This is a genomic window from Methylobacterium sp. Leaf469 (genome assembly GCF_001424745.1).
GTDB lineage: Bacteria > Pseudomonadota > Alphaproteobacteria > Rhizobiales > Beijerinckiaceae > Methylobacterium.
Window position 1 is genome coordinate 114403 of sequence record NZ_LMRE01000001.1, and the last position, 707121, is coordinate 821523.

Here is a 707121-nt window from a genome sequence, read left to right on the forward strand (position 1 = left end):
GCCGACGCGCCGCCGACAATCCTTGGGGTGAAGGTGCGACCACCCTCGAGTGGACGCTGTCGTCGCCGCCGCCCTTCCACCAGTTCGAGACGCTGCCCCGCATCGTCGACGAGCCGGGCCACTAAGAGAAGAGCAACAGCTTTTCGGATTGCGAGGACCGCGCCAGCGGTCCTCGCTCTTTCCCGGATGCCTTCCCACCGAACTCGCGGGCGGGCATCCCGAAAAGGGCGGCGCCAGGACGTCACACTCGATGACGGCGCGATCCGAAGCCCCATTCGCTACGACAAACTCAATCAGGTCCCCATGCAGGTCCCCATGACGAGCCTGTCGAACAGCCTATCCGCTGACGCCGAGCCGCAACCGGTCATCATGGCCGTCGGCGGCGAAGTCTCCGACTTCTTCGCCCTGTTGAAGCCCCGGGTGATGGTGCTGGTGATCTTCACCGCACTCGTCGGCATGGCGGTATCGAACGTCCACATCCAGCCGGTGGTGGGTACGATCTCGCTGCTGATGATCGCGGTTGGTGCCGGCGCCTCCGGCTGCCTCAACATGTGGTGGGACGCCGACATCGACGCGGTGATGACCCGGACGGCCAAGCGCCCGATTCCGGACGGGCGCATCCAGCCCAACGAAGCCCTGGCCTTCGGCATCGTCCTATCCGTCGGCTCGGTCCTTGTTCTCGGCCTCGCCTCGAACTGGCTCGCCGCCGGGCTCCTCGCCTTCACCATCGTGTTCTACGCGGTGTTCTATTCCATGTGGCTGAAGCGTGCGACGCCACAGAACATCGTCATCGGGGGTGCCGCAGGCGCCCTGCCCCCGGTCATCGGTCAGGCCGTCGTCACAGGCTCCATCGGCATCGAGTCGATCGTCCTGTTCCTCATCATCTTCATCTGGACGCCGCCGCACTTCTGGGCGCTGGCCTTGATCAAGTCCGGCGAATACGCCAAGGCCGGCATCCCGATGATGCCGAACGTGGCCGGGCCGCAATCGACCCGCCGCCAGATCATCTACTACTCCCTCGTCCTGTTCCCCATCGGCCTCGCCCCGGTCTTCCTCGGCTTCGGTGGACTGCTCTACGGCGTGACGGCGCTGCTGGGTGGCCTCGGCATGCTGGCTTTCAGCGTTCACGTTTTCCGCAATCGGGAGGGCGAGCCAGAGCGCAAGGCGGCGCTCGGCATGTTCGGCTTCTCGATCCTCTACCTCTTCCTACTGTTCTCCGCCCTTCTGGCCGAGCACAGCCTTGGCCTGTTTCGGACGGTGATCGCGTGAGCGGCCTTCAGAACCAGCCGCGGCCGTTGACGCCGGAGGAGGCGCAGCGCCGGCGCAAGCGTTCCCTCGCCATCGCGGCCGTCCTCTTCACCCTCGTGGCGATCTTCTACGTTCTGACCATCGCGAAGCTCGGACCTCAGGTCCTCAATCGCGCGCTCTGACGCGTGGCGAGGGAGACACCATGACCGATCGCACGAATCCCTCCCGCAAGGCCACCGTCACGGCGTTCGCCTGCGCGGGCCTCGCCTTCGGAATGATCGGCCTCGCCTTCGCGTCGGTGCCGCTCTACGACATGTTCTGCAAAGCAACGGGCTTCGACGGCACCCCGCGCAAGGGCATCGCTCAGGTGGCGGCCGCCACCGACGACGGCATGCTGGTCCGGTTCGATACCAACGTATCCTCCAGCCTGCCCTGGCGCTTCCAGGCCGAGGCCGCCGAAGTCACGGCCCGCCTGGGCGAAACCAAGACCGTTTTTTTCAAGGTGAAGAACACCGGCACCGTACCATCCACCGGCATCGCGACCTTCAACGTCCAGCCGGCGCTGATGGGCGCGTTCTTCGTCAAGATCGAGTGCTTCTGCTTCAATGAGCAGACCCTGCAGCCGGGCGAGACCATGGACTTCCCGGTGGTGTTCTACATCGATCCGGCCGTACGCCAGGATTCGAACACCGCGCACCTCTCGGAGATGACGCTGTCCTACACCTACTTCGCGTCGAAGAACGGTCAGCCCACGGCCGCGCTTGCGACAACGGGCGGCACGGGAAAGAAGTCGAATTTCTAACGCAGCAAGCGTGACAAGAGCGCGCCCGGCCGATTAAGGGTCTGAGCGTGGAAGCCGGGCATCCGGTCGAGCCGAAACAATGAGAGAGCCCGGGGCCGTCACGGTCGGGGCCCAGGGGTCAGGAGAGACGTTAGATGGCCGAGGCGCACGCCAAGAACCACGATTTCCACATTCTCGCCCCGAGTCCGTGGCCGCTCATCGGTGCTTTCTCCGGCTTCCTGATGGCGTTCGGGGCCGTCTTCTGGATGAAGAGCCTCACCATCGGCACCCTCAGCCCGGGTCCGTACATCTTCGGTGCCGGCACCATCGGCGTGCTCTACACCATGTACGCCTGGTGGAAGGACGTGGTCCACGAGGCCAACACCGGCGATCACACCCGCGTGGTGCAGCTCCACCACCGCTACGGCATGATCATGTTCATCGCCTCGGAGGTGATGTTCTTCGCCGCGTGGTTCTGGGCCTATTTCGAGGCAGCGCTTTACACCGCCGACCCCATCCAATCGACCCGCGTCGATTTCACCGGCGGGACGTGGCCGCCCAAGGGCATCGAAGCCTTCGACCCTTGGCACCTGCCGCTTCTCAACACCCTGATCCTGCTGACCTCGGGCACGACCATCACGTGGGCGCACCACGCCCTGCTGCATGGCGACCGCAAGGGCCTGAAGTATGGTCTGTGGCTGACGATCATCCTCGGCGTGCTGTTCTCGGCCTGTCAGGCTTACGAGTACGCCCACGCCCATTTCGGCTTCTCGGGCAGCATCTACTCGGCGACCTTCTTCATGGCGACGGGCTTCCACGGCTTCCACGTCATCATCGGCACCATCTTCCTGGCCATCTGCCTCTACCGTGCGTATCTCGGTCAGTTCACCGTGAAGCAGCACCTCGGTTTCGAGTTCGCCGCTTGGTACTGGCACTTCGTTGACGTGGTCTGGCTGTTCCTGTTCGCCTCGATCTACGTCTGGGGATCTGGCATCGGACACGCCGCCCACTGATCGTAAGCGGCCCTCGGCTGCATGGGAGATATGAAAGGGCGGCGCGAGCCGCCCTTTCGCGTGTCGAGACCAACTCCTATCCCCATATCCAGATCGAGCCGATGCTCACCCGGGCTCGAGGAGTACGAATCTTGGACGCTACGCGGCCGCTTCCCCCACCGATTCCCACAGGACTGCGCGGTCGCTGCCCGCGCTGTGGGGAAGGTCACATGTTCGACGGCTTCCTTACCTTCGCGCCGTCCTGCGAAGCCTGCGGTCTCGACTATTCCGGCTTCAATTCCGGCGATGGTCCGGCCTTCTTCGTCATGTCCATCGTCGGTACCATCGTGGTCGGCCTCGCCCTGTGGATGGAGATTTCCTACGAGCCGCCGATCTGGGTCCACGCCGTCGTCGCCGGGTCGCTCTCCATTGGTCTGAGCCTCGCCATCATTCGGCCTCTCAAGGGCGTGCTCGCGGCCCTTCAATTCGCCAACAAGGCCGAGCAGGGACGCTTTCGCTAGTGTCGGCCGTTCGACCTGGGGCCGTGCGAGCTCTGATCGCGCCCGGCCTCGTCTCGCTCGTTTGTCTCGCGATTCTCCTCGGCCTCGGCGTTTGGCAGCTCGATCGCAAGAGCCAGAAGGAAGCGCTCATCGGGCGCATCCTCGACCGGTCGCGCATCGAACCACCGGCGTCCTTGCCGGCGCCGGGCACGTGGAACCCAGAGGCCGACGAGTTTCGGCGAGTGCGGGTGACCGGCACGCTACTCAACGACCGCGAGACCCTCGTCCATGGCTTGGCCGCCGGCGCCGCACCCGGTCGCGCGCTCCAGGGCTATTATGTCCTGACGCCGCTACGGCGGTCCGAGGGCGATACGGTGCTGATCAACCGCGGCTTCGTACCCACGGAACTGAAAGCGCCGACGAGCCGGACGGTCGGGCAGATCGCGGGCGAGACCACGATCACCGGTATCCTGCGGGGTTCCGAGCCGCGGACCATGTTCGTCCCCGCCCCCGATGCGGCGCGCAACGAGTGGTTCAACCGCGACATCGCCGGCATCAGCGCGGCAGCCGGGCTGGCGGCCCCTCTGCCCTATCTCGTCGAAGCCGACGCCACTCCCAATCCGGGCGGCTGGCCGAAGGGCGGTCAGTTGCGGGTCGACCTGCCGAACAACCATCTGCAATACGCCTTCACGTGGTTCGGCATCGCCGGCTGCCTCATCGGTGTCTTCGGTGTGTTCGCCTGGAAGCGCCTCTTCGACGCACCCGACCCTGCCTGACCGTTCTCCGTCGGCTTGCCGGCAACGGGGTGTGCGCTACTCTCTGGGAGGGCGGATCACGCCCTGGAGTGTGCCCATGCGCGCCGCGATCCTGTTGCTGACCCTCGGTTTGACGTGGAGCGCGGCGCACGCCGCCGATGAAGCTGGGCGCGAGGCTGCCCGCGCCACCGTCACCCGACAGATCGAGGCTTTCCGGAAGGACGATGCGGCGACGGCCTACGCCCAGGCTGCACCTGCGATCCAGGGGATGTTCCCCTCGCCCGACACCTTCCTCGCTATGGTGCGACAGGGCTACGCCGCCGTCTATCGCGCTCGAAGCTACAGCGTGGACCGGGTGGAGGATGTCGATGCCAACGGTGTCGCCCTCGGTGTGAAGCTGCAGGACGAGGCCGGCATCGACTGGGTGGCCCTCTACACCCTGGAGAGACAAGCAGACGGTGCATGGCGCATCACGGGGTGCCAACTCAAGAAGGCGCCGGGCACCAGCACCTGAGGCGCATCAGGTTTCGACAGGCCGGACGGCTTGGTGTAGACGGGGCGCCTTCCTGGAGGCCCCTTTGCTTCACGTTTCGACCCGCGGCGCAGCGGCGCCCCTTTCCTTCTCCGACGCCTTGCTCGCCGGGCTTGCCCGCGACGGCGGTCTCTACGTGCCCGAGAGCTGGCCGCAACTGTCGCACGAGACCATCGCGGGGCTCGCGGGCCTGCGCTACGCCGATGCCGCCAAGATCGTCCTGCGCCCTCTGATCGACGGCGAGATCGCGGATGCCGATTTCGATCGGATGATCGAGGACTCGTACGCGACGTTCCGGCACCCGGCCGTGTGTCCGCTGACCCAGCTCGACGACAACCTATTCCTGCTCGAACTCTTCCATGGGCCGACGCTCGCGTTCAAGGACGTGGCGATGCAGCTCCTCGGGCGGCTCATGGACCATGTCCTGCGGGCGCGCGGGTCGCGGGCGACCATCGTCGGTGCCACCTCGGGCGACACCGGCTCGGCGGCCGTCGAAGCGTTCCGCGGCCTCGATCAGGTCGACATCTTCATCCTGTTTCCGGAGGGCCGCGTCTCGGAGGTCCAGCGTCGGCAGATGACGTCGGTCGGGGCGGACAACGTCCACGCCATCGCCATCGACGGCAATTTCGATGATTGCCAGAACATCGTCAAAGCCCTGTTCCAGCACGCCGAGTTCGCCGATGCGGTGAAACTCTCGGGCGTGAATTCCATCAACTGGGCGCGGGTCGCCGCCCAGGCGGTGTATTATTTCACCAGTGCGGTCGCTCTCGGCGCACCGCATCGGCGTGTCTCGTTCGCCGTGCCCACGGGCAATTTTGGTGATATCCTGGCCGGCTGGGTCGCCAAGCGCATGGGCCTCCCCATCGATCGCCTGATGATCGGCACCAATGCCAACGACATCCTGGCACGGACCTTGGAGCACGGGTCCTATGAGGTCCGCGGCGTCCAGCCTACCACCTCGCCCTCCATGGACATCCAGATCTCTTCGAATTTCGAGCGTCTGCTGTTCGAGGCCCTCGGCCGGGATTCGTCCAGCCTCGGCCGGCTCATGGCCGGGCTGAAACAGTCGGGCGGGTTCAGCCTCGACAAGGCGGTCCTCGACACCGTGCGCGCCGAGTTCGACGCTACCGCCGTGCCCGAGGATGCCGTGAAGGCCGAGATCGCCCGGACCTTCGCCGAAACCGGTCACGTCATCGATCCGCACAGCGCCATCGGCGTCCATGCCGCCCGACGGCTCCTCGATAAGGATCCGCGCACGCCCGTCGTCGCCTTGGCGACCGCACACGCGGCGAAGTTCCCCGATGCCGTGTCCGAGGCCGTCGGCGGAGCGCGCCCTGCCCTGCCGCCGCATCTCGCCGACCTCCTCGACCGCGAGGAAAAATTCTCCCGCGTCGCCAACGATCAGGCGGCCGTGGAGAGCTTCATCCGCACCCACGCCCGCATCACCAAGGCCGGCTGAATTCCATGAACCAGCACTTCGCCACCCATGGCGCCTCCCCTGACCTGCGGATCACCCGCCTGGACAATGGAGTCACCGTCGTCACGGAGGCGATGCCGGGTGTCGCGACGGCGACCCTGGGCGTCTGGGTCGGCGCAGGCTCCCGGCACGAGCGGCCGGACGAGAGCGGGCTCAGCCATCTCATCGAGCACATGGCGTTCAAGGGCACGACCACGCGCTCGGCCCGGCGCATCGCCGAGGACATCGAGAACGTCGGTGGCGACATCAACGCCGCCACCTCCGCCGAGGGCACGAGCTACACCGCCCGCGTACTGGGGGAGGACGCCGGCGTGGCCCTCGATGTCATCGGCGATATTCTCACGGATTCGGTGTTCGAGGCCGGCGAGCTGGCGCGTGAGAAGGGCGTGATCCTTCAGGAGCACGCCGCCATCGAGGATACCCCCGACGACGTGGTCTACGAGGCCTTCACCGAGGCGGCCTTCCCCGATCAGCCCATGGGTCGGCCAATCATCGGGACGCCCGAGACGATCAACAGCTTCGACCGCGCCGGCATTGAAGCCTACATCGCCCGCGAGTACACCCCAGACCGCATCGTGCTCGCGGCGGCCGGTGCGATCGCGCACGACGCCATCGTCGAATCGGCGCGGGCCCATTTCGGGGATCTCAAGGCTGCGACGCCCCCCGAGACGGTCCCGGGTGTCTACAAGGGCGGCGAGAAGCGGATCCAGAAGAAGCTCGAGCAGGCCAACGTGGTCCTCGGCCTGCCGGGCCTCTCGTTCCGCGATCCCAGCTACTACGCCCTGCATATGTTCGCTCAAGTGCTCGGCGGCGGCCTGACCTCGCGCCTGTGGCACGAGGTCCGCGAGACGCGGGGCCTCGCCTACGAGATTCAGGCGTTCCACTGGTCCTTCTACGATTGCGGGTTGTTCGGCATCGGCGCCGGCACCGCGGGCGGCGATCTCGGCCAACTGATCGACGTGACCCTGGAGGCCACAACCCGGGCGGCCCGCGACGCCGACACCGTCGAGGTCGCCCGCGCCAAGGCACAGCTCAAGGTCGCCCTGCTGTCGGCCCTCGAAACACCGGGGGGCCGCATCGAGCGCAATGCCCGCCAGATCCTGGCCTGGGGCCGGGTGATTCCGGCGCAGGAGGTCATCGCCAAGGTCGATGCCGTGACCGTCGATGATGTGCGGGCTGCCGGCAGAAGGCTTCTCACCGGCGCCCCGACCCTCGCCGCCATCGGCCCGATCAAGAAGCTGCCGTCCCTCGAGCGGATCACCGCGGCCTTGAGCGCGGCCTAAGGATTTCGCGGTCGGCTTGTTTTGGCCGCAAAGGAACGTGATCCAGCGGGTCCGGCGTCACGGTTGAGAAACAGTGGGTGCCTCCGCTTCGGCGAGCACTCCGCCTTGCCGGTGGAGGTCGCCGCCGATACGACTGGGCACCCTAGCTGAGCCGTATTCGTCACACTCGCCCGCCCGGCCGGAACACTCGCCCGTTGCGTCAAATCCTCCTCGTCTTCGCCGCCGTCTTCACGGCCCTGTTCGGCGCCCTGGTCTTCAGCGCGCCGGCGCGCGCCGTCGAGGCCGTGCGGGTCACCCTCGATGCGCCGGCCATCGACCTCACGACGATGATCGAGCGCTACCGCTCGGACGGCGACCTCATCCAGATCTCCACGGCGCCGGGTAAGGACGGCATCGTCCGCCGCATCGTCGTCAAGGCGCGCGACACGGGTGCACGCCCCGACTGGATGGTGTTCGCGCTCACCAACGACACCGACGAGCAGATCGACCGGGTCCTCGTCGCCCCGCATTTCCGCCTCGTCGGGTCCGGGGTGATCTGGCCAGATCTCGGTGGCTCGCGCATCGCCGCCATCACGGCGAGCCAGGGTATCCGCCCGGAGCGCGACGAGAACCCGGAAGCCGACCAGTTCGTCATCACCCTCGATCCCGGCGCCACCGTCACTTATGTGGCCGAATTGCGTGGACCGAACATCCCCCAGGTCTACCTCTGGGACCAGGAAGCCTACCGGAAGAAGTCCACCGGCCTGACCCTCTACAAAGGGATCATCATCGGCATCGCCGGCCTGCTGGCTCTGTTTCTAACGATCATCTTCGTGGTCAAGGGCGCGATCATCTTCCCGGCCGCCGCAGCGCTGGCGTGGTCTGTGCTCGCCTACGCGTGCATCGATTTCGGATTTCTGCAGCGCATTCTCCCCGTCACCGAGGTGGCGGAGCGAATCTATCGTGCGTCGGCCGAGGCGGTGCTGGGCGCCACCCTGCTGGTCTTCCTGTTCGCCTACCTCAACCTCAGCCGATGGCACGTGCGCTACAGCCACGTGGCGTTCTTCTGGCTCGCGTTCCTCGCGGGCCTCGTCGCGCTCGCGGTATTCGATCCGCCCGTGGCCGCGGGCGTCGCCCGCATCTCCATCGCGGCGGTGGCCGGCGTCGGCCTGCTCCTCATCGTCTATCTCGCCGCCCATAACGGCTATGACCGGGCGATCCTGCTGATCCCGACATGGTTCCTTCTTCTTGTGTGGGTGGTGGCGGTGGGGTTCGCCATCACCGGCCAGATCGGTTCCGATCTCGTGCAGCCTGCCCTCATCGGTGGTCTCGTCCTTATCGTCATGCTCATCGGGTTCACGGTGATGCAGCACGCCTTCGCCGGGGGTGGCCTCACCCACGCCCTCGTGTCCGACACCGAGCGTCGAGCGCTGGCGCTGACCGGCGCAGGGGACGTGGTGTTCGACTGGGATGTACCCGGCGACCGGGTCTTCGCCGGTCAGGAGATGGAGGGGCAACTCGGGCTGAAGCGGGGAACCCTCGAAGGTCCGGCGGTGAACTGGCTCGCCCTGGTGCATCCCTTCGACGTGGAGCGCTACTCGGCCGCCCTCGATACGGTCATCGAGGAACGGCGCGGCCGCATCGTCCACGATTTCCGCCTGCGCTCCACGGCCGGGCCGTACTACTGGTATCGCCTGAAGGCGCGCCCCGTGATCGGCACCGACGGCGAGGTGGTGCGCATCGTCGGCACCATCGCGGACGTCACCGAGGTGAAGACCGCCGAGGAACGCCTGCTGCACGATGCCGTGCACGACAGCCTCACGGGACTGCCCAATCGCGAACTGTTCCACGACCGACTCGACGCGGCACTCGCTTTTGCCAGCCAGGATGCGCGTCTGAAGCCGACGACCATCGTTCTCGACATCGACCGGTTCAAGGCCATCAACGACGCGATTGGTCTCTCGGCCGGCGACTCGATCCTGCTGACCCTGTCGCGTCGCCTCGGCCGGCTCCTCCGCCCGCAGGACACCCTGGCCCGGGTGGCGGGCGACGAATTCGCCCTCATCCTGCTGTCGGAACGCGATCCCGACCGTATCCTTTCGTTCGCCGAGATGATCCGCAAGGCCATCGCCACGCCCATCACCTACGCCGATCGCGAGATCTTCCTCACGGTGTCCGTGGGCATCGTCCTGCACGAGGTCGGAGCCACCCTGAAACGCGAGGAGGTGTTCAAGAACGCCGAGATCGCCATGATCCAGGCCAAGCGCGGTGGCGGCGACCGCATCGAGGTGTTCCGCGCCGATATGCGCAACGAGCGCGGCGACCGCCTGATGCTCGAAGGGGACCTGCGCCGGTCCCTCGAACGCAACGAGATGAAAGTGCTGTTCCAGCCCATCGTCCGGCTGGAGGACCGCACCGTCGCGGGTTTCGAGACGCTCCTGCGCTGGGACCATCCGAGACTCGGCCGTATCCCGGCGTCCACCTTCATGCCGGTGGCCGAGGAATGCGGCTTCGTGGTCAACCTCGGAATTTTCGCCCTGGAGCGCACGGCCCTCGAACTCGCCGCCTGGCAACGTTCCCTCGACGTCGAACCGCCGATCTTCGCCACCGTCAACATGTCGTCGCGTCAGTTGCTGCGCCACGATCTCCTGCACGACGTGAAGACGATCCTGGCGCGTTCCGGCGTGCTGCCGGGGTCTCTCAAGCTCGAGCTCGCCGAGAGCCTGGTGATGGAGAATCCGGAATACGCGGCGCAGATGCTCGCCCGCATCCATGATCTGGGCGCCGGCCTGTCGCTGGATGATTTCGGGACGGGCTACTCCGCCCTGTCGTACCTCCAGCGCTTTCCGTTCGACACGATCAAGATCGACCAATCCTTCGTTCGCCAGATCGCGACGGGACGCACGGGGATCCTTCGTTCCATCGTCAAGATGGCGCAGGAACTCGGCCTCGCCATCGTGGCCGAGGGTGCGGAATCGGAAGCCGACGCGCAGGCGCTGGCGGAACTCGGCTGCGAGTACGCTCAGGGCTTCGCCTTCGGCGAGCCCATGTCGATGCTCCAGGCTCGACAGCTCCTTGGAGCGGCCCCGGAAGCCGCCTGAGACCGCCCGGTCGATCGACACGCCGAATGGCTTCGTCGAGACGGCGCGTCACGCAGGGTCGGTCGAACGCCACACGTCTGCTCGGGTCGGGACGAGTTCGTCCGCCGCCTCGGTAGAACGCCCCATCGCGTGAATGTCTTGGATCGGCTTAAACCTCCCTTAACCATGATCCGGCATCGTTCTCGATGACGAAAGGCCAGATTCGAGTGGCCGTGCGAGAGGGAATTGCGTGATGGCCGAGGCCGCACTCCGGACCGACGAAGGTTTCGACTCCACCATCGTGCGGCGCCTGATGGCCCGGCCGCTTCGACTCGTCGAGACCCCCATGGCCGAGGTCGTCACCCTTCACCCGGGCGCCGCGGCCCCCGGGAATCGCGCGCAGGCCTCCGAGGAGGTTGCTCACCTGAAGGCCCAGCTCCTCGTCATGAAGGCGGTTCTACGCTCGGAACGCGACGAGGCCGCCCACCTGCGGGCCTGCATCGCGACCATCGCCGACCCGGAGCCGCTGACGCCCGAGGCCCAGGCCGTACGCGACCGCTGGGCCGCCCTCGTCGACCAGCTCCTGCGCACCGCACGATAGCCGCCCCTCCGCGACGCGCGACGCGCCGCCCTGCCCCGTTCGAGGGATACTGATGAGCGCCCGCTGCTCCCTCGTGGTCAACGGCAGGTCCGTGCGTGTTTCCACGGGTGATACGCCCCTGGAAGCCGCCCTGGCCGACGGGATGATCGCCGCGCAACCCGGTCTCCTGGGCCAGGGGTCCGGCCCCCTCCCCCGGCGTGCACAGGCACGCAGCCACCGCTCGGACGCCGTCAAGCTCACCCTGCCCCGCCCCAGCCTCATCGAGCGGTCCGAGACGGTCGCTGCCCCGGTGAAGCCCGTTCCTGCGCAAAAGCGCGCCGGAACGGTCACGCAGATCACCCCACTCGGGCCACACACCCTCGAAGTCGTGGTGACGATCATCAAGCGGCTCGCCTTCGAACCGGGCCATGGCGTGGTGGCCACCTTCGAGGGCTTCGATCCCGTCACCCTCAGTCCGACCCTGCGCGTCGACGGCGCGGCGGAACTCAACGAACTCGTCTTTCACCTTCGCCTCACCGGAGATCGCGCGGCCCTGCCCGACGCGTTCGGCGACGGCATCCGGCTCGACCATCCGGTGAAGATCAAAGGGCCCGTCGGCCGGGGCTACTACCGGCCCGGTGGCGGTCGCCTCGTCCTCGTCGCCGCCGAGACCGGATTCGCTCCGATCTGGTCCATTGCGCGGGCCGCGCGGTACATCGAGCCGGCACGCGAGGTGGCGATCCATGTCGGTGCCCGCGATCCGCTCGACCTCTACATGCGGCCATCCCTGGATTGGCTGCGTGCCACGGGCGTCGGCCGCGTCGTGCTCGTCGCCGACCGCAGCCGCCAGCGCCCGCCCGACGTGCGACCCGGCCCCCTGACGGCGCATCTGCCGTCGCTGCGCACCACCGATGTGGTCCATGTCGCGGGAGATGCATCGACCGTCGGCGCCGTGGAAGTCCTGGCGGCGGCGGCCGGCGCGCGTTGCTATCCGATCCTGCTCGACCCCATCCCCTGACACGAAAAATCGGCTTCTCGTGACGAGAGCCCGGTTGGAATCGTTCGGGCGCGGCTAGAGGCGCGCCCGACCACGTCGGGTCGGGACACAGCGCGAGGCCTTTGTTCGGCCGCGCTCTCCGACGAACCGGCATCCACTTCTGCGGAGAGCGCTCCAGTCGGGCCGAACCCCTATTCGGGTCCGACCTGACGCACGGCCCCGCGCGCGGCGCTGGTGGCGAACATCGCATAGGCCCGCAGGGCCGTGGTGATCCGGCGCTTGCGTGGCTCGGCCGGCTTCCACCCGGCGGCGTCCTGTGCGGCTCGGCGAGCGACGAGTTCAGCCTCGTCAACGGCGAGATGGATGCTGCGTCCCGGAATGTCGATCTCGATGCGGTCGCCGTCGCGCACGAGACCGATGAGGCCGCCCTCCGCCGCTTCCGGCGAGACGTGTCCGATGGACAGGCCGGAGGAGCCGCCGGAGAACCGCCCATCGGTGACCAGGGCGCAGGCTTTGCCGAGGCCCTTCGATTTCAGGTAGCTCGTCGGGTACAGCATCTCCTGCATGCCGGGACCGCCACGGGGACCTTCATAGCGGATCAAGACGACTTCGCCGGCCTTCACCCGCCCGTTGAGGATGGCGTCGACCGACGCGTCCTGGCTCTCGAACACCCGGGCGATGCCGGTGAAGGTGAGGATCGAGGCGTCGACACCCGCCGTCTTCACGATGCAGCCGTCGACGGCGAGGTTTCCGTAAAGCACGGCGAGGCCGCCATCCTGCGAATAGGCATGCGCCGCCGCGCGGATGACACCGCCCTCGCGGTCGAGGTCGAGGTCCTCCCAGCGCGCCGCCTGGCTGAAGGCGACCTGGGTCGGCACACCGCCCGGCGCGGCGCGGTAGAACTCGGACACCGTGGTACTGGCCGTGCGACGCACGTCCCAGCGGTCGAGGGCTTGAGCCAGTGTGCCGGCGTGCACGCTCCCGGCCTGCGCATTGATGAGGCCGGCGCGGTCGAGTTCACCGAGGATCGCCATGATGCCACCCGCCCGGTGCACGTCCTCCATGTGGACCTCGGCCACCGCCGGGGCGACCTTGCACAGCACGGGTACGCGCCGTGAGAGCCTGTCGATGTCCGCCATGGTGAACGGCACCTCCGCCTCGTGGGCGGCGGCCAGCAGATGCAGCACCGTGTTGGTGGAGCCGCCCATGGCGATGTCGAGGGTCATGGCGTTCTCGAAAGCCGAGAAGCCCGCGACCGCGCGGGGCAGCACGCTGGCGTCGTCGCCCTCGTAGTAGCGCTTGGCGAGATCGACGATGAGGTGGCCGGCCTCGACGAACAGACGGCGGCGGTCTGCATGGGTCGCCAGCACCGAGCCGTTGCCGGGCAGGGACAGACCGAGGGCCTCGGTCAGGCAGTTCATGGAATTGGCCGTGAACATGCCCGAGCACGAGCCGCAGGTCGGACAGGCCGCGCGCTCGATGGCGGCCACATCCTCGTCGGACACTCGGTCGTCGGCCGCCGCCACCATGGCGTCGACGAGGTCGAGCTTCTTGATCACGCCCTTGAGCTGAACCTTCCCGGCCTCCATGGGGCCGCCGGACACGAACACCGCCGGGATGTTGAGGCGCAAAGCCGCCATCAGCATGCCGGGTGTGATCTTGTCGCAATTGGAGATGCACACCATCGCGTCGGCGCAGTGGGCGTTGACCATGTACTCGACGGAATCGGCGATGAGCTCGCGCGAGGGGAGCGAGTACAGCATCCCGTCATGGCCCATGGCGATGCCGTCATCGACCGCGATGGTGTTGAATTCCTTGGCGACGCCGCCGGCCGCCTCGATCTCCCGGGCCACGAGCTGGCCGAGATCCTTCAGGTGGACATGGCCGGGCACGAACTGAGTGAAGGAGTTCACCACGGCGATGATCGGTTTGCCGAAATCGCCGTCCTTCATACCGGTCGCACGCCACAGGCCGCGGGCGCCGGCCATGTTGCGGCCATGGGTGGTGGTGCGGGAACGGTAGGCGGGCATCGCATCTCTCACGGTTCGCCGCGCTTTTGCGGGCGGGAGGCGATGCGTGGCAAGGGCCTTTTCGCAGGTCTTGGGGTTCGGCCCCCGTGGAGTGTTATCGCATCAGGCCGCGCGGGCCCGCAGGCCGGCGCCATTGCCGAACGCACGGGCGTAGAGCGAGGCGTAGGTGGTCGCGGCCTCGTCCCAGCCGAAGGTGCGCGACATGGCGGTGCGGCGCATGGCGTTGAGGCGCTTCTTCTGACCGAAGGTGTCGAGGGCCCGCCGAATGGCGCCGGAGAAACCGCGCGCCGACGCATCGCCGAAGGTGAAGCCGGTCACGCCGTCCTCGACGGTGTCGGCGAGACCGCCGGTACGATGGACGATGGGAAGCGAGCCGAAACGCTGGGCGTACATCTGAGCCAGACCGCAGGGCTCGAAGCGCGACGGCATCAGCAGGAAGTCGCTGCCGGCGAACATTCGGCGGGCATCCTGCTCGTTGAACCCGACATGGACACCGACGGCGTCGGGATGGCGGCGGGAGAGATCGCGCAGGGCCCCCTCGAACCGGCTCTCGCCCTGCCCGATGACCACGAGCTGGCCGCCCTCCGCCACGATGGTGTCGGCGGCCGCCAGGCTGAGGTCGATGCCCTTCTGGTGAACGAGGCGCGAAACGATGGCGAAGAGCGGCCCGCGTGAGACGGCCAGGCCGAACTGGCGGCGGACGGTCTCCGCATTGGCGCGCTTGCCCTTCCAGTCGTCGGCCTCGAAGCGGGTGGCGAGGTACGGATCCGTGCGCGGGTCCCAACTCTCGTCGATGCCGTTGAGAATACCGGCCAGCCGCCCCTGGGACGCGCGGGTGCGCAGCAACCCGTCGAGGCCGCAGCCGGCGTCCGGCGTCGTGATCTCGCGGGCGTAGGTGTCGCTCACCGTCGTGACGTGGGAGGCGTAGTAGATGCCGGCCTTGAGGAAGGAGAGCTGCCCGTAGAACTCGACGCCGTCCATCTGGAAGGCGTGGTCCGGGACGCCGAGACGGCCGAGGGATTCGTGCGGGAACAGGCCCTGGTAGGCGAGGTTGTGCACCGTGAGGATGCTCGGCACCCGCACTCCGGACCAGGCGAGGTAGGCCGGGGCGAGGGCCGCCTGCCAGTCGTTGAGGTGGAGAAGGTCGGCGGCCCAGGCCGGATCGACGCCACGGGCGATCTCGGCGGCGGCGAGACTCAGGCGGGCGAAGCGGATGTCGTTGTCGGCGAAATCGCCCTGCCCGTCGCCGTAGGGCGTGCCGTCGCGCTGGTAGAGTTCGGGGCTGAGGACGACGTAGATCTGGAGGCCGTCGGCGCTCTCGACCAGGCCGAGTTCGCAGGGCGGCACACCGGCATGGCCGGGCAACTGCGCGACGACGGGGATGTGGTCGAAGCGATCCACCACCTGACGGTAGCCGGGGATGAGGACGCGGATGTCGTAGTGCCGCCGCAGGGCCCGCGGCAGGGACGCCGCGACTTCGCCGAGACCGCCGGTCTTCACGAAATCCGCCATCTCGGGCGTGGCGAACAGGATGCGGGGCTGATGCAGCGGAGGGATCGTCTGGCCGAGAAGGCCACGGGCGGAGGCGGAGTGAGCAGTCGCCGCAGACGTCATTTTATCCTTGCCGCTCCGGGCACCTTGGACGTGCAGGGCGAAACAACCCGTGGCTGACGTCGGCATCGTGAACGCCCCGATTGGTAAATGGTTCCGTTGCGATGCACAATCCAAGCCACGATTTCGGTTACGAATTCCTTGCTTTTGGTGCGTCGCAAACGGTCGCAGCCCGTCGAATTCAGGGTCGGTTCAGGACCATGGCCGCGACCGAATGCCGAAGGCCCGGCGCGAAGGCGAGGCAAACGACGGATCAGGTTTCGGCAATCCAGGCGCGCAGACCGCTCAGCGTATGGAAGGCATCGGCCGAGCGAACGGCGAGCTGCGGCGCTTGTGTCCGCATCATGTCCGCCAGGGCGTGGCCCGGACCGAGTTCGAGGCTCCGTTCGGCGCCGCGCTCGACCACGGCATCGAGGCAGGCAGTCCAATCGACGAAGGTCGCGACCTGTCGGGCGAGCGCACCGCGGAATCGTCCGGCGTCGAAGATCGGCGTGCCATCCGTGCCGTTCAGGAGGATCCGGCCTGTGATGGGCCGGCGCACGGGTACGGGGGCGAGCTGCGCATGGAACGGGTCCACGGCCCGTTCGAGCAGGGCCGTGTGCGAGGCGACCCCGACGTGCAACCGGCTCGCCCGCGCCGCGCCCATCTGCGCGGCTTCGGCGCAGAGGGCATCGAGAGCGTCACTCATGCCGCCGACCACGAACAGGTCCGCGGGGTTGCGGATGGCGATTGCGCAGGCATGACGCGCCACGAGAGGATCGAGGGTCGCACGCGGCAGGCCACGGATGGCGGCGAGCCCCTGGCCGGGGCGGCTCGCCGCGTCCATGGCCTCGGCCCGCGCAGCGGTGAGGCCGAGGACCTGCTCCGGCGTCCAGATTCCGGCAACGCCCCAAGCCGCCATCTCGCCGACGCTGTAGCCGGCGACGACACAGCGCCGTGGGAGAATGTCGGCGACGCACTCTGCCAGGGCCAGGGCGGCAGTGACGCACAGGATCTGCCCGATGCGGTTGGCGTAGAGTTCCGCTGGATCGGCCTGCGCCACGAGGCTGCGCGGATCGCACCCGAGATACGCGGCGGCATGGGCGAAGATCGGCGCGGCGGCGGGGGCATCCGCCGTCAAGGCGAACAGATCGGGCGATTGCAGCCCCTGACCGGAGCAGAGCAGGGCCAACGTCATGGCCCCACCCCGTCGAGGAACAAGGTCATGGCGAGGAGATCGGCGCAGCCGCCCGGACTGAGGTTGCGGCGCGTGAAGGCGATGTGCAGCGCCTGTGCCCGCGCCCGCCAGTCGGCAGATGCGATGCCGCCGGCCGCGAGAAACGCGCGGGCGGCCCCCTGCACGTAGGCGAGGCCCGCGGCACCACCGCGATGCAGAAGGTTCGTGTCCTCCACGCCGGCCATGAGGGCGAGGCAGAGCTGCACCCGCACGGCTTCCGGGTCATCGGGTCGTATGGCCTCGGCTTCGCGCAGAGCCGGGAGTCCGAGGGCGTAGAGGGTTGGAAACCCGAGCGCTGCCTCGCGTCGCGCACCGCCGGCCCGGTATTGTCGCAAGGCGGCGGAACCGTGGCTGTGGAGGGGGATGGGACCGTTCGCGATGGCGTCGCCCCAACGGTCGGCGACGAGACGCCCGAGGCGTCGGCGATCGCCAGAGGCGTCGCGGAATCCGGCCGCGGCCACGAGGAGGCCCAGACCGAAGATCGCGCCGCGATGGGTGTTCACCCCGCCTGTGGCCGCGAGCATCGCCGCCTCGGCCGCGAGACCGATGGCCCTCAGGGTGTCCATGCCGGCGCCCCGCCCGCCGGCCTCGGCGAGATCGGCGAAGTACGGCTCCAGGGTGTCGGCGCTGCGGTTCAGCAGGGCCGCATCCATGTCCGCATGGGCGCCCGGATCGACGTGGCTGACGAGGCCCGGCTTCGGGTAGGTGGCGACCTCGAGGCGCAGGCAGGACACGGCCGTTGCGGCGAGCGCGTCAGCCGGTGTGGAGAGCGCCGACACCCGCGCGGCGCTCAGCATCCGGCACCCGCGAGGAAATCGGAGCGGGCGACGAGGCTCACGCCGCGGGCATCCTTCGCCAGAATCTCGGGCATCCCCTCGGCGAGTTCGCGCCACTGCACGGCCATCCCGCCGGCTCCGAGGCACTCGCCGTCGATCCGCATGGGGGCCTCGCTGGCGATGGTCGAGAGACCGGCGAGGAGCGCCTCGGGCGCCCCGTCGAGGCGCCACAGCAGATCGATGTCGGACGTCGGCGACAGGTAGGGAAGGCCCGTGAGGTGCTGCCAGGCGAGGCTGCCGAAAGTCCGTACCTCGGGGTCGAGATCGAGGAGGCGTCGCAGGGTCGGTTGCCACTCGGGCGACGCCGCGGGCGCGGCCTCGGCAAGACGGGGCGGAGGTGCGATGGCACGCAGCGCGGACGCCTCCAGCACGAAGGACAGACGTCGTTTGCCCTGAGCGGGTGGCAGGGGCAGCCCCAGGGGAATACCCGCCTCGCCCCCGGCGGGACGCCGGACGACCAGGGGCCAGTTCCGTTCGGCCCAGTCGGCGACGTAGGGCAGGCCGTCGTACTCGGGCCGCCGCATGAGGAGCGCGCGCCAGGCGGCGGGGGCGACCCGGGCCATCTGATGGCGCCCGAGCGCCTCAGGCATGGTCCGCGACGCGCGCCGCAACCCGCTCGGCGATGGCGGCAGCCCGAGTCCGACCGCCACGCTCCGCCCCGAGACGGTCGCGACAATCGCCAGAGGCCTGTGGCGCGGCAAGGTAAGCCTCCAACTGCTCGGCCAGGGATCTCCGTGGGTCCCAGGTCTCGTGGATCGCCCCCGTCTGGACGAGATTGTCGAGGCCCGGGGCGAACACCGCGGTCGCATTGGCCTTCTCGGTGAGAACGTCGAGGGAGAGTTTCGTGACCCGTGCCATGGAGGGCAGGTCCATCACCTCCGGGTGGGCGCCCGGCAGGGCGACGAGGTGGCCGGTGGCCAGCGCCGTGGCGATGAAGGCCCCGGCGGCGCTGCGTCCGTAGAGCAGGCCGAGGGTCCGGTGCCCCTCCGCCTCGGCGAGCATCAGTGCCTTGGCGAGGTGGGCGAGGTACTCGTTGAGACCGAGGAGCTCGTCACGCCGGCTCATGCGCTGACTGGACGAGTCGACGGGCATCAGGATCGGCGCACCGTCGCCGGAGCGGGCGATGGCGAGGACCCGCCCCGCCAGGGTCAAGGCTCCCTCGATGCCGAGGGGTGTGCCCTCGGCCAGGCCGAGCACATGGACGGGCTTGCCGCCGGCGCGCCGCCCGGTGCCGAGGATGAGCCCATCGGCGACAGCCACATCATGGCCGTCCGGAAACAGTCCGGCGAGGATCTCAGCGAGCGTCATCGGCACTCTCCCGGCAGGTGGCGATGGCGTGGAACGCCTGCGTGGACAGGCCCGGAACGCCGGGTGCGTCCTTGACCCCGAGGATCGACCAGACCGCGACCGCATCACTGGCGGTACCGAAGCGGACGAGCCGCCGCTCAAGCCGCGCCTGCTCGGCGTCGAGGGTCGCGAGATCGAGGCGGTCGGGCTTTGCCAGGATCGCCTGCACCGCCGCGCGAAACGCGCCCGGCCCGTCGTCGACGAAAGCGTCCGCGCCACCGAGGAGGTAGCGGTGCTTACCCCCCATAGTGCGCCAGACCAATGCGCGATCGCGGGAATCGAACTCCTCGACGCCCCGATTGGTCTCGATCACCTCCGGGCCCGTGACGCTGATGCGTCCTTGTTCGGTGACGATGAGGGCCGAGCAACAGCCGGCAATGAGCCCGCCGCCGCCGTAGCAACCCGAACGCCCACCGACGAGGCCGACCACGCGCGATCCGGAACCACGCGCTTCGATCAGGGCCCGCATGATCTCCGCGATGGCGGTCTCGCCTGCATTGGCTTCCTGCAGGCGCACGCCGCCGGTGTCGAACAGGATGAGCACATCGCGGCGGAGAGCCTTGGCGGCGCGGAGCAAGCCGACGAGCTTGGCCCCGTGAACCTCCCCCACGGCCCCGCCCATGAAACGTCCCTCCTGGGCGGCGACCAGAACCTCGGCGCCGTCGAGGGTCGCGCTTCCGACGATCATGCCGTCGTCGAACTGCTCGGGCAGGTCGAACAGGGCGAGATGCGGGCTCGTCGCCCGTTCCTCGGGACCGACGACCTCGTGAAAACTGCCGGGATCGACGAGGGCGGCGACGCGCTGGCGGGCGCTGCCCTCGTACCAGCTCAAGGCCTCCGGCTCGAAGGGGCGAGGCGCGGCGGCGGGGTTCACGGCATGTCTCCGGCGATGAGCCGTGCGCCCTGGGCGAGGCGCAGGGCGACGGTGTCGGGCCGCGCGCCCCCGTCGTTTATGGCGATGCGCAGGCCTCCCGCACCGCGACGGGCGACGAAATCCGCCACCACGGCGGTCCAGACTTCGCCGAAACCATGGGCGGCCGTGGCGATCTCGATGGTGCACCGGTCGGGCGCGAGCACCCGCTCCAGCAGCACTTCCAGATTACCGGAGGCGACGATCCCGACGAGGGCCTGGAGCTTGGTGCCCCCGGCGGGGATCGGCGCGTCGAGGGTGTAGCTGAGGCGTTCCATGCTTCACCGTCACCAGTTGCGGAATTGGCTCGGCGGCCGGTACAGGCCGCCTGACGAGAGGGCGAGATCCTTGATGGAGCGGGCGGCGAGCAGACTACGGTCCGCGTCGAGGGGGTCGATGCCGAGATCTTCCGGCCTGCGAATCACGCCGCGCTCGCGCAGGCGCGCCACCATGCCGGCATCGCGCCGGCGCCCGATCTCGGTGTAGCCGGCCACCCCCCGGATCGCCTGCTCTCGCTCGTCGACGTTGCGGCACAGCAGGAGATTGGCGATGCCCTCCTCGGTGACGATGTGGGTGACATCGTCGCCGTAGACCATCACGGGCGCGAGCGGCAGATCGAGCTTCTGGGCGAGCGCGAGGGCATCGAGCCGCTCGACGAACAGGGGTACGTTGGCATCCCCGAATGTCTCGCCGATCTGCACCACGAGCTTGCGGCCCCGGCGCAAGGGGGCGGGCGTATCGGGATCGGCCTCCGCACCGGCCTTGAGCCAGGGCTCGCTCGGATGGCGCCGGCCGCGTGGATCGGACCCCATGTTGGGCGCCCCACCGAAGCCCGCGATGCGGTTGGTGGTGACCGTCGAGCTGTGACCCGAGAGATCGATCTGCAGGGTCGAGCCGATGAAGAGGTCGCAGGCATAGAGGCCCGCGGTCTGGCAGAAGGCCCGGTTGGAGCGTAGCGACCCGTCCGAGCCCGTGAAGTAGATGTCCGGCCGGGCGGCGATGTAATCGTCCATCCCGACTTCCGAACCGAAGCAGTGGATCTGCTCGACCCAACCGGCCTCTATGGCGGGGATCAGGGTCGGGTGCGGGTTCAGCGCCCAGTGGGTGCAGATCTGTCCGCGCAGACCGAGCGCTTCGCCGTAGGTCGGCAGCAGCAGCTCTATGGCGGCGGTGTTGAAGCCGATGCCGTGGTTGAGTCGGCGAATGCCGTAGGGCGCGTAGAGGCCCTTGATCGCCAGCATCGCCGTGAGGATCTGGGTCTCGGTGATGGCAGCGGGATCGCGGGTGAACAGGGGCTCGACGTAGAACGGCTTGCCCGCGTCGACCACGAAATGGACCCGGTCGCCGGGGATGTCGACGCGGGGCACCCGGTCGACGATCTGGCCGACCTGCGCCACCACGAGGCCGTCCTTGAAGCTCGTGGCCTCGACGACGGTGGGCGTGTCCTCGGTGTTGGGGCCGGTGTAGAGATTTCCGTCGCGGTCGGCGCTGACGGCCGCGATCAGGGCGACCTGCGGCGTCAGGTCGATGAAGTAGCGCGCGAAGAGCTCGAGGTAGGTGTGAACCGCACCGAGGGCGATCTGTCCGCCGTAGAGCATCCGGGCGATGCGCGCCGCCTGCGGGCCGGAATACGAATAGTCGAGCCGACGCGCGATCCCCTTCTCGAACACGTCGAGATGGGACGGGAGAACGATGCCCGACTGCACCATGTGGAGGTCGTGGATCACCCCCGGGTCGACCTCGGCCAGGGCGTCGGCCAGGACGTCGGCCTGCTTCTGGTTGTCGCCTTCGAGGCACACCCTGTCCCCCGGTCGGAGGACCGCTTCGAGGAAGGGCGCGAGATCGGACAGGGCGACGACCTTGCCGCGGGCGAAGGAGGCGCCGGCCGCGATGCGCGCCGCGCGGGCACTCCCTTGCGTCGCCCAGTCCCTCATGGTCGGCCTCCGTGAAGCGGATAGCTAATATGCAATCATGCAGCTCTTTGTATGCAATTGGCAAGGCAGTGCATACGGAACTGGGCGGCTCCCGCACAATGTGGCCGCTGACTGCGCGTTTCCGCCGCATTCATCGAACCTTCAACCTATCCCTGTCTCATTCCCGTGCGGATTCGATGCGACGCACGGTGTTGTCGGACCTCAGGGTCCGAACGCATCACGGAGACGGGAGCGGCTCTCGCAGACCGGCGAGAGAAGCGACCCGCAGCGCGATTCAACAGGTGGCAACCGCGAAACCCCGAGGCGCACGCCCGCATGGAGGCGATGCCTCGGGGGCTCGCGCTCAAGCGACCGGCCGCGCGCCTGCAAGCATGAGGGGGATCGACACGTGTTGAATGAGAAGCTCATCGCACCCGAGACCGGTGAGGACGCATCCGGTCAGGCGAGCGTCCACCGGGCGGTCGCGCGCACATTGCCCGTCGTCTCCACATCGGGCGACGCCGTGGCCGACCTGCGCGAAGCGATCCTCGCCAAGCTCGCCTACGCCATCGGCAAGACCCCGCAGAACGCCCGCGAACGCGACTGGTTCGCCGCGACCGCCCTGGCACTGCGCGACCGGATCGTCGATGCCTGTATGGCGAACGGTGAATCCGTGCCGAACAAGCGGGTCTACTACCTCTCCCTCGAATTCCTCATCGGCCGTCTGCTGTCGGACGCGATGAACAATCTCGGCCTCGTCGAGACAACGCGCGCGGCCTTGCGCGACCTCGGCGTCGACCTCGACACCGTCGAGGGCGCCGAACCCGACGCGGCCCTGGGCAATGGCGGCCTCGGGCGCCTCGCCGCCTGCTTCATGGAAAGCATGGCGAGCCTCTCGATCCCGGCCATCGGCTACGGCATCCGGTACGACCACGGCCTGTTCCGGCAATCCCTGGAGGATGGCTGGCAGAAGGAAGCCCCGGAGACCTGGCTCGCCGAGGGCAACCCTTGGGAATTCGTCCGCCCGGAGGCGACCTACACCATCGGGTTCGGCGGCCATGTCACCATGTCGGCCGTGTCCGAGGGCGTGATTCGCCGTCACTGGCACCCGGCCGAGACGGTCCAGGCGGTGGCCCACGACGTGCCGGTGGTGGGCTGGCGCGGGCGCCACGTGAATACCCTGCGCCTTTGGAAGGCCGAAGCGGAAGCGCCCGTCGAGCTCGCACGCTTCAATGGCGGCGACCATATCGGCGCCGTGGCCGCGCGGTCCCGGGCCGAGGCGATCTCACGGGTGCTATATCCGAGCGATTCGTCGGATTCCGGCCAGGAACTGCGCCTGCGCCAGGAGTACTTCTTCACCTCCGCGTCGCTGCAGGATCTCGTGCGCCGGCACGCGGCCGAGCGCGGCGATCTCCGCACCCTGCCCGACCACGCCGCGATCCAGCTCAACGACACCCATCCGGCCATCGCCGTGCCGGAGCTGATGCGCCTTCTCCTGGAGGATCATGGCTTCAACTGGGAAGACGCCTGGCACGTCACCACCAACACGCTCGGCTACACCAACCACACCCTGCTGCCCGAGGCCCTGGAGACGTGGTCCGTCGAGCTGATGGAGCGGGTGCTGCCGCGTCACATGCAGATCATCTACCTCATCAACTGGATGCACCTCGAGGAGCAGGGCCGGCACGGCCGGGCGGATGCGGCGCAGCTCGCCTCCGTGTCCCTCATCGAGGAGGCCAACGGCAAGCGTGTGCGCATGGGGCACCTCGCCTTCCTCGGCGCGCGGCGGGTTAACGGGGTCTCGGCCCTGCACACGGACCTCATGCGCTCGACGGTCTTCAAGGATCTGCACGCCCTCGATACGGACAAGATCGTCAACAAGACCAACGGCATCACCTTCCGCCGCTGGCTGCACAACTGCAATCCGGAACTGACGCGCCTCGCCGTCGAAGCCGTGGGCGCCGGCGTCCTCGACAATCCCGAGCTGCTGACCGGGCTCGCCGACCACGCTTCGGACACCAGCTTCCAGGACCGCTACCGGTCCATGCGCCGCGCCCGCAAGGAGGCGCTGGCCCGGGTGGTGGTCGAGCGCACGGGCGTCACCATCGATCCGTCGAGCCTGTTCGACGTACAGATCAAGCGCATCCACGAGTACAAGCGCCAACTCCTCAACGTCATCGAGACGGTGGCACTCTATCAGGCGATCAAGGCCGAGCCGCACCGGGACTGGACGCCCCGGGTCAAGATCTTCGGCGGCAAGGCCGCGCCGAGCTACGTCCAGGCCAAGCTGATCATCAAGCTCGCCTGCGACGTCGCCCGGGTGGTCAACGACGATCCCGATGTCGCCGGGCGCCTCAAGGTGGTGTTCCTGCCGAACTATTCGGTGAGTCTGGCCGAGGCGATCATCCCGGCAGCCGACCTGTCTGAGCAGATCTCCACCGCCGGCATGGAAGCGTCCGGCACCGGCAACATGAAGCTCGCGTTGAACGGTGCCCTCACCATCGGCACCCTCGACGGCGCGAACATCGAGATCCGCGATCATGTCGGTGCGGACAACATCTTCATCTTCGGCCTCGACGCGGCTGGGGTGCAAGCCCGCATGAACGAGCCGGACTACGCCGGGGCCGCCATCGCCGCCTCGCCGCGCCTCGCGGCCGCCCTCGACCTCATTGGGACGGGTGGATTCTCGCCCGACGATCCCGCTCGGTTCCGGCCCATCGTGGACAGCCTCGTCCACGACGACCGCTACCTGCTGACCGTCGATTTCGAGGATTACTGGCGCGCCCAGCGGGCCGTCGACACGGCCTGGAACGATCCGGCCGCGTGGTGGCGCTCGGCCATCCTCAACACGGCCCGGATGGCCTGGTTCTCGTCCGACCGCTCCATGCGCGAATACGCCGCCGAGATCTGGCGCGTTCGGGTCGCCTGACGCTCAGGCATCCAACCGTCGCTCGAACACGACACCCCGGCCGATCCCCATCGGCCGGGGTGTCGTCACTTCGCAGATCTCAGTGCGCGGTCCCGAACGCCGCATGCAGCAGGGTATGCTGCGCGGCGACGGGGCTCGCGACCGCGACGGGAGCCGGACGCTCGTCGGTGATCAGCCCATCGAGGTGGAGGATGCGGGCATGCATCCGGCGCGAGCGCACGATGAGGTCCTGCAGACGGGCCGGCAGGATCCCGAAGACGTCCGCCTTGAACGGATCGGGGGTGGCGAGGCGCACCCGGGTCTTCTCTTCCAAGGCCTCGTTGGGCGTCAGCTCGCCCTCGGCGACGGCGCGCTGCACCAGGAGCCAGGACGCGATCTGCATGAGGCGGGTGGTCAGCCGCATGGTCTCGCTGGCGTAGCTGAGGGTGCCGTCCCGCGACATCAGGCGCGACTCGTCGCGGCCCTCGCCATCGAGATAGGCCGCCGCCTCCTCCACCATGGTCATGCCTTCGCGAAACAGCGTCTTGAAGGCATCGGAGCCCACATAGGTATCACCGAAACTGACCCAGTCCCGCTCGTCCCGAATCGTGACGTCGAATCCGTTCATCGTGCCTCCCGTGCGGCGCTTCGTCGGTCCATCGTCCCGATCCGGGACAATCCCGCCGCTTTCATCCGATGGTCCGCAATGCTAACGCCGCGAACGAGCGAGCGCCTCTTTCACCTAAAGTTAACCTTAACTTGAGCGCGCGCAGGCAGCCTGTTCCACGGCCTTCGATCCGCCGATGCGCGTTGACTCGGCGCCGGCCATCCGCCATAAGCCGCGCCATCGCGACGCGGCGCCCTTCTGGGCGCTCTTCGCGCTTGCAGACACATTCTGGACGAGTGACGGGGCCTGCACTGGCGGTGAAGCCTGCGGCACCCATCCTTGGCCATCGGAGATCGTGCCGTGAAGAGAACCTATCAGCCCAGCAAGCTCGTGCGTAAGCGTCGCCATGGGTTCCGTGCCCGCATGGCGACCGCCGGTGGCCGCAAGGTCATCGCCGCCCGCCGCGCCCACGGCCGCAAGAAGCTGTCGGCCTGAGAGCGACTGGGGTGCCGTGCCGCCTTCGGGCGGCCGGTCCTGTCTGAACCCGGTCTTATGACCTTGGCCTCCGGCCACGAGATCGGATTGGCCGTGGCGACGATCGGACGGCTCAGGCAACGCTCGGACTTCCTGACCGCGGCGAGCGGACGACGCTTCCACACGGAGCGCTTCTCCGCCCAGGGCCGACTGCGCAGCGAGTCTGTGCAGAAGTCCGGCGAGGAACCCGCCGCAGTGGCCGAAGGCCTGCGCATCGGCTTCACCATCACGAAGCGGGTCGGGCACGCCACGGAGCGCAACCGCATCCGGCGGCGTCTTCGCGCGGCCCTGCGCGCGGCGGAAGACGTCTTGCCGAGTCCGGCGGCCGACGTGGTGCTCATCGCTCGGCGCCCGGCTCTGTCCGCCGCGTTCGAGACTCTGATCGAAGACCTGCGCCGCGCCGTACCCATCGTGACCAAGCCGCAGACGCGCAAGGATTCGGCTGGCGAGGCGGCAGTCCGCTCCAGCCCCCGGCGTGGTCGGGGCAAGCCTGCATCCGACAAGCCGACATCCGACCGGCCGGCGTCTGGCGCTGACTCCACGATGCCGCTATTGGCCTCTGGTCCCGGGGCTGACGCCTCGCAGGGCCGCGCCACGGCGCCCTCCCCCATTCCCAACGCATGCGACGGACCGACCGATGGGTAATGACAAGACGAACATGATCGTCGCGATCGCCCTGTCGCTGGCGGTCCTGCTCGGCTGGAACTACTTCATCGCCGCCCCGCGCGTCGAGCAGCAGCGTCAGGCGACCCTCCAAGCCCAAGCGCTCCAGGGCAAGGCGGCGACCTCGGCCGACGGCGTACCGAGCCCGAGCCCGAAGGAAGGCGGCCCGGCCGCCCCCGTGCCCGGGACCCTTCCGGGTGCCACCGGCAACGGCCAAGGCGCTGTCGAGCCCCGCGAGGCGGTGATCGCCCGCTCGCCCCGCGTGACCATCGACACGCCGGCACTCGCCGGCTCCATCGCCCTCAAGGGTGGCCGCATCGACGACGTCCTCCTCAAGAACTACCACGAGACCGTGGACGACAAGAGCCCGCGCATCGTGCTGCTCTCCCCCACCGGCACGGCCAATCCCTATTACGGCGAATTCGGCTGGGTCGGCCAGAATGCCGGCCCGCTACCCGGCGGCGACACGGTCTGGACCGCCGACGCCACCACCCTGTCGGTCGGCAAGCCCGTCACCCTGAGCTTCGACAACGGCGCCGGCCTGGTCTTCCGCCGCATCATCGCCGTGGACGACAAGTTCATGTTCACGGTCCGCGACGAGGTCGAGAACAAGGGTGCGGCCGCCGTCAGCCTGTACCCGTACGGCCTCGTCTCGCGCTGGGGCAAGCCGACGACGCAGGGCTACTACGTGCTCCACGAGGGCATGATCGGCGTGCTCGGCGCCGAGGGCCTGCAGGAATACACCTACGACCACCTCGCCAAGGAGCCGGTGCTCGGCAACGTCGCCACCAAGGGCAAGGCCTGGACCGGCGTCACCGGTGGCTTCGTCGGCATCACCGACAAGTACTGGGCCGCGGCAGCGATCCCCGATCAGGCGGCGCCATACACCGGCAGCTTCACCGAGCGCACGGACGGCGCCACCAAGGTCTATCAGGCGAGCGTGCTCGGCGGCGTGCGCGTCGTCGATCCCGGCGCCACGGCGACGGCGACCCAGCAGCTCTTCGCCGGGGCCAAGGAAGTCAACACCATCAACGGCTACCAGAAGGACCTCGGCATCGAGAAGTTCGATCTGATGATCGACTGGGGCTGGTTCCACTTCATCACCAAGCCGATGTTCCGGGCGCTGGACTTCTTCTTCCACCTGTTCGGGAATTTCGGCGTCGCGATCCTGGTCGTGACCCTGTGCCTGAAGCTCCTGTTCCTGCCCATCGCCAACAAGTCCTACCAGTCCATGGCCAAGATGAAGGCCGTGCAGCCCGAGATGGCCTCCATCCGCGAACGCTACGGCGACGACAAGCTGAAGCAGCAGCAGGCGATGATGGAGCTGTACAAGAAGGAGAAGATCAATCCGGTCGCCGGCTGCTGGCCGGTGCTGATCCAGATTCCGGTGTTCTTCGCCCTCTACAAGGTGCTGTTCATCACCATCGAGATGCGGCACGCGCCGTTCTTCGGCTGGATCCAGGATCTGGCCGCGCCCGATCCGACGAGCTTCCTCAACCTGTTCGGTCTGCTCCCCTACGCGGCGCCGGACATCGTCCACCTCGGCATCTGGCCCATCATCATGGGCATCACGATGTTCATCCAGATGAAGATGAATCCCGCGCCGCCGGACCCGGTCCAGGCGCAGATCTTCACCTTCATGCCGATCGTGTTCACGTTCATGCTCGGCTCTTTCCCGGCCGGCTTGGTGATCTACTGGGCCTGGAACAACACCCTCTCGGTGATCCAGCAATACGTCATCATGCGCCGCAACGGCGTGAAGGTGGAGTTGTGGGACAACCTCTCGGGGATGTTCAAGAAGAAGCCCGCCGACAAGAACGCGCCGGCCAAAAGCTGATCTTTTCGAAAGACGCCGGTCCGACACGAACCGGACCGGCGCCTTCACGGCTCGCCCTCTCCCCATCGGTCCTCCCTGTCCTGCGACGGGGAGGACCGTCCTGTTTCTCGCGTGTCGGCTCTCGAATGGCGGATACGCCCGCCCCGATCGGTCCCGACCCATGTCTCAATCAGAATCCCAGACCGAAGCCGACGCCGCGCTCCTCGAATCCGGCCGCCTCCTGTTCGCCGGCGCCGCCGACTTCCTCTCCTCCGCCCCCACCGTGGTGGCCCTGCCGCCCATGAAGGGCGTCGAGATCGCCTTCGCGGGGCGCTCCAACGTCGGTAAGTCGAGCCTCGTCAACGCACTCACCGGCCGCAACACCCTGGCGCGGACCTCGCACACGCCCGGTCGCACCCAGCAGCTCAACTTCTTCGACATCGGCGGCCGCCTGACCCTCGTCGACATGCCGGGCTACGGCTACGCGGCGGTGGAGAAGACCAAGGTCGAGGCCTGGACCGACCTCATCCACGATTACCTGAAAGGTCGGGCCAACCTCGCCCGGGTGTTCATGCTCATCGACTCGCGCCACGGCCTGAAAAGCATCGACACCGACGTCCTCGACGGCCTGGACCAAGCCGCCGTGAGCTATCAGGTGGTGCTGACCAAGGGCGACGCCCTGAAGAAATCCGAGATCGAGGCGCGCATCGAGAAGACGCGCGAGGCCCTGTCGAAGCGCCCGGCCGCCTATCCGGAGATCCTGATCACCTCGAGCCGCGACGATCGCGGCGTGCCGGAACTGCGCGCCAGCGTCGCCCGCCTGCTCAAGGAGCGCGGCGCTTGACCCTGCCCGACCGCATCCTTCTGGCGCTGGGCGCCCTCGCCGGCCTCCTCGGGGTCGCGGCAAGCGCGAGGGCGGCCCACGGGGCCGGAGCCGACAGCCTGAAGACGGCCGCGCAGTTCCTGCTGTTCCACGCCCCCGCCCTCCTCGGACTGGTGGCTTTGGCCTCCACGGGCGCGACGCACCGTCTCCTCACCCGGCTCGCCGCCGCCACCCTCGTCGTGGGCCTGGCCCTGTTCTCCGGCGACCTCGCCCTGCGGGCGCTCCACGGCACGGCGCTGTTTGCCATGGCCGCGCCCACGGGCGGGGTCCTGCTCATGGGCGGATGGCTGCTGGCCGCCGTGGCGGCGTTCGTGCCGGTTCGGGGCCGGTCGTGAACCGGTAACGTCTCGCGCGACGGTCGACCCAATGAGCATCGTCTTCAACGAACAGACCAAACTCCTGGCGACTGCGCTCAACACGGCGGCGACATCCTGCTTCACCGTCGGGATCGCAACGCCCGTGGCCGGCTACATCTACAATGTCAGCAATCTGCAGGTGACGTTGAAACCGCTTGCTCTGATGCTGGGGATTGCCGGTTGGCTTACCGCTGCGACCATCCTACATCTGTTGGCGAGGCGTACGCTGAAGGAGCTTACCCCATGACCGAGCTTGCCATTCTCGCATTCGTCGTCACGCCCGCCATCGTCGTCGTGATGGGATATGTCGCCGTCCGCCTGCACGAGGCCGCAGGTCGTCGTCAGGCGCGTGATCCGGTTCCGACATCGAACCGCGCCGCCGGCCAGCAGGCACGATAGAAATTCGAGAACTACCCGACCAACGGCGGCAATTGCGGCGTCGCTCCGTCCGGCAGGGCCGTCCGGGCCATGTTCATGCTCATGGCGAGCAACGTATAGTAGCCGTTGATCCCCGCCATCTCGATGGCGCCCTGCTCGCCGAACGCCTCGACCACGCGGGCGTAGGTGGTGTCGCTCACCGCCTTGTCGTGGTGAAGCTCCATCGAGAAAGCGTAGACCAACGCCTCTTCCCGACCCATCGCATCGGGACGCCGCCCCTCTTGGATCGCCGCGACGAGGGCCGGATCGAGCCCGGCCTCCACGGCGATGGGCGCATGGATGTGCCACTCCAGCTGCTGGGTCCATTCCCGCGCCGTGATCAGGATGATCAGTTCCGACAGATGCAGGGGCAGCACGCTGCGGTAGCGCAGGTGCAGCCCCATGGTACTGGCGTTGGTCATCAGTTCGGGACTGCGCAGGAGCGGCACGAACGGCCCGAAGACCGGTCCCTTGCGTGCCACGCGAAACGCCTCCGACGCTGCCTTCTGGGCGTCGGTGAGTTGCTCGACCGGAAGTTCCGGCATGCGGTCGGGGTTGGACATCACGCAGCCTACGGCATCACGGGCGGGTGGTAGGTCAGGGTGAAGGCCAATGCCCAGAGCAGGAACAGCACCACCGGGAGGTGGATGATGAGTTGCAGGAAGCTGAAGCCGACGATGTCGCGGGCCTTCAGGCCGAGGATGCCGAGCAGCGGCAGCATCCAGAACGGATTGATGAGGTTCGGCAGGGCTTCCGCCGCGTTGTAGACCATCACCGCCCAGCCGAGATGGACCTGCAGTTCGTTGGCCGCCTGCATCACGTAGGGCGCTTCCAGAAGCCACTTTCCGCCGCCGGACGGCACGAAGAAGCCGAGCACCGCCGAGTAGACGCCCATGGAGATGGGGAAGCTGCCCGTGGTGTTGAGGCTCACGAACGCGTGGGTGATGACGTCGGATACGGACGTGCCGGCCCCGTTCTTCGGCCCCGTGAGCATGGCGCTGATGGCGGCATAGAACGGAAACTGGATCAGGACGGCGGCGGTGGCCGGCACGGCCTTGCCGACGGACTTCAGGAAGTTCTTCGGCCGCCAGTGCAGGAGCAGTCCGAGGGTGAGGAACAGGAAGTTGTAGGTGTTGAGGCTCGAGATCGCGGTGATCCAGGATTGCCGGGCGAATTCCTGCACGAGCCAGCCGACCGCCAGCACCGCGAGGAGCAGGGTCAGGATCGGCGAATGCTCCAGCCACTCGCTCGGCTGGCTCGGACGCGTGGTGTCGGGCTTTTCGCGCGAGACATCGACGCCCATGGATTCCGCGGTGACGGCATTGGCCGGCCCGGGTGCCGAGACGTAGGCGATGATGATGGAGATCACGAACAGGATCACGGCGATCAGCATCGACTGCCACAGGAAGATCGTCTCGCTGAATGGGATCACGCCCGTGATGGCGAGGAGGTTCTTCGGCAGGCTCGCTGGGTTCGCCTGAAGCTGCGCCGCGGACGAACTGAGGCCCATGGCCCAGGTGGCACCGAGCCCCAGATAGGCGGCGGCACCCGCCGCGCGGTAATCCATCTTCAGGTCCGTGCGCCGCGCCAGCGCTCGAGCGAGGAGGCCGCCGAAGATCAGGCTGAGGCCCCAGCTGAGGAACGACGACAGCATGGTGGCCGCCGCCACCAGACCGACGGCGCCGCGACCGGATTTCGGGATCGCCGCGAGGCGGTCGATCAGAGCCTGCACCGGAGGGGCGGTGGCCACGACGTAGCCGCCGATGGTGACGAAGGCCATCTGCATGGTGAAGGGGATCAGGCTCCAGAACCCGTCGCCGAAGCTTTTCGCGATGGCCGCCGGTGGGGCGCCGTTGGCCAGCGCGCCGAGCGCCACGATCACCACCGCGATGGCGACGAAGACGAACGCATCCGGAAACCACTTTTCCGCCCAAGCGGTGAAGCGGATCCCCAAGCGGGACAGCGCCCCCTCGGTGGCCGGGTCCCCCGTCGGGCCGGCGGGCGGGCGGGATGTGTTCGACATGGGCGGAATTCCGTGGCGTTCGGAGCGGTGGCCGCATCTTGCGCAAACCACCGCTACGCTCAAGCGGGCGTCACCGGTGATGAACACGTTCGGCCCGAGATGTCAGACGATCGCTCCGATCTTTGCGGTTCCTTCAAGATTGGAGGCCGAACATCGCTCGTGTGCAGCTTGGACCCGGGGCAATCGCCTCGGACGACGGGGGCGCCGGACCAGGGGGATGTGTTGGCCAAGGCTTCTCAGGGCGTCGATCTCGACCGCCTGATGGCGACCCGGCGTGGACCGCCTCCGTCCGTTCGTGACCTGACGACGGGAAACGATGCGGCACGGCCCGTTCCATCCGGCGGCCGCGCATTCGGCAGCGGAAGGGCGTGGCTTGCCGCGGCGTTAATCAACGTCGGCATCGTGCTCGTCATGGCGCTGGGAGTGGTTCTCGGGCCGCCCCTCCTCGAATGTCGTCGCCAGGCCGAAATCGGCTTCTTCGCCGGCGACAGCTTCCGGGGATGCCTCCACAAGGCGGCGACCCAGCGTCTCGCTCGCCTGGAAAGCCAACTCCGAATGGCCGTACGCGATTCGGGTCACTGACGCGGTTCGATTTCCAGCGCGCGAAACCGCTTGAAACGAACCCGCGACGGGACTAACTAAAGCACATCAGTTCTGGTTGCAGTCTTGAGGCTGTGGTTCGGGAGTGGGCCCCACCGGGTCCGCTCTTTTTTATTGCCGCAAGCCCAGCGCCACCGGATCCCTTCGACCAAGGCCGGACTTTAAGCGCAGCATGGCGGACTCTCCCGAAAAACGTCTGATCACCGAGACCGGCGTCGCCGCGCGCGTCGTCCAGGTCATCGAGGCTTCCATCGAAGGCTTGGGCTTTCGGGTGGTGCGGGTGCGGGTCTCGAGCGCCAACGGCTGCACGGTGCAGATCATGGCCGAGCGGCCGGACGGCACCATGTCGGTGGACGATTGCGAGGCGGTGAGCCGGGCGATCTCGCCGCTCCTCGACCTCGATGACCCCATCGGCAAGCCGTACTACCTCGAGATCTCCTCGCCGGGCATCGACCGTCCCCTGGTGCGGGCCGTCGATTTCGAGCGCTGGGCCGGCTACGAGGCAAAGATCGAGCTCGCCGTGCCCCTCGAGGGTCGCAAGCGGTTCCGTGGGATCATCCGCACGCCCAATCCGGACGGGCTCACGGTGCCCATCGACCTGCCCGACGTGAAGGAAGGCCTGCCGAGCCGGATCGATCTGCCCTTGCGCGATCTCGGCGATGCCTATCTCGTCCTGACGGACGATCTGGTGCGTGAGTCCCTGCGCCGGGGCGGTGGCCCGCCGCCGATGCTGGACGACGAGGACGAGGACGAGGACGGCCCCGAGGCCGAGCCGGCGCCCCCCCTTAAGAAGAAGATTTCACGGCCGCTTAAGCCGAAGGCTTCGGCCCGGCCCAAGCCCGAGAAGATCGAAACCGAAGCGAGCCTCGCCATCAAGGCCCAGAACAAGGCCAAGCCCATCCGTACCAAGGCGGTCCGGGTGAAGGATGACGGCAAGCTTCACTAGAAACGCCCGGATCGCGCTCGAACGCGCGACGCGATCACGAAAAAACCACGACGAAGAGAAGGACGAAAACCGATGGCCGTCGTCAGCGCCAACAGGCTCGAACTCCTGCAGATCGCCGAAGCAGTCGCGCGCGAAAAGGTGATCGACCGCTCCATCGTCATAGACGCCATGGAGGAGGCCATCGCCAAGGCGGCCCGCTCGCGCTACGGCGCCGAGACGGACGTGCATGCCGAGATCGATCCGAAGACCGGCGCGCTCCGCCTGTCACGCCACCTCGTGGTGGTGGATCAGGTCGAGAACGACGCCCGCGAGGTCACCCTCGATCAGGCCCGCCGCTACAACCCCGGCGCCCTCGTGGGCGACGTGATCTCCGACACCCTGCCGCCCTTCGATTTCGGCCGCGTCGCCGCCCAGTCGGCCAAGCAGGTCATCGTCCAGAAGGTACGCGACGCCGAGCGCGACCGTCAGTTCGACGAGTACAAGGACCGCATCGGCGAGGTCGTGAACGGCCTCGTGAAGCGCGTCGAGTACGGCAACGTCATCGTCGATCTCGGACGCGGCGAGGGCATCGTCCGCCGCGACGAGATGATTCCGCGCGAGACCTTCCGCCCCGGCGACCGAATCCGCTCCTACCTGTTCGACGTGCGCCGCGAGGTGCGTGGGCCGCAGATCTTCCTGTCGCGCTCGCATCCGCAGTTCATGGCCAAGCTCTTCGGCCAGGAGGTTCCGGAGATCTACGACGGTATCGTCGAGGTGAAGGCGGTGGCCCGCGATCCGGGCTCGCGCGCCAAGATCGCGGTGATCTCGCGCGATGGCTCCATCGATCCGGTCGGCGCCTGCGTCGGCATGCGCGGTTCGCGCGTCCAGGCCGTCGTCGGCGAGCTTCAAGGTGAGAAGATCGACATCATTCCGTGGTCCGAGGATCAGGCCACCTTCATCGTCAACGCGCTCCAGCCGGCCGAGGTCGTGAAGGTGGTGCTCGACGAGGAGGCCGACCGCATCGAGGTGGTGGTGCCGGACGACCAGCTTTCCCTGGCCATCGGACGCCGCGGCCAGAACGTGCGCCTCGCCTCGCAGCTCACCGGCTGGGATATCGACATCCTCACCGAGGCCGAGGAGTCGGAGCGCCGCCAGAAAGAGTTCGCCGAGCGCACCGCCATCTTCATGGAAGCCCTCGACGTCGACGAGACCGTCGGTCAGCTGCTGGCGGCCGAAGGGTTCCGCAACGTCGAGGAGATCGCCTACGTCGAACCCGGCGAACTCGCCAACATCCAGGGCCTCGACGAGGAAAGCGGCACCGAGATCCAGGCACGTGCGCAGGACCACCTCGCCCGGATCGAATCGGAATTCGACGCCAAGCGCCAGGAGCTCGGCGTGCAGGACGAGTTGCGCGAGATCGACGGCATCACCACCCCCATGCTGGTGGCGCTCGGTGAGAACGACGTGAAGACCATCGAGGATCTCGCCGGCTGCGCCACGGACGATCTCGTCGGCTACACCGAGGGGCGCGGCCCCGAGGCGACGCGCCACGCCGGCTATCTCGATGGGTTCGAGGTTTCCCGCACGGAAGCCGAGGCCATGGTGATGGCGGCCCGCGTGCATGCCGGCTGGATCGAGGCGCCGACGGAAGCCGCCGAAGCGGACGGTGCGGCCGAGGATGCCGAGGCGCCTGCCACCGCCTGATCGCCGACACCTGAACATCGAGCGGAGGGAACCGGCGAGCCCGGCCCCTCCGTTTTCGCATAAATCCCCCCGTCCCTCAGGATGCCATGGCGCCCATCCCCGACGATCCCATGGCTGTCGATCCCGCGGCCGAGGCAACGGAGACGGAATTGAGCGCGTTGCTCGATGCCGGGCTCGGCCGTGGCCGCCAGGGCGCGGAGCGGAGCTGTATCGTCACCCGCACGAAGCGGCCGCCCGACGGGCTCATCCGATTCGTACTCTCGCCCGACGGTGAGGTGGTAGCCGATCTGCGGGCCAGGCTTCCCGGGCGGGGCGCGTGGCTCACGCCGACGCGCGCGGTGGTGATCGAAGCCTTGAAGAAACGCGCGTTCCAACGGGCGTTCAAGACCAAGGACGCTGCGGCACCGGCCGACCTCGCGGACCGAATCGCGGAAGGCCTCCGGGCAGATTTGCGTCAATCCCTGTCGCTCGCCAACAAGGCCGGCTGCGTGGTGGCGGGCTTCGCCAAGGTCGAGGCGGCCATCGGCGACAAGGCCGGCGTCGCGGCGGTGATCCAGGCGCACGACGGCAGCGCCGACGGCCGCCGGAAGATCGCGGCGGCATTGCACCGCCGCCATGGCGATGCCATATCCCGCATTCCCGTCATCGATAGCCTGTCCAATGAAGAATTGGGCGTGGCCTTGGGCCGGGATCATGTGATACATGCGGCTCTCGTCGCAGGAGTCGGGAGTTCCGGCTGCCTTGCGCGTTGGCGTCGGCTCCGTTCCTTCGAAGGTTTGGCGACGACGGCCGAGGAGGCCGGTTCCGCCCGTTATGGGCGAACCACTTCCGATCTGCACGACGACGAAGTGACGGATTCGCCCGGCGCACAGCAGTTTGCCGGTTCTCGGGACGATGGAAACCCTCAGGGTTTGGACTGAATGAGCGATACGAACAATCCGGGCGACAAGACGCAGGCGAGACCCCCTTCGAAGCCGCTGTCCTTGAAGCGCCCGATCGAGCAGGGAACGGTGCGTCAGAGCTTCTCCCATGGCCGTACCAAGCAGGTCGTGGTCGAGACGGTGAAGCGTCGTGTGATCGGCGCGGCACCGGCCGCACCCGTACGGGAAACGACACCTGTCGCTCCGGCGACGCGCGTTGCGCCCCCTCCGCCCCCCGCAGCGCCTCGTCAGGCTCAGCGCTCGGCGTCGGGCGTCGTGCTGCGCACGCTGAGCGAGCAGGAGAGCAACGCCCGCGCGGCCGCCCTCGCCGATGCGAAGCGTCGCGAGGCCGAGGCCAAGCAACGTGCGGAGGCGGATGCCGCCGCCGAACGCGAACGCTTGGCCGTCGAGCAGCGCGAGCGTGAGGCCGCCGAAGCGCGTAAGCGCGACGAGGAAGCCCGTCGGCGTCAGGAAGAAGAGGCTCGCCTCGCCGCCGCCGAGGAAGCGCGCCGCGCGGCCGACGAGGCCGCCAGGGAGGCTTCGAAGGAAGCCGCGAAGGCTGTCGCTGCCGACGACGCGGCGCCTGCACCGGCGCCCACCGTCTCCAAGACGGCGCCGATGCCGGCGGCCCCGACCATCGTTCGCACGCCGCCCGCGGCTCCGCGCGCGCCGGCGGCCCCTGCAGCCACCGCTGCGGCTCCGGTGCGTCCCGCCGCTGCACCTGCAGCGCCTGCGGCACGTCCGCCCCTGACTGCGCGCCCGGCTTCCTCCGAGCCGCGCAAGACGATCACGGCCGACGTGCGCAAGCCGCGCGACCTCAACTTCATGGCCCGCCCCGCCCCGGCCCCCGAGCCGGAGCCCACCACGCCGACGACGGCCACCGCCGCGCGTCCGGCCGGTGCTGCCACCACGGCCCGCACGCCGGGTCGTCCGCAGGCCGCCGAGGAGGAGAACGAGCAGAAGCGCGTGATCCGCCGTCCCGGCATGCCGCTCAAGATCATCACGCCGCCCAAGACCCCGAAGCAGCCGGGCGGCGACCGGAATCGCGGACGTCTCACCATAGCGACCGCGACTTCGGGCGAGGACGAGCGCACGCGCTCCGTCGCCTCGTTCCGCCGTCGCCAGCAGCGTATGAGCGGCAACCGTCACGTCGAGCAGAAAGAGAAGCTCTCGCGTGAGGTGACGATCCCGGAGACGATCACGATTCAGGAACTCGCCAACCGCATGTCGGAGCGGGCCGTGGACGTGATCCGACTGCTGATGAAGCAGGGCGAGATCCACAAGATCACCGACGTGATCGACTCGGACTCAGCGCAGCTCATCGCCGAGGAGCTCGGCCACACCGTGCGCCGCGTCGCGGAGTCGGACGTCGAGGAAGGCCTGTTCAGCGACGAGCCGGAACTGGAGGAGGATCTCGATCCCCGTCCCCCCGTCGTCACGATCATGGGTCACGTCGACCACGGCAAGACCTCGCTGCTCGATGCCATCCGCAAGACCACCGTGGTCTCGGGCGAGGCCGGCGGCATCACGCAGCACATCGGCGCCTACCAGGTCGCGGCCCCCAGCGGCGACATGGTGACGTTCATCGATACCCCCGGCCACGCGGCCTTCACCTCCATGCGCGCCCGTGGCGCCAAGGTGACGGACATCGTCGTGCTGGTGGTGGCGGCCGATGACGGCGTCATGCCCCAGACGGTGGAGGCCATCGCCCACGCCAAGGCGGCGGGCGTGCCCCTCATCCTGGCGATCAACAAGATCGACAAGCCCGAGGCGAACCCGCAGCGGGTCCGTACCGAGCTGTTGCAGCACGACATCCAGGTCGAGTCCATGGGCGGCGAGACCCTCGAATTCGAGGTCTCGGCCAAGACCGGCGACGGTCTCGAGGAACTGCTCGATGGTCTGCAGTTGCAGGCCGAGATCATGAACCTGCGCGCCAACGAGACGCGCGACGGCGAGGGCACGGTCATCGAGGCCAAGCTCGATCGCGGTCGCGGCCCCGTGGCCACGGTCCTCGTGCAGCGCGGCACCCTGTTCACCGGCGACATCGTCGTGGCCGGCGCCGAGTGGGGTCGTGTTCGCGCCCTCATCGACGACAAGGGCGAGAACGTTCCCTACGCCGGTCCCTCGGTACCGGTGGAAGTGCTCGGCTTCAACGGAACGCCGGATGCGGGTGACCGTGTCGTGGTGGTGCCGAACGAGGCCCGTGCTCGCGAGGTCACCGAGTACCGTGCCCGTCAGAAGCGCGAGCGCATCGCAGCCCGCACGGGCGGCGCTAACCGTTCGCTCGTCGACATGATGCGCGACCTCAAGGAAGGCGCCGGCCGCAAGGAACTGGCGCTGGTCGTCAAGGGCGACGTGCAGGGTTCGGTGGAAGCCATCACGGGCGCCCTGGAGAAGCTCGGCAACGACGAGGTGTCGGCGCGCATCCTGCTCTCGGGTGTGGGCGGCATCACCGAGTCGGACATCACCCTGGCGGAGGCTTCCAAGGCCGTCGTCATCGGCTTCAACGTGCGGGCCCACAAGGAAGCGCGCGAGTCGGCCGAGAACAAGGGCGTCGAGATCCGCTACTACAACATCATCTACGACCTCGTGGACGACATCAAAGCGACCTTGTCGGGCATGCTGCCCCCGACGCTCCGCGAAGAGCGCTTGGGCGAAGCCCAGATCCTGCAGATCTTCGACGTGTCGAAGGTCGGCAAGATCGCCGGTTGCCGCGTCACGGACGGCGTGGTCCAGCGTGGCGCCCACGTTCGCCTCATCCGCGACAGCGTGGTCATCCACGAGGGCAAGCTCTCGCAGCTCAAGCGCCTCAAGGACGACGCCAAGGAAGTCATCTCCGGCTACGAGTGCGGTATGTCCTTCGAGAACTTCCAGGACATGCGGGCCGGCGACACCATCGAGTGCTACCGGGTCGAGGAAATCCGCCGCACGCTCTGAGCGTACGGGCAGGATCCAGACGAACAGGGCCGCGACATCCGTCGCGGCCCTGTTCTCGTTTCCGGCCACATCGCACGGCACGCGGGGTTCATCGGTCGGCAGCGGGTGTCCGTCGTTGCACCAGACGGGGAAGATCGACCAGGGCGGGGATCGCGTCCCGCGCAGGCATGCCCTAGTCGCTATGTCGGGCCTTAACCGCATCGTCGAGTTTGGCTGGGGGAAGGCACACGGCCCTCTCGTCGCTGCAGGTGCGAGGCGGCTATATGGGCCGCGGAACGACCGGCATACGGCCCGGTCGAGGCGGGCACGATGCTGAACTCATACGCCCTGCGACGGGCCCTGTCGGACAACAAGTACCGGAAGATCTTCGTCGAGCGGCTCACCGAGCCCCTGCATCTGAACATCATTTCGGCGGGCGTGGCCCTGTTCGGCAGCTACCCGGCCAAGGTCGCCTTCGACCTCGTGGTGCGCCAGCAATACGCTTACCCGATCCTGTTCGCCGCGGAATCGGCGAAGAAGCTCGGCCTCAAGCGGATCGCGATCCTGGAGTTCGGCGTGGCCACGGGAGCGGGCCTCCTCAACATGTGCGCGCTCGCGGCACGCACGGAAGCCGCGACGGGGGTGAGCATCGACGTCGTCGGCTTCGACACCGGCACCGGCATGCCCCCCGCCGTGGATCACCGCGACCTGCCGGAATATTTCCAGGAGGGCGATTATCCGATGGATTTCGAGGCCCTGCGCCGCGCCCTGCCTGAGCGTTGCCGCCTGCTCATCGGCGACGTGGCCGAGACGATCCCGGGCTACCTCGCCGGCGTCGGCCCCGACGCCCCCATCGGCTTCGTTTCGGTGGACGTGGACTATTACTCCTCGACGGTACGAACCCTGCCGGTGCTCGACGGTGCCCCCGACCGGTACCTGCCCATCGTGCCGGTCTACCTCGACGATGTCGCCATGGACGGCTGCAATCCGTGGAACGGCGAGCTGCTGGCGGTGGCCGAATTCAACGCGGCCCACCCCATGCGGAAGATCGCGCCGTTCAACCTCCTGCGGTCGAAGCGCATCTTCAAAAACGCGCAATGGATCGACCGGATGTTCGCCGCGCACATTCACGACCACCCGGCCCGTACCCCGGCGACGGCGAAACGCGCACAACAGGCCTATATCCGGAACGAGTATTTGGGCTAAGAGAGGCCCCTTCGACATCCGCTTCGGTCTGGCCGGCTTCCGTTTTCCAAGCGGCGGCGGATCGATGCTCCGTATCAGTGACGGACCGATGGCGGTCTTCCCCTCGAGCTCCGTCCGCCGGGCGGTGGGGGGCGGGTCGCCAACCCTCCGTTCCGACAAGACGATCAGAACCGTTCATGGCTCAGAGACAGACCCCGACCGGACCGAGGCAGCGCCAGCAGCGCGTGGCCGAGCTCGTCCGCCACGCCATCGCGGAGGTGCTCCAGCGCGGCGACATCCAGGATCCGGTGCTGAGCGCGCACGTCATCACCGTGCCGGAGGTCCGCATGTCGACGGACCTGAAGCTCGCCACGGCCTACATCATGCCGCTCGGCGGCCAGAACGAAGCACCGGTGATCGCCGCCCTGGAGCGCAACAGGAAGGCCCTGCGCCAGGAGGTGGCCCGCCGGGTGAACCTCAAGTTCGCGCCCGACCTGCGCTTCTTACGCGATGCGACCTTCGACGAGGCCGACCGGATCGACGCCCTCCTGCGCACGGACAAGGTCCGGCGCGACCTCGACGCGCAGAAGTCCAACGAGGACGGACCGGACCCGGAGGCGGCCTGATAGTTCCGTCGGTGTCCCGAAGCGGACCCCGAACGTACGACCAGGGGACGCCGTAGCATTCCCGCGCCGATCTTTTTTCCAGACACCAAGACCGGACGGCCCTGGCCCCGCGTGCGCCCCGTCCCTCGACCGAGGACAGCATGACCAACGACACGACCATCGAATCCCCCGATGAGGGTGTTCCGCCGCCCCTCGGCGCGGACGACACGGCCGCCGATGCTCGCCCCGCCGAAGGACGCCGGCCGCCGCGCGGCGGGCCACGGCCCGACCGCCCCAAGCGCCGCGACGTCAACGGCTGGGTGATCCTCGACAAGGGCGTCGGCATGACCTCGACCCATGCGGTCGCGGTGGTGAAGCGCGCCTTCAATGCCAAAAAGGCCGGCCATGCCGGCACCCTCGACCCCCTGGCATCCGGCATCCTTCCCATCGCGCTGGGTGAGGCGACCAAGACCGTTCCGTTCGTCATGGACGGCCGCAAGGCCTACGTGTTCACGGTCACCTGGGGCATCGAGACGGACACGGACGACGCCGAGGGGCGCCCCGTCGCCACCAGCGAGAGCCGGCCCGAGCGCGGGGCCGTGGAAGCCGCTTTGCCGAGCTTCGTCGGCGCCATCGAGCAGGTGCCGCCGCGCTACTCGGCCATCAAGATCGCCGGGGAACGCGCCTACGACCTCGCCCGCGACGGCGAGGAGGTGGTGCTTGTGGCTCGCCCCGTCCAGATCGACCACCTCGCCGTGGTGGAGCATGACGGACAGCGCACGGTGATCGAGGCGGAGTGCGGCAAGGGCACCTATGTGCGGGCGCTCGCCCGCGACCTCGGGCGGATGCTCGGCTGCTACGGCCATGTCTCGGCCCTGCGCCGTACCCGCGTCGGTCCCTTCGCCGAGGCCGAATCCTGCGTCGTCGCCACCCTCGAGGAAGCCGGCCCCGACGGGAACGGTCCGCACCTTCATCCCGTCGAAACGGCCCTCGACGCCGTTCCGTCGGTGCCCGTCTCCCGCGACATGGCACTACGCCTCATGCGCGGTCAGGCGGTGATCCTGCGTGGGCGCGACGCCCCGGTGGAGGGCAAAGCCTTCGCCACCTGCGGCGGCATCCTGGTGGCGGTCGGCGATGTCGAGCGCGGCGAACTGGTGCCGCACCGGGTGTTCCATCTCGGCGGTACCGCGCCCCAGCGGGGCTGAACCGGACCTCAGGCCGGGTCGCCCTATTCGGGCGTGCCCGACCGGAGGGGCAGCCCGGTCTCGATGACGCGCGCCCAGAGCGAGGCGCCGTACGGGGCGGCCGCATCGTTGAAATCGTATTCCGGGTGGTGCAGTCCGGCGCTGGCTCCGTTGCCGAGGAAGATGTAGGCACCGGGCCGGTGGGCGAGCATGTAGGAGAAATCCTCCGCCGCCATCATGGGCGCCACAGCGCGCTCGACCTGTGATTCGCCCACGATACCGGCCGCCACGTCGGCGATGAAATCCGTCTCCGCTGGGTGGTTCTCGGTCACCGGGTAGCCGCTGCCGAACACGATGCTTCCGTGTGCGCCGAAGGCCGCCGCGACGTTGGTGACCACCGCTTCGATGCGTCCCTGGACCAGAGTCCGCACGGGTTTCGACAGGGCCCGCATGGTCCCCCGTAGGGTCACGCATTGCGGCAGGACGTTGAAGGCCTCTCCGGCTTCCAGGGCGCAGACCGAGACCACGGCGCTGTCGAGGGGGTCGACGGAACGCGCCACGATGGATTGGAGGGCAACCACGACGTGGCTCGCCACCAAGACACTGTCGATGGCCGCGTGCGGCTGTGCGGCGTGGCCGCCCTTGCCCTCGACGGTGATGGTGAAGCGGTCGGTGGAGGCCATGATCGGGCCGGGCCGAATGGCGAAGTGACCGACCGCCAGACCCGGAATGTTGTGCATGCCGTAGACGGTCTCGATGCCGAAGCGCTCCATGAGCCCATCGCGGACCATGGCCTCGCCGCCGCCGCCGCCCTCTTCCGCCGGCTGGAAGATCATCACCGCCGTTCCGTCGAAGTCGCGGGTTTCGGTGAGATACCGCGCCGCGCCGAGCAGCATGGCCGTATGACCGTCATGCCCGCAGGCATGCATCTTCCCGGGGTTCGTCGAGCGATAGGGCAGATCGCGCACTTCCCGGATCGGCAGTGCGTCCATATCCGCGCGCAGGCCGATGACCCGGTTCGAGCCGTGCGCCCGCCCCCGGATCAACCCGACGACGCCGGTACGACCGATGCCGGTTACCACCTCGTCGCAGCCGAAGGCCCTGAGCTTGTCGGCGACGAAGCCAGCGGTCCGGTGGACGTCGTATTGCAGTTCCGGATGGGCGTGCAGATCGTGGCGCCAGGCGGTGATCTCCGGCGCCAGGGCTGCGATCCGGTCGAGGACGGGCATGGGACTGACTTTCGAAGGGGCGGCCCCTCTCAGGATGGACTTCGGGTGACAAACGCAAGACGGCCCAGCAAACAAGGGGCCAGACGCGTGATCGGGCCCACGACCGCATCGAACCTACCCGATTTCGGGATGTGGCGGCGAATCACCCGGTGATGGCCTCGCGCGCGCCGTTGGCCCGGCGCAGGCGAAGGGCGTTGGCCAGCACGAAGACGCTCGACAAGGCCATGGCGGCCGCAGCCAGCACCGGCGACAGCAGGGGGCCGCCGAAGGCGTGGAGCAGGCCCGCCGCCACGGGGATCAGGGCGACGTTGTAGGCGAACGCCCAGAACAGATTCTGCCGGATGTTGCGCATCACCGCCCGCGACAGACCGATCGCGGTGACGAGGCCGTCCAGGGCACCGGACATCAGCACCACGTCGGCACTCTCGACGGCGATGTCCGTACCCGTGCCGATGGCGATACCGATCTCCGCCTCCGCCAGGGCCGGTGCATCGTTGATCCCGTCGCCGACGAAGGCCACGGTGCCGAAGCGTGCCCGCAACGCGCGCACGGCCTCGACCTTGCCGTCGGGAAGAAGCGCGGCGAAAACCGTGTCGATCCCGAGGGTTCTGGCCACGCCTTCGGCGGCACCGCGTGCGTCGCCGGTCACCATGGCGACGGCGAGGCCGCGCCTCTTCAGGGCTGCGACGGCCTCTGCTGCACCCGGCTTGATCGGATCGGCGACGGCGACGAGGGCGGCCAAGCGCCCATCCACGGCGACGTAGAGAGGACTGCGGCCTCGCATCTCCAGGGCGGCGGCCTGGGCGGCGAGTGCGGCGGTGGCGATACCGAGCCGGGCCATGTGGCGGTCCGCCCCGACCGCCACCGATCGGCCGGCGACGCGCCCGGTGATGCCGTACCCCGGCGAAGCCTCGAACTCGGTCACCGGCGCGAGGGTAAGCCCCCGCGCTTCGGCCGCTTCGACGATGGCACGGGCGACGGGATGTTCCGAACGCGCTTCGAGGGCCGCGGCCAGCGCCAGAACCTCGTCGTCCGAGAAGTCCGGTGCCGGCACGAGATCGGTCAGGCTCGGCCGACCCTCCGTGAGGGTCCCGGTCTTATCGAGGGCGACGACCCGCGCATCGCGCAAAGCCTGGAGAGCGGTGCCACTGCGAAACAGAACGCCGCGTTCGGCCGCTCGCCCCGTGCCGACCATGATCGAGGTCGGCGTCGCCAGGCCCATGGCGCACGGACAGGCGATGATGAGCACCGCGATGGCGTTGACGAGGGCGAAGCCCAGGGCCGGGCTCGGGCCTAGGACGAACCAGGCGACGAAGGTCAGGGCCGAGACGATCATGACGGCGGGTACGAACCAGGCGGTGACCCGATCGACCACGGCCTGGATCGGGAGCTTACCGCCCTGCGCGGCATCGACCATGGCGACGATCCGGGCCAAGGCCGTTTCGGTCCCGATGGCTCCGACGGCGAGGTCGAACCCGCCTGTGGTGTTGAGCGTCCCGCCGATGACGGCATCGCCGACGCCCTTGGAGACGGGCACGGGCTCGCCCGTCACCATGCTTTCGTCGACGAAGCTCGTTCCCGCGACCACGGTGCCATCGGCCGAGACGCGCTCGCCGGGGCGGACCCGCACCACGTCCCCGAGGCGCAGATCCGCCTGCGCCACGGACCGCTCCCCGCCGTCGCGGATCACACGGGCAGTGGTGGGCGACAGACCCACGAGGCGGGCGATGGCGGCACCCGTACGGCCCTTGGCCCGTGCCTCAAGGGTGCGCCCGAGGAGGATGAGGGTGACGATCAGTACCGCCGCCTCGAAATAGAGATGCGCGGTGCCGGGCGGCAGCCAATGCGGGGCGAAGGCCGAGACCAGGGAGTACAGGTAGGCCGCGCCGGCCCCGAGGGCGACGAGGGCGTTCATGTCGGGGTGACCGCGCAGGAGACCCGGAACGCCCTGAACGAAGAAGCGGCGGCCCGGACCGGCCAGGACCAGGGTCGCCAGGATGGTTTGAATCCAGGCCGTGACCATCGTCCAGGTGGCATGGTGAAGGCCGGGGACGATGTGGCCGCCCATATCGAGGACGACGACGGGTGTTGCCAGGAGAGCGGCGACAAGAAGATCGCGCTGGAGGGTGGCTCGTTCCGCCTGCCGACGGCTTTCGGGTGTCTCCCGCGCGGCGACGGCGCCCGAAACGGCCTCGTAGCCCGCCCCCCTTACGGCTGCCGCGAGTCTATCGAAAGCGACCACCGCTTCCGTGTGACGCACGGTGGCGCGCCCCGTGGCAAGATTGACGGACGCTGCGATCACACCCGGGACGCCCACGAGGGCACGCTCGGCTCGAGCCACGCAGGAGGCGCAGGACAGGCCGGTGATATCGAACGCAGTCGTCGCTTCCGGGACGCCGTAGCCCGCCCGGGCGATGGCTTCCACGGCCGCCCCCGCACCGGTGCCGTCGAGGCGCAGGCTGGCACGCCCCGTTGCGAGGTTGACCACAACCTCCGATGCTCCCGGCAGCGCCGTCAGGGCACGCTCCACCCGCCCCACGCAGGAGGCACAGGACAAGCCGGTGACCGGAAAGTCGAAACGGTTGGGCAACGAAGGAGGAGAGGCGTGCGCAGGGCGTGTCATGCTCCTCATGTGGGGCTTGGGCCCGGGGAGGAAAATCGAACGTGGGCGCACGCCCGGTATGTCGCAAATGCGTCGCGCTCGGGGGATTCGTCCGAGCGCATGGGCTCACCGTCCGGCCGTCTCGGCCGCGTTGCCGGGCTCCATGACGAATTCGGGAAAGGACACCCGCACGGTGGTCCCGGCACCCGGAGCGCTCTCGATGACGAGGCGGCCACGGTGGCGGTTGACGATATGCTTGACGATGGCGAGGCCCAGGCCCGTGCCGCCTTGATCCCGACTCGAGGCGACGTCGACGCGGTAGAATCGCTCCGTCAGGCGCGGGATGTGCTCGGGCGCGATGCCGGGGCCTTCGTCACGCACGGCGAGCACGATGCGGGCGCGGCGTGGCGGCAACTCCACGAGGCGGGCGACCGAGACGGCGACGCGGCCGCCGCGGCCGCCATATTTCACGGCGTTCTCGACGAGGTTCTCGACCACCCGAAGGAGTTCGTCGCGTTCGCCCGGCATTGGGTGGACGCCGTCCGCCTCGAACGTCACTTCGACGCCGCGCTCCCGCGCAAGGGGACTTTGCGTCTCGACCATCTCGCGGGCGATCCGGGCGAGATCGACGGGCTTCGTCGGTGGCACGTGCTCGCGCAGTTCGATGCGGGACAGGGACAGCAGGTCGTCGATGAGGCGCGTCATCCGGTGCGCCTGGGTCTTCATGATGGCAAGGAAGCGCTCGCGGGCCGGGGCGTCGTTCCGGGCCGGCCCCTGAAGAGTCTCGATGAAGCCGAGGAGCGAGGCGAGCGGGGTGCGCAGTTCGTGGCTGGCGTTGGCGACGAAATCCACCCGCATCGCCTCCAAGCGACGAGCCGAGGTGAGGTCACGCAGGAACAGGACGACGTTGGGCTGGCCGCCCGCTGGCCCGTCGGGCATCGGCAGGGCGCCGATCTGCACCTCGAAGGCACGCTCCGTGGGAACCCGGGTGGCGTAGAGCGTCTTCAGGGGGGCGCCGGTGCGCAGCACCTCCTCGATGCCATCGAGAACATCGGGCGCGCGCAGGGCGAACGAGAGCGGATGGCGAAGCTTCAGGGCCGGAAGGAGTGCGCGGGCGGCGGGATTGACCTCGATGACCACGGCGCGCCGGTCCACCAGGATCACCGGATCGGGAATGTTGGCGAGGAGCGCCTCGGCGACGGAATGCCGTGCGTGGGCCGAGGCCTCGGGCGCTGCCCGGATACGGGTGCGGAACAGGCCACCGACGAAGCCTCCGAGGGCTAGGGCCGCGACGGAGGCGGCGATCCACGGCGCATCCAGAGTCCCGCGCGCCCAAGCGCACAGGCCGAGAACGACGCTCGCGCACGCGGCGGCGGTCCAGGCGGATCGACGCGCGCCCCGTGCCATGCTGCCCTCCCTGCCGCTTTTCAAACGGCGGCGATCACGTCCCTTCAGCGCGCCGGAGACGCCCGGCACGGACGCGCTTCAGCACTTCGTAGCCCCCCAACATCGACAGGGCGATGACGAACGGCACGAGGTAGTAGCAGACCCGGAACAGCAGCAGGGAGCCGAGCACCTGATCGCGCGGCAGGCTCGATAGGGCGAGCAGGATCGTCGCTTCGAACACACCGAGGCCGCCGGGCGCATTCGAGGCGATGCCCAGCATGGCGGCGAGCACGTAGATGGCGACGAAAGTCGTGAAGCCGATGGAGGTTTCAGCCGGCAACAGCACGTACAAGGTGGCGGCGGCCGCGCAGACGTCGCCGATGCCCACCACCATCTGGCTCAACGAAACCGAAGCTCCGGGTAGCTCCAGGCGCCAGCCCTTCACCCGGACGCTGCGGCGCTTGAGCGACACCCAGGCGAGGTAGGCGACGACGGACAGGAGTGCGGCGAGGCCGACCCCCTGGTTGAGGCGGATGCTTGTGAAGGTGAGCCCGGCGAGTTGCCCGGCCTCCGCGATGAGGCTCAATCCCAGCACCACGCCCATGCCGAGCCAGAAGGTGAAGCCTGCGATCACCGTGAGGGCGGCGATCTTGGCGGCGCTCAAGCCGCGGCCGGAATAGATCCAGTAGCGGATGGTGCCGGCCGTCAGCAGCGGGAAACCGAGGGTGAAGCTCACCGCATAGCTGGTGAACGAGGCGAGCGCCGTCGTACGGTAGGGTACAACGATCTGGAGTTGTCGCAGGGCCAGGGCGTCGTAGCAGGTCAGGAACAGGTAGCTCACGGCAACGAACAGGAAGGCGAGTCCGAGTTGTCCCGGTGTCGCCGCCGTGAAGGCCGCATGGAGTTCGGCCCACGTGACCGTCTCGACGAGCCGCCACAGGACGTAGACCGACACGGCGAAGATCACGATGCTGGCGATGGTGCCGATCCAGGCGTAGCGCCCCTTGAAGGAACGCTTGGCGGCGGGAGCCGCGGGGATATCGCTGGGGCGGGAATCGCTGGAATGAGCATCGTCGGGTTCGACGCCGGACGCGTCCTCGCCGATCGTCTCGGCCCGGCCGAGCTCCTTGTGCTGTCCCGCAAAGTTCATCGTATCGGCGTCCGCCTCCGCCGGGCACCCCGCTCGGCCTTGGCGGCGGCATGGATGGCCCGGGCTTGTGCCGGACCGCGGCCCGTGGCCCGCATTTAGGGGCATCGGCCGGCAATTGCCAGCGATGGACCGATCTTGCCCGTGGGTTGCACTGGATCGGAGCATCCCGTCAGGCCAGGATGGCGGCGGCTTCGCCGAAGCCCCGTCGGATGCGTTCGGCGACGCTGGGCGCCGTACAGACATAGGTCGGGCTCGGATGCGGCACCGCGATCACCGGCAGGTCGGGCCGCAGACTCGCGAGTGCGGGACGGTTCAGTCCTGCCACGCGCCCGGCCAGAACCACGACGCGCAGGCGTGGCAGACAGGTGAGCAACGGCTCCAGGTAGGGCGCGGCTGCGGCGATTTCGGATCGGCGCGGCGCGCGGTTGCGCGCGCCCGGCGCGTGGATCACCCACGGGACCGCATTCCAGATCACGGTGTCGGCCCGCGCAATGCCGGCCTCACGGAAGAACCGGAACAGGTTGGCGGCCGTGCCCGTGGGGTTGTCGCGCGAAACGAAGCCGGTACCGCGCGGGCCCGGCGTTTCCAGCAGCATCAGAAGCCGCGCATCGACACCGCCATCGAAGGGGTCCGGCTCCGGCACAGGGGCGTCCCGCTCGGCCGCGATGCGGTGGGCGAGCGTGCGCAAGGGTGCGAGATGCGGAGCCGCCAGAAGGTCGCGGCGCGCGGCGAGGTCGGCGGGGTCTCGCAGGCTTTTCGGGTGATTCGGGATCACCTGACGAGGCGTGCAACAGGGTCCGGCAGGGCGCCGCTCAGCCGGAAGCGTTCGACGCCGCCCTCCCGTGTCAGTTGCTCGGCGAGGTTGTCAGGTCCGCCGAACTGAAACCCAAGCTGGCTCGCATAGGCCGCGCAGGCCGCGTACTTGGCCGCTTGTGCCGCCGCATCGAACGCGATGACCTGCACCGGCAGTTCGGCGAAGCGATCGCGCAGGGGCTCGCGCGGTTCGGCGTCACGCACGGTGTAGGGAAAGTCGCGCCACCACAGGATCGGGACGCCGGTGGCGATGGTCGTGAGGGCGTCCACGACCTGAACGTGATCGACGTGACCGCCGACGGCTTGCGGCGCCAGGATCAGGTCGGGTTGCGTCTCGGCCATGAGTTCTCCGAAGGCGCGCACGAGATCCGGTACGATGCCGTCATCGCCCCGAAGCTCCGCGAACAGCTCGGGCGCGCTGGCATAGCCCCGGTGGGGCGCCTCGCGGAACGGCAGATGCCGTGGCGCAGCGATGCCGAGGGCTCGGGCGGCGTCCGCGTCCTCGTCCCGGCGCAGCGCCATGTAGTCGATCTCCGGCCTGAGACCCTTGTCGGTCTGGCAGGCCAGGGCGAACCCCTTCGGATCGGCCACCGAGCCGGTGAACACCGTCGCCATGGTGACGTGCCAGCCGGCCCGCGCCAGCACCGCGAGGGTGCCGCCGCACGAGAAGGCCGCATCGTCGAGGTGCGGCGACAGGGCGAGAACCGCCGGCATCAGAGCAGGTGGGGTTCGGCGCGAAAGCGACAGGTAGGGTCGTGCGGCAGATCGCCGGCGAAGTCCGTGGCCGGCTTCATGCCCGCGACGGCATCGTACACGTCCATGATCCGGCGTCCGACCGCACCCCAGGAATAGACGCGGCGGCATTCCTCCAGGCCGTCCCGGGCGAGGCGCGCGCGCAGGGCGTCGTCCTCGATCACCCGCGTCAGGGCCTCCGCCAAGGCCGGCACGTCACCGGGCTGGACCATGAGCCCGTTCTCGCCATCGCGCAGACAATCGGACACGCCGACCGAATGGGTCGAGACCACGGCGAGACCCGCCGCCATGGCCTCCAGGATGGTGTTGGAGAAGCCCTCCGCATAGGTCGGCGACACGAACACGTCGGCGGCCCGATAGAGGTCCGGCACCGTGTCGTAATCGGCGTAGCCGGTGAAGCGGATTTCAGACTCCGAAAAGTTCAGTTCCGCGGCGCGGGCCTTGGAAGACTCCACATCCGGCCCAATGCCCGAGATGATCGCTTCGAACGGCACCCCACTCGCGCGCACGAGACCGAGGGCGTCGATGAAGTCGAGGACGCCTTTCCGGCGGTCGACGCGGCCATGATAGAACAGGCGCACGGGACCGGCATGGTCCCCGGGTCCCGGCGTGAAGCGCGCGGTGTCGACGGCACCCGGCACGATGGTGAAACGGGCCGGGTCCGAGCCGAGGCGGTCGCAGACTTCGTCGACGAAGGACGGGCCGCCGATGAGCAGGGCGTTGGCGTGGGCCAGCACGTCGCACATGGCGACGCGGTGGGTCTCGCAGCACGAGCCGACCCAGTGACCGTCCCCGCCCTGGATCGAAACCACCGTCGGCACGCCGATCGCCTTGGCGGCCAGCAGGGTCGCCCAGCCGGTGGGATACCCATACTGGGCGTGCAGAATATCGAAGGGCTGCCTCTCGTGCTCGCTCCGGATGGTCGCCACCATCGTGTCGATGTCGCGCTCGAAATCGCCGTCGGTCTGCTCGCCGACCTGTTCGAGGCCGATGACGTTCACGCCCGGAACCGGCGGAGGCGGACCGCCGCCGTAGACGCGGGTGCCGAAATCGTCACCGCGATACTGGCTGATCATCGTCACGTCGTGGCCAGCTTGCACGAGTTCGCGCAGAAGGTTCTGGGCGTAGACGCTCATGCCGGAAATGGCCGGGAAGTAGCGCCGGCTGACGAAGCAGATTCTCACTGGACCGGCTCCGCCCTGAGCTTGCGGCAATCGCGAAGGAATTGGAGTGATGCCGGGACCATGACGTCGGCCCGGTGGCTCTCGCGGGAGAGTTCGACGCAGATGAGTTGTCGGAAGTCGATGGCATCCAGGGCATCGAGGACGGCGGGTACGTCCATGTCGCCCTCGCCGAAGGGCAGGTGGATGTGCTCGCCGCGCTTCATGTCCTCGATGGCCACGGTGCCGATCCGGTCCTGGAATTCGGCGACCGCCGCGGCGGGATCACGCTCGCCGGTGACGAGGCAGTGGCCGGTGTCGAGGGCGAGGTGCAGGCCCGGAATATCCAGGGCGGCGAAATCGTCGAGGGTCTCGATGAGCATGCCGGGCTCGGGCTCGAGGCATGCCACCACGCCGTGGGCGCGGGCGTAGTCCGTCACCTCCGCCAAGCCTTCGATCAGCCAGTGCCGCGCCTCGGCCCGGTCGATTCCGGGTTTCGGTACACCAGCCCAGAACGAGACCGCCTCGGCCTGAAGGATGGCGCCGATGTCGATGGCGCGCTTGAGGAAACCGATGCGCCGGGCACGACCCACGGCGTCGCCGGTGACCAGGGTCGGCTCGTGCTTGGCTTTCGGATCGAGGAGGAAGCGGGCGCCGGTCTCGATCACCGCACCGAGGCCGAGGCGCTGGAGGCGGCTCGACAGGCTTTGCGCGTCCTGCACCCAATGCTCGGCGAAGGGGTCGAGGTGGTGGATGTCGAGGGTCAGCGCCACGCCCTGGTAGCCGGCATCCGCGATGAGATCGACGGCATCGGTCAGGCGATGATTGGCGGTGCCATTGGTGTTGTAGGCAAAACGCAGGCTCATTCACCCCTCTCCTGCTGGGCGAGGCGGAACGGTGCGTGGTGCGATTCCGGCTCGCGATAGAGGGGATAATGCGACCCGACGATCCGGTCGGCCAGTGCCGTATCGAACAGGGGCTGACCGCCGAAGCGCTCCAGGGCCTCGGGTGTCAACCGCACGGGGCGAAGGGTCTCGCTGGCCTCTCCGAACCGGATCAGCGGGTGGTCGCGCGCGATGAGCTTTTGCGTGTTGCGCTCGCCGATGCGGTGGTAGCTCATGGTCTCGACCTCGAGCCCCGGCACGATCGCCTTGACCACGCCGACGGAACCGCCGGGCGGCGCGCAATCGACGTAGAGCACGTCGAAGCCGGCCTCTTCCAGGCGCTCGCGGGCTATACGACCGCGCGCGTGTCCATCGGGAGCGGCGGTCGTCGGCAAGTCCGTGAATTTCTTCGTGCCGCGCTCGGAATACACCGTGTCGCGCAAGGTCGCGGCCAGATCCCCGGGCGGCAGGACGATCCATTCCAGCATGGCCTTGAGGGCCCGGCTCTCTTCGAGATCGAGGCTCGGCAGGGCTTTGTCGATGAAGGCCTGAACGTAGCCCGGCGGGGTGACACGCTCGGCGAAGGACAGAGGCCCGTGGCCGAAGGCCTTGCGCACGCGGGCGGCCTGAAATTCGAGCAATGCCTTGCGCAGGGCCCGCTCGCGGTCCGGATCGCAGGCCTCGCCGCAGGCCGACAAGGCGATGGGCACAGGCGTGTCGGCCAAGTTCCGATCGTGGCCCACGACGTAGATGTTGGTCAGGCCGAACTGGTCGGTGGCGAATTTCGGCAGGGCCTTGATGCCGAGCGCATCGAGGCGGTCGAGCATGCCGCGCGTCTCAGGACCGAGCCCCTCCGACAGGTCGAGCATCACCCCCTGGTCGAGGGCGCGGAACAGCAGGCCGTTGCCGTCGCGCTGCAGGAGTTCGAGCAGACCATGACCGAGGGCGAAATCCGTATCCGGCCCTGCGCCGAGGCCGTTGGTGATGAGGTTGGTGAAAGGCTTGTAGCCCTCGGACAGTTCGAAATAATCCGTCGCGGCGATGTCGAGGGGCATCAACACGGTCTCGCCCGTGCGGGCACGGATGGCGGGCGTCCATTCGAGCACCGAGCCTCGGCCGACGGGGCTGCCGGCCGGCAGGCACAGGGTCAGCGGGTCGGCGACGGAGCCGGCGCCGAACACCTTCACGAGGTCCTCGTAGCTGCCGCGCTCCTTCTTGCGCGGCATCACCGCCAACGAGGGCATCAGGTTCTCGGCGATCTCGGCCACGGCCCCGATGAGGGCCTCGTCGTCCGTGGCGCCGTACCCGATGCCGCTCGGCATGGCACCGACGAAGAACGGGTCGTCGAGGAAGAGCGAGACGAACCAGACGGGGATGCCGGTACGATCCAAGGGCGCCAGGGGAAAGCCGACGATGCGCCCCTGCGGCAGGATATCGAGGTAGGCGCGGACGGGCTCGGGCAAGTCGGAGGGCAGGCCTTCGATCTGGCGCGCGGCGCCGTAGGGGTAGGCGCGCGGAGCCTTGACGCGCGGATTGCGGGCTCTGGCGTCCTGATCGTGTTCGCTCACGTGATGATCCGTTCTCAGGCCAGGGCGTCGTAGGCGCGAGCCAGCAGGCGCATGGTGTGGAGGTCGCGGGCCGCGCTGTAGGCGGCTCGCTCGCCGGGACGCCGCAGGGCGGAGCCGAAGGCGCGGACCTGCTCGAGGAAGGGCGAGGCCGCGCCGTCGAAGGCGATGTCTTCCGACACGCCGGTTGACCCGTCGATGAACGTGAGACTGCCGCCCGCCACCTGCCCCATGGTGTCGATGGCCGTGAGCTGCCCCGCCGTCCCGGTCACTTCGAGGCGCCGACGTGGCAGGGCGTCGGGGCAATTGTAGGCGACATGGAGATTGGCGAGCACGCCCGAGCCCGTGCGGCCGATGAGGAGGGCACCATCATCGACGGCGTAATCCTGGGCGCGGGCCTGGGTGAGGGCCGCGAGATCGACGATGGATTCGCCGACGAGGAAATCGACGAGGTCGAGGCCGTGGGGGGCGAGATCCATCAGGGCGCCGCCGCCGGCCTTTTTCGGATCGATGCGCCAGTTGTCCTGCCCCGGGACGGAGGTCCAGCTCCGCGGAAGCCAGCAGGCATAGAAGATTCTGACCGCCGTGATGGTGCCGAGACGGCCGTCCGCGATCCAGTCTCGCATCGCCCGGTGGGCGGGGTGATGGCGCTGGTCGAAGGCCGTGCCGTAGAAGGTACTCCCCGCGCCGACCGCCGCCGCCATGGCTTCGGCGTCTGCGAGGCTGGCCGCCATGGGCTTCTCGCACAGGATCGCCTTGCCGGAGCCGACCAACGCCTCGATGGCTTCGCGGTGGAGGTGATTCGGCGTCGCGACATAGACCGCCTCGACCTCGCGGTCGGCGGCGAGATCCGTGAGGTTCGCGTAAGCGCGGGCACCCAACGCTTCCGCGGCCGCCCGCGATTCCGAGCCTGGATCGACCACGGCCACGAGCCGATGCCCGGCCGCCCGGATGCCCGGCGCCATATAGTCCCGCGCGACCCAACCGAAGCCGACGATTCCCCAGGCGATCGAATCCATCACCACCGCTCCGGCAGATCGACGAACTCGCGCGCACGGATGCGGTCGAGTTCGGGTCTCTCAAGGCCGCCGCTCCAGGCGATGCTTTCCGGACCGTCCGAATGCGGAGGATAGGTCGCGAGACCGGCATACTCCGCCTCGTAGCGGTCCGACGGCCAGACGATGCGGTAGCCCCCAGTCGGGTCCGGAGCGTAGAGCGGATTGAGGCGCAGCCGCGTTCCGGCGCGTGGCAGGGTGATGCCGTCGACGATGGCACGCGGAGCCGGACGCATACCGGGACCGGCGACGACCGAGAACGCTTCGACTCCGGTGAGATCGCTCGGCGCACGCGGAGAGGGTGCGCGGGCCTCGACGAGGGCGCGGGTCAGCTCCGCGTCATCGTAGACGAGACCATCGGGAAACAACTCCTCGATCTCCGCCGCCGAGACGGCGCGCCCAGCCGAGAAGCCCGGGCAGCCGCTGTTGTGGATGTGGCTCAACACCAGCCAGCCGTCGTCGCCGGCGTTCTGGCGCAGATTGTCGAGGACCTCGGCCTTGCCGTCGAGAAAATAGAACGCATCGTTGCAGACCACGAGATCGACGGGCGCACCGGGGATCGGCCAATTCGGTGAGCCGGCATCGAAGCAGACGAGTTGCACGCCCTCGCCGACCACCCAGTGCCGGGCGACCCAGAGCTTGGCGAACACCACGTCGGCCCCGGCGACCTTGAGACCGCGCAGGGCGAAATCCCGCAGATAATGGCCGATGCCGCATGCGAACTCGAACACGCAGACGGGATCGTTCCAATGCGCTTCCAGCAGGGCGAGGCCGCCAAGATAGGTCGGGTCGGTCCAGCGGTTGACGAAGTAATCGCCGACCCGGCCCCACCCGAGAAGGCGCACGGCATCCCGCAGGCTGAGCTTCGCCCGGTCGCGCACGAGTTCGTGCAGATCGAGGGCATCGGCCGGTGGCCCGGTCCACCAATCGTCCTGATCCGCGAGAAGGCCTTCGAGGGCGAGCCCAGTCTCGCCGGCGTCCAGGAGCTTGAGGGTCCTGGCGACGAGCTCGGACCGGTTCGTACGCAGATAGGGAATGCCGTCGATGACAGGCCAGCGCGCGCCCGTTCCGCTCTCGCGCAGGGAATGCGGGGTGTCCGCCTTGAGGGATTCCCCAGTCTCGGGCGACAGGAGCGCGAACGGAATCATGACGCGGTGTCCACGTGATCGAACCAACGGATCACGGGATATGCATGTCCGTCAGGACGCGATCATGAAACTCCTTCACCGGACCCGCGTGAACGAGTTCCATCTCATCGAGGACCGTACCCATGGTCAGGCCGGCGGCACGCAGGTGCTGGGCGATCTGTAGGACACGGTCGATGCAGTCGGCTGCGTGGAAGGCGCGCCCCTCGGCCGTCGCGTCGTCGGGCAGCACCGCACGGGCACGCGCCACGGTCTCGCGCAAGGCGGGATCGAGTTCGTCCAACGCCCACTGGGTGGTGCGGGCCATGATCGGCAGGAGATGCTCACCGAGCAGCATCTCGCCGGTAAAGCCGGCATCGGGCATCGCTGCGTTGTGGAAGTGGTGGCTCATGGCAGCCAGGAACACCAAGGTCGGATCGGCCCGGTAGAACGGGCTCAGGACGACCCCGTAGACCGCGACCATCAGGCAATGTTCCGCGTGATTCTCGGGTGGTTCCAACAAGATGCGGGGCTTGCCCGGACAGGTCACGCCGGCTCTCGGCTGGTGGGCCAGGGCGGAAACGAACCCTGGAAGCGGGCCGGGTACGACGCCGCCCGGTTCACGCAGGCGCGCCCGAAGGCGATCGCGCAAAGCCGTGTCGACGCTGTCGGTGACAGCATCGAACCCGGCGACCAGAACTCCGGATGCGGCGGCAGGATCGAGGCCCACGGCAGCCAGGAAAGCCGCGTCGAGGTCGCAGAGGCGTGCGGCCGCCAACGCCTTGGCGGTGATGTCGAGGGCGACATCCTCCGCAGAAGCGCCGCCCGTGAGGGCACCCCATCCCTGCGCGAACAGACGCTCGGCAATGGAGCCGGTGCGGCCGGCGGCATGAACCCGCTTGAGGTCGTTGAGTTCGACCAGTAGCGGGCGCAGGGCGAGGGGGGCGGCCGGGCCGCCCTCCAGGGACATTGTCATCAGTTCACGCCGAGCCAGTCGAGGAGCATGGTCTGCTGCTTGCCGAAATCGTGCTCGGGACCGCGGCCGTTCTTGACCATGGGTGCCTTGAAGAACGACGACAGCTGCTCCTGGACGCCACCGTCGCCGCGCGACTTGGCGAGATCGAGGACGCGGGCGATCTCGATGACGAGGGGGGCCGCCAGGATCGAGTCCTTGCAGAGGAAGTTGACCTTGATCTGCATGCGCTGACCGAGAAAGCCGGTGACGTCGATGTTGTCCCAGGCTTCCTTGTCGTCGCCGCGCGGCCGGTAATAGTGGATGTGGACCAGATGGTCCTCGACGGGATAGCCGAGGATCGAATCCAGCACCGTGCCCTTGGTGTTGAGCTTCGACTGGAGGGAATCCTTGTCGTTGAGGGCGAGGCCGTCACGGTTGCCGAGGATGTTCGTCGAGAACCAACCATCGACATGGAGGGCGCGGGCCTTGAGAGCCGGGGCCAGGACCGTCTTCATCATGGTCTGGCCGGTCTTGCCGTCCTTGCCGGCGACCGGAACGTTCAGGGTCTTGGCCATCTCGAGCAGGGCCGGAACGTCCGCGGCGATGCTCGGGGTGAAGTTCGCATAGGGAACGCCGCTCTTGATCGCCGCGTAAGCGTAGAGCATCGCCGGGCTGATGGATTCGTCGCTGGAATCGAGGCCCTTCTCGAAGGCTTCCGGCGAGTTCAGGGTCGCGGCGGTGAGATCGGGCCAGCGCTCCGTGGAGGCGAGATTGATCACCACCACATCGTCGAGATTGCTCTCGGCCTTGAAGCGGCGAAGGTCGTTGGCGATGACGGACACCGCCTCGCGATGGTCGGCCGCCACGATGCGGTTGGCGCCCTCGATGTTCTTGCAGAACTTCGCGCTGCCCACGGCCGGCCAAGGCTTGATGCCCTTGAGCACCTGGGCGCCGTTCTCGATGTCCTGCTGGCTCAGCACGCCGTGACCCGTGGCCGCGGAGGCGAGATCGTCGTCGTTGAGGTCCCAGCCGGCGAAGACCAGATCCTTGTAGTCGGCCAATCCGGCGACGGAGAGACCGGCCAGAGGCAATCCGTCGAGGCGGTTCGATCCGGATTTGATCATCTCGATGCCCGCGATGGCAGTGGTGGCAACTGCGCCACCCATGCCAACGAACGCAACGCCGACACGGCGACCGGTCTGCATGCTCATTGGAAAAAGGCTTCCTTCATTGGGTCCACGGGGATTGCCGCTCCGCAGAGCGGAGCCTCCCGTTAGGCCCTAGCTAACTGGACCGCGTGTGCGTCATTCCAAGTCCAGCGGGAAACGCTTTTTTGCCGCGGTCTGCCTGAACGGCGACCGAACGCTTCGTTAAAACTTCGTGAAAACAGAGCCTTAACCGTCCGTTAAGCGTGCCACGGTTGAATCACGCCGCTGTCCCATTCTGGTCACAGCCGGCGGCGAGACATCGCCGCGCTGAACAAATCGAAGCCGCGCCCATGAAGGCAGCGGCACGAACAAGGACGAAAGATGGGGGTTTTCCCGGAGCCGGCGCCCTGCGCCGACGACGTGAGCCGTCTCGTGCCCAACGAGACCTTTTCCGCAGATCCTTCCGTGGCTTGGTTGCCCCGGACCGAGCGCCGCGCGCGCCGCACCCTTGCCAAAGCTGGACGCCGGACCCTCGCCACCCTCGTGGCCGGGCTGGTGATCGGTGCGGCCCTGCCGCAGAACGCCCTGGCACCCGCGGCGGCCGCTCACGCTCGTATCGACGAGCGGGACTTCGCGATCCGCACATCAGTGCGACCGCAGGTCGAACATCAGCCAAACGCACAGGACTGGGCCGGAGTTCCCGTCGTCGAGCAGGAACCGGCGACGTTGGCCCTCATCGCCGACGACCTCGCCACGCTCGTACCGATCCGTGACGGCGCCGGAACGGAACGCCTCCGCTTCGGTGACATGGCCGTGCCCCGCGAGATCGTCGAAACGATCCTGCGCGCGGCCAGCGAGACCGGCGTCGACCCCGTCTACATGATGGCGCTCGCCGACAAGGAATCGAGCTTCTCCACCACGGTGAAGGCGGCCACCTCTTCGGCCGAAGGACTGTTCCAGTTCCTCAGCAGCACCTGGCTCGAACTCATCCGCACCTACGGCGCCCGGCACGGTCTCGAGACCGAGGCCGCTGCGGTGTCGGGGCGCGGCAGCGCCATCACGATTTCCGACGATGCCACCCGCACCCGCGTCCTGCGCCTGCGCCAGGACCCCTATGTCGCGGCCCTGATGGCTGGGGAACTCATCAAGCGCGACCGCGGCCGGATCGAGCAGCGCATCGGCCGGGACCTCACCACGGCGGAGCTCTACTTCGCGCATTTCCTCGGGACGGCCAGCGCCGGACGCTTCCTCGCCCTGAACGCGGACAAGCCGGGCCAGGTGGCCAAGCAGGTGTTCAAGGCCGCGGCGAAGGCCAATCGCAGCCTGTTCACGGAGAAGGCCGGCAAGGGCCGACGCAGCCTCACGGTCGCGGAAGTGCGCGAGAAGATCGGCGGAATGATCGACCGGCGCCTCGATCAGTACGAGGGCGTCGCGGCCCTCGTGGCGCCCGAGGTCAAGGTCGAACTGCCGGTCCTCGAAGCCGATGCCGGGGAGGCGGCCCCCATCCACCGCGTCCGGGTGACCGAGGCGACGCCGGCTGAGTAGGGCGACGGAACATAGCCCGCCGCGAAGGAAACGGTTTAGAACCCGCACACGCGACGGCCCCGCCCCTGTGGGTGCCGACGACCGTCGAGTGCCCCCATGAAGTCCGTCGACCCCGAACACCCGCGTCCCGATGGGCCTTCGCCGCAGGATGCCCGAGGCAAGGATGCCCAAGGCAAGGGAGCCTCGTCCGAGAGCGAGGCGGCCCGTGCCGCAGCCCGCGAGGCCGCCGCCGCAGCCCGCACCCTCGGGCGCCAGCTCGGAGTCCTCCTGGGGAGTGCGGCCCGCACGGGCGGACGTGGCGCGGCCGGCGCCGCGCGCGCATCGGGGCAAGCCTTCACCCGATTGGCCGGTCGCCTCGGATCCGGCCGGCGGCAAGGGCCGGAGACGGCGGCAGGGCCCGCCGCTGCGTCCCCCGTGTCCCCCACGCCCGCGCCCATTGCCGCCCCAAATCCGCGTTGGGGCGGGCGCCTGCGCGGGCGACCGGTCCTGCTGGCGATCCTCGCCCTCGTCGCCCTTCCGATGGTGCTTCTGGCCGGCCTCGTCGTCTACAGCTTCGTCACCCTGCCGCCGCTCGGCGGCGTTGTGCCGGAGGCCGGCCAACGGGCGCTCACGGTCGAGGCCGACGACGGCCGGGTCTTCGCCACACGCGGTGCGTTCCAGGGTCAGAAGCTCGTTGCCGCCGATCTGCCGCCGCACATGGCCCAGGCGATCATCGCCATCGAGGACCGGCGCTTCCGCTCGCATTGGGGCGTCGATCCGCGCGGGCTCCTGCGGGCGATGTGGCGCAACACGTCGGGCGGCGGCGTCCGCGAGGGCGGTTCGACCATCACGCAGCAATATGTCCGCCTCACCTCCCTGACCCAGGAGAAGACCCTGCGGCGCAAGATCCAGGAAGCGTTCCTGGCCCTGCGCGTCGAGGCGACGATGTCGAAGGACGACATCCTCCTCGGCTACCTCAACACCGCCTATTTCGGAGCCGGCGCCTACGGCCTCGATGCCGCCAGCCGGCGCTACTTCGGCAAGGGCGCCAAAGCGCTGACCCTGCCGGAATCGGCGATGCTCGCCGGCCTCGTGCGCGCCCCTTCGCAGCTGGCGCCCACCCGCAATTTCGGCGGCGCCAAGGAGCGGGCCGACGTCGTGCTCCAGACCATGGTGGAGACCGGCGCGATCACGGCCGTCGAGGCGGACAAGGCCCGCACCGAGGCCATCACGCTCCGGACGCCACCCGAGACCCCGCCGGGCACCAACTATTTCCTCGATCTGGTGTCGGGCGAAGCCAAGCGACTCGCCGACACCACCGGGGACGTGACCGTCCGGACCACACTGAACCTCGATCTGCAGAGTCTGGCCGAGGGTGTGGTGGCCCGGCGGATGGATGCCGAAGGGGCGAAGAAGAAGGCGGGCCAGGCCGCCATGGTGGTGATGAACAAGGAGGGCGCGATCCTCGCCATGGTGGGTGGGCGCGACTACGAGGACAGCCAGTTCAACCGCGCCACACAGGCCAAGCGTCAGGCCGGCTCCCTATTCAAGCTGTTCGTGTACCTCACCGCCTACGAGACCGGGTTCACGCCGGAGACCGTTCTCGTCGATCAGCCGACGCAGATCGGCGACTGGGAGCCGCAGAATTCGACCGGCCGGTTCAAGGGCGCGATGCCCCTGCGCTCGGCCTTCGCGCAGTCGATCAACACCGTGGCGGCCCAGCTTGCCGACGAGATCGGCATCCCGGCCGTCATCGCGACGGCCCGCCGCCTCGGCGTCGTCTCCGAGTTGCCCAACGTGCCGAGCCTCGCCCTCGGCTCGGCGGAAGTGACACTGCTGGAGATGACCCGCGCCTACGCGGGCGTGCTGGCCGGCGCCGTGCCGGTGGATGCCCACAGCGTCCATGCCATCCGGGGCGGCGCGCCGCAGCCGCTCTACCTGCGCCCCGAAGCACGGCCCGGCACAGCCCTGCCGACCCAGGCGCGGGCGATGATGCTTGATTCGCTTCAGGCCGTCGTCGACGGCGGCACCGGTAAGGCCGCGCGGGTGCAGGGCATGCCGGTGGGTGGCAAGACCGGAACGACCCAGGATTATCGCGACGCCTGGTTCGTCGGAATGACCCCGGATCTCGTCGTGGGGGTCTGGGTCGGCAACGACGACAATACGTCGATGAACCGCGTCGGCGGCGGCGACATTCCAGCCGCCCTGTTCCGGGATTTCGTCCAGCGTGCCGCCGCCCAGATGGCGCGCGGGCGCAAACGCCCCTCCGCCGCCCGGGCCGAACCGGCGCCCGCCCGGGATGTGGCACCCCCCGTGTCGGGAGCGGCGATCCGCGGCGTCCCGGAGGTGGTGGATACCGGAACCCTGGCCTTCCGCGGCCGCACGGTTAGGCTTCTGGGCGTCGACGGCGAGGGTGGAGCACTCGCCCGCCAGCTCGCACGCTATCTGCGTCGACGCGAAGTGATCTGTACGGCCGCCGCGGGGGCCGATGCCGGCCCCCTGCGCTGTCAGATCGACGGCGACGACCTGGCATCCCTCATTCTCGCGGCCGGCGGCGCCCGGGCTTCGGCGGATGCCCCGTCCGATCTCCTCGCGGCCGAGGAACAAGCCCGCTCCGAGCGTGCGGGATTGTGGCGGCGGGAGCGCTGACGCCGGGGGGGGCACTTGGCCTCCCGCCCTGAAAAAAGTCCCGGCGAGCGAAGCTGACCGGGACTTCTCTAACGTCAGGCCAGGGGGGAGACGCCGGCTCAGGCCGCCCGCACGGTGGCGAGGAAACGTCCGACTTCCGAGCCGAGATGCTCGCTCTGGCGCGAGAGGTCCGAGGCGGCGGTGAGCACGTGGCCGGCGGCCTCGCCCGTGCCGGCAGCGGCCGTCGCGACGCCACCGATATTGGCGGTGACCTCGTTGGTGCCGACGGCGGCCTGGGCCACGTTGCGCACGATCTCCTGGGTCGCGGCGCCCTGCTCCTCGACGGCGGCGGCGATGGTAGTCGCCACGGAACTCATCTCGCGGACGCGACCGGCGATGCCGTCGATGGCCGAGACGGCCTGATGGGTGGCGGCCTGGATCTCGCCGATCTGGCGCGTGATCTCCTCCGTGGCCCGCGCCGTCTGACCGGCGAGTTCCTTCACTTCTGTGGCGACGACGGCGAAGCCCCGTCCGGCCTCGCCTGCGCGCGCCGCCTCGATGGTGGCGTTGAGCGCCAACAGGTTGGTCTGGCCCGCGATGGTGGTGATCAGACCGACGACATCGCCGATCTTGGCGGCGCCCCGGCTCAGGGCCGCGACCAGACCCGCAGTCTCGGCCGCCTGCTCCACCGCACCGCTCGCGAGGCTTGCGGCCGAATCGGCCTGGCGACCGATCTCCTGCACGGACGCTCCGAGTTCCTCGGCGGCGGCGGCCACCATCGTGACGTTGGTGGCGGCGAGATCGGCGGCGACGGCCACCTGATTCGATTGGCTGCTCGTCTGCGAGGCCGTCACGGTCATGGACTGTGCGGTGGCCTGCAGTTCCGTGGAGGCCGACGACACGGCGGTGATGATGCCGCCGACGGCACCCTCGAAGGACTCGGCGAGTTCGCGCATGGCGGCCTTGCGCTGGGCTTCGACCCCGGCGCGGGCCAGCTCGGCGTCCGCTTCGAGCTGACGCGTCCGGATCATGGTGTCCTTGAAGACGGACACGGCCTGCGCCATCGCGCCGATCTCGTCGCGCTGCCCGAGCCCCGGAACAGCGACGGTGAGATCGTTGCCGGCAAGGCGGCTCATGGTGCGCGTCATGCCGTCGATGGGGCGGCCGATGCCGATCTGGAGCAGCACCAGGGCCAACCCGGCGATGAGCACCATGCCGGCCAAACCGAGCACGCTGGTGAGCCAGGCGGCATCGCTCGCCCGAACGGCCTCCTCGGCGCGAATCTTGAGTAGCGCCGACTCCACCCCGGCGATTTCCGTGGCCTTGGCGCGAAACGCATCCATGCCTGCCTTGCCGATCCCGGAGGCTTCGAGCCCGCGCGCCTCCTCCCGCGTCGCAGGATCGCGCATCAGTCGGATCTCGCGCTGGGCGACCTCGTCGTGCCACCGACGCGCCAGGTCACCGAGCGTACCCAGGCGCTCCTGTTGCGCTGCGTTGTCGGCGGTGAGCGTGCGGGCCGAGGCCAGGGAAGCCTCGAACGTCCGGGTCCCGGCGGTGAAGGGGGCCAGGAACGCGTCATCGCCCGAGATGAGGAAGCCGCGGACGCCGGTTTCCCGATCGACCATCGCACCGGTGAGGCGGCTGATCTCGCCCAGGACCGCGTGGGTGTGCTCCGCCCAACGGCCCGTTTCCGAGACGACAGCCATGTTGCGCAGCGTCATGACGGATGAGGCGACGGCGACGAGGACGATCAGCGCGAGGGCCGCGCCGATCTTCATTGCGATTCTGAGGTTACGAATTCGCGCCAACATGACACTTGCCTTGGTGAGGTCCTCCCCGGCACCGAGTCTCGGGCACCGTGGGAGAATGGGGTTCCTCGGCAATCGCACCCCTGCCTCACCAAACGGTGAACCGTCCTAAAGTTTGTTAAAGAAGCGCAGGCGCGTCGCTGCGCGAACCACCCGCAGGCAAGCGCTTCGGGCCGGCGCCGATCCGGCACGATCGTGGGTGCACGAGGGCGCTCTCCGCCGAAGTGGATGCCGGTTCGGCGGAAAAAAGCGCGCCAAAACACAGGCCTCGCGATGTGTCCCGGCCCAACGTGGTCGAGCGCAGCTCTAGCGGAACGGCGGTTCGTCGAAGCTCCGCAGCTTGCGCGAATGCAGGCCGTGACGGTCGGCGCGCAGGATATCGAGGGCCGAGAGACCGATGAGGAGGTGCTCGGCGACGGCACGCTCGTAGAAGGCGTTGGCGGCGCCCGGCAGCTTGATCTCGCCGTGGAGCGGCTTGTCCGACACGCACAGCAGGGTGCCGTAGGGGACCCGCAGGCGGTAGCCCTGGGCCGCGACGGTGCCGCTCTCCATGTCGACGCCGATGGCGCGCGACAGGTTGATCCGCCGCCGCTCCTGGGAGAAGCGCAGTTCCCAGTTCCGGTCGTCGTAGGTCACCACGGTGCCGGTGCGAAGGCGGCGCTTGAGAGCGTCGCTGGCCTCCCCGGTGACGCTGGCGGCCGCGGCCTGGAGGGCGAGTTGCACTTCGGCGAGCGCCGGCACCGGCACATCGGGCGGGACCAGCTCGTCGAGGATCCGGTCACGGCGCAGATAGCCATGAGCGAGCACGTAGTCGCCGATGGTCTGCGACTGGCGCAGACCTCCGCAATGGCCGACCATGAGCCAGCAATGCGGGCGCAGCACCGCGAGGTGATCGGTGATGGTCTTCGCGTTGGACGGACCGACGCCGATATTGACCAGGGTCGTGCCCTGCTGGCTGCCGTCGGGTCCGCGCGCCACAAGGTGATAGGCGGGCATCTGGTACTTGTGCCAGGGCGATGCGGCGATGAGCGCCGTCGGATCGACGGACGCCGCCTCCCCCTGCGAAACAGAGATGCCGCCGGGCAGGATCATCCGCTCGAAGCCGTCGTCGCCGCGCGCGAGGCGTTCGAGGCCGTGGCGGATGAAACCGTCGACGTAGCGATGGTAGTTCGTCAACAGGATCCAGGGCTGCACGTCGCCCCAGTCGCTGCCGGTGTAGTGAACGAGGCGGCGCAGGGAATAGTCGGTCCGGATCGCATCGAACAGGGCCAGGGGGCGCGGCGCGTCGGGCGCGTCCTGCCACAGGCCGTCGGCGATCTCGTCGCCCACCACGGACAGAAGGGGGACGGGAAAGTAGGTGGCGAGATCGCGGGGCGTGACTCCGCTTCGCCCGAGATCGAGGCCGGGCTCGAGGACGTAGGGATACGGGATTTCCTGCGCGCTCAAGCCGACTTCGAGGCTCGCGCCGTAGTCGCGGACCAGCGGCGTCAGCTGTTCGAGGAGATACCCGCGAAAATGTCCCGGCTGGGTCACGGTCGTGGCGTAGGTGCCCGGTGCCTGGAACTTCGCCGTCGCGCGGGTGACCTGCGGCATCGGCCCCGACGGCTGATAGGTGACGCGCAACTCGGGGTAGCGGAATTGGAGCCGCTCCGTCGCGTCGGGGGCCGGACCGCCGTCGAGGTAACGGGCCAACGCCGATTGCAGCGCATCCGTGGCCCCGGCGTGTAGGGCGGCGAGCCGGTCCACGGCGGTCTCGGGATCGGATACGGATTCCATCGGTCGCAATTCGTCGCGGATCACGGTGTCTCCTCGCTGAATCCCCACACGGGGCTGTACACCGCCGCCGCGCGTGGCGCGACCGGCCGCAGGGTTGCGGTGGGGTGCCAAAGCATCCGACATGCCGGTTCAGCCGGAGCCCTTTCCCTATGACGCAGACCGCCGAACGCCGTCCCGGAGAGGACACCATCCCGCTGCCCGAGGCCTTCGACGCGGGCGTGTACTTCATCGGCCGCATCCGCACGCCGTGGCCCGGACGTTGGGACTGCCCGAAGAACGGCCTCCAGACCGATGCGGTCTGCACCCTGGTGCTCGATCCGGCCTATACCCCCGGCTTGCAGAACCTCTCCGGCGCGAGCCATCTCATCGTGCTTTACTGGATGGACGAGGCCGCCCGCGACATCATCCGCCAGCGCCCGCGCCATGCCGACGGGAGCCGGGGCACGTTCTCGCTTCGCTCGCCGGCCCGGCCCAACCCCATCGCCCTGTCGGTGGTGGAGAACCTCGGGATCGACGGCGTCCATGTCAGGGTCCGCGGCCTCGATTGTCGCGACGGCACGCCGCTCCTCGACATTAAGCCGTATTACGCCTCGACAGATTCGCGTCCCGACGCGACGGTGGCGCGCGCCGGGGCGGACTGATCTGACCGAAGAATTCAGGCGGCGTGGACCTGCCCGTCGGCGCCATGCGTCTTCCGAGGCGTGCCCTTCGGCGGCGCCTTGATCCGGTACCAGCCGACATAGAGGGCCGGCAGGAAGAACAGGGTCAGGAAGGTGGCGGCGAGGATGCCGCCGATCATGGCGTAGGCCATCGGCCCCCAGAAAACCTCGCGGGCGATGGGGACGAGACCGAAGCTCGCCGCCGCCGCCGTCAGCAGGATCGGACGCATGCGGTGGCAGGTGGCGTCGACCACGGCGTCCCAGGGAGCCAGCCCGTCGCGCTCGTACTCGTCGATCTGGGTCACCAGGATCACCGAGTTGCGCACGATGATGCCGATGAGGGCGAGGATTCCGAGGATCGCCACGAACCCCATGGGCTTGTCGAACAGGAGAAGGGCGGCCGCGACGCCGATGATCCCGAGGGGCGCCACGCTCGCGACGAGAAACAGCTTCTGGAAGCTCTGCAGCTGGATCATCAGGAACACCGCCATGGTCAGCAGCATCACGGGGGCCACCGCCGCGATGGGCCCCTGGCCCTTGGCGCTCTCCTCCACGGCGCCGCCCACCGCGAGGGTGTAGCCGTCGGGGAGCGACTTTCCGAAGGCGGTGATACTCTTGTCGAGCTCGGTCACCACGGTCTGGGGCTGGGTGCCGTCCGCGATGGAGGCGCGGACCGTGATGGTCGGCAAGCGGTCCCGGCGCCAGACGATGGGCTGCTCCAGCTCGTAGCCGATGGTGGCGAAGGCGAGCAGCGGCACCACGCTGCCGTTGGCCAGCGGAATCTGCAGGGTCTGGAGGGTGTCGAGGGAGTTGCGCTCCACTGCCTGGGCACGGCCGACCACGTCGACGAGGTAGATCGAATCGCGCACCTGGGTGATGGCCCGGCCACCGACGATGCCGTTGAGCAGCCCGGCGATATCCTCGGACGTCACCCCGAGCTGGCGCGCCTTGTCCTGGATGATGTCGACCTTCAGCACCTTGCCGGGCTCGTTCCAGTCGAAGGTCGGCACGTTGAGGTGGGCATTGCCGCCGACGATGTTGGCGAGCGCGAGGGCATGCCCGCGCAGGGCCTGGAGATCGGGACCGCTGAGGCGGTACTGCACCGGACGCCCCACGGGCGGGCCGAGGTCGAGGGAGTGGATGAGGAAGTCGGTGCCCACGAACTGGTCTCGGGCCAGCGCCTCGAGCTTCGTCTTCATGCGCTCGCGCGCTTCGATGGATTTCGTCTCGATGACGATCTGGCCGAAGAAGGCATTGCCGAGCTGCTGGTCGAGGGGCAGGTAGAAGCGTACGGCGCCCTGACCGACATAGGAACTCCAGCGCGCGATCTCGGGATCGCCCTTCAGGGTCGCCTCGAAGCGGTCCATCTGGGCCTTGGTCTCGGCGATGCTGGCATTCTGCGGAAGCGTCATGTCGACAAGGAGTTCGGGCCGGTCGGAAGCCGGGAAGAACTGCTGCTGGACGTGGCCCATGCCGACGATGGCGGCGGCCAGGAGGCCGATGCAGGCCGCCACCGTGGTCCAGCGCCAGCGCATGGCAGCGAGCAGCGCCGCCGTGAACATCCGCATCAGGCGACCGGGCCTGTCGTGGTCCTTGTGCTTCATGGTCGCCGGCAGGAGCTTCACGCCGATGAGGGGCGCGAACAGCACCGCCACCACCCAGGAGACGAGGAGCGACGCGGCTATGACGACGAACAGGCTGTAGGTGTACTCGCCCGCAGAGGACCCGTTGAAACCGATGGGCAGGAAGCCCGCCACGGTCACGAGGGTGCCGGTGAGCATCGGAAAAGCCGTGGAGGTGTAGGCGAAGGTCGCGGCTTTCTTGAGGTTGTCGCCGACTTCCAGGCGCGCCACCATCATCTCGACGGTGATCATCGCGTCGTCCACGAGCAATCCGAGGGCGATGATGAGGGCGCCGAGGGAGATGCGCTGGAGGGTCACCCCCATCACCTGCATCACCACGAACACGATGGCGAGCACCAAGGGGATCGACAGGGAGACCACGAGGCCGGCGCGCCAGCCGAGGCTGACGAAGCTGACGGCGAGCACGATGACCACCGCCTCCACCAGGGCCTTGGTGAAGCCGCCCACAGCCTCCTCCACGATCTTGGGCTGATCCGACACGAGATGGATGCCGACGCCTACGGGCAACTCTCCTTCGAGCTTGCGCATGCGAGCCTTGAGCTCGTGGCCGAAGGTGAGGAGATTACCCGATGGCTGCATGGCGATGGCGAGACCGATGGCCGGCTCGCCGTTGAAGCGGAACAGGGCGGTCGGTGGATCGGTGAAGCCGCGTGAGATCTCCGCGACGTCCGACAGGCGGAAGAAACGGTCGTTGACCCGCAGATTGATGGCCCTGAGACTGTCCTCGGAGATGAATTGCCCGCCGACCCTTACGGAGACCCGCTCGGGCCCGGCCTGGATCACACCGGACGGCGTGATGGCGTTCTGGGATTGCAGGGTTCTGATCACGGAATTCATGTCGAGGCCGAGGCCCGCGAGCTTCCGCACGGAGAAGTCGAGGTAGATCACCTCGTCCTGGGCACCGAGGAGGATCATCTTCCCGGCGTTGGGCACCGACTTCACCGCAGCGCGCACCCGTTCCACGTAGTCGCGGAGCTGGCGCATGCTGACGCCGTCCGCCGTGAAGGCGTAGACGTTGCCGAACACGTCACCGAACTCGTCGTTGAAGAACGGGCCCTGCATTCCCTGCGGGAACGTGCCTTGGATGTCGCCGATGCGCTTCCTGACCTGATAGAAGATCGCCGGAATCGTCTTCGGCGGCGTAGTCTCGCGCAATTGCACGAACACCGTGGCCTGGCCGGGCGTGGTGTAGGAGCGGCTGAAATCGACGGCGTCGATCTGCTGCAGTTCCTTCTCGATTCGCTCGGTCACCTGATCGAGGGTGTCGCCGATGGTGGCGCCGGGCCAACGCGCCTGCACGATCATGGTCTTGATGGCGAAGGGCGGGTCCTCCTCGCGGCCGAGCTTCTCGTAGGCCAGCACGCCGGCGATCACCGAGATCAGCATCAGGAACCAGACGAAGGAGCGGTGCTCCAGGGCCCATTCCGACAGGTTGAAGTTCTTCACGGGGTCAGTCTCGCTTCCGACCGGTTACGGCGTGGCGTCGGGCAGGCGCACGGCCTGGCCTTCGCTCAGCGAATGGATGCCGGCGACGACCACGCGGTCGCCGGCGGCCAGGCCTTGTGTGACGGTGGCGCGGCTGCCGTTCCGTCCCGTCACGGTGACGGGACGGCGGGTCACGGTCTTGCCGCTCGCGTCCACGAGCCAGACCGAATCCTGGCCATCCGTATTCAACAGTGCCGTCGCCGGCAGGACGAAGCGGGGCGTGACGTTCCGCGAGAGGGAGACCGTGAGGGTCGAGCCGAGGCGGAAGGCCGGCGAAGGAGCGAGCAGGGTCATGCGGATGCGCCGGGTCCGGGTGACACGGTCGGCGAACGGCGCGGTCTCGCGGACCTTGGCCGTGGCCGTCACGTCGGGTGCGCTCTGGAGGGCGACGGTGAACACCGCGTCCTTCGGCATGGCGCCGACGAGGTCCTCCGGGATGTCGACCACCGCCTCGCGCTCCTCGGGGCGAGCGAGGGTCAGCACCGCCTGGCCGGCGCTGAGCACCTGACCGACTTCGGCCGACCGCACGGTGACGACGCCGTCGAAATCGGCGTGGAGTTCGGTGTAGCCGATCTGGTCGCGGGCCTTCTGGAGGCTGGACTGGGCCTGGGCGAGACGGGCCTGGGCGGTGTCGCGGCTGGCGACCGCGCTGTCGAGTTGAGCCTGGGTGACGTTTCCGCCGGCGAGCAGCTTGCGGCGGCGGTTCTCCGTCGCGCCGGCATTCTCGGCCTGGGCCTCGGCATCGGCGAGGTCCGCCTCCGCACGTGTCAGGGCGAAGCGCGGCACGACGGGATCGAGGGCGGCGAGGCGCTGCCCTTTCTTCACGACATCGCCCACGGTCACGTCGCGGGCCACCATGCGTCCGGCGATCTGGAAGCCGATCTCCGACTGGTAGCGCGGTGCCACGACCCCCGCGAAGGGGCCGAAGACTTCCGTTGCGACCGATTTGGCCGTGGTGGTCAGCACTGGGCGAACAGGGGCCGGACCGGCCTCCTGCTCCGGCTTGCAGCCCCCCAAGACGAGGACCGCGAGGAAAGCCACGACGGCAGGAGCGGGGTGATGGTTCATGGGGCAACCCCCAGGGTCTGGGCGACGGCGACGACCTGGCCCGGTCGGAGCAGTTGGATGCCGGCGATGACCACTTCCTCGCCGGGCTCGATCCCGCCCGCCAACGCGATGGTATCGGGGGCGTAGCGCTCCAGGGTGACCTTGCGCGGCGCCACGGTGCCGTCCTTCGGATCACGTACCCACACCGCAGGACCATCCTGCCAGCGGTAGAGGGCCGACCACGGCAGGACGATGGCCTGGCGCGCGTGGAACTTGCCGGTGCCGATCACCACGGCGCCGAGGCTCATGCCCGGCGGGGTCGCTTGGAGCCCGACCTTGACCCTCACGGTGCCGGAAGCGGAATCCACGCTCGGCGAAATTTCGCGCACGCGGCCCACCGCCGTCACCTTGGGGTCGGCCTGGAGGGCGACGGCGACGGTCTCGCTTTCGGGTGGTGCCGCCAGCACCGCCTCGAAGATGTTGAACACCGCGTCGCGCGGGCCGTCCTGCGCCATGACCATCACGGTCTGGCCGGCCTGGACCACTTGGCCGACCTCGAAGGTTCGGCTGAGCACGATTCCATCGACCCCGGCCTTGAGATCCGTGTAGGAAAATTGCTCCTGGGCCGTGCCGAGGGCCGCCTTGGCGGATTCCACCGCCGCCTGCGTGGTGCGCAACTGCTGCTCGGCGTCGTCGTAGCTCGGCCGCGTGGTGTAGCCGCCGGCCATCAGGCTTTCCTGGCGCTTGAAGCTGACCTTGGCCTGCGTCAGCAGGGCTTCGGCCGACGTCAGCGCCGCCTTCGCGTTGTCGAGGTTGGCCCGCTGCTCCTGCGGATCGAGGCGCGCCAGAACCTGATCGGCCCGGATGTGATCGCCGACCTCGACGAGGCGGCTGGCGATCTTGCCGGCGGTGCGGAACGAGACGTTGACTTGAGACTGCGCCTCGATGTCCCCGGTGAAGATGAGGTCCGAACTGATGGTGGTGCGCTGGGCCACCACCGTGCGAACCAGGGCGAGCTCTTGGCTCCTGTCGGTGCCGGCCATCCTGTCCGCGCCAGAACGAGCGCTCTCGTCGGCCGCCGCGGGGACGGGAACTGCGGCAATGACGGCCACGGTCACGAAAAGGGTCGCGCCGAGAAGAGCCGGCCAGGATCGGATCGGTGAAAAATCCGTCATCGCTTCCCGCTCGTCCCTCTCGCGACCCTATCGGTGGCGATCCTTATCGGCTATCTTACCGACCGTCCAGACGGTTTTTAAAAATAGGAACGTGATGACCAAAGCGCGCACGCGGCGCGAAGACCGCCCGGCGATCATCCTCGATGCGGCCGAGCGCCTGATCCGCCGCGTGGGGACACGCACCCTGACCATCGATGCGGTGGCGGCGGAGGCCGGCCTGAGCAAGGGCGGCGTGCTGCATCATTACGGCTCGAAAGACGCGCTGATCCAGGCGCTGGCCGAGCGCAAGCTCGGGATGATCCGCGACAGCATCGCGGCCCACGAGGCGGCTCAGGGACCCGGTCCGGCCGCCCTCCCCCTGGCGCTCATCGCCCATGTCCGGCAGGTCTACGCCGACGAAGAGGGATTTCCCCGCGCCCTCCTGCTGGCATCGGCGGAGAATCCCGAGGCCTTCGCAGGCTTCAACACATTCCTGAAGGACCGCCTCGCCCAGATGGAAGACGTCGCCCGCTGCCCCGGCGCGGGTGCGGTGCTGACCTTCGCGACGCTCGGCCTGCTCCTGACGCGGACGCTCGGCTTCCACACCATCGAGGGTGCGGATCTGGCTCGATTGTTCGACGCCATGGAGCGATTCGCGCGGGATCTTCCCAAAGGCGACCCGGACCGGGCGTGACGCTCAGGCGGCCTGCGCCGCCATGGCCTCGAACACCCCGGCATGGCGGGCCGCGAGGGCATCGATATCGGTTGCGTAGCCGCCGCCGATCACCGCCACGAGGGGAATGTTGCGGGATCGCGCCGCCGCGACGACCAAGCGGTCCCGGGCGGACAGCCCCGCATCCGTGAGGGCGAGGCGACCGAGACGATCGTCGCGGTGGGGATCGACGCCGGCGTTGTAGAAGACGAGATCCGGAGCGAGCGCATCGAGGAGGGGGCCGACATGGGCTCCTAGAGCGGCGAGGTATGCCGCGTCCTCGAGCCCGTCGGGCAGGCCGACATCGCGGTCGCCTGCGATCTTGCGGGCCGGGTAGTTCCTCTCGGCGTGGAGCGAGAACGTGAACAAGTCCGGCGTGCCCGACAGGCAATCGGCGGTGCCATCGCCCTGGTGCACGTCGCAATCGATCACCACGGCGCGGGCGATGGTGCCCTCCCGGTGAAGGGTACGGGCCGCGATGGCGACATCGTTGAAGATGCAGAACCCGGCCCCGCCGCTGCGGCGGGCATGGTGACTCCCCCCGGCGGCGCTTCCCGCGAGGCCATGCGCCAGGGCGAGTCGCGCCGCCAGCAGGGTCCCGGCGACGGAGGCCCGCGAACGCGCGACCACGCTCGCTTCCACGGGCAGCCCGATCTCCCGCGCGACGGCGCGCGGGACGTCGTGGGCGAAGACGGATTCGACGTAGGCCCGGTCGTGCACCCCGGCGATAAGATCCACATCCGCCGGCTCGGGACGCACGAATCCCCCCGGCGCGAGGCCCCGCGCCTGGAGGATCTCGGACAGGCGGCGGTACTTGCCCATGGGGAAGCGGTGCCCGTCCGGCAGGCTCGCCTGATAGTCCGGGTGATAGACGATGGGCGGGACCGTCACGCCCCCGCGGCCTCCGCTCCGTGGACCATCCCCCGCATTCCCGCCCCCACGCCGCCCATCCCGCAGACCTTGTCATACGACTGAAGCCGAGGGGCTGTTAGGGCCGTTCGGACGACCGGGGCGCGGCACGATGTCGGCCTCGGCGCGGGAGACCCGGACATGATGGACGCCTGGACCGGAACGGACCTTGCCCTGATCTTGTGTCTCGCCCTGACGCTGATCAACCTCGCCAGCCTCGGGCTGGCGGGTCTGCGTCTCGGGGGACGGCGCGGCGCCTCGATCTTCCCCACGAAAGCGCCGATCTCCCTGGTGCGCCCGGTCTGCGGCCTCGAGGCCTTCAGCGAGGAAATGCTCACCCGGGGCTTTCGCCTCGAGCATCCTGACTACGAACTCATCTTCTGCGTGGCCGACCGGGCCGACCCCATCGTGCCCCTGCTCCACCGCCTGATGGCCGCTCACCCGGAGATTCCGTCCCGCCTCATCGTCGGCGACGAGCGGATCAGCGACAATCCGAAGCTCAACAATTGCGTCCGCGGCTGGGAGGCGGCGCGTCACGACTGGGTGGTGTTGGCCGATTCCAACGTCCTGATGCCACCGGATTATCTCCAGCGGCTCCAGTCGGCATGGCGTCACGACACCGGCCTCGTCTGCTCGACGCCCATCGGGGCCCGGCCGGACGGCTTCTGCGCCGAGATCGAATGCGCGTTCCTCAACACCCTCCAGGCCCGCTGGCAATATGCAGGCGAGGCCGTGGGCCTCGGCTTCGCCCAGGGCAAGAGCATGCTGTGGCACAAGCCGTTCCTGGAAGCCCGCGGCGGCATCCGCGCCCTCGCGGCCGAGATCGCCGAGGACGCGGCGGCGACGAAGCTCGTGCGGGCGGCCGGCGCCCGGGTCCATCTCGTGGCGAGCCCGTTCGAGCAGCCCCTGGGGCGGCGAAAGCCCGCCGAAGTCTGGGCGCGCCAGTTGCGCTGGGCGCGCCTGCGCCGCGTCACCTTTCCGGCGTTCTTCGCACCCGAGATCGGCACCGGTCCGGTCCTGCCCTTCGGCATCGCCCTCCTGTCGGTTCCATCGACGACCCTCGCGGGTTGGCTGTGCGCTCTGGCCACCCTCTGGTACAGCGCGGAGTACGGCCTCGCGGTTCGAGCTGGATGGTATCGTGGCCCGCGCCTTCTCCTCGCCTTCCTCGTCCGCGACGCCGTCTTCCCGGTGATCTGGATCGGCGCCTGGATGCGGGGCGCGGTTCTCTGGCGCGGCAACCCCATGGATATCCGACCGAAGGCACCGGCCCGCCTGAGCACCCGGGTGACGGCGGCCTGAGCTTCCGGTGCGGCCGGCGCCCTGGTAAGCCGCCCGTCATGAAGATCGGCATCCTCGAGACCGGCGATCCGCCCGAGCGCCTGAGTGACCGCTACCCGTCCTACGGGCGGATGGTGGCCGATCTCGTCGGGCCCGGCCATGCCTATACGCACTATGCCGTCGCGCGTGGGACCCTTCCGGCGGGCCCCTCGGAGCAGGACGCCTACCTCATCACCGGGTCCCCGGCGGGCGTCTACGAACCGCTGCCCTGGATCGCCGCCCTCATCGGGTTCCTGCGCACGGTGCCGCCCGAAACGCCGCTGGTGGGCATCTGCTTCGGTCATCAGGTCATGGCCGCCGCCTTCGGCGGGCGGGTGGCGAAATCGCCCAAGGGCTGGGGCATCGGCCTGCACACCTACCGGGTCCGGGCTCGTGCCGCTTGGATGGACGACGTCACCGAAATCGCCGTCCCGGCGATCCATCAGGATCAGGTTCTGGAGCCGCCGCCCGGCACCCTGACCCTCGCGGGCAGCAGCTTCACGCCGTACGGCATCCTCAATTACCGCGACCGGCGCGCAATCTCGTTCCAGGTCCACCCGGAATTCGCGTCCGACTACGCCCTAGCCCTCGTCGCCGGCCACAGCCCTGCGGTACCGCACGAGCCGGCGGTGCACGCAGCAGCCCTCGCCTCGCTGGCGCGAGCCAACGACGGACCACGCCTCGGCGGCTGGATCAGGCGATTTCTGGAGACCGGAGCGTGACGATGGTGCGGGCGGTCGGAATCGAACCGACACTCCTTGCGGAACCGGATTTTGAGTCCGGCGCGTCTACCAATTCCACCACGCCCGCGATGCACGCCTCATGGCACACCTTCGTGATTCAAGCCAGTGGCGATTTTCCACGGCCGCGTGCTCGCCACGCCCTTTGGCCTATGCTCAAAGGGCAGTGCTTTTCCACCCCATCCATCCGGATTCCGCCAAGCCCATGATCCGTCCATGATCCGCCGCCTGTACGAATGGATCCTCGCGCTCGCGGGCAAGCCGTCGGCGCCGTGGGCGCTGGGCGCGGTGTCGTTCGCCGAGAGCTCGTTCTTCCCGGTACCGCCCGACGTGATGATGGTGCCCATGGCGGTGAGCCGGCCCGACCGGGTGTGGTTCTACGCCCTCATCACCACCCTGACCTCGGTGGCCGGCGGCGTGCTCGGCTACGCCATCGGCGCCCTGCTGTTCGATTCCGTCGGCCAATGGGTGTTCCGGGTCTATGGCCTGTCCGAGAAGGCCGCGACGTTCCAGGCGTCCTACGCCGAGTACGGCCATTGGGTGATCCTGCTGAAGGGGCTGACCCCGATCCCATTCAAGCTCGTGACCATCACCTCGGGTTTCGCCCATTACGACCTGTTCTGGTTCGTGGTTCTGTCCCTCGTCACCCGGGGCGCGCGCTTCTTCCTCCTGGCGGGACTTCTCGGGCGCTACGGCGTTCAGATCCGCGGGGTGCTCGACCGGCACCTCAACGTCGTCGCAGCCATCGCGGTCGCGGTGATCATCCTCGGCTTCGTCCTGTTCAAGGTGCTTCTGTAAGATGAACTACGCGACCCTGCTGCGCCTGCGCCGGAGCGCCCTGATCCTCGCCGTCGGCGCGGTGGTGACCCTGGCGGCGGCGCTCTATTTCCAGTTCGTGCTTGGCTACGTGCCGTGCAAGCTCTGCCTCGAGGAGCGCATTCCGTACTACGCGGCGATCCCCCTCGGGATCCTCGCCCTCGTGCTTCCGGAACGCCTGAGCCGCGTTGCCCTGGGCCTGGCCGCCCTCGGGCTGCTCTACGGCGCCGGGTTGAGCGTCTATCACGCCGGCGCCGAGTGGGCGCTCTGGGCCGGTCCGACGGATTGCGGCGGGGGTACCGGGGCGGCACCCGCCACGGTCACGGATTTCCGCGCGACCCTCGAGACCACGCGGGTGGCCGATTGCTCCACCGCCGCTTGGCGGTTCCTGGGCGTCTCGCTCGCCGGCTGGAACGCCGTGGTGGCGTTCGTCCTCGCGTCCATTTCGGGCACGGCCGCCGCGAAGCGCTGATGGGGTCAGTGCCGGTCGTCGGGGGCCGGCGGCAGGGGCGCCACCTCGATACCCTCTTCGACGAGGGCTCGAGCTTCCTTGAGGCTGGCTTCGCCGTAGATCGGGCGGGTCGGGCTCTCGCCGTAGTGCATCCGGCGCGCCTCCTCGGGAAACGCCGTGCCGACATCGTCGGCCGTGCTGGTGACGTGCTCGCGCACGGCTCGCATGAGTGCGCGAACGCGCTGTTCGGGCTCCGAGAACACGGGTGTCGGCGCAGGAGCGGGGACTGGCGCCACCTCGGGCACATCGGCAGCGGGACTGCGAGCCACCGCACGATCGGTGCGGGCGATGGCCGGGGCCATCATTCCCTTGGCCACCCGCGCGGATCCGCAGACCGGACACGCCACCAGCCCACGCGCGGCCTGGTCGTCGTAGGATTCGCTCGACGGAAACCAACTCTCGAAGGCGTGGCTGCCATCGCAGACGAGGGTATACCGGATCATGGGCGGACTCGGGTCGGGATCAGGCGGAATGCCCGATCCGCTCCACGGTGAACGGCCGGGCGTGCAGGAGGGCCGGAATCCGCGCACGGGCGTCGGTGACGCGGGACAGGTCGATCTCCGCCAGGATCACCCCGGGCTCGTTCCCGCCGGCATCGGCCAGAACCTTGCCCCAGGGATCGACGATGAGCGAGTGGCCGTAGGTGTCCCGCCCGTCCTCGTGATGGCCGCCCTGCGCCGCCGAGATCATGAACGATCCCGTCTCGATGGCGCGGGCCCGGTGCAGCACGTGCCAATGGGCCTCGCCGGTCTGCTGGGTGAAACACGCCGGCGCCGTGAGGATCGTGGCGCCGGCCTCGGCCAGCGCCCGGAACAGGGCCGGGAAGCGGATGTCGTAGCAGATGGTGACGCCGATGGGTGCCCACGGCGTATCGGCCACCACCGCACAGGCTCCTCCCGTATACGTGGCGGATTCGCGCCAGCGCTCGCCGTTGGGCAAATCGACGTCGTAGAGATGGACCTTGTCGTAGGACGCGGTGATCGCCCCCTGCCCATCGATGAGGAAGGCACGGTTGGCGATCTTGTCACCGTTGCGCACGGCGAGCGACCCGATCTGGACGACGAGGCCGCGCTCCCGCGCCACCTCGCGCAGGGCCGCCAGCGTCGGGTCTTCGTCCTGGCCGGTGACCTTCTCGAACAGGCTTGCCTTACTGCGCTCGACCAGGGAGGTCATCTCGGGGGTCTGCACGTAATCGGCACCCGCATCCGCCGCCTCGCGCACCAGGGCGACCGCCGCGTCGCGGTTGGCGAGGGGGTCGCGTCCCGAGCGCATCTGCACGCAGGCGGCGACGAAGCGGGATGCGTCCGTCACGAGGCGGACACCATCGGCTCGAGCTTGCCGGCGCCGTTGAGGGCGTAAAGATCGTCACAGCCGCCCACATGGCTCTCACCGACGAAGATCTGCGGCACGCTGGTGCGTCCCCCGGCCCGCTGAACCATGGCGGCGCGCGAGCCGGCCGTCTTCTCGACGTCGATCTCCGTGAAGACGATGCCCTTCTCTCGAAGCAGGCTCTTGGCCGCCGAGCAGTAAGGGCACCAGGCGGTGGTGTAGATCGTAACCGGCTTCATGTCTCAGGGCCCCAAGGCGTTCCACATCGCTTATAGGCGAGCCCGGAGACTCTTCCTACTGCGGCGTTCCGCGGGGCCTGAGGCGATTTTCAGGCCGCGAGCAGCTTCTCGACTTCGTTGACGAGGTCGCGCAGATGGAACGGCTTCGACAGCACCTTGGCGTCCTTCGGAGCCTTCGAATCCGGGTTGAGGGCCACAGCTGCGAAACCCGTGATGAACATCACCTTGATGTCGGGATCGAGCTCGGTGGCGCGGCGCGCCAGCTCGATGCCGTCCATCTCGGGCATCACGATATCCGTGAGGAGCAGCTCGAACGGCTCCTCGCGCAGCCGGTTGTAGGCCGAGAGGCCGTTGTCGAACGAGAGCACGTCGTAACCGGCATTCTGCAACGCCTTGGCCAGGAACCGGCGCATGTCGTTGTCGTCTTCCGCGAGGAGGATCTTCATCGAACGTTGCCTTGTGCCCTTGAGTCGCTGTGTTCTTTCCACAAAGCACCAGCTTGGTAAACAGAACGTTGCCAACGGACGCCGGCCGCCCCCCCGGGCTTGGTGTGCGACGGCACCGTGGCCTGCGGGCGACGGGCGCCGTGACGGTAGACACGGCCCGCACGGCCCCGCACAGTGGGGCCATGCGTTTTCCCGCCCGGACCGAGGCGCCCGCGCCGCGATGACAGAACCGCTCTCCCCTCCGGATCCTCCGGAACATCCCTGGTTCGACCCGCCCTTCCGCGTGGACGAGCCTGAGGCCCACACCCTCCCCTTCGTGTTCAATGCGCCCCATTCCGGGGCCGTGTACCCGCGCGCCTTCGTCGAGGCCTCACGCCTCGACGCTCTGACCCTGCGTCGGTCGGAGGACGCGCATGTCGACCGGCTGTTTGCGCCGGTGGTGGATCTCGGCGCGCCGCTCATGAGCGCGCACTTCCCCCGGGCCTACCTCGACGTGAACCGCGAGCCCTACGAACTCGACCCACGCATGTTCGACGGGCGATTGCCGGCGTTCGCCAACACACGCTCCATGCGGGTGGCCGGCGGACTCGGCACCGTGCCGCGAGTGGTCGCCGACGGACAGGAAATCTATCGCGGACGCCTACCGGTGGAGGACGCGGTCACCCGGATCGAGACTCTCTACAAACCGTATCATCGCACCCTTCGCGGACTGATCCAGCGCACCGCCCGCGATTTCGGCCACGCCATCCTCATCGATTGCCATTCGATGCCGTCCTCGAGCCTCGGCCGGGACGAGTCCGCACGGGCCGACTTCATCCTCGGCGACCGGTTCGGCACCGCCTGCGCGCCCGAGCTCATCGGGGCGTTCGAGGACCACCTTCGTGCCCGTGGATTCCGCACCCTGCGCAACAAGCCCTATGCGGGCGGCTTCATCACCGAACATTACGGCGAACCGAATCTCGGACGCCATGCCCTTCAGGTGGAGATCAACCGTGCCCTCTACATGAACGAAACGAGCCTCGCCCTCGGGCCGGGCTTCTCGGAACTGGTGTGGCACCTGCGGACCGTCGTCGCGGCGGTGGCAGCCGAAGTCGAGGACTGGGCGCCGCGCCGAATGGCGGCGGAGTGAAGCGAGCCATCGCCCTGCCGCCGGCAAATCCGCCCGATCCCGAGGTAAAATTATTTTAAGGCCCGACACGGCGCGCGAAATTTTCGTGACCTCGAGCCAGCCGTTCGGTGGATAGGAGTAGCCCGGCTCGCGCGCTTACCTATAATGCCGGGCAACACGCCGCCGCACGAGCACGCATCCATGCCCTCCCGCATTCCCGATTTCACCGCCGTCGCCTACGCGGCCGATGCCATTGCCGCCCCGGTGCCGCCGATGGGCGAGCCCTGGATGACCCCCGAGGGCATTCCGGTGAAGGGCGTCTACGGACCCGAGGACCGCGAGGGCATCGAGTTCCTGAACACGTATCCGGGCGTGGCGCCGTTCCTGCGCGGGCCGTACCCGACCATGTACGTCACCCAACCCTGGACGATCCGGCAATACGCCGGATTCTCGACGGCGGAGGATTCGAACGCGTTCTACCGGCGCAACCTCGCCGCTGGGCAGAAGGGCCTGTCGGTGGCCTTCGATCTCGCGACCCACCGGGGCTACGATTCCGATCACCCGCGGGTGTCGGGCGATGTCGGCATGGCGGGCGTCGCCATCGACTCGATCTACGACATGCGGACACTGTTCTCCGGCATTCCCCTCGACGAGATGACCGTCTCGATGACCATGAACGGCGCCGTGCTGCCGATCCTGGCCCTCTACATCGTGGCGGCCGAGGAGCAGGGCGTGCCGCCGGAGAAGCTCGCGGGCACGATCCAGAACGACATCCTCAAGGAGTTCATGGTCCGCAACACCTACATCTACCCGCCGGCGGGTTCGATGCGGATCATCGGCGACATCTTCGCCTACACGTCGAAGAACATGCCGAAGTTCAATTCGATCTCGATTTCCGGCTACCACATGCAGGAAGCCGGGGCGACGAACGACCTCGAACTGGCCTACACGCTCGCCGACGGCGTCGAGTACATCAAGGCGGGCCTCGCCGCCGGCCTGACCATCGATCAATTCGCCCCGCGTCTGTCGTTCTTCTGGGCGATCTCGACGAACTTCTTCATGGAGATCGCCAAGATGCGGGCTGCGCGCCTGATCTGGGCCAAGCTCGTCAAGGAATTCGAGCCGAAGACCGACAAGTCCCTGCCGCTGCGCACCCATTCGCAGACGAGCGGCTGGTCGCTGACTGCGCAGGACGTGTTCAACAACGTCACCCGCACATGCATCGAGGCGATGGCGGCGACGCAGGGCGGCACCCAGTCCCTTCACACCAACGCGTTGGACGAGGCGCTGGCGCTGCCGACAGACTTCTCCGCCCGCATCGCCCGCAACACCCAGCTGTTCCTGCAGCAGGAGAGTGGCACGACGCGCGTGGTCGATCCGTGGGGCGGCTCCTACTACGTCGAGAAGCTGACTCAGGACATCGTCGCCCGCGCCTGGGAGCATCTTCGCGAGGTCGAGGAATTGGGTGGCATGGCGAAAGCCATCGAGGCCGGCATCCCGAAGCTGCGCATCGAGGAGGCGGCCGCCCGCGCCCAGGCCCGGATCGATTCCGGCCGGCAGACCATCGTGGGCGTCAACAAGTTCAAGCCGGACGACGACCGCGCCATCGAGCTCATGCGCGTCGACAACGGCAACGTCCGCATGCTGCAGATCGACAAGCTCAAGTGCCTGCGCGCCGAGCGCAGCCAAGCCGATGTCGATGCGGCCCTCGCAGCACTGACCGAGGCGGCGCAGGGCGAAGGCAACCTGTTGGCACTCGGCATCGAAGCGGCGCGGGCCAAGGCCACCGTGGGCGAGATTTCCGATGCCCTGGAGAAGGCCTGGGGTCGGCACCGGGCCGAGATCCGCTCGATTTCGGGCGTCTACAAGCGGGAGGTGGGTGGCATGTCGCCGGCAGTCGAGACGGTCCGTCATCTCGTGGAAGCGTTCGAGGAAAACGACGGGCGCCGTCCGCGCATCCTCGTCGCCAAGATGGGACAGGACGGCCACGACCGCGGCCAGAAGGTCATCGCCTCGGCCTTCGCCGATCTCGGCTTCGACGTCGATATCGGGCCGCTCTTCGCCACCCCGGACGAGGCCGCCCGGCAGGCGGTTGAGAACGACGTCCACATCGTCGGCGTCTCGTCGCTGGCCGCCGGCCACCTCACCCTGGTGCCGGAACTCAAGGCCGCGCTCACCGCGCAGGGGCGCGAGGACGTGATGATCGTCATCGGCGGCGTCATTCCCCCGGGCGATTACCCCGCCCTCCATGCAGCGGGCGCCTCGGCGATCTTCCCGCCCGGCACCGTCATCGCAGAGGCGGCGGTCAAGCTCATCCAGGAGTTGAACGGCCGCCTGGGCTACGCCGCGCGCCAAGCGGCGGAATGATCCACGCGGCCCGGTCCATGCTGGACCCTGGCCCTCCCCTCGCGTGAGTGATCGACCATGGTACAGGCACGTTCCGAACTGATCCACCCCGTGATCCTGTGCGGTGGGTCGGGTACGCGCCTGTGGCCGGCCTCGCGCGAGAGCATGCCGAAGCAGTTCACCCCCCTGGTGAACGCCGACAGCTCGACCTTCCAGGACACGGCGCGCCGTGTGCTGGATCCCGCCGTGTTCGGTCGCCCGACGATCATCAGCAACGCCGAGGCACGGTTCATCGTCGCCGAGCAGCTGCTCCAGGCCGGCGTGCGGGCCGACATCGTGCTGGAGCCCGAGCGCAGGGATTCGGCCGCAGCCGTGGCGGTCGCGGCCCTGCATGCGGCCCGCCGCGATCCGGAAGCCGTCGTTCTGATCCTGGCGGCCGATCACGTCATCGGCGATACGCCGGCCTTCGTCGCCGCCGCGCAGGCGGCCGCCATCGGTGCACGGGCCGGCCGGATCATGACCCTCGGCATAGAACCGACGGGGCCGGCCACCGCCTATGGCTACATCCGGCGCGGAGCGGGCCTCGATGGGGTGCCGGGCGCCTACGCCGTCGAGCGCTTCGTCGAGAAGCCGGATCGCGACGGGGCCGAGCGCCTCATCGGCGAGGGCGCCCTGTGGAACTCCGGCTACTTCCTGTTCCGCGCCGACGTGATGCTGGCCGAGCTCGAAGCGCGGGCGCCCGAGATCCTGTCGGCGACCCGGGCGGCCCTCGACGCCGCGCAAGTCGACCTCGACTTCCTGCGCCTCGACGGCTCCGCCTTCTCGCGGGCTCCGAAGACCTCCATCGACTACGCCGTGATGGAGCGGACCGAGCGGGCCGGCGTGCTCCCGGTCTCGTTCCCGTGGTCGGACGTCGGCACCTGGGACGCCGTGTGGGAAGTCCTGCCCCGCGACGCGTCGGGAAATGCCGTGCGCGGCCGGGTCGAGACCATCGACACCCACGGTAGCCTGATCCACAGCGAGGGCGAACTCCTCACCACCGTGGTCGGCCTCGACGATGTGGTGGTGGTGGCGACTCCGGACGCCGTGCTGGTGACCTCGAAGGCCCGCTCCGGCCAGGTCAAGGACCTCGTCGCCCAGCTTCGCGAGAAGGCCCATCCGGAAGCCGACGCCCATCGGCGGATGTACCGCCCCTGGGGCTGGTACCAGCGCATCGACATCGGCGAACGCTTCCAGGTGAAGCGCATCATGGTGACGCCGGGCGGCCGACTCTCCTTGCAGAAGCACTATCACCGGGCCGAGCACTGGGTGGTGGTGCGGGGCACCGCCGAAGTCACCGTCGACGACCGGGTGGTCCTCGTCCACGAGAACGAAGCGGTCTACCTGCCCATCGGCTCGATGCACCGCCTTACCAACCCGGGCAGGATCGCCCTCGAACTCATCGAGGTCCAGGTCGGCTCGTACACGGGCGAGGACGACATCATCCGGGTCGAGGACATCTACGGGCGCTGAGTCACGCCGCCACCGGCCGATCGGCGCGGCCGCGGTAGGACAGGGCTTCGGCGAGGTGGATGCGACGGACCTGGGCCTCGCCGTCGAGGTCGGCCAGCGTGCGTGCCACCCGCAGGGTGCGGTGGAAGCCGCGGGCCGAGAGGCGCATGGATTCGGCCGCGCTCCGGATCAGGGCGGCCCCTTCCGCATCGGGCGCCGCCACCGCTTCGATCACCGTGGCCGGGCAGGAGGCGTTGGTGACGCTGGGTCCGAGATCCCGGGCAGCGTAACGTGCCGTCTGCAGGGCGCGGGCGGCGGCGACCCGGGCCGCCATCTCGGCCGAGCCTTCCGCCGGCGGCGGCAGGATGAGGTCGGCGGCGGTGACGGCGGCGACTTCGATGCGCAGATCGATGCGATCGAGGAGAGGCCCGGAGATGCGGGCACCGTACTGCGCGACGCAGCGCTCGTTCGGACCCTTGCGGCAGGCGTAGCCCGGCTCGAGGGCTTGACCGCAGCGGCACGGGTTCATGGCCGCCACGAGCTGGAAGCGGGCCGGATAGGTCACCCTGTGGTTGGCGCGGGCGATCATGATCTCCCCCGTCTCCATGGGCTGGCGTAGGGAATCGAGCACCTGTGGGGTGAACTCTGGCAATTCGTCGAGGAACAGGACGCCGCCATGGGCGAGCGACGCCTCGCCCGGCCGGGCGTTGATCCCGCCGCCGACCAGAGCCGCCATCGAGGCGGAGTGATGCGGCTGCCGGAAGGGCCGACGGTTCGACAGCGCCCCATCCTTGAGGGCACCGGCGACGGACTGGATCATGGAGACTTCGAGGAGTTCGCGCGGGGAGAGCGGCGGCAGGATCGAGGGCAGGCGGGCGGCCAGCATCGACTTGCCGGCCCCGGGCGGGCCATTGAACACGAGATTGTGCGATCCGGCCGCCGCGATTTCCAGGGCACGCTTGGCACCCTCCTGGCCCTTAATGTCGCGCAGGTCCGGCAGTGGACCGCCCGACGCGGCGATGGCGGGTTCGGGGCGAGCCAACACCTGCGTGCCCTTGAAGTGGTTGGCGAGCTGGATGAGCGAGCGCGGTGCCAGTACGTCCATGTCGCCCGCCGCCCAAGCCGCCTCCGGCCCGGTGGCAGCCGGACAGATGAGGCCGAGGCCGCGGGCATTGGCCGCCATTGCGGCGGGCAGCACGCCGGAGACCGCCGTGATGGTGCCGTCGAGGGCCAGTTCGCCGAGCACGCAGTAGCCGGCCAAGGCATCGGCCGGCAGGGCGCCGATGGCCGCCATGACAGCGAGCGCGATGGGCAGATCGTAATGGGAGCCCTCTTTGGGCAAATCGGCCGGCGCGAGGTTGACGGTGATGCGCTTGGCCGGCAGCGCCAGCCCCGAGGCGATGAGGGCGGAGCGCACCCGCTCGCGGGATTCTCCCACGGCCTTGTCGGCGAGTCCCACCACCGTGAAGGCCACGAGGCCGGGCGCGATCTGGACCTGCACATCGACGGCCCGCGCCTCGATTCCCTCGAAGGCGACGGTGGCGACGCGGGTGACCATGGCTCTCAACCCTTTGGGACGGCTCGACGGATACAAGCGTAGGCGGCAGTTCGATCGGAAACAACCTTAGCGCACGCAGGACTTCGCAGGGACCGGGAACCGGATCATGCGGTGCATCGTTCGCACCCCACCTCGACCGTCTTTAAGGAGTTCACATGTCGTTCAAGACCACCGGCCTCGCCGCACTCGCCCTCGGCCTCGCCCTTACCGGTGCGGCCCGCGCGGACCGCGAGCCCACCGCCGCCGAGCTGACCCGGATCGACGCCGTGCTGAAGGAGGCGGGCTTCACCAAGTGGAAGAAGATCGAAGTCGAGAGCGACGAGATCGAGGTGGACGACGCCATCGACGCCAACGGCAAGCAGTTCGACCTCAAGCTCGACCCGAAGACCTTTGCGATCGTGAAGCGCAAGCCCGAGTAAGGCGAACGGCAGCGGTCGCTCCCGAGAGGATCACCGCTGCCGTTCGAACGCGGTGCCCGCCGTGCCCCGGCGGACGCCGTCCGGACCCAGAGCTTGCCACTCCGTGAGAACCACCGGTCCGGTCTGGCGTAGGGCGAACAGCGTCTTTCCGATCTCGTAGAGCTTCGTGCCGTAGGCGTTCACGAGCCGCCCATCGCCGTAGGTGTGGAATTTCACCGCGACCGAGGTCGCGTCGCCATCGAGTTTGCAGACGATGGTCTCGTCGGTCTGAAACCCTTCGATCCTGAGAAGACAGTCGCGGTTTCCCCGGCCCGACGCGATGTCGAGGCGATACGTGACGACGATGGGAGAACCACCGGCCGTGCGGCCGCCATCGTGTACGAAGGCGTAGTGTCCGGCCCAGGGTTGAGCGGGGGCCTGCCCCGACACCGTGGTCCCCAGCGCAATGAAACTGGCCGATAGGATCAAGGCGGTGTGGAGCGCCCGCGCCCGAAATGAAGCCATGCCTCGCTCTCCCGTGTCACTGCTGCGGTCCGGCCGCTTGCATCCGCCGCCGGCCCCGGCCATATAGCGCACGGGAGGTTGGCGAGGGACGTTTCACTCGCCAACCGGGTCAGGTCCGGAAGGAAGCAGCCCTAACGAGACCGAGCGGGTCTTCGTCCAGCCTCCCACCTTTCGATCTATAGCCCGCGTGGCGGCATCCCTCCGACCAGGGCGGCGCCAACCCACGCGAAGGCGGCATGGACGCGACCTCCGGCACTCCGAGCGACGCCCCCGGCCTTCCGGGTTTTCCCGAGCCGCAAGCGTCCGCGACGCCCTATCGGGTGCTCGCCCGCAAGTATCGCCCCCAGAACTTTGACGACCTCATCGGACAGGGCGCCATGGTGCGGACCCTGGCCAACGCCTTCGCGGCCAACCGCATCCCCCAGGCGTGGATGCTGACGGGCGTGCGCGGCGTCGGCAAGACCACCACGGCCCGCATCCTGGCGCGGGGCCTGAACTACGTCCGCGACGGCCATCCCGACACCGGTCCCACCATCGCGATGCCCGAACTCGGGCGCCACTGCCAGGCGATCATGGAATCCCGGCACATGGACGTGCTGGAGATGGACGCCGCCTCGCACACGGGCATCGACGACGTGCGCGGGATCATCGACGGCATCCGCTATTCACCCGTCTCGGCCCGCTACAAGGTCTACATCGTCGACGAGGTCCACATGCTCTCCGAGAAGGCGTTCAACGCCTTCCTGAAGACCTTGGAGGAGCCACCACCTCACGCAAAGTTCGTGTTCGCCACCACCGAGATCCGCAAGGTCCCGGTGACGATCCTGTCGCGCTGCCAGCGCTTCGATCTCCGCCGTGTCGAGGCCGACACCCTGGTGTCGCATCTGGCCGGGATCTGCGCCGCCGAGCGTGTCGAGGCCGATGCCGAGGCACTGTCCGCGATCACGCGGGCGGCGGAGGGCTCGGTGCGGGACGCCCTCTCGCTCCTCGATCAGGCCATCGCGCACGGCGCCGGACACGTGAGTGCCCAGGGCGTACGGGACATGCTGGGTCTGGCCGACCGGGGCCGTATCGTCGACCTGTTCGAGGCGGTGATGCGCGGCGACATTCCGGCGAGCTTTTCCGAGGTGCGCGGCCAGTACGAGGCGGGCGCCGACCCCGCCGTGATCCTGTCGGATCTCGCGAGCTTCACCCACCTCGTCACCCGCCTGAAGCTGGTACCGGAGGAGGCCGCGGCCGATCCGACCCTGAGCGAGGCGGAGCGGTCGCGCGGCGGCGAATTCGCGGGCAAGCTCTCCGTCCGGGTGCTATCGCGGGCGTGGCAGATCCTCCTCAAGGCGATTCCGGAAGTACAGACTGCGACGCGGCCGCTGGCCGCCGCCGAGATGGCCCTGGTGCGCCTCGCCTACGCGGCCGATCTGCCGACCCCCGACGAAGCCCTGCGTCAGTTCAAGGGCGAGGCCCTGGCGGCTCCGGCCCGGACACCGGCTGACACCCACGCCAGTTCCGCACCCGTCACGGCGCAGGGACGCCCGGCCCTGCCGCCGATCCCGACCTTCTCGTCCGAGCCGCCGCCGCGCCCGGCCCTGTCCATGGTGGCCGGCGGCGGTGGCCGTCCGGCCCTATCGATGGTCGCGCCCTCGCCCATTCCGAGCCAGGCGCCCGCACCGAGCCAAGCCCCCTCCCCCGAACCAGAAGGCCCACGGCTGACGCGCTTTGCAGACGTCGTCGCGCTGGCCGACACCAAGCGCGACATCGGCCTGAAGATGGCCCTGGAGCGCGAGGTCCATCTCGTGCGCTTCGAGGAGGGACGCATCGAGTTCCGTCTCGCGGAGGGCGGGCGCCAGACCATCGCCAACGACCTCGCCAAGGCCCTCGACCTGTGGACGGGCCGGCGCTGGATCGTCGCCTTGTCGAAAGAGGCCGGCGAGCCGACCCTCGACGCCACGGCACGGGCCGCGACGGAAACCCGTCATCAGAGCGCCGCCGCCCATCCCCTCGTGCGTGCGGTGATGGCGGGCTTCCCCGGTGCCCAGATCGTCGACGTGCGCGACAAGACCCCTGAGATTGCGGTCGAGGCTCCGCCGACGGGCGAGGCCGAGACCGAAGACACGGACGGCGAGGCATAGCGCCGGCGCCGCTCCGTCCCCAGATCAGGCCGAACGCCCCACCCGATACAGCCGAAGGACATTACGAGCATGCGCGACCTCATGGGCATGATGAAGCAGGCGCAGGCCATGCAGGAGAAGATGGCCGCCCTGCAGGGTGAACTCGACACCGTCGAGGTATCGGGCGCCTCCGGCGGCGGCGCCGTACGGGTGACCATGACGGCCAAGGGACAGGTGAAGGGCGTGCAGCTCGATCCGACCCTGATGAACCCGGATGAGCGCGAGATCCTGGAGGATCTCATCGTCGCCGCCATGAACGACGCCCGGGGCAAGGCCGAGCAGGTCGCCGCCGAGCGCATGGGCGAGCTGACCAAGGGCCTGCCCCTGCCGCCCGGCCTGAAACTCTTTTAGGGGCTCGAAGGGGGCGACCCGCAGGTCGCCCCCTTCGAGAAATCAGGCTGCGATCGCCTGAGCGGACGGCTCGGCCGCCCGCACGTCGGCGTCGACGTGTTCGGCGAAGCGCTTGAAGTTCTCCTGGAACATGGCGACGAGGCGCGTCGCCGTTTCGGCGAAAGCGACCTTGTTGGTCCAGGTTTCCACGGGTGACAGCACCTGCGCCTCGACGCCCGGCACCGAGACCGGCACCTGGAACCCGAAATACGGATCGCGCCGGAATTCGACCTGGGACAGGGATCCGTCCAAGGCTGCCGTGAGCAGGCGGCGCGTGACGCGGATCGGCATGCGTCGGCCCGTGCCGACACCACCCCCGGTCCACCCGGTGTTCACGAGCCAGCAGTCGACCGCGTGCTTCGCGATGAGGTCGCGCAGCAGATTGCCGTAGACGCTCGGGTGACGCGGCATGAACGGCGCCCCGAAGCAAGTCGAGAACGTCGCCTCCGGGGCCGTCAGGCCGCGTTCGGTGCCCGCGACCTTGGCGGTGTAGCCCGAGAGGAAGTGGTACATCGCCTCTGCCCCCGTGAGCCGTGCGATGGGCGGCATCACCCCGAACGCATCGCAGGTGAGCATGACGATGTTCTTCGGGTGCGCAGCGCGTCCCGTGGTGCTCGCATTGGCGATGAAGTCGAGGGGATAGGCGCAGCGGGTGTTCTCCGTGCGGGAGGCGTCGTCGAAATCGGGCACCCGGGTTTCGGGATCGATGACCACGTTCTCCATCACCGTGCCGAAGCGCTCGGTGGTGGCGTAGATCTCGGGTTCGGCGTTCCGGGAGAGGCGGATGGTCTTGGCGTAACAGCCGCCCTCGAAGTTGAAGATCCCATCCGGGCTCCAGCCGTGCTCGTCGTCGCCGAGCAGCATGCGCGAGGAGTCGTTGGAGAGGGTCGTCTTGCCCGTGCCCGACAGGCCGAAGAACAGGGCCGACTGGCCGGCCTCGTCGAGGGCCACGTTGGCCGAGCAGTGCATCGGCATCACCCCGACCTTGGGCAGCCGGTAATTGAGGTAGGTGAAGACCGACTTCTTCATCTCGCCGGCGTAGGCCGACCCGCCGATGAGCACGAGGCGTCGCGAGAAATCGATGGCGATGACCGTCTTCGAGCGGCAGCCGTGGCGATGCGGCTGAGCCTCGAAGCTCGGCAGATCGATGATCGTCAGTTCCGGCACGAAATCCGACAGGGTCTCGCGCTCGGGCCGGATCAGCAGGTTGCGGATGAACAGGGAGTGCCAGGCGAGCTCGGTGAACACCCGGGCCTTGACCCTGTGGCACGGGTCGGCGCCGCCATGGAGATCCTGGGCGAACAGTTCGCGACCCTCGGCATGGCCGAGGAAATCCTGATAGAGCGTCTCGAACTGCTCGGGCGTGATCGCGCCGTTGTTCTCCCACCAGACCTCGTTCTCGGTGGCCTCGTCCCGCACCACGAACTTGTCCTTCGGCGAGCGCCCCGTGTGGCTTCCCGTGGTCGCCACCAGGGCGCCGCCCTGCGCGAGTTCCGCCTCGTTGCGGCGCAGCGCCTCTTCGTAGAGCCGCGGAGCTTCGAGATTCCAATGCACGGCTTTCAGCTGGCGCAGGCCGATGGCCTCCGCGCCGTGGCCCGAATTGAAAAGTCCGATGTTGGTCATGCGCGTTCCTCCTCGGGCCCCTGATCGCTCCGCCGGGCCGGACTCGTGTGTGGGGCGTCCGCGCGGTCGTTCAGGTCCGCCGCGCGCAGGTTCGCCGCCCCACGAGTCACCGTTTGTGCTCGGTTCCTCAAATCTTGCCGACAAATCACGTTTGCGACAATGGAAAAAGAAATTTGAATTCTCCGTATCCCGCGCGGGCGTAGGCCTGCGGGGGCGAAACCGGAGCGGCGCGACCCTATGTGTGGAGAATTCCTGCTTTCGCCGGGTACGCCTCACCCGCTATCCCGCTTGAACCATGTGGTGGCCTCGGGCCATCCGCACGAGCCCAGACGGACCGTTCATGCCCCAAGCCGTCGCCGGTCCCGAGATCGAGCGCCTGATCCAGCTCCTCGCCCGCATGCCGGGCCTCGGCCCGCGCTCGGCCCGGCGCGCGGCCCTACAGCTCATCAAGAAGCGGGAAACCCTGCTCGCTCCCTTGGCCGACGCCATGCGGGTCGCCTCGGAGCGCATCGTCGTGTGCAGCGCCTGCGGCAACGTCGATACCGCCGAGCCCTGCACCATCTGCCGCGACGAGAGCCGCGACCCCTCGACCCTCGTGGTGGTGGAGGACGTCTCAGACCTCTGGGCTCTGGAGCGCTCGGGCGCGGTGACGGCCCGTTACCACGTGCTCGGCGGCGTACTGTCGGCGCTCGACGGCGTGCGGCCGGAGCACCTCAACCTCGACAGCCTCGTGGCGCGCGCCGGCGACCCGGCCATGCGCGAGATCATCCTAGCGCTGAACGCCACGGTCGACGGTCAGACCACGGCGCATTACGTCACCGAATCGCTGAAGGTCCATGGACTGAAGATCACCCGCCTCGCCCACGGTGTGCCGGTGGGCGGCGAACTCGACTACCTCGACGAGGGCACGCTGACGGCCGCCATCCGCAGCCGCACACCCTTCTGACGGGCGGACGCACGGGTCATTTGACCGCTCATCGGCACGACCTTATCTGCTGGGGATCGCGGCGCCGCGATCCCCACAGCCGAACCCCATCACGCCATGACCATCCGTCCGCTCGTCATCCTGCCCGACCCGATCCTGCGCAAGGTCTCCGAGCCCGTCGGCCCCGTGACGGACGAGATCCGTACCCTGGTCGCCGATATGCTGGAGACGATGTACGACGCTCCGGGCGTCGGCCTCGCGGCGATCCAGATCGGGGTGGCGAAGCGCGTCGTCACCATCGACACGTCGAAGGACGAGGACGACCGCCGGCCGCAGGTCTTTCTCGATCCCGAGATCGTCTGGGGCTCGGAGGAGAAGCGGGTCTACGACGAGGGCTGCCTCTCGATCCCGGATTATTATGGCGAGGTCGAACGGCCGGACCGGGTCCGCGTGCGGTTCCGCGGCCTCGATGGCGCGACGCAGGAGATCGAGACCGACGGCTTGCTCGCCACCTGCATCCAGCACGAGATCGACCACCTCGACGGCGTGCTGTTCATCGACCACCTGTCGAAGCTGAAGCGCGACCGGGTGGTGAAGAAGTTCGCCAAGGCGGCCAAGCGCGACGCCGCGTGATCCCACGTTAGGAAAAAGCCCGATGCGCGTCGTGTTCATGGGCACGCCGGATTTCGCCGTGCCGACGCTGGCACGCCTTCATGCTGACGGCCACACCCTCGTCGCCGTCTACACGCGCGCGCCGGCCAAAGCCGGGCGCGGCATGGCCCTGAAGGCATCCCCGGTCCACGTGATGGCCGAAGCCCTCGGCGTGCCCGTGCTGACGCCCACGACCCTGAAGAATGCGGAAGCCGTCGAGACCTTTCGGGCGCACGCGGCCGATGTCGCCGTGGTGGTGGCCTACGGGATGCTGCTGCCCCAGGCGATCCTCGACCTGCCGCGCCACGGCTGCCTCAATCTCCACGGCTCCCTGCTGCCGCGCTGGCGCGGCGCCGCTCCGATCCAGCGCGCCGTGATGGCGGGCGACGCGATGAGCGGCGTCGGCGTGATGCGGATGGAAGCCGGCCTCGACACCGGCCCGGTCGGCCTGGAGGCGCGCCTGCCGATCACGCACGGCATGAGCGCCGGTGCCCTGCACGACGCGCTCATGCCGCTCGGCGCCGACCTGATGGCCTGCGCCCTCGCCGAACTGGAGCACGGCGCCCTCACGTTCACACCGCAGGCGACTGAGGGCATCGTCTACGCCCACAAGATCACCAACGACGAGGCGCGCATCGACTGGACCCGCCCGGCCCCTGAGGTCGCCAACCACGTCAACGGACTGGCCCCCTTCCCAGGCGCCTTCTTCGAGGCCGATCTCGGCAAGGGTCCGGAGCGGGTGAAGGTGCTGGGCGCCCTCGCGATGGAGGCCAAGGGCGACCCCGGCACGATCCTCGACGAAGCCTGCACCCTTGCCTGCGGTACGGGCGCCGTCCGCCTCACGGCCCTGCGCCGCGCCGGCAAGGGCGGCGTCGCGACCGGGCCGGAGTTCATGCGGGGCGCCCGCTTGGTGCCCGGCTCGTCCCTCGGCGCCTGATGCCGCGCTACAAGCTCGTCATCGAGTACGACGGCACGCCGTTCTGCGGCTGGCAGCGCCAGACGGCGCAGCCCTCCGTGCAAGGCGCCATCGAGGCGGCGGTGAAACGCTTTTCCGGCGAGACCGCCGGCCTCACCTGCGCCGGCCGCACCGATACGGGGGTTCACGCCACGCATCAGGTAGCGCATCTCGACCTCACCAAGGCTTGGCGCACGGATGTGGTGCGCGACGCCCTGAACGCGCATCTGCGCCCGCATCCGGTCTCGATCCTGAGTGCCGAGCGCGTTGCCCCGGACTTCAACGCCCGCCATTCCGCGTTCCGCCGGCACTATCGCTACCGCATCCTCAACCGCCGCAGCCCGGCGGCCCTGACGCGCGGACAGGTCTGGCAGGTGCCGTGGCCCCTCGATGTCCCGCTGATGCAGGCCGCCGCGCGCCCGCTCCTGGGTTGCCACGACTTCACGGCCTTCCGGGCCGCCGAATGCCAGGCCAAGAGCCCGATCCGCACCCTGGAACAGCTCGACGTCGCGATGGTGAGCATGGGTCACTTCGACGAGATCGTGGTGGCGGCGTCGGCGCGCTCGTTCCTGCACCACCAGGTCCGGGGGCTCGTCGGCACCCTGGTGCTCGCAGGCTCCGGCAAGATCACGGCCGACGATGTCGCAGGGATCCTGGCGAGCCGGGACCGCAGTCGTTGCGGCCCTCTAGCCCCGTCGTGTGGCCTGACGCTGGTGGGGGTGGATTACCTAAATGAACCGCTGATTCACATTAAAGTTTAATCTGAGGTTGAATTTATGCCCGGCTCTGCGTCCAAATGCGCAACCTCTCCGATCATCGTGAGGAGCTCGGGATTATCGCCATGGAAACACCCCTGCGGGTCATCATCGTCGTTGCCTCCGCCTTCGCGGTCCTTTCACCCCTGATCTTCATTGCGATCCGAGAGGCCATCAAACGCCAGCGGCAGGAGACCATCAAGGATCTCGCCCTGGTTTTCGAGATCGCCGACCGGTCGAGCCCCTCCCTGATCCCATCCTTCGAATTTGTGAAGTACAAGTATTTCGTCGGCGCCAAGCGCCGCTCAGTGCCCGTCGTCACTCCGATGCAGCCTGGCACGGCAGCCCAAGACTTCCCGCGTCGGAAGGAAGACTACGCAACGCTCTCCTGGCTTATCGGCAGCATCCCGTTCAGCGTCCTGTCGGGGCTGGCGATGTTCTACGCTCTGTCGCTCCTCGTTTCGCTTTTGGCGCCTGCGGGAAGCGATGCGGCGGCGTTCCGCTGGCCGGGGGTGACTTACCCTACGCTCGACGGCATCGGGATGGTGTGGCTGCTTGGCCTGTGCGCAGCGTTCGCCGGCAGCTACATCACCGCCCTTCGCAATCTCTACCGAGCGATCAAGAACTTCGATCTCAGCCCCGGAACCCTCGTCGGTGAGACGATCCGGATGCTTTTGAGCGCGGTGCTCGCCCCGGTACTCGTCGTCGGCCTCTTCTGGATCGGCACTGAGGCGGTTCAAGCCCTGGTGACGAACGAGGCGACCCTGACCGCGCCATCCGTCATCGCGCTGGTGGTCGCCGCCAGCTTCATCGCGGGCGTGATGCCGGAGGTCGTCCTGCGGAGCATCATCCAGCGCGACAAACTACGGAACTTCAAGCGGGAGGAGGAGGTGTTCGAGGCGTTCAAGATCACGCCCGTGGAGATCATCGACGGCATCGACAGCGATATCCGCATCCGGCTCGAGGATTATCATATCCACTCCACGCAGAACCTCGCCGCGGCCAACCCGTTGATGCTGTTCGTGGAGACACCCTATGGGGTCTATCAGATCATGGACTGGGTCGCCCAGGCGCAACTCTGTTGCTCGGTCGGGCGTGATCGCGTGATCCGGTTATGGCCCCTGGGCGTTCGGACCCTGTTCGACCTCGAGCGCCTCGCCGCTTCGGGCGAGGGTGCGAGCGAAGCCCTTCTCCTCGAAGTCGGACGGGTCATCCTGGGCGAGGGACTGGTCCCGAGGGAGATTGCCGATCGGCCGGCTGCGGTGGCCATGGTCCGGGCCAGCATCGAATTGCGCCTCGACGATCCCCACGTCCAGCGCCTGCGGCAGATCTACATCGCCGTGGGTGATCGCCTGGGCGCGAGCAGCCGGCGATTTCGGTCGAGCCGCGTCAACTATCGGTGTCGCTACCGGTCCGGACACGGCTGGCTCTGCCGAAGTCTCAAGCGCCGAGCCGCCTGACGCGAACGGTCAAGCCGACGGCGCCGCGGCGGCGAAATACGCCGCGAGCACCCGCGTGTAGATCGCGGTGAGCCGGTTCAGGTCGGCCACCGCCACGCACTCGTCGGTCTGATGCATGGTCTCGCCGACGAGGCCGAACTCGATGACCGGGCAGGCATCCTTGATGAAACGGGCATCCGAGGTGCCGCCCGTGGTCGAGAGCTTCGGCACTCGACCGGTCTCCGTCTCGATGGCGGCGGAGACGAGGCTGGTGAAGGCGTCGGGCTCCGTGAGGAAGGCGGGGGAATTCGAGGGCTGCAGGTCGAGACTGTAGCGTACGCTGTTCCCGGCCGCCCGCTCCAGGCGTGCACGGACTTCGGCGCCGAGGGTCTCGGCGGTCCAGCCCTCGTTGAAGCGGATGTTGAAGGTCGCCCGCGCCTCCGCCGGGATCACGTTCGTTGCCGGATTGCCGACATCGAGGGTGGTGAATTCGAGGTTTGACGCATCGAAATGCCGGGTGCCGCCGTCGAGGGGCTCGGCCAGGAGCGCATCCGCGAGGCGCAGCATGCCGGGGATGGGATTCTCGGCCCGGTGCGGATAGGCGACGTGGCCTTGGCGGCCATGGACCGTGAGCTTGCCGGTGAGGGAGCCACGCCGTCCGATCTTGATCATGTCGCCGAGACGTTCGGGGTTCGTCGGCTCGCCGAGCAGGCAGTGATCGAAGCGCTCGCCGCGCGCGCGCGCCCATTCGAGCAGCTTCACCGTGCCGTTGACGGCCGGGCCCTCCTCGTCGCCGGTGATGAGGAAACCGAGGGAGCCCGAGAAGCCCGGCCCGACCGCGTCGAGATAATCGAGGGCGGCGGCGAGCATGCAGGCGATGCCGCCCTTCATGTCGACGGCGCCGCGCCCGTAGAGGAGGCCGTCGGCCACCGTTCCGGCGAACGGCCCGTGGCGCCAGGCGGCGACATCGCCCGTCGGCACCACGTCGGTGTGGCCGGCAAACAGCAGATAGGGTGCGCCGGTGCCGATGCGGGCGTAGAGATTGTCGATATCGGGCGTGCCGGGTTCGGAGAAGCGCGGCCGGTGGACCGTGAAGCCGGCCGATTCTAGAACTTCGCCGAGCCAAGCGAGGGCGCCGCCCTCCTCCGGCGTCACCGAGGGGCAGCGGATCAGGGCCTGGGCCAATGTGAGCGGCGAACGGTCGAGGGAATCGGACACGGCCAGAATCTCGCGGGGTCTCGGCGACTATCGCCACGGCCATAGGCGCCCGCCGGTGCCCGCGCAAATCGCGGGGCTTCCGATGCGCCCTCGCGGGCGTTATCTCCCGGTCATGGCCCTGTCATCCGATGAAGTCGAACGCTACGCCCGTCACCTCGTCCTGCGCGAGGTCGGCGGCCCGGGACAGGCCCGCCTCAAGGCGGCGCGCATCCTCGTGGTGGGGGCCGGCGGCCTCGGCGCGCCCCTGATCCAGTACCTCGCGGCCGCCGGCATCGGCACCATCGGGATCATCGACGACGACATCGTCTCCCTGTCGAACCTGCAGCGGCAGGTGATCCACGGCACGCCCGATATCGGCCGGCCGAAGGTCGAGAGCGCCACGGACGCCGTGGGTCGCCTCAACCCGCACGTCGCCATCGAGGCCCACCCCTTCCGGCTGACGGCAGAGAACGCGGTGGAACTTGTCGCGGACTACGATCTCGTCGCCGACGGCTCGGACAATTTCGCGACGCGCTACGCCGTCTCGGATGCGTGTTTCCACGGCAAGCGCCCCCTGGTGACGGCGGCGCTCGGGCAGTTCGACGGGTCGCTGACGACCATCCGGGCCCACGAGACCGGGGCGGACGGGCGGCCGAATCCGACCTATCGCTGCCTTTTCCCGAGCCCCCCGCCACCCGGCTCCGTGCCGGCCTGCGCCGAGGCAGGGGTGCTCGGGGCGCTCGCCGGAATCATGGGCTCGCTCATGGCCTTGGAGGTCATCCGCGCTGTGACGGATTTCGGCGAGCCCCTGGTCGGGCGCCTGCTCATGGTCGATGCCCGCTCGATGCGGTTCGAAACCCTGGATTATGCCTGGGACGACGCGAACCCGCTCAGCGGCGCGGCGCGGTGAGCCGTCAGGCTGCCTTGTCGAGGCAGCACTTCTTGAACTTCTTGCCGCTGCCGCACGGGCACGGATCGTTGCGCCCGACATCCTTGAACGGATTGCGCACGGGTTGGCCGGCATCCTCGGCCGTCCAGGCGAGGTCCGCGACGGGATCGTCGATGGTGCCGTAGCGGCGCGGATCGAAGCGGGCGAGGTCGTCCGGCTTGGCCTCGGCCTGACGCAGGGTGGTGCGGAACCACGGCGCGTCGCTGAATTCATCGGTGAGACGGCCATCCTTGCGCGCGGCCGCCGAGCGGGGCGCCAGGTCGCGAAACCCCAGCAGCGCGATGGTCTCCTCCCAACCGACCCAGCCGATATCACCCTCGACGGCGACGCGCTTGTCGTCGAAGCGCACGAGGAGGTCGTGGGTCGCCTGACGGTCGACGTGGCCGGTCTGGGTCAGGAAGGTCAGGGCCGCGAGGGCCTCGTTACGGACGAAATCGTCGAGGGTGCTGTCGAGGATGAGGCGGTGCAGCGGCGCCACCTCCCCGTCGAAGACGCTGACGAGGATACGGGCCAGCGTCGTCGTCACCGCGTCGCCCAGCAGGGCGTCGAGGGTATCCCCGTCCTGATGCAGCAGGCGCACCAGGGGGGCGAACACACGGGTGTCGCGGGCGGCCGCGAGGACGTGGAGACCGTAGAACAGCAGGTTGGCGTCGGCCTCCGACACCTCGGCACCGTCCGCAGGCCCGGCCAGCACGCGCAGCACCTCGTCGGCGATGGCCTCCGGTGTTTCGACCGCGCGCCGAAGTTCGGCGGCCGGCAGGTACTCGGCCGCCGAGAGGGCATCGACGAGGGCACGGTCGATCATGGCGAGGCTCCGTTCTTCCGGGGTTCAGGCGCGCAGGGTCGCGCCGGTCTTGCGGCCGACCTCGGCGATGATCTTGGCCGTCACCGCCTCGATCTCCGCGTCGGTCAGGGTGCGTTCGACGGGCTGGAGCCGAACGGCGATGGCCACCGACTTCGCCCCCTCGGGAACGCCGACGCCCTCGTAGATGTCGAACACGTCGATGCCGGCGATGAGCTTGCGCTCGGCCCCTTGCGCCGCCTTCACCACGTCGCCCGCCGCCACGTCGCGGGGCACCACGAAGGCGAAGTCGCGCGAGACCGGCTGGAAGTCGGAGAGGGCCAGGGCCGGCTTCACCTTGGTCGGGCGATACTTCGGCAACGGCACGCCATCGAGGGTGATTTCGAAGGCGACGATCTGGCCCTTGAGGTCCAGCGCCTTCATCACGCGCGGGTGGATCTCACCGAAATACCCCACGGGGTTCTTCGGCCCGAACTGGAGGGTACCCGAGCGGCCGGGATGCAGCCAGTTCGGCCCGCCGGCGACCACCTGCAGGCCACCCGTGGGAATGCCGAAGGCGGCGAGCAGCGCCAGGGCATCGGCCTTGGCGTCGAACGCATCCACGGGGGCAGCGGCGCCGTCCCAGTGGCGGCCACCGCCGAGATGGCCGGCGGTGGCACGGCGGATCGCTGTAGCGCGTGCGGTCTGACCTTCCGGCTGATCGTTCTCGAAGCACTGACCGACCTCGAACAGGGCGACGTCGGAGAGCCCCCGGTCGGCATTGCGCTGGGCGGCGCGCAGCAGGCCGGGCACGAGGCTCGGGCGCATATCGGATAGGTCAGCCGCAATGGGATTGGCCAGCACCAGATCCGCCCGGCCGCCGCCGAACAGCACGGCGTCGTCATGGGGAATGAACGACCACGTCACGGCCTCGACGAGGCCGCGCGCGGCGAGTGCGCGCTTGGCGAGCCGCGTGCGCTTCTGGATCACCGTGAGCACGGACTTACCGACCTGGGCCTCGATGCGCGCAAGAGGTTTCGGCTCGATGCGATCGAGACCGGCGATGCGGATGATCTCCTCGACGAGATCGGCCTTGCCCTCGACGTCGGCGCGCCAGGACGGGGTGAGCACCTTCACCCGGTCGCCGCTGCCGGCGACGTGGAAGCCCAAGGCTTCCAGGGTCACCTTCATCTCGGCGCGCGACAGTTCGAGGCCGGCCAGGCGCCGGGTCTCGGTCCAGGGGAAATCGATGACCCGCTCGGTCTCGGGCGGCTCGCCGACGATCACGGGCTGGCTCGGGGTGCCGCCGCAGATCTCGAGGACGAGGCGGGTGGCGAGATCGAGGCCCGGCAGGGTGAAGGCCGGGTCGACGCCGCGCTCGAAGCGGTAGCGCGCATCGGTGATGATTCCGAGGCGCCGGCCGCTCTGGGCGATGTTCACCGGGTCCCACAAGGCGGATTCGATGAGGACATCGGTGGTGCCGGCGTCGCATCCGGACGCCACCCCACCGATGATGCCGCCGATGGATTCGACACCGTTGTCGTCGGCGATGACCACCGTGTCGTCCGTCAGCGCGTAGGTCTTGCCGTCGAGCGCCTTCAGGGCCTCGCCATCGCGGGCGCGGCGCACGGTGAGGCCGCCCGCCACCTTGGCGGCGTCGAAGACGTGCAGCGGCCGGCCCCGGTCGAACGTGAGATAGTTGGTGATGTCGACGAGGGCGTTGATCGGGCGCAGGCCGATGGCGCGCAGGCGGGCCTGCATCCAATCCGGCGAGGGGCCATTCGTGATGCCGCTCACGCGGCGCAGGGTGAAGTAGGGGCACAGGCCGCGGTCGGCCGGCTCGAAGTCGAGGGTGACGGGAACCGGGCAGGCCCCCTCCCCCCGTACGGGCGGCTGGGGCGTGTGCTTGAGGCCACCGAGGCCGGTGGCGGCGAGATCGCGGGCGATGCCGTGGATCGAGGTGCAGTCGGCGCGGTTCGGCGTCAGGTTGATCTCGATGATCGGATCGTCGAGGCCGGCATAGACCGCGTAGGTCTGCCCCGTGGGCGCGTCCTCCGGCAGATCGAGGATGCCGTCGTGGTCGTCGCCGAGGCCGAGTTCGGCGCCCGAGCACAGCATGCCCCGGCTCTCGACGCCGCGGATGGTGCCCACCGACAGGGTGATGGCCTTGCCGGGCACGTAGGTGCCGGGGGGGGCGAACACGGTCTTCATGCCGGCGCGCGCATTCGGCGCACCGCAGACCACCTGTACCGGCTCCCCGTCGCCCGCATCCACGGAGCAGACGCGCAGGCGGTCGGCGTTGGGGTGCTGCTCGGCCGTGAGCACGTGGGCGATCACGTAGGGTTTCAGGCTCGCGGCCTTGTCCTCGATGCCTTCGACCTCGAGCCCGATGCGCGTGAGCGTCTCGGAGATCGTGTCGAGGGAGGCCTCAGCGTCGAGGTGATCCTTGAGCCAGGAGAGGGTGAATTTCATGACTTGCGTCCGTCGGCGCTCTCCGATCGGCCAGCGACTGGCGATCCGGCACCCATCAGGGTTGAGAAGGACGATCCGGGAAGCGCCCGGACCTTCGCGACATCACATCAGCCGGTCAGCCCGGCGACCAGGCTCGGGATATCCAGCGGCCGGAAACCGTAATGATCGAGCCAACGGACATCCGCCTCGAAGAATGGGCGCAGGTCCGGCATGCCGTACTTGAGCATGGCGATACGATCGATGCCCATGCCGAAGGCGAAGCCCTGGACGCTGTCGGGGTCGAGGCCGCAATTGCGCAGGACGTTGGGATGGACCATCCCGCAGCCGAGGATCTCGAGCCAATCCGTGCCCTCGCCGAAGCGGATCTCGCCACCCTTGCGCGAGCACTGGATGTCGACCTCGGCCGAGGGCTCGGTGAAGGGAAAGAACGACGGACGGAACCGCATCTTCACGGCGTCGACCTCGAAGAAGGTCCGGCAGAACTCCTCGAGAACCCATTTGAGGTTGGCGATGTTGGCCGCCTTGTCGATGACGAGACCCTCGACCTGATGGAACATCGGCGTGTGGGTCTGGTCGGAATCGTGACGGTAGGTCCGTCCCGGGCAGATCACTCGGATCGGCGGCGCTTTCGACCGCATGGTGCGGATCTGCACCGGCGAGGTGTGGGTGCGCAGCACCTTGCGCTGGCCGTTGCGGTCGGGGGCAAGGAAGAAGGTGTCGTGCATCTCGCGCGCCGGGTGGCCGGGCGGGAAGTTGAGAGCCGTGAAGTTGTAGTCGTCGGTCTCGATGTCGGGCCCTTCGGCGACGGAGAACCCCATATCGGCGAAGATCGCCGCGATCTCGTCCATGACTTGGCTGATGGGATGAATGCGGCCGCGCGCCTCCGGCGCCTCGCGCACGGGCAGGGTCACGTCGATGCGCTCGGCGGCGAGGCGTGCGGTGAGCGCCGCTTCGCCGAGGGCTTCGCGACGAGCGCCCAACGCGCCCTGCACGCGATCGCGCAACCCGTTGATGAGGGGCCCGCGCGCCTTGCGCTCGTCGGGCGTCATGGCGCCCAGGGTCTTGAGCAGTTCGGAGACCGAGCCCTTCTTCCCCAGCGCCGCCACGCGTACGGCGTCGAGGGCGGCCTCATCGGACGCGGCGGCGACTTCTGCGAGGAGGTCACCTTCGAGGGTGTCGAGATCGGTCATCGGTTCAACTCACCGGCTGCGGCTCGACCACAGGATGGTCGGGCGATCATGGCGCGAGGGTTTTGCGGGTCGAGGCCGCCTTGGCAAGCCATCGCGCCCTGGAAAACCCGGCGCGCCCAGTAAAAACGAAAAGGCGCGGCGCCCGTGCGGGGCCGCGCCTTTTCTACAGAGTCCGACGCGAAGGCCGAACGAAGAAGGTTCAAGCCGCCTTGGCGACGTCCTGCAGGGAGGCCTTGGCCTTCTCGACCACGGCGGCGAAAGTGGCCGGCTCATGGATGGCGAGCTCGGACAGGGCCTTGCGGTCCACCTCGATGCCGGACTTGGACAGCGCGTTGATGAAGCGCGAATAGGTCAGGCCATGCTCACGAACGGCGGCGTTGAGACGCTGGATCCAGAGGGCGCGGAACGTGCGCTTCTTGTTCTTACGATCGCGGTAGGCATACTGCATGCCCTTCTCGACCGCCTGCTTGGCGATCCGGATCGTATTCTTGCGGCGACCGTAATAACCACGGGCGGCCTTGAGGACTTTCTTGTGCTTCGCGTGACTGGTCACGCCGCGCTTGACGCGGGCCATATGGAGTCTCCTGGATCAGAAAAAGCAGTTCGGCGGGTGAAAGAAGGCTTACCGGCTGTTCGGCAAAAAATACTTCTTCACGTTGGCGGCATCGCCCTCGAACAGGGTGGTGGTGCCGCGCAGGTTGCGGATCTGCTTCGTCGTCCGCTTGATCATCCCGTGGCGCTTACCGGCCTGGGCGTACATGACCTTGCCGGTGCCGGTGATCTTGAAGCGCTTCTTCGCGCCCGACTTGGTTTTCAGCTTGGGCATTTGGCTCTCCTGAACGCGCATGCACCCCGATCCGGGTTGGGATCGAAGGGATGCGCTCGGTTGATGCTTCTGATGGAGCAGCACGAACCGCCACGGCAGCCCGATCGGCCGGGCGGTTCAACGCGAGGCGGCGTATGACAGAAAAGCGACGCGGTTTCAATCCTGCGCGGGATCGTCAATCCCGCGCGAGGGCCAGGACCACATCGGTTTCCGTTACCGCCGCCATGGGCTTGGTGATCTTCACCGCACGGGTCGGCAGCCCCGGCGGCATGAGCAGGAGGATCGTTTCCATGCCGGGGCAGGCCGGATCGGCGCAAACGATCTCGTTCACCTTGACGATTCCCGCCGCGTCGAAGCCCGCGGCCTGTCGTGCCCAGGCGAGGATCGCCGCGCGCACCGCCGCATCGGCCTGTGGCTGTTTCCGCCCGAACAGCGCCATGGACGTCAGCCCGGAAGGGTGAGGAGGCCGGCGGCCCCGTCGCTGCAGCCGAAGCCCAGGCGGGCGCCGCGCGCGTCCCAGGCGAGGGCCGTGACGCCACTGCCCTTCACGGCCGGGCGCACCAACAGTTCGGACCCGTCGGCGAAGCGCACGAGCAGGATGCAGCCGTCCTCGTACCCGATGGCGAGCACCAGGGCTTTGGGATGGAACGCCACCCGCGAGACCCGCGCCGGGCGCACGCCGCACTCGCGCGGGGCCTTGCCGGTGGGGCCTTCCTTCGAGTCGAACGGCCAGATGATGGCGGCTTCCGCGCCCCCGGTGGCGAGCCAGTCGCCATCGCCCGACCAGGCCACGGAGCGGACCTTGCCGGGATAGCCCGACATCCGCATGTGGCCGCGGTCGGGCTGGAGACGCCAGCCGTGCAGGGCGTTCTCCTGCATGGTGGTGACGACGAAGCGGCCGTCCGGCGACCAAGTCACGTCGATGTGCGAGCCCTTCCACTCGACGAAGTCGGGCGCGGTCTCGAGGTTCGGGTACCACAGGGTGGCGCCGTTGTAGTGCGAGACGGCCAAGCGGTAGCCCTTCGGCGCGAAGGCGAGGCCGCGCGCGGTGGATGGGGCGGCGAACACCTTCTCGCGGCCCTTGGCGTCGCGTGCCACGACGTTTCGTCCGGCGGCGTACGCGATGGCGCCGTCGGGATGGAGCGCCAGGGCGTCGATCCAGGCCCCGCCCTTGGCGACGGCCACCTCGACGACATCGCCCTCGGGCGATGTCGCCACCACGCGGCCGTCATCGCCCCCGGTCACGATCCGGCGTCCGTCACCGGCGGCGACCAGGATGGCGCCGTCCGGGTGCGATTCGATCCGTCGGAACTCGCCGCGGCCGGCCAGCAGCACGGCGCCGTCGCCCAGCGCCAGGGCCAGGGTGTCCTTCAACCACACGGCGGCGGTGACGTGGGCCCCGGCCGCGATGGGCGTGACGTGGTCGAGGAGGGAAGGTGCAGTCTCGGCCATCCGGCGGGGATCTCTCGTCACTCGGTTGCGATAGGCGCGCGGAGCCCGAGCCTCACAGGGCGGGTGCGCCGGAGACCGCACGCCGCGCCGTCAGGATCGTGGCGACGACGGCCAGGATGCCGGCGATGCCGGCAGGGATGGCGAGGGCATACAACGCCAAACGGCCGTAGGCGACCGTTCCGGCGAGGGATCCGACGAGAAGCGCGAGCCAGACCACCCCATCGCCGACCCAGGCGTAACGGGCGCCGCGCCGGGCGAGCGCCAAAGCGAGCTTCTGGCCGAAGCTGAACAGCGCGCCGGTGACGAAAGTGGTCCCGGCGCGAAAGCCCTGGACGTGGGACAGGACCGCGTTCTGCGCCCCCATGGCAAGCGCCAGCATCAGGGAGGCGAGGCCCGAATCCGGGGCGGCGACGGCAGCCTCGAAGGCAGCTGCGACGATTGCGGCCTCGAAGCCGAGGATCACCGGCGTGCTCCAGCGTGCGGGCGTCAGGGCCGAGAGGGCGCCGCCGCAGATTCCACCGAGGAGAAAAGCGAGGATGAGCAGGGCCGGCAGCCAGGCGAGGTGGGGCTGGCCGTGTCCGAGGGCGACGGCGAACTGGGTCGTGTTGCCGCTCATGAACGAGGTGTAGAGGCCACCGAGCCGAATGAAGCCGAGGGCGTCGACGTAGCCGGCCAGCGCCGTGAGGATCAGGCCGAAGCCGAGATGCCAGGGCCGGGTCACAGGCGCTGCCCCTTCGCGTTCACCACCGGGCCGGCAGGGTTAAAGCTTTGCTCACCAAGTCCGCGCAATTGGAGTGAACGCACTCGAACATCGCGCCGCTGCGGTCCGTTGGTTGGGTGATCCGGTACGGGACCATGCGTCCCCCGCCGGGTGAGTAGGAGTTGCGTCATGATCCCATTCGCCTGCGCCGCCCTCGCCCTGCCCAGCTTCACCCCATCCGTCTTCGGCTCCTGCGGGATCGCCGAGACCGTGCTCATCGTCGAGGACGAGATCATGGTCTGCGAGCTTGCCGCCGAGGCGCTTCTGGAGGAAGGCTATCGCGTTCTCACCGCGTCCGATGCGGATGAAGCGGAGGGCATCCTGGCCCGTGAGCGGGTCGATCTGCTCTTCACCGATATCGATCTGGCCCGCAACACGAACGGTCTCGCCCTGGCTCAGCGTGCGCGCCAGGTTCGCCCCGACCTGCCCGTCGTCTACACCTCGGGCGGACGCGGCCATCTTGCCCACGGCGACGCCGTGACGGACTCGGTGTTCGTACCGAAGCCCTATCGCCTCAGCGCCCTCGTGGCCCTGGCCAACGACATCCTGCGCTCACCCGCCCACCACGCCTGAGCGCCAGCCCCCGGACCCACCGATGCGCACCATCCTCACCACCCTCGCCTTCGTGCTCGCCTCCACGGGCGTCGCTTCCGCCTGCGACGTGAAGGCAGCCAAGCTCGAAGAGGCCATCGCGGCGAAGAGCCAGCTGCGCGAGGCGGCCAACAAGCAGACCGTGCGCGATCTTCGTACCCTGCGCGACGCCGCCATCGTGCTCGAGACCTACCAGTACGGTCCCGAGTGCGAACGCCTCGTCGCGATCGTTAAGGCGCTCGCGGCCAATCCCGCAAAGGCAATCGAGCGCGGCGGCGACACCGACGAGGAGAAGGCCGAGGAGGTTCTGGAAACCCGCGAGCCGAAGGCCCCCCCGGCCGAGGCCGCGCCGGCCGCGCCGAAGGCGAACTGACGACCCGATATCCAGGCCGGCCCACCCCTGGGGGTGCGGTCGGCTTCCCATGCCCCGGGCGCCGCGTTAGGACCGCGGCGCCCGCTCGCGCGTACCGCCATCCACTGAAGCGGATGCCGCGTTGAGGGGGCGACCGCGTATCCAGGGGCAGCGTATCGGCATGGCGACGGACATCCTCACCCGCGAGGCGGGCATCGCACATGCCGCCCATCGACTGCCTTCGGTGATCGTCGACGACTACAACAGCGAATTGAAGGCCGACGACGGGTTCGTCGGCGACAAGGTCTCGAAGAAGGCGTTTCGCGAGATCCTGGAAACGTGGCGGGAAACCCTGCGCAAGGTCGGCCCCGATCCTTTCGGCGACAAGCCCAGTGCCGACCTCAGCAAGAAGGCGCTCGATCGGGCGTTGGACGGCAGCGATCCCTTAAGCTCCGGCCTGATCTTCAGCGCCATCGAGGAGTTCGCCCAGGAACTCGCGCGTGTGGTGCGCCGCTTCCTGCGTCAGAAGGGCTGGCGTGACACGGAGAGCATCGTGGTCGGGGGCGGCTTCAGCGACAGCCGCGTCGGGCACCTCGCCATCGCCCGGGCCGGTGTGCTCCTGCGGGCCGCCGGCCTCGATCTAACCCTGGAGCCGATCCGCCACCACCCCGACGAAGCCGGCCTCATTGGGTCGGTCCACCTCGCACCGGCCTGGATCTTCGCCGGATACGACAGCCTGCTCGCCGTCGATATCGGCGGCACCAACATCCGCGCCGGGGTCGTCGCGACGAACCTCCGCAAGGCGCCCGACCTGTCCCGGAGCGCGGTCTGGCGCTCCGAGATCTGGCGTCACCGCGACGAGGATCCGGCACCGACCCGCGACGCCGCCGTGGATCGGCTCATCGGGATGCTCAACGACCTGATCCGGCGAGCGGGCCGGGCCAATCTCACGTTGGCGCCCTTCATCGGCATCGGCTGCCCCGGCGTTATCGAAGCGGATGGCACCATCGACCGCGGTGGACAGAACCTGCCCGGCAACTGGGAGAGCGACCGCTTCAACCTCGCCGAGCGCCTCGTCGCGGCGATCCCGCGGATCGGCGACCACGCCACCATGGTGGTGATGCACAACGATGCCGTCGTGCAGGGCCTGAGCGAGGTGCCTTACCGACAGGAGGTGACCCGCTGGGGCATCCTCACCATCGGCACCGGCCTGGGCAACGCTCGCTTCACCAACCGGAACGCCGACGATGCGGCTGCCTGAGAGATAGGCCTGAGAAGCTGGCTCTGGCAAAGCGAACACTCGGATCCGGCCCAGCCAAACCGGGGCCAGTAACCGGTCCTATATCCCTGGCACCCTCGCCTTAACGGCTCCGCCCCGTACGGGCGAGCTTCTGCGCGATCCGCTCGCGCAATTCCTCGGGTAGCTCGATGTCCACGAGGCGCCAGGTCCAGCCGCGCAGGCGCAGGCGCAGGCGAAATCGGCGATCCCGCGTCGCGTCGGGCGGGACCGGAATCACCACCGTGCGAAAGCCGCGCATCTCCGAGGACAGGTAGAACGGGACGAGCCGGCGGAAGCCCTCGGCATGCAGCCCGGGCTTGCGCAGGTCGGCGGGTGTGTCTCCTTGGCGGGGCTCCGGAGGGCCGAGGTCGATGGATTGGGGCCAGCCGTCGTCGAGGAGGTCGACCACGGTTTGAGGCGTCACAAGGGATTCGGCGATGGGGATTGCGAGGGCCACCAGGGCATCGGTCACGCGCTGGCGCTCGCGCGGTTCCGCACCGCCCGTTTCGCCACGGGCCTGCGCGGCGGCGGCGGCCTGTCGGATCACCGACAGCCGCAGGGTGCGGAAGTTCACGTGGCGCTCGATATAGGCCACGTCATGCGCCTGCACGGCACGGGCGAGGTCGTAGAGCGCCCAGAACGGCGTCAGGGTGAACACGAACCAGCACAGTGCCAGTACAACGGGGATCGACCACCAGCGCATCGGTGGGCAGCCTTACCGGCGAGCCGGGAGAGTGCTGGAGCTCACGCCGGAACGCACCAGTCGGTCAAACCACCGAACGCCGCGACCACACCCTCGTAGATGGGCCGTTTGAACGGTACGATGACGTCCGGCAATCCAGCCATGGGTTGCCACCGCCAAGCATCGAACTCGGACGCATGGGCACCCCCACCGGGTGACGCGACATCGATCTCGCTGTCGTCGCCGAGGAAACCGAAGGCGAACCACCTCTGCGTCTGCCCGCGATAACGCCCCTTCCAGGCCTGCTTCATCACCGCTGGTGGAAGATCGTAGGTCAGCCAGTCGGGCGCTTCGGCCAGCAGCCGGACGGAGCCGGGTGCGACGTTGGTTTCCTCGTAGAGTTCACGCAAGGCCGCATCCTTGGGGGCCTCGCCGGGGTCGATCCCGCCCTGCGGCATCTGCCAGGCACGGCCATCGGCAACGTGTTCCGGACCGGCATCGGCGCGGCGACGACCGATGAATACGAGACCGGTGCGTGCGATCAACGTGATCCCGACGCAGGGGCGGTACGGCAATCCGGTGCCGTCGTCGTTCGGGAGGGCTGTCATCGGCGCGACCATAGGGCACCCCATCCCCGCGCCGCAACGCACGATGGCGGCACGATGCGAAGAATCGTATCGGCCCGACACTCAGGGCGCGGCGCTGCTGAGGCGGGCGCTCCCCGAAGCCGCACGCAGGGCGACGCTCACGGGCACGAGCCGCACGCCGCGTGCTTCGAGGTCCTTCGACCAACGCGCGATCCGGTCGATGGTCATCGGCATCGCGGTGGCGGACACCAGGACGAAGCCCTTGGCACGGGCCTGCGCTTCGGCCCGCGCGAGTTCCCGATCGATGGCCTCAGGCCGGGGCAGGGCGTCGAGGACGAACTCGGCCCGTGCGACAGGAACCTTCGCCTTGGCACCGAGGGTGGTGGCTATGGAACGCGGCGAGGTGCCGTCGTCGACGTAGCCGAGACCGCGCGCGGCGATCTCGCGCAGCACCGGCTCGAAGGCGGCGGCATCGCTCGTCAGCTTGGCGCCCATGTAATTGACGATGCCGACGAAGCCTTGGAAGCGGCTCATGGCCCAGGCAAGCCGGTCGAGGTTCTCCGGCGGACGCGCTGTCGTAAGCAGGGTCTGTGGCCCCGGATCGCTGTCGGGATAGTCGAACGGCTCCATGGGTGCCTGAAGAAGCGCCTCGTGGCCGGCTTCCCGGGCGCGCGCCACGGTCCGTTCGAGATCACCGGCGTAGGGGGCGAAGGCGAAGCTGACCTCCGGCGGCAGCCGGGTGATGGCACTGGCGGTGGCGGCCTGCCCGATGCCGAGCCCCGACACCAGGATGGCGATGCGTGGGCCGGTGGTCCCGGTATCGGGCCGGGCATAAACGTCGAGGGGGCGGGTTCGCCCTTCGCCGAGGCGCGGCACGCTGCCGTGGCGTCCGCGCTCGACGAGGCGCGGGTCGGGGGCGGATGCGAGCTTGACCGGTGCCGCATCGGGAACACGGATCACCACGGCGTCGCTCGGCGCATTGCCGCCGCCCGCGCGCACCACGGTGACACCGGAGGCGGTCTCGACGGCATCGGCCGAGCGCTGGGCTGCGACCGGTTTCTCGGGCACCGGGACCGCAGCGGTCGACACGGGCGGCGGGTCGCGCAGGGCGATGGTGGCGACGGCCACCGGCTCGCCTCCCTGCGGATCGCCGACGGCGCCGAGGATGCTCAGGCCACCGACGAGGCCGAGGACGAGGCCCCCTGTCACCATCCGTGGGGTCAGGTACGTGGCGTTGAGGCTGCGAAGGCGCTCCCGTGGGGTTCGCTTGGCGCCGAGAGGCCGGGTCAGGATGTCGTCGGAGGCCACGCTCAGCCGCTTCCCTCAGGGTCGGGACGAGAACGGCAACCGCCTCCCGAAACGAAAGCGGCCCCCGATATCGGTTCTGAACCGACATTGGGGGCCGCCATGGTTAACGCTTCCCTAAAGAGCGACCGTGTGCCGGCTCAGTTCGGAACCGTCGTCTTGGTGTTGGACGCACCCTTCTGGATGCCGCGCAGGTAGTCGAAGGCGGCCGTGAGCTGCTTGTCCTTGGCCGGGTCGGGCGGAACGTAGGCGGAGGATCCACCGCGCTCCTCGACGTCCTTCTGCTTGAGGTGGCCCTTCAGGCCGGCCTCGCCCTTGGTCTCGTCCTTGCCCTTGAGCTCGTCCGGCACCTCCTGCAGCACCTCCTGATCCGGCTCGATGCCCTTGGCCTGGATCGAGCGACCCGACGGGGTGTAGTAGCGTGCCGTGGTCAGGCGCAGGGCGCCGCTGCCGCCGAGCGGAATGATCGACTGCACCGAGCCCTTGCCGAACGAGCGGGTGCCGAGCACCGTCGCGCGCTTGTGATCCTGCAGGGCGCCGGCCACGATCTCGGAGGCCGAGGCCGAGCCGCCGTTGACCAGTACGACGATGGGCTTGCCCTTGGTCAGATCACCGGATTTCGCCGAGAAGCGCTGCGTCTCGTCGGGATTGCGGCCGCGGGTCGAGACGATCTCGCCGCGATCGAGGAACGCGTCGGAGACCATCACGGCCTGATCGAGGAGGCCACCCGGGTTGTTGCGCAGATCGAGGACGTAGCCCTTGAGCTTGTCGGCGCCGATCTCGCCGTTGAGCTTGTCGATGGCCGACCGCAGCCCGTCGAAGGTCTGTTCGTTGAACTGGGTCAGGCGGATGTAGCCGACGTCGCCGCCCTCGGCGCGCGAGCGCACGGGCTTGATCTTGATCACGTCGCGGTTGAGCACGACCTCGATGGGGTCCTTCGACTCCTTGCGGCTGATCTTGAGCTTGACCGGCGAGTTCACCGGGCCACGCATCTTGTCCACGGCCTGATTCAGGGTGAGTCCCTGGACCTGATCCTCGTCGATCTGGGTGATCACGTCATTGGAAAGGATGCCGGCCTTCGACGCGGGCGTATCGTCGATGGGGGTGACGACCTTGATCAGACCGTCTTCCATGGTGACCTCGATACCGAGACCACCGAACTCGCCGCGGGTCTGCACCTGCATGTCGCGGAAGCTCTTCGAGTCCATGTAGCTCGAATGCGGATCGAGCGACGTGAGCATGCCGTTCACCGCCGCCTCGATGATCTTGGCCTCGTCGGGCTTCTCGACGTAGTCGGTGCGGACCTTCTCGAATACGTCGCCGAACAGACTCAGTTGGCGATAGGTCTCGGCCGAGGCCGCCACGGCGCTGGTCCCCGACAGCAGGCGGGTCTGGGTCGCGACCATGGAGGACCCGACGCCGATGAACGCGCCGAGGAGAACGAGGGAAACCTTGCGCATTATCCGCGAACCTTCTCGCTGGGGCTTTTGGCCCACCAAGGCTCCGGATCGATGGAGCCGCCGTCTTTTCTGAACTCGACGTATAACACCGGATCGCCGCCGGCCGGGGTCGTACCCGCACCGCCCTCGCCCATGGCCGCCACGGGCTCGCCCGCCAGGACGAACTGGCCGACCTCGACGTCGATCTGATCCATCCCCGCCAGCAGTAGATAGTAGCCATCGCCGGCATTGATGATCAAGAGTCGGCCATACGACCGAAACTGGCCGGCGAAGGAGACCCAGCCATCGGCCGGTGACGAAACCACGGCTTTGGGTCGGGTGGTGAGCGAAATGCCGCGGGTGGTGCCACCATTGGCGTCGGTTTGGTTGAAGCCGCGCGTCAGCGCTCCGCTCACAGGCCGAGGCAGATCGCCACGTGTGTCCGCGAACCGAACCTTGGGGGCGAGGCGCGCCGGGTCGCGGATACCGGCGGCGGCGAAGCGCTCCTGCGTGGCGCGCGCCTCCCGGGTCTCGGCCGCACGCGCCTCGTCCGCCGCACGGCGTGCGGAGGCCACCTCGCCTTCCATCCGCTCCAGGAGTTCCTTGAGGGTGCGGGCCTGGAGGCCAAGTTCGGCGGTGCGTGAGCGTTCGGTCGCCAAGCCGCTCTCCACCTCGGCCAGCCGCGCCTTTCGGGCAGCCATGAGGCCGTTGAGGCGCTGCTGCTCCCGCGCCCATCCGGCGAGATCGTTCTTCAAACCCTCGCGATCGGCGGCGATGAGACCTTTCAGGCGCACGAGTTCGGTGAGGTCGGCCGCCAAGGTCTCGGCTTCGCCGCGCAGTTCGGGCACCACGGCACCGAGCAGCATCGAAGTTCGGATAACGGCGAGCACGTCCTCGGGACGCACCAGCACCGCGGGAGGCGGCCGACGACCCATGCGCTGGAGGGCTGCGAGGATCTCGGCGATGACGCCGCGCCGCCCATCCAGCGACCGGCGGATGGCCGCCTCGGAGGCCCCAAGGGTCTTGAGACGCTCTTCCAACCGGGTCATCCGGTCTTCCGTCGCCTGAGCCTGACGGGTCGCATCCAGGAGGGCCGTATTGAATTTGGCCCGGTCGCCACCGATGGATGCGATCTCGGCCTCAAGTTGCGCACGCGTCCCCGTCGAGGCCGCGAGTGCCTCCTCGATGCGCTTCAAGTTCTCGGCACGTCGGTTCTTTTCCTCGACGGCTTTCTGAACCGCATCCGGTTCGGCAGCCGGTGACTTGGCGCTTGGGTCTTTCGGAGTCACTTCCCTGGCAGACTCTTGCCTGGCAGATTCCTGCGCCGCAGCCGGCGTGGTCACGGCGAGGCCGGTCAGGGCGAGCACGCATAAGCTGCGCCCTCCCCCCCGTGCCGCCATCCATGGCCTCACCGCCGTCATCGTTCGTCGAGGTTTCCGCGATGATAGGGATGGCCGGCGAGGATCGTCAGCGCTCGATACACCTGCTCCAAGGCCAGCACGCGCACAAGGCCATGCGGCAACGTCGCCGCGCCGAAGGACAGGGTGAGATCGGCTCGCGCTCGTACCGCCGGATCGAGTCCGTCGGCTCCGCCGATGGCGATGGCGAGGCTCGGACGCGCGGCGTCGCGCCAGGCCGCCACGCGATCGGCGAAGGTTTCACTGGTGAGATCGGCGCGTCCGCGTTCGTCGTAGACGACGAGGGCGGCTCCCTGCGCGTGCGCGAGGATGGCCGTGCCCTCCTCCGCACAACGATCCTGAGGCCGACGTGCACGGCTCTCGGGAATCTCGACCGTATCGCAGGCTGGAAAGCCGAGACTGCGGCCGAGTTGGGCCGCCCGTTCGCGGTAGCGTGCCGCGAGGTCGCGCTCCGGACCGGCCTTCAGGCGCCCGACCGCCGCGATGAGGAGCCGCATGGAGTCGACGACCCGCGGTCGCTTACTCGGCCAGGGCGTTGCTTGGCAGGTCGACGGCGGGACGGTCGGCGCCCCACATCTTCTCGAGATTGTAGAAGCCGCGCACTTCCGGGCGGAAGATGTGGACGATGATGTCGCCTGCATCGATCAGCACCCAGTCGCAGGCCGGCATGCCCTCGACCCGGGCGGAGCCGAGACCCTTGGCCTTCATGTCCTGGAGGATGCGGTCAGCGATGGCACCGACATGGCGCTGCGAGCGACCCGAAGTGATGATCATGGTGTCGGCGAGCGACGTCCGACCCATGAGATCAATCTCGATGGTCTCCTCCGCCTTCATGTCCTCCAGACAATCGAGGGCGAGCGCTCTGAGGTCGCCGATCTTGCGGTCGGCAACGTCGTCGGAACCTGGGGCTCCCTGGTGGACCGCGTCGTTCAGCGTCTCAGTTCCTGCAATGGCCATCGTCATGCGGGGATCGTACCCTGAATGGGCGCGACATGGAACGTTCCCGTTGCGTCTTCGCGCAATCCATCTTTCCGCCCCCCGGTTCGCAGGGCCGTGGAGGACAGATGAGAACGTGGACCGTGCAGGAAGACCCAGGCCGGTGGGTCGAGATCGGCGAGCACACGGGCATCCGCCTCGTCGATCCGCCAACGGCCGAGAGCTTGCGCACCCCGCGCAACCGGCCCTTTGAGAGTGAAGCCGGGCCGGTCGATGATGGCGATGGGCATGGTTTCGGCGATCGCACGGAACCCTTGCCAGCGATGAAATGTCGCGAGGCTGTCGGCTCCCATGATCCAGACGAATCGCACGGCCGGATGGCGGTCCGTGAGGTAGCGAAGGCTTTGCCGAGTGTAGCGAGCACCGATGAGGCTCTCGAAAGCCGTCACCACGATGCGGGGATGGGCAGCGATAGCCTGAGCGGCCGAGACGCGCGCGTCAATGGAACCGAGATCGGCCCGGTCCTTCAGGGGATTGCCCGGCGTGACCATCCACCAGACGCGGTCGAGGCCCAGGCGCCGCAGGGCGACGCGGCTGACATGCCGATGCCCGAGATGAGCCGGGTTGAACGAACCGCCGTAGAGGCCGATCCGGAGGCCGGGGCAGGCCGGCGGAAGCCGAACGGGTCCCGACACGTCAAGTCGCATCGGAAGCCGCGTGTGGTGGCGGAACGAAGCGAAGCGTCAAGGACGCGTCTGCCCACTCCCGTGGACGCGGTACTTGAAGGTGGTGAGTTGCTCCACGCCGACGGGTCCGCGCGCATGCATCCGGCCCGTTGCGATACCGATCTCGGCCCCGAAGCCGAACTCCCCGCCATCGGCGAACTGGGTCGAGGCGTTGTGGACGACGATGGCGGAATCGACCTCGGCGAGGAAGCGCGTCGCCTCGGCGCGGTCGGCGGTCACGATGGAATCGGTGTGGTGCGATCCGTAGGTCTCGATATGGGTGATCGCCGCATCGAGACCATCGACCACTCGGACGGCGATGATGGCATCGAGGTACTCCGTACGCCAGTCCGCCTCCGCGGCCGGCGTCACACGGGCATCGACCGCCTGCACATCCGTATCGCCACGCACGGCGCACCCTGCCTCGATGAGAGCCGTGACGAGGGGAGCCAGATGCGTGCTGGCGCAGGCGCGATCCACCAGGAGGGTCTCGGCGGCGCCGCAGATACCCGTACGGCGCATCTTGCTGTTGAGGGCGATGGTACGGGCCATGTCGAGATCGGCGCCGGCGGCGACGTAGACGTGACAGATACCATCGAGGTGCGCGAAGACCGGCACCCGCGCCTCGGCATGGACACGTTCCACCAGACCGCGCCCGCCCCGGGGCACGATCACGTCGATGCAGCCGTCGAGGCCGGACAGCATGGCGCCAACGGCAGCCCGATCACGGGTCGGTACGATCTGGATCGCGTCCGCCGGCAGTCCGGACGCTTCCAGACCGGCCCGCATGGCGCGCGCGATGGCCATGGCCGTGCGATGACTGTCGGACCCGGCGCGCAGGATGGCGGCATTGCCGGCCTTGAGGCACAGCGCGCCGGCATCGGCGGTGACGTTGGGGCGGCTCTCGAAGATCACGCCGATGACGCCCAGCGGCACGGCGATGCGCTCGATCAGCAGGCCATTGGGACGCTCGAACGCAGCGACCTGACGCCCGACGGGATCGGGCAAGGCACCGATCTTCTCGACGGCGTCGGCGATGGCGCTCAGGCGCGTGGGATCGAGGGTGAGCCGGTCGATGAGCGCCTGAGTCTGGCCGGCGGCGCGGGCCGCTTCCACGTCCCGGGCGTTTTCTGTCAGGATCTCGGACTGTGCCCCCCGCAAGCGCTCGGCGATGGTGCGAAGCGCGATATCCTTGATCTGAGCTGGTGCCAGCGCGATGCCACGCGCGGCGGCTCGCGCGCGCTGGCCGATGGCATGCATCTCGGCGGTCAGATCGGGAGCTTGAAAATCGGTACGCAGGTTCAGAACGGGCACGGCCTTCATCCTCGCGGGCCGTCGCGCGATCCGGCGCGCCCGCCTGTTGTCCCGCCCGTCATCGCATGCCGGATACTGGGGAAACAAGCGTAACGCATGACAACCCGGCTATTCGCCCACCATGGCGAGGTCGTCGCGATGCACCATTTCGGCGCGGCCGGGATGAGTCAGCAGATCGGCGATCTCGCGGCTCGGGCGGCCGATGATCCGCACGGCCTGATCGCTGTCGTAGGCCACCAAGCCACGCCCGAGGGTCCGCCCGGCGGCATCGCGGATCACCACGGCGTCGCCGCGTCCGAATCCGCCGTGAATCCCGGTGACGCCCACCGGCAGCAGGCTGGCTCCCCCCTGAAGCGCGCGGGCGGCACCGTCATCGACGATGAGGATGCCGCGCGGCTCGAGGGACCCGGCGATCCAGGCCTTGCGCGCGGCGATCGGGTTGGAGCCCGACAGGAACCAGCTGCAACGCCCCCCCTTCAGGATGGTGCGCAGGGGGTTCTTCTCGCGGCCGTCGGCGATGACCATGTGGGTGCCGCCGCTGGCGGCGATCTTCGCGGCTTCGACCTTGGTGCGCATCCCACCGCGCGACAGATCCGAGGCCGGACCGCCGGCCATGGCCTCGATCTCGGGGGTGATGCGCTCGATCACCGGAAGATGGCGAGCGAGCGGGTCGGTGTGAGGCGGCGCCGTATAGAGGCCGTCGATATCGGAGAAGAGCACCAGGACGTCGGCACCGATCATGGTGGCGACACGGGCGGCGAGCCGGTCGTTGTCGCCGTAGCGGATCTCGCTGGTGGCCACGGTGTCGTTCTCGTTCACCACCGGCACGGCGCGCACTTCGAGCAGCTTGAGCACGGTGGCGCGGGCGTTGAGGTAGCGTCGGCGCTCCTCGGTGTCCTGCGGCGTCACCAGGATCTGGCCGGCCGCGATCCCGTGGTGGCCGAGCGCCTCCGACCAGTGCCGGGCGAGCGCGATCTGTCCCACGGCCGCCGCCGCCTGGCTCTCCTCCAGCCGCAGGGTACCGGGCGGATATCCAAGCACCGTACGCCCGAGGGCGATGGCGCCCGAGGAGACGACGAGGACGTCGGCTCCCTGCGCGTGCAGGTCGGCGATGTCCTCGGCCAGAGCCGCGAGCCAGGCATGGCGCAGACGTCCGCGCGCGCGGTCCACGAGGAGTGCCGAACCGACCTTGATGACGATCCGGCGGAAGTCCTGGAGGTTGGGCGTCGATGCACGCGGCGAAGTCACCGCCGCGTCACTCACGGCTGCCACGCATCGGCCGGCTGCGCCTCCGCCTCGGCGCGCTTGGCCTCCGCGATGGAGCGGGTGATCGCCCGCAGCGCGTCCTGAACGCCGAGCCCCGTCGCCGACGACAGGATCAACGGCTTCTTCCCCGAGGCGCGCTTGAGCCGGGCGACCTGCTCCTTGAGCGTGTCGGGATCGACCACGTCGGCCTTCGATAGGGCGACGATCTCGGGCTTGTCGGTCAGGCCGCCGCCATAGGCCTCGAGTTCCTTGCGGACGAGCTTGTAGGTCTTGCCCGCATGCTCGTTGGTGGCCTCGACGAGGTGCAGGAGCACGCGGCAGCGCTCGACATGGGCGAGGAACCGGTCGCCGAGGCCGACGCCATCGTGTGCGCCCTCGATGAGACCGGGAATATCCGCGAGAACGAATTCCCGCTCGTCCGAGCGGACGACGCCGAGGCCGGGGTGCAGGGTGGTGAAGGGGTAATCGGCGATCTTCGGCTTGGCCGCCGTCACGGTGGCGAGGAACGTCGATTTACCGGCATTCGGCAGGCCGACCAAGCCCGCATCGGCGATGAGCTTCAGGCGCAGCCAGACCCATTGCTCGTGGCCCTCGAGGCCCGGGTTGGCATGCTTGGGGGCACGGTTCGTCGAGGTGGTGAAATAGGCGTTTCCGAAGCCGCCGTTGCCTCCCTTGGCCAAGCGTACCCGCTGGCCGATATGGGTCATGTCGGCGATCAGGGTCTCGCCGTCCTCGGCGATGATCTCAGTCCCGGCCGGCACCTTGAGCACCACGTCGGCGCCGTTGGCCCCGTGGCGGTTCGAGCCCATGCCGTGCTCGCCCTTCTTGGCCTTGAAATGCTGCTGGTATCGGTAGTCGATCAGGGTGTTGAGACCGTCGACGCACTCGACCCAGACGTCGCCACCGCGGCCGCCGTCGCCGCCGTTGGGACCGCCGAATTCGATGAACTTTTCACGCCGGAAGGCCACGCATCCGGCACCACCGTCGCCGGAGCGCACGTAGACCTTGGCTTCGTCGAGGAATTTCACGGTACTGCTCGTCTCACTTCATTCGTCTCGGACACGCGAAGCGGTCTCGCGGGTCGGCTCCGGCGGGATGCCGGTATCGGCGTCAGGCTCCGCCGCGACGGCATTTCCCGTCGAGGTTCAGGTACTGGATACTCCGAAGTCCGGCTTCGAACCACGTCCCGGCGGACGTGGTGCCCTCGTATCCGTAAAGGAGGATGCGGATGGCATCGTCGGGCGAAACCAGATTCGGCGGGTCTCCCGCCTCGAAAGTCCAATTCCGTGACGGCTCGCTGTCCGCGCCAAAAGCGGTCCGCGTCCCGTCCGCCTCGATCTGGTTCACTTGGGCGAAGGCCGGAGCTTCGTTGGCGCGCGAGGTCGAGAAGGTGAACCCGACCTTCGGAGCGCGGCCGACGAAATTGTAGAATTCACAGTACAGCGTCGGCATCGCAGACGTCGTCGCGACGACACCGGGTGCTGGCTGGGGGTGGTCCAAGCCACGCAACAGGAGGGCGGCAAACCCGAAGGCCGCCAGGGCAGCCGCGCCCGATACGGCAAGGGTACGCTTCATGGCCTCGACCCCATCGCTGTGGGCGGAACCTACTCCGCCTCAGACGACGAAAGGGAGGATGGATACCCATCCTCCCCCATCCATGCCCCGACCGACCGGAAGGCCGGGCGACCGAAAGAAAAGTTCGTTACTCGGCAGCTTCCTGCAGCGGCACGACGGTGACGAAGGCACGACCGCGCTTGGTCATGAAAAGCACCCGGCCATCGGTCTTGGCGAACAGGGTATGATCCGTACCCATGCCCACATTGGCGCCGGGATGCCACTTGGTGCCGCGCTGGCGCACGATGATGTTGCCGGCGATGACGGCTTCCGAGCCGAACTTCTTCACGCCGAGGCGCTGGCCGGCGGAATCGCGGCCGTTGCGGGACGAGCCGCCTGCTTTTTTATGGGCCATTGTGGCTTACTCCGAAATCTCGAAAAACGATCCGACCGTCAGGCGCTGATGCCGGTGATGCGAACCACCGTGTGGTGCTGGCGGTGGCCCCGCTTGCGGCGCGAGTTCTGGCGGCGGCGCTTCTTGAAGGCGATGACCTTCGCGTCGCGGCCATGGCTGACGATCTCGCCGGTGACGCTGATGCCCGAGAGCAGCGGCGCGCCGATCTGAGTGGCGCCAGCGCCGTCGGCGAAAAGGAGCACGTCCCCGAAGGTCACGGTGGAGCCGGCTTCACCCTCGAGGGTGGCGATCGTGATGGTGTCGTTGGCGGCAACGCGATACTGCTTGCCGCCCGTCTTGATGACTGCGAACATCGTTCTCTTTCGTGTTCTCTGCCGGCCTCCCGCTCACCGTCAGGTGAACCTGGACCGTCTTCTTGTTCAGGTCATCCGCGACACCGGGTCGAGCCGGGCGCGAACGCGAAACGCGCGGACTTCGTCGAGGAAGCCGCGCATTGCGCTGGTGCATAGGCGCGATGGGGGTGATTTGTCAATGCGATGCCGGTTCGGGCAAGAGCCGCGTGCCACGAATTCAACGCTTGGTGAGCCCGCCCAGCACATTGCGAAGGATCGCGTTCCCCACCTCCGTTCCAACCTTGCGCGCCATGGAACGGGCAGCGTTGCCGATGACTTGTTCGGCGAGGGTTTGTGGAGGGCGGCGCCCCTTTGCAGCGGGTTTCGAGCCGAAGACGCTGCCGAGCAATCCACCGAGCATGCCCGTCAGACCGCCCTCGGCTTGCTGAGCCGCCTCTGCCGGCGCGGAATCCAAACCCTTGCGCTTGGCCAGGATCTCGTAGGCGCTCTCGTTGTCGACCGCCGCATCGTACTTCCCCCGCACGGGACTGTTCGCCATGAGGCTCGCGCGCTCGGCCGGCGTGATGGGGCCGACGCGGCCCTGGGGCGGAGCGACGAGGGCCCGCTCGACGATGGAAGGCGTTCCCTTCGCTTCGAGGAAGCTCATCAAGGCCTCGCCGACGCCGAGTTCGGTGATGGCCTTGGCGACATCGAAACCCGGATTCTGGCGAAACGTCTCGGCCGCCGACTTCACCGCACGCTGGTCGCGCGGCGTGAAGGCACGCAAGGCGTGCTGCACCCGGTTGCCGAGCTGACCGAGAACCGACTCGGGGACATCGAGGGGGTTCTGGGTGACGAAGTAGACGCCGACACCCTTGGAGCGGATCAGCCGCACCACCTGCTCGACGGCATCGAGAAGCGCTTTGGGCGCATCGTCGAACAGCAGGTGGGCCTCGTCGAAGAAGAAGACGAGCTTGGGCTTGTCGAGGTCTCCCACCTCGGGCAATTGCTCGAACAGCTCCGACAGCATCCACAACAGGAAGGCGGCGTAGAGCCGGGGCCGCTGCATGAGCTTGTCGGCGGCCAGGATGTTGACGATGCCGCGCCCTTCGCGGTCGGTCTTCATGAAATCGTTAAGGTCCAGGGCCGGCTCGCCGAAGAACTGGTCTGCACCCTGATTCTCCAGCATCAGCAGCTGACGCTGGATGGCCCCCACGCTCGCCGCCGAGACGTTGCCGTACTGGCCCGAGATCGCCTTCAGGTTCTCCGAGACGTAGAGCAGGAGGGCACGCAGATCCTTGAGGTCGAGAACCGGCCATTCGTTGTCGTCGGCAATCCGGAAGGCGATGTTGAGGACGCCCTCCTGGGTGTCGTTGAGTTCCAACAGGCGGGCGAGAACCAGGGGCCCCATCTCGATCACGGTCGCGCGGATCGGATGCCCCTGGTCGCCGAACAGATCCCAGAACACCACCGGGAAGCGGTCGGGCTCGTACGGAATACCAAGCTGCTCGGCACGTTCGACGAAATGAGGCTTCGCTTCCCCGGCGGCGGCGAGCCCGGACAAATCCCCCTTGATGTCGGCGGCGAAGACCGGGACCCCGGCATTCGAAAAGCCCTCGGCCATCACTTGCAGGGTCACGGTCTTGCCGGTGCCGGTGGCGCCCGCCACGAGGCCATGGCGGTTGGCGAGCCGCAGGGTGAGTGCCTCCGGCTTGGTGCCGCCCCCCTTCAGGAGACTCTTGCCCACGAGGATTGTGCCGTCGCCCTGCATGATCGCCCACTCCCCGATGCTGAGAAGCGGCGTGCCGCCTCGCTCAAGTGGGTTATGCGGCCTGGGCGCGGCATTTTCCAGCAACAGAAGCCTGACGCGGCTGCCACCCTTGATTTACCCGCGGCAAGGCCGGACAGACAAAATCCCGAATGCTCTGGAGCGACCCGAGATGGAAGAGTTGATTGCCCGCGTCACCACCGTGACGGGGCTGGACGCCGCGACTGCCCAGACGGCCATCGGCCACATCCTGGCCTTCCTCCAGAAGGAAGGGCCCGCCACCGAAGTCAGCCAGCTCCTCGCCACCCTTCCCGGTTCTGAGACCACCATTGCGGAGTCCAATGCGGGCGAAGGCGGCGGCGGTCTGATGGGCATGCTCGGTGGCATGATGGGCGGCGGCGTGATGGCGCTGGGTCAGAAACTCATGGCGGCCGGTGTCCCCATGGGCCAGATGCAGCCGCTCGGCCGGGAGCTGTTCGCCTACGGCCGCGAGAAGGCCGGCGAGGACGTCATGGGGCCCATCGTCGGCTCGATCCCCGGCCTGAATCAGTTCGTCTGACCATCCATTCGATCCACTTCGGCGGCTACGCACGTGCGGGCTGCCGGAGAGGTGTCGGCTAAGCGCCTCAACTCCCTCTCGCACTTGGCGAATCCGTGTCATAAAAGCGTGTGCGCCGCATGGTGTTGTGGCGTCCCGAAGGCGTGAGGTTCAGGGCTCCGGGGTGAGCCCGTCTCGCGATCCCGACAGGCGGATTCGACCATGGTTCCGAACTTCGCGCGAGAGGCATCCGCGGCGTGGCTCACCGGTTGGGAGACGCACGTTCATGCGCCCTTCACCCGAATGAAGCGCAAGCGCAGCGAAGCAGGCCTTTTGGGAGTGCCCACCCCACTCGGGCGGGCGCTCATCCCGCCCGGTTCCGTACCGATCAAGTTCACGCCGCGCCTGAAGAAGCCGTTCCCGGCCCCAGGCCTCGATCCGAGCCTCGGACGCATCGGCAATCTCGAGGTTCGGCTGGCGACTTCCGTGTCCGAGATTCGCCGGGCGCAGCGCCTGCGCTACCGGGTGTTCTTCGAGGAGATGCAGGCGGTGGCCACCGGCCTGTCCCTGCTTTCGCGCCGGGATATCGATGCCTACGACACGGTCTGCGACCACCTCCTCGTCATCGATCACGCAGCCACGGACGAGACCCCGTTCCGGCGCCCCCGCCCGAAGGTGGTGGGCACCTACCGCCTCCTGCGCCAGGAGACGGCCGACCGGCATTTCGGCTTCTACACGGAGGCCGAGTACGACATCGCGCCCCTCCTCGCCGCGCATCCGGGCGAGCGCTTCCTCGAACTCGGCCGCTCCTGTGTCCTCAAGCCCTACCGGACCAAGCGCACGGTGGAACTGCTCTGGGCCGGAATCTGGGCCTACGTCCAACACCACCGCATCGATGCCATGCTCGGCTGCGCCAGCCTGGAGGGCACCGATCCGGACCGCCTCGCCCTCCCCTTGAGCTTCCTCCATCATCACGCCCGCGCGCCGGAAGGCTGGGGCGCCACGGCCCTGCCCGGACGCTACGTCGCCATGGACCGCCTCGCCCGCGAAGCCGTGGACCCGAAAGCCGCCCTTCAATCCCTGCCGCCCCTGATCAAGGGCTACCTCCGGGTCGGCGCGACCTTCGGCGACGGGGCCGTGGTCGATCATCAGTTCGGCACCACCGACGTATTCGTGGTCCTGCCGGTCTCGGCCATCGCCGCGCGCTACATCGATCATTTCGGCCCCACCGCGAACCGCAAGGCCGCGTAACGCCGCTTGCGGGAACCGCATCCCTCCGGCAACCCGGTCCCGCGGGCCGGAGGGGCGGGACGGATGCGGGGCTATCGATACGAGGCGCTCGACGGTGTGCGGGGTCTCGCCGCACAGGCGGTGGTGCTCACCCACGCGGTGGAGATGGCGTTCCTGCCCACCCATGGGACAGGAGCGGCCATCACCGGCTGGATCGGCCGAGTCTCGGTGATGACCTTCTTCGCCCTCAGCGGGTTCGTCATCGCGACGAGTCTCAGCCGGATGGCCGGGCGGGATGGCCGCTTCCTCGTGCCCTACGCGGTCCACCGGGTGGCCCGCATCGCGCCCCCCTTGATCTTCGCCATCGCCCTCACCTTCGCGGTGGGCATCCTCGGCCGGGCCGGCCTCCCCCTCCTGACCCGGACGGGGGAGCCTTACATCATGGGCGTCCTCGCCTTCCTGCGGGGCATCACCCTGACGTTCGCCCCCAGCGACGCGACCTTCGTCATCGACAATCCGCTCTGGTCCCTGCGCCAGGAGGTCTACCTCTACGCGGTCGCCGCCTTCGCCACCCTGGCCATCGTCGGGCGTGGAGCCTGGCGCGCCACGGGGATCGTCCTCGCTTCGGGGCTCGTTCTCGTGACGGCCAATCGGTTCTTCTACCTGCAATCCCTGGCCCTGTTCGGGGCGGGCGTGGGCGCGGCCCGGCTCGGGGGACATCCCGGTCTACGCCGGCTGGCGGCGACACCGGTCGTTCTCCCCATCGCGGGGCTCGCGCTCGGCGCACCCCTGGCCTTCGCGGCGAACCCCGGCTTCGTCGATGCCATGAGCGCGTGGGGGCCGTTCCTCGCCTACCAAGCTGCACTGGGACTGCCCCTGGCCGTCGCTCTGCTCGGTCTGGCGACGAACGAGGCGCCCGCCGCACGGACTTTCGCGCGCTGGGAAGGCGCAGCCTCGTTCTCCTACACCCTCTACGTGGTGCACATGCCGATCCTGGTCCTGGTGTTCTCCGTTCGCGCCCACTTCGGCTGGGCGTCGGGTCGGACCGGCGATGTTGCGACCTTGGCGGCGGCGTGGCTCGTGGCCCAGGCTGTTGCGATCGCCGCCGCCCGTGCCGTGGAGCGTCCGAAGCCGGCACGGGCGGCCCTCTTCGGTGCTCTGTCGCGGCTCGGATGGGCGCAGCCCACCCAGGGCCGGGCCTGAAGTCTAAGGCGCGCGCGCATCCGCCACGAGGGCGGCCAGTCCCTCGCGGTAGGTCGGATAGGCGAGATCGACGCCGAGTTCCTCGCGGATCAGCCGGTTCCGCACCCGCTTGTTCTCGCCGTAGAAGCTGCGCGCCATCGGACTGAGATCCGCGGTCTCGAAATCGATCTCCGGCGGCAGGGGCAGGCCCGCGAGGCTGGCTGCGTGCTCGGTCACCACCTGTGGCGGGGTCGGTGCGTCGTCCGTGACGTTGTAGACCGCCCCGGCCCGGGGCCGGTCGAGGGAGGCGAGCAGCGTGGTCGCGATATCGTCCACATGGATGCGGTTGAAGACCTGTCCGGCCTTGATGATCCGTTGCGACTTCCCCTCGCGCAACTTGACGATCGGGTTTCGGCCAGGCCCGTAGATGCCGGCCAGGCGGAACACCTGAACGGCCTTGTTGGACTCGCGCCCAAGGGTGAGCCAGGCCGCTTCCACGGCGAGGCGCCCGTGCGAGCGCTGGCTCGTCGGACGCGGCTCCGTCGTCTCGTCGATCCACGCACCCTGCTGGTCACCGTAGACGCCGATGGTCGAGAGGTAACCGATCCAGCCGATGCGACTTCTGCGAATGGCATCGCCGTAGCCAGCCAGAACCGTGTCGCCCTCCCGCCCGGGGGGAGCCGAGACGAGGAGCACATCGGTATCGGCGAGATCGGCGGCGATGCGGTCGTCGTCGCCGTCCGGCCCGAACGTCCGAAGTGCCACGCCGGCGAGGCCGGCCCCGGGCCGCGACGGATCGGTCACCGTGGCACGGACCTCGGCGAAGCGGCCCGAGGCCCGTTCGACGAACCGGCGAGCCGTGAAGCCGAGGCCGAAGACGAAGAGGTTCATGAGTCTCGTAGTTCCTGCATGATCGATCCCGACGGGCCGTCCTGAGCCAAGCCGTTCTGCCATTCAGCCCGGACCGCGTCATCCGTTTCCTGCCGACCGTGCTCCTCGAATGCGGCCCGCAGGGCGTCCGCGTCGAAGAGGCGGGTGGCAGCCCAGACCGCCATGCCGCGTACCAGGGGCGCGGGATCGCTGAGGCAGCGTACCACCTCGGGTGCGAGCGCGGCCGATCCGGAATTGCCGATGGCGATGAGGACGTTCCGCAGGAATCGGTCTCGGCCCGTGCGCTTGATCGGGGTCCCGGCGAACCGCGTCCGGAACCCTGCGTCGTCGAGCCGGGCCAGATCGGCGAGGGGGGGAGCCGCTAGGTCGGCCTGCGCGGCGAGCCGCCCTTCCCCCGCGATCGCCGCGAACTTGTTCCAGGGACAGACCGCGAGGCAGTCGTCGCAGCCGAAGATGCGATTGCCGATGGCGGCGCGAAACGCGCGGGGAATCGGACCCTCGTGCTCGATGGTGAGGTAGGAGATGCAGCGTCTGGCATCGAGCTGGTAGGGCGCCGGAAACGCGTCGGTCGGACAGATATCGAGGCAGCGCCGGCACGAGCCGCAATGGTCGGTCTCGGGCGCGTCCGCCGCGAGATCGGCCGAGGTGTAGATCGCTCCGAGCAGGAGCCAGTTGCCGTGGGCGCGCGAGACGAGGACCGTGTGCTTGCCCTGCCAGCCGAGGCCGGCGGCCTCGGCCAGGGGCTTCTCCATCACCGGCGCGGTGTCCACGAACACCTTCACGCGCACGTCGCCCTTGGCCGAGAGGTAGCCCCCGAGTTCCTTGAGCTTGCCCTTCAGCACTTCGTGATAGTCGCGCCGCTGCGCATAGGCCGCGATGGCACCCCGGTCGCGCCGGTCCAACGCCGCGAGGGGATTTTCCTCCGGCCCGTAGCTCATGCCGAGCATGATCACGCTGCGCACCCCCGGCCACAGGGTCGCCGGGTCGGCGCGCTGGTCGGCCCGGTCCACCATCCAGGCCATGTCGCCGTGATGGCCGGCGGCGAGCCATGTCGGCAGGCGCTCGACCAGGGCCGGCACCGCATCGGGCCGGGTCACGCGCACATCGTCGAAGCCGAGGTGCCGGGCGCGGGTCTCCACGGCCCGGCGCAGGTCGTCCCCCGCCAGAATCTTGCGCGGTGGACGGACTTTCGTCGGGCCGTCGGTCAGAAGTCCAGGTCCGCGTAGTGGTCGGCCGGCGCCATGCCCGGCACCCGATCGGCCAGGAGCGTGCGGAAGCACGGGCGCGACTTCACCCGTGCGTACCAGTCCCGCGCCGTCTCGTCCTCGTCCCATGGTACGTCGCCGAGGTAATCCACGCAGGAGAGGTGGGCGGCCGCCGCCAGATCCGCATAGGTCAGATGGTCGCCCGCAATCCATTTGCGGCGGGACATGAGGTAGCCGATGTACTTCAGGTGATAGCGCACATTGGTGCGCGCCGCCCGGATGGCGTTCATGTCCGGGGGCCCGCCACCCGCGGCACTGTTCATGAAGCGCTTGAAGATCTTTTCCGTGACGAGGTAGCCCGTCACCTCCGCATCGAACTTGACCAGGAACCAGTCGAGGAGCCGGCGGACCTCGACCCGGGCCGCCGTGGTCTCGGGCAAGAGGCGCCGGCCGCTGAGGCCGAGCCCCCGCGTCTCGTCGAGATACTCGGCGATGATGCCGGCTCCCGGAATCGCCAGCCCCGATTGCTCCACCAGCACCGGCGTCGTGCCGGCCGGGTTGATGATCAGGAAGGCGTCGCGCCGCTCCCACGGGCGTTCCTCCAGCAGGGAGGGCTCCATCCCCATCTCGGCAAGCACGAGGCGGATGAAGCGCGAATGGGGGCAGAAGGGGGAGTGGTGAAGCGTCGCCATCGAGGCCGTTCGGACGGGGGAAGCTGCCGGGGACGAGCCGTATCGGGCCCCTCGCAGAGGGTCGCCCCTCCAGACATATTGCTCGATCGTTGCCGCCTCATTAACACGCTCGGCCAAAGGCGGTAACCATCCGTCAACCGTCATGGTCGATGGCTCGGATTAAATCCGAGGCCGTGCCCGGCGCGTGACCTGCGTGGCCACGCCCCGACACAATGCTCTACAACTTAAAGCGAGGCGATACGATGATGGATGCGATGAGCATCGCGAAGGCGGTCGTCCTCGCCGTGGTGGAAGGCGCGACGGAGTTCATCCCCGTCTCGTCCACGGGGCACCAGCTCCTGGTCGGCCACTTCATCGGCTTCCAGTCGCCCAACAACACCTTCGAGGTGCTGATCCAGCTCGGTGCGATCCTGGCGATCCTGGCGGTCTATTTCGGGCGTCTGCTCGGCATCGCCAAAGCTCTCCCGAGCGATCCCAACGCCCGCCGCTTCGTGTTCGGCATCCTCCTCGCGTTCCTGCCGGCGGCCATCGTCGGCGGCCTTTTCTCCAAGTACATCAAGTACTACCTCTTCAATCCGTGGATCGTGTGCGCGACCCTCGTGGCGGGCGGCCTCGTCCTCCTCGTGCTCGACGAGACGGATCTCGAGGTGAAGAAGCGCGACGTGTTCGACTTCTCCCTGCCGATGGATTTCAAGATCGGCCTGTTCCAGTGCATCGCGATGATTCCAGGTGTGTCGCGCTCCGGCGCCACCATCGTGGGTGCGATGCTCATGGGTGCCGACAAGCGCTCCGCGACGGAATTCTCGTTCTACCTCGCGATCCCCACCATGGCCGGTGCCTTCGCAAAGGACCTGCTCGACAACTACAAGAACCTCTCCCGCGACGACACCGGCCTCATCGTCATCGGCTTCATCGTCGCGTTCTTCTCCGCCCTGTTCGTGGTCCGTACGGTGCTCGACTACGTCTCCGCCCACGGCTTTCGCCTGTTCGCATGGTGGCGCATCATCGTCGGGTCCCTCGGCTTCTTCGGGTTGATCGTCTTCGGTTGAGGCGCGCCACGCCGGCGAGGACCGGAGGGCAATTCCGAGACCGGGCCGGCGTATTCGATATCCGGGATCGGGGGCGATTGCTTCGGCGTGCGCCACCGTGCAAGGGCTTTTCCGGACATTGATGCTGTGACCGGCCCTCTGCGGCCGGTGCCCCGATCGAAGGCCCGAACGATGGAAGACCGTCCCCTCGCCGACCTGTTTCCGCCTGCGACCCGCGAGCGCTGGCTCGGCCTCGTCGACGGCGTGCTGAAAGGCGGGGATTTCGAGAAGCGCCTCGTCTCGAAGACCGCCGACGGCATCCGGGTCGAACCCCTCTACGAACCGGCAGCCCCCGTAGCCCAGCCCATGCGGGCGCCGGGGCCCTGGCGCATCGCGCAACGGGTCGATCACCCGCAGGCGGAGCCTGCCCAGGCGCTGGCGCTCGCCGATCTCGAAGGCGGCGCCGATGCCCTGACCCTCGTCTTTTCAGGCGCCCCCTCGGCCAGGGGCTACGGACTGAGCGCCGCCACCGTCGAGGATCTGGACGCGGCGCTCGCCAGCGTGATGCTGCCCCTCATCGCCATTCGCCTCGATGCGGGCGGCCGGGGTGTCGAGGCCGCGACCCTGCTGAAGGGGGTGGCCGAGCGGCGGGGCGAGGCCCTGGCCGGCCTCGACCTCGATCTCGGTCTCGATCCCATCGGCACTTTCGCGGCGACGGGCCGCCTCGGCGCGGACTTCGCCAAGGACCTGTCGGATACGCTCGCGCGCTTCGACGAAGCGGGTTTCGACGGCCGGGTGGGCCTCGCCGATGGGCGCCCCTACCACGAGGCCGGCGCCAGCGAGGCGGTGGAACTCGCAGCCAGCCTCGCCACGGCGGTCGCCTACCTGCGCGCGCTCGAAACCGGCAGCCACGATCTCGCCCGTGCCCGCGACGCCATCGCGATCCTGTTGGTGGCCGATGCCGACGAGTTCCTGACCATCGCCAAATTCCGGGCCATGCGCCGGCTCTGGGCCCGGGTCGAGGCGGCCTGCGGGCTCGACCCCAAGCCCTTACGGCTGCACGCGGAAACGGCGTGGCGGATGATGAACCGTAACGATCCGTTCGTGAACATCCTCCGCACCTCCATGGCGGCGGGGTCGGCCGGCCTCGGCGGCGCCGACAGCGTCACCGCCCTGCCCTACACGGCGGCCCTCGGGCTCGCCGACGCCTTCGCGCGCCGGGTGGTGCGCAACAGCCAGATCGTCCTGATCGAGGAATCCAACCTCGCCCGGGTCGCCGATCCGGCGGCGGGGGCCGGCAGCTTCGAGACCCTGACGGACGAGCTGACCCGGACTGCCTGGAGCGCGTTCCAGGCCATCGAGGCCGAGGGCGGCATCGTCGCGAGCCTTCGCGCCGGCACCCTCCAGGCCCGGATCGCCGAGACCGCCGAGACCCGTACGCGGAACGTCGCCACCCGGCGTGAAGCCCTGACCGGGGCAAGCGAATTCCCGTTCCTGGCCGAGAAGCCGGTGACCGTTCTGGACGTCGCACCAGTGCCCGGAGAGGCCGTTCCGTTCGGCGCGGGCGAGACACTCACCTGCGCGCCCCTGCCCTCGCGCCGTCTGGCCGAGCCCTACGAGGCGCTTCGCGATGCGTCCGATACGCACCTCGCCGCGACCGGCAAGCGACCGCGGGTGTTCCTCGCCAATCTCGGCGCGGTGGCGGTGTTCAATGCCCGTTCGACGTTTGCCACCAATGCATTCGCGGCCGGCGGCATCGAGGCTGTGAACGAGGACGGGTTCGAGGAGGCCGAGGCCGCGGCGCAGGCGTTCACGAAATCGGAGGCCCGCATCGCCTGCCTATGCTCGTCGGACGCGGTCTACGCCGCCAGGGCGGTGGCGGTGGCGCAGGCCCTGAAGGCGGCCGGCGCCGAGCGGATCTACCTCGCGGGCAAGCCCGGGGAGCTGAACGACGCGCTGAAGGCGGCCGGCGTCCACGACTTCCTGTTCGCCGGCTGCGACCTGCTGGCCCTGCTCACGGAGGCGCAAGCTGCGGCACGCTGAAGACCAAGCTGCGGGGCGCTGACGACCAGACCGCGGTACGCCGAAGCCGCAACCGAACCGGCGTCCGGGGCGTTCTACGAGCGTTGCCGTACTATCTCCGGAGCGGAAAACCATGCGCCTTCAACTTCTTACCGCTGCCCTCCTGGTTCTGACGGGACCTGCGACGGCCGCCACCAAGAAGGTCCAGGTGCCGCATCGGTACGATGGCGCGTGGAGCATCGAGGTGGTCACCCTCGACGGGCCGTGCGACCGCGCCTACCGCTACGGCGTCCAGATCCGCCGAGGCGAGGCGACCTATGCGGGCGGCGAGTTCAGCATCAACGGCCGGGTCTCGGGCAACGGCTCCGTGCGTGCCGTGATCAGCCGGGGTTCGGACAAGGCCGACGTGGTGGGGCGGCTCGGGCGCCAGGGCACCGGTGGCGGAACCTGGAACACCACGGGTCTCATCGGCTGCAGCGGACGCTGGAACGCCGAGCGGCGCAGCTGACGCAGCGTGGAACGGCGCATCCCGCCCTGCGCCGTCGCGCGGACCGGTCCACCCCTGTGATGCGCCGGTGACACGACCGGGCGAAACCGCGCTGATCGGCATTCCGGCCCTGTTCCCGCCGAAATTCCCACGGAATACTCGTTCGGATTCGAAGCAGGGTTCGATCGGGGCGTGGCGCGATGAAGACTGGCTTGCTCGGGACGATTCGGCTGTTGGGCGCCATCGCGGTCCTGACGGGCTTCGGGTCCGAGGCCGGGGCCGCCCCCCGGAATCCGGCCCGACCGCACGCGGTGATGTCCCCCCTCGAAACCGCCGCGACGGCGTGCTTCGCCGAGACCATCCTGGCGAATCCCACCGCGATGAAGCATGCGCGGGCGGGGCGCTGGTACGAGGCCGCCGGGGTCATCGGCTTCCTGTGCCGGCCGGAGGTCGACGCCATGGTGCGGGCGCATGACGGACTCTACGGCCGCGGCAGCGGCGAGCGGTTCTTCCGCACCGCCTACACCCGCCACCTCGGCGAGCAGCTCGCCGGCCAACTCCAGCCGGTGCTGACGCGCCAGGATGTCGCCAGCGCCGAACCCGCCTTCGAGCGGGCGGAGGCCGCCCTGGATACGGCCGACATCCTCGCCGTGAGCCGGACGGCCGAATAGGACGCGGACCGGGGTTTTTCCTTCAGGTTCGTGCGTTAGGGTACGGCATCGGTGCAGCGTTGCACGGATGGAGCGACCCTTCATGTTCGTGGCACGGTGGTCCGAACCGGATTTTCCCTCGGAGCCGATCCCGGCGGGGCAGTGGGGCGTATCCTCCACGGCGGCGGACCCCCTCGTCGGTCTGCTCGACACCCTGCGGGGTGCGGTGGGGGTCGCGTGCGCGGAGGTCCGCCTCGCCGACGGGGTTCTGGTGCGCAGCGAGACCGGTCGGGCCGAGCCGCGACGGCTCGTGGACATTCCCCTCGGACCCGACGGGGACCTCGGCACCCTGAGCCTGTTCGATCCCAGCCTTCCCGGTCTGTCCGAGGCCCAGGGCGCGTGCCTGTCGGGCTACGCCCTCGCGGTGGCGCTCACCCTCGCGCGGCGGCAGGACACGGCGGCCCTGGCGCGGGCGAAGTCCGAGTGCGCCCTTCTCACCGCCATCGTCCGCGACCAGGGCGCGGCCCTGGCCGAATCGCGAAACACCTTCGAGGGCGCGGCGCGGGGCGCCCGGATCGGCGTGTGGGAGTGCCGCCTGTCCGACGAGCGCCTGACCTGGACGGACGGCGTCTACGACCTTTTTGAGATACCGCGCGGCGACCGTCTCGACCGCGACGCCACCCTGCGCTGCTACCCGCCGGGGTCCCTCGCGACGATGCAGGCGCTGCGGAGCCGGGCCATCGCCGAGGGCGGCGGCTTCCACCTCGACACCGAGATCGTCACGGCGCGGGGCCGGCGGCGCTGGATGCGCCTCACCGCCACGGTGGAGTGCGTGGACGGCGTGCCCGTGCGAATCTTCGGCATGAAGCAGGACATCACCGAGGAGAAGCGCGAGGCGGACCGCACCCGGCACCGCGCCGAGTTCGACGACCTGACCGGGCTTCCCAACCGCAGCGTGTTCCAGGCCGGCCTCGCCGCCCTCGACGGGCCCAGTGCCGACGCGGTTGCCTTCGCGGCCCTGCTGCTCATCGACCTCGACGGGTTCAAGGCCGTCAACGACACCTTCGGGCACGCGCGGGGCGACACCTGCCTGACGGAGGCGGCCGCGCGCCTGCACGACGCCTGCCGGCCCGGCGACCTCGTGGCCCGGATCGGCGGCGACGAGTTCGCGGTCCTGCTCCACGGGCCCCTCGAAGCCGAGGGGTCCGAGGCCTGCGCCGACCGGATCATCGCCGCCCTCGGCACCCGGATCGAGGGCAACGGCCGCGTCGTCCACCTCGGGGCCTCCATCGGCATCGCCCGGACCGGCAGCTGCGGCGCGGCCGAACTGTTCGACCGCGCCGACGGGGCGCTCTACGCCGCCAAGGCCACGGGTGGGAACGCCCACCGGAGTTTTTTTCCACGGATGTCGGAGTCGGTCCCCGCCGGCTGACACCTCGGCGACGGGGCGGCCGTGGCGGTGCCATCGATCATGCGGATCGCCGGAAGGTGAGAGGCTGGGCCGGCTCCCCGGGGCACGCCGTCGAAGCCCGTCGGTCTCGCCCCGGAAGCCGTACATCAAGGAAGCTGCGGGGGGACGTTCATCTCGGATCCGCCGACGGCCGGGCGGATTCTTGTCCCACCAGTTCGAGGACGGCATCGACCAACGGGTTGTGATGCGCCGTCGACCAGACCAGGGCGCTCGCCAGGCGCCCGTGCTCGCTCCTGGCGCAACGCTGGCTCTTGGCGCAGTGGCGGCTCAGGGGCAGCGTGCTCTCCGCCTTCTCGGTCCGGCTGATGTCCGAGGCGTGACGGGACGTATCGGCCGAGCGACGACGCACGGAAACCCGCGCCACCCGGCCCCGCTGCCCGGGGCGGGTGGCGCGGCGAAATTCCCTCGGGCACCCCCGAGGGGGTGGCGCCGGGCGGTCAGGCGTCGTCAGCGTCGAGGATGGTTTCGAGGTCGCCCGTCAGGGCTTCGAGCTGCTCGGGCGTGGCCACGATCTTGAACTTGGTGCCGTCCTCGGCCTCGACGGCGATCTCGACATGGTCGTCGACCTTGGCGGCGATGGCCTGCTTGAGCGTGTAGACTGCGGCTTTCTCGGTGGCGGCCATGTGATCTCCAGCTGGCGGGTGCGCGTGCGTGATTGGGTTCGCAGCAGGCAACGCGGCGGACACGGCGAGGAGCCTGCGACAGAACCTCCCGCGTCGTCACGGGAGGGCCGGACCGGCCTCCGACCCGATGGCCTCGGGACCGAGGACCGCCACGATCATCCGGCAGGCCGGGTGGTCGGGTCCGGATGCGGCCAGGGGCGGCGCCGCCTGTTGCCAGACGAGGAAGTCGGTGCCGGTCCGGCTGCCACCCATGGCGTAGAGGGCGGAGCGCCCGGCCCGCGCCCGCCGGCCCGCCACCACCACCTGCATCCGGTAGTATTGGCGCGGCGAGGGCACCGGCCCGGAGGCCTGCGGGAGCGAGCGCAGCGCCGACGGCTTTACCGTCCCGATCAGGGCCGCGAGATCGAAGCGCCCGCCCTCGTTGTAGACCGTGAGGACGGGGGCCAGGGTCGCGGCGATCTCGGGCGTCATGGAGGGCAGGCGCTCGATCTCGTCGGGGCTGGCGAAGGGGGCGTTCTTCGGACCTCGCGCCAGGCCGCGGGCGCGGTACTGCGGCGCCTCCGCTCCGCCGTTCGGCTCGGGCACGTCGTCGGCATCGCGGTAGTCGACGATCTCGGCGGCGAGGGCGAGCACCGTGGCGTCGGGGATTCCGAGGAGGCGGAAGGCCTCCTCCATGGCCGGGCGCGGCGTGGTGTTCACGTCGATGAGCCGGCCCTGGTCCTGCAGCGACAGCCACGCCGTCCGCCCCGGCGCGAGCCGGCAGACCACGACGGTCCCGTCCTCGGGCAGCGCCAGCCCGGCGGCCCGGTAGGTCCGCTGCATGGCGAGATCGTAGGCGAGGAACCGGGCGATCCCGTCGGCCACGCCCTGCAGGCGAAGGCTCGCCGCCCGCGCCTGGGTCAACGCCGTGCCGGACCGGGCCTGCAGGATCGCGGTGGTGAGGATCGCGCTGACCACCGCGAGGAGAACCAGAACCGAGACGAGCACGAACCCCGCCCGTCCGCCTTCCGCCCCGGGGCCGGCCGGACGGACCTCCGCCGCTTCGCGCCGCGCCGTCACGGCCGGTCCCCGAACGCGACGAGGAGGGGCGACCACCGGCGCCGGTCCCCCGGCGGGAACGCCACCGAGATCTCCATGAGGGTGGGCTGGCGCTCGTTCGGCCGCCAGGTCGCGTGCCAGGACGTGCGGGTTCCCGCGGCCTGGGCGCCGAAGTAGCGGATCTCGAAGCCGGCGACGCGCTCCAGCAGAACCTCCGTGCGGGCGCCGGCGCCGGGCGCGGCCTCCGACGGCGCGCGGGCTTCCACGAGATCGACGGTGCCGTCCGCGCGCGGACGCCCGCTCAGGGACACGGCGATCTCCTCGGTCCGCTCCAGGGACGCGTCGGCGCCGATCACCGCGGTGAGCCCGTCGGGGCCGCCGCGCAGGGGGGGCCGACGGCCGTCGACGCGGCGCCGGGCGAGGCCCCCGAACGTCCGGCGCAGGTGATCGCGGACGGATTGCACGTCCTCGGCCCGGGCAGCCGTCAAGGCGGCGACGGAGGCCGAGCCGGCGATCCGCATGGTGTTGATCAGCAGAACGCCGATCAGCGACGCGAGGGCGAGGCAGACGATCATCTCGACCAGGGTGAAGCCGGCCCGGCGCGCATCGACACATGCATCGACCCATGCATCGGCGCTCTCGTCGGCGCGGGCGTCCGCGTCCATGTCAGCCATCGGGATCCCCCGTGACCACCGTCGCGAGGACCGGCTCGCCGTCGGGGCCGCCCCGGGTGACCCGGATGCGCCAGAGCGGCGGTGCGCGCACGAGGCCGAGGGCCGGGCGGGCATCGCTCACCGCGAGGGTCCAGGGTGCACCGTTGGAGAAGGCCCCCTGCGTCAGGCCGGGCGCGAGGCGCCCCTGCGACAGCCGCCGCAGGACGACGCCCTCGGCCTCGTCCACGGCGACCCGCACCGCATCGACGCGGCGGAGTCCCGCGACCAGCCCGGCCCCGGTCTCGAGGGCGACGAGGGTGGCGAGGGCCGTGACCGCGAAGGCGACGAGCACCTCCACGATGGTGAAGCCGGCCGCGTCCGCGTCGGCCTCGGGGCGATCGCCCGGCCGCGGCGTCCCCGTCGTCATCGGACCTCGTCGCGGCGCACGCGGCCGGTCAGGGCGCTGACCGTGACGACGAGGCGGGCGGCCCCGGTGTCGAGGACGATGCGGCCGCCCGTCGAGCTGCCGTCGGGCAGGAAGCGGATCTCGCCCGGCACCGCACGGTCCGGCCCGTCGGCCTCCACGCTCACCCGCAGGGCGGCGGCGCCGATGGGCGCCATGCCGGCCCGGGAGCTGAGGAAGCGGCCGGTCGGCGGTTCGAACACCAGGCGCCCGCTGCGGCCGGAGCGCAGGGCATCGGCCCGCAGCCGGCCGATCTCGGCCGCGATGGCGTCGGCGACGTGGATGGCGCGCCGGTCGGCGCCGCCGCCCATGGAGCGGGCGGCCATGGTCACGGCGATGCCCATGATCGCGAGGATCACCAGCATCTCCACGAGGGTGAAGCCGTCCGTACCGCCGGCGGTCTTACCACCCCTGGTTGAGACGGCAGCCGAGACCCTATCCATTCCCTGCCTTCTTTCGCGAAGCAAGGTGACGTTGGCGCCGTCGCTATGCATGCGGCGCTTTCTCATACAGGGTTGCACGCGGACGGCGAAGCCGTCCGCGTGCTTGGAGCGGGTCCCCGCCCGGCCAATCGGCCCTCGTCGCGGAAGCCCGGGGGCACGCGCGACGGAGGCTCGGTCACGAACACTCAGTACCGGTAGACCTTCGCGTCCGGACCGATGGCCAGGGCGCGCTGGCTGTTGGGAATCGCCACCGACACCGCCTTGGAGTTCGGGATCGGCGCCCAGGCCTCGACAGTATTGTCACCGATCTTGCGCCAGACGATGCCGTTGTTCCGGTTCACCACGCTGACGCTGCCATCGGCGGAGGCGGCGATGTCACTGACGGCGTTGCCGACATAGACCCAGCCGGCGACGCCGTCGCTGCGATAGACGTTGTTGTCGAGGCCGATGGACCAGAAGCTCCTGCCATTCATCGGAACCACCTTGCGGGCGGTGCCTGGCAGGCGCCGCCAGTTCACCTGGGTATCGTCCGTGGGCTTGACCCAGACTTCGTTGTTGCGGTTGACGACCACCACTGTCCCATCGGCCGCCGCCGCGATGGTGACGTTGTTGGCACCCTCAAGGAGCGTCCACTTCGTCCCGTCGTAGCGATAGACTTTCTCATCAATGCCGATCCCGTAGATGCTGTTGGCCTTGACCACAGCCACGTCCTTCATGGCCAGGGGCAGCTGCTTCCAGACATTGTCGGCGACGTACTGCCAAACGGTTCCGTTGTCCCGGTTGATCGTAACGGTTGTCCCATCGGCAGCCGTTGCGATCTTGCTCGCGCCGACCCCGATCTCGGTCCAGTTTCCGGTGCCCGGCTGGGTGAAGGCCGAAGCTGCGCCCGCCACCGGTCCCGTGGCGCCGCCCGTCGCGGTGACAGGGCTGGTGAAGGTCTGGTTGCCGCCGCCGTTACACGCCCACACCACCGTTCCGGCACCGGCCTGCGTGGTGGCGCCGAAGACGTCGAGGCAGAGATTGGCCGCCACCGAGACGTAGGCGTTGCCGCCGCCCTGCGCCCGCGGGGTCCACGCCTGGTTCGTGCCGCCGTGGCAACCCCACTGGTAGACCCGGCTTCCGTTGGCGAGCGGTGTCGCGAGGCTCGCATCGAGGCACTTGCCGGTGGCGGCGTTGACGAGGGCGGACCCGCCGTTGACGGCCTGGATCTTCCAGTTCTGCTCGGCCTTACCGGAGCAGGGCTGCTGGGTGACGAGCGCGCCGTCACTGACGTCACCGGCCGGGATGGCGAGACACAGGCCGGAATTCGCCGCCTTGAGCGGGCCGCCCCCACCGGTGCCGAGGCCCCCGGTTCCCCCGCCGGTGTCGGTGCCCGGATTGGCACCGGTGCCGCCGGTGCCGGTGCCAGTCCCCGTGCCGCCCCCGCCGGCCGTGGTGCCGCCGCCGGCCGTGCCGGTTCCCCCGGCGGTCGCCGGTGTGCCGACGATGGGTGCCGCGGATTGCGGCGGTGCGGCGACGGCGCCGAGGGCGACGATCACGCCCGGCGAGGGCACGCCCTTCTCGTCGATGGCGACGAGCTGATAGTAGCCCGGCGGCGCGATCGCCGTGTTGGGGGGCGTCTGCAGGGTGACGGTCCCGTTGGTCTGGGTGAAGCTCGCCGGGTAGCGGCGCTGCGTGGTGTTGAAGCTGTGCGTGACCTGACTCAGGCCGATCAGCACCACCTGCGCGACCCCGTTCGGCGAGGCGAGTTCGAACTGCATCGCCTGGCCGTGCTGCAGGCGGTTGGTGCTCAGGCTGATGATCTGCGGCCGCGGCGCGAGGGCCGCCCGGCCGCCGACCGTGGTGAACAGGTAGGGCGGATAAAAGAACTCCGCGTTCTGGTTGTCGACGGGGCCCGGAGCGCCGCCGCCGGCGATGAGCAGGGCACCGTTCTGCATCAGGATCGCGGTGGAGTGGTACCCGCGATAGACCGCCCCGGACGCGCCCACGGACCAGCGACCGGTCTTTGGGTCCCAGAACTCGGAGGCCAGCACCACGTCGCCGCCGCCGCGGTCGTTCCACTTGCTGCCGCCCGTCACGGCCACGATCCCGTTAGGAAGGATCGTCGCGTTGGCCCAGGCGCGCCCGGTGCTCATGGGCGCGGCGTCGGTGGCCACGGGAGCCGCCCCGTTGATATCGATGAGGGAGGCGCGGCTGCTCGCGAGGAAGCCGTTGCCGTTGTCGTAGCTGTTGCCGCCGACCTGGAGGATCTTGCCGGGCTCGTACATCACCGCCGTCGAGGAGGGGCCGACGTTCGGCGCATCCGCCGCCGTGCCGGCGTTCCGCTGCGCTTCGCGGAACGGCATGGTGGTGACGGCCCCGTTCCCCGCCGGATCGAGGGTCCACATCCGCTCGGAAGAGATACCGAAGATCCGCCCGTTGGGGGCGACCCAGGCACGCGGATACCAGAAGCGGCCGAAATCGGGGCCGAACGCCTCGCGGCTCGTGGCGCCGAACAGGCTGCGCCAGGCCCCGCCATCGTAGACCTCCGGGGTCATGCCGGTCATCCAGCCGCGGTCGATGCTCCCCTGCGGATCGGCGTAACCGCCGAGATACGGGTACGAACCGCCCATGATGATCTGCTGCCCGTTCGGCAGGGTCAGCATGGTGGAATAGTAGCGGTCGTTGGCGAGCCGCGCCCCGGCGGCCGTCACGGTGTTGGCCGTGATGTTGAGGATGGCGCTGCCCTTGTCGTTGCCGGCCTCGAAGATGCCGCCCGAGATCAGGAGCGAGCCGTCGGCCTGGAAGGCATCAGTGGCGCAGAAGCTATTGACGCCGCCCGGCCCCCGCAGGGTGAGGTGGCTCTCCCGCGCGAGGCCGCGGTAGGGGTCCCAGATGTCGAAGGTCCGGCCGTCCTGCACGCCGGGATTGCCGCCGGCGGTGCCGAAGGAGACGACCTTGCCGCTCGGCAGCAGGCCGAGGTGGATCGCGTTCATCGGCCAGTCGCGCACGCCCGACCACATCCCGGCGGTCGGTGCGTTGTCGGGGATCGCCAGGCCGGCGAGGAGCGGGTCCGCCACCGGGTTGACGACGACGCCGAAGCGGGCCGCCTGCGCCGGTTGCAGCACGAAGCTCGCCAGGATGGTGGCGGAAAGGAGCGAGGTCCTGCGGGCGCAGGCCCGGTCTCGAACCGCGTCCAGGGTCGGTGTCGTCACGAAGATCTCCTCGGCAGGTTGGATGACGATGGGCGCCGGTCCCCGTCGCGGGGACCGGTGTCGCATCGGGGGGAACCGAACGGGCAGGACCCCGGCGCGCCGGGGCGGGAGCCGATCAGAAGGGGGCGGCGTCGGGGGCGACGCGCGGCGGGCGGCCGATGCCGTCCGCGAAGGTGTCGAGCAGGGCCGCATCGCGCAGGAGGCGGTCTCCATCGACGCTGTCCCCCGCGTAGGTCATGGCGATCCGGCCGCGCCGGTCGAAGGCGAGGATCGTCGGGGGCGGTTCGGGCAGGGACGCGGCCGGGTAGTGCAGCCGGGCTGCCAGCGCCGCCGTTCCGGCCGCGTCGCCCGTGCGGAAGCGCAAGGGGGTTTCCCGGCCGACGAGGCCGTCCGCGAAGGCGCGCAGGCGTCCGGCGTCGTCGCCGGCCGGATCGGTGCCGATGGCCAGGAAGGCGACGCGGGTCCGCAGGGCCTCGGGGAGCGCGCGGGCGGCCTTGTCGAAGTCGCGGGTTCGGACGACGCACCCGATGGTGCAACCGGCGCTGACGAAGGACACGAACACCACTCGGTCGTGCAGCGGGTTCTCGCCGTCGCGCGCGGTCCCCCGGGGCGGCAGATCGGCGGACCAGGTCAGCAGGGTCTCGAGGTCGCTGGGCGCGGGCTCGGCGCGAACGGAGCCGAGCGGCGTCGCCAGCGCAAGGGCGGCCAGGGCCGCCAGGACTCGAGCCGCCAGGACTCGGGCGTTCCGGACGCCCGCTCCGCGCGTCCGTCTGCTTCGGTCGCGCGCAGCGACGAAGTCGACGCCCGGCCGTCGAGTCGATGTTCCCAACCCTGCGGTGCGCGAGACATGGCCCAAGTCAGCGCAGTCGACGGCGGTGTTCGTGTGAACTCTTGTTGTGCGGAAAATCGAAACCATCGTTGCCTGCACCGAATAACGTGTCGCTCGTTCTCCTCTTGATTGACGGAGAGAAATGAAAAAACCGTGCCCCGCCTTGCTTGATCAAATGTAAAGACGCTCTTCCGCGTGGCTAGCGCACCCCATAGCTAACGCAACAAGTACAGGCCGACGCGGATCAGGGGGCTGTACGGGGGCTGTACGGGATCGAACGACGGGTGGGACGAAGCCGGCCCCGGCCAAACGAAAAGGGCCGGGGAAACCCCCAGCCCTTCCAATCGATCGCTCTTGGAGAACGGCCCGGACCGAACGGCGCTTCGCCCTTCGGTCCGAACCTGCGCCGATGTTACTGGCGCGGGCCCTGGGTGTTTCCGGCCGCACCGAGGCCAACGCCGGTGTTGGAACTCGCACCGGTGCCGCCACCCATGTTGCCGGCGCCGCCCGCAGCCCCCGGGGCACCGCCGACGGTGCCGGTGGTATCGCCCGTGGCCGAGCCCGTCGCGCGCTCGTTCATCTTCTCGCCGTTGCTCTTCACGCTCCCGGGATTGTTCATGTTGCCGGTGGCGCTTCCACCACCGGCCGGGGTCTGGGCGAACGCCGCTCCGGTCAGCGACAAGGCGAGGGTGGCGGCGAGGGCGAGTGTCGTCGTGCGCATGGTGCGTTCCATCCAATGTGTTCGTCTTGGATTGGCAACGCAGTCGGCGCAATGTCGTTCAATACGCCAAAAAAATAGTCTGCCGCTGCCAGTGTTCTGTGCGACCGGCAAACGTCTTTCTCGGTGAAAGATCGCGTTTTGCGTGAGGAAACCTCGTTCCGCACGCACCGAACCGGCCACCCATCGCAGGGTCGCACCGGCGAAAGCTTGGCCGTACTGCTCCGCGCTCGGGGGAGCGGACGATGGTCAGACTTCGGCCGGTTCCGGGAGCCTGGCCTCGACCGGCACGACGAGCCCGCCGACCACCGGCCCGAGCAGGGTCTCGACGGCGCCGTCGATCCGCGCCGCGATGCCGTCCGCCTGGAGGGCCGCCCGCACCAGGGCGCGGGCCTTCTGGAACGGAAGGTCATGCGCGAGCGCGACCCCGTCGGCCACGGCCTCGGCGGTCTCAGCATACCGCGCCAGTTCGGCGTGGAGGGGCAGGCGCGCGTCGAAGAGCGGGATCGGCAGGGTGAACATGAGCTTGTCGAAATCGCGGGCGCCCTGCTCGCCCCGGCTCTGGAGATGCGCGATCCGCCGACGCACCGCCTCGCTGTTGAGCAGGGCGAGGAGGTAGAGGCCCTCGGCCCGGCTCTCCACGGAAGCCCAGTAGAGCTTGTGATCGATGATCTCGTCACCATCGAGGAGGCAGGCCGCCGGGCGGGTGCCGGCCTTCGCGAAGACCACCCGCAGGGGGGCGGTGGGAAACTGAACTGCGAGCCCGCGATTGTAGTCCCACCGTTGCTTCAGGGTCATGGTGCCGGCGCTCTTCCCGGTCCACGCCGCTTCGGCCTCGCGCAGCCAGGCGGCGGCGCGCGGCGCGCCCGCTCCGGCCGCCTGACGCGCATCGAGCAGGACGCCGTCCGCCACCGGGATCACGCCCTCGGCCGGGTCCAGGGCGCGGAACGGGGCGATGGTCGCCCCGAGGTGGACGCGGCGAAGGTAGCGCGCCTCGATGGCGCCCTGCTGTCCCGGATGGTCGCGCCAGGGCATCTTTTCCAGGGACGAGCGGCGGCTCCGCACCAGGGGCGCGCCCGGATTGGCGCCGAGCCGGCCCACGGGCACGCGCTCGACGAGGCAGAGCACACGGGGGACCAGGGAGGCCCCCTGGCGGAAGCGGTCGCGGTAGGGCGAGACGGCGGCGAAGTTCGCCGCTTCCGGCGCCGGTGCGTCGCGCAGGACGAGATGACGGTCGGCCAGGGCCTCGGGCGCATCCTTCGACGGCAGGCGGCCGGCGAAGGCCGTGACCCGCGCCGGCGTCGCCCGGGCCCGGCCGTTGGTGACCTCGGCGAACAGCACGCAGGTGGGGACCCGGAAGACCGGCGCGACCGCCTGGTTGTCGAGCACCCAGCCCTCCGTGAAGGCGACGGTGAGGCCGGTCCAGTCGCCGGTGCGGAAGGCGCGAAACTGGCCCCGGCTCAGGGCCGCCAGGGGCAGAACCATGGCGACGCGCCCGCCGGCGCGGTGTCCCGCCGGGCGGCGGGCATAGAGCTCGGCGGCGCAGGCGAAGAACAGGCCGGAGAGGTCGGTCTGGGTGACGAGGCGGGCCTCGTCGGGCCCGACCCAGAGACCGAGGCGCCGGGCGGTGTCGCGGAACAGGCGCTGCATCGGCCGGGCCATGTACCGATAGGACAGCCAGGGCGGGTTGCCGATGACCACGTCCACCCGCGCGCCGTCCGAGAGCGCCACGGGCCGGCTGAGGTTGCGCGCGACGAACCCCCAGACGTGGTCGCGCCCGGCCCGGCGCAGGCGGTCGTAGGTGACGTAGGTCGCCCGCAGGGTCTCGACCTGCCCGGGCGGCACGCCGAGGCCGGGCAGGCTCGCCACGAAGGCCTCGACCCGCCAGCCGGCCTCGCTCGCCGCGTGCAGGGCGGTGACCACCCGGTCGAACAGGGCCGGGTCGGCACACAGATCGAGGGGAAAGCGCAGGAGCGGCGCCCCCTTGCGGCCCTCGCGGGGATCGCGCGGCACCTCGACGACGAGGTCGCGCATCAGGCCGTCGCGGGTGACGTTCCATTGCAGGGCGTCGCCGAGGTAGACCGGGAGCGAGATATCTCCGGACCGGGCCGGCAGGGCCTCGCCGAGGGCCAGGAGATAGGTCACCCGGGCGAAGATCACCGCGACGGGATGGACGTCGAACCCCGTCACCGACGCGCAGCAGCGCGCCGCCACGGCGCCGGGCTCGACGCCCGCGGCCAGCAGGGCCTCGCGCTTGAGGCGCACGGCGTGGAACAGGAAGCTGCCCGAGCCGCAGGCCGGATCGAGGCAGCTCTGGTCCGCCGGCGCGTCGAGGGCGCGGCGCACGACCTTCCGGGCGAGCCAGTCGGGTGTGTAGTATTCGCCGAGATCGTGGCGCTGCTCGGGATCGATGAGGGATTCGTAGAGAACCTTGAGGAGATCGACGTCGACGCTGCCGAGATCGAACCGGGCGGCATGGGCCGCAAGGCCCGCCACGATGGCCTCGCCCCCCGGCGCGTCGAGGACCCAGCCGAAGAAGTCGGTCTCGACGGCGCCGTGGACGCCGGCTTCCCGGAACTGCCGCCCGGAGAGGAGGTCGGCCGGGGTGTAGCGGCCCGACCCCATGGTGCCGGCCGCGATGGCCTTGGCGAGGATCACCAGGTAGGTGTGCTGGAGCCAAAGGGTACTGTCGTCGATGGTTCGGCCGTAGACGATCCCGAGGTGGCGCGACCACAGCTGGCGCTTGAGCACGGCCTCCGGGTGGCGCTCCAGGGCGTCCCAGGCCGCGGCGAGGAGGCCGAGGGTCCGCGCGAAGGCGGCGCTCTCGCGCCCGAGCTCGCCGGTGATGCCGATGGCGTCGGCGGGCAGCCAGTCGCGCACGGCGATGACGCCTTCGAGCCAAGCGACGAGGCGGGCCGCCTCGGCCACGCGCACGTCGTGGCCGGTGAGCGCCACCAGGACGCCGTCGCGCATCTCGTAGGCGGTGAAGGTGGCGCCGTCCGTGGCGAGGCCGACGTAGCGCTGGCCCGTCGCCCGCTCGCGCTCGGGCAGGTAGCGGGCGAGCTGCGCCTCCGCGGCCGGCCGCTCCCGGCGCAGGTCCGCCTTGATCTCGATGATCGTACGCCCGAGGAGGGCGTCCACGCGCCCGTTGACCTCAGGTATCTTTCGCTCGAACGCGATCTGCTCGCTGCGAGCGCCGAGCGCATCGGTGAGGAGCCGGTGCAGGAGGGCCCGAACCTTCTCGTGACCCGGGCGGCTCGTCAGTTCCGCCACGATGGCGGCGAGGATGTCTGCGTCGATCGGCATCGGCTGTCCCGCTGGAGGCACGGGGCAGTATCGTTACCTCAGGTTGTTTTTCCAAGAGGCCGTTCGGGGAAGAGCGGCGCCGATCGCAGCGAATGCACCGTTGTTTTCGAAGCCACCGACGGGGCGGCCGGGGTGTTCGCGGACCTCGTGGGGCGCCACGTCGGGATCGGCCGGATCGGCGACCTCATCCGCACCCTCGCGGGCCGGACCGACTTGGTGAGGTTGACCATCGCCATCGCGGCGGCGCGGGCGGGGAAGCCGGGCGCGGCCTCTGCATGGTGGCGGGCGAAATGAAGGTCCTGTCGACCCGGGCGAGCCAGGCCGGCGCCGAGATCGCGGGGCGGATCGATCACCTGCGCCCGGGTGCTACCCGCGCGCCGGAATGCCTGTCGCGGGATGCGGGCTGAGATCGTGACGGTGCAGGACACGGCAAGCGACCTCCTGCTGGTGAGCGGCGCGCACCAGATGGCCACCGGCCGGATTGCCGCCGGGGTCGGCCAAGTCCCCGCCCCCCGGGGTGCGGCGACGCAGCACCGCGACTCGGTGCGGACCACCACGGACGCGGCCTTGGCCCAGCCGCATGCTCTCTGGGGAACTTGGGGGCAATTGTGGGATCAGGAGCGGGCGCTGGGCGAGGCGATGCGGGCGCTTGGCGGGATAAGGGACAGCGCAAGACCCTCGTGATGGCGCGCCTTCAACGCCGCATCCGAGACATATTCATTAAGTTCATCGAGATCGACGCCCTACCCCAGCCACGCCAGACGGCCATCGCGTTCTTGCACACGAAGCAGAGGGGGACGCGAATGCAAGGGACCAGGACTGCGCTACGCCTGTTCAGTGAACGAAGCATCGAGATCGGAGCAAAGCTCAGTCATGCCGCCACCGGCCAACATTTTGATCATGTTTATATCATCGAGCACGGCCATGATTGGTCTTGCGCCAGTGACCGTCCAGGCTCGAAACATCGATCTCGATTTCTACCGATTGACTCCCGGAATGGAGGCGAAGGACGTCAGCGCAATTCTTGGAGAACCGCTGCCGAAAAGCTGTCATGCCAAAGGCAACGCACTGGCATTCGAAAGCGAGAGCGGAGCCTATAAGATCTATTTGGATTCGCATGGTCATTTTTTTAGAATGACTTGGCAGCAGAAGCGCCCAGCCCCCCTCATGACTGAGGATGCGTTCCGCACCCTGGCCGAGCTGCATAAATGCGGTGCCGGAAAGTCATTCGAGATCGAAAAGAACACCGGGATGTTCAGGAGCGGAACAGACCCCATGACTCCGGAAAAGACGCACGAAGGGTTTACCGCGAAATTTCAGGGACATGACCACATACAGCTAATCTTATCACTCAGTCGTCATAGCAAAAATGAATATCACCTTTCGTGTTTTAGACTTAAGAAAGCCAGCAGAGCCAGATACGAAGATTCTTGCAACCGCGACATGATGCCCTGCCCATCGCCTTCACCTTTTCCATTTCTCAGGGGATTGCGATTCTGAGTAATTCTTTCGGAGTGTCGTGTCCGCGTTTCGCGACGAGGCAGAACACGGGAACCGGACATTCGGACCTTCCAAAGATTCGATACCGGCAGAGGGGCTGGATTGCACGCCTCCGGCACAGCCCTCCGGGTTGGGGTTCGCTCAGCGCACCCCCCGGAATGGCAACGCCACCGACCGACACCGATCCGCTTCCGGTAGGAGAGGAAACCTGCGCCAAAGCAAGAGCGGCCCCTGCCTACAGCGTGGACGAGCCCGGATGGATGCGGACCGGAGAGGAAAGCTTCAATCGTCCATCTTCAAAGCCGCGATGAAGGCCTCCTGCGGGATCTCGACCTTGCCGAACTGGCGCATCTTCTTCTTGCCCTCCTTCTGCTTGTCGAGGAGCTTCCGCTTGCGCGAGATGTCGCCGCCGTAGCACTTGGCCGTCACGTCCTTGGACAGGGCCTTGATGGTCTCGCGGGCGATGATCTTGCCCCCCAACGCCGCCTGGACCGGGATCTGGAACAGGTGGCGGGGGATGAGGTCCTTCAGCTTCTCGCACATGGCCCGGCCGCGATGCTCGGCGCGGGTGCGGTGGACCAGCATCGAGAGGGCGTCGACGGGCTCGGCGTTGACCAGGATCGACATCTTCACCAGATCCCCCTCGCGGTAGTCGGAGATGTGGTAGTCGAACGAGGCGTAGCCCTTCGAGATCGACTTCAGTCGATCGTAGAAGTCGAACACCACCTCGTTCAAGGGCAGGTCGTAGACCACCATGGCGCGCTTGCCGACGTAGTTGAGGTCGACCTGGGCGCCGCGCCGGTCCTGGCACAGCTTCAGCACGCCGCCGAGATGCTCGTCGGGGGTGAGGATGGTGGCACGGATCCACGGCTCCTCGATGGCGGTGATCTTCATCACGTCCGGCATGTCGGCCGGGTTGTGCAGCTCCTTGATGGTGCCATCCGTCATCTGCAGGCGGTAGACCACGGAGGGCGCCGTCGAGATGAGGTCGAGGTTGAACTCGCGTTCCAGGCGCTCCTGGATGATCTCGAGGTGGAGGAGGCCGAGGAAGCCGCAGCGGAAGCCGAAGCCCAGCGCCGCCGAGGTCTCCATCTCGTAGGAGAACGACGCGTCGTTGAGGCGCAGCTTGCTCATGGCACTGCGCAGGGTCTCGAACTCGGCCGCATCCACCGGGAAGAGGCCGCAGAACACCACCGACTGCACGTCCTTGAAGCCCGCCAGCATCTCCTTGCAGGGGCGCTTGTCCTCGGTGAGCGTGTCGCCCACGCGGGTGTCGGCGACCTCTTTGATCGACCCGGTGAAGAACCCGACCTCGCCGGGGCCGAGTTCGCCGATATCGGCCATCTTGGGCCGGAACACCCCGATCTTGTCGACGCCGTGCACGGCGTCGGCCCGCATCATGCGGATGTTCATGCCCTTCTTCAGCACGCCGTCGACGATGCGCACCAGCACGACGACGCCGAGATAGACGTCGTACCAGCTGTCCACCAGCAGGGCCTTCAGGGGCGCGTCGCGGTCGCCCTTGGGCGGCGGCAGGCGGGTGACGATGGCCTCCAGCACCGCCTCGATGTTGAGGCCGCTCTTGGCCGAGATCGCCACGGCGTCCGACGCGTCGATGCCGATCACCTCCTCGATCTGCGCGCGGATGCGCTCGGGCTCGGCGGCCGGCAGGTCGATCTTGTTGAGGACGGGCACGATCTCGTGGTTGGCGTCCAGCGCCTGGTAGACGTTGGCGAGGGTCTGCGCCTCCACGCCCTGGCTGGCATCGACCACCAGCAGGGAGCCCTCGCAGGCGGCGAGCGACCGCGAGACCTCGTAGGCGAAGTCGACGTGGCCGGGGGTGTCCATCAGGTTGAGGATGTAGGTCTTGCCGTCCTGGGCCTTGTATTCGAGGCGCACGGTCTGCGCCTTGATGGTGATGCCGCGCTCCTTCTCGATGTCCATGGAGTCGAGCATCTGCTCGCTCATGTCGCGCAGGGCCACGGTGCCGGTGGTCTGGATCAGCCGGTCGGCCAGCGTCGACTTGCCGTGGTCGATATGCGCCACGATGGAGAAGTTGCGGATGTTGTCGATGGGGGACGTGGTCATCGAGGGTGCGATCTCCGGCGCGGCGCGGCGCGTCGTCTGAGGACGAACCCGGCGCACGGTCATAAGGGCTGAGAAAACTGGAACGCCGCAGATAGCAGTGCGGGCCCCTTGCGCCAAGCGCGGGGGAGCGGCCGCGATGGATCGGGCGGCCGGGGGCCGCGGCCTTTCGCACCCCTGCCGCGAGGGCGAGCCACCGCAATCGGGACGCGCGCGACCCGACCTTGCGGCCGAGCTTGATTTCCCGATGCTCCCGGTGTCACGCCCATCCCCGGCGTCTCGTCGGGCGCTCCCGATCCGCGCAGCCGAGGCCGAAGGAGGATCCCGATGGACAGCGCCGGTTCCCTCCCCGACGCGGGTCACGTCCTCCTCGTCGAGGACGATGACGGCATGCGCCTGCTGGTGACCCGCTGCCTGCGCGAGAGCGGCTACCGCGTCACCGGCTGCCGGAGCGGCGCCGAGATGTGGCTGCTGCTGCCGGAGGGGGGCGTCGACCTGATTCTCCTGGACGTGATGCTGCCCGGCGCCTCGGGCCTCGATCTCCTACGCGCGCTGCGCTCCCGCTCCCGGGTGCCGGTGATCATGGTCAGCGCGCGGGGCGAGGAGGCCGACCGCGTCCTGGGCCTGGAACTCGGCGCCGACGACTACATCGCCAAGCCGTTCGGGCGCCCCGAGCTTGTCGCCCGGGTCCGGGCCGTGCTGCGGCGCTCCGTTCTGGCACCGGCTCCCTCTGCCACACGCGCCAGCGAGATCCTCACCTTCGCGGGTTGGCGGCTCGATCTGCGCAGCCGGGCGCTCGTCGATCCGGAGGGCGCCGGCGTCGACCTCTCGGGCGCGGAATACGACCTCCTCTTGGTGTTCCTCGACCATCCCGGGCGCGTCCTCGGCCGCGAGCAGATCCTCGAACTCTCGCGTGCCCGCCTCGGCTCGCCGTCCGACCGCAGCGTCGACACCCTGGTCAGCCGGCTACGGCGAAAGCTCGATCCACCCGAGGGCGGCGTGCCGGTGATCAAGACGGTGCGGGGCTCGGGTTACATGCTGGCGGCGCAGGTCGCGCGCGCATGAGGCGCTGGCGCGTCCTGGCGCGAAGCCTGGAGGTCCGGACGGTCGCCGTCCTGCTCGTGGCCATCCTGGCGGTCCATGGCGGTGCCGTGCTGCTCTACCGCCAGTCGGCCGCGGCGGCGGCGGACGAGGCCTTCGCGAGCCAGACCGCCACGCATCTCGCCCTGGCCCGCGAGGCCGTGATGCGACGGCCGCCCGCCGAGCGGGACGCCGAGGCGAAGGCCCTGTCCAATCTGCATTTCGAGATCGGGTGGTCACAAGCCACCGCGCCGGCCGGGGCGCGGAACGATCCGGCCCTCTTCGCCCTGAGCGAGCGCCTGCGGGCGTTCGACCCGAGCTTCGGCCCCGGCCTCTCCCTGGCGATGGAGGGCGGCGACCCGCTGCACGCGAACGATCTCGCCGGCAGCCTCGTGCTGCCGGACGGAACGACGCTGACCTTCCGGTCCGCCCATGCGCCGAGCCTGGCCCTGCGGAATCCCTGGGCGTTCCTCGCGACCGCCATGGCCATCCTCGTCGGGCTCGCGGCGGTGATCCTGATGCACGGGATCGCCGGTCCGCTTCGCACGCTGACGCGCCTGACCGGGCTGATCGGTCACGGGCAAGTGGTTGCCGTGCCCGAGGCGGGCCCCGACGAAACCCGCGCGATCGCGCGCGCCCTCAACGGCATGCAGGGGAGGATTCAAGGCCTCCTCACCGAGCGGACCCAGGCGCTCGCCGCCGTCTCCCACGACCTGCGCACGCCGATCGGGCGCTTGCGCCTGCGCCTCGACGGCCTCGCCGACGCCGCCGAACGCCGGGCGATGGCGTCCGACCTCGACGACATGCTGGCGATGATCGACTCGACCCTGGCCTATCTGCGCGGCGACGCCGACCCGGAGGCGCGCCGCGTCACCAACGTCGCCAGCCTCCTGATGAGCATCGCCGATGCGGGACAGGATGCCGGGCACGCCGTCCGCTACGACGGGCCGGGCCGCGCCCTCGCGGTCGTCCGCCCGGTCGCGCTGCGGCGGGCTCTGGACAACGTCGTCGACAACGCCGTGCGCTACGGAGGTCGGGCCGATCTTCGTCTCGCCCTGGAGGCCGCGACCCTCGTCCTGTGGGTCGAGGACGAGGGCCCCGGCATCGCGCCCGACGCGGTCGGCCTCGCCTTCGCACCCTTCACCCGCCTGGAGAACTCCCGGAATCGGAACACCGGGGGGACCGGGCTTGGGCTCACCATCGCCCGGCGCGTGATCGAGGGTGAGGCCGGGAGCATCGACCTCGAAAACCGGGCCGGCGGCGGCCTACGGGTTTGCATCCGCCTGCCCCGCCCGGCGGGTTGACCGGGCCGGACTCCTCGGGCGCGGGCATCGCGACGGGATCGCACGGACCGGGTCCGCCACACTTCGTCACGAAGCCGGCATCCGGCAGTCGAACAGCCTCGCTATCTCCATCCTCGACGCGGCCGATGGGGCTGCGAGACACGAGGACAACGGCATGACACGCACCACGCTCAGCTTGCTCTCCCTGGCCATCATGGCCGCGCTCGCCGGCCCGGCCTCCGCCATCGACGGCCACGGCAACGCCGCCAACCCGTCGCAGGCCGTCCCGAACACCGGCAGCGTCTCGGGCGGCCCGGCCCACCGCGACGACCCGCACGTCAGCGAGAACCGCGAGGTGACCCGCGACGGCAAGCCGGTGCATTCCGCCAATGACGGGCACGCCCACGGCCACACCCGCGACAAGAAGTAGGCCACCGGAGCGGCATCTGCGCGGCGAGCCCCGACGCGCCGATGCCTTCGGACTTACGCTCCTGCGAATCGGTGCGGAGCCGCGCTCACTCAGTCTTGGGGGCCGCCCCCGCGCGCGCCTCGGCCGCCATGGTGACCAGGATCTTGCGCAGGCCCCCCATCTCACGGATGGGCGCCGGGAACAGGACCCGTGCGGTCCGGTCTCCCGTCAGCAGGTCCATGCCCTCGGGATCGAGGCCCGTGAGGCGCCAGGGCCCGGGCTCGGCGCCGGTGCCGGCGGCGTAGAGTGCCAGGGCGTCGGCATGGTCGGCGTTCATGTGCTCGACGGCGCCGGCCTCGCCCGCCACCAGGCCCTCGGCGCCCGTGAGGTCGAGGCGCAGTTCGCCCGCCGTCAGCACCGCCGCCTTGGCGAACCCGCCGTTGAGGTGGCCGGCCCTCGGCTCCAGGGCGAAGAATCCGAAATCGGGGAAATCCGCGTAGAGCTTCGCCTTCGGGTGCCGGGCGATGAAACGGGCGCGGGCCCGCGGCTCGGCCGTCTGCGCCACCCGCCCGGTCACCGTGAGGCGCGGATGGGCCAGGGGGTCGCCCTTGCCGCCGGCGCTGAACAGCAGGGAGGCGCGCGGATCGGCCAGCAGGTTGCGGGTGTGGGCCGAGAGCCGCGACAGCAGCATCAGGGGCGTGCCGTCCACGTCGGTGGCGATGGTCACCAGGGAGACGAACGGCGTGCCGTCCTCCGGATCGAGGGTGGCGAGGGCCCCCGATCGGATCGTGCGCAGCAGGTGGCGGGCGAGGCCGATGGCGTCGAACGGCGCCTCCGCGGCCGGCAGCGGCACCGCCGGCCCACGCCGCGCGGGCGTGTTGTCCCCGGTCTTCTCGCCAGCGTCCGCCATGGTCTCGTCCCCGTCTCGGCTCTCGTTCAGACACGCGATGATAGCGGTGGCACGGTCCGGTTTGCGAGGTGGAGAGAGTGCGGCCCGTTGGCCTCAGTCAAGCGCCAATCCAACACGGCTCGCTTTTTCGGAAGGGAGCCTTTACACAGCCTGACTCTCCGCGCGAATGCGGCCTCGCCCCTCGGGGCCCGGCCGCCAGCGCGTTTTTCGCCGGCTCCGGTGTGTTCGGGGTGGGATGCGGGGATGCGGGCGAACCTTCGGCCGCGAGGACCGCATCCGAGCAGTAGGGAACGCGCATGCCCACCATCGCCCTCGTGGACGACGACAGAAACATCCTCACCTCCGTCTCCATCGCGCTGGAGACCGAGGGCTACCGCATCCAGACCTACACGGACGGCGCCTCGGCGCTGGACGGCCTGAAGCATTCCCCGCCCGATCTCGCGATCTTCGACATCAAGATGCCGCGTATGGACGGGATGGAGCTTCTCAGGCGTCTGCGGCAGAAATCCGACCTTCCGGTGATCTTCCTCACCTCGAAGGACGAGGAGATCGACGAATTGTTCGGCCTCAAGATGGGCGCCGACGACTTCATCCATAAGCCGTTCTCGCAGCGCCTCCTCGTCGAGCGCGTGAAAGCGGTGCTGCGCCGCTTCGCCCCGAAGGACGGCCCGGGGGCCGCCGCCCGCGAGGCCGACGCCGCCGCCCGCTCCCTCGAGCGCGGCCTCCTGATGATGGACCCCGAGCGCCACACCTGCACGTGGAAGGGCGAGCCCGTGACCCTGACGGTCACCGAATTCCTCATCCTGCAGGCGCTGGCCCACCGCCCCGGCGTCGTGAAGAGCCGCAACGCCCTCATGGACGCCGCCTACGACGACCAGGTCTACGTCGACGACCGCACCATCGACAGCCACATCAAGCGCCTGCGCAAGAAGTTCAAGGTCACCGACACGAGCTTCGACATGATCGAGACGCTCTACGGCGTCGGCTACCGCTTCAAGGAAGGCTGAGCCCGGGCCGGCACCGGGCGGCCCGCCGCCCCCCTTCCGCAATCCCACCGAACCGGACAGACGTGGCCACCACAGATCAAGCCGAAGACCGTCCCCTCCGTCTGGTGGAGTGGCCCCGCGCCCTGTGGAACGCCATCGGCCAGAGGGCCTCGTCGAGCCTGACGCGACGGATCGTCGTGCTCAACCTCGTCGGGCTCTTCGCCCTCCTGTTCGGCTTCCTCTACCTCAACCAGTTCCGCCAGGGGCTGATCCAGGCGCGGGTGCAGAGCCTGCTGATCCAGGGGGAGATCATCGCCGGCGCCATCGCGGCCTCGGCTTCGGCCTCCGGGGATACGGGCGCGATCCGCATCGACCCCGACAAGCTCTTGGAACTCCAGGCCGGCGAGGCGGAGGAGGCCCCCTCGCCCCTGGCCTTCTCCCTGAACCCGGAGCGCGTGGCCCCGCTCCTGCGCCGCCTCATCACCCCGACGGGCAACCGCGCCAGGGTCTACGACGGCGACGGCGGCCTGCTGTTCGATTCCCGCACCCTGTCGGCAAGAGGTGAGATCGGGCGGGGCGAGATCGGGCGCGGCGAGTCCGTCCTGCGCGAGAGCAAGCGCACCACCCTGGAACAGGCGTTCGACTTCGTTCAGACCCGCATCCTCGGCGGGCAACGCGCGGTGCCGGCCGAGGAGGTCGGCCCCACCAGCGGGCACGGCCTCAAAGAGGTGCAGGTGGCGCTGGGCGGCTCGCGCGGCACCATCGTGCGCCGCAACGAGGTCGGAGAGACCATCGTGTCCGTGGCGGTGCCGATCCAGCGCGGCACGTCTGTGCGCGGCGCCCTGCTGCTCTCGACGCAAGGGGGCGACATCGACCGCGTCATCGCCTCGGAGCGCTTCGGCCTGCTTCAGGTGTTCCTGGTGGCGGCGGCCGTGATGCTGGTCCTGTCGATCCTGCTCGCCGGCGCCATCGCGGGGCCGGTGCGCCGCCTCGCCGACGCCGCCGAGAAGGTGCGCCTCGGCATCAAGTCGCGCGAGGAAATCCCCGACTTCACCGGGCGCACGGACGAGATCGGCCACCTCTCGGGGGCCTTGCGCGACATGACCCAGGCCCTCTACCGGCGCATCGACGCCATCGAGAGCTTCGCGGCCGACGTCTCCCACGAGTTGAAGAACCCCCTGACCTCGCTGCGCAGCGCCGTCGAGACCCTGCCGCTGGCCAAATCCGACGAGTCCAAGGCGCGCCTGCTCCAGATCATCCAGCACGACGTGAAGCGCCTCGACCGGCTGATCTCCGACATCTCCGACGCCTCGCGCCTCGACGCCGAGCTCGCCCGCGCCGAGGCCCGCAAGGTCGACATGCACAAGCTCATGACCACCGTGGTCTCGGTGGCCAACGAGCGCCGACGCCCGAAGGACGCGGTGATCCTGTTCGACGTCGCCGTGCCGCCCGGCGAGGTCGAGGCGCCGTTCGCGATCTTCGGCCACGATTCGCGCCTGGGTCAGGTGGTGAACAACCTGCTCGACAACGCCCGCTCGTTCTCGCCCCCCGACGCCAAGGTGCGGGTGGCCCTGCGCCGGGTCCGGGCCGACGTGGAGCTGGTGGTGGAGGACGAGGGTCCGGGCATCCCCGAGCACGCCCTGGAGCGCATCTTCGAGCGCTTCTACACCGACCGGCCCGAGCAGGGCTTCGGCCAGAATTCGGGCCTCGGTCTCTCGATCTCGCGCCAGATCGTCCAGGCGCACCGGGGCACCATCCGGGCCGAGAACCGTCCCGGCCCGGCGGACGAGGACGGCGAGCCGACGGTGCGCGGCGCCCGCTTCATCGTGCGCCTGCCGGCGGTGCGCTGAGCCGCGCGTTGGACGGAGAGACGATCCACGCCACCGGCCTCGCCCTCCGGGGCGCGGGCGTGATCGTCCGGGGCGCGTCGGGATCGGGCAAATCGACCCTCGCCCTGCTGCTCCTCGACTGGGCGGCCGCCCTCACCCTGCCGGCGGCCCTCATCGGCGACGACCGCATCCGGCTCGCCCGCGACGGCGACACCCTCCTGGCCTGGCCGCATCCGGCGCTCGGCGACGGGATCGAGGTGCGGGGCCTCGGCCTGTGCCGGGCCGTGGCGGTGACGGAGGCCCCGGTCCGCCTCGTGGTCGACCTCGTGGCGCGCCAACCGCGCCTGCCGGAGCCCGCGGCCCCGGCCCGGCTCCTCGGCCTCGCGCTCCCGCGCCTGGTCCTCGACCGGCGGCACCTGCGCTCCGGCCTCGGCCCCCGCCTCGTCCTCGACGCCCTGGCGGAGCTCGGGATCGGAGCCCCCGGGGCGATCCTTCGGATGCCGAGGCCAAGCGAACCGTAGCGCGGGGGCCACCATCGTGGCATGATCATGACGTTCGGGCCTACAAAACGTCGCGATCACCTTGCGCTCGACCTTGCGCTGCACAAGATGGCGGCTCCGCTCACAGGGCGTTGGAATCCGCGTCGATGATTGGAATGGTGCTCGTCACCCACGGGCTGCTCGCGACGGAGTTCAAGGCTGCCCTTGAACACGTGGTCGGGCCGCAGAAGCAGATCGAGACCATCACGATCGGGCCCGAGGACGACATGGAATTGCGGCGGCTCGACATCATGACCGCCGTCGGCCGGGTGAACTCCGGCAAGGGCGTCGTCGTGCTCACGGACATGTTCGGCGGCACGCCCTCGAACCTCGCCCTGTCGTGTATGAACGGCGGTCAGGTCGAGGTGGTGGCGGGCATCAACCTGCCCATGCTGATCAAGCTCGCCAGCGTGCGCGACGCCGAACCCCTCGGCGACGCGGTGCTCCACGCCCAGGAGGCGGGCCGCAAGTACATCAATGTCGCCTCGCGGGTCCTGGCGGGCAAGTAGGCCGAGCACGGGTCGAGGCCGATTCGAACATCGGCTTGCCTTCCTAACGCCTTCACAAGGGCCTACAGGCCATCGTGACGGATCCGGTGCCGGCCAACGGGGCGCGGCGGATCGGGAATGGCGACCAAGCGCATGATCGACGACGAGGATTCCGACGCGGCCCTCCCCCCCGTCCCCGAGGGCGGCCTGCTGCGGGTGCTGCCCATCGTCAATCGGCGCGGCCTGCACGCCCGAGCCTCCGCGAAGTTCGTCCAGACCGTCGAGCGCTACGACGCCGTCGTCACCGTCACCCGCTCGGGCGAGACCGTGGGCGGGCGCTCCATCATGGGCCTGCTCACCCTCGGCGCCGCCCAGGGCACCACCATCGCGGTGGTGGTCTCCGGCCCGGACGCGGATGCCAGCCTCCAGGCCATCACCGACCTCCTGGCGAACAAGTTCGGCGAGGACGAGTAGGCGCCGCCGGCGCTTGGTCCTCACGAGTAGGCGCCTGCGGTGGCTTCCCCCTCACGCCGACCGGTCGAGGCGCCGGCGCCCCGCCATGCCCTCGGCCGCACGCCGCCAGACCACCGCCTGAAGGCCGGCTCCGAGGATCAGGCTGGCGGCGACGACTTGGCCGTCCCGGCGGGTGAGGTCGACGGCGCATTGACGGCGCTCGGCGAACAGGCGCGTCACCACCCGGACCAGGGTCGCCTCGCACGGGTCGCCGATGATCGGCGCCGCCGCATGGGCGGCATCGAGGCCCAAGAATTCCTCCACGGCGTCGCGGATGCGGTGCGGCTCGGCGATGCGCTCCCGCACCGACGCGCCGGCTCCGCCGACAGCGAGGATGTAGTGCGCCGGGATCCGCACGGCCTCCGCCACCGGCCGGAGGGCCGGACCGACGGTCGTCGGACCCGTGGAAGCGAGGTCGAGGCTGGCGCCGCGGCGCAGGGTCTCGAGGCGTTCCACCAACGCGGCGCGGATCGCCCCGGCGAACCGGGGGTCGAGGGCCGGGGCGCCCGCGTGCCCGTGCGGCTGCCAGACGGCGAACCGCCCCTTGCCCCAGACCGGATGCGGCACCGTGAGGGGGATCGCGGCATGGAGCGTACGCCGCGCGCCCTCCCCGGCCGAGACCAGGGCGACCGTCACCGTGCGTCCGTCGGAAAGGTGCCGGGCCGCGGTCAGGAGATAATCGGGATCGGAGAAGACCGGGTCCGCCGCGCCCGTCCGGGTCAGGAGGGCGCGCCAGCCCGCCACGGCCTCGGGCGCGACCTCTCCCGGCCGGCACAGATCGACCTGCCAGGGTCCGGCCTCGGGTGCCATGCCCGCCCCGCCCGTGATCACCGTGAAGCGCCGTTTCACCATCTCGCACCGATCCCACGCGGCGTCCCGTTTCGGGACGAACCGGCACCCCGCAGGGCGCCCTTTGGTCGATCGCTCCAAGATCGATGCCGTGCGGATGTGCCCCGGATCGGGCCGCGGGGCCTCAGCCGCCCGGGATCGCCAGGGGGTTGTCGGTTAGCGCGGTCATGTCGGGCGCGTCGATGCGCGGGCGGCCGAGGAAGGCGTCCCACAGGCCGGTGACGAAGGCCGGGTCGAGGTCGCGCACGATGAGGACGAGGCGCGAGCGCCGGTCGTCGTCGGGCCAGGCGTCGAGGTGCACGGGGGCGTGGACGATGTGCTGCACGCCGTGCACCACCACGGGGTTGTCCGGCGCGTCGGAGAGGGCCACCAGCCCCTTGAGGCGCAGGAGCTTGGGGCCGTGGGCCGAGCGCACGAGGTCGAGGAACATCTCGAACCGGGCGCGCGGCACCGGCACGTCGTGGGTCAGGGTGAAGGCCCGGATCGCCGCGTCGTGCCGGTTCACGTCGTGATGATGATGGCCGTGCCCGTGGTCGTGCGCGTGATCATGGTGGTGGTGCGCCGCCACGGCCTCTACCCCGAGCCACGCGGCCACATCGGCGCTCTTGCCGGCGAGGCCGAAGAAGCCGCCGAGAAGGTCGGCCGGGGCGACGTCGGCGCCGTCGATGGGGGCGGCCGGGTTGAGGGCACGCAGGCGGGCGACGAGGGCGTCGGTGCCTCCCTCCGCCAGGTCCGCCTTGGTCAGCACCAGCCGGTCGGCCACCGCCGCCTGCCGGACGGCCTCCGGGTGCGCGTCGAGGGTCGCGTCGCCGTTGACCGCGTCCACCACCGTGACGACGCCCTGCAGGCGGTACCGGATCACCAGGTAGGGATGGTAGATCAGGGCGTGGAGGATCGGGGCCGGGTCGGCGAGGCCCGTGGTCTCGATGACCACGCGGCGGAACGGCGGGATGCGGCCGTTGTCGCGCTTGCGCAGCAGGTCTTCGAGGGTGGCGATGAGGTCGCCCCGCACGGTGCAGCACAGGCAGCCGGCGCCGAGGAGGATCATGTCCTCGTCCACCGTCTCGATGAGGAGATGGTCGAGGCCGATCTCGCCGAACTCGTTGACGATCACCACGGTGTCGGCGAGCGCGGGATCCCGCAGCATCCGATTGAGCAGGGTGGTCTTGCCGGCCCCGAGGAAGCCCGTGAGAACTGTCAGGGGGATCGGCGCGGGCGCGCGCGGATCGGTGGGCGAGAGGACGGAAGCGGGGGATGCAGTCATGGGGATGGCCTAACCCGGCGCGCGCCGGGGCTCAATCGCCCCGATACCGAGGCTCGACCGCTCCGATGCCGGGGCTTGGCCCCAGCCGTGGGGGAAGCCCCCGGCGTTACTCGTCGTCGCCGGCCTTCGCCGGGCGGGCCGCCTGCTTCGGCTTGACGACCGGCTTGGTCGCTGGCTTGGCGACCGGCTTGATCTCGACCTTCGCCTCGGGCTTGCCCCCCTTCGGCGCCGTCTTTCCGGCGGGGGTGGTCACCTTGAGCTTCGGCGCGCCCTCCAAGACCGGCGTCGACTCGACGGGGGCATAGGCGCTCGCCGTCGACGGGACTGTGGACTTGCCGCGCGCCAGGGCCTTCTTCGACTCGGGCGTCTTGCCGTTGACCTTCTTGGCATCGGGGTGCTTCGGGTCCGATTTCGCTTGCGCCTGACGGGCCTCCTTCGCCGCCTCGCGGCGGGCCGCGAGGGTGTCGAGGCGGGCCTTGCGGGCGGCGGCCTGCGTCTGGGCGCGCTCGGCCTTGTCGGCTTCCGCCTGGGCGTTGAGGACGATGGCGCCCTCGGCCGGATTGCGGCCGATCCACACGGGAATAGGCTGGAGCGGGGCGCGGGCCGGCAGGGCACGGCCCCGCATGGCGCCGTTGTTGAGGGTGGCGAGCGCCAGGGCCGAACCGGGGAGCGCCGCCGCGGCGAGGATCTGGGCGTTGGAGCTGTCGGTGTTGCCCGCGATGGCGCCCGGGCCCTCGTCCACCGGCATGGGCTTCTTCCGGTCGCAGATGTAGGGGCGCAGGTCCGGCGGCTCGGCGATGGCGGAGGTCGGCAGGGCGTCGAGGGTCTGGGCCGTCCAGCCGGCGGACTGGCCGAAGCCGTAATCGAACAGGTCGGAGGCCTTGAGGTCGCGCTCGCGGGCGCTCGGCTGGCCCATGACCACGGTGATGAGGCGGCGCCCGTTGCGGGTGGCGCTCGACACCACGTTGAACCCACCCGCGCAGATGAAGCCGGTCTTCATGCCGTCGGCCCCGGCGTAGCGCCCGAGCAGGCCGTTGTGGTTGGCCATGATCGACTTGCCGAACTGGATCGCCGAGATGGAGAACAGACCGCGATTGTCGGGAAAGTCGCGGATGAGCGCGCGGCCGAGGATCGCCATGTCGCGGGCCGTGGTCCATTGCCGGGCGTCGGGCAGGCCGTTGGGGTTGGTCCACCGGCTCTCGCGCATGCCGATGCGCTGGGCGGTCTCGTTCATCATCGCGGAGAAGCCGTCGATGGAGCCGCCGAGATTCTCGCCGATGGCCCAGGCGACGTCGTTGGCCGACTTCACCATGATGATCTTCAGGGCGTTGTCGAGGGTGAGTTGCGTGCCCGGCCGGAAGCCCATCTTCGAGGGCGGCTCGGCGGCGGCGGCGGGCGAGATGGTGAGGAGCGAATCCAGCGAGACCTTGCCCTGGCGCACGAGGTCGAGGGCGACGTAGACGGTCATCAGCTTGGTGATGGAGGCGGGAAACCACGGGTCGGTGGCACCCTGCGCGTAGATCACCTTGCCGGAATCCACCTCGACGACGAGGATCGGCGCGGTCACCGCGCCGGCGGAACTCGCACCGAGCAGTCCCACGCACGCCGTGAAACCAAAGGCGAGACGCCTCAACAACGGGTTCGACATCGGGCCTGTCTCGGAAAGGTCCAGTCCGGCTCGATGGACATCGAACCCGGCGGACATGTTGGGGGCAACGGCAAAGCTCGGGCGAGGGTCCCCGCCATTCGGATGCCACCAACCCGGCCTCCGTGGCGAGAGCATGGCGAAGGGTTTCGCAGCGCACAGGCCAGCCGCGCTCGCGTGGATGGGCTGGGTGTTTTCCATGAAGCAGGCGCAGCGATCGTGAGGCCGACGGCCGGCCCGTCTTCCCGCGATACGGCATCCGCGCGGTTCGGTGTGGCCTCGCGGGCGCGGCGGGCCTATGTGCAGGGCCTCATTCGGGAACATCGGGCGCGGCGCTTGGCGAGGGGCGCCCCGGAACAGCATGGCTTACGCGGTCAAGGAACTCTTCCACACCCTCCAGGGCGAAGGCGCGCAGGCGGGCCGGGCGGCGGTGTTCTGCCGGTTCACCGGCTGCAACCTGTGGTCCGGCCGCGAGCAGGACCGCGCCGATGCGGCCTGCCGGTTCTGCGACACCGATTTCCTCGGCATGGACGGCGAGGGCGGCGGCCGGTTCGCCACGCCGGACGCCCTCGCGGACGCCATCGCCACGACCTGGACCGGCGGGCCGCACCATCGCTACGTGGTGTTCACGGGCGGCGAGCCCCTGCTCCAGCTCGATCACGCCCTCATCGCGGCGGTGCATGCCCGTGGGTTCGAGATCGCGGTCGAGACCAACGGCACCCTGGCCGCGCCCGAGGGGATCGACTGGATCTGCGTCAGTCCCAAGGCCGGCAATCCCCTGGTGCAGCGCACGGGCCACGAACTCAAGCTCGTCTATCCGCAGGCGGAGGCCGCGGCCGATCCGGCGCATTTCGCGGATCTGCCCTTCCGCCACCATTGGCTCCAGCCCATGGACGGGCCGGCGCGCCGCGCCAACACGCAGGCGGCCGTCGCGTACTGTCGGAGCGACGCGCGCTGGCGGCTCTCGCTCCAGACCCACAAGATCATCGGAATCCCCTAGCGAGCCGTGTAGATTGCGACCCATGAAGATCACCCAAGCCTTCACCTTCGAGGCGGCCCACCGCCTTCCGAACGTGCCCGAGACGCATCGCTGCCACCGCATGCACGGGCATTCCTACCGGGTGGAGCTGACGCTCACCGGCGCCGTCGATCCCGACACCGGCTGGGTGGTGGATTTCTTCGACGTGGAGCACGCCTTCGCCCCCGTGCTGCTGCAGCTCGACCATTACTGCCTCAACGACATCGAAGGCTTGGAGAATCCCACGGCCGAGCACATCGCCGCCTGGATCTGGGGCCGCACCAAGTCGGCCCTGCCGGCCCTGTCCTCGGTGAAGGTCTACGAGACGCCGATGTCCTGGGCGGAATACGAAGGCGAGACCCGGTGAGCCACGACGGCGCCCTGGTCCTGTTCTCGGGCGGCCAGGATTCGGCCACCTGCCTCGCCTGGGCGCTCGACCGGTTCCCCCGCGTCGAGACCCTGGGCTTCGACTACGGCCAGCGCCACCGGATCGAACTCGACGGCCGGGCCGCCCTGCGGGACGGCATGACGGCCCTGAACCGGGGCTGGGCGTCCCGCCTCGGCGACGACCACACCCTCGACCTCGCGGCGCTCGGCGCCGTCTCCGACACGGCGCTCACCCGCGACACCGCGATCGCCCTGGCGGCGGACGGCCTGCCCAACACCTTCGTGCCGGGCCGCAATCTGCTGTTCCTCACCTTCGCGGCGGCTTTGGCCTACCGGCGGGGCCTGCGCCACATCGTCGGCGGCATGTGCGAGACGGATTATTCCGGCTACCCCGATTGCCGCGACGACACGATCAAGGCCCTGCAGGTGGCCCTCAACCTCGGCATGGACCGCCGCTTCGTTCTCCACACACCCCTCATGTGGATCGACAAGGCCGCGACCTGGGCCCTGGCCGAAACCCTCGGCGGCCGGCCCCTGGTCGACCTCGTCGTGGAGGAGAGCCACACCTGCTACCTCGGCGAGCGGGGCGCGCGGCATGATTGGGGCTACGGGTGCGGGACCTGCCCGGCCTGCGACCTGCGGGCGAAGGGGTATCGAGCGTTCGTCGCGGAGCGTGCGTGAGGTTCGCCGGCAGACACGAGGCGACGACGCCTGCCTGCACCTTGTACGCAAGTTGCGTAGGGCATAGGATGTGTCGTGGCGTGTGACGTCGGGATCGTCGTCGATCACGCCAATAGCGACGACCCGATTTTCACGGTCGCGGTGCAGACCCCGCGTGGATCCCTCGACGTCATGGCCGAGGTGACGCTCCTGGGCCGAACTCTTGCTGGCCTGCACATCGGTGGCGATCCGGCGGAGCAATGGGGCGCGGCTGCGCTACGGGACATCGTGCAGGGGGTCATGGAGCAGCTGGATGTCGACGAGATCCACACTGTTGGCGGTGTTCGGAACACGGGTGCAAATCCGGGACGAGCCCCCCGTCCGCGAAGGCTCCGCAGAGCGCCTCAGCCTCAAGCGGCGGCCGGACGCTGACCTAAGCACGGTGGCGGCGGCCCGCGCCCTGATCCGTCGGCATCTCCCGGTGAAGGCCGCTCACGCGGTCATGACCGAACTCTTCGATACGGGCGAGGCCTATGTCGAGGTGCCGAAGGTCGAGAGCCTGAACCACCTGATCTCCGAACTGACGGCTTTGGGCATCGACGCGCGCAGGCATTGGCCGGACCAGATCTCGGTTCGGATCGTGCGGGAATCCTTGCATCTCTCGCAAGCTCAGTTCGCCCTGCGGTTCGGGCTGGAGGAAGCAACGGTCAAGAACTGGGAGCAGGGCAAGTCGAAGCCGAACGCGACGGCCATGACTCTCATCTGGACGATCTATCGCCACCCCGAGGCCGTCGTGGATGCCCTCGCCAGGGGCGGAACCGCGACCGTCGACGCCGCAGCGCCTGCGTTTCGATAGCGCGGAGGAACCGAGGCCGAAGAGGGGCCTAGGCCAAGCGTGGAGGGATGCGACGCATCGAGCCTGGCCGGGGCATCGGCAGCGGCCTCGGCCGTCGAGCCCGAGGGACTGCGTCAGGCCCCCACAACCGCGAGGACAATCTCCCGCCGGTGCGGCCGGTCGCGGTGCTCGATGAGGTAGATGCCCTGCCAGGTGCCCAGCGCGAGGCGGGCGTCCAGCACCGGCACGGCGAGGCTCGCATCCGTCACCAGGGTGCGGATATGGGCCGGCATGTCGTCCGGGCCTTCGCTGCCGTGCACGTAGGCGCCGTGGCGCGGGGCGAACCCGTCGAGGGCGGTCATCAGGTCGGTCTGCACGTCCGGGTCGGCGTTCTCCTGGATGGTCAGGGAGGCCGAGGTGTGCCGGCAGAACACCGTCAGCACGCCGTGCGCGACGCCGCTGCGGGCCACGAACGCGGCGACGCGTCCGGTGATGTCGGTGAAGCCGGGGCCCTCCGTCGCCACCACGAGGCGGGCGCTCGCCTGCCGGCTCACCGGGCCCACCCGGAAGCCGTCGAGTTCGCCGATGCGGGCGCCACGGGTCATGAGGGGATCTCCAGGGTGGCGCCCGGGGCGATCTCGCTCGTCCCCCGGGCCAGGATGGTTTCGAGGAGGGCGATGCGATCGGCCTCCGCCGCTGGCTTGTCCCAGCGGATGCGGTGCACGCGGGGGAAGCGGAGCGCGACGCCGGACTTGTGCCGGGTCGAGCGCTGCACGCCCTCGAAGGCGATCTCCAGCACCAGCCCCTCGTCGAGGCCGTACGCGACCTCGCGCACGGGGCCGAAGCGCTTGACCGTGTGGTTGCGGACGTAGCGGTCGAGCTTGGCCAGTTCCGCGTCGGTGAAGCCGTGATAGGCCTTGCCGACGGGCACCAGTTCGAGGCTGCCGTCCTGGCGGGGCCGCCACACGCCGAAGGTGTAGTCCGAGTAGAACGACGAGCGCTTCCCGTGGCCGCGCTGGGCGTACATCATCACGGCGTCGACGAGGTGGGGCTCGCGCTTCCATTTCCACCACGGCCCCTTGGGGCGGCCGGGCAGGTAGGGGCTGTCGCGCAGCTTCAGCATCACGCCCTCGATGGCGTCGGCATCCTCCCCCGCCCCCACGGCGGCCGGGTCGGCGCGCGCTTCGGCAAGATCCTCCCAGGTGGCGAAGGGCACGAGGGGCGAGAGATCGATGCGGGCGTGGTCGAGGGCACCGACGAACGTCTCCAGCCGCGCCCGGCGCTCGGCGAAGGGCAGCGGGCGCAGGTCCGCGCCCTCCGCCGTGAGGAGGTCGTAGGCCCGGACATGGGCGGGGAATTCCTCCAGGAGCTTCGGGGTCACCGCCTTGCGGTTGAGGCGCTGCTGCAGGACGTTGAAGCTCTGGACGCGGGATGCCTTCAGGATCAGCAATTCGCCGTCCAGCGTGCCCGTGAAGGTGATGGCCTGCGCCAGATCCGGGAACGCGCCGGTGATGTCCTCGCCCGTGCGCGAATAGACCCGCGCGACTTGGCTTCCCGCCTCGTCGCGGCCGCCCGAGAGCTGGACGCGGATGCCGTCCCACTTCCACTCGCCCGAGAACGCCGCCGGGTCGAGTTTCTCGAAGTCTGTTTCCGCGTCGATGGGGTGCGACAGCATCGGCGGCCGGAACGGCGCCGGGTTGAGGGTGGTGGGGCGCTCGGCCTTCCCCTCGACCCAGGCGAACAGGCTCAGGTACGGCGGCACCATCCCGTGCCAGACCTCCTCCACCGCGTCGGCCTCGTGGCCGCCGAGCGCCCCTACGGCGGTCTTGGCCAGACGCGCCGAGACGCCGACGCGCAGGGCCCCGGTGATGAGCTTGAGCAGCGCCCAGCGCCCGGTCTCGTCCAGCGCGTCGAGCCACTCGGCGATGCGGGCCGGCAGGTCGGCCTTCTTCACGGTGGCGAGGGTCTCGACCACCTCCGCCAGGGTCGGGATGTGGGGCGGCGGGTTGTTGTGGCCGAGAGGCGGGGGCGCATCCCCACGCCCGGGCGTAAGGGCATCGAGGGAAGCCGTGACGTCAGGCGCCGGCCAGATCAGCGCCGTGGTCTCGGCGAGATCGCCGACGTAGTTGTGCGACAGGGCGAACAGCACCGGATCGACCCGCGCCTCCACCAGCCCGCGGATCATCGCGGGCTTCGCCTCGCGAAAGGTCAGGTTGCCGGTCATGGCCGCGAGGGCGAAGCCGCGCTCGGGATCGGGGGTCCGCGAAAAGTAATCCTGCAGCAGGCGCAGCTTGGCGTTGCGGCGCGGCTCGTAGGCGAGACGGTCGAGGAGTTGGGCGAAGTGGTTCACGCGGCGACCTCCGCGACGCCCGGCTCGGCCTCGCCGTCGTCGCCGTAGCCCAGCAGGTGCAGGGGCTTGGCCTTGATCCCTTGGGTCCCGCACCAATGCACCAGGGCGTCCTCCTGCCCGTGGGTCACCCAGACCTCCCCGGCCCCGGTCTCCCGGATCGTGCGGCAGAGGTCGGGCCAGTCGGAATGGTCGGAGATGCACAGGGGGAGTTCGGCGCCCTTCTGGCGGGCGCGGGCGCGCACCCGCATCCAGCCCGACGCGAAGGAGGCGACGGGATCGGGGAATTTGCGCGACCACACGTCCTGGATCGCGGAGGGCGGGCACAGCACGATGGCGCCGTGGAGCTTGCCCCGCTCGGCCGCGACGACCTTGGGGGTCTCGCCGAGCGGAATCCCCTCCTGCTTGTACAGCTCCGTCAGTTTCTCCATGGCGCCGTGGAGGTAGATCGGCCGGTCGTAGCCGGCCTCCCGCAGCAGGGCCATCACCCGCTGGGCCTTGCCGAGCGCGTAGGCGCCGACGATGTGGGCGCGCTCGGGGAACAGCGCCACGGAATCGAGGAGTTTTTGAACCTCGTCCCGGGTGTCGGGCATGCGGAACACCGGCAGGCCGAAGGTCGCCTCGGTGATGAACACGTCGCACGGCATGACCTCGAAGGGCAGGCAGGTCGGATCGGGCGCGCGCTTGTAGTCGCCCGAGACCACGACGCGCACGCCCCGCGCCTGAATCGCGATCTGGGCCGAGCCGAGGACGTGCCCGGCGGGGGCGAAGCGGACGGTGACGTCGCCGACGCGGATGTCCTCGCCGAGCTTGGCCTCCTGGCGGGTCTCGCAAAAATCCTCGCCGTAGCGCACGGCCATGATCCGCAGGGTCTGGCCCGTGGCGAGCACCTGCCCGTGGCCGGCGCGGGCGTGGTCGGCGTGGCCGTGGGTGATCAGGGCCCGGGGCACGGGCCAGGTCGGATCGACGTGGAAATCGCCGAGGGGGCAGTAGAGCCCCTCGCGGGTCAGGGTGAGGAGATCGCTGGCGCTGAAGGTCATCGGCGCGGCATATAGGGCGCCCGATCCCCGAGCGAAGCGGCCGCCCCCACCCAGCATGTCACGCCCCTCCGGTTCCGGCGAGTTCCTCGCCGACAGACGCTACGCCTACGCCGAGGGGTGCCTGGCCGAGGGCGATGCCCTTGGGGCCGCCGAGATGGCGGAGCAGACCCTGGAGATCGCCCCCCGCTACGCCCCGGCCTGGTTTCTCCTCGGCCGGGCGCGGGAGGCCCGCTACGTCACCCACGGCGACCTCCGCGACCACCACGCGGCGCTGCGGGCCTACGCGGCGGCCCTCGACCTCGACCCCGAGGACGTGCAGGGCGCCCGGCTCGCCCTGGCGCAGATCGGCGCGGGCCGCCGGGAGGACGGCGACGGCGGCGTTCTGGGGGCGATCTCCCCGGCCTACATCCGTGCCCTGTTCGACGCCTACGCCGCGCGGTTCGAGCGCCACCTCGTGGACGACCTCGCCTACCGGGCGCCGGAACTCATCGTCGCCGCCCTCGATCGCCTGCCGGACGCGCCGGCGGTCTACGACACCGTGCTCGACCTCGGCTGCGGCACCGGCCTCGTGGGCGCGGCCCTGGGCGACCGGGCGCGCCACCTCACGGGCATCGACCTCTCGCCCCTCATGCTGGACGAGGCCGCGCGGGGGAAGCGCTACGCCCGCCTGGTGGAGGCCGACCTCGTGGCGGGCCTCGCGGCGGAACCGGACGCCGGGACCGACCTCGTCACCGCCGCCGACGTGATGATTTACGTGGGCGGACTCACGGACCTCCTAGCGGGGTCCGCGCGAGTGCTGCGGCCGGGCGGGTGCCTCGGCTTCAGCGTGCAATCCCATGCGGGCGACGGCCTCGTGCTCGGCCCGGACGCCCGCTACGCCCATGGCGATGTCCTGGTGGAACGGGCCGTGGCGCGGGCCGGCCTCGTCCTCGAATGCCTCGACCCCGCGACCCTCCGGCGCGAACGCGGCCTGCCCGTCCCGGGACGCATCGTCGTCGCCCGCCGGCCCGGCTGATCCGGTCCGGATCCCGGGCGAGTTCGGATCACGGGCGAGGGTGGGTCGCCGGCAAGCCGGATCACGCGAACGTCAGCCGATCATCCGGTCCCCGCGAGGCGGAACGGTGGACAGGTGCCGCACGGCACGCCATGGCCAGATTCGACAGCCTCCCGGAATCCCATTGCGCGCCCGGGCGCGTATGGGGACCGGCAATCCCGCGTCGTGGCGTCGTCCCCGCGTCGGGCCGTTTCCCTGCCCCTCCCCGGGGCCGATCCTCTGGAGATTCCATGGCAGACCCGCAGAGCAAGGCGTTTCCCGCCAGCGCGCGAACGCGCATCCCGTTCGCCCTCGCCCTCTCGGCCGTGGCGGGCTGCGCCGATTCCATCGGCTTCCTCGAATTCTCGCAGCTGTTCATGTCGTTCATGAGCGGGAACACCACGCGGTTCGGCGTGTCGGTCAGCCGGTTCGACTGGGAGAGCACCTCGCGCGTCGCCTCCGTCATCATCCTGTTCTGCTTCGGCGCCTTCGCGGGCACGCTCATCGCAGCCTGGGTCGGGCGCTGGCGCCTGTCCGTGCTGCTGCTGCTCCAGGCGGTGCTGCTCACCGTCGGGCTCATCGTGCCCCACGGCACCTTCGCGTTCCCGCTCCACGCCTATCCCATCGTCATCGCGCTCGGCCTCCAGAACGCGACCCTGCAGGACGAGGGCGGCCGCAGCCTGGCGCTCACCTACGTCACCGGCGCCGTGGTGCGGTTCGGAACCGGGCTCGCCAACCTGCTCCTCGGCGTGGTCGCGCCGTCGTTCTGGATCCAGGCCCCCCTGTGGGCGGCGCTCAGCACCGGCGCGGTCATCGGCGGCGTGCTGCAGATGCATTACGGCGAGGACGCGTTCCTGTTCCCGGCGGCCCTGGCGGCCCTGCTCGCGGTCATCGCCCTGGTGCTCACCATCGCCAAGCCCGGCAGCCCCTACGTCAGCGGCGAGGTCGAGCACCATCCGCCGGACGGCACCGCCGCCCCGACGCCCTGAGGCGGGCGGGTGTCGGGGATCACCCGTCGCCCCGGTCCCCGCGCAGGCGCTTGGTGTCGGAGCGCTTCGACTTTTCGTCGAGGCGCCGCTTCTTCGAGGCCAGGGTCGGGCGCGTGGCCCGGCGCGGGGTCGGCGGCACGGCGGCCTCCGCCACCAGGGCGGCGAGGCGCTCGCGGGCATCGGCCCGGTTGCGGTCCTGGGTCCGGTGCTGCTGGGCCGAGATGACGATGATGCCGTCCAGCGTCAGGCGCCGGCCGGCGAGCCGCATCAGCCGCACCGCGACGGCGTTGGGCAGGGACGGCGAGCGCCGCGCATCGAAGCGCAGCTGCACCGCGGTGGACAGCTTGTTGACGTTCTGCCCGCCGGGGCCCGAGGCGCGCACGAAGCTTTCCTCCAGCTCCGCCTCGTCGATGCTGATCTGGGGCGTGCACTGAAGCGCCACGGCGACGGTCTCCGGCCCGTTCGATCAGGCGGCCTCGGCCGGCGTCCGCGCCCGCACCGCCAGGGCGTGCAGGCCGCGCTTGAACGCCGGATCGAGGGCGCCGTTGACGAGGCGGTGGCGCTCGACCCGGCTCTTGCCGTCGAACGCCGCCGAGACGACATCAAGTCTGAAATGGGTCTCGCCCTCGGGCCGCGCCCCGGCATGGCCGGCGTGCAGGTGCGATTCGTCGATCACGTCGAGATGCGTCGGCGCGAGCGCGGATCGCAAGGTCTCGTCGATCCAGTCCCTCATGGTCGTCATGGTGCGGTCTCCTTCCGGGCGAATGATCTCGCGTTCGGGGCTCGCTCGTTCGGGGGCTTGGCCGCCGCTCCCGTCAACCCCCGATGGCCGCATGCGGCATCAGGCCCGGCGCTCTTGTGTCTGCGACCCGCCCTCTCATAATCGCCCCATCATGGATCTCAACTCGCCCCTGTTCGACAGCATCCGCATCAAGCGCACCTGCGACGAGCCCAAGAAGGCGTCGGCGCAGGGCTGCGACACGCCCGGCTGCCAGAACCCCGGGCTCTACCGCGCCCCCAAGGGCCGGAAGGCGGAGGGGCAGTACTGGCGCTTCTGCATGGACCACGTGAAGGCCTACAACGCCACGTACAACTACTTCGACGGCATGAACGACGCCGCCGTGCAGGCCTTCCAGAAGGACGCCATCATCGGCCATCGCCCGACCTGGGCCATGGGGGTGAACCCCGCCACCGCCGCGGCGAAGCCGAAGCCCGAGGCCACGCGCGACTGGGCCTATGTCGATCCCCTCGACATCCTGCGCGCCGAGGGCGTCGGCGAGACCGCCCGGCGCAAGCGCGCGCCCGAGCCGCGCCGGCCGCGCCATTCCTCGGCCACCCTCAAGGCCCTCGACGTCCTCGGGCTCGACGAGAACGCCGATTCGGCGGCCATCAAGGCGCAGTACAAGGTGCTGGTGAAGCGCTTCCACCCCGACGCCAACGGCGGCGACCGCTCGTTCGAGGAGCGCCTGCGCGACATCATCCGCGCCCACGACGCCCTGCGCGCCGCCGGGTTGTGCTGAGCGCGGCACGAACCCTGCGTGGATTTTCGGGATCCGGTCGGATTTGCAGGTCTGGTCGGATTTGCAGGTCTGGTCGGCCCGGGCCGGGGCGGCAATCGGCGCGCAACGCCCTATATCGTGCCCGACCACGTCTCTTTCGTGTGGCATCCACCCTTGGCGTCCCCCGGCGCCGTCCCCTAGATGACGGGGCGAAAGCGGCTCCGCGCGCGTCGCGCCCCTCTCGCCCGACACAGCCCCCGCGTGTTCCGGTCCCGCCGGCGCCCGCTCCACGAGGTCCCGTATGCTCTCTGACGTCTCGCCCGCCTCGCTGCCCGACCGGACCGTCTCCGTGCGCGAGGCCTTCGGCATCGACCTCGACCTCATGGTTCCGGCCTTCACGAAGACCGACGAGCATGTGCCCGACCTCGACCCGGACTACATCTTCGACCGGGAGACCACCCTGGCGATCCTGGCGGGCTTCGCCCGCAACCGCCGCGTCATGGTCACGGGCTATCACGGCACCGGCAAGTCGACCCATATCGAGCAGGTCGCCGCCCGCCTGAACTGGCCCTGCATCCGGATCAACCTCGACAGCCACGTCTCGCGCATCGATCTCGTCGGCAAGGACGCCATCGTGCTGCAGGAGGGCAAGCAGATCACTGCTTTCCAGGACGGCATCCTGCCCTGGGCCCTGCAGAACAACGTGGCCCTGGTGTTCGACGAGTACGATGCCGGCCGGCCCGACGTGATGTTCGTGATCCAGCGCGTCCTCGAACTCTCCGGCCGCCTGACCCTGCTGGACCAGAAGCGGGTCATCCGCCCGCACCCGGCCTTCCGGCTGTTCGCCACCGCCAACACCGTGGGCCTCGGCGACACCTCGGGCCTCTATCACGGCACCCAGCAGATCAATCAGGGCCAGATGGACCGTTGGTCCATCGTCACCACCCTCAACTACCTGCCCCACGACCGCGAGGTCGACATCGTCCTGTCCAAGGCCCTGCACTACCAGCGCGACGGCGGCCGCGAGATCGTCAGCAAGATGGTGCGCGTGGCCGATCTGACCCGCAATGCGTTCATGAACGGCGACCTGTCGACGGTCATGAGCCCCCGCACGGTCATCACCTGGGCCGAGAACGCCGACATCTTCCAGGATATCGGCTTCGCCTTCCGGGTGACGTTCCTCAACAAGTGCGACGAGCTGGAGCGCACCCTCGTGGCGGAGTTCTACCAGCGCGCCTTCGGCAAGGACCTGCCCGAGAGCGCCTCGAACGTGGCCCTGAGCTAGGGAATCTTTGGCGGAGGACGCGATGGGCGAGCCGGCTGTGAAGGGCGGACCGCGTACGGGGGAGGTGGTCCCCGGCCGGACGCGCTACGAGGACGACCTTTACACCTGGGTGCAGGAGCAGGTCGCGCTTCTCCGTGCCGGGCGGGTCGATGCGCTCGATCTCGATCATATCGCCGAGGAGTTGGAGAGCTTGTCCGAGAGCGAGTTCGGCAAGCTTCAGAGCGCCTTGCGCGTCCTCGTGATGCACATGCTCAAATGGGATCAGCAGCCCGAGCACCGTACGCCGAGCTGGATCTTCTCGATCCGCGAGCAGCGTCGCCGCTACGAGCGCATTCTGGCGAGCAACCCCGGTCTGAAGTCGCGCATCGACGAGGCTCTGGGCAACGCCTACCCGGACGCACGGGAGTGGGCGTCCGACGAGACGCACCTCCCGCCGGATGAGTTTCCCCCCGAATGCCCCTACGAATGGGACGACATCCTGAACCGGCCCTTCGATTTTGACTCGGTGAAGAAGCAGCGCCCGTGAGCATCTCCAACCGCAAAGCCGGCGAACGCCGCGAGCCCGTCGCCGAACCGCTGAAGCGCTCGGTGGCCGGTTGCCTGCGCGCCATCGCCAAGCGGGCCGAGGTCGAGGTGGTCTATGCCAGCGACCGGCCGGCGCTGACCGGCGACAAGGCGCGCCTGCCCGAACCGCCGCGCAAGCTGACGCCCGGCGACGTGGCGATCCTGCGCGGCAACGCCGATTCCATGGCGCTTCGGCTCGGCTGCCACGATGTGGCCGTCCATCGCCGTCTGGCGCCCGAGAATTCCGGCGCGCGGGCGGTGTTCGACGCCGTCGAGCAGGCCCGGGTCGAGGCCATCGGCGCGCGGCGGATGTCGGGCGTCGCCTCGAACCTCTCCGCCATGCTGGAGGACCGCTACCATCGCGGCGGCAAGTACGAGGCGATCACCGACCGGGCCGACGCCCCCATGGAGGACGCCGTCGCCCTCATGGTGCGCGAGCGCCTCACCGGCCAGGCGCCCCCGCCGGCGGCGCAGAAGATCGTCGACCTCTGGCGCGCCCATATCGAGGACAAGGCTGGGCCGAACCTCGACGGGCTCATCGGCGCACTCGAGAACCAGCGCGCCTTCGCCCGCTCCGTGCGCGACCTCCTCAGCTCCCTCGACATGGCCGACGAGACGCCGTTCGACCCCGAGGACGACGACAACGACGACGACGAGGGCGAGTCCCAGGACGACGAGCAGACCCCGAGCGAGGGCGAGGCCGAGGAGCAGTCGCAGGGCGACCGCGCCGAGATGGAGGTGTCGGAAGAGGCCTCCGACGACCTCCAGGAGGGCGCCACCGAATCGGCCGACGCCCCGTCCGGCGAACTGCCGGAGGAGGCCGAGAACGCCGAATCGGAGGAGGCCTCGGAGGCTTGGCGGCCGCCTTCGTCTCGGGGCAACGAGGCCCGCGGCCCCGACTACAAGGTGTTCAATCCCCGCTTCGACGAGGTGATCCACGCCGAGGACCTTTGCGACGCCGAGGAGTTGGCCCGCCTGCGGACCTACCTCGACAAGCAGCTCGCCCACCTGCAGGGCGTGGTCGGGCGCCTCGCCAACCGGCTCCAGCGCCGGCTCCTGGCCCAGCAGAACCGCGCCTGGGATTTCGACCTCGAGGAGGGCCAGCTCGACCCCGCCCGCCTCGTGCGGGTGGTGACGGACCCGTTCCAGCCCCTCTCCTTCAAGCAGGAGAAGGACACGAACTTCCGCGACACCGTCGTGACCCTGCTGCTCGACAATTCCGGCTCCATGCGCGGCCGGCCCATCACCGTGGCGGCCACCTGCGCCGACATCCTGGCGCGGACCCTGGAACGCTGCGGCGTCAAGGTGGAGATCCTGGGCTTCACCACCCGGGCGTGGAAGGGTGGGCAATCGCGCGAGGCGTGGCTCGCCGCGTCGAAGCCGAACGCGCCCGGTCGCCTCAACGACCTGCGCCACATCGTCTACAAGAGCGCCGACGCTCCCTGGCGCCGGGCGCGAAAGAACCTCGGGCTGATGATGCGCGAGGGGCTGCTGAAGGAGAACATCGACGGCGAAGCCCTCGATTGGGCGCACAAGCGCCTCATCGCCCGGCCGGAGCAGCGCAAGATCCTCATGGTGATCTCAGACGGCGCGCCGGTGGACGATTCGACCCTGTCGGTCAATCCGGGCAACTACCTCGAGCGCCACCTGCGCTGGATGATCGAGGACATCGAGACCCGCTCCCCCGTCGAGCTCCTCGCCATCGGCATCGGCCACGACGTGACCCGCTACTACCGCCGCGCCGTGACCATCATCGACGCCGAGGAACTCGGCGGCGCGATGACGGAGAAGCTGGCGGAGCTGTTCGAGGAGGATGCGGGCAACGGCGGGCGCAAAGCCTCACGCGCGGGCGGGCGGCGCTAGACCCCGCACAGGCGACGTTCCAGGCGGCCAAGAAGCCGCCCGAACACGTGCGGGTCATCGAGGGCGCGGGCCAGGACGAGGCCGCCCTGGATCGCCAGGACGGCGTCCTCGGCCAGGATCTCGGCCTCCGCCCGGCCGGCGCGGTGCAGCGCTCCCGTAAGGGCATCCCGCCACGCCGCGAAATACCCCGCGATCCGCATCCCGAATCGGTCCCGCCCCTCCGACAGGGCGAGCGCGCCGACGAGGCAGACCCGTCGCCCCGAGCGGAAATACGCATCCGTCTCCGACAGCATGCGCCGGATGGCGGCGCGGGGGTCGGGATCGTCCCGCAGGGCTGCGTAGATCTCCGCCTCGAACCAGGCGCCGATGCTGTCGAGGACGGCGTCCGCCATCTCGGCCTTGCCGCCGGGAAAGGCGTGGTAGAGGCTGCCCTTGCCGAGCCCCGCGCGGGCACCGAGCAGGGCGAGGCTGGCCCCGGCGTAACCATGCTCGCGAAACACCTCCGCGAGCGCCGGGATCGCCGCCTCCCGCGCGCCCGGGGCCGCGGCGCTCACAGCCCGAGTTCGGTGAGCCCCGGGTGATCCTCCGGCCGCGGGCCGGGCGCCGCCCAGCGGAACAGACGCTGGTTCTCGGTGATGGGCAGATCGTTGATGCTGGCGTGGCGCATCCGCATCAGGCCGTTGGCGTCGAACTCCCAGTTCTCGTTGCCGTAGGCGCGGAACCACGCGCCGGCGGCATCGTGGAACTCGTAGGCGAAGCGCACGGCGATGCGGTTCTCGGTGAACGCCCACAGCTCCTTGATCAGCCGGTACTCGTGCTCGCGCGCCCACTTCGCCTCGAGGAACGCCACGATGGCGGGGCGCCCGGTGAAGAACTCCGAGCGGTTCCGCCAGCGGCTGTCGGGCGTGTAGGCCAGGGCGACCTTGTGGGGGTCGCGTCCGTTCCAGCCGTTCTCGGCGGCGCGGACTTTCTGAATCGCGGCCTCGCGGGTGAAGGGCGGCAGGGGCGGACGGGCGTCGGACATGCGAACTCCTGGCGCGCCGATTCGCCAGCGCTGTACCGATCGGTACAATCCGGTCGGAGCCGCGTCAATCCGGGTCGCGGCGCCCCACCCGCGCGCGACCGGAGACACCCCGGACACGACGAAGCCGCCGCCCGCACTCAAGCGGGCGACGGCTTCGACTGAGATGTCTGGTCCGGCTCAGGGGCCGGCCCGTCGGCCTTCAGGCGGCGACGGGGGTCTCGACCTCGGCGAGCTTCTTGTGCAGCTCGCGCTTGATCAGGCGGGCCGTCTGCGACAGCTCGATCTCGCGCGCCTTGATGAGGAAGGCATCGAGGCCGCCACGGTGCTCGACGGAGCGCAGGGCATGGGCGGTGACGCGCAGGCGCACCCGACGCTTCAGGGCGTCCGACTGCAGGGTGACCTGGCACAGGTTCGGCAGGAACCGGCACTTGGTCTTGCGGTTCGAGTGGCTCACGAGGTGGCCGGTCTGCACGGCTTTGCCCGTGAGTTCGCAACGGCGCGACATAATCAAACTTCCCGGTTCGTTCCGCATGTCCGACAGGGCGATGGCGGGACACCCGCGAATGGGTCTCACGCACGCCAAGCCCGGTGGAGCGGCGTTCTCATTGAAGGCGCGAGCCTATAGGGGAAGGGTACCCCAGGCGTCAAGGCATCGCGGCCTTTTTCAGCCTCGGCACGGTCAAGCTGGCACGGGTCCAACGATGTGTTAACCATGGGAGCGGACGATGCGGGACTACGGACCCGGCCGCGTCTCGACCGGGCATCCTCGCAGCACCCCGAGTTCCCAGCCATGTGCGCCCAGCGTTTCCCCAGCGCCAGCCTTTCCTTCGCGGTTCTCGCCGCCCTCATGGTCGCGACGGCGCCGGTTCAGGCGCGCCCCAAGGCGTCCGCCGCCACCCCCGCCAACGTCACCGTCGATTACGGCATCGCGCTCGCCGGCATCCCCATCGGCACCGCCCAGGTGACGGGGGCCTTCGAGAGCACGCGCTACCGCATGGACGTGTCGGCCCGGCTCACGGGCCTCGTCGGCGCGGTGACGGGCGGCATGGGCTCGGCCCGCGCCAGCGGCCTCATCGCCACCGGCCCGCAGCCGAGCGCCTTCGCCATCTCCACCAAGACCTCGAATTCCGGCATCGCCGTGCGGATGGCACTGGCGCGCGGCACCGTCACCCAGGCCGAAATCACCCCGCCGCTGGTCGACATGGGCGACCGCGTGCCGATCACGCCCGAGAACAAGCGCGGCGTCATCGATCCGGCGAGCGCCCTGATGATGCCCGCCGTGGCCCGGGGCGAGCTCATCGACCCGGCCAATTGCAACCGCACCCTGCCGGTCTTCGACGGCGCCACCCGCTTCGACGTGGTGCTGAGCTACGGCGAGACCCGCACGGTGGAGAAGCCGGGTTATTCGGGGCCGATCCTCGTCTGCAACGCCCGCTACCAGGCCATCGCGGGTCACCGGCCCGACCGGCCGGGGGTGAAGTTCATGGAGGACAACCGCGACATGTCCGTGTGGCTCGCGCCCGTGGAGGGCACCCGCGTGCTCCTGCCGATCCGCATCTCCGTGCGCACCACCATCGGCACCAACATCATCGAGGCGACGCGCTGGAACCGCAGCGGCGGCACGACGACGGCCGGGGCGCCCACGACCGGCACCCTCGCGAGCCTCGGCGAGCAGCGCTGACCCTGCGGATGCGACGCTTCCGTCCCGTCCTCGCCCTCCTGCTCGCCGCCGGCCCCGCCGCGGCGGCCCCCTTGAACACCGACGATTCCGGGTGCGGCGGCGACGCCTATTCCTCGGCCGAGGTGGTGGAGGGGCGCCGCCCCCGGGGCAGGCCGCTCACGGCCATGCCCGACACCCTCTGCGCCGACCTCGCGGCGCCACCGTCCCGGACCCGGATCGAGATCTACGGCGTGCCGGGCCTCGGCGGTGCGGGTCCGGGGGGATACGACCCGGGCGGCGGTTACGACGCGGGCCGACCTGGCCCCGATGGCCTTGGCGGAACCGGGGCCGGCGCCCCATATGAGCGTGGACCGCCACATCGCCCACGCCGGGGCGACTGATCGGGCCTTTCCCGCGCGACACGTTCACCGTCGCCGGCCTGTCTCGCCGAAGGGACCGCCCCGCGCCCATGCTCCGCCCCTCCCTCCCCCCGCAGGCCCGCGCACGCGGCGTCACGGCGGTGCTCGGGCCGACCAACACCGGCAAGACCCACCTCGCCATCGAGCGGATGCTCGCCCACCCGACGGGCATGATCGGCCTGCCCCTGCGGCTGCTGGCGCGCGAGGTCTACCTGCGGGTGGTGGCCAAGGTCGGGGTCGACAAGGTCGCCCTCGTCACGGGTGAGGAAAAAATAAAACCCGACCGGCCGCGCTACTGGATCTCCACCATCGAGGCGATGCCGCGCGACCTCGACGTCGCCTACGTGGCCATCGACGAGATCCAGCTCGCCGCCGACATGGACCGGGGCCACGTCTTCACCGACCGCCTGCTGCACCAGCGCGGGCGCGAGGAGACCCTGCTGATCGGCTCCTCGACCATGCTGCCCCTGGTGCAGTCGCTGATCCCCGGCGTCCACACCACCACGCGGCCCCGGCTGTCGCAGCTGACCTTCGCGGGCGAGAAGAAGCTCGGGCGCCTGCCCCGGCGCACGGCCATCGTGGCGTTCTCGGCCGAGGAGGTCTACGCCATCGCCGAACTGATCCGGCGCCAGCGCGGCGGCGCGGCGGTGGTGCTCGGCGCCCTGTCGCCCCGCACCCGCAACGCCCAGGTCGAGCTCTACCAGTCCGGCGAGGTCGATTACCTCATCGCCACGGATGCGGTGGGGATGGGGCTCAACCTCGACGTCGACCACGTCGCCTTCGCGGCGAACTGGAAGTACGACGGCACGCGCTTTCGCAAGCTCACGCCCCCCGAGATGGGGCAGATCGCGGGGCGGGCCGGGCGCCACCTCTCGGACGGGACCTTCGGCTCCACGGGGCGCTGCGCCCCCTTCGAGCCCGAGATGATCGAGGCCCTGGAGACCCACGATTTCGAGCCCCTGCGGGTGCTGCAATGGCGCAACCCGGACCTCGACTTCTCGTCGCTGAAGGCCCTGCAGGCGAGCCTCGACGAGCACCCGCGCGAGCGCGGCCTCACCCGCGCCCCCATGGGCGAGGACCAGTCGGCCCTCGAGATCCTCATGCGCGAGGACGACATCCGCGACATGGCCTCCACACCCGCCACGGTGAAGCGGCTGTGGGACGTGTGCGGCGTGCCGGACTACCGCAAGGTCCATCCCCAGACCCATGCCGACCTCGTCGCCCAGCTGTTCCGCTTCCTCATGCGGGGCATGGCCGGGCGCATTCCCAACGACTGGTTCGCCAAGCACGTGGCGATGATCGACCGCACCGACGGCGACATCGACGCGCTCTCCCAGCGCATCGCGCAGGGGCGGACCTGGACCTTCGTGGCGAACCGGCCGGATTGGCTCATCGATCCGGTGCATTGGCAGGGCGAGACGCGTCGGGTAGAGGACAGGCTGTCCGACGCCCTGCACGAACGCCTTGCAAGTCGTTTCGTCGACCGGCGTACCAGCGTCCTGATGCGGCGCTTGAGAGAGAATACGATGTTGGAAGCTGAGATCACCGCCGGCGGGGACGTTACCGTCGAGGGACAGCATGTCGGCCATCTGCATGGCTTCCAGTTCGTCCCGGACCCCGGCGCGGAGGGGCATGAGGCCAAGACCCTGCGCAGCGCGGCCGAGAAGGCGCTCGCCGGCGAGATCGAGGCCCGCGCCGAGCGGTTCTCGGCCGCCGCCGACGCGTCCCTGGTGCTGAGCCACGACGGCGTCGTGCGCTGGACCGGCGACCCGGTGGCCAAGCTGACGCCCGGCGACAAGCTGTTTGAGCCGCACGTGCGCCTGCTGGCCGACGAGCAGCTCACGGGCCCCGCCCGCGACAAGGTCGAGGGCCGGCTGACCGCCTGGCTCAAGGCCCACGTGGTGCGGCTCCTCGGGCCGCTCATGGAGATCGAGACAGCGGCCGACCTCACGGGCCTCGCCAAGGGCATCGGCTATCAGGTGGTCGAATCGCTGGGCGTCCTGGAACGGTCCAAGGTGATGCACGAGATGCGCACCCTGGATCAGGAGGGCCGCGGGGCGCTCCGCCGCCACGGCGTGCGCTTCGGCGCCTATCACATCTTCCTGCCGGCCCTATTGAAGCCGGCGCCCCGGACCCTGGCGGCCCAGCTCTGGGCCCTCAAGAACGGCGGCCTCGACCAGCGCGGCCTCGACGAGATCGCGCATCTTGCGAGCTCCGGCCGCACCTCGATCAAGGTCGACCCCGAGATCGCCAAGGGCCTCTACCGCGCCGCCGGCTTCCGGGTGTGCGGCGAGCGCGCCGTGCGCGTCGACATCCTCGAGCGCCTCGCCGATCTCATCCGCCCGGCCATCGCCTACCGCCCCGGCACCACGCCGGGCGAGGCGCCCGCCGGCACCGCCGACGGCGACGCCTTCGTGGCCACCGTGGGCATGACCTCGCTGGTCGGCTGCTCGGGCGAGGATTTCGCCTCGATCCTGAAGTCGCTCGGCTACGCCCCGGAGACCCGTCCGGGCCCGGCCATCACCGTGCCGCTGCTGCCCGCGGCTTCGACCCAGCCCGTACAGGTGAGCGTGCCGGCCGATGACGCGGCCGACGCGACGACTGGGGACGGCGCCGCGAACGACGATGCCCCCACCGCAGAGGGTGAAGCCGCTCAGGCGGCCGAGGGCCACGACGGCGCCACGGCCGTGGATGCCGCCATCGAGCCCGGCGCGACGGCCGACGCCGTGGCGACGCCCCTGATCGAGAACCCCATCGAAGCCACCGCACCGGAGCCGGCGATGGTTTCGGAAGAAGCGACCTCGGAAGAAGCGACCACGCCCGAGACGACTTCGGTAGAAACGACTTCGGCAGAGACTGCCGAGACCATTGAGCCGGCCCCCGAGCCCGTGGCCGAGGCCGCCAGCCTCGCCGACGCGGCCGAGCACCCCACCGAGGCCGTGTCGGCCGACGGCGTCGAGGGCGAGGACGCAACGAGCGAAGGCGCCGAGGACGAGGCTGCTGCGGCGGAGATCGTCACCGTCGAGGTCTGGCGGCTTCAGCGCCAGCAGCGTAGCGCCCCGCGTCAGAACCGCCCGCGTGGCGGTGGTCGCGACCGCGACGGGGCGGCTCCCAACCGCGCCCCCGGCGAAGGTCGGCCGGATCAGCGCCGTCAGGCCGGTGCCGGTGCGTCCGACGGTCAGGGACGCCCGCGTGGTGGTGCCCCCGGCGGCGAGCGTCCGGAGGGCGGACGCCGCGAGGGTGGACGGCCCGAGAACGGTCGTCCCCAGCGCCGCGAGCGCTTCGAGCCGGGCCGGACCCGTCCCGACCGGCGCGACGAACCCCGTGCGGCGCCGCGCGACGAGCCGCGGCCGCAGCGCCGCGAGCGGGCCCCGGACCCGGATTCGCCCTTCGCCAAGCTGGCCGCCCTCAAGGCGCAGCTCGAGGCGGGCGAGGGCAACAAGCGTTGAGGCGCCCGTGACTCGATGAAGCCGGGGCGCCAGCGTCTCGACAAATGGCTGTGGTTCGCGCGCTTCGCGCGGACCCGCACCCTCGCGGCGGGCCTCGTCGAGGCGGGATACGTCCGGGTGAACGGACGTCGGGCCGACGCGGCGGCCACCGCCATCGCGGTGGGCGACGTCGTCACCGTGGCGGCGGCCCACACCACCGCCCTGGTGCGGGTGCTCGACCTCGGCGAACGCCGCGGCGGTGCGCCGGAAGCCCAGACACTCTATGCCGATCTCAACACGGCCTCCCTGGATACGACCGTCGTCGACACGCCGCCGGGCTGAACACCCCGTGTCCCCCGTACGACACCGGTGCCGTCGACTGCGCAGGGCCGGGTTGCCGCGCTTGTCAGCCCTTCGGCCAGGGTCTAGAGCCTGCCCCATCAGGCGGAGCGGGTACCCGCACCAGCCAAAGCGTCAACGGATTTGCAAGGCCATCGGGTCGGTGGGGTTTCCCCATCGCGGTCCGGGCCGGCGCGGATCGAGGACTGAAGGCCCCATGACCTACGTCGTCACCGACAATTGCATCAAGTGCAAGTACATGGACTGCGTCGAGGTGTGTCCGGTGGACTGCTTCTACGAAGGCGACAACATGCTCGTCATCCATCCAGACGAATGCATCGATTGCGGCGTGTGCGAGCCGGAATGCCCCGCCGAGGCGATCAAGCCCGACACGGAGCCGAGCCTCGAGACCTGGCTGAAGGTCAACGCCGACTACGCCAAGACCTGGCCGAACATCACCCAGAAGAAGGACGCCCCCGCCGACGCCAAGGAGTGGGACGGGGTCGCCGGCAAGTTCGAGGCGCACTTCTCGGCGAGCCCCGGCAAAGGCGACTGACGCGCGTCGAGGACGAACGAGAACCGGCTTCGACCGCCTGCCGCGCCCATGGCGCCGGGTGGATCGTCGCGCCCGGGAGACTGCGCCGGATGCCGGGTCGAACCGTTCGCTGCTTGCCGCTCCCGATGCCGCTCGCGCGTCCCGGCCTGCGTCAAAGCGATGCGATCGCCGGGGATTCGCGTTGGACGCCGGGTGAGCCTGCGCCGGCAATCCTTTGATTCGGCGGCACGATTGTGCTATGCCTGTGGCCTGCCGTCGTTCGTGCCCGACGTGCTGCCTCCGGCCCTCGACAGATGGCTCTCTCGCAAGCTTGAGAAAACGAGGTCGCATGCGATCGACCGCTGGAGGCGCGTGGCGCCTTCGGCGGACGGTCTTTCGTTGCGCTGTGTCGGCTAGCCCGGGAATCCGTGGGTCCGGCCTCTTTCGAGGATCGGCTTCCGGCCAAGGGGCTGAGGCCGGGTGACCCACCCCGGGAGTTACGGTTCGGCGCGGCGATCGATTCCGCGCGATGTTCTGGAGGCGCTTCTCGCATGACCACAGCCAAGAAGACGACGGCAACGGGCCGGCAAGGCTTCAAGACCGGCGAAGCGGTCGTGTATCCGGCGCATGGTGTCGGCCGCATCACCGCCATCGAGGAGCAGGAGATCGCCGGGTACAAGCTCGAGCTGTTCGTCGTCTCGTTCGAGAAGGACAAGATGGTCCTGCGCGTGCCCACCGCGAAGGCCAACAGCGTCGGCATGCGCAAGCTCGCCGAGCCTGAGCTCGTCAAGAAGGCCCTCGACGTGCTTACCGGCCGCGCCCGGATCAAGCGCACCATGTGGTCGCGCCGGGCCCAGGAATACGAGGCCAAGATCAATTCGGGCGACCTGCTCTCGGTGACCGAGGTGGTGCGCGATCTGTTCCGCTCAGAGGCCCAGCCCGAGCAATCCTACAGCGAGCGTCAGCTCTACGAGGCCGCCCTCGATCGCATCGTGCGCGAGATTTCCTCGGTGAACCGCATCACCGAGACCGAGGCCCTCAAGCTCATCGAGCAGAGCCTGGCGAAGTCGCCGCGCCGCGCCAAGGGCGAGGCGGAAGCCGAGGGTGAGGCCGAGGCCGACGAGATCCAGGAAGAGGCGGCCTGAGCCGCATCCGCGCCATCTGAATCGATACTAAGATCCGGGCCCGGCGCAGCAGCGCCGGGCTTTTTCGTATCGACCCCGGCTGCCCCTGCGCGGATCTGTATTCACCAAAGCGCGATGCGGGAACAATCGCCGCGACGCCTCCGTTGTCAGTCGCCACGCAAAGACTGTGTGTTCGCCCCCGACTGGGACGTTCCGATCTTGCGGCAGAAGCGAACGTTTCAACGAGGCGGAGGCGGGGATGGCGGACATCGCTGGGATACGGCGTCAGTTCATACGCACGGCGATGGAAGCGCCTTTCCTTGCCCGGGACGAAGAACGCGGCCTCGCCGTCCGCTGGAAGGACAAGCGCGACGAGCGCGCCCTGCACGGCCTGATCGAGGCCCATATGCGCCTCGTCATCGCCATCGCGGGCCGCTTTCGCCACTACGGCCTGCCGATGGCGGATCTGGTCCAGGAAGGTCATGTCGGTCTGATGGAGGCCGCTGCCCGGTTCGAGCCGGAGCGGGAGGTCAGGTTCTCGACCTACGCCACATGGTGGATCCGCGCTTCGATCCAGGATTACATCCTGCGTAACTGGTCCATCGTTCGCGGTGGCACGAGTTCGGCCCAGAAGGCCCTGTTCTTCAATTTGCGGCGCCTCCGTGCCCGCCTCATGCAATCCACCGAGGAGCATGTCGGCGACGAGATCCACCGCCGCATCGCCACTGCCATCGGCGTCTCCCGCGAGGATGTCGCCCTCATGGACGCGCGCCTGTCGGGGCCCGACATGTCCCTCAACGCCCCCGTCGGCGAGGAGAGCGAGGCCTCGTCCGAGCGGATGGACTTCCTCGTGGACGGCGCGGCCCTGCCCGACGAGACGGTTTCGGCCCAGGTCGACGGCGAGCGCCGCCTGACTTGGCTCAACGAAGCCCTGGCCGTGCTGTCGGAGCGCGAACTGCGCATCCTCAAGGAGCGCCGTCTCGCCGAGGATCAGGCGACGTTGGAAGCCCTCGGCCTGCGCCTCGGGATCTCGAAGGAGCGCGTGCGCCAGATCGAGAACCGGGCCCTGGAGAAGTTGCGCCGGGCCCTCGCCGAGCGATTCCCGCAGACGGCGGGCAACGTCTACGCCTGACGGCTCTCGAGCTCTCGTAGGCACGAGGCATATCGGTTGGATCTGGGCGTCGCGTCGGGTCGGATATCCGGGGCGGCGCCGTTTTCGTTTCTGAATGTGACACCCACGCAACAGCGTGAGGTTCGGTACAATTTTATCGATCCGGCATCTTTCGCTACCCGCGGCGGTCGCGTTACGCTCGGGCACGGAAGTGTGATCGAGCCGATGAACGACCGAGACCCCCTCCCCTGGAAATCGATCATGGTCCTGCCGACCCTGATCGCCCTCTCAGCCTCGGCGGTGCTGCTGGTCTCCCTTCACCACCGCCTGTCGGTGCAGGCCGCGATCGGCCTGTTCGTGGGCGCCCTCGCCGTGGTGGAGATCGGGTATCTGCTGATCCTCGTCGCCGTGAGCCGTCGCGACACGCCACGACGACTTCCCGTCTCGCGCGGGCGGTGACGGGTCCTCCCGGAAGCGCATTCCCGGTCTCGGATTGGCCGGTCTCGGATTGGCCAGTCCGTGAGCCCGGTTGGCCCGGGGGCGCCATCGTCTGGCATGCAGGCCTTCGCCTCGACGCCGCACGCCGCGCCGCCTGCCTCGCCCTCCTCGACCGCGACGAGACGCTCCGCGCCGACCGGTTCCTGCAGGCCCGCGACCGGGATCGCTTCATCGCGAGCCACGCGGCCCTGCGCCTCCTCCTGGCCGGCGCCCTGGAGGCGGAGGCGCGAACCCTGTCCTTCTCGGTCTCCGCGTTCGGACGGCCGAGCCTCGCCGGTGCGCAGGCCGGACGCCTCGACGTCAACCTGTCCCATTCGGGCGAGCACGCCCTCGTGGCCCTTTCGCCCACGGGGCGGATCGGGGTCGACATCGAGGTGCCGCGGCCGATGCCCGATGCCCTGCGGATCGCCCGCGCCCATTTCCATCCCCGCGAGGTCGCTGCCCTCGAAGCGCACGGATCCGACGGGGAGGCCGCGTTCTATGCCTGCTGGACGTCCAAGGAAGCCTTCGTGAAGGCGGTGGGGGCGGGCCTGTCGCGGCCACTGAACGGGTTCGCCGTCGCAGTCCCACCCGCCCCTGCGGCCCTGCTGGAGGTCGACGATGCGGATGGGCCGGCCTCCGCCTGGACCCTGGCCGCCCTCGCGCCCGCACCGGGCACGGTCGGCGCCGTGGCCCTCGCGATTCCCCGGGCGGCGATCGCCCTGGCGGCCCTGTCGCCCGACTGGGCCGACCGGATCGGCACCTGACCGTCGGCACATCGAAGAAAGCGCGCAGCCGGGCAACGATCCGCTTGCAGGCCGCCGTCGGCCTCGCTATAGGTCCGCTCGTCGGCGCAGCGCGCCGGCCTTCGGAGTGTAGCGCAGTCTGGTAGCGCACCACGTTCGGGACGTGGGGGTCGCAGGTTCAAATCCTGCCACTCCGACCAGCTCTCCCCGGGAGAGCGGTCTTCCCGGCTCAGAGAGCACAAGCAATTCTTCATGAATTCCTCCCACCCTCGGCTAAAGGCTGGGGCTGGTTCAGCGTGTCGAGGTCTCGGCGGCACCCCATCACGGACGTGACCGTCGTCATGCGCGAACACGATGGCCATGGCGTCGCCGGGTGGCCCTTCGGGCCACGAGCCAAGGACGGAGCCGTTCCGGCGACCCTTCCGGACGGACGGCCCTGGCCGAATCTACACATCCTCACGCCGTCGCCCCCCGGCGCGCCCGGCCTCGTCGGCACGGACGCCTCCGTGGCGGGCCAGGATTACCGGCCGCTCCAGCACCATCACGTCCCGCCCGGACCCGAGGCAACGGCCCGCGTCGCCGCCCTGCTGTCCGATCCGTCCGTGGATTTCGTCCTCGTCCTGCGGGCGGGGGACCTCCTGGCGCCGGGCGCCCTCACGTCCCTCGCCCTGGAGGCGTCCCTCGCGGCGGCGGACGTCGTCACCGGCCTGCGGGTGGTGTTCGGCGAAACGGTTCTGGGCCTCGATGCGGTCGCGCAGGCGCCCGGCCCCCTCGACGGCCGGGTTCCGGCCGGACGCCTCGGCCCCTTCACCGGCGGCGAATGCCTGCTGTCGCGGGCGGCGATCCACGCGGCCGGCGGCCTCGACCTCGCCGATCCGTCCCCGGTCGCCGCGTTGTGGCCGCGCCTCACGGGGCTGCGGCTGGCGCGGGTCGGGCGCCCGGTCCTGCTCCAGCGCGCGCCGGAGGGTCACGTCCCACCCCCGCACCCCGCCGGCCTCGCCATCGCGGCCCTCACCGACCAGGGCGCCGGCGGCGGGGCGGGCATCGCCCATCGCCGCCTCGCCGAAGCCCTCGCGCTGTCGGGGCATCGGGTGACGGGCCTGCGGCTGTTCGACGAAGCCGTGCCGCCGAGAGCCGAGTGGCAGGACCGTTTCCCCCGCACCGAGGCGGCGATCCGGGACGGGGGCTACGATCTCCTCCTCGTCGGCAACATCCACGGCGCGACGCGCCGGCTCGGCCTCCTCGCGCGCCTCGCCGCACACCTTCCCGTCGCCGTCGTGATGCACGACCTGTTCCCCATCACCGGGCGCTGCGCCTTCCCGTGCGACTGCACCCGCCTCGCCACGGGCTGCGACGCGGGCTGCCCAACCCCGACGCAGTACCCCTACCTCGCACCGTCCCGGATCGCGGGCGTCCATGCCGAGAAGCGGGCGTACCTCGCCGGTCCCGGCGGCCCCCTGCTCCTGACCAACTCGGCCTGGACCCACGAGTACACCCGTGCCAACGCGCCTGCCGGCACCGCCGTGGCCCGGATCGACCTCGCGTTTCCCACGGGGGCCTTCCGGCCCGGCGACCGGACGGCCCTGCGCCGACGCCTCGGCCTGCCCGTCGACGGCGTGCTGGTGATGTTCGCCGCCGTCATCGCCGACGCCCCCGGCAAGGGGTTCGCCGACCTCGTCGCCACCCTGCGCCGCGTCGCGCGGCCGGGTGTCGGCTTCGTCGCCGTGGGACGCCTCGACGATCCGGACGCCCTCGGCCTGCCCGACCTGTTCGCCGCCGGTCCCGTCGGCGACGAGGCCGGTCTGGCGGCGTGGTACGGCGCCTGCGACATCTACCTCACCGCCAGCCTCAACGAGACCCTGGGACAGACCCCTGTGGAGGCGGGGCTGTGCGGACTTCCCACCGTGGCCTACCGGGCCTCCGGACTCACCAGCGCGGTGATCGACGGCGTCTCGGGCGTCCTCGTCCCGCAGGAGCCCGGCGCCCTCGCGGCCGCCCTCGCCGGTCTCATCGCCGACGAAGCCCGGCGCCGGCGCCTCGGCGCGCAGGCGCGGATCGCCTTCGAGGGCCGGTTCAGCCATGCCGCCGCCGCCCTGCGGTTCAACGACGTCCTCGTCGCACAGGGCCTGATCCCGGCGCCCGCCGACGGGCGCCTGCGCTTCGCGCCGGCCATGCTCGGCCGGTTCGCCTTCGCGCGGGTGCGTCATCCGGGCGAGACCGGGACCGTGCCGGGCCCCTCCCCCGCCCCGATCCGCCTCCTGCGCCGGGCCAAGCGCGCCGTCTTCGGCCGGGACCTGCCGCTTTGGATTCGCCGGGTCCTGTACGTGGGCAGTCTTCTCGCCAGCCCCTCGCGGCGCGCGCGATGAGTGCGGCCCTCGCCCTGACGGCGACGCCGGCGCCGCGCCGGGTCTATCTCGACCTGAGCAACCTGCGCGGCCACGTCACCGGGATCGAGCGGGTCGCCCTCGACCTGTTCTCGGCCGCGAACCTCGCCCCGCACGAGGTCCATTCCGTGCGCAGCGGCGGTGTACCCGGGATGATGCTGGCCCAGCATCTCGGCCTGCCGGCACGGGCGCTCGCCGACCGCTCGGCGCTGTTCGTCTTCCCCGGCTTCCCGCCGAGCCCCCTGAGCATCGCCTTCGGCACCCGCTGCGTCACCTACGTCCACGACACCTTCCTGCTGACCCGGCCGGAGGACCTGAGCTGGAAGAGCCGGCTCTACATGGCACCGAGCTTCGCCTTCGCCATGCGGTTCGGACGCCGCTTCCTCGTCAATTCGCGCACCACCGGGCTGGCGGTGCGGGACGTGTGCCGGCGCGATGCCCTCGTGGCGCTGCTTCGGCCGGGGGTACGCGACGTCTTCGGCCTCGCGGATCTGGCGCGGACGGCGGCCTACGATCCGGCCCGCCCCCTGCGCATCCTCGCCATCGGCACCATCGAACCGCGCAAGGATTATCCGGCCGCCCTCGCCATCGTGGCGGCCCTGAACGCCGCCGGCATCCGCACGGAACTGCACGTGGTCGGCCGGGTCGGCTGGGGCCGCCACGCCTTCCTCGACGCACCGCCCGCCTTCCTCACCCTGCACGGCTACGTCGACGATGCCGGCCTGCGCCGCCTCGCCGAGAGCTGTCACCTTCTCCTGTCCACCTCGAAGGCCGAGGGCCTCGGGCTGCCCCTCCTCGAGGTCCAGCACGGCGGGTTGCCCGTGGTCGCCCCCGAGGGAGCGGTGTTCTCCGAGGTGCTGGGAGACTCCGCTCTGTTCGTCGCGCCGGACGACCCGGAGGGCACGGCCGCCCGCATCGCCGCCTGGGCGCGGACGCGGCTGCCCGAGGCGGCGCGGGCATCGCGGGCCAACGTGGCCCGCTGGAACGGTCTCGCGACCGCCGACGCGGCGCGTTTCCGCAGCTTCCTCGACCAGGGGACGGCGGCCTACGCGGACGCGCCGGACGGCGTCGTTCCGGCCTCCTGAGGGGTCGCCTGCCCCCCCCGGCCGGACCGAGCCACGGGGTCGCATGCGGGATTCGGGCAGAGTTCGGTAATCATACCCCCCTGTCATCGAGGTTCCCCACAGGAATCTCCGTGGAGGTCGGCGTCGCGATAGCGTCTTCTACACCGGGGGGTTCGTAGGGTTTACCGGTGCCGCGGACGGCTCCGTGAGGCCCGTCCGCGAGGCGACGCTCACCCGTTCCGGTTCGGCCGACGCGAAGCCGGGACGACGCGAAACCGGGACGGTGCGGGCTGGCACGCCCGCTGCTGAACCACCCCGCATCCACGTCGACGACGGGAGCGCCTGTGCCAAATCGGTACGGTCGTTCCCCGGATGAAGCGGAGCGAGGGCGGGGCGACACCCCGGAAGCGGGACGGTCGGGAGACGGGACGATGTTCGACTTCGGGACTACGATACGCGGGGAACCGATCGCGATGGAGCGCCCGTCCTCGGCGCCCGAGCCCGCCGCCATCCTGCGCCGGCTCCGGCGGGGCGTCGGCCTCATCGTGCTCGCCGGCGTGATCGCCGTCGCCCTCGCGGTCGCGGGCCTCGGTCTGCTGAAGCCGGCCTACACCTCGGTCCTGCAGATCCTCGTCGATCCGACCGATCTCTCCGTCATCGCCAACGACCTCACCACCCGGTCGCCGCAGGCCGACAGCGGCGTCTCCATCGCCGAGAGCCAGGCGCGGGTGATCCAGTCGGACAGCGTCCTGGGCCGGGTGGTGGAACGCCTCAAGCTCGCCACCGACGACGAATTCGTCCGGACCCCTTCGACGAACCCCGTCGTCATCGGCGTCAAGCAACTCCTCGGCCTCGATCCGCCGCCGGCGAGCCGCGACCCGGTCAACATCGCCCTCGACACCCTGCGGACGAAGCTCGGCGTGCGCCGGGCGGAGCGGACCTTCGTCATCGACGTCTACGTGCAGACCCTCGACCCGGAGAAATCGGCACGCATCGCCAACGCCATCGGCGACGCCTACTTCGCCGAGGAAGCCCGGGCGCGGATGGACGCGGCGCGGCGGGCCTCGGACGCCCTCTCGGGCCGCCTCACCAGCCTGCGGCGCGGGGTGGAGGAGGCCGAGGGCAAGGTGGTGAGGTACCGGGAGGCGAACAAGCTCGTCACCACCAGCGGCCGTCTTCTGAGCGACCAGCAGCTCAGCGACCTCAACCAGCAGCTCGTCACCGCCACGATCCGCACCGCCGAAGCCCAGTCGCGCCTCGACCAAGCCAGGCGGATGCGGGCGGGCGAGGCCGGCACCTCCCTGCCGGAGATGCTGCAATCCACCGAGATGCAGAACCTGCGGCAATCCTACGCCAGCCTGTCCCGCAACACCGCCGAACTCGCGACGCGGCTGGGCGAGCGCCACCCGGCCATGGCCGAGCAATTCGCCCAGCAACGCGATCTCCAACGCATGATCCAGCGCGAGAAGGAGCGGATCATCGACACCTCGCAGAAGGATTACGACCGGGCCGCCGCCACCGAAGCCGCCGTGCGCAAGAGCCTCGACCGGGCCAAGGTGGAGACCTCCGGGAACGACCGCGCCAACGTGGGCCTGCGCGAGTTGGAGCGCGAGCTCGACTCACGGCGCGCCGTCTACGAGACCTTCCTCAAGCGGGCACGGGAAACCTCGGAGCAGGAGCGCCTCAACAGCTCCAACGTCCGGGTGATCTCGGCCGCGACCCCGGCGCGCCTGCGGAGCTGGCCGCCCTCGCCCAAGGTGATCCTGCCCGTCTCCCTGGCGCTCGGCCTCGCCCTCGGGGCCGGCCTCGCCCTGCTGCGGGGCGCCAGCCGCGACCGCCGTGACGCGATGGATCGCAGCCCCGCCGCACCCGTCGGCGCCCGGAGTTTCCGCGCCGTCGACGCCTGAGCGGGTTTCACAAGAGTGGTCACCGGCTCTGCGTCGAAAACCAGCGACAGATCAGAGAGCTAAGCAGGTTCACGTTGGCTTGCCGACGCGGACCCGCTCAGGGACCGGCGCCGCGCCGGAAGGCCCCCTCAGGCTGCCGCGAACAGGTCGGGATGGCGCAGGCGCAGGGCGTAGACGAGGAGCAGGGTCTTGATGTCGGTGATCTCGCCCCGGTCGCTCATGGCGCTGAGGCTGGCGAGATCCATCTCGTGCACGGTGATGTTCTCGTGCTCGGCGTCGAGGCCGCCGCCCGGACCGGAGCGGTCGTCGGCGCCGTAGGGGGCGAGGAACAGGTCCATCTGCTCCGTGGAGATGCCCGGCATGCTCCAGCCGCAGGCGATGCGTTCCAGGGCCCCGAGGCGCACGCCGACCTCCTCGTAGGCCTCCCGCCGCGCGCCCTCCTCCGGATCGGCCTCGTCGAGGAGGCCGGCCGGAACCTCGAAGAGGGATTCGGTCCCGGCCGCGTAGAGGGCCGCGGGCCGGAACTGCTCGACGAGGAGCGCCACGCCGCGCACCGGATCGTAGGGCAGCACGGCGACGGCGCGGCCATGATCCTCGATCTCACGGGCGAGACGCGTTCCGTCCGGCATCGTCACCTCGGCGACGAGAAACCGGCTCCAGCCGTCATGCAGGATCCGAGTGCCACGGATGACAGGCGCCATGCTCTTTCCTCACGCGCCGTCCGATGCGGGACGGCCGACGCGCGGGCCTTAGCAGTGCGTTGGCGCACGAATGAGGCGGCCTCAGTCCGGGCCGCGCCGGATCGTGAATCGAATCGCGCCGTCGCGGCGCTCTTGGTCCAGCAGCGCGTCGCCCTCGCTCCGCACGAGATGCGGGATGTCGATGGCCGCCAGGGGGTCCGTGCTCAGGACCGCCAGGACGGCACCGGGGGGCAGGCGCCGCAGGGCCTTGCGGGTGCGCAGCACCGGCAGCGGGCATTTCAGGCCCGACAGGTCGAGTTCGACAGGATCGGGCGGTTCAGCGGGCATCAGCTCTGGCGCCCTGAAAAAAACCCGTCGCGGCCCGGGAGCCGTCGACGGGTGATGTCGGGATGGAAGCCCGGCGTTCACCGCCGGGACGGCCGCCGCCCTCAGTAGCCGTAGCCGTAGGCCGGGTAGCCGTAGCTGTAGGCCGGCGCGGCGTAGCCGTAGGCGGGGGCACCGTACCCGTAGCCATACGCGGGGGCGCCGTAGCCGTAACCGGCACCGACATAGCCCCGGTCGTAGTAGCCGTAGCGCGGGGCCTGGCTCGCCGCGATCGCGCCGCCGATGATGCCGAGGGCCGCACCGGCCGCGAGGGCGCCGCCGATGCCGGGGCCGCGACGGTAACCGCCGTAATAGCCACGGCCGTAACCCCGGCCGTAGCCGGCGCCGTAATAGCCACCGCCGTAGCCGCCGCGCCAACGCACGTTCTCGACGCCGGCGCGCTCACCGGCGATCTGGCCGGCGTTGAGGGCCGGGAACGGGGCCGCCTGGGCGGAGGTGAAGGAGCCCGCCGACAAACCGAGGGCGGTGGTGCCCGCGAGGGCGAGGGACAGGATGCGCGACATGCGGAACGTCTCCGGCTTGCGATCAGATATCCCTATGAACGGCATCGTGCCTGAACCGTTCCCGAACGAACACAGTCAAGCCTTTCACAATCAGCGCGATCGGATCCGCGTCAGATTCCCTAGAAAACGCACTCGGTGAAGGCCGGCTCGACGGAGCGCTGCCACCGGCCCTCGTAATCCGCGAGGTAGCCCTCGGCCCGCGAGCGCCCGGCGGCGACGATGGCCTCCAGGGGCTGGAGGTGGCGGGTCTCGTCCTGCCCCTGGGCGTCGCGGCGCCCCCGGGCGGCGAGCCCCGAGCGGGCCACCGCCAGGGCTTCCGCCGCGACCGCGCCGAGGGGCCGTCCGCCGATGCGGGCGGCGAGGCCGAGGCGCGGCACCGTGGCGCGCAGGCATTCGCGATCGCAGTCGCTCCAGCCCTTGGCGATGTCCCAGGCGGCGGCCAGCGCCGCGTCGTCGTAGAGCAGCCCGACCCAGAACGCCGCCTGGGCGGCGATCATCGCCGGGCCGCCGACATCGGCGCCGCGCATCTCGAGGAAGCGCTTCAGGCGCACCTCGGGAAAGGCTGTCGAGGCGTGGTTGGCCCAGTCCGACACCGTGGCGCGCTCGCCCGGCAGGTCCGCGAGCCGGCCCGCCATCAGGTCGCGGAACGAGGCGCCGGAGACGTCGTGATAGGTCTCGCCGCGCTTGACGAAATACATCGGCATGTCGAGGAGCCAGTCGACATAGGCCTCGTAGCCGAAGCCCGGGGCGAAGGCGCGGGGCAGCATGCCGGTTCGGTCGGGATCGGTGTCGCGCCAGATCTCCGAGCGGCGCGACAGGAAGCCGTTGGGCCGTCCGTCGGTGAAGGGCGAATTGGCGAAGAGCGCGGTGGCGACGGGCTGGAGCGCCAGGGCGACGCGCATCTTGGCGACCATGTCGGCCTCCGACGCGAAGTCGAGATTCACCTGCACGGTGGCCGTGCGCAGCATCATGTCGAGGCCGAGCGTCCCGACCTTCGGCATGTAGCCGGCCATGATCTTGTACCGGCTCTTCGGCATCACGGGCGTTTCCTCGCGAGTCCACTTTGGACTCATCCCGAGGTCGAGGAAGCCGATGCCGAGGGGGTCGGCCACGCGCTTGGCGGCCTCGAGGTGCGTGCGCAACTCGGATTCCGTGGCGTGCACGTCGGCCAGCGGCGCGCCGGAGAGCTCGAACTGCCCGCCCGGCTCCAGGGAGATGGCGCCGCCCTCCTGGCCCGCGAGACCGATGAGATGGCCCGCATCCTCGATGGCCTCCCAGCCGGTCTCGCGCGCGAGGCCTTCGAGAAGGGCGCGGATACCGGAATCCCCGGCGTAGGGGACCGGGCGGTTGCCGTCGCGGTAGAACGGGACCTTCTCGTGCTCGGTGCCGATGGCGAAGCGCGCGGGCGGCTTCTCGCCCTCGGCGAACCACGCGATCAGTTCATCCCGCGTCGTCAGCGGCGTCGTGTCGGACGTATCGCGCGCCATGCGCTGGCCTCGTGGTGAATAGGGTCGGATGAAAGGCCGGTCGACCTGGGGTCGGTTGCGCCCCGTCGGGATGCCGCCTCCTTAATCCACGCCCGCGGCGCGAACAACGCGCGCGACGGCGCGCGGCGTCAGCGTGTGTCCCCCAGCACCGACTGCACCAGGGCGAGCACCGCGACGGCGGCCGTATCGGCCCGCAGGATGCGGGGTCCGAGGGACAGGGCAACGGTGTTGGGCCGGCCCGCGATGAGCGCGCGCTCGTCCGGCGCGAACCCGCCCTCCGGCCCGACCAGCACGGCGAGTGGCGGGGGCGCGCCCGGGTCGGCTGCCCCGCGCAGGGCCGCGATGGGATCGGACAGGGGCGCGTCCTCGTCGCAGAACACGAGCAGGCGCTCGGGCGCGAGGTCGGCGAGGGCCTGGGGCAGGCGCACGGCCGGGGGAAGGTCCGGCAGGCTAAGGATGCCGCACTGCTCCGCCGCCTCGACGGCGTTGGCGCGCAGGCGCTCGGCGTTCAGCTTTTCCCCTTGCGTACGCTGCGTGAAGACGGGCCGGATGGTGCCGGCCCCCATCTCCACCGCCTTCTGGGCGAGGTAGTCGAGGCGCGCGCTCTTCAGGGGCGCGAACAGGTAGTGCAGGTCGGAGCGCGGCGTCTGGCCACGGGTCCGCTCCCGCACCACGAGGTCGGCGCTCTTGCGGCCGGATTGCGCCAGGGTGGCCCGCCACTCGCCGTCGCGTCCGTTGAACAAGAGCACTGGGTCCTCCGGCCCCCGGCGCAGGACGTTGAGCAGATAGTTCGCCTGCGCCCGGTCGAGGGGCAGGACCGCGTCCGGCGCGAGGCTGGCCTCGACGTGAAGGCGGGGGGCGGTGAAATCGTAGGCGGCCATGCGGGGGTGGTCGCGTGGCGCTCGAAGCCTGTCAACGCGCCGCCTGTGGCCAAAGAGCCACGCGGGCCGACTTTGTGCGCTTTGCCCACGGCCGAACGGCCGGCGCGGTTTGCGACTCGAAAGACGCCACATTCCTATGGCGAAACGCCTTTCGGGGTTTCGAATCGCGCGGGACGCATCGCGTCCCCGCAGCGGATCGGGCCATCGCGCCGGCGGTCAGGGGCAGAGCTCCCGCCGGGGCGTCGGGGAGACTTTAAGGGAAGTCAGAGCATGTCGTTCAAGCATATCGCGACGGTCGCCGTCGTCCTCGCCGGCTCCGTGCTGGCCGGCTCCGTGCTGGCTTCGCAGACCGCCTTCGCGCAGGCCGTCGAGTGCGGCGAGATCCAGAAGACCCTGCAGGCCCGCAAGGACCTCGTGGCCAAGGCGAACTCCGCCTCGAACTCGAAGAAGAAGATGACCCCGCAGGAAGCCTGCGCGTTGTTCGGCAAGCTCCAGAACAACGGCTCCGAGGGGATGAAGTGGATCACCGCCAACAAGGAGTGGTGCTCGATCCCCGATTCGTTCGCGGAAGGCTTCAAGGCCGACCACCTCAAGGTCGGCGGCATCCGCACCAAGATCTGCGGCATCGCCGCCCAGGCCGCCAAGATGGAAGCCCAGGGCCGCGCCCAGGCCCAGAACGGCGGCGGTGGCGGCGGCCTCCTCGGCGGCCCGGGCCTCACCGGTGCGATGAAGATGCCCCAGGGCGCACTCTGATCGCGCAGTCCCGGCACCTTTTCTGGCGACTTGCCCGGCGACTTGTCTCGTCGGGGCATTGCCCGCCATACGCCGCGGGATGATTGGCGTTCCCAGCACCCCCGGTCCCGCATGCGCGTGACCCGCTCCCCCCCATCCGAAGAACACCCCGTCGCCGATGCCGTCGCCGGGCATTGGGTCGACCGCTGGGCGCCGCGCCGGACGCGCCCCTACCTGCGCCTCGCCCGCATCGATCGCCCCATCGGCTGGTGGCTGCTGCTGCTGCCGTGCTGGTGGTCGGCGGCCCTGGCCGGCCTCGCCGCGGGCACGGCTCCCAACCCGCTCCACCTCGTCCTGTTCCTCATCGGCGCCGTGGCCATGCGCGGCGCGGGCTCGACCTACAACGACATCGCCGACCGCGACCTCGACGCGCAGGTGGAGCGCACCCGCTCGCGCCCCCTGCCCTCCGGCCAGGTTCGGGCCCGGCACGCGGCGGCGTTCCTCGGTCTCCAGACCCTCGTCGGCCTGGCGGTGCTGCTGCAGTTCAACGCCGACGCCGTCCTGGTCGGCATCGCGTCGCTCCTGCCGGTGGCGATCTATCCGTTCATGAAGAGGGTGATGCCGATGCCCCAGCTCGTCCTCGGCCTCGCCTTCGCGTGGGGCGCGCTGATGGGGTGGGTGGCGGTGTTCGGCCGTCTCGATGCCCCAGCCTGGCTGCTCTACGCCGGCACCATCGCGTGGGTGGTGGGGTACGACACGATCTACGCGGTACAGGACATCGAGGACGACGCCATCGCGGGCATCCGCTCCTCGGCCCGCACCTTCGGACCGCGTCTGAAGCCGGCCATCGGTGCCTGCTACGCCGCCGCCGCGGGTTTCGTCGGGGTCGCCGCCTGGCGGGCGGGGGCCGGCCCCGTGGGGTTCCTCGGCGTCGCCGGGTTCGCCGCCCATCTCGGATGGCAGGTCCGGCGCCTGGAAGCGGGAAACGGGCGCGGCGCCCTCATGCTGTTTCGATCGAACCGCGATGCGGGCCTGATCCTGTTCGCCGGTCTGGCGCTCGACGCGGGCCTGCGGGCCTGGACGGGATAAGGTTCAGCAGACGCCCCCGCAGGCGATCTCGCTCTCGCCGCGATGGATCAGCGGGCGCACCGGCAGCGAGCCGGTCTTGCGACGCACGAGGAAGCGCGGGCGGCGGCCGGAGAGCAGGCCGTGGCGGCGGCGGGTGCGGGTCAGGCCCAGCGCCACGGGGCCGATCTGACGCGACACGGCGGCGAGGCTGCCGTCCTCCTTCACGATCATCCGGGCCAGGCCGGACTTGCCGGCAACATCCCGCCACAGGGCCACCACCTCGTCCTCGCAGAACGGGCCGAGGCGACCGATGACGGCACTGTCCGCGCCGACGAGGAGGAGATCGAAGCGATCCTCGCCGCAGGTGTCGCTGGCGTCCTCCGAGAAGGCCAGGGCGACGCCGGTGGGCGCAAGCGCACCGGTGCGGCCGATCACCGGCAGCCGGGCGGCGACGAAGGCGGGCAGGGCCTGAACGGTGGCGGCGTCGGCGGCGTGGTTCAGGTTGGCGACGGTGTTCATGCTTGCGAAAGTGTTCGTGCTTGCGAAAGTGTTCATGGCCCGGTGACCCTGTTGCTGGCAACGGCCTCTGCTGGACCGCCCGTCTATGACAAGCAGAATTGCGTCTAACCTCCTCCAGCGACCTTAAGAGTGAGCGTTAAGCGAATATGGACGCGGGCTTGATGCCAAGAATGCTCAACGGTTCCTTGCCGCGATATCCGAGATCCAAGCGTATCGACCTCTGCGCAGCAATCCTTGTGGCGGCCGACCCGGCACCCTACAACGGACGGGACGGCGCATCGGCCTGCCGCGTGGCATCCTCCCTGCTCCGTCCCCAACGCCTTTTTCGTTAGAACCCCGATCCGACAGGAGTCGCATGCCCGATACGAGCGTACCACCCGCCACGGGTGGACCGGATGCGGCCCACGCCCGAGGACCCGTCGAAGTCCGGGACGAGGTGCACGCCCTCGTGCCGGCCCTGCGCGACGCGATCCGCGAGGCGGCCGGCCTCGCGCTTCCGTTCTTCCGGGCGGGCGAGCAGACGGGCGCGCGGATCTGGTCGAAGGCCGGGGGCTCGCCGGTGACCGAGGCGGATGTCGCCGTCGATACGTTCCTGAAGATCCGCCTGAGCGCTCTGCTGCCGGCGGCGGCGTGGCTCTCCGAGGAGACGGCCGACGACGCGCTGCGCCTCAAGGCCGACCTCGTCTGGATCGTCGATCCCATCGACGGCACCCGGGCCTTCCTCACCGGGCACCCGGACTGGTCGATTTCCGTGGCGCTTCTGGCCGGCGGCCAGCCGGTGCTCGGCTTCGTCCATGCGCCCGTGAGCGGACATTTCTACGAGGCGGCGGCGGGCTTCGGGGCGACCCGCGACGGCGCGCCCCTCCGCGCCTCCGCGCAGGCGGCCCTCGCGGGCGCGCGCGTGACCGGCCCGAAACCGATGATGGAGCGCCTCGCACGCGGCGCGACCCAGGGCGGAGTGAAGCCGGATTTCGTCGTGGTCGAGCGCGTGCCGTCCCTGGCCCTACGCGTCGCGCGGGTGGCCGACGGCTCCATCGATGTCGGACTGGTGTCGTCGGACGCCCGCGACTGGGATCTGGCGGGCGCCGACCTGCTCCTGCGCGAGGCCGGCGGTTCGGTGAGCGACCTGTCGGGCCGTCCCACGCCCTACAACCGCCCGGACCCGGTCCACGGGGCCCTCATCGCCCTGCCGGACGGCCTGCGGGCCGAGACGGTGGAAGCCCTGGCCCGCGGCTAGGGTCGTCGAGGGGCGCGACCCGCGAGGGTCGCCACGACGCGGAAGGTCCGCGTCCGCGCTCGACACGACGATGCCCCCTCTGGAAGGAGAGGGGGTGTCCGGTCGTCTGGAGGTGCGTGGAGCGCAAGTTGGGAGCCGAGATGGGGGCGACCCGATCGGCGCCCGTTCGAACGCGGAAAACCGTTTTGCTCAGCGAAACCGGTTCCGCGCGCCGGTGCTCAAGCGTGCTCGCGCAGGGCCACGGCCTCGGGGGCCATGCCGAACCGCTCGGCGAGGTGCCAGCGCAGTTCGCGGGCCGAATGATAGTTGTAGGAGGTGTCGATGAGATGGCTCAGGTCGGTCGTCTTGGCGCCGCGCGTCGCGGCCTGCTTGAGACGGTCCACCCGGAAGGTCGCCGCGTCGGTGACGGGCGAACGGACGCTTCTGCGTCGGGTGTATTCGAACAACATGCTTCTTCTTGTGTACTTTCAGGTGTCGTGATGTGCGGGACCCCTTAACGGGTCCGGTATCGTCGCTTTGTGCTGCGGGGTGCCGGATCGAGCCATCGTTCCCATCCGGAACGCGTGATCGATGACCGACGGTGAACGGCTCTTCACGAGGACCGTTGGTGACGCCAGCCCCGAGGGCTGGCGCCGAGGGCGTCAGGCCGCCTGGAGGTTACCAGCCGAGTCCTTGCCGCTGCGCTTGTCCGTCTGGATCTCGTAAGAGATCTTCTGGCCCTCAATGAGGTTGCGCATGCCTGCACGCTCGACGGCGGAAATGTGGACGAAAACGTCCTTGCCGCCATCGTCAGGCTGAATGAAGCCGTAGCCCTTGGTCTCGTTGAACCACTTAACAGTGCCGGTATTCACGAATAGATCCTCGTATCGTTCGTCGATCTGGCCACCGGATCCTGGGGATACGGCAACGTAGATCCTCTTCAAAACGTCCTGACGGGGATCAGCAGGACGTGAAACGCTTGGGTGTACAAGCGCCCGGCTCACCGAAACCCGCTGATGAGATATGTAGTCGGTTCATGCGGCCGCAACAAGGCGTGCCGGCTCACGGATGCCTTCGAATGGCCTGCGGCAATGGCGCCGACCGCTGGGATTCCCGGGCGTCCCGGTGCATATAAGGGTTCGGGTCCAGGCAGTTAGTGTCCCTTTCCGAAACGCCTTCCGCTCCGCCGCGCCCAACGCGCGCACCGGTGGCGGACGGGGATTTTGTAAGGCACTCTTGAGCGCCGTCGATGCCCATCTCCGCCGCGTCCCGCCTCGCCCGTGGGAGTTTCGCGGACCGGAATGGGCGGGGGCGGTTCGGTGACGAGGCAGTTAGGCGGTTCATGGCGGGCATCTCGGTTTCCCTCGAAGGCGCGAACATCCAGCTTTCCTTCCAGAAGGACGACCAGGCGACGGCGGTGGTGATGGATGCGCGTGCCGCCCGCGCCCTGGTGCGGGCCGTCGGCCATCTCCTCACGGCCATCGACGAGCCGGACGACACCGACGGGCCGGAGGAGCTGGACGAGGACTTGGCGATGCTCGACGTGACCTCCTCGGCCATCGAGGTGGGGACGGACGAGCAGGGGCAGGCCGTGGTCGCCCTCCAGGCCGGGGCATTGCCGCCGTTCCAGCTGCGCCTGACGGACGAAGAGGCCCGCCACGTGGTGACGAGCCTCTCGGAAATCCTCAGTGCCCCGCGCGACGTGCGTGCCTCGCACGGGGATCATTGAGCGGACGGTTACATCCGGACGCCGGGACCGGTCGGGCCACCGGGCAGGTAATCCGGCTCGGACCCCGGACCCGTCGGCTCGTCGATGCCCGGATCGTTGACCGGATAGGGCGTACGCGGACCGGTGGGGCCGATATCCGGCTGCTCGTCGGGCGGCGGGGGCGCCGGCAGGTCGCCCGGAATGCCGCCGGGCAAGGGTTCGGGGATCGGTAGGCCGGGGTTGGCCATGCGGACTCTCCTGCGATGGGAATGCGCTGACCAACACATGCCCCGGGCGGAGGGTTCCGGAAACGTGGTCGTCGCGGTCGCAGCGGCGCGCCCCTGCGGAAGTCCCGTCAGCGTTTGACGGCGGCCTTCTGCACCTTGGCCTTTTCGGGTGCGGTGCCGGCGAACAGTTCCGACAGGCGGCGCTGGTCGAGACCGCGGGTCACGTCCGCCGACGCGGCGGCCGGGCCCGCGACGGGCTTTCGCGCGTCGATGGAGCCGGTGGTCACCGGATCGGGAAGCGCCGCCACGGGCCGGGGCGCGGGCTCGCGCTGCAGGCGCATGGTCCAATGGGCGGCGGTGGAGAGCGCGGCGATGGCGAGGATCGCCTTGATGCCACCCGTGAGGAGGCGTCTCATTGTGGTCAGGCCCGAAGCTACGCGGTGGCACGCGACCGGTTCCCCGGCCTTGGAGCATCTTCACCGGCGAGCGTTAACGAACCGCCCCGTCCGCCCCGGTCCGCCGTCCCGGATCGGGCCGCACACGGTCTCGGCGGCCAAACACCGGACGGGCAGCAACGGACGGAGCGGGACGCGGTGAAAAGGGTGGGCCTTGCGCCACGGCCGCGGTTCCTGTTCCCCGCATCCGTGACACGCCTGCCGCAACCCGGCCCACTAGGCCTCACAGGAACGGTGCAGAGAACTGGTCCGCACCGCCCCGTCACGACAGGCCCCGCCACCATGCGAGGCCCGAGCGGGTCCGCGAAACCATCGAACGCATCGGCGGCAGGGAGTGTCGATGTAGGCGCCGGACCGGGAGCCGGCAATTGGTCCCCGCGCCGCAGGAGCCCCGGGCGCGAGGTGGCCGGCGATGGTTACCGCAACGAACCGCAGAACCGCTGGATGCGGGTGCACGCCTCTTCCAGGGCGGCGTTCGAGGTCGCGTAGGAGATGCGCAGGTTCGGTCCGAGGCCGAAGGCCGAGCCGTGGACGGCGGCGACGCCCTCGGCCTGGAGCAGCTCGACCACGAAGTCCTCGTCGGTCTCGATGACCTTGCCGGACGGCGCCCTGCGCCCGATCGCCTCGGCGCAGGAGGGATAGACGTAGAACGCACCCTCGGGCGTCGGGCACTTCAACCCCTGGGTCTGGTTCAGCATTGACACCACGAGGTCGCGGCGCGCCTGGAACGCCGTGCGAAACTCGGCGAGGTGCGCCTGCGGCCCGTCGAGGGCCGCCACCGCCGCCCATTGCGAGATCGAGCAGGCGCCCGAGGTCTGCTGACCCTGGACGAAATCCATGGCCTTGATGAGTTTTTCCGGGCCGGCGGCGTAGCCGATGCGCCAGCCGGTCATGGCGTAGGCCTTCGAGACGCCGTTCATGGTGAGCGTGCGCTCGTAGAGATTCGGCTCGACCTGGGCCGGGGTGACGAATTCGAAATCGCCGTAGCAGAGGTGCTCGTACATGTCGTCGGTGAGGACCCAGACCTGAGGATGGCGCAGGAGCACGTCGGTGATCCGCTTCATCTCGTCCCGCACATAGGCCGCCCCCGAGGGGTTCGACGGCGAGTTGAGGATGATCCACTTCGTTTTCGGGGTGATCACCCGCTCCAGCTCCTCCGGCTGGAGCTTGAAGTCGTGTTCCATGGTGGTCTCGGCGAAGACCGGCGTGCCGCCGCACAGGACCACCATCTCGGGGTACGAGACCCAGTAGGGACGCGGAATCACCACCTCGTCGCCGGGGTTCAGGGTGGCGAGCAGGGCGTTGTAGATCACGTGCTTGCCGCCGGTGCCGACGATGGTCTGCGACGCCTTGTAGTCGAGGCCGTTCTCGCGCTTGAACTTCGTCACGATGGCCTCGCGCAGGGGCACGATGCCGGAGACGGGCGTGTACTTGGTCTCGCCGCGCGCGATGGCCGCCACGGCCGCATCCTTGATGTGCTGGGGCGTGTCGAAATCCGGCTCGCCCACGGACAGGCTGATGACATCCATCCCGCCGGCTTTGAGTTCGCGCGCCTTCTGCGTCATCGCGATGGTCGCGGACGGTTTCACACGCGACAGGGCGTCGGCGAGAAAGCCCATGGGAGAACTCCGGTAGTTTTGCGCGGTTTTCGGACGGGCGGGACCGTAGTCGCCGTTCGAAAGCGGGGCAAGTTCACCGGGACCGCATTGCGCAATGCCATTTTTGATAGAAGTTCATGGGCATGAGCTGGACAGTCGATGTCCTCGACGAGGGCGTTCTCGCGGACTGGCAAGCGCGTCGTGATCGTGGCCGCTTTCATGAAGAAGACCCGGAAAACACCGAGCGGTGGCTGGATCTGGCCGAAGAGCGAGCGAAAGGCGTGGTGTGATGGCGATTCCGTTCAAGACCGTCCGCGAACGGTGGAATGCCGAGCCGGACTACCGGGCCGCGCGGGACGCAGTATCGCCGGTGATGGACTTGGCATTCGCCATGGCCGAGGCCCGTCATCGCGCGCGCCTCTCCCAGGCGGAAGTCGCCCAGAGTATCGGCACGTCCCAGGCCATGGTCGCGCGGTGGGAGAGTGGGAAATCCGCCCCCACAACAACCTCGCTCCGCCGCTTCGCCGACGCGACGGGTGCCACGTTGCATATCCGCCTCGACAGCGCGTCCGCAGAAGACGCTCAGCCGGCCTGACGACAACGTCGGGAACTGCAAGGGGCTCGAAGTTTCACCCCTTGGTGAGAATCGCGATGGACTGCCCGAGCGGCTCGCCCGAAGGCCAGGGCGCGGTGTTGCCGTCGATGAACGCCACGTGCGCATAGCTGAGGCGCTGGGACCAGACGGTGATCTGGTTGCGCTCGATGAACTGGTTGAGGTGGGGCACCGTGCTGGCGCGTTGGGCCTGCACGGTCTTGTCGAACACCGCCCAATGGTCGGGGATGGCGAATTCGAGGAACGAGAGCACCACGCGGCCGCCGGGACGCAGGGCCCGGTGGGCATCCTCAAGGTAGAGGTAGGTCTCGGCGTGCAGAAGGTGGGTGAACACGCTGAAGGCGCACAGCACATCCACCGACGCCGCCTCGACGGGCAGGGACAGGGCGCGGTTGAGGACGAACCTGTAGGCCCGCGGCGTTCGCGACCGCGCGTAGTCGAGGAGGGCCGGCACCACGTCGAGGCCGAGATAGCCGACCGCGATCCGGTCTGCGAGGGCCACGGCGAGGCGTCCGCTGCCACAGCCGAGATCGACCACCGCCATGCCGGGCGCCAGGCCGGCGTGCAGCAGGATCTCGCACTCGATGGCGCCGACGCTCGCGTACGAGCCGCCGACCGCCAGACTCATGGCCGTGTCGATGGGATGCTGCCGGATCAGGTCGGCGACGTAGCGCTCGTAATCCTCGACGAAGTGAAATTTCGCCATTTTTCCTACAAACCGATCCTTTGATGGACGACGGGGTCAGCCGTGTCGCACATCGCCGCCGCGCCCGTCACCCTCGGACACGACAACGCCGCCGCCCCCGCAGGGGGACGGCGGCGCGAGGGCGGGTCGGGCCGAAGGATCAGCCGCCGAACAGGCGCTTGATGCCGGAGAGCAGGCCGCCGGACTTGACGGGTTCGAAGGGCTCGGATTCGGCGACGTTGGTCTCCGCCGGCTTCGGGGCGGAGGACGCCGCCTGGACGAGGCCCAACGCCGCCGTATCCGTGGTCTCGCGGTCGATGAGGATGAAGCCGCCGGTGTCGCGGTTCTGCGCGTAGGCGTCCACCGGCACCTGGCGGTCGAGGGTCAGGGTGACGTCACCGATGTCGTTGGCGACGAGCCGGGTCACGGGCTCGGCCTGCCCCGTCTCGGGATCGAGGCGGCTGCGGATGGTGCTGACCACGGCGTTGACCGTGACGGTGCCGATCTTGGCGAGCAGGGTCGCGCCCTGGTTCAGCTCGGTCTCGGCGGCCCAGAACAGGCGGGCGTCGAGACTGTCGGTGACGCGGATCGGCGCGGAGGCCGCCGCGATGACGGCGCCGCGCGAGGCATCGACCTCGTCGGCCAGCACGAGGGTCACGGACTGGCCCTCCACCGCGTGCGGCAGGTCACCGTCGGCGGTGTAGATCCTGGCGATGGTGGAGGTGCGGTTCGAGGGTGCGATGACGACGCTGTCGCCGGGGGCGACGCGGCCGCTGGCGATGAGGCCGGCGAAGCCCCGGAACTCGGAGTTCGGCCGGTTGACCCACTGCACCGCCATGCGGAACGGCGCCGCCTGCTCCTCGACGCGCACGGGCACCTCTTCGAGGTACTGCAGCAGCGGCGTGCCCGTGTACCAGGGCACGGCGGCGCCCGGCAGCACGACGTTGTCGCCGTTCTTGGCCGAGAGCGGAATCGCCCGGACTTCGGTGAAGCCGAGGGGTGCCGCGAAGGCGTCGAACGCCTGAGTGATGGCCGCGAACTTGTCCTGCGACCAGCCGACGAGGTCCATCTTGTTGACGGCGAGGGCGACCCGCTTGATGCCCAGCAGCGAGACGAGGAGCGCGTGGCGGCGCGTCTGCCGGGTCAGGCCCTGACGCGCATCGACGAGGATCACGGCCACGTCCGCCGTGGAAGCGCCGGTGGCCATGTTGCGGGTGTACTGCTCGTGGCCGGGGGTGTCGGCGACGATGAACGAGCGCTTGTCGGTGGAGAAGAACCGGTAGGCGACGTCGATGGTGATGCCCTGCTCGCGCTCGGCCTGCAGACCGTCGACGAGGAGCGCGAGGTCGATCTCGGCCCCTTGCGTCCCGTGCTTGCGCGAATCGCGCTGCAGGGCGGTGACCTGATCGTCGAAGATCTGCTTGGTGTCGTGCAGGAGCCGGCCGATCAGGGTCGACTTGCCGTCGTCCACCGAGCCGCAGGTGATGAAGCGCAGCACCTCCTTGCTCTGATGGGCGGCGAGGAAGCTGTCATAGCCGAAGGCCTCGGGCGATTGATGGATGGTCATCTTAGAAATAGCCCTCCTGCTTCTTGCGCTCCATGGCGCCGGACCCGTCCTTGTCGATGACCCGGCCCTGGCGTTCCGAGGTGCGGGCGGCCAGGGTTTCGCCGATGATCTCGGGCAGGGTCGCGGCGTCGCTCTCGACGGCGCCCGTGAGAGGATAATCCCCGAGCGTCCGGAAGCGGACGGAGATGTCCTGCGGGGTCTCGCCGGGCTCGAGGGGCAGGCGGTCGTCGTCGACGAGGATGAGCTGGCCGTCGCGCTCCACGACCGGGCGGGGCTTGGCGAAGTAGAGCGGCACGATCGGGATGTTTTCCTGCTCGATGTAGAGCCAGACGTCGAGCTCGGTCCAATTCGAGATCGGGAACACCCGCAGGGACTCGCCGCGCTTCTTGCGCAGGTTGTAGACGTGCCACGGCTCGGCGCGCTGGCGCTTGGGGTCCCAGCGGTGCTGGGCCGTACGGAGCGAGAAGATGCGCTCCTTGGCCCGGCTCGCCTCCTCGTCGCGACGCGCGCCGCCGAAGGCCGCGTCGAACTTATGCTTGTCGAGCGCCTGCCGCAGCCCTTGCGTCTTCATCACGTCGGTGTGGACTTCCGACCCGTGGCTGATGGGACCGACGCCGCGCGCCAGACCCTCCTGATTCGTGTGGACGATGAGGTCGAGCCCCAGATCCTTGGCCCGCTGATCGCGAAACGCGATCATCTCCTTGAACTTCCACGTCGTGTCGATGTGCATCAGGGGAAACGGCAGGCGGCCGGGCGCGAACGCCTTCAGGGCCAGGTGCAGCAGCACCGAGGAATCCTTGCCGATGGAGTAGAGCATCACCGGGTTCTCCGTCTCGGCGACGGTCTCCCGCATGATGTGGATGCTCTCGGCCTCCAGGCGCTGCAGGTGGGTGAGGCGCTCGGCGCGGGTGGCTGCGAGGGCGGCGCTCATCGGGCCATCTCCGGGGCGTTCGTGTGGGTCGGGGTTTCGAATGCCGCCGGCTCCTGGCCAGGCTGAACGTCGGCCTCTGGGGCGTGGATGTGCAAACCGCATTCCTTCTTCGAGGCCTGCTCCCACCACCAGCGGCCGGCACGCTCGTCCTCGCCGACCTTGATGGCGCGGGTGCAGGGGGCGCAGCCGATGGAGGGAAAGCCGCGGTCGTGCAGGACGTTGTAGGGGATGTAGTTGTCGGCCACGAACCGGTCGACATCCGTCCGGCTCCAATCAGCCAGGGGATTGATCTTGATGAGGTCGCGGGCCTCGTCGGCCTCGGCCAGTGGCGTGTCGGCCCGATTGGCCGATTGCCCGGCGCGCAGGCCCGTCAGCCACCCGGCGGCGCCCGCGAGCGCCCGCCCCAGGGGCTCGACCTTGCGGAAGCCGCAGCAGGCCTGCCGCGCGGACACCGACTGGCGAAAGCCGTTGATCCCCTCCTCCCGCACGAAGCGCTCCTCGGCCTCGCGCTCCGGCGCGTAGGCCTGGATGCGGATGCCGTAGGCCGATTCGGTCTCGGTCCAGGTGTCGTAGGTCTCGGGGTAGAGCCGGCCGGTGTCGAGGGTGACGATCTCGGTACGACCCTTGTTCATCGCCAGCGCGTGCGTCAGGGCCTGATCCTCGATGCCGAGGCTCGTGGTGAAGACGAGGCGGCCCGGTACCGTCGCCTCGATGAGGGCGATGCGGCCCTTGAGGTCGAGGCCGGCCATGCCGTCGGCGAGGGCGCGCGCCGCGTGTTCCAGGGGAAAGCTCATGACGGTGTTCGGAATGTCCGCTTGTCTGACGATTGAAATGTTCGCTATAACGAACGCTGTCAAGGCATCACAGCCTGCGTGCCGGACATCCCGGCCCTGTGGGCGGTGCGATCGGCCAACGGCCCGATCCCGTCATGGTTGCCTGACAAGGAAAGATCCTTCTCATAAGGGTCGTGCGCCGTGCTCGTCCGCACGCCGCGCCGATCCCGGAACCGACACGAGGCCACCTTGGATGCGATCGATCTGAAGATCCTCGGGCTGTTGCAGCACGACGCCACGCTCTCCATCGCCACCATCGGCGAGCGGGTCGGCCTGTCGCAGACCCCGTGCTGGAAGCGCATCCAGCGCCTGGAGGCCGATGGGGTCATCGACCGGCGCGTCGCCGTGCTCGATCCCGTGAAACTCGGCCTCGGCCTGACGGTGTTCGTCTCCATCGAGACCGCAGACCATTCCCGCGAGTGGCTGGAGCGCTTCGCCGAGACCGTCTCGGCCATGCCGGAGGTGCTGGAATTCTACCGCATGGCCGGGGATGTGGACTATATGCTGCGCGTCGTCGTGGCCGATATGCGCGCCTACGACACCTTCTATAAGCATCTCATCGCGACGCTGCCGTTGAAGAACGTGACATCGCGCTTCGCCATGGAGAAGGTGAAGTCCACCACCGCCCTGCCCCTGCCGGCTCCACCGGCCAGCGGACGCTTCGTGCCGACGCTGTCGGTGGTTGCGGGGGAATAGGCACAAGAGAACGAACTTCTGTTTTGCGGCGCAACCGCAGGCAGCTCCTTCTACCGTGACGTCGTTCTGTAAAACGGACATTCCGTTGGCAGCGCGGCCGCTCAGGACGACATGGCTTTCCCAATGGCACGACACGCGATCCTCCCCCGCACGGCCCCGTTCGAAGACAAGGAACGGGCGAGCCTCGACGCCGTCCTGGGCGCCGCGACCCCGATCCAGCGGGCCTGGCTCGCCGGCTTCCTCGCGGGCCTCGACGCCGCGGGCGGCCAGCCCGCCGCCGCCGCGCCCGCCGCCCCCCCGAAGGCGGCCGAGCCCCTGACCATCCTGTTCGCCAGCGAATCCGGCAATTCGGAGAAGCTCGCGAGCGATGTCGCCAAACTCGCCCGCAAGAACGGGTTCAAGCCCAAGATCGTGGATTTCTTCGATCTCGACGTGGCGTCGCTCGCGGGCGAGAAGCACGTGGTGGCCATCGCGGCGACCTGGGGCGAGGGCGAGCCCCCGGCCCGGGCCATGCGGGCCTACGGCGAACTCATGGGGGACGGCGCGCCGCGCCTCGACGGCATCGATTTCGCCGTGCTGGCGCTCGGCGACACCTCCTACGCGGAGTTCTGCGCCATCGGGAAGGCGCTCGATGCCCGCTTCGAGGCGCTCGGGGCCAAGCGCGCGTACGAGCGCGCCGACCTCGACCTCGACTTCGACAAGCCGGCCGCCGAGTGGATCAAGAACACCCTCAAGGCCCTGGCCCCGGCGCCGAGCGCCGACAACGTTGTGGCCGTCGACTTCGCCGCCCGCGCCGCCGAGGACGAGGAGGAGGCCGAGCCGAGCCGCGAGCCCCGGGTGGTCGAGGTCGTCGACCACGTGAACCTGAACTCGTCGCGCTCCGACAAGGAGACGATCCACATCGCCCTCGAATTCGAGGACGGAGCGCCGGCCTACGAGCCGGGCGACAGCCTCGAGATCTACCCCGAGAACGACCCCGCCCTCGTGGACGAGATCCTGACCGCGACGGGGCTCTCCGGCGACGACGCCCTGCGCCGGGCGCTGCTCGCCGAGCGCGACATCACCACCCTGTCGGCCACCACAGTGGAGCGCTTCGCCAAGGCCACGGGCCATGCCGAGGCGCAGAAGCTCATCGACAGCGGCGAAGCCAAGGCCTGGATCGAGGGCCGCCACCTCATCGACCTCATCCAGAGCTTCCCGGCTAAGGTGACGGCCGAACACCTCAGCACCATCACCCGGCCCCTGCCGCCGCGCGCCTACTCCATCGCCTCATCGCGCAAGGAAGTCGGCGACGAGGTCCACCTCGTCATCGCCGCCGTGCGCTACGAGACCCATGGCCGGGCCCGCTCCGGCGTCGCCTCGACCCACGTGGCCGACCGGGTGAAGAACGGCGCCAAGCTGCGGGTGAAGCTGAAGCCGAACCGCCACTTCCGCCTGCCGCAGGACCCCGCCACCGACATCATCATGGTCGGCCCCGGCACCGGCGTGGCGCCGTTCCGCGCCTTCGTGCAGGAGCGCCGCGCCGTGGAAGCTCCCGGACGCTCGTGGCTGTTCTTCGGCGACCGCCACTTCACCCACGACTTCCTCTATCAGCTCGAATGGCAGGACGCCCTGGAAGACGGGTCGCTCACGCAGATCGACGTCGCCTTCTCCCGCGACCAGCCGGAGAAGATCTACGTCCAGGACCGCATCGACCATCACGCCAAGGAGTTGGTGGCGTGGCTCGACGGCGGCGCCAGCTTCTACGTCTGCGGCGATGCCAACCGCATGGCCAAGGACGTGCGCAGCGCCGTCGTGCGCGCCTATCAGCAAGTGAAGGCCCTCACCCCGGCCGATGCCGAGGCGGCGGTCGCGGCCCTGGAGCGCGCCCACCGCTACCAGCAGGACGTCTACTGAGGATCACACCGTCGTTCCGGGCGCGACAGCGAGCCCGGAACCCAGAACCGCCGACGGAGCCGACTGAACCGCGACTTGTGTTTTTGGATTCCGGGTTCGCCTACGGCGCCCCGGAATGACGCGGCGGACAGCATCCGAGAGCACGACTCCACTGAGCGATCCGCGAGCGATGCGAGCCTCGCGATCGACACTGATTGTATCGGAATTCCGCCATGGCCGAGCAGACCCCTCCCCGCCTTTACGAGACCCCGCCGACCGACCGTCCCATCACCGAGGCGGAAGCCGCCCGGTCGGCCGGCCTCGCGCACAACGAGCACCTCAAGATCGCCTCCGGCTACCTGCGCGGGACCCTGGCCGACGGGCTCCTGAAGCACGCCACCGGCGCCATCTCGGAGGATGACGGTCAGCTCGTGAAGTTCCACGGGATGTACATGCAGGACGACCGCGACATCCGCGCGGAACGGACCAAGAAGAAGCTCGAGAAGGCCTTCAGCTTCATGATCCGCCTGCGCATCGCCGGTGGCGTCGTCACACCGAAGCAGTGGCTGGCGCTGGACGAGATCGCCACGGTCTATGCGGGCGGGGCCTTGCGGGCGACGACGCGCCAGACCTTCCAGTATCACGGGGTCATCAAGTCGAACCTCAAGCGCACGATGGCGGCCATCGACGCGACGCTGCTCGACACCATCGCGGCCTGCGGCGACGTCAACCGCAACGTCATGTCGGCGACGAACCCGGCGCAGTCGGGCGCCCACAAGGTCGCGTACGATCTCGCCAAGAACATCTCGGATTCCCTGCTGCCGAAGACCAGCGCCTGGCGCGAAATCTGGCTCGACGGCGAGCGCGTGGTCGGCGGCGAGGACGCGGCCGAGATCGAACCCGTCTACGGCAAGACCTACCTGCCACGGAAGTTCAAGACCGTGATCGCGGTGCCGCCCTCGAACGAGGTCGACATCTTCGCCCACGACCTCGGCTTCATCGCGATCCTCGACAAGAAGGGGAAGGTCACGGGCTGGAACGTCACGGTCGGCGGCGGCATGGGCATGACCCACGGCGAGACCGACACGTTCCCGCGCACCGCCGACGTGATGTGCTTCGTCGCGCCCGAGGACGCCCTGAAGGCGGCCGAGGCCGTGATGACGGTGCAGCGCGACTGGGGCAACCGCAAGGTCCGCAAGAACGCCCGCCTGAAGTACACCATCGAGCGCTACGGGCTGGCCGCCTTCCGGGCCGAGGTGGAGAAGCGCGTCGGCAAGCCGCTGGCCGACCCGAAGCCCTTCACCTTCACGGGCAACGGCGACCGCTACGGCTGGACCGAGGGCGACGACGGCCGCCACCACCTGACGCTCTACGTCGCTTCCGGGCGGATCAAGGATTACGAGAACGGCCCGCAGCTGCTCACGGGCCTGCGCCGCATCGCCGAGATTCACGAGGGCGACTTCCGCCTCACCGGCAACCAGAACGTCATCATCGCCAACGTGCCGTCCGAGAAGCGTGCCGAGATCGAGGCCCTGGTCGACCAGCACGGCATGATGAAGGGTGCGAGCGCGCTCCGCCGCAACTCCATGGCCTGCGTGGCGCTGCCGACCTGCGGCCTCGCGCTGGCCGAGAGCGAGCGCTACCTGCCCGACCTGATGACCGAGCTCGAGACAAGCCTCGCGTCCCACGGATTGCAGGACGACGAGATCACCATCCGGATGACCGGCTGCCCCAACGGCTGCGCCCGGCCGTTCATCGCCGAGATCGGTCTCGTGGGTCGCGGTCCCGAGCGCTACCACCTCTATCTCGGGGCGGCCTTCGACGGCTCGCGCCTGGGCAAGCTCTACGGCGAGGACGTCACCGCCTCCGAGATCAAGACGATCCTCGATCCCCTGTTCGCGGCCTACGCGAAGAACAAGCAGCCCGGCGAGCGCTTCGGCGACTACCTCATCCGCGACGGCTACGTGACGAAGACGGTCAACGGCCCGGATTTCCACGAGAAGATCGGCCCGCTGAAGAGCGCGGCCTGAGTTGCGGCGAGGGAGCGGGGATGTCTCGCTCCCTCACACATGTTTGAGCGTCGCACGGGTATAGCTTTCCAGAACGGCGTTCATGCGCGTCTGGTAGCCTCGCCCCTGCTGCTTGTAGGCATCGAGGACCGATGTCTTGACCCGGAGCGTGACGGATTGCGTCCGATCCGGCTCGACGAGCTTGGCGTTTGTCCAGAACGCCTCATCGAGTTCCGGCACATCGCTGAAATCGATCTCGGCGTCCGGTACGGCCGCGATCTCATCGGGCATCATCGGACACGCGTAGCGCTTCATCATAGCGTTTCCTTTCCCGTTGCGAGGCAGGGCGAGCCGAGATGATTCGGGTGACGCCGCTCCGATCCGTGTGAACGACGGTCAGGAACGCGACCGCATCGGCCACCTTTTTTCGAAACATGTCGAAATTCGGGCCTCGAGTGAACCGTTGCGGTTGATGGCCGTTGATTCCCCAGACAGAGGGGAACCCGGCCATGGCCAAGCACGAGATCCTGAATTTCTTCCAACATCGCCACGACGGCGCCTGGATCTGCGTCAAGCCTTTTACCCTGACGACCAAGTCGAGCAGCGTCGACATTCAGCAGGGCATGCGGTTCGATTACGGCAAGCGCGTCGGCGGAGTCGATCTGGCCGAATATCTGGAGCAGCTCGGATCGCAGTTCGGCTCGTAAGGCACACTCCCCGCGTCACGTGCGTCGAGGGCTCTTTGAGCCTTTGACCTTGCCTGGGCCGCCCCCTAGCGTGATGCCATGACCACCGCAGCGGCACCCGTGACCGCCCTCCCAGACGACCTCGCTGTTCCGCACGAAGCGGCGCCGATGACCCGGTGCCGCATCCTGGAAACCGCCGAACGGGCGTTCCGGGAGATCGGCTACCAGAAGACCACCGTCGCCGATATCGCCCGCGCCCTGCGGATGAGTCCGGCCAACGTGTATCGTTTCTTCGATTCGAAGAAGGCGATCCACGAGGCCGTGATCAAGCGTCTCATGGACGAGACCGAGCAGCGCGTGGCCATCGCGGCGCGAGGGCCCGGGCAAAGTGCGAGCGCACGGCTCACGAGCGTGATCCTGGTCCTGCACCGGGCCTGTATCGAGCGCTGCGACGCCAACCCGCGCATGCACGAGATGGTCGAGGCCGCCGTCGCCGAGAGCTGGGATGTCTGCGCCCACCATATCGAGCGGATCGGCTCGATGATCGAGACCCTGGTGCGCGACGGGATCACGGCGGGTGAATTCGCGGTGGACGATCCAGCGACCGCCGCCGCCTGCCTGCACACGGCGGTGCTGCGCTACTGCCATCCCACCCTCGTCAGTCGCTACCCCGATGCCGGGGTTCCCCCCGTCGAGGCGATGATCGCCTTTCTGCTGAGAAGCCTGCGCGCGCCGGCCTGATCCCGCATCACGCCATGTCGGCGACGATGGCCTGCGCGACGGCGCGGGGATCGGCGGCGCCGGTGATCGGGCGCCCGACCACCACATGGTCGATACCGGCGCGTCGGGCTTCGCCGGGCGTCATCACCCGCTTCTGGTCGCCGAGGCCGCTGCCGGCAGGCCGGATGCCGGGGGTGACGATGAGGCGCGAAGGCCCGACCACGCCCCGGACAGAGACCGCCTCGACGGCGCTGCAGACGATGCCGTCGATCCCGGCCTCGTCTGCCTGGCGTGCGCGCTGCGCCACGAGGTCGGCGACGGGCAGCGCGTAGCCGGCCTCCTGCGCATCGGCCTCGTCGTAGGAGGTCAGCACGGTGACGGCCAGGATCCGCAGGCCGCCGGTGCCGCGTCCCCGCACCGCCGCCCGCATGGTCTGCGGATAGGCATGCACCGTGAGGAAGGTCGGCCCGAGGTCGGACAGCGCCCGCACGCCCTCCTCCACGGTGTTGCCGATGTCGTGGAGCTTCAGGTCGAGGAACACCTTGAGGCCGGCGGCAGCGAGACGGGGCACCAGGGCGAGCCCGCCCGCATAGGCGAGGCGGTAGCCGATCTTGTAGAAGGTCGCGGCGTCGCCGATGCGCTCCACAAGTGCTTCCGCCTCAGCCACCGTCGCGACGTCGAGGGCGACGATGAGGCGGTCGCGCGGATCGGGCATGGCGGGCATCGTCGGGTCCTTCGGCCTGGAAGCGTCGGGCGGCCATCCCGCGTCGGGAGCCAGGTGTCAACGCGGCGCCATCGCGGCGGCCACCTCCGCCCGCAGAACCGGCAGCAGCTCGGCCTCGAACCACGGATTGGCCTTCAGCCAGCCGCTGTTGCGCCAGGACGGGTGCGGCAGGGGCAGCACGCGCGGCCGGCGCGGGGCCGCCAGGACGGCGCGCCAGCCCCGGACGGTCTCAGTGAGCCCGCCCTTCGACCGCCCGAGGTGCCACACCTGCGCATACTGGCCGATGACGAGGATCAGGTCGAGGTTGGGCAGCCCCGCGAACAGCTCGGCCCGCCAGCGCTCGGCGCATTCGCGCCGGGGCGGGCGGTCCCCACCCTTGGCGTCGTAGCCCGGAAAGCACGCACCCATGGGCACGATGGCGAGGCGCGACGCATCGTAGAACGCGGCCTCGTCGAGGCCGAGCCAGTCGCGCAGGCGAATCCCGGAGGGGTCCATGAACGGGACGCCGCTCTTGTCGGCCCGGTTGCCCGGCGCCTGGCTGGCGATGCAGAGGCGCGCGCTGGAACGGCCCTGGACGATGGGGCGCGGCTCCTGGGGCAAGGGCGGCCCATAGACCGGCGCGTCGCGGCAGATCCGGCAGGCGCGCAGGGACGCGGCCGTCGCGTCGAAATCCGGAACAGGTTGCATGATGGTCCGGAGATAGGGGCGCGCCTCGGCCCTGGACAGGGCCGAGACGACTGCTTCCGGCCTGGGCCGATGGCGAACGACGCATCGAACCGATTTCCCTCACTCCCGCCGATGCCGAACTCTGCCGATGCCGAGGTGGCAGCTGCGGATGAGGGTCGGTGATCCGGCCGCGGCGGCGGCGATCCCGGAGCCGACCTTCAGGGTCCCGAGAGGGTGGACCGCGGGCGCTCGCGCGGATTCAAGGCGAGCACCGGCCGAACGATCTTGCGACGTTCCTGCGGACCTGAAAATCGGAACATATCCCCGGCCAAGCGTCTTGAATCCGGTATCGAAGCATCATCGGTAGTGGCCGACCGATCGGATCAAGATTTCGATCTGAATCTCTGGGATCAGATCGCTCGGACTGCCACGCGACATCGCAGAGGACGTTCCGGATGAAGGCACTGTGTTGGCATGGCAAGGGCGACATCAGGTGCGATACGGTGCCGGACCCGAGGATCGAGGACGCACGCGACGTCATCATCAAGGTGACCTCGTGCGCCATCTGCGGCTCGGACCTCCACCTCATGGACGGCCAGATGCCGACCATGGAGAGCGGCGACGTGCTGGGCCACGAGTTCATGGGTGAGGTCGTCGAGGTCGGCGCCGGCTTCACCAAGTTCAAAAAGGGCGACCGTATCGTCGTGCCGTTCAACATCAATTGCGGCGAGTGCCGCCAGTGCCGCCTCGGCAATTACTCGGTATGCCAGCGCTCGAACCGTAACGGCGCCATGGCGGCGGCCCAGTTCGGTTACCCCACCGCCGGCCTGTTCGGCTACTCGCACCTCACCGGCGGCTATTCCGGCGGCCAGGCCGAGTACGTCCGGGTGCCCATGGCGGACGTCGCCCCCATGCTGGCGCCGGAGGGCGTCGACGACGAATCGCTCCTGTTCCTCACCGACATCCTGCCCACAGGCTGGCAGGGCGCCGAGCATTGCGAGATCAAGGGTGGCGAGATCATCGCCGTCTGGGGCGCCGGTCCGGTGGGCCTGTTCGCGATCCAGTCGGCCAAGATCATGGGCGCCGAGCGCATCATCGCCATCGACACGGTGCCGGAGCGCCTCGCCCTCGCCCGGACCTACGGGGCCACCGACATCATCGACTACGCCAACGACGACGTGTTCGAGCGCATCAAGGAGATCAGCAAGGGCGAGGGGGCCGACGCCGTCATAGACTGCGTCGGCATGGAGGCCAGCGCCGGGCACGGCCTCGCCTCCATCGTCAACACCATCCAGGAGAAACTCACCTCGACGGAGCGGCCCTACGCCCTCATGGAGGCGATCAAGGCCGTGCGCCCGTGCGGCATCGTCTCGGTGCCGGGCGTCTATGGCGGGCCGATCCCGATCAACATGGGGATGATCGTGCAGAAGGGCCTGACCATGAAGAGCGGCCAGACCCACGTGAAGCGCTACCTCGAACCGCTGACCAAGCTGATCCAGGCGGGCAAGATCGACATGACGTCGATGATCACGCACCGCTCCACGAATCTCGCCGACGGGCCCGACCTGTACAAGACCTTCCGCGACAAGAAGGATGGCTGCGTGAAGGTGGTGTTCCACCCCAACTAGCGTGCATGACCGGCAGCGCCCTGGATTGGAATCCCTTCCCGGTCCAAGGTCGTTGTCGGATCTCTGGCGAGGATTCCTGGAGCGGACCACGTCCGCGCGGGGGGCCTCAGGCGCGCCGGGACGGGAGATGATATGGCGTTCAAGGCGAAATCGGCGTCGGAGACCAAGGCGGCGGATCTGGCCGCCGCCTTGGTGCGCATCGCGGACAGGGGTGGCGCGCCGCTGCACGTCGGCGTGGACGAACTGCGACGCGGCAACCCGCGCCTGACGCCGCTGGCCATCGGCCAGATGTTCCGCAAGCACCACGATATCCTGGAGGCGGCACTGGCCGAGCGCGGCTACGCCCTCGTCGATTATGCGGATCAGGGACCGGGCCTCGGCATGGCTTTCGCGATCGATCCGGCGTGACCTTCATCGGCTCGGGCGGCCTCGCCTAGCTCACGAAATCCAAGGGGTCCCGGCTCAGGAGGTCTGCGCCTTCGGTGCGGCCCAGGACGTAATGGGCTGGACGCTGATCTGGAGACCGTGTTTCCACCGCACGTTGAACCGGCGATAGGTGCGGTCGCGATCGAGCTTGATGTCGATGGCTTCGTTCGGACCGATGACCACATCCCGGCGCAGGTTCACCAGGGTCTTGTCGCTGACCTGACCGACGATGTCGCAGGCATAGGTGCGGTTTCCGATGCGCAGGATCGCCGGCAAGAGCGCAGTGTCCGTGCTGCGCGGCCGGGACGGCTGCTGAACGCCAGTAAACCGCTTGAAGATCGACGGAACCCAGGACAGCATCTGATCGCTCGAAACCGGTCGTTGTCCGTCCGGTCTACGAGCGAGAGATTGACAATCCATGATTGACATCACGGGGCTTGCGCCCGTGACTTCCGACGACGGTGGTCAGACGCCCTTGAGCCCGCCGAGATCCAGCGGCAGGGATCGCAGGCGCCGCCCCGTGGCGGCGAAGACGGCGTTGGAGATCGCCGGGGCGATGACCGGCACGCCGGGCTCGCCGATACCCGTGGGCGCCGTGGTGGACGGCATGATGTGAACCTCGACCACCGGCATCTCGCTCATGCGGGTCGGTTCATAAGTGTCGAAGTTGCGCTCCTGCACCACCCCGTCCTTGAGGGTGATCCGGTTGCGCAGGACCGACGAGAGCGCGAAGCCGACCGCACCCTCGACCTGGGCCCGGATGATGTCCGGGTTGACGGCGATACCGACATCGACAGCGGCGACGATGCGGTTGACCTTCAGCTTGGCTTCGTCGGCGGTGACGTCGGCCACCATGGCGACATAGGAGCCGAAGGATTCGTGGGCCGCGACGCCGAATCCGTGCCCCTTGCCCGAAGGCCGGTTCGACCAGCCGGCCTTCTCGGCGGCGAGCGCCAGGACGCCGGAGAGGCGCGGGGCGCCCTTCAGCATCGCGAGACGGTAGGCGACGGGATCGGCCCCGGCGGCGTGAGCCAACTCGTCGATGAACACCTCCATGGCGTGCGCCGTGTGGGTGTGGCCCACCGAGCGCCACCACAGCACCGGTACGCCCTCGCGGGCGTTGTTGACCTCGAACCGGTAGGCCGGCAACGCGTAGGGCGTGTCGGACGCGCCCTCGATGGAGGTCGAATCGACGCCGTTCTTCACCAGCATCGCCTCGAAGGGCGAGCCGATCATGATCGACTTGCCGATCATGCGGTGTTCCCAGCCGACCACCGCCCCGGCGGCGTCGAGGCCGGCCCTGAGCTTGTGCACCACCATCGGCCGGTAGTAGCCGCCGGCCATGTCGTCCTCGCGGGTCCAGACGAGATGGACCGGGGCCTTGCCCCCCGTCGCCTTCACGATGGCGGCGGTCTCGGCGAAGTAGTCGGCGCTCGGCGTCGCGCGCCGGCCGAACGAGCCGCCGGCCCATTGGGTGTGGAGGCGGACTTTGTCGGTGGTCACCCCGAGGGTGGCGGCCACCACGGCCTGCTCGATGGTCTGGATCTGGCAGCCGGCGAAGACGTCGTAGGTGCCGTCCGGGGCCCGCTCGATGGTGGCGTTGAGGGGTTCCATGGAGGCGTGGGCGAGGTAGGGGAAGGTGAACTCCGCCTCCAGCACCTTCGCGGCTTTGCCGATGGCGCCGCCGGCGTCGCCACGCTCCGAGGCGACGATGCCGGGACTCTTGAGACGCTCGCGGTACTCGGCCAGGATCGCGTCGGACGAGCGGGTCTCGGCGCCCGAATCGTCCCAGGTCACGTCCAGCACCTCGCGGCCCTTGATGGCCGACCACGTGTCCTTGGCGATCACCGCGACGCCGGTGGGGATCGTCACCACGTCGAGGACGCCCGGCATGGCCCGCGCCGCCTTGCTGTTCACCGTCGCCACCACGCCGCCGAAGCGCGGCGCGTGCAGCACCACGGCCGTGACCTGGCCGGGGCGCCGGATATCCATGGAATAGGTGGCGCTGCCGTCGGTCTTGGCGGCCGAATCGAGGCGCGGCACCTTGGTGCCGATGAGCGTCCACTGGTCCGGACGCTTGAGGGTCGGCTCCTGCGGCACGGGCTGCGCCGCGGCCGCCTCGGCGAGCTCGCCGAAGCGGGCCTGCCGGTTGGAGGCGGCGTGGCGCACCAGCCCCTTCGAGACCGTGATCTCGCCGGCCGGGACCTTCCAGCGTTCGGCGGCGGCGGCCACCAGCATGGCGCGGGCGGCCGCACCCGCCCGGCGCAGCTGGAGCCAGGAATTGGCGATGGCCGTGGAGCCGCCCGTGCCCTGCACGGGGCCCATGAGCAGGTTGCTGTAGAGGGCCGCATCCGCCGGGGCGAAGGCCGTATGGACGGTGGCCCAATCCGCGTCGAGTTCGTCGGCCAGGATGGTGGCGAGGCCCGTGGTGTTGCCCTGGCCCATGTCGAGGTGCTTGATCATCACCGTGACGGTGTCGTCGGCGGCGATCCGCACGAAGGCGTTCGGTTTCGCCGGACCGCCGGTGAGGTCGGGACCGCCCGCGGCGCGGGCCTGGCGCGGGCCGCCGAGGGTGAAGCCGAGCAGGATCGCCCCCGTCGCGACGGTGGCCCCGCCCAGGAAGGCGCGGCGGGAGGGGACGGTCTCCAGGGCCTGACGGACCTTCAGCATGGCGGACTCCAATTCGGACGGGTCTTCAGGATTCGGGCAGGGGGACGATCAGGCGAGGCTGCGCGCCGCCTCGTGGATCGCCGCGCGAATGCGCTGGTAGGTGCCACAACGGCAGACGTTTCCGTCCATGGCCCCGTCGATATCGGCATCCGTCGGCTTCGCGTTGCCCGAGAGAAGGCCGATGGCCGACATCATCTGGCCCGACTGGCAGTAGCCGCACTGGACCACGTCGAGGCCGCGCCAGGCGGTGCGGACGGCCTCGGCGACCTTGCCGGACACGCCCTCGATGGTGGTGACCTTGCCCTCGCCGATGTCGCCGATCCGGGTCTGGCAGGCGCGGACGGGCTGGCCGTCGAGGTGGACCGTGCAGGCGCCGCACTGCGCGATGCCGCAGCCATACTTGGTCCCGGTCTTGTCGAGGTGGTCGCGCAGCACCCAGAGGAGCGGGGTCTCGGGATCGGCCTCGACGCTATGGGCGACGCCGTTGACGGTCAGCTTCACCATGGGTCGTGCTCCGAATTCGTAATTTGAAACGATGCTAGACCGCTGACGGCGCGATTCGTGTGCGCCACCACACAGAACTTGTCCACGCCGACGACCGGTCACGCCGCCGAAGCGTCCGGAATCGAGACAATGCCGCGGATCGCGGCAGGCCGTTCTTAACATATCCGGGTCAGTCTCGCAGGGGTCGTGTTCCGACATGCTCGCGGTCCCCCATGGGGTGCGAGCGCCCCTTCGCGCGATCCTCAAGACGGTAATGCCCGACCTGACAGCGGAGATGATTCAGCGTGGGCGCGGCCCGGCCGCCCCGGAGGCGGTGCGCCGCCGCGAGGTCGCGCGCGAAATGCGCTCGGCCCGCGAGAAGCTGACCTCGACGAGCGGGCTGGAACGCGCCTTCGATTACGAGCTGGTGCGCGTCTATGCCCAGTACCGGGCCGGCGCGGTCATTCCCCTGGCATTGCTGGGCCTCGCCATCGCGGGGGGCTCCGCCCTCTGGGTGCCGCCCCCCGTGGCGGCCGTGTGGGCGGCCTGTCTCCTGGCGGCCGTCGCCCTGTCGATGTTCGCCACCCGGCGCTTCCTGGCGCAGGACCCGGAGGCGGTCTCCGTCGCGGTGTGGCGGCGCTACTTCATGGTGTGCGAGGTCGTACAGAGCACGTCCTGGGCCCTGATGATCCTCGTCGGCACCACGCCGGGGGCCCGCACCTTCGTTCTGTTCGGCCTCCTCATCGTCGCGGCGGTGTCGACGATGCTCGCCGCGACCCTGCCGGCGGCCGCGGTGGCCGCCCTCATTCCCCTCAATATCGCCGCCCTGTCGCTCCTCGTGTTCTCGCACGACATGGACACGGCGATGCTGGTCACCATGGTGGTGGGCGCGCAGGTGTTCTTCATGGGGCTGGCCCGGCGGGTCTACGCCTCGACGGTGGGGGCCCTGAAATCCCAGGCCGAGAAAGACGCGATCTTCGGCGAACTCGAACAGGCCAAGGCCAATTCCGACGAGGCGCGGCGCCGGGCCGAGGAAGCCAACCTCGCGAAAAGCCGGTTCCTCGCCACCATGAGCCACGAGCTGCGCACGCCGCTCAACGCCATCCTGGGCTTCTCGGAGGTGATGAAGAACGAGGTGTTCGGCGCCCACGTCGCGCCGTCCTACAAGGAATACGCCGCCGACATCCACGACAGCGGCCTGCACCTCCTCAACCTGATCAACGAGATCCTCGATCTCTCCCGCATCGAGGCCGGGCGCTACGAGCTCAACGAGGAGGCGATCCAGCTCGGCTTCGCCGTGGACGAGTGCCGCCACATGGTCGGCCTGCGCGCACGCAGCAAGGGCCAGACCTTCCACGAGTTCATCGACGACAGCCTGCCGCGCCTGTGGGCGGACGAGCGGGCCCTGCGCCAGATCATCCTCAACCTCCTGTCGAACGCGGTGAAGTTCACCCCGCCGGGCGGCGAGATCACCATCAAGGTCGGCTGGACCTCGTCCGGCGGGCAATACGTGAGCGTGAAGGACAGCGGACCGGGCATTCCGGAGGACGAGCTCGGCACGGTGATGTCGTCGTTCGGGCGCGGGTCCCTCGCCATCAAGACGGCGGAGCAGGGCTCGGGCCTCGGCCTGCCCATCGTGAAGGGTCTCGTCGATCTCCACGGCGGCAACTTCCTGCTGCAGTCGAAGCCGCGCGAGGGCACCGAGGTGGTGGTCACCTTCCCGGCGAGCCGGGTCATGGATACCCTGCCGGCGCTGGACCTGCCGGGCGGGGACCTGCGGGGCGGGGACCTGCCGATCCAGGATCTCGTGAGCCAGGATTCGGACAAGGCCACGGCGGACGCCAAGCGCGGACGCTCGGCGGCGCGGGCGGCCTGAGGCCCAGACGGGAGCCGGAGCGCGGATCTCCCCTTTCCAGGCGCCGTCCCTGGTCCGTATGTTGCTTCGTCCCGAAGGATGCCGCCGCGACGATCGGCTGGGCCGAATCGGGCCGCGGGGACGGGGACCATGAGCCAGACAGCCCGGACCGCCCTCCCCCCGTACGCCGGCCTCCCTACCGACCTCGACGCGGCCTACCGCCGGATCACCTGGCGGCTGCTGCCGTTCCTGATGGGCCTGTGGATCCTGTCGTGGATCGACCGGGTGAACATCGGTTTCGCCAAGCTGCAGATGCTCGCCGACCTGAAGTTCAGCGAGACGGTCTACGGCATCGGCGCGGGCATCTTTTTCCTCGGCTACTTCCTCTGCGAGGTGCCGAGCAACCTGCTCTTGGAACACATCGGCGCCCGCCGGACCATCGCCCGCATCACCTTCCTGTGGGGCGCGTGCTGCGTGGCGATGATGTTCGTGACGACGCCGGCCGGATTCTACGCCCTGCGCTTCCTGCTCGGCGTGTTCGAGGCCGGGTTCTATCCGGGCGTGATCCTGTTCCTGACCTACTGGTATCCGACGGAGCGACGCGCGCGGGTGTTCGGCCTGTTCATGTCGGCCTCGGCGCTGGCCGGCGTCATCGGCGGGCCGCTCGCCGGTGCGATCATGACCGGCATGGACGGCGTGAACGGGTGGGCCGGCTGGCAGTGGGTGTTCCTCATCGAGGGCATCCCATCGATCCTCGCCGGCCTCGTCACCCTGTTCTATCTGACCGACCGGCCCGCGAAGGCCCTGTGGCTCACGGACACGCAGCGGGCCCTGGTGGTGGCGGATCTGGCCCGCGACGCGGCGGCCCTCGGGCCCCGCGAGCACCGCATCCTGGCCTCCCTGAAGGATGCCCGCGTCTGGCAATGCATCGCGATCTTCTTTTGCATCGTCACCGCCAACTCGGCGCTGACCTTCTTCGGCCCGAGCGTGGTGCGGGAGGCCGGCTTCACCGATCCGCTCACCATCGGCTGGATCCTGTCGGGCGCCTACCTGTGCGGTGGCGCCGGCATGATCCTCAACGGCCTTCATTCCGACCGCTCCGGCGAGGCGCGGCTGCATTGCGGCGTCCCGGCCCTCGTCGGCGCCGCGGCCATCGCGCTCCTCGGATTCCTCGTACCCGTGAGCCCGGCCCTGTCCGTCGTCGCCCTCACCGTGGCCATCGCCGGCACCATGAGCGCGATCCCGGTGTTCTGGCAGATCCCCGGCCGGTTCCTGGCGGGCTCGGCCGCCGCCGCCGGCATCGCGCTGATCAATTCGGTGGCCAATCTCGCGGGCTTCGGCGCGCCCGCCGCCATGGGATTCCTGCGCGAACTCACCGGCTCGGTCTCCACCGGCCTGTGGATCGTCGCCGCCGTCGAGGGCTTCGCCCTCGTCCTCATCTGCAGTTTCGTCCCGCCCGAGACGCCTGCCCCGGAGACGCCTGCCCCGGAGACGCCCGCCCCGGAGACGCCCGCCCCGGAGCCGCGCATCGCGGTGGCGTGAGCCGGACCCGCCCAAGGAGCCTTCCATGGATCGACGCAGAACGGATCGACGTGACGTCGCCGGACATGAATTCGACGGATTTGCCCTGACGCGCCGAAGCCTCGTCGGCGCTGGGATCGGCGGGGCCGCCCTGGCCGCCGTTCCGGGTGCCCTGGCGCAGGCGAATCCGCCCCCGGCGAGCCCGTCCCAGCCCGGCGCCCTGACGACGGCGCCGGTGACCCAGGCCGGGCTCGGGCCACGCCTGACCCTGCACGCCATCGACAATTTCCACGGCACGCCCGGCGCCGGCATGGTCTGCGACCTCTCCATCCGCGAGGGCGACGCCTACCGGCCGATCAAGACCGTCACCACGGCCGCCAACGGCCGCACGCCGGAACCGCTCCTGTCGGAGGATGCCCTGAAGGTCGGCCATTACGAGCTGCTCATGCATTTCGAGGCGTATTTCGCCAAGACCGGCGCCACCCTCCCGAGCCCGAATTTCCTCGGCCTCGTGCCCGTGCGCTTCGTGATCCGCGACGCGAGCCAGCGCTACCACCTGCCGGTGCTGTTCACGCCGTGGGGCTATTCCTACTACCGCGGCAGCTGACCCCACACACGCGACGCCCTCCCGGAGACACGACACCCCATGGGCGGCATCACCACACACGTCCTCGACGCCGATCGCGGCCGCCCGGCACCGGGCGTGCGCATCGATTTCTCGGTGAGGGAGGGCGATGCGTGGCGCCTCGTCAAATCCGTCGTCACCAACGCGGACGGGCGCACGGACAAGCCGATCCTGCCCGGCGACGAAGCCAGGGCGGGCCAGTACCAGCTCGAATTCCACATCGACGCCTATCTGAAAGCCAAGCCCGGCGTGACCGAGGCCGACATCTTCGTGGACAACCCGGTGGTGCGCTTTTCGGTGTTCGACGTGAAGCAGCACTATCACGTGCCGATGCTGTGCACGCCCGGCAACTGCGCGACCTATCGGGGAAGCTGACGCCGCATGACCGACCTCGCCACCCTGAATCACCTCGACCGTGAGGCCTTCGTAGCCCTGTTGGGCGGCGTGTTCGAGCATGCCGCCTGGGTGGCCGAGGGAGCGTTCCCGGCCCGGCCCTTCGCGAGCGTCGCGGACCTGCACGGGGCGATGATGGCCGTGGTGCGGGCGGCCCCGGCGGCGGCGCGCAGTGCCTTCCTCGACGGTCACCCGGAACTCGCCGGCCCGGAGGCGCGGGCGCGCAGCATGACGGCCGATTCGGCGAGCGAGCAGGGCAGCGCCGCCCTCGACCACATGCCACCCGCCGACGCGGACGCCTTCGACCGCCTGAACGCCGCCTACCGCGAGCGATTCGGGTTCCCGTTCATCGTCGCCGTGCGGGGCCGCGACCGGGCCGAGATCCTTCGGATCTTCGAAACGCGCGTGCTTCGGGACCCAGTGGACGAGGCGGCGAGCGCCCTCGACGAGATCGCCCTGATCACCCGGATGCGCCTCGACCGCCTGCTCGCTTAACCGGCCGAGCGCTCCGACACGCCGGCCTGGGAGAACGTCGCCATGTCGCGGTGGCAGGCGAGCGCGCCCTTGAGGAGGCCGACGGCCAGGGCCGCGCCCGATCCCTCGCCGAGCCGCATCCCGAGGGCCAGGAGCGGCACGAGGCCGAGGCGTTCCAGCACGTCCGCATGGGCGCCCTCGGCCGAGACGTGGCCGGCGAGGCAATGGTCGAGGAGCGACGGGTCGAGAGCGTGCAGGATCGCCGCCGACGCCGTGGCGACGTAGCCGTCGAGGACCACGGGCACCCGCTGCAGGCGCGCGGCGAGGATCGCCCCCGCGATGGCGGCGATCTCCCGGCCGCCGAGGCGGGCCAGCACCTCCAGGGGATCGTCGAGGTGGCCCGCATGGTGGGCGAGGGCCGCCTCCACCGCCGCGACCTTGCGGGCGAGGCCCGCCTCGTCCACCCCCGTGCCGCGCCCGACCCAGTGGGCGGGCTCGCCGCCGTAGAGGGCGGCGTAGATCGCCGCCGCCACGGTGGTGTTGCCGATGCCCATCTCGCCGACCGCGAGGCAATCGGTCCCGGCGGCCACCGCCTCCATGCCGAACGCCATGGTGGCGACGCAGGCCTTCTCGTCGAAGGCGGCCTCCGTGGTGATGTCGCCGGTCGGCAGGTCGATGGCGAGGTCGAACACCTTGAAGCCGAGGCCGTAGGCGGCACAGATCTGGTTGATGGCGCCGCCGCCCGCGGCGAAGTTCTCGAGCATCTGGCGGTTCACCGCGGTGGGATAGGCCGAGACGCCCCGCGCCGCGACGCCGTGGCTTCCGGCGAAGACGCAGACCAGGGGCCGGTCGAGGCTCGGCTGGCCCTTGCCCTGCCAGGCGGCGAGCCAGCTCACGAGATGCTCCAGGCGCCCCAGGGACCCGGCGGGCTTCGTCAGGGTGGCGTCGCGCTCGGCCACCATGGCGACGGCGTCCCGGTCCGGGCCCGGCAGGGCGTCGAGGAGCCGGCGGATGTCGCCGAACGGGGTCTGCTCGGGGGATGGCCCTTGGGTCATGGCGCGGATCCGGTGGCGGACGCTGCGCCGGGATGGCGGGCCGCCTGTGCCCGGAGCTATAACGGCGGGGCGGGTGGCGGTGAAGGCGGAACGACGTGGCGATGGGCGAGGATGCGCGGGACGAGCCGGCCTTCCCGGGGGCCCTCCTCGCCTACGACGGGGCCGCGTGCCTGCGCTTCTACTCCCGCCTGCCGGTGCCGGCCCTGCCCGGCGAGGGCGACCCGCATGCCGCTCCGGATTTCACCCGCGTGCCCCGGATGCTGCCCCTGGCCGGTCTCGTCCTGGCCCTGCCCGGTGGTCTCGTGCTGCTGGCGGCCTGGGGGCTCGGCCTCGGGCCGTTCCTCGCCGCGACCCTGGCGGTGGCCACGGGTGTCCTGATCACCGGCGCCCTGCACGAGGATGGTCTGGCCGACGTCGCCGACGGGTTCGGCGGCGGCACCACCCGGGAGCGGCGTCTCGAGATCATGCGCGACAGCCGCATCGGTGCGTATGGGGGCGTCGCCCTCGTCCTCGCCCTCGCCCTGCGGATCGGGGCGCTCGCAACCCTCCTCGACCGGACGGGGAGCGGCGCGGCCCTCGCCCTCGTGCTCGCCGCCGCCCTGTCGCGCACCGCCGCCCTCGCCCCGATGGTGCTCCTCGTCCCCGCCCGCCGCGACGGTGCCGCCGCCAGCGTCGGTCGGCCGGGGCGCCCCGCCGTCGCGGTGGCGGGTGCCCTCGCCCTCACCCTGGCGCTCCTCGGCGGACTTCTCGGCCTGCCCGTCGGCGGCGTTCTGCTCATGCTGCTTCTGTCCGGCCTGGGCGCCCTGGCGGTGACGGCGCTGGCCCGGCGCCGGATCGGGGGCCAGACGGGCGACGTCATCGGCGCCTGCCAGCAGATGGCCGAGATCGCCGCCCTCCTGGGCCTCGTGGCCATGGTGCCGGCGTGAGGCTCCGCGCGGACCCAACCGGGCTTGATCCCGGGGCGCACCGGCTGGCATGAACGCCGGGATGATTCAGGCCGCCGCGAAACCCTCCAGTCCCTGCACCAAGCTCTGCCTGCTCGACGCGGTCTCGGGCCTGTGCGAGGGGTGTGGGCGCACGCGCAACGAGATCGCCCTGTGGGGGTCGCTGTCCGAGCCCCAGCGGCGGGCGGTGATGGCCGGGCTGCCCGAGCGCCTGCGCCAGGCCTACCCGAACCGGGCTGCACCGGATCGAGACGTACCGACCCGAGCGACCCCATGAGCGTCCTCGGTCTGGCGCTCGCCGCCCTCGGAATCGTGCTCGCCGTGCTGGTGTTCTCGCACGACAATCAGAGCGTCGTCGGCCTGGAGCCAGACCAGTTGGCGAGTCTCGCCGTCAGCGGCAGCCTGCTGGCCGTCATCGTCGCCGGGTTCTGGCACCAGTTCCGGGGCAATCTCGGGGCGAACCTCCGCGCGGCACTGATCTGGGGCGTCCTCGCCCTCGCCCTCGTCGCCGGTTACGCCTACCGCGACGACGCCCGAACCGTCGGCGCGCGGATCCTGGGCGCCGTCCGGCCGGGCAGCGCCGTGGTCGGGACCGACGGCAGCGTGACCATCACCCGCCGGGCGGACGGCGATTTCCACGTGCGCGCCGAGATCAACGGCCAGCCCCACGGCTTCCAGTTCGACACGGGCGCGAGCGCGGTGGTGCTCACGGCCGAGACGGCGGCAGCCCTGGGCATCCGCCCGACGGCGTCGGAGTTCGCCGTGCGGGTCTCCACCGCCAACGGCACCACGGTCGCGGCCCCGGTCTTCCTCGAATCGCTGCGGGTCGGCACCATCGTCGAGCGCCGGGTTCCGGCCCTGGTCAGCCGCCCGGGGGCCCTACGCGACAATCTCCTGGGCATGAGCTTCCTCGACCGCCTGTCCGGCTTCGAGGTGCGCGGTGACCGGCTGATCCTGCGCGGTTCCTAAGCCGCCTGATCCCGCTCGGCCTCCGCCCGCGCCACCAGGGCGACGGCCTCCCGAAGGATCTCGACGCCGGCCTCCGGGTCGAGGCCACGGGTCGAAAGATGCCGGCGGTAGGCCCGGGCACCGGGGCGGCCGTTGAACAGGCCGAGCATGTGCCGGGTCACCCCGTGCAGGCGCACGCCGTCCTGGAGGAAGTCGGCCAGCACCGGCACGAACGCCTCAACGGCGGCGAAGGCGTCGGCCACTGGGGCCGCCTCTCCGAACAGCCCCGGATCGATGTCGAGGAGGATCGCCGGATCGGTGTAGGCGGCACGCCCGATCATCACGCCGTCCACATGCGCGAGCTGCGCCTTGGCGTCAGCGATGGTGGCGATGCCGCCGTTGATGGCGACGGGCAGCCCCGGATGCGCCCGCTTCAGCCGCGCCACCCGATCGTAGTCGAGTGGCGGCACGTCGCGGTTCTCCTTCGGCGACAGGCCCTGGAGCCAGGCCTTGCGGGCATGCACCACGAGGCCGTCGATGCCGGCCGCGATCACCGCCTCCGCGAGGGCGTCGAGGGCGATCTCGGTGTCCTGGTCGTCGACGCCGATGCGGCACTTCACCGTGACGGGGACCGAGACCGCCGCCTTCATGGCGGCGACGCACTCCGCCACCAATGCGGGCTCGCGCATGAGGCAGGCGCCGAAGCGGCCGTCCTGCACCCGGTCGGACGGGCAGCCCACGTTGAGGTTGACCTCGTCGTAGCCGAAATCCTCGGCGATCCGCGCGGAGGCGGCGAGATCGGCCGGGTTCGAGCCGCCGAGTTGCACCGCCACGGGATGCTCCATGGCGGCAAAGCCGAGCAGGCGGTCGCGCGGGCCGTGCAGCACCGCCCCGGTGGTGACCATCTCGGTGTAGAGCCGTGCACGCCGCGACAGGGTGCGGTGGAACGCCCGGCAGTACCGGTCGGTCCAATCCATCATGGGCGCGATGGAGAAGCGCAGGTCGTCGGAAATCATCGCATCGCCATGGGAGTCGAGCGCGGCTTCACCGCGGCGGACGGTCAGTGATCGTGCTTGCAGTCGGGCCCGTGGACGTGGCCGTGATCCTTGTGGGCGTGATCATGACTGTGGCCGTGGTCATGCGCGTGGTCATGGCTGTGCCCGTGGTCATGCCCATGCGTTTGCCCATGCGCTTGGCCCGCCTCGCCGTGGGAATGCGCGTGCGTGTGATCATGGCCGTGATCGTGTCCGCACTGGCTGTGGTCGTGGGCCTCGCGCTCCGGCTTGAAGGCGCGGGTCACGGGGGTTCCGGTGCAGCCCTGGCCGCGCACGAGTTCGGCGGCCGAAGCCGGGACGTAGAGCACCTCCGCGGCGATCTCCGCCGGAACGTGACTGCCGCCGAGCTGCCAGGCGAGGCGCAGGAGACGGGCGGGGTTGGTGGCGCGAACCTCCAGCAGGGCTTCGGGGGCCGCCTCCACGAGGATCAGGCGTCCGTCCTCCAGCCGCAGGGCGTCGCCGTCCTCGAGGCCGGCCGCCTTGGTCAGCGCCGGCGTGAAGCCGAGGCCACCGACGCCCGTCAGGGTCGCGGGCAGGACCTGACGGGCGCCATGATCGAGGGTGACGCGATCGACGACGGCGTCGGCGCGGACGGCGGCTTTGCGGATCAGGGTGGTGGCGCGCAGCATGGGAACCTCTCGGACAGGCCACACCCCTACCGGATTTCGGGCTCGAACGGAAAGCGCCGCGAACCATCGGCCCGGATGCGGAAACTTCGACCGCAGCCCATGTCGGCGGGAACCGTAGCCGTAGGACGTGCATTCCTTGAGCGGAATAGCTAAGCTCAAGCCTCGATTCGGACCGGCCCAAGACCGGACACCACCACGCCTACGGGAGTCTCGCACCATGAAGAAGCTCATCGCCGCCACCCTCGCCGGGGCACTCGCCCTCTCGCTCGGTGCCTGCAACACCCCCGAGGATCGCGCCCTCGGCGGCGCCGGCCTCGGTGCGCTCGCGGGTGCGGCCATCGGCGGCGCGGCGACCGGCCGGGCCGGCGGCGCGCTCGCGGGTGCGGCCATCGGCGGCGCCGGCGGCGCCATCGTGGGCGCCTCCACCGCCCCGCGCTGCCCCTACGGCACCTACCGCGACGCCTACGGCGACGTGTACTGCCGCTGAGTTTCATCCATGGGATGCCGCGCCTCCGGGCGCGGCGGACCGCGGAGTTCGGGAAGGGCCGGGGCACACGCTCCGGCCCTTCCTTCGTTTGTCGTCACCCCTCGCATCGCCGGACCCCTCCGGTATAAGGGCGCCTCACGATCCCTCTCCCGCCCGGCCGCCGATGCCCCCGCTCCCCGCCCCTGCCCTGCCGCGCCCGGCCGCGAGGTCCGTTCCGAGATCCCGCCCGAGTCTCCAACGATGAGCATCGGCATCTGGGGCAAGCTCGGGGGTGCGGGTCTCGGCCTCGCCGTCGGCGGACCGATCGGCGGTCTCGTCGGCGGGGTCGCTGGCCATTTCCTCGTCGACCGCGAGGGCGCTCCGTTCGGTACCACGCCCCGCGACGTGGTGTTCACCACGGGCCTCGTGGCCCTCGCCGCCAAGATGGCGAAGTCCGACGGCGTGGTGACGCCCTCTGAAATCGAGGCGTTCGCCCAGGTGGTGCAGGTGGGCGAACGCGAGCGCGCCGGGGTTCAGCGCCTGTTCGATCTCGCCAAGGGCACGTCCAATGGCTTCGAGGCCTATGCGCGCCAGCTCGCCACCACCTTCCACGACGAACCGGGCCTGCTCGAGGACGTCCTCGACGGCCTGTTCCACATCGCCAAGGCCGATGGGGCGATCCACGAGGCCGAGGAGCGCTACCTGCGCGCCGTGGCCGAGACCTTCGGCTTCGACGAGCCGGCCTTCCGCCGCATCGCCGCACGCCACGTCAGCCTGTCGGACGATCCCTACGCGGTGCTCGGGCTCGACCACGGGGTGGACGACGCCGCCCTCAAGGCGGCCCACCGCGCCCTGGCCATCGAAAATCACCCCGACCGGGCCATAGCGCGCGGCCTGCCGCCAGAGGCCGTGACCATCGCCACCCGGCGCTTGGCCGCCATCAACGCGGCCTACGACCGGATCGCCGCCGAGCGAGGTTTGCGATGAAGCCGACGGCCGAGAGCCCCCTCGCCACCTCCGTCCACCCCTCGCCCAACCACGGCGAGCGGCGGAGCGGCCCCGTCGACCTGCTGATCCTGCACTACACCGGGATGGAGAGTGCGGCGGCCGCCCTGCAGCGCCTCGCCAATCCGGTGGCGGAGGTCTCGGCGCATTACGTGGTGCTGGAGGATGACCGCGTGGTGCAGATGGTGCCGGAGGGCCGCCGGGCCTGGCATGCCGGGCAGGCCGCCTGGGCCGGCATCACCGACGTCAATTCCCGGTCGCTCGGCATCGAGATCGTCAACGGCGGCCATGCGGGCGGATTGCCGGCTTATCCGGAGGCGCAGATCGCGGCGGTGATCGCGCTCTGTGGCGACCTGACCGGGCGCTGGAACGTGCCCGCAAACCGGGTGCTGGCCCATTCCGACATCGCGCCCGAACGCAAGGAGGACCCCGGCGAGCACTTTCCGTGGGACCGCCTCGCGCGGGCCGGCATCGGCCATTGGGTGACGCCGACGCCGATCCGCGACGGGCGCTTCTTCTCCCAGGGCGATTCCGGCCAGCCCATCGAGGCGCTTCAGGCGATGTTCGCCCTCTACGGCTACGACCTGCCGGTGACCGGCGTCTTCGACGCCCGCACCGGAGCGGTGGTCACCGCGTTCCAGCGCCACTTCCGCCCCGCCCGGGTCGACGGGGTCGCCGACGCCTCCACCATCACCACCCTGCGCGATCTCATCGCAGCCCTGCCGGGCCGGAGTTGAAGGAGGGGGGAGAGCCCCCTCCCCTCAGGCGTGGTGCGGGGCCTTGTCCGCTTCCGAAGCGTCGGGGCGGACCTCACCCCGCGTGCGCCACAGGCTGTAGCTGACTCCGGCCACCAGCAGCACCACGGTGACGGCGAGCGACACCCAGGCCGGCACGTGGACGAGGTCGAACGTGTCGGCGACCACGATCTTGGTGCCGATGAAGATCAGGATGAAGGCCAAAGCCGTCTTGAGGTAGGCGAAGCGGTCCACCATCGCGGCCAGGGCGAAGTAGAGCGCACGAAGGCCCAGGATGGCGAAGATGTTGGATGTGTAGACCACGAAGGTGTCGGTGGTGATGGCGAAGATCGCCGGCACGCTGTCGACGGCGAAGATCACGTCGGCGCCGTTGACGAGGATGAGGGCCAGGGCCATCGGCGTCAGCCACAGGGCGAGCTTGCCGGTCTTCGGATCGGGTTTGCGCACCACGAAGCGCTGGCCGTGCAGTTCGGGCGTGATGCGCAGGACCTTTTGCAGATAGCGCACGGCCCGGTTCTCGTTGATGTCGCCGGGCTCCTCCTCCTTCGAGAACAGCATCTTGAGCCCGGCGAAGATGAGGAAGGCGGCGAAGATCGACAGCACCCAGGCGGCCTGGTGCACCAGGGCGGCGCCGAGCCCGATCATCAGACCGCGCAGGAGCACGGCGGCGAGGATGCCCCAGACCAGCACCCGGTGCTGGGCCGCGCGCGGGATGTTGAGGGCCGTGAGGATGACGGCGATGACGAAGACGTTGTCCATGGACAGCGACTTCTCGACCACGAGGCCGGCGACGTATTCCTGCCCCGCCTGCGGCCCGAGGTACCACCACACCCAGCCGCCGAAGACGAGGCCGAGGCTGAAGTAGAACGCCGTGAGGAGCAGGCTCTCCTTCACGCCGATCTCGTGGTTCTTGTCCTTGTGCAGGAGCCCGAGATCGAAGGCGAGCAGACCCGCGACCAGGGCGTGGAAGCCGAGCCACATCCAGACCGGCTTGCCGAGCCATTCGTAGGTGAGAAGTTCCATGTGCGGACCGTCGATGCTTCTTGGGGAAGAGAAAGCATCGGCTCCGACATCACGGAACGCATCACAGAGCATCCCGCCAGAGGGGCCCGCAGCCGATGGGCCGGAGTTGGGGCCAGGGTGCATGCGAATCAAGGGCGACGCGAATCGAGGACGGCGCTTGACAGGGCCCCCGCGCCACGGGCTTGCCGGGGGCGAGCGGCGCGGGATCCACCGGAGTTCGGATGACGGAACACCACGAGAGCGGCCCGGCGGTGATCGGCGGCGGCCCGGCCGGGCTGATGGCGGCGGAGGTTCTGGCGCGGGCCGGCCATGCCGTGACTGTCTACGACCGGATGCCGTCGCCCGCGCGAAAGCTTCTCATCGCCGGGCGGGGCGGGCTCAACCTCACCCATTCCGAACCCCTGCCCGCCTTCCTCGCCCGCTATCAGCCGCAGGACGGGACCCTGGCCGGAGCCATCGGGAGCTTTCCGCCAGAGGCCCTGCGGGCATGGTGCGCCGATCTCGGCCAGCCGACCTTCGTCGGGTCGAGCGGCCGGGTGTTTCCCGAGAGCTTCAAGGCCTCGCCCCTGCTCCGGGCCTGGCTCGCGCGCCTCGACGGCCTCGGCGTCACGCTCCGCACCCGGCACCGCTTCGTCGGATGGTCGGAGACGGGGGCGGTGCTGTTCGAGACGCCGGAGGGGCGGGTCGCGGCTCGTCCCGCCGCCCTGCTGCTGGCGCTCGGCGGCGCGAGCTGGCCGCGCCTCGGCTCGGACGGGGCCTGGGTGCCCGTGCTGGAGGGCCAGGGCATTCCGGTGACGCCGCTCCGGGCCTCGAATGTCGGCTTCTGCGTCGCCTGGTCGCCTGTGTTCGCCGATCGCTTCGCCGGCCAGCCCCTCAAGCGCATCGCCCTGAGCGTGGGCGAACACCGGGTTCGCGGCGAGGCGATGATCACAGCGGAAGGCATCGAGGGCGGTGCCCTCTACGCGGCCTCCCAGGCGATCCGGGCGGCCCTCGCCGAGGGGATGGGCGGCGCCATCAGCCTCGACCTGCGCCCCGACCTCGCGGAAGCCGCCCTGGCGCGGGCCCTGGGCAACACCAGACCCGGCGAATCGCTCGCCAACCGCCTGCGCAAGGCCGCCGGGCTGTCCCCCGTGGCGGCCGGGTTCCTGCGCGAAGCGGCGGGCCCGGCGCTCCCCGCCGATGCGGCGGCCCTCGCGGCCCTGATCAAGGCCGCGCCCCTGCGTCTCCTGGCCCCGCGCCCCATCGAACGGGCGATCTCGTCCGTCGGCGGCGTGCCGTTCGGGCAGGTCGACGACCGTTTCATGCTGAACGCCCGGCCCGGCACGTTCGTGGCCGGCGAGATGCTCGACTGGGACGCCCCCACGGGGGGCTACCTGCTCCAGGGCGCCTTCGCCAGCGGCCGGGCGGCGGCGGAGGGGATGCGCGCCTGGATGGCGCGCCCGTGATGGGAATCCGGCCGCCTCTCCGCATTCGCGGGGACGCGGCGGCGGATCAGAGGCGGCCGCAGACGGCCACCAGCCCCTGGCTCTCGGAGGGGCAGGCCGCGCCGGTGCCCTTGCTCATGGTCGGGATGCCGGTCGGCAGGCAATAGGCTGAGACCAGGGTCTCGCCGGTCTCGCAGGTCACGGCGCAACCGCTCGCCGGACAGGATTCCTGACGCACCGCCCGCAGGGGCGACGACGCGGCCACCGGAGCCGCGACGCCGGCCGGGCCCTGAGGACCGGCAGCGCCCCTGGCGCCGGCTTCGCCCTTCGGACCCGTGTCGCCCTTGGGACCAATCTCTCCCTTGGGACCCGTGTCACCCTTGGGACCCGCTTCGCCTTTCGGACCCGTCTCGCCCTTGGCGCCCGGAACGCCTTGAGGACCGGGTGAGCCTTGAAGGCCGGCGACGCCCTGAGGTCCGGTGGCGCCGGGCTCCCCCTTTGCGCCGGGCTCCCCCTTTGCGCCGGGCTCCCCCTTTGCGCCGGGCTCCCCCTTGGCACCCGCCTCTCCCTTCGGCCCAGGCTGGCCCGCCGGACCGCAATTGCCCACCACCACCTCACGCTCGTCCTCGCCCGCCTTGAGGGTCGCGACGCAATTGTTCGGCATGTGGGGCAGGCGGAAGACGAAGCGGCCCCGGCTGTCGGCGATGACGGAGATGTCCTCGTCGAGGATCACGGTGGTGCCGGCCTTGCGCACGCTGCCGGAGATCCGCAGGTCGCCGTTCTCGAAGCGCGCGTCGTAGACCTGGATCGGCTGGGACGGGGCCTGCGCCCGGCGGGCTTGCGGCTTGACCTGCTGAGCCTGGGCCTGCCGAGCCTGGGCTTGGGCTTGGGCCGAGATCGGTCCGGCGCACACGAACAGGCCCGACAGGACCACGAGGACGCGATCGACGCGCATGCATTCTCTCCCGGCTGAGCCCGCGTCTCGCGCGCGGCGGCCTGGATTGCTGCCCTGCCCGTTCCCCAGGGTCAAGCTACGCAATCGACCGCAGGCGCGATCGCGGCTCCCACCACGTCGGGCGCTCCGTCCACACGCATCCACAGCCCTCCACAGGCCAAACCTCTGGCGAGAGGGACGGAACGCCGAGAAGTCGCAGGCCGAGGGCAAGGCCGCGGGAAATCGGTTGAATATGTTCCTGTTTTGTTCTTATCATCCGGCCATGGAGCCACCCGGATGTCGCAACGCCCCCACCCCCATTCCCAATCCCCGGATGCGTCCCACCGGGCGGATGGGGATGCGACCAACGTTCCCGCACGGCTCGCATCCCTGCGGGCGCGCGTGGCCCTTCACCATGGTCGGGACGCCCCGCGAAAGACCCTGTCCTTCGGGGTCCACGCCGTCGACGGGCACCTGCCCGGCGGTGGCCTCGGCCTCGGCCAGCTCCACGAGGTCGCCCCCGCGGCCGAGGGCGACGAGCCGGCGGCCCTGGGCTTCGCCCTCGCCCTCGTCGCCCGGCGCCTCGCCGCCGTCCGGGGCGAGGCGCTCCTCGTCATCGCGAAGGGGCATCCGATGCCCTACGGCCACGGCCTCGCTGGCCTCGGCCTCGACCCGGACCGGCTGCTCCTGTTCGAGGCGGGCAGCGACCGCGACGTCTACCGCGCCCTGGAGGAGGCCCTGCGGGCCGGCGGCAACGGTGGCCCAGCCGCAGGCAACGGGGGGCAAGCCGCCGCCGGGGGCGGTCTTGCGGCGGTGGCGGGCCTCGTCGATGCCGGCATCCCCCTGATCCAGAGCCGGCGGCTGCATCTGGCCGGGGCCCGCACGGACAGCCTCCTCGTGGTCCTACGCCCGGCGGGGGCGGAGAGCCCCAACGTGGCCGCGACCCGGTGGCGGATCTCCGCCGGCAAGGCCCTGCGCGACCGGTTCGGCTGCATCGAGCGGCCGTGCTGGCGGGTGCGGCTCGACCGCTGCCGCAACGGACGGACGGGGGATTGGCTTCTGGAGTGGGATCATGCCGCGCATCGTTTCGGTCTGGCTGGAGCATTGGCCGGTCACCCGCCTGAGGCGGGCGCATGCGGGCCTCGCGCAGGGCGGCCATGATGGGTCTCCCGACCGTGCATGCTCGCACGACGATGCGTCCCCCCTCGTCGTCGCCGCCGGGGAAGCGACGGGCCTGCGCCTCACCGCCGTCGATGCCCGGGCCCGGGCCCTGGGACTGCGCCCCGGCGAGCCCCTGGCCCGCGCCCGCGCCCGCCTGAACACACCGCTCGCGGTCCATCCGGCAGATCCGGAGGCCGACGCGGCGGCCCTCGACCGTCTCTGCCTATGGGCCAAGCGCTACACCCCGAGCGTCGCGGCCTTCGGCGAGGCCGAGGGCCGCGACGGGTTCTTCCTCGACGTCGCGGGGGCGAGCCACCTCTACGGTGGCGAAGCCGGGTTGATGGCCGACCTCGCCCGGCGCCTCGGCGCCAACGGTCTGCCGGCGCGCCTCGCCCTCGCGGGCAATCCCGGCTGCGCCTTCGCCCTTGCCCGCCACGGGGCCGGCGGCTTCGTACCCACCGGCGGAGAAGTCGACGCCCTGCGCGGCCTGCCCGTCCTCGCCCTGCGCATCGACCCCGAGGTGGCCGCGGCCCTCGGCCGCCTCGGCCTGCGCCGGATCGGCGACCTCGCCGACGCCCCCCGGGCGCCCCTGGTCCGGCGGTTCGGCGACACCCTCATCCGGCGCCTCGACCAGGCCCTCGGGCACCGGCCCGACCCCCTGGCCCCCCTCGACGAACCGCTGGCGTTCGGCGCCGCGCGCGGCTTCCTCGACCCCATCGGCCATCAGGACACCATCGTGGCGACGGCGACGCGCCTCATGGAGACCGTCGCCCCGCGCCTGGAGGCCGCCGGCCTCGGCGCACGGGCCCTGCGCCTCACCCTGCACCGGGTCGACGGCGTGATCCGGACCCTCGACCTCGCCTTGAGCGAGCCGACCCGCTGTCCGGTGCTGGTGGGACGGCTCCTCGACCTCCGCCTCGACCGCCTCGGGGCGGCCCTCGATGCCGGCTTCGGCTTCGAGACCGTGCGCCTCGATGTGGTCGGCACCGGCCCGGTCACCGCGCGTCAGGGCGATCTCTCGGGGGATGGCCGCGCGGCGACGGGCGCGGCGGGTCTCGCCGATGCCCTGCGCCAGCGCCTCGGGCGCGGCATCCTGCGCCTCGCGCATCACGAGAGCCACGTGCCCGAGCGGGCCGAGACGGCCGAGCCGTGGCGCGTGACCCGCATCGCCCTGCACCGTCCGGCCCGGGCCGGCGCGGGGTTGCCCCGGCCCCTCGTTCTCCTCACCCGCAGCGAAGCGGCCGAGGACGTTCTCGCCCCCGATGGGCCGCCCCAGCGCTTCCGCTGGCGCCGACGCCTGCACCGGGTCGCCCATGCGGAGGGCCCCGAGCGCATCGCCGGGGAATGGTGGTCGGGCGCCACCCCGACCCGCGACTATTACGTGGTCGAGGACGAGGCCGGTCGCCGCCTGTGGGTCTACCGGCAGGCGGCTTCCCCGGCGCAAACGCTTCCTCCAGCCCAGACGCTTGCCCGGGCCCAGACGGTCGGCTGGTTCGTCCACGGGATGTTCGCGTGAAGCCGCCTCCCCGCCGGGCGGGAGCATGACGCCGCCCTACGCCGAGCTCGCGGTCACCACGAACTTCTCCTTCCTGCGCGGGGCCTCGCACCCGGAGGAGATGGTGGCGCGGGCGGCCGAATTCGGCTTCGTCGCCATCGGGATCGCCGACCGCAACACCTTTTCGGGCGTGGTGCGCGCCTATGCGGAGGGCCTGCGCCGGGCCAAGGCCGGGGAACCCTCCGTCCGCACCCTGGTCGGCGTGCGCCTGGTGACGGAATGCGGGTTCGAGGCGGTCACCTACCCCATGGACCGGGACGCCTATGGCCGCCTGTGCCGCCTCCTCACCCTGGGCAACCGCCGGGCGGAGAAGGGCGCCTGCCACTTCTCCTTCGCCGAGATGCTGGGGGCGAGCGCGGGGCAGATGTTCATCGCCATGCCGTCGGACGATATGCCGCCGGAGGTCCCGGGCGGCGCCTTCGCGGACCGCCTCGCCGCCCTGGCGGAGGCGGCGCCGGGGCGGACGTTTCTCGCTGGCAGCCACCGCCATCGCGGCGACGAGCGCCGGCGCCTCGGCCGCCTCGCCGAGTGGGGAAACCGCCTCGGCGCGCCCCTGGTGGCGGTATCGGACGCCCTCTATCACGTGCCCGGCCGGCGCCCCCTGCAGGACATCCTCGCCTGCATCCGCGCCGGCTGCACCCTGCGCGAGGCCGGCTACCGGCTGGAGGCCAACGCCGAGCGGCACCTCAAGGCCCCCGCCGCCATGGCGCGGCTGTTCGCCGAGCATCCGGATGCCATCGCGCGGACGGTGGAGATCGCGCAGGCCTGCGGCTTCTCCCTCGATCAGCTCCGTTACGAGTATCCCGACGAACCGGTGCCGCCGGGCTGGACCCCGCAGGGCTACCTCACGGACAAGGTCCACGAGCGCGCCCGATGGCGCTACCCGGATGGAATTCCCGAGAACATCGCCGTGACGATCGCGGAGGAACTCCGCCTCATCGCGAAAATGGATTACGCGCGCTACTTCCTCACCCTGTTCGACATCGTCGAGTTCGCGCGCAGCCGAGGCATCCTGTGCCAGGGCCGGGGCTCGGCCGCCAATTCCGTGGTGTGCTACTGCCTCGGCATCACGGCGGTGGACCCCACCGAGATCCGCCTGCTGTTCGCGCGCTTCATCTCGGAGAACAGGGCGGAGCCGCCCGACATCGACGTCGATTTCGAGCACGAGCGGCGCGAGGAGGTGATCCAATACCTCTACACGCGCTACGGCCGCGACCGCGCCGCCATCTGCGCCACGGTGATCCACTACCGGCCGCGGAGCGCCATCCGCGAGGTCGGCAAGGTGCTGGGCCTCACCCCGGACATCACCGGGCTGATGGCCGACACCGTGTGGGGCTCGTGGGGCGCCGCCCTGCCCGACGCCCATGTCGAGCAGGCCGGCCTCGACCCGAAGAACCCGGCGATCCGGCAGGCGCTGGATCTCGCCCACGCCCTCATCGGCTTCCCGCGCCACCTGTCGCAGCATGTCGGCGGGTTCGTGCTCACGCGCGGGCGCCTCGACGAGACCGTGCCGGTGGGCAACGCCGCCATGGCGGACCGCACCTTCATCGAGTGGGACAAGGACGACATCGACGTGCTCGGCCTGATGAAGGTCGATATCCTAGCGCTGGGCATGCTGAGCTGCCTCAAGCGCGGCCTCGACTTCCTCGCCCGCGACTACGGCCACGATTATCCGACCCTGGCCGACCTGCCGCGCGAGGACCCGGCCGTCTACGCCATGCTGTCGAAGGCCGATTCCGTCGGCGTGTTCCAGGTCGAGAGCCGGGCACAGATGTCGATGCTGCCGCGCCTGAAACCGGCCGAATTCTACGACCTCGTGGTGCAGGTCGCCATCGTCCGCCCAGGCCCGATCCAGGGCGACATGGTGCATCCGTATCTGCGCCGGCGGCAGAACCTGGAGCCGGTCGTCTACCCCTCGCCCCATCCGAGCCAAGGTCCGGCAAACGAACTCGAGAGCGTGCTCAAGCGAACCTACGGCGTCCCCCTGTTCCAGGAGCACGCCATGCAGATCGCCATCACGGCGGCGGGGTTCCTGCCGTCCGAAGCCGACGGCCTGCGCCGGGCCATGGCGACCTTCCGGCACAACGGCGAGATCGTGAACTTCCGCACCAAGTTCGTGGAGGGCATGGTGGCGCGCGGCTACCCGCGCGACTTCACCGAACGCTGCTTCAAGCAGATCGAGGGGTTCTCCACCTACGGCTTTCCCGAGAGCCACGCGGCGAGCTTCGCGCTCCTCGTCTACGCCTCGGCCTGGATGAAGTGCCGGCACCCCGACGTCTTCCTCGCCGCGATCCTCAACGCCCAGCCCATGGGCTTCTACCAGCCGGCCCAACTCGTCCGCGACGCCCGCGCCCACGGGGTCGAGGTGCGCGGGGTCGACGTGAACGCGAGCGACTGGGACTGCACCCTGGAACCTGCTTCGGAGCCCCCACCCCCGGAGGTTCCCCGACGGCTCGCCGTGCGGCTCGGCCTGCGCCAGATCAGCGGCGTGCCGGAGGTCGCCATGCGCCGTCTCGTGGCCCTTCGCGGCAACGGCTACGCCAGCATCGAGGGATTGCAGGCGGCCCTCGTCCTGCCGCGCAACGCCCTGGAACGCCTGGCCGAGGCCGATGTTTTTCGCTCCCTCGACCTCGATCGGCGCGCGGCCCTGTGGGCGGTACGGACCCTGGAGGGCACCACCTCGAGAAAGGCAGCCGCCTGGACCGCGACGGACCGGCGCGCGCACCTGCTGGAAGCGCCGCTACCGCTGTTCGCCTTTCATGCCGATGACGGACTGTTTCGGGCCGAGCCCACCTTGGCCCTGCCGGCCATGGCCGAATCCGAGCACGTGGCCGCGGATTACGTCACCACCGGGCTCTCGCTGAAGGGTCATCCGGTAGCGTTTTTCCGGGCGCGGCTCGCCCGGATCGGTGCGATTCCCGCCCGCGACCACCACGACGCGACGCGGGTGCCCAACAACGCCCGCGTCACCGTGGCGGGGCTCGTGCTCACCCGCCAGCGGCCCGGCACGGCCCATGGGACGGTTTTCCTCACCCTTGAGGACGAAACCGGTATCGCCAACGTCATCGTGTGGGCGAAGGTGTTCGAGGCTCATCGCGCCGTCGCCATGGGTGCACGCTTCCTCGCCGTGCGCGGCCGCATCCAGCGCCAGGGCCTCGTGGTCCATCTCCTCGCCGAACGCTTCCGCGACCTCACCGCCGAACTCCGCAGCCTGCGCGAGGGCGGTTTCAAGCTTCCACCCGAAACCACGGACTTCTCCGCGCCACCCGATCGGAGGGTGTACCGGAGCCGTGATTTTCACTGAAGAACAGGATCGGCTCAAACAGGGCTGAAAACTTCGAAGCCACAGCGACGGGTGTCATGACCCCTGTAATCTGCTCGGCGCAGCCTGGCTTCTGGAACCTGCTCCTGAGAAATCGGTTCATTCGCCGCACGGGCCCGACAACCATCGTGCGTCAAGGTCCGTAGCATTTCGTTCGGCCATGGCCTGGGGTTCATCACCCTCGGCGAAGATGACCACGTCATTTGGCCCTACATCGCAGGTTGTATAGAATTCCATCTCTGATGAATGATGCGTCGACCTCCGCAGATCCGGTGGGCATTGTAGTAGCAGTCGTTGCAGACTCCGACGTAATGGATGGATCGCGGCGGATGCCTGTTTGAGTTCTGCATTCACACAAGGTAGCCTCCGGGAAGCGTCTATCGAGACTGCAACGGAGACTCCCCGCACACAGTACCGAGATTGTCGTGCCTCCCCCGGGCGTGATTCAAGCGAGCGTGTATGGTGGATGCAGAGGATTTGCTCGGTGGCTCTGACAAAATTCCCGCTGCGCCATGCTGCCCAAGACAAGAGCCGACCGTGGCGACGATTCTAACATGGCACCTGCTCAACCGAGATTTAGATTAAACTCATGCCCAAACTCGACCGCTTCGGAGCGCTGCCCCTAACGCCATATGCCGGGAACGTCGATATTTTAAAACTGGACAGTGAAAGCACAAAGTACGTTATCTATGAAAGTGCTGCATCATATCCTGCGGCTATAATTGCCCTGCAAAACGGATCAAACACCGAGGACCACTTCAATAGTATTGCGGCCATAGCACCAACGATAGGTACCGTTGGAGTTTATTACTTGAGCAAAACAGAATTACGAAGCTTGGCATTTCTCTTCGTTGAAGGAAAGCTCGTCGATGAGTCAGATCTCATACCTGAATATGTCCGCCACCAAATAGACAGCACGGGGCCATGGGACCTAATTTCTTCCTTGCCCCACAGGAAGATCGATGGCGTATCTCTTGTAGCGATATCTGTTGTTCACGACGTTTATGGGCATTGGCTTCTGGATATTCTTCCCAGAATTTGGATGGCCAAGCTCCTGACCGAAAATTTAGATGCCATAAATATCATCATACCCCATGGAACGCCGCAATTTGCGATCACAATTTTGCGTGATTTCTTCGGCATAAACAAAAGTGTATATCATAGTTTTGCGGAGGAAAATCTTCAGATTGAGCACGCCCTGATTCCATCACTCTTACACAACAATCATTATTTTCACCCCGCAATGAACGACTTCGTCGCGTACCTTCTCAACCACCCTCTAGTCACCGAGGCGCGCAAGCAATCCAAACATAATTCGAAACTAATCTATGTGACACGTCAAGGCTTTCGGCAGACCAGCCGGAGCTATGCTCGAACGATTGCCAACGAAGATGAAGTGTTTCAGCTCATGGACGAACTCGGCGTTCAGATCGTCAGTCCTGAAAGCATGAAATGGCAAGACCAGATTCTACTTTTCGCCGGTGCGCGCGTGATCATCGGCGAGTCGGGGTCCGGCCTTCACAACACCCTCTTCAGCACGGCAGGAACGGCGGTTGTGTGCCTCAACCCGGTCAATCAGGTGCAATCGTCCATCGCCGGACTTCGTCGACATACCTTGATCAATCAGTGCTCTCCGACTGAAAAAACCAACTCGACCCTGTTGTATCGTGTAGAGATCGAACGATTACGCATGGCGGCTTTAGCAGCAATACATGCGACAGGTGAAACATTTGACCGTCCAACTCGAATGAAGAAATCCGCCTCGAATCAACGGAGGGATTACAATCCTGAAGGGACTGCCTTGCGGCTTCCCAGTTCCGACACTGACTCTTCTTGGATCCACAAAATCCTTACATCGGCTCGCCAGACGGCCATGCTCGCCAAACGATCCATTAAAGCCTTATTCAAAGAGTAAATCGGCATACAGATCGCAGGTCGGACTCCCGCTATTTTTTGTTACTTCATAGGATCCGACACAAAACCTGAGGTTCAATCCTGTGACTCCAGGAAACATCCTGAAGCCAGTCCATGGTCTAATTCGATACAACTGAGCCGTACCTCCCGCGGACCATGCGATGTCTCACCCGGCATCTTCCAGGGACAAGACGCCCTGCCGGCTCGCGAAGAAAGGTGAGCGACGGGGTTGCTGTATACGAGAAAATAACGCGTCCGTTACTTCTTTACATCGCCCTCCGGGCGATCCGATACCTTCCACTCGGCCATCGCCTCACGAGCAGTCTTGTTCAGGATGACGGTGTTCCCGTTCAGCGTACCGACCCAGGACGATGGAATCAGATGATGCTGTCCACCGGCGGCGGAATCGCTCTTCGTGAGCTTGATGTCCTTGCCGTCATACTTGTCCACGGTGCCGACATGCCCCTTGTCGGAGCCGACGACCTCCATGTGTTCGCGAACGACGCTGTTGGTTGTCTTGGTCGTCGAATCCTGAGCCTGCGCGAGCGGCGCGAGCGCGCAGGATGAGGCAACGATCAGGCAGGCCGTGGTGAGGGCGCGAAGCATGGAAAGATCCCGTTGGGAATGAGAGGTCGGGCGGTCAACGCAACCCTCGAAGTCGCCGTTCCTGTCCGTATCGCCGCATTCCCGGCCGCCCCCGTGAGGCAGGTACCTCGTCGTCACGTCTTCGTTCGGCTCCTGAGGAAGCCCTGGCGGCATGCCTTTCGAAACCTATCTGTGCCGGATCGAAGCCAATTCTGGCTCGAAACCAGGAGTCTCCCGTGCCAGATACCCCGGATGTCGATCGCAACGCACGTGATATGGCGGAGCGTGTTTTTGCAGCTTACGCCAAGCAGGCGAATGTGCGGATCCATCCTGGCGTCGAGCAGACCCTTCTCACGCGCTTGGCCGAAGCGCTTCGGCCCCTGATCGGCAGAGCGGCTGACCGCCTCGTCGACGCAGCCAATCGGGTGCTGGACGATATCGAGTTGACCGTGCCGGACTTGCGTGGGCCCAGGATCGCATCGCTGAACCCGGTCGACAAAGCCGTCAGAACGCGGGATGGTTCGGTACCCGTAATCTCGGGCGGTTGAAGAACTACGATGTCTCGTAGGCCGATCCATCCTGCGAACGGACCGGGGTATCGACGTAACGCCCCTGTTTCGGCACGGCGACCTGCGAAAAGTTGCTGGCGAGGGCATGAAGGGCATCCCGTAAGACCTGCCCCTCCAGGGGACGCCCGTGACCCGTGATGGCCCTTTGCGGTTCGAGGGCCGCCAGGATCTCGACCGAGCGCCGGGCAGCATCCCAATCGACCGTGAAGTACATGGGCGGACCGTGAAGCTCGGGCTCTTGGAACGCGACCGCGTAAGCCGATTCCTGGGCGGTCGTCACGAAGGCATCGGCCGCAATCAAGGTTGCGTCGGATTCGCGCCAGAGGGCAATCTGACCGACGGAGTGTCCCGGAACGTGAATCCAGCGCCAGCCCGGCATGGACGGCACGGAGCCATCCTCCGGCAAGCTGCGAAGCTGGGCGGAAACATTGACCGGCGTCCTTGGATAGAGGGGTGACAGACGGGACATGAGACCTCCACCGACGGTCGGATCGGGCGGAGGGTACGATGCGGAACCATCGAGATAGGGATGCTCGTGCGGATGAGCGAAAACCGGCACGTCCCAATCGCGTGCGAGATCCTCGACGACCCCGACATGATCGAAATGGCCATGGGTCAGCACGATCGCCGCCGGACGGGCGTTTGGGCCGAACCGCTCGGCCGCAACCTTCATGATGGCCGATTTGGAGCCACCGATCCCGGCGTCGATGAGGGTCCAGGCCCGATCACCCGCCCCGACGGGACCGTAGAAGATCACGTTCACGATCGCATGGCGTTGATAGGCAAGGTCCGACGTGATTTCGTGCGTGCCGTCGACTCCCAGTGGGGCATCGATCAGAGCATTCGCATCGACCTCGACCTGTTGCGCCATGAATACCTCCGCAGGTTTGGCACCGTCATCGGTACAGAAGCCAATCCGGTCGCTTGGGGGGAGGTTCCAAACCTGCTCGCCGCACAGGGACTGCAGTTGGATTGAAATCTACCGTAGCCGTTCTGAGGATTTCACGAAGGATGGAGGAAACCCGTAGGTTCTCGCCTTCCGACGTCCGGAGCTTGGTCGTGGATTGTCGAACGACTGTGCCGAGCCGCACGACACCGACATCCACGGAGGTAGCGGAACGAACGCGTTCTCGGCGCGAGCTTCAGACCCCGCCGATCGCGGGTCTCACCACGTGAGACAGGATGGAAAGACGGCGGAACGCGATCGAATGCATGTTCCGATGACGGAACTGCGCCATCGCGACGACGATGGGCCGTGAACGGAGTCGCCTGGATTTACGCTCGGGCACGAGCACGGACAACAATCCGACCGGATTTTCCCACCCCGGAAAACAGCGGCCCACTCAAATTATCAGGCATAATAAGTCTGATACTTATCGATTGATCGACCACACAACAGCGGCCAGTATCATCACTTGTATTGGTGGGTGCACAAGGGTTCGAACCTTGGACCCGCTGATTAAGAGTCAGCTGCTCTACCAACTGAGCTATGCACCCGCGCCTTGCGGCGATCGCTGCGGCCCACCAAGTCCGCCGCGACGAGGTGGCTGATACCAAAGCCCCCCAGGGGTGTCCACCCCCTGGGGTCGATTTTCTAGATCCGGCCGAGGGGGCCTTACGAGGTCGTCATCGGAGACTGGGCGTGGAGGCGCACGGCCGAGGCCTCGAGCTTGTTCAGGGCCGAGAGATAGGCGCGGGCCGAGGCCACCAGGGTGTCGGGATCGGCGCCCCGGGCCGTGACGCTGCGGTCGCCGCTCTTGAGACGCACGGAGACCTCCGCCTGGGCGTCGGTGCCCTCGGTGACGGCATCGACCTTGTAGAGTTCGAGGTCGGCCACGTGCGGCACCAGGGCCTGGATGGCGTTGAACACCGCGTCCACGGGGCCGTTGCCCTCGGCCTCCTCGGTGATCACCCGGTCGTCGATGGCGAGCTTCAGGGTGGCGCGCTGCGGCCCATGCGTGCCCGCGATCACCGAGAGGGAGACGAGGCGGATGCGGTCGTGGGCCGTGGCGAGATTCTCGTCGACCAGGGCCTCGATGTCCTCGTCGTAGACGTGCTTCTTGCGGTCGGCCAAGGCCTTGAAGCGCTCGAAGGCGTCCTGCAGGCGGTTGTCGCTCAGGGTGATGCCGAGTTCCTCCAGCTTCGAGCGGAAGGCGGCGCGGCCGGAGTGCTTCCCCATCACCAGGGAGGTCTTGGCCACGCCGACCGAGGCCGGCGTCATGATCTCGTAGGTCTCGGTGTGCTTGAGCATCCCGTCCTGATGGATGCCGCTCTCGTGGGCGAAGGCGTTCCGGCCGACGATGGCCTTGTTGTACTGAACGGGAAAGTTCGTCGCGTGGGAGACGAGCTTGGACGCCCGGGTCAGCATCGTGGTCTCGATGCCGGTCTCATAGGGCATCACGTCGCCGCGGGTGCGGATGGCCATCACGATCTCTTCCAGGGCCGCGTTGCCGGCGCGCTCGCCGATGCCGTTGATGGTGCATTCCACCTGCCGGGCGCCGCCCTCGATGCCGGCGAGGGAATTGGCGATGGCGAGGCCGAGGTCGTCGTGGCAATGCACCGAGAAGATCGCCTTATCGGAGTTCGGCACCCGCTCGCGCACGCTCCGGAACATGGTCCGGTACTCGTCGGGTGTCGCGTAGCCCACGGTGTCGGGCAGGTTGATGGTGGTGGCGCCCGAGCGGATCGCCGACTCGACGCAGCGGCACAGGTAGTCGATGGGCGTGCGGGTCGCGTCCATGGCCGACCATTCCACGTCCTCGACGAGGTCGCGGGCCTGGGCCACGGTCTTCAGGATGATCTCGACCACCTCGTCCTGACTCTTGCGCATCTGGTGGGCGAGATGGATCGGGGACGTCGAGACGAAGGTGTGGATGCGTCCGCGCCTGGCATGGCGGACGGCCTCGCCGGCGCGGGCGATGTCGGCGGGGATCGCCCGGGCGAGGCCCGCGATGGTGGCACGCTTGGCCCGGCGGGCGATCTCGGCCACGGCCTCGAAATCACCATGCGAGGCGATGGGAAAGCCGGCCTCGATGATGTCGACGCCCATGGCATCGAGGAGGTCGGCCACGGCCAGCTTCTCGTCGAGGGTCATGGTCGCGCCGGGGCATTGCTCGCCGTCGCGCAGAGTCGTGTCGAAGATGAGAACGCGGTCTTTCTGCGTCGGTGTGCTGGAACTGGCCATGGGATTGATCCTGTCACGGCGCGCGAAGCCCTGAGGACACGGCGCCTGGAAACGGCTCGCGCGTCGTGGCGGAGCTCGAATACGGGTAAGTACGCGTCCCCTGAGAGCCCAGGCGCATGCCCGGACGGCCCTCAGGGGCGGATAAGCAGCAGACCGAGGGTAAGAAGCGCGGGAACACGCGCACGGGACCGCATGGCCGCGTGCGCGGCGCCGGTGCGGCTGACCATGGAGCCGGCGCTGGCCAAGGCTCGTCTCTCCCGAGGGGCAACCGTGCTCGCTGGACGCGCCGGACGATTGCGAATGCGGTTTCCCTAGCCCTCGCCAAACGGATTGACAAGCAGCGGGGCATCGGAAGCGTCAGGCAGGGCGGAGATCGGTCTACGGAACACCCCGAGCGAGTGGTCCGACAACAGTTCTCGGCCCCGAAGACGATCCCCGGTCATTGCCTTGTGGCGGCTCAAGCCTAGCTTTCAAACCGCGTGGAACCAATGAAACCGTTCCACGCGAGATGAACATCAAGAAAACCCGGATGGGAAACGCCGCCATGTCACGCCGCCTCACGATCACGCTCGCCCTGCCCGTCTGCGCGCTTCTCGCCGGAACTCTGCCGAGCTTCGCCCTCGACGTGACGAAGACCGTCGATGTCCAGACTGCTCCCGCCAAGGTGTGGTCGGTGATCGGCGACTTCTGCGGCATCGGCCAATGGCACCCCGCCATCGAGAAATGTGCCCTGTCCACGGACGGCGGCAAAACTCTGCGCACCCTCAGCCTAAAGGGCGGTGGCACCATCGTCGAGTCGCAGACCGCCCGCGACGACGCCAAGATGGCCTACACCTACGCCATCGTTTCGGGCCCCCTGCCCGTGAGCGATTACAGCTCGACCCTCTCCGTCGCCCCGAAGGCCAGCGGCGCCACGGTGACCTGGACGGGCAGCTTCAAGGCCAAGGGCGCTCCCGACGCCGTCGCCGTCGATGCCATCACGGGCATCTACGAGTCCGGACTGAAGGCCATCGCCGACAAGTCGAAGTAGCGGCTTCGCAGCGGCCCGAGGGCGTCGCCTTGCGGCATTCACAGGTGCGCCGTCGCGGAATCGTACCGCGACGGCGCGTGGGCCGCTCCTCCGATTGACCGGCCGTTTTCCCGGGGGCACAACCCAGGCGACTTCAAGCTGTGCCATTCAGGGCAAGCCGTGCCATTCGGGGGAAGCCGTCGTGATACTGCACCGCGCGAGTCGCGCATTCGCAACGCTCATCGCCGTCTCCCTCGTCGGTGCCTGCAAGCCCAGCGCTTCGGCGCCGCCCGTCGTGGCGGCGGCCCCCGCGGCCGTGCTCGCCCCTCCCCTGCCGCAGGGCAACGGGTGTGGGCCCGCCATCGCCCGCACCCAGGCCGTGGTCGACAGCGATGTCGCGACGGGCAACCTCAACGCGCCCGTGGGCGAGCGCTTCAGCGCCGACTTGCGCCGGGCGGCCGAGACGTGCCAGGGCGGCCAGGAGCGCGAAGCCCTCGGCCTGCTCGCGGCCGCCAAGGCACGCTACGGCTACCGGCAGGACGCGGCGAGGTAAGCTCGCACGAAGCCCGGCATCCGGTCCGCGTCGAGGTCGGCGCGGGAGCGCACCGCGACGAAGCCCGCGAGTTCCGGCTCGGCCTCCGCCGCCCGGTGCGCTTCCATGCGGGCGATGAGGGCCGAGGCCTCCTCGGGGAAGTCCACCGGATGCAGGAACGCGTGCTGTCGCTCGCCGCTGACCAGCACCCAGTTCGCCGGCGCATCGGATGGGACGCGCAGGCCCGTCTCCTCCAGGAATTCCCGGGTCGCGCTCCCCGCGAGATCGACGTGGCGGCCCGCGCGCACGTCCGAGGGGTCGGGCGTCCCGCACGGAAAGTAGATCTGTCCGGCATTGGCGGAGTCGCGCCCCATGACGCCGAGCACGGCGGCGCCGTCGCGCGACCACGGCACGATGGCGGCGAACGCGTTGGTGACGGAGGGATCGGGTGATCCGCCGTCGCGAAAGGCCAGGAACTCCGAGAACGCCGCCTCGAACAGATCGATGGTGCAGGCGCCGTCGGTGACGGTGCAGGCGCAGCCGAGGAGCACGGGCCCATCGAACAGGGCCGGCTTCGCCGCCTGTCGCTCGGCCCAGTGCGCCGCGATGGCGTCGGAATTGTCCCGGGCCCAGGCCCAGTCGTAGGGCACGAGGCGCGCCTCGAGGCTTTCGAGGCGCGCGAAGGTGAAGCCGTCGGATTGGGCGGGGCGTTCAGACATGGAGCGTTCCCTCCATGACGATCACCGCCGATCCACCGACTTCGATGGCCTGAAGCGCACCGGATTCGATGCCGAGCTGGACGTGGATCCGGCTCGGGCGGCCCATGGCGACGCCCTGATGCAGCACGAGATCGTGGGTTCCGTCCCCCATGGCTTCGAACTGCATCATCACGCCGGCGAAGGCGGCCGCCGCCGAGCCCGTGGCCGGGTCCTCCGGCACGCCGAGGTGGGGGGCGAACATCCGGGCCTGGAACTGCCGGCCAAGCGCATCGGGGTCGGGCGTGTAGAGGTAGAGGGCCGCAGGGTCCCCGAGGGTGGCCGAGGCCGCCGGATCGAGCCGGGCACTGGCCAGATCCTCGGGCGACCCGACGGGCACGAACAGGAAGTCGGGGCCGAGCGAATGCCGGCTCGGAGCATGACGCCCGAAGCCGATGGCGGCGGGTGCGAGGCCGAGGGCCGCGGCCAGGGCGTCCGGCTCGGGGCCGTCGCCGACGAAGTCCGGCAGGACCGGCATGCGGAAGCGCCCCTGCCCGCGGCCTGTACCGGTTTCGACGAGGCACGACAGGGTGCCGATCCCCTCCTCCAGGCCGAAGGCCAGCGCGTCGGTCAGCGTGGCGCGCTCGTCCCGCAGGGCGAGGAGCACGGCGGCGCCGAGGGTCGGGTGGCCGGCGAAGGGCAGCTCGGCCTTCGGGGTGAAGATGCGCAGGCGTGCCCGGTGGCGGGGATTGTCGGGGGGCAGCACGAACACCGTCTCGGACAGGTTGAACTCGCCCGCGATGGCCTGCATGGCGGGGCCGTCGAGCCCGTCCGCGTCGAGCACCACCGCGAGGGGATTGCCGGCGAGCGCAGTGTCTGTGAACACGTCGAGCGTCACGAAGCGTCGGGCCATTTTTTCCCTACCTCTCAAGGACTTGAAACCTAGACCGGCTCGACCGGAAACGTCTCGCTCGGCGCGACGAACTCGTCCTGCGCCGCCACGGTGAGGATCTCGCGCGAGCCCGCCTCCGCCGTGCGGCGCAGGAGGCCATAGATCGAGGCGCCGGCCATGCCGAGCGCCAGGGCGGCCGAGCCCGTGCGGGCGTAGTGCACGAGGAACAGAGCCGCGATGGCGTCGCCCGCGCCGTTGACGTCGAGGTGGAGGCGCGGCGTGCGCAGGAGCCAGAACTGCCCGCCCTCCCCGGCCAGGAGGTCGATGGAGTCCGGCGGCGTCGCCTCGGTGGCGAGGGAGGTGACGAGCACCACCCGGGGGCCGAGGCCGTGGAGGACCGCCACCGCCGCCTTGACCTCATCGAGGGTGCGGGACGGCAGGCCGGAGAGATGGTCGAGCTCGAACTGGTTCGGCGTGGCGATGTCGGCGAGTCTAAGTGCCTGGTCGCGCATGAATTCCGGGATTCCCGGGCGGACGTAGATGCCCCGGTTCGTGTCGCCCATCACGGGGTCGCAGGCGTAGAGGGCGCGCGGGTTGGCGGCGCGGACGGCGGTCACCGCGTGCACGATACTGGTGCCGATATCGGCCGAGCCCATGTAGCCCGACAGCACGCCGTCGCAGGTGTGGAGTACGCCGCGCTCCGCGATGCCGGCGACGAGGTCCTCGATGGCCGGGCCGTCGAACACCCGGCCGCGCCAGGCGCCGTAGCCGGTGTGGTTGGAGAACTGGACCGTGTGGATCGCCCAGACCTCGACGCCGAGGCGCTGCATCGGAAACACCGCGGATGCGTTACCGACGTGGCCGTAGGCGACGTGAGACTGGATCGAGAGGATGTTCAAGCGGGCCGGTCCTCCATAAAGCCTTCCCTTAGCTCGTTTTTCACGACCTCGCACCCTCGGACGATCCATGGACTTCGACGCCATCAAGACCTCGACCCTCGCCTTCGTCGAGGCCCATCAGGGCTGGACGCCGCTCATCGTCGGGGTGCTGGCGTTCTGCGAGTCCCTGGCGTTCCTGTCGCTGCTGGTGCCCGCCACCGTGCTGCTGCTCGGCATCGGCGCGCTCATGGGGACGGTGGGGATTCCGTTCGTGCCGGTGATGCTGGCGGCGGCGCTCGGGGCGGCGCTCGGCGATTGGATTTCCTACGAATTCGGCCATTATTACAAGGAGGGGGCCAAGCAGATGTGGCCGCTCACGCGCTACCCCGCCCTGGTGGCGAAGGGCGAGGAATTCTGCCGCAAATGGGGGGCCGGGGGCGTCGCCATCGGGCGGTTCTTCGGGCCGGCGCGGGCGGTGGTGCCGCTGATCGCCGGCATCTTCGGGGTGAAGCGCCTGCCGTTCCAGGTGGCGAACGTGCTGTCGGCCCTGGTCTGGGCCTTCGTGATGCTGGCGCCGGGCGCCGGATTGTTGAGCTATTTCAAGGCTTAAGCCGGTACGTGCTCAGGGGTCGCAGGTGACAAGCCGGGCGCGGACTGGTTCTTAGGGGCCAGTCCCGAATCGGAACATCCATGTCCGCTGCCCTGGCCCACGCGATCCTTCCCAACGGAGCCGTTCTCCCCGTCGATCGCCGCCAGTCGGCGACGGCGCTCCAGGTGCAACGGGGCGTGCGCCGGCTGTATTCGGAGCTGGGGCACGTGACGATTCCGGAGTTCTCGCTGGCCAACGGTCGGCGCGCCGATGTTATCGCCCTGTGTCCGGCGGGGCGCTTGACGATCATCGAGATCAAATCGAGCGTCGCCGACTTCAGGGCGGACCGGAAATGGCCGGAGTACCGGGAGTATTGCGACCGGTTCTACTTCGCGATTCCCGAAACGCTCTCGACGACACTGACGCCGGACGAGGCCGGGCTCATCGTCGCCGACGCGTTCGGGGCCGCGATCCTGCGCGACCCGGAGGAGCACCCGCTCAGCGGGGCGCGGCGGAAGGCCGTGACCCTGCGGTTCGCCCACAACGCGGCGCGGATGCTGCATGCCCTGGCCGATCCGGGGGCGATCCGCGAGGGTGTCCTCTAGGGGTTTGCCGAGAGCGAAAACCCCAACGCGATCAACCGGCTAGGGCGATTTCGCCTTCCCGGACTGCGCGCTCGCCGGTGCCGGACTTGATGCGGTAGAACGGCTCGCCGGTCTGGTCCTCGGGGACGAGGCGGACGATCTCGAAGATGTCCCCCGTGTCGGTCTTGGCGTCGGCGTAGCCGAGGCGGGCGCGGCGCACGCGCTGGCCGAGCTTGAACTTATGGGACATGGGTGACTCCGTGGTGAGCCGGCGCGAAAGCGCGCGCCGCGCGTCGTCTCGTGGGGCGGTCCGCGCCGAAAAACCCGGCGCATGGGGTGCAGCGTGCGCCGTTCCATCCCCGGTGTGGAACGGTCGGCACGCGGCGCACACCCGGGCTGCGCCGGTGTTACTTCCGCGCCTTGGCCTTACGGGCCGCGTAACGGGCATCGCGCAGGGCTTTCTGCTCGAGGCGGGCGGCGGCGGCCTGCTCGACCTTCTCTTCGGCGGCGCGGATGGCCTCGGCGGCGAGACGCTCGCGCTCGGCATCGGCTTCGGCGACGCGCTGGGCTTCCGCGGCGGCGCGGGCTTCGTCGCGGGCTCGGGTCCGGATCTCGCGGTCGCGGACGATCTGCTCGCGCTCGGCCTTGCGGGCCAAGACGGCGGGATCATCGGCGGGCGGGCGATCGCGGAAGCGCGCGAGGGCCGCCTGACGGGCCTCGTTGGCCGCCTTGAGGCGGTCGGTCATGGAATTTTCGTTGAATTGGCTCACACAGGATCCTGGATTTGCGCCGGCCGGGTGCCGGCAAAAGATTTGGTCTTCCACAACGTAAGAAGCCGCTCCCCGAATGGGGAGCGGCCCTTTGCGACGTCAGGCCGGGCTGGCTTGCACCGGGCTCACCCTGCGCCGTTCCACCGAGACGGAGAACTGGCGCGGAGCGGGCGTTCGGTGCGGCACCCCGGACCCGAAGTGGCTCACGCGGTCTGGAGGTTACCGGCGGACTGCTTGCCGCTGCGCTTGTCGGTCTCCATCTCGTAGGAAACCTTCTGGCCCTCGGCGAGGCCGCGCATGCCGGCACGCTCGACGGCCGAGATGTGCACGAACACGTCGTTGCCGCCGTCATCCGGCTGGATGAACCCGAAACCCTTTTGCTCGTTGAACCACTTAACAGTACCGACAGCCATCGTATTCCTTCGCCCTTGCGGGCTTATATGTCAGAGGTCCACGCGATCGTGCGCGGCCACCTCCCGACCAACCCCATCGACAGACTTTGATCTCCCCGACCCGTCTCCGGATCGAGGCGCGACAAACTCTGGTTTTGAGCTGGTTTTGAGTTTGTACGCGCTTGTTCGGGATTTAGCAAATCTGATCCTTTTTCAGGAGGATCATGCTTCTACAAAATCAGGAGGCTCGGGCCGGCGAAGCAGAATTGTAAAAATCGTACGGCGCCAATCGTTCAACGAGCACTGCAGCATTTGCTCGGAGATGACTTTTCCGCTTCGCGTTGGATGGCACCGCACGCGATTGGCGAGACTGAACCGGAGCACCCCTACCCGACAAACAGGCCGACCCGACTCATGAGCAGATGAAGAATACAGATTTGCCAGCTCTCGCAGATTTGCCAGCTCTCGTAAGCAGGCCAAGATCTCGGATTCGAACAGCCTGAGACGGCAATGGACAGCTTTCGACACTTTGCCGATCCTCGCTGGCACCACTTCTGAGCAGCTTGGTGGACGAAGACCTACAACCGGGTCGGGTGGATTTCAGCTGGTCCGCTTACCGGCAATTCAAGCGTTACAGCGGTCGTAGACGCCCAACAGATGGGTGATCCGTTGCAGAATCACCTTGTTGGCAACGATAGAGGTTAAAAGCGTGCCGCGACACCACCCATAATTGTGCGCGGCGTACCCGGTGTAGCGTAGCGGTTTTGGAAGGCGCGGTCGTAGTAGTTCGTATCGAGTAGGTTGTCGACGTTGACATAGACCCGCACCTGTGGAGTGATCCAATAGTAGGAGATCAGGCTTAAGACCGTGTAGTCCGGCAGACGAAAGGTCGATAGGGCGGTGCCGGCCACGCGCTGACCGACATAAGTCACGCCGCCACCAAGACCGAGTCCCCGCAACTCTGCCCCTTGGAACTCGTAGACGCTCTGCAGGGCGAGGGTGTCGGCAGGGATGTTGGCGATCCGCGTACCCACGGGCAGCGTGTTGTCGCGGCTCACGGCGGCATCCGCATGGGTGTAGGTGCCGATTACCCGCCAGCCGGGTGCCAGATACCCAGCGACGGTTAGGTCGAAGCCCCGGCTGCGCACCTCGCCCGCCGCCACGCTGAAGTTTGAATCGACTGCATCGGCCGTGAGGACGTTGGTGCGCCGGATGTCGAACAGAGCCGCCGTGGCGCTCAGTTGCCCGTCGAGCAGGCTGAACTTGGCTCCGACCTCGTAGCCCTCGCCTTGTTGGAAAGCGAAGGGGCGTCCCGAGCGATCCGTGCCGGTATTCGGCAGGAAGGAACGGCCGTAGCTGCCGTAGATCGAGACCTCATCGGTGAGATCGTAGGTGAGGCCGAAGCGCGGGGTCGCTACAGTGTCCTGCAGGCTCGTGGTGCGGCCGGTGCGGTAGTCGGTGGAAACGAGGCTTAGGTTCTCCACGCGCACGCCCAGAAGGGCATGGAGGCGTGGGGTGAGGTCGATCTGGTCCTGAACGTAGCCACCGAAGCTCTCGGTGTTCTGCAGAAAGTTCGTGATCGAGGCGAGAGGCGGCCGGGCGGATTGCCCGTAGCGGGGCGCGAAAAGGTCGAGGGTGAAGGGGAAGAGGTTCGCGTTCGAGCGGTTGAAGATCTCGCGATAGTTGTACGTGTCGTACTCGAAGCCCATCAGCAGAGTATGGCGAAAGGGGCCGGTCTCGAACTTGCCCGCGAGGTTGAGCTGCAGGTCGAGGTCCGACCAGCTCAAGTCGCGATGCTCGAAGGTTCGGCGCAAGGTACGCCCATCACTGAGGACATTCATGGCGCCCACGCCGTCACCGACGAGGCTCCCACCCAGCGCCTGGACGCCGGCAGTGACCACCCAGTCCTGATCGAGCTTGTGCTCAATGCGCAGCTGGCCGAGGGCGTTGTCGTTGCGCACCGGCGGGATGCCAGGCTCGCCGATGAAGCGGTTGCGTGGCAGGGCGCGGATGTTGCCATTGATTGGTACGACGCCCCGGTCGAAGGTCGCTGCCGTGCTGACGAACTCGCCCTCCAAAGTGATCGTGGTGTCAGCGGTGGGCTTCCAGGCGATGACGGGAGCGAGGTAGAAGCGGTCGCTGTGTACGAAGTCGCGGAAACTACCGTTGTCCTCAACGGCGCCTGTAACGCGAGCGAGCACCCGGCCTTCTTCGTCGAGGGCGCCAGTGGCATCGAAGGTGCTGCGCTTCTGGTTGAAGCTGCCGAACTGCGTGCCGATCGCGAGGGCGCGCTCGGCCAAAGGCTGCTTGGTCACGATGTTGAAGGTGCCGCCGGGATCGCCGCGTCCGTATAGGAAGGCGGACGGGCCCTTCAGCACCTCGATCCGCTCAATGGAGACCACGTCCGGCGAGGGCGGATAGCCCCGGTTGATCGGGAAGCCATTGCGGTAGTACTCACCCGTGCTGAAGCCACGGATGGTAAACTCCGTCAGGCCAAGGCCCGCGAAGTTGTTGGCCCGGCCGACGCCGGCAAGATCGAGGGCGGTGTCGACCCGCGTCGCGGCGGCGTCCTGCAAAACCCGATCCGGCACAACGACGACCGTCTGGGGCACCTCCCGTATCGGCGTGTCAGTGCGGGTCGCGCTGACGCTGTCCCGTGCAAGATAGCCATCGACCTTGCGTGCTATTCCGCCCGCGGGCCCTCCGGTGCCGGCCACCGAAAGCTCGTCGAGCTGCACCTCTTGTGAAGCATCTGCGGCAAGCTGGGCTACGGCTGAAGTGGGCCCAAAACTGACCAACGAACCCGATTGCGCGACAAGCACGAAGGCAGCGGACGCGGCCAGCGTCGTGCTTCTTTTAGTCATTTTTCTCGGCACTCTCACGGACGCCAACCAGCTTAGGTTAATTGTGCCCGTTACGATTTAGAAACATACGCGGTCAAGCTCACTAGGCGCCGATCACACAGGACTAGTTTAGAGGAATTCAAATATGCCTGAGCTTGGGCCTAGAAGCGTTATAATCTATTTCATCTTGCAGGGGTCGTGTTGCGTAAGTGTTACAGCGAAAAAATCGCTCTATGACTCGGAAGCTATAATCGTCATGCGTTTTTTTGAAAAAACATCCCGTCGGCGTAGCTAAAACCAACAGCGCAACCGCCGGAAGCTCTGACGGATGGATGGCTGCTGTCAAGAAGTACTCATAGATGGCCGTATGACCGACAAGGATTGGAGACGGAACGTCCGCTACACAGCAAGGGGTCAACTTCCGCTCGCCACCTGCAACAGCCCCTCCTGCGGATAGGCCGATCGTTGCTGCCCTACCGTTCCAGCGCCAAAGACACCTTCACCACTCCTGCATCCTCCCGATCCGGCCGGGTGGTGAAGCCCAACTGCTTGCACACCGCCAGCATCGGCCTGTTCTCCCGAAGGACCGTTCCTTCAACTCGAAAGATCCCCTCGGCCTTGGCCCAGTCGATCATCAGGCTCATCAGCGCGTAGCCCAAACCGGTGCCCTTGCGGTCGCCGCGGATGAGGATGGCGTATTCGCCGCTGTCGTGGTTGGCGTCGGCGTGGAGGCGGACGGCGCCCAGCATGGTGCCGGCGGCGTCGATGGCCACGAAGGCGATGGCGCGGGAATAGTCGAGCTGGGTCAGCTTCGCCAGGAAGGCGTGGTTGAAGTCGCGCACGGGGGCGAAGAAGCGCAGGCGCAGGTCCTCGGCGCTCACCGACTGGAAGAAGGTGAGGAACAGGGCCTCGTCCTCGGGCCGCACGGGGCGCACGGCGATGGCCTCGCCCTTGAGGGTGAGGTGGCGCTCCCACTCCACCGGATAGGGGCGGATGGCGAAGCGCGGATGCGCGGCGCCGCGGCCGGGGGGCGCCGGGGCCACCATCACGCGGGCGTCCAGCGCCAGGGCGCCGGTCGCGTCGGCCAACAGGGGGTTGATGTCGAGCTCGCGCACCTCCGGGCAATCGGCGGCGAGCTGGGCGAGCTTCACCAGCACCAGGGCGACGGCGTGGCGGTCCACCGCCGGCACGTCGCGGTAGGCCGCCAACCGTCGGGCGACGCGGGTGCGGTCGATGAGTTCGGAGGCGAGGCGCAGATCCAGGGGCGGCAGGGCGAGCGCCCGGTCGTCGATGACCTCGACGGCGGTACCGCCCCGGCCGAACACCACCACGGGGCCGAAGGTCGGGTCCTCGGCGAGGCCGGCGATGAGTTCGCGCTGCTGGCCGCGTCTTATCATGGGCTGCACGGCGAACCCGGTGATGCGGGCCTCGGGGCGCAAGCGCCGCGCGCGCCGGAGGATGTCGGCGGCCGCCGCCCGGACATCCGCCTCGCTCGTGAGATCGAGGCGGACCCCGCCGACATCGGATTTGTGGACGATGTCGGGGGAGACCACCTTGAGGGCCACGGTGCCGCCCGCCGCGATGATCTCCCAGGCGGCGGTGGCGGCGCCGTCCGCGTCGGGCGCCAGGGTCAGGGGCACGCTGGCGATGCGGTAGGCGGCGAGCAGGGCCGCGACGTCGACGGGGTCGAGCCAGGTCTGGCCGCCCGCCACCGCGCGGGCGACGATGGCGCGGGCGGCGTCCACATCGGGCGAGAAATCGCGCGGCAGGGAATCCGGCGTGCGCATGAGGTCGCCTTGCGCCTCGCGGTAGCGCACGAGGTTGAGGAACCCGTCGACGGCGTCGGCCTCCGTGGCGAAGCCCGGGATGTTCGCGGCCGCCAGCACCGCGGCGGCCTCGGGGTCGTCGCCGATGAGGGCCACGAAGACCGGCTTCTTGCGCTGGCCGCCCGCCCCCTGACTACTCCTGCGCACCCGCGCGACGGTCTCGGCGAGCGCCGTCGCGGTGGCGGCGCTGCCCGAGCGGGCGGTGGGCACGTGCACCGCCAGCACCGCATCGTGGCCGGGCGCCGTGAGCAGGGGCTCGAGGGCGGCGGCGTAGGCCTCGGGTCCGGCGGCGATGCCGAGTTCGACGGGGTTGCCAGCCGCGAGCGTCCCGCCCCGGTCGGCGAGGCGGTCGGCGGCGAGCGCGGCGATACCGCGGCCGTTGCCCAGGATGGCGAGGCGGTGGCCGGGGAACGGGCGCTGGCGCCCGAGGGTCTCCACGGCGGCGAACATCGCATCGAGACTGTCGACGCTGAGGAGGCCGGCGCGGCGGAACGCGGCCTCGTAGACTGCGTCGGGCCGGGCGAGCGCGCCCGTGTGGGTGACGACGTGGCGGGTCGGCGCCCGGTGGCGTCCGGCGCGCAGAACCACCACGGGCTTGGCGCGGGCGGCGGCGCGGGCGGCCGACATGAATTTCCGCGCGTCGGGAATCGTGTCGAGGGAGAGCAGGATCGCGCGGGTGTGGATGCAGGCGGCGAGGTGGTCGAGGCAATCGGCGACGTCGATGTCGCAGGCGGTGCCGAGCGACAGCACCGCCGAGAACCCGACGTCGCGGCGCGCCGCCCAGGCGACGATGCCGGCCGCCACCGTGCCGGATTGCGAGACGAGGGCGAGGTCGCCGGCCTTCGGCGCCTGCGCCAGCAGGCTGGCGTCGAGGTGTTCGCGGGGCACCGCGAGGCCGATGCTGCCGGGGCCGAGCAGGCGCAGGCCGTGGAGCCGCGCCTCGGCGCGCACGGCCGCGCACAGGTCGAGGGGCACGTCGGGCGTGAGGATGAGGGCGGCGGCGGCGCCCCGGCGTCCGGCGGCCCCGACCCAGGCGACGAGTTCGCCCGCCGGGGCGGTGACCACCACGAGGTCGGGAGCCTGGCCGGTTTCACATATGTTATGAATGCAGATCAGGCATTCCCCAGAGAGGGGGCTCTGCGGATTGACGGCCCAGATCGGCCTCTTGCTCCCGGCGCCGGCGAGGTTCTCCAGAACGGCGGCGCCGAGGGCCGCACCAAGCCCGGCGAGGCCCACCACCGCGATGCTGCGGGGCGCCAGCAGGGCGTCGAAGCGGTAGGTACTCATCGAGTGGTACTCATGGAGTGGTACTCATGAATCACCTCAGTTTCGTGGGCCGCCGAGCGACCCGACGGATTTCGGCTGGCCGATCGCCCCGCGCGCCTCCAGCATCCGATCCTGGCTCGGATCACCGCCCCCGGACCCAACCCCTGGAGACGTTTCGATGCAAGAGACACCTTCGCAAGCGACACCTTCCGGCGACGGCCGAATTCCTGCTTCCGACAGCGCTCACGCCGCCGAGCCGGACCGGATGGAAGCGGCCCGCGGCGTCGTCGCGGCCATGCGCGACCTGCTCACCCTCGGGCTGAGCCAGGGCACCTCCGGCAACGTCTCCGTGCGGCACGGCGACGGCTTCCTCGTCAGCCCCTCCGGCGTCCCGGCCGAGGCGCTGACCCCGGAGAGCATCGTGCCGATGACCTTCGCGGGCACCCACGACCACCGCCTCGCCCCGTCCTCGGAATGGCGCTTCCACCGCGATATCCTGGCCCGGCGGCCGGACGTCCACGCCGTGGTGCACGCCCACCCGGATTACTGCACCGCCTTCGCCCTGTGCGGACGCACGATTCCGGCGGTGCATTACATGATCGCGGCGGTGGGCGGGCCGACGATCCGGTGCGCCCCCTACGCCCCCTACGGCACCGACGCACTCTCCGCCCTCGCCCTCGAAGCCCTGGAGGGACGCGGCGGCTGCCTGCTCGCCAACCACGGCATGATCGCCACGGGGCCGGACCTCGCCAAGGCCCTGTGGCTCGCCGTGGAGATGGAGGCCCTGTGCCGGCAATACGCCATCGCCCTGCAGGTGGGGGCGCCCGTGATCCTGCCCGACGACGAGATCGCCCGGACGGTGGAGCGCTTCAAGACCTACGGCCTGCGGGCGCAGGACGGGCCGGCCCCGCGCTGACCCGGCCCGGGCGGCGGTCTCGCGCTCCGCCCGTCCGGACCCGGCCGAGATCGGGGGCGAACCCACGGTTTCGGTGGTTCGGGGGCCCGAGCGGTCTGTTTTGGTAAAAAACGTACAGACTTGTTCGATCTTCGAGTGCTGATCGGCCGAATCGACGACGAACCGGCACCAACTGAAATGAATACAATTTGGCACCCAAGCAGCTGTCTTGGATTTTTTCGAACCCAGTTACGGTTGTTGAACACCGTTCCATAGTCGCGGTTCGCTTAGGTAGTTAAAGTTCGCATTACCAGCGAACATTCCTATGCCTCTTGCGCTTCGACTTACGGCGTCATAGTAGCTTCCTAGTCACGGATTTTTGATTGCTCACGTGACCACGGCGCTAAAGATTGCCTGGTCGCCGAAAATTCCGGGCACTGTATCAATGGGGGTGGATGATGAAGGTGGATGACGAGACAATGCCGGATTACATCGAACTCGCAGCGGACATCGTTTCCGCGTTCGTGAGCAACAATTCGGTGCCGGCCGTCGAGCTCCCGAGCCTCATCGCGTCCGTTCACGCGACCCTCGGGCGCCTCACGGCCCCCGCTGCGGAAGAGAAGAGCGAGCCGCTCACCCCCGCCGTCTCGGTCAAGCGCTCGATCACGCCCGATTATCTCGTCTGCCTGGAAGACGGGAAGAAGTTCAAGTCGCTCAAGCGCCACCTGCGCACGCGCTACGACATGACGCCGGACCAGTACCGCGCCAAGTGGAACCTTCCGAGCGACTATCCGATGGTGGCGCCGAACTATGCGGCCGCCCGTTCGGAACTGGCGAAGAACATGGGCCTGGGCCAGCAGCGTCGCAAGCAGATCGCCGCCGCCGAAGCCAAGCCCGCCGACGTCAAGTCGACCGAAGCCAAGGCCACGGAGGCCAAGCCCGCCGTGGCCCGCGGCCGTCGTCCGAAGGTCGCCGCGGACGCGTGAGCCCCGACGGCGTCGGACCGGGCCATCCGCCCCGTTCGACGCCGCTCAAGTATCCCCGGCAGGGCAAAGCATCGCCGGCAGGGCATCCGGCGAAACCTTGCGCGACCGCGTGGCGTGACGCGCCGGCCCGGTGCGAATGCGATCCGGGCCGAGGGCTTGTCCCAGGCGAACCGGGGCCGGCCCCGTGTTATCCACTCCAAAACGTCGGCGCCCGGGGGGCGTTAGAGATCGCGCAAGGGGCGCGTGCCAGGGTTCTCCGGCGCGGCCGTGAGCCCGGCCCCGATGGCCCGGCGGCCCGTATCGGGAACCCTCCATGCCGGGCCGCTCGCGCCTCGTCGCACGCTTGTTCTGGACCGGCCTCGCCGGGGGCGCCGCCGCGTTCGTCTACGGCGCGCCGGCCCTGGTCGCCACGGGCCTCTGCCTCGCGGCCATCGGGCTGCACCGCCTCGACCGCCCCCGGCGCATCCGCCGCCTCATCCGAAACCTTGCCCGACAGCACGCCGCGACGCTGGCTCTACGCAGGCGCCAGGAGTGCTTCGTCGATGCCTACGGCAATCGGATCGATGACGGATGGGTACGCGAACGCGAATACTTCGCCGAACGGACGATTCTACCCGCCCTCGATGCGAGGGGCTACGGCGAGGAGGGCGACGCCCTCTGGGAGACGATCCTGGCCACCATCGAGCGCGCCGCCGCGGCGTATCCGCTGCCCGACGAGGCCGATGCGCCGGAGGAGGGCATCGCCTACGAGCGCTTCTGCGCCGAGCGCCTGCGGGAGGCCGGCTGGAACGCGCGGGCGACCCAGGCCAGCGGCGACCAGGGCGCCGACATCGTCGCGGAGCGCGCGGGCGTGCGCCTCGTCGTCCAGTGCAAGCGCTACGGCAAGCCGGTGGGCAACGGCGCCGTGCAGGAGATCGCCGCCGCCCTGCGCTACTGGTCGGGCGACATGGCGGCGGTGGTGTCGAATGCCGGCTTCACCCCGGCCGCGCGCAAGCTCGCGGCGGCGACGAACGTCGTGCTGCTCCACCACGACCAGCTGTCGGAGTTGACGCCGGTGCGCGAGGTGGGCCGACGCAAACCCGGACCGGGCAAGATCGGCCCGGGCGGGGTGCGCTCAAGCCTCGCCGAGCGGTAGCCAGGAATTGCCGTCGCGGGCGAGCAAAGCCGTGGCCTCATCCGGCCCGTCGCTGCCGGCGGCGTAGAACGCCACGGGCGAGTTCCGCCACGCCGCCAGCAGGGGTTCGACGGCCGTCCAGGCGGCCTCGATCCCGTCGGCGCGCTGGAACAGGGTCGCGTCCCCGGTCATGCAATCGTACAGCAAGGTCTCGTAGCCGACGCTCGGGGTCTCGTGGAAGAAATCGCCGTAATCGAAGGTGGCGACCACCCGGCCGAGGCGCATCTCGGGGCCCGGCCGCTTGGCGTTGAGGCCGAGGCTCATGCCCTGCTCGGGATCGATGCGCAGGCGCAGGATATCGGGCACCATCCCGGAGGTCGTAGAGAACGGCGAGTGCGCCGGACTCTTGAAGTGCACGGCGATCTCGGTGGCCCGGTCGGTCATGCGCTTGCCCGTACGCAGGTAGAACGGCACGCCGGTCCAGCGCGAGGTATCGATGGTGAGCTTCAGGGCGACGTAGGTTTCGGTGCCGGACTCCGCCGCCACGTTCGGCTCGTCGCGGTAGCCGATCACGGCTTTGCCGAGTTCGGTGCCGGCCGTGTATTGGCCCCGCACGGCGTCCTCGGGCGGGATCGGCCGGATGGCTTCGAGGAGCCGGCTCTTGGCGTCGCGGACGGCCTCGGCCGCGAGGCTGTCGGGCGCCTCCATGGCGACCATGCACAGCAGCTGGAACAGGTGGTTCGGCACCATGTCCCGCAGGGCGCCGGTGGGCTCGTAGAACGCACCGCGCTCCTCCACCCCGATGGTCTCCGCGGCCGTGATCTCGATGGCGGCGACGTGTTCGGCGCGCCAGACCGGCTCCAGCAGGCCGTTGGCGAAGCGCAGGGCCAGGATGCTCTGCACGGTCTCCTTACCGAGGAAATGGTCGATGCGGAAGAACTGGGTCTCGTCGCCCTGGGCCAGCAGCGTCGCGTTCAGGGCCTTGGCCGACGCCAGATCGCTGCCGAACGGCTTTTCCACCACCACCCGGCGGAAGGCGCCATCCGCCTGTTTCAGGAGCCCGGCCGCCCCGAGCTGCTCGACGATGGGACCGAAGAACCGGGCCGAGACCGCGAGGTAGAACACCACGTTGCCGGTGAGCACCCCGGCGAGATCCCGGAAGGTCCCGGCCTCGGCGAAATCGCCGTGCCGGAAATGCAGGCGGTCGCGCACGAAGCCCCACGCGGTCTCGTCGATGTGGTCAGGGTGGAACTCGGACGTCCTGTCGGTGGTGAAGGATTGCATGGTCTGCGAGAGGCTCTCGCGCCAGCCCTCGTCGGTGTTGCTGTTGTGGTCGACGCCGATGATCTTGAAGCCGTCGTCGAGCAGCTTGCCGGCCGAGAGATTGTACAGGGCCGGCATCAGCAGGCGCTTGGTGAGGTCGCCCGAGGCGCCGAAGATGACGAGGGTGCAGGGCGGCGCGGTCGGGCTGTCGCTCGGCGGCGGCGTGTCGTGTGCGGCGTCGGTGCTCATCGTCCCAATCTCCGGTGCCCCGCACGCGGCCCACCGCGCGGGATCGCACGTCAACCTGCCGCGGTGCAGCACGTTCCGGGGCCAGGGGTGCGCCGGGTCACGCGGCGGACGAAGCGGGCAAGACCGTATCGACCGAAATACGGATTTTCTTAGCCATCTTCTTTCACCGGAAGAAAGCGGATCCATGCCCCAGTGCGGCGAGGTATCGATGGACCCGGGCGCGGAGCCGGTTGGAAACATGGCCGTCAACGAACATGCACGGGGGACCGCCGGTCCCCTCGAACGGCGCGGCAACGCCCGGCGGCGCCTCCTGGCGCAGGTCGGCCTCGTCGTGGTCATGATCACGATCGTGCTCTCGGGCTTCTTCTACACCAACGCGCACCAGCAGGCGCTCATCGACCTGCGGGAAGGCGGACGGCAGATGCGCATCGCGCAGGAAGCCCTGATGGATGCGGAGGCCTACGTTCTCAATCGGGCGATCGGCGAACGGGATAGCGAGTACGGCGAGTACAGCCGTGCCTTCGAGGCACTCCACAGCCGGCGCGATTCCCACCTCGCGCGGCTCGACCGCTTCCTCAAGGCGCCGGACGGAACCGGATTGTCGGCGGACGCCACCCTGAAATCCCTCGAGGCGATCTGGACCGACGCCCTCGAACGCGTGCGCGCCGGGAAGCTGGACGAAGCCCAGGGCCTCCTCGGGGACCGCAGGAGCGCCGCCCTGATGGGGAAGATGCGCCATGCCTTCGAGAGCTTCCTGGCGGATTGGAACTCCCACTTCGCCGACCACGAGACGCGGATCGAGATCGGCAAGAGCGTGGTGCTCCTGTCCCAGCTCGTGATCGCCGGCATGATGATCTTCGCCTTCCGCTCCGGCGCGCGGGAGGCGCAGGCGCGGGCGGCGGCGATCCAGGCGATGGACGCCTCGCGCACGCAGGTCGGGCACCTGTTCGAGATGACGGACATGCTCCAGAGCGCGACCGACCACCACGACGCCAATGCGGTCCTGCGGGCCACGGCCGGCGAACTCATCGGAGGGTTCGGCGGCGCGCTCTACGTGTTCAACAATTCCCGCGACCGTCTCATCCTGTCGACCTCCTGGGCCTGCGACGCCGGAGAGCTCCTGCCCGAATCGATCACCATCAACCAGTGCTGGGCGATGAAGCGCGGGAAGCCGCACATCAACCGCAGTGGCGCCAGGGCGCTGTGTTGCGAGCATCACGCCTCCGGCTTCGCGGCCCTCGAAATCCCCATGGTCGCGCGGGGCGAGAATCTCGGCCTGCTCCAGGTCTTCGCCGAGGGCTCGGACGCGGAGCAGCGCCTCGCCGCCATCCTGCCGCTCAGTTCGGCCCTCGGGGACGCCATGTCGTTGGCGCTCTCGAACATCGCGCTGCGGGAAAAGCTGCGCAATCAGGCCCTGCGCGACCCGCTGACCGGCCTCTACAACCGGCGCTACATGGAGGACAGCCTCGACCGCTACGTCCGCCTGGCCGAACGCGAGGGCCGGAAGGTCTCGGTGATCATGATCGACCTCGACCACTTCAAGCGCCTCAACGACGAGCACGGCCACGCCACCGGCGACGCCGTGCTGCGCGAGGCCGCGGCCGCCATCGTCGGCGCCCTGCGGGAGACCGACGTGGCGTGCCGCTACGGCGGCGAGGAAATGATCGTGTTCCTGCCGGATTGCGACCTGCCGGATGCGGCCCTGAAGGCAGAGCAGATCCGCGCCCGGATCGAGGATCTGTCGGGCGCGCACGGGGCGAAGATCTCCGCCTCCCTCGGAGTCTCCTCCGTGCCGAGCACGTCCAGCAACAGTGCCGACCTCGTCAAGGCCGCCGACACGGCCCTGTACCGCGCCAAGCACAACGGCCGGAACCAGGTGGCGCTCGCCCCGGTCCGCGCGGGCTGGCGCGACGGGACCGAGAACGCGTCGGATCAGGCGGCCCACCTTCGCGTCGCCGCCGAGTAGGCCTGGGGCGGACGAATTCGCATCACCGGCTGACCGAAGGCGCGCGCGACGGACGATCGGCGCCGCCGCCTCATACCAGTCGATTGCTTCGCGATTACGGTATTGGGGCTTCGCTCAGGTGCCGCGCGGGCTGCCTGAGACTGTGCCGGTATCGATCATCCGGAAACCGTATCAGTCCAGCGGCTCGATCAAGCCGTCGCGGATCGTCACGCGCCGGTCCATGCGGGCGGCGAGCTCCATGTTGTGGGTGGCCACCAGGGCGGCGAGGCCGGACGCACGCACGAGCGAGACGAGGATGCCGAAGACGTGCGCGGCGGTGTGCGGGTCGAGGTTGCCGGTCGGCTCGTCGGCGAGGAGCAGGCGCGGCCCGTTGGCGACCGCGCGGGCGATGGCGACGCGCTGCTGCTCGCCGCCGGAGAGTTCGGCCGGGCGATGGATCAGGCGATCCTTGAGGCCGAGAAAGCTGAGGAGTTCGGTGGCCCGGGCCTTGGCCTCCTTGCCCGACAGGCCGCGGATGAGCTGGGGCATCACCACGTTCTCCAGGGCGGAGAACTCGGGCAGGAGATGGTGGAACTGATAGACGAAGCCCATCTCCTCCCGGCGGATGCGGGTGCGCTCGGAATCCGCCATGGCGGCGGTGGGCCGGCCGCCGAGGAAGACTTCGCCGGCATCGGGCCGCTCGAGCAGGCCGGCGATATGCAGCAGGGTCGATTTGCCGGCGCCCGAGGGGGCGACCAGCGCGACGAGTTCGCCGGGCCAAATCGCGAAATCGGCGCCGCGCAGGATATCGAGGGCCCCGGCCCCTTGGGTGTAGCGCCGCTCCACCTTGGCGAAGAACAGGGCCGGGACCGGCTGCACGCCGGACGCATCGGCTGTCGTGGTCATGGGAATCCTAAAGCTTTCGCTCAGCCGTAGCGCAGGGCCTGCACCGGATCGAGCCGGGCGGCGCGCCAAGAGGGATACAGGGTCGCGACGAGCGACAGGACGATGGAGGTGACGACCACCACGGTGATCTCGCTCGAATTCATCTCCGCCGGAATCTCGGCGAGGAACCGCACGGTGGGGTCCCAGGCGGAGGGAAACAGCACGCGCTGGATCGGCTTGATGTTGAGGGTGATGAGGATGCCGAGGCCGAGGCCGCTGAGGGTTCCGACCACGCCGATCAACGCCCCGTTGATGAGGAACACCCGCATCACCGTACCGGGCGTGGCCCCCATGGTGCGCAGGATGGCGATGTCGCTCGACTTGTCGCGCACGAGGAGGATCAGCCCCGAGACGATGTTCAGGGTCGCCACCACCACGATGAGGCTGAGGATGAGGAACATCACGTTCCGCTCCACCTCCAGCGCCCCGAAGAAGGTGCGGTTGCGCTGGCGCCAGTCGGTGAGGAGCACCGGACGCTCTGCCGCCATCTCGAGGTCGGGCCGCATGGCCGCCACCCCGTCGGCGTTGTCGAGGTACACCTCGATGAGACTGACGTCGTTGTCGCGGTTGAAGAAGGCCTGCGATTCGGCGAGCGGCATGAACACGAAGGTGGCGTCGAACTCGGTCATGCCGATCTCGAAGATCGCCTTGACCACGTAGGACTTGGTGCGCGGCGCCGTGCCGAACGGCGTCGTCGCGCCCTTGGGCGTCGACAGGGTGATGTTGTCGCCCGCCTGCAGCCCGAGAGCCTCGGCCAGACGCCGGCCGATGGCGACGCCGGTGCCGTCCTCGAATCCCGCCAGGGTGCCGCCCCGGATGTTCTTGGCGATGGAGCCGATCTTGTCGAGGTCGTCCGCCCGGATGCCGCGCACGAGGACGCCGCTGCCCCCATACGGCGAGGAGGCGAAGGCCTGCCCCTCGACGAGGGGGATCGCGGCGCGCACCCCCGCGACCTTCGCCAGACGGTCGGAGAGGTCCTCGAAATCGGTGAAGAGGCGATCGATCGGCGTGACGAAGACGTGCCCGTTGATGCCGACGATCTTCGACAGCAATTCCGTCCGGAAGCCGTTCATCACCGACAGAACGATGATGAGCGTCGCGACGCCGAGGGCGATGCCCAGCACCGAGAAGAACGCCACCACGGACACGCCGCCGCCGCGCCGCCGCGCGCGCAGGTAGCGCCCGGCGAGGATCCACTCGAACCCGGCGAACGGTGGCGTGCTGCCGCGCCGGAACAGGGCGCCGGCTCCCTTCAGCCGGTCCATCAACGCCGCTGCCATGGCGGGGTCAGACCCGCTTCAGGCGGGAGAGGAGATCGATGGGCGCGATGGTCTCGCGCTCGCCGCCGGCCCGACGCTTGATCTCGACCTTGCCCTCGGCGAGACCGCGCGGCCCGACGATGACCTGCCAGGGCAGGCCGATGAGGTCGGCCGTGGCGAACTTGGCGCCCGGACGCTCGTCGCGGTCGTCGTAGAGCACCGTGAGGCCGGCGGCCTCCAGGGTGCCCTGGATCTCCGTGCAGGCCGCGTCGGTGGCCGCGTCACCGGTCTTGAGGTTGATGAGCGCCACGTCGAACGGTGCCACGGAATCCGGCCAGACGATGCCGGCCTCGTCGTGGGAGGCCTCGATGATGGCGGCCACGAGCCGGCTCGGGCCGATGCCGTAGGAACCCATATGAACCGGGCGCTCGACCCCGTCGGGACCGGTGACCCTGGCGCCCATGGGCTCGGAATACTTGGTGCCGAAGTAGAAGATGTGCCCGACCTCGATGCCGCGCGCGGCCATCTGGTTGTCCTGCGACACCTCCGCGAAGGCAGCCGGCTCGTGCATCTCGCTGGTGGCGGCGTAGTGCGAGGTCCAGCGGTCGACGGTGCCCTGGAGGCCGGCGACATCCTCGAAGTCCGTGGTGACCGGCGGAGTCTCGAAGTCGAGGTACTGGCGGTCGCAGAACACCTCGCTCTCGCCCGTCTGCGCCAGGATGATGAACTCGTGGCTGAGGTCGCCGCCGATGGGGCCGGTATCGGCCCGCATGGGGATCGCCTTCAGCCCGAGGCCCGCGAAGGTGCGCAGGTACGCCACGAACATGCGGTTGTAGGCGTGGCGCGCCGCCGCCTGGTCGATATCGAACGAGTAGGCATCCTTCATCAGGAACTCGCGCGAACGCATGGTGCCGAAGCGGGGCCGCACCTCGTCGCGGAACTTCCACGAGATCTGGTAGAGATTCTTCGGCAGGTCCTTGTAGGATTTCACGCTCCCGCGAAAAATCTCGGTAACGACCTCCTCGGCGGTGGGGCCGAACAGCATCTCGCGGTCGTGACGGTCGGAGATGCGAAGCATCTCCTTGCCGTAGGCCTCGTAGCGCCCGGATTCCTTCCAGAGGTCCGCCGACTGGATGGACGGCATCAGGAGCTCGATGGCGCCCGCCCGGTCCTGCTCTTCGCGGATCACGGCGCAGACGCGGTTGAGTACTCGCAGGCCCAGCGGCAGCCAAGCGTAGATGCCCGCGGATTCCTGGCGCACGAGGCCGGCCCGCAGCATCAGCCGGTGCGAGACGATCTCGGCCTCCTTGGGCGTCTCGCGCAAGGTGGGGAGGAAATAGCGGGAGAGACGCATGGAAGGCCCTGGACCAGCGTGCCCCGATGTCAGGCACGCCGGGGCACACAACACATTGCACCGGGAAAATACAAGCGCAGCCGGGCGACACCGCAGGCCGCTGTGATCCCCGCCGGTGGCCGCCTCGGTGCGGCGGACAACAGTTTGGTGTGTTTCCGGTAGAAAAACGCCGAACTCCATCCCCGGAGACGTGACAATGGGAATTCTTATTCCTATAAGCGCCCGGTGCTGGTCGCAAAGCCCTCGAGTGGCCGCGACGTGCCCGAGTCTTGGGAGGAAAAATCAGCCGCCACGCCGTCAAGATGCGTGAGATAAATAGGCTGCGCCATCGACCGTCTTTTCAAAAGCAAGGCTCAGGCCTTGCTTTTTTTATGCCCGCCTTCCGGACGCGCCGCCGATGCGACTACAGCCCGGCCAGCTCGAAGACCGGGATCGCGATCAGGAACACCACGCTGGCGAGCAGTGTGGTCCAGAGCGCCTTCTCGCGCAGGCGCGGGGAGGCTGGAGCGCCGGGATCCTGGCCCGACACGACCCGGGCCGGATCGGTCTCCGCCTGGTTTCGGATCGGCAGGATCGCGAACAACAGCGTCCACCACACGACGAAGTAGAGTGCGAAGGCGCCGATCACCGTCAGCTTGAACTGGCTCACCGCCACGACGACCACGAGGCCGACGACCAGCAGCATAGCCGCCAGCGTCCGCAAGGTCGAGGCGGCGACGGCGTTGAGAACGGCGCCCATGCGGGTCAGACCTGCTCCAGCTCGACGAGGGTCCCGAGGAAGTCCTTGGGGTGGAGAAACAGCACCGGCTTGCCATGGGCGCCGATCTTGGGCTCGCCGGTGCCGAGCACGCGGGCGCCCTGTGCCTTGAGCTTGTCGCGGGCCGCCAGGATGTCGTCGACCTCGTAGCAGACGTGGTGGACGCCGCCGTTCGGATTGCGCTCGACGAAGCCCTCGATGGGCGAGCCCTCGCCCAGGGGGGCCATGAGCTCGACCTTGCTGTTGGGCAGGTTGACGAACACGACCGTGACGCCGTGCTCGGGCTGCGGCAGCGGCTCGGTGACCGTGGCGCCGAGGGTATCGCGATAGATGGCGCAAGCGGCATCGAGATCGCGCACGGCGATGGCGACGTGGTTGAGGCGTCCGATCATGTTTGCTCCCTCCGTGATGATTCCGCTGGCGCGCCCCTCTCTCCGCGCGGGGAGAGAGGGGCGTGAGGCTCAGACTTCGACCACCTGGACGTGGCAGGCGGGCTTCTTGCCCCAGACTTCGTTGACGCCCGAGCGGATCGCCCGGTCGACGGCCTTCTCGACGGCCTCGGCGTCCTTACGCTTGGCCTTCGACAGACCGCCGAGGGTTCGGGAGACGCACTCGATCACCACGTCCAGCATGGGCTGACCGGTCCGACCGCGATTGGGCAGGCCGATGATGTCGATGGCGGGTTCGCCCAGGACTTCGCCCTGTTCGTCGATGGCGATGGCGACGGAGACGAGGCCGGCCTGCGCCAGCTTGCGCCGCTCGGGAATCGCCCGGTCCTTGGCGTCGATGAGGATGTTGCCATCCTTGAACAGGCGGCCGGCCTTGACGTGATCGACGATCTCCGGCGTGCCGGGCGCGAGGCGCACGACGCTGCCGTTGCGGGCCTTGACGATGTTCGGCACGCCCTGGGCCCGTGCGAATCGCGCGTGCTCATCGAGGTGCAGGGCCTCGCCGTGGACGGGGATCGCCGTCTGCGGCCGGGTCCAGGCGTACATCTCGGCCATCTCGTCGCGCCGGGGATGGCCCGAGACGTGGACAAGCTTGGTTCGGTCGGTGACCACCTCGATACCGGCGTTGATGAGATCGTTGATGATCGCACCCACGGCCCGCTCGTTGCCCGGGATCGCACGGGAGGAGAAGATCACCCGATCGCCGGCGGCCAGGGTCACGTCGGGATGGTCGTCGCGCGAGACACGGGCCAGGGCCGCGCGCTCTTCGCCCTGCGAACCCGTGAGCAGGCACACCACCTTGTCGCGTGGGAGATACCCATAGGCGTCGGCCGAGCGGAACTCGGGCAGGCCGTCGAGGAATCCGCATTCGCGGGCGACGCCGATGACCCGATCCATGGCACGACCGACGGCCACGACCTCGCGGCCGCAAGCCTGAGCGGCCTCGGCGACGGCCCGCATCCGGGCGACGTTGGACGCGAAGGTTGTCACCGCGACGCGGTGGGGTGCCTCGGAGATCAGCTCGCGCAGGGTGGCGGCGACCTCGGCCTCGCTCGGGGAGCGCCCCTCGCGCACCACGTTGGTCGAATCGCTGATCATGGCGAGGATGCCCTCGTCGCCCAACGCCCGGAACGTCGCCTCGGAGGTGACGTCACCGAGGATCGGGGTCGGGTCGAGCTTCCAGTCGCCGGTGTGGAGCAGCAGGCCGTGGGGCGTGCGGATGGCCACCGCGTTCGACTCGGGGATCGAGTGCGAGACGGGGATGTACTCGATGTCGAAGGGGCCGAGCTGGACGCGTCGTCCGGCCTGGATCTCCTTGAGTACCACCTTCGGAGCACCCGGCTCGCTGAGGCGACGGGCTTCCAGCAGATTCTTGGCGAAGCGCGTGGCGTAGACCGGCGCCTTGAGCTTGGGCCACAGCTCACCGATGGCGCCGATATGGTCCTCGTGCGCATGGGTGATGAAGATCCCGAGGAGATCGTCCTTGCGCTCCTCGATGAAGCTCAGGTCCGGGAACATCAGGTCGATGCCGGGAAAGCCCTCTTCCCCGGCAAAGCCCATGCCGCAATCGACCATGATCCATTTGCGGCGCTTGGCCGGCCCGAAGCCGTACAACGCCGCGTTCATGCCGATCTCGCCCACGCCGCCGAGCGGCACGAAGACGAGTTCGTCTTGCCCTGTCGTCATTTTCACTTGAACCTCAAGCCGCCGTCGCGGCCGTACCCAGATGCACCTCGCCCGCCGTCACGGTCCGTCGCGTTCCATCCTCCGATCGGACAACGAGCCGCCCGGCCCCGTCGATCGTCTCGAAAATTCCGTCCACGCGGGTGTCGCCGGTCCGAACGGTCACCCTCGCGCCGAGTCCGGCAGCGTCGGCGATCCAGCGTTCGCGGATTTCTGAGAATCCCCGGCCACGATCCCATACTCGCGCGGCGTCGACGATCCCATCCGTCAGTTCGACGAACAGATCCTCGGCGCGCGTGGCGTGCCGCATCTGCCTGAGGCACGTAGCCAGATAAGGCAAGCCCTCCGGTGCCGCAGCGACGTTGACGCCGAAGCCCATGACCACGCAGCGGCGCCCACCAGGAAGCGTCTCGGCTTCGAGGAGGAGGCCGGCGAGCTTGGCCCCGGAGGCCAGGATGTCGTTGGGCCATTTCAAGGCGATGCTGCCAACGCCGGCTTGGCGAAAGGCTGCCATCAGCCCGACGCCGGCGACGAAACCCAGGGTCGGCACCACAGCTGGATCGACCTCCTGCACCGGCCAGAGCACACTGGCGGTGAGGTTGCCGGGCAAGGAGGCCCAGTTGTTTCCGCGCCGGCCGCGCCCTGCGGTCTGGCGATGGGCGACCACCCAGAGGGGGCCGGCCTCGCCGTCGCGCGCCCGCTCCAAGGCCTCGGTGTTGGTGGAGCCGAGGCAGTCGTGAACGTGCAGCCGGTGTCCGGCCGCCCGCGCCAGGGCTCCGAGGTGGTAGCCGCTCAAGGCTCGCGCCTCAGGACCCGGCGAACAGCGACTTCGCGGCCGCCCCCGCGGCCCCCACGAGGGGCGCCGGCAGCAGCACGAACAGGATCACCACGGCGCTGGAGAGGCCGAGCACGATGCGCAGGCCGGGCGCCATGGGATCGTAGGGTGCCAACGGCTCATCGAAGTACATCACCTTGACGAGGCGGAGATAATAGAAAGCGCCGACCACGCTGGTGACGACGCCGATGATGGCAAGCGCCACGAGGTTGGCCTCGATGGCCGCAGCGAAGACGTAGAACTTCGCAAAGAACCCGGCGAGCGGCGGAATTCCCGCGAGGGAGAACATCATCGCGGCCAGACAGAAGGCCAGAACCGGGTGGGTGCGCGACAGGCCGGACAGGTCGTCGACGGTCTCGAACATCTGTCCACCCCGGCGGAGCGACAGGATCACGGCGAAGGCGCCCAGCGTCATGGCGAGGTAGATGATCATGTAGATCACCACGCCGCTGATGCCCGCCTGCGAACTCGCCGCCAGGCCGACGAGGGCGTAGCCGACGTTACCGATGGAGGAATACGCCATCAGCCGCTTGATGGAGCGCTGTCCGATGGCGGCGAACGAACCGAGCGCCATGGAGGCGATGGCGACGAACACGATGATCTGCTGCCAGACCGCCGTGACGTCCGGGAAGGCGCCGATGAAGATCCGCACGGTCATGGCCATGGCGGCCATCTTCGGGGCCGAGGCGAAGAACGCGGTGACGGGCGTCGGCGAGCCCTCGTAGACGTCCGGCGTCCACATGTGGAACGGCACGGCCGCGAGCTTGAACGCGACGCCGGCGGCCACGAACACGATGCCGAGCACGAGGCCGAAGCCGACGGTGGTGTCGTTCAGAGCCGCGACGATGCCGGGGAACGAAACCGTGCCGGTGAAGCCGTAGACCAGGGACGCGCCGTAGAGCAGCATGCCCGACGAGAGCGCGCCGAGGACGAAGTACTTCAGGCCGGCTTCGGTGGATTTCAGGTTGTCGCGGTGGAAGGCCGCGATGACGTAGGCCGCGAGCGACTGCAGTTCGAGGCCGAGATAGAGCGAGATCAGGTCGTTGGCCGACGCCATGACCATCATGCCGAGGGTGCAGAGTACGATGAGGATCGGAAACTCGAACCGATCGATGCGCTCGCGCTGGAAGTAGTCGCGCGACAGCAGGATCGAGGCGGCGGAGCCCAGCAGGATCAGGGCCTTCATCACCTTCGAGAAGCCGTCGACGATGAACGAGCCGTTGAGGGTCGTCACCTTGGTGCCCGGCTGGGACATGACCACGAACAGGGCCAGGACCAGCAGCAGCAGGGCGCCGACATTGACACCCTCGGCCGAGCGCTCGCCCCGGAACGACCCGTAGAGGACGAGGACGAGGACGCCGACGCCGAGGATCAATTCCGGCAGGGCGGGCCAGAGCGCGGGCAGGACGGATTGGGCGACGGTCATCGGATCGAAGCTTTCAGCGCGCGACGGGCGGGAGGGCGGCCGCCGTCTGCGTGTTCGAGAGCGCGGTCTTCATGCTCTGCATCAAGGCCTCCGTCGAGGGGGCGAAGGTGTCGAGTATCGGGGCCGGATGGACCCCGTAATAGATCGTCAGGGCGACGAGCGGCGCGATGATGATCTTCTCACGCAGATCGAGATCGAAAATCCCCTGGAGGTTGGGCTTCTCGAGCTTGCCGTAGATCACCCGGGCGTAGAGCCACAGGGCGTAGCCCGCCGACAGGATGATGCCGAACACCGAGAAGAACGCCACGGTGGGGTTGGCCTTGAAGGCGCCCATCATGGCGAGGAACTCTCCGACGAAGCCCGAGGTGCCGGGCAGGCCGACGTTGGCCATGGTGAACACCATCATGGCCGCCGCGTAGAGGGGCATGCGCTTCACGAGGCCGCCATAGGCGGCGATCTCGCGGGTGTGCATCCGGTCGTATACGACGCCGACGCAGAGAAAGAGCGCGCCCGACACGATGCCGTGGGAGATCATCAGGAACAGGGCGCCCTGGATACCCTGCTCGTTGAGGGTGAACAGCCCGAGGGTGACGAAGCCCATATGCGCCACGGACGAGTAGGCGATGAGCTTCTTGATGTCCGTCTGCATCATCGCGATCAGCGACGTGAAGATGATCGCGATCACCGACAGGGCGAACACCATCGGGGCGAAGGCCTGGGAGGCGTCCGGGAACATCGGCAGGGAAATGCGGATGAAACCGTAGCCGCCCATCTTGAGCAGGATGCCCGCCAGGATCACCGATCCGGCGGTGGGCGCCTCCACGTGGGCGTCGGGCAGCCAGGTATGGACCGGCCACATGGGCATCTTCACCGCGAAGGAGGCGAAGAAGGCAAGCCAGAGCCAGGTCTGCATCCCCGTGGGGAAGCGGGTGTGGAGCAGGGTCGGAATGTCGGTGGTGCCGGCGTGCCAATACATCGCCATGATGGCGAGGAGCATCAGCACGGACCCGAGCAGGGTGTAGAGGAAGAACTTGAAGCTGGCGTAGATGCGCCGCTTACCGCCCCAGATGCCGATGATGAGGAACATCGGGATCAGGCCTGCCTCGAAGAACAGATAGAACAGCACCAGATCGAGGGCCTGGAACACGCCGATCATCGTTGTCTCAAGGACGAGGAAGGCGACGTAGTACTCCTTCACCCGCTTATCGATGGAGAGCCACGAGGCGCCGATGCAGAACGGCATCAGGAACGTGGTCAGCAGGATCAGCGGCATCGAGAAGCCGTCGACGCCGAGCTTGAACCGGATCGACTCGGTCAGCCACGCATGGGTCTCGATGAGCTGGAAGCTCGACGTGGTCGCGTCGAACCGGCTCCAGGCCACCAGGGACAGGAGGAAAGTGAGGAGCGTGGTGGCGAGGGCCGCCCAGCGGGCGTTGCGCTTCGAGGCCTCCGTGTCGTCCCCAAGGGTGAGGATGAAAGCCGCGCCGCACAGGGGCACGATCAGGAGGCCGGAGAGGATTCCGAGGCCGAACATCTAGCGGGCGCTCCCGTGCTTCTTCGCGACCATCAATGTGCGACCTTGGGCAGGCCGGTGAGCATGTACCAGCTGATGAAGCCGGCGACACCGACGAGCATGACGAAGGCGTAGTGGTAGACGTAGCCGGTCTGGAGCCGGACGACGCCGCGGGTGACGGCCATCACGCGGGTGGCGATCCCGTCGGGACCCATGCCGTCGATGACCCGGCCATCGCCCTCCTTCCAGAGGAACTTGCCGAAATCCTTGGCCGGTCGAACGAAGATCCGATCGTAGAGCTCGTCGAAGTACCACTTGTTGAGCAGGAACCGGTACAGGCTCGGCTGCTGGGCGGCGAGCTGGCCGGGCAGTTCGGGCCGGCGGATGTACATCCAGAACGCCAGGACGAAACCGATGAGCATCATGATGGCTGGCGAGTAGGCCACCAGGGCCGGCACCGAGTGGATGTCGTGCATGATGTGGTTGTCGGGACCGTGGCCGAGGGAATGCCCCCAGAACTTGTCCATGCCCTCGCCGATGAAGCGGTTCTTGAAGATCAGGCCGGCGAACAGGGCACCGAAGGCCAGGAGGGCGAGCGGGATCGTCATCACCAGCGGGCTCTCATGCGGCGTGTGCGCATGGTCGTGGTGCTCGATGGCGCTGTGCGAGGCGGGCTCCACGTCGTGGCCCTTGTCGTCGTGAGCGACACCCTCGTGGTGGCCCGGCGCCCCGTCGGCCTGAGCGGATGTCCCCGCATGCGCCACCGCGTGATGATCGCCGTGATGCGCGGCCCTGTGTCCGGCCCAATGCGCCGGTCCCTCGAAGGTCATGAAGAACAGGCGCCAGGAATAGAACGAGGTCATCAGGGCGGCGATGACGGTGGCGAAGAACGCCAGGGTGTGACCCGGCCGGGTCGAGGCGTAGGCCGCCTCGATGATGGCATCCTTGGAATAGTACCCGGCGGTGAACGGGAAGCCGATGAGCGCCAGCGTCCCGATGGTCATCATCGCGGTGGTGAACGGGATGTAGCGGCGGAGATTCCCCATGTTCCGCATGTCCTGCTCGTGGTGCATCGCGTGGATGACCGAGCCGGCGCCGAGGAACAGCAGCGCCTTGAAGAAGGCGTGGGTGAAGAGGTGGAACACGGCGGCCGAGTAGGCGCCGACGCCGAGCGCCACGAACATGTAGCCGAGCTGCGAGCAGGTCGAGTACGCGATCACCCGCTTGATGTCGTTCTGCACGAGGCCGACCGTGGCGGCGAAGAACGCCGTGATACCGCCGATCACCGTGACGACCACGAGGGCGTTCGGGGCCAGCTCGAAGATCGGCGACAGGCGCGCGACCATGAACACGCCGGCCGTCACCATGGTGGCGGCGTGGATGAGGGCGGAGACCGGCGTCGGCCCCTCCATGGCGTCGGGCAGCCAGGTGTGGAGCAGGAACTGCGCCGACTTGCCCATGGCCCCCATGAACAGGAGCAGGCAGGCGAGGGTCCAGGCACTCCAGTCGTAGCCGAGGAAGTGGAAGGTCGCGTCCTTGATCTCGGGCGCCCGGGCGAAGATGCCGTCGAAGGCGACGGAGCCCGTGAGGACGAACACGAGGAAGATGCCGAGCGAGAAGCCGAAATCGCCGACGCGGTTGACGATGAAGGCCTTCATGGCGGCGGCATTGGCCGAGGGCTTCTCGTACCAGAATCCGATGAGGAGGTAGGAGGCGAGGCCGACGCCCTCCCAGCCGAAGAACATCTGCACGAGGTTGTCGGCCGTCACCAGCATGAGCATGGCGAAGGTGAAGAGCGACAGGTAGGCGAAGAAGCGCGGCCGATGCGGGTCCTCGGCCATGTAGCCGATGGAGTAGAGGTGGACGAGGGTCGAGACCGAGGTGACCACCACCAGCATCACGGCCGTGAGGGTGTCGATCCGGAACGCCCAGTCGACCACGAGGTCACCCGCGGTGAACCACGTCGCGACCTGAACCCGCGTGGCGTGTTCCGTCCCCGGGATCTCGAGAAACACGCCCCAGGAGAGCAGCGCCGAGAAGGCGAGAAGCCCGGTGGTGATGGCTTCGCACACTTTGGGGCCGAGCTGACGGCCGAACAGACCGGCCAGCAGGGCGCCGATGAGCGGGAAGAAGACGATCGCGTGATACATCGCTGGCTTGTCCGGCCTCCTGGGTCGTGGCTAGTCCCGCGCTACGCGCGGAGCCTCGCGAACGAGCCCTGTCTTCGTGTCACCGCCCGCGGCCCGTTTGAGCCCCGTTCGATCGGGTCTGGATCTGATCGGCGTGCTCAACCCTTCATCATGTTCACGTCCTCGACCGCGATGGAGCCGCGGTTGCGGAAGAACACGACGAGGATGGCGAGTCCGATGGCTGCCTCGGCCGCCGCCACGGTGAGCACGAACAGGGCGAAGACCTGGCCGGTGATGTCGTTCAGATGGGTCGAGAACGCCACGAGGTTGATGTTTACCGCGAGGAGGATGAGCTCCACGGACATCAGGATGACGATGACGTTCTTGCGGTTGATGAAGATCCCGAGCACCCCGAGGGTGAACAGGATCGCCGCGACGGTGAGGTAGTGGCTCAGGCCGATCATCGGATGGGTCTCCCGGAATCCGCCATCAGACTTCCACGCCCTGGCGCGAGGGCACCTTGCGGGTCTCCACCGCATCGGCCTGCGTGCGGGCGTTCTGCACGGAGATGTTCTGGCGCTTGACGCCGGGCCGGTCGCGCAGGGTGAGCACGATGGCACCGATCATCGCCGTCAGGAGGATCATGCCGGCGAGCTGGAAGTAGAAGACGTAATCGGTGTAGAGCACCCGACCGAGGGCCTGGGTGTTGGTGACGCCCTCGGTGCTGGCGAGCGGCCCCAGGGGCGCCTGCAGCAGATCGGGATCGATGCTCCAGGAGCCGACGACGAGGATCAGCTCGATCAGGAAGATCGCCCCGATGAGCGCGCCGATGGGCAGGTAGCGCTGAAAGCCCTGTCGCAGCTGGGCGAAGTCCACGTCGAGCATCATCACGACGAACAGGAACAGCACCGCGACGGCACCGACATAAACCACGACGAGGATCATCGCGAGGAACTCGGCGCCCATCATGACGAAGAGGCCGGCGGCGTTCACGAAGGCGAGGATGAGGTACAGCACCGAGGCGACGGGATTGCGCGAGGCGATCACCATGAAGCCCGAAGCGACGGTCACGCCGGCGAACAGGTAGAAGAAGGCTGCGGCTGCACTCATGCGATTGTGGAGATCAGCCGTCCCGAGGACAGCCCCTTCTGCCGTTGATTCGTCCATGGCCCGTGCAAGCCGCTCGCAGGGCCAGGACAGGCCGCCCGTCTATAGAACCCGGCCCTGCGGTGCACAACCGCGGAGCCGCCGGCTTTACCGGTAAGGCGCGTCCACGGCGAGGTTGCGCGCGATCTCGCGCTCCCAGCGGTCGCCGTTCAGGAGGAGCTTGTCCTTGTCGTAGAGCAGCTCCTCGCGGGTCTCCACGGAGAATTCGAGGTTCGGCCCCTCGACAATGGCATCCACCGGGCACGCCTCCTGACACATGCCGCAATAGATGCACTTCACCATGTCGATGTCGTAGCGCGTGGTGCGGCGGGTGCCGTCGTTGCGGCGCGGGCCGGCCTCGATGGTGATGGCCTGGGCCGGACAGATCGCCTCGCACAGCTTGCAGGCGATGCAGCGCTCCTCGCCGTTGGGATACCGGCGCAGGGCGTGCTCGCCCCGGAAGCGCGGCCCCCGGTGCCCCATCTCGAAGGGGTAGTTGATGGTGGCCTTCGGCTTGAAGAAGTAGCGCATGGCGAGGGCGAACCCCGTCACGAACTCCCTGAGCAGAAGGCCCTTGGCGACCTGATCGAGCTTCATGGCTCGGATCTCCCATTGGATGATGTCAGGCGCCCGGCGCGAGGCCGGTCAGCTTGAGCACGAAGGCGACGACGACGACCGAGACGAGCGAGAGGGGAAGGAACACCTTCCACCCGAGCCGCATGAGCTGATCGTAGCGGTAGCGGGGCACCATGGCCTTCACCATGGCGATCATGAAGAACAGGAAGCTGGCCTTCAGGGCGAACCAGATCAGGCCCGGCACCCAGGTGAAGGGCGCGAACGGGATCGGCGAGAGCCAACCGCCGAGGAACAGCACCGTGCCGAGCGCGCACATGGTCATGATCGCCACGTACTCGCCGAGCATGAACAGCAGGTACGGCGTCGAGGAATACTCGACCATGTAGCCGGCCACGAGCTCGGATTCGGCCTCCGGCAGATCGAAGGGCGGGCGGTTGGTCTCGGCCAAAGCCGAGATGAAGAACACGATGAACATCGGGAACAGCCACAGCCAGTACCAGCCGAGGATGCCGAGCGACGTGTCCTGCGCCATGACGATGCGCGAGAGGTTGAGCGAGCCGGCGCAGAGCAGCACGCAGATGATGACGAAGCCGAGAGACACCTCGTAGGAGATCATCTGCGCCGCCGAGCGCAGCGCACCCAGGAATGCGTATTTCGAGTTCGAGGCCCAGCCGCCCATGAGTACGCCGTAGACGCCGAGCGACGAGATGGCGAAGATGTAGGTGATGCCGACATTGAGGTCGGCCAGCGCCCAGCCCTCGGCCAAGGGAATCACCGCCCAGGCGGCGAGCGCCAGGGTCGCGAACACCAGCGGCGCCAGCAGGAACAGGCCCTTGTTGGCGCCGGCCGGAATGACCGGCTCCTTCAGGACGAACTTGAGTAGATCGGCGAAGGACTGGAACAGGCCCCATGGGCCGACCACGTTGGGGCCGCGCCGCAACTGCACCGCCGCCCAGATTTTGCGGTCGGCGAGCAGCGCGTAGGCGATGAAGACGAGGAGCAGCGCCAGAAGCACGAAGCTCTTGAAGGCCATGAGCAGCACGGCGCCCAGGATTTCCCAGAAGGTCATCGGAGAAAATCCCTATTCGGCGGCTTCGAGGCCGCGCACGCGGGCGAGGCTCGAACATTCGGCGAGCACCCGCGAGGCGCGGGAGATCGCGTTGGTGAGGTAGAAGTCCGGTACCGCCGGCGCGAAAGCCGTGCGGTCGGGCGTACCGCCGAGGCCGGCCAGGGCATCGACCGCCGCCACGGCGTCGCTCGGCGCCACCGTATCGAGGGCGGCGAGGTGCGGATACGCCCCGTAGAGCGTCCGGCGCAGGGCACCCAGCGAATCGAACGGCAGGCGCTGGCCGAGCACGTCGGACAGTGCCCTCAGGATCGCCCAATCCTCGCGCGCGTCGCCGGGCGGGAAGCCGGCGCGGTTGGTCATCTGCACACGGCCTTCGAGGTTGACGTAGGTCGCGCTCTTCTCGGTGTAGGCCGCCCCCGGCAGAACCACATCGGCGCGGGTGGCGCCGCGGTCGCCGTGGGTGCCCTGGTAGACCACGAAGGCACCGGGGCCGACCTCGACCTCGTCGGCGCCGAGATTGAACAGTACGTCGAGGGCACCGCCCTGAATCATGGCCGCGAGGTCGAGCCCGCCCTCCCCCGGCACGAAGCCGAGATCAAGGGCGCCGACGCGGGCGGCGGCCGTATGAAGCACGCCGAAGCCGTTCCAGTCCGGCGTCACGGCGCCGATGTCCTTGGCGAGCGCCGCAGCGGCGGCAAGGATCGCCGCGCCGTCCGGCCGCGACAGGGCGCCCATGCCGACGACGACCAGGGGCCGGTTCGCGGCCTTCAGCACCTCGGCGAAACTGTGCCGTCCGGAGGCGACCTCCGCCAGGGTCTCCGGCCCGGCGCCCAGATAGGTGTGCGGATAGGTCAGGTCCACCGCTTCGCCGATGAGGCCAACGGCGAGCGGCGCCATGCGCCAGCGCTTACGGATGCGAACGTTGAGGAGGGATGCTTCGAGACGAGGGTTCGTCCCGACCAGGAGGATGGCATCGGCGTCTTCGATGCCCGGGATCGTCGTACCCAGGGTGTAGGCGGCCCGGCCCCAGGCCGGATCGAGCGTCTCGCCGGCCTGCCGGCTGTCGAGGTTGGTCACGCCGAGGGCGGTCATCAGGCTCTTGAGCGCGAAGATCTCCTCGACGCCCGCGAGATCGCCCACGATGGCGCCGATGCGCTTGGCGTCCGTACCCTTCACCCTAGCGGCAATGGCCGCGAAGGCCTCGCCCCAGGAAGCCGGACGCAGGCGGCCGTTCTCACGGACGTAGGGCCGGTCGAGGCGCTGCATGCGCAGGCCGTCGACGGCATGGCGGGTCTTGTCCGAGATCCACTCTTCGTTGACCGCCTCGTTGATGCGCGGCTCGATCTGCATGACCTCGCGGCCCTTGGCGTCGACGCGGATGGCGCAGCCCACCGCGTCCATCACGTCGATGGACTCGGTCTTCGACAGCTCCCAGGGGCGAACCTCGTAGCTCTGCGGCTTGTGGACCAGCGCGCCCACGGGGCACAGGTCGGCGACGTTGCCCTGCAGTTCCGAGCCCATGGCGGATTCGAGGTAGCTCGTGATCTCCATGTCCTCGCCGCGCCCGATGGCGCCGAGATCCGGCACACCGGCGACTTCGGCGAGGAAGCGGACGCAGCGGGTGCAGTGGATGCAGCGGTTCATGGCCGTGCGGACCAGCGGACCGATGTACTTCTCTTCCACCGCGCGTTTGTTCTCGCCGTAGCGGGTCGAATCGACGCCGTAGGCCATCGCCTGATCCTGCAGGTCGCAATGGCCGCCCTGGTCACAGATCGGGCAATCGAGGGGGTGGTTGATGAGGAGGAACTCCATCACCCCCTCGCGGGCCTTCTTGGTCGTGCCCGACCGCGTCAGGACCTCCGGCGGCTCGCCGTTGGGTCCGGGCCGGCAATCCTTCACCGCGTAGGCGCAGGAGGCCACGGGCTTCGGCGCACCCTTGAGCTCGACGAGACACATCCGGCAATTGCCAGCGATGGACAGCCGCTCGTGGAAGCAGAAACGCGGGATCTCCGCGCCCGCGATCTCGCACGCCTGGAGAAGCGTGTAGTCCGCCGGAACATCGACCTCGGTGCCGTCGACGACGATCTTGGTCATGCGTGGGTCTCGGGTTCGAATTCAGGTTGGCGTGGGCTACGGATCACTCCGCCGCCATCGGCACCGGGTCGGAATGCGGGTTGGCGCTGTAGCGATCGATGCGTTTCTCGATTTCGGGCCGGAAGTGCCGGATCAGGCCCTGGATCGGCCAGGCCGCCGCGTCGCCGAGCGCGCAGATGGTGTGGCCCTCGATCTGCTTCGTGACATCGAGCAACATGTCGATCTCGCGGCGCTGGGCTCGGCCCTCGGCCATGCGCAGCATCACCCGCCACATCCAGCCGGTACCCTCGCGACACGGCGTGCACTGGCCGCAGGACTCGTGCTTGTAGAAGTAGGCGATGCGGGCGATGGCCGAGACGATGTCGGTCGAGCGGTCCAGCACGATGACCGCCGCCGTGCCGAGACCGGAGCCGAGGTTCTTCAGGGTGTCGAAGTCCATCTTGGCGTCGATGATCTGCTCGGCGGGTACCAGGGGCACCGAGGAGCCGCCGGGAATCGAGCACAGCAGGTTGTCCCAGCCGCCGCGCATGCCGCCGCAATGCTTGTCGATGAGTTCGCGGAAGGTGATCCCGAGTTCTTCCTCGACGTTGCAGGGCTTGTTGACGTGGCCCGAGACGCAGAACAGCTTGGTGCCGGTGTTGTTCTTGCCACCGAGTCCAGCGAACCACGCCCCGCCCCGACGCAGAATGGTGCCGGCCACCGCGATGGACTCGACGTTGTTCACCGTCGTCGGGCAGCCGTAGAGGCCCATATTGGCCGGGAACGGCGGCTTCAGGCGCGGCATGCCCTTCTTGCCTTCTAGGCTCTCGAGCAGCGCCGTCTCTTCGCCGCAGATGTAGGCGCCCGCACCGTGGTGGACGTATATGTCGAACGGGTAGCCGTGGACGTTGTCCTTGCCGACGAGCCGTGCCGCGTAGGCCTCGTCGACGGCCTTCTGCAGGGCATGTTTCTCGGCGACGTATTCGCCACGGATGTAGATGTAGCAGGCATGCGCCGCCATCGCGAACGAGGCCAGCAGGCAACCCTCGATGAGAAGATGCGGATCGTGCCGCATGATCTCCCGGTCCTTGCAGGTGCCGGGCTCCGACTCGTCGGCGTTGACGACGAGGTAGTGCGGGCGCCCATCCGACTTCTTCGGCATGAACGACCACTTGAGGCCAGTGGGGAAGCCGGCGCCGCCGCGCCCGCGCAGGCCCGACTGCTTCATCTCCTCGATGATCCAGTCGCGGCCCATCTCGAGCAGGAACTTGGTGCCGTCCCAGGCGCCCCGCTTTTTGGCCTCGTCGAGACCCGGCGAATGCAGGCCGTAGAGATTGGTGAAGATGCGATCCTGATCGGAGAGCATGCTAGTTCCCCTCGCTCTTCGGAGCCGGGCGCTTGTCCCCGGACGTCTCGGCCGGAGCCGTCTTCGGCCCGTCCGTGCTCACGCCTTCGCTCGCCCCCGACGCCTCGGGCTGGGGTGGCGGCTCATCCCGCGGCAAGTCGGACTGCCTGCCGGCCTCGGCGCCGGCCGCCTCGGCTCGCGCCATGGACTCGGCCGGCGTCGGTGCCGGTTTGCCCGGCCGGGCCGTGGATTCGGCGGGGTCGGCCGCCTCGGCCTCGTCGCCGGACTTCCCCGGCTTCTCCCCGGACGCCGAGCGCTGGGCCGGCGCATCGGTGGACCGGCCCTCGACGGCGCGTCCGGCATCCGGACGGGCGGGCTTCGGATCGGCGGCGGCGCGCTGCTCGGAGGAAGCCGCCTCGGCCTTGCCCGAGGGCTCGCTGCTCTCCTCGGCCTTCTTGTCCTCGAAGCGTTGACGCCAGGCGCCGACCCGCGAGCCGTCGAACAGGGTCGCGTCCACGAGGGTATCGGCCCCACCCTTGGGCTCGGACGAAGTCCGTCCGACCTGCGAGCCGATCTTCACGGGGCGGCCAGCGGCAAGGTCGTCCATGAGCGCGCCTAGCAGGTCGGGCGTCAGGTCCTCGTAGTAATCCTGGTTGATCTGCGCCATCGGCGCGTTGCAGCAGGCCCCCAGGCACTCGACCTCGAGCCAGGAGAAGTTGCCGTCGGCGCTGACATGGCCCGGCGCGCCGAGGCGGGCCTGGAGGTAATCCTTCAACTCGCGCGCCCCACAGGAATCGCACGGCACGGTCCCGCAGAGCTGGATCCAGAACCGGCCCACCGGCTCCAGGGCGAACATCGTGTAGAAGGTCGCGACTTCGAGCACGCGGATATGCGGCATGCCGAGTTCATCGGCCACCGACTCGATGGCGGCGCGCGGCAACCAGCCGCCATTCTGCTCCTGCGCCTTCCACAGCAGCGGGATCACCGCCGAAGCCTGACGGCCCTCGGGGTACTTCTCGATTTGGCCCTTGGCCCATTCGGCGTTCTCCGACGAGAACGCGAAGCTTTGGGGCTGCTCGGCGGCGGGGGCGAGTCTGCGGTTAGCCATCAGTTCGAAACCTTGCGTCCCATCACCGGTCCACCTCGCCGAACACGATGTCGAGCGTGCCGAGCACGCAGGATACGTCGGCCAGCATGTGGCCGCGGCACATCCAGTCCATGGCCTGGAGATGGGCGAAGCCCGGAGCGCGGATCTTGCAGCGGTAGGGCTTGTTGGTGCCGTCGGCGACGAGATAGACGCCGAACTCGCCCTTGGGCGCCTCGACGGCCGCGTAGACTTCGCCGGCCGGGACGTGGAAGCCCTCGGTGTAGAGCTTGAAGTGGTGGATCAGCGCTTCCATCGAGCGCTTCATCTCGCGGCGGGGTGGCGGCGCGAACTTGCCGTCGGTCGCCGCGATGGGGCCCTGCCCGGCGGGCTCGCGCAGCTTCACGCAGCATTGCCGCATGATCTTCGCCGATTCGCGCATCTCCTCCATGCGGATGACCTGGCGATCGTAGGTGTCGCCGTTCTTCCCCACGGGGATGTCGAACTCCATCTCCTCGTAGCACTCGTAGGGCTGAGACTTGCGCAGGTCCCACGGGATGCCCGAGCCGCGCACCATCACGCCCGAGAAGCCCCAGGCCATGGCCTCGTCCACGGTGACGATGCCGATGTCGACGTTGCGCTGCTTGAAGATGCGGTTGCCCATGACGAGGTTGTCGAGGTCGTCGACCACCTGAAGGAACGGATCGATGAACGCTTCGATGTCGTCGATGAGGGCGGGCGGCAGGTCCTGGTGGACGCCGCCGGGCCGGAAGTAGTTGGCGTGGAGGCGAGCGCCCGACGCGCGCTCGTAGAAGATCATCAGCTTCTCGCGCTCCTCGAAGCCCCAGAGCGGCGGCGTGAGGGCGCCGACGTCCATCGCCTGCGTGGTGACGTTGAGGAGGTGAGAGAGGATGCGGCCGATCTCGCAGAACAGCACCCGGATGAGTTGCGCCCGGCGCGGCACCTGAAGCCCAAGCAGCTTCTCGATGCCGAGGCAGAAGGCGTGCTCCTGGTTCATGGGCGAGACGTAGTCGAGCCGGTCGAAATACGGCGTCGCCTGCAGGTAGGTCTTGTGCTCGATGAGCTTCTCGGTGCCGCGATGCAGCAGGCCGATATGCGGATCGACACGCTCCACGATCTCGCCGTCGAGTTCGAGCACGAGGCGCAGCACGCCGTGCGCCGCCGGGTGCTGCGGCCCGAAATTGATCGCGAAATTGCGGATGTTGTGCTCGGTCATGGCCTCGCTCCGCCGCTCAAGCCGATTTTTTCTCGTCGCCCGGGAGCACGTACTCGGTGCCCTCCCACGGCGAGAGGAAGTCGAAGTTCCGGAATTCCTGCGTCAGCTTCACAGGCTCGTAGACCACGCGGGCCTCGTCCTGGTCGTAGCGGACCTCGACGAAGCCCGTGAGCGGGAAGTCCTTGCGCAGGGGGTGCCCCTCGAACCCGTAATCGGTCAGCAGCCGGCGCAGATCCGGGTGGCCCGAGAACAGGATGCCGTAGAGGTCGTAGGTCTCCCGCTCGAACCAGTTGGCTGCCGGGAACACGTCGATGACGGATGGGACCGAGGTCTGCTCGTCGGTCTGCACCTTGACCCGGATGCGGGCGTTATGGCGCAGGGACAGCAGGTGGTAGACCACGTCGAACCGCTTGGCGCGGCTCGGATAATCCGCACCGCAGATGTCGATGAAGCAACGGAAGGCGCAGGCGGGATCGTCGCGCAGGTAGGTCAGCGCGTACACGATGTCGCTCGCCTGCACCTCGAGGGTCAGCTCGCCGAACGCGATGGTCCGGGCGACCACGGCCGGGCCGAGGGCGGCGCCGACATGGTCGCTGAGCGCCTGAAGCGCATCCGCGTCCGAAGCGGCGGCGGTGTGCGCGCGGATGGTGATGCCGTTGCTCATCAGCCCCTCAGCGCTCGATGGTGCCGGTGCGGCGGATCTTCTTCTGCAGAAGCAGCACACCGTAGAGAAGCGCCTCGGCGGTCGGCGGACAGCCGGGCACATAGATGTCGACGGGCACTACACGGTCGCAACCGCGCACCACCGAGTACGAATAGTGGTAATATCCACCACCGTTGGCGCACGACCCCATGGAGATGACGTAGCGCGGCTCGGGCATCTGGTCGTAGACCTTGCGCAGAGCGGGTGCCATCTTGTTGGTGAGCGTGCCGGCGACGATCATCACGTCGGACTGGCGCGGAGAGCCGCGCGGGGCGAAGCCGAAGCGCTCGCAATCGTAGCGCGGCATCGACATCTGCATCATCTCGACGGCGCAGCAGGCGAGTCCGAACGTCATCCACATCAGCGAGCCCGTCCGGGCCCAGTTGATGAGGTCGTCCGTCGAGGTGATGAGGAAGCCGCGGTCGGCGAGTTCGCTGCTGATCGACAGGAATGTCGGATCGTCCGCGCCGATGGGGCGCCCAGTGTTGGGATCGATGATCCCCTTGGGAGCCGGTGCGATCGCCGGGGCGCGGGAGAGGTCGGGGCTGAAGGCCATCGGTTTCTCGGGATCAGGCTTCGGACGGTTCGGCGACGCGACGACGATCGTGGGCGCTAGTCCCACTCAAGGGCGCCCTTGCGCCACTCGTAGACGAAGCCGACGGTCAGAACGCCGAGGAAGGCCATCATCGACCACATGCCGAACCATCCGAGTTCACCGAAGGTGATCGCCCACGGGAACAGGAATGCGACTTCGAGATCGAAGATGATGAACAGGATGGCCACAAGGTAGAAGCGCACATCGAACTTCATGCGCGCATCGTCGAAAGCGTTGAAGCCGCACTCGTAGGCCGAGAGCTTCTCCGGATCGGGACTGTTGTAGGCGACGAGGAAGGGCGCCACCAGCAGGGCTGCCGCGATGAACAGCGACACGCCGATGAAGACGATGAGGGGCAGGTAATCCGCCATCAGGCCGGTCATGCGGGACCTCTCGTGTGCGCCGAAGGCCGTACTGCCCCGGGAGCGTCCCGCCGGATGGAATTGCTCCAATGCCAGACTGCGCTGGCCGGAGGCTTAGACGACCCCCGGAGGTGAAACAAGGGCGGCTCGCATTGCACAAATTCGCACATGTCATTGAGTTAGGACTACGGGACGAACCGGCAACATGACCGATCCGCACAGCCCCCCGCGCCCGGGATTGCGGGGACATCCATGCGGCATCGCAAAACAGCGATGGCGCCGGGGCTCCCGGAGGAACCATAACCTTGGCCGTGGGTTTCATTCATGTCCCACTCAGGCCGGATCGGGTTAGGTCGGCGCATATTCGACCTCACAGGAGACGCTTCGTGCGCATTGCCCAGATTGCTCCGCTCTCGGAGGCGGTCCCCCCGAAGTTCTACGGCGGCACCGAGCGCGTCGTATCCTGGATCACGGAAGAGCTCGTCCGTCAGGGTCACGACGTGACGCTGTTCGCCAGTGGTGATTCGGAGACCTCGGCCAAGCTCGCGGCGTGCACGCCGGAAGGCCTGCGCCTCCTTGGCTACCGCGACCACACGGCGAGCCATCTCGCCATGCTGCATCACGTCCACAAGCGCGCCCACGAGTTCGATGTGCTGCACTTCCACATCGACCTCCTGCAATATCCGATGTTCGAGGATCTGAACCACAAGTGCATCACCACGATGCACGGCCGCCTCGACGTGCCGGACTTCATGCCGGTCTACCGTACCTTCACGGGCATGCCCCTGGTGTCGATCTCCGACAATCAGCGCGAGCCGATGCCGAAGAACGTGAACTGGGCGTCCACCATCCACCATGGCCTGCCGGCCCAGAACTGCCCGTTCTACCCCGAGGCCAAGGGCGGTTATCTCGCCTTTCTCGGTCGCATTTCCCCCGAGAAGCGCCCCGACCGCGCCATCGAGATGGCGATCCGCTCCGGCGTGAAACTGAAGATCGCCGCGAAGGTCGACAAGGCCGACCAGGATTATTGGGACGAGGTCATCGAGCCGATGATCCACCACCCGCTCGTCGAGTTCATCGGTGAGATCAACGAGGAACAGAAGAAGGATTTTCTCGGCAACGCCCTGGCCCTGGCCTTCCCCATCGACTGGCCGGAGCCTTTCGGCCTGGTGATGATCGAAGCGATGTCGGCCGGCACCCCGGTCATCGCGTTCCGCAACGGCTCCGTGCCGGAGGTGATCGCCGACGGTATCTCGGGCGTGCTGTGCGACTCGATGGACGATGCCGTTGCGGCCGTCGACACGGTCAAGACCATGAGCCGAGCCGGCGTGCGCCGCCACTTCGAGACCCAGTTCACCGCCGAGTGCATGGTCCGCAAGTACGTCGCCGCCTACGAGAGCCTGCTCGCCGATCAGGCCGACGTGATCAAGATGCCCCACGCGGCGGCCTTCTCGCCCCGCTACGGCGATCTCAACGGCTCGTCCCTGCCGTCGATCTCGGTGGCCGCCATGCCGGCCTGAGGCGGACCCGGCATCGGGCTTGCAGAGCCTTTTTCCGGGTTGGCGTCGTACGATTGCCGCACTAACTCTCCTCTCTGAGGGCCGCCCGCGTCGCATACCGCGACGGGCGGCCTTTCGATTCCAGACCCATCGCGATCAGACGATTCGCGAATCCTCACCCATCCGGAGACGCTCGGGCATGGCGGCTGACAGTTTCACGGCGACTCCCGAACAGGCACCCGGCACGACGGACGGGCCGCTGAACCATGGTTTTCAGGATGCCGACGCGGTCCTGCCCCAGTACCATATCGAGGCCCACACCTCCCTGGTCGAGCGCCCGCTGCGCTCCCTGAAATACGGCGAGGCCTTCGCGGTGCTGGACAGCTACGGCGACATCGGCGTGCTGCCCGGCCCCGAGGGCCTGTACTTCCAGGACACGCGCTACCTCTCGCGCTTGCACTTCACCATCGAGGATCAGCGCCCCCTGCTCCTGTCCTCGGTGATGCAGGACGACAACGGCGCGCTCAGCGTCGACATGACGACGCCCGACATCCGCCTCGACGCCCACGACGAGACCACGATCCCGCGCGAGCTCATCGCCATCGAGCGCACCAAGTTTCTGTTCAAGGGCGCGTGCTACGATCGGATCGGTTTGCGCAACTACGATTCGCGCCACTGGACCCTGAAGATCGGCGTGAGCTTCGACGCGGATTTCCGTGATCTCTTCGAAGTCCGCGGCATGGACCGCCCGGTGCGGGGCAAGCGCAGCGTTCAGGTGGCGAGCGAGTCGGAAGTGCAGTTCCGCTATGCCGGCCTCGACGAGGTGGTGCGGACCACGAGCCTGCATTTCGGCCCAAAACCGAAGCACATCGAGCCGGGAAAGGTCACCTTCGAGGTTTCCCTGCCCCCGGGTGGACGCGCCTCGCTCTTCATCCGCACGGTTTTCGAATCGCACCGGGCCTACACCAGTGCACCGGCCGCCGAGAAGGTGGGCGAGGATGCCGCGGCAGGCCTGTCGCACGCCGCCGGCTCGTCGGCCACGGCCCGCCACCCCAAGGGCCTGGCAGAGGGCGTGATCTTCGCCCGTGCGTATCGCGATTCGCGCCGCGACCTGCGGCAGCTCACGGCCGGCATCACCACGATCATCTCGTCGAACGACCAGTTCAACGAGGCCGCCTGCCGCGCCACCGCCGATCTCTACATGCTGGCCAGCCGCACGCCGGAGGGGATCTACCCCTTCGCCGGCATCCCCTGGTACTCCACGGTGTTCGGCCGCGACGGCATCATCACGGCGATGATGGCCCTGTGGATCGATCCGAACTTCGGCAAGGGCGTCCTGCGCTACCTCGCCTCGACCCAGGCCAAGGCCATCGATCCCGCCGCCGACGCCCAGCCCGGCAAGGTGCTGCACGAGACCCGGCGCGGCGAGATGGCGATGCTCGGGGAGGTGCCGTTCCGGCACTATTACGGCACCATCGACGGCACGCCGCTGTTCGTGATGCTGGCCTCGGAATACTACGCCGTCACCGGCGACCGGGAGACCATCGAGCGGATCTGGCCGGCCCTCGAACTCGCCCTCGACTGGATGAACCAGTACGGCGACCGGGACGGCGACGGCTTCGTCGAATACGCCCGCGACACCGACAAGGGCCTCGAGAACCAGGGCTGGAAGGACAGCCACGATTCGATCTTCCACACGGACGGGAACCTCGCCAAGGGTCCCATCGCCCTGTGCGAGGTCCAGGGCTACGTCTATGCCGCCAAGAACGGCATGGCGACGCTCGCCACCCTGCTCGGCCACGATGCCCTGGCCCAGCGCCTGACGGCCGAAGCCGCCAAGCTGCGGGCGGATTTCGACAAGGCGTTCTGGTGCGAGGCGATCGGCACCTACGCCCTCGCGCTCGATGGCGAGAAGCGCCAATGCGCCGTGCGGTCCTCGAATGCCGGGCACGCCCTCTTCACCGGCATCGCCATGCCGGAGCGCGCCGCGAGTGTCGCCGCCAACCTCCTGTCGAAGGATGGGTTCAACGGCTGGGGTGTGCGGACCATCGCGCGCGGCGAGGCGCGCTACAACCCGATGTCGTACCACAATGGCTCGATCTGGCCGCACGACAACGCCCTCGTGGCCATGGGGCTCGCCCGCTACGACCTGAAGCCGGAAGCCTCGCGGATCTTCGAGGGCATGTTCGACACCGCCCTCTACCAGGACCAGAAGCGCCTGCCGGAGCTGTTCTGCGGCTTCATGCGCCGGCACCAGCGCGGGCCGGTCTCCTACCCGGTGGCGTGCTCGCCCCAGGCCTGGGCGGCGGCGGCACCCTTCGCGTTCCTCGCCGCCTGCATCGGCCTCGAACTCCAGCACGACCGCAACCGCATCCGCCTGAAGAACCCGACCCTGCCGGCCTTCCTCGACGGGGTGTCGATCTTCAACCTAAAGCTCGGCACCTCGCGGGTGGACCTGCGCTTCCAGCGCTACGGCGGCGATGTGACGGTCAACGTCCTGCGGCGGACGGGCGACGCGCAGGTCTCGGTGGTCAAGTAGGGACACTCATCCCCCTTCCCCTCGCGGGGAGGGGGACCCTGCGTCCGAACGGGCAACACCACGAAAAACGCCGCCTTCCCCGGGGGAAAGCGGCGCGGATCGTCGGACCAGAACGGACGTCGCGCGTCAGCGCGGGGCCAAAATCATGATCATCTGGCGGCCTTCGAGCATCGGCTCGCTTTCCACCTTGGCGATCTCCTGGGTCTCGTTCTTCACCCGCTCGAGCAGGCGCAGGCCGATGTCCTGGTGGGCCATCTCGCGGCCGCGGAAGCGCAGGGTCACCTTGACCTTGTCGCCTTCCTCGAAGAACCGAACCACGGCCTTCATCTTGGTGTCGTAGTCGTGCTTGTCGATGCCGGGCCGCAGCTTGATCTCCTTGACCTCGACCGTCTTCTGCTTCTTGCGGGCCTCGTTCTGCTTCTTCTGCTCGTTGAATCGGAAGCGGCCGTAATCGAGGAGCTTACAGACGGGAGGAACGGAGTTGGGCGCGATCTCGACGAGGTCGAGGCCGGCTTCCTCGGCCAACGCGAGGGCGTCGAAGAAGGCGACCACACCCCGGTTCTGACCGGTGTCGTCGATGAGCTGCACTTCGCGAACGCCGCGGATGTCCCGGTTGGCGCGCGGCCCGTCCTTCTGCGGGGCCGGCATAGCTCTCATAGGTCTACGAATGGCTTCAATCTCCTGATGAAACGACGAAACGGCAGCCTGCGAACCCCAACCCCATGGGGTCGATCCTGGCCACCAATCGCTCCGGATTCCGGTCCGACACCTTGGCTGAACTTTTCTTCAAGTCAACTCGGGCGGCCGGGTTTGGTTCACGCCCCGGGTGATCCGGGACGATCACGGGCGCTTCACGGGCAATTGGCGAGGAGGTCGGCATAGACGTCGAGGGTGTCGCCGACCATGCCCTCGAGGGAGAAGTGTGCCTCCACGTGCGCCCGGCCGCGCCGGGTCATCGCGTCCCGCGCCGAGGCGCCCATGGACAACGCATCGGCCAGGGCATCGGCCAGGGCCGAGGCGTTGCCCGGTGCCACCCGCCAGCCCGTGCGCTGGCCGGCCGGGACTTCCGGTGGCGCCAGGACGGTCTCCGGTACGGCGCCGAGATCCGAGACCACGACGGGCGTGCCCAGCGCCTGAGCTTCCACGGCCGAGCGGCCGAACGCCTCGGGCTCGACGGAGGGAACCGCCACGACGGAAGCGGCGCGGAACGCCGCCGGCATGTCCGTGCAGTGCCCGACCCGGTGGACGATGCCCTGCAGGCCGCGCGCGGCGATGAGGGCATCGAGCTCACGCTCGTAGGCGACACGCCCCTGGGGGTCGCCCGCGAGCACGATGGCGACATCCGCGACGCCGCGGTCGCGCATGAGGGCGGCCGCCTCGATGAGCACGCGCTGGCCCTTCCAGGCCGTGAGGCGCGCGGCGAGCAGCACCACGCGCTCGTGCGGCGCCACGCCCCAGGCCCGGCGCAGGGCCTCGACCCGGGCCGGCGCCACGGCGCCCGGCGTGAACAGCGCGAGATCCGTCCCCCGGTGGATCACCCGGACGCGGTCGCCCGCCTGATCCGGATGAAGCGTGCGGATCAGGTCGGCGGTGTAGTGCGAGTTGGCGATGACGACGTCGCCGCGCGCCATCACCGAATTGTACAGCACCTTCACCCCGGTGCGGCCGGAATAGCTGCCGTGGTAGGTCGTGACGAAGGGCAGTTTCAGGCGACGTGCCGCGCCGAGTGCGACCCAGGCCGGCGCCCGCGATCGGGCATGGATGATCTGAACGCCCTCGCGCCGACACAGCCGAGCGAGGCGCCCGATGTTCAGCGCCATGGCGACGGGGTTCTTCGCGGCCGCCGGAAACGGCAGCCAGATGCCGCCCTTGGCCTGCAATTCCCCCACCAGCCGACCGCCCTCCGTGGCGACGAGGGCGCGCGCTCCCGCAGCCGCGAGGGCCGCGGCCACGTCCACGGTGGTGCGCTCGGCCCCGCCCGCATCGAGGGCCGGGATGATCTGCAGGATGGTTCTGCCCGAGAGCGGCGCACCCTCCCCCGGGAAGGTGCCGCCGCGCGGATCGCCATTCATGACGCGGCTCCGCAGGCCGGCCCGATGACGGGACCTGAGGGTTCGGGGCGGGGGCGGAAACGTCCGTCGCAGGCTTCGGTCATGGGCGTCAGCATGGGCGGCGTGCTTTACGGCCCGGTAAACGAAAGGCAAATGCAGAGCACGCAACACGATGGTTCTTGGATAACGGGGATAAGCCGATGCCGCAGCCGAACGACGAGGCGCCGACTTTCCTCGATGTCGGAAGCGGGGACGCGGCACGACGCATCGCCGTGCTCCATCGACCCGGAGAGGGACCGCCCATGGTGTGGCTCGGAGGCTTCCGCTCCGACATGCGGGCCACCAAGGCCGAAGCGCTCGATGGATGGGCGCGGCGAACGGGACGCGCCCTGGTGCGGTTCGATTATACGGGTCATGGCGAATCGGAGGGCGATTTCGCGTCCAGCACCATCTCGACCTGGGTCGAGGACGCGGTCGCGGTGATCTCCGCCTGCGCGCCGCAGCGGCCGCTTCTCGTCGGCTCGTCCATGGGTGGCTGGATCGCTTGTCTCGCCGCCCGGGACCGGGCCGCGCGAGGCGAAGACGCCCCCTCGGGACTGGTGCTCATCGCCCCGGCCCTGGATTTCACCGAAGACCTGATGTGGAAGCGGTTCACACCGGAAATCCGTGCCACCATCGAGCGGGACGGTTTCTGGGCGCGACCGAGCGCATACGACCCCGTCCCGGTGCCGATCACCCGTGCCCTCATCGAGGACGGGCGCCGGCACGCAATGCTCGGGGGAGAATTCGACCCGGGCTGCCCGGTTCGTATCCTGCAGGGCATGGACGACCCGGATGTCCCCTGGTCCCATGCCCTGCGCATCGTCGAGCGCCTGCCTCGGGCCGACACGGTGCTGACCCTCGTGGCGGATGGCGACCACCGCCTGTCGCGCCCCCAGGACCTCGCCCGGCTCCTGGCGGCAGTGACGGAGATCTACCCGAACAAAGAAATCAGTGCAGACTGACGGTGTGGAGATCGTTGGCCATGGCATTGGCCACCACGGCGTCACGGGAATCGGCGAGCAAGATCGGCGCCCCGCTGGCCGAGAGCAGGGCGAAGAGGTCGAGGCCGGGGGTCAACTCCGGCGCCTGCGGAAACAGGCGCGTGACCTCGTCGGAACTCATGGCGCGGACGTAGGCGATGTGACCCTCGCCCAGGGCAGCGAGGTCGGCGGCGTTGAACTCCGCCGGATCGAGATCTGCGCCGGTGATGGGATTCTGGCTGAATGCGGTCATGGTCGGCTCTCCTTCTGGCAGAGCGGGGTCGGGTCTGGCCCGACCCGGATGAAAAACGGGCGTCCCGTCAGACGTCGTCGCGGGATGCGATGGCGATCTTGCGCACGACCCGGTCCGGCTCGGGTCGGGTCAGGTCGATGGACAGCAGACCGTTGGACAGGTCGGCCCCCATCACCTCCATGCCGTCCGCCAGCAGGAAGGCCCGCTGGAACTGGCGCGCGGCGATGCCGCGATGGAGGAACTGACGCGATTTCTCGTCGATCTGCCGGCCGCGGACCACGAGCTGGTTCTCTTCCAGCATCACGTCGAGCTGATCGCGGGTGAAGCCCGCGACCGCGAGGGTGATGCGAAGCCGCTCAGGCTCCCGGTCGCTGCGGGCCACCCGCTCGATGTTGTAGGGCGGATATCCATCGTTGGCGGCCTTCGACACCCTGTCGAGGGCCTGTTCGATCTCATCGAAACCGAGGAGGAACGGATGTCCGAACGGGGAAGGCCGCGTGGTCACGGATGGATGTCCTTCAAGCGAAGCCCCGGGGACGATGGAGGAGGCACTTCGTGGAGAGGCACGTCTGCGGTGTTCGGGAAGCCCGCCTGCGGCAGCACCCCCCGCCGACGATCGTTCGCCGGTGAACCCGATATGGAGGCGGCACCAAGCCTCATCAAGGGCAGCCCCATCAAGGGCTTGGCTCCGAACATCCAGGACGGTCCCTTGCGCGGGCCTTCCCGTCGAGCTCGCCGATCGAACCCGACCACGATCGTCCTACGAGCTGACCGAGAGAAGACCCGGCGATGTTCGCCGGGCAAATCAGGAAACTACAACCAGGATCAATCGGCAATTTTCCAGCGTGGCCCTGTATTCGGTCAGGTAACAGTTTGGAATTACTCTGATATTCCGCACTGCGCTTGATCTGGCACCGCGAATTCGGATATTGCCACGGCCAATCGACCGACGGATTGCGGGGCTCTTGGCCGTGCCGCGCCGGTTCGCGTTCCCTTTGGGAAGCGACGACTTGAGCGGCGCCGACCGATCACCGGGTCATGATTGCCGACCATGACGTTCCCGGCGGAAACACGCTGCGAATCGCGGGTCATCCCAAGGTTTAAGTCCGGCGCGGCGGTGCCGCCCATCGTTCGAGGAAACGGAACCGTGATGGATCGAGTGCGCTGCATGGTCAGGGAACAGGTCCGGAATGCGGTTCGGGCGGCCTGTCTCGGCACCGCCATCCTGGCCGGCTGGACGGGTTACGCGGTGGCACAGGAAGCCAAGAGCACGGACACCAAGCCCGCTTCGCTCAAGCTCGAACTGAACCGCCTGGAGCCCGCAGGCGAATCCTGCCGGACCTACCTTCTCGTCGACAACAGCCGGGGCGCGGCCCTGAAATCCCTGAAGGTCGATCTGTTCGCCTTCGACACGGACGGTGTCGCGCAGAAGCGCCTCGCCGTCGAGCTCGGCCCCGTGCAGGAGCGCAAGACCATGGTCCGCCTGTTCGACTTCCCGGCCCTGGCCTGCCCGAAGATCGGCCGGGTGCTCCTCAACGATGTCCTGGCCTGCGAGGGCGGCGACGCCAGCCGCGAGACCTGCCTCGAACGCATCGAAACCGACAGCAAGACTGCCGCGCCCTTCGTCCGCTGATCCGAAACCGAACCGAGAGACATCCCCATGGATCCGACCGCCGCGCCCGCAGGCGTCTCCCACGACATGTCGTTCCTCGGCCTGTTTCTCCAGGCCGACCCGATCGTCAAATCGGTGATGATCCTGCTCGTGGTCGCCTCCATCGCCTGCTGGACGGTGGTGTTCGAGAAGATCGTCCGCATCGCCGCGGCCAAGCGCCAGGCGAAGGCCTTCGACACCCTGGTGCGCTCGGGCGGCGCTCTTGAAGCATCCGGCAAGGGGATGGACGCGCAGATCACGGCGGCCGCCATCGAGGCGTGGCGCGATCAGGATAGCAGCGAGACGCGCGCCGAGCGCCGCGACCGCATCGAGCGCGCCATGCGCGCGACCCTCACCACGCGGTTGAAGGCGATGCAGACGGGCCTGCCGCTCCTCGCGACCTCCGGTTCCACCGCGCCCTTCATCGGGCTGTTCGGCACGGTGTGGGGCATCATGAACTCGTTCTCGTCCATCGCGAAGAGCCAGGATACGTCGCTCGCCGTGGTGGCGCCCGGCATCGCCGAGGCGCTGTTCGCCACCGCCATCGGCCTCGTCGTCGCGATCCCGGCGGTGATGGCCTACAACAAGCTCATCAACGACATCGGACGGGTCCAGGCGAGCTTCGTCTCCTCCATCGGCACCCTCGGCAACCGTCTGGCCCGCGACCGGACGGTTCACAGCCGCGCCGCCGCCGCCGAATAGCCGAACCGTATCACCGACCCGTATCGCCGACCCGTATCACCGACCAATGTCCGCCTCGCGCGGGCGGGCCGGCCTTGAACCCCGGAAGACCGGCGGCCCCCGATCCATGGGGCCATCCCGGTTCCGGACGAATTTCGATTTCGCGGGAACGCGGCGCCGGGCTGCCGGCCGCCCGCCCGAAGCCCCGGAGGGCGACGCATGGCCATGGGATCGATCCGCTCCGGCGGCGGTGACGACGACGACGGCATCGACGGCGCGCCGATGTCCGAGATGAACGTCACGCCCCTCGTCGATGTGATGCTGGTGCTGCTGATCATCTTCATGGTCGCCGCCCCGCTCATGACCACGGGCGTGCCGGTACAGCTCCCCAAGACCACGGCGCAGAAGGTGGCTCAGGCCAAGAAGCCCCTGGAGATCTCCATCGACAAGGAGGGCAAGCCCTACCTCGCGAAGGAGGAGCTGACCCCCGAGGGCATCCTGCCCCGCCTGCGGGCCCTGGCCGCCGAGGACCCCTCCCAGGTGATGCTGGTGCGTGGCGATCGCGAGGTACCCTACGGCAAGATCATGGAAGTGATGGGCCTCGTCGGCCAGGCGGGCTTCACCAAGGTCTCGCTCATCGCCCAATCGCCCGGTGGCGCCCTGCCGTCTGCGCCGGCCGCCGCAGCCCCCGCGACCGGAACGGCCCGATAGCCCCATGAGCGTCCTCGCATCGACCGGAGATTCGGATCGGCGCGGCCCGTCAGGTCTCGCCGCAGCCTTCCTCGTCGCCCTCGGCCTACACGCGGCCGGGTTGGTCGCCCTCACTCTGTTCCAGCCGGAGCCCAAGGCGCCCCCGGGCGAGAATATCGTCACCATCGACCTCGCGCCGCAGATGACGGAGGCCGACACCCAAGCCCCGGCCGAGCAGGCCGCCTCCGTGTCGGCGCCGCCCGAAGCCAATCCGGTGCAGACGCCCGAGACGGTCCAGCAGGAGAAGCCGCTGGAGACCACGGAGGTGACACCGCCCGAGGCGACGGCACCGCCGCCGCCCGATACGGCGATGATTGCGCCCGAGGCGACGACCATGGCCGAGCCGCCGGAAGCGACTCCGACGCCGCCCGTCGAGGTGGCGAACGAGCCGCCGCCGGAGGATCAGGTGATCGCGTCCACGGCCGAGACCGCGCCGGCCCTGGCACCCCCTCCACCCACCGTGGCCCAGGAGCTGCCGAAGCCCGTCGAGGTGGTGAAACCGAAGCCGGATCAAGCCAAGATCCTCGAGGCGCGGCGTGAGGCCAAGCGCAAGGCCGACCGCGAGGCACGGCTCAAGGCCGAACAGGAAGAGCGCCGCGAAGCGCTGCAGGAGGCCCGGGCCGAGGCGAAGGCCAAGGCGGCCCGTGAGGCCGCACGCCGCGCCGCCGCCGCTGCGAGCGAGGGCAGCGCACGCCAGAACTCGGCCTCGGCCTCGCGTCAGAGCAGCGCGGGTGCGGCCGCCGGCGGCAACGATGCGAACGCGCTCCGCGCTTGGCAGGGCGCCCTCAGCTCGGCGATCCGCGGTCGCATGAACGCCAGTGCGGCGGCGGGCACCAGCGGCGGCGTTGCCGTGGTCCGGTTCACCGTGTCGCGTTCCGGGCAGGTGCTGAGTTCGGGACTGTCGAGCAGCAGTGGTGTCGGCGCCATCGACAGTGCGGCGCTCGCGACCGTACGCGGGTCCCTGCCGGCGGCCCCGGCAGGCGTCACGATCAGCAGCCTCGCGGTCACCGTGCCCCTGCGGTTCAGCCCCGGTCGCTGAGGCCGGGGTTGGACGGCGTGATCCCGCCTCGCTTCCGAAGACCGCCCTGCCTTTCTCGGAGCGACGTTCCGGCATGACCGTCTGGTTCACCAGCGACACGCACTTCTCCGATCCGCGCGTGCTGCGGATCGACCGGCGCCCCTACCCCGACCTTGCGGTCCACGACGCGGCGCTCATCGCCAATTGGAACGCCGTCGTCGCGCCCGGCGACACGGTCTGGCATCTCGGCGATGTCGCCCTGCGACCCGCGCCGGGCCGAATCTCCGAAATCCTCACCTCACTCAAGGGTACGAAGCACCTCATCGTCGGCAACAACGACGGGCCGGAAACGCTGCATGCGCCGGGCTGGGCCAGTGTCGGCCATTATGCCGAGATCGTCGTGGACGAACGGCCCCTGGTGCTGTGCCATTATGCGTTCCGAACCTGGAACGGCATGGGCCGGGGCGCCCTCGACCTCCACGGGCATTCGCACGCCAAGCTGACACCGATCCCGAAGCAGTACGACGTGGGCGTCGATGCGCAGGGCTTCACGCCGGTAGATCTTCCAACAATCCTCGCCTCGCGCCGCGCCCGGAAAGTGAGCAGCCGAAAAGCGGAACCTTCGCCGTAGATCGGGGGTTCTTGGGGCATGAACGCAGGATGACCGGCGGGCCGGATCCAAGACTTCGGATCAGCCTGAGCGTCACCTTGCACACGTCCTGTTCCTCGAGACGTCTGCCGCCGAGGTATCCCATGCGTCACGCTCTGTTTTCACCGCTTCTCGCCATCGGACTCACCATCGTGGCCGTCGTGCCGGCTCTGGCCGCGCCAGCCTGCTTCGAGGGCCAGCGAAAGGTCGAGGAAGCCAACGCCCTGCGGTTCCAGGCCCGGCAGGAAGCCCGCATCGGCAGCCACGACCGCGTCTGCGATACCCTCGACGAAATCGGCGATCGCTACGCCGATGCCCGGGATGCGTTCGAGGATTGCGGTGCGGCCGTCACCGCCATCGATCTGCGCACTGAGGCGCGGAACCTTCGCATCGCCAAGAAGGTCAATCGCTGCGACTGAGCGCGTGCGCCCACGCACACACGCCCGGAACCATTCGTTTCACAAGTCTGAACAAGCGGCGCGCGATTCGCTGCCCTGAAGGTCCACGCCCATGAACGTCTCGGCCACCCAGTCCAACGCCAATTCCGTCCTCGGCTCCAATGCCATGATCGATGCCACGGGCCCGTCCTTCGCGGCAGCCCTGTGCGGCTTCCTCAGCACCACCGTCGCGACCACCATGGTGATGTTTCTGCTAAGCAGCGTGTAAGAGAACGCTTCTCCAAGGCAGGCCTGTCCGGCGTCGGCCAGGATCAAGGCGCCACGAGCCAGAAGCGCTTGCGGTTGAACAGCATGTCGGCCTTGCCGATTTCGGCCGGCCCGTTGCGGCAGGCCGCTTCGTCCCTGGCGCGGGCATCCGGTGATGGTCCGGGTGGCCGGGCAGCCGGCAGCATCGGGGCCGTGGACACCGGAAACAGCCCGAGCCTGCTCTGAACGCCGGGCTGGCGCACGGCGACGACGGTGAGGATGCCGGCCAGCAGCGCCCCCGCCACCGTACCGAAAACAAAATTCATCATGGGTCGGAAATCCCGCGATCGCCGCGCGGACAGAGGCCGGCCCGCGATCACCGGCCCTTCCTGGTCAAGCTTCTCGGCATGATTGCGGCGAAGACCGGATTACAGTCTCTTAAGAATGAACCCCATACGGTCTCGTCGGTCGCGGACGGCTCGAATCGCGGCAGTCGGGGAGAACGCAGGATGTCGTACGGGGCCAGTGCCTACGCGAAGGTGTCACAGACGGCCCTATCGCCGCGCGAGGCGGAAGCCGCCGTCCTGATCAAGGCCGCATCGCGCCTTCAGGCCGTTCAAGCCGACTGGGAGAACCAGAAGGGCGGCCTCCCCGAAGCGCTCAACTTCAATCAAAAGGTCTGGACGATCATCGCGGGCGCGGCGACGGCACCCGAGAGCCCGCTGCCCGAGCCGATCAAGACCAGCATCGCGCAATTGTCGGTGTTCGTGTTCCGCCGCATGATCGACACGCTGATCGAGCCGAGCGCCGAGAAGCTTTCCGCGCTCATCAGCATCAATCACAACATCGCCGCCGGCCTGCGGACCTGAGCGGAGCCGTCCCCCGAAGAGGGGTATCGGCGAGGGGCGTGCCCGTTCGCGTCGGGCGAGCCTGACGGCCAGGACCCATGAGCCGTGCCCTGAATCGGGCACGGCCACGTTGGAGATGTTGCCGAAACCCTCAGGAGTCGAGACCCGCATCCTCGTCGATATCCACGAGGAAGACGATGTCGGCGTCGTCCTCACCGTCCTCGTCATCCTCTTCCGCGTCGTCGTTCGAAGCGGCCTCGGCGTGGCGGGCATCCGGCTCGAAGGGTTCGTCCTCTTCCGAATCATCCTCGGCCAGGGCGTCCTCGAAGATCTCCGTCTCCTCCTCGGTGGCGGCGCGGATCTTGAGCGGAGAGGTGCCGTTCCACAGCACCTTGCCGTCGCTCTTCATGGCCTGGATGTCGTCCTTGAAGCCGTCGCAGGTGAAGAGATCGCGGGCGACCTCCTCGGAACCGTTGATGACCGCGATGGCCACGCCATCGATCTCGAGTGTGAACATCGCGAATTCCTCTCGAACGTCGTTGCGCGGGGCGCGCCGGCCACACGGCGTCGGAGGACGCCGCCCTGGGATCGATTCAGCCTTACGGGGCCGCCGACCGTGTAGGGGGCAACGGCCTGCGCGCCAAGCCCCACGCCGACCGCCATCCCGCGCCGAACGGGCCCCTGGGCTCAGCTGCCTCCGCCAGCACCTCGACTGATGGCACGCTTGACCACGCCCTGAACCTCCGGGTTCGACAGGAACAGGTCGTGGTTGATCAGGCCGCCGCCGTAATCGGAGGCGTCGGCGACGCGCACGCCGAGCGCCTCCAGGCGCTCGCGGTCGGCCGCGCCGGCGCGGACGATACCACCCGCGATGGCGCCGGAGAGCTCCAGCGCCCTGTCGTTGGTGGAGGAGATCACCGTGACCTTCTTCACGTCCGGTCCCATGCGCTCGATGGCGGAGGTGAACAGGTCGATGTCGATGTCGGGGGCAGCCAGCACCACGGCGCCGATGCGGGCCATGGCCGCCTCGCCGGCCTCGGCCCGCAGCATCCGCAGGGTTTCGAGGGTCAGGAGCGTGCCCATGGAATGGGCGACGATGTTGATTCGGCCGCCCGACGGCGAGTTCGCCAGGGCCTTGAGCAGATCCTCGAAGGCGTCGCGCGACCACAGGGCGCTCTCGCGATCGTAGCCGTAATCGAAGGTCGCGGCGGCGGAGGGCCAGGTGAACAGCGCGGAGGCGCCGCGGAAGCGGATACCGTCGGAGAGCTTGGCTGCGCTGAGGGCCGCGGACTGGAAGCTCTCGCGGTAGCCGTGGACGTAAATGAGCACGTCGCGCCCGAACGCGGCCTGGGCGAAGGCACCGGCCGCGCCCGGCCCGGTCTCGATCTGCGGCACCGCCGCGACCCCCCAATCCCCGGTGACCACGGAGGAGACCTTGCCGATGAGCGAGCGGTCGGGTGCGGACAGACGCACTTCGGCGAAGCTCAGGCCCCGGCCGCGCTCGGAGCTGAAATACGGGCTCTTCGGGGGACTGCCCACCGGCTTGCGGGTGGTGGCGACGAGAAGCACGGGGCTGACATCGATGTTCGACTGCCGCTCGGGGGCGGACGAGCCGGCCGCGAGGTCCTCGGTGACGCAGCCGGACAGGCCCGGCGCCAGGCTGGCGAGCCCCAGGAGGGTAGCGAGGCGGACGAGGCTGCGTCGGGTCGGCCGAATGGTTCGGTTCATGCGGTCTGACAACCCTGGGCGGTGGAGGGCCGGGAAACCCGGCCGTCGTGCGGTGCTAACCTGTCGCGGACGATCGTGACCATGGCGCGGCGCGAACGTGGCCGTGGGCCGTGTGGATTGCGGGCATAGGCGCGCCTGTGGCCCCAGTCCCACACCGAACATCGGCGCGGACAAAGGCGGGCGCGTCGCGCAATAGGCGGCACGCCCCCTCGACGAATGCCGGTCGGCCCGGCAAGAAGTGGGCATGGCCCTCTCCTCATCCCCGCCGCCCGCCCTCGACATCGACGCCCTGCGCAACCGGTTGCTGGCCGGCGACCGGGCTGCCCTCGCCCGCGCCATCACCCTGGCGGAATCGAAGCGCGCCGACCATCGCGCCGTGGCGCGGGACCTCATCGCTGCGGTGCTGCCCCAGACCGGCCGCGCGATCCGGGTCGGGATCACGGGAGTGCCGGGGGTGGGCAAGTCGACGACCATCGACGCGCTGGGCGCCAATCTCACGGCCGCCGGCCACAAGGTGGCGGTGCTAGCCGTCGATCCGTCCTCGACGCGCACGGGCGGCTCGATCCTTGGCGACAAGACCCGCATGGCGCGCCTGGCACTGGATCCCAACGCCTTCATCCGCCCCTCCCCCTCGTCGGGAACCCTCGGGGGCGTCGCGGCCAAGACCCGCGAAACCATGCTGCTCTGCGAGGCGGCGGGGTTCGACGTGATCCTAGTCGAGACCGTGGGCGTCGGCCAGTCGGAGACGGCGGTGGCCGATCTCACCGACTTCTTCCTCGTCCTCATGCTGCCGGGCGCCGGCGACGAGTTGCAGGGAATCAAGAAGGGCATCATCGAACTCGCCGACATGATCGCCGTCAACAAGGCCGACGACGGCGAGGGCGAGCGCCGGGCCAGTGCGGCCGCCTCGGAATATCGCGCCGCCCTCCACATCCTCAGCGCCCCGAGTTCGACCTGGACGCCCCCCGTGGTCACCGTCTCGGGCCTCAACAACAAGGGGCTCGACGGGATGTGGGACCGCGTCGTCGACCACCGCAACAAGCTCACGGCCACGGGCGAGATCGCCAAGAAGCGCCGCGCCCAGGACGTGAAGTGGATGTGGGCGCTGGTCCACGAGCGCCTGCACCAGCGCCTCGTCGGGTCCGCCGAAGTCCGCCGTCAGACGGCCGAGGCCGAGGCCGGGGTGTCGCGCGGCGAATCCTCCCCCGCCGCCGGGGCCGAGGCCATCGCCACCCTCATCGGCCTTTGAGCCGGGGCCACCTCCTCGTCACCGGGTTCGGGCCGTTCCCCGGCGTGCCCGTGAACCCGAGCGCCGTGGTGGCGCGCCGCCTCGTCGCCCTCGCCCGCCGCCACGGCCTCGCGGGCGGCGATGTCCGCCTCCTCGTCCTACCCACCACCTATGGGGCCATTCCGACCCATCTGGTTCCCGCCCTCACGGAGCCACCGGCCGCCGTGCTGATGCTGGGCGTGGCGCGCCGCGCCACGCGGGTCCGGGTCGAGTTTCGGGCGCGAAACCGGGCGAGCCGGCTGTTCCCGGACGCATCGGGGGCCCTTGCGCGATGTCTCGCCCTGTCGGCGGACGGACCGTCAGAGCGCCGCGCGCACGTCGCCGCGCAGGCCCTCGTGGCCCTGCGCTGCAACGGCATCCGGGCGATCCCGTCCCATGATGCCGGCCGCTACCTCTGCAACGCCGCGTATTACCGGGCGCTGGCCGAGAACATCCCGGTGCTCTTCGTCCACGTTCCGCCCCTACCGCCGACCGGGCGTCTCGGGTTGCGGCGCGCACCGGCCGTCGAGACCCTGGCGGCCGCCCTGGTGACGGTGGCCCGCGGACTCCTCGCGGGACGGTCGGTTCACCCTGTCGGCGGGAAGCACCGAGAAAATCCGATCGATGCGGTGCCCAATCGGATCTCGGGCGTTCTGTGAACGTCGGATGCGGGCGTGCCACGCCCCGGCGGCATCGAACCCGCATCGAAGCTCAACGAGGAGACGCATCATGGTGGACACGGATCGCATCGTCGGAACCGCCAAGGATCTCGGCGGCCGCGTGCAGGGGGCCGTGGGCGACGCCCTCGGGTCCCAGCGCGACTCCGTCGAGGGGCGCTACCGCGAGGCGCAGGGGCGCGCCCAGGACGCCTACGGACAGGCCAAGGACACCGTGCGCGATGTCGCCGACAACGTCAGCGACTACGCCGGCGACGCCTACGAGCGCATTCAGGATCGTGGTGGCGCCTATTTCCGCGATAGCACCCGGGCCGTCGAGACGCGGGTGGAGGAGAATCCCTTCATCGCGCTCCTGCTCGCGGGCGCCGTCGGCTACGGCCTCGCCCTGCTGCTCCACCGCCGCTGAAGAGTTCAACGCGCCGCCCCACCGGGGCGGCGCGACCCGGAGCGTCCTACTGCGCCGTCCAGCCGCCATCCATGGCGAGGTTGGCGCCCGTCATCTGGCTCGCCGCGTCCGAGCACAGGAACACCGCGAGCGCCGCGACCTGATCGACGGTGACGAATTCCTTGGTCGGCTGGGCCTTGAGCAGCACGTCGTTGATGACCTGCTCCTCGGTCAGCCCGCGCGCCTTCATGGTGTCGGGGATCTGGCTCTCCACCAGGGGGGTCCAGACGTAGCCCGGCGAGATGCAGTTCACCGTGATGCCGTGGGTGGCGAGTTCCAGGCCCGCGCTCTTGGTGAGGCCGGCGATGCCGTGCTTGGCCGCCACGTAGGCCGACTTGAACGGCGAGGCCACGAGGGAATGGGCCGAGGCGGTGTTGATGATCCGCCCCCAGCCCCGCTTCTTCATGCCCGGAATGGCGGCCCGCATGGTGTAGAACGCCGAGGAGAGATTGAGCGCGATGATGAGCTCCCACTTCTCCGGCGGGAAGTCCTCGATGGGCGAGACGTACTGAACGCCGGCGTTGTTGACGAGGATGTCGACGGCCCCGAAGGTCTCCTCCGCGAGGGTGATCAGGCCGGCGATCTCGTCGGGCTTGGTCATGTCGGCGGCCGAGTGGATCGCCCGCACGCCGAACTCGGATTCGATCCCGGCCCGGGCCGTCTCGATGGCCTCCGGCGACCCGAACCCGTTCAGCACCACGTCGGCGCCTTCCCGGGCGAAGCCCCGCGCGATGGCGAGGCCGATGCCGCTCGTGGAGCCGGTCACGATTGCGGTCTTGCTCTTGAGGCTCATGGAGATCTCCCGGATCGCGCAGCGACGCGCGACATTCATCACTGGCAAAATCCTGCCCGATGGGGCGCGGCAAGTCGATGCGCTCGGCCCCGGGCGCGGCGTGCTATAGCGACGGGCGACGCCCCATCGTCACGGGCGACGCACAGGGACGTCATGATCCGGTTCCTCGCCTTGCTGGCGCTCAGCCTGTCCGGCCTCGCCGGCGCGTCCGCCCAGGGGCTCAAGCTCCCGTCCGACCTCGTCACCGCGAGCCTCGTGGCCGAACCCGCCGCGATCCGCCCCGGCGAGCCCTTCACCGTCGGTATCCGCATGGTGATGCGGCCGAACTGGCACGTCTACTGGCGCAACCCCGGGGATTCGGGCCTGCCGCCCGAGGTCGGCTGGTCATTGCCCGCGGGTTTCGCGGCCGGGGCCCTCGACTGGCCGGCACCCCACCGCATCCCCGTCGCCCACCTGATGAACTTCGGCTACGAGGGCGAGACCGTCCTGCTGGCGCAGGTGACGCCGCCCGAGGCCCTGGCGCCGGGCAAGCCCGTCACCCTCAAGGCCCACCTGAGCTACCTCGTCTGCGAACGGGAATGCGTGCCGGGCACGGCGGACCTGCGCCTCACCCTGCCGGTGGCGCAGGCCGGAACCAGCACCGGCACCAATCCGCAGACCCGCGCGCTGTTCGCGCAGGCCCGCGCCGCCCTGCCGGTGCCGTCGCCCTGGCCGGTGCGGACCGCCGCCACGAAGGATCGCCTGACCCTGACGGTGGAGGCGCCGGGCCTCGCGCCCGATGCCGTTTCGGGGGTGGCGTTCTTTCCCTATGCGGAAACCGCCATCGAGAACGCCGCCGCGCAGGACGTGCAGATCGATTCCGCCGGCCTTCGGCTCTCGCTGGTTCGGGGCAACCCCGACGACGCGGCGCCGGCGACGCTTCCCGGCGTCCTCACCTTCGACGAGACGACGCCCGAGGGACCCATCCGGCGCGCCTATGCCGTCGGCGAGGCGCCCGCCATCGCCGCCCCCGCCACGGACGCCCTGGCCGCCCCGCCGATTCCGCAGGAGGAGGACGGCCTGACCCTGTGGAGCGCCGTCGGCCTCGCATTCCTGGGCGGACTCGTGCTCAACCTGATGCCGTGCGTGTTCCCAGTCCTGTCCATCAAGATCCTGAGCCTCGTGCGGCATTCGGGGGAATCCCCCGCCCGGGTCCGCCTCCACGGCGTCGCCTACACGGCCGGCGTGCTCGCGGCGTTTCTTGGTCTAGCCGGTCTGCTCATCGGCTTGAAGGGCGCGGGCGCCGGCCTCGGCTGGGGCTTCCAGCTACAATCGCCCGTGGTGGTGGCGGCCCTCGCCTATCTCCTGTTCGGCATGGGTCTGAGCCTGTCCGGGGTCGTTCATCTCGGCGGCGGCATCGCCGGGCTCGGCGACGGCCTGACCCGCCGCGCCGGGCTGCAGGGCTCGTTCTTCACCGGCGTACTGGCCACAGTGGTGGCGACCCCCTGCACGGCGCCCTTCATGGGGTCGGCCGTGGGGTTCGCCCTGACGCAGGCCCCGGCCGTGGGTCTGGCGGTGTTCGCGAGCCTCGGCTTCGGCCTCGCCTTGCCCTTCCTCGTCCTGACCGCATGGCCCGCCGCCCTGCGCGCCCTGCCGCGCCCCGGTGCCTGGATGGATGTTCTGAAGGGTGTCCTGGCTTTCCCGATCTACGCCACGGCGGCGTGGCTGATCTGGGTGCTGGCGCAGCAGGTCGGACCGTCCGGGCTGCTCGCCGCCCTGTTCGGCCTCGTGCTCGTGGGCTTCGCCGCGTGGGTTTGGGAGCGCGGGCACGGCGCCCGCCCGGCCTGGAGCTGGATCGCGCGGGGCACGGCGTTGGCCGCCCTCGCGGGTCTCGCTCTCCTCACCCTGAACCTGTCCCATGACCGCGCCGGCGCGGTCGCGCGCGCGGACGGCACGGAGGCGTTCACCCAGGCGCGGCTCGACGCGCTGCTGGCGGAGGGCCGACCCGTCTTCGTCAACATGACGGCGGCGTGGTGCATCTCGTGTCAGGTCAACGAACGCACGGCCTTGGGGACGCAAGCCGTGCGCGACGCGCTGTCGGCGCGCGGCGTGGTCTACCTCAAGGGCGACTGGACCAATCAGAACCCCGAGATCACCGCGTTCCTCGCCCGTCACGGCCGAAGCGGCGTGCCGCTCTACCTCCTCTATGCGAGCAAGACCGCCCCCGTGGTCCTCCCACAAATCCTGACGGCCGGGACGGTGCTGGACGCCCTCGCGATCCTGCCCGCCCTGCCCCGCAGCGCCGCCCTGGCTCCACAGGAGCGCTGAGCGACCCGACGACGACCCGACGGACCCGATGACCGAACCCTCCGCGCCGCGCTGGAGCGTGTTCCGCAACGGCGACTTTCGCCTGTACGGCGCCGCCCGCTTCCTCACCGGCCTCGCCTTCCAGATGCAGGCCGTCGCGGTGGGCTGGTTCGTCTACGACCTGACCCATTCGGCCCTGGCGCTCGGACTCGTGGGGCTCGCGAGCTTCCTGCCCGCCATGCTGTCGGCCCTGGTCGCCGGACACGTGGCCGACACCTACGACCGCCGCCGCGTGGCGTCCCTGGCCTACGCCACCCTGGCGGCGGCAGAGCTCGGCCTGCTCGTCTTCGCCCATTACGGCACGGGCGCGATCTGGCCGATCTACGCCCTCGTGGTGGTCATCGGCACCGGCCGCGCCTTCGCCAACCCGGCCCTCCAGGCCCTGTTGCCGACCCTGGTGCCCCGCGCGCTGTTCGGTTCGGCCATCGCCTGGAACGCCTCGCTGTGGCAGAGCGCGTCGATCCTCGGGCCGGCACTGGGTGGCCTCCTCTACGTCCTCGGCCCGGCCGTGGTGTTCGGCACGGCCGCGTTCAGTTTCGCCCTCGCCAGCGCCCTCATCGCGGCCATCCGCTTCCGCCCCGCGCCCGTCACCGAACGCCCGCCGGTGACCTGGGCGACCCTGTCGGCCGGCCTCACCTACATCCGCGACCACCCGGTGGTGCTCGGCGCCATCAGCCTCGATCTCGTGGCGGTGCTGCTCGGCGGCGCCACCGCCCTCCTGCCGATCTTCGCCGCCGAGGTGCTGCATGTCGGCCCCCTCGGCCTCGGGGCGCTCCGCAGCATGCCGGCGGCCGGGGCCGTGCTGGTGGCCGTCTATCTCGCCTACCGGCCGCTCCAGCGCCATGCCGGGCTCCGCATGCTCCAGGCCGTCGGGGTGTTCGGCCTCGCCACGATCGGCTTCGGTCTCTCGACTTCCCTGCCCCTGTCCATGGCCTGCCTGTTCGTGACGGGGGCCGCCGACATGATCAGCGTCTATGTCCGCCAGACCTTCGTCCAGGGCGAGACGCCCGACGCCATGCGCGGCCGGGTCTCGGCGGTGAACACCGTCTTCATCGGCGCCTCCAACGAACTCGGCGAGTTCGAATCGGGAACCCTGGCCGCCCTCATCGGTGCCGTCCCGGCGGTGGTGCTCGGCGGCCTCGCGACGCTGCTGGTGGCCGCCGCCTGGGGGCGGATCTTCCCGGCGCTCAGGGCGCGGGACCGGCTGCTGCCGGTGGGGTGAGGCGCCGATTATCCCTCCCGCGTACCATTCTCGTCGGAATATGGATAATCGCTGCAAAATCAGTCGCTTCTCGGCTTGGGTTGCGTCATTATCCCTCTGGCGGCAATAAATGCCTGCTTTAGGGATAATCCGATGTCCCTCAGTGACTTGAATGGCGATCAGGCACGGCAGACCATCGATGTCGACCAAGTGTTCTCCGGCTTCGCGATGGCGCGGGGCGAATGGGCGCGACGGTACAGGGGCTCGATGTCGTGGAAGACCGTGGGTGGGCGCGACTACCTTTACCGGAAGCGGTACGAGGCCTGGAAATCCCTCGGGCCGCGCACACCCGAGACGGAGGCGATGGCCACCGGGTTCCATGAGGGACGGGCGCAGCTACAGGAGCGGATTGCGGGCCTCACCGCACGTCTCGACGCCATGGCGCCGGTCAATCGCGCCCTGAACCTCGGGCGCCTGCCCGTGATCGCGGCGCGTATCCTTCGCGCCCTGGACCAAGCCGGGCTCATCGGGGCCGGTATCGAGGTCGTGGGGACGAATGCCCTGTTCGCCTACGAACGGCTGGCAGGCGTGCAGATCGCCGGTGCGCATCTCGCGACGGCGGATGTCGATCTCCTGTTCGACGCGCGGCGTTCCCTCCGGCTCCTCGCGCCCGAGGTCTCGGCCACGGGTGTGGTGGGCCTCCTGCGAAAGGTCGATCGCTCGTTCGAGGTCCTGGGGCGGAGCGGGTTCCGGGCGGTCAACCGGGACGGCTACCTCGTCGATCTCATCATGCCGGCGATGAAGGATCGGATGGCCAAGCCACTGCGAAGCCGGATCGGGACCGAGGCGACGGACCTCGAAGCGGTGGAGATCGAGGGGTTGGGCTGGCTTGTGAGCAGTCCAAAGGCCACGGCAACGGTCATCGACGCACGCGGCTACCCCCTGACCATGGTGGTTCCCGACCCACGGGCGTTCGCCCTCCACAAGCTCTGGCTCGCGGGCCGCGAGGACCGCGAGCCACTCAAGCGGCAGCGCGATCAGGCACAGGCGAAACTCATCGCGGGTCTCGTGACCAGCCGCCTCCCGCACCTGCGCTTCGACGATCCGGCCCTGGCCGCCCTGCCGCGCGCCCTGCGCGAGCAGGCCACGCTGCTGACCGCCGCCACGAGACGGGATACGGCCTTGGCGCCGCCCCGCCTCGAGCCGGACTGGTAGCCCTGATTTGCCCGGTCCTACTTGCCCGCCAGCAGCGGCGACCACGTCGGATCGGACGCGTAGGACGGCGTCGGCACCGGTTGCTCCACCTTGCCGGTGATGTCGACCATGTAGAGCTTGCCGCCGCCCTGGCCGCCGGGATCGCGGAAGAACAGCACGTACTGGCCGTTCGGCGCGAAGGTCGGGCCCTCGTTGTGGAAGCCTTCCGTGAGCACGCGCTCGCCCGAGCCGTCCGGCTTCATCACGCAGATGGCGAAGCCGCCCTTGCGCTGGCGGGTGAAGGCGATGAGGTCGCCCCGTGGCGACCAGGCCGGCTGCGACGCCGAACCTTCGCCGAACGAGATCCGGGTCGGGTTTCCGCCCGTGGCGCTCATGACGTAGACCTGCTGCGAGCCGCCGCGATCGGATTCGAAGACGATCTGGCTGCCGTCCGGCGAGAAGGTCGGCGAGGTATCGATGGCGTTGCCGTTGGTGATCGGCGTCTGTGCCTTGGAGCCGAGATCCATCACCACGATGTCGGCGTTGCCACCCTCCTGAACGCTCATGACCAAGCGTCGGCCGTCGGGCGAGAAGCGCGGGCTCGTGCTCATGGAGCCGGCCTTGCCCACCGCCTGGCGGCTGCCGGTTTCGAGGTTGATCACCTGGATGCGCGGCGGCTGGCCCGTCGCCTGGGTCATGAAGGCGATGTCCTGGGTCGCGGGCGAGTAGCGCGGGGCCACCACGGCCGTGTCGCCGTTGGTCAGCGCACGCACGTTGGCGCCGTCCTGATCCATGACCATCAGGCGCTTGCGGCGGTTCTCCTTCGAGCCGGACTCGTCCACGAAGGCGATGCGGCTGTCGAACCAGGGGCCGAGGCCGGTGATCTTGGTGTAGACCGCGTCCGAGATCAGGTGCCCCGTGCGCCGGGCATTGGCGGTGTCGGCGCCGTATTGCTGGCCCGTCATCTGCTGGCCCGAAGTCACGTCCCACAGGCGGAACTCGACCTTGAGCTTGCCCGAGGGATCGCGCGAGACCCGGCCCGTCACCAGGGCCTGCACGCCGGCTGTGCGCCACTTGTCGAAGCCCGGCACCGCATCGAAGCCGGGGCTCTCGGGAAACTTCGCTTTTTCGACGGGCACGAAATACCCGGAGCGGCGCAGATTGTTCGTCACAACGCTGGAGACGAGGAGTCCGAGGCTCGGATCGCCGGAGAAGTCGGTCACCGCGATGGGCATCGGCTGGAACGCGCCGCCGCCGATGCGCAGGTTGAGCTGCGCGCGCGCCGGCCCGGTCAAGCCGAACAGCACGAACGCCAGGGCGACGAGGAGGGGCGCCAGGCGCGGAAGCGGGATTGAGAGCATGGGGATGTCCGAAGTTCTGGGAGTGTCTGTCCGGGGCGGCGCCGGGACCGCCATGCGCGAGGGCGATGTCGCGCGGGCGGGCTCACGGCACCGAGGAACGGCCCGGATCGGCGGATGGAGGCCGGCGCATCAGACCCGCGAAAACTCGAATTCCGCGTTGATCGCCTTCCAGTCGTTGTAATACGGCGCGTACTGGGCGGGGATCTTGTAGGGCGCACAGCGGCGCACGGCACGCTGGGCCGCCTCCGCGATGGAGCGATCGACGGCGTTGGCACCGCCGCGCATGATCTTGGGTTCCGTCGTCAGGCCGCCGTCCGGGTTCAGGCGGATGTCGAGCATCGGCAGGATCACCCCCTGCGCCGCACCGGGCGGCGCGACGTAGCAACGCTCGATCTGCTGCTGGAGCATGCCGACGAGGGCCTCGCGCAGGGACGGCGACAGGCGCTGCGAATTGCCCGAAGCCGCCCCGAGGGAGGCCGTGCGCTGCACGTCGCGGCCGGTGGCGCCGGTGGATTGCGACGGCGCCTTCGAGGCCAGCAGTTGGCGAATATCGCCGGCGCTGAACTTTTCGGCGAGCTCGGCCTGCTTCTTCGCCTTGGCCTCGGCATCGGCCTTGCCCTTTGCATCCGCCAAGGCTTTGGCTTTCGCCTTGGCGGCAGCCTCCGCTTTGGCCTTCGCGGCCGCGTCCGCCTTGGCCGCTGCCTCGGCTTCAGCCTTCGCCTCGGCGACTTCCTTCTGGTGCTCGGCTTCGGCCTTCTTCGCTTCGGCCTTCGCCTTGGCTTCGGCTTCCGCCTTCTCGGCCTTGGCCTCCGCTTCGGCGCGGGCCTTGGCCTCGGCCTTCCTGGCTTTGGCGGCTTCGGCCTTGGCTGCCTCCGCCTTGGCGGCGGCGGCGGCCTCGGCCTCTTCCTTCTCGATGAGCTGGGCGAGTTGCTCGCGCTTCACGGCGGCCGCCTTCGCCTCCGCCTTGGCGGTCGCGGCGGCTTTCGCTTCGGCGGCGGCTTTTGCCTCCGCCGCAGCCTCGGCCTTGGCGGCGCGGGCGGCTTCGGCCTTGGCCGCTTCCGCCTTCGCGGCCTTCGCCTCCGCAGCCTTGGCTTCGGCAGCCTTGGCTTCGGCAGCCTTGGCTTCTGCCGCCTTGGCTTCTGCCGCCTTGGCCTCTTTGTCGGGGTCGGGCTCGTTGACGCGCAGCGGCATCTCCTCGGCGCTCGCGACCTTCATGTCGGCGGGGCGCTTCGGGGGGGCCGGGGCATCGACCTTGGCGTTCTCGGGCTCGCGTTCCTCGGCCTTGTCCGCCTTGCGGTCGGCCCGCGGCTTGGCGTCCGGCTGGGGCTTGTCGGCGTTGGTCTCGCCCTTGGTGAGCTCGGAATATTGCTGCTCGGTCATTACCTCGACGGGCACGCCCTCCTGCGCATCGGGCAAGGCCGGGGCCGCGACGGTGAGCATCGCCGCCGTCAGCACGGCGACGTGAACCCCCGCCGAGATCCACATGCCCGGTTCGTTGCGCTTGAAGGGAAGCTTCACGACTGCGCGCCCGCTACTTCTGATCGGGCTCGGTGACGAGGGCGACCTTCTTGAAGCCGCCGCCGGTCACGATCGCCATCACCTGGGCGACCCGGCCGTAATCGACCCGCTTGTCGCCGCGCACGAAGACGCGCTCCTCGAAGCCGGACTTCGAGGCCTCGGTGAGCTTGGGGACGATGCTGTCGTCGCCGAGTTCGTCCTCGCCGAGGAACACCTGTCCGGTCTGGCGGATGGAGAGCGTCACCGGCTTGGTGTCGGAGTTGAGCGGGCTCGCCTTGGATTGCGGCAGGTCCAGGGGCACGCCGACCGTCATCATCGGCGCCGCCACCATGAACACGATGAGCAGCACGAGGACGACGTCGATGAACGGCGTCATGTTGATCTCGTTGATGGCGCCCTGGCGCCGGCCGCGCCGCCGCCGTCCGCCCCCGCCCTGTGCCGCGCCGTGGGCCATGCCCATGATCGTCCCTCGGTTCTGCTGGGGTCAGGCGACGAGCGACAGGCGCTCGTCGATCTGGCGGGAAAGGATGGCCGAGAACTCGTCGGCGAAGCCCTCGAGCCGCGACTGCTGCTTCGACACCGTCGATTGCAGCTTGTTGTAGGCGAGCACGGCGGGGATGGCCGCGAACAGCCCGATGGCGGTGGCGAACAGGGCCTCGGCGATGCCGGGCGCCACCACGGCGAGCGAGGTGTTCTTCGACGCAGCGATGGAGGTGAACGCCGTCATGATGCCCCAGACCGTGCCGAACAGGCCGATATACGGGCCGGCCGAGCCAATGGAGGCGAGGAACAGCAGGCGCGATTCGAGACGCTCGACCTCGCGCTGGATGGTGACGTCGAGGACCTTGTCGATGCGCTGGGACAGGCTCTGGATCTGGCGGCCGGAGCCCTCGAACGAGCGCTTCCACTCGCGCATGGCGGCCACGAACAGGGCGCCCTGCCCGACGGCCGGCTTGTCGTTGAACGAGCGGTAGAGCTCCTCGAGGGAACGCCCGGACCAGAACGCCTCCTCGAAGGCATCCATCTCGGCCTTGGTCCGGCGGAACAGCAGGGTCTTGTCGACGATGATCGACCAGCACCAGACTGAGGCGCCCAGCAGACCCACCATCACGACCTTGACCACGAAATGGGCCTGCAGGAACAGGCCCAGCAGGGTCATGTCGGGGGCCGGCATGGCCTGCATGGCATCGGCTGGGTTCATGACACGATCCTTGAAAAACCCCAGGGCGGGACCGCCGCCGGACCGGTGGCCGGTCGTCGCGCGTCAACCGGAACCTTGAGGTATTTCAACGCTCAATGGTCCGCGAATCTGTCGAAAGTAAGGGCCGTGCCGCGCCGTGGTTGCGGTGCGACCGTGCCCTTGCGTCAGACAGTTTAAGCGCCCGTCAGGGTTAAGGATTGGTTGAGGAAGCAGGTCCAGCTGCACGACCGAATGCCGCGCGCAGTCCGTCCGGCAGCCGGATCGCGCGGGCGTCCCGCACGCAGGCCACCACCACTTCGGCCGTGACCAGGAGATCGTCCCCGCGCCGGACCTCCTGGGCCAGATGCATGGAGGCGCCCTTCATGGCGGCGGTCCAGGTCCGCACGTCGAGGAGGTCGTCCATCCGCGCGGGCCGCGCGAAGTCGAGAACCATCCGGCGCACGACGAAGTGCAGGCCGGCGGCATCCCGGTGCAGGTCCGACTGATCGCCCGCCAGAATCCGCAACAGTTCCGTGCGCCCGCGCTCCATGAAGCGCAGATAACTCGCGTGATAGACGAAGCCGGAGAAATCGGTGTCCTCGTAATAGACCCGCACGGGCAGGCGATGGACGCCGGAGAGATCGATTTCGCTCAAGGGGCGGGTCTCCTGTGACGACGCGCGAAGCGGCTCTTTCACGCCTCCGGATCTGCGGGAAACAAGCCGAACTGCGAGCCCGGATCGCGGCGGGGCTCGGGGAAGCCCATGTGGCGGAACGCGTGCGGCGTCAGCATGCGCCCGCGCGGGGTTCGCTGCACGAAACCCTTCTGGATCAGGTAGGGCTCGATGATGTCCTCGATGGCGTCGCGCGGCTCGGACAGGGCCGCCGCGATGGTCTCGATGCCCACGGGGCCGCCGTTGAAGGATTTGGCGATCATCGTCAGGTATTTGCGGTCCATGACGTCGAGGCCGGCGGGGTCGACGTCGAGGAGCTGCAGCGCCCTGTCGGCGATGGCCCGCGTCACGGTGGGCGCGTCGGCCACGATGGCGAAGTCGCGCACGCGGCGCAGCAGGCGTCCGGCGATGCGGGGCGTGCCGCGTGCGCGCTTGGCGATCTCGTTGGCGCCCTCCTCCGACATGCCGAGGCCGAGCACGCGGGCCCCGCGCCGGACGATGAGTTCGAGTTCGTCGACGTCGTAGAATTCGAGGCGGATCGGGATGCCGAAGCGGTCGCGCAAGGGGGTGGTCAGCAGGCCGGCGCGGGTCGTCGCCCCCACGAGGGTGAACTTCGGCAGTTCGATCTTCACCGAGCGCGCCGCCGGCCCCTCGCCGATGATGAGATCGAGCTGGTAATCCTCCATGGCGGGATAGAGGATCTCCTCCACCGCCGGATTGAGGCGGTGGATCTCGTCGATGAAGAGCACGTCGCGCTCTTCCAGATTCGTCAGCTGGGCCGCGAGATCCCCCGCCTTGGCGATGACCGGCCCGGAGGTGGAGCGGAAATTCACCCCGAGCTCGCGCGCCACGATCTGCGCCAGGGTGGTCTTGCCCAGGCCCGGCGGGCCGACGAACAGCACGTGATCGAGGGCCGAACCGGTCTTCTTCGCCGATTCGATGAAGACGCTCATGTTGGCGCGCGCCGCGCGCTGGCCGATGAACTCGGCCAGACTCAAGGGGCGGATGGACGATTCGAGATCGTCCTCGCGGCGCTCGGGTGTGAGGAGCGAGTCCGGCAGCGGGTGGAGGGTCGGCGATTTCGGAGATTTGGGAAGCTTGCTCACACGGGCTCTCGGTGGGGCCCGGCGGGGCCTGGCGTCCGGCATCTGTTCTCCCGGCCGATGTCGCACACCGGCGCGGATCGCGCTACATTCGTGGCGTCGGCGGGTGGCCGCCAGGGAAGCGCACGATGGGCAACGCCTTCGCGAACTTCGAGATGATGGGTTTCGACGACTTCGAGGAGTTGCTGGCCGACAAGCCGCGCAACGAGCGCTGGGAGCTGATCGGCGGGCGCGTGGTCCGCATGATGGTCGGCGCACGCTGGGAGCACGGTCGGATCGTGCAGAACATCGCAAGCCACCTTCACCAGGGCTTTCGTGCGAAAGGCTCATCCTGCCAGACGTTTGCCGAGACGTTCTATCTAAAGAGCCGCCCCCTCGACGCCGCGTTGTTGCCTGACGTTCTCGTGGTCTGCGGCGGAATCCAAGCAGGCGCCACTTCGGTCGACAATCCCACGGTGCTGATTGAAGTGCTCTCCCCCGGCACCGAGGCACGCGACCGCCTTGAAAAGTGGCGAATCTACCAGCAGCTTCCGGCTCTGCAGCATTACGTCCTCGTGGCACGCGACCGACCGCACATCGAAGTTTACGACCGGGTCGGCGGGGCCTGGAACGGCTTTCGGGTCATCGATGGACTTGACGCGACGCTCGAACTCTTCGCGATCCAAGCGTCCCTGCCCTTGAGCGAAGCCTATTGGGGTGTTTTTGAGGCTTGAACAGGACCGCGGCGCCCTGGGCGCCGCGGCGTGTCGTCAGATCACTCGGCTTCCGGCGCGATGGCTTCCAGGCCGCCGATGTGCTTCTGCGCGTAGAGCGGCAGGCCGACCTGGGAGATCAGCTCGAGCTGGGTCTCCAAAAAGTCGATATGGCCTTCCTCGTCCTCGGCCAGATCCTCGAACAGGCGCTTCGACACCCGGTCGTTGATCGAATCGCAGTACTTGGCGGCCTCGAGATAGAGGGCGCGCGCCTCGGTCTCGGCGGCGAGATCACACTCGATGATCTCCTGCACGTTCTGGCCGATCCGCAGGGGATCGAGTTCCTGCAGGTTGGGAAAGCCGTCGAGGAACAGGATACGATCGACGAAGCGATCGGCATGCTGCATCTCTTCGATGGATTCCTTGCGCCAGAACTTGGCCAGGTCGATGTAGCCCCAGTCGTTGAGCATGCGGAAATGGAGCCAGTACTGGCTCACCGCCGTCAGTTCGCTGCGCAGCCCCCGATTGAGGTACTCGACGACCTTCGCATCACCCTTCATCCGCCCATTCTCCCTTGAGGCATATCAGTGCCGGAAGGGAACGTGGCGCCTCGCACAGGCGCTCAGGCGGCGATCCCTTCCTCCGCAGTTTGGAGCTTGACCAAACTACAGCCCGTTGCGCAAGTCGTCGAACACGCATGGCCGGCCTCCTCGAGGGCGGCTTGCAGGGCGTTCTGCATGATCGAGCGGATGGTGCGGGCGCAGCGCCCGCATTTCGGACTGCAGCCGAGGCAGGCCTGGACCTGGGCCGGCGTGCGGGGGCAATCCGGGCCGCGATGGAGGCAGGCACGGACCGCGTTGTCGGACAGGACGTTGCAGGAACAGACGATCATGCGGGACCGAAACTCGCGCTGGGCATCGTGCCGTTGGGGAGGGCGGCGGGAAAATCTCAACCCGGCCACCATGTTGGACGCTACATTAGAATTATTGGAAACTGCTTTGTTTTCAACACCTTAGTACTATAAGGAAGATCTGGCAATTCCGGCGGCCATCGTCAAGCGGACAATTACGTTGCGCGCCAGCCATCTTTTCACGAGGTTTCGATCCGGCCTCGGGCCTTCGCCACTCCGTCTCAGCGGGCAAGTTCGCGAAGGCCCAATCGAATCAAGGTCTTGGCCTCGGCGCCCTCGCCGGCGCCCGCCAGCACGGCCGCGATGGCAGCCGAGGCCTGAACGGGCGCGTAGCCGAGGTTGACCAGGGCCGAGACGGCATCGGCCACGGGCTGGGGCGCGGAGCGGTCCTGAACGGCACCGTTGAGGGCAATGACGGATGGATCGATGGGGGCGAAGGCCGGGGCCTTGTCCTTGAGTTCGGCCACCAGCCGGGCGGCGAGGCGCGGGCCGACGCCGGGCGCGCGGGCCACCGCCGTCTTGTCCCCGAGCGCAATGGCGGAGGCCAGGGCCTCCGGCTCCAGCACGGAGAGCAGGCCCAGCGCCACCTTCGAGCCGACGCCCTGCACGGTCTGGAGCAGGCGGAACCACTCGCGTTCCGGGTCCGAGCGGAATCCGTAGAGGCGGATCATGTCCTCGCGGACATGGGTGTCGATGGCGAGTTGCGCGGCCTCGCCGATGGCGGGCATCCGCTGCAGCGTGCGCGCCGAGCAATGCACCACGTAGCCGACGCCCTGGACATCGAGGATCACGAAATCCTCTCCGTAGGAATCCACGAGGCCCTTCAGCTTGCCGATCATGCGAAGTCTCTTATCAGAGGGGTCGGCGCGATGCCCGGGACGGGGCCGGGCGGCCGGGGAATTGGAGGGGCGACATGAAGCACGGATCCGTCATCATCGCTGTGCGAACGGGCCTGCGCGCCGTCGTGCTGCGCAGTACCACCGTTCTCGTCCTGGCGCTGCCGGGGCTCGCCCATGCGCAGGACCCGGCGCCCCCTTCGCCGACCACCGACCCGACGCAGGTGCGACCGGGGGGCTACAAGCTCGATCCGGCCCACGGCAAGATCACGTGGTCCCTGAGCCATCTCGGCTTCTCGACCTATTACGGCCAGATCACCGACGTGGCGGCCGACGCGAGCCTCGACGCGAAGGCGCCGGAGAAGAGCCGCCTCAGCGTCACGGTGGGAACGCCCAGCATCACCGGCCTCAACGACCGGCTCGACACGCATCTGAAGAGCGCGGACTTCTTCGACACGCAGAAATTTCCGACCGCGACCTTCGTGAGCACGTCCGTGGAGCCCACGAGCCCGACCACGGCGCGGGTCAACGGCACCCTGACCCTGAAGGGCGTCGCCAAGCCGGTCTCGTTCGACGCCACGTTCAACCAGGCCGGGCTTCACCCCGTCGACAAGCTCTACACCGTCGGCTTCGACGGAAGGGCGGTGATCAAGCGCTCGGAGTTCGGCATCACCGCCTACCTGCCGATGGTGGGCGACGAGGTGACCCTGCGCCTGGAAGGCGAGTTCAAGGCCGTGCCCTGAATTTCGGCCGAACCGGGTACCTGACGAGGCCGGCGGGGCTCACAGGGTGATGTGCCGGTCGACGGCCTGGGGCGCGAACGCCCGGTCGAACACCGCACCGATGCCGTGGTCGAAATGGCGGGCGACGCGGGCCGCCGTCCGGCCGATGGTGATGGATGCGCCGATGTCGATCTGCGCATCGAGGGTGAAGGCGACGCCGGATGCCGAGACGTTGAGGAGCTTGGCCGGCAGGACCCGGCCATCGGTGAGCTCGATGGTCACGTCCGTTTCCAGGGGCGTCACGCGGGGATGGACGCGCACGGGGACGGGCGCCTCCTGTTGCTCGGACAGCTGGCGTAATTCGCGCGCGACGCTCGCCATAGCCTGCATTCGCGCGAGAACGCGCACGATGAAGGCCCGATCGCCGATACCGACCACGCGGGTTTCGACGGTGCCGATATGGCGGATGTTGCAGGTCAGTTCTTCGTCGACGAGGGGCTTTGTGGCGGAACGAAAACGAATGCCGTCCGGGGAGACGATATCCGTCACCGCATAGAACTCGGAGCGTCCCCGCCCCCAGCACAGGGCCGGAACGACCACCTTGTGATGATGGGGTTTTGCGTGCTGTTGGCTCATCGATCTCACTTGTGCCGCCCTCGGGCATCGTGGAATCGCGAGTCTTTCGATCGCTCTCGTGGGATAGGAAGAATTGTAGCGACTCTTCCCCAAGCCGGTCTTTTCTCCCCGGAATCACGATTCCCGACACGATACGAACCGGACGGCGAACGGCGATCAACCCGCCTTCGCCAAGGCCGCGGCGATGCGGGAGGCCGCAAGCGCGCTCATGCCGGGCACGGGGGCATGCCGGCTCTTCAGGGCATGCGAGGCGCGATGGTTGGCGTGGGTGACGGCGATGGCGAGGGCGTCGGCGGCATCCGCGGTCTTGAACTCGGCCTTCGGCATCAGGAACTTCACCATCGCCTGGATCTGGACCTTGTCGGCATGGCCGGCGCCGCAGACCGTCTTCTTCACGAGGTTGGCGGCGTATTCGGACACGGGCAGGCCGGCGAGCGCCGGCACCAGCAGGGCGACGGCGCGGGCATGGCCGAGCTTCAGCGTCGCCTGGGCGTCCTTGTTGACGAAGGTCTCCTCCACGGCGACCTCGTCGGGCGCGAAGCCCCGCACCACACGGGTGATGCCTTCGTGCAGTTCGCGCAAGCGCAGGGCCAGTGGAAGCTCACCGTCCGAGGTCACCACGCCGCAATCGACATAGGCGAGCTTCGTGCCCGTGACGGTGATCACGCCCCAGCCGGTGCGGCGCAGTCCGGGATCGATACCGAGGATGCGGACGGGAGCGGTCATTGCGTCGGAGCCCTGGGGCGCGGAGGGCGCCAGCGTCGAGCGTTAGGCACATACCGTGAACGAGGGGTTTCTCCAAACCCGGTCCGGCCGATCCATCGGCGCACGGCCGGCGCCCCTTCGAACATGGAAACGGCGCGACCCCGGTGAGGGCCGCGCCGTTCTCGGCATGTGGGACGGGAAAGGCGTCCCGGATCGGGCAGGCGTCAGGCGGCGGCGGAAACCCCGGCGGCCGTGGGCACGGAGGCCACGGTCTTCAGGATCTGCGACGCGATCTGGTAGGGGTCCCCCTGGCTGTTGGGACGGCGGTCCTCCAGGTAGCCCTTGTACGCGTTGTTGACGAAGCTGTGCGGCACGCGGATCGAGGCGCCGCGGTCGGCGACGCCGTAGCTGAACTCGTTGATGGCCGCGGTTTCGTGCTTGCCCGTCAGGCGCATGTGGTTGTCGGGGCCGTAGACGGCGATGTGGTCGTCGAGGTTGTCCTTGAAGGCGGCCATGAGCGCCTCGAAGTAGGCCTTGCCGCCCACGGTCCGCAGGTGCTCCGTCGAGAAGTTGGCATGCATGCCCGAGCCGTTCCAGTCGGTCGCACCCAGCGGCTTACAATGGTACTCGACGTCGATCTCGTAGCTCTCGCACAGGCGCTGGAGGATGTAGCGGGCGACCCACATCTCGTCGGCGGCCTTCTTGGAGCCCTTGCCGAAGATCTGGAACTCCCACTGGCCCTTGGCCACCTCGGCGTTGATGCCCTCGTGGTTGATGCCGGCGTCGAGGCAGAGGTCGAGGTGTTCCTCGACGATCTTGCGGGCGATGGAGCCGACTTCCTTGTAGCCGACGCCGCAATAGTACGGGCCCTGGGGCGCGGGGTAGCCGGCGGTGGGGAAGCCGAGCGGACGGCCGTCCTTGTAGAAGAAGTACTCCTGCTCGAAGCCGAACCAGGCGCCGTCGTCGTCCAGGATGGTGGCGCGCTTGTTGGAGGCGTGCGGGGTGACGCCGTCGGGCATCATCACTTCGCACATCACTAGGACGCCATTCTTGCGGGTCGTGTCGGGGAAGTGGCGCACGGGCTTCAGCATGCAGTCGGAGGATCCGCCCTCGGCCTGCATGGTCGAGCTGCCGTCGAAGCCCCACATGGGAAGCTGCTCGAGGGTCGGGAAGCCGTCGAATTCCTTGATCTGCGTTTTGCCGCGCAGGTTGGGGACGGGCGTATAGCCGTCCAGCCAGATGTACTCGAGCTTGTACTTCGTCATCGTGAAGTCTCTCTTCCGTTCGCGGTGCGGACCACCGGCAAGCGCGGACCGTCGGCCGCCCCAGGGAACTGCCGCCCTCGCAAAAGCATTTGCTATGCCAATTCACGTTCGCAGCAACACGAGCGACGTGATGCCCGCCCCGCCTTTGCTTCTCTCAGGGACGGGCAGCTTCTGCATAAATTTTATTCATATTGCTAATTTATTCATCATACCGTGTCCATGCCATGTTCTTGGGCAATCATTCGCCAGTAACGCGAGCTGACAGGTCCGCGAAAATCTAGCCCGGACCCGCCGTGAGCTTTGGTCGAACAATATTGCTCGCTGTTTTTGCAATCCTGCCGTTGCGCATATTTCCGGCAAACAATGCTTTTATTCGCGACAGGCCGCGCAATTCCGCGGCGAAGGGGCTATATTGCGAACAGTGATCGAGCGGCGCCACCAGCCTCGCTCCGAAGGAGATCCCATTCCATGACGCCCTCCGCCACCCGTGAAACCGCGAAGATCTATGCCTTCCCCGTCGGGGGACGCCTCGGAACGGAGCGCCGGGATTCGGGCCGCTCGCCTGTCGATGCCAAGCCGATGCAGTCGCCTGCCACGTACGTCGATTGCGGTTATCACGAAGCCGCGCTGCTGGATTCGGACCGTTCTCGCAAGGCCTGACCGGACACGTACCAGACCCGGACACCGTAGTGCCCGATCAGACGCCGAAGATCGACCAGCCGAGGCGCTTGGTGAGCGCTTCGAGGGCGATCCGGCCGAGGTGGGAATTGCCCGAGGCGTCGAGGCCGGGCGACCACACGGCGATGGAGGCACGCCCCGGCGCCACGGCCAGGATGCCGCCGCCGACCCCGCTCTTGCCGGGCAGGCCGACGCGGTAGGCGAACTCGCCCGAACCGTCGTAATGCCCGCAGGTGAGCATCACCGCATTGATGCGGCGCGCCCGTTCGGCCGAAACGACGGAATGACCCGTCGAGGGTGTCCGCCCCGAATGCGCAAGGAAGCGCCCCGCCGTGGCGAGCTGTCGGCAGGTCATGCTGATGGCGCAGTGATGGAAGTAGACGCCGAGGGTGAAATCCACTGGGTTGTCGAGGACGCCGAAGGATTTCATGTAATTGGCGAGCGCTACGTTGCGGAAACCCGTGCGTAGCTCGGAAGCCGCCACGGCCTCGTCGATGGCGATGCTCGGATCTTCGGCCAGGAACTGCATGAAACGCAGGATCTCGCCCAAGGCCTCCCGCGGCTGATGTCCCGACAGGATCACGTCGGTGACCGCGATGGCGCCCGCATTGATGAAGGGATTGCGCGGAATTCCACGCTCGCGCTCCAACTGGACGATGGAGTTGAACGGGCTGCCCGAAGGCTCGCGCCCGACCCGGCGCCACAGGCGGTCCCCGACCATGCCGAGGGCCAGGGTCAGGGTGAACACCTTCGAGATGCTCTGGATCGAGAACGCCACGTCGGCGTCGCCGCCGGACGCGACGGTGCCGTCGGCATCGATGACGACGAGGCCGAAGGCGCCGGCGTCGACGCGGGCGAGTTCGGGAATGTAGGTCGCCACCTCGCCCCGGTCGGGCCGGACCCGCATCTCCTCGGCGATCTCCCGCACGACAGCGTGCAGGTCGGGGCTGGGCGTTTGCGGCACGGAGCGTCTCACGCGGGCTCAAGGGGCAGTCTCACCGCGACGCAATGAAACTGCCAACCCGGAAACTGCCAACCCGGAAACCGCCCCTGCGACGAGACGGGGCCGTTCAGCCCGCCAGCTTCTCCATCAGGGCTTCCGACAGGGCGAAGTTCACGAACACGTTCTGGACGTCGTCCTGATCCTCGATCACCTCCACGAGACGCAGGAGCTTCTCGCCGGTCTCGTCGTCGACCTCGATGGTGTTCTGGGCCTTCCAGACCAGCGCCGTGCGGCGGGGCTCGCCGAAGCGCGCCTCGAGGGCCTTGGAGACCTCGCCGTAGGCGTCCTGGGCGCAGGTGATCTCGTGACCGTCTGCATCCGATCGCACGTCGTCGGCGCCGGCTTCGATGGCGGCCTCCAGCATGGTGTCGGCATCCGCCACTCCGGCGTCGAATTCCACCACGCCGACATGATCGAACATGAACGAGACGGCGCCGGTCTCGGCGAGGCTGCCGCCGGACTTGGTGAAGGCCGAGCGCACGTCGGAGGCGGTGCGGTTGCGGTTGTCCGTCTGCGCCTCGACGATGAGGGCGGCGCCGCCGGGGCCGTAGCCCTCGTAGCGGATCTCGTCGTAATTCTCGGAATCGGCGCTCTGCGCCTTCTTGATGGCGCGCTCGATGTTGTCCTTCGGCACGTTCTCGGCGCGGGCCGCGATGATGGCGGCGCGCAGGCGCGCATTCATGGCGGGGTCCGGCAGGCCGAGCTTGGCCGCCACCGTGATCTCGCGGGCGAGCTTGCCGAAGATCTTGGACCGGACCGCATCGACGCGGCCCTTGCGGTGCATGATGTTCTTGAACTGGGAATGGCCGGCCATGGGGTGATCGACTCTCGCGAAAGGGAGCGGCGCCGGAGGAGGCCGGGCCTCCTCGACGGCACGCGGCATCGGGAATGGGCGGCGTTTATAGGCCGGCCCCATGCGGCGTGGCAACGCGGCCGCCGCCAAGGCGTTGATCCCCATGAGCAGCCTCGACGAAGCCCACGACCGGCAACGCCTTCACACCGCCTCGCCCGGCGCGCGAGCACGGGCGAAGCCGCACGGAGGGAAACCCGCGGGCTGGGGCCGGCTCGGGCTCGCCGCACTCCTCGGGCTCGTGGCCGGGACGGTCCTGTTCCCGACGGCGGCCAAGGGTCGGGAACGCGTGCCGCCCGCGCGTTGAGGGGTCCCAGCCCCGCACAAGCCTGCCGCCGTACCTCCGCCGCTCAGGACGTGACACGCGTTCACACCGGCGGAGGCCAAAGACCTTGGGCATTGTCATCGGCCTCGTCATCGGAATCGGCTGCATGCTCGGCGGGTTCGTCGCCATGGGCGGGCACCTCGAAGTGCTTTGGCAGCCTTGGGAGTTCGTGATCATCGGCGGCATGGGGGCCGGCGCCTTCGTCATGGCCAACCCGATGAAGACGGTGGTGGATTCCGGCAAGGCGAGCATGGACGCCCTCACCGGCAAGGTGCCCAAGCGCAAGGACTACCTCGAGCTTCTCGGCCTCCTCCACGCCCTCATGCGCGAGCTGAAGGCCAAGCCCCGCAACGAGGTCGAGCCCCACCTCGACGACCCGGCGAATTCCGAACTGTTCAAGGCCTATCCGGCCATCGCCAAGAACGCCGACCTCGTCCTGTTCATCTGCGACTACGCTCGCCTGATCCTCATCGGCAATGCCCGCGCCCACGAGATCGAGGCCCTGATGGACGAGGAGATCAACGGCTACCGCAAGGACCGGCTCAAGCCCTACGGCGCCGTCACCATGGTGGCGGAGGCGATGCCGGCGCTGGGCATCGTCGCGGCGGTGCTCGGCATCGTGAAGGCGATGGGGGCGCTGGACCAGTCGCCCCAGATCCTCGGCGGCCTCATCGGCGCCGCGCTCGTCGGCACCTTCTTCGGCGTGTTCATGTCCTACGGCGTGCTCGCGCCGTTCGCGACGAAGATCAAGGTGATCCGCGAGAAGCAGGCCCACGTCTACATCATCGTCAAACAGAGCCTGCTCGCGTACATGAGCGGGGCCGTGCCGCAGATCGCCGTCGAGCACGGCCGCAAGGGCATCTCGCTCAGCGACCGCCCCACCATCGACGAGGTCGAGAACGCCACCGTGAACGGCGGTGCCCAGCGCGAGGCTGCCTGACCATGGATACGCCCCAGGTCCCCCCAGCGGAGGACCCCTCCGGCCAGAAACCGCCGAACACCGACATCCGCGCACGCCTCATCGAGGCGGGCGGCCTGTCCCTCGACCGCCTGCCGATGCTCAGCGTGGTGTTCGACCGCCTGACCACGGGCTGCTCGGACAACCTCAAGCACCTCGTCGCCTCGCCGGTGCACTTTTCCCTCGGCGGCATCCAGAGCGGCCGCATCGGCGAATTGCTCGATGCCTACGACAACAACGCCATCGCGGGCCTCTTCCACGCGCCCGACTGGGACAGCCACATCCTCGTCGGCCTCGACCGCGACTTCGTCTTCACCATGGTGGAGGTGCTGCTGGGGTCCGATGGCGGCGAGCCGCCGGTGGAGGACGAGCGCCCGTTCTCCGGCATCGAGACCCGCATCGCCCAGATCGTGCTGGAGCAGGTCGGCAAGGCGCTCGAGTCCTCGTTCTCCCTCGTGGCCGCCACACCGTTCCGCCTGGAACGGACCGAGACCCGTATGGAGTTCGCCGTCATCGGCGGGCGCGGCAACAAGGCGGTGGAAGCGAAGTTCCTGCTCCAGGCGCTCAACCGCAGCGGCGAGATGTTCCTCATCATCCCGCAATCGGTGATCAACCCCATGCGCCCGAGCCTGTCCAAGGTGCTCACCGGGGAATCGGTGGCGCGCGATCCCATCTGGAGCCAGCAGATCGCGGCCGAGGTGCAGAAGGCGGAAGTGACGCTCCGCGCCGTGCTGGAGGAGCGCACCCTGACCCTCGGCGAGATCTCCGCACTCAAGGTCGGCCAGGTCATCGGGCTCGACGCCACCCCGACCACGCGGGTGAAGCTCGAGGGCAACGACAGGCCGCTGTTCTGGTGCCATATGGGGCAGGCGCAAGGCTCCTACGTCCTGCGCATCGACGAAGCCATCGCCCCCGAGAAGGAAGGCCTCGTGCCATGACGCCTCTGGTTGACACCATCCTGCTCCTCGCGCTCATCGCGACGAGCGCCTGCGTGGTGCCGATGTATCTCAAGCTCAAGCGCCTCGACCGGACCCAGGCCGAGTACGGCCGTATCCTCACCCAGTCGGGCCACGCCCTGAGCCAGGCGGGCGAAGCCGTGCGCGGCTTCAGCACGGAGGGGCGGGCGATCCTCGAGGCCCTCGACGGCAAGATCGAGGAGGCGCGCACGACCCTCGCCGCCCTCGAGAACGGCCGCCGGGCCCTTGCGAACGACCTCGCCCGGCAGGCGCGGGTCCCGGGCGGTTGACCATCTCGCGCCTTCGACCGACTCTGATCCCCGACGCCTCCGATCCTGACGCACGACGTCACCCCTCCACGAGCGGACGATGAGCAACAGCCCCTTCGACGACGCGGAGACCGCCCCGGCGGGCGCCGCCCCCGTATTTCCCACCGTGACGGCGGCGTCTCCGGCCCCGGCCGCCGAGGCGCGCATCGGCGACAACCGCAACATCGACTCGATCCTGCGCATCCCGGTGCTGATCCAGGTGGTCCTCGGCTCGGCGACCATGCCGGTGGCCGACCTGATGAAGCTCGGGCGCGGCGCCATCGTCTCCCTCGACCACCGGGTCGGCGAGCCCGTCGACGTCACCGTGAACGGCCGCGTGGTCGCGCGTGGCGAGATCGTCGTGGTCGAGGAGGACAATTCCCGTTTCGGCGTCTCCCTGACGGAGATCGTCGGCCCGGCGGATTCCGGACAGAATGGCTGAGCCGATGAGCGTGGGCAGCGTGCCGATTCCGCAAGCGCCGCCGGGCCTTCCGCGCCAGCTCGCCCCCGTGGACGAGGTCGCGGCCCTGCTGCTCGCCATGGGCAAGCCGGCGGCCGGCCGCCTGCTGAAATATTTCGAGGCCGACGAGATCAAGCGCATCACCCGCTCGGCGATGCAGCTCGGCTCCGTCAGCGCCGGTCAGCTCGACACCATCGTGGATGCGTTCTCGGGCGAGTTCTCCAACGGCGGCAGCCTCGTCGGCACCGTGCAGGAGGTGGAGAAGCTCCTCACCGGTCTGATTCCCGCGGCCCAGCTCGCCGAGATCCTCGCCGATGTGCGCGGTGATTCCACCCGGTCCGTCTGGGAGCGGATGTCGGAGGTCTCCGAGACCGTGCTCGCGAGCACCCTCGTCAAGGAGCATCCGCAGACGGCGGCCCTGATCCTGTCCCGGATCAGGCCCGCCACCGCCGCCAAGGTGATGGCCCACCTGCCCCAGCCCCTGCGCAACACGGTGATGCGCCGGATGCTGACGTTCAAGCCCGTGGTCGACGAGATCATGCAAGCGGTCCAGCGCGCGCTGCACGACGACTTCCTCATCAACGGCTCGCGTAATTCGGGGGCCGACACCCACGCCAAGATGGCCGACATCATCAACAAGATGGAGCGCACGCAGATCGACGAGGTGCTGACGAGTCTCGGAGAATCCAGGCCGAAATCCGTGGAGATCCTCAAGGGCCTGCTCTTCACCTTCGACGACATCGTCAAGCTGGCGCCGCGCGCGCGCACCACCCTGTTCGACGCCGTGCCGAACGACCGCCTCGTCATGGCCCTCAAGGGCACGGACGCCGAGTTCCGCACCGTGGTTCTGAGCGCCCTGTCGGCGCGCGTGAAGCGCATGGTCGAGCACGAACTCAACGGCGGCGAGCCGGCCGCGCAGAAGGACGTGCTGGAAGCCCGGCGCTCGATCACGGATCTCGCCATGGAGATGGCCGGGCGCGGCGACATCGAGATCAATGCCGGAGGCGAGGTTGAGCCCCTCGTCCGCTGAGGCGCCGCACCGCATGACGGGTCTGGGCATCGCCGACCGGACCGCGCCCGCGTTGCGCGGCCCCGTGCATGTCTGACGATCAGGAGAGCAAGACCGAGGACGCCACCGAGAAACGGGTGCGCGACGCCGTCGAGAAGGGCGACGTCCCGTTCTCCCGCGAAGCGCCCGTGTTCGCCTCGATCCTCGGGATGCTCATCGCCTTGAGCCTCGTGGTGCGCGACGGGACCGCCCCCCTGGTGCGCGATCTCATGACGTTCATCGACCACCCGCGCGATTTCGCCCTGGAGAACAGCCAGGACGCCGCGCGCATCCTCGAAGGCACCGCCCTGTCGGCGGCCAAATTCCTCCTCCCGATCCTGGCAATCATCGGCGGGTGCAGCCTCGTCGCCTCCCTGGTGCAGAACGTGCCGAGCGTGGTCGGCGAGCGCATCCGGCCGCAATGGTCCAGGATCTCGCTGGCCAAGGGCTGGGGACGGATCTTCGGAAAGGCCGGTCAGGTCGAGTTCCTGAAATCGCTCTTTAAATTCTTGAGCGTCACCATCGTCGCCCTGCTGCTCCTGCGCTCGGAGGGCAACAAAGCCGTGAATGCCATGTTCTCCGACCCGAGCCAGATCCCCGAACTGATCCTCACCGTGGCGATCCGCCTCGTGTCGGTGGTCAGCATCGCCACCATCGTCATCGTGGCGGCCGACCTCGTGTGGTCGCGCCTGCGCTGGCAGCGCTCGATCCGGATGTCGAAGCAGGATCTCAAGGACGAGCACAAGCAGGCCGAGGGCGACCCCCTGGTCAAGGGGCGCCTGCGCTCCATGGCCCAGGACCGTTCGCGCAAGCGCATGCTCGCCAACGTCAAGAACGCCACCCTGGTGATCGCGAATCCGACCCACTACGCCATTGCGCTCCGCTACAATCGCGACGAGCAGCCGGCCCCCCTGGTTCTCGCCAAAGGCAAGGACCTCCTCGCCCTGCGCATCCGCGAAATCGCCGAGGCGAACGGCGTTCCGGTGGTGGAAGACAAGCCTCTCGCAAGGTCCCTGTACGACAGTGTCGAAATCGATCGGATGATCCCGGCGGAGTTCTATAGCGCCGTGGCCCAGGTTCTGTTCTTCCTGTTCTCGAAAGCCCGCTGATGAGCGTTTTGCCCATGCTGGACCCCCTGCCGGACACCGTGCCCAGCCCCCACCAGGGCGACACCGCGGACGTGCTCGCGGCGGCCGAGCGCGTGTTCGCCACGGCGATCCGGGACTTCATCGCGGAACTGTGCCTCCTCGACGGCGGCATCCTGATCGGATGGGTGCAGGGCGAGCGCCACGGCAACATCGCCGACCTCGTCGCTTCCTCGGCCGAGCCGTTCTTCAAGGAAGCGACCATCGCCTATGCCGACGGAGCCGACGTGCGCTTCGACTGGGGACGCTCCCTCACCGTCGTCCTCGACATGGAGTTCGTCACCGCCCCCGTGACGGTGTTTTTCAAGCTCGTCCTCGACGGCGTCTACGTTGGTGTGGCGATCCAGCGCATTCTGGCCGACGAGGGACCGGGCTTCTGGCTCGACGGCTTCGCGAGCGCCCTGGCCGAGGCTCGGCTCGCCCCGGTGGCAGGCTGATCGCGCTCGGCGACGGGGCACACGGTCTCCGAGATCGTCGTTTTTTAGGATTCCACCAAGACTTGATCGGAGCCCACGCGCATGGATGCCGGGTGATGGAACTCTGACCTATGGGGATCGGGCATTGACCTGTCCTGGCGCGCCAGACATGGATGATCCAGCAGACGCGAATCGGTGGATGACGCAAAGCTTTGGACGACATCGTACCGAACAACCACAGATCGTACGCAGACCTGGATAAAGCGGCTCGTGCCGGGCAATATTGAAAATACTCTATCTCCATCGAGCCTTTAGAGCGAAGATCGCCGATAACTTCGCAACTACAGAAGCGGAGACTCGGCAAGGATTTATAGGCTCTGCGATCTTTCTTCGATCGCAAGCCAGCCAACGCAGAACGATCACAAGTCGCTCCGGTCAACGACGTCACCGGAGCACTGGGGGAGAATGGCAGCCCGGCGGGCTGACCATCACGACGTCGGAGGCGATGGATGTATATCTTGGTCGACACCCGGCAATCGGTGAACGCCGGGTACAAGGCCAGTTTCGACCGGGAGGGCATCTCGTCCCTCGGTCTGGCACCGGACGAGTTCGCCAATTGGTTCCAGGCGTCCTCGCGCCTGGACCGTGAAGCGATTCAGGGTTTCCTGCTGGGTGATTTCGAGGACAGGGCCAGGTGCGCCGGCACCATCCGCCGGCTCTCGCGCGCACCGATCATCGCGCTAAGCGACGTGCGGTCCCTCGACCAGACGCTGCTGCTGTTCGAGGCGGGCATCGACGACGTGCTGCCCAAACCCGTCCATGTCCGCGAGATCCTGGCCCGGTCGGAGGCGATCTGGCGCCGAGTCAACGGCGGCGCTCCCCTCCCGCCTCGCGACGTGCCCGCCCCCACGGAACGCCTCAAGGTGTTCTTCGACGGCCGCGATCCGGAGGTGGACGGCGAAGTCCTGGCCCTGCCGCGTCGCGAGCGGCACATCCTCGAATGCCTTGTGCGCAACCGGGGCAAGCGGATGACGAAGACGCAGATCTACAACGTGGTCTACGGCGTCTACAGCAACGGCGTCGAGGAGAGCGCCATCGAGGGGCACGTGAGCAAGCTGCGCAAGAAGCTCTCCGCCCGGCTCGGCTTCGACCCCATCGAGGCCAAGCGCTTCATGGGCTACACCTTCGTCGGGTAGCCCGCCGACCCCGCCACCTGCTGCTCACTGACAGAAGGTCTTGGCCCCCGGCGTCCAACCGCCGAAGCCCGACGCCACCATGTTGGCGATCACCCGGCAGACATAGGTCTTCTGGGCGGGATTGTTGTTGGGCCCGGCATGGTAGCGGGCCACCGCCAGGGTCCAGCTGCCTTCGCGCGCCTTCAGCTCCTTCAGGAAGCGCGTGGCGTATTCGACGTTCTGCGCCGGGTCGATCATACCCTCCAGGGACGTGAACTTCGCCCGGTGGTAATGGTGGTTGATCTGCATGCAGCCGAGATCGACGAGTTTCACGCCGTTGCGTTGAGCCTCGCCGAGGCGCGCCACCACATCGGCCGCGTTGGTGCCGAAGTACGCCTTGCCGGCGATGTTCATGGCATAGGGCTGGAGCGAGCCGCGGTTGCCGCTCTCCGTCAGGCCCACGGCATAGAGCACGCCGAGGGGCACGCCGTGCTTCGCCGCCGCGCCCGCCATCTCACGCTCGCAGATCGTGCTCGCCACCGGGGGAACACCCGCCTGGGCGGTCCCGACCGCAGCCGAGATCCCCCTAAAGGTACAGGCCGCTGCGGTCAGGGCCGGAAGAAATCGTCTCATGGGTCCGCTCATGGGTCAGGTCTGCTCGCTCATCCGCATGCGTGTCGCCCCCGCGCCGGGGGGCCTGGTCGGGGTTGGCGCCCCCCTGCGCCTGGCCGCCCTGGCCACCCGGCTGGAACGACGTCCCCGCACCGGGACGACCGCCCTCGCCCTGGGACGGAGCGCCGGCACCGTTCGACGCGATGGTGATGGTGTCCGGCTGGTAGCCGGAGTTGCGCAGCAGGTCGGTGAGGAGGGCGCCGTCCTGGCGCAGGAGGGCGGCCGTCTCCTCGCGGCTGGCATGGAGACTCATCTCGAGCTGGCCGTCGCGCAGGCGCATCCGCACGAGGACGGTGCCGAGATCCATCGGCCGGAGCTGAATGGTGAGGAGCCGCAGGGGTCCCTCGGTGCCGGACGTCGCGGCGGCGGTTGTGGCCGTGGCCGCCGGACGGGCCAGTTCGGCGGCCACGGCCTCGGCGACCTGACGGACCGGCTCGCCGAGGGCGGCGGACGGCAGGGCGCCCCCCTGCGCCGTGGCGACGGGCGCGATGGTCTCGCGCGGACCGGCCTCGGCTGTGAGAACGTCTCCCGCCGTCGATTGGGCGGCCTCGACGGGAAGCGCCTGGCCGGCGAGGCGCTGGGCCGTCGGCGAGGCCACCGTCGCGGTCTCCGTCGTGGCCGGTGCGGCCTCGGCCCGGCGCGGCTTGCCGGATGGCTCGGCCGACGGCGCGGGCAGCGATCCGGCCGGTGGCACCGGAGCGCCGGCTTGGGGCACCGGGGCAACGGCTTGGGGCACCGTAGGGTCGATGGCGGACGGTGCGGCAGCCGGGGCGCTTGTCGGTGCGGAAACGGCGGCCGCACCAGCGCCGACGGCGGCGCCGAGGGGCAATGCCGCCTCGCGCGCGGGCACGGCGTCCGCCACGGCGGCGGCGAGGGTCGGGAGGATCGGCGCGGGGGCGACGGGCGCCGGGATGGCGCCGGCTTGGCCCGCCGACGCAGGGAGCGCGGCGGCCTGCCCGGCGACGAGCCTCGGCCTCACCGGCGCGAAATGCGTCTCCTGCTGGAGGATCGTCACCTGGGGACGGGATTCGGCAACGGTCCGCGACACGGCATCGGCCTCGACCGAAACCGCCCGGGTGGGATCATCCTGCATCGGGGCGGTCTGGACCGGGCCGCTCCGGGCCTGCCCACTCCCCCCGGCCGCCAGAGCGATCCCGGCGGCGAGGTCCGCCACGCCCACCGGGACGGCCGCGCCTTGCGCGGACACGGCCTGGTCGGACCCAGCGGTCGCGGGGGGCGCCACGGCGGGGGCGAGGACGGGAGCAGGGACGGCGCCCGGTACCGCCCGCGCGAGGAGCGCCTGGAGGGCCGCCGGGTCCATGGTGGTCGCCGGCGGTTGCGGGACGGTGCCCGTATCGACGGCGGCGACGAGGCCGAGGAGGGGGTTGGCCGGTTCAGCCGGAGACGGGCCCGCGCCGGACGCCGCCTCGTCGCCGGCCCTATCCGCGCGACCGGCCGTCTCCTTGGCGGGACGGCCCTCCTGGAGCGCGCCGAGGACGGCACCGAACGCTTCGGCGACGCCGTCCGCTGACGCCTCGACGGCTTCCGCCCCGCTTCGGATTGCGGCGGCCTCGGCCGGACGAGGCGCCGGCTTCATCGCAGCGAACGTGTTCATCGGCCGCTCTTCCTCATCAGGTCGTCGATCTGGCCGATCGCCCCCTGGGCACGGGCGATGGCGGGCGTGGTCGGAAGTTCGCGGGCAGCGAGCCGGGACGGCTCCGGCGCAGGCGGCGGCGCGTCCGGGACGCCCGGCACGTCGCGAATCTCCCGCGCGGTGGCGAGCGCCGCGTCGAGGAGGTCGCGGTCGGCCGCCGCGAGGACGCTGCGGTCGGTCATCCGCAGGGTCTCGACGCTCTCCTCGAACCGGCCGTCCACCACCACGAGGGCGGCGGCCCGGTAGAGGCGTGCCCGGATCGCCGCGACGGTGCCCGGCTCGGTCAGGGTCACGGTGCGCTCGGCGGCGAAGATAGCGGTGGCGTTCTTGCCCTGGTCGAGGGCGGCGCGGGCCACGAGGAGGTAGAGGTCGCGTCGCCCCTCGGGCTCGATCTCGTCGAGCATCGCCTGCAGGCGGGCGAAACGGCCGGTTTCGGCCCCGAAATCGAGGCGGGTCAGGGCGGCGGCGAAGCGCTGGCGGAAGTTGCCGGCATAGACCGAGTGGCGGAACCGGCGGAGATACTGGATCGCCAGGGCCTCGAATTTCACGAGGTCGTTGCCCTGCGCCAGGACGAAGATCTCGCGGCGGAGCGCCCCCTCCTCCACCAGGGTGCCGGGTGCCAGCAGACGGGCGAGGTCGAGGAGGCGGATCGACTGGGCGGGGTCGTCGCGCACCACCAGGGCCGACTGGGTCAGGGCGAGCTGCGCCCCGAGGCCCACGGGCACGGAGGCGGCGTCGATCTTCGTCAGGAGCGTGCGGGCTTCCTTCTCGCGCCCTTCGAGGAAGGCGAGGGAGCCGAGCACCAGGGGCGTGCTGTCCGCCGGAACCTTGGACGAGGCGAGGATGTGGCGCAGGAGCGCCGGGCCGCCGCCGCCGAGGGCGAAGGTGACGGCCGCGCGGATGTTGACCGGATCGGCCCAGGCCTCCGGTTCGAGGGCGCGCATCCGCTCCTCGGCATGGGCCAGGAGGGCGCGCTGGCCCGTATGCGCCGGCCCCGACCCTTGGGCGATCCGATCCTGCAGCAATTGCAGGGTTCGCACCATCTCGACGGGCACGGTGTAGGGCTTGACCGGCAGGGGATCGATGGGGGCGGCCGGCGCCGCGCCGTGTCCGCCACCGCCGTGGGAATCGGCGGCGTACGCAAGGGGCTGCGCGCACAGGCCCATGGCCAAGGCAACGATGGCGAGGCGCGACCGCAGCTTCGCGTTCGCCCACCAGGTCGATCCGGGCGCGGGTCCCCACACCTTCCAGGAGAGGGACAGGGTGAGGTGTGCGACCTTTCCGGAGAAGCCACGCACCTCACCCCGACCCTCTCCTTCCAGGAGAGGGAGCCCGTCGCGACTATGAGAGCCCCGGCGATCCTTCGGCACCGATGTCACTCGGGTCGCCCGCGCAGAAGAATCTCGATGCGGCGGTTCTCGGCCGCCTTCGGGTCGGCGGGGTTGCGCGGCTGGCGGTCGGCGTAGCCCTCGATCCGCTCCAGGCGCGCATCGGCGAGGCCGCCGCGCACGAGCATGTAGGAGGCCATCTGGGCTCGAGCCGAGGACAGGCGCCAGTTGTCGTAGGTCTCGGAGCGGAACGGGCGCCCGTCGGTGTGGCCGCGCACGATCACCTGGCCGGGCCGGTCCTTGAGGATGCGGGCCACCTGTTCGAGGGCGCGCACCACCTTGGCCTGGGGCTCTGCCGAGCCGACGCCGAACATGCTGAAACTCACATCGTCCGTGAGGCTGATGAGGATGCCCTCGCCCGTACGCCGGACCTCGACACGGGGCGCCGGGGCGTTGCCCTGGGTCTGCACCGCCTTGGCGATCTCGGCCTTGAGGGCGGCGACGGCTGCCGTCTCGGCGGCGTCCGCCGCGGCCTTGACCGCGTTCGCCTCCCGGTTTTCCTTCTCCCGGTTCTCCTTGGTGGGCTTCGGCGCGGCGGCCTCGGCGGGCTTCGGGGTCATCGGCAGGGGGGCGGGCAAACGGATCTCGCCGTCCTCGGGCAGGGCCGAGGCGAGCTGGATCGGCGCGGGCTTCGGCGCGCCGGTCGATGCGGTGCCCTTGGCCGGCGCAGTCGCGGCACGCGCGTCGAGGCGGCCCTCCTGCGGCAGGGGGCTGACCGTGGCGGCGGAGCCCGGCTGCTCCGTCCGTGCCTTCGCCACGGGGGCGACCTGCCAGTAGAGCGGATCGAACGGATCGCGCGCGGCCTCGCCGCCCCGGATGCCGGGCTCGCCGGTCTCGGAGGCGACGGTGTCGGCGCTTGAGAATTCGGCTTCGGCGTCCGCCGCGAGCTTGGCCAGGACCGCGTAGGGGTCCTGGAACAGGGCGGCCTCGCGGGCACGGCTGCCCGGGGCCGCATCGGCGCCCTTGCCGTCGCCCTTCCCCTCTGCCTTGCCATCCCCCTTGCCACCGGCCTCCTCGGCCTTGCCGTCCTCGGGGGACGGCTCGCCGGGGGTGTTCGTGGGATCGCGCACGCCCTTGCGATCGAAGGTGACGTCGGCGAGCTTCACGGGATTGAAGTACTGGGCGATGGCGGTCTTCGTCTCCTTGGTGGTGGAGCCGATGAGCCACAGCACCAGGAACAGGGCCATCATGGCCGTCATGAAGTCGGCGAGCGCGATCTTCCAGGCGCCGCCGTGGTGACCCTCGTCGTGGTCGGCGTGGCGCTTGATGATGATGATCTCGTGGTGATCGTCCGCCATCGCGCTAGGCTCCTTCGACGGCGGCGGTGAGCAGTCCGGCCCAGGCGCCGAGCTGCGTTTCGATCAAAGTCTGGTCCGACTGGATCGTGACCTCGACGGTCTCGGAGGGGCTGAAGGCCACGGTCGATTCCACCGCGCCGAGCTTGCCCGCGAGGGCGTCGAGGAGGTCGGCCGGCCCACCGATCCGCACGGGGGCGTGGCGCGGATCGCCGAGCAGCTGGGCGAGGGTCAGGGCGAGTTCGTCCACGGCCTGGCGCCGGAGGCCGGCCGTCAGCACCGGCACCAGCAGATTTCCGACGCGGTCGGTGAGCTGGCCCCCGAGGGCATGGATCGCGGCGGAGAATCCGGCAGCGAGGCGATCGCTCTCGGCCGCGCACCAATCCACGCGGGCCGCCGCGAGGCGGGCGTCGAAATCGGCCTGCGCGAAGGCCAGGGCGGCGGCGGATTCGGCCTGCGCCTGGGTGCGCCCCTCGGCCCGGCCACGGGCTTCGGCGTCCTTGAGAAGCGCGGCCCGGTCCTCCGGCGGGGGAGCGGGGACGGCCGGCGAGGGCACGCGCAGAAGAACGGCAAGACCTTCGGACGCGTCGGAATTCGCCGACGCACGGGGTGCGGCCGGAGGGCGGGACGCGGTCGCGGGGACGGAGAAGTCGGGGAGCAGGCGGGCGATCGCGGGGGCCATCACGCGGCCTCACGCAGGAGCCAGCGCTTCAGGATCTCGGCGGCCTGGGCTTCGTCGGTCTCGATCATCTGCTCCAGTCGCTTCTGCGGCGAGCGGGCGAGCTTGTCGGCGAGATCCTCGATCATGCCGGCGACACCACCGGCGGGCGCGGCGAGGCTCGGCACATCGCCGGCGCCGACGGCGCTGTTCCCGAGGGCCAGCCCCGGCGCGGTTCCGTCGGCAAGGGCCGCGTTGCCGTTGGCGGCGGCCGTCGCGGCGGCCAACGCCAGAACCTCTTCCTGCTGGGCGGCGGGGATTTCGAGGATGGCGCGCATGGCCGGGCGCAGGCCGAACCAGATCAGCAGGCCGGCCACCAGCAGGATGGTGCCGGCGTTGATGAGGGTGGCCGACTGGCGCATCAGCACGTCCATGATCCCCAGCGGCGGCACGGCCTCCAGGGGCTGGCCGTCGTTGACGAAGCCGACGGCCGCGACCTTGACGTTGTCGCCGCGCTCCTTGTTGAAGCCGGCGGCCGAGCCGACGAGCTGCTCGATCTCGGCGACCTGGGCGTCGATCTGGGCCTTGGTGGCGTCTGGGCCGGCGAGGGAAGCGAGGCGCGCGCGGTTGACGAGGACCGCGACGGAGATCTGGCGGATGGCGTAGCCGTCGCTCACCGTCTGAATCGTCTGCGAGGAAATCTCGTAGTTGGTGAGATCCTCGCGCTTCTGGGTCTCGTTGCTGGAGGAGTCGTTGCCGTCCGAGCGGGTGCGGGCGTCGGGCAGGTTCTGGGCCGCCGAGGTGGTCTTGGCGGCGTTGCGGTTCTGGGCGTTCTCGGTCTCGCGCACGGCCCGGGTCGAGCGCTCGACGCGCTGGTCAGGGTTGAAGATCGTCTCGTTCTTGACGGTCTTGTCGGTGTTGAGGCGGGCGGCGACGCTCACCTCGAAATTGCCGACGCCGAGGTAGGGGGTCAGGGTCCGGCGGATGTTGTCCTGAACCTCGTGCCCGATGGTCTTCTCGAGGGTCGCCATCTTGCCGGTCGGCTGGGCGTTGGTGTCGTCGCCCGACAGGAGCAGCGAGCCGCCGGAGCCGATCACGGTGACGCGGTCGGGCTTCATGCCGGGCACCGCCGAGGCGACGAGGTGGCGGATGGACTGGGCGCCGCTGACGTCGTCGGCGGGCTCGGTCCGGACCACGACGGAGGCCGAGGGCGGCTGCTGGTCGCGGCGGAACGAACCGCGGTCGGGGAGCACAATGTGGACGCGGGCGGCCTTCACGCCCTTCATGCCCTGGATGGTGCGGGCGATCTCGCCCTCCAAGGCGCGGACGCGGGTGACCTCCTGCATGAACGAGGTCATGCCGAGGGAGCCGAGATCGTTGAACAGCTCGTAACCGGACTTCGCGCTCTGCGGCAGGCCCTTCTCGGCCAGCAGCATGCGGGCCGTGGCGGTGTTGCCGTAGGAGACGAGGACGGCGGCGCCGTCGGCGCTCACGTCGAACGGGATGTTGGCGTCCTTCAGGACGCTGCCGATGCGCCCGACATCCTCACGGCTGAGGCCGGTGTAGAGCGTCTCCTGGGCCGGGCGGCTGAGGTAGTACGCCCCGAGACCGACGGCGAGGAAGACCACCACGCCGATGAGCGAGAGGGCGGCGATCCGCCGTCCCCCGAGGGCGAGGATGTTGTTCCAGAGGCGTTCGGCGTGTTGGAGACCGGACATTCGGTGGGCTGCTCCGCTTCAGACCCGCGATCTGATGGAGCCCTTTTCACGATGCTGCCTTGCGCGGAGATTGCGCCGCATCATCGAAATGCGATGCCGGACGGGAACCTTTCGGAGGAACGCCTAAAAGAATGATCGCACCAGCCCGCTCACCAGCATGTTCCAGCCGTCGATGAGGATGAAGAACAGCACCTTGAACGGCAGGGAAATCACCGTCGGCGGCAGCATCATCATGCCCATGGACATCACCACCGTGGACACGATCATGTCGATGACGAGGAACGGCAGGGCAATGAGGAAGCCGATCTCGAAGCCGCGCCGCAACTCGGAGATCATGAAGGCCGGGATCAGGATGCGCAGGTCGACGGTCTCGCCGCCCTCGGCCTTCGGGATGGTGCGGCTGGCGAGATCCGTAAAGGTCTGGAGGTCCTTGGGGCGGACATGCGCCACCATGAACTCGCGGAACGGCTCGACGATCTTCGGAATCGCCTCGAGTTCGGTGATCTTGTTCTCGGTCAGCGGCCGCAGCCCCTCGTTCCAGGCCCGGTCGAAGGTCGGCGACATGACGTAGAACGTCATGAACAGGGACAGCGACACGAGGAAGATGTTGGCCGGGGTGCTTTGCAGGCCGAGCCCCGAGCGCAGGAACGAGAACGCGATGGCGAACCGGGTGAAGCTCGTCACCATCACGAGGAGGCCCGGCGCCAGAGACAGCACCGTGAGGAGCGCCACGAGCTGCAGGATGCGCCCGCTCGCGGCGCCGTTGCCGGCCGGCAGCAGGGCATCGAGGGCCGGCAGGCCGGTGGCCGACTGCGCGCCGGCCACGCCCGTGAAGGCGAGGGTCGCTGCGGCCGCGAAGGCCAGGGTGGTGATGCGTCTCATGGGGTTTTCCGTTGGTCGCGCCCGCGTCGATCCTGGCGGCTCTCCTCCTCGCAAGGGGGAGGGAAGGTGCCCGCTATTGCACCACCAGCATCTCGACGATCAGTTCACGCACTTGACCCTTGGTGCGCAGGGCGACGCGCTCGTTGAGGTCCTCGCGCAGGTGCTGGAGGCCGCTGGCTCCCTCGATCTGGCGCATGGAGACCGTGCGCAGATACGCGACGATGTCGGCGCGGATCTCGGCCAGCGCGATATCGGGATTGGGGACGGCGCCGGTCTTGAACACCACGGAGGATTCGAGGCGCACCCAGGCATCACCCGAATCGGCGAGGTTGGTCACCACGGAGCCGACGGGGCGCAGGGCCAGATCACCGGTGTATTTCAGCACCTTCACCGCCTTGCTCTCGGCCTCCTTCGTCTTGCTGTCGACGGCCTTCTCGACCTTGGAGAGGAGATACATCCCCAAGCCTCCGCCGGTGCCGATGGCGACGAGGCTCACCAGCGCCAGGGCGGCGATCCAGCCCTTGCCGCCGCCCTTCTTCGTGTCGTCCTTGGCCGCCATCGCGTGCGTCTCCGCTTCAGGGGGGCGTCAGAACGGGGCCAGGGTTTCGAAGACCTGCTGGCCGACGCTCGGGCCCTGCACGTCGGTGATGCGCCCCCGCCCACCGTAGGAGATGCGCGCCTCGGCGATCTTGTCGTAGTCGATGGTGTTCTTGCGTGAGATGTCGCGCGGGCGGACGATGCCGGCGACGTTGAGCACGCGCACCTCGTTGTTGACCCGGACCTCCTGCGAACCCGAGATCACCATGTTGCCGTTGGGCATCTGCTCGGTGACGATGGCGGCGACCGACAGGCGCAGCACCTCGGACCGGTCGATGTTGCCCGCCCCCTTGGTCTCGGTGCCGGAGCGGATGCCCGCATCGGCCGTCGCCTTGTCGCTGAGCGCCGAGACGCCGTAGCCGAAATCGAAACCGAGGCTCGACTTCTGGCTGCGCGAGCGGTCGCTCGAATTGCCGAACTGGGCCTTGTCGTCGATGAGGATCGACACCGTGATCACGTCGCCGATGTTGCGCGCACGCGGGTCCTGGAACAGGTCGACGCTCGAGGGCGACCAAGTCGAGTGGTAGGTCCGGCGCGAGAGCGAACCGAAGGTGGTGGGCAGGGCCTCGCGCGGCGGGGACAGGCCCGTGCCGATCGGAGTGAGGAGGGGCGGCTGGCCGAGTTGGGCCATGGGCGTGTTGCAGGCCCCGAGCCCAGGCGCGAGGAGCGCCAGGACGAAGCCGGCGCGCAGACGGGTGGCAGGCATCAGGATTTCTCGCTTTCACGGGCTTTCTTGCCCGCATCGGTCATCATCCGGGCGAGCTGGGCGGCGCGGGCCGCCTCCATCTCGCTCAGGATCGCGCTCGCGGTGCGGGCGTTGAGCTTCGTCAGGATCGCGGCCGCGCCCTCGTCGGGCATGTTCGCGAGCTGGAGGGCGGCGGCGTCGGGGCGCATCTTCTGGTAGATCGCCACCACGCCGGTATCGGCCTTGGCGAGGAACTCGTTACGGCGCGCGAGCCAGGATTCGTACTCGGCGCGTTTCTCCTCGAGGCGCCGGATGCGCTCGTCGACCTGCTTTTCCAGGATCGCGAGCTGCTCTTTCTGCCAGGCGAAGCGGGCATCGGCCGCCGCGTCCGCGATGCTGGCGCAGTAGGGCGACGGCTTGGCGGGGGTGGCATTGGCGGACGCGGATCTGGCCGGCTCCGGCGCGGCCGGGGCTTCGGGCAACCGGACCTCGGCCACCTGAGCGACCTCGGGAAGCCGCACGGCGTCGGGCGCCACCTCGGCCGGCTTCGACTCGACCAGCTTGGTGTCGATCGGTTTGGTGTCGGCGAGTTTGGACTTGCCCGGAGCCGACTTCGGAAACGGGCCGGGATTGAGGCCGGACACCGCAGGCTTGCCACCTTCAGGCTTGCTGCCCTGGGCGCGCACGGGACCGAGAGCGAGGGAGGCCACGGCAAGCAGCCCCAGGCAAACCAGCATCCGCACGGCCATCGGGGCAAGCCCCCGGGACGGAACCGTCCGCGCGTGGCCCGGGACGACCATCCGGGCCGCCTCGCCGGCGATTCGCAGAGCCTTCGTCGAACTCATTGAACCACGAGCTCCGCCTGCAGGGCCCCGGAGGTCTTCACCGCCTGGAGGATCGAGATGATGTCGCTGGGCTTCAGGCCGACGTTGTTGAGGCCCCGCACCAGGGTCTGGAGATCGGACCCGCCGATGATCGCCATGCGGCCGGACTGCTCGTTGACGGCGACCTCCGTGCGCGGAACCACGGCCGTGACGCCGTTGGAGAACGGGGCCGGCTGGGCCACCTCGGGGGTTTCCGTCACCCGTACGGTCAGGTTGCCGTGCGTCACGGCCACGGTGGAGATCTGCACGTTGCGTCCGATCACCACGGTGCCGGTGCGCTGATCCACCACGACGCGGGCCGGCGCATCGGGCTGGACGGTGACATCGCCGATCTCGGCGATGAACCGGGTCTGCGTCACCTGCGGCGGGCGGATGAGCGCGATGGCGCGCTGGTCGCGGGCGGTGGCCACCCGGCGGCGGAAACGCTGCAGGGCGTAGGCGTTGATGGCGTCGGCCACCATCGTGGCGGTCTTGAAGTCGGGGTTCTTCAGTTCGAACACGAGTTCGGGCAGGTCGCGGAAGGTGCCCGGCACCTCGCGCTCGATCATCGCACCGTTGGGGATGCGCCCGGCGGTGGGCACGCCCTGCGTGATGGTTTCTGCCGCGCCGCCCACGGCGAAGCCCGACACGGCGAGCGGTCCCTGCGCGGCGGCGTAGGTCAGGCTGTCGCCGCCCATGAGGGGCGTCATCAAGAGGGTGCCGCCCTTGAGGGAGGTGGCGTCGCCGAGGGAGGTCACGGTGACGTCGATGCGCGAGCCGGTGCCGGTGTAGGGCGGCAGGTCGGCCGTCACCATCACGGCGGCGACGTTGCGGGTGCGCAGGCGCGCATCGCGGACGTTGATGCCCATGCGGTCGAGCATGGATTGCAGGGATTGCTCGGTGAACTGGGCGTTGCGCAGGGTGTCGCCCGTGCCCTGCAGGCCGGTGACGAGGCCGTAGCCCACGAGCTGGTTGTCGCGCACGCCCTTGAGGTTGGCGATGTCCTTGATGCGCGTGCCCATGGCCTCGGCGGGCAGCGCGGCCAGGACAAGCGCCAGGGCGAGGAACCAGAGGCGCATCACTGGCCGGAGCCGGTGCGGATGCGTCCGTCGGCCATCACCGTGCCGAGGACGATGCGTCCCGTATCGGCGTTGCGCACCCGGATGGTCTCGCCGAGTCCCCCGTTCTGGAGGGGCGAACCGACGGCGGTGATGAGCAGGCCCTGCTCCTCGAACACGATCTGCGTCGCCACGTTGCGGCTCACGAGGCGGGGATCCTCGACGGCGTTGACGGGCACGGGCTCGCCCGGCAGCAGCATCCGCCGCGCCGTACGACCGGCGATGGCCATGGGCGCGTCGATGACGGCGGTACGCGCCTTGAAGCTCTCGGGGTAGGCCTGGAGGCGCAGCATGCCCGGCTTGATCACGTCGCCGGCGTAGATCGTCACGGTGGGCACCGGCAGGAGCAGTTCGGTGGCCCGGGACGAGACGGGGCCGAACGGGACGGCGCAGGCGAGCGCCAGGGCCAGGCCCATGAGGCCACCCGCGAATCCGCCGCCGAAAGTCGTATGGCCCATGGTGGTCGTGCCTCGCTGTGAAGGGCCGGGCGGCGGGCGCGCGGGGCGCGGGCGGTCCGCCGTCGCCGGCCGGGTTCGATGGCGTCGGAATCGGGGTGGGTTCGGGATGGGCGGCGCCCGCTGACTCAGCGGATGCCCTTCGAGACCGTGCCGGCCATTTCGTCGGCGGCTTGGATCACCTTGGAATTCATCTCGAACGCGCGCTGGGCGGTGATCATGTTGGTGATCTCCTTCACCGGATCGACGTTGGAGCTCTCGAGGTATCCCTGCTGGATCTTGCCGAAGCTCAGGTCGCCCGCGACCCCCACCACGGCGGCACCCGAAGCGGCGGTCTCGCGATAGAGGCCGTTTCCGAGGGGTTCGAGGCCGGATTCGTTGGCGAAGTTGGCGAGCGAGAGCTGGCCGATGTTCTGGGCTTGGACCTGGCCGTCGATCTTGGCGAAGACCTGACCGGACCCGTTGATCACCACGTCGACGGCGTTGGCCGGGATCGTGATGGCGGGCTCGACGGTGTAGCCCTCGAGGGTCACGAGCTGCCCGGTGTTGTTGCGGTTGAACGAGCCCGCCCGGGTGTAGTTGATCTCGCCGTTGGGGTTGGTGATCTGGAAGTAGCCGCGCCCGTTGATGGCCATGTCGAGCTGATTGGCGGTGTTGGCGAGCGGCCCCTGCCGGTGCAGGTTGCGGATGGCGGCCGTGCGCACGCCGAGGCCGAGCATCGCGCCCTCGGGCACCGGCTCCTGGCCGGCCTGGTTCGGGACGCCCTGCTGGCGCTCGGCCTGATAGAGCAGATCGGTGAACTCGGCCCGCGCGCCCTTGAACCCGGTGGTGTTCAGGTTGGCGATGTTGTTCGCGATGACCTCGAGGTTCATCTGCTGGGCGTTCATGCCCGTCGCGGCGATGGCAAGTGCTCTCATGGTTTTGGGAGTCCTTCGAGCATCAGCCCGAACAAGGGGAACCGGTTCTTGTCGTGAGGCGCTGCGCCGACCTCAGATCGCCATGCGGCTGAGTTCGAGATAGGCGGCGACGACCTTGTCGCGTACGGCGATGGCGGTCTGCAGGCTCTGCTCGGCGGACATCACCGCCTCCACGACCTGTTGCGTCGAGGCCTTGCCCTGGATCCCCGAGATGGCCGTGGCCTCGCCGGTGCGCAGCGAGGTGCGGACCCCGGCGGCGAGCTGGGCCATGACGTCGCCGAAATCGGCCCCCGGCAGGGCGCCGCCCGTGGACGCTGCCGGCATGGTGGCGAAACTCGCCGGCCGCAACGGGGCGGCGGCGCTGGGGCCGGAAAGGCCGGCGGCCCTGTCGAAGGCCGAAAGCGAGGCGAGGGCTTCGATCATCGGCGCAAACTCACGTTCTCAGGAGGTCGATGATGCTGGAGACCATGGCGCGAGCCTGCTTGATCACCTGCACGTTGGCTTCGTAGGAGCGGTTGGCCTCGCGGATGTCGGCCATCTCGATCAGGGCATTGACGTTGGGCAGCTTGACGTTGCCCTCGGCATCCGCCGCCGGGCTCCCCGGATCGCGCTCGATGCGGAACGGGCTGGTGTCGGTACCGATGCTGCGCAGCTTGACGCTGGCCCCGCCGGCGGCGCGGTCCATGGCGGCGCTGAAGCTCACGGTCTTGCGCGAATAGGGGTCGGCGCCGGGGGAATCGCCCACCGACTGGGCGTTGGCGACGTTCTCGGCGGCGATGCGCAGGCGCAGGGACTGCGCCTCCATGCCGGCACTGGCGAAACGGGTCGAGGCGGCGAGGGGATCGATCATCAGCTGCGCACCGCCGCCTTCAGCATCCGGTCGAATGCCTTGACGATCCCCATGTTGAGCCCGTGGTCGCGGCTGACCTCGCCGGCCTTGAGCATCTCCTGCTCGAGGCTCACGGAACTGCCGGTGCTCAGGGCATCCCAGGCGTCCGCCGCCGTGACGGGCTTCGTGGGGATGCGTCCCTCTTCCGAGGCGACGTGGGTGCTCGCCGTCATCGCGAGACCGGCGGCGCCGGTGCGGGCCATCACGTCGGCGAAGGGCACGACATCGCGGGCCTTGTATTCGGGTGTGTTGGCGTTCGCCACGTTGCTGGCGATGGTCGCCTGCCGCACGCCGAGATACCGGGCCTGCTGCGAGGCGAGGTCGAAAAGATAGACGCCTGTCACCGCGCGCTCCGAATGCATTCGATATCCGCTTCCTAGGGAACCAATCTTGTCCCAGGCTGACGCGCGACGTGGCCCGGCCGGCGGCTTGACAGGGTCATCGGCTGCGCCTCAGTGCCACCCTCCCCTCGATCGTGCTGCGCCCACGCGCCGAGCCCTCTCATCAGGCGTCCCATGCCGGTCCCGTTTCCGCCCCGCGTCCCCGGTCGATCCGCTTGAGCGGTCCCGACGCCCGACGCCCGCAGGCGTCCCGCCATGCCGGGGGCGCGACCGTCGGCCCCGGCGAGGACGAGCATTGGATTCCGGCCAAGAACCGGTTTTCGCGGGTGGTGTTCGGTTTCCCCGACCTCACCGGCGACGCGTGGTGCAGCCTGCGTTTCCGGCTCGGCTGGGACGCGGAGGAAGCCGCCGCGGGCGCCCTGGATTTCGCCCTCGTGGGGATCGATTGCCTGGCCCCCGACGGATCGAGCCTCGATTTCGACCACGTGCCGGGCCTCGACCGGACCCTCCTCGACCCGCACGGCACCTGGATTCCCGGACCGGCCTACCTGCCGGCGGAGGCCCGGGCCCTGCGCGCCGGCATCTGCCGGCTGGCCTTCCTGCTGCCGGCCCCCGCCGCCGCGATCACCGTCACGATCCGCTCTTGGCGCAACACAAGCCCGTTCACGGTGGCGGAGGCCACCCTGGCCCAGGGCGGCCCCTCCCCTTCCCCGCGCGTGCGTCGCCGCCTCGCGCCGGAGCCGGACTGGATCGTCCATGCCCTGGTGCCGGGCTGCGGTCTCGTCCTGCGGGGACAGATCTTCACGGCCGTCCCGCGGAGCCACGCGGCCCTGGCGCGCGTGGTCTACCGGGACGCCGCCGGCGCCGCGCTGGAACCGCCCTATCCGGGCACGATCTCGGTGCCGTCCCTCGGGGCCCTCGTCGATCTCTCCGCGCACCAGCAGGCCCGGCGCTTCACCCTGGAACTCGCCCCCGTGCCGGGTGCGGAGCGGGTCGAAGTGGGGTTTGCCACCTGGGACGCCGGGAGCCCGGACGCGGAACTGCTCGCCGCTCCCGAGATCGCCCTCGAGGATCGCCTGCGCCTGGAGAACCTGTGCGGCGACGATGCCCTCGACGCGCCGGACTTCCTCGCCCGCCTCGCCGAGCGCCTCGACCTGCCCGTCGCCTCCATCGCCGGCTGGTGCCCGGGCCCGGAGGCGGCCGCGATCCCGCAGGTGCTCGCCCTGGCGCGAGATCTCCAGCGCGGTGAAGGCGCCCCGCGCACGGGCCTCGACCGGGTCCTGCGCCTCGGTTCGCAGACGGCGTGGACGGTGCCCGAGCGACCCGACTGGAGCGAAGACCCCTTCCGGTCGGTGGCATGGCGGATCGAATACCAGGGTCTCGGCTGGCTCGTCGCCCTGGCGGGGACGCCCGGGGGAGCGGCCACGGCCCTCGGCCTCGCCGTGTCGTGGTCGCGGGCCAACCCGTGGGGGTCGCCCGCCGACGGCCTCGCCCTGCACCCCTCGGCCCTTGCGACCCGAACCGAAACCCTCGTCCATCTCCTCGGGCGTGCGGGCATGCCGGGCAGTGCCGCCGCCCTGGTGCTGACGGGCGAGGTGGTGCGCCATGGCTTCGCCCTTGCCGAGATCGTCGGCCAGAACACCTTCGGGCGCTCGCTGCACCAGATTCAGGCGGCGGCGGTGCTGCACGGCGTCGCCCGCGCCCTGCCGCGCCTGCCCCTGGCCGCCCATTGGCTCGGCCTCGCCGAGGCGGGCCTGCGCGCCGGCGTGGAGAGCCAGCTCGACGCCGAGGGGCGTTTCGCGGCGCCGTCCCTCCACCAGCGCCTCGAACTCGCGACCCTCCTGCGGGTCCTCGCCCGGAGCGTGGGCGACGACGGCCTCGCGGGGTTTCTCTCAGGCCGGGTCGCCAAGGTCCTGCCGGGCCTCGCGGGCCTCCTCGATCCGGGGGGACGCCTGCCGCCCTTCGGCGATACGCCCGCCAACGGCGATGCGGCGGGCTGGATCGGGCGCCTCGTGGCACGCTCCGGAAGCACCTTGGTGGCCGAGCGCCGCGACCCGCGCGGTCGCCCCGCCGCGAGTGTCCCACGCCTGCCGTCGGACGCCGGGACGGACATGATCGCGGCCCGCTCGGATGCCCCCGGACGGGGCTGGTCCCACTTCGCCTGCACGTTCACGGGCCAGACCTCCACCGGTCAGGGGCACCGCGACTGCACCTCCTTCGTCCATGCCAGCGAGGGCGTGCGCTGGGTCGTCGAGGCCGGGAGCTCGGCACAGATCGAGACCGGGCCGGCACGCCACCACATCCTGTCGGCCCATGGCCACAACGTCGCCTGGCCGAACGGGTGCGAACCCGGGGCCGGCGCGGCCCGGCTCGCCGGGGCCATCCGCCTCGACGGCGCCCAGGCCTGCGCCATCGCCACCACCGTGCACGGGCCGGCCTACGATCACCGCCGCGTCTTCGTCCTCCTCGACGACCTTTCGGGCCTCGCCGTGCTCGACCGGTTCACGGCCGGTGACGGGCCAGTGACGTTCGAGGGCCTCGTCCATTTCGGCCCCGACATCGTCGCGGCCCTGGCCGGCCCGCGCCGGGCCATGGCGCAGTCCGGCCGCGCCCGCCTCTCCGTCGTGCCCGTGGCGCTGACGGGCCGGACGGCGGGCTTGTCCCTCGCCATCGGCTGCAACGAACACCCGGGCGGTCTGCGCGGCTTCGTCTCGGACGGCGGCGGGCCGCTCCGACCGGCGAGCGTCCTGCGCTACGCCATCGCGGGCCGGACCGGGGCCTGCGGCGGCGTCATCCTCGGGTCCGATGCATCCGGGGAAGCGCGCCTCGCCCGCCTCGTGACCGAGGCGGCGGTGTCGGGCCTGCTCGCGGGACGCTGATCCCGAGCGAACGGCGCAAGGCAGGTCCGCGCGACACGGCGCGGTCAAGGCGTTGCATATCCGCGCCATAACCATCATCACACGACCCAGATTTTCGGGCCGTTCGGATCGCCATCGTCAAGATGCCGCGAGCCGAAGAGTCGGCAGTTCGGCGCCGCCCGTGATCGCCAAGCACAAGAGAAGCATCCGTATGAAGACGCGCGCAGCGGTGGCGTGGGAGGCCAAGAAGCCCCTCACCATCGAGACGATCGATATCGAAGGACCCAAGGCCGGCGAGGTTCTCGTCGAACTCATGGCCACGGGCATCTGCCACACCGACGCCTACACCCTGTCGGGCCTCGATTCCGAGGGCAAATTCCCGGCGATCCTCGGCCACGAGGGCGCGGGCATCGTCCGCGAAGTCGGCGCCGGCGTCACGGACCTCAAGGTCGGCGACCACGTCATCCCGCTCTACACGCCCGAATGCCGCAGCTGTAAGTCCTGCCTGTCGCAGCGCACCAACCTCTGCACCGCGATCCGCGCGACGCAGGGCCAGGGCGTGATGCCGGACGGCACCTCGCGCTTCTCCTGCGTCTCCACCGGCGGCAGCCCGGGCGGCTCGAACTCCGTGTTCCACTACATGGGCTGCTCGACCTTCTCGAACTTCACGGTCCTCCCCGCCATCGCCCTGGCGAAGATCCGCGAAGACGCCCCCTTCGACAAGATCTGCTACATCGGCTGCGGCGTCACCACCGGCATCGGCGCGGTGATCTACACCGCCAAGGTCTGGCCCGGCGCCAACGTGGTGGTGTTCGGCCTCGGCGGCATCGGCCTCAACGTACTCCAGGCCGCCCGGATGGTCGGTGCCGACAAGATCATCGGCGTCGACATCAATCCGGACAAGCAGGAGATGGCCCGCAAGTTCGGCATGACCCACTTCATCAATCCGAAGGAGGTCGGCAACGATCACGTCGTCGCGGCGATCCTCGACGCCACGGGCGGCGGCGCCGATTTCTCGTTCGACTGCACCGGCAACGTCAACGTCATGCGCCAGGCTCTCGAATGCTGCCACCGCGGCTGGGGCGAGTCGATCGTCATCGGCGTGGCGGAGGCCGGCAAGGAGATCTCGACCCGTCCGTTCCAGCTCGTCACCGGCCGCGTCTGGAAGGGCTCGGCCTTCGGCGGCGCGCGCGGCCGCACCGATGTGCCGAAGATCGTCGACTGGTACATGGAGGGCAAGATCAACATCGACGATCTGATCACCCACACCATGCCGCTCGAAGACATCAACCACGGCTTCGACCTCATGCACGAGGGCAAGTCGATCCGGTCGGTGGTGGTTTACTAAGACGGATCTTGGCTGACACTGCCTCCCTCCCCCTTTGTGGGGAGGGAAAATCCATGCCCCCAGCAGGAGAGCACACATGGAAACCATCTCGAAGGCCCGCGCCCACGGCGGCACGCAGGGCGTCTACAAGCACGATGCGACGACCACCGGCTGTCCGATGACCTTCGCGGTGTTCGTGCCGCCCCAGGCCGAGAACGGTCCGGTGCCGGTGCTGTGGTACCTGTCGGGCCTCACCTGCACCCACGCCAACGTCATGGACAAGGGCGAGTACCGCAAGGCGGCGGCCGAGCACGGCGTGATCATCGTGGCGCCCGACACCAGCCCGCGCGGGCCCGGCATCCCCGACGAGGACGGCAACTGGCAGTTCGGCTCCGGCGCCGGGTTCTACGTTGACGCCACCCAGGCGCCCTACGCCACGAACTACCGGATGTGGAGCTACGTCACCGAGGAGCTGCCCGCACTCATCGCCAAGGAATTCCCCGCCGACATGACCCGCCAGGGCATCTTCGGCCACTCCATGGGCGGCCACGGGGCGCTGACCATCGCGTTGACCTATCCCGACCGCTTCAAGTCCTGCTCGGCTTTCGCCCCGATCGCCCAGCCCTCCACGGCCGGATGGTCGAAGCCGGCCTTCGAGAAGTACCTCGGAACCGACACCGCCGCATGGCGCGCCCACGACGCCACGGCACTGATCGAGGACGGCCACCGCTTCCCGGAGTTCCTGGTCGATCAGGGTACGGCCGACAGCTTCCTCGACGACGGCCTTCGCCCCTGGCTGCTCGACGAGGCCTGCAAGTCGGCCGGGATCGCCCTGACCCTCAACATGCGCGAGGGCTACGATCACTCGTACTACTTCATCTCGACCTTCATGGCCGATCACATCGCCTGGGCCGCCGCCCGCCTGAAGTAGTTTTTGGTCTCTCCGGCCTCCAGGGCCGGGGAGACCTTCGCGTCACGAGCGGACTTCGCGCTTGGCGACGAAGTTGAACTCCTCGACGAGAACATCCTTCACCACGTCGGCGCCGAGTCGCGCGTTGACCGCCTTGCGGACCTCCGCGAGGCGCTGGGTGACGTTGTAACGCGACAGGCGTTTGAAATCGATCTGCGGGTCGGCGTAGATCTGCCGGAAGGTCTCGTCGACCACAAAGGCGTTGGGTGGCACCGGAAGAGTGTGCATCAACCGCGCATCGGCAGTGAAGACAAGAACCGCAACGATGTAACCCTGCACCTTGCCGTCCGCCACCATTGGAACATTGATCGGCGGCAGCTTCTGGTACTGTAGACCCTCAAGATACGGCTCCTCCTTCTTGGCGAACAGACCGCTGCCCCAGGTCACCGCCCCGTAGCAGGACAGGATGGTGACGGCGCAGATCCACAGGCCGGTCAGGACAGTCTTCATGCGCTCACGCCTGGTGCCGATAGGGGATCAACGGCGCAGGTGGCCGGAATAGGTGCCGTCGGATTCCGAATCCCGGATCGCCTGGGTGACGATCTCCGAGATCTCCTCGACGGCGCGCAGGTGCTGGCCGACGACGCCCTGGTTGCGGCTCAACGCCCGGCTCAGGCGCGCGAGCTGGTCGGCGACCTCGGGCGCGATTTGGTCCGGGTCGAGGCCCCGGGTCAGGCGGGTGAGTTCGAGGAGGCTCTGACTCTTGCGCAGGTTCACCGCTTCCTGATCGAACGGACGGTGGGTCAGGAGCGCCTCCGTCTCGGCCGCGACGACGGCTTCGAGCCGCTTCAGGGATGCGATCAGCATGGTCGGTCCTTTCACGCGCCCGTCGCTTGATCGACCGAGCCGGCCGGGCGGATCTTGTCTGGGGTGATCTTGTCCGGGGTGGTCTTGTCCAGCGACGTCTTCTCCAGGGGACGCGCGGCCTCCAGCATCTTGGCGATGCCGAGGCCGCCGGCCTTGGCGACCTGGGTGCCGATCTGATCGGCGAGCATCGACTTCCAGATGCCGCCGGCATTGCCCTTGCCGAACACCGACGCGGCCTTCGACGGCATCATGGTCTCGACGAATTGGCGCAGGACGAAGGCCTCGAACTGCTTGTAGGGATCGCCGATCTTGCCCGCGCCCGAGATCACGTTGTCGGTCTGGAGTGCCGTGAGGGTCGAACGCGCGTCGAGGGGCATGTGCACGGACGTGCCGGCCATGCGGTACGCGTCGTTGAAGGCGGCCGGATCGGTGGCGCCCGGCGCAGACAGCTTGGCCGTCGCCTCCTGGTAGCGCGCCGGATCGGCGGCCCGGGCCACGTCGAGAACGATATCGGTGGGAGTGGAGATGCTCATGGCTGCCGCGACGCTTCGAAGGGAATGGCCCGTCGGCGATAGGGGATAGGCCCCGTGGCTTTCGGGAGGCTTGCGTGGGAAAGGCTTGCGTCGGGAAGGCTTGCGTCGGGAAGACTCACGAGGCGCCGCCACGGGCGGCCAGCATGTCGAGCTGCTCCAGCATATCGGCCCGTTCGCGCTCGCGGGCGCGGGTTTCGGCCAGCGCCTCGACCTGGCGCCCCACGCGCTTCTCGGCGAGGCCCCGCTCGCGCACGAGCCCGGCCCGATGGGTGGCGGTGGCGTCGAGTTGCGTCGCCTCCCCGGCCAGGGCCCTGAGCCGGCGCGCGGCGGCATCGAGGAACAGGCCGTGCATGGTCTCGCCGGCAAGCGTCGTGAGCATCGCCGCGCGGTCGGCCTCGACGCGGGCGAGGTCGCGCCGGGTCGCGGCGAGGTCGCGCTCGGCGATCCCCCGCATCTGCTCCTGCACGGTGAGGAGCCGGCGCGCGCGCTCCAGGCGCTGGCGGGTGGTGACGGCCATGCCCTAACCCCGTCGCAGGTAGTCGACGTAACCCATGAGGAACTGCGTCATGAACTCGTTCGAGAGGTAGTAGAGCAGCAGCAATCCGCCGAACATGATGAACGGCGTCGCGATGAAGTAGACCGGGATCTGCGGCACAAGCTTGTTGATGAAGCCGGCGGTCAGGTTCACCGCCACGGCGTAGACGATGAACGGCGCGGTGATGCGCAACGCCAGCACGAAGGCGGTGCCGATCTGATCGACGATCCGCACCAGGGCGGCCTGGGTGCCGATGCCCTCGCCCGGCGGGATGCGAGCGTAAGAATCGACCAATCCGCGAAACAGCTCCCAATGCAGGTCTGCGGCGAACAGCAGGGCGGTGGCCGCCATCATGATCAGGGCCTCGACCGCCGGCACCGGATCGGTCCCCTCGGCCACGGAGCCCGGCATGCCGCCGAACCCCACCATGGTGGCGGCGGCATTCATCGCCGTTTCCAGCACCGTGAAGAAGATCCGTCCGAGGAAGCCGATCACGAGCCCCGTCATGGTCTCGCTGGCGATCCAGGCCAGGGTGGTGGCCGGGTCCTGTGCCGCCAGCCGGCCCTGGAACAGCGGCTGGATCAGCGGCGTCATGGCCAGCGACGCCGTGAGGGCGATGAGCAGGCGGACCTGCCCGGGCACGCGCGGGCTGGAGAAGCCCGGCACCACGAGGAGGCACCCGCCGACCCGGCAGAAGATCAGGAAGGCGGCCAGAATGCCCTCGGGTGCCCCGGCGACCACGCGCAGTGGCCTTACGAGATCGTCCCGAGGGACCGGATCTCCACCCCCCGGGCGATCTCGAGGTGCGAGAGCACGGCGAGCGTCGGGTAGAGCCGCTCGATGATCATCCGCACGTAGGGGCGGGCATCCGGCGCGGTGACGAGGGCGAAGCTGCGGGTCTCGCGCATGTGCTTGCGGATCGCCTCACCGGCTTCCGTGCCGAACTGCTCGACGAGGCGCGGATCGATGTCGAACTCGACGACCTCGCCCTTGGCGTCGCGCTTGAGGCTCTGATGGAACGAGAGGTCCCAGGCGCTGCCGAGCCGCAGCACCGCGAGCGTCCCGTTCTCAGCGAGATCACCGCAGATCTGCTGGGCGATGCGCATGCGCACGTGCTCGGCGATCTGTTCGGCGCGGCGGGCGTGCGGCGTGATCTCGGCGACCGCCTCGAGAATGAGGTGGAGGTTGCGGATCGAGACCCTCTCGGAGAGCAGGAGCTTCAGCACCGCCTGGAGGCCCGAATACGAGATCTGCGACGGGCAGATCTCGTCGAGGAGACGCTTGTACTCGGGGTCGAGGCGGTCGAGGAGGCCGCGCATGTCCTTGTAGGACAGGAGCTGGGGCAGATTGTTGCGGATGACCTCGGACAGGTGGGTGAGGAGCACGGACGCGCCGTCGATGGGCTCGAAGCCGCCGCGCCGTACTTCGGCCCCGTAGGAATCGAGCACCCAGCGGGCCTTCATGCCGAAGGCCGGCTCACGGACTTCGTCGCTCGGCACATCCGGGACGGGTCCGTCGCCGACGACGACGAGGAGTTGGCCTGGGCGGATCTCCTGGGTCGCCGCCACGGTGCCGTGGATGAGGATCTGGTAGGATTTCGGAGCCAGCGCAATGCTGTCCGTGAGCTTGATGTCGGGGACGACGAAGCCGTACTGGCGGGCGAACTTGCGGCGCATCTTCGCGACCCGATGCGACAGCTCGGATTGCGAGGTGGCGAACTGGGCCGAGATCTGGCGCCCGAGGCAGAGCTCGATCTCGGGGGTCTTGAGCGATTCCTTGACGGACAGGGATTCCCGGGCGGCGAGCTGCTTCTGGTCCTCGACGGCGAGTGTCCGGGCATCGACCACGGCCTTCTGCGCGGCGATCTTCTTCGGGATGGCGTAGGCGGTGAACGCCATCAGCCCCGACAGGACCATGAACGGCAGGAAGGGCAGGCCCGGCACCAGGGCGAACAGGAACATCAGGGCGGCGGCGACGGCGAGCGCGCGCGGATAGGCGCCGAGCTGGCCCATCACCGCCTGCTCAGCGGTGCCCCGGGTCCCGCCCTTCGAGACGAGGAGGCCCGCCGCCAGCGAGACGATCAGGGCCGGGATCTGCGAGACGAGCCCGTCGCCGACCGAGAGCTTGGTGAACACGTCGGCCGCCTGGCCCAGCGGCATGCCGTGGCGGGTGGTGCCGATGATGATGCCGCCGAAGACGTTGACCGCGATGGTGATGAGCGAGGCGATGGCCTCGCCGCGCACGAACTTCGACGCGCCGTCCATGGAGCCGAAGAACGCGCTCTCCTCCTCGAGTTCGCGGCGGCGCCCCTGCGCCTCCTTGTCGTCGATGAGGCCGGCGTTGAGATCGGCGTCGATGGCCATCTGCTTGCCGGGGATGGCGTCGAGGGTGAAGCGCGCCCCGACCTCGGCGATGCGGGTGGCACCCTTGGTGATGACGAGGAAGTTCACCGTGATCAGGATGAGGAACACCACGATGCCGATGACGAAGTCGCCGCTCATCACGAACTGCGAGAAGCCCTGGATGACGTGACCGGCAGCCGAGACCCCGTGCTGGCCGTTGGCCAGGATCAGTCGCGTGGTGGCGATGCCGAGCGCGAGGCGCAGCAGGGTCGCGATGAGCAGCACCGTGGGGAAGGCCGAGAATTCGAGCGGCTTCTTGATCCAGAGGGCCACCATCAGGATCAGCACCGACAGGGCGATGGAGAAGGCGAGCCCGATGTCGAGGAGGATCGCCGGCACCGGCAGGAACAGAATCGCCAGGATGGCGATGATCCCGGCGGCAAAGCCGATATCCCGCTGGGACTTGCGCTCGATGACGATCGCGTCGCTTGCCGCCATGGCGGATGCCTACCCCGTGAATGAACGGGGCCTTGTCGCGGTTCAAGCTTGCGTGGGGATGGGGGCGTGCCGCTTCATCGCCCCGGGCACGGCCGGCCGTGATAGAAGGGCGCCTCGCCCGAAGGTCGGGCGCACGGGAGACAAGCCCATGAAAGTCGTCACATGAAGGTCGTGGCGGATCTGTGCATCGTTCCCATGGGGGTCGGCCCGTCGGTCTCGCCCTACGTGCGGGAAATCAAGGCGATCATCGACGCCAGCCCGCTCACCGCCGAGATGCATGCCAACGGCACCAACATCGAGGGCGAACTGAGCGAGATCTGCGCACTCGCCGAAGCCTGCGAGGCCCGCCTCGCCGAACTCGGTGTCGACCGCGTGTTCTTCACGATGACGTTCTCGTCGCGCCGGGACAAGGTGCAGGCCATGGCCGACAAGCTGAAGGCCGTGTCGTAGGAACGCCGTGCCGCAGGAAAGCGAAGCACGCGTTCCGCCTCCTCCCGAGCGCTTTGTGCCGGGGCTTCCCCCACTCGGCGCGGCCGGATGGCTCTCCGATCAATTGAGGCCTCGCGCTTGCAGCGGGCGCTCCGTGGCACCACCTCGGCCGCAGGGTCACAATTGAGGATTGGAATGGCGCGCTTCATCGCGATCGAAAAGGCGACGGGACAGGTCTACGGCGACACGGCTCGGTTTGGTCAAGCCGGCGATGTCGATTCGCCCGTCGACGCGGTCTGTCTGTTCGACCGCCAATTCCGACGGGCTCCCCGCGGCTTCGGTCACGTCGGTCCCGCGAGCAAGTCCGCGAGCTACGACGTCTACAAGATCGAGAAGTCCGATCCGGATCGCGCCACGGCGAACGACACCGAGGCCCATACCCTCGTGCATGAACACGGGTCGTGGGTGGTCGCCCTGGTGACCTACAATTCCTGACGCCGGACCGGCATTCGCCCAGCGGCCCGCGAAGACCGCCGGGGGGGCACCGGCGACGCCCGTCAGAACCCCGTGACGATGCGCCCGTAGGTGGCCTCGGCGAAGGTCGAGATCTGGCCGCCGATGAACGACGAGGTGATGAGGAGCACGAGCAGGATCACCACGATCTTCGGCACGAAGGTCAGGGTGACCTCCTGGATCTGTGTGAGCGCCTGCAGTAGCGCGATGGCGATGCCGATGAGCATCGCCGCGCCGATCGCCGGGCCGGCGCCGACGATCACCGTCCAGATCGCGGCGCGCACGAGTTCGAGGGCATCGACCTCGTTCATCCGGTGACCTTTCTCGCGTGGTGATCCCTGATGGGTCGCTGCCGCGTCCCGCCCGTTGTCGGTCCTACACGGATTTCACCCGTGGGGTGAGTGGACCTCACTGCGAGAGCGAGATGCCCTCGGCGAGCAGGACGTCCTTGCCGTTGGTGAGGCGGGCGAGCGCGCCTTCGCTCGTGATCTTCACGGACTGGACCTCGCCGGTGGTGTTGCCGTCGGCGGACGTGATGGTGCGGCCGATGATCTGGTCCGCCTGCGAGAGGAAGCTCGAGGACAGCAGGGAATCGAGCTTGGAGTTGGTCTTCGTCGCCTGCTCGACCTGCGAGAACGTGGCGAGCTCACCGACATAGGCGGTGGAATCCATCGGCTTCGTCGGATCCTGGTTCTTGAGCTGCGCCATGAGCAGGGTCAGGAACGTGTCCGCGTTCATCGAGGCGGCGACGCCGCTCGCGGATTTGGCCGCGGTGGCGGCCGTGGCCGTCTGTGTGGGGGGGGTGCTGGTGCTGCTTCCGACGGCCATGACGAGCGGGTCTCCGGGGTGAGGGCCTTCAGGCCGTGCGGGGAAGAGATGGCGCGCGGCCGGGGCCGCGCGCGGGTGGGGCGGAGAGCTCAGGCCCGGCGATGCCGGTGGCTTCGGCGAGCAGGGCCGCCTCCGCCCTGTACAGGCCACGGATCAGCTTGAGCGCCTCGATGAGACGGTCGGCCTCGACGCAGGCGCCCGCCGCCGCGAGACCGTCGCGGATGTCCGGCTCGGTCACGGCCGCGAGGATGCCGGCCTGGAGCGTCCGGTAGAGGTCGCGTGCGCGCGCGGCGTTGGCGGGCTCCATCACCATGGTCTGGGCCGCGAAGTAGAGCTGGCGCAGGGGCGTCGTCGCCTCTTCGGGCTGGAGCACGTGGGTCTCCAGCAGGAACGTCGCATCGTTGAGAAGTTCGAGGGAGACCTTGCGGTCGACGCGCAGGACGGCGCCGTTGATGAAGACCCGCTCGCCGGCGCGCAGGGACAGGCGCATGCCGGACCTCACCGCAGGCCGTTGCGGATCGAGGCGTTGACCTCGATCAGCGCGGAGAAGCCATGGGTGGGCGTGCTGAGGACGGCATTGGACTCGCGCATGCTCCACAGGCCGAGGGACACGAGGTCGGCGCGCAGGGCCTCGGGCAGGGCGTTCTCGGGGCTGGTGAGGTCGTCGATGAGGACCGCCCAGAGTTTCTGGATGAACTCGGCCGCCGCCGTCCGGTCGGCCACGGCCGCCGCCGGATGATCGGCGATGCGCATGAGATCGAGCGCCCGGTCGAAGGCGGCGCGCTCGCGTTCGCGGCCGATCTCGGGGGCGTCTTCCAGAATCTCGGCGTAGGAAAACTGGTACATGGCAATCCGCCTCGTTGTGTCCGGGCCCGCCGCGCCGCTGCCGCGTTTCGGGGCTGTCGTGTCCCGCGCACCGGCCAGGCCGCCGCGCCGGGAAAGGGTCGCCTCAGAGGTAGGAGACCAGGCTCAGCTGACGCAGCTGGGCGGTCAGGGAGTAGGAAATCTGCATCTGGGTCGTCAGCTGGTCGATCCGCGTCTTGGTCTCGGCGGTATCGATCCCCTCCATCGCCTGCACCTGTTTGTCGAGGAGCGCCTTCTGCGCATCGAGACGGGTGTTCGCATCGGAGATCCGCGCCTGCGCGCGACCGAGATTGGCCTGGATCGACACCAGCCCCTTGCTCGCCTCGCCGAGCAGGCCCGCGACCCGATCGGTCGCGACGGCCTGCACGTCGGCCGGCAGACGCGACAGGTCGAGGCCCGACGCGACGACGTAGGCCATGGCGAGCCGGCGGATGGCGGGCGCATTGGCCGTCGCGGACGTCTCCACGGTCTCGCTGAGGGAGATGCGGCTGTCGAGGGTGGTATCCGACGCCTTCGACCAGTTGGCCTTCCAGGCGCCGTTGCCGAACAGGGTGTCGAGGGGGCCGCCCTCCGCGAGGAAGGCCTCCATCCCTGCGGCACTCATGGACGTGCCGCCCGCAAGGGTGAAGGCCGCATCGACGGCCGACTTCGCCGCCGATCCGGCTCCGTAGGCAGTCATGGGCGACGCCCCCGTGTTGGTCCCCCCGAAGACGGATTGGCCGTCGGCGGCGGTGTTCAGCACGGCGGTCAGCGCCGCGAGCTGGCTCGCGGCCATGTCCTTCACCACGGCCGCGCGGTCCGCCACCGGTACGCCGATGAGGGTCTTGAGGGTCGAATCCGCGGCCGCCTGAATCTGCTGGAGCGCCGCCTGGGTCGTGCTCAGACGCAGGGTCGCCCCGGCATTGCCGTCCTGCAGCGCCTGAAGCTCCGATTTCTGCTGGCGCAGTCCGAGGGCCAGGCCGGTCCGGCTGCCGAGTTCGAGGCCGACATCGGCGTGACGGCCCGTGGCGAGCTCCTTGGTGCCCTGTGCGATCTCCGTCTGCATCCGCTGGGCGCCGGTGCGCGGTGCGTTCCAGAGACTCAAGGTCGAGGTGGCATTCATCCGCATGGCGATTATCGCACCGCATCCATCAGGGTCTTGAGAAGGTCGTTCACCAGGGTCAGCAGTTTGGCCGAGGCGGTGTAGGACCGTTCGAGTTCGAGCGCCCTCGCCGTCTCGTCGTCGGTGTTCACCCCCACCGCGTTGGACAGGGCGTCGCTCGTGCGCGCCAGCAGGGTCGATTCGTAATCGGCCAGGGACGCGGCCGACTTGCGCTGGCCTTCGAGCCAACCGGCCGACCCCGTGGCGAAGGACAGCAGGCTGTCGCTGGTGCGCAGGCCGGTGGCGGCATCGAAGGTGCGGTCGGCGCCGAGCGCGGACACCAAGCCGCGCAGGCGGTCGGCATAAGCGGCGGCACCGGTGTTGCTGCGGTAGTCGGCCCCGTTCATCCCGCCGTCGCGGAGGGTGTCGAGGGCGCTGCCGGCCATGCGGGGATCGACGGCGGCATTGATGCGGATCTTGGCGGCGAGCCCCGTCTCGGCGACGGGCAACCGGGCCGGGACCCCCGCGGATCCGTCCGTGAACAGGCCCATCAGGGCGGCCGGTCCCGTGCCGTTCGTGCGGGGTTCGGCGAAGGCGGTGACGAGCCCGCCCGCGAGGGCGTCGAGCTGGGTCTCGTAACGCACGGCGACGTCGTCGCGCAGGGTGGCGAGGCCGACGATCCGGCCCGAGCGGGCGGGCATCGGCGAGGCGGCCCCGGTGACGGGCACGCCATCGATCATGACGGCCTTGCCCGTCGAACCGGCACTGAACGCAGCGGTCGGTTCGAAGGTCACCTTGCGTGCGCCGCGCTCGAACAGGGGCACGCCGCTGTCGGTGTAGATCGCCACGTCGTTGCCCGCGCGGACGGCGGTGGTGATGCCGATCTCCTCGGAGAGCTGGGTGAGGATGCGGTCGCGGTCGTCGAGGGCATCGGTGACGTCGGCGCCGATGGCGGTGCCGCGCGTGACGGTCTGGTTGGCCGCCTCGTAGGAGACGAGCAGATCGTTGATCCGCACCACGGAGGTCGCCATGGCCGTATCGGCCTGCTGGCGCACGGTCTGGACGGCCGCGGCGGCCGTGTTGAGGCTCCCGGCGAGATCGCGGGCGGCCTCGACGGCGTTGCGTGCCAACTCGACGGAATCGGGCTTGTTGGCCGCCGCCTGCAGGGCGGCGTTGAGAGCACCGAGGCGGGCGGCCGGCGACGTTGTCGAATCGGTGTCGCCGATGGTCTGGCTCAGGGTCTGGAGACCATCGAGCACGGCCTGGCTGCCGGCGGCCTCGGAGGTCGCGAGCATCTTGCGGCCGAACAGGGCCGCGTCGGCGGCCCGCAGGACGTTGACGGCGCTTCCGCCCCCCGCCGTGACAACCGTCGCGATCCGGCGCGCATAGTACGGATCGTTCGCCCCGGCGGTGTTGCGCGCGGTGACGGCGATCTGCGCGGCGGAGGCCGCCAGGGAAGTGCGGGCGCTGTTGAGCGCCAGGGAGAGGCCCATCGTGGGGTTCCTGAGGGAGCGGGCGTGTCGGAGGCGATGCGGACGGAGAGGCCGGGACGTCCAGGGATCGGCGCGGGGCCGGCCGCCGCGATGGTGCCGGCCGACGCGTCAGCGCTTGAGGTTCATCAGGGTCTCGAGGAGCTCGTTGCCGGTCATGAACACCTTCGAGTTCGCCGTGTAGACGCTCTGGGATTCGATCATGGCCGTGAGCTCGGACGAGACGTCGACGTTGGACTGCTCCAGGGCGCTCGACTTGATGGAACCGAGCCCGGAAAGGCCGGCGAAGCCGATCTGGAGGTCGCCGGAGGTGCTGGTGGGCAGGTAGATGTTGCCGGCGCGCGGCTCGAGGTTGTCGGGGCTCGCGACGTTGGCCAGCGGCACCTTGAAGGCGAGGGCGCGGCTGCCGTCCTCGTAGAGGGCATAGACGGAGCCGTCCGAAGCGAAGTCCGAGCCCGTCACCGCCGAGGGCGCCTTGCCGTCTGCGGTGCCCTTGAGATCGTAGCTGCCGGCGAGCTGGGTGATCTTCGACATATCGAGGTTGATCGACGTGCCGTTGGCGGCGGCCAACCGGGAGACCGCCGCCGTGACGGCCGCCGGATCGGAGATCTGGCCGTTGGCATCGAAGCCCAGGGTCACGGTCGCGAGGGCCGTGTCGTTGCCCGGAACGTAGACTTGCGCCTGCCATTGGTTGGCCGTTGCGGTCTTGCCGAGGACGATGTCGAGCGTGACCTTGTTGCCGAGCTGATCGTAGGTCACCATGGAGGTCTTCTTGGTGTAGACCTTATCCGACAAGGGGGCGGCCAGGGGGGCCGCGTCGGCCGGTAGGTTGCCGCTGATCGTCGCCGCCTTGGTCGCCGTGGCCCTCATCCCGAGGGTGGAGACGTTGACCGGCACCATGTTGGCGGTGCTGTTGAGGGCCGGCGTCGCCTCGCCGTTCTCGCCCACCGCGTAACCCATGAGGGTGAAGCCGCCGGAATTGACGAGGTTTCCCGTCGGTCCGTCCTCGACGAAGTTGCCCGAGCGGGTCAGCGACGTGGCATTGTTGCTGTCGCGAACCACGAAGAAGCCGTTGCCCTGGATGGCGAGATCGGTCTTCGAGGTGGTGAAGGAGACGGGGCCCTGCGCCGAGACCGAGCGGCGGATCACCGTCTCGACGGCGCCGGAATTGTAATCGCCGGTGCTGCTGGAATCGAGGATGAGGGACGAGAACTCGGTGCCGGTGCGCTTGTAGCCCGTGGTGCCGGCGTTCTGGATGTTCTCGGCCACCGTCGAGATGCGGCTCGACTGCGCGTTCATGCCGGAGACGCCGGTGCGCAGGACGCTGATGAGACTCATGGGATGACCTCGGTGAAACGGCGGGCCGTGCTGGACGGCACTAAAGGCAGGATGGCTTGTGCGGGGCTGGTCGCGTCCTTGGGCGTCAGCTCCGCAGGGATTGGGCGAGTTCGAGGAAGGCGTCCGCGCTCGGGGCCATGCCGGGCTCCTGGCGCAGGGCCTCGTAGATGCGCGGCACGAGGAGGATGGCCTGATCGAGTTCGGCGTCCTCGCCGGCGCGGTAGCCGCCCATGAGCCTGAGGTCGCGGGTCTCCTCGAACCGCGCCATCATCGCCTTGAGGCGACGCACGAGTTCGCGTTGCTCGGGCGTCCACACGGCGGTGGCGAGACGCGAGATCGAGCCGAGGAGATCGACGGCCGGGTAGCGGCCCTGCTCGGCGATGGCCCGGTCGAGGACCACGTGACCGTCGAGGGTGCCGCGGATCGAGTCGGCGACGGGGTCGTTGTGGTCGTCGCCGTCCACCAGCACGGAGAAGATGCCGGTGATGGAGCCGGAACCGTCGCGGCCGGGGCCGGCCCGTTCGAGGAGGCGCGGCAAATCCGAAAAGACGCTCGGCGGGTAGCCCCGGGCCACCGCCGGCTCGCCCGCCGCCAGGGCGACGTCGCGGGCCGCATGGGCGTAGCGGGTCACGGAATCGACGATGAGCAGCACGGAGTCGCCGGTATCGCGAAATGCCTCGGCGATGGCCATGGCGACCTTGGGCGCCTGGCGCCGCATCATCGGGCTCTCGTCGCCGGTGGAGACCACCACCACGGCCTTGTCGAGGTTGCCTGCCATCGGGCCTTCGAGGAACTCGCGCACCTCGCGGCCGCGCTCGCCCACCAGGGCGACGACGACGCTGTCGAAGCCGGTGGCGCCGGCGAGCATCGCGAGCAGCGTGGATTTGCCGACGCCCGAGCCCGCGAAGATGCCGATGCGCTGCCCGAGGCACAGGGGGGTGAACAGATCGAGGGCCCGCACGCCGGTGCGAAGCGGCGCCTCGACCCGACCGCGCGCCATGGCGGGCGGCGGAGCAGCGTCGATGGGCACCGCGCGCGGTCCCGGCACGAGCGTGCCACGCCCGTCGATGGGGCGCCCCAGCGCGTCGATGACCCGGCCCTTCCAGCCCGCATGGGGCCGCAGGGTCGGGTCGCCGAGGCGATAGGCCGGCGTGCCGATCCCCGCCTCGATGCGCGCCTCGAACGGCTTCAGGGTGACGCCGCCGGCATCGATGCGGACCACCTCGCCGACCTGCTCGCGGCCGCCGACCCGGAAACCCATCCGGTCGCCGAGCTTGAGGAAGGGGGCGACGCCGCCGACCCGGGCGGCGGTCGCGGTGACTTCCTGGATCGGACCCGCGACCCGGACCAGGGGCAGGGCCTCGCGCCCGGAGGCGAGGGCGGCGGCAAGCCGGTCGATGACGTCCGGGCCGGCAGCGGCTTCGGTGGGTTCGCCCTGCATCACCTCAGCCCTGCGGGCTCAGGGAACGGATGGAGCCCTGGAACGAGGATTCGGTCTCGGCGGTGAGGTTGGCCGCGCTCTCGAAGGCGCGCTGGATGGTGATGAGCTTCGTCATCTCGAGGATCGGGTTGACGTTCGAACCCTCGACGAAGCCCTGGACCATGCCGGTGCGGGTGAAATCCTGGACGGGCCGGGCCGGAAGGCTCGAAGCCACGCCGTTCGATTCCGCCCGCCGCAGGGTGCCCTTGGGGTCGAGGGTGAACAGGCCGATGGAGCCGACCTGGTTCACGCCCTGCGAGACGCTGCCGTCGCGGCCGATGGTCGGCGGTCCCTGCTGGGGATCGAGGAGGATCGGGCCGCCGCCCGCGTCGAGGACCGGCAGGCCGCTGACGTTGCGCAGGCGCCCCGTGGCGTCCATCGTCAGGCGGCCATCGCGGGTATAGACCGGCCCGCTTGCGCCGCCGACGCTGAGCCAGGCATCGCCCTGGATCGCCACGTCGAGGGGGGAATCGGTCTTGGTCACCGGGCCGGACTTGGTCTGGATGTAGGTGTCGCCCGAGGAGGCGAAGGCGATCGCGCCCTTGCTCGCCTGGGCGAGGAGGGCCGAGAATTTGGTGTCCTCGGCGCGGTAGCCGGAGGTCGCGAGGTTGGCCACGTTGTTGGCCACCGCATTCATGCGCTTCTCGACGGCGATCTGGCCCGAGAGCGCGACGTAGAGGGCGTTCTGCATGGCTCAGGCGTTCCCGAACAGCGCGAGGATCGGATCGGACGCGGTGTTGTTCTGCGCATCCCAGATCGCGGTGAAGCGCTTGATGAACTGATCGAGCTTCTGTGGGTCCCGGAAGCTCGCGAGATCGACCTTGCTCTCGATGAGTTCGGCCTGCCGGGCGAGGGCCTCGGACGAGGTTCCGCCGGCGGGCAGGCCGAGCACGGTCTTGACCACCTGAGACAGGGCCGAGTCGCCGAGGATCGCGTAGCCGCTGGTGGCGCCCCCCGCCATGCGGGCGAAGTAGAGGGCGAGGCGCACGCCGGTGTCCTCGGCGCCGGCATCGCTCTCAAGGGTCTGGCGCAGGTAGGCCTCGGTGACACTCTTGGCTTTCGCGTCCATGGGCAGATCGGTGCCGAAGCCGATGTCCAGGGGGGTCTGCCCGGCCCCCGACGGGGCGACGGTGCGGATCGCGAGCGTCCGGTTGGTGCCGCCGGCCTCGTAGAGGGTGTCGGCCGCGAGGCCGGTGCCGCCCGCGACGCCATCCGCGCCCAGGTTGGCGTAGGCCGTGGTCTCGAAGAACAGGTTCCTGCGGACACCGATGCCCACCTGGACCTTGCCCGCGAGGTTGCCGTCTCCCGAGGCGGCGATCTGCCCGTTGATGGCGGCGGCGATCTCCTCGGCCGTGACCTGGGACAGGTTCTGCACGACGGACGCCAGGGTCTTGTTCGAAAGAACGATGGTGGCCGACTTCGTCGTGGCGGCATCGACACGGGTGGAGAGCTGGAACGAGACCGCGTTGGTGCTGGAAAAGTCGAAGGTTCCGGACAGGTCGAGGGCACCGTTCAGCTGCGCGGTGCCGGCGGCGGTCGGGCCCGCTTCGGTGATCGTGCCCGCGCGGCCGGTGGCGGAAGCCCCTTGTGCGAAGTCGAAGGCGCGCGCGAAGGCGACGTAGCGGTCGTCGGCGAGGCGGTTGGCGAAGCTCGCCCGCGTGTCCGTTCCCTCGGTGAGGACCTTGCGCATGAACGCCTTGGCGTAGGTCATGTCCTCGAGGCCGAACGCCTTCATGGCGTAGGAGTAGAGGCGGCGGTCGCCGAGGAAGGCGTCGATGGAGGTCACGCCGCCGATGTTGGCCTGGAAATACGCCGTCTCGCGCGCGACTTCGGGCGCTGCCGCCTTGCGGGCCAGGGAGGCCGTCAGGTCCTTGGTGATCAGCGTGTAGTTGGTGAAGGTGCTCAGCACGCGAAGGTCTCCCGGTCGGCGGCCCGGGGCGCGCGCACGAGGATAGGGGCGGCGCGGGCGATCATCGGTTGATCCGGCCTGGATGAGGGGCGAGGGTCAGAGCCGTGTCGGCCCGATGATGGTCTCGGAGGTGACGACGACCCAGCCGGCCCCCGTCGGCTGGATCGAGATGACCCGGCCGGCGCCGGGCAGGACAGCGCCCGGCACGATCTGTCTCAGGCCGTTCGGACCTTCGACCCAGGCCCCGTCGCCGGAGACCCGGCGCAGGACGTAGCCGCGCGCCGCGACGCCGGGGCCGGCCCGGTCCGCGGGGTCGGAACGGCCGAGTTCGGGGCCGGCGGCCCGGTCGGGCAGGGCGCCGGTGGTGGTCGGGTCGAGATCGAGGACGGCGGTCCGCACGGGGGCGACGGGCTTCTTCCAGGCGAAGGTGCCGATGGAGGCCGGGAGGAAGCGTTGCACGGCGTAGTCGTGGGTGCCGCTGGTGATGGTGTAGACGGCGAACCCGCTCGAGGCCGCGGCGAGCACGAGGCAGACCCCGATGGCCGCCCGCTCGAACGCCGCGTCGCGGGCGCGCCGCAGGGCCTGGGCCCCGGCGAGCGGACGGCGATGGGCGGGCACGGGTGTGAGGCGAACGGGCATGGCGCCTGGAGCGAAGGAGTTCCTGAGCCCCGAACGTTGCGTGGATATGGTTTACGAAAGGTTAATCCGGCCGGCCTCCCCGGGCGCATGCGGCCGAGTCGTTAACGATGATGGGTGATAGCCGCAGCGAGCGGCGTGGGGGTCAGGGCGAATGACGGACGGACAGCGCGAGGCGGGGGGTCGGGCCGGGACCGTACGGCCGCGCTCGCCCCGACGCCACCGGGTGATGCAGCAGGGCCGGATCGTCCTCGGGCCGGACACGCTCCTGCCCTGCGTGGTGCGCGATCTTTCACCGGCGGGCGCCAAGATCGTGCTGTCGCGACCCATCCCCCTGCCGGCCAGCTTCGATCTCGTCATCGCCGCCCACGACCTCAGGACAGTGTCGGTTCGCCTGCGCTGGCAGCGGGGCGAGGTCGCGGGCGTGCGGTTCGCACCGGCAGGCGATCCCGCCCCCTGAGACTGTTTTCCGGATGATCCATTCGGGGACCGTCTCAGGCAGCCCGCGCGGCGCCTGAGCGAAGCCCAAATCCGCATCGCGAAGCGATCGACCGGATTTGGGTGAGACGGTGCATTCGGGCACAGGGCCGGGCCGGTGCGCTTAAGCGCTTGCTAACGCGCTCGCCTCACAATGCAGACATCGACAAACGGTTCTCCCCACGGAACCGGCACGAGTTCGATGCGAGTGCAGTGGATGAACCGATCCGGTTCATAGACATGATGTCGCCCCACTGGTCCGGCGAAAACCCGGAATGTAATGAATCGTGACTTGAGAACGAAGACATTTATCTTCGAGCGCTTTTCACGACAGGTCGGCCGACTGCCGAATTACAGAAACTCCCGTAGAATTTCAGTCCCGGATCACACCCGCCATGACCAGCCTGCTGACCAACAACGCCGCGATGACGGCGCTGACGACCCTGAAGAGCATCAATTCGCAGATCGACATGACGAGCAACCGGGTCTCCACCGGCCAGCGCGTGTCGAACGCTTCCGACAACGCAGCCTATTGGTCCATCGCCACCACGGTGCGCACCGACAACGCCTCCCTCAGCGCCGTGAAGGACTCCCTCGGTCTCGGTTCGTCGGCGGTGGACACCGCCTATAACGGCCTGAACAGTGTCCTTTCCAACCTGCAGAACCTGCGCGCCAAGTTGCAGACCGCCCTCCAGCCCGGCGTGGATCGGACCAAGGTCCAGACCGAAGTCGCCGCCATTCAGAATCAGATGAAGGGTACGGCCGACTCATCGGTGTCGAGCGGCCAGAACTGGCTCTCGGTGGATTCCAGCGCCGCATCCTATCAGGACGAGCGTTCCGTGATCGCGGGTTTCTCGCGTGACACGACCGGAACGATCAACTTCTCGAAGGTCAACATCGATGTCGAGGCGATCAAGCTCTACGATGTGACGAGTTCAACGGTCGTATCGACGGGCACCGCCGGTAGCGTCGTTGGATCGACGTCCCTCACCGGCACCGCCGCATTTCGTCCGGCAGATCCCGTTGCAACGCGTGGGACTGCCAACTTCAGCGGACAGAACCAGGAAATCTTCAGCCTGACCCTCGACGACGGCAACACGGCGACCATCCGCCTCGATCAATCCACCCTTGCCTCGGCCGTATCCAACCTCGCGAAGGTGACGACGGAAGAGTTGATTTCAGCCATCAACAACCAGATCGCGGCCGACACGGCGGTGACGCCGCTCGCCGGCAAGGTCAAGGCCTCCCTCGATTCCGGTGGCCGGCTGACCTTCCAGACCACTGCGACCGGCACGGGCACCAACGCCAAGCTCACCATCCTCAACCTGGCTGCCGTGAACGATGGCGGAATCACGGCGGGCGTGAAACTCGGGATCGGTTTCGGCACCGGCGTTGCTGCGACGGACGCCCGAAAGGGCGAAGGCACGGCCGCGTCCACGACCAGCGGACAGGGCATCCTCGATACCGTGAACGTGGGTACCGGGTTCTCCATCGCCTCCATCAACATTTCGGGCCTCGTCGGCACGGCGGGTGACACCAGCCTCAGTGCGATCATCACACAGGTCGACAAAGCCATCGCGTCCGTGACCGACTCGGGCACGAAGCTCGGTGCCAGCAAGACCCAGATCGACGGTCAGAAGAGCTTCGTCGATACGCTCATGAAGGCCAACGACCGCACCATCGGCATCCTGGTCGACGCCGACATCGAAGAGGAGTCCACCAAGCTCCGGGCCCTTCAGACCCAGCAGCAGCTGGCCGTTCAGTCGCTCAGCATCGCGAACTCCTCCAGCCAGGGCGTGCTCTCGCTGTTCCGGTAAGATCGAGCATCGTCCCCGGGCTCCGCTCCGGGGACGGTCGCGCTCGAACGAAAGAACCCGCGTTCTCCTTCGAGAGCGCGGGTTCTTTCGTTTGAGCGGATACAGAAAGCGCCGTCAGCCGACGAAGGTGTACCCCGCCAGGCGCTTGGCCTCGATGGGATCATAGCCCAGGCGCATGCGCAGCTTCTTACGCAGCTTGCTGATGTGGCCCTCGACGACGCTCTCCTCCACGTCGCTGCCGTGGTCGGCGTAGACGGCGTTGAAGATCTGGGCGCGGGTGAGCTGGCGGCCGCGGTTGCGCGCGAAATATTCGAGGATGTGGCGCTCGCGCCGGGGCAGCGTCAGGCTGGTGCCGTCGATCTCGGGATCGCGGCCGTCGGTGTGGATCTTGAGGCGGCCGGCCTTGTCCTGGGCCGCGCCCTGCCCCTCGCCCCGGCCCATCCGCCGGCGGATGGCTTCGGCACGGGCGAGGATCTCGCGGACATGGACCGGACGGCGCACCACGTCGTCGATGCCGGCGGTGAACAGGTCGAGGGTCTGCTCCAGGGAGCGGGTCTCGTTGAGGGCGATGATCGGGGCGTGCGACAGGCTGCGGATCGCCGCGGTGCTGCGGGTCCGGCTCGCGGATTCTCCGAGCACGAACCCCTGCACGGCGGCGAGGTCTCCGGCCGGGGCGGTGTCGAGCCAGGCCTGGAACGCGTCCGCCGCGAGGCTGTGGGCGGTGACGCCCTGGGCGCCGAAGCCCGCAACGGTCTCGCTCGCCACGCAGCTACGCTCATCGACCACGATGTACATGACGCCGTCTCGCTCCACGCATGCGGGTTCGCCCGGCCAAGCACAGCCGTGCACCCGATCTGCTTCGATTTCGGTTTGATCTTGAATCGTACTTCGTACGGCGTCGACGGACACTTGGATAACCCGGACGAAACCTGGACTATCCTCGACACATCCGCCGCGACGCGGCGCCGTTTGGTGGTATCGTTTTGTTAAGAAACTGGTTAATTTTTTGTTAAGTGGGGTGGCGCCCCGTCACCGTCCGGTCGTCTGTTGCGGTCGCGCCGCACCCGGTACCGCCAAGGCGTGACGCCAAGTCGAAACCAAGTCGAAACGCCAAACCGAAACAGGGAGCATCATGGGACTGATCCAGGACCTCGTCGGACGCTTCACGCAGAACGTCGCCGCCTATGTCGGCGACCGGGTGCTGATGGAGGCGGCGGTCTCGGCCGCCGCCAACGTCATCCTGGCCGACAGCGAGATCGACGAAGAGGAGGTCGAGACGGCACTCGCGGGCATGCGGGCCAACCCGATCCTCGAGAAGGGCTACGACACGCTGAAGCTCGAAGCCGAACTGTTCGAGGCCCTGGAGCGAGCGCGCACCCGGGCGGGCCGCGCGGAGAACCTCCAGCACGTCGCGGGGCTCGTCGGGCGCGAGGCGGGCCAGCGCGAGGCGGTGTTCCTCATTGCCGCCGATGTCGCCGATCAGGCCGGCATCAGCGCCGTCGAGCATCGCGCCCTGGCCGAGATCGCCGCGGCCCTGAGCGTGGACAAGGACCGGCTTCTCGGAGGCCAATCCGGCGCGTAATAATGTATAATCTTGGGACGACCAGCGACTTCGCCAGTCATGGCCAGCCGCGATACCCGTCCCGAGCCCCTCCAGGGCCTGGAAACAGGTCCCGGGGATAGTTCGGGCACAATGCATATGTGCAGCGCAACAGCGCTTAAACGCACCGCACCACGATCCGTGACACTCTTGCGAAGTCGAGGGGCGGCCTCTACGCTCGGCTCAGCCAACAAGACTTCCACGACACCGAAACCGGCACAATAGATCCTGCCGCCTGACATCGACAGTGGAGGCACGGGGAGGAGAACGGGGCAATGAAGAAAAATAAGGTCATCTCGGCGGAAGAGGCCATCGCGCTCATCCGGCAGAACGATGTCGTGACCACAACGGGCTTCGTTCAGAGCTGCATTCCGGAGGCGCTGCACGCCGCCCTGGAGAAGCGCTTCGTCGAGACCGGCGCCCCGCGCGACCTCACCCTGATCATGACCGCTGGTGCCGGCGACAGCAAAGGCCTCGGGACCGGGCGTCTCCACCACGAGGGCCTGCTCAAACGCGTCATCGCGGCGAATTTCGGCCGGATGCCGAAGGTCGCCAAGGCGGCCCAGGAGAACAAGATCACCGGCTACAACCTGCCCCAGGGCGTGATCTCGCAGCTCTACCGCGCCTGCGCCGCCGGCCAGCCGGGACTGTTCTCCAAGGTCGGCCTCCACACCTACGTCGATCCGCGGCACGGCGGCGGCCGCGTCAACACCCTAACGCAGGACGAGATCGTCAAGGTGGTGGACGTCGATGGCGAGGAGTGGCTGTTCTACACCGCCACCAAGATCGACGTCGCCTTCATCCGCGGCACCTCGGCCGATCCCGCCGGCAACATCTCCTTCGAGAAGGAGGCGCTCACCCTCGACTGCCTCGCCCAGGCCATGGCGGCGCGCAACAACGGCGGCATCGTCATCGCCCAGGTCGAGCGCATCGTCGACGACGGCTTCCTGCTGCCGAAGGACGTGCGGGTACCCGGCATCCTCGTCGACTGCGTGGTGTTGGCCGAGCCCGAGATGCACCGGATGAACTACGGCGTGCAGCACGATGCGGCGCTCGCCGGCCAGATCCGCGTGCCGGTGACCGGCATGAAGAAGATGGCGCTCGATGCCCGCAAGATCATCGCCCGGCGCGCCGCCTTCGAGCTGCCGCCCAACGGCGTGGTCAATCTCGGCGTCGGCGCGCCGGAGGGCATCTCGGCGGTGGCCAACGAGGAAAAGGTGACCCCCTACATCACCCTCACCACGGAGGCCGGGGCGGTGGGCGGCGTGCTGGCCAGCGGGTCGAGCTTCGGCGCGGCGACGAATGCCGACTGCGTCATCGACCAGAACCAGATGTTCGACTTCTACGACGGCGGCGGCCTCGACATGACCTGCCTCGGGCTGGCCGAGTGCGACCAGCACGGCAACGTCAACACGAGCATGTTCGGCGGCCGCCTCAACGGCTGCGGCGGCTTCATCAACATCTCGCAGAACGCCCGCTGCGTCGTCTTCGCCGGCACGTTCACGGTGGGCGGCCTGGAGACGGTGATCGAGGACGGCAAGCTCCGCATCGTCACCGAGGGGCGCGCGCAGAAGTTCCTGCCCCAGGTGGAGCAGATCACCTTCAGCGGCTCCTACGCGCAGATGCGTTCGCAGCCGGTGATCTACGTGACCGAGCGCTGCGTGTTCCAGCTCACCGACGAAGGCCTGGAACTCATCGAGGTGGCGCCGGGCATCGACATCGAGCGGGACATCCTGCCCCATATGGGCTTCACGCCCATCATCAAGCAGCCGGCGCTCATGGATGCGCGCCTGTTCCGCGACGAGCCGATGGAGCTCCTCGCCGATCTCCTGAACCTCAACTTGTCGGAGCGCGTCAGCTACGATTCCGAGCGCAACATCCTATTCGTCAACCTCGAGGGCTGGCATGCCCGCGTGAAGAGCGACATCGACGATCTGCGCAAGGTTCTGGTCGGCGCCTGCAAGAAGGCCGGCCAGCGGGTCAACTCCGTGGTCAACCACGACGGATTCCGCATCAACGAGAACCTCTACGACGACTACGCGAGCATGATCCAATACTTGGCAGCGAACTACTACGCGACCACCACCCGCTACGCCACGAGCGCCTTCCTGCGCCTCAAGATGGAAGAAGCCCTCAACCGGCGCGGGCTCGCCCCGCACGTGTTCGAGCGCAAGGAGGACGCCCACGCCTTCGTGGACGGCCTCGACAAGAAGGTCCGCCGCGCCTCCACCGCCATCGCGTCGGCGGCGTAAAAAACCTCCTCCCGCCTGCGGGAGAGGGTGCCTGCGGAGCGGGCGGGCCGGGACGAAGTCCCGCAAGAGGGGCGGCGCGACCTTTTCGCAGAGGGCAGCGCTCCCCTCTCCCGACCCGCTCACGCGGGCCACCCTCCCCCGCAGCGGGGGGGAGGGTTCTCGCGCTCGAACACCGAAGCATCCAAAAGAATGATCGTCCGCTCGCGTCCGGGTCTTCTGACGATCCTGTTCACCCTGCGCGGCTCGATCCTGCCGCAGGTGGCACCGAAAGTTCTGGGCATCACCGCCGTGGCGCTCGCCGTAGTGGCGGCGGAGATGCGCTGGCCCGCAGCCTTCCCCATCACCGCCGGGGTCGGGCCGTTCACCCTCATCGGGTTGGCCCTCTCGATCTTCCTGAGCTTTCGCAACGGCGCCTGCTACGATCGCTGGTGGGAGGCGCGCCGGGCCTGGGGCTCGCTCATCGTCGAGACGCGGGGGATCGCCCGCCTGCTGGCCGCACTCCTGCCCGAGCCGGAGCATCAGGATCTGCGGCGACGGGTCCTGCGGCGGATCTCGGGGTTCGCCCATGCCCTCCATGCCCAGGTGCGGGGCGGAAACGAGGTCGCGGCCGCGAGCCCCTGGCTTCCGCCCGGCGAGGCCGACGCCCTCGTCCGGGGGCCGAGCGCGGCCGATGCTGTGCTGGTGCGCCTCACCGCCGATCTGGCCGACGCCTATCGAACCGGCGCCCTCACGGACGTGCTGTTCGGCCTTCTCGAACAGCGGATCGCCGCCCTCTCCCAGGCGCAGGTCGTGTGCGAGCGCATCCATTCCACGCCCTTGCCGTTCGCCTACACCCTGCTCCTGTACCGCACGGCGTGGCTCTACTGCCTGCTGCTGCCGTTCGGCCTCGCAGCCTCCCTCGGCTGGGCGACGCCGCTCGCCGTGGCCCTCGTCGCCTACACGTTCTTCGGCCTCGATGCCCTCGGCGACGAACTCGAGGAGCCGTTCGGCACGGAGCCCAACGATCTGCCGTTGGACGCGCTCCTCCACACCCTCGACGGCGTCGTCCTCGACGCGCTCGGCGAGCCGGCCCCTCCGGCGCTCAAGCCGGAGCGGTATTGGCTGACGTGAGAGACCGACGTCGACGTCGACGTCGTCGGCAGAGGCAGGCTGCCCCTTCGATCGCCAGCCAGGAATAGCATTCCGCCCGTCCCCATTCGGCAGCCGCACCGCCGATGCAGGCCTGAGGCCGCAGATTTGCCGTCGTGGCGCATTGGTCGACGGGGCAACGACCACAACCAAGCGGTTCACAGTGCGGCGATCGAATGCGACGCCTCGCTCGTCCGTGCAGGTCGTCGAATGCGAGATAGTTCAGCGGGTCGTGCAGGTATCCAGGGACGAACTGTACGACGAGTCCCGCTTCTTCGTATCAGCCAGACGTTTCTATCACGCTGCGGAAACCGACGCGCGATGGCGGAAAGCACGATGAGAAACTCGCGAAATGGGAGACGGCACGCAGTGCGCATGATGCTAGGCGGCAAATACCGCGGCCTCGCGCCTGGTCCGGCCATAATTCGATATCGTCAGATTCCAAGTCTTGCAACAGGTACCGCAATACGATCAAGGCTCGATAAATTTCGGTTGTTATTTATTTCGAGGGCACCTGTAGCATAACCTCCGGTAGAATCGATCGCCACAAAAACAAGACATCAAATGCAATGACTTAGTCTTGCGTATATTCGTATTTACTAGAGATCCGAGCGAATACAATTCGACAATAAAAACAATCCGTAACGGTTTTTTAGAACGTAGTCCCTACTAACACAGATCATATTCAATCGATCCGGTTTCGCCAGTGACACAAGTCACATCATCCAATCGCGCAGGGTTGCTCCTCCTCTGGGGCACGGCGCTCGCGATCCTGGTTCTCCCGGTCAGCGTCATGGCTGTCCCGACCTCGGATACCGTGGCTGTGATTGGTCCGCCTGGGCGCGACACAGCAGCCATCGTGGCACGGGCTGGAGGCACCATTCTGCGTCTCGGCGGCTGGGACAATGTCCTCGTGGTGCGGGCCGGGTCGACCGATTTTGTCGCTCGCCTCTACGCCTCCGGAGCTTGGCTCGTCATAGACGCCCAGTTTGCCACAGCCTGCACGCCATCCTCCCGAATCTGACCAGCGCAATGGACCCCGGCCCGCGATGACGAACCTGGATTCTCTCCGGCAAATTTTCGGCCGATATCTCATCACCCTCCTCTGGATGCATCTCCCGGTCATCGCATTCAGCGCCTGGGTCGCTGGAAATGCGCCGACGGTACCCCTCGTGGTCGCCGGCCTCCTGGCTGGACTCAGCACCTTGGTGTGGTGGAACTCGCCGACAGGCTTGGCCACCCGCCTGGTCTGCAGCCTATCGCTCGTTCAAATGGCAGCGATCCTGATCTCTGCACTGACGGGGCATCTCTGGCAGATCGACCTGCACATGTACTTCTTCGTCTGCCTGGCAGTGCTGGTCGCGTGGTGCGACTGGACCGTTCTTGTCGTTTGCGCCGCCGCCATCGCCGGTCACCATCTCGCGGTGAACATCGCGATGCCGGCGCTGATCTTTCCCGGTGGAGCCAAGAACTCGGACACGGCACGCGTGGTACTCCATGCTGTCATGCTAATCTTCGAGACGTGCGTGCTGGCCTGGATCGCGCGCACCATCGCGACGGTGTTCGCCGCACAAGCTGCCGCCGAGGGCGCGATCCGGGAGCAAATGGAGCGGATGCGGGCACTGGAATCGGAGACCGTCCTGATGCGGGCCGGAGCGGATACGCAGCGCCGGGCCGCCATGCAGCAGACCGCCCACTACTTTGAATCCACGGTGAGCGGCATCCTGGGCCGGGTCACGCAAGCGGCGGCGGCGATGCAGGACACCGCCCGGGTCATGCGGGGGACGGCGGAGGGCACGACGGACCGGGCCATGTCCGTGGTCGGCGCCGCCGAGAGGGCCGCGCACAACGTCAGCCAAGTGGCCTGTGCCGCCGAGGAACTCGGCGCTTCCGTTCAGGAGATCGGTCGCCAGGTGGCGGAATCGGCGCGGGTGGCACAGGGCGCGGTGGGTCAAGCCAACGCCACCGGTCACCTGGTTCATGCTTTGAGCACGGGCGCAGCCCGGATCGGAGACGTCGTCGGAATGATTTCCGGCATTGCCGGCCAAACAAACCTCCTGGCCCTCAACGCAACCATCGAAGCGGCGCGCGCCGGGGAAGCCGGACGGGGCTTTGCGGTCGTGGCGGCAGAGGTCAAGGAGCTCGCCAACCAGACCGCCCGGGCGACCGAGGACATCACGCAGCAGATCAACGCGATTCAAGGCACGACCGGTGAGGCGGTAACGGCCATCGAGGCGATCGTTGCGCAGATCCGCACGATGAGCCGGACGGCGGACGCCATCGCTTCGGCGGTAGACCAGCAGGGATCGGCGACCCAGGAGATCATTCGCAATGTGGCTGAGGCAGCCACCGGTACCGGGGCAATCACGGCCGTCATCGGCGGCGTCGCCCACTCGGCCGGCGAGACCGGCGAGGCGGCGGCCCGGGCCCTCGCCTCGGCCTCGGAACTGGCGCAGGAAGCCAATCAACTCGGAGGCGAGGTCAACCGGTTCCTCCAAACCGTCAAGGCGGCCTGATTGTGAAGGCTGCCTGACGCGCCAGGGCGTGAGGGCGCGACGTGGCTTCTCCCGAGCCGTCGCCTAGCAAGGGCAATCCGGGTCGACGGCCTGCTGGACGCCGATCGGAATCCACGAAAGTCCGATGCGGCTTCGGGTCGACCACTCAATCCGGCCGGTTCGTACCTGTGGAGTCGGTTCGCAGCACTGCTCGTGATGAACGAAGCGCGTGCCCTGGAACTAGCTGGAACAGGACGGAGCGCTTCGGACTTGCGAACCGAGCATTGCCCGAACCCGAGCCGAAGCATGGCAGAAGACGTCGAGTTGGTGCATTCGGAGCGCGGACGGAGCGGCCCGTGGGGCGGGTTGCAAACCGCAAGGTCGATAGCGCCAAGCCTCATCCGGTTGGCATCTTAAAACAGGCGTCGTGAGACGGAAGACCCATATCCGCCTCCGAGATCTTCCGGAATCGAGGGGACGGGTGTCGAGCGGCACGTCCGCCGCCGTCCCTCGACCGCCGGTCATCCGCCACTCAATACTCCCAGAAGATCCGCTGCAGCTCCTTCGTGTCCTGCGTTTTCGTCAGCGCCACCGCGGCCAGGATCTTGGCCTTCTGCGGGTTGAGGTCATGGGCCACCACCCAGTCGTACTTGTCGTCGGGCTGCTCGGCGTTGCGCAGGACGAAGCCGTCGCCGACGCGCGACGAGCGGATGATCTGCACGCCCTTCGCGCGGAGGTCCTTCAGGGTGTCGACGAGGTACCCGGCGACCGAGCCGTTGCCGGTGCCGGCGTGGATGATCGCCTTGGCGCCGCCCGCGACCGCCGAGATGTAGGGCTCCGGGTGCATGTTGCCGGAGCCGTACACGATGGCGACCTCGGGCAGGCTGTCGATCCCGTCGATATTGAACTCGGAGGTGGTGCCGTGGCGCTTCACCGGGGCGCGGAACCAGTAGGTCTTGCCCTCGACCACCATGCCCAGCGGTCCCCATTGGCTGAAGAAGGCGGAGGGCTTGATGTTGACACGCTTGGTGCTGTCGCGGCCGGCCTGGATCTCGTCGTTCATGGTCAGCAGCACGCCCTTGGCGCGCGCCTCCTTGGCGCTCGCCACCACGACGGCGTCGAGGAGGTTGAGGGCCCCGTCCGCCGAGATCGCCGTGGAGGGGCGCATGGAAGCCACCATCACGATGGGCTTGTCGGTCTTCACCACGAGGTCGAGGAAGTAGGCCGTCTCCTCCACCGTGTCGGTGCCGTGGGTGACGACCACCCCGTCGACGTCGTCGCGCTTGACCAGGGCCGAGATCTGCTTGGCGAGCTGGATGAGTTGGGCGTTGGTGAAGCTCTCGGAGGCGATCTGGAACGCCTGCTCGCCGCGCACGTCGGCCACGCCCGCGATGGCCGGCACGGCGGCGATGAGCTTGTCCACCGGCACCTTGGCGGCCTGGTAGGTGGCGCTGTTGGCCGCATCCGCCCCCGCCCCCGCGATGGTCCCGCCGGTGGCGACGATGACGACGCGTGGTTTTGCCGTCACAGCCGCCGGGGCGGTGGTGCCGGGCGCGGCCGGAGCCGGGCCTTCCAGGGCGGCGACGGGCAGGCTTCCCGCCATGAGGAGCGCCAGAAGGGTGGCCGGTGCGGTGCGTCGCATGAATCGGTCCTGGGTCGGTGACGGTGTTCCCGCTATTGTGGCCCGTGCAACCACCCGCGCCCAGGTGAAAAAGACAGCGATGGGCACCATTCGGGGTGCAGCACGCCCGACTTGTCACCGGATCGACGAAAAACTCTCCCGGCCGGGACGGGCCGGGAGAGCGAAGGGCGGCAACGGCGAGACCCTTCAGTCGAGGGCCGCCGCTTCCCGGGTCGGAGCCGGGCGTGGCCGGGACACGGCGACGGTGTCGCCGGTGCGGCTGATCTCGACGGCCTCGGCGGCCGCGCCGCGTTCCTGCGGCGTCGAGAGGGTCACGCTCTGGCCGGAGGCCAGGACGGTCTCGAAGCGAACGGCGCGGGCGGCATCCGTGCGGGCCAGGGTCACGACGACCCGGTAGCCCTTGGGCTCGGCGGTGTAATAGGCCACGCCGGCGAGTTCGCCGAGGTTGATGCTGCCGCCATCGAGCGGCTTGATGGTCTCGGCCGAAGCGGTGCCCGTGAGGGCGGCGGCGAGGGCGGCGGCGGCGGTGAAGATCCGGTACGTCATGGTGTCGGGTCTCGCGGTGTGGGCAAGGAGCGGTGTGCCCTTGCGTCTGGACCCGATATGCAGTGCGGTGCACCATGGATCAAACAGAACGCATCGATAATGACTATTGACCATGTCGATCTGTCACGGATCGACCTCAACCTCCTGGTGGCCCTCGACGCCCTCCTGTCCGAGCGCGGCGTCACCCGTGCGGCCGCACGCATCGGCATCGGCCAATCCGCCATGAGCTCTTCGCTGGCGCGCCTAAGGGTGCTGTTCGGCGACGAACTCCTGACCCGGGCGCCCGAGGGGATGCGCCCGACGCCGCGCGCCCTGGCGCTCGCCGAGCCCGTCCGCACCCTGCTGCGGCAGGTGCAGTCCCTGGTCCGGCGCGACGCGGTGTTCGACCCGCGCACGGTCACGCGCACCTTCACCATCGGCCTGCCCGACAGCGCGGAGGTGCTGCTCGGGCCCCGGCTGCTCGCCTACCTGAGGGCGGAGGCGCCCGGGATCAGCCTGCTGCTGCGCTCCATCGACCGCATCCGCATCCTGCACGAGCTCGACGCCGACCGGGTCGACCTCGGCATCGGCTTCTTCACGGAGGGGCAGACGCATCACAAGCGCCGCCTGCTCTACCGCGACAACTACCTCTGCATGTTCAACGCCGACCTCGTCGGCATCACGCCCCCGATCTCGCTCGCCGATTACGTCCGCTTCCCCCACGTCCTCACCAGCCTGAAGGAGACCGCCCACGGGGTGGTGGACGACGCCCTGGCGAAACTCGGGATGAGCCGGACCCTGGCGGTGACGACGCCGCGCTTCCTCGCCGTGCCGTTCCTCGTGCGCAGCGCCCCGGTGATCACCACCATGCACGCGCGCCTCGCCACCTTCTTCGCCGGGGCACTCGGGCTCAGCGTCAGCCCGGCCCCCGTGGAGCTGGAGGATGTGGCGATCTCGATGCTGTGGCACGCCTCCTACGACGACGATCCGGCCCATCGCTGGCTGCGCGCCACCATCCTTCGCCTTGCCGAGGCCGAGGCGCCGGGCACCGCCTTCGGTGCGGCGCGTTAGGAGCGAACACCGAGGAGGACGCCCATGGCCGACGATCACGACAACACGTCTCAGGATGCTGCGAAAGACACCCGGAAGGGCCCTCAGGGTAAGCCCGCCAACGCGGCCCCGGACGCGGTGATGGACCCCAACGAGAAGACCGACGGCAAGCCCGGCGCGGGCCCCCAGGGCGGCGGCACGCCGGACGACGAGACCGATCCCGGCGGCGGCTGACGCGCCCTTTGCGGGGCGTCCCTTGCCGGCCGGGGCACCTTGTCGCCCGAAGGACCTTTGCCGGCCAGGGGCCACTTGTCGGCCGAAGGCCGACCGGTACGGTATCCCGAAAGGGAGACACGCCATGAACGCCTCCGATTCGGCCCCGGCTGCCGGACCCTCGATCTATGACCGGGATCTGGACAAGAACCCGGCCAACCATCAGCCGCTCACGCCCCTGAGCTACCTCGATCGCGCGGCGCGGGTGTTTCCCGACCACGTCGCGGTGATCCACGGACCGCTGCGCCGGACCTACGCCGACCTCTACGCGCGCAGCCGACGCCTCGCCGCGGCCCTGGCCGCACGCGGCATCGGCCGGGGCGACACCGTGGCGGTGCTGCTCGCCAACACGCCCGAGATGATCGAGTGCCATTACGGGGTGCCGATGACCGGCGCCGTGCTCAACACCCTGAACACCCGCCTCGACGCCGCCGGCCTCGCCTTCTGCCTCGATCACGGCGAAGCGAAGATCCTCGTCATCGACCGGGAGTTCTCCACGGTGGTCGCGTGCGCCCTGGCGCAGGCGACGGTGAAACCCCTCGTCATCGATGTCGACGATCCGGTGTTCACCGGCGACGGCTCGGCCGTCGGCAGCCTCGGTTACGAGGCGCTTCTGGCCGAGGGCGATCCGGCGGCGGATTGGGCGATGCCGGCGGACGAGTGGGACGCGATCGCGCTGAACTACACTTCCGGCACCACGGGCGACCCCAAGGGGGTGGTCTATCACCATCGCGGCGCGGCCCTGCTGTCGCTCGGCAACGTCATTACCGGCAACCTCGGGCAGCATCCGGTCTATCTCTGGACCCTGCCGATGTTTCACTGCAACGGCTGGTGCTTCCCCTGGACCCTCTCGGTGGTGGCCGGCACCCATGTCTGCCTCAGGCAGGTGCGGGCCGGGGCGCTCTACGCGGCGATCGCCGAGCACGGCGTCACCCATCTGTGCGGCGCGCCCATCGTCATGCAGCTCCTCCTCGGAGCCTCCGACGGCGAGCGCCGCCCCCTTCCCCACCGGGTCGCCTTCCTCACCGCCGCCGCGCCCCCGCCCCAGGCGGTGCTGGCCGCCATGGGGGCGGCCGGCTTCGACGTGACCCACCTCTACGGGCTGACGGAGACCTACGGACCGGCGGTCGTGAACGCCTGGCACCGGGACTGGGACGCCCTCGATGCCGATGCGCGGGCCGAGAAGATGGCGCGCCAGGGCGTGCGCTACCCCGTGCTCGAAGGGTTCGACATCCGCGATCCCGAAACCTGCGAGTCCGTACCGGCCGACGGGACGACCATGGGCGAGGCGATGTTCCGCGGCAACGTGGTGATGCGCGGCTACCTCAAGAACCCGTCCGCCACCGAGGCCGCTTTCAAGGGCGGCTGGTTCCGCTCGGGCGACCTCGGGGTGAAGCACCCCGACGGCTACATCCAGCTCAAGGACCGCGCGAAGGACATCATCATCTCGGGCGGCGAGAACATCTCCTCCATCGAGGTCGAGGACGCCCTGTTCCGCCACCCGGCGATCGCCTCCGCCGCCGTGGTCGCCCGGCCGGACCCGAAATGGGGCGAGACCCCCATGGCCTTCGTCGAACTCAAACCCGGCGCTACCCTTGAGGCCGACGCCCTCATCGCCTGGTGCCGCGAGCGGCTGGCCGGCTACACGCTCCCGCGCCACATCGTGTTCGGGGACTTGCCCAAGACCGCGACGGGCAAGGTGCAGAAGTATCTTTTGCGGGAGCTGGCGAGAGAGGAATAACCTCCAAGCATCCACACATACTCGCTACTTGAGAGTTGCGTCTTTTCTCGCCAGACAATCGCGGTTCGGTAATTATCGACGCGCCGAACTGAAATTGACGGCGTCGGAAACAAGCTCCACAAGGCGGGCCGCATCTGCTGTAGATCCGAAAGCACCATTCCTTCGCGCCATACTTGCTTGCTCAGGAGTATTTGAACCACTATATATGATAATCGGTGTAATATATCCAATAGATCTAAGCTGGGAAATCAAATCATAACCAGCCAACTGTCCCTCTGGACGGGACATGTCAGATACTATCACGTCGAAATTGTTGTCGTCTTTTATAAGATTTATCGCTTCCGCGTTGCTTCGCACGCTCCAAATGCGAACACCCAAGGCACGAAACGCTTTTCTTTCATAATTATTGTTCTCAGGCTTATCATCGACCCATAAGATGAACTTGTTATCTAGCCCCCGCAGAGTCCGCTCGGTGATGAATTTCTCGGAGTCGATGACCGACTCTGAAATATTTCGCGCACCTGAACTCGATGCCTCTGTCGAACTTGATCTGAATTCTGATTTCGCCTGCGCAGCAGCAATCGCAGCAACAGCCTCGAATTTTCTCTTTGCAAATGCTTCGAATCCGAAACCTTTGAAGCTACCTTCACCGATATTATTTATAAAATCACGAATCGACGCACGAAACTGGAAAATGAGAATCAGCATGATCGCTGGCCATGAGAGCACGCCGATCAGGCGTGCAAACGACTCAATCAGTTTCGCAAGCGATTCCAAGGCTGCACCCATACAATCCTAACGTCGCCGTTGTTTCACAGCACAACTTTTGATGACAGTGAAATTCGCATCCTCGCAAACAAAAAAGGCCGGGCTTGCCGCCCGGCCTTGAGATCGTTGATGCCGTGAGAAACGGTTTAAGCGACGCCGCCCGACCGCTCGAAGCGCTTGCGCTCGTTGGGGTCGAGGTAGGTCTTGCGCAGGCGGATCGACTTCGGCGTGACTTCCATCAACTCGTCGTCCTGGATCCAGGCCAGCGAACGCTCAAGGGTCATGCGGATCGGCGGGGTGAGGCGCACGGCCTCGTCCTTCGAGGTGGTGCGGATGTTGGTGAGCTTCTTGCCCTTGAGCACGTTCACCTCGAGGTCGTTCTCGCGGTTGTGCTCGCCGATGATCATGCCCTGATAGACCTTGGCGCCGGGCTCGATCATCATCGGGCCGCGATCCTCCAGGTTCCACATGGCGTAAGCCACGGCCTCGCCCTTGTCGTTGGAGATCAGCACGCCGTTGCGGCGGCCCATCATTTCGCCCTTGTAGGGCTCGTAGGCCTTGAACAGGCGGTTCATGATCGCGGTGCCGCGCGTGTCGGTCATGAGCTCGCCCTGGTAGCCGATGAGGCCACGGGTGGGTGCGTGGAACACGAGGCGAAGGCGGGAACCACCCGACGGCCGCATCTCGATCATCTCGGCCTTGCGCTCGGACATCTTCTGCACGACGACGCCGGAATACTCCTCGTCGACGTCGATCACGACCTCCTCGACGGGCTCCAGCACGCCGCCGTCCTCGTCCTTCGACAGCACCACGCGGGGACGCGACACGGCGATCTCGAAGCCCTCGCGGCGCATGGTCTCGATGAGGATGGCGAGCTGCAATTCGCCGCGACCCGAGACGTAGAACGAATCCTTGTCCTCGGCCTCCTCGATCTTGAGCGTGACGTTGCCCTCGGCCTCCTTGAACAGGCGGTCGCGGATCATGCGGCTCGTGACCTTGTCGCCCTCGGTGCCGGCGAGGGGCGAATCGTTGACGATGAAGGACATGGTGACGGTGGGCGGATCGATCGGCTGGGCCTGGATCGGGGTCTCGACCTGCGGATCGCAGAACGTGTCGGCGACGGTGCCCTTCACGAGGCCCGCGATGGAGACGATGTCGCCCGCCTCACCGATCTCGATGGGCGAACGCTCAAGGCCGCGAAACGCCAGGATCTTCGAGACGCGGCCGGTCTCCACGAGCTTGCCCGTGCGGTCCATGACCTTGATGGCCTGGTTCGGCTTGACCGTGCCGGACGCGATGCGGCCGGTGATGATGCGGCCGAGGAACGGGTTGGCCTCGAGCAGGGTGCCGAGCATCCGGAACGCGCCTTCCTCGACCTTGGCCTGGGGCACGTGGGCGAGCACGAGGTCGAACAGGGGCGCGAGGCCGTCCTCCTGCGAACCGTCGGGCGAGGTCGCCATCCAGCCGGCGCGGCCCGAGCCGTACAGGATCGGGAAGTCGAGCTGGTCGTCGGTGGCGTCGAGGGCCGCGAAGAGGTCGAACACCTCGTTCACCACCTCGGTGATGCGGGCGTCGGGGCGGTCGACCTTGTTGATCGCCACGATGGGCTTGAGGCCGATCTTGAGGGCCTTGCCGACCACGAACTTGGTCTGCGGCATCGGGCCTTCGGCGGCATCCACCAGCACGATCACACCATCGACCATGGAGAGGATGCGCTCGACCTCACCGCCGAAGTCGGCGTGGCCGGGGGTGTCGACGACGTTGACGCGGGTGTCCTTCCAGACGACCGAGGTCGCCTTGGCCAGGATCGTGATGCCGCGCTCCTTCTCGAGGTCGTTGGAATCCATGGCGCGCTCTTCGACGCGCTGGTTCTCGCGGAACGAGCCCGACTGCGACAGCAGCTTGTCGACGAGCGTCGTCTTGCCGTGGTCGACGTGGGCGATGATGGCGATGTTGCGAAGCTTCATAGGGTATCCGGAAGCGAGAAGAGCCCGTCACGCGACGGGCCGCAGGAATGCGGCCGGCTGCGCCGGGTCACGGGATCGAGCTATCGCGTCGCAATAGAAGGTGTCGGGCGTTCCGGCAAGGGGGCGGAGCTCCGAGCCTGGGCATGGCGGCTCCCCGCCGGACGCGGAGCCGGGCTCGGGGCAGGCTCACCGCGCCTCCACCGGCCGCACGGACCACGTGCCCCAGTAGACCGGCCGGCCGAAGACCGAGGACGGACCCGGTTCGTCGTAGCCCGGGGCGAGACGGTCGAGCCAGGTGATGAAGCCGGCCTTCGCCGGATAGCTCCCCGGGGTGTCGAGGTTGCCGTAGCGGTCGGTCATCCAGAAATGCTGCGCTCGTCCGTAGCGGCCGCTGCCGTCGCCGCCCGAACGCAGGCCGAGATAGGCCGGGGAGCGCATGATCGCCACGGGCTCGGAATACCACGTCAGGCCGGCGAGCGATCCGATGGCGAGGTCGGCCGTGTACTGGACGCAGAGATCCGCCACCGGGCCGTCCATGGTGTTGGCCGGCCGGTTGCAGCTGTAGGCCACGGCCCATCGGTCCATGCCCTTGGCCTTGGCCACGCGCACCAGGGCCTGGCCCGGCAGGGGCTCGGCGACGAGGCGGGCCGACGACCACGGCCGGTCGGCCGTCAGGTCGCGGCTCGTGCGCAGGTAGAGGCCGAGGCGGCGCCGGGCGATGGGAGCGTCGCAATCGGTGGGCAGCACGTCGGTGTAGAAGTAATGGTAGACCCGATCGACCACGCTGATGGAGCCGACGAGGTCGTTCCGGTCGAACCCTTCGCCCGGGCAATGGCCGACGACGGGCGCGCCGGTCTCGTCGAGGACGGCGCTGGGGGCGGGCGCGGCGCCGCCGCGCCGGGATCGGCGCCGCTTGCCGCCCTCCGGGGTGAACGGCACCCAGGCGACCCCGTCCTCGGCTCGCCCACGGATGTCGAAGCGCTCGAAATCCGCGGTGCGGGCCTGCATCAGGGCGTGGCGATTTCCGCTCGGACCCGGGACGGTGGTGAGGAGGAAGACGTAGGAGTAGTCGTCCCCGCTCCAATCGCGTCCGGCCACCACCATGGGATGGCGCGCGGCGATCCCCTCGGGCGCCGCCTCGACGATGACCGGAGCCTGCTCGCGTCCGCGCCGGCGGCTCCGCTGCTCGCGGCGAACCACGCGGGCCAGTTCCCACAGGCGCGCCTCCGTCGGCGGCATGACCGTAGCGAGTTGCTCGGGCATCGCGCCCGACCGGACGGCTCCGCCATCGAGGGGGCTGACGACGCGGCGCGCCGGGCAGGTTTCGCCCCCGCGCCGTCCACCCATGGGCGCCTCGGCCTGGTAGATGGCTTGAAGCCGCCCGGTGCGTCCGGCGGTGCGGACGATCTGCACGTTCGAGGCCGATTCGCAGGCCCGGGGCGCGAAGAACACGCCCTCGGCCTCGCCGCCCCGGCAGATCTCCAGGGCGCCCCCGGCGGTGGGGAAGCAGGCCGGGTCGGGGGCCTGGGCCGCACCCGGCGTCGCCAGGGGCAGGAGCCCGATGGCGAGAGGGAACAAGCGCGTCGCGCGGCGTACCAGACGGGGGATGAAGCGGAACTGTGTCACGGGCGAGAGTGGTAGCGTGCGCGCGGGACCGGCAAAAGGGGTCCGATCGGACGCAGACCCACCCGTCCACATGGCGTCGCGGACGGGGCCGTCACCCGGCGGCGGTCGGCCGGATCAGTCCGCCGCAATCGCCTCGACGCCGCACCATTCGGCGACGAACAGCGCGATCGCCGTGGTGACGCGCCGGACGGAGGCGAGGCTCACGCGCTCGTCGCAGCCGTGAATATCGTGGCTGATGGGGCCGTAGCACAGGGCCGGCACCCGGTCGTAGAGGGCGTGGACCCGGGTATCGAGGTAGCTCGGGGACATGAAGCTTTGGAGCGGCTCGCCCGTGGCACCCGCGTGCGCTGCGGCCAGCACCGCCTCGGCCTCCGAGCCCGGTTCGAGGACGTAGCCCTCGGCGAAGAAACCGTCGAAGGTGACGACGGGCGGGGCGGCGGCGAGGAACGAGTCGGTGCGGGCGAACGCCGCCACCGCGTCCGCGACGGCACGGGCGGCGTCCGCCGCCGCCACGCCCGGATACAGGCCGATGCGGCAGGCGATCCGGCACCAGGCCGGCACCGAGGAAGCCCAGTCGCCCCCCTCGATCCGCCCGACATTGAGGTTGATGGCGTCCGCCGCGCCGTCGAAATGGGGCCGGCCAGCCTTGTCGGCGTTCCAGCGTGCCTCCAGGGCGCGCAGGGCTCCGACGACCCGGTAGGCGGCATCGATGGCGTTGGCGCCGGCGCCCATCGCGCGCACGTGGGTCGGGCGGCCCTGCACCGCCACGGTGAACCACAGCACGCCGACATTGGCGCGCACGAGCTTCTCGTCCTCGGGTTCGGGAATCAGCACGGCGTCGGCGCGGTATCCCGCCAAGTGGGTCATCAGGGCGCCGTTGCCGGTGGATTCCTCCTCGACCACGGATTGCAGGATGACCGGTGCGGCGGGCTGGAGGCCGATGCGGCGCAGGGCATCGAGGGCGAACAGGTTGGCGGCGTGACCGGCCTTCATGTCGGCGGCGCCGCGCCCGTACAGCCAGTCGCCGTCGATGACCGGATCGAACGGCGCGTGAGTCCACAGATCGGCGGGGCCGGTCGGCACCACGTCGACATGGGCCTGGAGGATGAGGGAGCGGCCGACGGGGTCGCGGGGCCGATGCGTCGCGATCACCAGGGGCGCGCGCGACTGCGCCTCCGTCACCCGTCCGGCGCCCGGATGGGCCGCCAGCGCCGGTCCGTCGAGGGCGACGCGCTCCGGCGCGTAGCCGCGCGCCGCATAGGCATCGAACACGAAATCCTGGATCGCGCCCTCATGGCCCCGGACGGACCCGAACCTCACCAGGGCCTGGGTGTGGGCGACCTGCTCGGGGAATCCCGCCGCGACGGAGGCGGCGATGCGCGCGGTGAGGGCGGGGTCGAGGGGCATCGGCACTCCTGTCGGATCGGCCGACGATAGGACGCCCCGGCGCCTCGGGCGAGGCAGGACGCTTCAGGTGAGGCAGGACACTTCAGGTAAGGAAAGCCGCGGCGGCGGCGAGCGGCAGGGCGGCCAGGGCCGCCGGGCGGATCCAGCGCGGCCGGTACGAGACCAGGCCGACGAGGATCAGCGCCGCCCCCGTGAGCGACCCGATCCACTGCACCGGTCCGAAATTCCAGTCCGCCGTGATCACGGCGGCGGCGAAGGAGGCGGCGATCCCGCACCAGCCGGTCCAGCGCAGGGCCCGCGCCCGTGCCCGCGAAGGGGCGCCGTGGAAGATCGCCCGGTGGTGGCGGTCCATGGCGAGGCAGAGGGCGGCGAGCCCCGCGAAGCTGAGGGCGAGATTGAGGGCGACGGAGGACGGGGTCATGCGCGAGCCAGGGATTCGGGGGCGGTGGCCGGGCGGGTGCGGGCCGGACCGCGATACCGCGAGACCTTGCGGGCGCCCCAGGCCAGGGCGAGGCCGATGGCGATCATCGCGGCGTCGAACCCGATGAAGTCGAAGCCTCGGTCCGTGGTGAGGGCGCTCACGAGGGGGATCGCGAGGAACAGGAGGGCGGCGGCCGTGCCCATCTCACGCCAGGTCCGGTCGTGGGGGCGCAGGAGACCGACGACGGCAGCGAGCCCCCAGGCACCGAAAAACACCCCGCCCTCCCAGGTAGCGCGCGCCTCCAGGGCCACGGGCAGGAGCCGGTTGGCGAGGAAGAACGCCGCGATTCCGATGGGTAGGCCCAGGATGGTACCGAGGTTGAGGCCGCGCACGAAGCGCAGGCCGAAGTCCGGCGCGGTGCCGGGTTTCGGCGCTCGCGCCACCGCCCACAGGACGAGGCCCGTGGCGATGGTGGCCGAACCCATGAGGCCGCACAGGAAGAACAGCACCCGCAGGGCGGGCCCGGCGAAATGCGCCTCGTGCAGGCCGAGGAAACTCGTGAAGACGTGGGCGACGGGCTTCAAGGTCCCGAGGCGCGCGATCACCGCGCCCGAGACCGCCTCGAACACTACCTGCGGGTGGCGGTGGGCGAGGCCCTTGGGCTCTTCGAAGACAGCCGCCACCGTAGAGGCGGCGTCGCCCGGATTGTTGACGATGACCATTTCGAGGGGTTCGGACACCTCCGCCTGCGCCCGCGCCATGAGGGGTGCCAGGGGCAGGGCCTCGGCGGGGCGCCCGGCGGCGGCGCGCCAGGCCGGGGTCTGCCCGGTCTCCACGAAGAACCGCATGGCGTCGCCCTTGTAGGCGGAGGCGACGCCCCAGGGCATGAGGGTGAACGCCAGGGTGACGATGCCCGTGTAGGTGATCATGAGGTGGAACGGCAGGGCGAGCACACCCGTGACGTTGTGGGCGTCGAGCCAGCCGCGCTGGGCCGATCGGTCCCGCCGGAAGGTGAAGAAGTCCGCGAAGATCCGCCGGTGGGTGACGATGCCGGAGACCAGGGCGACGAGCAGCACCATGGCGCTGGCCCCGACGATCCAGCGCCCGATCTCGGGCATCATCTGCAGTTCGTAGTGGAAGCGGTAGAGAAAATCGCCGCCCTGCGTCGCCCGCGCCGTGGTCGGCGCGCCGGTCTCGGCGTCCAGGGTCGCCTGCTGGATCGGCGCCTCGAAGCTGTCGAGCCAGTACACCCCGATGAGGGGCCGATCCTCCTGCGGCACGGACACGAACCACGACACGGCCTTCGGCGCGTGGACCTTAAGGTAGGCTGCGCCGCGCTCGGCCGCGATTCCCGGCTCGACGGCGGCGGCCCGCAGCTCGGGGCGCATCCACAGGGAGATGTCGGTCCGGTAGTAGGTCGCCGTGCCGGTCACGAAGACGGCGAACATCACCCAGCCGGTCACGAGACCGGCCCAGGTGTGCAGCCACGCCATGGATTGGCGGAACCCCTGCTTCATGCCGGCGACGCCGTATCCACGAGGGCGAGGGCGAGCCACAGGCCGCCGCCCAGCAGGATGCCCGGAATGGCGAGGCCGAGGGCGGCCCGGACGAGGGTCCGGGCGGCGAACACCCAGACCACGGCGCCGACCATGACGGCGAAGCTGAGCAGGGTCGCCGTCGCCACGGCCTCGGAGCGGACCATGGGGAGCACGAGGGACAGGAACGCGGTGGACAGCGCCGCGATGGCGTAACCGCCGAAGGTGGCGAGCACGACGCGGCCGGCGACGGCGGTACGCACACGCCAGCCAAGGCCTCGACCGGGGTTTCGCAGGGCGGTTTCGTCCGGCATCGGCGGCACTTTCGATCGGCGGTCGCACGGACGGCAAGGCCGGGACCATCGCCCCGAGGCTACGCACCGCCGTCTCAGATTGGATGCGCTCCGCTATACCGATCTCCCACTTACGCGGGCAATCAGTATGTTATGGAACCATTCCAAAGTTGCTTTGCTGAATATCGGTGTCCTTGTCGAAACCTCCCGCAGCCCTCCTTCTGACCGAGAGCGCAGCCGTGGAATAAGCCGTTTCAAATCGTGTTGACGGTCCGAATGGAGGTCCACTCGGAGACTCGCTCCGGGTTAACATGTCGGCCGAGAACCACTCCGCCGGCCAAGAACCATTTCGGGGCTTCCGTTCACAACGGGCCGCGGCCCCTCCCCTCGGAAGAGAGATGTCGTGTCCGCAAGTTCCGCTGTCAGTCCGTCGAACCCCGCCCGCCCCCCGATCCGCTTTCGCGGCCGTTCGTTCATGGCCCTCGTCCTCGCGCCGGTGCCGCCGGTGGCCGAATGGCTGGAAGAACTCGACGCCCTCGCCCGGCGCTCGCCGGCCTTCTTCGTCGGGCGGCCGGTGATCCTCGAAATTTCGGGCGCCGGCCTCGACCGGGAGGGATTGCGGGCCCTCGTGGCGGACCTCTCCGGCCGCAACGTCACCGTGATGGGCATCGAGGGCGCGGCGCACGGTCTCCTCGGCGACGGCCTGCCGCCGCCCCTGGCCGGCGGACGCCCCGTGGAGGAAGTTGCGGCTCCGGAGGCCGAGGCGCCCGAGGCCCGGATGTCGGTGGCCTCGTCACCGGCGCCGGCCCGCTCCCTGATCCTCGACGCGCCCGTGCGCTCCGGCCAGACGGTGCTGCATCTCGACGGCGACATCACCGTGATGGGCTCCGTGGCGTCCGGCGCCGAGATCATCGCGGGCGGCTCGCTTCACGTCTACGGCGCCCTGCGGGGGCGGGCCATCGCGGGGGCGGCGGGGAACCCGGAGGCGCGCATCACCTGCCGCAAGTTCGAGCCCGAACTCATCGCCATCGACGGCCTCTACCGCACGGCCGACGACCTCGGGCCCGTCCAGCGCGGCCTGCCTGCGCAGGTGCGGCTCGAGGGCGACACCATCAAGGTGGCGGCGCTCGACTGAGCGAGCCTCGGCCCGGCGCCCCGCTTCGGCCCAGCCTGTTTCCTTCACCGGGCCCGTCCTGTGCTCCGGGGATCACGGTATCCCGGGACAGGGGCAATCTTTAATCCTTTGAACACGGCTCGTTAACGAAGCGGTAACCATACCGGGCATCAATGGTCTGGTAAGGAATCGCGAGACGCCGTGACCAGCGCCCCCACTCCCCGCCGATCCGTTGAGCTTCGTGGCCGTGCCTTCAAGGCGCTCGTCCTGGCCCCGGAGCTGCCGCTTCCCGATTGGTTCGCCGATCTGGACGAGGCCCTGAAGCGCTCGCCGACGCTGTTCGACGGGCGCGCCCTGATCCTCGACGTCGCGGCACTCGCGCCGGACGCCCCCGGCCTCGACCGGCTGCTCGCCGATCTCGGCAGCCGCCGCATCCGCATCCTCGGCATCGAGGGCTCGGAACTTCCCCTCGTCGGTCCGGGGCGCCCGCCCTGGCTCGGCGCGGGCCGCGGGGTCTCGACCGTCGAGATCCCGACCGTGCCGGAGGAGCCGCCGGCGCCTCCGGAGCCGGCCACGACTTCGCTGACCATCGAAGGGTCCGTGCGGTCGGGCCAGTCCATCGTCCACCCCACCGGTGACGTCACCGTGATGGGCTCGGTCTCCTCGGGGGCCGAGATCCTCGCCGGCGGGTCCATCCACGTCTACGGCGCCCTGCGGGGGCGCGCCATCGCCGGCGCCGCCCGCAACCCCCGCGCCCGCATCTGCTGCCGCAAGTTCGAGCCCGAACTCCTCGGCATCGACCGCCTCGTCCGCACGGCCGAGGACATGGGCACCCACCTGCGCGGCCAGGCCGTGCAGATCTGGCTCGATGGCGGCGCCATCAAATTCGCATCCTTGGATTGAGGGAGACAGCTCGTATGGCCAAGATTCTGGTCGTGACATCAGGCAAGGGCGGCGTCGGCAAGACGACGACGACGGCGGCCCTCGGTGCGGCGCTCGCGCAGGCGGGCCAGAGCGTGGCGGTGGTCGATTTCGACGTCGGCCTGCGCAACCTCGACCTCGTGATGGGCGCCGAGCGCCGCGTGGTCTACGACCTCATCAACGTGGTCAACGGCGACGCCAAGCTCAACCAGGCCCTCATCCGCGACAAGCGCCTGGAGAACCTCTCCCTGCTGCCCGCCTCGCAGACCCGCGACAAGGACGCGCTCACGGACGAGGGCGTCGCCCGCGTCATGAACGAGCTGCGCGAAAAGTTCGACTGGGTGATCTGCGATTCGCCTGCCGGCATCGAGCGCGGCGCGACGCTGGCCATGCGCCACGCCGATCTCGCCGTGGTGGTGACCAATCCGGAAGTCTCCTCGGTGCGCGATTCGGACCGGATCATCGGGCTCCTGGATTCGAAGACCCTCAAGGCCGAGCGCGGCGAGACCATGGAGAAGCACCTCATCCTCACCCGCTACGACGCCGCCCGGGCCGACCGGGGCGACATGCTCAAGATCGACGACGTGCTCGAGATCCTCTCGATCCCGCTGCTGGCCATCATCCCCGAGAGCATGGAAGTCCTGCGCGCCTCCAACGTCGGCTGCCCGGTGACCCTCAACAACCCGCTCTGCGCCCCGTCGCGGGCCTACATCGACGCGGTCCGCCGCCTCAAGGGCGATACGGTGCCGATGGCGATCCCGTCGGACAAGAAGTCCCTTCTCAACAAGCTGTTCACCCGGAGGGCGGCATGAGCCTTCGCAAGATGTTCAACCGGCGGGGGTCCGCGCCGGTGGCGCGGGACCGCCTGCAGCTCATCCTCGCGCATGAGCGCGGGAATGCCGGCGGCTCCGACCTCGTGATGATTCTTCGCGAGGAGATCCTCGCGGTGATCGCCAAGCACGTCATCGTCGAACAGGACAAGGTCCAGATCCGCCTGGACCGGGGCAAGGACGTCTCGACCCTCGGCGTCGACATCGAACTGCCCGTCCCCCTGGTGGCCCGCAAGGCGGCTTGAGCCAGGCTCGACAATTCGAAGCGCGCGCGGGGTGCAGCCCTCCGCGCGCGCTTCGCATTTCAGACGGAAATTTCGCGTTTCACCCTCCGATGAACAGGCCCGCCAGGGCCGCGCTCGTGAGGTTGGACAGGGTCCCGGCCAGGATCGCCCGCAGGCCGAACCGGGCGATCTCGGGACGACGCTCGGGCGCCAGGCTCGACAGGCTCGCGAGTTGGATCGCCACCGAGGTGAGGTTGGCGAACCCGCACAGGGCAAAGCACAGGATCACGCCCGTGCGGGGATCGAGGCTGCCGTCCTTGAGGACGGGCGAGATCCGGGCGTAGGCCAGGAACTCGTTGAAGGCGATCTTCTGGCCGAGCGCACCTCCGACGAAGCCGGCCTCGCTCCAGGGCACCCCCATAAGCCAGGCCAGGGGCGCGAAGGCGGCGCCGAGCACGCCTTCCAGGCTGAGGCCGGGCCATCCGAACACGCCGCCGGCCCAGCCGGCGAAGCCGTTCAGCAGGGCGATGAGGCCCGTGAACGCGATGAGCATCGCCCCCACGGACACGGCCACCCCCAGCCCCTTCTGGGTGCCGTCGGCCGCCGCCTCGATGACGTTGACGGCCCGGGTCTCGCCGAAGGTGACGTGGGTGGAGACGATGTGGGTCGGCTCCGTCGTCGGCACCAGGATCTTGGCGTAGAGCAGGCCGCCCGGAATCGCCATGACGCTCGCCGCCAAGAGGTACTCCATGGGTACGCCGAGCGCCGCGTAGCCGGCCAGGATGGTACCGGCGGTCGAGGCCGCCCCGCTCGACATCACGGCGAAGAGTTCGGCCGAGGTCAGCGCCATGAGGAAGGGTCGCAGCGCGATGGCGATCTCGCTCTGGCCGATGGCGATGGTGATGACGGCCGAGAACGTCTCGATGGGCGAGGTGCCGAGCACGCGCCGCAGCACCGACCCGACGGCACGGGCCGCCGCCTGCATCACGCCGAAATGGTACAGGACCGCGATGAGGGCGGAGACGTAGAGGATCTGCGGTAGGATGCGTAAGGCGAGGATGAAGCCGCTGCCGCCGAACAGTTCGAACATCCTGGGTTCGACGAGGCCGCCGAACAGGAACGCGGTGCCGCGGTCGCCATAGCCGAGCACGGTCTGGACGAAGCCGGCCGCCGCCGCGAGCCCGGCCCGTCCCCAGGGCACGAACAGCACGAGGGCCCCGAGCGTCACCTGAAGGGCGAGGGCCGAGAGCACCACCCGGGGGCGGATCGCCCGGCGGTCGGTCGAGAACAGGATCCCGACGGCGAGGAGAAAGGCCAGGCTCGCGCCGGCGTGGAGCAGCTTGTCGGTCATCCGGCCTCGCGTGTTTCGGCCTTCGCCAGCAAGGCCGATGCCGTCACGGCGCGCGCCCCATGGGAACAGGTATCGGGACCTGCGTGTTGATGGGTCAAGCTGCGCCGTTATTGCCGGCGCTCCCCTCGACACCCGGAGCCAGCCATGAGCCTCATCGGACGCCTCGTCACCAAGATCCTCGGCAACGAGGACCGCCCCGTGGTGCGCGACGAGCGCAACTACGAGTCGAGCAGCCCGATCGGACGCCTCGTCACCAAGCTGCTGCGCAAGTAGGAATTTCAAAGCGCCGCCGTCCCTCGGGATGGCGGCGTTTCAGTGTTCCCCTCCCGCCTCCTCATCCTGATGCATTGGAGCGAAGCGGAGGCCTCGAAGAAGGGTTTCAGAAGGCGCCGCGTTCCTTGGAGTCCTCCTTCGAGGCCGCTTCGCGGCACCTCAGGATGAAGTTCGAGGTCGAAGAAGCGTCAGTTTCACGCCGCCCGACGCTTGCCCTTCTTCTCCCGCCCCTGCCCCGGCGCGCGCTGGCCCGCGCGGGTGCGGTCGAGAACGAACTTCGCGTAGTCGTCCATATCCCCGGCGAACGGCGTCACGGTGTTGTCCGCCGCCAGCCACAGGCGGTCCGCCACGAGCTCCATCAGCGAGCGATCGTGGGTGATGAGGATCACCGCCCCGCCGTAATCGTTGAGCGCATCGAGGAGCGCCCGGCGGCTGTCGATGTCGAGGTGGTTGGTCGGCTCGTCGAGGATGAGCAGGTGCGGCGCCTGCATGGCCACGAGGTTCAGGAGCAGGCGCGCCCGCTCGCCGCCCGACAGGGCGTCCACGGTGGTCTCCTGCTTGTCGAAGGGAAGCCCGAAGCTCGCCAGCTTGGCGCGGCGGGCGGATTCGCTGTCGTCGGGTCGCTCGCGGCGGATGATGGCGAGCGGCGTGTCCTTCGGATCGAGGGCCTCGATCTGGTGCTGGTGGAACCAGCCGACCTGCACGCGCCCCTCGCGCACCATCCGGCCGTCGCGGACGGACAAGGCACCGGCCGCCATCTTGGCGAAGGTGGATTTGCCCGCCCCGTTGACGCCGAGCAACCCGATGCGGTCGTCGACGTCGAGGGTTAGGTTGAGGTCGCGCAGGATCGGCGCGTCGTCGCCGTAGCCGATGCTGGCGCCGGTGAGGTGCATGAGGGGCGGCGCCAGGGGCCGCTTCGGCGACGGCAGGTGGAACGGGGCCACGTGCTCCTCGATGGTGGTGGCGATGGGCTCCATCTTGGCCAGTCGCTTCATCCGCGACTGGGCCTGTGCGGCCTTGGAGGCGGAGGCCTTGAAGCGATCGACGAAGCTCTGCAGGTGGGCGCGCTCGGCCTCCTGCTTCACCTTGGTCGAGGCCTGGAGGCGGGCCTTCTCCGCCCGGCGCTTCTCGAAGTCGTCGTAGCCTCCGGTGTAGAGTTCGAGTTTCTCGCCCGCCACGTGCAGGATCGCGTCGACGGAATTGTTCAAGAGTTCGCGGTCGTGGCTGATGATGAGCGCCGAGTGCGGATAGCGCTTCAGCCGCGCCTCCAGCCACAGGGCACCTTCGAGATCGAGGTAGTTGGTCGGCTCGTCGAGGAGCAACATGTCCGGCTCGGCGAAGAGCGCGGCGGCGAGGGCCACCCGCATGCGCCAGCCGCCGGAGAACTCGGCCATGGGGCGTTCGAGGTCGGCCACGGAGAAGCCGAGGCCGGCCAGGATCTCGCCGGCGCGCGCGGGCGCCCGGTCGGCGTCGATCTCGATGAGGCGGCCGTAGATCTCGCCCATGCGCTCGGGCTCGGCGGTCTCGAGCTCGGCGTTCAGGGCCTCGCGCTCCGTGTCGGCGGCGAGGATCGTGTCGATGAGGCTGATGGGCGTCGCCGGGTGCTCCTGGTCGACGCTCGCCACACGGGCGGTCTTCGGCAGCAGGATCGCGCCGCCGTCGGGCTGGAACTCGCCGAGGATGATCTTGAACAGGGTCGATTTGCCGACCCCGTTGCGACCGACGAGCCCGACCTTGGACCCTGGCGGCACCGCGACACTCGCGCGGTCGAAAAAGCGCCGGCCCCAGGCGCTGAAGGTGAGGTCTTCGATCTGGATCATGCGGAGGTCACGGTTCGCCGAGGGGGCGCGGGCTCACGAGCGACCCACGGGGAACCGACTTCCTATCGCATTGCAGCATGAGACACGAGACCCACCCCCGCAGGGGTGGCCCTCGTTCTCGGCTCCGGAGACCCGGGCCGACCCCAACAGGGGTGGCCCTCGTGATGCGTGGTGCCGCCTCAGCGGGCTTCCGCGACGGTCTTCAGCAGGGGCGCGGTCGGCACGTTCTTGCGCCAGAACGTGCCGGTGCGCCCGGCCTGGAAGCCGCTCTCGTAGAGGCTGCGCATGTAGCCCGTGTCGAAGCCCCGGGCCGCGGTGGTGTTGGGCGCCGATTCGTCGATGTAGGTGAGGTTGAAGCCGATGCCGTTGGACCGGGTGAAGGCGTAGGTCGTGGCCATGGTGGCCCGGCTGCGGGCACGGCTCGCCGTGGTGAACGAGCGCTCGACGATGGACAGGGTGTTGTTCTGCGCGAGGTCGAATTCCGGCTCCAGACGACCGTTGATGATCACGTAGATGTCGGATTTCGCGCCGGCCTTGAAGCGCCCGTCGCGCAGCAGGAACGATTGCGGCAGGGTGAACACCGGCGTCACCACCGAGCCGTCCACATGCATTTCCTGGAACGCACGGCCCTCCGCCTGCACGTCGAGGAGCTGGGGCGGGAACACCGCCGGGATGCTGGCGGAGGCCGTGAGCACGTCCGAGAACAGGTCCAGGGCGGTGGGTCCGCCATTGGTCGCGATGGCGCCCATGTTCCAGATCACGGCGCGCTGGGAATCAAGGTTGGTGGTCACCACGAGGAGGCGGCGGCCCTTGGCGTGCTGGGTGGCGATGGCGGCGAGCAGGTCCGGCGTCACGTAACGGCGGACGAGGTCGCGCAGGCGCCCATCGCCGAACAGACCAGAGCCGAACAGAACATTGGCGACGCTCGGCGACTGAACCAGGGTGGAGGCGACGCCGCTCGTGTAGATATCCTTGAGGACCGCGTCGTATTCGGGGCCGACGAAGGCGAAGGGTGCAATGAGCGCTCCGGTGGAGACACCCGAGACGAGGGAGAATTCCGGGCGCTTGCCGGATTCCGTCCAGCCGTTGAGAATTCCGGCGCCGTAGGCCCCGTCGCCACCGCCGCCCGACAGGGCGAGATAGGCGAACGGCACCTTCTTGTTCTCGGGCCGGGCGGCCATCTCCGTGAAGGTCGTCTCGGACGCGTCCGCGTAGGCGCGCACGGACAGGTCCATGCCCGGCACCGTGGCGGCGGCGGCCTCGCTCGCCGTGTAGGAAACGCGGGGCGTGGAGCCGCAGGCGCCGAGCTGACCGGCAAGGAGAAGGGCGAAGACGCCGCGCGACCACCCGAGACGACGAGACATCGATATTTCCTAACCGCCCGATCCCACCGGATCTACGTAGCACGAGAACCAGCTTGGCCGTTGGGGTGTTCCGGCCCGTCTCGCTTCTCCGTCGAGGCGTGGTATCGGGGACACATCCGGTCGCCGGCGGCCTGAGGCGTGGTCGCCGCTTCAGGTTACTGGACGGATTGAACTTTCACCCGCGTCCCGAATTTAAAGCGGTGCACGGTCACGGTTACGAACCGGATCGGACTGGCGCCTCCACGAAAACCCGTCACGAAAACCCGTTCGGCGCCATCGCCCGAGGCGCAAACCCTGCGGCTCCGCGCGCCGGGACTTTCGGCAAGCGGGGACACCAAGCGGGTGCACAGCGAGAACGAGCGGCACGAACAGGATCGCCCGGGGGTCCCGGGCCTCCAGCAGAAGGCAGGACGATGGAACGGGACGACGCCTGGCACCTCACGGACGACCTGATGGTCGAGCACGGCAAGGGCGATCCCTTCGCCGCCGCCATTCGCGCGACGCGCATGGCGATGATCGTCACCGATCCGCGCCGGGGCGACAATCCCATCGTGTTCGTCAACGACGCCTTCCTCAGGCTCTCGGGTTATCGCCGAGACGAAATCATGGGCACCAACTGCCGATTCCTGCAGGGCGCCGACACCGATCCCAACGCCGTTCGCCAGATCCGCGAGGCCGTCGATGCGCGGCGCGACATCTCCATCGACATCCTGAACTACCGCAAGGACGGGACGACGTTCTGGAACGCCCTTTACATGAGCCCGGTCATCAACGAGGCGGGCGAACTGCTCTACTTCTTCGCCTCGCAGCTCGACATCACCGAACGCGTCGATGCCCAGAAGCGCATCCAGCACGAGAAGGAACATTTCGAGCGCGAGGTCGGCAAGCGGACACAGGATCTGACCGAGGCGCTGGCGGCGAAGACCATGCTGGTCCACGAGGTCGACCACCGCGTGAAGAACAATCTTCAGATGATCGCCTCGCTCCTGACCATGCAAACCCGTGCCATCGTCGATCCGGCGGCGCGCGAGGCGATGAAGACGATGCTGACCCGGATCGAAGCCCTCGGGACGGTCCACAAGCGGCTGTACCAATCACAGGACGTGCGTCGCTTCGATGTTGCCGAATTCGCCCGCGAGCTCGCCTCCGATCTCGTCCGCGGTTCGGGCCGGGCCGGCATCGGCCTGCATTTCGACCTCGAAGCGGTTGAGGTCCCGGTCGAGAAGGCGCCCCCCATCGCCCTGATCATGAACGAGCTCATCACCAACGCCCTGAAGCACGCTTTTCCGGGCGAAGCGCAGGGCTTGCTGTCCATCGTGGTGAAACCCGACGGCGATCATTTCATCGTCGGGATCTCCGACGACGGGGTCGGGATGCCGCGCGAAGTCCTGGGCAATCGTTCCTTCGGCAAACGCCTCATCGAAAGCTTGGCACGTCAGTTGAACGCGAGTATCGCTTGGCAGCCTGCCAATACCGGAGCGCGGCCCGGAACTTGGATCGACATCCGCCTGCCGCTCGAGACCGCCACCAGCAGGGAGACAGCGTGAGCGAACCCCTTCGGGTCCTGATCGCGGAAGACGAAGCCCTCGTCGCGATGCAGCTCGAATTTCTCCTCGAGGATTGCGGTCACGCGGTCGTCGGGACCGCCGACACGGCACAGGGCGCGATCCGCCTGGCGCGCGAAACCCAGCCCGACATCGTGTTCGTCGATCTGCAATTGCGCGGGGGCTCGTCCGGCCTCGATATCGTCCGGACCCTGCGGGACGAATCCGATGCCATGCTCGTGTTCGTCACCGCCAACGCCCGGCGCTTCTCCGAGGATTTCGAGGGAGCGGTCGGTGTGATCGCCAAACCCTTCAGCGAAGCGGTGATCCTCGATACCATCGCGTATCTGGAGGCCTGCGTGCGCAATCCGCCACCCACCATGGACGCGCCCCTGGGCCTGAACCTGGCCCCGGACTACCGGGCGCAGATGGACAGCCTGCGGGACTGACGCGGGCGCGGGACGGCGTCAGCGATAGCCGGCCGCCTGCAGCTCGAACAGTTCGGCGTATCGGCCGCCCGTGGCCTGCAGCTCGGCATGGGTGCCGGCTTCGAGGACCCGGCCACCATCCAGAACCAGGATGCGGTCGGCCATGCGGACCGTGGAGAAGCGGTGGGAAATGATCACCGCCGTGCGCCCGTGGCTGAGGTCGCGAAAACGCTGGAACACCTCGAACTCGGCCCGTGCGTCGAGGGCTGCCGTGGGCTCGTCGAGGATGAGGATCTCGGCCTCGCGCATGTAGGCGCGGCTGAGCGCGATCTTCTGCCACTGGCCGCCGGAGAGGTCGACGCCTTCGGCGAACAGCTTGCCGAGCGGCTGGTCGTAGGCCAGCGGCAGGCGTGCGATCACGGCGTCGGCCAGACTGCGCCGCGCCGCACGGGCGATGCGCGCCTCGTCGGCGCGTGCCTCGATCCGGCCCACCGCGACGTTCTGGCCGGCGGTGAGGTTGAAGCGCACGAAATCCTGGAAGATCACGCCGATGCGGGCGCGCAGCGCGTCGAGATCGTAGTCCGGGAGAGGGCGTCCATCGAGGAGAACCCGGCCCTCGGTCGGGTCGTAGAGCCGGGTCAGCAGCTTGACGATGGTCGTCTTGCCGGCGCCGTTCTCGCCGACGAGCGCCAGGACCTCGCCGGCGCGAAGATGGAACCCGAGGTGGCGCACCGCCCAGACATCCGTGCCCGGATAGCGGAAGCCCACATCCTCGAAGACGATTCCCTCGACCATACGGTTCGGGAGTGGAATCGGCGAGGCCGGCGAGCGGACGGACGGCACGAAGGCGAAGAACGCGAACAGGTCGTCGAGGTACTGTGCCCCGGAAGCGATCTGCGAGACCCCCTGCAGCAGGCCCTCGATGAGGGAGCGCAGGCGCTGGAACGATCCGGCCAGGAACGCGAGATCCCCGATGGAGAACTGTCCGGCCGCCGTACGCCAGACCAGGGTGGCATAGGCTGCGTAATAGGCGAGACTGCCGAGGGCCGCGAAGCCGCCGCCCCAGGCGGCGCGGCGCAGGGCCAGGTCCCGGTTGTCGGCGATGAGCTTTTCCGCGAGGGCACCGTAACGCTCGGCGATGTAGCCGTTGAGGCCGAACAGCTTCACTTCCTTGGCCGACTCGACGCTGGCACCCAGCGTCCTCAGGTAATCGATCTGTCGCCGCTCCGGCGTGCGTGTCCAGGCGAGGCGGTAGCCCTGGCGGTTGAAGTACGTCTCGTTGAGGAAGGCCGGCACCAGGGCCAGGGCCACGAGGAGGATGAGCCAGGGCGCATAGGCCGCCAACCCGATGGCGAAGGCCGCGAGGGTGATGAGGTCCTGGCCCTGGCCGAAGAGCTGGAACAGCAGGTTCGAGCGGCCGGTGACCTGCCGGCGCGCCCGCTCCAGGCGGTCCTGCTGGGCCGCATCCTCGAACTGGGCGAGATCGAGGTCGGCGGCGTGGCGCATGAGCCGGAGGCTGGCGGCGTTGCCGTAGCGATCGGCGACCAGGCCGTCGACGAGGGTGCTGGCACGGCCCAGAAGATCGGACAGGATCGCCAGTCCGAATTCGAGGACGACGAGTCCGGCGAGGTGCCTCAAGGCCGGATCGGCCATCCAGGCGTCGATGCCGAGGCCGATCGGGTGCGGTCGGGCATGTTCGGCCACGATGGCGTCGAGGATGAGTTTCGCCACGTAGAGCATCGACACGGGCAGGCTCGCCCGGGCGAGCCGCAGGGCGAGGCTCGCCGGCAGCAGGCGCGGGCTCGCGGCGTAGACGAGGCGGGCGAGGGCCGGCAGATGGCGCAGGGCGCCGAAGCGCTCGGCGAGGGCACCGTCCGGCGGCGCGGTGGAGGGAGCGGGGTCGGGACGGGGTGCTGGCATCGGCGCGGACCATGGCGGGGCCGGGCCCACGCGTCGATCCCGGCCGGCGGTGCCGGGCTGTCGCAGGCCGTGGCGCCGGTGCCTTGAGGGATCGGACGATCCCCGTGCGATCGGACGGGTGGCAAAAGGGGCTTTTATCGACAGGAGATTGCCGCCCGTCGCGTCCGCGCCGGGGCATCGACCTGTAACCCATGATAAACGAGGGATCGTTTCTCGTATCCGAGGCCGCCACCGAATGCTCAGCGGTTCAGCCTTCCTGCGGGTCGTGGTCCTCCTGATCGTGGCGGCCGGGCTGGCTGGAATCGTCCAGCGCTACTGGTCGCCCGCGACCGTCGACCCCGATCCGGGGCCCGCGGCCGTGCCGGTGGATCCACCGCGCACCGTGCGCCGTGCCGACCCTGCGCCCGTTCCGGCAGCCCCCCCGGCGCCGGTCCAGCCGATACCGCAGGCCCCTGTCGCATCCGCCGCTCCGATGCCCCCTTCCCTCGCACCGACGCCCACGCCCCCGACGCCGTCCGTGCCCGCCAGATCCGCCCCATCCGCCCCCCTGACGTTCGAGCCCTCGATCGCCGCGGGCGAAGGGGAGGTCGCCAGCGCGTCCGACAATGCCGGCCCGCGCGCCATGGCCATCGCCGATCTCAACACCGCGAGCGTCGCCGAGCTCAACGGGCTCAAGGGCGGAGGCATGATCGGCCGCTCCATCGTGCAGAAGCGGCCCTACGCGTCCGTCGATCAGCTCCTGTCGAAGCGCGTCCTGAGCCGGGCGACCTACGAGCGGATCAAGGATCAGGTCACGGTGCGTTGAGGATGCGGGACGGGTAGCGTCGGGCGCGGCGGGTGCCTACACTGACACCGCGGCGACGCCAGCCGTATCGAGCCCAGGACCGACCATGTTTGCGCAAGCCGGTGGCGTGACCTTCCGCGAGGATCTCGGCGTCGAGGAGACCACCGAGACGGACAACATCGTCCGCTGGGACGGCGAGAAGCTCTACGTGGAGCACGACATCTACCACAACGGCCAGCTGGTTCACCGCAAGTACCGCAAGACCGTCACCGAGCCCGTGGCCCGCGCGCTCCAGGCGATCATCAACCGCGCCCAGCAATAAACCGGCGTTGCGGCGCCTCGCCCACATCTCGGACCTGCATTTCGGCCGAACGAACCCGGCCGTGGTCGAGAGGCTCATCACAGAACTCAACCGCGATCGTCCCGACCTCGTCATCGCGTCGGGGGATTTCACCATGCGTGCGCGCAAGGTGGAGTACGCGGCGGCCCGGGCCTTCCTGGCACGCCTCGACGCGCCGTGGATCGCCGTGCCGGGCAACCACGACATCTCGCCGTTCCACCTCGTGCAGCGCTTCCTCCGGCCGTTCGCGCGCTACCGCCGCTACATCGCGCCCAGCACAGAGCCGACCCATCTCGACGACGAGATCGGCATCGTCTGCCTCAACACAGTGCGGACCTGGGCGCCCGAGGCCGACTGGTCGCAGGGCAAGATCCGGCGGCGCCAGATCGTGCAGGCCGAGGCGCGGCTCGCCGCCATGCCGGCGCACGTGTTCCGGATCGTGGTGGGACATCACCCGTTCATGCCGCCGCCCTGGGACGAGGAAGCCCGCCTCGTCGGCCGCGCCGACCTGGCGCTCGCCGCGTTCCGGCGCCAGGGCGTCGGACTGACCCTGGCCGGCCACCTCCACCGGCACTACGCCCGGTTCGCCGAAGCCGACGCCTCGGGTGCTGCGAACGACACGGTGGACCGGGGCGTCATGCGGGGCCGACGCGGGCATCTGCTCGCGGTCCAAGCGGGTTCGGCCACCTCGACCCGCCTGCGCGGCTCCGAACCCAACGCCTACAACCGCATCGTGATCGCGGACGGCGCCGCCACCGTGACCGTGCGGCTGTGGCATGGCAGCGGTTGGCGGGACGCCGAGTAGGTTCCTCGGTGACCGGCTATTTGCCGATCCAGTCGTGGCCGGCCACCACCGCCTCGACGGGACGCGTCCAGGTGCCGGGCTGGTCGGTCGCGCCGGAGCCCAGGGCGCACTGTACCATGACGCTGTCGCTCCAGCGGCCGTACTTGTAGCCCACCGCCGGCAGCAGCCCGACGCGCACGAACCCGCAGGCTTCGTGCAGGCGCAACGAGGCCTCGTTCTTCGCGTCGATGTAGCCGATCATCTGGCGGTAGCCGCCGGCCGCGCAGGCCTCGATGAGGGCCGGCAGCAGGCGCCGGCCGATGCCGGCGTGCAGGTGCTCGTGGTGGACGTAGATCGAGTGCTTGAGGGTGTAGCGGTAGGCCGGCCGCTTGCGGAACGGCACCGCGTAGGCGTAGCCGGCCACCACCCCGTCGCGGTCGGCGACGAGGTGCGGCAGGCGCTTCTTGCGCATGGCCTTGCGGCGCTTCTTGAGGTCGTCCGGATGGAGCGGATCCTCCTCGAAATCGCCGACATCGCCGACCCCGCGCCGGATGTGGTGGGCGTAGATGTCCACCATGTCCGCCACGTCGGCATCCGACGAGGGTCGGATGACGAGGTCGGGGTCGCCGGCCAGCGCCGGCATCAGCGGGTCTCGCGCATGACATACGTGTGGAACCGGATGGTGCCGTCCGGATCCACGTTGCGGAACACGCCCTGGATCTCGGCCTCGAACCCGGGGAACAGGTTCGCGGAGCGCTCGAACATCTTGAAATAGTCCAGCATGGGTTTCGCCCGCTCGTCCAATCGCTCGCCCGGCAGCACCGTGCCGATGCCCGGCGGGTAGACCAGAAGCAAGGTCGTCGCCACGCGCCCTTCCGCCTCCGCGATGGGCACGTAATCGACGTTGTTGCGGGTGAGCTGCTGCACCGCTTCCTTGGGCGTCATCACCATCTCGGGCAGGTGCCCCGGCTCGAACTGCTTGCGCTGGAGGGCGCTGGTGCCGGCCTCACGGTGGAAGGCGTGGAAATCGGCGCAGAGATCGCGCAGGCGCACGCCCTTGTAGCGGTTGGGCCGGCGCCGGACGAACTCGGGCATCGCCTCTTCGAGCGGCACGTTGTCGTCGTGCAGGCGCTTGAAGGCGACGAGGCCCGAGATCAGCGTGCCGGCCTTGGAGGATTCGACGCCCGGCGTCAGCAGGAAGAGCAGCGAGTTGAGGTCGTTCTTCTCCGGCACGATGCGGTTCTCACGCAGGTACTGAGCGACGATGGGCGCGGGCACGCCGTGCTCGGCGTATTCACCTGTACGCCGGTCGAAGCCCGGGGTGAGCACCGTGAGCTTGTTCGGGTCGGTCATGGCATAATCGGGCACCACGTGCGTGAAGCCGTGCCAGGCCGCGCCCGGAGTCAATTCCCAGTACTTGGCGTTGCTGGCGAGTTCGTCCGTGGAGATGCTCTCCCACGGCACCTTGCCATCCGGGCCCTTCACGGTGTCGGGCACGAAGGGGTCGAAGAACCAGCGGCGGAGGGGATCGCCCTCCTTCTCCTCGAACTCGCGGCGGATGGCCCGGACCTTCTTGCGCCACTCGATGCCGAGCCGAATGGTGTCGTCCCAGAGGACGACGCCGGAGCGGCCCTTCATCATCTGCGCGCCCACATCGAGGGAGGCGAACAGGGGATAGAACGGCGAGGTCGAGGCGTGGACGAGGAAGGTCTCGTTGAAGCGCCGGTGCTCGATGCGGCGGGTCTGGCCGCGGATGTGGCTGTCCTTGGTGTGGATCTGCGAGGCCTGGGAGAAGCTCGCCAGCTGCTTGTGGGTCGATTGCGTGGCGATGATGCCCGGCGAGGTCTCGTCCAGCCCCTTCAGGCCCATGGCGAAGCGCCCGGCGAAGAGCGGGTGGAACTTCATGAAGCCCGCCCAGGCCTCGTCGAACAGGATGTAGTCGCAGAGGTGCCCGATCTTATCGAGGATCATCTGCGCATTGTAGATCGTGCCGTCGTAGGTGCATTGCTCGACCACCGCCACGCGGAACGGGCGCTCGCGCTTCCACGCGTCGGGGTCCTTCACCAGGGGATTGGTGCGGATCTTTTCGCGGATCGCCGTCTCGTCCAGGGCCTCGGCGTACATGGGGCCGATCAACCCGAAGCAGTTGCGATCGGTCTCGAGGAACACCGGTACGGCGCCGCCGAGGAACAGGGCGCCGTGATGCGCGGCCTTGTGGTTGTTGCGGTCGAACAGCACGAGGTCGCCCTCCGCCACCAGGGCCGACAGCACGATCTTGTTCGAGGCCGAGGTGCCATTGAGGACGAAGTAGGTCTTCTCCGCCCCGAAGATGACGGCGGCTTCCTTCTGCGCCTTCAGGGCGGGCCCCTCGTGGACGAGGAGGTCGCCGAGATCGAGGACGGAATTGTCGAGGTCGTCGCGAAAGATCGCCTCGCCGAGGTGCTCGACGAAGATGCGGCCGATGGGCGAGCGGTTGTAGAAGATGCCGCCGTTGTGGCCGGGACAGGTCCAGAGCTGATTTCCCTGCTCGGCGTAGTCGACCAGGGCGCCGAAGAACGGCGTCTTCAGGGTCTCGGCGTATTGCTTCACCCGGCTGACGAGGCCGCGGGCGATGTATTCGGGGGTTTCTTCGGCAAGGAAGATGTAGCCGTCGATGAAGTCCAGCACCTCGACGGGGATGTCTTCCAGACGCTTGCGGCGGACCATGATCACGATGGGCATTTCCAGCCCGCGTTTCCGCATGAGGTTGATGAGCGCCGCCGCCTTGCCGTCCAGCCCGCGCTTGCCCCAATCCACCACCATGCAGCCGATGGCGGCGTCGGTCTGGACCGCGATGGCCGCATCTTCGACGCGCCGCGCCCGCACCACCTCGAAGCCGAGCTTCTCGATGGAGGTGAGGATTTGCTGGACGCGCACGCCCTCGAGATCGTCCGGATCGAAGTTCGGCGCGCACATCAGCACGGTGAAGCGGCGGAAGAAGTCCATGCGGGAAAAGGCTCCGTGGTGTTTGGCGCGCACCGTTCGCGACGGGACGTGACGCTTCGATGACAGTTGCGGAGGGGCGGCGGCTTTTCGAGGGCGACACGGCCGGGTTCGGCGCCGGCGGCCGGCGGCATCACCCATAGACCGATGGCGCACCGATCGCCCGTAGCAGCACTGTCACACGCGCCTGCTCTAACGCCAGCGATCGGGATTCGAGCGACGGGCGGGACGGCGGCAATGGATCAGGGGCAACGGGCAGGAACCTTCGACATCGAGGCGATCCGCCGTGAAGTCGCCGACGATTTCGACGAAGAACTCGAAATGGAGATGGAGGAGGAGCGTCTCGAACGCCTCGCCGATGCCGTCGGGGACGGTCCACGCGCGCCGCAGATGGACCGCCGACGCTATTTCCGCGAGCTGTTCCGGCTCCAGCACGAGCTGGTGCGCCTGCAGGATTGGGTGCAGGCTCAGAAGCTGCGCGTCGTCGTGATCTTCGAGGGCCGGGATTCCGCCGGCAAGGGCGGGGCGATCAAGCGCATCACCCAGCGTCTCAACCCCCGCGTCTGCCGCGTCGCCGCCCTGCCGGCCCCGAGCGAGCGCGAGCGCACGCAATGGTACTTCCAGCGCTACGTGACCCACTTGCCCGCCGGCGGCGAGATCGTGCTGTTCGACCGCTCCTGGTACAATCGCGCCGGCGTCGAGCGCGTGATGGGCTTCTGCACGCCCGACGAGGTGGAGGAGTTCTTCCGCTCCGTGCCGGAATTCGAGCGCATGCTGGTGCGCTCAGGGATCATCGTGCTGAAATACTGGTTCTCGATCACCGACGAGGAGCAGGAGCTGCGCTTCACCATGCGGATCCACGATCCGCTGAAGCAGTGGAAACTCTCGCCGATGGATGTGCAGTCGCGCCGCCTGTGGGAGGATTACACCAAGGCCAAGGAAGTGATGCTCGCCCGCACCCACATCCCCGAGGCGCCGTGGTGGGTGGTCGAGGCCGTGGACAAGAAGAAGGCCCGGCTCAACTGCATCGCCCACCTCCTGTCGCAGATCCCCTACGGCGCGGTGGCGCACCCGACCGTCCAGCTGCCCGAGCGCGAGCGCCACGACGACTACGCCCGCCAGCCGGTCCCGCCGGAGATGTTCGTGCCGAGCCTGTTCTGAGACGGCCGCCCCCCGGGTTGATCCGGGCCGCCGGGATGGGCAGACCCGGGGCTGGAATTCCACGCGACCCCGGACCCGCCATGACCAGCCCTGCGCGCGACACCGACGAGCTCCTGTTCACGCAGGACGGGGCCGGCATCGCCCGCCTCGTCCTCAACCGCCCCCAGGCCCGCAACGCCCTCACCTTCGCGATGTATCAGGGGATCATCGACCGCTGTGCGCGGATCGAGGCCGACCCGTCCGTGCGGGTGCTGGTGATCACGGGCGCGGGCGAGAAGGCGTTCGCGGCCGGTACCGACATCGCCCAGTTCCGCGGCTTCGCCTCGGCCCAGGACGCCCTGGACTACGAGCGGTTCATGGATCGGGTGATGGGTGCCCTCGAGCGCCTGCGGGTGCCCGTCATCGCGGCCATCGCGGGGGCCTGCACGGGCGGCGGGGCGGCCATCGCGGCGGCCTGCGACCTGCGGGTCGCCACCCGCGACGCGCGCTTCGGCTTTCCCATCGCGCGGACGCTGGGCAACTGCCTGTCGCTCGCCAACCTGAAGCGCCTCTCCGGGCTCGTCGGCCCGGCCCGGGTCAAGGACATGATCTTCACCGCCCGCCTCGTCGGGGCCGAGGAGGCGCTGGCCATCGGCCTCGTCGGCGAGGTGGTGGCGGATGCAGATGCCCTCGCGGTCCGCGCCACCGAACTCGCCACCCTCGTCGCCGGCCACGCGCCCCTCACCCTCCACGCCACCAAGGAGGGCCTGCGCCGGCTTCAGGACGCCGACGACACGGCCGGCGAGCGCCCCGGCGACGACCTCATCCGCCTCTGCTACACGAGCGCCGATTTTCGCGAGGGAATGGAAGCGTTCCTGGGCAAGCGGGCGCCGGATTGGCGGGGGCGGTGAGAACCGGTCACTTCGGCGGAGCGTCCTGGAGCATCGCACGCCGAAGAATCGCGTTCAGCTTCGTCTGGTAGCCGCGCCCGCCCGTCTTGAGCCAAGCGAGCACGTCCGCGTCGAGGCGAACGGTGACCTGAGCCTTGATCGGACGGTAGAACGGATTGCGCTGGGCGTTGGCGAAGAACGCCTCCGTCAGCGGCGGGATATCGCTGTAGTCGATCTCGGAATCCGGCGTCGCGGCGAGCGCCTCCAACTCCGCGCGTTGTTCCGGCGTGAGGGCGGCGGGCCGGTGCAGGTCGAGTTCAAAGATGACGGGATCGGTCTCGTTCATAGCGCTTGCGCTCCTGCCGGTCGGCATGTCTAGCCGAAATGATGCGAACGATCTCCGTTCCATCGTCAGCGTCGAAGATCGTGTGAGCGACCAGCACCATCATGACGCCATCCACGAGGCCGATCGTCTGCTAGCGATACTCACCGTCCTCGATCCGATCCTGCGAACTCGATGCGTAAGGATCGGCAAAGACGCGGGACGCAACCTCGAAGCTGATGCGATGCTTACGCAGATTGCTTTCGGCCTTGGCCGCGTCCCATGCGAAGCGAATCGACTTGCAAAAATGTAACGACAATTTTGTCGTGATACAATGGGGTCGATCTGTGAGCAGACGCAAGCGAACGGCCCGAACCGGAGGTCCGGGCCGCCCAGCCGTTTCGAGGCTGGTTCGCCCTATCGCGTGGAGGGCAGCAGCCAGTTCGGCAGCCACAAGGCGATGCCGGGGACGAGGCAGAGGATCAGGATCGCCACCGCCATCAGCATCACGAAGGGCAGCGTGCCCCAGATGATGTCCTTCAGCGGGATGTCGGGGGCGATGTTCTTGATGACGAAGATGTTGAGGCCGACCGGCGGGTGGATCAGGCCCATCTCCATGGTGATGGTCATGACGACGCCGAACCAGACGAGGTCGAACCCGGCGGCCTTCAGGGGCGGCAGGATGATCGGCGCCGTCATCAGGATGATCGAGACCGGCGGCAGGAAGAAGCCGAGCAGGATCACGAGGCCCAGGATCGTCACCAGGAGCACCCAGGGCGAGAGCTGCAGCGCCACGATGGCGTTGGCCGCCGATTGCGAGATGTGGAGGTAGCTCATCACGTAGGCGTAAAGGAGCGACATGCCGATGATGAGCATCAGCATGGTCGATTCCCGCAAGGTGGCGGCGAGGATCGGGTTCACGTCCTTCGGGCGCCAGACGCCGTAGATGACCGCGATGAGGCCGAGCGCCAGGAGACCGCCGAGGCCCGCCGTCTCGGAGGGCGTGGAGTAGCCGCCGTAGAGGGCGACCATGACGCCGGTGAGGAGCACCACGAAGGGCAGCACCCGCGGCAGCGTCGAGAAGCGCTCGCGCATGCTGTAGGTGTCCTCGGCGAGGATCGGCGAGGCGGTGCCGTTGCGCTCGAAGGCGTCCTTCGCGGCCGCGTATTCGGCCCGGAAGCGATAGACCGACCAGGCGGCGAACAGGCCCACCAGCAGCAGGCCCGGCCCGATGCCGGCGAGGAACAGGCGCCCGAGCGACTGTTCGGCCGCCACCGCATAGAGGATCATGGTGATGGAGGGCGGCAGCAGGATGCCGAGGGTGCCGCCGGCGGCGATGATGCCGGCGGCGAAGCCCGGCGAGTAGCCGCGCTTCCTCATCTCTGGGATGCCCGCCGAGCCGATGGCCGAGCAGGTGGCGGGCGAGGACCCCGCCATGGCGGCGAACAGCGCGCAGGCGAAGACGTTGGCGATGCCCAGTCCCCCGGGGATGCGGTGCATCCAGGCGTGCATGGCCGAGTAGAGGTCCTGGCCGGCTCGTGAACGGCCGATGGCCGCGCCCTTCAGGATGAAGAGCGGGATCGACAGGAGGGTGATGGAGGCCATCTCCTCGTAGACGTTCTGCGCCACCGTATCGAGGGAGGCGCCCGGCATGAAGAAGTACATGAACGCGAGCGCCACGAAGCCCAGCGCGAAGGCGATGGGGATGCCGGCCAGCATCGCGCTGAGGGTGGCACCCGCGTAGAGGAAGCCGATGGCCGCGACGCTCATGGGTGGGGGCTCGTCTTGAGGGGATCGGCGTTCAGGTCGGCCCCGAGGCCGACCTTCGGGTTCGCCCAGCCGGCGGAACGGGGGCCGTAGTTCAGGGCCTCGGCGATCTGCAGGAGGAACTGCAGGGATAGGAAGCTCATGCCCAAAGCCATGAGGGCGTAGGGAATCCAGAGCGGCGGCCCCCAGGTCGATTGGGAGACCTGCCCGTCGACCCAGGCTTCGTGGAACAGGCTCCAGCTCTTCCAGGCGAAGAACGTCACGAACACGATGCTGATGATATCGGCCATGAGCAGGCGGGCGCGGTTGACCCGCGGCGAGAGCAGGCCGCTCAGCGCCTCGATGGCGACGTGGCCGCGCTTGGCCTGGACGGCCGCCGCCGAGAAGAAGGTCGCGCCGACGATGAGGAACACCGCCATCTCGTCCTGCCAGTCGGTGGGCTCCTTCAGCCAGTAGCGCACGAACACGCTGTAGCTGAGGACGAGACAGGCCCCGACGAGGGCGAGCCCGCCGAAGATCATCACCACGCCGTTGATCGCTTTCATCCCGCGGTCGATGGCCCCGAGCAGCCCGGGGACGCGAGGTTCGGGCGCGGCCCGTACGGATTCGGAGGCGGCGGAGGCCGCGTCGAAGGCGTGGCTCACGACACCTGCTCCGCCAGCTTGAGGAGCTCGGCGCAGCTCGCGGATTTGCCCGCGAAGTCCTTCCACGCGGTGTCCTTGGCGATGTCGCGCCACTGGCCGAGGGTCTTCTCGTCGAGTTGCTGCACCTTGGCGCCGGCCTTGGCGAACACCTGCTCGACTCGGGTGTCGTCGTCCTTGGCGCCCTTCTGGCCGAAGGCCTCCAGCTCGGCGCCGATGGTCATGATGAGGTCCTGCTGGTCCTTCGGCAGGCGGTCGAACACGATCTTGGACATCATGATCGGCTCCCACATGAGCCAATAGGTATGCTGGGCCCCCGAGGTGAGGGATTTCGAGAGTTCCTCCAGGCGGAACGAGATCAAGCTGGTGGAGGAGGTGATGACGGCATCGCACGCGCCGGTCTGCATGGCGGCGTAGGATTCGTTCGACGGGATCGAGAGTGTGGCGGCGCCCGCCGCCTTCATCATCAGGTCCATCTCGCGCGAGCCGCCCCGGACCTTGAGGCCCTTGGCGTCGCTGGGCGTGAAGAGCGGCCGGTCGCGGCTGGCGACGCCGCCGGCCTGCCACACCCAGGAGACCACCACGACGCCCTTGGATTCGAGGATCTCGGTCAGCTTGCGGCCGACGGGGGCGGTCTTCCAGGCCGTGGCCTGCGCGTAGGAGGTGACGAGGCCCGGCATCAGGCCGATGTTCATCTCCGGCACCTCGCCGCCGGCGTAGGGGCTCGGGTAAAGGGTCATGTCGAGGGCGCCCTTTCGGATGGCGCCGAACTGGGCGTTCGTCTTCATCAGGGACGAGCCCGGATAGACCTGGAGCTCCAGGGCGCCCTTCGAGCGCTCGGCCAGGGCCGCGGCGAACTTGCGGCACGCGCGGTCGCGAAAGTCGCCCTCGTCGATGGTGCCGCCGGGGAACTGGTGCGAGATCTTCAGGGTGGTCGCCGCCCGGGCCCGCGAGCCGAGGGACAGGATGGCGGGCGCGGCGAGACCGGCGGCGACGAGGGTGCGGCGTGTCAACGTCATGGCGTCTTCCTCCTTCGGCAAGCTGGCCGCCCGCCCATTTTGCGGTGCAGCATTTATACTGCGCTGCCCGCTCTTTATACCAGAGAACGACGCCTTGTATATTTTGTCAACCGGGTTGCATAAGGTAGACAGCAGTAACCGTCCCGGCGAAGGGCAGGCCCACGGCGAAGGAACCGGACCGATGGAACCCGAGCGCATGAACCAGTCCCTTCGCCTGCGCCAGACCATCGAGACGGAGATCGTCGACGGCCGCCTCGCCATCGGCGCCCGCCTCGACGAGACGGAACTGGCGGAACGCTTCGGCGTGTCGCGCACGCCGATCCGCGAGGCCCTGCTGCAGCTGGCGATGACGGGACTCGTGGAGATCAAGCCGCGCCGCGGCGCGCTGGTCAGCGCCCCCGACCCGCAGCTTCTCATCGCCATGTTCGAGACCATGGCGGAGATCGAGGCGGCGTGCGGGCGTCTCGCCGCTCGTCGGCTGATCCCGGCCGACGAGGCGGCCCTCAAGGCGGCCCTCGCGGCCTGCGCGGCGGCGGCCGAGGCCCAGGATCCGGAGCGCTATTACGACGAGAACTACGTGTTCCACACGGTGGTCTATCAGGCCTGCCGCAACGGGTTCCTCGCCGAGCAGGCCCGGCTGCTGCATCGGCGCCTCGCGCCGTTCCGTCGGATGCAGCTTCGGGCGCGTCACCGCCTCGGGCAGTCGCTCGCCGAACACGAAGCCATCGTGGCCGCCATCGTGGCGGGCGACGAGACGGGCGCGGCGGAGCGGCTGCGCGCCCACGTGATCGTGCAGGGCGACCGATTCTCGGATCTGGTGGCGAGTCTGCGGGCGATCAACGACGCCGCGTGATCGGCGCAGCGGGGCTCAGGTCGCGCCGAAATTCTCGGCGATAACCGGGGTCTTGGCGCGGATATGGGCCCGCACGAGCCGGGCCAGGGCCTCGCCGTCGCGGGCATGCAGGAGTTCGATCATCCGCTCGTGCTCGGACACCGCCCGCGCCCATTGCTCCGCCGTCTGGTGCACGGCGTAGCGCGAGCGCTGGATACGTCCCGACAGGCTGGCGTAGAGGCCACCCAGAATCGCGTTGCGGCTCGCCGCCATGATCGCCTCGTGGATCGCGCGGTTGAGACCGAAATACGCCCCCTCCTCCCCGGCCTTCCAGGCGGCCACCATGGCGCGGTGATCGCCCTCGATGCCGGCGATCTCCTCGTCGGTGATGGTGCGGCAGGCGAGATCGGCGGCCGTGGCCTCCAGGCCGGCGATGACCTCGATCATCTCCTCGATCTCGGACTGCGACAGGCTCGCCACCCGCGCACCGCGATTGGGGAGGAGTTCGAGCAGACCTTCCGTCGCCAGGATCTTGATGGCCTCGCGCAAGGGGGTGCGCGAGATGCCGAAGCGCTCGGTCAATTCGCTCTCGTTGATACGAGCGCGCGGCTCGAGTTCACCGGAGCGGATGAGATCGCGCATCCGATCGACGACCTCGTCGTGCAGATAACGCCGGTTGATGCCGATGCCCGGCTCGATCTTGTTCATCAGTCAGCAATTCTAAAAGTCGAAAGGCCTATACTTCCCATTTTAGGAGCCGCCTGTCCAAGTGTCGAGGGACAGGCGGTTCAAATAGGGGTGCTCTCCTATCTCTTCATCGCACTTCTTCGTGCCACGTGCGCCCGTCTCGCTCGATCAGGGCGATGGCGGCCGTCGGCCCCCAGCTTCCGGCCGGATAGGGACGGGGCGGCTCGGGCCGGTCGGCCCAGGCCTTGAGCAGGGAATCGGCCCAGGCCCAGGCAACCTCGACCTCGTCGCGGCGCATGAACAGGGTGGCGTTGCCGCGCACCACGTCCATGAGCAGGCGCTCGTAGGCATCCGGGTAGCGCTGCTTGAAGGTTTCTTCGAAGGAGATGTCGAGGTTGGTGGGCCTGAGGCGCATGCCGCCGGGACCGGGATCCTTCGTCATCACCTCGAGCTTGATCCCCTCCTCCGGCTGGAGCCGGATGACGAGGCGGTTGGGCTCGCGCCCGAACGCCTCCGTGGGGAAGATCGAGAACGGCGAGGCGCGGAACTGCACCACGATCTCGGACAGCTTCTGGGGCAGCCGCTTGCCGGTGCGGAGGTAGAACGGCACCCCGGCCCAGCGCCAGGACTGAACCTCGAGCTTCAGCGCGACGAAGGTCTCCGTCCGGCTCTGGGCGTCGCCGCCAAGATCCGTGCGGTAGCTCTCCACCGGCTGGCCCGCGACGGCGCCGGCCCCGTACTGCCCGCGCACGGTCACGGTCTGCACGTCGTGGGGGGTGATGGGTTTGAGGGCGCGCAGCACCTTGAGCTTCTCGTCGCGCACGGAGTTGGCGTCGAGCGACAGCGGGCTCTCCATCGCCATGAGGCAGAGGAGCTGGAGCATGTGGTTCTGCACCATGTCGCGCAGGGCGCCCGAGGTGTCGTAGTACCCGGCCCGCCCCTCGACGCCGACGGTCTCGCCCACCGTGATCTGGACGTGATCGATGACGTCGGCCGTCCACAGGCGCTCGAAGATGGTGTTGGCGAAGCGCAGGGCCAGCAGGTTCTGGACCGTCTCCTTGCCGAGGTAGTGGTCGATGCGGAAGATCTGCTCCTCGGGAAACACCTCGCCGACGGCGTCGTTGATGGCGCGGGCCGATTTGAGGTCCTTGCCGATGGGCTTTTCCAGCACCACCCGCGACTTCTCGCCGATGAGCCCATGGGCGGCGAGGTTCCGGCAGATGGAGCCGTAGAGGTCGGGCGAGGTGGCGAGGTAGTAGGGCCGCACCTGATCGGGCCGCTCGGCGAGCTTGGCGGCGAGATCCTCCCAGCCGTCGTCGCCGGCCCCGTCCACGGCGACGTAGTCGAGGTGGTCGAGGAAGGCGGACAGCCTGTCCTCGGCCACATCGGCGGCCGGCACGAAGCGCTTGATGGCGTCGCGCGCCCGCTCGCGGAACGCCTCGGCGCTCATCTCCGAGCGCGAGGCGCCGATGATCCGGCTGGTGCCGGGGATCTGCCCGTCCTTGAACCGATAGTAGAGCGCCGGCAGGAGCTTGCGCGTGGTCAGGTCGCCGGTGGCGCCGAACACGACGCAATCGAAGGAGGCGACGGGGATGATGGTGGCCAAGGGCGGCTCCCGGGTTCGGTTCGCACGGGGTCCGCGGGGCCGGGCCTGCCCGGCCACCCACGGAGCGTGGCGCAAGGCTTAGACCGCAAGCAAGAGCTTCGCCAGCGGGCGCTCCCCGATGTCCGGGGGCTTACGTCTTCATGAATGCCGCGAACGCCTCCGAGAAATCCGGGTGCCAGCGCGACAGGGCCGGGCGGTTTTCGATGAGGTCGACGGCGGCCCAGGCGATGCGCTTCTCGTCCTGCGCGCGGGTGGTCTCGTTGTCCGGACACAGGATGTAGAAGTCGCCGCGCGCCATCCCGGCGAGGAGGAAATCCACGGTCTCCTCCGGCGTCCAGGCGCCCGCCGGCTTCTCGGCCACGCCGCGGGCCCGGGTCAGGCCCGTATAGACGAAGCCCGGGATGAGCAGATGGGCGCTGACCTGCGCGCCCGTGCGGTTCCGCAGGTCGTGCGCGAGGGCCTCCGTCACCGCCTTCACGCCCGCCTTCGACACGTTGTAGGGCGTGTTGCCGGGCGGCGTGGTGATGCCCTGCTTCGAGCCGGTGACCACGATGGCGCCGGGCTCGGGCCCGTCGATCATCGCCGGCGCGAAGGCGTGGAGGCCGTTGATCACGCCCCACAGGTTGGTGTCGAGGATGCGCCGCCAGGTGTCGGCGTCCGAGAACAGGGTGCCGCCCGCCTCGATGCCCGCGTTGAGCAGGACGAGGGCCGGCGGTCCCTCGGCCGAGGCCACGTCCCGCAGGGCCTCCACGGCGTGCCGGTCGCCCACATCCGTCGCGAGCGCCCGGATCGGGGCGCTCCCCGGGGCGGCCGCCGCCACCGTGGCGCGCGCGCCCTCGAGGGCGTCGCCGGGCAGATCCGCGAGCCACACGGCCATGCCGGCGGCGGCGAAGCGCGTGGCGGCGGCGAGGCCGATCCCGCTCGCCGCTCCGGTGACGACGGCGGTGCCGCCCGCGCGAAGGGCCGGATGCTCCCCTGAACCCCGGCCGACCCGAGCGTCGCTCGCCTGCATGCCCGTCTCCCCATGTGCGGTTTCGCCCATGAGGTAGGGCGTGTGGGCAGAGGCGTCACGGGCGCGGCCGGCATGGCAGGGGATTGGTAACCCTCGCGCCGCATGGTCGTGGACGATAGTCGCTTCGGGGATCCGCGATGCTTTCGCGCCACGTTCTCTTCGTTACCGCCCTGTGCGCGAGCCTGTCGGCCCTCGCCGCCGCCACGGGGGCGATGGCGCAGGACGCGCCCGTGCCGCCGAAACCCGTTCCGTCGAAGCCGCTCGCGAAGCCCAGGATCAAGGCCGAGCCGGCCAGAAGCGAGACTCCCAAGAGCGAAGCCTCGACGAACGAGGCCCCGCGCCTCGATCCCCTAGCGGCTTCGGCCCCGGCCACGCCGGCCGTGCAGGCCATCGTACCGGTCGGCACGCCGGATGCCGGGACCCTGGCCAAGGAGGCGGCTTCGAAGGAGGCGGCGCCCAAGAAGTCGCGCGAGTTGCCACCCCTCGTGGTCGCCCGCGTCTCGGCCGATCCGGTGCCCACGCTCAGCCCCGCCACCTTCCTCGACACCCTGAAGATGGCCGATCGCTATCAGGCCATGGCGGATGCCGGCGGGTGGGCGAGCCTGCCGCCGGGCCTCGTGGTCAAGGCCGGGGCCCGCGATCCGGCGATTCTCGCCCTCCGGAAGCACCTCGCGCTGGTCGGCGATCTGCCCGCCGACGCGCCGGCCTCGGACCTCCTCGATGCGCCCCTGGTGGCGGCGGTGAAGAGCTTCCAGGCCCGGCACGGCCTGCCCGAGACCGGCCTCATCGGCCGCCAGACCGTGGCGGCGCTCAACGTGCCGGCGGCCACCCGCCAGCGCCAGCTCGCCGCGTCGGCCGCCCGGCAGATCGGGTCGACCTTCGCCTTCGGCGACCGCTACGTGGTGGTGAACATCCCCTCCGCCACCGTCGAGGCGGTGGAGCGCGGCGTCGTGGTGCGCCGGTACGTCGCCGTGGTCGGCAAGCCCGACAAGGCGACGCCGCGCATCGAGGCCCGCATCACCGACGTGAACCTCAACCCGACCTGGACCCTCCCGGTCTCGATCATCAAGAAGGAGATCATCCCGAAGATGCGGAAAGACCCGGGCTACCTCGCCCGCGAGCGCATCCGCATCCTCGGCCCCGGCGGCGTGGAGGTCGATCCGACCACCCTCGACTGGGCCAGCGAGAAGGCGGCGAACTACACCCTGCGGCAGGATTCCGGCCTCGACAATTCCCTCGGCCAGGTCCGCATCGACATGCCGAACAAACAGGCGGTCTACATGCACGACACGCCCTCGAAATCCCTGTTCGCCCGCGAGGTGCGGTTCCACTCCCACGGCTGCGTGCGGGTGGCGCAGGTGAAGGAACTGGCCGGCTGGCTGCTCGAGGGCACCCCCGGCCCGAACGGCGGCGCCTCGACCTGGGGCCCCATGGAGATCGAGAGCCACATCGCCACCAACGAGCGCCTCGACATCAAGCTGCCGAAACAGATCCCCGTGACCTTCGTGTACCTCACGGGCTACGCGACGCCGGACGGCCGCGCGCATTTCCGCGACGACATCTACGGCATCGACAGCCCGGCGGTACCGATGCCTGAGGTGGCGACCACGGGCTCGATCACGCCGCGCCCGACGGGCCGAACCATCAAGCCGGCCGCCGCCGGAATCGTGTCGCCCCAGGCGGGACCGGTGAGGACGGCGACGCCCAAGGTTGCGCCGCCGAAGGTCGCGCCCGCTCTGCCCACCGGTCCCGTTCCACCGGGCCCGATCCCGCCCGGATCGATCCCGTTCGCCGCTTCACCCGCCCGATAGGATTCCCCGCGCACGGGCGAACGTCACCGGTGGGCGCAGGGGTGACCGCACTCACCGCGCGCCGGTCCGGATCTCCTCCGCGAACCGCACGCTGCCGAGACGCACCAGGGCGATGAAGTTCTCGATCAGGGGCGCCCGTGCCTTCGTCCACAGGGCGTGCACGTCGGCCCGGATCGGCCGTCCGGCGATCGGTCGATAGACGACGTCCCGGTGCGCCAGCCGCGCGACGAATTCCGGAATGATGGCGAGGCCCAGCCCCGCCGCCACGAGACTGGTCAGGGACGCGGCCTCGACCACCTGATGCGAGATCCGGGGCGTGAAGCCCGCCTCAACGCAGCAGGTCCAGAGGTACTTGGCGAACAGCGAATCGTGGAGCCGCAGGAAGACGAAGTTCTCCGCCGCGAGGTCCGTTAGGGCGATCGTCTCCGTCGCGAGCCGATGCCCCCTCGGCAGGACGAGGCGGACGGTCTCCTCCCAGGCCAGTTCGCTGACGAGATCCAGGTCCCGCGGCGGGCAGCGCAGGAAGCTGACATCGGTCCGCCCGGTCCTCAGGGCCGCGATCTGCCGGTCGGGCGACATCTCGTGGATCCGCAGATCGACGTCGGGATAGCGTTCCGCGAACACGCGGATCGAGGCGCCCAGGGGCCCGGCCAGCATCGAGCCCGTCAGCCCCACATTGATGATGCCGGCCGTGCCGGCGCCGATGGCCCGCGCCCGGCCCATGGCCTCGCCGGCCTTCGCCAGAATGGCGAGGGCTTCGATTCGGAAGTCCTGGCCGGCGGGCGTCAAGGAGACGCGGCGCGTCGTGCGCTCGAACAGCTCGGTCCCGATCTCGGCCTCGAGATCCTTGATCTGCTGGCTCAACGGCGGCTGCGCGACGCCAAGACTCTCGGCAGCCGCCGTGAAGCTGAGATGTTCGGCCACGGCCACGAAGTAGCGCAGATGACGCAGTTCCATAGGGAAAATTCACGATCCGTGCGTTTCGATGGGCTACGACCAAACGCCTCTTCCGCATCCCTGCACCGAAGTGAGCTTCCCGGAAACGGCAACGAGGCTTTCCCGCATCGTCCGGTCTCCGTCTCGGACCGACCGGCATTCCCTCCACCAAGACCTTCAACCCCTTGCTCCGGCGTCGCAAACCTGTGCCGTTCACAGAACCGTCATATCCGCCTCAGTGCCGCCAAGCTGGCCCTGCACACCGGCTGCCATGACGAACCTCGCCCGGCCCCTCGCATGGCTTCTCCTGGCCGCTCTGATCTTCGCGACCCTGGCCCCCATCGGGCTGCGGCCGGTGAGCGGCGCGCCCGTCGGCCTGGAGCGGTTCGGCGCGTTCGCCGCCCTCGGCTTCCTGTTCGCCTACGGATACCCGCAGCGACGCTGGGAGGTCCTGGCTCTGGTCACCCTGGCGGGAGCCGGGCTGGAGGCTCTCCAGATGATCGAGGCGACACGGCATGGCCGGATGGGCGACTTCCTCGTGAAGGGCGCCGGAGGGGGGTTCGGCGTGGCGATGGCGATGGCGCTGACCCGGGTCTCAGCGCGCGCCGGGAGTCTCGGCGGGCGGCCCTAACGATTCCGCCCCTCGGCTTCCCGCGGGCGTGTTTGTCGGCTTCCCGGGCAAAGCGCCCGGTGACGGCGGCGGCGAATCTCGGCACGTGGCGCCGGCCATGCGACGGCGCCTCGTCCCAGCGAGGAGGTATGCCGACGCGGCGAACGAGCCCTGTTCCTCGCGCGCATCCCTTACGGAGAATCGCCGGGGGCCTTCGGCGCGTGGTGCGAGTTCCCCTGGATCAGGTCGCGTCCGGCGTAGAGGCCGCCCGCCGTTTCCAGGTCGAGGCGCTCCACGTCCCGGCGGCGGACTTCGGCCATGACCGCGTGCGCGGCGTCCGGATCGTCGCCGATGGTGAGCAGGGCCTGCTCGCCGAAAGCCAGGGCCGATTCGAACGTCTCCCGGAGCTGATACGCGACGCCCGCCCGGATGAGCGCGATGGCGTGCTCGCGATCCCGGGCCCGGGCGAGGACCGGAACCAGGGGGAATTCGGCCCGCGCGATCGCGGCGATCCGCTTGGCGGCGTCGCGGTCGTCGATGCAGATCAGGATCGTCCGCGCGGTCGCGGCGCCCGCCGCATGCAGGATGTCGAGGCGTGTCCCATCGCCGTAATAGACCTTGAACCCGAACGCCTCGGCCACGCGGATCTGCGCGGGATCGGTGTCGATGATGGAGACGGAGCACCCCCGCGAGATCAACGGCTGGCTGACGACCTGCCCGAAGCGCCCGAACCCGATGATCAGGGCGCTGCCGACGAGGTTCTCCGGAACCTCGACGCCGTCCGTCGATACGGACGCTTTCGGTCCGAGGCGGTCGTAGGCGATCACCATCAGGGGGGTGAGCGCCATGGAGAGGATGACGGTCGCGGTCAGGATCGCGTTGGTGGTGCCGTCGATGATCCCGACGCCCGCGGCGGCGGCGTACAGCACGAAGGCGAACTCGCCGCCCTGCGCCATCAGGGCCGCCCGCTCGACGCCCTCGGCGTGGGACGCCCGCAGGAGACGCGCGATCCCGTAGATGACGACGCTCTTCACCACCATGTAGGCGGCGACGCCCGTCAGGATGAGCGCCCAGTTTGCCCCGATCACGGTGAGATCGAGGGACATGCCGACGCCGAGGAAGAACAGGCCGAGCAGGATGCCGCGGAACGGCTCGACATCGGCCTCCAGCTGATGCCGGAAACTCGATTCCGAGAGCAGCACCCCGGCCAGGAACGCGCCCATGGCCATGGACAGTCCGCCGAACTGCATGGCCAGCGCCGAGCCGAGCACGACGAGCAGCGCGGCCGCGGTCATCACCTCCCGCGCCTTCGACGCCGCCAGCAGGCGGAACATCGGATTGAGCAGCCAGCGTCCCGCCGCGACCAGGGCGGCCACGGACAGGAGCGCGAGGCCGATGGCGTAGGCCCGGTCGGCCGTACTCGCCGCTGCACCGCCCGGCGCGAGGAACGCGACGATGGCGAGGAGGGGCACGATGGCGAGATCCTCCAGCAGCAGGATCGCGACGATGCGCTGTCCCTTCGGGGTCGAGAGGGACCCGCGCTCTTCGAGGAGCTGCATGACGATGGCCGTCGAGGTCAGCACGAAGCCGGTCCCGGCCACGAACGCCACGGCCGGGGACAAGCCCATGGCGAGGCCGACGAGGGTCAGGGCTGCGATGCAGGCTCCGACCTGCGCCAACCCGAGGCCGAAGATCTCGCGCCGCATGCCCCAGAGCCGCGACGGCTCCATCTCCAGGCCGATGAGGAACAGGAACATCACCACGCCGAGTTCGGCCACGTGCAGGATCGCGTGCGCGTCCGTGAACAGGCCGAGGCCGAACGGGCCGATGCACAACCCCGCCACGAGGTAACCGAGGACGGAGCCGAGACCGATGCGCTTGAACAGCGGGACGGCGATCACGCCCGCCGCCAGGAGCGCGACGACCTGGACGAGTTCGCCGGCAGCGCCGGATGCTTCAGCAGCCATGAAGTCTCGATCTCGGTGACGGGGGATTCGGACCGGGCATGGCCGGCCGCGCAGGCACGCTCAAGGGTAGCGGACGGGCGCGGGGGTTTCAGGCAGGGGGATGAACTCGGATTCACCCGGAACCGTGTCGAAGCGGGCCTGGCGCCAATCCTCCTTGGCCTGCTCGATTCGCTCGGGACGCGACGAGACGAAGTTCCACCAGAGGTGGCGCGGCCCATCCATGGGTTCGCCGCCCAGCACCATGAAACGGGCGGCCTCGGTCGCCCGCACGCTGATGCGGTCGCCGGGTCGAAAGACGAGAAGCTGGCCCGGCCCGAAGCCGTCGCCGGCGATCTCGATGGCGCCCGAGACCGTGTAGATCGCCCGCTCGTCGTAGGTCGGGTCGAGGGGCAGGACCGCGCCGGCCTCCAGGGCCACGTCTGCGTAGACCATGGGGCTTGAGGTCCGTACCGGGGATCTCGCACCGAAGGCCTCGCCGGCGATGAGCCGGACGGTCTTGCCCTCTCCGGTCAGGACCGGCAGCGCCCCGGCCTCGTAATGCTCGAACGCGGGGGCGGTCTCCTCGTCCCGGCCGCTGAGGGCGACCCAGCTCTGGAGCCCGAACAGCGTCGAACCGGTCTTCCGGAGGTCACGTCCCGTCCGCTCCGAATGGGTGATGCCCCGGCCCGCCGTCATCCAGTTCAATTCGCCCGGGCGGATGGGCAGTTCGGTCCCGAGGCTGTCCCGGTGCATGATCTCGCCCTCGAACAGGTAGGTCACGGTGGACAGGCCGATATGGGGATGGGGCCGCACGTCCATGCCCTGGCCGAGCAGGAACTCGGACGGCCCCATCTGGTCGAAGAAGATGAACGGCCCGACCATCCGACACTCGGTGGACGGCAGGGCCCTGCGCACGGCGAACGAACCGAGGTCGCGCGAGCGCGGGACGATCAGGGTCTTGATCGCGTCGCAGGTGAAATGATCGCCCGGGATCGGATCGTCGGCACCGTGCCAGCTCATGGGGTGATCTCCTGTCTGTGATGTTCGGTCAAGACCGGCTCGCTTGCTCCGGCGTCCCGACGAGGATGCGGACCGGCGCGCCCGCGCCGAGGACGGTTCAGGGGCGCGTGAGACGACCCCCGCGACGATCGCGCTCAGCCCTTCACGAAGGCCAGGAGATCGGGATTGACGACGTCGTGGTTCACCGTGAGCATCCCGTGCGAGAACCCCGGGTAGGTCTTCAGGGTGCCGTGCTTCAGCAGCCCGATCGACTTCAGCGCCGCGTCGGCGATCGGGACGATCTGATCGTCCTCGCCGTGCAGCACCAGGGTCGGGACGGAGATCGCCTGAAGGTCCGCGGTCTGGTCGGTCTCGGAGAACGCCTTGATGCCCTCGTAATGGGCCTTGGCGCTGCCCATCATGCCCTGGCGCCACCAATTCTGGATCACGCCCGGCTGTGCGGTCGCGCCCGCGCGGTTGAAGCCGTAGAAAGGTCCGGTCGGAACGTCGAGGAAGAACTGCGCGCGGTTCGCGGCGGTGGCCTCGCGAAAACCGTCGAACACCGAGATCGGCAGGCCTTCGGGGTTGGCGTCCGTCTTCAGCATGAGCGGCGGTACGGCGGAGACCAGCACCGCCTTGGCGACGCGGCCGGCGGGCTCTCCGTGCCGTGGCACGTAGCGGGCCACCTCGCCGCCGCCGGTGGAATGGCCGATATGCACGGCGTTTCGCAGATCCAGTGCCTCGACCACCGCGAAGGCATCGGCGGCGTAGTGATCCATGTCGTGGCCGCCATCGACCTGCGCCGAGCGGCCATGGCCGCGCCGGTCATGGGCGACGACGCGGTAGCCCCGTTGGAGGAAGAACAGCATCTGCGTGTCCCAGTCGTCCGACGAGAGCGGCCAGCCGTGGTGGAACACGATCGGCTGGGCGCTCTTGGGGCCCCAATCCTTGTAGAAGATCTCGACACCGTCGGCGGTGGTGACATAGGCCATGGAGAGTGTCCTGTCCTAGAGGAAGCGAACGTCGTGGCCGTTACGGGCACGCGTGATGCAGTTGAGACCATCTCGGTGATCTTCGGAAGCCCCGAACATCGTTTCGGCGTCGTCGATTCCCAGGCTAGACGCGTCGCCGTAATCCTCGGCGATCTCGATGGTCGTCACGCGGGTCCCGGTGTGCATCCGTTCGAGCCGGAATGCAGGCGGGTGCCGAAGCGCGGCCGTCATCGCGACGACGTTGCAGACAAAGGCATGGCTCGACACCCGGTCGAGGCTCGCGGGGACCTGCGCGACGATAGGCCTGAAGGTCCGGAGCCGGGCGGCGGCGAGGCGTTTTCCGGGGATGGGTGTGCCTCCGATCGGCATGGCTCGGTGTCCCTCCGTTCGGCTCCGCCGGGCGACGGCGAAACCGACGCGATCCCTCGCGACCGCCGACCGGAGCTATGGGGGCTCGGGGGTGAAACGGCTTGCCGAATCGGCGCGCGACTTGAAGGAATGCGGCATCGCGCGTGCCCCTGCCAGGCTCATCATCTCGGCTGTCGGATGCAACCGGCCCGGAGGACATGGCCGAGCAGGATGCCGAGAGACAAGGTACGCTTTCCCCACGCAGAACGAGTTCGACCAGAGGCTCGTGAGGAGATTCCGGCAGCATGCGGAGTGCGACCATCGCCCCGACGGACCCAACCCCCGGCCGACGCTCGCGCGGCACTCCGATTGTCCTGGACGCACCGCCCCGGAGCGGGGACCGGTCCCGGATCCGGCAGGGCGGACGGCCGGACAGGGGGACCGACGGCATCGCCTTCGTCGATTGGCGAACGAAGGCGCCGACGGGAGCGCACCGTCGTCCAACCCTACCGCGCGACGGGCTGGTGCTCCAGGTGCCGCTGGCGGACCATCCGGGCAGCCCGTACGGGGGCGGCGGCGATCACGGGGCACCCGAGCGGATCTGTCCGAGCGCCGTGATCCTCCTCGACATCTGCGCCCGGTCCGTCTGCCGGGATCGCGCCGGAACCGTCCAGGTCTGGCTATCGAGCAGGGTTCTGGCGGACGTGGCCGACAGCATGGGCCTCCGCGATCTCGACCCCATGGAAGCCCTGAAACCGGTGCATGGCCGGACCCTGGTGGACCCCACCATTCACGACCTCGCGGCGAGCGCCGTGGCGACCCTCGATCGCCCGGACCGCGGCGCCGCCATCTTCCGCATCCAGCTCGCCCGCGCCCTGGCGGCTCACCTGCTCGGTGTCCATGCGGAGGCCGGACACGTCCCCACACGCACCCGAGGCGGCCTGGCGCCCTGGCAGGTTCGGCTCGCGCAGGAGCGCATTCGCGCCGAACTCGGCGCTGCTCCGTGCCTGCGAGCAGTGGCGGCGGCGTGCGGCTTGTCGGTGAGTCACTTCACGCGCGCCTTCCGGCAGTCCGTAGGGACATCTCCGCATGCATGGCTGGTGCGCCAGCGCGTCGCCCGTGCAAAGGTGATGATGCGCGCGCAGGACCGGTCCCTGGCGGAGATCGCCCTCGCCTGCGGCTTTGCCGATCAGAGCCATTTCACCCGGGTCTTCGCCCGTGAGGAGGCCATGAGCCCGGGCCGCTGGCGGCGGACGACCGAGCGGCAGCCCTGAGCGCCTGCGCGGATCGCGGTGAAGGGCCGATGCGGAAAGCCCCGATCCCGCCGGCGCTCGCCCGTGTCCGGGGGTCTGCTCGCGGCCCCGGGTCCCTCGCCCCGATCTCAGGCGGCGCGCACCCGTGCGACGAACCGGCCGACCTCCGCGGCCAGGTGTTCCGACTGCCGCGACAGCTCGGACGCCGATGCGAGCACCTGGCTCGCGGCGGTCCCGGTATCCTCCGATGCGCGCGCCACACTGGCGAAGTTGTCCGTCACCTCGCTCGTACCCCTGGCGACCTGCACGACGTTGTGGGCGATCTCCTGCGTCGCCGCCTCCTGCTCCTCGACCGCCGACGCGATGGATGTCGCCAGGCCGTCGATCTCGCGGATGCGCGTGCCGATGCCGTCGATCGCCGAGGCGGCCTGACCGGTCGAGCTCTGGATACGCCGAATGTGGCCCATGATCTCCCCGGTCGCCCGGGCGGTCTGGTCGGCCAGGGCCTTCACCTCGGCGGCGACCACGGAGAATCCTTTGCCCGCGGCGCCGGCCCGCGCCGCTTCGATGGTGGCGTTGAGGGCGAGAAGGTTGGTCTGGCCTGCGATCGTCGAGATCAACCCGACCACGGCATCGATCTGCGACACCGCCTCGTGCAGTTCCTGGACCAGATGCGCGCTCTGTTCGGCTTCGAGAACCGCCGTCTGGGCGAGATTCGCCGAACCCGCCACCTGCCGCGCGATCTCCTGCACCGATGCGCCGAGCTCCTCGGCCGCAACCGCGACCGTGTTGACGTTGGTGGCGGTCTCCTCGGCGGCGGCCGCGACGCCCGTCGATCTCACGGCCGTCTCGGACGCCGTCGCCGTCATGCTCTGTGCCGTCGCCTGGAGTTCGGTGGCCGAGGAGGACACCAGACCGACGATCCCGCCGACCGCCGCCTCGAAGCCATCCGCCAGGGCGATCATCGTGCGCTTGCGCTCGGCCGCGGCGACCTCCTCGGTGAGCTGCTTCCGCTCGGCCTCTTCGAGTGCCTTGCGCGCCACCATCCCGCGGATCCCCTCGACCGCGCGCCCGACGGCACCGATCTCGTCATGCCGGCCGGCTTCGGCGATCTTGGCGTCCACGGCTCCCTGGGCCATCTGCTCCAGGGCGGCCACCAGGCGCTTCAGCGGACGTGCGACGGTGACGGCCATCATCCGGCTGACGACGATGGCGAGGACGAGCAGCACGGCCAGGGTCGCGACGACCATGATCTCGAACAGGTGCATCACCGGCGCGAAGGCCTTGGCGCTGTCCACGGACAGGGCCACGTACCAATCGAGGGCGGCGGGCAGGTTCGGCACGCGCGCGAACACCGTGAGCGTCGCCCGCTCGCCCTCGCGCGTCTCGACGGGCGACCCGCCGATCTTCGGCGGGGAACCGCCGATCAGCTCGGACAGCGGCTTGCCGATCAGTTCGGCGCGCGGGTGGATCAGGATCTTGCCGGCGCCGGAGACGAGGTAGGCGTAGCCATGCCCGTCGGTCTCGACCTCGTTGATCATCTTGGAGAGGGCCCCGAGGTCGAAATCGCTGCCGGCCACGCCGATGAGGCCGCCCGTTCCACTGGCGGCCGGCGCCGAAGCCGTGATCGTGAGCTGCTTCGAGGTCGAAGAGACGTAAGGCTCCGTCAGCGCGGGACCGTTGGCCTCGACCACGCCCTTGTACCAGGGGCGCTGGCGGGGATCGTAGCCGGCTGCGATCTCACTCTTCGGCATCTTCGTGTAGTAGCCGTCGGCGCGCCCGAAGAAGTTCAGCACGAAAGCTTCGCGGGCGATCGGCGCATTCAGGATATCGTCCGTATTCGAACCAGTGCCCGCGATGGTCACCTGCTGGGCCATCAGCCGGGTCAGGTCGAGCTTGCCGCTAAGCCAGTTGCCGACAGCACGTGCAGCGGTCGTGCTCAAGGCGGACATGTTGGTCTGCACATCGGCGCGCAAAGCCGCGGATTGCGAGCGGTAGATGTACGCGGAACAGGCGGCGAAACCGGCAAAGACGAGCACAAGGATCAAAGCGGTCGCGCGTCCCGATACGCCAAGACGCATTCCTGAAAAACTCGAGCGCGACATTTGAATTGCCGTCCTTAAAATCACGGACCTTCGCTTATCGCTCAAGATCCAACCTATAAACCTCCCACTCGAAAGATCATCAAATCACTAAATTTATGTTATTATTACTATATTCCCCCCCGGGATCCGGTGCCACCGATTGCCGGTACGATGCATCATCCGAACGATGAGCGATCGCCGCCGAGCGCACCCCACCCAGACGCAAGCTCGGCCGCATGCGGTGGGGTTCGCCCTGAAACCAGGGGAGATTTCGGTGTCGGTGGCAGCGATCGGTGCACTGTACGCCGCGACCGACATGACCCGAGAAAACGGCGGCGCCCGATTACGGCACGGGCCGCCCGCAGGCGGATCGTCAGCTCGCGAGGCGCTGGTTCTGACGTTTTGCGGCGTCGAAGGCCTGGAGATCGAGGGCCAGCCCGATGATCGTCGCACTCTTCAGGCGGGTCGGATCGATGGCACTGCCGATGCCGTGCCCGAGATAGACTTCTTCCACTTCGGGCGTCCGCATGGCGCCGCCCATGGTCCAGTTCGGGAAGGACCGGCCCTGAACATTGCGGGCATCCATGATCGTGGCCGTCATATGCCGCGGGTCGCGGGCAATGCGGGTGTAGGTCGCACTCACCTGCGCCTGCTCCCCTTCTAGGACCTGGATGAACCATGTCTTGTCGAAAATCAGGAATCCGGTGATCCCATCGCGGCTGTTGTTTCGCTGGGAGGCCGACACGATCTCTCGCAGGTTCGTCAGCATGGCACGATCGTTACCAAGAACGGCGTTACGGCTGTAATAGACAAGCTGATGGATCATCGCGGAATTTCACTCATGAGCCGCTGCGCAACCGGCATCGATTTCGGGACAGCGCAGACGAACAACGCGGCGAAGAACCGTTCGTTTGAATCGAAACCCGACAGCTTGGCCGCGGGGTTAACCGAATCCCGCGTTCGGCGTCCCGGTCCGAAGTCTCGCACCTAGTCCGAAACCCATCGATCGCCGCGATCCCGCGGACCGGGTCGCGAGGATCCCGGCGAACGCAGCCGAGGGGGTCGCCTTCCCGTTCGATGCTGATCCATGTTAAGATTGTCGCCACCGGACGGGTTCGCATTGCCCGCAGTCGCCGATGCGAACACACGATCGGGTGTGCCGTCCCGGGGGCGAAGCGCCATTCCGATCGGGGAGGGCATGACAGTCCTCGGCGGGTTCCCCGCACGCGTGCAGCAGGATCATGAATTTGGAGAGGATATTCTCGACAAACGACGTGAAGTCTCAGGACCGCTTCGGCCTCTGGCGGGAGATCTGCGAAGATCGTCTCGTTCCCATGGACCAAAGTCGTCTGAACGACCAGGCGTTCGATGCGGTGATCGAAGGCACCAGCGTCGGCGGAATGTCCTTCACGCAGTTCGGCTTGAGCAACCTCAAGTGCGCGACGAACTCACGAACGATCCGGCACCAGAACAACAGGACCGACAAGCTATTCCTGAGCCTGGTGCTGTCCGGCACCGTCAGTTCGGAACAAAATGGGCATTCCACGACCGACAGACCCGGCGATCTCTCCATACGCGACACGAACTCGCCCTGGAGGATCGAGCACGGAAATCGTTCGGACGTGCTGGCCATCGAGATCCCCCGGGACCGCCTGGAGAACCAGCTGGGCGCGGCGCGCCATTTCGCGGGTCTGACGATGGATGGCAGCCGGCCGGTCACGATTCTCGCCCGGTCCTACTTTCGCAATCTCATGAGCGTGGGGCATCGGCTGACGCCGCATGCGGCCGAACGCATGACGTCCATCGGCATCGACCTCGTGGCCGCGAGCCTCGCCGAGCGCATGGCGCTGGAGACGCCCAAGGCCCTGCACGGGACGCTGACGGTCCAACGGGCCAAGGCCTATGTGGCGACCCATCTCGGCGACCCGGGCCTCGACGTGTCGCAGGTCGCCGTGGCGGTGAGTGTTTCGTTGCGTCAACTCCAGGCGCTGTTCCGCGAGCACGGGCGCAACGTCACGGCCTGGATCTGGCACCAGCGGCTGGAGCGGGCGGCGCAGCGCCTGTCCGATCCGGCCTGCCTACACGTGCAACTGGGCGAGTTGGCCCATGGATGCGGCTTCGCGAGCCAAGCCCATTTCTCGCGCCGCTTTCGCGATCGATACGGTTTGAGCCCGCGCGACTATCGCCACTCCGCGCTGAGCCAAACCGCCGCCCGGATGTCCTGAACCGCGGTACGATGCGTCGTTCCGGGCATTCGGCGAAGGTGCGGCTCCGAGGGCCATGCGGCCGCGCCCCCGACGGCCATGCGGCACCCGGCGTTCAGCGCAGCGACAGCAGGAGGCCGGCAGCCTTCTGGACCGCCGGTGATTTCGCGTAGATCCAGAGCGGATCGTGCTGCACGACCGTCGCCCCGAGACCGCGCTTGAAGTCGAAGACGGCCCGGTTCGAAGCCGGATCGATCCCGCCGAAATCGAACACGTGGCACGCCTCCGCCTTGGCTCGCTCGACGAGGCGCCAGACCGCGAGACTGGCAGCGCTCGTGGCGCGGGCACGATCGTTCGAGGCGGTGTAGAAGTCGGTGCAGCGCTCGGCCGAGAGGTGGGCGATCCGTACGAGGACGCGCTCCCCCTTCTCACGCACATCGAGGATGAGGACGCGCGGATCGCTGGCCGCGACTTCGCGATAGGCGTCGGTCTGGAGGGTGGTGGCGAACCCCTTGCGCTGCCGCAGCCGCGCGTACATCACCGTGAAGTCGTCGAACGCCGCCAGGCGTTCCGTGCGCTCCTCGAGGAAGTGCGTCGTCAGGTCGGCGTTCCGCTCGGCCTTGTTCAGAGGCTTACGCCAGCGCGGCTCCATCGCCGCCCGGATCGTTTCGAGGTCCTGACCCAAGTCGAGTTCGAACGTGTGGTCGCGCGCTTGGACGACGGGGGCGAAACCGAGCATCAGGAGCGCGAGCGTCGCATCCTGGCTCTCGAACCCCTCGTAGTCGATGGCGAGGAGATCGAGCCGCCCGAGATCGAGATGCGCGACGAAGCTCCGAAACACCGCTTCCGCACGGCGTTCGCCCGCACCGGTCAGCAACGGTCCACCCTGGACATGGACGAAACGGACCGGTCCCTTGCGACGCTCCTGCCATTGCACGAACGCGAGTTCCTCGCCATCGGTGGTCACGACCGCGCGCCGGACCGTCAGGCCGCGCCGCGCCTTGTAGGATCCCCAAGGTGTGGCGCAGTAGATGTTTGCCCTCGGCCGAGCCCAGACCCGCCGATCCCAATCCGCATCGTCCGCAATCTCCGCGATCGCGAGTTCGGCCGCCATGTCGTTCCTCGTCTGAGCCGAGCACGGCGCGTCGGCGCGCTCGCCCCTCTCCATAAACCGTGCATGACTGAAGGATTCGTAATGCGGCGCCCGCCGCCACGTGTGTGCAGTCGTACGTCGGGACCGGCCCGGTCCCGACGTCCCTCCCGCGGGGTTGCAGCTGCCCTGGGGTCTGTCGTCGCTGGAGCCGGTCGGGTCCGAGGACCCGCGGCATCCAGCCCCTCGCCGCGCCGGCCTCGACCGCCTTCCGCCCGCCTCTCCGGGAGACGGGCGGTTCCTCGCTTTCGGGATCGCCGTGGCTTACCGCAGGAGCTGAAGGATGCCCTGCTGCGCCTGATTGGCGAGCGACAGGGCCGAGACCGCCAGGGAGTTGCGGGTCGAGAGCGCCTGCGAGTTGGCCGCCTCCTCGTCGAGATCGGCGTTGGTGAGGTTGGCCGCCCCCGTGTCGAGGATGTTGGTCAGGTTCTTGGTGAAGTCCTACCGGTTCTGCACCACCGAGAGGTTGGCGCCGAACGTGGAGGACCGGGTCCGCAGGGTGGTGGTGGCGCTCGTGAGCTTTTCGATGACGGCGTTGATCTCCTCGTCCGTCTGGAAGTTGCCCGTCGTCGCCGTGAGGCCGAGGCCCTCCGCGTCGAACTTCACGCCCTGGATGTCGAGGGCCGAGGTGTTCTTCTCGTTGAAGCTGACGTGAAGGGTATTCTCGGAGGCGTTGCTACCGTTGCGGAACAGCAGGTTGACGCCGTTGTAGCTCGAATCCTTGGCCTGCTGGGTGATTTGGGTCAGCAGGTTGTTGAACTGCGTCGCAAGGGTCGAGCGCAGCGAGCTGGCGCCCAGGCTTCCGCCCTTGTCGGTGCCGCTGCCCTTGAGGGCGCCGGCCGTGTTGAGCCCCAGGCCGATATCGGCGGTCCCGGCGGCCTTGATCGTCAGCTTCTGGTCCGCACCGGAGGCCACCGTCGAGAAGGCGAGCTTGTTGTCGCTCCCCAGGCTGACCTTCACCTTTCCGTTGAGGCCGGTGTCGTTGACGATGACCTTCTGGATCTCGCCGACGAGGCCGGCGGCGGTGGCCGTCTTGGCGCTGCCGATGAGGTTGATTGTCGTGGTGCTGCCGCTGCCGAGGGTGAGCTCGAAGGAAGCGTTGGCGTTGGCGGCGAGGGCGACACTCGACGAGACGGCGGTGTTGGCCTTGATCGAGGCCACCGACGAACCGTCCGTGGCATCCGTACCGGACGAGACCACCGCATCGGCCGGCGCGCCGAGGCCGGCCGTGAAGGTGCCGTTCGCCGGCGTGGTACTGCCGAGGCCGAGCTTGGCCGTGTCGCTCACGCCCGTCAGGCTGACCGTCGCGCTGCCGCCGATGGCGTTCGACGACGCCTTGAGGGCGCCGGTGTTGTCGAATGCGCGATCCACATCCTGATGAAGTTCGTTGAGCTCGGCGCCACGGGGCCGGACAGGCCGGTGCGCGAACTCTCGTTCTCCGACCTCGAGGCGCGGTTCGGCATGTCCCGTTCCCATGTCCGCAACGTCCTGCGCGATGCCGAGGGCGCGGGCCTGGTGGAGCGCTCGGGGACAGCCGGCGTGTTCCATCACCTGACGCCGCGCTGCGTGGCCTCGTTCGACCGGTTCGTGGCCGAGGCCCTGTCGTCGAGCGACCTCTCCTGCTCCATGGCGGCCGACGCGGGCGTTCCAGGATCGGGATAGGACCGTCCCGCGGCGCCGGGTGATCGCACGGGCCCTGAACGATGTGGCTTGGATCGTCTGCCCAGGCTCGGCAGGTTGTCGGCCAGGATGGTGTACCGGCGGAAGGCAAAGGTGATCGCCTCCTCTCCGGTCGTGAGCACGGTCGAGCGCGGCGTCTTCGGTCCCATCGCAGCGTCATGCACGAAGGTACGTCTGCGCCACTTCGCGACCGACTTGGAGTTCAGTCCACGCTGTGCGGCAGGATCTTCAAGCGAAGCTTTCGATCGCCGTAGCGCTGTTCTGACCGCGTGCGTGGTCGTGGCGCAGCCGTGAAGAACCCGTCCCCTGACGCCTCCCCGTATGCAGCCAGATCAGCTAAACTGGGGCCGTCGCACCGCGGGACTGAACACCTAGAATCTTTAAGGCTGCCACTGTTCCCGGGCCGCACCGCCATTTTGTTGCTGCCTATTCTGCCGCGATCCGGTCGGAGCCGGGCCGGACCGCCCCGGCTGCGAGGGGCAGTTCGAGGCGGGCGGTGAGACCGCGCGGGCTGCGGTTGATCAGGGTCAGGCGCCCGTCATGGGCCTCCGCGATGGCGACCACGATGGACAGGCCGAGGCCGAACCCGCTCGCCGTGTCGAGGTTGCGTGCCCGGTCCCCGCGCACGAAGGGCTGCAGCATCGCCTCGCGCTCGGCGTCGGGGATGCCGGGACCGTCGTCGCTGACGTCCACCCGCACCCGATGCTCGGTCTGGACGATGCCCAGACGCGCGCCGCCGCCGTACTTCACCGCGTTGTCGACGAGGTTCGTCACCGCGCGCTGCAGTTCCTCCGGCCGGCCCCGCACGAGAACGTGGCGGCTGGCCGCGACGCGGACATCGGCGCCGATATCGGCGAATGCGTCGCTGACGGTCTGGACCAGGGAGGCGACGTCGATGAGCGTCACGGCGCGCCCCTCGCCGGTCTGGCCGTCACGCACGAAGGACAAGGCCGCCTCGACCAGGCCGTTCATCTGGTCGAGGTCGCGCAGGGTCATGGTCCGGGCGTGGTCGTCCTCGATGAATTCGGCGCGCAGGCGCAGGCGCGTGATCGGCGTGCGCAGATCGTGGCTGATGGCCGCCAGCATCTGGGTGCGGTCGTCGACGAGGCGGCGCACCCGGGCGCGCATACGGTCGAGGGCCTGGGCGACGGCGATGACCTCCTGGGGCCCGTTCTCCGGCAAGGCCACCACGTTCATGCGCGTGCCGAACGCCTCCGCGGCCTGGGCGAGGCGGGCGAGCGGCCGGGTCAGCGCGCGCGCCGCCCATATGGTGATCAGCGACAGCACCACGGCGAGGAACAGGAAAGTGACCACGATGGCCCCCTGCCGGATCGGCGGCCGGTCGTCGTCGGGCACGAGGGCCGAGAAGCGCGCCCCCTCCGGCGTCGTGATCCCGACCCGGATGCCGGGCGGGGTGTCGGCGGCGTCGAGATCGGCGATGGCCAGCGGCCGTCCGAACCCGTCGCGCACCCGCTGCACCACCGTGTGCGACGCCAGGGCCTCGCTCGCCGTCCCCTCGGGCGCCGAAGCCGGCCACGGGGCGATGCGCAGGGTCGGCAGAGTCCTGGCGGCGCCGCGCAGGAGGGCGTCGCGCGCGTTCGGCGCCGTGGCGTCGAGGAGGCGCGCCAGGGTCGCGATCCGGGTGGCGGCGACGCCGGGGTGATCGTCGGGCCGCCACGGCTCGCGCAGGGTGAAGAACGCGAGGGTCGCCACCGCGTGGGTCACCACCATGGCGGCGACGATGAGGAGCGCGATCTGACCGGCGACGCTGCCGGGCCACAGGGCGGCGAGGTGGCGTCTGGCGAAAGCCCTCATGTGCGCGTGACCTCCGGCGTGAACAGGTAGCCCCCCGAGCGGATGGTGCGGATGATCTCGGGGCTGCGCGGATCGCGCTCGATCTTCTGGCGGATGCGGCTGATGAGTACGTCGATGCTGCGCTCGAACGGGCCGGCGGCGCGTCCCTGCGTCAGGTCGAGGAGCTGGTCGCGCGAGAGCACGCGGCCCGGCCGCAGGCACAGGGCGTGGAGAAGATCGAATTCCGCGCCCGTGACGGCGATGCGGGCGCCCTCGGGACTGTGCAACTGGCGCAACGACACGTCGAGGGTCCAGTCGAGGAAGTGCAGGCGGCGCACACCGCCCTCGTCCTCGCCCTCCCCCGCCGAGCCCCGCCGCAGGATGGCACGGATGCGGGCCAGGAGTTCGCGGGGGTTGAACGGCTTGCCGAGGTAGTCGTCGGCACCGATCTCGAGGCCGACGATCCTGTCGATCTCCTCGGCCTTGGCGGTGAGCATCAGGATCGGGACGTTCGAGGTGGTGCGCAGGCGGCGGCACAGGCTCAGACCGTCCTCGCCCGGCAGCATCAGGTCGAGGACCACGAGATCGACGCGGGCCTCCGCCAGCGCCCGGTCCATGGCGGGACCGTCTCCCGCGATCGTGACACGGCACGCGTTGGCCCGGAGATAGCGCGCCACCAGGGCGCTGATCTCGCGGTCGTCCTCGACCACGAGGATGTGAGGGGTCGCCGGCTGGGTCATGACGCGGGTCGTTGAGCCTCGGAGTGTACTGCATCGATTATGGCGGCTCGCACCCGCATGGCGAAGGGCCGGGCGCCCACGGATTTGTAACCGGCTGTTTCGCGGCCAGCGCATCGCGGTGACGGATTGCCGGCGACGGATTGCCGGACACCGTGCCGATTCTTATGTCGTTGTGATAGGACGCCGGTTTCGTGACGCTCGTGGATGCGGAGCGCGGCCCCCTTTGGGAGACGACCGATGCAAAGCTCAGACCGGCCCGGCACCAACCGCCTGTTCGACGATTTCGCCCGCCTGATGACCGACGCCGCCGGTGCCGCCCAAGGGGTGCGCCGCGAAGCCGAGACGGTGGTCAAGGCGCAGTTCGAACGCCTGATCCGCGACATGGACATCGCCTCCCGGGAGGAACTCGACGTCCTGCGCGACATGGTCGCCGCCCTGCGCAGCCAGAACGATGCCCTCGCCCATCGCGTCGCCGCCCTGGAAGCCGAACGCGGCTCCGAGCCGGCGGCGGGCGCGACTGAGATCCTCTGAGGTCGACCCGGAAAACCCGGCGTCCCCTCCTGCGGAGGGCGCGGCGCTTGTGCACAGGAAGGAACGGTGGACAGTCGCTTTCCTGTTCACCGGCTTCCGGGCGCGCTTTGAAAGCCGAGTCCGGCACGGTCTATAGTGACCTATGACCTGATTCGCCCCTGCTTCGAACCACCCTGTTCCGTTCTCGACTGACGCCGAACGCATCCGCCGCGGGATGAGCTTGGCCGATCGCGGAAGACGGCGATGCGGGGGCGTCAGACCGCTTCACAACACGCCGACGATCCGTGCCGGATCGCCAAACTGGACCGCCATGACCCAACTCCACATCGAAGATCACGACCGGCACGAGCACCCCCTCGACATCGTCGAGCGCCTCGCGTCGCTGCGCGACTGGATCTTCGACCGGGCCGAGACCGACGAGATGTCGGTGTCGGTCGCCGGGCGCTGGGCCGACTATCACGTCGCCTTCACTTGGATCGAGGACGTGGAGGCCCTGCACGTGGCCTGCGCCTTCGACCTCAAGGTGCCCGAGCGCCGCCGCACGGAGGTGCTCCGGCTGGTGTCGCTCATCAACGAGCAGCTCTGGGTCGGGCATTTCGACCTGTGGTCCACGGACAGCGTGGTGATGTTCCGCCACTCGCTCCTGCTCACCGGCGGCTCCACCCCGACCCAGAACCAATGCACCATGATGCTGAAATCGGCCGTGGATGCGTGCGAGCGCTACTATCAGGCGTTCCAGTTCGTGATCTGGGCCGGCAAGTCCGCGCGGGAATCCCTCGACGCCGTGCTGTTCGAGACCGAAGGCGAGGCGTGAACCGGCTTCCCGCCTCCCTCACCCTGGTCGGCGCCGGCAAGATGGGTGGCGCGATGCTCGCCGGCTGGCTCGCCGGCGGACTCGATGCGGCGCGCACCACGGTTCTCGATCCCCATCCCTCCCCCGAGGTCGAGGCCCTGTGCGCGACGCGGGGGCTCGCCCTCAACCCCGCCACCGTGCCGGCCTCGGACGCCCTGGTTCTGGCGATGAAACCGCAGGGCCTGGATACCGCCGCACCGATGCTGGTGGGGCTCGCCGACGCACGCACCCTCGTGGTCTCGATCCTCGCGGGCAAGACCATCGCCGACCTGCAGGCACGCTTGCCGCAGGTGCGGGCCATCGTGCGGGCCATGCCGAACCTGCCGGCCAGCATCGGCCGGGGGGCCACCGGCGCCGTGGCGAGTGCCGGCACGGAGCCGTCCCGGCGCGTCGAGGCCGAGGCCCTGCTGGCCAGCGTCGGTTCGGTGGAATGGCTCGACGACGAGGGCCTCCTCGACGCGCTCACCGCCGTTTCGGGCTCGGGCCCGGCCTACGTGTTCCTGCTGGCCGAGGCGATGGCGCAGGCGGGCGTCGCCGCCGGTTTGCCAGCCGACATGGCGGCGCGCCTTGCCCGCGCCACGGTCGCGGGGGCCGGCGCGCTGCTCGACGCCACGGACCGCGACGCCGGGCTCCTGCGCCAGGACGTGACCTCGCCGGGCGGCACCACGGCCGCCGCCCTGGCGGTGCTCATGCGGGACGGCGGCGTGTCCGACCTCCTGCGCGAGGCGGTGGCGGCGGGGCGGCACCGCGCGGGCGAATTGTCCGGGTAGGGTCTTTGCCCTAACGAGGCCGCCGCCGTCACCCTACATGGACCGGGACACGAACGAGGATCGCACTCCCCGAGGACCATCCATGCCCAAATCTTCCCCGCGTCATGCCGCCGAGAGCGACGCTGCCGACACGGCCCCGGCCGCGCCGAAATCCTCGCCCCGCGAGGCGGCCGTCGAAGCCCTGATGCGGCTCGCCGCCGAGCAGCCCTGGAACGACATCGAGGTCGGCGACATCGCCCGCGAGGCGGGCTTGAGTCTCGCCGAGTTCCGCGACCTGTTTCCGTCGAAGGGGGCGGTCCTGGGCGGACTCGCCAGGATCATCGACCGCAAGGTTCTGGAGGGCGACAGCACCGATCTCGCCGAGGAGCCGACCCGCGAGCGGCTGTTCGACGTGCTCATGCGCCGCCTCGATGCGATGACGCCCTACAAGGACGCCCTTCGGCGCATCTCCCAGTCCCTGCGCGGCGATCCGCTCTCGATGCTGGCCCTCAACGGGGTCGCGCTGAACTCGCACCGCTTCATGCTGGCGGCGGCCGGCATCAACACCGAGGGGCCGCTCGGGCGCCTCAAGCTTCAGGGCGTGGTCATCGCCTTCGCCCGGACGGTGGACGTCTGGCTCGACGACGACGACCCGGCGCTGGCCCGCACCATGGCGAAGCTCGACAAGGAGATCCGCAACGGCGAGCGCTTCATGGAGCGCGCCGACGATGCGCGGCGGCTGACCGCGCCGTTCCGGGCGCTCGGCCGCTCGTTCCTCGATCGCGGGTCCCGCCGCAGGGCCGACCCTCGCAACGAGGACGAGGGCAATCCCCTCGGCGGAGACCCGGCCGCCGCCATCTGAAACGAGAAAGGGCCGCCCCATCGGGGCGGCCCTTTTTAGGAGACGCGGTGCGGATCAGCCGCCGATGCGATCGGCCAAGACCGCCGAGTGGCCGTGCTGGTTGGCGATGTAGGGAAGCGCCTGGTTGGCGAACTCGCGGCCCTGGGCGTTGTCGCCGTTGCGCGAATAGGCCTCGTACAGGCCCAGCGTCCGGGCGTCCGAACGGGCCTGCTGACGGGCGTAGGTGCGGTCGAACTCGCGGGCGCTGCGGGCGTTCTTCAGGCTGTCGATGCGGGCCTGACCCTCCGGGCCGATGGCGACGCGGCGGCCGGGCTCGCCGGGGCTGTTGTCGACGAGGCCGACGCCACCGAGCACACCGCCGACGATCTTCTGGGCGATGGAGGCCGAGATGGTCACCGGGGCGAGCACGACGCCGACGGGGTTGTCGAAGCGGGTCTCGAAGGGCTGGCTGTCGGAGACGACGGTGCCGCCGGCGGTCAGCGAGGTACCCTCGGGCAGCAGCGCCTTGGTGGTGGCCTCGCGCTCGACCAGCACGTTCTTGGCGTAGTTGCGTACGTTCGGGTTGCGCGAGCGCTCCAGGGCGATGCGGCTCGACTCGATGCTGACCGCATCCGACTTCAGAGCGGCGGAGCGGAAGGCCGAGGTGTCGCGGGCCTCGACGGAGTTGGCGTCGTATTGCGGCGCCACGCGGAACGACAGGGGCTCCTGGGCCAGCGCCGGGGTGGCGAGGGCGGCAAAGGAGACGCCGAGGGCGGCGAGAAGCTTGGTGTTGATCATGGCGGAGAATGTCCTCACGCGCCTTGATGGCGCTTGTGGTGATGGAACGTGTCGTCCGCCGGCAACGCTTTCTTAACGGGGGTGTTCCCGCTTGGAGTGCATGGCTGTGCTGCAGCGCACCAAGCTTCACGTTATGCGCGCATGCCCCAGAGCGAGAGGGCTGCGAGATCCGGGCGTCGAAGCGGACATGTCCGGGCCTTTCCTCGTATCCTCGGCCGATGGACAGGGCGGATGGCCGTTCTGAAACTCGGGAGTCGCCGATGATCGTTGCGTCGAGAACGCTGAGACTGATCAAGGATAACATTACGACCGATGTCGTGATTGAACTCGGCGGCCCCGAACCCGACGAATGCGCCTGGACCTGCCGTTACGACATCCACTGGCCCGACGGCCGAGTGAGCAGCTTCGCCACGGGGGTCGACGAAGTTCAGGCCCTGCACTTGGCCCTGCAACGGATCGGCTTCGATCCCTATCGGAGCCCTCATCATCGCGCCGGCCATCTCGTATGGGAGCAGGCCGGCGATGGCTACGGTTTCCCGGTTCCGAAGAATGCCCGCCACCTGCTGATCGGTTCGGACATAACCTTCGAAGGCTGAGGACCTTTTGCGGTAGCTCAGTGCGCCTCCTCCCAGTTCAACGCCGCCCGCGCCTCCACCACCAAAGGCACCTTCAACGTTAAAGCGGGCGCCGGTGCCTCGACCATGATCCGAGAGATGACCGGCAAGGCCCTCTCGACTTCGTCCTCCGGCGCCTCGAACACCAGTTCGTCGTGCACCTGCAGCAGCATGCGCACGTTGAGCTTCTCCGCCTTGAGCGCGTCCTCCATGCGGATCATCGCCCGGCGGATGATGTCGGCGGCCGAGCCCTGGATCGGGGCGTTGATGGCCTGGCGCTCGACGCTCGCCCGCTCGTTGGGGTTGTTGGAGCGGATCTGCGGATAGTGGCACACCCGCCCGAACAGGGTGGTGACGTAGCCCAGATCCCGGCACAGGCGCTTGGTGGTGTCGATGTAGTCGCGGATGCCGGGGAAGCGCTCGAAATACTGCTTGATGAAGGCGCCGGCCTCCTCGCGGCCGATGCCGAGGCGGTCGGCGAGCCCGAAGGCCGAGATGCCGTAGATGATGCCGAAGTTGATGGTCTTGGCGCGGCGTCGCAGGTCCGGCGTCATCTCGGACAGCGGCACGCCGAACATGGCGCTGGCGGTGGCCGCGTGAATGTCGATGCCATCCGCGAACGCCTGGCGCAGTTGCGGGATATCGGCGATGTGCGCGAGGAGGCGCAGTTCGATCTGGCTGTAATCGGCCGAGATCAGCCGATTGCCCTCCGCCGCCACGAAGGCGCGGCGGATGCGGCGCCCCTCCTCCGTGCGGATCGGGATGTTCTGCAGGTTCGGGTCCGACGACGACAGCCGGCCCGTGGTGGTGGCGGCGAGCGAGAACGAGGTGTGGACCCGGTCGGTCTCGCGGTCCGCATGCTGCTGAAGCGAATCCGTGTAGGTGGATTTCAGCTTGGCGAGCTGGCGCCATTCCAGGATCTTCTTGGGCAACTCGTGGCCGGCCTGGGCCAGTTCCTCGAGCAGGGTCGCGGGCGTCGCCCATTGGCCGTTCGGCGTCTTCTTGGCTCCGGGCAGGCCCATCTTGCCGAACAGGATGTCGCCGATCTGCTTCGGCGACGACACCTGGAATTTTTCGCCCGCATCCTCCTGAATCTCCTCCTCGAGGCGCACGAGGATCTGAGAGAAGTCGCCCGACAGGCGGCTCAGCATGTTGCGGTCGACCCGGATGCCCTGCGCTTCCATGCGGGCGACCACCGACACCAGGGGGCGCTCCAGGGTCTCGTAGACGGTGACGCGCTTCTCGGCGACGAGGCGCGGCTTCATCATCCGCCATAGGCGCAAGGTCACGTCGGCGTCCTCGGCCGCATAGGCGGTGGCCTTGTCGAGGGGCACCCGGTCGAAGGTGATCTTCGCCTTGCCGGTCCCGGCCACGTCCGTGAAGGTGATCGGCTGGTGGCCGAGATGCCGGCGGGCGAGCTCGTCCATGCCGTGGCCGCCCTTGCCGGCATCGAGCACGTAGGAGATCAGCATGGTGTCGTCGAACGGCGCCACGTCGATGCCGTAGCGGGTGAGCACGGACAGATCGTATTTGAGGTTCTGGCCGACCTTGAGCACGCCCGGATTCTCGAGGAGCGGCTTCAGGCGGGCGATCACCACCTTGAGATCAATCTGCCCGGCGGCGGGCTGGAACACGTCGGTGGCGGCCTTGGCGTCGCCGAACAGGTCGCCCTCGCTCGCCGTGACGGGATCGAGGTGGCGCAGGGGGATGTAGGCCGCGCGCCCCGGCGCGACGCAGAGCGAGATGCCGACGAGATTGGAATTGATGGCGTCGAGGGCGTCGGTCTCCGTGTCGACGGCGACGATTCCCGCCTCCTCGGCCTCGGCGATCCAGGCGTCGAGCTGCTCGACGAGGCCGATGGTCTCGTAGGCGGCGGTGTCGAACGGCTTGACGGACTCCGCCGCGCGCGCCGCCACGAGGTCGGCGGGCGTCGCCTCGGAGGATCGGCGGGCTTTCGGCGCGACATCGGGCAGACCGAGATCGGCGAAGGGATCGATCTCAGGCCCCTCCCCGGGGGCCAGGGGCACCGGGTCGCCGAGGGCCTGCGCCGCGAAGGGCGCGTCCTCGGCCTCGGCCCGCTGGGGCAGCAGGGCCGGATCGGGCTGCACCGCCTCCGGGTCGACATGGAGCATCTGGGCGATGCGCCGCGTCAGGGTGTTGAACTCCATGGCCTTCAGGAAGCCGACGAGCTTCTGCGGATCGGGCTTCGGCAGGCGCAGGTCGTCCAACGGGATCGGAACCGGCACGTTCTCTTCGAGGGCCACGAGCCTTCGCGAGAGCCGGGCCTGATCGATGCTGGCCAGCAGGGTCTCGCGGCGCTTGGGCTGCTTGATCTCGCCCGCCCGCTCCAGCAGCGCGTCGAGGCTCCCGTATTCCTTGATCAGCGCGGCGGCCGTCTTCAGGCCGATGCCAGGCACGCCCGGCACGTTGTCCGAGGTGTCGCCGATGAGCGCCAGGGCGTCGCCGATCTGCTCGGGGGTCAGCCCCTCCCACTTGGCGATGATGGCGTCGCGGTCGAGGTTGCGCTCGGGGCGGTGCCCGGCCTTGCCCTTGGTGCCCGACTCGAAATCGTAGAACCGCACCAGGGGGCCCACGAGCTGCATCAGGTCCTTGTCGGACGAGACGATGATGACGCCGGCCCCCCGCGCCTCGGCCTGACGCGAATAGGTGGCGATGAGGTCGTCGGCCTCGTAGCGGATGAGCTCGATGGGCTGGAGGCCGAAGGCCCGCACGGCATCGCGCATGAGCGGCATCTGGCGCTTGAGGTCGTCAGGCGCGTCCGGCCGGTGGCCCTTGTAGTCGGGATAGAGTTCCTTGCGGAACGAGCCTTCCGACTTGTCGAACACGATGGCGAGGTGGGTCGGCATCACGCCCGCCGCCCCTTCCTGCACGAACTGGGCGATCTTGGTGCAGAACAATCGCACCGCGCCCGTGGGCAGGCCGTCGGAGGGGCGGGTGTTGTACTTCTGGTCCTGGTTGATCGACTGGAAGTAGGCGCGGAAGATGAACGACGAGCCATCGACGAGGATGATCTGATCGCCGGGGCCGACGGGCTTTTCGGAGGAGACAGCGGTCATCGGCCACGCAGGTTCGAGAGAGGGATTCGTGAGTTTGCCGACCCTAAGGAGGTGTCGACGCGAGTTCGATACGGCAGACTGCGACGAGTTCGTCCAGGCGCTCCGTGAGCGTGAACCACATCATGTCGAGTTCGACGCGATGGTAGCCGTGTCGATAGGCGTTTCCCGCATTGGCGACCACACGCCAAGGAACATGCGGGTGCCGCTCTTTGGTTTCCGCCGTGAGGCGCCGGCTCGCTTCAGAGTTGATTTCGAGACAACGCACCCCTGCGTAGACCGTGCGCTCATCGGCAGCGAACGTCTCGTATGTCATCCCGCGAGTGAAGCGGCGACCTTTCTCGACATTCGCGATAATATCGCTGCACGCAGAATGCTCGCGCTCAGAAAGCATCGATTGCGTCGCGTTCAGCGTTTTGGCGCACACGCTCCTCGAAAGTCTCGCGATTGGCGACATCGACGGTGACGGGGAACATGTCTTCGATGAAATGGACGACGCCGACATAGTCGTACACATCACGCACGGTCTCACGGTCGAGCACGATCACGACATCGACGTCGCTCGTTGCCGTGGCATCGCCCCGTGCGACTGAGCCAAACAAAGCAGCGTGCCGAACACCGCGTTTCCGCAGCTTGCCCTCGTGGCTTCGTAGAATATCAATGGCGGCTGCACGGTCCATGAAAAGGACCTTAGCTGAAATCCAGGATCGGCTGAAGCACCTCGAAGCCCCTCAGCGCGCTGCGCCCACCGTATCGGCCATCCGCGCGTCGCGGGTGCCGAGCGGCTGCTCCGCCCCCACCGTGGTGTCCACTTCCGTCTGGTGCTCCATCTCGGCGTTGATCTCGGCGCCCACGAGCACGATGGTGGTGGAGATCCAGATCCAGGTCATGAAGCCGATGGCGGCCCCGAGCGAGCCGTAGGTCTCGTTGTACTTGCCGAAGTTGGCGACGTACCAGGAGAAACCGAGGGACGTGACGAGCCACGCGACCCCCGCGAGGGCGCTGCCCCAGGTCACCCAGCGCCAGCGCGGCGCATCCCGGCTCGGGCCGTAGCGATAGAGCAGCGCCAGGCCACCCAGCACGGCGAGCAGCAGCACCGGCCAGCGCAGGAGGGCGATGTACCAGGCCTCGGTGCTGAGGCCGACGATGCCGATCACCGCCGGCACCACGACGATGCCCACCAGCGCCAGGACCACGAACAGCAGGGCGCCGGCGGTGAAGGCGAGGGAGCGCAGGTTGAGCCAGACGAAGTTGCGGGTCTCACGCTCCTCGTAGACGACGTTGAGGGCGGCGAAGACCGCCTTCATCCCGCCATTGGCGCTCCACAGCGAGAGGGCGATGCCGGTGAAGAACGTGATTCCGAGGGTGGTGTCGCCCTTCTCGGCGATGCGCTTGACCTGGTCGCCGACGATGTCGAGGGCGCCGGACGGCACGATGCCCTGCAGGTTCTGGAGATGATCGTTGATGGTCGCGACATCGGCGACGAGGCCGTAGCAGGACACGAGGGCCGCCACCGCCGGGAAAATCGCCAGGAGCACGTAGAAGGTCACGCCCGCCGCCACCGACACGATGGCGTTTTCGGAGATGTCGTGGAAGACCCGCAGGGCGATGTCCTTCCAGCCCTTGGCGGGAATCTCGGACGGTTTCGAGGCTCCGCGTCCCCGCTCCGGCTCGGCCCGGGCGACGGATTTGGCGTCGGCCCCCGCATGGGACGGCGAAGGCTCGCGGGTGGGCTCCGGGCGCTCCGTTCGGGCCTCCCGTCCGGTCCGACGCGGAAGCGCCACCAAGCCGAGAAGCGCCGTCGCCAGGGCCAGGGTCCAGACCATCGTCGGACCGTTCGGGGCCGTGCCGTCGGAAATCCCGGCGTCGTTGCGCTCTGCCATACCTTCGTCCTTCCAGGCGCTGGCCCGCGACGCGGCACGCTACCCCCTCGACAACCGGCCAGGAGTCACCGAAGTTTCACGCGAACGTGAATTCAATATCCATCGGCGCATCCAGGATGCCCGATCCTCCTTCCAGGGTGACTCACGGCACGGATTTTAACGATCCGCGTCGTTAGGAGGCTGGAACGATGCTTGCCCCTGCCCGCGACACGGGCGAAGGGGCGACCGGTAGCCCGATCCCGCGCAACCTCGACTGGAGACCGACGCCCCGTGCCGCATGCGACCGAGCTGATCGCCATCATTGCCCTAGGCCTCGTGCTCGCCTTCGTGTGCGGGATGCTGGCGCAGCGCCTTCGGCTGCCGCCCCTCGTCGGCTACCTGCTGGCCGGTGTCCTCGTCGGCCCCTACACGCCGGGTTTCGTCGGCAACAGCGCGCTTGCCGGCCAACTCGCCGAGATCGGCGTGATCCTGCTGATGTTCGGCGTCGGCCTGCATTTCTCGATCAAGGACCTGATGGCGGTCCGCACCATCGCCCTGCCGGGCGCCATCGTGCAGATCGCGGCGGCGACCGCCATGGGCGGAGGCTTGGCTTGGGCCTGGGGATGGGGCGTCGGGGCCGGCCTCGTCTTCGGCCTCGCCCTGTCGGTCGCCAGCACCGTGGTGCTCCTGCGTGCCCTGGAGGAACGACGCCTCCTCGACAGCGACAAGGGCCGCATCGCCGTGGGCTGGCTCATCGTCGAAGATCTGGCGATGGTGCTGGCCCTCGTGCTGCTGCCGGCGCTGGCGCCGTCCCTTGGCGGCGAGGGCGCGGGCGGCGCGCACCACGTCGGCGACGGCAACATCTGGCTCACCCTGGGTCTGACCCTCGCCAAGGTCGCGGTGTTCGCGGTGGTGATGCTGGTGGGAGGCCGCCGGGTGGTGCCCTGGCTCCTCGATCAGGCGGCGCGCACGGGCTCGCGCGAACTGTTCACCCTCGCGGTCCTGGCGCTGGCGCTCGGCATCGCCTTCGGTTCGGCGGAGCTGTTCGGCGTCTCGTTCGCGCTGGGCGCCTTCTTCGCCGGCATGGTGCTCGCCGAATCCGATCTGAGCCATCAGGCGGCGGCCGATTCCCTGCCCCTGCAGGATGCCTTCGCGGTGCTGTTCTTCGTGTCCGTCGGCATGCTGTTCGATCCCGGCATCCTCATCCGCGAGCCCCTGTCGGTGCTGGCGGTGCTCGGCGTGATCCTGGTGGGCAAGTCCGCGGCGGCGGTGGCCATCGTACTGGCCTTCAAGCATCCCCTCGGTACGGCGCTCACCATCGCGGCGAGTCTCGCCCAGATCGGCGAGTTCTCGTTCATCCTCGTCAGCCTCGGCCTGTCGCTGAAACTCCTGCCGACGGAGGGACGCGATCTCATTCTCGGCGGCGCGATCCTGTCCATCACCCTGAACCCGCTGTTCTTCGCCCTGACGGACTGGGTCGGACGGTCCGTCGCCGCCCGGCCGAAGCTGGCCGCGCGCTTCGAGCGGCGCGGCGTGGACGCGTTGGCCGTCTCCCTCGAGACCGCTTCCCGGCGCGGTCACGCCATCGTCGTCGGCTACGGCCGCGTCGGCAGCACCATCGGCAAGGCGCTCAAGGCCTGGGATTTGCCCTACATCGTCGTCGACCGCGACCGCCGCCGGGTCCTCGACCTGCGCAAGGACGGCATCGAGGCGGTGTTCGGCGACGCCACGGCGCCCGGGATCCTGCACGCGGCCGATATCGAGGCGGCGCGGATCATCGTCATCGCGACGCCCGAGCCGCACACGGCGCGGCGCCTCGTGGAACTCGCCCGCGAGATGAGCCCGGGGATCGATACCTTGGTGCGCACCCACAGCGACACGGAGCGGCGCCATTTCGAGGAGCGGGGGGTGGGCCTCGTGCTCATGGCCGAACGCGAACTCGCCTTCGGCATGACCCTCTACGCCCTGCGCAGCCTCGGCCTGAAGGAGGGCGAAGCCCGCATCTTCGTGGACAGCACCCGCGTCGAGAGCCGTTCGGCCCCCGTCGAGGCCGGGATCGACCACGGCGTGCCGGAACTGCGGCCGCACAAGGAGGATGCGACGGAGGGATGACGCCTTCCATCGCAGGGAGCCCGCACGTCACACCACGGGATCGCGGATCATCGCCTGGATGCGGGTCATCAGGGTGTCCACCGAGAACGGCTTGGTGATCATCGCCATGCCGGGTTCGAGGAAGCCCGCCGAGACGGCCGCGCTCTCGGCGTAGCCGGTGATGAACAGGACCTTGAGATCGGGACGGGCCAGGCGGGCCTGATCGGCGAGCTGGCGCCCGTTGAGGCCCGGCAGACCGACATCGGTGACGAGGAGGTCGATGCGGCCCGCCACGGACAGGGCGCGCAGGCCCGAGGGTCCGTCCACGGCCTGGATCGCCCGGTAGCCGAGGTCGTGGAGCACCTCCATGATGACGTCGCGCACCACGGGCTCGTCCTCGACCACCATCACGGTCTGTCCGTCGCCCCGCGGGCGCGTCGTCACCGTCGCGTCCGGGACGGTCTCGTCGAGTTCGCCCCGGTGGCGCGGCAGATAGAGGGTGATGGCCGTCCCCTGCCCGACCACGCTCTCGATGCGGGTATGGCCATCGGACTGGCGGGCGAAGCCGTAGATCATCGACAGGCCGAGGCCCGTGCCCTGCCCGAGGGGCTTCGTCGTGAAGAATGGGTCGAAGGCCCGGGCGATCACCTCCGGCGTCATGCCGGTCCCGGTATCGGCGACGCGGATGCGGACATACTCGGAGCGATCGCCGGGCTTGCCGGATTCGGCCTCGTCCCAACGCGCATTGCTCGTGCGGATCGACAGGGTGCCGCCATTCGGCATGGCGTCGCGGGCATTGATGGCGAGGTTGAGGATCGCGTTCTCGAGCTGGTTCGGATCGCACAGGGTCGGCCAGAGACCGGGATCGGTCTCGATCCGCAGGTCGATGGACTCGCTGATGGTCCGGCGCAGCAGGTCGGACATGCCGACGATGAGGGCGTTCGCGTCGGTCGCGCGCGGGTCGAGGGGCTGGCGCCGGGCAAAGGCGAGGAGGCGGTGGGTGAGGGCCGCCGCCCGGTTGGCCGAGGACATGGCGGCTTCGATGTAGCGCTGCAGGTTCTCGTGGCGTCCCTGGGCCATCCGGCTCTGCATCAGGTCGAGGGAGCCGACGATGCCGGTGAGCAGGTTGTTGAAATCGTGTGCGATGCCGCCCGTGAGTTGGCCGACCGCCTCCATCTTCTGCGACTGGCGAAGATCCTCCTCCATCCGCTCGCGCTCGGCGGCTTCCGCGCGCAGGCGTGCATTGGCCTCGGCCAGTTCCGCCGTGCGGGTGGCGACCTGCGCCTCCAGGGTGGCGCCCGCCTCGCGCAGCTGACCGGCCTGGGTTTCGAGTTCGGCGTAGAGGGCGACAACGCCGCGGTTGGTCTCGGCGAGTTCGGCGTTGAGGCGCTGGGCCTCCTCCTCGCGCTCGGCGATCTCGGCGAGGCTGCGCAGGAGGGCCTGATTCTGCTCGCGGATGGCCGCATGGGGATCGTCGGGCTGGGCCCGGGCGACGGCGTCGACCATGGCCGCCGCCTGCGGTGCGGTCAGGGCGGGCAGGCCCGCCGGCAGGCGTTTGCCCAGGGTGACGCGGGTGCCCCGGCCCGGTTCGGTTTCGAGGTCGAACAGGTCCATGAGGCGGCGCGCGCCCATCAGGCCGAGGCCGAGCCCGGTACGCGACCGATAGCGCCCCTCCAGGATGGCGGCGGGATCGGCGATTCCCGGCCCCTGGTCGGCGATGCGGATGACGAAGGCCTGGCTTCCCCCGATGAGGTCCAGGCGGAACTCGACCCGGCCACCCTTCGCGTAGCCGTAGGCGTTGCGGGCGATCTCCGACACGGCCGTGGCGATGCGGGTCTGATCCTGCACGCCGAAGCCGAGATGCTCCGCGAGGTGGCGGGCCCGTTGACGTACGGCCGTCACATCGTCCTCGCCCTCGATCCGCATCGAGACGAGGGCGAGCGTCATGGCGTGATGCCCCGGACCACCACGACGGTGGCGTCGTCCCGCCCCCTCGCGAAATCGCGATAGAGGATGCCGGCGATGAGGCTCGGATGGGCGCCGTTGAGCCCCGGATAGCCGTCGAGGGACCAGCCCGTCACGAGGCCGTCCGAGCACAGCACGAAGAGGTCGTCGGCCTGGAACGGATACTCGAATTCCTGGATGCGGCGGGCGACGTGCCCGGCGGTGCCGGCGAGCGACACCGTGCGCCGGACGGTTGCGCCGCTCACCACCGCGCCGGTGACGTTGCCGATGCCGGCGACCGTCACCACACCCCGGTTGGGCTCGTAGCGGGCGATCGTCACCGCCCCGCCGCGCGTGTGGCGCAGGCCCGCATGGACGATGGTCAGGATTTCGCCCGGCGCGGCCTCGGGATTCTTGCGGAACAGGCGTACCGCCTCCGTGGAGGCCTGTGCCGCCTGCGGCCCGTGCCCGAGGCCATCGGCGACGAGGAGGGTCCAGCCCAGCTCCTCGCCCACCCCCGCGCCGAGGAAGCAAAGGGCGTCGCCGTTCACCTCCTCGCCGCGCAGGGGCACGGCCACGGCGCCGTGGGACGGCTGGGCAGGGGTCGCACGGGCATCCGCCTGGATTCGCGCGACGAGGCCGGTGCCCCGCCCCGGCCAAGCGGCGATGTCGAAGGATTGCGACTGGCGGCGTACGGCGCCGAGACCCGTGCCGGGGCTGCCACCGGTGGAATGCCCGTCGCGCAGGGCCTCGTCGAGGTTGGCGAAGCCCGGCCCCTTGTCGAGGGCGATGACTTCGACACCGGTCCCGCTCTCGTCCTGGAACGGGCCGAGCAGCATCTCGCCGGCGCTGCCGTACTTGACGAGATTGGTGGCGAGTTCGGTGACGACGATGGCCACGCGTCCGCTCGCCGTCTCGTCGAAGCCGAGGTCGTGCGCGCAGGCCACGGCACGGCGGCGCGCGTCGGCCACCTGGCTCGACTCGGTGACGGCAACGGAGATCATGCTCATTTCCAGCGCGCGATCACCACGCGGGTGCCGACGCCAGGCGTCGATTCGATATGGAACTCGTTGGACAGGCGTTTGGCTCCACCGAGGCCGAGGCCGAGGCCGCCGCCGGTGGTGTAGTGGTCGGTGAGCGCCCGGGCGATGTCGGGAATGCCCGGCCCCCTGTCCTCGAAGGTCAGGCGCACGCCCCGGCGCGCGCCCGCCTGCACCACTTCGACGGTAACCTCGCCGCCGCCGCCGTAATCGAGGGTGTTGCGGGCGAGCTCGCTCGCGGCGGTGATGATCTTGGTCTGATCGACGAGGCTGAGGCCGATCTCGATGGCGCGGGCGCGCGTCGCCTGACGGACCCGGACCACGTCGTCGCCGGAGCGGATGGGGAGGAGTTCAATCTTCGCGGGAGGCACGCGCGTTCCCCAGGTCGCCGTCCTCGTCGAGGCGGGCCTGGATCAGGGCCATGCCGCGCTCGACGTTCAGGGCCGTCTTGATCCCCGTCAGGGTCAATCCGAGCTCGACCAGGGTGATGGCGACGGCCGGACGCATGCCCACCACCACGGTCTCGGCATCGAGCACCCGGGAGATGGCGGCGATGTTGTCGAGCATGCGCCCGATGAACGAATCGACGATCTCGAGGGCCGAGATCTCGATGAGCACGCCGCGCGCGCCCGTGGCCGCGATCCGGCTCGTCAGGTCCTCCTCGAGGGCCATGGCGAGACGGTCGTGCATGTCGACCTGGATGGTGACGATGAGGGCGCCACCGAGCTTGAGGATCGGAATCCGGTCCATGGACCGTCAGCGCCGGTCGTCGGCCGCGACGGGCGCGGGCGCGGCGCGGCGCACCACGGTGCGGCCGGTGCGCCGGAGTGCGAGGGCGAAGGCGTCGGCGAGGGTCGCCTTCGAGACGACGTTCAGCTCGACGCCGAGATGCACCATGGTCTGGGCGATCTGCGGGCGGATGCCCGAGATGATGCAGTCGGCACCCATGAGGCGGGCGGCCGCGATGGCCTTGAGGAGGTGCTGGGCCACCAGGGTGTCGACGGTGGGCACGCCGGTGATGTCGATGATGGCGATCTCCGCCTCCTCGTCGACGATGGCCTGCAGCAGGTTCTCCATGACGACGCCCGTGCGGGCGCTGTCGAGGGTGCCGATGAGCGGCAGGGCGAGGATGCCGTCCCAGAGTTGGACCACGGGCGTCGAGAGCTCGGCGATCTCCTGGCTCTGACGGCCGATGACCTCCTCGCGACCGGTCTGGAACACTTCCATGGTGTAGAGGCCGAGGCCGTCGAGGAGCCGGTTGGCCGCCCGCGTGCCGGCGACGAGGGATGCCATGTCGCCGGCGTTGGCCGCATCCAGGGCGGTGAGGATCGGCTCCTTCAGGGAGAGCACGAAATTGGCCGTGTCGGTGGGCGTGAAGCCCTGGATCGCCCGGGAGCGCGAGATGTCCGCGAGGGTCTCACGAAGGGTCTCGTAGGGGGCCGCGTGCCCATCGCCCTCTCCGGACGCCAGGGCGTCGCGCAACTGCCCGAACACGGTACGGGCCTGGGCCTGGAGTTCGACCTCGCGGATGCGCCCGGTCTGGAGAGAGCCGCCCGATTTCAGGAGACCGAGCCAGGATTCGAGGATCGCGGCCTCATGGCCGGTCACGGTCCGGACCAGAACCTGGATCCCGTCGATCGCCATTCAAGCCGCCTCCCCTGTGCGGGGAGACCCGTCCCCCGACCCCGCGCACATGGTCATAGAATGACAGGGCTGCCAAGCGGCCTCCCATCCGGGCTGGGGTCCCCTCCCCGGTCCCCGGATAACGGCCGCGAGGCTGCCGCGATCGGCGCCTCCGCCATTCGCCTCCGGTTCGAAGGCATCGCGAGCGCCGACGAACCGTTGCGTTGCGCAGGGCCACCCTGGGCGGGGCCCCCGATCTTCCGGGGTTCGACGGTCAGCCGAAAGCCGTCACGCCTCCGCCGGCGCCCCGACGAGACCCTGCAGGCGTTCTGCCAGGACCGCCGGGTCGTAATCCGGCAGGGGGCAGGGCAGGGCAGCGATTTCGCAGAACGGCCGGACACGGCCGATCTCCGCCTCGGCTTCCCGCGTCAGGGCGGTGAGCGCTTGCGCCAGGGTGTCGGGCGTGAGCGAATCGAGGGACGTGAGATTGGGACTGCGCTCACTCAGATTCTTGCATTCATACGCGTTGGTGATCGTGCGCAGGCCCGCATGGGCCATCTCCAGGGGCGGATAGCTCGGATGCGGCGACACCATCAGGGATACGCCGACGGAGGCGCAGCTGAGGATGGCGGCGTAATCCTCCAGGGAGAGCTTGCCGCAGACCTCGAGGTTGTAGACGCCGCCGGCCCGTGCGGGATCGTAATCCTCGCCCGCCGAGACGATCCGCCATTTCGCCGCCAACGTCGGTTCGGCCTGCTGCCAGAGCGAGAGGCCGGCGCACAGGGTCTCGAAGCAGTTGCGCGGGGTCGAGGGACGCCCGTAGACGAGGATGATGCGCTCGCGCTTCTTCACGCTCAAGGCGCCGCGGATCTTCGCATTGGCGGCGTAGCGCACGATGCTGGCATCGGTCAGTGCGTAGTGCCGCAGCATGTAGTTCGCCAGCTCTTCCGAATTGATGAGCGCGATGGTCTTGTCGGGGTTGGCGTAGGTGGCCCGCGACATCGAGTAGTTCGACGACCAGCCGTAGAAGCCCGGCTCGTGGTCCTGGATCAGGTACAGCACCGGCAGTTCGCGGCCGTGGTAGCGGCCCTGTGCTTCCTGGAACAGATAACTGCTGGTGGCGGTCCACCAGGCGGTGGGCATGAAGATGTCGCCGGCCCGGATCGGCAATTCGCCGCTGTCGACATCGTTGACGTCGACGACGGTGCGCGGGAACGCGTCGTAGGGCGAGCCGAGGGAGACGAGGCGGTAATCGGGCATGCCCGCCATGGTTTCGAGGTCGATGGGGACGTAGCCGCAGATGATCCGGCGGTCGAAGCCGTCGCCGAGTGCGGCCGCCAGCCCCTCGAAGGTGCGCAGGGCCGTGGTGATGCCTCCGAAGATGTGCTTCGGGTGCAGGGTCGGCAGCACGAGGTTGAGGCGCGGGCGAGAGCTCGGATCGGACCGGGTCGCCACGGGCGTCACGTCGGGAAACAGGTGCCGCTGCTGGCTCGGCCGCAGGGGATTGCCGAGCAGGGGACGATAGACCCGGGTCAGGCCCGTCGCCACGTCGGCCTCCGTGGGCACGGGAACCAGGGTCTCGTCCGTGCCGGTGCCGGCGCGTGCCACCTTGGTCCAGCGGAAGCCGGCGGCCTCGGCGAAGTACAGGAGCGAGCGCTCGATGGCATGCGCCAGGGTTCCGTCGATCTGCCCGGCTTCCGCCGGGAAGTCCGACCAGTCGAGCCCGATATCGAGGAGGGGCTTCAGGGCGGCGGTGCGGCCCCAGAAGAACGAGCTCGACGGAAAATCGAGGACGTAGTCCTTGCGCAGGGTCACGCCGGCCCTGGCCAGGAGGTCCTTTGCCAAGTCGAAATCGTAACCCCAGTTCAGGAGGGGGCGCACCTCGCCGAAATGCTGCGAGAACACTACGCCGACATCACCCTCGGCCAGCAGGCGCAGGACCGAGGCGACGACTTCGGGCGAGCCGAGCAGGTTGTCGAGGAGGTAGTCCCGCCACTCGGCAAAGCGCGGATCGTGGGGCGACTTCTTCGAATGGATGTGGAGGAAGGTGTCGTAGCGCGTGAAGACGTCGCGAAATCCGATGAGCGTCGGGGCGATGTCGCGGCCGATGTTTGGGAACACCCGGACCTCGACGGACCCATTCGCGTAGGCGGCGGACGATGCCTCGATGGCGGCTTGCTTCTCGGGGGTGTCCGTCGAGACGTAGAGGTCGGCCCGCACCGGAATGTTGGCGATCCGTCCGAGCAGCTCGGGCATCATCTCCGGATAGAAGACGTGGAGGATCACCGCCACGGGGCCGCCCGCCGCCGCGGGGCCGTAGGCGAACGGGACTTCGAGGGCGAGATCCGTGGCCTCGCGCGGCCGCATGCTCTGCGTGGCGCCGTAGAAGGTCTGGCCCGCGACGTTGCGCTTGAAGCGCCGGCGCGGCGCCGGCACCGGGCGCAGGGTCGGCCCGGGCTTCGCCTCGGGCGCGGCCACCGCTTCGGGCTCGTCCTCGAGGATGCTGCCGGCGTCGACATCCGGTCCGGGGACAGCGACACCCTTCGGGGGGATCATGGCCGTCGGGGCGACGACGGCGAGGTGCCGCTCGATGGCTCCGCGCAGGGTCGGGTTGCCGTCGAGGGTGGTTTCCCAACCCGTGGGGTCGGCCTGTTCGAGGGTGTCCCGCAGGAGCTGGACCTTCAGGAACGGAAAGCCGCGCGCGAGGAGTTCGCGCCAGCGCACGAGGGTCGGGTTGACGGGAAGGTCCTCGTCGTCGTCCGTCGGGAACAGGATTTCGACGGCGACCTCTTCCTCGTCCCAATGGGCCAGCGGCGTCATCTCGTAGGCCTTGATGACCTCGAGCTTGTCGCGGATGCTCTTCACGTTCGCCCAGTGGCGCCGGATGCCGGGCGCGGCGAGGCCGGTGCGGGTGAGCCCGATGAAGTAGCTCATCAGGTGCGGGCGGGCCTGGTAGCTGTCGGTGAGGCCGACGAGATCGGCCTCGCTGGTGCGCACGCGGGCGATCACCCGGGCGAAATCGCCGCGATCGACCGGCCCGTAGATGCTGTCGTTGGTCAGGATGAGGGAGCGGGCCTTCCACACATCGGGGAAGGTCGCGATGGCTGCCGCCCAGGCGGCGAAATCCCAGCCGTGATTGATCCGGACGAGCAGACCGTCCATGGCGTCGAGGTCCGGCGGCAGGGCGCGCGACAGGCCGTCCGTCGCCACGATCACCACCACCGTCAGCCCCTCGGCCTTGAGGGCGGAGAGATACGTCAGGGTGTGGTCGTGGACCCGTCCGTCGGGGGTGTAGGTCACGAAGAAGCAGACATCGCGGTCGGCCAGGGGCGGCGGGTCGCGACGGATCTCGCTCGGAATGTCCGTGACCGAGCAGATCTCGCTCCAGCGGTCGGGCGGCCGGGTCTGACGGCCTTCGACATGACCACCGGTCATGTAGTGCAGCAGCGGATCGATGCCGGCGTGCAGGACGTCCTGGTTATGCGCGAGGTAGAATTCGCGGTCGAAGAGCGGGCCGGGATCGCGGTTCTCGCGGGCGCCGGCCGAGAGGTAGTGGATCAGAGGGTTGAGGCTGCCGTTCTCGAGCCGGCTCTCGTGCTGGCGCATGTACCAGAGGGAATCGAAAAACCCGTTCGGGTCGCGTCCCTCGGCGGCGCCGTAGGTGAGGTAATGGGTCAGGGGATCGCGTCCGGCCTCGATTACGTCGGGGCTGTGCCGCCCGTAGAAGCGGGTATCGAACAGCGGATGCGGGCTGCGGCCCTCGCGAAATCCATTGGCGACGTAGTGCGTCAGGGGCTCCAGGCCGGCATCGGCGACGTCCTGGTTCGTGCGCCGATAGTAATGGATGTCGAACAGCGGATGCGGATTGCGGCCCTCGACCCAGCCATAGGCGAGGTAGTGGCGCGCCGCCGGAACGTTCTGTTCCGCCACGTCGGAATTGACCGAATAATACCAGGCCGGATCGATGAGCCGGTGCGAACTCAAGCCGGCGGGACCACCCCGGTGGAGAAAATCGGCCAGGGGCGAGGCCAGGGGCTCGCCGGGCAGGGCGGCTCCGGCGCATTGCGCGCGGTACCACTCGGGATCGAACAGCGGATGCGGCTGGAGGCCGGCGGCTTCACCGGTCCGCACATAGTGGATCAGCGGATTGCTCGCACGCCCGGCCAGTTCGGGCACCTGATCGGAATACCAGTAGAGGTGGAAGAACGGGTTCGGATTGTGCTCGCGCCATCCCCCGGCGACGTACTGGACAAGGGGGTTCAGACCGCTGGCGAGGGACTTCGCATGCGTCTGTCGGTACCAGACGTCGTCGAACAGCGGATGCGGCCAGGTCCCCTGCCCGGAGAGGTAATGGACGAGGGGCGCGCGGCGGGCCTCGGGATGGCGTGCGACATACCAGGCGGTATCGAACAGCGGATGCGGATCGCGGCCCTCGCGGGCACCGTGCGCGATGTAGTGGAGGAAGGCATCGAGGTTCGAGCCGACCACGTCCGGATAGGTCTGGCGGTACCACCGGCCGTCGAAGAGCGGATGCGGATCGCCCCCCTGGCCGGACAGGAAGTGCCGCAGGGGAAGCGAACCGGCCGTCGGGTTGGTCTCCCGGTACCAGACCGGATCGAACAGCGGATGAAGGCTTCGCCCCTCGGCCTCGCCGTGCTCGATGAAGTGGCGCATGGGATCGGTGCCCTGCGCCGCGACGTCCGGATTGTCGGCGAGGTAGAACGTCCGATCCAAGAGCTTGTCGAAGAGACGGATCGTCTTGGGCGAAGGTCGCGCCGCACGGGACTTGGAGAAATCCGCGATCGTCCTGGAGAAGCGCCGCATGAAGTCCTGCTCGAGCCGTGCGAATGAGTTTCGCCCGGGCGCTCGTTTGGCATATCCGGCGAGTCGGGTCCACGCCGGCCCATCGAACGGGCCCACCACAGGCGGACACGCTCGATGCTCGGCGGGAACCCGTGTGGTTCAGGAGCGCCTGCGGTCGGATTGTCCGTCCGAGGATCCGCCGACAGGGGTCGGATTGCGGCCCGGGGCACCCCCCTGGTCCCAGTCATCCTTGCGTTGCCCGTCCGCGAGGCCGCCGGGGGTCTGGTCGGTGATGGCGGATTGATCGGCGGTGTGACCGCCACCGCCTACGGCCGGCTCGCCGGGGGTGCCGACGTCGTCGTCGGGCTTGCGGGTGGCGGCGTCGGTGGGATTGGACTTCTCCACCATGATTCTAGGCCTTCGCGTCGGTGCCGACCGGGGCGGTCGCCCGATCGATGGCCTCGGCGGCGGCACCCTCGGGGCCACCGGACTTCTGCGCGGCATCGCCGAGGCGGCGCAGATTCTCCGGGGGCGTCTCGGCCTCGGTCTCGTCGGTGGCATCGGAGCCGGGCGTGCCCGAGGCGATACGCGCGGTCTCCGCCTCGCCGGACGGATCGCCCCTCAAGTCCGCCTGCGTCCGGGAGGGAAGGCCGATGTCGCGGGCGTCGTCCTGGCCGAGATCCTGGCCGTTGCGATCGGCGTAAGCGTCGAAATCCTTCAGCGAGGGGCGCTCGCGTGGCTCGTCGGTCATGGGTGTCCTCCGTGGTTACGGGAACAACGGCGCCTGGGGGCGCCCGGTTGCTTCAATCCGGACGACCGAGATCGTCGCGGGCCGCCCGCAGGACCGCCAGATCGGCCGGGATGGACAGAACCGCTTCCGCCCGCACGAGGGCGAGGTCGGCGTGATGCCGCGCCGCGCGGGCGAACTCCGCGTCACCCACCGCGTACAGGGCGGACAGCGCCTTCTGCAGGCGCAGGCCGACCGTCACCGTACCGGCCCCATCGCGGGCGATGGGGGCGAACGCGTCCTCGAACAACTCGTCCGTGGTGATGCCGGGCACGCGCAGGCGTGGATGGAGGGGCGCGGCCGGGGCCATGGCCCTTCGCTCGCTCCAAAGGGCGAGCACGCGCACCAGGGCCCCGAGCACGTCCACGACGGTGCCGGGATCGTTGATGGCGCTCGACAGGCCCCGGGAGGCCACCTCCGTGAGGACGATGACGCCGAAGCGGGGATCGTCGTCGAAGGTGCGGCGTGCCCCTATGACGAAAGCAGCGACGAGACGCGCCTGCGTCGCGTCGTCGACGGGTTCATGGGTCGGGGCGGCGATCTCTGCCAGCAGGCGTCCGGCATGAACGAAACGGCCCGGCAAAGCCGCGACGTGAACAACGAGGCCCTTCGCCTCGGCGGCGGCCTGAAGGCCGGCGGCGTCGACATGCTGGACGTAGCCCGCGCGCGCCGCCACGATCCGGGTCGCGCCTGCGGGCGCCGGACACCAGGGCAGGCCGCCGAGATAGGGCGCGTCCGCCCGCCGCCGGATGGCGCCGCTCGCGGCAACCTCGATGGCGTCGATGGTCTCCCCGACGCGGCCGAGATGCGACAGGGTGTCGATCCAGCGCACCAGCGTCACCACCACCAGTACGAGGACGACGAGGGTGAGGCCGAACAGGATCACGCGGCCCTGCTCGCCGTAGATATGGGCCTTGAGGGCGATGAGACCGACGACGCCGTAGACGAACGCGCCGATGAAGCTGCCCACCGCCGTCTGGGCGCGGGTGTCCTCCATGAGCAACGTCACGGCCCGCGGGGTCGCGGTATTGGTGGCGCCGCCATAGGCCTGGACCATGGTGGCCAGGGAGAACGTCGCCACCGGCAGCATGCTGGTGGCGAGCAGCGACAGGATCTGGTCGACGGCGTTGGCGCCGATGGAGTTCCCGAGATCGGGCGGGATCAGGGGGGCGAGCAGGGCCGAGGCGAGGGCCGCGCCCACGCCCGCCACGCTGAACAGGGCGACCCGCACCCACGGTCGGCGGGCACCGCGCCGAAGATGATAGAGCACCGTGGAGGCCAAGGGATCACACCGTTCTGGTCGGGGGGTCGGTGGCCTGGACTCACGGCTTCGCCGAAACCGGCGGGTGGGACACGGGAAAGGCCGTGTCCCACGGGCGGTCTCAGATGCCCTCGAACAGGGCCGAGGAGATGTAGCGCTCGGCAAACGAGCAGGCGACGGTGACGATGCGCTTGCCCTTGAATTCCGGGCGGGCGGCGAGTTCGAGGGCCGCGGCGACGTTGCCGCCGGTGGAAATGCCGCCGGGGATCCCTTCGAGCTTGGCGAGCAGCCGCGCCGTATCGAAGGCGGTCTGGTTCGAGACGGTGATCACCTCGTCGACGACGGAGCGGTCGAGGTTGTCCGGGATGAAGCCGGCGCCGATGCCCTGGATCTTGTGGGGGCCGGGCTGGCCGCCGGAGATCACCGGCGAATCCGTCGGCTCCACCGCCACGACCTTGAGGCCTGGCAGACGGGGCTTGAGGACCGAGCCGACGCCCGTGATGGTGCCGCCGGTGCCGACACCCGCCACGAAGGCATCGAGCTGGCCCTGGGTGTCGTTCCAGATCTCCTCGGCCGTGGTCTTGCGGTGGATCTCCGGATTGGCCGGGTTCGAGAATTGCTGCGGCATGATCGCGCCCGGGATCTCGTTGATGAGCTCCTCGGCCTTCGCGATCGCGCCCTTCATGCCCTGCGGGCCGGGGGTGAGGGCGAGCTCCGCACCGAGGAACGCCAGCATCTTGCGGCGCTCCAGGGACATGGTCTCGGGCATGACGAGGATGAGGCGGTAGCCGCGCGCCGCCGCCACGAACGCCAGCGCGATGCCGGTGTTGCCGGAGGTCGGCTCGACCAGGGTGCCGCCGGGCTTGAGCTTGCCGGACGCCTCCAGGGCGTCGATCATGTTGACGCCGATGCGGTCCTTGACGCTGGCGATGGGGTTGAAGAACTCGAGCTTCAGCAGGATCTCGGCATCGATGCCGCGCTCCTTGGTGATGCGGTTGAGGCGCACCAGGGGCGTGTTGCCGATGGTTTCGGTGATGGATCCGAAGATATGGCCGTGGCCGGGCGTGCGGGTGGCGGCGTGGACGGACTCGGCCATGGTGATCTCCTGTCGCGGGCGTTTCGGTCTCGCGCCGGGGGATATCGCGTCGGCGGGGGCGAGGCAATCGCCAACAGCCTGCGGGCAAAGGGAAATCTTCTCCGTCAACGGGCTTCCGTGGGCGACTTAGAATCTTTGTGCTGCCCATTCCGACAAAGTTGGAATTTCATTCCCCGCCACCCGTTCGAGGACCACCTCCACCGATCACCGCGCCCGCTGCGATCCAGGCGGCGAGGAAGCGCTCCGCCATCGCGCCCACCCCGTAGGCCGTCTCGATCCGCGCCCGCGCGGCGAGGCCTGCGGCCCGGCGGGCGGGTGCAGGCAGGGTCGCCATCGCCCGGAGGGCTTCCGCCAGGGCGGCCGGATCACGCGGCGGCACGAGGCACCCGAGGCCACCCAGGATCGCGCCGGCATCCCCGACGGAAGTGGCGATCGGTACCAGCCCGGCGGCCATGCCCTCGGCCACGGCGTTGGAGAAGCCCTCACCGAAAGCCGAGGACGACACGGCGATGTCGCCCGCCGCCTGAATTCGCCAGAGGTCGTCGCGCCGGCCGAGGCCGCGGGCATTGGCCGGCAGGTCGAGGCCGAGCGTCCCCTCCCCGGCCAGGAGAAAGTGGACTTCCGGCCGGCACGCCGCGGCGGCCAGGAGGGTGGCGTGGTCCTTCATCGGATCGAGGCGGGCCGCGTGAATCGCCACCACCGCCTCGTCGGACAAGCCGAGTTCGCGGCGCAGGGCGGCCCGTGCGGCGGGATCGGGCCGGAAGCGCACGGTGTCGATGCCGTTGGGAATGACGGCGAGGCGGCGCGGGCGGTAGCCTTCGGCCAGATGGAAATCCACCCCCGCCTGGCTGTTCGACACGACGAGGCCGGGCCAGCCTGATAGGCGCCGGCCGATGGCAAGCAGGCGGCCGTAGCGGGCATGGTCGATGTCGGAATTGCGCAGGCCCCAGGCGAGGAGCGCGTCCCGCGGCGCCCCGGCGAGGCGGTGTGCGCCGGCGGCGAACAGGTCGCCGTGATAGAGCCAGCCCTGCACCACCGCGGGACGCAGGGACCGGATCAGCCGCGCGAGGCGCAGCAGCGCGACGGCGGAGCCGGCGGCCCCGCGCGGGGCGAGGCGATGGACGGTCACACCGAGGCGCTCCAGGGCGGCGGCGTTGGGGCCGTCGCCGGTCAGGCTCACCACGTGCTGCGGCATGCCCCGGGCCAAGAGGCCCTTGCACAGGGCGACCAGCATGGTCTCGGCCCCGCCCGTGCGCAGGCCGGAGATAACGTGACACGCGGGGCGCAAGGGATCAGGCGCCCGGCATCATGGTCGTCCCCGCATCAGGCCCGCAGGAGGGCGACGCACAGAACGGCAAGGGTGGCGAAGGCTCCGCTCGCGGAAGCGATGACGAGGGCACTGGGATGCGGCCCGGACAGGAAGGTGTAGCGCGTGTCCTCACGCGCACCGGCCCGCAATCCGCGGCTTCCCGTCGTCCATTCCAGCCGCGTTCCCATCGAATTCCCCGTGCCTGCCATGGGGATCAGCAGGCGCCGGGGGCGTTGAACGCGGGGTAAACTCGAGCCGCAGAGTCCGGATCGTCCTCAACGCAGGCTTAACGCCACGAGAACAGAGGAACCGGCGTCGATCAGAGCGCGCGGTCGAAGCGCAGCTCGCCTTTCTGACTCTTGATCACGAGTTGCGACCCGACGAGGTCCCACTGTGCCGCCGTCCGCAGGGCGATGAAGAAATCCTGCTCGCTGGCGCCCAGGCCCTTGTCGCAGGGCTTTTTCGTCAGCGCGAGGGGGCCGACGGCGAGGTGCTGCTCCTTCAGCGGGAAGGCGGTCGCCGCGAAGGTGTTGCAGCCGCCGTAGCCGCGGGCACGGTACTGCTTGTCGACGATGAAGCTCGGCCGGTCGTTGCCGCTGAACGCCTTGCCGTTGAGGCTCACGGCCGTCCAGGTCGCGTCGAGGGGGAAGATCTTCTCCTGCGCCTTGGCGGCGGGCACATACTGCTTCTTCTCAGGCTTCTCGCGCGCGTCCTTGCCGAAGCCGGTGACGTTGCCGCCCATCTGGGCCCGCACCTGCGTGGCGGTGGTCACCGCGCTGGCCGCAATGGCACCGGCCATCGCGGCGATCAGGATCGCTCTCATCCTCGGCCCTTTCTCAGTTCAAGCGCGCACGCGTCGCGTCGGTGGACGAAAATTCACTCGTTCACGCGGGACGATTCGCAGCGGCGGAGCGCGCGGGACCGTCGACGGAGCGAGCCTGCGCCAGGGCCAATCGGATAAGATTCCAGCACAAATATGGTCAAGACCCCGTGAAGGGTGATTTCCAGCCGTCCACGGACCATCGCAGCGGTTTGAGTTGAACGAAGGCGCTCATCCTCCGTTGTCGGGTCAGGCGAGACGGCCTGACGGCGAACGAGGGATGCACGGTGGCGGGATCGGACGAGGGCGGAGCGAGCGGCATGAACCCGAACACCATGAGCGCGGCGCAGTCGCGCGCGGCCCGTGCGCTGCTCGACTGGTCTCAGGGCGATCTCGCCGGGAAAGTCGGGTTCGGCGAGGAGACCATCGAATCCTTCGAATCGGGCGGGAGCGACCTCGCCTCGGGACAGATCGAGGCCCTGCGCAGCGCCCTGATGGCGGCGGGCGTCGTGTTCACGGAGGACGGCTCGGCCGGCGTCCGCCTGAGCGACCGAGGCGGCGACGAGGGCACCCGCCTCGGTGCGCTCACAACCGAGAACGACCGCTAAGCAGGTTTCGCAAAAGTGGTCACCGGTTTCGCGTCGAAAACCTGCAACAGATCAAGAAGCCAAGCAGGTTCGCGTTGGCTTGCCAACGAGACCCTGCTTAAGACGTCACCGCCCCGTCGCCAGCGCCTTGAGATCGTGGGCGGGATCGGCGGCCGCGGTGGGGCTCAAGGTCCGACCCTGCGCAAGGATGCGCCGCGCGGCCATGTGGTCGCCGGGGCGATCCACGGTCTCGACGGCGGACAACCGGCCTTCGCGAAAGCGGAACACGCAGAGCCCCGACGCCACGGGCCGCGCCACGGCCGCGTCGGACGGAGCGGACAGGCCCGCGATCTGCAGCTTGTGCGGACCCTGGTCGCTCCAGAACCACGGCACTGCGTCGTAGGCGGCGGGCCGGCCGACGAGGCGCGCGGCGAGGCACCGACCCTGATCGAGGGCGTTCTGCACCGATTCGATCCGGACGGACGCGCCATCGGCGAAGCGGCTCGGAGCGCGGGCGCAATCGCCGATGGCGGAGACGGCGGGATCGTCGGTGGCGAGGAACGCATCGACGTGGACGCCGTCCCCGACGGCGAGTCCGGCCGCCTCGGCCAACGCCTGGTTCGGGATCACGCCGATGCCGACGAGAACGAGATCGGCCGCGAGGGATGAGCCGTCGCGCAGGCGCACGGTCTCGGCACCCTTTTCCCCCTCGATGGCGGTGACGCCCGCCCCGAACAGGAAGCGGATGCCGGCATTCCCGTGGGCGCGGGTGAAGAACGACGCCGTCTCGGCCGAGACGGCCCGGGCCATCGGCCGCTCCGCCGATTCGAGAACGGTGACGGACAGGCCGCGCGCGGCGCAGATGCCCGCGAATTCGAGCCCGATGAATCCCGCTCCGACGACGGCTACCGAACGGGCATCGGCGAGGGCCGCTTTCAGACCGTCGGCGTCGGCACGTCCGCGCAGCTGGAACACGCCGGCCAGGTCGGCGCCCGGGACCGGCAGCGCCCGGTTGCGCGCGCCCGTGGCGAGGACGAGGTGATCGTAGGCCACGGCCGTCCCGTCGGCGCACAGCACGCGCCGCGCCGCCCGGTCGATGGCGTCGATCCGCACGGAGGGGCGATGGTGGATGCGATGATCCGAAAAATACGCCGCCGGGCGCAGTTCGAGGCCGGACGCGTCGGTCTTGCCCGCGAGATAGGCCTTCGACAGGGGTGGCCGCTGATACGGCAGATCCGGTTCGTCGCCCAGCAGCGTGATGGGATCGGCGTAGCCCGCCTCGCGCAGGGACGCGGCGAGCTGGAAGCCGGCCTGCCCGGCACCCACCACCACCACGCCCGCGCTCACGCCTCGAACTCCGCGGTGACCGCCGAGACCCGCGGCACCAGGGCGAGTTGCGGCAGCCAGCGGCCGCCATCCTTGACCACGTAATCCCAGCACGCGGCGGCGGCCGGGCCGAGCACCTTGTCGGCCCGGCGCACGGCGTACCAGTCGCGCCGGATCGGCAATCCCTGAACGTCCAGGAGGACGAGGCGGCCGCTTCCGAGTTCGGCCGCCACCGTGTGGGCCGAGATGAGGGCGATGCCCAAGCCCGCCATCACCGCCTGCTTGATGGTCTCGTTGGAGCCCGAATCGATGCCGAGGCGCGCCCGCTTGATCATGATGCCGTTCATGAACTCCTCGAACACCGTGCGGGTGCCCGACCCCTCCTCGCGCACGAGGAAGGATTCCTGGGCCAGATCCTCCCGGGTCAATCCGGTGCGGCCGGCGAAAGGGTGGCTCGGCGCCGCGACGACCACGATGGGGTGGACACCGAAGGTCTCCGCTTCGATGGCGAAATCCCGCGGTGGCCGGCCCATGATGGCGAAATCGATCTCGTAGTTGCGCAGGGCCTCGACCATGTTGCCGCGGTTGCCCACCGCGAGGTTGATCTCGACGGCCGGATGCGTGCCGACGAAGCCCGAGATGATGCCGGGGGCGAAGTACTTCGCCGTGGAGACCACGCCCATGGCGACCCGCCCGCCAGCGCCGCCCTTGAGGGTCTCCAGCCGGTCGGCGCAGGTCTCCAGCACGGTGTTGATGCTGTCGATGGCCCAAAGCATCTCCCGGCCGGCATCCGTGGGCCGGAGGCCCGTGGGGGTCCGGTCGAACAGCAGCAGGCCCGCCTCCTCCTCCAACTGGCGGATGCGCGCGTAGAGGGCGGCGGAGGTGACGTTGAGTTCCTGGGCCGCCCGGGTCATCGTGCCCAGTCGGGCGACGGCCGCGACGGCCTGGAGCTGCTTCAGGGAAAGGTTGCGCATGGGCCGGTTTTAGTTTTTTTGGAACCGCCCGCAAGTTTTTTCAAATTCCTTGTTTTGATGAGGACGCGCCCTCCGGCGCTCTGGTTGTCACGGGCCCACTCGTGGCAAGGAGATGAAAACGCGGCGTGGGCGGTGGCCTACGTGCGGACGATGAATCCTGAGAGAAGGTGAGCCGATGTCGATGGGATCTCTGGAGATCGGGTCTCGCCTCGATGCGTGCCTCGCCGCGGCCGTCGCCGCCGACCCGACGCTGTCCGATGTCGCCGAGGTGATCGCGGCCTGCGCCACGGCGGCCATCGAGGTCAGCACGGTGATCGGGCGCGGTGCCCTCGCCGGCGACCTCGCCGCCCAGGGCGCGCAGAACAGCGACGGCGACGTTCAGAAATTCCTCGACGTGCTGGCCCATGAGCGCTTCACCGAGGCCTTGCGCGGGGCGCCCGTTTCCGAAGTCGCCTCGGAGGAATCCGAAGGGGTGATGCTTCTCAACCCCGGCGCACCGCTGGCGGTGGCCATCGATCCCCTCGACGGCTCGTCGAACATCGGCGTCAACATGGCGGTCGGCTCGATCTTCGGCATCTGGCCGACGGCTTCGACGCCCGAGAACCCCCTCGGCTCGTTCACGGGGCCCGGCACCCTCCAGCGCGCCGCCGGCTTCGTCACCTACGGCCCGGCCACCTCCCTGGTGCTGACCCTCGGCAACGGCACGCAGACCTACACCCTCGACCGGGCGGAGGGCGCCTTCCGCCTGACCCACCCGCGCATGGAGGTGGTGGCTGCGGCCAAGGAATACGCCATCAACGCCTCCAACGCCCGCCACTGGGACACCCCCGTGAAGGCCTATATCGAGGATTGCCTGCGCGGCGCGGAAGGCCCCCTCGACAAGGACTTCAACATGCGCTGGCTCGGCTCCCTCGTGTCCGACGCCCAGCGCGTGCTCCTGCGCGGCGGCGTGTTCCTGTACCCGGGCGACAATCGCAAGGGCTACGCGCAGGGGCGCCTGCGCCTCCTCTACGAGGCCGCTCCCATCGCCTTCCTCATGGAACAGGCGGGCGCCGGCGCCATCGACGGCGAGCGCCGCATCCTCGACATCTGCGCGAGCGCCATCCACGAGCGCGTGCCGCTGATCTTCGGCTCGGCCGACGAGGTGGCGTGCGTGGCCAAGTACTATGGCGGCCGCAATCCGGCGGCCGGGCGCTCGCCCCTGTTCGGGCAGCGCGGCCTGATGCGCGGCTAGCGGTAGGGGTCGCCTGGGCCAGAACGCATGTCGTCGCGTCATCCCATCATCTCGGTCACGGGCTCGTCAGGGTCGGGCACCACCTCGGTGCGCAACACCTTCGAGCAGATCTTCCGCCGCGAGGACGTGAGCGCCGTCTATATCGAGGGCGACGCGTTCCACGCCCTGGACCGCATCGCCATGCGCAAGGCCATGGCGGCCGAACCGACCCTCAGCCACTTCGCGCCGCGCGCCAACCTCCTGCCCGAGTTGGAGGAGGTGTTCCGCACCTACGCCGAATCGGGCACGGGCCGCACCCGGCATTACGTCCACGACGCGGCCGCCGCCGAGCTCTACGGCACGCGGCCCGGCACCTTCACCCCGTGGGAGAGCTTCGCGCCGGGCTCGGACCTCCTGTTCTACGAAGGCCTGCACGGCTGCGTCGTCGACGACAACGTCGATCTCGCCCGCTACGCCGACCTCAAGATCGGCGTCGTGCCGGTGATCAACCTCGAATGGATCCAGAAGCTGCACCGGGACCGCTCGACCCGGGGCTACTCGACGGAGGCCGTCACCGACGTGATCCTGCGGCGGATGCCCGACTACGTGCAGACCATCTGCCCGCAATTCACCTGGACGGACATCAACTTCCAGCGGGTGCCAACGGTGGACACCTCGAACCCGTTCATCGCCCGGTGGATTCCCACCGCCGACGAATCCCTGGTGGTGATCCGGTTCAAGGACCCCAAGGGGATCGACTTCTCCTACCTCATCTCGATGATCCAGGGCTCGTTCATGAGCCGGGCGAATTCCATCGTGATCCCGGGGGGCAAGCTCGACCTCGCCATGCAGCTCATCCTGACCCCGATCATCATGCAACTCGTCGAGCGCAAGCGCCGTATGGCGTAGGAACCGCGCCGCCTGGCGTGAGGCGCACGCCGCACGCGTTGAAGGGCGCCGCGCGCCCGAGAGGACAGAACCGTGACCAGCCCGATCATCTCGCCCTCGATCCTCTCGGCGGATTTCGCCCAGCTCGGCGCCGAGGTGCGCGCCGTCTCGGAAGCCGGGGCCGACTGGATCCACCTCGACGTGATGGACGGGCATTTCGTGCCCAACCTCACCTTCGGGCCCGCCGTGGTGAAGGCGCTCAGGCCCCACAGCACGAAACCCTTCGATGTGCACCTCATGATCACCCCGGCCGATCCCTACCTCGCGGCGTTCGCCGAGGCCGGGGCCGACACCATCTCGGTCCATGTCGAGGCCGGTCCCCACATCCACCGTTCGCTCCAAACCATCCGCGACCTCGGCAAGCGCGCCGGCATCGCCCTCAACCCCGGCACGCCGGCTTCCGCCGTGGAACCCCTCCTCGACATGGTCGACCTCGTGCTGGTGATGACGGTCAATCCGGGCTTCGGCGGCCAGAGCTTCATCCCCTCGACCCTGGAGACCATTGCCCGCATCCGCGCCATGGCGGCCGGCCGTCCCCTCGACATCGAGGTCGATGGCGGCATCACCCCCGAGACCGTGGGGCTCGCGGCGCGGGCCGGCGCGAACGCGTTCGTGGCCGGCAACGCCGTGTTCAAGGGTGGCCCGGCCGGCTACGCCGACCGGATCGCGGCGATCCGCGCCAATGCCGGCGGCGATCCGGTGTCATGCTGAGGGCGCTGATCTTCGACGTCGATGGGACGCTGGCCGAAACGGAAGACCTCCACCGGCAGGCATTCAACCAGGCCTTCGCCGAGATGGCCCTGCCCTGGTCCTGGGACTCGGCCTTCTACGCCGACCTGCTCGCGGTGATGGGCGGCAAGGAGCGCCTCGCCCATTACGTCGAGACCCGGCATGCCGGGGATCTGCCCGCCCTTCGTCCACGCCTGGCCGAGATCCACGATCGGAAGACCCGGATCTACGGCGAACTGGTGGAGGACGGGCGCCTCGGCCTGCGCCCCGGCATCGCCCGACTCGTCGCGGAAGCCCGGGCCGCCGGCCTGCGTCTCGCCGTCGCCTCCACCACGAGCCGGCCCAACGTCGAGGCCCTGCTTCGGATGAACTTCCCCCGGGGCGACGTCCCGTTCGACGTGATCGCCTGCGGCGACGAGGCCGCCCGCAAGAAGCCCGCGCCCGACGTGTTCGAACTCGCCCTGGCGCGCCTCGGCGTCGATGCCTCCGAGGCCATCGCGTTCGAGGATTCCGTGGCCGGCATCCGCTCGGCCCTCGATGCCGGGCTGCCGGTCATCGCCACCCGCAGCCGCTACACCGGGACCCACCGCCTCGACGGCGCGTTCTCGGCCGTTTCGGACCTCGGCGAACCGGACGCGCCGCATACGCTGCTGTCCGGCACCGCCTGGCCCGGTCACGTCGTCACCCTCGCGGGCCTCCGGGCCTGGCAGGACACCCGCGAGGCCGAGGCGTAGACCTATTCCCGCTCGGGCCGGGCCTGCAGGATGGCGGCGCGCACGAACGGGCGCTTGAGCTGCGGGCCGGCGTCGGAGCGGTTGACAAAGTCGTTGGCACCCGGGTGTCGGCGTATCGCCTTGCCGAGATTGAGCCGGTAGCCCTCCTTGAACGTGTAGGGCAGCGCCATCGGATCGGCCATGAAGGCCGCGATGGCGGCCTCCACCTCGGCCTCCGCGATGAGTCCGAGATCGCACAGGGCGAGGATCGTCAGCTTTTCGGTCATGGGGTGGGATAGGCCGGAACGGCCGGCCACGGCAATGCATGCGGTGCGCCGGAATGACGACCCAGTGTTGGGCGGTCGAATCTGGATCGGAAAAAGTGGTGCCGGTTGCGGGACTTGAACTCGCGACCTACCGCTTACAAGGCGGTTGCTCTACCAGCTGAGCTAAACCGGCGCTGAAGGTTGCGCTACCAGCGCGCTCCGCCCTGCGCAAGCCCCGGCCTCTCCCTGCCCGTACACCGCGGGGTCGCGCCGGCAGGACACGCGTTCAGCGAACAGACAGATCGCTCCGCTTAAGCCTTCCCTATGGCCGAGCTTGATCGGCCTGTGTTTTCGATCAGCAACAGTTCGGAAACAAGCCTCCGGATTCAGGGGCTTAAGATCCGATGAATGCATTTTTCAGTACACGTTAAATCGCTCTTCGTTAGCACCGCCGTCGATAGGATTTCGGATACGGCCCCGATACGCAGGGCCGGCGGTGCATGCCTTACGAAAGCACGGCGCCGCGCATCCGCCCTCGGACAATGGGCAGCGATGACCAGACACGCGAGCGATTCAGGCCTCGACGCCGTTCCCGCAACGGCAGCTCCGCATGACGGGTCGGGGATCATTCCAGCTCTGCCGCCCACGGTCCGAGAACCGGCACCGCCGTTGGGACGCGAAGCGCGGCGCCGGATCGGGCGCAACCTGCGCCTGCTCTACGGGGACGTCCTCCATCAGCCGCTGCCGGATCGCTTCACGGCGCTCCTCGACAGCCTGTCGTCGCAATCCGATTCGCAGGGGTCCCAATGACGTGCCCATCGATCCGGCCGGCTGCCCCCCAGGGCGGAGCCGACGCCGAGATGCGCGATCTCCTCCTCGGCGCCATCCCGGCCCTGCGGGCGTTCGCGTACTCGCTGACCTACAACCTCGACCGCAGCGACGACCTCGTCCAGGACACCCTCGTGCGGGCCTGGACCAAGGCCGACAGCTTCCAGCGCGGCACCAACCTCACCGCGTGGCTGTTCACCATCCTGCGCAACCTGTTCTATTCGGAACAGCGCAAGCGCAAGCGCGAGGTGGAGGATGGCGACGGTGTCCATGCGGCTCGCCTCACCAGCCTGCCCGAGCAGGAGATCCGGGTGGAGATGCGCGAGTTCCAGGCCGCCCTCGACGGCCTTCCCCTGAGCCAGCGCGAGGCCCTGGTGCTGGTCGGCGCCCAGAGCTTCACCTACGAGGAGGCCGCCGCCATCTGCGGTGTCGCCGTGGGCACCATGAAGAGCCGGGTCAGCCGCGCCCGGGGCCGTCTCATCGAGACCTTGGGAATGACGGGCACCGACGACATCGGCGCCGACGCCTTCACCCGCGCGGCCGCCGGCTCGGGCCCTTGACCGGGCCGGCCGGCTGCGATTCGCGGTCGGCCGGCTTCAATGGGCGTCAAAATCCTCTAAGGGGCAGGGCCGAGTGGCTCCGCCCCCGATCGTGACGGTCTCGTCCGCAGGGCCGCCGGAGCCTTCACCCGAGGAGCCCCGCCATGCGCGCCCTGATCGACCTCGTGCGCGTCCTGCGGCCGCGCGACCGGCGCCGGCTCGCCCTCATCGCCCTCGGCCTCGCCTGCGCCGCCCTGTTCGAGGTGGTGGGCGTCGCCTCCGTGGTGCCGTTCCTGACCCTCGTGGGCGACCCGTCCGCCGCCAGCCGCATCCCCTATCTCGCGACCCTGCGCGACGGCCTCGGCCTGACCGACGACCGCACCTTCCTCATGGTGACGGGCGGGGCGGCGTTGGCCGCCATCCTCACCACCAGCGTGGTGAATGCCGGCCTCACCTTCGCGCAGCTCCTGTTCACCAACCTCACGGGCTACGGCCTCGCCCGGCGCCTGCTCGCCCGCTACGTCGACCGCGAGCGCCTGTTCTTCGCCCATGCCAACAGCGCCGAACTCGCCAAGAACGTGCTGAGCGAGACCGACCGCCTCGTGGTCGGCGTCCTCACCCCCACCACGGTCATCGCCTCGCGCAGCGTCTCGGCGCTCGCCGTCGTCACCTTCCTGATCTTCTACGCACCCCGCCTCGCCCTGATCCTCGGCGGCGGCTTCGGCGGCCTCTACGTGCTGCTCTACCTCGTCATGCGGGTGCGCCTCGCCCGCCTCGGGGCCAGGGCCGTGGCGGACAACGAGCGGCGCTACCGCGTGGTGCAGGAGACCTTCGGGGCGCTGACCGAACTCAAGCTCTACGGCCGGGCCGAAGCCTTCGCCGCCGGGTTCGACGGGCCCGCCCGGGCCTACGCGAAGGCCACCGCAGCGAGCCTGCTCACGGGCCAGTTGCCACGCTTCGTCATCGAATCCCTGGCCTTCGGCGGGGTCATCGTGGTCGTGCTGTTCGCCCTCTCCCAGGGACTCGACACCGCCGGGCTGCTCCCGCTGCTCGGCCTGTTCGCCTTCGCCGGTTACAGGATGCTGCCGGCCTTCCAGAACATCTTCACGTCGCTTGCCCTCCTGCGGTTCTACCTCCCGGCCGTCAGGATGGTGGTGGACGAACTCGCCGGCGAGCGGACGCCGCGCCCGCGCCCGGCGACGCGCCTGCCGTTTCGGAGGGACATCCGCCTGACCGGCATCGGCTTCGACTACACGCCCGAGCGTCCGACCCTGCGGGACATCGATCTCACGATCCCCGTCAACACCACGGTCGGTCTCGTCGGCCGCACGGGATCGGGCAAGTCGACCCTGGTCGGGGTCATCCTCGGCCTCCTCACGCCCACCACCGGGTCCGTCACCGTGGACGGCGTCCCCCTCGACGCCGAGACCCTGCCGGCCTGGCAGAACCGCATCGGATACGTGCCCCAGGACGTGTTCCTCATCGACGCCTCCGTGCGCGAGAACATCGCCCTCGGCGTTTCGCCCGAAGCCGTGGACGGGGCCGCCGTAGAGCGGGCCGCGCGGCTCGCCGGCTTCCACGAGGTCGCGCTGGGCCTCGACGGGGGCTACGATGCGGGTGTCGGCGAGCGCGGCATCCGCCTCAGCGGCGGTCAGCGCCAGCGCCTTGGCATCGCCCGGGCCCTGTACCACGACCCCGACGTGATCGTGTTCGACGAAGCCACCAGCGCCCTCGACGGCGAGACCGAGGCGGCGGTGATGGGTGCCCTCGCGTCCCTGAACGGCACCCGCACCATCATTCTCATCGCCCACCGCCTCACGAGCCTCGCGGGCACCGATACGGTCCACGTCCTCGATGGCGGGCGCCTCGTGGCCTCCGGTCCTCTCGCGACGGTGATGCCGGATGCGGCCGCTCGCATGTCCGCGCCCGCCGAAGCGTGACGGGAGCGGCCTCACAAGCAAAAAACGCCGGCCGGTCCGGGATATGCGTATATTCACCGCGGATGGGGGTGGATCGGCCATATACCGGAACGTCCCAGGTCGGCTATCCTGTTCTCCCGGACAGATTTTTCGTCACAGGTTTCCCGGCCCGGTTTTTCGGCAGGGTCCCAGCCGCTCCATTCACGGCCCGGGAACAGATGGCATGGTTTGGCATGGTCGACGCTCCTGCTCCAGAAACGCCTCCGCAGATCGATCCCCTGCTCCTCGACAATCAGCTCTGCTACGCCCTCTACGCCGCGGCCCATCGCATGACGAAATCCTATCGTCCGATGCTCGAGCGCCTGGGCCTGACCTACCCGCAATATCTCGTCCTCCTCGTTCTGTGGGAGACGGACGGCATCACGGTCTCGGAGATCGGCCGACGGTTGCGCCTCGATTCCGGGACCCTGACGCCAGTCCTGAAGCGCCTCGAAACGGCGGGGTTCCTCCTGCGCAGCCGGCGACGCACGGACGAGCGCGAGGTCGAGATCGCCCTCACCCCGCAAGGCCGGGCGTTGCGGGGCGAGGCCACGACCGTGCGGGAATCGGTGATGTGCCAGCTCAACATGTCCGAACCCGAAGTCCAGGCCATGCGGGCCGACCTCAATGCCCTCATCGAGAATCTGAGCGCCGCCGGGTAACCGCCCCTCGCAGGGGTTCCGCCGGGTCTTCGGGCTCAGGAGATGCGGCGGAAGCCGGGCATTCGGCTGCGGCACGCCAGGAATCCTTCGGCGTCGCGGTCTCTCCCCTCATCCGCGCGCCGTTCGCGACAGCGGCATCGGTGTGTCTCGGACCGCCCTATTTTAGCCGGGTAAGTATCTCCATGGAACCGGGAGCGGACGGCGGCTATGCCCTCGTTCGATCATCGATCTTCGAGGACCAGCGGTGCGGACACCGAACGCGAACGAAGTCGGCCGTCTCGTCGGTCTCATGGCCGGAGCACCGACGCCTCCTGCCCGGCGGACGAGCACGGGAAAGCGCCCGTCCGGCGAACCCGCAAGGCTCCCGGGCGTTTGTCCCCGATGAACGCGACCTTGGCCGACACGGACCGCGAGCCTCGGCGGCAGGTGGGCGCACTGCCATACCGGCGGATGCGTGACGGAACCTACACCATCCTGCTCATCACCTCGCGGGAGAGCCGACGCTGGGTGATTCCGAAGGGCTGGCCGATGAAAGGGCGCAAGCCTTTCGAGGCGGCCGCCCGCGAGGCCTACGAGGAGGCCGGGCTCATCGGTTCCATCGGCAAGCGTCCGCTCGGCTTCTATCTCTACGAGAAGCGCCTGAAGAGCCGTGATTCCGTCCTGTGTCAGGTCAAGGTCTTCCCGCTCGAAGTGCGCAAGCAGCTGAAATCGTGGCCCGAGAAGGACGAGCGGGAGGATCACTGGTTCTCGCCCGCCGAGGCCGCCGATGCCGTGGCCGAACCGGGCCTCGCCGCGATCATCCGTGCCGCGTGCAAGCGCGACGCCGATGTGTTGCGCTGAAATCGGAAGCCGACACGAAAGTTCACCGGCGGTGCGATTGAGTCCGCCCAGGCGATTGCCAAGCCGGAAACGATGGGCTAATCCCCCGCTCGTCCAGACGGAGACGCCGCGGCGAACCCCGGACACCCCGCTGCTGTAGCTCAGTGGTAGAGCACCTCATTGGTAATGAGGAGGTCGACAGTTCAATCCTGTCCAGCAGCACCATCACAATCAATCACTCAACCCCCACACCGCGGACTGGCCAAGCGTTCCGGCAGGCACGGTGACGTGTACCCGGCCCGCGACATCGGCGAAGGGTGAGCGCGGGGGAACTTGAGCCTTTCCCGACCCGGAGCTCAACCCTCCGGCATGGGACACATCTGGCCGTCTCCTGTCGCTCAGTGCGGTGCATCAGGCCTTCGCCGACGAGGGCGGAATCGCACGCTTTGTTCAGCCACGCCGGCTGGAGACCCTTCGCAAGGCCCTGCGTCGGCCCCATGAAGGGCGGTCGGTCGCAGCGCTCGCATTCGCCTGCGGCTTCGTCAGCGAGAGCCACTGCAGCCAAGCCTTCCGAGCCGCGTTCGGAAGCCTCCGGGCCGCTACCGCGCCGGCATCCGACCGGCGCGCCAGGGCGAGGCCGGCGGCGGATCGACCCTTGAGGTTTTCCAGCGCTGGGCGAACCAACTGTATTGACCCGTGTCCGGGCCTCGGACGGCACCGTTTCGGGAGGAGGCCCGACGAACCGTGAGGCCTCGGTCTCGATCGGACGTCGCGGGTCGCCCCTGATCCGTCCGCACGACGAAAGACCCGCCTCGGATCGCTCCGGGCGGGCAAGGTGGGAAGATCATCTCGGGTTCGAGGGATCTATGGGGTAGACGGATTCAGGGGACGCAATAATCCGTGGTCCGCCTCCGGCCCCCGGCATCGACCGCGCCCACATCGACCAGGTGGCTCAGCCGGGCCGGCGCGCGTCGAACCCGCTCCTGCGAGCCTCGATCCTTCATCCGAATCCGATCGGCGTTGGACAGTACACCTGAGCCAATCGAAGCGATCACCCAAAAAACCCGCCCTGACCGAAGCCGAGCGGGTTCTTGAATAACAATGAAGGAATGCTCCTTCACGTGTCCGGTGAAATCAGCAGTCGTTGCTGCCCGGCTTGACGACCTGGCCTTCGGCCGGCTTCTTCTCGCCCGCGCCGGGCTGGGTGTTGCCGCCGACGTTGGACATGGCGCCGACCGTGCCGGGCGACTCGGCCTTGGCGCCGGGAGTCACCTTCGCATCCGAAGGACCATCCGCCTTGGAGGTCTTGTCGGTGGACGCGTTCTGGCCCTGGGCGTTCGTCGTCGTTCCGACGGCGCAGGGCGCAGCCATGGATGCCGATCCCGTGGCGATCACAGCGGCCGCCGCGATGGCAATCATGCAAAAATTCTTCATTGGTTTCTCCGAAGGCGTTTCCCAAAGTTCCCAACGATGCGAAGCGCCATCACGTTCCGACGACCGAGCGGGTTCCGACACGAACCGGGGGCCGGAGACCGAACCGCCGCCTTCGCCGCACGGCCACGCCCCCGATCCGTCCGGCCCATCGGGCTCATGAACGAACCCGTCGCGGTCGCGCTCGAACCGGCGATCACGGTCTCGAAACGAGCAGCGGTGCCTTCGGCAATCCTGTAGAAGCGGACGTGAGCCTTCCGACCCTTCCCCCACGGACATCGTCATGCCCCGCTGGTTCCTCGCTTTCGTTGCCGCGATCGCCACCCTGGCCGTGGTGATCGCCCTCCTGTTTCTCGGCAGCGGTGCCACCAAGAACACCGTTCCGGCGCCGGAAACGGGGGTGAAGGAGACCACGAAGTAGCCGCGACGGTTCGCCCGGGCCGCGAACAAAGGCGTGCCCGACGGCGTTTCTCGCCTGAACCTCTCCACACGACGGAACGCTTCATGCACAGGACGACCCTTGCCCTCCAATGGACGGCCCTTGCCCTCGCGACTTCGTTGATTCTCTCGCTGACGGGGCCCGCCGACGCGCAGACCCCGGGTGGCGCCCCGGCGACCAGCGACGGGAACACCGCCGCCGATCTCAGGAGCAACGGCGACAAGGCGGACAACCGCACGATCGGGTCCTCCAGGGGCGGGAGCGACAACCCCGGCGGACGTCCCTCCGATCATAACGGCACGGCGAACACCCTCGGAAAGGAGAACGGTAGGGCCGACGGTTCCGCGTCGTCGCCCGCACCGCGCCCGTGACCGTACCCCGATCGTTTCCGGGCTCGGACTTTTTCTCCGATCAGTCCTTCACCCCAGGTCCGGTGAGTCCGACCTTCGAAGCGATGAGCCAAAAAAAACCCGCCGCGGCGTGAGCCGGGCGGGTGATGATGATCCGAACCGATGGAAGGGTTAGCGACCGCCGCCGTTGGCGCTGCCGTTGGGGATCGCCTGTTCGGGCCGCGAGGCGTTCCCACCGGCGGCGGAATCGGTCGTCGCCGTGTCGGCACCGGTCGCACCGCGCGAGATGGCGATGTTGGCGTCGTTGCCAGTGCTGTTCGGCTCGCTCTGCACGACGACACCGGGAGCGCCCGGCTGACCCGGAGGGCCGACCTGCGCGAGTGCGGGGGTGGCGGCGAACAGGGCGGTGGCGAGGATGAGTGTTCTCATGGCGAACTTTCGATTGGGCCGACGGCGGGACAATCTTCGCCGGCTCAGCTCGAAACAAACTCCGGAACGCCCCGAAGTTTCCTGACCGCTGTGTCACACCCGGAGGCGATCTGACCCGAAAAACCCGCCTGGGCGGGCTTGGCGGGCGTGGGGATCATTTCGGCTTATCGCCCGGACCCCAACCATGCGCCTTGATGACTTGCATGATCTTGGTCTGCATCTCCGGCATCAGCGCTTGCATCCACTGCGTCGTCCCGGTCATTTGCGCCTGAGCGAGCTGCGGCTGGGCAGCCGCCAAGCGCCGGCCCGCCGGAGAGGCGTAGAACGCTCCCACCGCTTGGAGATCATCCTTGGAGAGGACCGTCGCGAAGCTGCGGGCCTGGAGATCGAGGAGTTCGTCGTAGTGCGCGGTCAGCATCGGAAGCACGGCTTCGCGGACGATCACCTGCGCGCGCTCCGGCTCGCGCACGCCCATCTGCTGCATCATGCCGGCCATGGGAGCGGCCATCGCGTTCAGGGTGGTGACACGGTCGCCCTGCATCTGGGCAACGACCTCGCGCGCCACCTTCAGAGTCGCCGGATCCTGCGTCGCCGAGGCCGATGGCTTGTCCGGGGACGGGGCCGCCTGTGCGTACGCCCCGTTCGCGAGGGACGTGCACAGGGCGAGGCCCGCGACGATGCGGCCGAATTGGTTCAGCAAAAGCGTTCCTCCAACATTGGCACCCGCGAGACGGGGCACTCCAAAAGAAGAACCCGCCGGGCTGGGAACCGGGCGGGTGAAGGTGGTCACATATGAGGATGCCCTGGGAAGGGCAAGGGACTATCGCATCTGGTATGCCAGACGCCAAGCCCCCGGCGGCCGGATTGGTCCGCTATTCGACGCGCCGACGGTCCTCGCCGCATTCGTCTCTTCACGGAACCGGTGCCGGGCTTCGAATGGGTCGGCCGAAAGGCGCCCATGGTCGGACCGGCCTCCGGGTCGTGGAACGAATCCAATCCCATTCGAATACTTTCACGGGTACGGATGGGGTGCGCGCGAATGCTTGCGAGATTGTTGAGCGCCATCGCGGGTGCTGGCGCGGATCGGGCGGCCGAGAACACCCGGCCCGCGCAATCTCAACGGGAGGCGACGAAGGCACCCGCGAGACCGCCGTCGCCCCGGAACGACGAGGGGATGCGGAGAGTCTGCGAGGAAGTGGAAAAGGCGCTGCGGGAGGCCGGGCATCTGCGGTAAGGGAACGCCGCCGCAAGGTCGGTGATGGGCCGTCGGGTTGCCGCGGCGCGCTGCCGCAAACAGGAACTCGCCGATCCTCGGCCCTCTTTCCCCGTCACAGTCCAGGAACGGATAGAGAGTTGCTTCATGCGTCATGCAGTGATCGGATTTGGTGCGCTTGCCGCCATGGTCTCGGCGGGGCCGGTCCTCGCCCAGGGTAAGCCGCTCCCGGCCCCATCGAGCAGCACCACGGTCCAGGGGGAGCTGACCATCACGATGGATGGCGACAAGCCCGTCTGTGCCCCGGCCGAGCTCAAGCTTCCGGCCAACACGAACGTCGAGCTCCACATCGTCAGCACGGCGAACGTGCCCGTCACCATCACGGCACCCGGCCAGTTCGAGAAGGGTCACGTTCTCCACGCGGACGGCTCGCTCGTCCACGTGTCGAGCGAGAAGGGGTACCTCGTGAAGGCGAATGGCCAAGGCGTCCTGAAGATCCGGACCATGGAGGCTGGAACGGAAACCTACGCCTGCACCACCACGAGCAACCAGAAGGCTCCCTTCGAAGGCAAGCTGGTCCTGACCGCTCCGGCAGGGTAGCCGCGTCTCGAGCCTCGGGACAGCCGATCCACGGCTGCGCCGGGCAGGGGACGAGCGACGAACGGCCCTGCGACGGTCGGGCGGATGACCGGAGCGGATCGGGCCGTGGCCCGGTGATGATGACGGGGCTGTTCTTCGCTCTCTTTCTCTACGGCGAGACGCCGGCTTTGCCGGCCCTTTTCGCCCGACGTTCGCGATCTCTGCCGGAACGCAGGTGATGCGAGGCAGAGGGCGAAACCGAAAAAATGTCTGCGGCCCCGGGGGATCGAAGGTAGTCGATGCAGGTTTAACCTTAGAATATGCTTGGCGTCGGCGAAGCGAATACCGCCTCGCCGTCACCGAGGATAGCGAGATCGAGAACGATGACTTGCCGCACGGCAAGGGCTTCCGATTCAGGAGCAGACGATGGCAGACGATCAGCCGAAACCGTCTCAAGTGGACGCGACGCCGGATGCCGGCTCGCCGGCGCCGCAGCAGCCCGAGCCGGGCCATCATCCGAAGCCGGCCGAGACCGACGCGCAGCCGGACAGGCCGGTCCCCAACGACGCCGCAAATTCCTGAGCGCCTCTCTCGGGGACCCGAACCATGGCCTTTCCCCAACGCTCCCCCGCCGCCGTGAGCCAGGAAGGTCGGTACGCGCGCGACCGGGGCGATCCGCTCACCGCCAACCCGTATCCCGAGGGCTCCGAGGAGCATGAGACCTGGGCACGGGGCTGGACGGTTCCCGATGGTGAGATCGGGCACGAAACCGCCGGGAGCGATGTTGGCTGATGCGGTTCGATTTGGACGGTCGGGGTTGTCCAGGCTCCGGGCCGAACAGGACCGTTTCCGGCTTGTGGTTGTCCTTCTTCCCCGGCACACGCGGGTTTGCGACCAGATTGCACATGCCGCGAGGCTCACCCTCCGCACGACAGGTCTCGCGCCGAATTGGCCGGTGATCTATTCAGCCCGCCGCAACGGAGCGGCACGATGAGTCAGATCGCCAAGGAATTCTTCCGTGATTGGGTTGCGGACAACCTCGACCCCGACAAGCCCCCCCAGACCCACCTAGACGAGCTGCTGCAGGATGCCGACGACGAAGGCATCTCCGAGGAAGAGATGGTGAAGGCCGCCGGTGGCGATCTGCTCAAGGCCGTCTCGAAGGCGATCGCGAAGGCCAAGCAGGACTGAGACCGTCTCCGGATCATCCGTTCGGAGAACAGTCTCGGGCAGCCCGCGCGGCGCCTGAGCGAAGCCGAAATCCGCATCATGAAGCGATCAACCGGTATGAGCGCCCATTTCCAGAGCCGCATCGGGTGGAATTTGGCCGAACGGCTCCGACGCAGAACCGCCGCTCATGGCACCTGCAACCTGTGGGCGGTTCCCGAATCAGGACGGAACGGAGTATCGAAAGCTTCGCCGTAAGCGCGGCGCAGCACCCCAGGAGCCTGGATGACCAAAGACGTGCAGCCCGATCGCTCTGCCTCGACGCTCGCATCCGTCTCTGACGAGATCTATCCAACCCCCTTGAAAAGCAGGCCGGACCTTCCGGCCGAAGACCTGTCGCCGGCCCCCGCGGAGGATTCGGACCTGTCGGCCGCCCATACCGAAAGCTTCGAGGGATTCAGTTCCTTCGGCTGAGTACAGTCCCACATCGTGGACGGCCTACGGCCTGCGTTGGGGCCGAGTGCTGCAGGCCGTCCCGATACCCACCCCTTCGGCGATGTCACCGACCTGGCCCGACCTCGGAGCCGGGGCCCTGGTGTCCAGCCTACTCGCGCGGGCGGGACACGTCCTCGGCTTCCGTACCGGGTCGATCGCTCGGCCCCTCGGGGGTCGCCCGTACGGTGTCATGGTCTGCGTCGCGCGGGGAGACCGCCGCTCCGCCCACGTCGGGTTTGGAGTGCCGCTCGCGCGCGCCGCGTTCCTGATCGTAGGTCGATTCGGGCAGGTTCTGGTTCGAGGCGGTCAGATCGGACATGCGTCGCTCTCCCGTTCTGCCAGCAACGCACTGGGCGTCGAAACGGTTTCGGACGACCGCAACCGTCGATTCCACCGCCTTCGTAGCTCGGGCGATCGGCTCAGGGACGTTCCCCACCCGATGGATCTTCCCCCCTCCGCTGGCGCTCCTCCTGCCTGCGGCCGAGCCAGAGACTGTTGAGCAACCATGCGATCGAGAGCGGTACCGCGGTCACGGCCACCGCCGTGGAGCCGAGGCCGAGCGCCCCGATCCCGGCGAAGGACCACGCTCCGATCTGGTCGCCGGTGCGGTAGACCACGGTGTCGAGGAAGTTCTTCGCCTTGTAGCGATCTTCGCGCGGCACGACGGTGAACAGAACCTCGCGGATCGGCCGGGCGATGGCGAAATTGCCGGCCCGCCGCAGGACCTGGAACACCACGATGGCGGAGATGGTCGGCGATACGGCAAGGGCGGCAAAACCCAGGACGCTGGCCGCCGGCAGGAGGGCGAGGCTCGGCCCGACGCCGATGCGCCGGACGATCCGGCCGGTGAGGAAGAACTGCACCCCGAGCGTCAGCGCGTTCACCAGGAGGTCGACGCTGGCGAAGAACGCCGTCTGCGCCCCGCGGTTCGCGAAGCTCTCCTTCGCGATCTTGGCCTGCTCGAAATATAGGAACGTCGAGGTCACCGAGAACAGCAGCAGGAACAGGCCGATGTTGAGGAGGTAGGGCGAGCGGAACGTGCGGGTGATGCCCGCGAACGCGCTGCCGCCGATGGCGTCGGCCGGAGCCACGTCACCGGCCACGGGGCGCTGGTGCAGACGGTCCGACAGGCGTGCGAGGCCGCGCATGCTGAACACCGCCACCTCCAGCAGAACAGCCGCTCCGATGAGGAGCGCCCAGGTCGGCACGTCGCGGGCGAGGATCGCGGTGGTGGCCGAGCCCGCGATGGCCCCGAGGGTGGCACCGGCGGCGATGAAGCCGAACAGGCGCTTGCCCTGCTCCGTCGAGAAGACATCGACGACGGTGGCCCAGAACACCGACACCACGAACAGGTTGAAGATCGACAGCCAGATGAAGAACGCCCGGCCGATCCAGACGTCGCCTTCAGGACCGGCGAGGTAGAGCGACACGGCGAAGACGAGGATGTTGGCGGCGAAGAAGCGGTAGGTCAGGGGCACGAACCGGGCGCGCGGCAGGGTCTTCACCAGCCAGGCGAAGGGCACGTTCAGGGCCAGCATGCCGATGAGCGTGCCGGTGAACAGCCAGGGCAGGTTCTCGATCCCGCCGGCGATGCCCATCTGGTCGCGAATCGGGCGCAGGACGTAGTAGGCGGCGAGAATCGAGAAGATGTAGGCCCAGGACCACGCGAGCGCCGGAACTTCGCCCGGCCGGACATCGACGAGGCGCCCCAGCCACGAACGCGACCGGCCCTCGGCGGGGACGGGCTCCGCCGCCCCGCCGAGGCCGCTCAACGCGCCACCCCGAGGCGCGCGCCCGATTCAGCGGCGGTGAGGTCGTGCCCGAAGCCCGGCGACCCCATGGCGAAGCTGTCCGCCTTGGAAAGGGGCCCGACGATCACCGGATCGAAGCCGGCCTCGGTCACCAGCTTGGCGACGGTCGCCACGGCTCCGGCATCGTCGCCCGCGAGGGGGATCGCCATGCGGGCGCCGTCGCGATGCGCGTTCTTGGCAAAGACCTTGTAGTTCGCCGCGTTGAAGGCCCGCACGATCCGGGCGCCGCGCAGGTACTTGGCCGAGACGGCGGCGATGCCGCTCTCCTTCACCTCGGCGTAGACCTCGCCGTCGCGGGCCTGGGTCGCGTTGCCGGCATCGATCACGGTCTTGCCCTGCAGGGCGGCGCCGTGGTCGGCGCTCAGTTGCGGATAGGCCTTGTAGGGCACCGCGATCAGCACGACGTGGCCGAAGGCGATGGCCTCGGCCGGAGTCCCGGCACGGGCTTTCGGACCGAGGCTCTCGACGAGGCCCTTCAGCTCCTCGGGGTGGCGGGAGGAGACCATCACCTCGTGCCCGGCCTTCGCCCATAGGCCGCCGATGGTGCCGCCGATGTTGCCGGCACCGACGATGCCGATGCGTGCGGGCTGCGCGGCGGACTGGGCCCAGGCGCTCCCGCTGGCGACGAAGGCGGCGAGCGCGAGGGCCGCGCGGCGGGATACGAGTTTAGAGCGCATCGACAAAGGCCTCCATCCGGGCACGCTGGGCCGCATCGGGCATCCGGCCCCGGGCGGCCCCGAGGTTGTCCTCGACATAGGCCACCTTAGCCATGCCGGGGATCGGGCAGGTCACGGCCTCGTGTCCGAGGACGTATTTCAGGAAGAACTGCGGCCAGCTCGCGCAGTCGAACTCGGCGGTCCAGGGCGGCAGTTCGCGGCCCTGGACCGCCTTGAACAGGCGGTCGCGCCCGAACGGCACGTTGACCATCACGGCCATGCCACGCTCTGCGGCGAGCGGCAGGATGCGCTGTGCGGCCAGCCGATCGTCGAGGGCGTAGTTCACCTGGATGAAATCCAGGGTCTCGCGCTTCATGACGGCTTCGAGATCGGCGAACTGGCTGTCGCGCCACACGGTGACCCCCGCATAGCGGATGCGCTTGGCCGCCTTGAGGTCGCGCAGGGTGGCGAGGTTGGCGGCGGTGTCGATGAGGTTGTGGACGGCGACGAGGTCGATGGTCTGCGTGTTCAGGCGCTTGAACGAACGCTCGATCTCAGCGAGCCCGGCCTCACGCCCCGGCGTGCCGACTTTGCTGCACAGGAACACCTTATCGCGCAAACCATCCTGCGGGAGGATGAGGCCGAGCACGTCCTCGGCCGTGCCGTAGCTCGGGGCCGTGTCGATGACGGAGCCGCCGAGCGCCACGAACCGCCGGACCGCCTCGCGCAAGGGCGCGACCTTGTCGGGCGTCGGCTCGACCTCGTAGCGGCGCGAGGTGCCGATCCCGAGGACGGGAATCCGCTCGCCCGTGGACGGGATCGGCCGGCTCAGGAGCCCGGCCGCTTCCGCCTGCGCGGGCGATGCGGCGGATCCGAAAAGCGGCACCGCCAAGGGAAGCAGGCCGGTGCCGGCCAGGAAAGCGCGTCGGGATGGGTGCATGCGGGCTCCTCACGGGGACGGGCGTGCACTCCCATCTAGGTCACCGGTCCGCCTCCGACATGGGTGTCCGACATGGGTGAATGCCGACACACGCGTCACCCGACGGCCCGTTGCAGGGCGGCGGCGAAGCCGGTGAACTCCACTGTCCGGCGCCGGTAGCACTGGAAGACCCGCACGCCGCCGGCCTGGAGCGCGGCGCGCGGAACCGCGAGTTCGAAGCCGCTGCCGAGCGCCTGGGCCGTGCCGAGATGCGCGGCGACCTCAGGCCGGGCGAGGCGCGCCGAGACGCAGACCTGCGGGCGGCCTGCCGCGTCGTTCCAGACGGCGAGGGTGCACAGCACGTCGCCGAGGCCCCGTGCGAAGGCCCAACCCCGGCACGCGATGCTCCCGCCGAGGCCGGTGAGGTTTACCCGCTCCGTCCGCTCGATGGCCGGCGCACGCTTCAGCCGCTTGATGAAATGGCGGCGGAAGGCGGGCGGCATCGTCCGGTCGAGGCGGTAGCGGCCCGGCCCCGCGACGATCTCGAGACGGCGGGGCACGGCACCGGGATGCACGCCGTCGCCGCCGTGCAGGGCGATGTCGTAGCGGCCGGGCTCCAGGCCGGTCAGGGCCGCGACGAGGCGGAACGTGCCGTCGCCTGCCGCCCCGGGGGCGATCCGGGCGCGCCATGCGGTGCCGTCCTCTCCGTGCAGCCAGAGGCTCAACGGGAGATCGAACGCCGCACCCTCGATCCGGCCCGCGATGCCCCAGAGGTCGCCCGGCGCCGCCAAGAGGACGCCCCCCGCCTCGGGCAGGTTCTGACGCAGGTCGAGGAGGGCGGGGCCGGGGACGGCACCGGGCGGCGTGGCCTCGCGGGCGAACCGCACCAGCGCCCCCTCCGTCGCGCCCCCCGCGAAGACCTGGCCGAAGCCCTGCGCCACGAGCAGCCCGTCGCGCCCGGCCTGGACGAGGTCGAGGGTGTGCGGCCCGAACGCGAGGCCGGCGACGTCGATGGTCCCGGTGAAGCCGGAGCGCGCGGCGCCGGGATCGCCGAGGCTGTCGGCCACGTCGGGGCGGTCGTCGGGCTGAAGGACTGCGTAGGCGGTGCGCGATGGTCCGGTGAACCGCAGGTAGGTCCGCGCGGCGGGCGCGGCGTCGAGCCTGTGCAGCCAGCCCTTCACCGCGAGGTGGCGCAGCACGAGGTCGTGGCCGCCCGGGTTCGCGATCTCCCTGTCGTCGAGGCGCAGGCCGTCGCGGGCGAAGGCCAGGGTCGCGTGGGTCAGGGGGAGCACGACGGCCGGCAGGGCCCGGTCCGATGCGGGCAGATCGTCGAGGAGGGGCGTCGCGGGCCGCGCACGCCCGGTGGCACCGAGGGCGGCGGCATAGGTCCCGTCCCAGTGGATGTCGCGCGACACCCAGGACGGGGCGTTCACCCGCAGGCCCATCTCGGCGAGCGACAGGTCGAAGGTGACGCGCAGACGGTCCGGCACCCGATCGTGCGGGCATGGACGCGCGGCCACGAGCCCGTCGTAGACGCGTCGTACGGCTTCGAGATGCGCGGCCACGGTCGGAAAGCGCTTGGCCTGCACCGCGTTCCGCATCCGCGCGAGACGGGCAGGGTCGTAGTAGAGATCGAGGAGCCTTGCCCGCACCGCCCCCGAATCGTGGGGCGGGACGAGGAAGCCGTCGACCCCGTCCGTCACCCGCTCGGCGAGCGCGCCCAGGGCGGTCGCCACGGGGACGAGACCGGCCTGCCACGCCTCCGTCAGGGCGATGACGTAGGTCTCGGGCCACGTCGAAAGATGGAGCGAGACATCGCAACCGCTCAGCAGGCCGTGGATGGCGTGCGGCTCGTAGGGACCCGAGAGGGTGATCCGGTCCGGCGCGATTCCGCGCAGGCGCCCGGCGTGGTGCGCGTCGACCCGGCCGAACACCTTGAAATGGATACGGTACTCCTCGCAGATCCGCATGAGCTCGACGATCTCGTCGCCTCCCTTGTGCGAGGCGAAGTTGCCGACCACCGCGACGGTGAGCCGGCGACCGTCGTCGCGCTCGGGCCGGAGCATGGGCACGATGGGGGTGGGCTCGACGGGGGCCAGCATCGCGATCTCGACGACGCGGTCGGCCTCGATCTCCGGGTAGAACGCCCGCAGGTAGGCCCCCGTCGCCGGAGTGCTGGTGATGAACCGGTCGACGGCGCGTACGAGGAGCGAGACGAACCCGTCGCGGCGCGCCTTGGCGCCCGGCGGGTAGTTGCTGGATGCGATGAGGCAGGCATCGCACTGGTCGCGCCCGCGGTTCACCACGTCGCAGAAGCGGCCGGCATGATCGAGCAGGAGCCAGCGCTCGCAGATGAGGTGGTGGTCGTGGAGGTGGTAGATCACCGGCACGCCGCAGGCCCGCGCCACCAGGGGCAGGCTGAGCGGCAGGTGGAGCAGGTGGTGGATGTGGACGAGGTCCACGCGCTGCTCGAACAGGATGCGTTCGAACACGCCCTCGACATGGGGGTCGGTGAGCTTGGGCAGACCGATCTCGCCGCATTCGATGGTCTGGCCGAGACCACGCCCTTCGAGGCGCAGGGACCAGCGTCCATCGTGGAGCACGGGAAACAGGAACAGGATCGCGTAATCCGGCGCGAGACCCGCGAGGGCGTCCTGGTAGATCTCGACGCCGCCGCCGTCGCGATAGCCCGTGCGGTTGTGGCTGACCATCAGCACGGTGCGCACAGCCGGCCGCTTGGCAGGCCGGGCCCGCCGGTGCGGGCCGCCCGCCGTTTCGAGGATCTCGGCGACGCGGTGATCGTAGAGATGTCCGGCCCGGGTTCGGGCGCGGGCGGCGCGTGCCGCCGCGATCCGCGCCGCAGGCCGGTCCAGCATCTCGGCGATGATCCGCGCGCCCGCCGCGTCGTCGGCGCAGAGGGCGATCTCGGCATCGGGCTCGTAATAGTCGCGGATCTCGGGTTCCGGCGAGATCACCACCTGGAACCCGCCGGCGAGCGCCGTCTCGAACAGTCGGGGCGGAGGTGTCGAGCCCTGCGCCTGGTTCGGGTCGGAGGCGGAGAACACCCGTGGCAGGGTGAGGACGACGCGGCTGCGATTGGCCAACCGCGCGAAGTCGCGGTTGCCGCAGCGCCAGTCGGTGACGAGGCCCGGATCGTCGAGTGCGGGCGGACCGATATAGGTGTTCCACGGGAGGGCGAGCTTGACCTTGAGATCGCGCGACAGGGTCGCCAGGATCGCGTTGAGGCTCGCGACCCGGTTCGGCCAGGCGGTGCCGATGAACAGCAGATCGTAGAGGTAGTCCCGGTCGTCGCCGAGGACGGGCAGGTCCTGGAACAGGCTCGCTGCCGCCAGCGGCAGGTGCCGGGCGCGCCCGCCATAGGCCGCGACGCTGGCCTTGTCGTTGGTGAAGACGAGGTCGAACCCCGTGGAGCAGCGTACGTTGTCGGCGAGCTCGTAGGGATCTTCCGTGGTCCACAGGATGCTGAGCTGCGCCCGAGCGGCGAGGCGACCGAGAACGGGCGCGTGCTTACGCGCGCCGCCGAAGGCGAGCACCGTGTCGAGCCCCTCGTCCGTGAGGGTGGCCAGGGCGTCGGCGTGCCCCGCCAGATGCACCCGCGCCACCCGCGGATGGCGCCGCAGGGCGTCGGCGATGGCGAGCACGATGTAATGATTGTGCGTGCCTGGCTCCGTGTCGAGGAGCAGGATCGAGAAATCCGCCATGGGGTGTGCGTGTTTCGTCAGCGCCGGGCCAGGGCCAGGCGCGGCCGCTCCGATCCGCCGGACAGGCCGAGGCCCGCCGTGTTGTGGCAGAGGGCGAGCATCCGGGCGGCACGCTGCGTGTAGGTGTGGTCGCGCAAGGCGCGGATCTGCGCCCGCATCGCGATGGCCTGGATCGCATCGGGGTCGTCCAGGGCCTGCTCGATGGCGCGGGCGATGTCGGCGACCCCGTCCACGAGGAGGATTTCCCGGCCCGGCTCGAAGGCGTCGCAGATCTCCAGGCCGGTGGCGAAGAACAGCTGCGCCGAACCGGCGAGCGCGACCTCGAAGGTGCGCGGCCCCGGCGTCGCTGGCGGCAGGGCGAAGCGCCGGTTGGCGATATCGAGATCGCGGCCGATGTTGAGGGTCAGGCGGGCGTCGGCGGCGTGATCCGCCATCTCGGCCGCGGTGAGGCGCCGGTTGGTGGCGCAGCGGATGTCGGAGGGCCAGCCGGTCCCGAGGATCGCCACGGGATGACGCGACAGCACCGCATCCGCACGGCGGATCAAGGCGACGCGGTTCGGGTAGGCGACACCGCAGAAGAACACCATGGTCTCGCGCTCGGGCAGCGGCGTGAGATCACGGAGGTGCCGCGTCCGCGAGGCGGCCAGGGGCAGGTGGTGGACGTTGTCATGCCGGTAATGGTGCACCGCCCAGGAATCGTTCGAGAAGATGATGTCCGCGGTGAGTTCGGCCTTGAACGCGTAATCGAACTCGTACGGGTCGTCGTGAAGCCAGTAAGCCAGTTCGGCGCCTATACTGTCGGCGGCACGGCGAAGACCGCGCAAATCCGAAGCATCCGGCACGATACTGCCGACCGCAACCACGAGATCGGGGTAGAATACACGGATCGCTGCCGGCGCGAGGTCGAGGGGGACCGCCAGCACGCGATCGGATCCAAGAACCTCAGCAAACCCTTCTGCCAAGCAGGGGCGAATCGAAGTATTCGTGTTCATTGCATCGTTGAACGTACTCGTCACGAGCACTTTCGGCCGGCCAAAACTCCGGCCGTTGTAAAAATTCATCCTGCGACTCGGGCTGAACAACGGGGCCTGTCGGTTTGACTTTGTGAACGCTAGAACAATAAGTCTGGGTCCTTCGATTGTCCATGCAATCGCAAAAAAACCGCCTATTGGGTAAAAGTGGCAATAGACTATACTTCTGATCGGCAAATGAGTTGGGATGTTCCGGCAGATCTTCGCGAGGCGACGCAGTCGGCGCGCACGGACATGTCCGGCACGGATCCGCGCGTGCTCCATCCCTTTCGGTCACTCCTCACCGGTTCGGTCCTCGTCGCCGGGGGCGCGACCGCCGATCTCGTGGCGGCCCTCCGTGAGACCGCACGGTCGGTGACGATCCTGAAGGCGCGAGCGGACCAGTCTCGCTACGATGCCGTGGTGTTGCTCCATCCAACGACCTCGGCCTTGGACGGCCTCGGCGTCCCCCCCGGCGAAGGGGAAGCCGATTCAGCGCGTCGGTGTCCGCCGGATTCGGGGGCCGGGACCGACCGTCTCACCCAGGCCCTCGACCGAGCGGCCGGGCTCCTGCGGCCCGGTGGACGGCTCGTCGTGGTGGTGGCGAACGCGTCGAGCCTGCGCCACCTCACCGGCCATTCGGAGGCGGATGCCACCCTCGACCCGGTCGGCTTCGCGGATCGCGCGCATCCCGACGGCTCGGCGCTGCCGACGCGGCGCCGCCTGCGGGACCGGCTCGCCCGCCTCGGCCTCACGCAGCAGGCATGGTGGTTTCCCTTTCCCGATCACCGCCTCGCCCTCAGCCTCGTCGGCGAACGCGGTCTCGACGCGGGTGGACCGTTCGAGCCCGGTCTCCTCGCCGCTGCCGCTGCGCCGTTCGATCCGGACGGCCCCGGACCGGGCGGACTCTCGCTCCAGCGTGCCTGGGCGGCCGTGGCCCGCGCCGAACTCCTCGGCGATCTCGCCCCCGCCTTCGCGGTCGCGGCGTCGGTGTCGACCCTTCCGGAAGACCCGCGGCTCGCCCTGCATTTCGGCCATCGCCGCCGACCCGCCTTCGACAAGGTGGTCGGCTTCGTGCGCGTGGGCGATGCGATCCGCGTGACCCGTGCGCCGCTCCACGCGGATCTGCCGCGAACGGTGGATGGGGTGACCAACCGGTTCCCCGACGAGCCCTTCGTGCCCGGCGTGCCGTGGCAGGCGGGTCTGCAGGCCTTGCTCGCCCACGACGGCTGGACCGTGGCCGGGATCGTGGCCTGGGCCTCGGTCTGGCGGGATGCCGTGCGGGCGCACTATGCCGACGGCGCGGACCTCACCCTGGGAACGCCGCTTCCGGGCGAGGCCGTCGATGCAATTCCGCGCAATCTCCTGCACCGGGGCGGCGTCCCGGTCTTCATCGACGCCGAGTGGGAGGTCGAGGCCCTCTGCTTCGGTCATCTCCTCGTGCGGGGGCTGATCAACGCATTCACGGATGTCGAGGTCTGCGGGTCGCCCGCCCCCGGAATCAGCCCGACCTTGCTGCCGCTCGTGCTCGCTGTCGCCGAGGGCCTCGGCATCACCCTCGACGCGGCGGCCCTGGACGAGGCGCTCGCCCGGGAAAATCGGTTCCAGACGGCGGTGAGCGGGATCGAAACGCGCCGGAACCGGGCGTGGCTCGGAGCGACGTCGCTGCCGTTGCGCACGGGCCCGCCCGACCCCTTCGCCGAACGAGACCGTGCCCTCGCCCACCTGCATGGCGAGGTTGCGGCGCTCCGCGCGGACGGTGACCGCCGGGTCGCCGCGGTGACCGAGGACTTGGAGGAATCCCGCCGCCGGACCGACCGGGTGGTCCGCTACGCGGCGGAGCTCGACCGCGAGCGCGGGCGGCTGGCGCACGCCCTTGCCGCTGCGCAAAGCACAATGCAAGGGCAAAGCCCGTCACCGGAGGAAGCGGGAGCACGGCGCGGTGCCTTCCATCGACGCGGCAGGCCGGCCCTTGCCGCCGTGGTGCGGACGGTGCTGGCGACGGGCCTCGGCCGCCTCGCATTCCGCAGGAGCGACGCCCGGCGATGACGCATCCCTATCGCGGGCTGCCCGACCGGGCGTTCTGGGGCCGTGCCTTCGCGGAGCGCTCCCCCCACGCCCTCGTCAATCCGGCCACCGACCCGCTGATTCCGCACGACGCCGCCATCATGTCCGTGGGCAGCTGCTTTGCCGCCAACCTGGTTCCGTTCCTGGAACGGGCCGGCCTGCACTACCTCCGCACCGAGCCCTTGGCCGACTGGCTGCGGATTCCCCCCGAAGCCATGGGCTACGGCCGCTACAGCGCCGCCTACGGCAACGTCTACACCGCCCGGCAACTGCTGCAGCTCCTGCGGCGAGCCTGTGGCACGTTCGCGCCGCAAGAGGATCGCTGGTGCGAACCCGACCGGATCGTCGATCCCTACCGGCCCGGCCTGCGCTACGCCGCCCGAACCGAAGCCGAGTTCGAAGCCTTGACCGCCCAGCACCTGCGGCTGACGCGGGATGCCTTCGCGCGGGCCGGCGTGCTCATCGTCACCCTCGGACTCACGGAGGCCTGGACGGCCCGGGACGGGGCGGTGTTTCCCGCCTGCCCCGGCACCGTGGCGGGGCGGTTCGATCCGGCCCGGCACCGGTTCGTCGAGTTTTCCTGCGCGGAGGTGACGGAGGACCTCGCCGCCTTCGTCGCGGACCTGCGCGCCTTCAACCCGGCGGTCAGGATCATCCTCACGGTCTCGCCGGTGCCCCTCGTCGCCACGGCGGGCGGGCGCCACGTGCTGGAAGCCTCCACCCACGCCAAGGCGGTGCTGCGCGTGGCCCCCGAGAGCGTCGCCCGCGGCGCGACCGACGTGATCTACTTTCCGGCCTACGAGATCGTCACCGGCCCCCAGGCGCCGGACACCTTCTTCGCCCCCGACCGCCGCAACGTCAGCCGGGAGGGGATCGCGGCGGTGATGCGGGTGTTCCTCGCCGCGTGCGGCCGCGACCCGCCGGGCGAGACCGACCCAGCCCCATCGGCGACGCCCGTGAGCGCCGTCCTCTCCGGCGCCATCGCCGAGACCGAATGCGAGGAGGAGATGGCCGGGCATCCCGGCCCCACCGGACCACCCGCCCCCACTCACGGGTCACCGAGCCCCGAGACCGCCGCCATGCCCGACGATGCCCCCGATCCCGAGACAGCCGCAAGGATCGCCACGCTCGCGGCGGAGCACGGCCCCCTGCCGCCGGATTTCGAGGGCGCCGGCTATATCGGCCTTCACCCGGACCTCGCGGCCCTGTTCGCCCATCCGTGGCAGGGCGACCTGCACTACCTCGAACACGGACGCCGCGAGGGCCGGCTCTATCCCTCGAACGTGACGCGCGCCGAGACCAAGGTGGCACAGGCCCAGCGCATCGCCCTCGTGCTCGACGGGCTCGACGGGGCCGGCAAGTCGACGATCGCCCGCCTCGTCGCCGAGGCCATCGGCGGCTGCGTTCTCCATCCCTACGACGGCAACGGGCCGCTCCTGGTCTGGCTCGCGCGCACGGGGCAGCACGCGCTCGCCGATGCCGTCGCTCACGCCGCGGTCGCCATGGCCATGGACCGGGTGCCCGAGGGCGTGCCCATCGTGTTCGACCGGCACTGGTTCACCGCCTCGCAGCTGCTCTCCTCGCTCTACCGCCCCGGCTGGGAGCCCCGGCCCTTCACCCTCCTGTGCTGGGCCGACCGCGAGACCACCGTCGCCCGCATGATCGCGCGCGGCGAGGACCGCGACGCCCTGGAGATGACGCAGGACCGGGTCGAGACCTACCGGCGGCTGGCCGCCGAACTCGACGTGCCGCTCCTCGACACCTCGCGCACCACGCCCGAGGCGGCGGCGGAACGGGCCCTGGCCCTGATGACCGAGCGCGGCATCCTGCCGTGGCGGGGCACGTCGTGAGCGCCATCGTCATCGCCGGCCACTCGCACCGCAAGGCGCTCGGCGTGGCGCGGGGCGACCGCGCCGAGGCACCCGCCCTCCTGCCCCTCGACACCGAGGACCGGCGCTTCGTCGGCCTCTCGGGAAGCCCGAAGCAGGCCGTGTACTGGGACCGTCTCTGCGCGCACGCATCGGGGCGGCGCCTCGCGCTGGCCTGGGAAGGCAACCGCTACAACGATGCCTTCCTTCTCCAGGGCAGCCCCGCCTTCGACCTCGTCGTCGCCGAACTCGCCCACCTGCCGTTGCGCGACAACGCCGTCGTCGTCCCCGAGCGGGCCGTGCGTGCGCGCTTCGCCGAGACCGGGGCGGGACTCGCGGCGTTCCTGGAGCGGCTCGCGGCCCATGGCCCCGCCCGCGTCGTTCTCGTCAGCGCGCCACCGCCGAAAGCCGATGCCGCGCGCCTCGCCGAACTCATCGGCATCGGGGCCTACGGCGCCAAGCTCGCGGCGGCTCACGGCCTCGATCCGCACGACCTCGCTCTGACGCCCGCCACGGTGCGGCTCAAGCTCTGGCAGGTGGAGCAAAACGTGCAGCGGGCGGTGGCGGACCGGTTCTGCATCGCTTTCGTACCGGCACCCGCGGCCTGCGCCGACGCCGACGGCTGTCTCCACCCGGATTACTGGGCGCACGACGTCACCCACGCCAACGCCTCCTACGGCGCCCTCATGCGTGACGAAATCGCTAACCATTTCACGTGAAAAAGGAGGCGGGCGACGATGCGCCTGGTGATGACGCTGCTGATCCGCAACGAGATCGACATCATCGCGGACTTCCTCACCTACCACCTCGCCCAAGGGGTGGATTTCATCGTCATCACCGACAACGGATCCACCGACGGCACCCTCGACGTGGTCGCGCGGTTCGTGCCGACGGGGCGGGTCTGCCTCCTCGTCGAGGAGGATCAGGATTACCGACAATACGCCTGGGTCACCCGGATGGCGCGCCTCGCCCGCGATCTCCTGAAGGCCGACTGGATCATCAACAGCGACGCCGACGAGTTCTGGCACGCCGCCGGCGGCAACCTGAAACAGGTACTGGCGCAGGCCTCCGCCGATGTGCTCATGGTCCGCCGCCGCAACATGATCCCGCCAGAGGAAGGCAGCGGTCGCGACGTGCTCGTCGACGGGACCCTCGCCGTGCTGGCGCCGGTGGCGGATCGAAGCCGCTCCAAGCTCATCCGCACCGTCAGCGCCAAGGCGGTGTGCCGGGCGGATGGATTCGTCTCCATCGGCCAGGGCAACCACGAGGCGACCTACGACCGCCCGGTGACGCAGGCGGACGAACCGCGCCTCACCATCTACCACTATCCGATCCGGACCTACGCCCAGTTCGAGGCGAAGGTGATCCAGGGCGGGGCGGCCTATGCCCGCAACACCGAGTTCGACCGAAGCGTCGGCGGCCATTGGCGGCGGTGGTACGCGACCTGGGAAGCGGGCGGCCTGCGGGCCGCGTACGACGCCATCGTGCTCGATCCTGCGGCCCGCGCGGCGGCCGTGGCCGAGGGCATTCTCGGAGACGACGATACCCTGGCGCGTCATTTCCGGAGTCGGGTCCGGAGTCGGGCCGACGCCGCGCCCCCGGAGGAAGCCCGGCGCATGGCCGACCTCGTCTCCCTCGATGGTCCCCTGCCCGGGGATTTCGACGCGGGCGGCTACCTGCGCCTGCATCCCGACCTCGCCGATCTGTTCACCCTGCCCTGGCAGGGCGCGCTGCACTACCTCGAACACGGCCGGCGCGAGGGCCGGATCTACCCCTCGGCGCGTACGCGGGCGCAGGAGAAGGCGGACCAGGCCGGACGCATCGCCCTCGCCGTCGACGGGCTCGACGGCTCGGGCAAGTCGGCGGTGGCGCGCCACGTGGCGGCGGCTCTCGGCGCCACGGTGCTCGACCCGTTTGCCGGCCGGGTCGGCGCCCTGATGGTGCATCTCGCCCGCCTCGGCCAGCACGACCGCGCCGACGCCGTGGCGCACGACGCCGTCGCCCTGGCGCTGGCGGAGGCGCCCCCGGGGCCGGTGGTATTCGACCGGCACTGGTTCACGGCGTCGCAATTGCTGTCGAAGGCCTACCGCGCCGGGTGGGAGCCGCGCCCGTTCAGCGTGATGACCTGGGCCGACCGCCCCGCCACCCTGGCGCGGCTGGCCGCGCGCGGCATCGATGCCGCGGCGGAGATGCCGGAGGACCGGATCGACACCTACCGGCGCCTCGCGGCCGAGCTCGACGTGCCGCTCCTCGACACCACCTTCACAACTCCGGAAGAGGCGGCAACGCGGGTGCTGGCCCTGATGTCTCTGGGGACGCCGTCCTGAGGGAGGCCAGGGAAGACAGTCGGGCTCTGCCCGACACCCACCGAAGGGCTTGCCCTTCGGTATCCCGGGATCAGGCGGGCTGGGGGTCCACCGGTCCCTGTGGGATGCGCCGATCCCAGCCAATGTGGCGGACATAGCCGCCCCGATCGAGAATCACCGCCCGGAAGCCGAGCGCGTGGTAGTGCTGCGAGATCTGGCCCTCGTGCTTCAGCGGGCTCACGAGGATGCGGCTGAAGCTGCCGATCGCGGCATAGTCCGACAGGCGGCGCAGGCCGGGGTTGAACGTGAACCCGTGCCACTTGCCCCGGTAGCCGAAGGCGAGCACGCCGAAATCCCCCGCCGGGGAGACGAAGTGCAGGGGATGCCCGTTGGTGTCGTCCCAGGCCCGCAGCCACACGCAGATCGTCGAGGGATCGGCGGCGAGCAGGCGGCGGCTGCGCTCGATGAAACCGCCGCGATAGAATTCCCAATCGTCCTCGAGGTGGAAGATGTAGGGCGTGCGGACCTCGGCGTAGCCGGCCTCGATGGCGGCGATCTGCCCCCGCGACCGGCCGAGGCGGAGCAGGCGCGCACCGTGGCGCCGGCAGATTGCGGAGGGGTCGCCCCTCCCATCCTCGACCACGAGGATCTCGGCGATGCCTTGATCGGTGTTCCAGGCCCGGAAGCTCGCCAGCGTGCGTTCGAGAAGGTCGTGGCGCCCGCACGAGGTGAGCACGACGGTGACGTCGGGGGAGTTTGGCGCAGGCTTGCCACCCCGCAGCCACCGCCATCCGGCCTTCCACGGCATCGCGTCATCCTGTTCCAAAAAAGCAACAGGGGCCGGCTCGTGTCCGAGCCGGCCCCTATCGTTCCGATGCGCCCGATCAGAACGTGTAGCGAACCCCGCCGCGCACCGCCTGGATCGTATCGGAGGAGGCGAGCTCGGCGTCGTAGCCGAGGAAGCCGGCCAAGCCCGGAGCCAGTTCCGTGCTCACGCCGAGGCCGACCAGAGCCCGGTCCCGGGCGAGGCGACGGCCGGAGACCGCGAACGGCACCGTCGGCACCAGGGTGAAGGACGCCCCGACGGTGCGGCTGATATCGGCGAAGTCGTGGACGTAGGCCGCCTTGACCCAGAACGAAACCGGACGCCCGTTCAGCACCGTCGTCGCCGTCTCCAAGCGGCCGCCGACCAGGGTGCGGGCCGAGAGGAAGTCCTTGGCGGCGATGGTGAGGCTGAGGGGGCCCACGCTGCCCTCGCGGACCCGGTCCTGATCGAAGGTGTTCACCTGGAACCCGACGAAGGGCGACAGCACCGTGGTGGGCGCAACCGCGAAGCGGTAGCCGAGCTCGCCCGCGGAGATGAACTGATCACCGCTAACCTTGCCCTGCGCGCCACCGGCCTGGATCTGCGCCAAGCCGAGGGACCGGTTCACGCGGCCCTCCGCATGGGCGTAGCCGACGGTGGCGTTGGCGTAGAGGGCGCCGCTGGAGACGCCGCCATAGATGCCGACCTGGGCGTTGTCGGTGTGCGCCCGCGCGCCGGTGCGGTTCAGGCCGACGTCGACGGAGCCGTAACCCGCAGCGATGCCCAGCACCGTGCCGACCTGCGGGTGGAAGTCGATGCCGCCCGCCATGCCGGCAACGGTCTCGGAGCGGCCGGCCGCGTTGGCGGTGGAGTCGACGCTTCCGAACTGGCCGTAGCCCGTGGCCCAGACGCCGTAGCCGCGGCTCGTCTCGACGAAGCGGGGGGCGGGCACGGGGGCGCGGTTCGGCATGTCGGCGGCGTAGACCGTCGGCGGCAGGGTGAAGCCCGTCGGGCCGACTTCCGTGCTGGCCGCATAGGCCCGCGACAGGAGCTGGCTGCCGAACGCGCGGCCCGAGCGGAGCTGCGGATCGGCCAGCGACGCGTAGCCCTGGCCGGCGACCCGGTCGAGGGTCGCGGCGATCCCGGCGTTGCTCTGGTTGTCGATGACGAGGAGCGCCTGCGGGTTGTTGGCGAGCGCCGCATCGAGGCCCCGGGCGACGTTGGCCTGGTTCGCCGTCTGCGCCACGAGGCCGAAGCTCTGCTGGGCCAGGGTGACGTAGGCGTTGTCGGCGTCGGAGGAGGCGATCGCGCGGATCAGGAAGGGCAGCGAGCCATTGTCGGTGACGTTGGCGAAGTTGCCCCGCACGCCGCCGGCGGCGCTGACCAGGGTGTACCGGGCGTTGGGTAGGTAGGTGCCCGCCGCCGCCGTGACGCTGGCGGTGCCGGCGAGGGCCGCGGTGCCCGTGGCGACGAGGCGGGACGCTTGGCCGTCGACGCCGAGGGTGGTCTGGAGCGTGCCGCCGGCCTGCTGGACGAAGTTCGTCACCGTCAGGGTGCCGAAGGGGGCGGCGGTGCTGCCCGGGGCGACGATGCCGGCGTTGGTCAGAGTGCCGGCGACGCGGCCGGTGCCCACCAGGGTGCCGGCGGTGCCCACGCCGGTGTTGGCGTTGAGGGTGGAGTTCACCGTGAGGACGCCGCCCGCCACCGTCGCGCCGCCCGAGAAGGTCTGCGTCGAGCCGGAGGCCAGGGTCCAGGCGCCATCGGCCTGGCGCAGGGTGGTGAACCCGGCGACGTTGCCGGTGAGCGTGCCGGTGCCCGACAGGTTCAGGGCGTTGATGCCGAGCCCCTGCGCGGTGATGTTGCCGCCGATGGTCGAGCCGGTGCCGAGGTTCACGGTGTTCCGAGTCGCCGCGACATCCGCGAAGGTGATGTTGCCGGTGATCGTGCCGGTGTTGGTCAGGGTGTGGTTGCCCATGCCGTACTGGACGTTGCCACTGAGACGCCCGGCATTCGTCGTGGTGCTGTTGCGGCGGTTGGCCGTGGTGGCCACCTGTGGGTCGGCGTCGGTGAAGCGCACGTCGCCGGTGATGACACCCGTGGCGGCGTTGGTGAGCACGCCGTCGCCGGCGCCGTAGACCACGATGGCCTGACCACCCGCCGGGCCTGTGATCGTGCCGGCATTGGCGATGGTGAAGGCGTGCGCCCGGCCCTGAATGGCACGGACCCCGGTGCCGGTGCCGCTGATCGTGGCGCCGGCGCGGTTGGTGACGCTCAGCGCCGCGACGTCGTCGTCGGAATCGATGGCCGCCACGGCCGCCGTGCCGGTGCCGTTGCGGGTCGCCGCGATGATGCCCGCGTTGGTGATCGCCATGGAGGCGATGTTCTCACCCGCATAGATGCCGCGCGAGATGCCGATGCCGTTCTCCGTCACCGCGATGGTGCCGTTGTTGGTGACCGCCACGTTGGCGAAGTCGGCGCCCGTCGAGTTCGTCAGCACGCCGTAGACGCGGGTGGCGGCGGTGTTGGCGCGGCCCGCCGCACCAGTGCCCACGAGGGTGCCGTTGTTGACCAGACTCGTGTTCGAGCCCGACAGGTTCACGGTCTTGTTGGTGAGCGTGCTGTTCACGGTGAGCTGCGCGCCCGAGCCCGTCACCTGGATCAGGCCGGCGACGTTCTGCGTCGAGCCGGCGCCCAGGGTCAGGTTTCCACCCGCCACCGTGAGGTTGCCCGAGAGATTCTGGACCGAGCCGCTGGCGGTGGTCCAGGCGCTGCCGGTGCCGGTCTGGTTGAGGCTGGTGAAGCCCGAGACCGTGCCGGTGAGGGTGCCGGTGCCCGACAGGTTGAGATTGTTCGTGCCGAGGCCCTGCGCGGTGATGTTGCCGCCGATGCTGGACCCGGTGCCGAGGTTCACCGTGTTCACGGTGGCGGCAACGTCGAGGAACGACAGGCCGCCGGTGATGCGGCCGGTGTTGTTCACGGTCTGGTTGCCGCCGCCGAAGGCGACGTTGCCGTTGATGGTGCCAGCGTTGGTGAGGGTGCCGGTGCGGCGCAGGTTCACCACCGTCGTGGCGGTCTGGAGATCCTGGTCGAAGTTGCGGACATCGCCGTTGATGACGCCAGTGGCCGTGTTGGTGATGACGGTGTTGTAGGCGCGGACAGTGGTGGCGTCGCCGGCATTACCGGCATTCACCGCGAAGGTTGCGATGGCGGCCTCATTGGCGGTGGTGTTGGTGAGGGTGCCGCTGTTGTTGATCTCGTACTGGGCGGCGCGGCCCGAGATCGCGCGGGTGTTCGTGCCCGTAGCGGTGATCCGGCCGCCGGCGGCGTTGTTGACCACGAGACGGTCGGTATCGTCGTCGGAATCCACTCCCGCCACCACGGCCGTCGTCGCCGTGGCGGAGGTGCCGCGCGTCGCCGAAATCAGGCCGGTGTTGTTGAGCGTGAACAGCGTGGTGTTCTCGCCGGAATAGATGCCCCGGGCGATGCCGTTGCCGTTCTGCGTCACCGCGATGGTGCCGGAATTGGTCACCGTGGTGCTCTCGTACTGCGAGCCCGCCGGCGCGCTCGAATAGGCGCCGTAGACCCGGGTCGTGGTGTTGCCGGCCGGCGCCGTGAGGGTGATCGTGCCGGTGTTGTTCAGGGTCGAGCGGTCACCCGCCAGGTTCACGCCGAAATTGTCGCGGTTCAGCGGCGCGGTGTTGCCGACGGTGCCGGCATTGTTGACGATACTCGTGCCGTTCACCCGCACATTGGTGAAGCTCGGGTTCGTGCCGGCGCTCGTCTGCTGCGAACCGATGGTGCCGCCCGGCTGGATGCTGACCGTGAGGCCGGTGGCGGCGGCCGGCGCGACGTAGCCGGTCGGCTGCGCATCGGTGCAGGTCACGGTCTGCCCGCTGGCGGGCGAAGCCGGTTGGCACGCCGCCGAGGCCTCGGCGATCAACATGCTCCACACGGGAACGCTCACCATCAGTGAGCGGCGCAGCACTTGACCTTGCCTCGACATCGTATCCCCCAGGATTTTATGATTTTGATTGGTCGGCCGCTCGCATGCGCTGCCAATGGAGCGACGATTACGGACAGCACGAGCAGAGTCAAAAATTAGTTCTGTGTTCGAGGGCCGGTGTCCGGTATTTGATTTTACAAGATGCAAATCAATCACACATTCTTCTTAGAACGCGGACTTTAGACACGAACATCACGGTATTCAGGCAGGATTTCTATTTAAAACAGGCAGAACGGACAGGAAAAACTGGCAATTCGCGTCGAGAGCCCATGAATGCGAAAAGGGCCGGCCCCTGTTCGAGGCCGGCCCTTCGGACGGAGACCCGGTCGTCACCGATGCTTGGTGATGACCGGGCGTGGGTGACTGATGACGGCTCAGTACTTGCGCACGATGGGCTCCGGCATCGGCGCGGGCGCCTCGCCGAAGGTGTAGCGGATGCCGCCGTAGACCGAGAGCGGCTGAGCGAGCGTCGTCGTGCGCACGTCGTTGACGGGGTAGCGGTTGGCCACGAGGCCCGGCTCGAAGAAGGTGCCGAACGTCGTGTAGCGGTTGTTGGTCAGGTTGGTGACGTAGCCGAACAGCTCGAGGTTCCGGTTCACCCGGTAGCTCGTGTTGAGGTTGAGCACGTAGTACGCGGGCAGCTTGCGGTTCAGGTTCGACTCGTCGCCGCGATAGTAGGCGGACGAGAAGGCCTGCATGGCCATGCCGACGCGCCAGCGCGGCAGCACCTCGACGTCGAAGCCGACCTTGAACTGGTGGTCGGGGATCAGCGGGACCTTGTTGCCCGGGACCACATCGATCGCGCCGTCCACCGACAGGGGGTTGTTGGGCGAGGACAGCGTGCCGTTGAAGCGGAAGGTCGCGTCGATCAGGGCGTAGTTCGCGTAGACGGTGAGCCAGTCGGCGACGTATTCGAGGCCGACCTCGACGCCCTGGCGACGGGTCGCCGGCACGTTGACGAAGTAACCGCGTGCCGCGTTGCCCGGGGTGGCGAGCGACAGGATGTCGTTGGTCAGATCGGTGCGGAAGGCGCCGACCTTATAGTTGACCAGGCCGCCATCGTAGAAGTTCGGCAGCGCGCCGCGGAAGCCGACCTCGTAGGTCTGGCCCTCGACCTGCTTGAGCGGCGGATCGGCCACGAGGGAGTTCGGCAGCAGGCAGGGGCGGAGCGGGTTGGCGCAGGCGAGTTCGAGGGGCGTCGGCGCGCGGTTCGACTCGGAGTAGCCGCCGTAGAGGTTGAGGCCCGGGGCGAAGCGGTAGGTCAGACCCGCCACCGGGTTGATCTTGTTGAAATAGTGCGTGCCCGTCACGTCGGGGGAGAAGCCCGTCTGGTCCTGGCTCGAGATGCGGGCGAAGTTGAGCCGCGCGCCGGCCGTCAGCGACAGGGCGTCGGTGATGTCGATGGTGTCGGTGGCGTAGAGGCCCATGTAGAGGTTCGAGCCCGTCACCGAGCTCGGCGCGATGCCGAGTGCAGCCGACGTGCGCAGGAAGTCGGTGCCGAGGCCCGGCACGGTGCCGTAGGCGGGCGTCAGCGGGTTCGTCGTCACCGACAGGTCGGGGTTGATGACGCCCAGCGTGCTCGACGACTTGTAGCCGTAATCCGCGACGTCGATGGAGCCGCCGACCACGAAGCTGTTGTTGAAGCCGAACACCCGGTCGCGGTTGGCCGCCTGGAGCGTGCCGCCGTAGCCCGTGGCCTCGGTCTTGGTGACGTCGAGGGTGCCGTAGGGAACGCCCGCCGTGAACGGGATGCCGTTCGGGGCGCCCCGGCCCACCATCAGGAACTGGTTACGGAAAGCGAGCTGCGACTGGCCGGCCGAGGGGCTGAAGCCGTCATCCTCGTAGCAGAGCCGGCCGCGGAAGCTCGAGCGCGTGCTGCAATTCTCGAAATCGCTGTCGTTGCCGTCGATGTAGCGCTGGCTGAAGCGTCGGAAGTAGGCGGCACCGGAGATGTCCCAGGTCGGCGAGAGATCGACGCGGCCGGTGAGCTGGATGGTGCCGACTTCGGAGGTGGTGGTCTGCGGATAGGTGAAGATCGCCCGCGGCTCGATGTGGGTGAAGTCCGTGGGTGTCGCGGCGGCGGCGCCGAAATAGGTCCGCGCCATCTGGCCGATGAGGTGGAACTCCGAATCCAGCGTCCGGTAGCCGACGTCGCCGTAGACCCGGCCGATGGTGCTCGGGCTCTGGAAGCGCCAGCCGCGGTCGTTGAGGCCATCACCCGCGAAGTAGATGCTCCATGGGCCGATCATCTTGCCGTGCTGCAGGGAGCCGGCGATGCGCGCGTCCGAACCGCCGAGCGCGGTGATCTCGGTGCCCTGCCAGTTGAAGCCGTTCTTCATCTGGATGTTGATCGCGCCGCCCAGCGCGTTGAGGCCGAAGACCGGGTTGCCGGTGACGACGTCGATGCGGTTGATGGCGACCTGCGGGATGAGATCGAGGTTGACCGTATCGCCGAAGGCTTCGTTGATGCGCACGCCGTTCTGGTAGACGGCGAGGCCCTGCGGCACGCCCGTCACCGGCGAGGCCTGGAAGCCACGGTAGTTGATGTCGACGCGGTTGTTGTTGCCCTGGCTATCCGACAGGTTGAGACCGGGCACGCGGCGGGCCAGGGTCTCGACGGCGTTGAAGGTCGCGCGGTCGAAATTCAGATCAGCGGCCGTGACCGTCTCGACTGTGCTGGGAATCTTGTTGAGCGGCAGAGCACCGCCACGCAGACGCGTGGTATCCGGAACCTGGAGAGCCGTTCCGCCCGGGGCCTGCAGTACCGGAATACTGGGCGCACCATTTCCGGCGGCGACGCCGACCGGTGTGGTTGCAACAACGCTGATCTCGCTGAGCGAAACCGTGCTCTGTGCCTGAGCAACGCACGGCAGCAGCGCGACTGAAGCAAATAGGCTGTACCGCAGCGAGCGCATGATTCTTTCCCGACCCAGGATTGTATTGGTAACCGTCACCTTCTGGCGACGTGTTGTTCACTCATGGGCGAGGATGCGCGGACAGGGCAAGTCCATCCCGCATCATCATCGGGAATCCTGAGCTCCCTGGCAGCGGAATGGCGGACCAAGTGGTGTTCATGCCACATTTTTCCCTTATTCGACAGAGACTTAGAGGCAACAATGGCAATCTTGTTCGGGATCATTCGGCAATCGCGGCCGGCCTAGCCACCCGAAGGCAATCGTCGTTCCGATGGAGAACCATTCATCCAGGATCCCCTGTCCGGAGCGGTGGCGACCGCTCCGTCGAATCGAGGGCGATGGTGGACGAAACGGGCTCTGGACGTACGATCGTCCATTCGGCCGCTTCACCCGCGGCGTGCTATCCGTCCGTCGCCTCGGGTCACGAAACCGGAGGCATCGGATCAGCACTCGCGACGGTCTCCCATGACGCAAGACGCCGATGGACAACCGCTCAGCATCGCGCTCGGCATCGGCGGAACGATCCGCATCGGCGAGCAGCATCTCGGCGTCGCCGAAACCCTCGCCATCGTGGAGGCCATCGCGCGCACCGGCTCGGTCCAGGGCATCGCCACGGAACTCGGCTTGTCCTATCGCGCCGCCTGGGAGCGCCTGCGCACCCTCGAAAGCGCGCTCGGCCACCAGATCGTCCAGAAGACGCGCGGGCACGGCAGCACCCTGACGGAGACGGGGGTGGCGCTGCACGATGCCCTCGCGGAGGCCGCCGCGGCCCTGGCGGGGCCGTTGGCGCGCGAGGGCCGGTCGGTCCAGGCGCGCCTCGCCGGCCTCCTCGGCGACGCGGCCCCCACCCTCACCCTCGTCGCCAGCCACGACCTGCTGCTCATGACTGTGCTGGCCGATTGGCCGGGGATCGCCGTCGTCGTCGCGGGCAGCGCGGATGCCGTCGCCCGCCTCGCCGAGGGCCGCGCCGACGCTGCCGGATTCCATTGCGGTCCGGGCGGGCTCGCCCTCGCCGGCCCCGCCTTCGCCGACCTCGGCGACACGCCCGGGATCCGCGTCCGCCCCCTGTTCGAGCGGGAGCAGGGCGTGATGCTCGCCGCCGGCAATCCCCTCGGCATCCAGGGGTTCGCCGACCTCGCGCGCCTGCGGGCGCGGACCATCAACCGGCAGAGGGGGTCGGGGACGCGGGTGTGGTTCGATCGCCTCCTCGCCGAGCACGGGATCGAACCATCGGACATCCAGGGCTACGCCACGGAGGAGTTCACGCATCAGGCGGTGGCGGCGGTCATCGCCTCCGGGGCCGCCGATGCCGGCCTCGGGGCCCGAGCGGCGGCCGAGCGGTTCGGCCTCGCGTTCCTCTCCCTCGGCTGGGAATGCTACTACCTCGCCTGCAGCGCCTCGCTGCCCGACGCCCTCCTCGACCGGGTCGCCGAGGCCGTGGCGGAGGGTGCGGATCGGACGGTCGGCTACCGGCGTGCGAAGGGCGACTAAACCGATGAACGTTGTCAGACACTTGCGGACGCGGGTCCGTGTTCTCGCGGGTGCCCTCCTCATGGGCGGCCTCGCGGTTTTCCCCGCCTCGGCGCGCCCGTTCACCGACGCGGCGGGACGGGTCGTCGAGATTCCCGAACGGGTGGCCCGCATCCTCGCCGCCGGCCCGCCGGCCTCGGTGATGCTCTACAGCCTCGCGCCGAGCCGGATGGTCGGCTGGGTGCGCGCGCCGACCCCGGCGGAGCGTCCGTTCCTGGCACCCGAGACGCGGGATCTGCCCGCCACCGGGCGCCTCACCGGGCGCGGCGGCACCGCCAACGTCGAGGCCGTGCTGGCGTTGAAGCCCGATCTCATCGTCGATGTCGGCAGCACGGGGCCGACCTACGCTTCCCTCGCTGACCGTGTGCAGGCGCAGACCGGCATTCCCTACGTGATCCTCGACGGCACCTTCGCGAAGACCGCCGCGACCTATCGGCAACTCGGCGACCTCATCGGCGACCCGTCCGCGGCCGAAGGTCTGGCCGCCTCTGCCGACGCGACCCTGAAGGCGGTGGCCGACACGGTCGCCACGCTTCCCGAAGCCCGGCGCCCCCGCGTCTACTACGCGCGCGGTCCCAGGGGCCTCGAGACGGCGCCGGCCGGAGCCCTCAACGCCGAACTGCTCGACGTCGTCGGCGCCCGCAACGTCGCCGTGGCGACGGGACAGACCGGCCTCGCCACCGTCTCGCCGGAGCAGGTCCTGGCCTGGAACCCGGACGTGATCGTGACCCAGGACCCGGCCTTCCGAAAGGCCATCGCCACCGATCCGCTCTGGGCCGGGGTGAAGGCCGTGCGCGAGCGTCGCGTCCTTCAGGCGCCGACCCTGCCCTTCGGCTGGTTCGACGCGCCGCCCGGGGCCAATCGCCTCATCGGCGTGCGCTGGCTCGCGGGCGCGCTCTATCCCGACCTGTTCCCGAAGCCCCTGACCGAGGTCACGCGCGACTTCTATCGGCGGTTCTATCATGTCGACCTCACGCCCGCGCAGGTCGATGCCCTCCTCGACGGCGCCGCGGCGCCGTGACGGCGGAGGCCATGGCCCTGCGGGGGGCGCGACGACGGCGGGCCCTCGTCCTCGCCGGATGGGCACTGCCGGTCCTCGCCCTATCCGCCCTCGCCATCGTGGCGCTCGGGCTCGGCCGCTACGCCGTTCCGCCGGGCGACGTGTTCGCCGTGCTCGCCGCCAAGCTGTTCGGCTGGCCGTCCGGCGCCGACGCGACCATCGAGACGGTGGTGCTGCGGGTGCGCCTGCCGCGTGTCGCCGCCGCCCTGGTGGTCGGAGCGGCCCTCGCGGCGGCCGGGGCGACCTACCAGGGTCTGTTCCGCAATCCCCTGGTGTCGCCCGACATCCTCGGGGTCTCGGCCGGCGCCAGCCTCGGGGCGGTGCTCGGAATCTTCCTGTCGCTCCCCGTGGCGGCGATCCAGGGTCTCGCCTTCGCGGGCGGCCTCGGCGCCGTGGCCTGCGTCTATGCCGTCGGCGCCGCGGTGCGCCGGCACGATCCGGTGCTGACCCTGGTGCTCGCCGGCGTCGCTATCGGGGCGGTGCTGGGGGCGGCGATCTCCCTCATCAAGGTCCTGGCCGACCCCTACAACCAGCTGCCGGCCATCACCTACTGGCTGCTCGGCAGCCTCGCGTCGGTGACGCTCGGCGATGTCGGCGCCATCCTGCCGGCCATCGTCCTCGGCCTCGTGCCCCTGGTGCTCCTGCGCTGGCGCATGAACCTGATGAGTCTCGGCGAGGAGGAGGCCCGGGCGCTGGGCGTCGAGACCCGGGCCCTGCGCCCGCTCCTCATCATGGCCGCGACCCTGGTGACGGCGGCGGCGGTCTCGGTGACGGGGGTCATCGGCTGGATCGGGCTCCTCGTGCCCCACGTCGCCCGTCTCCTGGTGGGGCCGGATTTCCGGCGCCTGCTGCCGGCCTCCCTGATGCTCGGCGCCGGGTATCTGCTCGCCGTCGACATCGTCGCCCGCACCCTCGCCTCCGTGGAAGTGCCCCTCGGAATCCTCACGGCGCTCATCGGTGCGCCGTTCTTCCTCTGGCTCCTCGCCAGCGGCCGGCGGGGCTGGGCCTGACGATGTTCGGCGTCGAGAATCTCGCGTTCGGCTACGGAGCCCGGAGGATCGGGTCCGGCGTGACCTTCACCCTCGCGGCCGGCGAGGTGTTGTGCCTGCTCGGCCCCAACGGCGGCGGCAAGACCACCCTGTTCAAGACCCTCCTGGGGCTGCTGCCGAAGCAGGCCGGGCGAATCCTGCTCGACGGCGCCGACGTGGCGGGCTGGTCGCGGGCCCGGCTCGCCCGCAGCCTCGGCTACGTGCCCCAGGCGCACGGCGCGCTGTTCCCGTTCTCGGTCCGCGACGTCGTCCTCATGGGGCGCGCCAGCCGGCTCGGCCCCTTCGCCGGCCCGGGCCGGGTCGACCGCGAGCACGCCGAACGGGCGCTGGCGACGCTGGGCGTCACGCATCTTGCCGACCGCATCTACACGGAGATCAGCGGCGGCGAGCGCCAGATGGTACTCATCGCCCGGGCGCTCGCCGGGGAGCCCCGCCTCCTCGTCATGGACGAGCCCACCGCGAGCCTCGATTTCGGCAATCAGACCCGCGTCCTCGATCAGGTCCGGCGGCTCGCACGCGGCGGGATCTCCGTGATCCTGTCGACCCACGACCCCGACCACGCCTTCCTCTGCGCCGACCGCGTCGCGCTCCTGCACGAAGGGCGCCTCGCCGCCCTCGGGGGCCCGGCCGAGACGATCACGCCCGCGAGCCTGGAGCGCCTCTACGGCGTCGCCGTCGCGGTGGTGCCGCTGCCCGGATACGGCCGCTCCGTCTGCGCCCCGATCCTATCCTGATTGCGAGAGGCCTTGCCGATGGTGCGCCTGAACGAGATCCGCCCCAACGAAATCGCCGTGGCCCCGCCCGCCGCCACCGATGCGGGCCTCGTCTATGTCGGGCGGATCTCCACGCCCTGGACCGACCGCCTCGCCTGCCCGCGTCAGGGGCGGGCCGACGGCCCCCTGTGCCGGATCGAGGTGTTCGAGCCCTGGGTCGCCGCCCTCGACGGGCTGTCGGCCTACGCGCGGATCGAGGTGCTGTACTGGCTCGACGCGTCCCGGCGCGACCTCGTCCGCCAGTGCCCGGCGAGCGACGGGATCGCGCGCGGTACCTTCTCCCTGCGCTCGCCGGTGCGCCCCAACCCCATCGGGACGTCCATCGCGCGGCTCGTCTCCGTCGTGGGGCCGGTGCTGACCGTGCGCGGTCTCGACTGCCTCGATGGCACGCCGCTCCTCGACCTCAAGCCGGACCGCAGCCTGTTCACCCCCGTCGCCCCGCCGCAGCCGGGCGACTTCGAGTAGGGGCCGCGACCCGGACGCTCGCTCAGTCGACGGCGATCATCACGTCCGACGCCTTGACCACGGCGTAGGCCTGGCCTCCGACCACGAGGCCCAGGGAGTCCACGGCCTCGTTGGTGATCGAGGATGTGATCACGGTGCCGTCGGCGACCTCGATCTTAACGTGGGCGGTGGTGGCGCCCTTCTCGACGGAAACGACCTTGCCCTTGAGGGTGTTGCGCGCGCTGATCTTCATTGATGGTCTCATTGGCGGGGTGGAGGGGGGCCGAGGATCTGGAAGCCCTGGGCCTCGAAATAGGGCCGGGCCGCCGCACTTCGGAGGAAGGTGAGGAAGCGGGCCGCGCCGTCCCCCTTTGCCTCGGCGGTGACGGCGAACGGATACACGACCGGCGGGTGCGAGTCCGCCGGAAACACACCCACCACCTTCACGCCGGGATCGGACCTCGCATCGCTTTCGTAGACGACGCCCAACGGAGCCTCGCCGCGCGAGACGAGCAGGAGGGCGGCGCGCACGTTGTCGGCCTGGGCCAGACGCGGCTGCAGGGCGCTCCAGAGGCCGAGCGTCTCGAAGGCCGCCTTGGCGTACTTGCCGATGGGTACGGAGGTCACCTCGCCCGTGGCGAGCCGCCCGTCGGGGCCCAGCGCCGCGTCGAAGCCCGCCGGGGTGAACGGCACGTCGGTGATCGTCGCGTCCTTCGGCGCGATGACCACGATGCGGTTGCCGAGCAGATTCACCCGGGTTCCGGGGCGCACGAGCGACTTCTTCTCGAGGTAGTCCATCCATTCGAGGTCGGCCGAGGCGAAGAGGTCCGCGGGCGCACCCTGCTCGATCTGCCGGGCCAGGGCCGACGACGCGGCGTAGCTCGTCTTCAGGGCGACGCCGTTCTCCGCCGTGAACGCCTTGCCGGCCGCGTCGAGGGCGGTCTTCAGGCTCGCGGCCGCGAAGATTGTGGCGGTCTCGGCGGCCCGCGCGGCGGGGGCCGCCACGATCAGGCCGGCGAAGACGAGGGCACGGAGGGTGGCGCGCATGCGGGCTCGGTCCTCGGGAAGGCACAGACGTTCGGGCTACGGGCCACCCGGAATATCATGCGTGGCCACCCCCGATATATACAGACGGACATAACGAAGGCGAGGGGCTTTCTTCCGAAGGGCTTCGTGTCGGAGCCGATCGGACGACGATGCTCTTGGAAGACGACGCTCTTGGAAGACGACGCTTTTGGAAAAAGAAAGACCACGATGGCGCGCCTGAGCATCCGCATCGATCTCGGAGACGGTCACCGCATCGGGCCCGGCAAGGTCCGGCTCCTCGAGGCGATCGCGGAGCACGGGTCGATTTCGGCGGCGGGGGGGCGCTGGGCATGTCGTATCGACGGGCGTGGGTGTTGGTGGAGGCCATGAACCACGGCTTCGGGCGGCCCGTCGTCGCGACACAGGCGGGCGGCAGGGCGGGCGGCGGCGCGCATCTCTCCGACCTCGGGGCCCATGTGGTCGCGCGCTACCGGGCCGTCGAGGACGCGGCGGAGGCGGCAGCGCGGCCGTTCCTCGACGGCTTCGCGAGTCCGGAGGATGGCGCCTGACTCTCCGTCGCAGGAACCGACATTCGGAAGCGCCGATTGATCCCGCATCAGCGAAACACGGGATCATCATGAAGCTGCAAGGCAAGCGTGCCCTCATCACCGGGGCCGATTCGGGCATCGGCCAAGCGACGGCGGAGTTGTTCGCCCGCGAAGGCGCGGACGTCGCCATCACGTACAACACGGATGCGGAGGGCGCGCGGGAGACCGCCCGTTGCGTAGAGGCGCAGGGGCGGCGCTGCCTCGTCATTCAGGACGATGTCGGCAACGCGGCCTCCGTCGAGGCGACCTTCGCGCAGGTGGCACGCGAACTCGGTGTCCTCGACATCCTCGTCAACAATGCCGGTCAGGCCATGAGCGGCATGCCCGTGGCGGAGATGGAGGAAGCGAAGCTGGAGCAGATCCTGCGGGTCAACCTGATGGGGCCGGTCTTCTGCGCCAAGGCTTTTATCGCGGTGCGCCGCGCCCAGGGCGGACGGGGCAAGATCGTGACCGTCTCGTCCGTGGCCCAGCACCTGCCGACGCCGGGGAGCGCGCCCTACGGCATGTCGAAGGCCGGCATCGGCTCCTTCTGCCGCAGCCTGTCGCGGGAGCTCGCCGAGGACAAGATCAACGTCAACAACGTCGCGCCCGGCCTGATCGAGACCCCGATGACGAGCGACCGGTTCGAGGATCCGAAGAAGCTGGAGGCATCCCTGGAGCGGATTCCGTGGCACCGCGCCGGCCAACCCGACGAGATCGCAAAGGCTGTCCTCTATCTGGCGTCCCACGACTCCGACTACGTCACGGGTCACACCCTCGTGGTCGATGGCGGACTGACCATGCAGTGGGGCGGCGCCTGATCGCTCCATGACGGGAAGCCGGCCCGCCGGGACCGGCTTCCCCCGACACGGCGGTATGAAGGCCACCGTGTCGCGTGGGTCTACCGCGCGGCGAGCTGTCGGGCGACGTCCAGCAGCGTCTCGCCGGTCACGTCCGGTGCCTGCAGCACCGGCGAGAACGGACGCCCACGCGCGACGTATCCGCCGACGAGCCCGACGGCCTTCGCACCGTGGATGTCCCAGGGATGGGTCGCCACCAGGGCCATCTCACCCGGGGCGACACCGGCCTCCCGGACGGCATAGCGGTATACTTCCGGGCGGGGCTTCGCGAGACCGACCGCCTCGACGGACAGGACCCGTTCGACGAGCCCGGCCAGGCCCGCCGCATCGAGGAGCCCCTGGGTGGTCTCGGCGGCCCCGTTGCTGAGGGCGACGATACGCAGGCCGGCCCCGGCGAGCACTTCGAACGCCGCCCGTGCGTCGTCGTGCGGCGGCAGGGTCTTCATCAGGCCGAGCACCGCCTTCTTCTGCTCCGCCGACGCCGTCACGCCCTGCATGGCGAGCAGTTCGTCGAGGCAGCCGGCCATGACGGACCGGAAGGGTGCGAAGGCCCCCGTCACACCCAAGGCGAACGTATCCCGCAAGGCGGCGGTGTAGAGGAAGTCGGGGGCGAGGGCGGGAAGCCCGAGTCCCGTCAGCGCGGTCCGCATCGGCGCCATGCTGAACACCGTGCCGATGATGTCGAACGCGACGACCTTTACGCGGGGCGGCAAGCCGGCTCCGGCTGGCTGAGCGTCGGCCATGGGTCAGACCACCCCGTCCCGGACTTGTCCGATCGGCCCTTGTCCGGTCGGTTCGTGGATGGGGCATCCGTTGAAACGCTGGCGGAAATCGGCCGAGTGCCGGTAGGGCGCGTTGCGCGCGCGGTTGATGTTGCCCAGCGGCCGATGCGCGGCGAGTCCGGTCCAGACGCCGAAGCGCATGCCTTCGTCGACCGCCGCGACACGGCCCGCGTCCCAGCTGTCCTGCGGGCGGACCGTGATGGTTGCGACGGTGTGGAACGGCGCCTCTTCCTCGTTCCAAACCACGGTCGGGTCCTCGACGGGCTGGCGTTCCAAGTCGCGGCAGAGCTGAACGCGGAACGCCCACACGGCCTCGATATCCCGCATCTCGGATTGGACGGTCTCGCGGATCGCGTCGGGGCGGCCGGAGGCATCGATCTCCCGGCCGGTCAGGGCCCGGAGCGCCGGGGCTACGGGGGCCAGGGAGAACTTGGCGATGTGGTCGCCGTACCGGAACGGCGTGACGCTGTAATAGGTCTCGCCCAGGGGATCGACGTTCGGCGCACCGCCCAGCGACCCGAGGGTCGTGCTCTCCACGCCCACCGCCTGCAGCGCCTTGTTGACGCCGCGCAGCACCGTCGAGGCCGCGACTTTCAGGGATTCCGCCCGGTCCGTCGTCTTGGCAAGCAGCTTGAGGCTGCCATGGAACGCCTCGGCGGTCTTGGCCTGGAAGCTCGGGGCGTTGACCATGATGAAGTCCTGGCTCGTCCCCTCGGCCCCCTCCAGACGCGCGCCGGGGGCATCCAGCACCTTGAGGGCGAGGCCGCGCGGCAGCGATACGGCGTCGGGCAGGAGATCGCCGGCATTCGTGGACAGGCGCAGGTAGACCCGGTGCTCGCCCGGCACCGCGAACAGGCCCTGCGCCAGTTCCGGGGGCAACCCGGCCGCGATGGTCATCGTCCCCTCGAGGATGCCGTGCGCCTTGGCGTGCACGGACCGCACGGCGTGCCCGTAATCCTCGGCGGTCCGCTCCAGAATCGTATCGAAGGTCCGGCACAGCCCCTCGATCGTCTGCCCCTCATCGGGTTTCACGTCCTCGACATCGGCGCTGTAACGGACGGGGCTGTCGGGCATGCGAAGGTCTCCGGATGGTCTCTGCGCACAACCGGCTCAGTCGAGACCCGTTCCAGACTGGGTGGGAGGCGCGCGTTCACGATGGTGCCAGATGGAATCCCGCGCGATTTCTGAGACCGGACCGTGATCTTTCCCGTGAAAGTCCAAGTATTCGGAGCGCCTTCAGTATCTCTCACAAAACGCCCGTTGCGCCGTCGTGCTCGGAGTGCGAACCGACGATGAACGCGAGTTCTGTGAGGCACTCCAAGCCGGCGGCGCGCGGCGAGGGATGCCGGATCGCCGCCGCGATCAGGCGATTTCGGGGGCGGACAGGGCAGTGGCTGGCGGCTCCGATGCGTCCGGTCGCCCGGACCGGCCGTCGCCCCTGAGGGTCGTGCGCCGCACCGTCGAGCGGGCGGCGTCGATGGCGATGGCGGCGGCGCTCATGGTGCGGGCCTCCGACGGGCGCTCGAGGGCGTGCCGGGCGATTTCCCCGGCGAGATCGTCGATCTCGGCCGCGAGGGCATCGAGGCCGGCGCGGTCGGTGGTCTCCCGCGCTTCGGCCCGAATGGCGAGGAGCCGGTCGGTGGCCTCCTCGACGCGCTCGCGGCGCACCCGCGACAGGCGCTGGCGGATCCAGGCCAGGGCCGAGCCGAAGCCGCCGCCCAGGAAGGCGACGAGGTAGATCCAGGTCTCGTAGCGCTCGATGAAGCCCTGCTGCTCGCGCTCGAAGAAATCGATGGCGCCGGGATGGATCGGCAGGCGGGCGCTGGTGGCGGCGGCCGTGGTCTCGTAGCTCGGCGCCAGCATGTAATCGGCCGCCGCCGTGGCGTTGGACAGGCCGCTGCGCAACTCGAACAGGTGCTGGGTCACGTCCGCCGCCACAGTGCGCGACAGGCCGGCCCGGGCCATGAGCCGGTAGGACGCCCCGATGGTGCGGACATCGTCGGCGGGCACCTTCGGGGCGCCGCCGAACAGCCCCGCCGGGATCGTCACCGCCTGGAGCCGGGGCATGCGCTCGATGATGGCGGTGCCGTCGGCGACATCGACGAAGGCGACCTTGCGGGTGCGGCTCGCGGCCTGGACGATTCCGACGATGCGCAAGGCCGTCGGTGCCGCCGGGGCGATGACGGAGACGACGGCGTCGATCCGTTTCTTCGCGAAGGCCTGGGCCAGGTCCGCCTCGTCGAGCTGCACCAGGGCGACGTGGCGGGCGGGCACCGGGCCGTCGGGGGCGCCGTCGAGGAGGGTGAGGCCGTAATGCTCCACCAGGGCCTTGATCAGGGTGTGGTCGGCGTCGCGGTGGGCCAGGATGGCGAGGCGCTTGCGGTCGAGGTCGTCGAAGGCCGTGATGCCGGAGGGCTCGGGCGAGGCGATGATCATCGCCTGATCGCGCAGGATCGCCAGGGTGAGGCCGTTCTCCGGCAAGGCGACGTCGGGGCGCACCACGGCCAGATCCGCCTTCCCCGTCTGCAGGGCGGCGGCGGAGTCGCGCACGTCGTCGAAGGGGACGACCTTCAGGCGGATCTCCTTGCGGCTCACCTTCAGGGCGTCCGCATAGGCCCGGATCAGCGCGGGTTCGGTGCCGTCGCTCGGCGCCACGGCCACCGTCAGCGTGGTGGCGCGCGACAGGTAGAAGGCGCCCGCCGCCGCGAGCACGAGGAGCACCGTGAGGGCGAGGAAGACCAGCTCGCGCCGGATGGGCATCGCTGGCAGGTGCATCCTCGGGTCCGGCTCCCATGAAGCTTCGCGGCTCGGGTATCGCAGCACCGCAACGTATCACGCGGCGTGACGGTTGCGAGGCCGGGGCTTCCCTTGTCAAGGATCGGTCGGATCGGCGATATCGAGCCCATGCGAATCCCCGCGCGACTCGTCCTCGGTCTGGCCCTCGGCCCGCCCCTCGTCCTGCCCCTCGGCACGGTTCTGGCCGCGCCCGACGTGGCGGCCCTGGAGCGGGCATGGACGACCTGCGTGCGCGACTCCTTCGCCGAGCAGCCTGCGCTCCAGGGCAAGGCCGGCGCACAGCGCAACGCCCTCGATGCCTGCAAGGAGCGGGAGGACGCCTACGTCGCCGCCCTCATGGCCGAGCGCGCGGGCGGGGACGGCAATCGGACCATCGTGGCACGGGCACGGGAATGGGCGTCCTCCATGGCCGCCTATGTGGTCGATCCGGTTTCCTCCTGGATCGCCATGTTGCGGCGCTGAGCGCCTCTGTTCGGGCGAGGGCCGCCGCGCGGGTTCAATCGAAGCCCGGCCCGCGATAGGGTCCGCTCCCGCCGCCCCGCCTCCGGGGGGCTCGACCGGAGACCCGAATGCCCGGCATCGCCGCCCGTCGCACCCAGCGCCTCGTCCTCGCTGCCGCCCTCCTCGCCGCACCGGCGGCCTTCGGCCAGGGCGCCGACAATCCCGATTCCGTAAAGCCCCAGGTGAGCGTCGCCGCCGGCAAGCCGGTGCAGATCGCGGTGCTCAATCCGTTGAAGCGCGATTGCAGCCTGGGCGCCGCGCCGACCCTGCGGGTGCCGGGCCTGCCCAAGCACGGCCGGGTCATCGCCACCACGGCCAGCATCGCCACGGGCAAGAAAAACCGCTGCCCGGACCAGAAGGTGTCCGGGCAGGTCGTGGTCTACCAGGCCAACGCCCAGTTCACCGGGTTCGACGAGGTCCAGATCGAAGTCGAGACCGCGGAGGGGGAAGTCCGCCGGGCGACGATCCGCATCGAAGTTACGCAGGCGGGCCTGCCCGCGGGTCAACAGCGGCTGTGAGGGAGCCCGGGGGCTCGCCGCCGAGTCGCGCGCGTCAGGCCTCCGACTCGATCCGGTCGACGTTCTGCTCCGCTTCGTCGGCGGTATAGCCTTCGAGCCAGTCGGCGCTGTTCTGCGAACCGGCCGGGTACGGGTTGGCGTCGTCCGACAGGCCGGCACGCTTGGCGGCCAATCCCTCTTCCATCACCGTCTGCGATACGAATGCCATGAGGGTCCCTCGCTCGATGCTTGTTCGAGGGGTGAACACCGCTCAGGGCGTTTGGGTCCGTCCGACCCCCACGCCCGTCGAACCGAAGCCGCCCGCGCCGCGCCCGGACCCGGTCTCGACCGGGCCGGACACGAGGGTGAAGGCCGGGCGGACGATGCGGGTGAAGACGAGTTGGGCGATGCGGTCGCCGGGAGCGATGGTCAGGGCCGGGCCCGGTGCCGGGTTGCGGTTCCAGGCCGAGATCATCAGCGGGCCTGTGTAATCGGCGTCGATCACCCCGACGCCGTTGCCGAGCACGAGCCCGTCGCGGTGGCCGAGACCGGAGCGCGGATAGATCAGCGCGCACCAGGACGGGTCGCGGATCGCCACGGCGAACCCCGCCGGGATCAGCACGGCCGGCCCCTGCGGCGCCAGGGTCAAGGGCGCGTCGAGGCAGGCATGCAGGTCGAGGCCGGCGGCCCAGGCCGATCCCCAATGGGGAAACCCCCAGCCGGTCAGGCGCGGGTCGAGCAGACGCAGATCGACGGCGAGTTCGGGCGCGGGAATCACGCCGCCCGCGCCGCGATGGCCTCCGCCATGGCGACGACCCGCGCCGCCTCGACGGCGTGCAGGCGCTCGATCATCCGCCCCTCGAACGCCACCACGCCGCGCCGGGCATTCGCCGGATCGGCGAAGACCGCCATGATGGCGCGGGCCTCGGTCACGGCCGCATCCGTCGGCCCGAACACCGCGTTGGCGGGCGCGATCTGGTCGGGATGGATCAGCATCTTGCCGTCGAAGCCGCAATCGCGGCCCTGCTCGCACTCGGCCAGAAAGCCGTCGGCGTCGCGGAACGCGTTGTAGATCCCGTCGATGACGTCGATCTCGTAGGCGCGGGCGGCGGCGATCACGGTCATCAGCCACGGCAGCAGGGCCGGACGCCCCGGCACGCCGAGGCGGACACGGCTCGCCTTGGCGAGGTCGTTGGGGCCGACGATGAGGCAGGCGAGCCGGGTGTCGACGTCGCGGGCGGAACTGGCGATCTCGCCGATGTGCAGGAGTGCCATGGGGCTCTCGATCATCGCCCACACGCGGGTACGCTCGGGCGCCCCGAGGCGGCGCAGGCGGGAGCCGACGGCCACGAGGGCATCGGAGTGGGTGACCTTCGGCACCAGGATCGCGTCGGGGCCGGCGGGCGCGATGGCGGCGAGATCCGCCTCGCCCCAGGGGGTGTCGAGGGGATTGATCCGGACCACCACTTCGCGCCGGCCGAAACGCCCCGACCCGACCGCCTCGGCGACGGCCTGACGGGACGCCTCCTTCGCCTCGGGCGCCACCGCGTCCTCGAGGTCGATCATCACCACGTCCGTGGGAAGCCGGGCCGCCTTCTCGAGGGCTCGCGCATTCGAACCCGGCATGGACAGGACGCTGCGGCGGGGGCGAATCTCGGTCATGGCGGTCAACCCTGTCGCTCGAATCCGTGCATCGGCCGGGAGCGGTACCGCCCCCGGCGCCGTGATTCAAGGCGAGCGCTCACGTACCCAGCGCGCGTGTCAGCCGCGCGGGCGCGTCGCCATGCGGGCGTCGCGGGCGACCTGCCGTTCGAACCGGCGCGGCGCGAGGTTGTCGCGGGACATGCGCCTGATTCCCAGCACGGTCAGGACGACGGTGGCGAGGGCGAAGGGCCCCCCGACGACGAGGGCCCCGGCGACCTCCGAGCCGAGCAGGGCGCCGGCCGCCTTCACCAGGAAGACGACGAAGAGCATCAGGGCGGCGAGCACGAGCAGCGAGGCCGTGCCGAACGTGGCGATGAGGCCCAGGATCGCCCGGATGTTGCCGTCGGTCTCCCGGCGCAGGAGCTCGAACTCGCCGCCGACGAGGTCGGCCGCATGGCGCACACTGTCGCTCAACAGGGCGCCGACACCTTTCGCCGACGGATCTCGCATGGTGTTCCTCGCTGAGACTCCCCGGGGAGCCGAACGGTGCAACCGTGGCGGGGCCATGCGTGTTCCGCGAAATCGCCGACCCCGGGCAATCAGGCGCCGGCTCCGTCGAGGCGCCGCGTATCGACGAAGGTGCGCCCATCGGCGAAGCGGTAGCTCACGCTCTCGGACAGGCGGCCGTTGGTGCGAATGAGAATCGCGGCGGGGCGGGTGAGGTCGTCGGCCCGGTCGAGGGCTTCGGAGACGCTCATGGGGACATCGCGGCCGCCGCCGAACTGGCGCCACCACTGCACCGCCTTCTCGCGGGGATAGCCGGTCTGTTCGAGGCCGATCCGGACCCGGTGGGTCAGCCCGTCCTCCGTGCGGAACACCACGTCGAGGCTGCCCGACGCGATGTGGCGGGCAAGCTGCCAGCCCCGGATGCCGCGCCACACCGGCACGGCCCGCGATAGGATCGGGTGCTCGTCCTCGGCCGCCGCCTCGTGGCTCGGCCCGTCGTCGGCCTCGTCCTCCGGCTCGACCCAGCAGCCCTCGCAGGTGCTGGCGTTGAGGGGGATCAGCGCGCCGCAGCCCGGGCAGGCTTTCGCCCGCACCTCCCCTTCGCGGCCCTTGATCAGCGCGGCGCTGCGGGCGGTGACGATGTCGACGGGGCCGTGCATCCGCACCAGCCCGGCATAGTCGAGGATCAAGGCATCGGTCTTGCCCGGCGCGGTGCGCAGCGCCCGGCCGACCTGCTGGACGTAGAGCCCGGTGCTCTGGGTCGGGCGCAGGAGGGCGATGAGGTCGACGCGCGGCACGTTGAACCCCGTCGCGAGCACGCCGACGGAGGTCAGGCAGCGCACGCGGCCCGCGCGGAAGTCGCGCACGATCCGGTCGCGCTCGCGCTTGGCCGTCTCGCCCGTCACCATCTCGCAGGAGACCCCTTGCCCCCGCACGGCGTCGCGCACGGCCTCGGCATGGGCCACACCGGCGCAGAAGGCGAGCCAGGCCCGCCGGTCGCGGCCGTAGCCGGCCATCTCCTCCACGGCCGCGCGGGTGATCCAGTCCTGGTTCACCGCCGCCTCCAGGGCGCTCGGGATGTAGTCGCCGCCACGCTTGCCCACGCCGGAGACATCGAGCGCTGTGGCGGTGGCCTTGCAGATCAGGGGCGACAGGTAACCCTGGTGGATGAGGTCGCCGACATTGGCCTCGTAGACGATGCGCTCGAACAAGCGGCCCGCGCCCTCGTCGAGGCGGCCGCTGTCGAGGCGGTAGGGCGTGGCGGTGAGGCCGACGACGCGCAGATCGGGCCGGGCGGCCCGCAGGGCGGCGAGGAAGCGGCCGTAGCGGGTCTCGGCGGCGCGCGGAATCAGGTGGGCCTCGTCCACCACCACGAGGTCGAAGGCGCCGATGGAATCGGTCTGGTTCCAGACCGATTGGATGCCGCAGAACAGGATCTGCGTCGCCGTCTCGCGCCGGCCGAGCCCCGCTGAGTAGATCCCGGCCGGGGCCTCGGGCCAGTACGCGAGGAGTTCGCGGTGGTTCTGAGCGATGAGCTCGCGGGTGTGAGTGACGACGGCGATCCGCGCGCCGGCCTCGCGGGCAATCGTTTCCCGCACCAGGGCCGCGATAACGAAGGCCTTGCCGGCGCCCGTGGGCAGGACGATCAGGCCGTCGCCGGTCTCGGTGCGCCAGGACGCGTAGAGGGCGTCGAGGCTGGCGCGCTGGTAGGGTCTGAGCTCCATCGCCGGGTCTCTACGGCGGTTCGCACGGATGCGGAACACCGGGCGGGCGCGAGGGCCGGCTAATCGGTGCCGCGCACCACCCGGGTGATGCGCTCGACCATGCCCTGCGACAGGCGCACGAACTGCCCGGTGCCGTGGCCGCGCCCGTCCAGCAGCTCGGCGAAGACGGGTTTGGCCGGCTCGCAGGTGAGCGCTTCCACCGGCCGGGTGTTGCGGCGCTTGGCCCGCAGGCGCTCGGCCAGCGCGTCGGGAACGAAGGGATCGCGCAAGCGGGCATCTCCTGTCAGGGCCGTCCTGGGGGGGTCGACGCGGGCCTAAGCGGCCCGGGTTGCGGAGGCCTTAAGGCGGCGAAACGGAACTCCCCCTCGCGCCGCCGTGTTTGGCTCAAACCCAAGCGGAGATGGAGATTTCATGTCGGACAGCGTGCTCGCCTCGGTTGCCTTTCCTTCCCTGAACCAGGCTCGTTCGGCGCGCGACCGTCTCGCGCGGGCAGGGTTCGCCCGCAACAGCATCGACATCATCCGCCACGACGACGACTTCTCCGTCGCCATCAACACGCGGCCCGAGAACAAGGCTCGGGCGGAGCGCATCCTCACGGGTTCGCCGCTCGCCGACGACCTGCGCCGCGCCGGCGATTCCGTGGCGACGGCGGTCAACGGCAACCGGGGTCTCGCCCTCGGCCTCGCGGCGCTCGCGGGGTTCGCGTTGTTCGGATTGACGCGACGGCGTTGAAGACCCGTCAGGCCGCCAGCCGCGTCGCGAGTTCGCCGACGCGGCGCAGATCCTGGACGAAGGCCGCATAGGCCTCGTCCTTCGCCCCGTCAGGCAGGCGCAGCAGGTAGGACGGGTGGACGGTGATGAACCCGGCGTAGCCCTTGCCGAACTCCGCCGGGCCCCGCGCCCGGGTGACGGGGATCGCCCGACCGGCGAGCGCCAGGACGGCGGTGGCGCCGAGGGCGACGACGAGGCGGGGCGCGACGAAGTCGAGTTCGCGTTCCAGCCACCAGCGGTAGTGGCTGACCTCGCCGGCGGTGGGGTTCTGGTGGATGCGCCGCTTTCCACGCTCCTCGAACTTGAAGTGCTTGACCGCATTGGTGAGGTAGGCGTCCCCACGCACGAGGCCGGCTTCCGCCATGGCCTTCGACAGGAGCTGGCCCGCGGGTCCCACGAAGGGGCGCCCCTGTCGGTCCTCGTGATCGCCGGGCTGCTCGCCCACGAAGGCGATGGCCGCGCCCACCCGTCCTTCGCCCAGAACCGCTTGGGTCGCCCCCGGCACCAGGGGCTCGGAGCGCCGGATGATGGCGTTCAGGGCGTCGAGGGATTCCGGAGCCTGATCCGCCATGGCGGCCACCGCCCGGACGGGATCGCGCTTGATCGCCTTCTGGGGCGCGCGCTCGATCATCGAATCCGTGCGCGACGCCGCCGCTCGGACGAGGCCCGGAATCGCGGCGGTCTCCGGCATGTTGCGCCAGTACTTCTTCGGCATCTCCGCCCGCATGGCGGCGAGGTTGGTGCGGGCGGGATTGAAGGTGCTCTCATAGTAATCGCGCCAGCCCGCTTCGAACCCGTCGCTTGTCGGCGCGTCTTCCCGCCGTCCCGGTGGGCCGAAGGTGAGCGCGGCGGTGTCCCACAGGGCAGACCCCTCGGGGGTGAGAATCGTCCAGTGCAGACTGCGGAAGCGGCCGACGAAGAACGGGGCTGCGGCCTGCAGGATATGGTGATCGGGCTCGAACCAGGCGACGAAGCGCTCCGGCCCCTCACCCTCCACAAGGCGGAAGCGCAGGAAGGCGTGCATCTTGTGCAGGTCGCGGGCGATGGCTTTGGCCATGCGCTCCAGGCGATGAACCAGGGGGTCGCTCGACACTTCGAGCAGGCGGCGCTCGCCGTGGAGGACACGCCAGACGAGGGTGTAGAGCAGGGCGTACCGCTCGGGGTCGCGATGCGGCACCACCCGGGTCACGAGGTCGGCGACCCCGCGCGGCAGGGCCAGCGGCGGCGTCTCGCCCGATTCGTCCGTTGCCCCGAACAGGCCGGGCGCCTCCCCGACGGACCAGACCACGCGTTCGGGTGGGACATCGCCGGCGACGAGGCGCCGGACGGCATTGCGGAATCCCGTGACATCCGCGCCGGCCGCGAGGGACACCGCCCGTGGGCCGGCCCCGAACAGGTCGCCCGGATCCATCGTCAGAACAGGCTCAACTGCTTCGGCGGGTCCGCGAGCCGCGCGCGCAGGTCGAGGCGATCGGTGAGCCCACCGCTTGGGCGATAATCCTCCGTGATGAGGAACGGCCGGGCGCGCTTGAGGCCGGAGGTGAGGCGGGCGACGTCCTCCAGGCGCAGGCGCGTGTGGCGCCGCGCCCGAATGATCTTGTCCACGGCGCGCGCCCCGAGACCCGGCACCCGCAAGAGCCATTCCCGATCGGCCCGGTTCACGTCGAGGGGGAAGTGCGCGCGGTGCTTGAGGGCCCAGGCGAGTTTCGGGTCGACGTCGAGGGCGAACATGCCGTCCTCGGTGGCATCGGCGACGTCGTCGGGGGTGAAGCCGTAATACCGCAGCAGCCAATCGCCCTGGTAGAGCCTGTGCTCGCGCTGGAGCGGGGGCGACTTCAACGGCAGGATGGTCGAGCCATCCGGAATCGGGCTGAAGGCCGAGTAATAGACCCGCTTCAGGTTGAACGACCCGTACAGATGCGCGCTCTTGCGCATCAGCGCCTCGTCGGTGGTGGCGTCGGCGCCGACGATGACCTGTGTCGATTGTCCGGCCGGCGAGAACCGGCGCTTTTCGGCCTTCGCCTCGACGATCCGCTCGCCGATCTGCTGGATGGCGTTTTGGATGACCAGACCGTTCTTCTCCGGCGCCAGCCGCTCCAGGCTCACCTCGGTCGGGAGTTCGACGTTGATGGAAAGCCGGTCGGCGTAGAGGCCCGCTTCCTCGATCAGCCAGGGACTCGCTTCCGGGATCGATTTCAGATGGATGTAGCCGCGAAAGCCGTGGTCGCGCCGGAGCGACTTCGCCACCCTGGTCAGCAATTCCATGGTGTGGTCGGGCGACTTGATGATGCCGGACGAGAGGAACAGGCCCTCGATGTAGTTGCGCTTGTAGAACTCCACCGTGAGGGTCACGACCTCCTCGACGGTGAATTTCGCCCGGGCGACGTTGGACGAGCGCCGGTTGACGCAATAGGCGCAGTCGAACAGGCAGTAGTTCGTCAGCAGGATTTTCAGGAGCGAGATGCAGCGCCCGTCCGGCGTGTAGGCGTGGCAGATGCCCGCCCCCGTGGTCGAACCGAGCTCACCCTTGCCGGCCGTGCGCTTAGGCGCCCCGGAAGAGGAGCACGAGGCGTCGTACTTGGCGGCATCGGCGAGGATGCGCAGCTTCTTCGCGAGGGCTTCGTCCATGGAAGAGAGATGCGCTCCGTTCGCGGTTCGTTCAATTTTTTCTTCGACGAAACACGATCGTGTGCGCTGCCGGATCGTCGCAGCCTCAGGAATCCGCGTCCGGCTCCAGCTCCGCCTCGACGATGCGGCGAGCGAGTCCGTAGGGGAAGCCCGCCCGGGCCATGGCGGCGAGATCGCGGTCGCGGTGGGCCTCGCGGGTGCCGGGCCGGCGCCAGGGTCCGAGCCGCCGGCGCTTGGCATAGGCGTTGGCGGCGGCCTCCTCGGTGTCGGTCCCCTCGGCTTCGGCCTCGTCGCGCTCCGCCGCCATGGCCTCGTCGACGAGGCCGCGCGGCACCCCCTTGGCGGCGAGCTTGGCCGAGAGGGCTCGGGCCGAAGTGCCGCGTCGGCGCAGGGCCGCCATCCGGCCGGCGGTGAAGCGAGCATCGTCGACGAGGCCGGCGCTGACGGCCCGGGCGACCACGGCGTCGATGGTCTCGGCGTGGACGGAGGGGTCCTCGTCGCGCAGACGGCAGCGCTTGTCCACCCGCCGCTGGAGGGTCCGCCGCAGCATCGCCACCGAGGCGCTGTAGCGCTCGAGGTAATGTAGGGCGGCCCGTTCCAGATAGGCCGCGCTCACGGGCCGGGTCGGCTTGACGACCGCCGGCGTGTCCCGGCTCGACCTGTCGAAAGGCGACGTTCCTTTCATGGAAGGCTTGTCATGGAAGGCCTGCTCTCAAAAAGGGCCTGCTCTCAAAAAAGGCTCGCTTCCCAGGGAAGGGTTTGCCCCTCCCCGGCTTGGGATTTGCAACGTTTGAGGCATTCATCGGTTCTTTACGCTTCGGACAGGTTTCCGGTTCAGACTCCCAATAAGGATCCGACCCGGATCGCAAGGATGGACGAGGGCTCGAGCATGCTATGCCGGCATTCCTCCTGAGACGCGAATGGCTCCTCGTCGTGCTGGCCCTCGGCCTCGCGGCCCTGGCCGGAGCGGTGGTGTACCTGTCGCGTCCGACGACGCTCACTGTGGCCGTCGGTCCGCGTGACGGTGCCGAGGCGAACCTGCTCCAGACCTACGCCCGTGCGCTGGCCCGTGGCCACGAGGATGTCCGCCTCAAGGTCATCCCCTATGACGACGTGCGCGATTCCGCCGAAGCCCTCCAGCGCAGCGAGGCCGACCTCGCAGTGGTGCGCCCGGACGTACTGCTGCCCGAGAATGGCCTGACCCTGGCGATCCTGCACGACGAGGCGCTGCTCATCGTCGCCCCCGCGGCGGCGGCCATCGAGAGCTTTCCCGATTTGTCGCGCAAGCGCCTCGGCATCGTCGAACGGCATCAGGCCGACGTGCCGTTCGTGACCAATCTGCTCGGCTTCTACGACTTCACCGCGGAGCCGATCGGCGACGCCGGACCGGACAGGGTCATGGGCCCCGCCCGCGTCGCCCTGGTGCCGTTGAAGCCAGCGGACGTGACGAGCGCCCTGCAGGAGGGTCGCGTCGACGCCGTCGCGGTGATCGCCGCCCCGGCGTCGAAGGCCGCCATCTCCACCGTACGGGCGGTCGAGGCGGCCGCGGCGGACAAGCAGGTGACGTTCGTCTCGGTGCCCGACGGCGAGGCCATCATCCAACGGATGCCCGAACTACAATCCGTGACGATCCCGGCCGGCACCTTCGGCGGGCGTCCGAAGCGCCCGGAGGAGGACGTGAAGACCGTCGGGGCGTCCTACCGGCTGATGGCCCGGGGCAGCGTCAGCCGCATCACCGTCGCCTCCGTCACCCAGCACCTGTTCGAGTGGCGCTCGAAGCTCGCCCCGCAAGCTCCCATCGCCAAGCTGATGAAGGCCCCGGATTTCGATTCGAGCGTCGCCGCCACCAGCGCGCGCCTGCCCAACCATCCGGGCGCGGTGGACTATTTCGAGCGCGAGCAGCAGACCCTGTTCGAGCGCTACGAGGATTACATCTACCTCCTCGCCTTCTTCGGCGGCACCATCGGCTCGGGTATCGCCTGGCTCGGTCAGCGCCTCGCCCGTGAGCAGCGCGAGCGCATCGATGTGGTGCTGGATCGACTCCTCGATCTCCTGCGCGAGGTGCGGTCGGCGCGCACGCGGGAAGACCTCGACGGTCTCGTGCTCGAGACCGACAGCCTGGTGGCCGACGTGGTCCAGCACGCCCGGGCCCGCAACATCGACACCCGGACGATCAGCGCCCTGATCCTCGCCATCGACGCCGTCCATGCCGCGGTCAACGATGCGCGACGGACCCTGGAAGGGCGCGAGCCGGACGCCGCGCGGACGGCGGCCCGCACCCGCACGGCCCGCCTGCTGGCGCTCAACACCCCGGCGGCCGAGTAGACACAGCCTCAACGTCTGCGGCCGAGCGTTTTCGAAGGATGACGCGGCAGCGCCGCACGGACGGCCCTACGGCTCTTCGCTTTCCGCCAGATCTTCGCCTTCCGCTAGGGCGCGCAGGAGGGCGAGGGCCCGGCGGCGGCGCTCCGGCGTTTCGATCTGAAACCACAGCCGCAAGCATTCGTTCGCCTCCGCGGCACTGCTCTGTGCCGTGGTATCCGCGTAGAAATACTCCGTCGGGACGTTGAGTGCGTCGGCGATCTGCCCGACGCGCGCACGAATTCTCTCGTCCCGATCCGCCCGGCGCTGTTTCTCGACCATAAGTCGCACCATGGAACCATTGCGATGGACGACGCCATCTATCAAAAGACATAACCGCGCGGGCCGCAGGCCCGCGATCGCATACGCGATACATCCGCGATGATGCTGAATTGAGGCAGGAGCCGCTCAGTGATCTTCGCGATCGATCCGGTTGGCGCGTTGAGCCATGTCAGCCCGGAATGGACCAAACTCACGGGCCAGCCCATCGCCGCCGCCCTGAACGAGGGCTGGCTGTCGTGCCTCCACGACCATGACCGTCCGATCGTCAGGCGGGTCCTGGTGCAGGCGGTCGAGACGACGTCCGAGTTCTGCATCCAGTTCCGCCTGCGCTCCACGGATGGTGGCGCTCGCTGGATCGGCGCCGGCGGTGTTCCCTCGTTCGGCCCGCCGGGCCGCACGTTTCTGGGCTACCTCGGGTCGATGACCGAATTGTCGTTGGACGGGGCGGAGACACCGGCGGCGTTCGGCAACATCGGCCGTTTCGTGCCCCCGCCGCCGCACCCGATGACCACGGCGAGTGACCACCTCGAGACCATCGCCGACCATCTCCTCATCGCCAACGCACTCATCGAGAACGACGGCGCGAAGGCGGCCCTCCCGGGCCTGCGCGAGGCCCTGTACGAGGTGGGGCGGGCCCTGGCCAAGAAGGTCGAGGCGGAACGCAGGCCCAACTGATCCGTCGCGGGCGCGGACGAACGGGAAATCCGACCGGCCATCGGGTTCGCTCCGAAAACCGGCACCCCCTTCAGGACCGATACCCCTAATATCGGATCGTCGTCCGCAGGCCGAACACCGCAGCGTTGCGGATGCGCCCGGCATCGGGATCGCGCGGGTTGGCGATGCCGCCGCTCGGCCGGAAGATGTACTGCACATCCGGCTGCACGGTCACGCCGGGGCCGAGGACCGCCTGATAGGTCGCCTCCAGCACCGCCTCGCTGCTGCGGCGCGGACCCGGGGCACCGGTGGCCAGGATCGTATCGGTGTCGAAGGCCCGTGCCGTGCGCGACACCCGTGAGAGCGCGAAGGCGATGCCGACGGTGTCGTCGGAGCGTCCCGGCACCAATCCCTTGTAGGCGATGCCGGCATCGACATAGAGGTCGATGAGGTTTCGGTCCGAGGGCCCGCCGGCCACGCGAACGAACACGCTGGCGCCGTCGTTGGGGTCGTCGGGTTCCCGGTAGATCGTCTGGTCGATGATGCCGTAGAGGCCGCTGTCGCCCCGGAACCGGCGGGCGATGCCGGTGCTGTCGGGTGAGGCCAGGGGAACGCGGTTCCCGTCGAAGCGCAGGCTGTCGAAGCGCCCGAAATGGTGCCAGCCGCCGAGCGTCACGGTTCCGGCCTCGCCGGTGCTGCCGGGTTCGATGTTGTAGGCGTAGGCGGCCTCGGCGATGACGAGGGCGGGGTCGTTGGTACGAAAGTTGGTGCCGGTGCGGTTGCGCCGCTGCGGGTCGGGATCGGCGCCGGAGCGGGCGGGACCGGCCGGATCGCCGTCGAACACGCCGACCTGCAGCGAGAAATTCGCGTTGGGCACGACTTTCGCCCGGACGCCCGGGACCGCCAGGGGATAGATCGGGCCGCCGCTCGGGATCACCACGGCCATGTTGTTGGGCCAGCCGAAGGTGGAATTGACGAACACGGTGCCGGTCTGGGTCACGGCGAATTCCGTGTCGGCGGCGAGTTGCCCGAACCGCAGCGAGAACCGGTCGTCGAACAGCTTCTGCTCGAAGGAGAGTTCGTAGACGCGCGAGGACGGCAGGGCCTCGATGCCGCTGACCGTGATGATGTTGTCGAGGGTGCCGCGCGACAGGCCCGCACCGTGGATCTGGAACAGGTTGGTGTGCAGGAGCGCCCCCTGCCAGCCGACGAGGGGCCCGAGATCGACATCGATCTCGAGGTCGAGGAGGCCTTCGAGGATCGCGCGCCGCCGCAATCCCCCGGTCGCATTGCCCAGGCCTTCGCCGATGTAGGTCAGGCTGTAGGTGATGCCGCGGGTCTTGAGGAAGGCCCGCAGGCCGAACGGATCGCCGGAGGGACCGAGCTGATCCTCGATGGACGTGTCGAGGTTCGCCGAGGGCCGGGACGAGGTGACCGACTGCGCGACCGAGGTCTGCGGATCGCCGCCGGCCCCCCGGGACGACCCGATGGCGATGGGTTCGGCCGCGATTCGCGCCAGCTCCTCGGCCGGGCTCTGTGCCTGGGCGCCGCGAAGGCTCGCGAGACCGAGCAGGCAGAGGGCGAGGCGTAGGCGGGAGATGGGCGATCTTTCGGGTCGGTGTTCGAAACCGACCCTACCCTGCTTTCATGACGATCCGGAGGGCTCCTCAGCCGGCGTCGTCGAGTTCCGGGCCACGCGTGACATCGAGGCCGCCAGCGCTTCCCGGGGGAGGCCCGACGGTGACAGGACGACCCGATCGCGCGGCTTCGTAGATCGCCTCCATGAGGACGTGGTCCTGCAGGCCCTCCTCGCCGGGGGTACGCGGGCGCCGGTCATCGAGGATGCACCGGGCCATGTGGTCGATCTCGAGGGCGAACTGGTTCTTCGCCGTCAGCATCCGCGAATCCTGCGATTCCACGGCGCCGTCCGGGTGCGACACCACGAGGTGCTGGCCGCGATACGCGAAGGCGTTGCGCAGGTCGATGTCGGCCCGTTCCGTATGGAGCTGGAGCCGGCGCGACTCATGGATGCCGTAGCCGGTCATGCATTGGGCGATGAGGCCGGAGGGAAACCGCAAGGCGAACGAGACGGTCTCCTCCACCTCGGCGAACTTCGGATCGCCCGGTGGGGAATAGACGCTCGCCTCCACCGAGACCGGCTCCTCGCCGGTCAGCGCCCGCACGCCGTTGAGGCAGTAGAGACCGATATCCGGCAAGGCCCCCCCACCCGCCAGGGCTTTGCGCAGGCGCCACTGCTCGGGCAGTCCCGTGGTCTGCCCGTTGAAGGCCTGGATCAGGCGCGGCTTGCCGAACTCGCCGGAGCGGGCGAGGCGCGTCACCTCACGGTTGTAGGGCTCGTACTGGCAGCGATAGGCGATCATGAGCTTGAGGTTGGCCTTGGCGCAGGCCTCGATCATCTCGCGTGCCTCGGCCGAGGAATTCGCCATCGGCTTCTCGCACAGCACGTGCTTGCCCGCCTTCGCGGCGGCCACGACGTGATCGCGGTGCAGGCCGTTGGGCGTGACGATGTAGACGGCCCTCACGTTCGGGTTCTGCGCCAAGCGCTCCCACCCGTCGTAGCCGTAGACCGCATCGGCCGGTACGCCGTACTGTTCGGCGACGAGGCGGGCCTTGGCTGGCGTGCCCGACATCACGGCCGCGAGGCGCGCGCGTTTCGTCTCCCCGAAGGCCGGCAGGATTTCCTCCAGGCTGAGGCGCCCGAGGCCGACCACGGCGAAGCCCACCCGCTGAGCCGGGGGGAGGGGCGCGGGCGGCGGTGGCGGCACCCGATCGCCGGCGCCGCGCCAGTTCGGAAACATCACCTTGCCGCCCTGCACCGCGCCCGTATCGGCTGGCACGGATGGACCGGGCAGCCCTTGCGCGCCCGCAGCCCCGGTGCCGAGGCCGAGGGCCGCCCCCGTGACCGTCAGGCCGCCGGCGCGCAGAAGGTTTCGTCGGGAAACGGGAAAGTCGTCGCTCATGAATTCACGCCGCTGAAAGCCTCGGACAGGTCGATGACTGTCCGGGAACGCCATGCGGCAGCGCGTGTTCCTGCGTTTGGATGTTTCGGCGGTCAGTCGTCCAGGCCGGCGGCGGCGAGGCGTCCCCGCAGGCCGGAATTCTCCGCCCGGACCGCACGCAGCTCCCGCACCAGATCAAGGGGAACCGTGACGCCGGCGGACTTCTCGGGCGCGAAGCTGATCCCCATGGCGTCGCCCTCGCGCCAGACGAGATGCGCCGTCCGGGTCTCGCGCCGGACGTCGATGGTGACCGGGAAGGTGGCGGGCACCGGCACGGCCGCGCTCACGATGAGCTTGGCTCCCTCCGGACCGACGTTGCGCACGAGGCAGGTGGTGGTCGATTCACCGGGGCCGACCTGAAGGCTGGCACCGAGGAGGCTTCGCTGGCGCGGGTCCCGTCGGCGTTCTCGGGGTTCGGTCAAGCGGATCTCCATGGGTTGCGCGACCATACAACCACAACCGCGCCACAATTGATGCGTGCCCTCGTCGCCGTTCCGTCCGCAGCGTTAACGGGGTGCCGACGCCGTGCCCGGAGCCTCGACCTCGCCGCGGCGCTGGAGTTGCAGGGCGATGAACCAGCACAGGGCTGCCCAGGCCGCGCCGACGCACCAGCCGGCGAGCACGTCGCTCGGCCAGTGGACGCCGAGATAGACCCGGCTGAAGCCGACGAGCAGGGTCATGGACACGCCGACCAGCATCACCAGCACCTTGACGCCGCGCTGGCGATCGACCCGGGCGACGAGGGCCGCGAGGGTGAGGTAGGCGATGGCCGACATCATCGCGTGGCCGCTCGGAAAACTCGCGGTGAACACCTCCATGCCGTGGGGCACGAGGTCCGGCCGGGGCCGGTGGTAGAACAGCTTCAGCACCGTGGAGGCGAGCTCGCCCCCGCCGATGGCGGCGACCACGAAGACGGCGATCCGGCGCCGCCCGGTCATGGCGAGGTAGGCCACGGCCGCCACCGTGACGAACACGATGGTGAAGATGCTGCCCAGTCCCGTGATGTCCCGCATGGTCTCCTCGAGCCAGCGCGGCCCGATGGGGTCGGAGAGATCAGCCGGATTGCGCAGGGACAGCAGGATCTTGCGGTCGAGGGCCGCGGTGGAGCCCTCGCCGACCTCGCTCGCCAGGGCGAAGAAACCGTAGCCGAGCAGGCTCACGGCCAGGAGCGCCACGACGGCCCCGACCTCGTTGAGGCGCAGCGCCAGCCGCAAGGCGTTGGCCCGGCCGATCAGCGGGTCGATGCGCCCGAAGGCCGTGAGGGATTTCATCGCGCCGTCGTCCTGTGCTGGCTCACCGGTTCTCTCCAAACGCGAAGGCGGCGCGGCGTTCCCACGGACCGCCGAGATAGCGCCATAGCACGAGGCCCGGCGCCGTGAAGGTGAAGGGCGCGAAGGCGGCCTCGCGCTCGGCCAGCAGCGCGCGGGCGACACCGGCCGTCACCTTGTTCTGGATGGTCACGTGCGGGCGCCAGCCTTGGGCATCCTGGGCGGTGAGGACGGACGCGAACTCATGGGCGAGGCGTCCCCGGAACGCGGAGAGGCCGGGCGCATCGAGCCCATAGGCGACCCCGCGCCCGAGGAAGCGCAGTCCCGTCACGGCCACCTCCGGCGGCGCCTGCGTCCGGGCGAGGGCCACCACCGTCTCGGTGATGCCCGCCTCGTCGAGCCCGGGCAGGTGATGGAACAGGGTGACGTGAGCCGGGATGTGGTTGAGGGCGGCGGGGAAATGCCGTCGGCGCAGGCCGTCGAAATGCGCGAAGGTCTGCGCATCCATCTCCAGGGTCAGGATCAGGGGATCGGACGTGGCGGGGGTTCGCGTCATGGAAACGGCAGATGGCGCAGGCCTAGCCCCGGGTCCAGGGCCTCCCTGTTCAGCGGCCCCTTCGGCGTCTAAGGACCGCGCATGCGGCGAAAACACCGGGAGATCGTTCATGTGGGCCGGGACGGCTGGCTCTTCCTGATCGGGGGCAGCAACGGCGTGCTCGCGCAGTACCGCGCGACCCCGTCGCGCTGGTGGCGCCTGCGCGCCTGGGCGAAGCTCATCGAAGCGCGCGCCGCCCGGGCGCGCTCCCTCGGTATCCGCTACGTCCACACCCTCGTGCCGGAGAAGCTGTCCGTCTACGACGACCGCACGGACGGGCTCGGGTTCGATCCGAAGCGCTCGCCGGCCCGGCGCCTGGCCGAGCGGCTGCGAAACGACGCGGCGTTCGTCGATCTGCTCGGGCCGATGCGGGCGGCCCGCGATGGCCCCGTGCCGCTCTACTACCGCACGGACACCCACTGGAACTACGACGGCTGCCTCTTCGCCTATCGCACCCTGCTGCGCGCCTGCGGTGCGGTGCCGCCGCCCGATCTCTTCGACCGGCCGCGCTTCGAGACGACCCGAGTGCGCGATCTCGGCGACAAGCTGTCGAGCCTGCCCGAGGAGACGGCGAGCCACGGGGTCATCGACCGCGACGCGCGGCGCCACTACGCCAGTCCCCTGGTGGAGGCCTACGAGGCGGCGGGACGCGCCCCCGATCTGCATGTCGGCGCCCACGTGATCTATCGCAACGACACCCCCGGCGCGGACCCGCGCACGGTGGTGCTGTTCGGCGATTCCTACGCCCATTTCGCGCCGATCATGCTGACGGGCCTCCTCGCCGAGACGTTTCGCGAGGTGCATTTCGTGTGGTCGTCGAGCCTCGACTGGGGCTACGTCGAATCCGTGCGACCGGACCTGCTGCTGTTCGAGATGGCGGAGCGCTTCCTCACCCGCGTGCCGGACGATGCCTTCGACATCCGCGCCTTCCAGAAGGAGGCGCCGCCGGGGCAAGCGGCACCGCAGGCCGCCTGACGGACCGTTCGTGGTGGCGAGGTCCTCTCGACCCATCGCCCCTCGACAGATCGGGACGCCACCATACATCTGCCCCATGACGCACTTTCCGATCTTCCGACTCGCCCTCGTCCTCGCACCCGTCCTCCTCGCCGGCCCCGCCCTGGCGCAGACGGCGGTCAAGCTCGAGGGCCGCTGCGAGAAACTCGTGATCGCCGGGCAGGACCTGACATCGACGTGCAAGGGCACGCTGATGAACACGGTCTCGCGCAGCCGCACGAGCTTCGACTTCGCGGCCGAGGGACGCGCCCTCAGCTTCAGCGGCAACGGTGCCCAGCAGGAGCGTACGGAAGAGACCGATCCGCTCCAGCCCATCAACCTCGTGATCCCGAGCGAGACGACGAAGGACGGCGTGGTCCAGGGGCCCCTCGTGGCCGTGGGCGCCTGTTCGTTCAGTACGCCGACGCCGGGCAAGACCGCGATCACCTGCGAGGCCAACGCCGCCAAGGGCGCCTACGCGGGCACCTTCGTCACCGACACCAAGGCCCCCCCCGGCGCCCCGGCACAGTAGGACGCGCTCGGGACTGGTTCCGGCACCCGCGCGCGACCATCTCTTGACGGACGGGCGTCCGGATGGACAGACCCGGCTCACGACCGAACATCCCAGACGACGTTTCGAGGAACCGATGCTGAACGACGCGCCCCAGGCGGGCGAACCGACCAAGGACGTGACCACGGCGAGCTTCCGCCAGGACGTCGTCGCCGAATCCATGCAGCAGCCCGTGCTGGTGGATTTCTGGGCGCCCTGGTGCGGCCCCTGCAAGCAGCTCGCCCCCGTGCTGGAGAAGGTGGTCCAGGCCTCGGCCGGGGCCGTGAAGCTCGTCAAGATGAACATCGACGAGCACCCCTCCATCGCCGGCCAGCTCGGCATCCAGTCGATCCCCGCCGTCATCGCCTTCGACAAGGGCCAGCCGGTGGACGGCTTCATGGGCGCCGTGCCCGAGGCCCAAATCAAGGAGTTCATCGAGCGCCTGGCCGGCCCGGCAGGCCCCTCCCCCATCGAGGAGGCCCTGGCCGGGGCCGACGCGATGCTGGGTGTCGGGGACACCACCGGCGCCGCCCAGCTCTATGCCGCCATCCTCACCGAGGACCCCGGCAACGTCACCGCCATCGCGGCTCTGGCCAAGCTCCAGCTCGACCTCGGCGCCATCGACAAGGCGAAGGAAGTCCTCGCCCTGGCGCCGGCCGACAAGGCGACCGACCCGGCGCTGGTGGGGGTTCGGGCGGCCGTGGAACTCGCCGAGAAGGCCGCCGAACTCGGCGATCTCGGCGCCTTCCAGAGCCGCATCGACGCCGACCCCAACGATCATCAAGCCCGGTTCGACCTCGCGCTCGGCCTCAACGGCCTTAACAAGCGCGACGAGGCCGTGGATCAGCTCATCGAGATCGAGCGGCGGGACCGGACCTGGAACGAGGGCGCGGCGCGCAAGCAGCTGCTCACCTTCTTCGAGGCCTGGGGCCTGATGGATAAGGCCTCGATCCGGGGCCGGCGCCGGTTGTCGACCCTGGTCTTCGCGTGAGGCCGACACTCGGCATCGAGCCAAGGTTTCGCGTGAGGCCGGATTTTCGCGTAAGGCAACGAACCGACGGGGCGACGCGATGAGCACGCATGCGGGCTATAAGGGACCGGGCGACTGCCCCGGGGTGATCCCGGTGTTTCCCCTGCCGGGCGCCTTGTTGCTGCCCCGCGGGCAGATGCCGCTCAACATCTTCGAGCCGCGCTACCTCGCGATGGTGGACGACGCCCTGCGCACGGACCGGATCATCGGCATGATTCAGCCCGACATCGAGAGCGGGACATCGCCGATGACGCCGAAGCTGTTCCGGGTCGGCTGCGCCGGGCGCATCACCCAGTTCGCCGAAACGGGCGACGGGCGCTACCTCATCTCGCTCACGGGCATCGCCCGGTTCCGGGTGGAGAGCGAGATGGCCGTGGCTTCGCGCTACCGCCGCTGTCAGGTGTCCTACGACGACTTCGCCGCCGATTTCGAGCCGCGTGCCGGTGAGGACGCGGTGGACCGCGAGGGCGTCCTCAAGGCCCTCAAGGATTTCGTCGAGGTCAACGACCTCAAGGTCGATTGGGCTGGGATCGAGGAGGCGCCCAACGAGGCGCTGGTCAACGCGCTCTGCATGATGAGCCCGTTCGGCGCCCGCGAGAAGCAGGCGATGCTGGAAGCGCCCGACCTCAAGACACGCGCCGAGGTCTTGATCGCCGTGACCGAAATGGAGTTGGTGCGGGGCTCGGGCACCGAGCCCACCCTTCAGTGACCGTTTCCATAGAGGATGAACGCCCATGGCCGATGACACCCAGAGCCCGGTCGAGGCGACCCGTGTCGACCCGAAGCTCCTCGAACTCCTGGTCTGTCCCCTGACCAAGGACACCCTGGATTACGACTTCGCCCGGCAGGAGCTGATCAGCCGATCGGCCAAGCTCGCCTACCCGATCCGCGACGGCATCCCGATCATGCTGCCCGAAGAGGCGCGGCCCCTGACCGACTGACCCCTCCCCTTCCTCGAAGCCCGGGCGTGCCATGACGAAACCTGCTTTCCTCCGTCGCGCCGTCCTGGCTCTCCTCGCCTGGACCCTGACCGCCAGCATGACCGCCACAGCCGCCGAGCGCCCCCTGGTCGCCATCGTCGCCACCGGCGGCACCATCGCGATGAAGAACGATCCGGCGACCGGGGCGCCGGTGCCGGCCCTGTCGGGAGCCGACCTCGTCGGCGCCGTGCCGAAACTCGGCGAGATCGCCCGGATCGAGGTGACCGAGTTCAGCAACGTCCCGAGCGACTACATGGGCCCGGAGCTCTGGCCCGGCCTGTCCGCCAAGGTGGACGAACTGCTCGCCCGGCCCGACATCGTCGGCGCCGTGGTCCTGCACGGCACCGACACCCTCGACCAGACCGCCTACTTCCTCGACCTCACCCTGCGCAGCACCAAGCCGGTGGTGATGGTGGGGGCCCAGCGGAACGCCTCGGATGCCGACGCGGACGGCAGCCGCAACCTCCTCAACGCCGTCCGGCAGATCCTGTCGCCCGACGCCGTCGACATGGGCGTCACGGTGACCCTCAACCACCGCATCAATGCCGCCCGCGAGGTGCGCAAGACCCATACGAGCAACGTCGAGACCTTCAACTCGGGCGATGCCGGCACCCTCGGCTACGTCGACGAGGACCGGGTGATCTTTTCGCGCAAGTCCCTGCGCCGCCAGACCTTGGCGATCCCCGAGCGCATGCCGCGCATCGATCTCGTGTCGATGTATGCGGGGGCGGACGGCACGCAGGTGCGTCAATCGGCCGATGGCGGCGCCGAGGCCATCGTGGTGGAGGCCTACGGCTTCGGCAACGTGAATGCGGCGATGCACGACGCGATCCAATACGCCATCGCCAAGGGCGTGCCGGTGATCGTGGCCACCAAGGTCTACAACGGCCGGGCCCTGCCGGTGTACGGCTTCAAGGGTGGCGGCAACACCCTGCTCAAGGCCGGGGCGGTCTTCGCCGACGACCTGACCCCCGACAAGGCCCGGGTGCTCGCTCTTCTGGCGGTGCCCCTGACCAAAGACCGGGCCGCGCTGCAAGCGTATTACAACCGCTGACCGTACCCCCGACGGCATTGGCGTGAGGCAGGGCCGAACCAACAACCGGCTCGCCCCCTCACACCCCCCCAAATACCGCCAAGGTAATTCGCCGTCCCGCGCCAGTCATCGCGGGTTCAGGCCGCGTGTGACATGCCACTCACCTTGAAACGGTACAGCCCGTCATAATCCTGCCGCTTGCGTGCGTATCCTACGATCACTCTCGATTGATCGTCTGCTTGGAACCCTCGCACCAACCGCGGCCGGGGCTGGCCGAGCCTTTCGCCAAAGGATGACGCATGACCAGACTCGTCGCACTGTTGACCCTCGGGACCGGCCTCGTCGCCCTCGCGCCGCTGCCCGGTCAGGCCCGTGAGGCCGGCAACTTCAACGGTGCGTGGTCCGTGGATCTGGTGACCGAATCCGGCATGGTCTGCGACAGCCGCTACAGCTACTCCGTCTCGGTGCAGGAAGGCCAGGTCCGCCTCGTCTCGGGGCAGAACGCCAGCATGAGCGGCCGTGTCGGACCGGACGGGACCGTCGGCCTCAGCGTCACCAACGGCACCGCCACGGGTGCGGTCTCGGGCCGGCTTCAGGCGAGCTCCGGCGGCGGCACTTGGAAGGTTTCCTCCCTGTGCTCCGGCCGCTGGACGGCACGGCGTCACACGACGCGCACCGCCCAGGCGGATTGATCTTTAGTTGCTGGCGAGCCAGGTGCGCGCCTCGTCGATATGGGCGCGGTCGAAGGTCTTGATCGTGGCCGGAGAAACCTTGCCGAAGGTGTCGGCGATCATGCGCAGCCAAGACGCGTCGGTGACCAGCGCCACATGGCTGACGCCCTTCATCATGGCGAGGCCGAAACGCGGGTCTTTGAAGAACGCCGCCGGCTCCATGCCCTTGAACTCACGGATATCCTCGAGAAGCTTGAGCTTGCCGCCCTTGTCGAGGTCCGCCTGCATGGCGGTGATGACGGTGTTCATGTCCGCATCGGTGATCTGGCCGTCGACCACGATCTCGGCGACGTTCGAATCCGGCTTCTTCGTATAGGTCAGCACGTGCAGTACTCCTTGAGGGGTCGAGGGCGACCCCGAGAGAACGTCGAACCCGCGTTATAGGAAACTCTGCGGGTCCACGTCGATGGCGACCTTCACGTTGCCGCGGACCTTGGGCCCGCGCGCGATCCAGTCGCGCAGGTAACTCTGCAGGTCGACGGACCGTTCGGTCTTCACGAGTAGGCGGAAGCGATAGCGGCCGCGAATTAGGGCGAGCGGCGCCTCGGCCGGTCCCAGCACCATCACGCCATCGGGCGGTTCGGATGCCCGCGCCAGGGCCTGCCCGTGGGCTTCGGCCACCTCGCGCTCGTTGGCCGAGACGATGAGGGCGGCGAGACGCCCGAAGGGCGGCAGGCCGGCGGCCTCGCGGGCGGCGATCTCCTCCTCGTAGAACCGCGCCGCATCCCCCGACAGCAGGGCCGCGATCACCGGATGCTCCGGCTGGAAGGTCTGGACCAGGGCGCGCCCCGGCTTCTCCCCGCGCCCGGCCCGGCCGGTGACCTGCTGGAGCAGCTGGAAGGTGCGCTCGGCCGCGCGCGGGTCGCCCGAGGTCAGGCCGATATCGGCATCGAGTACGCCCACCAGGGTGAGGTGCGGGAAATTGTGGCCCTTGGCCACGAGCTGCGTGCCGATGACGATGTCGCAGCCACCCTCGGCCACGGTCTGGAGTTCGGCGCGCAACCGTTCGGCCCCACCGGGAAAATCGCTCGACAGGACGATCATGCGCTTGTCGGGAAACAGGGCCGTGACCTCCTCGGCGATGCGCTCGACGCCGGGGCCGCAGGGGGTGAGGTTATCGAAGGTGCCGCATTCCGAGCAAGAATCCGGGCGGCGCTCGGCGTAGCCGCATTGATGGCACACGAGCGCCTTGCGGAAGCGATGCTCCACCAGCCAGGTCGAGCAGTTGCGGCACTGGTAGCGGTGGCCGCAGGCCCGGCACAGGGTGAGGGGCGCGTAGCCCCGGCGGTTGAGGAACAGCAGAGCCTGGTCGCCCGCGGCCACGGTCTCGCGCACGGCGGCGATGAGGGCGGGCGCGATGAAGCTACCGCGCTCGGGCTTGTCGGAGCGCATGTCGATGGCGGCGATGTCGGGCAGGCGCCGGCCACCGAAGCGTTCGGGCAGGACGATGTGGCGGTAGCGCCCGCGCTCGGCGTTGACCCGCGTCTCGATGGAGGGCGTGGCCGAGGCCAGCACCACGGGACAGTTCTCGATGCGCCCGCGCACCACCGCCATGTCGCGGGCGTGGTAATGCACCCCGTCCTCCTGCTTGTAGGCGGCCTCGTGCTCCTCGTCGACGACGACGATCCCGAGTTTGGCGAACGGCAGGAACAGGGCCGAGCGGGCGCCGACCACCACGGCGATCTCGCCGGCCGCCACCCCGGCGCGGATGCGCTCACGGCGCTTTCCCCCGATGCCCGAATGCCAGGTGGCCGGACGCACGCCGAAGCGCTCGGCGAACCGGTCGAGGAACTGCGCCGTCAGCGCGATCTCGGGCATCAGGATGAGCGCCTGGCGCCCGCGCCGGACGCAATCGGCCACGGCCTCGAAGTACACCTCGGTCTTGCCCGAGCCGGTGACGCCTTCGAGGAGGATGGTCGGCGCGCGGAAGGTCTCGTCGCCCACACCCATCGTAAGTCCGCGGCGCGTTTCGACAGTCGGGACGGGCTCCCTCTCCTGGAAGGAGAGGTTTGGGGTGAGGTGTGGGGACCCGTGCTCGTCCCCGGGCGGAGGCGCCGGGTTCATCATCGCGATCAGCTCGCGCACGGCCTCACCTTGCGCCTCCGACAGGGGCACCCGGGCGTGGTCCGGGTCGGGCGGCAGAGCCACGGGCTCGGGCGCGAGGGCCGTCGCTTCCAGGGCGCCGTCGTCGATGAGGCCGTCGACGACGCTGAGGGAGACGCCGGCCTCCTTGGCGAGCGCGCTCTTGCCCCGCATGATTCCGTCGGCGGCCACTGCCAGCACCTTCAAGCGCGCCGCCGTCGGGCGGGCGGGCGGCTTGCCGGAGGCGCGCACGCCGATGCGGACGGTCTCGCTCTGCGCGGCCTCGTCCGGCAGACGCAGGGCCATGGCGAGGGCCGAGCCCTTGGGCGCCAGGGTGTAGCGGGCGAGCCAGTCGACGAGTTCGCGCAACGGACCGGACAGGGGCGGCACGTCGAGACGGCCCGTCACCGGGCGCAGGTTCGAGCCCGACGGACTCTGGCGCACGCCCCAGACCACGCCCACGGTCTCGCGGGGGCCGAGGGGAATCTGCACCACGTCGCCCACCGTCAGGGTGAGGCCGGCGGGCACCGCGTAGCTGTAGGCGCTGTCGAGCGCCAGCGGGATCAGGATCTCGGCGACGCTGGGCATCGGCGCGGGCTGTGCTGGACCATACCCGGAATATAAGCATGATCCGGCGATTGCGCGACTGGCATGCCTCGACCATTCCATCGTCCGACCACCCGACGAATCCGCCGCCCGACGCCGTGCCGTGAGACCCCGATGCGCCATCCAGAGCCAGGGACGATCCCGGAGACCGCCGCGCCGGAAGGCGTCCTGCTCCTGCACGGCATCGGACGCCGGGCCGCGTCCCTGGCCCGGATGGAGCGCGCCTTCCAGGCACAGGGCTATGCGACGCTCAACCTCGACTATCCGGCCCGCACGGCCGCCCTCGCGGACCTCGCGGCGCGCGTCGCCCCGACCGTTGCGGCCTTCGCCGCGCGGGTCGCCCGCCTGCACGTCGTCACCCATTCCATGGGCGGCCTCGTCGCCCGCGCGCTCCTGACCCGCCATCGTCCGGACAATCTCGGACGCGTGGTGATGCTGGCGCCGCCCAACGGCGGGAGCGAAGTCGCCGACCGCCTCCACGGCATGGCCGCCTACCGGCGTTTCTTCGGCCCGGCCGGCGCAGAATTGACGACGCGGCGGGACGCGTCCCTAACGGCGCTCCTCGGGACCGTCGACTATCCCCTGGGCGTCATCGCGGGGGACCGCACGCTCTACCCCGTCGAGTCCTGGCTGATGCTGCCCCGCCCCAATGACGGGCGGGTGAGCGTCCACCGCACCCGCGTGGCCGGAATGAGCGCCCACGTGACCCTCCACACGACCCACGGCCTGATGATGTGGAACGGCCGCGTCATCGGGCAGGCCTTGCACTTCGTCCGGAACGGGCGATTTCTCGTCCCCGACGCGAGGACGCCCAAAGGATGCCCATGACCCAGTCCGACCCAGGCCGCGGCATCCCACCCCGCCTCGAACTCCGGGATGTCGGCCTGCGCTTCGGGGCCGTGCGCGCCCTCGACGGCATCGATCTCGCCGTGCGGCCCGGCGAGATCGTCGCCCTGCTGGGTGATTCCGGTTGCGGCAAGAGCACGCTGCTTCGCGCCATCGCCGGGCTGGAGCAGCCAGAGCGGGGCACGATCCGCCTCGACGGCACCGATGTGGGAGACGTGCCGGCCGAGGCCCGCGGCGTCGGGTTGATGTTCCAGGACTACGCCCTGTTCCCGCACCTGACGGCCGCCGAGAACGTGCGGTTCGGCCTCCACGCCCAGCCCGGCAAGGCGGCCCGCGCCATCGCGACGGCGCGCCTGGAGCAGGTTGGCCTCGCCCACCGCGCGGCGAGCTATCCCGGCACCCTGTCGGGCGGCGAGAGCCAGCGGGTGGCGCTGGCCCGCGCCCTGGCCCCCGGGCCGCGCATCCTGCTCCTCGACGAACCGTTCTCGAACCTCGACCGGCGCACCCGGGACCGGGTCCGCGCCGATACCCTCGCCCTCCTGCGCGAGACCGGCACCACGGCGATCCTGGTGACCCACGATCCGGAAGAAGCCCTGGGGTTCGCCGATCGCATCGCCCTGATGCGGGGCGGGCGCATCGTCCAGGTGGGCACGGGGGACGACCTCTATCGCCGACCGGCATCGCGCTTCGCCGCGCGCTTCTTCGGGGACCTCGTCGAGGTTCCGGGCACCTGCCGCGACGGCTCCGTGGCCACGCCCTTCGGCCGCTGCCCGGCGCCGGACCTGTGCGAGGGCAGCCCCGTCGTCGCCTGCTGGCGCCCGGAGGCGATCCATCTCGGGCGGGCGGGAGCCGGCGTGCCCGGCCGGATCGCGGCCCGGCGCTTCCTCGGTGCCGCCGCCTGGCTCACGGTCGAGGCCGAGGGCTTTGCCGATCCGCTGGCCCTTCCGGTATCCGGCACCGACGGGCGCCGGCCGGGCGAGGCCGTGGGGCTGGCCTGCGACGAGGGACAGGCTTTTCTTTTTGCAGGGAGCCCGGATTAAAACCCTGAGCTTGGGTTTTTCCAGCACAGCGCCTGCAGAGACCGGAGAACTCTAGTTTTTAACTGTTTTAAATCAAAGACATCGTGCTTGCCTTTTGAGTCGCGATCCGTCTGAACCTCGTCCCGCAATAGTCTGGAGAGGGACGGGATCATGGTCGGTGCGGTCAAGCGGTTCGCTGTGGCGGGTCTCGTCGCGTGGGCGGCCCTCGGGTCGGCGCGGGCGGCGGAGGTCAACCTCTACACCACCCGCGAACCCGGCCTGATCAAGCCGTTGCTGGACGCCTACACGGCCCGCACGGGAACCACCGTCAACACGGTGTTCGTGGAGAAGGGCCTCGCCGAGCGCGTGGCGGCCGAAGGCGCGCGCGGTAAGGCCGACGTGCTGATGACCGTCGACATCGGCAACCTCATCGAACTCGTGGACCGCGACCTCGCGCAGCCCGTGCGCTCGCCCGCCCTGGAGGCGGCGATCCCGCCGGCCCTGCGGGATGCGGACGGGCGCTGGTTCGCCCTCTCCATGCGGGCGCGCGTGGCCTATGCGGCCAAGGATCTGAAGGACACCAAGGGCCTCACCTACGAGTCCCTCGCCGATCCGAGCTGGAAGGGCGGCCTGTGCCTGCGCTCCGGCCAGCACCCCTACAACACGGCCCTCGTCGCCCATTATCTCGTCCGGCACGGGGCCGAAGCGACCGAGACCTGGCTCAAGGGCGTGAAGGCCAACCTCGCCCGCAAGCCCGCCGGCGGCGACCGCGACGTGGCCCGCGACATCCTCGCCGACACCTGCAAGATCGGGCTCGCCAACTCCTATTACGTCGGCCTGATGCGCTCGGGCAAAGGCGGCCCGGAGCAGAAGGCCTGGGGCGACGGCATCGCCGTGCTGATGCCGACGTTCCTCGGCGGCGGCACCCACGTCAACGTATCGGGCGCCGTGGTGGCGAAGTCCGCGCCGAACCGCGACGAGGCGGTCAAGCTCCTCGAATACCTCGTCTCCGACGAGGCGCAGGGGCTCTACGCGCAGGGCAACTACGAGTACCCGGTCAAGGCCGGCGCCCCCGTCGACCCCCTGCTCGCGGCTTTGGGACCCCTGACCATCGACACGACGCCGCTCGCCGAGATCGCCCGCAACCGCAAGGCGGCGAGCCTGCTCCTCGACAAGGTTGGCTTCGACAACTGATCGGGCAATCCTTGGTCCAGCAGCCATGAAAGGGGCCGCGCCGGCGATCGACGTCGGGGCATTGGCGGTGCCAAGCCCCACCGGACGGGTGGCGCGGGCGTGGCCCCGGACCCTCGGCTGGGCCGCGGCCGCCCTGGCGCTGGCCGCCCTGGTCCTCAGCCCCATCGCGTCCCTCGTCCTCGCGGCGGCCCGGGGCGACGGCACCCTGTGGCCGCACCTCCTCGCCCACGTGCTGCCCCGGGCCCTGGTCGATACCGGCCTGCTGCTCGCCGGCGTCGGCGTCCTCGTGGTGGTGCTCGGCACCGGCGCGGCCTGGCTCGTCTCGGCCTACGCCTTCCCCGGCCGGCGCTGGCTCGAGGCCGGCCTGCTCCTGCCCATGGCGGTGCCGACCTACATCGTCGCCTACGCCTATCTCGACCTCATGCACCCGATCGGCCCGGTGCAGACCGTCCTGCGGGAATGGCTCGGCTACGCCCGGCCCCGCGACTTCGTCCTGCCGGAACTGCGCTCCCTGCCGGGCTGCATCCTGCTCCTCGGCTTCGTGCTCTACCCCTACGTCTATCTGCCGACCCGGGCCCTGTTCCTCATGCAGGCGGCCAACCTCATCGAGGCCGGGCGGATGCTCGGGCGCCCCCCCGCCGCGGTGTTCCTGCGCGTCGCCCTGCCGCTGGCGCGCCCGGCCATCGCGCTCGGCGCCAGCCTCGCCCTCATGGAGGCGCTGAACGACATCGGTGCGGCAGAGTTCCTCGGCGTCCGCACCCTGACGGTGCAGGTCTACGCCACCTGGGTGAACCGCTCCGATCTGCCCGGCGCCGCCCAGATCGCCCTGGTGATGCTGGTCGCCGTCCTGGGCCTCGTGGCGATCGAGCGCTGGGCCCGGCGGGGACGGGGGTTCGCCGGCACCGCCCAGCGCCCGCGCGACCTCGCTCGCCGGCCCCTCCGCGGCTGGCGCGGCTGGGCGGCCCTCGCGCTCGGCCTCGTGCCGGTCACCCTCGGCTTCCTGATTCCGGCGAGCTATCTCGTCCACGCGGCCGTGGCGCGGGTCGCCCGCACCGGCTGGCCCGCGACCATCCTGCCCGAAATCGGCAACACCGTGCTGTACGCGAGCCTCGCCACGGGGCTCGCCGCCGGCATCGGCTTCCTCGTCGCGGCCGCCCCCCGCCTGCTGCCCGGCCGCCTCGGGCGCGGCATGGTCCGGCTGACGGGCCTCGGCTACGCCCTGCCGGGCGCCATCCTGGCCATCGGGCTGCTCGGCCCCCTGGCCCTGGCCGACACGATCCTGTCGGAGGGGCTGACGCGCCTGTTCGGCGCCGCCCCCGCCCTCATCGGCCTCGGCACCGGCGGCGCCCTGGTGATCGCCTACCTCATCCGCTTCCTCGCCGTCAGCGTCGGCACCTGCGAGGCCGGGCTCGGCCGCATCCCGCGCAGCCTGCCCGACGCCGGGCGGATGCTCGGGCGCGGACCCGCCGCGACCCTCGCCCGGGTGCAGTGGCCCCTGGCCTGGCCGGCGGTGCTCAGTGGAGCACTCCTCGTCTTCGTCGATTGCGTGAAGGAACTGCCCGCGACCCTTCTCCTGCGCCCCCTCAACGTGGAGACCCTGGCGACCCACCTCTACGGCGAGGCCGCGCGCGGCACCTACGAGGACGGCACGGTCGCGGCCCTCCTCATCGTCCTCGTCGGCCTCGTGCCCGTCATCGTCCTGATGCGCCTCGGCACCCGGCGCGAGGCCGCCGTGGCGGCCCGTCCGTGAAAACCTCACCCGGCGAAATTCCCGCCTTGACGGGCCGGGGGGCCGCGCCCTAGAACGCCCTCGGTTCCGGCGGCATCGCCCACGGAACGCCGTTCGCTTCGACCCTTGGCCCGCTCGCGAGAGCCGACCACGCGAACTGGCAAGAATGGCAGCGGGCGGTTGGCTCAGCGGTAGAGCGTCCCCTTCACACGGGGAAGGTCACAGGTTCGATCCCTGTACCGCCCACCATTTCCTCCATCGAACACATACCATCCACCAGATTTCGCCGCCATGCCGTGCGTGATCGGCTGTCCGGGCCGGATCCATCTCGGGTCCTCATCCCGAGGCGGCCCCTCGGGATGAACAGGTTTGGCTGGGGCCATTCGGGCCGGGATCATCCCCGCGCCGCCGGCACAAGCGCCTCCACGGCCGCCACCAGCTCATCGAAATGCGCGATCACCCGGTCAGGGCCGAAGGCCTCGACGGGCAGGTCGGTGTAGCCGAACGGCACCGCGATCACCGGGATGCCGGCGGCCTTGGCCGCGTCGATGTCCGCGCGCGAATCCCCCACCATCACCGCACGGGCGGGGTCCCCGCCCGCGCGTTCGATGGTGAGGGTGATATGGCGCGGGTCCGGCTTGTAATGCGCGAACGTGTCCCGGCCGCAGATGGCGGAGAAGCGCCCCGACACCCCAAGGAGTTCGAGGAGCGTGAGGGCGTGGGCCTCGACCTTGTTGGTGCACACGGCGAGGGTGAAGCCCCGGGCCGCGAGGGTGTCGAGGGCCTCCGTCACGCCCGGGAACAGGTGGGAATGGTCGCACAGGTGGCGGCCGTAATGATCGAGGAACGCCACGAACAGGGCTTCCAGGCGGTCGTCGTCGAGGTCCGTGCCGGATGCCTCGAACCCGCGCCGGATCAACGCCTTGGCGCCGGCGCCGATCATGTCGCGGGCCTGCGCGAGGTCGAGGGTCTTCAGGCCTTCCTGCGCCAGGATGGCGTTGAGGGTTCCGACGAGGTCGCCCGCCGTCTCGGCCAGGGTGCCGTCGAGGTCGAACACCGCGATGGGCGGCAGGCTGGACGGGGATCGGCTCGGCGCGGACATGGGCTGGCTTTCTGCGAGGGCTCGGCGTTGGAGATCGGGGCCAAGCGCTATCGGGGCCGCGCGGCAGGGGCAAGACGCCCGCGCGGATGTGCGGTTTGGGCAAGACGCTGGCGCGGGGCCACGGTTGCGCCGCAAGGCGGCGCTATCGCTCGCGCGATCCTCAAAGCCGAGACATCGGGACACCCATGCGTCTGACCCACATGCGTCTGACCCAACAGGCCTCACATCTTTTCCGCGCGGTGGGGCTGCTGGCCCTCCTGACGACAACGGCCTGGGCGAGCTCCTACGAGTTCGTGCCCGCGCCGCAGATCGACCTCAACCGGGTCTACCGGGTCGACAAGGTCACGGGCGAAGTCACCTCGTGCCAGTACGGCCTGCGCGAGGGCGCGGTCGGCAGCGTCGGCCTCACCGTGTGCTACGGCGCCGGCGAGGGTGCGAGCGCCCAGGCGCCTTCCGAATACGGCCTCGTCGCCTCCCGCCACACCCGCGAGGCGGGGGTGTTCCGGGTCAATTATCGCACCGGCGAGATGAGCATCTGCTACGTCCAGCTCCAGAAGGAGGCCGTGGTCTGCACGGCCCAAGCCAATCCCACCGGACCGGAGGAAGCGGCGAGCCCCGTCCCCGGCCGGGCGAGCCCGAGCGTGACGCCCCCCCAAGGCGGTTCCGCGCGCCCTTGATCGCGCTCGTCCGCGTCGCGTTTGACGGCGCGGTCAGCCGTGCTAGGGCCTGCCGACGCCCGAAGCCCCGAGCCCGTTCCATGCGCCCTGCCGTCCCGAGCCGTCCCGTCGCCGCCGAACGACCGGCCCCCGGACGTTCGGCATGAGCGGGCCCGACCTGCGGCGCGCCGCCGCCGAGCGGGCCGTCGCCCTCGTGACGGACGGGATGCGCTTGGGGATCGGCACCGGCAGCACCGCCAACGCATTCATCGAGCTGCTCGGCGTCCGCGTCCGCGCCGGCCTCGACGTCGTCGGCGTGCCGACCTCCGAGGCGACGCGGGTCGCGGCGGAGGCCGCCGGCCTCCGGCTCGCCACCCTCGAGGAGTTGCCGGAGCTCGATCTCACCATCGACGGGGCCGACGAGATCGACGGGCACATGCGCCTGATCAAGGGCGGCGGCGCCGCCCTCCTGCGCGAGAAGATCGTCGCCTTCGCGAGCCGCCGCATGGTGGTGATCGCCGACGCGGCCAAGCGCGTCGCGACCCTCGGCGCCTTCCCGCTGCCCGTCGAGGTCAACCCGTTCGGCCTCGGCGCCACGCGGCGCGCGGTGGAGGCGGCCGTCGCGGCCGCCGGTTGCGCGGGCGCGATCGTCCTGCGCACGGGCGCGGACGGGGCACCGCTCCGCACCGATGGCGGCCATCACATCCTCGACGCGCATCTCGAGCACATCCCCGATCCCGAGGCCCTGTCGGCCGCCCTGTGGGCGGTGCCCGGCGTGGTCGAGCACGGCCTGTTCCTCGGCCTCGCCACGGGGGCGATCCTGGCCGAGGCGCGGGACGGCACGGCGCACGTGACCTGCCTCGGCACCGTCTGACCCATCCCCGATCCCTCGCCCGATCACTCGCCCGACCCGCATCGTCGAAGACTTCCCGGAGCCTCCTCCATGTTTCGCCCCCTGGCCTCCAGCTCCCACGCCCTGCGCGCCGCACTGGCGGGCGCCGCGCTCCTGATCGCCCCGGCGGTCCACGCCCAGGCGCCGCAGAAGCCGGCCGCCCCGCAAAAGGCCACGCCGGCCAAGCCCGCGCCCCCGGCGCCCGCGACACCAGCGGCGAACAACCAGGCCCCGGCCTTCGCCCCGTCGCACATGGCGCTGGCCCGCGAGGTGATGCTGAGTTCGGGCATCGCCCGTTCGTTCGATTCCATCATCCCGGCCTTCAGCGAGCAGATCCGGCAGAACGCCGTGACGCGGCCCGAACTCGGCAAGGACCTCGACGAGGTGCTGGTCGGTCTCCAGCCCGAGATGGAGTTGCAGAAGCAGGCGATGATCGACACGGCGGCGCGCATCTACGCCACCCGCCTCACCGAGGCCGAACTCTCCGACATCGCCACCTTCTTCCGGTCGCCCGCCGGCAAGCGCTACGTCGAGACCCAGCCCCAGGTTCTCGACGGCATCGTCCAGGCCATGCAGGGCTGGACCCAGGAGGTCTCCGAATACGTCATGGTGCGCGTGCGGGCCGAGATGGTGAAGCGCGGCCACCAGCTTCAGTAAGGCGCCTCGGCGCCGCGGTGCGATCAGGCTTCTTCCCGCGCATGTCCCCGCGCATGTCCCTCGGCGAACGCCTGCGCGGCACCGGAGCCCTCGCCCTGGCCGCCCTCCCCCTGGCGATGGTGGCGGCCAACCGCTCGAGCCCGGCGGTGATCGGGCTTGCCGCGCTCCTCTTTCTCGCCGCCACCCTGATCGAGGGTCGGCGCGTCGCCTGGACCACCCTCGCGGCCCCCTTGCGCACGGGAGCGGGGCTCACAGCCCTCGCCTTCCTCGGCTGGTGCCTCGTCTCCATCGCCTGGAGCCCGTTTCCCGCCCTGTCCTGGCGCACGACCGGCGAGTTCGGGCCCACCCTCCTGGCCGCCTACCTGCTGGCACGCCTCGCACCGGGCCGGATGCCGCCCGGGACGGCCATGGCCGCCGCCTGGATGCTGGGCCTCGCCGGGCTGGTTCTCGTGGCGGACCTCGCGACCGACCTCGCCCTGCGCAAGGCGCTGGGCACGCGGGTGGCTTACTTCATCTACAACCGCCCGGCCCTGACGATCCTGCTGGTCGCCGGCCCCTTCGTCGCCCTGCTCCTGCGCAGGGGACACCGGCTGACGGCCGGTCTCATCGGGGTCGTGTCCGCCGTCGCGATCCTGCGCTCCGTGAGCGGCGCCGCCGCCCTCGGGCTCCTCGCCGGCACCGGCATGGCCCTGGCGGCGTGGCGCCTGCCCCGGCGTGCCGGCCTCGGCCTCGCCGGGGTCGCCTTGGCGCTGGCGGTGGCGCTCAGCCCCGTGGAGGGCGATCTCCTCCATCGCCTGATGCCGGAGGCGGCCCATGAGCGCCTCGTCCAGAGCAGTTCGCGGGCGCGCGTCGCCATCGCGCGGAGCTTCGGCGCGGCGGTGGCAGCCGATCCGTGGCGCGGGGCCGGCTACGGCACGGCCGGGCGCTTCGCCTGGACGCCCGCGGCCGACGGCATCGCGCCGGAATGGCACCGGATGCTGGCGGTGGGCCATCCGCACAACAGTTTCCTGCAGGTCTGGGCCGAACTCGGGGTCATCGGAGCCGGACTGATGGCGGCCCTCCTGTTCCTGACGCTCCGCGCCATCGCGGCGATGCCCCGCTTCCAGGCGGTGACGGCGCTCGGCCTCCTCGGCGCGGCGGCGGCGGTCGCCTTCGTCGAGCACGGCGCGTGGCAGGCCTGGTGGGTGGCCGGTCTCGGGGGCGCCGTGACCTGGTTGCGCGAGGGGTGGCTGCAGGAAGGCGGGGCCGAGACGGGCTGAGGCTCAGGCCGCCGCCGCCTCGACGCGGTTGCGGCCGGCATTCTTGGCCCGGTAGAGGGCGAGGTCCGCGCGCTTGAGCATGTCGGCCGGTCCCACGTCCTCGGGCCGGCGCCAGGACACGCCGATGGACACGGTGACGCCGATGGCCCGGGTGTCGCGCTGGATCGAGAACGGCACGGCCTCGATCCGCTCGCGGATGCGCTCGGCGATGGCGTGGGCCTCGGGTGCCTCGGCGTCGGGCAGGATGATCACCACCTCCTCGCCGCCGTAGCGGGAGACGATGTCGATGCCCCGCGTGTGCGTGCGGATGCGATCGGCGAAGGCGCGCAGCACCTCGTCGCCGGCCTCGTGGCCCCAGGTGTCGTTGATGGTCTTGAACCGGTCGATGTCGAGCATAAGCGTCGCCACCGGGCGGCCGCGCAGCGCCGCCTCGGCGAACAGGGCGCCGAGATGGCTGTCGAGGTAGCGCCGGTTGTGCAGGCCCGTGAGCCCGTCCATGATCGCCAGTTCCATCGAGGCCTGGACGGCGCCCCGCAGGGTGTCGGAGAAGCGGCGGCGGCGCACCTGCGTGCGGACGCGGGCCACGAGCTCGTTCCGGTCGACGGGGCGCATGAGGTAGTCGTGAACGCCGAAATCGAGTCCCCGCACCACGCGCGCCTTGTCGTGCGGCTCGGCGATCATCACCACCGGCATGGCCCGGGTCCGGTCCAGGGACCGCAGCTGGCTGCACAGGCGCAGGCCGTCGAAATCGGCGAGATCGAGGCTGACGAGGGCGAGGTCGAAACCGCCCTCGGTGGCCAGCACCAGGGCCTTGTGCGGATCGGCCTCGACGGTGACGCTGTGGTGCTGGCCGAGCGCCGTCGCGAGGCGGTCGGCGGAACTCGCGCGGTCCTCCACCAGCAGGATCGTGGCGTTCTGCCCGGTCTCGGCGGTGGCGAGCGCCAGGGGGTCGCCCATGCCGAAATCCCGGGAGGCCAGGGCGCGGCTGCGCAGCTCGTCCGTCACCGCCTTCAGCCGCACGAGGCTGCGCACGCGGGCGAACAGGGCGATGTCGTCGATGGGCTTGGTCAGGAAGTCGTCGGCGCCGGCATCGAGGCCGCGCAGGCGGTCGGAGGGCTGGTCGAGGGCGGTGACCATCACCACGGGCAGATGGGCGGTGTTGGGGTCGTTCTTGAGCCGGCGACACACCTCGAACCCGTCCATGCCGGGCATCATCACGTCGAGGAGGACGAGGTCGCACAGACCCTTGGCGCAGATCGCCAGGGCATCCGGGCCGTTCATGGCCGCCAGCACGTCGAAATACTCCAGGGAGAGCTTGGTCTCCAGGAGCTTCACGTTGGGGAAGAGATCATCGACGATCAGGATCCGGGCCGACATCTGTCCTCACGCGTTCGGATCGAAGGGGACACGCCCGATCAGACGGATATGCCGGGTCAAGACGACTTGTCGGGTCAAGACGACTTGTTGGGTCAAGACGACTTGCCGTCACCGAGATATTGACGGACGGTGGCGAGGAACTTGGCGACCGAGATCGGCTTCGACAGGTAGGCCTCGCAGCCCCCCTCGCGGATGCGCTCCTCGTCGCCCTTCATGGCGAAGGCCGTGATGGCGATGACCGGGATCGACTTGAGGTCGTCGTCCTCCTTCAGCCACTTCGTGACTTCGAGGCCGGAGACCTCGGGAAGCTGGATGTCCATCAGGATGAGATCGGGCCGGTGGGCGCGGGCGAGTTCGATGGCCTCGATCCCGTTGGCGGTCTTGAGCGTTGCGTAGCCGTGCCCTTCCAACAGGTCGTTGAAGAGCTTCATGTTCAGCTCGTTGTCCTCGACGATGAGCACCGTCTTTGTCATGGCCCATTGTTCCCGGCGTTCGAGCGGCTCATTGTTCTTCGAGGCATGGCCCGCGCAATGAGATGTAACGGATACATGTTGACGAAACGCAAATCCGCCAATGACCGTGATTCGGCCGAGCGCCTCGCCCTGGCGATCCTCGCCTGGATGGCCACGGACGACGAGCGGCTCTACCCCTTCCTCAACGCCACCGGGGTGACCCCCGACACCCTGCGGGCGAGCGCGCAGGATGCCGGGTTCCTGGCCGGGCTCCTCGACCACGTCATGGGCGACGAAGCCACCCTGATGGCCGTGGCGGAGGCCCTGACGGTGCCGCCCGAGCGGATCGCGGCGGCCTGGCGCCGACTCTCGCCCATGGAGTTCGACGACGGATTTTCGGATCAGGGGACGCGGGGCGACGACGTCTGACGGCGCCGCGCGTCCGCCCATTCGAGGCAGGTCCGCCCGACCGATCGATCGGAGCGGTGGACGGGCCATTCCCGTCGCGGTGAGAGGGGCGCCGCCGCATCATCCGCCCTGCCGGCGGATCGACGCCGCTCCAGGAGCCGATGCCCTCGCGCTGCGCCCGACCGCGTTGGGTCGGGCCACATCGCGAGGCCTTCGCTTTGCCGCGCACTTTTGCGCCGAACCGGCATCCACTTCGGCGGAGAGCGCTCTAGGACTTGCAGTCGGTGGCGGCCGGGAGCTTGTCGAGGCGGCTGAGATTGCCCGCCACGGCGAATTCCCCGTAATCGAGGCGAAGGTTGCCGCTGACGCCGTTCTCGTAGAGGTCGAAGGTCAGCACGTAGATCGGCGTACGCTCGCCTTCGCCGGCGGTGAAGTAGCTCAGGGTCACCGGCCAGTGGGTCATGCCCGCCATCTCCCCCTCGCGCAGGGGCTTGTCGCGGTCGGCTTTCGGCATCGCGGCGCCCTCGCCCGCGGCTCCCTCCTGAGGCGCCCCTTCCTTGACGGAAGCGGTCGTGGCCGGGCGTCCGATCACCGCCAGGGTGTCGTAGACCTTCCGGCCGTCGTCGGTGCCGTCGTAGACCTTCACCGAGAGGGTCGTCCGGCCCTCGCGCGCCGCCGCGATGAGGCGGCGCATGTGGACCGTCGGGAACAGCACCTCTCCGCTCGCCTGGAACCCGTCGCGCTTGGGCTCCTTCAGGCGAACCTTGAGGGCATCGGCCACCGTCTCGGCGGTGCCGTCCACGGATTGGCCGGGCGTGCCGTTGAGCAAAGTGCTGACCTTGAAGCGGTAGCTGCGCCCGTCGGCGCTCTCGAAGGTGGTGTTGCGCAGGTCCGAGGTGCGGCTGCCGGTCTCGCCGCTTTCCAGCACCGTCACCTGCCGGGTCTGCATCGTGTAGCCCTTGCAGGCGTCGCCCGAGAAATCGATGACGATGCGCCCGCGCGCGCTCTCCACCGCCCGGGTGCCGCCGCTCTGGGCGAGCGACAGGTCGTAGACCGCGCGGTGGCTGGCGAGGGGCACGGGCTCGGCGGCCGACGCCCCGCTGGCGGACAGGATGAGGCAGGCCGTGGCGCGGGACAGACGCATGAAGTCTCCTGCCGGGGGGTTGGCGGGGTCGGACCGGCGCACCGTTCGGCACGCATGGACTGCCCGTCAGATAGGCCGCCCATCACCCACCGGCAATGCGAGTCCCTCGCGGCGGAGAGAGCCGGGCACGGCTTTGCGAACTCGTCCTTGCAAACCTGGGTTTGCAAGCTTGGCTTTGCAAACTTGGCTTTGACGGTGAAAACCCCGTCGCCCGCCCGGACGCGGTCAAGGCCGCTCTTGCCTCGGACTCGGGCGCTCCTGTACGGTTCGACCGTCGCCGAAGAGAGCCCGAGGCGAACGTCACCTGTCCGGTCCCGGGACCTTACGCTGCGGAGCTCCGCCGCCGGTCCTTCGCGCCCGTGATACATGCGGTGATCGGTGCACGATGTCGGAGGGGGCGATGACCGAAACGGTTCCGATCTGGTCGGACGAGCGCGTCGATCTCCTGCGTCGCCTGTGGCAGGACGGCCTGAGCGCGAGCCAGGTCGCCACGCAACTCGGTGGCGTGACCCGCAACGCCGTCATCGGCAAGGTCCATCGTCTCGGCCTGTCCGGCCGCGTGGCGAAAGGGCCCGACACCCTCCCCCGCAAGAAGCCGGCCCGCGAGGGCGCGGGCCAGGAGCCCGGACAACCGGAATCCGCGGACCACGAGACCGGGCATCGGGACACCGAAATCCAAGGGCTCGGGATCGATGCCCCCATGCTCGGGACCGTGGGCCGGGACAGCGAACCGTCCGGAACCGCGGCGGTCGAGGCCGGATCCGTCGTCGCGATGCAGCCCGCTCCCGCGGATACGCGCGCCGCGCCGGTGCCCGTGGCCCGGATCGAGGCCGTGGGCTTGGCGGCCTCGCGCAGGGTCACGATCATGGATCTGCGCGAATCCATGTGTCGCTGGCCCCTCGGGGACCCGACGTCGCCCGATTTCCACTATTGCGGCGACCGCGCCATCACCGGCCTGCCCTACTGCACCCACCACGCCCAGATCGCCTACCAGCCGGCGGCCGAGCGCAAGCGCGACCGCAGGGTCGGCGGATTTCGCTGAGGCGATCGCGATCGTCGTGCCGCCGGGAATCCGAGCGGGTCACGCTCCGCGCTTGCGGCCGGCGCGTCACTCGGTGCCGGCGAACATCTCGTCGAACGAGTAGCCCGAGCCCCGGACCGTGCGGATCGGGTCGCTCTGCCGGGGCCGGTTCAGGGCCTTGCGCAAACGCCCGACGTGCACGTCCACGGTACGCTCGTCAATGTAGACGTCGTGCCCCCAGACGCCGTCGAGCAGCTGCTCGCGCGAGAACACGCGCCCGGGACTGCGCATGAGGAATTCGAGGAGCTTGAACTCCGTCGGACCGAGATGGATCTCGCGGCCCTCGCGGCGGATGCGGTGGCTGAGACGGTCGAGCTCGATGTCGCCGGCCACCAGCAGGTTGGCCACGTGGGCCGGCTTGGCCCGGCGCAGGAGCGCGCGCACGCGGGCGAGCAGTTCCGGCACGGAGAACGGCTTGACGATATAGTCGTCGGCCCCGGTGCCGAGGCCACGGATGCGGTCGCCCTCCTCGCCCCGGGCCGTCAGCATGATCACCGGCAGGCGCTCGGTCTCCCGGCGCGCCCGGATCCGGCGGCACAGCTCGATCCCCGACAGGCCGGGCAGCATCCAGTCGAGCAGCACGAGGTCGGGCACCTGCTCCTGCATCCGCAGGTCGGCCTCGTCGCCGCGCGCGGCGGAATCGACCTCGAACCCTTCGGCCTCAAGATTATAGCGCAACAGGAGGGTCAGGGCCTCCTCGTCCTCGACGATGAGGATCCGCGTACTCATCACAACCGCCCGCTCATGCGGCCCGGAACCCTGCCCGACCCATGGCGGGGCGGGCAGGGCTCGAACCCTTGGTCTTTCGCGCCCTCGACGAGGGCTCCCCTCAGGCCCCCGTGGTCAGGCCGAGGGGCGGCATGTCCACCGTGGCGTAGTTCGAGGCGTCGTTCTTGGGACGATCGCTCTCCGCCAGGCTGTTGGCGCCGGTGACGAGGTAGTGAATCGTCTCGGCGATGTTGGTGGTGTGGTCGCCGATACGCTCGATGTTCTTGGCGACGAACAGCAGGTGCGTACAGAACGAGATGTTGCGCGGATCCTCCATCATGTAGGTCAGGAGCTCGCGAAACAGCGAGTTGTACAGGGCGTCGATGGCGTCGTCGCGCTCCCACACGTCGAGGGCCGCCTTGGTGTCGCGGCTGGCATAGGCGTCGAGGACGTCCTTGAGCTGCTCCTGCACCAAGTCGCTCATGTGCTGGACGCCGATGACGATCTTCTGCGGCTGGATCTGGTCCGCGATCGCCACCACGCGCTTGGCGACGTTCTTGGCGAGATCGCCGATGCGCTCGAGGTCGTTCGAGACCCGGATCGCCGACACGGTCTCGCGCAGGTCGATGGCCATGGGCTGGCGCCGGGCGATGAGCAGGATCGAGCGCTCCTCGATCTCGCGCTGCAGGGTGTCGAGGCGGTGATCGGCGGCGATGACCGCCTGGGCCAGGGGCACGTCGCGGCGCACGAGGGCGTCGCTCGCCTCCGTCATCATCTTCTCGGCGATGCCGCCCATCTCGGAGATGGACCGCCGCAGGTCTTCGAGGTCGGTGTCGTAGGAACTGACGATGTGGTCGGGCATGTCGCACTCCTCGGTCAGGTCTCGTTCGGGGAAACCTGCCACAGGGCGGGGTGGGGCGGGCTGCGGCGGAGGAGCCGCCCCCTCTCCCAAGAAATCAGCCGAAGCGGCCGGTGATGTAGTCCTGGGTCTGGCGCTTCTCGGGGTTCATGAAGATCCGCGTGGTCGGACCGAACTCGACGAGTTCGCCGAGATACATGAACGCCGTGAACTGCGAGATGCGCGCCGCCTGCTGCATGTTGTGCGTGACGATGACGATGGTGAATTCGGACCGCAGCTGCTCGATGAGCTCTTCGATGCGGCCCGTCGAGATCGGGTCGAGGGCCGAGGTCGGCTCGTCGAACAGGATCACCTCGGGGCGCTGCGCCACCGTGCGGGCGATGCACAGGCGCTGCTGCTGGCCGCCCGAGAGGCCCATGCCGGACTGCTTGAGCTTGTCCTTCACCTCGTCCCACAGGGCGGCCTTGCGCAGGGACTCCTCCACGCGCACGTCGAGATCGGCTTTCGGCAGCTTCTCGTAGAGGCGCAGGCCGAAGGCGACGTTGTCGTAGATCGACATCGGGAACGGCGTCGGCTTCTGGAACACCATGCCGATGCGCGAGCGCAGCTCGTTCAGGTCGACCCTGGCGTCGAGGACGTTCTGGCCGTCGAGCAGGATCTCCCCTTCGGCGCGCTGGTCGGGGTAGAGGCTGTAGATGCGGTTGAAGGTGCGCAGCAGGGTCGATTTCCCGCAGCCCGACGGACCGATGAGTGCGGTGACCTGCCGGTCGTGGAAGTTGAGGTTCACGGATTTCAGGCCGTGGAAGGTGCCGTAGTAGAAGTTCAGATCCTTCACGGCGATGCGGACGGGGGAACTCTCGTCCGCCTTGTGGCGGCCGGTGAGCTGCGCGGAGGTGATCCCGTTGGCGGCGTTCATCGGTTGCGGGTCCTTCAGGTCGAACGGGGGCGGGGCGAACGGGGCGCGGATCAGCGCGCGCGCTCGCTCTTGATGACGAAGCGGGCCACGATCGAGAGGGCGAGGATCGTGACGGTGATCAGGAGGGCGCCGGCCCAGGCGAGCTGCTGCCAGTTGCCGTAGGGCGAGAGGGCGAACTGGTAGATCATCACCGGCAGGTTCGGCACGCCGCCCATGAGGTTGGGTGAGAACCAGCTGTTGTTGTTGAGCGCCGTGAACAGGAGCGGCGCGGTCTCGCCGGCGATGCGGGCGAGCGCCAGGATGATGCCGGTGACGATGCCGGCGGAGGCCCCGCGCCACGTGATGGCGGTGATCACCTTGGAGGGCGGGGCCCCGAGCGCCGCGCCGGCCTCGCGCAGGGTCGAGGGCACGAGGCGCAGCATGTCCTCGGTGGTGCGGACGATGACCGGGGTGGCGATGATGGCGAGCGCCACGGCGCCGGCCCAGCCCGAGTAGCTCCCCATGGGCCGCACCATCAGGGTGTAGACGAACAGGCCGATGAGGATGGAGGGTGCCGAGAGCAGGATGTCGTTGAGGAAGCGGATGAGGTCGGCGAGCTTCGAGTTGCGGCCGTACTCCGCGAGGAAGGTGCCGGCCATGACGCCCACCGGCGTCGCGACCAGGATGCCCAGGAAGGTCATCACCAGACTGCCGAGGATCGCGTTGGCGATGCCGCCGCCCTCGGAGCCGGGCCCGGGCGTCGGCTCGGTGAAGAGGAGCGGCGAGAACCCCTTCACGCCCTCGATGATCAGCATGGCCAGGATCGAGCCGAGCACGAGGATGCCGATGAGGGTCGCGACCGTGCTGGCGCCGATGAGCAGCTTGTCGGCGACCCGGCGTCCCGAGCGGACCCGGCTCGCCTGGAGGGGCGGCGCGGCGGTGACGGTGTTGAGCGCGTCCATGGTGGTGTCTCCGGCCGGACTCAAGCGACCTTCACGCGCCGGACGAGCAGGCGGGCGACGATCAGGACGAGGAAGGTGATGACGAACAGGATGCAGCCGAGCGCCATCAGGGAGTTCAGCTGCAGGCCGTCAGCCTCGTTGAACTCGTTGGCGATGCGGGACGCGATGGTGGAGCCCGGATCGAACACCGAGGCCGAGAGGCGGTTGGCGTTGCCGATGACGAAGGTCACCGCCATGGTCTCGCCGAGGGCGCGGCCGAGGCCGAGCATGATCGCGCCGATGATCGAGACCGAGGCCTGGGGCACGAGGACGTGCCGCACCACCTCCCAGGTGGTGCAGCCGATGCCGTAGGCGCTCTCGCGCAGCACCGTCGGGATCTGGTCGAGCATGTCGCGGGTGATCGAGGCCACGAACGGCACGATCATGATGGCGAGGATGATGCCGGCGGTGAGGATGCCGACGCCCGAGGGCACGCGGGCGTAGAACAGGGTGCCGACGATGGGCATCCCCTCCACGAGGTTCGACACCGGCATCTGCACGAAGCGGGCGAACAGGGGCGCGAAGATGAACAGGCCCCACATGCCGTAGATGATGCTCGGCACCGAGGCGAGGAGCTCGATGGTCATCGCCACGGGCTTGCGCGCCCAGCCGGGGCAGAGCTGCGTCAGGTAGATGGCGATGCCGAGGGACAGCGGCACGCCGATGAGGAGAGCGAGGATCGCCGAGGCCAGGGTGCCCACGATGGCGACGAAGGCACCGTATTGCTCCTGGCCGATGTTCCAGGCGCTCGAGGTGATGAAGCCGGGGCCGAACTCGGCGAAGGCCGGCCAGCCGCCATACGCGATGGAGGCGAGGATGCCGAAGAGAACGAGGAGGACGAGGATCGCCGAGGCGTAGGAGGCGGTCCGAAACAGGGTGTCGCCGAGGCCGCCGGGCTTGCGCCGGGTCGGAGCGGCGGTCCGCGTCAGGGAGATCTGTTCAGTCAAGGCGCCCATCCGAAATCGTCTCTTCTCTCTGCGGCGTCTACAGCGCGGCGTGCCCCGACGCGAGCCCACCGTCGCCGGGCCCACTTTCGCCCATGAGACGGGCCCGGCGCATGCACCGGGCCCGTCGATGGATCACCTGTCCTCCGTGGAGGAGGGCTCAGTTGTTGTAGACGGGCTTGCCATCCTTGGTCTTGATGGTCTTCCAGGCCTCGTGGATCAGGCCGACGACGTTGTCGGGCAGCGGCACGTAGTCGAGGTCAACGGCGAGCTTGTCGCCGTTCTTATAGGCCCAGTCGAAGAACTTGAGCACGTCGGCGGTCTTGGCCGCGTCGGCCGGCTCGCGGTAGACGAGGATGAAGGTCGCGGCGGTGATCGGCCAGGCGTCCTCGCCGGCCTGGTCGGTCAGCGAGATGCCGAAACCGGGGGCGGACTTCCAGTCGGCGCTGGCGGCTGCGGCCTGGAACGCCTTGTCGTCGGGCTGCGGGAACTTGCCGGCCTTGTTCTGGAGCAGGGTGTGGCTGAGCTTGTTCTGCTTGGCGTAGGCGGACTCGACGTAGCCGATGGCGTTGGGGACCTGCTTGACGGTGGCGGTGACGCCCTCGTTGCCCTTGCCGCCCTGGCCCACGGGCCAGCTCACCGTGGTGGCGGCACCGAACTCCTTCTTCCAGGGCTCGGAGACCTGGGAGAGGTAGGTGGTGAAGATGTTGGTCGTGCCGGACGCATCCGAGCGGTAGACCGGGGTGATGTTGGCGTCAGGGAGCTTCACACCTTCGTTGAGCTTGGTGATGCGGGCATCCGACCATTTGGCGATCTTGCCGGCATAGATGTCGGCGACGATCTCGCCGGTGAGCTTGAGCTTGCCCGGCTCGACGCCCGGGATGTTCACCACGGGGACGACGCCGCCCATCACGGTGGGGAACTGGACGAGGCCGTCCTTCTCGAGGGCCGGTCCCTTCAGGGGCGCGTCGGTGGCGCCGAAATCGACGGTCTTGGCCTGGATCTGCTTGATGCCGCCGCCCGAGCCGATGGACTGGTAGTTCAGGCCCATGCCGCTTTCCTTGCGGTAGGCCTCGGCCCACTTGGAATAGACCGGGAACGGGAAGGTTGCGCCAGCACCCGTGATGTCGGCAGCCAGGGCGGAGGTGGCGAGCTGGGCGGTCGCGAGCCCGAGGGCAAGCGCGTAGGCGAAGGGTTTCACGAGGCTCTCCGTGTCTGTCGAGCGGGAGGGGGGACCGAAGGGCCCGCGCGATCCGCGCGCCCTCGATCCGCCACGACCCGTTAGCCGCCCGATGGTGCGGCTCTATGACCACGACGTGACATACGGATGACAGCGCCCGCCCATTCCCCGCGGCGGCGCGGCGGAATGGCACGGTCCTTGGACTTCGTGCGTTGGCAACACCTGCGCTCAGCACCGTGTCTTGGCGCCGTGTGGTGGCACGATGCGGCTCGGGGGAAACGATGGCGATGAACGAAGCGGACCGCGAAGAGGCGCCGTCGGGCGGCGATCCGGTGGGCGATCCGGGCGAGGGCGCGTTCCTCGACCTCCACGTGCAGCGCGAGGCCCTGGAGCGCAGGCTCGTCCTCGTTCAGCAGCAGCAGCAATTCGGTACGAATGCGGAGGCGATCGCGCAGGCCGGCACCGAGGAGCGCGAAGCCCTGCTCGACCTCGATCGGGTGCTCACCCTGATCCGGGCGGCGGAATATCGGCGACAGCCGGGCGCGCGGCGCTGGTAGGCCCGCGCAGTCCGGGGACGTTCAGTCCATCCGGCGGCGGTCGCGCTCCTTGTGGCGCAGGCGCAGGAGGAGGTCGATCTGGCTGTCGGGGATCGGCAGCGTGTCGCAGGTCTCCTCGTAGAGGGAGCGCAGGGCGTTGCCGAGGCGGTAGCGCGTCTCGTCGGTCAGCGTGGGATGCGCGTCCCCGTCGTGTTCGTGGTCCATGCCCATTCCGGTGATTCTCTGGTCCACGTCGCAGTCCCTCGTCTCGAGCGATGTTCAACGCCGACGCCGAATCAGGCGCGTGCCCGTCACCACGTGAGAGTCCGCGATCATGGTAAACAAAATCTTAACGCTGTCCGTGTCCCAGGTGCATCACGCATCCGCCGATTGAAGCAGGCGGGCGGCCGCGGCGCGGGCCTCGTCGGTCACGGTGGCGCCGGCGAGCATCCGGGCGATCTCCTCGCGCCGGGCCGGGGCGGCCAGGGACGCGACCCGGGTGGCAACCCGGTCGCTGCCCTTCACCGGGTCCTTGGCGATGAGGAAATGGGTCTCGGCCCGGGCGGCCACCTGAGGCGCGTGGGTGACGGCCACCACCTGAACCCGGGTGGCGAGGCGCCCCAGGCGGGCGCCGATGGCGTCGGCCACGGCCCCGCCGACGCCGGTGTCGATCTCGTCGAAGATCAGGGTCGGCGCCGAGCCCTTGTCGGCGAGTACGACCTTGAGGGCGAGCATGAAGCGCGACAGCTCGCCGCCGGACGCGACCTTCATCATCGGCCCGGGCCGGGTGCCCGGATTGGTCTGCGCCCAGAACTCGACGCGGTCGTAGCCCGCGGCATCCCGCGAGTCCGGGTCGGTGCTGATCTCGGTGATGAAGCGGGCGCGTTCGAGCTTGAGCGGCGGCAATTCGCCCTTCACCGCCGCGTCGAGGGCCTTGGCCGCCTTGCGGCGCCCCTCGGTGAGCTTCGTCGCCGCCTTGGCGTAGGCGGCCTCGGCCCCCGCCAGGGTCTTTTCCAGGCCGCCGAGGGCCTCCTCGCCGGCATCGATGGCGGCGACGTCCGACGCGTAGCGCTCGCGCAGCGCCGCGAGATCGTCCACGGGCACGTCGTACTTTCGCGATGCGGCGCGGAGCGCGAACAGCCGCTCCTCGACCCGCTCCAACTCGCGCGGGTCGAACTCGGCCTCGCGCAAGGCGGCGTCCAGAACCGTATGGGCCTCGTCGAGGGCCGTCAGGGCGGCATCGAGGGCGGCGACGCAGGGCTCGACCAGGGCGGGCAACTGTCCGGCCCGGCGCTCGAGCTTGCGCAGGGCGGAAGAGAGGTGGGCGACGCCCGGACCACCCGACGCCTCGATGGCCTCGTTGAGTTCACGGGCGACCTTCTCGCCCTGCTGCATCACCGTGCGGCGCTCGGCCAGGGCCGTCTCCTCCCCGGCCTTCGGATCGAGGGTCTCCAACTCGTCCACGGCGTGGCGCAGGAAGTCGACCTCCTTGCGCGCGGCCTCCACCCGGGCCCGGTGCTCGGCGAGGCTGGCGCGGGCGGCGCGTACGCGCTTGGCGGCCTCGCTCACCTGACCGAGGGGCGCCTGGAGGCCACCGAAGGCGTCGAGGATGGCGCGATGCGTCCCCGGATCGGCGAGCGCGCGATCGTCGTGCTGGCCGTGGATCTCCACGAGGGCGAGGCCGATGGCGCGCAGGACCTGCACGCCCACGGGCTGGTCGTTGACGAAGGCCCGGGTGCGGCCGTCGGCCATCTGGATGCGGCGCAGGATGAGATCGCCCTCGGTGTCGAGGTCGGCCTGCGCGGCCAGCGCCCGGGCGGGGTGGTCGAGGCCGATGTCGAACACGGCGGTCACGGCGCCCTGCGCCTCGCCGTGGCGCACGAGCCGGCCGTCGCCGCGTCCGCCGAGCGCCAGGGCGAAGGCGTCGAGCAGGATCGACTTGCCCGCCCCCGTCTCGCCGGTCAGGACGCTGAGGCCCTCGCGAAAGTTCAGGTCGAGCTTGTCGATGAGGACGATGTCGCGGATCGCGAGCTGGCTCAGCATGCTGCGGCGCGGGTCCTCTCCACTGGGACGGGTCCTCTCCACCGGATACCTGCGTCCCAACGCACCGTGATGTCCGGTCGAGGGACGGCGTCAGGTACGGATTCTGTCAGGGGCACTCTTAGCCATAACGCTTCCCGGGTTCACGCGCAAAATGCAGTTGGGCATCCTTGGCGCCCGTTCCGCTCAAGTGATCAGTGGGGAAGCAGCGCAGCGAAATCGAACGCTTCGATCTGTCGCTGGAAGTCCGGATTCCTCTCGCGAACCGAGCGGGCGATCAGATCCGTTTCGAAGGTGGGCCCCGGTGCGGCCGCGACCTCACCGGCTCGCAGGAATTGGTCCGCGTAATGCCGATCGCCTTGAGCGATCGACCCTCGCGCGATCGCTTCGGCAAGAAAATCCGCGACGGAGTCGGAGGGCATGTCCGACGGAACCAAACCCTTGGCCTTCAGGTGCCTGAGAACTCGCATTCTGGCCTGCGTGGAGCCAAGATTCGAGACATGGAGCACCCCGATCCGGCCGCACGCGTCCGGCCGGATGCGCGCGGCAACGTCCCCAACGTGGAGATTGTGACCGACATGGGTGAGATCGGGGCAGATGTTCGAACGCACGATCGCCTTTCCGTTGAAGGTCCCGGCCGCGATCGCATCCCGTGAGACATCGAAGCGCAGCGGTCCTTGCCACGCACGGTCATCGGATCGCTCCGCCGGCGCGGCGATGTTCTGATACCAGGTGCCCGGATAGATTGGCTCATCGCCCTCCGACAGAATCGAGAGTAGATTGTCCCCCCCGATGGTCCCGTCCCGGTAGCCGAACACGAACTCGTCCGCATCGACCACACAAAGATACTTGCAGCTTCGTGATACAAATCGATAGAAATTCAAATTGAACGCAACGTCGTGCAGATTGTCGTAGTAATGTGGATATGAGAACAGCAAAACTCGTTCTCTATATTCCGCAAGCAGGCTCAGATACGCCTCATCTCTCGACCCACAGTCCATGACGATGATATTATGCCACCCAACGAGACGACTATAGTAGTCCATCCATTTCGGCAGCAAATACGCGTCATCCTTTATCTTAAGAACGACTTTTAGATAGGTATTCAACCCTGCGCCGAATTCGAGCCCGCGGGTGCGACCGACGGCGAGCCAATCCCGATATGCGTCCCGGCGTGAAAAAAAGCGTTTCCGGCGGCTGTTCTCGTAGACGCGTTTCGAGAAGAACGGGGTCTCGTGCCGCAGGTCCGAGCCGCAGCGGTCGAAGTGCCGCTCCTCAGGACGCTCTAGGAGATACTGATAGGTATCGTGGAACCGCGGCCTAGCAGCAAAGCCTCGTATGCGCTGCCAAGCATGGAACGTCCAGCGCTGCAGGTCCATCGATGGCAGTCGCTAGACCAAATCAACCAGATGAATGGGATCCGGCTTGTAAGGCTCCGACTCCGCAACGCGGCGCTCAATTGCATCGATGGATTCGGCGGGGCGCGACACATCGATCCCCTTCAGCTGCCACGGCGCGAGCGTCCACCAATTCGAGGCGAGCAGACGCGCGATGAGCGCCTCATCGAAGCGGTAGCGGACGACCCGGCCCGGATTCCCCACGACGATGGCATACGGCGGAACATCACGGCTCACCACCGCGTAGGCACCAATGATCGCGCCCGTTCCGATGGTCACGCCGGGCCGGACATAGGCACGGTGGCCGATCCAGACGTCGTTCCCAATCACGATGGTACTGCCTTGAACGAACCCCGCGCTTCCGGCCGTGTCCGGATCGAACGCATGGTAGGCGTCGGCGTCTGCGAAGTCGCGACCGACTGGAATGATCGTCTCGTGCAGATAGAAGAAAGGCGAGGTGCTCAGCCAATCGATCGAGTGATCGCCCCGTCCCATCTGGACCTCGTCGCCGATGGAGACGTACCGCCCAATCGTGACGTTGTTGAAGTGACCGGAGACGCCGTAGCTGAAGCTGCCCACGGAAATCCGGCCTAGGATATCCATCCACTGCAGGGAGCAGGGCGGCTCGAAGACGCTGTTGGGCGGAAGCACCCGGCCGTCCGGCGGCGGCGCGGAATCGACGCCGCGTGCATTCAGCGTCGCCTTGAGTTCGGCAGTTATGACGTAGCGACCATCCGCCGTCATCCGCGGCTGAACGGGTGCAGGAGCGTCATCGATCGGGACCGAAACCGGCGTCGGCATCGGTCGATGAATCGGAGGGAGGATGCCGACCTTCCGCAACAGCCGGGTCGTTCTGCGTACGAGCATGAGGCGGTGACGTCGCTCCAAAAGCAGAGAACATGGACCCAAGCGGTGGATCTCCGCTTTCGGAAAAGGTGATACAAAGTCGATGATCGGCGGTGGTATGGTCCGCCTCGGAAACCGCGGTAACTTCGAACTGGAAGCCCCCCCCTCCTACCTGGGTCGGGCGGTCGAACGGCGGCCCCGAGCGGGGCCGCTGGCTCAGGTCACTGCGCTTCGGCGGTCCGGCCGACGACGCCGCGATAGACCTTGCTCAGCCACGAGGACTTTTCCTCGCGCGGCTCCAGGCCGCCGTTCTGCAGGAGCGCGAAGGCGTCCTTGTACCAGGGGCTGTCGGGGAAGTTGTGGCCCAGCACGGCGGCGGCTGTCTGCGCCTCGGCGGTGATGCCGAGCGCCATATAGGCCTCGACGAGGCGCTCCAGGGCTTCCTCCGCGTGGCGGGTCGTCTGGTACTTGCTCACCACATCGCGGAAGCGGTTGATGGCGGCGGGGAAGTTGCGACGCTCGAGGTAGAAGCGGCCGACCTCCATCTCCTTGCCGGCGAGCTGGTCGCGGGTGATCTGGATCTTGGCCTTGGCGTCGGTCGCGTATTCCGAGGTCGGATACTTCTGGACGAGCTCCTGCAGTCCGGCGAGCGCCTTCTCCGAGCGATCCTGATCGCGGGTCACGTCGGGGATCTGCTTGTAGTGCGACATCGCCATCAGGTACTGGGCGTAGGCCGCGTCCTTGCTCGCCGGGTGGCGCTGGAGGTAGCGCTTCGAGGCCGAGATGGCGTCGTCGTACTTCTGGCCCTCGTAGTTCGAGTAGGCCGTCATCAGCAGCGCGCGGCGCGACCAGTCGGAATAGCTGTAGGCCTTGTCGAGCTCGCCGAATTTCTTCGAGGCGCCCTCGTAGTCCTTGTCCTCCATCCGCGCCAGGCCGTCGCTGTAGAGCTTGTCGGCAGGAACATCCGGCACGACTTCCGGCTTGTACTTCTCAGCGAAGGGGTTGATCGAATCGAGGGCGTCGCAGCCGCCGAGGCCCACGCCGCAGAGCGTGAGAAGCACGGCCGCCATCGCACCGCGGTTCGGATGAGTGAGGCGCATTCCGGTACTTCCCCCAACAGGCGGCCCGCTTGGGACGCGCGTCGTCAAGCCATCACAGGTGTCGGTCGCGTGGCTGACGGCGTGATGCCACGGTCCGGCTGCGTTGCCCAGCGGACCTTGCCCCGTTTCACGGACGATTCACCGTGGCGCGCGATTTGGGCGTGAAAACGGCGGCCGACCCGGCCTTTGCCCTGAGCCCACCGATTTGCGGACCGGATGTTGCGGGCCCGCTACAGATCCCGATGTCAGAGTTCGCCCGCGAAGGCGGCGAGGCCGAGGCTGTTGCCGAATTCGGCGAGGCTGGTCTCGCGGCGCGGGCTGGCGGCTTCGACGATGGCGTAGTTGGCCCGGTCGGAGAACAGGGCGGTCAGCACGCCGACGTTCATGCGGTGGCCGCCGCAATAGGAGCGGTAGGCGCCCTGGAGCGGCAGGCCGGCAAGCGCGAGGTCGCCGACGGCGTCGAGGAACTTGTGGCGGACGAACTCGTCGGCGTAGCGCAGGCCCTCGGGGTTCACGACCGCCGTCTCGCCCACCGCGACGGTGTTCTCGAGGGAGGCGCCCAGGGCAAACCCGGCCTTCCAGTAGCGTTCGACGTCGCGCATCATCCCGAAGGTGCGCGCGCCCGCGATCTCGCGGCGATAGGCGGAGGGGGTGAGGTCCATGGCCTTGCGGCTGCGGCCGATCACCGGATTCTCGAAATCGATCTCCACGTCGAGGCGGAAGCCGCGGTCGATGGGGCGGAGTTCGGCGAAAGCGCGGTCCACCTCGATGCGGACGGGGCGCAGAACCTTGATCCAGCGCCGGGCGGCGCCGCAGGTGGTGAGGCCGACGGCGTCGATGGCCTGCACGAAGGGACGGGCGCTGCCGTCGAGGATCGGCATCTCGGGGCCGTCGATCTCGACGAGGACGTTGTCGAGCCCGACCCCGTAGAGGGCGGACATCAGGTGCTCGATGGTGGCCACGGCGCCCGTCTGGACATCGCCGATGACGGTGCAGAGTTCGGTGGCGGACACGCAGGCGTGGTGGGCTTTGATGAGGCGATCGTTGCCGGTGGGCATGCCGGTGCGGAGGAACGCGATTCCGTGGTTCGCCGGCGCGGGGTGGAGGGTGATCTCCGCCGGGTTCCCGGAATGCACGCCGATCCCCCTGAGGGTGGCCGGTGCCTTAAGTGTCGTTTGATGGTTCGTTCGCATTCCATAGCCCTCGGCCGTGATCGAACGCAGGCCTCCTTCGAGGGAGGCAAGTCGTTCCCGTGATCCGTCCGCTGCTTGAAGCCCCGCGAGCGCGGGCGGCGAAACCGCCGCGCTTTTCGTTCCAAAATTCGTATAGCCCCGCCCCAAACCGGGACCAAATCACGGATTCTTACGCTGTGTTACAATGCAGCGTTTGGAGAGCGATCGAAAAACCTCTGCGCAATCAATCGCTTGACCACGCACGTCACCCGAGGTCGCAAGACCCCGGGTGCGTTGCAAAAACACATCAGGCCGGACGGAGATGGGCCCCGTCCGGGACGTTCAGTTGGCCTGGCGGCGGAGGAAGGCCGGGATCTCGAGCTGATCGTCGTCCATCATCCGGGCCTGCGGGGCCTGTACCCGGCCCTGCGGGTCGAGGTTGCCCTGGGCCGGGCGGTAGCCCTGGGCGGCGGGCGCGGGCGCCCGCTTGGCGTAATCGGCGGGGGCCTGCGGCACCGGGCTGGCCGGAGCGCGCACCGGCACCGGCACGGGGGCGGCCTCGGCCTCCTCGCGGCGTCCGCCGAAGCCGACGGTGGCGAGGCGGCGCAGGAGCGTCATCCGCTTGGTATCGGCGGCGGGCTCCGCCGGCTCTTCGCCGCGGCTGGCGCGGAGCTGGGCCTGGGCCGGCATCGGCAGGTCCTGGATCTGCGGCATGCGCGGCGCGCGGGCGACGGCAACGGCCGGGCGCGGCGGCACGAACGGGCCGGCGGCCTGGAGGGGAGCCGGCTCCGGCAGCGGCAGAGGGGCCGGCTCGTACGCCATGGCGGCGCGGGGCTGGGTCTGGGTCAGCACGACCTCGTCGCGGATGACGGGGGCCATCTCCATCCGCACCGGCTCGACGGGGGCCATGGCCTCCGGCAGGGCGGGGCGCGGAGCCTGGACCGGCGCCGGAGCGACGGGGGCGGCGACCGGGGCGGCCGCGGGAGCGGTCAGGGGCTGGTCTTGTCCGGGGGCGCGAAAGGTGGTGGCGGGCTGCGCCGCCCGGGCCCTCGCTTCCGCCCGAAGCCGCTCGGCCACCTCGGCGATCCGCTGCTCGGTCTGCTGGATCTCGGGGTTGTTCTGCGAATGGGCCGTGATCAGGGCCGGCTCGATGCCGGTAGCGACCACGGAGACGCGGATGATGCCGTCGAGGCTCTCGTCGAAGGTGGCGCCGAGGATGATGTTGGCGTCCGAGTCGACCTCCTCGCGGATGCGGGTGGCGGCCTCGTCGAGCTCGTAGAGGGTGAGGTCGTTGCCGCCCGTGATGGAGATCAGCAGGCCGCGGGCGCCCTTCATCGACACGTCGTCGAGGAGCGGGTTGGCGATGGCCGCTTCCGCCGCCCGGTTGGCGCGGTTCTCGCCAGAGGCCTCGCCGGTGCCCATCATGGCCTTGCCCATGCCGCGCATGATCGCGCGGACGTCGGCGAAGTCGAGGTTGATGAGGCCTTCCTTGACCATGAGGTCGGTGATGCAGGCGACGCCCGAGTAGAGCACCTGGTCGGCCATGGCGAAGGCGTCGGCGAAGGTGGTCTTCTCGTTGGCGACCCGGAACAGGTTCTGGTTCGGGATCACGATGAGCGTGTCGACGGCGGCCTGGAGCTCCTGGATGCCGGCCTCCGCCGTGCGCATCCGGCGCACGCCCTCGAACTGGAAGGGCTTGGTGACGACGCCGACGGTGAGGATGCCCATGTCGCGGGCGGCGCGGGCGATGACGGGGGCTGCACCGGTGCCGGTGCCGCCGCCCATGCCGGCGGTGATGAAGCACATGTGGGCGCCGGACAGCTGGTCGCGGATCTCGTCGATGACCTCGTCGGCGGCGGCCGAGCCGACCTCCGGGTGCGAGCCGGCGCCGAGCCCCTGCGTCACGCCGAGACCCATCTGGATCACGCGCTCGGCCTTGGAGGAGGTGAGGGCCTGGGCATCCGTGTTGGCGACGACGAACTCGCAGCCGAGCAGGCCGGATTCGATCATGTTGTTGACGGCGTTGCCGCCGGCTCCACCGACGCCGAAGACGGTGATGCGGGGCTTCAGTTCCCGGATGTCAGGTGCCTGCAGACTGATGGCCATGGGTGTCGAGCCTCTCGTGCCTTTCACGTTTCATTTGACGCCTCGATGGAGGGAGGCGCCGATTCTCGTCTGGCCGTTCGCGCCCACCCCCGATGCCGGGGGTTTGGGGCGCGACGGCGGTCGTTCCTCTAGAAACTCTCGCGGAGCCAGCGTCCGACGCGCGAGAAGTAGCCGTCCGTTCCGGTGCCCGCGAAGGCGCCGTGCCCACGTGGTTCGAAGTGCTCCGCGTGGGCCACCTGCGGGTAGACCAGGAGCCCCACCGCCGCCGAGAAGGCGGGTCCCTTGGCGGCCTCGGGGAGGCCGCGGATGCCGAGCGGCCGGCCGATGCGGACCTGCCCCTCCATCACCCGGCGGGCGACTTCCGGCAGGCCGACGAGCTGGCTCGCCCCGCCCGTGAGCACCACCCGGCGCCCGGCCTGGGCCGAGAAGCCGGCGTTGCGCAGGCGGTCCCGCACGAGTTCGAGGACCTCCTCGACGCGCGGGCGGATGATCCGCACGAGCTGCGAGCGCGGCACGTGGGTGGGGGCGTCGCCCTCGTCCTCGCCGACCCCGTGGACCGCGATCATGTCGCGGTCGTCCGACGCCGTGGGAAGCGCCGAGCCGTAGAGGGTCTTCAGGCGCTCGGCGGCCGCGACCCGGGTGGAGAGGCCGCGGGCGATGTCCATGGTGACGTGGTGGCCGCCGACCGCGATGGCGTCGACATGGACGAGGTGGCCGCCGGAGAACACGCCGACGCTGGTGGTGCCGCCGCCCATGTCGACGACGCAGACGCCCATCTCGGCCTCGTCGTCGACGAGCGCCGACAGGCCCGCGGCGTAGGGGGTGGCGATGACCGCCTCGACGCCGAGGTGGCAATGCTCCACCGCCAGCATGAGGTTGCGGGCGGCGGCGGCCTCGCCGGTGACCACGTGGAGATCGACGCCCAGCGCGTCGCCCATCATGCCCGACGGGTCGATGACCGCGCCCTGGCCGTCGATGGCGTAGCCCGTGGGCAGGGCGTGGAGCACGGCCCGGCCGGGGCTGACGCCGTGGGCGGAGGCCGTCTCCAGCACGCGCTCCACGTCCGTCCCCGTGACGGTGCCCGTGCGGGTGTTGACCCGGGCCTCGAAATGCTGGGAGCCGATGCGGCCGCCCGACATGTTGACGATGACGGACTGCACCTCGACCTTGGCCATGCGCTCGGCGGCGTGGACCGCCTGGCGGATGGCGCCCTCGGCGGCTTCGAGATCGACGATGGCGCCGCCCTTCAGCCCCTGCGAGCGCTGGTGGCCGATGCCGATGATGCGGGCGAAGTGGGTGCGACCGCGCAGGGTCGAGAGCGCCTCGGCCGGCTGAAGCTCGGCGATGAGGCAGACGATCTTGCTCGTCCCGATGTCGAGCACCGAGAGGGTGGTGCTCCGCCGGGCGGAGAGCGGCTTGAGCCGCGGGGTGAGGCCGTGCTGGTGGTGCATGGTGCTACCGGGCCGGGAACGCGGGGACAGTCGGCGTGGACGCGGGATGCGCCGGACGGATCGTGCGGCTCATGTCGCGGGTCACGTGGCGGCTCCCTTGGCCTTGGGCTTCTTCTGGGATTCCGCGCGGGCGGCGGCGGCTTCCTCGGTGAGCCGCACCACCACCCGGTCGGGCATGCGCAGGTCCACCGCGATGATGTCCTTCTCGAGGATGCGGTTGTCGCGCTCGAGGCGCACGAGGCGGGCGAGCGCGTCCGCCGCCCCGGTCTCGGGCAGGCGGATGTCGACGCCGTCGAGCTTGAGCGTCCAGCGCCGGCCGGAGACGTAGGTTCCGGCCTTAACCCGCTCGGCGAGGGTGCCGGCGGCCTCGATGAGGGCGAGGTAATCCTTGAGGCGCTCGTTGGCGCCCTCCCCCACCACGAGGGGGAGCGCGGCGTAGCGGTCGTCCCGCATCTCGTCGATCACCTTGCCGTCGGCGGCGATGACCGAGATGATTCCGTTGCGCTGCCACAGGGCGGCGGGCTCGCGCTCGACCTGGGTGATGACGATCTCGTTCGGGTACACCTTGCGCACGGAGGCGCTGGCGATGAGGGGCACCTGCATCAGCCGGTCGCGGACCTCGTTGACGTCGAGGAACACCACCGACGAGTGGCCGTCGATGCCGGCGGCCTGGAGCACTTCGCGCTCATAGAGGCGAGCGATCCCCGCGATGGTGACGCGCTCGACGCCGAAGCCGGCCAGGCGCGCGAGAATGTCGAAGGGGCGGCCGTTCTCGAGGACGAAGCGCTCGTAGCGGCCGCTGGCGACGAAGCCCGTCAGCGCCAGGGCGGCGAAGGACACGGACATGGCCAGGGTGCCGAGGTGGCGCGGGATGCGCCGCTCGATGGGCAGGGCGAGGCGCGAGCGGCGGCCCGGACCCAGGCGCCGCAGGCGTGCGGTCACGGCGTCGCGCAGGGCGCGGGCCGGGGCGAAGCCTGCGCCGCCGGAATGACCCGACCCGCTCAGCGGCCCAACGTTGCGTCCTCCACCATCCATTGGACGAGCTCACCGAAACTATGACCAGCGTGGGCTGCGATCTCCGGCACAAGGCTCGTCTTCGTCATGCCGGGTTGCGTGTTGACCTCCAGGACGACGAGGGCACCGGTTCCACCCGGTGTGTCGTCGAAGCGGAGGTCCGCACGGCTGATGCCCCGGCACCCGAGTGCTTGATGCGCCGTTAACGACAACTCTTGGACACGCTGGTAAAGATTTGGTTTAATTTCTGCCGGGAGGACGTGGATCGACCCCCCTTCGGCGTACTTCGCATCGTAGTCGTACCAGTCCCCCGAGGCGGTCTTGATCTCGATCACTCCGAGGGCCTTGTCGCCCATCACCGCGCAGGTCAGCTCGCGTCCGGCGACGTAGGTTTCGATAAGGATATCATCGCCGTAGCCCCAATCCGCCCGGCCGACGTCCCGGGGCGGCGGGGCGCTCGCGTCGCGCACGATGACGACGCCCATGGACGAGCCCTCGGCCACCGGCTTGAGCACGTAGGGCGGCGTCAGCAGGTGTGACTTCGCGGCCGCATGACGGTTAACGACGCGGCCCTCGGGGACGCTCACACCGGCCGCCCGCATGATCGTTTTGGCACGTTCCTTGTGCATGGCGAGCGCCGAGGCGAGCACGCCCGAGTGGGTGTAGGGAATGCGCAGCAGCTCCAGCAGGCCCTGGATCGTGCCGTCCTCGCCCGCCGGCCCGTGCAGGGCGTTGAAGGCGACGTCGGGCTTGAGGTCGGTGAGCACCGTGGCGATGTCCGGTCCGACATCGACGCGGGTCACCCGGTAGCCGCGGCCCTCCAGGGCCTCGGCGCAGGCGTTGCCGGAATTGAGCGAGACCGGGCGCTCGGAGGACCACCCGCCCATGAGGACGGCGACGTGCTGGGACATGGGAGGCTCCGGAAGGCGGATGCGGACAGGACAAGGGATCAGACGGGACCAATCCGACTGCGGACGGCGTCAAAGACCGCCTCGGCGGCATGGACCGGCAAGGCGCCGATCCGGCGCAGGATGCGCGACGGCTCGATGCAGGCAATCTTGGACGGGCGCACCATCGAAGCGGTTTCGAGACCGGCAGCTTCGAGGTCCGAAATCGGAAGGTCTCCCGCCCTGTTCGCATGGCGTGCGCTGGTGATCATGGCGATCCAAACGAAGCCGGCCTCGGCCACGGCGGGACCGGAGACAACGACGGCCGGGCGGCGCTTTTCCGCGAGACGATCGGAGTATGGAAAAGGCACGACAATGACGGTGCCGGCGACGAGCGCCTGACGGTCAGAGGTTGGCATAGTCTTCGTCGTCGATGGGGCTCGCCCATTCCGTGAAGGTCACGAACGGGTTCTCAACCTCCGGCTGCGCCTTCTCGATCCGGATCCCATCGGCCGTCAGCACATAGCGAAGGCGGTCTCCGGGCGCGATCCCGAGCTTGGCGCGAACCTCGGCGGGCAGGACCGTCTGGCTTTTCACGGAAACCTTGGAATAGGCGGTTCGAACGGCGTGGGCCATGGCTGTACTCCAGAAGCGTCCTTACGACTTACCGACTTACAGCGGAGGCGTCGAGGCCGATGCGCTTGATCTCCCAATGTAGGTCGACGCCGCTGGTCTCGCGCACGCGCCGGCGCACCTCCTCGCCGAGGCCCTCGATGTCGGCCGCCGTGGCGCCATCGCGGTTGATCAGGAAGTTGCAGTGCATGGGCGAGACCTCGGCACCGCCGACCCGCAGGCCCCGGCAGCCGGCGGCGTCGACGAGCTGCCAGGCCTTGCCGCCGGGCGGGTTCTTGAAGGTCGAGCCGCCGGTGCGCTCGCGGATGGGCTGGGCGGCCTCGCGCGCCGCCGTGACCCGATCCATCTCGGCCTCGATGCTTTCGCGATCACCCGGACGGCCCCGGAACACGGCATGGGTGAAGATCACGTCGTCGGGGGCCCCGCTGTGGCGGTAGGCGAACCCCATCTCGGCGTGGCCGAACGTCCGCCGGTCGCCCTTCCGGTCGACGCCCTCGGCAACGATCAGCACGTCCGTGGTCTCGCCGCCATGGGCCCCGGCATTCATGCGGAGCGCCCCGCCGATGGAGCCGGGGATGCCGCGGAAGAACGCGAGCCCGTCGAGGCCGGCTTCCGCCGCCGCCTTGGCGAGGCGCATGTCGGGCACGGCGGTACCGACGCGCAGGTGATCGCCGTCGATCGCGACCGACCCGAAGGCCTTGCCGCCGAGGCGCACCACCACGCCCGGCACGCCGCCGTCGCGCACGATGAGGTTCGAGCCGAGGCCGATCACCGTGACGGGGATCTCCGGGTCGAGGCCGGCCAGCAGGGCGGCGAGATCCTCCGCATCGGCCGGGGTGAACAGCACCTGCGCCGGCCCGCCGACCCGGAACCAGGTCAGGTCGGACAGGGGCTGGTTGGCGATGAGGCGCCCGCGCAGGGCGGGCGCGGCCGCGCGGATGGCGGGGGTGAGATCGGGGAAGGCGGTCATGGGTGCTGGTGCCTTTCGGCATAATCAATTAGAAATTGCAGAGCCGATGGGCGGGTGGGGGCATGGACAGGGCGATCGTTTTCACCCGCCCGGCGGCCTGTGCCCTGAGCCGGATGCCGGCGACGACGGAGGCCCTGATCCGCGCCAAACTGCGCCAACTCGCCGAAGATCCGGACGCCCTGGTCAACAACATCAAGGCCCTGAAAGGTCAGGACGGCTGTCGCCGCCGCGTCGGCGATTGGCGGGTGATTTTCACGAACGAGCCCGATCGGGTCATTGTGCATGATGTCGGACCGCGTGGGTCGATCTACGATTAGGACCAGCGACATGACCACCGTCCGCACGAGAACGCCGGCCGGCGAAGCGATCGTCATTCTTCCCGAAGCCGAGTTCGAACGCCTCGTCGCCCTGGCCGAGGACGCGTCGGATACACGCGACCTCGCCGCTTCGCGGACGCGGCTCGATACAGGCGCCGACGAGCTGTTGAGCGAGGCCGACCTCGATGCCCTGCGCGCGGCGCCGACGCCCCTCGTTTTCTGGCGCGAGCGCCGCGGCATGGCTGCGGCGGCGCTGGCCGAACGGGCCGGCATCACGGAGCCTGATCTCGCGGCGATGGAGCAAGGCGCATACGCGGGCGACACCACGGACTACCGATCTCTCGCCGCAGTGCTCGGCGTCGATCCGGACGATCTTCTGCCGGACGCCAAGGCCGCGTGAGCGTCTGTCACCCCGCCACCCCCCCGAGCGCCGCCAGCTCGCCCGGCAGGGCGTAGGCCCACTGGGTGATGTTGCCCGCGCCCAGGCACACGACGTAGTCGCCCGCCTTCGCCCGCCCGGCGACGATGCCGGCGAGATCCTCGGAGCGGTCCAGGGCGATGGCATCGCGGTGGCCGCGCGATTTGAGGCCCGCGACGAGGCCGTCGCGGTCCATGCCTTCGATGGGGGGCTCCCCGGCGGCGTAGACGGGGGCGACGATCACCGTGTCGGCGTCGTTGAAGCAGGTGCAGAAATCGTCGAACAGGGAGGCCAGCCGGGTGTAGCGGTGGGGCTGGACGATGGCCACCACGTTGCCGTCCGTGGAGGCGCGGGCGGCCTTGAGCACCGCCTTGATCTCCACGGGATGGTGTCCGTAATCGTCGAAGATCAGGGCTCCGTTCCACTCGCCGGTCTTGGTGAAGCGGCGCTTGACCCCGCCGAAGCCGGCGAGCGCCTTGCGGATCGCCTCCGGCTCGACGCCGAGCTCGTGCGCGACGGCGAGCGCCGCCGTGGCGTTGAGGGCGTTGTGCTTGCCCGGCATCGGCAGGACGAGGTCCTCCATCTCGATGCGGAAGCCCGGCCGCCGGTCGCGGATCATCACCCGAAACTTGCTCTGGCCGCCACGCAGGTCGATGTCGATGAGGCGCACATCGGCCTGCGGGTTCTCCCCGTAGGTGATGATACGCCGGTCCTCGATGTGCCCGACGAGGTCCTGCACCACCGGGTGGTCGATGCACATCACGGCGAAGCCATAGAACGGGATGTTGTCGATGAAGCGCCGGAACGCGTCCTTGACCGCGTCGAACGAGCCGAAATGGTCGAGGTGCTCAGGGTCGATGTTGGTGACGATGGCGACATCGGCCGGCAGCTTGAGGAAGGTGCCGTCGGATTCGTCGGCCTCCACCACCATCCACTCGCCCTCGCCCATGCGGGCGTTGGTGCCGTAGGCGTTGATGATGCCGCCGTTGATGACCGTGGGGTCCATGTTGCCGGCGTCGAGCAGGGTCGCGACCAGGGACGTCGTGGTGGTCTTGCCGTGGGTGCCCGCGATGGCGACGCACGACTTGAAGCGCATGAGCTCGGCCAGCATCTCGGCCCGGCGCACCACCGGCAGGCGGCGCTCGCGGGCGGCGACGAGTTCGGGGTTGTCGCGCTGGATCGCCGTGGAGACGACCACGAGGGCGGCGTCCTCAACGTTCGAGGCGCTGTGGCCGACGAAGGTGCGGATGCCTTTCTCGGCCAAACGTCGGACGTTGGCGTTGTCCGAGGCGTCGGAGCCCTGGACGGTGTAGCCGAGGTTCATCATCACCTCGGCGATGCCGGACATGCCGATGCCGCCGATGCCGATGAAGTGGATGGGGCCGAGCTTGTCGGGCAGCTTCATGGGATGAACCAGTCCAGGCCGGGCGCACCCGAGGCGGCGCCCATGGAGGGGAAGATCAGGTGCGGGCGGCCGTGGCGACGACGATGTCGGCGAGGCGTTCGGCGGCGTCGTGGATGCCCGCGCTTTTGGCCGCTGCCGCCGCCGCGGTCAATTTCCCGCCCTCCGTGAAGCGGTCCACGAGTTCGGCCGCGAGGCGATCGGGCGTGAACTGGCTCTGGGGAATCGCCAGGGCCGCGCCGATGGAGGCCAGGGTCGCGGCGTTGGCGGCCTGATCCTGATCCAGCGCCCCGGGGAGCGGCACCAGGATCGACGGCCGGCCGATGGCGGCGAGTTCCGAGACCGTGGAGGCGCCGGACCGCCCGACGACGAGGTGGGCGGCGGCCATGCGGGACGGCAGGTCCTTGAAGAAGGGCGCCGCCTCGAAACCGCCGAGGCCGAGGCCGAGATAGAGGTTCTGCACCGCCGTGAGATCCTCGGCCCGCACCTGCTGGACGAGGTGGAGGCGGGCGCGCAGGTCCGCCGGCAGGCTCGCGATGGCTTTGGGCACCACCTCGCCCATCACCCGCGCGCCCTGGCTGCCGCCGAAGACGAGGAGGTGGAGGGGGTCGCCTGGCCCGACGGAGGGATAGGGCGTGGCCGCGGCCGCGATCACCGCCGGGCGCAGGGGATTGCCCGTGTGGGTGCGGGGCGCCAGCGCCTTGAGGGGCACGCCGCGGACCTCCCGGAAGCCCGTGGCGATGGCCTGCGCGCCGCGGGCCAAGAAGGCGTTGGCCCGGCCCATGACGGCGTTCTGCTCGTGCAGAACTGTCGGCACCCGCAGGATCTGCCCGGCGAGCATGGGCGGCACCGTGGGGTAGCCGCCGAAGCCCACAATGGCGGCGGGATCGAGGCGCTTGATCTGCCGCGCGGCGACGCCGAAGCCGCGCCCCAGGGTGAGGAGGGCGAGGCCGCGCTTCACCGGGGACCGGCCCGAAGGCGTGGCCGACGCGATGGTGACGATCTCGGAGGCTGGAAACCCCGTGGCGATGGAATCGACCCGCGCGTCGGTGGCGAGCACCACCCGCATCCCGCGCGCGCGCAGGACGTGGGCGAGGCTCTCGGCCGGAAACAGGTGGCCGCCCGTGCCGCCGGCACACAGGAGGATGGTAGCGGTGGCGACGGTCAACGCATCACTCCGGCGACGGTCGCCGGGGCGGTCCCCGGCGGCTTCTGGCTCAGGGTGGTGGTGCGCGGGCGCTTGCGGGTCAAGGCGACGAGGAAGCCCATGCCGAGGGCCAGGGACAGCATCGACGAGCCGCCGTAGGAGACGAACGGCAGGGTCATGCCCTTGGCGGGCATCAGCTGGACGTTCACCGCCATGTTGATGCAGGCCTGGAGCCCGAACAGGGTGACCAGACCCGTGATCGCCAGGCGCGAAAAGGTGTCGTCCGTGCGCCGGGCGAGTTTCAGGCCGCGCATGACCAGGTAGGCGAACAGCGACACGAGGCCGAGGCAGACGAGGACGCCGAACTCCTCGCCGATCACCGAGAACAGGAAGTCGGTGTGCGCGTCGGGCAGGTGGCGCTTGGCCAGGCCCTCGCCCGGTCCGACGCCGAGCCAGCCGCCGGCGTTGAACGATTCGTGCGCCCAGAAGCCCTGGAAGTTGTCGCCGGACTCGGTGTTCATGAACCGGTCGATGCGCTCGCGCACGTGGTACAGGAAGCGGTAGGCGACGCCGACGCCGAGCAGTCCGGCGATGCCGAGGCCCGCGACCCAGAACCAGTGCAGGCCGGCCACGAAGAACAGCGCGCACCACACGATGGTGATGAGCATGGTCTGGCCGAAATCCGGCTGGAGCACGAGGGGCACGATGGTGATGGGCAGGAGCAGGATCGCCAGCAGGCCGCCCGGCATGTCGCGGCGCTGGGCGCCCTCCGAGAAGGCCCAGGCGGCCACCACCACGAAGGCGGGCTTGACGAATTCCGACGGCTGCAGGCCGAAGGGGCCGAACTGGATCCAGCGATGCGCGCCCTTGATCTCCGGCCCGAACTTGCCGGCGAGCACGCACAGGACCACGCCCATGAGCCACGTCGCCAGGGCCACGCGCCGGATGTGGCGCAGGGACAGGAACGACACGGCCACGATGATCAGCAGGGTCGGCGCGAGGTAGAGCGCCTGCCGGTTGAGGAAGTGGAAGGTCGGCAGGCCGATCTTCTCGGCCACCGGCGGACCGCCGCCCATGAGGAAGACGAGGCCGGCCACCATGAGGGCGCCGAGGCCCGCCAGCAGGCCGCGATCGACGGTCCACCACCAATCGGTGAGAGGCGTGCGTTCCGCGCGGGACATCATGGTGAGCGCTCTCCGTGAGGCCTGGGCGCTCGAAGGAGCAGCCGCCGGCCGCCGGCAGCATCGGGAGCCGGCACGGCGCGATCCTGTGCCGGAATGGTAAACCAATCCTTTGCGGTCAGGCCCCATCCTCGGGATGGCGCATCATCCGTGTCGCCACCCAGCCCACCGCGATGGCGACGGTGACGCCCCAACCGACCTCGAGGAGGCGTGAGCCGAACATCTGCTGGGCGGTGCCGACATGGGGCACGAGCAGGATGATGGTGGCGGTGATGCCGGCGAGGCGTCCGGCACTCGCGACGTTGAGGAGCCAGCACGCGGTGAGCGAGAGGATGACGGCGACCGCGTAGGCGACGAGGTCCTGACCCACGGTACTGAGCACGCCAAGACCGATGAGGCCGCCCGTGGCTGCGCCCAGGAACTGGTCGCGGGCCATGGTGCGGGTGGCACGGAACTCCGTCTGCACGACCGCGATGGCCGTGATGGCGCTCCAGAATCCCTCGCGGAGGTTCAGCGCCTGGGTCGGCATGTAGGCGATGAGGGCGGCGGACGCCGACATCAGCCCGTGCGCGGCCCCGCCGACGAGGCGCCGGCGCAAGGGCATACGCTTGCGCAGGCGACCGATCTGCTGGCGCAGCCAGCCGATGCGGACCTCGTCCCGCGTCGCCTCGCCCGGCAGGACCGGGGGCTCGCGCAGCTCCTGCTCCACGGGACTCACTCCACGGAACTCACTCGATGGGACTCAGGCCGCCGCCTTCGTCGCGGAAGCGAGGCCGGGGGCGACCTGCGCGGCGATCTGACCGGAGGCGAGATTTTTCGATTTCGCCTCGATCTCGAAATCCGCCCAGGCGAGGTGCCGGCCGACGAGGGCGTTGACGGCGCGGTTCCACATCATGTCCGAATGGGCCGCGAGGTCGCGGCGGGAATGGCCGGCGGCCGAGAGCGCGACGAAATCGGGTGCGGCCTCGGGGTCGGTGCCCGCCAGGAGATTCTCCCGCGAGACGCTGATATGCGCGATGGGGCGCACGCCGCGCCACGAATCGCGCACCCGCGCGATGCGCGGATCTTCGGGCTCGATGTAGGCGCCGCCACTCTCGACCCAGTGGTGATGGAGGTCGAGCACCACCGGCACAGCTTCGGCGAGTTGCAGCACCGTGTCGAGGCCGAAGGCGTTCTCGTCGTTCTCGACGGTGATGAGGTCGCGCGCCGTTTGCGAGAGCAGGGGCAGGCTCGCGCGAAACCCCTCGACGCCGGGGTCGCGGGCGCCGACATGGATGTTGATGTGCGCCCCATGCGGGTGCCACCCGGAGCCGTATCCCATCAGCGCCATCACCTCGGCGTGATACTCGAACTCGGCGATGCCGTTCGCCTGCGCGGACGGGTTGCGCGAGGCGATGACGCAGAACTGACCGGGATGGAAGCTGAGGCGCACGCCGGCCGCCCGGGCGAGATCGCCGATGCGGGCGAGCCCCGGCTCGATCAGGGCGCGCAGGCCCGGCTCGGCGTAGATGTCGCTCGCCACCGGGTGCGTGTAGCCGGGGAGCACGTTGCTCGCCATGCGCAGCAGCCGCTCGAGGGGCGGACGCGCGGCGACCCAGGCGATCTGCCGCTCCAGGGCGCCGAGGTTGTGGCGGGCCAGATCCTCCAGCTTCGCTCGGCGGTCCGCAGGCGCGAGGCGCGTGAGGTTGGCCATGGTGACGTGGCTGAGGTTCATCTCCAGGGCCGCCTCGCGGGCGGCCTTCAGGGTCTTGAAGCTCTCCGGCGGGGCTTCGAGGATGAACTTGCAGCAGAAGCCGAGGCGCGGTTCGCCGTCGGTCAGGGGTGCGGGAAGGTTCGGGGTCTGGGTCATCGTCTGAGTCATCCTGGCCCCAACGCCGCTGGGCCGGTTTGGTCCCGCCCGACCCGACGCGTGCGGGCCACAGCCCCGATGAAAAACGTCGCGCCCGGCCTCCGCTCCCCGGACAGGCATTGACGGGGCGGCGGGCCTCGCCTTTACCCGCTTCCATGCAGGCAGATCGGCTAAGGGGAGCGAGCCGCCGCGCGATCATCGCCGTGATCGCGCTCTACGCCCTGTGCCTGCAGGCCATCCTGGGGACCGCCGTGCCCCTGTCGCCCCCCGGGGTGGACCCCGCCCTGTGCCTGCACGAGGCGGGCGAGGCCGGGCCGGACGCGCCCGCTCCCCTCCACGTGCACGTGTCCTGCTGTACGGCGGCCCAGGCCGTGGCGAGCCTCGACCTGCCGTCCCTCATGCCCACCGGCGTCGTCTGGCCAAGCCGGCGCCGCGTCGCCGTGGCGTGGCGCCCGCACGCGGCCGCGCAGCCCCGGGCGCCCCCCGAACGAGACGCACAACCGCGGGCACCGCCCGTCGCCTGAGGGCGCCCTTCGTCCGCCGCCGAGCTTCGGTGCGGCCAGCGCCCCGATCCCCGACCGACCGTCCGCCAGACCGGACGGGTTCGATGGATCGGCCGTGCCCGCGAGGCGCGGCCCCGAGCGCTCGCGACCGTCCAGGACGACCATGCCCTCCTCCCTCACCGGCGCCGCCGCGCCGTTCGCCGCGCCCATTCGCCTCTCCCGCGAGGCGGTCTACCGCGCCGTGTGGCGCTGGCACTTCTATGCCGGGCTGATCTGCCTGCCGTTCCTGATCCTGCTCTCGACCACGGGGGCGCTCTACCTGTTCAAGGACGAGATCAACGTCGCCCTGTTCACCCGGCGCTTCGTCGTCCCGGCCTCGGACGGAGCGTCGCTGGGCCCGGACCGCCTCGTCTATGTGGCGAGCCAGGCGGTGCCGGACGCCACCCCCCTCACCTACCTCGACCCGGCCGGCCCGACATCCCCGGCGGTGGTCACCCTGGTGAAGGACGGGGCCAGGACCCTGGTCTCCCTCGACCCGCGCAACGGCGACATCGTCGGCCACGTCGCGGCGGATGGCGACGTGATGGCGGTGATCCGGCGCCTGCACAGCCTGTCGTATTTCGGGCCGGTGGCCAACGGGATCGTCGAGGTGGTGGCGGGCTTCCTCGTCGTGCTCGTGATCACCGGCACCTACCTGTGGTGGCCGCGCGGCCAGTCCGGCGGGGTCGTCGGCGTCCGGGGTACGCCGCGCCGCCGGGTGTGGTGGCGCGATCTCCACGCGGTGACGGGCTTTGTGGCCGGAGGCGGCCTGCTGTTCCTGGCGCTCACCGGCCTGCCCTGGTCCATCGTCTGGGGCCAGCAGCTGCGGGCGCTGTCCAACGCCGCCGGCCTCGGCCAGCCGAGCGCCCTCTGGGCGCGGGTGCCGGTGTCGACGGTCCCCATGGGCGACGCCCTCACCACCGCCGGCTGGGCCCTTGAGGACGCGCCCGTGCCCCTGTCGCGGCCGGCCCCCGGCCAGTCCATCGGCCTCGACCGGGCGGCGGCGATCCTCGTGGAGCGCGGCATGCCGGCGGGCTACGAACTCGCCCTGCCGGTGGGCGAGACCGGCGTCTACGCCGCCGCCGCCTACCCGCGCGACGTCACCCGCCAGCGCATGATCTCCCTCGACCAGTACACCGGCCAGGCCCTCGTCGACGTGCGCTTTTCCGAGATCGGCATCGTCGGCCGGGCGATCCAGTGGGGCATCGGCCTGCACAAGGGCGAGACCTTCGGCCGGCTCAACCAGCTCCTCATGCTCGCTGTCTGCCTCGCCGGCCTCCTCCTGAGCGTCACCGCCGGGGTGATGTGGTGGAAGCGCCGACCCTCGGGGAGTCTCGGCATCCCGCCCTGGCCGCGTGCGCCCCGCGTCGTCGCCGGGGTCACGCTCCTGGTTCTCGGCCTCGGCGCCCTGTTCCCGCTCACGGGCGCGGCGATCCTGGCGATGATCCTCCTCGATTGCGGCGGCCGTGCCCTCGCCGGGCGGATCGCGGCCTGAAGCCGACCCTTACCGGGCGCGTCGCCCGTGTCTTCCCGCGCCCTCCGGAACCGCCTCGGAACCGCCCTTCTCGTCCTGGCCCTCTGGCTGCAGGCCCTGGCGCCGGGGGCGGCCCTGCGCCTGCCCCCGCCCGATCCCCTGGCCCACGCGATCATCTGCGGCCATGGCATCGAAGCCGCCGTCGCGGCGGAGGACGGGATGCCGGGCCCCTGTGCGGCCTGCCCGTTCTGCACCGGCATCGCCCTCGCGCCCCTCGTCCCGACCGGCCCACGGGTGGCCCGCACCGCCCGGTGGCACGCGGTCGCCTGGGCGACACCGCCCCCGATCCCCTCCCTCCGCCGGCCCCGGCCCGCCGGCCAGCCCCGGGCCCCGCCCCTCCCGTCCTGATCCCGTCGCCCCTCCCCCTTCGACCGATCGGACGCGTTTTCCCATGTTGCTGTTCTCTCCCGCACGACGGCGCCTCGCCGCCCTCCTCCTCCCCGCCGCGGGCCTGCCCGCCGCCTGCCTGCCCGCCGCATCCGTTCCCGCCGCCGCGCAGGCGCAGGTCGCGCCCAGCGTCACCCTCGACGAGGTCTCCGTCGTCGGCGACGGCACCGGGCGGCCGACCGGACGCACCGGATTCGGCGTCGCCGCCCTGCCGGGTTCGGCCGCGAGCGTCATCGAGAATCCCGTCGGCCAGATCGTCACCGCCGTCGGGCGGGACAGCACCATCGCCAACCGACCGGCGACGAACATCGGCTCGGTGCTGCTCGACAGCCCCGGCGTCACCGTGCGCCAGGGCAACGGCGCCCGCGACGTGATCATCTCCGTACGCGGCAACAACGCCCGCTCCACCGGGGTCACCCGCAACATGGTCGTCCTCGAGGACGGTTTCGTGCTGACCCAGCCGGACGGTTTCTCGCGGTTCGATCTCGTCGACCCGCGCGCCTATTCCCGCATCGACGTGTTCCGGGGTCCGCAATCGGCGCTGTTCGGCAATTACGCCACGGGCGGAGCGCTGGCGTTCCGCACCCGCACGGGACGGGAGATCTCGGACGGGAAGATCTTGGGCTACGAGGTCGGCGTCGATGCCGGCAGCTTCGGATATCTCAGCCACTACTTCACCGTCGGCGGCGTCAGCGGCCCGGTGGAGATCAGCCTGTTCGCCAGCGACGTCCGCGCCAACGGCTACCAAGACCATTCGTCCTACGACACGCAGACCGTCAACCTGCTGGCGAGCTACACCCCGACGCCCGACAACCGCTTCACCCTGAAGGTGATCAACAACGAGCTCCACGCCGACATCGCCGCGCGCGCCTCCCTGAACCAGTACCGGATCAACCCGTACCAGCGCGGCTGCGCCTCGGCCGCCACTGCGGCTTCGGGCTGCACCACATACAGCTTCTTCCGCAACGGCGCCTTCGGCGCCACCTCCCCCGTGACGGCGACGGAGGTCGGGCTGGAGCGCAAGGACCGGCGCACCATCGTGGCCGCGCGCTGGGAGCACGACATCGACGCCCAGACCACGTGGCGGACCCAGGTCGGCTTCGACGAACGCAACATCAACCAAGCGTTCTTCACGAGCTCCGGGCGCGGCAGCGTGCCGTCCTACAACGCGATGAGCGACATCACCCACCGCTCGGAGCTGTTCGGTCTGCCGGCGGTGAGCTACGCGGCGCTCTCCTTCAGCGCCCTCGATTCCCACGCCACCACCTTCAACCTGACACCGTTCGCGGGGCCGACGCTCGGCGCCCTCATCGGCGATCAGTTCGCCGTCCAGTCGAACCTCGGCGGCCGGGCGCGGACGGAGGTCGCCCTGTCGGACACCTGGACCGGCGTGGTCGGGATCAGCGCCGAGAACACCTGGATCACCGGGCGCAACCTCGCCTACGCCTACTCGGCGGCCGGGCGGACCACGAGTCCGGCCCTGGCCGACCGCAGCTTCCTCAACGTCGCGCCGGAGCTCGCCCTGGTCTACCGGCCGAGCGCCGAATGGGCGTTCCGCGGCCGGGCCGCCACGGGCTACACCGCCCCGGCCGCCGGCAGCCTGTTCGTGACGCCGGCCGGAGTGCCGGGCAACAACACCCAGCTGCAGACCCAGCAGAACCTCGGCTTCGATCTCGGCGCCGACTGGACCCCGTGGGAGGGCCTGCGCTTCAGCCTCACCGGCTTCTATGAGTTCTTCCGCAACGAACTGGTCTCGCAATCGCCCGGCGCCGGGCTTCTGGCCTACACCTTCAACGCCCCGGCCTCCGAGCACCGCGGCATCGAGGTCGCGGCGGACTGGGCCTTCAGCCCGGGCTGGCGCGCCACCCTCGCCTACACCTTCGACGATCAGTTCTACACCCGCTACGTCGAGCAGCTGAGCGGGGGAAGCTTCACCGCGCGGTTCGACCGGGCCGGCAAGCTCATCCCGGGCGTGCCCGCCCACCAGCTCCTCGCCCGCCTCGGCTACGAGCAGGTCGGCGGCCCCCTCTCGGGACTCGGCGGCTTCGTCGAGGTGGTGGCGCAGGACGATTTCTTCGTCGACAACGCCAACCTGCTCAAAGCCCCGGGCTACGCCCTCGTCAACGCCAACGTCCACTACGTTACCGACCTGACCGGCGGCTACGCCCGGCGTCTCAACCTCTACGTCGAGGCACGCAACCTTCTGGACCGCACCTACGCGTCGTCGGTCCAGAACCTCGCGAACAGCCTGAACGCCGGGACCGGCGGTCTCAACGGTGCCGGTGTCCTCGCGGGCATCACCGGTTCGGTCTATGCCGGCGCGCCGCGCACGGTGGTGGCGGGCATGAAGCTGTCGTTCTGAGACGCCGAGGGCGTACGCCGGCGTCGCCCGCCTGCGCGAACGGGCTTTTTCGCGCCCATTCGGCAGGGTGGCGTAGGGTCGGGTGTCCGGGGAGGCCGGTCGCCGGGCCGGGACGTCCGGAATCCTCGGTCCCCGTGTTCCGATCCGCGCGGGCGCCCCGGCCCTATTTCAACTGACGCCGGCAGAACGGGATCGGACGGCGCCCCCGGCGCGTTCGGTTCCAGACTTCGTATCGGTTCCAGATTGGTCGCCCCCTTGTCCGTGCGGGCTTCGGATTGGCCGGGCGATCGATCGCGAGAATGCAGGGGACCAGCGCATGAGCGACGAGACCGCCCGCGAGATCGGGTCACGTCGGCCCGTCTCGCATGGGACAGGACTTGAGACAGGGCTCGGGGAAGGGCTTGGCTCAGGGCTTGGCTCAGGGCTTGGACCGAGCCGCCGCAGGGTCATGGAGGGGGCCGCTGCCCTCGCGGCCTTCGGGGTCGCCGGGTTCGGCACCGTCCGGCCGGGTCTCGCCGCCCTCGCGCCGGCCCCCGGCGACCCGGCCCCGCAGACTCTGCCGGTGCGCCTGACCATCAACGGCGAGGCGCGCGACCTCGTCCTCGACACCCGCACCACCCTCCTCGACGCCCTGCGCGAGCACCTCGATCTCACCGGGACCAAGAAAGGCTGCGATCACGGCCAGTGCGGGGCCTGTACGGTGCTGGTCGACGGACGCCGCATCAATGCCTGCCTGACCCTGGCCGCCATGCACGAAGGCGACGCCATCGAGACCATCGAGGGGTTGGCCAAGGGCGACACCCTGCACCCGCTCCAGGCGGCCTTCCTCGATCATGACGGCTACCAGTGCGGCTACTGTACGCCGGGACAGATCTGCTCGGCCAAGGGCATGCTGACCGAAGTCAAGGCCGGATGGCCGAGCCACGCCAGCGCCGACCTCCTGGCCGCCCCGCAACTCACCGAGGCCGAGATTCGCGAGCGCATGAGCGGCAATCTGTGCCGGTGCAGCGCCTACCCGAACATCGTCGCGGCCATCGTCGACGCCGGGGGCCGCAGCGGCTGAGTTAACGGAGTGTTTCACGGGAAACACCGTCCCGTCCCATCCCCTTGCTGTCCCTTCGGGATTCGGACGGACGGGTATCTTGTCCACAGGACCCCACCAGAACGGGTACCGCGCCGATGAAAGCCTTCACGTACGCCCGACCGAAGACCGTGGCGGAAGCGGCCGAGATGGCGGCCGCGCAACCGAACACCCGCTTCATCGCCGGCGGCACCAACCTGCTCGATCTGATGAAGCTGCAGGTCGAGACACCGGCTCACCTCGTCGACGTGAACCGGCTCGGCATCGCGGAGGTCACGGAGACCGGTGACGGCGGCGTGCGCGTCGGCGCCCTGGTGCGCAATGCCGATCTCGCCGCCCATCCCCGCATCCGCAGGGATTACGCGGTGCTGTCGCGGGCGCTGCTGGCCGGTGCCTCCGGGCAGTTGCGCAACAAGGCGACCACCGCCGGCAATCTGCTCCAGCGGACCCGGTGCCCGTACTTCTACGACACCGCGCAGGCCTGCAACAAACGGGCTCCCGGTTCCGGCTGCGCCGCCATCGGCGGCTTCACCCGCATCCATGCCGTGCTCGGCGCGAGCGAGGCCTGCATCGCCACCAACCCGTCCGACATGGCGGTGGCGATGCGGGCCCTCGACGCAACTGTCGAGACCGTCGACGCAAAGGGCACGGAGCGGACGATCCCGCTCGCCGACTTCCATCGCCTGCCCGGCGACACGCCCGAGATCGAGACCGCGTTGCGGCCGGGCGAGCTCGTAACCGCCGTGACCCTCGGCAAGCCCGTCGCCGGCACGCATCTCTACCGCAAGGTCCGCGACCGGGCCTCCTACGCCTTCGCGGTGATCTCCGTGGCGGCGGTGATCGACAAGAGCGCCGATGGCCGGATCCGCGCCGCCCGCCTCGCCTTCGGCGGCCTCGCTCACAAGCCCTGGCGGGTCCCGGCGGCCGAGGCGGCCCTCGTCGCCTCCAACGGCGATCCGGACGCGGCCGCCGATGCGGTCCTGGCGGGGGCCAAGGGCCAGGGCGGCAACGACTTCAAGATCCCGCTCACCCGCCGGACCCTGCGCGCCGTCGTGGCCGAGGCGCTCAGGGCTTAAGACCCTTCGAGCCTCCCGCGACGCCCAATCCCAGAAGAGTCAGGAATCGTCCGATGGACATGAACCAGCCGATCGGCCACACGCCCCTCGACGACAGGCCCGACGGCCTGCTGGGCAAGCCCATCGACCGGATCGAGGGTCGTCTGAAGGTGACGGGCGCGGCGCCCTACGCCTACGAGACGCGCGAATTGAAGAACCCGGCCTACGGCGCCCTCGTGGAGGCCGGCATCGCCAAGGGTCGGATCCGCCGGCTCGACGTGCGGGCGGCCGAGGCCATGCCGGGCGTGCTCCACGTGATGACCCACGAGAACGTGCCGCCCCAGGGCGAGAAGAAGGAGCAGGTCGCTCCGGTCCTGGCCGGACCCGAGATCCGGCATCATGGCCAACCCATCGCTTTCGTGGTGGCCGAGACCTTCGAGCAGGCGCGCGCCGCCGCCGCTACGATCAGGGCCGAGTACGCGCGGGAGACCGGCGCCTACAGCCTGCGGGCCGGCATGGCGGGTGCCGTGGTCCCGAAGCAGCTGCAGAGTCCGCCGGATTCGACGCTGGGCGATTTCGAGGGCGCCTTTGCGGGAGCGCCCGTGCAAGTCGACGTCGAATACACCACACCGGTCCAGACCCACGCGATGATGGAGCCGCATGCCACCATCGCGTCGTGGGAGGGCGACCACGTCACCCTGTTCACGTCGAACCAGATGCTGAACCGCGGCCAGGCCTCCCTCGCATCGGTGTTCGGCCTGCCGCCGGAGAACGTGCGACTGGTGAGCCGCTACATCGGCGGCGGTTTCGGCGGCAAGCTCCAGCCCCAAGCCGACGCGATCTTCGCCGCCCTCGGCTCGAAGGCGGTGGGCCGGCCGGTGAAGGTGGCCCTCACGCGCCAGCAGGAATTCCACGTCACCACCCGGCGCTCGGACACGATCCAGCGCCTGCGCCTCGGCGCCGGACCGGACGGCCGGCTCGTTGCCATCGGGCACGAATCCTGGTCGGACACCACGCCGGGTGACGGGTTCTACGAGACCTCGGCCAATGCCACGCGCTCCCTCTACGCCGCGTCGAACCGGATGACGAAGCATCGGCTCGCCACCCTCAACCTGCCGCTCGCCTCGGCCATGCGGGCGCCGGGCGAGGCGGTGGGCATGCTGGCGCTGGAATGCGCCATGGACGAACTCGCCGAGCGCCTTCGCATCGATCCCATCGAGCTGCGCATCCGCAACGAGCCGACCCAGGACCCGGAGAAGGGGGTGCCGTTCTCCACCCGCCAACTCGTGCCGTGCCTGCGCGAAGGCGCCGCGCGCTTCGGATGGGACAAGCGTCGCGCGGCCGGCACGACGCGGGAGGGGCAGTGGCTCGTCGGCCTGGGCGTGTCGGCGGCCGCCCGCCTCAACCCGCTCAGGCCCTCGTCGGCCGCCATCCGCCTCGAAAGCGACGGCTCCGTCACGGTCCGCATGGCGATGACCGATATCGGCACCGGCACCTACACGATCCTGGCACAGATCGCCGGCGATATGCTCGGCCTGCCGGTGGAGCGGGTTCACGTCGAACTCGGCGACACGCGCCTTCCGAAAGCCGCCGGTTCCGGCGGCTCGTTCGGCGCCGGCAGCGCCGGGTCGGCCCTCTACGTCGCCTGCGAGGCTCTGCGGGCGAAGATCGTCGCGGCGGCCGAACTCGGCCCGGAGGAAGCGCGCTTCGCGGACGGGCGCGTCGTCTCCGGAAACCGTTCGGAGAGCCTGGCCGACATCGCCGGCCGCGCCGGGGACATCGAGGCCACGGGGGAGATCAAGCCCGGCGCCATGACCGAGGCGTTCTCGCAATATTCCTACGGCGCGCATTTCGCCGAAGTCGGCGTCGATGCCGATACGGGCGAGGTGCGCCTGCGCCGGATGCTCGGCGTGTTCACCGGGGGGCGCATCCTCAACCGGAAAACCGCGCGCTCGCAGGCCATCGGCGGGATGGTGTTCGGCGTCGGCGCCGCCCTGATGGAGGAGGTGGTGATCGACCCGCGCACGGGCCACTTCGTCAACCACGATCTCGCCGAGTATCACGTGCCGGCCCATGCGGACATTCCCGCCATCGACGCGGTGTTTCTCTCCGAACTCGACGACAAGGCCAACCCGCTGAAGAGCAAGGGGCTGGGCGAACTCGGCATCTGCGGCGCCGGGGCGGCCCTCGCCAACGCCGTCTACAATGCCACCGGCGTCCGTATTCGCGACTACCCTCTCACCCTCGACAAGGTGTTGCGCGGTCTCGAGGCCCGCGATCGGCCCCCGGTACGGCCGACCTGACACGTTCGGACCGACGATTTCATGATGATCGGCGTAAGATCCGGACCGAATGCGGAGCGCGACGACGTCGTGATCCAGGTCGTCTCCCTCCGTTTGAAGCGGGCGGGCCGCGCTTCGCGCAGACAACCTTGTGCGATGCTGCCCGGCAAGCGCGGAATGCAAGGGGTTCGAAAGGAGCAGGGGGGCAGGTAGAGCGTGCGCACCGGATCGCGGTGCGAGCCCGAAGCCCCGTCGCCCCATGGTCCCCTCGCCTTACCTTCCCAGCCGGGCCCTCACGCCGCAGACGCTGGTCAGCCGGTTCCGGCATGCCCGCGCGGGTGCCACGGCGGTGGAGTTCGCCATCCTGGCGTTTCCGTTCCTCGCCCTGATCACCGGCATCATCGACATGTCGATGATGTTCTGGGCGAGCCAGACCCTCGACGACGCCCTCGCGGACGCGACGCGCACGATCCAGACGGGACAGTTCCAGAGTGCTAATTCCGGCGTCACCGACCCGGCGACGATCTTGGAGAACCTGCGCCAGAAGCTGTGCCAGGTGAACGGGGCCGAGCGCCTGACCCTGTTCCGGTGCACGGACGTGAAGCTGGAGGTGCGGGTCTACGCATCCATGACCGCGGGTACGAGCACCAATCCCGTCGATCCGTCGACCCGGGACTGGTCGACGGGGTTCGGCACGGCCTACGCGAACGCCCAGGCGAGCACCATCGTGGTGGTGCAGGCGGCCGTGAAGTACCCGAGCTTCACACTGATGTTCCCCATCACCCAGAGTTTCGCGGACGGCTCGCGCCTGCTGCACTCCGTCCAGGTCTTTCGCACGGAACCGTTCTAGGCCCGAGGATGCTGCGCACCCCCCTGCCCCCGAGCCGCGTTTCCGGCGCGTCTCTTCCCGCCACCGACCGGCCGGCCCCGGGCGCCTTCGGCCGCTTCCGGCGGGCCCGGGACGGCGTGGCGGCCGTCGAGTTCGCCCTCATCGCCCCGGTGCTGCTGCTGGTTTATGTCGGCAGCGCCGAGCTGGCCCGCGGCACCATGGCCCAGCGGCGCACCACCCTGCTGACCCGGACCGTTGCCGACCTCACGTCCCTCGGCGACACGACCTCACCCATGACGCGCACGACCATGGACAGCATCCTGGCGGCCTCGAAGCTCGTCTACAGTCCCTTCGACGCGACGAAGGCCGTCATCCGGGTCGCGGCCATCGGCATCTACATGCAGGGCACGACGCGGACGGTGCGGATCTGCTCGAGCGACGCATCCCCGGCCACCGCCAAATGGCCCGTCGGCCTCGCCCCCGCGAGCCTGACCATCCCGGCGAGCTACAACCGCCACGGCATGCGCCTCGTGGTCGCCCAGGTCACGACGCCCTACACACCGGTTCTGGGCGCCGCGTACGTCAGCTTCACCCGGGCGAGCACCGCCGAGTTCCCCCTGGAGGACACGGTCGTCTGGCCGACCCGCCAGGGCAAGGCGGTCACCGGCGGCGCCGACGACGAGGTCGTCCTGCCCGCCGGCGTCGCCTGTCCGGTGACCGCGAACTGAGAGGCGCGGTCCGCCCGCCGGGTCAGCGCACGATGCGCAGTTTGCCGATGCTCTTGGCGATGTCGTCGAAGGCCGCGATCAGGGCGGTGGACGAGTTGGCGACGTAGGCCTGGGCCGGAACCGTCGCGCAGTCCCGCAGCAGATTGATGCCCGCCTGGTCGATGGGATCGTTCGGCACGCTGAAGCCGATGGTGAACACGGCGATGTTGCGCGCCTTGGCGTTGGTGCAGGCCTCGCGCGTGAGGGCATCGAGGGCGGCCCGGGCCTGAGCCAACGTCGTTGGCGTCCCCGTCCCGGACGTGAGACGGCTCGGCAGCCCTGGGCTTCCCGACACCTTGGTTCCGTTGGCGTTGATCATGTAGCTGAACGGACTGAAGATGGAGTTATGCATGTTTGTGAGATCGAACGCGGAATTCGGGTACCATGAGTTCTCGCCGTCGGTCATGAGAACGATGACCTTCCGAACGCTCGTGTCGCTGTAGGCCGTCGCCTGACCGAAGACGCTGGTTGGGGAGATCGTCCGCCAAGCCCACATGAACCCTTCGAAGATGTTCGTACTGCCGCTGGCGATCAGACTGTCGATGAGGGTCTTGAGCTTCCCCGTCTCGTTGGTCAGGGTTTGAAGCGGCTTGCTCGTGCAACCGTTGTTCGGGCCATTGGGCAGTTGCAGCACGTTCTTCGAGGTGGGGGCGGACCATACCGGCTTGTAGTATTTGCAGACACGCATCTCCGCCTCGGTCAGAGTCATCGCTTTGAAGGCGCAACTCGGCTCGTTCGTATTATCGTCGAGATAGCTATTGATGTAAGTTTGCGCTTGCAGCGGAAGCCCCGTGTAGCTGTTCTTCGTGTCGGGACTCTTGGAAAGGACACTGAGGGTCACCTTGCCCGTCGTGTCACCGCCGGGTTCGTCCGGGGCGAACATCGGCACGAAATAACTGTTGGGGTCGTCCAAGGTGGGGGCCGAATCCTGGACGTTGAGGGGGTAGGGCAACGTCTCGAGGCAGCCAGCCCAACCCCAGCTGGAATCGAGTTTCCTGAGCTGATCGAAGATATCGAACCGGCTCCTGATCGCCGTCTTGACGGTGCTGCTGGCCGCGGAAAAGTCGACGTTGGTCCAGTGATAGGCCGACTTCGCGGCTCCATCGATCCAGGGCGTCGTCGACCCGTAGGTCTTGGGGTCCACCGCCACCCCTCCGGCGAAGGGAACGATGGAGATCCGGGTCTGCGGGCTGAAGGCCGGCTTGGTGTAGACGTAGTCGATGAACTTCTTGGCGGCGTCCTGAGCCGCCGACATCTTGGTGCCCGAGCCGCCCGCCACGTCCATCGAGCCCGTCGTATCGAGGGCGATGGCGATCTCGAAGGTCTGCGCCATGGGAGTCGCGCATTGCGACGCCGCACCGACATCGATGGTGTTGATGCGCAGGAGGCTGGCGAAGGCGGTCCGGTAGGTGGCGCTGGCCTTGACCAGGATCGTGCGCGGATTGGCGCCGATGGCCAGCGGCGTCTCCAACGTCGCCCCCGGCATGTAGGACGCGATGAGCTTCGTCGCCTGATCCTCGAGGGCGGCGCTGGTCGTGGCCGTGCCGGTCTGGCACAGGCTCAGGGCGGTCCCGTCGACGGCGTTCTGCAACCGGGCGCGCATGGACGAGGCGCGCCCGTAGTCGATGCCGGTTCCGGCCAGGAACATCAGCGGGAGAAAGCTGAGTCCGAAGATGACCGCGATATTGCCGCGCCTGGCGCCGAGAAATCGACGTGTAAGAGACATCGCTCGAGTCCTGATCGATCTCCGGACACATCCATCAGGTTTCGATTAATACCTCGTGTACGATTTCGAACAGGCGCTACACTACCATTGATCGGATCGAAATCACGATACAACTCCGCGACCAGACCTAGAGCTGCGCCCGACCACGTTGGGTCGGGACACATCTCGAGCGCGGCCTTTGTCATGCCGCGCTCTTTTCGCCGAACCGGCATCCACTTCGGCGGAGAGCGCTTTGGCACCGCAGCGGTCGCGTGTGGTGGTCGGTCCGATCCGCAGGGGCCGCGCGCATCCGTGCATGATGCCGTATGACCGCGCGCGGGGCACGCATCGCCCCGGGCGGGAGGCCGGCACCATGCGCAAGAACGATCCCTGTATCGCCGTCTGCCGCTTCGACGGTCGGACCGGCTGGTGCGTGGGATGCGGTCGGACGATCCCGGAGATCCGCGCCTGGATGAAGCTGACGCCGTTCCGGCGCACGGCGCTTCTGCGCGAATTGCCCGCCCGGGTCCGGAAGGTTCAGGATGCCCCCCAGACGGATTGAACGGGTCGCCGCTCCCTCGAATGTAACCCCGATCAAGATTTCGGGGCCGCCGTGCTCCGTCGCAGACAGGCGCGGCGCGATCCCGTAAGCCTGTCTCAAGGGCCGCGCCGCAGGAACGTGGGACGACGGCTCAGCGGAGGACACCCCCATGATGATGCGCCGCGCACTCCTCGGCCTCGCCGCCTTCCTGCCCCTGGCCGTCCTGGCGATGCCCGCGCAGGCCGACCCCATGCCCTTCGAGGCCGGCGCCTTCGCGGCGGCTCAGAAGGCCGGTCGGCCGATCCTCGTCGAGGTCAGCGCCCCGTGGTGCCCGATCTGCAAGACGCAGAAGCCGATCCTCGCCAAGCTCGCACAGGACCCGCGCTTCAAGGACCTCGTGATCTTCGATGTCGATTTCGACAGCCGCAAGGATGTGCTGCGCCGCTTCGATGCCCGCATGCAGAGCACGCTGATCGTCTTCAAGGGCGAGACCGAGACCGGGCGCTCGGTGGGCGAGACCCAGCCCGAATGGATCGAGGGCCTGGTGGAAAAGGCACTCTAGGCGTGCCCGACAATCCGCGCGATCGCCCCGGGATCCCGCTTCGGTGCGGCGGGCGTTCCGTGAGAGACGCGTAAGGCGACCCGTGGGCACCTCCCTCGGCCTCGCCTTCCTCGCCGGACTCCTGTCGGTGCTCTCGCCCTGCGTGCTGCCGCTGCTGCCCCTCGTCCTCGGCGCGGCGAGTTCGGAGCACCGCTACGGGCCCGTGGCGCTCGCGGGCGGCCTCGCCCTCGCGTTCGTCGCCATCGGGCTGTTCGTCGCCACCATCGGCTTCGGACTCGGCCTCGATACGGATGTGTTCCGCAAGGGCGCCGCCCTGCTGCTGGTCGGTCTCGGCCTCGTCCTGATGCTGCCCGCCGCCCAGACGCGCCTCGCCGTCGCCGCCGGCCCGTTGAGCGACCGGGTCCAGGCGCGATTCGGCGGCGTGTCCTCCACGGGCCTCGGCGGACAGTTCGGCGTCGGCCTGTTGCTCGGCGCGGTCTGGAGCCCCTGCGTCGGCCCGACCCTCGGGGCCGCCTCCCTGCTGGCGGCTCAGGGCCGCGACCTCGCCGCCGTGGCCCTGACCATGGTGACGTTCGGCCTCGGGGCCGGGCTGCCCCTCGTCGTCCTCGGCACCCTGTCGCGGGCGACGCTGCTGCGCTGGCGCGGCCGGATGATGGGCCTGGGCCAGGGGCTGAAGGCGGTTCTCGGGCTGATCCTGGCGGCGACCGGCCTCGCCATCCTGACGGGCCTCGACAAGGCCCTGGAGACCGCCCTCGTCGACGCCTCGCCCGCCTGGCTCACCGCCCTGACGACGCGGTTCTGAACACCCGCTCCTCGCGGGCGCTCGCGACGGGACGGCGCACGACCGGGCGGCAGACATGATTCCCAAGAAAGGCGAAGCATCGGGGATCTCGCGCGGTCTCGACAAGACAGCCTGCGACCCAGACACCGGGAACACAGAGCTTCGGCGCATCGTCCCGGAGCAACGGACCCGGTTGCGGTCCAGACCCATCACGCCCCCGACAGGCGAGGACTGGCGGAGCGGCGATGCGCACCGAACCGCGCCCCCCTTCTTCATCGCAGATCTTCACGAAGTTCGGATGTTTCTGGAATAGCGCGTGGTTATTCAATCGTTACGAAATCCAGCTTCGGCCGCGAATGGTTCGATCGTGGTAAACGGTCTCTTAATGAAGCCCACCCCATAACCGCCGGAGGATCAACCCGGGAATGGGGAGCAGGCACGAACGGTCATGGGAATCCCGGCATCCCTCGGTCTCCTCCTGGCGTTCGGCGCCTCGGCCCTCGGCCTTGGCGTCGCGACGGCGGCCGAGCCCGATGCCGTCTATGGCCGCCCGGTTCCGCCGGCCGAGTCGGTGTCGCGGCGGGGGACCGACCAGTTCATCGGCGGCGTACCCGAACAGGCGGTGGAGTTCCGCCCCGGCGTCGTCAGCCTGAACCTCGTCGAGGTGCCCATCGCCGTCGCCGCCAAGGCGGTCCTCACGGATGCCCTCGGCTGGGGTTATACCCTCGACGAGCGCGCCTCCGGCACCATCACCCTGCAGACGGCCGGGCCCGTGCGCCGCGAGATCCTCCTGCGGATGTTCGAGAGCGCGCTGTCGAGCCGCAACCTCACCCTGCGCCGCCGGGGCACCACGGCGCAGATCGTACCGGCGGGGCCTGCCACCGGCGCCGTGCCGGTGCAGGGGCTCGGGGCCGCCGGCGGCGGCGCCCAGGCCGTGCCGCTCCGCTGGATCGCCGCCGCGGAGATGCAGGCGATCCTCTCCTCGGTGGCGCCCCGCGACGTGGTCCTGCGGGTCGACCGCGTCCGCAACCTCCTCATCCTGTCGGGGGACGCCGCCCAGATCGAGGCCCTGCGCCAGACCATCAGCGTGTTCGACGTCGACTGGATGCGCGGGATGTCGACGGCGATCCTGCCCGTCCGCAGCGCGAATCCGGCCGCGATGGCGCGCAACCTCACCCAGATCTTCGGCGGCGAGACCGCCGGCACCGGCGACATCATCCGGTTCGTTCCCAACGAGGCGCTCGGCGCGGTCCTGGTGATCAGCACCCGCGCGGCCTATCTCGACCGCGCGCGGGACTGGGCGACGCGCCTCGAATCCGTCGCCGCCGACCGGGAGCGCCAGCTCTTCGTCTATCGCATCCAGAATCGCTCGGCCAAGGAGTTGGCCGCCGTGCTGCAGGGCGTCATCGCCGCCGAGATGGGGGGCGGGGCGAACGCAGGCGGCTACGGCGGCGGGGGCTATGGCGGTGCGGCCTATGGCGGGCTCGGCGCGGGCGGACTCGGCTCTGGCGGGCTCGGCGCCTATGGGGGCGGGGGCGGCGGTTACGGCGGGGCGGGTCTCGGAGCACCGGGGCTCGGAGCACCGGGTCTTGGCGCCGCCGGTCTCGGCGCGGCGGGCTTCGGCGCGGCAGGTGCCGGCGCGTCCGGTTTCGCAGGGGCGGGCGCGGGCTTTCCCGGGGCCGGCGGTGCGTCGGGAGCCGGCGGCTTCGGCGGCGAGGCGGGCGGGGCCGGAGCGGGCGGCATCGGTGCCACCGCCACGGGTGCGGGAGGTTTCGGTGGCGGCGCGGGTGCGGCCGGTTTCGGCGGCGGTGGCGGCGAAGCCTGGGGCGGCTCGCCCGCGACCGGGGGCGGCGTCTTCGGTGCCGCCGGACACGAGGGGGGCTACGGCGGGGGGGCCGGCTACGCGGGTCAGGCGGCGCATGCGGGGGCCATCATCGGCGTCGTCGCCGACGATGCCAACAACAGCCTCGTGATCTCGGCCACCCGCACTCAGTACGACAAGCTCCTGCGCATCCTCGCCAGCCTCGACGCGATGCCGACCCAGGTTCTCCTCGAGACGGTGATCGCCGAGGTCACCCTCAACAACGAGCTCCAGTTCGGCGTGCAGTGGTTCCTGAAGAACCAGGGTTCGCGCTTCAACCTCACCCAGGCGGCGACCATCGGTGCGGCGAGCGCCGCGACGGGCGGCACCGCCGGGCTCATCGCGGCGGCGACGCGCGGCGTCACGGGCTTCAACTACCTGTTCAACAACCCCGACTTCAGCGTGGTGCTCAACGCCCTGCAGGGCATCACCCGCGTCAACGTCATCTCGTCGCCCAACATCACCGTCCTCGACAACCGCACGGCCAAGCTCCAGATCGGCGATCAGGTGCCCATCGTGAAGCAGACGGGCCAAAGCGCGCTCGCGGGCAACGCCCCGATCCTCAACCAGATCGAGATGAAGGACACCGGCGTGATCCTCTCGGTCACGCCGCGGGTGAACAAGAACGGCCTCGTCGTCCTCGACATCAACCAGGAGGTCAGCGACGTGGTGCCGACCACCACCTCGACCATCAACTCGCCGACCATCCGCCAGCGCCGGGTCGCCACCAGCATCGCGGTCCACGACGGGCACAGCCTCGCCATCGGCGGCCTGGTGCAGGAGCGGGCCCTGATCACCAACGAGAGCCTGCCGGTGCTGGGCGACCTGCCGCTGATCGGGCCGGCCTTCCGCAACCGCATCGACAGCCGCATCCGCACGGAACTCATCATCTTCATCCGCCCGCGGGTGATCCGCGGCACCGTCGATGCCGACCGGATCAGCCAGGATTTCCGGGCCCAGCTCCGGACCATGATGCCGGTGCGCCCCGTGCCGGCGCCGATGCCCATGGCCGCCGCACCGGCCGGCCCCCCCGGCTTCCTGCGCCGGATGGTCGACTGACCCGGGATCGGGCGGAGCGGCGCCCCCCCGGTGCGGATCAGGGCCGGGGCGGCGTGATCGGGATCGTGCGCACGCGCGCCGGCACCGTCTCGGGGGCGAGCCGGAGGGCGGGCGGCTCGACCCACGACGGTGCGGCCGGTGCCGGTTCGGCCAGCACGACGGCCTCGGGCGGCGCCCGGTCCACCGCCCGCCGGCGGCGCGGCGGCTGCAGCGTCGCGGGCTCCCCGAGGAACGCGAGATCGTAGGTGCGGCCGTCCTGGCGCACGGTGACGCGCTCGGCCTGCACGGCGGCGAGAACCCACCCGGCGCGGCCCTCGCCAGGGGCGAGCCAGACGGGAAGGCCCGCCCCCTCCTCCTCGATGAGGGCGCGTCCGCTGCCGTCGCTCATGAGGATGCCGCGCACCCGGAGCACGGAGCGGATCGGCGTCGCGGGGCTGAGGTCCGCCAGGGAACCCCGCGCGGTCCAGGCCCGGCGGTCGGGATCGAAGAGCGGGCGATGGAGCGCGCCGCCGCTGTCGGCGAGGCGGACCGGCGCGGCAGGCGCCGCCACGGGCCCGGCGTCGAGGGTGGCGGCGGGCCAGACCCATGCGGCCAGCACGGCGAGGCCCGCGAGGCCCGCGAGCGCCCGGGGGACGGGACGGCTCGCGGCCAGCGCCGACGCCAGGGGGCCGAGGCGCGCCCTCATCGGCCCGTCTCCGGCCGGGGCGGCGCGTCGGCGGGCGCGAGCAGCCCGCGCACGGTCAGCGACAGGCGCAGGAGGGTCGGCCGCTCCTCGTCCGCATCGGCCGGGCTCGCGACCGCGATCTCCGCCGTCTCGGTGCGCACGCGCGGAAGCCCCCCGTCCAGCTCCGCCAGGACGCCGTGCAGCCCCTCGGCCGTCCCGCGCAGGGCCGCGTTCAGGAGCGGCAACCGCACCTGATCCGGATCCGGGACCACGGTGACATCCTCCAGGATGACGGCGCGGCCGGCGATGGCGGTCTCGATCCGGGCACGGAACGCGGCGGACACGGCGTCCGCATCGACCCCGGAGAAGGGCGTCGACGGGACCGGCCGGGCGGCGGCCGCACGGGTGCGGGCCAGGCGGTCGCGGGCCTCGGCGATCCCGTTCCCGAGTTCGCGGATCTCGGAGACCGGCCCGGCGACGGCGAGCCCCAGGACCGCGAGGGCCCCGAGGGCGAGGAGGACGGGCGCGCGCGGCATCCAGCCGGAGACGCGATCGGACAGGGCGGCGATCATGGCATCGGCTCCGGAGCCCGGTGGGGAAGCCGCACGGTCAGCCGGCGCGGCGCACCCGGCGTCTCGGGCGCGTCCAGCACCGCGGCGGGCCCGAAGCCCGGAAGGGCCGCCAGGCGGGGCAGCGGATCGGTCGCGTCCCGGACCAGCAGCGTCAGGGTCAACCCCTGCGCGTCGAGGCGCAGGGCTTCGGCCGAGACCGCATCGGGCAGGGCGTCGGCAACGGCGCTCCAGACCGGGGCGAGGGACGGCCGAGCCGCCGCACCCGCCAGGATCGCGGCGGCGCCGGCGGGAAGCGGGGCCCGGCGCAGGGATGGGGCTCCCCGCGCGTCCAGGATCGCATCGTCGAGGGCGGCCAGCGTCGCGCCGCGATGGTCCCGCACGAGAACGAGGCTGCCGAGAAGCAACAGGCCCGCGAGGGCCAGGAGCGCGAGGTCGCCGAGGCCGAGCCCGCGCAGCAGCGGCGGGATCGCCCGACGCCCCCCCGACAGGAGGTCCACCGGCATGGCGGTCGTCTCCGCGCGCCCGACGGCGACCGGACCCGGCACGAGGCCGGCCCGGCCCATGGCGGCCAGCAGCGGATCGAGGCGCACGCGCTTGATGACGACGTGGCGGACGCGCAGGGTCCGCGTCGCGGCGTCCTCGCCCTCGACGTACCAGTCGCTGTAAACGCCCTCGGCCCGGAATGGGGTCGCCGCCTCGAGTTCCTGCACCAGCACCTCGCGCATGCGCGGCAGGGACGCCGTCGGCAGGGTCAGGGTGCGGACGAAGCACTGCGCCGGATCGAGGAGGATCTTGGCGCCGAGCCCCCGGCCGCCGCCCCGGATCGCGCTCAGGCGCTCGGCGAAGTCGTCCGCGTCCGTGTCGAGGCGATAGGTGCGGGGCTCCGGCCCGCGCCGGTCGGTGAGCAGGAGGTTGCGGCCGCCGGGTTCGGGACTGAGGAGGATCCCCGTCGTGGGCCGGTCCGACCGGACCTCGGCGAACCCCGCGCGGGCGGCCCAGCCGGCGAGCCGGCCCCGGATCCCCGGGAGGTGGCCGGACGACCCGGCGGCCCGCAGGGGTGCGGAGGGCGTCACCGTGTCCATGAGATCCGCCTCCATGAACCGCGCCTTCGATCGCATCCGCAAGCGAGGGGCCGCTCCGGGAGACACGTTGTTAACCCAACGTCGGTTTCTATCGGCTTAAGAGCGACTCACGACGGCTCCTCCTCCGGGGCACCCGAGAACGGACATTCGTCATGCTGAACATCTGGGCCGGAAAGCGCCGCCCGAGGCGCGCCCGGCCCGACCGGCGGGCGCCCGAACGCGACGCCCGGGATGCGGCCCGGGATGCGGCCCGGGCGTTCGTCGCGGACCTCGCCGAGATGCAGGTGCTCGATGCCGCCGGCCTGGAGCGGGCGCTCGCCGCCCTCGACCTGCCGGGGCGGCGCCCGGTTCCGATCCTGCTCACCGAACTCGGCCTCGTCCACGAGGCCACCCTGGTCTCGGCGCTCGCCGCCTCGACGGGCCTGCCGTTCCTGCGCGACGAGGAGGTGCCGGCCGCCCCCGTCCTGCCGGCGGAGATCGGCGCCGAGTATTGCGCCCGCGTCCGGGCGCTGCCCATCGCGGTCGACGCGGACGAGCTCGTCGTCGCGGCCGTCGACGTGTTCGACAGCGAGATCGCGCTGGCCCTGGAGCATCTCACCGAGCGGCGGGTGCGCCTGTGCATCGTCGGACCGGCCGCCTTCGAGCGCGTCCATCGCGCCGTCTACGGCGACGCCGCCCCGGATTCCGAGGCCGGCCTCGACGACGACCTCGCCCGGCTGCAGGATGTGGCGAGCCAAGCCCCCATCGTGCGCCTCGTCGCCCGCCTCGTGCGCGACGCGTTCGCGCGCGGCGCCTCCGACATCCACGTGGAGGCCGAGGAGACGGACGTGCGGGTGCGCTACCGGGTCGACGGGGTGCTCGTCGAATCCGAGCGCCTGCCGAAATCCGTCCAGCTCGCCCTCACCACGCGGGTGAAGATCCTGGCCGGCCTCAACATCGCCGAGCGGCGCCTGCCCCAGGACGGGCGCATGCAGGTGCCCGATCGCGGCCACGACATCGACATCCGCGTCTCGACCCTGCCCACCGCGCACGGGGAGAGCGTGGTGATGCGCGTCCTCGACGGCTCGCGCCGGGTCGACGATTTCTCCGGCCTCGGCTTCGACGCCGCCGCCATCGCCGAGATCGGCGCCATGACGGCGCGGCCGAACGGCCTCGTCCTCGTCACCGGCCCCACCGGCAGCGGCAAGACCACGACCCTCTACGCGTCCCTGCGCGCCATCAGCGGCGCGCACCTCAAGGTCGTCACCGTGGAGGACCCGGTGGAGTACCGGATGGCCGGGATCAACCAGGTCCAGGCCCATCCGGGCATCGGCCTCGACTTCGCGGCGGCCCTGCGCTCGATCCTGCGCCAGGACCCCGACGTGGTCATGGTCGGCGAGATCCGTGACGGCGAGACCGCCCGCATCGCCGTGCAGGCCGCGCTCACCGGCCACCTCGTGATCTCGACCCTCCACACCAACTCGGCCCCCGCCACGGTCACGCGCCTCGTGGACATGGGCGTCGAGCGCTTCCTCATCGCCGCGACCCTGAACGGCGTCATCGCCCAGCGCCTCGTGCGCCGGGTCTGCGCCGATTGCGCGGCGGACGAGCCGGCCTCGCCCGAGGCCTGCCTGCGGCTCGGCCTCGACACCGCCGCGCCCCCGACCCTGAAGCGGGCCCGGGGCTGCGCGGCCTGCAACGGCACCGGCTATCGCGGCCGCATGGTGGTCTCCGAGATCATGACCCTCGACACCCCCCTGCGCACCCTCATCGCGGAGGGCGCCGACGAGCAGCGCCTCGTGGCGCAGGCCCGCGCCTCCGGCATGGCCACCCTGGCGGAGACCGCCCGCGCCCGCGTGATGTCCGGCGAGACCACCCTCGACGAGATCGGCCGCGTGTTCGAGGGGCTGGTCTGATGCCGGCCTTCGCCTACAAGGCCTACGCCCCCGACGGGCGCCTGCGCACGGGCCGGATCGAGGCGGAGGGCCGCGAGCGCGCGGTGTCCGCCCTGCGCAACGACGGCCTGCAGGTGTTCGAGATCGCGCCGGCCGCCGCCGGAGGCGTTCCGTTCTGGCGCCGCGACCTGTTCGGGCGCGACCGCATCAACGATGCCGGCCGCATCGGCTTCCTCAAGGAATTCGGGACCCTGCTGGGTGCCGGCCTCACCGTCGACCGGGCCCTGCGCCTCGTGGAGCGGCAGGCGAGCGGGGCGCTCCGCCCCGTCCTGTCCGATCTCCTCGAGCGGGTGATGGCCGGCGCCGCGCTGTCGCGGGCGATGAGCGCGCACCCGCAGGCCTTCCCGCCCGACATGATCGACGCCGTGCGGGCCGGCGAGGCGACCGGCACCCTGGTGGGCGTCCTCTCCAGCCTCACGGCGTCCCTGGAGCGGCGCGACGCCGTGCGCCGCCACCTCACCTCGTCGATGGTCTACCCGGCGATCCTCATTCTCATGGCGATCGGCACGCTGGCCATGGTGATCGGCGTTCTGGTGCCGGCCCTGGCCCCCCTGTTCGACGGCACCGGCAAGCCCGCGCCCCTGGCGATCCGCGCCGCGTCCGCCCTCGGCGACGCCCTGGCCGCGTGGTGGCCCGTCCTCCTCGGCGGCGTGTTCGTGACGGGGGCGCTGCTGGCGAAGTTCTGGGCGAATCCCGCCTTCGCGGCCTTCCGCTCGCGGACGGCCCTGAGCCTGCCCATCGTGCGGGAGATCGTGGTCGGCGCCGAACTCGGCCGCATCTGTCGGGTGCTCGGGACGCTCCTCGAAGCGGAGGTGCAGATTCCCGACGCTGTGGCGGCCACCCGGCCGCTGGCGCGCAACGGCCTGTTTCGCGAGTCCCTGGCCCAGGCCTCGCGCCGCCTGAGCGAGGGCGGCAGCCTCGCCTCCGGCCTCGCGGGCTTGCGCCCCTACGCCGCCTCCACCCTCAACCTCATCGCCAGCGGCGAGCAGGTGAACCGCCTCGGCACCGTACTGCTCCACGCCGCCGAGATGCACGAGACCCGGACCCGCGAGCAGATCGACCGATTGCTGGCCCTGCTGACGCCCCTCGTCACCGTTACCATCGGCGGCCTCATCGGCGGCCTGATCATCTCGGTGATGAGCGCGATCCTCAGCGTCGGCGACCTCGCGCAATGACGGAAGGACCGGCCCCGGGAAGCGCCGGGATCAGGCGCGGGCGCTGACCGTCTCGATCATGCGGGCGATGGACCCGACGGAGTAGAAATTCTTCGGGTTCAGCTGCGCCGGCGGGATCATGATGTCGAACTCCGCCTCGACGGCGATCATCAGGTTGACGAGGTCGAGGGACGAGAGCCCCACGTCGACGAGGGGGTCTTCGGGCTGGAAATCCCGCGCCTGCGACTGCTGCGCCAGGATACCCTTGGCGAGGTACATGGTCCGATCTGTATAGTTAATGGTATCCAAAGCAGGGCTCATGACGATGCGTCCATGTTGAAGCCGGGTCCGCGCACAGAGGCCACGCAACCGCGACGGTCGTCCAGCATCTTTGGATCGCCGCCCAGCGCCGGTCAACGTTCGGTCGAATCCGAGCGTTATTGGCGTTAATTTTAATCATATCCTCAGGGTTCCGATTCCGCTTCCACAAATAAGCGCGCCTTAATGTCTTCCCTATATTGCTGCATCCCGTGCCGGACAGCACGTTGGGCCCTCGGGTTCCGTGGCACGTGCCGTGACTGAACCGGAATGCTTGCGGGCGGAAGGCTCGGAAGCGGAATGCTTTCGAGGATGACCATGACGATCCAGCAAGGAGCGATGTCCGCCGGGGCCGTGGGCGAGGCCGCCGATCTGCAGGCCCGGGCCGCCGCCGTGGCGGCCGTGGCCGCCGCCCACGCGGAGGCGGTGGACCGCGAGGGCCGCTTTCCGGACGAAGCCCGGGACGCCATGCGGACGCACCGCCTGCTCGGTGCGGCGATCCCCATCGATCTCGGTGGCGAGGGCGCCTCGATGCAGGCGCTCGCCGACATCTGCTACACCCTCGGACGCGCCTGCGCCTCCACGGCGATGATCTTCGCCATGCACCAGACCAAGGTGGCCTGCCTCGTCCGCCACGGCCGCGGCGCGGCCTGGGTCGAGGCGGTGATGCGCCGCATCGCCAGCGAGCAGCTGCTCATGGCGTCCTCCACCACCGAGGGAAACAACGGCGGCAACGTCCGTGTCTCGGCGGCCGCAGTGGCGCGGGACGGCGAGGACATCGTCCTCGACCGCGCCGCTACGGTGATCTCCTACGGAGCGCAGGCCGACGGCATCGTCACCGTCGCGCGCCGGACGGACGAGGCCGCCGCGTCGGACCAGGTGCTGTGCGTCTTCCTGAAGGCCGATTACACCCTGGAACGCCTCGGCGGCTGGCAGACGCTCGGCATGCGCGGCACCTGCAGCAGCGGGTTCCGCCTCCTCGCCCGCGGCCGGGCCGAGCAGGTGCTCGCCGCCCGCTACGCCGACGTCCACAGCCAGACCATGACGCCGGTCTCCCACATCCTGTGGTCGAGCGCCTGGACGGGCATCGCGGCCGGGGCCGTCGACAAGGCCCAGGCCTTCACCCGCACGGCCATGCGGGGGGCCGGCGGCGTCGCCCCGCCCGGCGCCCTGCACTACACCCGCGCCGTGTCCGGCCTGAAGCAGGCCCGCGCGCTCATCGGCCAGAGCCTCGACCGGTTCGAGGCCGCCACCGGCGATCCCGCCGCCCTCTCGGCCCTGGATTTCCAGACCGCCATCACGATGCTCAAGGTCGAGGTCTCGGAACTCGCCGTCTCGACGGTGATGAGCGCCATGCGGGCCAACGGCCTCGCCGGCTACCGGGAGGACGGCGACTTCGCCATCGGCCGGCACCTGCGCGACGTGCTGTCCGCGCCGATCATGATCCACAACGACCGCATCGTCGCCAACCTCGCCACCGCCACCCTGATGGCGCCCGTCGCCGCCTCCCTGCGCGACTGATCGTCGAGACCCGTCGCCCTCCCGCCGAATCCGCCTTTCGCGAAAGTCGAGTCCCATGAACATGAATGTCGGCCGCGCCCCGGCCTCGCCCCCGGCCACGGATCCCCTCGACGCCCTGTTCGACACGATGTTCCGGCCCATGGACGCGCAGGGCGTCTACGCCCGGACCGGCGCCTACGAATCGGTGGTGGAGGCCCTGACCGCGCTGATTTCGTCCAAGCGCGAGGCGGACACCGAGGTGTTCCGGTTCCCGCCGGTGATGAGCCGGGCGCATCTGGAGCGGCACGGCTACCTCAAGAGCTTCCCGAACCTGCTCGGCTGCGTCTCGTGCCTGGAGGGAACCGAACAGGAGATCCTCGCCAAGGCCGATCTCCAGGCGAAGGGCGGCGACTGGACCAGCGGCCTGGAGACCGCCGACCTCGTGCTCACCCCGGCGGCCTGCTACCCGGTCTATCCCATCGCGGCCGCGCGCGGCGCCGTGCCGGCGGCGGGCTATCGCTTCGACGTCGCCTGCGACTGCTTCCGCCGCGAGCCCTCCCCGCACCTCGACCGGCTCCAGTCGTTCCGGATGCGCGAATACGTCGTCATCGGCACGCCCGATCAGGTCGCTGAATTCCGCGAGCGCTGGATCGGCCGCGCCACGGCGATCGCCGACGAACTCGGCCTGCCCTACGTGATCGAGCAGGCGAGCGACCCGTTCTTCGGGCGGCTCGGCCAGATCAAGGCGTTCAGCCAGCTCGAGGCCGCCCTGAAGTTCGAGCTGCTGATCCCGCTGCGCGGCGAGGCCGCCGGCACCGCCTGCATGAGCTTCAACTATCACCGCGAGCATTTCGGCACGACCTGGGATCTGCGCCACGCCGACGGCGAGCCGGCCCATACGGGCTGCGTCGCCTTCGGCATGGACCGCCTCGCCGTGGCGATGTTCGCGACTCACGGCGCGGCCATCGCCGATTGGCCGGTCTCCGTGCGGGCGGCCCTGTCGCTCTGAACCGAACCCGATCGAAGGCGAGCGTGATGGGCCTCGACCCCGCCGTGCGGCGGTTCCTCGACATGATGGCGCTCGGCGGCACTGGCGCGCGCGGCGTCGCCGAACGACGCAAGGGCCAGCAGGTGCTGGCCCAGCTCGCGGGCGCGACGCCCGTCGCCGTCGCGGCGCGGGATCTCGTGCTCGATCTCCCGTCGGGGCCGTGCGCCGCGCGGGCCTACGCGCCCCGCGACGCCGGGGAGACGGGGCCGGGGCTCGTGTTCTTCCACGGCGGCGGCCTGGTGTCGGGGGACCTCGACACCCACGACGCCATCTGTCGGATCCTCGCGGACTCGGCCGATTGCCGCGTCGTCGCCATCGCCTATCGTCTCGCCCCGGAGCACCCCTACCCCGCCGCCATCGAGGATGCGGTGGCGGCGTTCGCCCACGTGGCGCAGGCGGCGGAAGCCTTCGGCCTCGACGCGAGCCGCCTCGGGATCGGCGGGGATTCGGCCGGCGCGGGTCTCGCCGCGCGGACGACCCAGATGTTGCGCGGCCGCGCGGCCATCGCCGGTCAGCTCCTGATCTGCCCGGTCCTCGATCTCACCTGCGCGACGGAGTCCCACCGCGCCTTCGCCACCGGCCACTTCCTCGACGCCGAGACCGTGCGCCACGACATCGCCGCCTGCGGCGTCGCGGACGTCGTGGCGGATCCCCGCGTCTCGCCCGGGCGCGAGCCGGACCTGACGGGCCTGCCCCCGGCCCACATCCACACGGCGTCCCACGACATCATGCGCGACGACGGCGCCGCCTACGCGGCCCGTCTCGCGGAGGCCCGCATCCCCGTGGTCCACACCTGCCACGCGGGCATGATCCACTACTTCTACGGTCTCGGCCGCCTCATCCCCACGGCGCGCCCGATCCTCGCGGAGATCGGTGCCGCATTCGGCGCTCATCTGCGCGGCGATCCGGCCCGAACCATTCCCCAATCCCCGCACCGGAGAGCATCATGAGCGTTCGTTCCACCCTCGTTTCCGAGATCGAAGCCATCACCCGCGATCACGACAAGGCGATGCCGCCGCTGACCGACGACCTCGTGCTCCTCGACACGCCGTTCGATTCCCTGTGCTTCGCCCTGCTGGTCGCCCGCATGGAGGATCTCGTCGGCGTCGACCCGTTCAGCACCCTGGAGGTCGCCGACCTACCGGTGACGCTGGGCGACCTCGTGGCACTCTACGAGCGCGCCGCCGTCGCGGCCGCGGCCTGAGCCGATGACCCTGCGTGACCGCCTGACGCGCGCGGGCAGCCTCGACGGCTTGTTCCTCTCGGACCGAACCGCGCGCCGGTCGCTTCCCGCCCTGATCGCGTCCCAGACCCGGACCGACCTCACGGAGCGCCTCGCCGGGCGCGCGGTCCTCGTCGCCACGGGCGGCCAGATGAACGCCGCCCTGGCGATGCTCGCCCTCGACGGGCTGGTGGGCCGGATGGTGCTGGCCCCTCCGGGCCTCACGGGAGAGGAAGCGGCGCAGATCCTCGCCACCGCCGAGATCGACCTCTGCGTCACGGACGCGGCCTGTCCGTTCCGGGCGGCGCTGAACGGGCTGCCCTGCGTGGAGGCCACGGAGGCGGCCCTGGCCGCTCCGCTCCCGGCCCCCCGCCCGACCGAATGGGTGCTCGCCACCTCGGGCACCACGGGTGCGCCGAAACTCGTGGTCCACACCCTCGAGGGCCTCGCGGGCGGGATCAACGTCGCGGCGACCCCCGAGCCCGGCACGGTCTGGAGCACGTTCTACGACATCCGCCGCTACGGCGGCCTCCAGGTGTTCCTGCGGGCGATCCTCGGGCCGACGCCCCTCGTCCTGTCGGAGGCGGACGAGCCGGTCCGCGACTACCTCGTGCGAGTGGCCGAGGCCGGGGTCACCCACATCCTCGGCACGCCCTCGCACTGGCGCCTCGCCCTCATGAGCACGGCCCTCGACCGCCTCGCGCCGCGCTACGCCCGCCTCTCCGGCGAGATCGCCGACCAGGCGATCCTCGACCAGATGCGCGCCGCCTTTCCCGAGGCGCGCATCGCCCACGCCTACGCCTCGACGGAGGGCGGCGTCGGCTTCACCGTCGAGGACGGCCGCGAGGGGTTTCCCGCCGGGTTCGTCGGCGCGCGCACGGGCATCGAGATCGTGGTGCGCGAGGGGACCCTCCAGATCCGCTCGCAGCGCACGGGCCGGCGCTATCTCGGCGCCGACGCCGCCGCGCTGACCGACGCGGACGGGTTCGTCGACAGCGGCGATCTCGTGGAATTGCGCGGCGCGCGCTACCACTTCCTCGGCCGGCGCAGCGGCATCATCAACGTCGGCGGCGCCAAGGTTCAGCCCGAGGAGGTCGAGACCATCCTCAACAGCCACCCCCGCGTGTCCATGTCCCGGGTCCGGCCGCGGCCGAACCCGATCCTCGGCGCCGTGGTCGAGGCCGAGATCGTCCTGCGGGAGGATGGCGGCGCACCGGACGATCCGGCCGGCCTCAAACAGGCGATCATCGCCCATTGCCGGCCGCATCTGGCCAAGCACAAGGTCCCGGTCAGCGTGAAGTTCGTGCCCGCCCTGCCGATCTCGGCCGGCGGCAAGCTCCTGCGGGGCGTCTCGTGACCGGGCCGAATCCGACCGAACCGACCCCGACCCAGCGGCGCACCGTCATCGTCACGGGCGGGAGCCGGGGCATCGGGCTTTCCATCGCCACCGGCCTGGCGGCGGAGGGCTTCCGGGTGGTGGCCGTCGCACGCCGCCCCTCGGAGGCGTTCGAGGCCGCGGCGCGGGCGGCCCCGGACGGGGCGATGCATTTCTCGGCCTGCGATCTCGGGCAGACCGAGGCGCTGCAGCCCCTGGTGCGGGGCATCCGCGCCGCGCACGGCCCGATCTACGGGCTCGTCAACAACGCGGCCATCGGCACGCCCGGACTGCTCGCCACCATGCCCGACCGCGAGATCCACGACCTCGTGCACATCAACACCGTGGCGCCGATGCTGCTCACCAAATACGTGGTGCGGGGGATGATGGCGGCGGGCGCCGGGCGCATCGTGAACGTGAGCTCGATCATCGCCTTCACGGGCTACAACGCGCTCTCGGTCTACGCCGCCACCAAGGCCGCCTCCATCGGCTTCACCCGCTCACTCGCACGGGAAGTCGGCCGGCTCGGGGTCACGGTGAACGCCGTGGCACCGGGCTTCGTCGAGACGGCGCTGACCGAGGGGATGGACGCGGCCGAGCGCGGGCGGGTGGCCAACCGCGCCGCCCTGCGCCGCCTCGCCGACCCGGAGGATGTGGCCAACGCCGTCGCCTACCTGATGTCGGACAAGGCCCGCAACGTCACCGGCACGGTTCTCACCGTGGATGCCGGCAGCACCGCCTGAGCCTCACGCGCTCCGGGGACGGACGCGCTTCACCATCCGGCGGGGCGAGACGCGCGGGGCCCGGGCGGAGCCGTCGATGAATTCGAAGCCGCCGGCGGCGTTGAGCGAGTGCAGCCGCGAGCCCGGCCAGAGGGGGCCCGCCTCGATCCGCGACAGGAAGCTCTGGGCGAAGCCGTCCTCGTCGAGGCGGTCGATCCGCATGAGTCCGAGGGCCCAGCCGTAACCGCGGCTGCAATCCTGGACCGGGCGCACCGCCTGCCCGTCATGCACCACGACGCGGCCGGCGGGCCGCGCGGCGGCGGTGTCGACGAGGACCGGGTTCGCCCGGTGCGGCGCCCATGGTCCGCGGAAATCCGGCGCGCTCCAGAGGTAGAGCGCGTCGGAGAACGAGCCGTGCCCGAGGGGGGCCGCCGCCGGTGCCTCGCGCACGGTGGCGAACAGCCACCAGCGGCCATCGTGCTCGAACAGGGTCGGGTCGCTCGCCGCGACGTCGGCGACGAGGGTCGCCTCCTTGACCCAGCCGCCGGGGAAGTCCGTCGCGCGGTAGAGGTCGATGGTGCCGGCGGCGCAGCACTCGGGCACCATCCAGACGGCGCCGTCGCGCGCGAAGACGAACGGATACGACAGGTGGTGGGCGGTCTCCAGCACCCGGACGGGCGTGCCGACGGGCCCGGTCTCGTCGAAGGCCACCGCGGAGATCACGCCCTTGGCCGAGGCGTGATCGTACTCCTCCACGAACAGCCAGCACCGGCCCGCGTGCACGATGGGGAAGGGATCGGCATAGAAGCGTCGTCCGTCGTCGGGGAGTTCGTGCCAGCCCGAATCCGGGTGGCGGCCCAGGGCGACGAGGTCCGGTCCGTCGAGGCGTCGCCAGCCGATGCGCCAATGCGGGGCGCGGTAGCCGAGGTGATAGAGGCGCCGCACCGCGCTGCCCACGGCGATGCGGGCCGCGCGCCGGGCGAGGTCGCGGGCGCCGAGACCCGCCCCGGACGCGGGCGGCGGCGAACCGGCGGGGATCGGCGCCGCGCCCCCCACGAAGGCGGCGGCGATCATCGTCACCGTCCGGGCGAGCCCGTCCTCGAAGGTGGTGCGGACGACGCCCCGCACTTCCGTGCCGAGGCGCGCCTCGCAGAGGACGCGGCCATCCGCGACGAGGCTTGCGACCGGCACGCGGCCGGCGAGCAGGCTCGCCAGAAGCGCCGCCTCGCCGGGTTGTCCGTCGTAGAGGAGGCGCCAGACCGGGACGCCGTCGGGCGCATCGCAATCGCCGCCTAGATCGATGACGCAGTCGGGCCGCACGGCCGCACGGTCGGCCGAGGCCAGCCACGGCAGAGCCGCCGCCTCGGCCTCGTCCAGGCGGGCGGCGGGACCGCCCGGCGGCAGGCCGTGAAACAGGGTCTCGATCCGGAACAGCCGGTCGGCGTTGGCGGGCCACGCGGCCACGCGCGAGCGGGCATCGACCACGACGCGGCAGCCCGGCCGGGCACCGAGGCGCGCGACCAAGGCGGCGTGCCACCCGCGGGGGCCGCGCCCGTCGAGGCAGAGCCTTACGAGCACGACGGATCCCGCAGGCGGATCGGGTTTCGAAGGCCCGACGAATTTCGAAGGCCCGATGGATCTCGAAGGCACGCCAGGTTTCGCATCGTCGTCACTTCCGCTGCCGGGGCATCCCGGTCCACCGCGCGACCGGGCGCATCGACGGGCGGGGTACGGGCGCTGCTCGGCGGGATGGGCCGAGGGCCGGATCGCCGGCGGCCCGTGACGAGCCTGCGGAGACGAAGTAAACTTTCCCTTTCCGGCTGAAGTCTTCCCCAATTCTTCACGCCCCGCCGACGAAACGGGCGCGGGACGTGACGATCAATTAAGCATCGATCGATTAACTCTGGGCACGGGCGGGAGCCGGGCCCGCTCCGGGTCGGGCCTTCACCGACGTTTGACCTCCTTCGCGCGGAGTATGGGCCGGGTCGCGGACGCATGCATGGAGTTCCGCCTGTGAACCATCAGTGGCCAAGCGTCCGACCGGCCGAGCGCGACGCGGGCCGCGCGGCCGTGCTGATGCCCTACGTCGCCGACCGGCCCGAGACCGTGGGCAAGGACACCGCGGCCGACATCGGCGACCTCTGGCGCATCGTGGTGCGCCGCCGCTGGATCGTGCTCGCGACGACGGCGGCCTTCACGGTCGCCGCCCTGGTGTACGGCCTCCTCGCCACGCCGCTGTACTCCGCGAATTCGCAGCTCCTCATCGATCCGCGCAACCGGCAGGTGGTCAACCACGACCTCAACGAGAGCGCCGCCGCGGCGGATGGCGGCGTCACCATCGTGGAGAGCCAGGTCAGGGTCATCGAGTCCGACGCGGTGCTCCTGCGCGCCATCGCGGAGGTGGGCCTGGAGGACGATCCCGAATTCGGCGCGCCGGCGGCGGGCCTGGTGCAGCGGACCGTGCAGAGCCTGAAGGATACGCTCCTCGGCCCCTCCGAACCGACCCTGCGCAACCACAAGACCCTCGCCCTGCAGAAGCTCCGGCGCAAGCTCGCGGTGAAGCGGGCCGACAAGGTGTTCGTCGTCGACATCGTCGTGACGGCGTCGACCCCCGACAAGGCCGCCGACATCGCCAACGCCATCGCGCGCGCGTACCTCGCCGACCAGGCCGAGGCCCGCTCCAACGGGGCCAAGCGGGCCGCCGGCGAGCTGCGCGACCGTCTCGAGGGCCTGCGCGCCGACGTCGGCGCGGCCGAACGGCGCCTCGAAGCGTTCAAGGCGGCGAACGGGCTGATCTCGTCGAGCGGCCGCCTCGTCAGCGAGCAGCAGCTGACCGACAGCAACGCCCGCCTCGTCGCCGCCCGCGACCGCACGGCCGAGGCGAAGAGCAAGCTGCAGAACATCGCCACGGCGCGGGGCGCGGCCTTCGACACCAGCACCCTGCCGGAGGCGATCCGGTCGCCCACCGTCGAGCGCCTGCGCGCGCAATACGCCGAGCTCGCCGCCAAGGAGGGCGACCTGCGCACGCAGCTCGGCCAGCGCCATCCCTACATGGCCGCCATCCGCACCCAGATGGGGGACGTCAAGCGTCTCATCGATGCCGAGCTCGCCCGGATCACCAAGGCGGCCGAGATCGACGTCCAGCGCGCCCGGGCCGCCGAGCGCCTGCTCACGGACAACCTCGAGACCCTGCGCGGCGAATCGGTCCAGACCAGCAAGGCCGCGGTGCAGCTGCGCGAACTCGAGCGCACGGTCCAGGCGAGCCGGTCGGTCTACGACACCTATCTCGTGCGCTCCCGGGAGATCGCCGAGCAGGCCACCATCGATACCGCCAACACGCGCGTGATCTCCTGGGGCCTGCCGCCGGAGGAACGCAGCTGGCCCCTGCGCGGCTTCCTCCTGGCGGCCGGTTTCGTCGGCGGCCTCGGCGTCGGGGTCGGCGTCGCGATGGTGAGCGAGTACCGCCGGCCGACGCTGCTCTCCGCCCGGCAGTTCGAGCGGCTCTTGAAGGCGCCCGTGCTGGCGACGTTCCCGCCCGCGCCCGCGTCCGACTCCGCTGCCTGTCAGAAGGAGGCCACCGTCGCCCTCGACACCCTGCGCAGCCACGGCAGGGTTCAGACGAGCGTGAATCCGAAAGGCATGACTCCGAGGAGCATCGGGCAGAACGGCATGGAGCGCGCCCTCATCGTCGCCGTGGCGGCCGGTGCGGGTGACGGCGCGGCGCAGAAGGCCGTGATCGAAGTCCTGTCGGCCACGGCGGCGGCACAGGGAGACCGGGTCCTCACCATCGAGGCCGATCTCGGCGGCCGAAGCCGCGGCAGGAGCGGGCTCCTCGACGTGCTGAGGGGCGAGAAGGGCCTCTACACCGTGGTCTCCACGGATGCGGCCACCGGCGCGTGCTGGCTCGGGATCGGCAACGGCAACAGGGCGACGCGGGGAACCTTCGACCGCGCCAAGGTCGAGGCATTCCTCAACGAGGTCGGCGAGCGCTTCGATCTCGTGCTGATCGATTGCGGCATCCTCTCCTCCAACACGCGCCTCGGCGCCGTGGTCGGCGCGGCGGACCGGCTCGTGGTCGTGGCCCGGGCCGGACGCACCCTGCAGGCGGACCTCGTCGACCTCGACCGGGTCGCCGCGGCCATGGGGCGACCGGCCTTCGGCGCCCTGCTCATCGACGACCGGGCCTGAATGTCGAGCCGCGAGGGGTTACGCGGCGAGGTCGCCGGGCGGGGCGGGAGCCCCGGCTGGAGCCCCGGCGCCCGCGCGCGCCTCCGGGCCCTTCCGGACCCTGCCGTCGCGGTCCTGACGGTTCTGGTCTTCTGCCTCTCGGGCGGAATGCTCTGGACCATCGCCGGCATCAATTACGACGGCCTCACCGGCTCGCCCGTCCAGAAGATCCATCCGGCCACCTACGCCGCCGTCCTGCTCCTCGCGTGGACGCTCCTGCGTGCCGGCAATCCCGTGGCCAACGCGGTCACGATCCTGGAGCACAGGCCGGCGAGCGCGTTCCTCGGCCTCATGGGCACCGCCCTCGCCCTCCAGATCAGCCTGCGCGGCGGCGCGGGCATCGCCGGCGCCATCGACACGTTCCTGCTGCCGAGCCTGACGCTGATTCTCCTCGGCGGCTGCGACGGGCGCAGCCTCGCCCGGCTGGAGACCCTGGTGCACGTGCTGATGGCCGCGAATGCGAGCCTCGGCCTCGTCGAATTCGTCGTCGGCGGGCCGTTCTTCCCGTTCCGCCTCGACGGCCTGCTTCTCGAGAACGACACCCGCTCGGTGGCCCTGCAGGGCCACCCCCTGACCAGCGCGACGCTCACGGCCTGCTACGTGATCGCCCTGGCGGCGGGCGGCGGGTCGCTCGATGCCGTGCGGCGCCTCGCCATGCTCGGGTTGCAGACCGTCGCCCTCGTCACCTTCGGGGGACGCTCGGCCATCGTCGTCACCCTGGCCCTCGGCGGCATCCTGGCCGGCCGCGGCCTGATCCGGGCCGTGACGCGCGGGCGCATCCCGCTGCTCGCCGTCGCGGGCGCCGCCTTCGCCATGCCGCTGTTCGCCCTGGCCCTGGCCGGCCTCGTCGGCCTCGGCTTCTTCGACGCCCTCATCGGGCGCTTCGTCGACGACGGCGGCAGCGCCAACGCCCGCGTCCTCGTCGTCGAGCTGTTCAACCGTCTGTCCTGGCGCGAACTCGTGGTCGGCCCGGACCCGACCATCATCGACAGCCTGCGCCGCATCAACGGCCTCGCCCTGGGGCTCGAGAACCCCATCGTGCGGATCGTCCTCTACCAGGGCGCGATCATGACCGCCCTGCTCACCGTGGCCGTCGCGCTGTTCCTGGTCGAGCTCGCGCGCCGGTGCCGCCCCGGCATCGCCATGCCGATGATCGCCTTCGTGTTCCTCGTGAACACCTACGAGAGCCTCGGGGGCAAGACCACCCTGATGGCGAAGTTCGCCATCCTCCTCGTCGCCCTGTACCGGCCGACGCCGGCTTCGCGCCGCGCCGGATAGGCTCGCGTCAGGGCGAAGAGGTCCCGGATGGCGATGCCCCGGATGGCGATGCCCCGGATGGAGCCCCCCCGGGTGGAGCGGGGAGGCCGAGGGCGCCGAGGAGCGCCGGATCGAGGCTCCGCGTCTCGCCCTGCACGAGGCCCATGCCGTCGAACAGGTTCCAGAACGCCCAGGGGAAGCCCGCCGCCTCTGCGCTCCGGCGCACGTCGCCGACGTAGCGCGCCCGGTCGGCCGCCCCCGAGGCGACGTAGCGGTGATCGCTGCGCAGGGCCCCGAACTCGCCCAGGAGGATTTCGCCCGTCGGGATGCCGTGGCGCAGGGCCCAGGCCCGCACCGGGGCGAGCCCCCGGTCGAGGAAGCCGCGATCGGGCCGGGCGGCGAAGTATTCCGCGAGCTTGAGTTCGGTCTCGGCGTAGGCCGTCGCCTTGCGGGCGGCCGGGAGCGCGGCATCGCCCGCCATGCGGCGGCGAACGGCCGCGAGGGTCGCGTCGAGGCGGCCGGCGGAGGCCGGCCACGGCACGGCGTTGAGGGCGCGGTAGACCGGCTCGTCCATCCAGGGCGCGCCCTGGTGGCTGAACAGGTAGGGCTCGTAGAAGTGGAAGGTGTAGAGCAGGGGCCGGAACGCCGTCAGGGCGGCCGGATCGAGGGCGGTGAGCCCGTCGACCAGGCTCCCGCAGGCGCCGGTGGCGACGAGGGTCAGGGCGGGCGCGGCGGCCCGCGCAGCGCCGAGGAGGCCGGCCTGGATGCGCCCCCACGCCTCCGCGCCGCAGGCCTGGGGCGGCTCGTTCACGGGCTCCAGGGCGACCCGGCCCTGCGGGTGGCGCGCGAGGGCGCGGGCGAGTTCCGCCACGAGGTCGCGGTAGGCGTCGAGCAGGGGCGCGTCGGGGCCGCCGTACAGGGCCTCCGGCGTGTAGTGATGCGTCGCCGCGTTGGCATGGAGGTTGAGGACCACGGTGAGGCCCTCCGCCAGGGCCATCGCGACGGCGGCGTCGAGCATGCCGAACAACACGGCGCGGGTCCGGCCCGTGAAGAACAGGAACGGTCCAGGATCGATGGGCAGGCGCACGAAGTCGAAGCCCGCACGCGCGAGGCCGGCGAGGTCCGCCCGGGTCGGGACCGGGCGGTCCGGATCGAAGGCCGGCCAGGCGTAGTCCGTGCGCGGGGCCGGGTACTCACGGGTGAGGGAGAACCACGGCCAGAGGTTGATTCCGCGACGCAGGACGACGGGCTTCGCCGACGGGGTCTCCCTCGGCGCAGCAGGCCCGGGCGAGACCGGTCTGGCCCGCACGGGCTCCCGCCCCAGGGCCGCCGGCATGGGGTGTCCGGCGAGGCCGCCGGCCGCGAGTCCGGCGGCGATCACGCCGCGCCGGGTGGGCGGCACGCGCCCGGTCATCGGCCCCGATTCTCCCGCGGACCTAGACGGAGGTCCGCGACGCACCGGAGCCGAGGCGTGCGGCGGCGACCTCGGCGGAGCGGACGGGCACATGCGGCGCGCCGACCTGGCGGATCATGGTCTCGTAGGCTTCGAGAATGTCCGTCCACGTGAAGTTCAGGGCCTGGCGGCGCGCCCCCGCCCGCGCCCGGTCCAGGGCCGCGTCGTCATCAAGGAGACGGGTGATCTCGGCCTCGCACCCGTCGGCATCGCGAAAGTAGCTCTGGTCCGCGCCGGCGGTGACGCGGTTGAACGGATTGTCGTGGGCGATGATGGCGCTGCCGGCCCAGAGGGCCTCGACCAGGGACGGGTTGGTGCCCCCCACCGTGTGCCCGTGCAGGTAGGCCCGGGCGTGGAAGCGCAGGGCACCGACGATCCCGGCCTCGTAGATCGCCCCCGGGAACACCACGTCGGCGCTCGCCGCGGCCCGGATCCGCCGGTGATAGGGATTGTCGTCGCGCAGCTCCCCGACCACCACGAGCTTGGCGTCCCGACGCTTGCGCGAGAACGCCTCGACGATGGTCAGGATGTTGTTGTCGGGTTCGATCCGGCAGATCGAGACGAGGAAGCGTCCGGGCTCGACCCCGAAGGCGGCCAGCGGCGCGCGCGGAGCGTCGGTCACGGGGTCGCCCCCATACGGGATGGTGCTGATCGCACTGCGCGACCGGCGGGTGGCGACATGGTCGGCGATGGCCGGATGGTCGGCGACGAGGTGGTGCGACGACCAGGCGGCGATCCACTCGTTGACCCAGAACCAGGCCCGCACGGGCAGGGACCATTTCGGCCGGCGCCACTCGATGCCGTCCATGTTCGTGATGATGCGGCGCTTGGCGAGGCGCAGGAGCGGCAGGAACACGGCGCCGTTGTAGCCCAGCACCAGGCTGACCGCGTCGCGCTCGGCCGCGTGGCGGACGCATCGGTAGTCGAAGTCGAGGGTCGCCTTGGGGCCGCGGGTGGCGACCTGCACGTGGATGAGCTCGATGCCGCGCCACGTCTCGCTGCGGAACCGCTCGGTCACCGTCTCGACCTCGTCCTGGCAGTAGACGCCGACGGACCAGCCGCGCGCGACGAGGAACAGGGCCAGGCGCTCGGCAAACGTCTCGAAGCCACCGTGATCGGCCGGGAGTCCGCGCGTTCCGAGTATCAGGAGCGCGGGAGCGGGCGGGGTGGTCATGGAATGTCACCTTTGCCGGATTTGCAGGATCGTGCCGGGGTTTCACGATCGACCGCCGTCTGTGCGCGGGCATGCCCTCACGGCACCGTGCTGTGTCATTCTTTAACAAAGGATCCATAGAGACCGATCCAACGAGGTCTGTCCTGATCTCTCCGGCGACGCCCGATGTCGGAAACGATCCGTGTCGGAAACGATCCTCGGCATCCCGGGAAGAGTTCCCCCATGCGTATCACGTGCGTTCACCAGGGGTTCGAACTCTACGGGTCCGACCGCAGCTTCATCGAGACGGTCCGGGTGATGCGGGCGACGTGGCCGGACGCCGTCATCGACGTGGTCCTGCCGCGTCACGGCCCGATCGTCGCCGCCCTGGAGCCCCTGGCGAGCCGCATCCACGTCGAGCCCCTGTGGATCCTGCGCCGCCGCGACCTGCCACGGCTCGCGACCCTGGGTCTCCTGACCCTGCCGGTGGCCGTCGGCCGCGCGATGCGGCGGATGGCGCGCAGCGACCTCACCTACGTCAACACCTCCGTGGTCACCGACTATCTGCTGGCGGCCCGATTCTTCCGCCGACGCTGCCTCGTCCACGTCCACGAGATCCCGCAAGGCCTGGTGCGGACCGTGCTGCGCGGACTGATCGGGTGGGCCGGCTGCGGCGTCATCTTCAATTCGCGGGCGACGCAAGCCGCCTTCGCCCCCCCGCCGGGCCGCCCGGGGACCGTGGTCTACAACGGCATCGCCGATCCCGGCCGGCCGAAGGCCGCGACGTATCGGGGCGACCGCCCCTTGCGCGTGCTGATGCTGGGCCGGATCAGCCGGATCAAGGGCCAGGACGTCATGGTCGAGGCCCTCGCGCGCTTGCCCCGGGGAACCCGCGACCGGATCGCGGTGCGGATCGTCGGCAGCGCCTTCGAGGATGAGGCGCGGGAGCACGCCCTCGCGGCGCGCATCGCGGAAGCCGGCCTCGCGCGGACCGTCGAGCGGCTGGCGTTCACGCCGGACCCGGCGGAGCATTTCGCCTGGGCCGACATCGTCGCCGTGCCCTCGCGGCTGCCGGAATCCCTGGGCCGGGTCGCCATCGAGGCCATGGCCTCCGGCATTCCGCCCGTGGTCTCGGACATCGGCGGCCTGCCGGAAGTGGTGGAGGACGGGGTCACCGGCTGGCTCGTTCCGCCGGGCGACGCCGCCGCCCTCGCCGAACGCCTCGCATTCCTGGTGAGCGAGCCCCAGGTCTGGGCCGGTTTTCCCCGGGCCGCGCGGGCGCGCTACGCCAACGTCTTCACCGAGGCGGCCTCGGCCGCCGGCATGGTGGCGTGCTTCCGCGGGGTTCTCGAGGGCGGCGCCCCGCTGGATCAGGCCAGCGGCAGGCTGCCGAAGCGGCCGAGCCGGTAGACCAGCGCGTCCGCGTCCTCGTTCGCGATCCGCACCTCGCCCACGGCACCGAGCAGGATCGCGTGGCTGTGGCGCTCGATCACCTCGTCGAGGGTGCAGTCGAGGATGGCCTGTGCCCCGGCGAGGCCCGAGGCCCCCGACGGCATGGCGACCCAATCGGCATCGGCGTAGCGGGCCGCGCCCTTGAGGCCGCCGATTCCGGCGAAGCGCTCGGCCACCGCCTGGTGCCCGGCCCCCAGGATGTTGATGCAGAAGTGCCGCCGGCGCGCGATGACGGGCCACGCCGAGACCGCCCGGTTGATGCAGACCAGCATGGTCGGCGGCTCGACGGAGAGCGAGACCGCCGAGGTCGCCGTCAGGCCGACGCGCTCCTCGCCGGAGCCCGCCGTCACCACCACGACGCCGCCGGCGAGGCGCCGCATGGCCCGCTTCATCAGCGCGGCGCCGGCGAGCGGCGGGACGTCTCGGACCGGACTGCTCAATGTGCTCTCCTGCCCGGGCACCGCGCCCGCTCTCTGTTCATCCGCCGCCGGCCCGGGAGACGCGATCCCCCGGTCGCCGCGCGGCGCGACGGACTCACTCTGTTTCAGGGGCCGGCGCCCGCGTCACATGGGAAAATCGCCGCGCGCCTTCATCCGGATTCGTCGTGCGGCATACCCCATTTCGTCGCGCTGGCTACCCGTTCAGGTCCGCACGGGCGCGCGCCCGTTCCGAAGCCCCGTCCGCGCGGGGGCCGCCGGATCGCCCTCGCGGGGCGCCTCCGCCTCCGACACGATGGCGGCGGCGGCCAGCACGGCACCGTCGGCGCGGCGTGCGAGGCGGCGGAAGTTGAGGACGTACCACAGGCAGCTGGCGAGTTCAGAGGCGATCAGACCCAGCAGCGCCGTGTGCGACGGCAGGCTCAGCAGCATCGGGATCATGATGGAGAACCCGAGCAGGGCGGCGCCGATGGCGCCCCAGGCGATGGAGCGGAACGCGGCCGAGGCTTCGAGGTAGGTGCGCGGAATCGCGTAGAGCAGGGAGATCGTCGTCACGGCCCAGATTCCGAGCCCGATCCAGGCCATCGGCTCCTGGCCGAACCGCCCCTTGAAGAGAACCTGCTCGATGAGCGGCAGGGCGAACCACATGGCCGCGCCGTAGACGAGGCAGCCGAGCGCGATCACCGCCGTCGAGCGGACGACGATCCGGTCGGCCTGCCTGGCCTGCCCGGTGGCGAGCAGCCCGGTCACCTCCGCCAGGACCATGTTGACCAGGGCGTTGGTGGGGATGCGCAGGGGGGCGAACAGCACCAGGGTGGCGGCGATCGGCGCGTAGGCCGCCGGGCCGACGATGGCGGCGAAGGCCAGGGTCAGGCCCTGGCCCTGGACGATCATGCTGGTGACCCCGGTCAGCGACCACAGCAGCGTCCGCCAGAGGCCGACGTAGCGCCGCCACAGGGACCGGCGCAGGGTGATCCGGAGGGGCTGACGCAGGGCGACGTAGGAGACCACGATGCCGCAGGCATGGGCGAAGGCGAGGGCCAGGAAGGCGTGATCGAGGGCGGACGCATCACCCGCGTACAGGATGGCGAGGGTCAGGGTCAGGCCGACGCCCGCATAGACCCCGTCGCTCATCCCCGCGATCCGTGCGGATTTCCGGGCGAGCAGCACGAGGCGCAGGTAGCTGCGGAACGCGTAGAGGGCGACGAACGCGCCGGCGCCCAGCGCCCCGGCGACCCCCATGACGGGGATGAGGAGCGCCAGCGCCAGGGCGGCCATGCCGAGGCAGAGCGCCAGGGCGCCCGAGCCGAACACCACGTCGTAGCCGCGCTCAGCCGGCCGGCCGAGGCTGCGGGCGATGTGCAGGGTCGCCGGGACGGCGACGAGGGCCCGGATATAGGCGAGCCCCACGGCGCCCCCGGTGAACACGATGGCGAACAGCCCGTAATCGTGCTGGCTCAGGATCCGCACCAGGGCGATGTTCAGGGCGAAGTGGAACAGGCTCTGGATCAGCTCGCCCGACAGGATCACGGCGAACCGGCCGCCGAACCCGCCCCGCGCGACCGGCGGCGCGGCCGTCTCGCCCACGGGGCTGCCGGCCGCACGGGGCGCGCGTCGAGTCGGCAAAGCGGATTTCAACGCTCGGATCATGATGCAACGGTTCGCGTGGGCTCGCGGGTCTCAGGTTCGCGTGGGCTCGCGGGACTTACGCGCGAATCTTGGCGCGGGACTCGGCGCGGGTCTTGGCGCGGCTCTCATCGGCTCCACCACCGGCGAAAATCTTTAAGGATGCCTCTCTAGGATCGGCAAATCGATCGGAGACCGACGTTCCGCCCGGACGCGGGCATCGCCACGAGAGCCACGCCGAACCTCGGCCGGTGCGACGTCGCGGCTGCGCCCGCCACCGAACCCGCCCCCACGCGACGCCGTCGCCCGCGATCCGGATTGCCGCATGCCCGCCCCCATCTCAGACGCGTCCCCCCGGTCCGCCGCCCGGGCCCTGGTCGACCAGCTCGCCGTCAACGGCGTCGACCACGTCTTCACCGTGCCGGGCGAGAGCTTCCTGCCGGTCCTCGACGCCCTCTACGAATCGCGCATCCAGGTCACGGTCTGTCGCCAGGAGGGCGGCGTGGCGATGATGGCGGAGGCCTACGGCAAGGCGACGGGCCGGCCGGGCGTGTGCTTCGTCACCCGCGGCCCCGGCGCCACCAACGCCTCGGCGGGCATCCACGTGGCCCAGCAGGACTCGACGCCGATGATCCTGTTCGTCGGCCAGATCGAGCGGGCCTTGCGCGACCGCGAGGCGTGGCAGGAGATCGACTACCGCGCCGCCTTCGGTCCGATCGCGAAATGGGCCGCCGAGATCGACGACGCGGCCCGCGTGCCCGAATACGTCTCGCGCGCCTTCCACGCCGCCACCGGCGGCCGGCCCGGTCCGGTGGTTCTCGCCCTGCCCAAGGACATGCTGAAGGACACGGCGACCGGGCCGCTCGCCGCCCCCTGGGTCGCCGTCGAAGCGGCGCCGGGCGCGGAGGAGATGGAGCGTCTCGCGCAGCTGCTGGCCCAGGCCGAGCGCCCGTTCCTGCTGCTCGGCGGCAGCCGCTGGAGCGAGGCGGCGTATCGCGACATCCACGCCTTCGCCGACCGGTTCGACCTGCCCGTCGCCACGAGCTACCGCCGCCTGCCGCTGTTCGATCCGCTCCACCCCGCCTATGCGGGCGATCTCGGGTTGGCGGCCAACCCGAAACTCGTCGCGCGCGCCCGGGCGGCCGATCTTCTGATCGTGGTGGGCGGGCGCCTCGGCGAGGTCCCGAGCCAGGGCTACGATCTCCTCGCCATCCCGAATCCCGCCACCCGTCTCGTCCACGTGCATCCGGGCCCGGAGGAACTCGGCCGGGTCTACGTCCCGCACCTCGCCATCAACGCCGCGCCCACCCGGATGGCCGCCGCCCTGGCGCGCCTCGCCGCGCCCGCAGCCCCCCCTTCCTGGGTGGCCCAGACCCGGGCCGGGCACGCGGAGTACCTCGAGTGGAGCGAGGCGGCGACGCCGCAGCCCGGTACCGTGAACCTCGGCGCCGTGATGGTGCACCTGCGCGAAGCGCTGCCCGCGGACGCGATCCTGTGCAACGGCGCCGGCAACTACGCCGCCTGGATCCACCGCTTCTACCGCTTCCGGCGCCCGGCCACGCATTTCGCCCCGACCTCGGGCTCCATGGGCTACGGCGTCCCGGCGGCGGTGGCGATCAAGCGGCTCTACCCCGACCGCACGGTGATCGCGCTGGCGGGCGACGGCGATTTCCTGATGACCGGGCAGGAATTCGCCACCGCCGTGCAGTACGACCTGCCCCTCGTCTGCATCGTCTGCGACAACGCCAGCTACGGCACCATCCGCATGCACCAGGAGCGGGATTTCCCCGGCCGGGTCTCGGCCACCGACCTGCGCAACCCGGACTTCGCCGCCTATGCCCGCGCGTTCGGCGGGTTCGGCGTCACGGTGGAGCGCACGGAGGACTTTCCGGCGGCGTTCGCGGCGGCCCTCGCCTCGGGCCAGCCGGCCATCGTCCACCTCAAGATCGCGACGGACGCGATCTCGCCGGGCCTGAGTCTCACGGCGATCCGCGAGAAGGCGCTGGCGGCCGGGTGAGGCGCGCCGCCTACCGGCGCCCGTGGGCGAAGTCCCAGTAGAGAGCGCGGGCGCGGCGGAACACGGAGCCTGGCTCGAAGCGGACCTCGTCGAGGCCGGTGACGGGGGCGACCTTGGCGAAGTTGCCCGCCGTGAACACCTCGTCGGCGGCGAGGAAATCGTCGTACGACAGGGTCCGCTCCACCACGGTGACGCCGTCCGCCCGCAGGAGCGCGATCACCCGGGCCCGGGTGATGCCGGCGAGGAACGTGCCGTTGGGCACCGGCGTGTGCACCACGCCGTCCCGGGCGAGGAACGCGTTGGCGTTGGCGAATTCCGCGATATTGCCGAGCCCGTCCCGCATGAGGCAATTGCCGAAGCCCCGCGCCTGCGCCTCCATCAGCGCCCGCGCGCCGTTGGGATAGAGGCAGCCTGCCTTGGCATCCACCGGCGCCACCTCGATGGACGGCCGGCGGAACGGCGAGAGGGTCGCCCGCACGCCCGTCGGCACCGGCATCGGCGCGTGGTAGAGCGACAGGCACCAGTTGGTGGACTCGGGGTCGAAGCGCACGCCGCCGGCGAATCCGAGTTCGGCCCAGTACATCGGCCGGATGTAGAGTTCCGCATCGTGCGGGAACCGCGCCAATCCCTCCCGCACCAGCGCGTCCCAGCGTTCGACCGCGACCTTGGGCTTCAGCCCGAGGGCCACCGCCGAGCGGTTGACCCGTTCGAGGTGGAGGTCGAGGTCGGGCGCCACGCCCTCGAAGGCGCGCGCGCCGTCGAACACCGTCGACCCGAGCCACGCCCCATGCGTGCGCGGCCCCATCATGCGGACGTTGCCGGGATGCCAGGCCTCCTCGAAGTAGGTCCAGGTCTCCTCGAAATGGGTCCGGGTGTCGGGATCGGGCGCCGTCATGGCTCGGGGTCTCGGGCGGGCTGGGAAGGCGGGATGGGGCGGCGTTCTCAGGCGGCCTTGGCGGGGCCGACCTGGAAGCCGCCGGAGGAGCCCTTCATCATCCTGACGAGGCGGTCGAACGCCCGGATCACGAAGGCGGCGGGCCGCGGCAGGGTCCGGCGGCAGAACGCGACCTTCTTGACGTAGGTCTCGACGTGCCAGTGACACACCGAACCGTGGGGCAGGAACAGCACGTCGCCCGGCCCGTAGGTCTTGGCCGGGTTGTGACCGTCCGAGATCGTCGCCGAGCCTTCGAGGAAGTAGATGGTCTCGTCGATGTCGTAGATCCACTCGAACTCGCCGGCGGTGCAATCCCAGACCAGGGTGCTGGCGAGACCGTCGGCGCTGCGCGACAGGGTGGCGTTGCGGGCGAGCGGGTTGCCCACCCGAATCCAGCCAGGCTCGATGGGGGCCGCCCGCAGCTCCACGGACGTCACGGACGGAATGATCGGTTTCGTCGCCACACGCGCTCTCCCACACCACGATCGGATCGGCACTCGTGGATCGTCACGAGGCTGTTGCGAAAGCAAATGCCATAGTTCCACGCCACGGCAAGTCCGCATTCGCCGGATACTTAATGGATGAACAGAGATCGCAAAGCTTAAACCATGACCGGTCGCAGTTGTCGCAAATCAAGACTCCCGCCCCATCGGGACCGTTCCGACACGGGACGGTCGAATCCGGCGGGGCCGTTCCGACACGGAACGGTGGAATCCTAGAGGACGACCGCCCGCCGCGAGTCGGCGGCCGGCGGGTCGTCGCGGATCGGCGAACGCGCCTCATGCGAGAAGGAAGATTTAACCAAGTCTTCGACGCGTTTCCGTTCATCGTCTTTGTCAATGATATGTCCCGATTCGACGCGCAAAAGCTTGGCCTGCACCTTGCTGTGAGGTCGCCGAGCTCATCGTGCCGAGACGGACACGCTCCATGCGCAGTGAAACCATCGCCGTCCATGCCGGCTTCGATCACGATCCGACCACGCATGCCGTGGCGGTCCCGATCTACCAGAGCGTGGCCTACAGCTTCGACAGCGCCGATCACGGCGCGGCGCTGTTCAACCTCGAAGAGGAGGGCTACCGCTACAGCCGCATCGCCAACCCGACGGTGGCCGTGCTGGAGAAGCGCGTGGCCGAACTCGAGGGCGGGCACGCGGCTTTGGCCGTGGCCTCGGGCCAGGCCGCCCTGCACTACGCCCTCGCGACGCTGGCCGACCACGGCGGCAACATCGTCTCCGTGCCCCAGCTCTACGGGACCACGCACACGCTGCTGGCCCACGTGCTGCCGCGCCAGGGCATCCAGTGCCGCTTCGCCGCGAGCGACGATCCGGCCGAGATCGCCAAGCTCATCGACGACGACACCCGTGCGGTCTACTGCGAATCCATCGGCAACCCCGCCGGCAACATCTGCGATATCGAGGCGCTGGCCGCCGTCGCGCATGCCCGGGGCGTGCCCCTGGTGGTCGACAACACCGTGGCGACGCCGATCCTCCTGCGCCCCATCGATCACGGCGCCGACATCGTCATTGCCTCGCTGACGAAGTTCATGGGCGGCCACGGCACCACCATGGGCGGCATCATCGTCGATTCCGGCCGGTTCGACTGGGCGGCGCAGGCGGAGCGGTTCCCGATGTTCTCGGTGCCGGACGTGTCCTATCACGGTCTCGTCTACGCGACGCATTTCGGCAAGGGCGCCTTCGTCGCCCGCGCCCGCAGCGTCTACCAGCGCACCACCGGCGCCGTGCTGCCGGCGCTCTCCGCGTTCCTGCTGCTCCAGGGCATCGAGACCGTGGCCCTGCGCGTGGAGCGCCACGTCACCAACGGCCGCAAGGTCGCCGAATTCCTGCGCGCCCATCCGGGCGTCGCCTGGGTGAACTACGCCGGCTTCCCCGAGAGCCCGCACCACGCCATGGCGCGGAAGTACCTCGGCGGCGAGGGCTCGTCCCTGCTCACCTTCGGGCTGCACGGCGGCTTCACGGCCGGCAAGGCGTTCTACGACGCCCTCAGGCTGGTCAAACGCCTCGTCAACATCGGCGACGCCAAGTCGCTCGCCTGCCACCCGGCCTCGACCACCCACCGGCAGATGACGCCGGAGGAGCAGCGCACGGCCGGCGTGTTCCCCGAGATGATCCGCATCAGCGTCGGCATCGAGCACATCGACGACATCGCCGCCGATCTCGATCAGGCGCTCCGGGCCGCGACCGCCCTCGCCCACGCGGCCTGAGCGCCCCTCACCGTTCGCCCCGGAGTTGCCGTCGCGATGCTGGATCACGCCCTTTCCGAAGTCCCCTCCCCCCGCCCGGGCGACGGTTCGGGGCTCCGCGCGGACATGCCGTCGCGGGCGGTCCCCGTGCCGCCCCTGCGGATCGGCCTCCTCAACAACATGCCGGACGCCGCCTTCCTCCAGACCGAGCGGCAGTTCCGGCGCCTCGTCGGCCCGCAGGCGGTGCTCAGTCTGTTCGCGTTCCGCGACCTCCCCCGCGCGGGCCTCGCGGCGGCGCACGCGCGGGCCCACTACGAATCCCATCGCGCGCTCCCCGGGGCGGGGCTCGACGCCCTCGTGGTGACGGGGTGCGAGCCCGTCGCCCCGCATCTCGAGGACGAGCCGTTCTACGCTCCCTTGAGCGCCGTGGTGGATTGGGCGGCGGAGAACACGGTCTCGACCCTGTTCTCCTGCCTCGCCTCGCACGCGGCGGTGCTCCACTGCGACGGCATCCGGCGCCGCCCCCGCACCGCCAAGCTCTCCGGCGTCTACCCGTGCGCGTGCACGCCCCATCCCCTGCTCGCGGGCCTGCCGAACTCCGTCGCGGTGCCGCATTCGCGCTGGAACGACCTGCCGGAGGACGAGCTCGTGGCGGCGGGCTACACCGTGCTGCGTCGCTCCGACGCCATCGGGGTCGACCTGTTCGTGCGCGAGGCCGGCAGCCTGCTGGTGTTCCTCCAGGGCCATCCCGAATACGACACCGCGAGCCTCGCGCGCGAGTACCGCCGCGATGTCGGCCGCTTCCTCGACGGCCAGCGCGCCACCCTGCCCGCCCTGCCGGAGAACTACTTCTCGGACGCGGCCGCCGCCCGCCTCGACGCTTTCGCCCGCCGGGCCGCGGCCGAACGCCGGCCGGACCTGTTCGCGGCGTTTCCGAACCTCGCCGACACGCCGCTCCGCCCCCCCGCCTGGCCGGACGACGCGGACCGATTGTTCCGCAACTGGGTCGCCTACGTCGCCCGCCACCGCGCCGACAGCCGGGCCGTCCGATGAGGTCCGGCGCCGTGACGCGGCCTCCGTCGGCCGCCATCCCGCTTGCGCCTGCGCCCCGCCCGCCCTCGGCCACGTCCGGCTGGGTCGCGGCCCTCGCCCGCACGGCGCGCATCGAGGCCGAGCCCGAGCGCACCTTCCCGCGCGTCATCGACGAACTCGCCGCGCGTTACGGCGCCGCGCCGGCCCTGATCGGCACCGACGAGACCCTGAGCCACGCGGACCTCGCGGCACGCCAGAACCGCTACGCCCGCTGGGCCCTCGGCCGGGGCCTCGCCAAGGGCGAGACCGTCGCCCTGCTCATGACCAACCGGCCGGATTACCTCGCGATCTGGCTCGGCCTGACCCGCGTCGGCGTGCGCGTCGCCCTACTCAACACCAACCTGCGCGATCGCGGCCTCGCCCATTGCGTCACGGTGGCGGCCCCCCGCCTCGCCATCGTGGAGGCAGGTCTGGCCGAGGCCTGGGCGAGCGCCGCGCCGCATCTGGCGGCGGCGCCCGCGATCCTGTGGCAGGGACCGGGGGCGGGGTCCCTCGCGGACGCGTCCGCCCCCCTGTCCGGTGCTCCCCTCGAGCCCGGCGAAGCCCCCGCCGTCGGCGTGCGCGACGAGGCCCTGCTCATCTACACCTCCGGCACCACCGGCCTGCCGAAGGCCGCGCGGGTGAGCCATCACCGGGTGATGATGTGGACCCACTGGTTCGCCGGCCTCGTCGACCCGACGCCGGACGACCGGATGTACAATTGCCTGCCGCTCTACCACAGCGTCGGCGGCGTGGTGGCGCCCGGCAGCGTGCTCGTCGGCGGCGGCGCGGTGGTGATCCGGGAGAAGTTCTCGGCGAGCCGCTTCTGGCGCGACGTCGTCGAGACCCGGTGCACCCTGTTCCAGTATATCGGCGAATTGTGCCGCTACCTCGCGGCGGCCCCGCCCGACCCGTTCGAGGGCCGCCACACCCTGCGTCTGTGCACCGGCAACGGGATGCGGCCGGACGTGTGGACGCGCTTTTCGGAGCGCTTCGCCGTGCCGCGCATCCTCGAATTCTACGCGGCCACGGAAGGGACGGTCTCGCTCTACAACGTCGAGGGCAAGCCCGGCGCCGTCGGCCGCGTGCCGCCCTTCCTCGCCCGGCGCTCGCCCGCCCTCATCGTGCGGCACGACGTCGAGACGGGACTGCCCCTGCGCGACGCCGCCGGGCGCTGCGTGCCGGCCGGGCCCGACGAGGCGGGCGAACTCCTGGGCCGGCTCTCGGCCAAGGCCGAGCACAGCTTCGAGGGCTACACGAGCGTGGGCGAGACCAGCGCCAAGATCCTACGCGACGTGCTCGCCCCCGGGGACGCCTGGATGCGGACCGGCGACCTCATGCGCCGGGACGCCCAGGGGTTCTTCTACTTCGTCGACCGGATCGGCGACACCTTCCGCTGGAAGGGCGAGAACGTCGCCACCACCGAGGTGGCCGAGGCCCTGGGCCACTGCACCGGCGTGATCGAGGCCAGCGTCTACGGCGTCGCCGTGCCGGGTGCGGAAGGGCGTGCCGGCATGGCCGCCCTGACCATCGGCCCCGGCTTCGACCTCGCCGCCCTGCACGCCGCCCTGACCGCCCGCCTGCCGGCCTATGCCCGGCCCCTGGTGCTGCGGATCGTGGCCGATTTCGCCCACACGGAGACCTTCAAGCAGAAGAAGACCGTGCTGGCGGCCGAGGGCTTCGACCCGGCCCGGATCGTCGATCCGCTCTACCTCGACCGCGAGGGCGGCTACCGCCCCCTCGATCCGGCCCTGTTCGGGGCGATCCGCGCGGGCACCGTCCGCCTGTAGAACGGGATCGGCGCCTCAACCGGGGTGGCTGATCCGGTAGATCACGCCGTTCTGGTCGTCGCCGAGGTAGAGGCTGCCGTCCCCGGCCACCGCGAGGCCGAAGGGCCGGGCGAAGCGCTGCCAGCCGCTCGGGCCGCCCTCGGTCAGGAAACCGGACACGAAGGGCTCGATGGATTTCGGCGCGCCGTTCTCGAAGCGCACGCGCAGGACCTCGTACCCGCTCGGCGGCTTGCGGTTCCACGAGCCGTGCATGGTGACGAAGCCGTCGCCCTTGTAGTCGGCGGGAAATTGCGCGCCGTCGTAGAACACGAACTGCATGGACGAGGCATGCGCCGTCCAGGTGAGGACCGGGCGGGCGCTGTCCCTGTCCCATTGCTCCAGGGAGCTTTTCGGGACCTCGCGGTAGAGGTTCTTGATCCCGTCGCCGAAGATGTAGGGCCAGCCGTACTTCTTGCCCGGCTCGATCCTGTTGAACTCCTCCGGCGTGGCGTCGTCGCCGAGCCAGTCGACACCGTCGTCCCAGCCGTAGAGCGTGCCGGTGCGGGGCTGCCAATCGAACCCGATGGTGTTGCGCAGGCCCGAGGCGACGGTCTCCCGGCCGGTGCCGTCGGGCCGCATCCGCACCAGGGTGGCGTTCTCGGGGTTGCGCTCCTCGCACTCGTTGCAGGTGGAGCCGAGGCTGGCATAGAGCCACCCGTCCGGCCCGAAGCGGATGGTGCGGTTGGGGTGCTGGCCGGCGTCCGGCAGGTCCGAGACCAGCGCTGTCTCGGGGCCAAGGCTGCCGTCGGGCTTCAGGGGGGCGGAGAAGATCTGCTTCACCGTCACGAAGAAGAGCCGCCCGTCATGGATCGCGAGGCCGTGCACGTCGGCCTTCTCCAGGACCACACGGCGCTTGGTGCCGTCGGCGGGGTCGATGCGGGTGACCGTGCCGGCGTCCCGGTCGCTGACGTAGAGGGCGCCGTCCGGCGCCACCACGATGACGCGCGGGGCGCCGAGGCCCGTGGCGAAGGCCTCGATGCGGAACCCCGGGGGCAACTTGAGGGCCGCGATGCGCTCGGGCGTCGCCGCCAGGGGCGCGGCTTTCACCACATGCGCCGTGACGGTGGCGGTGCCGGGGTTCTGGAGGGCCTGGGCGAAGGCCGGCACCGGAGCCATGAGGGCGAGACAGAGGACGAGGCGGCGTGCCGGATGCATGCGGGTGGGGTCCGTTGAGCCGGGAGGGGACGCATCGGGAACGCCCCCCTGGAATCGCCGGTTCCGCCGCGCGGCCCGTCCGACCCGTCCGTGCGGCCTTTCGAATCCGCACCGGACCCGAAACGCCGGAGCCGATCTCACCAGGCGACGCGGGCGGTGACGAGGGCCTGGAACGGCTCACCCACCGCCACCAGCAAGGGGCTGGCCCCGGAGGAGGCGTAGTAGGTTTCGTCGAAGAGGTTCTTCAGGTTGAGCTGCAGGGTGGTCGGCAGGCCGTTCACCTGGGTCCGGTAGGCCAGGAAGGCATCGCTGACCATGTAGTCCGGCAGGCTGAAGGTGTTGGCGGCGTCGCCCGGCCGTGCGCCGACGTAGCGGGTACCGACACCGACTTCGAGGAAACCTGGGCCGAGGCGGGTCGAGCCGAACTCCGTCGCCTCGGCCACGGCACCGAGCTGATGGGTGAGGAACAGCGAGGCCGTGACCCGCGGGGTGTTCTGCAATTCCCTGCCGACGAGGACCGGGTCCTCGGTGACCACGGCCTGGGTGAAGCCGTAGCTGCCGATCACGGCCCAGTCCGGGAGGATCTGACCCGCGAAATCGAGCTCGAAGCCGCGCGAGCGGACCCGGCCGGCGGTGGAGGCGAAGCGCGTGCCATCGATGACCTGGGTGATCAGCACGTTGCTCTTCTCGGCGTCGAACATCGCACCCGTGACCGTGAGCCCCTCGGCGATATCCGCCTTGACGCCGACCTCGTAGGCTTCGCCCTCCTCCGGCAGCAGCGCACCGGTGACGTCGAGGTCGGTGACGTTCGGACGGAAGGATCGCGTGTAGCTGCCGTAGACCGAAAGATTGGGCGCGAGTTTGTAGACGAGGCCGGCGCGCGGCACCGGCTTCACACCGTCGATCGCCGTCGAGATGACGGCCGGGCGCCCCGCGAAGGCCAGCTGATCGTAGATCTGGACACCGACCCCGCCCACCAGGATCAGCCGGTCGGTGAGGTGGAGCGAATCCTGCACGTACAGGCTGGTGTTGCTGAGCCGATCGCGGTTGTTGCTGGCCGCGAGCGAGATTCGGTCCGAGGGGCCGAGCAGACCGTAGACTGGGTTGAACGGGTTGAAGCCGCTCACGTTCGGCCCGCGCACGGTGGTGCGCCGGTAGTAGTCGATCCGCTCGTGCATCACGCCGGCCAGGAGGTCGTTGCGCAACCCGAAGGTATCGAACCGTCCCGTCAGGTCGAGGCGCGCGATGTTCGCGTTGAAATCGCCCCCGCGCGTCGCATCCGCCCGCCGCGTGAGGATGCCGGTATCCGAATTGTAGGAAACCGGGCGGATCTGGTTGTCGTCGTAGCCGAGATGGGAATGACTGTAGCCGAAATGCAGCTTCCAGTCGTCGTTGAACCGGTGGTCGACATCGATGGAAGCGAGATGGCTCGTAGCGTCGACCCGGCTCACGCGCTCGTCGAAACGGCGGTCGCGCGGCACCCGCAGGGGGCGCCCGGTGCGTGGATCGAAGGTGGTGCCCCGGTCGAACGGGATGGTGTAGTGCGCGAACTCGTAGCCCACCGTCACGGTGGTGTCGTCGCCACGCCAAGTGACCGACGGGGCCACCACCTGCCGCTGGATCCGGCCGAAGTTGCGCCAGTATTCATAGTCCTGGAAGTCCCCCACGACCCTGTAGGCGAGGTTGGTGCCCGCGATCGGCCCGGTGAGATCGGTCTGGACGAGACCGCCGCCGAAGCTCGTGCCGGTCAGGTCGAGGGAGCCCCGTTGAGTGAATTCCGGCCGCTTGGAGACGAGGTTGATGAGGCCGCCGGGCTCCGAGATGCCATAGAGCAGCGAGGCCGGCCCCTTGAGGACTTCGACGCGCTCGATGGCGTGGCTGAAGTTCTGCTGCAGAACCGTGCGGCGCCCGTCACGCAGGATGGAACTGTCGCGGGAGAACCCGAAGCCGCGCCGGACCACCGCTTCCTGCGTCCCCCCGAGGCTATTGGTCTGCACCACGTTGCTGACGTTCCGGAGCGCCTCGTCGAGGGACAGCACCCGCTGGTCGCGCAGGACGGCGTTCGGCACGACGGCGACATTGGTGGGCGTATCCAGGAACGAGGTGTCAGAGCCCGCGCCGAAGGTGGAGCGTTTCGTCTGGTAGCCGATCCCGTTCGGGCTTTGCCCGGCCACGTGGATCTCCTCGAGGGCGGTATCGCCGAGATCCGCCCGGCTCGGTTTGCCGGATAGTCCCTGTGCCAAGGCAGAATTGAAGCAAAAGAGACTTATGCTTCCAAACAACATGCCCGCCAAGCATCGTCGGGAACCAATATTCCGTTTGCCTCCGATGAGATTTAATACAAGTACGTCTATCAATGGAACTATCCTTCGGCTATATCCGATGATATCCCAATATCTGACAATAAAACAAATCTATTTCGAATATTGAAGTAGTTCTAAAATGTAGAACGATAGGATAGCACGAGGCGATACGGCCCTGTGCTGGCGCTGCCTCGGATCCCATCCCGTGCGCGGGGATCGGGCGGAGAAGCCGAAGCCGGACGGACGCCGCGTGCGTCGGCGCGAAGGTTTCCCGGGCGGCCGTAATGTCCCGCCGCCCAGGCGTCGAGACCGGCGGCAACCTCGCGACGGCGCGAACGGAGGATCGGCCCCGCACGGCGACAGGCTTTGGCCGTAACGGGCGACCACGCCCGGGCCGAGGGCCGGCTTCGCCACACCGGCGCGGCCATGCTTGCGTGGCCATGCCGGGTGGCGAAGACGCGGGCGCGCGGCGTTCGGAGCGTTCGGGCCTGGGGCACCCATGAAAAAACCCTCCGGCGCGGGGCGCCGGAGGGTCGAGGCCCAGAGTTGGGCGTCAGGATCAGACGGCGGGCTGAAGGCCCGCGGCCGCCGGGAGTTCGGAGTCGAGGGGCATCGGGTTGCCGCCGAGCGCCGCCGCGAGCTTGACCTCGTCGACTTCACCTTCCCAGCGGGCGACGACGATGCAGGCCACCGCGTTGCCGATGAAGTTGGTGAGCGCACGGCACTCGGACATGAAGCGGTCCACGCCGAGGATCAGCGCCATGCCGACCACGGGAACCGAGGGCACCACCGCGAGGGTCGCCGCCAGGGTGATGAAGCCCGAGCCGGTGACGCCGGCGGCCCCCTTGGAGGAGAGCATCGCCACGAGGAGCAGCAGGCCCTGCTCGCCGTAGGTCAGCGGCGTGTCCGTGGCCTGCGCGATGAAGAGCGCCGCCATGGTCATGTAGATGTTGGTGCCGTCGAGGTTGAACGAGTAGCCGGTGGGGACCACGAGGCCGACGACGGGCTTCGAGCAGCCGGCGCGCTCCATCTTCACGAGCAGCGAGGGCAGGGCCGACTCGGACGACGAGGTGCCGAGCACGAGCAGCAGCTCTTCCTTGATGTAGCGGATGAGCTTGATGATCGAGAAGCCGTTGTAGCGGGCGACGAGGCCGAGGACGCCGAGCACGAAGATGGCGGACGTCAGGTAGAAGGCGCCGACGAGGTAGGCGAGGTTGGCGAGCGAGGCGATGCCGTACTTGCCGATGGTGAAGGCCATGGCGCCGAAGGCGCCGATGGGAGCGACCTTCATGATGATGTTGACGACGCCGAAGATGGCTTCCGACAGCACCTTGATGATGTCGAGCACCGGCTTGCCGCGGTCGCCCAGGAACGCGAGGCCGAAGCCGAACAGCACCGAGAAGAACAGCACCTGAAGGATCTCGCCGCCCGCGAACGCACCCACCGCCGTGGACGGGATGATGTTCATGAGGAAGTCGGTGATCGTCTGCGTCTTCGCCTTGTCGGCGTACATCGCGATCGCCTTGGGATCGAGCGACTTCGGATCGATGTGCATGCCCGCGCCCGGCTGGACGAGGTTCGCGACGATCAGGCCGACGATCAGGGCGAGGGTCGAGAAGGTGATGAAGTAGATGAGCGCCTTGCCGCCGACGCGGCCGACCTTCTCGAGGTTGGTCATGCCGGCGATGCCGGAGACCACGGTGAGGAAGATCACCGGCGCGATGATCATCTTGACGAGCTTGATGAAGGCGTCGCCGAGCGGCTTCATGTCCGCACCGACCTGCGGGTAGAAGTGACCGAGCGTGATGCCGATGGCCACGGCGACCAGGACCTGGAAATACAGGGTCCGGTAGATCGGCTTGGGCTTGGGTGGGTCGTGCGGAGCGTTGAGCGGCAGCGGTACGGTGGCCATGAGGGCGTTCTCCCGGTTGGTGTTGTCGATCCTGCCGGTTGGGACCGGGGCTTCCCCCGTTCCGTCCGATCTTGATGTTGGCCGGCGGGCTTCCCCTCCGGTACCCAGCCCTGCAAGGGATGCAGGCCTGCGCTTCCCTCAGTGAATGGCAACCGGCGTGCCAGCGGCGGAACCGATGGAACTTTTCGTTAACACCTTGATCGAAAGCTTATTTTTCCGATGCATCGTCCGCCCGCTTCGAGGCCCGATCCGAGAACCCGCACGCGGCCGGTGAAACCGGTGCGGGATTCCGCACGCCCCTGCGTGCCGTCCCGCACGTCATGAGAACGGCCCGCCCCGATCCCGCCGGCCCCGATGCGGCGCGGCGCGGCAGCCTCGTTCTGGCGGCGAGCCTCGCCATGATGCTGCTGGCGGCCTGGATCGCCGGACGGGCGGCGGAGCGCTGGGCGCTGTCCGATCTGCACCGCACGGCCCACACCGCCCTCGCTCTCCAGGTCGCGGCCCTGCGCGCCGAGATGCAGAAGCAAGCCTCCCTGCCCCTCGCCCTCGCATCCGACCCGGAGATGGCGGCGGTCGCGGGCGAATCCCCGCCACGGGACCTGGTCGAGCGGGTGAACCGGCGCCTCGCCCAGGTTGCGGCCGCCACGGGTGCCGCGGTGATCTACGTGATCCGCCCCGACGGCATCACCGTGGCGGCGAGCAACGCCGAGGCCGAGCGCAGCTTCATCGGCCGGGACTACGCCTTCCGGCCCTATTTCCGGCAGGCCGTGGCCACGGGCGCCGGCTCGCAGTTCGCCCTCGGTACCGTCAGCGGCCGGGCTGGGCTCTACCTCTCGCGCAGGATCGCCGGGGCCGGCGGCGTCGTGGTGGTCAAGATCGAGTTCGACGAGATCGAGGCCGCATGGCGGGCGGGCGGCGACGGGGTGTTCGTCGCCGATGCCCGGGGCATCGTCCTCGTCGCGAGCGATCCCACCTGGCACTTCTCCACCCTGCGGCGCATCGACGAGGCCGAGCGCCGCCGCATCCGCGAGGCCCTGGAATTCGGGGCGGCTCCCTTGGGCGAGATGCCGCTGCATCCCGTCCCGGGCGCCCACGACCTCGTGCGGGTGGGCCAGGGGGCGGCGCCCGCGCGCGCGGCGCTCGCACTCGATGCGGCGATCCCCGGAACGGACTGGCGCCTGCACACCCTTACGCCCACGGGCGGCGCCCTGGAGCGGGAGCGGGCACAGGCCTGGATCATCGCCGCCCTCATCACCGGTCTCGCCTGCCTCGGGCTCACCACCCTGGCGGGCCGGCGGCGACGCGAGCGCTGGCGCCTCGCCGAAGCGGCGGCCCGGCGCGAGGAACTCGAAGGCTGCGTGCGCGAGCGGACCCAGGAACTCACGGACGCCAACCGGATGCTGCGCCTCGAGATCGAGGAGCGCCGGCGCGCCGAGGCCGAGCGCGAGCGGGTGGAGGCCGAACGCGAACGCGCCGAAGCCGAGCGCGAGCGCCTCGGCCGCGAACTCGCGCAGGCCGGCCGGCTCGCGGCGCTCGGCCAGTTCGCCGCCAGCATGGCCCACGAGATCAACCAGCCGCTCGCCGCCATCCGCTCCTACGCCGACAACGCCGCGATCCTGATGCAGCGCGGCCGCACCACGGAGGCCTCCGAGAACACCATCGCCATCGGCCGCCTCACGGACCGCATCGGCGGCCTCACCCGCCAGCTCAAGGGCTTCGCCCGGCGCGCCTCGCCCAAGCGCGAGCCCGTCGCCCTCGACGCCATCCTGCGCAACGGCCTCGAACTGGTGGAGGGCCGCGCCCAGGCCGCCGGCGTGCCCCTGGTGGTCGACGCCCCGTCCGCCGGGCTCCACGTGCTCGGTGACGGACCGCGCCTCGAACAGGTTCTGGTCAATCTGCTGCAGAACGCCCTCGACGCCGTCGCCGGACGCCCCGATCCGAAGGTGACCCTGCGGGTGACGCAAGAGGGCGACCGCGTCGGAATCGCGGTGCACGACACCGGTCCGGGCCTGCCCGAGGCCTTGCGCGCGCAGGTGTTCGATGCCTTCTTCACCACGAAATCCGATGGCCTCGGCCTCGGCCTCGCCATCGCCCGCGGCATCGTCGAGGATTGCGGGGGCAGCCTGACGGCGGGCGACGATCCGGCGGGCGGCGCCGTCTTCCGCATGGACCTCGCCCTGGCGAATCTGGACCTCGCCCGGGCGAATGGGAGGGCGGAGCCGAAGGCGGCTGGACACCGGGGGGCGGGACGTTGAGCGAACCAGCGCAGGAGCGGCCGTCGCCCGAGCGGGTGGTCTTCATCGACGACGAGGCGGATGTCTGCCGGGCCAACCGCCAGAGCCTCGAACTCGACGGGTTCATCGTCGAGACCTTCGGGGCCGCCGGGCCGGCGCTCGCCGCGATCATGGCCGACCCGCCGGGCCTCGTGGTGACCGACGTGCGCCTGCCGGACCTCGACGGCGTCGCCCTGTTCGCGCGCCTGCGCGGCCTCGATCCGGATCTCCCCGTCATCCTCATCACCGGCCACGGCGACATCCGCATGGCGGTCGGCGCCATGCGCGACGGCGCCTACGACTTTCTCGCCAAGCCCTATCCGGCCGAGGCCCTCATGGCGTCGGCGCGCCGCGCCCTGGAGCGGCGCCGCCTGGTGCTGGAGAACCGGGCCCTGCGCGCCCGCCTCGACGCGGCGGTGGAAGAGGACCCGGCGTTTCTCGGGATCTCGCCCGAGATGGTGCGCCTGCGCAGCCTCGTGCGCGAGGTGGCGAACGCCGATGTCGACGTGCTCGTGTTCGGCGAGACGGGCTCGGGCAAGGAGGTGGTGGCGAGCGCCCTGCACCGCTGGAGCCGGCGGGCGCGGCGCAACTTCGTCGCCATGAATTGCGGGGCGCTACCCGACAGCGTGGTGGAGAGCGAGCTGTTCGGCCACGAAGCCGGGGCGTTCACCGGCGCCCTCAAGCGCCGGGTCGGGCGCATCGAGCACGCGCAAGGGGGCACCCTGTTCCTCGACGAGATCGAGAGCATGCCGCTGAACCTGCAGGTGAAGCTCCTGCGGGTCCTGCAGGAGCGGTCGGTGGAGCCGCTCGGCACCAACGAGGTCCGGGCCATCGACATGCGGGTGGTGGCGGCCACCAAGGTCGACCTCGGCCAGGCGGCGGCGCAGGGCACGTTCCGCGACGACCTCTACCACCGCCTCAACGTCATCACGATCCCGATCCCGCCCTTACGCGACCGACGCGAGGACGTGATGCTGCTGTTCCAGGAATTCCTGCGGCGGGCGGCGGCGCGCTTCGGCCGTGAGGTGCCGCCGATCACGCCGGACGTGCGCGACCACCTGCGCCGCCACGACTGGCCCGGCAACGTGCGCGAACTCGGCCACTTCGCCGAGCGGCACGCGCTGGGCCTCGGTCGGGCCGAGACCGCGCCCCCCGGGGCCGCCGCCGCCGGGACCCTGGCCGAGCAGGTCGACCGGTTCGAACGGGGCCTCATCCGCGAGGAGCTGTTCATGGCCGGCGGCGACGTGCGCCTGGCCGCCGAATCCCTCGGGACCCCGCGCAAGACCCTCTACGACAAGATCGCCCGCCACGGCCTCGCGCCCACCGATTACCGCTAGGCAGGGCTTCGCTGCTTGCCCGACGGATGGGACACACGCTCGCTCTTGTCGAGCGCGATCATGCTGCCCCCGAACCGGGCCGCGGCCTGAGGGCAGGATGCAACCCTCGGCCACAGCGGCCGCGACACGTTCCCCCCGGTCCACGGATAACCGCGACGGCACCGGCTCATTCCTTGCCCGTCAACGCTCATACCCAAACCCGTCGCAATGCGCTCGAAAACCGCTCTGATCCGGCCCGTCCGGTGCACACGATGCCGACGCCGCTCCCGGACATCCAAGTGTCCAGAGAGTGCTAGTGCCATTTTCGTGTTCGTCGCGGGCTCGTCCAGGAACACGAGCCTGACAGGGCTGGGGGCATCCGGCGCTCCTCCGCGGAAAGTCCCATTTCGAATCACATCTGCGGCGCCCTCGAAGCCCAGATCGATTCAAGCCGATCGGACACCGCTCCAGCACGACCCGGGCACTATGCCCACGTCGTGCTCGCGGCCATCCTCTCGCGGAGGGCCCAAAGCCGTTCACCGGCGAGCAAAGGGCGTTCTTCGGTTCTGTGTGCGGCGGGCGGGACAGCTTGCCGTCCGAGGAGGTGAAGAGGCTTCACGTGGCGTCTGCTCCGGGCGGCGGCTTCCTCGCCCCGCCCGAGCGGGGCACTGAAAGGCTCCGCTCCTCGGTGCGGATGAACCCTGTCCCTGCGGCCGCACGCGTCGGCTCGATGTCCGCCGGTGGCCTCTACAGCTTCAAGCGAACCGGCACGGCGCGGTGGGTCGGGGAAGTCGAGCAGCGCTCACCCACGCGGCCACGGTTCGGCCGGGTAGAGGGCGTGGCGCACGACGCCGCGGCCCTTGTCGATGTGGGGCCAGAGGAAGGACATCGGCGGGTCCGAATTCCTTCAGGCCGGCGGCTCGGTGGCTCAGGAACGCGCCCTGTTCTGGGTCCCATGGCGGCCGGACCCGACCACGGCACACCGCCTCCGTCACGAAGGGCTGGTCTGGACCGTCGAGGCGTTCCGAGAGCTGTCCGGGCGCCGTCGCCATCTCGAAATTCAGGCATCGACGACGCAGGCCAGTGCGCAATGAGCGGGCTGAGACTGGTGCCGCAATCGGTCGCCCCAACTGCACCGCGTGGCCGCTCGGAAGCGGCCGGAGCCGAGTGGGATCGCCTTGCGGGGGTCAAAGTTGCACGTCGAAACACAGCTCAGCGCGCTGTATGGATGGACGCTCGGAAGTCGGGAAAGCGCGGCCGATACAGGGACCGCTAACACCGCGCGACTGGCGCGTTTCGCACCCGTTTGCCCCTCACCTCACAGCCCGATGCGGGCATAGAGGAAAAAGGCTGTAAAGTCTTGGGAACTCTGGAAAAACGAATGGTGCCCAGGGACGGAGTCGAACCGCCGACACTGCGATTTTCAGTCGCATGCTCTACCAACTGAGCTACCTGGGCAGCGGGCGGTTCGCTTTCGCGGCACCGCCTGTGGAGCGGGGGTATAGAGAGGGTTCGGCGGCCTGTCCAGCGGGTTTCGGGAGAGTTTTTTCGTCGGCTCCGGGGCGGGCGCCGGGGGCCTCAGTCGACGGTCGTGCCGTGGCGTTCGGCCTGAGTGAAGCGGGTCTGCTCCTCCATCACCAGGGTGGCGAGTTCGCGCTTGAGGGCGTTGAACTCGGGCGCCGCTGTGTCGCGGGGGCGGGGCAGGGGCACGGCGATGTCGCGCTTCAGGCGGCCGGGGCGGTAGGTCATCACCAGGATGCGGTCGGCGAGGTAGAGCGCCTCCTCGATGGAGTGGGTGACGAACACGATGGTCTTCTCGAACTCGGCCCAGATGCGCAGGAGTTCGTCCTGCAGGGTGCGCCGGGTCAGGGCGTCGAGGGCCCCGAACGGCTCGTCCATGAGCATCACCGGGGGATCGAGGGCGAGGATGCGCGCGATGGCGACGCGCTGGCGCATGCCGCCCGACAGGTCCTTCGGGTAGCGCTTGCGGAAGTCCGAGAGGCCGAGGGTCGCGACGATGCGGTCCACCGTCACGGTGGCGTCGGCCTTCGGCACGCCCTTGATGTCGAGGCCGAAGCGGACGTTGTCCTCCACGTTCATCCACGGGAACAGGGCGTATTCCTGGAACACCATCCCCCGGTCGGGCCCCGGCTCGGTCACCGGGCGGCCGCCGAGGGTGATGCGGCCCCCGCTCAGGGGGGCGAAGCCCGCGATGGCGTTGAGCAGGGTGGACTTGCCGCAGCCCGAGGGGCCGAGCAGGCACAGGAACTGGCCCTCCGGCACCGTGGCGCTGATGTCCTCGAGGGCGGTCACCGCCCCGGGCCCGCTGCCGAACACCTTGCTGGCGTGGGCGACGACGATTTCTGCCTGCATGCTGGGGGTCCGGGGGTTCAGCGCTCGAGGCCGCGATGCCAGCGCAGCAGATGGTCGTTGAGGCGCGACATCGCCCCGTCGATGATGAGGCCCAGGATGCCGATGGTGAGCATGCCGCCGATGATCTTGTCGGACCACATGTACTCGCGCGCTTCCAGGATGCGGTAGCCGAGGCCGTCCGAGACTGCGATCATCTCGGCGACGATCACCACGATGAAGGCGGTGCCGATGCCGATGCGCATGCCGGCGAGCACGAACGGGCTCGCCGCCGGCAGGATCACCCGGCGGAACATCGTCCACGGCTTCGCCCCGAGGTTGCGCGCCGCGCGGATGTAGATGGAATCCACCTGCCGCACCCCCGCGATGGTGTTGACCAGCACGGGAAAGAACGTGCCGAGCGCGATGAGGAACAGGGCCGGCGGGTTGCCAAGGCCGAACCACACGATGGCCAGCGGAATGTACGCGATGGGCGGGATCGGCCGCAGGATCTCGAGCAAGGGGTTGAACAGGGAGAACAGCCGGTCGCTGGTGCCCAGCAGCAGGCCGACGGGCACGGCGAGACCGGCGCCGATGCAGAAGCCCGTGAGCACCCGGGCGAGGCTCGCCACCGCGTCGTGGGGCATCTCGCCGGAGAACAGCCAGGAGAGGTAGCTCTCCTGCGCCGGATCGTGCGGCAGGGCCGGGACCATCCCGGACACCCACTTCACCGCCACCGAACTCGGCGGCGGCAGCACCACGGCGGAGAAAACGCCGAGACGGCTCAGGATCTCCCACAGGACCAGGAGGGCGATGGGAACGATGGCGCCGCGCAGCCGGTGCATGGCGGCCTCAGCGGGCCACGAGTTCGGCTTTGGCCTTCTCGAGCAGGTCGGTCTTCACCCACTCGGCGTCGGATTTGGGCGGATTGACCATCTTGCCGAGGCCGTACTTCATCATGGTGTCGGTGGTGATCTGCATGTGCCCGGCCGGCACGTCGTAGGTGTACTTCGCGTTGGCCATGCCATCGCGAAAATCCTGGGCCGTGAGCTGGCCCTTGAACACCGTCTCGCGGACGTACTTCTCGGCCAAGGCCGGATCGTCGATGAAGGCCTTGGTGGCGGCCACGAACAGCTTGAGGACGCGGCCGGCGACCTCGGGGCGCTCGTTGTACATCTTCTCGGTCATCACTAGGGGGCGCACGGGCCGGCCGATGGGGGTGTCGTAGGGTTTCACCACCTCCGTCGCGTAGCCGGCGCTGATGGCTTGCGTAGATTGCGGCTCGCTCTGGCAGATCACGTCGACGTATTTCTGCGCCAGCGCCTGGTTCAGGTCGGCGTAGTTGTTGAAGTAGATCAGCTGCACGTCCTTGCCCGGGCGCTCGCCCCAGGTCATCCCGTGCTTGTCGAGTTCGGCGAGCAGCATGAGATCCTGGGTGCCACCCCGGACGGAGGCGACCTTGAGGCCCTTCACGTCCTTCAGGGTCTTGACCGCGTCGAGGTCCGGCCGCTTGAGGATGCGCACGCCGCCGTCCGCGAAGCCCGCCACCACGTAGAGCTTCACCCCGTTGCCGCGCGCGGCCACCGCCCCGTCGGCGCCGGAGGCCGAGATGTCGATCTGGTCCACCGCCATGGCGGGGTAGATGTCGGCGCCCTTGGCGAAGACGCGCTCGTCGATCTTCAGGCCGAATTTCGGGGCGAGCTCCTTCATGTAGGAGACGGCGCCGTAATGGGCGAACTTCAGATTGCCGAGGCGCACCACGTCGTCGGCCCGCGCCGCGGTGGCGGAGACGGCCGCCAGGATCAGCAGGGCGGCCCGCGCCGCCGCATTGCGCATGAACATCGGTTTCCTCCACGTCGCGGGTCGTTCTCGCCCGCGTCCGGTCCTTCAACGAACCGTGATGGATTGAATAAGGCGTGCCCAAAGCCGAAAGTAAAGCCGCGGAGGGCGACGAATTGACAGAGGTCTATACGGATGAAAACGGCCCCGTCGCCGTGATCGGTTGCGGCACCCTCGGGGCGAGCTGGGCGGCCCTGTTCCTCGCCCACGGCCTCGACGTGGCGGCCTACGATCCGGCCCCGGATTTCATGGATCGCCTCGGGCCGGCGGTGGCGCGGGCGCGGGCCCAGCTTGCCGAACTCGGGCTGACTGGTGCCGGCCGCCTCGTGCCGCACGACCGGTTGGCCGACGCGGTGGCGGATGCGCGGTTCGTTCAGGAGAACGCCCCCGAGGAGTTGGCGGTGAAGCGCGCCGTGCTCATCGAGATCGACGCGCATGCGGCCCCGGGCATCCTCATCGCGTCGAGCACCTCGGCGATGCTGCGCAGCGCCATCGCGGCCGAGTGCGCGACCCCGGAGCGCGTGCTCGTCGCCCACCCGTTCCATCCGCCCCACCTCGTGCCCCTGGTGGAGATCGTGGCGGGGGACGACGCCGTCGCGGCCCGGGCGGCGGCGTTCTATGCGCGGCTCGGGCGCCGTCCGGTGATCCTGCGGCGCGAGATGCCGGGCCACATCGCCAACCGCCTCGCCTCGGCGCTCTACCGCGAGGCGGTGCACCTCGTGGCCGAGGGGGTGGCCAGCGTCGCCGACATCGACGCCGCCCTGTGCAACGGGCCGGGCCTGCGCTGGGCCACCATGGGCCCGCACATGACCTACCATCTCGGCGGGGGCGCGGGCGGTATCCGGCACTACCTCGACCATCTCGGGGCCAGCCAGGAGCGGCGCTGGGCGAGCCTCGGAACGCCCAGCCTCGACGCGGCCGTGAAGGCGCGCATCGTCGCGGGGGTCGAGGCCGAGGCCGCCGGGCGGACCCTTCCGGAGCTGGAGGCCCGCCGCGACCGGGCGCTTCTGGAGATCCTGAAGGCGCGGATCGAAGTGGCGGGTCACGGCGGATGAGGCGGCTTGGCCGGTCGGTTTGGCCGGGCCGTTCGCCAACGAAAAAAGCCCCCTCCGGAGAGGGGGCTCGATGGCATGTCGCGCGGAGGCAGCGATCGGAAAGTGCGGCGATCAGAAGGTGATGCCGGTCTCGATCATGTAGCGTTCCTGCGAGGTCTTCAGGCCGGTGCGGCCGAAGCCGAGGCCGGGCGTGATGTCGTAGAGCTGCACCGTCGAGAACTCGCCGCGCAGGAAGTAGCGGTCGAAGGTGAAGGTCGGGGTCACGGTGAAGGAGAGCGCCGAGCTGCCCGGTCCGTAGAGGACGGAGGTGGTCTGGCCGAGGCCGAAGGGGCTCGCGCTGTTGCCGCTCTGGCTGATATACTCGAAACGGCCGGCGAGGGCGAAGTTGTCGGTGAAGGCGTAGCTGGCGAGGATCGCGCCGCCGATGGTCTCGGCACCGCCGAGGCCGAGGACGGCGTTCCTCTCGACGTTGGTATACTGGACGTACGGCGTCACGATGACGGGGCCGTCGGCGTAGGTGTAGTTGGCGCTGACGATCGAGCTGTTCTGCACCGAGAGCGGCGTGGCGAACTGGAAGCGCGGGTTCTGCAGGGCCGAGTTGAAGTTGTTGAAGTGCGTCCCGCCGTTGATGCCGATCGTGTTGGCGGCGTCGATTTTGTAGACGATGGCGCCCGTGACCCAGTTGATCTCACCCGAATAGAAGCCGTCCGTGGCGGCGAAGGAGGCCGACCACGGGCCGTCGCTGTAGTTCACCTGAACGCCCTGGTTGATCACGTTCTCCTGGTTGAACAGCAGACCACGGGAGATGTTCAGGTTCTGATAGGTGAAGGGCAGCTCCGAGCCGATGAGGGTCGGCATGCGACCGCCCTGGATCGACCAGTTGTCGTTGAAGACGTACTTGCCGAACACGATCGGGATCGGCGAGTAGAGCAGGTTGGTCTGGTCGAAGGCGCTGAGGATCGGCAGGCCGAGGCCCGGGATCGTGTAGGCGCCGAACGCAGCGTAGAACTGGAACGGGCCGTCGGCCTTCTGGATGGTGCCCATCAGGTTCGAGAAATCGACGCGGCCGGCGCGATCGCTGGCGATCTGGGGCACGGCCGAGAAGGCGAACTGGTTGGTCTGGGTGTAGGCGTAGCCCGTCACCGCGCCGCCGAAGTAGATGTCGCCGAGGCCGCCGATGGTGAGGCAGGCCGGGTTGGGGTTCTGCTTGATGATGCCGCCGTAGGACGGGAACGTGATCTCGGCCTTGCACGACGCCGGGACGACGGGCACCGGGGCCTTCACCGACAGATCGGCCGCCTGAAGGTAGGTCGACGACAGGAGGAGGGTCGTCAGTCCGAGGAGCGCGCTGCGGCGGGCCATATCAAGTCTCTTCTTGTTGGGTTGTTCCGTTGATTGGAGGTTCTCAAAGAATGCCGGCCAAGCCAAAGTCATCCTTTATGCAGTTGCACATTTTTTAGACAAAACCCTTGCCCAGGAGGGACTTGCGACGTTCGTGTGGCATTAAGGAAACATCCACAAGGCAGACCCGGATAGACGCTAAGATTTCGTAAACCATATGCCGCGCACGGCACGCACACCTCGTTTCCGGCCCGATCCCTGTCGTCGCCTCGCACCGGAACAGTCTTGCCAGGCACCTTGCCAGGCATTTGATCGCGCCCTGGTTTCCGGAGCACAGACCGGCAGCCGTGTTCCGTCCTGCAAGCGACCGGCCGACGACGGCTTCGACCGGATCCGTGCTTGCCTCCCGCCTCATTTTTACGCCGCATCGACGCCGCGGCTTTACCGAAGGACGAGCAGGGTCCTGGGAAAACGCCCGCGGAGCGTCCCGGCGCCGAAACCGGTCGCCGGGTGGTTGCGCTCAATCGGAACCCGATGCGCCCCGGCGATCCATCCGGGCGACGCCCCGTGTTAAGGATGCGGGGACACCGAAACCGCTCCCGCCCGTCCCGCTCCCGCATGCCCACCGAGCTCTCATGAACGCCGTCAGCATCATCGCCCCGGTCTTCGGGATCATCGTGATCGGCTGGGGCGCGGCACTCGCCGGCCTCCTGTCCGAGCGGGTCAGCGACGGCCTCTCGGAATACGTGTTCGCCATCGCGGTGCCGGCCCTCATCATCGGCACCCTCACCCGGCCGGGGCTCACAGGCGAGGTGACGTGGTCGTACTGGATCGCGTATTTCGGCGGGGCGGCGGTGTCGTGGCTCGCCGGCTCCCTCATCGCCACCCGGCGCAAGGGCATCGGCCGCCAGGGCGCGGTGCTGCACGGGTTCGCCGCGAGCCAGTCGAACACCATCTTCGTCGGCGTGCCGACCATCCTGCAGGCCTATGGCGAGGAAGGCGCGTTCCCGCTGTTCCTGCTGCTGGCCGTGCATCTCCCCCTGATGATGGGCTGCGCCACCTTCCTCATCGAGGCCGAGGGTGACCGCACCCTGGTCCAGCGCCTGCGCGGCCTCGGCTTGGTGCTCGTCAAGAACCCGATCTTCGTGTCCCTCGGCATCGGCATGGCCCTGCGCCTCGGCGGCGTGGTGCCCACCGGCATCGCCCGCTCGCTCATCGACGGGTTCGGCTCCACCGCCTCCACCTGCGCCCTCGTGGCGCTCGGCGCCGGCCTGACCCGCTACAAGGTGCTGTTCGACCTGCCCGGCGCCCTCGTCATCGCGGTCCTCAAGCTCGTGGTGCATCCCCTCGCGGTGTGGCTGCTCGCCACCAAGCTGTTCTCCATGCCGCCGGCCTATGCGGGCGTCGCCACCCTGTTCGCCGCCATGCCGGTGGGCATCAACGCCTACCTGCTCGCCGTGCGCTACAAGGCCGAGACCGGCCTGGTCGCGGCCTCCGTCCTCGTCTCGACCCTGCTCGCCCCCCTCACGACCGTGCTCTGGCTGACGCTCCTCGGGCGGGCCTGACCGGCTGGACGGGACCGACCCTCCGGGTCCATGCTCGTCCCCAAACGACGGCCGGCACGACCGGCCGCAACAGGTTCGAGGAAGCTTCCATGAACGCGCCCATCGCCACTCCCCTGCGCGCCGCCGGATTCGTCTGGGACGATCCCTTCCTCCTCGACGACCAGCTGACCGACGACGAGCGCGCCATCCGCGACACGGCCGAGACCTTCGCGCAGGAGCGTCTGCTGCCCGGCATCGTCGCGGCCTACGCCGAGGAGCGGACCGACCCCGACCTGTTCCGGGCCATGGGCAGCGTCGGCCTCCTCGGCCTGACCCTGCCGGAGGAGTACGGCTGCGCCGCCGCGTCCTACGTCGCCTACGGCCTCGTGGCCCGGGCCGTGGAGCGGGTCGATTCCGGCTACCGCTCGATGATGAGCGTGCAATCCTCCCTGGTGATGTACCCGATCCACGCCTACGGCTCCGAGGCGCAGCGCCAAAAGTACCTGCCGAAGCTCGCGTCCGGCGAATGGATCGGCTGCTTCGGCCTCACCGAGCCCGATGCGGGCTCCGACCCCGCCGGCATGACGACGCGGGCGGAGGCCATCGACGGCGGCTACCGGATCACCGGCGCCAAGATGTGGATCTCCAACGCGCCCTTCGCCGACGTGTTCGTGGTCTGGGCGAAATCCGACCGGCACGACGGCGCCATCCGGGGCTTCGTGCTGGAGCGGGGCATGGCCGGCCTCTCGACCCCGACGCTCCACGGCAAGCTGTCCCTGCGCGCCTCGACCACGGGCGAGATCGTCATGGCGGGCGTCGAAGTGCCCGAGGACGCGCTGCTCCCCGACGTCTCGGGCCTGAAGGGGCCGTTCGGCTGCCTCAACCGGGCGCGCTACGGCATCTCCTGGGGGGTGATGGGCGCGGCCGAAGATTGCTGGCACCGGGCGCGAAGCTATACCCTGGAGCGTAAGCAGTTCGGCCGGCCGCTCGCCCAGACCCAGCTCGTCCAGAAGAAACTCGCCGACATGCAGACGGAGATCGCGCTCGGGCTCCAGGCGTCCTTGCGCGTCGGCCGCCTCATGGACGAGGGTCGGATGGCGCCGGAGATGATCTCCCTGATCAAGCGCAACAATTGCGGCAAGGCCCTCGACATCGCCCGCACCGCCCGGGACATGCACGGCGGCAACGGCATCATGGGCGAATACCACGTCATGCGCCACGCCCAGAACCTCGAGACGGTCAACACCTACGAGGGCACCCACGACGTCCACGCCCTGATCCTCGGCCGGGCGCAGACGGGGCTGCAGGCGTTCTTCTGAGAGGAGGCGTTCTTCTGAGAAGACGCGCCTATCGCTTGGGAGCCGGCTTCGGTGCCCGCCCCCGGCGGACCAGAATGGGGCCATCGGATCGATCGGCCCGCTCCATCATGGCGTCGGTCAGCTCGGGAAGTTCGTCGTATTCCTCCGGTTGGATCACGTGGGCATCGACCCTGGCGAAATCGGTCTCGCCGAACGCGGAGGCGGGGAAGGCGGACGGGACAGCCTCGGCCCGGCGGCGGGCGGCGCGCTCGCCGGCCTCGGCGCTGCATTTGGCGACGTGGACCACGCGGTTCACCACCTGGAGGTTGGGGGCGCCCCAGTAGCCGAGGAGTTCGGGCCAGGGCGCGGTGCGGTGCTCGCGCCAGACCCGGTAGAGCGGCACCCGGTGATCGACCTCGGCGGTCTTGAACAGGCGCTTGCCGGATTCGGTGCAGCGGTGGCGCTGGTGGCGTTTCAGCACCGTCACCTGCTCGGCGGGCGCGCACCACAGCTTCCACGCGGTGACGCAGGCCGAATGCCAGGCCGCGTTCTTGTTCGGCGTGCCGGTTCCCCACAGATCGTTGTGCCAGCCGAAGCGGAACACCGGCTGGCCGCACAGGCAGCAATGGCCGCGGCCCCGCGTGTGGGCGGGCTCACGGTAGGGCGAGGGCGGCAGGCGGAAGCTCGCGGCGAGGCCCGGCTCGGTGCCGAGGCGCCAGGTCCAGCCCTCGGGCGCGCCGGAGCGGGCGGCGAGCGCCCGGGCGAGACGGTCGGCCCGCAGGATGTGGGCGCGCCAGTAGCTCTCGACGGCCAGACGCGGCGTCGGCGGCAGGAGCGGCCGCGACAGGGCGTGCTGCAGCACCGGGACGGGGAAGATCGCTGGTAAAGCCCGGTCGAGGCGTGCCCGGGACCGCGTGTTGCGGGTGTCGCGCCAGATCGAGCCTGAACCTGTCGCGCTGGAACCTGTCGCGCTGGAACCTGCCGACCCGTCGCTCACGGATGGGCGGCCGGCGCCGGAGCCGCGCCCGTCTGAACCACAGGGGCCTGGACCACGGAGGCTTGCGTCGCCGGAGCCTGGGCCCCGGGCGCCACCGCCGGGCGGCCCGCGACGGCGTCGGACAGGAGGTGAAGGCGCCGGGCCAGATCCGTCACCTCGTTGAGGGCGATGGATTTCTCGCCGTTCTTGACCGCCCGGGTGATGTCGCTGAGCTGGAGCTTGGCGATCCGCGTCAGTTCGGCGGCGAGCTGGTCTCTCGTCATCGTCGGGTCTCGGCCTTCAAGGGAGGGGGGTCCGATCGGGGTTAAGCCGGAACGGTTACCGAGACGTTCACCTTCCGTCCACCCGTTGGGCCAGGCGGGACCCGCGATTGCCCCGGACGCGTCGGCGATGCGAGACTGTCGCCGTCCCAACGGCGGCGGCCGGGCGACGGGGCGGAAAGCGCATCATGGAACTGAAGTGGGTCGAGGATTTCCTCAGCCTGTCCGAGACGCGCAGCTTCTCCCGCTCGGCGGAACTGCGCTGCGTCACCCAATCGGCGTTCAGCCGGCGCATCCGCTCCCTGGAGGTCTGGCTCGGCACGGTGCTGCTCGATCGCAGCACCTACCCCATCACCCTGACGGCGGATGGCCGCCAGTTCGTCGAGACCGCCGAGGAGGTGGTGCGCCTGCTCTCGCAGAGCCGCGCCGATTTCCAGGCCCGGGGCGAGCGCTCGCACCTGCCCGTCGTCACCATCGCGGCGCTGCATTCCCTGTGCCTGTCGGTGCTGCCGCGCTGGCTCACGGGCATCCAGGGGGTGCTCGGGCCCATGGCGAGCCGGGTGCTGCCCGACAATTTCAACATCTGCGTCCAGGCCCTGGTGGAGGGCGGCTACGATCTGCTCCTCACCTACCACCACCCGAGCGTGCCGATCCCCGTCGATCCCGAGCGCCATCCCTGCCGGGTCATCGGGCGCGACAGCCTCGTCGCCGTCGCCGCGCCGGGCCTCGAACCCGATGCCGAGGGGCGCCTGCCCCTGCTGCAATACTCGCGCGGCTCGTTCCTCGGGCGCCTCGCCGCCATCGCCCAGGCCAAGGGCGGGGCGCCGGCGACCTACCCGGCCCACACCAACGAGAATTCCATGGCGGAGGCCCTCAAATCCATGGCGCTCGGCCGCCACGGCGTGGCTTGGCTGCCCCGCAGCCTCGTGGCGAGCGAGATCGGCCACGGGGCCCTGGCCGCGATCAGCCCCGAGATGTTGATGGAGATCCGCCTCTATCGCAGTGCCGGGCGGGCGCGGCCGTTCCTCGACCAGGTCTGGGCCGCCGCCGCCCTGGATGAGCCAAACTATGCACTTGCCGAATAGTTCGGCGCGAACTTAGCATTGGCCTGCGCTGGGGGACGGGACTATCCCCATCTCCATCGGCGAACGCCGCCCGCCCCGCCTCCGGGGCGACGGGCGCCCGATCGAACCGGACTTCCACGAAGCCCCCATTCCCACGAAGCCATCGGCGCGCCGCCCCTGCGGCTCCGCCGCCGCGTCCGCATACCCGCCGCGTCCCCACGCGCCGGATCGCGGCCGCACATCCCAGATCCTTGCCAGCCCCTCGCCCGCCCTTTGCCAGGAGAACACCGTGACCAGCCCATCGACCCGCAGCGAGCATGACCTTCTCGGCGACCGCACGGTGCCGGAGGCGGCCTATTACGGCATCCACACCCTGCGGGCCGTCGAGAACTTCCCCATCAGCGGCCAGACCCTGGCGACCTGCCCCGATCTCATCGTGGCTCTGGCCGCCATCAAGCAGGCGGCGGCGCTGGCCAACCGCGAACTCGGCCTCCTGGACGAGGCCCGAATGAACGCCATCGTGGCGGCCTGCGAGGAGATCCGCGCCGGCGCCCTGCACGACCAGTTCGTGGTCGACCTGATCCAGGGCGGGGCCGGCACTTCCACCAACATGAACGCCAACGAGGTCATCGCCAACCGGGCCCTGGAGCTGCTGGGCCACCCTCGCGGCGCCTACGCCCACCTGCACCCCAACGAACACGTCAACATGGGGCAGAGCACCAACGACGTGTACCCCACCGCCCTGAAGATCGCGGCGGCCGGGGGCATCCGCCGCCTCGTCGCCGCCATGGCGGACCTGCGCGGCAGCTTCTCGGCCAAGTCCGCGGAGTTCTCGGATGTCCTCAAGATGGGCCGCACCCAGCTGCAGGACGCGGTGCCGATGACGCTGGGCCAGGAGTTCGGCACCTACGCGCTGATGCTGCGCGAGGACGAGGCGCGGCTGGCCGAGGCCGCCCTCCTCATCCGCGAGATCAACATGGGCGCCACCGCCATCGGCACCGGCATCACCGCCCATCCGCGCTACGCGGCCCTCGTCTGCGCGCGCCTGTCCGAGATCACCGGCATCGCCCTCGTCACGGCGGAGGACCTCGTCGAGGCGACCCAGGATTGCGGCGCCTTCGTGCAGCTCTCCGGCGTGCTGAAGCGGGTCGCCGTGAAGCTCTCCAAGACCTGCAACGACCTGCGCCTGCTCTCCAGCGGCCCGCGCGCGGGCTTCGGCGAGATCAACCTGCCGGCGCGCCAGGCCGGCTCGTCGATCATGCCCGGCAAGGTCAACCCGGTGATCCCCGAAGTGGTCAACCAAGTCGCCTTCGAGGTCATCGGCAACGACGTCACCATCTCGTTCGCGGCCGAGGCCGGACAGCTCCAGCTCAACGCCTTCGAGCCGATCATCGCCTACAGCCTGTTTCGCAGCCTCACCCACCTGGAGGCCGCCTGCCGGACCCTCGACGTGAACTGCATCCGGGGCGTCACCGCCAACCGCGAGCGCCTGCGCGCCTCGGTGGAGCAATCCATCGGCATCGTGACGGCGCTCAACCCCTATATCGGCTACCGCAACGCCACCGCCGTCGCCCTGGAGGCCCACGCCACCGGGCGCGGCGTCTACGAACTCGTGCTCGAGAAGGGGCTGATGGCGCGCGAGCACCTCGACGCCGTGCTCCAGCCCGACCGGCTGACCCGGCCGCAGGACATCACTGCGTTCTGAGGGAGCCGATCCGGCTCGACGCCGGAGAAGGCATCCAGAGATCCGGGTCACGCCATGACCCGCACACCATGACCCGCACACCATGACCCATACGCGCGCCCGGCCGCGAAGGCCGGGCCGCACACGTATCCAAGGGGGAGGACATCATGAAGAAGAGCAGCACAGCCAGCGGCGACACGGCGGCCCGATCGGGCCGGCTCACCCTCTACACCGGCATCGGGCTCGCGCTCGGCATCCTCGTCGGCGCGGTGCTGCACGGGCAGGCGGCGAGCCCGGAGGCGGCGAAAGAGATCGCCGGCTCCTTCACCCTGGTGACGGACATCTTCCTGCGCCTCATCAAGATGATCATCGCGCCGCTCGTCTTCGCCACCATCGTGTCGGGCATCGCGAGCTTCGGCGACACCCGGACCGTGGGCCGGGTCGCGGCGCTCGCGATGGCCTGGTTCCTCACGGCCTCCGTGGTGTCCCTGTCCCTCGGCTTCCTCGTCGCCAACCTGTTCCAGCCGGGGGCGGGCCTGAACCTGCCCCTGCCGGACGCTGCGGCCCAGACCGGCCTCAAGGCCGCCTCCCTCAACGTCCGCGACTTCCTCACCCACGTGTTCCCGACGAGCATCGTCTCGGCCATGGCCACCAACGAGGTGCTGCAGATCCTCGTGTTCTCGATCTTCTTCGGCTCGGGTCTCAGCGTCATCGACCGGCGCTATGCCGAGCCGATGATCCACCTCATCGACGGGCTCGCCCGGGTGATGTTCGCCGTCACCGACACGGTGATGAAGCTGGCACCCCTCGCGGTCTTCGCCGCCATCGCCGCCGTGGTCACGGTGCAGGGCCTCGGCGTGCTCGTCGATTACGGCAAGTTCATCGGCAGCTTCTATCTCGGCCTCGCCGTGCTGTGGGCGGTGCTGATCGGCGCCGGCTGGCTGGCGCTCGGCGGCGGCGTGGTGCGCCTCCTCGACCTCCTGCGCTCGCCGATGATCGTCGCCTTCTCCACGGCCAGCAGCGAGGCTGCCTTCCCCCGCACCATCGAGGTGCTGGAGAAGTTCGGCGTGAAGAGCCGCGTCACCGGGTTCGTGCTGCCGCTCGGCTACTCCTTCAACCTCGACGGCTCGATGATGTACCAGGCCATGGCGGCGCTGTTCATCGCCCAGGCCTACGGCATCGAGCTCAGCGTCGCCGAGCAGTTCACCATGCTGCTGGTGATGATGGTCACGAGCAAGGGCATCGCCGGGGTGCCGCGCGCCTCCCTGGTGGTGGTGGCCGCCACCGTGCCGATGTTCGGCCTGCCGGCGGCCGGCATCCTGCTCATCATGGGCGTCGACCAGATCCTCGACATGGGCCGCACGGTCACCAACGTCCTGGGCAACGGTCTCGCCACCGCGGCGGTGGCGCAGTGGCAGGGCGAGATGGAACCGGACGGCGTGCCCGCGGACGCGCCCGCCGGCCCCGGCATCGCCCCCACCGCGACGGCCGCCTGAGCCCGCGGCCCGTGACGCCCGCCTCCGGGCGTCACGGGCTCGTCACGGCGGGATCCTCGCGCAAGGCCCTCATGGCAAGGCGCCGTCCCCCGCGCCCGGCCGGCCCGCCCGGTGGTGGAGCAGGTTGAGGATGAGCGCCGTCCAGCCGGTCTGGTGGGAGGCGCCGAGGCCCCGGCCGGTGTCGCCGTCGAAGAACTCGTGGAACAGGAGCGCGTCGTCCTCGCCCGGCGCCGTCGGGATCGGTTCGCGGTTCCCGAAGATCGGCCGGCGCCCGTCGGAATCCTTGGCGAACAGGGCGATGAGCCGGTCTTCCAGGGCGTCGGCGATGGCCGCCAAGGTCAGCGAGGTGCCCGACCCGGTGGGGTACTCGACCAGAAAATCGTCGCCGTAATAGGCGTGGAAGCGGCGCAGGGCCTCGATGATGAGGTAGTTCATCGGCATCCACACGGGCCCGCGCCAGTTGGAATTGCCGCCGAACATGTTCGAGGTCGAATCGGCCGGGTCGTAGCGGACCGTGAACGAGGCGCCGAACTCGTTGAGCGCGTAGGGCCGGTCGCGGTGGGCCTTCGACAGGGAGCGGATGCCGTGGTCCGAGAGGAACTCGGCCTCGTCGAGCATGCGCCGCAGGAGCGCCTTCATCCGGTGGCCGCGCAGGAGCGACAGGAGCTTGCGGTCGCCGACCCCGCCCTCGGTCCAGCGCGAGACGAGGCAGGCGAGGTGCGGACGGTTCTCCAGCACCCAGTTCATCCGCCGGGCGAAATCCGGCAGGCGCTGGAGCATCGCCGGCTCGATGACCTCGACGGCGAAGAGCGGCACGAGGCCGACGACGGAGCGCACCCGCAGGGGGAGCATGCCCCCGCCCGGGATGTCGACCTCGTCGTAGTAGAACTCGTCTTCCTCGTCCCACAGGCCGAAGCCCTCGCCGCCCATGTCGGTCATGGCCTCGGCGATGAGGAGGAAGTGCTCGAAGAACTTCGACGCGGTGCTTTCGTACACGTCGTTGTGGAGCGCGAGTTCGAGGGCGATGCGCATCATGTTGAGGGCGTACATCGCCATCCAGGCGGTGCCGTCGGCCTGGTGGATGCGGCCGAAGCCGGGCGGCGGGCGCGAGCGGTCGAACACCCCGACATTGTCGAGGCCGAGGAACCCGCCCTGGAACACGTTGCGGCCGTCGGCGTCCTTGCGGTTGACCCACCAGGTGAAGTTGATGAGCAGCTTGTGGAAGACGCCCTCGAGGAAGGCGATGTCGCCGCGCCCGCCGCGCCGGGCGCGGTCGATCTCGAACACCCGGAAGCTCGCCCAGGCATGGACCGGCGGGTTGGCGTCGCCGAATTCCCACTCGTAGGCCGGCAGCTGGCCGTTGGGGTGCATGTACCATTCGCGGGTGAGCAGCAGGAGTTGCTTCTTGGCGAAATCCGGGTCGAGCAGCGCCAGGGGCAGGCAGTGGAAGGCGAGATCCCAGGCGGCGAACCACGGGTATTCCCAGGTGTCGGGCATGGAGAGCACGTCGGCCCCGGCGAAGTGGCGCCAGTTGGTGTTGCGGCCGCCCTCGCCCTTGCGCTCGCGCGGCGGCGTCGGCTGGAGCGGGTCGCCCTGGAGCCACAGGCGGACATCGTACGAATAGAGCTGCTTCGACCAGATCAGGCCAGCGGCGGCCTGCCGGAAGATCGTGCGGGAATCCGCGTCCGCGATGCCGTCCTGCAGGCCGTCGTAGAACGCGTTGGCTTCCGCCATCCGGCGGTGGAGAATGGCGCCCTCGTGGTCGACGGGGCGCTGGCGCCGGCCGGCCGAGAGCCGGAGGGTGACGCGCTTCGCCTCGCCGGGCTCCAGCCGCAGGGCGTAGTGCAGGCCGAGCTTGGTCCCGCCGTCACGGCGGATCGCCGATTCGTCGCCGTCGACGATCGCCGCGTGCAAGCCGTCCTTGAACGGGCCGGTGGCGTCGGGCTTCCAGCCGTGCAGGCGCAGATTGGTGTCGTTCTCGCAGAACAGCACCTCCGGTTCGCCGTCGAAGGCGAGGCGGTAGGCCCCGAGGCGCGGATGGGTGGCGAGGATCCCGCCATCGGCCGCCCTCGCGAGGCGCGGACGCGCATCCTCGCCCCGCGATCCTTCGCGCCATGACCAGGTGTTGCGGAACCACGCCTGCGGGACGAGGTGGAGGTCTGCGGCCTCGGGCCCGCGATTGACCGCCGTGATCACCGCGTGGATGTCGTCGAAATCCTCCTTGGCGTACTCGACCGTGACGTCGAAGAACCGCATCCCGTCGAAGATGCCCGTGTCCTCGATCTCGTATTCGGGCTCGTCGCGGCCGCGCCGCCGGCCCTCCGCCACGAGGTGGTCGTACGGGTAGGGCCCTTGCGGGTAGCGGTAGAGCACCTTGAGGTAGGCGTGGCTCGGGACCGCGTCGAGGTAGTGGTACACCTCCTTCACGTCCTCGCCGTGGTTGCCCTCCTCGTTGGTGAGGCCGAACAGGCGCTCCTTCAGGATGTGGTCGCGCCCGTTCCACAGGGCGAGGGACAGGCAGAGCTGCCCGCGCTCGTCGCAGATCCCGGCCAGGCCGTCCTCGCCCCAGCGGTAGGCGCGGGAGCGCGCCTCGTCGTGCGGCAGGGAGCGCCAGGCGTTGCCGTCGCGGCTGTAATCCTCGCGCACGGTGCCCCATTGGCGCTCGGCGAGGTAGGGGCCCCACAGGGACCAGGCCCGCTCGCCGCGCCCCTGCTCGGCCAGCCGCCGGCGCTCGGCCCAATCGTCGAGCTCGCTCAACGCCGCGCCCCGGGAACGGGGACGGCCGAGAGGGGGAGCGCGGGCAGGCGGGACGGGTGAGGGTCGGTCATGGGTCCCGGCGGGGTGTGGTTCGGTGGCCGACGGGATGCACTATCGGCGCCAAGCCAGGCAGCCCCCCGGAACGCATGCCTCGTGGACCCGCGCGCCGCCCTCAGGCCTGCGGCTCGCCCGCGAAGGCCGCGAGCGGTGCGACGAGGATGCAGGCCACGCCCTCGGGCCGGTACTCCAGGGACAGGGTGCCGCCGACCTGCGAGACGAGGCCGCGTTCGATGAAGCGCGAGCCGAAGCCCTTGCGGGTGGGCGGCACTACGGGGGGCCCGCCGGACTCGATCCAGGCGAGGCGCAGCTCCGGCTCGGTCGTGTCCCCCGGGGTCTCCTCCGGGGTCTTCTCCAGGATGTCCCAGGTCACCGCCACGTGCCCGGAATCCGTCGAGAGGGCGCCGTACTTCGCCGCGTTGGTGGCGAGTTCGTGCAGCATCAGCGCGAGGGAGACGGCCCGGTCCGCCCCGATCTCGAGGCTGGGGCCGGAGACCTGGAACCGCGCCAGCCCGTCCTGATGGACCTGCAGGGCGCCCTGGACCACGGGCTCGATGCGGGTGCTGGTGAGTGCCGCCCCCATGAGGAGGTCGTGGGCGCGGCCGAGGGCGATGAGGCGCCCGGCGAGCACGTCCTTGGCCTCGTCCACGTGGGTGGCGTTGCGCAGGGTCTGCGTGGCGATGGACTGCACCATCGCCAGGAGGTTCTTCATGCGGTGCGAGAGTTCGTGGTTGACGAGGTCCTGCTGTTCCTCGGCCTTGAGGCGGGCCAGCGCCGCGTAGGTCCGGTCGGCGACGCCGCGGGTGAACGCCACCTCCTCGATGCTCCACACCCGGGGGGCGGCCTCGTGCACGAGAATGAGGCCGACGAGGGCCCCGGCCTTGAGGAGCGGGACCATGATCTGCCCGCGCACGCCGAGGGCGCGGTAGGCCGCGGCATCGTCGGCGAGGCGGACCTCCGCCAGGACATCGGCGCAGACGACGGCCCGCCCGGTGCGCAGCCGCTCGACGGTGCGCGGTAGGTCCGCCAGCGGGTAGGTGCCCCGGAGGCTGGAGAGACCGGGCGCGGCCCAGTCCCCCGTCACCGTGAAGGTTTCCCGCCCGGCATCGAGGGTGCCGTAGGCGGCGCGGCCGGCGCCCAGGGTCCGCCCCAGAACATCGGCCGCGATGGTGACGGCCACGGCGGCGCTCGTCGCCTCGCCCAGGCGGTCGCCGAGGTCGAGGAGCGCCTCGATGCGGTCGCGGGCCGCGCGCTGGTCGGTGACGTCCGAGACGGTGCCGAACAGGCTCGAGACCCGGCCGGCGGCGTCGCGGGCGAATTCGGCCCGCCGGGCGATCCAGCGGATCGCGCCGTCGTCGGCGCGGCGGATGCGATACTCGATCTCGGGCAGGGCGGTACCGGTGGCGCGGCGGGCGGCCTCCGCGCGCAAGTGGGAATCCTCCGGCAGGATCAGCCCCTCGATGACCGCGACCGGACAGGTCCGCGCGTCGGCCAGGCCGAACAGCCGGCAGAACTCGGCCGAGACCACGATGGATTCGGCGCCAACATCCGCCTCGAACGTGCCGATGCCGCCGGCCTGCTGGGCGCGCCGCGAGCGCGCATCGCTCTCGCGCAGGGCCGCCTCGTCGTCGAGGCGCTCGCGGGCGACGGAGAGGAAGCGCGCGAGGGTGGCGAAGAATTGCAGCGCCTCGCGGTCGAAGTCGGGCGCGTCGCGGCGCGCGAACGAGATCACGCCGGCGAGGCCCCCGCGCCCGGTGATGGGAAAGCTCGCATAGGCGTCGATGCCGGCCTCGCGCGCGCTGCGGTAGCGCGCCGTGCCGTCCGCCTGCAGGCCGGACAGGATCAGCGGCCGGCCGGTCCCGGCCACGATTCCGCAGAGCGGTTCGTCGAAGGGGGCGCGGTTCAGGGCGGCCCGCGCCTCGGGCGCGACGCCCAGCGCCTGGGCGAGGTGCAGTTCGGCGCGGTTCGGCACCAGGGTCCAGGTGTAGCTCTGGTCGAACCCGAGGGTTTCGGCCCCTTCCTCCAGGATTGGCAGGAGCTCGGCGGTCGGGTCCGCGGCGGCCAGCAGCGCGGCGGAGGCCCGGCTCAGGAGGTCGAGGCGCTGCTCGCGTCGCCGCTCCGTGGTGCGGTCCTGCAGGATCTTGAGGAAGCCCCGGACGCTGTCGTCCTCGTGGCGCAGGGTCATCATGCGGCCCACCGCCCAGAACCGCCCGCCGTCGCGGCGCTGGTGCCAGCGCACGTCAGACGACGAGCCGGCGGCGAGGGCGATGCGCGCCTCGCGCTCGGGCACGCCGTCGCGTTGGTCCTCGGGGGTGAAGAAGGTGTCGAGGAGCCGGCCCTTCACCTCGTCGGCCGACCAGCCGATGATCTGCTCGGCGCCGGTGTTCCAGTCGGTGATCCGCCCGTCGGAATCGGCGGCCACGATGGCGAAGTCGATGGCGCTGTCGAAGATCGCCTTGTAGCGGTTCTCGGCCTCGCGGAGCGCCTGCCGGGTCTCGGCCTCGGCGACGTCGCCGAAGGCCGACCCGGCGAGCCCCGCCAGCATCTGGGCCATGAGGATGTCGCGCGGGCCGAAGGGACCGTCCGCTTCCGAGCGGATCTCTAGGATGCCCACGGCGAGGCCGTGGCGCTGCACCGGGACCGCGACGACGGCCGGGGGCGGGCGGTCAGGGTCGGTCCCCGGCGCGCCGGTGGTGCCGACGAACAGCCTCTCGTCCGTGAAGGCCCGGCCCGACGGCGTGTCCGCCATGGGCATGCGCCGGCCGATCCATCCGCCCGCCCGCCCGGCGCCGGCGCGGCAGACGAGGTCGTCGCCGTCGCGCAGGGTGACGACCGCGCTGTCGGCGCGGTCGATGATCGACAGGGCGGCATCGACCACGGCCCGGAACACCGTGTCGAGGTCGGAGGTCGCGGAGGCCACGACCTGCTGGGTGGCGATCATTGCCTCGAGGCGCGCGGCGTCGGCCACCGCCTGAGCCTGTCCGCGCCGCTCGCCCGTCAGGGCCGCGTCGCGCTCCATCACGGCCCGGCGCAGGTCGAGCTGGCTCATCACCTGCTCGGCCAGGGCCGTGAGGGCTTCGGCCTGCTCGGCCGTGAGTCCCTCCGGGCGCGCGACCTCGTCGATCACGCACAGGGACCCGAGGGTGTGGCCGTCGGGCGTGGTCAGGGGCGCGCCGGCATAGAACCGGATCGCCGGCGCGCCGGTGACGAGGGGGTTGTCGCGGGTGCGGGGGTCGAGGGTCAGGTCGGGGATGACGAGAAGGTCGCCGCGCCCGAGGACATGGGCGCAGACGGACGCGTTCAAGTCGGTCTCGCAGGGGGCGAAGCCGGAGCGGGCCTTGAACCATTGCCGGTCGGCGGTCACCAGACTGACGAGGGCCACGGGCGCGGCGCACAGGGTGCGGGCCAGGAGCACGATGCCGTCGAAGCCCCGCTCGGGCGGCGTATCCAGGATGCCGTGGGCCTCCAGGGCCGCGAGGCGGTCCGGATCGGCAGCGAGCGGGGGGAGATCCGTCACGGGCTCGCCAGGGGCTGAAGTCTCGCCGGGCACGCGGTCCCGGCCCGTCCGGCCATACCTGTCCGTACCACGCCGGGGACCGGCGCAGGGAAGGCGCCTGCGTTCGTCGCGATGCGCGCGAGGGGGTATTTCGGACCGGCCATCCCGGGCCTCATAGCACAGGGATGGCCGGCTGGGATGCCTTCACGGGTCCACGAGGCCACGATCGTTCGCCGGGGGCGGCCAAGCCCCGTCCCGGTTCCTCCACAGGCCGAAAATATCGCCGGGAGCCGACGTGGGAGGGACGCGTTGCCTGCCCACGAACCGCCGAACACCGTGTCCAGCGCACGCTCGGCGCCCCCCGTACAGGCAAGGAATCGATCCATGGCGACCAAGGTGAAGACCCTGAACGATGCCTTCTACGAGACCCTGAAGGACGTCTATTACGCCGAGAAGCAGTCCGTGAAGGCGCTCAAGAAGGCGGCCAAGGCGGCCGAGCACGACGAGCTGCGCCAGGCGTTCGAGACCCATGCGGAGGAGAGCGCCGGCCAGGTGGAGCGCCTGCAACAGGTGTTCGAGATCATCGGCAAGCCGGCCCGCGCCAAGACCTGTGAGGCGATGCAGGGCATCACCTCCGAGATGGAGGAGGACATGGACGATTTCGGCGACAGCCCGGCCGCCGACGCGGTGCTGGCGGCCTGCGCCCAGGCGGTGGAGCATTACGAGATCGCCCGCTACGGCACCCTGAAGACCTGGGCGGCCCAGCTCGGCCACGCGGACGCCGCCGCCCTCCTCGACGAGACCCTGCAGGAGGAGAAGAAGGCCGACGCCCTCCTGTCGAAGATCGCCGAGATCCTCAACTCCGAAGCCGACACCGGCGAGGGAGAGGACGGCGAGGACGCGGATGCCGCCCCGAAGGCGACCAAGGGCAAGACCGGCCGCAAGGCCGCGTAGGCTCGGAGAGGTTGGGCTCGGCGAGGTTGGGCTCGGCGAGCCCGCGACCCATGGTAAAGGCGGCCGGATCGGCCGCCTTTTCAACGTTCGGGGTCGGGTTACGGTGCGGGCCGCCGGACGGGTTCAGGCCGCCTTCACGCCCGCGAGGAAACGCGTCACCTCCCCGCTGAGGCTCTCGGAGTAGCGCGACAGTTCCCGGGCCGCGCCGAGCACCTGGGTGGCGGCCGCACTCGTGGTTCCGGCGCCCATGCGGACATGCTCGATGTTGTTCGTCACGTTGCGGGTGCCCTGGGCGGCCTCCTGCACGTTGCGGGCGATCTCCTGGGTGGCGGCGCCCTGTTCCTCCATCGCCGCGGCGATGCCGGAGGAGAAGCTGGACATGTCGGCGATGGTCTTGCCGATGCGCCCGATGTCGCTGACGACCTCGCCCGTCGCACCCTGGATCTCGCCGATCTTCAGGCGGATGTCCTCGGTGGCCCGCGCCGTCTGACCGGCGAGTTCCTTCACTTCGGTGGCGACCACGGCAAAGCCCCGTCCGGCCTCGCCGGCCCGCGCCGCCTCGATGGTGGCGTTGAGCGCCAGGAGGTTGGTCTGGCCCGCGATGGTCTGGATCATGGCGACCACGTCGGTGATGCTGTCGGCGACGACGGCGAGCCGCTGCACGGTGGCCTCGGTCCGGCGGGTATCCGCCACGGCCTGGTCGGCGTAGGTCGAGGACTGGCTCACCTGGCCGACGATCTCCTGGATCGAGGCCGACATCTCCTCGCTGGCCGCTGCCACGGTCTGGACGTTGGCGGAGGTCTGCTCGGCCGCGCCCGCCACGGACACCGCCTGCTGGATCGCCTGCTCGGCGGTGGCGGACATGGACTGAGCCGTGGCCTCCATCTCGGTGGCCGCACCCGCCAGGCCCTGGGTCAGGACCGAGACGTCGGATTCGAAGCGCTTGGTCAGGCCGTCGAGGATCTCGGCGCGGCGCATCTTCGCGGCGTTCTCGACCTCCTGCTCGGCCGCGAGGCGCCGGGCCGTCACGGCGTTGACCTTGAACACTTCGAGGGAGCGCGCCAGCAGGCCGATCTCGTCCTTGCGCTCCACACCCTCGACCGCGATGGCGAGATCGCCCCGGGCGAGCCGGTCCATGGCGGCGGTCATGCGGCCGATCGGACGCGACACCCCCATCACGACGATGGCGGCGGCGAGACCCATGGCGGCCAGCAGGCCGAAGGCGGCCGACACGATCAGCAGGGTGGTCGACGTGGCCGCGAGGCGCTCCGCCTCACCGGAGGCCACCGCGAGCTGCTGCTCGATGACGCCACTCCGGGACTGAGCCTCCTCGCGAAGTTTGGTGCGGCGCGGCGCGGCCTCCTCCTGGGAGATCTTCATCCCCTGGGCCGACTCGCCCTTCACGCCGTGGTTGGTGGACCGTTCGAGGACAGCATAGTAGGCGTCCAGGCCAGCGCGCAGGCTCTTGTTCGCCGCCGTCCGCTCCGCCGAATCCTCGAGGGCCACCAGGCGGTCCAGGGCCGCGTGGCTCGCCTTGATGGCCGCGGCCTGCTTGGCCTGATAGCCGCTCATCTTGGCGAGATCGGTCTCGACCAGCGTGTTGCGGTTCTGCACCGCGGCCTCGGTCATGGCGACCTGCATGGTCAGGATGTGGGCCTGCCGTGCGGCCTGGACCTGCGCGATCTGGTGGGTCTGCCCGGCGAGGGAGATCAGGGCCGAGCGGGCATAGGCGACGAGCCCGGCCGCGACCACGGCCATGATCGCCAAGGGAAGAGCGATCTTCGTCAGCAGGCTGAGATTGCTGAAGGTTCTCATGAGCAAGGACTTTCCGGCTGACCTGTCGAAGCGGTCATACGGAAACGTTACCGCAAGCAGTTAAATCGTTCCTTAATAAAAGCAAATATCCAATCGAGGGGATTCTGAAAAAGCCTGCAAGACAAACAGGATTTAGATGGCCATATGTCCGTCAAAGGGTCGTATTTCGACGCCATGGTTCGGCTAAACTGCATCTATCGGTTCGGTATCGGATGCAACAAGCAAGCGCTTCTCGCATGCGAAGTCTCGGTCCGGTCATGATATTGGTCGGGCGGAGGCCCGTATCGCCCTCCGAAAGAGAGCGCTGCGGCATCGGACACGCTGGCGGCTGCCCTGAATACGATATCCGCATGCCAACGACAGGAGCGGGGGCGGTCCCTAGAGCCGTGCCCGAGGGTATTACGGGTGATGCGTTGACGGGCGGAGGCATGCTCGATGCCGTCATGAGACCTTCTTGGCCAGATCCAGGCCGATGGTGCCGACCCCTGGCACGGACGCCGCCCTCGGGTGGTTCACATCACCACCACCTCGGCCCATCGACGCCGTCGGGGCGACCATCCCATCACGACAAGACCATCACCGTCACCGCCGCTTTGCGCAGCAGCGGCCCTACCGCCATCGCCCTGTTCGACGGGTCCACGAATGGCGCGCGCTTCCGCGCTCAACGACCGACACGCTGGTTCCGGTGCTGAAGCCGGGCGATACCGTCATCCTCGACAACCTGAACGTCCACGAGGTGGTCGGCGTGCGTGAGGCCAGCGAGGCGGCCGGCGCACGGATCCGCGCCCTTCCCGCCTGCAACCCGGACCTCGATCCGATCGAGCCGACGTTCGCCGAGCTCAAAGCCCTGCGGCGCAGCGCGGCGGCCCGCACCGTCCCCGACCGCCACGCAGACATCGGCAAGGCGTTCGGCCGCTTCACGCCCCAAGAGTATCGAAACTCCATCGCCGCCGCCTGGCACGAATGCGACTTGGCCGTCGCTGCATGGGCGGGAACGGCTCTCGCAGCTGGGCGCGGCGATTTCGAACCGACGGATCGGGGCCGACCGGTCCACGGCGCGAGGCCAGGCACCCACGTCGCGCGACCGGCCCGGAGTCTCCGCTCCCGCTTCCGTCTCCGATGGGCTCGGTTCGCATCGGGCTCGGTTCGCATGGGCTTGGATGTTCCGAGAGCTCACCCGCACGCCCGCAAAAATTTCTCTAGGGTTGTTTTAAACGAGAATATTTCACCTCTGAGCCTGTTTGAGGTCTTATTGTCAGGCTGGATTGTTGAGGGCGTTGGCGGCCATGAGGCTGGCGGCGCAGGCAAGACGCCCTGTTGCGACATCGAGCCGACCGGCGCGCTCGCGGTGCAAGCCGCCCCGATGGCTCATCCAGCCGAAGCTGCGCTCGACCACCCAGCGGCGCTCCCGCACGACGAAGCCCTTCTGGTCCGGCTGCTTCTTGACGACGCGATGGCGCATGGCGTGCCGGTGGCCCCACTCTTGGCCCCCCACTCTTGGCCCCCCCACTCTTGGCACCGCTCTTGGCCCCATCGTAGCCGCGCCGCCCGCGCACACCGAGGCACTTGACGCTTTGGGTGTCGACGATCGCCGGCCGCGGCTCCGGGCGGCTCCGGGCGGCTCCGGGCGGCGTCCGCAGCGCCGTCGCTGGCGGCGGGCGAGAGCCCGCATCAGCGCCTCGAACAGGCCTTTGTCGGTCCAGCGCCGGAACCAGCCATAGACCGTGCGCCAGGGTGGAAAGCCAGCCGGCAACCCTCGCCGGGCGCCACCCGTCCGCAGATGCCGGGCGATATGTCCTTCAGGCACGTCTCGTGACGCGTCCGATGTGGGTCCACCCACATCTGCTCTCCACGCCACCCCGCCAGGCGGACGTCGTGTTTGCACACGAGACAGATGGGGACGACCGGCGGAGGACCTCAAACAGGCTCCTGATAAGATGTGCGGCGCCTGAACACCGCCCGGATCCCGGCAACGGTCATCTGCGAGTGAAGGTGTCCGATCCCGCGTTGATCGATGCCCATTCCTCGCAGGAGTCGACCTGCTTGGTCATCTGCCAAAGCGTCTTGATTGTCTCCCTTGACGCGTTCGGAAGAAGCTGCCCCACCCAGGAAGTGATCGCCTGAAAGGCCTCCCAGTGCACGGTGAAGGCGATCAAGTCTCCATCGACATAGCCGACGAGGGTACCGGCGGTCTTTATACCTCCGCTGCTGACGGCGCTCTCATATGTGCCGGAAAGCGCATCGTTCGTCTGAACAAGGACGACTTCCGAACCCACTTCGTTCACCCACGTCCCCGCGAAATCGACCGAGGTTCCCGTCCTTGCCGTCGCTCGTGCCAAAGCCTTTTCTTATGGCATCTCGCTCCCCTTTCTCCGTCGACCAGCATGATCGACCACAAGCCAAGATAGCAAAGTCGCGCAGGCTTTGCGTTGGAAACCAGGAGACGCCGATACCATGCCGAACCGGGGGAGCGCTCATCGACCGCTGCGCGCCTCGGTAGCCAGCCGAGGAAGCGAGCAAAGTCGAGACCATTATCGAACGCTGTAGTCTCACTCCGGTTCGCCGGTCCCCGCGATCCGTGCCAGGCTGGTGTCGTGGGCAAGCGCTGTGTCGCTCACGATCAACAAGTCCAATCCTTCATCTCGGTCTGGTCCAGGCCGTGTCAAAACTCGGGGATTGGGGCTTTTGCGATCGGGAGACGTCCCGGTCTCGCGAGAACGGGCTGTTCATCGCGTCGAACAGGTTCTTACGGTCGGGAGACGGCCAGTTCTTGGTGGAAAAGGTTTCCTGGGCGGTCTCTCGGCCTCTTCGGCGAGCGATCCAAGCCCCCGCTCAGGTGGGGATCGCCGCCAGGAGCTTCCGGCTTCCCATGATGTTGAGAACCCGCGTCAGATTGTAGGCCAGGACCTGGAGCGCCATCTCGGTCGAGACGCGCGGCAGCGTCTTGGTCAGGAAGTGCGTGGCCCCCATCCGCGCTTTGAGCGTGCCGAAGGGATGCTCGACCGTCTCGCGCCGGACCCGCATGGCCAGCGGGTCGCCGTCCAAGCGGCGCGGCACCGTCTCCAGCACGTCCTCGTGCTCCCAGCGCGTCACCCGGCGCTCCTTGCCCGTCGTACAGTCCGTCTTCATCGGGCAGGCCGAGCAAGCATTCGTCCAGTGACGATGCAGCGTCAGACCCTTCTCCACCGTGGTGCAACGGTGGGGCAGCGCCTCGCCCGCCGAAGACCGGTAGACGTCCTCCTGTGGGCGATAGAGAAAATTCTCCTTGCCGAAACGGCCGGCGGCCCTGGCGCCCGAGGTCATCGGCCGGGGCAGCGTGACGGAGATGCCGGCGCGTTCGCAGGCCAGAATCTGTTCACCGGAATAATAGCCCCGGTCGGCCACCGCATCGAGCGTATCCGTCTCTGAAGCCTGCTTGGGCCGTACTGCCATGCCACTGAGTTGCGCTCGGTCCGAGCCGGCATTGGTCACCCCGTGCGCCACGATCAGATGATGCTCGGTCTCGACCACCACGTGGACGTTGTAGCCCACCATGCCCGACCCGCGCCCGCTGGTTGCCATCGATCGCGCGTCGGGATCGGTCAGCGAGATCTGCCGGTCGGGCGCCGCCTTCACCTGCTCCTCCAGGCCGGCCAACCGCTTCATCTCCTGCCCGAGGCGGGCGATCTTCTCCTTCAGCCGCACCACCTTGGCGGCCAGTTCAGGTGTGGGATCCTGACGATCGGCCGTGTCGAGCTGCGAGAGGTAGCGCGACACGCTCTCCTCGATCTGCTGCGACGCCGGTAGAGCTTGCCTTGTGTGAAATTGCGGTCGCGGTTGTTGACCGCCTTGAACCTCGAGCCGTCGATCGCGACGCGCGTCCCCGTCAGAAGGCCCATCTCGCGGCACAAGGCGACGAAACGGGCACAGGCACGCCCGATGGCCGGTCCGTTCTGACGGCGGCACTCGGCAATGGTCTTGTGATTGGGCGACAGCTGACCCGTCAGCCACATGACCTCGACGTTGCGGCCCGCTTCGCGCTCCGGACGCCGGCTCGACGGGACCCGGTTGAGATAGCCGTAGACATAGAGCTTCAGGAGGGCTGCGGGATGGTAGCCCGGTCGTCCCGTCCGTGCCGCATCGACGCCCGCGAAGCCGAGCGCACCAAGACCCAGCGCATCCACGAAGGCATCGACCACGCGGACCGGGTTGTTCTCGGCGATCCAGTCTTCAAGACACGGCGGAAACAGCGTCGTCTGATCGCGCTCGGCACCGACAACAAACCGTCCCATGCCAGCCTCCGGTCGACCAGGAGAAAGCTACCATCATCGGCGTTTTGACACAGCCAGGGGCGAGAACCGACGGTTCGGTCCACGAGCGGATGGACCAACGCTGCCGGTGCGCGAGGTCGGACATACGGTCATCGTCCGGACGCGCGTGGACCAGCCTCCGTGCGCGCTCCTCTCGGCCGGGAGCCGCTCCGATCCCCGAGGGGCATCCCGATCCCAAAAAAGCCTGCCGATCCCGAAAAAGCCTGCCGATCTCGGAGGGACTCGACGGTGGGAGCGGATCCATCCGACCGCCGTCGTTCCATCGAATCGATCTCGTAGCTCAACAAGGCCGTCGCAGTCGGCGCACGAGCATCGACCGACCCGCGTTTTCCCGGCGCGGGACACGGGATAGTCTTGGATCGGAAAACGGCTGTGGAGCCCGGGCATGAAGCTCTTGGTCACGACGAAGAACGTCCCGCTCCATCGGAAATTCGACCTCTGGCGCGACGTTTCCTACGAGCGCCTGATCCCGAGCGAGGCCCGGAAGAGTGGGGACGGTCCGTTCGAGGGCACGCTCGAAGCGGCGGACATGGGGGGTGTCCTCATCACCCGATCGACGTTCGGAGCCCTGACGACGGACGTGACGCCGACGAACATCAGGCGGCACGGCAAGCAGCATACCCTCTCGGCGACGATACGCTTGTCCGGGACAGCGGCGAGCGCGCAGAACGACCGGTCCCTGATCCACAACCCGGGCGACATCGTCATCGTCGACCGATCGCAGCCGGTTCGCCTGGATTTCAAAGCGCCGACCCAGTCGCTCGTGGTCGAGATCAATCGCGATCGCATCGAGAACCTGCTCGGACCCGCGATCCTCTACAGCGCCCTCAGGATCGATGCCGGCTTGGCCAGCACGACCCTCGCGGTCAGCTTCTTCAAGCAATTGATCACCCTGCAACACACGCTCACGCCCGATACGGCGGCGCGGATGTCCTCCATCGGTGTCGATCTCCTGGTGGCCAGCATCGCCGAACGCATGGCCCTCGAAACGCCGAAGCCCCTCTACGGAACGGTCCTGGTTCAACGCGCGAAGGCGTATGTCGAGGCGCATCTCGGAGAGCAGACCTTGACGCCGGCGGAGTTGGCGCTGGCCATGGGCGTATCCCTCCGGCGACTCCAGGAGTTGTTTCACGAGCGCGGCCGCAACATCTCCGACTGGATCTGGCAACGCCGCCTGGAGGTGGCCGCGGCCCGCTTGAGCGATCCGGGCGGCCTTCCCGTGTCGATCGGGGCCATCGCCTACGGTTGCGGTTTTGCGGACCAGGCCCATTTCTCGCGTCGCTTCAAAGAGCGCTACGACCTGTCCCCGAGCGCGTACAGGCGCGCGGCGGCGCGACGGCAGCCCCCGTCCTAGTACGCGACGGGCCTTGCGGGCCGCGCCGGGGCCTCACGGGGTCGGGACCCCCAGGGCGGCGGAGCGATACTCGCGCGGCGTCAGGCCGAAGCGGTCCTTGAAGCGACGGCTGAAATGGGCGGAATTGGAGAAACCGCAGCCATACGCGATCACCGCGATGGCGAGGTGGCCGCAGGCGGAATCGCTCAGGCGCTGTCCGGCGGCCCTGAGCCGGCGCTCCCAGATCCAGTCCGAGATGTGCTGCCCCTGCTTGTGGAACAGCTCCTGCAGCCGGCGCAGGGAGAGGCCCATCGCGGCGGCGAGCTGGCGGGGGTCGAGGGTCGGATCCGCGAGATTCTCCTCCACGTAGGCCTTGGCGCGCTGGATGATGACGGTGCCGTAGAGATCCTGAGGCAATTCCTGTGCGAGACGTTCGGCCAGGCTCGCCACGATGAGATCGACGCCGATCTTGGAGAGGCGACCGGCCGTCTCGGGGGCGAGATCGTCGGTCATCTCCGACAGGCCTTGGAAGAAATTCGCGGCCAGCAGGGCGCCCGGCGATGTCGGCCCGACCGGAAAAGCCGTGTAGACCTTCGTCGGGCCGAGAAAGTCTTCGAGGCGCTCCCGCGGCAACTCCAGGACGAGCGACCGATCCGTGTGGCTCGACAGGTGGACGTTGGGTCGCCCGCCGAGCACCATGATGTCGCCGGGCCCCTGCACCGCGTCGCGGCCATCCTGCGAACTCTTCGACCGGCCCGCGAGCTGGATCAGGACGAACACCGTCCCGGCGTCGTCCCGCCGTCGCAGCGTCGCCGGCGTCACCTCGGTCCGCAGCCCGCTCTCGGCGACCCGGGTGATCCGAATGTCCCCGACATCGGCGGTCTCGATCCGTCCCTGGAACGGCCGATCGTCGATCTGTTTCTGCTCGACCGGACCGATGCGGTCGAGGAGCATCTCCTGCCACAGCCGAAACCTCAGATGCGGCGCGATGGTTTCCGTCGTGAGCACCGTCCGCATCAACACGTCATTCCGGAAAATTCCCGCACACGGTGCTGAGAATCCTTCGCCGCGCGGATGAGATCCAATCGAGCGGCCAGCCGGCGATAGCACCGACCGCCCCCAAACCACTGGCGGACGCCCGGCCGATGATTGCGGCACGGACAAGACGTTCCTCCGGCCCACGACCGAAGGACACACGGATCGCTCGCCGCTATTGGACCGGATCTCGTTAAATCATCATCGCGGCGAAAGTTGCGCGTCATCGAACTTATGTATCAGAAATTGAGTCCAGATTCATGCGGAAGCTGATCACTAGGGGATCGTGATCTTCCCCGCATCATAAAAATCGATCCGCACCTGCACAGGGGCGATCCTTCCCGGGCCGGAGACCGGAGAAGCAGCCCGCGAACCCGCCGGGAGGACCGGCCCCGGGCCGGCCCGAAGCCACGCACGCCCGCGCCGGGACAGCCGCGCGGCAGGTCTCCGATCGATCCGAGGCCGGTGGAGCCGAGGCCAGGCGACCCCGTACGCGACACCACCCCACAAGCACAGCCACACTGCGTCGAGGCTACAATAGTTCACGTCTCACGCATCGAATTAATCCCGCACGACAGAAGCGCGATCATAAGAAATATTCTTCCCCATTAAGCCGATTCTTTGCAAATCGATAGGGCATCGATCGGATTGATTTAGCCTCGCAACGCATCTAACTCCTTTGCCGTCGCATGGCCAGATCGTGGAATCGGCCTTCACGAGGCCGGGGCGCGCGACGATCCTATGACCCGTCTTGGATTGCAGACCGTCTTGGGTTGCAGACCGTCTTGGGTTGGACCGCACGGGACAGGGCATGACACGCGTACGAACGAGCCTGCTCGCGGGCGTGGTGGGGATGATCGGGGTCCCGGCGGCGGCGGCGGAGCGGCCGGGCCGGGAAACGGACGAGGGCAGGACGGGCACGGACGCGCATGTCCGGATCTGCCCGACCCCCGGGACGGGGTTCTTCGTCATTCCGGGCACGGACACCTGCCTGCGGGTCTCCGGCCGGGCGCGGTTCGAGTATGCCTTCCAGAACGCCTACAGCCGCAATTCGGCCGGCGACATCAGCGGCTACCAGGCCCGCGCCCGCATCAACTTCGACGCCCGGACCCAGACCGATTACGGGGCCCTGCGCGGCTTCACCCGCATCGATGTCGGGAGCCGGACCGGGTTCGCCACCATGCATGCCGGGGCGTTCAACCGGATCGGCAACGCGTTCCCGGCCACCGGCGTCGACACCGCCGGCCGGGTCCAGCAGCAGGTGGCCCTGGACAAGGCCTTCGTGCAGTTCTCCGGCCTCACCGCCGGGCGGGCCTCGTCGTTCTTCGACTTCTACGCCCACGATTTCGAGTTCATCGTCGCGTCCATGGGCTCGAACATCCCGTCGACCAACCTCGCGGCCTACACGGCGAAGCTCGGCCGGGGCTTCTCCACCACCCTGTCGGTGGAGGATCCGCATTTCCGCCAGACGGCGGTCTATTCGACCCAGAACGCCCGGCCCCTGGTGCCGGGCCTCGACGGCGGGTTCGCGCCCCGGGCCGTGTCGCCGGTCTTCGTCGGGGCGAACCCGGACGGCACGCCCACGGGCATCGGCTTCGTCGAGTCGGCCCAGCGCAGCCGCGTGCCCGACCTCGTCGGCGTGCTGCGCTACGACGACACCTGGGGAGCGCTGCAGGGCTCCGCCGCCCTGCACGAGGTCAGCCCCGGCGTGCTCGCCCGCGACGCCTATCTCGGCACCCATCTGGGCGCGCCCGCCACCGCTTTCAACAGCCGCGACGCCGGCCGCGCGCCCTCGGCCTATGGCTGGGCCGTGCAGGGCGGCGTGAAGGTCAACCTGGCCGCACTCGCCCCCGGCGACACGGTCTATCTCCAGGTCGCCTACGGCGAGGGCACCGCCCTCTACACCGGCCTGCCGGCCTATGTCGGCCCCTACGCCCAATCGGCGACGGCGATCCAGGGCGCGCCGTTCACCCAGTTCCTCAACGACGCGGTGCTGAACCCGCTCACCAATCGCCTCGAACTCTCCACGAGCGTCTCGGTGACGGCGGCCCTGCTGCATTACTGGACGCCGTCCGTGCGCTCGGCGGCCTTCGGTTCCTACGGCGCCATGACGTTCGCGCCGGGCGCGCGCGCCGCGCAAGGCCTCGCCTCGGGCGTGACCGGCACCGGGCCGGGCCTGCCCGGCACGCGGTTCTTCGAACTGAACCAGGTGCTGCGGGATTCCTACCGCTTCGTCGTCGGCGCCAACCTGATCTGGTCCCCCGTCAAGGAATTCGATATCGGCGTCGAGGCGATCTACACCCGCTACGGCATGCAATCCGGGCGCGTCCTCGACCTCAGCCGGTTCCCGGCCCAGAACGCCGCCTTCGTCGACAACCCGGCCAACCCCGTCGCGACCATCTCCAGCGTCGACGCCGTCCAGGTCCGGGCCCGGGTGCAGCGGGACTTCTGATACTGTCTCCGGATGATCCATTCGGGGACAGTATCAGGCAGCCCGCGCGGCGCCTGAGCGAAGCCCAAATCCGCATTGCGAAGCGATCAACCGGATTTGGTATGAGGCGGGAGTTCCGGGGCGCGTCCCGCAGGCCAGTCTTGTCCATGTGCGGTCCAGCACACGCTGCCGGAACCGGGCACCCCTGTGCTTGTTGAGCAAGCACAATCGAGACGGACATCGGGTCTGTTCTTGACCGGGAGCCTGGAACTCAAATGAAGACGCGTCTTTCCGCCCTCGTCGCCGCCGTTGCTCTGGGTGCCGCCGCGATGTCGCCGGCGCTGGCCCATGACGGACAGTCGCGCTTCATGTCGTATTCGCCCTACGCACCCGAGACCACCGGCTCCCTGTACGTCGACGAGCGCGGCCCGACCTTCCTCGGCTGCCCCGTGAGCTCGGCCGCCGACGGCAACGCCAACCAGCAGACCCGCCCGGTGATGCAGTACGGCCAAACCGCGGGCGGCTCGTCCTGCTGAACGAACGGGTTGCCGTACGCGGACCACGCTTGATCGCGCAAGAGCGATAGGACGAGAGCGATAGGACGAGAGCGCTAGGACCGGACGGCCGTGGGAGAACCCGCGGCCGTCTTCGCGTGGGCCGCCTTACGCTTCGTCGCGCAGCTGCCGGCGGATGATCTTGCCCGTGGTTGTCATCGGCAGGTGATCGCGGAATTCGAGCAGGCGCGGATACTCGTGGGCCGAGAGCCGGGTGCGGACGAAGGCCTGGATCTCGGTCGCCAGGGCCTCGGAGGGGGAAAAGCCTTCGCGCAGCACCACGTAGGCCTTCACGATCTCCGTGCGCAGGGGGTCGGGCCGGCCCACCGCCGCGGCCAGGGCCACGGCGGGGTGGCGGCTCAGGCAATCCTCGATCTCGGTTGGGCCGATGCGGTAGGCGGCGGACGTGATGAGGTCGTCCTCGCGCCCGACGAAGTGGACATAGCCGTCTGCATCCCGCCGCGCCGTGTCGCCGGTCAGCATCCAATCGCCGCGAAACTTGCTTGCCGTCGCCTCGGGCTGGTTCCAGTACCGCAGGAACATCACCGGGTCGGGCCGCGCGATGCAGATCTCGCCGGGCTCGTCGGCGTCGCACTCGGTGCAGTCGGGCCGCCGGATCGTCACCCGGTGGCCGGGCACGGGCCGCCCGGTGGAGCCGGGCCGCGCCACGCCGGCCGAGGGGCAGGCGGCGAGCACGAGGTTGCACTCCGTCTGGCCGTAGGCCTCGCCGATGGTGAGGCCGAGGGCGGCTTGCGCCCAAGCGTAGGTCTCGGGGCCCAGCGCCTCGCCGGCCGAGGCGATGTTGCGGAGCTTCGACAGGTCGAAGCGGCCGCGCGGATCCGGCACCGTGCGTAGCATCTTCAGGGCGGTGGGCGGCAGGAACGCGGTGGTGACGGCGTGTTCCGCCATGAGCCGCAGCGCCGCCTCGGGCTCGAACCGCGCCGCCGGCTGCGCCACCACGGGCACGCCGAGGCGCAGGGCCGGCAGGGTGGCGTTGAGGAGGCCGCCGGCCCAGGCCCAGTCGGACGGCGTCCACAGGCGGTCGCCGGGGCGCGGCGGGAAGTCGTGCATCATCAGGAAGCCCGGCATGTGGCCGAGCAGCACCCGGTGTCCGTGGAGGGCGCCCTTGGCCTGCCCCGTGGTGCCGGAGGTGTAGATCATCAGGGCCGGATCGTCGGGCCCGGTGTCCACGGGGGTGAATGTCGCGTCCGATGCGTCGGCGAGCAGGTCGGCATAGGCGAGCGCCCCCTCGCCGGCGCCGTCGAGGCTGAGGACGAGGTCGAGGCCCGGCAATCCGGCGCGCAGGGGCGCGACCTTGGCGAGGCCCGCCGCGTCGGTGATCAGCGCCCGGGCGCCGGAATCGGCGAGGCGGTAGGCGAGCGCGTCGGGCCCGAACAGGCCAGCCAGCGGCAGCGCGATGGCGCCGAGCTTGTAGGCGGCGGCATGCGCCACCACCACGGCGGCCGATTGCGGCAGGAGCACCGCCACCCGGTCGCCCGGCTCGACGCCGCGTCGGCGCAGGGCCGCGGCGAGGCGGTCGGACTCCGCCTTCAGGGTGCCGAACGTGGTGGTGGCGACGCCCGCCGCCGTGACCGCCAGGATGGCGGGCCGGTCCGGCTCGCGCGTCCCCCAGACGTCGCAGACCTCCACGCCCATGTTGTACCGGGCGGGAATGTCCCAGGAAAAGCCCGCGACGAGGCCGGCATAGTCGGAGGCGGGCGCCAGCATGGCTGGGTTCAGAGCTTGTGGCCGGGGAAGCCGCCCGCATGGATGAAGTCGCCGATGGGGCGGCGCCCGTTCGGCACCTCCTTCTCGCGCTCCTCCTCGGTGAGGTCTTCGCGGGGCTTGGCGCGGCCGACCGCGTAGGCCGCCTCGACGTGGTTGCCCTCCGGCACGGCGAGCAGGGTCGCGGTGCGGGGCTTGTCGAACCCGCCCATGCCGTGGACGTGCCAGCCCTGGCGGATGGCCTGGAGCTGGAAGTTGGCCGAGGCCGCGCCGGTGTCCAGGGAATGGCTCGGCGTGGGCTTCAGGACATCGCCGACCTTCATGTGCGTGTTCGACACGAGGATGACCAGCGCCCCCGCATCCTTCGCCCATTTCTGGTTGCCCGGCACGAGAAGGTCGAGGAACGGCGCCCAATGGGGCGTGTCGCGCAGGGCATAGAGGAAGCGCCAGGGCTGGGAATTGTAGGAGGACGGCGCCCAGCGCGCGGCCTCGAACATCCGCAGCAATTCGGATTCCGGCACCGCCTCGCCGGTGAAGGCGCGCGGCGACCAGCGCTCGGTGAACAGGGGATCGATGGCATGGTCGGGCTGGCGCGGATTCACGGCAAAACTCCGGGGCGCGGGGAGCGCCGTTTCGCCTTTGCACCGGATGGGGGCCGGGTGCAAACCCCGGCCCCGTGGCCTTTGGTCCAAGGACTCCGCGGAGAGTCCGATCGAGGAGCGGCCTATTCGACGACCTTCGCGACGGGGCGGTCGTTGCCCTGCGCCGTCTCGTCGTGCCAGGCGCCCGCGCCGTCCTGATAGCGGATGCCTTCGGTCGAGCCCGGCACCTGCTGCTCGGCCGCCGCGGCCTGGGCCGCCTGGAGCGCCTCGTCGTGGCTCGGGAAGGTCTCGGAGAACACGTCGCCGACCTTGTAGGCGTAGCCGCCGTCGTGCTCGACGATGCGATAGGTGACGTCCGTCATGGGGTTGGTCCTCGTGTTGTCGGGGGCGAACCGATGCGGGCCGCGGGTGGTTCCCGGTCGGGCCTTTCCCGGCGGGTAGCCGGCGCTTCGGGTTTCGGCGAGGGCCTTCGCCGTCCGGGTGGCCGGATTCACACGGCGGATTCGCGAACTCCGTCGAAGTCACGGAGCCCAACCCCACCGGCGGAGCCGTCGAAGCTGCCCCATCGGAGCGTGTATTCAAAAGGCGCGAATCTTGCCTTGTCGAATTTCGACAGGCGTCGGGCGCGTCCCATGGACCGCCCGGTGCCCTCTGCGAGCCGCGCAACGACGCGTGGTGGCGGGCCGGATCGTTCGCGACGAATCCGGCGGCCCCGCAGGAGCCTCGAACTAGAAGAAGGACAAGCAATGGCCTATCTCGCGCCCGCGGAGTTCGTCACCAAGATGGTGGACGCCGGCGAATCCAAAGTCTTCATGTCGACCCGCGACACCGTGATCCGCGCCTACATGGCCGGGGCGATCCTGGCGCTGGCCGCCGTCTTCGCCGTCACCATCACCCAGCAGACCGGCATCCCCATCCTCGGCGCGGCCCTGTTCCCCGTCGGCTTCTGCATGCTCTACCTGCTCGGCTTCGACCTGCTCACGGGCGTGTTCGTGCTCGCGCCCCTGGCCCTGCTGGACCGCCGCCCGGGCGTCACTTGGCGCGGCGTGCTGCGCAACTGGGGCCTCGTGTTCGTCGGCAACTTCCTCGGTGCGCTCACCGTCGCCCTGATGATGGGCTTCGTGTTCACCTTCGGCTTCACCGCGCCGCCCGATCAGGTCGGCACCTTCATCGCGGGCATCGGCGAGCGCCGCACCGTCGGCTACGCCGCGCACGGCACGGGGGGCTGGTTCACGATCTTCATCCGCGGGATGCTGTGCAACTGGATGGTCTCGACGGGCGTCGTCGGCGCGATGATCTCGACCACGGTCAGCGGCAAGGTGATCGCCATGTGGATGCCGATCATGCTGTTCTTCTACATGACCTTCGAGCATTCCGTGGTGAACATGTTCCTGTTCCCGTTCGGCCTGCTCATGGGCGGCCACTTCTCGATCATGGACTACCTCGTCTGGAACGAGATCCCGACGGTCCTGGGCAACCTCGTCGGCGGCCTCGCCTTCACGGGCCTCACCCTCTACACCACCCACGTCCGCACCGCCCCGAAGCGGAACGTGGTCGGGATCGAGCGCCGCCACGCGGCCTGAGCGTGCCTCACAATACTCCCGGTCACGACCGGTTCTCACGCCGAGCCCTTCGGTGCAGCGGGAGTTTTGTGAGAGACACCGAATCCGGCACGACCGTCCGGGCCTCGCAGCGCGGGGCCCGGCCCACCGTTCCTCGATGATCTCCGGACGATGCCCCAGGACCTGACGCTCTCCCTCGGCCAGCACAGCGAACGCGGCCGCAAGGAGACCAACCAGGATTTCCACGGGGCCGCCCTCCCCGGGCGCCCCGCCCTCGCCCTCAAGGGCGCCGCCATCGCCATCGCGGACGGGATCGGCAGCAGCCCCGTCAGCCACATCGCCAGCGAAACGGCGGTCAAGAGCTTCCTGTCGGACTATTACGACACCCCCGACACCTGGTCGGTGAAGACCTCGGCGCAGCGCGTCATCGCGGCCACCAATTCGTGGCTCCACGCCGAGACCCGGCGCAACCGCCACCTGCACGACCCCGAGGGCGGCCGGGACCGGGGCTACGTCACCACCTTCAGCGCCCTCGTGCTCAAGTCGCGCACGGCCCACATCTTCCACGTCGGCGATGCCCGCGTGTCGCGGGTGTCGGGGCGCTCCCTCGAAGACCTCACCGAGGACCACCGCGTGGTCCTGTCGGCCAGCGAATCCTATCTCGGTCGGGCGCTGGGCGCCGCCGCCCACGTGGAGATCGACCATCGCCGGGTCGGCCTCGAGCGCGGCGACGTCTTCCTCCTGACCACCGACGGCGTGCACGAGCACGTGCGGCCCGAGGCCATGGCGGCGGAGGTGGCCCGGCACGGCGACGATCTCGACGGGGCCGCCCAAGCGATCGTCAGGCGTGCCTACGAGAACGGCAGCGGCGACAACCTCACCGTCCAGATCGTGCGCATCGACGCCCTGCCCGACGGCGATCCGGCCGAGCATCTCGGCCGGAGCGCGGACCTGCCCCCGGCCCCGCTCCTCGACCCGCCGGCCCTGTTCGACGGCTACCACGTCCTGCGCACTCTGCACGCGAGCCACCGCAGCCACGTCTACCTCGCCCTCGACGGGGAGACCGGCGCGCAGGTCGCCCTCAAGATGCCCTCGACGGACCTGCACGGCGATCCCGCGGGTTTGCGCCGGATGGTGATGGAAGAGTGGATCGCCCGGCGCATCGACAGCCCGCACGTGCTGACGGCCCCCGTGCAGACCCGCCCCCGCAGCCACCTCTACACGGTGATGGACTACGTCGAAGGCCAGACACTGGCGCAATGGCTGCGGGACAACCCCACGCCGGGCCTCGAAACCGTGCGCGGCCTCGTCGAGCAGATCGCCCGCGGGGTGCAGGCGTTCCACCGGCGCGAGATGGTGCACGGCGACCTGCGCCCCGCCAACATCCTCCTCGACGCGGCCGGCACCGTGCGCCTCATCGATTTCGGCTCGACGCGGGTCGCCGGCATCGCGGAGGATGCGGAAGGGGGCGAAACGGCCCTCGGCACGATCCAGTACACGGCGCCCGAGTGCCTCGCGGGCCACCCGGCGACGCCGGCCTCGGACCTGTTCTCCGTGGGCGTCATCGCCTACCAGATGCTCACCGGGCGCCTGCCCTACGGCGCCAAGGCGGCGCAGGCCGTCACGGAGGCGCGCGGGCGGCGGCTGAACTATGTCTCCGTCGCCGCCGCCCGCGCCGGGCTGCCGCCCTTCGTCGACGCCGCCCTGCGCAAGGCCGTGCATCCGAACCCGGCGCTGCGCTACGACGCCGCCTCGGCCTTCGTGGCGGACCTGCGCGCGCCGAACGCCGCCCTGCCGGGCCTGCGGCCGGCGGCCCTGCTGGAGCGCGACCCCGTCCTGTTCTGGAAGCTCGTCGCCCTGGCCCTGGCCGTCGCGGTGGTCTGGCTGCTGGCCCACCGGGCCTGAGCCCATCGCCGCCCCCCTAATGCCGGGTGACGGCCGCCCAGGGGAGGTTCGGCACCGCCGCTTCGCAGCCGGCGATGAGGGAGGCGCGGACGTCGTCGGAATCGTAGCCGCGCCCGTGCGGGAAGGCGACGATCTGCGCCGTCGCCTCGCCGGCCCGGCGGATCCGGGCGATCCAGGCCTCGGCCTCGCGGGTGAAGCGGACCTCGTAGGTCACGCCGTCCTGCTCGAAGGTGTGGGGCTCCATGCGGCGTCTCCTGTCCCGGATCCTCGCTGTCGCGCGTGCGACGTCCCGCGGGGCCTCGCCCCATATGGGCGGCCGGGGTATGGGGTCCAAGCCGTCGTCGCCGTTCGCCCCCGAGGTCCGCCCATGCGCCTGTCCGCCTTTCGTGCCCTGATCCTCGCGGGGCTGGCCTGCGGCTCGGTGTGCGGCCCCGCGAGTGGACCCGCCGGAGCGCAGGGCCGCGGGCGCGCGCCGGCCCCCGACACCGTGCCGCCGAACCCGTTCGCGTCGAACTACCCCTCGCGGCCGCCCGAGGCGGCCCGGCCGCGCCCGCGCCGGGACCGGGGCGGCGAAGGCCTGCGCCCGCCGCGCGACATCCCGCTGCGCTGAGCCCCACCCTCCTCACCCCTTCCCCCCCTTGCGAGGCACCCATGCATCGTTCCCTGAAATCCGCCCTGCGGGCCGCCGTGATGACCGGGGCCGCCCTCCTCTCCCTCGGCATCGGCTCCCTCGGCCTCGGGCCCGCCGAGGCCGCCGACCGGACCCTGCGCATCGGCTACCAGCGCTCCTCGACCCTCATCGCCCTGCTGCGCCAGGATGCCGGCCTGGAGACCGCCCTCAAGCCGGCGGGCGTCACGGTGTCCTGGCACGAGTTCACCAGCGGCCTGCCGATCATGGAGGCCCTCAACGCCGGGCAGATCGACGTCTCGGCGGATGTCGCCGACACGGTGCCGCTCTTCGCCCAGGCGGCGGGGGCCAAGATCACCTACATCGCCCAGGAGGCGCCCTCGCCCGAGGCCCAGGCGATCCTGGTGCCGGGGGATTCGCCGCTCACATCCGTGGCCGACCTCAAGGGCCGGCGGGTCGCCGTGACCAAGGGCTCGGGCAGCCACTACCTGCTGCTGGCGGCGCTCGCCGAAGCCGGCCTCTCGTTCAAGGCCATCACCCCCGCCTACCTCACCCCCGCCGACGGCCGCGCGGCCCTGGCGAGCGGCGGCGTCGAGGCCTGGGTGGCGTGGGACCCGTTCCTGTCGGCGGCCCGCCAGCAATCGGGCGCGCGGGTCCTGCGCGACGGCGCCGGCCTGTCGCTCTACACGCGCTACTACCTCGCGGCCGACGATTACGTGGCCAAATCCGGCGACGTCCTCGGCATCCTGTTCGCCAAGCTCGCCGAGACCGGCACCTTCGTGAAGGCCGAGCCGGAGGCCGCCGCCGCCCGCCTGGCGCCCCTGTGGAAGATCGACGCCGACGTGATCGTGCGCGCCAACGCCCGCCGCAGCTACCGGGTCGAACCCGTCACCCGGGCGGCCCTGGGGGAGCAGCAAAAGATCGCCGACGCCTTCCGGGCCGAGGGCCTGCTGCCCCGCCCCGTCGACGCCTCCGCCCTCGCCATCTGGCAGCCGCCGGCCCGGTAGGCGGGGGGCCTCACACGGCGAGGCCGAGCTGGCGCGGGGCCTCGCCCGCGCCGGTGTCGAGGCCCGAGAGCGACACCCCGATCAGCCGCACGCTGCGGCGCAGGGGGAACACGTCGCGCAGGAGGCCGAGGCTGACCTGCGCCATCGCCTCGCGGCTGGCGACCGGCGCGCCGAGGGAGCGCGCCCGGGTGATCTGCGCGAAATCCGAGAACTTCAGCTTCAGGGTCACGGTGCGGCCGGCGACGCCCTTGCCCGCGCAGGTGGTCCAGACCTTGTCGAGGAGCGGCTGAAGCCGCTCGGCCAGCACGTCGAACGCGGTGGTGTCCTCCGAAAACGTGGTCTCGGCCCCCACCGACTTGCGGATGCGGTGCGCCCGCACGGGGCGCTCGTCGATGCCCCGGGCGACGCCGTGGTAATACCCGCTCGCGCTGCCGAACACGGCCTGCAACTCGGCGAGCGAGCGCGCCCGGAGGTCGCCGCCCGTGAGGATGCCGAGGCGCTTCATCTTGGCCTCCGTCACCGGGCCGACCCCGTGGAAGCGCCCGATGGGCAGGGCCTCGACGAAGGCCGGGCCCATGGCGGGGGTGATGACGAACAGGGCGTCGGGCTTGCGGTAGTCGGACGCGACCTTGGCCAGGAACTTGTTGTACGAGACCCCCGCCGAGGCGACGAGGCCGGTGCGGGCCAGGATCTCGGCCCGGATGGCGCGGGCGACCGCGGTCGCGGTGGGCAGCCCCCGGAGGTTCTCGGTCACGTCGAGATAGGCCTCGTCGAGGGAGACCGGCTCGATGATCGCCGTGTGCTCGGCGAACACCGCCTGGATCTCGGCCGACACCGCCTTGTAGACGTCGAAGCGCGGCTTGACGAAGACGAGGTCGGGGCAGAGCCGCCGGGCCGTCACCGAGGGCATCGCCGAGCGCACGCCGAACACCCGCGCCTCGTAGCTCGCCGCCGCGACGACGCCGCGCTCCCGCGATCCGCCCACCGCCAGGGGCCGCCCCCGCAGAGCCGGATCATCGCGCTGCTCCACGGAGGCGTAGAACGCATCCATGTCGATGTGGATGATCTTCCGGGTGGGGTTGGCGTCGGTCGTGGCTTCGGTCTCGCGCGACATCGGCCCTCGCGTCTCGGGCGCGGCGAACTGTTCAGTCTTTGTTCTCTTGTTGTGGATCGGGGGGCGGGGGTCAAGGGTGGGGGGCGGGGGTCCCCGACCCACATCCTCATCCTGAGGTGCTCATCGCGAAGGGATAAGCCTCGAAGGAGGGCTCCAAAAGCCAGAGCGACCCTTGGAGCCCTCCTTCAACGCCGCCGACGCGGCACCTCAGGATGAGGGGGTTGAGAAGAATCAGGCCAAAGCCCCATCTGGGATCGCCATAACTCTCAGGATTGGGACTTTTCGCGGCCGCGCGATCCAGGAAAATCGACCGCCTCCACCCCAAACATCACACCGGCGCCGGTCCAGGCGTACCCACCGTCCCACACGAATAACAGAACCGGTCGAAGGTGCTCTTGCGGTGGTCGCAGGCCGGGCAGCGTTCGAAGACGCCGATGCCGCAATGCGGGCAGAAATTGGCGGCCGGGTTGGCGAGGTCGATGGGCCGTTCACAGCCGGGGCAGACCTTCTTGGCGAGGCGGAGTTGGGCCTGGTCGGTGGCGATCTCCGTGCGGCGCTCGGCGTCGGGACGGGCCTCGGCCGCCTTCTGGCGCTCGTTGTAGGCGTGCAGCGCGTTGATCGCCGTGCGGCCGACGAGGAACGTCACGATCACCCCGACGCCGTAATGCACGTAGCCGCCGTAGCTCGGTAGGTAGGGCACCAGCTCCACGAAGAACGCGAAGGCGGCGGCGAGGGCGAAGCCCCAGACGTAGGGCCAGTTGCGGGTGTGGCGGCGGCGGGCGAGCAGCCATCCGGCGAGCGCCAGCAGGGGCAGGGTGAGGGCGAGGCGGTAGCCGAACACCCGCAGCTCCTGGCCGTGCTCGGCCGCGTCGAGCTTTGTTTGGGCCGCGCCCCGCAGCTCGGCCTCGACGGCGTCCTGCGCGGATTCGCGCTCGGAGAGGTCGAGGGCGGTGCGGTTCAGGGCTTCGAGCCGCTCCTCCACGGCGCGCTCGGCCGCCTTCAGGGCGTCGAGCCCCTCCGTGCGGGCGATGAGGGCCGGGTCCTGGTCGACGCGCCGGGTGGCGTCGCGGGTCTTCAGCCAGTTGGCGAAGGTCTCGCGGGCGGCCTCCGAGGCCGAGCGCGCGGCGTCGAGGGCGAGCTGAGCCTGCTCGGCCTGCCGCCGGGCGTCGTCCTGCTCGCGGCGGATCGCCTTGAGGGCGTCCGTCGAGGCTCGGGCCTGCTCCCGGTCGAGGAACTGTTCGAGGGTGAAGCGGTGCTCGACCTGCGGCAGGTCGCCGACCACGAGGGCGCCGAGGCCGATGAGGAACACCGCGAAGGCGAGGGCCACGAGCCACAGGACGAAATTGAACCACCGTTCGGACAAGCGACGACCGGAACGCATGGGGAGACCTCGCGGGTTTGGTGGGGGATGCGCGTCCGGCCGGGTTTCTAACCCGGCCGGACGCGCGCCTCGTTGCGGTGGCAGGATTCGAGGTCGCGGACCGAGCGGTTGTAGGTCTCGCCGAAGAGCTGGGCCGGCTGGCTCGGATCGCCCTTGGCGCGGATGTCGCGGGCGACGTCGCGGCCGTGCCCGATCACGCGGGCGACGGTGTCGGTGTAGCCGGTGCAGGACGAATTCGCCTTCGGGCTCAGGGCGTCGAGGGTCGCGCCGAGCTGCGCGTTGGCCGTCGACACCGCCGCGAGGGCGGCGAGGAAGGGCCCCACGTCGGCCTTCGGCCCCAGGGCCTCGAACCGCCGCACCGCCCGGCGCAGGGCGAGGCTGGTGGACAGGAGCCGGCGGGCGGGCGCGTCCTCGGGCAGCGCGGCGAGGCGCGCCTCGTCCCGGGCGATCTCGCGCTCGAACAGGGCGGTGCCGTAGGCGTCCATGGCCTTGGCGGCGGCCTCGACGCGGGGCACGAGGATCGGATGCTGCTCGCGGGCGAAGCGGTAGCCGTCCTCCTTGAACTCGCGGGTGGTCTGGTAGCGGGTCAGGGCCTTCAGGGTCGGGTTGAGGGCGCGCAGGGCGTCGCGCAGGCGCGCGGCCTCGGCGTCGATCTCCGGCACGGTCCCGGGCAGCGCGATCGCCGTGTCCAGTTCGTCCAGGACCCCGTCGAAATCGACGATGCCGAAATGGTACCAGGCGTTGGTGCCGAGCTTGGTCCCGAGCTTCAGGACCCGCTCGTTGTCGCGGCGGTAGTCCGCGAGCTGCCGCTCCAGGGGGTGGGAGCGGACGAGGTGGTTCTGCACCTCCGTGTAGGCATTGGCCTTGGCCAGGACTTGGGCCAGGACTTGAGCTTCAGGGTTCGGGGGCGCGGGCGCACGGGCCGGCGCCCGTCCGGAGGGCGGCGCGTTCGGGGTCTGCAGCAGGGCCTGCGCGGCCGGGGCCAGGGCCGGGAAGTCGCACCGGAACGCCTCGGTCAGGCTCCGGCGTACGGCCTCGTGGGCCTGGGCGCATTGATACGCCACCGTCGGGCGGGCGGACGCATCGCGCGCCACGGCACTCCGGAAGCTCTCCCGCAGGGTGTTGATGCCCTGGCGAATGCCGGGCCGGGCCGCCTCGGGCACGCCCGGGCTCGCGGCGCATCGCGCATACGCGTCGAGGAAGGCGTCGCAGCTCTCCACGCCCACGACGTCGACCGGCGTGATGGCCGCCGCAGGCCGGGCCGCGAAGCCGGCCAGGATCGCCAGCGCGCCCGCCACGGTTCGGGCCACGCGGCTACTTGTCCGTCCGGGTCCGTGCATGCGTGGTCCTTGGATTGGGGGGCCCGGGGTCGGGGGGCCCGGGGTGGGCGGCTTCGCCTGTCATGCGGACCCGGACCCGCTTGCGCAAGCTGTCGCACGCGCGGGGCATCGCCATCCGGTCGCCGATCCCTATTTCCTAAAGGGATTCATCACCGTACCGGACGAACCGTCGTTCGACCGAGCCGGCCCCGGCCGGCGGGCGGGCGCGGTCGCCCAGCAGGCGCCGCGACCATGCCCCTCCCCTCGCCGTCCCCCGCCGCCGCATCCCCGCCCCGCCTGTGGCGGCCCCAGCGCGTCGTCGTCACCCGCGCGGCCCGCGGGTTCGCCCATGGCCGGGCCATCGCCGAGCGCGCCGCCGCCCTCGGCGCCGAGGTGGTCGAACTCGCCGGCGATCGCCTGGTCGCCCCGAAGCACGACGACCCGCGCGCGGCCTACCGCGCCGCCAAGGGTACCCTCGCGGTGGTGGTGGCGCCCCCGAGCAAGCGCCGGCTGCAGCCGATCCCGCCCTCGGCCGACTGGCGCTTCGACCTCGCCGAGGGCTGCCACGCCCATTGCCAGTACTGCTACCTCGCCGGCTCGCTCAGCGGCCCGCCGATCACCCGCGTCTACGCGAACGTCGACGAGATCCTCGCCGTGCTGCCGGCGCATCTCGGCAGCGGCGGCGTCACCTCCGTGTCGCCCGAGCGCGCGCACGAGGGCACCACCTTCGAGGGCTCCTGCTACGCCGATCCCCTGGGCATCGAGCACCTCACCGGCAGCCTGTCGGAGGCCGTGCGGTTCTTCGGGCGCTGGGACGCGCCGGTGCAGCTGCGCTTCACCAGCAAGTTCGGCGACGTCTCGCCCCTCATCGGCCTGCCGCACGGACGGCGGGTGCGGGTCCGCATGTCGGTGAACGCCCAAGCGCTGATCCGCTTCGAGGGCGGCACCAGCCCGCTCCAGGCCCGCCTCGACGGGCTCGCGCGCCTCGCCCGCGACGGCTACCGCGTCGGGCTCACGGTGGCGCCGATCCAGCCCTTCGCCGACTGGCCGGCGGGCTACGACGATCTGTTCGCCCGCATCGCCGCGGCGCTGGCCGGAATCCCCGACCTCGATCTCACGGCGGAACTCATCACCCACCGGTTCACGCCCGGCTCGAAGACCGTCCTGCGCGACTGGTATCCGGGCAGCGACCTCGACCTCGACGAGGCGGCGCGCACCCGCAAGCTGACGAAGTTCGGCTCGACCAAGTACGTCTACCCCGCCGAGACCATGCGGACCCTGCGCGCGTCCCTTACGGAGATGCTGGGGCGCCACCTGCCCATGGCGCGGGTGCTGTACTGGACGTGACCCGGGCTTTTCTTCCGGAACGCGCGGCTTTGCGGGAGGCCGCCGCTTGCCTGCGGCGAATCCCGTCATATAACAAGAACATATCATGAACTCGTGCGTTGTCCGACACGATCACGACAGGGAGGGACCTCCATGGCCCGCTACCGCTTCCATGCGATGAACGGCTCGGACTTCGTGTTCGACGCCGTCGGCAAGGACATCCGCGCACCCGGCCGCGTGACCCGCTGGGCGGAAAGCGTGGCGCAGGACCTGATGGGCCGCCTCGACGGGGAGACGGACTGGTCCGCCTGGTACGTCAGCGTCCACGACCTCAGCGGCCGGCGCGTCCTCGTGCAGCCGTTCGTGCCCCCGCACGGGGATGCGCTCCCACGGGGGGCTTCACGCCGATCCCAGCCCGCCCCCCAGATGACGGCCTGACCGCCCGGGACGCCATGCGGCATCATGGGGGAGGCCGCCCGTCGAACCCGGGGCCGGGGCCGCCGGTTGGAACGCCATGAGCCAGCACAGCGCCGACCCCGCCCAGCAGATCATCGACGCCCGACGCCGCGAGATGGCCGTCGAACACCTGTTGTTCGGAACCATCCGGTTCCTCGCCCAGCGTCATCCCGAACTGCTCGACGATCTCGAAGGCAGCCTCGATCATCTCTGGGACAAGGGTCCGGCGGACGAGCGCGACGACGAGGCCGTGCGCGAGGTCGCGCGGCGCTTCGTCGGGAGCCTCCGGGTCGAGCGCTGAAGGCGATTGGCTCCCCGAACGGCCGCACGTTCGAGCCGCCAAGATAATCCTTCATGAAACCAAGGGTTTCGGGGCGAGAGACTTGCTGCACCCGAACGTAATACAGAACAGCATTCCTTTGACTTGATGCATGCGGGAAGGCGACATTGTCGATGGTTCGCCGCCGCACTGCTGGTCCGATCAGTGATCCTCCCATCGCGAAATCAGGCGTCCGGCGGCGAGGCCGATCCTGACCTTGCAGGTCTCGAATCTCCCGGTCGCACCGGGGGGTTCGAGAGACTGCGTGTGCGATCCCGGAGTGTCTCCCGTGCTGCGAAAATCCGCCTGCCTGTTCGCGTTCGCCCTGACCGTGCTCACACCCGCGTTCGGGGTCGCCGCGCAGGAGCCCGTAGCCGCGACCCAACCGAACGCCGCGCAGTCTACGGCGAGCCCCCTGGTCTCCACGGAATGGCTGGAGAAGAACCTCGAGGCGAAGAAGCTCCGCATCGTCGAGGTCAGCGTCGATCCGGGCGTGTTCGAGCGCGGGCACATCCCCGGCGCCCAGAACGTCGCCTGGCACACGGACCTCGTCGAGACCGTGAGCCGCGACATCGCCGGGCCGGACAAGTTCGCCGCCCTGGTGCGGCGGCTGGGCATCGACCGCGACACCACCGTGGTGCTCTACGGCGACAACAACAACTGGTTCGCCGCCTGGGGCGCCTGGGTGTTCGCCCAGTACGGCCTGACCGACAACGTCAAGCTGCTCGATGGCGGACGCAAGAAGTGGGAGGCCGAGAAGCGCCCCCTCGACACCCGCAACCCCGAGGTCGCAGCCTCGGCCTTCGCCGTCACGCCGGCTTCGCCGGCTCTGCGCGCCCGCCTCGCCGACGTGCTGGCGGTGGCCAAACGCGAGCGCGACGAACAGATCCTCGACATCCGCTCGCCCGACGAGTTCAGCGGCAAGGTGATCGCCCCGGCCGGGGTGCAGGAACTCGCCATCCGCGCCGGCCACATCCCCGGTTCGGTGAACGTGCCCTGGGCCAAAGCGGTGAACGCCGACGGGACGATCAAGTCTCCGGCGGAACTCAAGGCCCTCTACGCGGCGGCCGGCATCGACGGCACCAAGCCGATCATCACCTCCTGCCGCATCGGCGAGCGCTCCAGCCACTCATGGTTCGTCCTCAGCCGCATCCTCGGCTACCCGACCCGCAACTACGACGGCTCGTGGACCGAGTACGGCAACACCGTCGGCGTGCCCGTGGTGAACCTCGCCGGGACCGTCTGGGGCGGCAAGTGAGCGACGGCGTCGCGGCGCGCCCCCTTGCGCCGCCCGCCCCATCGAACGCCTCCGTCCGGACGGACGGGGGCGCCCCCCTGCGGGTCGCCGGGGCGCTCGCCATCGCGGGCGGCCTCGCCCTTGCGGCCCACACCCTCGCGGGCGAACCGGGGGGCGGGCGGCTCGCCCTGTCCCTGACCTTCGGCGCCCTGTTCGGCTTCGTGCTCCAGCGCAGCCGCTTCTGCTTCTACTGCCAGTGGCGCGACCTCCTCGTCACGGGCGATCCGCGCGGGATGCTCGGCATCCTGGCCGCCCTCGCGGCGGGAATCGCCGGCTATACCGTGGTGCTGGGCGCCTGGATGCCGGACCCGTCCGGCGCGCGCCTGCCGCCCGACGCCCATATCGGCCCGGTGGGACCGGTGCTCGTGCTCGCCGGCGCGGTGTTCGGGGCCGGCATGGCGATCTCGGGCTCCTGCATCGGCGCGCATCTCTACCGCCTGGGCGAAGGCTCGCCGACGGCGCCGTTCGCGCTGCTGGGCACCGGCCTCGGCTTCGCCCTCGGGTTCGCCACCTGGAATCCGCTCTACCTCGCCAGCGTCTCGGAGGCGCCGGTCCTGTGGCTGCCGCGCCACCTCGGCTACGCCGGGAGCCTCGTCGCCGCCCTGGCGGTGCTCGGCGCCCTCGCCCTGCTCCTGCTGCGCCGCCTGCCGGCGCCCGAAGCCGTGGCGCCGCCGGGCCACCTGTCGCAGAGCCACCTGTCGCAGAGCCACCTGCCGCAGAGCCACCTGCCGCCAACGAGCCCCTGGCACGCGGTGTTCGTCGTCCGCTGGCCGGTCTGGCTCGGCGGGTTGGCGGTGGGGGCGCTGGCGACCCTCGCCTACCTGCGGGTCGGCCCCCTCGGGGTCACGGCCGAGATCGGCGGACGCAGCCGGCAGGCGGCGGGGGCCTTCGGGCTGCTGCCCGAGCGCCTGGAGGGGCTCGATACGTTCCGGGGCTGCGCCACGGCCGTGCGGGACGCGGTGCTGACGCCCAACGGCCTGTTCGTCGGCGGCCTCGTGCTGGCCTCCCTCGCGGCGGCCCTCGCGGCGGGCCAGTTCCGCCCGGCCCTGCCGACGCCGGGCCAGATCGGGCGCGGCCTCGTCGGCGGGCTCCTCCTCGGCTGGGGCGCCATGACCGGGCTCGGCTGCAGCGTCGGCACCCTGCTGTCGGGGATCATGGCCGGCGCCGTCTCCGGCTGGGTGTTCGGCCTCGCCCTGTTCGCGGGTGCGGCCGGCACCCTGTGGGTCGGGCGACGGGCACGTCTTCTGGCGTAGACGCGGATCAGTGCCCGAAGACGGGTCGCAACGGGGCGGCCTCGGCGTCCTTGTAGATCGGCACGATGGCGCGCAGCCAGCCGCGGGTGTCGCGGCCGCCGTAATTGCTCTGGACCACGTCGCGGGTGACATAGGCCTGGAGGTTCACGGGGCCGAAATCGTAGCCGACGAGGCCGCCCACGGCGACCTGGCCCTGGCGCTTGTAGGCGGGGTTGCGCGTCGGCAGATCCGTCGAGCCGAAGGCGACGGGGCCGACCTCCCACTTCCCGAACTTCTTCGTCGCCGTGAGGTCGAGGTTGAGGAAGTCGGGGTAATACGCGGTGCCCAGCGGCGAGACCGTCTCCAGCACGGTGCCGTAGAGGGCGTGCGCCGTGAGGTTGAGGCCGTCGCCGTTGTAGGTCACGGCGAAGCGCTGGTGCAGCACCGCGTTCTGGATCACGATCCGGGTGTCGCTCGGCAGGTAGGCGCCGAGCAGGTAGCTCGCATGGACGTGTTCGCCGAGGGTCCAGGCGATCTGGCCGGCCAGCAGGGTCTGGCCGAAGCCGCTCTGGTAGGCCGCGCCCCGGGTGCTCGAGGCCGCGATGGGCTGGAGCACGACGAATTGCAGGCGCCCGCCCGCCACGGTCCAGGGCGTCGCCCAGATGAAGCTCGGCAGGTTGATGTTGAGCTCGGTGCCGCGCGGCTCGGTGCTGCGGATGCCGAAGCTCGACGTGTTGACGAAGTACAGGCCGACCGCGAACGGCGCGCCGGCCGGCAGGCCCACGGTCTGGCCCGGCTGCGCCGACGACCCGGCCTGCACCGGCGCCGCCATGCCGGCACCGCCCAGGGCGAGCGCCGCCATGGCCCCGGCCCTCACCCCACTCGTTCGTCCCATCGTGCTCCCGATCGTCCGCCGCAGCCGCGCCCCTCGCGGGCGACATGGCATCTGGCGACATGGCATCGGGCGAACGCGCGCGCCGCATGGCGTCCTGCCGCAGGTGCGGCCTCCCGGCTCGACCGTGGCGCGAAGGCAACAATCCGGCGCCACCGACGCGGCTTCGACCGGGCGAGGGATTAAGACATGTGAAAAAGCGTGACCGGCCGATACAATCCCGGCACCCTTCCCCGACACCCTTCCGCACCGGTCCGATTCCGCGTCCCGCCCGACATGCGGGGGTCATTCGGCCGGGGTAATGCGGCGGGGCCTGCGATCCAGCCCGTCCGAGACGCCTCCGATGCCGTTCCTTCCCCGTTCGTTCCGCAGGCTCCCGGGGGCGACCACGCTGGCGGTCGGCCTGAGCTTCGCCCCGGCGGCCGGAGCCGCCGATCTGGCCGCCGCACCCCGCGTCGCGCCCGCCTTCGTCGATTGGAGCGGCGTCTATCTCGGGCTCGAGGGCAGCGCCGGGGCCTCGTTCGGCGCCTTCGATTTCGGCCGGACCACCGTCGGGGGCCGGGCCGTCCCGGCCTTCCGGACCGGGGACGCGACGGGGCGCTCGGACCGCAGCCGCGAGGCCACCACCGCCGTCGGCGGCGCCTTCGCGGGCTACAACTGGCAGACCGGCCCGTGGCTCGCGGGCGTGGAGGCCGACCTCTTCGGGAGCAACCTCAAGCGACCCGTGGCCTCGACGGCGCCGGGCTTCGGCACCGAGGCCGTCGATCCGGCCTTCAGCCTCATCCGGGTCAAGTCCGACGTGCTGGGCGCCGTGCGCGGGCGCCTCGGCGTCGCCTTCGAGCGGTCGCTGATCTACGCCACCTTCGGGCTCACGGGGGCCGAGGCGCGGTTCCTCGCGACCTATCCCGACCCCGCGACGGGCGCGGTCGGCACCGCGCGGCGCGACCGCACCTATCTCGGCTTCACCCTCGGGGCCGGCGTGCAGTTCGCCGTCTCCGAGCATTTCAGCCTCGGGATCGACTACCGCTACAACGATCTCGGCGGCAGCGGCCGGTTCGACCTCGGCACGGTGCCGGGGGCGGCGGGCGGCCCGGTCTCGACCCGGGCCGGTTTCATCGCCAACGAGGTGATGGCGCGCCTGAGCTGGCATCCGGGCGGCCTGCGCCTGCCCGACGAGGCGGAAGAATCCGGCCCGGTGCTCGGCGAGCGCTTCTCGCTCCACGGCCAGACCACGTTCTTCAACCAGGCCGTGGCGGGGTTCCGTGCGCCCTACAGCGGCCCCAACAGCCTCGTGCCGCACCAGGCGCAGGCGACGACCACGGCGACGCTGTTCCTCGGCCTGAAGCTCACGGACAGCACCGAGCTCTACTACAACCCGGAATTCTCCCAGGGCTTCGGCCTCAGCCGCACCCTCGGGGTCGCCGGCTTCACCAACGGCGAGGCGCAGAAGGCCGGGGCGCCGTTCCCGAAGCTGCGCTCCGCCCGCTACTTCGTGCGCCAGACCTTCGGTCTCGGTGGCGAGACCGAGACCCTGCCCGACGGCCCAAACCAGATCGCCAACACCTACGACGTCGAGCGGATCACATTCATCGCCGGCAAGTTCGCCATGGGCGACTATTTCGACGGCAACCGCTACGCCCACGACCCGCGCGTGGATTTCGCCAATTGGGGCCTGTGGAGCTCGGCGGCCTGGGACTTCCCCGCCAACCTGCCCGGCTACACGCAGGGGATTCTGGTCGAGTACAACCGTGCCGAATTCGCGTTGCGGGCCGCCTACACCCAGGTGCCGAAGGAGCCGTCCAGCGACGTGCTCGACCCGCGGGTGTTCGAGCGCGGCGGCTTCACCATCGAGTTGGAGGAGCGCCACGTGCTGCCGCTCCTCGACCGGCCGGGCAAGCTGCGCCTCGGTGCCTTCTCCAACGTCGGCAACAGCGCGCGCTACCGCGAGGTGGTCGGCCTCGCCCAGGCGGGCACCTTCGACGACATCAACGACGCCGTGGCGGCGACCCGGCGCCCGCGCCGCAAGAGCGGGGTCTACGTCAACCTCGAACAGGCGGTCACCGACGATCTCGGCGTGTTCGCCCGCGCCAGCGCCGCCGACGGGCGCAACGAGAACCTGTCCTTCACCGACATCGACCGGAGTTTTTCCGGCGGCGTCTCCCTGAAGGGCAGCCAATGGGGCCGCCCGAGCGACACCGTCGGCCTCGGCACGTCCATGAACCAGCTCTCGCCGTCCCACCGCGACTACTTCGCCAACGGGGGGCTGGGCCTGCTCATCGGCGACGGGCGGCTCACCTACGCGCCCGAGCGGGCGGTGGAGGCCTACTACGCGCTGAGCCTCGGCAAGGCCCTGGTGCTGACGGCCGACTACCAGTTCGTGGCGAACCCCGCCTACAACCGGGACCGCGGCCCGGCGCACTTCTTCGGCACCCGCCTGCACGCGGATTTCTAGACGTGGCCCGCACGACGCCCGGCCGGAACCGGCAAGACACGGCCGAAGACACGGCCGGCGCCGGCCCGGAGGCTAACATGGGTTAGCCGCCGGCGATCACGGGCTTTTGTCCGTGCCCCCATTCCGGCGTCATTGCGCCGTCATGAATCCCGTCCTTGGGATACGACCCGGCAACGGGACGAGCCCCCATCGAGAACGCCTTCGCGCCGACCGCCGGAAAGTGCCGCCATGTCCACAGGTCCCCGGAAGGGCATCTCCAAACTCATCGTCCTGCTCGGGCTGGTGATCTGCGCCGGTCTCGGCGCCGTCGCCTGGTCGGAGCGCGACTCGGCCTTCGCCGGATGGGTGCTCACCACGGTGCGCGAGCGCATGGCCCAGATCTCCGGCCCGTCCGAGGAGGCGGCCGACACCGTCGGCGGCCGCGCCGACACCGTCGCGCGGGTGTTCCGCCCGAACCCGGCCCAGCGCACCGCCCTGGAGATCGCCCCCGTCCGGGCCGTGACGTTCCGGCCCGAGGGCACGGCCGAGGGGCGCATCGCCCTCAACGACGACGACAACGTGCCGGTCACCTCGCCCTATGCGGGCCGGGTCACCAAGGTGCTGGTGCGGGCGGGCGACGAGGTGAAGGCCGGCGACGTGCTCCTGACCATGGAGGCCACCGACATGGTCCAGGCCCAGAGCGACTACCAGGCGGCGCTGAACACCATCGCCAAGACCACCGCCCTGCTGAAGCTCGACGTAACCATCGCGGCCCGCCAGCAGGAGCTGTTCCAGGCCAAAGCCGTGGCTCTGAAGGACTACCAGTCGGCCCAGAACGACGTGATCGGCGCCCAGAGCGACCTCAAGACCGCCGAGGCGAGCCTGGAGGCGGTGAAGAACCGCCTGCGCATCCTCGGCAAGTCGGATGCCGACATCGCCGCCTACGAGAAGAAGGGCACCCTGAGCGCCGAGACGCAGCTGCGCGCGCCCATCGCCGGCACCATCGTCCAGCGCAAGGTCGGCATCGGCCAGTATCTCAGCACCTCGGCCGAGCCGGTCTTCGTCATCGGCGACCTCTCGACGGTCTGGCTCGTCGCCAACGTGCGCGAGAGCGAGATCCCGAAGATCCGCCTCGGCCAGGACGTCGAGGCCCGGGTGGCGGGCTTCGGCCAGCGGGCCTTCAAGGGCAAGGTCGACTACATGGCGGCCTCCCTCGATCCGGCGACCCGGCGCCTCGCCGTGCGCAGCGAGGTCGAGAACCCCGACCGGGTGCTCAAGCCCGAGATGTTCGCCGCCTTCACGATCTTCACCGGCCCCGGCCAGACCGCGCCGGCGATCCCGCCCTCCGCCATCGTCTACGAGGGCCGCCGCGCCCAGGTCTGGGTCGCCCGGCCCGACGGCGCCATCGAGGCCCGCGCCGTCACCCTCGGCCTCGCCGGCCAGGGCATGGTGCAGGTGGTGGAGGGGCTCAAGGCGGGCGAGGAGATCGTCACCCGCGGCGCCCTGTTCATGGATCGCGCCGTCAGCGGCGACAAGGCGTCCTGAGCCGGACCGCACGACCCTTACCGTCCCCCAAGAAATTCCCAGCCCCGATCGGCCGACCATGACCCGCGCGCGATGAACAGCCTGATCGTCTTCGCCCTGCGCCAGCGCGTGCTGGTGTTCCTCATGTTCCTCGCGATGCTGGGGCTGGGCTACGCCAGCTACACGCAGCTGAACATCGAGGCCTATCCCGATCCGGTGCCGCCGCTCGTCGACGTGATCACGCAGAATCCCGGGCAATCGGCCGACGAGATCGAGCGCTACATCACCATTCCCCTGGAGGTGCAGCTCGCCGGCATTCCCAACGCCACGGTGGTGCGGACCATCTCGCTGTTCGGCCTGTCCGACGTGAAGGTGCAGTTCAACTACAACTTCACCTACCAGGAAGCCCTGCAGCGGGTGCTCAACCGCCTGTCGCAGCTGCCGCCCCTGCCGGGCGGGGCCCAGCCGCAGATCTCGCCGACCTCCCCCGTGGGCGAGATCATGCGCTACAAGGTGACGGGGCCGGCGGGCTACTCGTCCACGGAGCTGAAGACCCTGCAGGATTGGGTGCTGCAGCGCCGGTTCAAGGCGATTCCGGGCGTGGTCGACGTCACGGCGTTCGGCGGCAAGACCAAGGAATACGAGATCGCCGTCGATCTCAACCGCCTGCAGGCGCAGGGCCTGACCCTGGTCCAGCTCGTCACCGCGCTCAACAATTCGAGCATCAACGTCGGCGGCCAGACCCTCAACGTCGGCGAGCAATCGGCGGTGGTGCGGGGCATCGGCCTCATCCGCGACATGGACGACATCCGCGACACCATGCTGACGCAGGTGGCCGGCGTGCCGGTCCTCGTGCGCGATGTCGCCGACATCCGCGTCTCCAACGCGCCCCGCCTCGGCATCGTCGGCCATGACGGCCAGAACGACATCGTCGAGGGCATCGTGCTCATGAGCCGGGGCGGCAAGAGCCTGCCGACCCTGAAACTGGTGGAAGCCGAGATCGACAAGATCAACGCCAGCGGCCTGCTGCCCCCCGACGTGAAGGTCGAGCGGATCTACGACCGCAGCGGGCTCATCCACACCACCACCCACACGGTGATGCACAACCTCGTCTTCGGCGTGATCCTGGTCTTCGTGGTGCAGTGGGTGTTCCTGGGCAGTTTGCGCAGCGCCATCATCGTGGCGGCGACGATTCCCTTCGCCCTCGGGTTCGCCATCCTCATCCTCGTCCTGCGCGGCGATTCGGCCAACCTCCTGTCGCTGGGCGCCATCGATTTCGGCCTCATCGTCGATGCCACCGTGATCATGGTCGAGAACGTGTTCCGGCACGTGGCCGAACCCGAGCACAGCGAGGGCCAGGAGGCGCCGGGCGGCCTCACCGGGCGGCTCGGCACCATCGCCATCGCGGGCGCGGAGGTGAACCGGGCGATCTTCTTCTCGGCCACCATCATCATCGTCGGCTTCCTGCCGCTCTTCACCCTGACGGGCGTCGAGGGCCACATCTTCGGCCCCATGGCCAAGACCTACGCCTACGCGCTCATCGGCGGCCTGCTCGCCACCTTCACGGTCTCGCCCGCCCTCTCGGCCCTGATCCTGCCGAAACACGTGGAGGAGCGCGACACCCTGGTGGTGCGCCTGCTGCGCTTCGGCCACGTGATCATCCTGCGCTTCGGCCTGCGCAACAAGGTGCTGTCGCTCCTCGTGGTGGCGGCCATGCTCGGGGCCTCCGCCATCGCGGCCAGAACCCTCGGCCTCGAATTCCTGCCCAAGCTCGAGGAGGGCAACCTCTACATCCGCGGCACCATGCCGGCCTCGATCTCGCTGGAGGCCGGCAACGCCTACGTCGAGCGCCTGCGCAAGATGGTGTCCGACGTGCCGGAGGTGGTCACCGTCCTGTCCCACCAGGGCCGCCCCGACGACGGCACCGACGCCACCGGCTTCTTCAACGTCGAGATCCTGGCGCCGTTGAAGCCCATCGACCAGTGGCGCGCCGGCCTCGACAAGGAGACCCTCGTGCGCACCCTGTCGAAGCAGCTCGACGACGCGTTCCCCGGCATCGAGTTCAACTTCTCCCAGTACATCGAGGACAACGTGCAGGAGGCGGCCTCGGGCGTGAAGGGCGAGAACTCCGTCAAGATCTACGGCAGCGACCTCACCGAACTCACCCGCACCGCCGAGGCCGTGAAGGCGTCGCTCGCCAAGATTCCCGGCATCGCCGACCTCTCGGTCTTCGCCTCCCTCGGCCAACCCACGGTGCGCATCGACATCGACCGGCGGAAAGCCGCCCGCTTCGGCCTGACGCCCGGCGACGTGAACACCACCGTCCAGGCGGCCATCGGCGGCCAGACGGCGGGCGACCTCTACGAGTACGGCTCGGACCGGCATTTCCCCATGCGGGTGCGCCTCGCATCCGAATACCGAAGCAGCCTCGCCACCATCCGCAACATCACCATCGGGGCGCCGAACCCCGCCGGCGGCGTGATCCCCGTGCCGCTCTCCGAGATCGCCACCGTGGAGCTGACCTCGGGCGCGGCGTTCATCTACCGCGAGAACCAGGAGCGCTACATCCCGGTGAAGTTTTCCGTGCGCGGGCGCGATCTCGGCGGCGCCGTGCTGGAGGCCCAGAGCCGGATCGCCCAGGAGGTGCCCCTGCCGGCGGGCTTCCACCTCGAATGGGTCGGCCAGTTCACCAACCTGCAGGACGCCGTGGCGCGCCTCAGTGTCGTGGTGCCCATCACCATCGCGCTCATCGCGCTCCTGCTCTACGTCAACTTCGCCTCCCTCACCGACATGCTGCTGACGCTCAGCGTGATTCCCATGGCGATGATCGGCGGCATCTTCGCCCTGGCCCTGACGCTGACGCCGTTCTCCATCTCGGCGGCCATCGGCTTCATCGCGCTGTTCGGCATCTCGACCATGGAGGGCGTGATCCTGCTCTCCTATTACAACCAGCTCCTCGACGAGGGCTGGGAGCGGGGCGCCGCCGTGTGGCACGCCGCCAACGTCCGCATGCGCCCGGTGATGATGACCTGTGTCGCCGCCTGCGTCGGCCTCCTGCCGGCGGCGGTCTCCACGGGCATCGGCTCGCAGGTGCAGAAGCCCCTGGCGCTGGTGGTGGTGGGCGGCATCATGCTCGCGCCCAACCTCATCCTGGTGATCGTGCCGATCCTCATCGGGCTGTTCTCGCGGCGCAAGCCGGCCCCGGGAATGCGCCCGCCGGAGGCCGCGCACGCGGCGGCCCGGGAGGCGTACGCGTGATGCGCGCGACACAGGGGCGTGAAAGCGTCGATCCCGCACGAACCGTCGCGTTGACTCGCGCGGGTCTGCGTCGCCTCTACGGGCGTCGGACGTCCGGCGGGATCGGCCACATCATGCGACGCACCACGAACGGATCCGGGATGGCGCTCCTGCGTACGGCCCGCGCCGCCGCCCTCGTGGCGGGCCTGGCGACGGTCTTGGCGGCGGGCCTCGGCGGCTGCATGGTCGGCCCGGATTTCGTGCCCCCCGCCGATCCGCCGGTGACCCGTTACACCCGCGAGCCCCTCGGCAACCCGACGGCCACCGACAAGGTGGTGACCCGCCAGGGCGGCTCGGCCGACCAGAACTTCATCGCCGGGGCCGATGTGCCGGGCCAGTGGTGGACCCTGTTCCACTCCAAGGCGCTCAACCACCTCGTGGAGGAGGCGCTCGCCAACAACCCCAACCTCGACGCCGCTCAGGCGGCCCTGCGCATCGCCCAGCAGAACGTCGAGGCCCAGCGCGGCACCCTGTTCCCGCAGGTGGGCTTCAACGGCCTCGGCTCGCGCCAGAAGGTGCCGGGCGGCGAACTCCAGAGCCCGCTCAACGACCAGCGCCAACTGTTCTACAGCCTCTATACCCCGCAGGTGACGGTCTCGTTCACCCCCGACGTGTTCGGCGGCAACCGGCGCCAGATCGAGTCGCTGGAGGCCCAGGCCGAGAACCAGCGCTTCCAGCTCGAGGCCGCCTACCTGTCGCTGACCGCCAACGTGGTGCTGGCGGCGATCCAGGAGGCGTCCCTGCGCGCCCAGATCGACGCGACGAAGCGGGTGATCCAGGCCCAGACCGAGGTGCTGACCCTCTACAACAAGCAGCTTTCCCTCGGGCAGATCGCCGGAGCCGACGTGGTGGTGCAGCAGGCGGCGCTCTCGGTGTCGATGCAGCTGCTGCCGCCGCTGGAAAAGCAGCTCGCGCTCCAGCGCAACCTGCTCACCGCCCTCGTTGGGCGCCTGCCCAGCGAGGAAGTCACCCAGACCTTCACCCTCGCGTCGCTCCGCCTGCCGACCCGGCTGCCCGTCAGCCTGCCCTCGCACCTCGTGCAGCAGCGCCCCGACGTGAAGGCGGCGGAGGCAAACGTGCAGCAGGCGAGCGCGCTCGTGGGGGTCGCCGTCGCCAACCGCCTGCCGCAGTTCAACATCACGGCCAATGGCGGGTCGAGCGCCGTGCGGATCGCGCAGCTCGCGAGTTCGGCGGCGAGCTTCTACGGCATCGTCGGCACCGTGGCCCAGCCGATCTTCGACGCCGGCACCCTGTTCCGCCGCCAGCGCGCCGCGGAGGAGACCCTCGACCAGGCCCAGGCCCAGTACCGCGCCGTGGTCATCGGCGCGTTCCAGAACGTCGCCGACGCCCTGCGGGCGCTGCAATCCGACGCTCAGGCCGTGGCGGCGGCGGCCGCGGCCGAGAAGGCGACGAGCCAGAGCCTCGACCTCATCCGCAAGCAGTACACCGCAGGCGCCATCAACAGCACCCAGGTGCTCATCGCCCAGCAATCCTACCTGTCGGCCATCGTCACCTCGGCGGGGGCCCGCGCCAACCAGTACGCCGACACCGCGGCCCTGTTCCAGGCGCTCGGCGGCGGCTGGTGGAACCGCAACGACGTCCGGCCGCCCAAGCCGGAACGGGACCCGGCGCCGTTCCTGTAGGGGACGCGCGCCCTGGGCGGAGTTCCACGAAAAAGGGCGCCGGAGACCGGCGCCCTTTATCGTTTCAGCGAACCGGCGAAAGGGTTCGGCGCTCGTCGCCTGTCAGCGCTTGCCGGCGTGGTCGCCGTCGCGCAGCTGGCCGGTGGGCTCCTGGACATGGGCCTCGAGGAACCAGAGTTGCTTGTCGACGCCGCGCGACACCTCGGTGAAGAGATCCGCCGTGCCGGCATCCCCGGCCTCGTCGGTGTCGTCGATGTTCTGGCGCACGGCGTTGGCGTAGACGGCGTAGCGGTCGATCAGCGCCGCGACGTGGTCGGCGATGGCGTAGGCGTCGAGGGGATAGGGGGCGAGCTGCGACGAACCCGCGACGGCCGCCGCCGTGCCCCGGGCGGTCCCGCCGAGCTGAGTGACGCGCTCGGCGACCTTGTCGTTGTAATCGTCGAGCTCGGCGCGGAAACCATCCAGCATCTCGTGGATGCCGATGAACTGCGGACCCTTCAGGTTCCAGTGCGCCTGCTTCACCGCCAGCGCCAAGTCGATGCCGTCGGCCAGACGGGCGTTGAGGGCGTCGGTCGAGACCTGCTTGGCGTTGGACTTCGTGCCGTTCTGGGTCTCGTGGAGCCGCTGGCCCGAGGTGGAATTCGTGTTCGCCATGATCAATCCTTTGCGTTTTGAGGAATGAAATCCCATTCCTCCGCCACGTGATGCACGGCCCGAGGCGATCGCCCCGTGCGTCACGCACATACCTCCATCAAGACGGCGAACGCCTGAGGGTTCCTTGGCCGCGACGCGAAGTGCCCGTGCCGGTCACGGTCGATGGCACGACGCCCCGTCGCGGAGCATCGCGGACCCGGCCTCAACCGTCGATGAGGTGCGGCACGAACCGGGCCCGGTCGGTGGTGATGCGCGACGCGCCCTCGCGCAGGCACAGACCGGCGGGTTCGTCGCCGACGATCCAGCTGCCGACCAAGGCGTGGCGGCCGTCGAAGACCGGGAGTTCGGCGAGCGCCTGGCGCACGTAGCCCTCGCCGCCGTAGGGCCCCTCGTCCCGCTCCAGCAGCACGCCGTCGCGCACAAGGAGGATGTTGGCGCCCTCGCGGGAGTAGAGCGGCTTCTTCACGAACGAAGTGCCGAGGGCCGCCTTGGCGGGGTCGGACTCGAAATAGGCCGGCAGCAGGTTCGGGTGCCCGGGCGCCAAGGCCCAGAGATGGGCAAGGAGCCCCTTGTTCGAGAGCACGGCCTTCCAGGGCGGTTCGAGGAAGCGGGTGGGCGACGCGCCGATGGCGGCGCCGAAGGCGTCGGCGAACATCCACTCCCACGGGTAGAGCTTGAACAGGGCGTCGAGGGGCCCGCCCCCGGCCTCGACGAAACGCCCGTCCTCGGCGAGGCCGATGGCCTCGATGGGCACGAAGGGGGCGGTGAGCCCGGCCTGCACCGCGCAATCCTGCAGGTAGGCCACCGTGCCCCGGTCCTCCAACGCGTCGGGAAAACACGTGAACGCCAACCGGCCCGGCAGCCCCATCCCGGCGAGGCGGGCGATGAGGCGCTCGTGCAGCGCGTTGAACTGGTCGGCCCCCGCGGGCAGGCGCCCCGTCGCGAGGCCGTCCTCCAGCCAGAGCCACTGGAACACCGCGCTCTCGTAGAGGGCCGTCGGCGTGTCGGCATTGTATTCGAGGAGCTTCACCGGCCCCGTGCCGGCCCCGCCGTAGCGGAAGTCGAGGCGTCCGTAGAGGGACGGGTCGCGCCGCCGGAAGCTGTCCGCGATGGCGTCCCAGGCGTGTTCGGGGATCGCCAGGGAGGCGAGGATCGCCGCGTCCGCCACCGCCCGCTCGGCGAAGGCGAGGCAGAGGGCGTGGAGGTCGCGAGTCGGCGCCTCAAGGTCGTCCTCGATCTCCGCCAGGGTGAAGGCATAGTAGGCGCCCTCGTCCCAGTAGGGCGCGTCGTCGAAGGTATGGAAGGTGAAGCCCGCCCGGGCCGCGTGCGCGCGCCAGTCCGGCCGCTCGGGCAGCGTCACCCGGCGCATCAGCCGCCCCCGAACCCGCCCGAGCGGCTGCCCGAGGCGGAGGAGAACGCCCGCCCGGTCGCGCCGAAGCCGCCGGATGTCACCGTGCGGGGTGACGATGGCGTCGCGCGCGCCACCCGCGACGCCACATGGGTCGCCCCGCCGCCGCGGGCGGCGAAAACCCGTCCGCCCGCGCCGGTGCAGTAGCCCCCGCCCCCGCCCGTCGCCTCGTCCGCGTGCCGGTAGAGGGGCTGGGGCGGCAGGGCCTGCTCCACCGTGCGGCCGAGGAGGTAGGCCGCCATCACGGGCACGAAGAACCCGGCCGCGTCCGCCACGACGGTCTCACCCGCGACGCAGCCGTCCGGGCCGTGATGCCCCCGGCACTCGTCCAGGGTGCGGTAGCGCGGCGCGCTCGACGCGTAGGCGGCCAGAGCCGCCGCGTGGTCGGTCGTGCAGGCCTCGGCGCTGCGCAGGCCCTGCGCGGCGCAGGCGGCGGGGTTCTCGTACACGAGGGCGTCCTCCTCCTTCTGGGAGGGATCGAGCCCGGCCAGCACCAGGGCGGCGGTGCCCGCCCCGGCGACGAGGACGAGGGAGATGGCGACGGAGCGCTTGCGGCGGCGCGCCTCGGCGGCGGCGTCCGGTGTCCCCGGGGGCGGCACCACCATCTCAGGCGGTCATCGAGGCGGCGTTGACGATGCCGCCCGCGAAGGACGCGGCACCGAGGAGCGTCGCGGCGGCCATGCTGCCCGCCTCGATGCGCCGGGAGAGGTCGGGCACGGCGAGGCGCACGAGCCAGTAGATCGCGATTTGCACCACGAGGGCGACGAGGCCCCAGACGATGCAGTCGAGGAGAGATTGCGCGTTGTAGATCGCCACCGAGAGCGGCAGGGCGAAGCCGACGAGGCTGAAGCCGAGGGCCACCGCCGCCGCCGCCACGTCCTGGCGGATCAGCGCCAACTCGTTGTGGGCGGTGGCGAGGGTGTAGACGAGGAGATACGTCCCGATGAGCCCCCCGGCGGTGGCGAGGTAGAGCAGGAAGGCGGGCAGCCCCGAGATCGAGGTCACGCCGGCATCCCCGAGCCGGGGCGCGGCGCTGCCGTAGGCGATTCGTCCATGGCACCGTCTCCCGTCTTAGCCCGTCCACACGGCGTACCATGCGGCCCCGCGCGATCACAACCGCGTGACGGCGTCCTCAACCGGCCTTCGCGTCGGCGGGCGCGTTCATCGGGGCCAGCCGAAGTAACGCGTGGCGGCGCCTCCGCCTTCCGCCAGCGGCCGCGTCAGCCGGCCGTGCCGGTCGATCAGCCCCCAACGGCCCCCGACCATGGCGGACGGCTGGCGCCCATCCGAGCGGCAGCCTTGGCAGACCAGGGCCTCCCCGCGGGCGTTGAACGGGAACGACCAGTCGAAATCCGTGGCCAGGACCCGGCGCAGGCGCCGGTCGTGGAACGCGACCTTGCCGGCGTGACGCGCGCGCACCAACCCCTGCGCGAAGGGGTCCGGCCCGTTGTCGAGGGGGAACACCGCCAGCGCCAGCCCGTCGCGGCGCGCCCAGAGCCAGCCGATTTCGTCGACGACGATCTCCGTCACCCCGCCCCGGAACGGCATGCGCGCGAGGCGGGCGGGATCGATGCGGACGAAGTCCCCCGCGCGGCGGGCGCAGTGCTCCGTGCGGGCGAAATCCGCGTGGACGTCGCGGCAGGCGAGCGGGTAGGCGCCCCCGTCGCGCGCCCGCACGGCCTGGGGCGCGAGGCCGGCCGCGAGCCCCAGGAGGGCGAGCGAGGTGAGCGCTCGTCCCCGTACCGCCCGGCTCACCGGAGGCCCCAGCGCCCGACCGGGCCGGGCGCGCCCGTGGCATTGTCCACGCACACGCGCCAGCCGCTGCCGTAGGCGACCTCGCGGACGTCCCAGACGAGGCCGGTGTCCGTCCGGGTCGGCACGGCCGTGCCGGTGGTGGCGAGGCCCGTTCCCGCCGCGGCGCGCGCCGCGATTGCCGCCGCCCGCTCGGGCGTGAGGCGGCCCGTCGCGGGTGCTTGCGCGCCGGATCGGGAGAACAGGCGGTCCAGGATCACCAGCACGGCTCGGGCTCCTCGCATCGACGGGCGAGCATGGGCGTCCGGCCCCGGGATGTCACCCGCCCCGGCGCCGGTTGCGGGGCGGGCGTCCGTCGGTCACACATCCCGGACCGTATCAGGCGGGAAGAACCGCATGGGAGGAACCCGGATGTCCCTGACGCTCGACCACTCCTCCGTGGAGGAACTCAACCTGGCCCTGCGCCTGTATCGGCGCCTGCTGGTCCGCCTGCTCCTGATCCTCGTCCTGGGCTTTGCCGGGGTGATCGGTCTGGCCAAGCTCAGCACGATCCTGTCGCCGCCCTACGGCGTCTATCTCCTCGGGCAGGGCCTGGAGACCTGGGGGCTGCTCGGCCTCCTCGCCCTGCTGTTCGCGGAATTCTGGTGGGAGGGCCGCCAGATCGGCAAGGCCCTGAACCATCCGGGCCTGCTGGATTCCCCTGTCGCCGGTCTGTTGAGCGGCCTCGCCGTGATCGGTGAGCGCGCCGCCGCCATCGGGATGGAGCCCGGCTTCTTCCACGGCCCCCTGCGGCCGATCCGCCAGCGCTGACGGGTCCGTGGCGCTCAGCGCGCCGGCCCCTCGCGGGCGACCAGACTGTCGCGGTGGACCGCGAGGCTCGCTCCGGCGCTCGCGAGGGTGACGGCGAAGCCGAGGGCGGGCAGCGTCCAATCCTCCGCCCGCCACAGGGCCGCCGCGAGGCCCGCGCCGGCGCCGAGGCAGGCCAGGGCCAGGGCGGCCCGCCAGCACCGCACCGCACGCGGCTCGAACCGCACCAGGCCGTTCGCCCACCAGACCAGGGGCAGCATCGACAGCCAATAGAGGGGTTGGGCCCGGGCGGCGCCGTGCGGTCCCGGCACGAGGCAGGCGGTGACCGAGACGGTGGCGGCGAGGCCCGCCACGACGGCGAGCCCGGCCGCCACGTTCGAGGGACGGTCCTTGCGCAGGCGCTGCCAGTAGGCCGGGTCGCGGCGGATCAGGGGGCTTCCTCCCGGGCCGGCGCCGGACGCTTCCAGGCCGCGAGGCGGGCCAGGACGTAGGCCGGCACGCGGTCGGCCACGGCCAGATTCTCCGGGCGCAGGGAGAAATCGTAGGTGAGGCCGTCGCGGTGGACGAGGTAGGTGCAGGTGGAGACCTCGCGCTTGTCCGAAGTGTCCGAGGCGAGGCAGCCGGGCGGGGCCTGGTCGGCCGGCCGCGCCGCGTGCCGGGACGGGAGGCGGTAGAAGCGCCGGTGGTCGACGCCCTCGGAATGGACGAGGCGCTCGCCGCCGGACGGGTCGGGCCGCCACGGCGCGCCCTCGGCGAGCCGCGCATCGAAAATGCCCCATTGCCGGGCGTGGAGGGGTGCGAAGCGGCGCCCGTCCGGGTCGCCGACGACGTGGACCACGAGGTCGGTGGCGAACGGGCCGGCATGGCCGTGGCTGAGGGGGCTGTAGCCGGGGAGGCCCGCCGCGACCTCGGCGGCGGGCAGCATCAGCCAGAGCGAATCCGCCGGTTCCCGGCCGAGCCCCGGGAGCGCGTCGAGCCAGGGCAGGCGGAAATTTCGGGAAAACTCGTAGGTGTGCGGCACGGCGTACGCGGTCCCGGCGAGGCGGTACCGCGTGATGCCGAACCGGCCCTCCGCCGCGAAGGCCGCGAGCACGAGGGGCAGGCCGAGGAGCGCGACGAGGCGCGCGACGCGACGCGAGGGACGCATGCGGGACGTTCCTATTCCGTGAGTCTGCCTATTCCGTGAGTCCGCCTATTCCGTAGGTCCGCCTGTTCTGTGGGCCCGGCGCGGAGCCCGGCCGCTTCCGCCGCGAGGTTGGCGCGGGCGGCGGCCTCCAAGCGGTCGTGGAAGAGGTCGGTCTGGTAGAGGCGCGGCCGGGCGAGGAAGCGGTCGAGGACCTGGGCGCGCCCGAGCCGCCACGCCGCCTCGGGAACGGCGGCGTATTCCCGGCGGATCGCCGCCGCGTAGGCCGCGTAGACGGCGCGCGGCGCACCGAGCACGGCGAGATCGAGGTCGAGGAGGAGCCGTGTCGCCGGGTCCGCGCTCGGGCCGTGCGCCGCCGTCGCGTGGATCATCGCGATCGCGGCCCGGACGCGCGCATCCTCGGACGCCGGCCCCGCCTCGGCACGCAGAAGGTCGGCGCTGCGGGCCTCGTTGTCGGCGCGGGCGGTGTCGTAGACGGCGTCGTGGAAGGCGATGGCGAGGTCGACGGCGTCGCCGTCGACGCCCGCGAAATCGGGATGCGCCCGCGCGGAATCGTGCCCCGCGAGCAGCGCCGCGACGTGGGGCCAGCCGTGATAGTGCCGGTCCGCCGCGCCGTAGCCCGCATCGAGGGCCCGCCACGCCGCCGCGCCGGGCGTGCCGACGGTCCGCGCCCACAGGGCGTCGAACCGCGCGCGAAGGGACGCGTCCGTGGCTTCCATCCTGCCGGCCTCAGTTCACGCGGTGGCAGGTCGAGGTGGTCTCGGCAGCCCCGCGCATCCCGCCCGCCGGCCGCACCTCGCAGACCACGTACTTGCCGCCCCGCTCGAGGGTGAAGCTCGGACCGGAGGCGGAGACGATGCGGTGGCCGCCGTTGAGGAGCGCGCTCATGGGCTCCTCAACCGGCACCCAGGTCGTGGCCGGGCGCGGCGGCACGGCGGGGGCCTGGGCGACGGCCGGGCCGGCCACGAGGATCAGCGGGACGAGGGTGTGGGACAGCGTTCGGCGCATGGGATCGTCCTGGGGTCGGGGGCGGGCCTTCGGCCCGTTCGGGCGGCGAGGGGGTCAGGGCGTCACCACGGTGAGGTCGGCGGCAGGCAGCCAGCCGATGACCGGGGCCTTCTCGCCCCGGTAGCGCACGCGCACCCAGGCGTCCCGCCGCTCCAACACCGCGACGGGATCGAGCCGGACGAGGTAGGGCGCCCGGGCCGGAGCCGGGCCGGGTTCCGGCCGGAAGGCCGTGCGCTCGGCCGTCACGAGGCCGACGCCGATCCATCCGTCCGGGGTCGACGCCGCACGCCGCGAGAGCGCGTAGGGGGTCCCCACCATGGTGCCCGTGGTCATCGAACACCCGCCGTGATCCTCCGCGAGGGTCAGGGCGGCGCCGTCCGGGGTGAAGGCGAGGTCCCCCGGGATGCGCTCCGGCTCGTCGGGAAACCACGTCTCGACCTTGGCCCGGTCGCCCGCGAGGGTGCCGCGCAGGAGGAACACGCAGGCGAATTGAGGGCTCCCGGCTTCGGCCGCCCCCCGCTGCTCGGCGAAGACCCCCGCCACCGCATCGCCGGAGACCGCCAGGGTCAGGCTGTCGTAGGTGCCGGACCGGGCGGCCGGCTCGGCCGCCGCCGCGCCGCAGGCGGCGAGCAGGGCGGCGAGGCCCAGGGCGGTATTACGCACCGTCAGAGGCCCTTCTCCAGCAGCTTCACCACGGCCTCGACCCGGTCCTTCGAGTCGGCGACGTTGGTGAACGGCCGCCAGTTCACGTCGAGGACCCCGCCGTCGAACGTGAGGCGCTTGGCGTAGTTCGAGGCGGGCGCGGTGTTCTCGTCGAAGCGGACGCGGATGGTCTTGAGCTTCGCGGCCAGGGCGTCGCGGCCCATCTTGTCCTTGGCCACCTCCTTCAGCCCGGCGGCGAGGGGCTCGAAGATCGTCTTCTCGAAATAGTCCGGGTCGGAATAGTACTTGGCGTCGCCCGGGAGCGTGAGGTCGTCCCACGCCACCTCCACCGGCACGGCGAAGCCCGCCGCCTCCTGGATCGCCTTTTCCTGCGCGGGGTAGCGGTCCTGGCGGTAGGCCGCGATCGCTCGGCGCTCGGCGAGGCCGATGGTCGGCTCGGCCATGGCCGAGGGGGCGGACAGGACCGACAGGGCGAGCGCGGCGGCGAGGGCGTGGCGGCGTGAGATCATGCGGTGGTTCCTCGGTAGGACGGCCCCGGATGCGGGCTTGGCGTGACGGTTCGATGACGGGGCGGGCACGCTGTCAAAGTGAGAGCCGCCCTCACGGGGAGATCGCCTTCACGGTGTCGGGGCGCAGCGCACCGGGCCGCCGGCCTCGACGGTGGGCGGGGCGGTCCCCGTGAGGCGTACGGGAAACGAGACGATGCTGGGCGTGTCCTTCGGGGCCTTTCCGGCCCGATAGCTCCCGGCGCAGGCCTTCACGGGTGCCGGCAGGGCCGCGACGGCGGGTGGAAGCGGCCCGTCGCGGGCGATCCGCGCCCAGCACCCGGCGCCGTGCTTCGGGATCGAGCAGGCCCCCTGCACGCCGCGGAGGAACCCGAGCCGCAGGGTCCCGTCCGCGACCGCGAAGGTGTCGATGCCGGCCTCGGCGGTCGTGTCCCGGATCAGGGTGCGGCCCGTGCCCGCGTCGAGCACCGCGAACGGGACGGTGCCGTTGGTGCTCGCTTGCTCGAAGACGAGGAACCCGCCCGTGCGGCCGAGGAAGCGCTGGCCGGCGGTCGCCAGGATGCGCGCACCCGGCCCCGGCGCGGCGGCGCAGGCGGGGGCGGCGCCGTTCACGAGCGGCACGAGGCTCGCGTCCTCGGGGTCCGGCGTGTCGGTGTCGCTCTCGCGCACCATGAGATCGCGGTAGGTGGTGCAGGTGATCTGCTTGCCCTCCCCCGACATCTTGCCCTCTCCAGACGTCGCGGTCTCGGTCTTCGCGGGCGGCTCGAACCGCGCCGCCTCCCATCCCGCCGCCACTGACGGGGCGGGGAGGCACGCTGCGAGGAGCGCTAAGCGGGCGGCGGAGCGGGTGGCGGGGAGAAGGCTGCGTCTCATGCGGGTTCCCTGTATACGGCGCGGGAGCCCCGAGGAAAGGCAGGATGGAGTGCCATGCGGACCGTTCTCGCCAAGGTCGCCAAGGGTTTTGCCGGGCCGCTCGCCACGCTTCTCGCCGCGCCGCTCCTCGGATCGCTCGCCGTCCGGGCCGAGCCCGCTCTGCCGGGCGACGTGACGGCGTACGTGACGCGGCTGCGGGACTGCAACCATTGGGGCGGGGAGGAGGCCACGGACGCGGCGCGCGGCCGGGCCATCGCGGCGGCCGTGAAGCGTCTGCGCTGCGACGCCGCCGAGGCGGACGGGCGGACCCTGCGACGGCGCCACCGGGGCGACCCCGCCGTCCTGAAGGCCCTCGACGGCGCGCGCGATGCGGACGGTTGAGCGGGGGCCCGACGCCGGCGATCCGGTCCGCCGCCGCGTCCTGCGCCTGCTGCACGTTCCGCTCCTCGGGCTGCTGCTGGCACTCGGCCTCGCCCCGGTCTTCCTGCTGTTTCCCCTCCTGCCCGCGGAGCCCGGAACCGATCCGACCCTGCGGCCCGTCGAACTCTGGCTCGGCACGGCCCTCGTCGGCGGCCTCGTCGGCACCGTGGAGGGCGCGGCGCGGCCCCTCTACCGGGCGGCCGGCCTCGTCCTCGCCGTCGGCCTGCTCTCGATCCCGGTCCTGCGCGTCCTCCTCTGGACCGACCTTCCGGTCCCGCACGGGCTCGCGCGCTGGCTCGGCCTCGACGGGGAAGCCGCCCTCGACGCCCACCTGTACGAGATCTGGCTCGCTGCGTGGCTTTCGGCTTGGGTTTTGGCTTGGGTTTTGGCTTGGCTCGGCCTCGCGCTCCTGGGCCGGCACCTCCCGGCGCGACGCGCCCGCATCGGCCGGGCCGCCGTTCGATGACGGCGCCGGTCGGGGATTCTGGTCCGGGATTGTCGGCGATGATCGTCCCGCCATGATTGCCCCTCGGTCCGACGGGACGCGAAGGGCGGCCCTCGTCGTCGGCGGCTGCGGTGTCGTCGTGTTCGGCTGGGCCCTCGTCGCCTACGCGCCGGTCCCGGGGATCGCCGCGGCCGTCGTCGCGGTGCCGGCGTTCGCCCGCGCGGCGACGCACCGGGTCGCGGTCTTCCTCGCCCTGGCGGCCGTCGGCGGCGGCATGACCTGGGCGGCGTTCGGAACGACGACGGGCTACTTCGTCCTGAACCGATCGCGGCTCGACGCCGTGGTGGCCGAGATCGCGGCCATGCCCACCCTGGTGTCCTTCGAACGCGGGCGGGACGATCCCCCGGCGGCGGAGCGAACGGCGTGGTGGGAGAGCACCCGCCTCGTCAACGGCCGGCGCGTCACCCCGTACCGTCCGCAAGGCGCGCGCGACACGGGCAGCCTGCGGGAGATCGACGTCCTGCGGGACCTCGGGGTTCCCTACGCCCGCTACCGCGCCCTCTGCGACGCCCTCGAACGCCTCGGGCTCGCGGGGTTCACCCGCGGTCCCGGCGGCGAGATCGCCCTGGACGAACCGATCCCGGGGGGCACGCCCTGGGGCACGTCGTTCGTGTACCGGCCGGACGATGCGTTTCCGGCCGGCTCCGGGGCCGAGAGCGACCGCCGCCTCGCGCCGAACTGGTTCTTCGTGACGCGGGGCTGAGATTCACCGGACGACGCCGCCGGATTCCTGGAAGCCGGATTCCTGGAAGGAAGAGCGGGCGCGCGGAGCCTCCGCCGTGGTGATGGTACCGGTCCCGAGCAGGGCCGCGAACACGAGCATCGGCACGGCCCAGACCTGCATCGGCAACCCCCAGAAGGCGTGGTCGCGCCCGGCCGGCCCGAAGGTCGTGCCGCGGTTCCAGCGCAGGCCGAGGCCGAGGACGGCGAGCGCCGCGAGACTCATGGTGAGGCAGACCGCCCGGTCCACTTCCGGCCCGTCGACCTGCCGCAGGACGATCAGGGGCAGGAACATCGCCAGCGCCACGAAGAAGACGACCCAGTAGCCCCGCCCGGTCCAGAACACGATCATGCGGCGCCCCCCTCGCGCGGTGTGTGGAGCGATCCGTCCCGCCGAAGCCGAGATCGCATCAACCCATGGACCCCGCGCCGGCCCGCCGGTTGCGCACCATCGCGGCGAGGGCCGCGACGATGATGGCCGCCAGCGCTCCCGCAATGACCAGAAGCGTGACGGTGCGGTTCCACAGGCGGTCGAGGGCGAGATCGGTGGTGACGAGGTCGGGCCGGGCCGGATCGGCCATCACCCGGACGCTGTAATCGCCCGCATGCACGCCCGTGAACACGGTGTTGATCCGGCGGACCACCGGGCCCGACGGGGTGGGCAGGGTGAGGGTCATGTCGCAGAGGTGGAGCACGATCTTGGTGCTGCACTTGCCGTCGCTCACCCGCGCGGCGGCGACGGGACGCGCCGTGTCGCGGATCTGCCAATCCGTCACCACCGGCGGGGCCGTGTAGACGGCGCAGGCGACGAGGAGGGCACCCAGCGCCACGAGGCCGAACAGGGTCCAGAAGATGTTGCCCCAGCCCTGGCGGGGCGGCGGCAGGCGCAAGGATTCGGTACGCGAGGGCTCGGGGCGGTTGGCGGCGGTGTTCATGGTCGGAACCTCACGGGATCACGGGGGTCTGGGAGGATTCGGAAGCCGCCGCGGTCTCGGCCAGGACACGGCGCGCCTGCGCCGCAGTCTCGGCCAGGACACGGCGCGCCTGCGCCGCCTGCCGGTAGCGGCCGATGAGGTCGGCGAAGTCCTGTACCGACATCCGGTACGGCAGGCCGGCCGTGACGGTGACGATGCCGCGCCCTGCGTCGAGCTTCACCTTGCGGCCGCCCGGCACCGCCTGCGGGAACGGCGCCTCCGGCGGCAGCAGCAGGCGGGTGACGACGCCGTTCTGCCGGGTCGTCATGTCGAGGTCGGCGATGCTGTCCCAGAGGATCGGTCGGTCGAGGCCGGGCACCGCCAGGGCCTCGGGGGTCAGGATCATCGTCGTGCGCTCGCCCCGCCACAGCCGAAATCCGCCGAAGCCGCCCAGGACCGCCCCGCACGCCAGCGCTACCCCCACCACGGCCCCCGCCTGGCTGGCGGACAGGCCGGGCAGGCCGGCGGCGAGCCACAGGAGGGCGACCCCGATGAAGAAGCCGCCCGCCACCAGGAGGGCGATGGCCCCCGGGCGGGTGCTTTCGCGCAGCTCCCGCGCCTCGGTGCCGATCTCCGCCGCCGTCGCTTCGAGATGAGCGCGGAAGGCCGCATCGTGGGCCCGCACCGCGTCGAGGAAATCGTGCGTCGCCGCGCGGCAGAGGCCGGCGGGATCGGCGAAGTAGGCCGCGAGCTGGCCGAGCGCGTGCGGGGGCGGAACGGCGGCGGCGGCGGCCAGGAGTTCGGCGTCGAGGGTCCGGCCGAGGGCCGCCACGCGCTCGCGGGTCGGCGGATGGGTGTCGGTGGGGTGGGCCTGCTCCGCCTCGAGATGCGTCGCCGGATCGTCGAGGCCGCGCGCGATGGCGTGGTCGAGGCTCGCCGCCACGAGGTCGGCCGGGGCGGACCCGGGCGCCTCGGCGGCGGCGTCCAAGGTCTCGGCGATGCGGGGGGCCACCGCCCCCGTGCGCAGGAGCGCCCGCGCGGCGGCGTCCACGGAGGCCGGGCCGGCACCCGCCGCATCGGCCGCGAACTCGCGGGTCCGGCTCCAGTGGCGCACGGCGAGGTGGAAGTTCTCCATGACGAAGACGCCGAGGCGCAAGGACGGGCCGAGGAGCCCGAAGGACCCGGCATGCCCCTCCGCCACCGCGTCGAGGGAGCGGCCGACGCCGGCATAGATCGGCAGGAAGCGCTGGCTGTAGACGGTGTCGCCCCCGGCGTAGTGGGCGAGTTCGTGGCCGATGATCGCCGCCACCTCGTCGCCCCGCAGTAGGGCGAGGTAGGGCAGCGGCAGGTAGAGGATCCGGCCCGTCAGCGGCGCGCCGCCGGGCTCGACCACGGCCGGGCCGGCGCTGACGAAGAAGCCCCCCGTGAGACCGACCACCACGGCCTCGGGCTTCAACGCCCCGAGCCGGTCGGCCAGCCCCTCGGTGAGCCGCCACAGGCCCGGCGCCTCGGCGGGCGAGACGACCCGGCCGAAGATCGACAGGGGGTCGGGCTCGAAGGCGGACAGCGCCCGGCGCAGGCCCAGAACCGTGGCGCCCGCCGCGATCAGGACCGCCCCGACGGCGACGGCGGCCAGGAACAGCATCTTGATCTCGCCGCCGCCCAGCCCGGGCCGCGCCAGCAGCCCGGCCTCGAAGACCACGGCCGCGACGAAGCCCGCCGTGGTGAGGAGCACCTGGAGGGCGAGCACCGGCGGCAGCAGGCGGCGCATCCACGAGAAGCCGGCCACCAGCGCGTCACGCGAGGCCCGCCCCAGTCGCCCGAGGGCGGCGCCGGCCAGGAGCACGAGGATCGACAGGAGGGCGGCGCCCCCCCCGGCCGCGACGACCACGGGCGGGAGCAGGCGGCGCCAGTCCATGATCGTCGTCAGGGTCGCGGCCTCGTCCCGGGCCGCCCGAGCCTGAACCAGGGCGAGGGGACCGCCGTAACCCTTGCCGTTGCGGCGGAACTGCATCCGGAAATCGGGGCGCCCGTCCGGCGGCGCCCGCGCCTCCAGATCCGCGACGATCCGGGTCAGGTGCTCCCGCTCGGCGGCGAGATCGGCCCAATCGGCGCCGGCCCGCTCCTGCTCCCACAGGCCGAGGAGCAGGATGCCCAGGGGCAGCAGGACGGTCGCCGCCACGAGGCGGGCGAGGGCATTTAGGCGCGACGGCGCGCGCGGGGTCTTCGTGTCGGAGATGCTGGCCTCCTCAGGTCATCGGCCCGAAAGGTGGACACCGGTTCTCGGGGATGCCGGTGCCCGCACGCGGCTCCGGCCCATCGCCGGGCCGCTGCCGATCGCCGTCGGGCGTTCGCTTCGAAAGGGGGAGCCCCCCGACGGGACGCGACGCGATCAGAACTTGTTCGCCGCCGGCACGTCCGCCGGGATCGGAAGGTGGGTTTCGTGCTTGGCGCAGGGAATCCGGTCGACCCGGCGGGTCTCGCCCTTGATGAGTTCCATGGCTCCGGTCTTGCGGTCGATGTTGAAGTACCCCCCGGGGTTCTTCAGCTTGATGATGTCGCTGGATTCGGCGGCGACGGCCTGCGGCTTCGAATCGAGCGCACCGTTCGCCTTCATCAGCGCCCAGCGCCGGGCGGGAAGATCGATGCTGAAGTAGATCGTCTTGCCACCGGTGTTGACGCAGGCCAGCGTGAACGGCTGCGCCGTCTCCTGCGCACGTGCAGGCTGCTGCGCGAGCGCGGCGCACACGCCGAAGGGGAGTAGAAAACGGCGCGCGTGTTCGTGCCTGTTTCCCCGCATTCGCCCCGCTCCCCCTGACTGCGCCGGCATGATCGCGGCGTTCGGTCATAAGCACGCGGACCGCGATCGGCAAATCCATCGCCCGTGCGCGACGGCCCTGCCTCGCGAGGCGGATTAGGAGACCATGCGTGATTTTGCCCGCCGGCCGTCGCGGATCCGCACGTCACTTTGGAGCTTATCCAAGGTGATCGTGTTTCCCCTCGGCACCCCGTCCGGCGCGCCGGACCTCGCCCGGCCGTTCGCCGGCGACGGGGCGGCGCCGCAACGGGACCAGTTGGAGCCCTCGAAGTGAATCGGAGAGACTTGATGGTGGGAGCATCCGCCACGGCGGCCCTGGCGGCCGTGCCCGCAGCGGGCGCCGCGCCGACGGCCGACAGGCCGTCCGGAACCGACAAGCCCGTTCTGGCGAAGGTGTCGCTGACGGTGAACGGCCAGCGCCGGGACCTCGAACTCGACACCCGCACCTCGCTACTCGACGCGGCGCGCGAGCACCTGCACCTCACCGGCTCGAAGAAGGAGCCCGTTCTGGCGAAGGTGTACCGACAAGCCCGTTCTGGCGAAGGTGTCGCTGACGGTGAACGGCCAGCGCCGGGACCTCGAACTCGACACCCGCACCTCGCTACTCGACGCGGCGCGCGAGCACCTGCACCTCACCGGCTCGAAGAAGGGCTGCGACCACGGCCAGTGCGGCGCCTGTACGATGATCGTCGACGGACGGCGCATCAACGCCTGCCTCACCCTCGCGGTGATGCACCAGGGCGCGGAGATCGTCACCATCGAGGGGCTGGGCCAGCCGGACGCCCTGCACCCGATGCAGGCCGCCTTCATCAAGCACGACGGCTTCCAGTGCGGCTACTGCACGCCGGGCCAGATCTGCTCGGGCGTCGCCGTGCTCGCCGAGATCAAGGCCGGCATCCCGAGTCACGCCACCGCCGATCTCAACGCGCCGATGCAGGTCACGGACGCCGAGATCCGCGAGCGCATGAGCGGCAACATCTGCCGCTGCGGCGCCTATTCCAACATCGTCGAGGCGATGACCGAAGTCGCGGGGAAGCAGGCATGAAGTCCTTCACGTACGAGCGCCCGACCTCGGCCGCCGAGGCGGCSGCCGCCGTCGCCCGCACCCCGAACGCCAAGTTCATCGCSGGCGGCACCAACCTCCTCGACCTGATGAAGCTGCAGATCGAGACCCCGACGCACCTCGTCGACGTGAACGGCCTCGGCCTCGACACCATCGCGGCGACCCCGGAGGGCGGCCTGCGGGTCGGCGCCCTGGTGCGCAACACCGATCTCGCCGCCGACGCGCGGGTGCGCAAGGATTACGCGGTGCTGAGCCGSGCGCTGCTGGCCGGCGCTTCGGGCCAGTTGCGCAACAAGGCCACCACGGCCGGCAACCTGCTCCAGCGCACCCGCTGCCCGTACTTCTACGACACGGCGCAGGCCTGCAACAAACGGGCCCCCGGTTCGGGCTGCTCGGCCCTCGACGGGGTCTCGCGCCAGCTCGCGGTGATCGGYGCCAGCGAGGCCTGCATCGCCACCCATCCGGGCGACATGGCGGTGGCCATGCGGGTSCTCGACGCCACCGTSGAGACCGTYGACGCGAAAGGGGCATCGCGAAACATCCCCATCGCCGAGTTCCACCGCCTGCCGGGCGACCGGCCCGAGGTCGACACCACTCTGAAGCCCGGCGAACTCATCACGGCGGTGACGCTGCCGAAACCGCTGGGCGGCACGCACATCTACCGCAAGGTCCGCGACCGGGCCTCCTACGCCTACGCCCTCGTCTCGGTGGCCGCCGTGGTGCAGCCGGACGGCACCGGCCGGGCGGCCTTCGGSGGCGTCGCGCACAAGCCGTGGCGGGTCGAAGCCGCGGAGGGCGCGATGGCGCAGGGCGCCAAGGCGGTGACCGMSMAGGCCTTCGCCGGGGCCAAGCCGACCCACGACAACGCCTACAAGCTGAAGCTCGCCGAGCGCACGCTCGGCGCGGTGCTCACCGAAGCGAGGGCTTAGAGCCATGAAGTTCGACACCCCCGCCGGCCAGAACCCCATCGACCAGCTCAAGGTCGTCGGAAAGGCCACCGACCGGATCGACGGCAAGTACAAGACCACCGGCACCGCCCCCTACGCCTACGACTGGCACGAT

General features: G+C 69.5%; 678 protein-coding genes, 7 tRNA genes, 1 other RNA gene and 9 pseudogenes (1 of these 695 only partly in view). 314 read left to right on the forward strand and 381 right to left on the reverse strand.

Annotated features, from left to right (window positions below; all coding sequences use genetic code 11):
• From ctaD to ASG60_RS00545, 13 genes are all read left to right on the forward strand, one after another.
• Positions 1-125 carry the 3' portion of a cytochrome c oxidase subunit I gene (ctaD, locus tag ASG60_RS00485; RefSeq protein ID WP_056171670.1) on the forward strand. Its footprint begins 1507 nt before the window's first position, so only the last 125 of its 1632 coding nucleotides appear in the window; the start codon falls outside the window, past its left edge; its stop codon occupies positions 123-125.
• Positions 126-315: 190 nt separating this feature from the next.
• Complete coding sequence (locus ASG60_RS00490; protein WP_056384275.1) at positions 316-1269, forward strand: heme o synthase; 954 nt, start codon at positions 316-318, stop codon at positions 1267-1269.
• The gene (locus ASG60_RS23090) at positions 1266-1430 is read left to right on the forward strand and encodes a hypothetical protein (protein ID WP_056171672.1); all 165 of its coding nucleotides are present in this window, start codon (positions 1266-1268) and stop codon (positions 1428-1430) included. The genes ASG60_RS00490 and ASG60_RS23090 overlap by 4 nt, the downstream gene beginning before the upstream one ends.
• A 20-nt stretch (positions 1431-1450) precedes the next feature.
• Positions 1451-2050 (forward strand): cytochrome c oxidase assembly protein, encoded by a 600-nt coding sequence (locus ASG60_RS00500; RefSeq protein WP_056383902.1) that lies wholly within the window; start codon positions 1451-1453, stop codon positions 2048-2050.
• Positions 2051-2184: 134 nt separating this feature from the next.
• The gene (locus tag ASG60_RS00505; protein WP_056383904.1) at positions 2185-3042 is read left to right on the forward strand and encodes a cytochrome c oxidase subunit 3; all 858 of its coding nucleotides are present in this window, start codon (positions 2185-2187) and stop codon (positions 3040-3042) included.
• Positions 3043-3143: 101 nt separating this feature from the next.
• The gene (locus tag ASG60_RS00510) at positions 3144-3542 is read left to right on the forward strand and encodes a DUF983 domain-containing protein (protein WP_056172168.1); all 399 of its coding nucleotides are present in this window, start codon (positions 3144-3146) and stop codon (positions 3540-3542) included.
• A gap of 23 nt (positions 3543-3565) precedes the next feature.
• On the forward strand, positions 3566-4297 hold the full coding sequence (locus ASG60_RS00515; protein ID WP_244472850.1) for an SURF1 family protein: 732 nt from the start codon (positions 3566-3568) through the stop codon (positions 4295-4297).
• Positions 4298-4373: 76 nt separating this feature from the next.
• Positions 4374-4790 (forward strand): DUF4864 domain-containing protein, encoded by a 417-nt coding sequence (locus tag ASG60_RS00520; protein ID WP_056171677.1) that lies wholly within the window; start codon positions 4374-4376, stop codon positions 4788-4790.
• Positions 4791-4854: 64 nt separating this feature from the next.
• A complete protein-coding gene (gene thrC, locus ASG60_RS00525; protein WP_056383905.1) occupies positions 4855-6267 on the forward strand; it encodes a threonine synthase in 1413 nt (470 codons plus the stop codon).
• A gap of 5 nt (positions 6268-6272) precedes the next feature.
• A complete protein-coding gene (locus tag ASG60_RS00530) occupies positions 6273-7568 on the forward strand; it encodes a pitrilysin family protein (RefSeq protein ID WP_056383907.1) in 1296 nt (431 codons plus the stop codon).
• Positions 7569-7762: 194 nt separating this feature from the next.
• Positions 7763-10648 carry a sensor domain-containing phosphodiesterase gene (locus ASG60_RS00535; protein ID WP_056383909.1) on the forward strand — a complete coding sequence of 962 codons (2886 nt, stop codon included), beginning with the start codon at positions 7763-7765 and terminating at the stop codon, positions 10646-10648.
• A gap of 232 nt (positions 10649-10880) precedes the next feature.
• Positions 10881-11228: a hypothetical protein gene (locus tag ASG60_RS00540; protein ID WP_056383912.1), complete on the forward strand. Its 348-nt coding sequence runs from the start codon at positions 10881-10883 to the stop codon at positions 11226-11228.
• Between the two features lie 52 nt (positions 11229-11280).
• Positions 11281-12225, forward strand: a complete 945-nt coding sequence (locus ASG60_RS00545) for a hypothetical protein (RefSeq protein ID WP_056383914.1) — start codon at positions 11281-11283, stop codon at positions 12223-12225.
• Positions 12226-12395: 170 nt separating this feature from the next.
• Here the strand turns inward: ASG60_RS00545 and ilvD are convergent, their stop codons facing one another.
• The 9 genes from ilvD to mdcA all read right to left on the reverse strand — a co-directional run bounded on the left by ilvD (position 12396) and on the right by mdcA (position 22088).
• A complete protein-coding gene (gene ilvD / locus ASG60_RS00550) occupies positions 12396-14234 on the reverse strand; it encodes a dihydroxy-acid dehydratase (protein ID WP_056383916.1) in 1839 nt (612 codons plus the stop codon).
• Positions 14235-14336: 102 nt separating this feature from the next.
• Positions 14337-15848: a glycogen synthase GlgA gene (glgA, locus tag ASG60_RS00555; RefSeq protein ID WP_056171691.1), complete on the reverse strand. Its 1512-nt coding sequence runs from the start codon at positions 15846-15848 to the stop codon at positions 14337-14339.
• A 250-nt stretch (positions 15849-16098) separates the two neighbouring features.
• Positions 16099-17022: an acyltransferase domain-containing protein gene (locus tag ASG60_RS00560; RefSeq protein ID WP_056265917.1), complete on the reverse strand. Its 924-nt coding sequence runs from the start codon at positions 17020-17022 to the stop codon at positions 16099-16101.
• Positions 17019-17858: a triphosphoribosyl-dephospho-CoA synthase MdcB gene (gene mdcB / locus ASG60_RS00565; RefSeq protein WP_056383918.1), complete on the reverse strand. Its 840-nt coding sequence runs from the start codon at positions 17856-17858 to the stop codon at positions 17019-17021. Before mdcB ends, ASG60_RS00560 begins: the two co-directional genes overlap by 4 nt.
• Positions 17852-18487: a malonate decarboxylase holo-[acyl-carrier-protein] synthase gene (gene mdcG / locus ASG60_RS00570; protein WP_056266162.1), complete on the reverse strand. Its 636-nt coding sequence runs from the start codon at positions 18485-18487 to the stop codon at positions 17852-17854. The genes mdcB and mdcG overlap by 7 nt, the downstream gene beginning before the upstream one ends.
• The gene (locus tag ASG60_RS00575; protein WP_056383920.1) at positions 18480-19205 is read right to left on the reverse strand and encodes a biotin-independent malonate decarboxylase subunit gamma; all 726 of its coding nucleotides are present in this window, start codon (positions 19203-19205) and stop codon (positions 18480-18482) included. The genes mdcG and ASG60_RS00575 overlap by 8 nt, the downstream gene beginning before the upstream one ends.
• Positions 19192-20118: a biotin-independent malonate decarboxylase subunit beta gene (locus ASG60_RS00580; RefSeq protein WP_056265926.1), complete on the reverse strand. Its 927-nt coding sequence runs from the start codon at positions 20116-20118 to the stop codon at positions 19192-19194. The genes ASG60_RS00575 and ASG60_RS00580 overlap by 14 nt, the downstream gene beginning before the upstream one ends.
• Positions 20115-20432: a malonate decarboxylase acyl carrier protein gene (gene mdcC / locus ASG60_RS00585; RefSeq protein WP_056383922.1), complete on the reverse strand. Its 318-nt coding sequence runs from the start codon at positions 20430-20432 to the stop codon at positions 20115-20117. The genes ASG60_RS00580 and mdcC overlap by 4 nt, the downstream gene beginning before the upstream one ends.
• 9 nt (positions 20433-20441) lie before the next feature.
• Positions 20442-22088 carry a malonate decarboxylase subunit alpha gene (gene mdcA / locus ASG60_RS00590; protein WP_056383925.1) on the reverse strand — a complete coding sequence of 549 codons (1647 nt, stop codon included), beginning with the start codon at positions 22086-22088 and terminating at the stop codon, positions 20442-20444.
• Positions 22089-22560: 472 nt separating this feature from the next.
• Here mdcA and ASG60_RS00595 point away from each other — a divergent pair, with 472 nt between their 5' ends.
• The gene (locus ASG60_RS00595; RefSeq protein WP_244474311.1) at positions 22561-24996 is read left to right on the forward strand and encodes a glycogen/starch/alpha-glucan phosphorylase; all 2436 of its coding nucleotides are present in this window, start codon (positions 22561-22563) and stop codon (positions 24994-24996) included.
• Between the two features lie 79 nt (positions 24997-25075).
• On the opposite strand, the gene ASG60_RS00600 is transcribed toward ASG60_RS00595, so the two are convergent.
• Positions 25076-25603 (reverse strand): DUF1465 family protein, encoded by a 528-nt coding sequence (locus ASG60_RS00600; protein WP_056171710.1) that lies wholly within the window; start codon positions 25601-25603, stop codon positions 25076-25078.
• A 339-nt stretch (positions 25604-25942) separates the two neighbouring features.
• On the opposite strand from ASG60_RS00600, the gene rpmH reads away from it, so the two are divergent.
• From rpmH to ASG60_RS22350, 7 genes are all read left to right on the forward strand, one after another.
• On the forward strand, positions 25943-26077 hold the full coding sequence (rpmH, locus tag ASG60_RS00605) for a 50S ribosomal protein L34 (protein ID WP_055947927.1): 135 nt from the start codon (positions 25943-25945) through the stop codon (positions 26075-26077).
• A 93-nt stretch (positions 26078-26170) separates the two neighbouring features.
• Positions 26171-26761, forward strand: coding sequence for a ribonuclease P protein component (gene rnpA / locus ASG60_RS00610; RefSeq protein WP_082478783.1), 591 nt, complete (start codon positions 26171-26173; stop codon positions 26759-26761).
• Entirely contained in the window at positions 26754-28616 is a 1863-nt protein-coding gene (gene yidC / locus ASG60_RS00615) for a membrane protein insertase YidC (protein ID WP_056302645.1), read from the forward strand. The genes rnpA and yidC overlap by 8 nt, the downstream gene beginning before the upstream one ends.
• A gap of 160 nt (positions 28617-28776) precedes the next feature.
• Complete coding sequence (gene yihA / locus ASG60_RS00620; protein WP_056171716.1) at positions 28777-29439, forward strand: ribosome biogenesis GTP-binding protein YihA/YsxC; 663 nt, start codon at positions 28777-28779, stop codon at positions 29437-29439.
• The gene (locus ASG60_RS00625) at positions 29436-29813 is read left to right on the forward strand and encodes a DUF423 domain-containing protein (protein WP_056383927.1); all 378 of its coding nucleotides are present in this window, start codon (positions 29436-29438) and stop codon (positions 29811-29813) included. Before yihA ends, ASG60_RS00625 begins: the two co-directional genes overlap by 4 nt.
• A gap of 31 nt (positions 29814-29844) precedes the next feature.
• Complete coding sequence (locus tag ASG60_RS00630) at positions 29845-30081, forward strand: hypothetical protein (protein ID WP_056171720.1); 237 nt, start codon at positions 29845-29847, stop codon at positions 30079-30081.
• The gene (locus ASG60_RS22350; protein WP_156398744.1) at positions 30078-30233 is read left to right on the forward strand and encodes a hypothetical protein; all 156 of its coding nucleotides are present in this window, start codon (positions 30078-30080) and stop codon (positions 30231-30233) included. Before ASG60_RS00630 ends, ASG60_RS22350 begins: the two co-directional genes overlap by 4 nt.
• Before the next feature lie 11 nt (positions 30234-30244).
• Here the strand turns inward: ASG60_RS22350 and ASG60_RS00635 are convergent, their stop codons facing one another.
• Positions 30245-30796: a carboxymuconolactone decarboxylase family protein gene (locus ASG60_RS00635; RefSeq protein WP_244476542.1), complete on the reverse strand. Its 552-nt coding sequence runs from the start codon at positions 30794-30796 to the stop codon at positions 30245-30247.
• A gap of 26 nt (positions 30797-30822) precedes the next feature.
• Entirely contained in the window at positions 30823-32274 is a 1452-nt protein-coding gene (locus ASG60_RS00640; RefSeq protein WP_056171724.1) for a TIGR00366 family protein, read from the reverse strand.
• Positions 32275-32496: 222 nt separating this feature from the next.
• On the opposite strand from ASG60_RS00640, the gene ASG60_RS22355 reads away from it, so the two are divergent.
• The 8 genes from ASG60_RS22355 to truB all read left to right on the forward strand — a co-directional run bounded on the left by ASG60_RS22355 (position 32497) and on the right by truB (position 42334).
• Positions 32497-32856: a hypothetical protein gene (locus tag ASG60_RS22355; RefSeq protein WP_156398745.1), complete on the forward strand. Its 360-nt coding sequence runs from the start codon at positions 32497-32499 to the stop codon at positions 32854-32856.
• Between the two features lie 190 nt (positions 32857-33046).
• Positions 33047-33820 (forward strand): ribosome maturation factor RimP, encoded by a 774-nt coding sequence (gene rimP, locus ASG60_RS00650; RefSeq protein ID WP_056356965.1) that lies wholly within the window; start codon positions 33047-33049, stop codon positions 33818-33820.
• 72 nt (positions 33821-33892) lie between these two features.
• Positions 33893-35503: a transcription termination factor NusA gene (nusA, locus tag ASG60_RS00655; RefSeq protein WP_056171732.1), complete on the forward strand. Its 1611-nt coding sequence runs from the start codon at positions 33893-33895 to the stop codon at positions 35501-35503.
• Positions 35504-35613: 110 nt separating this feature from the next.
• Entirely contained in the window at positions 35614-36423 is an 810-nt protein-coding gene (locus tag ASG60_RS00660) for an RNA-binding protein (RefSeq protein WP_056172172.1), read from the forward strand.
• Positions 36424-39360: a translation initiation factor IF-2 gene (gene infB, locus ASG60_RS00665; RefSeq protein ID WP_056265954.1), complete on the forward strand. Its 2937-nt coding sequence runs from the start codon at positions 36424-36426 to the stop codon at positions 39358-39360.
• A gap of 309 nt (positions 39361-39669) precedes the next feature.
• Entirely contained in the window at positions 39670-40545 is an 876-nt protein-coding gene (locus ASG60_RS00670; protein WP_056171735.1) for a hypothetical protein, read from the forward strand.
• Between the two features lie 176 nt (positions 40546-40721).
• On the forward strand, positions 40722-41150 hold the full coding sequence (rbfA, locus tag ASG60_RS00675) for a 30S ribosome-binding factor RbfA (RefSeq protein ID WP_056383933.1): 429 nt from the start codon (positions 40722-40724) through the stop codon (positions 41148-41150).
• Positions 41151-41290: 140 nt separating this feature from the next.
• A complete protein-coding gene (truB, locus tag ASG60_RS00680; protein ID WP_056171739.1) occupies positions 41291-42334 on the forward strand; it encodes a tRNA pseudouridine(55) synthase TruB in 1044 nt (347 codons plus the stop codon).
• Between the two features lie 23 nt (positions 42335-42357).
• On the opposite strand, the gene ASG60_RS00685 is transcribed toward truB, so the two are convergent.
• The 13 genes from ASG60_RS00685 to ASG60_RS00745 all read right to left on the reverse strand — a co-directional run bounded on the left by ASG60_RS00685 (position 42358) and on the right by ASG60_RS00745 (position 58200).
• The gene (locus tag ASG60_RS00685; protein WP_056383939.1) at positions 42358-43542 is read right to left on the reverse strand and encodes a M20 aminoacylase family protein; all 1185 of its coding nucleotides are present in this window, start codon (positions 43540-43542) and stop codon (positions 42358-42360) included.
• A gap of 142 nt (positions 43543-43684) precedes the next feature.
• Entirely contained in the window at positions 43685-46165 is a 2481-nt protein-coding gene (locus ASG60_RS00690) for a heavy metal translocating P-type ATPase (RefSeq protein ID WP_162244766.1), read from the reverse strand.
• Positions 46166-46270: 105 nt separating this feature from the next.
• Positions 46271-47551: an ATP-binding protein gene (locus tag ASG60_RS00695; protein ID WP_056302658.1), complete on the reverse strand. Its 1281-nt coding sequence runs from the start codon at positions 47549-47551 to the stop codon at positions 46271-46273.
• 34 nt (positions 47552-47585) lie between these two features.
• The gene (locus ASG60_RS00700; protein ID WP_056171746.1) at positions 47586-48680 is read right to left on the reverse strand and encodes a lysylphosphatidylglycerol synthase domain-containing protein; all 1095 of its coding nucleotides are present in this window, start codon (positions 48678-48680) and stop codon (positions 47586-47588) included.
• A 169-nt stretch (positions 48681-48849) separates the two neighbouring features.
• Positions 48850-49455: a uracil-DNA glycosylase gene (locus tag ASG60_RS00705; protein WP_056383943.1), complete on the reverse strand. Its 606-nt coding sequence runs from the start codon at positions 49453-49455 to the stop codon at positions 48850-48852.
• Positions 49452-50207 (reverse strand): PIG-L family deacetylase, encoded by a 756-nt coding sequence (locus tag ASG60_RS00710; RefSeq protein ID WP_056383945.1) that lies wholly within the window; start codon positions 50205-50207, stop codon positions 49452-49454. The genes ASG60_RS00705 and ASG60_RS00710 overlap by 4 nt, the downstream gene beginning before the upstream one ends.
• Positions 50207-51430: a glycosyltransferase family 4 protein gene (locus tag ASG60_RS00715; RefSeq protein ID WP_056383947.1), complete on the reverse strand. Its 1224-nt coding sequence runs from the start codon at positions 51428-51430 to the stop codon at positions 50207-50209. Before ASG60_RS00715 ends, ASG60_RS00710 begins: the two co-directional genes overlap by 1 nt.
• Positions 51427-52272 (reverse strand): sugar phosphate isomerase/epimerase family protein, encoded by an 846-nt coding sequence (locus ASG60_RS00720; RefSeq protein WP_056383948.1) that lies wholly within the window; start codon positions 52270-52272, stop codon positions 51427-51429. The genes ASG60_RS00715 and ASG60_RS00720 overlap by 4 nt, the downstream gene beginning before the upstream one ends.
• Positions 52269-53858 carry a YcaO-like family protein gene (locus ASG60_RS00725; RefSeq protein ID WP_056383950.1) on the reverse strand — a complete coding sequence of 530 codons (1590 nt, stop codon included), beginning with the start codon at positions 53856-53858 and terminating at the stop codon, positions 52269-52271. The genes ASG60_RS00720 and ASG60_RS00725 overlap by 4 nt, the downstream gene beginning before the upstream one ends.
• 14 nt (positions 53859-53872) lie before the next feature.
• Positions 53873-54874, reverse strand: coding sequence for a Gfo/Idh/MocA family oxidoreductase (locus ASG60_RS00730; protein WP_056383952.1), 1002 nt, complete (start codon positions 54872-54874; stop codon positions 53873-53875).
• Positions 54874-56058: a methyltransferase domain-containing protein gene (locus ASG60_RS00735; RefSeq protein ID WP_056383954.1), complete on the reverse strand. Its 1185-nt coding sequence runs from the start codon at positions 56056-56058 to the stop codon at positions 54874-54876. Before ASG60_RS00735 ends, ASG60_RS00730 begins: the two co-directional genes overlap by 1 nt.
• Positions 56059-56089: 31 nt before the next feature.
• Positions 56090-57010: a hypothetical protein gene (locus ASG60_RS00740; protein ID WP_056171762.1), complete on the reverse strand. Its 921-nt coding sequence runs from the start codon at positions 57008-57010 to the stop codon at positions 56090-56092.
• Positions 57010-58200, reverse strand: a complete 1191-nt coding sequence (locus ASG60_RS00745) for an inositol-3-phosphate synthase (RefSeq protein ID WP_056171764.1) — start codon at positions 58198-58200, stop codon at positions 57010-57012. The genes ASG60_RS00740 and ASG60_RS00745 overlap by 1 nt, the downstream gene beginning before the upstream one ends.
• A 402-nt stretch (positions 58201-58602) precedes the next feature.
• Here ASG60_RS00745 and ASG60_RS00750 point away from each other — a divergent pair, with 402 nt between their 5' ends.
• Both ASG60_RS00750 and ASG60_RS00755 read left to right on the forward strand, forming a co-directional pair.
• Complete coding sequence (locus ASG60_RS00750) at positions 58603-59682, forward strand: transglycosylase SLT domain-containing protein (RefSeq protein WP_347379651.1); 1080 nt, start codon at positions 58603-58605, stop codon at positions 59680-59682.
• Positions 59683-59778: 96 nt separating this feature from the next.
• The gene (locus ASG60_RS00755) at positions 59779-62310 is read left to right on the forward strand and encodes a PBP1A family penicillin-binding protein (RefSeq protein WP_056383958.1); all 2532 of its coding nucleotides are present in this window, start codon (positions 59779-59781) and stop codon (positions 62308-62310) included.
• Positions 62311-62408: 98 nt separating this feature from the next.
• Here the strand turns inward: ASG60_RS00755 and ASG60_RS00760 are convergent, their stop codons facing one another.
• Both ASG60_RS00760 and ASG60_RS00765 read right to left on the reverse strand, forming a co-directional pair.
• A complete protein-coding gene (locus tag ASG60_RS00760; protein ID WP_244476543.1) occupies positions 62409-64067 on the reverse strand; it encodes a CHASE3 domain-containing protein in 1659 nt (552 codons plus the stop codon).
• A 336-nt stretch (positions 64068-64403) separates the two neighbouring features.
• A complete protein-coding gene (locus ASG60_RS00765; protein ID WP_210166257.1) occupies positions 64404-65873 on the reverse strand; it encodes an AMP nucleosidase in 1470 nt (489 codons plus the stop codon).
• 149 nt (positions 65874-66022) lie between these two features.
• Here ASG60_RS00765 and tsaA point away from each other — a divergent pair, with 149 nt between their 5' ends.
• The gene (gene tsaA / locus ASG60_RS00770; protein WP_056383961.1) at positions 66023-66514 is read left to right on the forward strand and encodes a tRNA (N6-threonylcarbamoyladenosine(37)-N6)-methyltransferase TrmO; all 492 of its coding nucleotides are present in this window, start codon (positions 66023-66025) and stop codon (positions 66512-66514) included.
• Between the two features lie 14 nt (positions 66515-66528).
• Here the strand turns inward: tsaA and ASG60_RS00775 are convergent, their stop codons facing one another.
• Genes ASG60_RS00775 through ASG60_RS00785 form a run of 3 tightly spaced genes read right to left on the reverse strand, consistent with a single transcriptional unit; the run spans position 66529 to position 71750 of the window.
• The gene (locus ASG60_RS00775; RefSeq protein ID WP_056383963.1) at positions 66529-69621 is read right to left on the reverse strand and encodes an efflux RND transporter permease subunit; all 3093 of its coding nucleotides are present in this window, start codon (positions 69619-69621) and stop codon (positions 66529-66531) included.
• Positions 69622-69645: 24 nt separating this feature from the next.
• Positions 69646-70728, reverse strand: coding sequence for an efflux RND transporter periplasmic adaptor subunit (locus ASG60_RS00780; RefSeq protein WP_056383966.1), 1083 nt, complete (start codon positions 70726-70728; stop codon positions 69646-69648).
• A complete protein-coding gene (locus ASG60_RS00785) occupies positions 70725-71750 on the reverse strand; it encodes an efflux RND transporter periplasmic adaptor subunit (protein WP_156467412.1) in 1026 nt (341 codons plus the stop codon). The genes ASG60_RS00780 and ASG60_RS00785 overlap by 4 nt, the downstream gene beginning before the upstream one ends.
• Positions 71751-71976: 226 nt before the next feature.
• On the opposite strand from ASG60_RS00785, the gene ASG60_RS00790 reads away from it, so the two are divergent.
• Positions 71977-72555: a TetR/AcrR family transcriptional regulator gene (locus tag ASG60_RS00790; RefSeq protein ID WP_056383970.1), complete on the forward strand. Its 579-nt coding sequence runs from the start codon at positions 71977-71979 to the stop codon at positions 72553-72555.
• A 3-nt stretch (positions 72556-72558) separates the two neighbouring features.
• On the opposite strand, the gene ASG60_RS00795 is transcribed toward ASG60_RS00790, so the two are convergent.
• Entirely contained in the window at positions 72559-73464 is a 906-nt protein-coding gene (locus ASG60_RS00795; protein ID WP_056266004.1) for a histone deacetylase, read from the reverse strand.
• Between the two features lie 159 nt (positions 73465-73623).
• Here ASG60_RS00795 and ASG60_RS00800 point away from each other — a divergent pair, with 159 nt between their 5' ends.
• Entirely contained in the window at positions 73624-74781 is a 1158-nt protein-coding gene (locus ASG60_RS00800; protein ID WP_056383972.1) for a ceramide glucosyltransferase, read from the forward strand.
• Positions 74782-74819: 38 nt separating this feature from the next.
• Positions 74820-75521, forward strand: a complete 702-nt coding sequence (locus ASG60_RS00805; protein ID WP_056171788.1) for a glutamine amidotransferase — start codon at positions 74820-74822, stop codon at positions 75519-75521.
• A gap of 3 nt (positions 75522-75524) precedes the next feature.
• On the opposite strand, the gene ASG60_RS00810 is transcribed toward ASG60_RS00805, so the two are convergent.
• Positions 75525-75609 (reverse strand) — tRNA-Leu (locus ASG60_RS00810).
• Between the two features lie 146 nt (positions 75610-75755).
• Between ASG60_RS00810 and ASG60_RS00815 the strand changes: the two genes are divergently transcribed.
• Both ASG60_RS00815 and ASG60_RS00820 read left to right on the forward strand, forming a co-directional pair.
• Positions 75756-76337: a YqaA family protein gene (locus ASG60_RS00815; protein ID WP_056171790.1), complete on the forward strand. Its 582-nt coding sequence runs from the start codon at positions 75756-75758 to the stop codon at positions 76335-76337.
• A gap of 1 nt (position 76338) precedes the next feature.
• Complete coding sequence (locus tag ASG60_RS00820) at positions 76339-76827, forward strand: disulfide bond formation protein B (protein WP_056383974.1); 489 nt, start codon at positions 76339-76341, stop codon at positions 76825-76827.
• 5 nt (positions 76828-76832) lie between these two features.
• On the opposite strand, the gene ASG60_RS00825 is transcribed toward ASG60_RS00820, so the two are convergent.
• The 4 genes from ASG60_RS00825 to ASG60_RS00840 all read right to left on the reverse strand — a co-directional run bounded on the left by ASG60_RS00825 (position 76833) and on the right by ASG60_RS00840 (position 78880).
• Positions 76833-77309 (reverse strand): DUF1178 family protein, encoded by a 477-nt coding sequence (locus ASG60_RS00825; protein WP_056171794.1) that lies wholly within the window; start codon positions 77307-77309, stop codon positions 76833-76835.
• A gap of 19 nt (positions 77310-77328) precedes the next feature.
• Positions 77329-78177, reverse strand: coding sequence for a carbon-nitrogen hydrolase family protein (locus tag ASG60_RS00830; protein WP_274533790.1), 849 nt, complete (start codon positions 78175-78177; stop codon positions 77329-77331).
• Positions 78174-78434, reverse strand: a complete 261-nt coding sequence (gene grxC / locus ASG60_RS00835; protein ID WP_056171797.1) for a glutaredoxin 3 — start codon at positions 78432-78434, stop codon at positions 78174-78176. Before grxC ends, ASG60_RS00830 begins: the two co-directional genes overlap by 4 nt.
• An 89-nt stretch (positions 78435-78523) precedes the next feature.
• On the reverse strand, positions 78524-78880 hold the full coding sequence (locus tag ASG60_RS00840; RefSeq protein ID WP_003603128.1) for a response regulator: 357 nt from the start codon (positions 78878-78880) through the stop codon (positions 78524-78526).
• Positions 78881-79100: 220 nt separating this feature from the next.
• Here ASG60_RS00840 and ASG60_RS00845 point away from each other — a divergent pair, with 220 nt between their 5' ends.
• From ASG60_RS00845 to ASG60_RS00855, 3 genes are all read left to right on the forward strand, one after another.
• On the forward strand, positions 79101-80009 hold the full coding sequence (locus ASG60_RS00845) for an N-formylglutamate amidohydrolase (RefSeq protein ID WP_056383976.1): 909 nt from the start codon (positions 79101-79103) through the stop codon (positions 80007-80009).
• 180 nt (positions 80010-80189) lie between these two features.
• Complete coding sequence (scpA, locus tag ASG60_RS00850; RefSeq protein WP_056384276.1) at positions 80190-82355, forward strand: methylmalonyl-CoA mutase; 2166 nt, start codon at positions 80190-80192, stop codon at positions 82353-82355.
• Between the two features lie 57 nt (positions 82356-82412).
• A complete protein-coding gene (locus ASG60_RS00855; RefSeq protein ID WP_056383978.1) occupies positions 82413-83846 on the forward strand; it encodes a mannose-1-phosphate guanylyltransferase/mannose-6-phosphate isomerase in 1434 nt (477 codons plus the stop codon).
• Position 83847: 1 nt separating this feature from the next.
• On the opposite strand, the gene ASG60_RS00860 is transcribed toward ASG60_RS00855, so the two are convergent.
• On the reverse strand, positions 83848-85383 hold the full coding sequence (locus tag ASG60_RS00860; RefSeq protein WP_056171803.1) for a YifB family Mg chelatase-like AAA ATPase: 1536 nt from the start codon (positions 85381-85383) through the stop codon (positions 83848-83850).
• 155 nt (positions 85384-85538) lie between these two features.
• On the opposite strand from ASG60_RS00860, the gene ASG60_RS00865 reads away from it, so the two are divergent.
• On the forward strand, positions 85539-85802 hold the full coding sequence (locus ASG60_RS00865) for a PepSY domain-containing protein (protein ID WP_056171805.1): 264 nt from the start codon (positions 85539-85541) through the stop codon (positions 85800-85802).
• A gap of 30 nt (positions 85803-85832) precedes the next feature.
• Here the strand turns inward: ASG60_RS00865 and ASG60_RS00870 are convergent, their stop codons facing one another.
• On the reverse strand, positions 85833-86306 hold the full coding sequence (locus ASG60_RS00870; protein ID WP_056383980.1) for a DUF5991 domain-containing protein: 474 nt from the start codon (positions 86304-86306) through the stop codon (positions 85833-85835).
• 72 nt (positions 86307-86378) lie between these two features.
• Between ASG60_RS00870 and ffs the strand changes: the two genes are divergently transcribed.
• The 3 genes from ffs (at position 86379) to ASG60_RS00880 (ending at position 88825) form a co-directional block, all read left to right on the forward strand.
• Positions 86379-86475, forward strand: an RNA gene (ffs, locus tag ASG60_RS21690) — signal recognition particle sRNA small type.
• 67 nt (positions 86476-86542) lie between these two features.
• Entirely contained in the window at positions 86543-88435 is a 1893-nt protein-coding gene (locus tag ASG60_RS00875; protein WP_056383982.1) for a DNA polymerase III subunit gamma/tau, read from the forward strand.
• A gap of 69 nt (positions 88436-88504) precedes the next feature.
• On the forward strand, positions 88505-88825 hold the full coding sequence (locus ASG60_RS00880) for a YbaB/EbfC family nucleoid-associated protein (protein WP_056171811.1): 321 nt from the start codon (positions 88505-88507) through the stop codon (positions 88823-88825).
• A gap of 42 nt (positions 88826-88867) precedes the next feature.
• On the opposite strand, the gene ASG60_RS00885 is transcribed toward ASG60_RS00880, so the two are convergent.
• Entirely contained in the window at positions 88868-90487 is a 1620-nt protein-coding gene (locus tag ASG60_RS00885) for a phosphoenolpyruvate carboxykinase (RefSeq protein ID WP_056383984.1), read from the reverse strand.
• A gap of 340 nt (positions 90488-90827) precedes the next feature.
• On the opposite strand from ASG60_RS00885, the gene recR reads away from it, so the two are divergent.
• From recR to ASG60_RS00910, 5 genes are all read left to right on the forward strand, one after another.
• On the forward strand, positions 90828-91433 hold the full coding sequence (recR, locus tag ASG60_RS00890; RefSeq protein ID WP_056171814.1) for a recombination mediator RecR: 606 nt from the start codon (positions 90828-90830) through the stop codon (positions 91431-91433).
• 96 nt (positions 91434-91529) lie between these two features.
• Entirely contained in the window at positions 91530-92045 is a 516-nt protein-coding gene (gene def / locus ASG60_RS00895; RefSeq protein WP_056171816.1) for a peptide deformylase, read from the forward strand.
• Positions 92046-92067: 22 nt separating this feature from the next.
• Positions 92068-93000, forward strand: a complete 933-nt coding sequence (fmt, locus tag ASG60_RS00900; RefSeq protein WP_056383986.1) for a methionyl-tRNA formyltransferase — start codon at positions 92068-92070, stop codon at positions 92998-93000.
• Positions 93000-93779, forward strand: coding sequence for a tRNA pseudouridine(38-40) synthase TruA (truA, locus tag ASG60_RS00905; RefSeq protein ID WP_056383988.1), 780 nt, complete (start codon positions 93000-93002; stop codon positions 93777-93779). Before fmt ends, truA begins: the two co-directional genes overlap by 1 nt.
• An 80-nt stretch (positions 93780-93859) precedes the next feature.
• Complete coding sequence (locus ASG60_RS00910) at positions 93860-95233, forward strand: hypothetical protein (RefSeq protein ID WP_156398747.1); 1374 nt, start codon at positions 93860-93862, stop codon at positions 95231-95233.
• Positions 95234-95242: 9 nt separating this feature from the next.
• On the opposite strand, the gene dapE is transcribed toward ASG60_RS00910, so the two are convergent.
• Entirely contained in the window at positions 95243-96430 is a 1188-nt protein-coding gene (dapE, locus tag ASG60_RS00915) for a succinyl-diaminopimelate desuccinylase (protein WP_056383992.1), read from the reverse strand.
• Positions 96431-96542: 112 nt separating this feature from the next.
• On the opposite strand from dapE, the gene moeB reads away from it, so the two are divergent.
• Positions 96543-97319, forward strand: coding sequence for a molybdopterin-synthase adenylyltransferase MoeB (gene moeB / locus ASG60_RS00920; protein WP_056383993.1), 777 nt, complete (start codon positions 96543-96545; stop codon positions 97317-97319).
• 4 nt (positions 97320-97323) lie between these two features.
• On the opposite strand, the gene ASG60_RS00925 is transcribed toward moeB, so the two are convergent.
• The 8 genes from ASG60_RS00925 to ASG60_RS00960 form a co-directional block, all read right to left on the reverse strand.
• A complete protein-coding gene (locus tag ASG60_RS00925; protein WP_156368803.1) occupies positions 97324-98163 on the reverse strand; it encodes a DUF1186 domain-containing protein in 840 nt (279 codons plus the stop codon).
• 24 nt (positions 98164-98187) lie between these two features.
• On the reverse strand, positions 98188-100611 hold the full coding sequence (pheT, locus tag ASG60_RS00930; RefSeq protein WP_056383996.1) for a phenylalanine--tRNA ligase subunit beta: 2424 nt from the start codon (positions 100609-100611) through the stop codon (positions 98188-98190).
• 107 nt (positions 100612-100718) lie between these two features.
• A complete protein-coding gene (gene pheS, locus ASG60_RS00935; RefSeq protein ID WP_056171831.1) occupies positions 100719-101801 on the reverse strand; it encodes a phenylalanine--tRNA ligase subunit alpha in 1083 nt (360 codons plus the stop codon).
• A 199-nt stretch (positions 101802-102000) separates the two neighbouring features.
• Complete coding sequence (gene rplT, locus ASG60_RS00940; RefSeq protein ID WP_056087037.1) at positions 102001-102375, reverse strand: 50S ribosomal protein L20; 375 nt, start codon at positions 102373-102375, stop codon at positions 102001-102003.
• Positions 102376-102423: 48 nt separating this feature from the next.
• Entirely contained in the window at positions 102424-102627 is a 204-nt protein-coding gene (gene rpmI, locus ASG60_RS00945; RefSeq protein ID WP_018044555.1) for a 50S ribosomal protein L35, read from the reverse strand.
• Positions 102628-102802: 175 nt separating this feature from the next.
• Entirely contained in the window at positions 102803-103066 is a 264-nt protein-coding gene (locus ASG60_RS00950) for a hypothetical protein (RefSeq protein ID WP_056383998.1), read from the reverse strand.
• A 5-nt stretch (positions 103067-103071) separates the two neighbouring features.
• Positions 103072-104079: a hypothetical protein gene (locus ASG60_RS00955; RefSeq protein ID WP_056302715.1), complete on the reverse strand. Its 1008-nt coding sequence runs from the start codon at positions 104077-104079 to the stop codon at positions 103072-103074.
• Between the two features lie 52 nt (positions 104080-104131).
• Positions 104132-104800, reverse strand: a complete 669-nt coding sequence (locus ASG60_RS00960; protein WP_056171836.1) for a YoaK family protein — start codon at positions 104798-104800, stop codon at positions 104132-104134.
• Positions 104801-104968: 168 nt separating this feature from the next.
• Here ASG60_RS00960 and ASG60_RS00965 point away from each other — a divergent pair, with 168 nt between their 5' ends.
• The 3 genes from ASG60_RS00965 (at position 104969) to ASG60_RS00975 (ending at position 107043) form a co-directional block, all read left to right on the forward strand.
• The gene (locus tag ASG60_RS00965; protein ID WP_056266055.1) at positions 104969-105412 is read left to right on the forward strand and encodes a response regulator; all 444 of its coding nucleotides are present in this window, start codon (positions 104969-104971) and stop codon (positions 105410-105412) included.
• 22 nt (positions 105413-105434) lie between these two features.
• On the forward strand, positions 105435-105803 hold the full coding sequence (locus ASG60_RS00970) for a hypothetical protein (RefSeq protein WP_056384000.1): 369 nt from the start codon (positions 105435-105437) through the stop codon (positions 105801-105803).
• 160 nt (positions 105804-105963) lie between these two features.
• Positions 105964-107043 carry an ROK family protein gene (locus tag ASG60_RS00975; protein WP_056384002.1) on the forward strand — a complete coding sequence of 360 codons (1080 nt, stop codon included), beginning with the start codon at positions 105964-105966 and terminating at the stop codon, positions 107041-107043.
• A gap of 100 nt (positions 107044-107143) precedes the next feature.
• On the opposite strand, the gene ASG60_RS00980 is transcribed toward ASG60_RS00975, so the two are convergent.
• From ASG60_RS00980 to ASG60_RS01050, 15 genes are all read right to left on the reverse strand, one after another.
• Complete coding sequence (locus ASG60_RS00980; protein ID WP_056357058.1) at positions 107144-107764, reverse strand: DUF2939 domain-containing protein; 621 nt, start codon at positions 107762-107764, stop codon at positions 107144-107146.
• Between the two features lie 41 nt (positions 107765-107805).
• Positions 107806-108363: an RNA pyrophosphohydrolase gene (locus ASG60_RS00985; protein ID WP_244476544.1), complete on the reverse strand. Its 558-nt coding sequence runs from the start codon at positions 108361-108363 to the stop codon at positions 107806-107808.
• A gap of 69 nt (positions 108364-108432) precedes the next feature.
• The gene (locus ASG60_RS00990; protein ID WP_056384004.1) at positions 108433-109644 is read right to left on the reverse strand and encodes a divergent polysaccharide deacetylase family protein; all 1212 of its coding nucleotides are present in this window, start codon (positions 109642-109644) and stop codon (positions 108433-108435) included.
• A gap of 131 nt (positions 109645-109775) precedes the next feature.
• Positions 109776-111095: a S41 family peptidase gene (locus tag ASG60_RS00995; RefSeq protein WP_056171849.1), complete on the reverse strand. Its 1320-nt coding sequence runs from the start codon at positions 111093-111095 to the stop codon at positions 109776-109778.
• A complete protein-coding gene (locus ASG60_RS01000) occupies positions 111095-112417 on the reverse strand; it encodes a peptidoglycan DD-metalloendopeptidase family protein (protein WP_056384278.1) in 1323 nt (440 codons plus the stop codon). Before ASG60_RS01000 ends, ASG60_RS00995 begins: the two co-directional genes overlap by 1 nt.
• Positions 112418-112491: 74 nt before the next feature.
• A complete protein-coding gene (rlmH, locus tag ASG60_RS01005; protein WP_056171854.1) occupies positions 112492-112989 on the reverse strand; it encodes a 23S rRNA (pseudouridine(1915)-N(3))-methyltransferase RlmH in 498 nt (165 codons plus the stop codon).
• Between the two features lie 22 nt (positions 112990-113011).
• Positions 113012-113455, reverse strand: a complete 444-nt coding sequence (gene rsfS, locus ASG60_RS01010; RefSeq protein ID WP_082478728.1) for a ribosome silencing factor — start codon at positions 113453-113455, stop codon at positions 113012-113014.
• Positions 113452-114135: a nicotinate-nucleotide adenylyltransferase gene (locus tag ASG60_RS01015; protein WP_082478729.1), complete on the reverse strand. Its 684-nt coding sequence runs from the start codon at positions 114133-114135 to the stop codon at positions 113452-113454. Before ASG60_RS01015 ends, rsfS begins: the two co-directional genes overlap by 4 nt.
• A gap of 36 nt (positions 114136-114171) precedes the next feature.
• Complete coding sequence (locus ASG60_RS01020; RefSeq protein WP_056266178.1) at positions 114172-115467, reverse strand: glutamate-5-semialdehyde dehydrogenase; 1296 nt, start codon at positions 115465-115467, stop codon at positions 114172-114174.
• A 108-nt stretch (positions 115468-115575) separates the two neighbouring features.
• Positions 115576-116715 (reverse strand): glutamate 5-kinase, encoded by a 1140-nt coding sequence (gene proB / locus ASG60_RS01025; protein WP_056266181.1) that lies wholly within the window; start codon positions 116713-116715, stop codon positions 115576-115578.
• 11 nt (positions 116716-116726) lie between these two features.
• Positions 116727-117761, reverse strand: coding sequence for a GTPase ObgE (obgE, locus tag ASG60_RS01030; protein ID WP_056171856.1), 1035 nt, complete (start codon positions 117759-117761; stop codon positions 116727-116729).
• Between the two features lie 82 nt (positions 117762-117843).
• Entirely contained in the window at positions 117844-118308 is a 465-nt protein-coding gene (locus tag ASG60_RS01035) for a hypothetical protein (RefSeq protein ID WP_056171858.1), read from the reverse strand.
• Between the two features lie 127 nt (positions 118309-118435).
• The gene (rpmA, locus tag ASG60_RS01040; RefSeq protein ID WP_056171859.1) at positions 118436-118702 is read right to left on the reverse strand and encodes a 50S ribosomal protein L27; all 267 of its coding nucleotides are present in this window, start codon (positions 118700-118702) and stop codon (positions 118436-118438) included.
• A gap of 38 nt (positions 118703-118740) precedes the next feature.
• Positions 118741-119055 carry a 50S ribosomal protein L21 gene (rplU, locus tag ASG60_RS01045; RefSeq protein ID WP_056087079.1) on the reverse strand — a complete coding sequence of 105 codons (315 nt, stop codon included), beginning with the start codon at positions 119053-119055 and terminating at the stop codon, positions 118741-118743.
• 217 nt (positions 119056-119272) lie between these two features.
• Positions 119273-120805 (reverse strand): helicase HerA-like domain-containing protein, encoded by a 1533-nt coding sequence (locus ASG60_RS01050; RefSeq protein WP_056302724.1) that lies wholly within the window; start codon positions 120803-120805, stop codon positions 119273-119275.
• A 169-nt stretch (positions 120806-120974) separates the two neighbouring features.
• Between ASG60_RS01050 and ASG60_RS01055 the strand changes: the two genes are divergently transcribed.
• The 3 genes from ASG60_RS01055 to ASG60_RS01065 all read left to right on the forward strand — a co-directional run bounded on the left by ASG60_RS01055 (position 120975) and on the right by ASG60_RS01065 (position 123773).
• The gene (locus ASG60_RS01055; protein WP_056171863.1) at positions 120975-121361 is read left to right on the forward strand and encodes a hypothetical protein; all 387 of its coding nucleotides are present in this window, start codon (positions 120975-120977) and stop codon (positions 121359-121361) included.
• A gap of 201 nt (positions 121362-121562) precedes the next feature.
• Entirely contained in the window at positions 121563-122591 is a 1029-nt protein-coding gene (locus tag ASG60_RS01060; protein ID WP_056384006.1) for a GNAT family N-acetyltransferase, read from the forward strand.
• Positions 122592-122654: 63 nt separating this feature from the next.
• Positions 122655-123773, forward strand: coding sequence for an acyltransferase (locus tag ASG60_RS01065; protein WP_056384008.1), 1119 nt, complete (start codon positions 122655-122657; stop codon positions 123771-123773).
• Positions 123774-123776: 3 nt separating this feature from the next.
• Here the strand turns inward: ASG60_RS01065 and ASG60_RS01070 are convergent, their stop codons facing one another.
• From ASG60_RS01070 to ASG60_RS01080, 3 genes are all read right to left on the reverse strand, one after another.
• On the reverse strand, positions 123777-124643 hold the full coding sequence (locus ASG60_RS01070; protein ID WP_056302728.1) for an SDR family oxidoreductase: 867 nt from the start codon (positions 124641-124643) through the stop codon (positions 123777-123779).
• Positions 124640-125782 (reverse strand): tRNA epoxyqueuosine(34) reductase QueG, encoded by a 1143-nt coding sequence (gene queG, locus ASG60_RS01075; RefSeq protein ID WP_277996222.1) that lies wholly within the window; start codon positions 125780-125782, stop codon positions 124640-124642. The genes ASG60_RS01070 and queG overlap by 4 nt, the downstream gene beginning before the upstream one ends.
• A gap of 65 nt (positions 125783-125847) precedes the next feature.
• Complete coding sequence (locus ASG60_RS01080; RefSeq protein WP_056171871.1) at positions 125848-126540, reverse strand: glutathione S-transferase family protein; 693 nt, start codon at positions 126538-126540, stop codon at positions 125848-125850.
• A gap of 245 nt (positions 126541-126785) precedes the next feature.
• Between ASG60_RS01080 and ASG60_RS01085 the strand changes: the two genes are divergently transcribed.
• From ASG60_RS01085 to ASG60_RS01105, 5 genes are all read left to right on the forward strand, one after another.
• Positions 126786-127589, forward strand: coding sequence for an undecaprenyl-diphosphate phosphatase (locus tag ASG60_RS01085; RefSeq protein WP_056266081.1), 804 nt, complete (start codon positions 126786-126788; stop codon positions 127587-127589).
• 171 nt (positions 127590-127760) lie between these two features.
• Positions 127761-129611: a methylmalonyl-CoA mutase family protein gene (locus ASG60_RS01090; RefSeq protein WP_056384010.1), complete on the forward strand. Its 1851-nt coding sequence runs from the start codon at positions 127761-127763 to the stop codon at positions 129609-129611.
• 112 nt (positions 129612-129723) lie between these two features.
• Positions 129724-130098 carry a hypothetical protein gene (locus ASG60_RS01095; protein ID WP_056171877.1) on the forward strand — a complete coding sequence of 125 codons (375 nt, stop codon included), beginning with the start codon at positions 129724-129726 and terminating at the stop codon, positions 130096-130098.
• A gap of 179 nt (positions 130099-130277) precedes the next feature.
• Positions 130278-130748, forward strand: a complete 471-nt coding sequence (locus tag ASG60_RS01100) for a hypothetical protein (protein ID WP_056171879.1) — start codon at positions 130278-130280, stop codon at positions 130746-130748.
• Between the two features lie 82 nt (positions 130749-130830).
• Entirely contained in the window at positions 130831-132159 is a 1329-nt protein-coding gene (locus ASG60_RS01105; protein WP_082531565.1) for a diguanylate cyclase, read from the forward strand.
• A 148-nt stretch (positions 132160-132307) separates the two neighbouring features.
• Here the strand turns inward: ASG60_RS01105 and ASG60_RS22360 are convergent, their stop codons facing one another.
• From ASG60_RS22360 to ASG60_RS01150, 10 genes are all read right to left on the reverse strand, one after another.
• Positions 132308-132547, reverse strand: a complete 240-nt coding sequence (locus tag ASG60_RS22360; RefSeq protein ID WP_156398748.1) for a hypothetical protein — start codon at positions 132545-132547, stop codon at positions 132308-132310.
• Between the two features lie 88 nt (positions 132548-132635).
• A complete protein-coding gene (locus ASG60_RS01110) occupies positions 132636-132821 on the reverse strand; it encodes a hypothetical protein (RefSeq protein ID WP_056171881.1) in 186 nt (61 codons plus the stop codon).
• 96 nt (positions 132822-132917) lie between these two features.
• Positions 132918-133880, reverse strand: coding sequence for a type II secretion system protein GspK (locus ASG60_RS22365; RefSeq protein ID WP_056384012.1), 963 nt, complete (start codon positions 133878-133880; stop codon positions 132918-132920).
• Positions 133877-134533, reverse strand: coding sequence for a prepilin-type N-terminal cleavage/methylation domain-containing protein (locus ASG60_RS22370; protein ID WP_162244767.1), 657 nt, complete (start codon positions 134531-134533; stop codon positions 133877-133879). The genes ASG60_RS22365 and ASG60_RS22370 overlap by 4 nt, the downstream gene beginning before the upstream one ends.
• Positions 134526-134939, reverse strand: a complete 414-nt coding sequence (locus ASG60_RS22985) for a prepilin-type N-terminal cleavage/methylation domain-containing protein (protein ID WP_056384016.1) — start codon at positions 134937-134939, stop codon at positions 134526-134528. Before ASG60_RS22985 ends, ASG60_RS22370 begins: the two co-directional genes overlap by 8 nt.
• Positions 134936-135418 (reverse strand): prepilin-type N-terminal cleavage/methylation domain-containing protein, encoded by a 483-nt coding sequence (locus tag ASG60_RS01130; RefSeq protein ID WP_056384018.1) that lies wholly within the window; start codon positions 135416-135418, stop codon positions 134936-134938. Before ASG60_RS01130 ends, ASG60_RS22985 begins: the two co-directional genes overlap by 4 nt.
• Positions 135419-135603: 185 nt before the next feature.
• Positions 135604-138612 (reverse strand): RICIN domain-containing protein, encoded by a 3009-nt coding sequence (locus ASG60_RS01135; protein ID WP_056266096.1) that lies wholly within the window; start codon positions 138610-138612, stop codon positions 135604-135606.
• 115 nt (positions 138613-138727) lie between these two features.
• Positions 138728-139441: a hypothetical protein gene (locus tag ASG60_RS01140; protein WP_156398751.1), complete on the reverse strand. Its 714-nt coding sequence runs from the start codon at positions 139439-139441 to the stop codon at positions 138728-138730.
• Positions 139442-139853: 412 nt separating this feature from the next.
• Entirely contained in the window at positions 139854-140162 is a 309-nt protein-coding gene (locus tag ASG60_RS01145; RefSeq protein ID WP_056357814.1) for a hypothetical protein, read from the reverse strand.
• A gap of 246 nt (positions 140163-140408) precedes the next feature.
• The gene (locus ASG60_RS01150) at positions 140409-143465 is read right to left on the reverse strand and encodes an N-6 DNA methylase (protein ID WP_056384023.1); all 3057 of its coding nucleotides are present in this window, start codon (positions 143463-143465) and stop codon (positions 140409-140411) included.
• Between the two features lie 132 nt (positions 143466-143597).
• Between ASG60_RS01150 and ASG60_RS22375 the strand changes: the two genes are divergently transcribed.
• From ASG60_RS22375 to ASG60_RS22380, 3 genes are all read left to right on the forward strand, one after another.
• Entirely contained in the window at positions 143598-143759 is a 162-nt protein-coding gene (locus ASG60_RS22375) for a hypothetical protein (RefSeq protein ID WP_156398752.1), read from the forward strand.
• 117 nt (positions 143760-143876) lie between these two features.
• Positions 143877-144149 carry a hypothetical protein gene (locus ASG60_RS23245; protein ID WP_210168482.1) on the forward strand — a complete coding sequence of 91 codons (273 nt, stop codon included), beginning with the start codon at positions 143877-143879 and terminating at the stop codon, positions 144147-144149.
• Positions 144150-144338: 189 nt separating this feature from the next.
• Complete coding sequence (locus ASG60_RS22380; protein ID WP_156398753.1) at positions 144339-144965, forward strand: hypothetical protein; 627 nt, start codon at positions 144339-144341, stop codon at positions 144963-144965.
• Positions 144966-145247: 282 nt separating this feature from the next.
• Here ASG60_RS22380 and lepA read toward each other — a convergent pair whose 3' ends face one another.
• On the reverse strand, positions 145248-147053 hold the full coding sequence (gene lepA / locus ASG60_RS01160; RefSeq protein ID WP_056171897.1) for a translation elongation factor 4: 1806 nt from the start codon (positions 147051-147053) through the stop codon (positions 145248-145250).
• Positions 147054-147377: 324 nt separating this feature from the next.
• Here lepA and ASG60_RS01165 point away from each other — a divergent pair, with 324 nt between their 5' ends.
• The 3 genes from ASG60_RS01165 (at position 147378) to ASG60_RS01175 (ending at position 149843) form a co-directional block, all read left to right on the forward strand.
• A complete protein-coding gene (locus ASG60_RS01165) occupies positions 147378-148115 on the forward strand; it encodes a response regulator transcription factor (protein WP_056384026.1) in 738 nt (245 codons plus the stop codon).
• Positions 148112-149434: an ATP-binding protein gene (locus tag ASG60_RS01170; RefSeq protein ID WP_056384028.1), complete on the forward strand. Its 1323-nt coding sequence runs from the start codon at positions 148112-148114 to the stop codon at positions 149432-149434. The genes ASG60_RS01165 and ASG60_RS01170 overlap by 4 nt, the downstream gene beginning before the upstream one ends.
• A gap of 154 nt (positions 149435-149588) precedes the next feature.
• Positions 149589-149843 (forward strand): hypothetical protein, encoded by a 255-nt coding sequence (locus tag ASG60_RS01175; protein ID WP_056266110.1) that lies wholly within the window; start codon positions 149589-149591, stop codon positions 149841-149843.
• An 85-nt stretch (positions 149844-149928) separates the two neighbouring features.
• Here the strand turns inward: ASG60_RS01175 and ASG60_RS01180 are convergent, their stop codons facing one another.
• Entirely contained in the window at positions 149929-150732 is an 804-nt protein-coding gene (locus ASG60_RS01180) for a DUF2470 domain-containing protein (protein ID WP_056384031.1), read from the reverse strand.
• Between the two features lie 296 nt (positions 150733-151028).
• Between ASG60_RS01180 and ASG60_RS01185 the strand changes: the two genes are divergently transcribed.
• The 5 genes from ASG60_RS01185 to ASG60_RS01205 all read left to right on the forward strand — a co-directional run bounded on the left by ASG60_RS01185 (position 151029) and on the right by ASG60_RS01205 (position 155048).
• Positions 151029-151739: a response regulator transcription factor gene (locus ASG60_RS01185; RefSeq protein ID WP_056171906.1), complete on the forward strand. Its 711-nt coding sequence runs from the start codon at positions 151029-151031 to the stop codon at positions 151737-151739.
• A 104-nt stretch (positions 151740-151843) separates the two neighbouring features.
• Positions 151844-153568 carry a sensor histidine kinase gene (locus ASG60_RS01190; RefSeq protein ID WP_244472878.1) on the forward strand — a complete coding sequence of 575 codons (1725 nt, stop codon included), beginning with the start codon at positions 151844-151846 and terminating at the stop codon, positions 153566-153568.
• Positions 153569-153576: 8 nt separating this feature from the next.
• Entirely contained in the window at positions 153577-154068 is a 492-nt protein-coding gene (locus tag ASG60_RS01195; protein WP_156398754.1) for a hypothetical protein, read from the forward strand.
• Positions 154069-154193: 125 nt separating this feature from the next.
• Positions 154194-154595, forward strand: coding sequence for a PTS sugar transporter subunit IIA (locus ASG60_RS01200; RefSeq protein WP_056087142.1), 402 nt, complete (start codon positions 154194-154196; stop codon positions 154593-154595).
• A 132-nt stretch (positions 154596-154727) separates the two neighbouring features.
• Positions 154728-155048 carry an HPr family phosphocarrier protein gene (locus ASG60_RS01205; RefSeq protein ID WP_056172198.1) on the forward strand — a complete coding sequence of 107 codons (321 nt, stop codon included), beginning with the start codon at positions 154728-154730 and terminating at the stop codon, positions 155046-155048.
• Between the two features lie 51 nt (positions 155049-155099).
• On the opposite strand, the gene ASG60_RS01210 is transcribed toward ASG60_RS01205, so the two are convergent.
• The 3 genes from ASG60_RS01210 to ASG60_RS01220 all read right to left on the reverse strand — a co-directional run bounded on the left by ASG60_RS01210 (position 155100) and on the right by ASG60_RS01220 (position 158848).
• The gene (locus ASG60_RS01210) at positions 155100-155939 is read right to left on the reverse strand and encodes a hypothetical protein (RefSeq protein ID WP_056384033.1); all 840 of its coding nucleotides are present in this window, start codon (positions 155937-155939) and stop codon (positions 155100-155102) included.
• Between the two features lie 121 nt (positions 155940-156060).
• Positions 156061-157200 (reverse strand): GTP-binding protein, encoded by a 1140-nt coding sequence (locus ASG60_RS01215; protein WP_056384035.1) that lies wholly within the window; start codon positions 157198-157200, stop codon positions 156061-156063.
• A gap of 106 nt (positions 157201-157306) precedes the next feature.
• A complete protein-coding gene (locus tag ASG60_RS01220) occupies positions 157307-158848 on the reverse strand; it encodes a serine hydrolase (RefSeq protein ID WP_056302761.1) in 1542 nt (513 codons plus the stop codon).
• 358 nt (positions 158849-159206) lie between these two features.
• Between ASG60_RS01220 and queE the strand changes: the two genes are divergently transcribed.
• The 4 genes from queE to ASG60_RS01240 all read left to right on the forward strand — a co-directional run bounded on the left by queE (position 159207) and on the right by ASG60_RS01240 (position 161766).
• The gene (gene queE, locus ASG60_RS01225; protein ID WP_056384037.1) at positions 159207-159845 is read left to right on the forward strand and encodes a 7-carboxy-7-deazaguanine synthase; all 639 of its coding nucleotides are present in this window, start codon (positions 159207-159209) and stop codon (positions 159843-159845) included.
• Between the two features lie 22 nt (positions 159846-159867).
• Positions 159868-160230 (forward strand): 6-carboxytetrahydropterin synthase QueD, encoded by a 363-nt coding sequence (gene queD, locus ASG60_RS01230; protein WP_056384038.1) that lies wholly within the window; start codon positions 159868-159870, stop codon positions 160228-160230.
• Positions 160227-160931 (forward strand): 7-cyano-7-deazaguanine synthase QueC, encoded by a 705-nt coding sequence (gene queC / locus ASG60_RS01235; protein WP_082531566.1) that lies wholly within the window; start codon positions 160227-160229, stop codon positions 160929-160931. Before queD ends, queC begins: the two co-directional genes overlap by 4 nt.
• A gap of 292 nt (positions 160932-161223) precedes the next feature.
• Positions 161224-161766, forward strand: a complete 543-nt coding sequence (locus ASG60_RS01240; protein ID WP_156398755.1) for a helix-turn-helix domain-containing protein — start codon at positions 161224-161226, stop codon at positions 161764-161766.
• A gap of 113 nt (positions 161767-161879) precedes the next feature.
• Here ASG60_RS01240 and ASG60_RS01245 read toward each other — a convergent pair whose 3' ends face one another.
• Genes ASG60_RS01245 through ASG60_RS01255 form a run of 3 tightly spaced genes read right to left on the reverse strand, consistent with a single transcriptional unit; the run spans position 161880 to position 165132 of the window.
• On the reverse strand, positions 161880-162350 hold the full coding sequence (locus ASG60_RS01245) for a secondary thiamine-phosphate synthase enzyme YjbQ (protein WP_056384044.1): 471 nt from the start codon (positions 162348-162350) through the stop codon (positions 161880-161882).
• Positions 162347-164095 (reverse strand): cisplatin damage response ATP-dependent DNA ligase, encoded by a 1749-nt coding sequence (locus ASG60_RS01250; protein WP_056384046.1) that lies wholly within the window; start codon positions 164093-164095, stop codon positions 162347-162349. Before ASG60_RS01250 ends, ASG60_RS01245 begins: the two co-directional genes overlap by 4 nt.
• Positions 164092-165132 (reverse strand): ligase-associated DNA damage response exonuclease, encoded by a 1041-nt coding sequence (locus ASG60_RS01255; protein ID WP_056357819.1) that lies wholly within the window; start codon positions 165130-165132, stop codon positions 164092-164094. Before ASG60_RS01255 ends, ASG60_RS01250 begins: the two co-directional genes overlap by 4 nt.
• 55 nt (positions 165133-165187) lie before the next feature.
• On the opposite strand from ASG60_RS01255, the gene ASG60_RS01260 reads away from it, so the two are divergent.
• On the forward strand, positions 165188-166147 hold the full coding sequence (locus ASG60_RS01260) for a methyltransferase domain-containing protein (protein ID WP_056384048.1): 960 nt from the start codon (positions 165188-165190) through the stop codon (positions 166145-166147).
• Between the two features lie 269 nt (positions 166148-166416).
• Entirely contained in the window at positions 166417-167154 is a 738-nt protein-coding gene (locus ASG60_RS01265) for a YoaK family protein (RefSeq protein ID WP_056171930.1), read from the forward strand.
• A gap of 19 nt (positions 167155-167173) precedes the next feature.
• Here the strand turns inward: ASG60_RS01265 and arfB are convergent, their stop codons facing one another.
• Both arfB and ASG60_RS01275 read right to left on the reverse strand, forming a co-directional pair.
• Positions 167174-167596 carry an alternative ribosome rescue aminoacyl-tRNA hydrolase ArfB gene (gene arfB / locus ASG60_RS01270; protein ID WP_056171932.1) on the reverse strand — a complete coding sequence of 141 codons (423 nt, stop codon included), beginning with the start codon at positions 167594-167596 and terminating at the stop codon, positions 167174-167176.
• A 24-nt stretch (positions 167597-167620) separates the two neighbouring features.
• The gene (locus ASG60_RS01275) at positions 167621-167896 is read right to left on the reverse strand and encodes a BolA family protein (protein ID WP_056171935.1); all 276 of its coding nucleotides are present in this window, start codon (positions 167894-167896) and stop codon (positions 167621-167623) included.
• Between the two features lie 151 nt (positions 167897-168047).
• Here ASG60_RS01275 and ASG60_RS01280 point away from each other — a divergent pair, with 151 nt between their 5' ends.
• The 4 genes from ASG60_RS01280 to cobT (ASG60_RS01295) all read left to right on the forward strand — a co-directional run bounded on the left by ASG60_RS01280 (position 168048) and on the right by cobT (ASG60_RS01295) (position 172365).
• Entirely contained in the window at positions 168048-168674 is a 627-nt protein-coding gene (locus tag ASG60_RS01280) for a DnaJ domain-containing protein (protein WP_056263650.1), read from the forward strand.
• Between the two features lie 280 nt (positions 168675-168954).
• A complete protein-coding gene (cobS, locus tag ASG60_RS01285) occupies positions 168955-169938 on the forward strand; it encodes a cobaltochelatase subunit CobS (RefSeq protein WP_056171938.1) in 984 nt (327 codons plus the stop codon).
• A gap of 22 nt (positions 169939-169960) precedes the next feature.
• The gene (locus ASG60_RS01290) at positions 169961-170464 is read left to right on the forward strand and encodes a DUF29 domain-containing protein (RefSeq protein ID WP_056302781.1); all 504 of its coding nucleotides are present in this window, start codon (positions 169961-169963) and stop codon (positions 170462-170464) included.
• Positions 170461-172365 (forward strand): cobaltochelatase subunit CobT, encoded by a 1905-nt coding sequence (gene cobT, locus ASG60_RS01295; protein WP_056302782.1) that lies wholly within the window; start codon positions 170461-170463, stop codon positions 172363-172365. The genes ASG60_RS01290 and cobT (ASG60_RS01295) overlap by 4 nt, the downstream gene beginning before the upstream one ends.
• Here the strand turns inward: cobT (ASG60_RS01295) and ASG60_RS01300 are convergent.
• From ASG60_RS01300 to rpmB, 3 genes are all read right to left on the reverse strand, one after another.
• A complete protein-coding gene (locus ASG60_RS01300; protein ID WP_056384050.1) occupies positions 172362-172919 on the reverse strand; it encodes a TetR/AcrR family transcriptional regulator in 558 nt (185 codons plus the stop codon). The two genes, cobT (ASG60_RS01295) and ASG60_RS01300, sit on opposite strands and share 4 nt — an antisense overlap.
• The gene (locus tag ASG60_RS01305; protein ID WP_056384053.1) at positions 172916-173389 is read right to left on the reverse strand and encodes a nuclear transport factor 2 family protein; all 474 of its coding nucleotides are present in this window, start codon (positions 173387-173389) and stop codon (positions 172916-172918) included. Before ASG60_RS01305 ends, ASG60_RS01300 begins: the two co-directional genes overlap by 4 nt.
• Positions 173390-173588: 199 nt before the next feature.
• Entirely contained in the window at positions 173589-173894 is a 306-nt protein-coding gene (rpmB, locus tag ASG60_RS01310; protein WP_056087207.1) for a 50S ribosomal protein L28, read from the reverse strand.
• Between the two features lie 342 nt (positions 173895-174236).
• Here rpmB and ASG60_RS01315 point away from each other — a divergent pair, with 342 nt between their 5' ends.
• From ASG60_RS01315 to ASG60_RS01375, 13 genes are all read left to right on the forward strand, one after another.
• Positions 174237-175070 carry a DUF3108 domain-containing protein gene (locus ASG60_RS01315; RefSeq protein ID WP_244473796.1) on the forward strand — a complete coding sequence of 278 codons (834 nt, stop codon included), beginning with the start codon at positions 174237-174239 and terminating at the stop codon, positions 175068-175070.
• An 8-nt stretch (positions 175071-175078) separates the two neighbouring features.
• Positions 175079-175450 carry a hypothetical protein gene (locus ASG60_RS01320; protein ID WP_082531567.1) on the forward strand — a complete coding sequence of 124 codons (372 nt, stop codon included), beginning with the start codon at positions 175079-175081 and terminating at the stop codon, positions 175448-175450.
• A 68-nt stretch (positions 175451-175518) separates the two neighbouring features.
• A complete protein-coding gene (locus tag ASG60_RS01325; protein ID WP_056384057.1) occupies positions 175519-178917 on the forward strand; it encodes a helicase-related protein in 3399 nt (1132 codons plus the stop codon).
• 15 nt (positions 178918-178932) lie between these two features.
• Complete coding sequence (locus ASG60_RS01330) at positions 178933-179238, forward strand: RNA-binding S4 domain-containing protein (RefSeq protein ID WP_056384060.1); 306 nt, start codon at positions 178933-178935, stop codon at positions 179236-179238.
• A gap of 214 nt (positions 179239-179452) precedes the next feature.
• Positions 179453-179791 carry a ferredoxin FdxA gene (gene fdxA, locus ASG60_RS01335; RefSeq protein ID WP_056171963.1) on the forward strand — a complete coding sequence of 113 codons (339 nt, stop codon included), beginning with the start codon at positions 179453-179455 and terminating at the stop codon, positions 179789-179791.
• Between the two features lie 530 nt (positions 179792-180321).
• Entirely contained in the window at positions 180322-180915 is a 594-nt protein-coding gene (locus tag ASG60_RS01340) for a CarD family transcriptional regulator (protein WP_056263635.1), read from the forward strand.
• Positions 180916-181153: 238 nt separating this feature from the next.
• The gene (locus ASG60_RS01345; RefSeq protein ID WP_056171967.1) at positions 181154-182026 is read left to right on the forward strand and encodes an RNA polymerase factor sigma-32; all 873 of its coding nucleotides are present in this window, start codon (positions 181154-181156) and stop codon (positions 182024-182026) included.
• Between the two features lie 240 nt (positions 182027-182266).
• Positions 182267-182464, forward strand: a complete 198-nt coding sequence (locus ASG60_RS01350; RefSeq protein ID WP_156368810.1) for a hypothetical protein — start codon at positions 182267-182269, stop codon at positions 182462-182464.
• Complete coding sequence (locus tag ASG60_RS01355) at positions 182461-183249, forward strand: 4'-phosphopantetheinyl transferase superfamily protein (protein ID WP_056384062.1); 789 nt, start codon at positions 182461-182463, stop codon at positions 183247-183249. The genes ASG60_RS01350 and ASG60_RS01355 overlap by 4 nt, the downstream gene beginning before the upstream one ends.
• A 102-nt stretch (positions 183250-183351) precedes the next feature.
• Positions 183352-183428, forward strand: a tRNA-Pro gene (locus tag ASG60_RS01360).
• Positions 183429-183569: 141 nt separating this feature from the next.
• Complete coding sequence (locus ASG60_RS01365; RefSeq protein WP_056384281.1) at positions 183570-185594, forward strand: glycosyltransferase; 2025 nt, start codon at positions 183570-183572, stop codon at positions 185592-185594.
• Positions 185591-186697, forward strand: coding sequence for a glycosyltransferase (locus ASG60_RS01370; RefSeq protein WP_056384064.1), 1107 nt, complete (start codon positions 185591-185593; stop codon positions 186695-186697). Before ASG60_RS01365 ends, ASG60_RS01370 begins: the two co-directional genes overlap by 4 nt.
• A 452-nt stretch (positions 186698-187149) precedes the next feature.
• Positions 187150-188583, forward strand: a complete 1434-nt coding sequence (locus ASG60_RS01375; RefSeq protein ID WP_244476545.1) for a GumC family protein — start codon at positions 187150-187152, stop codon at positions 188581-188583.
• Between the two features lie 128 nt (positions 188584-188711).
• Here ASG60_RS01375 and ASG60_RS01380 read toward each other — a convergent pair whose 3' ends face one another.
• From ASG60_RS01380 to ASG60_RS01400, 5 genes are all read right to left on the reverse strand, one after another.
• Positions 188712-189284 (reverse strand): NUDIX hydrolase, encoded by a 573-nt coding sequence (locus ASG60_RS01380; RefSeq protein WP_056166792.1) that lies wholly within the window; start codon positions 189282-189284, stop codon positions 188712-188714.
• 81 nt (positions 189285-189365) lie between these two features.
• The gene (locus ASG60_RS01385; protein WP_056263735.1) at positions 189366-189611 is read right to left on the reverse strand and encodes a sulfurtransferase TusA family protein; all 246 of its coding nucleotides are present in this window, start codon (positions 189609-189611) and stop codon (positions 189366-189368) included.
• A 101-nt stretch (positions 189612-189712) separates the two neighbouring features.
• Positions 189713-190171: a hypothetical protein gene (locus ASG60_RS01390; protein WP_056384068.1), complete on the reverse strand. Its 459-nt coding sequence runs from the start codon at positions 190169-190171 to the stop codon at positions 189713-189715.
• A gap of 119 nt (positions 190172-190290) precedes the next feature.
• A complete protein-coding gene (locus ASG60_RS01395) occupies positions 190291-191658 on the reverse strand; it encodes a glutamate--cysteine ligase (RefSeq protein ID WP_056384070.1) in 1368 nt (455 codons plus the stop codon).
• A 128-nt stretch (positions 191659-191786) separates the two neighbouring features.
• Positions 191787-192539, reverse strand: coding sequence for a 16S rRNA (uracil(1498)-N(3))-methyltransferase (locus ASG60_RS01400; RefSeq protein WP_056302803.1), 753 nt, complete (start codon positions 192537-192539; stop codon positions 191787-191789).
• 270 nt (positions 192540-192809) lie between these two features.
• Between ASG60_RS01400 and ASG60_RS01405 the strand changes: the two genes are divergently transcribed.
• Together ASG60_RS01405 and ubiA are read left to right on the forward strand one after the other, a co-directional pair.
• On the forward strand, positions 192810-193292 hold the full coding sequence (locus ASG60_RS01405) for a hypothetical protein (protein WP_244472856.1): 483 nt from the start codon (positions 192810-192812) through the stop codon (positions 193290-193292).
• 111 nt (positions 193293-193403) lie between these two features.
• Positions 193404-194360 carry a 4-hydroxybenzoate octaprenyltransferase gene (gene ubiA / locus ASG60_RS01410; RefSeq protein WP_056384072.1) on the forward strand — a complete coding sequence of 319 codons (957 nt, stop codon included), beginning with the start codon at positions 193404-193406 and terminating at the stop codon, positions 194358-194360.
• Between the two features lie 3 nt (positions 194361-194363).
• On the opposite strand, the gene ASG60_RS01415 is transcribed toward ubiA, so the two are convergent.
• A complete protein-coding gene (locus ASG60_RS01415) occupies positions 194364-194858 on the reverse strand; it encodes a DUF6101 family protein (protein WP_056166776.1) in 495 nt (164 codons plus the stop codon).
• 355 nt (positions 194859-195213) lie between these two features.
• On the opposite strand from ASG60_RS01415, the gene ASG60_RS01420 reads away from it, so the two are divergent.
• The gene (locus tag ASG60_RS01420) at positions 195214-196095 is read left to right on the forward strand and encodes a 3'(2'),5'-bisphosphate nucleotidase CysQ (RefSeq protein ID WP_082478733.1); all 882 of its coding nucleotides are present in this window, start codon (positions 195214-195216) and stop codon (positions 196093-196095) included.
• A 218-nt stretch (positions 196096-196313) separates the two neighbouring features.
• On the opposite strand, the gene ASG60_RS01425 is transcribed toward ASG60_RS01420, so the two are convergent.
• Together ASG60_RS01425 and ASG60_RS01430 are read right to left on the reverse strand one after the other, a co-directional pair.
• Complete coding sequence (locus tag ASG60_RS01425; RefSeq protein WP_056166770.1) at positions 196314-196544, reverse strand: hypothetical protein; 231 nt, start codon at positions 196542-196544, stop codon at positions 196314-196316.
• A 192-nt stretch (positions 196545-196736) separates the two neighbouring features.
• Positions 196737-196946, reverse strand: a complete 210-nt coding sequence (locus ASG60_RS01430; protein ID WP_055956856.1) for a cold-shock protein — start codon at positions 196944-196946, stop codon at positions 196737-196739.
• 470 nt (positions 196947-197416) lie between these two features.
• Here ASG60_RS01430 and ASG60_RS01435 point away from each other — a divergent pair, with 470 nt between their 5' ends.
• The gene (locus ASG60_RS01435; RefSeq protein WP_056166767.1) at positions 197417-197803 is read left to right on the forward strand and encodes a hypothetical protein; all 387 of its coding nucleotides are present in this window, start codon (positions 197417-197419) and stop codon (positions 197801-197803) included.
• Between the two features lie 8 nt (positions 197804-197811).
• Here the strand turns inward: ASG60_RS01435 and ASG60_RS01440 are convergent, their stop codons facing one another.
• The 3 genes from ASG60_RS01440 to ASG60_RS01450 form a co-directional block, all read right to left on the reverse strand.
• Positions 197812-198030 (reverse strand): hypothetical protein, encoded by a 219-nt coding sequence (locus ASG60_RS01440; RefSeq protein ID WP_056384074.1) that lies wholly within the window; start codon positions 198028-198030, stop codon positions 197812-197814.
• A 107-nt stretch (positions 198031-198137) separates the two neighbouring features.
• Positions 198138-198425 (reverse strand): hypothetical protein, encoded by a 288-nt coding sequence (locus tag ASG60_RS01445; RefSeq protein ID WP_056263620.1) that lies wholly within the window; start codon positions 198423-198425, stop codon positions 198138-198140.
• Positions 198426-198880: 455 nt separating this feature from the next.
• On the reverse strand, positions 198881-200083 hold the full coding sequence (locus ASG60_RS01450) for a pyridoxal phosphate-dependent aminotransferase (protein WP_056384076.1): 1203 nt from the start codon (positions 200081-200083) through the stop codon (positions 198881-198883).
• A 116-nt stretch (positions 200084-200199) separates the two neighbouring features.
• Between ASG60_RS01450 and ASG60_RS22385 the strand changes: the two genes are divergently transcribed.
• Positions 200200-200352, forward strand: a complete 153-nt coding sequence (locus tag ASG60_RS22385; RefSeq protein WP_210168483.1) for a hypothetical protein — start codon at positions 200200-200202, stop codon at positions 200350-200352.
• Entirely contained in the window at positions 200352-200657 is a 306-nt protein-coding gene (locus ASG60_RS01455; protein WP_056263615.1) for a helix-turn-helix transcriptional regulator, read from the forward strand. The genes ASG60_RS22385 and ASG60_RS01455 overlap by 1 nt, the downstream gene beginning before the upstream one ends.
• A gap of 34 nt (positions 200658-200691) precedes the next feature.
• On the opposite strand, the gene ASG60_RS01460 is transcribed toward ASG60_RS01455, so the two are convergent.
• The 4 genes from ASG60_RS01460 to ASG60_RS01475 all read right to left on the reverse strand — a co-directional run bounded on the left by ASG60_RS01460 (position 200692) and on the right by ASG60_RS01475 (position 204652).
• On the reverse strand, positions 200692-201381 hold the full coding sequence (locus ASG60_RS01460; RefSeq protein ID WP_056384078.1) for a class I SAM-dependent methyltransferase: 690 nt from the start codon (positions 201379-201381) through the stop codon (positions 200692-200694).
• 139 nt (positions 201382-201520) lie between these two features.
• The gene (cysN, locus tag ASG60_RS01465; RefSeq protein WP_056384080.1) at positions 201521-202927 is read right to left on the reverse strand and encodes a sulfate adenylyltransferase subunit CysN; all 1407 of its coding nucleotides are present in this window, start codon (positions 202925-202927) and stop codon (positions 201521-201523) included.
• A gap of 1 nt (position 202928) precedes the next feature.
• Entirely contained in the window at positions 202929-203858 is a 930-nt protein-coding gene (gene cysD, locus ASG60_RS01470) for a sulfate adenylyltransferase subunit CysD (RefSeq protein WP_056384081.1), read from the reverse strand.
• Positions 203855-204652: a phosphoadenylyl-sulfate reductase gene (locus tag ASG60_RS01475; RefSeq protein ID WP_056166739.1), complete on the reverse strand. Its 798-nt coding sequence runs from the start codon at positions 204650-204652 to the stop codon at positions 203855-203857. Before ASG60_RS01475 ends, cysD begins: the two co-directional genes overlap by 4 nt.
• Before the next feature lie 228 nt (positions 204653-204880).
• Between ASG60_RS01475 and ASG60_RS01480 the strand changes: the two genes are divergently transcribed.
• From ASG60_RS01480 to ASG60_RS01490, 3 genes are all read left to right on the forward strand, one after another.
• Positions 204881-205387, forward strand: a complete 507-nt coding sequence (locus ASG60_RS01480; RefSeq protein ID WP_056166999.1) for an Lrp/AsnC family transcriptional regulator — start codon at positions 204881-204883, stop codon at positions 205385-205387.
• A gap of 123 nt (positions 205388-205510) precedes the next feature.
• Positions 205511-207283, forward strand: coding sequence for a flavodoxin domain-containing protein (locus ASG60_RS01485; protein ID WP_056357170.1), 1773 nt, complete (start codon positions 205511-205513; stop codon positions 207281-207283).
• Between the two features lie 212 nt (positions 207284-207495).
• Positions 207496-209292 carry an NADPH-dependent assimilatory sulfite reductase hemoprotein subunit gene (locus ASG60_RS01490; protein ID WP_056384082.1) on the forward strand — a complete coding sequence of 599 codons (1797 nt, stop codon included), beginning with the start codon at positions 207496-207498 and terminating at the stop codon, positions 209290-209292.
• A gap of 33 nt (positions 209293-209325) precedes the next feature.
• Here the strand turns inward: ASG60_RS01490 and ASG60_RS01495 are convergent, their stop codons facing one another.
• A complete protein-coding gene (locus ASG60_RS01495) occupies positions 209326-209586 on the reverse strand; it encodes a BrnA antitoxin family protein (protein ID WP_244476546.1) in 261 nt (86 codons plus the stop codon).
• A 194-nt stretch (positions 209587-209780) separates the two neighbouring features.
• Between ASG60_RS01495 and ASG60_RS01500 the strand changes: the two genes are divergently transcribed.
• Positions 209781-209978, forward strand: a complete 198-nt coding sequence (locus tag ASG60_RS01500; protein ID WP_056166727.1) for a hypothetical protein — start codon at positions 209781-209783, stop codon at positions 209976-209978.
• A gap of 78 nt (positions 209979-210056) precedes the next feature.
• Positions 210057-210698, forward strand: a complete 642-nt coding sequence (locus tag ASG60_RS01505; RefSeq protein WP_082531568.1) for a TetR/AcrR family transcriptional regulator — start codon at positions 210057-210059, stop codon at positions 210696-210698.
• Between the two features lie 7 nt (positions 210699-210705).
• On the opposite strand, the gene pyrF is transcribed toward ASG60_RS01505, so the two are convergent.
• Both pyrF and ASG60_RS01515 read right to left on the reverse strand, forming a co-directional pair.
• Positions 210706-211401, reverse strand: coding sequence for an orotidine-5'-phosphate decarboxylase (gene pyrF, locus ASG60_RS01510; RefSeq protein WP_056166725.1), 696 nt, complete (start codon positions 211399-211401; stop codon positions 210706-210708).
• A 57-nt stretch (positions 211402-211458) separates the two neighbouring features.
• Complete coding sequence (locus ASG60_RS01515) at positions 211459-212088, reverse strand: uracil-DNA glycosylase family protein (protein WP_056263596.1); 630 nt, start codon at positions 212086-212088, stop codon at positions 211459-211461.
• A gap of 434 nt (positions 212089-212522) precedes the next feature.
• Here ASG60_RS01515 and ASG60_RS01520 point away from each other — a divergent pair, with 434 nt between their 5' ends.
• Together ASG60_RS01520 and ASG60_RS01525 are read left to right on the forward strand one after the other, a co-directional pair.
• Positions 212523-213695: a zinc-dependent alcohol dehydrogenase gene (locus ASG60_RS01520; protein ID WP_056166719.1), complete on the forward strand. Its 1173-nt coding sequence runs from the start codon at positions 212523-212525 to the stop codon at positions 213693-213695.
• A gap of 132 nt (positions 213696-213827) precedes the next feature.
• A complete protein-coding gene (locus ASG60_RS01525) occupies positions 213828-214103 on the forward strand; it encodes a hypothetical protein (RefSeq protein ID WP_056166716.1) in 276 nt (91 codons plus the stop codon).
• Between the two features lie 54 nt (positions 214104-214157).
• Here the strand turns inward: ASG60_RS01525 and ASG60_RS01530 are convergent, their stop codons facing one another.
• From ASG60_RS01530 to ASG60_RS01540, 3 genes are all read right to left on the reverse strand, one after another.
• Positions 214158-214481, reverse strand: a complete 324-nt coding sequence (locus ASG60_RS01530) for a hypothetical protein (RefSeq protein WP_056384085.1) — start codon at positions 214479-214481, stop codon at positions 214158-214160.
• A gap of 105 nt (positions 214482-214586) precedes the next feature.
• Positions 214587-216791: a xanthine dehydrogenase family protein molybdopterin-binding subunit gene (locus ASG60_RS01535; RefSeq protein ID WP_056384086.1), complete on the reverse strand. Its 2205-nt coding sequence runs from the start codon at positions 216789-216791 to the stop codon at positions 214587-214589.
• A 48-nt stretch (positions 216792-216839) separates the two neighbouring features.
• Entirely contained in the window at positions 216840-217295 is a 456-nt protein-coding gene (locus ASG60_RS01540) for a (2Fe-2S)-binding protein (RefSeq protein ID WP_056166708.1), read from the reverse strand.
• A 253-nt stretch (positions 217296-217548) separates the two neighbouring features.
• On the opposite strand from ASG60_RS01540, the gene ASG60_RS01545 reads away from it, so the two are divergent.
• From ASG60_RS01545 to uraD, 5 genes are all read left to right on the forward strand, one after another.
• Positions 217549-219150, forward strand: a complete 1602-nt coding sequence (locus ASG60_RS01545) for a HAMP domain-containing sensor histidine kinase (protein ID WP_056384087.1) — start codon at positions 217549-217551, stop codon at positions 219148-219150.
• 129 nt (positions 219151-219279) lie between these two features.
• On the forward strand, positions 219280-220671 hold the full coding sequence (locus ASG60_RS01550; RefSeq protein WP_082531569.1) for an MFS transporter: 1392 nt from the start codon (positions 219280-219282) through the stop codon (positions 220669-220671).
• Between the two features lie 25 nt (positions 220672-220696).
• On the forward strand, positions 220697-221257 hold the full coding sequence (uraH, locus tag ASG60_RS01555) for a hydroxyisourate hydrolase (protein ID WP_082531570.1): 561 nt from the start codon (positions 220697-220699) through the stop codon (positions 221255-221257).
• A gap of 39 nt (positions 221258-221296) precedes the next feature.
• Positions 221297-221650, forward strand: coding sequence for a hydroxyisourate hydrolase (gene uraH / locus ASG60_RS01560; RefSeq protein WP_056384088.1), 354 nt, complete (start codon positions 221297-221299; stop codon positions 221648-221650).
• A 6-nt stretch (positions 221651-221656) separates the two neighbouring features.
• Positions 221657-222163: a 2-oxo-4-hydroxy-4-carboxy-5-ureidoimidazoline decarboxylase gene (uraD, locus tag ASG60_RS01565; protein WP_056384089.1), complete on the forward strand. Its 507-nt coding sequence runs from the start codon at positions 221657-221659 to the stop codon at positions 222161-222163.
• Here uraD and cobT (ASG60_RS01570) read toward each other — a convergent pair.
• Positions 222160-223197, reverse strand: a complete 1038-nt coding sequence (gene cobT / locus ASG60_RS01570; protein ID WP_056357201.1) for a nicotinate-nucleotide--dimethylbenzimidazole phosphoribosyltransferase — start codon at positions 223195-223197, stop codon at positions 222160-222162. The genes uraD and cobT (ASG60_RS01570) overlap by 4 nt on opposite strands.
• Before the next feature lie 101 nt (positions 223198-223298).
• Here cobT (ASG60_RS01570) and cobS (ASG60_RS01575) point away from each other — a divergent pair, with 101 nt between their 5' ends.
• The 3 genes from cobS (ASG60_RS01575) to ASG60_RS01585 all read left to right on the forward strand — a co-directional run bounded on the left by cobS (ASG60_RS01575) (position 223299) and on the right by ASG60_RS01585 (position 225110).
• A complete protein-coding gene (gene cobS, locus ASG60_RS01575) occupies positions 223299-224123 on the forward strand; it encodes an adenosylcobinamide-GDP ribazoletransferase (RefSeq protein ID WP_056357203.1) in 825 nt (274 codons plus the stop codon).
• A gap of 61 nt (positions 224124-224184) precedes the next feature.
• Positions 224185-224418 carry a DUF1289 domain-containing protein gene (locus tag ASG60_RS01580; protein WP_056166988.1) on the forward strand — a complete coding sequence of 78 codons (234 nt, stop codon included), beginning with the start codon at positions 224185-224187 and terminating at the stop codon, positions 224416-224418.
• On the forward strand, positions 224415-225110 hold the full coding sequence (locus tag ASG60_RS01585; RefSeq protein ID WP_056384090.1) for a TIGR02281 family clan AA aspartic protease: 696 nt from the start codon (positions 224415-224417) through the stop codon (positions 225108-225110). Before ASG60_RS01580 ends, ASG60_RS01585 begins: the two co-directional genes overlap by 4 nt.
• On the opposite strand, the gene dusA is transcribed toward ASG60_RS01585, so the two are convergent.
• On the reverse strand, positions 225107-226105 hold the full coding sequence (dusA, locus tag ASG60_RS01590; RefSeq protein WP_082531571.1) for a tRNA dihydrouridine(20/20a) synthase DusA: 999 nt from the start codon (positions 226103-226105) through the stop codon (positions 225107-225109). The two genes, ASG60_RS01585 and dusA, sit on opposite strands and share 4 nt — an antisense overlap.
• A 44-nt stretch (positions 226106-226149) precedes the next feature.
• Complete coding sequence (locus ASG60_RS01595; RefSeq protein ID WP_056384091.1) at positions 226150-226773, reverse strand: urease accessory protein UreE; 624 nt, start codon at positions 226771-226773, stop codon at positions 226150-226152.
• A gap of 217 nt (positions 226774-226990) precedes the next feature.
• Between ASG60_RS01595 and ASG60_RS01600 the strand changes: the two genes are divergently transcribed.
• The 3 genes from ASG60_RS01600 to ASG60_RS01610 all read left to right on the forward strand — a co-directional run bounded on the left by ASG60_RS01600 (position 226991) and on the right by ASG60_RS01610 (position 228981).
• Positions 226991-227260 (forward strand): hypothetical protein, encoded by a 270-nt coding sequence (locus ASG60_RS01600; RefSeq protein ID WP_056088870.1) that lies wholly within the window; start codon positions 226991-226993, stop codon positions 227258-227260.
• A gap of 240 nt (positions 227261-227500) precedes the next feature.
• A complete protein-coding gene (locus ASG60_RS01605) occupies positions 227501-228226 on the forward strand; it encodes a molecular chaperone DjiA (protein ID WP_056384092.1) in 726 nt (241 codons plus the stop codon).
• Positions 228223-228981, forward strand: a complete 759-nt coding sequence (locus ASG60_RS01610; RefSeq protein ID WP_056384093.1) for an N-acetylmuramoyl-L-alanine amidase — start codon at positions 228223-228225, stop codon at positions 228979-228981. The genes ASG60_RS01605 and ASG60_RS01610 overlap by 4 nt, the downstream gene beginning before the upstream one ends.
• 24 nt (positions 228982-229005) lie before the next feature.
• On the opposite strand, the gene ASG60_RS01615 is transcribed toward ASG60_RS01610, so the two are convergent.
• Positions 229006-230022, reverse strand: coding sequence for a TerC family protein (locus ASG60_RS01615; protein WP_056166673.1), 1017 nt, complete (start codon positions 230020-230022; stop codon positions 229006-229008).
• Between the two features lie 221 nt (positions 230023-230243).
• On the opposite strand from ASG60_RS01615, the gene ASG60_RS01620 reads away from it, so the two are divergent.
• Positions 230244-231467 (forward strand): TIGR03862 family flavoprotein, encoded by a 1224-nt coding sequence (locus tag ASG60_RS01620; protein ID WP_056384094.1) that lies wholly within the window; start codon positions 230244-230246, stop codon positions 231465-231467.
• A gap of 46 nt (positions 231468-231513) precedes the next feature.
• Here ASG60_RS01620 and ASG60_RS01625 read toward each other — a convergent pair whose 3' ends face one another.
• On the reverse strand, positions 231514-232401 hold the full coding sequence (locus ASG60_RS01625; protein WP_056384095.1) for a collagen-like protein: 888 nt from the start codon (positions 232399-232401) through the stop codon (positions 231514-231516).
• Between the two features lie 276 nt (positions 232402-232677).
• On the opposite strand from ASG60_RS01625, the gene ASG60_RS21700 reads away from it, so the two are divergent.
• The 4 genes from ASG60_RS21700 to ASG60_RS21710 all read left to right on the forward strand — a co-directional run bounded on the left by ASG60_RS21700 (position 232678) and on the right by ASG60_RS21710 (position 240333).
• Positions 232678-233541 carry an ImuA protein gene (locus tag ASG60_RS21700; protein ID WP_082531596.1) on the forward strand — a complete coding sequence of 288 codons (864 nt, stop codon included), beginning with the start codon at positions 232678-232680 and terminating at the stop codon, positions 233539-233541.
• A complete protein-coding gene (locus tag ASG60_RS01635) occupies positions 233453-235057 on the forward strand; it encodes a DNA polymerase Y family protein (RefSeq protein WP_056384097.1) in 1605 nt (534 codons plus the stop codon). Before ASG60_RS21700 ends, ASG60_RS01635 begins: the two co-directional genes overlap by 89 nt.
• 25 nt (positions 235058-235082) lie before the next feature.
• Entirely contained in the window at positions 235083-238400 is a 3318-nt protein-coding gene (locus tag ASG60_RS01640; protein ID WP_056384098.1) for an error-prone DNA polymerase, read from the forward strand.
• A gap of 607 nt (positions 238401-239007) precedes the next feature.
• Positions 239008-240333: a glycosyltransferase 61 family protein gene (locus ASG60_RS21710; protein ID WP_082531572.1), complete on the forward strand. Its 1326-nt coding sequence runs from the start codon at positions 239008-239010 to the stop codon at positions 240331-240333.
• 257 nt (positions 240334-240590) lie between these two features.
• On the opposite strand, the gene ASG60_RS21715 is transcribed toward ASG60_RS21710, so the two are convergent.
• Positions 240591-240821: a DUF2171 domain-containing protein gene (locus ASG60_RS21715; RefSeq protein WP_056263728.1), complete on the reverse strand. Its 231-nt coding sequence runs from the start codon at positions 240819-240821 to the stop codon at positions 240591-240593.
• 332 nt (positions 240822-241153) lie between these two features.
• On the opposite strand from ASG60_RS21715, the gene ASG60_RS01650 reads away from it, so the two are divergent.
• Entirely contained in the window at positions 241154-241465 is a 312-nt protein-coding gene (locus tag ASG60_RS01650) for a hypothetical protein (RefSeq protein WP_244473660.1), read from the forward strand.
• 4 nt (positions 241466-241469) lie between these two features.
• Here the strand turns inward: ASG60_RS01650 and ASG60_RS01655 are convergent, their stop codons facing one another.
• The 3 genes from ASG60_RS01655 to ASG60_RS01665 all read right to left on the reverse strand — a co-directional run bounded on the left by ASG60_RS01655 (position 241470) and on the right by ASG60_RS01665 (position 244670).
• Positions 241470-242357 (reverse strand): MBL fold metallo-hydrolase, encoded by an 888-nt coding sequence (locus ASG60_RS01655; RefSeq protein ID WP_056263552.1) that lies wholly within the window; start codon positions 242355-242357, stop codon positions 241470-241472.
• 550 nt (positions 242358-242907) lie between these two features.
• Positions 242908-242983: transfer RNA gene (locus tag ASG60_RS01660), tRNA-Lys, on the reverse strand.
• A 118-nt stretch (positions 242984-243101) separates the two neighbouring features.
• The gene (locus ASG60_RS01665; protein ID WP_056166650.1) at positions 243102-244670 is read right to left on the reverse strand and encodes a 2-isopropylmalate synthase; all 1569 of its coding nucleotides are present in this window, start codon (positions 244668-244670) and stop codon (positions 243102-243104) included.
• Between the two features lie 544 nt (positions 244671-245214).
• On the opposite strand from ASG60_RS01665, the gene ASG60_RS01670 reads away from it, so the two are divergent.
• Positions 245215-245700: an SRPBCC family protein gene (locus ASG60_RS01670; RefSeq protein ID WP_056166980.1), complete on the forward strand. Its 486-nt coding sequence runs from the start codon at positions 245215-245217 to the stop codon at positions 245698-245700.
• Positions 245701-245884: 184 nt separating this feature from the next.
• Positions 245885-246232, forward strand: a complete 348-nt coding sequence (locus ASG60_RS01675; RefSeq protein ID WP_056166977.1) for a hypothetical protein — start codon at positions 245885-245887, stop codon at positions 246230-246232.
• On the opposite strand, the gene ASG60_RS01680 is transcribed toward ASG60_RS01675, so the two are convergent.
• Genes ASG60_RS01680 through pdxY form a run of 3 tightly spaced genes read right to left on the reverse strand, consistent with a single transcriptional unit; the run spans position 246208 to position 248697 of the window.
• Complete coding sequence (locus tag ASG60_RS01680; RefSeq protein WP_056302946.1) at positions 246208-246930, reverse strand: NUDIX hydrolase; 723 nt, start codon at positions 246928-246930, stop codon at positions 246208-246210. The two genes, ASG60_RS01675 and ASG60_RS01680, sit on opposite strands and share 25 nt — an antisense overlap.
• Positions 246923-247819 (reverse strand): PhzF family phenazine biosynthesis protein, encoded by an 897-nt coding sequence (locus ASG60_RS01685; RefSeq protein WP_056384099.1) that lies wholly within the window; start codon positions 247817-247819, stop codon positions 246923-246925. The genes ASG60_RS01680 and ASG60_RS01685 overlap by 8 nt, the downstream gene beginning before the upstream one ends.
• Positions 247820-247848: 29 nt before the next feature.
• Positions 247849-248697 carry a pyridoxal kinase PdxY gene (gene pdxY, locus ASG60_RS01690; protein WP_056263546.1) on the reverse strand — a complete coding sequence of 283 codons (849 nt, stop codon included), beginning with the start codon at positions 248695-248697 and terminating at the stop codon, positions 247849-247851.
• A gap of 67 nt (positions 248698-248764) precedes the next feature.
• Here pdxY and ASG60_RS01695 point away from each other — a divergent pair, with 67 nt between their 5' ends.
• Positions 248765-249286, forward strand: a complete 522-nt coding sequence (locus tag ASG60_RS01695; protein ID WP_056166635.1) for a DedA family protein — start codon at positions 248765-248767, stop codon at positions 249284-249286.
• An 80-nt stretch (positions 249287-249366) separates the two neighbouring features.
• Positions 249367-249870 carry an MmcB family DNA repair protein gene (locus tag ASG60_RS01700; RefSeq protein WP_056166634.1) on the forward strand — a complete coding sequence of 168 codons (504 nt, stop codon included), beginning with the start codon at positions 249367-249369 and terminating at the stop codon, positions 249868-249870.
• A 31-nt stretch (positions 249871-249901) separates the two neighbouring features.
• Here ASG60_RS01700 and ASG60_RS01705 read toward each other — a convergent pair whose 3' ends face one another.
• The 5 genes from ASG60_RS01705 to ASG60_RS01725 form a co-directional block, all read right to left on the reverse strand.
• Positions 249902-250099, reverse strand: a complete 198-nt coding sequence (locus tag ASG60_RS01705) for a hypothetical protein (RefSeq protein ID WP_056166631.1) — start codon at positions 250097-250099, stop codon at positions 249902-249904.
• A gap of 157 nt (positions 250100-250256) precedes the next feature.
• A complete protein-coding gene (locus tag ASG60_RS01710; RefSeq protein ID WP_274533775.1) occupies positions 250257-250619 on the reverse strand; it encodes a DUF6481 family protein in 363 nt (120 codons plus the stop codon).
• Between the two features lie 203 nt (positions 250620-250822).
• Positions 250823-251032, reverse strand: coding sequence for a cold-shock protein (locus ASG60_RS01715; RefSeq protein ID WP_056088410.1), 210 nt, complete (start codon positions 251030-251032; stop codon positions 250823-250825).
• Positions 251033-251712: 680 nt separating this feature from the next.
• Complete coding sequence (locus ASG60_RS01720; protein WP_200927264.1) at positions 251713-253875, reverse strand: TonB-dependent siderophore receptor; 2163 nt, start codon at positions 253873-253875, stop codon at positions 251713-251715.
• Between the two features lie 452 nt (positions 253876-254327).
• Entirely contained in the window at positions 254328-256967 is a 2640-nt protein-coding gene (locus ASG60_RS01725) for a GNAT family N-acetyltransferase (RefSeq protein ID WP_056384100.1), read from the reverse strand.
• A 244-nt stretch (positions 256968-257211) separates the two neighbouring features.
• Here ASG60_RS01725 and ASG60_RS01730 point away from each other — a divergent pair, with 244 nt between their 5' ends.
• The 3 genes from ASG60_RS01730 (at position 257212) to ASG60_RS01740 (ending at position 259962) form a co-directional block, all read left to right on the forward strand.
• Positions 257212-257862, forward strand: a complete 651-nt coding sequence (locus tag ASG60_RS01730) for a class II aldolase/adducin family protein (RefSeq protein ID WP_056384101.1) — start codon at positions 257212-257214, stop codon at positions 257860-257862.
• A gap of 437 nt (positions 257863-258299) precedes the next feature.
• On the forward strand, positions 258300-258827 hold the full coding sequence (locus ASG60_RS01735) for a MucR family transcriptional regulator (protein WP_056384282.1): 528 nt from the start codon (positions 258300-258302) through the stop codon (positions 258825-258827).
• Between the two features lie 313 nt (positions 258828-259140).
• Positions 259141-259962 (forward strand): restriction endonuclease, encoded by an 822-nt coding sequence (locus tag ASG60_RS01740; RefSeq protein WP_056384102.1) that lies wholly within the window; start codon positions 259141-259143, stop codon positions 259960-259962.
• On the opposite strand, the gene zwf (ASG60_RS01745) is transcribed toward ASG60_RS01740, so the two are convergent.
• On the reverse strand, positions 259942-261453 hold the full coding sequence (gene zwf, locus ASG60_RS01745; RefSeq protein WP_056384103.1) for a glucose-6-phosphate dehydrogenase: 1512 nt from the start codon (positions 261451-261453) through the stop codon (positions 259942-259944). The two genes, ASG60_RS01740 and zwf (ASG60_RS01745), sit on opposite strands and share 21 nt — an antisense overlap.
• Positions 261454-261691: 238 nt before the next feature.
• Here zwf (ASG60_RS01745) and ASG60_RS01750 point away from each other — a divergent pair, with 238 nt between their 5' ends.
• Positions 261692-263419 (forward strand): GGDEF domain-containing protein, encoded by a 1728-nt coding sequence (locus ASG60_RS01750; RefSeq protein ID WP_056384104.1) that lies wholly within the window; start codon positions 261692-261694, stop codon positions 263417-263419.
• A gap of 171 nt (positions 263420-263590) precedes the next feature.
• On the opposite strand, the gene ASG60_RS01755 is transcribed toward ASG60_RS01750, so the two are convergent.
• From ASG60_RS01755 to ASG60_RS01855, 21 genes are all read right to left on the reverse strand, one after another.
• A complete protein-coding gene (locus ASG60_RS01755; RefSeq protein ID WP_056166610.1) occupies positions 263591-264304 on the reverse strand; it encodes an ABC transporter ATP-binding protein in 714 nt (237 codons plus the stop codon).
• Between the two features lie 20 nt (positions 264305-264324).
• Positions 264325-265623: a lipoprotein-releasing ABC transporter permease subunit gene (locus ASG60_RS01760; RefSeq protein WP_056166606.1), complete on the reverse strand. Its 1299-nt coding sequence runs from the start codon at positions 265621-265623 to the stop codon at positions 264325-264327.
• Between the two features lie 7 nt (positions 265624-265630).
• Positions 265631-266956: a proline--tRNA ligase gene (gene proS, locus ASG60_RS01765; protein ID WP_056166593.1), complete on the reverse strand. Its 1326-nt coding sequence runs from the start codon at positions 266954-266956 to the stop codon at positions 265631-265633.
• 403 nt (positions 266957-267359) lie between these two features.
• Positions 267360-267695: a DUF1467 family protein gene (locus tag ASG60_RS01770; protein ID WP_156398758.1), complete on the reverse strand. Its 336-nt coding sequence runs from the start codon at positions 267693-267695 to the stop codon at positions 267360-267362.
• Positions 267696-267700: 5 nt separating this feature from the next.
• Complete coding sequence (gene mce / locus ASG60_RS01775) at positions 267701-268105, reverse strand: methylmalonyl-CoA epimerase (protein WP_056166588.1); 405 nt, start codon at positions 268103-268105, stop codon at positions 267701-267703.
• Positions 268106-268174: 69 nt separating this feature from the next.
• Positions 268175-269848, reverse strand: a complete 1674-nt coding sequence (locus ASG60_RS01780; RefSeq protein ID WP_056263531.1) for a ribonuclease J — start codon at positions 269846-269848, stop codon at positions 268175-268177.
• 13 nt (positions 269849-269861) lie between these two features.
• Positions 269862-270641, reverse strand: coding sequence for a biotin--[acetyl-CoA-carboxylase] ligase (locus ASG60_RS01785; RefSeq protein WP_056384105.1), 780 nt, complete (start codon positions 270639-270641; stop codon positions 269862-269864).
• 10 nt (positions 270642-270651) lie between these two features.
• Positions 270652-272106: an NADH-quinone oxidoreductase subunit NuoN gene (nuoN, locus tag ASG60_RS01790; protein WP_056302958.1), complete on the reverse strand. Its 1455-nt coding sequence runs from the start codon at positions 272104-272106 to the stop codon at positions 270652-270654.
• Positions 272107-272119: 13 nt separating this feature from the next.
• Entirely contained in the window at positions 272120-273640 is a 1521-nt protein-coding gene (locus ASG60_RS01795) for an NADH-quinone oxidoreductase subunit M (protein ID WP_056384106.1), read from the reverse strand.
• 32 nt (positions 273641-273672) lie between these two features.
• Complete coding sequence (gene nuoL, locus ASG60_RS01800) at positions 273673-275769, reverse strand: NADH-quinone oxidoreductase subunit L (RefSeq protein WP_056384107.1); 2097 nt, start codon at positions 275767-275769, stop codon at positions 273673-273675.
• Positions 275770-275906: 137 nt separating this feature from the next.
• Positions 275907-276212: an NADH-quinone oxidoreductase subunit NuoK gene (gene nuoK, locus ASG60_RS01805; protein WP_056089088.1), complete on the reverse strand. Its 306-nt coding sequence runs from the start codon at positions 276210-276212 to the stop codon at positions 275907-275909.
• A gap of 25 nt (positions 276213-276237) precedes the next feature.
• The gene (locus ASG60_RS01810; protein ID WP_056166570.1) at positions 276238-276858 is read right to left on the reverse strand and encodes an NADH-quinone oxidoreductase subunit J; all 621 of its coding nucleotides are present in this window, start codon (positions 276856-276858) and stop codon (positions 276238-276240) included.
• 144 nt (positions 276859-277002) lie between these two features.
• Positions 277003-277491 carry an NADH-quinone oxidoreductase subunit NuoI gene (nuoI, locus tag ASG60_RS01815; RefSeq protein WP_056166568.1) on the reverse strand — a complete coding sequence of 163 codons (489 nt, stop codon included), beginning with the start codon at positions 277489-277491 and terminating at the stop codon, positions 277003-277005.
• A gap of 25 nt (positions 277492-277516) precedes the next feature.
• The gene (nuoH, locus tag ASG60_RS01820) at positions 277517-278539 is read right to left on the reverse strand and encodes an NADH-quinone oxidoreductase subunit NuoH (protein ID WP_056263526.1); all 1023 of its coding nucleotides are present in this window, start codon (positions 278537-278539) and stop codon (positions 277517-277519) included.
• A 12-nt stretch (positions 278540-278551) separates the two neighbouring features.
• Positions 278552-280633, reverse strand: coding sequence for an NADH-quinone oxidoreductase subunit NuoG (nuoG, locus tag ASG60_RS01825; protein ID WP_056384108.1), 2082 nt, complete (start codon positions 280631-280633; stop codon positions 278552-278554).
• 43 nt (positions 280634-280676) lie between these two features.
• The gene (nuoF, locus tag ASG60_RS01830; protein WP_056263522.1) at positions 280677-281978 is read right to left on the reverse strand and encodes an NADH-quinone oxidoreductase subunit NuoF; all 1302 of its coding nucleotides are present in this window, start codon (positions 281976-281978) and stop codon (positions 280677-280679) included.
• A 1-nt stretch (position 281979) separates the two neighbouring features.
• A complete protein-coding gene (gene nuoE, locus ASG60_RS01835; protein WP_056384109.1) occupies positions 281980-283065 on the reverse strand; it encodes an NADH-quinone oxidoreductase subunit NuoE in 1086 nt (361 codons plus the stop codon).
• Positions 283066-283087: 22 nt separating this feature from the next.
• Positions 283088-284278 (reverse strand): NADH-quinone oxidoreductase subunit D, encoded by a 1191-nt coding sequence (locus ASG60_RS01840; protein ID WP_056166553.1) that lies wholly within the window; start codon positions 284276-284278, stop codon positions 283088-283090.
• 16 nt (positions 284279-284294) lie between these two features.
• Positions 284295-284942: an NADH-quinone oxidoreductase subunit C gene (locus ASG60_RS01845; RefSeq protein ID WP_056384110.1), complete on the reverse strand. Its 648-nt coding sequence runs from the start codon at positions 284940-284942 to the stop codon at positions 284295-284297.
• Positions 284943-284949: 7 nt separating this feature from the next.
• Positions 284950-285537, reverse strand: coding sequence for an NADH-quinone oxidoreductase subunit B (locus ASG60_RS01850; protein ID WP_056166548.1), 588 nt, complete (start codon positions 285535-285537; stop codon positions 284950-284952).
• A gap of 56 nt (positions 285538-285593) precedes the next feature.
• The gene (locus tag ASG60_RS01855) at positions 285594-285959 is read right to left on the reverse strand and encodes an NADH-quinone oxidoreductase subunit A (protein WP_056089121.1); all 366 of its coding nucleotides are present in this window, start codon (positions 285957-285959) and stop codon (positions 285594-285596) included.
• A 365-nt stretch (positions 285960-286324) separates the two neighbouring features.
• Here ASG60_RS01855 and ASG60_RS01860 point away from each other — a divergent pair, with 365 nt between their 5' ends.
• Together ASG60_RS01860 and ASG60_RS01865 are read left to right on the forward strand one after the other, a co-directional pair.
• On the forward strand, positions 286325-287458 hold the full coding sequence (locus ASG60_RS01860; protein ID WP_056384111.1) for a glycosyltransferase family 4 protein: 1134 nt from the start codon (positions 286325-286327) through the stop codon (positions 287456-287458).
• 178 nt (positions 287459-287636) lie between these two features.
• The gene (locus tag ASG60_RS01865) at positions 287637-289976 is read left to right on the forward strand and encodes a glycogen debranching N-terminal domain-containing protein (RefSeq protein WP_056384112.1); all 2340 of its coding nucleotides are present in this window, start codon (positions 287637-287639) and stop codon (positions 289974-289976) included.
• Positions 289977-290102: 126 nt separating this feature from the next.
• Here the strand turns inward: ASG60_RS01865 and infC are convergent, their stop codons facing one another.
• Complete coding sequence (gene infC / locus ASG60_RS01870) at positions 290103-290624, reverse strand: translation initiation factor IF-3 (protein ID WP_238223988.1); 522 nt, start codon at positions 290622-290624, stop codon at positions 290103-290105.
• Between the two features lie 203 nt (positions 290625-290827).
• Positions 290828-292048, reverse strand: coding sequence for a glycosyltransferase family 4 protein (locus ASG60_RS01875; RefSeq protein WP_056302971.1), 1221 nt, complete (start codon positions 292046-292048; stop codon positions 290828-290830).
• Between the two features lie 179 nt (positions 292049-292227).
• Here ASG60_RS01875 and ASG60_RS01880 point away from each other — a divergent pair, with 179 nt between their 5' ends.
• Positions 292228-293031 (forward strand): alpha/beta hydrolase, encoded by an 804-nt coding sequence (locus tag ASG60_RS01880; RefSeq protein WP_056384113.1) that lies wholly within the window; start codon positions 292228-292230, stop codon positions 293029-293031.
• Here the strand turns inward: ASG60_RS01880 and ASG60_RS01885 are convergent.
• A complete protein-coding gene (locus tag ASG60_RS01885; RefSeq protein ID WP_056089138.1) occupies positions 293018-293302 on the reverse strand; it encodes a DUF1150 domain-containing protein in 285 nt (94 codons plus the stop codon). The two genes, ASG60_RS01880 and ASG60_RS01885, sit on opposite strands and share 14 nt — an antisense overlap.
• Positions 293303-293369: 67 nt before the next feature.
• Entirely contained in the window at positions 293370-293807 is a 438-nt protein-coding gene (locus ASG60_RS01890) for an Hsp20 family protein (protein WP_056166536.1), read from the reverse strand.
• A 645-nt stretch (positions 293808-294452) separates the two neighbouring features.
• Between ASG60_RS01890 and ASG60_RS01895 the strand changes: the two genes are divergently transcribed.
• The 7 genes from ASG60_RS01895 to ASG60_RS22395 all read left to right on the forward strand — a co-directional run bounded on the left by ASG60_RS01895 (position 294453) and on the right by ASG60_RS22395 (position 298717).
• Positions 294453-294935, forward strand: coding sequence for a hypothetical protein (locus ASG60_RS01895; RefSeq protein WP_056357401.1), 483 nt, complete (start codon positions 294453-294455; stop codon positions 294933-294935).
• A 27-nt stretch (positions 294936-294962) separates the two neighbouring features.
• Positions 294963-295655, forward strand: coding sequence for a MotA/TolQ/ExbB proton channel family protein (locus ASG60_RS01900; protein WP_056166530.1), 693 nt, complete (start codon positions 294963-294965; stop codon positions 295653-295655).
• Between the two features lie 198 nt (positions 295656-295853).
• A complete protein-coding gene (tolR, locus tag ASG60_RS01905; RefSeq protein WP_056384114.1) occupies positions 295854-296345 on the forward strand; it encodes a protein TolR in 492 nt (163 codons plus the stop codon).
• A 4-nt stretch (positions 296346-296349) separates the two neighbouring features.
• The gene (locus ASG60_RS01910) at positions 296350-297423 is read left to right on the forward strand and encodes an energy transducer TonB (RefSeq protein WP_056384115.1); all 1074 of its coding nucleotides are present in this window, start codon (positions 296350-296352) and stop codon (positions 297421-297423) included.
• 73 nt (positions 297424-297496) lie between these two features.
• Positions 297497-298033 carry a metallophosphoesterase gene (locus ASG60_RS01915; protein WP_056166522.1) on the forward strand — a complete coding sequence of 179 codons (537 nt, stop codon included), beginning with the start codon at positions 297497-297499 and terminating at the stop codon, positions 298031-298033.
• Positions 298034-298155: 122 nt separating this feature from the next.
• On the forward strand, positions 298156-298470 hold the full coding sequence (locus ASG60_RS01920; protein WP_056357409.1) for a hypothetical protein: 315 nt from the start codon (positions 298156-298158) through the stop codon (positions 298468-298470).
• A gap of 91 nt (positions 298471-298561) precedes the next feature.
• Positions 298562-298717 carry a hypothetical protein gene (locus tag ASG60_RS22395; RefSeq protein ID WP_156368826.1) on the forward strand — a complete coding sequence of 52 codons (156 nt, stop codon included), beginning with the start codon at positions 298562-298564 and terminating at the stop codon, positions 298715-298717.
• A gap of 43 nt (positions 298718-298760) precedes the next feature.
• On the opposite strand, the gene ASG60_RS01925 is transcribed toward ASG60_RS22395, so the two are convergent.
• On the reverse strand, positions 298761-299024 hold the full coding sequence (locus ASG60_RS01925; RefSeq protein WP_056384116.1) for a hypothetical protein: 264 nt from the start codon (positions 299022-299024) through the stop codon (positions 298761-298763).
• Between the two features lie 78 nt (positions 299025-299102).
• Between ASG60_RS01925 and flaF (ASG60_RS01930) the strand changes: the two genes are divergently transcribed.
• Positions 299103-299564 carry a flagellar biosynthesis regulator FlaF gene (gene flaF, locus ASG60_RS01930; RefSeq protein ID WP_244472864.1) on the forward strand — a complete coding sequence of 154 codons (462 nt, stop codon included), beginning with the start codon at positions 299103-299105 and terminating at the stop codon, positions 299562-299564.
• Positions 299565-299694: 130 nt separating this feature from the next.
• Here the strand turns inward: flaF (ASG60_RS01930) and ASG60_RS01935 are convergent, their stop codons facing one another.
• Positions 299695-300060 carry a hypothetical protein gene (locus ASG60_RS01935; protein WP_056166514.1) on the reverse strand — a complete coding sequence of 122 codons (366 nt, stop codon included), beginning with the start codon at positions 300058-300060 and terminating at the stop codon, positions 299695-299697.
• 170 nt (positions 300061-300230) lie between these two features.
• Positions 300231-301271, reverse strand: coding sequence for an alpha/beta hydrolase (locus ASG60_RS01940; protein WP_244476548.1), 1041 nt, complete (start codon positions 301269-301271; stop codon positions 300231-300233).
• 244 nt (positions 301272-301515) lie between these two features.
• Between ASG60_RS01940 and meaB the strand changes: the two genes are divergently transcribed.
• The 3 genes from meaB (at position 301516) to ASG60_RS01955 (ending at position 303621) form a co-directional block, all read left to right on the forward strand.
• Positions 301516-302520, forward strand: coding sequence for a methylmalonyl Co-A mutase-associated GTPase MeaB (gene meaB, locus ASG60_RS01945; RefSeq protein WP_056166512.1), 1005 nt, complete (start codon positions 301516-301518; stop codon positions 302518-302520).
• Entirely contained in the window at positions 302517-303197 is a 681-nt protein-coding gene (locus tag ASG60_RS01950) for a hypothetical protein (protein ID WP_082531573.1), read from the forward strand. Before meaB ends, ASG60_RS01950 begins: the two co-directional genes overlap by 4 nt.
• Before the next feature lie 70 nt (positions 303198-303267).
• Positions 303268-303621, forward strand: a complete 354-nt coding sequence (locus ASG60_RS01955) for a CsbD family protein (protein ID WP_056384117.1) — start codon at positions 303268-303270, stop codon at positions 303619-303621.
• 46 nt (positions 303622-303667) lie between these two features.
• On the opposite strand, the gene ASG60_RS01960 is transcribed toward ASG60_RS01955, so the two are convergent.
• Positions 303668-304453, reverse strand: coding sequence for a 3-hydroxybutyrate dehydrogenase (locus ASG60_RS01960; protein ID WP_056263723.1), 786 nt, complete (start codon positions 304451-304453; stop codon positions 303668-303670).
• Positions 304454-304606: 153 nt separating this feature from the next.
• On the opposite strand from ASG60_RS01960, the gene ASG60_RS01965 reads away from it, so the two are divergent.
• The 3 genes from ASG60_RS01965 (at position 304607) to ASG60_RS01975 (ending at position 309215) form a co-directional block, all read left to right on the forward strand.
• The gene (locus ASG60_RS01965) at positions 304607-306760 is read left to right on the forward strand and encodes a protein-disulfide reductase DsbD domain-containing protein (RefSeq protein ID WP_056384118.1); all 2154 of its coding nucleotides are present in this window, start codon (positions 304607-304609) and stop codon (positions 306758-306760) included.
• Positions 306761-306788: 28 nt separating this feature from the next.
• Complete coding sequence (locus ASG60_RS01970) at positions 306789-308021, forward strand: MFS transporter (RefSeq protein ID WP_056384119.1); 1233 nt, start codon at positions 306789-306791, stop codon at positions 308019-308021.
• Between the two features lie 132 nt (positions 308022-308153).
• Positions 308154-309215: a nucleotidyltransferase domain-containing protein gene (locus ASG60_RS01975; protein ID WP_056384120.1), complete on the forward strand. Its 1062-nt coding sequence runs from the start codon at positions 308154-308156 to the stop codon at positions 309213-309215.
• A 17-nt stretch (positions 309216-309232) separates the two neighbouring features.
• Here the strand turns inward: ASG60_RS01975 and tolB are convergent, their stop codons facing one another.
• The 6 genes from tolB to ruvB all read right to left on the reverse strand — a co-directional run bounded on the left by tolB (position 309233) and on the right by ruvB (position 315032).
• Complete coding sequence (gene tolB, locus ASG60_RS01980; protein WP_082531574.1) at positions 309233-310555, reverse strand: Tol-Pal system beta propeller repeat protein TolB; 1323 nt, start codon at positions 310553-310555, stop codon at positions 309233-309235.
• A gap of 129 nt (positions 310556-310684) precedes the next feature.
• Positions 310685-312073 carry a cell envelope integrity protein TolA gene (tolA, locus tag ASG60_RS01985; protein ID WP_244476549.1) on the reverse strand — a complete coding sequence of 463 codons (1389 nt, stop codon included), beginning with the start codon at positions 312071-312073 and terminating at the stop codon, positions 310685-310687.
• Between the two features lie 13 nt (positions 312074-312086).
• Positions 312087-312533 (reverse strand): biopolymer transporter ExbD, encoded by a 447-nt coding sequence (locus tag ASG60_RS01990; RefSeq protein ID WP_056263490.1) that lies wholly within the window; start codon positions 312531-312533, stop codon positions 312087-312089.
• 24 nt (positions 312534-312557) lie between these two features.
• Positions 312558-313274 carry a protein TolQ gene (tolQ, locus tag ASG60_RS01995; RefSeq protein WP_056089202.1) on the reverse strand — a complete coding sequence of 239 codons (717 nt, stop codon included), beginning with the start codon at positions 313272-313274 and terminating at the stop codon, positions 312558-312560.
• A 190-nt stretch (positions 313275-313464) separates the two neighbouring features.
• Entirely contained in the window at positions 313465-313908 is a 444-nt protein-coding gene (gene ybgC / locus ASG60_RS02000) for a tol-pal system-associated acyl-CoA thioesterase (RefSeq protein WP_056166494.1), read from the reverse strand.
• Between the two features lie 38 nt (positions 313909-313946).
• Positions 313947-315032 carry a Holliday junction branch migration DNA helicase RuvB gene (gene ruvB, locus ASG60_RS02005; RefSeq protein ID WP_200918674.1) on the reverse strand — a complete coding sequence of 362 codons (1086 nt, stop codon included), beginning with the start codon at positions 315030-315032 and terminating at the stop codon, positions 313947-313949.
• Between the two features lie 125 nt (positions 315033-315157).
• On the opposite strand from ruvB, the gene ASG60_RS02010 reads away from it, so the two are divergent.
• The gene (locus ASG60_RS02010; RefSeq protein ID WP_056166492.1) at positions 315158-315742 is read left to right on the forward strand and encodes a Uma2 family endonuclease; all 585 of its coding nucleotides are present in this window, start codon (positions 315158-315160) and stop codon (positions 315740-315742) included.
• A gap of 41 nt (positions 315743-315783) precedes the next feature.
• On the opposite strand, the gene bfr is transcribed toward ASG60_RS02010, so the two are convergent.
• The 3 genes from bfr to ruvA all read right to left on the reverse strand — a co-directional run bounded on the left by bfr (position 315784) and on the right by ruvA (position 317470).
• On the reverse strand, positions 315784-316281 hold the full coding sequence (gene bfr / locus ASG60_RS02015; protein ID WP_056166488.1) for a bacterioferritin: 498 nt from the start codon (positions 316279-316281) through the stop codon (positions 315784-315786).
• A gap of 62 nt (positions 316282-316343) precedes the next feature.
• Positions 316344-316613, reverse strand: coding sequence for a (2Fe-2S)-binding protein (locus tag ASG60_RS02020; protein ID WP_056089217.1), 270 nt, complete (start codon positions 316611-316613; stop codon positions 316344-316346).
• 239 nt (positions 316614-316852) lie between these two features.
• On the reverse strand, positions 316853-317470 hold the full coding sequence (gene ruvA, locus ASG60_RS02025; RefSeq protein WP_056166485.1) for a Holliday junction branch migration protein RuvA: 618 nt from the start codon (positions 317468-317470) through the stop codon (positions 316853-316855).
• A gap of 74 nt (positions 317471-317544) precedes the next feature.
• Here ruvA and ASG60_RS02030 point away from each other — a divergent pair, with 74 nt between their 5' ends.
• Positions 317545-318210, forward strand: a complete 666-nt coding sequence (locus ASG60_RS02030) for a YceI family protein (RefSeq protein WP_082478748.1) — start codon at positions 317545-317547, stop codon at positions 318208-318210.
• Between the two features lie 39 nt (positions 318211-318249).
• Here the strand turns inward: ASG60_RS02030 and ASG60_RS02035 are convergent, their stop codons facing one another.
• The 4 genes from ASG60_RS02035 to ASG60_RS22400 all read right to left on the reverse strand — a co-directional run bounded on the left by ASG60_RS02035 (position 318250) and on the right by ASG60_RS22400 (position 321234).
• Positions 318250-318825 carry a PilZ domain-containing protein gene (locus tag ASG60_RS02035; RefSeq protein WP_056166482.1) on the reverse strand — a complete coding sequence of 192 codons (576 nt, stop codon included), beginning with the start codon at positions 318823-318825 and terminating at the stop codon, positions 318250-318252.
• A 156-nt stretch (positions 318826-318981) separates the two neighbouring features.
• Positions 318982-319551 carry a crossover junction endodeoxyribonuclease RuvC gene (gene ruvC, locus ASG60_RS02040; RefSeq protein WP_056263481.1) on the reverse strand — a complete coding sequence of 190 codons (570 nt, stop codon included), beginning with the start codon at positions 319549-319551 and terminating at the stop codon, positions 318982-318984.
• Between the two features lie 203 nt (positions 319552-319754).
• The gene (locus ASG60_RS02045) at positions 319755-320795 is read right to left on the reverse strand and encodes a glutamine synthetase beta-grasp domain-containing protein (protein WP_056166474.1); all 1041 of its coding nucleotides are present in this window, start codon (positions 320793-320795) and stop codon (positions 319755-319757) included.
• A 277-nt stretch (positions 320796-321072) separates the two neighbouring features.
• Entirely contained in the window at positions 321073-321234 is a 162-nt protein-coding gene (locus tag ASG60_RS22400; RefSeq protein ID WP_156398759.1) for a hypothetical protein, read from the reverse strand.
• A 29-nt stretch (positions 321235-321263) separates the two neighbouring features.
• On the opposite strand from ASG60_RS22400, the gene ASG60_RS22405 reads away from it, so the two are divergent.
• The gene (locus ASG60_RS22405) at positions 321264-321455 is read left to right on the forward strand and encodes a DUF2735 domain-containing protein (RefSeq protein ID WP_056166471.1); all 192 of its coding nucleotides are present in this window, start codon (positions 321264-321266) and stop codon (positions 321453-321455) included.
• Between the two features lie 37 nt (positions 321456-321492).
• On the opposite strand, the gene ASG60_RS02055 is transcribed toward ASG60_RS22405, so the two are convergent.
• Entirely contained in the window at positions 321493-322437 is a 945-nt protein-coding gene (locus ASG60_RS02055; protein ID WP_277996223.1) for a glutaminase, read from the reverse strand.
• 106 nt (positions 322438-322543) lie between these two features.
• Positions 322544-323290 carry a YebC/PmpR family DNA-binding transcriptional regulator gene (locus ASG60_RS02060; RefSeq protein ID WP_056263480.1) on the reverse strand — a complete coding sequence of 249 codons (747 nt, stop codon included), beginning with the start codon at positions 323288-323290 and terminating at the stop codon, positions 322544-322546.
• Between the two features lie 100 nt (positions 323291-323390).
• Between ASG60_RS02060 and ASG60_RS02065 the strand changes: the two genes are divergently transcribed.
• The 9 genes from ASG60_RS02065 to ASG60_RS02105 all read left to right on the forward strand — a co-directional run bounded on the left by ASG60_RS02065 (position 323391) and on the right by ASG60_RS02105 (position 330138).
• Entirely contained in the window at positions 323391-323633 is a 243-nt protein-coding gene (locus ASG60_RS02065; RefSeq protein ID WP_056384121.1) for a hypothetical protein, read from the forward strand.
• Positions 323634-323718: 85 nt separating this feature from the next.
• A complete protein-coding gene (motA, locus tag ASG60_RS02070; RefSeq protein ID WP_056302994.1) occupies positions 323719-324591 on the forward strand; it encodes a flagellar motor stator protein MotA in 873 nt (290 codons plus the stop codon).
• A gap of 2 nt (positions 324592-324593) precedes the next feature.
• Positions 324594-325547, forward strand: a complete 954-nt coding sequence (locus tag ASG60_RS02075; RefSeq protein ID WP_056263476.1) for a FliM/FliN family flagellar motor switch protein — start codon at positions 324594-324596, stop codon at positions 325545-325547.
• On the forward strand, positions 325544-325855 hold the full coding sequence (locus tag ASG60_RS02080; protein ID WP_056263474.1) for a hypothetical protein: 312 nt from the start codon (positions 325544-325546) through the stop codon (positions 325853-325855). Before ASG60_RS02075 ends, ASG60_RS02080 begins: the two co-directional genes overlap by 4 nt.
• Before the next feature lie 79 nt (positions 325856-325934).
• On the forward strand, positions 325935-326315 hold the full coding sequence (gene fliN, locus ASG60_RS02085) for a flagellar motor switch protein FliN (RefSeq protein ID WP_056166453.1): 381 nt from the start codon (positions 325935-325937) through the stop codon (positions 326313-326315).
• Between the two features lie 4 nt (positions 326316-326319).
• Complete coding sequence (locus ASG60_RS02090) at positions 326320-327363, forward strand: flagellar motor switch protein FliG (protein WP_056263713.1); 1044 nt, start codon at positions 326320-326322, stop codon at positions 327361-327363.
• A gap of 68 nt (positions 327364-327431) precedes the next feature.
• Positions 327432-328490 (forward strand): flagellar biosynthesis protein FlhB, encoded by a 1059-nt coding sequence (flhB, locus tag ASG60_RS02095; protein WP_056166451.1) that lies wholly within the window; start codon positions 327432-327434, stop codon positions 328488-328490.
• 14 nt (positions 328491-328504) lie between these two features.
• The gene (locus ASG60_RS02100; RefSeq protein WP_244476550.1) at positions 328505-328963 is read left to right on the forward strand and encodes a hypothetical protein; all 459 of its coding nucleotides are present in this window, start codon (positions 328505-328507) and stop codon (positions 328961-328963) included.
• Between the two features lie 488 nt (positions 328964-329451).
• A complete protein-coding gene (locus ASG60_RS02105; RefSeq protein WP_056384122.1) occupies positions 329452-330138 on the forward strand; it encodes a response regulator transcription factor in 687 nt (228 codons plus the stop codon).
• A gap of 24 nt (positions 330139-330162) precedes the next feature.
• On the opposite strand, the gene ASG60_RS02110 is transcribed toward ASG60_RS02105, so the two are convergent.
• The 16 genes and pseudogenes from ASG60_RS02110 to flgB all read right to left on the reverse strand — a co-directional run bounded on the left by ASG60_RS02110 (position 330163) and on the right by flgB (position 344270).
• On the reverse strand, positions 330163-330750 hold the full coding sequence (locus tag ASG60_RS02110; RefSeq protein WP_082478751.1) for a lytic transglycosylase domain-containing protein: 588 nt from the start codon (positions 330748-330750) through the stop codon (positions 330163-330165).
• Positions 330704-332404, reverse strand: coding sequence for a flagellar hook-length control protein FliK (locus tag ASG60_RS02115; protein WP_056384123.1), 1701 nt, complete (start codon positions 332402-332404; stop codon positions 330704-330706). The genes ASG60_RS02110 and ASG60_RS02115 overlap by 47 nt, the downstream gene beginning before the upstream one ends.
• Positions 332401-333741 carry a chemotaxis protein MotC gene (locus ASG60_RS02120; RefSeq protein ID WP_244476551.1) on the reverse strand — a complete coding sequence of 447 codons (1341 nt, stop codon included), beginning with the start codon at positions 333739-333741 and terminating at the stop codon, positions 332401-332403. Before ASG60_RS02120 ends, ASG60_RS02115 begins: the two co-directional genes overlap by 4 nt.
• A gap of 77 nt (positions 333742-333818) precedes the next feature.
• Positions 333819-335129 carry a MotB family protein gene (locus ASG60_RS02125; protein ID WP_056263467.1) on the reverse strand — a complete coding sequence of 437 codons (1311 nt, stop codon included), beginning with the start codon at positions 335127-335129 and terminating at the stop codon, positions 333819-333821.
• Positions 335130-335133: 4 nt separating this feature from the next.
• Positions 335134-335808, reverse strand: coding sequence for a hypothetical protein (locus ASG60_RS02130; RefSeq protein WP_056384124.1), 675 nt, complete (start codon positions 335806-335808; stop codon positions 335134-335136).
• Complete coding sequence (gene fliF / locus ASG60_RS02135) at positions 335808-337502, reverse strand: flagellar basal-body MS-ring/collar protein FliF (protein WP_056166431.1); 1695 nt, start codon at positions 337500-337502, stop codon at positions 335808-335810. Before fliF ends, ASG60_RS02130 begins: the two co-directional genes overlap by 1 nt.
• Before the next feature lie 123 nt (positions 337503-337625).
• Entirely contained in the window at positions 337626-338384 is a 759-nt protein-coding gene (fliP, locus tag ASG60_RS02140; protein WP_056166428.1) for a flagellar type III secretion system pore protein FliP, read from the reverse strand.
• A gap of 73 nt (positions 338385-338457) precedes the next feature.
• Complete coding sequence (locus tag ASG60_RS02145; RefSeq protein ID WP_056166427.1) at positions 338458-338943, reverse strand: flagellar basal body-associated FliL family protein; 486 nt, start codon at positions 338941-338943, stop codon at positions 338458-338460.
• Between the two features lie 27 nt (positions 338944-338970).
• A complete protein-coding gene (gene flgH / locus ASG60_RS02150; protein ID WP_056166424.1) occupies positions 338971-339687 on the reverse strand; it encodes a flagellar basal body L-ring protein FlgH in 717 nt (238 codons plus the stop codon).
• Positions 339687-340073, reverse strand: a pseudogene (locus tag ASG60_RS23830) (MotE family protein); the annotation flags it as partial. The pseudogene ASG60_RS23830 and the gene flgH, both read right to left, overlap by 1 nt.
• Positions 340074-340507: 434 nt before the next feature.
• A complete protein-coding gene (gene flgI / locus ASG60_RS02160) occupies positions 340508-341608 on the reverse strand; it encodes a flagellar basal body P-ring protein FlgI (RefSeq protein ID WP_056303005.1) in 1101 nt (366 codons plus the stop codon).
• Complete coding sequence (gene flgA / locus ASG60_RS02165) at positions 341608-342105, reverse strand: flagellar basal body P-ring formation chaperone FlgA (protein ID WP_082478752.1); 498 nt, start codon at positions 342103-342105, stop codon at positions 341608-341610. Before flgA ends, flgI begins: the two co-directional genes overlap by 1 nt.
• Positions 342106-342230: 125 nt before the next feature.
• Positions 342231-343019: a flagellar basal-body rod protein FlgG gene (gene flgG, locus ASG60_RS02170; RefSeq protein ID WP_056166416.1), complete on the reverse strand. Its 789-nt coding sequence runs from the start codon at positions 343017-343019 to the stop codon at positions 342231-342233.
• 72 nt (positions 343020-343091) lie between these two features.
• Positions 343092-343442, reverse strand: coding sequence for a flagellar hook-basal body complex protein FliE (locus ASG60_RS02175; protein WP_056166413.1), 351 nt, complete (start codon positions 343440-343442; stop codon positions 343092-343094).
• 10 nt (positions 343443-343452) lie between these two features.
• Positions 343453-343869 carry a flagellar basal body rod protein FlgC gene (gene flgC, locus ASG60_RS02180; protein ID WP_056263463.1) on the reverse strand — a complete coding sequence of 139 codons (417 nt, stop codon included), beginning with the start codon at positions 343867-343869 and terminating at the stop codon, positions 343453-343455.
• On the reverse strand, positions 343869-344270 hold the full coding sequence (gene flgB / locus ASG60_RS02185; protein WP_082478753.1) for a flagellar basal body rod protein FlgB: 402 nt from the start codon (positions 344268-344270) through the stop codon (positions 343869-343871). Before flgB ends, flgC begins: the two co-directional genes overlap by 1 nt.
• Positions 344271-344464: 194 nt before the next feature.
• Between flgB and ASG60_RS02190 the strand changes: the two genes are divergently transcribed.
• The 3 genes from ASG60_RS02190 (at position 344465) to fghA (ending at position 349365) form a co-directional block, all read left to right on the forward strand.
• Complete coding sequence (locus ASG60_RS02190) at positions 344465-347128, forward strand: heparinase II/III family protein (RefSeq protein ID WP_056384125.1); 2664 nt, start codon at positions 344465-344467, stop codon at positions 347126-347128.
• 190 nt (positions 347129-347318) lie between these two features.
• Complete coding sequence (locus ASG60_RS02195; RefSeq protein ID WP_056166932.1) at positions 347319-348455, forward strand: S-(hydroxymethyl)glutathione dehydrogenase/class III alcohol dehydrogenase; 1137 nt, start codon at positions 347319-347321, stop codon at positions 348453-348455.
• A gap of 76 nt (positions 348456-348531) precedes the next feature.
• Positions 348532-349365, forward strand: a complete 834-nt coding sequence (fghA, locus tag ASG60_RS02200; RefSeq protein WP_056384126.1) for an S-formylglutathione hydrolase — start codon at positions 348532-348534, stop codon at positions 349363-349365.
• A gap of 42 nt (positions 349366-349407) precedes the next feature.
• Here the strand turns inward: fghA and ASG60_RS02205 are convergent, their stop codons facing one another.
• The 6 genes from ASG60_RS02205 to flhA form a co-directional block, all read right to left on the reverse strand.
• The gene (locus tag ASG60_RS02205; protein ID WP_056166402.1) at positions 349408-349854 is read right to left on the reverse strand and encodes a hypothetical protein; all 447 of its coding nucleotides are present in this window, start codon (positions 349852-349854) and stop codon (positions 349408-349410) included.
• A gap of 27 nt (positions 349855-349881) precedes the next feature.
• Entirely contained in the window at positions 349882-350211 is a 330-nt protein-coding gene (locus tag ASG60_RS02210; protein ID WP_056384127.1) for a hypothetical protein, read from the reverse strand.
• 11 nt (positions 350212-350222) lie between these two features.
• A complete protein-coding gene (locus ASG60_RS02215) occupies positions 350223-350744 on the reverse strand; it encodes a rod-binding protein (RefSeq protein WP_082531576.1) in 522 nt (173 codons plus the stop codon).
• A 115-nt stretch (positions 350745-350859) separates the two neighbouring features.
• Entirely contained in the window at positions 350860-351261 is a 402-nt protein-coding gene (locus tag ASG60_RS02220; protein WP_056384128.1) for a hypothetical protein, read from the reverse strand.
• A gap of 3 nt (positions 351262-351264) precedes the next feature.
• Complete coding sequence (gene fliR, locus ASG60_RS02225) at positions 351265-352020, reverse strand: flagellar biosynthesis protein FliR (protein ID WP_056166392.1); 756 nt, start codon at positions 352018-352020, stop codon at positions 351265-351267.
• A gap of 11 nt (positions 352021-352031) precedes the next feature.
• Positions 352032-354119 (reverse strand): flagellar biosynthesis protein FlhA, encoded by a 2088-nt coding sequence (gene flhA, locus ASG60_RS02230; protein ID WP_056166391.1) that lies wholly within the window; start codon positions 354117-354119, stop codon positions 352032-352034.
• 162 nt (positions 354120-354281) lie between these two features.
• On the opposite strand from flhA, the gene ASG60_RS02235 reads away from it, so the two are divergent.
• Both ASG60_RS02235 and ASG60_RS02240 read left to right on the forward strand, forming a co-directional pair.
• Entirely contained in the window at positions 354282-354569 is a 288-nt protein-coding gene (locus ASG60_RS02235) for an MTH1187 family thiamine-binding protein (RefSeq protein ID WP_056166388.1), read from the forward strand.
• 174 nt (positions 354570-354743) lie between these two features.
• A complete protein-coding gene (locus ASG60_RS02240) occupies positions 354744-355043 on the forward strand; it encodes a hypothetical protein (RefSeq protein WP_056263352.1) in 300 nt (99 codons plus the stop codon).
• Between the two features lie 62 nt (positions 355044-355105).
• On the opposite strand, the gene ASG60_RS02245 is transcribed toward ASG60_RS02240, so the two are convergent.
• The 11 genes from ASG60_RS02245 to ASG60_RS23700 form a co-directional block, all read right to left on the reverse strand.
• A complete protein-coding gene (locus ASG60_RS02245) occupies positions 355106-355372 on the reverse strand; it encodes a flagellar biosynthetic protein FliQ (protein ID WP_056166382.1) in 267 nt (88 codons plus the stop codon).
• Between the two features lie 97 nt (positions 355373-355469).
• Positions 355470-355889 (reverse strand): flagellar hook assembly protein FlgD, encoded by a 420-nt coding sequence (gene flgD / locus ASG60_RS02250; RefSeq protein WP_056166380.1) that lies wholly within the window; start codon positions 355887-355889, stop codon positions 355470-355472.
• Positions 355890-355917: 28 nt separating this feature from the next.
• On the reverse strand, positions 355918-356379 hold the full coding sequence (gene flbT, locus ASG60_RS02255; RefSeq protein ID WP_056263347.1) for a flagellar biosynthesis repressor FlbT: 462 nt from the start codon (positions 356377-356379) through the stop codon (positions 355918-355920).
• Positions 356380-356387: 8 nt separating this feature from the next.
• Complete coding sequence (gene flaF / locus ASG60_RS02260) at positions 356388-356735, reverse strand: flagellar biosynthesis regulator FlaF (RefSeq protein ID WP_056166375.1); 348 nt, start codon at positions 356733-356735, stop codon at positions 356388-356390.
• Between the two features lie 103 nt (positions 356736-356838).
• Positions 356839-357861, reverse strand: coding sequence for a flagellar hook-associated family protein (locus ASG60_RS02265; RefSeq protein ID WP_056384129.1), 1023 nt, complete (start codon positions 357859-357861; stop codon positions 356839-356841).
• A gap of 5 nt (positions 357862-357866) precedes the next feature.
• Positions 357867-359327: a flagellar hook-associated protein FlgK gene (gene flgK / locus ASG60_RS02270; protein ID WP_056384130.1), complete on the reverse strand. Its 1461-nt coding sequence runs from the start codon at positions 359325-359327 to the stop codon at positions 357867-357869.
• A gap of 108 nt (positions 359328-359435) precedes the next feature.
• The gene (locus ASG60_RS02275) at positions 359436-360662 is read right to left on the reverse strand and encodes a flagellar hook protein FlgE (protein WP_056384131.1); all 1227 of its coding nucleotides are present in this window, start codon (positions 360660-360662) and stop codon (positions 359436-359438) included.
• A gap of 85 nt (positions 360663-360747) precedes the next feature.
• Positions 360748-362103, reverse strand: a complete 1356-nt coding sequence (gene fliI, locus ASG60_RS02280) for a flagellar protein export ATPase FliI (RefSeq protein ID WP_056384290.1) — start codon at positions 362101-362103, stop codon at positions 360748-360750.
• 4 nt (positions 362104-362107) lie between these two features.
• On the reverse strand, positions 362108-362833 hold the full coding sequence (gene flgF, locus ASG60_RS02285) for a flagellar basal-body rod protein FlgF (protein WP_056263337.1): 726 nt from the start codon (positions 362831-362833) through the stop codon (positions 362108-362110).
• A 3-nt stretch (positions 362834-362836) separates the two neighbouring features.
• Positions 362837-364051, reverse strand: coding sequence for a DUF1217 domain-containing protein (locus ASG60_RS02290; RefSeq protein WP_056384132.1), 1215 nt, complete (start codon positions 364049-364051; stop codon positions 362837-362839).
• Between the two features lie 96 nt (positions 364052-364147).
• Positions 364148-364690: a hypothetical protein gene (locus ASG60_RS23700; RefSeq protein WP_244473653.1), complete on the reverse strand. Its 543-nt coding sequence runs from the start codon at positions 364688-364690 to the stop codon at positions 364148-364150.
• Between the two features lie 151 nt (positions 364691-364841).
• Between ASG60_RS23700 and ASG60_RS02300 the strand changes: the two genes are divergently transcribed.
• Positions 364842-365147 (forward strand): PilZ domain-containing protein, encoded by a 306-nt coding sequence (locus ASG60_RS02300; RefSeq protein WP_056384133.1) that lies wholly within the window; start codon positions 364842-364844, stop codon positions 365145-365147.
• A gap of 412 nt (positions 365148-365559) precedes the next feature.
• Entirely contained in the window at positions 365560-366981 is a 1422-nt protein-coding gene (locus tag ASG60_RS02305) for a flagellin (protein WP_056166351.1), read from the forward strand.
• A 114-nt stretch (positions 366982-367095) separates the two neighbouring features.
• Here ASG60_RS02305 and ASG60_RS02310 read toward each other — a convergent pair whose 3' ends face one another.
• Positions 367096-367776 (reverse strand): response regulator transcription factor, encoded by a 681-nt coding sequence (locus ASG60_RS02310; protein ID WP_056384134.1) that lies wholly within the window; start codon positions 367774-367776, stop codon positions 367096-367098.
• Between the two features lie 337 nt (positions 367777-368113).
• On the opposite strand from ASG60_RS02310, the gene ASG60_RS02315 reads away from it, so the two are divergent.
• The 4 genes from ASG60_RS02315 to ASG60_RS02330 all read left to right on the forward strand — a co-directional run bounded on the left by ASG60_RS02315 (position 368114) and on the right by ASG60_RS02330 (position 374477).
• Positions 368114-368563 carry a tellurite resistance TerB family protein gene (locus tag ASG60_RS02315; protein ID WP_056384135.1) on the forward strand — a complete coding sequence of 150 codons (450 nt, stop codon included), beginning with the start codon at positions 368114-368116 and terminating at the stop codon, positions 368561-368563.
• A gap of 293 nt (positions 368564-368856) precedes the next feature.
• Positions 368857-370833, forward strand: a complete 1977-nt coding sequence (locus ASG60_RS02320) for a CoA-transferase (protein WP_056166344.1) — start codon at positions 368857-368859, stop codon at positions 370831-370833.
• A gap of 189 nt (positions 370834-371022) precedes the next feature.
• Positions 371023-371943: a bestrophin family protein gene (locus tag ASG60_RS02325; RefSeq protein WP_056384136.1), complete on the forward strand. Its 921-nt coding sequence runs from the start codon at positions 371023-371025 to the stop codon at positions 371941-371943.
• Between the two features lie 1067 nt (positions 371944-373010).
• Positions 373011-374477 (forward strand): methyl-accepting chemotaxis protein, encoded by a 1467-nt coding sequence (locus tag ASG60_RS02330; RefSeq protein WP_056303033.1) that lies wholly within the window; start codon positions 373011-373013, stop codon positions 374475-374477.
• 511 nt (positions 374478-374988) lie between these two features.
• On the opposite strand, the gene ASG60_RS02335 is transcribed toward ASG60_RS02330, so the two are convergent.
• Complete coding sequence (locus ASG60_RS02335) at positions 374989-376098, reverse strand: asparaginase (protein ID WP_056384137.1); 1110 nt, start codon at positions 376096-376098, stop codon at positions 374989-374991.
• A gap of 186 nt (positions 376099-376284) precedes the next feature.
• A complete protein-coding gene (locus tag ASG60_RS02340) occupies positions 376285-376644 on the reverse strand; it encodes a hypothetical protein (RefSeq protein ID WP_056384138.1) in 360 nt (119 codons plus the stop codon).
• Positions 376645-376743: 99 nt separating this feature from the next.
• Here ASG60_RS02340 and ASG60_RS02345 point away from each other — a divergent pair, with 99 nt between their 5' ends.
• From ASG60_RS02345 to ASG60_RS02355, 3 genes are all read left to right on the forward strand, one after another.
• Positions 376744-377694 (forward strand): LysR family transcriptional regulator, encoded by a 951-nt coding sequence (locus ASG60_RS02345; protein WP_056263320.1) that lies wholly within the window; start codon positions 376744-376746, stop codon positions 377692-377694.
• 24 nt (positions 377695-377718) lie between these two features.
• Positions 377719-377907 carry a hypothetical protein gene (locus tag ASG60_RS02350; protein ID WP_056384139.1) on the forward strand — a complete coding sequence of 63 codons (189 nt, stop codon included), beginning with the start codon at positions 377719-377721 and terminating at the stop codon, positions 377905-377907.
• A 124-nt stretch (positions 377908-378031) separates the two neighbouring features.
• Positions 378032-379687 (forward strand): acyl-CoA synthetase, encoded by a 1656-nt coding sequence (locus ASG60_RS02355; protein WP_056384140.1) that lies wholly within the window; start codon positions 378032-378034, stop codon positions 379685-379687.
• A gap of 72 nt (positions 379688-379759) precedes the next feature.
• Here the strand turns inward: ASG60_RS02355 and ASG60_RS21725 are convergent, their stop codons facing one another.
• From ASG60_RS21725 to ASG60_RS02385, 7 genes are all read right to left on the reverse strand, one after another.
• Positions 379760-380476 carry a response regulator gene (locus tag ASG60_RS21725; protein ID WP_082531577.1) on the reverse strand — a complete coding sequence of 239 codons (717 nt, stop codon included), beginning with the start codon at positions 380474-380476 and terminating at the stop codon, positions 379760-379762.
• 125 nt (positions 380477-380601) lie between these two features.
• Positions 380602-382422 carry a translational GTPase TypA gene (gene typA, locus ASG60_RS02360; protein WP_056384141.1) on the reverse strand — a complete coding sequence of 607 codons (1821 nt, stop codon included), beginning with the start codon at positions 382420-382422 and terminating at the stop codon, positions 380602-380604.
• A 186-nt stretch (positions 382423-382608) separates the two neighbouring features.
• A complete protein-coding gene (locus ASG60_RS02365) occupies positions 382609-384048 on the reverse strand; it encodes a hypothetical protein (protein ID WP_244476552.1) in 1440 nt (479 codons plus the stop codon).
• Between the two features lie 114 nt (positions 384049-384162).
• On the reverse strand, positions 384163-385455 hold the full coding sequence (locus tag ASG60_RS02370) for an ArgE/DapE family deacylase (RefSeq protein ID WP_056384143.1): 1293 nt from the start codon (positions 385453-385455) through the stop codon (positions 384163-384165).
• A gap of 82 nt (positions 385456-385537) precedes the next feature.
• A complete protein-coding gene (locus ASG60_RS02375; protein WP_056166302.1) occupies positions 385538-385876 on the reverse strand; it encodes a DUF3325 domain-containing protein in 339 nt (112 codons plus the stop codon).
• Positions 385873-387393 (reverse strand): PepSY-associated TM helix domain-containing protein, encoded by a 1521-nt coding sequence (locus ASG60_RS02380; protein WP_056384144.1) that lies wholly within the window; start codon positions 387391-387393, stop codon positions 385873-385875. The genes ASG60_RS02375 and ASG60_RS02380 overlap by 4 nt, the downstream gene beginning before the upstream one ends.
• A complete protein-coding gene (locus ASG60_RS02385; RefSeq protein WP_056384145.1) occupies positions 387390-387725 on the reverse strand; it encodes a hypothetical protein in 336 nt (111 codons plus the stop codon). The genes ASG60_RS02380 and ASG60_RS02385 overlap by 4 nt, the downstream gene beginning before the upstream one ends.
• Before the next feature lie 454 nt (positions 387726-388179).
• Here ASG60_RS02385 and minC (ASG60_RS02390) point away from each other — a divergent pair, with 454 nt between their 5' ends.
• From minC (ASG60_RS02390) to minE, 4 genes are all read left to right on the forward strand, one after another.
• Positions 388180-388839 carry a septum site-determining protein MinC gene (gene minC / locus ASG60_RS02390; RefSeq protein WP_056166294.1) on the forward strand — a complete coding sequence of 220 codons (660 nt, stop codon included), beginning with the start codon at positions 388180-388182 and terminating at the stop codon, positions 388837-388839.
• 180 nt (positions 388840-389019) lie between these two features.
• Positions 389020-389721, forward strand: a complete 702-nt coding sequence (gene minC / locus ASG60_RS02395) for a septum site-determining protein MinC (protein WP_056263311.1) — start codon at positions 389020-389022, stop codon at positions 389719-389721.
• 14 nt (positions 389722-389735) lie between these two features.
• The gene (gene minD / locus ASG60_RS02400) at positions 389736-390551 is read left to right on the forward strand and encodes a septum site-determining protein MinD (RefSeq protein WP_056166289.1); all 816 of its coding nucleotides are present in this window, start codon (positions 389736-389738) and stop codon (positions 390549-390551) included.
• On the forward strand, positions 390548-390814 hold the full coding sequence (gene minE, locus ASG60_RS02405; RefSeq protein ID WP_056087796.1) for a cell division topological specificity factor MinE: 267 nt from the start codon (positions 390548-390550) through the stop codon (positions 390812-390814). Before minD ends, minE begins: the two co-directional genes overlap by 4 nt.
• A gap of 79 nt (positions 390815-390893) precedes the next feature.
• Here minE and ASG60_RS02410 read toward each other — a convergent pair whose 3' ends face one another.
• Positions 390894-392144 carry a nucleoside transporter C-terminal domain-containing protein gene (locus ASG60_RS02410; RefSeq protein WP_056384146.1) on the reverse strand — a complete coding sequence of 417 codons (1251 nt, stop codon included), beginning with the start codon at positions 392142-392144 and terminating at the stop codon, positions 390894-390896.
• A gap of 144 nt (positions 392145-392288) precedes the next feature.
• On the opposite strand from ASG60_RS02410, the gene ASG60_RS02415 reads away from it, so the two are divergent.
• Entirely contained in the window at positions 392289-392417 is a 129-nt protein-coding gene (locus tag ASG60_RS02415) for a hypothetical protein (RefSeq protein WP_056087800.1), read from the forward strand.
• 194 nt (positions 392418-392611) lie between these two features.
• Here ASG60_RS02415 and ASG60_RS02420 read toward each other — a convergent pair whose 3' ends face one another.
• Together ASG60_RS02420 and ASG60_RS02425 are read right to left on the reverse strand one after the other, a co-directional pair.
• Entirely contained in the window at positions 392612-394237 is a 1626-nt protein-coding gene (locus tag ASG60_RS02420) for an ABC-F family ATP-binding cassette domain-containing protein (RefSeq protein WP_056384147.1), read from the reverse strand.
• 179 nt (positions 394238-394416) lie between these two features.
• Positions 394417-395601 carry a patatin-like phospholipase family protein gene (locus tag ASG60_RS02425; RefSeq protein WP_056384148.1) on the reverse strand — a complete coding sequence of 395 codons (1185 nt, stop codon included), beginning with the start codon at positions 395599-395601 and terminating at the stop codon, positions 394417-394419.
• Positions 395602-395654: 53 nt separating this feature from the next.
• On the opposite strand from ASG60_RS02425, the gene ASG60_RS02430 reads away from it, so the two are divergent.
• Positions 395655-397148 (forward strand): histidine kinase dimerization/phosphoacceptor domain -containing protein, encoded by a 1494-nt coding sequence (locus ASG60_RS02430; RefSeq protein ID WP_277996224.1) that lies wholly within the window; start codon positions 395655-395657, stop codon positions 397146-397148.
• On the forward strand, positions 397145-397594 hold the full coding sequence (locus ASG60_RS02435; RefSeq protein ID WP_056166270.1) for a response regulator: 450 nt from the start codon (positions 397145-397147) through the stop codon (positions 397592-397594). The genes ASG60_RS02430 and ASG60_RS02435 overlap by 4 nt, the downstream gene beginning before the upstream one ends.
• Before the next feature lie 18 nt (positions 397595-397612).
• Here the strand turns inward: ASG60_RS02435 and ASG60_RS02440 are convergent, their stop codons facing one another.
• Positions 397613-399493, reverse strand: coding sequence for an ABC transporter ATP-binding protein (locus ASG60_RS02440; RefSeq protein WP_056384149.1), 1881 nt, complete (start codon positions 399491-399493; stop codon positions 397613-397615).
• A gap of 235 nt (positions 399494-399728) precedes the next feature.
• On the opposite strand from ASG60_RS02440, the gene ASG60_RS02445 reads away from it, so the two are divergent.
• From ASG60_RS02445 to ASG60_RS02455, 3 genes are all read left to right on the forward strand, one after another.
• Positions 399729-400298, forward strand: coding sequence for a helix-hairpin-helix domain-containing protein (locus ASG60_RS02445; RefSeq protein WP_056384150.1), 570 nt, complete (start codon positions 399729-399731; stop codon positions 400296-400298).
• Positions 400299-400383: 85 nt separating this feature from the next.
• Positions 400384-400599 carry a hypothetical protein gene (locus ASG60_RS02450; protein WP_056166264.1) on the forward strand — a complete coding sequence of 72 codons (216 nt, stop codon included), beginning with the start codon at positions 400384-400386 and terminating at the stop codon, positions 400597-400599.
• 7 nt (positions 400600-400606) lie between these two features.
• Entirely contained in the window at positions 400607-401422 is an 816-nt protein-coding gene (locus ASG60_RS02455) for a metallophosphoesterase (RefSeq protein WP_056384151.1), read from the forward strand.
• A 16-nt stretch (positions 401423-401438) separates the two neighbouring features.
• On the opposite strand, the gene ASG60_RS02460 is transcribed toward ASG60_RS02455, so the two are convergent.
• Positions 401439-402044 carry a GNAT family N-acetyltransferase gene (locus ASG60_RS02460; RefSeq protein WP_056303055.1) on the reverse strand — a complete coding sequence of 202 codons (606 nt, stop codon included), beginning with the start codon at positions 402042-402044 and terminating at the stop codon, positions 401439-401441.
• Entirely contained in the window at positions 402044-404386 is a 2343-nt protein-coding gene (locus ASG60_RS02465; RefSeq protein WP_056263300.1) for an Orn/Lys/Arg decarboxylase N-terminal domain-containing protein, read from the reverse strand. The genes ASG60_RS02460 and ASG60_RS02465 overlap by 1 nt, the downstream gene beginning before the upstream one ends.
• Before the next feature lie 234 nt (positions 404387-404620).
• Here ASG60_RS02465 and ppk2 point away from each other — a divergent pair, with 234 nt between their 5' ends.
• Both ppk2 and ASG60_RS02475 read left to right on the forward strand, forming a co-directional pair.
• Positions 404621-405544: a polyphosphate kinase 2 gene (gene ppk2, locus ASG60_RS02470; protein WP_056166255.1), complete on the forward strand. Its 924-nt coding sequence runs from the start codon at positions 404621-404623 to the stop codon at positions 405542-405544.
• Positions 405545-405624: 80 nt separating this feature from the next.
• Complete coding sequence (locus ASG60_RS02475; protein WP_056303059.1) at positions 405625-406434, forward strand: enoyl-CoA hydratase/isomerase family protein; 810 nt, start codon at positions 405625-405627, stop codon at positions 406432-406434.
• 7 nt (positions 406435-406441) lie between these two features.
• Here ASG60_RS02475 and ASG60_RS02480 read toward each other — a convergent pair whose 3' ends face one another.
• The 5 genes and pseudogenes from ASG60_RS02480 to dctP form a co-directional block, all read right to left on the reverse strand.
• The gene (locus ASG60_RS02480; protein ID WP_056263297.1) at positions 406442-406759 is read right to left on the reverse strand and encodes a BrnA antitoxin family protein; all 318 of its coding nucleotides are present in this window, start codon (positions 406757-406759) and stop codon (positions 406442-406444) included.
• Positions 406731-407030, reverse strand: a pseudogene (locus tag ASG60_RS22410) (BrnT family toxin). The gene ASG60_RS02480 and the pseudogene ASG60_RS22410 overlap by 29 nt, the downstream one beginning before the upstream one ends.
• A 122-nt stretch (positions 407031-407152) precedes the next feature.
• A complete protein-coding gene (locus ASG60_RS02485) occupies positions 407153-408505 on the reverse strand; it encodes a TRAP transporter large permease (protein ID WP_056166245.1) in 1353 nt (450 codons plus the stop codon).
• Positions 408502-409146, reverse strand: a complete 645-nt coding sequence (locus ASG60_RS02490) for a TRAP transporter small permease (RefSeq protein ID WP_056166240.1) — start codon at positions 409144-409146, stop codon at positions 408502-408504. Before ASG60_RS02490 ends, ASG60_RS02485 begins: the two co-directional genes overlap by 4 nt.
• The gene (gene dctP / locus ASG60_RS02495; RefSeq protein ID WP_056263293.1) at positions 409143-410162 is read right to left on the reverse strand and encodes a TRAP transporter substrate-binding protein DctP; all 1020 of its coding nucleotides are present in this window, start codon (positions 410160-410162) and stop codon (positions 409143-409145) included. The genes ASG60_RS02490 and dctP overlap by 4 nt, the downstream gene beginning before the upstream one ends.
• Before the next feature lie 196 nt (positions 410163-410358).
• Between dctP and ASG60_RS02500 the strand changes: the two genes are divergently transcribed.
• On the forward strand, positions 410359-411015 hold the full coding sequence (locus tag ASG60_RS02500; RefSeq protein WP_056166922.1) for a GntR family transcriptional regulator: 657 nt from the start codon (positions 410359-410361) through the stop codon (positions 411013-411015).
• 15 nt (positions 411016-411030) lie between these two features.
• Here ASG60_RS02500 and ASG60_RS02505 read toward each other — a convergent pair whose 3' ends face one another.
• The 3 genes from ASG60_RS02505 to ASG60_RS02515 form a co-directional block, all read right to left on the reverse strand.
• Entirely contained in the window at positions 411031-411702 is a 672-nt protein-coding gene (locus tag ASG60_RS02505) for a GntR family transcriptional regulator (protein WP_056166234.1), read from the reverse strand.
• 106 nt (positions 411703-411808) lie between these two features.
• On the reverse strand, positions 411809-413287 hold the full coding sequence (gene zwf / locus ASG60_RS02510) for a glucose-6-phosphate dehydrogenase (protein WP_056166233.1): 1479 nt from the start codon (positions 413285-413287) through the stop codon (positions 411809-411811).
• Positions 413288-413417: 130 nt separating this feature from the next.
• Positions 413418-414299 (reverse strand): SDR family NAD(P)-dependent oxidoreductase, encoded by an 882-nt coding sequence (locus ASG60_RS02515; protein ID WP_056384152.1) that lies wholly within the window; start codon positions 414297-414299, stop codon positions 413418-413420.
• A 137-nt stretch (positions 414300-414436) separates the two neighbouring features.
• On the opposite strand from ASG60_RS02515, the gene ASG60_RS02520 reads away from it, so the two are divergent.
• Complete coding sequence (locus ASG60_RS02520; RefSeq protein ID WP_056384153.1) at positions 414437-416110, forward strand: L,D-transpeptidase family protein; 1674 nt, start codon at positions 414437-414439, stop codon at positions 416108-416110.
• Between the two features lie 51 nt (positions 416111-416161).
• On the opposite strand, the gene ASG60_RS02525 is transcribed toward ASG60_RS02520, so the two are convergent.
• Positions 416162-417067, reverse strand: a complete 906-nt coding sequence (locus tag ASG60_RS02525) for a LysR family transcriptional regulator (RefSeq protein ID WP_056384154.1) — start codon at positions 417065-417067, stop codon at positions 416162-416164.
• A 250-nt stretch (positions 417068-417317) separates the two neighbouring features.
• On the opposite strand from ASG60_RS02525, the gene ASG60_RS02530 reads away from it, so the two are divergent.
• The gene (locus ASG60_RS02530) at positions 417318-417677 is read left to right on the forward strand and encodes a hypothetical protein (RefSeq protein WP_056263285.1); all 360 of its coding nucleotides are present in this window, start codon (positions 417318-417320) and stop codon (positions 417675-417677) included.
• Positions 417678-417847: 170 nt separating this feature from the next.
• Here the strand turns inward: ASG60_RS02530 and ASG60_RS02535 are convergent, their stop codons facing one another.
• The 4 genes from ASG60_RS02535 to ASG60_RS02550 all read right to left on the reverse strand — a co-directional run bounded on the left by ASG60_RS02535 (position 417848) and on the right by ASG60_RS02550 (position 421962).
• Positions 417848-419623, reverse strand: coding sequence for a monovalent cation:proton antiporter-2 (CPA2) family protein (locus ASG60_RS02535; RefSeq protein ID WP_056263283.1), 1776 nt, complete (start codon positions 419621-419623; stop codon positions 417848-417850).
• Positions 419624-419683: 60 nt separating this feature from the next.
• Positions 419684-420622, reverse strand: coding sequence for a pirin family protein (locus tag ASG60_RS02540; protein ID WP_056166222.1), 939 nt, complete (start codon positions 420620-420622; stop codon positions 419684-419686).
• Positions 420623-420756: 134 nt separating this feature from the next.
• The gene (locus ASG60_RS02545; protein WP_056384155.1) at positions 420757-421593 is read right to left on the reverse strand and encodes an alpha/beta hydrolase; all 837 of its coding nucleotides are present in this window, start codon (positions 421591-421593) and stop codon (positions 420757-420759) included.
• Positions 421594-421608: 15 nt separating this feature from the next.
• Entirely contained in the window at positions 421609-421962 is a 354-nt protein-coding gene (locus ASG60_RS02550; RefSeq protein ID WP_056263278.1) for a hypothetical protein, read from the reverse strand.
• Positions 421963-422465: 503 nt separating this feature from the next.
• Here ASG60_RS02550 and ASG60_RS23095 point away from each other — a divergent pair.
• On the forward strand, positions 422466-423215 hold the full coding sequence (locus tag ASG60_RS23095; RefSeq protein WP_056384156.1) for an AraC family transcriptional regulator: 750 nt from the start codon (positions 422466-422468) through the stop codon (positions 423213-423215).
• Positions 423216-423322: 107 nt separating this feature from the next.
• Here ASG60_RS23095 and ASG60_RS02560 read toward each other — a convergent pair whose 3' ends face one another.
• Together ASG60_RS02560 and ASG60_RS02565 are read right to left on the reverse strand one after the other, a co-directional pair.
• Positions 423323-425146: a methyl-accepting chemotaxis protein gene (locus ASG60_RS02560; RefSeq protein ID WP_244476564.1), complete on the reverse strand. Its 1824-nt coding sequence runs from the start codon at positions 425144-425146 to the stop codon at positions 423323-423325.
• Between the two features lie 505 nt (positions 425147-425651).
• Positions 425652-426104, reverse strand: coding sequence for a BLUF domain-containing protein (locus tag ASG60_RS02565; protein WP_056166206.1), 453 nt, complete (start codon positions 426102-426104; stop codon positions 425652-425654).
• A 415-nt stretch (positions 426105-426519) separates the two neighbouring features.
• Here ASG60_RS02565 and ASG60_RS02570 point away from each other — a divergent pair, with 415 nt between their 5' ends.
• The gene (locus ASG60_RS02570) at positions 426520-427503 is read left to right on the forward strand and encodes a helix-turn-helix domain-containing protein (RefSeq protein ID WP_082531579.1); all 984 of its coding nucleotides are present in this window, start codon (positions 426520-426522) and stop codon (positions 427501-427503) included.
• A 94-nt stretch (positions 427504-427597) separates the two neighbouring features.
• Here ASG60_RS02570 and ASG60_RS02575 read toward each other — a convergent pair whose 3' ends face one another.
• The 3 genes from ASG60_RS02575 to ASG60_RS02580 all read right to left on the reverse strand — a co-directional run bounded on the left by ASG60_RS02575 (position 427598) and on the right by ASG60_RS02580 (position 430003).
• Entirely contained in the window at positions 427598-428596 is a 999-nt protein-coding gene (locus ASG60_RS02575) for a GNAT family N-acetyltransferase (protein WP_056384158.1), read from the reverse strand.
• 300 nt (positions 428597-428896) lie between these two features.
• Positions 428897-429058 carry a flagellin gene (locus tag ASG60_RS23305; protein ID WP_277996226.1) on the reverse strand — a complete coding sequence of 54 codons (162 nt, stop codon included), beginning with the start codon at positions 429056-429058 and terminating at the stop codon, positions 428897-428899.
• Between the two features lie 15 nt (positions 429059-429073).
• Positions 429074-430003, reverse strand: a complete 930-nt coding sequence (locus tag ASG60_RS02580; RefSeq protein ID WP_056384159.1) for a hypothetical protein — start codon at positions 430001-430003, stop codon at positions 429074-429076.
• A 6-nt stretch (positions 430004-430009) separates the two neighbouring features.
• On the opposite strand from ASG60_RS02580, the gene ASG60_RS02585 reads away from it, so the two are divergent.
• Positions 430010-430294 carry a MarR family transcriptional regulator gene (locus tag ASG60_RS02585; protein ID WP_056166196.1) on the forward strand — a complete coding sequence of 95 codons (285 nt, stop codon included), beginning with the start codon at positions 430010-430012 and terminating at the stop codon, positions 430292-430294.
• A gap of 86 nt (positions 430295-430380) precedes the next feature.
• Here ASG60_RS02585 and ASG60_RS23310 read toward each other — a convergent pair.
• From ASG60_RS23310 to ASG60_RS02595, 3 genes and pseudogenes are all read right to left on the reverse strand, one after another.
• A pseudogene (locus tag ASG60_RS23310) lies at positions 430381-430635 on the reverse strand (IS481 family transposase); the annotation flags it as partial.
• A gap of 103 nt (positions 430636-430738) precedes the next feature.
• Positions 430739-432127, reverse strand: a complete 1389-nt coding sequence (locus ASG60_RS02590) for an ATP-binding protein (RefSeq protein WP_056166193.1) — start codon at positions 432125-432127, stop codon at positions 430739-430741.
• A complete protein-coding gene (locus ASG60_RS02595) occupies positions 432124-432846 on the reverse strand; it encodes a response regulator (RefSeq protein ID WP_056166190.1) in 723 nt (240 codons plus the stop codon). The genes ASG60_RS02590 and ASG60_RS02595 overlap by 4 nt, the downstream gene beginning before the upstream one ends.
• A gap of 237 nt (positions 432847-433083) precedes the next feature.
• Here ASG60_RS02595 and ASG60_RS02600 point away from each other — a divergent pair, with 237 nt between their 5' ends.
• The 4 genes from ASG60_RS02600 (at position 433084) to ASG60_RS02615 (ending at position 435841) form a co-directional block, all read left to right on the forward strand.
• Positions 433084-433377: an accessory factor UbiK family protein gene (locus tag ASG60_RS02600; RefSeq protein WP_056166187.1), complete on the forward strand. Its 294-nt coding sequence runs from the start codon at positions 433084-433086 to the stop codon at positions 433375-433377.
• 310 nt (positions 433378-433687) lie between these two features.
• Positions 433688-434191, forward strand: a complete 504-nt coding sequence (locus ASG60_RS02605; protein ID WP_056088634.1) for a YbjN domain-containing protein — start codon at positions 433688-433690, stop codon at positions 434189-434191.
• Positions 434188-435000, forward strand: a complete 813-nt coding sequence (gene proC / locus ASG60_RS02610) for a pyrroline-5-carboxylate reductase (RefSeq protein WP_056384160.1) — start codon at positions 434188-434190, stop codon at positions 434998-435000. The genes ASG60_RS02605 and proC overlap by 4 nt, the downstream gene beginning before the upstream one ends.
• A gap of 82 nt (positions 435001-435082) precedes the next feature.
• Positions 435083-435841: a hypothetical protein gene (locus ASG60_RS02615; protein WP_056384161.1), complete on the forward strand. Its 759-nt coding sequence runs from the start codon at positions 435083-435085 to the stop codon at positions 435839-435841.
• A 54-nt stretch (positions 435842-435895) separates the two neighbouring features.
• On the opposite strand, the gene ASG60_RS02620 is transcribed toward ASG60_RS02615, so the two are convergent.
• A complete protein-coding gene (locus tag ASG60_RS02620; protein WP_056263264.1) occupies positions 435896-436618 on the reverse strand; it encodes a DUF4142 domain-containing protein in 723 nt (240 codons plus the stop codon).
• Between the two features lie 260 nt (positions 436619-436878).
• Between ASG60_RS02620 and ASG60_RS02625 the strand changes: the two genes are divergently transcribed.
• Complete coding sequence (locus tag ASG60_RS02625; protein WP_056384162.1) at positions 436879-437214, forward strand: hypothetical protein; 336 nt, start codon at positions 436879-436881, stop codon at positions 437212-437214.
• 17 nt (positions 437215-437231) lie between these two features.
• Here the strand turns inward: ASG60_RS02625 and polA are convergent, their stop codons facing one another.
• Genes polA through ASG60_RS02645 form a run of 4 tightly spaced genes read right to left on the reverse strand, consistent with a single transcriptional unit; the run spans position 437232 to position 442189 of the window.
• Positions 437232-440309: a DNA polymerase I gene (polA, locus tag ASG60_RS02630; RefSeq protein WP_056384163.1), complete on the reverse strand. Its 3078-nt coding sequence runs from the start codon at positions 440307-440309 to the stop codon at positions 437232-437234.
• 43 nt (positions 440310-440352) lie between these two features.
• Positions 440353-440700 (reverse strand): HepT-like ribonuclease domain-containing protein, encoded by a 348-nt coding sequence (locus ASG60_RS02635; protein WP_056303093.1) that lies wholly within the window; start codon positions 440698-440700, stop codon positions 440353-440355.
• Positions 440690-440986 (reverse strand): nucleotidyltransferase domain-containing protein, encoded by a 297-nt coding sequence (locus ASG60_RS02640; RefSeq protein ID WP_056303095.1) that lies wholly within the window; start codon positions 440984-440986, stop codon positions 440690-440692. The genes ASG60_RS02635 and ASG60_RS02640 overlap by 11 nt, the downstream gene beginning before the upstream one ends.
• Before the next feature lie 51 nt (positions 440987-441037).
• Positions 441038-442189 (reverse strand): YihY/virulence factor BrkB family protein, encoded by a 1152-nt coding sequence (locus ASG60_RS02645; RefSeq protein WP_056384164.1) that lies wholly within the window; start codon positions 442187-442189, stop codon positions 441038-441040.
• A gap of 270 nt (positions 442190-442459) precedes the next feature.
• On the opposite strand from ASG60_RS02645, the gene ybaL reads away from it, so the two are divergent.
• A complete protein-coding gene (gene ybaL / locus ASG60_RS02650) occupies positions 442460-444280 on the forward strand; it encodes a YbaL family putative K(+) efflux transporter (protein ID WP_056166163.1) in 1821 nt (606 codons plus the stop codon).
• Positions 444281-444307: 27 nt separating this feature from the next.
• Here ybaL and ASG60_RS23835 read toward each other — a convergent pair.
• From ASG60_RS23835 to ASG60_RS02710, 14 genes and pseudogenes are all read right to left on the reverse strand, one after another.
• Positions 444308-445471 (reverse strand): annotated as a pseudogene (locus ASG60_RS23835) (ATP-binding protein); the annotation flags it as partial.
• A gap of 357 nt (positions 445472-445828) precedes the next feature.
• Positions 445829-446206: pseudogene (locus tag ASG60_RS23840) on the reverse strand (anti-sigma regulatory factor); the annotation flags it as partial.
• Positions 446203-447207 (reverse strand): ATP-binding SpoIIE family protein phosphatase, encoded by a 1005-nt coding sequence (locus ASG60_RS02660; RefSeq protein WP_056384166.1) that lies wholly within the window; start codon positions 447205-447207, stop codon positions 446203-446205. The pseudogene ASG60_RS23840 and the gene ASG60_RS02660, both read right to left, overlap by 4 nt.
• A 2-nt stretch (positions 447208-447209) precedes the next feature.
• A complete protein-coding gene (locus tag ASG60_RS02665; RefSeq protein ID WP_056166155.1) occupies positions 447210-447614 on the reverse strand; it encodes an anti-sigma regulatory factor in 405 nt (134 codons plus the stop codon).
• Complete coding sequence (locus tag ASG60_RS02670) at positions 447595-447993, reverse strand: STAS domain-containing protein (RefSeq protein ID WP_056166151.1); 399 nt, start codon at positions 447991-447993, stop codon at positions 447595-447597. Before ASG60_RS02670 ends, ASG60_RS02665 begins: the two co-directional genes overlap by 20 nt.
• Positions 447994-447999: 6 nt before the next feature.
• Complete coding sequence (locus tag ASG60_RS02675) at positions 448000-448887, reverse strand: STAS domain-containing protein (protein WP_056384167.1); 888 nt, start codon at positions 448885-448887, stop codon at positions 448000-448002.
• A 267-nt stretch (positions 448888-449154) separates the two neighbouring features.
• Positions 449155-453690 (reverse strand): rhamnan synthesis F family protein, encoded by a 4536-nt coding sequence (locus ASG60_RS02680; RefSeq protein WP_056384168.1) that lies wholly within the window; start codon positions 453688-453690, stop codon positions 449155-449157.
• 138 nt (positions 453691-453828) lie between these two features.
• Positions 453829-454077, reverse strand: a complete 249-nt coding sequence (locus tag ASG60_RS02685) for a hypothetical protein (RefSeq protein WP_056263240.1) — start codon at positions 454075-454077, stop codon at positions 453829-453831.
• A 4-nt stretch (positions 454078-454081) separates the two neighbouring features.
• The gene (locus tag ASG60_RS02690) at positions 454082-454420 is read right to left on the reverse strand and encodes a hypothetical protein (protein ID WP_056166140.1); all 339 of its coding nucleotides are present in this window, start codon (positions 454418-454420) and stop codon (positions 454082-454084) included.
• A gap of 52 nt (positions 454421-454472) precedes the next feature.
• Positions 454473-455738, reverse strand: coding sequence for a DUF2254 domain-containing protein (locus ASG60_RS02695; RefSeq protein ID WP_056384169.1), 1266 nt, complete (start codon positions 455736-455738; stop codon positions 454473-454475).
• A 100-nt stretch (positions 455739-455838) separates the two neighbouring features.
• Positions 455839-456813: a cysteine synthase A gene (cysK, locus tag ASG60_RS02700; RefSeq protein ID WP_056166134.1), complete on the reverse strand. Its 975-nt coding sequence runs from the start codon at positions 456811-456813 to the stop codon at positions 455839-455841.
• A gap of 166 nt (positions 456814-456979) precedes the next feature.
• Complete coding sequence (locus tag ASG60_RS02705; RefSeq protein WP_277996225.1) at positions 456980-458101, reverse strand: glycosyltransferase; 1122 nt, start codon at positions 458099-458101, stop codon at positions 456980-456982.
• Between the two features lie 35 nt (positions 458102-458136).
• The gene (locus tag ASG60_RS22415; RefSeq protein ID WP_156368832.1) at positions 458137-458310 is read right to left on the reverse strand and encodes a hypothetical protein; all 174 of its coding nucleotides are present in this window, start codon (positions 458308-458310) and stop codon (positions 458137-458139) included.
• Between the two features lie 131 nt (positions 458311-458441).
• Positions 458442-458945 (reverse strand): META domain-containing protein, encoded by a 504-nt coding sequence (locus tag ASG60_RS02710; RefSeq protein ID WP_056166130.1) that lies wholly within the window; start codon positions 458943-458945, stop codon positions 458442-458444.
• Positions 458946-459229: 284 nt separating this feature from the next.
• On the opposite strand from ASG60_RS02710, the gene ASG60_RS02715 reads away from it, so the two are divergent.
• Positions 459230-459550 (forward strand): XRE family transcriptional regulator, encoded by a 321-nt coding sequence (locus ASG60_RS02715; RefSeq protein ID WP_244476554.1) that lies wholly within the window; start codon positions 459230-459232, stop codon positions 459548-459550.
• 105 nt (positions 459551-459655) lie between these two features.
• Here ASG60_RS02715 and ASG60_RS02720 read toward each other — a convergent pair whose 3' ends face one another.
• Positions 459656-460876, reverse strand: a complete 1221-nt coding sequence (locus ASG60_RS02720) for an FAD-dependent oxidoreductase (protein ID WP_056166127.1) — start codon at positions 460874-460876, stop codon at positions 459656-459658.
• The gene (locus ASG60_RS02725; RefSeq protein ID WP_056166124.1) at positions 460873-461829 is read right to left on the reverse strand and encodes a LysR family transcriptional regulator; all 957 of its coding nucleotides are present in this window, start codon (positions 461827-461829) and stop codon (positions 460873-460875) included. The genes ASG60_RS02720 and ASG60_RS02725 overlap by 4 nt, the downstream gene beginning before the upstream one ends.
• Positions 461830-462004: 175 nt before the next feature.
• Between ASG60_RS02725 and ASG60_RS02730 the strand changes: the two genes are divergently transcribed.
• The 4 genes from ASG60_RS02730 to ASG60_RS02745 all read left to right on the forward strand — a co-directional run bounded on the left by ASG60_RS02730 (position 462005) and on the right by ASG60_RS02745 (position 465453).
• On the forward strand, positions 462005-463063 hold the full coding sequence (locus ASG60_RS02730; protein ID WP_056384171.1) for a class 1 fructose-bisphosphatase: 1059 nt from the start codon (positions 462005-462007) through the stop codon (positions 463061-463063).
• A gap of 27 nt (positions 463064-463090) precedes the next feature.
• Positions 463091-463951, forward strand: coding sequence for a phosphoribulokinase (locus ASG60_RS02735; protein ID WP_056166118.1), 861 nt, complete (start codon positions 463091-463093; stop codon positions 463949-463951).
• Positions 463952-464023: 72 nt separating this feature from the next.
• Positions 464024-464701 carry a ribulose-phosphate 3-epimerase gene (gene rpe, locus ASG60_RS02740; RefSeq protein ID WP_056384172.1) on the forward strand — a complete coding sequence of 226 codons (678 nt, stop codon included), beginning with the start codon at positions 464024-464026 and terminating at the stop codon, positions 464699-464701.
• Positions 464695-465453 (forward strand): HAD-IA family hydrolase, encoded by a 759-nt coding sequence (locus tag ASG60_RS02745; protein WP_056384173.1) that lies wholly within the window; start codon positions 464695-464697, stop codon positions 465451-465453. The genes rpe and ASG60_RS02745 overlap by 7 nt, the downstream gene beginning before the upstream one ends.
• Before the next feature lie 2 nt (positions 465454-465455).
• Here ASG60_RS02745 and ASG60_RS02750 read toward each other — a convergent pair whose 3' ends face one another.
• On the reverse strand, positions 465456-465719 hold the full coding sequence (locus tag ASG60_RS02750; protein ID WP_056166109.1) for a hypothetical protein: 264 nt from the start codon (positions 465717-465719) through the stop codon (positions 465456-465458).
• 96 nt (positions 465720-465815) lie between these two features.
• Positions 465816-465891: transfer RNA gene (locus tag ASG60_RS02755), tRNA-Thr, on the reverse strand.
• A 476-nt stretch (positions 465892-466367) separates the two neighbouring features.
• On the opposite strand from ASG60_RS02755, the gene ASG60_RS23315 reads away from it, so the two are divergent.
• From ASG60_RS23315 to ASG60_RS02780, 6 genes are all read left to right on the forward strand, one after another.
• The gene (locus ASG60_RS23315) at positions 466368-466508 is read left to right on the forward strand and encodes a NepR family anti-sigma factor (RefSeq protein WP_244473650.1); all 141 of its coding nucleotides are present in this window, start codon (positions 466368-466370) and stop codon (positions 466506-466508) included.
• Positions 466505-467086, forward strand: coding sequence for a sigma-70 family RNA polymerase sigma factor (locus ASG60_RS02760; protein ID WP_056263218.1), 582 nt, complete (start codon positions 466505-466507; stop codon positions 467084-467086). The genes ASG60_RS23315 and ASG60_RS02760 overlap by 4 nt, the downstream gene beginning before the upstream one ends.
• Positions 467087-467229: 143 nt before the next feature.
• Entirely contained in the window at positions 467230-469005 is a 1776-nt protein-coding gene (locus ASG60_RS02765) for an ABC transporter ATP-binding protein (protein ID WP_056384174.1), read from the forward strand.
• A gap of 212 nt (positions 469006-469217) precedes the next feature.
• Positions 469218-469685 (forward strand): MarR family transcriptional regulator, encoded by a 468-nt coding sequence (locus tag ASG60_RS02770; protein WP_056166100.1) that lies wholly within the window; start codon positions 469218-469220, stop codon positions 469683-469685.
• Between the two features lie 381 nt (positions 469686-470066).
• A complete protein-coding gene (locus tag ASG60_RS02775; RefSeq protein ID WP_056166097.1) occupies positions 470067-470525 on the forward strand; it encodes an NUDIX hydrolase in 459 nt (152 codons plus the stop codon).
• 129 nt (positions 470526-470654) lie between these two features.
• Positions 470655-470729, forward strand: a tRNA-Thr gene (locus ASG60_RS02780).
• A gap of 909 nt (positions 470730-471638) precedes the next feature.
• On the opposite strand, the gene ASG60_RS22420 is transcribed toward ASG60_RS02780, so the two are convergent.
• Entirely contained in the window at positions 471639-472220 is a 582-nt protein-coding gene (locus ASG60_RS22420; protein ID WP_156398763.1) for a hypothetical protein, read from the reverse strand.
• Here ASG60_RS22420 and ASG60_RS22425 point away from each other — a divergent pair.
• Positions 472219-472356 (forward strand): hypothetical protein, encoded by a 138-nt coding sequence (locus ASG60_RS22425; protein WP_156398764.1) that lies wholly within the window; start codon positions 472219-472221, stop codon positions 472354-472356. The genes ASG60_RS22420 and ASG60_RS22425 overlap by 2 nt on opposite strands.
• A gap of 539 nt (positions 472357-472895) precedes the next feature.
• Here the strand turns inward: ASG60_RS22425 and ASG60_RS02795 are convergent.
• Together ASG60_RS02795 and ASG60_RS02800 are read right to left on the reverse strand one after the other, a co-directional pair.
• Positions 472896-473153: a hypothetical protein gene (locus tag ASG60_RS02795; RefSeq protein ID WP_056166089.1), complete on the reverse strand. Its 258-nt coding sequence runs from the start codon at positions 473151-473153 to the stop codon at positions 472896-472898.
• Between the two features lie 154 nt (positions 473154-473307).
• A complete protein-coding gene (locus ASG60_RS02800) occupies positions 473308-473943 on the reverse strand; it encodes a DUF2059 domain-containing protein (protein ID WP_244473017.1) in 636 nt (211 codons plus the stop codon).
• A gap of 570 nt (positions 473944-474513) precedes the next feature.
• Between ASG60_RS02800 and ASG60_RS02805 the strand changes: the two genes are divergently transcribed.
• The 5 genes from ASG60_RS02805 to ASG60_RS02820 all read left to right on the forward strand — a co-directional run bounded on the left by ASG60_RS02805 (position 474514) and on the right by ASG60_RS02820 (position 476586).
• Complete coding sequence (locus tag ASG60_RS02805; RefSeq protein ID WP_056166083.1) at positions 474514-474966, forward strand: hypothetical protein; 453 nt, start codon at positions 474514-474516, stop codon at positions 474964-474966.
• A gap of 405 nt (positions 474967-475371) precedes the next feature.
• Positions 475372-475527 (forward strand): hypothetical protein, encoded by a 156-nt coding sequence (locus tag ASG60_RS22430; RefSeq protein ID WP_156398765.1) that lies wholly within the window; start codon positions 475372-475374, stop codon positions 475525-475527.
• Between the two features lie 24 nt (positions 475528-475551).
• Positions 475552-475737: a hypothetical protein gene (locus tag ASG60_RS02810; RefSeq protein ID WP_056265112.1), complete on the forward strand. Its 186-nt coding sequence runs from the start codon at positions 475552-475554 to the stop codon at positions 475735-475737.
• Positions 475738-475935: 198 nt separating this feature from the next.
• The gene (locus ASG60_RS02815; RefSeq protein WP_056166078.1) at positions 475936-476136 is read left to right on the forward strand and encodes a hypothetical protein; all 201 of its coding nucleotides are present in this window, start codon (positions 475936-475938) and stop codon (positions 476134-476136) included.
• A 261-nt stretch (positions 476137-476397) separates the two neighbouring features.
• On the forward strand, positions 476398-476586 hold the full coding sequence (locus ASG60_RS02820) for a hypothetical protein (RefSeq protein ID WP_056166075.1): 189 nt from the start codon (positions 476398-476400) through the stop codon (positions 476584-476586).
• A 130-nt stretch (positions 476587-476716) separates the two neighbouring features.
• Here the strand turns inward: ASG60_RS02820 and ASG60_RS02825 are convergent, their stop codons facing one another.
• From ASG60_RS02825 to ASG60_RS02850, 6 genes are all read right to left on the reverse strand, one after another.
• Positions 476717-476926 carry a hypothetical protein gene (locus ASG60_RS02825; RefSeq protein ID WP_056384176.1) on the reverse strand — a complete coding sequence of 70 codons (210 nt, stop codon included), beginning with the start codon at positions 476924-476926 and terminating at the stop codon, positions 476717-476719.
• A 100-nt stretch (positions 476927-477026) separates the two neighbouring features.
• Positions 477027-478319, reverse strand: coding sequence for an MFS transporter (locus tag ASG60_RS02830; protein ID WP_156398776.1), 1293 nt, complete (start codon positions 478317-478319; stop codon positions 477027-477029).
• A 56-nt stretch (positions 478320-478375) separates the two neighbouring features.
• Positions 478376-479095 (reverse strand): NADPH-dependent F420 reductase, encoded by a 720-nt coding sequence (locus ASG60_RS02835; protein ID WP_056384177.1) that lies wholly within the window; start codon positions 479093-479095, stop codon positions 478376-478378.
• Positions 479085-480014: an aldo/keto reductase gene (locus ASG60_RS02840; protein ID WP_056384178.1), complete on the reverse strand. Its 930-nt coding sequence runs from the start codon at positions 480012-480014 to the stop codon at positions 479085-479087. The genes ASG60_RS02835 and ASG60_RS02840 overlap by 11 nt, the downstream gene beginning before the upstream one ends.
• A 95-nt stretch (positions 480015-480109) precedes the next feature.
• The gene (locus ASG60_RS02845; protein WP_056384179.1) at positions 480110-483715 is read right to left on the reverse strand and encodes a glycosyltransferase; all 3606 of its coding nucleotides are present in this window, start codon (positions 483713-483715) and stop codon (positions 480110-480112) included.
• A gap of 17 nt (positions 483716-483732) precedes the next feature.
• On the reverse strand, positions 483733-484638 hold the full coding sequence (locus ASG60_RS02850; RefSeq protein ID WP_244476555.1) for a glycosyltransferase: 906 nt from the start codon (positions 484636-484638) through the stop codon (positions 483733-483735).
• Positions 484639-485001: 363 nt separating this feature from the next.
• Here ASG60_RS02850 and ASG60_RS02855 point away from each other — a divergent pair, with 363 nt between their 5' ends.
• Genes ASG60_RS02855 through ASG60_RS21745 form a run of 4 tightly spaced genes read left to right on the forward strand, consistent with a single transcriptional unit; the run spans position 485002 to position 490987 of the window.
• Entirely contained in the window at positions 485002-486774 is a 1773-nt protein-coding gene (locus ASG60_RS02855; protein ID WP_156398766.1) for a hypothetical protein, read from the forward strand.
• The gene (locus tag ASG60_RS02860) at positions 486771-488642 is read left to right on the forward strand and encodes a GSCFA domain-containing protein (RefSeq protein ID WP_056384181.1); all 1872 of its coding nucleotides are present in this window, start codon (positions 486771-486773) and stop codon (positions 488640-488642) included. Before ASG60_RS02855 ends, ASG60_RS02860 begins: the two co-directional genes overlap by 4 nt.
• Positions 488639-489379: a hypothetical protein gene (locus ASG60_RS02865; RefSeq protein WP_162244769.1), complete on the forward strand. Its 741-nt coding sequence runs from the start codon at positions 488639-488641 to the stop codon at positions 489377-489379. The genes ASG60_RS02860 and ASG60_RS02865 overlap by 4 nt, the downstream gene beginning before the upstream one ends.
• Before the next feature lie 18 nt (positions 489380-489397).
• Positions 489398-490987 carry a glycosyltransferase family 2 protein gene (locus tag ASG60_RS21745; protein WP_082531583.1) on the forward strand — a complete coding sequence of 530 codons (1590 nt, stop codon included), beginning with the start codon at positions 489398-489400 and terminating at the stop codon, positions 490985-490987.
• Positions 490988-491057: 70 nt separating this feature from the next.
• Here the strand turns inward: ASG60_RS21745 and ASG60_RS02875 are convergent, their stop codons facing one another.
• From ASG60_RS02875 to ASG60_RS02885, 3 genes are all read right to left on the reverse strand, one after another.
• Complete coding sequence (locus ASG60_RS02875) at positions 491058-491774, reverse strand: glycosyltransferase (protein WP_056265083.1); 717 nt, start codon at positions 491772-491774, stop codon at positions 491058-491060.
• 76 nt (positions 491775-491850) lie between these two features.
• The gene (locus ASG60_RS02880) at positions 491851-495714 is read right to left on the reverse strand and encodes an autotransporter domain-containing protein (RefSeq protein ID WP_244476566.1); all 3864 of its coding nucleotides are present in this window, start codon (positions 495712-495714) and stop codon (positions 491851-491853) included.
• A 434-nt stretch (positions 495715-496148) separates the two neighbouring features.
• Entirely contained in the window at positions 496149-498689 is a 2541-nt protein-coding gene (locus ASG60_RS02885) for a TonB-dependent receptor (protein WP_056357585.1), read from the reverse strand.
• 465 nt (positions 498690-499154) lie between these two features.
• On the opposite strand from ASG60_RS02885, the gene ASG60_RS02890 reads away from it, so the two are divergent.
• The 5 genes from ASG60_RS02890 (at position 499155) to ASG60_RS02910 (ending at position 503566) form a co-directional block, all read left to right on the forward strand.
• Positions 499155-500180: a helix-turn-helix transcriptional regulator gene (locus tag ASG60_RS02890; protein ID WP_056166034.1), complete on the forward strand. Its 1026-nt coding sequence runs from the start codon at positions 499155-499157 to the stop codon at positions 500178-500180.
• Positions 500181-500241: 61 nt separating this feature from the next.
• Positions 500242-501240, forward strand: a complete 999-nt coding sequence (locus ASG60_RS02895; protein ID WP_156398777.1) for an iron ABC transporter substrate-binding protein — start codon at positions 500242-500244, stop codon at positions 501238-501240.
• A gap of 11 nt (positions 501241-501251) precedes the next feature.
• Positions 501252-502289: an iron ABC transporter permease gene (locus ASG60_RS02900; protein WP_082531599.1), complete on the forward strand. Its 1038-nt coding sequence runs from the start codon at positions 501252-501254 to the stop codon at positions 502287-502289.
• A 2-nt stretch (positions 502290-502291) separates the two neighbouring features.
• Positions 502292-503062, forward strand: coding sequence for an ABC transporter ATP-binding protein (locus ASG60_RS02905; protein WP_056384185.1), 771 nt, complete (start codon positions 502292-502294; stop codon positions 503060-503062).
• 18 nt (positions 503063-503080) lie between these two features.
• A complete protein-coding gene (locus ASG60_RS02910; protein ID WP_056384186.1) occupies positions 503081-503566 on the forward strand; it encodes an SAM-dependent methyltransferase in 486 nt (161 codons plus the stop codon).
• A gap of 22 nt (positions 503567-503588) precedes the next feature.
• Here ASG60_RS02910 and ASG60_RS02915 read toward each other — a convergent pair whose 3' ends face one another.
• Both ASG60_RS02915 and modA read right to left on the reverse strand, forming a co-directional pair.
• Positions 503589-503798, reverse strand: coding sequence for a molybdopterin-binding protein (locus ASG60_RS02915; RefSeq protein ID WP_056265055.1), 210 nt, complete (start codon positions 503796-503798; stop codon positions 503589-503591).
• Between the two features lie 8 nt (positions 503799-503806).
• Complete coding sequence (gene modA / locus ASG60_RS02920; RefSeq protein ID WP_056384187.1) at positions 503807-504592, reverse strand: molybdate ABC transporter substrate-binding protein; 786 nt, start codon at positions 504590-504592, stop codon at positions 503807-503809.
• Positions 504593-504799: 207 nt separating this feature from the next.
• On the opposite strand from modA, the pseudogene ASG60_RS02925 reads away from it, so the two are divergent.
• Positions 504800-505140: pseudogene (locus ASG60_RS02925) on the forward strand (LysR family transcriptional regulator).
• Positions 505141-505208: 68 nt separating this feature from the next.
• Positions 505209-505979 carry a glucose 1-dehydrogenase gene (locus tag ASG60_RS02930; RefSeq protein ID WP_056166014.1) on the forward strand — a complete coding sequence of 257 codons (771 nt, stop codon included), beginning with the start codon at positions 505209-505211 and terminating at the stop codon, positions 505977-505979.
• Positions 505980-506059: 80 nt separating this feature from the next.
• Here the strand turns inward: ASG60_RS02930 and ASG60_RS02935 are convergent, their stop codons facing one another.
• The 3 genes from ASG60_RS02935 to ASG60_RS02945 all read right to left on the reverse strand — a co-directional run bounded on the left by ASG60_RS02935 (position 506060) and on the right by ASG60_RS02945 (position 509560).
• The gene (locus ASG60_RS02935) at positions 506060-506731 is read right to left on the reverse strand and encodes a haloacid dehalogenase type II (protein WP_056384294.1); all 672 of its coding nucleotides are present in this window, start codon (positions 506729-506731) and stop codon (positions 506060-506062) included.
• 33 nt (positions 506732-506764) lie between these two features.
• A complete protein-coding gene (locus tag ASG60_RS02940; RefSeq protein WP_056384188.1) occupies positions 506765-507874 on the reverse strand; it encodes a catalase family protein in 1110 nt (369 codons plus the stop codon).
• 288 nt (positions 507875-508162) lie between these two features.
• The gene (locus ASG60_RS02945) at positions 508163-509560 is read right to left on the reverse strand and encodes a TAXI family TRAP transporter solute-binding subunit (protein WP_156398768.1); all 1398 of its coding nucleotides are present in this window, start codon (positions 509558-509560) and stop codon (positions 508163-508165) included.
• Positions 509561-509704: 144 nt separating this feature from the next.
• On the opposite strand from ASG60_RS02945, the gene ASG60_RS02950 reads away from it, so the two are divergent.
• A complete protein-coding gene (locus ASG60_RS02950; protein WP_056166004.1) occupies positions 509705-510058 on the forward strand; it encodes a hypothetical protein in 354 nt (117 codons plus the stop codon).
• A 107-nt stretch (positions 510059-510165) separates the two neighbouring features.
• The gene (locus ASG60_RS02955) at positions 510166-510615 is read left to right on the forward strand and encodes a hypothetical protein (RefSeq protein ID WP_056265041.1); all 450 of its coding nucleotides are present in this window, start codon (positions 510166-510168) and stop codon (positions 510613-510615) included.
• Positions 510616-510649: 34 nt separating this feature from the next.
• Here the strand turns inward: ASG60_RS02955 and ASG60_RS23100 are convergent, their stop codons facing one another.
• The 6 genes from ASG60_RS23100 to ASG60_RS02980 all read right to left on the reverse strand — a co-directional run bounded on the left by ASG60_RS23100 (position 510650) and on the right by ASG60_RS02980 (position 514738).
• On the reverse strand, positions 510650-510823 hold the full coding sequence (locus tag ASG60_RS23100; RefSeq protein WP_200918676.1) for a hypothetical protein: 174 nt from the start codon (positions 510821-510823) through the stop codon (positions 510650-510652).
• 42 nt (positions 510824-510865) lie between these two features.
• Positions 510866-511372 carry a dUTP diphosphatase gene (dut, locus tag ASG60_RS02960; protein WP_156369071.1) on the reverse strand — a complete coding sequence of 169 codons (507 nt, stop codon included), beginning with the start codon at positions 511370-511372 and terminating at the stop codon, positions 510866-510868.
• Positions 511369-512256, reverse strand: a complete 888-nt coding sequence (locus ASG60_RS02965; protein ID WP_056165995.1) for a CoA ester lyase — start codon at positions 512254-512256, stop codon at positions 511369-511371. The genes dut and ASG60_RS02965 overlap by 4 nt, the downstream gene beginning before the upstream one ends.
• Positions 512257-512355: 99 nt before the next feature.
• Complete coding sequence (locus ASG60_RS02970; protein ID WP_056265033.1) at positions 512356-512748, reverse strand: phage holin family protein; 393 nt, start codon at positions 512746-512748, stop codon at positions 512356-512358.
• 89 nt (positions 512749-512837) lie between these two features.
• Entirely contained in the window at positions 512838-514469 is a 1632-nt protein-coding gene (locus ASG60_RS02975) for a DEAD/DEAH box helicase (RefSeq protein WP_056384190.1), read from the reverse strand.
• A 59-nt stretch (positions 514470-514528) separates the two neighbouring features.
• Positions 514529-514738 carry a hypothetical protein gene (locus ASG60_RS02980; RefSeq protein ID WP_056165982.1) on the reverse strand — a complete coding sequence of 70 codons (210 nt, stop codon included), beginning with the start codon at positions 514736-514738 and terminating at the stop codon, positions 514529-514531.
• Positions 514739-514880: 142 nt separating this feature from the next.
• On the opposite strand from ASG60_RS02980, the gene ASG60_RS02985 reads away from it, so the two are divergent.
• The gene (locus ASG60_RS02985; protein ID WP_056165979.1) at positions 514881-515201 is read left to right on the forward strand and encodes a hypothetical protein; all 321 of its coding nucleotides are present in this window, start codon (positions 514881-514883) and stop codon (positions 515199-515201) included.
• Between the two features lie 7 nt (positions 515202-515208).
• On the opposite strand, the gene ASG60_RS02990 is transcribed toward ASG60_RS02985, so the two are convergent.
• From ASG60_RS02990 to ASG60_RS03000, 3 genes are all read right to left on the reverse strand, one after another.
• Entirely contained in the window at positions 515209-516651 is a 1443-nt protein-coding gene (locus ASG60_RS02990) for a UdgX family uracil-DNA binding protein (protein ID WP_056384191.1), read from the reverse strand.
• A 2-nt stretch (positions 516652-516653) separates the two neighbouring features.
• Positions 516654-517868, reverse strand: coding sequence for a putative DNA modification/repair radical SAM protein (locus tag ASG60_RS02995; RefSeq protein ID WP_056265020.1), 1215 nt, complete (start codon positions 517866-517868; stop codon positions 516654-516656).
• An 85-nt stretch (positions 517869-517953) separates the two neighbouring features.
• Entirely contained in the window at positions 517954-518553 is a 600-nt protein-coding gene (locus ASG60_RS03000; protein WP_082478764.1) for a RecX family transcriptional regulator, read from the reverse strand.
• 209 nt (positions 518554-518762) lie between these two features.
• Here ASG60_RS03000 and ASG60_RS03005 point away from each other — a divergent pair, with 209 nt between their 5' ends.
• Positions 518763-520193 (forward strand): TAXI family TRAP transporter solute-binding subunit, encoded by a 1431-nt coding sequence (locus ASG60_RS03005; protein WP_056165969.1) that lies wholly within the window; start codon positions 518763-518765, stop codon positions 520191-520193.
• A 66-nt stretch (positions 520194-520259) separates the two neighbouring features.
• Here ASG60_RS03005 and ASG60_RS03010 read toward each other — a convergent pair whose 3' ends face one another.
• Positions 520260-520511, reverse strand: coding sequence for a hypothetical protein (locus ASG60_RS03010; protein WP_156398769.1), 252 nt, complete (start codon positions 520509-520511; stop codon positions 520260-520262).
• 129 nt (positions 520512-520640) lie between these two features.
• On the opposite strand from ASG60_RS03010, the gene ASG60_RS03015 reads away from it, so the two are divergent.
• The gene (locus tag ASG60_RS03015; protein ID WP_056384193.1) at positions 520641-521186 is read left to right on the forward strand and encodes a PAS domain-containing protein; all 546 of its coding nucleotides are present in this window, start codon (positions 520641-520643) and stop codon (positions 521184-521186) included.
• Between the two features lie 85 nt (positions 521187-521271).
• On the opposite strand, the gene ASG60_RS03020 is transcribed toward ASG60_RS03015, so the two are convergent.
• The 5 genes from ASG60_RS03020 to ASG60_RS03040 all read right to left on the reverse strand — a co-directional run bounded on the left by ASG60_RS03020 (position 521272) and on the right by ASG60_RS03040 (position 526009).
• A complete protein-coding gene (locus ASG60_RS03020) occupies positions 521272-522684 on the reverse strand; it encodes a carbohydrate porin (protein ID WP_244476567.1) in 1413 nt (470 codons plus the stop codon).
• Positions 522685-522832: 148 nt separating this feature from the next.
• The gene (locus ASG60_RS03025; RefSeq protein WP_056384194.1) at positions 522833-524146 is read right to left on the reverse strand and encodes a Gfo/Idh/MocA family oxidoreductase; all 1314 of its coding nucleotides are present in this window, start codon (positions 524144-524146) and stop codon (positions 522833-522835) included.
• A gap of 92 nt (positions 524147-524238) precedes the next feature.
• Entirely contained in the window at positions 524239-524607 is a 369-nt protein-coding gene (locus ASG60_RS03030; protein WP_156398770.1) for a hypothetical protein, read from the reverse strand.
• Positions 524608-524691: 84 nt separating this feature from the next.
• A complete protein-coding gene (locus ASG60_RS03035) occupies positions 524692-525456 on the reverse strand; it encodes a phosphatase PAP2 family protein (RefSeq protein ID WP_056165954.1) in 765 nt (254 codons plus the stop codon).
• 22 nt (positions 525457-525478) lie between these two features.
• Complete coding sequence (locus ASG60_RS03040) at positions 525479-526009, reverse strand: 2'-5' RNA ligase family protein (protein WP_056165951.1); 531 nt, start codon at positions 526007-526009, stop codon at positions 525479-525481.
• An 81-nt stretch (positions 526010-526090) separates the two neighbouring features.
• Between ASG60_RS03040 and ASG60_RS03045 the strand changes: the two genes are divergently transcribed.
• The 7 genes from ASG60_RS03045 (at position 526091) to ASG60_RS03075 (ending at position 531326) form a co-directional block, all read left to right on the forward strand.
• A complete protein-coding gene (locus tag ASG60_RS03045; RefSeq protein WP_056357631.1) occupies positions 526091-527023 on the forward strand; it encodes a hypothetical protein in 933 nt (310 codons plus the stop codon).
• Positions 527024-527099: 76 nt separating this feature from the next.
• Positions 527100-527573 (forward strand): hypothetical protein, encoded by a 474-nt coding sequence (locus ASG60_RS03050; RefSeq protein WP_056265009.1) that lies wholly within the window; start codon positions 527100-527102, stop codon positions 527571-527573.
• A 115-nt stretch (positions 527574-527688) separates the two neighbouring features.
• Positions 527689-528582, forward strand: a complete 894-nt coding sequence (trxA, locus tag ASG60_RS03055) for a thioredoxin (protein WP_056384196.1) — start codon at positions 527689-527691, stop codon at positions 528580-528582.
• Between the two features lie 79 nt (positions 528583-528661).
• A complete protein-coding gene (locus tag ASG60_RS03060; RefSeq protein ID WP_056165941.1) occupies positions 528662-529330 on the forward strand; it encodes an LON peptidase substrate-binding domain-containing protein in 669 nt (222 codons plus the stop codon).
• Positions 529331-529355: 25 nt separating this feature from the next.
• A complete protein-coding gene (locus ASG60_RS03065; protein ID WP_056165938.1) occupies positions 529356-529562 on the forward strand; it encodes a Trm112 family protein in 207 nt (68 codons plus the stop codon).
• A 97-nt stretch (positions 529563-529659) separates the two neighbouring features.
• Complete coding sequence (locus ASG60_RS03070; protein WP_156369084.1) at positions 529660-530655, forward strand: asparaginase; 996 nt, start codon at positions 529660-529662, stop codon at positions 530653-530655.
• A 278-nt stretch (positions 530656-530933) separates the two neighbouring features.
• Positions 530934-531326, forward strand: coding sequence for a hypothetical protein (locus tag ASG60_RS03075; protein ID WP_056165932.1), 393 nt, complete (start codon positions 530934-530936; stop codon positions 531324-531326).
• 3 nt (positions 531327-531329) lie between these two features.
• On the opposite strand, the gene ASG60_RS03080 is transcribed toward ASG60_RS03075, so the two are convergent.
• Positions 531330-531689: an STAS/SEC14 domain-containing protein gene (locus ASG60_RS03080; RefSeq protein WP_056384197.1), complete on the reverse strand. Its 360-nt coding sequence runs from the start codon at positions 531687-531689 to the stop codon at positions 531330-531332.
• Positions 531690-531743: 54 nt separating this feature from the next.
• Complete coding sequence (locus ASG60_RS03085; RefSeq protein ID WP_056384198.1) at positions 531744-534035, reverse strand: primosomal protein N'; 2292 nt, start codon at positions 534033-534035, stop codon at positions 531744-531746.
• Positions 534036-534167: 132 nt separating this feature from the next.
• Between ASG60_RS03085 and ASG60_RS03090 the strand changes: the two genes are divergently transcribed.
• The 5 genes from ASG60_RS03090 to ASG60_RS03110 all read left to right on the forward strand — a co-directional run bounded on the left by ASG60_RS03090 (position 534168) and on the right by ASG60_RS03110 (position 539090).
• A complete protein-coding gene (locus tag ASG60_RS03090) occupies positions 534168-534881 on the forward strand; it encodes an alpha/beta fold hydrolase (RefSeq protein WP_056384199.1) in 714 nt (237 codons plus the stop codon).
• Positions 534878-535939, forward strand: a complete 1062-nt coding sequence (locus ASG60_RS03095) for an ABC transporter ATP-binding protein (RefSeq protein ID WP_056166899.1) — start codon at positions 534878-534880, stop codon at positions 535937-535939. The genes ASG60_RS03090 and ASG60_RS03095 overlap by 4 nt, the downstream gene beginning before the upstream one ends.
• Positions 535940-536089: 150 nt before the next feature.
• A complete protein-coding gene (locus tag ASG60_RS03100; protein ID WP_056265001.1) occupies positions 536090-537112 on the forward strand; it encodes an extracellular solute-binding protein in 1023 nt (340 codons plus the stop codon).
• A gap of 25 nt (positions 537113-537137) precedes the next feature.
• Positions 537138-538862, forward strand: coding sequence for an iron ABC transporter permease (locus ASG60_RS03105; RefSeq protein ID WP_082531585.1), 1725 nt, complete (start codon positions 537138-537140; stop codon positions 538860-538862).
• A gap of 153 nt (positions 538863-539015) precedes the next feature.
• A tRNA-Val gene (locus ASG60_RS03110) sits at positions 539016-539090 on the forward strand.
• A gap of 145 nt (positions 539091-539235) precedes the next feature.
• On the opposite strand, the gene ASG60_RS03115 is transcribed toward ASG60_RS03110, so the two are convergent.
• Positions 539236-539943 (reverse strand): HAD family hydrolase, encoded by a 708-nt coding sequence (locus tag ASG60_RS03115; protein ID WP_056165921.1) that lies wholly within the window; start codon positions 539941-539943, stop codon positions 539236-539238.
• A gap of 185 nt (positions 539944-540128) precedes the next feature.
• On the opposite strand from ASG60_RS03115, the gene ASG60_RS03120 reads away from it, so the two are divergent.
• The 4 genes from ASG60_RS03120 to ASG60_RS03135 all read left to right on the forward strand — a co-directional run bounded on the left by ASG60_RS03120 (position 540129) and on the right by ASG60_RS03135 (position 543407).
• A complete protein-coding gene (locus ASG60_RS03120; protein ID WP_082478766.1) occupies positions 540129-540620 on the forward strand; it encodes a hypothetical protein in 492 nt (163 codons plus the stop codon).
• A 142-nt stretch (positions 540621-540762) separates the two neighbouring features.
• Positions 540763-541473, forward strand: a complete 711-nt coding sequence (rpiA, locus tag ASG60_RS03125; protein ID WP_056384200.1) for a ribose-5-phosphate isomerase RpiA — start codon at positions 540763-540765, stop codon at positions 541471-541473.
• Positions 541474-541542: 69 nt separating this feature from the next.
• Entirely contained in the window at positions 541543-542148 is a 606-nt protein-coding gene (locus tag ASG60_RS03130; RefSeq protein ID WP_056264992.1) for a DUF2059 domain-containing protein, read from the forward strand.
• 53 nt (positions 542149-542201) lie between these two features.
• Positions 542202-543407 carry an O-antigen ligase family protein gene (locus tag ASG60_RS03135; RefSeq protein WP_244476556.1) on the forward strand — a complete coding sequence of 402 codons (1206 nt, stop codon included), beginning with the start codon at positions 542202-542204 and terminating at the stop codon, positions 543405-543407.
• A 3-nt stretch (positions 543408-543410) separates the two neighbouring features.
• On the opposite strand, the gene ASG60_RS03140 is transcribed toward ASG60_RS03135, so the two are convergent.
• Both ASG60_RS03140 and ASG60_RS03145 read right to left on the reverse strand, forming a co-directional pair.
• On the reverse strand, positions 543411-544784 hold the full coding sequence (locus tag ASG60_RS03140) for a PleD family two-component system response regulator (protein ID WP_056165909.1): 1374 nt from the start codon (positions 544782-544784) through the stop codon (positions 543411-543413).
• A gap of 92 nt (positions 544785-544876) precedes the next feature.
• On the reverse strand, positions 544877-545257 hold the full coding sequence (locus tag ASG60_RS03145) for a response regulator (RefSeq protein ID WP_056165906.1): 381 nt from the start codon (positions 545255-545257) through the stop codon (positions 544877-544879).
• A 75-nt stretch (positions 545258-545332) separates the two neighbouring features.
• Here ASG60_RS03145 and ASG60_RS03150 point away from each other — a divergent pair, with 75 nt between their 5' ends.
• A complete protein-coding gene (locus ASG60_RS03150; protein ID WP_056384202.1) occupies positions 545333-545665 on the forward strand; it encodes a DUF3572 domain-containing protein in 333 nt (110 codons plus the stop codon).
• A gap of 247 nt (positions 545666-545912) precedes the next feature.
• Here the strand turns inward: ASG60_RS03150 and ASG60_RS03155 are convergent, their stop codons facing one another.
• Positions 545913-546788, reverse strand: a complete 876-nt coding sequence (locus ASG60_RS03155; RefSeq protein WP_056384203.1) for a cell envelope integrity EipB family protein — start codon at positions 546786-546788, stop codon at positions 545913-545915.
• A 400-nt stretch (positions 546789-547188) separates the two neighbouring features.
• On the opposite strand from ASG60_RS03155, the gene ASG60_RS03160 reads away from it, so the two are divergent.
• Positions 547189-547830 carry a GcrA family cell cycle regulator gene (locus tag ASG60_RS03160; protein ID WP_056384204.1) on the forward strand — a complete coding sequence of 214 codons (642 nt, stop codon included), beginning with the start codon at positions 547189-547191 and terminating at the stop codon, positions 547828-547830.
• A 66-nt stretch (positions 547831-547896) separates the two neighbouring features.
• Here ASG60_RS03160 and phoB read toward each other — a convergent pair whose 3' ends face one another.
• The 6 genes from phoB to pstS form a co-directional block, all read right to left on the reverse strand.
• Positions 547897-548598 (reverse strand): phosphate regulon transcriptional regulator PhoB, encoded by a 702-nt coding sequence (gene phoB / locus ASG60_RS03165; RefSeq protein ID WP_056165894.1) that lies wholly within the window; start codon positions 548596-548598, stop codon positions 547897-547899.
• Between the two features lie 100 nt (positions 548599-548698).
• Positions 548699-549439 (reverse strand): phosphate signaling complex protein PhoU, encoded by a 741-nt coding sequence (gene phoU / locus ASG60_RS03170; RefSeq protein ID WP_056165889.1) that lies wholly within the window; start codon positions 549437-549439, stop codon positions 548699-548701.
• A 94-nt stretch (positions 549440-549533) separates the two neighbouring features.
• The gene (gene pstB / locus ASG60_RS03175; protein WP_056165883.1) at positions 549534-550352 is read right to left on the reverse strand and encodes a phosphate ABC transporter ATP-binding protein PstB; all 819 of its coding nucleotides are present in this window, start codon (positions 550350-550352) and stop codon (positions 549534-549536) included.
• A 50-nt stretch (positions 550353-550402) separates the two neighbouring features.
• Positions 550403-551293: a phosphate ABC transporter permease PstA gene (gene pstA, locus ASG60_RS03180; protein ID WP_056165880.1), complete on the reverse strand. Its 891-nt coding sequence runs from the start codon at positions 551291-551293 to the stop codon at positions 550403-550405.
• A gap of 20 nt (positions 551294-551313) precedes the next feature.
• Complete coding sequence (gene pstC / locus ASG60_RS03185; RefSeq protein ID WP_056384205.1) at positions 551314-552288, reverse strand: phosphate ABC transporter permease subunit PstC; 975 nt, start codon at positions 552286-552288, stop codon at positions 551314-551316.
• Positions 552289-552436: 148 nt separating this feature from the next.
• Complete coding sequence (gene pstS / locus ASG60_RS03190) at positions 552437-553477, reverse strand: phosphate ABC transporter substrate-binding protein PstS (protein WP_056264982.1); 1041 nt, start codon at positions 553475-553477, stop codon at positions 552437-552439.
• Positions 553478-553743: 266 nt separating this feature from the next.
• Here pstS and ASG60_RS03195 point away from each other — a divergent pair, with 266 nt between their 5' ends.
• Positions 553744-554013 carry a hypothetical protein gene (locus ASG60_RS03195; protein ID WP_200918677.1) on the forward strand — a complete coding sequence of 90 codons (270 nt, stop codon included), beginning with the start codon at positions 553744-553746 and terminating at the stop codon, positions 554011-554013.
• A gap of 21 nt (positions 554014-554034) precedes the next feature.
• Here ASG60_RS03195 and ASG60_RS03200 read toward each other — a convergent pair whose 3' ends face one another.
• The 13 genes from ASG60_RS03200 to murB form a co-directional block, all read right to left on the reverse strand.
• The gene (locus tag ASG60_RS03200) at positions 554035-554244 is read right to left on the reverse strand and encodes a hypothetical protein (RefSeq protein ID WP_244476557.1); all 210 of its coding nucleotides are present in this window, start codon (positions 554242-554244) and stop codon (positions 554035-554037) included.
• A gap of 123 nt (positions 554245-554367) precedes the next feature.
• Positions 554368-556035 carry a DNA repair protein RecN gene (gene recN, locus ASG60_RS03205; protein ID WP_056264977.1) on the reverse strand — a complete coding sequence of 556 codons (1668 nt, stop codon included), beginning with the start codon at positions 556033-556035 and terminating at the stop codon, positions 554368-554370.
• 191 nt (positions 556036-556226) lie between these two features.
• The gene (locus tag ASG60_RS21750) at positions 556227-557411 is read right to left on the reverse strand and encodes a glycosyltransferase family 2 protein (RefSeq protein WP_082531586.1); all 1185 of its coding nucleotides are present in this window, start codon (positions 557409-557411) and stop codon (positions 556227-556229) included.
• A 12-nt stretch (positions 557412-557423) separates the two neighbouring features.
• Positions 557424-558230, reverse strand: coding sequence for a CatB-related O-acetyltransferase (locus ASG60_RS03215; protein ID WP_162244770.1), 807 nt, complete (start codon positions 558228-558230; stop codon positions 557424-557426).
• Positions 558231-558496: 266 nt separating this feature from the next.
• Positions 558497-559375, reverse strand: coding sequence for an outer membrane protein assembly factor BamD (locus ASG60_RS03220; RefSeq protein ID WP_056165863.1), 879 nt, complete (start codon positions 559373-559375; stop codon positions 558497-558499).
• A gap of 245 nt (positions 559376-559620) precedes the next feature.
• Positions 559621-560568, reverse strand: coding sequence for a UDP-3-O-acyl-N-acetylglucosamine deacetylase (gene lpxC, locus ASG60_RS03225; protein ID WP_056384207.1), 948 nt, complete (start codon positions 560566-560568; stop codon positions 559621-559623).
• Between the two features lie 321 nt (positions 560569-560889).
• Entirely contained in the window at positions 560890-562653 is a 1764-nt protein-coding gene (ftsZ, locus tag ASG60_RS03230) for a cell division protein FtsZ (protein ID WP_056384208.1), read from the reverse strand.
• Positions 562654-562781: 128 nt separating this feature from the next.
• Complete coding sequence (gene ftsA / locus ASG60_RS03235) at positions 562782-564104, reverse strand: cell division protein FtsA (RefSeq protein ID WP_056306451.1); 1323 nt, start codon at positions 564102-564104, stop codon at positions 562782-562784.
• Positions 564105-564185: 81 nt separating this feature from the next.
• A complete protein-coding gene (locus tag ASG60_RS03240; RefSeq protein ID WP_056264959.1) occupies positions 564186-565139 on the reverse strand; it encodes a cell division protein FtsQ/DivIB in 954 nt (317 codons plus the stop codon).
• The gene (locus tag ASG60_RS03245; protein WP_056264956.1) at positions 565106-566029 is read right to left on the reverse strand and encodes a D-alanine--D-alanine ligase; all 924 of its coding nucleotides are present in this window, start codon (positions 566027-566029) and stop codon (positions 565106-565108) included. The genes ASG60_RS03240 and ASG60_RS03245 overlap by 34 nt, the downstream gene beginning before the upstream one ends.
• A 38-nt stretch (positions 566030-566067) precedes the next feature.
• Positions 566068-566424: a type II toxin-antitoxin system PemK/MazF family toxin gene (locus tag ASG60_RS03250; RefSeq protein ID WP_056357665.1), complete on the reverse strand. Its 357-nt coding sequence runs from the start codon at positions 566422-566424 to the stop codon at positions 566068-566070.
• Positions 566411-566641, reverse strand: coding sequence for an AbrB/MazE/SpoVT family DNA-binding domain-containing protein (locus ASG60_RS03255; RefSeq protein ID WP_056384209.1), 231 nt, complete (start codon positions 566639-566641; stop codon positions 566411-566413). Before ASG60_RS03255 ends, ASG60_RS03250 begins: the two co-directional genes overlap by 14 nt.
• A gap of 28 nt (positions 566642-566669) precedes the next feature.
• Entirely contained in the window at positions 566670-567608 is a 939-nt protein-coding gene (gene murB / locus ASG60_RS03260; protein ID WP_056384210.1) for a UDP-N-acetylmuramate dehydrogenase, read from the reverse strand.
• 62 nt (positions 567609-567670) lie between these two features.
• Here murB and ASG60_RS03265 point away from each other — a divergent pair, with 62 nt between their 5' ends.
• Both ASG60_RS03265 and ASG60_RS03270 read left to right on the forward strand, forming a co-directional pair.
• Positions 567671-567925 (forward strand): type II toxin-antitoxin system RelE/ParE family toxin, encoded by a 255-nt coding sequence (locus ASG60_RS03265; protein WP_082483690.1) that lies wholly within the window; start codon positions 567671-567673, stop codon positions 567923-567925.
• 10 nt (positions 567926-567935) lie between these two features.
• Positions 567936-568325: a helix-turn-helix domain-containing protein gene (locus ASG60_RS03270; protein ID WP_056384211.1), complete on the forward strand. Its 390-nt coding sequence runs from the start codon at positions 567936-567938 to the stop codon at positions 568323-568325.
• A 7-nt stretch (positions 568326-568332) separates the two neighbouring features.
• Here ASG60_RS03270 and murC read toward each other — a convergent pair whose 3' ends face one another.
• The 5 genes from murC to ASG60_RS03295 all read right to left on the reverse strand — a co-directional run bounded on the left by murC (position 568333) and on the right by ASG60_RS03295 (position 573922).
• Positions 568333-569748 carry a UDP-N-acetylmuramate--L-alanine ligase gene (gene murC, locus ASG60_RS03275; protein WP_056264947.1) on the reverse strand — a complete coding sequence of 472 codons (1416 nt, stop codon included), beginning with the start codon at positions 569746-569748 and terminating at the stop codon, positions 568333-568335.
• Positions 569749-569803: 55 nt separating this feature from the next.
• On the reverse strand, positions 569804-570913 hold the full coding sequence (locus ASG60_RS03280; RefSeq protein WP_056384212.1) for a UDP-N-acetylglucosamine--N-acetylmuramyl-(pentapeptide) pyrophosphoryl-undecaprenol N-acetylglucosamine transferase: 1110 nt from the start codon (positions 570911-570913) through the stop codon (positions 569804-569806).
• Positions 570910-572076, reverse strand: coding sequence for a putative peptidoglycan glycosyltransferase FtsW (locus tag ASG60_RS03285; protein ID WP_056165829.1), 1167 nt, complete (start codon positions 572074-572076; stop codon positions 570910-570912). Before ASG60_RS03285 ends, ASG60_RS03280 begins: the two co-directional genes overlap by 4 nt.
• Before the next feature lie 115 nt (positions 572077-572191).
• Complete coding sequence (locus ASG60_RS03290) at positions 572192-572782, reverse strand: FUSC family protein (protein WP_244473097.1); 591 nt, start codon at positions 572780-572782, stop codon at positions 572192-572194.
• A gap of 33 nt (positions 572783-572815) precedes the next feature.
• Positions 572816-573922: a UV damage endonuclease UvsE gene (locus tag ASG60_RS03295; protein WP_056384213.1), complete on the reverse strand. Its 1107-nt coding sequence runs from the start codon at positions 573920-573922 to the stop codon at positions 572816-572818.
• A 155-nt stretch (positions 573923-574077) separates the two neighbouring features.
• On the opposite strand from ASG60_RS03295, the gene ASG60_RS03300 reads away from it, so the two are divergent.
• The 9 genes from ASG60_RS03300 (at position 574078) to ASG60_RS03340 (ending at position 584722) form a co-directional block, all read left to right on the forward strand.
• A complete protein-coding gene (locus ASG60_RS03300) occupies positions 574078-574446 on the forward strand; it encodes a hypothetical protein (protein WP_056384214.1) in 369 nt (122 codons plus the stop codon).
• A 142-nt stretch (positions 574447-574588) separates the two neighbouring features.
• Positions 574589-575959, forward strand: coding sequence for a PepSY domain-containing protein (locus ASG60_RS03305; protein ID WP_056384215.1), 1371 nt, complete (start codon positions 574589-574591; stop codon positions 575957-575959).
• 27 nt (positions 575960-575986) lie between these two features.
• A complete protein-coding gene (locus ASG60_RS03310; RefSeq protein WP_056384216.1) occupies positions 575987-576346 on the forward strand; it encodes a hypothetical protein in 360 nt (119 codons plus the stop codon).
• 43 nt (positions 576347-576389) lie between these two features.
• On the forward strand, positions 576390-578747 hold the full coding sequence (locus ASG60_RS03315; protein ID WP_082531588.1) for a TonB-dependent receptor: 2358 nt from the start codon (positions 576390-576392) through the stop codon (positions 578745-578747).
• A gap of 448 nt (positions 578748-579195) precedes the next feature.
• Entirely contained in the window at positions 579196-579810 is a 615-nt protein-coding gene (locus tag ASG60_RS03320; protein WP_056384217.1) for a 2Fe-2S iron-sulfur cluster-binding protein, read from the forward strand.
• A gap of 116 nt (positions 579811-579926) precedes the next feature.
• The gene (locus tag ASG60_RS03325; protein ID WP_056384218.1) at positions 579927-580904 is read left to right on the forward strand and encodes a xanthine dehydrogenase family protein subunit M; all 978 of its coding nucleotides are present in this window, start codon (positions 579927-579929) and stop codon (positions 580902-580904) included.
• Positions 580905-580957: 53 nt separating this feature from the next.
• Positions 580958-583186 (forward strand): xanthine dehydrogenase family protein molybdopterin-binding subunit, encoded by a 2229-nt coding sequence (locus ASG60_RS03330; RefSeq protein WP_056384219.1) that lies wholly within the window; start codon positions 580958-580960, stop codon positions 583184-583186.
• A 238-nt stretch (positions 583187-583424) separates the two neighbouring features.
• Positions 583425-584015 carry a TadE/TadG family type IV pilus assembly protein gene (locus ASG60_RS03335; RefSeq protein WP_082478771.1) on the forward strand — a complete coding sequence of 197 codons (591 nt, stop codon included), beginning with the start codon at positions 583425-583427 and terminating at the stop codon, positions 584013-584015.
• 8 nt (positions 584016-584023) lie between these two features.
• Entirely contained in the window at positions 584024-584722 is a 699-nt protein-coding gene (locus ASG60_RS03340; protein WP_056357697.1) for a TadE/TadG family type IV pilus assembly protein, read from the forward strand.
• A 22-nt stretch (positions 584723-584744) separates the two neighbouring features.
• Here the strand turns inward: ASG60_RS03340 and ASG60_RS03345 are convergent, their stop codons facing one another.
• Entirely contained in the window at positions 584745-586487 is a 1743-nt protein-coding gene (locus tag ASG60_RS03345) for a pilus assembly protein (protein WP_056384220.1), read from the reverse strand.
• A gap of 352 nt (positions 586488-586839) precedes the next feature.
• Here ASG60_RS03345 and ASG60_RS03350 point away from each other — a divergent pair, with 352 nt between their 5' ends.
• The 4 genes from ASG60_RS03350 (at position 586840) to gspD (ending at position 591270) form a co-directional block, all read left to right on the forward strand.
• Positions 586840-587028: a DUF1289 domain-containing protein gene (locus ASG60_RS03350; RefSeq protein WP_056384297.1), complete on the forward strand. Its 189-nt coding sequence runs from the start codon at positions 586840-586842 to the stop codon at positions 587026-587028.
• 148 nt (positions 587029-587176) lie between these two features.
• Positions 587177-587569 (forward strand): thioredoxin family protein, encoded by a 393-nt coding sequence (locus ASG60_RS03355; RefSeq protein WP_056165796.1) that lies wholly within the window; start codon positions 587177-587179, stop codon positions 587567-587569.
• Positions 587570-587651: 82 nt separating this feature from the next.
• Positions 587652-588371, forward strand: coding sequence for a cytochrome c biogenesis protein CcdA (locus ASG60_RS03360; protein WP_056306466.1), 720 nt, complete (start codon positions 587652-587654; stop codon positions 588369-588371).
• 427 nt (positions 588372-588798) lie between these two features.
• Positions 588799-591270, forward strand: coding sequence for a type II secretion system secretin GspD (gene gspD, locus ASG60_RS03365; protein WP_056384221.1), 2472 nt, complete (start codon positions 588799-588801; stop codon positions 591268-591270).
• A gap of 37 nt (positions 591271-591307) precedes the next feature.
• Here gspD and ASG60_RS03370 read toward each other — a convergent pair whose 3' ends face one another.
• Genes ASG60_RS03370 through ASG60_RS03380 form a run of 3 tightly spaced genes read right to left on the reverse strand, consistent with a single transcriptional unit; the run spans position 591308 to position 593630 of the window.
• The gene (locus ASG60_RS03370) at positions 591308-591955 is read right to left on the reverse strand and encodes a hypothetical protein (protein WP_056384222.1); all 648 of its coding nucleotides are present in this window, start codon (positions 591953-591955) and stop codon (positions 591308-591310) included.
• Positions 591952-592506: a GspMb/PilO family protein gene (locus ASG60_RS03375; protein WP_056384223.1), complete on the reverse strand. Its 555-nt coding sequence runs from the start codon at positions 592504-592506 to the stop codon at positions 591952-591954. The genes ASG60_RS03370 and ASG60_RS03375 overlap by 4 nt, the downstream gene beginning before the upstream one ends.
• A complete protein-coding gene (locus ASG60_RS03380; RefSeq protein WP_156398772.1) occupies positions 592503-593630 on the reverse strand; it encodes a hypothetical protein in 1128 nt (375 codons plus the stop codon). Before ASG60_RS03380 ends, ASG60_RS03375 begins: the two co-directional genes overlap by 4 nt.
• Before the next feature lie 110 nt (positions 593631-593740).
• On the opposite strand from ASG60_RS03380, the gene ASG60_RS03385 reads away from it, so the two are divergent.
• Positions 593741-595483 carry a GspE/PulE family protein gene (locus tag ASG60_RS03385; RefSeq protein ID WP_056384225.1) on the forward strand — a complete coding sequence of 581 codons (1743 nt, stop codon included), beginning with the start codon at positions 593741-593743 and terminating at the stop codon, positions 595481-595483.
• A complete protein-coding gene (locus tag ASG60_RS03390) occupies positions 595483-596697 on the forward strand; it encodes a type II secretion system F family protein (RefSeq protein ID WP_056165776.1) in 1215 nt (404 codons plus the stop codon). The genes ASG60_RS03385 and ASG60_RS03390 overlap by 1 nt, the downstream gene beginning before the upstream one ends.
• A 30-nt stretch (positions 596698-596727) precedes the next feature.
• Here the strand turns inward: ASG60_RS03390 and ASG60_RS03395 are convergent, their stop codons facing one another.
• Positions 596728-596997 carry a phosphopantetheine-binding protein gene (locus ASG60_RS03395; protein ID WP_056165773.1) on the reverse strand — a complete coding sequence of 90 codons (270 nt, stop codon included), beginning with the start codon at positions 596995-596997 and terminating at the stop codon, positions 596728-596730.
• A gap of 336 nt (positions 596998-597333) precedes the next feature.
• Here ASG60_RS03395 and ASG60_RS03400 point away from each other — a divergent pair, with 336 nt between their 5' ends.
• Genes ASG60_RS03400 through ASG60_RS03425 form a run of 6 tightly spaced genes read left to right on the forward strand, consistent with a single transcriptional unit; the run spans position 597334 to position 602882 of the window.
• Complete coding sequence (locus tag ASG60_RS03400; protein WP_244473666.1) at positions 597334-598515, forward strand: acyl-CoA dehydrogenase family protein; 1182 nt, start codon at positions 597334-597336, stop codon at positions 598513-598515.
• 55 nt (positions 598516-598570) lie between these two features.
• Entirely contained in the window at positions 598571-599503 is a 933-nt protein-coding gene (locus ASG60_RS03405; protein WP_082483687.1) for an amino acid--[acyl-carrier-protein] ligase, read from the forward strand.
• Between the two features lie 26 nt (positions 599504-599529).
• Entirely contained in the window at positions 599530-600492 is a 963-nt protein-coding gene (locus ASG60_RS03410) for an alpha/beta hydrolase (RefSeq protein WP_056165770.1), read from the forward strand.
• The gene (locus ASG60_RS03415; protein WP_056165768.1) at positions 600489-600746 is read left to right on the forward strand and encodes a hypothetical protein; all 258 of its coding nucleotides are present in this window, start codon (positions 600489-600491) and stop codon (positions 600744-600746) included. Before ASG60_RS03410 ends, ASG60_RS03415 begins: the two co-directional genes overlap by 4 nt.
• A 4-nt stretch (positions 600747-600750) precedes the next feature.
• Positions 600751-602121, forward strand: coding sequence for a fatty acid--CoA ligase family protein (locus tag ASG60_RS03420; protein ID WP_056384226.1), 1371 nt, complete (start codon positions 600751-600753; stop codon positions 602119-602121).
• Complete coding sequence (locus ASG60_RS03425; RefSeq protein ID WP_056264873.1) at positions 602118-602882, forward strand: SDR family NAD(P)-dependent oxidoreductase; 765 nt, start codon at positions 602118-602120, stop codon at positions 602880-602882. Before ASG60_RS03420 ends, ASG60_RS03425 begins: the two co-directional genes overlap by 4 nt.
• A 3-nt stretch (positions 602883-602885) precedes the next feature.
• Here ASG60_RS03425 and ASG60_RS03430 read toward each other — a convergent pair whose 3' ends face one another.
• Positions 602886-604439: a hypothetical protein gene (locus tag ASG60_RS03430; protein ID WP_056384227.1), complete on the reverse strand. Its 1554-nt coding sequence runs from the start codon at positions 604437-604439 to the stop codon at positions 602886-602888.
• A 435-nt stretch (positions 604440-604874) separates the two neighbouring features.
• On the opposite strand from ASG60_RS03430, the gene ASG60_RS03435 reads away from it, so the two are divergent.
• Both ASG60_RS03435 and ASG60_RS03440 read left to right on the forward strand, forming a co-directional pair.
• A complete protein-coding gene (locus ASG60_RS03435) occupies positions 604875-607049 on the forward strand; it encodes an exopolysaccharide transport family protein (RefSeq protein WP_244473099.1) in 2175 nt (724 codons plus the stop codon).
• A complete protein-coding gene (locus tag ASG60_RS03440) occupies positions 607050-608366 on the forward strand; it encodes a VpsF family polysaccharide biosynthesis protein (protein ID WP_210168484.1) in 1317 nt (438 codons plus the stop codon). It begins immediately after the preceding gene.
• Positions 608367-608373: 7 nt separating this feature from the next.
• Here ASG60_RS03440 and ASG60_RS03445 read toward each other — a convergent pair whose 3' ends face one another.
• Together ASG60_RS03445 and ASG60_RS03450 are read right to left on the reverse strand one after the other, a co-directional pair.
• Positions 608374-609759 (reverse strand): cellulase family glycosylhydrolase, encoded by a 1386-nt coding sequence (locus ASG60_RS03445; protein ID WP_244476558.1) that lies wholly within the window; start codon positions 609757-609759, stop codon positions 608374-608376.
• 22 nt (positions 609760-609781) lie between these two features.
• Complete coding sequence (locus ASG60_RS03450; RefSeq protein WP_056384228.1) at positions 609782-610972, reverse strand: DUF1972 domain-containing protein; 1191 nt, start codon at positions 610970-610972, stop codon at positions 609782-609784.
• 222 nt (positions 610973-611194) lie between these two features.
• Here ASG60_RS03450 and ASG60_RS03455 point away from each other — a divergent pair, with 222 nt between their 5' ends.
• Positions 611195-612361: a glycosyltransferase gene (locus ASG60_RS03455; RefSeq protein WP_056384229.1), complete on the forward strand. Its 1167-nt coding sequence runs from the start codon at positions 611195-611197 to the stop codon at positions 612359-612361.
• Here ASG60_RS03455 and ASG60_RS03460 read toward each other — a convergent pair.
• Both ASG60_RS03460 and ASG60_RS03465 read right to left on the reverse strand, forming a co-directional pair.
• Positions 612322-612795: a flavin reductase family protein gene (locus ASG60_RS03460; protein ID WP_056165752.1), complete on the reverse strand. Its 474-nt coding sequence runs from the start codon at positions 612793-612795 to the stop codon at positions 612322-612324. The two genes, ASG60_RS03455 and ASG60_RS03460, sit on opposite strands and share 40 nt — an antisense overlap.
• Before the next feature lie 249 nt (positions 612796-613044).
• Complete coding sequence (locus ASG60_RS03465; RefSeq protein WP_200947644.1) at positions 613045-614427, reverse strand: hypothetical protein; 1383 nt, start codon at positions 614425-614427, stop codon at positions 613045-613047.
• 364 nt (positions 614428-614791) lie between these two features.
• Here ASG60_RS03465 and ASG60_RS03470 point away from each other — a divergent pair, with 364 nt between their 5' ends.
• A complete protein-coding gene (locus ASG60_RS03470; protein ID WP_056384230.1) occupies positions 614792-616483 on the forward strand; it encodes a thiamine pyrophosphate-binding protein in 1692 nt (563 codons plus the stop codon).
• A gap of 10 nt (positions 616484-616493) precedes the next feature.
• Here the strand turns inward: ASG60_RS03470 and ASG60_RS03475 are convergent, their stop codons facing one another.
• Complete coding sequence (locus tag ASG60_RS03475) at positions 616494-617378, reverse strand: branched-chain amino acid aminotransferase (protein WP_056384231.1); 885 nt, start codon at positions 617376-617378, stop codon at positions 616494-616496.
• A gap of 47 nt (positions 617379-617425) precedes the next feature.
• Positions 617426-617881 carry a cupin domain-containing protein gene (locus ASG60_RS03480; RefSeq protein WP_056165745.1) on the reverse strand — a complete coding sequence of 152 codons (456 nt, stop codon included), beginning with the start codon at positions 617879-617881 and terminating at the stop codon, positions 617426-617428.
• Between the two features lie 463 nt (positions 617882-618344).
• Between ASG60_RS03480 and ASG60_RS03485 the strand changes: the two genes are divergently transcribed.
• The 3 genes from ASG60_RS03485 to ASG60_RS03495 are packed head-to-tail and all read left to right on the forward strand — an operon-like array spanning position 618345 to position 622477.
• Positions 618345-619637 (forward strand): aminotransferase class I/II-fold pyridoxal phosphate-dependent enzyme, encoded by a 1293-nt coding sequence (locus tag ASG60_RS03485; RefSeq protein WP_056384232.1) that lies wholly within the window; start codon positions 618345-618347, stop codon positions 619635-619637.
• 36 nt (positions 619638-619673) lie between these two features.
• Positions 619674-620669, forward strand: coding sequence for a homoserine O-succinyltransferase (locus ASG60_RS03490; RefSeq protein WP_056384233.1), 996 nt, complete (start codon positions 619674-619676; stop codon positions 620667-620669).
• 11 nt (positions 620670-620680) lie between these two features.
• The gene (locus ASG60_RS03495; RefSeq protein WP_244476559.1) at positions 620681-622477 is read left to right on the forward strand and encodes a long-chain-acyl-CoA synthetase; all 1797 of its coding nucleotides are present in this window, start codon (positions 620681-620683) and stop codon (positions 622475-622477) included.
• A 15-nt stretch (positions 622478-622492) separates the two neighbouring features.
• On the opposite strand, the gene ASG60_RS03500 is transcribed toward ASG60_RS03495, so the two are convergent.
• The 3 genes from ASG60_RS03500 to ASG60_RS03510 form a co-directional block, all read right to left on the reverse strand.
• A complete protein-coding gene (locus tag ASG60_RS03500) occupies positions 622493-623671 on the reverse strand; it encodes a PQQ-dependent sugar dehydrogenase (protein WP_056384234.1) in 1179 nt (392 codons plus the stop codon).
• Between the two features lie 137 nt (positions 623672-623808).
• Positions 623809-625914, reverse strand: coding sequence for a TonB-dependent siderophore receptor (locus ASG60_RS03505; RefSeq protein WP_244476560.1), 2106 nt, complete (start codon positions 625912-625914; stop codon positions 623809-623811).
• 619 nt (positions 625915-626533) lie between these two features.
• A complete protein-coding gene (locus ASG60_RS03510; RefSeq protein ID WP_056165733.1) occupies positions 626534-627886 on the reverse strand; it encodes a dicarboxylate/amino acid:cation symporter in 1353 nt (450 codons plus the stop codon).
• Between the two features lie 320 nt (positions 627887-628206).
• Here ASG60_RS03510 and ASG60_RS03515 point away from each other — a divergent pair, with 320 nt between their 5' ends.
• Both ASG60_RS03515 and ASG60_RS03520 read left to right on the forward strand, forming a co-directional pair.
• Positions 628207-630141 (forward strand): ATP-binding protein, encoded by a 1935-nt coding sequence (locus ASG60_RS03515; protein ID WP_056384236.1) that lies wholly within the window; start codon positions 628207-628209, stop codon positions 630139-630141.
• Positions 630138-631496, forward strand: coding sequence for a sigma-54 dependent transcriptional regulator (locus ASG60_RS03520; RefSeq protein ID WP_056165728.1), 1359 nt, complete (start codon positions 630138-630140; stop codon positions 631494-631496). Before ASG60_RS03515 ends, ASG60_RS03520 begins: the two co-directional genes overlap by 4 nt.
• A 1361-nt stretch (positions 631497-632857) precedes the next feature.
• Here ASG60_RS03520 and ASG60_RS03525 read toward each other — a convergent pair.
• The 4 genes from ASG60_RS03525 to ASG60_RS03540 all read right to left on the reverse strand — a co-directional run bounded on the left by ASG60_RS03525 (position 632858) and on the right by ASG60_RS03540 (position 635666).
• Positions 632858-632933 (reverse strand) — tRNA-Phe (locus tag ASG60_RS03525).
• A 120-nt stretch (positions 632934-633053) separates the two neighbouring features.
• Positions 633054-633848 carry an ABC transporter ATP-binding protein gene (locus ASG60_RS03530; RefSeq protein ID WP_056165725.1) on the reverse strand — a complete coding sequence of 265 codons (795 nt, stop codon included), beginning with the start codon at positions 633846-633848 and terminating at the stop codon, positions 633054-633056.
• Positions 633849-633865: 17 nt separating this feature from the next.
• Complete coding sequence (locus ASG60_RS03535) at positions 633866-634669, reverse strand: ABC transporter permease (RefSeq protein WP_056165722.1); 804 nt, start codon at positions 634667-634669, stop codon at positions 633866-633868.
• Between the two features lie 7 nt (positions 634670-634676).
• Positions 634677-635666, reverse strand: a complete 990-nt coding sequence (locus ASG60_RS03540) for an ABC transporter substrate-binding protein (protein ID WP_200918680.1) — start codon at positions 635664-635666, stop codon at positions 634677-634679.
• A gap of 113 nt (positions 635667-635779) precedes the next feature.
• On the opposite strand from ASG60_RS03540, the gene ASG60_RS03545 reads away from it, so the two are divergent.
• Positions 635780-636718 (forward strand): 3-hydroxyacyl-CoA dehydrogenase NAD-binding domain-containing protein, encoded by a 939-nt coding sequence (locus ASG60_RS03545; RefSeq protein WP_056384237.1) that lies wholly within the window; start codon positions 635780-635782, stop codon positions 636716-636718.
• Between the two features lie 111 nt (positions 636719-636829).
• Here the strand turns inward: ASG60_RS03545 and ASG60_RS03550 are convergent, their stop codons facing one another.
• Positions 636830-638080, reverse strand: a complete 1251-nt coding sequence (locus ASG60_RS03550; RefSeq protein WP_056384238.1) for an outer membrane beta-barrel protein — start codon at positions 638078-638080, stop codon at positions 636830-636832.
• Between the two features lie 614 nt (positions 638081-638694).
• Between ASG60_RS03550 and ASG60_RS03555 the strand changes: the two genes are divergently transcribed.
• Both ASG60_RS03555 and ASG60_RS03560 read left to right on the forward strand, forming a co-directional pair.
• The gene (locus ASG60_RS03555; RefSeq protein WP_056306486.1) at positions 638695-639624 is read left to right on the forward strand and encodes an AEC family transporter; all 930 of its coding nucleotides are present in this window, start codon (positions 638695-638697) and stop codon (positions 639622-639624) included.
• Positions 639625-639713: 89 nt separating this feature from the next.
• The gene (locus ASG60_RS03560; protein WP_056384239.1) at positions 639714-640922 is read left to right on the forward strand and encodes an acyl-CoA dehydrogenase; all 1209 of its coding nucleotides are present in this window, start codon (positions 639714-639716) and stop codon (positions 640920-640922) included.
• Between the two features lie 229 nt (positions 640923-641151).
• Here ASG60_RS03560 and ASG60_RS03565 read toward each other — a convergent pair.
• Positions 641152-641838 (reverse strand): annotated as a pseudogene (locus tag ASG60_RS03565) (hypothetical protein); the annotation flags it as partial.
• Positions 641839-641894: 56 nt separating this feature from the next.
• Positions 641895-642161, reverse strand: coding sequence for a hypothetical protein (locus ASG60_RS03570; RefSeq protein WP_056357763.1), 267 nt, complete (start codon positions 642159-642161; stop codon positions 641895-641897).
• Positions 642162-642346: 185 nt separating this feature from the next.
• Between ASG60_RS03570 and ASG60_RS03575 the strand changes: the two genes are divergently transcribed.
• The 3 genes from ASG60_RS03575 (at position 642347) to ASG60_RS03585 (ending at position 646402) form a co-directional block, all read left to right on the forward strand.
• Positions 642347-643243, forward strand: a complete 897-nt coding sequence (locus ASG60_RS03575) for a LysR family transcriptional regulator (protein ID WP_056265206.1) — start codon at positions 642347-642349, stop codon at positions 643241-643243.
• Between the two features lie 268 nt (positions 643244-643511).
• Entirely contained in the window at positions 643512-644927 is a 1416-nt protein-coding gene (gene aspA / locus ASG60_RS03580) for an aspartate ammonia-lyase (RefSeq protein WP_056306488.1), read from the forward strand.
• 146 nt (positions 644928-645073) lie between these two features.
• Positions 645074-646402: a dicarboxylate/amino acid:cation symporter gene (locus ASG60_RS03585; protein ID WP_056384240.1), complete on the forward strand. Its 1329-nt coding sequence runs from the start codon at positions 645074-645076 to the stop codon at positions 646400-646402.
• Positions 646403-646471: 69 nt separating this feature from the next.
• Here the strand turns inward: ASG60_RS03585 and ASG60_RS03590 are convergent, their stop codons facing one another.
• Both ASG60_RS03590 and ASG60_RS03595 read right to left on the reverse strand, forming a co-directional pair.
• On the reverse strand, positions 646472-649159 hold the full coding sequence (locus ASG60_RS03590) for a glucosidase (protein ID WP_056384241.1): 2688 nt from the start codon (positions 649157-649159) through the stop codon (positions 646472-646474).
• Positions 649160-649331: 172 nt separating this feature from the next.
• Positions 649332-652733: a GAF domain-containing protein gene (locus tag ASG60_RS03595; RefSeq protein ID WP_056384242.1), complete on the reverse strand. Its 3402-nt coding sequence runs from the start codon at positions 652731-652733 to the stop codon at positions 649332-649334.
• A 363-nt stretch (positions 652734-653096) separates the two neighbouring features.
• Between ASG60_RS03595 and ASG60_RS03600 the strand changes: the two genes are divergently transcribed.
• On the forward strand, positions 653097-653666 hold the full coding sequence (locus tag ASG60_RS03600) for a ferritin-like domain-containing protein (protein ID WP_056384243.1): 570 nt from the start codon (positions 653097-653099) through the stop codon (positions 653664-653666).
• A 123-nt stretch (positions 653667-653789) separates the two neighbouring features.
• Here ASG60_RS03600 and ASG60_RS03605 read toward each other — a convergent pair whose 3' ends face one another.
• Entirely contained in the window at positions 653790-655481 is a 1692-nt protein-coding gene (locus ASG60_RS03605; protein ID WP_056384244.1) for a HAMP domain-containing methyl-accepting chemotaxis protein, read from the reverse strand.
• 563 nt (positions 655482-656044) lie between these two features.
• On the opposite strand from ASG60_RS03605, the pseudogene ASG60_RS23320 reads away from it, so the two are divergent.
• Positions 656045-656463, forward strand: a pseudogene (locus ASG60_RS23320) (transposase); the annotation flags it as partial.
• 273 nt (positions 656464-656736) lie between these two features.
• On the opposite strand, the gene ASG60_RS23325 reads toward ASG60_RS23320, so the two are convergent.
• The 3 genes and pseudogenes from ASG60_RS23325 to ASG60_RS03625 all read right to left on the reverse strand — a co-directional run bounded on the left by ASG60_RS23325 (position 656737) and on the right by ASG60_RS03625 (position 659752).
• Positions 656737-656943 (reverse strand): transposase, encoded by a 207-nt coding sequence (locus ASG60_RS23325; protein WP_056384246.1) that lies wholly within the window; start codon positions 656941-656943, stop codon positions 656737-656739.
• Between the two features lie 514 nt (positions 656944-657457).
• A complete protein-coding gene (locus tag ASG60_RS03620) occupies positions 657458-657820 on the reverse strand; it encodes an avidin/streptavidin family protein (RefSeq protein ID WP_056384247.1) in 363 nt (120 codons plus the stop codon).
• Positions 657821-658313: 493 nt separating this feature from the next.
• A pseudogene (locus tag ASG60_RS03625) lies at positions 658314-659752 on the reverse strand (IS1182 family transposase).
• 424 nt (positions 659753-660176) lie between these two features.
• Between ASG60_RS03625 and ASG60_RS03630 the strand changes: the two are divergent.
• Entirely contained in the window at positions 660177-661145 is a 969-nt protein-coding gene (locus tag ASG60_RS03630) for a helix-turn-helix domain-containing protein (protein ID WP_056359835.1), read from the forward strand.
• 33 nt (positions 661146-661178) lie between these two features.
• On the opposite strand, the gene ASG60_RS03635 is transcribed toward ASG60_RS03630, so the two are convergent.
• Positions 661179-662141: a helix-turn-helix domain-containing protein gene (locus ASG60_RS03635; RefSeq protein WP_056264801.1), complete on the reverse strand. Its 963-nt coding sequence runs from the start codon at positions 662139-662141 to the stop codon at positions 661179-661181.
• Between the two features lie 829 nt (positions 662142-662970).
• On the opposite strand from ASG60_RS03635, the gene ASG60_RS03640 reads away from it, so the two are divergent.
• Both ASG60_RS03640 and ASG60_RS03645 read left to right on the forward strand, forming a co-directional pair.
• Positions 662971-664611, forward strand: a complete 1641-nt coding sequence (locus ASG60_RS03640; RefSeq protein ID WP_244474275.1) for a porin — start codon at positions 662971-662973, stop codon at positions 664609-664611.
• A gap of 254 nt (positions 664612-664865) precedes the next feature.
• The gene (locus ASG60_RS03645; protein ID WP_056264797.1) at positions 664866-665126 is read left to right on the forward strand and encodes a hypothetical protein; all 261 of its coding nucleotides are present in this window, start codon (positions 664866-664868) and stop codon (positions 665124-665126) included.
• Positions 665127-665252: 126 nt separating this feature from the next.
• Here ASG60_RS03645 and ASG60_RS03650 read toward each other — a convergent pair whose 3' ends face one another.
• The 3 genes from ASG60_RS03650 to ASG60_RS03660 all read right to left on the reverse strand — a co-directional run bounded on the left by ASG60_RS03650 (position 665253) and on the right by ASG60_RS03660 (position 667833).
• Positions 665253-666872, reverse strand: a complete 1620-nt coding sequence (locus ASG60_RS03650) for an AMP-binding protein (RefSeq protein ID WP_056384248.1) — start codon at positions 666870-666872, stop codon at positions 665253-665255.
• Between the two features lie 8 nt (positions 666873-666880).
• Positions 666881-667471, reverse strand: coding sequence for a nitroreductase family protein (locus ASG60_RS03655; protein ID WP_056171021.1), 591 nt, complete (start codon positions 667469-667471; stop codon positions 666881-666883).
• A 122-nt stretch (positions 667472-667593) separates the two neighbouring features.
• Positions 667594-667833 (reverse strand): hypothetical protein, encoded by a 240-nt coding sequence (locus tag ASG60_RS03660; protein ID WP_056171051.1) that lies wholly within the window; start codon positions 667831-667833, stop codon positions 667594-667596.
• Positions 667834-668217: 384 nt separating this feature from the next.
• On the opposite strand from ASG60_RS03660, the gene ASG60_RS03665 reads away from it, so the two are divergent.
• Both ASG60_RS03665 and ASG60_RS03670 read left to right on the forward strand, forming a co-directional pair.
• Positions 668218-669054, forward strand: a complete 837-nt coding sequence (locus ASG60_RS03665) for a formate/nitrite transporter family protein (protein ID WP_056171018.1) — start codon at positions 668218-668220, stop codon at positions 669052-669054.
• Between the two features lie 150 nt (positions 669055-669204).
• Positions 669205-670938, forward strand: a complete 1734-nt coding sequence (locus ASG60_RS03670) for a bifunctional protein-serine/threonine kinase/phosphatase (RefSeq protein ID WP_056384249.1) — start codon at positions 669205-669207, stop codon at positions 670936-670938.
• Positions 670939-670954: 16 nt separating this feature from the next.
• On the opposite strand, the gene ASG60_RS03675 is transcribed toward ASG60_RS03670, so the two are convergent.
• Complete coding sequence (locus ASG60_RS03675) at positions 670955-671182, reverse strand: hypothetical protein (RefSeq protein ID WP_056171013.1); 228 nt, start codon at positions 671180-671182, stop codon at positions 670955-670957.
• Positions 671183-671305: 123 nt separating this feature from the next.
• On the opposite strand from ASG60_RS03675, the gene ASG60_RS03680 reads away from it, so the two are divergent.
• Together ASG60_RS03680 and ASG60_RS03685 are read left to right on the forward strand one after the other, a co-directional pair.
• Positions 671306-671548: a hypothetical protein gene (locus ASG60_RS03680; protein ID WP_056171012.1), complete on the forward strand. Its 243-nt coding sequence runs from the start codon at positions 671306-671308 to the stop codon at positions 671546-671548.
• Between the two features lie 41 nt (positions 671549-671589).
• Positions 671590-672573, forward strand: coding sequence for an aliphatic sulfonate ABC transporter substrate-binding protein (locus ASG60_RS03685; protein WP_056171009.1), 984 nt, complete (start codon positions 671590-671592; stop codon positions 672571-672573).
• A 10-nt stretch (positions 672574-672583) separates the two neighbouring features.
• Here the strand turns inward: ASG60_RS03685 and dinB are convergent, their stop codons facing one another.
• The 3 genes from dinB to ASG60_RS03700 all read right to left on the reverse strand — a co-directional run bounded on the left by dinB (position 672584) and on the right by ASG60_RS03700 (position 676378).
• Entirely contained in the window at positions 672584-673687 is a 1104-nt protein-coding gene (gene dinB / locus ASG60_RS03690) for a DNA polymerase IV (RefSeq protein WP_056384250.1), read from the reverse strand.
• A 328-nt stretch (positions 673688-674015) separates the two neighbouring features.
• Positions 674016-675068: a zinc ribbon domain-containing protein gene (locus ASG60_RS03695; RefSeq protein ID WP_056384251.1), complete on the reverse strand. Its 1053-nt coding sequence runs from the start codon at positions 675066-675068 to the stop codon at positions 674016-674018.
• 47 nt (positions 675069-675115) lie between these two features.
• Entirely contained in the window at positions 675116-676378 is a 1263-nt protein-coding gene (locus ASG60_RS03700; RefSeq protein ID WP_056359812.1) for a DUF3829 domain-containing protein, read from the reverse strand.
• A gap of 261 nt (positions 676379-676639) precedes the next feature.
• On the opposite strand from ASG60_RS03700, the gene ASG60_RS03705 reads away from it, so the two are divergent.
• From ASG60_RS03705 to ASG60_RS03725, 5 genes are all read left to right on the forward strand, one after another.
• Positions 676640-677734: a spore photoproduct lyase family protein gene (locus tag ASG60_RS03705; RefSeq protein ID WP_056384252.1), complete on the forward strand. Its 1095-nt coding sequence runs from the start codon at positions 676640-676642 to the stop codon at positions 677732-677734.
• Positions 677735-677866: 132 nt separating this feature from the next.
• Entirely contained in the window at positions 677867-678151 is a 285-nt protein-coding gene (locus ASG60_RS03710; RefSeq protein ID WP_244473754.1) for a hypothetical protein, read from the forward strand.
• Positions 678152-678227: 76 nt separating this feature from the next.
• Positions 678228-678470, forward strand: coding sequence for a hypothetical protein (locus tag ASG60_RS03715; RefSeq protein ID WP_200927130.1), 243 nt, complete (start codon positions 678228-678230; stop codon positions 678468-678470).
• Positions 678471-678903: 433 nt separating this feature from the next.
• Positions 678904-679746, forward strand: coding sequence for a sulfurtransferase (locus ASG60_RS03720; protein ID WP_244476569.1), 843 nt, complete (start codon positions 678904-678906; stop codon positions 679744-679746).
• Entirely contained in the window at positions 679743-681038 is a 1296-nt protein-coding gene (locus ASG60_RS03725) for a YeeE/YedE thiosulfate transporter family protein (RefSeq protein WP_056384253.1), read from the forward strand. Before ASG60_RS03720 ends, ASG60_RS03725 begins: the two co-directional genes overlap by 4 nt.
• A 7-nt stretch (positions 681039-681045) precedes the next feature.
• On the opposite strand, the gene ASG60_RS03730 is transcribed toward ASG60_RS03725, so the two are convergent.
• Entirely contained in the window at positions 681046-681879 is an 834-nt protein-coding gene (locus ASG60_RS03730) for a transporter (RefSeq protein WP_244476570.1), read from the reverse strand.
• Between the two features lie 373 nt (positions 681880-682252).
• Between ASG60_RS03730 and ASG60_RS03735 the strand changes: the two genes are divergently transcribed.
• The 4 genes from ASG60_RS03735 to ASG60_RS03750 all read left to right on the forward strand — a co-directional run bounded on the left by ASG60_RS03735 (position 682253) and on the right by ASG60_RS03750 (position 690804).
• Positions 682253-684361 (forward strand): carbohydrate porin, encoded by a 2109-nt coding sequence (locus ASG60_RS03735; RefSeq protein WP_082531593.1) that lies wholly within the window; start codon positions 682253-682255, stop codon positions 684359-684361.
• Between the two features lie 228 nt (positions 684362-684589).
• Positions 684590-685885 (forward strand): efflux RND transporter periplasmic adaptor subunit, encoded by a 1296-nt coding sequence (locus ASG60_RS03740; RefSeq protein WP_056384255.1) that lies wholly within the window; start codon positions 684590-684592, stop codon positions 685883-685885.
• 72 nt (positions 685886-685957) lie between these two features.
• Positions 685958-689122, forward strand: coding sequence for a CusA/CzcA family heavy metal efflux RND transporter (locus tag ASG60_RS03745; protein ID WP_056170989.1), 3165 nt, complete (start codon positions 685958-685960; stop codon positions 689120-689122).
• A gap of 113 nt (positions 689123-689235) precedes the next feature.
• Entirely contained in the window at positions 689236-690804 is a 1569-nt protein-coding gene (locus ASG60_RS03750; protein WP_244476561.1) for an efflux transporter outer membrane subunit, read from the forward strand.
• Between the two features lie 102 nt (positions 690805-690906).
• Here the strand turns inward: ASG60_RS03750 and dps are convergent, their stop codons facing one another.
• The 6 genes from dps to ASG60_RS03780 form a co-directional block, all read right to left on the reverse strand.
• Positions 690907-691458: a DNA starvation/stationary phase protection protein Dps gene (dps, locus tag ASG60_RS03755; RefSeq protein ID WP_056265194.1), complete on the reverse strand. Its 552-nt coding sequence runs from the start codon at positions 691456-691458 to the stop codon at positions 690907-690909.
• Positions 691459-691660: 202 nt separating this feature from the next.
• Complete coding sequence (locus ASG60_RS03760; protein WP_056384257.1) at positions 691661-692827, reverse strand: glutathionylspermidine synthase family protein; 1167 nt, start codon at positions 692825-692827, stop codon at positions 691661-691663.
• Positions 692827-693471 (reverse strand): DUF1190 domain-containing protein, encoded by a 645-nt coding sequence (locus tag ASG60_RS03765; RefSeq protein ID WP_056170981.1) that lies wholly within the window; start codon positions 693469-693471, stop codon positions 692827-692829. The genes ASG60_RS03760 and ASG60_RS03765 overlap by 1 nt, the downstream gene beginning before the upstream one ends.
• Position 693472: 1 nt before the next feature.
• Positions 693473-693871 (reverse strand): DUF350 domain-containing protein, encoded by a 399-nt coding sequence (locus tag ASG60_RS03770; protein ID WP_056384258.1) that lies wholly within the window; start codon positions 693869-693871, stop codon positions 693473-693475.
• A gap of 156 nt (positions 693872-694027) precedes the next feature.
• Positions 694028-694621, reverse strand: a complete 594-nt coding sequence (locus ASG60_RS03775; protein WP_056384259.1) for a hypothetical protein — start codon at positions 694619-694621, stop codon at positions 694028-694030.
• Positions 694618-694884 (reverse strand): hypothetical protein, encoded by a 267-nt coding sequence (locus ASG60_RS03780; protein ID WP_056384260.1) that lies wholly within the window; start codon positions 694882-694884, stop codon positions 694618-694620. Before ASG60_RS03780 ends, ASG60_RS03775 begins: the two co-directional genes overlap by 4 nt.
• A gap of 145 nt (positions 694885-695029) precedes the next feature.
• Here ASG60_RS03780 and ASG60_RS03785 point away from each other — a divergent pair, with 145 nt between their 5' ends.
• Positions 695030-695428: a hypothetical protein gene (locus ASG60_RS03785; RefSeq protein ID WP_018042895.1), complete on the forward strand. Its 399-nt coding sequence runs from the start codon at positions 695030-695032 to the stop codon at positions 695426-695428.
• Between the two features lie 14 nt (positions 695429-695442).
• On the opposite strand, the gene ASG60_RS03790 is transcribed toward ASG60_RS03785, so the two are convergent.
• The 7 genes from ASG60_RS03790 to ASG60_RS03820 all read right to left on the reverse strand — a co-directional run bounded on the left by ASG60_RS03790 (position 695443) and on the right by ASG60_RS03820 (position 699619).
• Positions 695443-695799, reverse strand: a complete 357-nt coding sequence (locus ASG60_RS03790) for a hypothetical protein (RefSeq protein ID WP_018042896.1) — start codon at positions 695797-695799, stop codon at positions 695443-695445.
• A gap of 53 nt (positions 695800-695852) precedes the next feature.
• The gene (locus ASG60_RS23005; protein ID WP_056170968.1) at positions 695853-696572 is read right to left on the reverse strand and encodes a hypothetical protein; all 720 of its coding nucleotides are present in this window, start codon (positions 696570-696572) and stop codon (positions 695853-695855) included.
• Positions 696573-696583: 11 nt separating this feature from the next.
• Complete coding sequence (locus ASG60_RS03800) at positions 696584-697288, reverse strand: hypothetical protein (protein WP_056384261.1); 705 nt, start codon at positions 697286-697288, stop codon at positions 696584-696586.
• A gap of 10 nt (positions 697289-697298) precedes the next feature.
• Positions 697299-697577, reverse strand: coding sequence for a hypothetical protein (locus tag ASG60_RS03805; RefSeq protein ID WP_056088182.1), 279 nt, complete (start codon positions 697575-697577; stop codon positions 697299-697301).
• Between the two features lie 54 nt (positions 697578-697631).
• Positions 697632-698240 (reverse strand): hypothetical protein, encoded by a 609-nt coding sequence (locus ASG60_RS23105; RefSeq protein ID WP_200947645.1) that lies wholly within the window; start codon positions 698238-698240, stop codon positions 697632-697634.
• Positions 698241-698242: 2 nt separating this feature from the next.
• Positions 698243-698749: a hypothetical protein gene (locus ASG60_RS03815; RefSeq protein ID WP_056088179.1), complete on the reverse strand. Its 507-nt coding sequence runs from the start codon at positions 698747-698749 to the stop codon at positions 698243-698245.
• A gap of 108 nt (positions 698750-698857) precedes the next feature.
• Entirely contained in the window at positions 698858-699619 is a 762-nt protein-coding gene (locus ASG60_RS03820) for a hypothetical protein (protein WP_056088177.1), read from the reverse strand.
• Positions 699620-699673: 54 nt separating this feature from the next.
• On the opposite strand from ASG60_RS03820, the gene ASG60_RS03825 reads away from it, so the two are divergent.
• Genes ASG60_RS03825 through ASG60_RS03835 form a run of 3 tightly spaced genes read left to right on the forward strand, consistent with a single transcriptional unit; the run spans position 699674 to position 701247 of the window.
• A complete protein-coding gene (locus ASG60_RS03825) occupies positions 699674-700000 on the forward strand; it encodes a hypothetical protein (RefSeq protein WP_056384262.1) in 327 nt (108 codons plus the stop codon).
• Positions 699987-700505 (forward strand): hypothetical protein, encoded by a 519-nt coding sequence (locus ASG60_RS03830; RefSeq protein ID WP_055950618.1) that lies wholly within the window; start codon positions 699987-699989, stop codon positions 700503-700505. The genes ASG60_RS03825 and ASG60_RS03830 overlap by 14 nt, the downstream gene beginning before the upstream one ends.
• A 52-nt stretch (positions 700506-700557) precedes the next feature.
• Positions 700558-701247 carry a hypothetical protein gene (locus ASG60_RS03835; protein ID WP_056384263.1) on the forward strand — a complete coding sequence of 230 codons (690 nt, stop codon included), beginning with the start codon at positions 700558-700560 and terminating at the stop codon, positions 701245-701247.
• A 3-nt stretch (positions 701248-701250) separates the two neighbouring features.
• Here ASG60_RS03835 and ASG60_RS03840 read toward each other — a convergent pair whose 3' ends face one another.
• From ASG60_RS03840 to ASG60_RS03855, 4 genes are all read right to left on the reverse strand, one after another.
• Positions 701251-701616 (reverse strand): hypothetical protein, encoded by a 366-nt coding sequence (locus tag ASG60_RS03840; RefSeq protein WP_056384264.1) that lies wholly within the window; start codon positions 701614-701616, stop codon positions 701251-701253.
• Between the two features lie 58 nt (positions 701617-701674).
• Positions 701675-702199, reverse strand: a complete 525-nt coding sequence (locus ASG60_RS03845) for a hypothetical protein (protein ID WP_056384265.1) — start codon at positions 702197-702199, stop codon at positions 701675-701677.
• Positions 702200-702209: 10 nt separating this feature from the next.
• Entirely contained in the window at positions 702210-704360 is a 2151-nt protein-coding gene (locus tag ASG60_RS03850; RefSeq protein ID WP_056384266.1) for a M48 family metalloprotease, read from the reverse strand.
• Between the two features lie 210 nt (positions 704361-704570).
• On the reverse strand, positions 704571-705008 hold the full coding sequence (locus ASG60_RS03855) for a hypothetical protein (protein ID WP_156369077.1): 438 nt from the start codon (positions 705006-705008) through the stop codon (positions 704571-704573).
• A 523-nt stretch (positions 705009-705531) separates the two neighbouring features.
• Between ASG60_RS03855 and paoA the strand changes: the two genes are divergently transcribed.
• Both paoA and ASG60_RS03865 read left to right on the forward strand, forming a co-directional pair.
• Positions 705532-706041: an aldehyde dehydrogenase iron-sulfur subunit PaoA gene (paoA, locus tag ASG60_RS03860; RefSeq protein ID WP_056306514.1), complete on the forward strand. Its 510-nt coding sequence runs from the start codon at positions 705532-705534 to the stop codon at positions 706039-706041.
• Complete coding sequence (locus ASG60_RS03865) at positions 706038-706988, forward strand: xanthine dehydrogenase family protein subunit M (RefSeq protein ID WP_056384267.1); 951 nt, start codon at positions 706038-706040, stop codon at positions 706986-706988. The genes paoA and ASG60_RS03865 overlap by 4 nt, the downstream gene beginning before the upstream one ends.
• The last annotated feature ends 133 nt before the right edge of the window (positions 706989-707121 follow it).

Excerpts from the sequence above, each read along its gene's own strand:
- ASG60_RS00490 (WP_056384275.1), top strand. The coding sequence starts at position 316 with ATGACGAGCCTGTCGAACAGCCTATCCGCTGACGCCGAGCCGCAACCG.
- ASG60_RS00500 (WP_056383902.1), top strand. The coding sequence starts at position 1,451 with ATGACCGATCGCACGAATCCCTCCCGCAAGGCCACCGTCACGGCGTTC.
- ASG60_RS00505 (WP_056383904.1), top strand. The coding sequence starts at position 2,185 with ATGGCCGAGGCGCACGCCAAGAACCACGATTTCCACATTCTCGCCCCG.
- ASG60_RS00510 (WP_056172168.1), top strand. The coding sequence starts at position 3,144 with ATGCTCACCCGGGCTCGAGGAGTACGAATCTTGGACGCTACGCGGCCG.
- ASG60_RS00520 (WP_056171677.1), top strand. The coding sequence starts at position 4,374 with ATGCGCGCCGCGATCCTGTTGCTGACCCTCGGTTTGACGTGGAGCGCG.
- ASG60_RS00530 (WP_056383907.1), top strand. The coding sequence starts at position 6,273 with ATGAACCAGCACTTCGCCACCCATGGCGCCTCCCCTGACCTGCGGATC.
- ASG60_RS00540 (WP_056383912.1), top strand. The coding sequence starts at position 10,881 with ATGGCCGAGGCCGCACTCCGGACCGACGAAGGTTTCGACTCCACCATC.
- ASG60_RS00545 (WP_056383914.1), top strand. The coding sequence starts at position 11,281 with ATGAGCGCCCGCTGCTCCCTCGTGGTCAACGGCAGGTCCGTGCGTGTT.
- ilvD (WP_056383916.1), bottom strand. The coding sequence starts at position 14,234 with ATGCCCGCCTACCGTTCCCGCACCACCACCCATGGCCGCAACATGGCC.
- glgA (WP_056171691.1), bottom strand. The coding sequence starts at position 15,848 with ATGACGTCTGCGGCGACTGCTCACTCCGCCTCCGCCCGTGGCCTTCTC.
- ASG60_RS00560 (WP_056265917.1), bottom strand. The coding sequence starts at position 17,022 with ATGACGTTGGCCCTGCTCTGCTCCGGTCAGGGGCTGCAATCGCCCGAT.
- mdcB (WP_056383918.1), bottom strand. The coding sequence starts at position 17,858 with ATGCTGAGCGCCGCGCGGGTGTCGGCGCTCTCCACACCGGCTGACGCG.
- mdcG (WP_056266162.1), bottom strand. The coding sequence starts at position 18,487 with ATGCCTGAGGCGCTCGGGCGCCATCAGATGGCCCGGGTCGCCCCCGCC.
- ASG60_RS00575 (WP_056383920.1), bottom strand. The coding sequence starts at position 19,205 with ATGACGCTCGCTGAGATCCTCGCCGGACTGTTTCCGGACGGCCATGAT.
- mdcC (WP_056383922.1), bottom strand. The coding sequence starts at position 20,432 with ATGGAACGCCTCAGCTACACCCTCGACGCGCCGATCCCCGCCGGGGGC.
- mdcA (WP_056383925.1), bottom strand. The coding sequence starts at position 22,088 with ATGAGGGACTGGGCGACGCAAGGGAGTGCCCGCGCGGCGCGCATCGCG.
- ASG60_RS00600 (WP_056171710.1), bottom strand. The coding sequence starts at position 25,603 with ATGAACGGATTCGACGTCACGATTCGGGACGAGCGGGACTGGGTCAGT.
- yidC (WP_056302645.1), top strand. The coding sequence starts at position 26,754 with ATGGGTAATGACAAGACGAACATGATCGTCGCGATCGCCCTGTCGCTG.
- yihA (WP_056171716.1), top strand. The coding sequence starts at position 28,777 with ATGTCTCAATCAGAATCCCAGACCGAAGCCGACGCCGCGCTCCTCGAA.
- ASG60_RS00630 (WP_056171720.1), top strand. The coding sequence starts at position 29,845 with ATGAGCATCGTCTTCAACGAACAGACCAAACTCCTGGCGACTGCGCTC.
- ASG60_RS22350 (WP_156398744.1), top strand. The coding sequence starts at position 30,078 with ATGACCGAGCTTGCCATTCTCGCATTCGTCGTCACGCCCGCCATCGTC.
- ASG60_RS00635 (WP_244476542.1), bottom strand. The coding sequence starts at position 30,796 with ATGCCGGAACTTCCGGTCGAGCAACTCACCGACGCCCAGAAGGCAGCG.
- ASG60_RS00640 (WP_056171724.1), bottom strand. The coding sequence starts at position 32,274 with ATGTCGAACACATCCCGCCCGCCCGCCGGCCCGACGGGGGACCCGGCC.
- rimP (WP_056356965.1), top strand. The coding sequence starts at position 33,047 with ATGGCGGACTCTCCCGAAAAACGTCTGATCACCGAGACCGGCGTCGCC.
- nusA (WP_056171732.1), top strand. The coding sequence starts at position 33,893 with ATGGCCGTCGTCAGCGCCAACAGGCTCGAACTCCTGCAGATCGCCGAA.
- ASG60_RS00660 (WP_056172172.1), top strand. The coding sequence starts at position 35,614 with ATGGCTGTCGATCCCGCGGCCGAGGCAACGGAGACGGAATTGAGCGCG.
- infB (WP_056265954.1), top strand. The coding sequence starts at position 36,424 with ATGAGCGATACGAACAATCCGGGCGACAAGACGCAGGCGAGACCCCCT.
- ASG60_RS00670 (WP_056171735.1), top strand. The coding sequence starts at position 39,670 with ATGCTGAACTCATACGCCCTGCGACGGGCCCTGTCGGACAACAAGTAC.
- rbfA (WP_056383933.1), top strand. The coding sequence starts at position 40,722 with ATGGCTCAGAGACAGACCCCGACCGGACCGAGGCAGCGCCAGCAGCGC.
- truB (WP_056171739.1), top strand. The coding sequence starts at position 41,291 with ATGACCAACGACACGACCATCGAATCCCCCGATGAGGGTGTTCCGCCG.
- ASG60_RS00685 (WP_056383939.1), bottom strand. The coding sequence starts at position 43,542 with ATGCCCGTCCTCGACCGGATCGCAGCCCTGGCGCCGGAGATCACCGCC.
- ASG60_RS00690 (WP_162244766.1), bottom strand. The coding sequence starts at position 46,165 with ATGACACGCCCTGCGCACGCCTCTCCTCCTTCGTTGCCCAACCGTTTC.
- ASG60_RS00695 (WP_056302658.1), bottom strand. The coding sequence starts at position 47,551 with ATGGCACGGGGCGCGCGTCGATCCGCCTGGACCGCCGCCGCGTGCGCG.
- ASG60_RS00700 (WP_056171746.1), bottom strand. The coding sequence starts at position 48,680 with ATGAACTTTGCGGGACAGCACAAGGAGCTCGGCCGGGCCGAGACGATC.
- ASG60_RS00710 (WP_056383945.1), bottom strand. The coding sequence starts at position 50,207 with ATGCCGGCGGTTCTCGCCCTGTCGCCGCACCTCGACGATGCGGCCTTC.
- ASG60_RS00720 (WP_056383948.1), bottom strand. The coding sequence starts at position 52,272 with ATGAGCCTGCGTTTTGCCTACAACACCAATGGCACCGCCAATCATCGC.
- ASG60_RS00730 (WP_056383952.1), bottom strand. The coding sequence starts at position 54,874 with ATGGATTCGATCGCCTGGGGAATCGTCGGCTTCGGTTGGGTCGCGCGG.
- ASG60_RS00735 (WP_056383954.1), bottom strand. The coding sequence starts at position 56,058 with ATGATTCCGTTCGCGCTCCTGTCGCCCGAGACTGGGGAATCCCTCAAG.
- ASG60_RS00740 (WP_056171762.1), bottom strand. The coding sequence starts at position 57,010 with ATGACAATGTCCCTGGAGGGCGGCCCGGCCGCCCCCCTCGCCCTGCGC.
- ASG60_RS00745 (WP_056171764.1), bottom strand. The coding sequence starts at position 58,200 with ATGAGCATGCAGACCGGTCGCCGTGTCGGCGTTGCGTTCGTTGGCATG.
- ASG60_RS00755 (WP_056383958.1), top strand. The coding sequence starts at position 59,779 with ATGAAGTCCGTCGACCCCGAACACCCGCGTCCCGATGGGCCTTCGCCG.
- ASG60_RS00760 (WP_244476543.1), bottom strand. The coding sequence starts at position 64,067 with ATGAAGATCGGCGCGGCCCTCGCGCTGATCGTCCTCGTCGCCGTCGCC.
- ASG60_RS00765 (WP_210166257.1), bottom strand. The coding sequence starts at position 65,873 with ATGGAATCCGTATCCGATCCCGAGACCGCCGTGGACCGGCTCGCCGCC.
- tsaA (WP_056383961.1), top strand. The coding sequence starts at position 66,023 with ATGACGCAGACCGCCGAACGCCGTCCCGGAGAGGACACCATCCCGCTG.
- ASG60_RS00780 (WP_056383966.1), bottom strand. The coding sequence starts at position 70,728 with ATGAACCATCACCCCGCTCCTGCCGTCGTGGCTTTCCTCGCGGTCCTC.
- ASG60_RS00785 (WP_156467412.1), bottom strand. The coding sequence starts at position 71,750 with ATGGCCGGCACCGACAGGAGCCAAGAGCTCGCCCTGGTTCGCACGGTG.
- ASG60_RS00790 (WP_056383970.1), top strand. The coding sequence starts at position 71,977 with ATGACCAAAGCGCGCACGCGGCGCGAAGACCGCCCGGCGATCATCCTC.
- ASG60_RS00800 (WP_056383972.1), top strand. The coding sequence starts at position 73,624 with ATGATGGACGCCTGGACCGGAACGGACCTTGCCCTGATCTTGTGTCTC.
- ASG60_RS00805 (WP_056171788.1), top strand. The coding sequence starts at position 74,820 with ATGAAGATCGGCATCCTCGAGACCGGCGATCCGCCCGAGCGCCTGAGT.
- ASG60_RS00815 (WP_056171790.1), top strand. The coding sequence starts at position 75,756 with ATGATCCGCCGCCTGTACGAATGGATCCTCGCGCTCGCGGGCAAGCCG.
- ASG60_RS00820 (WP_056383974.1), top strand. The coding sequence starts at position 76,339 with ATGAACTACGCGACCCTGCTGCGCCTGCGCCGGAGCGCCCTGATCCTC.
- ASG60_RS00825 (WP_056171794.1), bottom strand. The coding sequence starts at position 77,309 with ATGATCCGGTATACCCTCGTCTGCGATGGCAGCCACGCCTTCGAGAGT.
- grxC (WP_056171797.1), bottom strand. The coding sequence starts at position 78,434 with ATGAAGCCGGTTACGATCTACACCACCGCCTGGTGCCCTTACTGCTCG.
- ASG60_RS00840 (WP_003603128.1), bottom strand. The coding sequence starts at position 78,880 with ATGAAGATCCTCCTCGCGGAAGACGACAACGACATGCGCCGGTTCCTG.
- ASG60_RS00845 (WP_056383976.1), top strand. The coding sequence starts at position 79,101 with ATGACAGAACCGCTCTCCCCTCCGGATCCTCCGGAACATCCCTGGTTC.
- scpA (WP_056384276.1), top strand. The coding sequence starts at position 80,190 with ATGCCCTCCCGCATTCCCGATTTCACCGCCGTCGCCTACGCGGCCGAT.
- ASG60_RS00855 (WP_056383978.1), top strand. The coding sequence starts at position 82,413 with ATGGTACAGGCACGTTCCGAACTGATCCACCCCGTGATCCTGTGCGGT.
- ASG60_RS00860 (WP_056171803.1), bottom strand. The coding sequence starts at position 85,383 with ATGGTCACCCGCGTCGCCACCGTCGCCTTCGAGGGAATCGAGGCGCGG.
- ASG60_RS00865 (WP_056171805.1), top strand. The coding sequence starts at position 85,539 with ATGTCGTTCAAGACCACCGGCCTCGCCGCACTCGCCCTCGGCCTCGCC.
- ASG60_RS00870 (WP_056383980.1), bottom strand. The coding sequence starts at position 86,306 with ATGGCTTCATTTCGGGCGCGGGCGCTCCACACCGCCTTGATCCTATCG.
- ASG60_RS00875 (WP_056383982.1), top strand. The coding sequence starts at position 86,543 with ATGGACGCGACCTCCGGCACTCCGAGCGACGCCCCCGGCCTTCCGGGT.
- ASG60_RS00880 (WP_056171811.1), top strand. The coding sequence starts at position 88,505 with ATGCGCGACCTCATGGGCATGATGAAGCAGGCGCAGGCCATGCAGGAG.
- ASG60_RS00885 (WP_056383984.1), bottom strand. The coding sequence starts at position 90,487 with ATGACCAACATCGGACTTTTCAATTCGGGCCACGGCGCGGAGGCCATC.
- recR (WP_056171814.1), top strand. The coding sequence starts at position 90,828 with ATGCCCCAAGCCGTCGCCGGTCCCGAGATCGAGCGCCTGATCCAGCTC.
- def (WP_056171816.1), top strand. The coding sequence starts at position 91,530 with ATGACCATCCGTCCGCTCGTCATCCTGCCCGACCCGATCCTGCGCAAG.
- fmt (WP_056383986.1), top strand. The coding sequence starts at position 92,068 with ATGCGCGTCGTGTTCATGGGCACGCCGGATTTCGCCGTGCCGACGCTG.
- truA (WP_056383988.1), top strand. The coding sequence starts at position 93,000 with ATGCCGCGCTACAAGCTCGTCATCGAGTACGACGGCACGCCGTTCTGC.
- ASG60_RS00910 (WP_156398747.1), top strand. The coding sequence starts at position 93,860 with ATGGAAACACCCCTGCGGGTCATCATCGTCGTTGCCTCCGCCTTCGCG.
- moeB (WP_056383993.1), top strand. The coding sequence starts at position 96,543 with ATGGCCCTGTCATCCGATGAAGTCGAACGCTACGCCCGTCACCTCGTC.
- ASG60_RS00925 (WP_156368803.1), bottom strand. The coding sequence starts at position 98,163 with ATGATCGACCGTGCCCTCGTCGATGCCCTCTCGGCGGCCGAGTACCTG.
- pheT (WP_056383996.1), bottom strand. The coding sequence starts at position 100,611 with ATGAAATTCACCCTCTCCTGGCTCAAGGATCACCTCGACGCTGAGGCC.
- pheS (WP_056171831.1), bottom strand. The coding sequence starts at position 101,801 with ATGACCGATCTCGACACCCTCGAAGGTGACCTCCTCGCAGAAGTCGCC.
- rplT (WP_056087037.1), bottom strand. The coding sequence starts at position 102,375 with ATGGCCCGCGTCAAGCGCGGCGTGACCAGTCACGCGAAGCACAAGAAA.
- rpmI (WP_018044555.1), bottom strand. The coding sequence starts at position 102,627 with ATGCCCAAGCTGAAAACCAAGTCGGGCGCGAAGAAGCGCTTCAAGATC.
- ASG60_RS00950 (WP_056383998.1), bottom strand. The coding sequence starts at position 103,066 with ATGGCGCTGTTCGGGCGGAAACAGCCACAGGCCGATGCGGCGGTGCGC.
- ASG60_RS00955 (WP_056302715.1), bottom strand. The coding sequence starts at position 104,079 with ATGGCCGAGACTGCACCTTCCCTCCTCGACCACGTCACGCCCATCGCG.
- ASG60_RS00965 (WP_056266055.1), top strand. The coding sequence starts at position 104,969 with ATGATCCCATTCGCCTGCGCCGCCCTCGCCCTGCCCAGCTTCACCCCA.
- ASG60_RS00970 (WP_056384000.1), top strand. The coding sequence starts at position 105,435 with ATGCGCACCATCCTCACCACCCTCGCCTTCGTGCTCGCCTCCACGGGC.
- ASG60_RS00975 (WP_056384002.1), top strand. The coding sequence starts at position 105,964 with ATGGCGACGGACATCCTCACCCGCGAGGCGGGCATCGCACATGCCGCC.
- ASG60_RS00980 (WP_056357058.1), bottom strand. The coding sequence starts at position 107,764 with ATGCGCTGGTGGTCGATCCCCGTTGTACTGGCACTGTGCTGGTTCGTG.
- ASG60_RS00985 (WP_244476544.1), bottom strand. The coding sequence starts at position 108,363 with ATGGTCGCGCCGATGACAGCCCTCCCGAACGACGACGGCACCGGATTG.
- ASG60_RS00995 (WP_056171849.1), bottom strand. The coding sequence starts at position 111,095 with ATGCGCAAGGTTTCCCTCGTTCTCCTCGGCGCGTTCATCGGCGTCGGG.
- rlmH (WP_056171854.1), bottom strand. The coding sequence starts at position 112,989 with ATGCGGCTCCTCATCGCGGCGGTCGGGCGCCTGAAGGCCGGTCCGGAG.
- rsfS (WP_082478728.1), bottom strand. The coding sequence starts at position 113,455 with ATGACGATGGCCATTGCAGGAACTGAGACGCTGAACGACGCGGTCCAC.
- ASG60_RS01015 (WP_082478729.1), bottom strand. The coding sequence starts at position 114,135 with ATGCGACTTGACGTGTCGGGACCCGTTCGGCTTCCGCCGGCCTGCCCC.
- ASG60_RS01035 (WP_056171858.1), bottom strand. The coding sequence starts at position 118,308 with ATGAAGCGTACCCTTGCCGTATCGGGCGCGGCTGCCCTGGCGGCCTTC.
- rpmA (WP_056171859.1), bottom strand. The coding sequence starts at position 118,702 with ATGGCCCATAAAAAAGCAGGCGGCTCGTCCCGCAACGGCCGCGATTCC.
- rplU (WP_056087079.1), bottom strand. The coding sequence starts at position 119,055 with ATGTTCGCAGTCATCAAGACGGGCGGCAAGCAGTATCGCGTTGCCGCC.
- ASG60_RS01050 (WP_056302724.1), bottom strand. The coding sequence starts at position 120,805 with ATGCAGGGCGACGGCACAATCCTCGTGGGCAAGAGTCTCCTGAAGGGG.
- ASG60_RS01055 (WP_056171863.1), top strand. The coding sequence starts at position 120,975 with ATGGAAGAGTTGATTGCCCGCGTCACCACCGTGACGGGGCTGGACGCC.
- ASG60_RS01060 (WP_056384006.1), top strand. The coding sequence starts at position 121,563 with ATGGTTCCGAACTTCGCGCGAGAGGCATCCGCGGCGTGGCTCACCGGT.
- ASG60_RS01065 (WP_056384008.1), top strand. The coding sequence starts at position 122,655 with ATGCGGGGCTATCGATACGAGGCGCTCGACGGTGTGCGGGGTCTCGCC.
- ASG60_RS01070 (WP_056302728.1), bottom strand. The coding sequence starts at position 124,643 with ATGAACCTCTTCGTCTTCGGCCTCGGCTTCACGGCTCGCCGGTTCGTC.
- ASG60_RS01080 (WP_056171871.1), bottom strand. The coding sequence starts at position 126,540 with ATGGCGACGCTTCACCACTCCCCCTTCTGCCCCCATTCGCGCTTCATC.
- ASG60_RS01085 (WP_056266081.1), top strand. The coding sequence starts at position 126,786 with ATGGATGCGATGAGCATCGCGAAGGCGGTCGTCCTCGCCGTGGTGGAA.
- ASG60_RS01090 (WP_056384010.1), top strand. The coding sequence starts at position 127,761 with ATGGAAGACCGTCCCCTCGCCGACCTGTTTCCGCCTGCGACCCGCGAG.
- ASG60_RS01095 (WP_056171877.1), top strand. The coding sequence starts at position 129,724 with ATGCGCCTTCAACTTCTTACCGCTGCCCTCCTGGTTCTGACGGGACCT.
- ASG60_RS01100 (WP_056171879.1), top strand. The coding sequence starts at position 130,278 with ATGAAGACTGGCTTGCTCGGGACGATTCGGCTGTTGGGCGCCATCGCG.
- ASG60_RS01105 (WP_082531565.1), top strand. The coding sequence starts at position 130,831 with ATGTTCGTGGCACGGTGGTCCGAACCGGATTTTCCCTCGGAGCCGATC.
- ASG60_RS01110 (WP_056171881.1), bottom strand. The coding sequence starts at position 132,821 with ATGGCCGCCACCGAGAAAGCCGCAGTCTACACGCTCAAGCAGGCCATC.
- ASG60_RS22370 (WP_162244767.1), bottom strand. The coding sequence starts at position 134,533 with ATGGCTGACATGGACGCGGACGCCCGCGCCGACGAGAGCGCCGATGCA.
- ASG60_RS22985 (WP_056384016.1), bottom strand. The coding sequence starts at position 134,939 with ATGACGACGGGGACGCCGCGGCCGGGCGATCGCCCCGAGGCCGACGCG.
- ASG60_RS01130 (WP_056384018.1), bottom strand. The coding sequence starts at position 135,418 with ATGGATAGGGTCTCGGCTGCCGTCTCAACCAGGGGTGGTAAGACCGCC.
- ASG60_RS01145 (WP_056357814.1), bottom strand. The coding sequence starts at position 140,162 with ATGCGCACGACGACACTCGCCCTCGCCGCCACCCTCGCCTTGTCGCTG.
- ASG60_RS01150 (WP_056384023.1), bottom strand. The coding sequence starts at position 143,465 with ATGCCGATCGACGCAGACATCCTCGCCGCCATCGTGGCGGAACTGACG.
- ASG60_RS22380 (WP_156398753.1), top strand. The coding sequence starts at position 144,339 with ATGCCGCCACCGGCCAACATTTTGATCATGTTTATATCATCGAGCACG.
- lepA (WP_056171897.1), bottom strand. The coding sequence starts at position 147,053 with ATGACCACGTCCCCCATCGACAACATCCGCAACTTCTCCATCGTGGCG.
- ASG60_RS01165 (WP_056384026.1), top strand. The coding sequence starts at position 147,378 with ATGGACAGCGCCGGTTCCCTCCCCGACGCGGGTCACGTCCTCCTCGTC.
- ASG60_RS01170 (WP_056384028.1), top strand. The coding sequence starts at position 148,112 with ATGAGGCGCTGGCGCGTCCTGGCGCGAAGCCTGGAGGTCCGGACGGTC.
- ASG60_RS01175 (WP_056266110.1), top strand. The coding sequence starts at position 149,589 with ATGACACGCACCACGCTCAGCTTGCTCTCCCTGGCCATCATGGCCGCG.
- ASG60_RS01180 (WP_056384031.1), bottom strand. The coding sequence starts at position 150,732 with ATGGCGGACGCTGGCGAGAAGACCGGGGACAACACGCCCGCGCGGCGT.
- ASG60_RS01185 (WP_056171906.1), top strand. The coding sequence starts at position 151,029 with ATGCCCACCATCGCCCTCGTGGACGACGACAGAAACATCCTCACCTCC.
- ASG60_RS01200 (WP_056087142.1), top strand. The coding sequence starts at position 154,194 with ATGATTGGAATGGTGCTCGTCACCCACGGGCTGCTCGCGACGGAGTTC.
- ASG60_RS01205 (WP_056172198.1), top strand. The coding sequence starts at position 154,728 with ATGATCGACGACGAGGATTCCGACGCGGCCCTCCCCCCCGTCCCCGAG.
- ASG60_RS01210 (WP_056384033.1), bottom strand. The coding sequence starts at position 155,939 with ATGGTGAAACGGCGCTTCACGGTGATCACGGGCGGGGCGGGCATGGCA.
- ASG60_RS01215 (WP_056384035.1), bottom strand. The coding sequence starts at position 157,200 with ATGACTGCATCCCCCGCTTCCGTCCTCTCGCCCACCGATCCGCGCGCG.
- ASG60_RS01220 (WP_056302761.1), bottom strand. The coding sequence starts at position 158,848 with ATGTCGAACCCGTTGTTGAGGCGTCTCGCCTTTGGTTTCACGGCGTGC.
- queE (WP_056384037.1), top strand. The coding sequence starts at position 159,207 with ATGGCTTACGCGGTCAAGGAACTCTTCCACACCCTCCAGGGCGAAGGC.
- queD (WP_056384038.1), top strand. The coding sequence starts at position 159,868 with ATGAAGATCACCCAAGCCTTCACCTTCGAGGCGGCCCACCGCCTTCCG.
- ASG60_RS01240 (WP_156398755.1), top strand. The coding sequence starts at position 161,224 with ATGTCGACGAGATCCACACTGTTGGCGGTGTTCGGAACACGGGTGCAA.
- ASG60_RS01245 (WP_056384044.1), bottom strand. The coding sequence starts at position 162,350 with ATGACCCGTGGCGCCCGCATCGGCGAACTCGACGGCTTCCGGGTGGGC.
- ASG60_RS01255 (WP_056357819.1), bottom strand. The coding sequence starts at position 165,132 with ATGACCTTCAGCGCCAGCGATCTCCTCACCCTGACCCGCGAGGGGCTC.
- ASG60_RS01260 (WP_056384048.1), top strand. The coding sequence starts at position 165,188 with ATGTCACGCCCCTCCGGTTCCGGCGAGTTCCTCGCCGACAGACGCTAC.
- ASG60_RS01265 (WP_056171930.1), top strand. The coding sequence starts at position 166,417 with ATGGCAGACCCGCAGAGCAAGGCGTTTCCCGCCAGCGCGCGAACGCGC.
- ASG60_RS01275 (WP_056171935.1), bottom strand. The coding sequence starts at position 167,896 with ATGACGACCATGAGGGACTGGATCGACGAGACCTTGCGATCCGCGCTC.
- ASG60_RS01280 (WP_056263650.1), top strand. The coding sequence starts at position 168,048 with ATGGATCTCAACTCGCCCCTGTTCGACAGCATCCGCATCAAGCGCACC.
- cobS (WP_056171938.1), top strand. The coding sequence starts at position 168,955 with ATGCTCTCTGACGTCTCGCCCGCCTCGCTGCCCGACCGGACCGTCTCC.
- ASG60_RS01290 (WP_056302781.1), top strand. The coding sequence starts at position 169,961 with ATGGGCGAGCCGGCTGTGAAGGGCGGACCGCGTACGGGGGAGGTGGTC.
- ASG60_RS01305 (WP_056384053.1), bottom strand. The coding sequence starts at position 173,389 with ATGTCCGACGCCCGTCCGCCCCTGCCGCCCTTCACCCGCGAGGCCGCG.
- rpmB (WP_056087207.1), bottom strand. The coding sequence starts at position 173,894 with ATGTCGCGCCGTTGCGAACTCACGGGCAAAGCCGTGCAGACCGGCCAC.
- ASG60_RS01315 (WP_244473796.1), top strand. The coding sequence starts at position 174,237 with ATGGTCGCGACGGCGCCGGTTCAGGCGCGCCCCAAGGCGTCCGCCGCC.
- ASG60_RS01320 (WP_082531567.1), top strand. The coding sequence starts at position 175,079 with ATGCGACGCTTCCGTCCCGTCCTCGCCCTCCTGCTCGCCGCCGGCCCC.
- ASG60_RS01325 (WP_056384057.1), top strand. The coding sequence starts at position 175,519 with ATGCTCCGCCCCTCCCTCCCCCCGCAGGCCCGCGCACGCGGCGTCACG.
- ASG60_RS01330 (WP_056384060.1), top strand. The coding sequence starts at position 178,933 with ATGAAGCCGGGGCGCCAGCGTCTCGACAAATGGCTGTGGTTCGCGCGC.
- fdxA (WP_056171963.1), top strand. The coding sequence starts at position 179,453 with ATGACCTACGTCGTCACCGACAATTGCATCAAGTGCAAGTACATGGAC.
- ASG60_RS01340 (WP_056263635.1), top strand. The coding sequence starts at position 180,322 with ATGACCACAGCCAAGAAGACGACGGCAACGGGCCGGCAAGGCTTCAAG.
- ASG60_RS01345 (WP_056171967.1), top strand. The coding sequence starts at position 181,154 with ATGGCGGACATCGCTGGGATACGGCGTCAGTTCATACGCACGGCGATG.
- ASG60_RS01350 (WP_156368810.1), top strand. The coding sequence starts at position 182,267 with ATGGTCCTGCCGACCCTGATCGCCCTCTCAGCCTCGGCGGTGCTGCTG.
- ASG60_RS01365 (WP_056384281.1), top strand. The coding sequence starts at position 183,570 with ATGCGCGAACACGATGGCCATGGCGTCGCCGGGTGGCCCTTCGGGCCA.
- ASG60_RS01370 (WP_056384064.1), top strand. The coding sequence starts at position 185,591 with ATGAGTGCGGCCCTCGCCCTGACGGCGACGCCGGCGCCGCGCCGGGTC.
- ASG60_RS01375 (WP_244476545.1), top strand. The coding sequence starts at position 187,150 with ATGGAGCGCCCGTCCTCGGCGCCCGAGCCCGCCGCCATCCTGCGCCGG.
- ASG60_RS01380 (WP_056166792.1), bottom strand. The coding sequence starts at position 189,284 with ATGGCGCCTGTCATCCGTGGCACTCGGATCCTGCATGACGGCTGGAGC.
- ASG60_RS01385 (WP_056263735.1), bottom strand. The coding sequence starts at position 189,611 with ATGCCCGCTGAACCGCCCGATCCTGTCGAACTCGACCTGTCGGGCCTG.
- ASG60_RS01390 (WP_056384068.1), bottom strand. The coding sequence starts at position 190,171 with ATGTCGCGCATCCTGTCCCTCGCCCTCGCGGGCACCACCGCCCTCGGT.
- ASG60_RS01395 (WP_056384070.1), bottom strand. The coding sequence starts at position 191,658 with ATGGCGCGCGATACGTCCGACACGACGCCGCTGACGACGCGGGATGAA.
- ASG60_RS01400 (WP_056302803.1), bottom strand. The coding sequence starts at position 192,539 with ATGGCCGCCTACGATTTCACCGCCCCCCGCCTTCACGTCGAGGCCAGC.
- ASG60_RS01405 (WP_244472856.1), top strand. The coding sequence starts at position 192,810 with ATGTCGTTCAAGCATATCGCGACGGTCGCCGTCGTCCTCGCCGGCTCC.
- ubiA (WP_056384072.1), top strand. The coding sequence starts at position 193,404 with ATGCGCGTGACCCGCTCCCCCCCATCCGAAGAACACCCCGTCGCCGAT.
- ASG60_RS01415 (WP_056166776.1), bottom strand. The coding sequence starts at position 194,858 with ATGAACACCGTCGCCAACCTGAACCACGCCGCCGACGCCGCCACCGTT.
- ASG60_RS01420 (WP_082478733.1), top strand. The coding sequence starts at position 195,214 with ATGCCCGATACGAGCGTACCACCCGCCACGGGTGGACCGGATGCGGCC.
- ASG60_RS01425 (WP_056166770.1), bottom strand. The coding sequence starts at position 196,544 with ATGTTGTTCGAATACACCCGACGCAGAAGCGTCCGTTCGCCCGTCACC.
- ASG60_RS01435 (WP_056166767.1), top strand. The coding sequence starts at position 197,417 with ATGGCGGGCATCTCGGTTTCCCTCGAAGGCGCGAACATCCAGCTTTCC.
- ASG60_RS01440 (WP_056384074.1), bottom strand. The coding sequence starts at position 198,030 with ATGGCCAACCCCGGCCTACCGATCCCCGAACCCTTGCCCGGCGGCATT.
- ASG60_RS01445 (WP_056263620.1), bottom strand. The coding sequence starts at position 198,425 with ATGAGACGCCTCCTCACGGGTGGCATCAAGGCGATCCTCGCCATCGCC.
- ASG60_RS01450 (WP_056384076.1), bottom strand. The coding sequence starts at position 200,083 with ATGGGCTTTCTCGCCGACGCCCTGTCGCGTGTGAAACCGTCCGCGACC.
- ASG60_RS22385 (WP_210168483.1), top strand. The coding sequence starts at position 200,200 with ATGGGCATGAGCTGGACAGTCGATGTCCTCGACGAGGGCGTTCTCGCG.
- ASG60_RS01455 (WP_056263615.1), top strand. The coding sequence starts at position 200,352 with ATGGCGATTCCGTTCAAGACCGTCCGCGAACGGTGGAATGCCGAGCCG.
- ASG60_RS01460 (WP_056384078.1), bottom strand. The coding sequence starts at position 201,381 with ATGGCGAAATTTCACTTCGTCGAGGATTACGAGCGCTACGTCGCCGAC.
- cysN (WP_056384080.1), bottom strand. The coding sequence starts at position 202,927 with ATGACCATCCATCAATCGCCCGAGGCCTTCGGCTATGACAGCTTCCTC.
- cysD (WP_056384081.1), bottom strand. The coding sequence starts at position 203,858 with ATGAGCGCCGCCCTCGCAGCCACCCGCGCCGAGCGCCTCACCCACCTG.
- ASG60_RS01475 (WP_056166739.1), bottom strand. The coding sequence starts at position 204,652 with ATGAGCTTTCCCCTGGAACACGCGGCGCGCGCCCTCGCCGACGGCATG.
- ASG60_RS01485 (WP_056357170.1), top strand. The coding sequence starts at position 205,511 with ATGGCACGACACGCGATCCTCCCCCGCACGGCCCCGTTCGAAGACAAG.
- ASG60_RS01490 (WP_056384082.1), top strand. The coding sequence starts at position 207,496 with ATGGCCGAGCAGACCCCTCCCCGCCTTTACGAGACCCCGCCGACCGAC.
- ASG60_RS01495 (WP_244476546.1), bottom strand. The coding sequence starts at position 209,586 with ATGAAGCGCTACGCGTGTCCGATGATGCCCGATGAGATCGCGGCCGTA.
- ASG60_RS01500 (WP_056166727.1), top strand. The coding sequence starts at position 209,781 with ATGGCCAAGCACGAGATCCTGAATTTCTTCCAACATCGCCACGACGGC.
- ASG60_RS01505 (WP_082531568.1), top strand. The coding sequence starts at position 210,057 with ATGACCACCGCAGCGGCACCCGTGACCGCCCTCCCAGACGACCTCGCT.
- pyrF (WP_056166725.1), bottom strand. The coding sequence starts at position 211,401 with ATGCCCGCCATGCCCGATCCGCGCGACCGCCTCATCGTCGCCCTCGAC.
- ASG60_RS01515 (WP_056263596.1), bottom strand. The coding sequence starts at position 212,088 with ATGCAACCTGTTCCGGATTTCGACGCGACGGCCGCGTCCCTGCGCGCC.
- ASG60_RS01520 (WP_056166719.1), top strand. The coding sequence starts at position 212,523 with ATGAAGGCACTGTGTTGGCATGGCAAGGGCGACATCAGGTGCGATACG.
- ASG60_RS01525 (WP_056166716.1), top strand. The coding sequence starts at position 213,828 with ATGGCGTTCAAGGCGAAATCGGCGTCGGAGACCAAGGCGGCGGATCTG.
- ASG60_RS01530 (WP_056384085.1), bottom strand. The coding sequence starts at position 214,481 with ATGCTGTCCTGGGTTCCGTCGATCTTCAAGCGGTTTACTGGCGTTCAG.
- ASG60_RS01535 (WP_056384086.1), bottom strand. The coding sequence starts at position 216,791 with ATGCTGAAGGTCCGTCAGGCCCTGGAGACCGTCCCCTCCCGCCGCGCC.
- ASG60_RS01540 (WP_056166708.1), bottom strand. The coding sequence starts at position 217,295 with ATGGTGAAGCTGACCGTCAACGGCGTCGCCCATAGCGTCGAGGCCGAT.
- ASG60_RS01545 (WP_056384087.1), top strand. The coding sequence starts at position 217,549 with ATGCCCGACCTGACAGCGGAGATGATTCAGCGTGGGCGCGGCCCGGCC.
- ASG60_RS01550 (WP_082531569.1), top strand. The coding sequence starts at position 219,280 with ATGAGCCAGACAGCCCGGACCGCCCTCCCCCCGTACGCCGGCCTCCCT.
- uraH (WP_082531570.1), top strand. The coding sequence starts at position 220,697 with ATGGATCGACGCAGAACGGATCGACGTGACGTCGCCGGACATGAATTC.
- uraH (WP_056384088.1), top strand. The coding sequence starts at position 221,297 with ATGGGCGGCATCACCACACACGTCCTCGACGCCGATCGCGGCCGCCCG.
- uraD (WP_056384089.1), top strand. The coding sequence starts at position 221,657 with ATGACCGACCTCGCCACCCTGAATCACCTCGACCGTGAGGCCTTCGTA.
- cobT (WP_056357201.1), bottom strand. The coding sequence starts at position 223,197 with ATGACCCAAGGGCCATCCCCCGAGCAGACCCCGTTCGGCGACATCCGC.
- cobS (WP_056357203.1), top strand. The coding sequence starts at position 223,299 with ATGGGCGAGGATGCGCGGGACGAGCCGGCCTTCCCGGGGGCCCTCCTC.
- ASG60_RS01580 (WP_056166988.1), top strand. The coding sequence starts at position 224,185 with ATGATTCAGGCCGCCGCGAAACCCTCCAGTCCCTGCACCAAGCTCTGC.
- ASG60_RS01585 (WP_056384090.1), top strand. The coding sequence starts at position 224,415 with ATGAGCGTCCTCGGTCTGGCGCTCGCCGCCCTCGGAATCGTGCTCGCC.
- dusA (WP_082531571.1), bottom strand. The coding sequence starts at position 226,105 with ATGATTTCCGACGACCTGCGCTTCTCCATCGCGCCCATGATGGATTGG.
- ASG60_RS01595 (WP_056384091.1), bottom strand. The coding sequence starts at position 226,773 with ATGCTGCGCGCCACCACCCTGATCCGCAAAGCCGCCGTCCGCGCCGAC.
- ASG60_RS01600 (WP_056088870.1), top strand. The coding sequence starts at position 226,991 with ATGAAGAAGCTCATCGCCGCCACCCTCGCCGGGGCACTCGCCCTCTCG.
- ASG60_RS01605 (WP_056384092.1), top strand. The coding sequence starts at position 227,501 with ATGAGCATCGGCATCTGGGGCAAGCTCGGGGGTGCGGGTCTCGGCCTC.
- ASG60_RS01610 (WP_056384093.1), top strand. The coding sequence starts at position 228,223 with ATGAAGCCGACGGCCGAGAGCCCCCTCGCCACCTCCGTCCACCCCTCG.
- ASG60_RS01615 (WP_056166673.1), bottom strand. The coding sequence starts at position 230,022 with ATGGAACTTCTCACCTACGAATGGCTCGGCAAGCCGGTCTGGATGTGG.
- ASG60_RS01620 (WP_056384094.1), top strand. The coding sequence starts at position 230,244 with ATGACGGAACACCACGAGAGCGGCCCGGCGGTGATCGGCGGCGGCCCG.
- ASG60_RS01625 (WP_056384095.1), bottom strand. The coding sequence starts at position 232,401 with ATGCGCGTCGATCGCGTCCTCGTGGTCCTGTCGGGCCTGTTCGTGTGC.
- ASG60_RS21700 (WP_082531596.1), top strand. The coding sequence starts at position 232,678 with ATGTCGCAACGCCCCCACCCCCATTCCCAATCCCCGGATGCGTCCCAC.
- ASG60_RS01635 (WP_056384097.1), top strand. The coding sequence starts at position 233,453 with ATGCCGCGCATCGTTTCGGTCTGGCTGGAGCATTGGCCGGTCACCCGC.
- ASG60_RS01640 (WP_056384098.1), top strand. The coding sequence starts at position 235,083 with ATGACGCCGCCCTACGCCGAGCTCGCGGTCACCACGAACTTCTCCTTC.
- ASG60_RS21710 (WP_082531572.1), top strand. The coding sequence starts at position 239,008 with ATGCCCAAACTCGACCGCTTCGGAGCGCTGCCCCTAACGCCATATGCC.
- ASG60_RS21715 (WP_056263728.1), bottom strand. The coding sequence starts at position 240,821 with ATGGAGGTCGTCGGCTCCGACAAGGGGCATGTCGGCACCGTGGACAAG.
- ASG60_RS01655 (WP_056263552.1), bottom strand. The coding sequence starts at position 242,357 with ATGGCGCAACAGGTCGAGGTCGATGCGAATGCTCTGATCGATGCCCCA.
- ASG60_RS01665 (WP_056166650.1), bottom strand. The coding sequence starts at position 244,670 with ATGGCCAGTTCCAGCACACCGACGCAGAAAGACCGCGTTCTCATCTTC.
- ASG60_RS01670 (WP_056166980.1), top strand. The coding sequence starts at position 245,215 with ATGTCACGCCGCCTCACGATCACGCTCGCCCTGCCCGTCTGCGCGCTT.
- ASG60_RS01680 (WP_056302946.1), bottom strand. The coding sequence starts at position 246,930 with ATGTCTGAACGCCCCGCCCAATCCGACGGCTTCACCTTCGCGCGCCTC.
- ASG60_RS01685 (WP_056384099.1), bottom strand. The coding sequence starts at position 247,819 with ATGGCCCGACGCTTCGTGACGCTCGACGTGTTCACAGACACTGCGCTC.
- ASG60_RS01695 (WP_056166635.1), top strand. The coding sequence starts at position 248,765 with ATGGACTTCGACGCCATCAAGACCTCGACCCTCGCCTTCGTCGAGGCC.
- ASG60_RS01700 (WP_056166634.1), top strand. The coding sequence starts at position 249,367 with ATGTCCGCTGCCCTGGCCCACGCGATCCTTCCCAACGGAGCCGTTCTC.
- ASG60_RS01705 (WP_056166631.1), bottom strand. The coding sequence starts at position 250,099 with ATGTCCCATAAGTTCAAGCTCGGCCAGCGCGTGCGCCGCGCCCGCCTC.
- ASG60_RS01715 (WP_056088410.1), bottom strand. The coding sequence starts at position 251,032 with ATGGCTGTCGGTACTGTTAAGTGGTTCAACGAGCAAAAGGGTTTCGGG.
- ASG60_RS01720 (WP_200927264.1), bottom strand. The coding sequence starts at position 253,875 with ATGACTAAAAGAAGCACGACGCTGGCCGCGTCCGCTGCCTTCGTGCTT.
- ASG60_RS01725 (WP_056384100.1), bottom strand. The coding sequence starts at position 256,967 with ATGAGTACCTACCGCTTCGACGCCCTGCTGGCGCCCCGCAGCATCGCG.
- ASG60_RS01730 (WP_056384101.1), top strand. The coding sequence starts at position 257,212 with ATGGAAGCGGCCCGCGGCGTCGTCGCGGCCATGCGCGACCTGCTCACC.
- ASG60_RS01735 (WP_056384282.1), top strand. The coding sequence starts at position 258,300 with ATGAAGGTGGATGACGAGACAATGCCGGATTACATCGAACTCGCAGCG.
- ASG60_RS01740 (WP_056384102.1), top strand. The coding sequence starts at position 259,141 with ATGCCGGGCCGCTCGCGCCTCGTCGCACGCTTGTTCTGGACCGGCCTC.
- zwf (WP_056384103.1), bottom strand. The coding sequence starts at position 261,453 with ATGAGCACCGACGCCGCACACGACACGCCGCCGCCGAGCGACAGCCCG.
- ASG60_RS01750 (WP_056384104.1), top strand. The coding sequence starts at position 261,692 with ATGGCCGTCAACGAACATGCACGGGGGACCGCCGGTCCCCTCGAACGG.
- ASG60_RS01755 (WP_056166610.1), bottom strand. The coding sequence starts at position 264,304 with ATGACCACGACAGCCGATGCGTCCGGCGTGCAGCCGGTCCCGGCCCTG.
- ASG60_RS01760 (WP_056166606.1), bottom strand. The coding sequence starts at position 265,623 with ATGGCAGCGGCGTTGATGGACCGGCTGAAGGGAGCCGGCGCCCTGTTC.
- proS (WP_056166593.1), bottom strand. The coding sequence starts at position 266,956 with ATGCGTCTCTCCCGCTATTTCCTCCCCACCTTGCGCGAGACGCCCAAG.
- ASG60_RS01770 (WP_156398758.1), bottom strand. The coding sequence starts at position 267,695 with ATGGGCGCCGTTCTCAACGCCGTCGCCGCCTCGACCTTGCGGACGCTG.
- mce (WP_056166588.1), bottom strand. The coding sequence starts at position 268,105 with ATGATCGGACGCCTCAACCACGTCGCCATCGCCGTGCGCGATCTCGAT.
- ASG60_RS01780 (WP_056263531.1), bottom strand. The coding sequence starts at position 269,848 with ATGACGACAGGGCAAGACGAACTCGTCTTCGTGCCGCTCGGCGGCGTG.
- nuoN (WP_056302958.1), bottom strand. The coding sequence starts at position 272,106 with ATGACCGTCGCCCAATCCGTCCTGCCCGCGCTCTGGCCCGCCCTGCCG.
- ASG60_RS01795 (WP_056384106.1), bottom strand. The coding sequence starts at position 273,640 with ATGTTCGGCCTCGGAATCCTCTCCGGCCTCCTGATCGTGCCCCTGTGC.
- nuoL (WP_056384107.1), bottom strand. The coding sequence starts at position 275,769 with ATGTATCACGCGATCGTCTTCTTCCCGCTCATCGGCGCCCTGCTGGCC.
- nuoK (WP_056089088.1), bottom strand. The coding sequence starts at position 276,212 with ATGATCGGCCTGAGCCACTACCTCACCGTCGCGGCGATCCTGTTCACC.
- ASG60_RS01810 (WP_056166570.1), bottom strand. The coding sequence starts at position 276,858 with ATGAGTGCAGCCGCAGCCTTCTTCTACCTGTTCGCCGGCGTGACCGTC.
- nuoI (WP_056166568.1), bottom strand. The coding sequence starts at position 277,491 with ATGAAGCTCGATCAGGTCGCCAAGGGCCTTCTGCTCAGGGAGTTCGTG.
- nuoH (WP_056263526.1), bottom strand. The coding sequence starts at position 278,539 with ATGACCTTCTGGGAAATCCTGGGCGCCGTGCTGCTCATGGCCTTCAAG.
- nuoG (WP_056384108.1), bottom strand. The coding sequence starts at position 280,633 with ATGACCAAGATCGTCGTCGACGGCACCGAGGTCGATGTTCCGGCGGAC.
- nuoF (WP_056263522.1), bottom strand. The coding sequence starts at position 281,978 with ATGCTCTCCGATCAGGATCGCATCTTCACCAATCTCTACGGCCTGCAT.
- nuoE (WP_056384109.1), bottom strand. The coding sequence starts at position 283,065 with ATGGCTAACCGCAGACTCGCCCCCGCCGCCGAGCAGCCCCAAAGCTTC.
- ASG60_RS01840 (WP_056166553.1), bottom strand. The coding sequence starts at position 284,278 with ATGACCGAGCACAACATCCGCAATTTCGCGATCAATTTCGGGCCGCAG.
- ASG60_RS01845 (WP_056384110.1), bottom strand. The coding sequence starts at position 284,942 with ATGAGCAACGGCATCACCATCCGCGCGCACACCGCCGCCGCTTCGGAC.
- ASG60_RS01850 (WP_056166548.1), bottom strand. The coding sequence starts at position 285,537 with ATGGCCTTCAGCCCCGACCTCTCCCGCGCCCCGGCGATCGCACCGGCT.
- ASG60_RS01855 (WP_056089121.1), bottom strand. The coding sequence starts at position 285,959 with ATGACCGGCCTGATGGCGGATTACCTGCCCCTCATCGTCTTCATCGGC.
- ASG60_RS01865 (WP_056384112.1), top strand. The coding sequence starts at position 287,637 with ATGGCGGCTGACAGTTTCACGGCGACTCCCGAACAGGCACCCGGCACG.
- infC (WP_238223988.1), bottom strand. The coding sequence starts at position 290,624 with ATGCCGGCCCCGCAGAAGGACGGGCCGCGCGCCAACCGGGACATCCGC.
- ASG60_RS01875 (WP_056302971.1), bottom strand. The coding sequence starts at position 292,048 with ATGAATGGCGATCCGCGCGGCGGCACCTTCCCGGGGGAGGGTGCGCCG.
- ASG60_RS01880 (WP_056384113.1), top strand. The coding sequence starts at position 292,228 with ATGCCGCAGCCGAACGACGAGGCGCCGACTTTCCTCGATGTCGGAAGC.
- ASG60_RS01885 (WP_056089138.1), bottom strand. The coding sequence starts at position 293,302 with ATGACCGCATTCAGCCAGAATCCCATCACCGGCGCAGATCTCGATCCG.
- ASG60_RS01895 (WP_056357401.1), top strand. The coding sequence starts at position 294,453 with ATGGATCGAGTGCGCTGCATGGTCAGGGAACAGGTCCGGAATGCGGTT.
- ASG60_RS01900 (WP_056166530.1), top strand. The coding sequence starts at position 294,963 with ATGGATCCGACCGCCGCGCCCGCAGGCGTCTCCCACGACATGTCGTTC.
- tolR (WP_056384114.1), top strand. The coding sequence starts at position 295,854 with ATGGCCATGGGATCGATCCGCTCCGGCGGCGGTGACGACGACGACGGC.
- ASG60_RS01910 (WP_056384115.1), top strand. The coding sequence starts at position 296,350 with ATGAGCGTCCTCGCATCGACCGGAGATTCGGATCGGCGCGGCCCGTCA.
- ASG60_RS01915 (WP_056166522.1), top strand. The coding sequence starts at position 297,497 with ATGACCGTCTGGTTCACCAGCGACACGCACTTCTCCGATCCGCGCGTG.
- ASG60_RS01920 (WP_056357409.1), top strand. The coding sequence starts at position 298,156 with ATGCGTCACGCTCTGTTTTCACCGCTTCTCGCCATCGGACTCACCATC.
- ASG60_RS22395 (WP_156368826.1), top strand. The coding sequence starts at position 298,562 with ATGAACGTCTCGGCCACCCAGTCCAACGCCAATTCCGTCCTCGGCTCC.
- ASG60_RS01925 (WP_056384116.1), bottom strand. The coding sequence starts at position 299,024 with ATGATGAATTTTGTTTTCGGTACGGTGGCGGGGGCGCTGCTGGCCGGC.
- flaF (WP_244472864.1), top strand. The coding sequence starts at position 299,103 with ATGATTGCGGCGAAGACCGGATTACAGTCTCTTAAGAATGAACCCCAT.
- ASG60_RS01935 (WP_056166514.1), bottom strand. The coding sequence starts at position 300,060 with ATGTTCACACTCGAGATCGATGGCGTGGCCATCGCGGTCATCAACGGT.
- ASG60_RS01940 (WP_244476548.1), bottom strand. The coding sequence starts at position 301,271 with ATGAACCGAACCATTCGGCCGACCCGACGCAGCCTCGTCCGCCTCGCT.
- meaB (WP_056166512.1), top strand. The coding sequence starts at position 301,516 with ATGGCCCTCTCCTCATCCCCGCCGCCCGCCCTCGACATCGACGCCCTG.
- ASG60_RS01955 (WP_056384117.1), top strand. The coding sequence starts at position 303,268 with ATGGTGGACACGGATCGCATCGTCGGAACCGCCAAGGATCTCGGCGGC.
- ASG60_RS01960 (WP_056263723.1), bottom strand. The coding sequence starts at position 304,453 with ATGAGCCTCAAGAGCAAGACCGCAATCGTGACCGGCTCCACGAGCGGC.
- ASG60_RS01965 (WP_056384118.1), top strand. The coding sequence starts at position 304,607 with ATGATCCGGTTCCTCGCCTTGCTGGCGCTCAGCCTGTCCGGCCTCGCC.
- ASG60_RS01970 (WP_056384119.1), top strand. The coding sequence starts at position 306,789 with ATGACCGAACCCTCCGCGCCGCGCTGGAGCGTGTTCCGCAACGGCGAC.
- ASG60_RS01975 (WP_056384120.1), top strand. The coding sequence starts at position 308,154 with ATGTCCCTCAGTGACTTGAATGGCGATCAGGCACGGCAGACCATCGAT.
- tolB (WP_082531574.1), bottom strand. The coding sequence starts at position 310,555 with ATGCTCTCAATCCCGCTTCCGCGCCTGGCGCCCCTCCTCGTCGCCCTG.
- ASG60_RS01990 (WP_056263490.1), bottom strand. The coding sequence starts at position 312,533 with ATGGGCATGGCCCACGGCGCGGCACAGGGCGGGGGCGGACGGCGGCGG.
- tolQ (WP_056089202.1), bottom strand. The coding sequence starts at position 313,274 with ATGAACCCAGCCGATGCCATGCAGGCCATGCCGGCCCCCGACATGACC.
- ASG60_RS02010 (WP_056166492.1), top strand. The coding sequence starts at position 315,158 with ATGGGCAACGCCTTCGCGAACTTCGAGATGATGGGTTTCGACGACTTC.
- bfr (WP_056166488.1), bottom strand. The coding sequence starts at position 316,281 with ATGAAGGGTGATGCGAAGGTCGTCGAGTACCTCAATCGGGGGCTGCGC.
- ASG60_RS02020 (WP_056089217.1), bottom strand. The coding sequence starts at position 316,613 with ATGATCGTCTGTTCCTGCAACGTCCTGTCCGACAACGCGGTCCGTGCC.
- ruvA (WP_056166485.1), bottom strand. The coding sequence starts at position 317,470 with ATGATCGGCAAGCTGAAGGGCCTCGTGGATTCCTACGGAGAGGATTTC.
- ASG60_RS02030 (WP_082478748.1), top strand. The coding sequence starts at position 317,545 with ATGAAGCACGGATCCGTCATCATCGCTGTGCGAACGGGCCTGCGCGCC.
- ASG60_RS02035 (WP_056166482.1), bottom strand. The coding sequence starts at position 318,825 with ATGAGCCAACAGCACGCAAAACCCCATCATCACAAGGTGGTCGTTCCG.
- ruvC (WP_056263481.1), bottom strand. The coding sequence starts at position 319,551 with ATGACCGCTCCCGTCCGCATCCTCGGTATCGATCCCGGACTGCGCCGC.
- ASG60_RS02045 (WP_056166474.1), bottom strand. The coding sequence starts at position 320,795 with ATGACGAAGTACAAGCTCGAGTACATCTGGCTGGACGGCTATACGCCC.
- ASG60_RS22405 (WP_056166471.1), top strand. The coding sequence starts at position 321,264 with ATGACGCCCTCCGCCACCCGTGAAACCGCGAAGATCTATGCCTTCCCC.
- ASG60_RS02060 (WP_056263480.1), bottom strand. The coding sequence starts at position 323,290 with ATGGCCGGCCATTCCCAGTTCAAGAACATCATGCACCGCAAGGGCCGC.
- ASG60_RS02065 (WP_056384121.1), top strand. The coding sequence starts at position 323,391 with ATGCGGCGTGGCAACGCGGCCGCCGCCAAGGCGTTGATCCCCATGAGC.
- ASG60_RS02075 (WP_056263476.1), top strand. The coding sequence starts at position 324,594 with ATGGATACGCCCCAGGTCCCCCCAGCGGAGGACCCCTCCGGCCAGAAA.
- ASG60_RS02080 (WP_056263474.1), top strand. The coding sequence starts at position 325,544 with ATGACGCCTCTGGTTGACACCATCCTGCTCCTCGCGCTCATCGCGACG.
- fliN (WP_056166453.1), top strand. The coding sequence starts at position 325,935 with ATGAGCAACAGCCCCTTCGACGACGCGGAGACCGCCCCGGCGGGCGCC.
- ASG60_RS02090 (WP_056263713.1), top strand. The coding sequence starts at position 326,320 with ATGAGCGTGGGCAGCGTGCCGATTCCGCAAGCGCCGCCGGGCCTTCCG.
- flhB (WP_056166451.1), top strand. The coding sequence starts at position 327,432 with ATGTCTGACGATCAGGAGAGCAAGACCGAGGACGCCACCGAGAAACGG.
- ASG60_RS02100 (WP_244476550.1), top strand. The coding sequence starts at position 328,505 with ATGCTGGACCCCCTGCCGGACACCGTGCCCAGCCCCCACCAGGGCGAC.
- ASG60_RS02105 (WP_056384122.1), top strand. The coding sequence starts at position 329,452 with ATGTATATCTTGGTCGACACCCGGCAATCGGTGAACGCCGGGTACAAG.
- ASG60_RS02110 (WP_082478751.1), bottom strand. The coding sequence starts at position 330,750 with ATGAGACGATTTCTTCCGGCCCTGACCGCAGCGGCCTGTACCTTTAGG.
- ASG60_RS02115 (WP_056384123.1), bottom strand. The coding sequence starts at position 332,404 with ATGAACACGTTCGCTGCGATGAAGCCGGCGCCTCGTCCGGCCGAGGCC.
- ASG60_RS02125 (WP_056263467.1), bottom strand. The coding sequence starts at position 335,129 with ATGGCGGACGATCACCACGAGATCATCATCATCAAGCGCCACGCCGAC.
- ASG60_RS02130 (WP_056384124.1), bottom strand. The coding sequence starts at position 335,808 with ATGGCCCCCGCGATCGCCCGCCTGCTCCCCGACTTCTCCGTCCCCGCG.
- fliF (WP_056166431.1), bottom strand. The coding sequence starts at position 337,502 with ATGTCCGGTCTCCAACACGCCGAACGCCTCTGGAACAACATCCTCGCC.
- fliP (WP_056166428.1), bottom strand. The coding sequence starts at position 338,384 with ATGAGACGCATCACCACCCTGGCCTTCGCGGCCGCAGCGACCCTCGCC.
- ASG60_RS02145 (WP_056166427.1), bottom strand. The coding sequence starts at position 338,943 with ATGGCGGCCAAGGACGACACGAAGAAGGGCGGCGGCAAGGGCTGGATC.
- flgH (WP_056166424.1), bottom strand. The coding sequence starts at position 339,687 with ATGCCTGCCACCCGTCTGCGCGCCGGCTTCGTCCTGGCGCTCCTCGCG.
- flgI (WP_056303005.1), bottom strand. The coding sequence starts at position 341,608 with ATGCGCCTCTGGTTCCTCGCCCTGGCGCTTGTCCTGGCCGCGCTGCCC.
- flgA (WP_082478752.1), bottom strand. The coding sequence starts at position 342,105 with ATGGGCCATACGACTTTCGGCGGCGGATTCGCGGGTGGCCTCATGGGC.
- flgG (WP_056166416.1), bottom strand. The coding sequence starts at position 343,019 with ATGAGAGCACTTGCCATCGCCGCGACGGGCATGAACGCCCAGCAGATG.
- ASG60_RS02175 (WP_056166413.1), bottom strand. The coding sequence starts at position 343,442 with ATGATCGAAGCCCTCGCCTCGCTTTCGGCCTTCGACAGGGCCGCCGGC.
- flgC (WP_056263463.1), bottom strand. The coding sequence starts at position 343,869 with ATGATCGATCCCCTCGCCGCCTCGACCCGTTTCGCCAGTGCCGGCATG.
- flgB (WP_082478753.1), bottom strand. The coding sequence starts at position 344,270 with ATGCATTCGGAGCGCGCGGTGACAGGCGTCTATCTTTTCGACCTCGCC.
- ASG60_RS02195 (WP_056166932.1), top strand. The coding sequence starts at position 347,319 with ATGAAGACGCGCGCAGCGGTGGCGTGGGAGGCCAAGAAGCCCCTCACC.
- fghA (WP_056384126.1), top strand. The coding sequence starts at position 348,532 with ATGGAAACCATCTCGAAGGCCCGCGCCCACGGCGGCACGCAGGGCGTC.
- ASG60_RS02205 (WP_056166402.1), bottom strand. The coding sequence starts at position 349,854 with ATGAAGACTGTCCTGACCGGCCTGTGGATCTGCGCCGTCACCATCCTG.
- ASG60_RS02210 (WP_056384127.1), bottom strand. The coding sequence starts at position 350,211 with ATGCTGATCGCATCCCTGAAGCGGCTCGAAGCCGTCGTCGCGGCCGAG.
- ASG60_RS02215 (WP_082531576.1), bottom strand. The coding sequence starts at position 350,744 with ATGAGCATCTCCACTCCCACCGATATCGTTCTCGACGTGGCCCGGGCC.
- ASG60_RS02220 (WP_056384128.1), bottom strand. The coding sequence starts at position 351,261 with ATGGCCGTCACCACCCGCCAGCGCCTGGAGCGCGCGCGCCGGCTCCTC.
- flhA (WP_056166391.1), bottom strand. The coding sequence starts at position 354,119 with ATGGCGGCAAGCGACGCGATCGTCATCGAGCGCAAGTCCCAGCGGGAT.
- ASG60_RS02235 (WP_056166388.1), top strand. The coding sequence starts at position 354,282 with ATGAAGGTCGTGGCGGATCTGTGCATCGTTCCCATGGGGGTCGGCCCG.
- ASG60_RS02240 (WP_056263352.1), top strand. The coding sequence starts at position 354,744 with ATGGCGCGCTTCATCGCGATCGAAAAGGCGACGGGACAGGTCTACGGC.
- ASG60_RS02245 (WP_056166382.1), bottom strand. The coding sequence starts at position 355,372 with ATGAACGAGGTCGATGCCCTCGAACTCGTGCGCGCCGCGATCTGGACG.
- flgD (WP_056166380.1), bottom strand. The coding sequence starts at position 355,889 with ATGGCCGTCGGAAGCAGCACCAGCACCCCCCCCACACAGACGGCCACG.
- flbT (WP_056263347.1), bottom strand. The coding sequence starts at position 356,379 with ATGCGCCTGTCCCTGCGCGCCGGCGAGCGGGTCTTCATCAACGGCGCC.
- flaF (WP_056166375.1), bottom strand. The coding sequence starts at position 356,735 with ATGTACCAGTTTTCCTACGCCGAGATTCTGGAAGACGCCCCCGAGATC.
- ASG60_RS02265 (WP_056384129.1), bottom strand. The coding sequence starts at position 357,861 with ATGCGGATGAATGCCACCTCGACCTTGAGTCTCTGGAACGCACCGCGC.
- flgK (WP_056384130.1), bottom strand. The coding sequence starts at position 359,327 with ATGGGCCTCTCCCTGGCGCTCAACAGCGCCCGCACTTCCCTGGCGGCC.
- ASG60_RS02275 (WP_056384131.1), bottom strand. The coding sequence starts at position 360,662 with ATGAGTCTCATCAGCGTCCTGCGCACCGGCGTCTCCGGCATGAACGCG.
- fliI (WP_056384290.1), bottom strand. The coding sequence starts at position 362,103 with ATGCAGGGCGAACCCACCGAAGCCGCTGCCGGCCCGGACGTCATCGAC.
- flgF (WP_056263337.1), bottom strand. The coding sequence starts at position 362,833 with ATGCAGAACGCCCTCTACGTCGCGCTCTCGGGCCAGATCGCCGTCGAG.
- ASG60_RS23700 (WP_244473653.1), bottom strand. The coding sequence starts at position 364,690 with ATGCCCGTTCGCCTCACACCCGTGCCCGCCCATCGCCGTCCGCTCGCC.
- ASG60_RS02300 (WP_056384133.1), top strand. The coding sequence starts at position 364,842 with ATGACGGACGGACAGCGCGAGGCGGGGGGTCGGGCCGGGACCGTACGG.
- ASG60_RS02305 (WP_056166351.1), top strand. The coding sequence starts at position 365,560 with ATGACCAGCCTGCTGACCAACAACGCCGCGATGACGGCGCTGACGACC.
- ASG60_RS02310 (WP_056384134.1), bottom strand. The coding sequence starts at position 367,776 with ATGTACATCGTGGTCGATGAGCGTAGCTGCGTGGCGAGCGAGACCGTT.
- ASG60_RS02315 (WP_056384135.1), top strand. The coding sequence starts at position 368,114 with ATGGGACTGATCCAGGACCTCGTCGGACGCTTCACGCAGAACGTCGCC.
- ASG60_RS02320 (WP_056166344.1), top strand. The coding sequence starts at position 368,857 with ATGAAGAAAAATAAGGTCATCTCGGCGGAAGAGGCCATCGCGCTCATC.
- ASG60_RS02325 (WP_056384136.1), top strand. The coding sequence starts at position 371,023 with ATGATCGTCCGCTCGCGTCCGGGTCTTCTGACGATCCTGTTCACCCTG.
- ASG60_RS02330 (WP_056303033.1), top strand. The coding sequence starts at position 373,011 with ATGACGAACCTGGATTCTCTCCGGCAAATTTTCGGCCGATATCTCATC.
- ASG60_RS02335 (WP_056384137.1), bottom strand. The coding sequence starts at position 376,098 with ATGCGACGCACCGCACCGGCCACCCTTCTGGCGCTCCTCATGGCGGGA.
- ASG60_RS02340 (WP_056384138.1), bottom strand. The coding sequence starts at position 376,644 with ATGACGTACCGGATCTTCACCGCCGCCGCCGCCCTCGCCGCCGCCCTC.
- ASG60_RS02345 (WP_056263320.1), top strand. The coding sequence starts at position 376,744 with ATGACTATTGACCATGTCGATCTGTCACGGATCGACCTCAACCTCCTG.
- ASG60_RS02350 (WP_056384139.1), top strand. The coding sequence starts at position 377,719 with ATGGCCGACGATCACGACAACACGTCTCAGGATGCTGCGAAAGACACC.
- ASG60_RS02355 (WP_056384140.1), top strand. The coding sequence starts at position 378,032 with ATGAACGCCTCCGATTCGGCCCCGGCTGCCGGACCCTCGATCTATGAC.
- ASG60_RS21725 (WP_082531577.1), bottom strand. The coding sequence starts at position 380,476 with ATGGGTGCAGCCTTGGAATCGCTTGCGAAACTGATTGAGTCGTTTGCA.
- typA (WP_056384141.1), bottom strand. The coding sequence starts at position 382,422 with ATGAAGCTTCGCAACATCGCCATCATCGCCCACGTCGACCACGGCAAG.
- ASG60_RS02370 (WP_056384143.1), bottom strand. The coding sequence starts at position 385,455 with ATGCCCCTCGACCCCGCCCTCACCGCGCGCATCGCCGCCTCCGTCGCG.
- ASG60_RS02375 (WP_056166302.1), bottom strand. The coding sequence starts at position 385,876 with ATGACCCCGTCCTCCGTCGCCCTCAATCTCGCCCTCAGCTTCGCGGGG.
- ASG60_RS02380 (WP_056384144.1), bottom strand. The coding sequence starts at position 387,393 with ATGAAGCAGGGGTTCCGCCAATCCATGGCGTGGCTGCACACCTGGGCC.
- ASG60_RS02385 (WP_056384145.1), bottom strand. The coding sequence starts at position 387,725 with ATGCCGGACGAAACCGCCCTGCGAAACCCCGGTCGAGGCCTTGGCTGG.
- minC (WP_056166294.1), top strand. The coding sequence starts at position 388,180 with ATGGCCCTCGTCCTCGCGCCGGTGCCGCCGGTGGCCGAATGGCTGGAA.
- minD (WP_056166289.1), top strand. The coding sequence starts at position 389,736 with ATGGCCAAGATTCTGGTCGTGACATCAGGCAAGGGCGGCGTCGGCAAG.
- minE (WP_056087796.1), top strand. The coding sequence starts at position 390,548 with ATGAGCCTTCGCAAGATGTTCAACCGGCGGGGGTCCGCGCCGGTGGCG.
- ASG60_RS02410 (WP_056384146.1), bottom strand. The coding sequence starts at position 392,144 with ATGACCGACAAGCTGCTCCACGCCGGCGCGAGCCTGGCCTTTCTCCTC.
- ASG60_RS02415 (WP_056087800.1), top strand. The coding sequence starts at position 392,289 with ATGAGCCTCATCGGACGCCTCGTCACCAAGATCCTCGGCAACGAGGAC.
- ASG60_RS02420 (WP_056384147.1), bottom strand. The coding sequence starts at position 394,237 with ATGATCCAGATCGAAGACCTCACCTTCAGCGCCTGGGGCCGGCGCTTT.
- ASG60_RS02425 (WP_056384148.1), bottom strand. The coding sequence starts at position 395,601 with ATGTCTCGTCGTCTCGGGTGGTCGCGCGGCGTCTTCGCCCTTCTCCTT.
- ASG60_RS02440 (WP_056384149.1), bottom strand. The coding sequence starts at position 399,493 with ATGCCAGCACCCCGTCCCGACCCCGCTCCCTCCACCGCGCCGCCGGAC.
- ASG60_RS02445 (WP_056384150.1), top strand. The coding sequence starts at position 399,729 with ATGCTCAGCGGTTCAGCCTTCCTGCGGGTCGTGGTCCTCCTGATCGTG.
- ASG60_RS02450 (WP_056166264.1), top strand. The coding sequence starts at position 400,384 with ATGTTTGCGCAAGCCGGTGGCGTGACCTTCCGCGAGGATCTCGGCGTC.
- ASG60_RS02460 (WP_056303055.1), bottom strand. The coding sequence starts at position 402,044 with ATGCCGGCGCTGGCCGGCGACCCCGACCTCGTCATCCGACCCTCGTCG.
- ASG60_RS02465 (WP_056263300.1), bottom strand. The coding sequence starts at position 404,386 with ATGGACTTCTTCCGCCGCTTCACCGTGCTGATGTGCGCGCCGAACTTC.
- ppk2 (WP_056166255.1), top strand. The coding sequence starts at position 404,621 with ATGGATCAGGGGCAACGGGCAGGAACCTTCGACATCGAGGCGATCCGC.
- ASG60_RS02475 (WP_056303059.1), top strand. The coding sequence starts at position 405,625 with ATGACCAGCCCTGCGCGCGACACCGACGAGCTCCTGTTCACGCAGGAC.
- ASG60_RS02480 (WP_056263297.1), bottom strand. The coding sequence starts at position 406,759 with ATGAACGAGACCGATCCCGTCATCTTTGAACTCGACCTGCACCGGCCC.
- ASG60_RS02485 (WP_056166245.1), bottom strand. The coding sequence starts at position 408,505 with ATGAGCGTCGCGGCCATCGGCTTCCTCTACGCGGGTGCCACCCTCAGC.
- dctP (WP_056263293.1), bottom strand. The coding sequence starts at position 410,162 with ATGACGTTGACACGCCGCACCCTCGTCGCCGCCGGTCTCGCCGCGCCC.
- ASG60_RS02500 (WP_056166922.1), top strand. The coding sequence starts at position 410,359 with ATGAACCAGTCCCTTCGCCTGCGCCAGACCATCGAGACGGAGATCGTC.
- ASG60_RS02505 (WP_056166234.1), bottom strand. The coding sequence starts at position 411,702 with ATGAACAAGATCGAGCCGGGCATCGGCATCAACCGGCGTTATCTGCAC.
- ASG60_RS02515 (WP_056384152.1), bottom strand. The coding sequence starts at position 414,299 with ATGCAGGCGAGCGACGCTCGGGTCGGCCGGGGTTCAGGGGAGCATCCG.
- ASG60_RS02520 (WP_056384153.1), top strand. The coding sequence starts at position 414,437 with ATGCTTTCGCGCCACGTTCTCTTCGTTACCGCCCTGTGCGCGAGCCTG.
- ASG60_RS02525 (WP_056384154.1), bottom strand. The coding sequence starts at position 417,067 with ATGGAACTGCGTCATCTGCGCTACTTCGTGGCCGTGGCCGAACATCTC.
- ASG60_RS02530 (WP_056263285.1), top strand. The coding sequence starts at position 417,318 with ATGACGAACCTCGCCCGGCCCCTCGCATGGCTTCTCCTGGCCGCTCTG.
- ASG60_RS02535 (WP_056263283.1), bottom strand. The coding sequence starts at position 419,623 with ATGGCTGCTGAAGCATCCGGCGCTGCCGGCGAACTCGTCCAGGTCGTC.
- ASG60_RS02540 (WP_056166222.1), bottom strand. The coding sequence starts at position 420,622 with ATGAGCTGGCACGGTGCCGACGATCCGATCCCGGGCGATCATTTCACC.
- ASG60_RS02545 (WP_056384155.1), bottom strand. The coding sequence starts at position 421,593 with ATGGCCTATGTCACCACCGCCGACGGTGTCGAGATCTTCTACAAGGAT.
- ASG60_RS02550 (WP_056263278.1), bottom strand. The coding sequence starts at position 421,962 with ATGCCGATCGGAGGCACACCCATCCCCGGAAAACGCCTCGCCGCCGCC.
- ASG60_RS02560 (WP_244476564.1), bottom strand. The coding sequence starts at position 425,146 with ATGTCCGCCTTGAGCACGACCGCTGCACGTGCTGTCGGCAACTGGCTT.
- ASG60_RS02565 (WP_056166206.1), bottom strand. The coding sequence starts at position 426,104 with ATGATCCATCAGCTTGTCTATTACAGCCGTAACGCCGTTCTTGGTAAC.
- ASG60_RS02570 (WP_082531579.1), top strand. The coding sequence starts at position 426,520 with ATGAATTTGGAGAGGATATTCTCGACAAACGACGTGAAGTCTCAGGAC.
- ASG60_RS02575 (WP_056384158.1), bottom strand. The coding sequence starts at position 428,596 with ATGGCGGCCGAACTCGCGATCGCGGAGATTGCGGACGATGCGGATTGG.
- ASG60_RS02585 (WP_056166196.1), top strand. The coding sequence starts at position 430,010 with ATGAAGTTCGTTGAGCTCGGCGCCACGGGGCCGGACAGGCCGGTGCGC.
- ASG60_RS02590 (WP_056166193.1), bottom strand. The coding sequence starts at position 432,127 with ATGAGGGCTTTCGCCAGACGCCACCTCGCCGCCCTGTGGCCCGGCAGC.
- ASG60_RS02595 (WP_056166190.1), bottom strand. The coding sequence starts at position 432,846 with ATGACCCAGCCGGCGACCCCTCACATCCTCGTGGTCGAGGACGACCGC.
- ASG60_RS02600 (WP_056166187.1), top strand. The coding sequence starts at position 433,084 with ATGCAAAGCTCAGACCGGCCCGGCACCAACCGCCTGTTCGACGATTTC.
- ASG60_RS02605 (WP_056088634.1), top strand. The coding sequence starts at position 433,688 with ATGACCCAACTCCACATCGAAGATCACGACCGGCACGAGCACCCCCTC.
- ASG60_RS02615 (WP_056384161.1), top strand. The coding sequence starts at position 435,083 with ATGCCCAAATCTTCCCCGCGTCATGCCGCCGAGAGCGACGCTGCCGAC.
- ASG60_RS02620 (WP_056263264.1), bottom strand. The coding sequence starts at position 436,618 with ATGATCAACACCAAGCTTCTCGCCGCCCTCGGCGTCTCCTTTGCCGCC.
- ASG60_RS02625 (WP_056384162.1), top strand. The coding sequence starts at position 436,879 with ATGATCGTTGCGTCGAGAACGCTGAGACTGATCAAGGATAACATTACG.
- polA (WP_056384163.1), bottom strand. The coding sequence starts at position 440,309 with ATGACCGCTGTCTCCTCCGAAAAGCCCGTCGGCCCCGGCGATCAGATC.
- ASG60_RS02635 (WP_056303093.1), bottom strand. The coding sequence starts at position 440,700 with ATGCTTTCTGAGCGCGAGCATTCTGCGTGCAGCGATATTATCGCGAAT.
- ASG60_RS02640 (WP_056303095.1), bottom strand. The coding sequence starts at position 440,986 with ATGGACCGTGCAGCCGCCATTGATATTCTACGAAGCCACGAGGGCAAG.
- ASG60_RS02645 (WP_056384164.1), bottom strand. The coding sequence starts at position 442,189 with ATGGCAGAGCGCAACGACGCCGGGATTTCCGACGGCACGGCCCCGAAC.
- ASG60_RS02660 (WP_056384166.1), bottom strand. The coding sequence starts at position 447,207 with ATGATCTCCGTTGCCGTCACCGAGTCGAGCCAGGTGGCCGACGCGCGC.
- ASG60_RS02670 (WP_056166151.1), bottom strand. The coding sequence starts at position 447,993 with ATGGACCGGATTCCGATCCTCAAGCTCGGTGGCGCCCTCATCGTCACC.
- ASG60_RS02675 (WP_056384167.1), bottom strand. The coding sequence starts at position 448,887 with ATGGCGATCGACGGGATCCAGGTTCTGGTCCGGACCGTGACCGGCCAT.
- ASG60_RS02680 (WP_056384168.1), bottom strand. The coding sequence starts at position 453,690 with ATGCGGCGCTTCTCCAGGACGATCGCGGATTTCTCCAAGTCCCGTGCG.
- ASG60_RS02685 (WP_056263240.1), bottom strand. The coding sequence starts at position 454,077 with ATGGTGGAGAAGTCCAATCCCACCGACGCCGCCACCCGCAAGCCCGAC.
- ASG60_RS02690 (WP_056166140.1), bottom strand. The coding sequence starts at position 454,420 with ATGACCGACGAGCCACGCGAGCGCCCCTCGCTGAAGGATTTCGACGCT.
- cysK (WP_056166134.1), bottom strand. The coding sequence starts at position 456,813 with ATGGCCGAGTCCGTCCACGCCGCCACCCGCACGCCCGGCCACGGCCAT.
- ASG60_RS22415 (WP_156368832.1), bottom strand. The coding sequence starts at position 458,310 with ATGGGAACGCGGCTGGAATGGACGACGGGAAGCCGCGGATTGCGGGCC.
- ASG60_RS02710 (WP_056166130.1), bottom strand. The coding sequence starts at position 458,945 with ATGAGAGCGATCCTGATCGCCGCGATGGCCGGTGCCATTGCGGCCAGC.
- ASG60_RS02725 (WP_056166124.1), bottom strand. The coding sequence starts at position 461,829 with ATGCGCAACCTTTCCCTGAAGCAGCTCCAGGCCGTCGCGGCCGTCGCC.
- ASG60_RS02730 (WP_056384171.1), top strand. The coding sequence starts at position 462,005 with ATGTCGATGGGATCTCTGGAGATCGGGTCTCGCCTCGATGCGTGCCTC.
- ASG60_RS02735 (WP_056166118.1), top strand. The coding sequence starts at position 463,091 with ATGTCGTCGCGTCATCCCATCATCTCGGTCACGGGCTCGTCAGGGTCG.
- ASG60_RS02745 (WP_056384173.1), top strand. The coding sequence starts at position 464,695 with ATGCTGAGGGCGCTGATCTTCGACGTCGATGGGACGCTGGCCGAAACG.
- ASG60_RS02750 (WP_056166109.1), bottom strand. The coding sequence starts at position 465,719 with ATGACCGAAAAGCTGACGATCCTCGCCCTGTGCGATCTCGGACTCATC.
- ASG60_RS02760 (WP_056263218.1), top strand. The coding sequence starts at position 466,505 with ATGACGTGCCCATCGATCCGGCCGGCTGCCCCCCAGGGCGGAGCCGAC.
- ASG60_RS02765 (WP_056384174.1), top strand. The coding sequence starts at position 467,230 with ATGCGCGCCCTGATCGACCTCGTGCGCGTCCTGCGGCCGCGCGACCGG.
- ASG60_RS02770 (WP_056166100.1), top strand. The coding sequence starts at position 469,218 with ATGGTCGACGCTCCTGCTCCAGAAACGCCTCCGCAGATCGATCCCCTG.
- ASG60_RS02775 (WP_056166097.1), top strand. The coding sequence starts at position 470,067 with ATGAACGCGACCTTGGCCGACACGGACCGCGAGCCTCGGCGGCAGGTG.
- ASG60_RS22425 (WP_156398764.1), top strand. The coding sequence starts at position 472,219 with ATGCCCCGCTGGTTCCTCGCTTTCGTTGCCGCGATCGCCACCCTGGCC.
- ASG60_RS22420 (WP_156398763.1), bottom strand. The coding sequence starts at position 472,220 with ATGACGATGTCCGTGGGGGAAGGGTCGGAAGGCTCACGTCCGCTTCTA.
- ASG60_RS02795 (WP_056166089.1), bottom strand. The coding sequence starts at position 473,153 with ATGAGAACACTCATCCTCGCCACCGCCCTGTTCGCCGCCACCCCCGCA.
- ASG60_RS02805 (WP_056166083.1), top strand. The coding sequence starts at position 474,514 with ATGCGTCATGCAGTGATCGGATTTGGTGCGCTTGCCGCCATGGTCTCG.
- ASG60_RS22430 (WP_156398765.1), top strand. The coding sequence starts at position 475,372 with ATGGCAGACGATCAGCCGAAACCGTCTCAAGTGGACGCGACGCCGGAT.
- ASG60_RS02810 (WP_056265112.1), top strand. The coding sequence starts at position 475,552 with ATGGCCTTTCCCCAACGCTCCCCCGCCGCCGTGAGCCAGGAAGGTCGG.
- ASG60_RS02815 (WP_056166078.1), top strand. The coding sequence starts at position 475,936 with ATGAGTCAGATCGCCAAGGAATTCTTCCGTGATTGGGTTGCGGACAAC.
- ASG60_RS02820 (WP_056166075.1), top strand. The coding sequence starts at position 476,398 with ATGACCAAAGACGTGCAGCCCGATCGCTCTGCCTCGACGCTCGCATCC.
- ASG60_RS02825 (WP_056384176.1), bottom strand. The coding sequence starts at position 476,926 with ATGTCCGATCTGACCGCCTCGAACCAGAACCTGCCCGAATCGACCTAC.
- ASG60_RS02835 (WP_056384177.1), bottom strand. The coding sequence starts at position 479,095 with ATGCGCTCTAAACTCGTATCCCGCCGCGCGGCCCTCGCGCTCGCCGCC.
- ASG60_RS02840 (WP_056384178.1), bottom strand. The coding sequence starts at position 480,014 with ATGCACCCATCCCGACGCGCTTTCCTGGCCGGCACCGGCCTGCTTCCC.
- ASG60_RS02845 (WP_056384179.1), bottom strand. The coding sequence starts at position 483,715 with ATGGCGGATTTCTCGATCCTGCTCCTCGACACGGAGCCAGGCACGCAC.
- ASG60_RS02860 (WP_056384181.1), top strand. The coding sequence starts at position 486,771 with ATGACGCATCCCTATCGCGGGCTGCCCGACCGGGCGTTCTGGGGCCGT.
- ASG60_RS21745 (WP_082531583.1), top strand. The coding sequence starts at position 489,398 with ATGCGCCTGGTGATGACGCTGCTGATCCGCAACGAGATCGACATCATC.
- ASG60_RS02875 (WP_056265083.1), bottom strand. The coding sequence starts at position 491,774 with ATGCCGTGGAAGGCCGGATGGCGGTGGCTGCGGGGTGGCAAGCCTGCG.
- ASG60_RS02880 (WP_244476566.1), bottom strand. The coding sequence starts at position 495,714 with ATGTTGATCGCCGAGGCCTCGGCGGCGTGCCAACCGGCTTCGCCCGCC.
- ASG60_RS02885 (WP_056357585.1), bottom strand. The coding sequence starts at position 498,689 with ATGCGCTCGCTGCGGTACAGCCTATTTGCTTCAGTCGCGCTGCTGCCG.
- ASG60_RS02890 (WP_056166034.1), top strand. The coding sequence starts at position 499,155 with ATGACGCAAGACGCCGATGGACAACCGCTCAGCATCGCGCTCGGCATC.
- ASG60_RS02895 (WP_156398777.1), top strand. The coding sequence starts at position 500,242 with ATGGGCGGCCTCGCGGTTTTCCCCGCCTCGGCGCGCCCGTTCACCGAC.
- ASG60_RS02900 (WP_082531599.1), top strand. The coding sequence starts at position 501,252 with ATGGCCCTGCGGGGGGCGCGACGACGGCGGGCCCTCGTCCTCGCCGGA.
- ASG60_RS02905 (WP_056384185.1), top strand. The coding sequence starts at position 502,292 with ATGTTCGGCGTCGAGAATCTCGCGTTCGGCTACGGAGCCCGGAGGATC.
- ASG60_RS02910 (WP_056384186.1), top strand. The coding sequence starts at position 503,081 with ATGGTGCGCCTGAACGAGATCCGCCCCAACGAAATCGCCGTGGCCCCG.
- ASG60_RS02915 (WP_056265055.1), bottom strand. The coding sequence starts at position 503,798 with ATGAAGATCAGCGCGCGCAACACCCTCAAGGGCAAGGTCGTTTCCGTC.
- modA (WP_056384187.1), bottom strand. The coding sequence starts at position 504,592 with ATGCGCGCCACCCTCCGTGCCCTCGTCTTCGCCGGCCTGATCGTGGCG.
- ASG60_RS02930 (WP_056166014.1), top strand. The coding sequence starts at position 505,209 with ATGAAGCTGCAAGGCAAGCGTGCCCTCATCACCGGGGCCGATTCGGGC.
- ASG60_RS02940 (WP_056384188.1), bottom strand. The coding sequence starts at position 507,874 with ATGCCCGACAGCCCCGTCCGTTACAGCGCCGATGTCGAGGACGTGAAA.
- ASG60_RS02945 (WP_156398768.1), bottom strand. The coding sequence starts at position 509,560 with ATGCCCATCCGGCGCGAGCTGGTCTTCCTCGCCCTCACGGTGCTCCTC.
- ASG60_RS02950 (WP_056166004.1), top strand. The coding sequence starts at position 509,705 with ATGCGAATCCCCGCGCGACTCGTCCTCGGTCTGGCCCTCGGCCCGCCC.
- ASG60_RS02955 (WP_056265041.1), top strand. The coding sequence starts at position 510,166 with ATGCCCGGCATCGCCGCCCGTCGCACCCAGCGCCTCGTCCTCGCTGCC.
- ASG60_RS23100 (WP_200918676.1), bottom strand. The coding sequence starts at position 510,823 with ATGGCATTCGTATCGCAGACGGTGATGGAAGAGGGATTGGCCGCCAAG.
- ASG60_RS02965 (WP_056165995.1), bottom strand. The coding sequence starts at position 512,256 with ATGACCGAGATTCGCCCCCGCCGCAGCGTCCTGTCCATGCCGGGTTCG.
- ASG60_RS02970 (WP_056265033.1), bottom strand. The coding sequence starts at position 512,748 with ATGCGAGATCCGTCGGCGAAAGGTGTCGGCGCCCTGTTGAGCGACAGT.
- ASG60_RS02975 (WP_056384190.1), bottom strand. The coding sequence starts at position 514,469 with ATGGAGCTCAGACCCTACCAGCGCGCCAGCCTCGACGCCCTCTACGCG.
- ASG60_RS02985 (WP_056165979.1), top strand. The coding sequence starts at position 514,881 with ATGTCGGACAGCGTGCTCGCCTCGGTTGCCTTTCCTTCCCTGAACCAG.
- ASG60_RS02990 (WP_056384191.1), bottom strand. The coding sequence starts at position 516,651 with ATGGATCCGGGCGACCTGTTCGGGGCCGGCCCACGGGCGGTGTCCCTC.
- ASG60_RS02995 (WP_056265020.1), bottom strand. The coding sequence starts at position 517,868 with ATGGACGAAGCCCTCGCGAAGAAGCTGCGCATCCTCGCCGATGCCGCC.
- ASG60_RS03000 (WP_082478764.1), bottom strand. The coding sequence starts at position 518,553 with ATGAAAGGAACGTCGCCTTTCGACAGGTCGAGCCGGGACACGCCGGCG.
- ASG60_RS03005 (WP_056165969.1), top strand. The coding sequence starts at position 518,763 with ATGCCGGCATTCCTCCTGAGACGCGAATGGCTCCTCGTCGTGCTGGCC.
- ASG60_RS03010 (WP_156398769.1), bottom strand. The coding sequence starts at position 520,511 with ATGGTCGAGAAACAGCGCCGGGCGGATCGGGACGAGAGAATTCGTGCG.
- ASG60_RS03025 (WP_056384194.1), bottom strand. The coding sequence starts at position 524,146 with ATGAGCGACGACTTTCCCGTTTCCCGACGAAACCTTCTGCGCGCCGGC.
- ASG60_RS03035 (WP_056165954.1), bottom strand. The coding sequence starts at position 525,456 with ATGAAATCCCTCACGGCCTTCGGGCGCATCGACCCGCTGATCGGCCGG.
- ASG60_RS03040 (WP_056165951.1), bottom strand. The coding sequence starts at position 526,009 with ATGACGCGAACCCCCGCCACGTCCGATCCCCTGATCCTGACCCTGGAG.
- ASG60_RS03045 (WP_056357631.1), top strand. The coding sequence starts at position 526,091 with ATGCGGCGAAAACACCGGGAGATCGTTCATGTGGGCCGGGACGGCTGG.
- ASG60_RS03050 (WP_056265009.1), top strand. The coding sequence starts at position 527,100 with ATGACGCACTTTCCGATCTTCCGACTCGCCCTCGTCCTCGCACCCGTC.
- trxA (WP_056384196.1), top strand. The coding sequence starts at position 527,689 with ATGCTGAACGACGCGCCCCAGGCGGGCGAACCGACCAAGGACGTGACC.
- ASG60_RS03060 (WP_056165941.1), top strand. The coding sequence starts at position 528,662 with ATGAGCACGCATGCGGGCTATAAGGGACCGGGCGACTGCCCCGGGGTG.
- ASG60_RS03065 (WP_056165938.1), top strand. The coding sequence starts at position 529,356 with ATGGCCGATGACACCCAGAGCCCGGTCGAGGCGACCCGTGTCGACCCG.
- ASG60_RS03070 (WP_156369084.1), top strand. The coding sequence starts at position 529,660 with ATGACCGCCACAGCCGCCGAGCGCCCCCTGGTCGCCATCGTCGCCACC.
- ASG60_RS03075 (WP_056165932.1), top strand. The coding sequence starts at position 530,934 with ATGACCAGACTCGTCGCACTGTTGACCCTCGGGACCGGCCTCGTCGCC.
- ASG60_RS03085 (WP_056384198.1), bottom strand. The coding sequence starts at position 534,035 with ATGCCCAGCGTCGCCGAGATCCTGATCCCGCTGGCGCTCGACAGCGCC.
- ASG60_RS03090 (WP_056384199.1), top strand. The coding sequence starts at position 534,168 with ATGCGCCATCCAGAGCCAGGGACGATCCCGGAGACCGCCGCGCCGGAA.
- ASG60_RS03095 (WP_056166899.1), top strand. The coding sequence starts at position 534,878 with ATGACCCAGTCCGACCCAGGCCGCGGCATCCCACCCCGCCTCGAACTC.
- ASG60_RS03100 (WP_056265001.1), top strand. The coding sequence starts at position 536,090 with ATGGTCGGTGCGGTCAAGCGGTTCGCTGTGGCGGGTCTCGTCGCGTGG.
- ASG60_RS03105 (WP_082531585.1), top strand. The coding sequence starts at position 537,138 with ATGAAAGGGGCCGCGCCGGCGATCGACGTCGGGGCATTGGCGGTGCCA.
- ASG60_RS03115 (WP_056165921.1), bottom strand. The coding sequence starts at position 539,943 with ATGTCCGCGCCGAGCCGATCCCCGTCCAGCCTGCCGCCCATCGCGGTG.
- ASG60_RS03120 (WP_082478766.1), top strand. The coding sequence starts at position 540,129 with ATGCGTCTGACCCACATGCGTCTGACCCAACAGGCCTCACATCTTTTC.
- rpiA (WP_056384200.1), top strand. The coding sequence starts at position 540,763 with ATGAGCGGGCCCGACCTGCGGCGCGCCGCCGCCGAGCGGGCCGTCGCC.
- ASG60_RS03130 (WP_056264992.1), top strand. The coding sequence starts at position 541,543 with ATGTTTCGCCCCCTGGCCTCCAGCTCCCACGCCCTGCGCGCCGCACTG.
- ASG60_RS03135 (WP_244476556.1), top strand. The coding sequence starts at position 542,202 with ATGTCCCTCGGCGAACGCCTGCGCGGCACCGGAGCCCTCGCCCTGGCC.
- ASG60_RS03140 (WP_056165909.1), bottom strand. The coding sequence starts at position 544,784 with ATGTCGGCCCGGATCCTGATCGTCGATGATCTCTTCCCCAACGTGAAG.
- ASG60_RS03145 (WP_056165906.1), bottom strand. The coding sequence starts at position 545,257 with ATGACAAAGACGGTGCTCATCGTCGAGGACAACGAGCTGAACATGAAG.
- ASG60_RS03150 (WP_056384202.1), top strand. The coding sequence starts at position 545,333 with ATGTTGACGAAACGCAAATCCGCCAATGACCGTGATTCGGCCGAGCGC.
- ASG60_RS03155 (WP_056384203.1), bottom strand. The coding sequence starts at position 546,788 with ATGCGTCTGTCCCGCGCCACGGCCTGCCTCATCCTGTCCGCCAGCGGG.
- ASG60_RS03160 (WP_056384204.1), top strand. The coding sequence starts at position 547,189 with ATGACCGAAACGGTTCCGATCTGGTCGGACGAGCGCGTCGATCTCCTG.
- phoB (WP_056165894.1), bottom strand. The coding sequence starts at position 548,598 with ATGAGTACGCGGATCCTCATCGTCGAGGACGAGGAGGCCCTGACCCTC.
- phoU (WP_056165889.1), bottom strand. The coding sequence starts at position 549,439 with ATGCCCGACCACATCGTCAGTTCCTACGACACCGACCTCGAAGACCTG.
- pstB (WP_056165883.1), bottom strand. The coding sequence starts at position 550,352 with ATGAACGCCGCCAACGGGATCACCTCCGCGCAGCTCACCGGCCGCCAC.
- pstA (WP_056165880.1), bottom strand. The coding sequence starts at position 551,293 with ATGGACGCGCTCAACACCGTCACCGCCGCGCCGCCCCTCCAGGCGAGC.
- pstC (WP_056384205.1), bottom strand. The coding sequence starts at position 552,288 with ATGGGCGCCTTGACTGAACAGATCTCCCTGACGCGGACCGCCGCTCCG.
- ASG60_RS03195 (WP_200918677.1), top strand. The coding sequence starts at position 553,744 with ATGAACGAAGCGGACCGCGAAGAGGCGCCGTCGGGCGGCGATCCGGTG.
- recN (WP_056264977.1), bottom strand. The coding sequence starts at position 556,035 with ATGCTGAGCCAGCTCGCGATCCGCGACATCGTCCTCATCGACAAGCTC.
- ASG60_RS21750 (WP_082531586.1), bottom strand. The coding sequence starts at position 557,411 with ATGGACCTGCAGCGCTGGACGTTCCATGCTTGGCAGCGCATACGAGGC.
- ASG60_RS03215 (WP_162244770.1), bottom strand. The coding sequence starts at position 558,230 with ATGCCGACGCCGGTTTCGGTCCCGATCGATGACGCTCCTGCACCCGTT.
- ASG60_RS03220 (WP_056165863.1), bottom strand. The coding sequence starts at position 559,375 with ATGCGCCTCACTCATCCGAACCGCGGTGCGATGGCGGCCGTGCTTCTC.
- lpxC (WP_056384207.1), bottom strand. The coding sequence starts at position 560,568 with ATGCGAACGAACCATCAAACGACACTTAAGGCACCGGCCACCCTCAGG.
- ftsZ (WP_056384208.1), bottom strand. The coding sequence starts at position 562,653 with ATGGCCATCAGTCTGCAGGCACCTGACATCCGGGAACTGAAGCCCCGC.
- ftsA (WP_056306451.1), bottom strand. The coding sequence starts at position 564,104 with ATGCACCACCAGCACGGCCTCACCCCGCGGCTCAAGCCGCTCTCCGCC.
- ASG60_RS03240 (WP_056264959.1), bottom strand. The coding sequence starts at position 565,139 with ATGGATGGTGGAGGACGCAACGTTGGGCCGCTGAGCGGGTCGGGTCAT.
- ASG60_RS03245 (WP_056264956.1), bottom strand. The coding sequence starts at position 566,029 with ATGTCCCAGCACGTCGCCGTCCTCATGGGCGGGTGGTCCTCCGAGCGC.
- ASG60_RS03250 (WP_056357665.1), bottom strand. The coding sequence starts at position 566,424 with ATGCCAACCTCTGACCGTCAGGCGCTCGTCGCCGGCACCGTCATTGTC.
- ASG60_RS03255 (WP_056384209.1), bottom strand. The coding sequence starts at position 566,641 with ATGGCCCACGCCGTTCGAACCGCCTATTCCAAGGTTTCCGTGAAAAGC.
- murB (WP_056384210.1), bottom strand. The coding sequence starts at position 567,608 with ATGACCGCCTTCCCCGATCTCACCCCCGCCATCCGCGCGGCCGCGCCC.
- ASG60_RS03265 (WP_082483690.1), top strand. The coding sequence starts at position 567,671 with ATGGACAGGGCGATCGTTTTCACCCGCCCGGCGGCCTGTGCCCTGAGC.
- ASG60_RS03270 (WP_056384211.1), top strand. The coding sequence starts at position 567,936 with ATGACCACCGTCCGCACGAGAACGCCGGCCGGCGAAGCGATCGTCATT.
- murC (WP_056264947.1), bottom strand. The coding sequence starts at position 569,748 with ATGAAGCTGCCCGACAAGCTCGGCCCCATCCACTTCATCGGCATCGGC.
- ASG60_RS03285 (WP_056165829.1), bottom strand. The coding sequence starts at position 572,076 with ATGATGTCCCGCGCGGAACGCACGCCTCTCACCGATTGGTGGTGGACC.
- ASG60_RS03295 (WP_056384213.1), bottom strand. The coding sequence starts at position 573,922 with ATGACCCAGACCCCGAACCTTCCCGCACCCCTGACCGACGGCGAACCG.
- ASG60_RS03300 (WP_056384214.1), top strand. The coding sequence starts at position 574,078 with ATGCAGGCAGATCGGCTAAGGGGAGCGAGCCGCCGCGCGATCATCGCC.
- ASG60_RS03305 (WP_056384215.1), top strand. The coding sequence starts at position 574,589 with ATGCCCTCCTCCCTCACCGGCGCCGCCGCGCCGTTCGCCGCGCCCATT.
- ASG60_RS03315 (WP_082531588.1), top strand. The coding sequence starts at position 576,390 with ATGTTGCTGTTCTCTCCCGCACGACGGCGCCTCGCCGCCCTCCTCCTC.
- ASG60_RS03320 (WP_056384217.1), top strand. The coding sequence starts at position 579,196 with ATGGAGGGGGCCGCTGCCCTCGCGGCCTTCGGGGTCGCCGGGTTCGGC.
- ASG60_RS03325 (WP_056384218.1), top strand. The coding sequence starts at position 579,927 with ATGAAAGCCTTCACGTACGCCCGACCGAAGACCGTGGCGGAAGCGGCC.
- ASG60_RS03330 (WP_056384219.1), top strand. The coding sequence starts at position 580,958 with ATGGACATGAACCAGCCGATCGGCCACACGCCCCTCGACGACAGGCCC.
- ASG60_RS03335 (WP_082478771.1), top strand. The coding sequence starts at position 583,425 with ATGGTCCCCTCGCCTTACCTTCCCAGCCGGGCCCTCACGCCGCAGACG.
- ASG60_RS03340 (WP_056357697.1), top strand. The coding sequence starts at position 584,024 with ATGCTGCGCACCCCCCTGCCCCCGAGCCGCGTTTCCGGCGCGTCTCTT.
- ASG60_RS03345 (WP_056384220.1), bottom strand. The coding sequence starts at position 586,487 with ATGTCTCTTACACGTCGATTTCTCGGCGCCAGGCGCGGCAATATCGCG.
- ASG60_RS03350 (WP_056384297.1), top strand. The coding sequence starts at position 586,840 with ATGCGCAAGAACGATCCCTGTATCGCCGTCTGCCGCTTCGACGGTCGG.
- ASG60_RS03355 (WP_056165796.1), top strand. The coding sequence starts at position 587,177 with ATGATGATGCGCCGCGCACTCCTCGGCCTCGCCGCCTTCCTGCCCCTG.
- gspD (WP_056384221.1), top strand. The coding sequence starts at position 588,799 with ATGGGAATCCCGGCATCCCTCGGTCTCCTCCTGGCGTTCGGCGCCTCG.
- ASG60_RS03370 (WP_056384222.1), bottom strand. The coding sequence starts at position 591,955 with ATGAGGGCGCGCCTCGGCCCCCTGGCGTCGGCGCTGGCCGCGAGCCGT.
- ASG60_RS03375 (WP_056384223.1), bottom strand. The coding sequence starts at position 592,506 with ATGATCGCCGCCCTGTCCGATCGCGTCTCCGGCTGGATGCCGCGCGCG.
- ASG60_RS03385 (WP_056384225.1), top strand. The coding sequence starts at position 593,741 with ATGCTGAACATCTGGGCCGGAAAGCGCCGCCCGAGGCGCGCCCGGCCC.
- ASG60_RS03390 (WP_056165776.1), top strand. The coding sequence starts at position 595,483 with ATGCCGGCCTTCGCCTACAAGGCCTACGCCCCCGACGGGCGCCTGCGC.
- ASG60_RS03395 (WP_056165773.1), bottom strand. The coding sequence starts at position 596,997 with ATGAGCCCTGCTTTGGATACCATTAACTATACAGATCGGACCATGTAC.
- ASG60_RS03400 (WP_244473666.1), top strand. The coding sequence starts at position 597,334 with ATGTCCGCCGGGGCCGTGGGCGAGGCCGCCGATCTGCAGGCCCGGGCC.
- ASG60_RS03405 (WP_082483687.1), top strand. The coding sequence starts at position 598,571 with ATGAACATGAATGTCGGCCGCGCCCCGGCCTCGCCCCCGGCCACGGAT.
- ASG60_RS03410 (WP_056165770.1), top strand. The coding sequence starts at position 599,530 with ATGGGCCTCGACCCCGCCGTGCGGCGGTTCCTCGACATGATGGCGCTC.
- ASG60_RS03415 (WP_056165768.1), top strand. The coding sequence starts at position 600,489 with ATGAGCGTTCGTTCCACCCTCGTTTCCGAGATCGAAGCCATCACCCGC.
- ASG60_RS03420 (WP_056384226.1), top strand. The coding sequence starts at position 600,751 with ATGACCCTGCGTGACCGCCTGACGCGCGCGGGCAGCCTCGACGGCTTG.
- ASG60_RS03440 (WP_210168484.1), top strand. The coding sequence starts at position 607,050 with ATGTCGAGCCGCGAGGGGTTACGCGGCGAGGTCGCCGGGCGGGGCGGG.
- ASG60_RS03445 (WP_244476558.1), bottom strand. The coding sequence starts at position 609,759 with ATGACCGGGCGCGTGCCGCCCACCCGGCGCGGCGTGATCGCCGCCGGA.
- ASG60_RS03450 (WP_056384228.1), bottom strand. The coding sequence starts at position 610,972 with ATGACCACCCCGCCCGCTCCCGCGCTCCTGATACTCGGAACGCGCGGA.
- ASG60_RS03455 (WP_056384229.1), top strand. The coding sequence starts at position 611,195 with ATGCGTATCACGTGCGTTCACCAGGGGTTCGAACTCTACGGGTCCGAC.
- ASG60_RS03460 (WP_056165752.1), bottom strand. The coding sequence starts at position 612,795 with ATGAAGCGGGCCATGCGGCGCCTCGCCGGCGGCGTCGTGGTGGTGACG.
- ASG60_RS03470 (WP_056384230.1), top strand. The coding sequence starts at position 614,792 with ATGCCCGCCCCCATCTCAGACGCGTCCCCCCGGTCCGCCGCCCGGGCC.
- ASG60_RS03475 (WP_056384231.1), bottom strand. The coding sequence starts at position 617,378 with ATGACGGCGCCCGATCCCGACACCCGGACCCATTTCGAGGAGACCTGG.
- ASG60_RS03485 (WP_056384232.1), top strand. The coding sequence starts at position 618,345 with ATGCGCAGTGAAACCATCGCCGTCCATGCCGGCTTCGATCACGATCCG.
- ASG60_RS03490 (WP_056384233.1), top strand. The coding sequence starts at position 619,674 with ATGCTGGATCACGCCCTTTCCGAAGTCCCCTCCCCCCGCCCGGGCGAC.
- ASG60_RS03500 (WP_056384234.1), bottom strand. The coding sequence starts at position 623,671 with ATGCATCCGGCACGCCGCCTCGTCCTCTGTCTCGCCCTCATGGCTCCG.
- ASG60_RS03510 (WP_056165733.1), bottom strand. The coding sequence starts at position 627,886 with ATGGCCACCGTACCGCTGCCGCTCAACGCTCCGCACGACCCACCCAAG.
- ASG60_RS03515 (WP_056384236.1), top strand. The coding sequence starts at position 628,207 with ATGAGAACGGCCCGCCCCGATCCCGCCGGCCCCGATGCGGCGCGGCGC.
- ASG60_RS03530 (WP_056165725.1), bottom strand. The coding sequence starts at position 633,848 with ATGCAGGCAGAAATCGTCGTCGCCCACGCCAGCAAGGTGTTCGGCAGC.
- ASG60_RS03535 (WP_056165722.1), bottom strand. The coding sequence starts at position 634,669 with ATGCACCGGCTGCGCGGCGCCATCGTTCCCATCGCCCTCCTGGTCCTG.
- ASG60_RS03540 (WP_200918680.1), bottom strand. The coding sequence starts at position 635,666 with ATGTTCATGCGCAATGCGGCGGCGCGGGCCGCCCTGCTGATCCTGGCG.
- ASG60_RS03550 (WP_056384238.1), bottom strand. The coding sequence starts at position 638,080 with ATGGCCCGCCGCAGCGCGCTCCTCGGACTGACGACCCTCCTCCTGTCG.
- ASG60_RS03555 (WP_056306486.1), top strand. The coding sequence starts at position 638,695 with ATGAACGCCGTCAGCATCATCGCCCCGGTCTTCGGGATCATCGTGATC.
- ASG60_RS03560 (WP_056384239.1), top strand. The coding sequence starts at position 639,714 with ATGAACGCGCCCATCGCCACTCCCCTGCGCGCCGCCGGATTCGTCTGG.
- ASG60_RS03570 (WP_056357763.1), bottom strand. The coding sequence starts at position 642,161 with ATGACGAGAGACCAGCTCGCCGCCGAACTGACGCGGATCGCCAAGCTC.
- ASG60_RS03575 (WP_056265206.1), top strand. The coding sequence starts at position 642,347 with ATGGAACTGAAGTGGGTCGAGGATTTCCTCAGCCTGTCCGAGACGCGC.
- ASG60_RS03585 (WP_056384240.1), top strand. The coding sequence starts at position 645,074 with ATGAAGAAGAGCAGCACAGCCAGCGGCGACACGGCGGCCCGATCGGGC.
- ASG60_RS03600 (WP_056384243.1), top strand. The coding sequence starts at position 653,097 with ATGGCGACCAAGGTGAAGACCCTGAACGATGCCTTCTACGAGACCCTG.
- ASG60_RS03605 (WP_056384244.1), bottom strand. The coding sequence starts at position 655,481 with ATGAGAACCTTCAGCAATCTCAGCCTGCTGACGAAGATCGCTCTTCCC.
- ASG60_RS23325 (WP_056384246.1), bottom strand. The coding sequence starts at position 656,943 with ATGCGCCATCGCGTCGTCAAGAAGCAGCCGGACCAGAAGGGCTTCGTC.
- ASG60_RS03630 (WP_056359835.1), top strand. The coding sequence starts at position 660,177 with ATGAAGCTCTTGGTCACGACGAAGAACGTCCCGCTCCATCGGAAATTC.
- ASG60_RS03635 (WP_056264801.1), bottom strand. The coding sequence starts at position 662,141 with ATGCGGACGGTGCTCACGACGGAAACCATCGCGCCGCATCTGAGGTTT.
- ASG60_RS03640 (WP_244474275.1), top strand. The coding sequence starts at position 662,971 with ATGACACGCGTACGAACGAGCCTGCTCGCGGGCGTGGTGGGGATGATC.
- ASG60_RS03645 (WP_056264797.1), top strand. The coding sequence starts at position 664,866 with ATGAAGACGCGTCTTTCCGCCCTCGTCGCCGCCGTTGCTCTGGGTGCC.
- ASG60_RS03650 (WP_056384248.1), bottom strand. The coding sequence starts at position 666,872 with ATGCTGGCGCCCGCCTCCGACTATGCCGGCCTCGTCGCGGGCTTTTCC.
- ASG60_RS03660 (WP_056171051.1), bottom strand. The coding sequence starts at position 667,833 with ATGACGGACGTCACCTATCGCATCGTCGAGCACGACGGCGGCTACGCC.
- ASG60_RS03665 (WP_056171018.1), top strand. The coding sequence starts at position 668,218 with ATGGCCTATCTCGCGCCCGCGGAGTTCGTCACCAAGATGGTGGACGCC.
- ASG60_RS03670 (WP_056384249.1), top strand. The coding sequence starts at position 669,205 with ATGCCCCAGGACCTGACGCTCTCCCTCGGCCAGCACAGCGAACGCGGC.
- ASG60_RS03675 (WP_056171013.1), bottom strand. The coding sequence starts at position 671,182 with ATGGAGCCCCACACCTTCGAGCAGGACGGCGTGACCTACGAGGTCCGC.
- ASG60_RS03680 (WP_056171012.1), top strand. The coding sequence starts at position 671,306 with ATGCGCCTGTCCGCCTTTCGTGCCCTGATCCTCGCGGGGCTGGCCTGC.
- ASG60_RS03685 (WP_056171009.1), top strand. The coding sequence starts at position 671,590 with ATGCATCGTTCCCTGAAATCCGCCCTGCGGGCCGCCGTGATGACCGGG.
- dinB (WP_056384250.1), bottom strand. The coding sequence starts at position 673,687 with ATGTCGCGCGAGACCGAAGCCACGACCGACGCCAACCCCACCCGGAAG.
- ASG60_RS03695 (WP_056384251.1), bottom strand. The coding sequence starts at position 675,068 with ATGCGTTCCGGTCGTCGCTTGTCCGAACGGTGGTTCAATTTCGTCCTG.
- ASG60_RS03705 (WP_056384252.1), top strand. The coding sequence starts at position 676,640 with ATGCCCCTCCCCTCGCCGTCCCCCGCCGCCGCATCCCCGCCCCGCCTG.
- ASG60_RS03710 (WP_244473754.1), top strand. The coding sequence starts at position 677,867 with ATGGCCCGCTACCGCTTCCATGCGATGAACGGCTCGGACTTCGTGTTC.
- ASG60_RS03715 (WP_200927130.1), top strand. The coding sequence starts at position 678,228 with ATGAGCCAGCACAGCGCCGACCCCGCCCAGCAGATCATCGACGCCCGA.
- ASG60_RS03730 (WP_244476570.1), bottom strand. The coding sequence starts at position 681,879 with ATGGCGGCGCTCGCCCTGGGCGGTGCCGGCATGGCGGCGCCGGTGCAG.
- ASG60_RS03735 (WP_082531593.1), top strand. The coding sequence starts at position 682,253 with ATGCCGTTCCTTCCCCGTTCGTTCCGCAGGCTCCCGGGGGCGACCACG.
- ASG60_RS03740 (WP_056384255.1), top strand. The coding sequence starts at position 684,590 with ATGTCCACAGGTCCCCGGAAGGGCATCTCCAAACTCATCGTCCTGCTC.
- ASG60_RS03745 (WP_056170989.1), top strand. The coding sequence starts at position 685,958 with ATGAACAGCCTGATCGTCTTCGCCCTGCGCCAGCGCGTGCTGGTGTTC.
- ASG60_RS03750 (WP_244476561.1), top strand. The coding sequence starts at position 689,236 with ATGCGACGCACCACGAACGGATCCGGGATGGCGCTCCTGCGTACGGCC.
- dps (WP_056265194.1), bottom strand. The coding sequence starts at position 691,458 with ATGGCGAACACGAATTCCACCTCGGGCCAGCGGCTCCACGAGACCCAG.
- ASG60_RS03760 (WP_056384257.1), bottom strand. The coding sequence starts at position 692,827 with ATGCGCCGGGTGACGCTGCCCGAGCGGCCGGACTGGCGCGCGCACGCG.
- ASG60_RS03765 (WP_056170981.1), bottom strand. The coding sequence starts at position 693,471 with ATGGTGGTGCCGCCCCCGGGGACACCGGACGCCGCCGCCGAGGCGCGC.
- ASG60_RS03785 (WP_018042895.1), top strand. The coding sequence starts at position 695,030 with ATGTCCCTGACGCTCGACCACTCCTCCGTGGAGGAACTCAACCTGGCC.
- ASG60_RS23005 (WP_056170968.1), bottom strand. The coding sequence starts at position 696,572 with ATGCGTCCCTCGCGTCGCGTCGCGCGCCTCGTCGCGCTCCTCGGCCTG.
- ASG60_RS03800 (WP_056384261.1), bottom strand. The coding sequence starts at position 697,288 with ATGGAAGCCACGGACGCGTCCCTTCGCGCGCGGTTCGACGCCCTGTGG.
- ASG60_RS03805 (WP_056088182.1), bottom strand. The coding sequence starts at position 697,577 with ATGCGCCGAACGCTGTCCCACACCCTCGTCCCGCTGATCCTCGTGGCC.
- ASG60_RS03815 (WP_056088179.1), bottom strand. The coding sequence starts at position 698,749 with ATGATCTCACGCCGCCACGCCCTCGCCGCCGCGCTCGCCCTGTCGGTC.
- ASG60_RS03820 (WP_056088177.1), bottom strand. The coding sequence starts at position 699,619 with ATGAGACGCAGCCTTCTCCCCGCCACCCGCTCCGCCGCCCGCTTAGCG.
- ASG60_RS03825 (WP_056384262.1), top strand. The coding sequence starts at position 699,674 with ATGCGGACCGTTCTCGCCAAGGTCGCCAAGGGTTTTGCCGGGCCGCTC.
- ASG60_RS03830 (WP_055950618.1), top strand. The coding sequence starts at position 699,987 with ATGCGGACGGTTGAGCGGGGGCCCGACGCCGGCGATCCGGTCCGCCGC.
- ASG60_RS03835 (WP_056384263.1), top strand. The coding sequence starts at position 700,558 with ATGATTGCCCCTCGGTCCGACGGGACGCGAAGGGCGGCCCTCGTCGTC.
- ASG60_RS03840 (WP_056384264.1), bottom strand. The coding sequence starts at position 701,616 with ATGATCGTGTTCTGGACCGGGCGGGGCTACTGGGTCGTCTTCTTCGTG.
- ASG60_RS03845 (WP_056384265.1), bottom strand. The coding sequence starts at position 702,199 with ATGAACACCGCCGCCAACCGCCCCGAGCCCTCGCGTACCGAATCCTTG.
- ASG60_RS03855 (WP_156369077.1), bottom strand. The coding sequence starts at position 705,008 with ATGCCGGCGCAGTCAGGGGGAGCGGGGCGAATGCGGGGAAACAGGCAC.